At 66.3% G+C, this 915,286-nt stretch carries 856 protein-coding genes, 15 tRNA genes, 3 other RNA genes, 4 pseudogenes and 1 riboswitch (2 of these 879 cut by a window edge); of the genes and pseudogenes, 341 read left to right on the forward strand and 537 right to left on the reverse strand.

Features of this window, described 5'->3' with window-relative positions:
- On the reverse strand, positions 1-717 hold the 5' portion of the coding sequence (gene rlmD, locus U743_RS07890; RefSeq protein ID WP_043767105.1) for a 23S rRNA (uracil(1939)-C(5))-methyltransferase RlmD. It extends 600 nt beyond the left edge of the window; only the first 717 of its 1,317 coding nucleotides appear in the window; the start codon lies at positions 715-717; its stop codon lies off the left edge, out of view.
- A 221-nt stretch (positions 718-938) separates the two neighbouring features.
- Positions 939-1,817, reverse strand: a complete 879-nt coding sequence (gene cysM, locus U743_RS07895; protein ID WP_043767107.1) for a cysteine synthase CysM — start codon at positions 1,815-1,817, stop codon at positions 939-941.
- A 141-nt stretch (positions 1,818-1,958) separates the two neighbouring features.
- Between cysM and U743_RS07900 the strand changes: the two genes are divergently transcribed.
- The gene (locus U743_RS07900) at positions 1,959-4,226 is read left to right on the forward strand and encodes an ATP-binding protein (protein WP_198021979.1); all 2,268 of its coding nucleotides are present in this window, start codon (positions 1,959-1,961) and stop codon (positions 4,224-4,226) included.
- A 4-nt stretch (positions 4,227-4,230) separates the two neighbouring features.
- Here U743_RS07900 and lptG read toward each other — a convergent pair whose 3' ends face one another.
- Together lptG and lptF are read right to left on the reverse strand one after the other, a co-directional pair.
- The gene (lptG, locus tag U743_RS07905) at positions 4,231-5,295 is read right to left on the reverse strand and encodes an LPS export ABC transporter permease LptG (RefSeq protein ID WP_043771664.1); all 1,065 of its coding nucleotides are present in this window, start codon (positions 5,293-5,295) and stop codon (positions 4,231-4,233) included.
- On the reverse strand, positions 5,292-6,371 hold the full coding sequence (gene lptF, locus U743_RS07910; protein WP_043767112.1) for an LPS export ABC transporter permease LptF: 1,080 nt from the start codon (positions 6,369-6,371) through the stop codon (positions 5,292-5,294). Before lptF ends, lptG begins: the two co-directional genes overlap by 4 nt.
- Before the next feature lie 128 nt (positions 6,372-6,499).
- Between lptF and U743_RS07915 the strand changes: the two genes are divergently transcribed.
- The 3 genes from U743_RS07915 (at position 6,500) to U743_RS07925 (ending at position 11,255) form a co-directional block, all read left to right on the forward strand.
- The gene (locus tag U743_RS07915; RefSeq protein ID WP_043767115.1) at positions 6,500-8,005 is read left to right on the forward strand and encodes a leucyl aminopeptidase; all 1,506 of its coding nucleotides are present in this window, start codon (positions 6,500-6,502) and stop codon (positions 8,003-8,005) included.
- Complete coding sequence (locus tag U743_RS07920; RefSeq protein WP_043767118.1) at positions 8,002-8,430, forward strand: DNA polymerase III subunit chi; 429 nt, start codon at positions 8,002-8,004, stop codon at positions 8,428-8,430. Before U743_RS07915 ends, U743_RS07920 begins: the two co-directional genes overlap by 4 nt.
- 65 nt (positions 8,431-8,495) lie before the next feature.
- Entirely contained in the window at positions 8,496-11,255 is a 2,760-nt protein-coding gene (locus U743_RS07925) for a valine--tRNA ligase (RefSeq protein ID WP_043767120.1), read from the forward strand.
- Between the two features lie 126 nt (positions 11,256-11,381).
- Here U743_RS07925 and U743_RS07930 read toward each other — a convergent pair whose 3' ends face one another.
- Positions 11,382-12,878, reverse strand: a complete 1,497-nt coding sequence (locus U743_RS07930) for a DUF3336 domain-containing protein (protein WP_043767122.1) — start codon at positions 12,876-12,878, stop codon at positions 11,382-11,384.
- Between the two features lie 115 nt (positions 12,879-12,993).
- On the opposite strand from U743_RS07930, the gene U743_RS07935 reads away from it, so the two are divergent.
- Genes U743_RS07935 through U743_RS07945 form a run of 3 tightly spaced genes read left to right on the forward strand, consistent with a single transcriptional unit; the run spans position 12,994 to position 16,963 of the window.
- The gene (locus U743_RS07935; protein ID WP_043767124.1) at positions 12,994-13,905 is read left to right on the forward strand and encodes an AAA family ATPase; all 912 of its coding nucleotides are present in this window, start codon (positions 12,994-12,996) and stop codon (positions 13,903-13,905) included.
- A gap of 5 nt (positions 13,906-13,910) precedes the next feature.
- Positions 13,911-14,897 carry a DUF58 domain-containing protein gene (locus U743_RS07940; RefSeq protein WP_043767126.1) on the forward strand — a complete coding sequence of 329 codons (987 nt, stop codon included), beginning with the start codon at positions 13,911-13,913 and terminating at the stop codon, positions 14,895-14,897.
- Entirely contained in the window at positions 14,894-16,963 is a 2,070-nt protein-coding gene (locus U743_RS07945) for a transglutaminase TgpA family protein (RefSeq protein ID WP_052367713.1), read from the forward strand. The genes U743_RS07940 and U743_RS07945 overlap by 4 nt, the downstream gene beginning before the upstream one ends.
- Here U743_RS07945 and rimI read toward each other — a convergent pair.
- The 6 genes from rimI to ilvN form a co-directional block, all read right to left on the reverse strand.
- On the reverse strand, positions 16,920-17,450 hold the full coding sequence (rimI, locus tag U743_RS07950; protein ID WP_043767129.1) for a ribosomal protein S18-alanine N-acetyltransferase: 531 nt from the start codon (positions 17,448-17,450) through the stop codon (positions 16,920-16,922). The genes U743_RS07945 and rimI overlap by 44 nt on opposite strands.
- Positions 17,434-18,042 (reverse strand): uracil-DNA glycosylase, encoded by a 609-nt coding sequence (locus U743_RS07955; protein WP_232226748.1) that lies wholly within the window; start codon positions 18,040-18,042, stop codon positions 17,434-17,436. Before U743_RS07955 ends, rimI begins: the two co-directional genes overlap by 17 nt.
- A 197-nt stretch (positions 18,043-18,239) precedes the next feature.
- Positions 18,240-19,922 carry a 2-isopropylmalate synthase gene (leuA, locus tag U743_RS07960; protein ID WP_043767135.1) on the reverse strand — a complete coding sequence of 561 codons (1,683 nt, stop codon included), beginning with the start codon at positions 19,920-19,922 and terminating at the stop codon, positions 18,240-18,242.
- Between the two features lie 215 nt (positions 19,923-20,137).
- Positions 20,138-20,923 carry a CDP-diacylglycerol--serine O-phosphatidyltransferase gene (gene pssA / locus U743_RS07965; RefSeq protein ID WP_043767138.1) on the reverse strand — a complete coding sequence of 262 codons (786 nt, stop codon included), beginning with the start codon at positions 20,921-20,923 and terminating at the stop codon, positions 20,138-20,140.
- 130 nt (positions 20,924-21,053) lie between these two features.
- Positions 21,054-22,070, reverse strand: coding sequence for a ketol-acid reductoisomerase (gene ilvC, locus U743_RS07970; RefSeq protein ID WP_084191739.1), 1,017 nt, complete (start codon positions 22,068-22,070; stop codon positions 21,054-21,056).
- Between the two features lie 67 nt (positions 22,071-22,137).
- Positions 22,138-22,653 carry an acetolactate synthase small subunit gene (gene ilvN / locus U743_RS07975; protein ID WP_043767142.1) on the reverse strand — a complete coding sequence of 172 codons (516 nt, stop codon included), beginning with the start codon at positions 22,651-22,653 and terminating at the stop codon, positions 22,138-22,140.
- 138 nt (positions 22,654-22,791) lie between these two features.
- Between ilvN and ilvB the strand changes: the two genes are divergently transcribed.
- From ilvB to U743_RS08010, 7 genes are all read left to right on the forward strand, one after another.
- Positions 22,792-24,645: a biosynthetic-type acetolactate synthase large subunit gene (gene ilvB / locus U743_RS07980; RefSeq protein ID WP_043767144.1), complete on the forward strand. Its 1,854-nt coding sequence runs from the start codon at positions 22,792-22,794 to the stop codon at positions 24,643-24,645.
- A gap of 25 nt (positions 24,646-24,670) precedes the next feature.
- Positions 24,671-25,738, forward strand: a complete 1,068-nt coding sequence (locus U743_RS07985) for an ABC transporter permease (RefSeq protein WP_052367715.1) — start codon at positions 24,671-24,673, stop codon at positions 25,736-25,738.
- Positions 25,722-26,486: an ABC transporter ATP-binding protein gene (locus tag U743_RS07990; RefSeq protein WP_043767146.1), complete on the forward strand. Its 765-nt coding sequence runs from the start codon at positions 25,722-25,724 to the stop codon at positions 26,484-26,486. Before U743_RS07985 ends, U743_RS07990 begins: the two co-directional genes overlap by 17 nt.
- Positions 26,486-27,454, forward strand: a complete 969-nt coding sequence (locus U743_RS07995) for an MlaD family protein (RefSeq protein ID WP_043767148.1) — start codon at positions 26,486-26,488, stop codon at positions 27,452-27,454. Before U743_RS07990 ends, U743_RS07995 begins: the two co-directional genes overlap by 1 nt.
- Entirely contained in the window at positions 27,451-27,978 is a 528-nt protein-coding gene (locus U743_RS08000) for a PqiC family protein (protein ID WP_043767150.1), read from the forward strand. The genes U743_RS07995 and U743_RS08000 overlap by 4 nt, the downstream gene beginning before the upstream one ends.
- Before the next feature lie 49 nt (positions 27,979-28,027).
- Positions 28,028-28,798: an enoyl-CoA hydratase gene (locus tag U743_RS08005; RefSeq protein WP_043767152.1), complete on the forward strand. Its 771-nt coding sequence runs from the start codon at positions 28,028-28,030 to the stop codon at positions 28,796-28,798.
- A 61-nt stretch (positions 28,799-28,859) separates the two neighbouring features.
- The gene (locus tag U743_RS08010) at positions 28,860-29,543 is read left to right on the forward strand and encodes a TetR/AcrR family transcriptional regulator (protein WP_052367717.1); all 684 of its coding nucleotides are present in this window, start codon (positions 28,860-28,862) and stop codon (positions 29,541-29,543) included.
- A gap of 71 nt (positions 29,544-29,614) precedes the next feature.
- On the opposite strand, the gene fadA is transcribed toward U743_RS08010, so the two are convergent.
- Together fadA and fadB are read right to left on the reverse strand one after the other, a co-directional pair.
- A complete protein-coding gene (fadA, locus tag U743_RS08015; protein ID WP_043767154.1) occupies positions 29,615-30,775 on the reverse strand; it encodes an acetyl-CoA C-acyltransferase FadA in 1,161 nt (386 codons plus the stop codon).
- 18 nt (positions 30,776-30,793) lie between these two features.
- Positions 30,794-32,944 (reverse strand): fatty acid oxidation complex subunit alpha FadB, encoded by a 2,151-nt coding sequence (gene fadB, locus U743_RS08020; RefSeq protein WP_043767156.1) that lies wholly within the window; start codon positions 32,942-32,944, stop codon positions 30,794-30,796.
- Between the two features lie 214 nt (positions 32,945-33,158).
- On the opposite strand from fadB, the gene U743_RS18730 reads away from it, so the two are divergent.
- Together U743_RS18730 and U743_RS08030 are read left to right on the forward strand one after the other, a co-directional pair.
- Positions 33,159-34,097 (forward strand): hypothetical protein, encoded by a 939-nt coding sequence (locus tag U743_RS18730; RefSeq protein ID WP_156966373.1) that lies wholly within the window; start codon positions 33,159-33,161, stop codon positions 34,095-34,097.
- A gap of 48 nt (positions 34,098-34,145) precedes the next feature.
- Positions 34,146-35,090, forward strand: coding sequence for an ArsR family transcriptional regulator (locus U743_RS08030; RefSeq protein WP_043767158.1), 945 nt, complete (start codon positions 34,146-34,148; stop codon positions 35,088-35,090).
- 6 nt (positions 35,091-35,096) lie between these two features.
- On the opposite strand, the gene U743_RS18055 is transcribed toward U743_RS08030, so the two are convergent.
- From U743_RS18055 to U743_RS08045, 3 genes are read right to left on the reverse strand one after another with little or no spacing between them, the layout of a single operon-like run.
- Complete coding sequence (locus tag U743_RS18055) at positions 35,097-35,900, reverse strand: metal-dependent hydrolase (RefSeq protein ID WP_052367723.1); 804 nt, start codon at positions 35,898-35,900, stop codon at positions 35,097-35,099.
- Between the two features lie 14 nt (positions 35,901-35,914).
- Entirely contained in the window at positions 35,915-36,598 is a 684-nt protein-coding gene (locus U743_RS08040; protein WP_052367724.1) for a sterol desaturase family protein, read from the reverse strand.
- Complete coding sequence (locus U743_RS08045) at positions 36,579-37,277, reverse strand: TetR/AcrR family transcriptional regulator (protein WP_043767161.1); 699 nt, start codon at positions 37,275-37,277, stop codon at positions 36,579-36,581. The genes U743_RS08040 and U743_RS08045 overlap by 20 nt, the downstream gene beginning before the upstream one ends.
- A gap of 148 nt (positions 37,278-37,425) precedes the next feature.
- On the opposite strand from U743_RS08045, the gene U743_RS08050 reads away from it, so the two are divergent.
- Complete coding sequence (locus U743_RS08050) at positions 37,426-39,624, forward strand: DUF1302 domain-containing protein (RefSeq protein ID WP_043767163.1); 2,199 nt, start codon at positions 37,426-37,428, stop codon at positions 39,622-39,624.
- 118 nt (positions 39,625-39,742) lie between these two features.
- Here the strand turns inward: U743_RS08050 and U743_RS08055 are convergent.
- The 13 genes from U743_RS08055 to U743_RS08115 form a co-directional block, all read right to left on the reverse strand.
- Positions 39,743-39,819: transfer RNA gene (locus U743_RS08055), tRNA-Pro, on the reverse strand.
- Positions 39,820-40,139: 320 nt separating this feature from the next.
- Positions 40,140-40,538, reverse strand: coding sequence for a MerR family transcriptional regulator (locus tag U743_RS08060; protein WP_043767165.1), 399 nt, complete (start codon positions 40,536-40,538; stop codon positions 40,140-40,142).
- Positions 40,539-40,541: 3 nt separating this feature from the next.
- Positions 40,542-40,823, reverse strand: a complete 282-nt coding sequence (locus U743_RS08065) for an integration host factor subunit alpha (protein WP_043767167.1) — start codon at positions 40,821-40,823, stop codon at positions 40,542-40,544.
- A 3-nt stretch (positions 40,824-40,826) separates the two neighbouring features.
- Positions 40,827-43,199 (reverse strand): phenylalanine--tRNA ligase subunit beta, encoded by a 2,373-nt coding sequence (gene pheT, locus U743_RS08070; protein WP_043767169.1) that lies wholly within the window; start codon positions 43,197-43,199, stop codon positions 40,827-40,829.
- On the reverse strand, positions 43,196-44,191 hold the full coding sequence (gene pheS, locus U743_RS08075; RefSeq protein WP_043767171.1) for a phenylalanine--tRNA ligase subunit alpha: 996 nt from the start codon (positions 44,189-44,191) through the stop codon (positions 43,196-43,198). The genes pheT and pheS overlap by 4 nt, the downstream gene beginning before the upstream one ends.
- A gap of 85 nt (positions 44,192-44,276) precedes the next feature.
- Positions 44,277-44,633, reverse strand: coding sequence for a 50S ribosomal protein L20 (gene rplT, locus U743_RS08080; RefSeq protein WP_043767174.1), 357 nt, complete (start codon positions 44,631-44,633; stop codon positions 44,277-44,279).
- A 12-nt stretch (positions 44,634-44,645) separates the two neighbouring features.
- The gene (rpmI, locus tag U743_RS08085; protein ID WP_043767176.1) at positions 44,646-44,843 is read right to left on the reverse strand and encodes a 50S ribosomal protein L35; all 198 of its coding nucleotides are present in this window, start codon (positions 44,841-44,843) and stop codon (positions 44,646-44,648) included.
- 85 nt (positions 44,844-44,928) lie between these two features.
- Complete coding sequence (infC, locus tag U743_RS08090) at positions 44,929-45,465, reverse strand: translation initiation factor IF-3 (protein ID WP_084191440.1); 537 nt, start codon at positions 45,463-45,465, stop codon at positions 44,929-44,931.
- Between the two features lie 120 nt (positions 45,466-45,585).
- On the reverse strand, positions 45,586-46,260 hold the full coding sequence (locus tag U743_RS18060) for a TetR/AcrR family transcriptional regulator (RefSeq protein WP_052367726.1): 675 nt from the start codon (positions 46,258-46,260) through the stop codon (positions 45,586-45,588).
- Between the two features lie 131 nt (positions 46,261-46,391).
- On the reverse strand, positions 46,392-47,240 hold the full coding sequence (locus U743_RS08100; protein WP_156966374.1) for an Abi-alpha family protein: 849 nt from the start codon (positions 47,238-47,240) through the stop codon (positions 46,392-46,394).
- Between the two features lie 73 nt (positions 47,241-47,313).
- The gene (locus tag U743_RS08105) at positions 47,314-48,369 is read right to left on the reverse strand and encodes a WD40/YVTN/BNR-like repeat-containing protein (protein WP_052367730.1); all 1,056 of its coding nucleotides are present in this window, start codon (positions 48,367-48,369) and stop codon (positions 47,314-47,316) included.
- Positions 48,370-48,371: 2 nt separating this feature from the next.
- Positions 48,372-50,777, reverse strand: a complete 2,406-nt coding sequence (locus tag U743_RS08110) for an efflux RND transporter permease subunit (protein ID WP_052367732.1) — start codon at positions 50,775-50,777, stop codon at positions 48,372-48,374.
- 168 nt (positions 50,778-50,945) lie between these two features.
- A complete protein-coding gene (locus U743_RS08115) occupies positions 50,946-52,436 on the reverse strand; it encodes a DUF1329 domain-containing protein (RefSeq protein WP_043767184.1) in 1,491 nt (496 codons plus the stop codon).
- Between the two features lie 231 nt (positions 52,437-52,667).
- On the opposite strand from U743_RS08115, the gene U743_RS08120 reads away from it, so the two are divergent.
- Positions 52,668-54,851: a DUF1302 domain-containing protein gene (locus U743_RS08120; protein WP_084191441.1), complete on the forward strand. Its 2,184-nt coding sequence runs from the start codon at positions 52,668-52,670 to the stop codon at positions 54,849-54,851.
- Positions 54,852-54,871: 20 nt separating this feature from the next.
- Here the strand turns inward: U743_RS08120 and U743_RS08125 are convergent, their stop codons facing one another.
- Together U743_RS08125 and gloA are read right to left on the reverse strand one after the other, a co-directional pair.
- On the reverse strand, positions 54,872-56,179 hold the full coding sequence (locus tag U743_RS08125; protein WP_198021981.1) for an adenylate/guanylate cyclase domain-containing protein: 1,308 nt from the start codon (positions 56,177-56,179) through the stop codon (positions 54,872-54,874).
- 26 nt (positions 56,180-56,205) lie between these two features.
- The gene (gene gloA / locus U743_RS08130) at positions 56,206-56,688 is read right to left on the reverse strand and encodes a lactoylglutathione lyase (protein ID WP_043767191.1); all 483 of its coding nucleotides are present in this window, start codon (positions 56,686-56,688) and stop codon (positions 56,206-56,208) included.
- 107 nt (positions 56,689-56,795) lie between these two features.
- Here gloA and U743_RS08135 point away from each other — a divergent pair.
- Positions 56,796-56,885 (forward strand) — tRNA-Ser (locus tag U743_RS08135).
- A gap of 354 nt (positions 56,886-57,239) precedes the next feature.
- Complete coding sequence (locus tag U743_RS19755; RefSeq protein WP_408607397.1) at positions 57,240-57,374, forward strand: helix-turn-helix domain-containing protein; 135 nt, start codon at positions 57,240-57,242, stop codon at positions 57,372-57,374.
- A gap of 10 nt (positions 57,375-57,384) precedes the next feature.
- Here U743_RS19755 and U743_RS08140 read toward each other — a convergent pair whose 3' ends face one another.
- Positions 57,385-57,648, reverse strand: a complete 264-nt coding sequence (locus U743_RS08140; protein ID WP_043767192.1) for a hypothetical protein — start codon at positions 57,646-57,648, stop codon at positions 57,385-57,387.
- Between the two features lie 66 nt (positions 57,649-57,714).
- Positions 57,715-57,846, reverse strand: a pseudogene (locus U743_RS19065) (SDR family oxidoreductase); the annotation flags it as partial.
- 124 nt (positions 57,847-57,970) lie between these two features.
- Between U743_RS19065 and U743_RS08145 the strand changes: the two are divergent.
- Positions 57,971-59,329, forward strand: a complete 1,359-nt coding sequence (locus U743_RS08145; RefSeq protein WP_052367386.1) for an IS5 family transposase — start codon at positions 57,971-57,973, stop codon at positions 59,327-59,329.
- Here U743_RS08145 and U743_RS08150 read toward each other — a convergent pair.
- Positions 59,324-59,977: an SDR family oxidoreductase gene (locus U743_RS08150; RefSeq protein ID WP_084191442.1), complete on the reverse strand. Its 654-nt coding sequence runs from the start codon at positions 59,975-59,977 to the stop codon at positions 59,324-59,326. The genes U743_RS08145 and U743_RS08150 overlap by 6 nt on opposite strands.
- A gap of 145 nt (positions 59,978-60,122) precedes the next feature.
- On the opposite strand from U743_RS08150, the gene U743_RS08155 reads away from it, so the two are divergent.
- From U743_RS08155 to U743_RS08215, 13 genes are all read left to right on the forward strand, one after another.
- The gene (locus U743_RS08155; protein WP_043771691.1) at positions 60,123-61,028 is read left to right on the forward strand and encodes a LysR family transcriptional regulator; all 906 of its coding nucleotides are present in this window, start codon (positions 60,123-60,125) and stop codon (positions 61,026-61,028) included.
- A 671-nt stretch (positions 61,029-61,699) separates the two neighbouring features.
- Entirely contained in the window at positions 61,700-63,001 is a 1,302-nt protein-coding gene (locus U743_RS08165; RefSeq protein WP_043767196.1) for a tyrosine-type recombinase/integrase, read from the forward strand.
- Between the two features lie 62 nt (positions 63,002-63,063).
- Positions 63,064-63,330 carry a hypothetical protein gene (locus U743_RS08170; RefSeq protein ID WP_043767198.1) on the forward strand — a complete coding sequence of 89 codons (267 nt, stop codon included), beginning with the start codon at positions 63,064-63,066 and terminating at the stop codon, positions 63,328-63,330.
- 21 nt (positions 63,331-63,351) lie between these two features.
- A complete protein-coding gene (locus tag U743_RS08175) occupies positions 63,352-63,978 on the forward strand; it encodes a hypothetical protein (protein ID WP_043767201.1) in 627 nt (208 codons plus the stop codon).
- 60 nt (positions 63,979-64,038) lie between these two features.
- Complete coding sequence (locus U743_RS19070) at positions 64,039-64,248, forward strand: helix-turn-helix transcriptional regulator (protein ID WP_198021982.1); 210 nt, start codon at positions 64,039-64,041, stop codon at positions 64,246-64,248.
- A gap of 183 nt (positions 64,249-64,431) precedes the next feature.
- The gene (locus tag U743_RS08185; RefSeq protein WP_052367734.1) at positions 64,432-64,947 is read left to right on the forward strand and encodes a hypothetical protein; all 516 of its coding nucleotides are present in this window, start codon (positions 64,432-64,434) and stop codon (positions 64,945-64,947) included.
- Positions 64,940-65,983, forward strand: coding sequence for an AAA family ATPase (locus U743_RS08190; protein WP_084191443.1), 1,044 nt, complete (start codon positions 64,940-64,942; stop codon positions 65,981-65,983). The genes U743_RS08185 and U743_RS08190 overlap by 8 nt, the downstream gene beginning before the upstream one ends.
- 199 nt (positions 65,984-66,182) lie before the next feature.
- A complete protein-coding gene (locus U743_RS08195; RefSeq protein ID WP_156966375.1) occupies positions 66,183-66,596 on the forward strand; it encodes a hypothetical protein in 414 nt (137 codons plus the stop codon).
- Positions 66,589-66,819: a hypothetical protein gene (locus tag U743_RS08200; RefSeq protein WP_156966376.1), complete on the forward strand. Its 231-nt coding sequence runs from the start codon at positions 66,589-66,591 to the stop codon at positions 66,817-66,819. Before U743_RS08195 ends, U743_RS08200 begins: the two co-directional genes overlap by 8 nt.
- Positions 66,820-66,980: 161 nt before the next feature.
- The gene (locus U743_RS08205) at positions 66,981-67,622 is read left to right on the forward strand and encodes an HK97 family phage prohead protease (RefSeq protein ID WP_043767209.1); all 642 of its coding nucleotides are present in this window, start codon (positions 66,981-66,983) and stop codon (positions 67,620-67,622) included.
- A 2-nt stretch (positions 67,623-67,624) separates the two neighbouring features.
- Positions 67,625-68,746, forward strand: coding sequence for a phage major capsid protein (locus U743_RS08210; protein ID WP_052367736.1), 1,122 nt, complete (start codon positions 67,625-67,627; stop codon positions 68,744-68,746).
- Positions 68,747-68,887: 141 nt separating this feature from the next.
- Complete coding sequence (locus U743_RS19075) at positions 68,888-69,676, forward strand: hypothetical protein (RefSeq protein ID WP_156966377.1); 789 nt, start codon at positions 68,888-68,890, stop codon at positions 69,674-69,676.
- A 190-nt stretch (positions 69,677-69,866) separates the two neighbouring features.
- Positions 69,867-70,550, forward strand: coding sequence for a zinc ribbon domain-containing protein (locus tag U743_RS08215; RefSeq protein ID WP_043767211.1), 684 nt, complete (start codon positions 69,867-69,869; stop codon positions 70,548-70,550).
- Positions 70,551-70,855: 305 nt separating this feature from the next.
- Here U743_RS08215 and U743_RS08220 read toward each other — a convergent pair.
- Positions 70,856-70,931, reverse strand: a tRNA-Thr gene (locus tag U743_RS08220).
- A 63-nt stretch (positions 70,932-70,994) separates the two neighbouring features.
- Here U743_RS08220 and U743_RS08225 point away from each other — a divergent pair.
- The 7 genes from U743_RS08225 (at position 70,995) to U743_RS08255 (ending at position 78,280) form a co-directional block, all read left to right on the forward strand.
- On the forward strand, positions 70,995-71,579 hold the full coding sequence (locus U743_RS08225) for a GspH/FimT family pseudopilin (RefSeq protein WP_084191444.1): 585 nt from the start codon (positions 70,995-70,997) through the stop codon (positions 71,577-71,579).
- 132 nt (positions 71,580-71,711) lie between these two features.
- Positions 71,712-72,254: a GspH/FimT family pseudopilin gene (locus U743_RS08230; RefSeq protein WP_156966378.1), complete on the forward strand. Its 543-nt coding sequence runs from the start codon at positions 71,712-71,714 to the stop codon at positions 72,252-72,254.
- Positions 72,248-72,715: a type IV pilus modification protein PilV gene (gene pilV / locus U743_RS08235; protein WP_043767215.1), complete on the forward strand. Its 468-nt coding sequence runs from the start codon at positions 72,248-72,250 to the stop codon at positions 72,713-72,715. The genes U743_RS08230 and pilV overlap by 7 nt, the downstream gene beginning before the upstream one ends.
- Positions 72,716-72,717: 2 nt before the next feature.
- On the forward strand, positions 72,718-73,833 hold the full coding sequence (locus tag U743_RS08240) for a PilW family protein (RefSeq protein ID WP_052367742.1): 1,116 nt from the start codon (positions 72,718-72,720) through the stop codon (positions 73,831-73,833).
- Complete coding sequence (locus U743_RS08245; RefSeq protein ID WP_043767217.1) at positions 73,830-74,363, forward strand: pilus assembly PilX family protein; 534 nt, start codon at positions 73,830-73,832, stop codon at positions 74,361-74,363. Before U743_RS08240 ends, U743_RS08245 begins: the two co-directional genes overlap by 4 nt.
- Before the next feature lie 29 nt (positions 74,364-74,392).
- Complete coding sequence (locus U743_RS08250; RefSeq protein ID WP_084191445.1) at positions 74,393-77,839, forward strand: pilus assembly protein; 3,447 nt, start codon at positions 74,393-74,395, stop codon at positions 77,837-77,839.
- A 6-nt stretch (positions 77,840-77,845) separates the two neighbouring features.
- Entirely contained in the window at positions 77,846-78,280 is a 435-nt protein-coding gene (locus U743_RS08255) for a type IV pilin protein (protein ID WP_052367744.1), read from the forward strand.
- On the opposite strand, the gene U743_RS08260 is transcribed toward U743_RS08255, so the two are convergent.
- From U743_RS08260 to orn, 6 genes are read right to left on the reverse strand one after another with little or no spacing between them, the layout of a single operon-like run.
- Positions 78,264-79,322: an NAD(P)/FAD-dependent oxidoreductase gene (locus tag U743_RS08260; protein WP_043767221.1), complete on the reverse strand. Its 1,059-nt coding sequence runs from the start codon at positions 79,320-79,322 to the stop codon at positions 78,264-78,266. The genes U743_RS08255 and U743_RS08260 overlap by 17 nt on opposite strands.
- A gap of 47 nt (positions 79,323-79,369) precedes the next feature.
- Positions 79,370-80,344, reverse strand: a complete 975-nt coding sequence (gene ispH, locus U743_RS08265; protein ID WP_043767223.1) for a 4-hydroxy-3-methylbut-2-enyl diphosphate reductase — start codon at positions 80,342-80,344, stop codon at positions 79,370-79,372.
- On the reverse strand, positions 80,341-80,829 hold the full coding sequence (gene lspA / locus U743_RS08270; protein ID WP_043767225.1) for a signal peptidase II: 489 nt from the start codon (positions 80,827-80,829) through the stop codon (positions 80,341-80,343). Before lspA ends, ispH begins: the two co-directional genes overlap by 4 nt.
- Positions 80,829-83,579 (reverse strand): isoleucine--tRNA ligase, encoded by a 2,751-nt coding sequence (ileS, locus tag U743_RS08275; RefSeq protein WP_052368410.1) that lies wholly within the window; start codon positions 83,577-83,579, stop codon positions 80,829-80,831. Before ileS ends, lspA begins: the two co-directional genes overlap by 1 nt.
- Positions 83,580-83,632: 53 nt before the next feature.
- On the reverse strand, positions 83,633-84,562 hold the full coding sequence (gene ribF, locus U743_RS08280) for a bifunctional riboflavin kinase/FAD synthetase (protein WP_043767229.1): 930 nt from the start codon (positions 84,560-84,562) through the stop codon (positions 83,633-83,635).
- Positions 84,563-85,114 (reverse strand): oligoribonuclease, encoded by a 552-nt coding sequence (gene orn, locus U743_RS08285; RefSeq protein ID WP_043767230.1) that lies wholly within the window; start codon positions 85,112-85,114, stop codon positions 84,563-84,565. It lies immediately after the preceding gene.
- A gap of 136 nt (positions 85,115-85,250) precedes the next feature.
- Between orn and U743_RS08290 the strand changes: the two genes are divergently transcribed.
- Positions 85,251-86,087: an HAD family hydrolase gene (locus U743_RS08290; RefSeq protein ID WP_043767232.1), complete on the forward strand. Its 837-nt coding sequence runs from the start codon at positions 85,251-85,253 to the stop codon at positions 86,085-86,087.
- Positions 86,088-86,114: 27 nt separating this feature from the next.
- The gene (locus U743_RS08295) at positions 86,115-86,453 is read left to right on the forward strand and encodes a 4a-hydroxytetrahydrobiopterin dehydratase (protein ID WP_043767234.1); all 339 of its coding nucleotides are present in this window, start codon (positions 86,115-86,117) and stop codon (positions 86,451-86,453) included.
- Between the two features lie 35 nt (positions 86,454-86,488).
- Here U743_RS08295 and U743_RS08300 read toward each other — a convergent pair whose 3' ends face one another.
- Positions 86,489-87,286 (reverse strand): DUF2306 domain-containing protein, encoded by a 798-nt coding sequence (locus tag U743_RS08300; protein WP_043767236.1) that lies wholly within the window; start codon positions 87,284-87,286, stop codon positions 86,489-86,491.
- Between the two features lie 99 nt (positions 87,287-87,385).
- On the opposite strand from U743_RS08300, the gene U743_RS08305 reads away from it, so the two are divergent.
- Positions 87,386-88,450, forward strand: a complete 1,065-nt coding sequence (locus tag U743_RS08305; RefSeq protein ID WP_156966379.1) for an AraC family transcriptional regulator — start codon at positions 87,386-87,388, stop codon at positions 88,448-88,450.
- Between the two features lie 111 nt (positions 88,451-88,561).
- On the opposite strand, the gene U743_RS08310 is transcribed toward U743_RS08305, so the two are convergent.
- The 6 genes from U743_RS08310 to U743_RS08330 all read right to left on the reverse strand — a co-directional run bounded on the left by U743_RS08310 (position 88,562) and on the right by U743_RS08330 (position 92,282).
- Positions 88,562-88,873: a hypothetical protein gene (locus tag U743_RS08310; protein WP_043767240.1), complete on the reverse strand. Its 312-nt coding sequence runs from the start codon at positions 88,871-88,873 to the stop codon at positions 88,562-88,564.
- The gene (recR, locus tag U743_RS08315) at positions 88,870-89,487 is read right to left on the reverse strand and encodes a recombination mediator RecR (RefSeq protein ID WP_043767242.1); all 618 of its coding nucleotides are present in this window, start codon (positions 89,485-89,487) and stop codon (positions 88,870-88,872) included. Before recR ends, U743_RS08310 begins: the two co-directional genes overlap by 4 nt.
- Before the next feature lie 10 nt (positions 89,488-89,497).
- Positions 89,498-89,821, reverse strand: a complete 324-nt coding sequence (locus U743_RS08320) for a YbaB/EbfC family nucleoid-associated protein (protein WP_043767244.1) — start codon at positions 89,819-89,821, stop codon at positions 89,498-89,500.
- A 69-nt stretch (positions 89,822-89,890) separates the two neighbouring features.
- The gene (gene dnaX, locus U743_RS08325) at positions 89,891-91,519 is read right to left on the reverse strand and encodes a DNA polymerase III subunit gamma/tau (protein WP_043767246.1); all 1,629 of its coding nucleotides are present in this window, start codon (positions 91,517-91,519) and stop codon (positions 89,891-89,893) included.
- A 197-nt stretch (positions 91,520-91,716) separates the two neighbouring features.
- An RNA gene (ffs, locus tag U743_RS18740) (signal recognition particle sRNA small type) lies at positions 91,717-91,813 on the reverse strand.
- A gap of 25 nt (positions 91,814-91,838) precedes the next feature.
- Positions 91,839-92,282, reverse strand: a complete 444-nt coding sequence (locus U743_RS08330) for a DUF1249 domain-containing protein (protein ID WP_232226750.1) — start codon at positions 92,280-92,282, stop codon at positions 91,839-91,841.
- Between the two features lie 60 nt (positions 92,283-92,342).
- On the opposite strand from U743_RS08330, the gene U743_RS08335 reads away from it, so the two are divergent.
- Positions 92,343-93,965, forward strand: coding sequence for an alpha-D-glucose phosphate-specific phosphoglucomutase (locus tag U743_RS08335; RefSeq protein ID WP_043771701.1), 1,623 nt, complete (start codon positions 92,343-92,345; stop codon positions 93,963-93,965).
- 38 nt (positions 93,966-94,003) lie between these two features.
- Here U743_RS08335 and U743_RS08340 read toward each other — a convergent pair whose 3' ends face one another.
- The 3 genes from U743_RS08340 to ppsR form a co-directional block, all read right to left on the reverse strand.
- Positions 94,004-94,276 (reverse strand): hypothetical protein, encoded by a 273-nt coding sequence (locus tag U743_RS08340; RefSeq protein ID WP_052367746.1) that lies wholly within the window; start codon positions 94,274-94,276, stop codon positions 94,004-94,006.
- A 64-nt stretch (positions 94,277-94,340) separates the two neighbouring features.
- On the reverse strand, positions 94,341-96,221 hold the full coding sequence (locus U743_RS08345; protein WP_043767247.1) for an alkaline phosphatase D family protein: 1,881 nt from the start codon (positions 96,219-96,221) through the stop codon (positions 94,341-94,343).
- A 67-nt stretch (positions 96,222-96,288) separates the two neighbouring features.
- Positions 96,289-97,110, reverse strand: coding sequence for a posphoenolpyruvate synthetase regulatory kinase/phosphorylase PpsR (gene ppsR / locus U743_RS08350; protein WP_043767248.1), 822 nt, complete (start codon positions 97,108-97,110; stop codon positions 96,289-96,291).
- 80 nt (positions 97,111-97,190) lie between these two features.
- Here ppsR and ppsA point away from each other — a divergent pair, with 80 nt between their 5' ends.
- Both ppsA and U743_RS08360 read left to right on the forward strand, forming a co-directional pair.
- A complete protein-coding gene (ppsA, locus tag U743_RS08355; protein ID WP_043767250.1) occupies positions 97,191-99,581 on the forward strand; it encodes a phosphoenolpyruvate synthase in 2,391 nt (796 codons plus the stop codon).
- A gap of 163 nt (positions 99,582-99,744) precedes the next feature.
- Positions 99,745-100,617, forward strand: coding sequence for a DMT family transporter (locus tag U743_RS08360; protein WP_043771705.1), 873 nt, complete (start codon positions 99,745-99,747; stop codon positions 100,615-100,617).
- Positions 100,618-100,633: 16 nt separating this feature from the next.
- Here the strand turns inward: U743_RS08360 and U743_RS08365 are convergent, their stop codons facing one another.
- From U743_RS08365 to grxD, 3 genes are all read right to left on the reverse strand, one after another.
- The gene (locus U743_RS08365) at positions 100,634-101,419 is read right to left on the reverse strand and encodes a competence/damage-inducible protein A (RefSeq protein ID WP_043767251.1); all 786 of its coding nucleotides are present in this window, start codon (positions 101,417-101,419) and stop codon (positions 100,634-100,636) included.
- Positions 101,420-101,426: 7 nt separating this feature from the next.
- Entirely contained in the window at positions 101,427-103,187 is a 1,761-nt protein-coding gene (gene icd, locus U743_RS08370) for an isocitrate dehydrogenase (NADP(+)) (RefSeq protein ID WP_043767252.1), read from the reverse strand.
- 106 nt (positions 103,188-103,293) lie between these two features.
- Positions 103,294-103,617: a Grx4 family monothiol glutaredoxin gene (gene grxD, locus U743_RS08375; protein WP_043767254.1), complete on the reverse strand. Its 324-nt coding sequence runs from the start codon at positions 103,615-103,617 to the stop codon at positions 103,294-103,296.
- 212 nt (positions 103,618-103,829) lie between these two features.
- Here grxD and U743_RS08380 point away from each other — a divergent pair, with 212 nt between their 5' ends.
- The 4 genes from U743_RS08380 (at position 103,830) to U743_RS08395 (ending at position 107,250) form a co-directional block, all read left to right on the forward strand.
- Positions 103,830-104,405, forward strand: a complete 576-nt coding sequence (locus U743_RS08380) for a superoxide dismutase (protein WP_043767256.1) — start codon at positions 103,830-103,832, stop codon at positions 104,403-104,405.
- A 75-nt stretch (positions 104,406-104,480) separates the two neighbouring features.
- Complete coding sequence (gene argF / locus U743_RS08385) at positions 104,481-105,416, forward strand: ornithine carbamoyltransferase (protein ID WP_052367750.1); 936 nt, start codon at positions 104,481-104,483, stop codon at positions 105,414-105,416.
- 34 nt (positions 105,417-105,450) lie between these two features.
- Positions 105,451-106,362: a carboxylating nicotinate-nucleotide diphosphorylase gene (gene nadC / locus U743_RS08390; RefSeq protein WP_052367752.1), complete on the forward strand. Its 912-nt coding sequence runs from the start codon at positions 105,451-105,453 to the stop codon at positions 106,360-106,362.
- A gap of 9 nt (positions 106,363-106,371) precedes the next feature.
- A complete protein-coding gene (locus U743_RS08395; protein ID WP_043767257.1) occupies positions 106,372-107,250 on the forward strand; it encodes an alpha/beta hydrolase family protein in 879 nt (292 codons plus the stop codon).
- On the opposite strand, the gene U743_RS08400 is transcribed toward U743_RS08395, so the two are convergent.
- Both U743_RS08400 and sppA read right to left on the reverse strand, forming a co-directional pair.
- A complete protein-coding gene (locus tag U743_RS08400; protein WP_043767259.1) occupies positions 107,247-108,023 on the reverse strand; it encodes an alpha/beta fold hydrolase in 777 nt (258 codons plus the stop codon). The two genes, U743_RS08395 and U743_RS08400, sit on opposite strands and share 4 nt — an antisense overlap.
- Positions 108,020-109,924: a signal peptide peptidase SppA gene (gene sppA, locus U743_RS08405; protein ID WP_052367754.1), complete on the reverse strand. Its 1,905-nt coding sequence runs from the start codon at positions 109,922-109,924 to the stop codon at positions 108,020-108,022. Before sppA ends, U743_RS08400 begins: the two co-directional genes overlap by 4 nt.
- A gap of 193 nt (positions 109,925-110,117) precedes the next feature.
- Between sppA and U743_RS08410 the strand changes: the two genes are divergently transcribed.
- The 3 genes from U743_RS08410 to U743_RS08420 all read left to right on the forward strand — a co-directional run bounded on the left by U743_RS08410 (position 110,118) and on the right by U743_RS08420 (position 112,447).
- Entirely contained in the window at positions 110,118-110,720 is a 603-nt protein-coding gene (locus U743_RS08410; RefSeq protein ID WP_043767260.1) for a peroxiredoxin, read from the forward strand.
- Positions 110,721-110,831: 111 nt separating this feature from the next.
- Positions 110,832-111,785, forward strand: a complete 954-nt coding sequence (gene trxB / locus U743_RS08415) for a thioredoxin-disulfide reductase (protein ID WP_043767261.1) — start codon at positions 110,832-110,834, stop codon at positions 111,783-111,785.
- A 53-nt stretch (positions 111,786-111,838) separates the two neighbouring features.
- On the forward strand, positions 111,839-112,447 hold the full coding sequence (locus U743_RS08420; protein WP_052367757.1) for a glutathione S-transferase family protein: 609 nt from the start codon (positions 111,839-111,841) through the stop codon (positions 112,445-112,447).
- Between the two features lie 24 nt (positions 112,448-112,471).
- On the opposite strand, the gene U743_RS08425 is transcribed toward U743_RS08420, so the two are convergent.
- The 7 genes from U743_RS08425 to U743_RS08455 all read right to left on the reverse strand — a co-directional run bounded on the left by U743_RS08425 (position 112,472) and on the right by U743_RS08455 (position 117,347).
- Positions 112,472-112,762 (reverse strand): hypothetical protein, encoded by a 291-nt coding sequence (locus tag U743_RS08425; protein ID WP_043767263.1) that lies wholly within the window; start codon positions 112,760-112,762, stop codon positions 112,472-112,474.
- Positions 112,763-112,945: 183 nt separating this feature from the next.
- The gene (gene rplS, locus U743_RS08430) at positions 112,946-113,296 is read right to left on the reverse strand and encodes a 50S ribosomal protein L19 (RefSeq protein WP_043767265.1); all 351 of its coding nucleotides are present in this window, start codon (positions 113,294-113,296) and stop codon (positions 112,946-112,948) included.
- Positions 113,293-114,048 carry a tRNA (guanosine(37)-N1)-methyltransferase TrmD gene (gene trmD, locus U743_RS08435; protein WP_043767266.1) on the reverse strand — a complete coding sequence of 252 codons (756 nt, stop codon included), beginning with the start codon at positions 114,046-114,048 and terminating at the stop codon, positions 113,293-113,295. Before trmD ends, rplS begins: the two co-directional genes overlap by 4 nt.
- A 7-nt stretch (positions 114,049-114,055) precedes the next feature.
- A complete protein-coding gene (gene rimM / locus U743_RS19490; protein WP_043771714.1) occupies positions 114,056-114,577 on the reverse strand; it encodes a ribosome maturation factor RimM in 522 nt (173 codons plus the stop codon).
- A 26-nt stretch (positions 114,578-114,603) separates the two neighbouring features.
- Positions 114,604-114,873 (reverse strand): 30S ribosomal protein S16, encoded by a 270-nt coding sequence (gene rpsP, locus U743_RS08445; protein WP_043767268.1) that lies wholly within the window; start codon positions 114,871-114,873, stop codon positions 114,604-114,606.
- Positions 114,874-115,001: 128 nt separating this feature from the next.
- Positions 115,002-116,462, reverse strand: coding sequence for a signal recognition particle protein (gene ffh, locus U743_RS08450; protein WP_052367759.1), 1,461 nt, complete (start codon positions 116,460-116,462; stop codon positions 115,002-115,004).
- Positions 116,463-116,522: 60 nt separating this feature from the next.
- Positions 116,523-117,347: a 3',5'-cyclic-nucleotide phosphodiesterase gene (locus U743_RS08455; protein ID WP_084191446.1), complete on the reverse strand. Its 825-nt coding sequence runs from the start codon at positions 117,345-117,347 to the stop codon at positions 116,523-116,525.
- A gap of 29 nt (positions 117,348-117,376) precedes the next feature.
- Between U743_RS08455 and U743_RS08460 the strand changes: the two genes are divergently transcribed.
- Both U743_RS08460 and U743_RS08465 read left to right on the forward strand, forming a co-directional pair.
- Positions 117,377-118,153 (forward strand): cytochrome C assembly family protein, encoded by a 777-nt coding sequence (locus tag U743_RS08460; RefSeq protein WP_043767271.1) that lies wholly within the window; start codon positions 117,377-117,379, stop codon positions 118,151-118,153.
- A 67-nt stretch (positions 118,154-118,220) separates the two neighbouring features.
- Complete coding sequence (locus tag U743_RS08465; RefSeq protein ID WP_043767272.1) at positions 118,221-119,483, forward strand: HlyC/CorC family transporter; 1,263 nt, start codon at positions 118,221-118,223, stop codon at positions 119,481-119,483.
- 142 nt (positions 119,484-119,625) lie between these two features.
- Here U743_RS08465 and U743_RS08470 read toward each other — a convergent pair whose 3' ends face one another.
- From U743_RS08470 to U743_RS08495, 8 genes are all read right to left on the reverse strand, one after another.
- Positions 119,626-120,492, reverse strand: coding sequence for a hypothetical protein (locus tag U743_RS08470; RefSeq protein WP_052367760.1), 867 nt, complete (start codon positions 120,490-120,492; stop codon positions 119,626-119,628).
- Positions 120,489-122,147: an AAA family ATPase gene (locus U743_RS08475; RefSeq protein ID WP_052367762.1), complete on the reverse strand. Its 1,659-nt coding sequence runs from the start codon at positions 122,145-122,147 to the stop codon at positions 120,489-120,491. The genes U743_RS08470 and U743_RS08475 overlap by 4 nt, the downstream gene beginning before the upstream one ends.
- 449 nt (positions 122,148-122,596) lie before the next feature.
- A complete protein-coding gene (locus tag U743_RS18745) occupies positions 122,597-123,730 on the reverse strand; it encodes a topoisomerase II (RefSeq protein WP_084191447.1) in 1,134 nt (377 codons plus the stop codon).
- Between the two features lie 75 nt (positions 123,731-123,805).
- Positions 123,806-124,396, reverse strand: a complete 591-nt coding sequence (locus U743_RS19080) for a hypothetical protein (RefSeq protein WP_156966383.1) — start codon at positions 124,394-124,396, stop codon at positions 123,806-123,808.
- 433 nt (positions 124,397-124,829) lie between these two features.
- On the reverse strand, positions 124,830-126,209 hold the full coding sequence (gene radA, locus U743_RS08480) for a DNA repair protein RadA (protein ID WP_043767274.1): 1,380 nt from the start codon (positions 126,207-126,209) through the stop codon (positions 124,830-124,832).
- 43 nt (positions 126,210-126,252) lie between these two features.
- A complete protein-coding gene (plsX, locus tag U743_RS08485) occupies positions 126,253-127,311 on the reverse strand; it encodes a phosphate acyltransferase PlsX (RefSeq protein WP_043771723.1) in 1,059 nt (352 codons plus the stop codon).
- A 34-nt stretch (positions 127,312-127,345) separates the two neighbouring features.
- The gene (gene rpmF, locus U743_RS08490) at positions 127,346-127,531 is read right to left on the reverse strand and encodes a 50S ribosomal protein L32 (protein ID WP_043767277.1); all 186 of its coding nucleotides are present in this window, start codon (positions 127,529-127,531) and stop codon (positions 127,346-127,348) included.
- Positions 127,532-127,534: 3 nt separating this feature from the next.
- The gene (locus tag U743_RS08495; RefSeq protein ID WP_043767279.1) at positions 127,535-128,017 is read right to left on the reverse strand and encodes a YceD family protein; all 483 of its coding nucleotides are present in this window, start codon (positions 128,015-128,017) and stop codon (positions 127,535-127,537) included.
- Between the two features lie 74 nt (positions 128,018-128,091).
- Here U743_RS08495 and U743_RS08500 point away from each other — a divergent pair, with 74 nt between their 5' ends.
- Positions 128,092-128,697, forward strand: a complete 606-nt coding sequence (locus U743_RS08500) for a Maf family protein (RefSeq protein ID WP_043767281.1) — start codon at positions 128,092-128,094, stop codon at positions 128,695-128,697.
- On the opposite strand, the gene U743_RS08505 is transcribed toward U743_RS08500, so the two are convergent.
- The 3 genes from U743_RS08505 to U743_RS08515 are packed head-to-tail and all read right to left on the reverse strand — an operon-like array spanning position 128,694 to position 131,338.
- Positions 128,694-129,701, reverse strand: a complete 1,008-nt coding sequence (locus U743_RS08505; RefSeq protein ID WP_043767283.1) for a YhdH/YhfP family quinone oxidoreductase — start codon at positions 129,699-129,701, stop codon at positions 128,694-128,696. The genes U743_RS08500 and U743_RS08505 overlap by 4 nt on opposite strands.
- 12 nt (positions 129,702-129,713) lie before the next feature.
- Positions 129,714-130,397 (reverse strand): HAD-IA family hydrolase, encoded by a 684-nt coding sequence (locus U743_RS08510; RefSeq protein WP_052367764.1) that lies wholly within the window; start codon positions 130,395-130,397, stop codon positions 129,714-129,716.
- Positions 130,394-131,338 carry an RluA family pseudouridine synthase gene (locus U743_RS08515; RefSeq protein ID WP_043767285.1) on the reverse strand — a complete coding sequence of 315 codons (945 nt, stop codon included), beginning with the start codon at positions 131,336-131,338 and terminating at the stop codon, positions 130,394-130,396. Before U743_RS08515 ends, U743_RS08510 begins: the two co-directional genes overlap by 4 nt.
- A 428-nt stretch (positions 131,339-131,766) precedes the next feature.
- On the opposite strand from U743_RS08515, the gene U743_RS08520 reads away from it, so the two are divergent.
- Together U743_RS08520 and U743_RS08525 are read left to right on the forward strand one after the other, a co-directional pair.
- Positions 131,767-135,105, forward strand: coding sequence for an Rne/Rng family ribonuclease (locus tag U743_RS08520; protein ID WP_084191745.1), 3,339 nt, complete (start codon positions 131,767-131,769; stop codon positions 135,103-135,105).
- Positions 135,102-135,395, forward strand: coding sequence for a hypothetical protein (locus U743_RS08525; protein WP_043767287.1), 294 nt, complete (start codon positions 135,102-135,104; stop codon positions 135,393-135,395). Before U743_RS08520 ends, U743_RS08525 begins: the two co-directional genes overlap by 4 nt.
- A gap of 516 nt (positions 135,396-135,911) precedes the next feature.
- Here U743_RS08525 and pnp read toward each other — a convergent pair.
- The 24 genes from pnp to hrcA form a co-directional block, all read right to left on the reverse strand.
- On the reverse strand, positions 135,912-138,020 hold the full coding sequence (pnp, locus tag U743_RS08530) for a polyribonucleotide nucleotidyltransferase (RefSeq protein WP_043767289.1): 2,109 nt from the start codon (positions 138,018-138,020) through the stop codon (positions 135,912-135,914).
- Positions 138,021-138,052: 32 nt separating this feature from the next.
- A complete protein-coding gene (gene rpsO / locus U743_RS08535; RefSeq protein WP_043767292.1) occupies positions 138,053-138,322 on the reverse strand; it encodes a 30S ribosomal protein S15 in 270 nt (89 codons plus the stop codon).
- Positions 138,323-138,408: 86 nt separating this feature from the next.
- Positions 138,409-139,335, reverse strand: a complete 927-nt coding sequence (gene truB, locus U743_RS08540; RefSeq protein WP_232226753.1) for a tRNA pseudouridine(55) synthase TruB — start codon at positions 139,333-139,335, stop codon at positions 138,409-138,411.
- Positions 139,332-139,703 (reverse strand): 30S ribosome-binding factor RbfA, encoded by a 372-nt coding sequence (gene rbfA / locus U743_RS08545; protein ID WP_043767294.1) that lies wholly within the window; start codon positions 139,701-139,703, stop codon positions 139,332-139,334. Before rbfA ends, truB begins: the two co-directional genes overlap by 4 nt.
- Positions 139,704-139,735: 32 nt before the next feature.
- Positions 139,736-142,513 carry a translation initiation factor IF-2 gene (infB, locus tag U743_RS08550; RefSeq protein ID WP_043767296.1) on the reverse strand — a complete coding sequence of 926 codons (2,778 nt, stop codon included), beginning with the start codon at positions 142,511-142,513 and terminating at the stop codon, positions 139,736-139,738.
- Between the two features lie 71 nt (positions 142,514-142,584).
- The gene (gene nusA, locus U743_RS08555) at positions 142,585-144,069 is read right to left on the reverse strand and encodes a transcription termination factor NusA (protein WP_043767298.1); all 1,485 of its coding nucleotides are present in this window, start codon (positions 144,067-144,069) and stop codon (positions 142,585-142,587) included.
- 23 nt (positions 144,070-144,092) lie between these two features.
- Positions 144,093-144,545, reverse strand: coding sequence for a ribosome maturation factor RimP (gene rimP / locus U743_RS08560; protein ID WP_084191747.1), 453 nt, complete (start codon positions 144,543-144,545; stop codon positions 144,093-144,095).
- Positions 144,546-144,608: 63 nt separating this feature from the next.
- A tRNA-Met gene (locus U743_RS08565) sits at positions 144,609-144,685 on the reverse strand.
- A gap of 68 nt (positions 144,686-144,753) precedes the next feature.
- Positions 144,754-144,839, reverse strand: a tRNA-Leu gene (locus U743_RS08570).
- A gap of 45 nt (positions 144,840-144,884) precedes the next feature.
- The gene (secG, locus tag U743_RS08575; protein ID WP_043767300.1) at positions 144,885-145,238 is read right to left on the reverse strand and encodes a preprotein translocase subunit SecG; all 354 of its coding nucleotides are present in this window, start codon (positions 145,236-145,238) and stop codon (positions 144,885-144,887) included.
- 20 nt (positions 145,239-145,258) lie between these two features.
- Positions 145,259-146,023, reverse strand: a complete 765-nt coding sequence (tpiA, locus tag U743_RS08580; RefSeq protein WP_043767302.1) for a triose-phosphate isomerase — start codon at positions 146,021-146,023, stop codon at positions 145,259-145,261.
- A 37-nt stretch (positions 146,024-146,060) separates the two neighbouring features.
- Positions 146,061-147,410, reverse strand: a complete 1,350-nt coding sequence (gene glmM / locus U743_RS08585) for a phosphoglucosamine mutase (protein ID WP_043767304.1) — start codon at positions 147,408-147,410, stop codon at positions 146,061-146,063.
- Positions 147,410-148,255 (reverse strand): dihydropteroate synthase, encoded by an 846-nt coding sequence (gene folP / locus U743_RS08590; RefSeq protein WP_043767306.1) that lies wholly within the window; start codon positions 148,253-148,255, stop codon positions 147,410-147,412. Before folP ends, glmM begins: the two co-directional genes overlap by 1 nt.
- 59 nt (positions 148,256-148,314) lie before the next feature.
- Positions 148,315-150,243 carry an ATP-dependent zinc metalloprotease FtsH gene (gene ftsH, locus U743_RS08595; RefSeq protein WP_043767308.1) on the reverse strand — a complete coding sequence of 643 codons (1,929 nt, stop codon included), beginning with the start codon at positions 150,241-150,243 and terminating at the stop codon, positions 148,315-148,317.
- Positions 150,244-150,285: 42 nt separating this feature from the next.
- The gene (locus tag U743_RS08600; RefSeq protein ID WP_043767310.1) at positions 150,286-150,912 is read right to left on the reverse strand and encodes an RlmE family RNA methyltransferase; all 627 of its coding nucleotides are present in this window, start codon (positions 150,910-150,912) and stop codon (positions 150,286-150,288) included.
- 151 nt (positions 150,913-151,063) lie between these two features.
- Positions 151,064-151,537, reverse strand: coding sequence for a transcription elongation factor GreA (greA, locus tag U743_RS08605; protein ID WP_043767312.1), 474 nt, complete (start codon positions 151,535-151,537; stop codon positions 151,064-151,066).
- A complete protein-coding gene (gene carB / locus U743_RS08610) occupies positions 151,534-154,770 on the reverse strand; it encodes a carbamoyl-phosphate synthase large subunit (RefSeq protein WP_043767315.1) in 3,237 nt (1,078 codons plus the stop codon). Before carB ends, greA begins: the two co-directional genes overlap by 4 nt.
- 1 nt (position 154,771) lies before the next feature.
- The gene (gene carA, locus U743_RS08615; RefSeq protein WP_043767317.1) at positions 154,772-155,923 is read right to left on the reverse strand and encodes a glutamine-hydrolyzing carbamoyl-phosphate synthase small subunit; all 1,152 of its coding nucleotides are present in this window, start codon (positions 155,921-155,923) and stop codon (positions 154,772-154,774) included.
- 85 nt (positions 155,924-156,008) lie between these two features.
- Positions 156,009-156,482 (reverse strand): GNAT family N-acetyltransferase, encoded by a 474-nt coding sequence (locus tag U743_RS08620; protein WP_232226755.1) that lies wholly within the window; start codon positions 156,480-156,482, stop codon positions 156,009-156,011.
- Positions 156,483-156,528: 46 nt separating this feature from the next.
- Positions 156,529-157,311: a 4-hydroxy-tetrahydrodipicolinate reductase gene (gene dapB, locus U743_RS08625; protein ID WP_269530641.1), complete on the reverse strand. Its 783-nt coding sequence runs from the start codon at positions 157,309-157,311 to the stop codon at positions 156,529-156,531.
- 36 nt (positions 157,312-157,347) lie between these two features.
- Positions 157,348-158,478, reverse strand: a complete 1,131-nt coding sequence (gene dnaJ / locus U743_RS08630; RefSeq protein ID WP_043767321.1) for a molecular chaperone DnaJ — start codon at positions 158,476-158,478, stop codon at positions 157,348-157,350.
- A 120-nt stretch (positions 158,479-158,598) separates the two neighbouring features.
- Complete coding sequence (dnaK, locus tag U743_RS08635; protein ID WP_043767323.1) at positions 158,599-160,527, reverse strand: molecular chaperone DnaK; 1,929 nt, start codon at positions 160,525-160,527, stop codon at positions 158,599-158,601.
- A 106-nt stretch (positions 160,528-160,633) separates the two neighbouring features.
- The gene (gene grpE / locus U743_RS08640) at positions 160,634-161,275 is read right to left on the reverse strand and encodes a nucleotide exchange factor GrpE (RefSeq protein WP_052367771.1); all 642 of its coding nucleotides are present in this window, start codon (positions 161,273-161,275) and stop codon (positions 160,634-160,636) included.
- 72 nt (positions 161,276-161,347) lie between these two features.
- Entirely contained in the window at positions 161,348-162,385 is a 1,038-nt protein-coding gene (gene hrcA / locus U743_RS08645; RefSeq protein ID WP_043767325.1) for a heat-inducible transcriptional repressor HrcA, read from the reverse strand.
- Between the two features lie 95 nt (positions 162,386-162,480).
- Here hrcA and U743_RS08650 point away from each other — a divergent pair, with 95 nt between their 5' ends.
- Both U743_RS08650 and recN read left to right on the forward strand, forming a co-directional pair.
- Positions 162,481-163,350, forward strand: a complete 870-nt coding sequence (locus tag U743_RS08650) for an NAD(+) kinase (protein ID WP_043767327.1) — start codon at positions 162,481-162,483, stop codon at positions 163,348-163,350.
- 10 nt (positions 163,351-163,360) lie between these two features.
- Complete coding sequence (gene recN, locus U743_RS08655) at positions 163,361-165,040, forward strand: DNA repair protein RecN (protein ID WP_043767329.1); 1,680 nt, start codon at positions 163,361-163,363, stop codon at positions 165,038-165,040.
- Positions 165,041-165,049: 9 nt separating this feature from the next.
- Here recN and fur read toward each other — a convergent pair whose 3' ends face one another.
- Positions 165,050-165,457 (reverse strand): ferric iron uptake transcriptional regulator, encoded by a 408-nt coding sequence (gene fur, locus U743_RS08660; RefSeq protein ID WP_043767331.1) that lies wholly within the window; start codon positions 165,455-165,457, stop codon positions 165,050-165,052.
- Positions 165,458-165,495: 38 nt separating this feature from the next.
- Between fur and U743_RS08665 the strand changes: the two genes are divergently transcribed.
- Complete coding sequence (locus U743_RS08665) at positions 165,496-165,963, forward strand: outer membrane protein assembly factor BamE (protein WP_052367773.1); 468 nt, start codon at positions 165,496-165,498, stop codon at positions 165,961-165,963.
- A gap of 14 nt (positions 165,964-165,977) precedes the next feature.
- Here U743_RS08665 and U743_RS08670 read toward each other — a convergent pair whose 3' ends face one another.
- Positions 165,978-166,274, reverse strand: coding sequence for an RnfH family protein (locus U743_RS08670; protein ID WP_043767333.1), 297 nt, complete (start codon positions 166,272-166,274; stop codon positions 165,978-165,980).
- Positions 166,271-167,677 carry a sodium-dependent transporter gene (locus U743_RS08675; RefSeq protein ID WP_084191448.1) on the reverse strand — a complete coding sequence of 469 codons (1,407 nt, stop codon included), beginning with the start codon at positions 167,675-167,677 and terminating at the stop codon, positions 166,271-166,273. Before U743_RS08675 ends, U743_RS08670 begins: the two co-directional genes overlap by 4 nt.
- A gap of 87 nt (positions 167,678-167,764) precedes the next feature.
- Here U743_RS08675 and smpB point away from each other — a divergent pair, with 87 nt between their 5' ends.
- The 3 genes from smpB (at position 167,765) to U743_RS08685 (ending at position 170,068) form a co-directional block, all read left to right on the forward strand.
- The gene (smpB, locus tag U743_RS08680; protein ID WP_156966385.1) at positions 167,765-168,244 is read left to right on the forward strand and encodes an SsrA-binding protein SmpB; all 480 of its coding nucleotides are present in this window, start codon (positions 167,765-167,767) and stop codon (positions 168,242-168,244) included.
- A gap of 93 nt (positions 168,245-168,337) precedes the next feature.
- Positions 168,338-168,704, forward strand: a transfer-messenger RNA (tmRNA) gene (gene ssrA / locus U743_RS18750).
- Between the two features lie 164 nt (positions 168,705-168,868).
- Complete coding sequence (locus tag U743_RS08685) at positions 168,869-170,068, forward strand: tyrosine-type recombinase/integrase (protein WP_043767339.1); 1,200 nt, start codon at positions 168,869-168,871, stop codon at positions 170,066-170,068.
- 35 nt (positions 170,069-170,103) lie between these two features.
- On the opposite strand, the gene U743_RS19085 is transcribed toward U743_RS08685, so the two are convergent.
- The gene (locus U743_RS19085) at positions 170,104-170,520 is read right to left on the reverse strand and encodes an ImmA/IrrE family metallo-endopeptidase (RefSeq protein WP_043767341.1); all 417 of its coding nucleotides are present in this window, start codon (positions 170,518-170,520) and stop codon (positions 170,104-170,106) included.
- A 114-nt stretch (positions 170,521-170,634) separates the two neighbouring features.
- Here U743_RS19085 and U743_RS08695 point away from each other — a divergent pair, with 114 nt between their 5' ends.
- Positions 170,635-171,834, forward strand: coding sequence for an IS256 family transposase (locus U743_RS08695; protein WP_043764746.1), 1,200 nt, complete (start codon positions 170,635-170,637; stop codon positions 171,832-171,834).
- A gap of 56 nt (positions 171,835-171,890) precedes the next feature.
- Here the strand turns inward: U743_RS08695 and U743_RS08700 are convergent, their stop codons facing one another.
- A complete protein-coding gene (locus tag U743_RS08700; RefSeq protein ID WP_043767343.1) occupies positions 171,891-172,439 on the reverse strand; it encodes a hypothetical protein in 549 nt (182 codons plus the stop codon).
- 249 nt (positions 172,440-172,688) lie between these two features.
- Here U743_RS08700 and U743_RS08705 point away from each other — a divergent pair, with 249 nt between their 5' ends.
- From U743_RS08705 to U743_RS08730, 7 genes are all read left to right on the forward strand, one after another.
- Entirely contained in the window at positions 172,689-172,892 is a 204-nt protein-coding gene (locus U743_RS08705) for a helix-turn-helix transcriptional regulator (protein ID WP_043767346.1), read from the forward strand.
- Positions 172,892-174,142: a hypothetical protein gene (locus U743_RS08710; RefSeq protein ID WP_043767348.1), complete on the forward strand. Its 1,251-nt coding sequence runs from the start codon at positions 172,892-172,894 to the stop codon at positions 174,140-174,142. Before U743_RS08705 ends, U743_RS08710 begins: the two co-directional genes overlap by 1 nt.
- Positions 174,143-174,457: 315 nt before the next feature.
- On the forward strand, positions 174,458-174,709 hold the full coding sequence (locus U743_RS19760; protein ID WP_408607359.1) for an HGGxSTG domain-containing protein: 252 nt from the start codon (positions 174,458-174,460) through the stop codon (positions 174,707-174,709).
- A gap of 163 nt (positions 174,710-174,872) precedes the next feature.
- Positions 174,873-176,852: a type I restriction-modification system subunit M gene (locus tag U743_RS08715; RefSeq protein ID WP_043767350.1), complete on the forward strand. Its 1,980-nt coding sequence runs from the start codon at positions 174,873-174,875 to the stop codon at positions 176,850-176,852.
- Entirely contained in the window at positions 176,849-178,240 is a 1,392-nt protein-coding gene (locus tag U743_RS08720; protein ID WP_043767352.1) for a restriction endonuclease subunit S, read from the forward strand. Before U743_RS08715 ends, U743_RS08720 begins: the two co-directional genes overlap by 4 nt.
- A gap of 97 nt (positions 178,241-178,337) precedes the next feature.
- Positions 178,338-178,601: an addiction module protein gene (locus tag U743_RS08725; RefSeq protein ID WP_043767354.1), complete on the forward strand. Its 264-nt coding sequence runs from the start codon at positions 178,338-178,340 to the stop codon at positions 178,599-178,601.
- 98 nt (positions 178,602-178,699) lie between these two features.
- Complete coding sequence (locus U743_RS08730; protein ID WP_043767356.1) at positions 178,700-181,885, forward strand: type I restriction endonuclease subunit R; 3,186 nt, start codon at positions 178,700-178,702, stop codon at positions 181,883-181,885.
- A gap of 192 nt (positions 181,886-182,077) precedes the next feature.
- Here the strand turns inward: U743_RS08730 and U743_RS08735 are convergent, their stop codons facing one another.
- The 5 genes from U743_RS08735 to U743_RS08755 form a co-directional block, all read right to left on the reverse strand.
- Positions 182,078-184,024 (reverse strand): DUF3732 domain-containing protein, encoded by a 1,947-nt coding sequence (locus U743_RS08735; RefSeq protein ID WP_043767358.1) that lies wholly within the window; start codon positions 184,022-184,024, stop codon positions 182,078-182,080.
- The gene (locus U743_RS08740) at positions 184,021-184,509 is read right to left on the reverse strand and encodes a three component ABC system middle component (RefSeq protein WP_043767359.1); all 489 of its coding nucleotides are present in this window, start codon (positions 184,507-184,509) and stop codon (positions 184,021-184,023) included. The genes U743_RS08735 and U743_RS08740 overlap by 4 nt, the downstream gene beginning before the upstream one ends.
- Entirely contained in the window at positions 184,506-185,729 is a 1,224-nt protein-coding gene (locus U743_RS08745; RefSeq protein ID WP_043767361.1) for an ABC-three component system protein, read from the reverse strand. The genes U743_RS08740 and U743_RS08745 overlap by 4 nt, the downstream gene beginning before the upstream one ends.
- Positions 185,730-186,316: 587 nt before the next feature.
- A complete protein-coding gene (locus U743_RS08750; protein WP_043767363.1) occupies positions 186,317-187,231 on the reverse strand; it encodes a crotonase/enoyl-CoA hydratase family protein in 915 nt (304 codons plus the stop codon).
- A 2-nt stretch (positions 187,232-187,233) separates the two neighbouring features.
- Positions 187,234-188,043, reverse strand: a complete 810-nt coding sequence (locus U743_RS08755; protein ID WP_043767365.1) for a crotonase/enoyl-CoA hydratase family protein — start codon at positions 188,041-188,043, stop codon at positions 187,234-187,236.
- Between the two features lie 98 nt (positions 188,044-188,141).
- Between U743_RS08755 and U743_RS08760 the strand changes: the two genes are divergently transcribed.
- From U743_RS08760 to U743_RS08775, 4 genes are all read left to right on the forward strand, one after another.
- Positions 188,142-189,824 (forward strand): acyl-CoA dehydrogenase family protein, encoded by a 1,683-nt coding sequence (locus tag U743_RS08760; protein ID WP_156966386.1) that lies wholly within the window; start codon positions 188,142-188,144, stop codon positions 189,822-189,824.
- Complete coding sequence (locus U743_RS08765; RefSeq protein WP_198021985.1) at positions 189,821-190,660, forward strand: PaaX family transcriptional regulator C-terminal domain-containing protein; 840 nt, start codon at positions 189,821-189,823, stop codon at positions 190,658-190,660. The genes U743_RS08760 and U743_RS08765 overlap by 4 nt, the downstream gene beginning before the upstream one ends.
- A gap of 76 nt (positions 190,661-190,736) precedes the next feature.
- Entirely contained in the window at positions 190,737-192,551 is a 1,815-nt protein-coding gene (locus U743_RS08770) for an N-acyl-D-amino-acid deacylase family protein (protein ID WP_043767368.1), read from the forward strand.
- Positions 192,548-193,201 carry a TetR/AcrR family transcriptional regulator gene (locus U743_RS08775; RefSeq protein ID WP_052367778.1) on the forward strand — a complete coding sequence of 218 codons (654 nt, stop codon included), beginning with the start codon at positions 192,548-192,550 and terminating at the stop codon, positions 193,199-193,201. Before U743_RS08770 ends, U743_RS08775 begins: the two co-directional genes overlap by 4 nt.
- A 12-nt stretch (positions 193,202-193,213) precedes the next feature.
- Here U743_RS08775 and U743_RS08780 read toward each other — a convergent pair whose 3' ends face one another.
- On the reverse strand, positions 193,214-193,885 hold the full coding sequence (locus U743_RS08780; protein WP_043767369.1) for a hypothetical protein: 672 nt from the start codon (positions 193,883-193,885) through the stop codon (positions 193,214-193,216).
- Positions 193,886-194,040: 155 nt separating this feature from the next.
- Here U743_RS08780 and U743_RS08785 point away from each other — a divergent pair, with 155 nt between their 5' ends.
- Together U743_RS08785 and fdxA are read left to right on the forward strand one after the other, a co-directional pair.
- Positions 194,041-194,622: an NUDIX hydrolase gene (locus U743_RS08785; protein ID WP_043767371.1), complete on the forward strand. Its 582-nt coding sequence runs from the start codon at positions 194,041-194,043 to the stop codon at positions 194,620-194,622.
- Between the two features lie 64 nt (positions 194,623-194,686).
- Positions 194,687-195,010, forward strand: coding sequence for a ferredoxin FdxA (fdxA, locus tag U743_RS08790; protein ID WP_043767373.1), 324 nt, complete (start codon positions 194,687-194,689; stop codon positions 195,008-195,010).
- A gap of 55 nt (positions 195,011-195,065) precedes the next feature.
- Here the strand turns inward: fdxA and U743_RS08795 are convergent, their stop codons facing one another.
- Both U743_RS08795 and xerD read right to left on the reverse strand, forming a co-directional pair.
- The gene (locus U743_RS08795; protein ID WP_052367780.1) at positions 195,066-195,893 is read right to left on the reverse strand and encodes a DsbC family protein; all 828 of its coding nucleotides are present in this window, start codon (positions 195,891-195,893) and stop codon (positions 195,066-195,068) included.
- A 63-nt stretch (positions 195,894-195,956) separates the two neighbouring features.
- Complete coding sequence (gene xerD / locus U743_RS08800; protein WP_084191449.1) at positions 195,957-196,886, reverse strand: site-specific tyrosine recombinase XerD; 930 nt, start codon at positions 196,884-196,886, stop codon at positions 195,957-195,959.
- 73 nt (positions 196,887-196,959) lie between these two features.
- Here xerD and U743_RS08805 point away from each other — a divergent pair, with 73 nt between their 5' ends.
- The 3 genes from U743_RS08805 to zapE are packed head-to-tail and all read left to right on the forward strand — an operon-like array spanning position 196,960 to position 200,113.
- On the forward strand, positions 196,960-197,709 hold the full coding sequence (locus tag U743_RS08805) for a lysophospholipid acyltransferase family protein (protein ID WP_043767375.1): 750 nt from the start codon (positions 196,960-196,962) through the stop codon (positions 197,707-197,709).
- A complete protein-coding gene (locus tag U743_RS08810; RefSeq protein ID WP_043767377.1) occupies positions 197,706-199,007 on the forward strand; it encodes a D-arabinono-1,4-lactone oxidase in 1,302 nt (433 codons plus the stop codon). The genes U743_RS08805 and U743_RS08810 overlap by 4 nt, the downstream gene beginning before the upstream one ends.
- A complete protein-coding gene (zapE, locus tag U743_RS08815; RefSeq protein ID WP_043767379.1) occupies positions 199,004-200,113 on the forward strand; it encodes a cell division protein ZapE in 1,110 nt (369 codons plus the stop codon). Before U743_RS08810 ends, zapE begins: the two co-directional genes overlap by 4 nt.
- A 43-nt stretch (positions 200,114-200,156) precedes the next feature.
- Here zapE and U743_RS08820 read toward each other — a convergent pair whose 3' ends face one another.
- The 3 genes from U743_RS08820 to U743_RS08830 all read right to left on the reverse strand — a co-directional run bounded on the left by U743_RS08820 (position 200,157) and on the right by U743_RS08830 (position 206,774).
- Complete coding sequence (locus tag U743_RS08820) at positions 200,157-204,962, reverse strand: NAD-glutamate dehydrogenase (protein ID WP_043767381.1); 4,806 nt, start codon at positions 204,960-204,962, stop codon at positions 200,157-200,159.
- A gap of 99 nt (positions 204,963-205,061) precedes the next feature.
- Complete coding sequence (gene maiA, locus U743_RS08825; protein ID WP_043767383.1) at positions 205,062-205,718, reverse strand: maleylacetoacetate isomerase; 657 nt, start codon at positions 205,716-205,718, stop codon at positions 205,062-205,064.
- A 384-nt stretch (positions 205,719-206,102) separates the two neighbouring features.
- Positions 206,103-206,774 (reverse strand): TetR family transcriptional regulator, encoded by a 672-nt coding sequence (locus tag U743_RS08830; protein ID WP_052367782.1) that lies wholly within the window; start codon positions 206,772-206,774, stop codon positions 206,103-206,105.
- Positions 206,775-206,947: 173 nt separating this feature from the next.
- On the opposite strand from U743_RS08830, the gene U743_RS08835 reads away from it, so the two are divergent.
- The 4 genes from U743_RS08835 (at position 206,948) to U743_RS08850 (ending at position 212,057) form a co-directional block, all read left to right on the forward strand.
- A complete protein-coding gene (locus U743_RS08835) occupies positions 206,948-207,931 on the forward strand; it encodes a hypothetical protein (RefSeq protein WP_043767385.1) in 984 nt (327 codons plus the stop codon).
- 48 nt (positions 207,932-207,979) lie between these two features.
- Entirely contained in the window at positions 207,980-208,717 is a 738-nt protein-coding gene (locus tag U743_RS08840) for a 2OG-Fe dioxygenase family protein (RefSeq protein ID WP_043767387.1), read from the forward strand.
- A 114-nt stretch (positions 208,718-208,831) separates the two neighbouring features.
- The gene (locus tag U743_RS08845) at positions 208,832-211,648 is read left to right on the forward strand and encodes a hypothetical protein (protein WP_043767389.1); all 2,817 of its coding nucleotides are present in this window, start codon (positions 208,832-208,834) and stop codon (positions 211,646-211,648) included.
- 136 nt (positions 211,649-211,784) lie between these two features.
- Complete coding sequence (locus tag U743_RS08850; protein ID WP_043767391.1) at positions 211,785-212,057, forward strand: hypothetical protein; 273 nt, start codon at positions 211,785-211,787, stop codon at positions 212,055-212,057.
- A gap of 6 nt (positions 212,058-212,063) precedes the next feature.
- Here U743_RS08850 and cobS read toward each other — a convergent pair whose 3' ends face one another.
- The 14 genes from cobS to U743_RS08920 all read right to left on the reverse strand — a co-directional run bounded on the left by cobS (position 212,064) and on the right by U743_RS08920 (position 228,974).
- Positions 212,064-212,825, reverse strand: a complete 762-nt coding sequence (gene cobS, locus U743_RS08855) for an adenosylcobinamide-GDP ribazoletransferase (protein WP_043767393.1) — start codon at positions 212,823-212,825, stop codon at positions 212,064-212,066.
- On the reverse strand, positions 212,822-213,883 hold the full coding sequence (gene cobT / locus U743_RS08860; RefSeq protein ID WP_043767395.1) for a nicotinate-nucleotide--dimethylbenzimidazole phosphoribosyltransferase: 1,062 nt from the start codon (positions 213,881-213,883) through the stop codon (positions 212,822-212,824). Before cobT ends, cobS begins: the two co-directional genes overlap by 4 nt.
- The gene (gene cobU / locus U743_RS08865) at positions 213,880-214,404 is read right to left on the reverse strand and encodes a bifunctional adenosylcobinamide kinase/adenosylcobinamide-phosphate guanylyltransferase (protein WP_043767397.1); all 525 of its coding nucleotides are present in this window, start codon (positions 214,402-214,404) and stop codon (positions 213,880-213,882) included. Before cobU ends, cobT begins: the two co-directional genes overlap by 4 nt.
- Positions 214,392-215,876 (reverse strand): cobyric acid synthase, encoded by a 1,485-nt coding sequence (locus U743_RS08870; RefSeq protein WP_043767399.1) that lies wholly within the window; start codon positions 215,874-215,876, stop codon positions 214,392-214,394. The genes cobU and U743_RS08870 overlap by 13 nt, the downstream gene beginning before the upstream one ends.
- A 15-nt stretch (positions 215,877-215,891) precedes the next feature.
- The gene (locus U743_RS08875) at positions 215,892-216,188 is read right to left on the reverse strand and encodes a hypothetical protein (RefSeq protein WP_043767401.1); all 297 of its coding nucleotides are present in this window, start codon (positions 216,186-216,188) and stop codon (positions 215,892-215,894) included.
- A complete protein-coding gene (locus U743_RS08880; RefSeq protein ID WP_043767403.1) occupies positions 216,185-216,628 on the reverse strand; it encodes a MotA/TolQ/ExbB proton channel family protein in 444 nt (147 codons plus the stop codon). The genes U743_RS08875 and U743_RS08880 overlap by 4 nt, the downstream gene beginning before the upstream one ends.
- Positions 216,629-217,408: 780 nt before the next feature.
- A complete protein-coding gene (locus U743_RS08885) occupies positions 217,409-221,800 on the reverse strand; it encodes a cobaltochelatase subunit CobN (RefSeq protein ID WP_052368413.1) in 4,392 nt (1,463 codons plus the stop codon).
- 5 nt (positions 221,801-221,805) lie between these two features.
- The gene (cobD, locus tag U743_RS08890; RefSeq protein ID WP_052367784.1) at positions 221,806-222,837 is read right to left on the reverse strand and encodes a threonine-phosphate decarboxylase CobD; all 1,032 of its coding nucleotides are present in this window, start codon (positions 222,835-222,837) and stop codon (positions 221,806-221,808) included.
- The gene (gene cbiB, locus U743_RS08895; protein WP_156966528.1) at positions 222,810-223,736 is read right to left on the reverse strand and encodes an adenosylcobinamide-phosphate synthase CbiB; all 927 of its coding nucleotides are present in this window, start codon (positions 223,734-223,736) and stop codon (positions 222,810-222,812) included. Before cbiB ends, cobD begins: the two co-directional genes overlap by 28 nt.
- A gap of 12 nt (positions 223,737-223,748) precedes the next feature.
- Positions 223,749-224,555, reverse strand: coding sequence for a cobalamin-binding protein (locus U743_RS08900; RefSeq protein WP_043767407.1), 807 nt, complete (start codon positions 224,553-224,555; stop codon positions 223,749-223,751).
- A complete protein-coding gene (gene bluB, locus U743_RS08905) occupies positions 224,552-225,199 on the reverse strand; it encodes a 5,6-dimethylbenzimidazole synthase (RefSeq protein ID WP_043767409.1) in 648 nt (215 codons plus the stop codon). The genes U743_RS08900 and bluB overlap by 4 nt, the downstream gene beginning before the upstream one ends.
- Entirely contained in the window at positions 225,196-226,488 is a 1,293-nt protein-coding gene (locus U743_RS08910; RefSeq protein ID WP_043767411.1) for a cobyrinate a,c-diamide synthase, read from the reverse strand. The genes bluB and U743_RS08910 overlap by 4 nt, the downstream gene beginning before the upstream one ends.
- Complete coding sequence (gene cobO, locus U743_RS08915; protein WP_043767413.1) at positions 226,485-227,102, reverse strand: cob(I)yrinic acid a,c-diamide adenosyltransferase; 618 nt, start codon at positions 227,100-227,102, stop codon at positions 226,485-226,487. The genes U743_RS08910 and cobO overlap by 4 nt, the downstream gene beginning before the upstream one ends.
- A gap of 9 nt (positions 227,103-227,111) precedes the next feature.
- On the reverse strand, positions 227,112-228,974 hold the full coding sequence (locus U743_RS08920) for a TonB-dependent receptor domain-containing protein (protein ID WP_052367786.1): 1,863 nt from the start codon (positions 228,972-228,974) through the stop codon (positions 227,112-227,114).
- A gap of 129 nt (positions 228,975-229,103) precedes the next feature.
- A riboswitch (cobalamin riboswitch) is annotated at positions 229,104-229,340 on the reverse strand.
- Positions 229,341-229,465: 125 nt separating this feature from the next.
- Between U743_RS08920 and U743_RS08925 the strand changes: the two genes are divergently transcribed.
- The 3 genes from U743_RS08925 to U743_RS08935 are packed head-to-tail and all read left to right on the forward strand — an operon-like array spanning position 229,466 to position 232,187.
- On the forward strand, positions 229,466-230,389 hold the full coding sequence (locus U743_RS08925; RefSeq protein ID WP_043767415.1) for a cobalamin-binding protein: 924 nt from the start codon (positions 229,466-229,468) through the stop codon (positions 230,387-230,389).
- A complete protein-coding gene (locus U743_RS08930; protein WP_084191451.1) occupies positions 230,386-231,360 on the forward strand; it encodes a FecCD family ABC transporter permease in 975 nt (324 codons plus the stop codon). Before U743_RS08925 ends, U743_RS08930 begins: the two co-directional genes overlap by 4 nt.
- 11 nt (positions 231,361-231,371) lie before the next feature.
- On the forward strand, positions 231,372-232,187 hold the full coding sequence (locus U743_RS08935) for an ABC transporter ATP-binding protein (RefSeq protein ID WP_052368414.1): 816 nt from the start codon (positions 231,372-231,374) through the stop codon (positions 232,185-232,187).
- On the opposite strand, the gene U743_RS08940 is transcribed toward U743_RS08935, so the two are convergent.
- From U743_RS08940 to U743_RS08970, 7 genes are all read right to left on the reverse strand, one after another.
- On the reverse strand, positions 232,160-232,810 hold the full coding sequence (locus tag U743_RS08940) for a 2'-5' RNA ligase family protein (RefSeq protein WP_052367788.1): 651 nt from the start codon (positions 232,808-232,810) through the stop codon (positions 232,160-232,162). The two genes, U743_RS08935 and U743_RS08940, sit on opposite strands and share 28 nt — an antisense overlap.
- Positions 232,811-232,872: 62 nt before the next feature.
- Complete coding sequence (serS, locus tag U743_RS08945) at positions 232,873-234,147, reverse strand: serine--tRNA ligase (RefSeq protein WP_043767417.1); 1,275 nt, start codon at positions 234,145-234,147, stop codon at positions 232,873-232,875.
- Positions 234,148-234,181: 34 nt separating this feature from the next.
- Positions 234,182-234,565, reverse strand: coding sequence for a fluoride efflux transporter FluC (locus tag U743_RS08950; RefSeq protein ID WP_052367791.1), 384 nt, complete (start codon positions 234,563-234,565; stop codon positions 234,182-234,184).
- Positions 234,566-234,594: 29 nt separating this feature from the next.
- Positions 234,595-234,969 (reverse strand): fluoride efflux transporter FluC, encoded by a 375-nt coding sequence (locus U743_RS08955; RefSeq protein WP_052367792.1) that lies wholly within the window; start codon positions 234,967-234,969, stop codon positions 234,595-234,597.
- Positions 234,966-236,249 carry a replication-associated recombination protein A gene (locus tag U743_RS08960; protein ID WP_043767419.1) on the reverse strand — a complete coding sequence of 428 codons (1,284 nt, stop codon included), beginning with the start codon at positions 236,247-236,249 and terminating at the stop codon, positions 234,966-234,968. The genes U743_RS08955 and U743_RS08960 overlap by 4 nt, the downstream gene beginning before the upstream one ends.
- A 9-nt stretch (positions 236,250-236,258) precedes the next feature.
- Complete coding sequence (gene lolA / locus U743_RS08965) at positions 236,259-236,894, reverse strand: outer membrane lipoprotein chaperone LolA (protein ID WP_156966387.1); 636 nt, start codon at positions 236,892-236,894, stop codon at positions 236,259-236,261.
- Positions 236,895-236,989: 95 nt separating this feature from the next.
- Positions 236,990-239,350, reverse strand: a complete 2,361-nt coding sequence (locus tag U743_RS08970; protein WP_043767421.1) for an FtsK/SpoIIIE family DNA translocase — start codon at positions 239,348-239,350, stop codon at positions 236,990-236,992.
- A 163-nt stretch (positions 239,351-239,513) separates the two neighbouring features.
- Between U743_RS08970 and U743_RS08975 the strand changes: the two genes are divergently transcribed.
- The 5 genes from U743_RS08975 to infA are packed head-to-tail and all read left to right on the forward strand — an operon-like array spanning position 239,514 to position 242,799.
- On the forward strand, positions 239,514-239,882 hold the full coding sequence (locus U743_RS08975) for a hypothetical protein (RefSeq protein ID WP_052367795.1): 369 nt from the start codon (positions 239,514-239,516) through the stop codon (positions 239,880-239,882).
- Between the two features lie 32 nt (positions 239,883-239,914).
- Entirely contained in the window at positions 239,915-241,072 is a 1,158-nt protein-coding gene (locus U743_RS08980) for a GNAT family N-acetyltransferase (RefSeq protein WP_084191452.1), read from the forward strand.
- Positions 241,073-241,081: 9 nt separating this feature from the next.
- Entirely contained in the window at positions 241,082-241,825 is a 744-nt protein-coding gene (gene aat, locus U743_RS08985) for a leucyl/phenylalanyl-tRNA--protein transferase (RefSeq protein ID WP_043767423.1), read from the forward strand.
- Positions 241,819-242,535, forward strand: coding sequence for an arginyltransferase (locus U743_RS08990; protein ID WP_043767425.1), 717 nt, complete (start codon positions 241,819-241,821; stop codon positions 242,533-242,535). Before aat ends, U743_RS08990 begins: the two co-directional genes overlap by 7 nt.
- Positions 242,536-242,580: 45 nt before the next feature.
- Positions 242,581-242,799 carry a translation initiation factor IF-1 gene (gene infA, locus U743_RS08995; protein WP_043767427.1) on the forward strand — a complete coding sequence of 73 codons (219 nt, stop codon included), beginning with the start codon at positions 242,581-242,583 and terminating at the stop codon, positions 242,797-242,799.
- Between the two features lie 128 nt (positions 242,800-242,927).
- Here infA and clpA read toward each other — a convergent pair whose 3' ends face one another.
- The 3 genes from clpA to U743_RS09010 are packed head-to-tail and all read right to left on the reverse strand — an operon-like array spanning position 242,928 to position 246,729.
- A complete protein-coding gene (gene clpA / locus U743_RS09000; protein ID WP_043767429.1) occupies positions 242,928-245,192 on the reverse strand; it encodes an ATP-dependent Clp protease ATP-binding subunit ClpA in 2,265 nt (754 codons plus the stop codon).
- Entirely contained in the window at positions 245,192-245,509 is a 318-nt protein-coding gene (clpS, locus tag U743_RS09005) for an ATP-dependent Clp protease adapter ClpS (protein ID WP_043767431.1), read from the reverse strand. The genes clpA and clpS overlap by 1 nt, the downstream gene beginning before the upstream one ends.
- Positions 245,510-245,559: 50 nt before the next feature.
- Positions 245,560-246,729 (reverse strand): acyl-CoA dehydrogenase family protein, encoded by a 1,170-nt coding sequence (locus U743_RS09010; protein WP_084191751.1) that lies wholly within the window; start codon positions 246,727-246,729, stop codon positions 245,560-245,562.
- A 76-nt stretch (positions 246,730-246,805) separates the two neighbouring features.
- Between U743_RS09010 and gspC the strand changes: the two genes are divergently transcribed.
- Genes gspC through gspF form a run of 4 tightly spaced genes read left to right on the forward strand, consistent with a single transcriptional unit; the run spans position 246,806 to position 252,498 of the window.
- A complete protein-coding gene (gspC, locus tag U743_RS09015; protein WP_043767435.1) occupies positions 246,806-247,690 on the forward strand; it encodes a type II secretion system protein GspC in 885 nt (294 codons plus the stop codon).
- The gene (gspD, locus tag U743_RS09020) at positions 247,690-249,756 is read left to right on the forward strand and encodes a type II secretion system secretin GspD (protein ID WP_052367797.1); all 2,067 of its coding nucleotides are present in this window, start codon (positions 247,690-247,692) and stop codon (positions 249,754-249,756) included. The genes gspC and gspD overlap by 1 nt, the downstream gene beginning before the upstream one ends.
- A complete protein-coding gene (gspE, locus tag U743_RS09025; protein ID WP_043767436.1) occupies positions 249,753-251,264 on the forward strand; it encodes a type II secretion system ATPase GspE in 1,512 nt (503 codons plus the stop codon). The genes gspD and gspE overlap by 4 nt, the downstream gene beginning before the upstream one ends.
- A gap of 7 nt (positions 251,265-251,271) precedes the next feature.
- Positions 251,272-252,498 (forward strand): type II secretion system inner membrane protein GspF, encoded by a 1,227-nt coding sequence (gene gspF, locus U743_RS09030; RefSeq protein ID WP_043767437.1) that lies wholly within the window; start codon positions 251,272-251,274, stop codon positions 252,496-252,498.
- 189 nt (positions 252,499-252,687) lie between these two features.
- On the opposite strand, the gene alr is transcribed toward gspF, so the two are convergent.
- The 8 genes from alr to rnr all read right to left on the reverse strand — a co-directional run bounded on the left by alr (position 252,688) and on the right by rnr (position 260,450).
- Complete coding sequence (alr, locus tag U743_RS09035) at positions 252,688-253,827, reverse strand: alanine racemase (RefSeq protein WP_043767438.1); 1,140 nt, start codon at positions 253,825-253,827, stop codon at positions 252,688-252,690.
- Positions 253,828-253,848: 21 nt separating this feature from the next.
- The gene (gene dnaB / locus U743_RS09040) at positions 253,849-255,213 is read right to left on the reverse strand and encodes a replicative DNA helicase (RefSeq protein ID WP_043767439.1); all 1,365 of its coding nucleotides are present in this window, start codon (positions 255,211-255,213) and stop codon (positions 253,849-253,851) included.
- Between the two features lie 112 nt (positions 255,214-255,325).
- A complete protein-coding gene (gene rplI, locus U743_RS09045) occupies positions 255,326-255,796 on the reverse strand; it encodes a 50S ribosomal protein L9 (protein ID WP_043767440.1) in 471 nt (156 codons plus the stop codon).
- A gap of 8 nt (positions 255,797-255,804) precedes the next feature.
- Positions 255,805-256,035, reverse strand: a complete 231-nt coding sequence (gene rpsR / locus U743_RS09050) for a 30S ribosomal protein S18 (protein ID WP_043767441.1) — start codon at positions 256,033-256,035, stop codon at positions 255,805-255,807.
- A gap of 5 nt (positions 256,036-256,040) precedes the next feature.
- Complete coding sequence (gene rpsF, locus U743_RS09055; protein WP_043767443.1) at positions 256,041-256,487, reverse strand: 30S ribosomal protein S6; 447 nt, start codon at positions 256,485-256,487, stop codon at positions 256,041-256,043.
- Positions 256,488-256,584: 97 nt separating this feature from the next.
- Positions 256,585-257,340, reverse strand: coding sequence for a 23S rRNA (guanosine(2251)-2'-O)-methyltransferase RlmB (gene rlmB / locus U743_RS09060; RefSeq protein ID WP_043767446.1), 756 nt, complete (start codon positions 257,338-257,340; stop codon positions 256,585-256,587).
- A 6-nt stretch (positions 257,341-257,346) separates the two neighbouring features.
- On the reverse strand, positions 257,347-258,042 hold the full coding sequence (locus U743_RS09065) for an OmpA family protein (protein ID WP_043767448.1): 696 nt from the start codon (positions 258,040-258,042) through the stop codon (positions 257,347-257,349).
- Between the two features lie 11 nt (positions 258,043-258,053).
- Positions 258,054-260,450: a ribonuclease R gene (gene rnr / locus U743_RS09070; RefSeq protein ID WP_043767451.1), complete on the reverse strand. Its 2,397-nt coding sequence runs from the start codon at positions 260,448-260,450 to the stop codon at positions 258,054-258,056.
- Positions 260,451-260,489: 39 nt separating this feature from the next.
- On the opposite strand from rnr, the gene U743_RS09075 reads away from it, so the two are divergent.
- A tRNA-Leu gene (locus U743_RS09075) sits at positions 260,490-260,575 on the forward strand.
- Positions 260,576-260,792: 217 nt separating this feature from the next.
- Entirely contained in the window at positions 260,793-260,981 is a 189-nt protein-coding gene (locus U743_RS09080) for a hypothetical protein (RefSeq protein ID WP_043767454.1), read from the forward strand.
- Here U743_RS09080 and U743_RS09085 read toward each other — a convergent pair.
- The 31 genes from U743_RS09085 to U743_RS09225 all read right to left on the reverse strand — a co-directional run bounded on the left by U743_RS09085 (position 260,961) and on the right by U743_RS09225 (position 298,784).
- Entirely contained in the window at positions 260,961-275,156 is a 14,196-nt protein-coding gene (locus U743_RS09085; RefSeq protein WP_043767457.1) for a GNAT family N-acetyltransferase, read from the reverse strand. The two genes, U743_RS09080 and U743_RS09085, sit on opposite strands and share 21 nt — an antisense overlap.
- Positions 275,156-276,556, reverse strand: coding sequence for a hypothetical protein (locus U743_RS09090; protein ID WP_043767460.1), 1,401 nt, complete (start codon positions 276,554-276,556; stop codon positions 275,156-275,158). The genes U743_RS09085 and U743_RS09090 overlap by 1 nt, the downstream gene beginning before the upstream one ends.
- 10 nt (positions 276,557-276,566) lie before the next feature.
- A complete protein-coding gene (locus U743_RS09095) occupies positions 276,567-276,821 on the reverse strand; it encodes a hypothetical protein (RefSeq protein WP_043767463.1) in 255 nt (84 codons plus the stop codon).
- A gap of 1 nt (position 276,822) precedes the next feature.
- A complete protein-coding gene (locus U743_RS09100; RefSeq protein WP_043767466.1) occupies positions 276,823-277,290 on the reverse strand; it encodes a hypothetical protein in 468 nt (155 codons plus the stop codon).
- Position 277,291: 1 nt separating this feature from the next.
- Positions 277,292-277,924 (reverse strand): hypothetical protein, encoded by a 633-nt coding sequence (locus U743_RS09105; RefSeq protein WP_043767469.1) that lies wholly within the window; start codon positions 277,922-277,924, stop codon positions 277,292-277,294.
- On the reverse strand, positions 277,921-278,379 hold the full coding sequence (locus tag U743_RS09110; RefSeq protein WP_043767472.1) for a hypothetical protein: 459 nt from the start codon (positions 278,377-278,379) through the stop codon (positions 277,921-277,923). Before U743_RS09110 ends, U743_RS09105 begins: the two co-directional genes overlap by 4 nt.
- Entirely contained in the window at positions 278,372-279,418 is a 1,047-nt protein-coding gene (locus U743_RS09115) for a hypothetical protein (RefSeq protein ID WP_043767475.1), read from the reverse strand. The genes U743_RS09110 and U743_RS09115 overlap by 8 nt, the downstream gene beginning before the upstream one ends.
- Positions 279,415-282,612, reverse strand: coding sequence for a hypothetical protein (locus U743_RS09120; protein WP_043767478.1), 3,198 nt, complete (start codon positions 282,610-282,612; stop codon positions 279,415-279,417). Before U743_RS09120 ends, U743_RS09115 begins: the two co-directional genes overlap by 4 nt.
- Positions 282,609-283,541, reverse strand: coding sequence for a hypothetical protein (locus U743_RS09125; protein ID WP_043767481.1), 933 nt, complete (start codon positions 283,539-283,541; stop codon positions 282,609-282,611). Before U743_RS09125 ends, U743_RS09120 begins: the two co-directional genes overlap by 4 nt.
- On the reverse strand, positions 283,538-284,101 hold the full coding sequence (locus tag U743_RS09130) for a hypothetical protein (protein WP_043767484.1): 564 nt from the start codon (positions 284,099-284,101) through the stop codon (positions 283,538-283,540). The genes U743_RS09125 and U743_RS09130 overlap by 4 nt, the downstream gene beginning before the upstream one ends.
- A gap of 4 nt (positions 284,102-284,105) precedes the next feature.
- Entirely contained in the window at positions 284,106-284,306 is a 201-nt protein-coding gene (locus tag U743_RS09135) for a hypothetical protein (protein ID WP_043767486.1), read from the reverse strand.
- Positions 284,303-284,923: a phage adaptor protein gene (locus U743_RS18070; RefSeq protein ID WP_052367802.1), complete on the reverse strand. Its 621-nt coding sequence runs from the start codon at positions 284,921-284,923 to the stop codon at positions 284,303-284,305. The genes U743_RS09135 and U743_RS18070 overlap by 4 nt, the downstream gene beginning before the upstream one ends.
- Positions 284,920-285,582, reverse strand: coding sequence for a phage adaptor protein (locus U743_RS18075; RefSeq protein WP_052367804.1), 663 nt, complete (start codon positions 285,580-285,582; stop codon positions 284,920-284,922). The genes U743_RS18070 and U743_RS18075 overlap by 4 nt, the downstream gene beginning before the upstream one ends.
- Positions 285,583-285,585: 3 nt before the next feature.
- Positions 285,586-286,017: a hypothetical protein gene (locus U743_RS09150; protein WP_043767488.1), complete on the reverse strand. Its 432-nt coding sequence runs from the start codon at positions 286,015-286,017 to the stop codon at positions 285,586-285,588.
- Positions 286,018-286,075: 58 nt separating this feature from the next.
- Complete coding sequence (locus tag U743_RS18080) at positions 286,076-286,507, reverse strand: hypothetical protein (protein ID WP_052367806.1); 432 nt, start codon at positions 286,505-286,507, stop codon at positions 286,076-286,078.
- Positions 286,508-286,519: 12 nt separating this feature from the next.
- Positions 286,520-287,740, reverse strand: coding sequence for a N4-gp56 family major capsid protein (locus U743_RS09160; RefSeq protein WP_052367808.1), 1,221 nt, complete (start codon positions 287,738-287,740; stop codon positions 286,520-286,522).
- A gap of 12 nt (positions 287,741-287,752) precedes the next feature.
- Positions 287,753-288,808, reverse strand: coding sequence for a hypothetical protein (locus U743_RS09165; RefSeq protein ID WP_043767491.1), 1,056 nt, complete (start codon positions 288,806-288,808; stop codon positions 287,753-287,755).
- Between the two features lie 111 nt (positions 288,809-288,919).
- A complete protein-coding gene (locus tag U743_RS09170) occupies positions 288,920-290,998 on the reverse strand; it encodes a portal protein (RefSeq protein WP_043767493.1) in 2,079 nt (692 codons plus the stop codon).
- Positions 290,998-292,533, reverse strand: a complete 1,536-nt coding sequence (locus U743_RS18085; protein WP_052367810.1) for a hypothetical protein — start codon at positions 292,531-292,533, stop codon at positions 290,998-291,000. Before U743_RS18085 ends, U743_RS09170 begins: the two co-directional genes overlap by 1 nt.
- A 6-nt stretch (positions 292,534-292,539) precedes the next feature.
- Positions 292,540-293,109, reverse strand: coding sequence for a hypothetical protein (locus U743_RS19290; protein ID WP_043767495.1), 570 nt, complete (start codon positions 293,107-293,109; stop codon positions 292,540-292,542).
- 172 nt (positions 293,110-293,281) lie between these two features.
- Positions 293,282-294,013: a LamG-like jellyroll fold domain-containing protein gene (locus tag U743_RS09185; protein WP_156966388.1), complete on the reverse strand. Its 732-nt coding sequence runs from the start codon at positions 294,011-294,013 to the stop codon at positions 293,282-293,284.
- 14 nt (positions 294,014-294,027) lie between these two features.
- Positions 294,028-294,939 (reverse strand): hypothetical protein, encoded by a 912-nt coding sequence (locus tag U743_RS09190; RefSeq protein WP_043767499.1) that lies wholly within the window; start codon positions 294,937-294,939, stop codon positions 294,028-294,030.
- Positions 294,936-295,235, reverse strand: a complete 300-nt coding sequence (locus U743_RS09195) for a hypothetical protein (RefSeq protein ID WP_043767501.1) — start codon at positions 295,233-295,235, stop codon at positions 294,936-294,938. Before U743_RS09195 ends, U743_RS09190 begins: the two co-directional genes overlap by 4 nt.
- Positions 295,235-295,630 (reverse strand): hypothetical protein, encoded by a 396-nt coding sequence (locus U743_RS09200; protein ID WP_156966389.1) that lies wholly within the window; start codon positions 295,628-295,630, stop codon positions 295,235-295,237. The genes U743_RS09195 and U743_RS09200 overlap by 1 nt, the downstream gene beginning before the upstream one ends.
- Positions 295,627-296,148: a hypothetical protein gene (locus U743_RS09205; protein WP_043767507.1), complete on the reverse strand. Its 522-nt coding sequence runs from the start codon at positions 296,146-296,148 to the stop codon at positions 295,627-295,629. The genes U743_RS09200 and U743_RS09205 overlap by 4 nt, the downstream gene beginning before the upstream one ends.
- Entirely contained in the window at positions 296,148-296,387 is a 240-nt protein-coding gene (locus U743_RS09210; protein WP_043767510.1) for a hypothetical protein, read from the reverse strand. Before U743_RS09210 ends, U743_RS09205 begins: the two co-directional genes overlap by 1 nt.
- A complete protein-coding gene (locus U743_RS09215) occupies positions 296,384-296,953 on the reverse strand; it encodes a glycoside hydrolase family 108 protein (protein ID WP_043767512.1) in 570 nt (189 codons plus the stop codon). The genes U743_RS09210 and U743_RS09215 overlap by 4 nt, the downstream gene beginning before the upstream one ends.
- Positions 296,954-297,099: 146 nt before the next feature.
- On the reverse strand, positions 297,100-297,303 hold the full coding sequence (locus tag U743_RS19095) for a hypothetical protein (RefSeq protein WP_156966390.1): 204 nt from the start codon (positions 297,301-297,303) through the stop codon (positions 297,100-297,102).
- Complete coding sequence (locus U743_RS19100) at positions 297,296-297,466, reverse strand: hypothetical protein (RefSeq protein WP_156966391.1); 171 nt, start codon at positions 297,464-297,466, stop codon at positions 297,296-297,298. The genes U743_RS19095 and U743_RS19100 overlap by 8 nt, the downstream gene beginning before the upstream one ends.
- The gene (locus U743_RS09220) at positions 297,463-298,560 is read right to left on the reverse strand and encodes a DUF4398 domain-containing protein (protein ID WP_043767514.1); all 1,098 of its coding nucleotides are present in this window, start codon (positions 298,558-298,560) and stop codon (positions 297,463-297,465) included. The genes U743_RS19100 and U743_RS09220 overlap by 4 nt, the downstream gene beginning before the upstream one ends.
- Positions 298,545-298,784 (reverse strand): hypothetical protein, encoded by a 240-nt coding sequence (locus U743_RS09225; RefSeq protein ID WP_043767518.1) that lies wholly within the window; start codon positions 298,782-298,784, stop codon positions 298,545-298,547. The genes U743_RS09220 and U743_RS09225 overlap by 16 nt, the downstream gene beginning before the upstream one ends.
- A 1,049-nt stretch (positions 298,785-299,833) precedes the next feature.
- Between U743_RS09225 and U743_RS09230 the strand changes: the two genes are divergently transcribed.
- From U743_RS09230 to U743_RS19765, 4 genes are all read left to right on the forward strand, one after another.
- Entirely contained in the window at positions 299,834-300,175 is a 342-nt protein-coding gene (locus U743_RS09230) for a hypothetical protein (protein ID WP_043767521.1), read from the forward strand.
- A 1-nt stretch (position 300,176) separates the two neighbouring features.
- Positions 300,177-300,473: a hypothetical protein gene (locus U743_RS09235; RefSeq protein ID WP_043767523.1), complete on the forward strand. Its 297-nt coding sequence runs from the start codon at positions 300,177-300,179 to the stop codon at positions 300,471-300,473.
- A 90-nt stretch (positions 300,474-300,563) separates the two neighbouring features.
- On the forward strand, positions 300,564-300,839 hold the full coding sequence (locus U743_RS09240; RefSeq protein WP_043767526.1) for a DUF1456 family protein: 276 nt from the start codon (positions 300,564-300,566) through the stop codon (positions 300,837-300,839).
- Positions 300,820-301,047, forward strand: a complete 228-nt coding sequence (locus tag U743_RS19765; protein ID WP_198021988.1) for a helix-turn-helix domain-containing protein — start codon at positions 300,820-300,822, stop codon at positions 301,045-301,047. The genes U743_RS09240 and U743_RS19765 overlap by 20 nt, the downstream gene beginning before the upstream one ends.
- Here U743_RS19765 and U743_RS09245 read toward each other — a convergent pair.
- From U743_RS09245 to U743_RS09315, 14 genes are read right to left on the reverse strand one after another with little or no spacing between them, the layout of a single operon-like run.
- Positions 301,044-301,511, reverse strand: coding sequence for a hypothetical protein (locus U743_RS09245; RefSeq protein WP_156966392.1), 468 nt, complete (start codon positions 301,509-301,511; stop codon positions 301,044-301,046). The two genes, U743_RS19765 and U743_RS09245, sit on opposite strands and share 4 nt — an antisense overlap.
- Entirely contained in the window at positions 301,490-301,813 is a 324-nt protein-coding gene (locus U743_RS18090) for a RusA family crossover junction endodeoxyribonuclease (RefSeq protein WP_052367812.1), read from the reverse strand. Before U743_RS18090 ends, U743_RS09245 begins: the two co-directional genes overlap by 22 nt.
- Entirely contained in the window at positions 301,800-302,165 is a 366-nt protein-coding gene (locus U743_RS09255; protein WP_043767531.1) for a hypothetical protein, read from the reverse strand. The genes U743_RS18090 and U743_RS09255 overlap by 14 nt, the downstream gene beginning before the upstream one ends.
- Complete coding sequence (locus U743_RS09260; RefSeq protein ID WP_043767533.1) at positions 302,165-302,641, reverse strand: hypothetical protein; 477 nt, start codon at positions 302,639-302,641, stop codon at positions 302,165-302,167. The genes U743_RS09255 and U743_RS09260 overlap by 1 nt, the downstream gene beginning before the upstream one ends.
- Positions 302,638-303,012: a nuclease domain-containing protein gene (locus tag U743_RS18095; protein WP_052367813.1), complete on the reverse strand. Its 375-nt coding sequence runs from the start codon at positions 303,010-303,012 to the stop codon at positions 302,638-302,640. Before U743_RS18095 ends, U743_RS09260 begins: the two co-directional genes overlap by 4 nt.
- The gene (locus tag U743_RS09275; protein ID WP_043767535.1) at positions 303,009-303,224 is read right to left on the reverse strand and encodes a hypothetical protein; all 216 of its coding nucleotides are present in this window, start codon (positions 303,222-303,224) and stop codon (positions 303,009-303,011) included. The genes U743_RS18095 and U743_RS09275 overlap by 4 nt, the downstream gene beginning before the upstream one ends.
- Positions 303,215-303,475, reverse strand: a complete 261-nt coding sequence (locus U743_RS09280) for a hypothetical protein (RefSeq protein ID WP_043767537.1) — start codon at positions 303,473-303,475, stop codon at positions 303,215-303,217. The genes U743_RS09275 and U743_RS09280 overlap by 10 nt, the downstream gene beginning before the upstream one ends.
- Positions 303,472-303,921: a hypothetical protein gene (locus tag U743_RS09285; protein ID WP_043767539.1), complete on the reverse strand. Its 450-nt coding sequence runs from the start codon at positions 303,919-303,921 to the stop codon at positions 303,472-303,474. The genes U743_RS09280 and U743_RS09285 overlap by 4 nt, the downstream gene beginning before the upstream one ends.
- On the reverse strand, positions 303,914-304,201 hold the full coding sequence (locus tag U743_RS09290) for a type 2 periplasmic-binding domain-containing protein (protein WP_043767541.1): 288 nt from the start codon (positions 304,199-304,201) through the stop codon (positions 303,914-303,916). The genes U743_RS09285 and U743_RS09290 overlap by 8 nt, the downstream gene beginning before the upstream one ends.
- A complete protein-coding gene (locus tag U743_RS09295) occupies positions 304,198-305,121 on the reverse strand; it encodes a DNA cytosine methyltransferase (RefSeq protein ID WP_043767543.1) in 924 nt (307 codons plus the stop codon). The genes U743_RS09290 and U743_RS09295 overlap by 4 nt, the downstream gene beginning before the upstream one ends.
- Positions 305,118-305,678: a DUF6475 domain-containing protein gene (locus U743_RS09300; RefSeq protein WP_043767546.1), complete on the reverse strand. Its 561-nt coding sequence runs from the start codon at positions 305,676-305,678 to the stop codon at positions 305,118-305,120. The genes U743_RS09295 and U743_RS09300 overlap by 4 nt, the downstream gene beginning before the upstream one ends.
- Complete coding sequence (locus U743_RS18100) at positions 305,668-306,663, reverse strand: hypothetical protein (RefSeq protein WP_052367814.1); 996 nt, start codon at positions 306,661-306,663, stop codon at positions 305,668-305,670. Before U743_RS18100 ends, U743_RS09300 begins: the two co-directional genes overlap by 11 nt.
- A complete protein-coding gene (locus tag U743_RS19770; RefSeq protein ID WP_084191455.1) occupies positions 306,660-307,145 on the reverse strand; it encodes an HNH endonuclease in 486 nt (161 codons plus the stop codon). Before U743_RS19770 ends, U743_RS18100 begins: the two co-directional genes overlap by 4 nt.
- 2 nt (positions 307,146-307,147) lie before the next feature.
- Positions 307,148-307,396 carry a hypothetical protein gene (locus U743_RS09315; RefSeq protein WP_043767551.1) on the reverse strand — a complete coding sequence of 83 codons (249 nt, stop codon included), beginning with the start codon at positions 307,394-307,396 and terminating at the stop codon, positions 307,148-307,150.
- Positions 307,397-307,417: 21 nt separating this feature from the next.
- Here U743_RS09315 and U743_RS09320 point away from each other — a divergent pair, with 21 nt between their 5' ends.
- Together U743_RS09320 and U743_RS09325 are read left to right on the forward strand one after the other, a co-directional pair.
- Positions 307,418-307,738, forward strand: a complete 321-nt coding sequence (locus U743_RS09320) for a hypothetical protein (protein ID WP_043767554.1) — start codon at positions 307,418-307,420, stop codon at positions 307,736-307,738.
- Positions 307,739-307,806: 68 nt separating this feature from the next.
- Positions 307,807-308,139 carry a hypothetical protein gene (locus U743_RS09325; protein ID WP_043767559.1) on the forward strand — a complete coding sequence of 111 codons (333 nt, stop codon included), beginning with the start codon at positions 307,807-307,809 and terminating at the stop codon, positions 308,137-308,139.
- Positions 308,140-308,597: 458 nt separating this feature from the next.
- Here the strand turns inward: U743_RS09325 and U743_RS09330 are convergent, their stop codons facing one another.
- A complete protein-coding gene (locus U743_RS09330) occupies positions 308,598-308,870 on the reverse strand; it encodes a Cro/CI family transcriptional regulator (RefSeq protein WP_052367815.1) in 273 nt (90 codons plus the stop codon).
- Between the two features lie 81 nt (positions 308,871-308,951).
- Between U743_RS09330 and U743_RS18105 the strand changes: the two genes are divergently transcribed.
- The 24 genes from U743_RS18105 (at position 308,952) to U743_RS09435 (ending at position 319,692) form a co-directional block, all read left to right on the forward strand.
- On the forward strand, positions 308,952-309,569 hold the full coding sequence (locus U743_RS18105; protein WP_052367817.1) for a LexA family protein: 618 nt from the start codon (positions 308,952-308,954) through the stop codon (positions 309,567-309,569).
- A gap of 17 nt (positions 309,570-309,586) precedes the next feature.
- The gene (locus U743_RS09340; RefSeq protein WP_043767562.1) at positions 309,587-310,057 is read left to right on the forward strand and encodes a hypothetical protein; all 471 of its coding nucleotides are present in this window, start codon (positions 309,587-309,589) and stop codon (positions 310,055-310,057) included.
- A gap of 160 nt (positions 310,058-310,217) precedes the next feature.
- Positions 310,218-310,394 carry a hypothetical protein gene (locus tag U743_RS19115; RefSeq protein WP_156966394.1) on the forward strand — a complete coding sequence of 59 codons (177 nt, stop codon included), beginning with the start codon at positions 310,218-310,220 and terminating at the stop codon, positions 310,392-310,394.
- Between the two features lie 38 nt (positions 310,395-310,432).
- Positions 310,433-310,618, forward strand: coding sequence for a hypothetical protein (locus U743_RS09345; protein WP_043767565.1), 186 nt, complete (start codon positions 310,433-310,435; stop codon positions 310,616-310,618).
- Entirely contained in the window at positions 310,615-310,827 is a 213-nt protein-coding gene (locus tag U743_RS09350) for a hypothetical protein (RefSeq protein ID WP_043767568.1), read from the forward strand. The genes U743_RS09345 and U743_RS09350 overlap by 4 nt, the downstream gene beginning before the upstream one ends.
- A complete protein-coding gene (locus U743_RS09355) occupies positions 310,824-311,297 on the forward strand; it encodes a hypothetical protein (RefSeq protein WP_043767571.1) in 474 nt (157 codons plus the stop codon). The genes U743_RS09350 and U743_RS09355 overlap by 4 nt, the downstream gene beginning before the upstream one ends.
- A complete protein-coding gene (gene bet, locus U743_RS09360) occupies positions 311,294-312,106 on the forward strand; it encodes a phage recombination protein Bet (RefSeq protein ID WP_084191456.1) in 813 nt (270 codons plus the stop codon). Before U743_RS09355 ends, bet begins: the two co-directional genes overlap by 4 nt.
- The gene (locus U743_RS09365; protein WP_052367820.1) at positions 312,103-313,653 is read left to right on the forward strand and encodes a YqaJ viral recombinase family protein; all 1,551 of its coding nucleotides are present in this window, start codon (positions 312,103-312,105) and stop codon (positions 313,651-313,653) included. The genes bet and U743_RS09365 overlap by 4 nt, the downstream gene beginning before the upstream one ends.
- The gene (locus tag U743_RS09370) at positions 313,653-313,907 is read left to right on the forward strand and encodes a hypothetical protein (protein ID WP_043767574.1); all 255 of its coding nucleotides are present in this window, start codon (positions 313,653-313,655) and stop codon (positions 313,905-313,907) included. Before U743_RS09365 ends, U743_RS09370 begins: the two co-directional genes overlap by 1 nt.
- Positions 313,907-314,146 carry a hypothetical protein gene (locus U743_RS09375; protein ID WP_043767577.1) on the forward strand — a complete coding sequence of 80 codons (240 nt, stop codon included), beginning with the start codon at positions 313,907-313,909 and terminating at the stop codon, positions 314,144-314,146. The genes U743_RS09370 and U743_RS09375 overlap by 1 nt, the downstream gene beginning before the upstream one ends.
- Positions 314,143-314,334: a hypothetical protein gene (locus U743_RS09380; RefSeq protein WP_043767579.1), complete on the forward strand. Its 192-nt coding sequence runs from the start codon at positions 314,143-314,145 to the stop codon at positions 314,332-314,334. The genes U743_RS09375 and U743_RS09380 overlap by 4 nt, the downstream gene beginning before the upstream one ends.
- A gap of 26 nt (positions 314,335-314,360) precedes the next feature.
- On the forward strand, positions 314,361-314,738 hold the full coding sequence (locus tag U743_RS09385) for a hypothetical protein (RefSeq protein ID WP_198021989.1): 378 nt from the start codon (positions 314,361-314,363) through the stop codon (positions 314,736-314,738).
- Positions 314,738-315,541: a DUF2303 family protein gene (locus tag U743_RS09390; protein WP_043767582.1), complete on the forward strand. Its 804-nt coding sequence runs from the start codon at positions 314,738-314,740 to the stop codon at positions 315,539-315,541. The genes U743_RS09385 and U743_RS09390 overlap by 1 nt, the downstream gene beginning before the upstream one ends.
- 316 nt (positions 315,542-315,857) lie before the next feature.
- Complete coding sequence (locus U743_RS09395) at positions 315,858-316,097, forward strand: hypothetical protein (protein ID WP_052367824.1); 240 nt, start codon at positions 315,858-315,860, stop codon at positions 316,095-316,097.
- Positions 316,094-316,507, forward strand: a complete 414-nt coding sequence (locus U743_RS09400) for a hypothetical protein (RefSeq protein ID WP_043767585.1) — start codon at positions 316,094-316,096, stop codon at positions 316,505-316,507. Before U743_RS09395 ends, U743_RS09400 begins: the two co-directional genes overlap by 4 nt.
- A complete protein-coding gene (locus U743_RS18110) occupies positions 316,504-317,628 on the forward strand; it encodes an NADAR family protein (RefSeq protein WP_084191457.1) in 1,125 nt (374 codons plus the stop codon). Before U743_RS09400 ends, U743_RS18110 begins: the two co-directional genes overlap by 4 nt.
- Complete coding sequence (locus U743_RS09410; protein ID WP_043767587.1) at positions 317,612-317,875, forward strand: hypothetical protein; 264 nt, start codon at positions 317,612-317,614, stop codon at positions 317,873-317,875. The genes U743_RS18110 and U743_RS09410 overlap by 17 nt, the downstream gene beginning before the upstream one ends.
- An 8-nt stretch (positions 317,876-317,883) precedes the next feature.
- The gene (locus U743_RS19120) at positions 317,884-318,030 is read left to right on the forward strand and encodes a hypothetical protein (RefSeq protein ID WP_156966395.1); all 147 of its coding nucleotides are present in this window, start codon (positions 317,884-317,886) and stop codon (positions 318,028-318,030) included.
- Entirely contained in the window at positions 318,023-318,376 is a 354-nt protein-coding gene (locus tag U743_RS09415) for a hypothetical protein (protein WP_043767589.1), read from the forward strand. The genes U743_RS19120 and U743_RS09415 overlap by 8 nt, the downstream gene beginning before the upstream one ends.
- A gap of 183 nt (positions 318,377-318,559) precedes the next feature.
- Positions 318,560-318,835, forward strand: a complete 276-nt coding sequence (locus tag U743_RS09420) for a hypothetical protein (protein WP_043767591.1) — start codon at positions 318,560-318,562, stop codon at positions 318,833-318,835.
- Complete coding sequence (locus U743_RS09425; RefSeq protein WP_043767594.1) at positions 318,835-319,059, forward strand: hypothetical protein; 225 nt, start codon at positions 318,835-318,837, stop codon at positions 319,057-319,059. The genes U743_RS09420 and U743_RS09425 overlap by 1 nt, the downstream gene beginning before the upstream one ends.
- The gene (locus U743_RS19125; protein WP_156966396.1) at positions 319,056-319,217 is read left to right on the forward strand and encodes a hypothetical protein; all 162 of its coding nucleotides are present in this window, start codon (positions 319,056-319,058) and stop codon (positions 319,215-319,217) included. Before U743_RS09425 ends, U743_RS19125 begins: the two co-directional genes overlap by 4 nt.
- Complete coding sequence (locus tag U743_RS09430; RefSeq protein ID WP_043767597.1) at positions 319,214-319,399, forward strand: helix-turn-helix transcriptional regulator; 186 nt, start codon at positions 319,214-319,216, stop codon at positions 319,397-319,399. Before U743_RS19125 ends, U743_RS09430 begins: the two co-directional genes overlap by 4 nt.
- Positions 319,396-319,692, forward strand: coding sequence for a hypothetical protein (locus U743_RS09435; protein ID WP_043767599.1), 297 nt, complete (start codon positions 319,396-319,398; stop codon positions 319,690-319,692). Before U743_RS09430 ends, U743_RS09435 begins: the two co-directional genes overlap by 4 nt.
- Here the strand turns inward: U743_RS09435 and U743_RS09440 are convergent.
- The 12 genes from U743_RS09440 to U743_RS09495 form a co-directional block, all read right to left on the reverse strand.
- Complete coding sequence (locus U743_RS09440; RefSeq protein WP_043767601.1) at positions 319,658-320,632, reverse strand: tyrosine-type recombinase/integrase; 975 nt, start codon at positions 320,630-320,632, stop codon at positions 319,658-319,660. The two genes, U743_RS09435 and U743_RS09440, sit on opposite strands and share 35 nt — an antisense overlap.
- 325 nt (positions 320,633-320,957) lie before the next feature.
- Positions 320,958-322,250, reverse strand: a complete 1,293-nt coding sequence (locus U743_RS09445; RefSeq protein ID WP_043767604.1) for an adenylosuccinate synthase — start codon at positions 322,248-322,250, stop codon at positions 320,958-320,960.
- 41 nt (positions 322,251-322,291) lie between these two features.
- On the reverse strand, positions 322,292-323,269 hold the full coding sequence (locus tag U743_RS09450; protein WP_043767607.1) for an ATP phosphoribosyltransferase regulatory subunit: 978 nt from the start codon (positions 323,267-323,269) through the stop codon (positions 322,292-322,294).
- The gene (locus U743_RS09455; RefSeq protein ID WP_043767610.1) at positions 323,266-323,457 is read right to left on the reverse strand and encodes a DUF2065 domain-containing protein; all 192 of its coding nucleotides are present in this window, start codon (positions 323,455-323,457) and stop codon (positions 323,266-323,268) included. The genes U743_RS09450 and U743_RS09455 overlap by 4 nt, the downstream gene beginning before the upstream one ends.
- Positions 323,458-323,466: 9 nt before the next feature.
- Positions 323,467-324,336 (reverse strand): protease modulator HflC, encoded by an 870-nt coding sequence (gene hflC, locus U743_RS09460; protein ID WP_043767613.1) that lies wholly within the window; start codon positions 324,334-324,336, stop codon positions 323,467-323,469.
- Positions 324,336-325,499: an FtsH protease activity modulator HflK gene (hflK, locus tag U743_RS09465; protein WP_043767615.1), complete on the reverse strand. Its 1,164-nt coding sequence runs from the start codon at positions 325,497-325,499 to the stop codon at positions 324,336-324,338. The genes hflC and hflK overlap by 1 nt, the downstream gene beginning before the upstream one ends.
- A 54-nt stretch (positions 325,500-325,553) precedes the next feature.
- Positions 325,554-326,861 carry a ribosome rescue GTPase HflX gene (gene hflX / locus U743_RS09470; RefSeq protein ID WP_043767618.1) on the reverse strand — a complete coding sequence of 436 codons (1,308 nt, stop codon included), beginning with the start codon at positions 326,859-326,861 and terminating at the stop codon, positions 325,554-325,556.
- A gap of 18 nt (positions 326,862-326,879) precedes the next feature.
- Positions 326,880-327,128, reverse strand: a complete 249-nt coding sequence (gene hfq / locus U743_RS09475) for an RNA chaperone Hfq (RefSeq protein WP_043767621.1) — start codon at positions 327,126-327,128, stop codon at positions 326,880-326,882.
- Positions 327,125-328,153: a tRNA (adenosine(37)-N6)-dimethylallyltransferase MiaA gene (gene miaA / locus U743_RS09480; protein WP_232226759.1), complete on the reverse strand. Its 1,029-nt coding sequence runs from the start codon at positions 328,151-328,153 to the stop codon at positions 327,125-327,127. Before miaA ends, hfq begins: the two co-directional genes overlap by 4 nt.
- On the reverse strand, positions 328,143-329,987 hold the full coding sequence (gene mutL, locus U743_RS09485; RefSeq protein WP_043767625.1) for a DNA mismatch repair endonuclease MutL: 1,845 nt from the start codon (positions 329,985-329,987) through the stop codon (positions 328,143-328,145). Before mutL ends, miaA begins: the two co-directional genes overlap by 11 nt.
- Before the next feature lie 302 nt (positions 329,988-330,289).
- A complete protein-coding gene (locus U743_RS09490; protein WP_052367826.1) occupies positions 330,290-330,514 on the reverse strand; it encodes a hypothetical protein in 225 nt (74 codons plus the stop codon).
- Positions 330,507-331,283, reverse strand: coding sequence for a DUF899 domain-containing protein (locus U743_RS09495; RefSeq protein ID WP_043767630.1), 777 nt, complete (start codon positions 331,281-331,283; stop codon positions 330,507-330,509). The genes U743_RS09490 and U743_RS09495 overlap by 8 nt, the downstream gene beginning before the upstream one ends.
- 98 nt (positions 331,284-331,381) lie before the next feature.
- Here U743_RS09495 and U743_RS09500 point away from each other — a divergent pair, with 98 nt between their 5' ends.
- Together U743_RS09500 and U743_RS09505 are read left to right on the forward strand one after the other, a co-directional pair.
- Positions 331,382-332,602, forward strand: coding sequence for a hypothetical protein (locus tag U743_RS09500; RefSeq protein ID WP_043767633.1), 1,221 nt, complete (start codon positions 331,382-331,384; stop codon positions 332,600-332,602).
- A 10-nt stretch (positions 332,603-332,612) separates the two neighbouring features.
- Positions 332,613-333,251 carry a Vgb family protein gene (locus U743_RS09505; protein ID WP_043767636.1) on the forward strand — a complete coding sequence of 213 codons (639 nt, stop codon included), beginning with the start codon at positions 332,613-332,615 and terminating at the stop codon, positions 333,249-333,251.
- A 121-nt stretch (positions 333,252-333,372) separates the two neighbouring features.
- On the opposite strand, the gene U743_RS09510 is transcribed toward U743_RS09505, so the two are convergent.
- The 8 genes from U743_RS09510 to U743_RS09545 form a co-directional block, all read right to left on the reverse strand.
- Complete coding sequence (locus tag U743_RS09510; protein WP_043767639.1) at positions 333,373-334,362, reverse strand: ABC transporter ATP-binding protein; 990 nt, start codon at positions 334,360-334,362, stop codon at positions 333,373-333,375.
- Positions 334,362-335,333 carry an ABC transporter ATP-binding protein gene (locus U743_RS09515; protein ID WP_043767641.1) on the reverse strand — a complete coding sequence of 324 codons (972 nt, stop codon included), beginning with the start codon at positions 335,331-335,333 and terminating at the stop codon, positions 334,362-334,364. The genes U743_RS09510 and U743_RS09515 overlap by 1 nt, the downstream gene beginning before the upstream one ends.
- Complete coding sequence (locus U743_RS09520; protein WP_052367830.1) at positions 335,330-336,187, reverse strand: ABC transporter permease; 858 nt, start codon at positions 336,185-336,187, stop codon at positions 335,330-335,332. Before U743_RS09520 ends, U743_RS09515 begins: the two co-directional genes overlap by 4 nt.
- Positions 336,184-337,137 carry an ABC transporter permease gene (locus tag U743_RS09525; RefSeq protein WP_043767643.1) on the reverse strand — a complete coding sequence of 318 codons (954 nt, stop codon included), beginning with the start codon at positions 337,135-337,137 and terminating at the stop codon, positions 336,184-336,186. Before U743_RS09525 ends, U743_RS09520 begins: the two co-directional genes overlap by 4 nt.
- A gap of 9 nt (positions 337,138-337,146) precedes the next feature.
- Positions 337,147-338,976 carry an ABC transporter substrate-binding protein gene (locus U743_RS09530; RefSeq protein ID WP_043767646.1) on the reverse strand — a complete coding sequence of 610 codons (1,830 nt, stop codon included), beginning with the start codon at positions 338,974-338,976 and terminating at the stop codon, positions 337,147-337,149.
- A gap of 76 nt (positions 338,977-339,052) precedes the next feature.
- Positions 339,053-340,405, reverse strand: coding sequence for an N-acetylmuramoyl-L-alanine amidase (locus U743_RS09535; RefSeq protein WP_043767649.1), 1,353 nt, complete (start codon positions 340,403-340,405; stop codon positions 339,053-339,055).
- Positions 340,406-340,499: 94 nt separating this feature from the next.
- Positions 340,500-340,961, reverse strand: a complete 462-nt coding sequence (tsaE, locus tag U743_RS09540) for a tRNA (adenosine(37)-N6)-threonylcarbamoyltransferase complex ATPase subunit type 1 TsaE (protein WP_043767653.1) — start codon at positions 340,959-340,961, stop codon at positions 340,500-340,502.
- Positions 340,962-340,974: 13 nt separating this feature from the next.
- On the reverse strand, positions 340,975-342,501 hold the full coding sequence (locus tag U743_RS09545) for a bifunctional ADP-dependent NAD(P)H-hydrate dehydratase/NAD(P)H-hydrate epimerase (RefSeq protein WP_043767656.1): 1,527 nt from the start codon (positions 342,499-342,501) through the stop codon (positions 340,975-340,977).
- A 10-nt stretch (positions 342,502-342,511) separates the two neighbouring features.
- Between U743_RS09545 and queG the strand changes: the two genes are divergently transcribed.
- Positions 342,512-343,588 carry a tRNA epoxyqueuosine(34) reductase QueG gene (queG, locus tag U743_RS09550; RefSeq protein ID WP_408607398.1) on the forward strand — a complete coding sequence of 359 codons (1,077 nt, stop codon included), beginning with the start codon at positions 342,512-342,514 and terminating at the stop codon, positions 343,586-343,588.
- A 963-nt stretch (positions 343,589-344,551) separates the two neighbouring features.
- Here queG and U743_RS09555 read toward each other — a convergent pair.
- The 10 genes from U743_RS09555 to pcnB all read right to left on the reverse strand — a co-directional run bounded on the left by U743_RS09555 (position 344,552) and on the right by pcnB (position 353,466).
- On the reverse strand, positions 344,552-345,706 hold the full coding sequence (locus U743_RS09555) for a pyridoxal-phosphate-dependent aminotransferase family protein (RefSeq protein WP_156966530.1): 1,155 nt from the start codon (positions 345,704-345,706) through the stop codon (positions 344,552-344,554).
- 89 nt (positions 345,707-345,795) lie between these two features.
- Positions 345,796-346,614 carry a PA2778 family cysteine peptidase gene (locus U743_RS09560; protein ID WP_156966397.1) on the reverse strand — a complete coding sequence of 273 codons (819 nt, stop codon included), beginning with the start codon at positions 346,612-346,614 and terminating at the stop codon, positions 345,796-345,798.
- 5 nt (positions 346,615-346,619) lie between these two features.
- Entirely contained in the window at positions 346,620-346,994 is a 375-nt protein-coding gene (locus U743_RS09565) for a PA2779 family protein (protein WP_043767663.1), read from the reverse strand.
- Between the two features lie 38 nt (positions 346,995-347,032).
- Positions 347,033-348,694: a glucose-6-phosphate isomerase gene (pgi, locus tag U743_RS09570; protein WP_084191459.1), complete on the reverse strand. Its 1,662-nt coding sequence runs from the start codon at positions 348,692-348,694 to the stop codon at positions 347,033-347,035.
- A gap of 39 nt (positions 348,695-348,733) precedes the next feature.
- Positions 348,734-349,381: a TIGR02466 family protein gene (locus U743_RS09575; RefSeq protein ID WP_052367833.1), complete on the reverse strand. Its 648-nt coding sequence runs from the start codon at positions 349,379-349,381 to the stop codon at positions 348,734-348,736.
- Positions 349,378-349,758 carry an aspartate 1-decarboxylase gene (gene panD / locus U743_RS09580; RefSeq protein ID WP_043767666.1) on the reverse strand — a complete coding sequence of 127 codons (381 nt, stop codon included), beginning with the start codon at positions 349,756-349,758 and terminating at the stop codon, positions 349,378-349,380. Before panD ends, U743_RS09575 begins: the two co-directional genes overlap by 4 nt.
- A gap of 176 nt (positions 349,759-349,934) precedes the next feature.
- Complete coding sequence (panC, locus tag U743_RS09585) at positions 349,935-350,774, reverse strand: pantoate--beta-alanine ligase (RefSeq protein ID WP_043767669.1); 840 nt, start codon at positions 350,772-350,774, stop codon at positions 349,935-349,937.
- Between the two features lie 8 nt (positions 350,775-350,782).
- Positions 350,783-351,595, reverse strand: coding sequence for a 3-methyl-2-oxobutanoate hydroxymethyltransferase (gene panB, locus U743_RS09590; RefSeq protein ID WP_043767672.1), 813 nt, complete (start codon positions 351,593-351,595; stop codon positions 350,783-350,785).
- 27 nt (positions 351,596-351,622) lie between these two features.
- Complete coding sequence (gene folK, locus U743_RS09595) at positions 351,623-352,123, reverse strand: 2-amino-4-hydroxy-6-hydroxymethyldihydropteridine diphosphokinase (protein WP_043767675.1); 501 nt, start codon at positions 352,121-352,123, stop codon at positions 351,623-351,625.
- Positions 352,120-353,466, reverse strand: a complete 1,347-nt coding sequence (pcnB, locus tag U743_RS09600) for a polynucleotide adenylyltransferase PcnB (RefSeq protein ID WP_084191757.1) — start codon at positions 353,464-353,466, stop codon at positions 352,120-352,122. The genes folK and pcnB overlap by 4 nt, the downstream gene beginning before the upstream one ends.
- Before the next feature lie 28 nt (positions 353,467-353,494).
- Between pcnB and U743_RS09605 the strand changes: the two genes are divergently transcribed.
- A tRNA-Glu gene (locus U743_RS09605) sits at positions 353,495-353,570 on the forward strand.
- Positions 353,571-353,879: 309 nt separating this feature from the next.
- Here U743_RS09605 and U743_RS09610 read toward each other — a convergent pair.
- Positions 353,880-354,398 carry an acyloxyacyl hydrolase gene (locus U743_RS09610; RefSeq protein ID WP_156966398.1) on the reverse strand — a complete coding sequence of 173 codons (519 nt, stop codon included), beginning with the start codon at positions 354,396-354,398 and terminating at the stop codon, positions 353,880-353,882.
- Positions 354,399-354,442: 44 nt separating this feature from the next.
- A complete protein-coding gene (gene msrA / locus U743_RS09615) occupies positions 354,443-355,084 on the reverse strand; it encodes a peptide-methionine (S)-S-oxide reductase MsrA (RefSeq protein WP_043767680.1) in 642 nt (213 codons plus the stop codon).
- A gap of 151 nt (positions 355,085-355,235) precedes the next feature.
- Between msrA and U743_RS18115 the strand changes: the two genes are divergently transcribed.
- Positions 355,236-355,760, forward strand: coding sequence for an RDD family protein (locus tag U743_RS18115; protein ID WP_198021990.1), 525 nt, complete (start codon positions 355,236-355,238; stop codon positions 355,758-355,760).
- Here the strand turns inward: U743_RS18115 and acpS are convergent.
- From acpS to rpoE, 14 genes are all read right to left on the reverse strand, one after another.
- Positions 355,746-356,138, reverse strand: a complete 393-nt coding sequence (gene acpS / locus U743_RS09625) for a holo-ACP synthase (protein ID WP_043767683.1) — start codon at positions 356,136-356,138, stop codon at positions 355,746-355,748. The genes U743_RS18115 and acpS overlap by 15 nt on opposite strands.
- The gene (locus U743_RS09630; protein WP_043767686.1) at positions 356,135-356,896 is read right to left on the reverse strand and encodes a pyridoxine 5'-phosphate synthase; all 762 of its coding nucleotides are present in this window, start codon (positions 356,894-356,896) and stop codon (positions 356,135-356,137) included. The genes acpS and U743_RS09630 overlap by 4 nt, the downstream gene beginning before the upstream one ends.
- A complete protein-coding gene (gene recO / locus U743_RS09635) occupies positions 356,893-357,600 on the reverse strand; it encodes a DNA repair protein RecO (RefSeq protein ID WP_043767689.1) in 708 nt (235 codons plus the stop codon). Before recO ends, U743_RS09630 begins: the two co-directional genes overlap by 4 nt.
- Positions 357,597-358,481 carry a GTPase Era gene (gene era / locus U743_RS09640; RefSeq protein WP_043767692.1) on the reverse strand — a complete coding sequence of 295 codons (885 nt, stop codon included), beginning with the start codon at positions 358,479-358,481 and terminating at the stop codon, positions 357,597-357,599. Before era ends, recO begins: the two co-directional genes overlap by 4 nt.
- On the reverse strand, positions 358,474-359,142 hold the full coding sequence (gene rnc, locus U743_RS09645) for a ribonuclease III (RefSeq protein WP_043767694.1): 669 nt from the start codon (positions 359,140-359,142) through the stop codon (positions 358,474-358,476). The genes era and rnc overlap by 8 nt, the downstream gene beginning before the upstream one ends.
- Positions 359,139-359,513 (reverse strand): DUF4845 domain-containing protein, encoded by a 375-nt coding sequence (locus tag U743_RS09650; protein ID WP_043767697.1) that lies wholly within the window; start codon positions 359,511-359,513, stop codon positions 359,139-359,141. The genes rnc and U743_RS09650 overlap by 4 nt, the downstream gene beginning before the upstream one ends.
- 9 nt (positions 359,514-359,522) lie before the next feature.
- Positions 359,523-360,314: a signal peptidase I gene (lepB, locus tag U743_RS09655; protein ID WP_232226763.1), complete on the reverse strand. Its 792-nt coding sequence runs from the start codon at positions 360,312-360,314 to the stop codon at positions 359,523-359,525.
- Positions 360,315-360,318: 4 nt separating this feature from the next.
- Positions 360,319-362,118 carry a translation elongation factor 4 gene (gene lepA / locus U743_RS09660; RefSeq protein WP_043767701.1) on the reverse strand — a complete coding sequence of 600 codons (1,800 nt, stop codon included), beginning with the start codon at positions 362,116-362,118 and terminating at the stop codon, positions 360,319-360,321.
- A 74-nt stretch (positions 362,119-362,192) separates the two neighbouring features.
- Positions 362,193-362,441: a glutaredoxin family protein gene (locus U743_RS19775; RefSeq protein WP_084191460.1), complete on the reverse strand. Its 249-nt coding sequence runs from the start codon at positions 362,439-362,441 to the stop codon at positions 362,193-362,195.
- The gene (locus U743_RS09670) at positions 362,438-363,841 is read right to left on the reverse strand and encodes a DegQ family serine endoprotease (protein ID WP_052368420.1); all 1,404 of its coding nucleotides are present in this window, start codon (positions 363,839-363,841) and stop codon (positions 362,438-362,440) included. Before U743_RS09670 ends, U743_RS19775 begins: the two co-directional genes overlap by 4 nt.
- Before the next feature lie 14 nt (positions 363,842-363,855).
- A complete protein-coding gene (locus tag U743_RS09675; RefSeq protein ID WP_052367841.1) occupies positions 363,856-364,329 on the reverse strand; it encodes a SoxR reducing system RseC family protein in 474 nt (157 codons plus the stop codon).
- The gene (locus tag U743_RS09680) at positions 364,322-365,359 is read right to left on the reverse strand and encodes a MucB/RseB C-terminal domain-containing protein (protein WP_043767706.1); all 1,038 of its coding nucleotides are present in this window, start codon (positions 365,357-365,359) and stop codon (positions 364,322-364,324) included. The genes U743_RS09675 and U743_RS09680 overlap by 8 nt, the downstream gene beginning before the upstream one ends.
- Positions 365,356-365,982, reverse strand: a complete 627-nt coding sequence (locus tag U743_RS09685) for a sigma-E factor negative regulatory protein (protein ID WP_198021991.1) — start codon at positions 365,980-365,982, stop codon at positions 365,356-365,358. The genes U743_RS09680 and U743_RS09685 overlap by 4 nt, the downstream gene beginning before the upstream one ends.
- A gap of 89 nt (positions 365,983-366,071) precedes the next feature.
- On the reverse strand, positions 366,072-366,665 hold the full coding sequence (rpoE, locus tag U743_RS09690; RefSeq protein ID WP_043767710.1) for an RNA polymerase sigma factor RpoE: 594 nt from the start codon (positions 366,663-366,665) through the stop codon (positions 366,072-366,074).
- A gap of 151 nt (positions 366,666-366,816) precedes the next feature.
- On the opposite strand from rpoE, the gene nadB reads away from it, so the two are divergent.
- Complete coding sequence (gene nadB / locus U743_RS09695; protein ID WP_084191461.1) at positions 366,817-368,436, forward strand: L-aspartate oxidase; 1,620 nt, start codon at positions 366,817-366,819, stop codon at positions 368,434-368,436.
- Here the strand turns inward: nadB and U743_RS09700 are convergent.
- The 10 genes from U743_RS09700 to U743_RS09745 form a co-directional block, all read right to left on the reverse strand.
- Complete coding sequence (locus U743_RS09700; protein WP_052367843.1) at positions 368,433-369,014, reverse strand: lipocalin family protein; 582 nt, start codon at positions 369,012-369,014, stop codon at positions 368,433-368,435. The two genes, nadB and U743_RS09700, sit on opposite strands and share 4 nt — an antisense overlap.
- Positions 369,011-369,448: a hypothetical protein gene (locus tag U743_RS09705; RefSeq protein WP_156966399.1), complete on the reverse strand. Its 438-nt coding sequence runs from the start codon at positions 369,446-369,448 to the stop codon at positions 369,011-369,013. Before U743_RS09705 ends, U743_RS09700 begins: the two co-directional genes overlap by 4 nt.
- A complete protein-coding gene (locus tag U743_RS09710) occupies positions 369,435-369,680 on the reverse strand; it encodes an FAD assembly factor SdhE (protein WP_043767714.1) in 246 nt (81 codons plus the stop codon). Before U743_RS09710 ends, U743_RS09705 begins: the two co-directional genes overlap by 14 nt.
- Positions 369,681-369,727: 47 nt before the next feature.
- On the reverse strand, positions 369,728-370,867 hold the full coding sequence (locus tag U743_RS09715; RefSeq protein WP_043767718.1) for a zinc-dependent alcohol dehydrogenase family protein: 1,140 nt from the start codon (positions 370,865-370,867) through the stop codon (positions 369,728-369,730).
- On the reverse strand, positions 370,864-371,316 hold the full coding sequence (locus tag U743_RS09720; protein WP_043767721.1) for an acyl-CoA thioesterase: 453 nt from the start codon (positions 371,314-371,316) through the stop codon (positions 370,864-370,866). The genes U743_RS09715 and U743_RS09720 overlap by 4 nt, the downstream gene beginning before the upstream one ends.
- 135 nt (positions 371,317-371,451) lie before the next feature.
- Complete coding sequence (locus tag U743_RS09725) at positions 371,452-372,225, reverse strand: succinate dehydrogenase iron-sulfur subunit (protein WP_043767724.1); 774 nt, start codon at positions 372,223-372,225, stop codon at positions 371,452-371,454.
- A gap of 13 nt (positions 372,226-372,238) precedes the next feature.
- Positions 372,239-374,026, reverse strand: coding sequence for a succinate dehydrogenase flavoprotein subunit (sdhA, locus tag U743_RS09730; RefSeq protein WP_043767725.1), 1,788 nt, complete (start codon positions 374,024-374,026; stop codon positions 372,239-372,241).
- 27 nt (positions 374,027-374,053) lie between these two features.
- Entirely contained in the window at positions 374,054-374,434 is a 381-nt protein-coding gene (gene sdhD / locus U743_RS09735; protein WP_043767727.1) for a succinate dehydrogenase, hydrophobic membrane anchor protein, read from the reverse strand.
- A 28-nt stretch (positions 374,435-374,462) separates the two neighbouring features.
- Complete coding sequence (sdhC, locus tag U743_RS09740; RefSeq protein WP_043767730.1) at positions 374,463-374,855, reverse strand: succinate dehydrogenase, cytochrome b556 subunit; 393 nt, start codon at positions 374,853-374,855, stop codon at positions 374,463-374,465.
- A 42-nt stretch (positions 374,856-374,897) separates the two neighbouring features.
- A complete protein-coding gene (locus tag U743_RS09745; RefSeq protein ID WP_043771821.1) occupies positions 374,898-375,089 on the reverse strand; it encodes a DUF1674 domain-containing protein in 192 nt (63 codons plus the stop codon).
- A gap of 107 nt (positions 375,090-375,196) precedes the next feature.
- Between U743_RS09745 and ygfZ the strand changes: the two genes are divergently transcribed.
- On the forward strand, positions 375,197-376,000 hold the full coding sequence (ygfZ, locus tag U743_RS09750; protein WP_052367845.1) for a CAF17-like 4Fe-4S cluster assembly/insertion protein YgfZ: 804 nt from the start codon (positions 375,197-375,199) through the stop codon (positions 375,998-376,000).
- 1,041 nt (positions 376,001-377,041) lie between these two features.
- Here the strand turns inward: ygfZ and U743_RS09755 are convergent.
- The 3 genes from U743_RS09755 to prfB form a co-directional block, all read right to left on the reverse strand.
- The gene (locus U743_RS09755) at positions 377,042-378,010 is read right to left on the reverse strand and encodes an IS5 family transposase (protein ID WP_043770774.1); all 969 of its coding nucleotides are present in this window, start codon (positions 378,008-378,010) and stop codon (positions 377,042-377,044) included.
- A 76-nt stretch (positions 378,011-378,086) separates the two neighbouring features.
- The gene (gene lysS, locus U743_RS09760; RefSeq protein ID WP_043767733.1) at positions 378,087-379,583 is read right to left on the reverse strand and encodes a lysine--tRNA ligase; all 1,497 of its coding nucleotides are present in this window, start codon (positions 379,581-379,583) and stop codon (positions 378,087-378,089) included.
- 1 nt (position 379,584) lies between these two features.
- Positions 379,585-380,683, reverse strand: a protein-coding gene (prfB, locus tag U743_RS09765; RefSeq protein WP_198021992.1) for a peptide chain release factor 2 whose coding sequence is annotated in 2 segments (ribosomal slippage) — positions 379,585-380,607 and positions 380,609-380,683 — 1,098 coding nt in all. Because the reading frame shifts where the segments join, the coding sequence is not laid out codon by codon here.
- A gap of 163 nt (positions 380,684-380,846) precedes the next feature.
- Between prfB and U743_RS18120 the strand changes: the two genes are divergently transcribed.
- A complete protein-coding gene (locus U743_RS18120; protein WP_052367846.1) occupies positions 380,847-382,079 on the forward strand; it encodes an OmpA family protein in 1,233 nt (410 codons plus the stop codon).
- Between the two features lie 102 nt (positions 382,080-382,181).
- Positions 382,182-382,667: a DUF6231 family protein gene (locus tag U743_RS09775; RefSeq protein WP_043767735.1), complete on the forward strand. Its 486-nt coding sequence runs from the start codon at positions 382,182-382,184 to the stop codon at positions 382,665-382,667.
- Between the two features lie 206 nt (positions 382,668-382,873).
- On the opposite strand, the gene U743_RS09780 is transcribed toward U743_RS09775, so the two are convergent.
- The 29 genes from U743_RS09780 to U743_RS09920 form a co-directional block, all read right to left on the reverse strand.
- Positions 382,874-384,370: an aldehyde dehydrogenase family protein gene (locus U743_RS09780; protein ID WP_043767737.1), complete on the reverse strand. Its 1,497-nt coding sequence runs from the start codon at positions 384,368-384,370 to the stop codon at positions 382,874-382,876.
- A gap of 5 nt (positions 384,371-384,375) precedes the next feature.
- Positions 384,376-385,242, reverse strand: a complete 867-nt coding sequence (locus tag U743_RS09785; RefSeq protein WP_043767740.1) for an SDR family NAD(P)-dependent oxidoreductase — start codon at positions 385,240-385,242, stop codon at positions 384,376-384,378.
- A gap of 43 nt (positions 385,243-385,285) precedes the next feature.
- Positions 385,286-386,683 (reverse strand): DUF1329 domain-containing protein, encoded by a 1,398-nt coding sequence (locus U743_RS09790; RefSeq protein WP_052367847.1) that lies wholly within the window; start codon positions 386,681-386,683, stop codon positions 385,286-385,288.
- 125 nt (positions 386,684-386,808) lie between these two features.
- Positions 386,809-387,291 (reverse strand): DUF2505 domain-containing protein, encoded by a 483-nt coding sequence (locus tag U743_RS09795; protein ID WP_043767744.1) that lies wholly within the window; start codon positions 387,289-387,291, stop codon positions 386,809-386,811.
- Positions 387,292-387,321: 30 nt separating this feature from the next.
- Positions 387,322-387,486 carry a rubredoxin gene (locus U743_RS09800; RefSeq protein WP_043767747.1) on the reverse strand — a complete coding sequence of 55 codons (165 nt, stop codon included), beginning with the start codon at positions 387,484-387,486 and terminating at the stop codon, positions 387,322-387,324.
- A 1-nt stretch (position 387,487) separates the two neighbouring features.
- Positions 387,488-388,768: a cytochrome P450 gene (locus tag U743_RS09805; RefSeq protein ID WP_043767750.1), complete on the reverse strand. Its 1,281-nt coding sequence runs from the start codon at positions 388,766-388,768 to the stop codon at positions 387,488-387,490.
- Entirely contained in the window at positions 388,765-389,547 is a 783-nt protein-coding gene (locus U743_RS09810) for a TetR/AcrR family transcriptional regulator (protein ID WP_043767753.1), read from the reverse strand. Before U743_RS09810 ends, U743_RS09805 begins: the two co-directional genes overlap by 4 nt.
- 92 nt (positions 389,548-389,639) lie before the next feature.
- Entirely contained in the window at positions 389,640-389,963 is a 324-nt protein-coding gene (locus U743_RS09815; protein WP_043767755.1) for a 2Fe-2S iron-sulfur cluster-binding protein, read from the reverse strand.
- A gap of 75 nt (positions 389,964-390,038) precedes the next feature.
- Positions 390,039-391,052: an aromatic ring-hydroxylating oxygenase subunit alpha gene (locus U743_RS09820; RefSeq protein ID WP_043767758.1), complete on the reverse strand. Its 1,014-nt coding sequence runs from the start codon at positions 391,050-391,052 to the stop codon at positions 390,039-390,041.
- Between the two features lie 107 nt (positions 391,053-391,159).
- Positions 391,160-392,593, reverse strand: coding sequence for an amidohydrolase family protein (locus tag U743_RS09825; RefSeq protein ID WP_052367849.1), 1,434 nt, complete (start codon positions 392,591-392,593; stop codon positions 391,160-391,162).
- Positions 392,587-393,960: a CoA transferase gene (locus tag U743_RS09830; RefSeq protein WP_052367850.1), complete on the reverse strand. Its 1,374-nt coding sequence runs from the start codon at positions 393,958-393,960 to the stop codon at positions 392,587-392,589. The genes U743_RS09825 and U743_RS09830 overlap by 7 nt, the downstream gene beginning before the upstream one ends.
- Positions 393,933-394,391: an SRPBCC domain-containing protein gene (locus tag U743_RS09835; RefSeq protein ID WP_043767760.1), complete on the reverse strand. Its 459-nt coding sequence runs from the start codon at positions 394,389-394,391 to the stop codon at positions 393,933-393,935. Before U743_RS09835 ends, U743_RS09830 begins: the two co-directional genes overlap by 28 nt.
- A 9-nt stretch (positions 394,392-394,400) precedes the next feature.
- The gene (locus U743_RS09840) at positions 394,401-395,909 is read right to left on the reverse strand and encodes a class I adenylate-forming enzyme family protein (RefSeq protein WP_043767763.1); all 1,509 of its coding nucleotides are present in this window, start codon (positions 395,907-395,909) and stop codon (positions 394,401-394,403) included.
- Between the two features lie 469 nt (positions 395,910-396,378).
- Positions 396,379-396,687, reverse strand: coding sequence for a hypothetical protein (locus U743_RS09845; RefSeq protein WP_043767766.1), 309 nt, complete (start codon positions 396,685-396,687; stop codon positions 396,379-396,381).
- The gene (locus U743_RS09850) at positions 396,684-397,694 is read right to left on the reverse strand and encodes an alpha/beta hydrolase (RefSeq protein ID WP_043767769.1); all 1,011 of its coding nucleotides are present in this window, start codon (positions 397,692-397,694) and stop codon (positions 396,684-396,686) included. The genes U743_RS09845 and U743_RS09850 overlap by 4 nt, the downstream gene beginning before the upstream one ends.
- 4 nt (positions 397,695-397,698) lie before the next feature.
- The gene (locus U743_RS09855) at positions 397,699-398,862 is read right to left on the reverse strand and encodes a thiolase C-terminal domain-containing protein (protein WP_043767772.1); all 1,164 of its coding nucleotides are present in this window, start codon (positions 398,860-398,862) and stop codon (positions 397,699-397,701) included.
- A 92-nt stretch (positions 398,863-398,954) separates the two neighbouring features.
- The gene (locus tag U743_RS09860; RefSeq protein ID WP_043767774.1) at positions 398,955-399,371 is read right to left on the reverse strand and encodes a Zn-ribbon domain-containing OB-fold protein; all 417 of its coding nucleotides are present in this window, start codon (positions 399,369-399,371) and stop codon (positions 398,955-398,957) included.
- A 94-nt stretch (positions 399,372-399,465) separates the two neighbouring features.
- Positions 399,466-401,934 carry a CaiB/BaiF CoA transferase family protein gene (locus U743_RS09865; protein WP_043767778.1) on the reverse strand — a complete coding sequence of 823 codons (2,469 nt, stop codon included), beginning with the start codon at positions 401,932-401,934 and terminating at the stop codon, positions 399,466-399,468.
- A gap of 157 nt (positions 401,935-402,091) precedes the next feature.
- A complete protein-coding gene (locus tag U743_RS09870; protein ID WP_043767783.1) occupies positions 402,092-403,099 on the reverse strand; it encodes an NAD-dependent epimerase/dehydratase family protein in 1,008 nt (335 codons plus the stop codon).
- Between the two features lie 49 nt (positions 403,100-403,148).
- Positions 403,149-403,940, reverse strand: coding sequence for a hypothetical protein (locus tag U743_RS09875; RefSeq protein WP_043767786.1), 792 nt, complete (start codon positions 403,938-403,940; stop codon positions 403,149-403,151).
- Between the two features lie 8 nt (positions 403,941-403,948).
- The gene (locus tag U743_RS09880; protein WP_052367852.1) at positions 403,949-404,587 is read right to left on the reverse strand and encodes a hypothetical protein; all 639 of its coding nucleotides are present in this window, start codon (positions 404,585-404,587) and stop codon (positions 403,949-403,951) included.
- Positions 404,588-405,640, reverse strand: a complete 1,053-nt coding sequence (locus U743_RS09885) for an NAD-dependent epimerase/dehydratase family protein (RefSeq protein WP_043767789.1) — start codon at positions 405,638-405,640, stop codon at positions 404,588-404,590.
- Positions 405,641-405,653: 13 nt separating this feature from the next.
- Positions 405,654-407,345, reverse strand: coding sequence for a cytochrome P450 (locus U743_RS09890; RefSeq protein WP_156966400.1), 1,692 nt, complete (start codon positions 407,343-407,345; stop codon positions 405,654-405,656).
- Between the two features lie 38 nt (positions 407,346-407,383).
- Complete coding sequence (locus U743_RS09895) at positions 407,384-408,757, reverse strand: DUF1329 domain-containing protein (protein ID WP_232226764.1); 1,374 nt, start codon at positions 408,755-408,757, stop codon at positions 407,384-407,386.
- Between the two features lie 121 nt (positions 408,758-408,878).
- A complete protein-coding gene (locus U743_RS18125; protein ID WP_084191464.1) occupies positions 408,879-410,837 on the reverse strand; it encodes a DUF1302 domain-containing protein in 1,959 nt (652 codons plus the stop codon).
- Between the two features lie 54 nt (positions 410,838-410,891).
- Positions 410,892-411,899 (reverse strand): SDR family NAD(P)-dependent oxidoreductase, encoded by a 1,008-nt coding sequence (locus tag U743_RS09905; protein ID WP_043767794.1) that lies wholly within the window; start codon positions 411,897-411,899, stop codon positions 410,892-410,894.
- A 15-nt stretch (positions 411,900-411,914) separates the two neighbouring features.
- Positions 411,915-412,589 carry a sterol desaturase family protein gene (locus U743_RS09910; protein ID WP_043767797.1) on the reverse strand — a complete coding sequence of 225 codons (675 nt, stop codon included), beginning with the start codon at positions 412,587-412,589 and terminating at the stop codon, positions 411,915-411,917.
- Positions 412,590-412,594: 5 nt separating this feature from the next.
- Positions 412,595-414,214 carry an aldehyde dehydrogenase family protein gene (locus U743_RS09915; protein WP_052367856.1) on the reverse strand — a complete coding sequence of 540 codons (1,620 nt, stop codon included), beginning with the start codon at positions 414,212-414,214 and terminating at the stop codon, positions 412,595-412,597.
- Entirely contained in the window at positions 414,211-415,893 is a 1,683-nt protein-coding gene (locus U743_RS09920) for a GMC family oxidoreductase (RefSeq protein ID WP_043767801.1), read from the reverse strand. The genes U743_RS09915 and U743_RS09920 overlap by 4 nt, the downstream gene beginning before the upstream one ends.
- Before the next feature lie 129 nt (positions 415,894-416,022).
- Between U743_RS09920 and U743_RS09925 the strand changes: the two genes are divergently transcribed.
- Both U743_RS09925 and U743_RS09930 read left to right on the forward strand, forming a co-directional pair.
- A complete protein-coding gene (locus U743_RS09925; RefSeq protein ID WP_043767806.1) occupies positions 416,023-416,805 on the forward strand; it encodes a TetR/AcrR family transcriptional regulator in 783 nt (260 codons plus the stop codon).
- Between the two features lie 91 nt (positions 416,806-416,896).
- The gene (locus U743_RS09930) at positions 416,897-417,676 is read left to right on the forward strand and encodes an SDR family NAD(P)-dependent oxidoreductase (RefSeq protein WP_043767809.1); all 780 of its coding nucleotides are present in this window, start codon (positions 416,897-416,899) and stop codon (positions 417,674-417,676) included.
- A 217-nt stretch (positions 417,677-417,893) separates the two neighbouring features.
- Here U743_RS09930 and U743_RS09935 read toward each other — a convergent pair whose 3' ends face one another.
- The 23 genes from U743_RS09935 to U743_RS10045 form a co-directional block, all read right to left on the reverse strand.
- Positions 417,894-419,282, reverse strand: coding sequence for a DUF1329 domain-containing protein (locus tag U743_RS09935; RefSeq protein ID WP_043771841.1), 1,389 nt, complete (start codon positions 419,280-419,282; stop codon positions 417,894-417,896).
- Positions 419,283-419,292: 10 nt separating this feature from the next.
- A complete protein-coding gene (locus tag U743_RS09940; protein ID WP_043767812.1) occupies positions 419,293-420,897 on the reverse strand; it encodes a DUF1302 domain-containing protein in 1,605 nt (534 codons plus the stop codon).
- Complete coding sequence (locus U743_RS09945; RefSeq protein WP_084191763.1) at positions 420,894-421,775, reverse strand: SDR family NAD(P)-dependent oxidoreductase; 882 nt, start codon at positions 421,773-421,775, stop codon at positions 420,894-420,896. Before U743_RS09945 ends, U743_RS09940 begins: the two co-directional genes overlap by 4 nt.
- A 58-nt stretch (positions 421,776-421,833) precedes the next feature.
- On the reverse strand, positions 421,834-423,120 hold the full coding sequence (locus U743_RS09950) for an MFS transporter (protein ID WP_052367866.1): 1,287 nt from the start codon (positions 423,118-423,120) through the stop codon (positions 421,834-421,836).
- 11 nt (positions 423,121-423,131) lie between these two features.
- Positions 423,132-424,229 carry an amidohydrolase family protein gene (locus U743_RS09955; protein WP_043767815.1) on the reverse strand — a complete coding sequence of 366 codons (1,098 nt, stop codon included), beginning with the start codon at positions 424,227-424,229 and terminating at the stop codon, positions 423,132-423,134.
- Positions 424,230-424,350: 121 nt separating this feature from the next.
- Positions 424,351-426,681, reverse strand: coding sequence for an efflux RND transporter permease subunit (locus tag U743_RS09960; protein WP_084191467.1), 2,331 nt, complete (start codon positions 426,679-426,681; stop codon positions 424,351-424,353).
- Positions 426,681-427,715, reverse strand: coding sequence for a WD40/YVTN/BNR-like repeat-containing protein (locus tag U743_RS09965; protein ID WP_052367868.1), 1,035 nt, complete (start codon positions 427,713-427,715; stop codon positions 426,681-426,683). Before U743_RS09965 ends, U743_RS09960 begins: the two co-directional genes overlap by 1 nt.
- Positions 427,716-427,799: 84 nt before the next feature.
- Positions 427,800-429,005, reverse strand: coding sequence for an acetyl-CoA C-acyltransferase (locus tag U743_RS09970; protein ID WP_043767818.1), 1,206 nt, complete (start codon positions 429,003-429,005; stop codon positions 427,800-427,802).
- 98 nt (positions 429,006-429,103) lie between these two features.
- Positions 429,104-429,562 (reverse strand): MaoC family dehydratase, encoded by a 459-nt coding sequence (locus U743_RS09975; RefSeq protein WP_043767821.1) that lies wholly within the window; start codon positions 429,560-429,562, stop codon positions 429,104-429,106.
- 23 nt (positions 429,563-429,585) lie between these two features.
- Entirely contained in the window at positions 429,586-430,371 is a 786-nt protein-coding gene (locus U743_RS09980) for an SDR family oxidoreductase (protein WP_043771851.1), read from the reverse strand.
- A gap of 23 nt (positions 430,372-430,394) precedes the next feature.
- Positions 430,395-431,594: an acyl-CoA dehydrogenase family protein gene (locus U743_RS09985; protein WP_052367869.1), complete on the reverse strand. Its 1,200-nt coding sequence runs from the start codon at positions 431,592-431,594 to the stop codon at positions 430,395-430,397.
- Complete coding sequence (locus U743_RS09990; protein WP_043767824.1) at positions 431,594-432,727, reverse strand: acyl-CoA dehydrogenase family protein; 1,134 nt, start codon at positions 432,725-432,727, stop codon at positions 431,594-431,596. Before U743_RS09990 ends, U743_RS09985 begins: the two co-directional genes overlap by 1 nt.
- A gap of 214 nt (positions 432,728-432,941) precedes the next feature.
- A complete protein-coding gene (locus U743_RS09995; RefSeq protein WP_043767827.1) occupies positions 432,942-433,820 on the reverse strand; it encodes an SDR family oxidoreductase in 879 nt (292 codons plus the stop codon).
- A gap of 154 nt (positions 433,821-433,974) precedes the next feature.
- Entirely contained in the window at positions 433,975-435,126 is a 1,152-nt protein-coding gene (locus U743_RS10000; protein ID WP_043767832.1) for an acetyl-CoA C-acetyltransferase, read from the reverse strand.
- Positions 435,127-435,209: 83 nt separating this feature from the next.
- The gene (locus U743_RS10005) at positions 435,210-436,271 is read right to left on the reverse strand and encodes an acyl-CoA dehydrogenase family protein (protein WP_043767834.1); all 1,062 of its coding nucleotides are present in this window, start codon (positions 436,269-436,271) and stop codon (positions 435,210-435,212) included.
- 2 nt (positions 436,272-436,273) lie between these two features.
- Entirely contained in the window at positions 436,274-437,440 is a 1,167-nt protein-coding gene (locus U743_RS10010; RefSeq protein ID WP_043767838.1) for an acyl-CoA dehydrogenase, read from the reverse strand.
- 21 nt (positions 437,441-437,461) lie between these two features.
- Positions 437,462-438,235, reverse strand: coding sequence for an enoyl-CoA hydratase family protein (locus U743_RS10015; protein ID WP_043767843.1), 774 nt, complete (start codon positions 438,233-438,235; stop codon positions 437,462-437,464).
- On the reverse strand, positions 438,232-439,335 hold the full coding sequence (locus U743_RS10020; RefSeq protein ID WP_043767847.1) for an NAD(P)H-dependent flavin oxidoreductase: 1,104 nt from the start codon (positions 439,333-439,335) through the stop codon (positions 438,232-438,234). Before U743_RS10020 ends, U743_RS10015 begins: the two co-directional genes overlap by 4 nt.
- The gene (locus tag U743_RS10025) at positions 439,335-440,516 is read right to left on the reverse strand and encodes a lipid-transfer protein (protein ID WP_043767851.1); all 1,182 of its coding nucleotides are present in this window, start codon (positions 440,514-440,516) and stop codon (positions 439,335-439,337) included. The genes U743_RS10020 and U743_RS10025 overlap by 1 nt, the downstream gene beginning before the upstream one ends.
- A complete protein-coding gene (locus U743_RS10030; protein WP_084191468.1) occupies positions 440,513-441,007 on the reverse strand; it encodes a Zn-ribbon domain-containing OB-fold protein in 495 nt (164 codons plus the stop codon). Before U743_RS10030 ends, U743_RS10025 begins: the two co-directional genes overlap by 4 nt.
- Positions 441,004-441,801 (reverse strand): CoA-transferase subunit beta, encoded by a 798-nt coding sequence (locus tag U743_RS10035; RefSeq protein WP_043767855.1) that lies wholly within the window; start codon positions 441,799-441,801, stop codon positions 441,004-441,006. The genes U743_RS10030 and U743_RS10035 overlap by 4 nt, the downstream gene beginning before the upstream one ends.
- Positions 441,802-441,843: 42 nt before the next feature.
- Positions 441,844-442,719: a CoA transferase subunit A gene (locus tag U743_RS10040; protein ID WP_043771855.1), complete on the reverse strand. Its 876-nt coding sequence runs from the start codon at positions 442,717-442,719 to the stop codon at positions 441,844-441,846.
- Between the two features lie 15 nt (positions 442,720-442,734).
- A complete protein-coding gene (locus U743_RS10045; protein ID WP_043771857.1) occupies positions 442,735-443,622 on the reverse strand; it encodes a VOC family protein in 888 nt (295 codons plus the stop codon).
- 353 nt (positions 443,623-443,975) lie between these two features.
- Here U743_RS10045 and U743_RS10050 point away from each other — a divergent pair, with 353 nt between their 5' ends.
- Positions 443,976-445,052 (forward strand): cyclase family protein, encoded by a 1,077-nt coding sequence (locus U743_RS10050; RefSeq protein WP_198021995.1) that lies wholly within the window; start codon positions 443,976-443,978, stop codon positions 445,050-445,052.
- A 59-nt stretch (positions 445,053-445,111) separates the two neighbouring features.
- Here U743_RS10050 and U743_RS10055 read toward each other — a convergent pair whose 3' ends face one another.
- The 4 genes from U743_RS10055 to U743_RS10070 form a co-directional block, all read right to left on the reverse strand.
- On the reverse strand, positions 445,112-446,536 hold the full coding sequence (locus tag U743_RS10055) for a hypothetical protein (RefSeq protein ID WP_084191469.1): 1,425 nt from the start codon (positions 446,534-446,536) through the stop codon (positions 445,112-445,114).
- 115 nt (positions 446,537-446,651) lie between these two features.
- Positions 446,652-447,416, reverse strand: coding sequence for a 3-hydroxyacyl-CoA dehydrogenase (locus U743_RS10060; protein WP_043767858.1), 765 nt, complete (start codon positions 447,414-447,416; stop codon positions 446,652-446,654).
- Positions 447,417-447,546: 130 nt separating this feature from the next.
- The gene (locus U743_RS10065) at positions 447,547-448,149 is read right to left on the reverse strand and encodes a Tll0287-like domain-containing protein (RefSeq protein ID WP_043767862.1); all 603 of its coding nucleotides are present in this window, start codon (positions 448,147-448,149) and stop codon (positions 447,547-447,549) included.
- Positions 448,150-448,291: 142 nt separating this feature from the next.
- Positions 448,292-449,086 carry an enoyl-CoA hydratase-related protein gene (locus tag U743_RS10070; RefSeq protein WP_043767866.1) on the reverse strand — a complete coding sequence of 265 codons (795 nt, stop codon included), beginning with the start codon at positions 449,084-449,086 and terminating at the stop codon, positions 448,292-448,294.
- Between the two features lie 96 nt (positions 449,087-449,182).
- Here U743_RS10070 and U743_RS10075 point away from each other — a divergent pair, with 96 nt between their 5' ends.
- Complete coding sequence (locus U743_RS10075; RefSeq protein WP_043767871.1) at positions 449,183-449,743, forward strand: DUF3228 family protein; 561 nt, start codon at positions 449,183-449,185, stop codon at positions 449,741-449,743.
- Between the two features lie 22 nt (positions 449,744-449,765).
- Here U743_RS10075 and U743_RS10080 read toward each other — a convergent pair whose 3' ends face one another.
- From U743_RS10080 to U743_RS10090, 3 genes are all read right to left on the reverse strand, one after another.
- Positions 449,766-450,716, reverse strand: a complete 951-nt coding sequence (locus U743_RS10080; protein ID WP_043767875.1) for a histone deacetylase family protein — start codon at positions 450,714-450,716, stop codon at positions 449,766-449,768.
- The gene (locus U743_RS10085; RefSeq protein ID WP_043767881.1) at positions 450,713-453,406 is read right to left on the reverse strand and encodes a bifunctional acetate--CoA ligase family protein/GNAT family N-acetyltransferase; all 2,694 of its coding nucleotides are present in this window, start codon (positions 453,404-453,406) and stop codon (positions 450,713-450,715) included. The genes U743_RS10080 and U743_RS10085 overlap by 4 nt, the downstream gene beginning before the upstream one ends.
- A 127-nt stretch (positions 453,407-453,533) precedes the next feature.
- The gene (locus U743_RS10090; protein WP_043767883.1) at positions 453,534-454,160 is read right to left on the reverse strand and encodes a peroxiredoxin; all 627 of its coding nucleotides are present in this window, start codon (positions 454,158-454,160) and stop codon (positions 453,534-453,536) included.
- 124 nt (positions 454,161-454,284) lie between these two features.
- Here U743_RS10090 and U743_RS10095 point away from each other — a divergent pair, with 124 nt between their 5' ends.
- Complete coding sequence (locus U743_RS10095; RefSeq protein WP_043767885.1) at positions 454,285-454,959, forward strand: Crp/Fnr family transcriptional regulator; 675 nt, start codon at positions 454,285-454,287, stop codon at positions 454,957-454,959.
- A gap of 106 nt (positions 454,960-455,065) precedes the next feature.
- Positions 455,066-455,953 carry an MBL fold metallo-hydrolase gene (locus U743_RS10100; RefSeq protein WP_043767887.1) on the forward strand — a complete coding sequence of 296 codons (888 nt, stop codon included), beginning with the start codon at positions 455,066-455,068 and terminating at the stop codon, positions 455,951-455,953.
- Positions 455,954-455,990: 37 nt separating this feature from the next.
- On the opposite strand, the gene U743_RS10105 is transcribed toward U743_RS10100, so the two are convergent.
- The 5 genes from U743_RS10105 to creB form a co-directional block, all read right to left on the reverse strand.
- Entirely contained in the window at positions 455,991-456,251 is a 261-nt protein-coding gene (locus tag U743_RS10105; protein ID WP_156966404.1) for a hypothetical protein, read from the reverse strand.
- A 66-nt stretch (positions 456,252-456,317) separates the two neighbouring features.
- Positions 456,318-457,307 (reverse strand): carbon-nitrogen hydrolase family protein, encoded by a 990-nt coding sequence (locus U743_RS10110; protein WP_043767893.1) that lies wholly within the window; start codon positions 457,305-457,307, stop codon positions 456,318-456,320.
- A 55-nt stretch (positions 457,308-457,362) separates the two neighbouring features.
- Positions 457,363-459,708 (reverse strand): amidohydrolase family protein, encoded by a 2,346-nt coding sequence (locus U743_RS10115; RefSeq protein WP_198021996.1) that lies wholly within the window; start codon positions 459,706-459,708, stop codon positions 457,363-457,365.
- A 228-nt stretch (positions 459,709-459,936) separates the two neighbouring features.
- The gene (gene creC / locus U743_RS10120) at positions 459,937-461,379 is read right to left on the reverse strand and encodes a two-component system sensor histidine kinase CreC (RefSeq protein ID WP_043767897.1); all 1,443 of its coding nucleotides are present in this window, start codon (positions 461,377-461,379) and stop codon (positions 459,937-459,939) included.
- Between the two features lie 62 nt (positions 461,380-461,441).
- Positions 461,442-462,152, reverse strand: coding sequence for a two-component system response regulator CreB (gene creB, locus U743_RS10125; RefSeq protein WP_043767900.1), 711 nt, complete (start codon positions 462,150-462,152; stop codon positions 461,442-461,444).
- Positions 462,153-462,260: 108 nt separating this feature from the next.
- Between creB and U743_RS10130 the strand changes: the two genes are divergently transcribed.
- Both U743_RS10130 and U743_RS10135 read left to right on the forward strand, forming a co-directional pair.
- Entirely contained in the window at positions 462,261-464,321 is a 2,061-nt protein-coding gene (locus U743_RS10130; RefSeq protein ID WP_052367871.1) for a marine proteobacterial sortase target protein, read from the forward strand.
- Positions 464,318-464,923 (forward strand): class GN sortase, encoded by a 606-nt coding sequence (locus tag U743_RS10135; RefSeq protein WP_198021997.1) that lies wholly within the window; start codon positions 464,318-464,320, stop codon positions 464,921-464,923. The genes U743_RS10130 and U743_RS10135 overlap by 4 nt, the downstream gene beginning before the upstream one ends.
- Here U743_RS10135 and U743_RS10140 read toward each other — a convergent pair.
- From U743_RS10140 to U743_RS10155, 4 genes are read right to left on the reverse strand one after another with little or no spacing between them, the layout of a single operon-like run.
- A complete protein-coding gene (locus U743_RS10140) occupies positions 464,920-468,036 on the reverse strand; it encodes an efflux RND transporter permease subunit (protein WP_043767903.1) in 3,117 nt (1,038 codons plus the stop codon). The genes U743_RS10135 and U743_RS10140 overlap by 4 nt on opposite strands.
- A gap of 55 nt (positions 468,037-468,091) precedes the next feature.
- Complete coding sequence (locus tag U743_RS10145) at positions 468,092-469,270, reverse strand: efflux RND transporter periplasmic adaptor subunit (RefSeq protein ID WP_043767906.1); 1,179 nt, start codon at positions 469,268-469,270, stop codon at positions 468,092-468,094.
- Complete coding sequence (locus tag U743_RS10150; protein WP_084191471.1) at positions 469,267-470,643, reverse strand: TolC family outer membrane protein; 1,377 nt, start codon at positions 470,641-470,643, stop codon at positions 469,267-469,269. The genes U743_RS10145 and U743_RS10150 overlap by 4 nt, the downstream gene beginning before the upstream one ends.
- A complete protein-coding gene (locus U743_RS10155) occupies positions 470,618-471,349 on the reverse strand; it encodes a TetR/AcrR family transcriptional regulator (protein ID WP_043767911.1) in 732 nt (243 codons plus the stop codon). The genes U743_RS10150 and U743_RS10155 overlap by 26 nt, the downstream gene beginning before the upstream one ends.
- Positions 471,350-471,498: 149 nt before the next feature.
- Between U743_RS10155 and U743_RS10160 the strand changes: the two genes are divergently transcribed.
- From U743_RS10160 to U743_RS10225, 15 genes are all read left to right on the forward strand, one after another.
- Positions 471,499-473,067: a bifunctional aminoglycoside phosphotransferase/ATP-binding protein gene (locus tag U743_RS10160; protein ID WP_043767914.1), complete on the forward strand. Its 1,569-nt coding sequence runs from the start codon at positions 471,499-471,501 to the stop codon at positions 473,065-473,067.
- Positions 473,068-473,312: 245 nt separating this feature from the next.
- Complete coding sequence (locus U743_RS19650) at positions 473,313-473,447, forward strand: hypothetical protein (RefSeq protein WP_269530668.1); 135 nt, start codon at positions 473,313-473,315, stop codon at positions 473,445-473,447.
- A gap of 57 nt (positions 473,448-473,504) precedes the next feature.
- Positions 473,505-473,786 (forward strand): hypothetical protein, encoded by a 282-nt coding sequence (locus U743_RS10165; RefSeq protein WP_156966405.1) that lies wholly within the window; start codon positions 473,505-473,507, stop codon positions 473,784-473,786.
- Between the two features lie 123 nt (positions 473,787-473,909).
- Positions 473,910-474,392 (forward strand): DUF2628 domain-containing protein, encoded by a 483-nt coding sequence (locus U743_RS10170; protein ID WP_084191473.1) that lies wholly within the window; start codon positions 473,910-473,912, stop codon positions 474,390-474,392.
- Complete coding sequence (locus tag U743_RS10175) at positions 474,392-474,946, forward strand: DUF2939 domain-containing protein (RefSeq protein WP_198021998.1); 555 nt, start codon at positions 474,392-474,394, stop codon at positions 474,944-474,946. The genes U743_RS10170 and U743_RS10175 overlap by 1 nt, the downstream gene beginning before the upstream one ends.
- Positions 474,947-475,002: 56 nt before the next feature.
- On the forward strand, positions 475,003-475,557 hold the full coding sequence (locus U743_RS10180) for a TetR/AcrR family transcriptional regulator (protein ID WP_052367877.1): 555 nt from the start codon (positions 475,003-475,005) through the stop codon (positions 475,555-475,557).
- Between the two features lie 45 nt (positions 475,558-475,602).
- Positions 475,603-478,806 carry an outer membrane lipoprotein-sorting protein gene (locus tag U743_RS10185; protein WP_043767923.1) on the forward strand — a complete coding sequence of 1,068 codons (3,204 nt, stop codon included), beginning with the start codon at positions 475,603-475,605 and terminating at the stop codon, positions 478,804-478,806.
- Complete coding sequence (locus U743_RS19295; RefSeq protein ID WP_043767925.1) at positions 478,806-480,107, forward strand: DUF1302 family protein; 1,302 nt, start codon at positions 478,806-478,808, stop codon at positions 480,105-480,107. The genes U743_RS10185 and U743_RS19295 overlap by 1 nt, the downstream gene beginning before the upstream one ends.
- 2 nt (positions 480,108-480,109) lie before the next feature.
- Positions 480,110-481,018: an alpha/beta hydrolase gene (locus U743_RS10195; protein ID WP_052367878.1), complete on the forward strand. Its 909-nt coding sequence runs from the start codon at positions 480,110-480,112 to the stop codon at positions 481,016-481,018.
- The gene (locus U743_RS10200) at positions 481,005-481,832 is read left to right on the forward strand and encodes an enoyl-CoA hydratase/isomerase family protein (protein ID WP_052367881.1); all 828 of its coding nucleotides are present in this window, start codon (positions 481,005-481,007) and stop codon (positions 481,830-481,832) included. Before U743_RS10195 ends, U743_RS10200 begins: the two co-directional genes overlap by 14 nt.
- Positions 481,829-482,227 (forward strand): GFA family protein, encoded by a 399-nt coding sequence (locus U743_RS10205; RefSeq protein WP_043767928.1) that lies wholly within the window; start codon positions 481,829-481,831, stop codon positions 482,225-482,227. The genes U743_RS10200 and U743_RS10205 overlap by 4 nt, the downstream gene beginning before the upstream one ends.
- Entirely contained in the window at positions 482,224-482,691 is a 468-nt protein-coding gene (locus U743_RS10210; protein WP_052367884.1) for a GNAT family N-acetyltransferase, read from the forward strand. The genes U743_RS10205 and U743_RS10210 overlap by 4 nt, the downstream gene beginning before the upstream one ends.
- 371 nt (positions 482,692-483,062) lie before the next feature.
- A complete protein-coding gene (locus U743_RS10215) occupies positions 483,063-483,623 on the forward strand; it encodes a LemA family protein (RefSeq protein WP_408607399.1) in 561 nt (186 codons plus the stop codon).
- Positions 483,623-484,405 carry a TPM domain-containing protein gene (locus tag U743_RS10220; protein WP_043767930.1) on the forward strand — a complete coding sequence of 261 codons (783 nt, stop codon included), beginning with the start codon at positions 483,623-483,625 and terminating at the stop codon, positions 484,403-484,405. The genes U743_RS10215 and U743_RS10220 overlap by 1 nt, the downstream gene beginning before the upstream one ends.
- A gap of 57 nt (positions 484,406-484,462) precedes the next feature.
- Entirely contained in the window at positions 484,463-485,080 is a 618-nt protein-coding gene (locus tag U743_RS10225) for a TPM domain-containing protein (RefSeq protein ID WP_043767933.1), read from the forward strand.
- A gap of 160 nt (positions 485,081-485,240) precedes the next feature.
- Here U743_RS10225 and U743_RS10230 read toward each other — a convergent pair whose 3' ends face one another.
- Positions 485,241-486,116 carry a dihydrodipicolinate synthase family protein gene (locus U743_RS10230; RefSeq protein WP_052367888.1) on the reverse strand — a complete coding sequence of 292 codons (876 nt, stop codon included), beginning with the start codon at positions 486,114-486,116 and terminating at the stop codon, positions 485,241-485,243.
- A gap of 365 nt (positions 486,117-486,481) precedes the next feature.
- Between U743_RS10230 and U743_RS19780 the strand changes: the two genes are divergently transcribed.
- Both U743_RS19780 and U743_RS18770 read left to right on the forward strand, forming a co-directional pair.
- Positions 486,482-486,688 (forward strand): transposase, encoded by a 207-nt coding sequence (locus U743_RS19780; RefSeq protein ID WP_156966406.1) that lies wholly within the window; start codon positions 486,482-486,484, stop codon positions 486,686-486,688.
- A pseudogene (locus U743_RS18770) lies at positions 486,603-486,788 on the forward strand (IS3 family transposase); the annotation flags it as partial. The gene U743_RS19780 and the pseudogene U743_RS18770, both read left to right, overlap by 86 nt.
- Before the next feature lie 293 nt (positions 486,789-487,081).
- Here the strand turns inward: U743_RS18770 and U743_RS10235 are convergent.
- The 5 genes from U743_RS10235 to dcd all read right to left on the reverse strand — a co-directional run bounded on the left by U743_RS10235 (position 487,082) and on the right by dcd (position 493,464).
- A tRNA-Arg gene (locus U743_RS10235) sits at positions 487,082-487,158 on the reverse strand.
- Positions 487,159-487,240: 82 nt separating this feature from the next.
- Complete coding sequence (locus U743_RS10240; protein ID WP_043767936.1) at positions 487,241-488,596, reverse strand: alkaline phosphatase PhoX; 1,356 nt, start codon at positions 488,594-488,596, stop codon at positions 487,241-487,243.
- 7 nt (positions 488,597-488,603) lie between these two features.
- Positions 488,604-491,408, reverse strand: coding sequence for a TonB-dependent receptor (locus U743_RS10245; RefSeq protein WP_043767939.1), 2,805 nt, complete (start codon positions 491,406-491,408; stop codon positions 488,604-488,606).
- Between the two features lie 203 nt (positions 491,409-491,611).
- Positions 491,612-492,703, reverse strand: coding sequence for an NHL repeat-containing protein (locus U743_RS10250; RefSeq protein ID WP_043767943.1), 1,092 nt, complete (start codon positions 492,701-492,703; stop codon positions 491,612-491,614).
- 194 nt (positions 492,704-492,897) lie between these two features.
- Positions 492,898-493,464 (reverse strand): dCTP deaminase, encoded by a 567-nt coding sequence (dcd, locus tag U743_RS10255; protein WP_043771872.1) that lies wholly within the window; start codon positions 493,462-493,464, stop codon positions 492,898-492,900.
- A 112-nt stretch (positions 493,465-493,576) separates the two neighbouring features.
- Here dcd and U743_RS10260 point away from each other — a divergent pair, with 112 nt between their 5' ends.
- Positions 493,577-494,071: a TspO/MBR family protein gene (locus U743_RS10260; RefSeq protein ID WP_043767946.1), complete on the forward strand. Its 495-nt coding sequence runs from the start codon at positions 493,577-493,579 to the stop codon at positions 494,069-494,071.
- 7 nt (positions 494,072-494,078) lie between these two features.
- Here U743_RS10260 and U743_RS10265 read toward each other — a convergent pair whose 3' ends face one another.
- Positions 494,079-494,402: a hypothetical protein gene (locus tag U743_RS10265; protein WP_043767949.1), complete on the reverse strand. Its 324-nt coding sequence runs from the start codon at positions 494,400-494,402 to the stop codon at positions 494,079-494,081.
- Between the two features lie 141 nt (positions 494,403-494,543).
- Here U743_RS10265 and metG point away from each other — a divergent pair, with 141 nt between their 5' ends.
- The 8 genes from metG to nth all read left to right on the forward strand — a co-directional run bounded on the left by metG (position 494,544) and on the right by nth (position 504,066).
- Positions 494,544-496,583, forward strand: coding sequence for a methionine--tRNA ligase (gene metG / locus U743_RS10270; protein WP_043767953.1), 2,040 nt, complete (start codon positions 494,544-494,546; stop codon positions 496,581-496,583).
- Between the two features lie 151 nt (positions 496,584-496,734).
- Entirely contained in the window at positions 496,735-497,310 is a 576-nt protein-coding gene (gene rsxA, locus U743_RS10275) for an electron transport complex subunit RsxA (protein WP_043767957.1), read from the forward strand.
- A gap of 804 nt (positions 497,311-498,114) precedes the next feature.
- Positions 498,115-498,672 carry an electron transport complex subunit RsxB gene (rsxB, locus tag U743_RS10280; RefSeq protein WP_043767960.1) on the forward strand — a complete coding sequence of 186 codons (558 nt, stop codon included), beginning with the start codon at positions 498,115-498,117 and terminating at the stop codon, positions 498,670-498,672.
- Positions 498,669-501,035 carry an electron transport complex subunit RsxC gene (rsxC, locus tag U743_RS10285; protein WP_052367892.1) on the forward strand — a complete coding sequence of 789 codons (2,367 nt, stop codon included), beginning with the start codon at positions 498,669-498,671 and terminating at the stop codon, positions 501,033-501,035. The genes rsxB and rsxC overlap by 4 nt, the downstream gene beginning before the upstream one ends.
- On the forward strand, positions 501,032-502,066 hold the full coding sequence (locus tag U743_RS10290; RefSeq protein WP_043767965.1) for an RnfABCDGE type electron transport complex subunit D: 1,035 nt from the start codon (positions 501,032-501,034) through the stop codon (positions 502,064-502,066). Before rsxC ends, U743_RS10290 begins: the two co-directional genes overlap by 4 nt.
- Positions 502,063-502,725 carry an electron transport complex subunit RsxG gene (gene rsxG / locus U743_RS10295; RefSeq protein WP_052367894.1) on the forward strand — a complete coding sequence of 221 codons (663 nt, stop codon included), beginning with the start codon at positions 502,063-502,065 and terminating at the stop codon, positions 502,723-502,725. The genes U743_RS10290 and rsxG overlap by 4 nt, the downstream gene beginning before the upstream one ends.
- Positions 502,722-503,411 carry an electron transport complex subunit E gene (locus U743_RS10300; RefSeq protein ID WP_043767968.1) on the forward strand — a complete coding sequence of 230 codons (690 nt, stop codon included), beginning with the start codon at positions 502,722-502,724 and terminating at the stop codon, positions 503,409-503,411. Before rsxG ends, U743_RS10300 begins: the two co-directional genes overlap by 4 nt.
- Before the next feature lie 16 nt (positions 503,412-503,427).
- Entirely contained in the window at positions 503,428-504,066 is a 639-nt protein-coding gene (gene nth, locus U743_RS10305; protein ID WP_043767971.1) for an endonuclease III, read from the forward strand.
- Between the two features lie 3 nt (positions 504,067-504,069).
- On the opposite strand, the gene U743_RS10310 is transcribed toward nth, so the two are convergent.
- Positions 504,070-505,863, reverse strand: coding sequence for a sensor histidine kinase (locus tag U743_RS10310; RefSeq protein WP_043767974.1), 1,794 nt, complete (start codon positions 505,861-505,863; stop codon positions 504,070-504,072).
- Between the two features lie 121 nt (positions 505,864-505,984).
- A complete protein-coding gene (locus U743_RS10315; protein WP_043767977.1) occupies positions 505,985-506,638 on the reverse strand; it encodes a response regulator transcription factor in 654 nt (217 codons plus the stop codon).
- A gap of 162 nt (positions 506,639-506,800) precedes the next feature.
- Between U743_RS10315 and U743_RS10320 the strand changes: the two genes are divergently transcribed.
- Entirely contained in the window at positions 506,801-507,766 is a 966-nt protein-coding gene (locus tag U743_RS10320; protein ID WP_156966407.1) for a hypothetical protein, read from the forward strand.
- 84 nt (positions 507,767-507,850) lie between these two features.
- Here U743_RS10320 and U743_RS19785 read toward each other — a convergent pair whose 3' ends face one another.
- From U743_RS19785 to U743_RS10345, 5 genes are all read right to left on the reverse strand, one after another.
- Positions 507,851-508,048: a prepilin peptidase gene (locus U743_RS19785; RefSeq protein ID WP_408607400.1), complete on the reverse strand. Its 198-nt coding sequence runs from the start codon at positions 508,046-508,048 to the stop codon at positions 507,851-507,853.
- A 123-nt stretch (positions 508,049-508,171) separates the two neighbouring features.
- A complete protein-coding gene (gene purL, locus U743_RS10330) occupies positions 508,172-511,996 on the reverse strand; it encodes a phosphoribosylformylglycinamidine synthase (RefSeq protein WP_043767985.1) in 3,825 nt (1,274 codons plus the stop codon).
- A gap of 30 nt (positions 511,997-512,026) precedes the next feature.
- Positions 512,027-512,806 carry an MBL fold metallo-hydrolase gene (locus U743_RS10335; RefSeq protein ID WP_198022000.1) on the reverse strand — a complete coding sequence of 260 codons (780 nt, stop codon included), beginning with the start codon at positions 512,804-512,806 and terminating at the stop codon, positions 512,027-512,029.
- A gap of 3 nt (positions 512,807-512,809) precedes the next feature.
- Positions 512,810-513,145: a DUF1820 family protein gene (locus U743_RS10340; protein ID WP_043767988.1), complete on the reverse strand. Its 336-nt coding sequence runs from the start codon at positions 513,143-513,145 to the stop codon at positions 512,810-512,812.
- Between the two features lie 94 nt (positions 513,146-513,239).
- Positions 513,240-514,595 (reverse strand): DEAD/DEAH box helicase, encoded by a 1,356-nt coding sequence (locus tag U743_RS10345; protein ID WP_052367901.1) that lies wholly within the window; start codon positions 514,593-514,595, stop codon positions 513,240-513,242.
- A gap of 248 nt (positions 514,596-514,843) precedes the next feature.
- Between U743_RS10345 and U743_RS10350 the strand changes: the two genes are divergently transcribed.
- Positions 514,844-516,460 (forward strand): BCCT family transporter, encoded by a 1,617-nt coding sequence (locus U743_RS10350; protein WP_052367903.1) that lies wholly within the window; start codon positions 514,844-514,846, stop codon positions 516,458-516,460.
- Positions 516,461-516,556: 96 nt separating this feature from the next.
- On the opposite strand, the gene U743_RS10355 is transcribed toward U743_RS10350, so the two are convergent.
- From U743_RS10355 to U743_RS10370, 4 genes are all read right to left on the reverse strand, one after another.
- Entirely contained in the window at positions 516,557-518,395 is a 1,839-nt protein-coding gene (locus U743_RS10355; protein ID WP_043767990.1) for an ATP-binding cassette domain-containing protein, read from the reverse strand.
- Positions 518,396-518,542: 147 nt separating this feature from the next.
- Positions 518,543-520,384 carry an ATP-binding cassette domain-containing protein gene (locus tag U743_RS10360; protein WP_043767995.1) on the reverse strand — a complete coding sequence of 614 codons (1,842 nt, stop codon included), beginning with the start codon at positions 520,382-520,384 and terminating at the stop codon, positions 518,543-518,545.
- An 81-nt stretch (positions 520,385-520,465) separates the two neighbouring features.
- Positions 520,466-522,184: a SulP family inorganic anion transporter gene (locus U743_RS10365; protein ID WP_198022001.1), complete on the reverse strand. Its 1,719-nt coding sequence runs from the start codon at positions 522,182-522,184 to the stop codon at positions 520,466-520,468.
- A 19-nt stretch (positions 522,185-522,203) separates the two neighbouring features.
- Positions 522,204-522,899, reverse strand: coding sequence for an MBL fold metallo-hydrolase (locus U743_RS10370; RefSeq protein ID WP_043768000.1), 696 nt, complete (start codon positions 522,897-522,899; stop codon positions 522,204-522,206).
- A 101-nt stretch (positions 522,900-523,000) separates the two neighbouring features.
- Between U743_RS10370 and U743_RS10375 the strand changes: the two genes are divergently transcribed.
- Together U743_RS10375 and U743_RS10380 are read left to right on the forward strand one after the other, a co-directional pair.
- The gene (locus U743_RS10375) at positions 523,001-524,245 is read left to right on the forward strand and encodes an NAD(P)/FAD-dependent oxidoreductase (RefSeq protein WP_043768003.1); all 1,245 of its coding nucleotides are present in this window, start codon (positions 523,001-523,003) and stop codon (positions 524,243-524,245) included.
- Between the two features lie 262 nt (positions 524,246-524,507).
- Positions 524,508-527,972, forward strand: coding sequence for a PAS domain-containing hybrid sensor histidine kinase/response regulator (locus U743_RS10380; protein ID WP_043768005.1), 3,465 nt, complete (start codon positions 524,508-524,510; stop codon positions 527,970-527,972).
- Here U743_RS10380 and U743_RS10385 read toward each other — a convergent pair.
- Both U743_RS10385 and acs read right to left on the reverse strand, forming a co-directional pair.
- Positions 527,905-528,594, reverse strand: coding sequence for a response regulator (locus U743_RS10385; protein ID WP_052367906.1), 690 nt, complete (start codon positions 528,592-528,594; stop codon positions 527,905-527,907). The genes U743_RS10380 and U743_RS10385 overlap by 68 nt on opposite strands.
- Complete coding sequence (gene acs / locus U743_RS10390; protein WP_043768008.1) at positions 528,591-530,540, reverse strand: acetate--CoA ligase; 1,950 nt, start codon at positions 530,538-530,540, stop codon at positions 528,591-528,593. The genes U743_RS10385 and acs overlap by 4 nt, the downstream gene beginning before the upstream one ends.
- Positions 530,541-530,756: 216 nt before the next feature.
- Here acs and U743_RS10395 point away from each other — a divergent pair, with 216 nt between their 5' ends.
- The 6 genes from U743_RS10395 (at position 530,757) to U743_RS10420 (ending at position 538,490) form a co-directional block, all read left to right on the forward strand.
- Entirely contained in the window at positions 530,757-531,962 is a 1,206-nt protein-coding gene (locus U743_RS10395) for a DcaP family trimeric outer membrane transporter (RefSeq protein WP_043768017.1), read from the forward strand.
- A gap of 98 nt (positions 531,963-532,060) precedes the next feature.
- Positions 532,061-532,258 carry a hypothetical protein gene (locus U743_RS10400; protein ID WP_043768020.1) on the forward strand — a complete coding sequence of 66 codons (198 nt, stop codon included), beginning with the start codon at positions 532,061-532,063 and terminating at the stop codon, positions 532,256-532,258.
- A complete protein-coding gene (locus U743_RS10405) occupies positions 532,258-534,942 on the forward strand; it encodes a sensor histidine kinase (RefSeq protein ID WP_043768023.1) in 2,685 nt (894 codons plus the stop codon). Before U743_RS10400 ends, U743_RS10405 begins: the two co-directional genes overlap by 1 nt.
- Entirely contained in the window at positions 534,939-535,322 is a 384-nt protein-coding gene (locus tag U743_RS10410) for a response regulator transcription factor (RefSeq protein WP_043768026.1), read from the forward strand. The genes U743_RS10405 and U743_RS10410 overlap by 4 nt, the downstream gene beginning before the upstream one ends.
- On the forward strand, positions 535,319-537,418 hold the full coding sequence (locus U743_RS10415; RefSeq protein WP_052367910.1) for a 3'-5' exonuclease: 2,100 nt from the start codon (positions 535,319-535,321) through the stop codon (positions 537,416-537,418). The genes U743_RS10410 and U743_RS10415 overlap by 4 nt, the downstream gene beginning before the upstream one ends.
- Positions 537,396-538,490, forward strand: coding sequence for a DUF294 nucleotidyltransferase-like domain-containing protein (locus tag U743_RS10420; protein WP_198022002.1), 1,095 nt, complete (start codon positions 537,396-537,398; stop codon positions 538,488-538,490). The genes U743_RS10415 and U743_RS10420 overlap by 23 nt, the downstream gene beginning before the upstream one ends.
- Before the next feature lie 6 nt (positions 538,491-538,496).
- Here the strand turns inward: U743_RS10420 and U743_RS10425 are convergent, their stop codons facing one another.
- The 5 genes from U743_RS10425 to U743_RS10445 all read right to left on the reverse strand — a co-directional run bounded on the left by U743_RS10425 (position 538,497) and on the right by U743_RS10445 (position 543,922).
- On the reverse strand, positions 538,497-539,504 hold the full coding sequence (locus tag U743_RS10425) for a glycosyltransferase family 2 protein (protein ID WP_198022003.1): 1,008 nt from the start codon (positions 539,502-539,504) through the stop codon (positions 538,497-538,499).
- 70 nt (positions 539,505-539,574) lie between these two features.
- On the reverse strand, positions 539,575-541,299 hold the full coding sequence (locus U743_RS10430) for a polysaccharide biosynthesis/export family protein (RefSeq protein ID WP_052367913.1): 1,725 nt from the start codon (positions 541,297-541,299) through the stop codon (positions 539,575-539,577).
- A 2-nt stretch (positions 541,300-541,301) separates the two neighbouring features.
- Positions 541,302-542,372, reverse strand: coding sequence for a hypothetical protein (locus U743_RS10435; protein ID WP_198022004.1), 1,071 nt, complete (start codon positions 542,370-542,372; stop codon positions 541,302-541,304).
- Positions 542,373-542,398: 26 nt separating this feature from the next.
- Positions 542,399-543,073 carry an ABC transporter ATP-binding protein gene (locus U743_RS10440; RefSeq protein WP_043768035.1) on the reverse strand — a complete coding sequence of 225 codons (675 nt, stop codon included), beginning with the start codon at positions 543,071-543,073 and terminating at the stop codon, positions 542,399-542,401.
- 18 nt (positions 543,074-543,091) lie between these two features.
- Complete coding sequence (locus U743_RS10445; protein WP_043768038.1) at positions 543,092-543,922, reverse strand: ABC transporter permease; 831 nt, start codon at positions 543,920-543,922, stop codon at positions 543,092-543,094.
- A 282-nt stretch (positions 543,923-544,204) separates the two neighbouring features.
- On the opposite strand from U743_RS10445, the gene U743_RS10450 reads away from it, so the two are divergent.
- Complete coding sequence (locus U743_RS10450; RefSeq protein ID WP_052367915.1) at positions 544,205-544,945, forward strand: glycosyltransferase; 741 nt, start codon at positions 544,205-544,207, stop codon at positions 544,943-544,945.
- 19 nt (positions 544,946-544,964) lie between these two features.
- Here the strand turns inward: U743_RS10450 and U743_RS10455 are convergent, their stop codons facing one another.
- From U743_RS10455 to U743_RS10470, 4 genes are all read right to left on the reverse strand, one after another.
- Entirely contained in the window at positions 544,965-545,765 is an 801-nt protein-coding gene (locus U743_RS10455; RefSeq protein ID WP_084191479.1) for a sulfotransferase family protein, read from the reverse strand.
- Positions 545,766-545,777: 12 nt separating this feature from the next.
- Positions 545,778-546,488: a sulfotransferase family protein gene (locus U743_RS10460; protein ID WP_052367917.1), complete on the reverse strand. Its 711-nt coding sequence runs from the start codon at positions 546,486-546,488 to the stop codon at positions 545,778-545,780.
- 11 nt (positions 546,489-546,499) lie between these two features.
- The gene (locus tag U743_RS10465) at positions 546,500-547,459 is read right to left on the reverse strand and encodes a peptidylprolyl isomerase (RefSeq protein WP_052367919.1); all 960 of its coding nucleotides are present in this window, start codon (positions 547,457-547,459) and stop codon (positions 546,500-546,502) included.
- A gap of 174 nt (positions 547,460-547,633) precedes the next feature.
- Positions 547,634-549,223, reverse strand: coding sequence for a hypothetical protein (locus U743_RS10470; RefSeq protein ID WP_198022005.1), 1,590 nt, complete (start codon positions 549,221-549,223; stop codon positions 547,634-547,636).
- 599 nt (positions 549,224-549,822) lie between these two features.
- Between U743_RS10470 and U743_RS18130 the strand changes: the two genes are divergently transcribed.
- Entirely contained in the window at positions 549,823-554,415 is a 4,593-nt protein-coding gene (locus tag U743_RS18130; protein ID WP_232226766.1) for a glycosyltransferase, read from the forward strand.
- A 3-nt stretch (positions 554,416-554,418) separates the two neighbouring features.
- On the opposite strand, the gene U743_RS18775 is transcribed toward U743_RS18130, so the two are convergent.
- Positions 554,419-555,111 (reverse strand): sulfotransferase family 2 domain-containing protein, encoded by a 693-nt coding sequence (locus tag U743_RS18775; RefSeq protein WP_084191481.1) that lies wholly within the window; start codon positions 555,109-555,111, stop codon positions 554,419-554,421.
- A 344-nt stretch (positions 555,112-555,455) separates the two neighbouring features.
- Here U743_RS18775 and U743_RS10490 point away from each other — a divergent pair, with 344 nt between their 5' ends.
- Positions 555,456-556,451: a class I SAM-dependent methyltransferase gene (locus U743_RS10490; protein WP_043768047.1), complete on the forward strand. Its 996-nt coding sequence runs from the start codon at positions 555,456-555,458 to the stop codon at positions 556,449-556,451.
- A gap of 131 nt (positions 556,452-556,582) precedes the next feature.
- Here U743_RS10490 and U743_RS10495 read toward each other — a convergent pair whose 3' ends face one another.
- Positions 556,583-557,539 carry a glycosyltransferase family 4 protein gene (locus U743_RS10495; protein ID WP_198022006.1) on the reverse strand — a complete coding sequence of 319 codons (957 nt, stop codon included), beginning with the start codon at positions 557,537-557,539 and terminating at the stop codon, positions 556,583-556,585.
- A gap of 477 nt (positions 557,540-558,016) precedes the next feature.
- On the opposite strand from U743_RS10495, the gene rfbB reads away from it, so the two are divergent.
- Genes rfbB through rfbD form a run of 4 tightly spaced genes read left to right on the forward strand, consistent with a single transcriptional unit; the run spans position 558,017 to position 561,397 of the window.
- Entirely contained in the window at positions 558,017-559,078 is a 1,062-nt protein-coding gene (rfbB, locus tag U743_RS10500; RefSeq protein WP_043768049.1) for a dTDP-glucose 4,6-dehydratase, read from the forward strand.
- On the forward strand, positions 559,075-559,953 hold the full coding sequence (gene rfbA, locus U743_RS10505; RefSeq protein WP_043768052.1) for a glucose-1-phosphate thymidylyltransferase RfbA: 879 nt from the start codon (positions 559,075-559,077) through the stop codon (positions 559,951-559,953). The genes rfbB and rfbA overlap by 4 nt, the downstream gene beginning before the upstream one ends.
- The gene (gene rfbC, locus U743_RS10510) at positions 559,953-560,501 is read left to right on the forward strand and encodes a dTDP-4-dehydrorhamnose 3,5-epimerase (RefSeq protein ID WP_043768055.1); all 549 of its coding nucleotides are present in this window, start codon (positions 559,953-559,955) and stop codon (positions 560,499-560,501) included. The genes rfbA and rfbC overlap by 1 nt, the downstream gene beginning before the upstream one ends.
- Positions 560,501-561,397, forward strand: a complete 897-nt coding sequence (gene rfbD, locus U743_RS10515) for a dTDP-4-dehydrorhamnose reductase (RefSeq protein ID WP_043768057.1) — start codon at positions 560,501-560,503, stop codon at positions 561,395-561,397. Before rfbC ends, rfbD begins: the two co-directional genes overlap by 1 nt.
- Before the next feature lie 28 nt (positions 561,398-561,425).
- Here the strand turns inward: rfbD and U743_RS10520 are convergent, their stop codons facing one another.
- From U743_RS10520 to U743_RS10545, 6 genes are all read right to left on the reverse strand, one after another.
- Positions 561,426-562,121: a YjbF family lipoprotein gene (locus tag U743_RS10520; protein ID WP_043768059.1), complete on the reverse strand. Its 696-nt coding sequence runs from the start codon at positions 562,119-562,121 to the stop codon at positions 561,426-561,428.
- Positions 562,109-564,277: a YjbH domain-containing protein gene (locus U743_RS10525; RefSeq protein WP_198022007.1), complete on the reverse strand. Its 2,169-nt coding sequence runs from the start codon at positions 564,275-564,277 to the stop codon at positions 562,109-562,111. The genes U743_RS10520 and U743_RS10525 overlap by 13 nt, the downstream gene beginning before the upstream one ends.
- Positions 564,278-564,306: 29 nt before the next feature.
- Positions 564,307-565,158: a capsule biosynthesis GfcC family protein gene (locus tag U743_RS10530; protein WP_156966409.1), complete on the reverse strand. Its 852-nt coding sequence runs from the start codon at positions 565,156-565,158 to the stop codon at positions 564,307-564,309.
- Positions 565,159-565,161: 3 nt separating this feature from the next.
- Positions 565,162-565,626 (reverse strand): hypothetical protein, encoded by a 465-nt coding sequence (locus U743_RS10535; RefSeq protein WP_156966410.1) that lies wholly within the window; start codon positions 565,624-565,626, stop codon positions 565,162-565,164.
- A gap of 668 nt (positions 565,627-566,294) precedes the next feature.
- The gene (locus U743_RS10540; RefSeq protein WP_043768071.1) at positions 566,295-568,073 is read right to left on the reverse strand and encodes a sodium:solute symporter family protein; all 1,779 of its coding nucleotides are present in this window, start codon (positions 568,071-568,073) and stop codon (positions 566,295-566,297) included.
- Between the two features lie 6 nt (positions 568,074-568,079).
- Positions 568,080-568,346 (reverse strand): DUF4212 domain-containing protein, encoded by a 267-nt coding sequence (locus U743_RS10545; protein WP_043768074.1) that lies wholly within the window; start codon positions 568,344-568,346, stop codon positions 568,080-568,082.
- A gap of 572 nt (positions 568,347-568,918) precedes the next feature.
- Here U743_RS10545 and U743_RS10550 point away from each other — a divergent pair.
- The 5 genes from U743_RS10550 (at position 568,919) to U743_RS10570 (ending at position 572,707) form a co-directional block, all read left to right on the forward strand.
- The gene (locus U743_RS10550; RefSeq protein WP_043768077.1) at positions 568,919-569,554 is read left to right on the forward strand and encodes a TetR/AcrR family transcriptional regulator; all 636 of its coding nucleotides are present in this window, start codon (positions 568,919-568,921) and stop codon (positions 569,552-569,554) included.
- A gap of 284 nt (positions 569,555-569,838) precedes the next feature.
- Positions 569,839-570,309, forward strand: a complete 471-nt coding sequence (locus U743_RS18135; RefSeq protein WP_052367924.1) for a glycine zipper 2TM domain-containing protein — start codon at positions 569,839-569,841, stop codon at positions 570,307-570,309.
- Positions 570,306-570,686, forward strand: a complete 381-nt coding sequence (locus tag U743_RS10560; protein WP_043768081.1) for a hypothetical protein — start codon at positions 570,306-570,308, stop codon at positions 570,684-570,686. Before U743_RS18135 ends, U743_RS10560 begins: the two co-directional genes overlap by 4 nt.
- A 9-nt stretch (positions 570,687-570,695) precedes the next feature.
- Complete coding sequence (locus U743_RS10565; protein ID WP_043768084.1) at positions 570,696-571,373, forward strand: response regulator transcription factor; 678 nt, start codon at positions 570,696-570,698, stop codon at positions 571,371-571,373.
- Between the two features lie 5 nt (positions 571,374-571,378).
- Complete coding sequence (locus tag U743_RS10570) at positions 571,379-572,707, forward strand: ATP-binding protein (protein ID WP_052367926.1); 1,329 nt, start codon at positions 571,379-571,381, stop codon at positions 572,705-572,707.
- A 6-nt stretch (positions 572,708-572,713) separates the two neighbouring features.
- Here the strand turns inward: U743_RS10570 and murJ are convergent, their stop codons facing one another.
- Positions 572,714-574,276, reverse strand: a complete 1,563-nt coding sequence (gene murJ, locus U743_RS10575) for a murein biosynthesis integral membrane protein MurJ (RefSeq protein WP_043768089.1) — start codon at positions 574,274-574,276, stop codon at positions 572,714-572,716.
- A 129-nt stretch (positions 574,277-574,405) separates the two neighbouring features.
- On the opposite strand from murJ, the gene rpsT reads away from it, so the two are divergent.
- The gene (rpsT, locus tag U743_RS10580) at positions 574,406-574,675 is read left to right on the forward strand and encodes a 30S ribosomal protein S20 (protein ID WP_043768091.1); all 270 of its coding nucleotides are present in this window, start codon (positions 574,406-574,408) and stop codon (positions 574,673-574,675) included.
- A 192-nt stretch (positions 574,676-574,867) separates the two neighbouring features.
- On the opposite strand, the gene proB is transcribed toward rpsT, so the two are convergent.
- The 6 genes from proB to rplU all read right to left on the reverse strand — a co-directional run bounded on the left by proB (position 574,868) and on the right by rplU (position 578,337).
- On the reverse strand, positions 574,868-575,998 hold the full coding sequence (gene proB, locus U743_RS10585) for a glutamate 5-kinase (protein ID WP_043768094.1): 1,131 nt from the start codon (positions 575,996-575,998) through the stop codon (positions 574,868-574,870).
- On the reverse strand, positions 575,995-577,062 hold the full coding sequence (gene cgtA, locus U743_RS10590) for an Obg family GTPase CgtA (protein WP_043768096.1): 1,068 nt from the start codon (positions 577,060-577,062) through the stop codon (positions 575,995-575,997). Before cgtA ends, proB begins: the two co-directional genes overlap by 4 nt.
- A gap of 41 nt (positions 577,063-577,103) precedes the next feature.
- Positions 577,104-577,370, reverse strand: a complete 267-nt coding sequence (locus tag U743_RS10595) for a type II toxin-antitoxin system RelE family toxin (protein ID WP_043768099.1) — start codon at positions 577,368-577,370, stop codon at positions 577,104-577,106.
- Complete coding sequence (relB, locus tag U743_RS10600; protein WP_043768101.1) at positions 577,354-577,575, reverse strand: type II toxin-antitoxin system RelB family antitoxin; 222 nt, start codon at positions 577,573-577,575, stop codon at positions 577,354-577,356. Before relB ends, U743_RS10595 begins: the two co-directional genes overlap by 17 nt.
- 156 nt (positions 577,576-577,731) lie before the next feature.
- A complete protein-coding gene (gene rpmA / locus U743_RS10605; protein ID WP_043768104.1) occupies positions 577,732-577,992 on the reverse strand; it encodes a 50S ribosomal protein L27 in 261 nt (86 codons plus the stop codon).
- A gap of 30 nt (positions 577,993-578,022) precedes the next feature.
- On the reverse strand, positions 578,023-578,337 hold the full coding sequence (rplU, locus tag U743_RS10610) for a 50S ribosomal protein L21 (protein ID WP_043768107.1): 315 nt from the start codon (positions 578,335-578,337) through the stop codon (positions 578,023-578,025).
- A gap of 196 nt (positions 578,338-578,533) precedes the next feature.
- Here rplU and U743_RS10615 point away from each other — a divergent pair, with 196 nt between their 5' ends.
- The 3 genes from U743_RS10615 (at position 578,534) to U743_RS10625 (ending at position 580,517) form a co-directional block, all read left to right on the forward strand.
- Positions 578,534-579,502, forward strand: coding sequence for a polyprenyl synthetase family protein (locus U743_RS10615; protein ID WP_043768110.1), 969 nt, complete (start codon positions 578,534-578,536; stop codon positions 579,500-579,502).
- 21 nt (positions 579,503-579,523) lie between these two features.
- Positions 579,524-579,600 (forward strand) — tRNA-Pro (locus tag U743_RS10620).
- 380 nt (positions 579,601-579,980) lie between these two features.
- Positions 579,981-580,517, forward strand: coding sequence for a 2OG-Fe(II) oxygenase (locus U743_RS10625; RefSeq protein ID WP_043768125.1), 537 nt, complete (start codon positions 579,981-579,983; stop codon positions 580,515-580,517).
- Positions 580,518-580,633: 116 nt separating this feature from the next.
- On the opposite strand, the gene U743_RS10630 is transcribed toward U743_RS10625, so the two are convergent.
- Positions 580,634-580,891 carry a ComEA family DNA-binding protein gene (locus U743_RS10630; protein WP_043768129.1) on the reverse strand — a complete coding sequence of 86 codons (258 nt, stop codon included), beginning with the start codon at positions 580,889-580,891 and terminating at the stop codon, positions 580,634-580,636.
- Positions 580,892-581,026: 135 nt separating this feature from the next.
- Here U743_RS10630 and U743_RS10635 point away from each other — a divergent pair.
- Positions 581,027-581,117: transfer RNA gene (locus U743_RS10635), tRNA-Ser, on the forward strand.
- 394 nt (positions 581,118-581,511) lie between these two features.
- Here U743_RS10635 and U743_RS10640 read toward each other — a convergent pair.
- Positions 581,512-582,996 (reverse strand): flavin-containing monooxygenase, encoded by a 1,485-nt coding sequence (locus U743_RS10640; RefSeq protein ID WP_052367928.1) that lies wholly within the window; start codon positions 582,994-582,996, stop codon positions 581,512-581,514.
- A gap of 143 nt (positions 582,997-583,139) precedes the next feature.
- On the opposite strand from U743_RS10640, the gene U743_RS10645 reads away from it, so the two are divergent.
- Positions 583,140-584,027, forward strand: a complete 888-nt coding sequence (locus tag U743_RS10645) for an alpha/beta fold hydrolase (protein WP_043768133.1) — start codon at positions 583,140-583,142, stop codon at positions 584,025-584,027.
- On the opposite strand, the gene U743_RS10650 is transcribed toward U743_RS10645, so the two are convergent.
- The 9 genes from U743_RS10650 to U743_RS10690 all read right to left on the reverse strand — a co-directional run bounded on the left by U743_RS10650 (position 584,024) and on the right by U743_RS10690 (position 596,151).
- The gene (locus U743_RS10650) at positions 584,024-585,094 is read right to left on the reverse strand and encodes a MaoC family dehydratase (protein WP_052367930.1); all 1,071 of its coding nucleotides are present in this window, start codon (positions 585,092-585,094) and stop codon (positions 584,024-584,026) included. The two genes, U743_RS10645 and U743_RS10650, sit on opposite strands and share 4 nt — an antisense overlap.
- A gap of 34 nt (positions 585,095-585,128) precedes the next feature.
- A complete protein-coding gene (locus U743_RS10655; protein ID WP_043768136.1) occupies positions 585,129-585,608 on the reverse strand; it encodes a hotdog fold domain-containing protein in 480 nt (159 codons plus the stop codon).
- A 14-nt stretch (positions 585,609-585,622) separates the two neighbouring features.
- Positions 585,623-587,638 (reverse strand): NADPH-dependent 2,4-dienoyl-CoA reductase, encoded by a 2,016-nt coding sequence (locus U743_RS10660; protein ID WP_043768138.1) that lies wholly within the window; start codon positions 587,636-587,638, stop codon positions 585,623-585,625.
- A 4-nt stretch (positions 587,639-587,642) separates the two neighbouring features.
- Complete coding sequence (locus tag U743_RS10665; protein ID WP_043768140.1) at positions 587,643-588,452, reverse strand: crotonase/enoyl-CoA hydratase family protein; 810 nt, start codon at positions 588,450-588,452, stop codon at positions 587,643-587,645.
- Between the two features lie 982 nt (positions 588,453-589,434).
- A complete protein-coding gene (locus U743_RS10670; protein WP_043768142.1) occupies positions 589,435-590,796 on the reverse strand; it encodes a 3-oxoacyl-ACP reductase in 1,362 nt (453 codons plus the stop codon).
- An 85-nt stretch (positions 590,797-590,881) separates the two neighbouring features.
- Positions 590,882-591,739, reverse strand: a complete 858-nt coding sequence (locus tag U743_RS10675; protein ID WP_052367932.1) for an alpha/beta fold hydrolase — start codon at positions 591,737-591,739, stop codon at positions 590,882-590,884.
- Complete coding sequence (locus U743_RS10680; RefSeq protein WP_043768144.1) at positions 591,739-592,947, reverse strand: acyl-CoA dehydrogenase family protein; 1,209 nt, start codon at positions 592,945-592,947, stop codon at positions 591,739-591,741. The genes U743_RS10675 and U743_RS10680 overlap by 1 nt, the downstream gene beginning before the upstream one ends.
- A gap of 33 nt (positions 592,948-592,980) precedes the next feature.
- A complete protein-coding gene (locus U743_RS10685; RefSeq protein ID WP_043768147.1) occupies positions 592,981-594,306 on the reverse strand; it encodes an acyl-CoA dehydrogenase family protein in 1,326 nt (441 codons plus the stop codon).
- 24 nt (positions 594,307-594,330) lie between these two features.
- Positions 594,331-596,151 (reverse strand): long-chain-acyl-CoA synthetase, encoded by a 1,821-nt coding sequence (locus tag U743_RS10690; RefSeq protein WP_043768149.1) that lies wholly within the window; start codon positions 596,149-596,151, stop codon positions 594,331-594,333.
- Between the two features lie 269 nt (positions 596,152-596,420).
- On the opposite strand from U743_RS10690, the gene U743_RS10695 reads away from it, so the two are divergent.
- Genes U743_RS10695 through U743_RS10710 form a run of 4 tightly spaced genes read left to right on the forward strand, consistent with a single transcriptional unit; the run spans position 596,421 to position 601,559 of the window.
- Positions 596,421-597,083 (forward strand): TetR/AcrR family transcriptional regulator, encoded by a 663-nt coding sequence (locus U743_RS10695; RefSeq protein WP_052367935.1) that lies wholly within the window; start codon positions 596,421-596,423, stop codon positions 597,081-597,083.
- Between the two features lie 26 nt (positions 597,084-597,109).
- Positions 597,110-597,937, forward strand: a complete 828-nt coding sequence (locus U743_RS10700) for an outer membrane lipoprotein-sorting protein (RefSeq protein WP_198022008.1) — start codon at positions 597,110-597,112, stop codon at positions 597,935-597,937.
- Positions 597,937-600,222, forward strand: a complete 2,286-nt coding sequence (locus U743_RS10705; protein WP_052367937.1) for an efflux RND transporter permease subunit — start codon at positions 597,937-597,939, stop codon at positions 600,220-600,222. The genes U743_RS10700 and U743_RS10705 overlap by 1 nt, the downstream gene beginning before the upstream one ends.
- Entirely contained in the window at positions 600,219-601,559 is a 1,341-nt protein-coding gene (locus U743_RS10710) for a hypothetical protein (RefSeq protein WP_156966411.1), read from the forward strand. The genes U743_RS10705 and U743_RS10710 overlap by 4 nt, the downstream gene beginning before the upstream one ends.
- A 25-nt stretch (positions 601,560-601,584) precedes the next feature.
- On the opposite strand, the gene U743_RS10715 is transcribed toward U743_RS10710, so the two are convergent.
- The 3 genes from U743_RS10715 to dapA form a co-directional block, all read right to left on the reverse strand.
- Positions 601,585-602,052, reverse strand: coding sequence for a limonene-1,2-epoxide hydrolase family protein (locus U743_RS10715; protein ID WP_043768156.1), 468 nt, complete (start codon positions 602,050-602,052; stop codon positions 601,585-601,587).
- Positions 602,053-602,163: 111 nt separating this feature from the next.
- A complete protein-coding gene (locus U743_RS10720; RefSeq protein WP_043768158.1) occupies positions 602,164-602,478 on the reverse strand; it encodes a hypothetical protein in 315 nt (104 codons plus the stop codon).
- On the reverse strand, positions 602,478-603,359 hold the full coding sequence (dapA, locus tag U743_RS10725; RefSeq protein ID WP_043768161.1) for a 4-hydroxy-tetrahydrodipicolinate synthase: 882 nt from the start codon (positions 603,357-603,359) through the stop codon (positions 602,478-602,480). Before dapA ends, U743_RS10720 begins: the two co-directional genes overlap by 1 nt.
- Before the next feature lie 118 nt (positions 603,360-603,477).
- Here dapA and U743_RS10730 point away from each other — a divergent pair, with 118 nt between their 5' ends.
- The 3 genes from U743_RS10730 to U743_RS10740 all read left to right on the forward strand — a co-directional run bounded on the left by U743_RS10730 (position 603,478) and on the right by U743_RS10740 (position 606,099).
- Entirely contained in the window at positions 603,478-604,017 is a 540-nt protein-coding gene (locus U743_RS10730) for a glycine cleavage system protein R (RefSeq protein WP_043768163.1), read from the forward strand.
- A 157-nt stretch (positions 604,018-604,174) separates the two neighbouring features.
- Positions 604,175-604,642, forward strand: coding sequence for a peroxiredoxin (locus U743_RS10735; protein WP_043768165.1), 468 nt, complete (start codon positions 604,175-604,177; stop codon positions 604,640-604,642).
- A gap of 17 nt (positions 604,643-604,659) precedes the next feature.
- Positions 604,660-606,099 carry a PhoH family protein gene (locus tag U743_RS10740; protein WP_043768167.1) on the forward strand — a complete coding sequence of 480 codons (1,440 nt, stop codon included), beginning with the start codon at positions 604,660-604,662 and terminating at the stop codon, positions 606,097-606,099.
- Between the two features lie 8 nt (positions 606,100-606,107).
- On the opposite strand, the gene U743_RS10745 is transcribed toward U743_RS10740, so the two are convergent.
- Complete coding sequence (locus U743_RS10745; protein WP_043768169.1) at positions 606,108-606,926, reverse strand: amino acid--tRNA ligase-related protein; 819 nt, start codon at positions 606,924-606,926, stop codon at positions 606,108-606,110.
- A 32-nt stretch (positions 606,927-606,958) separates the two neighbouring features.
- Positions 606,959-607,528 (reverse strand): elongation factor P, encoded by a 570-nt coding sequence (gene efp / locus U743_RS10750; protein WP_043768171.1) that lies wholly within the window; start codon positions 607,526-607,528, stop codon positions 606,959-606,961.
- A gap of 75 nt (positions 607,529-607,603) precedes the next feature.
- On the opposite strand from efp, the gene epmB reads away from it, so the two are divergent.
- On the forward strand, positions 607,604-608,614 hold the full coding sequence (gene epmB, locus U743_RS10755) for an EF-P beta-lysylation protein EpmB (RefSeq protein ID WP_043768174.1): 1,011 nt from the start codon (positions 607,604-607,606) through the stop codon (positions 608,612-608,614).
- 16 nt (positions 608,615-608,630) lie between these two features.
- Complete coding sequence (locus tag U743_RS10760; RefSeq protein WP_198022009.1) at positions 608,631-610,682, forward strand: EAL domain-containing response regulator; 2,052 nt, start codon at positions 608,631-608,633, stop codon at positions 610,680-610,682.
- A gap of 54 nt (positions 610,683-610,736) precedes the next feature.
- On the opposite strand, the gene htpX is transcribed toward U743_RS10760, so the two are convergent.
- Genes htpX through parE form a run of 3 tightly spaced genes read right to left on the reverse strand, consistent with a single transcriptional unit; the run spans position 610,737 to position 615,859 of the window.
- On the reverse strand, positions 610,737-611,624 hold the full coding sequence (gene htpX, locus U743_RS10765) for a protease HtpX (protein WP_043768179.1): 888 nt from the start codon (positions 611,622-611,624) through the stop codon (positions 610,737-610,739).
- A gap of 56 nt (positions 611,625-611,680) precedes the next feature.
- Complete coding sequence (gene parC, locus U743_RS10770) at positions 611,681-613,942, reverse strand: DNA topoisomerase IV subunit A (RefSeq protein ID WP_043768181.1); 2,262 nt, start codon at positions 613,940-613,942, stop codon at positions 611,681-611,683.
- Positions 613,943-613,975: 33 nt separating this feature from the next.
- Entirely contained in the window at positions 613,976-615,859 is a 1,884-nt protein-coding gene (gene parE, locus U743_RS10775) for a DNA topoisomerase IV subunit B (protein WP_043768183.1), read from the reverse strand.
- A 125-nt stretch (positions 615,860-615,984) separates the two neighbouring features.
- Between parE and xseB the strand changes: the two genes are divergently transcribed.
- The 3 genes from xseB (at position 615,985) to dxs (ending at position 619,139) form a co-directional block, all read left to right on the forward strand.
- Positions 615,985-616,248, forward strand: a complete 264-nt coding sequence (gene xseB, locus U743_RS10780; RefSeq protein WP_043768185.1) for an exodeoxyribonuclease VII small subunit — start codon at positions 615,985-615,987, stop codon at positions 616,246-616,248.
- Positions 616,245-617,162, forward strand: coding sequence for a polyprenyl synthetase family protein (locus tag U743_RS10785; protein ID WP_043768187.1), 918 nt, complete (start codon positions 616,245-616,247; stop codon positions 617,160-617,162). The genes xseB and U743_RS10785 overlap by 4 nt, the downstream gene beginning before the upstream one ends.
- Before the next feature lie 87 nt (positions 617,163-617,249).
- The gene (gene dxs / locus U743_RS10790) at positions 617,250-619,139 is read left to right on the forward strand and encodes a 1-deoxy-D-xylulose-5-phosphate synthase (protein WP_043768189.1); all 1,890 of its coding nucleotides are present in this window, start codon (positions 617,250-617,252) and stop codon (positions 619,137-619,139) included.
- Positions 619,140-619,544: 405 nt separating this feature from the next.
- Here dxs and U743_RS10795 read toward each other — a convergent pair whose 3' ends face one another.
- Positions 619,545-620,381 (reverse strand): DNA/RNA non-specific endonuclease, encoded by an 837-nt coding sequence (locus U743_RS10795; protein WP_198022010.1) that lies wholly within the window; start codon positions 620,379-620,381, stop codon positions 619,545-619,547.
- A gap of 29 nt (positions 620,382-620,410) precedes the next feature.
- Positions 620,411-621,763, reverse strand: a complete 1,353-nt coding sequence (gene cysG, locus U743_RS10800; protein WP_043771919.1) for a siroheme synthase CysG — start codon at positions 621,761-621,763, stop codon at positions 620,411-620,413.
- Between the two features lie 95 nt (positions 621,764-621,858).
- Here cysG and cysB point away from each other — a divergent pair, with 95 nt between their 5' ends.
- Positions 621,859-622,842, forward strand: coding sequence for an HTH-type transcriptional regulator CysB (gene cysB / locus U743_RS10805; protein WP_043768190.1), 984 nt, complete (start codon positions 621,859-621,861; stop codon positions 622,840-622,842).
- A gap of 6 nt (positions 622,843-622,848) precedes the next feature.
- On the opposite strand, the gene fghA is transcribed toward cysB, so the two are convergent.
- Both fghA and U743_RS10815 read right to left on the reverse strand, forming a co-directional pair.
- Positions 622,849-623,691: an S-formylglutathione hydrolase gene (fghA, locus tag U743_RS10810; protein WP_043768192.1), complete on the reverse strand. Its 843-nt coding sequence runs from the start codon at positions 623,689-623,691 to the stop codon at positions 622,849-622,851.
- Positions 623,691-624,797, reverse strand: coding sequence for an S-(hydroxymethyl)glutathione dehydrogenase/class III alcohol dehydrogenase (locus tag U743_RS10815; protein WP_043768194.1), 1,107 nt, complete (start codon positions 624,795-624,797; stop codon positions 623,691-623,693). The genes fghA and U743_RS10815 overlap by 1 nt, the downstream gene beginning before the upstream one ends.
- 157 nt (positions 624,798-624,954) lie before the next feature.
- Here U743_RS10815 and U743_RS10820 point away from each other — a divergent pair, with 157 nt between their 5' ends.
- Together U743_RS10820 and U743_RS10825 are read left to right on the forward strand one after the other, a co-directional pair.
- Positions 624,955-625,863, forward strand: coding sequence for a bile acid:sodium symporter family protein (locus U743_RS10820; RefSeq protein ID WP_043768195.1), 909 nt, complete (start codon positions 624,955-624,957; stop codon positions 625,861-625,863).
- A gap of 9 nt (positions 625,864-625,872) precedes the next feature.
- Positions 625,873-626,214 (forward strand): YnfA family protein, encoded by a 342-nt coding sequence (locus U743_RS10825; protein ID WP_043768197.1) that lies wholly within the window; start codon positions 625,873-625,875, stop codon positions 626,212-626,214.
- A 17-nt stretch (positions 626,215-626,231) separates the two neighbouring features.
- On the opposite strand, the gene U743_RS10830 is transcribed toward U743_RS10825, so the two are convergent.
- From U743_RS10830 to U743_RS10840, 3 genes are all read right to left on the reverse strand, one after another.
- On the reverse strand, positions 626,232-627,161 hold the full coding sequence (locus U743_RS10830) for a cation diffusion facilitator family transporter (protein ID WP_052367940.1): 930 nt from the start codon (positions 627,159-627,161) through the stop codon (positions 626,232-626,234).
- On the reverse strand, positions 627,158-627,463 hold the full coding sequence (locus U743_RS10835; RefSeq protein ID WP_043771923.1) for an ArsR/SmtB family transcription factor: 306 nt from the start codon (positions 627,461-627,463) through the stop codon (positions 627,158-627,160). Before U743_RS10835 ends, U743_RS10830 begins: the two co-directional genes overlap by 4 nt.
- A 202-nt stretch (positions 627,464-627,665) precedes the next feature.
- The gene (locus tag U743_RS10840; protein ID WP_043768199.1) at positions 627,666-628,088 is read right to left on the reverse strand and encodes a MerR family transcriptional regulator; all 423 of its coding nucleotides are present in this window, start codon (positions 628,086-628,088) and stop codon (positions 627,666-627,668) included.
- Between the two features lie 78 nt (positions 628,089-628,166).
- Here U743_RS10840 and U743_RS10845 point away from each other — a divergent pair, with 78 nt between their 5' ends.
- Together U743_RS10845 and U743_RS10850 are read left to right on the forward strand one after the other, a co-directional pair.
- Positions 628,167-628,550 carry a DUF3703 domain-containing protein gene (locus U743_RS10845; RefSeq protein ID WP_043768202.1) on the forward strand — a complete coding sequence of 128 codons (384 nt, stop codon included), beginning with the start codon at positions 628,167-628,169 and terminating at the stop codon, positions 628,548-628,550.
- A 4-nt stretch (positions 628,551-628,554) separates the two neighbouring features.
- A complete protein-coding gene (locus U743_RS10850; protein ID WP_084191488.1) occupies positions 628,555-629,214 on the forward strand; it encodes a cation transporter in 660 nt (219 codons plus the stop codon).
- A gap of 6 nt (positions 629,215-629,220) precedes the next feature.
- Here the strand turns inward: U743_RS10850 and U743_RS10855 are convergent, their stop codons facing one another.
- The 4 genes from U743_RS10855 to U743_RS10870 form a co-directional block, all read right to left on the reverse strand.
- Positions 629,221-632,319, reverse strand: a complete 3,099-nt coding sequence (locus U743_RS10855) for an efflux RND transporter permease subunit (RefSeq protein WP_043768205.1) — start codon at positions 632,317-632,319, stop codon at positions 629,221-629,223.
- A gap of 18 nt (positions 632,320-632,337) precedes the next feature.
- The gene (locus U743_RS10860; protein WP_052367942.1) at positions 632,338-633,684 is read right to left on the reverse strand and encodes an efflux RND transporter periplasmic adaptor subunit; all 1,347 of its coding nucleotides are present in this window, start codon (positions 633,682-633,684) and stop codon (positions 632,338-632,340) included.
- Between the two features lie 12 nt (positions 633,685-633,696).
- On the reverse strand, positions 633,697-634,965 hold the full coding sequence (locus U743_RS10865; RefSeq protein ID WP_052367944.1) for a TolC family protein: 1,269 nt from the start codon (positions 634,963-634,965) through the stop codon (positions 633,697-633,699).
- A gap of 65 nt (positions 634,966-635,030) precedes the next feature.
- Complete coding sequence (locus U743_RS10870; protein WP_043768207.1) at positions 635,031-635,345, reverse strand: hypothetical protein; 315 nt, start codon at positions 635,343-635,345, stop codon at positions 635,031-635,033.
- 135 nt (positions 635,346-635,480) lie between these two features.
- On the opposite strand from U743_RS10870, the gene U743_RS10875 reads away from it, so the two are divergent.
- The gene (locus tag U743_RS10875; RefSeq protein WP_043768209.1) at positions 635,481-636,278 is read left to right on the forward strand and encodes a M48 family metallopeptidase; all 798 of its coding nucleotides are present in this window, start codon (positions 635,481-635,483) and stop codon (positions 636,276-636,278) included.
- A 51-nt stretch (positions 636,279-636,329) separates the two neighbouring features.
- Here the strand turns inward: U743_RS10875 and U743_RS10880 are convergent, their stop codons facing one another.
- A complete protein-coding gene (locus tag U743_RS10880) occupies positions 636,330-636,737 on the reverse strand; it encodes a MerR family transcriptional regulator (RefSeq protein WP_043768212.1) in 408 nt (135 codons plus the stop codon).
- Positions 636,738-636,818: 81 nt separating this feature from the next.
- On the opposite strand from U743_RS10880, the gene U743_RS10885 reads away from it, so the two are divergent.
- Together U743_RS10885 and U743_RS10890 are read left to right on the forward strand one after the other, a co-directional pair.
- Entirely contained in the window at positions 636,819-637,181 is a 363-nt protein-coding gene (locus tag U743_RS10885) for a DUF3703 domain-containing protein (protein ID WP_043768215.1), read from the forward strand.
- Positions 637,182-637,192: 11 nt separating this feature from the next.
- Positions 637,193-637,813, forward strand: a complete 621-nt coding sequence (locus tag U743_RS10890; protein ID WP_043768218.1) for a cation diffusion facilitator family transporter — start codon at positions 637,193-637,195, stop codon at positions 637,811-637,813.
- A 16-nt stretch (positions 637,814-637,829) separates the two neighbouring features.
- Here U743_RS10890 and U743_RS10895 read toward each other — a convergent pair whose 3' ends face one another.
- The 3 genes from U743_RS10895 to U743_RS10905 are packed head-to-tail and all read right to left on the reverse strand — an operon-like array spanning position 637,830 to position 643,598.
- The gene (locus U743_RS10895; RefSeq protein ID WP_043768220.1) at positions 637,830-641,006 is read right to left on the reverse strand and encodes an efflux RND transporter permease subunit; all 3,177 of its coding nucleotides are present in this window, start codon (positions 641,004-641,006) and stop codon (positions 637,830-637,832) included.
- Positions 640,999-642,165 carry an efflux RND transporter periplasmic adaptor subunit gene (locus U743_RS18140; protein ID WP_052367946.1) on the reverse strand — a complete coding sequence of 389 codons (1,167 nt, stop codon included), beginning with the start codon at positions 642,163-642,165 and terminating at the stop codon, positions 640,999-641,001. Before U743_RS18140 ends, U743_RS10895 begins: the two co-directional genes overlap by 8 nt.
- A complete protein-coding gene (locus tag U743_RS10905) occupies positions 642,165-643,598 on the reverse strand; it encodes a TolC family protein (protein ID WP_043768222.1) in 1,434 nt (477 codons plus the stop codon). Before U743_RS10905 ends, U743_RS18140 begins: the two co-directional genes overlap by 1 nt.
- A gap of 342 nt (positions 643,599-643,940) precedes the next feature.
- On the opposite strand from U743_RS10905, the gene corA reads away from it, so the two are divergent.
- The 22 genes from corA (at position 643,941) to U743_RS11015 (ending at position 668,434) form a co-directional block, all read left to right on the forward strand.
- Positions 643,941-644,888: a magnesium/cobalt transporter CorA gene (corA, locus tag U743_RS10910; protein WP_043768225.1), complete on the forward strand. Its 948-nt coding sequence runs from the start codon at positions 643,941-643,943 to the stop codon at positions 644,886-644,888.
- A 57-nt stretch (positions 644,889-644,945) separates the two neighbouring features.
- Positions 644,946-645,338, forward strand: coding sequence for a hypothetical protein (locus U743_RS10915; RefSeq protein ID WP_156966412.1), 393 nt, complete (start codon positions 644,946-644,948; stop codon positions 645,336-645,338).
- 386 nt (positions 645,339-645,724) lie between these two features.
- The gene (locus U743_RS10920) at positions 645,725-647,614 is read left to right on the forward strand and encodes a copper resistance system multicopper oxidase (RefSeq protein WP_043768231.1); all 1,890 of its coding nucleotides are present in this window, start codon (positions 645,725-645,727) and stop codon (positions 647,612-647,614) included.
- Positions 647,607-648,470, forward strand: a complete 864-nt coding sequence (locus tag U743_RS10925; RefSeq protein ID WP_198022011.1) for a copper resistance protein B — start codon at positions 647,607-647,609, stop codon at positions 648,468-648,470. The genes U743_RS10920 and U743_RS10925 overlap by 8 nt, the downstream gene beginning before the upstream one ends.
- An 18-nt stretch (positions 648,471-648,488) precedes the next feature.
- On the forward strand, positions 648,489-649,193 hold the full coding sequence (locus U743_RS10930; RefSeq protein ID WP_052367950.1) for a c-type cytochrome: 705 nt from the start codon (positions 648,489-648,491) through the stop codon (positions 649,191-649,193).
- 25 nt (positions 649,194-649,218) lie between these two features.
- Positions 649,219-649,692, forward strand: a complete 474-nt coding sequence (locus U743_RS19500; protein WP_052367953.1) for a DUF411 domain-containing protein — start codon at positions 649,219-649,221, stop codon at positions 649,690-649,692.
- A gap of 153 nt (positions 649,693-649,845) precedes the next feature.
- Complete coding sequence (locus U743_RS18145; protein ID WP_052367955.1) at positions 649,846-650,391, forward strand: MerR family DNA-binding protein; 546 nt, start codon at positions 649,846-649,848, stop codon at positions 650,389-650,391.
- Positions 650,392-650,402: 11 nt separating this feature from the next.
- A complete protein-coding gene (locus tag U743_RS10945) occupies positions 650,403-651,344 on the forward strand; it encodes a cation diffusion facilitator family transporter (protein ID WP_043768236.1) in 942 nt (313 codons plus the stop codon).
- Entirely contained in the window at positions 651,341-652,255 is a 915-nt protein-coding gene (locus U743_RS10950) for a DMT family transporter (protein ID WP_043768241.1), read from the forward strand. Before U743_RS10945 ends, U743_RS10950 begins: the two co-directional genes overlap by 4 nt.
- 103 nt (positions 652,256-652,358) lie before the next feature.
- Positions 652,359-653,327, forward strand: a complete 969-nt coding sequence (locus tag U743_RS10955) for an IS5 family transposase (RefSeq protein ID WP_043770774.1) — start codon at positions 652,359-652,361, stop codon at positions 653,325-653,327.
- A gap of 332 nt (positions 653,328-653,659) precedes the next feature.
- The gene (locus tag U743_RS10960; RefSeq protein ID WP_043768246.1) at positions 653,660-654,091 is read left to right on the forward strand and encodes a hypothetical protein; all 432 of its coding nucleotides are present in this window, start codon (positions 653,660-653,662) and stop codon (positions 654,089-654,091) included.
- 76 nt (positions 654,092-654,167) lie between these two features.
- Complete coding sequence (locus U743_RS10965) at positions 654,168-654,656, forward strand: hypothetical protein (protein ID WP_043768250.1); 489 nt, start codon at positions 654,168-654,170, stop codon at positions 654,654-654,656.
- Positions 654,657-654,660: 4 nt separating this feature from the next.
- Positions 654,661-654,927, forward strand: coding sequence for a DUF2933 domain-containing protein (locus tag U743_RS10970; protein WP_052367957.1), 267 nt, complete (start codon positions 654,661-654,663; stop codon positions 654,925-654,927).
- A 2-nt stretch (positions 654,928-654,929) separates the two neighbouring features.
- Positions 654,930-655,577, forward strand: coding sequence for a methyltransferase family protein (locus U743_RS10975; protein WP_043768253.1), 648 nt, complete (start codon positions 654,930-654,932; stop codon positions 655,575-655,577).
- A 39-nt stretch (positions 655,578-655,616) separates the two neighbouring features.
- Positions 655,617-656,510: a DMT family transporter gene (locus tag U743_RS10980; RefSeq protein ID WP_043768257.1), complete on the forward strand. Its 894-nt coding sequence runs from the start codon at positions 655,617-655,619 to the stop codon at positions 656,508-656,510.
- 242 nt (positions 656,511-656,752) lie between these two features.
- Complete coding sequence (locus U743_RS10985; protein WP_052367959.1) at positions 656,753-659,125, forward strand: efflux RND transporter permease subunit; 2,373 nt, start codon at positions 656,753-656,755, stop codon at positions 659,123-659,125.
- A gap of 57 nt (positions 659,126-659,182) precedes the next feature.
- Positions 659,183-660,001, forward strand: coding sequence for an outer membrane lipoprotein-sorting protein (locus tag U743_RS10990; RefSeq protein ID WP_043768260.1), 819 nt, complete (start codon positions 659,183-659,185; stop codon positions 659,999-660,001).
- Positions 660,001-661,446, forward strand: coding sequence for a hypothetical protein (locus U743_RS10995; RefSeq protein WP_156966413.1), 1,446 nt, complete (start codon positions 660,001-660,003; stop codon positions 661,444-661,446). The genes U743_RS10990 and U743_RS10995 overlap by 1 nt, the downstream gene beginning before the upstream one ends.
- Before the next feature lie 83 nt (positions 661,447-661,529).
- Positions 661,530-661,895, forward strand: coding sequence for a hypothetical protein (locus U743_RS11000; RefSeq protein WP_043768267.1), 366 nt, complete (start codon positions 661,530-661,532; stop codon positions 661,893-661,895).
- A gap of 697 nt (positions 661,896-662,592) precedes the next feature.
- Entirely contained in the window at positions 662,593-663,936 is a 1,344-nt protein-coding gene (locus U743_RS11005) for a TolC family protein (RefSeq protein ID WP_198022012.1), read from the forward strand.
- Positions 663,933-665,303, forward strand: a complete 1,371-nt coding sequence (locus tag U743_RS11010) for an efflux RND transporter periplasmic adaptor subunit (RefSeq protein ID WP_084191490.1) — start codon at positions 663,933-663,935, stop codon at positions 665,301-665,303. The genes U743_RS11005 and U743_RS11010 overlap by 4 nt, the downstream gene beginning before the upstream one ends.
- Positions 665,300-668,434, forward strand: coding sequence for an efflux RND transporter permease subunit (locus tag U743_RS11015; protein ID WP_043768275.1), 3,135 nt, complete (start codon positions 665,300-665,302; stop codon positions 668,432-668,434). Before U743_RS11010 ends, U743_RS11015 begins: the two co-directional genes overlap by 4 nt.
- Before the next feature lie 483 nt (positions 668,435-668,917).
- Here U743_RS11015 and U743_RS11020 read toward each other — a convergent pair.
- Positions 668,918-669,922, reverse strand: a pseudogene (locus tag U743_RS11020) (IS30 family transposase).
- A gap of 167 nt (positions 669,923-670,089) precedes the next feature.
- Here U743_RS11020 and U743_RS18785 point away from each other — a divergent pair.
- The 3 genes from U743_RS18785 (at position 670,090) to U743_RS18790 (ending at position 672,373) form a co-directional block, all read left to right on the forward strand.
- Positions 670,090-670,329 carry a hypothetical protein gene (locus tag U743_RS18785; protein ID WP_156966414.1) on the forward strand — a complete coding sequence of 80 codons (240 nt, stop codon included), beginning with the start codon at positions 670,090-670,092 and terminating at the stop codon, positions 670,327-670,329.
- 87 nt (positions 670,330-670,416) lie between these two features.
- Positions 670,417-670,875: a ferritin family protein gene (locus U743_RS11025; protein WP_043768277.1), complete on the forward strand. Its 459-nt coding sequence runs from the start codon at positions 670,417-670,419 to the stop codon at positions 670,873-670,875.
- A 256-nt stretch (positions 670,876-671,131) separates the two neighbouring features.
- A complete protein-coding gene (locus tag U743_RS18790; RefSeq protein WP_084191492.1) occupies positions 671,132-672,373 on the forward strand; it encodes an ATP-grasp domain-containing protein in 1,242 nt (413 codons plus the stop codon).
- A 21-nt stretch (positions 672,374-672,394) separates the two neighbouring features.
- Here the strand turns inward: U743_RS18790 and U743_RS11030 are convergent, their stop codons facing one another.
- Genes U743_RS11030 through U743_RS11060 form a run of 7 tightly spaced genes read right to left on the reverse strand, consistent with a single transcriptional unit; the run spans position 672,395 to position 679,173 of the window.
- Entirely contained in the window at positions 672,395-673,483 is a 1,089-nt protein-coding gene (locus U743_RS11030; RefSeq protein WP_043768280.1) for a nucleotidyl cyclase domain-containing protein, read from the reverse strand.
- A complete protein-coding gene (locus U743_RS11035) occupies positions 673,483-674,052 on the reverse strand; it encodes a pilin (protein WP_052367963.1) in 570 nt (189 codons plus the stop codon). The genes U743_RS11030 and U743_RS11035 overlap by 1 nt, the downstream gene beginning before the upstream one ends.
- 49 nt (positions 674,053-674,101) lie before the next feature.
- Positions 674,102-675,190, reverse strand: a complete 1,089-nt coding sequence (locus U743_RS11040) for a TauD/TfdA family dioxygenase (protein ID WP_052367964.1) — start codon at positions 675,188-675,190, stop codon at positions 674,102-674,104.
- A gap of 39 nt (positions 675,191-675,229) precedes the next feature.
- On the reverse strand, positions 675,230-677,182 hold the full coding sequence (locus U743_RS11045) for a CASTOR/POLLUX-related putative ion channel (RefSeq protein ID WP_052367965.1): 1,953 nt from the start codon (positions 677,180-677,182) through the stop codon (positions 675,230-675,232).
- Positions 677,183-677,229: 47 nt separating this feature from the next.
- Entirely contained in the window at positions 677,230-678,189 is a 960-nt protein-coding gene (locus U743_RS11050) for a beta-ketoacyl-ACP synthase III (RefSeq protein WP_043768284.1), read from the reverse strand.
- A complete protein-coding gene (locus U743_RS11055) occupies positions 678,186-678,890 on the reverse strand; it encodes a nitroreductase (RefSeq protein ID WP_043768287.1) in 705 nt (234 codons plus the stop codon). The genes U743_RS11050 and U743_RS11055 overlap by 4 nt, the downstream gene beginning before the upstream one ends.
- Positions 678,891-678,936: 46 nt before the next feature.
- Entirely contained in the window at positions 678,937-679,173 is a 237-nt protein-coding gene (locus U743_RS11060) for a hypothetical protein (RefSeq protein WP_156966415.1), read from the reverse strand.
- Between the two features lie 116 nt (positions 679,174-679,289).
- Between U743_RS11060 and U743_RS11065 the strand changes: the two genes are divergently transcribed.
- The 4 genes from U743_RS11065 (at position 679,290) to U743_RS11080 (ending at position 682,449) form a co-directional block, all read left to right on the forward strand.
- Complete coding sequence (locus U743_RS11065; RefSeq protein WP_043768297.1) at positions 679,290-679,766, forward strand: SET domain-containing protein; 477 nt, start codon at positions 679,290-679,292, stop codon at positions 679,764-679,766.
- Positions 679,767-679,819: 53 nt separating this feature from the next.
- Entirely contained in the window at positions 679,820-680,272 is a 453-nt protein-coding gene (locus U743_RS11070; protein ID WP_052367968.1) for a DUF4864 domain-containing protein, read from the forward strand.
- Positions 680,273-681,139: 867 nt separating this feature from the next.
- The gene (locus U743_RS11075) at positions 681,140-681,979 is read left to right on the forward strand and encodes a class I SAM-dependent methyltransferase (RefSeq protein WP_043768300.1); all 840 of its coding nucleotides are present in this window, start codon (positions 681,140-681,142) and stop codon (positions 681,977-681,979) included.
- Positions 681,980-681,981: 2 nt separating this feature from the next.
- Complete coding sequence (locus U743_RS11080; protein ID WP_043768303.1) at positions 681,982-682,449, forward strand: C40 family peptidase; 468 nt, start codon at positions 681,982-681,984, stop codon at positions 682,447-682,449.
- Between the two features lie 18 nt (positions 682,450-682,467).
- On the opposite strand, the gene U743_RS11085 is transcribed toward U743_RS11080, so the two are convergent.
- Positions 682,468-683,484, reverse strand: a complete 1,017-nt coding sequence (locus U743_RS11085; RefSeq protein ID WP_043768306.1) for a hypothetical protein — start codon at positions 683,482-683,484, stop codon at positions 682,468-682,470.
- A gap of 467 nt (positions 683,485-683,951) precedes the next feature.
- Between U743_RS11085 and U743_RS11090 the strand changes: the two genes are divergently transcribed.
- Positions 683,952-685,007, forward strand: coding sequence for a saccharopine dehydrogenase family protein (locus tag U743_RS11090; RefSeq protein WP_043768310.1), 1,056 nt, complete (start codon positions 683,952-683,954; stop codon positions 685,005-685,007).
- The gene (locus tag U743_RS11095) at positions 685,004-685,729 is read left to right on the forward strand and encodes an esterase/lipase family protein (RefSeq protein WP_052367970.1); all 726 of its coding nucleotides are present in this window, start codon (positions 685,004-685,006) and stop codon (positions 685,727-685,729) included. Before U743_RS11090 ends, U743_RS11095 begins: the two co-directional genes overlap by 4 nt.
- Here the strand turns inward: U743_RS11095 and U743_RS11100 are convergent.
- The 3 genes from U743_RS11100 to U743_RS11110 all read right to left on the reverse strand — a co-directional run bounded on the left by U743_RS11100 (position 685,726) and on the right by U743_RS11110 (position 688,596).
- The gene (locus U743_RS11100) at positions 685,726-686,940 is read right to left on the reverse strand and encodes an RsmB/NOP family class I SAM-dependent RNA methyltransferase (protein WP_052367972.1); all 1,215 of its coding nucleotides are present in this window, start codon (positions 686,938-686,940) and stop codon (positions 685,726-685,728) included. The genes U743_RS11095 and U743_RS11100 overlap by 4 nt on opposite strands.
- 106 nt (positions 686,941-687,046) lie before the next feature.
- The gene (gene dusB / locus U743_RS11105) at positions 687,047-688,024 is read right to left on the reverse strand and encodes a tRNA dihydrouridine synthase DusB (protein ID WP_043771960.1); all 978 of its coding nucleotides are present in this window, start codon (positions 688,022-688,024) and stop codon (positions 687,047-687,049) included.
- Positions 688,025-688,038: 14 nt separating this feature from the next.
- Positions 688,039-688,596, reverse strand: coding sequence for a hypothetical protein (locus U743_RS11110; RefSeq protein WP_043768312.1), 558 nt, complete (start codon positions 688,594-688,596; stop codon positions 688,039-688,041).
- Positions 688,597-688,651: 55 nt separating this feature from the next.
- On the opposite strand from U743_RS11110, the gene U743_RS18150 reads away from it, so the two are divergent.
- Both U743_RS18150 and U743_RS11120 read left to right on the forward strand, forming a co-directional pair.
- Complete coding sequence (locus U743_RS18150) at positions 688,652-688,843, forward strand: hypothetical protein (protein ID WP_198022013.1); 192 nt, start codon at positions 688,652-688,654, stop codon at positions 688,841-688,843.
- Positions 688,844-688,862: 19 nt separating this feature from the next.
- Positions 688,863-689,813 (forward strand): hypothetical protein, encoded by a 951-nt coding sequence (locus U743_RS11120; protein WP_052367975.1) that lies wholly within the window; start codon positions 688,863-688,865, stop codon positions 689,811-689,813.
- Here U743_RS11120 and U743_RS11125 read toward each other — a convergent pair.
- The 55 genes from U743_RS11125 to hrpB form a co-directional block, all read right to left on the reverse strand.
- On the reverse strand, positions 689,810-691,138 hold the full coding sequence (locus tag U743_RS11125) for a hypothetical protein (RefSeq protein WP_043768317.1): 1,329 nt from the start codon (positions 691,136-691,138) through the stop codon (positions 689,810-689,812). The genes U743_RS11120 and U743_RS11125 overlap by 4 nt on opposite strands.
- 114 nt (positions 691,139-691,252) lie before the next feature.
- Positions 691,253-691,870, reverse strand: a complete 618-nt coding sequence (locus U743_RS11130; protein WP_043768319.1) for a YceI family protein — start codon at positions 691,868-691,870, stop codon at positions 691,253-691,255.
- 42 nt (positions 691,871-691,912) lie between these two features.
- A complete protein-coding gene (locus tag U743_RS11135; protein ID WP_043768321.1) occupies positions 691,913-692,458 on the reverse strand; it encodes a YceI family protein in 546 nt (181 codons plus the stop codon).
- Between the two features lie 52 nt (positions 692,459-692,510).
- Positions 692,511-693,086, reverse strand: a complete 576-nt coding sequence (locus U743_RS11140; protein ID WP_043768323.1) for a cytochrome b — start codon at positions 693,084-693,086, stop codon at positions 692,511-692,513.
- 82 nt (positions 693,087-693,168) lie between these two features.
- Positions 693,169-693,639, reverse strand: coding sequence for a 23S rRNA (pseudouridine(1915)-N(3))-methyltransferase RlmH (gene rlmH / locus U743_RS11145; protein ID WP_043768326.1), 471 nt, complete (start codon positions 693,637-693,639; stop codon positions 693,169-693,171).
- A 1-nt stretch (position 693,640) separates the two neighbouring features.
- Positions 693,641-693,997 carry a ribosome silencing factor gene (gene rsfS, locus U743_RS11150; RefSeq protein WP_043768330.1) on the reverse strand — a complete coding sequence of 119 codons (357 nt, stop codon included), beginning with the start codon at positions 693,995-693,997 and terminating at the stop codon, positions 693,641-693,643.
- A 4-nt stretch (positions 693,998-694,001) separates the two neighbouring features.
- Positions 694,002-694,631: a nicotinate-nucleotide adenylyltransferase gene (gene nadD / locus U743_RS11155; RefSeq protein ID WP_043768334.1), complete on the reverse strand. Its 630-nt coding sequence runs from the start codon at positions 694,629-694,631 to the stop codon at positions 694,002-694,004.
- 18 nt (positions 694,632-694,649) lie between these two features.
- Positions 694,650-695,885, reverse strand: a complete 1,236-nt coding sequence (locus U743_RS11160) for a glutamate-5-semialdehyde dehydrogenase (RefSeq protein WP_043771962.1) — start codon at positions 695,883-695,885, stop codon at positions 694,650-694,652.
- 47 nt (positions 695,886-695,932) lie between these two features.
- Complete coding sequence (gene holA, locus U743_RS11165) at positions 695,933-696,973, reverse strand: DNA polymerase III subunit delta (protein ID WP_198022014.1); 1,041 nt, start codon at positions 696,971-696,973, stop codon at positions 695,933-695,935.
- Between the two features lie 73 nt (positions 696,974-697,046).
- The gene (gene rplQ, locus U743_RS11170) at positions 697,047-697,460 is read right to left on the reverse strand and encodes a 50S ribosomal protein L17 (protein ID WP_043768337.1); all 414 of its coding nucleotides are present in this window, start codon (positions 697,458-697,460) and stop codon (positions 697,047-697,049) included.
- Between the two features lie 22 nt (positions 697,461-697,482).
- Positions 697,483-698,460: a DNA-directed RNA polymerase subunit alpha gene (locus tag U743_RS11175; protein WP_043768341.1), complete on the reverse strand. Its 978-nt coding sequence runs from the start codon at positions 698,458-698,460 to the stop codon at positions 697,483-697,485.
- Between the two features lie 71 nt (positions 698,461-698,531).
- Positions 698,532-699,155, reverse strand: a complete 624-nt coding sequence (rpsD, locus tag U743_RS11180; protein WP_043768344.1) for a 30S ribosomal protein S4 — start codon at positions 699,153-699,155, stop codon at positions 698,532-698,534.
- Positions 699,156-699,166: 11 nt separating this feature from the next.
- Positions 699,167-699,559, reverse strand: coding sequence for a 30S ribosomal protein S11 (gene rpsK, locus U743_RS11185; RefSeq protein WP_043768347.1), 393 nt, complete (start codon positions 699,557-699,559; stop codon positions 699,167-699,169).
- Between the two features lie 15 nt (positions 699,560-699,574).
- Entirely contained in the window at positions 699,575-699,940 is a 366-nt protein-coding gene (rpsM, locus tag U743_RS11190; protein ID WP_043768350.1) for a 30S ribosomal protein S13, read from the reverse strand.
- Between the two features lie 435 nt (positions 699,941-700,375).
- On the reverse strand, positions 700,376-700,489 hold the full coding sequence (rpmJ, locus tag U743_RS18800) for a 50S ribosomal protein L36 (protein WP_084191496.1): 114 nt from the start codon (positions 700,487-700,489) through the stop codon (positions 700,376-700,378).
- 23 nt (positions 700,490-700,512) lie between these two features.
- A complete protein-coding gene (secY, locus tag U743_RS11195) occupies positions 700,513-701,865 on the reverse strand; it encodes a preprotein translocase subunit SecY (RefSeq protein ID WP_052367979.1) in 1,353 nt (450 codons plus the stop codon).
- 38 nt (positions 701,866-701,903) lie between these two features.
- The gene (rplO, locus tag U743_RS11200) at positions 701,904-702,350 is read right to left on the reverse strand and encodes a 50S ribosomal protein L15 (protein ID WP_043768353.1); all 447 of its coding nucleotides are present in this window, start codon (positions 702,348-702,350) and stop codon (positions 701,904-701,906) included.
- A 22-nt stretch (positions 702,351-702,372) separates the two neighbouring features.
- The gene (gene rpmD, locus U743_RS11205; RefSeq protein ID WP_043768355.1) at positions 702,373-702,564 is read right to left on the reverse strand and encodes a 50S ribosomal protein L30; all 192 of its coding nucleotides are present in this window, start codon (positions 702,562-702,564) and stop codon (positions 702,373-702,375) included.
- Positions 702,557-703,090, reverse strand: coding sequence for a 30S ribosomal protein S5 (gene rpsE, locus U743_RS11210; protein WP_043768358.1), 534 nt, complete (start codon positions 703,088-703,090; stop codon positions 702,557-702,559). Before rpsE ends, rpmD begins: the two co-directional genes overlap by 8 nt.
- Positions 703,091-703,093: 3 nt before the next feature.
- Positions 703,094-703,453, reverse strand: a complete 360-nt coding sequence (rplR, locus tag U743_RS11215) for a 50S ribosomal protein L18 (RefSeq protein ID WP_043768361.1) — start codon at positions 703,451-703,453, stop codon at positions 703,094-703,096.
- An 18-nt stretch (positions 703,454-703,471) separates the two neighbouring features.
- Positions 703,472-704,002, reverse strand: coding sequence for a 50S ribosomal protein L6 (gene rplF / locus U743_RS11220; RefSeq protein ID WP_043768364.1), 531 nt, complete (start codon positions 704,000-704,002; stop codon positions 703,472-703,474).
- Positions 704,003-704,038: 36 nt separating this feature from the next.
- A complete protein-coding gene (gene rpsH, locus U743_RS11225; protein ID WP_043768369.1) occupies positions 704,039-704,434 on the reverse strand; it encodes a 30S ribosomal protein S8 in 396 nt (131 codons plus the stop codon).
- A 10-nt stretch (positions 704,435-704,444) separates the two neighbouring features.
- Positions 704,445-704,750 carry a 30S ribosomal protein S14 gene (gene rpsN / locus U743_RS11230; RefSeq protein WP_043768372.1) on the reverse strand — a complete coding sequence of 102 codons (306 nt, stop codon included), beginning with the start codon at positions 704,748-704,750 and terminating at the stop codon, positions 704,445-704,447.
- Between the two features lie 13 nt (positions 704,751-704,763).
- Complete coding sequence (rplE, locus tag U743_RS11235) at positions 704,764-705,327, reverse strand: 50S ribosomal protein L5 (RefSeq protein WP_052367980.1); 564 nt, start codon at positions 705,325-705,327, stop codon at positions 704,764-704,766.
- Positions 705,320-705,646: a 50S ribosomal protein L24 gene (gene rplX / locus U743_RS11240; protein WP_043768373.1), complete on the reverse strand. Its 327-nt coding sequence runs from the start codon at positions 705,644-705,646 to the stop codon at positions 705,320-705,322. Before rplX ends, rplE begins: the two co-directional genes overlap by 8 nt.
- Before the next feature lie 16 nt (positions 705,647-705,662).
- The gene (gene rplN / locus U743_RS11245; RefSeq protein WP_043768375.1) at positions 705,663-706,028 is read right to left on the reverse strand and encodes a 50S ribosomal protein L14; all 366 of its coding nucleotides are present in this window, start codon (positions 706,026-706,028) and stop codon (positions 705,663-705,665) included.
- A 10-nt stretch (positions 706,029-706,038) separates the two neighbouring features.
- Positions 706,039-706,326 (reverse strand): 30S ribosomal protein S17, encoded by a 288-nt coding sequence (gene rpsQ / locus U743_RS11250; protein ID WP_043768377.1) that lies wholly within the window; start codon positions 706,324-706,326, stop codon positions 706,039-706,041.
- 13 nt (positions 706,327-706,339) lie between these two features.
- On the reverse strand, positions 706,340-706,540 hold the full coding sequence (gene rpmC, locus U743_RS11255; RefSeq protein WP_043768380.1) for a 50S ribosomal protein L29: 201 nt from the start codon (positions 706,538-706,540) through the stop codon (positions 706,340-706,342).
- Positions 706,540-706,953 (reverse strand): 50S ribosomal protein L16, encoded by a 414-nt coding sequence (rplP, locus tag U743_RS11260; RefSeq protein ID WP_043768384.1) that lies wholly within the window; start codon positions 706,951-706,953, stop codon positions 706,540-706,542. Before rplP ends, rpmC begins: the two co-directional genes overlap by 1 nt.
- 14 nt (positions 706,954-706,967) lie before the next feature.
- Positions 706,968-707,642 (reverse strand): 30S ribosomal protein S3, encoded by a 675-nt coding sequence (gene rpsC, locus U743_RS11265; protein WP_043768387.1) that lies wholly within the window; start codon positions 707,640-707,642, stop codon positions 706,968-706,970.
- A gap of 17 nt (positions 707,643-707,659) precedes the next feature.
- A complete protein-coding gene (gene rplV, locus U743_RS11270; protein ID WP_043768390.1) occupies positions 707,660-707,992 on the reverse strand; it encodes a 50S ribosomal protein L22 in 333 nt (110 codons plus the stop codon).
- Positions 707,993-707,994: 2 nt separating this feature from the next.
- Positions 707,995-708,267, reverse strand: coding sequence for a 30S ribosomal protein S19 (gene rpsS / locus U743_RS11275; protein ID WP_043768393.1), 273 nt, complete (start codon positions 708,265-708,267; stop codon positions 707,995-707,997).
- Between the two features lie 12 nt (positions 708,268-708,279).
- Positions 708,280-709,119 (reverse strand): 50S ribosomal protein L2, encoded by an 840-nt coding sequence (gene rplB / locus U743_RS11280; RefSeq protein WP_043768396.1) that lies wholly within the window; start codon positions 709,117-709,119, stop codon positions 708,280-708,282.
- Between the two features lie 8 nt (positions 709,120-709,127).
- A complete protein-coding gene (gene rplW / locus U743_RS11285) occupies positions 709,128-709,427 on the reverse strand; it encodes a 50S ribosomal protein L23 (protein WP_043768399.1) in 300 nt (99 codons plus the stop codon).
- On the reverse strand, positions 709,424-710,026 hold the full coding sequence (rplD, locus tag U743_RS11290; RefSeq protein WP_043768402.1) for a 50S ribosomal protein L4: 603 nt from the start codon (positions 710,024-710,026) through the stop codon (positions 709,424-709,426). The genes rplW and rplD overlap by 4 nt, the downstream gene beginning before the upstream one ends.
- Before the next feature lie 25 nt (positions 710,027-710,051).
- Positions 710,052-710,690, reverse strand: a complete 639-nt coding sequence (gene rplC, locus U743_RS11295; RefSeq protein ID WP_043768405.1) for a 50S ribosomal protein L3 — start codon at positions 710,688-710,690, stop codon at positions 710,052-710,054.
- A gap of 20 nt (positions 710,691-710,710) precedes the next feature.
- On the reverse strand, positions 710,711-711,028 hold the full coding sequence (gene rpsJ, locus U743_RS11300; RefSeq protein ID WP_043768409.1) for a 30S ribosomal protein S10: 318 nt from the start codon (positions 711,026-711,028) through the stop codon (positions 710,711-710,713).
- 63 nt (positions 711,029-711,091) lie between these two features.
- Positions 711,092-712,282, reverse strand: coding sequence for an elongation factor Tu (tuf, locus tag U743_RS11305; RefSeq protein ID WP_043768412.1), 1,191 nt, complete (start codon positions 712,280-712,282; stop codon positions 711,092-711,094).
- Between the two features lie 54 nt (positions 712,283-712,336).
- Positions 712,337-714,439 carry an elongation factor G gene (gene fusA / locus U743_RS11310; RefSeq protein WP_043768414.1) on the reverse strand — a complete coding sequence of 701 codons (2,103 nt, stop codon included), beginning with the start codon at positions 714,437-714,439 and terminating at the stop codon, positions 712,337-712,339.
- 48 nt (positions 714,440-714,487) lie between these two features.
- Positions 714,488-714,958, reverse strand: coding sequence for a 30S ribosomal protein S7 (gene rpsG, locus U743_RS11315; RefSeq protein WP_043768416.1), 471 nt, complete (start codon positions 714,956-714,958; stop codon positions 714,488-714,490).
- A 10-nt stretch (positions 714,959-714,968) separates the two neighbouring features.
- Positions 714,969-715,346, reverse strand: coding sequence for a 30S ribosomal protein S12 (rpsL, locus tag U743_RS11320; protein WP_043768418.1), 378 nt, complete (start codon positions 715,344-715,346; stop codon positions 714,969-714,971).
- A gap of 144 nt (positions 715,347-715,490) precedes the next feature.
- A complete protein-coding gene (gene rpoC, locus U743_RS11325; RefSeq protein WP_043768420.1) occupies positions 715,491-719,744 on the reverse strand; it encodes a DNA-directed RNA polymerase subunit beta' in 4,254 nt (1,417 codons plus the stop codon).
- Positions 719,745-719,770: 26 nt separating this feature from the next.
- The gene (gene rpoB, locus U743_RS11330; protein WP_043768422.1) at positions 719,771-723,925 is read right to left on the reverse strand and encodes a DNA-directed RNA polymerase subunit beta; all 4,155 of its coding nucleotides are present in this window, start codon (positions 723,923-723,925) and stop codon (positions 719,771-719,773) included.
- A gap of 222 nt (positions 723,926-724,147) precedes the next feature.
- Complete coding sequence (rplL, locus tag U743_RS11335) at positions 724,148-724,534, reverse strand: 50S ribosomal protein L7/L12 (protein ID WP_043768424.1); 387 nt, start codon at positions 724,532-724,534, stop codon at positions 724,148-724,150.
- A gap of 75 nt (positions 724,535-724,609) precedes the next feature.
- On the reverse strand, positions 724,610-725,137 hold the full coding sequence (gene rplJ, locus U743_RS11340; protein WP_043768426.1) for a 50S ribosomal protein L10: 528 nt from the start codon (positions 725,135-725,137) through the stop codon (positions 724,610-724,612).
- Positions 725,138-725,370: 233 nt separating this feature from the next.
- A complete protein-coding gene (gene rplA / locus U743_RS11345) occupies positions 725,371-726,066 on the reverse strand; it encodes a 50S ribosomal protein L1 (RefSeq protein ID WP_043768428.1) in 696 nt (231 codons plus the stop codon).
- A 1-nt stretch (position 726,067) separates the two neighbouring features.
- Entirely contained in the window at positions 726,068-726,499 is a 432-nt protein-coding gene (gene rplK / locus U743_RS11350; RefSeq protein ID WP_043768430.1) for a 50S ribosomal protein L11, read from the reverse strand.
- Between the two features lie 311 nt (positions 726,500-726,810).
- Positions 726,811-727,344 carry a transcription termination/antitermination protein NusG gene (gene nusG, locus U743_RS11355; RefSeq protein WP_043768432.1) on the reverse strand — a complete coding sequence of 178 codons (534 nt, stop codon included), beginning with the start codon at positions 727,342-727,344 and terminating at the stop codon, positions 726,811-726,813.
- 3 nt (positions 727,345-727,347) lie between these two features.
- Positions 727,348-727,725: a preprotein translocase subunit SecE gene (gene secE, locus U743_RS11360; protein ID WP_043768434.1), complete on the reverse strand. Its 378-nt coding sequence runs from the start codon at positions 727,723-727,725 to the stop codon at positions 727,348-727,350.
- Positions 727,726-727,787: 62 nt separating this feature from the next.
- A tRNA-Trp gene (locus U743_RS11365) sits at positions 727,788-727,863 on the reverse strand.
- Between the two features lie 97 nt (positions 727,864-727,960).
- On the reverse strand, positions 727,961-729,151 hold the full coding sequence (gene tuf / locus U743_RS11370) for an elongation factor Tu (protein WP_043768412.1): 1,191 nt from the start codon (positions 729,149-729,151) through the stop codon (positions 727,961-727,963).
- Positions 729,152-729,968: 817 nt separating this feature from the next.
- Positions 729,969-730,044: transfer RNA gene (locus U743_RS11375), tRNA-Thr, on the reverse strand.
- Between the two features lie 175 nt (positions 730,045-730,219).
- A tRNA-Gly gene (locus U743_RS11380) sits at positions 730,220-730,293 on the reverse strand.
- A 341-nt stretch (positions 730,294-730,634) separates the two neighbouring features.
- Positions 730,635-730,719 (reverse strand) — tRNA-Tyr (locus U743_RS11385).
- 77 nt (positions 730,720-730,796) lie between these two features.
- On the reverse strand, positions 730,797-733,262 hold the full coding sequence (gene hrpB, locus U743_RS11390; RefSeq protein WP_043768436.1) for an ATP-dependent helicase HrpB: 2,466 nt from the start codon (positions 733,260-733,262) through the stop codon (positions 730,797-730,799).
- Between the two features lie 66 nt (positions 733,263-733,328).
- On the opposite strand from hrpB, the gene U743_RS11395 reads away from it, so the two are divergent.
- From U743_RS11395 to U743_RS11410, 4 genes are all read left to right on the forward strand, one after another.
- Entirely contained in the window at positions 733,329-733,703 is a 375-nt protein-coding gene (locus U743_RS11395) for a hypothetical protein (RefSeq protein WP_156966417.1), read from the forward strand.
- The gene (locus U743_RS18155) at positions 733,700-734,158 is read left to right on the forward strand and encodes a hypothetical protein (RefSeq protein ID WP_156966418.1); all 459 of its coding nucleotides are present in this window, start codon (positions 733,700-733,702) and stop codon (positions 734,156-734,158) included. The genes U743_RS11395 and U743_RS18155 overlap by 4 nt, the downstream gene beginning before the upstream one ends.
- A complete protein-coding gene (tesB, locus tag U743_RS11405) occupies positions 734,136-735,008 on the forward strand; it encodes an acyl-CoA thioesterase II (RefSeq protein WP_043768440.1) in 873 nt (290 codons plus the stop codon). Before U743_RS18155 ends, tesB begins: the two co-directional genes overlap by 23 nt.
- Before the next feature lie 214 nt (positions 735,009-735,222).
- Entirely contained in the window at positions 735,223-736,173 is a 951-nt protein-coding gene (locus U743_RS11410) for an alpha/beta fold hydrolase (protein ID WP_052367983.1), read from the forward strand.
- A gap of 33 nt (positions 736,174-736,206) precedes the next feature.
- On the opposite strand, the gene U743_RS11415 is transcribed toward U743_RS11410, so the two are convergent.
- The gene (locus tag U743_RS11415) at positions 736,207-737,892 is read right to left on the reverse strand and encodes a cation:proton antiporter (protein WP_043768442.1); all 1,686 of its coding nucleotides are present in this window, start codon (positions 737,890-737,892) and stop codon (positions 736,207-736,209) included.
- 68 nt (positions 737,893-737,960) lie between these two features.
- Positions 737,961-739,139, reverse strand: coding sequence for an acyl-CoA desaturase (locus tag U743_RS11420; RefSeq protein ID WP_043768445.1), 1,179 nt, complete (start codon positions 739,137-739,139; stop codon positions 737,961-737,963).
- Positions 739,140-739,305: 166 nt separating this feature from the next.
- On the opposite strand from U743_RS11420, the gene U743_RS11425 reads away from it, so the two are divergent.
- The 8 genes from U743_RS11425 (at position 739,306) to U743_RS11460 (ending at position 750,106) form a co-directional block, all read left to right on the forward strand.
- Positions 739,306-739,962 carry a TetR/AcrR family transcriptional regulator gene (locus tag U743_RS11425; RefSeq protein ID WP_043768447.1) on the forward strand — a complete coding sequence of 219 codons (657 nt, stop codon included), beginning with the start codon at positions 739,306-739,308 and terminating at the stop codon, positions 739,960-739,962.
- A complete protein-coding gene (locus U743_RS11430; RefSeq protein WP_043768450.1) occupies positions 739,959-741,386 on the forward strand; it encodes a TolC family protein in 1,428 nt (475 codons plus the stop codon). The genes U743_RS11425 and U743_RS11430 overlap by 4 nt, the downstream gene beginning before the upstream one ends.
- The gene (locus tag U743_RS11435) at positions 741,383-742,453 is read left to right on the forward strand and encodes an efflux RND transporter periplasmic adaptor subunit (RefSeq protein ID WP_043768452.1); all 1,071 of its coding nucleotides are present in this window, start codon (positions 741,383-741,385) and stop codon (positions 742,451-742,453) included. The genes U743_RS11430 and U743_RS11435 overlap by 4 nt, the downstream gene beginning before the upstream one ends.
- A 19-nt stretch (positions 742,454-742,472) precedes the next feature.
- Positions 742,473-745,541: an efflux RND transporter permease subunit gene (locus tag U743_RS11440; protein WP_043768454.1), complete on the forward strand. Its 3,069-nt coding sequence runs from the start codon at positions 742,473-742,475 to the stop codon at positions 745,539-745,541.
- Positions 745,534-746,199, forward strand: a complete 666-nt coding sequence (locus U743_RS11445) for a methyltransferase domain-containing protein (RefSeq protein ID WP_043768456.1) — start codon at positions 745,534-745,536, stop codon at positions 746,197-746,199. The genes U743_RS11440 and U743_RS11445 overlap by 8 nt, the downstream gene beginning before the upstream one ends.
- A 55-nt stretch (positions 746,200-746,254) precedes the next feature.
- On the forward strand, positions 746,255-747,028 hold the full coding sequence (locus U743_RS11450) for an ADP-ribosylglycohydrolase family protein (protein ID WP_043768458.1): 774 nt from the start codon (positions 746,255-746,257) through the stop codon (positions 747,026-747,028).
- Between the two features lie 4 nt (positions 747,029-747,032).
- Positions 747,033-747,959 (forward strand): acetamidase/formamidase family protein, encoded by a 927-nt coding sequence (locus U743_RS11455; protein WP_043768460.1) that lies wholly within the window; start codon positions 747,033-747,035, stop codon positions 747,957-747,959.
- A 98-nt stretch (positions 747,960-748,057) separates the two neighbouring features.
- Positions 748,058-750,106: a PhoX family protein gene (locus U743_RS11460; RefSeq protein ID WP_043768462.1), complete on the forward strand. Its 2,049-nt coding sequence runs from the start codon at positions 748,058-748,060 to the stop codon at positions 750,104-750,106.
- Positions 750,107-750,236: 130 nt separating this feature from the next.
- On the opposite strand, the gene U743_RS11465 is transcribed toward U743_RS11460, so the two are convergent.
- On the reverse strand, positions 750,237-751,859 hold the full coding sequence (locus U743_RS11465) for an alkaline phosphatase D family protein (protein WP_052367984.1): 1,623 nt from the start codon (positions 751,857-751,859) through the stop codon (positions 750,237-750,239).
- Positions 751,860-751,917: 58 nt separating this feature from the next.
- The gene (locus U743_RS11470) at positions 751,918-752,565 is read right to left on the reverse strand and encodes a lysoplasmalogenase (RefSeq protein ID WP_043768464.1); all 648 of its coding nucleotides are present in this window, start codon (positions 752,563-752,565) and stop codon (positions 751,918-751,920) included.
- Between the two features lie 186 nt (positions 752,566-752,751).
- On the opposite strand from U743_RS11470, the gene U743_RS19305 reads away from it, so the two are divergent.
- The 3 genes from U743_RS19305 (at position 752,752) to U743_RS11485 (ending at position 755,269) form a co-directional block, all read left to right on the forward strand.
- Positions 752,752-753,624, forward strand: coding sequence for a hypothetical protein (locus U743_RS19305; protein WP_052367993.1), 873 nt, complete (start codon positions 752,752-752,754; stop codon positions 753,622-753,624).
- A gap of 8 nt (positions 753,625-753,632) precedes the next feature.
- Entirely contained in the window at positions 753,633-754,292 is a 660-nt protein-coding gene (locus tag U743_RS19310) for a Fe2+-dependent dioxygenase (RefSeq protein ID WP_052367995.1), read from the forward strand.
- A gap of 110 nt (positions 754,293-754,402) precedes the next feature.
- Entirely contained in the window at positions 754,403-755,269 is an 867-nt protein-coding gene (locus U743_RS11485) for a pirin family protein (RefSeq protein WP_043768466.1), read from the forward strand.
- 270 nt (positions 755,270-755,539) lie between these two features.
- On the opposite strand, the gene U743_RS11490 is transcribed toward U743_RS11485, so the two are convergent.
- Both U743_RS11490 and U743_RS11495 read right to left on the reverse strand, forming a co-directional pair.
- Positions 755,540-756,142, reverse strand: coding sequence for a hypothetical protein (locus U743_RS11490; RefSeq protein WP_043768468.1), 603 nt, complete (start codon positions 756,140-756,142; stop codon positions 755,540-755,542).
- Between the two features lie 54 nt (positions 756,143-756,196).
- Entirely contained in the window at positions 756,197-757,276 is a 1,080-nt protein-coding gene (locus U743_RS11495) for a mechanosensitive ion channel family protein (protein WP_043768470.1), read from the reverse strand.
- A 95-nt stretch (positions 757,277-757,371) separates the two neighbouring features.
- Here U743_RS11495 and sbcB point away from each other — a divergent pair, with 95 nt between their 5' ends.
- From sbcB to U743_RS11510, 3 genes are all read left to right on the forward strand, one after another.
- Positions 757,372-758,820 carry an exodeoxyribonuclease I gene (sbcB, locus tag U743_RS11500; protein WP_043768472.1) on the forward strand — a complete coding sequence of 483 codons (1,449 nt, stop codon included), beginning with the start codon at positions 757,372-757,374 and terminating at the stop codon, positions 758,818-758,820.
- A 105-nt stretch (positions 758,821-758,925) separates the two neighbouring features.
- Entirely contained in the window at positions 758,926-759,915 is a 990-nt protein-coding gene (locus U743_RS11505; protein ID WP_043768474.1) for a flavin reductase family protein, read from the forward strand.
- A 90-nt stretch (positions 759,916-760,005) separates the two neighbouring features.
- Positions 760,006-761,898: a propionyl-CoA synthetase gene (locus tag U743_RS11510; protein ID WP_043768476.1), complete on the forward strand. Its 1,893-nt coding sequence runs from the start codon at positions 760,006-760,008 to the stop codon at positions 761,896-761,898.
- Positions 761,899-762,007: 109 nt separating this feature from the next.
- Here the strand turns inward: U743_RS11510 and U743_RS11515 are convergent, their stop codons facing one another.
- The gene (locus U743_RS11515; protein WP_043768478.1) at positions 762,008-763,171 is read right to left on the reverse strand and encodes an isovaleryl-CoA dehydrogenase; all 1,164 of its coding nucleotides are present in this window, start codon (positions 763,169-763,171) and stop codon (positions 762,008-762,010) included.
- An 89-nt stretch (positions 763,172-763,260) separates the two neighbouring features.
- On the opposite strand from U743_RS11515, the gene U743_RS11520 reads away from it, so the two are divergent.
- From U743_RS11520 to U743_RS11530, 3 genes are all read left to right on the forward strand, one after another.
- Positions 763,261-763,893, forward strand: coding sequence for a TetR/AcrR family transcriptional regulator (locus U743_RS11520; protein ID WP_043768480.1), 633 nt, complete (start codon positions 763,261-763,263; stop codon positions 763,891-763,893).
- A gap of 4 nt (positions 763,894-763,897) precedes the next feature.
- Positions 763,898-764,851: a helix-turn-helix transcriptional regulator gene (locus U743_RS11525; RefSeq protein ID WP_043768482.1), complete on the forward strand. Its 954-nt coding sequence runs from the start codon at positions 763,898-763,900 to the stop codon at positions 764,849-764,851.
- Between the two features lie 78 nt (positions 764,852-764,929).
- The gene (locus U743_RS11530; protein WP_043768484.1) at positions 764,930-765,154 is read left to right on the forward strand and encodes a hypothetical protein; all 225 of its coding nucleotides are present in this window, start codon (positions 764,930-764,932) and stop codon (positions 765,152-765,154) included.
- A gap of 425 nt (positions 765,155-765,579) precedes the next feature.
- Here U743_RS11530 and U743_RS11535 read toward each other — a convergent pair whose 3' ends face one another.
- Positions 765,580-766,473: a LysR family transcriptional regulator gene (locus tag U743_RS11535; protein ID WP_043768486.1), complete on the reverse strand. Its 894-nt coding sequence runs from the start codon at positions 766,471-766,473 to the stop codon at positions 765,580-765,582.
- A gap of 101 nt (positions 766,474-766,574) precedes the next feature.
- On the opposite strand from U743_RS11535, the gene U743_RS11540 reads away from it, so the two are divergent.
- Positions 766,575-767,387: an SDR family NAD(P)-dependent oxidoreductase gene (locus U743_RS11540; protein ID WP_043768488.1), complete on the forward strand. Its 813-nt coding sequence runs from the start codon at positions 766,575-766,577 to the stop codon at positions 767,385-767,387.
- Positions 767,388-768,000: 613 nt separating this feature from the next.
- Here the strand turns inward: U743_RS11540 and U743_RS11545 are convergent.
- Positions 768,001-768,091: transfer RNA gene (locus U743_RS11545), tRNA-Ser, on the reverse strand.
- 221 nt (positions 768,092-768,312) lie between these two features.
- Here U743_RS11545 and mltF point away from each other — a divergent pair.
- The gene (gene mltF / locus U743_RS11550) at positions 768,313-769,794 is read left to right on the forward strand and encodes a membrane-bound lytic murein transglycosylase MltF (RefSeq protein WP_084191499.1); all 1,482 of its coding nucleotides are present in this window, start codon (positions 768,313-768,315) and stop codon (positions 769,792-769,794) included.
- A gap of 8 nt (positions 769,795-769,802) precedes the next feature.
- Here the strand turns inward: mltF and U743_RS11555 are convergent, their stop codons facing one another.
- Together U743_RS11555 and U743_RS11560 are read right to left on the reverse strand one after the other, a co-directional pair.
- On the reverse strand, positions 769,803-770,141 hold the full coding sequence (locus tag U743_RS11555) for a (2Fe-2S) ferredoxin domain-containing protein (protein ID WP_043768490.1): 339 nt from the start codon (positions 770,139-770,141) through the stop codon (positions 769,803-769,805).
- Positions 770,138-770,884, reverse strand: coding sequence for a DUF481 domain-containing protein (locus tag U743_RS11560; protein ID WP_084191500.1), 747 nt, complete (start codon positions 770,882-770,884; stop codon positions 770,138-770,140). Before U743_RS11560 ends, U743_RS11555 begins: the two co-directional genes overlap by 4 nt.
- Positions 770,885-770,949: 65 nt before the next feature.
- Here U743_RS11560 and U743_RS11565 point away from each other — a divergent pair, with 65 nt between their 5' ends.
- Positions 770,950-772,185, forward strand: coding sequence for a (Fe-S)-binding protein (locus tag U743_RS11565; protein WP_052367999.1), 1,236 nt, complete (start codon positions 770,950-770,952; stop codon positions 772,183-772,185).
- Here U743_RS11565 and U743_RS11570 read toward each other — a convergent pair.
- From U743_RS11570 to U743_RS11585, 4 genes are all read right to left on the reverse strand, one after another.
- Positions 772,171-772,686 (reverse strand): LPS-assembly lipoprotein LptE, encoded by a 516-nt coding sequence (locus U743_RS11570; RefSeq protein WP_156966419.1) that lies wholly within the window; start codon positions 772,684-772,686, stop codon positions 772,171-772,173. The genes U743_RS11565 and U743_RS11570 overlap by 15 nt on opposite strands.
- Positions 772,686-775,274, reverse strand: a complete 2,589-nt coding sequence (leuS, locus tag U743_RS11575) for a leucine--tRNA ligase (RefSeq protein WP_043768492.1) — start codon at positions 775,272-775,274, stop codon at positions 772,686-772,688. The genes U743_RS11570 and leuS overlap by 1 nt, the downstream gene beginning before the upstream one ends.
- Before the next feature lie 102 nt (positions 775,275-775,376).
- Entirely contained in the window at positions 775,377-776,735 is a 1,359-nt protein-coding gene (locus tag U743_RS11580) for a DUF1329 domain-containing protein (RefSeq protein WP_043768494.1), read from the reverse strand.
- A gap of 27 nt (positions 776,736-776,762) precedes the next feature.
- Positions 776,763-778,679, reverse strand: a complete 1,917-nt coding sequence (locus U743_RS11585) for a DUF1302 domain-containing protein (RefSeq protein ID WP_332248730.1) — start codon at positions 778,677-778,679, stop codon at positions 776,763-776,765.
- Between U743_RS11585 and U743_RS11590 the strand changes: the two genes are divergently transcribed.
- Complete coding sequence (locus tag U743_RS11590) at positions 778,590-779,789, forward strand: IS256 family transposase (protein WP_043764746.1); 1,200 nt, start codon at positions 778,590-778,592, stop codon at positions 779,787-779,789. The genes U743_RS11585 and U743_RS11590 overlap by 90 nt on opposite strands.
- Positions 779,790-780,151: 362 nt before the next feature.
- Here U743_RS11590 and U743_RS11595 read toward each other — a convergent pair whose 3' ends face one another.
- Positions 780,152-781,696 carry a Ppx/GppA phosphatase family protein gene (locus U743_RS11595; protein WP_084191778.1) on the reverse strand — a complete coding sequence of 515 codons (1,545 nt, stop codon included), beginning with the start codon at positions 781,694-781,696 and terminating at the stop codon, positions 780,152-780,154.
- 128 nt (positions 781,697-781,824) lie between these two features.
- On the opposite strand from U743_RS11595, the gene U743_RS11600 reads away from it, so the two are divergent.
- Genes U743_RS11600 through U743_RS11620 form a run of 5 tightly spaced genes read left to right on the forward strand, consistent with a single transcriptional unit; the run spans position 781,825 to position 784,721 of the window.
- On the forward strand, positions 781,825-782,148 hold the full coding sequence (locus U743_RS11600; protein ID WP_043768495.1) for a c-type cytochrome: 324 nt from the start codon (positions 781,825-781,827) through the stop codon (positions 782,146-782,148).
- A gap of 20 nt (positions 782,149-782,168) precedes the next feature.
- Positions 782,169-782,498 carry a c-type cytochrome gene (locus U743_RS11605; protein ID WP_043768496.1) on the forward strand — a complete coding sequence of 110 codons (330 nt, stop codon included), beginning with the start codon at positions 782,169-782,171 and terminating at the stop codon, positions 782,496-782,498.
- A complete protein-coding gene (locus U743_RS11610) occupies positions 782,495-782,884 on the forward strand; it encodes a hypothetical protein (protein ID WP_043768497.1) in 390 nt (129 codons plus the stop codon). Before U743_RS11605 ends, U743_RS11610 begins: the two co-directional genes overlap by 4 nt.
- On the forward strand, positions 782,881-784,410 hold the full coding sequence (locus U743_RS11615; protein WP_043768498.1) for a PepSY-associated TM helix domain-containing protein: 1,530 nt from the start codon (positions 782,881-782,883) through the stop codon (positions 784,408-784,410). Before U743_RS11610 ends, U743_RS11615 begins: the two co-directional genes overlap by 4 nt.
- A complete protein-coding gene (locus U743_RS11620; RefSeq protein WP_043768499.1) occupies positions 784,410-784,721 on the forward strand; it encodes a hypothetical protein in 312 nt (103 codons plus the stop codon). The genes U743_RS11615 and U743_RS11620 overlap by 1 nt, the downstream gene beginning before the upstream one ends.
- Before the next feature lie 103 nt (positions 784,722-784,824).
- On the opposite strand, the gene U743_RS11625 is transcribed toward U743_RS11620, so the two are convergent.
- From U743_RS11625 to rpsU, 7 genes are all read right to left on the reverse strand, one after another.
- A complete protein-coding gene (locus tag U743_RS11625; RefSeq protein ID WP_198022015.1) occupies positions 784,825-786,939 on the reverse strand; it encodes a TonB-dependent receptor in 2,115 nt (704 codons plus the stop codon).
- Between the two features lie 24 nt (positions 786,940-786,963).
- On the reverse strand, positions 786,964-789,108 hold the full coding sequence (locus tag U743_RS11630; RefSeq protein WP_052368008.1) for a TonB-dependent siderophore receptor: 2,145 nt from the start codon (positions 789,106-789,108) through the stop codon (positions 786,964-786,966).
- A 150-nt stretch (positions 789,109-789,258) separates the two neighbouring features.
- Positions 789,259-790,020 (reverse strand): porin family protein, encoded by a 762-nt coding sequence (locus U743_RS11635; protein WP_043768500.1) that lies wholly within the window; start codon positions 790,018-790,020, stop codon positions 789,259-789,261.
- Complete coding sequence (gene rpoD, locus U743_RS11640; RefSeq protein ID WP_043768501.1) at positions 790,020-791,888, reverse strand: RNA polymerase sigma factor RpoD; 1,869 nt, start codon at positions 791,886-791,888, stop codon at positions 790,020-790,022. The genes U743_RS11635 and rpoD overlap by 1 nt, the downstream gene beginning before the upstream one ends.
- Before the next feature lie 62 nt (positions 791,889-791,950).
- Positions 791,951-793,708 carry a DNA primase gene (gene dnaG, locus U743_RS11645; protein WP_043768503.1) on the reverse strand — a complete coding sequence of 586 codons (1,758 nt, stop codon included), beginning with the start codon at positions 793,706-793,708 and terminating at the stop codon, positions 791,951-791,953.
- Positions 793,709-793,952: 244 nt separating this feature from the next.
- A complete protein-coding gene (locus tag U743_RS11650) occupies positions 793,953-794,399 on the reverse strand; it encodes a GatB/YqeY domain-containing protein (RefSeq protein WP_043768505.1) in 447 nt (148 codons plus the stop codon).
- 12 nt (positions 794,400-794,411) lie between these two features.
- Complete coding sequence (gene rpsU / locus U743_RS11655) at positions 794,412-794,627, reverse strand: 30S ribosomal protein S21 (protein WP_043768507.1); 216 nt, start codon at positions 794,625-794,627, stop codon at positions 794,412-794,414.
- Between the two features lie 121 nt (positions 794,628-794,748).
- Here rpsU and tsaD point away from each other — a divergent pair, with 121 nt between their 5' ends.
- Both tsaD and folB read left to right on the forward strand, forming a co-directional pair.
- Complete coding sequence (gene tsaD / locus U743_RS11660; protein ID WP_043768515.1) at positions 794,749-795,771, forward strand: tRNA (adenosine(37)-N6)-threonylcarbamoyltransferase complex transferase subunit TsaD; 1,023 nt, start codon at positions 794,749-794,751, stop codon at positions 795,769-795,771.
- Positions 795,764-796,147 carry a dihydroneopterin aldolase gene (gene folB / locus U743_RS11665; RefSeq protein WP_043768517.1) on the forward strand — a complete coding sequence of 128 codons (384 nt, stop codon included), beginning with the start codon at positions 795,764-795,766 and terminating at the stop codon, positions 796,145-796,147. The genes tsaD and folB overlap by 8 nt, the downstream gene beginning before the upstream one ends.
- Before the next feature lie 650 nt (positions 796,148-796,797).
- Here the strand turns inward: folB and U743_RS11670 are convergent.
- Together U743_RS11670 and glyS are read right to left on the reverse strand one after the other, a co-directional pair.
- Entirely contained in the window at positions 796,798-797,256 is a 459-nt protein-coding gene (locus U743_RS11670) for a hypothetical protein (protein WP_043768519.1), read from the reverse strand.
- 30 nt (positions 797,257-797,286) lie between these two features.
- The gene (glyS, locus tag U743_RS11675; RefSeq protein WP_043771998.1) at positions 797,287-799,350 is read right to left on the reverse strand and encodes a glycine--tRNA ligase subunit beta; all 2,064 of its coding nucleotides are present in this window, start codon (positions 799,348-799,350) and stop codon (positions 797,287-797,289) included.
- Positions 799,351-799,507: 157 nt separating this feature from the next.
- On the opposite strand from glyS, the gene U743_RS11680 reads away from it, so the two are divergent.
- Positions 799,508-799,738, forward strand: a complete 231-nt coding sequence (locus U743_RS11680) for a hypothetical protein (RefSeq protein ID WP_156966420.1) — start codon at positions 799,508-799,510, stop codon at positions 799,736-799,738.
- A gap of 16 nt (positions 799,739-799,754) precedes the next feature.
- Here the strand turns inward: U743_RS11680 and U743_RS11685 are convergent, their stop codons facing one another.
- Together U743_RS11685 and glyQ are read right to left on the reverse strand one after the other, a co-directional pair.
- Positions 799,755-800,975, reverse strand: coding sequence for a YncE family protein (locus U743_RS11685; protein WP_043768522.1), 1,221 nt, complete (start codon positions 800,973-800,975; stop codon positions 799,755-799,757).
- 79 nt (positions 800,976-801,054) lie between these two features.
- Positions 801,055-801,960, reverse strand: a complete 906-nt coding sequence (gene glyQ / locus U743_RS11690) for a glycine--tRNA ligase subunit alpha (protein WP_043768524.1) — start codon at positions 801,958-801,960, stop codon at positions 801,055-801,057.
- Positions 801,961-802,296: 336 nt separating this feature from the next.
- Here glyQ and glnA point away from each other — a divergent pair, with 336 nt between their 5' ends.
- The 3 genes from glnA (at position 802,297) to ntrC (ending at position 806,901) form a co-directional block, all read left to right on the forward strand.
- Positions 802,297-803,706: a glutamate--ammonia ligase gene (gene glnA, locus U743_RS11695; protein ID WP_043768526.1), complete on the forward strand. Its 1,410-nt coding sequence runs from the start codon at positions 802,297-802,299 to the stop codon at positions 803,704-803,706.
- A gap of 673 nt (positions 803,707-804,379) precedes the next feature.
- Positions 804,380-805,453, forward strand: coding sequence for a nitrogen regulation protein NR(II) (gene glnL / locus U743_RS11700; RefSeq protein ID WP_043768528.1), 1,074 nt, complete (start codon positions 804,380-804,382; stop codon positions 805,451-805,453).
- Positions 805,450-806,901 (forward strand): nitrogen regulation protein NR(I), encoded by a 1,452-nt coding sequence (gene ntrC / locus U743_RS11705; RefSeq protein WP_043768530.1) that lies wholly within the window; start codon positions 805,450-805,452, stop codon positions 806,899-806,901. The genes glnL and ntrC overlap by 4 nt, the downstream gene beginning before the upstream one ends.
- A gap of 372 nt (positions 806,902-807,273) precedes the next feature.
- Here the strand turns inward: ntrC and U743_RS11710 are convergent, their stop codons facing one another.
- The gene (locus U743_RS11710; RefSeq protein ID WP_052368010.1) at positions 807,274-808,650 is read right to left on the reverse strand and encodes an NAD(P)/FAD-dependent oxidoreductase; all 1,377 of its coding nucleotides are present in this window, start codon (positions 808,648-808,650) and stop codon (positions 807,274-807,276) included.
- Positions 808,651-808,713: 63 nt separating this feature from the next.
- The gene (locus tag U743_RS11715; RefSeq protein WP_198022016.1) at positions 808,714-809,622 is read right to left on the reverse strand and encodes an EcsC family protein; all 909 of its coding nucleotides are present in this window, start codon (positions 809,620-809,622) and stop codon (positions 808,714-808,716) included.
- 28 nt (positions 809,623-809,650) lie between these two features.
- Between U743_RS11715 and U743_RS11720 the strand changes: the two genes are divergently transcribed.
- A complete protein-coding gene (locus tag U743_RS11720) occupies positions 809,651-810,412 on the forward strand; it encodes an NRDE family protein (protein ID WP_043768533.1) in 762 nt (253 codons plus the stop codon).
- An 89-nt stretch (positions 810,413-810,501) separates the two neighbouring features.
- Positions 810,502-811,554 (forward strand): bifunctional transcriptional activator/DNA repair enzyme AdaA, encoded by a 1,053-nt coding sequence (locus U743_RS18810; protein ID WP_198022017.1) that lies wholly within the window; start codon positions 810,502-810,504, stop codon positions 811,552-811,554.
- On the opposite strand, the gene U743_RS11730 is transcribed toward U743_RS18810, so the two are convergent.
- Genes U743_RS11730 through U743_RS11745 form a run of 4 tightly spaced genes read right to left on the reverse strand, consistent with a single transcriptional unit; the run spans position 811,446 to position 816,674 of the window.
- Positions 811,446-812,636, reverse strand: coding sequence for an MFS transporter (locus U743_RS11730; RefSeq protein ID WP_052368016.1), 1,191 nt, complete (start codon positions 812,634-812,636; stop codon positions 811,446-811,448). The genes U743_RS18810 and U743_RS11730 overlap by 109 nt on opposite strands.
- 30 nt (positions 812,637-812,666) lie before the next feature.
- Positions 812,667-813,404, reverse strand: a complete 738-nt coding sequence (locus U743_RS11735; RefSeq protein WP_052368018.1) for an SDR family oxidoreductase — start codon at positions 813,402-813,404, stop codon at positions 812,667-812,669.
- A 58-nt stretch (positions 813,405-813,462) separates the two neighbouring features.
- On the reverse strand, positions 813,463-814,698 hold the full coding sequence (locus U743_RS11740) for a multifunctional CCA addition/repair protein (RefSeq protein ID WP_043768538.1): 1,236 nt from the start codon (positions 814,696-814,698) through the stop codon (positions 813,463-813,465).
- Positions 814,698-816,674 carry a transglycosylase SLT domain-containing protein gene (locus U743_RS11745; protein ID WP_198022018.1) on the reverse strand — a complete coding sequence of 659 codons (1,977 nt, stop codon included), beginning with the start codon at positions 816,672-816,674 and terminating at the stop codon, positions 814,698-814,700. The genes U743_RS11740 and U743_RS11745 overlap by 1 nt, the downstream gene beginning before the upstream one ends.
- 10 nt (positions 816,675-816,684) lie before the next feature.
- Here U743_RS11745 and U743_RS11750 point away from each other — a divergent pair, with 10 nt between their 5' ends.
- From U743_RS11750 to U743_RS11775, 5 genes are all read left to right on the forward strand, one after another.
- Positions 816,685-817,479 (forward strand): sulfite exporter TauE/SafE family protein, encoded by a 795-nt coding sequence (locus U743_RS11750; protein ID WP_043768542.1) that lies wholly within the window; start codon positions 816,685-816,687, stop codon positions 817,477-817,479.
- A 78-nt stretch (positions 817,480-817,557) separates the two neighbouring features.
- A complete protein-coding gene (gene sat / locus U743_RS11755) occupies positions 817,558-818,775 on the forward strand; it encodes a sulfate adenylyltransferase (RefSeq protein ID WP_043768544.1) in 1,218 nt (405 codons plus the stop codon).
- Positions 818,772-819,275 (forward strand): acyl-CoA thioesterase, encoded by a 504-nt coding sequence (locus U743_RS11760; RefSeq protein WP_043768546.1) that lies wholly within the window; start codon positions 818,772-818,774, stop codon positions 819,273-819,275. The genes sat and U743_RS11760 overlap by 4 nt, the downstream gene beginning before the upstream one ends.
- On the forward strand, positions 819,272-819,667 hold the full coding sequence (locus U743_RS11765) for a VOC family protein (RefSeq protein ID WP_052368023.1): 396 nt from the start codon (positions 819,272-819,274) through the stop codon (positions 819,665-819,667). The genes U743_RS11760 and U743_RS11765 overlap by 4 nt, the downstream gene beginning before the upstream one ends.
- Before the next feature lie 616 nt (positions 819,668-820,283).
- The gene (locus U743_RS11775; RefSeq protein ID WP_043772005.1) at positions 820,284-821,291 is read left to right on the forward strand and encodes an IS30 family transposase; all 1,008 of its coding nucleotides are present in this window, start codon (positions 820,284-820,286) and stop codon (positions 821,289-821,291) included.
- Positions 821,292-821,551: 260 nt separating this feature from the next.
- Here U743_RS11775 and pip read toward each other — a convergent pair whose 3' ends face one another.
- Positions 821,552-822,502, reverse strand: a complete 951-nt coding sequence (gene pip, locus U743_RS11780) for a prolyl aminopeptidase (protein WP_043768549.1) — start codon at positions 822,500-822,502, stop codon at positions 821,552-821,554.
- 157 nt (positions 822,503-822,659) lie between these two features.
- Between pip and U743_RS18165 the strand changes: the two genes are divergently transcribed.
- From U743_RS18165 to U743_RS11800, 4 genes are read left to right on the forward strand one after another with little or no spacing between them, the layout of a single operon-like run.
- Positions 822,660-824,504, forward strand: a complete 1,845-nt coding sequence (locus tag U743_RS18165) for a LysM peptidoglycan-binding domain-containing protein (protein ID WP_052368030.1) — start codon at positions 822,660-822,662, stop codon at positions 824,502-824,504.
- Positions 824,505-824,544: 40 nt separating this feature from the next.
- Complete coding sequence (locus U743_RS11790) at positions 824,545-826,014, forward strand: DUF3336 domain-containing protein (RefSeq protein ID WP_043772010.1); 1,470 nt, start codon at positions 824,545-824,547, stop codon at positions 826,012-826,014.
- The gene (locus U743_RS11795; protein WP_043768551.1) at positions 826,011-827,402 is read left to right on the forward strand and encodes an SDR family NAD(P)-dependent oxidoreductase; all 1,392 of its coding nucleotides are present in this window, start codon (positions 826,011-826,013) and stop codon (positions 827,400-827,402) included. The genes U743_RS11790 and U743_RS11795 overlap by 4 nt, the downstream gene beginning before the upstream one ends.
- Positions 827,403-827,451: 49 nt before the next feature.
- A complete protein-coding gene (locus U743_RS11800) occupies positions 827,452-828,096 on the forward strand; it encodes a TetR/AcrR family transcriptional regulator (RefSeq protein WP_052368034.1) in 645 nt (214 codons plus the stop codon).
- 7 nt (positions 828,097-828,103) lie between these two features.
- Here U743_RS11800 and U743_RS11805 read toward each other — a convergent pair whose 3' ends face one another.
- Together U743_RS11805 and U743_RS11810 are read right to left on the reverse strand one after the other, a co-directional pair.
- Positions 828,104-828,556, reverse strand: a complete 453-nt coding sequence (locus U743_RS11805) for a copper chaperone PCu(A)C (RefSeq protein WP_043768552.1) — start codon at positions 828,554-828,556, stop codon at positions 828,104-828,106.
- Between the two features lie 20 nt (positions 828,557-828,576).
- Positions 828,577-829,419: an SDR family oxidoreductase gene (locus U743_RS11810; protein WP_043768554.1), complete on the reverse strand. Its 843-nt coding sequence runs from the start codon at positions 829,417-829,419 to the stop codon at positions 828,577-828,579.
- Between U743_RS11810 and U743_RS11815 the strand changes: the two genes are divergently transcribed.
- From U743_RS11815 to U743_RS11825, 3 genes are all read left to right on the forward strand, one after another.
- On the forward strand, positions 829,418-830,437 hold the full coding sequence (locus tag U743_RS11815; protein ID WP_043768556.1) for a 2Fe-2S iron-sulfur cluster-binding protein: 1,020 nt from the start codon (positions 829,418-829,420) through the stop codon (positions 830,435-830,437). The two genes, U743_RS11810 and U743_RS11815, sit on opposite strands and share 2 nt — an antisense overlap.
- A gap of 76 nt (positions 830,438-830,513) precedes the next feature.
- The gene (locus U743_RS11820) at positions 830,514-832,022 is read left to right on the forward strand and encodes a trypsin-like serine peptidase (RefSeq protein ID WP_043768557.1); all 1,509 of its coding nucleotides are present in this window, start codon (positions 830,514-830,516) and stop codon (positions 832,020-832,022) included.
- The gene (locus tag U743_RS11825; RefSeq protein ID WP_043768559.1) at positions 832,019-832,627 is read left to right on the forward strand and encodes a class I SAM-dependent methyltransferase; all 609 of its coding nucleotides are present in this window, start codon (positions 832,019-832,021) and stop codon (positions 832,625-832,627) included. Before U743_RS11820 ends, U743_RS11825 begins: the two co-directional genes overlap by 4 nt.
- Positions 832,628-832,634: 7 nt before the next feature.
- Here U743_RS11825 and U743_RS11830 read toward each other — a convergent pair whose 3' ends face one another.
- Genes U743_RS11830 through U743_RS11850 form a run of 5 tightly spaced genes read right to left on the reverse strand, consistent with a single transcriptional unit; the run spans position 832,635 to position 838,540 of the window.
- Positions 832,635-833,813 carry a heme biosynthesis protein HemY gene (locus tag U743_RS11830; protein WP_043768560.1) on the reverse strand — a complete coding sequence of 393 codons (1,179 nt, stop codon included), beginning with the start codon at positions 833,811-833,813 and terminating at the stop codon, positions 832,635-832,637.
- Entirely contained in the window at positions 833,813-835,771 is a 1,959-nt protein-coding gene (locus tag U743_RS11835) for a uroporphyrinogen-III C-methyltransferase (protein WP_043768562.1), read from the reverse strand. The genes U743_RS11830 and U743_RS11835 overlap by 1 nt, the downstream gene beginning before the upstream one ends.
- Positions 835,768-836,697 carry a hydroxymethylbilane synthase gene (gene hemC, locus U743_RS11840; protein WP_043768563.1) on the reverse strand — a complete coding sequence of 310 codons (930 nt, stop codon included), beginning with the start codon at positions 836,695-836,697 and terminating at the stop codon, positions 835,768-835,770. The genes U743_RS11835 and hemC overlap by 4 nt, the downstream gene beginning before the upstream one ends.
- Positions 836,694-837,446 carry a LytR/AlgR family response regulator transcription factor gene (locus U743_RS11845; protein WP_043768565.1) on the reverse strand — a complete coding sequence of 251 codons (753 nt, stop codon included), beginning with the start codon at positions 837,444-837,446 and terminating at the stop codon, positions 836,694-836,696. The genes hemC and U743_RS11845 overlap by 4 nt, the downstream gene beginning before the upstream one ends.
- Positions 837,447-837,463: 17 nt before the next feature.
- Positions 837,464-838,540, reverse strand: coding sequence for a sensor histidine kinase (locus U743_RS11850; RefSeq protein WP_052368040.1), 1,077 nt, complete (start codon positions 838,538-838,540; stop codon positions 837,464-837,466).
- 63 nt (positions 838,541-838,603) lie between these two features.
- On the opposite strand from U743_RS11850, the gene argH reads away from it, so the two are divergent.
- Positions 838,604-839,974: an argininosuccinate lyase gene (gene argH, locus U743_RS11855; RefSeq protein WP_043768566.1), complete on the forward strand. Its 1,371-nt coding sequence runs from the start codon at positions 838,604-838,606 to the stop codon at positions 839,972-839,974.
- A gap of 946 nt (positions 839,975-840,920) precedes the next feature.
- On the opposite strand, the gene U743_RS11860 is transcribed toward argH, so the two are convergent.
- The 4 genes from U743_RS11860 to groES form a co-directional block, all read right to left on the reverse strand.
- A complete protein-coding gene (locus U743_RS11860) occupies positions 840,921-841,844 on the reverse strand; it encodes a branched-chain amino acid transaminase (protein ID WP_043768568.1) in 924 nt (307 codons plus the stop codon).
- Positions 841,845-841,876: 32 nt separating this feature from the next.
- Positions 841,877-844,714, reverse strand: a complete 2,838-nt coding sequence (glnE, locus tag U743_RS11865; RefSeq protein ID WP_198022019.1) for a bifunctional [glutamate--ammonia ligase]-adenylyl-L-tyrosine phosphorylase/[glutamate--ammonia-ligase] adenylyltransferase — start codon at positions 844,712-844,714, stop codon at positions 841,877-841,879.
- A gap of 107 nt (positions 844,715-844,821) precedes the next feature.
- A complete protein-coding gene (gene groL / locus U743_RS11870; protein WP_043768570.1) occupies positions 844,822-846,471 on the reverse strand; it encodes a chaperonin GroEL in 1,650 nt (549 codons plus the stop codon).
- Positions 846,472-846,524: 53 nt separating this feature from the next.
- Positions 846,525-846,815 carry a co-chaperone GroES gene (gene groES / locus U743_RS11875; RefSeq protein ID WP_043768571.1) on the reverse strand — a complete coding sequence of 97 codons (291 nt, stop codon included), beginning with the start codon at positions 846,813-846,815 and terminating at the stop codon, positions 846,525-846,527.
- A gap of 232 nt (positions 846,816-847,047) precedes the next feature.
- Between groES and U743_RS11880 the strand changes: the two genes are divergently transcribed.
- Genes U743_RS11880 through hemH form a run of 4 tightly spaced genes read left to right on the forward strand, consistent with a single transcriptional unit; the run spans position 847,048 to position 852,490 of the window.
- On the forward strand, positions 847,048-848,322 hold the full coding sequence (locus U743_RS11880) for an acetyl-CoA C-acetyltransferase (RefSeq protein WP_052368435.1): 1,275 nt from the start codon (positions 847,048-847,050) through the stop codon (positions 848,320-848,322).
- Between the two features lie 47 nt (positions 848,323-848,369).
- Complete coding sequence (locus tag U743_RS11885; protein WP_043768573.1) at positions 848,370-849,707, forward strand: sodium-dependent transporter; 1,338 nt, start codon at positions 848,370-848,372, stop codon at positions 849,705-849,707.
- A gap of 37 nt (positions 849,708-849,744) precedes the next feature.
- Positions 849,745-851,382: an alanine/glycine:cation symporter family protein gene (locus U743_RS18170; protein WP_052368044.1), complete on the forward strand. Its 1,638-nt coding sequence runs from the start codon at positions 849,745-849,747 to the stop codon at positions 851,380-851,382.
- Between the two features lie 31 nt (positions 851,383-851,413).
- Positions 851,414-852,490 (forward strand): ferrochelatase, encoded by a 1,077-nt coding sequence (gene hemH, locus U743_RS11895; RefSeq protein WP_043768575.1) that lies wholly within the window; start codon positions 851,414-851,416, stop codon positions 852,488-852,490.
- A 134-nt stretch (positions 852,491-852,624) separates the two neighbouring features.
- On the opposite strand, the gene U743_RS18175 is transcribed toward hemH, so the two are convergent.
- Entirely contained in the window at positions 852,625-853,788 is a 1,164-nt protein-coding gene (locus U743_RS18175) for an OmpA family protein (RefSeq protein ID WP_156966422.1), read from the reverse strand.
- A gap of 192 nt (positions 853,789-853,980) precedes the next feature.
- Between U743_RS18175 and sohB the strand changes: the two genes are divergently transcribed.
- From sohB to U743_RS11930, 7 genes and pseudogenes are all read left to right on the forward strand, one after another.
- The gene (gene sohB / locus U743_RS11905; protein ID WP_043768576.1) at positions 853,981-854,994 is read left to right on the forward strand and encodes a protease SohB; all 1,014 of its coding nucleotides are present in this window, start codon (positions 853,981-853,983) and stop codon (positions 854,992-854,994) included.
- A 142-nt stretch (positions 854,995-855,136) separates the two neighbouring features.
- Entirely contained in the window at positions 855,137-856,486 is a 1,350-nt protein-coding gene (locus U743_RS11910; RefSeq protein WP_043772028.1) for a DegQ family serine endoprotease, read from the forward strand.
- Positions 856,487-856,546: 60 nt separating this feature from the next.
- On the forward strand, positions 856,547-856,744 hold the full coding sequence (locus U743_RS11915) for a hypothetical protein (RefSeq protein ID WP_043768578.1): 198 nt from the start codon (positions 856,547-856,549) through the stop codon (positions 856,742-856,744).
- Positions 856,737-857,045 carry a cell division protein ZapA gene (locus U743_RS11920; RefSeq protein WP_043768579.1) on the forward strand — a complete coding sequence of 103 codons (309 nt, stop codon included), beginning with the start codon at positions 856,737-856,739 and terminating at the stop codon, positions 857,043-857,045. The genes U743_RS11915 and U743_RS11920 overlap by 8 nt, the downstream gene beginning before the upstream one ends.
- Positions 857,046-857,072: 27 nt before the next feature.
- Positions 857,073-857,255: non-coding RNA, 6S RNA (ssrS, locus tag U743_RS18815), on the forward strand.
- 73 nt (positions 857,256-857,328) lie between these two features.
- Positions 857,329-857,832 (forward strand): annotated as a pseudogene (locus U743_RS19315) (5-formyltetrahydrofolate cyclo-ligase); the annotation flags it as partial.
- A gap of 14 nt (positions 857,833-857,846) precedes the next feature.
- On the forward strand, positions 857,847-858,311 hold the full coding sequence (locus U743_RS11930) for an EVE domain-containing protein (protein WP_043768583.1): 465 nt from the start codon (positions 857,847-857,849) through the stop codon (positions 858,309-858,311).
- A 212-nt stretch (positions 858,312-858,523) separates the two neighbouring features.
- Here the strand turns inward: U743_RS11930 and ilvA are convergent, their stop codons facing one another.
- Positions 858,524-860,056 (reverse strand): threonine ammonia-lyase, biosynthetic, encoded by a 1,533-nt coding sequence (ilvA, locus tag U743_RS11935; protein ID WP_043772030.1) that lies wholly within the window; start codon positions 860,054-860,056, stop codon positions 858,524-858,526.
- Positions 860,057-860,184: 128 nt separating this feature from the next.
- Here ilvA and proC point away from each other — a divergent pair, with 128 nt between their 5' ends.
- From proC to U743_RS11960, 5 genes are read left to right on the forward strand one after another with little or no spacing between them, the layout of a single operon-like run.
- Positions 860,185-861,015: a pyrroline-5-carboxylate reductase gene (proC, locus tag U743_RS11940; protein WP_052368436.1), complete on the forward strand. Its 831-nt coding sequence runs from the start codon at positions 860,185-860,187 to the stop codon at positions 861,013-861,015.
- On the forward strand, positions 861,015-861,572 hold the full coding sequence (locus U743_RS11945; protein WP_043768585.1) for a YggT family protein: 558 nt from the start codon (positions 861,015-861,017) through the stop codon (positions 861,570-861,572). Before proC ends, U743_RS11945 begins: the two co-directional genes overlap by 1 nt.
- A gap of 2 nt (positions 861,573-861,574) precedes the next feature.
- Positions 861,575-862,726, forward strand: a complete 1,152-nt coding sequence (metX, locus tag U743_RS11950) for a homoserine O-succinyltransferase MetX (RefSeq protein ID WP_043768587.1) — start codon at positions 861,575-861,577, stop codon at positions 862,724-862,726.
- Positions 862,726-863,352, forward strand: coding sequence for a methionine biosynthesis protein MetW (gene metW / locus U743_RS11955; protein ID WP_232226773.1), 627 nt, complete (start codon positions 862,726-862,728; stop codon positions 863,350-863,352). The genes metX and metW overlap by 1 nt, the downstream gene beginning before the upstream one ends.
- Positions 863,349-863,795, forward strand: coding sequence for a DUF4426 domain-containing protein (locus tag U743_RS11960; protein WP_043768589.1), 447 nt, complete (start codon positions 863,349-863,351; stop codon positions 863,793-863,795). The genes metW and U743_RS11960 overlap by 4 nt, the downstream gene beginning before the upstream one ends.
- Here the strand turns inward: U743_RS11960 and U743_RS11965 are convergent.
- From U743_RS11965 to U743_RS11990, 6 genes are all read right to left on the reverse strand, one after another.
- Positions 863,780-864,829 carry a diguanylate cyclase domain-containing protein gene (locus tag U743_RS11965; protein ID WP_052368050.1) on the reverse strand — a complete coding sequence of 350 codons (1,050 nt, stop codon included), beginning with the start codon at positions 864,827-864,829 and terminating at the stop codon, positions 863,780-863,782. The genes U743_RS11960 and U743_RS11965 overlap by 16 nt on opposite strands.
- Positions 864,817-865,395, reverse strand: coding sequence for a chemotaxis protein CheB (locus U743_RS11970; RefSeq protein ID WP_043768591.1), 579 nt, complete (start codon positions 865,393-865,395; stop codon positions 864,817-864,819). The genes U743_RS11965 and U743_RS11970 overlap by 13 nt, the downstream gene beginning before the upstream one ends.
- On the reverse strand, positions 865,392-866,237 hold the full coding sequence (locus U743_RS11975) for a CheR family methyltransferase (RefSeq protein ID WP_043768593.1): 846 nt from the start codon (positions 866,235-866,237) through the stop codon (positions 865,392-865,394). Before U743_RS11975 ends, U743_RS11970 begins: the two co-directional genes overlap by 4 nt.
- A 4-nt stretch (positions 866,238-866,241) precedes the next feature.
- On the reverse strand, positions 866,242-869,751 hold the full coding sequence (locus U743_RS11980) for a response regulator (protein WP_052368052.1): 3,510 nt from the start codon (positions 869,749-869,751) through the stop codon (positions 866,242-866,244).
- The gene (locus tag U743_RS11985; RefSeq protein ID WP_052368054.1) at positions 869,748-870,227 is read right to left on the reverse strand and encodes a tellurite resistance TerB family protein; all 480 of its coding nucleotides are present in this window, start codon (positions 870,225-870,227) and stop codon (positions 869,748-869,750) included. The genes U743_RS11980 and U743_RS11985 overlap by 4 nt, the downstream gene beginning before the upstream one ends.
- A gap of 93 nt (positions 870,228-870,320) precedes the next feature.
- Positions 870,321-870,992 (reverse strand): alpha/beta hydrolase, encoded by a 672-nt coding sequence (locus U743_RS11990; RefSeq protein WP_043768595.1) that lies wholly within the window; start codon positions 870,990-870,992, stop codon positions 870,321-870,323.
- A 155-nt stretch (positions 870,993-871,147) separates the two neighbouring features.
- Between U743_RS11990 and U743_RS11995 the strand changes: the two genes are divergently transcribed.
- From U743_RS11995 to U743_RS12005, 3 genes are all read left to right on the forward strand, one after another.
- Positions 871,148-871,750 (forward strand): hypothetical protein, encoded by a 603-nt coding sequence (locus U743_RS11995; RefSeq protein WP_043768597.1) that lies wholly within the window; start codon positions 871,148-871,150, stop codon positions 871,748-871,750.
- Positions 871,751-871,838: 88 nt separating this feature from the next.
- A complete protein-coding gene (locus U743_RS12000; RefSeq protein WP_043768599.1) occupies positions 871,839-873,611 on the forward strand; it encodes a DCC1-like thiol-disulfide oxidoreductase family protein in 1,773 nt (590 codons plus the stop codon).
- Positions 873,596-874,429, forward strand: a complete 834-nt coding sequence (locus U743_RS12005) for a TatD family hydrolase (RefSeq protein ID WP_232226774.1) — start codon at positions 873,596-873,598, stop codon at positions 874,427-874,429. Before U743_RS12000 ends, U743_RS12005 begins: the two co-directional genes overlap by 16 nt.
- 109 nt (positions 874,430-874,538) lie before the next feature.
- Here U743_RS12005 and ilvD read toward each other — a convergent pair whose 3' ends face one another.
- Positions 874,539-876,254 (reverse strand): dihydroxy-acid dehydratase, encoded by a 1,716-nt coding sequence (gene ilvD, locus U743_RS12010; RefSeq protein ID WP_052368056.1) that lies wholly within the window; start codon positions 876,252-876,254, stop codon positions 874,539-874,541.
- A gap of 104 nt (positions 876,255-876,358) precedes the next feature.
- Between ilvD and U743_RS12015 the strand changes: the two genes are divergently transcribed.
- The gene (locus U743_RS12015) at positions 876,359-877,450 is read left to right on the forward strand and encodes a serine hydrolase domain-containing protein (RefSeq protein WP_043768601.1); all 1,092 of its coding nucleotides are present in this window, start codon (positions 876,359-876,361) and stop codon (positions 877,448-877,450) included.
- Between the two features lie 144 nt (positions 877,451-877,594).
- Here U743_RS12015 and U743_RS12020 read toward each other — a convergent pair whose 3' ends face one another.
- Genes U743_RS12020 through U743_RS12050 form a run of 7 tightly spaced genes read right to left on the reverse strand, consistent with a single transcriptional unit; the run spans position 877,595 to position 883,318 of the window.
- Positions 877,595-878,872 (reverse strand): MSMEG_0569 family flavin-dependent oxidoreductase, encoded by a 1,278-nt coding sequence (locus U743_RS12020; protein WP_052368057.1) that lies wholly within the window; start codon positions 878,870-878,872, stop codon positions 877,595-877,597.
- Entirely contained in the window at positions 878,869-879,153 is a 285-nt protein-coding gene (locus U743_RS12025) for an MSMEG_0570 family nitrogen starvation response protein (RefSeq protein ID WP_043768602.1), read from the reverse strand. Before U743_RS12025 ends, U743_RS12020 begins: the two co-directional genes overlap by 4 nt.
- Positions 879,146-880,165 carry a sll0787 family AIR synthase-like protein gene (locus U743_RS12030; protein WP_043768604.1) on the reverse strand — a complete coding sequence of 340 codons (1,020 nt, stop codon included), beginning with the start codon at positions 880,163-880,165 and terminating at the stop codon, positions 879,146-879,148. Before U743_RS12030 ends, U743_RS12025 begins: the two co-directional genes overlap by 8 nt.
- The gene (locus tag U743_RS12035; protein ID WP_198022020.1) at positions 880,165-880,746 is read right to left on the reverse strand and encodes an MSMEG_0567/Sll0786 family nitrogen starvation N-acetyltransferase; all 582 of its coding nucleotides are present in this window, start codon (positions 880,744-880,746) and stop codon (positions 880,165-880,167) included. Before U743_RS12035 ends, U743_RS12030 begins: the two co-directional genes overlap by 1 nt.
- 2 nt (positions 880,747-880,748) lie before the next feature.
- Positions 880,749-881,849: an MSMEG_0568 family radical SAM protein gene (locus U743_RS12040; protein ID WP_084191511.1), complete on the reverse strand. Its 1,101-nt coding sequence runs from the start codon at positions 881,847-881,849 to the stop codon at positions 880,749-880,751.
- On the reverse strand, positions 881,782-882,831 hold the full coding sequence (locus U743_RS12045; RefSeq protein WP_043768606.1) for a Nit6803 family nitrilase: 1,050 nt from the start codon (positions 882,829-882,831) through the stop codon (positions 881,782-881,784). Before U743_RS12045 ends, U743_RS12040 begins: the two co-directional genes overlap by 68 nt.
- Positions 882,832-882,835: 4 nt before the next feature.
- Positions 882,836-883,318, reverse strand: coding sequence for an MSMEG_0572/Sll0783 family nitrogen starvation response protein (locus U743_RS12050; RefSeq protein ID WP_043768607.1), 483 nt, complete (start codon positions 883,316-883,318; stop codon positions 882,836-882,838).
- 281 nt (positions 883,319-883,599) lie between these two features.
- Between U743_RS12050 and U743_RS12055 the strand changes: the two genes are divergently transcribed.
- The gene (locus U743_RS12055; protein WP_043768609.1) at positions 883,600-885,015 is read left to right on the forward strand and encodes an aminotransferase-like domain-containing protein; all 1,416 of its coding nucleotides are present in this window, start codon (positions 883,600-883,602) and stop codon (positions 885,013-885,015) included.
- Here U743_RS12055 and U743_RS12060 read toward each other — a convergent pair whose 3' ends face one another.
- Both U743_RS12060 and U743_RS12065 read right to left on the reverse strand, forming a co-directional pair.
- Positions 885,016-887,469 carry a DUF6351 family protein gene (locus tag U743_RS12060; RefSeq protein ID WP_043768610.1) on the reverse strand — a complete coding sequence of 818 codons (2,454 nt, stop codon included), beginning with the start codon at positions 887,467-887,469 and terminating at the stop codon, positions 885,016-885,018.
- A 44-nt stretch (positions 887,470-887,513) separates the two neighbouring features.
- The gene (locus U743_RS12065; RefSeq protein WP_084191512.1) at positions 887,514-888,917 is read right to left on the reverse strand and encodes an MATE family efflux transporter; all 1,404 of its coding nucleotides are present in this window, start codon (positions 888,915-888,917) and stop codon (positions 887,514-887,516) included.
- 49 nt (positions 888,918-888,966) lie between these two features.
- Here U743_RS12065 and cutA point away from each other — a divergent pair, with 49 nt between their 5' ends.
- The 9 genes from cutA to U743_RS12110 all read left to right on the forward strand — a co-directional run bounded on the left by cutA (position 888,967) and on the right by U743_RS12110 (position 896,140).
- Positions 888,967-889,299 (forward strand): divalent-cation tolerance protein CutA, encoded by a 333-nt coding sequence (cutA, locus tag U743_RS12070; RefSeq protein WP_043768613.1) that lies wholly within the window; start codon positions 888,967-888,969, stop codon positions 889,297-889,299.
- Positions 889,296-889,799 carry a TlpA family protein disulfide reductase gene (locus tag U743_RS12075; RefSeq protein ID WP_052368059.1) on the forward strand — a complete coding sequence of 168 codons (504 nt, stop codon included), beginning with the start codon at positions 889,296-889,298 and terminating at the stop codon, positions 889,797-889,799. Before cutA ends, U743_RS12075 begins: the two co-directional genes overlap by 4 nt.
- A gap of 95 nt (positions 889,800-889,894) precedes the next feature.
- On the forward strand, positions 889,895-890,335 hold the full coding sequence (gene aroQ / locus U743_RS12080) for a type II 3-dehydroquinate dehydratase (protein WP_043768615.1): 441 nt from the start codon (positions 889,895-889,897) through the stop codon (positions 890,333-890,335).
- Between the two features lie 37 nt (positions 890,336-890,372).
- A complete protein-coding gene (gene accB / locus U743_RS12085) occupies positions 890,373-890,837 on the forward strand; it encodes an acetyl-CoA carboxylase biotin carboxyl carrier protein (RefSeq protein ID WP_043768616.1) in 465 nt (154 codons plus the stop codon).
- Between the two features lie 7 nt (positions 890,838-890,844).
- Positions 890,845-892,194: an acetyl-CoA carboxylase biotin carboxylase subunit gene (gene accC / locus U743_RS12090; RefSeq protein WP_043768618.1), complete on the forward strand. Its 1,350-nt coding sequence runs from the start codon at positions 890,845-890,847 to the stop codon at positions 892,192-892,194.
- Entirely contained in the window at positions 892,194-893,078 is an 885-nt protein-coding gene (gene prmA, locus U743_RS12095; RefSeq protein WP_043768620.1) for a 50S ribosomal protein L11 methyltransferase, read from the forward strand. Before accC ends, prmA begins: the two co-directional genes overlap by 1 nt.
- A gap of 152 nt (positions 893,079-893,230) precedes the next feature.
- Entirely contained in the window at positions 893,231-893,497 is a 267-nt protein-coding gene (locus U743_RS12100; RefSeq protein ID WP_052368438.1) for a helix-turn-helix domain-containing protein, read from the forward strand.
- Complete coding sequence (purH, locus tag U743_RS12105) at positions 893,494-895,041, forward strand: bifunctional phosphoribosylaminoimidazolecarboxamide formyltransferase/IMP cyclohydrolase (RefSeq protein ID WP_043768622.1); 1,548 nt, start codon at positions 893,494-893,496, stop codon at positions 895,039-895,041. The genes U743_RS12100 and purH overlap by 4 nt, the downstream gene beginning before the upstream one ends.
- A 277-nt stretch (positions 895,042-895,318) precedes the next feature.
- A complete protein-coding gene (locus tag U743_RS12110; RefSeq protein ID WP_198022021.1) occupies positions 895,319-896,140 on the forward strand; it encodes a glutathione S-transferase N-terminal domain-containing protein in 822 nt (273 codons plus the stop codon).
- On the opposite strand, the gene U743_RS12115 is transcribed toward U743_RS12110, so the two are convergent.
- Both U743_RS12115 and U743_RS12120 read right to left on the reverse strand, forming a co-directional pair.
- Entirely contained in the window at positions 896,128-896,865 is a 738-nt protein-coding gene (locus U743_RS12115; RefSeq protein ID WP_198022022.1) for a sulfite exporter TauE/SafE family protein, read from the reverse strand. The genes U743_RS12110 and U743_RS12115 overlap by 13 nt on opposite strands.
- 5 nt (positions 896,866-896,870) lie before the next feature.
- Positions 896,871-897,500: a TetR/AcrR family transcriptional regulator gene (locus tag U743_RS12120; RefSeq protein WP_052368063.1), complete on the reverse strand. Its 630-nt coding sequence runs from the start codon at positions 897,498-897,500 to the stop codon at positions 896,871-896,873.
- A gap of 197 nt (positions 897,501-897,697) precedes the next feature.
- Between U743_RS12120 and U743_RS12125 the strand changes: the two genes are divergently transcribed.
- Genes U743_RS12125 through U743_RS12135 form a run of 3 tightly spaced genes read left to right on the forward strand, consistent with a single transcriptional unit; the run spans position 897,698 to position 903,427 of the window.
- Entirely contained in the window at positions 897,698-898,906 is a 1,209-nt protein-coding gene (locus U743_RS12125; protein WP_043768624.1) for an acetyl-CoA C-acetyltransferase, read from the forward strand.
- A 54-nt stretch (positions 898,907-898,960) separates the two neighbouring features.
- On the forward strand, positions 898,961-901,096 hold the full coding sequence (locus U743_RS12130; protein ID WP_043768626.1) for a 3-hydroxyacyl-CoA dehydrogenase NAD-binding domain-containing protein: 2,136 nt from the start codon (positions 898,961-898,963) through the stop codon (positions 901,094-901,096).
- Positions 901,097-901,150: 54 nt separating this feature from the next.
- A complete protein-coding gene (locus U743_RS12135) occupies positions 901,151-903,427 on the forward strand; it encodes an acyl-CoA dehydrogenase (protein WP_043768627.1) in 2,277 nt (758 codons plus the stop codon).
- A 65-nt stretch (positions 903,428-903,492) separates the two neighbouring features.
- Here U743_RS12135 and U743_RS12140 read toward each other — a convergent pair whose 3' ends face one another.
- On the reverse strand, positions 903,493-904,653 hold the full coding sequence (locus tag U743_RS12140; RefSeq protein ID WP_084191514.1) for an SMP-30/gluconolactonase/LRE family protein: 1,161 nt from the start codon (positions 904,651-904,653) through the stop codon (positions 903,493-903,495).
- Between the two features lie 117 nt (positions 904,654-904,770).
- On the opposite strand from U743_RS12140, the gene U743_RS12145 reads away from it, so the two are divergent.
- Complete coding sequence (locus U743_RS12145; RefSeq protein WP_043768628.1) at positions 904,771-906,441, forward strand: AMP-binding protein; 1,671 nt, start codon at positions 904,771-904,773, stop codon at positions 906,439-906,441.
- A gap of 4 nt (positions 906,442-906,445) precedes the next feature.
- Here U743_RS12145 and U743_RS12150 read toward each other — a convergent pair whose 3' ends face one another.
- From U743_RS12150 to U743_RS12170, 6 genes are all read right to left on the reverse strand, one after another.
- Positions 906,446-906,700, reverse strand: coding sequence for a Smr/MutS family protein (locus U743_RS12150; protein WP_043768629.1), 255 nt, complete (start codon positions 906,698-906,700; stop codon positions 906,446-906,448).
- A 14-nt stretch (positions 906,701-906,714) separates the two neighbouring features.
- Positions 906,715-907,479, reverse strand: a complete 765-nt coding sequence (locus U743_RS12155) for a hypothetical protein (RefSeq protein ID WP_156966424.1) — start codon at positions 907,477-907,479, stop codon at positions 906,715-906,717.
- Complete coding sequence (locus U743_RS12160) at positions 907,455-908,522, reverse strand: MBL fold metallo-hydrolase (protein WP_052368065.1); 1,068 nt, start codon at positions 908,520-908,522, stop codon at positions 907,455-907,457. Before U743_RS12160 ends, U743_RS12155 begins: the two co-directional genes overlap by 25 nt.
- Positions 908,523-908,526: 4 nt before the next feature.
- Positions 908,527-909,576 carry an SAM-dependent methyltransferase gene (locus U743_RS12165; RefSeq protein WP_156966425.1) on the reverse strand — a complete coding sequence of 350 codons (1,050 nt, stop codon included), beginning with the start codon at positions 909,574-909,576 and terminating at the stop codon, positions 908,527-908,529.
- The gene (locus tag U743_RS18820; protein WP_084191515.1) at positions 909,567-909,824 is read right to left on the reverse strand and encodes a hypothetical protein; all 258 of its coding nucleotides are present in this window, start codon (positions 909,822-909,824) and stop codon (positions 909,567-909,569) included. Before U743_RS18820 ends, U743_RS12165 begins: the two co-directional genes overlap by 10 nt.
- 216 nt (positions 909,825-910,040) lie before the next feature.
- Positions 910,041-910,193 (reverse strand): hypothetical protein, encoded by a 153-nt coding sequence (locus U743_RS12170; RefSeq protein ID WP_156966426.1) that lies wholly within the window; start codon positions 910,191-910,193, stop codon positions 910,041-910,043.
- A gap of 191 nt (positions 910,194-910,384) precedes the next feature.
- Here U743_RS12170 and U743_RS12180 point away from each other — a divergent pair, with 191 nt between their 5' ends.
- On the forward strand, positions 910,385-911,248 hold the full coding sequence (locus U743_RS12180; RefSeq protein WP_052368067.1) for a transporter substrate-binding domain-containing protein: 864 nt from the start codon (positions 910,385-910,387) through the stop codon (positions 911,246-911,248).
- A 15-nt stretch (positions 911,249-911,263) separates the two neighbouring features.
- Positions 911,264-914,578 (forward strand): EAL domain-containing protein, encoded by a 3,315-nt coding sequence (locus U743_RS18180; protein ID WP_052368069.1) that lies wholly within the window; start codon positions 911,264-911,266, stop codon positions 914,576-914,578.
- A gap of 125 nt (positions 914,579-914,703) precedes the next feature.
- On the opposite strand, the gene U743_RS12190 is transcribed toward U743_RS18180, so the two are convergent.
- On the reverse strand, positions 914,704-915,286 hold the 3' portion of the coding sequence (locus U743_RS12190) for a putative bifunctional diguanylate cyclase/phosphodiesterase (protein WP_156966532.1). It continues 968 nt past the right edge of the window; the window shows 583 of its 1,551 coding nt (coding positions 969-1,551); its start codon lies beyond the right edge, outside the window; it ends in the stop codon at positions 914,704-914,706.

A 915,286-nucleotide genomic window follows, 5' to 3' on the forward strand; every position in this document is an offset into this window, starting at 1 on the left:
GCCACCGGTCTGCAGCCAGATGTCGTAGCCCATGCTGCGCCCGAAACGACCCAACACCTCGCGATCCGCCGCGCTTGGCAACGCCAGCACGCGGAAGACCAGCGCAACGCGGTCCGTCGCGGCCACCTCGATCTGCGGAATCTGCTCGCGAATGGAAAGCCGGTCGATCATCGCACCGATATCGGCCAGATGGCGACCGACGCGCTGATCGAGCACCTCGCAGCCCTGAAGCACCGCCAGGAAAGGCGATCCGCGCTCGCGGAAGCCGACCAGCGTGCCGCCCTTGGCGGCTACATACTTCACTCCCAGCCGTGCGCGTCGGCGATATCCCCAGACCGGCCCGGCCAGCGGCTCGGCCCATTGCTCTGGCGCCACCTCACCGATGCGCTGAAAGGCTTCGGCCAGCTGATGCTGCTTGAAGCGGCGCTGCGCCTCGGGGGCCAGATGCTGCAGCACGCAGCCGCCACAAACACCGAAGTGCGGACAGGCCGGCTCTTCGCGCTCCGGGCTTGCCGTCAGCACCTCCAGGCAGACCGCCTCGTCGGCCTGCTTGCCGCCCTTGTGACGCTTCGCGCGGACGCGCTCTCCGGGCAGCGCATCGGCGACAAAAACCACCTTGCCGTCCACCCGTGCGATACCCCGCCCGTCGCTCGCCAGATCGGTGATCGCGCAGTCGAAGGGCGTCGGATCGAAACGATTTCTCCGGCGCGTGCTCACGGCGATGGGCCGGTTTTGAAAGCCACGGATTCCAAAGATTTCCGCAGATTCTTGTTTGTCCGCGTGATTCTGCGCTTGTCAGTAGTGCCCGTGCTGGCGGCGATACCGGAGTACGGCAGCGCGGCAGCAAATCGTGATGATCGATCAGACTCAATCTGCGTCAATCTGTGCAATCTGTGCAATCTGTGCAATCTGTGGCTAAAGATATCCGGGCGCTGAGGTCACGAAGGAAACACGCCGGTCGAGATGTAGCGGTCGCCGCGATCGCAGATGATGGCGGCGATGGTGGCGTTCTCCAGCTCGGCGCAGAGCTGCAGCGCGGCCCAGACCGAGCCGCCCGAGGATGGACCGCAGAAGATGCCCTCACGACGCGCCAGCTCGCGCATGGTGTCCTCGGCCGGGCCGGCGCCGCACTCGATGATGCGGTCCACCGCCTCGGCGCGGAAGATGCCGGGCAGATAGGCCTCCGGCCATTTACGAATACCGGGAATGCTCGAATCGCCGTCCGGCTGCACACCCACGACCTGCACATCCGGCGCGTGCTCGCGGAAATAGGCCGAGCAGCCCATGATCGTGCCGGTGGTACCCATGGTGGCGACGAAGTGGGTAAGCGAGCTCTTGGTATCGCGCCAGATCTCTGGGGCCGTGCCCTCGTAGTGCGCGCGCGGGTTGTCGGGGTTGCCGAACTGATCGAGCACCGTGCCTCGACCCTCGCGCTGCATCTCATCGGCGAGATCGCGCGCGCCTTCCATGCCTTCTTCCTGAGTCACGTGCACGATCTCGGCGCCGAAGGCTTTCATGACCGCACGGCGCTCCGCGCTCATATGCGCGGGCATGATCAGCGTCAGCGGATAGCCGGCGGCAGCGGCAACCATGGCCAGCGCAATGCCGGTGTTGCCGCTGGTGGCCTCGATCAGTCGATCGCCGGGATGGATCTCGCCGCGCTCGGCGGCGCGCCGGATCATGCTCCAGGCCGGGCGGTCCTTCACCGAACCGGCAGGATTGTTGCCTTCCAGCTTGAGGAAGAGGCGGTTGCTGCCAATGCCGTCTAGTCGGGTGACCTGCACCAGCGGCGTGTTGCCGATGAAATCGGTGAGCATGAATCGGCCGGACGCAGAGCGAGAGACGAAGAGCGCGATAGTCTAGCGAAGCCCGAAACACGTCGCTTTGCCCTAAGCTCCGCCCCCATGCGCTTGCCACAAGCCATCCCGCTTCGCTCACAGCTGCGCAGCCTTTCGCTCGTGCTGCTACCCGCGGTCGTCGGGGGCAGCGCGGCGGCCGCCGCGCTGGCGCTTCCGCGGCTGGCGCCCGAGTTCCCGACCCTGCCGCTGCCCGTGGCTATCGGCATCGGCGTCGTCGCCGCACTGCTCGGTGCACTGTGGGCAAGCCGACGCCTGCTGCAGCCCTGGCAGCAGCTGCACGCCGTGGCTCAAGCGCACCGCCAGAAGCGCTTCGAGCACATGCCGGGTTCCGGTCTCCCGGCAGAGGCGCGCGCCATAGCCGAGGCGCTGTCGGAGCACGCTCTGGCGCGCGACAGGCAGCAGCGCGCAACCAACGAGACCGTGCAACAGGCGACCAGCTCACTGCGCGACCAGCTGGCCAGCCTGCGCCGCAGCATGCGCGCCAGCGAAGGACGCGCCGAGGAACAGCAACGCGCCCTCGACCACCAGACGCAGCTGCTGGCCGGGCTGAGTCATGAGCTGCGCACGCCGCTATCGGCCATTCTCGGCCACGCCGAGCGGCTGCGTACCAGTCAGGCCAGCGGCGAGGGCCAGACCCACGCCGAGAGCCTCTACCGTTGCGCCCAGAATCTGCTCGGCATGATCAACGACCTCCTGGACTGGAGCCGCATCACCGCCGGCGCGCTGACGCTGCACGAAGTCAGCTTCGATCTGGCGGATACCGTCGAGGACGCGCTGGCCCTAATCGCACCCGCTGCCTGCGACAAGGAGCTGGAGCTGGTCCACTTCATCTACCACGACGTTCCAACCCGACTGCGCGGCGATCCGGCTCGACTGCAGCAGATCATGACCAATTTGCTCTCCAATGCCGTGAAGTACACCGCGCGCGGCGAGGTCGTTCTGCGCATCATGAAGGAATCGGAGGACAGCGAAGCGGTGCGACTGCGCCTGACGGTCAGCGATACCGGCATCGGCATCCCCGCCGAGCGGCAATCCAAGCTCTTCGACGCTTACAGCAGCGCCGCCAGCGGCCACCCTGGCAGTTCCACGGGCCTGGGCCTATCCATCGTCAAGAGCCTGGCGGAAGCGATGCACGGCTCGGTCGACGTCGACTCGAAAGCCGATCGCGGCAGCACTTTCGGCGTTACGGTTCAACTCGAACGCCAGCGTGACCACGGCATCGCGCCCCCCGCGCAGTCGCTGCGGGGCACCCGCGCCTGGCTGCTGGAACCCAGCGACACAGCCCGCCTGGCGCTGACCCACAGCCTCGACTATTGGGGCGTGCAGTGGCGCGTCTTTGATTCGGCCGACGCCCTCGGCGAAGCCCTCGGCGGCACCGACAACCCACCGACCTTTCTCATTCTCGGCCTGCGCATCGAGGAGCTGTCCGAGCGCAGCGTGCTCAGCCTGCTCGATACCCCCGCGCCCGACCCTTCGCGCGTCGTCCTGCTGCGCAGCGCCGCTCCGGGCGACATGCAGCAGGCACTACGCTGCGGCGCCGATACGGCGCTACCGAAAGCGGTGGGGCGTGGCGCGCTCTATCGCAATCTTTGTGCGGCGGCCGTCGGCCAACAACATGGCGAACGGCCGGCGCTGGCAAGCCTGCGTTTCCTGGTCGCGGACAATGCAACCGCCACGCGCGGCCTGATCGCACAGATGCTGCGCGAACATGGTGCCGAGGTCGTCTCTGCCGCCGACGGCAAGGAAGCCCTGGAGCGCTTCGAGCAGACTCCCTGCGACGGTGCCCTGCTCGACCTACACATGCCTGGCATCGACGGTCTGGATCTGATGCGCCGCCTGCGCGCCCGCGATACGAGCGCTCAGCGGCCGGCGCTGGTGCTGATGTCCGCCTGGTTCGATGCCGAGGAACAGCGGCGCGCGGCCCTTTCCGGCGCTGACGTGGTGCTGACCAAGCCCTTCGACAGTCGCCAGCTGCTGCGCGCCCTCGCCCCCTGGCTGCGCCAGCGCGGCGCCGCCCAGGCCAGCTCGCAGCCAGCTGACCAGAGCATCGACGCGCGCCTGCTGCAAGACGCCGAGCTGCGCGAAATGCTCGCCGAGGAACTCCCCCAGCAGCTCGCGGCCGTGGAAGACAGCTTCGCCGCCGGCGACGCCACAGCGCTGCGCGAGGCCGCGCATGCATTGCACGGCACGGCCGCTTTCTACCATCTGCACCGCTTGAAGGCGCAGGCCGCGCGCGTCGAACAGGGCGTGCTGCGCGGCGGCGGTGCACCGGCGGTGACGCTGGCCATGCGCAACGACATCGCCACGCTGCGGCGCGACGTCACCACGACGCTGAGCTCGCTGCGCGCCGCCGCCGAGCGCGGCTGAGGCGTCAGCCGCGCGCGCCGCGCAGGCGCCAGAGCGCGATCAGCAAAACCACCACCGAAGGTGCCAGCGCCGAGGGCAAGGGCGGCCAGCGGTAGATCAGCGCACTGCTGATCACCAATTCGTTACCCACCCAGAAGGCGACGCCGATGAGCACGCCCACGAGCAGGCGCTGCCCGGCACCGCTGTCGCGCAGCGAGCCCAGCACGTAGGGCACCGCCAGCAGCATCATGACCAGCACTGTCAGCGGCGACACCAGCTTCTGCCAGAAGGCCAGCCGGTGCTGCTGCGCGTCGAGACCGTTGGCCTGCAGATAGTCGATGAGCCGGTACAGGCCCCGGATTGACAGCGTGTCGGATTCCAGCACGACCAGCTGCAGCACGTCCGGCTGCGGCCCATCCTCCCACCGCAGGCTGTCGATGCTTTCGCGCGTCGCTCCCTCGGCATCCAGCCGCGTGACGCGCACATCCTCGGCGCGCCAGCCGCCATCCATGAAGCGCGCGCTGCCAACCTCGGCGACGCTGTCGAGCCCGGATTCGCCGTCCATGCTGTAGACCGTCACCGCCTCGACGTGCCGGGGGTTCTCGACGCGGCGGATGTGGTAAATCTGGTTTCCGCTGCGCAGCCACACCGGGCGCACCACCGCCCCCGGATCGGTGCCGTAGCGGGCTTCGCTCTTCAGGCGCTCGGCACCGCGCTCGCCGGCCGGGGCCACCACGTCGGTGAGCAGCAGCGCCAGCGCACCCAGCACCAAACCTGCACCCAGCGTCGCCGCGCCGATGCGCAACACCGAAACACCGGCCGCGCGCATCGCCACGATCTCCCCCTGCTGGGCGAGCGCGCCGAGTCCCAGCAGCGTACCGATGAGCGCGATGATGGGCAGCAGCACGAGCAGGATCGCCGGCGTCTGCATCACCACTACAAGCACCAGCTCGAAGAATCCGAAGTTCCCGCCAATGTCATCGGCTTCGGTGGCCAGCGTCACGAAGCTCTGCAGCGCCATCAGCGCCAGACCCACCACGGCCGAGAAGCCGAGCACGTGCAAGGCGATATGTCGGTCGAGGATCTTCATGCCTTCGGCCGCCCCGCGCGCCGCGCGCACAGCCAGATGCCTGCGGCCAGCGCCAGCGCGTGCACCGGCCACAGCCCGGCGGCCATGGGCAGCATGCCGCGCTCCAGCGCAGTCTGTCCGGCGCCGAGCAGATTGGCGTAGACGAGATAGACCAACAGCCCGAGCACCAGCTTGGAATAACGCCCTTGCCGCGGACCGACATGCGACAAGGGCACGGCAATGAGCACCATCAGCAGCACCGCCACCGGCGCCGAGATGCGCCAGTGGAACTCAGCCATGGCCTCGGCATCGCCGCGTTCGAGCAGCGCCGGCGTCGATTCGATCTTGGTCTTGGAGGGCGTGTACATCAGCGGTGGCGGCATCAACCGCAGCACCAGTCCCTCGAAGCTGACGATATCCCAGGCCAGCGCACCGTCGCGCTGCTGGTAGGCCTTGCCCTGCCGCAGCGCGATCTCGCGCGCACCATCACCTTCCAGCACGCGCTGGCTGCCACTGTCCGCAACGACGGTGCCGCTGAACTCCGGCATGTCGGCGTGGATGAAGACCGTCTCGAAGCGCGTGCCGCCGTCGCGCGCGCGCTCGGCGTAGAAGACCGCGTCGCCGCCGGCCATGCTGCTGAACCGCCCCGACTCGAAGGGGGCGTAAGACAGCTGCTCGCGCGCTTCCTGGGTGAGCTGATCCACCGCCCGTCCGGCACGCGGCCCCAGGTCCAGGGAGAGCATCGCGGTGAACAGCGCTGCGATGACGGCGAGCACGACGAAGGGCTGCGCCAAGCGCCCGAGGCCGACGCCACAGGCTGTAGCGGCGGTGATCTCCTGATCCTTGTAGAGCCGCCCCATCGCCAGCATGACGCCCAGCAGCAGCGAAATGGGCGTGATCAGCATCAGGTACTGCATTCCCGACAGCAGCACGACCTGCGCCACCAGATCGGGCGGAATACTGCCCTCGGCCGCTGCGGTCAGGAAGCGCACCGAACGGCTGGCCAGCATGACGAGCAGCAGCACGGCCAGTACCGCCGCCCAGGCGGCGGCGGTCTCGCGCAGCAGATAACGCGACAGGGTGCGCGCGCCTATCATCGGGCGCACCCTGGGTGCTGCCCGGACGAGCGGTCCGGCCGCCGCGACAAGGCTTGCAGCTCCCGCACGCTTGCCGGACACTCGCGGGTCCGCATCAGAAACTGCACGGAATAACGGGAAACAGGCCGATGGAATACTTCGTCAAGAGTGGCGCGCCCAGCAAGCAGCGTAGTGGCTGTGTCGTCGTTGGCGTCTACGAGCGCCGCAAGCTCAGCGAGGCCGCGCAGGCGCTCGATGGCGCCACCGGTGGCGCCATCACGCAGGCCATGCGCCGTGGCGACATGGACGGCCGACGCGACGACACGCTGCTGCTCCACGGACTTGACGGTGTACTGGCTGATCGGGTGCTCCTGGTTGGGCTGGGCCGCGAGCGCGACTTCGACGACAAGGCCTTCGTCCGCGCCAACGGCGCCGCCATCAAGGCCTTGCGCAAGACCGGCGCGACGGACGCGGTCAGCTATCTTACGCATCTCGTTCCGCGCAAACGCGACCTGAGCTGGTCCGTCATGCGCGCGGCGATGATCGCCGAATCCACGGCTTATCGCTTCACGCAGTGCAAGAGCAAACCCGAGCCACAGGAAGGCCGGCTGACCCGACTGACCTTCGACGTCGCCTCACGCAGCCATCTCCCCGAGGGTGAGGAAGCCCTGCGCCGCGCGCTGGGCATTGCCCAGGGCATGATGCTGACGCGTGATCTGAGCAATCTCCCGGGCAACCGTTGCACGCCCACTTACCTCGCCGATACCGGCCGCAAGCTCGCCTCGGACTATCCGGCGATCAAGACCAAGGTGCTCGACGAGAAGAAGATGGAATCGCTGGGCATGGGCGCCTTGCTGTCGGTATCGCGCGGCTCGCGCGAGCCGGCCACCTTCACGGTCATGGAATACATGAAGGGCCCGAAGAAGGCCAAGCCGGTCGTTCTGGTCGGCAAGGGCCTGACCTTCGACTCGGGCGGTATCTCCATCAAGCCGGCAGCGGCCATGGACGAGATGAAGTACGACATGTGCGGCGGCGCGGCGGTCTTCGGCGCCATGAAGGCGGTCGCCGAGCTCGGCCTGCCCATCAATGTCGTCGGAATAGTGCCCGCCTCCGAGAACATGCCCGACGGCCAGGCCAACAAGCCGGGCGACATCGTCACCTCGATGTCGGGCCAGACCATCGAGGTGCTCAATACTGATGCCGAGGGTCGTCTGTTGCTCTGCGACGCGCTGACCTACGTCGAGCAGAACTACGACGCCGACTGCGTCATCGACATGGCCACGCTCACCGGCGCGGTGATTATCGCGCTCGGCAAGCACGCCTCCGGCCTCTACGCCAATCAGCCGACGCTTGCGAAGGCGCTGACCGCCGCCGGCGAGCTCAGCGGCGACCGCGTCTGGGAACTGCCGCTGTGGGAGGACTACGAATCGGCGCTGAAATCACCCTTTGCTGACGTCGCCAACGTCGGCGGCCGCGAGGCCGGCTCGGTCACCGCCGCAGTCTTCCTGCACCGCTTTGCCAAAAAGCTGCGCTGGGCGCATCTGGACATCGCCGGCTCGGCCTGGGAGCAGAACCCCAAGGGCGCAACGGCCCGGCCGGTGCCGCTGCTGATGCAGTTCCTGCTGCAACGCGTGGACAACAGCAAGCAGAAATGACGCGGGTCGACTTCTATGTGCTGCCGGAGGCCGAGGATATCGGCCCGGTGATGCTGGTCTGCAAGCTCTGCGACAAGGCGGTGGGAGCTGGACAGAAGGTCTATGTGCACGTTGACGACCCGGCGCTGCTGGAGGATGTCGACGGCGCGCTATGGAGCTTCCGCCAGAACAGCTTCCTGGCTCACGAACGCGTGGAGCGCGGCGTCTGCTCGCCGCTGGCGGCGGTCGCCCTGGGCGACGGCGAGCCGCCGGAGAGCCATCGCGACGTACTGATCAATATCGCGGGTGAGACGCCGCGCTTCTTCTCCAGCTTCGAGCGTGTGCTGGAGCCGGTCTTCGGTGATACCGAACAGCGGGCAGCGGCGCGCAAGCGCTTCGGCTTCTATCGCGAGCGCGGCTACCCGCTGGCGACACACAAGCTCTGACATCACGCGCGCCACGCTTCCGGTACCCTTCCGGCCCCCAATCAGGCCGACCAACAGGCACAGGCATGGAAAAGGCATTCGAGCCGCGCGGCATCGAGCAAAAGTGGCGCGCGCAGTGGGAACAGTCCGGTTGCTACGCCCCCGACGGCGAGGGCGAGCCGCACACCATCGTCATCCCGCCGCCGAATGTCACCGGCACCCTGCATATGGGGCACGCCTTCCAGCACGCCATCATGGACGCCATCACGCGTCACAAGCGCATGCAGGGCCGCGACGCGCTCTGGCTGCCCGGCACCGACCACGCCGGCATCGCAACGCAGATGGTCGTTGAGCGGCGCCTGGAGGCCGAAGGCAAGTCGCGTCACGACCTCGGGCGCGAACCCTTCCTGCAGGCCATCTGGGACTGGAAGGCGCAGAGCGGCGGCACCATCACCGAGCAGATCCGCCGCATGGGCAACTCGGTGGACTGGTCGCGCGAGCGCTTCACGATGGACGAAACCTGCTCGCGCGCCGTCACCGAAGCCTTTGTACGCCTCTACAACAACGATCTGATCTACCGCGGAACACGCCTGGTCAACTGGGACCCACAGCTGGGCACCGCGATCTCGGATCTCGAAGTCGAGTCCGCAGAGGAAGACGGTCACCTTTGGCATTTTCGCTATCCGTTGGCCGACGGATCTGGCCATCTGACCGTAGCCACCACACGCCCCGAAACCATGCTGGGCGACACCGCCGTCGCGGTGCACCCCGAGGACGAGCGCTTCGCGCATCTTGTGGGCAAGCAGGTCATGCTACCGCTGGCCGAGCGGCCCATTCCCATCGTCGCCGACGATTTCGTCGAATCCGAGTTCGGCTCGGGCTGCGTCAAGATCACCCCGGCGCACGACTTCAACGACTACGCTCTGGGTCTGCGCCACGATCTGCCGCAGATCAACATCCTGACACCGGACGCCCGCATCAGCGACGCCGCGCCAGCGGCGTACGTCGGTCTCGACCGCTTCGAGGCCCGAGACAGGGTGGTCGCGGACATGGAGGCGCTGGGGCTGCTCGAACGCATCGACAAGCACAAGCTCATGGTGCCGCGTGGCGATCGCACCGGGGCGGTGGTCGAACCCTTCCTCACCGAGCAGTGGTTCGTGCGCGCCAAGCCCCTGGCCGATCGCGCCCTGGCCGCCGTCGAGGACGGGCGCATGCGCTTCGTTCCCGGCAACTGGATCAACACCTATCGCCACTGGTTGGAGAACATCCAGGACTGGTGCATCTCGCGGCAGATCTGGTGGGGCCATCGCGTGCCCGCCTGGTACACCCCCGACGGGCAGGTGCTCGTCGGCCGCGACGAGCAAGAGGCGCGCGCCGCCGGCGGCATCGATGCCAGCGTGCCGCTATCGCGCGACGAGGATGTCTTCGACACTTGGTTCTCCTCGGCGCTGTGGCCCTTCTCGACACTGGGCTGGCCCGAGACGACCACCGATCTGGCGCGCCACTACCCGGGCGACGTGCTGGTCACCGGCTTCGACATCATCTTCTTCTGGGTCGCGCGCATGGCCATGATGGGCCTGCACTTCATGGACGATGTGCCCTTCCGCGACATCTACATCACGGGCCTGGTGCGCGACGCCGACGGCGCCAAGATGAGCAAGTCCAAGGGCAATGTCATCGATCCGCTGGATCTCGTCGAAGGCATCGGCGCCGACGAGCTGGTCGCGAAGCGCACGGCGGGCATGATGCAGCCGCGGAAGGCCAAGGCCATCGAGAAAATGACGCGCGAAGCCTACCCGGAGGGGCTGCAGGCCACCGGCGTCGACGCGCTGCGCTTCACTTTCTGCGCGCTGGCTTCGACCGGCCGCGACATCCGCTTCGATCCGAAGCGCGCCGAGGGCTATCGCAACTTCTGCAACAAGATATGGAATGCCGCGCGCTTCGTGCTCATGCAGTGCGAGACCGAAGCGCTACCCGAGCAGGGCCAGGCCGTAACGCTGTCGGCGGCTGACCGCTGGATCGTCTCGCGCCTGCAGCGGGTCGAAACCGAGGTCGCGCAACACTTCAAGGACTATCGCTTCGATCTCATTGCGCAGACGCTCTACCACTTCGTCTGGCACGAGTACTGCGACTGGTACCTGGAGCTGGCCAAACCGGCATTGAACGGACGCGACGTCGCCGCCCAGCGCGGCACGCGCCGTACACTGCTGCTGGTGTTGGAGGCCATCCTGCGCCTGCTTCACCCGATCATGCCCTTCATCACGGAGGAGATCTGGCAGCGCATCGGCCCCCTTGCCGGCAAAGCCGGCGACAGCATCATGCGCCAGCCCTACCCCGAGGCTCAGCCGGAGAAGATTGACCCCGAAGCCGAGGGCGATATCGAATGGCTGCAGGGCTTCATCGTCGGCATCCGTAATATCCGTGGCGAGATGAATCTCGCCCCCGCGCTGGCGCTGCCGGTTTATCTGCGCGATGCCGCAGCCGGGGACGTCGAGCGCGTGCGGCGCATGCAGGCGTCGATCACAACCCTTGCCCGCGTCGAGCCCCCGCTCTTCCTGGAAGCGAGCGAAGAAGCGCCGCAGGCCGCCACCGCCCTGCTCGGCGACATGAAGCTACTGGTGCCGATGAAGGGCCTGATCGACACCGAGGCTGAGCTGGCGCGTCTGGACAAGCGCGTCGCCAAGGCCGAGAAGGAGCTGGCCGGCCTGGATCAGCGCCTGGCCAACCCGGACTTCGCCAAGGCCCCCGAGCACGTCGTCCAGGGCGCCCGCGACCGGGCCGAGCAGTTGCGCGAAGACCTCGCAGCCCTGCGCGAACAGCGCGAGCGCGTGGCCGCCATCGCCTGATCCAGAAGAGAAGCGGCCACAGATGGCACAGATTCACTCAGATTAATCACCTGGTGACGCTGACAAAGTCAGCGTCACCCAAACCATCCTGTCCATCTGTGAAATCTGTGGCTTCTTGCCGGAGACTCACTCCGCCGCCTGCTGGCGCACCAGCCGCAGCGTGCGCGGTTTGCGCGTGAGCGGGCGGCGCTGGGCTTCCGGCGCCTCCAGCGTGGAGAGGCAGCGCTCCAAGGTCTGGCTGATCATAAGCTGGTTGCGCAACTGCGCCATGCGCGGCCAGGTGGCACGCTCGCCTTCCAGGATGAAGCGGCGAACATCGTCGATGCGCGGATTCGCCGTCACACGCATGAATCGCCACAGACTGTTCTGCGGCATGATCGTAACGTTGCCGCGGTAGTTCTGATCGAGCATCGAGGCGGCGACATCCAGCGGCTTGCGCAGCGCGCCATCCGGCAGGCCGGAGCGCGCGATGTCGACCACGCTGCGCGACTGCTGCAGCAAGGTACCCATTGCAAGCTTGCGCAGCCCTGCCAGCCGACCGGCCCGCGGTCCTCCCTCGGCCCGACTCATGAAGGGGATAACGTGCGGATTGGTCTGGCTGACGACGAAGTGGTTGACGTTGTGCAGCCGCCGCAATCTCAGAATGGGGAGGTCGGACTTCAGAGAACCATCGTTCCACTTCAACGCCGGCATGAAGGGCACGCGCGCACCACGAGCGTCGCGTGTCATGAGCATCACGGGCGGGAAGATCAGCGGCACCGAGCAGGAAGCCGCCACCGCCTCGCGAATGCAGAGATAGGGAAAGGTCAGATGGTTGAGCAACCGCGGCGACTGGTTGCTGCCCGCCGGCGAGACCGTAATGTTGAGGCTGCGCCCGGAGGCCTCGAAGGCCTGCTCGAAGGTCAGATCCGGCACATTGGCCGCAATGGCACGACGCATCTGGGTAGGGTCCATCACCGAGCCAAAACGCAGCATGTCCGCGGGGCGCAGCGCGCGCCAGAAGCGGTAGTAGCTGTTCTCCGGATCGAGCAACGCCAGTGTTTCGTCCTCGTTGCGCGTCGACACGGCGGCTGCCACCACCGAGCCGGCACTGGAGCCGGACAGCACGCGCGGCAGCAGCCCCTCCAGATAGATCGCCTTGACCACACCGACGTGGAAGAGCCCCAGCGTTGCGCCACCTGAAAGCAGGAGACCGGACTGACCGAAGGAACGCGTGACATCGCGGAAGAACTTCAGCTTCTTGGCGTGCGGAAAATCCGGGAAACTGGTATCGGCGAGCCATTCCAGGGCCTCGGAGATGGTCTGCAGATACTGGTCGATAAGATTCTTGGTGCCGGTGCGCGCGTGGGCATAGAGCACCGGATTGCCGATGTTGCCGATATTCCAGTGCAGACCCTGGCGCAGATAGTGCACCAGCGCCGGGATGTCGCCTTCGGCGCGCAGCTGCTGCAGCTGTCGCAAGCGCGAGCGCAGCAGACGCCAGTCGTAATCCTCACTGGCATCCTGCTCCATCCATTCATCGAGACCCTCGCGCTGATCCAGCACTGAGGCGGCCTCGTGCCAGACGGCATAGCTCTCGGCGTTGCGCATGGCCACGTCGGCTTCGCGCGCGATTCGATCCATCGGCCAGTTTGTCCCGGTAGTGACTATTCAACGCATCCTGCGTCCATCCACCTTACAAGGCAAGCCGCAGCGGCATCGGTACACTCTGTCGCCGTTCTCTCACAGGAATTTCCCGATGCAGAAAGCGGCCGAGCAAGCGCTCGCGGCCATAGACGCCATCATCCTGGGCAAGGCCGAGCAGACCCGGCTGGCCTTCTGCTGCCTGATCGCCGGCGGTCACCTGCTCATCGAGGATCTACCCGGGGTCGGCAAGACGACGCTGGCGCACGGCCTGGCTCGAGTGCTCGGACTCGGCTATCAACGCATCCAGTTCACCAGCGACCTGCTGCCGGCGGACATCCTGGGTGTGGCGGTCTTCGACAGCGCCAGCGGCGCCTTTCGCTTCGAGTCCGGCCCCATCTTCACGCAGCTGCTGCTCGCCGACGAGATCAACCGCGCCTCGCCCAAGACCCAGTCGGCCCTTCTGGAGGCCATGGAGGAGAGCCAGGTCACCGTCGAGGGCGCCACGCGCCCGCTGCCCGCGCCCTTCTTCGTCATCGCCACGCAGAACCCGCGTGACCAGCTGGGCACCTACCCGCTGCCGGAATCGCAGCTCGACCGCTTCCTGATGCGCTTGTCGCTGGGTTATCCCCCCGCCGCCGCCGAGCGCCAGCTGCTACTCGACCCGGACCACCGCGACCTGCTCGCCGGGCAGACCGCCATACTCGACGAGGCCTCGGTGAAGGCGATGCAGGCCGCCACCCGCGCCGTGCACGTCGCACCGGCAGCGGCCGACTACATCCTCGCACTGGTCCAGTACACCCGCGACACCGCCGGACTCCGGCAGGGACTCTCACCGCGCGGTGGTCTGGCCGTGCGCCGCGCCGCCCAGGCCTGGGCGTTGCTCGACGGACGCGACGCCGTGCTTCCCGAGGATATACAGCAGGTCTTTGCGGCCGTCGTCGGTCATCGCCTACAGCCACGCCCCGATAGCGCCGAGATACCGCCAACACCCGCGGAGATCCTGGCAGCCGTTCCCCTTCCCTGATCACCATGATTGGCCCGAGGGCGCTCGTAGAAGGCTGGCAGGATCGCTTCGAGGCTTGGCTGCTGAGACGAGTGCCACGCCAGCCCCTGCCCCAGCGCGTCGGCCGGCGGCGCGTCTACATCATGCCCACCCCCGCTGGCTACGCCTTCGCCGCCATGGTCTTCGCGCTGTGGCTGGGGGCGATGAATTACTCCAACAGCATGGGCTTCGCGCTCGCCTTTTTGCTGGCGGGCATCGGGTTGGTGGCCATGCACATGACGCACGCGAATCTGCTCGGCATCGAGTTGCGCGGCTGCGACGCACCGCCAGTGCACGCCGGCGAGACCGCCCGACTGCGCATCGACATCGGCCACACCGCAGGCAGCACGCGCGCCGCCATCGCTGCGGAATGGCCACGCGGTACGCCCGGCGGCGGTGACAGCACCGATTTGCCCGCTCACGGCAGCACCAGCCTTCGGCTGAGCCTCGACACCGAGCAGCGTGGCCGCCTGCTACTACCTCCGATCTCGCTGAGAACGCGCTTTCCACTCGGCCTGTTCCGCGCCTGGACCTGGATTCGCCCCGAGCTCGCGCTCACCGTCTACCCAGCGCCGATGGCGACACCGCTGCAGCCTGCGCCTGTGCAGGGCCAAGAGGGCGCACACAGCGACGGCCGCACGGGTCGCGACAGCTTCGACACGCTGCGCGACTACCGGCGCGGGGACACCCGGCACGATATCCACTGGAAGCGCCTTCCCAAGGACGGCAAACCGACCGTCAAGCAGTTCCACGACACCGCTGACAAGCGTCTGTGGCTGGACTGGGATGCCGTGATGGGCGACACCGAAGAGCGTCTGTCGCGGCTTTGCGCCCAAATTCTGGCCGCCGACACGCGCGGGCTGAGCCGGGGGCTGCGCCTACCCGACCAGGAGTTCGGCATCGATAGCGGCAGTGCACATCGCCACCGCTGCCTGCGCGCGCTGGCGCATTTCGGTACGGAGACTCAAGCGTGAGCTTGAATACCGAAAGCCTCGACCAACGCCGCCTGACGCGCCTGCTTGCCGCCATCGCGCTGGTGCTGGCACCGCATGCCCTGCATCTGCCGCCCTGGCTCAGCCTGACGGTAGGCGCGCTGATCGCCTGGCGCTGGGGTAGCGCGCGTCACGGCTGGCCCCTGCCCGGCCGCTGGCTGCGTACCGTGCTCACGCTGGGCGCCTTCGCTGCCGTCTTCGTCACCTACGGCCGCAGTTCCGGGCAAGTGGCCGGCACGGCGCTGCTCTGCCTCCTCATCGGCCTCAAGCTCACTGAGCTGGAGGACCGCCGCGGCGCCACCGTCCTGCTGCTGCTGCTCTACTTCACGCTGTTCACGCATTTCTTGCGCGACCAAGCGATCTGGACGGTGGCGTGGATGATCGCTGCGGTCTGGCTGGTAACCGCCCTGCTCATCGACGGCCAGCGCCAGACACCACGCCCGGCGCGCGAAGACCTGAGCATGGCCGGCCGCGTGCTGTTGCTGGCGCTGCCGGTGATGCTGCTGCTGTGGATCCTGTTTCCACGCATCCCCGGCCCACTCTGGGGAGCGCCCGTCAACCAGGGCGTGGGACGCACCGGTATCGATGAGCGCATGGCACCGGGTGATATCGCGGAGCTCATCCAGTCCGACGCGGTCGCCTTCCGCGTCCGCTTCGACGACAACGCCCCGGCCAAGCCAGAGCGCTATTGGCGCGGCCCGGTGCTGTGGTACACCGACGGCCGCGAATGGCGGCCCCAGGCGGCAGCGCGCGCCCGCCCGCGACAAGGCGAGCCGCCCGCTGTCGACATCGCCGGGCCCGCCTTCGACTACGAGCTAACCATCGAGCCGCATCAGCTGGAGTACATCTTCGCGCTGGATCATGCCGCCCCCGGCACGCTGCCGGAAAAGCTGTCGCGCAACGCCGATGGAGCGGTGGTTGCCGAACAGAACATTCGCAACCGCAGCGCCTACCGACTGCGCAGCTACCCGGAGGCCCGGCTCGGCCAAACCCTCGACGAAAGCGCGCGGCGACGGGCATTGCAGCTACCTGCCGAGGCCAATCCGCGCACGCGGGCACTGGCCGAGCGCTGGCGCATTCAGAACCCCGACCCCATGCAGATTGCCGGCCGTGCTCTGGAACGCTTCCGGCAAGAAGAATTCTTCTACACGCTATCGCCGCCGCCACTCGGCGCGAACAGCTTTGACGCCTTTCTCTTCGAGACACAGCGTGGCTTCTGCGAGCACTACGCCGGCAGTTTCGCCACGCTGATGCGCGCCGCGGGTGTACCGGCGCGCGTCGTGCTCGGCTATCAAGGCGGCAGCACCGCGCAGGTCGGCGACTATCTGATCGTGCGCCAGTCCGACGCCCATGCCTGGGTGGAGATCTGGGTGCGCCAACGTGGCTGGGTGCGTATCGACCCCACCGCTGCAGTCGCCCCCAACCGCGTCGAACAGAACCTGGACAGCGCACTGGCCGAGGCCGGTGAGAGCCGCGCCTTCAGCTGGCAGCGCAGCCTGGAGATCGGCCGCTGGGTCACCGCGCGCTGGGACTTCCTGAACGCCCAGTGGAACCGCTGGGTGCTCGCCTACGGCCCCGAGCTTCAGCGCGCGCTGCTGTCGCGCGTCGGTCTGGGGGACTGGCAGCGGATGCTGCTGGCGCTTACCGGCCTGCTGGCCTTGCTGATGGGTGCCATCGCCCTGCTCGTCGTGCGCGATGCGCTGGCCGATCACCATACCGACCCACTGCAGCGCGAGTGGCTGCGCATCCTGGCGCGGCTGGGGCGTTCGGGGCTACCGGCGCAGCCCGCAGAAGGCCCGCGCGACTATGTGCAGCGCATCCGGCCGCAACTCCCGGTATCGGCGCAACGCGCGCTCAACGACGCCGCCGATGCCTATTTGCGCGCGCGGTATCAAGCGGTGACCTCGGCCGAGCGCGACGCACTGGCCAGCCGCGTACGCGATGCGCGCCACCGACTGCCGCCGCTGGTGCTGCGCCCGGCCATGGCTGCAGCGCACCGGCGTTTCAGCGCGCGCTTTGCGTCTCGGGGATCAGTTCGCAGGCCATGACGAGCGCATCCTCGCGCCCGCCGCCCGCTTGCGGATAGTAGTCGCGACGCCGAGCCAGGACAGCGAAGCCCAGATCGGCGTAGAGGGCGATTGCGGACTGGTTGGAGGCGCGCACCTCCAGCAGCACGCGCCGCGCATCCGCCGCCGCCGCCTGGCGCAGCACATGGCGCACGAGCAGCCCACCCCAGCCGCGGCGCCGGGCCAGCGGTGCCACGGCAACATTCAGTAGGTGCGCCTCATCCATCGCCAAGGAGCTGATGGCAAAGGCGTCGACCTGCGGGCTTCGCACAGACGGCGGCGACTCTAGCAGCACCCAGCCGCTGTAGCCGGCGCGCAGGCAGTCCGCAAACATACCGCGGCTCCAGGGGGTCGGCTGACTGACTCGCTCGATGGCATGCACGGCGTCGAGATGCGCCTCTGCCATAGGCAAGAGGCGACCGCGGGCCGGTTCGCCCGCAAGCGTCTCGTCGTCAGCCGCCAGCGCCATCTTCTGCCAACAGGGCATGCACGCGCTTGAGATCCTGCCAAGCCTTGGCCTTCTCGTGTGGCGAACGCAGCAGATAGGCCGGGTGATAGCTAACCCACACCGGGACCTCTTCCTCACCGTAGTGATGCAACTTGCCGCGCAACCGCGCCAATGGCTCGGCGGTATCGAGCAGCCGCTGCGCCGCGACACGACCCACGGCCAGGATGAGCTTGGGCTGGATCAGGCGGATCTGGGTGTCGAGGAAAGGCCGGCAGGCCGCCACTTCCTGCGGCTGCGGATCGCGATTGTTGGGCGGCCGGCATTTCACGACGTTGGCGATGTAGGTGTTGTCGCCGCGACTGTGGCCGATGGCCGCCAGCATCGCGTCCAGCAACTGCCCGGCACGACCGACGAAGGGCTCGCCACGGCGATCCTCCTCGGCGCCGGGGCCTTCGCCCACAATCATCAGCGGCGCCGCCTCCGCGCCCACACCGAAGACCGTCTGCGTGCGCGTGCCGGCCAGCGCGCAGCGCTGGCATTCGGCCACACAGCGCCGGGCTTCCTCCAGGCTATCGAGCTGCGGCACGGGTTCCGGCTCGGGAGCCGCTGGCACAGGCGCTTCCGCGGTCGGAGCTGGCGCTGGCGCTGGATCCGATTGTCTGGCGGCCGGCGGTGGGCCGGCCGTTGGCCGCTCGATCCGCACCGACTGTCGCGCTTGCGGCGCCGGCGCCTCGAGGGGCGGCGACGCTTCGCGCAGAAAATCCCGGAGGCCGAGGGCCTCCAGATAGCGCTGCCGCGCCGCCGCCGGCATCAGGCGGCCTTGGCCTGCTGCGCCATGGCGCGGTTGAGGCCCGAGAGCACGGCCTTGAGCGAGGCGGTGACGATATTCGGGTCGATGCCGACGCCGAAGATCGGCCCCTGATCGCCCACACGCAGATCGATATAGGTCGCCGCGCGCGCCTTGGCGCCCTCGCCGAGGGCGTGTTCGTGATAATCCATCACCGTAATCGGCACGCCCACGCGCTGGGACAGCGCCGCCACGAAAGCATCGATGGGCCCATTGCCGCGGCCCTCCAGCGTCACCGTTTCGCCGTCGATGCGAATCTCGCTGGTGAGATGCACTTCCTCAGAGCGCGAATCCTCGACGAAGTGATGGCCGACATAGGCGTAGGGCCGATCCGTGGTGATGAAGGTCTGCTCGAAGACCTGGTAGATATCCTTGGCCGTCAGCTCCTTGCCAGAGTCGTCGGTGACCTGCTTGACGACGCCGCTGAACTCGATCTGCAGGCGACGCGGCAGACGGATGCCGTACTCGGTCTCAAGCAGATAGCTGACCCCGCCCTTACCGGACTGCGAGTTGACGCGGATGACCGCCTCGTAGCTGCGCCCGAGATCGCGTGGATCGATGGGCAGATAGGGCATGTCCCAGACCTCGTCCTTGTCGCCACGCGCGGAAAGCGCCTTCTTGATGGCGTCCTGATGCGAACCGGAGAAGGAAGTGAAGACGAGCTCGCCGACATAGGGGTGCCTCGGCGGCACCGGCAACTGATTGCAGTGCTCGACGGTGGCGCGCACCTTGTCGATGTCCGAGAAGTCGAGCCCCGGGTGCACGCCCTGCGTGTACATATTGAGCGCGAGGTTGACGATATCGACATTGCCCGTACGCTCGCCATTGCCAAAGAGGCAGCCCTCAATGCGGTCGGCGCCGGCCATCATCGCGAACTCGGCCGCGGCGATGCCGGTGCCGCGATCGTTGTGCGGATGCACCGAGAGCACCACCGAATCGCGCCGGGCGATATGGCGGTGCGTCCACTCCACCATGTCCGCAAAGATGTTGGGCGTGGAATGTTCGACGGTGGCCGGCAGATTGATGATGCAGGGCTTGTCGGGCGTGGGTTCCCAGACGGCCGTCACCGCGTCGACGATACGACGCGCGAATTCGAGCTCGGTGCCCGAATACATTTCCGGCGAATACTGGAAGACCCAGTCCGTCTCGGGCATGGTCGCGGCGATATCGCGCAGCATCTGCGCGTGATGCTCGGCCAGCGCGACGACCTCGTCCTCGCCCATGTTGAAGACGACCTTGCGCATGATCGGCGCGGTGGCGTTGTAGACGTGCACGATGGCGCGCCGTGCGCCCTTGAGCGACTCGAAGGTGCGGCGGATCAGGTGCTCGCGCGCCTGGGTGAGCACCTGGATGGTGACGTCCGAAGGCACCCGATCCTCCTCGATGAGGCGACGGATGAAGTCGAAGTCGGTCTGCGAAGCCGAGGGAAAGCCGACCTCAATCTCCTTGAAGCCGATGGCAATCAGCGCGTCGAACATGCGCTGCTTGCGCTCCATGTCCATGGGCTCGATGAGCGCCTGATTGCCGTCGCGCAGGTCGACGCTCGCCCAGATGGGCGGCGCGCTGATGACGCTGTCACACCAGCGGCGATCGCTCAGTCCGACTGGCTCGAATCGGCGGTACTTGGTCTCGGGATGCTCGAGCATGGCTTGGCTCCATGACGTGACGGGCACGCGAAGGCCCTGTCATTGAAAACGGGAAAATTGGGGATTGCTTTGCGCGGATCAATGGCGGCCCCGCGCGGCCGTGCTTGCGTTCTTCTGCCCCTCAGGGCAGTCGAAGCGACAGGCGCAATAGTCCCGGCGCGGTAAACGCGGGCAGTCGGCGCAGCTTGTCGGCACGGCGTGTCATGTCTACAAGATTACTCTCCGCCGCCGCCCTTGCCAAGCGGGCGCAGGCGTAGCCGCCTGCCGGCCAGCGCCGCCACGGGACCGGATATCGCATAGCCGAAGAAAAGCAGGAAAAGAATGCGCGGCGGATCCACCATGATCAGCGCCAGAGCGCCCACCACCGCCGCGAAGGAAACAAAGCGCACCCGCCCGGTCAGATTGATGGCCTTGAAGCTGGGATAGCGCACGCTGGAAACCATCAATGACGCAATGCCCAGCGTCAGCACCGCCGTCAACGGCAGCAGCGTCTCGCCGGACAAGCCCCACGAATGCGCGCTCCAGACGTAGAAAACCAGCACGGCCGCCGCCGCCGGCGACGGCAGGCCGAAGAAGTCACCCTTGCCGCCGGCAATATTGGTCAGAACGTTGAAGCGCGCCAGCCGCAACGCGGTACAAGCGACAAAGGCAAAGGCAATCACCCAACCCAGCTTGCCACCCAACCATTGATAGTCGGCCAGATGCTGCAGCGAATAGGCGTAGACGAGCACGCCGGTGGCAACGCCGAAGGCCACCATGTCGCACAGGCTGTCGTACTCCTTGCCGAAGTCGCTGGCGGTGTTGGTCAGCCGCGCGATGCGCCCGTCCAGGGCGTCGGCCACCATCGCCACCAGAATGGCCAGCGCCGATTCCGAGTAGCGCCCGGACAGCGCCGCCACGATGGCGTAGAAGCCGCCGAAGAGGGTGGCGGTCGTGAAGAGATTGGGCAGCAGGTAGATGCCGCGGCGCGGCCGCTGCCGGGGGCGCGATTCGTCTTGCATCTACCTAGGATAACGGCCCGGCGTGCCCCCGTGCCGCGCAGCCAGCACGAAGCTCCCTTTGCCACAAGCAAGAACGCCCCGGCACGGGGCTGCCGTACCGGGGCGTCGCGGAGCGCGTGAAAGCACCCTTTTAGTTGCGCTCGCGGTCGACGAGCTTGTTCTTGCCGATCCAGGGCATCATCTCGCGCAGCTTGCTGCCCACGGTCTCCAGCGGGTGCTCGTAGCTGAGGCGGCGACGCGCCTTGATGGTAGGTGCGCCGGCCTGGTTCTCGGTGACGAACTCGCGCGCGAACTGGCCGGTCTGGATCTCGGTGAGAATGCGCTTCATCTCGGCCTTGGTCTCTTCGGTGACTACGCGCGGCCCGCGCGTGTAGTCGCCGTACTCGGCCGTGTTGCTGATGGAGTAGCGCATATTGGCCATGCCGCCCTCGTACATCAGGTCGACGATCAGCTTGAGCTCGTGCAGGCACTCGAAGTAGGCCATCTCCGGCGCGTAGCCGGCCTCGGTCAGGGTCTCGAAGCCGGCCTGCACCAGCGCCGTGGCGCCACCGCAGAGCACGGCCTGCTCGCCGAAGAGGTCGGTCTCGGTCTCTTCGCGGAAGGAAGTCTCGATGATGCCGGCGCGGCCGCCGCCGTTGGCCGAAGCGTAGGACAGCGCAACATTCTTGGCCTGGCCGGAAGCGTCCTGATGGATCGCGATCAGGCTGGGCACGCCGCCGCCCTGCGAATAGGTCGAGCGCACCAGATGACCGGGGCCCTTGGGCGCAATCATCAGCACGTCCAGATCGGCGCGCGGCTCGATCAGCTGGAAGTGGATATTGAAGCCGTGGGCAAAGGCCAGGGCTGCGCCCTGCTTCATGTTCGGTGCCAGCTGCTCGTTGTAGAGCGCGACCTGCAACTCGTCCGGCACCAGCACCATGACCAGATCGGCCTGGGCAGCGGCCTCGGCGACCTCGGCCACTTTCAGCCCGGCGGCCTCGGCCTTGCTCCAGGAGGCGCCGCCGCGACGCAGGCCGACGACGACATCGACGCCGGACTCCTTCAGATTCAGGGCGTGTGCATGCCCCTGCGAGCCGTAACCGATGACCGCGACCGTGCGCGACTGGATCAGCGACAGATCAGCGTCCTTGTCGTAATAGACCTTGATACTCACGTGCTTGCGTGCTCCCGGATGATGAAGAGTGTGGAAATATGCGACGGACAGCGCCGCGGAATCAGTCGGCTTCGGCCAGTACGCGCGCGCCAAGCGCGGTGCTGTTGAGCTCCACGGCGGCCACGCCCGAGCGCACCTGCTCGATCAGCTCGCCGAGGGCGGAAAGCTCGGCCAGGACTTCGTCGACCTCGGCGCCGGCGCCGGCGTACTGCAGCACCTCGGTGCCCTCTTCGGCGTGGAGCCGATACAGACCGCGGCGCTCGCAGAGTGCTTCATAACTAGCCATAGCCTGTGCGCCGACGCGCAGCTTGATCAGCACCAGCTCGCGCTCACCGTGGCGGCGTGCAGTGATGTCGCGCACCTCGACGACGTCGATGAGCTTGCGCGACTGCTTGACGATCTGGTCGATGACCGCGTCCGAGCCGATGGTCACCAAGGTCAGGCGCGACAGCGCCGCATCCTGCGTGGGTGCGACCGTTAGCGACTCGATGTTGTAGCCGCGTGCAGCGAACATGCCGGAAACGCGCGCAAGCGCACCCGACTCGTTCTGCAGGAGGATGGAGATGATGTGGCGCATGGGCGCGCAACAATAGCCGCGATGCGCGCATTGTGCAATGCGCAATCGCCCGTGCGTGCGCCTCGCGCGCGCGGCTGGGCGCGCGCGGAGTACCGGCAGCGTGCTATAAATAGCGGTTTCCTGGAGCCGAGTTTGACCATGACCACCGCGCGCACCCCCGAGCATCCCCTGGCCGGCACGACCATGACGGGCGCCGACATGATCGTCCAGGTACTGGCCGACGAGGGTGTGGACGTGGTCTTCGGCTACTCCGGCGGCGCCATCCTGCCAACCTACGACGCCATCTTCCGCTACAACGCCGACCAGGCCGACCGCGCCGAGCCGGTTGCCGGGCGCAGCGAGGCCATGCCCTTGATCGTGCCCGCCAACGAGCAGGGCGCCGGCTTCATGGCCGCCGGCTACGCCCGCGCCTCCGGCAAGGTCGGCGTGGCGGTGGTCACCTCCGGCCCCGGTGCGACCAACTGCGTAACGCCGGTGCGCGACTGCATGGCCGATTCCGTGCCCATCGTCGTCATCTGCGGCCAAGTGCCCACGGCCGCGGTCGGCACCGATGCCTTCCAGGAGGCGCCGGTCTCCAACATCATGGGCGCCTGCGCCAAGCATGTCTTCCTGGTCACCGATCCGTCGCGGCTGGAAGCCACCGTGCGCACGGCATTCGAGATCGCGCGCACCGGCCGGCCCGGCCCCGTCGTCGTCGACATCCCCAAGGACGTGCAGAACTGGGAAGGCCCCTTCCTCGGACAGGGCACGCTGGGCATTCCCGGCTATCGCGCGCGCCAGCAGCAGATCGACAGCAACCTGCTCTCCGAAACCGCGGCGGAGAGCTTCTTCGAGCAGCTCGCGCAGGCGCAGCGGCCTCTGATCTACGCCGGCGGCGGCGTCATCAATGGTGGCGCCGCCGAACAGCTGCGCGCCTTCGCCGACGCTTACGGCATTCCGGTGGTGACCACGCTGATGGGCATCGGCGCCTACGACACCACCCAGCCGCTGTCGCTGCACATGCTGGGCATGCACGGCACGGCCTTTGCCAACTACGCCGTCGAGGACGCCGACTTCCTGTTCGCCGTCGGCGCGCGATTCGACGACCGCGTCGCGGCCGTGCCGGAGCGCTTCGCGCGCAACGCAAAGTGCATCGCGCATCTGGATATCGACCACTCGGAGATCCACAAGGTCAAGCGCGTCAACTGGCATCACGTCGGGCGCATGGACCAGGCGTTGGAGACATTGACGGAGCACGGCCGCAGCACCGGCTTCGCGCCCGACTACAGCCAGTGGCACGAGCATCTTGCGGGGCTCAAGACGACCTACGCCATGAACTACGACCGCAAGGCCGAGCTCATCCAGCCCTACGCGGTGATCGAGGCCATCAACCGGCACACCAAGGGCAATGCGGTCATCGCCACCGGCGTCGGCCAGCACCAGATGTGGGCCGCGCAATACTTCGACTTCCGCGAGCCGCGCCTGTGGCTGACTTCCGGCTCGATGGGCACGATGGGCTTCGGCCTGCCGGCCGCGGTGGGTGCGGCCTTCGCACGGCCGGGGCGCGCGGTTATCGATATCGACGGCGACGCCTCCATCCGCATGAACCTGGGCGAGATGGAGACCGTCACGACCTACGATCTGCCCGTGAAGATCATCGTGCTCAACAACTGCGGCGACGGCATGGTGCGGCAGTGGCAGAAGCTCTTCTTCAAGGGTCGCTTCTCGGCGTCGGACAAGTCGCTGCACAAGAAGGATTTCGTCAAGGCGGCGGAGGCCGACGGCTACGAATTCGCCCGGCGACTTGAGGATCCGGCCGAGATCGAGTCGGTGGTAGCCGACTTCCTCGGTCACGACGGTCCGGCCTTCCTCGAAGTCATGATCGATCCGGATGCTGGCGTCTACCCGATGGTCGGACCCGGCATGAGCTACGACCAGATGATCACTGGCGACTGGATCAACGCCCGTGACAACGACACGCGGGATGAGGTCGACAAGTCCGAGATGTTCTAGGCGGCCCGCAGCCGGGTAACAGGGCATGAGCGCCGAAATCGCCGCCAGCCAGGAGGGCGACACGCTGCGGCTGTCGCTCTCCGGCCGCTGGAGGCTCGGCGAGTCCCCTGCCACGCGCCAGCCGCTGGCTCAGCTCGATGCCTGCCGCCAGCTGGAGCTGTGCGTCGCCGAAGACACCGATTGGGATTCCTCCCTGCCCGCCTTCGTGCTGGCGCTGCAGCGCGCCGCCGTTTGCCGTGACGTCGCCACCGAGATTACCGGGCCGCAACGCTTGCACGACTTGCTGGCGCTGGCCGGCGAGGCCCCGCCCGCGAGTGATGAGTCAGCCACGCGCGGGGCGTGGCATATCCCGGATCCGCGACCGGCACTGCGCTTCATCGGCGCATTGCTGCTGGCGCTGCGGCCGAGGACCCGTGCCCTGCCCCAGGCACGCGAGCTGCTTCGCGTGGCGCGGCAATGCAGCGCACAGAGCCTGCCCATCGTGCTGCTGGTGAACTTCCTGGTCGGCGGCATCCTCGCCTTCATCGGTGCGGTGCAGCTGCGCACCTTCGGTGCCGAGATCTACGTTGCCGACATGGTGGCCATCGCCACCACGCGCGAGATGGCGGCGCTGATCACGGCCGTAGTGCTGTCGGGCCGCCTGGCCGCGGCCTTTGCCGCCGAGATCGCCACCATGCAGAGCAACGAGGAAATCGATGCGCTGCGCACCGCCGGCGTCGACCCCATGCGCTATCTCGTCGTGCCACGCGTTATCGCACTGACGGCGGCCATGCCGATACTCTTCGTGGCGGCCTGCGTCGCAGCTCTGGCGGGCGGTCTAACGGTGTCCTATCTGATGCTGGAGATTCCGGCATCGGCCTATCTGCTGCAGACCAGTGCAGCGGTGGACGTCAACCAGCCGCTGATCGGCCTCTTCAAGGCGCTGGGCTTCGCCGTCTTCCTCGGCGCCACCGGCTGCTACCACGGCCTGAACGCGGCGCGCACGGCCGCCGCCGTCGGCGATGCCACGACGCGGGCAGTAGTGGGCAGCATCGTCGGCATCATCTGCATCGACGCGGTCTTCGCGGTGATCTGCAATGCATTGGGAATCTGAGGCCGCGCCGGCCGATCCGATCCTGCGCGTCGAGGGCCTGACCATGGCCTTCGGCGACACGGTCGTTCAGCGCAACATCGATTTCGCCGTGCCACGGGGCCAGGTCTTCGCGATCATCGGCGGCAGCGGCTGCGGCAAGTCGACGCTGCTGCGCCATCTGGTCGGACTCGAGGAGCCTGCTGCCGGCAGCATTCACCGGATGGGCAGCGCCGGGGCGTCGCCGCGCGCCGGCGTCATGTTCCAACATGGCGCGCTGTGGTCCTCGATGACCCTGGCCCAGAATATCGAGGCAGCGCTGGCCTTCGACAAGCGCATGGAAGCCGACGCCGCGCGCGAGCTGGCGCGCTACAAGCTGGCGCTGGTGGGTCTGGAGGCGCATGCCGACTACTTCCCCGCCGCCATCAGCGGCGGCATGCGCAAGCGCGCCGCCATCGCCCGCGCGCTGGCGCTGGACCCGGAACTGCTCTATCTCGACGAGCCGTCCGCCGGTCTCGACCCGCTATCCGCGGAAAGCCTGGACGCCCTACTGCTGCAGTTGCGTGCGACACTGGGAACAACCATCGTCATCGTCACGCATGAACTGCACAGCATCCACGCCATCGTCGATCAGGCGCTGTACCTCGACGCCGACCGGCACGAGCCGGCCGCCCTCGGCAGCCCGCGCTGGCTATCCGGGCGCTGTCCGGACGACACGGTACGCCGCTTCATGAACCGCGGTGCCGACACTCCGAGGCAGGAGCGCGCCTGATGCAGGCCGACAACGCCCGCAACGCGCTAACGGTCGGCCTTTTCTTCGTGGCCGGTCTGGTCGTGCTCGCCCTGCTGCTCAGCTTCTTCGGCGAAGGCAGCTTCTTCCGCAGCAAGCAGCGCGCCGTCGCACACTTCGAGGGCTCGCTCTCCGGGCTGAACGTGGGTGCGCCGGTGACGTTCCGCGGGGTCAAGGTCGGTCGCGTCGAGGCCATCGAGCTGCGCATCGACGCCGAGGACGCCAGCGCCCGCATTCCGGTCTACCTCAGCCTCAACCCCGACGCCGCGCAATGGAACGGCGACAAGGGGCTCGACATCCAGCGCCTGGTGGCGCGCGGACTGCGCGCCCAGCTCGCGTCACAGAGCTTCGTCACCGGTCAGCTGTACATCGAGCTGGACTTCCACCGCGACGCGCCGCCGCGCCGCGCGATCACCGCCTCGCAGGGAACGCATCCCGAGATTCCGACGCTGCCGTCGGAGACCGCACAGGTCATCGACTTCTTCAAGGAACTGCCGATGCAGGAGTTGGTCGACGCGCTGCGCAACACGCTGACGCGCATCGACCGCATGACCGCCAGCATTGAGGCGCAGTTCGAGCCCATGAGCCGCAACGTCGCCCAGTCGCTGCAGACGCTGAATACCACCATCCCACAGCTGCGCGACGATTTCTCGGCCATGCGCGCCAGCATCGAGAAGGTCGCCGACCGCGCCGATGCCACCCTGCTGACCGTCAACGGCGAAGCCGCACGCATGGGCGACGAGGTGACGGAGCTCACCACCGAGATGCAGGCGGCAGCCGCATCGCTCCACCGCATCAGTACGGAAATCGAAGGGCTGCTGGCCAGCGATGCGCCGGCCCGGCGCGATCTCGAAACGATGCTTCGCGATCTCGCCCGCAGCGCGCGTGCCCTGCGCGATTTCAGCGAAAGCATTGAGGAACGCCCCGACCGCCTGCTCTTCGGACCATGACCAAGCCAAGCCCCTCCCTGCTCTCCGCGCTTGCCGGCGCACTGCTGCTCGCCGCCTGCGGCAGCACCCCGGACCGGCGCGCGCTCTATCTGCCGCCGCCCGAGCGCGTCGGCGAGCGCCCGGCGCCAATGGTGCGCGTCGATCTCCCGAGTCACGTCAACCATCGCAGCCTCCGCGTGCGCGCGACCGACCAGCGCCTGCGCCCGTTGCGGGACGAGGCCTGGGCCGAGTCACCGGCAGAGGGGTTCGAGCGCCTGCTCGCCGAGCAGCTTGCCGCGCGCGCTGCGCTGCCGGTAGCGAGCCGTGTCGAGGTCCGGCTTTCGCGCTTCGAACGCGAGGCCGACGGCGTTTTCCGCGCCATCGGCCACTGGCGCCTGCGCGACGGTGGCACCACGCTGCAATCCGGCGGCATTCACTTCGAGCGCCGCGTCGATACCGCCGACGGCGCTGCCCTGGTCGCGGCGATGAGCGCCGCCGTAGCCGCCACGGCAGATGCCATCATCGCGGCGACGGCCTCCGACTAAGCCAGTCCAGTATTCTCTGCCACCCACTGATCCACGGAACTCCCGATTCATGAACACAACCGTAGTGCAGAAGGCGGAGGGCGGCATCCTCGAGGTGCAGCTCAACCGGCCCGAGAAGAAGAACGCGCTGACCACCGAGATGTACACGCTGCTCGCCGAGGCCGTCGACCGTGCCTCCGAAGACGCGGCGATCCGCTGCCTGCTCTTCACCGGCAGCCATGGCAGCTTCTGCAGCGGTAACGACATCGGCGATTTCCTGGAGAATCCGGCTTCCGGCGAGGATCATCCGGTCGCCCGCTTCATGCGCGCCCTCGCCGACTTCAGCAAGCCGGCAGTCGCTGCGGTGCAGGGGCCGGCCGTAGGCATCGGCTCGACGCTGCTGCTGCACTGCGATCTCGTTTACGCCGGGCGCTCGGCACGCTTCGCCATGCCCTTCGTCAACCTGGGCATCTGCCCCGAATTTGCCTCCAGCTACATCCTGCCGCGGCTGGTGGGTTACCCGCGTGCTGCCGAGATCCTCTTGCTGGGCGAGCCCTTCGACGCCGAGCACGCCGCGAACTGTCAGCTTGTCAACGCCGTGCTCGAGGACGACGCCGTCGAGGCAAAGGCCCGCGAGATGGCAGCCAAGCTGGCCGCCAAGCCGCCAAAGGCGCTGCGCACGACCAAGGAACTGATGCGCCGCTGGACGCACGAAACCGCTCAACGCGCCATCCGCGAGGAAGCCGAAATCTTCATGGCGATGCTGCACGAGCCCGAAGCCAAGGAAGCCTTCACGGCCTTCGTGGAGAAGCGCAAGCCCGACTTCTCGAGTTTCAGCTGACGGCCGGCTGCATGCCCGCTTTGTTGCCAGCGTCGCACCGTACCGGGGGAACGGGCCACTCATGAGCCTCGGTGGGCGACTGCTGGGAAGACGCGAGCAGCGCAAGCGCGCCACACGGCAACTCATCCTCGACGCGGGCTGCGCAACCTTCTCAGAGCTCGGCTTCGATGCCTGCACCATCCGCGATATCGTGCGGCGCACCGGCTTGGCCTCCGGCACCTTCTACAACTACTTCGATACCAAGGAAGCGGTGCTGCGCGAGCTGATCGGCGACGAGATCGGCCGCCTCACCGAGCGTATGCAGGAAGCCCGCCGTCGGGCGCGCGATCCGCACAGCTTCGTGCTCAACGCCTATCGCGAAGCCTTCCGTGCCATCGTCGCGCGGCCGGATCTTTACCGCATCCTGCTGCGCAACGAAGCGGTTGTGCGCGGCATGTACGCCGAGACCGGCTTCGGCGCCAGTCGTCAGGTCCTGCGCGAGGATCTGAGCAAAGCGGTACAGCGCGGTGTGTTGCCGGATATGAATGTCGACTGGCTCAGCGCGATCTTCTTCGGCGGCGCCTACGAAATGGGTCGCAACCTGCTCGAGTCCGATGCCGGCCCGGCCGAGGCAGAGGCCGCCGCCGAATTCATGGCGCGGCTCTTCCTGGGCGGGATCCAGGCCTTCGGCAGTTCGGACTCGCGCTCCTTCAAGCTGCGCCTGCGCCCACCACCGGTTCCGCCATCAGCCGAGCCGAAAGAGTAGGGCCAGCAATGAAAAAGGCCGACAGCTCGCGCTGCCGGCCTTGATGGCTGCTACTACCGGTATCGCGAGCCCTACTGGGCGCGCTCCAGCACGGTGGCAACCCCCTGCCCCATGCCGATGCACATGGTGGCCAGTCCGAACTGCGCGTCCTTTTCGTTGAGGATGCGCGCCAGCGCGCCGCTGATGCGACCACCGGAGCAACCCAGAGGATGGCCGAGGGCGATGGCGCCGCCCTTGATATTGATGCGGTCCATGCGCTCGGTCAGCTTCAGTTCCTTGATCACGGCCAGCGACTGTGCGGCAAAGGCCTCGTTGAGCTCGAAGTAGTCGATGTCCTCAAGCGACAGGCCGGCACGCAGCAGCGCCTTCTTCGAGGCCGGCACCGGGCCGATGCCCATGATGGAGGGATTGCAACCGCTGGAAGCCATGGCGCGCACCTTGGCCAGCGGCTTCAGGCCCAGCACCTTGGCGCGGTCGGCCGACATCACCAGCAGCGCGCAGGCGCCGTCGGAGATCGCCGAGGAGTTGCCGGCGGTCACCGAACCCTTGGGGTTGAAGACCGGGCGCAGCTTGCCGAGGTCGTCAATATTGGCGTCCGCACGCACAACCTCGTCGAAGTCGACCTTGATCGCCATACCGTCGGCGTCGTGCCCATGGATCGGCATCATTTCCTCGCGGAAGGCACCGTCGGTATAGGCCTTCTGCGCCTTCTTGTGCGAGTTCAGCGCGAATTCGTCCTGCTCGGCGCGGCCCACCTGGTGCGTCTGCGTGAGCATCTCGGCGGTCATGCCCATGGCGGCCGAGGCCTTGGAGACGCGCAGCGACAACTCCGGGTTGCCGTCGAAGTTGTAGTCCATCGGCACGTGGCCCATGTGCTCAACGCCGCCGATCATGTAGACCTCGCCCATGCCACCCTTGATGGCGTTGGTGGCAGCGTGAAGCGCGGTCATCGATGAGCCGCACAGCCGGTTCACGGTCTGGCCCGACACGCCGAAGGGCAGCCCGGCCAGCAGCGCCGCCTGGCGCGCGATGTTGAAGCCCTGCTCCTTGGTCTGCTGCACGCAGCCCCAGATGACGTCCTCGATCTCTTCGGGGTCGAGGGCCTCGTTGCGCGTGAGCAGGGCCTTGATCAGATCTGCGGAGAGGTTCTCCGCCCGCACATTGCGGAACACGCCGCCCTTGGAGCGCCCCATCGGGCTGCGTACCGCGTCCACGATCACTACGTCGGTCATGATGAAATCTCCGTCGGGCTACTTGCTGTAGTAGGTCTTGCCGGCTTCGGCCATCTCGCGCATGGTCGGCGTCGGCTCGTAGAGCTTGCCCAGGTGGGCGTACTTCTCGGCCTTTTCGACCACGGTCTTGAGACCGAGACTGTCGGCGTACTTGAGGGCACCGCCGCGGAAGGGCGGAAAGCCGACGCCGAGGATCAGGCCCATATCGGCTTCCTGCGGCGTGCCGACGATGTTCTCCTCGAGGCAGCGTGCGCTCTCGATGATCATCGGCAGCATCATGCGGTCGATGATCTCTTCCTCGTCAAAGTCCTTCTGGCCGTCGGGCTGGACCTCGGCGATCAGCTTGTAGGCCGCGTCGTCCGGCGTCTTCTTGGGCTTGCCCTTGGCATCGGTCTCGTGGCGGTAGAAGCCCTTGCCGTTCTTCTGGCCATAGCGCTCGTTCTCGTACATGACGTCGAGGGCGCTGCGGAACTCCTTGCCCATGCGGTCGGGATAGCCTTCGGCCAGCACGTCGCCGACGTGGTGGCTGGTGTCCATGCCCACCACGTCCTGCAGATAGGCCGGCCCCATCGGCCAGCCAAACTTCTCCATCACCTTGTCGGCCTGGACGAAATCGCAGCCGTCGCGCACCAGCGCCATGAAGCCGCCGAAGTACGGGAAGAGGATGCGGTTGACCAGGAAGCCCGGGCAGTTGTTGACGACGATGGCGCTCTTGCCCATGGCCGTGGCGTAGGCAACGATCGTCGAGATCGCTTCCTCGGAGGTCTTCTCGCCGCGAATCACCTCGACCAGCGGCATGCGATGGACCGGGTTGAAGAAGTGCATGCCGAGGAAGTTCTCGGGGCGCTTCACCGCACTGGCCAGCGCGTCGATGGAAATCGAGGAAGTATTGGAGGCGATGACCGTGTCTTCGCGCACCGAGGCCTCGACCTCGGCCAGCACGGACTTCTTCACCTTGGGGTTCTCGACCACGGCCTCGACGACCGCATCGACGTTGCCGAAGTCGCCGTAATTCAGCGTAGGCCGGATGCTACCCAGCACCTTGCCGGCCTTTTCCTGCGTCATCTTGCCGCGCTGCACCTGCTTGGAGAGCAGCTTGTTAGCCTCCTTCATGCCCAAGTCCAGCGCCGCATCATTGATGTCCTTCATGATGATGGGCGTGCCCTTGGCGGCACTCTGGTAGGCGATACCGCCGCCCATGATGCCGGCACCCAGTACGGCTGCCTGCTTGACGGGGCGCGACGCCTTCTGTGCGGCCTTGGCCTTCTTCTTGATGAGCTGGTCGTTGAGGAAAAGCGCGATGAGCGCGTCGGCGACCGTCGTCTTGGCCAGCTTGGCAAAGCCCTTGGCCTCGATCTTCAAGGCCTCGTCGCGGCCCTTGGTGGCCGCCTTCTGGATGACGTTGATCGCCTCCATCGGCGCCGGATAGTCCTTGCCGGCCTTGCCGGCGACAAAGCCCTTGGCCGTCTCGAAGACCATCATGGACTCGACGCCTTCCAGCATCAGCGGCCCCGTCTTCTGCGCTCGACGCGCCTTCCAGTCGTAATCGCCGGCGTTGGCAGCGGCGAGCAGCTTGAGCGCCGCCTCCTTCAGCTTCTCCGGCGCGACCACGGCGTCGACGGCGTGCACATTCAGGGCGGTCTGCGCGTCGTTCTGGGCGCCGCCGGCAATCCACTCGATGGCATTATCGGCGCCGATCAGGCGCGGCAGGCGCACGGTGCCGCCAAAGCCGGGGATGATGCCGAGCTTGGTTTCCGGCAGACCGATCTGGGCACTGTCGGCCATCACCCGATAGTCGGTGGCCAGACACATCTCGAGGCCGCCGCCCAGGGCGATGCCGTTGATGGCGGTGACCGAGGGGAAAGGCAGATCCTCGATGGCACTGAAGATCTTGTTTGCCTCCAGCCCCCAGTTCGCGATTTCCTCCTCGGAGCGCTCGAAGTTGGCGCCGAACTCGGTGATGTCGGCGCCGACGATGAAGACAGATTTGCCGCTGGTGATCAGCAGCCCCTTGAGATCCGTCTGCTTGCCCAGCAGCTTCGCCACCTCGGCGAGCTCGTCGACGGTCTGCTTGTCGAACTTGTTGACGGAGTCGTTCTCGCGATCGAAGCACAGCTCGGCGACATCGCCCTCAAGCCGCTCGACACGCAGGCTCTTGCCCTTGTACATAGACCTTTCCTCAGCCCGGATGGATTCGGTGAACAGCGATCCCCTTGCGTAGTCGCCGGGATCGCGGACCGCCGCGATGATAACGCCGCCCGCCCGCGCCTGCTGCGCGCAGCGTCACGCTGTGGCCACGCGCGCTATAGTGGTCGGATGAAGTCCGCGCGAAGCGGCGGCCGCTGTTTCGGGCGCGCGCAACGGTCGAGGGGGATCGACAGGCATGCTCAAGAAATTCAAGGATCGACTGCGTACCGGCGCCAAGAAGAGCGCCGCACCCGCTAAGAAGGCCAGCGCAGGGGGCAAGGCGGCACCGGCGAAGAAGGCCCAGAGCGCAGACAAGCCCGCAGCCCGACAACCCGCCGGCAAAGCGGCATCCAGCAAGAAGGCGTCAGTGAAGAAGACGGCAACGAAGAAGGCAACCGCCACGAAGACCGTGGCGAAGCAGCCGGCCGCCGCCAAGAAGGCCACTGCGAAGGCCACGAAAAAAGCTCCAGCAAAGAAGCCGACCGTGCAAAAGGCGCCTGTCGCTAAGAAGGCGACTACTACAAGCAAGAGCGCTTCCAAGGCGAGCGCAAAGAAAGCCTCTACGGCCGGCAAAGCGGCAGGCGGCTCGACCACGAGCAAGGCCGCGAGCAAGGCTCTGGTCGCCAGTGCCGCGAAGAAGGCACGCCCTGCCCGGGTGGCCGACCGCAAGGTAGGCGGCAAACCCGCGGCGTCCGGCAAGAAGACAGCGGCCACTGCCGCCGCTCGCAAGGAGAGCAAAGAGAGCGCAGCTGCCAAGACCGGCACCAAGGCCGCAGCCAAGAAGGCGGGCTCGAACGAGAAGCAGGACTCGCGCCGTGCAGCAGCCACCCAGGGCGTACGGGAAGCCGTTTCCCGCGCTCGCGACAGCGCCCGCAAGACCGCCTCCGGCGCGCGTTCCCGAGCCGAACAGGCTGTCGACGAGGTAGGCAAGCAGGCGCGCGATGTCGCCGACCGAACCAACGAGCGGCTGGCCCGGCTAACCGCCAACGTCAAGCGCCCCGTCGGCACTGCGCCATCGCCCTTCAGCCGTGCCCGCCTGGCCACCAGCCGCGGGCGCAAGGATGCCGAGCAGGGCAAGGTCCCCGACAAGTCGCTACGCCCGGCCCGTCACGACAAGGACGACGACCAGGAATGATCCGCCTCACCCATTCCTCCGCCGCACCGGCCGGAGCACATTAGCGCCGTGCAGCTCAGCATCGACCAGAGCACCCTGCTCTGCCGCCTGCTCGCCGATGCCAGCCGCCAGCGCATCCTGCTCCTGCTCGAAGCCGAAGCGCTGTCGGTCGCCGAGATCACGCAGATCACCCGGCTTTCCCAGGGGCGCGTTTCCACGCATCTGTCACGACTGCGCGCGGCCGGCCTCGTTACCGACGAGCGAGTGAACAACGTTCGCCACTTCCGAGCCAACCTCGGCGATCCGGAAGACCCGGCTACCGGCTTGTGGCAGACGCTGCGCGCACGCATAGACGATCAGCAGGCCGAGTTCGACCGCGAGAAGGCACGCGAAGCCGTGCGCCGCCGTCACGCGGGTACGAGCTGGGCGGAGACGGTGGCTGGCCGCATGGAGCGACACTACTCACCAGGGCGGAGTTGGGAAGCCAACGCGCGCGCGCTGCTCGGGCTGGTGTCGCTGGGCGACGTGCTCGACATCGGCAGCGGCGACGGTGTCGTCCCCGAGCTGCTGATCGAGCGCACGCGCTCCATGACCTGCGCCGATATCAGTCCGACGCTTCTGCGCGCGGCGCGCTCACGCCTGCAAAACGATCCGCGGGCGCGCTTCCTGCAGTGCGATATGAATGCGCTGCCGCTGGCGCCAGCCAGCTTCGATCAGATCCTGCTCATGCACGTGCTGACCTATACGCTCACGCCCGAGCGGGTGATCGCCAACGCCGCCCGATTGTTGCGGCCGGGAGGCACGCTGCTCATCGCCACCCTCGACAAGCACGAGTACGGCATTGCCGAGGAAACCTTCGACCACGTCAATCAGGGCATGAGCCCGGCCACCTTGCAAGGCGAGCTGGAGCGCAACGAGCTAGCGGTCGACTGGTGCGACATTGCCTGTCAGGAAGGACGCCCGCCTTACTTCAAGGTCGTGGTCGCGCGCGCCTGCAAGCGCGCGGGGCACTGAGCCCAGTCAGGCCGCGACGCACGTCTCCAGGTAGACGAAGGCGCTTTCCGGCTCGGCCAGTTGATCCGGGTGGAAGCCCGGCTGCAGATAGGAAAGCAGGGCGCCGCCCACACGCCGTGCCGCACGCGCATTCAGTACGCGCCTTGTTCCCTTCAGCCCGCCCGGCAGCGCGCGCCAGAATTTCCGATCGCCGGCGCTGAACCAGGCGAGCCCTATCAGCGACCAGCCGAGTACACCCGCCGACGCGATCGCGAAGGCTGCCGCGCGCTCGGCGTAACCGCCGCCGTCGGCAACATGCAAGTCGAAGGCAACCGCCTTGTGCTCCAGCTCCTCGGCGCCGTGCCAGCGATGCAGGCGATCCATCTCCGGATCGAGTTCATCCCCCGGAAAACCGGGCATGAATATCTCGCGGCTGAGCACGGCGGTGTAGTGCTCCAGCGCTGCGGTGATCGCGAGCATGCGGCGCCTGCCGAGCGCCGGCGCCAAACGCTTCTCGGCGAAGCCAAAGGATAGCTGCTCGTAGACCCGCGCAAAACGCACAACGGGCAAGCCCTGTTCGGCGAGCCGCTGCCAGAACGCCCGGTGCGCGGCCTGATGCCAGCCCTCCTGCCCCATGAAATCGCGACAGCGCTGGCGGTCGGCTCCCTCCGGCAGACTTTCCAGATACGGGCGCGCGCAGCGGATGAAGAAGCGTTCGCCCTCCGGGATCAGCACGTGGAAGGCGTTGAGATAGTGCGTCAGCAGCGGATTACCCGCCGCCCAGTAGCGTGGCACCTGCGAGAAGTCGAAGCGTGGGTTTCGAACCTTCATTACGAGTGATTCGACTAGCCGTCGACACCGAGGTCGCGGCAGTGCTCCGAGCGCGGCGTGACGTCGGGATCCGGGCCGGTTCCGAGCATGCGATCGACGCTCGTCAGCGTGAAGCCGTACCAGTATTTCTCATTGCGGAAATGGTGCATGCGGTGCGCACGGAACAAGCCCTGGTAATAGCGATTCTGCGGCTGGATGCGCGTATGCACCATGAAGTGCGTCCACTCATAGTTGAGTGCCGCAAAGCCGTAGCCGACCAACGCCGACATCGCCAGAGCCGGATCGGGCGCCGCCCACCAGCCCAACGCCAGCAACAGCGGCCCGAAGGTGAAATGGACATAGGGCGGCAACACGATCAGCTCCGGCCGCCAAGGCTCGCGATGATGCGCTCGGTGGCGGCGGGCAAAGTCCGGATCGACACGACGGCCGAAGATCTCCCACGGCTTCACGTGCAACAGGTGCTTGTGCAGGAACCATTCCAGGAAGGGCCAGACAGTTACGCCGAGCAGCAGCATCAGCGCGTCCGCGGTCTGCCATCCACCCAGGCTGGCGCGCAGACCAATGGCGATGGCGATGAAGCCGGCAATCAGGCGCGGGCTGGGGTAACGCGCCAGGGCGCCAATCGCGGTGCGGTAGTCGGTGATCACCCGCGTACTGGTCTCGGGGCTCGGGCTGGCGTCAGGCGTCAGGTTGCTCATCGGAGTCCTCCTTCTGGATGGGGCTGTCCGGAAGCCGGCGCGCGGCATCGCGCAAGCTCTGTACGTCCTCCGGATCCCGGAACGGCGCGAACATGACGTTGAGCGCCGGCTGGATCAGCGCGTCGAGTGCGCGTCCGTGAATGAGCTGCTCGCTGACATGCAGCGTGAATAGGCCATGCGATACGGCCCAGGCGAGATGCAGCACATCGTCCGGATCGCCGTGCAGCTCGCCGCGATCCACACCGGCCTGCACCACCGATCGCAAGTGGTCGTAAACCCGCTGCCGTGCGTCCAGAAGTTCGGGGAATTCGCGCGGCGACGGCTGGTTCATCGCGAACATCAGGCGGTAGTCGGCGGGCCGCGCGAAAAGATGCGTGAAGGCGCCGGTCGTGATGGCATACAGCCGAGCCACCGGAACATCCTCCGGCCGATCTGCTTGGCAGATAACATCGAGCAATTCGCGAAAGCATTGGCAACGCATGGCAGCCAGCAGATCCGCCTTGTTGCGAAAGAATCGATAGGGCTGCATATGGCTGATGCCGGTATCACGCGCGATCTGCCGGAAGCTCACCGCCGTAAAGCCGCCGTTGCGGTAGCGCCTGAGTGCCGCCGTTGCCAGCTCCTCGCGACTGCCACGGCTGTGACGGGCCGTTGGCAGAGCATTTGTTTCCCCGTCCATGCCTCGCACTTTACGGCGTAAATTTCGCGCGGGTCAAGCACGCCGCGTGGTCGCCCCCCTTCAACTTGTCACGGCTTACCGGCCGGTATTACGATCCGAAGAAGCCGTGCAAACGGGCCGTACATAAAGAAATCAGGGGAGACACCACATGGGACAGCAGACTCTCGGGTACCGCAGCACCTTGGCCGCGGCCACTGCCGCGTTGTTATTTTTGACGCCCGATCTTTACGCCGTAAACATTAACTTCGCCGACGGTGAGCTGCGGCTCAACAATCGCTTCATCGTCGGCGCGGGCATACGCCTGGAGGCCCCGGACAAGAACACCATCGGCAAGCTGAACCTGAATCCGGACCTCTGCCCCGACGACTGCCTCTCCCTGCTACTCGACCCAGAGCCGAACCAACGGCTCGTCGACGCTCCGGGCGCCTTCGTCGGCGCCAACTTCGATGACGGCAATCTCAATTACGACCGCTACGACCTCATCAACGCCCAGGCGCGCCTTGAAAGCGGCCTGACCGTGTTCTGGGGTGACGCCATCCTCAACGTCTCGTCGATGGCCTTCTTCGATTTCGTCAATACGAACTTCCAGGAGACCAACACTGACCTCAACTTCCAGCCGGCGCACATGGAGAGGCCGAACAATCTCGAGCGCACCTCAGGCGCAAGCCTGGATTTGCTGGAAGCCAAGATCAGCTATCCGTTCCAGTTCGCCGATACCTTCTTCGAATTCACCATAGGCCAGCAACGCGTCCGATGGGGCGAATCCACCTTCCTCGCCCTGGGTAGTCTCGATCAGCTCAATCCGCCCGACCAGAATCGGCTCAACTATCCGGGCTCCGATATCGCCAGCGTCTTTCGACCGTCGGGCCTCGCCGTGCTTTCCGGTGAGCTGACGCCGACCTTCTCCGTCGAACTCGTATACCAGTACGACTGGGAGCGGGCGGAGCCGGCGAGCGCGGGCACCTTCTTCTCCACCAACGACATTGCCGGTGACGGGCCTTATGGCGTCATCGGCCTCGGTCAGACTTCCGAGGACCCCCTATTCGTCGGCGGTTTCAAGAACGAGATTGCCCAACTGCTGACCAGCACATCGCTGAACGTTCCCATCGATCACGAATCCGGCGAACCTCGCGATTCCGGGCAGTACGGCGGCCGATTCAGCTGGTACCTGCCCGAGTTCAACGGCGGCACCGGCCTGAATTTTTATGCCTTCAACTATCACGCCCGCCTGCCCTACGCGAGTGTTTTCGCGACCGACGAAAGCTGCCTGCGCACCGCCCCGGGCAACGAGCTTCCCGACTCGGGTGATCTCGCCTTGATCGGGGAATTACTCTCCGGCATCGGTGACCAGATCCCCCGGCTGAACCTGGACGACATCGGCTTGGAAGCGGCCACGGTCCTGTTCAACTGCGGTGGCGGTAACGGCCAAGGGCTCGGGCAAGTGCTTGCCGATGCCATTCCCGGCGAAAACCAGGACCCCCTGCCAGTGGATACGCTGAAAGCCGTTATCGAGTATCCGGAGGACATCCGGATGTTCGGTTTCGACTTCAACACGCAGATCGGCAACTGGTCACTAGCCGGAGAGTACGTCTTCCGCCCGAATCAGCCGCTACTCGTCTCGCTAGCGGACACGATCTTCGCCGGTCTGCAACCGGCGCTACCGGACGAGGACATCAGCCTTGGCGCGCTGGTCGTCCCCAGCAATCGCAACGCCGTCCCCGACTTCGTGCAGACCCGCTATCGCAACGATCCACCCGAGGCCAATCAGTACATTCCGGGCTACGAGCGCTTCAAGACGCACCAAGTGGGGCTGACCGGCATTAGGGTCTTTTCGAGCAGCAATTGGATCTTCGCCGATCAGATCATCCTCCTAACCGAAGCGGGCTTCACTTACGTCCAGGACATGCCCTCACGCGATCGCCTGCAGCTCGAAGGGGGCGGGCCTAACTGTACGCACGCCAGCCCGGGTGCCGACGGTACCGGCCAGCCAGATGGGGAACCGGACCCGCGCAGCTTGAACCCCACGCAGGCGACCAAATGCTTCGCCGACTCCTTCTCCACCGGCTACCGGATCCTGCTGCAGCCGCAGTACAACAACCTTGTCTTCGGTTGGACCTTCAACCCCATCCTGGGCTTCTTCCACGACGTCAAGGGCGTGGGCCCGACGCCGGCGCAGAATCACGTCGAAGGGCGCATGCAGCTGCTTGCGGGCAGTGAAGTCACCTTCGCGCAGGGGCTTCGAGGCCGACTGCTTTATCAAGGCTACTACATGACCGGCAGCGAGGATCGCGTCAGCCTACTCAAGGATCGCGACCATCTCTCGCTGCATCTGGAGTACAACTTCTGACTCCAAGCCGTTGGAAGCAAAGAAAGGCCGCCCGTGAGGCGGCCATTTTCTTGAATGGTGGAACTATCGTGGAAATATAGTGGAACGGCCTCGAAGAGCCGCTCTAACTACTTGATTTTGGTCGGGACGGCAGGATTTGAACCTGCGACCACCTGCCCCCCAGGCAGGTGCGCTACCAGACTGCGCTACGCCCCGATTGTTCGCCCAATTCTATACCGATGCCAACTTGGCCGCGATCACTAAGCTCGGCTCCCGCCTCGCCAAGTGATCCGGCCCGGGCCGCCCTGGCCCGGGCGTTCACCCCGCTGCGAATGGCCACCAGCCATTCGGTCGGGCTGAACCCAGACTGCGCTACGCGCCGAGCGTATGCATTATTTCACAAGTTGTCTCTCATTGGCGCCGTAACGAAGCCTAAAGTTGCCCTTCGCGGAGCGCCGACGCCCCTTCAGAGGGAAGCTGATCGGCAAAATGCGAGACCGAAAAATTATCGCACAACTGCCACGAGCGAACGCGCGTCAGAAGCGCTCGATGAGGCGGAGCATAGCCTCCAGCTCCTTGCGAATCTCGCGCAGCGCATCCTGCTGGTCGGAGCCGCTGCCGCTGGTGACTGCCTTGCCCTGCTTTAGCGCTGCGAACTCCTGCAGGCGCTGGCGCGCGCCGCTGATGGTGAAGCCCTCCTCGTACAGCAGGTGTCGGATGTTGCGGACGGTGTAGACGTCCTCGCGCTGGTAGTAACGCCGGTTGCCCCGCCGCTTCGAAGGCTTAAGTTGCGGGAACTCCTGTTCCCAGTAGCGCAGCACATGCGGCTTGACGGCGCAGAGCTGCGCAACCTCGCCGATAGCGAAATAGCGCTTCTCGGGAACCGGCGGCAGCTGCGGTTCGCCCTCGGGAAGCGGATGCGCGCTCTGGCTCATCGGCTAGCCGTCCACACGCAGGCGCAGTTTCTGGCCTGGGCGGAAGGTCACGACACGACGCGCGGTAATAGGAATCTCTTCACCGGTCTTGGGGTTGCGTCCGGGGCGTTGCGGCTTGTCGCGCAACTCGAAATTACCGAAGCCGGAAAGCCGGACGGTTTCGCCACCGGCAAGCGCTTCTCCCAGGGTATCGAAGAAGAGGTCCACGATCTCTTTGGCCTCGCGCTTATTGAGACCTACGTGATCATGTAGCGCTTCCGCCAACTCCGCCTTCGTCAGTGCCAAGACCTATCCCCGAATGCGCGCGCCCCATTGCCGACGCGCGGCTTCCACGATTCCCTGTGTCGCCTCATCGACGCGCTCATCGGTTAGCGTGCGCGAATAATCCTGAAATATCAAGCCCAAGGCCATGGCTTTGCAGCCATTTTCCAGACCTGCGCCTTGATAGACGTCGAAGACGACGATATCGCGCAGGAAGGCCGGTGCAGCTTCGCGCGCGGTAGCCAGCAGATCAGCGCACCGCACATCCTCGGCGACGACCAGGGAAAGGTCCCGCCGCGACGATGGGTACTCGGGCACTTGCGGTTGCCACGGTAGCGTCCGCGGCCGCAGCACGGCCAGATCGAGCTCGAAGAGCAGCAGGCTTTCGGGCACCTCTACGCGCGCGGCCAGCTGCGGGTGAATCTGCCCCATCCAGCCCAGCACCTCGCCCTCGCGCAGCAGCTGCGCGCAGCGACCTGGGTGCAGCGCCGGGTGACGCCCAACTTCGACGTCCATCTGCGGCGCGATCGCCTGTAACTCGCCCTTCAGATCGAAGAAATCGACGGCTCCATCGCGCTCGTCCCAGTGCTCCGGGCGCGCGCGCCCGAGCATGGCGCCGGCGAGGCATTCGCGCTCGCGCACATCCGGATGCACGCCGGGTGCCGCCTCGAAGACGCGGGCGATCTCGAAGAACCGCAGCCGCCGTTGCTGGCGGCTGACGTTATGACGCACCACCGGCAGCAGGCTCGACCAGAGCGTGCTGCGCATGGTGTCGTAGGGTTCGGCAATGGGGTTGTCCACCGGGATGCGCGCGGCCTCCGGGCGCAGCGCGGCATCCAGCCCGCCCTCGACGAAACTGTAACTGACGACTTCCGAGAAGCCGCGAGCTACGAGCTGAGCGCGCAGCTCGGAGTCGCTGCGCCGGCCTTCAGGCAACGCGCGCGGCGCAATCTGAACGGCGTAATCGGACGCCCCGATCTCGTCGTAGCCGATCACGCGCGCAACTTCCTCGACCAGATCGACCTCGCACGCGATGTCGTAGCGCCAGGAAGGCGCGACCACGTCCCAGCCATCGGCTGTCTCGCGCACCGTCATGCCCAGGCTTTCCAGAATGCACTGCACGCGTTCCCCCGCAACCGTCACGCCGAGCATGTCGTCCAGCCGCTGCCGGCGCAGGGTCACCGGAGGCGCTTGCACACTCTCCCCCTCGGCGATCACCGCCGCGCCGGCCGTACCACCCGCGAGCTCCAGGATCAGCGCTGTGGCGCGATCCAGCGCGCGCCGCGCCAGCGCCGGATCAACGCCGCGCTCGTAGCGATGCACGGCGTCGCTGTGCAGTTTGTGGCGCCGGCCGGTCCCGGCAACGGCCTCCGGCACGAAGCAGGCGGACTCCAGGAAGACCGCGCCGCTGTCCGCGCGCATCTCCGCGCGCTGGCCACCCATGACGCCAGCCAGAGCGACGGCGCCGTCGCCGTCGGCAATCACCAGCTCGCCATCATTCAGCGTGTAGCTTTCGTCGTTAAGCAGGTGCACGGTCTCGCCTGGCGCGGCGCGCCGAACGCGCACCGTACCGCGCAGCGCGGCATCGTCGAAGGCATGCAGCGGCTGACCCAACTCCAGCATGACGTAGTTGGTGATATCGACCACCAGCGAGACGCTGCGCAGCCCGCTGCGCCGGAGACGCTCGCGCAGCCAGTCCGGCGAGCGCCGCGTCGCGTCCACGCCGTGGATACGGCGCCCCCAATAGACCGGACACAACGCCGGCGCTTCGATCGCCACCGTACGCGCATCAACCGCACCATCCTCCGGGATGTCCGTCGGGGCCGGCCCCACGGGCAACTGCTGCTCTTCCAGGGCCGCCGCCTCGCGGGCTACGCCGAGCACGCTCAGGCAGTCGCCGCGATCGGGCGTCAGCTCGAATTCGATGACGGTGTCGTCCAGCCCTAACCATTCGGCGAGCGGCTGGCCGGCGGGCGCGTCAGGATCCAACTCCAGCAGACCTTTGCTACTGTCGGCCAGCCCCAGCTCGGCCGCCGAACAGAGCATGCCGGCCGAAGCCACGCCACGCAGCTCGGTTGCCTCGATGGCGCGCCCGTCGGGCATCCGGCTGCCGGGCAGCGCCAGCGGGGCCGCCATGCCTTCGCGCGCATTGTCGGCCCCGCAGACGATCTGCCGCGGGCTGCCGCTGCCGTCGTCGACCGTGCAGACACGCAGCTTGTCGGCTTCCGGGTGCGCAGCGACGCTGGTGATGTGGCCAACAACCACGCCATCCAGCCGCGTGTCCGAGCTTGCCGGCAGCACCTCGCATTCCAGCCCCGCCAGTGTGAAGCGCTCGGCCCATGCTTCCGGCGCCAGCGGCGCACCGAAACGTTCGCTCAGCCAGTTCATCGAAAGCTTCATGCCGCTGCTCCGAAGCTGTCCAGGAAGCGTTGATCGTTGGCGAAGAACTGGCGCAGGTCATCAACGCCGTAGCGCAGCATGGCGAAGCGCTCCACGCCTATGCCGAAGGCGTAGCCGCTGTAGCGCTCGGGATCAATACCGACAGCCTCGAAGACATTGGGGTGCACCAGGCCGCAGCCGAGCACCTCCATCCATCCGCGCTCGCCGCGAATATCGACTTCGGCCGAAGGCTCGGTGAACGGAAAGTAGGAGGGCCGGAAGCGAACCTCAACTTCTTTCTCGAAGAACAACGCAAGAAACTGTTTTAGATCATGTTGAAGCTGCCGGAAGCTCACCTTCTCGGCAACGTACAGCCCCTCCACCTGGTGGAACATCGGCGAGTGCGTGCGATCCAGATCGACGCGATAGACGCGGCCCGGACAGATGATGCGGATGGGCGGCGCACGGTCGCGCATGGTGCGGACCTGCACCGGCGAGGTGTGCGTGCGCAGGAGATATTCACCGCCGCGCACGTAGAAGGTGTCCTGCATGGCGCGCGCCGGATGCGCCGGCGGAATATTCAGCGCCTCGAAGTTATGGTGATCATCCTCGATCTCGGGCCCGGTCTCGGTACTGAAACCGAGCTGGCCGAAGATAGCCTCCATGCGCGCAATGGTGCGACTGATGGGATGCGCCGCGCCCAGCGACTCACCACGCCCTGGCAGCGTCACATCAATCCGCTCGGCCTCAAGCCGTGCTTCGGCCTCCGCGGTTTCGAGCGCCTCACGTCGAGCAGTAAGCGCCGCCTGGGCTTCCTGCTTGGCGCGGTTGATGTGCTCGCCCATCTGCTTGCGCTCTTCGGCGGGCAGACCGCCGAGCTGCTTGAGCAGGGCGGTCAAGCTGCCCTTCTTGCCGAGCAGAGCGACCCGCAGCTGCTCCACCGCAGCGGTATCGGGCGCCTGCGCGATATCGCGCCGCGCCGCTTCGAGTAGTGCCTCCACCTCGTCTTGCATGAGTCTTCCTGAAACTAAAAAGGGAGTGGCGGGGCCACTCCCTTCGGACTGAAAGCTGCTTGACGCGCCCGCGAGGGGTAGCGCCTCAGTCGAGTGCGGCCCTGGCCTGTTCCGCCAGCGCCGCAAAAGCCGGCTTGTCATGCACCGCCAGATCGGCGAGCACCTTGCGATCGAGCTCTACACCTGCGCGCTGCAGGCCGTTGATGAAGCGGCTATAGCTCAGCCCCTGCTCACGCGCACCGGCGTTGATGCGCTGGATCCAGAGGGCGCGGAACTCGCGCTTCTTGGCCTTGCGATCGCGATAGGCGTACTGCCCGGACTTGATGACGGCCTGCTTGGCAACGCGATAGACGCGCGACCGCGCGCCCCGATAGCCCTTGGCCTGCTCCAACACCTTCTTGTGACGTGCGCGTGCGGTTACGCCCCGCTTGACTCGTGCCATGGTTCAGACTCCTCAGCTGTACGGAAGAAGCTGGCGCGCTTGGCGCACGTCAGAGGCGTGCATCGTGCGCACGGTGCGCAGCTGACGCTTACGCTTCGACGGCTTCTTGGTGAGGATGTGGCGACGGTGTGAGGCGGCGCGCTTAAAGCCGCCCCCTCCCGTCCGCGTGAAGCGCTTGGCAGCGCCGCGATTGGTCCTGATCTTGGGCATCGTGTTTCCCTCTACTGTCTTCGATTGACACCGTCACCGGCAGCGCAAGGCATTTAGAAAGCCGGGAACAGCTTGTGATGCCGCCCTATGCGACGGGCTGGCGTTTCTTCGGAGAGACCACCATCACCATCTGGCGACCCTCCAGCTTGGGCATCTGCTCGACCTGGACTTGATCGCCCAGCTCTTCGCGGACCCTTTCGTGAAGCTCTCGACCAATCTCCGGATGTGCCATCTCGCGACCCCGGAAGCGCACGGTCACCTTGACCTTGTCGCCTTCTTCGATGAAGCGCAGGACGTTGCGCATCTTCGTGTTGTAGTCGCCATCATCGGTATTCGGCCGGAACTTGACCTCTTTGACCTGAATCTGCTTCTGCTTCTTGCGCGCCGCCTGCTGGGCCTTGTCCTTCTGATAGATGAACTTGCCGTAGTCCATGATCTTGCAGACTGGTGGGTCCGCATTAGGCGAAACCTCGACGAGATCCATGTTGGTCTCGGTTGCCCTAGCGAGCGCATCACGCGTCAACATGACGCCGACCTGTTCTCCGTCCGGACCGATCACACGCACCTTGGGTGAAGAGATGTCGCCGTTCCGACGGTCGTTGCGATCCTGCGCGATGGTGATTTTCCTCGATTGATCTACGAAAAACGCGCCCGGCTCACGGACGCTTGGCCGGCGGATTGTACTGAGTCATTCCGGTCGGCGCAATCGCTCTGAGCGTGCAGCGGCGGGACTCTCAGCCCTTTACCGGGCGGACAGATAGCAACTCAGATGCGCGTGCACCAGTTCGTGGCACAAACGGCGACAAGTCGACTGGTCCATGGGTTCGTCCTTGCTCCACCAGCGCAGCAGCGACTCGCAACTACCGATCATCGCAATCGCATAGGGCCAGGCTTCGGAGACTTCTGCTTCGCTGGCCGTTGCCCCGGCGTCGCCGTCGCGTTGCCGCCCCACCTCGACGTAGGTGCGCGCGATGAAGCCGCTGACGCGCTCGCGGAACGCCGTGATGTCCACCAGCCCGTCCGGCCCCACCCGCTCGTTGTAGACCACGGCCCAGGAAGCGCGTTGCGAGAAGACGAATTCGAGAAGTGCATCGGTCCCGGCGGCCAGGCGCCGATCAGCGTCGCGCTCTTCCATCAGCCCTTCCACCAGACGCACGATATGGTTACCGGCGCGCTCGACGGTGGCCCGATACAGCCCCTCCTTGGAGCCGAAATAGGCGTACAGCATGGGCTTGGTGACCTGCACGCGCGCAGCAATATCCTCCATCGAGGCAGCATGAAATCCGCGCTCGCTGAACACTTCGGTGGCCGCGTCCAGCATCTGCGGCTCGCGCTCGGCACGGGGCACACGCTTGCGTTTGGCTTTCGCCGGTTTATCGGTTGAACGGTCGGTAGGTTCGGTCGTGGTCTGCTGCATCGTTATCCGTTGTCGAGTCCATGAATGCGCATACGCGCCTCGTCCCGCCGCCGTCTCCCGCCTTATAGCGAGCGATCAACGCGCGAATATACTGCCGCCACTTTCTGGACGCTACCTCCTTTCGGGTAGCTTCAACCCTGCCCGGTGCCAGCGCCCAACAGTGGACGCCCATGCCGTGAAGCACGCTCCTGAGGCCGGCACGCCGCCCAAAGCGCTTCACCCAACTCGCTTAGCTGAAGGCTTGCGAAGCGTAGCCGCGGTCGCTGCTTCGCGCTGCGCCATTGCGTCAGCGCCGCGTGCACGGCCAGGTGATTCTGGAGGCTACCGTGGACAGCCTTCGTCACCGTCGCCGGCTCGCGCTCGATCAGCAAGCCGAGCGCGGCCATGCGCTGCAGATAGTGCGGTGCCATTGCCGGCAGCTTGAGGCGAACCTCTTCCTCCAGCAGGCTGAAATAGCCGGAAAGGCGCTCTCCAACCCCGCCCAGCCGGCCGCCCGCCTCCAGGTGGAGAATCGCGCGCGGCGCGCCGTCACTGAAGCGCGTCAGCAGCAGTGCTTCATCCGGCGTGAGCTGGCGCAGCAGGCTCGTGTAAAGCGACTCGCGGGCGTCGTCGGCACTCTGACGCTCGGCCATGCCGAGCAGCTCATCGAGCAGCTGCGCGGGCGGCTCATGCACCGGAATGTAAAAAGCGCGCTGCGCCTTTGCGTCGCCGCCTCGCGCCCTGCTGCCCCCGCCCGCCGCGCGCTCGCGGCTCTGCAAGCGGTCGCTGACACCGCTGACCAGCCGATCCTCCAGCGCCCGCGCGCGCCGCTCGACGGCGTTCACGATGGCGAAGCGCCGGCCGACCTGGCCGGCGTAGCGCATCACCGCTGCCGCGCCGGACACCAATCCCCCCTCGTCGTCGGCCTCCGCCGCCTCGGCGCGGCGCGCGTGCAGACGCTGTCGCGCCGCGTCCTCCGCCCGCTCTCGGTCCTCGCTCATGCCGCCCTCAGTTTCGCTGCCCAATGGACCCCATTCTCGCGCAGCGCGCGCATCGACGACATCCAATGAGTAATCAGGGTCGCTCCCGCCGATAGAACCCCGTGCGTCCGCTCAGGAGCAGTTCGTCCCCGACCACCAGCGCGTCGGACATCGGTTCGCCCGTCGGGGAATCCACGCGCTCGATCTTCGCGTCGTCCAGTTCGGCCGACACGATCGTGCCGTCGACGCCCACCATCAGGAAACGGCCATCCTCCAAGCGCGTCCCGCCGAACAGGCTTTCCCCTACGGGACTGTCGTAGAGCTTCCAGCCGAGCTGCTCGAGCTTTTCGGGATCGGTAACGGACTCGTCAATGAAGGGGTCGTAGGACATCGGATCGTCACGCGTCTCCAAAGCGCCCACGTCCCGGGCAAGGAAGACACGCCCTTCGAGACCAAAGAACACCGCACCGTTCTCGCCGGCCGGCATGGCGCCGAAATAGGAACCGATGTAGGGCGGATCGATCATCGCCCAGCTTTCGCCCTCGTCATCCGAGCGCGCCATGAAGCCGCGCTCGCCGGCAATGACCAGGCTGCCATCATTCAGTTCAGCGAGATCGTAGAGATTGAAACCGGTGTCCAGCACCTCGTCCTCGACCTCCTGCCAAGTCTCACCACCGTCGTCGGTAAGCAGCATGCGGCCGTTGGCGCCAGCCACCAGGCCACGCTCGGGACTGAAGAAGAGCGCGTCGTAGAAAGGCTTGCCCCACTCGGAATCGAAGTGCTTCAGCTCCCAGGTCCGGCCCCCGTCATCGGTGGTCAACACGCTGCCGTCGTGGCCGACGGCCCAGCCGTGCTGCTCGTCGACGAAACCGACCCGTGTGAGCATGGCGCGCACCGGCGAAGGCATCTGCTGCCAGCTCTCGCCGTCGTCTTCGGAAACCAGGATGTGCCCCCGCTCGCCAACGGCCACGATGCGACCATCGACCGCAACCATGTCGTTGACGATCGCCCGATCGGCGAGCGGCATCATCTCGGCCGCCTGCGGCTGTCGCGGCGCCTGTTCCGCACCTTCATCCTGGGCCGGGCTCAGCGACGCGAACGCCGTCAGGAGGACCGCCGTTGCCGCATTGCGCAGTGTCTTGACTGTCATTCTCAGTTCCTCCCCTGGCTGCTATCGGGCGCGTTCTCGGCATCGCCGGCCCCCGCCATCAGGTCCTGGCCCGCGTGCTTGCGCTCCTCGTGCGCGAGAAAACGCGCCAGCGCCGGCAACACGAGGATGGCGCCGAACATATTCGCGGTGAACATGTAGACGAGCATGATTCCCATGTCGGCCTGAAACTGCAGCTTGGAGAACAACCAGGTGCTCACGCCCAGACCGAGAGCGATGCCGGTAAAGACCACCGCCTTGCCGGTCTTGCGCAGCGTCTGGTAGTAGGCCTCCTCCATCGACAGCCCGCGCCGGATACCGTCAGCGAACTGCGAATAGATGTAGATCCCGTAGTCGACGCCGATACCTACGGCCAGCGCGATGACCGGCAGGGTGGCTACCTTCATGCCGATACCCAGCCATGCCATCACACCGTAGGCAGAAATCGATACCAGCGACAGCGGGATCGCCACGCAGAGCACGCCGGAGATTGTCCGGAAGGACAACCACAGGAAGGCGAGCACCACGACGTAGACCCACAACACGATCTCGATTTCCTTGGACTCGACCACCTCGTTGGTGGCGGCCATGACGCCGACGTTGCCCGAGGCCAACTGGAAGTCGATGCGATCGGTCCCCTGTTCTTCGGCTTTGTATTCCTTGACGGCATTCACCACCGTCTTGATCGAGGTGGCGTCGTGATCGCGCGTGAACAGGAAGATGTTCAGCGCGCTGCAGTCCGTGTTGAGCATGCCGGAGGTTGTCGGCACCAATGCCGTCGCCTGCGCCAGCGCGTAACGGTTGCGCGGCACTACATGCGCGTTGAGCCGGCCCTCGGACAGACCTGCATAGGCAAGCTTGGAGAGATCCATCAAGGTCATCGTCTCGCGCACTTCCGGCAGGTTCTTCATGTGCCAGGCGAAGCGGTCGACCTCCGACATCAACTCGTAGTCGATGCAGGCGTCGGCCTCGGTTTCGGCAATGATGTTGAGCTGATCGAGGCCAAGACCGAAGTTGTTTCCGATGAAGCGCGCGTCCTGGTTGAAGCGCGAATCCGGACGCAGCTCGGGCACGCCCTCGCCGACCGTTCCGATCTGCAGCGCGGGGTACATCCAGAGCGACCAGCCCAGGACCAGCAAGCCAACGAAGAGCGTCGCAAGCGCCGCCGGCGTGCGGGTGAAGTGCTTCGCAATGAAGCGCCAGACGGCATCGCCGTAGGCGTTGCGCTGCTCCTGCTTGCGCTGGAAGGCCTGCGGGTCGCGGATCGGGGTGACCGTAAGCAGGATCGGCATCAGCGCCTTGTTGGTGACGATGATGGCGGCAATACCGAAAGCCGCATTCAGCGACATCTCGCGGATGACGTCGATGTTGATCAGATAGATCGTCAGGAAGCCGGCGGTATCCGTAATCAGCGCGATCGTGCCGGGAATCGCCAGGCGCCGGAAAGTGGCCAGCGAGGCGCGATAACTGGATAAGCCGGAGGCCACCTCCGCCGCCCAGCCATTGACGTACTGGACACCGTGCGACACCGATACCGCCAACACCAGGAAGGGCACGAGGATGGCGAAGGGGTCCAGCCCGAAACCGACCGTGTGCAGCAGCCCCATCTCCCAGACCACGGCCGCAACCGAGCAGACCAGCGGCAGCATGCCGAGCAGGAAGGAACCGACATAGAACCAGAGCAGCAAGCCAGTCATCACCAGCGTAATGGCGAAGAAGGCCACCACCTCGGTCGAGGCGTCGGTCATGTCATCGACGATCTTTGCGAAGCCAATGATGTGAACCGTGGTGTTCTCGTCCTCGAACTGGGCGCGAATAGCTTCCAGCCGCTCACCGACCTCGGTGTAATCAACCGACTCGCCGGTGACGGGGTCAAAATCCAGCAGCTCGCTGACGACCATGGCTGAGCGCTGATCGTCGGAAACCAGCCGGCCCACCACATTCGCCTTGGACACATTGGAGCGCAGCTGCTCCATCATCTCGGGCGTCGGCTCGTAATCGGCCGGCACCACGGTCGAGCCCGAAAGCCCGGTCGGCTGAACCTCGACGTAGAGAATGTTGGGCGTGAACAAGGAACTCACGCGCTCACGCTGTACGCCAGGGATGAAGAAGACTTCATCGGTCAGCTTGCGAAGCTTCTCCATGAACTCTGGCTGGTAGATATCTCCCTCCTTGTTGCGGAGGGCGACGAGAACACGGTTGGCGCCACCGAACTCGTCGTAGTGCTCCAGGAAGGTCTCCATGTACTGGTGCTCCTGGGGCACCATCTTCAGCCAGCCGGCGTTGGGCTCCAGCTTGGAGGCCTGCCAGCCCAGTACGGCCGTAATCGCCAGCAGCACCGCCAGCGTGACCCACCGCCACTGGAAGATCGCCGGCTCGACGATCCTGAGAATGCGTTGCGTGACGCTCATGGACTCCCCCTGTCAGCGGGCACGGCGGCCCTGCGCTTGATTGCCATCGACGGCGCCGGGCTCGCTCACCCCTCTCCCAGGGGCGAGCGCTGACGCGCATCGGTCAAGAAAAGCGCACGGCCACCGCGGCGGCCGTGCGTGTTCTGCAGTAGTGCGGAGACCTCGGTCTTAACGACCCCGGGCGCGACGCTTCAGCGCCGAAGGCCCGAAGAAGCCATCGCGATATTCGATCTTCCAGTCGGTGATCTTGCCCTCGTTTGACATGGCGGTTACGAAGTAGCGGCCGCTCTTGAGGTCGTAGATCGTCTCGGGCGCAGTGGTTGCCGTGGGCACGAAGGGCGCGGTGATGACGTGGCCTTCCTGGAAGCGCCAGAGCTCGCCACGCTGGTCGTAGTTGTCGACCGCGACGATGCCCCAGGAATCCTCGTCCACATAGAAGCGACGCTTGCCAAACTGATGGCGCGTGCCATCGCGCAGTGTCGCCTCGACCACCCAGACACGGTGCAGCTCATAGCGCGCCATGCCTTGATTGGTGTGCCCCTTGCCGACGATATCCTTGTACTCCGCCACCGGGTTGTTCATGAGATAGGAGTTGTAGGGGATGTACATCTCCTTCTTGCCGAGCAGCTTCCAGGTGTAACGGTCGAGAGCGCCGTTGAACATGTTCACCTGATCGTTGAACTGCAGGCCGTCCGAGCCGATCGAGGGGTTGTCGTAGCCCACGTCCGGCGCACGGTTCACACGGCCGAGACCCGGGTTGAAGATCCAGGCGTTGCGGCCCGAGGTGTCCTTGCCGAAGACCTCGTGCACCAGCGTGAACTGGCCGGCCACGCGTGGCGGGGCAATCGTCTCTTGCAGGAAGTAGGCGATGATCTCGTTGTTGCGATCCTCGCCCTTGGCCAGATTGGCGTACTCGAAGCTGACATCCTCGATGACCTGCGTAATCTCGTGGCCACCGTCGGCGTCCACTACAGCCTGGTCGTTGTAGCGCCGCGCGGTGGAGCCTCGGAACTTCAGCTTGTGGTTCCAGATAACCTCGGCCCCACTCTGCGGGATCGGGAAGGGGAAACCCAACTTGTGCCCGGAGATGGCGTCGGTGCCTTCCAGGGTGGCGCGCGTGGCGTTGGCCTGGGTGGCTGCGTAAATCTCATCGGGATAGAACACAGAGCGGACCGTCGGGTAGACGATCATCTCGTAGCTGTCATAAAGCTCGAAGAGCTTCTTGTGCCCCTCGGTCAGCTTGTCAGCGTGCTCCTTGTAATTGTCCGCGGTGATCGTGAACTTCGGCTCCAGGTTATCGACACCGATCTGCGTGACAAGATTGTTCAGATCCGGCTCCATCTCCGCGGCCTTGCGGAGATCCTCCATGCTCGTCAGCAGGTTCAGGTCCGGATTCTCTTCGGCGAAATCGACAATCTTCTGCCGGATCTCTTCCAGGCTCTCCGGCGTCAGGTTCATCTGTTCATCGTTGAAGGCATCCTTGCCGACCAGCGGCGGGATCGTCCCCTCCTCGTTGCCGTCGGGGTTTGCGCCGACGCGCGTCAACTCACTGCCGAGTTTCTTGGCCTCCTCGGCGCTGACTTTGGCCTGTGCGGCGGGCAATACAAGAAAAGCTGCCACTGCCAGCGCGGCAGGACGAACGAAGAAGCGGTTTCGCATGAGGGTCTCCGAGGTTCGGCCGCCGATTCTGGTGTCGGCGGCGCACATAAAGTTTGGTGATGTTACTCACTATTCGATTAAACACGATCCGTCGGTCAGGCTGCAACCACCATCTCATGACGACATCTTGCCATGAAGGCATGTCATCTTGTCTGCGGTTGTTACTTCGCATAGCATTGCGCGCCGAACGCCGCATCGCCGCGGCAAGAACTTATTAGAGGGGGCAAAGCGATGACCGTAGCTCGATTCGGGTGGCAGTTCGTGGCAGGCACCGGCTTGTGCGCGATAGCGGCCATGCCGGCGCAGGCGATGAACTTCACCCTGGGTGATGCGCGAGTCGCCTTGAATAGTCGGGCGCTGCTCGGCGGCGCCGTGCGTCTTTCCGATCGCGCACCCGAGACCATCGGCAAGCTCAACCTCAATCCCGACCTCTGTCCGGACGACTGCATCTCCTTCACCGGCGCGCAGGAGCCCAACCAGCGTCTCGTGGACGCGCCGGGCGCATTTCTCGGCAGCATCTACGACGACGGCAACCTGCACTACGACCAGTGGGACTTGGTCAGCGCCCAGGCACGGCTGGAAAGCAGCCTCAACGTGCAGTGGGGGGAAGCGATTTTCCAGGTGTCCGGCCTTGCCTTCTTCGACGAGATCAACAACAACTTCACCGAAACCAACCCCGACACGGCCTTTCAGCCGGCGCATGTGCCGCGCAACGAGCGCATCACGCGCCAGATTGGCACCAACGCCGACTTGCTCGAAGCCTTCGTCTCTTACCCTTTCCAGATCGGCGACATCTACGCTGAGATCTCGGTCGGCGAGCAGCGCATACGCTGGGGCGAGTCAACCTTCGTCGCGCTCGGCAGCCTGGACCAGCTCAACCCACCCGACGAGAACCGGCTGAACTTTCCAGGCTCGGAGATCGCCAGCGTCTTCCGCCCCACCGGACTGGCGGTGATCTCGGCCGATCTCACCACTCGGCTCAGCGCCGAGCTGGTCTACCAGTACCGTTGGGAAGCCGCCCGCCCGGCAGCGGCGGGCAGTTTCTACTCCGTCAACGACGTCGCCGGCGGCGGTAATTCGGCAGTGGTTGGCATCGGGCAGTTCTCCGAGGATCCGAACTTCGTCGGCGGTTTCAAGGGCCCACTGCCACGGCTGATATCCAGCTCACCGCTGAACGTACCGGTCGACGAACGCATGGGCGAGCCGGATGACCAGGGGCAGTTCGGCGGTCGCGTCACCTACTACGCACCGGACTTCAACGGCGGAACCGAAATCGGCTTCTATGCCCTGAACTACCACAGCCGCCTGCCCTATCTGAGCACCTTCGCCGCGGATCGCTCCTGTCTGCGCGACGCCACACTGGGTGGCCTGCCCAGCGTCGGTGATTTCGAGCTGATCAACGGCATCGTCAGCGGTATCGGCGATCTCATTCCCGGAATCACGCTCGACGACCTCAGCCTGGAAGCCGCCGGTGCTCTGCTCGCCTGCGGCGGCGGCAACGGTTCCAGCCCCGCGGGTCGGGCGCTTGCCGCCGCCATCCCGGGCGAGAATCGGGAAACACTGCCGATCGGCACGCTCCGCCCCTTCCTCGACTACCCGGAGGACATCCACATGTTCGGGGTGGCCTTCAACACGCAGTTCGGCGCCTGGTCCTTCGCTGGCGAGTACGTCTTCCAGCCCAACTTTCCATTGCAGGTGTCCAACGTCGACGTGATCTTTGCGGGCCTGCAACCGGCGCTACCGGCCAACGACCAGAACCTGCTCGTTGCCAATGTGCCTGGCGCACGCAACGCGATCCCGGATTTCCTGCAGACCCGCTATCGCGGTGAGGAAGTTACCGCAGGACAACGCATCCGCGGCTACGAGCGCGAGAAGCAGCACCAGCTCGATCTCACCGGCATTCGCATCTTCTCGGGCAGCAACTGGGTGGGCGCTGACCAGATCATCCTGCTCGCCGAGCTCGGCATGACCTACATCCAGGACATGCCCGGTTTGAATGAGCTGCAATTCGAAGGCGGCGGGCCGAACTGCACGCACTTCAGCCCCGGCGCCGACGGCACCGGCGCCGAAGAGCCGGACTCGCGGCGCCTGAACCCGACACAGTCCACCGACTGCTTCGCCGACGATTTCTCCACTGGCTACCGCCTCTTCATCCGCCCGCGCTACAACGACCTCGCCTTCGGATGGAGCTTCGAGCCCATCATCGGCGTCTTTCACGATTTCTACGGCACCTCGCCCTCGCCCGCCCAGAACTTCGTGGAGGACGAGATCGAGGTGCTGCTGGGCACCGACATCGAGTTCGCCCAGGGAATCCGTGCCCAGGTGCTCTACCAGGGTTTCTACGGCAGCGGCGACCGCGTCAGCCTGAAGCAGGACCGCGATAACCTCAGCTTCTCGATCGAGTACAACTTCTAACCGTCGTTCGGATGGGGCGCTCAGCCGTTGCGCGCCTCCCGAAGCGGATTGAGCACATAGGTTGCGACCGGTTCACGCAGCCCCTTGACGTAGCGCCGCAACGGGCGGCCGGTCGCCGTTTCCCCGGCCAGCTCCAGCGTGCGCGCATCGACACGCACCTCGCCGTCGCGCGCCCGATCGCAGAGCCGTGAGGCGAGGTTTACGGCCGGCCCGACAGCGACATACTCGAAGCGCGCACGCTGACCGACAATGCCCACCGCCACTTCGCCGGTAGCGACACCAACGCCCAGCCCCAGCGAGCTGCTGTAGCGCTGCACGACGGGGCGTGTGTGCGTCTGCAGACGACGCGCCAACTGCAGCGCACGCTCGGCGTGATCGGCCATCGCAACCGGCGCACCGAGCACGATGAGCACGCCGTCTCCGGCCAGATCCTTGATCGTACCGCCGTGGCGTTCCGAGGTCATCCCTACTGATGCATAGAAATCGCGCAGCAGTCGCAGCACGGTCTCAGGTGGCACGCCGTGCGCATAACTGGTGAAACCGCGGATGTCGGCCGAAACCACTGTCACCTGGATACGATGCCGGCGCATGGCGTGCCGCAGGCCGCGTGTGCGCACCATCTCGGCAACCTGCGGGGCCATGAAGCGCGCCATGAACTGTGCGCGCGCACCCTGAATCATGAAATAACGCAGTGCGCCCAGGATGAAAACGACTTCCGCCAATGCCACAGTCACGGGCGCCCAGTCCAGCGGAACAATGAATGCCAGGCCGAGCAGCGGCATGACCACCAGCATCGAGATGATGCGCCCCGCCTCGGCCTTGTCCGGCCGCCGCCGCAGCATGCTGATGGAGGCAACAAAGATCAGCCCGAAGCCGATCATGGGCAGCGTCGCGAACAACCAGAACATCGGCGAACCCAGCCCGCCGAACTCCAACGCACCAATGAGATGCTGCATGCGCTGCTCGGGAAACAGCGCAGCCAGCACCGCGTAGGCAAGAACTGCCAACTCGGCAAAACGTGACGGGCCAAGACGGCGTGGTGCTGGGGTTTCGGCATCCCCGATCGTCCGCCCCACCCGAATGCCCCATTCCACACCGCAGGCAAAGGCAAGTGCTTCGAGGAAGCCAGCGAAACGCGCCCGGAAAGGCAAGTCGTCCACCGACAACACCAGCAAGTGCGCATTGAATGCGATGGCGGCGCCGGCAACGATCAGCGCAAAGGCCATCCAGCGGCTGGACGGCGTGCGCCAATCCGACACCAGAAAGACCACACCCAAACCGACCGCGATGATGGCGGCGACGAAAAGGCCGCTGTTAGCGGCGGCCATGGTTGCGAGGAAGTTCTCCATCCGCGCTAGAAGACCGTCATCCGGTCCGCCTGAAGGATCTCGATCCAGTAGCCGTCGGGGTCACGAATGAAGGCGATGTTACGCATCATCCCGTCCTCCGGGCGCTTGACGAAAGACACACCCTCCTCGTCGAAAGCAACCACTGCGCGCTCCAGGTCGGGCACCGAAATGCAGATATGCCCGAAGCCCTGCGGCTGCGCATTGCCATCGTGGTAAGCGAAATCAGGGTCGTTCTCGGTGCCCCAGTTGTGCGTCAGCTCCAGCACCCCGCGCTGGCTGAACAGCCAATTCGCGCGCTCGGGGCCCTCCGGAGGTGCCTGCTCCGCAAGCTGGGCGTCGACAAGGAAGAAAAGCGTGAACTCGCCCTGCTCGATATCGAGGCGATGCATCAGCTTCATCCCCATCACCCGCTCGTAGAAATCCAGCGACACATCCGGATCCTTGACCCGAAGCATGCTGTGGTTGAAGACGTAACGCTGCGCAGACATCCATTCCTCATTGGCGTGGGCACAGCCGCAGAGTATGCCTGCGGGGCGAGGCGGAGAGCGGCGGCGTCCGGGCTTCGTCCTCTTAGCAGAGCTACAATTGCGGGCTTGGAGAGGTGGCAGAGTGGTCGATTGCAGCGGTCTTGAAAACCGCCGTGCCCGCGAGGGCACCGAGGGTTCGAATCCCTCCCTCTCCGCCACATTGCTGAACAAACACCATGCAGAGCGGTTCCCGATCTGCTTCTCCAGCGTGGGCCGCTACCAAACTCGCTGCCCGGCGGCCCATCTGGACCGGTAGCTTCCGAAGGGGGACACGCTGGCCGCCAACGCACTCGAGCCGCAGCACCGGAAGGAGCTGGCCCGTGGGCAACAGGGCATCGTTTCGCAAATTATATGACTGCTGCGTAATCGTCAGGGGCGCCCTTTTGGCCTCGATGAAGTCAGCGCCCAGCTCCAGATATCGCGCAGTATCCTGAACCGCAAACTCAAAGATGTTGGCAGTAGTTTCCACGAGTTACGAGCTGACGTTTTAGCCCAGGGAGCGAAGCAGCCTGCTGAGCGATCCGTGGATATCCCCAGAAAAGATCGCGACCCGACTGGGCTATACCAATCCGTCCAACTTCACCCGATCTTTTCGCCGATGGACGGGCATGGCACCCAGCGCCTGGCGCAAAAGCCCCAAGCACTGAATCACCACCCTCATCCCTGCTTACCCTTGCCCCGCCTGGCAAACATCGCCGCCGCCGCAGGCACCCCGAAAACAACCACGAGAAAGGGCAGTTCCTGCCACACCGTATATCCGGCTTGGCGCACGCCAACCCACAGATTGATCAGCGCAACCACCATCCAGAGCGCCAGAAAGCTTGCGACGGCCCTACTCCGCGCGATTCCAAAGGCACCGCTCAGCAGCAGAAACAGCACGAGCGCCCCAAGTCCACATGCCACCATGATCAATGTGTGCATATCGCCTGATCTCCTGAAAGTGATTGCCTAACGGGGCGCCCCGAAAATGAGGCGCCCCACAGGCTGTCATCGGGTCGTATAGCCACCATTGGCAAAGATGGTCTGGCCGGTGATCCACCAGCCATCGGTCGCCAGAAAGCGGACGATCGGCTCGATATCTTCGATCTTCGTCAGCTCTCCATTCAGCGATTGCGACTTAGTCGGCCCTGAACAATCCGCAACCCATTGACCAGGCGCGAGAAATCAGAGATTTCTGCTTTCCGAAATCGCCAGCAACGGCGATAATGGGCCTCGAAACCTTGCAAAACTTGGACGCCTGCTGATGCGCCACAAGCCTGCGGCCTGCGAAGGCCCCGAAGGACGAAGCGACGATCTGTTTCGGGCGCGGCTCGATCAGATGATCGGGAATGAGCACCCGCTGGTGAAGCTGGCCGAGAAGATGCCGTGGGAGGCCATCGCCGAGCGGCTCTCCGGCGTGCTGCCACCGGAGCCGGCCGGTGCGGGCCGCCCGGCGCTGCCCATGCGCCTGGTTGTCGGCCTGCTGTATCTCAAGCACGCCTACAACCTGTCCGACGAACAGGTCTGTGCCCGCTGGCTGGAGAATCCCTACTGGCAGCACTTCTGCGGCGAGGTCTACTTTCAGACCACCTTGCCCTGCGACCCCTCCTCATTGACCCGCTTCCGCCAGCGCCTCGGCGAAGCCGGTGTCGAAGAGCTGCTGGCCCAGACCATCGAAGCCGCCAAGGCCATGAAGGCCATCCGGCCTCGGGATCTGGAACGCGTGGTCATCGACAGCACCGTGCAGGAGAAGGCCGTGGCTTATCCCACCGACAGCCGCCTGCTGGAGATTGCCCGAGGCAAGCTCGTCCAAGCCGCCCAGGCAGAAGGCATCGGCCTGCGGCAAAGCTACGCCCGCATCGGCCCCAGCCTGCGCCGCCGCGCCGGCGGCTACGCGCATGCCAAGCAGTACAAGCGCCTGCGGCGCGTGTTGGGCAAGCAGCGCACCCTCGTTGGCCGGCTGATCCGCGATATCCAGCGCAAGGCCACCACCGAGCAACAGCAGAAGCTCGCCACCCTGCTGACGCGCGCCGAGCGCATCCGCAGCCAGCAGAAGAAAGACAAGCACAAGCTCTACGCCCTGCACGCCCCGGAAGTCGAGTGCATTGGCAAGGGCAAGGCCCGCCAGCCCTACGAGTTCGGCGTCAAGGCCGGCATCGCCATCACCGCGAAGCAAGGCCTCATCGTCGGCGCCCGCAGCTTCCCCGGCAATCCCTATGACGGCGACACCCTGGCCGAGCATCTGGAACAGACCGAAATCCTCACCGGCATCCCACCAACCACCGCCATCGTCGACCTCGGCTATCGCGGTCGCCAACCTGAAGGCGTCGCCGTCATCCATCGCGGCAAGCCCAAGACCCTGACACCCAGCCAGAAACGCCTGCTCAAACGCCGACAGGCCGTAGAACCCACCATCGGGCACCTCAAGGAAGAGAACCGCATGCGACGCTGCCACCTCAAGGGCGCGCTCGGCGATGCCATGAACCCGGTGCTGGCCGCTGCCGGCTACAACCTACGGTGGCTGATGCGCTGGATCATCGCTTTTTGGGCCCAAATCCTGGCCGCGTTACTGCCGCTCACCCTGCCGAACCGCACGGCTATGACGCCGGACGCGGCCTCATGAGGGAATCTTCAGGGACGACGACTTATGGTAAGCCACACGTTCTGGGGTTTCCTGACCGTAGAAGAAGGGCGTATCCATCGGCCCCGGCCCGATCGCCGTCACCGAGATACCCCGCGACGCGAATTCCTTGGCCGCAGCGCGCGTGAAGTCCTCCACCGGTGCTTTGCCGCCAGCATAGGTCGAGTAGCCGTCGGTGAATGCAGCCAGCAAGGAGGTGACGATAGTGATGATCTTGCCGTCGTCGTTAACATGCTTGCCCGCCTCCCTGATGAAGAAGTAGGCGGCTTTAGCGTTGATGTCGAACATCGCGTCATATTCGTCTTCGCTGGTGTCGACGATAGCTTTGCGCAGCACTTTGCCCACCGTATTGACCGCGATATCGATTCCGCCGAACCGACTCTTCGCTTCCTTGAAAAGCGCAACGACGTTGGCGGGGTGCGTGAGGTCGCCTTGCATCATGAAGGCTTCGCTACCCACGTTCTGGATCGCCGCCACCGTGTCCTCGGCGTCCGCTTGAGCACTCTCGCTGTGATAGTGCACAACAACCTTCGCCCCGCGCTCGCCCATTCGGCGGCTGATGAGGCTGCCGAGATTCTTGGCGCCGGCGGCAACGAGCACCACTTTGCCTTCGAGGGCCTGCCTATCCATATCCACTTCTCCTTGATTGGTTGCCTTCAGTCTTGCCTCGCCGCCCTATTTCGGACGACAGCAGATGGCACTTTGATTGTTTCTTTAAACTGGATAAACAAGCGTAATTTGACATCACTGTTCTAAATTAACGAACAATATGGTCATGGATCGTCTGCTGAACCTCGAAATCTTCGTACGTGTGGCGGAAAGCCGAAGCTTTACACGCGCTGCCGACCAACTCGAGTTGCCCCGGTCGACCGTTTCCGCCGCCGTGAAACAGCTGGAGGCGAGGCTGGGCACCCCGTTGCTCAATCGAACCACGCGACGGGTCAACCTGACGCATGACGGCAGCACCTACTACGAGCGGGCGCTGCGTTTGCTGGCCGACTTCGACGAGGCCGAAACGATGTTTCGGCGCGCAGGTAGCCCACCGGCAGGCAAGGTTCGGGCCGATCTTCCGGGCCGGGTGGCTCGGCTCATATTGGCCCCCGCATTGCCGGATTTTCACAGGCAGCACCCCGAGATCGAGCTTGAGCTCGGCGTCACCGACCGCCCCATCGACTTGGTCGAAGAAGGCGTCGACTGCGCCATCCGGGTGGGCGAGTTGGCGGAATCCGGCCTGGTCGCGCGCCGGCTCGGCGAGCTGAATCAAATCAATTGCGCCAGTCCGGACTATCTGGCTCGCCATGGCACGCCGGAGAGACTCGCAGATCTGCAGGAGCATCTGGCTGTCCACTACGCCTCTCCGCTGTCCGGAAGAGTGGAAGACTGGGAGTTCATCGACCAAGGGCGTAGCATCGCCATCCGGTTGCGCAGCGTGGTCACGGTCAACAATGCCGAGGCCTACATCGCCTGCTGCTTGGCCGGCCTCGGCATGATCCAGGTTCCTGCGTACGATGTGCAGACCGAGATCCGAGACGGACTACTGACTGAGGTGCTCCCGCAGCATCGCCCCGAGCGTCTGCCGATCTCCGTTCTCTACCCACATCGACGGCATCGCGCCGCGCAGGTAGAGGCTTTTGTAGCCTGGGCGAGCGCACTCTTTGCCGCCCGCATGGGGCTCGAATAGTCCTCGCAAGTGCGGCCACACCCCCTCCCGCCGGCGCTACCAAAACCCTGGAGGCAAGTCTGACCAGCGACTGCAAGAGGGTGTCGGCAGCTACCGGCAGGGGCGGCCGCATTCCGGTGACCAGATTCATGCAATGCGGCTGACAGGCGAGGACGCGCCCCAGCCCCAGCCCCATCTCGCTCAGCGCAGTCGTGTACGACCCGCACCTCCAGGACGAGGATGGACCGCGCTTCGAACATTCCGAGCCCGAGTACTTCGATCGCTTCTGCCTCGCTCGGTATACAGAGGCCATCCTCTCGGATGGGCCGAGGATCGACAGGCAGGTCAATCGGTTGACCACCTTGGTTGGAGTCCCGCCGGTATCCACAGCGTTCAGCGCAGCCGGATGCGTGCATACTTAACTGCTGCACTAACTGCAGCAAGCACGAAAAAAGGCCTGCACCGGTGGGTCGCAGGCCTTTGATTTCATTTGGTGCCGGCGGAGAGAATCGAACTCCCGACCCACGCATTACGAATGAGCGTGTAGCGCCTCTCAGACCCTAACCAATAATCACCGTAGCCGCCTGTTTTCCAGTAGTTTTTTACTGCGTTTGCGCAACATTGCTGATCGGCGTATAACTCTGCGTAACAGCCATTTTGTTACGCAATTCGTTACGCAATCGGACCAGCGCATGCCCACTATCAAGATGTCGCGCGCCAAACTGGAAGCGCTCACGGCAAAGCCACCAGAAAAGCGGACCGACTACTTCGACGCCGGATACACCGGGCTCTGCCTCACGGTCGGCAGGCGCGCGGCGACCTGGTACTACTTCCGGCGCGTCGACGGCAAGCTCAACCGGCTGCGCATCGGCCCCTGGCCGCAGGTGGGCATAAAGGAAGCACGAAGCCACGCGGACGAACTCGAGCAAGCAATCGAGGCCGGCCAACACCCGAAAGCAGTACAGGCCCGCCAGAAGGCAGAGAAGACCGAATCGCGCGATATCGACCACGACCGTCTTGTCGAGCGTGCTGCAGAGAACTGGCGGAAGCTGCACTTCCCTGCCCTGGGCACGTCTTCGCGCAACGACTACGGCAAGCAGCTCGACGCCTTTGTCGAGCGATTCGAGGGGCGCGATATCGCCTCGATTACGCGAGGCGAAATCATCCGGCACCTCGATAGCGTGCAAAGCCGCAGCGCGGCACAGGCGAATCGAGCGGCCGTGGTGATGCGCCAGCTCTTCCGCTACGCCGTCGATCGACTCGACTTGCCCGCGAATCCAGCCGCCGACATCCGGAATCCCTCGCGAATGGTTCGACGCAAGCGGACGCTTTCCCGTGACGAGATCCGCGTGCTCTGGCGCGCGTGCGAGCTTGCAGGCTATCCGCACGGCCACGCCCTGCGGTTCGCGCTCTGCACCGGCCAGCGCATCGGAGAGATCGGGATGATGCGCTGGGCCGACATTCAGGGCGACTACTGGGCGAACAAGGAAAACAAGACCGGCCAGCGCATCGACATCTATCTCGCGCCGCACGCTCAGAAGATCATCAAGGATTGCCCCCGTATCGGCGAACACGTCTTTACCACGGGCGTGGAATCTCGCCTGACGAAGAAGACCACGGGCCTGCGCAGCGATATCTGGGGCGGCGATAGAGGGGCGATGAAGCGCTACATCCTGCCGCGAATCCCGGAAACCGCCACCGAGCTCGAGCTGCCCGCCATAACGGAAGCCTTCACCCCTCACGACTTGCGGCGCAGTGTTCGCACGGGGCTGACGGGTTGGGCTGGCGTCGCGCCGGATACTGCCGAGCGCGTCCTGAATCACGCCATCGGTGGCCTGCGTGCGGTGTACGACCATGCCGACTATCGGCCTCACGTCGCCGACGCCCTTATCCGATGGGATGCAGAACTCGACAGGATTCTCAGCGGCGACGCCGCGAAAGTTCTCAGTTTCTCGGCGTATGCCGAAACCGCAGCCGGCGCGGACGGCCGGTAAAAGCGGGCCGCAGGCGTGATAGAGCACGCCGCCGGCCCTAACCTTCAAAGTGAGGATGCACCATGAAAGCTGACCACAATGCTACCGCCAGCGACGCAACGCCGGCACTGCCAGCCAATCCGTTCGCAGAGGATTCTGCCGAAGACACGATCAACAAGTGCGCCAGCGTCACCGAGTTTCTTTCCGACGCCATACCGTCTATCGGCTTCAGCGGCACGGAATTGAGCGATTCAAGCAGCCACGGTGTGGCCTGGATTCTCAATGGCGTTACGGATGCGCTACGCCATGCTGAGAGCACTATGGCGGCCGCGCGGAAGGCGGAACAATGAACTGCAAAACGGGACGCTGTGATGCCTGAGTCGACACCACGGAAACGGCTTGGCCGGTTTGCGCGCGCCGTCGAGAAGTCACTCAATCGAGAAAAGGCTGAGCGAGAAGACCCCCGCCTTCTACTCGAGCGCGCGGAGCAGAAGCTGCAGGAAATCCGTGATGAACTAGAGTCGCGACAAAGCTACAAGTTCGAAAAGTTCGAGCCTGGAGGATGGGCCGACCGAAGCGCCTGGGACTATCTCGACGCCGCGAAGGCGGCAGTGGAACGGGGCGACATGCACGCCGCGGCCGTCGAGACTTTCTTTCTCGGTCAAGCCATAGCTCGACTCGAGGCGCCGATCGTGGACAACGTCAAGCAGCGCAGTCGGCCCGCGGGGAAGAGAGGCAAGTCCAAGCCGATCACGCAGCTGCTGCAGAGACTCTGCGCAATGGGCTATCAGGACCTGGAGCAGATGCTCGAAGCCCTAGAAGGTGATGCCGCACAGGACGCGGCAGAGCAGGAATACGACCCGATACCGGTGCTAATCCAAGAGGTCGCACGCGAAGAGCGGCGTGTGTACTACCTGAGCAGAGGCGCAGAAAACAGCATGTCTTTCAAGACTTTGGGCGACCACATAAGGAAATCCAGCAAAACCCACTCCGGTTAGCCGGTAAACCGGAAAAGCCGGTTTCTAGTCTGGCCTCACGTTCTAATGCGTGAGGCAGAGATGGAACAAAAGACGTCGCTAGTCCCCCAGCCCGAGCTTCGGCGCCGCTTCGGCGGCATCTCGGACATGACCGTCTGGCGTTGGCGGAAGGATGGCTTCCTTCCCCCGCCCACCGTAATCAGGCGCCGCAACTACTGGCCGGAGAACGTCGTGCAGAAGCTCCTGCAGGGCGAGCCCGCTGGTGAATGCAGCCAAGGCAAGGCGGCCTGAAATGATCGCGCTCACAGTGGCTCACGAAGAGGAGCGACGGGCACGCGAGAACCTGCGCGACGCCCTGCGTTCGACCGTCCCCGACCCTGGCCGCGCCGCTGCTGTGATGGCGGCAGCCGACTCGTGGCGTCGGGCATCGCTGCGCGCTGCTGAGCAGCGACGGGAGGAAGAGCGATGCCACAAATGAAAAGCGCCGCCCCCGACGGCCATCGGGAAAGCGGCGCGCAAAGCTCTCACACCCTGAAGTCTACCAGCGCCGAGCCACCGATCAACAGGGTGCTGAACCGCTGCGAGGGCGTGCGCAAGACGCCGAGCGGATGGGTGGCTCTCTGCACCGCTCACGAAGACAAACGCCCTTCCCTGGCAATCGCCGAGGGCGACAACGGCATGGTGCTGCTGCACTGCTATGCGGGCTGCGAGCTGGACAGCATCGTCGCCGGCATGGGCCTAGAGGTCGGCGACCTGTTCCCCGACCGAGCGCAGCCGCTCAACCGCTCCCAACGCGCTGAGCTACGCCAGCGCCAGCGCCTTACTCAGCTCACGGCCGTGCTGCCAGTGCTGCAGTTCGAGGCACTGGTGATCCTGTGCGGTGCTCAGGACATCGCCGAAGGCAAGGCGTTGTCCGAAGCCGACCGGGCGCGATTCGCGGCAGCCGTGGGGCGTATCGGCCACGCCAAGGAGGTGCTGTGCAATGGCTGACACCGCACTCTCGACAATCGAAGCCCGAGCCGCGCAACTCCATGAGGCCGAAAATAAGGGCGCCTTCCGCCTGGTGCGCGCCTGCGACATGGAGTTCAAGGCGCCGAGCTGGCTGGTGCGGGGCGTGCTCGAGTCGGACAGCACGGCCCTGGTATTCGGCGATCCCGCGGCCGGCAAGAGCCTGCTCGCCCTGGAGATCGGCGCCTCGCTGTCCGTCGGCTGCGCCTTCCACGGCCATGAGGTCAAGCAGTCGCCCGTCATCTACATCGCGGGCGAAGGCGGCAACGGCCTGCGCCGACGCACGCGCGCGTGGGAGATAGCCCGAGGGCACAGCCTGGAAGGCGCTCCCCTCTTCATGTCCACGAAGGCCACCGCACTGACGGACATGGAGGAAGCCGAGGCGGTGGTGACAGAGGTGGATGCAGTAGCGCGCGAGCACGGCAGCCCCGGCCTGGTGGTGGTGGACACCGTAGCCCGCAACTTCGGAGCCGGTGACGAGAACTCCACGCAGGACATGGGCGCCTTCATCGCAGCCGCCGACCGAATCCGCGCGCGCTATGCCTGCACCGTGCTGCTGGTGCATCACACGGGGCACGGCGACAAGTCGCGAGCCCGAGGTGCGATGGCCTTGAAGGGCGCACTGGATGCCGAGTATCGGCTCGAAAAGGATGACGACGGCACCGTGCGCATGACAGCGACCAAGATGAAGGACGCCGCCGAGCCCGAGCCCCTCGCCTTCCGTATTGCGGAGGTGGAGCTGGATCTGGTGGACGATCGAGGCGAGCCCGTCACCAGTGCGGTGCTCGACAGGATCGACTTCTGCAGGCCGGCAACACAACGGCGCGGCAAGTGGCAATGCCTCGCACTCGAGAAGCTGCGTGCCTTAGGAGGTACAGGTGAAGAGGTCTCGCTGGATACCTGGCGACGTGCATGTCTCGACGACGGCATGCCCCGTCAGAGGTGGCACGAGGTACGCGACTCCCTCACCCCTTTCGACGTGTCGATCAAGGACGGCTTGGCATGCCTCGCGGCCTGACCGTCCGGCGTCCGTCCGTCCGGTCCCCTAGGGAGACCGGACCGGACGGACACCTTAATCGGACGCATCCGGACAGAACCGGACGCCAAACCGGACACAAACCGGACGCACCCCAGGGGGGCTTCGAAAGTCGAGAGCGCCTCTCCCCAGGACCGACGCCCCATCTCTTTATTCACACCGTCACTTGGAGATTCCCGATATGGCGAACCCACGCAAGCCTAGAGCCCTGAAAGCGGTGGCCGGCACCGACAGACCCGACCGCGAGCGGCCGGAACTGGAGCTACCACCGGCTGACGGCATTCCCGAGCCGCCCGACTTCCTCGACGTACAGGGGGCGCAAGAGTTCACCCGCGTCGCGAACCTGCTGCACGGGGCCGGCGTCCTGGCAGCGGCGGACAACGCCATCCTCGCGGCCTACGCGGGCGCATGGGCGGGCCTGGTGCGTCGCTGGAGCAGTGGCGTCCACCCCACCGCGGCCGACCTGAATGCCTTCCGCGCTCTGGCCGGCGAGCTGGGCCTCTCCCCTGCTGCCCGCGCCCGCATCCCGAGCGATGGCGGCAAGAAGAACCCGAGCAACCCCTTTTCCAAGAACGGGAAGAAGCCCCATGACTAAGACCATTCTCCCCATGCTGCGCGAAATGCCCGTCGAGCGCCAGCTCGCTCTGCTGGACAAGACGGTCTGCGCTCAGGCCGAAGCCCTGCAGGCGGTTGAAGCGGCCTTCAACGCCATCGCGGAGGCCGTCGCCAACAACGACCTCGAGCGCATACAGCGCGTGCTGCACGAAATCAACGCGACTGTGACCTCGCACCTCGGCGAAGCGCCGAGCCTTCAGTGAGGCTTGCGCGCAATGGTGGTTTTCTATACAGTACTACCTGAGACACCACGGCCACCCCGGCGACCGTTCGATGCGGAAGACCGGACTCGGCGGCCAGCGTTGGACGCGCTCGGTGCTATCAGGACCGGCCTTGGCCGGAAGCCTCACCTGGAGTGCGTCCAATGACCGACCAGACTTTCGAATACAAGCGCGTCGATATCAGCACCACGGGGCTGAAGTTCGACGACAAGACCCGCACCTTCAGCGGTTACGCCTCAGTCTTCGGCGGTGTCGATTCCTACGGCGATTCCATCGTCCGCGGCGCCTACGCCAAGACCCTCGCCTCGCGCGAGCGCCCTGTCCGCATGCGCTGGGACCACCGCGGCCCGGTAATCGGTCGCTGGACGTCGATGAAGGAGGATGCGAGCGGCCTCTACGTCGAGGGCGAGCTCACCCCCGGCCATTCGGTAGCGGAAGACGTCTACGCCAGCATGAAGCACGGCAGCGTCGACGGCCTCTCCATCGGCTACCGCGTGCGCGACTTCGAGCAACGGGAAGGCGTCCGCTATCTGAAGGATATCGAGCTAGTCGAGGTGTCGGTCGTGGAAGAACCGGCCGACCTCGGCGCGCGCGTGGGCGAGGTCAAGCACACCCCAGACATCAACAGCCCGAGCGACGTGGAGCGCGCCCTGAAAGGCGCCGGCCTCACCCGCTCCCAGGCCAAGCGGCTCATGGCAGGCGGATTCAAGGCGCTCCGCGAGAGCGACGAAGAGTTCGAGATCGCCGAGTCGCTGGCCTTACTCACCAACGCATTGAGGAATTGATCATGGATCTGAACAAGCAAGTCGGCGAAACCGTCGAGGCCGTCAAGGGCTTCAAGCACCGCATCGACACCATCGAGGAAGACGTTGGCGGCCTGTCCGAGCGCCTGAAGGGCATCGAGCAGCATTCCGCCGACGGCTTCAAGGGCGTCTCTCCGAGCGGCGGCGGCTCCAACTTCGCCGATCAGGTGCGCCAGTCGGAGGGCTTCAAGGCTTTCGTGGAGGGCAACTCGCGCCACGCCAAGATGACGCTCTCCGGCAGCCTGCTGGCGAAGAACACCATCCTCGGCGAAGGGGGCTCGCCCCAGAACCCCGATGCCACGCTGGTGGACCCGACCCGACGCGCCGGCATCGTCGCGGGCGCCTTCCGGCAACTTCGCATCCGCGACGTGCTCAACGTCCTACCGACCGCCTCGAATCAGATCGAGTACAGCCGGGAGGCGTCCTGGACGAACAATGCGGCCGGCACGGCCGAAGGCGAGACCAAGCCCGAATCCGATCTGACCTTCGAGCTTAAGGACGCGCCCGTCCGCACCATCGCGCACTGGATCAAGGTCTCCAAGCAGGTGCTCTCGGATCAGGCCGCGCTGGCGCAGCTCATCGACCGACGGATGCGCCACGGGGTGCAGCTCGCTGAAGAGGTGCAGATCCTCACGGGCAACGGGACCGGCCAGAACCTCTCGGGCCTGCTCAACGCCGGCAACTTCACAAGCGTCACGCCGCAGACTGGCGACACCAAGCTCGACACCCTGCGCCGCGCCATCACCACCCTGCAGCGCAATGACTGGATGGCCTCGGCGATGGTGCTGCACCCAGACGATTGGGAAGCCATCGAGCTGCTGAAGGACACCCAGGACCGCTATCTCTTCGCGAGCCCGCAGCAGGCCGCGATGCCGCAGCTCTGGGGCCTGCCTGTGGTCGCCACGAATAGCGTGACGCAGGGCAGCTTCATCGTTGCCGACTTCCCGGCCGCCTGCACGCTCTGGGACCGGCAGCAGCCGGTGGTCGAGCTGTTCGAGCAGGATGACGACGACGTGCAGCGCAACCTGGTGACGATCCGGGCGGAAGAGCGCATCGCCTTCACGGTCGAGCGTCCGGCCGCGGTGGCTGTCGGCGACTTCGCCTGATCGTTGGGGAGGCGGCTTTGCCGCCGCCTCCCCTACTGGCCGTCACATCCTCTCAGCGGACGTTATACGCCGAAATAAACCCTTGTGAGGGTTTTTAAAGGGTGTTAGAAGGTCCGGACGTTAGATCTAGGGAGAGGACTCATGCACACGCTTCGTAAAGCGCTCCAACGCGCCCTATTAAAGCCGGCTCCAGATACTATACCTCTATCAGGAAACAAGGCATACGAGAACGATTGCTACACAATATATTTTAACTCAAAAGACGGCACGCAAAGAATATATGTAACCGGATTTACGAAGGACATCGTGACCGGAAAATTGTGGGACAGGAAAAGCGGAGAAGCGCAAGACTGCAAAAAGCCTCTGCAAGAAATTAATAGTGAAGGCTGGTCCATGGAAGCAGAGCGCTTCTTCCGCGGCCGACAGTTTCAATATCGTAAGCCTACAAAGCTACTGTTCGACGACTACCTTTTTGTACCATCAATAAAGGTCAAGCTTGATAGGCTGGAGCAGCTCGCCTTCAACCGCCGCCCTCTCGCACGGCTCGACCGTCACGAGCTGCTCTCGAAACTTGTTGAAGAACGAATGCAAAACGGCCGACAGGTTGTTTCCCCGATGCACGTCGGTCTGAGTTGGTTTTCAACAAGATGGATATTCCATCCTGAGCGCACCGTTCATCAGGAGCATATCAAACTGCTACTAGACTCCTTTCTTGATAGTGGCGAGTTAAAGACAAAAGGCACATTTAGTGACTACGAAATTACTGGAAAAGCGTTAGCCACTTTGGATGCCTTTGATAGAGAAAAGTCTCGGCACGACGATCAGATTCGAGCCTCGGGGACCTTAACAACTCTTACCTTTTGGCTTGTCGTGGTCGGTCTCCTGAATTTCGCAGTTTACCTTTACGCCACTCTAAATAGCCCCGGATAGACGCACCAACTATCAATGGCATTTAGGCACCTCTGCAGAAACTTCGGCCGCGTGCCCAATACCACTTGGCGCACGAGGGGGACTAGAGGGCTGTGCGTTCCGCAGACCATCTAGTCCGGCAAGACCCACGGGAGACGTCGTCTTTCTCGTCGGTTAGGCTTGCAGCCAATGGACCACGACTGAGGCGACCATGAAGACGATGCCCTGCCCTCACTGCGGCGGAACCGTCGCAAAGTCAGCGAAGCAATGCCCGCATTGCGGTGGGAAGAAGGGGGCCGATGCCATTTCGTCGACAGCCTCTGCCATCAAAGCCGTCTTCGTAATCGCCATCGTGTTCCCGATCGCCTATACCTGCTCGCAGGGGTACTACGGCGACGACATGACTGCCAGCACATCGGGGACCGACTCGCCCTCTTCCGCTCAGCCGTCACCAGAGCCGCAGAAGGATCTGGCGAAGTGGCACAACAGCTCATATACCGATGAAATGAGCGGCAAGGTGGCGACAACAGCGACCGTCGAGAGCACAAACGTGCTGAATCTGTCATTCCCACACCAGGGCGCACAGCGAGCCAAACTCACCTTTCGCGACCACCCGCGTTATGGCAAAGACGTAATCCTTGCGCTCGACAGCGGCCAGTTCACCTGCGGCGTAAGGGACTGCGACGTCGTTGTTCGGTGGGGAAGCTGGGATCCGCTGACTTTGAAGGCCTCGAAGCCCAGCGACGGCTCTAGCGATACCTTGTTTTTCCGGAACTACAGCCGATTCCTGGCCAACTCTCACCGCGTAGACGAGGTCCGCATCAGACTGCCCCTCTATCAGCAGGGAGAGCAGTTCGCGCGCTTTGACCTCAGCAAGATGGCTTGGGGCAAGTAGACGCGCGCAGGAACTAGCAACAGCGCCGCACCAGCCGGATTACCGCGCGGAATGCCTGGCTGGCTAGGCTGGGCTCAGACGACGCGAGATGCGGCTTAAAAGCAGGTATCGAAAATGCCACGCCTAATCAATGGCCTATGGCGACGCGCCGCGTTCGATGCGTCTGCGTAACAACTTGCTGCTCTGTTACGCAGCTATTCCGAGGAAGCTGCGTAACGCACTGCTCGGGTGTTACGCACTTGTTACAGAGTCCGAAATTGAGGGGCTTCTGGAAGCCTGGCACGTCTGTAACATACTGATTTAATTGGTGCCGGCGGAGAGAATCGAACTCCCGACCCACGCATTACGAATGCGTTGCTCTACCAGCTGAGCTACGCCGGCCCTTGCATCAGCGGGGCGGGAGTATAAGCTAATCACAGGCTTGGTGACAGCAGTGAGGCGGCCATGCGCGACGTCTCATCACAACCCCGCCCAGGCTCCGGCCATCGCCCGCCGGCCCACACCGCGCGGACTCGCGGCATGACGCTGATCGAGCTGCTGGTGACCCTCGCGGTCGCAGCCATCATCCTCACCGTCGGCGTGCCCTCCTTCCGCGATCTCATGCAGGATATCCGGGCGACAACCGTCACCAACCGGCTAATGGCTTCCATTCAGCACACGCGCAGCGAGGCGGTACGGCGCGGCATGCCGGTCACGCTGTGCGCATCGGACGATGGCGCGACGTGCACGAACGTGGCCCCCACAGACTCCGCCGACTTCTCCCAGGGCTGGATCGTGGTCTCCGGCTACCCTGGCGACCCAGGCAGTGAACTGCTGCGCGTGCACAGCCCGGACGTCGGCGACATCGACATCCCAGAAAATCTCAGCAATGGCCACAGCCTCACCTATTCTCCGACCGGTGAGACGCGGGCTCCCGGCGGCGCGTTCATCGCAGGAAATTTGCAGATTTGCCATGACGGGCGGGATCGTCGGGTGATTATCAGCAAGACCGGCCGTCCACGCGTTGCGAAACAGGCATGCGATGACTGATGGTTCATGCTTGCGTTCGGCCTACGCATGCGGCGAGACTGCCCCTCATAGACTCAACAGAAACGCGGTGCGTCCAGCATCTAGTAGGGCGCACGTCCGTCAACCACGGATTGCCGTCCGTCGCACAACGGCTTGTTCATTCCGGAAATCGGGCGTAAGCGTCGAGGGGACATGCAAACAACAACCAAAGGATTCACGCTGATCGAGTTGCTGGTGACGCTCGCTGTCGCTGCGATCATCGCCACCATCGCGGTGCCCGGCTTCAGCGAGTTGATGCGCTCGAATCGCGCCGTGACGGATGTCAACAAGCTCGTCACGGCCCTGAATTACGCACGCTCGGAAGCCGTTCGGCGCGGCGAGCGTGTGACGCTCTGCCCCTCCTCCAACGGCAGCAGCTGTGCCGCCGGTACCGACTGGGTCGATGGCTGGATCGCCTTCAGTGACCCGGACGCATCCGGCGCACCTGCGGCCGACGGTAGCGATCTGCTGCGTGTCTGGAACGGGCTGGCGATCGGCGCGAGCTTGACCGGTCCCGCTAATCTCGGTTTCCAGGGTCAGGGCACCGCGACCGCAGCAAGCAGATTCGACTACACCATCGACGGCCAGCTGGGCCGGCTTGCCTGTATCAACGCCGTCGGGCGCACCCAGGTCCGCAAGGGAGCGGCGTCGTGCTGAAGAATGCGTATCAGTGCGGCCCCACCGCCAGACAACGTGGCGTGACGATGATTGAGGTGCTGATCGCCATCCTCGTGCTCTCCTTCGGCTTGCTCGGCATCGCCGGCATGCAGTGGAATTCGCTGCAGTTCAACCACAGTGCACTGCTGCGTTCGCAGGCTAGCAACCTAGCCTACGACATGAGTGACCGACTGCGCGCCAATCGCGCAGCCGCGCGCTCGGGCGACTTCGCCGCTCCCGATTTCAGCGACCCGAACTGCCAGGGCTTCAACCCCAGCGATGCGTCTCCAGCCAACGAGGTCCTCGGCTGGCGCTGCCAGATAGCCAACCTACTGCCCGAGGGCCAGGGCCGCGTCCTCAACAACGGCGACCGCTACACCGTCGAGCTGCGCTGGCGCGACCAGCGCGAAGCCGATGACGATGACGCTTTCGTGGTCTTCAGCACGACGACGGAGCTCTGATCGTGACGCCGCTTGAGCTAACACCGCCGCGCCCCCTTCGCAATGCCGTCCGCGGCTTCACCCTCGTCGAGCTGATGATCGCACTCACACTGGGCCTGCTGATCGTGGCCGGCGTAACCAGCCTATTCATCGGCATGCGCGCCAGCTACAGCTTCCAGGACGGCCTGTCGCGCGTACAGGAGAACGGTCGCTTCGCGATTCAGACTTTGGGTCGGGGGCTTCGCATGAGCGGCTTCACTGGCTGCACGAACAACATCGTGAACTGGCTCAATCCAGCCGGCACGGGCTATGTCACCAGCATATACGGTAATCGCGCCGTGACCGGATGGGAGGCAACCGGAACGGGGCCCGGAGACAATTACACCGTCGGCGATGCAAGCAACTGGCAAAGCTCCAGTGGTGAAGGGCTTGCTGCGGAAATCAACAATCCGTTGTCAGGCTCCGACATCGTTGTGATCAACACGACCGAGCCACTCGATGTAGTGCTGCAGGGCAATCCTGGTCCCCCGGCGAATGCGCTCACGGCAGCCGGCAACACCGGCATCCCTCAGGGCGCGATCATTGTCGCGGTAACTGCGAGTTGCTCCGGGGGTGATCTCTTCATGAAAACAAGCGACGGTAACGCGGTTTCGCTTCCGAAAGGCACCGCCGCCGGCCAGAACCCAGGCAACATCAATCCCGCCGGCGGCTTTTCTCAGGATCACGACGACAATTCACTCATCTACCAGCATCTGAGCACTGCTTACTTCGTGCGCAACAATCCTGCGACACCTCCGGAACCAGCCTTATACCGCCTGCGGCTTGATGACGCACGCCGCACAGGGACTCCGAACCCGCAGGAACTGGTCAGCGGGATCGAGAACATGCAGATTCTCTATGGCGAAGACACCGATGGTGATCGGACCGCCAACACTTACAGAGCAGCCGACAGCGTGGTGAGCTGGAATCGCGTCGTTTCCGTCAGGATGGCGCTGCTGCTGCGCAACGACAGCTTCGTGCAGACCGAGAGCGACCTGCGCGCTTTCGACGTTGCTTATACCAATGTCACCCCCGTCGAGGACGGGCGCGTCCGCCAGGTCATGACGCTCACCGTCGCGCTGCGCAACCGCCTGCCATGACGACGACCATTGCCATGATCGAAAAGCGCACTGGCCAGCGCGGCAGCACGCTCGGCGTCAGTCTCATCTTCCTGGTGCTGCTGACGCTGCTGGGGCTCACGGCCATGCAGGACACCGGCCTGCAGGAACGCATGGCCGGCAACGCGCGCGACAAGGATATGGCGCTTCAGGCGGGCGAAGCCGGGCTGCGGGATGCAGAGGCTTATCTGATGACGCCGGTTCTGCCCGCATTCAACGGCGCCACCAGCGGTCTTATCGCCTTTGACCGGGACGGCATCAAACCTTCCTATTGGGAAGACAGCAACTACGACTGGGCCAACAATTCCAGAAGTTACAGCGGCGCTGACATCGACGGGGTCGGGAATCAGCCGCGTTACGTTATCGAGGAGCTACCGCAAGCGCCCTTGCCCGGCCAGAGCCTAGCAGCGGACGAGCCTGTCGAGGACCATGGCGCCTACCGCATCACCGTGCGCGCCGAAGGCGGCACGAGCGATGCGGCCGCCGTCCTGCAGACGGTTTACCGGCGGTGAGCCGGACAACGAAAAGATCGGAGCGAGCCATGAGCGCAGGAAGCATCCTGGGGACAATCAAACGCGGGGCTCTCGGCGCAATGACGGCCGGGCTCGTCTGGTGCGGGAGCGCAGCCGCCGCCGACATTGCGAATGTGCCGCTATTTCTGACCCAGTCGGTGGAGCCCAACATCCTCTTCATCATCGACGATTCCGGGTCGATGCATCTGGAGATCGGGTCGCTGATCGAGGAAGGCACCGGAAACGATAATCGAGATAAGGAAAGGCGTGTGTTTCCCCGCCGGGAGGGCCCCGGTGGAAATACAGCATTGCACAACGCAACGCCGACCTTCGAAGACGACAACCGCTGGAACTACCGACTGCGCTCCGCCGCGCATAACCCCCTTTTCTACGATCCTGCGGTCGAGTACAGGCCATGGGTGGATTGGCAGGGCAACGAGCTTGATCCAGCGGATCCCGAAAACGTCCCCATCGATCCAGACCGCCCCAACGATGATGTCCGCGATCTCACCGAGCAGCTGAGCGAATGGACCAACTGGCACGACGACGATCAGGACGTCGACGAGGAAACACGTTCGTACTGGCCGATCACCTATTTCATCTACAACGGCGGCGATATCAACGATCGCGACAACTACACGCGTATCGAGATCCGCGGCGATGATCTGTACATCGACGGCGACGAACGCGACGACGACGAGCTGCCCAGCGGGCGCAGCATCGAGGATGAAATTCAGAACTTCGCGAACTGGTACACCTACTACCGCAATCGCAAGAACACCGCCAGGGCTGGCATCGGTCGTGCGTTCCTAGATCTGCCCGACGACATTCGCGTCGGCTTTGGCCGCATCAACTCGAGTAACCAGACCGTAGACAGTGAGGGAGGGACGGACGCGGTTATCAAGGGTGTTCGGGCCTTCGATGCAACCGCTCGCGCAGATTTCTACGACGATCTCTACGGCACGAGCTTTGGCGGCGGAACCCCGCTGCGAAGGGCGCTCAAGGGCGCCGGCGAATACTACGAGCGTAGAGATAAGCGCGGCCCCTGGAGCTCCACGCCGGGCGTATCCAGCGACCCGGATACCCAGTTGGAATGCCGGCGCAGCTACACCATGCTGATGACCGACGGCGAATGGGGCGGAGGCAGCCCCAGCGTCGGTAACGTAGATGGCGAGAACGGACCTGAGATAACGGATGGTGAACGCACCTACCAGTACACCCCACAGCCGCCATTCGAGGACGACAGCTCGGACATGCTGGCGGACGTGGCCATGGAGTACTGGAACCGCGATCTGCGTGACGATCTCCCGAACAAGGTGCCGACCAGCGAGACCAACCCGGCCTTCTGGCAGCACATGGTCACCTTCACCATCGGCTTCGGCGTCAGTGGCGATCTGGATCCGGAGACCGACCTGGAGGCACTGGCCAGCGGTGATCTAGACTGGACCGACCACCGCGTTGATGATCTCTGGCACGCGGCGATCAACGGGCGGGGCGATTACCTGAATGCGACCCGACCCGACGAGTTCACCGAGGGCGTCACGAAGGTGCTAGAGGACATCATTCTCCGGGAGCGCGGCTCCTCATCCTCGATTGCCACCAACTCGACACGGCTGGCCAACGATTCCGAGATCTACCAGGCCCGCTTCGATTCGTCGGACTGGACCGGCGAGCTGATCGCCTTCGGGCTCAACAGCGACGGCAGCGTCGGCGACGCCAAGTGGAACGCCGCCACCCAGCTGGAGGCAAAGGGGCCGGACAGCCGCAATATCATCACGAGCAAGCCTGACGGTACTGCCGTAGCGTTCGAGTATGCGCAGCTTGCAGCCGAGCAACAGACGGAGCTGGGCAGTGCCGCTGTCCTGAACTGGCTCCGCGGCCACCGCAGCGACGGTGACGGCTTCCGCAACACCGGGATACTGGGCGACATCGTCAATTCGGATCCGGCATTCTCCGGCAACGCTGACTTCGGTTTCCGGCAGTTGGGCAACGACACACAGAGCTCAAGCTACGCCACCTATCTGAGCAACCGGGATGTGTATCCGACCGTCTACGTCGGCGCCAACGACGGCATGCTGCACGCCTTCAATGCCGATACGGGCGAGGAGCGTTTCGCTTACGTCCCTGCGTCGATCTACGACCACCTCGCCGAGCTGCCCCAGACCGGTTACCAGCACCGCTACTATGTCGACGGGTCGCCCAAGGTCTTCGACGCCTACGTCGACTCGCAGTGGCGCACGATCCTTATCGGCACGACCGGGGCCGGCGGCCGCGGCATCTTCGCACTGGACGTCACCGACCCGACCACTTTCACCGCGAGCAACGTGCTCTTCGATCTCAGCGACGATGACAGTGACCTCGCGGATCTCGGGGCGACGATTCCGAAGGCGACCGTCGCGCGCCTGAACGATGGACATTTCTGGGCTATCTTCGGTAACGGCTACGGCAGTGACGACGGTAAGGCCGTGCTGTACATGCGCAATCTCACGACCGATGCGGTGGAGGTTCTCGATACCGAGACGGGCGATAGCGGCAATCCCAATGGGCTGTCGTCACCGATTCCCGTCGATGTCGACGGCGACCGCGTCGCCGATCGCATCTACGCCGGCGATCTGCAAGGCAATCTCTGGCGCTTCGACGTCGACGGCAATCAGAACCAATGGGGCTTCATCAATGCCTTCAAGCAGGGCAGCACCCCGAAGCCGCTCTTCACTGCACGCGACACCGATGACAACGTGCAGCCCATCACCGCGCGCCCCGAAGTGGGCCGCCATCCGGACGGCGGCGTAATGGTTTACTTCGGCACCGGCACCTACTTCCGCGATGGAGACAACACGGTTTCGGGAAGCGATCCTCGCCACAGTTTCTACGGCATCCGCGACCAGGATGCCCAGGTTGCCGGCCGCAGCGCCCTGCTGATGCAGGAGATCACCTTCGAAGGCACGGCAAACTTCAGCGGTGGCGGCGATGACGGAATGGGCACCAATCAGGCAAAGGTGCGCGCGGTCTCCGGATACGAAGACGCCAGCAAGACGGGCGGCTTCTACCTGGACCTGATCTCGCCCCACGGCTTCGAGGGCGAGCGCGTCGTCGCCGGCGCACAGCTGCGCTTCGGCCGCATCGTCTTCACGACATTGATTCCGTCCACGGACCCCTGCTCCTTCGGCGGCAGCTCCTGGCTGATGGAGCTCGACGCCTTCGACGGCGGCAGCTACGGCGAATCCATCTTCGATCTGAACGAGGACGACAATTTCGACGAGAGCGACTATGTCGAGGTCGACGAAAACAACGAGACAGTTATGAAGCCCGTCAGTGGCCTGGCTTCGGAAGTCGGCATCGTCAACAAGCCCTCGATCATCACGGCCGGCGAAGTCGAGTACAAGTACACCTCCGGCTCCAGCGGCGAGGTCGGCGTAGTCAAGGAGATCAGCGGCAGCGATCTTCTGGGTCGGCAATCCTGGCGCGAGCTACGGTAGGCCGTGATGGTGAACTCTGCCCGCAACCGCGGCTTCACGCTCGTCGAGATGCTGATCGTGATCTCGATCATCTCGATCCTGGCGGCCATCGCCTACCCGAGCTACCGCAGCCAGGTGCTGAAGACGCAGCGGACCGAGGCCAAGACGGCCCTGGCCGACACGGCACAGCGTCTGGAACGCTGCTACACGCAGTTCAACGTCTACAACGACACGGACGATTGCACGATCGCGAGCACGCTCAGCCCTGCGGGTACAGGATCTTTCGACACCGAGGAAGGGCACTACACCATCACTGCCACCGCCCTGGGCGCGTCGTCCTTCACGCTGCGAGCAGCGCGCAAGGACGGCGATGACTCGCGCTGCGGCAACTTCGTGCTGAATCACCTCGGGCAGCGGGGCTCGCTAGGAACGATCGGCAGCGACGCTAACGACTGCTGGTAGCGGCCGCCTTCGTCTCGCCCTGAAGGGCTGCGGCCAGGCGCGCCGCCGATGCCGGTGCCATCGCAAGGCCGTTGCGGAAGTGGCCCGTGTTCCACCACAGCCCCCGCCGCGTGGCGTCGGGGCCGACGACCGGCACGCCACCAGCGATACCCGGGCGCAGTCCGGCCCACTGACGCAGGATTTCGGCGTCGGCGAGGGCCTCACCCAGCGGCGCCGCCGCTGCCAGCAGCGCGGTGCGCGCCTGCGTCGTGATGGCGCGGTCGAAGCCGCAACGCTCCACGGTCGCGCCGAGCAGACAGAGTCCATCCGCGCGCACCACGACGTAGCCTTCCGGCAGCAGCCAGACGCCGGGCGGCAGACGTCGCCGCGGCCGCAACAGCAGCATCTGTCCGCGCACAGGTTCCACCCGCGGCGCACCGGCACAGATCTCCGGGCTCCAGGCTCCGGCCGCGACGACAACCGTGCCGGCGAGCAGTCGCTCTTCGCTGCCCTGCCCGTCCTGCGACTTCGCCCGTACGCCCTGTACCCGGTCGCCCTCCTGCAGCAATCCGGTCACCACGCACCGTGTCCGGAAGACGACCCCACGCTGTTCCAGCACCCGCAGCAAAGCCTTCAGCAGCCGCGGGTTGCGGATCTGTGTCACCCAGGGCATGCGCAGCCATTCCCGGTCGCCCTCGGCTTCATCGGCGCAGAGCAAACCCTCCGCGCGGTGCCACTCGCGCGCACGTGCCATGTCGCGCGGATCGTGCAGGCGCGCGCCGCAGAAAAGCAGCTCGGCGTCGATGCCGCTTGCGACGCGCAACTCCTCGACCAGGGCGGGATAGCGCGCGAGGCTGTCACGGCACAGTTCCCAGACGGCCTCCGGATAGCGCCATGGCCGCAGTGGCGCGAGAATGCCGGCGCCCGCCCAGGAGGACTCGCTGCCCGGCTCGCCGCGCTCGACGATGGTGACCCGCCAGCCGGCCCGCGCCAGCTCCAGCGCCGTGCACATGCCGATGACGCCGGCGCCGACGACGATGACGTCGCTCGCGGACGGACTCATTGGCGGCACAGGGCTAGAAAGGCACTCGCGGGACGCGCGAGGCGCAACTATCCGCTGCTGCGCAGCGCGGCGCTGCGCTCCTCAATGGCGCGCGCCAGATTGCGCGGCATCGAGAAGACGACATGCTCTTCGACGCCGGCTTCCTCACTGACGGTTTCGCCACCCAGCGCACGCAGACGCTCGACCACCTGCTGCACGAGCACCTCGGGCGCCGATGCGCCTGCGGTGACACCGACCACCGCGACATTGCGGAACCAGTCCTCAGAAATATCGTCCGGCCCGTCAATGAGATAGGCACAGCTGCCGCAATCAGCCGCCAATTCGCTCAGACGGTTGGAGTTGGAGCTGTTGCTGGAGCCGACAACGAGCACGAGATCGCAGCGCCCGGCCAGTTCGCGCACGGCGTCCTGGCGGTTCTGCGTGGCATAGCAGATGTCGTCCTTGCGCGGTCCGGAAATCTGCGGGAAGCGCGCGCGCAACGCATCGATGATGCGCGCGGTATCGTCCATCGACAGCGTCGTCTGCGTCACGAAGGCGAGCCGATCCGGCTTGCGGATATCGAGCTGCGCGACATCGTCGGGTTTCTCGACCAGCATGATGCGGCCGCCGAAGCTCTCGTCGAACTGACCCATGGTGCCTTCGACCTCCGGATGGCCGGCGTGACCGATGAGGATCACTTCTCTTCCCTCGCGGGCGTATCCGGTGACCTCGATATGCACCTTGGTCACCAGCGGGCAGGTAGCGTCGAAGACCGTCAGATCGCGCGCCTCGGCCGCCCGGCGCACAGCCTGGGAGACGCCGTGCGCGGAAAATATGCAGAGTGCACCGTCGGGAATCTCGTCGACCTCCTCGACGAAGACCGCGCCCTTGGCGCGCAGGTCGTCGACGACGAAGCGGTTGTGCACGACTTCGTGCCGGACGTAGATGGGCCCGCCGAAGGCGGCGAGCGCCCGCTCCACGATTTCGATGGCGCGATCGACGCCGGCACAGAAGCCGCGCGGATTGGCCAGCAGTATCTTCAAGATGTGCTCCCGGCGGCGCGCGAGCGCCGCCAGTCCAGAATGGCGTCCAAAATCATCAGACCGGCCCCGATGGTAATCGCCGTATCCGCCACATTGAAAGCCGGGAAATGCCATCCCGCCCAGTGGAAGTCGAGGAAATCGACGACGTAGCCGCGCAGCGCGCGGTCGATGGCATTGCCGATGGCCCCGGCCAGGATCAGGCAGAGCGCCACCGCCACCAGCGGCTGGTCCGAGGGATGCCGGCGCAGCCAGATCAGGATGCCCACCGACACCGCCAGCGCCAGACCGACGAAGAAGAGCTGCGGGCTGTCGCTGAACATCGAGAAGGCCACGCCGGTGTTGCGCCGATGCACGATATTGAAGACGGGAAGCACCGCGACCGATTCGTACAAGTCGAACTGACGGTGGATGAGCTGCTTGCTGATCTGGTCGAGCAGAATCAGCGCCGCCGACAGCCATAGCCAATGCGCGTTGCGGATACGCATCAGATCACCCGCCGGTGCTCGCCGGCGCCATCGACGTTGGCAACGCAGCGCCCGCACAGGCCGGGGTGCGCCGTTGTGGCACCGACGTCGGCGCGGCGATGCCAGCAGCGCTGACACTTTTCCGCTTCGCTGCGCACGACCCGCACGCCCAGCGTGCCGCCACCTTCCAGTGAGTGCGTTTGCATCTCAGGCTCTCGGCCGTCAACAACCACGACATCCGAAGTCAGCAGCCAGAAACGCAACTCCTCGCCCAGCGCGTCCATCGCCGTAATCAGGGCCGGGCTATCGGTCCAGAGCCGCAGCTCGGCGTCGAGGTCGCCCTTGATGGCGCCGGCGGTACGGGCTTCCTCGAGCTGCTTCTTGGCGGAAGCGCGAAGCGCGCGCAGCGCCACCCAATCGATGCTCGCCGCCGGCGCCTCCGGGAAGCACCACCAGCTCTGCGCGAAGACGGTGGCATCGCGACTGCCCGGCAGGGCCTCCCAGGCTTCTTCGGCGGTGAAGGAAAGAATCGGCGCGATCCAGCGCACCAGCGCTTCGCCGATGTGCCAGAGCGCGGTCTGCGCCGAGCGCCGCGCTGTCGAGTCCGCACCTGTGGTGTAGAGCCGGTCCTTGAGCACATCCAGGTAACGGCCGCCGAGGTCGACAACGCAGTAGTTGTGCAACCGCTGATAAACGCTGTGCAGCTCGCGCGCGCCATAGGCACGCCGTAGCGCGCCCTGCAAGGCCTCGGCCTCGCGCAGGGCCTCGGCATCGCCGGGCAGCATGGCTTCCGGCGCCAGCGCGTCGCGCGCAGGGTCGAAATCGTGCAGATTGCCCAGCACGAAGCGCAGCGTGTTGCGCAGGCGGCGGTAGGCGTCAGCGATGCGCTTGAGCAGATTGTCGGAGATCGCGATCTCGCCCGAGTAGTCGGCACTGGCCACCCACAGGCGCAGAATGTCCGCGCCCAGCGTCTTCATGACCTGCTGCGGCGGCACGACGTTACCAGCGGACTTGCTCATCTTCCGGCCCTGCTCGTCCACCGTGAAGCCGTGCGTCAGCACCGCCCGATAGGGCGCGCGGCCGTGCATGGCCGAGCTGGTCAGCAGCGAGGACTGGAACCAGCCGCGGTGCTGGTCGGAACCCTCCAGATAGAGATCGGCGATGGCATCGCCCGGCTGCGAGCCGGTGGCCGGCCCGGCGCAGCGATGCACCACGCCACTATCGAACCAGACATCCAGGGTGTCGGTGCTGGCCTCGTAGCGGTCCTCGTCCACGCCCCAGTCGGCCGGCTTGGAACCGAACCAGGCTTCCAGCCCGTCGCGCTCCACGGCCTCGCCCACGCGCGCGAGCAACGCCGGGGTGTCGGGGTGCAGCTGCTGGGTTTCGCGGTCGATGAACACGGCCATCGGCACGCCCCAGGTGCGCTGGCGCGAGATGCACCAATCCGGGCGGCCGGCGACCATCGACTCGATGCGCGCCTGCCCCCAGCTCGGAATCCACTGCGTCTGCCGGATGGCCGCCAGCGCGGTATCGCGCAGGCCCTGCGCCTCCATGGAGACGAACCACTGCGGCGTGGCGCGGAAGATCAGCGGCGTCTTGTGCCGCCAGCAGTGCGGATAGCTGTGCTCGAAGGGCGTGTCGTGCAGCAAGCGGCCGGATTCGCGCAGCGCCTCCACGACGATCATGTCGGCCTTGCGCACGTGCTGGCCGCCGACCAGCGGCGCGCGCTCCAGAAATACGCCGTTGCCGGCCACCGGGTTATCGGTCTCCAGGCCGTAGCGCTGCCCGACAACGAAGTCGTCGGCGCCGTGGCCCGGGGCGGTGTGTACGATGCCGGTGCCGGCTTCCAGCGTGACGTGCTCGCCGCAGATAACGGGCACTTCGCGCTCGGCGAAGGGGTGCCGGGCCTTCAGGCCCTCCAGCGTGCCGCCGGCCGTGGTCGCGACCACTTCGGCGCTGGTGCCGGCGCGCGCGGCGACATCGTCCACCAGCTCGGCGGCGACGATGACGGGAGCGCCTTCGCCCACCTCGACCCAGGCATAGGCCAGCTCGGGGTGCACGCAGAGCGCCTGATTGGCGGGCAGCGTCCAGGGGGTCGTCGTCCAGATGACGAAGTCGACGGCCTCCGGCGCGGCGACGCCGAAGACCTCGGCCACGGCCGCCGGATCGGCGGCGGCAAAGCGCACGTCGATGGCCGTGGAGGTCTTGTCGGCGTACTCGACCTCGGCCTCGGCCAGGGAGGAGCCGCAATCCAGGCACCAGTGCACCGGCTTGAAGCCGCGCACGACATGGCCGCGCGCCACGATGTCCGCCAGTGCGCGCAGCTGCTCGGCCTCAAAGGCCGGGTGCATGGTCAGATAGGGATTGTCCCAGTCGGCGAGCACGCCCAGGCGCTCGAAGTCCGCGCGCTGACGCGCGACCTGCTCGGCGGCGTACTCGCGGCACTTGGCCCGGAAGCCGGCCGCGTCCAGCTTGTCGCCGACCTTGCCGTGCTTCTTCTCGACCTGCAGCTCGATGGGCAGGCCGTGACAATCCCACCCGGGTACAAAGGCGGCCTTACGACCGTCGAGCCGCTCGGACTTGACGATGATGTCCTTGAGGATCTTGTTGACGGCGTGGCCGATGTGGATATCGCCGTTGGCATAGGGCGGGCCGTCGACCAGCAGGAAGTCCGGGCGCCCGGCCGTATCGGCCTGGATGCGCTCGTAGAGCTTCTCGGCCTGCCAACGCTGCAGGCGTTCCGGCTCGCGCTGGGCGAGCTTGGCCTGCATCGCGAAGTCGGTCTGCGGCAGGTTGAGGGTGTGCTTGTAGTCGGGAGCTTCGCTCACGCTGAGAGTCCGAAGTACGCGCGCGCCTCGCTCACATCGGCGCGGATCTGCGCGGAAAGCGCATCGACCGAGTCGAAGCACTGCTCCGCGCGGATGAATTGATGGAAGTTGACCGTTAATTGTCGCCCATAGAGCGCGCCCGTGTCTGCCAGGGCGTGGGCTTCGAGTACCGGCCGCCCGCCGTCGACCGTGGGCCGCGTACCAAAGTTCGCCACGCCCGGCCACTCCCGGCCGTCGCAGCGCATCTGCACGGCGTAGACCCCGTGCCGCAACGCCAAGCGATCGCGGAAGCTCATATTGGCAGTAGCTGCTCCCAGATCGCGCCCGAGCTGACGCCCGCTGCGCACCACGCCGCTAAGGCTGTAGGCACGACCGAGCAGCAGTTCGGCGGTGGCGAGATCGCCCTCGCCCAGCGCGGTACGCAGCCTTGTGGAGCTGACGCGCTCGCCGCTGGCATGAACATCGCCCACCGTATCCACCGCGAAGCCGTGCGCCCTCCCGGCCGCTTCCAGCATCGCGACATCGCCGGCGCGCTTGGCGCCAAAGCGGAAATCGGCGCCCACCACCACCGCAGCCACACCGAGCTGCCCAATCAATACCTGATCGATGTAATCCTCCGCAGGAAAGCGTGCGAAGCGGCCGTCGAAACGAAGACAGGACCAGCGCGCTACGCCGAAGTCGGCCAGCGTCCGCGCTGTGTCGCGCAGCGGCTGCACGGCCGGCGGCGCATTGGCGGGATCGAACCAGGCTGCGGCACTCGGACGAAAACTTTGCACGCACATGGGCTGCCCGGTGGCCTCGGCTTGAGCCTTCAGCCGATCGAGCAGCGCCTGATGCCCGAGATGCACGCCATCGAAGTTGCCGATGGCGAGCACGCAGCCACGGTGCTCGGCGCGCAGATTGTGAAGGCCGCGAATGATCTCCATCTAGCAGTTCAGTAGATGCGTGCGGTAATGGCGAAGCTCGTTGATGGAATCGCGGATATCGTCCATGGCGCGATGCGAGGAGCCCTTCTTGACGCCGGCCGCCACCTGCGGCGCCCAGCGGCCTGCCAGCTCCTTGAGGGTGGAGACATCGATGTGCCGGTAGTGGAAATGGGCCTCAAGCTGAGGCATCAGCCGCGCCATGAAGCGTCGGTCCTGACAGATGCTGTTGCCGCACATCGGCGAGGCCCGCTCCGGGACCCAGCGCCGCAGGAAATCCAGGGTCTGCGCCTCAGCGTCTGCCTCGCTCAGCATCGAGGCACGCACGCGCTCGACCAGGCCCGAAATGTTGTGCTGGCGGGTATTCCAGGCGTCCATGCCATCGAGAACGGCCTCCTCCTGGTGGATCGCCAGCTCGGGGCCCTCCGCCACAATGTTGAGATCGCTGTCTGTGACGATGGTCGCGATCTCGATGATGCGGTCGTGCATCGTATCCAGCCCGCTCATTTCAAGATCGATCCAGATCAGTCGGCTTGCATCGGGCTGCGGCGTCATCGAGGGCCTGCGGGCAAAGGAAGGCGCAAAGCCTAGCAAAAGCGCCGCAGGCAGCGGCGCCGGTGGCCAACCGCGCCGACTCTCCGTACAGCCGACAATATCTGGCTTGCGGCCGTCGGTTTGCTAGGCTGAGGGCATGCAGGAAACCATCGCCATCGTCTTCGATTTCGACGATACCCTGGCCCCGGACACCACCTCGGGCTTTCTGGACTGGATCGGCATCGGCGACGTGGAGGCCTTCTGGGCCGACGAAGTCGCCCCGCTGGTGCGCGACGGCTGGGACCCGGTGCCGGCCTATATGTACGCCATGGTCGAGGCCGGGCGCACCGGCCGCTGCCGTCCGATCACGCGCCAGGCCCTGGCCGAGTGGGGGGCTCTAGCGCCGCTGCATACCGGCGTGCCCGGGCTATTCGAGCGGCTGCGCACGGCCGTGCACGCCGAGAACCCACGCGTGGCGCTGGAGTTCTACGTCATCTCCAGCGGTATCGGCGATGTGCTGCGCGCCACTTCCATCGCCGGCGATTTCACGGCCATCTGGAGCTCCGAGTTCCATTTCGGCGCCGACGGCGCGGCCTGCTTCCCGCGCCGCGTCGTCAGCTTTACCGACAAGACGCGCTATCTCTTCCACGTGCAGAAGGGCCTGATCGGCCCCGAGGCCGATGCCAACCCCTTTGCCGTCAACCGCCGCGTGGCCCCCGACAAGCTGCGTGTGCCGCTGTCGCACATGATCTTCGTCGGCGACGGCTACACCGACATTCCCTGCTTCTCGCTGCTGGAGCAGCAGGGCGGCACCCCCATCGCCGTCTACGATCCGCAGCGGCGCGACAAGTGGCGGCGCGCCTTCGACTTCGTGCGCGAGGGACGCGTGCGCACCCTGCATTCCGCGAACTACGACCCCGGTTCCGATCTCAGCAACAGCCTCGACATGGCGGTCAGCGCCATTGCGGGCGATCTGCGTCAGCACGCCGGCTGAGGCAGCCATTTCTTCAAGGAGGCCGATATGACCGAACTCAGCGAAAAGACCTGCAAGCCCTGCGAGGGCGGCGTCGATCCGCTTTCCCGCGAGGAGGCCGAGAAGATGCGCGGCCAGCTCGCCGGCAACTGGCAGCTGGCTGACGACGGCAAATCCATCAGCGCCGAATTCCGCTTCAAGGAGTTCTACCGCACGATGGCCTTCATCAACGCCGTGGCCTGGGTGGCGAACCAGCAGGATCATCATCCCGACATCGCCTTCGGCTACAACTACGCCAATATCACCTTCAGCACGCACGCCATCGGCGGGCTGTCGGAGAACGACTTCATCTGCGCTGCGCGCATCGACGCGCTGATGGCCGGCTGAACCGCTCTGAGCAGCGGCACCGCCGGCCTGCTGCGTTATTGAACGGTCCCCAGAGCGCGTGGCGACGGGCCGAAAAACGGCTCCCCGTTTCTACGCGCCCGCCGGTACTGGATAACGATCTCCGCAACCACGAGGTTCGGCACCCAGCACATCCACAGCGCGATCATGTAGTTCTCGTGCCATGGCAGGCCGGCATAGTCCATGCCGATGATCATGACGCGAAGCGTCGTGCCCGACAGCGTCTGACTGAAACTGCGAATCATCCATTCGCCGTGATGCGAGAAATCGCCCTGAATCAGGCGTAACAGCCCCATGGCTGTGAAGCAGAAGGTTGTGGTAGCGACTCCGACGATCGCCACAACCGCCGCCATGCCTGGCTCCGCCGGCAACACAATGGCAAAGATACCCCCAGCCAAGGAACCGATGAGTGCGGCCGCCATGTAGACGACGCCTATCGACTGGTGCACGCGGAACCATCGCCGGCGTATGGCGGGCACGAACTGGAAGGCACCGATAGCCAACGCCGTGCCCATGCCAGCGGCGTGGAAATAGAGCAGCGTCGGATGGTCCTTGAACTTGGGCAGCTGCTCGGCAACGAAATCGTTGAAGGAGGTCATGTTCAGCATCTCGTAGACGCTGTTCAACGCCCCGACGCCTTCCGGTCCCATGAAGAGATAGCGCAAGGCGTACATGCCGATGAAGTAGGACGGAACCGCGAGCGCCGCCCATACAGCCCAAACGAGCCAGCGCGGGAACGCGGCCGGGACATCCGCGCGCCGCTCGGTTCCGGACGATTCGGCACCGAACACCTCAGTTGATTCGACGTAAGACATGACGTGACCTCCTCCTGATTTTGGATCCTCGTCACTTCGCGGGGCGTCCGTGAAGCGCTCAGATAGTGGTCATCGTGGCGCGCCCGGGCCGCCTATTAATTGCTTGCACGCGACAATTTTTTGCTTTTAGATGACAGGATGCTGATTCGCGCCACCGTCCTGTCCGGCTATCGCAACCTCGTCACGAATCTCGGGGGTACCCCCGAAGCGTTGCTGAAGGCATTCCATCTGGATCAGACCAACACGGAATCGGTGACCGCCTTCGTCCCCTACACGACGGTCGTGCGCCTCTTCGAGCGGACCGCAGCCGAGCTACAGTGCCCTACCCTCGGCCTCCAGCTCACGGGCTATCAGAGCCTCGACAAGCTCGGGCCGCTGGCGCTGCTGGCAATGCGTTCTGAATCGGTGCGTGCAGCCGCCATAACCGTCACGTCGCACCTGCATACCTACAGTCCCGCCATTCTGATGGACCTCGTTCGGCGCGACGCGCAAACCTCGACGCTGCACTACAACTTGACCTTCCGCGCCGGGGACGCGCCCGTGCGCCCGCAGATGACCGAGTTCTCGCTGGCCTTTGCGGTCAACGGCTTCCGCCTCTTCGCGGGCCGGCAGTTCCAGCCGGAGGCCGTGCTGTTTCGGCACCACTCGACTGCCGACCCCAGCGACTACATCCACGCTTTCGGCGTGCGCGCCCGGTTCGGGCAGGAAGCCAATGCCCTGGTCATCGACAATCGCTGGCTCGACCGCCCCCTTGATCTGGCGGATGAGCACCTGAAGCTCGCCATCGAGGAATACCTAGCACCGCTGATTGGTCAGGATGCCCTCGAAGTGCACACGCAGGTCGAGCACCTGATCGCGCGCCTGCTACCGACAGGGCAGTGCGATCTGGAACGCATCGCGACCCAGCTGGCTATGCATCCCCGCACCCTGCAGCGACAGCTCAAGCGCTCCGGCCACCGGTTCCACACCCTCGTAGAACGTTGCCGCAAGGCTCGTGCCCGAGAACTCCTCGCCGACCCGAGGATTCCCCTCGCCCAGGTCGCGGCCTTGCTCGGCTATCAGGAGCAGAGCACGCTGACGCACGCCTGTCGCCGATGGTTTGACCAGAAACCGTTGCAGTTCCGCCGCGGCGTCGCGGCGGGCGGCGAGAAGGGAAATAACTGAGCGCCATCGCAGCGGCGGCTTCCTTGCCCCTGGCAGGCAGAACCGTGATGCCCGCATAGCGGTAGCCGCGACTTCCCGCGTCGGGAAGAGGTTGGCACCGAGCCCGAAACGTCAGAGCGGCGGCGCCGGCGGCCCTGCGAAAGCGAAGAGCAATCGCACCGCGCCGTAAAGCGCGAGCACCGAGGCCGTCATGATGCGCGCCGCCGGCCCCGGAAAGCGGAAAGCCCGGGCCAGCAGCAGGTAATGCGCCACCGCGGCCAGGAGCCAGCCAGCCCATGGCACCCACAGCAGTGCGGCGCACAGCGCCACGGCAGCAAACAGGCGCCACCACTGCGGTTCGCGATACTCGGCCCGCCCATAGAACCAGAGCACCCACGCCCAGGCGGCTACGGCCGCGAGCCCCAGCAGGCCGTCCAGGATCATCCGTCGTTGTCGCCCTCCAGCGCCCGCCGCCCGGCGAAGGCATGCGCCAGCGTGCCGCGGTCCTGGTATTCCAGCTCGCCGCCCATGGGCAGACCATGCGCCAGGCGCGTAATGGGAACGCCGGCGGCGCGCGCCATCTCGCCCAGGTAATAGGCCGTGGTCTCGCCCTCGACGGTGGGATTGGTGGCCAGGATCATCTCCTTGACCCAGTTGGCGCGCAGCAGGTCGGCCAGCTGGTCGAGTCCGAGTTCGTCGGGGCCGGTGCCTTCCAGCGGTGACAAGCGCCCCATCAGCACGAAGTAGCGACCGCGGTAATCGGTGTGCTGCTCAATGGCCAGCAGGTCGGCAGGCGACTCCACCACGCAGAGCTGACCGGCGGCGCTGCGCGCCTCGCTGCAGTAGCGACAGGCCTTCTCGTCGCGGTACATGCGGCAGGTCTCGCAGCGACTCAGCTCGCTCATCGCGCGCTGCAGGCTTTCGGCGAGAAAGCTTGCACCCTCGCGATCGCGATCCAGCATGTGCAGCGCCATACGCTGCGCCGACTTGGCGCCGACGCCGGGCAGGCGCTTCAGCGCCTCGATCAGGCGTGACAGCGGGGCGGGAAACTCGGCCACAGTCGGAAGATCAGCTCGGCATCTCGAAACCGGGCGGCAGCTGCATGCCGCCGGTGACACCGGACATCTTCTCCTGCACGGCGGATTCGACCTTCTCGGCGGCGTGGTTGATGGCCGCAGCTACCAGATCCTCGAGAAATTCCTTGTCCTCTTCCAGCACGGAGGGGTCGATCTCCACCCGCTTGGCCTTGTACTTGCCGGTCATCGTGACCTTGACGAGCCCGGCCCCGGACTCGCCGATGACCTCCATGTTCGCGACTTCTTCCTGAGCCTGGCGCATCTGTTCCTGCATCTTCTGCGCCTGCTGCATCATCTGGCCGAGTGCACCTTTCATGACGATTCCTCTGCTGCGGCGCGTTCGCGCCGCGATGGTGGGGAGACTGCTGCCGCCGGAGAACCGGCGCTAGTGCAACAGACGGATATCCTCGCGCGGCAGTTCCGCGCCCAGGCGCGCGTTCAGCGCGCGGAAGACCGGCGATGCCTCCAGCCGCTCGCCGGCTGCATCCAGCGCCCGCGCGCGCTCCGCGCGCAGGATGCGCGTCGGTGTCCAGTCACCGAGCTGACGCACGCAGTCGATGCGCACGGCCTTGCCGAAGGCCTCGCGCAGGCGGGCGAGACGCTCGTCGCGCAACAGGTGCTGCATGTCCTCGGCGAGCTGCAGTACCAGCTCATCGTCGTCCTCGAAACCCACCACGCAGTTGCGCGCCAGCTCGCGCGCATAGGCTTCCAGCGTCGCCGCCTCGATGCGCTCGTGCCAGGCGCGTGCCGCCGCCGAGGGTGCGTCGTCCAGGTCGGCAGGCGATGGGGTCGCTAACGCTTCGGGCGCGGCCTCAATGGGTGCGGACTCGGTGGTCGATGCGGCACTCGCTGCCGGCGCTGCCGTGGTGGGTGCGGCTGCGGGCTCGCTGCTCTGCCCGGTCGCGCCGCCCTCCGGGGCGCCCTCGACCGCGCCGGCGCGGAAGCACCACATGCGCAGCAGAGCCATCTCGAAGCCGATACGCGCCGACGGCGCCCAGGCCAGATCGCGGCGCGCGTGCACAGCCATGTCGTAGAAGACCTGCACATCGGCCGTTGCCAGCTTCGGCGCCAATGCCGTCGCCTCCTGGCCGCGCGCGCCTTCGGCTGCCGATTGACCGAAGGCCTGCGTGAAGGCCACTGCCTGCAGCAGGCTGGCGAGGTCATCGAGCAGCGCGCCGTGGTCGACGGCCATCTCGGCGAGTTCCTGAAGGGCGGCGCGCAGCGCCGCGCCGTCGCCGGCGGCGATGGCCTGCAGGCTCTGCACCAGCGCCTTCTGGCCGCCCAGGCCGAGCATCTCGCCGATGGCCTGGCCTTCCAGCTTGCCGCCGCCGGCGTGAGCGACGGCCTGATCCAGCAGCGACAGCGCGTCGCGCATGGAGCCGTCCGCGGCTTCGGCGAGCAGGGCCACGGCATCGGGCTCGGATTCGCGGCCCTCGGCTTCCAGCACCTTGTCGAGCAACGACACGACAGTGGCCTCCGGCAGCGCGCGCAGATGCAGCTGCAGGCAGCGCGACAGCACCGTCACCGGCAGCTTCTGAGGGTCGGTGGTCGCCAGCACGAACTTGACGTGATCCGGCGGCTCTTCAAGGGTTTTGAGCAGGGCATTGAAGGAATGCCCCGACAGCATGTGAACCTCGTCGATGAGGTAAATCTTATAGCGGCCGCGCACCGGCGCGTACTGGACGTTGTCCAGCATGGCGCGCGTGTCCTCGACCTTGGTGCGGCTGGCCGCGTCGATCTCCAGCAGGTCGACGAAGCGGCCTTCATCGATCTCGCGGCAGGCGCCGCACTCGCCGCAGGGATTGCTGCCGACGCCGGTCTCGCAGTTCAGCGCCTTGGCGAGAATGCGCGCCAGCGTGGTCTTGCCGACGCCGCGCGTGCCGCTGAGCAGCAGCGCCGGGTGCAGGCTGTCGCCGTCCAGCGCGTTGCGCAGCGCGCGCACAACGCTGGGCTGCCCCAGGACCTCGTCGAAGCTGCGCGGGCGGTAGCGCCGCGCCAGGGCCATGTAGCTCATGGGGTTCGGGCCTCTGGGTGAGGGATAGGGGATAGGAAGGCGGCGGACGAAGGCGCCGCTTGGGTAGCGGCTGCAGCGCCACCTCGCACCGCCCTCTCCCCACCGCGCGCTAAGCGCGCGGTTCTCCCCTCTCCCGCCGGGCGGGAGAGGGGATGTGGGCGGCGGCCTTTGGCCGCCGGCTCATTTTTAGGGTGGCGGCCTACGCCAGCGATCCCGGCACACGACGTCACCGCTACCGTTGCTCCCTTCCGGGCCTGGCGGAGTTCACGGTTTGTCGTTGCGGGGGCCAACGCAGGCCACCATGGACTCGGTTGCGTCATCAGGCCTCGGCATCCATCCGGTTGCGCGGACGCGCCGCATGCACGAAGCCGTGACCGCGCTCGACGAGATAAGCCAGCCACTTGACCATCATCGCGTTGCGCCGCCACTGCGCGTCGAGAAATTGTAGCGCTTCCGGGTCGGCGCCGTCGGCGGCGCGCCAGGGCGGACGGGTGCTGCATTGCAGCGCCTCAGCCACGCGCGCGTCGCGGTAAGCCTTGATATGCAGATCCGGCGTGCAGGCGCCGTCGAGCTCATAGGTCAGCCGAAAGCAGGAGGTGTAGCGATCGCGCGCGATGGTCGACAGATACAGCGGCGGTTCGCCCGCGACTTCCGAAACGGCCGAAACGAAGGGCAGCTCCAGCTCGGGCACGAGCTGCTGGGCCAGCTGAAAGCCGCGCTCGTAGAGCACGTGTAGCGCACCCAGTCGGGTCGATGGGGTCACGAGACGATCAGTCATGGCAGGACTATAAGATATCGACACCCTTGTACGCCGCAGTCAATGATGCATATCCATCAGCAACCCACCACACCCTTTGACGACCAGAAGCCGGGCACCGCCGGCCTGCGCAAGAAAGTCGCCGCAATCGCGCAGCCGCACTATCTGGAAAACTTCGTCGAGGCCGTCTTCCGCAATGTTCCCGAGCTGACGGGCGGGCGGCTCGTCATCGGCGGCGACGGGCGCTACCACAACGATGTCGCCATTCAGACCATCGTTGCGATGGCGCTGGCGCACGGCGTACAGCACATCCTGATCGCGCGCCAAGGCTGGCTGTCGACACCGGCAGCCTCGCACCTGATCCGCGCGCGCGGCGCCGACGGCGGTTTCGTGCTGACGGCCAGCCACAATCCCGCCGGCCCCGAGGGCGATTTCGGCATCAAGTTCAACATCCGTGGTGGCGGCCAGGCGCCTTCATCCCTTACCGACGCGATCTATGAGACCAGCCGCACGCTGGACAGCTACCGCATCGCCGACATCGCGCCGGTGGCCATCGACGAAGTCGGCGCACGCGAGCTGGAGGATGGCGCGCGGATCGATGTGGTCGACGGCGTCGCCGACTACGCCGCCCTGATGCAGCAGCTCTTCGATTTCGACGCCATCCGCGACTGGCTGAGCCAGGGCCATCGCATCATCTTCGACGCCATGCACGCCGTCACCGGCCCCTACGCCCGGCGCATCCTGGTCGAGCAGCTGGGGGCCCCGGAAGCGGCCGTGCGCAATGCCGAGCCCCTGACCGACTTCGGCGGCGGCCACCCGGACCCGAACCTGATCTACGCCGCCGATCTGGTTGACGAGATGATGGGCGATGCGCCCGCCGATCTGGCAGCGGCCAGCGACGGCGACGGCGACCGCAACATGATCCTCGGGCCGGGCCTCTTCCTTTCGCCCGGTGATTCTCTGGCCATGCTGGCCGCCCATCTGGACCGCCTGCCCGGCTATCAGGACGGGCTGGCGGGCGTGGCGCGCTCCATGCCCACCAGCCGCGCGCTGGACACCGTGGCCGCAGCGCGCGGCATCGACTGCTACGAGACCCCGACGGGCTGGAAGTACTTCTGCAACCTGCTCGACGCCGGCCGGCTGACGCTCTGCGGCGAGGAGAGCTTCGGCACCTCCTCCTCGCACGTCCGCGAGAAGGACGGGCTGTGGGCGGTGCTGGCCTGGATGAACATCCTCGCGGTCACCGACCAAACCCTGCCCGAACTGGCGCGGGCGCACTGGGCGCGCTACGGCCGCCACTACTATCAGCGCCACGACTACGAGGATCTTGACGCGGAAATCGCCGAACGCGTCATCAGCGAGCTGCGCGGGCGCCTGGAGTCGCTACCCGGCCAATCCTTCGAGGGACTGGAGGTTACCGCCGCCGACGACTTCGCCTATACCGACCCCATCGACGGCAGCCGCGCCGAGGCGCAGGGCCTGCGCGTGGTCTTCGGCGATGAAGCGCGCGTGGTGCTGCGCCTGTCCGGAACCGGCACTGGCGCGGCCACACTGCGGCTCTATCTGGAGCGCTTCGTGCCGCCCGGCAGCGAAATGCCCGACGCGCTCGAACAGCTGCTGCCGGTGGCAGAGGCAGTGACCCGGCTGCGCGCCATCAGCGGACGGAAACGCCCGGACGTTGTGACTTGAGGTTCTCGGACGGACAAGCGGCTATCCGCCCGCCGCGTCTATTCCTCGTCCCGCTGCACGCCGGCACGCGCCAGTGCGTCCTCGGCGAGTTCGTCGACGCGCACGTTGACCGCGCGCACGGTGTCGTAGACGGTGCCGGCGACCTGGTCGTGGAAGCCGCGCGCGTGGCGCACGAGGCCCTCGACGGCGGCGATGCGTTCGAGCTGCTCGAAGGGCAGCGCGGCCACGCGCTGGTGCACGTCCTCGACCGTGTTCGCGCCCTCTTCCACCGCCTGGTGCACGATGTCCTTGAGCGTGTAGATCCGGTTCATCGCTGCCTTCCGTCGCCGATATGTGCCGGGCAGTCTCACCCGCGCGACGGGACTTGGCAAGTCGTCAGGGTGCTGGAGCGGGCGCTTGCGTCGGCGGTTCGGCCGGGGCCTCAGCTTCCTCGATGTGGTTGCCGCCGTCAGCCGTGAAGAAGGCAGCGCCAAAGGATTCGCCGTCGTTGTCTGGCTCCAGCACTGTATCGACGTAGTACCACTCGCCCTGACAGCGGTTGCGATCAACGTCGAGCACCATGTAGCCGCGCTGCGCAAGATCGATGTACTTCATGTGCGGATTGTTGATGCGCAGGGCCTCGCTGATGCCGTCCAGGGGCTCCAGACCCGGCGAAGTCACCGAGGTACAGACCATTTCCACTGCCAGCGATCCCTCGCCGTTGACCGGGTTGTACGCCGTGATGTTGTTCGGATCGGGCGTCAGATCCATCGCCCAGGAGGTATGGATATCGCCGGTCAGCACGACCACATTGTCGATAGCGTTGCCCGCAATGCCGTCGAAGATCGCGCTGCGCGCCGCCGGATAGCCGTCCCATTGATCGGCGCTCAGATAAAGGCTGCTGGCAGAGACCGTGGGAAGCTGGTCAACGACCTGACCCAGGATCGCACGCAGCGGGCCGTCCTCCGGCGTCGATTCCAGCAGGCCAAGAATATCCCCCGTATTGGGAAGCTGGCAGGTGGCCTGCGGCAAACCCAGCACCTGCAGCTGGCCGAGCATGATCTGCTGGCCGACGAGCTTCCAACGCGCCGTGCTCGCCTTGAGCCGGTCGAGGAACCAGTCGCGCTGCTCAGCACCGAGCAGCGAATAATCGTCGTCGAAGGGGGCAGCGCAGCCCGCGTAGAGGCCGATATCTTCCTGATCGTTCGCCGAGTTGCTGCCCGCCGGGGATCCGGAGCCCGTGATGACATTGGGGCGACGCGCGATATCGCGGTCGTAGAGGCGGGTGTCGAGCATCACCAGTTCGACAAGATCACCGAAGGCGAAACGCCGCCAGATGCGCTCCTGCGCTGCGACACGCGCCGGGTCGCGCAGGTCCTCGCAGCTCTCCGGCGCGATGTAGTCGGCGAGTTCGTCACGAATGGGCATCCACTCGCGATAAGCCTGGATGGCCCAGGCCTTGCGCTGCACCCAGCAGCCCTCGCCTGCCTCCACTTCGGTCTGTTCGGTGTGGTTCTTGGCGTTGTCGCGCCAGGAGTTGTCGGTGCTTTCGTGGTCGTCCCAGACTGCGATCATCGGATGCTGGCGATGCAGCTCGGCGAGATCGGGATCGCGGCGGTACTGCGCGTAGCGCATGCGGTAGTCGGGCAGCGTCAGGATCTCAGTGCCCGGCTCGTAAGGCCGCACGTCGCCGTAGCTGCCTGTGCCGTATTCGTAGATGTAGTCGCCCAGATGCAGCACGCAGTCGATGTCGGCGCGCCGCGCAAGCAGGCGATAGGCGTTGAAGAACCCATGGCCGAGGCTGGAGCAGGAGACGACGCCAAGGCGCAGCCGTTCCGGAGAGCCCACGGGCGCGGTGCGCGTGCGCCCGATCGGCGAGGTCGCGCTGCCCGCGAAGAAGCGGTAGTAGTAAGTTGTGCCCGGCTCCAGCCCGTCAACGTCCAGCTTGACGGTATGGTCGCGCGCCGCGCGAGCCAGCGCCTGTTGCGTGCGAACGACCTGCCCCATCGCAGGATCGCGAGCGATCAGAAGCGTAACCGCCACGTCATCCGAAGCCTCGCTTGTGACTCGAGTCCAGAAGATGACGCGGTCGCTAAGCGGATCGCCGCTGGCGACACCGTGCCGGAACTCCGGCCCGCTGCCCTCGGGCGCTCCGTCGCTGCCACTACAGGCGGCCAGCCCGCCCGCAGCAAGGGCGCCGGGCACACCGTAACCGGTGCGGCGCAGGAAGTTGCGGCGCGAGAGACGGCCCGGCTTGGGGCGACGGGGTGCGGACATCGACAATCCTCCGGCTTGGCAGGCGGCGGAGTATCGAGCGCGCGGATGACAGTTACGTGACGGGCCGTCAGAAACTCTGGCGGCGCAGCTTCTTCTCCTGCATCGCGACGCTGGCGATCTCCTCCACTGACATATTGGCCGAGTTCACAAAGGGGATTCCAGCCTTCTTGTAGAGCCCTTCGGCCTGGCGCAACTCGTAGGCGCACTGCTGCACGCTGGCATAGGGGCTGTTGGGGCGGCGCTCGCCGCGCACCTGCGCCAGCCGCTCGGGATCGGAGGTCAGGCCGAAGAGCTTGGCCTCGAAGGCACGCAGCGGTTGCGGTATGCGCTGCGCCTCCAGATCCTCCTCGATGAGGGGATAGTTGGTGGCGTAGAGGCCGTGCTGCATGGCCAGGTAGAGACTCGTGGGCGTCTTGCCGCAGCGCGAAGGCGCGATGATGATGAGATCGGCCTGTTCCAGCTTGCGGGTGGAGATGCCGTCGTCGTGCTCCAGCGCGAAATTGATGGCATCCATGCGCATGCGATAGCGCGCCGCATCGGAAAGGCCGTGCGCGCGGCCGGCCGCGTGCGTAGACTTCGCGTCCAGCGCTTTTTCCAGTGCCGGAATGAAGGTATCGAAGAGATCGAAGAAAAGCGCGTTCGCGCGCCGTAAAATAGCGCGCACTTCCTCGGTGACGGTTGTCGAGAATATGACGGGCAGGCGCTCGTTCTGACCGGCAACGTGATCGATGTAATCCACAGTGGCCTCTGCCTTCTCAATGCTGTTCACGAAGGGCAAGGTCTGTCGGCGGAACTGGAATTGATCGAACTGCGTCAGCAGGCCGTTGCCGAGTGTCTCGGCCGTGATGCCAGTGCGATCGGAAACGAAAAAGACGTGCAGGGTGGACATTGAGGCTTTGACCTTGCGCGGGAAATCATGGAACGGCGCGGCCGCGGGCCGCCGCCGCGCACTATAGCGGGGATAGCTGGATGAACACCCAAGCAACGGGCGAAGCAACGGTAGTCTGGTTCGAAAACCTGGGCATGAACGACGTCGATCGCGTGGGCGGCAAGAACGCCTCCCTCGGCGAAATGACCCAGCATCTCGCCGCCGCGGGCGTCAACGTGCCGGGCGGCTTCGCGACCACCGCAGCCGCCTACCGCGAGTTTCTCGCGCACGAGGGCCTGGCCGATCGCATCAACACGCAGCTTTCGGCGCTAGACATCAATGACGTCACCGAGCTTGCGCGCGTCGGCAAGGCCATCCGCGAGGAGGTGATCGCCGCGCCCTTCCCCGCCAACCTCGAAGCCGAGATCCGCAGCAGCTACGAGAAGATGATGGAAGCCGCCGGCGCGCCCATCACCGTCGCCGTGCGCTCCTCGGCCACCGCCGAGGACCTGCCCGACGCATCATTCGCTGGCCAGCAGGAAACCTTCCTCAACATCAATGGCATAGACAACGTTCTTCTAGCCATCAAGGAAGTGTTCGCCAGCCTCTTCAACGACCGCGCCATCTCCTATCGCGTGCATCACGGCTTCGCGCACGAAGAGGTGGCGCTGTCGGCCGGCGTGCAGCGCATGGTGCGCTCCGACGCTGGAGCATCGGGCGTCATGTTCACCATGGACACCGAGTCGGGCTTTCGAGACGCGGTCTTCATTACGGCCAGCTACGGCCTCGGCGAGGCCGTCGTGCAGGGTGCGGTCAACCCGGACGAGTTCTACGTCTACAAGCCTGGCCTGAAGGCCAAGCGCCCGGCCGTACTGCGGCGCGGACTCGGCACCAAGGCCAAGAAGATGATTTACGCCGAGTCGCGCGACGTCGGCAAGACCGTCGAATTCGTCGACGTGCCGGAATCCGAACGCCAGCGCTTCTGCCTGAGCGACGCCGACGCCGAGCAGCTGGCGCGCTTCGCGGTCATCATCGAGGAGCACTACGGGCGCCCCATGGATATCGAATGGGGCAAGGACGGCTTCGACGGCGGCCTCTACATCCTGCAGGCGCGCCCCGAGACCGTGCAGTCGCGCGCCTCCACCAATGTCCTGCGTCGCTACAAGCTGAAGGACAAGGGCAAGGTCGTGGCCACCGGCCGCGCCATCGGCCAGAAGATCGGCGCCGGCAAGGTCAAGATTCTTGATCGCATCGAGCAGATGGACAAGGTCAACAAGGGCGACGTGCTGGTCACGGACATGACCGACCCGGACTGGGAGCCGGTCATGAAGCGCGCCTCCGCCATCGTGACCAACCGCGGCGGCCGCACCTGCCATGCCGCGATCATCGCGCGCGAGCTGGGCATTCCGGCAGTGGTCGGCTGCGGCGACGCCACCAAGGTGTTGCGCAACATCACCGAGGCCACCGTCAGCTGCGCCGAGGGCGACACCGGCAACATCTACGAGGGCCACGTCGACTTCGCGGTGGACGAGATCCCGCTCGACGACATGCCGGACCTGCCCGTCAAGATCATGATGAACGTCGGCAACCCCGACCAGGCTTTCGACTTCTCGGCGCTGCCGCACAAGGGCGTCGGGCTGGCGCGGCTCGAGTTCATCATCAACAAGCAGATCGGCATCCATCCGCAGGCGCTGCTCGCCTACGACGAGCAGCCCGATGACATCAAGCGCCAGATCGCCCCCATCATCGCCGCCTACGAGGATCCGGTCGAATACTTCGTGCAGCGTCTGGCCGAGGGCGTCGCCACCATCGCCGCCGCCTTCGCTCCGGAGCCGGTGATCGTGCGCATGTCGGACTTCAAGACCAACGAGTACGCCAATCTCATCGGCGGCCAGCAGTACGAGCCGCACGAGGAGAACCCGATGCTCGGCTTCCGCGGTGCGTCGCGCTACATCTCGGATGTATTCCGCCCCTGCTTCGATCTCGAATGCCGTGCCATGCGCTACGTGCGCGACGAGATGGGTCTGGACAACGTCCAGCTGATGATCCCCTTCGTGCGCACGCTGGACGAGGCCGAGGCCGTCACGCGCATCCTCGCCGAGAACGGCTTGGAGCGCGGCAAGAACGGCCTCAAGGTCATCATGATGTGCGAGCTGCCCTCCAACGCCGTGCTCGCGGACGAGTTCCTCAAGTACTTCGACGGCTTCTCGATCGGCTCCAACGACATGACCCAGTTGACGCTGGGCCTGGACCGCGACTCGGGACTGATCGCGCATCTCTTCGACGAGCGCAACGAGGCCGTCAAGCGCATGCTGAGCATGGCCATCACCGCCTGCCGCGAGCAGGGCAAGTACGTCGGCATCTGCGGCCAGGGCCCCTCTGACTACCCGGAGCTGTCGCGCTGGCTGCTCGACCAGGGCATCGAGTCGATGTCGCTCAACCCGGATACCGTGGTCGAGACTTGGCTCTTCCTGGCCGGCAAGTCGCACTAGGTGGCGGTAACCACAGATTTCGCTGATTGCCGCGAATTTAATTCATCAATGTGAAGCAACCTACTGTTTTTGCGTGCTTCCTATCCGGTGAATCGGCGAACCACGGCGCAGCTTTCTGCGCCATCCGCGTGATCTGCGGTTACCCCTGATGGTGCGCACGGCCATGCAGCCGCGAGAGGATGATCTGCGACGCGGGGCGCTTTTCGCCGTGGCTGCGGCGGCCTCCTTCGCCGTCGTGGGCGCGTGCATCAAGGGCGCAAGCCTCAGCATGCCGAACGAGGTCGTGGTTTTCTTCCGCAACGCCGTGGCGCTGGTGGCGCTTCTGCCCTGGATCCTGCGCGTTCGCCTGCGCGGCCTGGTGACGCACCATTTGCGCGACCACATGCTGCGGGCGGGCTTCGGCCTGGCCGCCATGTACTGCTTCTTCTACGCGCTGCAGCACCTTCAGTTGGCGGAAGCGGTGCTGCTGAACTACAGCACGCCCTTGTTCATCCCCTTCATTGCCTGGCTCTGGATCCGCGAGACGCCGGCGCCGATCATCATCCCGGTGACGCTGCTGGGCTTTGTCGGCATCGCGCTCATCATCAATCCGGGGGGCGAGAATCTGCTGCGCTGGCCGGCACTCATCGGGGCGATATCGGGCCTGCTCGCTGCCACGGCGATGGTTTCCATCCGGCGCATCTCGCGCGTGGAGACAACCCCGCGCATCGTCTTCTACTTCAGCCTGTTGAGCACGATGATCTCCGCCGTGCCCATGCTCTGGGCCTGGCAGACACCGACACCGGTGGTGCTGGCGATGATGGTGACCGCCGGGCTGATGGCGCTGCTCGGACAACTCTGCCTGACGCAGGCCTACTCGCTGGCGCCGGCGGCGCGCGTCGGCACGATTACCTATGTCTCGGTGATCTTCGCTGCCGGCATCGGCTGGCTGATCTGGGACGAGACCCCCACGACCCTCGCCGCGCTGGGTGCCGTGCTCGTCATCACCGCCTGCATCCTGGCCAGCTGGCAGCGCAAGCCGCGAGCCGCCACCTGAGCGCCTTCCGCACCGCCTATTCCGGCGGCGGCGCCAGCTCGTCGATGCGCAGCTCCGGGTGGGACTCGCACAGCCCTGCCAGAAGCTCGCGGTAGGCCGTGGCCGCGTCGCTGGCCGGGCCGCGCACCCCGAGTTCGATATGGCGCTCGCCCGGCTTGCTCCCGCGCGTCGGCAGGCTCGACAGGCGGATGGCGGAATGCGCCGCCAGCAGGGACTCCATCAGATGCAGGAGGTCGCTTTCGCCGGCAGTACCCACGACCCGCAGGCGGTACTCGCGCGCCGGTTCGGCGTTGTGCAACGGCGTCAGCCGCTGATCGATCACCCACTCCAGCATCGGCCAAGCCATTTCCGGAAAGCCGGGAACGAAATAGTACGTGCCGAGCGAGAAGCCCGGCACGTCGTTCACCGGGTTCGGGATCAGCTCGGCACCCTCAGGGAACTCGACCATGCGCAGGCGCTCAGGCGTGGCCGCGGCGTCGCCGAACTTGGCGCGCAGCAGTGCCTCGCCTTCGTCATGGCGGCGTAGCGCGCAGCCGGCGGCCAGCGCGGCAGCCTGGCGGGTGACGTCGTCCGGTGTCGCACCGATGCCGCCACAGCAGAGCACGACGTCACCGTCCGCGGTCGCGCGCTGCAACACCTGCGCGATGGCGGCCTCCTCGTCGCCGACGATGTGCGCCCAGGCAAGATCGATGCCGCGCGCGGCGAGCAGCCGCACGATTTCCGGCAGGTGGCGGTCCTGGCGCTTGCCGGAAAGGATTTCGTCGCCGACGATCAGCAGGCCGACACGCTGCTTGGCACTCACCGCGGACTTATTCGGCGGTCCAGCCGAACTTCTCCACCGTCTCGAAGATGTCGTCCTCGCTGACCATGCCGACGACACGGCCGCCCTGCTCGATGGTCAGACGCGAGAAGTGTTTCTCGGAGAGGATATTGGCGGCTTCGCGCACGGTGGTCTCGATCGGGACCGAAACCAGCGGCCGCGTGGCGATCTCGGCGACGCGCGTCGACGCCGGATTGCGACTGCCGTTGACGATCTTGGTGATGATGTCGCGCTTGGTGAGGATGCCCCACTGCCCGTCGCTGTCCGGCTCGACGACCAGTGCGTTGACGCTGTTGTCGGCCATGACGTGCATCGCGGCCTCGACGGTCTCCTCGTCGCGCACGGTAATCAGCGAACGCGTCATGAGGTCGGCGACGGCCGTCGGCACCTTGCCGGTGGCGACCATCTCCTCCATGGGCTCGAGCAGGCGGCGGATCTCCCGCTGGCGGCGCTCCTTGGCGAGCAGGTCCTGCTGCTGCTGGCGCTTGGCCTCCAGATCGACGCCGCCGCTCATGCGCTCGATGAGCGCATCGGCGAACTCGCTGGTCTTGACCTCGGTGGCGCCCGGAATCTGGCGCGCGAAATCGTAGGTGACCACACCGTCGGTGATGACCTCGGGATAGGCCAGCGTGATGAGGTCGGCAGCCTCCTGCCAGCCAAGGTACTCCAGCATCATGACGCCGGAGAACAGCAGCGAGCCGGGGTTGACCTTGTCCAGACCGGCGTACTTGGGCGCGGTGCCGTGCGTGGCCTCGAAGACCGCGACGTGATCGGACATGTTGGCGCCCGGGGCAATGCCGACACCACCGACTTCGGCCGCCACGGCGTCGGACAGATAGTCGCCGTTGAGATTCATCGTCGCCAGCACGTCGAATTCCTCGGGCCGCAGCAGCATCATCTGGAACATGATGTCGGCGATGCGGTCCTTGACCACAATCTTGCCTTCGGGCTGCTTGCCCTTGTACTCGTTGTAGAGTTCTTCCTCGGTGATGGTGACGTCACCGAACTCCTCGCGCGCAACTTCGTAGCCCCAGTTTCGGAAGGCGCCCTCGGTGAACTTCATGATGTTGCCCTTGTGCACCAGGGTCACCGATTCGCGGCCGTGGTCGATCGCGTACTGGATGGCCTTGCGCACCAGGCGCTTGCTGCCGAACTCGGAGATGGGCTTGATGCCCAGACCGGCGTTGTCGAAGAAGTTCGCGTCCAGCTCCTCGCGCAGGAACTTGGCCAGCTTGGCGTTCTCGTCGCTGCCGGCCTTGAACTCGATGCCGCAGTAAACGTCCTCGGTGTTCTCACGGAAGATCACGACATCGACCTTGCCCGGGTGCTTCAGCGGGCTGGGCACGCCGGCGTAGTGCCGCACCGGCCGCACGCAGGCATAGAGATCGAGATCCTGGCGCAGCGCGACGTTGAGACTGCGGAAGCCGCCACCGACCGGCGTGGTCAGGGGCCCCTTGATCGAGACGGTCAGGTCCTGGAAGGCCTCCAGCGATTCCTGCGGGAAGTAGTCGCCGTCGTAGATGCCTGCCGCCTTCTCGCCGAGGAAAATCTCGCACCAGTGGATCTTGCGCTTGCCACCGTAGGCCTTCTCCACCGCCGCGTCCCAGATGCGCAGGCAGGCCCGCGTGATGTCCGGGCCGATGCCGTCGCCCTCGACGTAACCGAGGATGGGCTGATCCGGGACGACGAGATTATCGTTCTCGACGCGGATCTTCTCGCCCGATTCGGGCACTTTGATGTGACGCGGCATGCAAATCTCCTTGTGCTTGTGGGGCGGCGGGGTACTGGCTTGCAACCGCCTGCTTCTCCATTCGAGTTTAGCATCGTGCCCCCGCGAATCACGGGCCCGGGCGATGCTAGTTGTCGGTCTTTGCCGCTTCGCGAAGCATGCGTTCCAGTTCGCCCTGCTCGTAGAGGTCGAGCGTGATGTCGCAGCCGCCGACCAGCTCGCCCTTGACGTAGAGCTGCGGAAAGGTCGGCCAGTTCGCGTAACCCGGCAGGGCGCGATAGATGTCTTCGTTCTCGTAGATATTGACGAAGGCGAAGGGCACACCGCAGGCCTTCAACGCCTGCACGGCGCGCGCCGAAAAGCCGCATTGCGGGAAATCGGGCGAGCCCTTCATGTAAAGGATCACCGGATTATCAGTGACCTGTTTGCGGATACGTTCAATGGCGTCCATGGCGTTCCTTCCTCGCGTGGCGCAGGGCGACCAAGTATAGGGATGGCAAGATGGCCCTGTCGTGAAGATCATCCCCCCAGATTTCGGACTTGCAGCTGCCGGAAGCTAAGGGTTTACACTGTGGGCGGCTTTCGCGGCGCCGCCATACAGGGAGCCAGACACTCCCGAGTCGCGACACGTTCCATCGTTTTTATCTCGAACAAGGAGATCCCATGGCACTGACACTGCCCGACCTGCCCTACGCACGCGACGCGCTGGAGCCGCACATGTCGGCCGAAACGCTCGACTACCACCACGGCAAGCACCACAAGACCTACGTGGACACTGCCAACAACCTGATCAGCGGCACCGAGTACGAGCAGATGCCGCTCGAGGAGATCATCACCAAATCCTCGGGCAAGCTCTTCAATCAGACCGCGCAGATCTGGAACCACAGCTTCTTCTGGCAGTGCCTGACGCCCAACCAGACGCAGCCCGGAAAGAAGCTCACCGATGCCCTCGTCAAGGAGTTCGGTGGTGTCGAGGACTTCAAGAAGAAGTTCGCCGAGACCGCCATCGGTACCTTCGGTTCGGGATGGGCATGGCTGGTCAAGAAGCCCGACGGCTCGCTGGCAATCACCTCGACCTCCAACGCCGGCACGCCGCTGACCGACGGAGATCGACCGTTGCTGACCTGCGATGTGTGGGAGCACGCCTACTACATCGACTATCGCAACGCGCGACCGAAGTACCTCGAGGCCTTCTGGTCGATCGTCAACTGGGAGTTCGTCGAGCAGAACCTCGGCTGAAGCCGCAGCGCTCGATATTCCCCGCACCCCGAGCAGGCCGCGCATGACGCGGCCTGCTTTTCTGGGAAATCCTCCATGTCCCCGCCTCATCACTTTCTTCGGCTCTCCGACCTTCCGACGGAGACGCTGAGCCGTCTCATTGACCGCGCCATTGCCCTCAAGAACCGGCGCGACCCGCAGCACCGCCCACTGCTCGGCAAGGTACTGGCGATGGTCTTCGCCAAGAGTTCGACGCGCACACGCGTCAGCTTCGAAACGGCCATGGCCCAGCTCGGTGGCCACGCTCTCTTCCTGTCGCCGCGCGACACTCAGCTTGGTCGCGGCGAACCCGTGGAAGACACCACGCGCGTGCTTTCGTCCATGTGCGATGCGGTGATGGTGCGTAATGACTCGCAGGCACAGCAGGCGGCCATGGCGGCTGTTTCGACGGTACCGATCATCAACGGCCTTTCCGAGGCCTGCCACCCCTGCCAGCTGCTCGCCGACATCCAGACCGTCGTCGAGGCGCGCGGCAGCATCGAGGGCGCACGCGTGGCCTGGATCGGCGACGGCAACAACGTCTGCCATTCCTGGCTGGAAGCCGCGTCGCTCTTCGGCTTCGAACTCCGCGTCGCGACACCCGAAGGCTTCGAGCCAGATCCCGACTGGGTCGCGGCAGCCGGCGAACAGGCCCGGCTTCTGCGCGATCCGGCCGAAGCCTCCGAAGGTGCTGATGTCGTCGTCACCGACGTCTGGGCCAGCATGGGCCAGGAAGAGGAGCACGCCCGGCGCTGCGAAGCCTTCGCGGGCTATCGCGTCGACGAGGCGCTGATGACGCGCGCCACCAGCGAGGCCATCTTCCTGCACTGCCTGCCGGCGCACCGCGGCGAGGAGGTCGATGCTGCGGTGATCGACGGTCCGCGCAGTCGCGTCTGGCAGGAGGCGGAGAACCGCCTGCACGCGCAGAAGGCGCTGCTCGAGGCCCTGCTCGCACCGGCCGGAACCCCCGGCGCGGTTACACTTGTTAACTGACCGGGCCCCGCCCACAACCGAGGTTTCGCTGCCCATGTCCGAGATTCCGCTGCCCGACGATATCGAAGCATTGGTCGAACGCGCCATCGCCGAGGATCTGGGCGACGGCGACCGCACGGCCCAGCTCGTGCCGGACAAGACCACGCAGGCCAGCTTCGTAGCGCGCGAGCCCTTCGTACTCTGCGGCACAGCCTGGGCCGAGGCCGTCTGTCGGCAAATCGATCCGGCCATCGAACTCGAATGGCGCTTCGCCGACGGCGCGAGCGTCAAGTCCGGCGACACCATATGCCGACTTTCCGGTCCGGCTCGCGGCATGCTGAGCGCCGAGCGCACTGCCCTGAACTTCCTGCAGACGCTGTCCGGCACAGCCACCGTCGTGCGCCGCTTCGTCGAGCGCGTGCGCGGCACCGACGCCAGGATCGTGGATACGCGCAAGACCATTCCCGGCCTGCGCAGCGCGCAGAAGTACGCCGTGCGCTGCGGCGGCGGCACCAATCACCGCGCCGGCCTCTATGACGCCATCCTGATCAAGGAGAACCACATCGCCGCGGCCGGCGGCATCGAGGACGCCATCGCCGCGGCGCGCGCCCTCAATGCCGGCGTGCCGGTAATGTGCGAGGCCGAGAGTCTCAACGAAGTCCAGGCCGCGCTGGATGGTGCCGTGGATCTGCTGCTCTGCGACGACTTCCCCACCCACCTGCTGACCAAGGCCGTGGCGATGACGCGCGAGTACCGCCGCTTCAATCGCGCACAGACAATCATCGAAGCCTCCGGCGGCATCAGCATCAACAATGTCCGCGACATCGCCGACACCGGCGTCGACCGCATATCCATCGGCGGACTGACGAAGAATCTGCAGGCCGTGGACATCTCCATGCGGGTCGACGACGCCAGCGCAAGCGACTCGCCCGGGCCGGTCCACTCCCTCAGCGTGAAGATGCGCTAGGCCGGACCAATGCCGCTCCGGCGCGCGCCCATCCCGGTCCAGCGCAGCCTCGCCGGCGTCCTGCTGCTCGCGCTATCGCTGGCAGCGCAGGCTGAGCGACGGCACGAGAGCATCACGCTCGAGCTGGAGGACGGCCCCACAATCACCGCCGAGTTACGGATCCCCGCCGCGGGCGACGACCCCTACCCGGCCGTGATGCTCTTCGGCGGCCTGCGCAGCGCCGGTGAGGTGCTCGACCTGCTCCCCGAAGGCAAACACCCCCTCGCCCTGGCCAGCTTCGACTACCCCTTCGAGCCGCCGCGCGACCTGGATTTTCCAGGCGCACTCCAGCATCTGCCGGCTGCGAGACGCGCCATCTTCGACACGCTGGAAGGCATCGGCCAACTGCATGCCGCGCTGGCCGCGCATCCCGAGATCGACGCCGAGCGCATCACCATCGTCGGCGCCAGCCTCGGAGCGCCCTTCGCCGTCATCGCGGCCGCCGAGCACGACATCCCCGGCCTGGTCGCCGTTCAGGGCTACGGCAAGCTGGCAACGGTGATCAGCCACCAGTTCCGCATCCGCTGGGAGCCGGAATGGGGGCGTGCCGGCGCGCTGGCCGCGCAGATTCTCGGGCACGGTATTGCGCTATGGGCGCGACTGCCGGAGCCGGAGACGCACGCCCGCGAGCTGACTAGCGGACAGCACGCACTCCTGATCACGGCGGAGGCAGACAGGATCATCCCGGAGACGGCCTCAGAAGCACTCTGGGAAGCCATGCAGGCCTCCGAGGCCAAGGTCGCGCTCCAGGCGCTGCCGGGCGGGCACCTGCGTTCGGGAGCGGATGGGCTCATCCGTCGCATATACCAGGAGGCCATCGCCTGGAAGCTGCACGCTGGGCTGCTCTAGCCAGCCGGCGCGTCCAGGAAATCGCGCAGCAGCCCGGCGAGCAACTCCCCCCGCTCAAGCGGCAGGCCGTGGCGCGCGCCGGGCACCATCTCGAAACGCGCGTGCGGCAGCGCCTCGGCGAATGACCTCACGTCCGCCACCGGAAAATAATCGTTCTCGGAGGCTATCACCAGCGCCGGAGCGCTGATCTCGCCCAGCCGCTCGCGCACGGACCAGCGCGTCAGCGCCAGCAGGCTGGCCATGTAGACGCACCGACTATTGGCGGCCGAGCGCTCCTCGACCAGCGCGCGCAGGCCGCTTTGCCCGGCGTCCGGGAAATTGCGGCGCGCCATCAGCGCCCCCAGTCGCCGTGGCCCCAAGGTCGCGATCATCAGCAGGCGCAGCGCGACCTCGCCGAGTTCGCGCGGACGCTGCGGCCGGAAACCCGGCACGCTATTGGCGATGACCAGCCGGCTGACGCGTTCCGGCGCCAGCAGCGCCAGGCTCATCGCCACCGCCCCGCCCATGCTGTGGCCGACCACAGGCGCGGCTGCGATGCCTTCAGCCTCCATCAGCGCACGGATATCGCGCGCCATCTGCCAGGGGGTGTACGGCCCAGGGCTGCGAGGGCTGGCGCCGTGACCGCGCAGATCCGGCGCGATCACGTGATAGTGGCTCGCCAGCTGCGGCACGACCTCGCGCCAGTCCCGGTGATCGGCGCCAAGGCCATGCAATAACAGCAGCGGCGGACCTTCACCCTGTCGCTGAGCGAAGAGCGTCAGCGGTGCGCTCATCGCGCCATGGGCATCAGCGCCTCCGGCGTCCAGGCCGAGCGCAACACGCAATCACAGAGGGCGTAACGCCCGCGCGGGTCCGCAGGCCACAACGCCAGCGCCGGCACCGGGTGGGCCGCCTGCAGGCGCGCGCGCGCCTGAGCACCGATCCAGTCGCGCAGCCCCACGGAATCGGCCAGCGCGAGGACCCGGCCTGAGAAGAAACGCAGGCTGCCAAACAGGGAGGGAATCTCGTGCGGCGGATAACCCACGCGATAGCTGTCGGCTTCCAATCCGGCGAGTTCGGCGGCGCGCCCGGTGGCCATCTCCAAACTGCCGAGGCCATCGATCAGGCCGCGCTCCAGGGCCTGCTCGCCGCTCCAGACACGCCCCTGCGCGATGGCCTCGACCGCTTCCGTGGGCATGTCGCGGCCTTCGGCCACGCCTTTGATAAAGCTGTCATAGGCGTGCTCGACACCGCTCTGCAATACGCGTTGCATGTTGTCGTCGAGAGGACGATCCGGTCGCAGCGCGCCGGCAATCGGCGTAGTGCCGACGCCGTCGGTTGTGATACCGAGCTTGTCGAGCCCGTCGCTGGCGCTCAGCCACAGGCCAAACACGCCGATGGAGCCGGTAATCGTTGCGTCGTAGGCCAGGATGGTGTCGGCATCCATGGCGATCCAGTAGCCGCCGCTGGCAGCCTGCGAGGCCATCGAGGCCACCACCGGCTTGTCCTCCGCCTGCAGCTGGGTCACCGCGCGCCGGATGCGTTCCGAGGCGAGCACGCTGCCGCCGGGGGTATCGATGCGCAGCACCACCGCGCGCACCTTATCGTCGCGCCGCGCTGCGTCGAGCTTGCGGGCGATGGCGTCGCCGCCGGCGGTACCCGGCTCACCCTGGCCGTCGACGATCATGCCCTGCACGGTCACCACCCGGATCTCGGGCTTGTCGGGATCCACTGACGCTGCTTCGGTGGCGCGCATATATGAGCGGTAGTGAATCTGGCGGAAGCTACCGTGACCCTCTTCCTCCATGCCCACGGTTTCGCCCATGCGCTCGCGGAACTCGGTGAGGGTTTCGAGACGATCCACCACGCCGGCATCCTTGAGAACACTGGCGATATCGCCGTCGGAAGCCTCCAGGCGGTCGGGCAGCTCGCCGAGCAGAGCCGGAATGGCTTCTCCGGCAGATTCGCGCACGCGACTGACGCGCTTAAGCCAGCCCTGCCACAAGGAATCCAGCCACAGTTGGTTGGCACGGCGTGCCTGCTCGCTCATGTCCTGCCGAATGAAGGGTTCGACCGCGGACTTGAACTGACCAACCCGGAATACCTCGACATCCACGCCGAGCTTGTCGAAGAGCCCCACGAAGTAGTTCGGATAGACCGAGAAGCCCTCGATCCAGGCGCCACCGAAGGGGTCAAGGCTGATCTCGTCCGCCTGCGCGGCCAGCGCGTACTGCGGCTGGGTCAGCATGCTCGCCCACACGTGCAGCGGCTTGCCCGATTCGCGAAAACGCGCCGCGGCCTCGGCAATCTCATCCACTGCGGCAATGCCGGCGCTGCTCAGCTCGTCGAGCTTGAGCACGGCGAGCGCGATGCGCTCGTCCTCACGCGCGCGATCGAGAGCCTCCACGACGTCGCGCACGGCGGTCTGTCGGGGCGGCTCGCCGGCGAACTGCTCCAGCGCACGCTGCATGGGGTCTGCGTCAACAGATTCGACCAATGCGCCGCTTGGCGCGATCACCAGCGCGGTGTTGTCCTCGACATTCACCGAGGGCCCACCGCTGTAGATCATCCAGCCGATAAACAAGCCGAGGGCCAGACTCAGCAGGAAGAAGAGGCGGTAGATAAAGCTGAAGATGCTCGCCACGCGCGCAGCGAGGCGGCCGAACAGACCAGATTCGCGCGATGAAGACGTCACAGTCGGGGCTTCCTTGAGGCTCGGCCGCGCCCGCAGCCGGCGGCACGCGGCGTGATTGATGGTGCCTATGTACCCGTTAGTCTAGTCGAGATTGGTCTTTTGCCCCTGAACTATCTAAGCTTCGGGCGCTCAGGACAGCATCAGCTGCCCACCCAATCTATTTCGTTTCATCCATCAAGTAGGGAGTTACCTCATGAGTGTACTCGTTGGCCGCCAGGCACCCGATTTCACCGCCGCTGCCGTGCTCGGCGACGGCACCATCACCGACAGCTTCAAGCTTTCTGAGCTGCGCGGCAAGTACGCCGTGCTCTTCTTCTGGCCGCTCGACTTCACCTTCGTCTGCCCCTCCGAGATCATCGCGCACGACAATCGCCGCAGCGCCTTCGAGGAACGCGACGTGCAGCTCGTGGGCGTGTCCATCGACAGCCAGTTCACGCACTTCGCCTGGCGCAACACGCCGGTCGACAAGGGCGGCATCGGCGAGGTCGGTTTCCCGATGGTCGCCGACGTGCAGCATGAGATCTGCCGCGCCTATGGCATCGAGCATCCGCAGGACGGCGTGGCTTTCCGTGCCTCCTTCCTGATCGACAAGGAAGGCCTCGTGCGCCACCAGACCGTCAACGACCTGCCGCTGGGCCGCAATGTCGACGACATGATCCGTGTCATCGACGCGCTGCAGTTCCACGAAAAGCACGGCGAGGTCTGCCCGGCCGGCTGGCAGAAGGGCCAGGAAGGCATGAAGGCCGACGCCGACGGCGTTGCCGACTACCTGGCCAAGAACGCCTCCTCGCTGTAAGGCCTAGAAGCAGCTCCGCGTTACCCGCGAGCGAAGGGCCCGGGGAGTTGGCTTTCGCCCTCCCCGGGCCTTTTACGTTCCGCCACCATTTTCAGCAAGGCGACTCATCACATGAGCGACATCCAACACCTTCCCCTCATCATTCTGGGATCGGGACCGGCCGGCTACACGGCCGCGGTCTACGCATCCCGCGCCAATCTCTCTCCCAGCCTCATCACGGGCCTGGAAGTCGGCGGCCAGCTAACGACGACCACCGACGTGGACAACTGGCCGGGCGACGTCGAAGGCCTGCAGGGCCCCGACCTGATGGAGCGCATGCGCCAGCACGCCGAGCGCTTCGGCACCAACATGATCTACGACCACATCAACAAGGTAGAGCTCAGCCAGCGCCCCTTCACCCTGACCGGCGATGTCGGCAGCTACAGCTGCGACGCGCTGATCATTTCCACCGGCGCGTCGGCGATGTACCTCGGCCTGGATTCGGAAGAAGCCTTCAAGGGCAAGGGCGTTTCGGCCTGCGCGACCTGCGACGGCTTCTTCTACAAGAACGCCGAAGTCGCCGTCATTGGCGGTGGCAACACGGCCGTCGAGGAAGCGTTGTACCTCTCCAACATCGCCAACAAGGTCTACCTGGTGCACCGTCGTGACCAGCTGCGAGGCGAGAAGATCCTGCACGACAAGCTCTTCGCCAAGGAGGCCGAAGGCAAGGTCGAGATCGTCTGGAACCACACGCTGGACGAGGTGCTCGGTAATGAGCAGGGCGTAACCGGTGCCCGGCTCAAGAGCACGCAGGACGACAGCCATCGCGAGCTGGAGGTCAGCGGCGTCTTCATCGCCATCGGCCACAAACCGAACACCGACCTCTTCGAAGGCCAGCTCGACATGGCCGGCGGCTACATCAAGGTCCAGTCCGGTACCGAAGGCAATGCCACGGCGACCAGCGTGCCGGGTGTCTTCGCCTCCGGCGACGTCATGGATCATGTCTACCGCCAGGCCGTCACTTCGGCCGGCACCGGCTGCATGGCCGCGCTGGATGCCGAGCGCTATCTTGACCGGCTAGACTGAGTAAATGGGGCGGGCTCCGGCCCGCCCCGCACAGCCGAACCCGGGGTTCACTCGTGGCGCTGACGCTCTACTGCAGCCTGACTTCTCCCTATGCCCGCCGCGTGCGCCTGGCGACACGATTGCTGGGAATGAGCGGAGAGATCCACGAGGAAGTGGTCGACCCCTTCAGCAGCCCCACCGAGCTGCTGGCCAGCAATCCACTGTCGAAGATCCCGGTGCTGCGCGACGAAGACGGCTTCGTACTACCCGATAGCCACCTGATCCTGAGCTACCTGCTGGAGCAGCAGGGGCGCGCCATGCCGGCAGCGCGCGGCGATTGGGCGGAAGCGCGCGGATTGGCTATCGTAGAGGGGCTCATCGACGCCAGCACCTCCATCGTGATGGAGAACCGCCGCCCCGAGAGCATCCGCTACCCGGCGCACATCGATCGCCAGACCGAGGCCATCACGCGCTGCCTGCAGGCGCTGGCCAAGCCCCCTGCCCCGGACGACTTCGACACAGCGGCGCCGGTTCCGCTGAGCCTGGCCACCGCTCTGGCCTACATGGATTTCCGCCTGCCCTGGCCGCAGTGGCGCGGGCAACAGCCGCAACTGGCGGAATGGCTCGACGCGCTCACCGGGCACGTCGCGATGCGGGACACCCGACCGCCTGACAACGCCTAAGCGCTCGACAATACGGCGGCGCAATCAGAGCTTGTCGCGCGCCCGCTCCAGGCGCTCGCGCGCGGCGTCGACGCTCTCCACGCAGCCCTCAAAATTGCGCGTGGCCATCTGGGTCTGCGCGTTATTGACGTGCATGCCGCCCTTCACCACGTCCTCGTCGAATTTCATCCGACCATTGTCGACGCTGTGCAGGAACATGTACTCGCTGTTGATCTCCTGGACGCCCTGTTGGCAGCGCTCCTCCGCGCTGGCACAGGCTGCGACCAGGGTAAGCGCCAACAGCAGCACCACGGATCGGTAGATCCATCGCGGCATCTTCGTCTCCTCCCCTTTATAGCCCACCATTAGCATCATACGCCGCGCAGAGCGCGCCACAAGGGCGCGTCTCACGCAGATCGATCAGTCTGGGGGATCTTACGGGCGGGGAAGTATCAGAGTTCCCTGACGCTGCTAGGCAGCCGGCCGACACCACGGAGGGCGCGGCCGGAGTGGCCCGTCTTACTTGCGCACGCGCTCCTTGATGCGCGCGGCCTTGCCGCGCAGCTCACGCAGATAGTAGAGCTTGGAGCGGGCCACATCACCGTGGCGCTTGACCGTGATTTCGGCCAGCTGCGGGCTGTAGGTCTGGAAGACGCGCTCGACACCCTCGCCGTGCGAGATCTTGCGCACAGTAAAGGCCGAGTTCAGTCCGCGGTTGCGCTTGGCGATAACGACGCCCTCGAAGGCCTGCAAGCGCTCGCGCTCGCCTTCCTTGACCTTGACCTTGACCTCGACGGTATCGCCGGCACGGAAGGACGGGACTTCGCGCTGCATCTGCTCGGCTTCGAGCTGCTCAATGATGTTGCTCATGCTTTTTCTTTCCTGACTCGTTCCTGCTGCTGCGCGATGAACTCGCCAAGCAGCGCCTTGGATTCCTCGGACAGAGAGATTGATTCCAGTATGTCCGGCCGCTTCAACCAGGTGTTGCCCAGCGCCTGCTGATAACGCCAGCGCGCAATGCGCGCGTGATCGCCCGACAGCAGGACTTCCGGCACCGACTGCTCGCGCCAGCTTTTGGGGCGCGTATAGTGCGGGTAATCGAGCAAATCTTCAACAAAAGATTCATCTCGCGCCGAATCGGCGTGACCGAGAACCTCCGGAAGCAGACGTGCGATGCCGTCGATCACACTCATCGCTGCCAGCTCGCCGCCCGACATCACGAAATCGCCCAGGCTGAGTTCGCAATCAACGGCAGCCTGAATGCGCTCGTCGAGGCCTTCGTAGCGACCACAAACCAGCGTCAGCGACGGCAGCCCGGCCATGGCCTGCAGCCAGCTCTGGTCGAGTCGTTCCCCCTGCGGACTCATGGCGACGACGCGCGTATCCGGCAGCGCGGCGCGCGAAGCCTCTATCGCAGCAACCACCGGCGGCGCCTGCATCACCATTCCAGGTCCGCCGCCAAAGGGACGGTCGTCGACGCTGCGGTGACGGTTGTCGGCGAAGTCGCGAGGGTTGCGCGCGCTCAGTTGCAGAGCACCCTTCTCGCGAGCGATGCGGGGGACGCCGTAGCCGAGCCCCTGCTCGACCATCTCGGGGAACAGGGTGATGACCTCGACCTGCACGGTCGCCCTATTCCTCGGTTTCGAGTTCCCAGTCGACCTCGATACGACGGGCGGGGATATCGACCTTCTTGACGATGGGCCCCTGCACGAAGGGGAGCAGATGCTCTCGCGAACCGGCCTTGACAACGAGCACATCCTGCGCGCCGGTCTCCAGCAGCCGATCGACCTGGCCGAGGATGGTTTCCTCGGTCGTGACGACCTGCATGCCGAGCAAATCAGCCCAGTAGTATTCGCCCTCTCCGGGCTCGGGCAGCGCGCTGCGCTCGATCTGCACCTCTTCGCCGACGAGTTCCTCGGCGATCTCGCGATCCTCAATTCCACGCAGCTGCACAATGAAGCCGCGGCCGCTGGCCTTGTGCTCGAGCCGAGGTAGTTCGACACCGCGGATAAGCCAAGGCCCGTAGCTGAAGATATTCTCGGCGGGGCGCGTGAAGGACTGCACACGCACCCAGCCGCGAACACCGTGCACGCCGGTGATGCGGCCGAGGGTAACCCAGCGATCAGTTATGGGCTTGCCAAATCCGTCCAATGTCAGCTCCGCCGGTGCGGCAACCTTCACGCGGCTGCCGACTCCGCCGCCACGCTGTCGGACGCCTTGCGTGCCAGCGAGACGACGCGCTCCGAGACCTGAGCGCCCTTGACGCGCCAAGCCTCAAGCTTCTCCTTGTCGAGCACGACTTCCTTGTCGCCGCCGGTTGCCGACGGGTTGAAGAAGCCGAGTCGCTCGATGAAACGACCGTCGCGCCGGTTGCGGCTGTCCGTTGCCACGATGTGGTAGAAGGGACGCTTCTTGGTGCCGGCGCGCGAAAGACGGATCTTGACCATTGAGTAAATTCTTTGCTGTGAGGGATGCTGCTCGATCCGCTATTGTAGTGCTTTTGCGCGAAAATTAAACCCCTCACCGCGCCTTCGCTGACGCGGGCGTCGCCGAATGCCGCCTGTCGGATTCGGTATCAGCGCTTCTTCTTGCGCTTGTTGCGGCTCTTGCTCTTGTTCTTGCCGCCATGGCCACCCGGACCGGCAGGGAGCTGCATCCCCGGCATACCGCCGCCGCCCATGCCTCCTCCACCCATGCCGCCGCCCTGCAGCCCTTGCAGCATGCGCGCCATGCCCCCGCCGGCAGCCTTCTTCATCATCTGACGCGACTGCTCGAACTGCTTGAGCAGCCGGTTGACGTCCTGCACCTGCGTGCCGCTGCCGGCCGCAATGCGTCGACGATGCGAGGCGCGGATCCGGTCGGGGTAGCGGCGCTCGCCGGGCGTCATCGAGTTGATGATGGCGACGGAGCGCCCGATGTCCTTCTCGGGATTCTGTTGCGCGAGCTTGGCCTGCATCTGCGCCCCGCCCGGCATCTTCTCGAGCAGGCTGGCGATGCCGCCCATCTGCTGCATCTGCTGCATCTGCTCGCGGAAATCGGCGAGATCGAAGCTGCCTTTGCCGCTGCGCAGCTTGTTCGCCAGCTTCTCCGCCTTGTCACGGTCGACCTTGTCGACGGTCTCCTCGATGAAGGAGAGCATGTCGCCCTGGCCGAGGATGCGCGCGGCGATGCGGTCCGGATGGAAGGCTTCCAGCTTGTCCTGCTTCTCGCCGGCACCCATGAACTTGATAGGCGCGCCGGTGACCTCACGCACCGACAGCGCCGCGCCGCCACGCGCGTCGCCGTCGACCTTGGTCAACACAACGCCGGTCAGCGGCAGCCGGTCGGCAAAGGCGCGCGCCGTGTTGGCGGCGTCCTGACCGGTCATGCTGTCGACGACGAAGAGGGTTTCGGCCGGATCGAGCACACCATGCAGCTCGCCGATCTCCTGCATCATGACTTCGTCGATGCCGGTGCGGCCGGCGCTATCGACGATCAGCACGTCGACCACATCGTGCCGGGCCTGGGCCAGCGCACGCCGCGCAATATCGGCGGGCTTCTCACCCGCCTCGCTGGGCAGGAAGCGAGCACCAGCCTGCTCGGCCACGACGCGCAGCTGCTCGATGGCCGCCGGGCGATAGACGTCGCAGGACACCACCGCGACCTGCTTCTTCTGGTTCTCGCGCAGGTAGCGCGCCAGCTTGCCGGTGGTGGTGGTCTTACCCGAGCCCTGCAGGCCCGCCATCAGGATGACCACGGGCGGCTGCGCGCGCAGATTGAGGCCGACCGCTTCGCGTCCGAGCGTCTCGGTCAATTCCTCCTGGACGATGCGCAGGAATTCCTGGCCGGGGGTCAGGCTCTTGCTGACCTCGGCGCCCACCGCCCGGCTGCGCACGCGATCGATGAAGCCGCGCACGACCGGCAGCGCCACATCGGCCTCCAGCAGCGCCATGCGCAGTTCGCGCGCGGCCTTGGCGACATCATCCTCGCTCAGCCGGCCGGCGCCGGTGAGCGCTTGCAGCGAGGCAGAAAGCCTCTCGCTCAGGCTCTGGAACATCGAAAAGTAATCCTTCAATCCGGGCGCGTAGCCTACGACAAATGGAGCCGTACGATGCCTTCAGAGCATCAAGCGATCGTCGCCCTCCAGGTGTCGGTAATCCCAGCCGGCCAGCGCCTGCTTGCACTGCGCCACGATGTGCTCGCCGCGCCCTGGTTTGTGATGCATGAGATGGATGCAGGGCCGGTGCCGCAACCGCTGCAGCTGCTCGCCGAGCACCGCCGGCGTGTAATGCCGCGCGGCATGGCCGAGCGCTTCCTGCTCGTCCCCGTAGGCGATTTCGATAACGAGGTGATCGAGGCGCGGCAAGCGATTGAGGGCCCGCCAGAAGTCGCGGCAGGCGGTGGTATCACCGGAGTAGACCAGCGTCGCACGTGGCGTCTCCACGGCGTATCCGCAGGCGGGCACGGTGTGGCGCGCCGGCAGCGGCGTCACCACTGCCTCCGACAGCGCGATCGACCGACCAATGTGAATGCGGTGTGGCTCGAGCGTCGGCTGTGCCTCCGGTCCCAGGCGCATGAAATCCGGCCAGAGCTGCCAATTGAAGAGATGTTTGCGCAGCGTACGCAGCACCGAGGCCCGCGCGTGCACCGCCAGCGGGGGGGCGCCGCTGGCGAAACGGGTGTCGGCGAGAAAGGCCAGGCCGGCAACGTGATCGAGATGCGCGTGCGTGATGAAGACCCGCTGCAAGCCCTGCATCTCCTCGATGGAGAGGCGTCCGACGCCCGTTCCAGCGTCTATCAGCGTGTGGCCACCAAGGCTGAAAGCTGTCGTGTGGCCGCCTCTGCTGAGACCGCCACTGCAGCCGAGTACGCGAAACTCCATCCTCGTCTCCTGGTGCGCCACCCGCGCGGCGCGCTGCGTAGCGCCGCGAATGGTTACCATCTGAATCTTCCAAGTCTACGCCGAGCGCCATGATCCCGGCTGTACTGAGCCTTGTCGCCTATCTGGCGAGCGCCGCCGCAGCATACCGCGACCGCGCATCGCTGCTCTTCGCTGCCGGCGCCACGGCGGTCGCACTGCACGCTGCGGCCCTGCTCGGCGACGTCTTCCATCAGGACCGCCTGCTGATCGGCCTGATCGACGCCGCGTCCCTTGTGCTGTGGCAGGCCGCACTGCTCATCCTGCTCTGCTGGCGAATGATGCCGGTGGCCGCGCTATCGCTTATCGCCTTCCCCTTGGCCGGTGTCGTATCCGTGGTCGCGGCCACCTCCGGAACTCCGCCAGGAAGCGGCGTCCAGGGCTGGCCGCTGCAACTGCACGTGGGGTTGTCGGTCTTCGCCGCCGGGCTGTTCACGCTGGCGGCACTGCAATCGGTGCTCGTCGCTGCGCAGAGCCGCTTCCTGCACGGCGGCCGCGACCTGCGCTCCCTGCCGGCGCTGCCACCACTGCAGGCAATGGAGGCGGCGCTCTTCGGAGCGCTGTGGCTGGCCTGGGGCATGCTCACCGCCTCGCTGCTGACCGGCATCCTCTTCGTCGACGACCTGCTCGCACAGCATCTCGTGCACAAGACGGTGCTCTCGGCTATTTCCTGGGCGGTCTTCGGCATGCTGCTCTGGGGGCACTGGCGCTATGGCTGGCGCGGGCGAACCGCGCTGCGCTGGACCTGGAGCGGCTACGCCGTGCTGCTGCTCGCCTATTTCGGCAGCAAATTCGTTCTGGAAAACGTGCTCGGGCTGCGCTGGGGCTGATGCGCTCTCGACGCGGGCACGCCCGCTATCGCTACAATGATCGGCCTGTGCCGCGACGACGCCGCTCTTGAACGAGATTCCCTTATCGGTGCTGTTCAGCTTGCTGGCAGTGCTGATCGTGTTATCCGGCTTCTTCTCCGGCTCGGAGACGGGGCTGATGACCATCAACCGCTATCGCCTCGCGCACCGCGCGCAGCAGGGTGATCGCGGTTCCCGGCTGGCGCACGCCCTGCTGCAGCGCCCGGACCGGCTGATCGGCCTGATCCTGCTCGGCAACAACCTCGTCAACATCCTGGCCGCCTCCATCGCCACGGTCATCGGCCTGCGCCTGTTCGGCGAGGCCGGCATCGCCATCGCCTCCGGCGTACTGACCCTGGTGATCCTGCTCTTCGGCGAGGTCGCACCCAAGACCCTGGCCGCGCTCTACCCCGAGCGCGTGGCCCTGCCAGCCTCCTATGTGTACTGGGTGCTGATGCGGCTGCTCTGGCCGCTGGTGTGGCTGATCAATCTCATCGGCAACGGCCTGCTGCGCCTGCTCGGCGTCACCCCCGAGGACGCCGCCCAGCATTCGCTGTCATCGGAAGAGTTGCGCTCGGTAGTCGCAGAAGCCGGCGCCATGATCCCCTACCGCCACCAGGCGATGCTGCTCTCCATCCTCGACCTGGAGAAATCCACGGTCGAGGACATCATGATTCCGCGCAACGAGATCGTCGGCATCGACCTCGAGCAGGACGATGCCCAGATCGCCGAGCAGATCGAGCAGACCGAGCACACCCGGCTACCGCTCTATCGCGGCTCCATCGACGATCTCGAGGGAGTGATCCATGTGCGCAAGGTGCTGAAGCTGCTCTCCGCCGACGGCGGAATCAGCGGTGAAGTACTCGCGCGCACCGCGCTAGCGCCCTACTTCATCCTGGAAGGCACGCCGCTCAACCAGCAGCTGCTCAACTTCCAGAATCAGAAACGGCGCATCGGCTTCGTCGTCGACGAATACGGCGACATCCAGGGCCTGGTCACCCTCGCGGACATCCTGGAGGAGATCGTCGGCGAGTTCACCTCCGACCCCTCCACGCGCATCCGCAACGTCTATCGCGACAGCGACGGCAGCTACCTCGTCCACGGCACCGTCAGCGTGCGCAGCCTCAACCGCTCGCTGGGCTGGAAACTGCCCACCGCCGGACCGCGCACCGTCAACGGCCTGATCCTCGAATCGATGGAGACGATCCCCAAGCCGGGCGACCGTCTCACGCTCAACAACTACGCAGTGGAAATCACCGAGACGCGCGGCAACGCCGTGCGCACCGCGCGCATGCGCGCCGCCGAGGACTGATCAGCCGCGGATCGACCGGCTCGCGGAGGAAGTCCACAGCCGTTCCCAAACCATCCGCAGAATTGGTCGCCCCCTCCATACTTTGTCGCTCATGACCGATCGAGCGTCGTAGTTGTGCCAAACCGGACATTCACCGATCTAGCTAGCCAAGAGGGTCATCCGGCGCTCGGCCCGGTAAAGAAAGCCGTCCCGCCAACCACGCAAGAACAGGTGGATCCAACAAACCAGAGACGAAGATAGAATTCCAATTATTCTTACCCTTGTGTAAGTCGTCCAGGGCATCGCGCTCAGCTTCGAGTAGCGCCTGAACGTCGGCCTGCGTCGCGATATTCGCGGCAAAAGCGCGCACCACGCGACTGGGCTTGCGGAACAGCGAACTCCAACGATCAGCCAGGTACTTCACGATGGCTGACCTCTGGACAATTGAACGCACGTGGAAACTGATCGCGGAATAGTGAGGATGCGTGTTCGAGACCATCAGCGCGAGTGAGACCTTCGGCACTTCGCCAAAATCCTCGAAATGGGCTCTTACTAGACGCTCACCAAGGCACTCATCGAAGTAGGGGTGCAAGACGCGTTCGCCTGGGGCGAGGCCCAACAACGTCTCCTTGCGCTTGCTGTTGCACTTGCAGGCCGGGACCAGATTCTTCGAGAAGACGGCGAAGATTGGAAATTTGTTCTGCGGCAGGTAGTGATCGAGCGTCCCGCTGTGCATAGACCCACACATTGGACACGACAAGTGCTCGGTCGAATCACGCATCTCGGTGATGTAGAATAATTCAGCTGGTGGGGAAGCGTAGTGTCCCTTCATGAAATCGGCGACCGCATCGCTGATTGCCTGACCCTTGACGAGGGTCGGTGTTCCCTTGACGATCGTGTACTGAGCGTAGCTGGTCTGGACCGGACAGACCGAGTCCTTGAGGTGCGGATAGCTGCCAAGTCGCTCGTTCTTCGAAAGGTTTTCAAACGCGATCGAGTCATCGTACGGAGGCAACTGAACCTTGTTCATGTGCGGCCCTTGTCTTCGATAGCCGACCGAAGACTGTTCAACATCTCCAAGGAAAGTTCGTCCTTGTACTCATCATAGATCTGTTGCCAGGGCGTCCCACTCGCAAGCAGCCTTCGTTCAACTTCACCAGCCAACCTTGACGGCTCGTCTTCCCCGAAAACGAAATAGGAAATTGCGCCCACGTCGGCGCCGAAAGTGCGCAGTTTTGGCCGCTGCGCGTGAACTAGGTTGTCACTGTCCACGCTCAACACCGTGACCTGCTCGCGGAACACCTCACGCACGAAGTACGCGGAGTGCGTAGCTATGATGGCTGCGGATCCAGTGCCCTCCAATAGACCGTCCAAGAGTGAGACGAACCGACTGATGAAGTTCGGATGAAGGTGTGTTTCCGGCTCGTCCAGCAACAGCAGTGAGCCGTTCTCAATGTGCAAGCTAGCTTGAGCTGCAAATTTGAGGAACGAGATCTCGCCGCTGCTTAGAGGGTAGCCCTCGCCACTCACTACACGCGCAGGTTCCCTCCTAACGTCGATGGAAGCGAAGCGCTCCAACACACGTTGTTCGGCACCCTGGGGGAGTACAGACAGAGGCACGTAAGCGTGCGATGCTGAGTGAGTCGGGAGATGAAGCTCGTCGGGCTTTGTAATGGCACTGACCGCCTCGATGAATATTTCCCACCGGGACTTCGACGCAACCATCTGCGTGGATCTGGCAACCTGCACTATCAAGTCGGAGAGATATTCATTGCGCCGGGATCGGCGAGACCGGTTCATCGAGTACCGCTTGTACCAGATACGCGGGCGATTCCTCTTGTCAGTCGGAAAAACCGACTCGGCCTCATTCGTGGGCGCGAAAGCCAGCAACCGATTGATCAGCGGTCGCCCGACATCGCTCCCGTCCGTAAGAGTGTTTGTTCCGTCGATAGCAGCGCGTGCAATCCGGCCCATCGTCTGACTCTTGCCAACACCATTCTTACCGATGACCACGGCGATGCGCTTAGGCAAGACAGCAGCATGGTCGAAGTTGAATTCGAGTGAGTGCTGGTTCTGTAGCACCGACAACTGAAAGCTAATTGCCAACGTAGGGGATAAGTTGCCCTTCTCCTCGCGCGAAAGCCCACGCAGCAAAGGTCCCGCGTTGTTATATGCAAAGTAGGAGTCAGAGTTGCGCATAAAGGAAAGTGAGAACACTTCCGAATTGGTGGCCAGATCGAGGATCGACACGGTTGGCTCAAACTCTTTCAACGCGACAAGGTCGTGAATCGCCAACAGCACTTTCGTCGCGTCATCGGGCCCCAGACGCTGTATTAGCCGCCGATAGGCCTCCATGTCCGGGAGCATCGTGAAGAAGCGATGTTCAACCGTCGCCGTGATGGTTGACCCACCTCGTATTGAGGTCAGTCTCTCGAGCAGCCCCCTTCCGTTCTGATCAGTCTCAGGACTGATGAATCCAATTAAACCACTTTCCTGAATCGGCTCGAGCGAGCTTACGCGAAATCGGTAATCAACCCTAGTCTGATGCCCAAAGTCATTCCAGCCGTCTGAAGAGAGCACAACCAAAACTGATTTCGGAGGCAGCTCCATTGCCAAAGCCGACCGCAGCCCAAAGAGAACATGCAAGCCTGAGTCAGCATTCTCGGAGGCCTGTTTCCGGACCATCGTCGCTCCTCTTGTTCAACACAACACCATAAATGACCGAGACCAAGCATATCGAGCAGCGGCACACAGAGGTCGTCCTATTTAGAATGGAATCGATCTAATAAATTTAAATCGGCTCGAACGTTCAGAAATCATATCGGAGGACAGCAATAGGAAGCAGACTGCGATTTCGGTATGTCACATCATGCCAAATGGCACCGTCACCCGAAATCGCGCCATCTGCACCCTATTAACCCCAAGCCGTTACATAATCGTAATCCTTGTAGACCTTTAAAAGAGAAAGCCCGAGGGCGACTGCTCTCTTTTCTGCAGCAGCAACGGCATTAACAATTACCGTAAACCCCGATGACACTGCCATTTGCAGCTGACTCTCCAAGCGCATGCCTCTCAAAGCCTTGTTTTGCGCACTGCCAAAGCACAGCGCATGCGCGCACAGAACTAGCCAATATTTATAGGGCAATCTCCGCAAATACTGCTCGCGCATTTTGCAGAGAAACTTCCGCTCTTGGTAAATCGCACCGCCTCTCTGCAAGATATTTTCTAATAATGGAAAAGCAATGGTCAAGATCTGATAGATCTTCGTCGGTAAATGTAATCGTGTTTATACCGAAATTAGAAAAATACTCGTTGCGTTTTTTCATCTCTTTTGCCCAATCTGCGCGTAGAGCATCATTCATTTCCGACTTTCCTACACCAATAATTCTATCTACCTTCATATGCGTGGATGCGGGGCTTATCTCGAACCCAGTCCTGCTCATGGTATAAGGATTCAGAACCGTATAATCAAGGCGGTACTTATGTTTCTTTTCTTTGCCTGCAAACCTCAGCTCTGGGATAAGGAATGGCTCCTCGTACGGAGCTGAAGATTCCCGCAAATATGCAAGATAGCGGTCTGCTATCCCTTTCTCGTATTGTGAATTGGAGACTCGCTTCAAAATACTCTGGTAGAACTGTGAGAACTGCTTTGGAGAACTGAACTTCACCGGCTCGTCTGATTCAGGGTCTATTAACCCGGACTCCATGACATGCCGAACTGTCCAGTAATTGAAGCTCGCTCGGCGCATTTCGGACTTATCATTTACCCATTCATCGCTCCTCATTTCTGGAGAAATAAGTAGCCCCCATACTAAATTTCCTGACCCAAACCAAATAGACCATAAGTTCTCCTCGGGCTTGTTACGCACACGCTCTTTAAAGTTGCGGTAGAAATTCCTGGTTAGAAAAAGTAATAAATACTCGGTAAGAAGATCATCCTTAAGCGCAAACATGAGAAAATATTCACGGCTAACTCGCCTGTAGCGTTTTTGGTTTAGTCGCCCCTGCTCTGCATAAATCTGCACGCGTTCAGTAAGCCCTTTTATCCAACGAGAGATAAAGTCATTAGGGTCAAGAAACGCAGTGCGGACGCTGTCGACATAGACATTGTTGTTGGATCCGAGCATCGCGTGAGATGAGTGAATCGAGCGATTTCCTGTAATTTCCTCAAAGCGGTCTAAAGCGTCTGGCTGCAATTGCCGGATCCGCTCAGTCAATTGCTGCTCTTGCTTTTCGAGAAACCGCTTATCCAGCCCGCGAACATCCATCAGATTGACGTGCTCCTACAACGCTGCCGCACAGCCGCGCGGCGGAGCCCTGACGCTCGGGAGCAGCTTGTTAGGTCAAACATATAATTTGTGCTTCTTGAATCGCCTAGGAAGCAACCAGCGTGCGAAAGGAATTTCAAGGAAATGGAGTTCTGCGATGATTTGTAACTTTTGATACGATTTCAAGAGAATTCTAGCTCTATCCACACACTCCTCTAGATGTCCGGCGTAATTCTTCGGAAAGCCTTCTTCGTTCTCGAAGGCTTGTTTATTGAATACCCACATCGTTTCTCCGTTTCCATCCGCCGGCTCCCACTCGTTGACTTGAATTAAATCTCTAAGCCGGGAATACGATGATGCAATTTCGTTTGCAACCTTGCGAAGCTGCGATGAAAGTGGCCCACTAAATCTGATGCTTGATGAATTGTCATCTAGATCATAGACCAGCGAACTAAGGGCAGCAAAGATCGAGTCAGGGACAGACCTGTGATACCAGATATACCTTTCGAGATCTATCATCGTCTGTTCGTCAATTGACTGCAGTAAGCGCTGAACTCGCTCCCGATCGCGATTGAATTTATCCTCAAATAGCGGTCTCGATAACGCAAAGAGTCCAGCGATTGCTCCAATCGTATAAAAAATCTCTCTAGCTGTTTCCCAGATCACTTCTTCACCTAGTTAATCGGAAAGTGATTAGTGGTGCGCATCATGACGTAAGTGTGCTGGATGCTTCATAGATCCACGGGACTTTGGGTGAGATATGACCCGGAACTTTCTCAGGGTGCGGAGATAGATGAGAGAAAGGCAAATAGCAGTGTCCTCATTTTCCAAATGACTGGTTCGGGCTGAACGCGGACATCTCGTTTAGTGACGAGGCCGCGCCGCCGCCCGACCTCGACCGCGCGCTCGATGGCTGCTTCCTCGGGACTGACGAATCGTCCGCACATGGTGGGGCTATCGTGCGACGGGCTGGCCGCGGATGGAAGGGGCGGAGCCGAATCAACGGCAATGACCCTACGCGACACCTATCTGTGTCAAACCCGGCGATTGACGCGATCCGGTGCGAGGGCGAGCGCGCATGCGCGCCGCCGAGGCGGGATCAGTCCTCGCCGCGTGCCAGCGCCACGGCCTCGGCCAGGCGCTTGACCGGCTTGACGGCGATGTCGATGCCGGCGCTCTTCCGCGGCTTGTTCGCGGTCGGCACGATGGCTTGCTTGAAGCCCTGCTTGGCGGCCTCGCGCAGGCGTTCCTCGCCCTGCTGCACGGGGCGGATCTCCCCGGCCAGCCCGACCTCGCCGAAGATGACTGTCGCTTCGGGCAGCGGGCGACCGCGCAGCGAGGAAACCGCTGCCAGCAACAGCGGCAGGTCGGCGGAGGTCTCGGTGATGCGCATGCCGCCCACGATATTGGCGAAAACGTCCTGGTCGGCCAGCGCCACACCGCCGTGGCGGTTGAGCACGGCGATGAGCATGGCCAGTCGGCTGGCGTCGGTGCCTTGCGTGACGCGGCGCGGGTTGCCGCCCTGCGCGGCGTCGACCAGGGCCTGGACTTCCAGCAGCATGGGGCGACTGCCCTGCAACGCCACCGTGATGGCGCTGCCGGCGACCGGCTCGCCATGGCCGGAGAGGAAGATCGCGGAGGGGTTGCTGACCTCGCGCAAGCCGCTGTCCTCCATGGCGAAGACGCCCAGCTCGTTGACGGCGCCGAAGCGGTTCTTCACCGCGCGCACGACACGGAAGCGGCTGCCGGCGTCGTGCTCGAAGTAGAGCACCGTGTCCACCATGTGCTCCAGCACGCGCGGGCCGGCGATGGCGCCTTCCTTGGTGACATGGCCGACCAGCACGATGGCGCAGCCGCTGGCCTTGGCGTAACGCACCAGCTGCGAGGCGGACTCGCGCAACTGCGATACCGATCCGGCGGCCGATTCCAGCGCCTCGCTGTGCAGGGTCTGGATGGAATCCACCACCAGCAGCTTCGGGCGCGCGCCCTCGGCCGCCGCGACGATGGCTTCGACACCGGTCTCGGCGAGCACGGGCAGATCCATCTGCGGCAGGCCGAGACGATGCGCGCGCAGTGCCACCTGCGAGGGTGATTCCTCGCCGGTGACATACAGCGTGGTCGCGGCCGCATCGCCCTGCATGGCTGCTAGCACCTGCAGCAGCAGCGTCGACTTGCCGATGCCGGGATCGCCGCCGATGAGGACGACGCCGCCCGGCACGAAGCCGCCGCCCAGCACCCGATCGAACTCGCGCATGCCGGTGCTGGCGCGTGGGACGGCCTCTTCGGCCACTTGCGACAGGATCTGTACCGAAGGCGCCATCGTGGCAGCCGGGGCGCGTCCTCCGCTACTGCGGGCCGCGGCCGGCGCGGCCTGCTCGGCGAGGCTGTTCCAGGCACCGCAGTCCATGCACTGCCCCGCCCACTGCGGATAGCGGGCGCCGCACTGCTGGCAGACGTATTGTTTGCGATCGCGCGCCACGCCTGGGCTCAGCGGCTACGCGCGGCGCGGAGCACGGCGCGTCTCAGGCGTTGCCCGCCGGCGCCAGGGTCTCGGCATCGCAGGCCTCCAGCTCGCGGGCGATGCCCTTGCCGATGCGCTCCGGCACGCCCTTGCGCGCCTCGAGGATGGCGACGTCAAGAGCATGGGCGAAGGCCACGCTATCGGCGCTGCCGTGGGATTTGATGACGACCCCGCGCAGTCCCAGCAGGCTGGCGCCGTTGTACATGCGCGGGTCGATGCGCTCGCCCAGGCGCCGGAGCACCGGCCAGGCGATCGCGCCGGCGATACGACGCCACCAGTGGCTGCCGAAGCTCTCGCGGATGACGTCCTTGATGAAACCGGCGGCGCCTTCCGCGCTCTTCAGCGCGACATTGCCAACGAAACCGTCGCTGACCACGACATCGGCATCGCTGCCGAAGATATCGTTGGCCTCGACGTAGCCGACATAGTTCAGCTTGGAGGCGCGCAGCCGCTCCTGGGCCTGGCGGATGGCGTCGACGCCCTTGATTTCTTCTTCGCCGATGTTGAGCAGGGCCACGCGCGGCGCGGCAATACCGTCGACCGCCTCGGCGAGCACCGAGCCCATTACCGCGAACTCGAAAAGCTGCTCCGGGGTGCAGGCGGCATTGGCGCCGAGATCCAGCAGATAGGTGTGCCCCTGCCTCGCCGGTAGCGCCGAGATGATGGCGGGCCGGTCGATGCCGGGCAGCGTTTTCAGCACGAAGCGCGCGATGGCCATGAGTGCGCCGGTGTTGCCGGCGCTGACCGCGGCATCGGCCTCATCGCGGTGAACCAGGTTGACCGCCACGCGCATGGAGCTGTCCTTCTTTGCGCGCAGCGCGCGCGAGGGCAACTCGTCCATGCCCACAACCTCGCTGGCGTGCACCAGCGTCAGCCGCGGCTCCTGCTGCAGGCCCGCGGCCTGCAGTGCCTTGCGCAGTGCGGCTTCGTCCCCCACCAACAGCAAGGCGACATCATCGTAGCGCTGCAGGCAGAGCGCGACGGCGGCGACGACGACATCCACGCCGTTGTCGCCGCTCATCGCGTCCACGGCCACACGCAGCCGCGTGGACGAGTTCATCGCGCTCACCAGGCGTCGGTTGCGGTGGAGCTGTCTAGTCTTCTGCGACCGGCGTGTCGATCACCTTGCGACCGCGGTAGTAACCGTCGGCGGTGACGTGATGCCGCAGGTGCGTCTCGCCCGAGGTCGGGTCGGTGGACAGCGCCGGCGCGGTCAGGGCGTCGTGGGCACGGCGCGTGCCACGACGGGAGCGGGACTTCTTTGTCTTCTGAACGGCCATCTTCTAATCTCCGTCGGCGCCCGGCGGGGCACCGTCTTGCGGTGAGCCCCGCCGCACGGCGAGGCAGTCGGCCCGGTCGCAGTGCGGCAGATCGGGAAGCGCCAGCAGCACTTCGTCCTCGATCCGCTCGCACAGCGCCAGGCAGTTGTCATCGGCGCGCCAGGTGTCGTGCTCGGCGATCCAGCGCGCTTCTTCCTCATCCCCCTGTACCACCATTACCGAGAACCGTAGCTCAAGGGGCCACGCCATGATTCCCAGGCAGCGCGCGCAGTGCAGCGGTAGCGTGCCATCCACCGTCCCGCTCACCCGAAAGCGCGCTACCCCCGGGCTTTCGCCCTGAACGGAAACGGCCAGCGACCAGTCGCCTTCGGCGACTTCCGCAGACAGTCGGGGAAGCTGCGCCGCCACGAGCGTGGCGGAGGCACGCCGACCACCGCCGCAGAAACGGTCGACCGGCACCGACTGCGGAAGCTTTTGCGTGCTCATTGCGGGCGCGATGATAGTCACCGGCGCTGGCCGCGTCAAAATGGATGCCCTCCCGAAGGAGCCGTCTCGCGCCCATGCCCTCTCCCGCTGCCCCCGTCGAACTACTGCTGGCCTCCACTTCCATCTACCGTGCGCGCCTGCTGGAACGGCTGGCGTTGCCCTTCGACACCTGCGACCCGGGCTTCGACGAGTCCACGGAAAGCTGCCGCCGGCCGGCCCTGCGCGCGCGCCGGCTGGCCGCGGCCAAGGCGGCCAGCGCCGCCGCCACCCACCCTGAGCGCTGGATTCTGGCCTCGGATCAGGTCGCCGCCTGCGGCGGACGCATTCTCACCAAGCCCGGCAGCCAGAAGGCGCAGACCGAGCAGTTGACCTGGCTGTCCGGACGCACCGCGCGCTTCCATACGGCCGTGACGCTGCGCGCGCCGGATTCCATCGGCGGGCCCCGTCTGCGCCGGGCGGTGGTGACGACACGCGTGCGCCTGCGACGCCTGACTGCGGATGAAATCGCGCGCTACGTCGCCGCCGAACCCGCCGCGGACTGCTGCGGCGGCTTCCGCTGCGAGGGCCTTGGCATCAGCCTCTTCGCGTGGCTGCGCGCCGATGATCCGACCGCACTGGAGGGGCTGCCGCTGCTTGCCACCGCGCGGCTACTGCGCGCAGCGGGCTTTGCCGTGCCCTAGCGCTGCGCATCCTCGCGTAGCTGCACCAGCGCACGACCGGTCACCGTGCCGGCGATGAGATCCTCGCAGTAGCCGGGCACTTCGGCCAGCGTCAGCGTGCGCGTGACGGTCTCGGCGAGCCCCTTGGGCTTCCAGTCGCCGGCCAGCTGCGCCCAGACCTGCTCGCGCAGCGGGCGTGGCGTTTCCACCGAGTGAATGCCCAGAATCGACACGCCGCGCAGGATGAAGGGCATGACGGTGGTGTGCAGTTCGACGCCGCCGGCCAAACCGATGGAAGCGATATTGCCGAAGGGCACGACGCTGCGCGTCATCTCGGCCAGGGCATCGCCGCCAAGATTGTCGACGCCACCACCCCAGCGCGCCTTTTCCAGCGGCTTGCCGTCGGTGGCGGCCTCTTCGGGGCTCAGCACCTGCGTCGCCCCGAGGCCGCGCAGGCGCTCGGCGGCCTCGCCCTTGCGCGTAACTGCGGCGACCTCGTAGCCCAGCGCCGACAGGATCTGGATGGCGATGCTGCCGACGCCGCCGGTGGCGCCGTTGACCAGCACCGGCCCGAGCTCGGGTGTCTGGCGATTCTCGCGCATGCGCAGCACGGCAAGCCCGGCCGTGAAGCCTGCGGTGCCCAGCATCATGGCCTCGCGCAGATCGAGCCCATCCGGCAACGGGATCACCACCTCGGCCGGCAAGCGCGCGCGCTGCGCGAAGCCGCCGTTAAGCAGTTCGCCGATGTTGCAGCCAGTGACGAGCACCTTCTGGCCGGGCTGGAAGGCCGGGTCCGAGGATTCGGCGACGATGCCGGAGAGATCGATACCCGGCACGCAGGGGGTGCGGCGGATGATTCGCCCTTTGCCGGTGACGGCCAGTGCGTCCTTGTAGTTCACCGAGGACCAGTGAACGTCGATGACCACCTCGCCTTCGCCCAGATCCTCCAGCCCCAGCGATTGCTGCTCGCAGCGGGTCTTGCGATCTCCGGCGTCGACGACGCGCAGTGCCTGGAATGTGCTCATGAAGGGACTCCTCTATTCGGCTTGGGTGCGTTCGAGTTCCGCGGTGTCCAGCCAGGCGGCGAACTCGCCGATGCTGCTCAGCACCTCGCGCGCCGGGCTGGCGGCCAGCCGCTCCACCGGATGGGCGCCGCCGGCGACGGCGACGGCAGGGATGCCGGCAGCTTCGGCCATATGCATATCGTAGTCGGTATCCCCAACCATCAGCGCGCGCTGCGGCGGCACGCCTGAATGCGCCAGTAGCTCGTGCAGCATGCGCGGATCGGGCTTGGCGGCCGTCTCATCGGCGGTGCGCGTGGCGAGGAAGCGGCGCCCTAGCCCGCGATGTCGCGACAGCGCGCTCTCCAGGCCGGCGCGAGATTTACCGGTGGCCACGGCGAGCCGATAGCCGTGACCGTGCAAGCGGCCGAGCATGGGTCGCACGCCGGGATAAAGCGGGGCGTGCTGCTGCCCGTCGCCGCCGGCGCGGCGGCGCAGCGCCATCAGCGCTGCCTCCAGCTCGGCCGCGTCGTGCTCGGGATAGAGCTCGGCCAGCGCCTCCCGAAAGCCGATACCGATGAGGGCGCGGATGCTCTCGTCGGCGCGCGGCTCCAGCCCGAGGGCCCCGATGGCGCGCTGCATGCCAGCGACGATCAGCCCGGTGGAGTCGGCCAGCGTACCGTCCCAGTCGAAGACGATGAGTTCGAAGCGTCGCCTCACTTGGGTGCCTCCAGCCGTGTGACCACCTCGCCCAACTCCTCGGGCAGCGGGCACTCGACCGACAGCGCCTCGAAGCCTTCGGCTGAGGGCAGGTCGAGGCGATGCGCGTGCAGGAAGAGGCGCTTCAGCCCACCCTTCTCGCGCACGGCCCGATGCTGGTCGCGGCTGCCGTACTTGCGGTCGCCAGCGACGGGATGACCGATGCTCTCGGCATGCGCGCGAATCTGGTGCATGCGGCCGGTGCCGATATGCACCTCGCAGAGCGTGGCCAGACGCATGACGCTGAGCGGCTCGAAGCGCGACACGGCGCGCTTGCCTTCCGAGTCACCGCGCACGCGGCGGTTGCTGCCCTCCTGCTGCATGGCCAGCGGCGTGTCCACGTCGCGCGCACCGCCGCGCCAGACACCGCAGCAAAGTGCGAGATAACGCTTGCGCGCCAGTCCCTTGGAAAAAGCCTGTTGCGCGCGCAGCAGCGCCGGCCGCGACTTGGCCAGCAACAGAATGCCGCTGGTGTCGCGATCGAGACGATGCGCCAGCTCGACGAAGCCGTGGCGCTCCCAGGCGCGCACGACTTCGATGACGCCGAAATCGACGCCACTGCCGGCGTGCGCGGCAAGACCGGCAGGCTTGTCGATGACCAGATAATCGTCATTCTCGAGCAGAATCTGGGCGCGCAGCCGCTTCAGCAGCGCATCGGGCGGTCGGCGCGTGCTGCGCTCTTCCTGGCGAACAGGCGGCACACGAACCGTTTCGCCCGCGCGCAGCCGGCGGTCCGGCTTGCTACGACCACCGTCGACACGCACCTGACCGGAGCGCAACAGGCGGTAGACATGCGAGCGCGGAACCCCCGGCAGCACGGCCATCAGGAAGTTATCGGCGCGCTGGCCGTCGTGGTCGGCGTCGACCGTGATGTGGCGGACTTGTGAAAGCTGCTGGGGCACAGGCACACTATCTAGTGATTGCACGCGATTTACGGCAGAGCACAACGGCTGCCGGCACGATCGCGACCGTTCGCCGCAGCAGGGCCGGCATGCCGGCTTCGCGTCGACGGGTGTCGCGAGACATGCACTCGAATTATGTCTGCCGCGCGTTGACAGCGCGCGGTTCAACCATCGCGCTCCGCGGATGGAACAGAGAATACCGATTCAGGCACGCCGACGCGCGCCGCGATTCATCTTCGTCAGCTTTGCAGAGTCCCGCATGTCGCCACAATCTCCGAACCGCTCGTCGTCTTCCGCCTCCGGCGGACGCGCGACAGCGGGAGATCGTGCACGACAAGCGCCGCTCGACGGCGCTGCGACGGCGAATACTGCCCTGAATCCTTCCATCATCCGTGGTGGCGCTCAGCCTTGGCGAGCCCATCCGCACCATGAAACGCATCCTTATCAACGCGACGCAGGCCGAAGAGCTGCGCGTCGCCATTGTCGACGGCCAGAAGCTCCTTGACCTCGACATCGAAACCGCCGCGCGCGAGCAGAAGAAGGCCAATGTCTACAAGGGCCGCATAACGCGCATCGAGCCCTCGCTCGAAGCCTGCTTTGTCGAGTACGGCGCCGAGCGGCACGGCTTTCTACCCCTCAAGGAAGTCGCACCCGAATACCTGAAGGGTGGTCCGGGTGGCGGCAATCCGGCCCAGCAGCTCTCCGAAGGCCAGGAGATCATCGTCCAGGTCGAAAAGGAGCAGCGCGGGACCAAGGGCGCGGCGCTGTCGACCTTCATCTCGCTGGCCGGGCGCTTCCTCGTTCTCATGCCCAACAACCCGCGTGCCGGCGGCATCTCGCGGCGTGTCGAGGGCGAGGAGCGCGACGAGTTGCGCGAGACCCTGAGTCAGGTCAGCTGCCCCGACGGTATGGGCGTCATCGTACGCACCAACGGCATCGGCCGGTCACCCGAAGAGGTGCAGTGGGATCTCGACTACCTCGTCGAGATCTGGAACGCCATCACCAAGGCCGCCGAGAGCCGCAAGGCACCCTTCCTGGTCTACCAGGAGTCGAACCTCATCCTGCGCGCGCTGCGCGACTATCTGCGCCCGGACATCGGTGAAGTCATCATCGACAATCCGGAGCTCCACGAGCAGGCGCACGCCCATCTCTCGCACGTCATGCCGGCGACGCTGCCGCGGCTCAAGCTCTACGAGGACAACATCCCGCTGTTCTCGCGCTTCCAGGTCGAATCGCAGATCGAAACCGCGCATCAGCGCCAGGTGAATCTGCCTTCGGGCGGTTCCATCGTCATCGACCGCACCGAGGCGCTGACCTCCATCGACATCAACAGCGCCCGCGCCACCGGCGGCAAGGACATCGAGGACACCGCGCTGCAGACCAACCTGGAGGCGGCCGACGAAATCGCGCGCCAGCTGCGTCTGCGTGACGTCGGCGGACTCGTCGTCATCGACTTCATCGACATGAGCGCCAACCGCAATCAGCGCCAGGTCGAGGAAAGGCTGCGCAAGGCCACCGAACGCGACCGCGCCCGTATCCAGACCGGCCGCATCTCGCGCTTCGGGCTGCTGGAGATGTCACGCCAGCGCATGCGCCCCGCCCTGGGGGAGCACACACACCAGAACTGCCCACGCTGCGACGGCCACGGCCAGATCCGCAGCGTGGAATCGCTGTCGCTGTCGCTGCTCCGCCTCATTGAAGAGGAGTGCATGAAGGAGAAGACGGGCCGCGTCATCGCGCAGGTCCCGGTGGACGTCGCAGCCTTCCTGCTCAACGAAAAGCGCGAGGTCATTCACGACATCGAGGCGCGCAACAAGGCCGAAGTGCTCGTCATCCCGAACACCTCCCTGCTGACACCGCGCTTCGAAATTACGCGTGAGAAGGCTGACCCCAAACAGCAGGAGCAGCGTGAATCCAGCAGCAGTTACCAGCTGCGAGAGGATTTCAGCAGCAGCGAAACCACCGACAAACTGACGCGCAGCGACCGCGTACCTGCCGCCGAGCAGCCCGCCGTCGGCATGCTGCGGCCCTCCACGCCGCCGCCGGCACCGCGAGCGGAAACGCCCAGCGAAGACGACGTCGCCAAGACACCTGCAGCCAAGCCCACGCCGGCGCAGCCGGGCCTGTGGCAGCGCATTCGCACTTGGTTTGCCGGACTTTCCACAGCCCCGTCCCAGACCACCAAGCCAGAAGCCGACGCCAAGAGCGAGTCGGACAGTCAGCAGCACGAAGGCCGTGAAGACGGCCAGCGCCGTGGCGGAAGCCGCCGCGGCGGCCAGAGCAGCGCCCGCAAGAGTTCGGGTGGCAACCGGCAGCGCAGCCGCTCCGGGCGTGGCAACGGCGAAAACGCCGATCGCGGCAGCGCCAAGAAGGCGTCGAACACCAACAAGGCGGCCCAAACGGAGGCCGAGGCCACCGAGGAAAAACCGCGCAAGCCCAACCGTGACAAGCAGCCTGCCGCCGAAGCGGATACGAGCGGTGAAGGCGGCGGGCGCCGCCGGCGGGGGGGCCGTAACGGCGAGCGCACCGATGCAGGCGCCAAGGCCAACGACGACGCGGCAAGCCCGGAAACGCAAGAGACGGAAACTACTGCCCAGGCCGACGACAGCACATCGCAGGCCGAGGGGGCCACGCCGACTGCGGGCGGCAGCGAAGGCGGTAGTCGCAAGCGCCGCCGTCGCCGCGGCGGGCGCAACCGCCGCCGCACCGGCAGCCAGGCCGCGCAGGGCGCTAGCGATGCCGGTACCGGCGATGAAGGCGCCGAGGGCAATGTCGACGCCCTGGACAACGACGATACCGCCGAAGCGGCAGCGCCGGCAGCTGCTACGACAGCGCCTGCGGAAACTCGTACCGATGGCGAAGCAACCGCCTCGGTGCAAGATCCTGAGTCAACGCAGCGCGACACGAGCGCAATGACGCCGATGTCGGATGTCGACAATGACACGCCCGACGCGCACGCAGAACGCGAGCCGGCGTCAGACGACGACGTCGCGATAGAGCAGCCCGCTCCGGAGCAGAACGCGCCAGAGTCGGCGACCGCACGTCGCAGCATCCCGGCGGATCGCATACCGACACCCCCGGCCCCGGCGCCCATGCCCGGCGTGAGCGCTCCGCCGGACAGCTGGCAGAGCACCGTTGAGCCCCCCGCTCCTGCCGCGGAAGCCGAAAGCGAGCCCGATTCCACGGGGACGAACGCACCATACGAGGCCCCTGCAGCCTCCTCCGGCAACGAGCCTGTCGACGATGCGATCGAAGCCGCCCCGGAAGCCGCGCCTGTTCCGGCGACAGCCGAGATCGAGCGTACGCCGGGCGACAGCGTTCAGGATGAGGTTTCCGAGCCGGTCTCCAATAAGTCCGAGAGCGACGTGGCTGATACTGCCGAGCCGGCGGCCGAGGAAGCCACGCCCGGCGAGCAGGAGCCGAGCGCGGCAACGGAAGCCGCTGACGACAGCGATAACTTCCTGCCACGGCTCGTGCAAGCAGCCAACGCCGAAAGCGAAGGCCAAGTGGAGCTGATCAACACCCAGCCCGACACTGCCATAAACGATTCCGAGCCCGAACCCGAGGCCTTCCTGCCTCGCCTCATCGCCACCGCGGACGAGGAAGTGGGCGCCGCTGTCGAAGAAGCAAAGGACGAGACGGGTTCCGAGGAGCCCGCCGACGACACGAGCGCTACACCCCTCGCCGACGACGAGCGCGCCCCGGTGGCAGACGAGGATTCCGAGACCGGCGAACAACGCGCCAAGGACGGCAGCGCCGGACAGTGAGCCAGGTCGGCAGCAGCCGCGCAGAGCTACTGGAGAGACTGCGCGGCTGCATCGGTCTTCACATCGCTTGGCGCGGCGAAACGTTGCAGCTGCAAGACCTCCTCGCCACCGAAGGGCGCCTTGTCCTTCGATCCCTGGACGCAGCGGCGACGCTGCAGGCTGACCAGCACGGTGACCCTCGCCGCCGAACCCCGGTGCTACGCGAGCTTCCTGTGCTCAGCGAAGACGGCACACACCCCTCGGAGGCCGCCGAGGCGCTGCTGCGCGTTCTCGCGGAACAGCAGCGCTGACGCTATGTTCTCCTGGCCGGGCCATCAATAAGCCACCAACGGCACCTGTCGTCGTGAACTTCTGCTTGCGTGACACTGTCACTGAGATGTGCTTCGGCAACCAAATACGTGACGCACGCGTCATTATTTGACCGAAGATGAGATCGCGTATGACGTAACCGTCAAAATATACACGCGCCTATTTCTAAGTTTCTGTTTTATATATATTTTTTTTGTGCGGTGCGACATTGACAGGGCTGCCTAGCCCCCGTATACTGCACCGCAACAAAGACAGAAAAGAAAAAGCCCGCACAGGGCGGGCAAAGATTCTTAACTGTTTTTAACCAGGTCTCCTCCAGAAAGACCCTAGTGTCTTTCTCGCACTTGGCCCCCTGCTTGCAGGGGGCTTTTTTTATTTGCTTTACCGCTATTTATGCCTCAATTGGGAGCCCTACGCAAGCGTAGGAAGCACTTGGGGGCTAAAAGTGGTGCGGTGGCGCCCCATCATGGGGCGCCACCGCTACCGCTAGGGCCTTTTCAGGCCTCCGTGTCGGCGGCCAGCGCCTTCATCGACAGGCGAATGCGCCCCTGCTTGTCTACTTCCAGCACCTTGACGCGCACCACATCGCCTTCCTTGAGCACGTCGGAAACGTTCTCGACGCGCTCCTCGGCGATCTGGGAAATATGCACAAGGCCATCCTTGCCGGGCAGAATCGTGACGAAGGCACCGAAATCCATGATGCGCGCCACCTTGCCCTCGTAGACATCGCCGGCCTCGACCTCGCGGGTCAGCGCCTGGATGCGCGCAATGGCATCATCGGTGGCCTGCTTGTCCACGGCCGAGATACGGATCACGCCATCGTCGTCGATGTCGATTGCCGCGCCCGTCTCCTTGGTCAGCGCCTGAATGGTCGCCCCACCCTTGCCGATGACGTCGCGGATCTTGTCCGGATTGATCTTCAGCGTGGTGATGCGCGGCGCCCACTCACTCATCTCGCCACGCGGCGCCGACAGCACCTTGTTCATCTCGCCGAGGATGTGCATGCGAGCGGTGTGCGCCTGATCCAGCGCCTCGCGCATGATCTCGCCGGTGATGCCGTTGATCTTGATGTCCATCTGCAGAGCCGTGACGCCCTCGGCAGTGCCGGCCACCTTGAAGTCCATGTCGCCGAGGTGATCCTCGTCGCCGAGGATATCGGTGAGCACGGCGTGGCGGTCGCCTTCCTTGATCAATCCCATCGCCACACCGGCGACCGGTGCCTTGATGGGCACACCGGCGTCCATCAGCGACAGGCAGCCGCCGCAGACCGTCGCCATCGAGGAGGAGCCGTTGGACTCGGTAACCTCGGAGACGATACGGACGACGTAGGGGAAATCCTTCTCCAGATCCGGCATGACGGCTGCCAGCGCGCGCTTCGCCAGTCGACCGTGGCCGACTTCGCGCCGCTTGGTGCCAATACGACCGGTCTCGCCCACGCAGTAGGGCGGGAAGTTGTAATGGAGGAGGAAGCTGTCCTTGTAGGTCTGGTCGATGGCATCGATGAGCTGCGCATCGCGCGCCGTGCCCAGCGTGGTAATTGCCACGACCTGCGTCTCGCCGCGCGTGAAGATGGCCGAGCCATGCGTGCGCGGCAGAGCCTTCGCCTCGATATCGATAGGCCGCACGGTCTTGGTGTCGCGCCCATCGATACGGGGGTGGCCGTCGATAATGCGATTGCGCACGATCTCGGCTTCGAGGTCGTGTAGCGCCTCACCCACCTGACGCTCGGAAAACTGCGGTTCATCACCGGCACAGAGCGCCTGCTTGGCCTCACCACGGATCGCGTCGAGCCGGTCGCGGCGCTCGATCTTGTCGGTAATGGCAAAGGCTTCGGTGACCTTGGTGCCAGCCTCGGCGCGCACGGCGTCCAGCACCGCGGTGCTGTCGGTAGCGGGCTGCCAGTCCCAGCGCGGCGCGCCAGCCTCGGCGGCGAGCTCGTTGATCGCCTGAATCGCCACCTGCATCTGCTCGTGGCCGAAGAGAACGGCGCCGAGCATGACCTCCTCGGACAGGCTCTTGGCCTCGGACTCCACCATCAGCACGGCCTGCTCGGTGCCGGCTACCACCAGATCGAGCTCCGAGGACTCCAGCTCGGTGGCAGATGGGTTGAGCAGGTAGTTGCCGTCGGCATAACCGACGCGCACGGCGCCGATCGGGCCGTCGAAGGGCACACCGGCCACTGCGACCGCTGCCGATGCGCCGATCAGGGCCGGAATGTCGCCGTCCACGTCAGGATTCAGCGACAGCACCGTGGCGACGATCTGCACCTCGTTCATGAAACCGTCGGGGAACAGCGGACGCAGCGGGCGATCGATCAGCCGGCAGGTCAGCGTTTCCTTTTCGGTGGGTCGGCCCTCGCGGCGGAAGAAGCTGCCGGGAATCCGGCCGCCGGCGTAGGAGCGCTCCTGGTAGTCGACCGTCAGCGGGAAGAAGGCCTGGTCCGGGCGGGCATCCCGCTTGGCGACGACGGTGACGAGAACGACCGTATCGTCCATCGTCACCTTGACTGCGCCGCTGGCCTGGCGCGCCATGGCGCCGGTCTCGAGAGTGACGGTGCGACCGCCGAATGTGAATGTCTTGCTTACGCGCGTGTCATTCGGTGACATGAACTTCCTCGACTACCTGGAAAAAGAGACGCCTAGCGGCGCAGACCGAGCTCGGAGATGAGCTTCTGGTAGCGGCCGACGTCCTTTCGCTTCAGATAGTCGAGCAGCTTGCGGCGCTGATTGACCATCTTCAGCAGTCCGCGACGGGAATGATGGTCCTTCTTGTTGTTCTCGAAGTGCGGGCCGAGCGTCTTGATGCGCTCGGAAAGCAGGGCAACCTGCACCTCGGGCGAACCGGTGTCGTTGGGCTCGCGCTTGAACTTCTCTACGACAGCACGCTTCGCTTCAGCATCAAGGGACATATACCACTCCAACAATTAAATGATTTCTGCCTCGGTAGCCTGACATTGTAGCCGGCTCCGCGGTCGTGGAACAAGATGCCGGCGCGTCAGGCCGGCGCGGGAACCTGCATCATGCGGCGGGGAGCGACCATTCCGTCGGCGTTGATCTCGCCAAGGGCGATGAGCGCGCCACCGGGACCATAAATCGCTACCCGGCCGTCGGCAGGCGCAGCGGCTACGCGGACGGCTTCGCCGCGCGCCAGATAGAAGGCGCGAGCGGCATCCAGCTCCACCGCGGGCCAATCCTGCAGCCCGGTCGAAGGCGGCAGCAACAGTGCATCCAGCGCTTCCCGCCCCTGCTCGGCCGCGGCCTCGATCTCCTCGATGCTACGCATACCTTCGGGGGGAAAGGGGGCGAGCCAGTCGCGGTGCAACGCAGCCACATGCCCGAGTGATCCCGCAGCTTCGGCGATGTCCTCGGCGAGGGTTCGGACATAGGTGCCCTTGGAACAGCGCACGCGCAGCCGGAAGGTGTCCCCGCTCACCTTGTCAACGTGCAGCTCGTGGATGCTAATGCGCCGCGGCTTGCGCTCAACCTCACCGCCGCTGCGCGCGATCTCGTAGAGACGCCGCCCCTGGTGATGCACGGCGGAATGCATGGGCGGGATCTGGTCGATCTCTCCCTTGAAGCGCTCGGCCGCCGCCTGCAGGGCCTGCAGGTCGGGCCGTACATCGCTCGTCGCCACGACCTCGCCCTCGGCATCACCACTGCTGGTGCGCGTTCCGACCGCCACGGTCACCGTGTAGTGCTTGTCAGCATCGAGCAGGTAGTGGCTGAGCTTGGTGCAGGGCCCGAAACAGACCGGCAGCATGCCGGTCGCCAGCGGATCAAGGCTGCCGGTATGCCCGGCCTTGGCGGCGCCGTAGAGATGGCGCACGCGCTGCAGAACCTGGTTGGAGCTGGCGCCCACCGGCTTGTCGAGCAGCAGGATGCCGTTGACGTCGCGCATCCAGGCCTTGCGGCGTCGGCTCACGAACCCTCCCCGTCCGAATCGCGGGCACGCGCCTGCCGGATCAGACGGTTGATGGAATCGACCTCGTCCGGAAGCTCGTCGGCGAGAAAGCGCAGCTCTGGCACGCGCCGCAGCTTGAGCCGCTTGCCCAGCCAGCCTCGCAGGCGGCCGCTGCGCCGCCCAAGCTCGGCCACCGACTCGTCCAGCGGTTTGCCGAGCCGGCCGACGAAGACCCGCGCATTGCGCATATCCGGCGAAAGATCAACGCTCGTGATCGTCACCCCCTCGAAGCAGGGGTCCGAAAAATGCTCGCGGATCAGCTCGTCCAGCTCACGCTGGAGCTGCACGGCGACGCGCGATGCACGGGGATACTCACGATGGGTGGACACGACGCGCTCCTGCCGAGGCGCGACCGGCGCAATCAGCGCCGGCCGCCACCTGCTTCAGCCTCGGTCTTGACCTGACGACGCACTTCCTCGCGCTCGTAGCACTCGATCTGGTCGCGGGCCTTGACGTCGTTGTAGTTCTTGACGGCGATACCACACTCGGTACCCGCCTCGACCTTCTGCACATCGTCCTTGTGACGACGCAGCGACTCCAGCTCGCCCTCGAAGATGACGACCTGATCGCGCAACACGCGGATCGGCAGACCACGGCGCACTTCGCCGTCGACGATAAGACAACCGGCGACCTGGCCGAAGTTCGAAGCCCGGAAGACCTCGCGCACCTCGGCGGTGCCCACGATCTTCTCGCGCATCTCGGTGCCGAGCAGCCCGGAGATCGCGTCCGTAACGTCGTCGATGACGTCATAGATGATCGAGTAGTAGCGCACGTCCACGCCGGTGGCCTGGATGCGCTGGCGAGCCTTGCCGTCGGCGCGGGTGTTGAAGCCGATGATGATCGCCTCCGACGCCAATGCCAGATCGACATCGGATTCGGAGATGCCACCCACCGCGGAGGCAACGATGTTCACCTTGACCTCTTCCGAGGGGATCTTGGTGAGCGCCTCCGACAGCGCCTCGATCGAGCCCTGGACGTCGCCACGGATCATGATGTTGAGCTGCTTGCGCTCCTCGCTGCCCATCTGCTCGAAGGCGCGGTCGAGACGAACGGCCTGCGACTGAGCGAGCTTCTGCTCGCGCAGCTTCTTCTCGCGCAGATCGGCGAGCTCGCGCGCGGCGCGCTCGTCGGTGACGGCCATGACTTCCTCGCCTGCGTCGGGCGCGCCCGACAGGCCGAGAATCTGCACCGGGGTGCTGGGACCAGCCTCCTTGCAAGGCTTACCGGCGTCATTGAACATCGCACGCACGCGTCCGAAGAAGGGGCCGGCGATGACGACGTCCCCCTGGCGCAGCGTACCGCTGCGCACCAGCACGGTGGCCGTCGGCCCGCGACCCTTCTCGACGCTCGACTCGACGATGGCGCCGCGTGCTGTGTCATCGATCACGGCCTTCAGCTCGAGCAGCTCGGCCTGCAGCACGACGGCGTCGAGCAGCTCCTCGATGCCTTCGCCGGTCTGCGAGGACAGTTCGACGCACTGCACGTCGCCGCCCCACTGCTCGACCACGACCTCTTCCTTGGTCAGCTCCGAGCGAATGCGCTCCGGATCGGCCTCTTCCTTGTCGATCTTGGTGATCGCCACGATCATCGGCACACCAGCGGCGCGTGCATGCTGAATGGCCTCGCGCGTCTGCGGCATGACGCCGTCGTCGGCGGCAATGATCAGGATCACGATATCCGTGACCTGGGCGCCGCGCGCACGCATGCGGGTAAAGGCAGCGTGGCCAGGTGTATCGAGGAAGGTGATCTCGCCGCGCTGGTTGGCCACCTTGTAGGCACCGATGTGCTGCGTGATGCCGCCGGCCTCACCGGAGGCGACGCGCGACTTGCGAACGTAGTCCAGCAGTGAAGTCTTACCGTGGTCAACGTGCCCCATGACCGTGACGATGGGCGCGCGCGACGTCGCGTTCTCGTCTTCCTCATCGGCCTTGCCGGTGGCAGCCTCAAGCAGCGCCGCTTCCTCGGCCTCTTCAGAGACCACGCGCGGACGGTGCCCCATTTCCTCGACCACGAGCACGGCCGTGTCCTGGTCCAGGGTCTGATTGATCGTCGCCATGACGCCAAGACGCATCAGCGTCTTGATCAACTCGCCGGTCTTGACGGCCATGGCTGCAGCCAGATCACCGACAGTGATCGACTCCGGAATATCCACATCGCGGACGACCGGCGCAGTCGGCTTCTCGAAGCCGTGGCGGTTGTCTACCTGCACGCGGGCGCGGCGGCCGCCACCGCTCTTCTTGTTGTCGCGGCGGCCGGACTTCCCGGCCTTGATGTGCAGCTCCTTGCGCGCCTTGTCGCCGCGCCCCGGATCAGCGCGTCCGGGCGCCGCGGGGCGCGCCGGCGTCGGCGGCGCCTCGGCGGGCTGCTCGCGCTTCATCTCGGCAGCCCGACGCAGATTCTCGGCAGCGCGCGAGCGCGACGCCATGGCGGCGCGGCGCGCCGGATCCATGGCTTCTTCGGCAGGCGAAGCCGGTTCGGCGGCAGTTTCCGTGGGCTCCGCAGCATCGGGCGTCTCGCCTGCGTCGTCGGCAACCGCATCGACAGCCTCTTCGGCGCCCGCGTCTTCAACAGGCTCCGGCGCCTCGGTGGCTTCAGCGGACGGCTCTTCGGCCTGTTCCTGTTCGTTCTGCTCGGTCTCCGCGTGTGATTGGGCCTCAGCCTCCTGGCGTTCAGCTTCGCGCGCTTCTTCGGCGGCTTCCTCCTCGACGCGCGCCTTTTCGGCAGCTTCTGCCGCCTCGGCTTCTTCGCGTTGGCGCTCGGCTTCAGCCTCAGCCTCGCGTGCCTGTTCCTGCTCCTGCTCAGCCGCCTGCTGTTCAGCCTCGCTGGCCGGCTTCTCGAAAGTGCGCCGCTTGCGCACCTCCACGCTCACCGTTCGGCTGGGGGCGCCGCGGCCACCACCGAGCTTGAGCTCAGTAGTTGTCTTGCGCTTCAGGCCGATGCGACCGGAGCCACTGGCCGCGGCGCTAGCACTGCCTCCGCGCTTGGAGCGGATGTGTTGCAGCAACGCCGTCTTGTCGGCGTCGGAGAGCGTGGAATCTTCGTTTTCCACGCTGACACCAGCCTCCCGCAGCTGCGTGAGCAGCGCATCGACGGGGATCTTCACTTCCGTGGCGAAATCTCGAACGGTTACCGATGGCATGTCGTGTCAGCGTGTCCTGATGCAAATGGGGGCGCGGGCTGGCGCGACGCCGGGAGGCGTCGCGCATGGCCTCACTCGGCGAACCAGTGGGCGCGCGCGGCCATGATTATTTCTCCGGCGGCATCCTCTTCGATACCGATGAGCTCCGCCAGTTCGTCGCTGCCGAGGTCGGCAAGGTCGTCGCGCGTGCGGACACCCTTGTCGGCCAGCGCCGTGGCCAATTCCTGGGTCATCCCCTCGACCTCGTAGAGATCTTCGTCGGGGCCGTCACCGCCGGCGATGGCCCGCGCCAGCAGCGCATCGCGCGCTCGGGTCCGCAGCTCCTCGACGATAGACTCGTCGAATTCCTCGATAGCCATGAGCTCCTGTTCCGGCACATAAGCGACCTCGTCGAGGGTGGTGAAGCCTTCCTGCACGAGAATATCGGCAACCTCCTCGTCGACGCCCAGCGATTCCATGAAGTTATTGCGGACCGCGGTATTCTCTTCCTCGGTCTTGGCCTGGGCCTGTTCGCCGGTCATGACGTTGAGCGTCCAGCCGGTGAGCTCGGAAGCCAGGCGGACGTTCTGCCCGCCGCGGCCAATGGCCTGCGCCAGCTTCTCTTCGTCCACCGCGATGATCATCGAGTGCGCATCCTCGTCGACGACGATGGATTCCACCTCGGCCGGAGCCATCGCGTTGATCACGAACTGGGCGACATTCTCGTCCCAGGGCACGATGTCGATGCGCTCTCCCGCCAGCTCGTTGGAAACGCTCTGCACTCGCGAACCGCGCATGCCGACACAGGCGCCGACCGGGTCGATGCGACGATCCTTGGCCTGCACGGCGATCTTGGCGCGCAGCCCGGGGTCGCGTGCGGCGCCGCGCAGCTCGATCAGCCCTTGCGCAATCTCCGGCACTTCGAGCTTGAAGAGCTCGATCAGGAACTCAGGCATGGTGCGCGACAGGAAAAGCTGCGGGCCGCGCGGCTGCGGACCGACCTCATAGAGGTACCCGCGCACGCGGTCACCGATGCGCAGCGGCTCGCGCGGAATCAGGTGATCGCGCGGGATGATCGCCTCGGTGATGCCACCGAGGTCGACGATGACCGCCCCGCGCTCCATGCGCTTGACGATGCCGGTGATCAGCTCGCCAATACGGTCCTCGTATGCCTCCACGACCTGCGCACGCTCGGCTTCGCGCACCTTCTGCACGATGACCTGCTTGGCGGCCTGGGCAGCGATGCGACCGAACTCCTCATTCTCGAGCTGCTGCTCGACATAGTCGCCAACGGCGATATCCGGGTTCTGATCGGCCGCTCGCGAATAGAGGATCTGGCGCACCGGTGACTCGAACTCCGGATCTTCGTCGTCGAGGACCTGCCAGCGCCGAAAGGTCTCGTACTCGCCGGTGCCCCGATCGATGGTGACGCGCACATCGATGTCGTCACTAAAGCGCTTCTTCGTCGCCGACGCGAGCGCGGCCTCGATGGCCTGGAAGATGATTTCGCGCTCGACGTTCTTCTCGTTCGAGACGACGTCGACCACGGTCAGGACGTTCTTGCCGTTACTGTTCATTGCAGGAGCTATCGATCCGCAGTCTAGAAGGAGTAATGCGGCACCAGCCGCACGATTTCGATGTCACCGAGTGGCAGCTCCAGCTCACCGTCGTCGACGGTGACCCGGACACAGCCCTGATCGTGCGCGCGCAGCACACCCTTGAATTTCTTGCGCCCCCCTTCCATGGGCTCGCGCAACCAGACGCGGACTTCTTCGCCGGCGAAACGCTCGAAATGCGCGGGCTTGGTCAGCGGCCGATCGAGTCCCGGAGAGGAGACCTCGAGATGGTAGTTCCCGGGAAGAGGGTCCTCTACGTCGAGAAGCGCGGAAACTTCGCGACTGACCTGCTCGCAGTCGTCGACCTCAACACCACCGGGTGCGTCGATGTACAAGCGCAGCACGGAGTTGTTGCCGGTGACGAATTCAAGATGCACGAGCTCAAAGCCGGTGGCTTCCACCACCGGTTCGAGCAGCGCCACAAGCTTGTCATCCATTGCGAGCATGATCGTCAGGAACAAAAAGGCCCCGAAAACCGGGGCCTTTCGTAATTCGAAAGTTGGTAGCGGGGGCAGGATTCGAACCTGCGACCTTCGGGTTATGAGCCCGACGAGCTGCCTGACTGCTCCACCCCGCACCGGATCAAAACATTGTAATCGAAATGCTGCTGTCTTTGAAGCCCTCTGAGGGAGACTTCTTGTTGCCTGGTGCCGACGGTGAGACTCGAACTCACACGGGCCATGCCCACTACCCCCTCAAGATAGCGTGTCTACCAATTCCACCACGTCGGCGAGGCCGCGCATTGTAAGCCAGCCGCGGTAGCTGGCGCCAGCCCTTTATTCAGGAATCGCGGGCGCCGAAGGCGTCTCTTCCTTAGCCGGAGCTGCCGGCTGCTCCTGCGTATCCGCCGGTGCGCTTTCTTCGATCTCGTCGGCCAGGCTGCCACCGCTGCTGCGGGCGGCGTCCTCCACGAGATAGGCCAGCGCGAGACTGATCGACATGAAGAGCACGGCACAGACCGCGGTCGCCCGCGAAAAGAAGTTCGCAGAACCGCGCGAGCCGAAGACCGTCCCCGAGGCGCCGGCACCGAAGGCCGCGCCGGCATCTGCGCCCTTGCCCTGCTGCAGCAGCACGAAGACGATGAGCGCGATGGATACCACTACCTGAATGACGACCAGTGCCGTGTACATGAAGAATCCGAGTTGACTTGTTAGCTGTGCCCGCCGGCGGCGTGCACGATGGCGGCGAAGTCCGCTGCCTTCAGGGAAGCGCCTCCGATCAGGCCGCCGTCCACATCCGGTTGCGCGAACAGGGATGCGGCGTTATCCGGCTTGACGCTGCCGCCGTAAACAATCCGCACCGAATCCGCGATTCTAGCATCGTCGCGGGCCAACGTCGCGCGCAACGCGGCGTGCGCGGCCTGCGCCTGATCGGGACTCGCCGTGCGCCCGGTGCCAATGGCCCAGACCGGCTCGTAGGCGATTACGGCACGGGAAAAGGCCGCGATGCCGGCGGCGGCAACGACCGCGTCCAACTGCGCCTCAAGCACTGCTTCGGTGCGCTCACCGTCGCGTTCTGCGAGGGTCTCGCCTACGCAAAGGATGGGCGTAAGGCCGGCCTGCTGTGCGGCCAGGAACTTCGCGGCTACCGCTTCGTTGTCCTCGCCGCGCGTCGCTCGCCGCTCCGAATGGCCAACGATAACGTGGCTGGCGCCGCAGTCGATGAGCATCGCGCCATTGATGTCGCCGGTGTGCGCGCCGCTTTCGACCACGGGAGAGAGATCCTGTGCGCCGAGGGCGCAGCCGCTACCCGAAAGCGGCCCAGCGACCAGTGTCAGATAGCAGATCGGCGGGCAAATGACGACATCCACCCCGGCATCGTCGCAACTCGCAACAGTTTCGCGCGCCAGTGCCTCACCGAAAGCACGATCACCGTGCATCTTCCAGTTCGCTGCCACCAGAGGCTTGCGGGCCATGTTCACCTCGCTCTCATAATTGTCAGGGGGAAATCATTTAGGCCGCGGCCAGCGCGTCGGCACGAGCGCGCACCACCTCGGCAATGGCCTCGGCGTGCCGATCAGCCTGCGCAGCGTCGGTCGCTTCCACCATCACGCGCACCAGCGGTTCGGTTCCCGAAGGCCGGAGCAGAACCCGGCCGTCGGCGCCGAGCGCACCTTCGGCGCCCGCGACGGCGGCAACGACCTCCGCGTCAGCGCAGAGGCCCGCCGCGTCGCGACCGGCGCGCACATTGATCATCACCTGCGGGCACAGGGCAATCTCGGCCGCAGCTTCGGCCAGAGTGACGCCGCGCGCGCGCAACACTTCCAGCACCTGCAGCGCGGAGAGAATGCCGTCGCCCGTCGTGTTCCGATCCAGGCAGAGAATGTGGCCGGAACTCTCCCCGCCCAGCTCACCGCCTTCGGCTTGTAGCTTTTCCAGCACGTAGCGGTCGCCGACCTTGGCGCGGTGAAACGCGATGCCGAGGCGCTCCATGGCCTGCGCCAAAGCCAGATTGCTCATCAGCGTGCCAACCACCGGCCCGTTGAGCGTTCCCGTTTCGCTGCGGTGCCGCGCCAGCAGGTAAAGCATCTGATCGCCGTCGACTGCCGCGCCGTTGGCGTCCACCATCAGGCAGCGATCGGCGTCGCCGTCCAGAGCGATGCCGAGATCGGCGCGCTCCGCGCGCACGCGTTCGCGCAGCGCCTCCAGATGCGTCGAGCCACAGCCAAGATTGATATTGAAGCCATCAGGGGCAACACCGATGCTGGATAGCGTCGCACCGAGCCGGGCAAAAACCTGCGGCGCCACCTGATAGGCGGCACCGTTGGCGCAGTCGAGCACGATGTGGAGCCCCGTCAGCGACGAACCGCGATAACTGGCCACGCAGAAATCGGCATAGCGGGACTGGGCGTCGCTGATGCGCTGCGCGGCGCCCACCTCGGCCGGCGGCACGCACTCCATCTCGCTGTCGACTGCAGCTTCGATAGCCGATTCCACGGCGTCCGGCAACTTATCCCCCGCCGCAGAGAAGAATTTGACGCCGTTGTCTTCGTGCGGATTGTGCGAGGCGGAGATCACCACGCCGGCGGCAGCATGCAGCTCGCGGGTGAGGTAAGCCACGCCCGGCGTCGGCATGGGCCCCAGCAACCCAACATTGACGCCGGCCGCGGCGAAACCCGCCTCCAGCGCGGATTCGAAGAGATAGCCCGAGCGCCGCGTATCCTTGCCGATCAGCACGGGCGCCGAACCATTGCCGAGCACCCGACCGGCTGCCCAGCCCAGCCGCATGACGAACTGCGGCGTCATGGGGGCTTCGCCCACCCGGGCGCGTACCCCATCGGTCCCGAAATAGCGTCTGCTCACTACTGCGTCTCTCCCTTTTGCCGCGCCTCGCGCAATGCCGCCGCGGTACGCGCGGCCTGCACGGTCTCCAACACATCGTGGGCACGAATGATATCCGCTCCCTGCCAGATCGCGACGGCCGCCGCGCTCAAGCCCGGCACCACACGTTGATCCACTGGCAGGTCCAGCAACTGGCCGAACATCGACTTGCGCGACACACCGATCAGCAAGCCCGCCCCCAGCCCCCGGAAACGGTCGAGATGAGCGAGCAGCGCGAGATTCTGCGCCAACTTCTTGCCGAAACCGATGCCGGGATCGACGAGGATCGCTTCCGACGGAATACCTGCCGCCACGCAAACCGCCACGCGCTCAGCCAGCCAGTCCGCGACCTCAGCGACGACATCGCCGTAGCGCGGATCGCGCTGCATAGTCTGCGGCTCGCCCTGCATGTGCATGAGGCAGATTGCCAGGCCGGTATCGCGCGCGGCTTCCAGCGCGCCCTCGCCCTGCAGGGCGTGGACATCATTGATGAGATCCGCGCCGGCCTCGGCGGCGGCACGCATGACCGGCGCCTTCATCGTGTCGACGGAGATCCAGACCTCGGGATGAGCCGCCCTCAGCGCACGGATCACCGGCACGACGCGCTCGAGTTCGCGATCGGTATCGACGGGTTCGGCGCCGGGGCGCGTTGACTCGCCACCGATGTCGATGAGAGCCGCGCCCTCGACAATCATTGCTTCGGCGCGCACCAGCGCTGCGTCAACCGCCTGAAAGCGACCGCCATCGGAAAAGGAATCGGGTGTGACGTTCAGCACCCCCATGACGGCGGGCCCGCCGGCCAGCAGATCAGCGAGCTTCTTGCCCATTCCGTACTCCGGACAAAAGGACGCCGGGGCGAATGCCCCGGCGTCGTCATCATGTCGCCTCAGCTGGCCGGATGCGCCACGCCACCATCCGGCGCCCCTTCGGGCTTCGGCGTAGCGGGGGCGTTGGGGCCACCCGGGGGTGTGCGGTCCTGGTTATCCTGCCAGTGCTCCGGCTCGCCTGGGTCTTCGCCGCGCATGATGCGGGCGATCTGCTTCGCATCAATGGTCTCGTACTTGAGCAGCGCCTCGGCCATGGTGTGCAGCTTGTCGGTGTTGTCCTCAAGAATCTTCTTCGCCCGCGAGTAGTTGCGGTCGATGATTTCGCGGATCTCGCGGTCGATGGCGTGCGCCGTTTCGTCCGAGACGTGCTTCTGCTGCTGCACGGACTTGCCGAGGAATACCTCGCCGTCATTCTCCGAGTAGGTCAGTGGCCCGAGCTTGTCGGACAGCCCCCACTTGGTGACCATGTTGCGCGCGATCTCGGTCGTGCGCTCGATGTCGTTCGAAGCGCCGGTAGTGACCTGCTCGTCCCCAAAGATCAGCTCCTCGGCAATGCGGCCGCCGAAGAGCGAGCAGATCTGGCTGTTGAGGCGCTGCTTGGTATAGCTGTAGCGATCCTCTTCGGGCAGGAACTGCGTCACGCCCAGCGCGCGACCACGCGGGATGATCGTCACCTTGTAGACCGGATCATGCTCGGGCACGGACAGGCCAACGATGGCGTGGCCAGCCTCGTGATAGGCAGTCAGCCGCTTCTCTGCCTCGGACATCACCATCGAGCGGCGCTCGGCGCCCATCATGATCTTGTCCTTGGCCGATTCGAAGTCTTCTTGGTCGACCAATCGCTTGTTGGAACGCGCCGCGAAGAGCGAAGCCTCGTTCACCAGATTGTGCAGATCGGCGCCCGAGAAGCCCGGCGTAGCGCGCGCAAGCACTTCCGGCCGGACATTCTCGGCCAGCGGCACCTTGCGCATGTGCACCTTCAGGATCTGCGTACGGCCGCGGACGTCAGGCAGCGGCACGACGACCTGCCGGTCGAAGCGGCCCGGGCGCAGCAGCGCCGGGTCCAGCACGTCGGGCCGGTTGGTGGCAGCGATAACGATGACGCCCTCGTTGCCCTCGAAGCCATCCATCTCGACCAGCAGCTGGTTCAGCGTCTGCTCGCGCTCGTCGTGACCGCCGCCGAGACCCGCGCCGCGCTGGCGGCCGACCGCATCGATCTCGTCAATGAAGATGATGCAGGGCGCGTGCTTCTTGGCATTCTCGAACATGTCGCGTACACGCGAAGCGCCGACGCCGACGAACATCTCGACGAAATCCGAGCCGGAGATCGTGAAGAAGGGCACGCCGGCTTCGCCCGCGATGGCGCGCGCCAACAGCGTCTTACCGGTACCGGGCGAGCCCACCATCAGCACGCCACGCGGGATCTGCCCACCCAGGCGCTGGAACTTGGACGGATCCTTGAGAAAGTCGACCAGTTCGGAGACCTCCTGCTTGGCCTCCTCGACGCCGGCGACGTCACCGAAGGTGATCTTGACCTGGTCCGCCTGCAGCATGCGCGCCTTGGACTTGCCGAAGCTCATGGCGCCACGACCACCGCCACCGCCCTGCATCTGCCGCATGAAGTAGATCCAGACCGCAATCAAGAGCAGGATCGGGAAGGAGTTGATGAGCAGCGTCATCAGCAGCGGCGTGCCTTCGGGCTCCTGCCCGACGATGCGCACATCGTGATCAAGCAGCGTGCCGATCATCGCCGAGTTGTCGGTCTCGGGCGAGGTGGTTTCGAAACTCTGCCCGTTGCGCAGCTCGCCCTTGAGCTTCTTCCCCTCGATCGTTACCGAGGCGACGTCATTTTGCTTGACGCGGGTCAGGAACTCGGAATAGTTCAGCTCCGGCGCCGCCTGTGAGCGGTCCGAAAAGCTGTTGAAGACACTCATCATGACGACGAGTATCACGACCCACAACAGCAGGTTTCTCGCGAGGTCGTTCAAACCTTCATCCTCGAAATTGCGAAGTTCTGACAGCCTTCCAGACTACTCGCCTCGGAAGCCGCGTGCCACAACGTAGATCTCGCGTGAACGTGCACGCGAGGCTTTCGGCTTGCGCAGCGCCACCGTCCGGAAGCGACTGCGCAGCCGCTTGATCAGGGCATCGAAGCCCTCGCCCTGGAAGAGCTTGGACACGAAACCACCACCTTCGCGCAAATGAGACAGCGCGAAATCCTCGGCAAGCTCCGCCAAACCCATGGCTGCGGCCTGATCGGCGCTTCTTACCCCACTTATATTGGGGGCCATATCCGACAAAACAAGGTCCACGGCACCTCCAGCGAGAATCCGGTCCAGCACTACGACCGCTTCTTCCTCGCGAAAATCCGCTTCCAGCAATTCGGCGCCCGCTATCGGCTCGATAGGAAGAATGTCGATGCCGATCACCGTGGCCCGCCCCTCAAGGCGCTTCAGGCAGTACTGCACCCAGCCGCCCGGCGCAGCGCCGAGATCGACAATGCGCTGACCCGGCTTCAGCAGGCGGTCCTTCTCGTCCAGCTCGGCCAGCTTGTAGACCGCCCGCGAGCGGTACCCCTCAGCGCGTGCCCGCGCAACATAGGGGTCCGACTCGTGCTCGCCGAGCCAGCGGCTGGAACTGGAGGAGCGCTTGGCCATCAGGTGGTCAGGAAAGCCGCAGATTTCGCAGAATAATGGGATCAGCCATCAGGAAAGCGCCGCATACCTCTGGTGCCTCAGCACCTTCTGAGGAAGGGGCGACGGCAGAAGACACGCACGAAATCTGCGTGAATCTGTGGTTTCAACCTCGTCAGAGGTACTCGACCGAGACGATCTCGAGTTCGCGGGTGCCGCCCGGCGCCTGCACATCAACGACGTCGCCCTGGTGCTTGCCGATCAGCGCACGCGACATAGGCGAGGCCACGGAGATCAGGCCCGCCTTGATGTCGGCCTCGTCCTCACCGACGATCTGGTAGCGCAGCTCTTCCTCGGTATCGGTGTCGGCCAGCGTCACCGTGGCGCCGAAGACGACCTTGTCGCTGGCCGGCAGATTCGTGACGTCGATGATCTGGGCCGAGCCAAGCTTGGACTCCAACTCCTGGATGCGCCCTTCGATGAAGCCCTGTTGCTCGCGCGCAGCGTGGTACTCGGCGTTCTCCTTGAGATCACCGTGCTCGCGGGCATCGGCAATCGCCGCGATCACCTCGGGACGCTTCTCGCTCTTGAGAACACGCAGCTCTTCGCGCAGGCGGTCAGCGCCGCGCTGGGTAATGGGTTGTCTCATGCTTTGATCTGACTCTGCGCCAACTGCTCGTGCAGATCCTGCAGCCGGCGCACCTGGGGTTCGTTGAGATATTCCATTGCCACGGCGGCCGCACGGGCGCCGGCAATGGTCGTGAAGTAGCACACCTTGTGATGGATGGCTGCAGCCCGAATCGAGCGCGACTCCTCGATGGACTTCTTGCCCTCGGTGGTGTTTGTGATGAACTGTATCTCGCCGTTCTTGATCATGTCCACACAGTGCGGGCGGCCTTCCTTGACCTTGTTCACGATGTCTACCGGAATGCCCGCTTCGGTCAGCGCGGCCGCAGTACCGCGCGTGGCCACGACGCGGAAGCCGCGTGCAGCCAGCGTGCGCGCCAGCTCCACGGCCTGCGGCTTATCGACTTCGCGTACCGAGATGAAAGCCGTGCCCTCCGCCGGCAGATTGGCCCCCTGCCCGGCCAGCGCCTTGGCGAAGGCCTCGCCGAAGCTGCCGCCGACGCCCATCACCTCGCCGGTGGAACGCATCTCCGGCCCCAGCAAGGGGTCCACCGCTGGAAACTTATTGAAGGGGAAGACCGATTCCTTGACCGAGTAGAAGTTCGGCCGGATCTCGCCCTTGATGCCCTGATCGGTGAGCGACCGCCCCACCATGCAGCGCGCTGCAGCCTTGGCCAGCGGCCGCCCGGTCGCCTTCGAGACGAAGGGGCTGGTGCGTGAAGCGCGCGGATTGACTTCCAGGATGTAGAGGCGATCCTCCTGCAACGCGAACTGCACATTCATCAGACCGACGACATTGAGCGCGCGCGCCAACTCGCCGATCTGGGTGCGAATGCGGTCGAAGACCGACTCGCTCAGCGAGTACGGGGGCAAGGAGCAGGCGGAATCGCCCGAATGCACACCGGCCTGCTCGATGTGCTCCATGACGCCACCGATGACGACGTCCTGGCCGTCCGACAGCGCATCGACATCGATCTCGATGGCGTTGACGAGGAAGTGATCGAGCAGCACCGGCGACTTGTTCGACACCAGCACGGCGGTGTTCATGTACTGGATGAGGTCGGCGTCGTCGTAGACGATCTCCATGGCGCGGCCGCCGAGCACATAGGAAGGCCGCACCACCAGCGGATAGCCCACCACCTTGGCCAGCTCCAGCGCCTGCGCCTCGCTGGTCGCGGTGGCGTTGGGCGGCTGCATCAAGCCCAGCTTGCCGACCAGCTGCTGGAAGCGGTCGCGATCCTCGGCCAGGTCGATGGAATCCGGCGCGGTGCCAATAATCGGTGCACCGGCAGCCTCCAGCTCGCGCGCCAGCTTCAACGGCGTCTGTCCGCCGAATTGCACGATGACGCCTTCCGGCTTCTCCAGATCGACGATTGCCAGCACGTCCTCGGCCGTCAGCGGCTCGAAGTAGAGGCGATCCGAGGTGTCGTAGTCGGTGGAGACGGTCTCCGGATTGCAGTTGACCATGATGGTCTCGTAGCCATCCTCCGACAGCGCGTGCGCGGCGTGCACGCAGCAGTAGTCGAACTCGATGCCCTGCCCGATCCGGTTCGGTCCACCGCCCAGCACCATGATCTTGCGGCGATCCGAGGGGCGCGCCTCGCACTCCTCGTCGTAGCTGGAGTAGAGATAGGCCGTGGCCGAGGGGAACTCAGCCGAGCAGGTATCCACACGCTTATAGACCGGCCGCACGCCGAGGGCCTGCCGGTGCGCGCGCAGCACGGTCTCTTCGCAGCCGCAGAGCCGGGCCAGCCGGGCGTCGGAAAAGCCCATGCGCTTGAGCGCGCGCATCTGCTCGGCGTCGATGCCGGTAACGTCACGACCGCGCAGTGCCTGCTCGGTCTCCACCAACTCATTGATCTGCTCGACGAACCAGACGTCGATGCCGGTCAGGCGGCACACCTCGGGCACGTCGAGGCCAGCGCGCAGCGCCTCTCCGACGTACCAGATGCGCTTTTCGCGCGCGGTGACCAGCTCCTCGCGGATGCGCGTCAACGTCTCCTCGTCGTGCTGCTCGAAGAGATCGTCGAGACCGTCGGAGCCGACTTCCAGGCTGCGCAGTGCCTTCTGGAAGGACTCCTGGAAGTTGCGGCCGATGGCCATGGCCTCGCCCACGGACTTCATCTGCGTGGTCAGCCGGGAGTCGGCCTGCGGGAACTTCTCGAAGGCGAAGCGCGGGATCTTGGTGACGACGTAGTCAATGGCCGGCTCGAAGGAGGCTGGCGTGACGCCGCCGGTGATCTCGTTGGAGAGCTCGTCGAGGGTGTAGCCCACGGCCAGCTTGGCGGCCACCTTGGCAATCGGAAAACCAGTGGCCTTGGAGGCCAGCGCCGAGGAACGCGACACGCGCGGGTTCATCTCGATGACGACCAGCCGACCCGTCTCGGGGTCGACCGCGAACTGGACATTGGAGCCGCCGGTCTCGACCCCGACCCTGCGGAGCACCGCCAGCGAGGCGTCGCGCATGATCTGGTATTCCTTGTCGGTCAGCGTCTGCGCCGGCGCCACGGTGATGGAATCGCCGGTGTGCACGCCCATCGGGTCAAGGTTCTCGATGGAGCAGATGATGATGCAGTTGTCCGCCTTGTCACGGACCACCTCCATCTCGTACTCCTTCCAGCCGAGCAGCGACTCCTCGATAAGCACCTCGTTGGTGGGCGACAGATCAAGGCCGCGCGTCACGATCTCCTCGAACTCCTCCGGGTTGTAGGCGACGCCACCCCCCGAACCACCCATCGTGAAGCTGGGGCGGATGATTACGGGGAAGCCGATGGCGCGCTGCAGCTCGCGGGCCTCCTCCCAGCCATGCGCGAGCCCGGAGGCTGGCGACTCCAGACCGATCTCGGTCATGGCGTTGCGGAACTTCTCGCGATCCTCGGCCAGGTCGATGGCATCACGCGAGGCACCGATCAGCTCAACCCCATGCTCGGCCAGCACGCCGTGCTTGTAGAGGTCCAGCGCGCAGTTCAGCGCCACCTGCCCGCCCATGGTCGGCAGCAGCGCGTCAGGCTTTTCGGCCTCGATGATCTTCGCCACCGTCTGCCAGGTCACCGGCTCAATATAGGTCGCGTCGGCCATCTCCGGGTCGGTCATGATCGTGGCCGGATTCGAGTTGACCAGGATCACGCGGAAGCCTTCGGCCTTCAGCGCCTTGCAGGCCTGCGCGCCGGAATAGTCGAACTCGCAGGCCTGACCGATGATGATCGGGCCGGCGCCGATGATGAGAATGCTGTGGATGTCGCTGCGCTTGGGCATGTCAGGTCCTGGCGGCGCCGGCGTGGCGGTCGATCATGGTCACGAAGTCGTCGAAGAGGCCCGCCACGTCGCGCGGGCCGGGGCTGGCCTCCGGGTGCCCCTGGAAGCTGAAGGCAGGCGCGTCGTCGAGGGCGAGGCCCTGGTTGGTGCCGTCGAAGAGGGAACGGTGCGTGACCGTCACGCCGGCCGGCAGTGAGGCCTCGTCGATGGCGAAGCCGTGGTTCTGGCTGGTGATCAGCACGCGCCCGTCGCGCAGATCCTGTACCGGATGGTTGGCGCCGTGGTGACCGAACTTCATCTTCAGTGTGCGCGCTCCGGCCGCCAGCCCCAGGATCTGGTGACCGAGACAGATACCGAATGTCGGCATTTTTGCCTCGATCAGGGCGCGAGCCGTCGCGATCGCGTAGTCACAGGGCTCGGGATCGCCGGGGCCATTGGAAAGCAGCACCCCATCCGGCGCCAGCGCCAGGATCTCCTCCGCGGAGGTGGTCGCGGGCACCACCGTCACCCGGCAATCGCGGTCAACGAGCAGGCGCAGGATGTTGCGCTTGACGCCGAAGTCGCAGACGACAACGTGCCGCTTGCCGCCCTCGATCACGGGGCTGGCGTTGTCCGCGAAGCGCCAGCTGCCGTGCTTCCACTCGTAACGCTCGGCCGTGCTGGCGCCGCGCGCGAGATCGGCGCCCTTGAGCCCACTGAAGCCGCGCGCGGCTTCCAGGGCGGTCTCCACCGACAGGCCCTCGCCGGCGGCGATGCAGCCTGCCTGCGCACCCGCATTGCGCAGATGGTTGGTCAGCCGGCGCGTGTCGATGCCGCCGATGGCGACGACGCCCTCGTCGCGCAGATAGGCGTCGAAAGCGCGCTCGGCGCGATAGCTGCTGGGCGGACGCGGCACTTCGCGCAGCACGAGGCCGGCGAGCTGAACGCGGTCGGACTCGGTGTCCTCGCTATTGGCGCCGACATTGCCGATGTGCGGATAGGTCAGAGTGACGATCTGGCGCTGATAGCTTGGATCGGTCAGGATTTCCTGATAGCCGCTCATCGCGGTGTTGAAGACCACCTCACCAGTGGTGGTGCCTTCGGCGCCAATTGCGTAGCCGTGGAACAGGGTGCCATCGGCGAGGGCCAGCGTGGCAGGCGGGAGAGCGCGCATGCGGATAGTCCGGTTCGGAAAGTGGGCGTCTCGACCGCGGGCAGGCGTACGCGCCGGAGGTCGAACCGGGCGCGGATTCTAGCGCCTAGTCGCCCGACGCGTCCATTTGTAACGCCGCGCGGGTGAGCGCCTCGCCATCCAGCCGGAAGCGTTGCCATTCCGGTTGGTGCACGGCGCCGAGCCGCTCATAGAAGGCAATGGCGGGCGCATTCCAGTCGAGCACGGACCATTCGACGCGCGCGTAGTGACGCCGCTCCGCCTCGGCGCAGACGGCGCGCAGCAGCGCCAGACCGATGCCCTGCCCGCGCGCCTCGGGCAGCACGAAGAGGTCCTCAAGATAGAAACCCGGCCGGCAACGGAATGTTGAAAACGACTTGAAGTAAATCGCGCAACCAACTGCTTCTAGGTTGATTTCACTGCTATCAATTTGCTCGGCGAGGAGCGCCTCGACGAAGGGCCGGCGCCCGAAAAGCGCCTCGTGCAACTCCCCGGCGTCCAGCGCCAGCTCGTGCTCAAGGGCCTCATAGGCCGCCAGCGCCTGGATCAGCTTCAGGAGCACCGGCACATCCGCCGGCTGCGCGCGGCGAATGCGCGCAGCCGAGGACTCAGAGGCCGAGGACATCGAAGAGATCGTAGCGCCCTGGGCTGCGCCCGCGAAGCCAGGCCGCCGCGCGCAGCGCGCCGTTGGCAAAGGTGGCACGGCTGGATGCCCGGTGACCGAGTTCGATGCGCTCACCGTCGCCGAGGAAGAGCACCTGATGATCACCCACAACGTCGCCGCCACGCACGGTGGCGAAGCCGATGGCCCCGCTTTCGCGCTCGCCGGTATGCCCCTCGCGCGACTTGACCGCGACATCCTCGAGCCGAACCCCGCGCGCCTCGGCCGCCGCCTCGCCCAGCGCCAGCGCAGTGCCACTGGGGGCGTCGACCTTGTGGCGATGATGCGCTTCGACGACCTCGATATCGAAGTCATCCCCCAGCGCCTTTGCCGCCTGCGCCACCAGCGCGCGGAGCAGCGTCACGCCCAGGCTGTAGTTGGCCGCCATGACGATGGGGATATCGGCGCTGGCGGTCTCGATCTTGGCGAGCTGGCCATTGTCGAAGCCGGTGGTGCCAATCACCATGCCGCAGCCCTGCTTGCGGCAGGCCGCCAGCAAAGCGAGGCTCGCCTCCGGACGGGTGAAGTCCACCACAACATCGGCTCTGGCGACGGCGGCTTCGACGTCGGCGCTCACCGTCACGGCCGCTTCCGGCCTCACCGGCTTGCCGACACCGGAGGCTTCCGGATGGTCCAGCGCCGCGACCAGCTGCAGCCCGTCGTGCCCTTCCACGGCCTCGGCCAGCGCCTGACCCATGCGGCCACCGGCACCGGCAATGCAGATCTTCATTGTGTCGCCCATCGCGTCCTTGCCTCCCATGGCGGCCTAGCCACCAATGGCATCTTCGATGAATCGGCGCGCCTTATCCAGCCAGGAACTGGATTTCGGATTGTGCCGCTCCGAGGAATCCTCCAGTGATTCCCCGAACTCGCGCAGCAGATCCCTCTGCTTGCGCGTGAGCTTGACAGGTGTCTCGACCATCGCCGTAACCAGCAGGTCGCCATGCCCGCCGCCGCGCAGGCTGGGCATGCCCTTGCCACGCAGACGGAAGGTCTTGTTGGTCTGGGTGCCCTCGGGGATCTTGAGCTTGGCCTTGCCGTCGAGCGTAGGCACGTCCAGCTCGCCGCCTAGTGCGGCCGTCACGAAGCCGATCGGTACCGTGCAGAAGAGATCCGCGCCCTCGCGCTCGAAGAAATCGTGCGGCTTGACGTTGATCTGGATGTAGAGATCGCCGGGCGGGGCGCCGGCATCGCCGGGTTCGCCGTCGCCGCTGCGCCGGATACGGTCGCCGACGTCGACACCCGCGGGGACCTTCACCGTCAGCGTCTGCTCGCTGCGGATCTGGCCCTGACCCTTGCAGTCGGAACAGGGGTCGGTAACGACCGTGCCGCGGCCGCGACACTGCGGGCAGGTCTGCGCCAGCGTGAAGAAGCCTTGCTGGATACGCACCTGGCCGCGACCGTGACAGGTCGGGCAGGTCGGCGGCTTGCCGCCCTTGGCGTTGCCGGTGCCCTTGCAACTGCCACAGTTGTCGAAGCGCGGAATGGTGATGGTGTGTTCGCTGCCGGCGTAGGCCTCTTCCAGCGTGATGTCGAGCTCGTAGCGCAGGTCCGCGCCGCGCCGCGGTCCACCGCGGCCACCGCCGCCGAAGATGTCGGAGAACATGTCACCGAAGATGTCGGAGAAGCCGCCACCGAAATCACCAGCACCGGCACCGCCGCCCGCCGCGCCGCGCAGACCATCGTGGCCGTAGCGGTCGTAGACCTGCCGCTTCTGCGGATCGGAGAGCACCTCGTAGGCCTCGCCGGCTTCCTTGAACTTGTCGGCCGCCTCTTCGTCGCCCGGGTTGCGATCCGGGTGGTACTTCATCGCCATGCGGCGATAGGCCTTCTTGATGTCTTCGTCGGAGGCGTCGCGAGAGACGCCCAGGACTTCGTAGTAATCGCGCTGGCTCATGCTGCTCCCTGGTGCAGTAGGGCTGCCCGAAACGCAAAACGCCCGAAGACGGGCGCTGCGTGCGGATGAACGGCAAAAACCGGGGCCGCGCTGGCGGCGCGGCCCCGGTCTGGACAGCCGTTATTTCTTGTCGTCGTCCTTGACTTCGGTGAACTCGGCATCGACGACGTCCTCGTCGGACTTGGCCTGGGCCTCACCGTCGCCGCCAGCTTCGCCACCCTCGGCGCCGCTCTCGGCATAGGCGCGCTCGGCGAGCTTGGCGGACGCCTCGGCCAGCGCCTGCGTGGCGGTGTCGATGGCCTCCTTGTCGTCACCCTTGAGGGCCTCACGCAGCTCGTTGATCTTGGTCTCGATCTCTTCCTTCTCGGAGGCTTCGATCTTGTCCTCGCCGAGGTCCTTCATGGACTTCTCGACGCCGTGGATCATCGCGTCCGCCTGGTTGCGGCTGTTGACCAGCTCGGCGAACTTCTTGTCCTCCTCGGCGTGCGCCTCGGCGTCCTTGACCATCTGCTCGACCTCGTCCTCGGAGAGACCGGAGCTGGCCTTGATCTCGATGGACTGCTCCTTGTTGGTCGCCTTGTCCTTGGCCGAGACGTTGAGAATGCCGTTGGCGTCGATGTCGAAAGTGACCTCAATCTGTGGCATGCCGCGCGGGGCGGGCGGGATGTCGGTCAGATCGAAGCGGCCGAGCTGCTTGTTGGCCGAAGCCTGCTCGCGCTCGCCCTGGTAGACCTGGATCGTCACCGCGGTCTGGTTGTCGTCGGCCGTCGAGAAGACTTCCTGCTTGCGCGTCGGAATGGTGGTGTTCTTCTCGATCAGCTTGGTCATGCGACCGCCCAGCGTCTCGATGCCCAGCGACAGCGGGGTGACGTCGAGCAGCAGCACATCGCTGCGGTCGCCGGAGAGCACCGAACCCTGCAGCGCGGCGCCGACGGCCACGGCTTCGTCCGGATTGACGTCCTTGCGCGGCTCGCGACCGAAGAACTCCTTGACCGCTTCCTGCACCTTGGGCATGCGCGTCTGGCCGCCAACGAGGATGACCTCGTTAATGTCGCCGGCCTTCATACCCGCGTCCTTCAGCGCGGTCTTGCACGGCTCGATGGCACGCGCGATCAGATCCTCGACCAGGCCCTCGAGCTTGGCGCGCGTCAGCTTCAGGTTGAGATGCTTCGGACCGCTCTGGTCGGCCGTGACGTAGGGCAGGTTGATCTCGGTCTGCGTCGTCGACGACAGCTCGATCTTGGCCTTCTCGGCGGCCTCCTTGAGGCGCTGCTTGGCCAGCGGGTCCTGGCGCAGGTCGATGCCCTGCTCCTTCTTGAACTCCTCGGCGATCCAGTCGATGACGCGGTTGTCGAAGTCCTCGCCACCCAGGAAGGTGTCGCCGTTGGTGGCGTGTACCTCGAACTGCTTGTCGCCGTCGACGTCCGCGATCTCGATGATCGAGATGTCGAAGGTGCCGCCGCCCAGGTCGAAGACCGCGACCTTCTTGTCGCCGCCTTCCTTGTCCAGCCCGTAGGCCAGCGCAGCCGCGGTCGGCTCGTTGATGATGCGCTCAACCTCGAGCCCGGCAATCTTGCCGGCGTCCTTGGTGGCCTGGCGCTGCGAGTCGTTGAAGTAGGCCGGCACGGTGACCACGGCCTTGGTGACCTTCTCGCCGAGATAATCCTCGGCGGTCTTCTTCATCTTCGCGAGCACCTCTGCAGAGACCTGCTGCGGCGCGAGCTGCTTGTCGCGCACTTTCACCCAGGCATCGCCGTTGTCGGCCTTGACGATCTCGTAGGGCACCATGTCGATGTCCTTCTTGGTGATCGGATCGTCGAAGCGCCGGCCGATCAGTCGCTTGATGGCATAAAGCGTATTGGCCGGATTGGTGATCGCCTGGCGCTTGGCCGGGCGGCCCACCAGCGTCTGACCGTCGTCGGTGTAGGCGACGACTGAGGGCGTGGTGCGCTCACCCTCGGCGTTCTCGATGACCTTGGCATTATTGCCTTCGAAGACGGCGACGCAGGAATTGGTGGTTCCCAGATCGATTCCGATAGTGCGCGACATAGTTGTGGACTCCTAAAAGATTGAAATTCGGTTGCCGGCAGTAATCTCCGGCCGATGCCTGAGCAAATTGGGGCGCACGCCGGGCATTCAACCCCGGCGCGACGAATCAGCGCTTATCGCTGCCCGACGGCGCCTCGCCGTCATCCTGCGCTTGGCTGCCATCATCGCCACCGCTCTGCGCCTGCGAGGCCGCAGCAGCAGCGACGACCACGCGCGCTGGCCTGAGCACGCGCTCGTGGAGCTGAAAACCCTTCTGCACGACTTCCAGCACGTGATTCGGCGCCACATCGGCGCTGGGGGTCATGGAGACGGCTTCGTGAAACTCCGGGTCGAAGACGGCGCCGGCCGGGTCGAGCTCGACGACGCCATGCCGCGCCAGGGTGTCGCCCAGCTGCTTGCGAGTCAGTTCAATGCCCTCGATGACCGGCTGCGTGGCGCCCGCCTCGCGCGCGGCCCTGAGGCCGAGTTCCAGACTGTCGACCACCGCCAGCAGATCCCGGAAGACCTTCTCCGCCGCGTACTTGACGGCATTGGAATTCTCGCGCTCCATGCGCTTGCGCTGATTCTCGGCCTCGGCGCGCGTGCGCAGCAGCTGGTCCTTGTAGGCCTGGGCCAGCGCCTCGGCGCGGGCCACCGGATCCTCCTGAGCAACCTCGCCTTCAGCGCCCTGCGGCATCTCGGCTTCCGGCTGTTGATCCGTGGCTTCCTGCGGATCCCCTGATTTGCGCGCGTCGTCGTTATCCGACATAGATCTCTGGCTCGTGCGTGGAATGGACTGCGGCCGCGAAAACGCGGCCAACGCCGAGCATCTTGGGGGCGCTCAGGAAGCTTTCAAGCCTTCGCTGAGAATTCGCGCCGTGTCGCGCACCAGTGGAATGATCCGCCCATAGGCCATGCGCGTGGGGCCGATGACGCCGATGATGCCCGCCACGCGGCCATCCAGCGAATAGGGGGCGGTGACCACACTGCAGTCGTCGAGTACGCGATAACCCGATTCGTCACCGATGAAGAGCTGGACGCCCTGCGCCTCCAGACACTGATCGAAGACCGCGAGCAGATCGCGTTTGCGATCGAGGGCGTCGAAGAGATCGCGCAGGCGATCGATCTGCGCCAGTTCCTCGAAGGCGAAGAGATTGGCGCCGCCCGCGACGACCATATCGCCGTCATCGCGCTTCTCGGGCGCAGCGGATTCCAGCAGCTCCAGTGCCGACTGCAGCTGCGCGTCGACGCTCTGCTTGGTCTCGCCGAGGTCCTGGCGCAGTGCCTCGCGCAGCGCCAGCAGGTCACGGCCGGCGAAGTGGGTATTGATGGCGTTGGCAAAGCGTTCCAGTTCCTCGGCGGCATAGGTGCGCTCGGTCTGCAGCACGCGGTTTTGCACCTCGTGCTGATTGACGACGAGGATGGCGAGCACGCGCTGCCCCGATAGCGGCAGGAACTCGATGCGACGCAGCACGGCACGGTTGCGCCGCGGCACGGTGACGACGCCCGCCATGGTCGACAGGCTCGACAGCACGTGCGAGGTCGCCTGCAGCATCTCGTCGGAACCCGCCGCGCGGCTGCCCAGGATTTCCTGCATCAGCCGCCGCTGCACGCGCGCCGGCATGTGCTCCGGCTCCAGCAGTTGATCGACGAAGAGCCGATAGCCCTGCTGCGTCGGGATGCGACCGGCCGAAGTATGCGGAGAACAGACGAAGCCCATCTCGTCGAGATCGGCCATGACGTTGCGGATCGTCGCCGGCGACAGACTGTTGCCGACCTCGCGCGAGAGCTGCCGAGAGGCCACCGGGTGGCCGTCACGGATATAGCGCTCGATGAGCAGCTTCAACAGCCAGGCGGCGCGGTCATCGAGTTCAGCCATGGCGGGAACGCTATGCCGACCTCGGGGACGCGTCAAGCCGGCTGTCACCTAGTCAAAACCGCTACGCTTGGCGCAACAGGGATCCCGGATTCAGCATGCAGCGCTTCTCAACCATCGGTATCGTCGCAAAGCGCGATGCAGCCATCGCCAGCACGCTGGCGACGCTGATCGAGTTCCTCCGCGACCACGACTGCGAGATCATCACCGACGCTGGCTGCGCCGCTCTACTGCCGGAGCAGCTCGATGCCTGCGCGCCCGAGGCGCTGCACGCCTGCGATCTGGTGATTGTCGTCGGCGGCGACGGCACCCTGCTGCACGCCGGCCGCGCGCTGGCCGCCCGCGACGTCCCCATCCTGGGCATCAACCAGGGACGACTCGGCTTCATGGTTGATGTCGCTCCGAACGACCTCGCCGCGTCACTGACCGCCGTGCTGGCGGGCGACTATCACGAAGAGCAGCGCCCGATGCTCGATGCGCACATCGAGCGCGACACCGATGGACGGCACCAGTTACTCGCCGTCAACGACCTCGTCATCCGCAACCAGGCGGCGATCCGGATGATCGAGTTCGAAACCTTTCTCGACGATGCCTTCATCAGCACACACCGAGCCGACGGCATCATCGTGGCCACACCTACCGGTTCGACGGCCTACGCCCTATCCGGAGGTGGGCCCATCATCCATCCTGGCGTGGACGCCGTGACACTGGTGCCGATCTGCCCGCACGCGCTGTCGGACCGGCCGGTTGTGGTGTCGGCACAGCACAGCATCCGCATCAGGCTCATCGGCGACGCGCGCACGCGTGCCGTCTGCACGGCCGACGGCCAGCACAACGAAACCATCCGTAGCGGCGACACCCTCTGCGTGCAGCGCGCGCCTCGACCGCTCCGGCTCATCCATCCGCCGTCCTATAATTATTTCGAAGTGCTGCGCAGCAAGCTGCACTGGGGCCGCGACCGCGTCTGAGGCTGCCTGCATGCTCGTGCATCTGGATATCCGCGACTTCGCCATCGTCGACGCCGTCTCGCTCGACCTCGCCGCCGGCATGACCGTTCTCAGCGGCGAGACGGGCGCGGGCAAGTCCATCCTGGTCGACGCCATCGGCCTGCTGCTCGGCGACCGCGCCGATAGCGCCAATGTCCGCGACGGTGCCGCGCAGGCGGAAGTCTCCGGCCAGTGGACACTGGCTGCCGATGACGACGCCGTGCGCTGGCTCGACGAGCAGGCCCTGACCGACGAGGCCGAACCGGAGAGCATCGTGCTGCGACGGGTGATCTCCGCGGACGGTCGCTCGCGCGCCTTCATCAACGGCCGGCCAGTATCGGTGGGCGCACTGCGCGAACTCGGCGAGATGCTCGTCGAGATCCACGGCCAGCACGCCCATCAGCTGCTGCGCAAGCCCGAACACCAGCGCCGCCTGCTCGACGACTTCGGTGACCACGATGCGCTGCTCGCGGAGGTGGCCGAGGCTGCCCGAGCCCTCAGTGAATCCAAACGCCAGCACGAGGCCGCGATCGGCACCCATGCCACCGACCCCCGACAGCTCGAATACCTGCGCCACCAGGTCGAGGAAATCGAGGCACTAGAGCTCAGCGAGGAGGGCTTGAGCGAGCTGGAGGCAGACCACCAGCGGCTGGCGCATGCCGAGTCCCTGCTCTCCACCGGCGGCCAGGCGCTCGCCGGCTTGAGCGACGACGAAACCTCCGCCCGGTCACAGCTCTCCACCATCCACGGCCTGCTGAGCGAGCTCTGCGAGCGCAGCGAGGACTTCCGTGAAGCTGCCGATCTGGTTGATCAGGCCTTCATCGCAGTGGACGAGGCCACCACCAGCCTGCGCCACGCCCTCGACCGCATCGAGGTCGACCCCGAGCGCCTGCGCCAGGTCGAAGAGCGAATCTCAAGCATTCACGACATAGCGCGCAAGCATCACGTCCGTGCCGCCGAGCTGCCCGGCCTCGGCGAGCGCTTGCGCGGCGAGCTGGAGGCAGCCGAGGCCGCGGGCGGTGACATCGCGCGACTGGAAGCCGCCATCGAGGAAGCCCGCCAACGCTACCGCGACGCCACCGCACCATTGAGCCAGGCGCGCGCCGAGGCCGCCGAGGCGCTGTCTGCGACGGTGCAGGAACGCCTCGCGCAGCTGTCCATGCCGGATGCGCGGCTGCAGGTAGCGGTGCGCAGCGCCCCGGAAGAACGCGTATCACCGCAGGGCAGCGACGAAGTCGAGCTGCAATTCAGCGCCAACCCCGGGCAGAGCCCGCGAGCGCTGACACGCGTCGCCTCCGGTGGTGAGCTGTCGCGCATCAGCCTAGCCCTGCAGACCGCGCTGTCGGCGCGCGCCAAGGTCGGCGTCATGATCTTCGACGAAGTCGATGTCGGTGTCGGCGGCGCCACCGCCGAGGTCGTCGGCCGCATGCTGCGCGGGCTGGCCGAGCGCGCGCAGGTGCTTTGCGTAACGCATCTACCGCAGGTAGCCGCCCAGGGGCATCATCAGATCACCATCGCCAAGACCACCTCGGACAGCACCACCCGCGTCTCAGCGCAATCCCTGACCCATGACCAACGCCGCGACGAACTGGCACGCATGCTCGGCGGCGTGGACATCACGGACAAGACACGGGAGCTGGCCGAGCAGATGCTCGCGCAGAGCGCGGCCTAAGCGAACGGGCTACTTCTCGGACTTCGGCCGGACGTAAAGAACGAGGCTGTGGTCCTCGATCTCGTAGCCGTGCTCGGCTGCGATCTCCTTCTGCAGACGTTCGATCTCGGCGCTGTAGAACTCGATGACCTGCCCGGACTTCACGCAGACCATGTGGTCGTGGTGCTTGTCCGGCGCCAGTTCGAAGACCGCGCGACCGTCGGAGAAATGATGCCGCTCCACCAAGCCCGCCGACTCGAACTGGGTCAGCACGCGGTAGACGGTGGCCAAGCCGATATCTTCTCCGGTATCGAGCAGCAACTTGTAGACATCCTCCGCGGAGAGATGTCGCGTGTCACTGCCTTCCAGGATCTGAAGGATTTTTAGCCGCGGCAGCGTGACCTTAAGGCCCGCGTTCCGAAGGTCTTGCGATTCCATTGGCGCAAGATACCAGTGTTTTATCTTAAGATGCAGGGATGAAGCTGATCCGCACCCTCCTGCGCTCCACCGTCTGCGCCATCCTCGTCGCCGGCATCTCGGCCTGCGGCATTGTCTACAAGCTTCCCACGCGACAGGGCAATGTCCTGGAGCAGGAAAAGCTGGACCGCGTCGAGGTCGGCATGAGCCGTAGCCAGATCCGTTTCCTACTTGGAACGCCGCTCGCCGCCAGCCCCTTCACCGAAGATCGCTGGGACTATCTCGGCTTCTACCGCAGCCCGCGCGGCCAGACCGCGAAGCGCGTCGTGAGCCTCTACTTCGACGGCGACCAACTCGCGCGCGCCGAGGGCTTGAAGCCCGCGAGCGAGCGCGCCGCAGAGGCCGCGAACCCCGAAGCGGTGCGCGAAGACACTGAAGCCTTTGGCAGCGGCCCGCTGCCCGAGCGCGACACCGGCGCCCCTGACGACATCATCAGTCCTCCGGACGACCCCTCTCCGGGGCCCTGACAGGCGTCCGGCGGTCAGGCGCCGGCACGCCCCTTGGCCGCACGCTCGCGCCGCGCCTGCTTGGGATCGGCCTTGAGCGGCCGATAGATCTCAATGCGGTCACCGTCGCGCACCGGGTCTTCCAATGCGCAGAGCTTGCCGAATACCCCCACGCGCATCTGCTGCAAGTCGATATCGGGATGCTTGTCAAGCATCCCGGATGCGCGGATGGCCGCTTCCACCGTCGCGCCGGATTCGACGTCGGCGGCGAGCAGGTACTGCTCCTGCGGATAGGCAAAGGCCACTTGGATGTGCAGCAACTTTCCGGTCAATTCGGACTCCAGAAACGAATAAGCAGGTCGACGAGGCCGAGACCGTAGAGCATCGCCGCGATGACCGCCACGCGCGTGGGATAGACCAGCATGAAACGCACGAAGTTGGCGCGCCGTCCAACGCGCTGCGGGTCGCCTGGACCCTCGCGTCCACGCAGCGCAGCATCAAGTTCCGCGCGAGTCCAGACACGGCCCACGTAGATCAATAGCAGCAATATCGCCAAAGGCGCGCCCAGCCGCAACGCAAAGATCTGCAACCAGCCGAAGACGCTGCGCCCACCCAGCTCTCCCAAGGCCGTGCTGCCGAAGGTCAGAACCGTGAGCAATCCCATGAACCAGATGGCAAAACCTACCGCGGTAACGGCGTAGACCCGCGTGCAACGCTTGCGCGCCATCAGGAACTGCACAAGCGGCTCCATCAGCGCGATGATGGATGCCACCGCCAGCGCCACGACGACCAGATAGATGGCGGCCGGCACCACGCGCCATCCCTGCTCTGCGGCCACGACCACAGGCGCCACGAAAAGCGCCGGCATCTGCCCCTGCAGACGCTGAGGCGCATCGGCGAGCAAGCCCATGACCAGACTTCCCCCCACCACGGCGAGCAGCGTGCTGAGCGCCAGCACCGCCGCCGCGCTGCGCAACAACCGCGCGCGCTCCGGAAGATAGCCGGCATATGCGGCCATCATGCCCAAACCGAGTCCGGCCGAGAACAGCGCTTGACGCAACGCTTCGAGAATGCCGCGCCAGCCAAGAGCGGACCAATTCCAGCCGGCCCAGGGTTGCAGGGCAGCCGCCCAATCGCCACGACGCGCCACAGCCAGCGCCAATAGGGCCAGCAGCAGCAACACACCCCACAGCAGACCTCTTGCGGTCGTCTCGATGCCACCACGGATACCGCGTGCCGCGATCACGCCGCAGGCGACCACCATGATGGTGAACCAGGCAAGCGTGCGCTCGGCATCCTGCGCCACGGCGAGGAAGAGCACCGAAGGATTCTCGGGGTCGGCACCAGCCAGCGCACCGCTGGACGCACGCAGCAGAAAGGCGACATTCCAGCCCGCGATAACCGCGTAGTAGCTTGCCACCACCAAGGGCGCCAATAGCATGAGCGCCGCGATCAGCATCCATATGCGGGAAGCACCGCGCGCGCTGATATCAGCGTGCAAGGCACCGGCCAGATCCTGGCGCATAACGCGACCAAACAGCCATTCGGTCGTCAACAGCGGCCAAGCGACCAGAAGCAGGAAGCCGATATAGACGCACAGGAAGGCGCCACCGCCGTACTCCATCGCGAGCTGTGGAAGTCGCAGCAGCACCCCCGCCCCGACGAGCGCGAGTACCGATGCCACCATGAAGCCGCTTCCGCGGTGCCAATAACCTCCCGGGCTCGATGGCACCATCAGCGCGCTTCCCGGCTGGACAAGCCCACTGTCCGTGAATTCTTGCAGCGTCGGGGCTGTGACATAGGTCTCCTTATAATGGGGCTTATGGCCGACGCATCGCCCAAGCAATCCGCCCCGCGCGTCATCGCGGTAAACCGTCGCGCCCGCTTCGAATACTTTATCGAAGATCGCTTCGAGGCTGGCCTCGCGCTCGAAGGCTGGGAGGTCAAAGCGCTGCGCGCCGGGCGCGCGCAGATTACGGAAGCCTACGTCACCATCCGCAACGGCGAGGCCTTCCTGCTCGGTGGCCATATCACCCCGCTGCAGTCCGCCTCCACGCACATCAAGCCCGACCCGCGTCGCACACGCAAGCTGCTGTTGCACGGCAAGGAACTGGCGCGCCTGATCGGCAAGGTCGAGCGCGCCGGCTACACGCTGGTGCCGCTCGACCTGCACTGGACGCGCGGCCGCGCCAAGCTCGATATCGGCCTGGCGAAAGGCAAGAAGCAGCACGACAAGCGCGCGGATGTGAAGGAGCGGGACTGGCAACGCCAGAAATCCCGCATTCTCAAGTCTTCAACCTAAGCGGCTCAGCAACGCTTTTCGCCTACCACCACCGGCGCCGCCTCATCGGGCTCTATGGAACCAAGAGCGCGCGTGCTAGTCTTAACATTACCTGGGGGCGATCTGGGTTCGACGGTGATCGTGAAGCCCAAGGTGCATGCCGAGGTGTCACCTCCCTCGTAAAACCTGTGGCAACCAAGCTTAGTTGCGAACGACGACAACTACGCCCTCGCCGCCTAAAACCCGGTGAGCACTCCATCCACTGGCGCCGGTTCTGGTGGAAACGGGGTGTCGACTACAACCGGCTCGCGATGACGGCCCGCTCCGGCCAATCCATCGTTAAATCCAAACGGAGATAAGCGTCTGCCTAGTCCCCAGCCCGGAGGATTCGTAGGCGTCGAAAACCTAAATCCGGACTAAGCATGTAGAGCCGAGGGTGGAGCATCATCGGACGCGGGTTCAATTCCCGCCGCCTCCACCAGTTTCTGGTTTGAAGAAGTCCAGAGAAGCACATAAGCCCGCGTAAATGCGGGCTTTTTTGTGCGCGCGAGGGCCTGTTAGGTCCGAGGAAGTCCGGGGGCATGCCCCCAAAAGTGGGGGCATAATTGGGGGCATAGAGCACCCCTCCGGAGGCTATGCCCCCAAATGACCCGCCAGACCAACACGCTTTCAGCAGTCGCCGTCCGCAATGCCCAGTCCTCTGGGCAGATAAGCCGCCTTTACGACGGCGGCGGGATGTATCTCGAAGTGGCCCCAAGCGGCAGCAAGATCTGGCGCTTGAAGTACCGGCGCCTTGGCAAGGAGAAGCGCTATACGATCGGCGCCTACCCGACCATCTCGCTGGCCGAGGCACGCAAGCGGCGGGATGAGGCAAAAAGGATGCTCGCCGACGGCCTCGATCCCAGCGGCGAGAAACGTCTTAACGCCATACGAGAGCGCACTGCCGGGGAGAACACCTTCGAGATGGTCGCCCGCGAATGGCTCGAGCGCGTCTACAGCTCGCAGGTCTCCGATAGCCATTTCGTTCGCAATCGCAGACGGCTTGAGCTGTACACCTTTCCGTACATCGGGAAGCAACCGGTGTCGCAGATCTCACCACCCGAAATCCTGGACTGCCTGCGCAAGATCGAAGCCCGCGGCCACGTACCGACCGCTGATAGGGTCAAGACGCTATGCGGCCAAGTGTTTCGATATGCCGTGGCCACCGGACGTACAGAGCGCGATATCACCGCCGACCTCCGCGGCGCACTGCGCACGCACCGCGCCAAGCACCACGCGGCCATCATCGAGCCCGATGAACTCGCGGAGCTAGTCGGCGCCATCGAAAGCTATCGCGGACAGCCAACCACTCGGGCGGCCCTGCTGATGAATCTGCACGTTTTTGTGCGGCCCGGGGAACTGCGCAAGGCGCGCTGGCAGGACATCGACCTGGATTGCGGGACTTGGAGCTTCGTGGCCAGCAAGACCGCCACCCCACACATCGTGCCCCTCTCAAAGCAGGTGCTGGCCATCCTCAAGGAGATGCACCAGCTGAACGGCCGCTCGGAGTACGTCTTCCCGAGCACGCGCTCACGCAAGCGACCAATGTCCGACGCGACCCTCACTGCCGCTCTCAAAACGCTGGGCTATGCCGAGCGAATGAGCGCGCATGGCGCTCGGGCAACTGCGCGAACCCTGCTCAACGAGAAGCTGGGCTATCGACGCGAGCTGCTTGAACTCCAACTGGCACATGCAGTGAAAGACAGCAATGGTCGTGCCTATAACCGCACCACCTTCATCGACGAGCGGCGCGAGATGATGCAGCGCTGGTCCGACTATCTCGACGGCATCACTGCCTCCGCCTAAGCGCGCCGCCACCCCAGCCTAGGCGCATTCCGGCGTCAGGCTGACACTCGCGCACCGCCCTTCTTAGCGGCTTGCGCTGCCTTGCGAATCGCTTCATCGAGCGTGGTTCCTTCTAAAAGCTGTACCGCGTTGTGGATAGCGTAAAAATCCACGTGGGAGCAGTCACAACGGTGGATCAGAGAGTGAAGGTACTCCGCTGAGCGCGTTATCACTTCGCTTCGGTTGCAGAGCAGGAACGCCACCGCCTCGGCCTCCATCTCAGCGATTTCTGTTCTGACGCGGCGTCGATCTGGCCAATAGCCCTTCGGATCCGCACCCACGTGCCCACAGAGCACGTGACCTAGTTCGTGACACAGGGTTGCGAAGGCTGTCGCTTCGTCATGGCTCGCATTCAGGCGAACGCGCCAGCGCATACCGAATGCATCAGCCTGGGAGCTTGGCAAAACGGTCATGCCGCTCGCCGTGCCCGGTCGTGTCCCACGACGTGGTGTAAGTGATTGGGTGTCACCGGTGGCAACTGGTTTAGGTTTGGATTGCGACGACCAACCTTCACCGAGGAACCACCGATGACCGATGAGATGATGAACCTGCGAGCGCTGCTGGAGAAGAGCCCGGACGCTGATTTGCTGCGTGAGATGATTGGTTTTGCCAGTCAGCGCCTGATGGAGCTGGAGATTGGCGCCCGCACGGGTGCGGGTTACGGCGAGAAGAGCGCCGAGCGTCTGGTGCAGCGCAATGGCTACCGCGAGCGTGACTGGCAGACGCGGGCCGGGACCGTGGAGCTGCGCATTCCCAAGCTGCGCAAGGGCAGCTACTTCCCGGGCTTTCTGGAGCCCCGACGGATGTCGGAGAAGGCACTGACGGCGGTGATTCAGGAGGCCTACATCCAGGGGATCTCGACCCGCTCGGTCGATGATCTGGTGCAGGCCATGGGCGGCACCGGCGTCTCGAAGAGCCAGGTCTCGCGGCTGTGCGAGGAGATCGACGAGCGCGTCCACGCGTTTCTGGAGCGACCGATCGAGGGGGACTGGCCCTACCTGTGGATCGATGCCACCTACGTCAAAGTCCGACAAGCCGGCCGGATCATCTCGGTGGCGGTGATTGTCGCGGTCGGCGTCAACGACGATGGCCGCCGCGAGGTGCTTGGCATGGATATCGGCCCGTCGGAGGCCGAGACCTTCTGGAAGGACTTTCTGCGCAAGCTCGCGCGGCGAGGACTGCGGGGCGTCAAGCTGGTGATCTCCGATAGCCACGAAGGCATCAAGGCGGCTGTCTCCAAGGTCTTCACCGCCACCTGGCAGCGCTGCCGTGTCCATTTCATGCGCAACGCTCTGGCACATGCCGGCAAGAGTGGCCGGCGCGTGGTCTCCGCCTTCATCGCCACCGCCTTCGCCCAGAATGACGCCGAGGCAGCGCGCCAGCAGTGGCGCCACGTCGCCGACCAACTCCGCAGCAGCGTGCCCAAGCTCGCCACGCTCATGGACGACGCCGAAACCGACGTACTGGCCTACATGGACTTCCCCGCCGCCCACCGCGTGAAGCTGCACAGCACCAACCCGCTGGAACGTCTCAACGGCGAGATCAAGCGACGCACCGAGGTTGTCGGCATCTTCCCCAACGAAGCGGCAATCCGGCGCCTCGTCGGCGCCATCCTCCTGGAACAGAACGACGAGTGGGCCGTGCAACGTGCCCGCTACATGACCCGGGAAACCATCACCGAGGTCATCCATCCACCCGCCATGCAACTGCCGGCTGTGGCAGCCTAAGCAACGCAGCCAGCCGAACCGGTAGCCACCGTCATACCCAAGGAGCTACACCACGGCTAGGGACACGACCCCGTGCCCGCCAGCCGATGCCCATAACTTTCGGTGAACTCGATCTGTATGCCGAGCACTTTCGCGCGCATGAGGAGCCGCTGCCAATCCGTGCGGCTCGGCGCACCTTTCGCCAGCAGGCTCTCCAACTGAGCCTCTTTCACCGGCGGACCGACTGTATCCGTGAGTTCGTACAGCACTTCGAAAGGGCCATGCGGATACAAGATCAGGATCGGCACGCCGTCGGGCCTTATCTCGCGCCCCAGCTCCTTCCAGCGCTTGCGCTTCGCGACAAGCGAATGCCCTGGTCGCTGCATCTCGACCATGACGGCGTTGAAGAGCGCCAGTGGGCGCAAACAGCCGACCAGAGACTGAAAACTCTGCTGCACGGCTGATACGCCACGCGTCCGCGCCGCGTTGCGAAACAGCTCGTTCACGGATTCGCGAGTCTGCTCGATGGTGTCGGCACGTGCCGCCTTGACCTCGCCGAGCACACTCGGCGAAGGGGCCGAACGAAAGATATCGCGCTTGTCGAGCTGCCAGTTCTGTAGCGACACCCCCCCCTCCCCCTTACTACTCAGCCGCTACTCGAACTCTGCCAGCTTCCCTTGCCAGCCGGTAGCGGAAAGGCGGTCGAGGCCGGATTCGGCGGCGGCGGCGCAACTCACCGAAACCCCCTGAAAAGCCCGCCACGATGGACGCTCCGATGGGGCTGTCACGCGCTGTGGGCCATGTTCCAAATCGGTCCCACCATAGGTATCGCCGTCCGAGAACGACGGTAGTTCAACCAACCAAAGGAACAGCCCATGAACGGCGATCACGACAGCATTCTCCGCCTCCCCGACGTACTTGAGCAGACCGGCCTGAGCCGCTCGATGCTCTACCAGCTCATGGCCGAGGAGCGTTTCCCTCGGGCAGTCCGCCTCGCCCAGCGCGCAGTCGGGTGGCGGCAATCCGACATCTCTGCCTGGATCGCATCCCGAGTCCCGGCGACGACGGAGGCCGAGTAATGAGCAACCAGCAGAAGAACGCTGGCCATCAGTACTACACGGCTTCGCTGACCACTGTCCACGCTATCGCGGCGCATTACCGGCAAGATCCCAAGCGTGCGCTCTCCGCAGTCGGCGGATATCTCGCTCTGTGCGCCAGCAAGCAGAAGACACGGAACGAGCTGACTACTGGCGGCGGGCAGGCTATCGCGAAAACCCTTGGTAGATCTCGCCGATTGGCTGGGAAGGTTCTCGATGACCTCCGGCAAGTCAGAGTCGATGGCCCCGATGGGAAGTCAGCAGCCGTCGTTGCCACAGCCGATTGGAACGCAACGTGTTCGAGCGACATGAGCCTACCGGAGCGTATAGGTGTCATGCAGACGCTTGTTCTCCCCTGGCACGGGGACCCTGTCAGCTATTCGCCGAAGTTTCTCCAAGGATTTGACCCGGCACACCCGCCCGAGAAACGACCGCTGAGGAAGATTCTGGCGGCAGATGCACCGGATGATCGCTGCCTAGAGGCACTCCTCCTCTTCCTTGAACTGAATCAAAATCTGGCACTCGACATGCACGGTGGTGTTGATGGATCCGTTCTAAACCGGCGCTGGCAGCCAGGCCTCTCCTGGGCCATTCACGAATCGATTGAGCGGCAGATAGGCGACTTCCATTTCAGCTGGGTCCAGCCGGAGCGAGACGACAACGGGACTCAAGCCATTCATGCCAACGCGGACCTCGTGCTGCGCACCGTTGGCAGCGGTGGGCCAGACGGCATCGAGCGCGTCCGGGAAGCAGTTGACCTTCTAATGGCTTTGGGTTTGCTGCACGAACGCGTCGTGATATTCGACTTACCCCCGGAACATCACCCGGCGACGGAGATGGCCTACGTCGCGTTGTACCTAAGCAACAAGGAACGCCGCCGCATGGAGCAACTTGAACAGGGCGCAATATGCAAGCTCGCGCTGAATGCCTGGCGTCGCGCAGACCATGAGGCGGACGCTATGGTTGAAGGCAATCCGAACATCCAGTACGTAGAAGACTCCTTCGACCTACCCACGGGAAAGATGCCTTTCGCGGCGGTCAATCATGGGCGCCCACCGGTAGTCCGATCTATCTTCATGTGCGACCCCGAGCCGCTGACACTGGACAATCAGGCCGGTTTTGCTTGGATGAGTGAACAAAACAAGCGGTGGGCAAGGCGCCTCCAAGAAGCCTTCCGCGGCCCCAAGTCTGATAGAGACGGCGAATGGTGGGAAAAGAGGCTCGCTTCATGAGGAATGATCCAATAGATCAGCACCTTACGGGTGCTCCGTGCACTTCTAGGCGCTTCCATCTTCTCCCATGCAGTTCCACTTTCTATGTTCTTCAAGGCTTTGCCAAACGCTTCCAAGTAACGCCAGAACAACAGGAGCACGCGCATCACGATCAGCCTGCGGCTGCGGTGCGCCAAGACATCTCGACGGCGAGCAAGAATCTGTGCGCAGTCGAGGTGAGCAGTGCGAACGGCCATCGCGCGCGTGCACGTCATGGGGTTCGGAGTGTCTCGCACAACGCCTCACCATCCGTTCATGCAGCCAGGGGGGCTCGATATGATAAGTGAGCTGGTCTTTACGGCCGCAGGCCTGTACGTCGGACCCTCAGGAAAGCAGCCATGCCGCGCCTTTGCCCGTAACACCGGGCAACCGTGCCGCATGACAGCGTTGGCCAACGGCCGATGCAAGCTGCATGGCGGCCTGTCCACAGGGCCAAGGACGCCAGCAGGCAAGGCCCGGAGCCGTGCGAACCTGCGCCAATTCAACTCCGGCATCAATAAAGCGCCACGCTCACGTCCCCATCCGTGACGGCTCCTGCACTACTCACGGAGCCCTCACTGATTCATCGGTCCTGCATGGAGGACTCCGGGATGGCTCATGCAGGACTCCATGAGGAACGTGTGAGCAGATGCTCGATTGCCGGCCACTGCATTAGGATGCAGCCACATAGGGGACAACTCGCGGAGCACGCGTGAACACCGAAAACCACTCGCAGATGGCGGCCTTCATCTGGTCCGTCGCGGATCTGCTGCGCGGAGACTTCAAGCAGAGCCAGTACGGGCGGATCATCCTGCCCTTCACACTGCTACGGCGGCTTGAGTGCGTGTTGGCGCCCACCAAGGACAAGGTGCTGGCTGCGGCGAAGGAGCACACCGACAAGCCGGACGCGGTGCGTGAACAGCTGCTGCTGCGCGCCTCCGGACAGCAGTTCTTCAACGCTTCGGAGCTGACGCTGGGCACGCTGTCCGACGCGCAGACGGCCGACGACCTCATGAGCTACGTGCAGGCGTTCAGCGCTGATGCGCGCGAGATCTTTGAGCACTTCCACTTCGAGGACTTCGTCCAGCAGCTGTCGGCCAACAACCTGCTCTACCAAGTCGTGCAGCGCTTCGCCGGCTTCGACCTGAGCCCGCAACGCATCAGCAACTTCGGCATGGGCAGCATCTTCGAGGAGCTGATCCGCAAGTTCGCCGAAAGCTCGAATGAAACTGCCGGCGAGCACTTCACCCCGCGCGATGTCGTGCACCTGACAACCTCGCTGGTGCTGACCGGCGAGGAAGAGCGGCTGCGACCCAACAGCATCTTCACCATCTATGATGCAGCGGCAGGCACCGGCGGCTTTCTCAGCGAGGCCGACGAGTACATCGCCCAGGTCAGCGAGCAGGTCACGACCTCACTCTTCGGCCAGGAGCTGAACCCGGAGTCCTACGCCATCTGCAAGGCGGACATGCTCATCAAGGGCAAGGAAGTCGCCAACATCAAGCTCGGCAACACGCTGAGCGACGACCAGCTGGCCGCCGACCGCTTCGACTTCATGCTGGCCAATCCGCCCTTCGGCGTCGAGTGGAAGAAGGTCCAGAAGCAGGTCACTGACGAGCACAAGCTCCGCGGCTTCGACGGCCGCTTCGGGCCCGGCCTGCCGCGCGTGTCGGACGGCTCCCTGCTCTTCCTGCTGCACCTGGTCAGCAAGATGCGGGACCCGCGCGATGGCGGCTCGCGCATCGGCATTATCCTGAACGGCTCGCCGCTGTTCACAGGCGGCGCCGGCAGCGGCGAGTCGGAGATCCGGCGCTTCCTGCTGCAACGCGACATGGTCGAGGCCATCGTCGCGCTGCCGACGGACATGTTCTACAACACCGGCATCGCGACCTACGTCTGGATCCTGTCCAACGAGAAGCCGGCCGAGCGCCGCGGCAAAGTGCAGCTCATCAACGCCACCGAGCGCTACAGCAAGATGCGCAAGTCGCTCGGCTCCAAGCGCCAGTACATCGACGACGCCAGCCAGGAAGCCATCGTGCGGGCCTACGGGCGCTTCGAGGAGAGCGATGAGAGCAAGATCTTCCCGGTGGAGGCCTTCGGCTACCGCCGCATCACGGTCGAGCGCCCGCTACGCCTGAACTTCCAGGCCAGCGAGGAACGGTTAGCGCGCCTTGCTGAGGAAAAGGCGCTACAGAAGCTGGACGACGAGCGCCTAGACGCCATAAGGCGCGCCTGTGGCCGCCTGAACGCGGATTACCGCTACACCAACCGCGAGACCTTCCTTGGCGATCTCAAGGCTACCCTGAACGCCGAGAAGCTGAGACTGGCCGCACCGCAGCTCAAGGCCGTGGTCAGCGCCCTCAGCGAGCGCGATCCGGAGGCCGACATCTGCAAGGACGCCAAGGGCAACCCCGAGCCCGACAGTAGCCTGCGCGACAACGAGAATGTGCCGCTCGGCGAGTCCATTTTTGACTACTTCGAACGCGAGGTCCGCCCCCATGTGCCGGACGCCTGGATCGACGAGTCCAAGCGCGACGAACAGGACGGCGAGATCGGCATCGTCGGCTTCGAGATCCCCTTCAACCGCCACTTCTACGTCTTCAAGCCGCCGCGGCCACTGGAAGAGATCGACGCCGACCTCAAGGCCTGCACGGATCGGATCGAGGGGATGATTGAGGAATTATCGGCGTGAGTTTCCCTCAGTATCAGACGTACCGCGATTCAGAGTCCGAATGGCTCGGCCTTATTCCGAGTCATTGGACGATAAAGAGGTTTCGCCACATATTCGCAGAAAGCAAGGAAAAGATAACTGATCGGGCTGTAGGGCCAATGCTTTCCGTATCAGGGTATCGCGGCATTGAGATCAAGGAATACGATGATGAGAACCGCCGCCGGACCGATGAGGAACTAGAGAACTACCGCATCGTGAGGCCTGGCCAGCTAGTCGTGAACACTATGTGGATGAATTACGCTGGGCTTGGTGTCTCTGCCCTTGAAGGGCATGTCAGCCCCGCGTATAGGTGTTACTGGATATCAAACGAGATTGAGGAGAACTACGCGCACCACTTGATGAGGAGTTCGATTTATGTCGAGGGGTATAAGAAATTTCTAACCGGAATACGACCCAACTCCTTACAGATGGGGACAGACGACCTTCGCGCTTTGCCGATCTTATTGCCACCACGCGAAGAGCAAAAATACATAAGTCGCTTCCTCGACCACGAAACCGCCAAGATCGACGCGCTGGTGGAGGAACAGAAGCGCCTGATCGCGCTGCTCAAGGAAAAGCGCCAGGCCGTCATCTCCCACGCCGTCACCAAGGGCCTGGACCCGAAGGTGCCGATGAAGGATTCGGAGGTGGAGTGGATAGGCCAAGTGCCGGCACACTGGCTCATAGGCCCGCTTCGATGGTACGCCGCGATACAGGGCGGCATAGCAAAGGGGAAGGAATACAGCAGCAGAGACAACCTTGTCAGCCTTCCTTACCTGCGTGTTGCTAACGTCCAGAATGGATACGTCGACCTTGCAGAAGTAGCAGAAATCTCGGTACTACCTGAGGAAGCGCAGCGGTACGCGCTTAGAGATGGCGATGTCTTGATGAATGAGGGTGGAGATAACGACAAGCTCGGGCGGGGAGCCGTCTGGCGAGCCCAAATTGAGCCTTGCCTCCATCAGAATCATGTATTTGCAATTAGACCCAATTACCACCTTTCGGCGGACTGGCTCTCGTGGTTTACGTCCTCCGACCAAGCTCGTAGCTACTTCTACTTGTACTCGAAGCAGAGCACGAACCTAGCGTCCATCTCCTCGAGCAACATCATGAGTTGCCCTCTACCGCTTCCGCCACCGCCCGAACAGGCAGAAATAATTCGTTACATCGAGGAATCCGTTAACCAGTTGGACGCTTTGATGGATGAGGTTCAAGCAACTACGAACTTGCTTAACGAGCGTCGCGCCGCCCTCATCTCCGCCGCCGTCACGGGCAAGATCGACGTCCGCAACTGGCAGCCAAGCGACAGTTCAGCTGACATCGAACAGGCGCTCCCCATGGCCGCGGAAGAACCCGCCAGCTACGGGTAGGCTGAGCGGCGGTCACAGGCCGAGGCATTCCCAGCAATCGCGCCAGCAGCCGACCCGGTAGTAGACTCCCAATAAAGCAAATTTCAGGCAGCCAAGCATGGCCCGTTCGCTGCAAGACATCGAGCGCGACATCCAGGCGCTAGAGCCAACTGACCAGCAGCAACTGCTCCGGGACCTCATCGCGGACATGGATGAGGGCGAGGATGCCGACTCCATCGAGCGCGCCTGGCGTGCGGAAGCCCAGCGGCGCCTGAGTGAGCTGCGCAGCGGTTCCGTGACGCCTGTGCCAGCCGAGAAGGTCTTCGCGAAGGCCCGCGCGCGGCTGGGTGGTGCGGGTTGCGCGCCACTCGCTCTTGGATAGAGACGACATCCGAACAGCCGCCGCCACACATCAGAAGCGACGTTCGGGCTACTGGCGACAACGCAGACGCTGAGCGCCGACAGGGGGAGACGGGGAGCATGGCGGACAGCCGAGAGACGCAATTCCAGCAGGACATCATCGCCGCCATGACGGCCGGCGGGGAATGGATGAGAGGCCCGGCATCGGGCTATGACCGCACCAATGCCTTGTATACCGAGGATCTGCTCGCCTTCTTCCGCGAGGCCTATCCAGAGCGCTGGGACAAGCTCTGCAAGAACAATCCGCAGGATCCGGACAGCGCGCTGGTTCGGGCGGTTGTGCGTGGGCTAGAGAAGCAGGGCACCCTGGAAGTTCTGCGCCACGGCGTGAAGGTGCCGGGTGTAGCGATCGCTACCTGCGCCTTCAAGCCAGACCACGGCATGAACCCGGATGCCGCCGCACGCTATGCCGCCAACCGCCTGCGCGTGGTGCCGGAAGTCTCCTATTCGCCGCATGCGCGCGAGGGCGAGTACAACCCGCGGCTGGATCTCGTGCTTTTCGTCAACGGCATCCCCGTGGCCACGCTAGAGCTGAAAAGTCAGTTCAAGCAGAGCGTTGACCAGGCCAAGCGGCAGTATCGCAACGACCGACCGCCGAAGGATCCGACCACCCGCAAGCCTGAGCCACTCCTGACATTCAAGCGCGGCGCGCTGGTGCACTTTGCCGTCAGCCAGGACGAGGTGGCAATGACCACCAAGCTGGCGGGCACAGACACGGTCTTCCTGCCCTTCAACCAGGGCACGGCCGAGGGCGGCGCAGGCAACCCGCAGGCGCCGGACGATATGCACTACGCCACGGCCTACCTGTGGGAGCGCGTCTTCCAGCGCGATGCCTGGATGCGCATCCTTGCCCGTTTCCTGCACTTGCAGCAGGAGACCAAGGAACACTTCGACGGCACGCGCACCACGAAGGAGACGCTGATCTTCCCGCGCTATCACCAGTGGGAAGTGGTCAACCGGCTGATGGACGCCACGCGCACCGAAGGCGTGGGGAAACGGTATCTGGTGCAGCACAGCGCCGGCTCCGGCAAATCCAACTCCATCGCCTGGATGGCGCACCAGCTCAGCGGGCTCTACGGCGACGACGGCAAGCAGCTGTTCAACTCCGTCATCGTTGTCACCGACCGCACCGTGCTCGACGACCAGCTTCAAAGGACGATCTACCAGTTCGAGCATGCACATGGGGTTGTGCGGCCGATCACGCGCGACGTGGGCTCGCAGAGCAAGTCCGAGCAGCTGGCCGAGGCGCTGGTCGCTGGCACGCGCATCATCATCGTCACCATCCAGACCTTCCCCGCCCTCTTCGAGGCGTTGGACAGGCGGCCGCAGCTGGCCGAGGGGCGCTACGCCGTCATCGCCGACGAGGCACATTCGTCGCAGACCGGCAGCTCGGCCGCCAAGCTCAAGGCCATCCTTGGCACGGAGGCGGACGACGACAACGAAGAGATCAACGCGGAAGACATGATGGATGCCGCCGTGGCGGCCCGAACGCCGACCGATCGCATCAGCTACTTCGCCTTCACTGCCACACCCAAGGCCAAGACCCTGGAACTATTCGGCCGGCCACCGGATTCGACGCAACCACCCGGCAACGACAACACGCCCGAGCCCTTCCACCTTTACTCCATGCGTCAGGCCATCGAGGAGGGCTTCATCCTCGACGTGCTCGAAAACTATGTGACCTACGCGACCGCGTGGAAGCTGTCGCACCCCGACGGGGACGAGAAGGAAGTCGACACGCGCAAGGGCTCGACCAAGCTGGCGCGCTGGGTGCGCCTGCACCCCCACAACATCAGCCAGCGTGTGCAGGTCATCGTCGAGCACTTCCGCGAGAACGTCCGTCACCTGCTCAACGGCCAGGCAAAAGCCATGGTCGTCACCGGCAGTCGGCAGGAGGCCGTGCGCTATACGCTGGCCATGCGCAAGTACATCGAAGAGAAGGGCTATGCCGATGTGCACCCGCTGGTCGCCTTCTCCGGCACCGTACCGCCGGATGAGGAAATTCCGGAGGAGGTCGCGGAGAACAGCAGCCGACTGAACCCGGGGCTCAAGGGCCGCGACCTGGCCGAGGCATTCGACACCGACGAATACAACGTCATGATCGCGGCCAACAAGTTCCAGACCGGGTTCGACCAGCCGAAGCTCTGCGCGATGTACGTCGACAAGAAGCTCCAAGGGGTTGATTGCGTACAGACGCTCTCCCGACTCAACCGGACCTTCCCCGGCAAGCAGACTTTCGTCCTCGATCTCCACAACGAGCCGCAGGAAATCCTCGAAGCTTTCCGCCTCTACTACAACAAGGCAGAGTTGGCGGACGTCTCCGACGCCAACGTGGTCTACGACCTGCAACAGTCGCTCGATGCCCAGGGCATCTACCACTGGGACGAGGTTGAGGCGTTCGCTCGCGCCTTCTTCGACCCCAAGGGCGCGGCCAGCAAACTGAGCTACTACTGCAAGCCGGCGCACGAACGCTATACGACGCGCTACAAGGAAGCAGTCGCCGAGATTCAGGCGCTGGAAGCAAAGAAGCGGGAAGCCGAGCGTACCGGCGACCAGGCGGGCGCCAAGCGCTTCACGCAGGAGTTGGAGGAAGCAGGCAAGGCCCGCGACACGCTGGACCTCTTCAAGAAGAACCTCGCCAGCTTCGTCCGTACCTACGAGTTCCTGTCGCAGATCATCAGTTACGAGGACCGCGAGCTGGAACAGCTATGCGTCTTCGCCAAGCACCTGCATCCGCTGCTGCGCACGCAAGCGCCCGAAGGCGAGGAGATCGACCTCTCCGAGCTGCAACTGACCCACTACCGGCTGACCAAGCGCGCGGAGCACCAGCTCCAACTTGCCGAGGAACAGGGCGAGTACGGCCTGAAACCGGTCAGCGATGTCGGCTCCGGTAAGCCCTACGATCCGGAAAAGAAGCGGCTATCCGAGATCATCGAGAAGCTCAACGAGCTGTTTGGGGCAGAGGTCAGCGACGCTGACAAGCTGCAATACGCGAACGGCATCGCCGACCGCATCGAGCGCGACGAGGCGGTAATGGCGCAGGTGAAGAGCCATTCGCCGCAGCAGGTCATGCACGGCCTGTTCCCGAAGCGGGTGACCGACACGGTGCTCGATGCCATGCAGGACCACCAGAAACTATCGATGGAGGTCTTGGAGAACAACGTCACGGAGAAGGAATTCCAGTGGCTGATCCTTCGACTGTTGGCTGACCGCATCTCCGGCAGTCAGCCCGGGAGCCAGCCCTGATGGCCATACCGGACTTCCAAACCCTGATGCGGCCCGTGCTCGAATACATCTCGGCCACCGGGGAGGAGCAGCTCAAGGATATTTACGAGGAGTGGGCTGCGCATTGTTAGTACCGGAGGCAGAACAATTCCGGGCCGTCGTGAAACGGTCATACGTAGCCGCATAGCGAAGAATGCTCCCCTGAATCGGGGGTTACTGCCCTTGCCAGTCTTCCGGGACCAGTGCCGGCGGTTTAGTCCATGGCTCTTCCACCAACGCCTCTTGGAACCAGGTCTCACCAAGATTCGCGTGTTCGGTGACGATCAACTGGAAGCCAGGAACATCCTCTTGGGTAAACTTGAGTAACAGTTCGAACAGTCGGCGCACAGCATTGAGGTCAGCGTCAGCTTCGGTCTTCTGCACTGAACCATCGGCGTCTTTGTAGACCTGCTCGGATGGAAAGTAGACCTGGGTCGGCTGGTCGATCAGCAGGAAACGCGGGATAGGGCGGTTTCCTTTTGCGGCAAAGAAATGTAGAGCGAGCAGCGCGGATAGATGATAAGCAAGATGATTCTCGCCACCGCCAGTTCTGCTCATCAGCATGGGACGTTCGGGACGATCAATAATGATCGTCAACTGCTGAAGATTGATCCGTGCAGGATACGAAGAGAACTCAGCGCCGAATTCCTGGATATACCGCGTCACATGAGCCGAGATGTTGTTGAGAATCGAAACCAATCGATCGCTACTCTCGTCAGCGCCAATCTTCTCCTCGAGCTGCCTTACCTTGTTGTCGAGGTGCTGATGCTCTGCTTCCAATCTGCCAAGCTCTTCATCCGGGAGTAGCCCTTCTAGGAACAGGCTGATACGACCAACCACGCGCGCGGCAGCATTGTTGCGCGCTCCCATCTTGGCGATGACGTCGTTCGCCGATATCGCAGCCGATAGCTCTCCCTCCTTTTTTTTGATCGTGTTCACTACCTCATCCACCCTGCCATGAAGCTCGGCAAGGTAGGCTTCGAGCTTCGGCCGTTGGCCGGTAGCGGTACGCAACTCCTTATCTAGGGATTCCAGCTCTCTGAGTAATACGGTAGCGACGGGCGTATCCAGCGCAAGGTTGCGCTCGCTAAACGGCCACTGCCACTCGCCCGTTTCCGGATTCCTCGGAAATGCTTTGATAGAAGCCAGCCGGTCCACCTGTTCGGCAGCCTCACTTTCATAGCCGCCCGCTCGCTTAGCGAACTGCCGTGCCGCATCTATCCGGGCTTGGACATCACGGCGCTCCTGACGTAGCTCCCTCAGCTCTTCTTCGAGACGCGAAATTCGGCTTCCATCGTCATCTGGCGCCGATTCGGGCGCCCATGACAACGCTGACCTCAATGCGTCGATAGTCCCTTCGCCATCAGGCTCAACATCAGAGGGCCCAATTACGCCCACGGTCCTGGCCTCTGAGTAGAGGCCGGCAGCCTTCGCATGAGACGTATCCCGTTCGTTTCGCGCCTGCGCGAGTTGTTTTCTCTTGATCCTTAAATCCCGCTGCACGGTACGTAGCTTTGCTTCTAGTTCATAGCGATCCTGGGAGGACACGCCAAGAAGAATCGGCAGTGTGTCGCGGATCGCTTGTGGTTGGAATTGCTCATTCTGCCGATAGAACAACTGATCCTTGTTCGCGACCAATCCCTGCTTTTGGAAGAGATAGTAGAACGTGTGCTTCACGTTGGCGGCGAAGCTATCGCGACTATTTGTGACCTCGACATCGGTGCGGTTCTCGGGGATACCCAGCATGCGCGACAACAGCTCGACAATGCTTTCGTCCTGTGTGTTGGTCTCCAACTCCTCAAATTTCGGCGGCTGCAACTTGGCACCCCGTCGCAGCATTGCTGTGCTGCAACTCGCGGCGCCACTAGACGGGGTTGGCTTCGCCACTAGCACTTGCTCCCCCTCAAATTGGTAAACGACCGCAAACCAAGCCACTTTCTCGCGGATCACACCTTCGGGCACATTAAAGGTGGAGCGCCCCATGCAGTATTCAATGATTTCGGAAAGGGCAGACTTCCCAGTCGAAGATCGACCTGTGATGATGTTGAGCCCATCAACATTGAAACGAAGGTCCCGACGCTGACCATCGTGGCTATATATATGGATTGAGCTAATCTTCACGGACGAACTCCGAAGGTCGTGTAAATGGTTGACCGGTCAGCGATTCGGGCGAACTCCTTTCCAAGAATGCGCGCAACCTTTTGGCAAGCGACGGTCTCGTCCGTACCTTTCACGGCCTTGCGCACCGTCTTCGGCACTGACTGGATACGGGCGTCATTCGATATGGCCACACAGCCCTTTTCCATCAGCAAGCCAAACCCTTCGAAAGCATAGGGCAGCATTTGTGTGACTCTATCGGCGAAGCCCACCATAAGTTGCTGATTCAATTCCGTGGTGCTGAGTAATCGGCTTCGCGAGTTTCTGGCGATCACGTCACGCGAGTCTTTGTAGAGGCACAGTGGCAGCAACAACAACGTCAGGGAGAAAGGCATGCCGCGGGCGTCTGCTTCCTCGTACCCGCGTATTCCACGGAACAGAATCAGGCCGCAAAAAGCCGGATTGAACAAGTTGCGAATCTCGAACGGGCGCTGATCCAACCGCTTCATGAAGCAGCCCCCAACACCTTGTCGATCCGGTCGAGGAACCTCGGATGCCAATAAACTCTGGGTTTTGGTGCGCCATCGGCAAGGATATGGAAATTGCCGCGAAGAACATACGGCTCGGTCACCCTCGCGCGAATGCGCATGGATTCCATATTCCCCGTCTCGAACTGGGCCCAGTTATAGAGAGCAGCACCAGCTTCGCGCAGAGCCTCCTCGGCGCTATCATCAGCTAGCACATCAAAGACGACATCTTTGTAGCGACTCCATTCGTCTACCAGACGGTCTTCGTATTCCTCGACCTCGCCAGTCACTAGTAAATTTTGCCGCGCCCAAGCAGATCTCTGCTCAAAGGCCCGATAGTAGTCCAGAATCGCGCTCCTAATACGTTTAGATGACAGGCCGATTTCGTGGAGCTGCCTGACAAAAAGACGCGGATCAGCATCAGTGTCGATCTCCTCAGCGGGCTCCGTCCCACGGAAGGTTATGGGGAGGTTTCCCGCTGTATATTCCTCAGCTAAGTTCGACAACTTGTCCGAGACTTCGTAGCCGGGAATCGCCTCACGCCTAGAGCCCGTCAATTGCTGAATCACCGTTTCAGTCCACCAGCCTTCTAGGCGCTCGAAGATAAGCTCACGATGTTCTCGCCGGATGCTGCGCATGTGCACGTCGCGGACGATCGACGGGATGTCACCAATTCGGGGGCTGCTATCAATAATCAGGATGCGTTCGAGAAAGTCCTGTTTTTCTGGATCGGGCAGCTCATTAAACGCTGTGGCAATCGACCCGATGGTCTGAGACCTTGACTTACTGAGTGCGGCATCAGCCAGCTCAGCCAGCGTATGAGTGTCGCCGGTGTCAACTGGATGGTCCGGGAGAAACCGGGCGAGAAACGAATCGCTGGATACCGCGCTCGTAGTGAACATAAAGAACCGCAGGTTCGAGGAAACCGCACCGTCGCGCTTGTAGCGTGACAACCAGATATTCACTGACTTCCAGAAGTCTGTCGAAAGGTCGGTCAGCCTATCGCCCTCCGCCTTGTGCTTGAGCGAGGCCAGAGCCTTTCCACCACTGCCGTCAACAAAATCTAGGTCGTCATCCTTTTCGAGGACGAGAGCGGTCTCCTCCGGCATTTGCAGCAAACGGAGCAGCGCGAGCCGCGCCTGGTAGATGTATCCCAGGCCCTGCTCGCTGGCTGAGTATCTATCGTTCACCGACTCTGTCATGTGCGGATAGCCGACTTCGGCCCCGGCCGCCTACGCCGCCCCTGACCTTCACGCATCTCCCCCTCCATTTCACTACTAGAACGACTGCCAGTGCCGCTAGCTAGTCGCCCATCACTCCCTTGAGTACGTAGCCTGCGCGCCTGGCGAACAGGCGTCAAAGCCTGGCACCTCCATCTATCCTGGCGCTCCCTGGAAATGCTGCCTCCTCTTCACCGCGCGGCCCTCTTTGGACTTTGACTACTCAACTAATCTCGCCGAGGCCCCGGTTGATCGAGCGCGCACTAGCAGCACCACACCACACGCATTGAGTGCGCCCTTCGGCACCACAACGAACGTTCGGGAGAAGCCCTATCGGTTGGGCCTGTATCGGCAGGTCAAGGCTAAACTGGGCATATTTAAGCGCTGAACTAGGGCATGGTCTTCAAAGCCCACCACCCAGCAGATGGGGGCATATTTGGGGGCATATTCAAATCGCGGATATATTTTTTTGTACACTTTTCAAGGCGTTAATAACCTTTTACTGTGGACGCCGCCTCCACCAGTTTCACGACGAAGCCCGCCTCGCGCGGGCTTCGTCGTGTCCGGCCTCAGCCCTTGAAGGTGGACATGCCGAAGTCGCCAAAGGGCTCGTCACGCTCGCGCACGGCCTGCTTGAAACCCGCCTCTGCAGCGCGCTGCTGGAAGGCATAGCCCTCCGGCGTGTGGCGGGTGATACCGTCAAAAACGGTGCCCAGCATCTGCGCCGTGTGCAGCCCCTGCTGCATGACGGATTGGTTGAGCAGAAGCTTCATCATGACGAGCTGGTTCACCGGCATGCGCGCGATACGCGCGAGCAGCGCCTCGAAGCGCTCGTCGAGCGCCTCAGCCGGCGCCGACTCAATCGCCAGCCCCCATTCGACCGCTTCCTTGCCGGAGAGGCAGTCCCCAGTAAAGAGCAGGCGCTTGGCTTTCTCCAGGCCGAGTCGGTGGAACCACATGGAGGTGGTCGGAGAGCCCCAGACGCGCGCCGGCGGGTAGCCGATCTTGGCGTCGTCGGCGATGACGAGCAAATCCGAGCACAGCGCCATATCGGTGCCACCCGCCACGCAGAAGCCATGGACCTTACAGACCACCGGCTTCTCGCTGTGAAACAGGCTCATGAAGCCTTTCACGTTGCGGCTCATCATGGCGTAGTCGGCTATCGGATCCCAGGTCTGGTCCGGGTCGTGGTTGTGCTGCTGCAGCTCGGGATCAAGCACCGTGCCTGCCGGACGCGCCGCGCTGTCGTCGCCGCCGGCCTGGCCCTCGGCCGACTCGACGAGGTCGTAGCCGCCGCAGAAGCCGCTGCCCCGTCCCGAGAGCGCAATGACATGCACACCGGTATCGAGATTGGCGCGCTCGACACAGGCCGCCAGCTCGCGCGGCAACTCCATGGTGATGCCGTTGCCGCGCTCGGGGCGATTCAGCGTGATACGCGCAACGCGGCCGTCGCGCTCGTAGGTCATCGTGGTCGGTTCAGTCATGCTCAGCTCTCCTGCTGCGGGTCGTCGAAAGCACCGTGGCGCCCCGTGCCGCTGCTGAAGCGGCCTGCTCCAGTGCGTGTTTCCCCTGACTGCAGCGTGACGAGCCCATGGCGGAACTCGTTGCTGATGGCAGCCTGCTCGTCCATGCCCCACTGCTCACGCGCGCTGGCCCGGTCGCCGCGCATGCATTGCTGTGGAAAGCCAGCGAGTTGCCGTGCCAGCTCGCGCGCTGCGCTCAGTGCCTCGCCTTCTGGCACCAGCCGATTGACCAGCCCCATGGTCTCGGCTTCGGTGGCCTCGACGGCGCGGCCGGTGAGAATCAGATCCATGGCGCGACTCGCGCCGATCAGGCGTGGCAGGCGCACGGTACCGCCATCGATCAGCGGAACACCGAAGCGCCGGCAGAAGACGCCGAACACGGCTGTGGTGTCGGCGACGCGCAGGTCGCACCAGCAGGCCAGCTCCAGGCCACCCGCCACACAGTAGCCGCTGATCGCGGCGATGACCGGCTTCGATAGCTGCATGCGCGACGGCCCCATCGGGCCATCGCCCTCGGCATCGATGCGATTGGCGCGTTGCGGATCGTCGCCCGCGACGGCCTTGAGGTCCGCTCCGGCGCAGAAGTGACCGCCCTCGCCGCTCAGGATAGCAACCGACAGCGCCTCGTCGGCCTCGAATGCGCGGAAGGCATCCGCCAGCCCCGCGGCAGTCGGCCCGTCAACGGCATTACGGCGCTCGGGCGCATCGATATAGACCTCCATGAGCGGCGGATCACGGAGGATGCGGACGGTATCAACGGCGTGCGAAGGCATGCGGAGAGCTCCCGGGTATCTGCAATAGATATTACATATATTGACGCTTTCCGCATACAGGAGTAATTTCCAGGTGAGCCATCACTATGGACCGCGCCATGAACAAGCCGCAGATTCCGCTAAACCCCGACGCCCTCGCCGCCACGCACGAGGTCACCAATCAGCCACCACCGCTGCAGGACTACAACGCCTTCGAGGGCGACACTGCGCTGGTCGAGGCGGTCAAGCGCGAGGGCGGCGCATGGGGCATCGAAGCGCTACGCGCCGACGGCGCACGCACCGGTAGTGAGGAAGTCATTTCCTGGGGCTACCGCGCCAACGCCTACAAGCCCGAGCTGCAAGCCTTCGACCGGCAGGGCCATCGCATCGACCAGGTCGCCTACCACGAGGATTACCACCGACTGATGGCGCACTCGCTGCAGGCGGGTATCCACAGCTCGCCGTGGGCGGACCCGAAGCCCGGGGCACACGTCGTGCGCTCGGCGCTGCAGTACATGCACTACCAGGTCGACGCCGGCCATCACTGCCCGGTCACCATGACCTTTGCCTGTGTGCCGGCCATCCGCACCACGCCCTCGGTGGCCGAGCAGTGGCTGCCCGGCATCCTCACCGCCGACTACGACCCGCGCGACATCCCGCACACCCAGAAGCGGGCGCTCACCGTCGGCATGGGCATGACCGAGAAGCAGGGCGGCTCCGATGTACGCATCAACACCACCAGCGCTCGGCCCGTCGGCAACGGCACCGGCCCGGGAGCAGTCTATGAACTGCTGGGCCACAAGTGGTTCACCTCGGCGCCCATGTGCGATGCCTTCCTGATGCTGGCGCAGACCGAGGGCGGACTGTCCTGTTTCCTGGTACCGCGCTGGCGCGAGGACGGCAGCAAGAACCCGATCCAGGTCCAGCGTCTGAAGAACAAGGCCGGCAACGTTTCCAACGCCTCCTCGGAAATCGAGCTGCGCGGCGCACAGGGCCGGATGCTTGGCGAAGAAGGCCGCGGCGTGCCCACCATCATCGAGATGGTGGCGATGACCCGCTACGACTGCATGGTCGGCTCGACGGCGAGCATGCGCCAGGCCACCGCCCAGGCAATCCACCACTGTGCACACCGCGAGGCCTTCGGCAAACGCCTGATCGAGCAGCCCGCAATGGCCAACGTGCTGGCCGATCTGCAGCTGGAAGTCGAGGGCGCACTTGCGCTCACCATGCGCATGGGGCGCGCGCTGGACAACCCGGACGACGAGCACGAGAAGCTGCTGCTGCGTCTCGGCCTGCCCACCGGCAAGTACTGGATCTGCAAGCGCAACCCGAACCACACCTACGAAGCCATGGAGTGCATCGGCGGCAACGGCGTCATGGATGACTTCATCATGGCGCGCCTCTACCGCGACGCCCCCATCAACGCCATCTGGGAAGGCTCCGGCAATGTCCAGGCCCTGGATCTGCTACGCGCCATGAGCAAGTCGCCCGCCGCACTGGAGGTCTTCCTCGGCGAACTGGAGGCGGCACGTGGCATGCACGACCACTTTGACGCCGCCCTCGACCACCTGCACGCAGCGCTTTCCGACCAGGAGGCGCTGGAGCACCGCGCCCGCGATCTTGCCGAGCGCATGGCGCTGTGCATGCAGGCCTCCCTGTTGCTGCGCCACGGCAATGCACGCGTCGCGGAAGCCTTCACCGCCTCCCGGCTGGGGCCGGAGCACACCCACAACTACGGCGTGCTACCGCGCGGCCTGGACCTCGAGACCATCATCGCACGCGGCAACCCGCTGAAGCCGTGAGCGACGGCAGCGGGCCGGCGGCTCCCACGGACCGCCGGCCCAGCACGAAGCGGCTGCTGCTGGATCTGCTGCTGGCGATGGATCCCGAGCCGCTGCCGGCGCGCGACGCCGTGGCAGCCTGTTCCATCTTCGGCATCGGTGAGTCCAGCGCGCGCGTCACACTGACCCGGCTGTCGGCCGCCGGCCTGATCGACAACGCCGAGCGCGGCAGCTATCGCCTCAGCCCTCCCGCGCATCAGCTGGCCGAGGAGGTCGCCACCTGGCGGCGCATCGAGCAACGCCTGCGTTCCTGGCCGGGGGACTTCGTCGTCATTCACACAACCGCCCTCGGCCGCAGCGATCGCCCAGCCCTGCGCCGTCGAGAGCGCGCCATGGCCATGCTCGGCTTTCGCGAGTACCGCCGCGGCCTGCATCTGCGCCCCAACAATATCGAGACCGATGTCGCTACCATCCGCCGCCGCCTGCACACCTTGGGGCTGGAGGCGGAAGCTCCCGTGTTCGTCGCCAGTGACTTCGGCGAAGCCGTCGCCGAGCGACTGCCGGCGCTCTGGGAAACCGGGAAACTGGACCGCAACTATCGCCATATCACCGCGCGGCTGGAATCCTGGATGGCGCAGCATGAAGCGCTGAGCCTAGAGGCGGCGGCGCGCGAATCCTTCCTGCTCGGCGGCGAGGCCATCCGCCAACTCGTCTTCGACCCCCTGCTCCCCGAGCCCATGGTCGACGCCGACGCGCGGCGCGCACTGCTGCAGGCAACGCTGCGCTTCGACGCCCTCGGCCAGCGCATCTGGCGGCGCCTCTACGCGCGCAACGACGACACCAACCACGCTACCTGACATATCGCCTTTCGCGAGTTGCGTCGTAGCGCGCCATGATAGATAGTGATTGCTATATAAATTGCAGGAGACACTCATGGCCGATGCGCGCTACGACATCGTCATCAAGAACGGCACAGTCTTCGATGGCCGCGGCAACCCGGGGCGGCGCCTGAATGTCGGCATCCGCGACGGCGAAGTCGTCACGCTCACCGAACTGCCGCTGAGCGAGGCCGGTGCCGAGGTCATCGACGCACAGGATCAATGGGTCATGCCCGGCATGCTGGACATGCACACCCACTACGACGCCGAGCTGGTGGCTGCGCCGGCACTGCGCGAGTCCGTCAAGCACGGCGTGACCACGGTCGCCGTCGGCTCCTGCTCGATCTCGATGATTCTCTCCGAGCCGGAGGATTGCTCGGACCTGTTCACGCGCGTCGAGAGCGTGCCGCGCGAGAAGGTCCTGCCCTTGCTGCAGCAGGCCAAGACCTGGGACAGCGCCGCGGGCTACGTCGACTTCCTCAAGCGCCATCCCCTCGGCCCCAATGTCGCCGCCTTCCTCGGGCATTCGGATCTGCGCGTGCGCACCATGGGCCTGTCGCGCTCCGTTCAGCCCGGACTACGGCCGGAGCCTGCCGAGATGAAGGCCATGGAAGGCCATCTGGAGGAAGCTCTGGACGCCGGCATGATGGGGCTGTCCGGCATGACCAACCCCTGGGACAAGCTCGACGGCGATCGCGAGCGCTCGGCCTCGCTGCCCTCCAGCTACGCGCCCTGGTGGGAGCTACGCCGTCTGAATCGCATCCTGCGCCGGCGCGACAAGGTGCTGCAATCCGCGCCCAATCTCGTCACCAAGTACAACGCGCTGCTCTTCGGAATCACCTCGGCGGGCTGGTTCTTCCGGAAAAAGCTGAAGACCACGCTCATCACGCTGATGGCCGTCAAGGGGCAGGAATCGTTGCCGCGGCTAGCGGGTTTCCTCGCCAACTTCTTCAACCGCTTCTTCCGCGCCGATTTTCGCTGGGAGTCTCTGCCCACGCAGTTCGAAGTCTTCTCCGACGGCATCGATCTCGTCATCTTCGAGGAATTCGGCGCCGGCGAGGCCGTGCTGCATCTGGTCGATGAGCTGCAGCGCAACGAGCTGATGCGCGATCCGGAATACCGCAAGCGCTTCCGCAAGGACTACGAGAAGCGCTTCGGCGCCCGCGTCTGGCACCGCGATCTGGGCGATACCAACATCGTCGAGGCGCCGGACGCATCGCTGGTCGGCAAGAGCTTCGCCGATGTGGCCGCCGAACGCGGCGTGCACGAAGTCGACGCCTTTCTCGATCTCGTCGTCGAGCACGGCCGCAAGCTGCGCTGGCACACCGTCATTGGCAACTACCGACCCGAGCAGGTGCGCTACATCGTCAACCAGCCCTGCACCCTGCTCGCCTTCAACGATTCCGGCGCGCACATCCGCAACATGGCCTTCTACAACTCGCAGCTGCGCTTTCTCAAGCAGGTGCGCGACAGCGCAGCGGCCGGCGACCCGGTCATGCCGCTGGAGAAGGCCATCTGGAAGCTCAGCGGCGAACTCGCCGACTGGTTCGACCTCGACGCCGGCCATCTGGAGGCCGGCGCGCGCGCCGACATCGCCGTGATCAACCCCGAAGGTCTCGGCGAGCAGCTCAGCGAGTTCGGCGAGGCCGACATCGAGAATCTCGATCTCAAGCGCTTGGTGAACCGCAGCGACCACGCCGTCACCGCCACCATCATCAACGGCCGCGCGGCCTTTCGCCAGGGCCGCTTCGCGCCCGAACTCGGTCAGCAAATCGGCTTCGGCACCTTCCTGCCGGCCGGCGCCCGCGGCGTGCGCGCCGCCACCCCCGCGACTCCGGCGGAACAGGCTCCCGACGCCGCCCGCGCATGAGCGCCGCGGTAGCCGCCCCCTCTCGGACGCAGGCCGAGCGGCGTGCAGCCACGCGCCGCCGCCTGCTCGATGCCGCCGCCGAGGTACTGGTCGCCCAGGGTTATGCACGCGCTTCGGTGCAGGCCATCGTGTCTCAGGCGGGACTCTCGCAGGGGGCGCTTTTCGGGCATTTCGACACGCGGCTGGATCTCATGCGCGCGGTCGCGGATGACGTCGGCGACCGGCTGATCAGCGCCTATGGCGAAGCATTTCGGCAGGCCGGCACGACCGGTCACGAAGACTGGCTGCGCGCGGCGCTGGAGCTGGTGCGCAGCAACTGCCGCTCGCGCCTGCATCAGGCCTGGTTCGAGCTGCTCATGGCCGCGCGCAGCGACCTGAATCTGCACGTCGCGCTGGCTCCGGCGTGGAGCCGCCACATGTCGCGCGTTCAGCGCATTGCTGCACAGCTCATGCCGGCGGCCGCCACGCGCATGGGCGCCGATTTCGAAGTCTCGGTGGATGCCGCGGTCACGATGCTGCACGGCGAAGCCGTGGACAACTTCGTACGCGCCGATGCAGCGGCGGACGAAGCGCGCATGCGCTGGCTCTGCGAGAGCCTGCGCATGCGGCTCGAAGCAGCTCCGGCCGCCCCGCGGGCGACCGGAGCCTAGATCAAAACCGGATCAGAAGTCCCAGCGCAGGCCGGCGTTGTAGCCGTAGGTCCGCAGCTCGCTGCTCTGGTGATAGACCTGCCCGCCGAGACTCAGGCGGATATCGGGCGCATTGGGCATCAGCAAGCGGAGCGGAAGCATGATGTTGCCGCCAAAGGTAATGCTGTCATACGAAGAATCGACTGTTCTCACGGAATCAGCATTTCCGTCATCAGTGGTATCGGCAGGGAAGCCCTTGCTGTATTCAGTGCGCGCATAGCCCACAGGAAACGACAGCTCAAACATGTCGAAAACCACCGCGTGCGGCACCACGAACAAGCCGTAGTAGAGATCCGTCTCAATATCGTTAGAGACCTGCGCGTTCGCTTCTTCCAGCGGCACATCCAGCTCGCCGGAATAGTCGCCGTCGCGCACACCCGCTCCAATATGAGCCTCGAAGGTCAGGAAGGAGCCACGCCCGACGAAGTTCTCAGGACGCACACCAAGCTTGACGTTGACGAAGTCACTCTTGAAATCTTCGTTGCTGAGCGCTGCGGAATCCGTCTCCGAGAAGGAGACATTGGTGTTGGCGTAATCCGCCGCCACGGTGTACTTAACGCTGCGGTCTTCGCCGAACAGGCCGGCCATCGCGACCGTAGGTGCGCTGCATGCGCAGGCGATGATGACAACGGCTGTTTTTTTCATGGACTCCCCACTCCCGGTACTTGTAGTGAATTCGCGCCGACAGCTTGCCCCCGCCAGCGGCGTTGCGGGGATCATGTCCGATCGGGCACGCCGATGTCCAGCCTTTGCTAGGCTCAATTTATGGCTTTCACCTTCCCGCTACCGGTGCGTCCGGCATGAAGTACTGCTCGGACTGCGCCGCGCCGCTACGCGTAGAGGTTCCGGCCGGCGACAACATGCCGCGCAAGGTCTGCTCGAGCTGCGGCGCCATTCATTACCGCAATCCGCGCGTGATCGTCGGAGCGATCTGCGAGTACGAAGGGCAGCTCCTGCTCTGCCGGCGCGATATCGAGCCCCGGCGCGGCTTCTGGACCTTTCCAGCGGGTTTTCTGGAAGTGGGCGAAACGACCGCAGAGGGCGCGGCACGCGAGACCTTCGAGGAGTCCGGCGCCAAGGTGGAAATCGAGGACCTCTGCGCCATCATCAACGTGCCCTATATCGCGCAGGTCTACATGAGCTACCGCGCGCGTATGACCAATCCCCACCACCACATCACGCCGGAAAGCTCCGAGACCTGCCTCATTGCCCCCGAGGACATTCCCTGGGACTATCTCGCTTTCCCGACGATCTGGCACAGCCTGAAGTTCTGGATGGCCGACCGCGCAGCCGGTACGCGAAGCTTCCACACCCTCGACCTCACTACGCGACCACGCGAACCGATCGCGCGGGAACGCAGCGCCGACGTAGCTGACGAATGACAAGGGTATCGGCGCCCGGATCGTTATACTTCTCAGCTGTCACACGAGCGCGCGGAAAACGCACATGACCTTCGTCGTCACCGAAAACTGCATCAAGTGCAAGTACACCGACTGCGTGGAAGTCTGCCCGGTGGATTGCTTCCATGAGGGCCCGAACTTTCTCGTCATCGACCCCGAGGAGTGCATCGACTGCACCCTCTGCGAGCCCGAGTGCCCGGTGAACGCCATCTACGCCGAGGACGACCTGCCCGAAGAGCAGGCGCACTTCCTCGAGCTCAATACCGAGCTGTCGAAGGAATGGCCCGTCATCACCGAGCAGAAGGACCCGCCGCCCGACGCGGCCGAGTGGGAGGACAAGCCCGACAAGCTCGAGCTACTGGAACGCTGAGGCACCCACCCGCCGCCCGTAGCGGCGGCGGGCGGGAGTTGCTCCCGGCCTTGGCTTACTGCGCCGCCGCGAGCGGATCCTGTTCCGGCTCGGAGTCCAGACGCGCGGCCAGCCGGTCGGCCGGCACGTAGCCCTGCACCACCTCGCCGTTGGGCAGCACCATCATCGGCGTACCGCGCAGGCCCAGCTGCCTGCCAACGAGCAGATGCTGGTCGACCGGGTGGTCACAGCTCCTGGTGCCCGGATCCTTGCCCTGCTTGGCGCGCGTCAGCGCCTCCTTACGGTCCTCACTGCACCAGGTGGCGACGGCCTTTCGGTAGGAAGCGCTGTTCTGGCCGCTGCGCGGATAGAGCAGGTAGCGGATACCGATGCCGGCATCGAGATACTGGTCGATCTCGGAATGCAGCTTGCGGCAATAGCCGCAATCGATGTCTGTGAATACGGTCACCATGTGCTTGGTATCGTCGCCACCGAAAGTGATGGAACGCTCCGCAGCATCGTCCAGCACCTTCTTGCGCGCCCCGCGGCGCCGCTCCTCGGTGATCTGCCGGCCGGTGGCTAGGTCGATGAGGTCGCCTTCCAGCAGGTAGCGCCCGTCGGCAGTGACGTAACCCATTGCCATGCCGCGCGAAAGCTCGTAGAGGCCGTCGACCGGGGTTTCACGCAATTCGCTTTCAGCCAGATTCGGAACACGTTTGGCGAGCTTCTCGCGCAGCGCCGACATCTCAGGGCTATCCGGCGCCTTCCGCTGCGTCGACTCGGCGGCCTGAGCCCCGGCTTCGCTGCTATCGGCGGGCTGACCGTCGGCGTCGGATTCGGCGGCGCTGCAGGCCGAAACAAAGACGACGGCAGCAGCAGCGAGGGAGATCAGATAGGCGGGCATGAATATTTCCACTAAGGCGATGTTGGGAGGGATACGACTTGGACGTCGCACGCGCGACGACGTTCAGCCGCGCGGATGATGCTCGGCGTGCAGGCGCTTCAGACGCGCCCGTGCGACATGCGTGTAAATCTGGGTGGTGTCGAGATTACTGTGCCCAAGCAGCATCTGCACAGCGCGCAGGTCGGCCCCGTGGTCGAGCAAGTGGGTCGCGAAGGCGTGGCGCAGGCTGTGCGGCGACAGCTTGCCGCTGATGCCCGCCGCCGTGGCGTGTAGACGAATACGCTGCCAGGCATTCTGCCGGCTCATGGCGTGCCCGCGCCGCGACAGCAACAGGGCCTCGTCCGGGCGCGGGCCGGCGAGCATCGGACGCGCTTCGCGCAGGTACCGGGCCAACCAGTAGGCCGCCTCATCGCCCACCGGCACAAGGCGCTCGCGCCGTCCCTTGCCCATCACCTGCACTAGGCCTTGCTGCGCCGAGTAGGCGTGCAACGGCAGACCGACCGATTCGCTGACACGCAAGCCGGTCGCGTACATCAGCTCCAGCCAGGCGCGGTCGCGGAGCCCGACCGGATCATCGATATCAGGCGCGGCCAGCAAGGCCTCGACCTGGCCCGCGCTCAGAGTCGCCGGCAGAGCACGCGGCAGATGCGGGCTCTTAAGCCGCGCGGCCGGGTCATCACTCCGGCGACCACTGCGCAGCAGCCAAGCATAGAAGCGCCGCAGTGCGCTCTGCGCGCGCGCCTGCGAGCGCGCTCCGAAACCGCCGCTCGCGCTGCGCGCGGCCAGATAATCGCGCAAATCGGACAATCGCGCCTCGCCGAGGCAAACGTCGCTCGCCGAAAGCCAGCGCGCCGCCGCGCGTAAATCGGTCGCATAGGCCGCGCGCGAGGCGCGCGCCAGGCCATCTTCCAGCCAGAGCGCCTCGTCGAAGGCAGCCAGTAGCGCCTCATCCGTGGCGTCGATGCCCTTTGCGGTATTCGCCTTCTCCGTCATCGGGCGCTGCGATCTCGGATCATTGTGTAATGTTACGCGCCATGTTCAGAGACACCCCACAGGCGACGCGGCGATGAGCGCCCCGCAACCGCTTCAGCGCGCCCTAGGCGCGCTCTACGGTGGCTGGTGCGCGCTCATATTCGGCCTTCTCATATTCGGCCTTCTCAGCGCCTGCGTACTGCTTGCGCCCGGCGTGCAACGTCGGCGCCGCGTTGCCGGATTGGTCATCCGCGCCACCCTGTGGCTTTGCGCCTCGCCGCTACGGGTGGAAGGCGTCATGCCCGCAACGAAGCCGGTCATGGTGGTTGCGAATCACGCCAGCTATCTCGACGGCCTGGTGCTCACCGCCGCGCTGGGGCCGGAGGTCAGCTATGTCGTCAAGGACGATGCCAGCAGCTGGCCGCTGGTCGGGCGCGTACTGCAACGCCTCGGCGTCGTCTTCATCGCCCGCGATGAAGTCCAGATGAGCGCGCGGCAAACACGCACTCTTCTCAAGCGCATGCGCGCTGGCGACTCGCTCGGCATCTTTCCGGAAGGGACCTTCCGCGCCGAGCCCGGCCTGCTCCCCTTCAAGCTGGGTGCCTTCATGCTGGCCGCGCGCACGGGCACAATTATCGTGCCGGTAGCGATCCGCGGCTCCCGCGAATTCTACGGTCACGATGCACGGCTGCCGACGCGCAGCCCGATCACGGTCGCCATCCTGCCACCGGAGCCCTGCGACGGCATCTCCGCCGAGGCGCTGGCCAAGCGTGTGCGCCGACGGATGCAGCAGGCGCTCCCCGAAGAACACCCGTCCGTCGCCGGGGAAGAGGTGGCAGCATGAAACCGCTCCGACTGGTGCGACGCGGCATCGCGCGCCGGCGCGCCGGTGGTGGTGAGCACGCGCCGCGCTTCATCACCACGCCCGCCGTGCTGGAGCAGATCCAGCGCGAGGTGGCCTACGCGGCAGAAACCGGCAGTCACCTGCGAGTGGCGGGCCGCGGACATACACGAGCACCGATGTGTCGCTGCGACGACGGCTTGCTGCAGCTATCGCGCTTCACCGGCCTGGAGGAAGTCGATGCGGTGCACGGCATCGTCTGGGTCCGTGCCGGCACACGCATGGCACAGCTGGCACGCGAGCTGGCCGGCTACGGAATGATGCTGCCGACCCTGGGCTGGCCGGGGAACGAGAGTATCGGTGGGGCCGTCTCCATCGGCAGCTACGGCCTCGGCACCGGCGACAATCGCCACGCCTGCCCCGTTGTCGGGCTACGCATGATCGGCGCCGACGGCGCGCTTTTCTCCATCGGCGCACAGGAGGCACGGCTGCCGGTGGCGCGCGTCAGCCTCGGCACCCTGGGCGTGCTGACCCACGTCGGCCTGCGCTGCGTACCGGCGACGCACATGCGCGCGCGCGTCGCACGCGGCTCACTTTCCGCGGCACTGAAGCGCGTCGAAGCCACCCGCGCGCACGACTACGTCGAGTGGTACTGGCACGCCCACGGCGACGACATTCGCATCCGCACCATCGATCGTCGGCCGCGCCGCCCACCCTCGCAGCGCGGCCGACCACTGGATTCCGGCGCCGCACGCCTGCGCAGCGCCGCGCTGCGGCTGGCCGACGCCCTGCCACAGGTGAGCCGTCGCCTGCCCAGGCGCCTGATTCCCGAGCGCGCCCGCGTGCCGAAGGATGTGGATGCCGCCTACAGTTGGCAGCTCTTCGCCGATTCCAGTCTCGGCAGCCTGGGCTACGCCCTGCCGGTAAGCGAGCTCGGCGATGTGCTGGAATCGCTGGGCGGCGTCATGCGCGCGCTGGACCCGCGCGACCGGGTTCTGCTGCGGGTGCGCTACATCTGTGCCGACGATGGCGCGCTGTCGCCGGCCTACGGGCAGGAAACCGCTGTCGTGCACCTCACGGCCGCCGAAGGCGCCCGCGAACACGCCGAGGCCGCAGGTGAGATCTTCGACCGCGCCGGCGCCCGTCCACTGTGGAGCATGCCGGTAGAGCATCACGCCGCAGACCTCGCCGCGCGCTTCCCGCTCTGGGAGGATTTCGCGACGCTACGCGCCGATCTGGACCCGCGCGGGCTCTTCCTCAACGATTATCTCGCCGGACTGTTCGGCGTATCGGAGCCATGAGCGGCAGCAAAAGCAAGGACAGCCCGCTTCGACGCTACGAGCAGGCCCTGGCGACTGGGCAGCTGCAGGCCGACCCCGGCCAGGAGAAGGCCGTGCAGGCCTTCGAGCGCATCCACCGCGAACTGGCGGGAAGCCCGGCGCCGCGACGCAAGCTCTTCAACCGCGGGCGCGGTAGCTGGCCGCCGGTACAGGGGCTTTACCTCTGGGGTGGCGTCGGCCGCGGCAAGACCATGCTGATGGACAGCTTTCATGCCAGCCTGCCGATCAGCGAGGTGCGGCGCACGCATTTCCATCGATTCATGCTGGAGGTACACGCGCGCCGGCGCGGCTATCTCGACGAACAGGACCCGGTCGCGCTCATCGCCGAGGAGCTGGCGCGCGAGCTGCGCGTGCTCTGCTTCGACGAGTTCTTTGTCTCGGACATCGCCGACGCCATGATCCTGGCGCGACTGACCGAAGTGCTGTTCCGGCAGGGCGTCACGCTGGTGGCCACCAGCAACGTCGCGCCCGACGATCTCTATCGCGATGGCCTGCAGCGCGAGCGCTTCCTGCCCGCCATCGATCGCATCAAGCAGCACTGCGCAGTCATGGAGCTGGACAGCCCCAACGACTTCCGTCTGCGCACCCTGGAAGGTGCTCCGCTGTACCTGCACCCCTGCGACGAAACGGCGATGCAATCGCTGGCCGCCGAGTTCACTGCGCTGGCTCCCGGCCAGATCACGGCCGAACCAGTCACGCTGGAGATCAACGGCCGCCGCGTCGAGGCTCTGGGCGCGGTCGACGACGTCGCCTGGTTCGCCTTCGCCGAACTCTGCCAGAGCGCGCGAGCGGCCTCGGACTACATAGCGCTGGCGCGCGAGTACCAGACCGTACTGCTATCCGGCGTGCCGCAGCTCGACCGCTCGCTGGAGGACAGCGCCCGGCGCTTCCTGCATCTGGTCGACGAGTTCTACGACCGCAACGTCAAGCTGGTCATCGCCGCGGATGCGCCACTGGATGCGCTGTACACCGGCGACAAGCTGCGCTTCGAATTCCAGCGCACGGTTTCGCGACTGACAGAGATGCAGTCGCACGACTATCTGGCGCGCGCGCACCGCCCGGTCTAAGCGCCGGCGCTCTGTCCCGCCGGCAAGGGGCGCGCGGACGCGCTCAGAACATGCGGATCTGCCGCAGGGCCCGCACCCCCACGGACAGCGACATGAAGTCCTGCGGCGTATGCCCGCGCAGCGCCTCGATGCGCGCCAACGCATCAGTGGCCGCAGTTCCGTGCGCCTCCAGCCAGATTTCGACGCGCGCCGCCGGCTCGCCCGGCTCGGTCTCGGCCAGCACGCGCTCGACGATGCGCCGGTGCAGACGATAGGTGTCCTCCCGCAGATTGGCACGCGCCAGCGCCTGGTAACGCCCTTCCACGTTCAGCGCCACGATGGCCGATAGCAGCCAGACGATGCGCAGACGCTCGCCGAGCGCGAAGTAGACGCCGGCGGCCTGCTCGGGGGCGCTGCCGGTGGCCCCGGCCGCCTGCACGATGTCCGGGAAGCTGCCGCAGACCAGCGTATCGGCATAGGCACGCGCAACCGCCTCGGGCACGCCGTCCTCTCGCCACTGCTTGACCGCCGCGTCCCAGTCCTCACGGTAGGCTGGCGGCAGTGCGTCAGGCAGCAGTCCGGCCAGCGTCTGCAACGGTGCCTGCAATCGGTCCAGCGCCTGCTGCAGCGGCCGATCCGCGTGGTGCTCGGCCAGCGCCCAGGCCGTGACGTGCTTCATCAGCCCGATCAGGCGCTGGTAGAGCCGCAGCTGCACCTTGCCGTCGATCTGCCCGTCCAGGGCATCGGCTTGCCCGGCGAGCACATCACCTTCCATCAACTGCCAAGCCAGCGCGAAGGCACGCACCACCTGCGGCCGCCGAGCGCCCTGATCCTCGGCCAGGCGATGCGCGAAGCTGAAGCCCATGCGGTTGACAAGTTGGTTGGCCTGACCGGTAGCTATAAGCTCCCGGCGCAGACGGTGACTACGCAACGCTTCGGCGTAGTCCCTCCGCATGGCAGCGGGAAAGTACTCCAGAAGCTGGGCCTCGAATGCAGGATCATCGGGCACATCGGACGCCAGCAAATCATCGAATAGTGCGTTCTTGGCATAGGCCAGCACGACGGCAATCTCGGGCCGGGTCAGACCCTGCCGCTGGCTGCGCCGCTCGGCGAGCTGCTCGTCATCGGGCAGGAACTCGACGCTCCGGCTGAGGCCGGCCTCGCGCTCCAGCGTTCGCATGGTGTGGGCATGCTCGTCCAGGCGCACCGGCGCCTCCGCACTGATCAGGCTGACGGCCAGGCTCTGCTCATGGCTATCCGCGAGCACGGCCTGGGCGACGTCTTCGGTCATCGTCTCCAGCAGCGCATCACGCTCCGGCCGTTCCAGCTCACCGGCGGCCATGCAGGCGTTGAGCGGGATCTTGATGTTGACCTCGCGGTCCGAGGAATGCACGCCGCCGGAGTTGTCGATGGCATCGGTATTGATGTAGCCGCCGGCCCCGTCGCGGCCGAGCTGGGCGTACTCGATGCGACCGAGCTGCGTGCAGCCGAGATTGCCGCCCTCGCCCACCACGCTGCAGCGCAACTCGCGGCCGTCGACGCGGATAGCGTCATTCGCGCGGTCGCCCACCGACTGATGCGATTCGCCTCGAGCCTTGACGTAAGTGCCGATGCCGCCGTTCCAGAGCAATTCCACCGGCGCGCTCAGGATGGCGCGCAGCAGCTCGTTGGGTCGCACGGCCTCGGCATCGATACCCAGCGCGGCGCGTACCTGCGACGACAGCTGGATACGCTTGGCGTCACGCGACCAGATGCCGCCGCCTTCGCTGATCTTGGAACGGTCGTAGTCCTCCCAGCTGGAGCGGCCCATGTCGAAGAGGCGCTTGCGCTCCGCAAAGCTGGTCGCCGGATCCGGATCCGGATCGATGAAGATATGCAGGTGGTTGAATGCAGCCACCAGCCGGATCTGCTCGGACAGCAGCATGCCGTTGCCGAAGACGTCGCCCGACATGTCACCGATGCCGACCACCGTGAAGGGCTCGGACTGGATGTCCTTGCCCAGCTCGCGGAAGTGGCGCTTGACCGACTCCCAGGCGCCGCGGGCGGTAATGCCCATGGCCTTGTGGTCATAGCCGGCGCTTCCGCCCGACGCGAAGGCATCACCCAGCCAGAAGTCGTACTCGGCCGCCAGGGCATTGGCGGTGTCCGAAAAAGTGGCCGTGCCCTTGTCAGCGGCCACCACCAGATAGGGATCGTCGCCGTCGGCACGCAGCACGCGTTGCGGTGGCACCACTTCCTTGCCGACGCGGTTGTCCGTAATGTCCAGCAGCCCGCGCACGAAGATCTGATAGCAGGCCTTGCCGGCTGCGGCGAAGGCCTCTCGATCCGCGAAGCCGCGTTGCTTGACCACGAAGCCTCCCTTGGCGCCTACCGGCACGATGATGGCGTTCTTCACCATCTGCGCCTTCATCAGGCCGAGCACCTCGGTTCGGAAGTCGGCCGGCCGGTCCGACCAGCGCAGGCCGCCACGCGCCACCAAGCCTCCGCGCAGATGCACACCCTCGACCTCGGGGGCGTAGACGAAAGCCTCGAAGACTGGGCGCGGCTCGGGAAGCTCCGGCATACGGCCGGGGTCGAGCTTGATGGCCACGCGTGACTTGGGCTGCCCGTTTGCGTCCGGTTGATAGTAGTTCGTGCGCAGCGTTGCCTCGACCACGCCCAGATAAGCACGCAGGCCGCGGTCGGCGTCCAGCGACGCAACAGCCTCCAGCGCCTCGCCCAGGCGCGCGCGCACCGCTTCGATATCAGCCTCGCGATCGCCGCGCAGATCGGGATCGAAGCGCGCAGCGAAAAGCGCCACGAGATCGCGCGCAATGGCCGGATGCTCGGCGAGCAGCGACTCCAGCATATGACGACCGTAGGGCAGGCCCGTCTGCAACAGATAGCGCGTCAGCGTGCGCAGCAGCACGATACGGCGCGAACTCAGACCCGCGCCCAGCACCAGGCGATGCAGCCCATCGTCCTCGGTCTCGCCGGCTATGCAGCGCGACAGGGCCTCTTCGAAGAGGCGCTTCTGTGCGGCCGGCTCGATGGCGCAATCGCCCGCGAAGCGCACGTCGAAGATCTGCACCCAGAGCGTCGCGCCCGCCCCCTTCGGCTGAACCGGGTGCGGTGACTGGCGATGCACGCGCATGCCGAAGTGCTCCAGCGTCGGCAGGATGTCGGAAAGCACCATCGGCGCGCCGTGGGCGTAGAGGCGCAACTCCGTGGGGCACGATGGGCCCACGGCCGCTTCGTCAATCACGAGCCTCGAAAACAGTGGCTTATCGGCGCTGAGCTGCATCAGGCAGTGCACATCCAGCGCAGCCGTAACCGGCGAGTTCTCCTGCTGATAGCCCGCGTCGAATGCCTCCAGGAAGGACAGCGCCAGGGTGCTTTCTGCCTGCGCACCAAGGGCGGCGCGCAGCTTCTCCGGCCAGCTGCGAGTGGCCTCCTGCAGATGACTCTCGATCGCCGCTACGTCGACCTCGCGCTCACGGCTGCTGCTGACGTGTACGATGACGTGCAAGCGCGCGAAGTTCTCGCCGCGCGGGAACTCGACACTGCGCTCGATGCGGTCGCCGTCGAGTTGCGCGCGCAGCTCCTCGCAAAGCGTGTCGCGCAGCTCAGCGGAATAGCGCTCGCGCGGTAGGAAGAGCAGCGCCGAGTAGAAGCGCCCGTAGCGGTCGCGACGCAGGAAGAGCCGCAGTCGATGGCGGTCGCGCAGCGCGCGCACGCCATTGCACACCCGCGTCAGCTCTTCTTCGGAGGACTGGAATAACTCGTCGCGTGGCAGCTGATGCAGGATGTCGCGCAGCTTTTTGCCCGAATGCGAGCCCGGCGACAGACGCGAGCGGCGCAACACTTCCTGCACGCGCTGACGAACCACCGGGATGTTTTGTGGCCGGTCGATATAGACGTCACCCGAGAACAATCCGATGAAACGGTGCGTGCCGCGCAAACGGCCGTCGGCGTCCAACTGCTTGATGGAGATGGCATCCAGTGTCAGCGGATGGTGGATGTGCGAGCGCGCGTTGGCCTTGGTCACCACGACAAGCCGAGGCGACGCCGCGTAACGATTCAGCGTCTCTGCCGACGCGAGCAGGCGCTCGATGTCGCCGAAGCAGGCGTCCGGCCGCAGCAGTCCGAGACAGCTTTCGGCGGCAACCCGAACATTGCGCGCTTCCTTGCCACCTTCGGCCTCGGCGAAGGCGTAGCCGAGAAAGGTGAAGTGATGCTCGGCGAGCCATGTGGCGAACTCGCGCGCCTCGTCGATCCACTCGGGCTTGAGCTCGCCCAGCGGCGGCTGCAGCGTATCGGCGATATCCGTGCAGCGTTGCCGCATGGCGGGAAAGTCGGCAGCGATCAGCGCAATATCGCGCAGCGCCTGCTCGGCACGCGCTCGCAGCGCCTCGTAGTCCTCGGCTGCCGGCAACGGCGTGATCTCCATGCATACCAGAGATTCCGGTTGGCCACCGTCGTCGTCCTCGAGAGCGAGCAACGCACCGGCTTCGTCGCGCCGAACGCGCAGCACCGGATGCACCGACCAATCCACCGAGCTGCCGGTATCGCGCACGGCGATGGAAAGACTGTCCACCACGAAGGGCATGTCATCGCAGAGGCTTTCGAGCCGTGCCAGCGCCGTCGGATCGTCTTGCGGCGGCGGCGTGATCCGCACCACAGGCTCGCCGGGCGAGCGCCGTCTGACGAGATCGTGCTGCGCGCAGACTATGGCCGCCAGCGCCTCCGGCGAGCGTTGCGTCAGGATCTCGTGCGAAGCCGCCGCGAAATAGCGGGCCGCGAAATCGCGCAAAGCCTCGGCACTGCCGTCGCCCGCCAGGCACCTGTCGACGCTGGCCAGAAGCAGCTCGTGCTGCGACTCATCGGACATGGTTGTCTCCCGCCCCTGTTCTGATAAAGGCAGGCTAGCGCATCAACAATCGCCGCGCGCGTCTTGCAAGGCACAGCGGACTCAGGAGGGCTGCTCTTCCTAGAGCGACTGCCGCAACGCGTCGGACTGCGCCTTGGGCGCCGCCGCCTGGAAGGCCGCCAACGCACTGCAGCTGCGATAGACGGTGCGAACGCGCTTGTAGGGAGTCAGGTCGATGCCGTTCTTCAGCGCGTTGTAGACCTGCGGCACGAGACAGACATCCGCCAGCGTCGGCGTTTCGCCGTAGCAGAAGGGCGTATCGCTCTGATCGCGCTCCAGTACCGATTCAAGCGCGGCGAAACCGGTGTGGCACCAGTGCTCGTACCAACCGCGGCGCTGGTCGTAGCCGAGCTCCATGCTGTCGCGCATGTAACGAAAGACACGCATGATGATCAGCGGTGTGAAATCCGCCACCACGGTCTGCGCGAAGCTGCGCACACGCGCGCGCTGCTCGGGACTGCTCGGCAGCAGTGGTCGCTCCGGGTAGCGCTCCTCCAGATACTCAAGGATGGCGAAGGACTGCGTCACTACCGTCTCGTCCTCCAGCACCAGCGCCGGCACCAGGCCCTGCGGGTTCAGGCGCAGATACTTCTCGTCCTGATGCTGACCGCGATCCTGATCGATGTAGCGCGAGTCGTAGTTCACGCCCTTGTGGTTGAGGGCGATGCGCACGCGGTGCGTGGAGATGCTGCGGTAGTAGGTATAGAGCTGGAGCATGCTGGCGTCGGCTTGGCATCAAAGTAGGCTGGCGCAGGCTGCGCCCGGCCGTGCACCATGGTAGCCGCGTGCCGCGGTTGGCGCGCGCATGCGATGGAGTTTGGCGGCATGCCGGGCAACTGCTGGCTGCACGAGGATGAAGCCGCCCACCAACAGGTGGTCGTCGACCACGATCTACCGCCGAAGCCGCAACGAAAGCGCTGTTCGGCGCGAGTCCGAGCCCCGGAGCGCATGGCCCTGAAGCCACCGAGCAGTTCCTTATCGATCCGAGGACCGGCGAGTCCTCCGAAGCTGATCGCGCCCTATGTGCTGCGAAAACCTCCGGCCACGATCGCAGCGTGTATCGCAGCACCGCGCCGAAACAGGGAGACGGTCGTTGGGTCGCTAGTTCCCGGTCTCGCGCCAAGCGCCAGCACCGAGAAAGATCAGGCGCAGGCGATCCGTGAGTTCGTTCACGAGTTCCGCCTGTGCCGCTTCCCCGGCGGGGGCCTCAAGAATATCCCCGGCGGCATCGAGCATCGTCGCCACTACCAGCCCGCAGACCATGCGCAGCACCCGCGGCGACAGATGCGGTAGAAAGCCCAGCGCGCGCAGATCCTCGGCCATATCCTCGGTAAACCGTCCAACCTCGCCCCGAATCTCGGCGCGCACGCGCGGCGGCCCGTTCAGCCGCTCGCCGGCGATGAAGCGCATGTGCAGCGGGTTGGCATGCAGATAGGCGACATAGACGTCCACCGAATGCCGGATGATGTCCTCGGCCGGCAAGTCGCCGCGCCGGGCCTCGCGCAACAGACGGCGCAGGGTCGCGCCACCCTCGTCGACCAGTGCCAGGCCGAGCGCCTCCATGTCCGCGAAGTGCCGGTAGAAGGCCGTAGGCACCACCCCGGCGCCACGCGTCACTTCACGCAAGCCGAGGCTGCCGAAGCCACGCCCCTCGGCGAGCAATTCCAGGGCCGCGTGCATCAGCTTCTCGCGCGTGGGCGGGCGCTGCGCGCGCGCTTCGCGCATGCGCTCCAGCGAACTGCGACGGGTTTTGGTGTCGGTCTTGCGCGTCATTACGTTCCGCTTGCCGCGGCGAGGAAAAGCCCCGCTACTCTGTCGCTTGCTGCTATGGCTGCCTGCCGGCACATGGATGGCGTGCGGCCACCGGAGCGCATGATAGCGGGCTCGCCGCGAGCTGGGGCCGGCGCCCCCGGCAGGGAAGGCGGCACGGCGTTAGCCTTATACCTATGAACAACACGCCCCCGATACCCGCCGCTGCCCAGCGCGCGCTGGACGCGCACGTATCGTGGCTGCTCGCACGCAGCGAGGGCCAGGCGCTGGAGGCGTGGCTCGACGACACCGTGGACGATGCGCTGGCGCACGCCGAAACCTTGCAGCTGGGCGAGGTCGTGAGCTGCGAGCAGGTCAGTGAGACCGCGCTGCGCTACGCCGCCGATCTGCCCATGACCGGTGGCATTCCGGATCTCGTGGGCGAGGTCGCGCGCGCACTGCTGGCGATGCCCGAGCTGTCGGAGGCGCGACTCGCCGACCTGCTGCCCGATCGCGCGATGCGAAGCATGATCGGCAAGGCAGCCGAGCTGCATGAGCTGCGCGGGGCAATCATCCGCGAGCTGCAGGCGAGCGCCGCATTCCGACAGTTCCTGACGGAAGTGCTGCACCAGGGGCTGAACGGGCTGCTTCGTAGCACACCGATGGCGGAACGACTCGGCCTGCAGAGCGTGCTCGACCGTGTTGTCGCACCGCGACTGGACAGCGTGGCCGCCCAGCTGACACGCGCCTCCAGCAGCCTGATCGCCGCCGTGGACGATGAGGCCATGGAGGAAGCCCTCGATCAGTTGTGGGGGGCCGTAAGCGAGCTACCGCTGGCGCCACTGCAGGAACGACTGAGCGCGGAGGACATCGACGACTTCGCCGCGCTGGCCTACGCCTTCTGGCAGGAGGAGCGCGGACGCGCGCTCTACCGCGAGTTGATACGACGCGCGATCGAAGCGATCTTCGCGCGCTACGGAGACACAACGCTGGCCGCGCTGCTCGCAGACCTCGGCGTCAGCCGCGACATGATGCTCACCGAGGCGCGCCAGTACGCTGGGCCGGTGCTCGCGGTGCTGCGTAGCCGCGGCATCCTTGAGCAGATCATCCGAAAGCAGCTTGAGCCCTTCTATCGGTCGCCGGAACTCGCCGCCGCGCTCGCTCCCCAAAGCAGCGACTAGGCGCACAGCGCCCGCCTCGCCAGAGCCGGCGTGGCATGCTGCGCGCCCATGACGCCCAGCCCCGAAATCGTCGCTGCGCTCGCCGAGCACGGCTACATCCGTCTGCCTGCCGAGGAAATGCGCGCGCGACTGGCCGAAGCCGGAGTCGGCGACACGGACTGGCAGCGCTTCGCGGAGGCCTGGCAGCGCATGCCGGTGGACCGCTACATGGCCGATGGCGGCCGCTACAGGCGCCGCCGCCACGCCGTGTTTCGTGTGGACTCGGATGGCTCAAGCCTCCGTCTGCCGCGCCAGCCGCACTACCAGAGCCGCGACTACAACCCCCTCAACGGCGGCATCCAGCGCTGGTTCTCACCAGTCGAGGCGGACACCGCTGACGGGCCCGTGACGACGGCGCTACTCGCGCTGTGCGCGCAATGCTTCGGAGCCCTGACGCCGGATACCTCTGACTGGCACGTCGAGATGCATCAATTCCGCATCGAGGCGGCGCGCGAGCTCGCCGGGCAGCCGACGCCGGAGGGCGTGCACCGCGACGGCGTCGACTACGTGCTGGTCACGCTCATCGGCCGGCACAATGTGGCAAGCGGCAGCACCCACATCCAGGGGCCGGATGGCACCCCACTAGGGAGCTTCACGCTGACCGAGGCCGGCGACAGCGTGCTGCTCGACGATCATCGCGTGCTGCACGGTGTCACCCCCATCGTCCCCATAGACGACAACAGCCCTGCCTGGCGCGATGCCCTGGTCGTCACCTTCGCGCGACAGGCTCCGAAGCAAGCGGGCTGAGAGCGACTTCCGCAGTTTCTACTAGCCGGATCATTGGCGCGAAAATGTCGGCAGCGTGTAACCTTCGTGACAGGCGCATGACAACAAGCGCCACGAAGCCCGGAGGAGACACCGATGCCCCGTTTCATATTGCGCCGCGCGACCCCGCTGCGCGCGCTTAAGCTGTTCGCATTCGCCACCACGCTGACCGCCTGCGGTGGCAGCAGCGTCCCCACGAACGCCCCGGGAAACGGTGACTCCGGCCCACCCCCGGAGCGCGAAAGCATCGACGAGCAGATCGCCGACGCAATCGGCAACGCAGAGCAACGCGGCTGCGATTTCCTGGATCCGGCCTACTGCCAGTTCCCCTGGCCGAGCAATGCGCTCACGGTCGAGGATCCAGAAACGCCCACCGGTCGGCGTCTGAACCTTCAGCTCGCCGGCATGCCGATGAATATCGTCGGCCTCCCGATGAATCCGTCGGAATGGAATGTCGACGACGGCTTCTCTCCCGGCCAAATGATGCTGACGCATGTCCCCGACCTCGACCTTGAGGCAAGCGGTGCTGCGCCGGTCACGGACATCGAAGCCTCGCTGCAGACCGACGCCCCCATCCTCGCCATCGACGCCGAGACCGGCGAACGCCACCCCATCTGGATCGAGATCGACAGCAGCGAAACGGCAGCGACACCGGTCTGCGATGCCGCGCCCGGCGTCAACGAGCTCTTCGCGCTGATTGGCGACGCGCCGGAAGGCCTGGGCGCAGTGCTGGAGACTCTCAGTGACGGCTGCGCCACAGCGCTGGCGCCGATTTTTGAGGTGCTCGGCGAGGTCCTCGACAGCTCCGGTCTGCTGCCCAACAACACCTTCAAGGTCGACCCGCCGGCGCTGATTCTGCGCCCTGGCCGCAACTTTCAGGAAGGTCACCGTTACATCGTTGCCATGCGCGATCTGCGCGACGCCGAAGGCGAGCCACTGGATGCGCCGGCGACCTTCCGCGTCTTCCGCGACAACCACGTCAGTGAGCTGGAAGCCGTCAACGCGCGCCGCGAGAACATGGAAGGGATCTTCGCGAAGCTCGCCGATCACGGCGTCGATCGCGAGTCGCTCTATCTGGCTTGGGACTTCACCGTGCGCAGCAGCGAGAATCTGGCCACGCCGGTGCTGCGCATGCGCGACGAGGCGCTGGACAGCCTCGGCGGCGGCGCACCCGACTTCGAGATCGTCGAGGTCCAGGACTTCGGCGACGGCAATGACTCGATCCGCCGCGTCGAGGGCCGCATGACGGTGCCGAACTATCTCAACGCGCCGGACGGCCTGTGCGACAACACACCCGTGCTCAGCGAACTGGCCGACTACTGTGCCGGTATCGAGGACACCGTCGCCGCGCTGCAGGGCACGGAGGCGCCCGTCATCAGCGACGCCGCCAACGGCATCGCCGACGGTCTGGAGCTGCTGCTGCGCGACCTCGGGCAAATCCCGCTGTCGCGTCTGAACTACGGCACGCCGCGTGGCGAAGCGCCCGAGCAGAACCCGCTACAGCCGACGCAGGAATTCCGCTTCCAGTGCGAGATTCCGCGCACAGCCATCGGCAGCTTCGAGGATGCAGCCACCTGGGTGCGCCCGGCCGTCCCCACGCTCTACGGCCACGGTCTGCTCGGCGGCAAGGGCGAGGTCGGTGGCAGCTCCACCGAGCGCCTGCGCGAGCTGAACCTGATGCATTGCGCCATCGACTGGATCGGGATGTCCACGCGCGACGTGCCCTCGACGCTGCTGATCCTGCTGGAGATGGGTCAATTCGCCAGCATGACCGACCGCATGCAACAGGGCATCATCAACTGGCACTTCATGGCGCGGCTGCTGAAGCATCCCGACGGTCTGGCCAGCAATCCGGCCTTCCAGAGCGCCGACGGCCGGCCGGTCTTCTCCAATGAGCGCGTCGTCTATGACGGCAACAGTCAGGGCGGCATTCTCGGCGGGCCGGTGATCGCCACCTCCCCCGACGTAACGCGCGCCTCGCTGGGCGTGCCGGGCATGAACTACTCCACCCTGCTGCGCCGCAGCGTCGACTTCGATCCCTACGGCACCTTCTTCTACGCGGCCTACCCCAACAGCTTCGACCAGTCCTTCATCCTGTCGCTGGTCAACAACCTCTGGGACCGCGGCGAGAACAACGGCTACATCAACGACCTGCGCCGGCCGGACGCCTACAACGCCATCGCACAGCCGATTCCCGACCACGAGGTGTTGATGCACGTCGCCTTCGGCGACCATCAGGTAGCGGATGTCTCGGCCGAAGTCATGAACCGCAGCCTGGGGGGTGCCATCCACCGTCCCGGCGTCGAGGAAGGCCGGCACAGCAACGTCAACCCCTACTGGGGCATGCCGACGGCGGTCGATGGCGAGTCCGGCTCGGCGATGGTGATCTGGGACATCGGGCCGCTGGGCAACGACTTCAACGAAGGCACGGCCACCTCGCCAACCACAAACACACCGCCGCACCAAGGCCAGGACCCGCACAGCGACCCGCGCAAGGAAGTGGCCAGCGCCATTCAGCGCTACGACTTCCTGCTCGACGACCGCTTCACCAATGTCTGTGGCGGCCGCCCCTGCTTCGCGCGCGACTACGTCTCCGCGGGCGTGGCCAGCGGTGCGGCGGGCAATGCCCAGCCGCTGGTGCGCGTGCCCGGCCCCGCCACGGCGGTGGCTGGCGGCAGCGCCCAGCTCTTCGCCATCGCGGCCGATCCGGACCGCGACGCGCTTGGCTACAGCTGGGAAGTCCGCTCGGGTGGCGACTGCGTGAGCGCGCTGACCGAATCCGATCAGCCGATTGCCGCCATTTCGCTGGATGGCGGCTGCGCCGACCAGAGCGTTGCCCTGACCGTCACCGTATCGGACGGACGTGGCGGCAACGCCAGCGCCGATACTCGCGTGGAGATTCTGGCGCCCTGAAAGCACGCTGAGCCGTCTCTGAGCCGCCTCTAGCGGCGCTCATAAGCCCACGCCTGCCGTCTGTCGGCGTGGGCCTCGCGCCACATGAATCCGGCGTCATGGTGCTTGTCAGGCACAGCACCAACCGGAGAATCCCATGGCGCAAGCAGCTTTCAGCACCGTCGCGGCGACCGTCAGCGACGAGCGCACCCGCGGTTTCATCCGCAACGCGCAACAGAGCCTGATCGAGGCACTGGCCGAAGGCGATCATTCGCGCAGCGCCAGCGCGCTGGCCGAGCTCCGCCTCGCCCTACGCTCGGCGTCGGTGCGCGAAACGCAGGGCGAAGCAGCTCTGTCAGCGGTCGACGCGCTCGGTGGTACGTTGCGGCACTGCTACAGCATCCACGAAACACGCAAGATCGCCGCCTGATCTAGGTCAGCCCGGGAGGACGACACAGGCTGCGATGAGCACCGCCGCCTCGACCGCCTCCAGCGCGGCACCGGCCGTATCCCCGGTTGTCCCTCCCAGGCGCGCGCGCAGCATGCGCGCCCACAGCCAAAGCAGGCCGAGCGGCAACGCAACCGCAAGCAGCGCGACCACGGGCCCGGCCTGCAAACCGCATAACAGCAATACTCCAATGAAGGACAGCGCGGCAAGCTGGCCGGCGCGCGCAACCGGCAGCGCGCGCGCCATCTCGGCACCGATACCGCCGACCCGCGCATAGGGCAGCGCAGCGAGAAGCAGCGGCATGGCCGCCCGCCCGGCGAGCGGCGCCGCGATCAGCACCAGCCAAGCTTGCCCGGCCACCACTACGCTGAGCGCCGAGAACTTGATCAGCAGCAGAACGGCCGCCGCTACCACCGCCGCCGCGCCGCTGTGCGAATCGCGCATGATCGACAAGGTGCGGCGACGATCGCCATGCCCGCCCAGCCAGCCATCGGCGGTATCGGCGAGCCCGTCCAGATGCAGCGCACCGGTGACCACGGCCCAGCCAGCGAGCAATAGCGCCGACGCCGGCATCGGCGGCAACACGGTGTTCAGCACCCAGGCCGCTGCCGCCAGCGACAGACCCAGGCCCAGTCCGATGACCGGATAGCAGAGCAGCACCTGCCCCTGCTCGCTCGGCGTCAAGGCGCGCGGCAAGCGCACGGGGATCACGGTCAGGAACTGCAGCGCGGCGAGTAGCGGAATCTTCATGTTTTCTGTGCAACAGCGGCTTCATCGAAGGTGGCCATGCCATTGTGCAGCGCACAAGCCATGCGCAGCAGCGGTACAGCGACGGCCGCCCCGCTGCCCTCTCCCAGCCGCATGCCCAGATCGAGCAAGGGGGTCGCCTCAAGCTCGCGCAGCACACGCGCGTGGCCAGGCTCGGCAGAGGCGTGGGCATAGATCAGCCAATCCGTGAGCCCCGGGCACAGCCGCGCCGCGGCCAAGGCTGCCACCGAGGCGATAAAACCATCCACCAGTACTGGAATCCGGAGCTGGCCGCAAGCGATATAGGCACCAGCCAGCGCAGCGATCTCGAAACCGCCCACTGCGCGCAGCGCCGCAAGCGGCTCGGTGGCGACATCATGGCGCTCAAGAGCGCGCGCAATAACGGCAGCCTTGTGCGAGACACCGTCGGCGTCGAGACCGGTGCCGGGCCCGACCAGGGCCTCCGGATTCTCGCCGGTCAGCAGACAGGCCACCGCCGTGGCCGCGGTGGTGTTGCCGATCCCCATCTCGCCGCCGATGAAGCAATCCGTCGTTCCGGCTCGGATAACGGCGTCGCGGCCGGCCGTCATCGCCTCGACAAGCTCGGCTTCGGATAGAGCCGAGCCCTGCGCGAAGTTGCGTGTCCCGGGGCCAATGCGCTGCCGATGCAAGAGCACATCGTTGGCCGGCGTCGGTGTCGGCTCGTCTGCCACCGTGCCGAGATCGACGACCTCCAAGCGTGCGCCCAACTGCCGCGCCGCCACACTAATGGCGGCCCCACCCGTGCAGAAATTCGCAATCATCGCTGCCGTCACCGACTGCGGAAACGCGGAGACACCCTCAGCGACGATGCCGTGGTCGGCGGCAAAGACCGTGATTGCCACCGCATCGATTGCCGGGCGTTCGCGTCCCTGCAGGCCGGCTAAGCGCACCGCCAGCGCCTCCAGCCGCCCGAGCGCTCCGGGTGGCTTGGTGAGCTGCGCCTGCCGCGCCTCGGCAGCGGCCATGCAATCAGCGTCGATGGCCCGCGCCGGTAGCTCCCACCACGATGCTTTGCTCACAGCGGCTCTCCCTTCAACACCAGCGGTAGTCCGGCCGCGGTCAACACGACGCGCTCACAGATAGCGGCCAGCTCTTGATGAAGCTGACCGGCCTCGTCGCCGAAGCGTCGGCTGAGGGCATCCATCGGCATGATGCCGAGGCCCGTCTCGTTGGCGACCAGAATCAGCCGCCCGCGCGCGTCGCGCACGGCCTCCAGCAAGGAGGCCTTCTCGACTTCCAGCAGCGTGTCGGCGTCCTCAGCGCAGAGGATCTGGGTCAGCCACAGCGTCAGGCAGTCGACAAGCACAACGCGGCCGGCGCCGTCGACCTCGCGGATGGCTGCACCCAGCGCCGCGCCGGGCTCGATGGTCTGCCAGTGGGCCGGACGCTGCAGACGGTGCGTGGCGATGCGCGAAGCCATCTCGGCGTCGCCGGCCTGCGCGGTCGCGATATAGGACACGGACCCGCCATCCTCACGCGCCAGCTTCTCGGCCAGTCGCGACTTGCCGGAGCGCACACCACCCAGAATCAGTTCGCGCATGCCGACCCCCGCTGTCCGCAAAGCGCAAGAATACGGTCCATCGACAGATGCCGGTCCACCGCATCCGCCAGCCGCTCGAAGGCCGCCTCGCGCATGGCCCGCATATCGACGGCCGCGCCCGCGCGCAGCCCGGCGTGGCGCAGCAGCACATCGGCCGCCGCCGGCTCGTCGAAGAGGCCGTGCAGATAACAGCCCAGGATCTGTCCGTCCGGGCTGATGGCCCCGTCCGGCTGGGACGGCGCGTCATCTTCGCCGGCATCGAGCTGCAGCAGCGGTGCGGCCAGTGCCGGTCCCTGCGTGCGACCGGCGTGGATCTCGTAGCCGCGGGTCGCCGCGCCTTCCTCGAGCAGCAGCCGCGCGGAGCGGTTGCGCAGTACCTTGGTGGCGGTCAGTGTGGTTTCCATGGCGAACCAGCCCAGGCCCTCACTGCTGCCGGGCGCGGACTCGACTCCCTCCGGATCGTGGATGGCGCGGCCCAGCATCTGGAAGCCGCCGCAGATGCCGAGCACATGACCGCCGTAGCGCAGATGACGCGCAATAGCCGCTTCCCAGCCCTGGGCGCGCAACCAGGCGAGATCGTCGCGCACGGCCTTCGAGCCGGGTAGCAGGATGAGATCGGCGGGCGGCGGCGCCTCATTGGGGCCGACGAGGCGTAGATCCACGCCCGGATGGCGGCGCAGTGCGTCCAGATCGGTGTGATTGCTGATGCGCGGATACACCGGCACCGCCACACGCAGCGCATCGGCGCCATCGGCATTCGAGACCTCGCGCGACAGCCCATCCTCGGCGTCGAGCTGCAGGCCCTGCAGATAAGGCAGCACCCCCAGCACCGGCTTGCCGGTGCGCTGCTCCAGCCAGTCCAGGCCGGGTTGCAACAGGCTGATGTCGCCGCGAAATCGGTTGATAACAAAGCCGGCCACCCGAGCGCGCTCGCTGTCGGATAGCAGCTCCAGGGTGCCGACCAGATGCGCGAAGACGCCACCGCGATCGATGTCCGCGACCAGGATCACCGGGCAGTCGACGGCCTCGGCGAAGCCCATGTTGGCGATGTCGCGATCGCGAAGATTGATCTCCGCCGGCGAGCCGGCGCCCTCCACCAGCACGAGTTCGAAGGCTTCCGACAGTCGCGCGTGGCTTTCCAGCACCGCGCGCATCGCGGTCGGCTTGTAATCGTGATAGGCCGCAGCCTCCAACTGAGCGGCCGGGTGGCCGTGGATGATGACCTGCGCACCACGATCGGTAGTGGGCTTGAGCAGCACCGGATTCATGTCGATGCGCGGGGCCAGCCCGCAGGCCGCTGCCTGCACGGCCTGGGCGCGGCCGATCTCGCCGCCGTCTTCCGTCACGGCGCTGTTGTTGGCCATGTTCTGGGGCTTGAAGGGCACCACCGGGATGCCGCGCCGATGCAGCGCACGCGCCAACGCAGTAACGAGCAGACTCTTGCCCGCGTCGGAGGTCGTGCCCTGCACCATCAACGTGGCCACGGATCAGCGCCCCTCGTCGATGAGCACCATGCGCCCGGTTTCACGATCGCGATAGACCTGCCCCACCGCCTCGTAGCCACTGCCAGCCTCGCCCGCGCCCTGCGGCACCTCAGGCAGCTCGCGACCGCGCTCGACATCGGCACCCGCCTGTTTCTGTTTCAACCCATCGCCAGCTGCGGCCAGCGCAATCATCAGCCCGACCGCGAAGACCAGCATGATGTCCGCCAGATTGGCCAGCGGCCCCATCGGATCGTCCTCGCCGTCGTCGAAACGGCTGCGGCGGTAATCCGGCACGCTCATGCCAAGGCCTCCAGCCGAGCGATCGCCGCGTCGTACCAGCGCCGTCGCAGGCGGCCGATCAAGAAGCCGAGAATACCGGCCAACAGTCCGAGCACGGTGGTGTTGAAGGCTACCGTCACGGCCTGCGCCAGCACGTCCAGCTCGCCGCGCCCGAGTGCGGCCAGGCCCGGCCCGAGGGGAATCAGCGTGCCCATCAGCCCGAGCATCGGCCCGACCCGGGCCAATAAATCCGCGCGGTCGATCCGCCGCCGCGCCCGCCGCGACAGCGTCCCGATCGATCCGCGCGCCTCCGCGCGCGCCAACCCGCCGGCCCGCTCGCCGAGCAGCAGCCCCAGCTCCCAGACCGCCAGCGCAATGAGCAGTAGCAGCGCGACGATGACCGGCTGCAGCAGCCAGCCGACGACGGCGTCCATGATCTCTAGAGAGGCCGAGGTGAACATCAGGAGATCTCCGCGTAACTGTTCATGAATAGCCCAAGTGGTGAGCCTGTTCAGCAGCAGCCGGTACGACCGTTTCCGCCCTGGGTTCCGCGCCCTCAAAGCATCCCGCTATCGAGCAGGCGCCCAGCCCGGCGCTCCGGCGCTGGTATACGGGGAACATGGAAGGCTCGTCGCTTCGCGACATCGCGCGAGGACGTCCGCGCCATTTGCGGCGATGTCGCGTAGCGACGAGCCGTCCCGGGTCGTGCCCTTGGAGGGGTGATGCGCGACCGACTTGCCAGTGGCAAGTCGCAGTGCGCATCACGGCTGGGCCAGGGAAGGCCCAGCCAGGGTCACTTGATGAGGTCCGGAAGACCGAATCTAGTGACCGCGGCAATCTTCGCGCGACACGTGGGCCGCGGTTGCCTGCCATCCATGGCGCTACTTTTTCGCTAAAACCAAACCCCGGCCCGGACGTCCTTGTCCGGGCGTTCGCCCGCTGCGAAGCGCCACTGGCGCTTCGGTCGGGCTCACCCGCGTCAGGCCGCCCGGCGGGCACACGGCTTTTGGTGACTTTTTGCCAAGACAAAAAGTCACCCGCGCCGGCGCCGACAGAGCATTCGACAGCGTCCAGCTTTACAAGCGCGGAACCGCGAGCGAGAACGGCTGTATAGCCAACAGATTCATCGCCAAGGGCTGCGCCGATGCGAACCACCCTCTCCCACCACCCGCTTCGCGGGCGGTCCCCCCTCTCCCGCACAGCGGGAGAGGGAATACTTCGGCAACGGAGACGGTCGCGCATCACCCTCGCCTCCCGGCCCGAACGCCACCGAGCAACAAGATCAGAACCACCCCGGCAATCAACCAGGGCAACAGGCGCACCGCACCCTCAGCGGCCGCTTCCGCCTCCGCATCCTCCGAGGCACGGCGCTGCTCCTCGGGCTGCTTGCGCTGCGCATCGGCCGCTTCGTCGGCCTTCTGATCCACCCGGATCTCGGCAACGCTGGCCGGATCCGTCGCCCGCGGCTGCTCCGGCCGCCGCGCCGCATCGCGTACGGCGTTGAATGCCTCGCGCAACGCCTGGTCGTCGAGCCGCTCGGCTACCCAGTCCATCGTCGGATGATCCGGCGCGGTATGACCGCTGCCGGGCAGGCCGTGCTCGGCCACCAGCTCGGCAAAATCCGCCGCCAGCGCGTCGACGACAGCCGCCTCGGCCTCCCAGAAGCCGCGCTGGGCGGCGACCAGCAGGATGGCCTGCAGGTGCGTCTTGACATGCACCTTGTCGCCTTCGGCCAGGAAGTCGTCGAGGCCGATGTCGTGCCGGTCCTCCAGATAGACCTGGTGTACCTCGTCCCAGACCCAGGAGCGCACGATCTCGGGACTGGTGACCTGCCAGCCCCAGAGGTTGTCGATGAAATCGGCGGCCATCGTGCGCGCGCCGGCGTAGCCCTGCGCCATCAGCGGCTCCAGCCACTGCGGATTGAGATTGCGGCTGCGCAGCTCGCCGAGCAGGGCGCGCTCGGTGGACTCGACGCGGGCGTTGTCCGGGTCGGCGTATTGCAGAACGTTGTTGGCCGGCGCCTTGCCGGACAGCGACTCGACGGCCATCGACAACCCGCCCTGGAAGTCGAAGCCGTCGTCGTTGTCGAGCAGGCCGTAGACATGGCTGGCGCGGCCGAGATAGCTGCGACCGACCTGCCGCAGGCGCTGCTCGAAGGCGTCGTGCGCAGCCGTGCCGTCGCGACCGCCGCCATAGGCGTGGCCCATGCGGCGGATATAGGCATCGGCCAGCTCGCCACGCGCGTCCCAGGCACCCGAGCGATCGGCCAGGCGGTTGACGCCGGCGCCGTAGGCCCCGGGCGTTGTCCCGAAGACGCGTAGGGCCGCATCGCGACCGGCGGCCTCGGCGCCGCGACCCTCGCCCATCAGCGCCTTGGTGTCGGCCACCCAGCTCGCCGCCACATCGTTGGCGGCCAGCGGCTCGTCGCCGGCTTCGCGCAGATCGTCCGGCAAGCTCTCCAGCGCCGCGTCGAGCGCACCGGCGAGCTGTGGGTGCTTGCTGCGAATGGTGCCGGCGCTGCCCGCCAGCGCCACGCGCACGGCACGGTCGAGCAGCGCGAGCTGGTCCTCGTAGAGATCGCGGAAGAGACCGGAGGTCGTGAAGAGCGCGTCGCGGCGGCGGCGGCCGTCGGTCAACGGCAGGCGCTGCAGGTCGGTGACGATACCGCGCGCATTCCAGACCGGCTTGACGCCCAGCATGTCCAGGCCGAAGGCGACCATCACGCCCTCGTCGCGCACGGTATCGGAGGCCCAGAGCACGATGGCCTCGCTGCCCTTGGCTTCGGCGTCGCCGCGGGCACGCGCTTCGGCGGCCAGCTCGCTGCCCAGCGACCAGGCGACGCGCGTGGGCACGAGATCGCTGGACAGCGCGTGGAAGTTGCGGCCGGTGGGCAGCACCTCCGGCGTGCGCAGGGGATCGTTGCCCTGCCCCGGCGGCACATAACGGCCTTCCAGGCCGGCGAGCAGATGCGCCATCTCCTCGCCCGGCGAGGCAACCAGCTTTTCTCGCCATGCCGGCTTGGCCTCGCCGTCGTCGCCGGCCATGGAGGTCAGCATGGTCTCCAGCGCCTCTTCATCCCAGTCGCGCCCGAAGACGTGCAGGCCCAGCGGCATGTGGCGTTCCTGCATCTCGGTCACGTAGTGGCCGACCTCGTGCACCAGCAACTCATCGTCGACGTCATTGAGCGAGACGCTCGGCGCATGCTCCGCATTCCCGTCGCCCTCTCCTCCGTGCTCGGCGGCAATCTCGCGCTCCAGCTCGCGCGCCAGATTCAGCTCCTCGACGCGGCTGCGCAGCCGCTCGACCGCGCGTTGGCGGGTCGGCGAATCGGGGTCGACGGCAGCCTCGAAGGTCTCCACCAGCTGGCGCAGTTCCAGCAGCTGGTCGTAGAGCTCGGTGGCCGCCAGCGGCGGTGTCAGATGGCTGATCATCACGCCCATCGCGCGGCGCTTGGCCTGGATGCCCTCGCCGACGCCATCGACGATGTAGGGATAGAGCACCGGCAGCGCACCGCCCAGGATGTCGGGGTAATCGTCGGCGGCCAGCCCCGCGCCGCGTCGCGGCAGGAACTCGCGCGTCGAGTGCCGGCCCAGGTAGACGAGCGCGTCGGCTTCGAAGTCCTCACGCAGCCAGCGATAGAAGGCGACGTAGTGATGCGTGGGCGGGAAGCTGGTGTTGGCGTGCAGCAGTTCCTCCTTCAGCTCCCAGCCGCGCGGCGGCTGCGGACCGATGAAGATATTGCCGAAGCGCAGACCCGGAAAATGCAGCGCGCCGTCGTGCACCATGGCCTCACCCGGCGCCTCGCCCCAGCCGGAGAGACCCGGAATGCCAGTGCGGATCAGCGCATCGCGCAGCTTCGCCAGATCCGCCTCGCTCGCTTCCTCGCGCAGCCGCGCCTCCCAGCCCCGCTCGAGCTGATCGAGCAGATCCAGCGCGCGATCGCGGGCGGGGTGCTCGAGCTCCTCCAGCAGGTGGCGCAGATCGGCGACGCCGCGCGCCAGCACGCGCTTGCCGATGGCCGGCGCTTCGGCTTCGACCGCTTCCACCATGCGCGCATGCAAGAAGCCGATCGGGCCGTGCTCCAGCTCGGCGCGCACGCTGTCCGGCAGCGTCTCGAAATAGAGCTGATAGGCGTCGACCGGCATCGCCGGCACGCGTCCGTCAAGCTCGGCCAGCGCGTCGCGGTGCTCGGGCAAGTAGACGCCGCGGTCCTGAATCATCGACAGCAGCGCATCGCCATCCTTGGGCAGTTCGCCGGTGTCGTAGCCGGCCACCTGGAGGGCGCGCAGGATCTCCAGCAGCGATTCCGGCACATTCAGCTTGTCGGCGCCGATGTTCTGCCGGCCGGGCGGATGGTTGTAGTAAACCAGCGCGACGCGCTTGTCGGCGTTGTCGCGCGTGCGCAGCCTCTGCCAGCGCTGCAGGCGCTCGGCCATCATGTCCACGCGCTCGGCCACCGGCCGCGTCAGGCGCAGGCGCACGCCGGTGACCGGGTCGGTTTCCGACGGTCGCGCCACGGCCAGCACGATGGGGGCGATCATGCCCTGCAGCTCCGGCATCGCCAGTTTGTAGTGCACGGCATCGGCCGGCACGCCCTGCGCAGACAGACGCCACTCGGCCTCGCTGCGATCGGCGAGGCGCATGCCCTTGATGACCGGTACATCCAGGGCTTTCAAGGCCTTGGTCACCGCGCGCCGGCCCTCGCCACCGCCCACGGTGAAATCCTGCAGGCTGACGACCGCGCTCAACGCTGCCGGCGCCGCGCGCTCTGCCAGCGTCTCGACGGCCTCCACGCTCGCCCCGCCCCAGCGCGCCAGCACGCCGAAGCACTGCAACCCGCGCGTCTCCAGCGCGTCGCAGGCCGCGTCCAGCAGTTCGCGGTCGCCGGGCCGGTCGCCGGAGTCCAGGTCGAGCAGCGCCACCGCCGGGCCGTCAGCAAGATCCAGGTCCGCGGCATCGGCGTGCGCACGGCCGTCGCGGTAGTAGCGCAGCAGTGGCCGGGGGGTGACCTCGGGCACGGCAATGTCGTGGCCGGCACGCGCCAGCAGCCAGCGCATGAGCCCCTCGATATGTTCGGGGCTGCGGCCGCGATAGAAGGCGCGGCCTTCCAGCCAGGCGGCGTGCTCCGGGAAGGCTTCCTGCTGTGCGCGCAGATGTACCAGCGGGTCGGCACCGGCTTCCGGGTTCTGGGTGAGCGCGTCGATATCCGCGCCGCTGAATCCGGCGAGGAGCCGCTCACCATCGAGCCGCGACAGGCGCGTGATGTCGCGATCGCTATTGGTGGCGAGCACCGGCACATCGCGCCCCGGCGGCGCCTCGCGGAACAACCGCTGGATGCGCCCGACCTGATCACCGAAGACCGCGGCCATGACCACCGCATCGGCCTCGCGCCAGAGCGCGGCCACTTCGGCATCGCTCATGCCCGCGAGCTGCTCCGGCGTGCGCAGCCGCACTTCGTGCTCCGGATGCTGTTCGACAAAGAGCTCGGCCCCGGCGGCCATCTCCGCCGCGGAGCGCTCGGAGACGATGCCGGCAATGGTTGCCGCCTGCGCTGCACACGGGGCGAAGAGCAACGCCAAGAGCAAGCGAAGGGGGAACCGCAGATTTCTCAGATTGGAAAGATTGAAAGTCATGTTCTTCATGAATCTGCGTGCATCTGCGTAATCTGCGGTTGATGCGCTTTGAGACGATCGAGTGCGGCGTCCAGGCGCTGCAGACCTGCCGCATCTGGGGGCAAGCCGAAGCGCAGCGCCGGCGGTTCCTCGAAGGTGCGCGAGAGGATGCCCTGCCGGGCGAGCCGGTCCTGGATCGCCGCGGCTTGCGGATGCGGGCAGTAGCGGAAGAGCGCGGTGCCACCGGCCACAATCAACCCGTGCCGTTGCAGCACGGCATCCAGCGCGGCGGCCTGAGCGGCCAGCGCCTCGCGCGTGGCGTGTTGCCAGTCGCGATCGGCCAGGGCACGGGCCAGCACCCAGCGTGCCGGGTGGCTGACGGCCCAAGGCCCGAGCTGCGCTTCCAGCTCGTCACACAAGGCCGGCGGTCCGAAGCAGAAGCCGCCGCGCAGCCCGGCGAGACCGAAGAACTTGCCGGTGGAGCGCAGCACGATCAGCCCGTCGGGACCGGTATCGACCACCAGACTCGCCTCCGGGGTCGGATCGACAAAGGCCTCGTCCAGCACCAGCCAGCCACCGCGCCGCGCCAGCCGCCGATGCCATTCGCATAGCGTCTGCCGCGACAGACACAGCCCGGTGGGATTGTTGGGGTGGATCCAAACCAGTGCATCGAGCTCGTCGAGCGCATCCTCCGCGGCGTCGTGCGCCAGAGCCACGACCTCGTGGCCGGCCGCGCGCCACCAGTGCGCGTGCTCGGCGTACCCGGGCGCCGACACGCCGACGCGGCCCGGCGCGCGCAGCCGCGGCAGCAGCTGGATGGCGGCCTGGCTGCCGGGTAGCGCCACGCAGCCGGCCGCAGCAGGCGCCCCCGCCCACTCACGGGCGATGGCGTCCAGCCCGTCGTCGGCCTCCGGCAGCCGTTGCCAGACGGCTTCCGGGATCCCGGGCACCGGCCACGAGCGTGGATTGATGCCGGTGGACAGATCCAGCCATTGATCGACGGCGATCCCGTAGGCCGCCGCCGCCCGATTCAGGCGACCGCCGTGCGCCAGGCCCATAGCCCGCCTCCCGCAATCGCGATACCCACCAGCCAGACCAGGATGCTGCGATGGAGCAGCCCCAGCGCGGCCGTGATGCTGTCGGCCGTGGGTGGCATGCCCTCGCCCAGGAGCGGCCGCTGACGCAGGCCTTCGGCGTAGGGCGCCGGCCCGCCCAGATGAAGCCCCAGCGCGCCGGCGCCGGCAGCCATCACGGGCCCCGCATTCGGGCTTTCCCAGGTCCGTGCCTGAGTACACCAGCAGCGCAGCGCGACCGCAGTGCGTCCGGCCAGCGCATAGCCGAGCGCGGTCAGCCGCGCCGGCACCCAGTTCAGCACGTCGTCCAGCCTCGCGGCGGCGCAGCCGAAGCGCGCATAACGCGGGCTGCGATAGCCCCACATCGCATCCAGCGTGTTGACCAGACGGTGTCCAACCACGCCGGGAAGCCCGGCGAGCAGATACCAGAAAATGCTGGCCGTGACCGCGTCGGCGCCGTTCTCCAGCACCGACTCGGTGGCGGCCGTCGCCACACCCTCGCCGTCCAGCGCCCGTGTATCGCGGCTGACCATCCGGCCCACCGCCGCGCGCGCAGCCGGCAAGTCGCCGACTGCCAGCGGCGCGGCCACGGCACGGGCGTGCTCGGACAGGCTCCTCAGGCCGATGGCCGCGTACAGGCCGAGAACCTCCAACGCGATCACTGCCGGCCACGGCAGCCAGATGGCCGCAGCCCAGGCCAGCCCGACGAAGGGCAGCACGACAAGCAACATGGCCAGCCCGCCCACCATCACGCTGTCGGCGTGAAGCCGCGCCTCTACCGCTGTCGCCAACCGTCCGAAAGCGACCAGCGGATGCGCGTGCCGCGGCTCGCCGAACACCCGGTCGAGCAGCAGAGCTGCGAGCACGACGATGAATGGCAGCAGCACCGACATGGCTCAACTTCCCCGCAGCGCCGCCTGCCAGCGCTGCACAACATCGTGCAGCGCGTCGAGGCCATCGGTGAGCGCCGCCGGGCCGGGCTGCAGGATCAACGGCGACTTGATTTCTTCGACGAAACCGTCGCGCACGGCCGGCAGGGCCGCCCAGCCGTCGCGCGCACGCACGCCCTCGGCGTCGAAGCGCTTGCCGCACCAGGAGCCGATGATGATCTCGGGCTGACGGTCGATGACCTCGTGTGCATCGCCGATGATGCGATGCCGCCCCAGCGGCTCGACGGCCATGTCGGCGAAGAGATCTTCGCCGCCGGCGATGCCGATCAGTTCCGACACCCAGCCGATGCCGGTGATCAGCGGGTCGTTCCATTCCTCGAAGTAGACCCGCGGACGACGCTCGAAGCCGGCTCCGGCGGTGCGCACGGCCTCGACGTGCACCGACAGCTCCGCGCACAGCGCCTCGGCGCGTTCGAGTGCGCCCGCCAGCGCACCGACGGTGCGCATCATGCGAAAGATGCCGGCCACCGTGCGGTGGTTGAAGACGTGGACATCGATACCCTTTCGGATGAGCTCAGCGGCGATATCGGCCTGCAGGTCGGAGAAGCCGAGCACCAGATCCGGCTCCAGTTCGAGGATCCGGTCGATCTTGGCGCTGGTGAAGGCCGAGACCTTGGGCTTTTCCTTGCGCGCGCGCTCGGGCCGCACCGTGAAGCCGGAGATGCCGACGATGCGGTCCTCCTCGCCGAGTCGGTAGAGCGTCTCGGTGGTCTCTTCGGTCAGGCAGACGATGCGCTCCGGATACGGGCTCACGACGCCGCAGCCTCCCAACTGTTCTCGAAGACGAGCGCGTCCAGATCGCGCCGCTCGTCCCAGCCTTCCGCCTCCAGCATCGGCCGCTCGTAGAAGGCCGGCACATGGCCAACACAGAGAATCGCGATCGGCTGGGCATCGGCCGGCATGCCCATCATGCCGGCCAGGGTCGCCGGCTCGAAGAGCGAGACCCAGCCAAGGCCGATCCCTTCGGCCCGGGCGGCCAACCAGAGATTCTGGATGGCGCAAGCCGCCGAGCAGAGATCCATCTCCGGCATGGTGCGGCGCCCGAGCACGTAGCGCTCGCGCTGGTCGCAGAGCGCGACCACCAGCAGCTCGCCGCAGTCGCGAATGCCTTCGAGCTTGAGGCGCTGCACTTCCCGCGCCCGCTCGCCGCAGGCGTCGGCGGTGCGCTCCTGCTCTTCGGCGACGTGTGCGTGAATGCGCCCGCGCAGCGCCGCATCGGTAACACGGATGAAGCGCCAGGGCTGCATATAGCCGACGCTCGGGCCGGCATGCGCTGCCTCGAGCAGGCGCCGCAGCACTCCGGGATCGACCGGATCAGGCGTGAAATTCCGCATGTCGCGGCGCGCGCCGATGACCCGGTAGATCGCTTCGCGCGCCGAAGAATCGAAATCGCTCACGGCAGGAAGAGCCCGGCGGCGGCCTCGGGATTCGACGGGAAGTAGAAGTGCAGGAAGCTTGCCGTCAGCCGCTTGCGCCGATAGACGGCTTCGCTGGTCGGGCTGTCGTTGGGGCAGCGCGCCATGACCAGCGGCGTCATGCCGGTGTCCATGCGGGCGTGGTGGTAGGTGTGTGCGCGAAGCAACCCTTCCGGCAACTCGGCCTCCTGCGGACCGAGGCCGGCAAAGCGCGCTTGCAGGCGCGCGCTGCCTTCCAGCAAGCCCCACATCGGCGCGGCATTGCCCTCCTTGTCTGCCAGCGCCCCCAGCAGCGCCAGCATGCCGCCGCACTCGGCCAGCATCGGCTTGCCGGCGTCGACGTGCGCAACCAGGTCGGCGCGTAGCGCGTCGTTGGTCGACAGCGCCTGCAGATGCAGCTCCGGATAGCCGCCGGGCAGCCAAACCGCATCGCACTCCGGCAGCGGCTCGCCGGCAACCGGCGAGAAATAGCGCAGCTCCGCGCCCATGGCTTCCAGCAGACCCAGATTGGCCGGATAGAGGAAGGCGAAGGCCGCGTCGCGCGCGACAGCGATGCGTCGGCCGGCGAGCAGCGGCTCGGGCGGGCTTGCGGCATCCGGGGCCGAGAAGCGCACCGGCTCCGGCAAGGCGTCTGCGCACCACTGCAGCGAGCCGGCGGCCGCGTCGAGCCGGGCGTCGAGATCGGCGAGTTCGTCGGCCATGAAGAGGCCCAGATGCCGGCTCGGCAATGCCGCATCGCGCGCGTGCGGCAGCCAGCCCAGCAGCGGCAGATCCGGCGGCAGGAACGCGGAAAGCATGCCGGCGTGGCGTTCGCTGCCCACCTGGTTGGCGAAGGCGCCGACCACGCGCAGCTCCGGCCGCAGATCGCGCATGCCCAGCGCCACCGCACCGAAGGTCTGCGCCATGGCTGCCGCATTGATCGAGGCCAGCACGGGGATACCCATCCGCGAAGCCAGGTCCGCGCTGGAGGGCTTGCCGTCGAAGAGGCCCATGACGCCCTCGACCAGAATCAGGTCGGCCTCGCCGGCCGCGTCATGGAGCCGCTGCCGGCAGGCCTGCTCGCCGACCAGCCAGAGGTCGAGGGTATCCACTGGCGCGCCGCTGGCGCGCTCCAGGATCATCGGGTCAAGGAAATCCGGCCCGGCCTTGAAGACGCGCACGCGACGACCGCGGCTGGCGTGCCAGCGCGCGATGGCCGCGGTCACCGTGGTCTTGCCCTGCCCGGAGGCCGGCGCGCCGATCAGCAGCGCCGGGCACTGGCGCTCGCTCACAGCTCGACTCCCTGCTGCGCCTTGATGCCACTGCGGAAGGCGTGCTTGACGTCGCGCATCTCGGTAACGGTATCGGCGATGGCGATCAGCTCCTCGCGTGCGCCCCGACCAGTGACGACGACGTGCTGCATCGGCGGGCGCTGCTCAAGCGCGGTGACGACCTCATCGATCTCCAGATAGCGGTGCTTGAGCGCGATATTCAGCTCGTCGAGCACCACCAGTGCGATGTCGGCGTCGCGCAGCATCTCCAGCGCGACTTCCCAGGCGGCGCGTGCCGCCTGGATGTCGCGCTCGCGGTCCTGCGTCTCCCAGGTGTAACCCTCGCCCATGACGTGGTAGCGCACTTCCTCGAAGCGCCGGAAGAAGGCCTCTTCGCCGGTGGAGAACTTGCCCTTGATGAACTGGACCACCCCCACCTGCATGCCGTGACCGAGGGCGCGCGCCACCATGCCGAAGGCCGAGGAGGATTTGCCCTTGCCGTTGCCGCTGTGCACGAGCAGCACGCCCCGCTCGTCCTGGGCCTTGGCGATGCGCCCGTCGACCACTTCCTTGCGGCGCTGCATGCGCTCGCGGTGGCGGGCGTTGCGAGCTTCCTCGTCATCCTTCTGGCTCATGGCCTCTCCCTAGAGCGCGTAGCGCAGTGTCACGTAGAAGGCGCGCCCTGGTTGGCGATAAGTGGGCACGGTCTCGTAGTCGGTATCCAGCAGATTGGCGACGCGGCCCTGCACCTGCCAGGCCGCGGACAGCTGATAGCCCAGCCGCGCATCGACCAGCACGTAGCCGGGCAGCCGGTTGCTGTTGGCCGCGTCTTCGTAGCGCCGGCCCTCGGCGTAGATGCCCAGACCCGCATCGAGCGGCCCGAAACTGCGGTCCGCGTCAAGCTGCAGGATCTGATCCGGGCGTCGGCGCAGGCGGTTGCCGGCGTTGGCGCCGTCGCCGCGATTCTCCGGCTCCTGGTAGGTGTAGGCCGCCGACAGCTGCCAGTCCGCGACATCGACCTCGGCGCTGAGCTCGGCGCCGCGGATGCGCGCCTCGGCAACATTCAGCGGCAGGAAATTGTCGTCCGGGCCCTGAACGGTGTCGATCAGATCGTCGATGCGCGTCTCGAAGGCGGCCAGTCGCAGCGACCAGCTCGCCACCGCCCACTCGGCACCGATCTCGGTGCTTTGGGATTCCTCGGGCTGGACGTCCGGATTGCCGAAGCCCGGAAAGAAGAGCTCATTGAAGCTGGGGGCACGGAATGCCGTGCCGTAGCTGGCCCGAAGCCGCAGGCGATCGACCGGCTGCCAACCCAGGGCAACATTGCCAGTTTCATGGCTGCCGAAGGCTTCGTAATCGTCGCTGCGCCCGGCCAGACGATAGTCCAGCGCCCCCAACTCGCCCAGCAGCTGGGCGAAGACGCCCGTGATCTCGCGCCGGGTCTCGTCGTACTGGGTGGTGGAATCGACGCGCTCGTCGAGATGATCGACACCCACGCTCAGCCGCTGCTCGGCGACATCCGTATCGGCCTGCAGGCTGAAATCATTGCGGCTGGTGTCGAAGCGCGTCCGGAAATCGCCGTTGCGGAAGTTGCGCGAACGATCCTCCGAGCGCCCGGCGTCGAGGGTCAGCGCCACAGCCTCAACAGGACGCACCCGCCAGGAAGCGCCAACGACCTGCTGCACCGTTTCCGTCTCATTGACGCTGTCGAACTCGGGATTGCCGTCGAACTCGCTCTCACCGTCGGCGTGCAACCCGTTGATGCGCAGCTCACCGAAGGCACCAAGATCGAGGCCGCCCCGACCGGAAACCGACAGATTGCGGTAACCGTCATCGTCTGGCTCGAAGAGCGTCCGTGAATCGATGCCACCGGTATCGAAGACATCCGCGTTCAGGCTGAACCAGCCGTGCTCGCCGGCGTCCGACACGCCCGCAGCGGCCTCGTAGGTATCGAAGCTGCCGCCGCCGAGCTCGAAATAGCTGCGCCGACCCTCGTCCGGGCCGCCCCGCGTGAATATCTGGATGACGCCACCGATGGCGTCCGATCCGTAGAGGCCTGACTGCGGCCCGCGCACGACCTCGATGCGCTCGATCTGCTGCACCGGCAGGTTCTGGAAGGCCGCCTGACCTGCCGTTGCCGAGCCGACCTCGACGCCGTCGACCAGCACCAGCAGATGATCGGCATTGGTGCCGCGCATGAAGACCGATGTGTTCTTGCCCGGTCCGCCGTTGTTCGTGATGCTGAGGCCCGGCAGGCCGCGCAGCGCCTCCTGCACACTCTTGACCTGCCGGCGCTCGAGGTCGGCGCGGGTGATAACCGAGGTGGCCGCCAGGCCGTCGGCGACCCGCTGGCTCTCGCCGCGGATCGCCGTGATCACATGTGGCTCGAGCTCGGTCACGGCCAGCTGAAGCGGTTCCTCGGCGGCCTGCGTGCCGGTCGCGGCGATTGCCGCGCAGAGGGTCGCGCCACCGATGCACCAACGATGGATTACTGAATTGAAAAGCATGAAATCTCCCTGGCGTGCCGCCCGCACGCTCGTCGTGTTCGCATCAAGCGACACGCGTCGGGCTCAGGACAGGCGCAGCGACGATCAATCAAATAATCGTCCGCCCGCCCGCAGCCAGCCCGCCGCTGTGCCGCGCCAGTGTCCGGGGCCGGTATCCGGGCTCACGAGGGGAGGCTTTCGCCTCAGGATCCGGACACCTTCCCATGCCGGTGCGGCACAGTGGCTCATTCGCCCGGACCCGCTCGCTTACCGTTGCGGGGGCAGCGCCGGCCTTGCGCGGACGTGGATCACGTCACAGCGCGCACCGGCTTCCCGTTCAACCCTCGCCGCGATCACGACGAAGGCACCTCGAACGCGGCGAAGCCTAAGCGGCCTGTCCAGCCGGCGTCAAATCGCGGCGATGCCGGTGCAGCCCGACGAAGTTGCTATGGTGAAAAAGAATCAGCCGCTCTGCCGAGCATTCGGACCGATGAGCACATAACGGATATTCGATGCAAATTCGAAGCATTTTGGCGCCACTTACCGCTTTTACGGCGATTATTTCCGCACCGCCCTGTCTCGCGGACGGCGCCGCGGACCGGGTCGGCGTGCTCGACGACGAGGGACGCGAAGTCGTTCTCACGGCCCCCGCCCAGCGCGTTGTCAGCCTGGCGCCGCATCTGACCGAGAACCTCTTTTCCGTCGGCGCCGGCGAGCAGGTCGTGGGCACGACCAGCTTCAGCGATCATCCCGAAGCCGCGGCCGAGATTCCGCGCGTGGGCAGCTACAAGCGCGCCGATATGGAGCGCATTGTCGCGATGCAGCCGGATCTCGTCGTCGCCTGGGCCAGCGGCAACGATCGCGCCCAGATCGAGCGCATGATCGAATTGGGGCTTACCGTCTACATCTCCGAGCCGCGCGACTTCGAGGGCATCGCCACGACGCTGGAGCGATTGGGCCAGCTCACCGGTCACCCTGACACTGGCGAGGAGGCAGCCACCGAGCTTCGCGAGGGAAGCCGCGCACTGGCCGAGCGCTATCGTGACGCCGCTCCGGTGACGGTTTTCTATCAAGTCTGGGAACGGCCGCTGATGACAATCAATGACGAACATCTCATCAACGAGGCGATCAGTATCTGCGGTGGTGATAACGTCTTCGGCGATCTTGAACGTCTGGTGCCGCGCATCGACCGCGAATCGGTCCTGAAGGCCGACCCGGAGGCCATCGCCGCCGGCGGCATGGGCGAGGACCGGCAGGACTGGCTCGAGGCCTGGCGCGAGTGGCCGGAGCTGCAGGCCGTGCGCGAGGAAAACCTCTTCTTCATCCCGCCGTCGCTGTTGCAGCGCCACACGCCGCGCGTCCTGCAGGGCACCCGTCAGCTCTGTGAAGACCTCGACAGCGTGCGTCGGCAACGCCGGGCCGACGCGTCCCGGTGAGCCATCCGTTGCGCACCCTGCTCCTGCTGCTGCCGGTTGCACTGGCAGCCTGCGCCGTGGCCGTTGCGCTGGGCAGCGTCACCGTGCCGCCGGCTGCCATCTGGGCCGTGATGAGTGGTGAAGGCGAACCGCTGCAGCGCACCCTGCTGCTCGACCTGCGGCTGCCACGGGCGCTGTCGGCCTTTGCCGTGGGGGGGCTGCTGGCGGTGGCCGGGGCGCTGATGCAGGTGCTGCTGCGCAACCCGCTGGCCGATCCCTATGTGCTCGGCCTGTCCGGCGGCGCCGCCACCGGGGCGCTGCTGGCCATGCTCGCCGGGCTGGGCACGGCGCTGGTCTCGGGCGCGGCCTTCGCCGGCGCGCTGGCCTCCACCGTCATCGTCTTCGGCACCGCCCACGGCACCGGCAGCTGGACGCCGACGCGGCTGCTGCTCACCGGCTTCGTCGTCGCCGCCGGCTGGGGCGCGCTGATCAGCTTCCTGCTCGCCGTCAGCCCGGCGCAGCAGCTGCCCGGCATGCTCTTCTGGTTGATGGGCGACATGGCCAATGCGCGCAGTCCCATCGCGCCGCTGGCGATACTGGTGCTGGTCGTCGCCGCCGCCGTGCCCTTCGGGCGCAGCCTGAACATCCTTGCGCGCGGCCCGCAGCAGGCGGCTGCATTGGGACTGGCGGTGCGACGCATGGAGTGGGGCGTCTACCTGGTGGCGGCGCTGATCACCGCCACGGCCGTGACGGTCGCCGGCAGTGTCGGCTTCGTCGGGCTGATCATCCCGCACATGCTGCGGCTGGTCATCGGCTTCGATCAGCGCATCATCCTGCCGGCCTCGGCGCTGGCCGGCGGCACCCTGCTCGTCCTGGCCGACACGCTGGCGCGCACGATCATCGCGCCCGAGCAGCTGCCGGTGGGCGTCATCACGGCCATGCTCGGCGTGCCGATCTTCCTCTGGCTGCTGCATCGGAGCACCAGCTCGTGACCGCGTCGCTGATGCAGCTGGAGGACCTGGTCGTGGACGTGCCCGAGCGCCCCGACGGTGACGCGCTGCGCTGCGCCTTCGCGCCGGGTCAGAGCTGGGCGATTCTCGGCCCCAACGGGGCCGGTAAGACGACGCTGCTGATGACGCTGGCCGGGCTGCGCCCAGCACGCGGCGGGCGCGTGCTGCTCGGCAATCGCCCCATCACGGCCCTGCCCCGCCGCGACATCGCGCGCCGGCTCGGCGTGCTCTTCCAGCATCATCACGACGGCTTCCCGGCAACGGTGCTGGAAACCGCGCTGATGGGCCGCCATCCGCATCTGCGCGCCTGGGAGATGGAGGGTCCGGACGACTACGCCGCGGCCGAATCAGCGCTAGCCCGCACGGACATGAAGGAGCTGGGCGGACGCTCCGTGCAGACGCTTTCCGGCGGCGAGCGCCAGCGCCTGGCCTTCGCCACGCTCATCACCCAGGATCCCACCCTCTGGCTGCTCGACGAGCCGACAAATCATCTGGACCTGCACCATCAGATCGCCATGCTGGAACTGGTCGGCGGGGAAGTCGCGCGCGGTCGCTGCGCGGTCATGGCCACGCACGACATCAATCTGGCTGCGCGCTACTGCAGCCATGTACTGCTGCTCTACCCGGATGGCGCGGCCTGCTGGGGGCCGGTGGCGACGATGCTCTCGGTCCCGGCGCTGGAGCGACTCTACAGCCAGCCACTGGCCACCGGCACCGTCGACGGCCTGCCCGTGTTCCTGCCGCGTCAGGGAGCGGCGTCGCCGGCATCCGCCTCAGGGCATCACGTAAGCCGCCAACGCAGCCAATAGCGCAGCGGCGTATCGGGCCGCCGCGGGTCATAGCTGGCCAGCGTCAGCGCCGCTACAGGAAGGTGTGCCTCGGCGTCGAGATCGGCAGCGGCCTCTGCGATGCGTGCCAGCGGGAAGCGCTCGCGATAGAAACCCAGCGTGACGTGCGGCACAAAGCGTTGCGAGGATGCTTCGGGTATCGCGGCGGCGAGCAACTCGTACAGCCTTTGCAAACGGCCATCCGCGTCGTCGACGCGCAGATAGGCGCAACCGTTGAAGCTGCCAATGCCGCCCACGCGCAGGGAGAACACCGAAGGTTCGGCATCGACCAGCGCATCGCACTGCCTGCGACGCTGCGCCGCATCGAAGTCGTCAGCGCGGCGCGCGTCTCGTACCGGAAAGCCGCAGGCGCACAGCGTGATGTGCGGCTGGCGCAGCGGCGCCGGACCCAGCCAGGGCGCCAGCCGCCTCCTCGCCGAAGCGGCCAGCGCGCGCACCGCGGCGGTATCGGCCTCGATGAGCCAGACTGCGTAACGGCGGCGCCCGCCGTGCCAGAGCGCGCGCGATGCCGGCGATGGCGGCGGCAGCGTGCAACCGCTGGCGATGGCGCTGCCGACCCACCTGGCCGGAATATCGACCGTCATCGCGCCGCGATGTACCGAAGGCGCATCCGCGTCACTTCGTGCGATCCGGGCCTGCCTCCCGCTCAGCCGCCGATGCGCGCACGACCGCCCATGTAGGGCTGCAGCACCTCGGGCACGAGGACGCTGCCGTCGGCCTGTTGATAGTTCTCGAGAATCGCCACCAGAGCGCGGCCGATAGCCAGCGCCGAGCCGTTGAGGGTGTGCAGTAGCTCGGGCTTGCGCGTCTCCGGGTTGCGCCAGCGCGCCTGCATACGCCGGGCCTGGAAGTCGCCACAGTTCGAGCAGGAGGATATTTCGCGGTAGGTGTCCTGCGAGGGCAGCCAGACCTCGATGTCGTAGGTCTTGCGCGCGGCAAAGCCCATGTCGCCGGTGCACAGCACGATGACGCGATAGGGCAGATTGAGGCGCTGCAACACCGCTTCCGCATGTCCGGTAAGCATCTCCAGCGCCGCGTCGGAATCCTCCGGCTTGACGGCGTGCACCAGCTCGACCTTCTCGAACTGGTGCTGGCGGATCATGCCGCGCGTGTCACGCCCGGCCGCGCCCGCTTCGGCGCGGAAGCAGGGCGTGTGCGCCACCCAGCGCCGCGGCAGCGATTCGGCCTCGACAATCTCGTCGCGCAGCAGATTCGTCACCGGCACCTCGGCGGTCGGAATCAGGTACCAGGGCGCCTCGCCCTCCAGCCGGAACAGATCCTCGCCGAACTTCGGCAGATTGCCGGTACCGCGCAACGAGTCCTCGTTGACGATGAAGGGCACTGCCACTTCCTCGTAGCCGTGCTCGCTGCTGTGCAGATCCATCATGAAGGCCACCAGCGCCCGGTGCAGTCGCGCGACATCGCCGTGCATGACGTTGAAACGGCTGCCGGTGAGCTTGGCAGCCTGCGCGAAGTCCAGGCCGCCCAAGCCCTCGCCGACCGCGACGTGATCCTGCGCGCCCTCGGCCGCTCTAGGCTCGCCCCAGCGGCGCAGCTCGACGTTGTCGGCTTCGTCGGCACCGTCCGGCACGTCCTCTGCCGGCGGATTCGGCAGCCCCATGGCCAGCTGCTCGATCTCGGCCTGCACGGCCTCCAGCTCGTCGCCTTTGGCTTCCATCTGCTGCTTCATGCCCTCGACCTCGGCCAGCAGCGGCGCGATGTCCTGACCGGCCGCCTTCGCCTGGCCGATGCTCTTGGAACGCGTGTTGCGCTGTTGCTGCAGCTGCTCGGACTCGGTCTGCAGCGCCTTGCGGCGTTCCTCCAGCTCGCGGAAAGCGGCCACATCCAGCGTGAAACCGCGGCGAGCGAGCTGCGCGGCTATGGTGTCGGTCTGCGTGCGCAGCAGCTTGGGGTCGATCATGGCGGGGTATCGGCGGAACCAGAAGGCCGCGATTCTACCGGTGCGCGCGCGCAGACTCCGCACGGCGCCCGGCGATCCACCACCCCAGCGCCGCGCCACCGATCCAGGCTGCGCTCGCGCCGGCGAGCGCAGCGAGCAACAAGAGCACACCGCTCGGGGTCGCGGCCTCGATGCGATGCGCCAACTGCAGCCATTCCCAGCTGAAGCTGGACAGGCTCGTGAAGCCGCCACAGAAGCCCGGCAGCCAAAAGGCCTGCAGCCGGGGGCGCGGAGCCGTCAGCAGGTAACGCGCGGCGTAGCCCATGAGCGCGGCACCTACGACATTGACAAGCAGCGTGCCCAGCCACACGGCGGGCGTGAGCATGGATACGGCGAGCCGCAGGCTCGCCCCCAGCGCGCTGCCGGCGGCGACGGCCATGGCCAGCTCCGTCCTGCGTACCGGCCGGCTCACGGGGTAAAGACCAGCAGGAATCCGGCCATGGCCGCCAGCGGGCAGAGCAGCATGGTAGCCGCGACGTAGATCGCCGCCGACCTGAGCTGATGATCGAAGAGCACGACCGTGTGCAGCGCGAAGGCCGAGACCGTCGTGAAGCTGCCCAGTCCGGCCCCTGCAACCAGCAGCCAGGCGTCGCCGTAGAGCGGGATCTGCCAGCGCGCGAATCCGCCGGCGAGCGCGCCGATGGCGGCGCTGCCGGTGAGGTTCACGAGCCAAGTGCCGACCGGGAGGCCTTGCGGCGTGTCGAGCCGCCCGGCGATGAACCAGCGCAGCAATCCACCCGCGGCGGCGGCCAGCGGCACCGCAAGCATCACAAGCGCATTCATCCGCCCTTTCCGCTGCCGCGCAGCTTCTCCAGATGCTGCTTCAGACGCGCCTCGATTCCGCGCTCGGTGGGCTCGTAGAAGCGCGCGCCCATCAGGGCGTCCGGCAGGAACTGCTGACCGGCGGCGTGCGCGTCGTCCTCGTCGTGGTCGTAGCGATAACCTTTGCCGTAGCCGAGACCCTTCATGAGCTTGGTGGGGGCGTTGCGAATGTGCAGCGGCACCTCGGCGCTGCCGTGCGCATCGACGGCTGCCATAGCCCGCTTGTAGGCGGCGTAGGCGGCATTGCTCTTGGGGGCGGCAGCCAGCCAGAGCACGACCTGCCCCAGCGCTAGCTCCCCCTCCGGCGAGCCGATACGCTCGTAGGCCTGCCAGGCGGCGATCGCCATCTCCAGCGCGCGGGGGTCGGCCAGGCCGATATCCTCGTAGGCCATGCGCGCAATGCGCCGCGCCAGGTAGTTCGGGTCGGCGCCGCCGTCGATCATGCGGCAGAACCAGTACAGCGCAGCGTCCGGATCGGAACCACGCACGGCCTTGTGCAACGCCGATATCTGGTCGTAGAAGGCGTCGCCCTGCTTGTCGAAGCGCCGCATGCCACGGCCGAAGACCTGCGCCAGTCCGCACTCGTCCGCCTTGCCGCCGGCGGCCAGATAGTCGGCGGCGGTCTCCAGCATCACCAGGGCGCGGCGGGCGTCGCCGTCGGCCAGCTCGACGATTCGGCTGCGCCACTCGTCAGGAAAATCCGGCGCGCTAACGCCGCGTTCGACATCGCTCAGCGCACGCTCGAGCATGGCCTCGATGGCGGCATCGTCGAGCGGCTGCAGCACGAAAACGCGGGTGCGCGACAACAGCGCGCCGTTGAGCTCGAAGGAAGGGTTCTCGGTGGTCGCCCCCACCAAGGTCACCGTGCCGTCCTCGACATAGGGCAGCAACGCATCCTGCTGCGCCTTGTTGAAGCGGTGGATCTCGTCGATGAAAAGCACCGTGGGCACGCCGGCCTCGCGCTGCTTCTGCGCGGTCGCCACCGCCTCGCGGATGTCCTTGACGCCGGCCATGACGGCCGACAGCTGGCGGAAATCGGCTTCGACGTGCGCGGCCAGCAGGCGCGCCAGCGTGGTCTTACCGGTGCCGGGTGGCCCCCAGAAGATCATCGAAGGCACGCGGCCGGCGTCGATGGCCGTACGCAGCGGTGCGCCAGAGGCCAAGAGATGCTGCTGGCCGAGCACCTGATCGAGGCTGCCCGGCCGCATGCGGGCGGCCAGCGGCTGGCTGCGATCCACCATCAGTCGTGGCTATTCAAGGCGAACCACTTCGGTGCCCTCCGGCGGCTCGAAACGCAGCTTCTGCGCATCGATCGCCTCGTTGAGGACAATGTTGCTGAACCGAACCTCGGTGCGGCCGCCGATGCGATCGTCGAAGATCAGCGCCACCGGCACGCCCTCGCGCAGATGGAGAGTCACCGCTGAGAAGTCGCTCGTGTCCTCGCGCGGCAGCAGACGCACCACAGCATTGGCTTCGCCAACCGGGGCCGCATCGGCGGCACGGACCTCGAAGCGCTCCTCGATGCCCGTGCCTTCCGCCAGCAGCTCCGCGGGTGTACCCGAGAGCGCTTCGCGCGCCGGGCGCCGCGTGGCCTGGGCCAGATCCGGGTCGTAGTTCCACAGGGTGTCGCCGTCGGCGACGACGAGCTGGGAGAAGGGTTCGGTCACTTCCCAGCGGAAGCGGCCCGGCCTTTGCAGCCAGAGATGGCCGCGGCTGGACTGCAGGACTTCGTCCCGATCGTCGCGCTCGATCTGCTCGAAATCGGCCGACAGCGTCTCGACGCGGTCGACGAAGCGCGCCAGCGCCTCTTCCGGCGGTGTAGCGCTGGCTGGTTGCGCCACGAGGAGAAGCGCGCTGGCGGCAATGAGAGAAAGAAGTTTGCGCATGATCCGGATCACAGGGGGTAGGAAGCGCCAGCCTCGGCCGCGTGCGGTGAATGCATCGTGAATCCTGCCACGCACCGCACCCGGCTGCGCGCTGGCTACTGCTGGTTCTGCACGAGTATCTCGCGGTTGCCGCCCGGCCCGCTGGGGCCGACAACGCCGGAGGCCTCCATCTGCTCAACAATGCGCGCGGCACGGTTGTAGCCGATCTTGAGGCGGCGCTGTACCCAGGAGGTTGAGGCCTTGCCGGATTCCAGCACGATCTGTACCGCCTGATCGTAGAGCGGATCCTGCTCCGCGTCGCCCTCGCTCTCGGCACCCGGCATTTCGACATCGCCGGCGCAGACGGCCTCGATGTACTCGGGCTCGGCGACCTGCTTGAGGTACTCGGCGACCTTGTGCACCTCGTGATCGTCGACGAAGGCGCCGTGTACGCGGTCGATGCGGCTGGAGCCCACCGGGCGGAAGAGACCATCGCCATAGCCGAGCAGGGTCTCGGCGCCCATCTCGTCGAGGATGGTGCGCGAATCGACACGCGAGGCGACCTGGAAGGCGAGCCGGGTCGGGATATTGGCCTTGATGAGACCGGTGATGACGTCCACCGATGGGCGCTGCGTGGCAACGATGAGGTGGATGCCCGCTGCGCGCGCTTTCTGCGCGATGCGTGCGATCAGCTCCTCCACCTTCTTGCCGACCACCATCATCATGTCGGCCAGCTCGTCGATGACGACGACGATGTGCGGGATCTCCTTGTCCAGCGTCGGCTTCGGCGGCGCATCCGGGTCCTCCTCGCCGTCGGCGAAGAGCGGCGCCGACTGCAGCGGATCCTCCAGCGGCTCGCCCCGGTCGACGGCCTCCCGGATCTTCTTGTTCAGGCCCGCGAGGTTGCGCACACCGACCCGGGTCATGAGCTGGTAGCGCCGCTCCATCTCGCCGACGCACCAGCGCAGCGCATTGGCGGCATCCTTCATGTCGGTCACCACCGGCGTCAGCAGGTGCGGGATGCCCTCGTAGACCGACAGCTCCAGCATCTTCGGGTCGATGAAGATGAAGCGCAGCTGCTCGTGCGTCGCCTTGTAGAGCATCGACAAGATCATGGTGTTGATCGCCACCGACTTACCGGAGCCGGTGGTACCCGCGACCATGAGATGCGGCATCTTGCCCAGATCCACCACCATCGGGCGGCCGGCAATGTCCTTGCCCAGGGCCATCGTGAGTGGCGACGAGAGATTGCGGTATTCGTTGGAGTTCAGGATCTCGGAAAGCGAGACCACATCGCGATGCTGATTGGGAATCTCCAGGCCCACGACCGACTTGCCCGAGATCACCTCGATGACGCGCACCGAGGAGACCGACAGGGCGCGCGCCAGATCGCGCGAGAGGTTCGTGATCTGCGAACCCTTGACGCCCGGCGCCGGCTGCACCTCGAAACGCGTCACCACCGGCCCGGGCTGCGCCTCGACGACCTCGGCCGTGACATTGAAATCCTTGAGATGCCGCTCCAGGTCGCGCGAGATGCGTTCGACATCCTCGCTGGTATATCCCTGCTTGGAGGGCTTGGGCGGATCGAGCAGCGCCAGCGGCGGCAGCGGGTCGCCGGTGAAGGCCGGCACTTCGGCCTTGGCGTCGATGCCCAGCGACAGCTGCTCCTCCTGCTGGCCCGGCGCGCGCTTGTCCTGTTTTGCCTTGCGCTTGGCGCGGCGCGACTTCGGTGCGGGCGCTTCGGTGTCGACCTGGGGCGCCGCGCGCTCGGTTGCCGGCGCCGACGGCCTGGCCGCAGCAGGCGGTGCCTCGGGGCGCTCACGACGACGCGCCAGCAACGCGCCCAGTGCGCCCAGACCTGCCAACACACGGGTACCCACGGCCTCGAAAAGGCTGAGCCACGAGAACAGCCCCGCCATGGGCAGCGCCGCGGCGAGTACGATCAGCAGCAACAGGGTCGCGCCCACCGCGTTGAGCGATCCCTGCAGCACCACTGCCAGCTCGCTGCCCAGGATGCCCCCGGCGCCTTGCGGCACCAGATCCGGATTCGCGGCGATGTGCATGGCGCAGAGCGCGGCGCCCGCTGCCAGCGCAAAGATAGCCGCGAGCACGCGCAGCCAACCGTTCGGGCGGAATATGGGCGCCGCGGCTTCCGCCACTTCGGGCTGCCCCACGCGGCGCCAGGAGCGCAGCAGCAGCAGCAGATTGCCCACCGCCGCAATCAGCGCCACGTAGCCGAAGAGCGAGAGCAGCACATCCGCCACCCAGGCACCCACCGGACCGAAGAGATTGCGCACACCGTCGCCCGCCCCCGTGGACGACCAGCCGGGGTCGTCGGGGTGAAAGCTGAACAGCGCCAGCAACAGCGAAAGTGCGATGCCGAAGAGCACGAGCAGCGCCGCCTCGCGCGACAGGCGCTCGAGCCGCTGACTGCGTGCCATGGAACTGGCCTGACTGCTCTGCTGATTCTGTGGCACGGGCCTTGCTTGCTTACGATGAGCGGTGGATGGTATCGGTCAGACGCGCGCCGATCTTTGAACTGTCAGGATGGCAACGCGTCCAATGAGTATATCGGCAGGCTAAGGTCTGTCGGTCAGGCTCTTGAAGTCGGGCACTGTGGCTCCCATTAGAGAGGACGTCATGATTGAAAACATCACCAGCGGAAACACCGGCATGAACAGTGAAGTCAAGCACTTCGTTCTTACTCCGGAAGGCAATGTGCGCGAATTCAGCGCGGACGTCGCCGCCAGTGTCGCTTCCGGCCAATCCAGCCTGCCCGAATACGCAGCCACACGCCTGCGTTACCTGCAGATCGCGCTCGATCAATCCGCCGAGAACGAGATCCGCGTGCATGCCGGCGTGGCATGCCTGCAATTCGACGAGAAGGGCACCTTCTCGGGCGCCGAGGCCCCTTCGGACGAGAACGAGCAGGTCGACCCATTCGAATATGACGCCTGCATCCAGTGGGCGCTGCGCGAAACGGGTTCGACGGAGCTTGTCTACCACTAGGCAGACACTCACAAAGCACGCACGCTGATCGCGTGCACAGTCAGAGCATCCACCGCATCCGCGATGTCGCGGCCGGCGAATGGGACGCCCTCTTCAATGAGGGCTATCCCTTCGCCCGGCACGCCTTTCTGCGCGCGTTGGAGGACAGCGGCAGCGTCGCCGCGGAGCGCGGCTGGGAACCGGCACATCAGCTTTTGCGCGACGACAGCGGCGAGCTGGTGGCCGCAGCCCCCTACTACCGCAAGCATCACTCCTACGGCGAGTTCGTCTTCGACTTCGAATGGGCGCAAGCCGCGGCCAGTATCGGGCAGAACTATTACCCGAAGGGCCTGTGCGCAATCCCCTTCACGCCCGCAGCCGGCCCGCGCATCGGCGCGCGCGACGCGACATCCCGCGCCGCCATGGCGGAGCAGCTGCGCGCCTTCGGTGTCGACGAGGCGCTGTCCTCGGTACACCTGCTCTTCGCCGACAGCACCGACGCCGACGCACTGTCGCAGGCCGGCTTTCTGGAGCGCCGCGACCTGCAGTTCCGCTTCGTCAACCGCGGCTTCGCAGACTTCGAGGCCTATCTGTCCGCACTGAGCAGCGCGCGGCGCAAGAAGATCCGGCGCGAGCGCCGCCGCGTCCAGGAAGAAGCCGGCATCGCCTTCGAGACCGTGCCGGGCGACACCCTCGACGAAGCCGACTGGCAGCGCATCTACGCGCTCTATGCCAACACCTACCACGAGCGCGGGCAGCAGCCCTATCTGACACGCGAGTTCTGGCTCGACTACGGCATGGCGCCGGGAACACCGGTACGGGTGGTGCTCGCGCGCGAGGCCGGCGCCATCGTCGCCTGCGCGCTCTGCCTGCAAGGCAGCGACACCCTTTACGGCCGGCATTGGGGCAGCATCAGCAGCGCGCACAGCCTGCATTTCGAAACCTGCTACTACCAGGGCATCGACCATGTGCTGCGCGAGGGCCTGGACTATTTCGATGCCGGCACGCAGGGCGGCCACAAGCTGCTGCGCGGCTTCGATCCGGTCATCACGCGCAGCCTGCATTGGCTCGCCGAGCCCCGCCTGCACGCGGCCGTGGCCAACTTTCTGGAGCGCGAGCGTGCCGCCGTGACCGAAGGCCGCGAAACACTCAGCGCCCATTCCGCCTATCGCCGCGATCAGGCCACGGCAGACCACCGCATCGCGCGCTAGAGTGAAGCCATGGACAACCCGATCCGACTGCACTGGCTCGATCCCAAGGATCCGGCGCAGCCCTTTCCGTCACCGGGTCGCGCGCTGCGCGATCCCGACGGGCTGCTGGCCATCGGCGGGGATCTGTCCGTAGCGCGCCTGCTGCGCGCCTACCGCCAGGGCATTTTTCCCTGGTTCAACCCGGACGAGCCGATCCTCTGGTGGAGCCCGGATCCGCGCACGGTGCTGCCCAGCGAGGGCATGCACGTCAGTCGCAGCCTGCGCCGGGCCGTGGCGCGCGCCGACTACGCCGTCAGCTTCAATCGCGCACCCGATGCGGTCATGGCGGCCTGCTCGGCGCCACGCGAACCCGGCCAGGGCACCTGGCTCGGCTTCCAGATGCGGCGCGCCTACCGCGCGCTATTCGACGCCAGTGCCCTCACCTCCGTGGAAATCTGGCGAGATGGCCAGCTGGTCGGCGGCGTCTACGGCGTCACCATCGGCGCCATGGTCTTCGGCGAATCCATGTTCTCGCGGGCCGACAATGCCTCGAAGATCGCGCTGTTCTGGCTGACGCGCTTCATGTGCGCGCAGGCGATGCCAATGCTCGACTGCCAGGTCGGCTCGCCCCATCTCGCCTCACTGGGCGCCATCGGCATACCACGAGCGCAGTTCATCGACGCGCTCCGTCCCCTTTGTGAAGCCCCCGCGCCCCACTGGATCGTTCCGGACGAGGCTCCGCAATCCCCCTCCCACCTGCCCGAGCCATGCTGAGCGGCAACGAGAACATCAGCCTGCTGATCACGCAGCCGCACGCCTGCAGCTATCTGGCGGACCGCACGGCGCGCAATCTGGTGGTCGATCCGCGTCTGCGCCTCGACGGTCCGCGCTACGAGCAACTGCTCGGCCAGGGTTTCCGTCGCAGCGGTGACGCCGTCTACCGGCCGCACTGTCCGCAGTGCAACGCCTGCACGCCGGTGCGCATCCCGGTGGCGAATTTCACTCCCAATCGCGCGCAGCGCCGCTGCGAGCGCGGCAACACGGATCTGGCGCTGGTGCGCACGGCCAGCATTAACGACGACATCCTGGGACTCTACGAGCGCTACCTACGCGCCCGCCACAACGGCGAGGGCATGGACCCCGAGGACCACTTCGGCTTCGAGCGCTTCACGGCCTGCAGCTGGCTGCCCGTCGAGTACTGGCAGTTTTTCGCCGGCGAGCGGCTGGTGGCCTGCGCCGTCGTCGACGTGCTGCCACGGAGCTATTCAGCCGTCTACACCGTGTTCGACCCCGACCCTGCCATTGCCGCGCGCAGCCTGGGCACTTACGCCGTGCTGACGCAGATCGCAGCTGCCCGCGAAGAGGGACGCCGGCACGTCTGGCTGGGCTATTGGATACCGGGCTGCGACAAGATGGAATACAAGAAGCGCTTCCGTCCGCAGGAGCAAGCGACGAGCCAAGGCTGGATATGCATTGCCGAATGAGCGCACAGGGTCGATAATGCGCGGCTTATTCGACTGCGCTAATTCATGGCCAAAGAAGACCATATCGAGATGGAAGGTGTCGTCATGGACACGCTTCCCAACACCACCTTCCGCGTCAAGCTGGAGAACGGGCACATCGTGACCGCTCACATCTCCGGCAAGATGCGCAAGCACTACATCCGCATCCTCACCGGCGACAAGGTCAAGGTCGAGCTGACCCCCTACGACCTGACCAAGGGGCGGATTACCTACCGCGACAAATAGGCGGGATAGCGGCGCTGCCTCGCGCAGCGTCCTACGGGAGCTTTACGCTCCAACCGAAGGAATCTCAATACCGCGCATCGCGCGATGCCGGCGCATGCGCACCGACACCGCACGCCCGTGCCTGCGCGCTAGACCGCAGCCGCCTCGCGCGACTGCACTTCGAGCTTGATTTCGCCGTTTTCGACACCCACGCGCACGGTACCGCCATCGGCGAGCTGACCGAAGAGCAGTTCCTCGGCCAGAGGCCGCTTGATGTGCTCCTGGATGACGCGGGCCATGGGCCGTGCGCCCATCTTGGCGTCGAAACCGTGCTCGGCCAGCCAGGCGCGGGCATCCGCATCGACCTCGAGCTGCACCTTCTTGGCGCCGAGCTGAGCCTCCAGCTGCATGAGGAACTTGTCCACCACGCGCGCGACGGCTTCGGGCGGCAGCGAGTCGAAGGCCACGATGGTGTCGAGACGGTTGCGGAACTCCGGCGTAAACGCCTTGCGGAGGATCTCCATGGCGTCGCTGGAATGATCCTGCTCGGTGAAGCCGATGGAGCGGCGCGCCTGCACCTCCGCCCCGGCATTCGTGGTCATCACCAGAATGACGTTGCGGAAATCGACCTTGCGACCGTTATTGTCGGTCAGCGTGCCGTGGTCCATGACCTGCAGCAGCAGATTGAAGACGTCCGGATGCGCCTTCTCGACCTCGTCGAGCAGCACCACCGCGTGCGGGTGCTTGAGCACCGCGTCGGTAAGCAGGCCACCCTGGTCGAAGCCGACGTAGCCGGGAGGCGCACCGATCAGGCGCGAAACGGTGTGCCGCTCCATGTACTCGGACATGTCGTAGCGCAGCAGCTCGATGCCGAGAATCTCGGACAACTGACGGGTGACCTCGGTCTTGCCGACGCCGGTCGGGCCTGACAACAGGAAGGAACCGATGGGCTTGTCCGGCTGCGCCAGCCCCGAGCGGGACATCTTGATGGCCGCGGCCAGCGTCTCCACGGCCTTGTCCTGGCCGTAGATAACAAGCTTGAGGTCGCGTTCCAACCGCTCCAGGCGCTCGCGGTCGTCGGTGGAAACCGACTTGGTCGGAATGCGGGCGATGCGCGCCACGGTGTCCTCGATATCGCGCACCTGCACGGTCTTGCGCTTGCGCGAGCCGGGAAGCAGGCGCATGCGCGCCGCCGCCTCGTCGATGACGTCGATGGCCTTGTCGGGCAGGAAGCGATCGGTGATGTGGCGCGCCGAAAGTTGCACGGCCGCCTCCAGCGCCGGGTGCGAGAAGCTGACCTCGTGATGCGCCTCGAAACGGGTCTTGAGCCCTTCCAGAATGCGCACGGTGTCCTCCTCGCTGGGCTCGACCACGTCGACCTTCTGGAAGCGCCGCGCCAGGGCGCGGTCCTTCTCGAAGATGCCGCGGTACTCGGCATAGGTCGTCGAGCCGATGCAGCGCAGCTCGCCGTTGGCGAGCAGCGGCTTGAGCAGATTCGAGGCATCCATCACGCCGCCGCTGGCCGCGCCGGCGCCGATGAGCGTGTGGATCTCGTCGATGAAGAGCACCGCGCCCGGGATCTCGGCCAGCTCGGCGAGTACGGCCTTGAGGCGCTTCTCGAAATCGCCCCGATACTTGGTGCCTGCGATCAGCGCGCCGAGATCGAGGCTGAAGACCGTCGAATCCTTCAGCGCCTCGGGCACGCGGTTCTCGGTCACCAGCCAGGCCAGCCCCTCGGCGATAGCGGTCTTGCCAACACCGGCTTCGCCCACCAGCAGCGGGTTGTTCTTGCGCCGGCGGCAGAGCGTCTGCATGACGCGCTCGACCTCGTGTTCGCGGCCGATCAGCGGGTCGACACTGCCCTTGCGCGCGCGGTCATTGAGATTGGTCGCGTACTGCTCCAGCGCCGTGGCTTCCTGATTGGGGCGGCTCTGGCTGCCCGTAGCCTCCGAGGTGCTCTCCTCGGTCGACTCGCTGCCTGGCACCTTGGAGATGCCATGCGACAGGTAGTTGACGACATCCAGCCGCGACACGCCTTCCTGCGCGAGCAGATAGACGGCATGAGTATCCTTCTCGGAGAAGATGGCAACCAGCACGTTCAGCGTCGACACCTGCTTCCGGCCGGCGGACTGCACGTGATAGATGGCGCGCTGCAGCACCCGCTGGAAGGAGAGCGTCGGCTGCACGTCGCGGTCGGCCGGCTCGCCCTCGGCGGAGACGTTGTTGGCGATATATTCGCGCAGCCCGGTCTCGAGCTGATCAAGATTCGCGCCGGTGGCGCCCAACACCTCGCTGACATTGGCATCGGAGAGCAGCGCCAACAGCAGATGCTCGACCGTGAGCATGTCGTGGTGCTCGTTGCGCGCCTGCAGGAAGGCGGCGTCGAGGGCTTTCTGCAGTTCATCGGAGAGCATCAGGCTTCCTCCATTACGGTCAGCAGGGGGTGCTGGTGGCGACGGGCGTACTCGTTGACCTGCGCAACCTTGGTTTCGGCAATCTCGGCGGGGAAGACACCGGCCACGCTCCGGCCCTGGGTGTGAATCTGCATCATGATCTGCACCGCCTTCTCTCGGGAGTGACGAAAGAACTGCTGCAAAACCTGGACCACAAACTCCATGGGCGTGTAGTCATCGTTGAGCATGATCACCTTGTAGCGCGGCGGCTGCTTCAGCTTCGGCCGCGCGGTCTCGGTGGCCAGACCCGCTGACTGTTGATCGTGTGAATCGCTCATGACCTCATTGTAGCGATGCTGATCCGTCTACCCCGCGATCTTCGACAGCGTCAGAAGCTGGCAATTCCCGTCTGCCACCTACCGAGTATCAGCGCATGGACATCGTGCGTCCCCTCGTAAGTGTTGACGGTTTCCAGATTCAGCATGTGCCGCATGACCGGATAGGCGTCACTGATGCCATTGGCCCCCAGCATATCGCGCGCCTGCCTGGCGATGTCGAGCGCCTTGCCGGCGTTGTTGCGCTTGAGCAGGGAAACCGCCTCATGTGGGCTCTCGCCGGCGTCTAGGAGCTGCCCCAGGCGCAGAGCGGCCTGCAAACCCAGCGCGATTTCGGTCTGCATATCGGCCAACTTGCGCTGTACCAGCTGGTTGGCCGCCAGGGGGCGGCCGAACTGCTCGCGCTCGAGAACATAGTCGCGCGCGGCGTGCCAGCAGCTCTCGGCTGCCCCCATCGTGCCCCAGCAGATGCCGTAGCGCGCCTTGCTCAGGCAGGCGAAGGGAGCCTTGATGCCCGACGCCCCGGGCAGACGCCGCGCCTCGGGCACGGGCGCATCATCAAGCGCGATCTGGCCGGTCGGCGAGGCGCGCAATGAGAGCTTGCCGTCGATGGCCGGTGTCGAAAGCCCCGGTGTGTCGCGCTCGACGAGAAAACCATTGATGCGGTCTTCCTCGTCGCGCGCCCAGACCAGCAGCAAATCGGCGATGGGCGCGTGACTGATCCAGGTCTTGGTGCCGGACAGCCGCCAGCTACCGTCATCGCCGCGACGGGCACGGGTATGCATCCCGCCAGGATCGGAGCCGTGATCGGGTTCGGTCAGCCCAAAGGCGCCCAACAAGCGCCCACCGGCCAGTTCGGGCAGATAGCGGCTCCGCTGCTCGGGGCTGCCGAAGCGATGGATCGGGTACATGACCAGCGAGGATTGCACCGACAGCAGCGAGCGGTAGGCCGAATCGACGCCCTCGATGGCACGCGCCACCAGGCCGTAGAGCAGGTGGCTGCCACCGGGACAGCCGTGATCTTCCAGCGTCAGCCCGAAAAGGCCGAGCTGACCGAACTGTCGGACCAGCGCTCGGTCGAAGTGCTCGTCGCGATAAGCGGCGCGTATACCTGGCGACAGGGCTTCGCGGGCGAAACGCGCCGCTGCCTCGGCGCCGGCGCGCTCTTCGGGGGACAGTTGTGCTTGCAGCTGCAGGGGATCACGCCAGTCAATGGATGACATCATTGTTCAAGGAAAACGGACTTCGTACCGATTCTAGACGCTGCGCCGGCGGTCTCCGACAAGTATCATCCGGGCTGTGAACCTGGTCACCCTCCAAACGCTGTACGAACGGCACGCCCCAAAGGCGGCCTCGGCCGGCGCGCTGCTTCTGGCATTGCTCGCCGGAAGCCTTATCGCGCAGATCGGCTGGGCGTTAGTGCCGCCGCCCGACACCGGCTGGCAGCCGGTACCGCGCGCGAAGACCGACGCCTCCTCTGCCGAAACGGGCCCCGGCTTCGACCTTGAGCAGCTGGTACGTGCCGAACTCTTCGGCAGCTACTCCGCGGAAGACAAGGAAGCAGAGACCTCGATCGAGGACGCCCCTGAGACCCGGCTATCGCTCAAGCTGCTCGGGGTCTACGCGGCCGATGAGTCGTCGATGTCACGCGCGATCATCGCTTCGGCGCGCGAGGATGCGGAGATCTACGCGATCGGCGATACCATCTCGCGCAATGTCACCCTGCATTCGGTGTTCGCCGACCGGGTCGTCATCTCTCGGGAAGGGGCCCTCGAGACGCTACGCATGGAACGCGACGAGCTGGACGAGAAATCCGCGACGCGCACTGAAGCGCCCAGCACAGCGGACAGCGGCAATCTCACGGCACGCGACCCGCAGCAGCTATCCGAGATCCGCAACGAACTGCTGCAAAACCCAGGCAACGTAACTAATTACATTCGCGTCGTACCGGCCTCCTCGAGTGGCCAGCAGCGCGGGTATCGCATCTATCCCGGTCGCGAGCGCGCGCTCTTCGAGGCAGCCGGCATGCGACCCGGCGACCTGGTCACGGCGGTCAACGGCGTGTCCCTGGACAGCCCCCAGCGCGCGATGTCGTTGCTCAACGAGCTGCGCGATGCGCGCTCGATCAATGTCACCGTCGAGCGCGGTGGCAACGAACAGAATTACACCTTGAGTATCAACTGATGCGCTTTCTGAAACCCCTGCGTCTGGCCCTACTGCTGGCCTTCCTGCCCCTTGCGCCGCTGCAGGCCCAGAACGCGGTGACACTGAACCTCAAGGACGCCGACATCAGCGCGCTGATCGAAACCGTCAGCGACGTCACGGGCCGCAACTTCATCGTCGACCCACGGGTCAAGGCCAAGGTCAACGTCGTCAGCGCCTCGCCGATGACGCCGGACGCCGTCTACGAGACCTTCCTGTCGATCTTGCAGGTCTACGGCTTCGCCGCCATTCCCGCGGGCAATGCCATCAAGATCGTGCCCGAGAACAACGCCCGGCAGGACGGCGGCAGTTCCAGCCGGGCGGCGTCCGCGCCCGACGATGAGATCGTTACCCGGGTCGTCGACATCGAGAACGTGCCAGCCGCCCAGCTAGTGCCGATCCTGCGACCACTGGTGCCGCAGTGGGGGCATCTCGCCGCCTATTCGCCGTCGAATATGCTCATCATCTCGGATCGCGCGGCCAACATCCGGCGGCTCGATCGCATCATCCAGGAGATCGACCGCGCCGGTGACGACGATATCGAGATCATCAAGCTGGAGCATGCCTCGGCACCGGAAGCGGTCGAGACTCTCAAAGCACTTGAGCAAGGCCAGAACCGCCAGGATGGTGAGACCCCGGCCACGGTCATCGCCGACGAGCGCACCAATTCGGTGCTCATTGGCGGTGACCGCCAGCGTCGACAGCGCATGATCGATCTCGTGCGCTCCCTTGATGGCGAGGTCGAGGAAGGCGGATCGACGCAGGTGGTCTATCTGCGTCACGCCGACGCCGAGGACTTGGCTTCGATTCTGGAGGGCTACGCCCCCTCCCAAAGCGACAGCCAAGAGGCGTCGTCCTCTTCTGGACAACAGGCGCAGCGCAGCACTGGACGCCGGAGTGGCAACCAGGACGGCAGCATCATCGCGGACCCCAGCACCAACTCGCTGGTCATCACCGCAGGCCCGAAGCGTATGCGCTCGCTGCGCGACGTTATCGAACAGCTCGACATCCAGCGCGCTCAGGTCATGGTCGAAACGCTGATCGCCGAAATCAGCAGCACCAAGCAGGCCGAACTCGGCCTCGACTGGGCCGTATTCAACGAGGATCGTATCGCCGCGGCCGGTCTCTTCGACCCGTCCACCGGGCAGATCATCTCCAACCTCGCCGGATTCGGATCAGGGACGGGCACGGGGAGCGGCCAGCAAACGGCCGGCGCGCTGGGCAGCCTGCTCGGCCAGGGCGTGACCGCCGGCTTCGGCCGCATCCGGGACGGCGGCACGAGCTTCGGTGTGCTGATCAAGGCTCTGCAGGGCGATGGCGACACCAACATCCTCTCCGCGCCGACGCTGCTCACCTTGGACAACGAAGAGGCGGAATTCTCGGTGGGCCAGGAAGTGCCATTCCTCACCGGTCAGTTCACCAATACCGGCAGCCAGACGGGCAGCGTGAACCCATTCCAGACCATCGAGCGGCGCGACGTCGGCCTGACACTGAATCTCACACCCCAGATCAACGAGGGCGACCAGATCAAGCTGAAGATCGACCTCGAGGTCTCCAGCCTGGGCGCTTCATCCGGCGGCGATCTCACGCAGACCACCAATTCGCGCTCGATCACGAACACCGTCTCTGTCGAGGACGGCCAGATCCTGATCCTGGGCGGACTCATCGACGACAACGTCACCGATTCGATGTCCGGCATCCCCTTCCTCAGCCAGATTCCGGTCATCGGCGCGCTCTTCCGCTTCCAGTCGGTGCAGAGCGAGAAGCGCAATCTGATGTTCTTCATGCGTCCGCGCATCCTGCGCGACCGCGCCACAGCGGACTATCACACCCGCCGCAAGTACGAGCAGACGCAGCGCGCCCAGGAGGCCACCGACAAGCGCGTGCCCATCCTGCGCCGAGAGTATCCGCGTCTGCAGGACTTCGAGATCTTCCTGGACGAAGGCGATACGCCCGGCAAGCCGCTGTCGGGCAATGTGGGCACCATGCCGCTGGACGAGCTGACATCGTCCGACAGGTCGCGTAGCCCGGGCCCGAACACGCGATGAAGGCCGCTGAAGCACACGAGGCCGCGCCACTACAGAAGCCCGGCTACACCTTCTGCAAGCGCAACGGGGTGCTGATCACTACGGAGTCCGACGGCTCGCCGGCGGTGCTGGTGCGCGAGGGCGCATCCATAGACGCCTTCATGGAAATTCAGCGTCTGAACGCCGGCACACTGCCGGTGCGCCGCTGCGATGCAGCCACCTTCGACCTCGAGCTGCAGCGCGCCTATGAGCAGGGCGAAGGCGTCGCAGCCGAGCTTGTGGAAGGCCTGGGAGACGACGAAGCCCCCGAAGACCTCGACGCGCTCGCCAACGCGCTCGCCGAGAACCAGGACCTGCTTGAGGCCCAGGACGACGCGCCCGTCATCCGCTTCATCAACGGCCTTCTCATCGAGGCGATCAAGGAGAACGCCTCTGACGTTCACATCGAGACCTTCGAGTCGCGCTGCAATGTTCGCTTCCGTGTCGACGGCGTGCTGCGCGAGGTGATGACACCGCCGCGCGCGCTCGCCCCGCGCCTAGTGTCGCGCATCAAGATCATGGCCAAGCTCGACATCGCCGAGAAGCGCCTGCCGCAGGATGGCCGCATCTCGCGCTCGATCGGCGGCCGCAAGATCGACCTGCGCGTCTCCACGATCCCCACCGGCTCGGGCAACGAGCGCGTGGTGCTTCGTGTGCTCGACAAGCAGAATGAGCACATCGACCTTGAGCACCTGGGCATCGACGAGACACAGACGCGCACGCTCAAGCGCATCATCCACAAGCCTTACGGAATCATGCTCGTCACCGGCCCCACCGGCTCGGGCAAATCCACGACCCTCTATGCGGCGCTGGCGGTACTCAACGACAAGTCGCGCAACATCATGACGGTCGAGGATCCCATCGAATACAACATGGATGGCATCGGCCAGACGCAGGTAAATCCCAAGGTCGACATGACCTTTGCGCGCGGGCTGCGTGCCATCCTGCGTCAGGATCCCGACGTCGTCATGATCGGCGAGATTCGTGACCTGGAGACGGCCGAGATCGCCGTGCAGGCGTCGCTGACCGGCCACCTGGTGCTGTCGACGCTGCACACCAACACGGCGGTGGGCGCGATCACGCGCCTGCGCGACATGGGCGTCGAGCCCTATCTGCTGTCGACCTCGATGATCGGGCTGATGGCGCAGCGCCTCGTGCGCGTGCTGTGCCCGCACTGCAAGGAGCCCTACGAAGCCGAACCGGTGGAACGCGAAACCCTCGGCATTACCCACAACGAACCGCTGACGCTCTATCGCGAGAAGGGCTGCTCACACTGCAGGGGCAGCGGCTTCCACGGGCGCAGCGGCATTCACGAGGTGATCGAAGTCGACCAGCAGATGGAAGTACTGATCCACGACAACGCCGGCGAGCAGGCACTGGAGGCGCACGCCCGCAAGCAGTCACCCGGCATCATGCATTCCGGCCGGCAGAAGGTGCTCGCGGGCCTGACCACGCTGCGCGAAGTCCTGCGCGTCACGACCGAGGATTAGGGCCGCCATGGCGGCATTCGAATACGTCGCGCTGAATACGCGGGGGCGCCAGCAGAAGGGCCTGATCGAGGGCGAGACGGCGCGCCAGGTGCGCGAGCAGCTGCGCAATCAGGGTCTGATCCCGGTATCGCTGCGCGAAGTCAGCGACCGCGCCGGCACGACGCAGGGGCGAGGCAGCTTCTCCCTGCGGCGCGGCGGCAGTCTGAGCACGATGGATCTCTCGCTGTTTACCCGCCAGCTCGCCACACTGCTACGTTCCGGCCTGCCGCTTGACGAATCACTGTCCGCGGTGGCGCAACAGTCGGAGGGCCGCGCGATCAAGCGCGTCGCCCTCGGGGTCCGCGCTCAGATCGTGGAAGGCGCCAGCCTGGCCGCTGCCATGGGCGATTTCCCGAACGCCTTCCCACCTCTGTTCCGCGCCACCATCGAGGCCGGCGAGCAGTCCGGCAAGCTCGACGGGGTGCTGGTGCGGCTGGCCGACTATGTCGAAAGCCGGCAGGCCATGCGCCAGAAAATGATGCTGGCTGCCTTCTACCCGGCCATCCTGACGGTAGTGGCGATCACGGTCGTCATCCTTCTGCTGTCCTACGTCGTCCCGCAGGTGGTGGGCGTCTTCGATTCCATCGACCAGCCTCTGCCCGGGCTGACCCTCGGGCTGATCGCGGTTAGCGACTTCCTGCGCGCCAATGGGCCGCTATTGCTCCTCATGCTGGTTGGCGGCGGCACGGCCTTCGCCTTCGCGATGCGACGCGACGGCTTCCGACGCCGCGTACACAGCTGGCAGCTGCGTCTGCCGCTGATTGGCCGCCTCACGCGTGGCGCCAACACCGGCCGCTTCATGCGGACGCTGGGCATCCTCACGCAGTCCGGCGTCCCGATCCTGGAAGCCATGCGCATCGGCTCGCAGGTGGTCACAAACCTGCCCATGCACGAAGCCATCGAGGTCGCCGCCCGCAAGGTGCGCGAGGGTGGCTCGGTCTACCGCGCGCTCTCCGAATCCAGGCTCTTCCCGCCCATCACCCTGCATCTGCTCGGCAGCGGCGAGCAGTCCGGACGCCTGGACGAAATGCTGGAACATGCCGCCGAGAACCAGGAGCGCGAGGTGGAAACCACCGTCTCTGCCGTCATGGGCATCTTCGAGCCGCTACTGATCCTGATCATGGGTGGCGTCGTGCTGCTCATCGTGCTCGCCATCCTGCTGCCCATCTTCGACCTCAATCAGCTCGTGCAGTAAGCGCCTGTGCGCAAATAGGGCTTAGCCACAGATTGCACAGATTATCGGGATCTTGGGGATAATCGATTGCCCCACCAGCACACACTCCGATGCCCCGGATTGCCCAGCGAAGCCGCGTGGGCGACAAGCCGTCACCCAATCCCCTTAATCTGTGAAATCTGTGCCTCCCTTCCCACGCGAGACGCGGCATCAAACGCTGACGGCGGCGTTGGCGGGGGGATCGTAGTTTTTGCGCACGCGCCGCGTCAGGCCACAGCACAACTCATAGGGGATGGTGCCAGCGGCAGCGGCCTGATGCTCTGCGGGTAGCCCCTTGCCCCAGAGCGTAGCGACGTCCCCGACCGCAACGTCCGGAACGGCGGAGACGTCGACGGCCGTCATGTCCATGGAGACCCGCCCCACCACCGGCACCTCCACGCCGCGCAGCAGCACGCTGCCGGTATCTCCCAACGCCCTCTGGAAGCCGTCGGCATAGCCTACGGCCAGCGTGGCGATACACTGATCTCGCGGGCAGATGTAGGCACCGCCGTAGCCGATGCGATCACCCTCTGCGCAATCGCGCACCGACAGCACCCGCGTGCACAGCGTCATCGCTGGCACGAGACCGATGTCGGCGGCGCTGCGATCGGCGCGCGGCGAGATGCCGTAGAGCATGAGTCCCGGCCGCACCCAGTCGCGGTGCAGGCTGTCGTCGGCGAGCATACCGGCCGAGTTGGCAATGGAGCGCAGCCCGGGCGTATCGCCCAGCGCGGCGTCAAAGCGCTCGGCCTGCGCCAGCGCCGAAGCCGTGTCGTCGTCGGCACTGGCGAGATGCGTCATGAAGCCGTGCAAGCGCCAATCCGGCCGCGCCTGCACCCGCGCCAGCGCCTTTGGTAGTGCCGACAGATGAAAACCGAGGCGATGCATGCCGCTATCCAGCTTCAACCAGATGTCGGCGCGCGCCCCACGCGGCAACTGCTCCAACAGCGACAGTTGCCATTCGTCGTGAATCACGAACTGCAGGTGCTCGCGCAGGCCCAGCCGCGCCTCCTCCAGCGAGAGCACGCCCTCAAGCACGACCAGCGGCGCGTGCACGCGCGCTGCGCGCAGGGCCAGCGCCTCCTCAAGGCAAGCCACGGCAAAGGCATCGGCCTCCCAGTCGGCGCGCGGCCGCCGGTCTGAAGTACTGCGCGTATCGCGCAGCGCGTGAGCGACGGCTTCGGCACCGTGACCGTAACCGTCGGCCTTGATAACCGCCAGCACGCGACTATCCGGCGCGATGGCACGCATGCGCTGCATGTTGTGGCGCAGCGCACCGCGGTCGATGCTGGCCCAGACGCGGGGAATCATCGGCGCCCGCGCCCGCCCTGCCTAACTGCCATTGCGGTAGCTCAGATTCTCGAAACGCGTCGAAGCACCGAGGAAGGCCGCGTGCACGGTGCCGGTTGGGCCGTTGCGATGCTTGGCGACGATGATTTCGGTGCGGTTGTCGTCCGCTTCGGCCCCAGGGTCGCCTTCCTTGCGGCGGTAGTAAGCGTCGCGATAAATGAAGATGATGATGTCGGCATCCTGCTCGATGGAACCCGACTCACGCAGGTCGGACATGATCGGCCGCTTGTTCTCGCGCTTCTCAACCTCGCGCGACAACTGCGAAAGCGCGATCACCGGCACATTCAGCTCCTTGGCGATCGCCTTCAGATTGCGCGAGATGGCCGAGATCTCCGTGGTGCGGTTCTCGCGCGTGCCGGGTACCTGCATGAGCTGGATATAGTCCACCACCAGCAGCGACAGGCCATGGCGCCGCTTCATGCGCCTCGCCCGTGCGCGCAGATCCAGCGGAGACAAACCGGGCGTCTCGTCGATGTAAAGCGGTGCCTCGCGGATGTCGCGACTCGCCTGAGCAAGCCAGTCCCATTCGTGGTCGGCGATCTGTCCTGAACGCAGCGCAGACTGGTCCATGCGGCAATACGACGCCAGGATGCGCATGGCGAGCTGATCGGCCCCCATCTCCATGCTGAAGACGCCGACCGGCAGCTTCTCGCGCAGCGCCACGTTCTCGGCGATATTCATCGCGAAGCTGGTCTTGCCCATGCCGGGTCGGCCGGCGACGATGAGCAGGTCCCCCGCCGCCAGACCGTGGATATGCGTATCCAGATCGCGCAGACCAGTGGGCACGCCGTTCATCTGATCCGGGTTCTCGCGCAGCGACTGCAGGCGCTGCTCGACGTTGTCGAGGGCCTGCCCGACATGCTGGAACTCCTGACTTCCGCGCTCGCCCTTCTCGCGGATCGCGAAAACACGTTGCTCCGCGGCCTCCATCAGGTCGCCGTAGCTCTGCTCCCCGGGACGGAAACCGAGATCCGCAATCTCCTGCCCCACCTGGATAAGGCTGCGCAGCACGGCGCGCTCACGCACGATATCGGCATAGGCGAGCACGTTGGCGGCGCTGGGGGTGTCGTTGGCCAGCGCACCCAGATAACTCAGCCCGCCCGCCGGATCGAGATTGCCGCGCCCGCGAAGGTACTCGGAGAGCGTGACGAAATCGCAGGGCTTGCCGGCCTCCAGCAGTTCGCGCACACCACGGAAGATCAGGCGGTGATCTTCCCGGTAGAAATCGTCGTCGGAAAGCCGGCCAGCCAGTTCCAGCCAGGCGTTGTTGTTGAGCATGAGGCCGCCGAGAACCGATTGTTCGGCCTCGATGGAATGCGGCGGCTGCTTGACGGGAATGTCGTCCAATGCGTGCTCGCGGAACTGGATCAGGCCATGGCTTCGCGCATCGGCCCCGGAAACGAAAACGCCCCGCGCGGCCCTATGGCCGCCGGGGCGTCAGCATACGACGAAACGCTGCTCAGACGTCGGCGGTCTCACCGGCCGCATTATCGACCACGCTCACCGTCAGCTCACACTCGACTTCGGCGTGCAGCATCAGGCGAATGGTGTACTCGCCGGTGACGCGGATCGGGCCCTCCGGCATGTCGACCTCGGCCTTCTCGATCTCCAGACCCGCAGCCGCGGCCGCATCGACGATGTCAGCCGGCGCAACCGATCCGTAGAGCTTGCCCTGGTCGGCGACGCGCGCGGCAATGGTCAGACGCTTGCCGTCGAGCTCCTTGGCGCGCATCTGCGCGGCGCCGCGCGATTCCTCGGCGCGCTTCATAAGCTCGGCCCGGCGCTCCTCGAATACCTTGCGATTGGCGTCATTGGCCGGCAGCGCCTTGCCCTGCGGCAGCAGGTAGTTGCGCCCGTAGCCGGCACGCACCTTCACGGTGTCGCCGAGATCGCCCAGCTTGTGGATGTGTTCCAGAAGAATGACGTTCATGGGCGGCCTCAGAGATCGTGCTTGTCGGTATAGGGCAGCAGTGCCAGATAGCGCGCACGCTTGACCGCCGTCGACAGCTGACGCTGAAAGCGCGAGCGCGTTCCGGTGATGCGCGAGGGCACGATCTTGCCGTTCTCGGCGACGTTCTGCTTCAGCATGTTGAGATCCTTGTAGTCGATCTCGGTGATGCCTTCAGCGGTGAAGCGGCAGCTGCGCTTCTTGCGGATATAGCGGGCCATATTCTTCAGGCTCCCGTGGTTGCGGCGCTATTGGGTTCAGCGTCGTCGGCTTCGTCTTCGTCTTCGGAAATATCTTCGTCTTCTTCGTCCGCGTCGTCAGCGGCATCATCACGTGCAGCCGGCTTCTTGTCGTCTTCGGTCTTGAAGAGCGGCGACTGCTCGGTAACGGCTTCGTCCTTGCGCACGACGAGACGGCGCAGCACGGCGTCGTTGAAGCGGAAGGCTTCCTCAATGTCGTGCAGAGCTTCGCCACTGCATTCGACGTTCATCAGGAAGTAGTGCGCCTTGTGCAGGCCATTGATCGTGTAGGCGAGCTGGCGACGGCCCCAGTCCTCGAAGCGGTGCACGGCACCACCCTCGGCGGTCACCATGCTGCGGTAGCGCTCGACCATGGCGGGCACCTGATCGGATTGATCAGGGTGCACCAGCACGACGATTTCGTAATGTCGCATCTAGTGGAACTCCTTGCGGTCACGCCCTTCGGCGCGGTCCCCCGGCGGGATTGCGGTGGGACAAGGTCCGCTGCCGAAACAGCGGCGGCGCGCGATTCTACCCGGCCGGCGCCCCACGCGCAACGCGCTGGCGTCGCGCCTCGAAGAGGCAAACCGCGGCAGCCACCGAAACATTGAGGCTTTCGGTGGCCCCCGCCATGGGAATGGAGAGCAAGCGGTCGCAGCGCTCGCGCGTCAATCGGCGCATGCCGCCCTCCTCGGCGCCCATGACGAGCACCAGGGGCCCGGCCAGCTCGGCGTCCCAAAGGCTGAGCTCGGACTCGCCCTCCAGCCCCAAGATCCAGTAGCCAAGCTCGCGAAGCTGCTCGAGCGCTCGCGCCAGGTTGGTAACCGAGACCAGGGGCAGGCGCTCGCTCGAGCCTGCCGATGCCTTGTGCGCGGCCGGCGAAAGCTGCGCGGCGCGGTCGCGCGGGATCAGCACAGCGCCCGCGCCGGCGGCCTCGGCGCTGCGCATGCAGGCGCCGAGATTGCGCGGGTCCTGCACGCCATCGAGCGCCAGGATCAGCGCATCGGGGGACGGCGGCGTGTAAAGCAGCGAATCGGCATCGGGCACAGCAGCGCCGACAGCCACGCGCACCGCGACGCCCTGGTGCTTGACGCCCGGCAACAGTAGATCGAGGCGATCGCGCGTGCAGCGCTGCAGCGGCACGCCACGACGACGTGCCGCCTCGCGCACGCGGGCGGCCCGCTGGTCGCGCCGACTCTCGATCAGCAGCACCTCGTCTGGAGGTTCAGCCGCCTCGAGCGCCGCCAGCGCGGCATGGAAGCCGCCGCGATATTGCCGCTCGGCCATCGCGCCTCAGCGCCCCAGGTACGGCGGCGGCGTGGCTGCCTCGTTCTCGCGTCCCTCGATCACGGGCTTGATGACGACGTCGACGCGGCGGTTTTGAGTTCGGCCGGAGGCGGTGTCATTGGAGGCCACGGGCTCGGATTCGCCGCGGCCTTCCTGGCGCAGACGCTGCGGATTGACGCCCTGAGCGACCAGATGATTGACCACCGAGGAGGCACGGCGCTCGGAAAGCGCCTGGTTGTACTCGGCCGCCCCCGTCGAGTCGGTGTGGCCAACGACATGGATGATGCTGGCGTCGTAGTCCGCCAGCACCTCGGCAATCCGCGTGAAGGTGGTGCGCGCGTTGGGCTTGAGGCTGGCGCTGTCGATATCGAAGGACACGTCGCTGGCTACGCCAATCTTGAGCGCATTGCCCGACAGGCGCTGGATGCTGAGCTCGTCGCGTGCGCGCTCGGCGGCCAGCTCCTGCTCCAGCTCGCGTGCCTGCTTGTCCATGTAGTTGCCCACTGCGCCACCGGCGATGGCGCCGACGGCGCCGCCGATAACCGCGCCCTTGGTATCGCCGATGGCGCTGCCGGCCACGGCACCGCCGATGGCACCGATAAGCGCGCCCTGCTTGGCACGGCGGTTCGGGTCATCCGCGGCACAGGCGCCCAGCGCAAGTGAAGCGACGACGGTGAGGGCGATGCTTGTCTGTTTAAACATGACGGTCTCCTTCAGGATGAAGTGGGATTTCCCGAGCGCGAGCGCCGGCGGCGGCTACGTTTCTTCGCAGGCGCCTTGGCCACTGACTCCCCCGAGGAGCCATTATCGGCGGATTTCTTGGCCGCGGTACGCTTCTTTGATGCTGCCGACTTGGAGCTTGACGGCGGCTGACCGCCGCCGCGCCGACGCCGACCCTCCTTGCGCGGTGGGGCTGCCTGCGCCTCTACCGGCTCCAGCTCGATCCGCCGCTCGTCCAGCGAGACGCGCACAACACGCACGCGCAGGCTATCGCCCATCTCATGCGTGCGACCGCTGCGTCGACCCACCAGCTGGCCATGTGCCGCATCGTGCTCGTAGTAATCATTGTCCAACGCGGTGATGTGCACCAGGCCTTCAACGTGGATGTCGTCGAGAGTGACGAAAACGCCGAAGCCCGCCACACCTGTGATGGTGCCTGCGAAATCCTCACCAACGTGCTGCTGCATGTACTCGCATTTCAGCCACAGCGCGACGTCGCGCGTGGCCTCGTCGGCGCGCCGCTCGGTGGTCGAGCAGGTCGCACCCAGCGCTTCCAGCGCTTGATGGGCCAGTGGCTCATCGCTGCGCGCCGTGCCGCGCAGGGCGCGCTTTATGGCGCGATGCAGCACGAGGTCCGGATAGCGGCGAATGGGGGAGGTGAAATGCGCGTACTCATCCAACGCCAGACCGAAATGCCCGTCGCAGTCGGGTGAATAGCGCGCCTGCATCATCGTCCGCAGCATCATGCTCTGGATGACGTAGTGATCCGGGCGCTGCGCGGCCTGCTCCATGATCGCCTGGAAATCGGCCGGCTGCGGATCGTCGCCGCCGCCCAGCTGCAGGCCGCGAGTGTTGAGAAACTCGCGCAGTGCCTGCACCTTCTCCGCCGCCGGCGGCGCGTGCACGCGGAAGAGCGAACCGCGCTTGTGCTTGAGGACGAAGCGCGCCGCCGCCACATTGGCCGCGATCATGCATTCCTCGATGATCAGATGCGCGCGGTTCCGCGTCACCGGCACGATGCGCTCGATCTTCTGCTCGGCGTCGAAGACGAAGCGCGTCTCGCCGGTATCGAAGGCCACCGTGCCGCGCGCAGCACGCGCCTTGGAGAGCGCACCGAAGAGGGCATCCAGCTCGCGGATGTGCGGCATAAGCTTGGGGTCGACCTGCTTGGGGAGCTCGCCGCCCTCCAGGGCCTCTGCGACCTCGGTGTAGGTCAGCCGCGCGTGCGAGCGCATGACAGCCTCGAAGAAGCGCCCGCGCACGATCTCACCGCTGCGCCGGACCTGCATCTCGCAGACCATGCACAGGCGATCGACCTGCGGGTTCAGCGAGCACAGGCCGTTGGAAATCTTCTCGGGCAGCATCGGCACGACGCGCTCGGGGAAATACACTGAGTTGCCGCGCTCGCGCGCATGCAGGTCCAGCGGCGATTCGAAGGGCACGTAGGCGTCGACATCGGCGATGGCCACCCACAGCTTCCAGCCGGTGAAGGTGCGCTTGGCGTGGACCGCATCGTCGAAATCGCGCGCGTCCTCGCCGTCGATGGTCACCAGCGGAAGCTTGCGCAGATCCTTGCGCCCCTTGCGGTCGGCTTCGCTCACCGTATCGGGCAGCGCCTCGGCCTGAGCCAGCGCGTCCTCCGGGAAATCGTGCGGAATGCCATGCGCGCGGATGGCGGCTTCGATCTCCATGCCCGGACCGAGATGCTCGCCAAGCACCTCACGCACGCGCCCGACCGGCGCCTTGCGCGGCTTCGGGTGCGACAGGATGTCGACCACCACCATATCGCCGTCACGCGCGTCGCCGCGCTCCTCGGGCGGAATCAGCACCTCGTGGGTGATGCGCGGATTCTCCGGCATGACCATGGCCACGCCGTGATCGAGCCCATAGCGGCCGACGACCTGATCGACGCCACGCTCCAGAATCTCGACCACCACGCCTTCGCGGCGACCGCGCCGATCCTCTTCACCGGCGCGCACGACGATACGGTCGCCCGGCCAGAGCTGCTGCATCTGCTGCGGCGGCAGGAAGAGATCCCCGCCGCCGTCATCGGGGGTGAGGAAACCGAAGCCGTCCTTGTGCGCGAGCACGCGGCCGGCCACCAGGCTCATCTCGGAGGGGACGCCGTAGCTGCCGCGGCGATTGCGGAGCAGCTGGCCGTCGCGGACCATCGCGGAGAGCCGATGACTGAATCCCTCCAGCGGATCGTCCTCGGTCAGGCCGAGCGCCTCCTCAAGCTGCTCGCGGCTGCGAGGGCCGTCGGCGGCCTGCAGCGTGCGCAGAATCCAGTCGCGGCTCGGTAGCGCCTGACCGTAGCGGCGCTGCTCATCGCTCAGCGACGGATCATGGTTGCGCCATGCGCGGGGATCGGTGGATGTTTTGCGATTCATTGACAAGGGGGCCTTCTGCCCATATATTGCGCGCCGCCTGCCGAGGTGGCGGAATTGGTAGACGCACTAGTTTCAGGTACTAGCGGGGATAACCCGTGGAGGTTCGAGTCCTCTCCTCGGCACCAACACAGCAGCAGAATCAGCAACTTAGGCGGCTCTGACGTAATTTTGCCGGAGTGCCAAGACCAAGAAAGCCGCCCTTCGAGGCGGCTTTTGTCGTTCTGGCAGTGCTGGTGTCGGCCTGCTGGCCGCGGCGCGGGTTCTGCATGGCGCGCATGGTAGCGCATCATGCGTCCCGCATTCGTCCCTGCGCCCCCACCCCTTCGCGGGTAGCCTGACCGCATGGATGAGGAGAATCAGCCAGCGCAGGGAATCCGGGGCCTCTGGCGGCGCGTGGTGCGGCATCCGAATATGCCGCCGTTCGCCTTCCTCGCCCTATCCCTGACCGCACTCCACACCGGCCACCTGTTCACCTTCATGGTCCTGCTGCTGGTGGCCTACCACTGGTGGCTAATCGCCGGAGAGAACTAGGTCGCGGTACTGGCGGTTGAAGTCCTGGTAGATGGCTTCCTGCCTGTCCTCGAGCCGCTGGATCTGCGCGCGCTTCTGCGACTCGGCCATGGTCCGCTGCTTGATGCTGTCGATCTGCTTGCGCAGGCCGGCCAAGCGCTTCTCGGCGATCTTGTACTCGCGCAGCAGCTTGCCTTCGTCGGACTGGCGGATCTGCTGCACCTTCTTGATGTCCCGGCCCTCGCGGGCCAGGTCCATCTCCTGCTCCAGGTAGCGGAGCTTGTCGCGCCGGTCGTAGAACAGATCGCGGGACTGGCTGGCGCGCGGCGTGCCGTAGAGCTTGCCCAGGAAGGGCACCTCGTAGGCGTTGATGTCCTCCTCGCCCTGCATGGCCTGGTAGGTCTTGCGCGGCAGATCCGCCGTCTCGGCCACGAACCGACCGACGCCGCCGGTGGCGAAGTCCCAGACGTGGTCGATGAGCTCGGGCGACAGGTTCACGGCGCCGGGGGTGACCTCGGATCCGCCGGTCGCCATGTTCAGCTGCTCGGTCGCCCAGCGGGACCAACCGCGCGCGCCGCTGAAATGCAGCGTGTAGTTGGGCGGCGGCGGGCCGTAGGGGTCGGCCTCCGGATGGATCGGGATACCCGCGAAGTTCTTGTTCTGGGCCCACTGCACGGCCGGGTCGGCGATGGTCGGGGAGACCAGCTGCAGCGCCGTGGGCGACGCCCCGATGGGGTTGAAGGCGTCGAATACCGACATCACCAGGCCCATCGCTTCCTCGGCCGGGTTGTAGTCGTCGATCTGCCCCATTGAAGCGCTGATCGCGCGCCCGACCTTCTGCCCGGCTACGTTCAGCACGTTGTAGCCGTAGGGCAGCGGGAACTTGATGTAGTCGCCCTCCGGGCCTTTCGCCCAGTCCGGCACCCAATCCGGCATGTCCTCGTTCTGCGGAAGCATGACGATCCAGTTCATCCGCTTCACGTAGTCGGGGATCCGGTCGTAGCGGTTCTCATCGTCCTCGTCGTCGCCGGCGATCATCCGGTTGGCGAGATCGAGGGCGACACCCGTGGCAACGGCCGCGTACATGAAGCGCCGCGCGCGGGGGCTACTGGCCGCCGCCTTGATAATCCGGGCGTTGCCCTGAATGCTGGCGTTGAAGAACAGGTAGAGCGCGTTGAGCGTGTTGCCCTTGTTGCCCTTGCGGTTGAAGTTCACGGTCAAGCCCTTGGCCATTTCGCCGGCGCGCTGACGCGACACCCCATCCTTCCGGGCGTGGATGTAGGCCGAAAGCCGAACGCCGTTCTCGATCGCCGTGTTGGTGTTGCCGACGAAGTCCATCATGTTGCGGCCCTGGCGCTTGGCGAAGTTCCAAGTGCCGGGCTGCTCGCGGTCCAGACGCTTGGTCAGCGACCGGGCCAGATCGCCGACGTTCTCGTAGCCTTCCATCCACCCGGTCTGCGCGCCGTCTTCCAGGAACTCGCCGTAGTAGCGCGCCCATTCGCTGTCGCGCTTGCCCTTCTGGTAGTCGCGGATCGCGCGGTAGCCCTTGCCGGAAAGCGTGTCGCGCATGATCCGGCGCTTGAGATCGGCAGCCTGGGTGTCGTTGAGGTTGATGAAGGCCGTCTGCACGTCGCGCGCGAAGTTCGAGATCAAGAACTCCGGGTTGAGGCTCGTGCTCATGAGCGACAGGTAGCGGTTCAGCCCGTACATAAGCCGCATGACGCTGTTCATCTCCTCGGCGCCGAGGTTCTTGAAGGCCATCGCCATCCGCATGGCATCCACGTTCTCCTCGTTGAACTGGATGTGATGCTCGACGCCGTCCACCTTCACGACGAACACGTTGTCGCGGTTGCGCTGGCTCAGGTCCGGGGCGTTGGTCACCAGGCCTGTCACCGGGTCGAGGTGCCGCTTCGTCATCGGCTGGTCGACGGTCCACAGGTTCGGCGCGGTGTTCTCCTGGGCGAAACGGAGCATGGCCTTGCCGACCTGGTTCTTCTCCGCGCGCTGGATCGTCGAATAGTGGGCCGCCACCACGTTCGCCATGATGTCGCTGGCCGGGCTTTCGCGGCCGAGGCGGCGCTTCGTCGCGCTGCCCCGCGTGTCGAAGCCCTTGCCGGTGCTGGGCATCAGGCTGGCGAGCAGGCTGTCCGACTTGCCGCCGGGCGGACCCTTCATCGGGACGTAGTGGTCGTACTGCTTGGCCCACTGCTCGATCGTCTCGCGCTTCTCCAGGCCCGACTCGACCAGCAGATCGCGCGTGGCCTTGTTCATCGCATCGACGCGCTTGGCGATGGACTGCATCGCCTTCATCTCGCCGGTGCCTTCCAGGGCGTCCATGATCCGCTGCGCGTCCTGATCGGACATGCCGGACATCGCTGTTTCGCCCGGGTTGATCTCCTCGAGCCGCTTGTTCGCCTCCGGGGCGTGGCGGGCGTAGAGATAGGCGTCGACCGCGCTCAGGTGGCCGTAGCGCTCGGCGAGGTCCGCGTCCAGATCCGTAAGGTACTCGCCGATGGGCTGCAGGCGGAAGCTGGTGCGCTGCAGCTCGTCCAGCAGCGGCTGCACCTGATTCTCGTCGAAGGCGTCCATCTGCTGGCGCGTGCGGCCGTGGTACAGCGCCTCTTGCATGTACGGGTCAGTCCGCTCCTCCAGGCGCTCCCCGCGCTGGCGCTCGGCGACGTTCTCCAGGGCGCGCAGCGCGTTGAACTTGTCCTGCGCCTCGAACTGGAGCTTGCGGCCGATGCGCCCGAAGTAGCCGGACTCCGGCATGTCGAGCGTCGCGCCGGGCAGGTTCGGCTGCCGTGGCACGCGGCCGGGCGCCTCGATCTCCACATCGAGCCCGGCACCCTTCATCAGCTCCTCGGCCTGCTTGCGGCTGAATGCGCGCTTGAGACCGTAGCCGAGCATGTCGGTGTTCTTGGTGACGACAACCCACTTGTTGCCTTCGACCCGGGCCGCGGCCTGCACGTTGCCGTTGGCGTCCCGACCGACGAGGCGGACGTTGCCGCGAGTCGGCATCATGCGGCGCATGGTCGGGGACTGAGGTGTTTCCGGCGCAGCTTCGGCGCCGGCATCCATCACCGGGTCGATCTCCCCCTGCCCCGCGCGCTGGAAGTCGATGCGCGGATCGTTGGGGTCGAAGGTTCCGCGGTTGCCGGTGGCGGACTTGATCTGCTCGGGGCGCAGCGCAACGTACACGGTGCCTTCATCGGCGGTGTTCTTGATGATGACGCCGTCGTGCTCACCAGAACGGATCGCATCACGGAACTGCCGACCAGATTCGCCGAATTGGATTGACCCAGCGTAGGCCCCATCTGCGTCAATAACCTTCGGGTTCTGGATCGACAGATAGGCGGGGAAAACCGCCCCGCCACGCGGGTAATCCTTCGCGAAACGGTTGGCGGTGTCGATGTCACCAAAGAATCCGGCAATCTTCACGCCGTCCTCTGGTGGGTTGAAAGCGGGGAACTCGGTGGGGCGGTCTATGACCGAGATGGGGGCATCGGCATTCGGGTCCGTCCAATCGTAGGCATACATGCCCTTGTAGACCACCAACGGCTCCCCGTTCTCATCCACCACCTTCGAGTCGCGGAACCATCGGCGGAAGGCCTCGGTGTCGGTTTGGCGCTCAGAACGAGAAACCCCGCCATCGGGCGGAGTCGTATCGCTCTGACGGGCTTGACTGAGCGTCGGTTGATCTGGAGCCGAGCGACTTGCGGCCGTAATCGCGTCGCGCACCGCCGGCTGATCGAGCGCGCCGGGCTTCATCTGGTTCTCGCGCGCCACGCCGGTCAGGGTGTCGAGCACCGTCCGGCGAGCGCGCTCCACGTCGGCCATGACGCGCTGCGCGTAATCGTCGCCGCGCTCCTGGCGGATACCGCGGATGCGGTCGATCAAGTTCTGAATGGCCCGCACGATCTCGTTGACCAGGCGACGGAAGGCGCCGGGGCGCATGCGCTCGGAGACGCGCTGCAGGGTCTCGGGGTTGCTGATGATCGAGCCGAACACGTCGGCGATGAACTCCTCCTCGACCTTCTCGCGATGCAGGCGCGGGATGCCGTCGCGGTCGTAGATCATGTTGATCCGGTCGCGGTACTCCGGCAGCGCGCCGTCGCGCGCCGCTCCGACCAGCGCCTCGCGCGCGCGCTGGTAGAGCTCGGGGTTCTTCCGGCGGACGGAGTGCAGCAGCTCGTGGCCAATGACGTGCTGCGCTGGACGGCGGGAGCGCGCGTTGACGAACAGCGAGTCGCCCTGCATGTAGACGCCCTGCGGCGCCAGCGGGCTCGGCGACGTGTACCAGACGACGCGGCGACCGAACAGCTCCTGCACGGTGTCAGCCATGTCGGCCATACCGTCCGGGGCGTTCGCCGGGTCCAGCGGCACGGGGATGCCGTGCAGGCGACTCAGGCGCTGCTGCAGGGCGTCCAGCTCGGCGGGGCGCGGGATGTCGGCCTCGGCCCGCACCATCCGCTCGAAAGCGGGGCCACGGCGCATAGACGCAGAATCGACGCGGGAAAACATCTCCTCGACCGCGCGCTCGGACTCCTCGGTAGCTACCGGCTGGCCGTTCTCCTCGAGGATCTGGACAGCGTTCTCATCCCACACGACGAAGTTGCTGGCGCCTTGGCCCTGCCGGCGGGAAGTTGCATCGAGATACCGCAAGCCGGGGATGCCGGCATCCTTAAGTCGGTCGGAAGCCAGCTTCGCCGGATTGCGGACGTCGCCGCCATTGTCCAGCGCAAGCTCGCCACTCAGGGTTCGGTACAGCTGCTCGCCGGTGACACTGCCGTTCTGCAGGTCGTTCATCGCATCGCGAGTAATCGGCTTGTCGAGCAGGTAATCCACGACCGGCTCAAGGCGCCGGCGCACTTCATCAGGCTGCTCGTTTATCGTGGCGTCCCAGTCGAGCAGGCGAGCGACAGCATCGTCCTGAATGTCGACGGTGTAGAGGTTGCCGTATTCCTGCATCGCCTTAACGGTTTCCGGCGACGGGTCGAACGAATTGAGATCCTGGAAAGCTGCGGTTATGGCCTGCGCGGGGTAGTCGAAGCCGAGCCAATCATCATTGCGCAGAGCTGCCAGCAGTCGATTCATGCTTGGCGTGAACTCGCCCGCATCAATCATTTCGTTGATCTCGTCGAAGTCCGCATCATCCGGCAACTGCTCACGGAAGTGCCGGACGACATCGCGATAGCTGACGGCGTCCCGATAGTATTCCGCAACGCCCTTGCTCTCGGCGAAATACAGGCCGTGGCCAAACGCCTGAGCCCCCTCGCCAGTCCCGATATTGCTGATCTGGAACTTGTCAACCTTGTGAGGCGTGCCGTGATAGGCGCGGGCAAAATCCTCGGCGCGCGGCTCGCGCACCATGCCTTCGGAAATCTCGAAGTCGCGGCCGGGGCCGGTGTTCTCCTTGAAGCCGAACTGCTTGTAGAAGCGCACCAGGCGCGCGCTGGACGTTGTGCCGGGGTCGCCGGCCTGCGCCGGCGTCAGGGCGATGCGCAGCCCGTTGGCGTCGGCGTAGTCGACAATCTCGCGCATCGCCCGCGTGCCGACGCCGGTGCCGCGCTGGGCCTCCGGCACGGTGATGCGGTCGATGCGCATGACGTCGCCGGTGATGCCGATGTCCAGCGACTGCAGGTCGTGGGACATGCGGACGCTCTCGGCGAGCAGCTGGACGTCGTCTCGGGTGACGGCTTGGCCGGGGCGGGACATATCCACGCCGGATTGCGCCGCCTCCTCGAGGAAAGCCGCACGCGACTCCGCATCCGGGAACAGAAAGCCCGGCACGGCGTCGCCGCGGTTGTAGCGTGAGTAGTAGCCGCCGTTGCGCCGCGCAGCAGCCGACGCTTCCTTGAAGCCCTCACGGCCCAGGAAGCTCTGCGGCTTGGCGACGTACTTGGTTTCACCGGACTGCGTGTGCTCGAACTGCGCCAGCTCGTAGCCGGCGGCCTCTGCGGACGGCTCCGAACGGGCAGCGGCTTCCGCCTGCGGCCGGCCAGGCAGCTCCATGTCCTCGATTCGGTCGAAGAACTCGCCGATGCTTTCGGCGTTGGAGATGTCCATCTTCTTGCGGTCGCCGTCCCACTGCTGGCCGGCCGGCAGGCGGTCGAAGACCACCACGCGCGCCCGGACATTGGTACCGGCGCGCTCGAATACCGAAGGCGGCAGCTTGATGTCGGCGCGGAAAGCGATGTCGTCGCCGAGATCGTCGCGCATCTTCTGGAACTTCATGTCGGCGGCCGGGCCCTCGGGGATGATGGCCACCACGCGGCCACCGGCGCGCGTGTGCTTGATGGCCTTCTCCAGGTGCGTGATCGCCTGCTTGCCGCCATGACCAAAGGGCGGGTTCATCACCACCGCGTCGTACTTGTTCACGACGTTGTGGTTCTCGAAGTTGTCGCGCACGAGATCCGCGCCGCCGGCGTACAGGCCGGCCTTTGAAAGAAGCTCGCCGGACGGCTCGATGATGCGCCGGCGGGCGGCCTCGGGAAGGAAGCGCGCTATTGCCCCATGCCCGGCCGACGGCTCCAGCACCGACTCGCCCGGGGCGACGCCGGCCCACTCCACCATCTTGAAGCCCAGCGGCTCCGGGGTGGCGAAGTAGTCGATGCCCTCGCGAGACTTGTCGCGCGACGTGCGCTTGCGCTGGCCGAAGTAGTAGCTCTTGGCCTTGTCGAACTCGGACGTCTCGGTGCGCTTGGCGCGGTCCTTGGCCTTGCCGCCAGTGCCCTCGTCCGCACTCGGGGCGTAGGGCTCGCTCTCCAGGTAGCCCTCGACGAATGACTCCTTGAGCGCACGGGCTTCGGCGCCCATCGCAAGATTCTCGGCAGTGCTGGCCCGCTCGGCGATCTTGGTCGCGAAGACCATCTGCTCCCAGTTCAGGCCGGTGGTGATGTACTGGAAGATCGCGTTGGACTGCTGCCCCACGCGGTAGATGCGCCCCTCCTCCTGGATGGAGGCGAATGGCCGCGTCGGCAGACCCAGGTTGATGAGCGCACGCTGATGCTGCCCACTGGTGTCGTGCAGGCTAATGCCCTCGCGGCCGGCATCGGACTGCACCAGGATGACCTGCGGCCCGGTGGCGTCGTCGATGAAGCTGCCGACGGCCTTGCGGCGGTCGGTCTTGCTCATCGTGCCGTTGAACACCAGCAGGTCGTCGCCGAAGGCCTCGCGGAAGGTTTCGATCGGCGACTTGAGATCGTCCAGCGGCAGCTTCGTCAGATCCGGGCGCTGTCGGCGCAGGGCCGCGTTCAGATCCTGCATCGTGAAGCTCTTTCCGTTCGCCTCCACCGTCTGGTCGGTATCCGGAAAACGGAAGGGGTGAAAGCCGCCGCCCTTGTTGAAGCCGTGGAACACGACGACCTTGCGACCGCGCCCCATGTGCTGCCGCGCGAGATCGACGCCGTGGCGCGCCTTCAATGCCTCCAGCAGGTACATTTGCTGCAGGTACTTGAACCGATCCTCGACCACGCTCGCCGCGGCCTGCATCTCGGGGCTCTTTTGGTCGCGCAGCCACGTCAGTCCCTCGTCGATCTTGGTACCGAGCGCGTCGTCCACCAGCGTGAACTTGCGCTCATAATCCTGATCGACGTCGAGCACGCGCGACGACAGCGACCCGCGCTTGCGCAGCCATTCGTTGAACTGCGCCTCCATGACCGCCGTATCGACGCCAGCATCCGGCTGCGTCAGGCGGTTGTAGCGCATCCGGAACCCGAAATGCGTCATGAAGAACCGTTCGCGCGCATTGCCGGCGTTGTAGCCCTGATCGTTGTCGGCGCCCTCCTGCCCTTCCTGGTAGTTGAACAGGAAGCCGTCGGCGTACTCGATGGACTTCACATAGGCGAATGGCGTCGCCGACAGGAACAGCACCTTCGTCTCGCCGAAGCGGTCGATGTTCTGCTCTGCGAAATCGGCGCGCTGCTGCTCGTAGCGCTGCCACACCGCGTTGTAGCGTTCCTGCGCCTGCTCGGCGGCCGGCAGCGCGGCGTCGTTGTCCTTCGCCTGCATCTGGGCGTACTCCAGCGCCTCTCTCGCCTCGCGCAGGTCCCGAGTGATGCCGTCGCGATTGCGCTGATCGAAGCGGGTCGGCACCGAGCGCGGCGCCCAGGCCAGCGTGCGCAGCGCCTGGCCGGCGCCGGTCAGTGTGCCCGCCTGGTTCGCGCTCAGATAGTGCGCTTCATCGGGGACGATCAGATCCCAGTCACGGTCGGCAAGGGACTCGTTCTCGGCCATGTTGGCGTAGGTGGTGACCACGATCCCCTCGCCCGCCGTTGACGTGTTCGGCAGCGCGGTGATCGTCAGCCCCAGCTTCTCGCCGGACGTGACCCAGTCGCGCCCGATCTTGTCGTTCGGCGCGACGATGAGGATGTTGTTCTTGCCGCGGCGCGCGAACCGCTTGACCACGCCCAGGCCGGTGAAGGTCTTGCCGGTTCCGGTGCCGTTGGTGAACAGCATCCCCGGCTCCTTCGGGGCGCCCTCGAAACGGCGCTCGGCCGCGGCCACGTCTTCCTGCTGTCCCTCCATGAGGAAAGGCAGCGTCTCGCGGACGTTGTCGAGGTTGCCGGGCTCTACCGGCGCCTGCTCAGCGGCGCGCTGCGCCTCCTCGCGGCCTAGCTGTTCGGCGGCGCGCTGTTCAGCAGCGTCCGAAGCGCGCTCGCCTGCTGGGCGTTCAGCGCCCGGTCGCGAATCGCCAGCGCTGCCGCTTCGTCCGCCGAATTGGTTTCCGGCAGCGTCGACGCCAGCATCGGTCGCTGCTCCCGAAGTCGGCTGATCGCCTCCTTCTCGAGAATCAGCGGCGCCACGTCGAGATACGCCAGCGCCACCTGCGGATCCACGCCCTGAGCCTCCAGAGCCTCCGCCTGCGCTTCGTGCGCTTCCGTCAACTGCTCCTGATCCATCTGGAACATCCGACGTGCCCACGGCGTCCGCAGACCCTGCTGCGCCACTTGGTTCCAGACTGTCGCCGCTACGCTCAACATCGGCTTGCTCCACGGCCGCGTCTATATCCGCAGCCTGCACTTCATTGTACTCGTCCATCCCCGACGAATCGAAATCCGGATAGTCGCGGACGGCGTTGTAAAGCATCTTCAAGTAGGGGCGGATGCTCTCGCCCATGTCGTTCAGCATGGCCCGCGAGAACTGCCCGAACCGCCGGGCGCCGGCCTCGACGTGGTAGCCGGCCAGCTGGATGCCGGCCTGCATCACCTCCGGATCCATGCCGGCGTTGATATTGCCCAGCTTGCGGCGCAGCACCTCGCGCGCGGCATCGGCGTTGTCCTTGGTGAAGACCTTGTTGGCGGCGCCGTATTCGCTCGTCTGCGGTTCTTGGCCACCACCAGCGAACAACCCGCCACCGGCACCAGCCGGCGGTGCATCCCCGCGCCGCGGCTGCTGCTGCGCGCCCTGCGCTCCGAAGGCGTCCGTCTGCGCGGCCTCGGCCTGCTGGCGCGCCTCCGCGTCGGACTGCTCCTGCGTGCGCTGCTCGGGCGTCAGCTGGAAGTTGTTGGCCTGCTCGTCGGGGCGCAGCGCGCGCGGCTGCTCCGGCTGCACCTGGCCGTCCTGCTCGGCCTCCAACGAAAAAGCCCCGCTCTCGGGCGGGGCTTGGTTCGGCTCGGCGTCAGCGGGCGGCGCTACCGCGTCTTCGCCCCCCACGCGCTGCTCAGCTTCTCGGCCGCCGTCTGCGTCCGCTGCTGGCTGTTGCGCTCCATCGTCTGCACGCTGCTGCTCAGCGCCTGCGCCGCCTTCGGCTTCGCGTCCAGCGTCTTGCCCAGATTGAGCAGCTTTTGCTCCATCTCGGCGTCGGTCAATCGCTTTCTGGGCATTGCTCAGCACCTCCGTGGTGTTCTCGGGCCCCTGCCGATCGCCGAACATATCCGAGCCCGGTTCGCCAAAGGCCTCAAGCTGCGTCGCGTATTCGTTCAGCAGTTCGGTCATTTTGCCAGCGCTGCGCAGGTTGCGCGCGAAAGCCCGCATCAGCTGCAGCGTCGTATCGCTCACGCCATCGCGCAGCATGTCGCCCTGCTCGATGAACTGATCCACCGACCGGCCGTCCTCGCGAAGCTGCTCGAATACCTGGACGGCCTCGACGAGCTCGGGGACGATGTCGGCGTCGAACAGGCGGCCGTCGGCGATCTTGTCGCGCATCTGCGCCACCTGCGGCGCCGCGCGGATGAGCGCGGTGGCCAGATTGCGGCTGGAGTCGTCCATCGCGTCGACGATGGATTGCACCGGCTCGCTGTTGCCATAGGCGCGGTAGAGCACGGCGTTGCGCAGCCGCTGGTAGCCGTCGCGGCTCAGCCGGCCCTGATTGTCCACCAGCGCCGCCTGCTGCTCGACCGGCATCTTGCGCAGCATCTGCTGCACGATCGAGCCATTGCGCGTGCGATGCAGGTTGCCGGCGTCGTCGACGACCAGATTCTCCAGGCTGTCGATGCGCTCGGCGTCGACCGCGGCCTGCTCCAGCGACGACATGGCCAGGCCACCGCCCTCGTTGGAGCGCAGGGACAGCGCGCGCACGTCGACATCTTCGGGCAGCCGCCGGATCAGCACCGGCGCCTCCATGCCTGCCACCTGCTCGGGGTCCAACCCCAGGCGCGCGGCGTTGTCGCGCAGCGCCTGCCGGTAGCTGTCGGCATTTCCGCGGCGGTAGGCCTCGGCCAGCCCTGCCAGGCGCCCGTTGCCGCCGACGACCGTATCGTCGCGCGCAACCGTCGGCGCGCCCTCGTTCATCGTCGGGCTCTCGCTGACCAGATCCCAGTTCGGTGCCTGCGCAATGCGGGCGACCTGCATCTGACTGGCTGCACGGCCACGGTCGCGCGCCTGGTTGACGGCCTCGCTCATGGCCGGCGCCAGCTGCCCGGCCTCGACGACCTCCCACTCGGCGTTGATGCGCTCGCCGCCGGGGATGGTGATGCGTGCGGTGCGGTCGCCGGCCTCGGGTGCAGGGGCCGGCTCGGATGTAGGTGCGGATTCCTCCTGCTGCAGGATGCCGGCCGGCGCGTCGTCCGGCTGCGCGTCCAGACCGAGCGCGCTGCGAATCTGCGCGTCGTCGCGCTCGGCGCGGATGGCCTCGATGTTCCGCTTCTTGCTGACGCGGTTCTGCAGGCCGAGATCGCGGGCGACACGGCCGACTGCCGCAGGCTCCATCGCCTGCAGGGCGGCGTCGACTTCCTGATCGCGCTCTGGCGCTTCGGGCTCGGGCTGCTGCGTCGGCTCCGCGCCGGCGGCCTGACGGCTGCTCGGGAACTCGCGCGCCAGCGGCAGGATCTGGTCGATGGTTGCGCCCAGGCGCATGACCGGGATCGGCTCGCCCGCGTCGAGCTTGGCCAGCCACTGGTGATGGCCGTCGATGATGTGGCCGTCCTGCGACACGAGGATGGCGCGGTCGCCGCCCTCGAAGCGCTTGGCCTTGGCCACCTTCTTGCGCGAGAACTCGGCCTGCGTAGGTTTCAGGCTGGCCGGGTCGGCGTCCTCACGGTTGGCCGGTACGTCGCGAGCCTTGAGGTAGTTGACCAGCGCGCCGCGGTTGGCGGCCTCGATCTGCGGCATATCCGCGCGCGGCACGTTGCGGGTGCCGGACTCGGTGGCGAAGTTCACCCACTCGTCGTCGATGGGGTCGCCGGCCAGGCGCTGGGAGGGCGCTACTTGTGCTTCTTGCTCATCCGCGGCTTCTGGCTCGGCATCTCTGGCATTGATGGCATCCCACGCCTCTTGCGGACGCATGGCGCGAATGCGCTCATCCGTATAGCCCATGTTGCGCAGCTGGGCCTTCATGCCCTGCGTCACCATCGTGGGAACGGTGGATTGGATTTTGCGCTTTCTAATTTCATTCGCCTTGCGGCGATATTCAGACGCCTTATCGGCGTCGCCCAACTCTCCCAGTGCGTCCTGCTCACTCGCGAGACGATCATAATTTTGGGCGCGTCGTTCAACCGCTCGATTCTTTTCCTCGTTCGATACCTTGTTCCGAGACTCACTCAGCTTTTTTGCGCGCTCATCACGGATGGGCCACAGATGTCCAGGGTTTACCCCTTCGTGGGTACTCCCATTATCCAGTGTTCCAGTCTCTACCAGCCCGGCCTGCCTGAGAGCGCCCGCCTCCTCGTCTGTAAAACCAGAAAGTGGAATAAGGTCACTTTCAGCAAGTTGCATATCAGGAAAAATGGAAAGTACCGAGTCAGGTATTTCCGGGGAACCTTGGGCATCGGCCGGTTGGGCGTCGCCCTCCTGCTCGTCGGGCGCCGTTTGCTCTGCGCGCTCGCGCATGCGCTGCGCCAACTGGGTATCGCCGCGCTGCTCGGCACGCTCGGCCATGCGGGTCAGTTCGTCGCGCTCGCGCTGAGCACGCTGCTGCTGCTCGGTCTGCTGGCGCTGCTCGGTGGCGCGCTGGCGCTCGGCCTGCAGCTCCTCCTTGATGAGCCCGCGCGCGGTCTCGGATTCGGCCTCGGCCAGATCCTGCTCCAGCTGCTGCTCGCGCTCGGTCTTCTCCGGGGCCGGCTGCCCCGGTGCGGCTTCGACCAGGTCCGGGTAATCGACCAGCACATCCGGGGGCACGGAATCGCCGCGCTGCAGGGCGCCGGCCACGGCCTGCTCGTGATCGGTGCCGGCGTTGTCGGGGTCCGCGTAGAACTGCTCACGCGGGGTCTGCCACGGCTGGCGGGCGTCCGCCTGCAGGGAATCGTCGAGGGATTCGGTGGCATCGTAGTCGTCGCGCTGGGTTTCCGGTGCGGCGCTCTCCGTCTGCTCGGTCTGCGCCTGCTCGGTCTGCGCCGGCGTGTCGATCTGCGCCATGAAGGCGCGGCGCATCGGCTCGCGGTCGGCCTCGGGGATGTCAGGGGCAAGCACGCCCTCGAAGTAGTCCTCCTTGACCGAGCGCTGCTGGTCGGGCTTGAGCTGCTGGAACTTCGGGTCGGCCGAGACATCCGCCCAGGTCGGCGGGTTCTCGCCGAAGTCGGCGACGCGGCGGCGTTCACCCGGGCGCGCGGCGGCCACGCCACCGGCAACCGCACCGGTGCCGCCGCCAGCGACCACGCCCTGCGCGGCCGCTTTCTTGGCCTTTTCCGGACGCACAAGCGGCGTCTCGCCGCCGGTGCCGGCATAGGCGCCGACGTCGGCGGATACCGACTCACCGCCCTCCTGCAGGGTCTCCTGCCCGGTTTCTCGGGCCGTTACGCCGGCGCCGGTAGCGGTGCGGCGCGCGATGCCCTTCGGCCCGATCTCGCCGCGGCCGAACGCGCGCTGCAGGGCGCGGTCCATGCCAGTGAGGCGCGTGACGGCGGCTGTAGTGCCGGCGCCGGCCAAACCGCCTGTTAGCCTTGCCAACTCCGAGCCGTAGCGCCTGCGCTCCTCAAAGCCTTCTGGAATCGGCTCATTGTTGAACGCCGCTTTTGCGGCTTCTTGGTCGAGCGTTTCCTCTGCGCGCCTAACAGATTCTTGCCCAGCGAATCCGCCGCCCAGCGCCGCCTCGGAACCGAGCGCCGCGCGCTCGCCGGCCTGCTTGGCAGCGCGATTGGCGGCCTGTTCTGCCGCCTCGCGCCCGAGGCCGCCCTTGATCGCGGTGTCGTAGGCGGCCTTGTAGCGCTGGGCGCTGCCGGCGCGGGTGATGATCGCCGGGCCGAACAGCATCGGCAGGTTCTCGGCGATCAGGTCGCCGGCCGCCGCCGGGTTGTCGCTGTAGGCCTTGAGCGTGCCGAAGAAGCCCTCGGCGTCCTCGACTTCCTGCCGCTGCCGTTGAAGCTCCGGCGATTGCCGCTTGCTCAGCGACTCGCGCGCCTGTTCGGCGCTGTCGCTCAGGCCGGTGGCCTCGCTGATCGGGGCGACGTCCAGGCCGAGGCCCTGCATTGCCATGCGCACGGGTGTCGTGGCCAGATCGGCGGCACCGACGGCGCCCTCGGCGAGACTGACACCACCCTTGGCGATGCCGAGCCCTGTGTCGGAAACCGTCTCGGAGACGCTGCGGCCCTCGGGGTCATCGGCCAGGCCGCGCGCCGGCGGCGTGTGGTCGGGCTGGTAGGCGACAAAGTCCTTCCAGGCGCGCTCGCGCTCCGGCTCCGGCACCTTCGGCGCGACGACATCCAGGAAGTAGTCGCGCTTGGCGAGATCCTTCCGGTCAGGCGGGAGCTGCTGGAACTGCTCGTCCTGCAGCACCTCATCCCAGGCTTTCGGCTGCTTCTTCGCGGCGTTGTTCTCCGCCATCAGGGCGCCTCCGATCCGCTCCAAAGACCCCGATAGGGGCTGCTACGACCACCGCCCTGCGCGCCGCTGGCGTCACTGAGGCCACCGGCGTTGACGCGGTCCAGCTCGGCTTGCGGATTCCACTGGTCGGCCGGAGCATCGGCCAGACCGGTGACGGTCTCCCCGCGTCGGTCCTGCTCGAGTGCCGATTTCAGGCTGCGCTGCACATCGGCTTCGGCCTCCTGCACGGCGCGCTGGCTCGCCTTGGTGTCGTCCGCCGGGACGAACTCCAGCATGCCGGTGCTCTCGTCCTTGTAGAGCATCACGCCCTCGCGCTGCGCAGCCCGGCGCATGACCTCATCACGCATAAGCCGGGTGCGCTGGTAGTTCGTCATCGAACCCTTCGGCCGGCCGCCATCGCCCTGACGCTTCCAGTCCTCAAAGCTGCCCTCGAAGCCCTGCGCGCGCGCGTATTCGTACTCGCGCACATCAGCCGGCGCATCCGGGGCCTGCCGCGGTTGCCAACGCCCGGCCTCGGCGATCGGCTCGCCGACGATGCGGCCGTCCTCGGTGCGGTAGGTGACTTCCTGATTGCCGCGCTTGATCGTCTTGTAGTCGGTCTCCGGGCGCAGCTCGGACGGGTCGCCGCCGGCCTGGGCGTAGGTGGCGCGCAGGAAGGGCATCAGGCCCTCGTCCTCAAGCCCATGGCTCAGCGCGCGGTAGCCGAGAAAGCGGTCCATCGCCTGCTCCATTGGCACCGTCCGCACGGGGTCGTCCTCGTCGGCGCTGCGGCGTTGCGTTACCGGCGCGTCGTTTTCTTCACCGTCGACGTCGGTAACGCGGGTCATGACCGCCAGCTGGCCCGGCTTCTCCGTGGGGGTGACGTCGACCACGCGCTGGCGCTTGCGCGGCTTGCCCGAGCGCGATTTCTGGCCCTCGCCCTGGCGGACGAAGCCGCCGAAGGCTGCCTGTCCGGCCAGCCGGCGCGCCTCCGGATCGGCCAGCGGGCTCAGGTCACCGGACTCGGCCACCTGGTCACCGATCTGCGTTGCCCGGGCCCCCTCGTCCGAGGCCATGAACTCCGGATCGACCTGCACGCCCTGGAAAGCCGGCGTGAGGATGCCGGACAGCCGCTTGCGGTCGGCGTCGGTCATCTGGTCCGGGGACTGGATGCCGCGGCCGCGCAGGTACTCGTGCGCGCCGCGCACGGCGTTCTGCAGGTCGGTCTGCAGCCGCTCACGGCGTTCGATGGCCGCCTGCCGCTCCGCCTCGGACTCCGCCAGCCCCAGCTTCCGCTCGTAGCGTTCGTCCTGCACGCGGTCGCGTTCCTCGCGATACGCCTGCTCGTCCTTGCGCGCCTTGGTCTGCTCGCCGAGGCCGTAGCCTCGGGCGAAGCCTTGAATTGCGTTGCCGATAGCCATGTTCGTCTCCTTACAGCAGGGAGTCGGCCAGCAGGCCGCCCGCCAATCCGAGTGCCGCGCCGACCGGGCCGCCCACGGCCGTGCCTGCACCGATGGATGCGCCGAGCCCGGCACCCATTCCCGCCATCTGCATCGAGCCGGCATCCTCCTGCTGGTCGATCTGCTGGTTGGTACGCTCGCGGCGGTCCTCCATATCGGCGGCCTGATTCAGTGCCGACAGCCCCTGCTGCCGGAACGCCTGCCCGCTTCCGATCATTCCTGCCATGTCAGCCTCCGGTGATGCGGCCGGGGTTCAGTCCGACGGCGATCTGTTCATTGCGGTCGTCGAAGGCGCGCTGCGCCCGGTTGCGGGCGGTCACGTCGGCCAGGGACTCGGCGAGGTTGTCCTGCCGCTCCATCGAGGCCTGTTCCTGCTCGCCCATCTCCAGACCGAGCCCGCTCAGGTAGCGCTCACGCTGCTCGGGCAGGCGGTCGAAGCTGTCGCGCACCATCGTCCCAGCCTGCGACAGGGACTCCTGCCGCAGCATGGGGTTGTCGTACATGCCGGCCAGCTTCATCCGCACCGGGTTGAAGCGGCGCAGGAAGTCGCTGTACTGCTGGCGGCTGATCTGTGCCCGCGCATCCGAGGCCGAGCCCTGCAGTTCGGGCAGGCTGTTGTCCATCGACATGGACGGCGCGGCCCGGTCGGAAAGGCGCGGAAACGGGGTGTTGTCGAGGCCTTGCATCTGGGTCATGTCAGACTCCCGGAATGGTCTTGTAGGGGTCGTCGGTGTAGCCGGACGCCCACTCGGTCGCGGCCTTCTTGCCCGGCACATAGGTCTCGTCGATGGCGTGCTGCGCGCCCAGCCCGGCGGCCAGGCCGAGGCCTTCCATGTTCGAGGCGCGCTCCCGCTGCGACAGCCGGGCGTCGAAGCGCGCCTGCTGCCCGGCGGCGGCGGCCGTCCGGCCGAGGCCTTCCAGCGCTTCGGCCGACTTGCCCTGCCCCATCTGCACCACGCCCTGCAGGCCGCGCACGTAGTCGTTATCGGCGGACTGGCGCGCGTCGTTGCGGCCGATGCCCATCGACGTCGCCTCGTCGCGCAGCATCCCGGTGGCGGCCTCCATCTGCGCACCGGAACCGAGGCCGTTGCCGCGCTGAGCGGTGGCCAGCGTCTTATCGCGGGCGTCACCGAAGGCGCTGCGCACCTGCGATGTCATCTCGCGGTCGGCCTCGCTGCGCATGCGGCCCTGTTCCTGCCGGCGCGCGATCCAGTCGTCCTCGATCGGCTTGTTGATCTCGCGATAGCGCCGGATCTTGTCCATCCCGATCCGCACCAGTTCGCGCTCCTCTGCGGTCTCCTCGACCTTGCCGTCGCCACCTGTGCTCATTGCAGGCCTCCGATGTATTCCTGGATGCTCTCGTCGTGGAAGTAGCGCCGGATCTCGGGCGCTACCGAAATTGCGTGCTCATGCCCGCCCACCAGGTAGGCGCAGTGCGTGGTCAGCGCGATCAGCGAGTCGCGGAGCACGAAGCCCAGCATCAGCTCGTGCTCGTTCGGCTTGTCGCTCTGGCTGGCCTCGCGCTCGAAGGTGTTGGCCGTGTGCCAGTCGATCACCGCCTGCCGGATCAGCGGCTGGAGCTCGGCGTAGTGCTCCTGCCAGAAGGGCAACGCCGGCAGCCGGAGCAGCGCGTCGGTGAAGGCGTTGTGCACGCGCTCGGCGGTCACGGCATCGCCGTCGATCAGGTCGTCCCAGGTCTGCGAAATGTTGCCGAGCATCCGGCACACCAGCACGGCGTCACGCCGGCCGAGCAGCACCTGATTCAGGAAGCCGTCTTCATCCATAGATAATCGCCTCGCCGATGTCGACCACCAGCGTCGTTGCGGTTGTGGCGTAGCCGACGCGCTGCTGGAACAGCCCGGCGCCCGGCGTCTGCGTGAGCGCGCCGTTGCTGCCGAGGAATACCTGCGCGTCGGGCGTGAAGCTCCAGCCGGCGTTCGTCAGCTCGCCGCCCTGCGCGATCAGCGCTGTCTCCCCGTCGGCCGGGGCGTTGGTGACGATCCCGGCGACCCGGTTGGCGTGGCCGACCGTCCCGGCGTCCGCGTGCACCGCCTCGCCCGATACGGTGGTCACTGCCCGGTAGCCGGTCAGCTGGGCGCCTGCTGCACGACGAATGCGCGCCGGCGGGATCAGCGTGTGCGAGAACCGGCCGTCGGCTAGCGTCTTTGCGATCGCGTTGGCCGTCGCCTCGGTCACGGCCGCGGCCTGCCGGACTGCGCTGCCCGAGCGCAGCAGGAAGTCGCCGGCCGGGCTGTCGTCCCGCACGAAGGTCTGCTGCAGCAGGATCAGCACGCGGCGCGCCGAGATGGCCACCGCGGCCACCTGGTCGAACTGCCCGCTCCCGCCACTCGCCACCAGCCGGCCGTCCTCGCCGACGTAGAGCAGGTCGCCGGGCGTCCAGTCCCAGTTGACGTCCTCGTAGATCCCGCTGCGGCGCAGGGTGAACAGCGACTGCGCGCTCGCCCCCGAGACCGCGATGCCGGCCAGCCGGCCGACGTGCCCGGACTGCGTGCGATCCGCGTGGGCGAAGCCGCCGGCCAGGGCCACGACGAAGCGGCCGGCGACCACGCGATTCGCACCGGCGCGCACTTCGGCCTCGGCCGGGCAGACCGTGACCGGCTCAGCGGGCGCCTGCCCGCCGCCCTGCCCCTGCAGCGCCTGCGTCACGCGCTGCTGCGTTTTGACCAGCTTCTGCACCTCGGTCGAGCCGCTTTCCAGGCTCTCGATGCGCTGGCGGATGGCCAGCACCACCTGCTGCAGCTCGCGCGGCGTGACCGCCCCGCCGGACGGCCGCGGGACGGTGATCGCCGGCTTGGCCGTCACGTCAGTTCCTCGGAATCCTCGGCGATCTCGACGCGCTGCACGCGCGACGTGCCCTCCAGCTCGATCTCCCACTCTCGCGCCGCGTCCACGGACGGGAGCACGAAGTCATCCACACTCGTCACCGCCCCGTCCCGGATCAGCGCGCCGTCGGCGTAGACGCGGAACTTGAGGTCGCTGTAGTCGGCGGCGCGCACCTGCGCGTGGGCGAAGCTCGCCGGATAGGGCAGCTGGTAGAGCGCGCTGCGCCAGACGTACTTGAGCTTGCCGGTGCCGCCTTCCCAGACGTTGATCTGCCCGCCGATCGACATATAGAGCGTGTCGGTCAGGGCGTCGCTGTAGGCGGCCTCGGCATAGAAGTCGAGGGGCACGAAGCCGAAGGCGTCCTCGCCCGCCACGTCGAGGATGAAGCCGCCGGCGTTGCCCTCCTTGTCGATGTACCAGCCGAAGTAGCGGTCGTCGTGGGCCACCGCATGGATGGTCGAGGGGTTGAGTGCTTGCCACTCCCGGCGGCTGAACAGGCTCTCGGTGACGATGCGCGTCTGCCCGTTGCCGGCCACGGCCACCAGGCCATCCGGCGAGGCGTAGACCACGCCCAGGCTGTTGAGCGTGACCATCGAGCGCTTCGATACGCAGCCCTGCGGCAGTTCCAGCTGCTGCATGCCCAGCTGGTCGGGGGTCGTGCCCTGCACCAGATAGGGATTGCGCTCGGTGACCACCACGGCCGTCGCGTCGATAGCCCCGATCCCGACAATCGGGTAGTCGGTGGCCAGTCGAAAGCCCACCGGGTAGGCGTGCGGCCGGTTCTGGACCGACGGCACCACCTGATTGCCGGCGAAGCCCATCATGATCCCGTTCGGCAGGGCGATGATCCCGAGCATGTCGTCGGGCGGCAGATCCCACTCCTGCGACTGCAGCGGTTCGCCGAGCGCGTTGTTGGCCAGGCCATCGGTGAGCAGGGCCTGATTCAGCGGGATCTCGTCGACGAACAGGAACTGCGAGCCGTCGGCATTGGTGACGGTGCGATAGATCCGCTTCTTGGTGACCCCGTAGCCGGCCGTCGCGGTCGTGTCGGTCGTGACCGCGATCTCGGCCGCCTCGCTTTTCTGCACCGAGCGCGACGCCGGCGACGGCGCGCCCTCCTCGCCCAGTTCGTTGACCAGCGTGTAGACGTAGGCCGTGAACTCGGACTCCAGAAGCTCGCGGCCCGGGTCGGCGGTGTCCGGCGCAAGATTCACGGAAATGTTGTCCACATACAGCAGGCGCAGCGTGTTTTCGTCGCCGGCGGCGTGTACCGAGAAACCGAACTGATCGCCCAGAAACTCCATGTCTTCCGATTCGGAGAACACCAACTCGCCGGTGTCCTTTTTCGTAATGGTGACAGCTACGTTCTTCTTGCCGCCCTGAACCGGCTCGACGACGATGTTGACGTGCAGCCACTCATCCATCGGAATCATCGCGTCCTCGTAGACGCTGATTGCTACGTTATCCAGATCGCGCCAGTCCCGTGCCGTCTCGAAGCGGAAGCTGCTGTCATACCACTGCCGCAGCGCAGGGCCAGCGCCGTTGGCGTCGTTGCCCAGCCGGATGCTTGTGGGCGAACCGCCACCGCCGCTGCGCATGATGTCGACGTCGATGACTGCCTTCGGTGTCTTGTCAAACTGGAAGGGGCGATATACCGAGACCTCCTTGTAATAGAAGGAAGCGAGCCGGAAACACGGCGCCGGTCTACCGACTGCATCATCAATCTCGATATTCGCGGAGTCGCCAAAAAGGGAAAACTCATCAGCAGGGATAAAGTCGTCGAAATCCCAACCCTCAAAGTTATCGCAGGCAAAGCTGACAGTAGTGCTCTGCCTGAATAGAGCAATCTCATCGATGTAGGCGATGATCTCGGTGCCGCCCTCGCGCTCGAATTGCTGGACGACATCCACGGAAGCCGTGTTGTCCGGGACGATTGCCGAGTGCGTGCGCGAGGCCCATCCGCCGGTCTCGGCCGTGAAGTCCGCCATGTCCTCCTCGCCGATCAGGTCGAGGTTGGAATCGCGGAAGCGGAAACCCATGCGCGCGGTGTCCGTGCCGTCGCCGTTCTGGTCCCATGTCAGGCGCAGGGTCGAGCCGACGGCAATCGCGTTGTCTTCGGCGTCCAGCCGCTGGATTGCCTCGGTGGCCGCCGCCGAACCGCCGCCGAAGAAGTAGGTGCCGGCGCTCGGAGAGATATTCCCGCCGTCGCCGCTCTGCACCGCCTCAAAGCCGCCCTCGACGATCGTCCAGCCGCTGGTGTCGCCGGCCTCGGCCCCGGCGTTGGTCAGCACCAGCGACCCCTCATCGACGTCCGGCACGTTGACCGAGACGGTCGGCGCGTTCTCCGGTGCCGGCACGCCCATCAGCAGGGAGTCGCATGGGTACTCCTCGTTGCACGACCCGATAGCCTTCGAGATATTCGTGACGCGCGGCGCGCCCGTGCCCGTGAAGTAGGTACGCTCGGTCTCGTCGCCCAGGATCGGGCCGCGGGCCACGTCCACCTCGACCGCCTTGCCCTCCAGCTCGGACTTCGCCCAGTGGAGCCAATACTGGCGGTCCATCCGGTGAATCGTGACGATGTCGTCCTGGAACTTGAACTGGAAGCGGTTGCCGATGTTCATCCCGACCTTCTCCAGATCGGTGATGCCGCCCTCCTGCAGCAGGTACTCGACACCGTAGCGGTCGCTCTGCGCCCGGAAGTACAGGTCGTCGCTGCGCCGATAGGCCAGAATGACGTCCGAATCGGGAAGGCCCAGCGGGTGCTTGTCGTCGAGCGACACGCGCGGCGTCCGGACGTCCGCGTCGAGCTCCGTGACCACCATCGCGCTCGCCTGCGTGTCGAACCAGCGCAGCTTCGCCTGGCCGTCCTCGACGAAGGCCAGCACGGTGTTCATGTTCTGGTCGAAGCTCAGCGACAGCTCGGTAATGTCGGCGCCGGTGTAGAGCACCGTCGTGTTGCCGGCCTCGTCCTCCGCCACGATGTCGTGATCCGCGCCGTCATTGCGCTCGACGCGGTAGCACTTCCACACCTGAAACTGCAGGCCCTCGCTGGGATCCTGCAGGGCGACGCCGCCGTCCTCGAAGTCGAGCAGCGGGCCGATGTTCGCGTTGGCGCGGGCGCCGAGGAATGCCGACTGGACCGGCTCTGTGGATAGACGCTCCTCGGGGATCACGTCTTACGGCCCCAGGAGTGTGAGAACTCGATGGTCAGCTCATCGCTATCGGTCTTGTCGATATCTGGGCTTACAACGAACTGATAGGCGCCCCAACCAAGCTGCACCAGGAAGCCGCCTATACCGCTCGGGAAGTTTGCTGTGTCGATCCCCCATGTAATGGTCGCCGAGCGTTCGTAGGTGCCGTTTACGTAGGAACTGGTGGACGCGCTATTCCCAGAAGTGGATGAGTTGGCGGACGGCCTCCCGGTTATTGCTGCGAGCGAAGCCCCAGATTCCAGGCACTGGAATCGACCGCCGTTTGTGTACTCGATGGCCCTGAGTCCGTCCTCCCCCATAGTCCACCCGAAGGCTGAGCTTCCCGAATCCACGTTCGCAGCGCGCGCCGTGTAATCGTGCGTCGTCCCGCGCAACTCGATCTGCCCCGTGGTGTCCACGGTCGGCGGATACATTCGGAACTCGTAGGTCACGTCGAGCGTTTCGTCGCTCAGGATCGTGATCGTGGTGGGGTCACCATTGCCGTCGAGGATCAGCGCACGGCTGAAAGCGTAGTCAGCGTTTCCGCTGGAATTGATACCGACGCCGACCTCGGCAAGGTTTCCGGCGGCAACCCCTTCGCCGAAGCGATAGATGTTCCGCATAAACCGGTAGTACGGCGCCGAGGACTGATTGCCGCCGGTGCTGCTCTGCTTCGTGTTGGTCGTGGCGACCAGTGACGCCATCGTGGTGTCGTTGGCATTCGGCGCGTCGCTCCCGCTCCCGACGTGGCAATACCGCAGCCAGCTATTCGACGTCCCCATCAGATCGAGACCGAAGTCCGTGATGAGGTTCTCGAACTCGGCCAACAGGCGCCGCGTACCGTCGCGCTTGACCGCCTCCAGCTTGAAGAATCCGGCGCACTGGCTGTGCAATTTGATGCTCTGCTTCATACAGCCTCCAGGCTTCCGGACGCGATATGCGCACCGGCGCTCTCGGCTTCCTCGGGGTTGGGAAGCTCGTATTCGATGAGGTTGAAGACGTTGCCCAGCGCGCCGGACTGGATGGACGCGCCGCCGCTTTCGGCTTCGTCGACCCCCGCGTCCAGCTCGCGAAGGAAGAACGTCTGCTCAAGCAGGCCGCTCTCGATATGGGCGCCGAAGGTCTCGGCCTCGTCCATGCCGGCGTCGAAGCTCTGGACCTTGGATCGCAGTTCGCCCTGAACCAGCGCAGCGCCGGCGCTTTCGGCGCTCTCGATCGGCGGCTGGATGACGCGGCCCTTGACCACCAGCGCGCCTCCGGATTCGGACTCCTCGATGACCTTCACCGGATACGGCGGCGACGTCAGATACTCCAATTTGTCGAGAAACCGCCCTTTCCCGAGGCTCCCCCAAGCCTCCAGATCCCCAGACAGCAGCCGCGCGTTCTCGGCCCGCTGAGCGAATCCATTGGGCAGCCGCTCGGGGTCCGCCCGACGCACTTCGCCGCGGAAGACCTCGATCGAAACCTTCATGGGGCTACCCGTGGTCGGGGTATTCGGGCGATGTCAGGGTCGGCGTGACCTTGTTCAGCAGCGTGTCGCGCTTCTTGTCCTGCCAGGCGTCCAGCGAGCCGGTGAGAAGGCGCGCGTTGGTCGCCTTCTGCGCGTAGCCCTTGGTCAGCCGCCACGCGCCCAGCCGCGGCACTTCGCCGCGAAAGGTGTCGATGTTGAGCTTCACGGGTGCGACAGGACGCGGAAGCCGTGCTGGCGGTGCGACATATCCGCCTTCGTCTTGGCCCGGTGGGTCTCCGAATCGAAGCGCTGCTGGTGGTACTGGCCGCGCTGCGGATCGGTCCACGCCTTGTCCGGCTGGATCAGGAGCCAGGCGAGCGCACCATCGGCCAGGGCGTCATCCCACGTTCGGGCCAGCGCCTCGGGTACCTGCGTGGCATCCGTCGCCGGCTGCAGGTAGACCGTCACCTTGAAGTCGGTGGCGTTGTCCTCGTAGGGCGCCGGGTCGACAATGAGCGTGCCGGGCGGTTCGTAGTAGTAGAAGCGCGGCGCGTCGCGCTGCCCTTCCTCGAAGCCGACCAGCTCCTCGCGCGACATCGGAGATAGGTGCCGGTCCTTGTAGGTCACCGCATGCACGCCGAAGACTTCCTGCCCCGTCTCGGTGGACGCGAGCGTGTAGTTCGGCTGCGACTCGGTCAGCGCCACCGTCAGCGTCTCGCGCAGGAAGCGCGAGCGGTAGCAGAAGCGCTGCGCCGCAACGCGCAGGGCGTTCACCATGTGCGCATCCGGGCAGCGGGTGGCGAATGGCCGCACCAGCGGCAGCATGTCCTTGAACGTCGTCATACCGCCCCCGTCTGCGACTCAGTGCGCTCGGTCGGCATGGGCGCATAGGCGCCCTGCCCCTGCGTCTTGACGCCCAACAGGCGCTCGAAGATGGCGATGTTCCGGTCGAACTTGCCGGTGTCACCGCGCTTCGTGTTCTTCGCATAGGCGTGCGCCAGAACGAAGTGATAGAGCACGGATTCGTAGGTGTCCGGAAGCGGTAGATCCTCCGAATCCGCGGTCACCCGCGTCGGCTGCGCGGAATAGACCAGCTGCACCGCGCCGGTGGCGCGCGGGTAGACGTAGAAGGCCTTGGTGTCCCGCTTGTCGTAGACCCAGTGTTCGACGTCGTCGCCGGTGGCGACATGCCAGGCCGGGTCCATCGCCGTCAGATCCTCGGCGTCGATCAGCGTCACCGCGCGGCCCGTCTGGTCGCCCGACTCGCCGTTGCGCACGACGTTGAGCGGGATGATCCCGTCAGCCGGGATCGTCTGGCGCGACGTAGTGTCGTCGAGGGTGTGCATTACGCTGGTGGCCGTGGCGTCCGGCTTGTGGTTCGCCACGGCCATTGCGCCCGCGTTCAGATCGTCGCGCAGCTCGTCGTGATCCCAGCGACCCTCGCCATCGTCGAGCAGCTTCTTGCTGACCCGATCCAGAACGTCGCCGACGGTGAGCGCCATCGCTTACGCCGCCTGATTGCTCAGATAGTGGACGGCATCGGCGATCTCGCTGGCCGACACGCTGAATCCGCAGGCGCTGACTACGGCGTTGACCTTGGGCTTGCCCTGCGTGGTGTAGTCCTCGCTGCCGAGGCGCTGGATAGCCTCGATGATCGCGCTCATGCGCTCGTCGTTTTCATACTCACCTGCCGAGTCGTCGGCGGCCGTGGCGTCCTGCTCACCGTCATCGGTGGCGGGCGGCGCTTCCGGTGCCTGTTTGCCCGACGGCTTCTTGTCGCTCCAGACGTCGGGGTGCTTGAGATACTTGGGCGCGTCCGGGGCCCAGACGTCGTGGTAGGTGCCGTAGCCCTCCCAGACGCGGCCGGAGTCGCGCATGAGGTTGTCCTTCTTGGCGGCCTTGCGGCCGACGTAGTAAATCCGAACCGTATCGGTCATGGGGTGCTCCTGTTCGTGAAAGGTGGGGCGCCCCGCATGGAGGCGCCCCGATTGCCGCTTAGTGGCCGATGAACTCGTAGAACAGCACGACCGTGGCCTTGAGGCCGGCGGAGATTGCTGCCCCGCCGACCGTCGCCACCAGGTCGAACTCGCTCGGCACGACCACCGGCGGATTCCCGGCATTCGCCCGGAACATGCCGGCCGTGGCTACGTCCTCTGCCGCGAGGAAGTGATCGACATCGTCGGTCGCCCCCGAATCGACAGTCTTGTAGCCGAGGTCGAGCGTTGCGCTCGCGGCGTTGGTGTCGGTGAACAGGATCGCGTCGATGATCCGCACATCGCCCTGCAGTCGGGCGAAGCGCAGAACGTCCGCGATGGAGGCCTGGGCGTCCAGCGTGATCTCGCGAACGAGAACGGACTGGTTGCCGTAGGTGCCGCCATGCGGGATCGACCCGGGATTCTGGAAGTCCAGCGCGTCAATGTTGGCCATTGGTAGCCTCCTTTAGACCGACGGCGCCGCGTGGTCCACGACCCAGACGCCGTGGTCCGTCTTCTCACCGTCGAGATCGAAGGTGAGCTTGCGGTAGCCGTTCATGAGTGACGTGGAGACTTCCAGGCGGTTGCCGTGATCGGTCTCCTCCTCGTGCCAGTCGATGTAGTAGCGCGACCGGCTGTGCTGACCGTAGGCGCAACCCAGCGCCTGGGCCCCCAGCACGATGGCGCGGTCCACGTCGGTGCCCGGCTGGGCGGTGCTGATCGAGCCACCGCTGTACTCGCGCAGATCCTTGCCCGAAGGGATACGGATCACGCGCCGGGACTTCTTGATGAGGATGTTTCGCCACATCAGGTCGCCCGAACCGAACAGCGGGTGCTTGGCGATCGAGCCGCGCGACACCGCGTTGCTGACGAGGGTGTTCCAGTCCTGCGCCGAGCTCGACGCGCGAAGCTGGTTGTACCCACGGGGGCTGACGTACATGCAGTACATCGGCTCCTCGTCGTCCGCAGCCGCGTCACCCTCGATACGAATGCCCTGCAGCGGGTAATCCGACTCGTCGATGAGCGTGCGCAGATCCTCGATCGTCTCCAGCGTCAGCGTGTCGCTGCTGTCGATGTCCGAGGTCGTGCCCAGGCCGGTGCCGGGGATGAAGCGCCGGTTCTCGGTGGGCGGCTGAACCGTGTTGACCACGACGTCATTGAAGTCGGGATCGTTCTCGAAAGGCACGTTCCAGTCGCGACCGCCCTGATAGCCACGCGCGCCGGCGAGATGCACCTGGCACAGGTTGTCCATCAGGGTGTTGTTCCACCCCTCGAGGTTCGCCATCGACAGCATGCGGAGCTCGTGGACCGTGCGCTGCTGCGTCATGCGACCGCCGGGATCCACACCGCCACGCGTCTGGTCGATGGTGATCTCCTGCGAGGCGAACTTGAGGTTCATCATCCGGCCGGCGAGACGGCGATCACCCATGATGGGCTTGCCGTTCACGACGTCGATGATGTCGACGCTCACCTTGTCACCGGCGCCCTTCGAGAGATCACGAATCTCGACGATGGGGTAACCGCTGGAGGTTTCCTGACGCAGGCTGCGCGCCGCGTCGCCCTGCTTCGGGACCGGGCCGGTCATCTTGCCGCGGAAGGTCTTGCGCCGCGACAGCTTGGTGAACAGCCCGACCGAAAACTTCTTGACCGCGCGGGGATCACCCGCCGGGATATTGGTGCTCGGCATGACGTTTACTCCTTATCCATGCCGGCGAAGCCACTCGTCGATGTCCTCATTCGAGTACCGATCGACCTTCGCCGCGAGCGCTTGCGGGGACATATCGTCCTCGCCTTCCTGCTGGCTCTGGCTTGGCGTGGCTCCGCCAGGGATGTCGCTGATCCCGGCGGGCACATCGTCCTGCTTGGACGACACGGCAGCACCCTGATCGGTCTTGGCCTGCTGGCCGTCGTCGCTCTTGGTGTCGCCGCTGCCCGCCGGGGCTGGGTCATGCAGGTCCAGCTCGGCCTTGGTCAGCTCGACCGCCTTCTTGAACCGCTCCTCCAGGGGCTTGTCCGCCCATCGAGGGGATTCGCGAAGGCGCTGGTCGTGCGCCACGGCCGCAGCCCATGCGTCGCCGTTCTCGGCCTGCCACGCGGACAGGTCGGGGTTGGCGTCGATGTGCGTCTGGATCTCCGACTGCGTCTTCTGACGCTCACTGGCCTCGCGTTGCTGGGTCTGCTTGCGCATCTCCTGCATCGCCTGGTGCGCCTCGTTGGCGCGCGCATTGGCGGCCTTGATGGCGTTGACCAGCTCGGCCGGGTAGTCGTCCTCGTTGAGGCCTTCCAGCGGGTCGCCCTGCTGCTGAACCTGATCGCCCTGGGCTTCCGCGTGCTCGGTCAGTTTCTGGCGCATCTGCTCCAGTTCCTGATCCTTGCGCTTGGCTTCCTGGGCCTGTTCACGCAGCTGGCTGTTCTCGCGCTCGGCTTCTGTCGCCCGGCGCCGCGTCTGTTCCAGCACGTGGTACGGGATGACGTTCTTGCCGTCGCGCGTGAGCACGCCGTCGGGTTGCTGCTGGTCGGTGCCTTCACCGTCGCCGGCCTTGGCCTGGTCGCTCTGCGACTGGCCGCCGTCTTCGGTGTCCTTCGACTTGTCCGCTTCGGCGCTAGGCGCCGCGGCCTGCGAAGCCGCTCCGGTATCGCTGTGCGAATCGTCGTCTCGGGATAGAGCTGCGGAGAAATCCCCGCCCTCGTCGAGTTCCTTGCCGAGCTCGTCTTCCAATGCTCGAAGATCCTCTTGGTCGCTGTTGTCCTGCATGCTTGCTCCTGTCTCGTGGGAGTCACGTGGTGGGATGCCGTGATGTCCGCCACGGCGCGGAAACGAAAAAGCCGCCTCGGTGGGCGGCTTCGGTGATTCGGTTTGGCTGGCCTACTGCCAGCGGTAGAGCAGTTCTTCCTCCTCCTCGGGAGGCGGCTGCTGTAGCTCGCGCAGCTTCTGCGCGGTCTCGGCGCGGGTCTGCTCGGTCTCGGCCTGCGTGTGCTCGGCCTCCAGCGGCAGCTGCTGCGTCTCGGCCGTGGTCTGCTGCGCTTCGGCGGCCTCCTTCTCGGCGCGCGCGGCGCTGTAGCGGGCGTCGCCCTGCTCCTTGGCGATACGGGCGCGCTCCAGCTCGGTCGCCATCTGCTCCTTCTCCTGCGCCTTCTGCGCCTTCTGTTCAGCCTGGGCGCGCTCCTCGTCCGTCATCTCCTCGGCGCTCTTGCCCACGCCGGTCAGCTGGCGGATGCGGTCGGCGATCTTCTCGCGCTGCGGCAGGTCGCTGGCCTCGATGACCATGTCGAGCAGCGGCGCCTGCAGATCCGGCGGCAGCCGCTTCACCATCTCGGCCATCTGCTGGTACTGCTGGGCGCGGAAGGTCGCGCTCTGCGGCACTTCGTCGACAGCCACGGTGACGTTCGCGCGCGTGACGTCGTTGTTCAGCACGCGCTGGCCTTCCTTCTCCTCGGGCTCGTTGAGCTTCACCACCCGGCGGCCGTTCGGGCTGTCGACCGTCACCTGCTTCTGCCGGCCCTTCAAGTCCTCGACGATCAGGCTCATCAGCAGCTTGCCGACGCGGTTCTTGGCCTGCCGGTAGTTGCCGTTGATCTTGGCCAGCGTGGTCGTGCCCTGCTCCACTAGGCTCTGAATCGCCTTGCCCGAATCCGCGCCGCTCTCGCCCTTGCCGAGCATCGACTGATAGATGCCGCCGGCGTCCTGCAGCGTCTGCTTCGAGTCCTGATAGACCTGGAACTGCTCGCTGTTCAGGCTCTGGTTGTCATCGACCCGGAAACCCTGCGCGTTGCGGCGCTCGGGGTTGGTGACGATGTAGGCGTCACGGCGCGCGGCCTCCATGCGCGTGCGCTCGTGGTCGTCCACGGCGTCGCGGTCGGCGATGACCCGGCTGGCCGACAGGCCCCACAGCATCTTGCTGCGCCGCGCATTGACCTCGTCCTGCAGCGGGCGCATCCGTCGGATGATCCCGTAGGGAACGCGCGTGCGGCCTTCCCGGTAGCCCCAGAACGGGATGTAGGGGAAGTCGTTGTGGTTGAAGGGCGTCGGCCGGTCGTCGATGCACAGGCCGCCGATCCAGAACGCGCGACGCGCCTTGGCGACCACGCCGCGCTTGACGGCCGTGATGCCGCGCTGAACCGCGGCGATGTGCAGCGGGTTGTCCTTCTGGAACTCGATCACGCGCTGGTCGGACGTCGTGATGACGTCGACGTGATGCCAATCGCGATACCAGACCTCCTCCAGCTGCAGGCGGTTGCGGTCCAGGTCGATCCAGTCCAGCTCGGTCGTGGTGTAGTCCCGATAGTGCTCGCCGCCGCGGCTGTACAGGTCGGCCTCGAACAGCCGTCGGCCGTCGACCTCCTCGCCCGTGTAGTAGGGGCCCAGCTCGCGGATCTGCTTGGCCTTGTGCGGAAAGACCTTCTCCAGGTGGTCGCGGTCGTAGAAGCGCCGGCGCAGCAGGTAGCGCGCGTCCGACAGGTCCGGCTCCTCCGAGCGCGGATCCCACCAGAACTCGCGCCAGTCGCGGCGCTTGATCCGGTACTGGTAGCGGAAGGGATCGGGGCTGCGGCTGACCTCGACCCAGCCGATACCGGCGCGCACCTGGTCGGCATAGGCCTCGCCGCACTCCTCGTCGGCGTCGGTCATGCGCTCGGCTTCCTTCACCTCCTTGCTAAGCGCCAGCGCCACGTCGTCCCAGTCCTCGCCGGCCGGGCGGCACACCCAGTCCGTGCGGCCGCGCACCTCCATGCCGAGGATCAGGTCGATGGTCGGCGCCACCAGGTTGACGACGACAGGCGGGATGCCCCGCTCCTCCATCGTCTGCAGCGCCTCGCTGTTCAGCTGGTTGCCGTCGTAGTAGTCCTCGTTGACCTGCGCGTCCAGGCGCCATGCCGGCTGCTGGATCGCCTCCCAGCGATACTTCGTCAGCTGCTCGAAGCCGAGCTTGTCCTTGCTGCCGGCCATCAGACCCAGCCTCCGGCGCTGCGACGCGGGTTGGGCGCGCCGACATCACCGCCGGCCGCCGCGCCCGCGAACGTCAGAACGAACGAATCCGCGCGGTCGGGGCTGCGGCCGTTGTCCTTCTTGTACTCGGTCTTGTCTTGCATAAGCAGCAGTCCGTCTTTGTGCCGATAGCGCATGGCGCATAACTGAGCGGCCAGCTCCCCGTCCCGGGGTAGGCTGACCGGCGGCTCGTTCAGGTAGTCATTCGCCCGGCGCCACATGAGGGCGCGCAGGTTCCAGTTCCGGTTGTCCTTCAAGCGCTGGCCGGTGTGCACGCCGCGCGTGACGTTGGCCCACCGACCGAGGCGCAGCTGGTCGAAGGCGCTGACGCCCGGCCCGTCCAGCTCGATGACGATCTCGGCGATGTGCTCGCCGCCACTCTCTAGATCCGCGCACAGGCCCTCGACCACGCTGGCCAGACCCGGCCCGCTCAGCCCCTTGCGCGGCACCTGTTCTTTGGTCAGGCGCCCCTTGCGCGGGGTGATGACCGCCTCGTCGTCTCCGAAGTGCGCCGCATCCACGCCGAGGATCCAGCCGCCGACGGCGTCGACGTGCGCCGGCCCGTTGCGCTGGGCGTCGCTGACCGCCTCACCGTCGATGTAGGCGTCGGCGATCGACGCTGTGTAGTTGATGTCGATCTCGCGCGCGACGATCGCCGCGTCCAGATTCTCCTTCTGCTTGGCGTACCAGGCGTCGTCCTTCCTCGGGTCGTCGCTCCAGTGGAAGGTGAAGACCGGCACCCTGCCGCTGTGCCGCTTGCGGGCGAAGGCATCGCCGGCCGTGTTCGGGGTACTGACGTCGATGTTGCAGTTGGACGTCTGCGACAGCGCCGCCTCGATGCTCTCCTGATTCTGGATAAACGCCTTCTCGTCGACGATGTACATCGCCGCACGGTTGCCGCGGCCGATGTTGTCGCCGGCCTCGCCCACGATGGCCGCGTCGTTCTCCGGGTTGATGAGCCGCATGTACGGCGCGTGCTTGCGCCGGTCGAAGCCGACCGGCCGGAACTCGGGCGGCAGCAGCTCGATGAACTGGCGCAGCTTCCAGAAGATCGACTTCGGGTCGCCGATCTTGTCGACGTACTCCTCCTTGCGGCTGCCGAATCCGAAGACCGTGGCCGGATGGAACAGCCACATCCACGCCGCGAAGCCGGCGCAGAGCCACGTCACGCCCATGTCGCGCGACTTCTCGACCAGGCCGTTCTCCCGGCCACGCCAGCGGTCGTAGAGCCAGTCGATGAACTCCCGCTGCTTTGCAAACAGCAGGAAGGGCACCACCACGGGCAGCCCGACCTCCGCATTGCGCGGGTCCGAGGTCATCCCCCAGTCGTGGATGAAGTCGGCCGGGTGCTCGGCGTAGTAGGCCTTGATCGCCGGCAGCGCCTCCGGGTCGTCCTGAATGCTCTTGAGGCGCGCCACGCGCTCGGCGTAGACGGCGCCATAGTCCGGATTGCGCCAGTCGAAGCCCTCAGTCTCGACCGGCGCGGCAGCTTTCATCGCCTCCTACTTGTTGCCGCGTATGTGCTTCATGTAGGCCTCGCTGGGATCAATCTGCGTGTTGATCTCCAGCGGCTTACCCTCCGGCGTCGAGTGCTCGACCTGCGACCGCTGCGAGAACCGATCCGGCGCCATCCGCTCGGCGCGCCACAGCTTGTTCTTGCTGCGCGCGATGCGCAGCGTGACCTGGTGCGGCAGCAGCTTCGCGCCGTCATCCGGCGGGTCCAGATCGTCGTGCGACATCTGCACCAGCGCCTCGGCGCCCATGCGCTCCGCCTCGTTGGTTTCCTGCGGGAAATCGCGGCGCAGCCGGTAGTACATCGTGTTGTAGATGATCCCTTCCTTGTAGCAGGCGCCCATGATGGTGTCGCCCTCGCACACGCGGTCGAGTACCTTCTGGCACTGCTCGTCGGTCAGGCAGCTGCTGCCAGGCGGCCGGCCGCGCTTGCCGGTCTGGCGGTAGGCGGCGGGCTTGTCCTTCGTAACCGCCTTCGCAATCTTCCGCTTCGGCGCAGCCTTCTTGGCAGCCGCCTTCTTGGCCGCGGTTTTCTTCGCGGCTGGTTTGGGTTGTGCCATAGAGGCCTCTATCTAGTTCACTGACGCGAGCCGCGGCTGATCACTGCGACGGGCGCGCCGGATGATTCGCTGGCGCGGGACCGGTTCCTGCAGGTGGTCGTTCGGTGGAATGCGTAGATGGCAGCTGGGGAGCGGCCGGTGACGGCGCAGGTCAGGTCGTATTGCGATTAGATCAGGCGCCAATACCGAGGTTGTAGTGTTGCTGAGCGACAGCGGTAGTGGGGGCGTAATCATAGAGCGCAACTTCGTCGATAGGCCCGTCGTGAGGGCGAAGATCGTCATTTAACTGCTGATTGCTACAGCCCACGAAAATGCGCGTCTCCGCAGTCGCCAGCGATAGCGCTGAGCCACCTGTTCGCGTTCCCGTTCTCTCAACGCCGTTCAGAATCATGTACGGGTCGTCGGTATCCACAGCGCCCGACGGGACGACGAAAACGCAGTGCGCAGGCGCATCGTCTGCAATCGGGCCGTACCACAGATTTCCGCCGTTGTGCCGCCATCGGATGCCAAGTTCCCCGCCCTCGTACTCGAATACCAGATCTAGCGCTTCGCCGTCGTTCTCTGGGCTGCCAGTACCAAAAACCCGCTGATCATCACTGACAGTTTGCGCCTCGGCCCAGAACTCAATTGCGCGGGCCGCGGCGCCTGATGGGAACCAGGACCCTTGGGCAATATCGACAAAGCCGGCAGAAAAACGGACAGCGGAATTGCCGCCTACGACAAGGGGCGAAACACCCTGCGTGTAGGTGCCGCTATACGTGCCATGACGCCCGTTACCGCTTGCGTCGTTTGCCGTCGCCCCCGAAGTCTCGTCGAGCCGCCAGTACAGGACTGGCGACGCAGCTAGGACCGCGTCGCTATACGTTGCTGGGGGCGCCCCACTTGCTGCCGCGCCCATCATCATCCGCCGCCCCCGCATCAGAACCCGCTCCCCGCCATCATGGCGTCGACGGTCGTGCCCCCGTCGTCTGTCCGCAGGATGATCCGGTCGCGGCCGGAGCTGCTGAACGTCGGCGCGCCGGCGTCGCCCCAGTTCCAGCTGCCGGGCAGCGTCACGGTGTGCGCGCCCCAGTTCACGGCGACGATCTCCATGTCCGCGGGCACGCCGCTGGTTGGCCAGTTGCTGTGCGCCACCGTCAAGTCACCGCTGGCCTGCAGCCGCTGCACCTTGGCCGCCGAGTAGTCGAACGTCACCGTCCCGGTGCCGACCGGGCCCTTGTCGACGTAGTTGGTGAGCTGCTCCACCTGCGCCTTGTCGGCGTCGGTGTAGGCGTTGGTGTCGGCTTCCCCTTCGTAGGCCGCCTTGATCTCGGCGCCCGTCTGGTCAGCCGTAGCGCCGGACTCGATGCCGTTGAGCTTGGACTTGTCCGTCGAGGACATGAAGCCCGCCTCGCCGGTCGTCGCGTTCGTGTGCTGGCTGCCGCGGCCCTGGTTGCCATGCGGGTGAACGTGGTCGCCGCGCGAGGCCTCGGCAGCGGTGCCGGCGCTGGCCGTGCCGAGTGCCGCGGGGGCGTCGTCCTCGAGCGACGTCGCGCCCGGCGCATCCTGCCAGCCGCGGTTGCCGCTGCCGTCCGTGGCGTAGAACTTGTTGTTGCCCGGCGACGGCGTGTCACCCACCAGCTGCAGGTCATCGTCAGCCGAATCGACCTCGATGCTGTTCTTGACCTCGGCGAAGATCGCGCTGCCGACGCTGGCCTCGGTCGCGAAGCGGTTGACGTTGCCGTTCTCGTCCTTGGTCGCCGGGACGCCGCTGTCGTTGATGAAGAACCAGACCTTACCGGCAGCCGCATTCGCGATCGCGGCGGCGGCGGTCTTCACCAGGCGGATCATGCGCCCACCTCGATCAGCCGGCCGTCCAGCTTGAGCGCGCCGTCGATGATCAGCTCGTCAACGATCAGCAGGTTCTCGCCCTCGTCGACCACCACCTCCTCGCCATCGGGGATCAGGTAGAGCGAGCCCGTGCCGCCCCCGCCGACGCCCTCGGGGATCATCGTGGGGTCAACCTTGCCGTCGGCGTTCAGCGCCGGGATCTTCCCCGCATCGGCTGCGCCGGCGCTTTCGTCGATCGCCTCCTGCTCGGTGATGTTGTAGGTGCTGGTGTCGCGGCGCAGGTACTTGTCGGCCATTAGGCGCCCACCCGCCAGATCACGAATACGGCCTGGGCGATGATCGCCAGCACCATGCCGACCACCAGCTTGTTCGTCGTGCCCGTCCGATTGCTGACCGTTTCAACGCTTGCAGCAGCCCGCTCGACCATTGTCTCGACCTTGGACTGCCGGTCGCGAAGTTTTCCGATCTCAGTCCAGAGCTTGTGGTTCTCCTGCCGAAACTCCTCGCGCACCGAACCCTGCTGCTCCTGCATCTGCGCGATACGCGCGAGCTGGTGGGTGATGGTCCCCAGCTGGTCGCGTACATAGGGGTAGAAGTCGTCCCGATCCCGCTCGAGCTGCGTCAGCCGATGCTTCATCAGCTTCGTTTCACCACCGTCATGGTGGTCTTGCTCTGGGTTAGATGCACTCATTCCACCGTCTCGCTGTTGCGTTTCACCCATGTCTGCAGCGCCCGCATCCGGTTCAGTTCCCGGTTGCAGGTTTCGAGGTCTTCGGCGATGGCTTCTCCGAACGCTCCATCTCGATCGTCTGGAGCTTCGCCGGCGGCTCCATCAGCCACTCCGGCGGCGCCGGGCACGTCCGGATCACCTTGGTCTCCGGTGTCGTCGCGCACGCAGAGAGCACGAGCGCGATCCACAGCACGACCCACAGCGTCAGCGTCAGCTTCGCGGTCCTGTTCATACTCGGCCCTCGCCAGTTCGCTTGCGGCCAGGGCCCGGGCTTCCGCCTCGACCACGGCCTCGTCCAGTTCCACCTGCAGCGCGCGCGTCTCGGCCCGCGCCTGCAGTTCTTCGGCCTCGGCGGCCTTGAGCTTGATCGTCTGCACGGCCAGCGCGCCGGCCAGCATCGCGATGACGATGGCGGCAGTGGTTCCCGTCACGATCAGCCCCTTGTTGCGTGCGGCCCAGCGGCCGATCAGCGCCCACATCAGCGCATCCCGCCCTTGGCGAATGACTCGATGGCGCAGTTGCTCATGTAGGCGATCATCGGAGCGCAGCCGACCCACATCGCGGACTGCGCCAGCGGCCGCATATCAGGCGCGCCGTCCGCACCGAGCGCAATGGCCAGCGTGGTCAGCGCGTAGGCCGCGCCGGCAAAGGCCAGGCCCGTCCAGGCCATCCAGCGGCGGTGTCGCCACCAGCGCTCGGGGTCGGGATGTTCGCTCATGCCAGCACCTGGCTCGCGATGCGGTGGCGCAGCCAGCCGTACATGAAACGCTCATCCTTCCGGCGCCGCTCCACCAGATCCACGTAGTAGGCGCCCTGCAGGCAGTTGAGCAGCACGAACAGGGCTTTCTCGCCCTCCGCGCCGCGGTGCTCCAAGTAGTCGGCGAGCGCGCCGGCAGTGGCCGGACCCATCCGGCCGTCCTCCTTCAAGTCCTCGTAGTGCTGGCCGCCGTCGTTCAGCGCATTCAGCGCCCGCTGCAGCAGCCGTACCGCGCGGCGCATGCCGATGTTGACGCCCGTGTCCATGACCTCGGCCGTCACCTGCTCGCTGTACTCGGCGATCAGCTCGAGCCGCGGGCCGGCGTAGTAGCGCGCCAGATAGATGCTGCGCGCCTCGTCCTCGCCCAGGCGCCGGACGTCGTCGGCCGTGCACTCCACAGTCCGCGAATCCTGCAGCGTCTCCAGGGTGATGCCGTACTTCGTCGGGCCGCCGCTGTCGGCCGGGTCGTTGGTGTACTCGTCGCCCTCTGCCCGCAGGATTCCGTCGATGACGTCCTGCACGTTCACGGCAGCATCCCCAGCGAGCGCGCGATGCCCAGCATGAAAAGCAGGCCGGCAGACACCACGGCGATACTCGCAAGCCCCAGCAGGAACAGGGCGAATCCGAAGTCGATCATGGGGTGCCTCCTGCGGCTGGTCGCGCGTTTCACGAGTTATCGAGCGGCCACGGGCCGGCGGATTGCCGCAGTGGCGGCCGGTGTCATGCCGCGCACTGCCTTGAGTCGCCGAGCAGCGCGCCGTGTTTCGTTTGAACCGATGCCGGAGGCGACGATCGTTTCCACCCAGCGTCGATACGCGAGATGACGCAGACGCAGCTCGACCCGCGCCCGTGGCGTTGTCGCGTCGTTCTCAGGCATTCGGCGTCTCCGCTGCGTGCTGTGCGTCCTGGCGGCGCCGTTCGCGCCGCTCCTGAATCTCTGCCTCGACCGCCTGCCGGCGCGCGTCGTCCTGATCCGTTACCGGGCGGCTGGTCGCCCCGCCGTTGGCGGTGGGCTGCCAGCAGCGGGCGGGCCAGATCACGCGGCAGACTTCCAGGACACCCAGTCCTTGGCGCCCGGCTTGCTCACCTCCCCCAGCTGCACCGGCATCGAGATCGTGATCCCGTGCTCGGGGTGCGTCAGCCACAGAGCTTGCTGCGGCGGCTCGTAGGGGAAGTTGTTGGCGAAGGCGTACTCGTCGTAGCCCTTGAGGCTGCCGTTGACGATGAAACGCCGCAGCTGCATGAGCGTGTGGAAGTGCCCCATCAGCAGCGTGTCGTACCCGGTCCCGGTCTGGTTGTCGCGCGACCGCTTTTTGTGGTCGCCGCGCGTGATGGGGCCGATGGGGCCGATCATCCCGTCGCCGCCGCGGAACTGATCGCCGTGCGTCAGCTTGTACTTGTGCCCGTACAGCGTGTATAGCGCGTCCGACCCCTCCGGGATGTAGAACTGAACGCGCTTGTCGCCGCTGAACCAGCGGTCGAGCAGCGAATACAGGATCCAGTCGAAGTTCGTGGCGTTGCGTTGCTTCGCGCGCGGCTTGCGCGTCATTCGGCCGTGATTGCCCGTGACGCAGGGGATGAACACCTGTCCGAACTCGTCGGCCAGCGTCTGAATGCACCACACCTGCACGCCCAGCAGGTCGATCAGCGTCGGCCCGATGGGCATCTCGTTCGTGACCGACAGCTCCTCGTGGATGTCGCCCGTCACCATGTCGCCGCCCAGGGCGTAGACGATGCCCGGGTAGTCCGGGGTGACGACGTGCTCGCGCAGAAGAATCGTCGCCCGCTCGATCATCCGCTGCGAGCGGGTGTGCGCGACGTCGACGTCAAAGGCGTTGCTGCCGTCGATCTCGTCCTCGTTTACCACCTCGCCCCAGTGCCAGTCCGACGCGAACAGCGTCGGCACGCCCGGCGCCTTCGCGCCCTTGCCTCGCTTGGTCAGCCACTTCGGCGGCTTCGGGCTCTGCTCCGACAGGTTGAGCAATTCGCGGCGAACCGCGCGCGCCGTAATGTCCTCCCGCTTGGCCTGCGCCAGCTCCCTGCGCAGCGTGCGAACCTGCTCCGCGAGCTCGTCGGCATGCTCCTGCTCGGTGTCAGCCAGGAAGCTCTCGCGTTCGTCTACTTTTTCCGCCACCAGGGCCTCACTCCGGCGTCACGGAACATCCGCTCGTAGAGCGGGCGCGATCCGTCGATGTCGTACTTCTCGCGCATCCATTTCTGCCAGGCAGCGAACGTGAGGGCCCTGCCCTCCTCTGCGCGCTTGGCAAAGAACTTGGCGTCCTCGATGGCCTCCGGCGGCAGGCTTTCGCCCCGCGGCTGCTGTGCGTGCTCATCGAGAAACGCATCCCGGTCGCTCATAGCTGACCTCCGGATACGAAATAGAGACGCCCGCGCGTGGAGGGCGTCGTGGCTACGGTTGCTCACCGCAGCGCGATTGGGGCCGGTCTCTCCCGGCAGTCACACCGTTTTACAGTCTGACGACGGCTCGGTGTCGCCCTCTCTGGTTCGCGCTTGTGCCGGGTATGCGCAACCCCGCCATGTCCTCTCTTCCGGAGTAGTCACACCACTCTGGCGCCGATATTCGGCGCTTGCCTCTGTCGTAGGTGTCACGGATCGCGGCCGGGCACTCCCGACCCAAACGATAGGCTGGCCCCGCAGAGCGAGGCCGGATACTGGTTCGGCGGTTGGCCGATCAGCGAATTGCAGCAACCCCGGTTAACCGACGCGACCGCCCTAGTGATAGCGGCGCGCCCGGGCGCAGACTTCACGGCTGCAAACTGTTGAGGCCGGATCAGGACTGAGGGTACTTGTTCTCTGCCGCGTTTCGGATGGCGTCTTTGGCACGCTGCCGCTCCACGCGATGCGTCCTTTGCTTGATCCACTTGGCATAGCCGGTGCCGCTCATTGGCCGTCGTGACCAATAGTCGTAGCCGGGCCCCTTCTGTCCTCTGATCGTTCTCGACATAACGACCTCGAATAAAGCCCCGGTGATGCCGGGGCGCCCGCGACGCAGTTGTCATGCGGGTATAAAAAAGCCGCCTCGGGGGCGGCTACATGCGGCGGTGGCAACCTCGGGAGAAGGGAGCAGCTTTCGCTGCGCGCAACGCCGCACGTTAGGGAATATGGTGCCTTGACTTAGGGGCGGCGTCCAGTTTTCAAGTCGCCTGTTTTCAATGGGTTACGTTTGCCAATCTGCCAGCTGGCAACTACTTCTGCCAGCTGGCAAGAATCTTCGTCACATCGCCGCATCGCCGAGCGCATTTCCGGTAAGTGACTGCATACGAAGGAAATATTCTCGCTCTTCGTCTCTTGACCCTAACCTCGTTAGGGCGTATAGTAGGAACCGTGGATAGGGAAACGGCCTACCACCCCATTCCCCGGGACCGGGGAGCAACTGGAGAAACAACATGGCAAACGTTCAAGCAGCAGTTCAGCAGATCCGCGACATCGCCGACCAGATCGATCGCATCGTGCCTCACGAGAGGGATTCGAGCAGTCGGTTTGTCGAGAGCGAAATCCGCGAGACCGCCGAGTACACCCGCTACGTCGCCGACTGCATCGCCACGTGGGATGGTCGCCATATTGACGAGGTAGGCCGGCAGGGCACTGGGGTCCTCGACTACAACGCGATGAAATTCGATATCGCGCAGTTCAAATTCGGATTCCCGGTTACCGATATCGCCGACGCTCTGATCAGTGAAATGGAGGCGGAGGCCGATGCTGCCGATGCCAGCAACGGAGACCGCTGAAATGCGCACCACGATCCAACCCTACATCGAGGAGCCGGTCGAGTTGACGGCGGGCGAACTCCAGGCCGAGGAGGGGCGGCCGCTGACGGTGCATGTTCACGGCTGGGATGCCACGGCATTCGGTGGCAAGGGCGGGCTGTTTGTGGAGCTGCGCTACGCCGGCGCCTATTCCGGCCCCTACAAACGCATGGTGCCGTCTCGCGCCGAGGCTGACGAGCTGGCGTCTGAGTGGCGGGCATCGCTCGGTAACGGTGACCAGTGCGAATGCGCGACGTGCCGGAAAACCAATCCCCACTGAGGTGGGGAAACGGGCGATAGCTCACCTCTGCAGCGAACCGTTCCACGGATCATCCCCGCCTCGGCGGGGAACACGGAGAAACATAGCGCAATGAAAACGACCCCGCAATACCAGCGCCAGCCGGTGGGCAATCACGACCCGAACAGGGTCAACGGGCTATGGAAAAAAATCCGTGCGCTCTGTGATATCGACGACCGAGACGTCGCGGACGCGCTCAACGCGCGCGGCGTTTCGATCAGCCGCTCACGCGTCGCAGCGTGGTCACGGCGCGAGGATAGCGACAAATTCTCGCCGCTTAATGTCGCCGAGCTGGAGGCAGCGCTCGACGCGCTGATCGAGGCCGACCGTGCTGACCGACCTAAGTAACTGGCCACCCTCCCCCGCCCCGACCGATATACGCTCGGCGCGCGAGGCCGCGGGGCTCACCCAGGCTCAGGCCGGCGCGCTGATCTATCGCTCTCCAGAGGTGTGGGCGAGCTGGGAGCGCGGGCGGCGGCCGCTGGATCCGGCGCTGTGGGAACTGTGGCAGATGCGGGCGGAAGATCCGGGGTGGATTGCGCGGGTGTCGATTTAGGAGGCCAGCCGCGCCGCCGCATCCCCCACCAGATCCATCAGCAGGATCTGCTTCGCCCCCCGGCACGTCTCCATCGCCTTGTGCGCGCTGATCCCGCCGCAGCGCTTGCCGACCTCCGGCCAGTCGGGTATGTCCCAGCGGCGCATGCCGTGGACCAGGCGCTGCACGCCGCGGTAGCGCACCGTCACCACCAGCTGGCGCTCGCGGTCCATACCCCGGACGTGGACATCCACCCGCCGGCTCCACTCGTGCTCCGGGTCGCGCTCGACGGCCAGAAGCTCCTCGAGAACCGGGTCGCTGTGCATGCCCTTACCGCGCGGGCCGCCGACCAGCTGGGCGTCCTCGGCCGCGCGCACCGCCGTCGCGCCGACGCCGATCTGCTCGAAACACGTCCGCGCCCACCAGCCCCAGTCCATCAACCAGCGCTCGGCGTCTGCCATCGTCATCCGGTTCGGATATCGCATGCCGTGACCTCCACTTCGAGCTTTCCACCGGGGGTAACCTCGCGGCGCAGGATCCGCAGGTCGATGATCTGGCTGTCGTCTTCCCAGACGCGGGCGCGGGTCAGTGCGTCGATGACCTGCTTGCTGTCCAAGCCGTAGGCGCGCCGGTCGGGCGGGCTCCAGGTGATGACCACGCGCATGGGGCCCGAACCCAGCGACGGCGCTTCCTGTTCCCGGCAGGCCCGCAGCGCGTCGTTTCGGTAGGCGACGGCCTCGGCGCGCTGCGGGTGCGGCAGCGTGAGCGTCGCCTTACGCTCCGGCATGCGCCCTCACCCATCGCGTCAGGTTGATGCCCGTGGAAGCCAGGTCCGCCAGCTGCGCGGGCGTCGCGCGCGCCTTGGCCAGCCAGACACTCATGTGCCGGCGCTCGCCGCCCAGGCTCAGCATCGCCGGCTCGCGCGTGACCTCCCCAGCGTCGTGAAAGATCCGCTCGTAGATCGACCGCAGCGGGAACCGATCGCCGCGCAGGTCTCCCTTCTCACGGAACCAGCGCAGGTAGTCCGGGCAGGCCAGCGCCCAGCGGCTGCACTGTTCGCGCATCGGGCAGCCGTCGTCGCAGGGGCAGCCGCTGGCGTCCTCGGCCAGCGCCTCCTCCAGTGTTCGGGTGCGGGGCATCAGGCGGCCTCTCGGAGTCTTGCAGCGTCGATGTAGGTAACCCCCACCGCCAGCGCCGACCATTCGTGCGACCGGATGCCGTACAGCGGACCCGGCGTCGCCTTCTTGCCGATCGCCCGGTCTTTCCCGGGGCCGTATCGGTCGATCAGCGCCTGCCGGACATTCGGGTCTTTCGCCCGTGCTGATCCGCACAGATTCAGCTTTACTGTGCGCCGATACACCAGCTCATGATCTCCCGGGTAGGCCTCGATGAAGCGCCCGATCCAGATGCACGTCTGGAACACGTCGGCGCCAACAGCCATGCCATAGCTGGCGATCCCCTCGACGGCCAGCATCGGGCAGTCGGGGAAGTGGGCGCCGTACAGCAGTGCGATCAGGTCTTCGTTGTCGCTGATCTCATGGTGCAGGATGCGATCGTCGTCGAGGTGCACGATTGCGCTCTGCTGGGGTCCGGGGTCGATGGCTAGTACGTTCATACGACGCGCTCTCCGCGGGGAACAATCTTGCTGATCGGTTGTTGCTGCCTCGGCGCCCGCTGGCGCGTGCCGGCGACGACCAGGGCGCCATCCATGAACAGGATCAGCAGCGACTCGTCGTTCGCGCGTCGGAACGCTTCCAGCTTCTCCTCGCGCGGCGCCGGCACGTTGTCCAGCCAGTGATGGCAGCCGCTGCAGGCGATGCACCCGAAGATGTCGTGCGCCTTGAGCGACTTGCCCTTGCCGTGGATCTGGAAGTTGCTGTGCGCCCAGACCGACGTCGCCGGGTCGCCGTTGCAGTAGCCCGGCCGGCGGATCGTGCAGTCCCGACCGCGCGCCAGCTTGGTGAGTGCGGGGTTGCGGTAGTTCACGTCGGATCCCATGCGTCTGACCAGACGTCTCGGTTATGCACCCGGCGCAGGTCGCCGGCATCGCTACGGATCCGGCTCACACCCTCCGGCCGCTCGCGCATGATCCGCAGCGCCCGCTCGATCTTGACCACCGTGCGCTGGTCGCCCGGTGCCACCAGCGCCTCGTCCAGCGCGTTCTCGATCGCGTGCTGCTCCACGCCGGTCAGCCGCATGCCTGCCTCCTTCGTGATTGGCGGCGCGGGATGCGGCGCCGCGCCGGGTCTGCTTGGGCGGCCAGGCGGTGCCATTCCTCGTTCGCCCCGGCCGCTTGCTCGGCGTAATCGACAGCGTCTCGGACCCCGGCGAAGAACCGGCGCAGGCTGCGGTGCAGCAAGGCGGCCTCAGCGGCGCGCAGCACCATCCGAACGGCCTCGCGCGCCTCATCACCGGTCAGAGCGTTGGCGATGCTATCGGCGCGGGTCACTGCAGCGCCTCCTCGTCCTGCGGCCACTCCAGCCCGACGCCCTGCCGGCGATATCGGTCGTATACCTCCTGCAGGTACTGGCTCAGCTGCGGCTTCGTCATCAGCGACGTCACCGGGAACCAGCGCATCAGATCCAGCTTCTCCTCGTGGCTGAACCGGCCCTTCACCAACCGGTCGTAGCGCTGGCGGAAGTCCTCGTCGTCCGTCCGCAGGATCGGCACGCCCAGCTCGAGTTTGCACTGGCAGCGCACCTCCTCGGCCGTGCAGTCGCCCAGCTCGCGTGCAATCTGCGCGTACCAGACGTGCGTCAGGGCATTCTGGTCGAGGGAGCGCTTCTTGCCCTCTTTCCACTGCACCTTGAGATAGCGGTGCTGCTTCCAGGCCTCGCGCATCGTGCCGAGGAGCTTCTGCAGGCTGGGCTCGCTGTTGACGATCGTTTCAGGCATCGGCCGCCTCCGTTTCGCTGCGTAGCCGCTGGCGCAGCCGCGCCAGGTACTTGTCGGTGCGCGCGTCGCCCCACTTCTCACGGAGCGTCGCAATGCGCCGCTGGCGCGCCTCCTCGTCCATGTTGACGAACAGCTCCCGGGCGGAGCCCAGCAACTTCCCGTCGGCCAGCTCCGCCTCTCGCCGGGAAATCTCTGCCGGAGTCAGAAGCTCGCCGTTGTAGCCGATGCGGTCATTGGCCTCGGCGACGCCGGCCCAGGTGCGGGTGATGTCGGCGGTCATGCGGCGCTCCGGATCTCGGTCAGGAGGTCCGTGACGACCGGCGGGCAGACGGCGTTGCCGAGCATCTGCGTGGCGTCGCGGTGCTTGGCCGGCAGGCGGTAGGTGGACGGGAAGCCCATGGCGTCCCGGTACTCGCCGGCGGTGAGCATTCGCGTGCGGTCGCCGTCAACGACGCCCCATCGGTCAACGGTGGTAATAGTCCCGATCGGGCGACTAAGCGCTCGCCCAGTGCGACCTGACCCGCTGGAGTAGTACGGCATCACGAAGCGCTCGCCGAAGCGCTGGCGCCCGCTCTGGATGCGCGCCTTCGTTGCGTCGGCACGACCTGGCTTGTCGATCGGCGACCAGTTGCCAGCGTCGAACCGGATGAAGGACGCCGCCGGCACGCGCTCCCGCGGCGCCATGCTCAGCATCAGCGGGCTGCGCGTCCGGGTGCAGACGATGTAGACCCGGCGCCGGTGCTGCGGCACGCCGTGGTCAGCCGCGTCGATGATGTGCGGCGCAACCTGATAGCCCAGCGCCTCGAGCGCCTGCCTCCAGACCGGGTACAGCTGCCAGCGGCAAAACTCCGGCACGTTCTCGACCACGATCACGCGCGGCTGGTGGAACTCGGCGCAGCTGACGACGGCCCATGCGGTGCTGCGCGTGGCGTCGTGATGCGGGCGATCTGTCCCACGCGCCCGGCTGTGCCCCTGGCAAGCCGGCGAGGCCAGCAGGATGTCGTGCGCCGGCACGCGCGACCAGTCGGCCTGGTGCAGGTCCTGGCAGCTGTGCTCGGTGTCCGGGTGGTTGTCGGCGTGCACCTGCACGGCGGCCTGCCAGTGGTTCGCGGCCCACAGCACGCGGACGCCGGCCTGTGTGGCGCCAGCGGTGAAGCCGCCCGCGCCGGCAAATAGATCCACTGCGGTGGCCCAGCTCACGCCGCCCCACCCAGCTTCGGCAGAGACTCGCCTGCCGATCGCGCCTCACCAATCTGTCGGACGTTCTGGCTGCTGTGAATGCCGAGCTTCGACCGCGGCGTGCCCGGCGCCTCCATGCACTTGTAGGCGTCGATGAACTGCTTGCGCGCCCACGTCAGCTGGCGCGTCTCCATCATGCAGAATGACTGCCAGCCGCCCTGATCTTCGATAGCGGCCAGTGCACGCGGGTCTTCGATCGGGCAGTCCTGATACGGGCCGGTGTTGCGCAGCGCCTCCAGCGCCTTGCCCCATGCGGATACCGCCTGCGCCTCCAGGTCGGCCTCCTGGTCCCTCGCCGATCCTTCAAGCCTGCGGATCACGTCGGCCGGCTTCGGCATCCACTGCCCGGATTCCGGATCTCGGACATGGGCCCGGAGCGCGTGGTCGACGTCGTCGAGCGAGTGATCGCCGAGCGTCGCCCACCACAGCCGCAGGGACGCGGCGGTCACCTCGCGGCCGTAGATTTCCGCCATGCCCGTGACCAGCTCCGCAAACTTCGCCTTGTCCTCAGTGCGCATTGCCGCCCTCCTCTTCGAGCCATTGCTGTGCGGCCGTCGCCGTCCTGCGGGCAGCGGCGGACATGCCGGTCATATCCGGGGCGTCAGCCAGCCGGAGGAACTGATCGACGTGCTTGGCGTCCCGGCAGATCAGCTCGATGTCGTCGTACCGGGTGGCTCGGTCGTTCTCGCCCATGTGGTGCGGTGATCGGGTGCAGCCGTCCACCGCGGCGATCAGGTCCGATGCGGTGTAGCCGTCTTTCAGCCGGTCCCGAATCCGGGACATGCGCTTGTCGTCGAGCTTGGCCTGCGGGTGCTGCATGACCCGCTGCCAGTGCTGGAAGACGCGGTGGATGTCGTCGGCGTAGCGGTTCGCCGGTGGCTTGTCCGTCCGTCCTTGCGAAACTGGGGGGATCTTCGGGTGATTGCTCGCCGTCGAGCCGCTCGGCTCGACAGGGTCGGTAGACCCAAAGTCCTGTTCCTGTTCCTGCTCCTGTTCCTGTTCCTGTTCCTGATTCGCCATAGCCTTACCGGAAGGCTTCGGCGAAGGCTTCACGTCAGGCTTTTCGCAAGACTCAGTGAAAGCCTTTAAGTAGCTGTCACCAAAGGATTTCAGAGCCTCGCATAGCGCCTCATAGGCGCGCGCTTTTAGGGGGCATTCAGGGAGAATGGCCCACTCGGCAGCCCAACTCTTGACGACGTTCGGAGACTCCGGCTTGTTCGACTCGATAGCCTTCGGCAGCCACACCAGTCGGGCCCCAAAGTCGGCTTCCGCCATGCCTTGATCGAAGACTTCCTGAAAGGCTTTGTCGAAGGCTTCCTGATCCCAACCCAACTCCTCAGCAATCGCCGCGCGGCCAGCGCGGAACAAGCCGGGGATGGGGCCAGTGTGCGGCCCGGTTAATAGGTGCAGCCATAGCCCCTGTCCGCAAGGAGGTATTGGGGATAGCGCGCGGAACTTGCGATCGCTCCAGGTGCGAACCTCAACCTTCCGGTAGCGGCTCATGATTGGCGCCCCATTGCAGCCAGGACGTCCCTCTTGTCTTGCTTCTGCTTCCGCCTGTTGCAGGTTTCGCACAACACCTGCAGGTTGTCTGGAGTGCTGCGCCCCCCGGCCTTCAAGGTCAGCACATGGTCGAGGACTAGCACCAGCTGCTGGGCATCGCCCGGGTGACCACACCACAACGCGGAACGACCGTCGTAGTCCGTTGGGACATCAATAGCGGCGGCAAGGCATTTTCTGCACCGGTAGTTATCTCGGTGCATCACATAAGCGCGCAACGCCGCATGAAGGGGGTACTTAAACTTCAAGCGACGCGGGCTTCTTACCTCCGGCCATTGACGGCCTTTGTGGTCCGTCCAGAAACCTGCGATCTCCTGTGTGCCCAACCGCACAGACGGCACTACAGCAGGCTTGCGAACATCACCACCATGGACAGCTATGTGCCGACGCCTGAGAGGCAACAAGACTTGGCCATCCGAGCGCATGGCTACCGGCCCTCGGCCGGCCCAGTTCCGGCACTGCCGCGGCCGCGCTGGATCAGTAGCTTGGTCATCGTCGCCCGACCCCACAGGTGCTCGTAGATGAGATCCCGCACGTACTCCGACTTCGACTTCCCTTCCGCGCACGCCAGCATTGCCAGCGAGTCGTTGGCGTCCTCGCAGATCCACGCCTTGCACTCGGCGGTGGCCTTGCCAAGCGGGTCCGAGCCCCGCGCGAAATCCGTTGTGTCGTTCATCCCTAACTCCCGAGGTGTGAAGTGAATCGCTACCTTGTGCAGGTGCGCTGCTCTGCCGGCACCACGGACCGCGAACGCATGAGCGCGTCCACAACCCGCATCCGGAACCTGTTGGCCGCGGTCAGCGGCGATGACTGCTCGACGGCCTGGACATCCCTGTGCGGGACGCTGTGCGGCTTCGTGCTGCGCACGGCCATGCCGGCGGCGTCCCTGCATCGCGAGATCGCGCTGCGCGGCGCCGTGCGCGAGACGGACCATCTGCTGGTCGTCGCGCTCGGTAGCGACTGGTCCGCCACCGGCTTCGAGGGATGCGCCGGATGGCTCCGGCGCAGTGATGGATAGGATTCGCTGGCCTTTCGTCTCGCGCTCCGGCACCGTTGGCGCTCGGGAGAAAACAAGGGAGAAGGGCCATGGCAAGTCGCGTGTATCTGGTGCAGATCCGTTTCGCAGACGGGGCCGACCAGCGGCGCATCCTGGAGTCGATGCGCGAGATCAACGACCTTCTCAGCCGCATGTCGGAATCCGGCGCGCGCATCGCTTGGACGGCTGCCGAGAACCAGATGGTCGGCCTCCTGCTGAAATCCGAGAAGCCGGCCCGGGCGATCTTCAACGAGATCCACTCCCCGATGACCAGCACGGCCAGCCCGTTTCTCTCCGGCGATCAGGCCATCGTCCTCGAGGTTGGCGAGGACATGGCCGGCAACGGGTTCAGTTCCTGCTGGGCGTTTCTCCAGCACCGGTAGGCGGGTCGCCGAAGATATCGGCCATCCCAGCCTGTGCGATGGCATCACGGTTGCGCTCGATCCATCGGTACAGGCGGGACTCCCCCGCCGCCTCAAGGAACCACCGCTTGAGCGGATTGCGCCGGATGCGCCGGCCAAGCTCGACTTGTGCTTCATCCATGGGGATGCCTCTGCAGGCGGTGTTGCTGAATAGAAAGCGGCCGCAGCGGCAAGCGCCAGCGGCCGAGATGGCCAGCGGCGTAGGGGGACGCCTTTTGCTGGCCCAGGGAGAGATGTCGAATGGATTACGATTCGATGCCGATGGGGCTCGTCATCCGGTACATGCGTCGTTGCGTTTGCGCGGTCTCCAACCACCGCTGGCAGTTCCGCGGGCGGTCCTTGGAGGGCGACAAGCTCTTCACGTGCACGCGATGCGGCAAGCGCATGGTGGGGCGAAGTGTTGTCCGATGGAGCTGAAGTCACGCGGCCTTCCCCGTAACGCCGCAAGTGACCACGTAGTGAATGCCGTTGCCGTCTCGCAGCCACGTGACTTCTGGGCACAGCTCCTCGCAGGTGACGGCGCCGTCGGTAGCTCGCTCGACGTTTGCGGCTTCATCCCGCGGCACGCCGCGCTTACGCCAGTTGCTGACACGTTGTTTGCTCACGTTCAACGCGCGCGCAAAGGCCGCTGGTCCGTTGAGCATTTCGATTGCCCTGTCGAGAGCGTCGGTCGCGTGATGTGGCTTGCCCATGTGCGCAGTTAACACCACGTGTACGTCTGCTGTCAAATTGACGTGAACCCGAGCGTAAACCCGCCGTTTACGCTTGCTGCTATGGATCTTCAGGAACGCCTACTGAAGCGGCTGCTCGCTTTGAAGGAGAGTCAGTCGCTGCGTGACATTGATGTCGCCGATATGGTCGGCGTCTCCAAAGCCGTCTGGGGTAACTGGAAAACGCGCGGGCGTGTCTCGAAGGACGGTGTCGTCCTGATCGAGAAGAACATGCCGAATTTGATGACGGTCGGCCCGGAGCTCGACGATGCCCGCATGCGCGGCGCGAAGGTCAACGTGATTTCCTACGTCATGGCCGGAGAGTTCGACCCAGCAGTCGATCCATACCCACCTGGCGACTCCGGCGAAGAGCCTTTGTCCTGCCCGGTGCCGCATTCCGAGCATGCCTTCGCGCTGCGTGTCCGCGGCTCATCCATGACGGCCCCTTACGGGCGCAGCTACCCGGAAGGCTGTTACATCTTCGTGGAGCCCTTAAAGCGGTCGCCTGTCACGGGCGATCGGATCATCGCGAAGCTCGCAGAAAGTGACGAGGTGACCTTCAAATGCTACATGTACGAGGATGGACGCCAATGGCTCAAGCCGCTGAATCCACAACATCCGCCGATCCACGAAGAGTTCCGCGTTCTAGGTACCGTTATCGGCAAGTGGGAGCCGGAATAGTCCTTGCCCTGCTATGTGTGTCAGAGACGATAGCGAGCGATGCCTATCAATGGACCAAGCATCGCGTCGCGGTCAACGTGCAGTGCGAAGATGAATCGGTACGCTCCCAAATCTCCAGCTTCATCCGCAGAGAACTACGCGATCTTGGTGACGTTGTAGTCACTCACCATGCAGCTGATTTCGCTCTAGCGGTCGTCGCCATTCGGTGGGATTCGCGTGAGACCGACATTTACGCTGCGTCCGTCCTCCTAACCGAGTCCGCGATGCCTCCCAGCCGGTTCTTGCGCCCCACAGACTTTCCAGAGGACCAGATTAAGTTGCTGGACGAGATGTATGGCGGAATACCACAAGCGCTCGATCACAACCTCGTCGTGGGCGGAATCCCGTCCATCAAAGCTGCATTCACAGAACAAATTGCCGAGTTCGACGCAGCCTTTCTTGAGCCGGTGCGCCGGTACCGACGGCAGCTCGACGAGCTGTCGGACTAGCAGTAGCGCAGACCAGACCGAACCGCATAAAGAATAACTTTCGGCGAATCAGTCGCTAAGCGACTTTCTACGCCCTCAAGTTCACATGGCGTTGACAGCTATCGTCTACTTGGTGTGTACTGTCTCCACGGTAGTCAACAGGAACCGACGGGAGAACGAAATGCCAAGCCACAACCTCACCACCCTGAAAAGCCGCCTCCGCGCACTGCCCGACTGGCACCCGCGCGCCCAGCGCATCCGGCAGCAGATCCAGGAGATCGAGGCCGAGCGTGATGAAGCGCCGCAGCAGGCGCAGACCGCGCAGACCAACCGCGCCGCGCTGGCGCCCTCCACCTGATACCCACTGGCCGCCCGCTGGCGGCCGAGGAGATTTCCATGTCCGAAAAGGTGATCGAACTACGCACCCGCCGCGTCCTCTGCGACCCGGCTCTACCCAGCACCTACCAGCCCACCCGCACGGTCGAACAGGACGAGCGCGAGCGCGTCTTTGGTCGTGACCACGCGGCGGCCTTTGCCAAGCGTCGTCGGCAGGACAACGACGACGGGCCGGTGGCGGCATGAGCGTGCGCAACGACGGCGGGCCGGCGTTCGCCCACGGCAACCCGGACCAGGGTGGCGCCGCTGGGATGTCCATGCGCGATTACTTCGCCGCGAAGGTAATGCACGCCCTGATTACACGCCTAGAGCTAAAGGATGACCCAAAGAAGGTTCCAGGGGTTGCGTACGCGGTGGCTGACGCAATGCTCAAGGCGCGGGAGAGCACGCCATGAGTTACGACGACATGCCCGAACGCCCCACGCAGCCATGGGAGCCCAACGTCCCCGGCCCGCACTGGCCTGAGCCGACGAACGCCGACCGCAAGAAGGCGCTCGACAACCTCATCGAGCAGCGCATGGAGTGCCGGCTCGCGAGCGACCTGACGAGCGAGGACGGCCGCGACCGGCTGTTCGAGGACATCCACGAGGCCCTGGCCGGCACCGACCAGCTCAGCGTGCTGTGCATCTGCTACGCCGAGCGGGACGACGCCGAGTTCGGGCGGGTGCTGGCTTCGGTGCTGCGGCGCTACCACGAGTCGCTGATCGGCTCAGAGGCAATCGAGCGCGAGGCCGAGCAGGTACGGAACAACCGGATCGCGAAGCAGCGGCGCGAGGCCGAAGTCGAGCGGGACTACGCAGCCGATATGCAACACCAGCGCTCGGTCGACGACCGGCTGGATCACGAACAGGAGAACGCGGCATGAACCAGGCAGTAGCAGAGCACCACGAATCCGACAACGTCACGCCGCTGGCGCCGGCCGGCAGCAAGCAGCAGACGCTGACGCATCGCTTCGCCGAGCGCTTCCACGTCGAACCGACCAAATTGTTCGAGACGTTGAAGTGCACGGCCTTCCGGCAGCAGGACGGATCGGCGCCGAGCAACGAACAGATGATGGCCCTGATGGTCGTGGCCGACCAGTACAAGCTGAATCCGTTCACCCGCGAGATATACGCCTTCCCCGACAAGGGCGGCATCGTCCCGGTGGTGGGCGTCGATGGATGGGCGCGGATCATCAACCAGCATCCGCAGTTCGACGGCATGGACTTCGAGCAGGACGCCGAGAGCTGCACCTGCACGATCCACCGCAAGGACCGCAAGCACCCCATTCGAGTGACCGAGTGGATGGCCGAGTGCTCGCGCGGCACGAAGCCCTGGCAGAGCCACCCGCGCCGGATGCTGCGCCACAAGACGATGATCCAGTGCGCCCGCGTCGCCTTTTCCTTCGCCGGGATCTATGACCCGGACGAAGCCGAGCGGATCACTGAGGAGAGCGCGACTACCGAGCCGCCGTCCCAGGACGTGCGCCCGGAGCTCGAAGCGTATCCCGACGACCGCTTCGCCGCGAATCTCGACAAGTGGCGGCAGGTCATCCAGTCCGGACGCATGACCCCAGACGAAATCATCGCCACCGCGAGCACCCGCGGCGTCCTGAGCGACGAGCAGAAGCAGCAGATCCGCGACTGCGAAGTCACCGACGCCGAGTTCACCGACGCCGAAGGAGAAACCGAATGAGCGCACAAATCATTGAAGCCCCGCAGGGCAGTGAGGCCTGGCACCAGCACCGCGCCAACCACTACAACGCCAGCGATGCGCCGGCCGCCTTCGGACTGAGCCCGTACAAGAAGCGCGCCGACCTGCTCGCCGAGCTGGCGACCGGCTACACGCCGGAAGTCGACGAGCACACGCAGCGGCGCTTCGACGACGGACACCGCCACGAGGCGACCGCCCGGCCATGGGCTGAGGAGATCATTGGCGAGGAGCTGTTCCCCGTCGTGCTCGCCGACGAGATCGACGGCCTTCGCCTGTCGGCGTCCTATGACGGCCTGACCATGGCGCGCGACATCGGCTTCGAGCACAAGACGCTGAACGCCAAGCTGGATGCAGCACTCGCGGATGGCGAGATCCCGGAGGAATACCACCCGCAGCTCGAGCAGCAGCTGCTTATCGCCGGCGCCGAGAAGATCCTGTTCATGGCTTCCAAGGGCGACCGCGAGACCATGCGCTACGCATGGTACGAGTCGCGCCTCGACGTGCGCGAACGCCTCCTCGCGACATGGAAGCAGATCAGCGAAGACGTGCCGGCCTACGAGCACAAGCCCGAGAGCAAGCCGCAGGCCGTGGCCGCCCCTGTCGATGATCTTCCCGCCGTCTCCGTGCAGGTCAAGGGCGAGATCAGCGTCGTCGACAACTTCAAGGCCTTCGAGGCCGCGCTGCGCGACTTCATCGACAACCGGCTGATCCGCGAGCCGCAGACCGATCAGGACTTCGCCGACCTTGACTCGCAGATCAAGGCGCTCAAGAAGGCCGAGGCTGCGCTGGACTCGGCCGAGCAGTACGCCATCGCACAGGTCGCCTCCATCGACGAGATGAAGCGCACCAAGACCACGCTGCACGAACTGGCGCGGCAGAACCGGCTTATGGCCGAGAAGCTGCTGGAAGCCGAGAAGAAGAACCGGCGCAACGAAATCTTCGATCAGGCCCGGCAGCAGCTGCATGACCACATCGCCGAGATCAACAAGGGCCTCGGCAAGATCAAGATGCCCGACGTGCCGTGCGACATCGCCGGGGCAATGAAGAACAAGCGCACGCTGGAAAGCCTCAAGGCCGCAGCCGACCAGGCCGTCGCCGACGCCAAGATCGAGGCCAGCCGCATCGGCCAGAAGATGCAGGCCGGACTCGCGGTCCTGCGCGAAGAAGCCCAGGGCTATGAGGGGCTGTTCCGCGACGCACAGCAGCTGGTGCAGAAGGACGCCGAAGACCTGCGGGCCGTGGTCCGCGACCGGATCCGGGAGCAGAAGGAGGCCGAGGAACAGCGCCGGCAGGAGGAGGAAGCCCGCAAGGCTGCCGAAGCCGCCAAGGAGCATGCTCCAGCGCCCGCGCCTGCCCCGCCGGCCGCCGAACCCTCCCCAGCGCCCAAGGCCGCCGCCAAAGGCGCACAGGCGCCCGCACAGCGTCCGAGCGATGACGAGATCGTGAGCGCGGTTGCTGCGCACTTCGCCGTCAAGCCGGACACCGCGCGCGGGTGGATTGCCGAGATTCAGCTGCGGAGGGCTGCGTAATGGAAGACCGAAAGCTATCGCATCACCTTGTGCCCGGCTTGGAGCTGGCCGCGGTATTCACGCTACCCGATGCCGACGGTGACATCGGCGTCTATCAGGTTGGCCGCGCCGGCATCACACGCATCTATGTCGTCGAGGAACCCGGCCCGATGTCGATGCTGCCATGGGCGCGCGTCGAACACGAAAGCCAGCCGCCGGCACTCATCAACCTGCAACACGTCGAGCAAGTGCGGCTCGCGGAGGAGACCGCCTGATGCGCACCCGCTACCGCTACACCCCAGAGCAGAAAGCCAAGGCCGCGGCTGCCGGCGTGGACATGCAGACGGTCGCCACCCGCGTCAGCGAAGGCTGGGACCGGGAGAAGGCCCTGACCACCCCGAAGCGCAAGCCGGGCGAGTCCGGCCGGAAGAACAGCCGCAACGGCCGCCACCCCTGGACGATGGCGATCAACATCGAGCGGGCGGCTGAGAACCGCCGGGGCGGTGCGTCGTGAAGCTCACCGAATCCCAGATAGCCACCGCCAAGGCCAACGGCCTCGCCCTAGCCACGGTCCACGGCCGCATTCGCCGCGGCATGGACCCGGACAAGGCCGTACACGCAGCACCCGCAGATCCCGCCGCCGGCGGACGCAAGAACAGTCGCAAGCCGGGCCACCAGTGGCGCGGGCGGTTTGCGGGCTGAGCATCACCACCCACACAGGAGCACCCATGAGCAACAGTCACACCAACATCGCGGAGCTGATCGGAGAGCTGAACGCCGGCATCTACGAGCAGCAGATCAACAGCGCGCTTTCGGACATCGCGGCGCACGTCTGCGAAACCGGGAAGGAGGGCCAGCTGACGCTGACCTTCAAGGTCAAGCAGATCGCCGACTCCTCGCAGGTCAGCATCGAGCACAGCCTGAAATCGGTCGTGCCAAAGCTGCGCGGCAAGGTCACCGAGGAGCACTCGACGCAGACGCCGCTGCACGTCGGCCGCGCCGGGACGCTGACGATCTTCCCCGACAAGCAGCAAGCGATGGACATGGGTGCCGGCGCCGCCACGGGCCGCACCGACTCCATCGGAAGCCGCGAGGAGGACAAGTAATGGAAGCCCAGGCCATCCAAGAGATCAAGAGCCTCGTCCTCGCCGGTGAAGGCCGGCGGACGCTGGAAACCGACCGCCCTGCGCTGGTGCTCGACGGCCAGATCCACGACATCGAGCACCTGCATCCCGGCCGCTGCCGGTTCCGCGGCAAATACACCACCAATGTGCTCAGCGAGTTCGTCAACTACGTCAAGGGCCACGGCAGCACGGACGGCTCGGGCGTGTTCATCGACGCCGACAACATGACGGCAACAGCCTTCCTGAACCTCGGCGACGTGGAGGATCCCGGCCATGCCGACTGGCGCGCGGCGCTGCAGCTCAAGCCCACGGCCGGCTATCAGGCGGTGCGCGGGGTGGAGAATCAGGCGCAGTCCCAGCGCGAGCTCGCCGAGTTCTGCGAGGACTGGTACGCCTTCCTGTCCGCGGAGGCCAACGGCGAGCAGATCCCGATGAACGCCGCAATCCACGCGATCCGCGAACTGACGATCGAGCAGCTGAAACGCTCGAAGCACGAGGACCGCGACTTCGGCGCCAGCCGCACGGCGCTGGAGGACATCGAGGCCAAGGCGCGCGGCGAGATGCCGACGCACCTGCTGTTCGAGACGCAGCCCTATCTCGGCTTCGAGCCCCGCCAGATCCGCATGCGCATCTCGGTGCTCACGTCGCACGACAAGCCGGCCCTGAGCCTGCGCGTCGTTGGTCGCGAAGCGCTGGTCGAAGACCTCGCGCGCGAGTTCAAGACGCGGCTGCTCGAGCAGGTCGGCGAGTCTGCCAACGTGTCCATCGGGACGTTCTCGCCGTGAGGATTGCCCTCTACTTCGCCCTGGGCGCAGTGCTCTGCGCTGCCGCCCTGGGCGCGGGTATCGGTGCAGGCATGGCCGCATTCGACCAGCCGGCGCTAGTAGAGCGCCTGCACACCTGCCCCACCACCGAATCCCCGCGCAGCTGGCCGCGGGTTGTAGAGCAGCCGTCCGCGCGGAGTGTCGCGCTGCCGGTATCCGTTGAACCGCTTGAACCGCTGACGCTGGGACCGCGAGCTGTCGGAGCGCGTATGGGCCAGCCAGCAACCACAGATGGCCGCCCCGGCCGGCGCGCTGGGGCGGCTTTTGGGGAGGCTGTATGACAGAGACCGACCTGCTCGGCGATGCAGTACAGCAACTGCCGCCATCCAACGGCTACGCCGCGCAGCCGGGCACCGGCCCGGAGGGCGAGACGTGCCGAACCTGCCGCCACTACACCCGCAAGCGGATGTCGAAGGTCTACCGCAAGTGCGGGCTGATGGCGGAGGTGTGGACGAACGGCCACGGAACAGACATCAAGGCGAGCGCGCCGGCGTGCCGGCGATGGGAGGCCGCATGACCACCGACACCGAAGTGAGGCCTCTGACGGCCCATGAAGCCACGCGCAGCCTGCCGTCGTTACGCGGATATACCGATATTGCGGGCCACGTCGCTGCCATCGCCGACGGCCGCCACGCCGTCTACGACACCGCGACGCACGAAGCCGTGGAGCGCCGCGAACTCGACGCCATGCGAGAGACGATCAAGGCACAGGACGCGCTGCTGGACGAGCGGAAAGCGGAGCTTGAGCGGTTGCGCGGCGGTTGGACGAATTACGCGGGTGACGTGTTTCACACGGTGCGCATGGAAACATTGGAGCGCTACGAAAAAGCATTGACCCAGATCGCTAACTCGACGAGCAGTGACGACCCGTGTCGCGCTCTGGTTGATACGGCGCGATTGGCACTGAAACAGGAGCAAGAGCAATGACCGACATAACTGAAACCTTGCGTAATAGAGCTAATTTTTTTGAGAATCCAGATTACGCCAATAACTCGTTTCCGGGAAGCCTAATAACACCGTTGGCTTTAGAGTTGCGTCAAGCCGCCGACGAAATCGACCGCCAAAATGCTGAGATTCAGCAACTGCGCGCCGAGCTTGCGGAGCGGAATGGGCAGGAGCCGGTGGCTTGGCGGCACGATAATCCCGCGCGCGTTGATGTTATCGCTGACGAAGTGAAACGCTTACTGAATGGAGCCAGTGCGTCATCCGGGCATTTACACAGGACGCTAGACAAAACCGCCCACTACACAATTCCCCTCTACCGACACCCACCCTCCCCGCGCCCGGCGGTGCCGGAGGGCGATAACCACAAACTGGACACCGATGAGCAGGTGTTCTTCTACGAGCAAGAGTTCTATGTCCTGTCGAACTTTTCAGCGTTCACCCTGACCTGGAAGGGGTTGCGATTCGATACGTCGGAAGCTGCCTATCACTGGGAAAAGTTTCCGATGGCGCATGAAATACGCGACAGCATCCGTACTGCAGCATCAGCACATGACGCCTTTCAAATAGCTGCGGAAAATAAGGATCATCGTCGAAAAGATTGGGACGACGTAAAAGTCGATGTGATGAAAGACATATTGCGGGCCAAAGCGCACCAGCATGAATATGTCCGCCGCAAGCTACGAGAGACTGGTCACCGAGAGTTGATTGAGGATTCTTGGCGCGATTCTGTGTGGGGTTGGGGGCCAGATCGGAATGGACAGAACCTGCTAGGCAAACTTTGGATGGAAGTTCGAGAGGAAATGCTCACCGCCGCCCCCACTCCCCCAGCGGACGCATCGGGCGACGGGCGGGAGGCGTGGCGGCCGATGACTGAGTTGCAGAAGCCGGCCGGCGGCCAGTGGGACGGCGTCACCTATGTAGCGGCGATAACCGAGTACGGGAACATTCTGCTCGCGACCGACATGGGCGCGTGGAATATGTACCAGCACCCGGACCCAGAAGAACCGCCGCTGATCGGGTGGTATCCGCTGCCACGCGGCCGGTGGTGGCGCAGAAAATCCGCCGCACAGGCCGAGAAGGGAAGGGATGGCGATGCGTACTAAAGCATCAGATTGGTACGCCCCAAACACTGGCCGGACTCTCTACGGCATCAAGGTTTATCACGAGGGCAAGTGGGCGCACGCGATGCAGGACGGCAAGCCTCTGATTTTCCATTCAGAGCTTGAGAGAGACGAGAAGCGCCGCGAGCTACGCAAGCAGGTCATGCACACCGTCCACGAATGGGTATCGGTCCATAGGCCGTTCCTGCCGGGAGCCGTTTCCGACCGCTCCGGGGAGGCTTGGCGATGAGTAGAGGAATGATTTATTTCCGCACGAACCGACACACGCTTTTCATCCTGCCGACTATGGCTATCGGCACAGAGATGGGATCCGGCACCCCGTTCCTGGAGTTCGCTTGGCTGTTTTGGGCTGTTGGTATTGGCGAGGCCGCGCGCGATGAGTAGGGCGGAGAGCGAAGAAGCCCTGCACCGCAAGCTCGTGCATCTCGGCGACCTCATGGGCGACGGCGAGCACCTCGAACCGGGAGGGGGATGGATCAGCCGAGAGTACCGCCGCATATGCGTGGCGCTCGGCATCGTGAAGCCAAAAACCCGCAAGGCAAAGGACAACGGGCAGGTAGACGCCAGAATGGCGGAGCGTTTGCAGGCCGTGACCTGTCAAGAATGCAGCGGGGCGCTTCGGCAAACGCGATCGGGATCAATGCGCGCGCAGTGCGTCAACTGCGGCGCCAAGTTCCAACTGCTGAGAACAGTGAAGCGCGCCTCGCGCAAGGCGGTGGGCGGTGAGTGAACCTGATATGGAAAGGCAACGGTTCCGGCAGATAGGGCGCGCGACGCCCGGGTCGCCAGCGGGAGACGTTTACGTCAAGGAATCGGCGATAGCGCAGAATGGTTTAGCCGAGTGCAGTCGGCATGTCCGGGAGTTGTTTCAAGCCGCCTATGACCAGAAGCGCGCCTCGCGCGGGAGGGGTGAATGAGCGAGAAGGTCGTCAGCCTACGCCCCGACCCGCACGCTCAAGGCCCGTGCGTGTGCCTGTCGTGCCGCCACGAATGGCGCGGCGTCTGGCCGGTTGGTACGGATGAGCTGGAATGCCCAGCGTGCGGCCTGCTGAAAGGCGTCTCGAAGGGGCTCTACTACCCCGACGAGGGCGAGCCGATCCGGGTTTGCCAGTGCGGCAACGAGTTCTTCCTGATGCGGCCCGACGGGCATTTCTGCCCGGCCTGCGGCCGATACCAGAGGTATGAGTGATGAGCGAATCCGAAAAGGTCGTGCTGTTCCCCGGCATCACGAAGCTCGACCTGCCTGCCGACCGCGTCCTGGATGCCGCCAAGGATCAGCTCGACCGCTGCGTGATCCTCGGGTACGACGCCGACGGGGAGGAATATTTCGCCAGCTCGATCGCCGATGGTGGCGACGTCTTGTGGCTGATCGAGCGGATGAAGAAGGCGCTGCTGGAGGTTCCAGACCGATGACCTACGAACAAGGCCTGACCATAGCCCGCAAGCACGGCCTGGCCGCCGAGTTCCGCCGGGCCTACCGATTTTTCAAACCGTGGTGGGCGTTCTGGCGGTCGGAGGATTCGGCCGTTGCTGATGCTTTGGCGGATTGGGATATGGGAGTCACGCTATGACTACACCCGAACTTTGGGACTCCAGGCAGATCGCCGACTACCTGCGCCTGGAGCGCAAGACGGTGCTGAATCGCGTCGTCCACGAACCGGGCTTCCCAAAGCCCATCGCGGCGGCGAAGCGCAACCGGCTTTGGGTGAAGGATGAGGTCATCGAGCACTTGATTCGGAGGCGGGCGGCATGAAGACGGTCGATGACATTCTCAGAGTTTCCGCTACGTCTCTCGCAACCGGGATTGGCGACCGGATTCTGGATGCAGCGGCCACCCGGCTGGGTTTGCGGCTCAGCATCTCAGACGCCGCAGTGCGGATGACAACAATGATCCGTGGCGACGTGACCCGGTTCTTTCTTGACGGAGAGCCGCTGATCGAGGTGCTTCCCGTAGCGATAAGACACAAGGACAACAAGATCCACGCCAGCTTTCATTACCGCCTGCTCGATCCTAATCCAACCGCCCGGCAATATCCGAAGCCGTAGCCCGGTAGTACCGCAGTAGCTGGCGCAGATCCCGATGGCCCGTGGCGCGCGCCAGATCGTGAATGTCCAGGCGCTTCGCCATGCGGGTGATGGCCGTGGCCCGGCTGTCGTGGAAGGTGAACTGCCCCTCCAGCCCTGCCCGCCGGCGCAGCTTGCGGAACGTCGCGTCGAAGGTGCCCGCCTCGATCGGGAACGGCCGGCCGCGGTCCATCGGTTCCAGGATGGCGACCGCCGCCCGTGACAGCGGCACGTCGCGCTGGCTGCCGTTCTTCGTCTTCGGCAGCCGCACGTATTTCTTCTCGAGGAAGATGCAGTCTCCGGTCAGGCCGCGGATCTCCCCAGCGCGCATGGCCGTCTCCAGCGCCAGGTCGAAGGCCGCTGCCACCATCTGCTGCACCGTCTCCGGCTTCACGCCACGCTGGTAGCGCGCCACCGCGAATATCAGCACGGCCTGTTCCTCGCTGACCAGCTGCTCGCGCGCCGGTGGCGCCGGGGGCTTGCGCACGTCGCGCACCGGATTCTCGCGCGTCCAGCGCCACTCACGGCGCGCCATCTCCCACACGGACGACAGCAGGGTGAGCTCACGCAGCACGGAGCCCGGCCCGACCTCACGAAGGCGCTGGTCACGCCAGGCCGCAATCTGATCCGGCTGGACGTCGACCAGCATGTCATCGGCGAACACCATGTCGCGCTCGAAGCGCTTGAGGCGCACCGTCTCCCACCGTTCGCCCGGCTTCGTTGGGCTCACCTCCTCGCGGTACTTCTCCATCGCCGCGCGCAGCGTCTGCCGGCCGCCGGCTCGCCCGGAGCGTAACCGCTCCTCGATCTCCTCGGCCCAGGCGCGCGCTTCGGCCTTCGTCCGGCACGTCTTCGTCCGGCGCTCGCCGCGCACATAGACCTCGACCGTCCAGCGGTCACCCCGCTTGCGGTAGCTCGCCACCCCTTCTCCCTGACGTAGTTCTTGACGGAGTTATGCGGGAGAAACTACGTCAAGACGGGAACAGTAGGGAATAGCGCGCGTCACGCTTCGATCGCAAGCGGCTGATTTCAGGGGCTATTGGGAAGCGCCGGGCGGCGCCGTCGCTGGTCAGGAATTAGCCAGCAGTGCCTCTCCTCGGCACCAGCCAGCAAGGCGATCAGCGATCGCACCGGAAAGGGAAGCCAAACGGCTTCCCTTTTTCGTTGGAGCACTCCAGCGGCGAGCGGACAATAGCAGCCCGAGCGGGTTACCGCGCAGCGCGTGAGTGGGTCGACAACGTTGTGGCTCAGTCGAAGGGATGCTCGAGCACCATCGTATGCGCGCGATCCGGTCCGGTCGAAACCACCTGCACCGGCACGCCCGCAATATCGGAGATACGCGCGAGGTAATCGCGAGCGGCTCGCGGCAGATCCTCGAAGCGATCCATGCCGGCCGTCGTGCTGCGCCAGCCCGGCATCTCCTCGTAGATCGGCTCGATCTCCGCGTAGCCTTCGGCCCCCACCGGTAGCGACTCGGTGCGCTCGCCGTCGACACGGTAGCCGACGCAGATGCGCAGCACGTCCAGCTCGTCCAGCACATCCATCTTGGTAATGCACAGCCCGCTCATGGAGTTGTTGAAGGCCGAGCGCCGCAATGCGACCGCATCAAACCAGCCACACCGACGCGTGCGGCCGGTGGTCGTGCCCACCTCGCCGCCCTTGACGCGCAGATACTCGCCGACTTCGTCGTCCAGCTCGGTCGGAAAGGGTCCGGAACCGACGCGCGTGGAATAGGCCTTGACGATGCCCAGTACGCCGTCGATGTGCCGCGGCCCGATCCCGGTGCCGGTCGATGCGCCGCCGGCCGTGGTATTGCTGGAGGTCACGTAGGGATACGTGCCGTGGTCGATGTCCAGCAGCGCACCCTGCGCGCCCTCGAAGAGGATGTCATCGCCGGCCGCCATGCGCGCCTCCAGAATGCCGGTGACATCGGCAGCCAGATCGCGCAACTGCTCGGCATAGGCGAGACATTCGTCGAGCAGCTTCTGGAAGTCGACAGGCGCCTCGCCGAAGTAGCGCTGCAGCACGAAATTGTGGAAATCCAGCACTTCGCCGAGCTTGGCAGCCAGGCGCTCGCGATGGAAGAGATCCCCCAGCCGCACGGCACGACGCGCGATCTTGTCCTCGTAGGCCGGGCCGATGCCGCGGCCGGTCGTGCCAATCTTGGCCGCACCGCGAGCCTTCTCGCGCGCCTGGTCGAGACGTACGTGGTGGTCGAGGATGAGTGGCGCCGCTGTCGAGATGCGCAGTCGATCGCGCACCTGTATGCCGCGCGACTCCAATCCCTGCATCTCCTCCAGCAGCTTGGCCGGGGACAGCACGACGCCGTTGCCGATGAGACAGGCGACATCCGGTCGCATGATGCCGGAGGGAATCAGATGCAGCGCCGTCTTCTCGCCGTTGATGACAAGCGTGTGGCCGGCATTGTGGCCACCCTGGAAGCGCACCACCGTCCGCGCCCGATCCGTCAGCCAGTCGACGATCTTGCCCTTGCCTTCATCGCCCCACTGGGCGCCGATGACGACTACCGATTTCCCCATGATTCGATGTTTCCTCTAGCGGTCAGCCACGCGCAGCGGCTTCAGGCCGATGCCAGCAGTTCATTGATGTCGGCCGAAAAGCCTGTCGCCGGACGCGGCGCACCGAAGACGTCGCCGATGCCGTCATAGCGGCCGCCGCGCGCCAGCTCGCGCGCACTGTCGGCCCCAAAAGCGGCAAAGCTCAGGCCGGTCTGATAGCGGTAACCGCGCAGCTCCGAGAGATCGACGTGCAGGTTCGCACCGCGGTCGGCCAGCGCCATCGTGACGGCGTCCAGCGCATCCAGCGCTGCGCCCACTGCCGGCGTCGATGGCAGTGCCGCGCGCGCTGCCGGCAGTACCTTCTCCGGTGGGCCGTGCAGGCTCACCAGCTGCGCCAATGCGTCGCGGGTTGCCTCGGGCAGCGCCGCCGCGCGCAGCCAGTCCGCAAGTTCCGGCTCGCATTTGCGCTGCAGGATGTCGAACAGTACCTGCTCGTCCGCCGGCCGCAGACCTGTCTCGGCGACCAGGTCCTGATAGATCCCCATGTGCCCGAGATCGAGCAGCGGCTGGCGCACGCCGGCCAGCGACAGCGTCTGCGCCATCAGGTCGATGATCTCGAGATCGGCGTTCAGCGACGCGTCGCCGAAGAGCTCGCAGCCGGCCTGGCGCGGCGCGCGAGCGCCCCCCGGCGTATCGGGGTGGGTGCGCAGTACCGAACCGAGATAGCACAGGCGCACGGCCTCGTCGCCGGCGAATCGCGTGGCGGCGATACGCGCAGCCTGAGGCGTCATATCCGCCCGCAGGCCGAGCATCCGACCACTCACCGGGTCCACGAAGCGGAAGGTCTGATCCTCGAGATCCTCGCCGGCGCCCACCAGGAGACTGTCGAGGTGCTCGACCAGCGGCGTCAGGATCAGGCCGTACCCCCGCTCTCGATAACAGTCGAGCAGGCGTCGGCGCAGCTCCTCGGCGAGCCAGGCCGCCTCCGGCAGCAGCTCTTCGACGCCGTCCGGCAGGAACTCGGCGCGGCGCGCGCTCACAGCAGACGCACCAGCTGCAGGATGATCAACCCGCCGACGATCGCACTGACGCCAACAAAGCGCAGTTGCCGATCATCCAGTGAGGCCAATCGCAGCATGGTCTCCCGCCAGCGCGACGGTGCCGCGAAGGGCAACAGCCCTTCGATGACCAGCACCAGCGCCAGCGCCCGGAAGAGATCCTCCCACACGGCGCCCCCTTATCGATCCGACTTCGGATTGAAGTAACGGAAGAGTTCGCCGTCAGGCTCCAGGACCATGACGTTATCTTCGGAGGCAAAGGCCTCGCGATAGACATTCAGCGAGCGGTAGAAACGGTAGAACTCGGCATCCTTGCCGTAGGCGTCGGCATAGACCTCGGCCGAGCGCGCGTCACCGGCACCGCGGATCTCCTCGGCCTTCTTGTAGGCCTCGGCCAGGATGACCTCGGCCTCGCGGTCGGCGCTGGCGCGAATCTCTTCGGCACGCTCGGCGCCGCGGGCGCGGAAATCCGCCGCCACGCGCTGGCGCTCGGCACGCATGCGCTGGTAGACCGATTCACTGACCTGATCCGGCAGATCGATGACCTTGACGCGAACATCGACGATGGTCACGCCCAGCTCCTGCACCGGCTCCTTGGTGCTGGCCTGCACGGTCTGCATGATGGCGTTGCGCTCGTCGGAGACGGCCTCGCGAATCGTGCGCTTGGCGAACTGATCGCGCATCGCGCGATTCATGATCGAAGCGAGGCGATCGCGAGCCACCATTTCCTGGCCACCGGTGGCGCGATAGAACTCGCGCAGGTCCGCCACCTCCCACTTGACGTAGTAGTTGACCTTGACCTGCTTCTTCTCCGACGTCAGGAATTCCTGCGGCTGTGAGTCGAGGCTCATGATGCGCCGCTCGACGCGACGCACGTTCTGCACGAAGGGCGTCTTGAAGTGCAGCCCCGGTTCGTAGTCCAGACCCTGGACCTCGCCGAACTGGAAGAGGATGACGCGCTCGCGTTCGTCGACGATGAAGAAGGACTGGCTGAGGGTAAAAAGACCCAACAACACCAGTCCGATCACGAAGATTTGACGGTTACTCATCAGCGGGTCCCCCGGCTGCGGCTTCTGGGATCGGGCAACGTGGTGGTGTTACCGCTACCGCCACCACCCAGGATGCCGCCACTCGAGTTGCTGCTGCCGCTGCTCTTGCCACCGGATTTCTGCATACGATTCAGCATCTGCTCGATGGGCAGCATCATCACCGATCCGGAACCGTCCACATCCACCAGCACCGTGCTGGTCGTCGACAGCACCTCGGACATCACGTCGAAGTAGAGCCGGTCACGCGTGATCTCGGGGGCCTGGCGTACCTCCGCGACGAGCTGCGTGAAGCGCGAAGCGTCACCCTGGGCACGTGCGACGACGCGCTCGCGGTAACCCTCCGCCTGCTCGGCCAGCCGCGCCGCTTCACCGCGGGCGCGCGGAATGCGCTCGTTGGCGTAGGCCTCGGCCTCGTTGATCTGGCGCACCTGATCCTCGCGCGCCTTGATGGCGTCGAAGAAGGCGTCCTGCACCTGAGCGGGCGGCTTGGCGTCGGTCAGGTTGACGTTGGTCACGAACAGGCCCGTGCCGTAGCTCTCCAGGATCTCCTGCAGCCGATCGCGGGTGATGTTCGCCACCTGGTCGCGCGCGTCGACCAGGGTGTAGTCCAGCGTGTTCTGACCTACCACCTCGCGCAGCGCGCTCTTGGTCGCCTGCGACAGCGTCTCGTCCGGGTTACGGACATTGAAGAGATAGGCCTCGACGTCCGAGACGCGATACTGCACGCGCAACTCGACCTCGACGATGTTCTCGTCCTTGGTGAGCATCAGCGTGCGGTCGGAGGCCTCGCGGATCTCGGTGACGTTGATCGTCTCGACCCGCTGGATCGGCGCCGGGATATGCCAGCGCAGGCCGGGCTGCGTCACCGTCGTGAAGGCACCGAATGTCATCACGACGCCCTGCTCCCGCTCATCGACGATGTAGAAGCCCGAAGCCAGCCAGAGCGCGACGATGATGCCGCCGAGCACGATGGCCGCCCCCATCAGGGGGCCCTTGCCAGGGCCGCCGGAACCGCCACTGCCGCCGCCATTACCGCGGCCGGTGAAGCGCTCCTTGAAACGCTTCAGCATCTGCTCAAGATCAGGGGGCGAATTGGACCCGTTGGACCCGCGACCGCCGGACCCCCAGGGATCCTTGCCGCCGCCCGGTTCGTTCCACGCCATTGTCAGCTCCGTATGGGGAAGTTCGGCCCGTTCGAGCCGTTAAAGAAGCACAGTTTAGCAGTCCGCCTGCCGCGCCGGATCAGCTGTCGCGGCGTCCCACGGGATACCGGCAGCCGCACACATGCGTTGCAGCTGCTCGCGCGGCATGTGCAACCGCAGTCGCATGGTGCCGTTGGCATCCGCAGTCTCCGAGCGCACCGCATGGGCGTCATAGAGTCGGGCGCGCAGCCGCGCTTCTTCCGGCGGCAGGTAGATATCGATCTCCTCCATGCCACCATGGAAGAAAGCGCGCACCGCCTCGCGCAGCCGGTCCAGGCCATCTCCGGAAACGGCCGAGACCGCGACACGCCGGCCCTCGCCCGCCGTGTCGAGTTCGCGATCTTCCTGCGGCAGTAGATCGGTCTTGTTACAGACCATGATGCGCGGTACCTCATCGGCGCCGATCTCATGCAGCACGGCCTCCACCTGCTCGATGCGTTGTTCGCGCTCGGGGTCGGACCAGTCGACAACGTGCAACAGCAGCTCGGCTTCTCGGGTTTCCTCCAGCGTTGCGCGGAAGGCAGCCACCAGATCCGGCGGCAGATCCCGGATAAAGCCCACGGTATCGGCGAGCACGACGTGATTGCCCGGGTCGAGGGTGAAGCGGCGCAGCGTCGGATCCAGGGTGGCGAAGAGCTGCTTCGAGGCAAAGGTATCGCCGGTAGTCAACGCGTTGAAGAGCGTCGACTTGCCTGCATTGGTGTACCCGACCAGCGAAACCGTCGGTGTCTCATTGCGCTGGCGCGATGCGCGAGAGCGCGCGCGGCGATTGCGCACGGTATCCAATCGCTTCTCGAGCATGCGCATGCGGTCGCGGATCAGGCGACGGTCGGTCTCGAGCTGGGATTCACCGGGGCCGCGCAGACCGATGCCGCCCTTCTGTCGCTCAAGGTGAGACCAGCCGCGCACCAGGCGCGTTGCCAGATGCTGCAGCTGCGCCAGCTCGACCTGCAACTTGCCCTCGTGCGTGCGCGCGCGCGAAGCAAAGATGTCGAGGATCAGCCCGGCGCGGTCCAGCACGCGACAGCAGAGCAAACGCTCCAGGTTGCGCTCCTGGCTGGGCGACAGGTCGTGGTTGAAGACCACCAGATCGGCGTCCTCGGCAGCGACCAGCTCGGCGATCTCTTCGGCCTTGCCGCGCCCTACGAAGTGGCGCGGATCCGGCTTCTGGCGCCGACCGCCGACGCACTGCCGCACCTCGGCGCCCGCCGAGCGCGCCAGCTCGACGAACTCGGCCGTATCGGCCTCGGTATCGGTACCCGGAAAGCTGACATGCACCAGGATGGCGGTCTGGCCAACCGCAGTGGCCTCGTGCTCAATCATGCGGGCATCGCGGCGATATCAGCTCTCCGACTGCTCTTCGCTGTCGTCGATGTCGGCGACACGCACCGGTCGCGCCGGCACAATCGTGGAAATAGCGTGCTTGTAGACCATCTGGCTGACCGCATTGCGCAGCAGCACGACGAACTGGTCGAAGGATTCCACCTGCCCCTGCAACTTGATCCCGTTAACCAGATACACCGAGACCGGGATGCGTTCCTTGCGCAGCGTGTTGAGGAAGGGCTCCTGCAACGTCTGTCCTTTGGTCATGCCTGCTTTCCTTTTATGTTGGTCTCGCGGCTGCTGTGCGCCGCGATAGTTCTTTGAACTTCATTATCACACCATGCAGCAGCGGCTGCTGCTGCACCCCCTGTGCTCTGGACATTGAACACCGCGTCGCCATCGTGCACAAGCACCCGCTCCACCAGCCCGCTTCGCAGCCAGGTCGTCTGACGCTTGGCGAGCTGGCGCGTGGCCTTGATGGCCGCCGCCGTCGCACTCTCAAGGCTGCATTGCCCATCGAGATACTGCCAAAGCTGACGATAACCGACCGCCCGGATGGCCGTTAGTTCCGCGTGCAGATCGCCGCGGGCGTGCAGCGCGCGCACTTCGGCCAGCAGGCCGGCTTCCAGCATGACCTCAAAACGCTCGGCGATGACCGCACGCAGCGCTTCGCGCTCCAAGGGCTCCCAACGCACCACGCGCAGCGGACCGAGCGCCGCCACCGGCCGCCCCCCATCCTGCAGAGCGCTGGCGCGCCCGCCGCTGAGCGCCACGATCTCCAGCGCGCGCTGGATGCGGCTACTGTCGTTGGGATGCAGCTGCGCGGCCCGCACCGGGTCCTTCTTCGCCAGCTCGGCGTGCAGCGCCGGCCAGCCCTCGGCTTCGGCCTTTGCGGCGATCCGAGCGCGCAGCGCCGGATCGGCCGAAGGTAGATCGGAGAGGCCGCCGAAAAGCGCGCGAAAATAGAGCATCGTCCCGCCGCACAGCACCGGCACCCGGCCGCGGTCGCGAATCTCGGCCATGCAGCCGGCGGCGTCGATGGCGAACTGAGCCGCCGAATAAGTCTCGGCGGGGTCACGGATATTGATCAAATGATGCGCCACGCGCGCCTGCTCTTCGGCGCTGGGCTTGGCGGTACCGATATCCATGCCGCGATAGACCTGCGCCGAGTCGACGCTGATCAGTTCCCCGCCCAGCCGCTCGCAGAGATCGAGCGCGAAACCCGACTTACCCGAGGCCGTCGGCCCCAGCACGACGATCGCCGGAATCTGCGCCACCGTTCTACTGCCCACGCATGAAGAGCCGATCCAGCGCCGACAGCGGCATCTGCACCCAGGTCGGGCGGCCGTGGCTGCACTGGCCGGAACGCTCGGTGGCCTCGATATCGCGCAGCAGCTGCGTCATCTCGGGCAGGCTCAGCCGCCGGTGCGCCTTGATGGCGGCCTTGCAGGCAACATCGGCCAGCACGCGCTGCTGGGCATCCAGTACTTCGCCCAGATGATGGCTGCCCTCGGCATCTACCGCCACGCCCAGCACGCGCTTGAGCAGCGCTCCGGCGGCCTCGGCCGAGAGGATGGGCGGCGCGGCGCGCAGGCGCAGCTGGCCCGGCGCGCTGCGCTCGATCTCGAGCCCCAGCTCGGCCAGCTCGGCCGCGCGCTGCTCCCCATAGTCGGCCACATCCTCGGGGACCGTCACGGCCACCGGAACCAGGTACTGCTGCCGCGGAATGGTGCCGGCCGCGTACTGCGCCTTCAGGCGCTCGAAGAGGATGCGCTCGTGCGCGGCGTGCTGGTCGACCACGACCAGGCCTTCGTTGTTCTGTGCAATCACGTAGATGCCGTGCAGCTGGCCCAGGGGTTCGCCGAGCGCCGCGCCGCTTGCCGCGCGCGGCGGCACTTGCGGTCCCTCCGACGGCACGTCTTGCGCTGACGCCGTCGCCGCCTCGGTGGCTACGGCGGTCTCCGTCCCGGCGGCTTCCCGCGCTTGCGTGGCGGAAAAACCCGACGGCGCGTAGCGCGCCTCGGCCTCGGCAACCCGCACCCAATCCGCTACTGATGGCGCTGGCGGAGCCGGCGCATGCCCACCGCCGCTGCCGCCGCCGCGGCCCGCAGCGGGTGCGTACTGATGCTGCCCGGAATCGGGGCGTATGGCGCCCAGCGCGCGCTGCAGCGACTGCTGCAGGAACTCGTGCACGCGCCCGGAATCGCGGAAACGCACCTCGCGCTTGGCCGGGTGCACATTGACATCGACCCGCGCCGGATCCAGCGACAGGAAGAGCAGGAAGGCGGGATGGCGCGCGCCATGCAGCACATCGGCATAGGCCCGCCGCACGGCGCCGGCCACAACGCGGTCGCGCACCGCGCGGCCGTTGAGGAAAAAGTGCTGCATATCGGCCTGCGCGCGCGAGAAGGCCGGCACGCTGATCCAGCCCTGCAGGCTCATGCCCATTGCGGCGGCCTCGACCGGAATCGCGTTGGCGAAGAATTCCTCGCCAATGAGCTGGCGAGCCCGCGCCTCCAGCGTCTGGGGCGGGCAGCGCCAGAGCGTGCGGCCGTTGTGCGACAGCGCCATGCCGACATCGGCGCGCGCCAGCGCCAGCCGCTTCAGCGCCTGATCGACATGGCGCGCCTCGGTGGCCTCGGCGCGCAGGAACTTGCGCCGCGCCGGCGTATTGCAGAAAAGATCCCGCACCTCCATGGTCGTGCCGAGCGGCTGGGCGTCCGGCGTCAGCTCGCCGTCCAGGCCGCCCTCGCCGCGCACAGCCCAGCCGTGCTCGGCCTCGGCTGTGCGCGAGGCCAGCTTGAAGCGCGATACCGACAGGATGCTCGCCAACGCCTCGCCGCGGAAGCCGAAGCTGGCAACGGCCTCCAGATCGTCCAGCGAGGCAATCTTGCTGGTGGCATGGGCGCTGCAGGCCAGCGCCAGTTCATTGGCGTCGATGCCGCAGCCGTCGTCGCGCACGCGCATCAGCCGCAGCCCGCCCTGCTCCAGATCCACCGACACCGCGCGCGCGCCGGCGTCGAAGCTGTTCTCCACCAACTCCTTGATCACCGAGGCCGGCCGCTCGACAACCTCACCGGCCGCGATCTGGTTGACCAGTTCTAGCGGGAGACGCTGTATAGACATGTAGGAACGTGTTCGGCCACGAGAGGCACGGATGGAAAACCGCAGATTGCGGGCGATCGAGCCGCTTCAAGAAGTGGCGGGGCCACAGATTCGCATAGATGGCGAGATCGGGGGAATGGACGACTCGCGGCTTTGCGGCGAACCACGAGGCGCCCCTACTGGCGCCACTTCCCCATACCGCAAAGCTGCCGCACATATCCGGGACAGAATATAGATTTCCCCAAACACCGCAGCGAGAGACCATGCCGACGCACTGCAGCGAGAGGCCGTACCGACGGACGCGTCCGCACACCGCCCTGATGCTATGACGGCCTCCGCCCGGACAGCGCCCGGACCCAGGGAGCCAGATGGAAGAAGCTCATCAGCAGGTACATCAGGACCATTTCGCTCAACGGCCACGCCCCTTGTCCGACCGAGCAGAGGGCAATCCGGCCATCGCCGGCAATACCGCTCACCAGCGCCATGCCCGCAAAGATCGGGGCGGCCGCCAGGCCGAGCCAGTCGGCCGCGTCGATGGCATCAGCCATCGCTGTACTCGTCGTGGCGCCGCCACCAGACACCGTGCTCGTTGCGCCCCATCGGCGCACGGTCGAGCCACTGGTACATGCTCCACAGGTCGTCCAGCCCGCGCGCATAGGCCGAATAGGTGTGATAAACGACGCCGTCCTCCAGAACGAAGGCGCTCATACCCGGTCGGTCGCGGTGGAAGGTAGGGACATGGGTGCCGCACATGGCGGCGATGCGTGCCTCGGCGGTCAGGCCGCCGACTTCCGCATCCGGGCGCCATTCGAACACCGGCTCGTGCCGATAGTTGTACTCGACGTCGCCTGCGCGCTGCTGCGCCTCGGTGAACCAGATGCTGAAATCGGCATTGAAATCACTGTCGTGCGACGAGGCCCAGGGGAAACGCCAGCCCATGCGCCGCCTGTAGGCCAGCAATCGGGCGAGCGGCGCCCGCGACGCCGCCATGAGCGTGACATCGTGGTGGGCGAGATGCACGACGATGGGGTCGAAGCCGTCCGCGGTCGAGGAGCACGAGGGGCAGCCTGCGCTGTAGTCGGGGCCGAACATGAAGTGGTAGACAAGAAGCTGCGAGCGACCGTCGAAGAGGTCCGCCAGCGAGGCAGGCCCGGCCTCCGTCTCGAAGCGGTAGTCCTTGTCGATCCGCACCCGGGGCAACGCCTGCCGCTGGCGCGCCAGCTCGTCGCCGCGCCGGGTCAGCGCCTTCTCGGCCTCGAGCAGCTCGAGTCGGGCCGCGAACCACTCTTCGCGTGTTCCGATCGTATGCTGTGTCATCGCTTCCTCTCCTGCGGTCGATTGGCGCAGGAGAAGCTAATCGCCGGGCGGCACGCGATGAGAGTGACAAGTTTGGCGCGATCCCGAAGGACTCGCCGATGGATTCGTTGATCAATGCCGCGGCGCGCGCGCTTGCTGCAGGCGACCCGCTCGGTGCACTGAACCGGGTGGCGCTGCGCGACGATGCGCCGGCCCTGGCACTGCGCGGCATCGCGATGGCGCAGCTCGACGAGCTCGACCGCGCCCGGGCGCTGCTGCGCCGCGCCGCCCGCGCCTTCGGCCCGGAGGAAGTCGTGCATCGGGCGCGATGCGTCGTCGCCGAGGCCGAAGTGGCCTTCGCCGCGCGCGATCTGAACGGGCCCGTGCAGGCGCTGATCGCGGCCCGCGCCGCGCTTTCCGAGCACGGCGACGCCACCAATGCCGCGCACGCCGGCATTCTGGACGCGCGCCGTCTGCTGCTGGCGGGCCGTATCGACGAAGCGGAGACGGCGCTGGGCAAGGAAACGACCGCATCCCTGCCACCCGCGACCGGCGCTCTGCACGCACTGGTCGCCGCCGGCATCGCCATGCGCCGCCTGCGCACCGCGGAAGCGCGTGCCGCGCTGTTCCGGGCCGAAGGCGCTGCCCGCGCCGCGGCGATCCCGGCACTGGCGGCGGAAGTCGAGAACGCGACCCGCATGCTGAGCGCGCCGGCCGCGCGCCGCTGGCGGAACGGCGCGCAGCAGCTTCTCACCCTCGCCGAGGCCGAAGCGCTGATGGCTTCCGGGCAGCTGGTGGTGGATGCCTGCCGGTTCGCCGTGCGCTTCGGCAACGACACGGTGTCGCTGGCCAGCCGCCCGATCCTGTTCACCCTCGCCCGCACGCTGGGCGAAGCCTGGCCGGACGACGTCGCGCGCGAGACGCTGGTCGCGCGCGCCTTCCGCCTGCGGCTCGACGACGAATCGCATCGCGCCCGCCTCCGCGTCGAGATGGGCCGGTTGCGCGCCGCACTGCGACCGATGGCCGGCGTCCGCGCGACGCGGCGCGGCTATGTGCTCGCACCGCGAGCGGCATGCGAGGTCGCGGTGCTGGCGCCGCCCGTGGACGAGGCGCACACGCAGGTCCTGGCGTTGCTGGCGGACGGCCGGGCATGGTCGAGCTCGGCACTGGCAACCGTCCTGGGAACCAGCCAGCGCAGCGTGCAGCGGTCGCTCGGGGCGCTCGCCGCGGCCGGGAAGGTGCAGTGGCTCGGTCGCGGCCGCGCCCGTCGCTGGACGCTGCCCTCGGTGCCCGGATTCACGACAGCCTTGTTACTCCCCGCCGCACTGCCCACTGATTAGGATGCGGCGCATGAAACGATCAAACGCAGACATCATCCAGGAGCACGGCCCCTTCCCCGGCGTCGAGGGCGTGCACGGGCTTACCTACGACGGCGACAGCATCTGGTTCGCCAGCAAGTGCGGACTGACCGCGCTCGACCCGGAGAGCAGCGCCATCCGGCGCACCCTCGAGATCGCGGCCGATGCCGGAACCGCCTACGACGGCCGCCACCTGTTCCAGCTCGGCGACGGCCACATCCAGAAGGTCGATCCGGAAACCGGCAGCGTGCTCGGCACCATTCCGGCGCCCGAAGGGGGCGCTTCCGGCATGGCCTGGGCCGAAGGCACGCTGTGGGTCGGGCAGTATCGCGACCACAGGATTCACCAGCTCGACCCGCAATCCGGCGCCATCCTGCGCACCATCGAGAGCGACCGCTTCGTCACCGGCGTGACGTGGCTCGACGGGGCGCTCTGGCACGGTTGCGGCGACGGTGACAACTGGGCGATCCGGCGAATCGATGGCGCCACCGGAGACGTCCTCGAGAGTCTCGATCTGCCCTCCGGGACGATGGTCTCCGGCCTCGAATCGGACGGCGTCGACCGCTTCTTCTGCGGCGGCGGCGGGAGCGGCAAGGTGCGGGTGGTTCGCCGGCCCGGCGCCGCGAGCTGAACCGCACGTAGACGCAGGTTCGGAAGAGCTCTGAAGCCACAGATTTCGCAGATTCAGGGGATTTTCTCTGGTGGCGCGAACTTCACCGGCGCTCACCGGAACCACAAAGAAATCTGTGGTTCTATCGCGGTTCGCCACCACCACCGCCCGCCGGGTGCAGATGGCACGCCGCCAGATGCACCGGCTGCCCCGGCGCCGCGGCATTGACCAGCGGCGGAATCTCAGTGCGACAGCGGTCGAAGGCTTCCGGGCAGCGCGGGTGGAAGGGGCAACCGGCCGGCGGGTGCGTGGCCGAGGGCACGTCGCCGGGTAGGACGATGCGATTGCGCTTGGTCTGCGGGTCGGGCACCGGCACGGCCGACAGCAGCGCACGAGTATAGGGGTGCCGCGCACCATCGAAGAGGGTGGCGGCGTCGGTCTGCTCGACGATGCGGCCCAGGTACATCACCGCCACCGCGTCGGCGATGTGGCGCACCACCGCCAAATCGTGCGAGATGAACAGGAAGCTGATCCCGAAATCGCGGCGAATATCAGCGAGCAGATTCAGGATCTGCGACTGCACCGACACATCCAAGGCCGACACCGCCTCGTCGGCGACGATGAAGCTGGGCGACAGCGCCAGCGCGCGGGCGATGCCGACGCGCTGGCGTTGACCGCCTGAGAATTCGTGCGGATAGCGCGTCGCCATCGCCGCGCGCAGCCCGACGATATCGAGCAACTCGAGGACGCGCGCCTGCCGGGCATTGCGGTCGCCGACGCGGTGCACGAGTAGCGGCTCCTCCAGGATCTGACCAATGGAACGCCGGGGATTGAGGGAGGCGAAGGGGTCCTGGAAGACGATCTGCATCTCGCGCCGGCGGGCGCGCAGAGCGCGGCGGGAAATACCGGTGACTGGGCGACCATCCAGTGCAACGCTGCCCGCGGTGGGCTCCTGCAGGCGCAGGATGGCGCGCCCCAGCGTCGACTTGCCGCAGCCGGATTCGCCGACCAGCGCCAGCGTCTGGCTGCGCGCGATGTCGAGATCGACGCCGTCGACCGCGCGCAAGGGCGGCTTCGGCGGAAAGCGGCGACCGCCGAAGTACTTCTTCAGGCCACGGACTTCCAGCAGCATCACACCGGCTCCGGATGCAGGCAGGCCACGCGCACGGCCCCGAGCGCGCGCAGCGGCGGCGGCGCGGCATGGCAGTCGTCCTGCACTCGCGGGCAGCGGTCGGCGAAGGCACACCCCTTCGGCAGGGCGTGCAGCTCCGGCACCCGACCCGGAATTGTCGGCAATCGTTCGCCGTGGACCCCGTCGACGCGGGGCAGGCAGGCCAGCAGCCCGGCCGTGTAGGGATGGCGCGGTGCGGCGAAGAGATCGGCCACCGGCGCCTCCTCGACGACCCGGCCGCAGTACATGACGTGCACGCGGTCGCAGGTCTCGGCGACCACACCCATATCGTGGGTGATGAGCAGCATGGCAACGTTCTCGGCGCGCACCAGCTCGCGGATCAGCTCCAGCACCTGCGCCTGGATGGTGACGTCCAGGGCGGTAGTCGGCTCGTCCGCGATGAGCAGGCGCGGCTTGCAGGACAGCGCCATGGCGATCATCACGCGCTGGCGCATGCCGCCGGAAAGCTCGTGTGGATAGGCACCCAGCTTGGCACGCGGCGCCGGAATGCCGACACGGTCCAGCCAGTCCGCCGCGCGGGCTTTAGCCGCGCTGCGCGTGAGCTTCTCGTGCCGGCGCAGCACATCGGTCATCTGGCTGCCCACCGTGAAGACCGGGTTCAGCGCGGTCATCGGTTCCTGGAAGATCATCGCCATGCCGGGCCCGCGCAGTGGCCGCATCGCCTTCTGCGACAGCCCCTGGATCTCGCGACCGTCGAACAGGATCCGCCCGCCCGCCAACCGTGCGGGCGGGGTCGGCAGCAGGCCCATGATGGCGGCGGCGGTCACGCTCTTGCCGCAACCAGACTCGCCCACGACGCCGACGATCTCGCCGGCGCCGACCGTCAGATCCACGCCGTGCAACGCGCGCAATTCCCCGTCGTCGGTGGCGAAGCGCACGTCGAGACCCTCCACGGCCAGCAGCGCGCTCATTCGGCCACCTTGCGCGGATCGAGCGCGTCCTGCAGCGCGTCAGAGAAGAAATTGAAGGCCATGACCAGCACGAACATCGCTGCGGAGGCGGCAATGAAGTTGTTGAAGAAGCCCGCCGTCACCTCGTTGGTGGACTGCGAGATCATCAGCCCCCAGGAAACGCCGTCCTGCACGCCGAGCCCGAGGAAGGACAGGATCACCTCGGCCTTGATGGCGGTGACGAAGACGATGGTCGCCTGCACCAGCAGGATGTGGGTCGTGTTGGGCAGCACGTGCCGGAAGATGATCGCCGTCTGCGACACACCCACCGCACGCGCAGCCTCGACGAACTCCATGGCACGCAGCTTGATGACCTCGCCGCGCACATAGCGCGAAGTCGTCGTCCAGAAAGTCGCGATCATCGCCAGGTGCATGGCCATGGCGTGCCCCTGCATGGCATAGGCCACCGCTACCACGAAGAGGAAAAAGGGAATCGCATCCAGCGTGCCCTTCAGCCAGAGGATCAGCTCGTCGAGCCAGGAACCAGCGAAGTAGCCGGATAGCGCGCCGAAGATTGCGCCAAGCAGTGTCGAACTGATGGCCACGACCAGCCCGATTTCGAAAGCCACGCGCGTGGAGTAGATCGTTCGCGCGAAAATGTCTTGCCCGTTACGCGTGGTGCCGAACCAGTGCTCGCCCGAGGCCGGCGCGAAGCTGTCGGCGCCGATGTCGGACCAGGCCTGCCCGGCCAGGCCTGCCCAGACAGCGCAGGCGACGAGAAAATAGAAGGCGACCACCGCCAGCGCGGTCATGCCGGCACGATCGCGCAGCAGGCGCCGGCCGGCTCGCAGCCAGATGCCGCCACCCGCGCTCATTGAACGGCCACGCGCGGGTCGAAGACCCGGTAGAGCAGATCGTTGATGACAAGCACGACGACGAAGAGCAGCGCAGTCACCCCCACCACGGCCTTGAGCACCGGCTGGTCACCGGTGGTCACCGCGTCGAAGGCCAGCTTGCCGGCGCCGGGGATGCCGAAGTAGCTCTCGATGAGCAGGCTGCCGGCGATGACGATGGAGGGAATCGAGAACATCACGCGCGTGATGATCGGGATCATGCTGTTCTTCAGCACGTACTTCCACAGGATCGTGCCGGCACCGGCGCCGTAGGCGCGGGCCGTGCGGATGTGGTCGCGGCCGATCTCCTCGACGAAAACCGCACGGTAAAAGCGCGTGTTGTACCCCAGCGAGACGAAGACAATGGAAAGCGTCGGCACTGTCACGTAATAGAGATAGCTACCCAGGCTGGACATGTCCCAGCCACGCACCGGAAAGAAGTTCAGCCCGTAGCGCGACGAGAAGATGATCTGGAAGGCGATGATGATGATGATGAAGCTGATGCTCATCCCCACCACGGAGAACGCCATGATCGAGCGGTCGATCCAGCCGCCGCGGTACCAGGCCGCCACCAGCGCCAGCGCTACCCCCAGAACGTTACCGATGATGAAACCCGGCAGCGTCAGTGCCAGCGATATCGGCACCGCGTCGGCGAGCAGCGCGGTGACCTCCTGGCCGGTGGACAGCGAGCTGCCGAAGTCGAAGGTCAGCATTTCCCACAGATAATCGATATACCGTGCCCAGAAGGGCTGGTCGTAGCCCAGTTGAGCGCGGACCTGCGCGATCTGCTCGGCAGTCGGGTTCTTGCCAAGCAGCTCGTAGGTCATCTCGGGGCCAAAGTAGACCATCAGCAGGAAGCTGATAAAGGTCACGCCCAGGATCAACGGTATGCCAGTAGCGATCCGCCGCAGAAGAAAGGCCAGCGTGCGCATTGACTGCTGCTAGCCCTCCACAGCCTCGGCGGCCTCAACGGCCTCGGCGTCAACGGCCTCGACGTCAACGAAGCGCAGCCAGAAGCCGCCCAGCACCTGCCGGTCCGGCAGTCCGCGCACCTGCTTGTGCCACAGCGTCACGCGCGAACGCGTCAGACCGAGAACGCCGACGCAGTCATCAATCAGCATCTCGTTCATGCGGTGATAGATAGCCGTGCGCTCGGGCCCCGGCATCATCTCGGAAGCCTTCTCGTAGAGTCGGTCGTATTCGGAGTTGCGGTAGTTCGAAGCGTTGCTCCCCGGGGCGGCGTTCGGCCCGTAGAAGAGCTGGAGGACATTCTCAGCGTCCGGGTAGTCCAGACCCCAGCCGTAGCCCATGATGGACAGCTCCGAGTTGCGCAGCGCGCGGTTGTAGTCACCGAAAGTCGCGAAACTCTCGGCCTGTACCTTGTCGCGCGGAATGCCAGCGTCCGCCATATTGCCGCGGAAGGCTTCGAACATCTCGCGCGCCAGCGACGAAGTCACCAGCCCGTATTCCATCTCAGGGATGTTGTCGGCATTCCAACCGGCGGCCTCCAGGCGCTCGCGGGCGCGCTCCGGATTGTGCGTCACGGAATCGCGCGACAGATCCTCGTCGAACTCCTCCAGAATCGGCGGGATCACACCCGGGAAAACGATGCCCAGCCCGGCGTAGAAGCGATCGTTGCGCTGCTGCCAATCGAAGGCGTCGCGCATGGCGCAGCGCAACTCGCGGTTACGCTCCTGGCGCTCGGGATCCTCGTTGTAGCCGATGGCCGGGTCGTCCATGTTGAAGACCGTGAAGACCAGCCCCGCCTCCGGACCCGTGTCCATGTGATAGCGCTCGGCGTATTCGGATTCCAGCGTCACCGGATCCTTCGAGGCTAGTACGGCATCGGTCTGCTCCACCGGCACGCCGGAGAGCATGATCTCGCGCCCGGAGGTGAAGGAGGCCCAACGCGCAGCCGACTCCTGGATGAAATCGATCTTCAGCTGATCGACGAAAGGCGGCGCCTTGCCATCGAGATGCTCGATGCCGAGATCGCTGTGCGCTGCTTTCTCATAGCCTTCGTAGGCAAGATCGAGCGGCTCCTCGCGGAAGTTCGGGTTGGGGTCGAAGCGCACCTGCGTGCGCGAGTAGTGCGTCAGCTCCCATGGGCCCGAACCGATGGCTTTCGTGCCCAGGTCGCGGCCGTGCGCCTCAACGGCTTCCGGCGGCACAATGCCGGAAAAGCCCATTGCCAGCGTGTGCACGAACTGCGGGAAGGGACGCGTCAGCTCTACACGTATGGTGAAATCGTCAACAGCGCGCAAGCCGGGCACCGCCTCGTCGTAATCGGCACCGGCCTCGACCCACTCCTTCATGCCCTTGATCTTGCCTTCCCATAGCCATTTGCCCTGGGAGGTGTTTTCGGGGTCGAAGTGGCGCTTGAGGGAGTAGACGAAATCGTGAGCCGTGACGGTGCGGCTCTTGCCACCCTCGAAAACCGGACTGTCGATGTAGCGCCCGGTCTTCTTGAGGGGAATGGTATAGACCAGCCCATCGTCGGAAATCGTCGGCATTTCAGCCGCGAGATTCGGCACCAACTCGTAGGGCCGCTCCAGATACTTGTAGCGGTAGAGCGTGTCGTAGGCATTGACGACAACGACATTGGCGTAGACCGTCGCGGCATGCAGCGGATCGAGATTCGTCGGCACGCCGTCCTCGGAGTGCCGATAGACCTTGAGATCCTCGTCCGATCCGCCGCCCGAACAGGCCGACAGGCAGACAACGGCGAGCAATAGGGCGCAGCCGGCGCCGCGGTGCAGAGCGCGCTTCATGGCAGTTCATCCGATGCAGGGCCGCAAGTCAGCGGCAATACGGCAAGGCTAGCAGCCCGCGCCGCCTCATGCGCCCTCAGGGAATGTGCAGCACCTGGCCGACGCGGAGCATATCGCCGTCGAGAGCATTTGCCCGGCGCAGGCGTGCCGACTCGACGCGGTAGCGCTCGGCGATCTCGCTCAAGGTATCGCCGCGCCGCACCTCGTGGCGCCGCGGCTCGGCACGGGCCTGCTGCTCCGCACCGCTCTCGACGTAACGCAGCGGACGGTAGTTCTCGAAGTAACCCCGGATGCCGTCGAAGACCGATCTCGCGACCTTCTGCTGGAAGGCCGAAGTGCCGAGCTTGCGCTCCTCGCCAGGGTTCGTGATGAAGGCGGTTTCCACGAGCACGGAAGGAATGTCGGGCGCCTTGAGCACCATGAAGCCCGCGCGCTGCACTTCGCCGCGCTGGAGCTTGTTGAGCTGGCCGATCGACTGCAGCATGCGGTCGCCGGCATCGACGCTGGCCTCGATGGCCGCCGACTGCGAGATATCGAGCAGCACATGCTTCAGCGTGTCGTCCTTGCTGGAAAGCTGCACGCCGCCGATCAGATCGGCCTCGTTCTCCTGCTTCGCCAGCCAGCGCGCCTGCTCGGAGCTGGCGCCGCTGCGCGACAGCGTGTAGACCGCACTGCCCTGCACGCTCGAATCCTTGAAGGCATTGGCGTGCAGAGAAACGAAGAGATCGGCTTGCGCCTGCCGCGCCTTGGCGACGCGCTCGCGCAAGCCGACGTAGTAGTCGCCGTCGCGGATCATTATCGCGCGGAAGCCGGGCTGACTGTCGACCAGCGCCGCCAGCTTGCGCGCGATCGCCAGCACCACCTCCTTTTCCTTGAGACCGGTAGCGCCGACTGCGCCGGGGTCCTCACCACCATGACCGGCGTCGATGGCGATGACGATGTCCTTGCGCTCCAGCCGTGCCACCGGCTCCACCGCCGGCGCCGCAGAAGTGTCGGGCTCGGCACGCGTGTTGCCCTGCGCCTGGCGACCTCCGGCTGTCGCCAGGTCGACGACGATGCGATGCCCGTAATCGGCCTGCGGCTGCAGCGCGAAGCTGCTGGCACGCGCATCCCGGCTCAGATCGAGCACAACGCGCAGTCTCCCGTCGGGCTGACGCGCGCTGCGCAGACCGGCGATGACACCATCCTCGGGAAGATCGTTGCTGAATTCGCCAGGGCTGACACCGTCGAGGTCGATGACCACGCGCTCCGGGTCAGCCAGCGTGAAAACGCGGTGCGCCGCGGCCCCGCTGAGGTCGAAGACCACACGCGTATTCTGCGGGCCGTCCCATACGCGCACGTCGCGCAACTCCGTCGCCGCCGCGGGTGCAGCAGCGAACAGCATCGACAGCAGTAGTAGACATCTGGCGCGAATGGACTTCGAAGGCATGGTGGCCTCCCTGGACAACCCCATTTCGCACGCTACGCCGGGCCGCCCGAAAATGCAAGGCCTATTTCCTTTTCAAACAGATACTAAGCACAACTTACTCATGCAGCGAATGCAAAGTCTGCTCTAGCCGACCGTTTTGTCGTGCATCGATCTCCGCACTGCGCCCCTTCCCCTGCAGCGTCAAGCGAATCGCGAGATCGATCGCCGGCAGTGCCCCGGCGGCGCGCTCGGGCCACTCCACCAGCCAGAGCGTGGACTCGGGCGGACTGTCGCGCAGACCCAGCATGTCCAGCTCCTCGGCATCGCCAAGCCGGTAGCAGTCCATGTGCAGCACGCGACCGGCTGGGCTCTCGTAGGGCTCGACCAAGGTGTAGGTCGGGCTGCGGATGGTCCCGGTCACCCGGAGTTCGCGCAGCAGCGCACGCGCCAGCGTGCTCTTGCCCGCGCCCAGCGAGCCTTCCAGCGCAATCACTCCGGCCACCGGTCGCGGCAAAGTCTTTGCCAGCGCCCGCCCCAGCGCCTCGGTGGCAGCCTCGTCGGGCAAATCGCGACGCATCCCCGGCACGGTGTCAGGCGCCACGCACTGCCGGGTTCACAGCAGCGCGCAGCCGATCGATCAGATCCCCCGGCACCATGCCGCGCTCGCCGCCCGCCGCCGCCAGATCGCCGGCATGAGCGTGCGCCGCCACAGCAGCCGCCGCTGCATCCACGGGTGCCAGTCCCTGCGCCAGACAGGCAGCGACCACGCCGGTCAACACGTCGCCACTGCCACCGCAGGCCATACCGGGATTACCGTCAGTGCATAGCCAGGGCGGCTGGCTGCCATCGTCGATCAGCGAGCCAGCGCCCTTCAGCACGACCGTTGCGTCGTAGCGCTCGGCGAGCGCGCGCACAGTCTTGATGCGGTCGGCTTCGATCTCGGTATTGCTCGTTTCCAGCAGGCGGGCGGCCTCACCAGGATGCGGGGTAAGCACCGCCCCCGGCACGGCCGTCGGCATCTCGGCCAGCAGATTCAGCGCATCGGCATCCAGCACGCGTGGCAGCGCGTTGTCGCGCAGCGCGTTGAACAGGCTGCGCCCCCAGCCGTCGGTACCCAGACCCGGGCCCAGCGCAAGCACCGTGGCGCGCTCCAGCAACGGCGCCAGATCCTCCGGCCCCTCTACGCTGCGCAGCATCAGCTCCGGCTGTGCGGCGCACAGCGCCGCGGCGTGCTCCGGATGCGTGGCAACGCTGACCAGACCCGCCCCGGAACGCAGCGCGGCGCGCCCTGCGAGCAGAGCGGCGCCGGCGTAACCCGGCGCGCCGCCCACGATCAACACGTGCCCGAAGCGGTTCTTGTGGGCATCGCGCCCCCGCGGCGGGAAATAGCCGCGCAGGGACGCTGCGTCGAGCCGGCGCGCCCGCGGCGCGATGCCTTCGTAGACTGCCGCCGGGACCCCCAACGGCTCGCAGCGCACGATCCCGGATGCAGCCGCGCCGCCAGACGTGTGCAGACCGACCTTGTCGCCAATGAAGGTCACCGTCAGATCCGCGGCCACGGCCGCGCCGGGCGCGGCGCCCGTGTCGGCGTTGCGGCCGGAAGGAGTATCAACGGCCAGCACGCGCGCACCGTCGACGCGCGCGGCGTTGATGATCGCGATAGCCTCGGCCGCTTGTCCTTCGGGCGCCCGCGACAAGCCAGTGCCCAGCAGGGCATCCACGATCCAAACCGACTCGTCGTAGGCGCCCTCGCCGGAGCGCTGTGGCGGCGCCACGGGTGCAGCAACATCGTCGGAGATCGCTCCGCACGCCTGCCAGGCCGCGCGCGCGGTGGCGGCGTCGCCACGCCGCTCTCCGGGCAACTCGCGCAGATCCACCGACACCCCGTCGGCTGCCGCCAGACAGGCGATCTCGTAACCGTCGCCACCGTTGTTGCCGGGCCCGCAGAAGACGACCAGGCGATCCGGCAGCCCCCAGGCCCGCCTCGCCTGACGCCACGCCGCTTGCGCGGCGCGTTGCATCAGCGTGTAGCCGGGAATGCCGTGGTCCTCGATGGCGCGCCGATCGAGCTCGCGCACGTCGGCAGCGGCGTAGAATTGCAGCCATGGCTCGCTCATGGCGCCGAGTATAGTGAGCAACGCGTTCCCGCTGGATTTGCTCAGCCTGTCCGGGCAACTGCGCGACTGGGCGGCCGAGGAAGGATTCTCGGATGCCGCGGTCGCGCGCCTGGACCTGAGCGCGGACCGCGAGCACCTGCGCGATTGGCTCGCCCGCCAGCGCCACGCCGACATGCAGTGGATGGCCGAGACGGCAAGCCTGCGCGCCGACCCCGAAGCGCTGCGCCCCGGCACAGGCAGCGTCATCTGCCTGCGTATGGACTACGGCCTGGATTCCGCCGAAGCCTGGCCGGTGCTGCGCGATTCTCGCCGCGCCTATGTCTCGCGCTACGCGCTGGGCCGCGACTACCACAAGCTGATGCGCAAGCGGCTGGCGCGGCTCGCCGAGCGCGTGGGCGCAGCCATCGCCCCGCACGGCTACCGCGTCTTCGCCGACAGCGCACCGGTACTGGAGAAGGCGCTCGGGCGCAACGCCGGCCTCGGCTGGATCGGCAAGCACACCCTGCTGCTGAGCCGCGAAGCCGGCTCCGGCTTTTTCCTCGGCGAGATATTCACCGACCTGGCGCTGCCCTCAACGGAAGCCGAGGCGACGCCGCACTGCGGCAGCTGCCAGGCCTGCATCGACATCTGCCCGACCCAGGCCATCGTCGCCCCCTACGAGCTGGACGCCGGCCGCTGCATCTCCTATCTCACCATCGAGCACCGCGGCAGCATTCCGGAGCCGCTGCGCCCGGCCATCGGCAACCGTATCTTCGGCTGCGACGACTGCCAGCTGGTCTGCCCCTGGAACCGCTACGCCCAGCGGGCCACGATCCCGGACTTCGCGCCGCGCCACGGCCTGGAGGGTACCGAGCTGGTCGACCTCTTCGCCTGGAGCGAGGACGAATGGGAGGAGCGCACCGCCGGCATGGCGCTGCGCCGCGCCGGCTACAGCGGCTGGCTGCGCAATATCGCCGTGGCACTGGGCAATGCGCCCGGTGAATCGGGAGTCATCGCCGCGCTGCGGGCGCGGGCGGATCACGAGGACCCGGTTGTGCGAGAGCATGTGCAGTGGGCGCTGGGGCGGCATCTGGCGACTAGCGAGTAGCGCAGTTCACCCACAGACTGAGCAATTCATAGCGCCCGCTGCACAACGGATAGTTGGAACCGCTTGTGCTCGCGGGTTCCGCGTCCTGATACCGCTGCACTATCGAATGTGCTCTTAGGGCCTTGCGGCAACCTTTTCTGATACCGGCGTGCTCAGGGATTCCGCGCTTGATACGGGCAAGCTGCCGTAGCACCGGTTGACTGAGGCGCGGGGTACTTTGGTTCCGGCCAAAGTACCCAAAGCCATGGTGCCCGCCGGGTGGCCTGCCGCGGGTGAGCCCGACCGAAGCGCCGGTGGCGCTTCGCAGCGGGCGAACGCCCGGACAAGGATGTCCGGGCCGGGTCACTTAGCGAGGCAAGAGCCGAGCTTAGTGACAGCGGCGGTTCGGGCAGTAACGCTTGTGCCGGATAGCTCCTGTGTTTCGGAGCGCGAAGATCGCTGCGGTCACTAGGCTCGGTCGTCCGGACCTCGCCAAGTGACCCGGGCTGGGCCTTCCATGGCCCAGCCGTGATGCGCGCTGCGACTTGCCGCCGGCAAGTCGGTCGCGCATCACCCCTCAAAGGGCACATATCGCTCTGGCTCGCCGCTTCGCGGCATCGCTGCAAATGGCGAGGACGTCATCGCGCGATGTCGCGAAGCGACGAGCCGTTCCGCCTTCCCCCTTGGTGGCGCGGCGGCTAGCGGCGCACGCAGGGGAGGATCGGCCCGGACGGCCGATCCAGCCGTGACGGGACAGGATGTCCCTTCACGGCGGCCCCGAGCACGCCACCAGCCGCCGGGACTCCAGGCCGCCGCAGGCGGGCCGGAGCTCCACCTCGGGGTGTCCTCTCTTTGGTTCCTTGCTCTGGACAAGCAGAGAAAGGAACCCGCGCCAGTCGCGCGGCTACAAGCGATAGCGCAGAGGTTATGGGGCGCGGAACTCACGAGCAGGGACGGGAATAGAGCCGCCCTAGCGCCACAACCTCAGGCCGAAGCAGACACCTCGGCCCCAGCCCGCTGCTCAGCCAACACGGCACCCAGCGCCTTCAGGCAGAAGTCCACATGCGCCTCGTCGGCGCACTGCCCCATCAAGCCGATGCGCCAAACCTCGCCGGCGAGATCACCCAGGCCGGCGCCGATCTCGAGCCCATGCTCGTTGAGCAGACTGGCGCGCACGGCGGCCTCGTCGATGTCGTCGGGCACGATGACGCTGTTGAGCTGCGGCAGGCGCTCGGCCTCGGGCACCAGAAGCTTCAGCCCGAGCTCGGCCAGGCCGGCGACCAGGCGCTCGTGCGCGGCACGATGACGCGCCCAGCTTTGCTCCAGCCCGGTCTCGTGCAGCATCAACAGGGCTTCGTGCAGACCGTAGAGGGCGTTGATAGGCGCGGTGTGGTGATAGGCGCGCTTGGCGCCGCCCTGCCAATAACCCATGACCAGGCGCAGGTCCATGAACCAGCTCTGCACCTCGGTCTGGCGCTCGGTCACCCGCGCCACGGCGCGCGGCGAGAAGGTCACCGGCGCCAGCCCGGGCGGGCAGGAGAGGCACTTCTGCGTGCCGGAATAGACAGCGTCCAGTCCCCAGGCGTCGACCTCCAGCGGCATGCCGCCCAGCGAGGTCACGGTATCGACGATGGTCAGCATGCCGGCGGCCTGCGCCAGCTTCGCCAACGCTTGCGCATCGCTGGCCGCGCCGGTGGAGGTCTCGGCGTGCACGAAGGCCAGCACGCGGGCGTCGGCATTGTCCTTGATGGCCTGCTCGACGGCCGACACGTCCACGGCGCGCCCCCACGGGCTGTTCACCATGACCACCTCGGCCCCGCAGCGCTCGGACATCTGCTTCATGCGGCCACCGAAGACGCCGTTGGCGCAGACGATGATCTTGTCGCCCGGCTCCAGTAGGTTCGCGAAGCAAGCCTCCATGGCGACGGAGCCGGGGCCGGAGACCGGGAAGGTCAGAGCGTTTTCAGTGCGGAAGGTTTGGCGCAGCAGCGCGCAGATTTCATCCATCAGGCCGACGAAGGCGGGGTCGAGATGACCGATCGTCGGGCGCGCCATGGCTTGCAGGACGCGGGGATGGACATCGGAGGGGCCGGGCCCCATCAGCGTGCGCCGGGGCGCTTCGAAGCTCTTCATAGCGATTGGCCGTCGCACCTTTTCAGCGCGCGGCGAGGATTAAGAGACACTTGGGGCGCGCGAGTATAGAGGAGGCGGCGCGCAATCTCATCCACTCAGGGCGCGGTAGCGGCCAGATTCCGCCGGGCGGCGTCGAGATCCGGGTCGAGTGCCAGCGCTCGCCGCCAGGCGCCGCGTGCGGCCTCGACCTCGCCACGTGCGCGACGGGCATTACCCAGCGCCGCGTGCGCCAGTGCCGACTCGGGCCAACGCGCGACCGCGGCCACGTAGGCGGACTCTGCCAAGGCGATCTGACCCGCGCTCTCGGCCGGCGCAGCGGCACTCAGCCACTCACGCGGCGACGCGAACACCGGCACCTCCTGCGGGTCCGCGGCGACGACGGCCCAGCGCCCGGCATAGGACCAGCTGCGCATGAAATCGGCCGAGTGCTCGAAGCGCCGCCGCTCGGTGCCGGAGCGCAGCACGACCCGCTCCTGCTCGGGATCCAGTCCCACCACCACCGCGTAGTGCCAAACCGGCGTCCACGGTGTGCCCAGGTTCTGCAGCACCAGCACCGGGTAGCCGGCGTCCAGCGCGTCGGCGATGGCCTGCATGCGCGTATCCAGCTGTAGCGGAATGCGACCGTACTGGCGCGTGCTGGCGATCAGCTCGGTCTTCAGGCTACCGCCGCGTTCCGGAAGGAAGAGGCGCGGCTCCAGCTCGGCGGGCGGCACGCGCACGCCCTCGGCACCCAGCACCGTGGCCAAAGCCGCCGGCCCGCACTGCAGGGCGGTCTGAGGGTGAAAGGGCGTTGCCACCAGCTCGACCGGCGCGCGCTCGATCACTGCGCCGAGTGCCGGCGCACGCCCTGCGCAGCCGGCGAGCAACGCCGCCGCAATCAACGCTGCGGCGCAGCACTGCGCGCTGCGCGCCACGCCGCCTAGATACCTTTGAAGACGTCGATGACGCCCACGGCCTCCAGAATCAGCAGCACGACGAAAACCACGCCCACGACCCCGATTACCGAGCCACCCGCAGGGGCCGACTCGATGTTGTTGGCGAGCTCGGCCATCTCGTCGTCCGAGAGCGCCGCCAGCCGCGCGTCGACGGCTGCAGGATCGACACCCATCGCAGCCATCTGGCTGCGCACTTCCTGGCGTGCCAGCTCAGCGTCCACCGTCGCGCGCGCCTCGCTCTGGGGAGCACTTTCGGCCAGCATGGCCTCGGTGCCGACGGTGCCGGCCAGCGCGCTACCCTGAACGCCCAGCGACAGCGCCAGCAGCGGAATCACGAAGACGCGAAGAATGTGATGCATGGGGAAGCTCCCTAAGGAAAATGGCTCGCGCACGAAGTCTAGGAGGTGCGCTTTAGCGCACGCTGAATCAGAGCGTCGGTGTCAGCGTCGAGATTCTCGCCCACCTCGCCCCGCAGCACGGCATCAACCCGCTTGGCCAGCTGCTTGCCCAGCTCGACGCCCCACTGGTCGAAGGCATTGATGCCCCAAAGCACGCTCTGAACGAAGGTACGGTGCTCATAGGCCGCCAGCAGCGCCCCCAGGTGCCAGGCGTCCAGCCGTGGCAGCAGCAGCGTCGCCGACGGCCGGTTGCCGCTGAAAACGCGATGCGGCGCCGCCGCGCGTGCGGCTTCCGGGCTCAACCCTGCCGCTTCCAGTTCGGCAACGACCGTGCTCTCGTCGCGCCCCTGCATGAGCGCGGCGGACTGCGCCAGACAGTTGGCGATCAGCAGCCGCTGCTGCTGGGCATCGTCGTGATCAGCTGCCAGCGGCAGGATGAAATCCACCGGATGCGCGCGCGGCGCTTGGTGCAGCATCTGGAAGAAGGCGTGCTGGGCGTTGGTGCCGACATCGCCCCACAGCGCAGGCGTTGTTGGGCCAGGCACAGCACTGCCGTCCAGCGCCACCGATTTTCCGTTCGACTCCATCTCCAGCTGCTGCAGCCACCCGACGAAGTGCTTCAGACGCTGCGCATACGGCACCACCACCTGCGACTCGGCGCCGAGCAGATTCCGGTTCCAGACGCCGATCAGCCCCATCAGCACCGGTAGGTTCGCCTCCGCAGGGGCGCTACGGAAATGCTCATCCATGGCGTGCGCGCCGGCCAGCATCTGCTCGAAGCCACTGCGGCCGAACGCCACGCCGATGGGCAGGCCGACCGCGGACCACAGCGAGTATCGGCCGCCCACCCATTCCCAGAAACCGAAGACGCGATCCTCCGGAATACCGAAGTCGCGCGCCGCCGCCAGATTGGTCGAAACGGCCGCGAAATGGGCGCCGACTGCCGCCTCGCCTAGGGCGTCGACCAGCCAAGCGCGCGCGCCGGCGGCATTGGCCATCGTCTCCTGGGTCGTGAAGGTCTTGGAGGTAACGATGATCAGCGTGCGCGCCGGGTCGCAGCGCGCCAGCGCCGCCTCGCGCTCGGCGGCGTCGACATTGGCGATGAAATGCGTGCGCGGCCCGTCGGCCAGCGGTGCCAGCGCCTCGCAGACCATGCGCGGCCCCAGATCAGAGCCGCCGATGCCGATGTTGACCACATCTGTGATTGCTCCGCCATCGGCCGCGGCCGCCTGCCCCGAGCGCAGGGCCTCGGCGAAGTCGAGGAAGCGTTCACGCGTAGCGTGCACTTCCTTATCCACAGGCTCATCCAGCGCCTGCCAGCGCTGGCCGGCGGGCGCACGCAGCGCCATGTGTAACGCGGCGCGTCCCTCCGTCGGATTTACCATTTCGCCAGCAAAGAGCGCGGCAATGCGCCCTTCCAGATCGCAGCGCCGCGCGAAGCCAAGCAGCGCGTCCAGTGCGCCATCGTCCACGCGCTGCTTGGCGTAGCTGTAGTGCATACCCGCGGCCTCGATCCGGTAGCGCTCGGCACGCTGAGGATCGTTGGCAAAAAGCTCGACAAGCGATTGCGGCGCCAACGTTTCAGCGGCGGTTCGCAGCTCGGGATCGTGGCTCGGGCCAGGACTCGGGCTAGGGGTCGGATCGGAGGGTGACGCGGTCATGGCGCAACCATCAGCTGGTACAGCCGCGAGTGTAGCCGCCTACTCCCACACGAAGTTGAAGCTGAAGCTCACGCGCTCTTCCTTGACGGGATTCGGCGGGACCTCGTGGCGCAGCCAGCTCTCGAAGAGATAGAGGCGCCCGGCGCGCGCCGGAAGCAACACGTGCGGACGCAGGGCATCGGGAGCATCGGCAGCGCGCGGCGGCGCCGCCATGAAGCTGGCCAGCCTCGGGTCTTCGAAACGCAGACCGGAGGTCCCCTTGGGGGCCTGCGCATAGTAGGTACCGCTGACCACAGCCAGCGGGTGCAGGTGGCCGGGATGCCCACAGCCCTGCCCCATGATGCTAACCCAGCAGTCGCTCATCACCAGCGAGCGCCCCTGCAGATCCCAATGCAACGCTTCCGCGTAGTGCAGCGCGTGCCGCGTCAAATGGCGCGCCAGATGCTGCACGGTCGGCGCCATCCGCTGCAGCTGATCCAGCGTTGCATAGCTGGTGTAGCCGCCCGGATAGCGACTTTCCGACCAGTCCTGACCGGCCTCGTCCGCGGCCGCGATCTGCTCGGCTTCCGCCACCAGCTCGCGATTGAGCGCTTTTACCCCGCGTGCGCCCAGCGCCGCGTCATAGATCAGCGTCGGGAAGAGCGCGCGGGTGTTGTCGGCCGGCTCAGCCGGCCCGGCACTGCTCAAGCGGCCTGGACGGGAATGGTATTGGCGGTGCGCACGACGTGGTTGCCCTCGTCGAGATAGAGCAGCCGCGGCTTGAAGTTGCGCGCGCTGCCCGCCTCCATCTGACCGTAGGCGCAAATGATGACGCGGTCACCTACGCGTGCCTTGTGCGCAGCCGCACCGTTGACCGAAATCACCCGCGAGCCGGACTCGGCGCGGATGGCATAGGTCGTGAAGCGCTCGCCGTTGGCGATGTCGTAGATATCGATCTGCTCGAACTCGAGAATGCCGGCGGCATCCAGCAGATCGCCGTCAATAGCGCAGGAGCCGTCGTAATCCAGCTCGGCGTGCGTGACACAGGCTTTGTGCAGCTTAGCCTTCAGCAGGGTCAATTGCATGGCGTGATCTTTCGGGAAGTCGGAAAGGGGTGGCCCAAAAAGACATGCACCCGTTCATTCCGTGTCGCGTTCTCGATAAGGGTGGCCCACTAAGACATGCACCCACGCGTTAGGGCCCTCTAGGGCCTCGAGCGGCGGGCAGTGTAGCCACCATTATCCGCCACGGCAACCAGATTTCAGACGGAGAGGCGCAAATTGTCGATAAGCCGCGTATTGCCAAGCCTTGCGGCAACGACGATAAGCAGCTCGCCGGGCACCTGCGGGGGCCCGAGATCGGGACCAAGAATCCGTAGATAGACCGGCGAAAAGCACGCATGGCGAAGCCTTTCCATGCCCTGCGTCTCCAGCGCCGGAATATCGCGACCGCCGGCGCGCAGCGCCTCGGCAAGCTCGCGCAGCGTTGCGTACAGCTTGGGCGCCACGGCGCGCTCGTCTGGGCTGAGGTACTGGTTTCGCGACGAACGGGCGAGTCCATCCGGCTCGCGCGCAATGGGGTGGCCGTGCACCGCCACCGGCATGTGCAGGTCGCGCACCATGCGCCGGATGATCTGCAGCTGCTGATAGTCCTTCTCACCGAAGACCGCGGCGTCGGGCTGGACCAGATTGAAAAGGAGGCTCACGACGGTGGTAACTCCGTCGAAATGGCCGGGCCGATCCGCACCGCAAAGCATGTCCCCCAGCTCCGGGACGTGCACCTGCGTGATATCGCGACCGTGGGGATAAAGCGTGGCCTCGTCCGGAGCGAAGACCGCCTGGCACCCGGCTTTCCGCAACGCCGCCAGATCATCGTCGAGGGTGCGCGGATAGCGGTCGAAATCCTCGTTGGGCCCGAACTGCAGGGGATTGACGAAGATGCTGGCGATGAGGGTCTCGGCATGCGCGCGCGCCGTGTCCAGCAAGGCGATATGCCCGGGATGGAGATTTCCCATGGTCGGCACCAGCGCCACACGACGGCCGGATGCGCGCTCGGCCTCGCGCCAGGCACGGAGCGCGGACACGTCTTGCAGCAGCTGCATGGCTGCGCTCAGAAGCAGTGCTCGGAGGCCGGGTAGCTGCCGTCACGCACGGCCGCGACATAGGCACCCAGAGCAGAAGCGATATCGGGCTGGTCCTGCATGAAGTTGCGCACGAAGCGCGGCGGCCGACCGCTGCGCGCCTGCGCCGAGATGCCGAGGATGTCGTGCAGAACCAGGATCTGGCCGTCGACCTCGGCGCCGGCGCCGATCCCGATCACCGGCACTCCGGCGGCCTTGGTGATGCTCGCTCCCAACGCGGCCGGCACACACTCCAGCAGCAGCATGTCGGCGCCCGCATCCTCAAGAATGCGTGCGTCGCGGCGCATGGCCTCGGCGGCGGCGTCCTCGCGGCCCTGCACGCGGAAACGGCCCATCTTGTGGATGAGCTGCGGCTGCAGGCCGAGATGCGCGCAAACCGGCACGCCGCGCGCAGCGAGGAACTCGACGATCTTGGCCTGCTCGCGCCCGCCCTCCAGCTTGACCATGGCCGCACCGCCCTCCTGCATCAGTCGCTGTGCAGCGTCGAGCGCGCGCGAGCGCGTGCCGAAAGAGAGGAAGGGCATGTCCGCGACAAGGAAGGCACGCGACAACGACGGCGCAACGCAACGCGAGTGATAGACGATGTCGTCCACCGTGACAGCAGTGGTAGTGCTACGTCCCTGGATAACCATTCCCAGGGAGTCGCCTACCAGCACGACATCGACGCCGGCGGCGTCCATGACGGCGCCGAAGCTGGCGTCGTAGGCGGTCAGGCAGGCGATACGCTGGTCCTGCTCGCGCATGGCGCGCAGCACAGCGATATTGACGGGGGCATCAGTCACGGCGGCGGGCTCCGAAAGACTCAGCGCTCATGGTAATTCAGGCCAGACGGCGAGGCCCTCACGCCCGCAGGCGGCGGCCAACACACCGGCACGGCCGAGTCCCGGAATCTCGAGATCCGGCGCAATCTCGGCCAGCGGCACCAGCACGAAATTGCGCTCGCCGATGCCCGGATGCGGCAACTGCAGCTGTGCCGTATCCCGCAGAAGGTCGCCGTAGACGAGCAGGTCGATGTCCAGCTCGCGCGCCAACCAGCGCGTACAGCTGCGCTGACGCCCAGCCTCGGCCTCGACGCGGTGACAGGCCGCAAGCAGCGCCTCCGGCGACAATCTCGTTTCCAGCAGGCAGGCGGCGTTGCAATAGTCGGGCTGGGGCGGCCCCATGGGCGCGCTGCGGTAGAGCCGCGAACGCGCGCTCAGGCTTGAATCAGGCAATTCAGCCAGCGCGGCAAGCGCGGCTTCAATCTGGGCGGGCGGATCACCCAGGTTCGCGCCCAGGCCGATGGCGGCAACGGTTCTCGCCGTGTTCACTGCCCGGCGTTGCCAGCTCCGCCCCGCCTGCGCCGCCGCCGGCGCGCCGGTGCAGCAGCAGACTCGGCCGCCGGCGGCAGATTCGCGGGGTCGTTCTGTGCATCAGTCCACCACTGCGCGATCTCGGCATCGGCTTCGCCGGCTTCGGCGCGCAGACAATAGAAATCGTAGGCGGCTCGGAAGCGCGGATGCGCCATCAGACGTTGCGGGCGCTTGCCACGCCGGAAGGCAAAGCGCGATTGCATCATCCAGATTTCGCGCGCTGGCGCCGAGAAGCGCTTCGGAATCGCCACGCGCTCGACCTGCTGCACCAAAGCCTCGTCGGCGGCCTGGGCCAGCGCCGGCGCCGGAGGCAACTCGGCCTCCGCTTCCAGCACGGCGGCGCGGCGGCTGACCACCGGCCAGAGCAGCGTGGCGAAGAGGAAAGCCGGCGTCACCGGCTGCTCGTTGGCGATCCGCCGCGCCGTGTTGGCCAGCGCATCGTCGATGAGGCCGCGCACGGCCTTCTCGTGTATGCATTGCGCCAGCTGTGGAAACAGTTCGGGCAACAGCCCGGTATCGACGAGCCCGGCAAAATTGGCGACCGCGTCACGGCACTGCAGCAGCTTGAGGACTTCGTCGAAGAGCCGCGCCGGTGGGACCTCCCCGAGCAACTGCGCCAGCTTCCCGATCGGCGCCAGCGTACCCGGATCGATCGTGAACTCCAGTTTGTTGGCGATGCGCACCGCGCGCAGCATGCGCACCGGATCCTCGCGGTAGCGCAGCTCCGGATCGCCGATCAGCCGGATGCAGCGCGCCTGCATGTCCGCCACGCCACCGACGTAATCCAGGATGCTGAAATCCGAGATGTCGTAGTAGAGGCCGTTGACGGTGAAATCGCGGCGCTGCGCGTCCGAGCAGATATCGCTGCCATAGACGTTATCCGACAGGATGCGGCCCGTCTCGTCGCGCTCGTGCGAGTCGGTGAGCGCACCACGAAAAGTCGTGACCTCGATGATTTCGCGCCCGAAACGCACATGCGCGATGACGAAGCGCCGTCCCACCAGCCGACAGCTGCGGAACAGCTCCTTTACCTGCTCCGGATGCGCGTTGGTGGCGATGTCGAAGTCCTTGGGCTCGATTCCGGCCAGGATGTCGCGCACACCGCCACCGACGAGGTAGGCATCGAAGCCGGCCTCGTTGAGGGTGTACAGCACACGCAGTGCCGCCTGTGAAATGAGCTTGCGCGATACCGGGTGGTGTTCGCGCCCGATGCGTGCTGAGTCGCTGATAGTGCTTGATCCTCGAAGTGGGCGGCCGGAAATGCCTCCGGGGGCTTGGCGCCCGGCCACCGTATGCCGCATAATGTGCGCATTGTAGGTCAACACCTATGCTCCCATCGTCTAGCGGTCCAGGACGTCGCCCTCTCACGGCGAAAACCGGGGTTCGAGTCCCCGTGGGAGCGCCATACGGTCAAAAGGGCGGAGCCACCGGTTCCGCCTTTTTTGTTTGCAGCGGCACGACTCGAACCCCGGAGGGGTTCGACAAAATCGTCCGGTACGATTTTGGACCGCCGAAGGCGGGCCCCGGCCGAAAGGCCGGGGTGCGGCCCATGGAGGGGCCGCACAGTCCCCGTGGGAGCGCCATACGGTCGAAAGGGCGGAGCCATCGGTTCCGCCTTTTTTGTTTGCAGCGGCACGACTCGAACCCCGGAGGGGTTCGACAAAATCGTCCGGTACGGATTTGGGCCGCTGCAGCCGAGCCCCGCATCACTGCATCAGTCCGCCCCTGCCCCGCTACGCATCTCCGCCTGCGGATACCAGTAGTAGCCGAAACTGAAGAGCGCGTAGTTCATCCCCGGGCTATCGCCACGAACGCTGCCGTTGGAGATGTGCAGGAAGCGCGCGCCAAGCTGTACCGGGATACGGCGAAGCCGGAACACCGCACCGATGTGCGACGCGAGATGGAAGCTGCCGCCGATGGAGCGCTCGTTGAAGATGGCGCGATTGATATAAGTCGGGCGCAGCCCACCCTCGACGATGACGGTCCATTCCGTCGCCGGCAAGTGCCATTGCAGGGTCGGGCCGAGCATGAGATTCAGAGCGTTCTGATCATCGGGCTGGGCATCGATCATTCCGGCTTCGAACTCGTAGTGCAGCCGCCAGTTTGGGAGGATGTCGAGCGCCGGCAAGTCGAGCCGCGCACCCAGCCAGGCGATACTGTCGAGCTTCTGCTCGCGCACGTCACCACGCGCCACCGAGAGCGCCATCGGATCGGCGCTGCAGGTAGACAGCAACAGCAGGCAACCCAGTACCGCGCCCACCGGACAGAGACAGCGGCTTAGCCGCGCAGCTGTGTGGCGAAAGCCTTGCCCAGCTTCTCCAGCTTCGGCTGCGCAACGATGCGGATGTAGCCAGCGTCGGGATGGCGCTCGGCGTAGGCCTGGTGTTCAGGCTCGGCCGGATGGAAGGCCTCTAGCGGCTCCAGCGTTGTCGCAATGGGGGCCGGAAATATGCCTGCCGCGTCAAGCTGGTCGATATAGGCCGCCGCGACCGCGCGCTGCGCCTCGTCGGCATAGAACACCGCCGAGCGATACTGTGGACCAACGTCATGCCCCTGCCGATCGCGCTGCGTAGGATCGTGCGCCACTGAAAAAAAGATCTTGAGCAGCGCCCCGAAGGATATCTGCTGCGGGTCGTAGCGCAGGCGTACTGCTTCGGCGTGACCGGTATCGCCGCCGCAGACACGCATGTAGTTCGCGGTGGCAGCGGATCCGCCGCAGTAGCCGCACTCCGAGGCAAGCACGCCAACCACACGGCGAAAAACCGCGTCCACGCACCAGAAGCAGCCACCGGCAACCACCATCTCGGCCGACTCGACGCCGGCTTCCGGTGCGAGATCCTGCTCGGGATCGGGAAAGCCGGACTGATCCCCTGCTCCACCCGGCCAGCGACATGTCGGACCCGCTGCTTGCTCATTCATTGCTGCGCTTCCCGGTACAAATGGGGCACGGCTAACGCCGCGACTAGTGACTCGATTGTAGCGTCACAATGCGGCATCGCTATCGCCGGCACGCGCCGTTTCATGCTCCGCCGTCCGCCTGATTGCAACGCGCGACGGTATGCTTCCCCGCATGTCAGCACCATCCATTGCGCGTCCGGCTGCCCTCTGGCGTCGACTGGCGGCCTCGGCCTACGACGGCCTGCTTGTTCTGGCCATCTGCATGAGCATCACGGTAGTCGCCATACCGACGCAGGCATTCGTCGGCGGCAGCAACGACCGCGCCGTGCTGCAGGTGCTGATGGTGCTTGGCAGCTGGTTATATTTCACGCGCTCCTGGACACTTGGCGGACAAACGCTGGGCATGCGCGCCTGGCACCTGCGCCTGCGCCGCGCGGACAGCGACGCGGCGCCGAGCCTGACGCTGGCCAGCGCGCGCTTCTTCCTGATGCTGCTGCTCTGCATACTGCCACTGGTTGTCGGCGGCCTGGCCGCGATAGAGGACCGCTCCAACGCCCCGGCCTGGCTGCTACTCTGGCTGCTGCCGGCCTTCAGCATGGGGCTGGCCACCATCGGCAGCCGGCGCGCGCTGCACGATCTTGCCAGCGCCAGCGAGATGATCGCCGAGCGGCCAGCCGCCGGATCAGCCGACGCCTGAGGCGCGCTCGACCACAACCATCGCGATCACCTGATCGCCCTCGTCGCTCAGACTGATGTGCGCCGCACCTGCCCCTCGCGCCGCCGCGAAAGCCTGACCGGCCGTCGACAAACGGATACCGGGCGCACCGCTGTCGGCTGCGCGCATCAGCGCGATATCACGCGCAGCGATGCCCGCCAAGCCCGTGCCCAGCGCCTTGGCATAGGCCTCCTTGACGGCCCAGCGCTTGGCGAGATCGCGCGCCGGATCGCGGGCACGGGCGTGCGCGATGGCTTCTTCTGCGGCCAACAGCCGCCTTACGGCACGGCCGCCTCGCCGCGCGAGCAACGCGCGAAAGCGCGCCACGCTGGCGAGGTCGACACCGACGCCGAGAATCATCCGTTCGCCGCCTCGCGGCGTGCGCGCAGCATGGCGCGGCGCATGGTGGCGATGGCCGCGGGAAGCCCCTGAAAGACCGCGTCGGCGATGATAGCGTGGCCGATATTGAGTTCCACGACTTCGGTGATGGCCGCCACCGCGCCGACGTTGCCGGTGTGCAGACCGTGGCCGGCGTGCACTTCCAACCCGGCGGCGGCCGCGGCAGTTGCAAAGGCGCGCAGGCGGCCGAGTTCGGCATCGCGCGCCGTCGCATTCGGCGCGTCGGCGTAGGCGCCGGTATGCATTTCCACCGCCGGCGCACCAATAGCGACGATGGCCTCGATCAGCGCCGGCTTCGGATCAACGAAGAGGGATACGCGTGTACCGACGGCTGCCAGGCGCGCGACCGTGTCGGTAATGGCCGCGGCGTTGCCGCGCACGTCGAGACCACCTTCAGTGGTGACCTCCTCGCGCCGCTCCGGAACCAGACAGGCGCGCGGCGGCGCCAGCCGCTCGGCGATGACGGTCATCGCCGGCACGGCGGCCATCTCCAGATTGACCGGTACCAGAGCCTTGGCGAGCAGGCGCTCAACGTCAGCATCCTGGATGTGCCGACGATCCTCGCGCAGATGCACCGTGATGCCGTCGGCGCCAGCACCCTGGGCGATCATCGCCGCCTCCACCGGATCGGGATAGCTCGTGCCGCGCGCCTGGCGCAGTGTCGCGACGTGATCAACGTTGACGCCGAGGCGCAGGCTGTGAGGGGTGTGATGCGTCATGACGGTTCCTTCCGGATAGTGCGCAGCCGGCGCAGCATGGCGGGCGTCTGCAGCGGGCGATCGCCGATCAATTCTGGCAGATGGGCTGCGAACACGGCCCGGGCGGCCGCGCGCGCAGGCGCGGTGTCGAGGGCGCCGTGCAGCGCGGCATCGAGCGCCGCGCCGAAGAAGGCGCCGTCGCCGCTGCGCGTCACGCCGCGCTGCAGGTCGTAGTCATAGCGGCCTTCCGGATCCAGGAGCTCGCCCGCCGACGGCTGATAGCCAAGCGCCCCGAGAAGAGCCCATTCGAAGCGCCGCAGCGCAGTCTGCGCGGACTCCTCGCCGTTCGCTCCGGCCAGTGCCTCCAGCAAGGCGACATAGGCCGCAAAGATGTCCGGATGTGGATCATCCCGCGCCAACGCGCGCAGCAGCAGCTCGTTGGCGTACCACATCCAGACCACGCGCTCGCCGCCGAGCAGCCAGGGCGCACCCTGGGCGTCGGCGCCGGTGAGCGTGCCCAGTTCGCCGCGCCGCTGCCACGCCAGCAGATAGCGTTGCAGCAGCTGCGGGCTACTGCCGCGCCGGCTGGCGCGGGCGCCGCGCGCCACCAAGCCGACGCGGCCATGCGCCGCCGTCAGGGCTTCCAGCAGGAGGCTGCTGTCGCGATAAGGGCGCCGCAGCAGCAGATAGGCCGGCTCGTCGCGGACGCGCTCGACCGCGCTCATCCGTCGTCGTAGCCCAGCGCGCGCAAGGCGGCCGGATCATCGCTCCAGTTGGGGCGCACGCGGACGTAGGTCTGAAGAAAAACCTTCTTGTCGAGCTGCGCCTCGAGATCGCGGCGGGCGGCCGTACCTACCCGCTTGATGGTGCTGCCGCCGGCGCCGACCACGATCTTCTTCTGCGGCTCGCGCTCGACCCAGATCACGGCGTGGGCACGCAGCAGACCCGGCTTGTCCTCCAGCGCCTCGACACCAACGCTGAGGGCATAGGGCAGCTCTTCGTGCAGCATACGGGTCAGCTTCTCGCGCACGCATTCGGCCACCGTGAAGGCCAAGTCGTGACCCTGGATCTGTCCCGGCGGGAAGAGCATCGGCCCTTCCGGCATATAAGCGGCCAGCGCGTCGGCCAAGCCTTCGAGGTTGTCTCCGTGCGTTGCCGAGACGGGCACGATGGCGGCATAGGCGTGGCGCTCGTTGAGCTTGGCGATCTCGGGCAGCAGCTCCTGCTTCTGCGCGCGCCGATCGACCTTGTTCAGCGCCGCGATGACGGGCACACCAGCGCGCGCGGCGCGCGCCAGCGCCAGATCGTCGTCGGCGCGCCAAGCGCCGCTCTCCACGACATGCAGCACGGCATCGACCCCTTCGATCGCACTGCTCGCCGCGCGATTCAGGAACTCGTTCAGCGTGCGGTGTTCGTGCTCGTGCAGGCCAGGGGTATCGATGAAGACGATCTGCAGATCGTCCGCGTTGTAGACACCCTGGATACGATGCCGAGTGGTCTGCGGCCGCCGGCTGACGATGGACACCTTCCGCCCAACCAGCGCGTTAACCAGGCTGGACTTGCCGACGTTAGGCCGGCCGAGGACTGCAACCATGCCGCTACGCATCGAGTTTCTCCAACATGGCTCGGGCGGCATTCTGCTCGGCGCCACGCCGGCTTGCTCCGTTGCCCTCGACGTGCTCGTTGCCGTCATCGAGGCGGCAGCAAACACGGAAGCGTTGCTGATGTGCGGGCCCGGAGATCTCCAGCACCTCGTACTCCGGCCGCGGGCGCGAGCGTCCCTGCAGCCATTCCTGCAGGCGCGTCTTGGGATCCTTCAGGGTGTCCGGATCGGGCAGTGTGATCAAACGCTCGCCCCACCAGCGTTCGACGCATTCGCGCGCCGTATCGATATCGGCGTCGAGCAGAACGGCGCCGATCAGCGCCTCTACCGTATCGGCGAGCACCGAACGGCGGCGGTAGACGCCGCTCTTCAGCGCGCTGCCACCGAGCTGCACGAAATCAGCAAGCCCCAGATCGGCGGCCACCGCGCCCAGCGTTTCCTCACGCACCAGCGCGGCGCGCATGCGCGTGAGATCGCCCTCGGTGGCCTCCGGAAGGCGCTGGTAGAGCGCCTGCGCGACGACGAAATTCAGTAGGCTGTCACCCAGGAATTCGAGGCGCTCGTAGTGGCCGCTGCCGGCGCTGCGATGCGTCATCGCGCGCTCCAGCAGGGCCGCGTCGCGAAAGCGGTAGCCGAGCAGGCGGTAGAGATGCTCGCGGTTCACGGCCTCCGACCGATAGGGACGCTGTCCTCGAAGTAGAAGACGAGATCGATATTCGCGATCAGCGAGATCCGCGCTTCATAGTCGTACTCGAATATGCGGCCGCCGCCCTGCTCGCGCACCACGCGCACGTCTCGGGGGTCGAGATGGCTGATGCGCTCGATGTCCCAGTAGCGCTGTAGCGCGCCGTACAAAGCGCGACCACCGGCATCCGACATTTCGGAGTCGGTGGCTACCTTCTCCAGCGCGTTCTGCACTTTCATATCGTTGAGGTAGACGGGCACCGCCCGCATCAGCAGCAGCGCGGTGAAGGCGACCAGCGCCATCACTACCAGCAACCCCCACACCGTCATTCCCCGGGACATCGATTTCATGGCCACCCCCTATTCGATGATCGTGCCGATACGCGAGAAGTTGGGCCGGCCGAGCTCGCCGTTCCAGTTCATCCAGATCAGGAAGGCCCGTCCGACGAGATTGCGCTCCGGTACGGTACCCCAGCGCCGCGAGTCGTCGCTGCCGTCGCGATTGTCGCCCATGACGAAGTACTCGCCTTCAGGGACGATGAAATCGATGCTGCGCGACGGCGCGTTGGGGTTGACGATGATCGGATGCTGCACATCACCGATACGCTCGATATAGCGCTCAACCACGCCCCCGGGCACCCCGGGTACGCGCACGACACCGCCCGGCTCCACGGGCATGTCCTGGCCGTTGATGGTCAAGCGCTTGTCGCGATAGACAATGTGATCCCCCGGCAGGCCGATGACACGCTTGATGAAGTCCTTGCTGGGCTCAACGGGGAAGCGGAAAACGGCGACGTCGCCGCGCTCGGGATCGCTGCCTTCGGTGATCTGCCAGAAACCTACGGGGCTACGCAGTCCATAGGCGTGCTTGTCGACGAGAATGAAGTCACCGACCAGAAGCGTGGGGATCATCGATCCCGAGGGAATGCGGAAGGGCTCGACGGCAAAACTGCGCAGCAGCAGCACGACCAGGATGACCGGAAAGAAGGAGCGCGAAAACTCGACGGCCCAGTTGCCCTTCTCGCTACCGGCCGCGCGCCGCCGCGGCGCAAAGACCAGCACGTCCAGCAGATAGATGACGCCGGTCACCAGCGCGGCGACCGTAAGAATGACCGCGAAATCCCAATGGAAATCGCTCAGGAAGACTTCCACAGGGCTACCTCCTATCAACGTTGAGTATGGCGAGGAAGGCCGACTGCGGGATCTCGACGTTGCCAACCTGCTTCATGCGCTTCTTACCTTCCTTCTGCTTCTCCAGAAGCTTGCGCTTGCGCGAGACGTCGCCGCCGTAGCACTTGGCCGTCACATTCTTGCGCAACGCCTTGACAGTGGTGCGCGCGAGAATGCGCGAGCCGATGGCCGCCTGGATGGCGACATCGAACATCTGCCGCGGGATCAGCTCCTGCATGCGCTCGCAGAGGCCGCGTCCTCGGTCATAGGCCATGTCGCGATGGCAGATCGTCGACAGCGCATCGACGCGCTCGCCATTGACGAGCACGTCCAGCCGCACTAGCTCGGCCACCGCGAAATGCTTGAAGTCGTACTCGAAGCTGGCGTAGCCGCGCGAAACGCTCTTCAGGCGATCGAAGAAGTCGAGTACCACCTCGGCCAGCGGCATATCCACCACCATCTGCACCTGACTGCCGTGGTAGTGCAGCTCCGGCTCGCCAGCGCGCTTCTCCATGCAGAGCTGCATGACCGCGCCGATGCAGCGCTCCGGCATGAGGATGCGGGCGGTGATAATGGGCTCGCGCAGCTCCATAATCAGACCGCTGTCGGGCAGCTCTGCCGGGTTCTGCACGCTCTTCGTCGAACCATCGTGCAGAGCGCACTCATAGACCACCGAAGGCGCGGTGGTGATGAGATCAATGTTGTACTCACGCTCCAATCGCTCCTGCACGATCTCCATGTGCAGCATGCCCAGGAAGCCACAGCGGAAGCCGAAGCCGAGGGCCGTTGAACTCTCCGGCTCGTAGGACAGCGCGGAGTCGTTCAGGCGCAGCTTGGACAGCGCATCGCGCAATTCCTCGAAGTCGTCCGAGGACACCGGAAAGATGCCGGCGAAGACGCGCGGCTGAATCTCTCGGAAACCAGGTAGGCGCTTGTCGCAGGGATGACGCGCATCGGTCAGGGTATCGCCCACCGGCGCGCCGTCGATATCCTTGATACCGGCGACGACGAAACCTACCTCGCCGGTTTCCAGAGCATCCAGCTCGTTGCGCTTGGGGGTGTTGCGGCCAAGCATGCTGATCTCGTGATCACGACCGGTGGCCATCACCCGGATGCGCTGCCCCTTGGACAGGCGCCCGTTGACCACGCGCACCAGCGAAATCACGCCCAGATAGTTGTCGAACCAGGAGTCGATGATCAGCGCCTGCACCGGTGCCTCGGCACTGCCCTCGGGCGGCGGCACCTTCTCCACCAGCGACTCCAGTACCTCCGTCACGCCCTCGCCGGTCTTCGCGGAGATGCGCAGCGCATCGCGCGCCTCGATGCCGATGATGTCCTCAATCTCGGTGATGACCCGCTCGCAGTCCGCGTTGGGCAGATCCACCTTATTCAGGACCGTAATCACTTCCAGATCCTGGTCGACGGCCGTGTAGCAGTTGGCCACGGTCTGCGCCTCCACGCCCTGCGACGCGTCCACGATGAGCAACGCGCCTTCACAGGACGCCAGCGAGCGCGAGACCTCGTAGGAGAAGTCGACATGCCCCGGCGTGTCGATCAGATTGAGCTGGTATTCGATGCCATCGCGCGCCGTGAAGTGCAGCGTGATCGCCTGCGACTTGATGGTGATGCCGCGCTCGCGCTCGATCGGATTATTGTCGAGCACCTGCTCCTGCATCTCGCGCTCTTCCAGCCCGTGACAGAGCTGGATGAATCGATCAGCCAGCGTCGACTTGCCGTGATCGATATGCGCGATGATCGAGAAGTTGCGAATGCGTGTCTGCTGCATGGGATCCCACGGCACCGGGGGCGCCAAAATAGCCTGCGATTATACGCACGCGACCGCTACCGGCCGCGCCGGCGTCAGCTGTCGCGCCCCATCCGCACCGCCAGCGGCTCACAGGCCAAACGATCGAAGCACACCCGGCATACTTCCCGGTCAGATTCATCGAGAAGCACCGGTATCGTGCCCCCGAAACGCTGCCTGAGCGCGGGATCCCGGTCGACGTTCAGGCGCGGAAGCTCTATCCCCGGAAAGGCTGCGTGCCACTCGGCGTGGAACTCGTCACAGAGGTCGCAGCCCGGCCGCGTCAGCAAGCAGGGGCCATTCACTCCGGGATACGCACGGCGATGAAGAGCGGTGAGCCACCGCGCTGCACCAGAAACGGCACAGAGCGACCAGGAGTCTGACGCTCGACCAGCTCGCTCAAGCGAGAGGCGGAATCGACTTCGCTCCCGGCCACGCTCAGGATGATGTCATTACGGCGAATGCCGGCGGCAGCCGCCGGCCCCTCGCGGACCTCGACCACGCGCACGCCGCTGCCCATGACACCGGCGTCCTCGCGCTCGACATCGCTGAGCGGCTGAACACGCATACCCAGCACGCCCGCATCTACCGGCGGCTTCGGCTTGGGCGCGGCGTCGTCGCGCACAGCCGATTCCTCAAGGCGCCCCACGGTGACTTCCAGGCTGCGGCGATCGCCGTCGCGCAGCAGCTCGACCTCGGCCTCGCTGCCCGGCTTGCTCGCGCCCACCAGCGCCGGCAACGCCGCCGAGCGCGGCACCTTCTCACCATCGAAGCGGAGGATGACATCGCCCTCGCGGATGCCCGCGTCGGCGGCGGGGCCGTCCGGCAGCACGCGTGTGACCAGCGCCCCGCGCGGCCGATCGAGACCGAAGGACATCGCCAAGTCGCGCGTGACCTCCTGGATCACCACGCCCAGCCAGCCGCGCGCGACGCTGCCTTCGTCGCGGAGCTGCTCGGCGACACTGATCGCCATGTCGATCGGGATGGCGAAGGAAATGCCCTGGAAGCCGCCGGTCTGGCTGTAGATCTGCGAGTTGATGCCCACGACCTCACCATTCAGATTGAACAGTGGCCCGCCGCTGTTGCCCTGATTGATCGCCACGTCCGTCTGGATGAAGGGCACGTACTGGCCGCTCGACAGGCTGCGCCCCTTGGCAGAGACGATACCGGCGGTGACGGTCTGCTCGAAGCCGAAGGGCGAACCAATAGCCACGACCCAGTTGCCGACTTCCAGCGCTTCGCTGTTACCAATGCGCACGGGCTGAACGTTGTCGGCATCGAGCTTTAGCAGAGCCAGATCGGAACGCTCGTCCGAGCCCACAACCTCGGCTTCCAGCTCACGCCGGTCGGCCAGGCGCACGATGATCTCGTCGGCATTACGCACGACGTGATGATTGGTCAGGACATAGTCATCCCACAGCACGAAGCCGGAACCCAGCGAACGCGAGGGCCGGTCTGCCCCCTCATCGCCGAAACGGTCGCGGAACCAATCTCCGAAAGGCGATTCCTCAAGCCCGAAAGGCAGCCCTCCGGATGCCGCGTCGCCATTGCTCCGGCTGATCGTCGCGATGTTGACCACCGATGGGCCGGCGTCGCGGGCGATATCCGAAAAATCGGGCAGCCCGGAGGTCGTCGGCTCGGAGGACGAGCAGGCAGCCAGCGTCAGAGCCGCTGCCGCTGCGAGGCAAGCATTGCGTGCGCGCAAGATATCTCCCAATTTCAGTATTCGTCGTTGAGGCGCGGGCAACTGTCCGCGCCGAAGCGGTCGCGCCGGAGCACGACGGGACGGAACTGGCTGGCATCCACCGATTCGCTCTTCCAGCGGACATAGAGCAGGCCGCCAGCCAGCCCCGCCACGGCGAAGGCTGCCACCAGCAGATCGCCGGCGCCCAGGCCCAGGCGCGCGACCGCGCCCATGCCGATCATGCCGACCAGGGGCATCAGATAGACCATGACCGAGGCACGCAGCAGTGCATCGCTGCCGATGCCGACAACCACCGGATCGCCGGACTGCAGGTCCGCGATCTTCGTGGTCACCGGAATCGCATGTCGCCTGTGCCGGCCGAGGCGGCCGAGCAGGCCACCGCCACAGCCACGGCCCTCGGCGCAGCGCTTGCAGTTACCCATGTTCAGCGCCTGCACATAGACCTGGTCGGCGTCGATGCGCGTGACGATAGCGCGCTCTTCAATCATCGCCAGCTTCTCCGACAGGCTCCGGCAATGGCTCGAAGGCAGCTGCCGTGTCGCTTTGCGCCGACTCCAGGCTCAAGCGGTCGACCACCCATTGCACAGTGACCGCCGGCACCTCGCCGACTACCGTGACCTGATGGCCATCGATGACGCGGGAGGCAACGTTGAGCGCTCCCATTCGGGAACTCTGCGGCGCCATGTCGTCCAGCCGACCGTCGGCCGCATTCGCGCCATAGACCGAGATGGTGGCCAAGCCGTCGGAAAACAGGAAATGTTCCACCGGCACGCGATCGTCTGCACCCTTGCGCACCGAGTGGGAAATCTTGCGGAAGCCGGGCGGCGACTCGCGCAGCGACCAGCGCGCCGGGACACGCAACCGCGGCGATTCGTCGGCGTGGCGGATAACGCGATAGTCGTCGCTCGCCGAATCGCGCTCGAAGCGCGCATCGTCGAAATGCTCGCCGAAGGTAATGTCGGTGAACATCATCTCCTCGATGCGTTCGCCGTCGGGGTTCAACACGATCACGCGTAATGGCAGGCTGGTTTCGGCATCGAGCCAGTACTCGTAGCCGTAGCGCATGTCATCGCGCGGAGAAACACGCACGCCCTCGCACATCCGGCCGGCGATGCGCTTCTCCCCGAGATGTTCGAAGCGGTAGCGATCGGCCATGGCCGTGATGTTGTCCTGCCGCAGCGAAGGCAGCAGACTCGCTGCTTGGTGCGCGCGGCGATCAACGGTGATGATCTTCTGCTCCGGCAGGACGCAGATCACTTCCTCGTTGTTGCGGTAGATCTCGCGCGCGTCACCGGTCAACGAACTGAGTCGCTCACGCACCTCACCGTTGCGGAACTCATGCAGCACACGCAGCGTTTCCATGCGCGCATCACTGCTATAAACCACGGTTCCGGAATAGGTCTGCGTGCGGACCGCCTCGCTCATCCGGGCAATGAGCTCCGCCGGCTCCGGGCTCTCGGCCCAGCCCCACAGCGGCAGCCCGAGAAGGACGAGAAAGCCGAGCTGGCGCCGCATCATCGCGGCTGGGCGCTTGGAATGTCCGCGTTGTGCGCGGCGTAGCGCGCGTAACCGAGCGGGCCGCCGATGCCTTGGGCCGAACGATGGCTCGCGTACTCGATGAAATAGGTATTGAGGATTTCTTCGCGCACCCTGTGCGCGGGCTCGCCGGCGGCGAGCCGGGTCTGCGTCGTGGAGCTACTACTAGACTGCTCCGCAACGGCTCCGTCGTCGGCAACGCGGGCAACCACGGCACCGCCGGCTACGTCTGCGGCCGGCTGCAGTGGCGCGCCTTCCTGCATCACCGTGGGTAGCAGCAAGACAGCCAGCGCAATGCTCGCAGCGGCCGCCAGTCCGGTAGCGGGTAGCGCCCAGCGGCGGCGCATTCGGCGTTGCTCGCGCGCCGCACCGAGGCTGGACACGCGGGGCCGAAGCGGCTCGGCATCGATGGCGGCACGTACGCCGCCGAGAATGCTGCCGGGGCTACTGCCCTGGCCGCGCATGCCCGCGCCGATAGCGCTCCAGCGAGCCGCAGTACCGGCGGCCCCAGGCTCCCGGTCGAGAGCCTCAATCAGGGTGTCGATTTCGTCAGGCGCCAGCTCGCCGTCGAGTAGTGCCGAGAAAAGCTCGTCGTTCTGCTGCATGCCGCCTAAATCCTCGCTGAACACGCGAATACGCATGATGATGTCAGATATACCACGCTGCCGCGATAAAGTTCCGTCGCCCCGGCCATTCAGCCGCTGCGCTGGGATGGCTTGTCGATGAGCGGTGCCAGCACCTCGTCTACCACGGCGCGCGCCCGGAAGATTCGCGAGCGCACGGTACCGATGGGGCAATCCATGGCCTCGGCGATCTCCTCGTAGGACAGGCCCTCCAGCTCGCGCAGGGTGATGGCCTGCTTGAGATCCGGTGGCAATTCGTCGATGGCGTTGATGACCGCCTGCTGGATCTCGCCGGTGAGCAGCTGAGCCTCGGGGGTGTCGATGTCGCTCATCTGCTCGGTATGACCGTAGAGCTCGGCATCCTGAGCGTCGATGTCCTGGGCCTGCGGGCGGCGCTTGCGCGAAACGAGCTGATTCTTCGCCGTGTTGATGGCGATGCGGTAGAGCCAGGTGTAGAAGGCCGAGTCGCCCTTGAACTTGGGCAGCGCCCGGTAAGCCTTGATGAAGGCCTCCTGTGCAACGTCGGGGGCATCACCCTCGCCCACGAAGCGCGAGACGAGCTGCACCACCTTCGCCTGGTGGCGCATGACGAGCAGATCGAAGGCGCGCGGTTGCCCGTCCTGCGCGCGTCGCACCAGCTCTTCGTCTAGTAGTTCTTCGGTCATTTAGGCGCGGTTCACGGTGCGCGCGACCCGCGCATCAACGTGTTACAGGACATGTCAGACTGCACGACCAAAAACCCCGGTATCGTGCCGGCGGAGTGTAGCAAGTCGCAGGCCGGCGCCCGACCCGGCCGCCCATGGGGATATCTCGATCGTGCAGAAAGCTGAAGTGCTCATCCTGGGCAGCGGCGCGGCAGGACTGGCCTGCGCGCTCCGTCTCGCGGAACAAGGGGTACGCAGCACCGTAGTCTCCAAGACCGAGCTGTGTTCCGGCGCCACGCTCTGGGCACAGGGTGGCATATCGGCCGTGCTGGACGCGGCGGACTCGCTGGAGTCGCATGTCGCCGACACCGTCCAGGCCGGCGGCGGGCTTTGCGACCCGGAGCTGGTGCGCCGAGTAGTCGCGCGCGGTCCCGCCTGCATCGAGTGGCTGGTCGAACGCGGGGTGGTCTTCACTCCCGACGAAACCGGAGGCGACGGCCGACTGCACCTGACGCGCGAAGGCGGGCATTCCTTCCGCCGCATCGTGCACGCCGCCGACGCCACCGGCGCTGCCGTGGCCACGACACTGGCCGATCTCGTGCTGGCGGAACCGCTGATCACGGTCCGCGAGAATGCCTTCGCCGTGGACCTCATCCGCGACGCGCACGGCAAGCGCGTCGTCGGCGCCTACTTGATGGATGCGCACAGCCACGAGGTGGTGGCCGAGCCCGCAGCAGCGGTGGTGCTGGCTACCGGTGGCGCCAACATGGTTTACCTCTACTCCAGCAACCCCAGCGGCGCCAGCGGCGACGGCATCGCCATGGCCTGGCGCGCGGGCTGCCGGGTGGCGAACATGGAATTCATGCAGTTCCACCCGACCTGCCTCTTCCACCCTACCGCGCGCTCGCTGCTGATCAGCGAGGCACTGCGCGGCGAAGGCGCCGTGCTCCAGCTTCCCGATGGCACGCGCTTCATGCCGCGCTTCGATGAGCGCGCGGAACTGGCGCCACGCGACATCGTGGCGCGGGCCATCGATCACGAAATGAAGCGCCTGGGTGCGGACCATCTCTGGCTGGATATTTCGCACCGTGACGCCGATTTCATCCGCAGCCACTTCCCCTCCATTCATGCGCGCTGCGCCGAGCTGGGCATCGACATCACGCGCGAACCCATCCCCATCGTGCCGGCAGCGCACTACACCTGCGGCGGCGTGCTCAGCGACGCCGCCGGACGCACCGACCTCGCCGGCCTCTATGCCATTGGCGAGGTCGCCTGCACCGGCCTGCACGGCGCCAACCGCATGGCCTCCAACTCTTTGCTCGAATGCCTGGTCATGGCCGAGGGCGCGGCAACAGACATCACAGAACGGCGACCGGCGCCCGACGGAGCTTCGCTGGCGCCGTGGGACGCATCGCGCGTCACCGATTCCGACGAGGACGTCGTCATCTCGCACAACTGGCAGGAGCTGCGCCGCTTCATGTGGGACTACGTCGGTATCGTGCGCACCGACAAGCGGCTGAGTCGGGCCGCGCACCGCGTTGCGCTGCTACAGAGCGAGATCGAGGAGTTCTACGGCAACTTCCACATCAGCCCGGATCTCATCGAGCTGCGCAACCTGGTGACGGTCTCGGACCTGATCGTGCGCTCGGCGCGAGTCCGGGACGAGAGTCGCGGCCTGCATTACACCCTCGATCACCCGGCACCGCATCCCGATGCGCGCTGGAGCCTGCTCGCCCCCGGCGAAGAGACACCGAAACTGCTGCCAATCGCCGAGAGCAGGCTCGCCAGCTAGTCGCAGCGCGGCTTTGACGCGTCGCCGGGCCCCATGCTGCCGTCGACCTCGGGCCAGCGCTGCGGCACCATGCGCAGCGCGCTGCGCTCGTACCCCATGCCCGCTATTCGCTGCAGCGCCGCCTCCAGCGCCTGCGGGGGCATGGCTGCTTCGCGGTGCATCAACCACACGTAGTCGCGCGCGCTGCGCGCGATGATCGTGGTCTGGTAATCCTCGCCCAGCCAGGCGACGATGTACTCGGCGCGGAAGGGCCAGAGGAACTGCATGCCCCACTCAGCGTAACCGCTTCCGGCATCCGGAAAGCCGGTGGGGCGCAGGATCTCGCGCTGGCCGTCGAAGCCGCGCTCGCGGAAGCGAAAAACCGTAGCGACGCGTCCATCGGGGCACAAGCCATAACGCTCCACGGCGTTGAAGGCGTCGCGCTCGGGTGCCGTCGGGGCATGAGCGATGACGTACCAGTCGCCCATGAAGCGATCGATATCCACTGCCTCGGCACGCGGCAACGGCGGCACGCCCTTGGGCGCCGAGGCGCAGGCCGCCAGCAGCGCTGTCGCGACGATCAGCAGTGCGCGCCTCATTGCGCTCGCTCGCCGTCGTGGGCTTCGGTAGCGAGACGCATGCGCAGCCGGTGCAGTGGCTCCGGCTCGGCTTCGTCGCCGAGCAGCACACGCGCCACGCGACCGCCACCGGTACGGAAGCGCAGAACCGGTACCGGTCCGCGCACGACGCTCATCGGCAACAGTTCGGCCGGCTGCAGCTCGCCGTCGGAAAAGGCCAGCTGCCAGCTGCCGTCCTCACGCCAGAGCAGGCGGCTCGGCGAACGGCTGCCGAAGCCCAGCGCCGGATGCCGGCGCGCGTACAGCCAGGAGGCAGCCACGCCCAGCGCCGCCAGCGCCATACCCACGCCGTCCGGCATGGCCAGCATGAGCAGGATCAGCGCGCCGGCGTGCAACAGGCTGAGCGCAGCAACGCCGCGCACGCTGTGGCCGAGAGCGACGTCAACGGTAGGCACGGAGCGCATCAATCAGCTCGCTCATGGCCCCTTCCGGTGCCGGGGCGTAGCCCATCAGCCACGACCAGATATCCGGGTCCTCTCGCAGCAGCAGCTCGTCGAAGGCCGCGCGATGGACCTCGGAGGCCGAAAGATAGTTGGCCTCGGCCCAGCGCGTCAGCACCAGGTCGAGCTCCTTCATGCCCCGGCGCATACGCCAGTGCAGATGCTTGGGAAGGGCGGTCTCACTCATGGGTGGCAGTATATCGGCCGCGCTCGGCGCGCTGCCCGCCCGAGGCCTCAATCGTCGAAGCGGATCACCTGCCGCACGGCCTCGGCACGCGCCAATCGGTCGAAGGCTGCGTTGATACCGTCCAGAGCGAGCTCGTGCGTGAGCAGCTTATCCACCGGCAGCCGGCCGGCACGGTAAAGCGAGAGAAAACGCGGCACGTCGCGCGAGACCACCGCCGAGCCCATGTAGCTGCCACGCAGTGTGCGTTCCTCGGCAACCAGGCTCACCGCCGGAATGCTGAGCATGCGCTCGGGATGCGGCAGGCCCACCGTCACGGTCTGACCGCCGCGCACGGTAGCGAAATAGGCCTGCTCAAGCACCTTCTCACTGCCCACCGTCTCGACGGCGTGCGCGGCACCGCCGCCGGTATGCGCGCGCACTGCCTCGACGGCATCCTCTGCGGTGGGGTCGACCACATGCGTCGCGCCCAGCGACAGCGCCAATTCGCGCTTGGCGGCGACCGGATCAACCGCCACCACCGGCCAGGCACCGGCAGCGATCGCGCCGAGCAACGCGGCGAGCCCGACGCCCCCCATGCCGAAGACCGCGACCGACTCGCCGGGACGAACAGCGGCGGTGTTGACCGCGGCACCGACGCCGGTCATGACCGCGCAACCGAAGAGCGCGGCAATCTCCACGGGTAGATCGGGGTCGATGCGCACAGCCGAGCGCGTGGAAACCACTGTGCGCTCGGCAAAGGCCGAGACGCCGAGGTGGTGGTGGCACTCCGCGCCGTCACTATCGCGCCAGCGGCGGGCGCCGGAGAGCAGCGTCCCGGCGCTATTGGCGGCCGCGCCGGGAACGCAGAGAACAGGCCGCCCTTCGGCGCAGTAGGAACATGTACCGCAGGCCGGCACGAAGGAAAAGACCACGCGGTCGCCCGGTGCGAAGTCGGCGACATCCGGGCCGACGGCCTCGACGTCACCGGCAGCCTCGTGCCCCAGCACCATCGGCATCGGCCGGGGCCGCGAACCGTTGACCACCGACAAATCCGAGTGGCAGATACCGGCGGCGCGCACACGGACCTGAATCTCCCCCGGGCCCGGCGGCGCCAGTTCCAGGGTCTCGATCTTCAGGGGCCGGGTTTCGGCATAGGGCTGCGCAGCCCCCATCTCGCGCAGCACGGCGCCACGAGTGATGGTCGTCATCGCGTTTCCTCGCTGCCGTGCGAAATCTGTATCGCGGACAGCGCTGCACGCAGTGCCTCGGGCATGGTCACCGGCCGGCGGCTGGAGCGGTCGACGAAGACGTGCACGAAACGACCGGTGGCCGCCGCCGTTTCCTTGCCTTCGGCGAAGAGGCCGATACCGTAGTGCACACTGCTGTTGCCGAGCTTGGTGACACGCAGACCGGCAGTCACCGTTTCCGGAAAGGCAAGCGAGGCCATGAAGGCACATTCCGAGGCCACGCAGAGGCCGATGATCTCGCCGCGATGAATGTCGAGCCCGCCCTCGGCGATCAGGTAACGATTAATTACCGTATCGAAGAAGCTGTAGTACTCGACATTGTTGACGTGACCATAGACATCGTTGTCCTTCCATCGGGTGGGAATGGACAAGCGATGAGGGTACTCGACCAGCAGCTCGCCTCCGGACACCTGTGCGTCTCCTCCTGGATATCTCAGGGCATCCTAGCGGAGACCGTTGCACGGCGCCGTCAACGCCGTATTAAAAAATGCCGGCTCGCGAACGGGCCGGCATCCGGACTTGGAGACGATCCGAGCGACGCGCGCTCAGGTGCGGCGCTCGACCAGCATCTTCTTGGTCTCGGCGATGGCCTTGGCCGGGTTGAGGCCCTTCGGACAGGTCTTCGCACAGTTCATGATGGTGTGGCAGCGATAGAGCTTGAAGGGATCCTCCAGCGCATCCAGCCGCTCGCCGGTGGCTTCGTCTCGGGAGTCGGCCAGCCAGCGGTAGGCCTGCAGCAGCACGGCAGGTCCGAGATAGCGGTCGCCGTTCCACCAGTAGCTCGGGCAGGACGTCGAGCAACAGGCGCAGAGGATGCATTCGTAGAGACCGTCGAGCTCGGCGCGATCCTCGGGGGTCTGCAGACGCTCGCGCGTCGGCGCCGGCGTGTCGGTCTTCAGCCAGGGCTCGATGGATTCGTACTGGGCGTAGAAGTGCGTCAGGTCCGGCACGAGGTCCTTGACCACCGGCATGTGCGGCAGCGGATAGATGCTGACCTCGCCGGCGACCTCGTCGTGGCCCTTGAGACAGGCCAGCGTGTTGGTGCCGTCGATGTTCATCGCGCAGCTGCCGCAGATGCCCTCGCGGCAGGAGCGGCGGAAGGTCAGCGTGGGGTCGATCTCGTTCTTGATCTTGATCAGCGCGTCCAGAACCATCGGACCGCAGCTGTCCATGTCCACCTCGTAGGTGTCCACACTCGGATTGCCGCCGCCGTCGGGATCATAGCGATAGATCTTGAAGGCGCGCTTGTTGGCGGCCTTCGAGGGGAAAAACTTGCCGGGCTGCGGGCGCGAGCCCTTGGGAAGCTTGAATTCGGCCATCTGCTTCTCCTGATCAGTAGACGCGCTTCTGGGGCGCGATGACGTCGATCTCGTCGTCGATGGTGTACATGTGTACCGAGCGATACTCGATGCGCGCCTCGGTGTCGCTCTCGCGCCAGCAGAGGCTGTGCTTCATCCACTCGTTGTCGTCGCGGTCCGGGAAGTCCTCGCGCGCATGCGCGCCGCGCGACTCCTTGCGGTTCTGCGCGCTGGAAAGCGTTGTCAGCGCACAGCCCATCAGATTGTCCAGTTCCAGCGTCTCGACGAGATCGGAGTTCCAGATCAGCGAGCGGTCCGACACGGCGATGTCGTTGAAGCTCGAAGCCGTCTTGCGCAGCTTGTCCATGCCCTCGTCCAGCGACTCGCCGGTGCGGAAGACCGCGGCGTGGTCCTGCATGACCTTCTGCATCTCGGCGCGCACTTCGGCCGTGCCCCGGCTGCCGTCGGCGTTGCGCAGACGGTCGAAGCGGTCGAGGATCTTCTCCTCGCAGGCGCCGGATATGGGCTTGTGCGCCTGGTTCGGCTTCATGGTCTCGGCACAGCGCTGCGCCACCGAGCGGCCGAAGACAACCAGATCCAGCAGCGAGTTCGAGCCCAGGCGATTGGCGCCGTGGACCGAGACGCAGGCCGCCTCGCCCGCCGCCATCAGGCCCTCGACGACCTTGTTCTCGTCGCCGCCCTCTGAGGTAACGACCTCGCCCGTGTAGAGCGTCGGGATACCACCCATGTTGTAGTGCACCGTCGGCAGCACTGGGATGGGCGCCTTGGTGGCGTCGACACCGGCGAATATCTGTGCGGTCTCGGTAATGCCGGGCAGGCGCTCGTGCAACACTTCCGGGCCGAGATGCTCCAGGTGCAGGAAGATGTGGTCCTTGTTCGGGCCGACGCCGCGGCCTTCGCGGATCTCGATGGTCATCGACCGGGAGACAACATCGCGCGATGCGAGATCCTTGCGGCTGGGCGCGTAGCGCTCCATGAAGCGTTCGCCTTCCGAATTCGTCAGGTACCCGCCCTCGCCGCGCGCGCCCTCCGTGATGAGGCAACCGGCACCGTAGATGCCGGTGGGATGGAACTGCACGAACTCCATGTCCTGCATGGGCAGGCCCGCGCGCAGCACCATGCCGTTGCCGTCGCCCGTGCAGGTGTGCGCCGAAGTCGCCGAGAAGTAGGCGCGGCCGTAGCCGCCCGTCGCCAGAATGACGCGGTGCGCGCGGAAGCGGTGCAGCGTGCCGTTGGCCAGGTCCCAGGCGATGACGCCGCGACAGACACCATCCTCGTCCATGATCAGATCGAGCGCGAAGAACTCGACGTAGAACTGAGCGCGACACTTGAGGGACTGCTGATACATCGCGTGCAGCATGGCGTGACCGGTACGGTCGGCCGCCGCACATGTGCGCTGGGCGGTGCCCTCACCGTAGTGCGTGGTCATGCCGCCGAAGGGCCGCTGATAGATCTTGCCTTCCTCGGTGCGCGAGAAGGGCACGCCCCAGTGCTCCAGCTCGACCACGGCCGGGATCGCCTCGCGGCACATGTACTGCACGGCGTCCTGATCGCCCAGCCAGTCCGACCCCTTGATGGTGTCGTACATGTGCCAGCGCCAGTCGTCGTCGCCCATGTTGGACAGCGCCGCCGAGATCCCGCCCTGCGCCGCCACCGTGTGGCTGCGCGTAGGGAAGACCTTGGTGATGTTGGCGGTCTTGAAGCCGGCCTCGGCCAGCCCGACAGTGGCCCGCAGGCCAGCGCCGCCGGCTCCGACAACGACCACGTCGTATTCGTGATGGATCAGCTCGTAGGCAGCCATGCGAAAAAGCTCCTGGAGTGTCGGCGCTTAGGCGCCGAGGGAAATCTTGAGAATGGCGACGATGCCAAGCACCGCGGCGACGATGAGCACGAAGCGTGTAGCGATCAGCGCCGCCATCTTCTTGCCCTCGGAAGCTACGTAGTCCTCGATGACGACCTGTGTGCCGAGCAGCGCGTGGTGGAAGAGCGTGGCGATCAGCACCAGCAGCAACGCCGTGTTCAGCGGGCTGGCCACCCAGCCGCGGACGGCGACATAGTCGCTGCCGGCCAGCGCAGCGAGGCTGAAGAGCAGCCAGAGCATGAGCGGCGCCATGGCGACCGCCGAGATGCGCTGGATGAACCAGTGGTGGGTGCCTTCCTTGGCGGCACCGAGGCCGCGCGCCTCGGAGAGCGGGGAACGAAGACTCATGTTGTCAGCTCCTAGACTTGATGCGGCGTCAGAGCAGCACGACCAGCCAGACGATGGCGGTCAGCAGCAGCGATCCGGCAATCACGGCGTAGCCGGTGCGGTAGACAGTGGACAATTCGAAGCCGCGCCCGGTGTCCCAGAACAGGTGCCGGATGCCGTTGCAGAGGTGATAGCTCAGCGTCCAGCTCCAGCCGAAGAGCAGGATCAGGCCGTACCAGGCACCGGCGTGCCCCATGAAGGTGGCGTACGCCTGCGGACCAGCGGCAATCGCCAGCAGCCAGCCGACGAGGCCGAGGGAGCCAACAACATTGATCACACCGGTGATGCGGTGAGTGATCGACATCATCGACGTCAGCTGCGGGCGGTAATAAGGCCCGATCATGAAGGGCGACAACGGCCGCTGTGGAGTATTAGCGCTCATGGTGCCTCTCGATCCCTTGTTCTCGATGTTCAACGCCGCCGCTCAGAAGTCGATGCAGCGCCCCTTCTTTTCCCAGTCGCCGTAGCGCGTCGGCTCGGGGCCCTTGCGCCCACCCAGCTCCCGGGGGCGCGCATTATCGCCGCTTTCGGCTTTCGGAGTCGTTGGCGTATCCGAAGCGGCCGCTTCTGCCTCGGCTTCGGGATGGTTTTCGGTCTTGTCGTGGTGTTCGCTCATGGCATCCTGATGATGATGCAGTTCCTGCACTGCAGCAATTCGTGTAGAGAATCCTATTGAATATCCCAGCGCTAACAAGCCCCCCGCCCCATCGCGCGCTGCTGCGCGTGGAAGGCGAAGACGCCCAGAGCTTTCTCCAGGGCCAGCTCAGCAACGACATGCGCAAGCTCGCGCCCGAGCGCGCCGCGCTGAGCAGCCTGAACTCACCCAAAGGCCGCGTTCTCGCCACGCTGATCGTTTTCCCCACGCAGAGCGGCTACGGCCTGTTGATCGCGCCCGATATTGTGGAGGCTATGCAGCGACGCCTGCAGATGTTCGTTCTCCGCTCGAAGGTACAGCTGATTCCATCCGAAGAAGCCGTGCGGGGGTATGTGGGCGATGCGCCCCCCGGGGTGGAATGGCAGATCCAGCAGGGCTCCGACGACCTGCGTATCCGCGCGCCCGGCACACCAACGCGCAGCTGGCTGGTCGGTGGCGGGAGCGATGCGCCGGCCGACGAGAGCGCCTTTGCCGCCGCCGACATCGCCAGCGGGCTCCCCTGCGTCGGCGCCGCCCAGAGCGACGCGCACATCGCCCAGCATCTGGGCCTGCAGCATTTCGGCGCGCTGTCCTTCGACAAGGGCTGCTTCACCGGCCAGGAGGTCATCGCGCGCATGCATTATCGCGGCGGCATCAAACGCATGCCGCTGCGGCTGACCGGCAGCGGCGCCCCACCCGAGCCCGGCCTGACGCTGCGCAGCGGCGACGGCAACGCACTGGCCGAAGTAGTCAACAGCGTCGCCACGAGCGACGGCTGCGAGATGCTCGTCGTCTGGCGCGGGCTGGAGGCGCCGGAGGTCGTGGAATGTGATCAGGGGCGGTTTGAGGTTCGGGCCTTTGAGGCACGGGACAAGGAGGCTTCGCCGAGTTAGGGTTCGGGGTGGGAGCCACGCAATCTGCGCGCAGACGGTTGAATACCCCGCCGCGCAGTGGTTCCGCGCCCTTATAGCACTGAGCTGCCGAACTGACGTTTGAGCGAGGCGCGGCTTACTTTTTCTATTGCGCGATAGAAAAGTAAGCAAAAGACCGCGCCCCGACACCAGCGCCGGGCGTGCTCGGGGGCGAGCAGCGACCGAAGTGCCAGTGGCACTTCGCAGCGCTGGGAGCGCCCGGACAGGGATTTCCGGGCCGGGGGTTGTTGGGGCACCAAGGCCGCGCCATGGATGGCGGGCAGCACGTGGTGGAACTCCGAGGAATAACTGCCGCAGTCACTAGATTCGGTCTTCCGGACCTCATCAAGTGACCCTGGCTGGGCCTTCCCTGGCCCAGCCGTGATGCGCGCTGCGACTTGCCACCGGCAAGTCGGTCGCGCATCACCCCGGCACTCCGGCGCTGGTGTAGGGGCAACCTGGACGGCTCGTCGCTTCGCGACATCGCTGCAGAAGGCAGAAGCGCTTCTGCGCGATGCCGCGAAGCGGCGAGCCAGAACGATCCGTGCCCTTTGAGGGTGGCCGGCTCGGATGGCGCGCGCAGTGGGTCGCGAGGCATGGATGCCGAGCGAGGGCGACCAGGCCAGGGATGGCCTGGTCGCCCGTGCCCCGAGCACGCCATCCGAGACGGGAACCTGTCGCGGCGTAGCCGCGGCAGGCCACCCGGTGGGCACCATGGCTTTGGGTACTTTGGCCAAAACCAAAGTACCCCGCGCCGGTCGCGCGGCAACATTCGTTGGCGCCGTTGCTATGAAGCGCGGAACCCGCGAGCAAGACGGGGCCAATAAGAACCGTGGTGCCCTGAAGCGACAATCCGCAAGTCAGAGCACAGACTGCTTACAGCTACCGGGAGCTAAGGAATGTCTGATCAAAGTCGGATGAGTGACCGCGAAGACATTGCAGGCTGCACACCGGGTGAAATGAAGGCTGTTTCGGGGGGCTTCAGCCTCTGCAGAAGCCCGATTTCGTTGTCATTGGACGCACCTATCCTGCCGCCAGCAGCTGTCTTCGGGCCGCCACGAGGTTGGCCATGGCAAACAGGCTGTGCAGGTGCGCGGTGTTCTTGGTCAGGCCGCGATAGCGGACCTTGGTGTAGCCGAACTGGCATTTGACAATCCGAAACGGATGCTCGACCCGGGCTCTCAGAGACGCCAGACGTCGGTTGGCGGCGCGCTGCCATTCCAGCAGCGCCTTGCCGGCACTGCGCACGTAAGGCGTGACGATGCGCGGTCCACTATCGGGCGCCGGGGCATCCAGGCTGCGGCCCGTGCGTCGATAGCCGGCATCGCCCAGCACGATGCGTTCTTCGCCGTGCAGCAGGGCTTCGGTCTGGGTGATGTCGGCGACTTTGGCCGTTGTGCCGATAACGGTGTGCACGAGGCCACTGTGGGCATCGGCGCCGATATGCGCCTTGCAGCCGAAGTACCACTGGTTGCCCTTGCGCGTCTGACTCATGTCGGGATCCCGCGTACCGCTCTGGTTCTTCGTCGAGCTGGGCGCGTGGATCAGCGTGGCGTCCACCAGCGTGCCTTCGCGCAGCATCAGGCCCCGCTCGCGCAGGTGGGCATTGACCTCGGCAAAGATCTGCTCGGCCAGCCCGTGCCGCTCCAACAGCCGCCGGAACTGCAGGATCGTGCTCTCGTCAGGCACCGCCTCATCCGTCAGCGTGATGCCGGCAAAGCGGCGCATGGCATCGGAGTCGTAAAGCGCCTCTTCGGCGCCTGGATCCGACAGCCCGTAGAACTGCTGCAGGCAGTAGATGCGCAGCTTGGTGGCCAGCGACAGCGGCCGGCGCCCCGGCTTGCCCGCCTTGGGCTTCGGGTAGTGCGGCGCAATCAACGCCTCCAGGCGCGACCACGGAATAACCGCATCCATCTCCGCCAGAAACTTCTCGCGGCGCGTCACCTTCTTCTTGTGCGCCTGCTCAAGATCCGCGAACGTCCGCTGCTTCATCGACTGGCTCACCATCGTCTCCGTGCCCCGGCATCATCCCAGATCGGGGCGATTGATCAGAGTTTCCCTAAGGTCGCTACTGCTCCGGCCGCATCTGCGGAAACAACAACACATCCCGAATCGAAGCCGAATCGGTCAAAAACATCGCCAAACGGTCGATTCCCACCCCGGCGCCCGCGGTCGGCGGCATGCCGTACTCCAGCGCCCGGATGTAGTCGGCGTCGAAGTGCATGGCCTCGTCGTCGCCAGCGTCCCGCGCAGCGACCTGAGCGCGGAAACGCTCGGCCTGATCATCGGGGTCGTTGAGCTCGGAGAAGCCGTTGGCGACCTCGCGGCCGGCGAGAAAGAACTCGAAGCGGTCGGTGACCTCGGGATTGTCGTTGTTCCGGCGCGCCAGCGGCGAAACCTCGGCCGGATACTCGGTAATGAAGATCGGCCCTTCGAGACGGGATTCGACGGTCTTTTCGAAAAGCTCGGTGAGCAGCTTGCCCTTGCCGTACTCGGGCTTGACCTCGCCACCAGCCGCGCGCGCGGCTTCGGCCAGACGCTCGCGATCGTCGAGCACGCTTGGATCCAGTTCCGGATTGTGACGCAGCACGGCCTCGCGCATGCTCAGCCGCTGGAAGGGCTCGGACAGGTCGTAGTCCGCCCCCTGATAGCTGACCGTGGTGTCACCGGTTACGGCCAGCGCAGCGTCGCGCACCAGATGCTCGATGCGCGTCATCAGATCGCTGTAGTCGCTGTGCGCCTGGTAGAACTCGAGCATCGTGAACTCGGGGTTGTGCCGCGTCGACAGCCCCTCGTTGCGGAAATTGCGATTCAGCTCGTAGACACGCTCGAAGCCGCCGACGATCAGCCGCTTGAGGTACAGCTCTGGAGCAATGCGCAGATACATGTCGCGGCCCAGCGCGTGGTAGTGCGTCACGAAGGGCTTGGCAGCCGCTCCGCCGGCGATGGGCTGCAACATGGGCGTCTCGACCTCCACGAAGCCGAGAGCGTCAAAGAAGTCGCGCACGAAGCGCAAAAGCCGCGTGCGGCGACGGAAGGTCTCGCGCGCCTGCTCGTTGACGATGAGATCAACGTACCGCTGCCGATAGCGCTGCTCGACGTCGGTGAGCCCGGCCCATTTCTCGGGCAGCGGACGCAGCGACTTCGTCAGCAACCGCACCGATTCGGCCCGCAGGCTGAGTTCGCCGGCACGCGTGCGGAAGACCACCCCGGAAACGCCGACGATGTCGCCGATATCCCAGCCCTTGCAGATCTTGTAGACATCCTCGCCAAGGCCGTCGCGCTGCAGGAAGAGCTGGATGCGGCCGTCGCTGTCCTGGATGGTCATGAAGCTGGCCTTGCCCATCACCCGCTTGGCGACGATGCGGCCGGCGACGGCATGGCGGCGCTCCCGGGCCTCGAGCGTCTCGCCGTCCAGCTCGCCATAAAGGCCGTGCAGACAGTCGGCACTGGCGTCCGGCCGGAAATCATTCGGGTAGGCATTGCCGGCTTCGCGCAGGGCGGCCAGCTTCTCGCGGCGCTGGGCAACGACGAAATTTTCGTCGCGATCGGGTGTGTCGCTCACTTTAGAGTCCCTGCTTGAGGCTGGCTTCGATGAAGGGGTCGAGATGACCGTTGAGCACCTTTTGGGTATCGCTGATCTCGACCCCGGTGCGCAGATCCTTGATGCGCGACTGGTCCAACACATAGGAGCGGATCTGACTGCCCCAACCGATATCGCTCTTGCTGTCCTCGACAGCCTGTTTTTCGGCGTTACGCTTGGCCATCTCCAGTTCGTAGAGCTTGGCGCGCAGCATGTTCATGGCCTGGTCGCGGTTCTTGTGCTGACTACGCTCGTTCTGGCAGGCGACGACCACGCCGGTGGGCAGATGCGTCAGACGCACCGCCGAGTCGGTCTTGTTGACGTGCTGACCACCCGCGCCGGCCGAACGATAGGTATCAACGCGCAGATCAGCCGGGTTGACCTCGATCTCGAAGCTATCGTCGACCTCGGGCGAGACAAAGACCGCCGCGAAGGAGGTATGCCGGCGCGCGCCGGAATCGAAGGGTGACTTTCGCACCAGGCGATGCACGCCGGTCTCGGTGCGTAGCCAGCCGAAGGCATAGTCGCCGCGCACCATGACGGTGGCGGACTTGATGCCGGCCACATCGCCCGCCGAGCATTCCAGCAGCTCGTGCTCGAAGCCATGCTCGTCGCACCAGCGCAGATACATTCGCAACAGCATCTCCGCCCAGTCCTGCGCTTCGGTGCCACCGGAGCCGGACTGGATGTCGACATAGGCGTTGTTGGCGTCCATGTCACCGGAGAACATGCGCCGGAACTCCAGCTTTTCGGCAGCAACGCGGTGGCGGCGGCAGTCCGCGGCGATCTCCGCGATGGTGGCTGCATCGTCTTCGGCCGCGGCCATCTCGAGCAGCTCGCGCGCGTCCTGCAAGCCCTTGTCCGCGTCCTCGATGGGCGCGACGGTCTCAACCAGCCGCGCACGCTCGCGTCCCAGGGCCTGTGCCTGTTCGGGCTGGTTCCAGATCTCGGGATTCTCGAGCTCGCCGTCTATCTCAGCGATGCGGTCGCGCTTTTCCGCGCAGTCAAAGATAGCCCCGCAGCGCGTCGAAACGCTGCTGCAGGGCCGTAATCTCCTCGTCAAGCTGCTGGACTTCGCTCATCCTCGGACTCGGGCGCGCGTCATGGGCCGCGCAGTGTACGCAAGCACGATCCCTGGCGCAGCCTCGTGCGGCGATCAGGACGACACAAGAATCACGGGCGCTGATATAGTTTCGCCAACGCGTTGTCGCTTGGCGCGCGCGGTCAAAACACAGGGGAGAGTTCATGTTGAAACGAATCAGCACGGCGCTTATCGCGTTTGCCGGCTTGGGGCTGGCAACATCCGCCGCAGCCCAGATCGAAGACAAGCGCTTCTATATCGCGCCCAGTTTTTCCTATTCCATCGCTGACGGCGACCGGCTCACCGATAACGGCCTCGGTGGCCAGATCGGTATCGGCAAGCCGCTGACGAGCAATCTGTCGGCCGAGATCACCGGATTCTTCAGCAGCTACGACGGCGAGTTCTCGGATAACTCCGGGGAATTCAAGGGCATCGGCCTTGCCATGAACATCTTTCCTGTGGCGGATCGCCCGGACTACTACCTGCGTACCGCTCTGCACTACGGCGAGACCAGCGACGCTCCCTGCCAGCCACAGACAGGTTTCTCGACCTGCAAGAACGCCTACGACAGCATCGTCTTCGACTTCGGCGTAGGCGCGCTGATCCGCCCGGCATTCCTGGAGGTTCTGGGCGAGGGCACCGCCTTCCGCGCCGAGGCTGTCTACCGCATGGACTCGCACGAGGAGGACTCGGCGGGCCGCGGCGGCAACGATGCCTTCTACGACGGCGTCTTCACCGTCGGCCTGCAGATCCCGATCGGCTCGGTCTACGAAGAGCCCAAGGAAGACGAGTCGGCCAAGGTAGTGGACGCCGAGCGGCCGGAATGCCCGGATTACGACGGCACGATTCCGCAGGATGTCGCCGTCGACTCCGACGGCTGCCCCTTCGACGACGACAACGACGCCGTTCCGAACTTCGAGGACGAGTGCCCCGGTACGCCGGCAGGAACGCCGGTGGACGAGGTCGGTTGCGCGCTGCCGCTCTCCGAATGCCGCCCACCCTTCCCGGGCGAATCGGTGGATGCACGCGGCTGCGCTCCGGGAGATACGGTTGTCCTGCGCGGTGTCACCTTCGACTTCGATAGCAGCCGGATTACGCCGAATGCGCGCGTGATCCTCGACCAGGTAGCCGACACGCTGCTGAGCGCCGAAGGCCTCACGGTTGAGATCGGTGGCCACACCGACAGCCAAGGCCCCTCCGCCTACAACCAACGGTTGTCGCAACAACGCGCCGAGGCCGTGGTCGACTTCCTCACGGAGCGCGGCGTCTCCGCCGAGCAGCTCGAAGCGCGCGGCTACGGTGAGGAAGAGCCGATGGCCACCAACGACACCGAAGAGGGGCGCGAGCTCAATCGTCGGGTTGAGTTGCGCATTCTCGACATCGACGACAACGTCTAACTCGCACTTCTACGAAGCGCTACATAGGCCCCGCTTCGGCGGGGCCTTTTTCGTTGCGCAGCCACACTTGCCGCCGGCCCCTTCCCGCGCCATGCTGGGGGCATGCAGGCGAGCCCACCGAAAGACAGCCTCAGCGCGCAGCTCAGCGCCTTACTGGCTGAGTGCGAGACCGCGCGCAGCGTCTTTATGGAAGGCGATCCCAGCGCATCACAGCCGGCATGGCTTCCGGAAGGCGTCCTGCGCGACAGCGAGGTGGGCGCCATCGCAAAGCGTCTGGAACCACCGCGTGCCGCCCTGGCGATACTCAGCGCGGACTGGCTGCAGGCCGCTGCCAAGGCGAGGCGCCTGGAACGCGATCTGGCCTCGCTGCGCGACCTCTACGCCGAGGGCATCGTCGCCATCGCAGACACGGAGTGCCCGCTGGCCCCATCCCAGTGGCGCGCACTGGGCTTCCGGCCCTGGTGGCACGATGCCGACAGCGGCATCACCTTGCAGGGTTTCAACCTCTACGACTACAAGCAGCGGCCGGACTGGCTAAACGCCAAGTACTGGGCCAACCCGGAGCTGTGGGACGTCTACCGCTGGTGAGCGACAGGACAGGCGCCAGGGGAAGCGATCACGGAGCGCGTGCGGGTTCCTAGGGTCGGATTCCGTACCACCCGGATAGGTCGGGCTTCAGCCCCCCGAGAGACAAGCTCGCTTACAGAGACTAGCCACTGGTGGCGCTGCTGATTCTGAAAGGATCGGTGTCAATCATCCGCAGAATCTTCGCTTCGTCGTGTTCCTCCGCGGCCTCAGCCCTTGCGCTTGAAGACGCTGGTGACCTTGATGAGGCCGTTGATGCCGCTGACAACCGCATCCGGCACGACGATCGGCCGGTCAAACATCGAGCCCATCATCTTCTTGTACTTGTCGCTGTACGGCGGGAACATCATGCCCGGATCGCCCACGGGTGGGCCTTCCTCGATGATGGAGCGCTGGTTGGAGCATTCCAGGAAGGTATAGTGCCCACCGATACGCCCGATGCCGCTGGCGTTCACACCGCCGAATGGCAGATTGGCATTGGTGCCGGACTGGATCATGTTGTTGTTGACCACAGTGCTGCCCGAAGTCGTGTGCGTGATGAACCAGTCGATGGCCTCGCGTTCGCGCGCATAGACATACAACGCGAGCGGCTTCGGGCGGCGGCGGATTGTGGCCAGCACTTCCTCGCGCTCGGACCAACCGACAATGACGATGGCCGGGCCGAAGATCTCCTCCTGCATGATGCGCATATCTTCGGTGACGTCGGTCACAACCGTCGGCGCGATGAAACGCGTCTCGCGGTTGCGCCCGCCGCTGCCGATCAGGGTCGCGCCCTTCTCCGCGGCGTCATCAAGCAGGCCGGCAATCCGGTCGAAGTGCCGCTCGTTGATGATGCAGGGATATTCCGGGTTGGCCTCGAAACCGATATCGCCCGGGTTGTACATCTCGTTGATGGCCCGAACCAGCGCCTCGGTGAAGGGCTGCTTCACCGACTCGTGCACCAGCGCGTACTCCGGTGCAATGCAGACCTGCCCCGCATTGCTGAGCCGGCCCCAGGCGATCTTGCGCGCGGTGGCCTCGATGTCGGCACTGGCATCGATGATAGTCGGGTTCTTGCCACCCATTTCCAGCGTCACTGAGGCGAAATGATCCGCCGCCGCCTTCATGACCAGTCGGCCGACCTGATGCCCGCCGATGTAGAAAATATGATTGAAGGGCTGGGCGAGCAGCTCCTGCGCAATCTCTGGGCCACCCTGCAGCACGGTGAAGACATCCGGCTCACATGCGCGCGCGACGATCTTCGCCAGCACCTCGGCCGATTGCGGCGCCAACTCCGAAGGCTTCAGCAGCACGGCATTGCCCGCCGCCAGCGCACCGATGCTCGGCACTAGGCCGATGGCATAGGGCGCATTCCAGGTCGCCAGATTGAGCACCACGCCCTTGGGCTCATAGCGGATGTAAGACTTCTTGGCCAGGGTCATCAAGGAGCCCTTGACCGGCTTCGCCTTCATCCATTCCGCAAGGTGCTTGCAGGCGAACTCCACCTCGGCCTTCACCATGAGCAACTGCTGGTCGACATCTGTATCGCAAAGACCCAGCTCACCACGCGCGGCTTCGCGGATCTCCTCGCGCGCCGCAAGAGTTTCCTTGAGCAGCCGTTGCAGGCGGTCGATCCGCTGTTGCGCCGTCTCTTCGATCAGAGATGGTGCGCGGGCAGCGAGCGCACCGAAGGCGCTCTGGACATCGCTGATGGCGTTATCGGGCATAGCGGTCAGACCTTGGCCGAGGGAATCTTGTAGACGTTGCGGATCATCGACTCGAAGGGGCCGGCTGGCATCAGACGATACATAACACCGAGAGGCCGGGCGTCCTTGCCGACGCAGTACCAGGCAGCCAGCTTGCGGCGCTCGGCAATCTTGAGGATCTCGTCAGTCACCTCATCCGCGGTATTGCCCTTCTTCTCGATCATCTCCGGAAGGATTTCGGTGATGCCCTTCTTGAGATACTCTGCATAGGTCTTCTGAACGCCCTCGGGTTGGGCGTTCCAAGAGCCAAGCGTGGTCTCCTTGGCATTGGCCGTCATCGCCGTCTTGACCGCCCCGGGCCAGATCGATGTCACCTGCACACCGAAGGGCGCGAGCTCATTGCGCAGAGTCAGCGTCAGCCCGTGCACGGCGTGCTTGGACATGGTATAGGGCCCGGCCATGGGCGGCGCGACGAGCACGGCACCCGATCCGAAGTTGAGGATCTTGGCCGGCTTCTCGGCCCGACGGAGCATCGGCAGAAAGCTCTGGCAAACGCGAAGCTGACCGAAGGTATTGATCTCGAAGAGGCGGCGCACATCCTCCATCTTCGCGCCCTCGATCACCGCCGAGCCGACATTCGCCACACCCGCGACGTTCATCAGCAGATCGAGGCCGGCGCTCCCGAGGGCTTCATCGACGGCCTTCGCACTGGCGAGAACCGAAGCGTCGTCGGAGACGTCCTGCTCGATGACCGTGACACCGGCTACCTCGCGGAGATCGGTCTCGGCGCCCGGCAATACGCCGCCGAAGACGCGCCAGCCCCGGTCCACCAGCTTCTTGGCCAGCATGTTGCCCTGGCCGATGGCGGCTCCCGTAATGAATGCGGTCTTCATGCCTTGTCCCTGTCGTTGATATGGGCTGTGCCGCAACGGCGGCTCAGCGGCCCCGCCGCGAAAGCGCCTCGGGCGAGAACTGCGAGGGTTCGAGTTCGCGGTTGATCTTCCACCAGTTGTCCTCGCCCGCCTCGTTGACCAGATAACCGGCCTCGAAGGTACCGGCGGTCAGGTCGTGGTAGACCGAGACCCCGCGATGGAAGGCCCAGGATTCCGGCGAGTAGAAATAGGCGACGTAATTCGGACGCCAAAGATTGCCGCGCTTGTCATAGTTATCGGCCCAGAGCGCGAGCCAGCTGTCCTCGTCGACGTAGACCACGCGCTTGCCGTAGTTGTGGCGCACGCCATCCTTGAGGGTGCCCTCGATGACCCAGACGCGATGCAGCTCATAGCGCACATGCTCCGGATTAACCGTACGCTCGCCGATGAGGTCCTCCTCGTAGCTCAGCGCCGGATCGTTGATCTTGAAGTTGTGATACGGCACGTAGTACTCGCGCTTGCCGACCAGCTTCCAGGTAAAGCGCTCGGGTGAACCGTTGAAGAGATAGTCATCGTCCACGTTACGCATGCCGGCCGGCGGCACGGGGTAGTCGAAGCCAACCTCCGGCGCCTGACGCACGCGGCGCAGCCCCGGCTGGTACTGCCAGGAGTTGGTAGCGTCGTCGGAGAAGTTGTTGGGCTGGTACCCCACCGCCGTGAAACCGGCATCACGCGCCGGCAGCAGGAACTTCTGATAGAAGTAGGCGTTGATCTTGTCGGTATAGGAACCGCGCTCGTCCGGATCGGGATGGTTGCTCGGGTTGAGCGTCTTGAATTCCGCCCTGCCCCAGGCAACGCTTCCGTTGTCGTAGACATTGGCGATGTCGTAAACCGTCTGCTCGGTCCAGGCGCGGTGAGGATTGATGACGTTCCAGATCGCCTCCAGGCCGCTCTGCGGCATGGGGAAGGGGGGCGCGCCGGTGGTACCGGTCACACCCAAGCCATCGTCGGTAATCTCCGATTCCACGGCGTTCTTCTTGGCGACATCGCAGACCCAGTCGCGATTCTTGAAATCGCGATGGGTCGGATAGACCTTCATGTAGAACTCGTCGGGGTATTCCTTCATCAGCGCCTTCTGCCCCGGGGTCAGCTTGTCGGCGTATTCGTCCATGTTGGAGGCGTTGATGGTGAAGCGCGGCTCTTCATCCGCGTACGGCCCGGGCTTGTAGCCGGCTGGACCGTCACCCTTCATGCCGGGCCAGCTGCCCTGGAACTTGCCGGAATACTCCGGGATCGTGCCGCTTTCGTTGCCGGCGCGCTCGGCTCCCAGGCAAGTGTACTTTTCGCCCCCCAGCTCCTCGGCCTTCTCGGGAGAAACGGCCGCCTGCAGCGTCCCGCTGCCGACGGCGCCTGCCAGACAGAGCCCCGCCAGCAGGCGGCCGTATGAACGTCCTGTATACATCTGCGTTGCCTCCGAAATCCGCCTCTTCAGGGCGACTTGCATGGAATGTGAGCGGCCGGTGCCTGAACACCGTTGCGCCCGATGGTGTGGCGACCGCCGCGCGCCGTCATCGTCCGAACTGATGATCAGCGATAGTCGTCCAGGAAACGACAGCCTGCCTTGACTTCGTCGGCGGCGCGACTCTCCATGTCGGAAGCGACGAATTTCTCCAGCTTGCGGCCGACAACCGGCACGCTTGCCTTGATCTCCCAGTCGTAATGCACCACGCAGGCGTCGTCGCCGTCGTCGACGATGCGCGCGTCACACCACATCTCCAGGGGCATCCCCTTCGGCTCGGCGCTAATCGCTGCCGTACCGGCTTCCAGGTCCCAGTCCTCTGTATGCACCACGCGGCTGCTGCCGGAGGCCTTCTTCAGCCCGGGCAGGTTCACCGGGACGTCGCGTGCCACCTTGATGCGGAAGCGACCATCCTCAGCGCTGTGCTCCAGCACCTCGAAACTTTCGATGCCCATGTGCGTCAGTTTCCGCTCATGGAAAGCACGGTCCGCGAACATACGCAGTACCACGGCCTTGGAAGCCGGGTACCGCGACTGCATGCTGTGCTTCATTGTCGTCTCTCTCTTCTGGCAGTGGCCGGCTCAGCCGACGAAGGGCTCGAAGGCCGATTTAGGGGAGCCGCACTCCGGGCAGGCCCAGTCATCAGGCAAGTCCTCGAAACGTGTGCCAGGGGCAATGCCGTGATCCGGCATGCCCTCGGCCTCGTCGTAGATGAACCCGCAGATGACGCAGATCCACTGCTGCATCTCAGGCGGCCTTGCGGCCGGCACCGCGATTCGTCTTCACGCGCAGGCGATTGATGCGACGCGCGTTGTGATGGCTGTAGTCATAGTCAATATCGCCGTCACCATTCGCCAGCTCGGCGTCGGGGAAGCGCTTCAGGAACTCGCTGATCATCAAGCCGCCCTGCACGCGCACCAGGTAGGTGCCAATGCAGAAGTGCGCGCCGGCGCCGAAGACGAGACTGCCGTCGAGATTGCGCTCGATATCGAGCTTGTGCGGTTCGGGGTACTTGTCGGGATCGTTCCAGGCCGCAGTCAGATTCACCAGAATGCACTTGCCCTTGCCGATGCGCTGACCACCGAAGTCGATATCCTCGGACGCAAAGCGAAAGAAGGGCAGCTTGCCCATGGAGCCGTGGCGCAACAGCTCGATGATGGCGTTCTCCATCAGCTCGGGCTTCTCGCGCAGCTTCGCCATCTGATCCGGGTTTTCCAGAAGGCCCTTGATGGCGAAGGTGTGCAGGTCGGTGGCCGTGTCCGAGCCGGCGGCGATCAGCGCGAAGATGACGGCCAGGATGTCGTAGTCGTCTAGGCTATCGCCATCCTCACTGGCACCCACCAGGCTGCCCAGGAAGTCGTCGCCGGGATGCTCGCGCGCAAGCCGCTCGTTGATCAACTCCTTGAACAACGCGAAACCGGGCAGCGTGCCCTGTATCGCCTCTTCACGCTTGGCCGGGCTGAGGTTGGGGCGCGTGGCCTGAATGAGGTTGACCGCGAAGTCGTGGAAAAAGGCCTCACGATCGGTGGGCACCCCCACCATGCGCGCGATGGCGCGCACCGGCAGCTTGTTCGCAATGGCGTCGTAGACGTCGAACTCCTCGGCGTCACCGATATCGTCGAAACACTCGGTAACCAGATCCTCGATCTTGCCGTAGATCTTGCCCATCACCGGCTTGGAGAATGCCGGCATGGTCAGCTTGCGCAGCTTCAGGTGCTGCTTCTGGGAGACCGTGAACAGCGAATGGTCGAAGGCCTTGTCGAAATCGTTCTTCTCGGCTTCCGGCTTCTCCGGAGGCGCGTGCTCCCACATGCGGAAGTTCGGCGTGAAGCGGTTGTCCTTGAGCATGGCGCCGCAGAGCTCGTGGCTGTTGACCACCCACATCTGCAATTCCTTGTGCCAAGCGATGGGATAGTCCTGCAGCAAGCGCTGCCAGGTCTCGTGCGGCTGCTGCACGAAATCGGGCGAGAAAGGATTGAAGACGGTGCTGTCGATCTCGATCAGCTGATTGGACGCGTTATCGCTCATGATGCGGTCTCCTGCTGTGCCGCCTGCTCGGCGGTCTGGATGTCAAATGCGGGGTTGTCGCACAACCCCACGGGAAGCGTTTCGCCGCGCGCCTGCGCGAAGCCGTGCAGCATGGGAAGCAGCGCCGCGCGCCAGTGGGCGCGATTACCGGCGCCGTAGCAGGCCAGGCCACGCGCGACATGGGGATAGGCGCCCGCCCCGGCCTCGTCCAGGGCGCGCTGCATGCCGGCCACCATGCGGACGCCTCCGCCGACGGCCTGTGCGCCGGCGGCGCCCGCCGCGGCGCCGATGGCAAGCATGGCCACCGCGTTGTGCAGGCGCATACCTTCCGCGGCCTCGACGCCGGCCTCGGACAAACGGGCCAGAAAAGGCTCGAGGAAGATGATTTCGGTCTCGGGTGGCAAGCGGCCCGCGGCCAGCTCTCCGATGAGCTGCGGCTGGCCGCTGAAAACCTCGACCAGACTATCCGCATAGGCGCAGACAACATCTGCCCAATGCGCCGGAACGTCAGTCTCGCCGATCGCGCTCTGGCGCGACAGCGCCAGCCGGAAGCTGGCCATGCGCACCAGCTCATCGCGCCCGCTGACGTGGCGATACAGCGTGGCGACGCCGACACCGAGCTTCTGCGCGACGCGGCGCAGGGTCACCTGGCCGAGACCGATGGCAATGGCGGTATCGAGAATCTGCTCGATCTGCACGCGTGCCGGGCGGCCTGAGCGACGCGGCTTATCCGCCTCGGCCGCGCTGTCCGTGCCGATGTTGATCTCGCTGGATTCCATGCGAGGCGCCGTCTCCGGTTAATTTCGGAACAGACGTTCGCAAATCGCTTGCGCCCGCGCCTACTGCACGCGGACGAGTACGCGAAGAGGATTCACGCCTCCGGCGCGATCTCCACCGAGATGCCGGAAAGCTGATCATCGAAATCGATCTGGCATGCGAGCCGCGATCCCGGCCGCAACTCGACGAAATCCTGCAACGCCTCCAGCATCATGGCCTCGTCCTCGCTGCGCTCGGGCAGCTTTTCCACCCATTCGGCAGCGACGTAGACGTGGCAGGTACCGCAGGAGCACATCCCCCCGCATGTGCCCTCGACGCCCGTATCGGCATCGCGCAGTACTTCCATCAGCGGGCTGCCACCCGCGGCTTCCAGCGTGCGGCTGCTGCCGTCGCGCATCAATACTTCCACTGTGGGCATGGGATTCGTTGTTCTGGGGGGCGGAAACAGGAAGGCCGGGACCGGAATGCACCGGCCCCGGCCCGAGAATAACCGCTAGATCTTGGCCAGCGTTTCTTCGTCGGTTACGTAGAACTGCTTGAACCACTTGCGGAACTGCAGCACCGGGCCGTCACCGTCGCAGAGCAGCGGGTTCGGACGATACTTCTTGTGGTTCCAGACGATGAAGTCGACGCTCTCGAAGCCGGCGCTTTCCTCGCCCTCCGCCTCACCGATCATGTGATCGACGATTTTCTTCGCAATCGTGAGCTCCTGCGATCCTTCCGGATAATCCTTGTAGCGGAAGCTCATGTTCATCTGGCTCTTGTCGAGATCGATCGGCTGGGTATAGCTGATCATCGTCGCCGACACGCCGTTCTGCGTGAAGTAGAAGACGTTCAGCCCTGGACCGTAGCCCCGGCCGACGATGTAGCCTTGGGCCATGTCGATATCGATGATGTGGCCGTCGAATTTCACCTCGGCCGGAGGGATCTGCTCGGCACCGTGCAGGAACTTGAGGTGCGCGAAGTCGACGCCGTTCTCGGCGATTTCCTGGATGGCCGTACTGGCGGTCCAGCTGCCGTGGCGGTCGCCGGACCAACCCTCGGCGTCTTCCATCTCCGGAATATAGGGCAGCTCCCAGCTCGGCGCTTCGCACTTCGGGTGGTACCAGGCCCAGATCTGGCCATACTTTTCGACCACTGGAAGCGTGCGCAGGATCGCCTGCTTCTTGGTAATGGGCGGCGCGACCTTGCCGTAGGGAATATTCTTGCACCAGCCTTCCGGGTCGTACTCCCAGTGGTGGAAGGGGCAACGGATGTTCTCGCCGACCACCTTGCCGCCGTGACCAATGTGCGCGCCCAGGTGCGGGCAGTAGGGATCGGTCATGCCGACCTTGCCGGACTCGCTGCGGAAGAGCACCCACTCCTGACCGAAGATGTAGACGTTGCGAACTTCCTCGGTCGCCAGACTGCTCGACCAGTCCACGAAGAACCATCCGGCCGGGATCGGGAAAGGGCAGCGCTCAAGCTGCTGTGATTCGAGCAACTGCTGAAGATTGATGGCACCCATTGAAAATCGCCTCCTGCTGCGAATGGCTAATAGTGCGCGGATACGTGGTCCACGCGGCATGACATGAACCGATAGTGCGTTTGATGCGCGCCCGTGTCCTACTCCATTCAGGTGATGGGCGCGACACCGCGTCGCCACACTCCTTCGGGTCGCACGCTGGCGAGCGCAGCACGCGCCGCCGCCCAGCTCCGGTCGAGCAGAATCAGATCCGCCGGCGCACCCGTTGCCAGCGGCCGCCAGGCGCGCGCCGGATCATCCGGCGGGCCGGCAAAGCCGGCATAGGCCGCCTCCGGCGTCAGGGCCTCACCAGCGCCGAGAATAGCCCCAGCCGACGTGCGGCGCGACACGGCGGCGGCCATCGCCGCCCAGGGATCAACGTTGCCGTAAGGGGCGTCACTGCTCAGCGCCAAGCCGATGCCGGCCGCGCGCAGCCCAGCCAGCCGATAGAGATAAGACTGATCTTCGGCGTCGACTTCGGTGAGATAGCGATCACCGCGCTCGGCGACCAGCGCGGGTTGGGTCACCACGATCACGCCCAGCGCCGCCAGCTCCGCCACCGCCTCGGGCGGGGCGACCGAGGCGTGCTCGATGCGATCGCCGGGACGCGGCCCGGCCGCGCGCAAGGCCGCCAGCGCGAAGGGTAGATCGACACGGCTGACGCAGTGCACGGCCACACCCCGCCCCGCGGCGTGCGCCGCGCGCATGGCAGCGCTCAGCGCGTCGATATCGGGCAGCGCATTGTCGTGCAGATGGAACTTGCGCTCCCCACGCGTCAGCCGTGGCCGCGAGGCGTCCGTATTCGCCTCGGCGGGCACCGCATCCAAGGCGGCGCTGCCCATCACGCGCAGATCCTGCAACAGTGCACCTTCGGCCTGGGCGGCGGCGAAGGCCTGCCAATCATCGGCGTCGTTGGCATGGCTGCAGTCGGTGAGCGCGGTTACTCCCATCGACCACAAACTACGGCTAAGGCCGGAAAGATCTGGACGTTGCGAGCCCCTGCGCGCGCGCAGCCAAGCGTCGGCGTCGTAGAGCCGACCCGTCGCCCGAGCATTCTCTGTCTCCAGCGGTGCCTCTGCGTGCTCCGGGTCGACCCCCAGCGCCCGCAGTGCCGCGCTGTTGAGCAGCCACATGCGACCGCTGCGGTGCTGAAGCCGCACCGGCCGATCCGGCAGCACACCATCCAGCCAGGATCGGTCGGCCGCCTGCCCGCTGCCCGCCAGCGAGGCCTCGTCGAAGCCGACGCCGCGTAGCCATTTGCCCGCCGGCAGACCGGCTTCGGCGGCGCGCAGCGCCTGCACCAGCGCCGCCTCGTCGGCACAGGCGGCAGGTCTGCAATCCACGGACGCCGCGGCGGCGGCGGTGGCCTGCAGATGGATATGGTGATCGCAGAGGCTGGGCATCAGCGCTCGCCCCTGCGCATCAAGACCCTCTTCTCCCGCATGCCGCTGGAGCCGCGGTGCGATCTCTGCCACTACCCCGCCCGCCAGACGGACGTCGGCCCGCCGGGCCCCGAAATCCAGCTCCGCGTCGCGGATCAGCACGACGCGACCAAGTTCTCCAGCACGCGCTGCGTGTCGGCCCCCAGCGCACCGGCCCTGCCAGCCGGCCGCCGGGCACGCGGCGGCTGTGCCGTGACGCCGGCCGCCTCGATCTCGGCCTGCCAGGCGCCGGCCCGCGCCCGCACGGCGGCAGGCGAATTGTCACCCGCCGAGGCGATGCAGTGGGCAACGACGTCGCGCAGGGGCAGCGACCACAAGCCGCCCTCACCGTCCAGCCAGGCCGACCAGGCACAGAGCGCAGCGTGCAGCCCGGTCAATGGATCAGCGATGGCGTCACCCACGAAGCCCGGCGCACCATGCGCGCAGGCCATCATCCAGGCCAGACCGGCCGCCGCACCGGCGTCGTCGCCGTAGGCTGCGCGCATACCGGCCTCGCCCTCGCGCCCGTAGCCGGTAAGGCTGATCCAGCTCAGTCCGGGCTGCTCGGCCACGCAACGCTCGGCATCGATGCCGAGCTGCTTCAATGCGCGCGGACGCGCCGCCTCGATGACGATGTCGGCGCGCGCAATCAGCGCCCGCAGCTGATCGATGCCCTCGGCGCTGCCGAAGTCGAGCGCCACACACTCCTTGCCGGCGTTGAGCAGATCGAAGAACTCGGCGTTGCCGGTGCGCGCACCGTCCGGCCGCTGCCGGGACTCCAGCTTGATGACACGCGCGCCCATCGCCTGCAACAGATGGCTGCACAGCGGGCCGGCCCAGAGGCTGGACATATCCAGTACTAGCGGCGGACGCACCGACGTATCCACACGCCGTGGCGCGCGCACCAACCGACGATACCAAGCCGTGGGCGCACGCGGCGGCACACAATCGGCCGCCGCCAGACCGAGCAGGGCCGCGCGCTCGGCCAGGGGTGCAGCCGCACACTGCCGCAATACGCGACTCAGCCCTTCCCAATCGCTAACACTTTCGTCTTCCAGCCAGGCCGGCAGAAGCGCCCAGTCGTCTTCGCGCGAGAGTTGCACGGCCAGCCAGCCGTCGGCGCAGGCGAGCAGGCGGCAGCCGCCCCCCGGCGAGATATCACCGGCGCGCGACAGTCCATTGCAGGCGGCGCGCTCACCGAGCAGCGCCGCCGCGTCCAGACCGGCCAGCGCCGCGCCGCCAGGCAGCGCGGCCAGCGCCGCCAGCGCCCCCTGTGCGCAGCTCGAGAGCGGTGCCGGCGGCATGCGCGGGGACGCGTCGCCAGGGCCGGTCAGCGCCTGAAGCCCGCAGCGCGCGTTGGCGAGCGCCGGGCTGTCGATAGACGCTTTCGGCTCGGCCGCAATATCCAGCGCGCGCAGCAGCGACCGGGCATAACGCCCGGCAAAGCCAGCTTCCGCCGCGCTCAGCGCGACTCCTGTCGCTGCTGCCACAGGGCTTCGGCGCGCTTGGCCACGCCTGCCGTCATGCCGTCGAAGCCGGCGCGCAGACGACGCCCGAGCAGAGAACGCACCAGCGGCATGAGCCAACCCCGGAGCTCGAAATGCGAGACGTAGCGACAGCGCTGCTCGTCGAGGGGCGCAATGTCATGCCAGCGCGCGCTCGACAGCGCGCCCGCCGGAACCGGCTTCATGCGGTAACTGAAACCCCGCCCTTCGCGGTACTCGGTGATCCACTCGCGCTGCTGCTGCGGCTTCTTCATCAAGTGCACGGTCATGTCGATGGCGTCGCCGGGCTGCAGCGTGGATTCGCACTTGGAGACGAAGGGATTCCACTCGCCGTAGCGCGAGAGATCCGAGATCACCTCCCAGACGACCTCGGCGGGGGCGGCAATCTCGCGGGTTTCTTCGATCACGAAAGCCATGGCCTTTCCTCAGGCAGCGACGGCGTCGGCCATCTCGTCGCGGATGACGCGACGAAGCAGCTTGCCCATCTCGTTGTAGGGAAGCGCATCCCGGAAGAGGATACGCTGCGGCACACGCGAGGAGCGCAGCTGATCGCGCACGCATTGCTGCAGCTCGGATTCGCTCACCGACGCGTCGGGCGCCAGCACCACGGCCGCGCCCACGCCCTCACCCCACTGCGGGTCGGGCACCGCGACAACAGCGACGTCGGCCACGGCCGGGTGCGCCAGCAGCACATCCTCGATCTCGCCGGGCGAGATGTTCTCGCCGCCGCGCACGATGACGTCGTCGGCGCGACCGTCGAGGAAGAGATAGCCCTCGGCGTCGAGATAGCCGCGGTCGCGGGTCGGGAACCAGCCCTCGGCGTCAAGCTGGCTGCCCAATGACAGGTACTCGCCGGAGACCTGCGGCCCGCGCACGAAGACGAAGCCGGCCTCCTCGGCATCGAGCACGCGCTCGTCCTCGTCGCGGATCTGGATCTCCACCGCGCCGGTGGGCTGACCCGCCGAAGCGAGCCGCCGCCGGACCTTCGGATCCTCGCTGGACATCGCCAGGCGATGGTCATCCGGGCCCAGAACGGCCACGGTGGAGCTGGTCTCGGTCAGGCCGTAGGCATTGGTGAAATCGACCTGTGGCAGCAGCCCCATGGCGCGCTCGATGGTCTGCTGCGGCATGCGGCCGCCGCCGTAGGCGATGGCGCGCAGGCTGGGCAGCCCTTCGCCGCCCTCGGCGTCGAGCACCTCGATGATGCGCGCCAGCATGGTGGGCACGACGAAGGCGTTGCTCGCGTTCTCGCGGCGGCAGGCCTCGACCCAGCGCTGGGCGTCGAAGGCCCCGATCATCGCCATGCGGCGACAGGCGTAGGTCGACGACAGGATCGCCGATATCCCGGCGATATGGTATGGCGGCACGCTGACCAGATTGGCGTCGACCTCCTCGGCCGCACCGAATTCCACCGTGCCGATGATGTAAGAGGAAAGGTTCTCGTGGCGCAGCACGGCGGCCTTGGGCTTGCCGGTCGTGCCGCTGGTGAAGAGCTGCACGGCGATCTCCGCCGGATCCTCCGCGGCCGTGGACTCGGCGTCGACACGCTCGGCTGCAGCAGCGAGAAACTCGGCGCGCGAGATCGTCTCGATGCCATCGCGCGCCGGCAGACGACCCTCGGCCTCCGGCCCGACCACTACGAGCGCCGGGCTGATCCGGTCCACCAGCTCGGCCAGCTCGGCGTCGGTCAGACGATAGTTCAGCGGCACATACGGAATCGCCGCGTGCGCGGCCCCGAAGGCGGCGATGGCAGTCGCCGGCGAGTTGACATCCAGCAACGCCAGATGCGCCGCGCCGCGCTCGCGCACGAACTGCGCAGCGCCCAGGGCGCGGCTCTTGAGGTCGGCGAAGGAGAGCTGCTCGCCCTCGTAGGAAATCGCGACACGGTCGCCGAAGGCCTCGGCGCTCATGTCGAGCAGCATGGTGATGTTCATCGTTGTCTCTGTCAGTCAGTACGGAGTTCTTGCGAAGCTTTCAGGTGCGAAGCTGCATTGAGAGACGCGGTATTGGCGCCGTCGTGCCCGCGAGTTCCGCGCCTCATAGCAATGGCGCTATCGAATGTCGCCACGCGACCGGCGCGGGTTCCTTTGGTTTCGGCCAAAGGAACCAAAGCCATGGTGCCCGCCGGGTGGCCTGCCGCGGCTGCGCCGCGGCAGGTTCCCGTCTCGGATGCCGTGCTCGGGGCACGGGCGAACAGGCCATCCATGGCCTGGTCGCCCTCGCTCGACTTCCTGTCTCGCGACCCCTGTGCGCGCCATCCGAGCCGGCCACCCTCAAAGGGCACGGATCGCTCTGGCTCGTCGCTGCGCGACATCGCCGAAGCATTGACTCGGCTCATCGCCCAGAACCATCTGTACGAATCTGAGCAATCAGAGATTCTAGAAGTCACAGGATCACGGTCTATCAGTCAGACGACGGCAGCTGCTTCGCCTGCTTGACTTCCATCGGCGTGCCGTCGAGCACCAGGCTGCCTTCGCCGCCCTTGGTGCAGAGCAGCTCGATGGACTCGTCGGCGTTGACATAGCGCTTGCCCATCAGCGTGCCGCCGGAGCGCTCCGGGTCGACGCTACCGCCGCCCTCGCCGTCCGGGGGCAGCATCGGCTGGCCGCCGCATTGCAGGTCGTACTCGGCCGCGGGGGCCTTGATGACCATGACCTGGGTGTCGCAGACCGCGCTCTTGACGCGGGTACCGGCTTTGAGGGTGATGCTCATGATGTTGGCTCGACTCCGTGTTGTAGGGACGTCTCCCTCGCCGCCGCATACGCGGCCCAGTGCGCGAGGCGCCGGAACAGCCCGGCGCGCGACGGGAAGAGAAAGTGGCTGTGGCCAGTGGCGGGCAGCACCTGCAACGTCAGGTCGCCGCTGCCGCTGAAGGCCGCCGGCACCTGGTGCGGCGGGCCGGCCATGTCGCGGCTGCCCAGCCCGATGAAGATCGGCACGTCGATCCGGGCGGCTTCCGGGCCGATATTGTCCGGCAGCATCGAGCAGAAGGCCGGCACCGGCAGCAGGCGCGCCCGGCAGCCGGCGAGCGCGCGGATGCCATCGGCCTCGGCGCCGTCGCGGCCGTAGATATCGTTGTCGCCACCGCGACCGTTGCCCTCGCCCATCGCCGCGACCATCGCGCGCGCCAGCTCGACCCGCTGAGCCTTCAGGGCCTCGCGATCGGCCAGCAAAGGCTGAACGGCATCCGGCACGTATTCGGGCAAGCCGCGCGTGCTGAAGCCGAGCACGGCGACAGCTGCGTGCGGGCCATGCCGCTGCTGGGCGAGCACGGTGATCATCGCGCCCATGGAATGACCCAGGCCGATGCTCTGCAGCGCCGGCATCGCCGGCACCCCTTGTTCCAGGGTGCCGGCGCGCAGCCCCTCGCAGAGCCACTGACAGGCGGCTGCCGCCGCATCGGCGAGCGACTCCGGCGTGTGCGCGTAGACATCGCGACCGTCATCGCTGTCGCCGATGCCGGGGTGATCCATGGCCGCCACGGCGAAGCCCTGCGCGGCCATTGCGCGCGCGAAGCTGTGGCTGTCGTTATCGGGCGCGCGCAGGTCGAAATAGCCGCGCGTCATGTGCCCACCGGGCAGACAGAAGAACAGCGTGTCCACCTGTGCGCTCGCCGGCGGCAGCCAGAGGCTCAGCCCGAGAGCCTGGCCGTCGACCTCGGGCCGCAAATCAAGCTGATGAACCGTGCTGTTCACGGCCTGACGCTGCCCCTCGCCCATCGCCTCAGGCGGCTCCCAGCACCGCACCGGCCATGCCGGAGGTGACCAGCACGCGCTCGGCACCGGCGACCTGATTGACCGCGCTGCCGCGGATCTGACGCACGCCTTCCGCCATGCTGTTCATGCCGTGGATGTAGGCCTCACCCAGCAGGCCGCCGTGGGTGTTCACCGGCAGGCTGCCGTCGATGCCGATCTCGGACTTCACGAAGTCCCTGGCCTCACCCCGGCCGCAGAAACCGAAGGCTTCCAGCTGCATGAAGACCTGGGGCGTGAAGGCGTCGTAAATCATTGCCGCCTGCATGTCGGCCGGCTTCAGACCGGTCTGCGCCCACAGGCGCCGGGCCGTTCCTTCGGCCTCCGGCATGACCAGCAGATCGTCGTGGTAATAGTTCGAGATGACCTCGACGTTGTAAGGGATCGACTGCGTCGCCCCGAGAATGCGCACCGGCGGCTGCTTGAGGTCCCGCGCGCGCTCCATGGAGGTCACCAGGATCGCCACACCACCGTCGGACTCCTGACAGCAGTCCAGCATGCGCAGCACCGGGTCGACGATCCACTTGGAGTTCTGGTGATCCTCCAGCGTGATCGGCCGCTGATAGAACCAGGCGTTCGGGTTGGTCGCGGCGTAGGCACGCTGCTGCACCGACAGCGGCGCGAAATCCGCATTCGTCAGCCCGTATTCCTCCATGTAGGGACGTGCGGCAAGTGCGGCCCAGGAGCCCGGCGTCATCGCCCCGAAGGGCACGCACCACAGCAGCGAGCCGGTGCTGTTGCCGGAGGAGACCTGCTGCTGCTGGTTCTGCCCGAAGCGGTACTGGCTGCGTTCATTCATCGCGCGCCAGATCAGCACGTTCTCGCAGAGCCCGGCATCCACCAGCGCCATGGCGTGATAGAGGGTGGCGGCCGCCGCCGCACCGCCGCCAGGGATGCGGCCGGAATAGGCCAGATCCTTCACCCCCAGCGAGCGCGCGAGGCTGACCTCGTCGCTGTTGTCGATGGTGAAGGTGATCATGCCGTCGATGTCGTGCGGCGACACGCCGGCATCCTGGCAGGCTGCCAGCGAAGCCTCGGCGGCCAGTTGCAGCTCGCTGCGACCGGACTCCTTGGAGAATTCCGTGGCGCCGATACCGGCGATAGCGGCCTGTCTTTGTACGTTCTTTGCAGTCATGGGATTCTTTTCAGGAAGCCACGGATTTCAGAGATTCAAGCGATCTGGAAACAGAAAGATCGCGCGCAATCTGTGCAACCCGCGACTAAAAATCAGGCTGATGCGGGACGGAACACCGGCACCTTGTGGTTGTTCATGGTCGGCACGAAGCAGACCTCGACCGGCATGTCGCGCGTGATGTCCTCGAAGGCGATGTCGATGACATTCGTGACGAAGCGCACGCCCTCCTCCAGTTCGATCACTGCCACGGTGGGCGGCTCCTTGAAGCCGAAGGCCGGCGGATGCACCGGCTTGACCCAGCTCACGACCTTGCCGCGGCCGGACAGCGGCGCGACCTCGATATCGAGGCTGTGCGTCTCCGGGCACATCGGCCGCGGCGGAAACAGGAACTTGCCGGTGGCGCGGCTGCGCTGGCAGACGAACTCCTCGCGATCGGCCGCCTCCCAGAAGAACTGGGCATCGGGCGTGACGATCGGCGCCAGCCGCGTCGGCTTTTCTTCGTTGGTCATTTTTACTCGCTCGAAAAAGGCCGCAGATTGCACGGATCGTCGGGGTTGTCAGGGAAACAATCCGCGACCATCCGTGTCATCTGTGGCTCATGAATCAGGATGCCGCCCGGGTCGGCATGCGGGGCATGCCCTCGAAGCCGATGGCGAACTGCTCTTCCATCTCGGTCATCTGCTCCTCGGTGTAGCCCATCTCGGCGAGCATCTCCTTGGTGTGCTCGCCGACGATCAGCGGCCGCTGCTGGATGACGCCGGGCGTCTCGGACAGATCCACGAGCAGCCCGATCTGATCGAGGCGACCAACGTGCGGATGATCGAAAGAGGTCACCCAGTGCCGCTTCTGGAATTCGGGCGTGTCGTGCAGCTGCTTCGAGAATGTCTTGGAAACGATCTCCACCGGCACCCCGGCCGCATCGAGCTTGGCAAACCAGTTCTCGGACGTATCGGTGGCCAGACGCTCGGCGATAGCTGCAGCCAGCGCCGCGTCGTTGGCCTTGCGCGCCTCGGCATCCGCAAAGCGGCTGTCGGCCGCCAGCTCGGCCAGGCCTAGCGTCGTGAACAGGCCGTCCCAGTGCGCCTCGCTGGCCAGCACGAAGCAGAGCCAGCCTTCGGCGGTGTTGTAGACGCGGTGGCCCGCCGAAAAGCCGAACTGCTGACCGTCGAGCTTGGGCCGGTCGAAACCGGTGCCGTCGGGCTTGGCCACGGCATAGGAGGTGTTGAGCAGGCCGGCGTTGACGATGGAGGTGTCGACGAACTGCCCCTCGCCGGTGCGGTCGCGATGGTACAGCGCCTGGATCACCGCCACGGCCGACAGGAAGCCGTTGCCGGTATCGCCGAAGGAGGTGAAGCTCCACAACGGCTTGCCGCCGTTGTGCATGCCGCCATCCTCGTACTGAATGCCGGTCAGGCAGGCACCCGTCTGGTCGTTACCGGGAAGCGGCTGACGCGGGCCGGTCTCGAAGCCGCGCGTGTGGCAGTAAACGATCTTAGGGTTCACCTTCTTCAGCGATTCGTAGTCGATCTTCAGGCGCTCAGCCGCGTCGTAGCGCATGTTGTGGTGCACGACGTCGGCGTCGGCCACCAGCTTGTGCAGGACCTCCAGCGAGCGCGGGTCCTTGACGTTGAGCGTGATGCTCTTCTTGCCGCGATTCGACATGAAGGCGATATGCACGCGGTGCCAGAACATGTCGTAGAGGCCGTTGACCTTGATGACCTCCGCGCCGAGATCGGCCAGCAGCTGGCAGCCGAAGGGCCCGGCGATGGCCATGCCCAGGTCGAGCACCTTGACGCCTTCCAGCGGCGCCCCCAGCTTGCCGCCCTGCTTGCTGCCGGCCGGTGCGGGCTTGCCCTGCTTGGCCTGCGCGCGCACTTCCTCGTTGTGCTCGCCGACCGAGGCGACACGATGATCGATCGTGTTCCGGTTGGCGCTCATCTTGTAGGTCTGGCCGACGCTGCGGACTGTTCCCAGCTCAGGATCGTCGAATTCGGCGACGCAGCCATCTTTCAGGAAGAGCGGATCGGCCAGCGACTCCTCCACCGAACGCACGTCCTGCATGGTCATGCCGCCCTGTGCGGCGGCCTCCACCCACTCGTGCGAAGAGAACTTGGCGACAGCCTCCTGCAGGATCGGGTGATAGTGCGCCATCACCAGCAGTTCCTCGGGCCCGGTGCCGAAGCGGTCCGGGTCGTTCTGCGCCGAGAGGTCGGGGTTGGCTTCGAGCTTGTCACCCTTGGAGGCTTCGAGGATGAAGCGCGGGTTCGGCACCCAGTTGTGGATCCAGCGCTCGTCGGCGCACTTGAAGTGCCCCTTGGGCGAACGGCTCGACAGGATCCAGGAATCGAAGCCGGGATAGTCAATGTTCTCGGCGCGCTGCCAGACGCCGGCGCAGCCGGCGAGCACCCCCTGGAAGAGCGAGGTCTCGACGCGCTGCCCGCGGCCGGTGTGCTCACGCGCGCGCAGCGCGGCATTGATGCCCATCGAGGCAGCGAAGAAGGCGCCCAGACTCGGCCAGTGCGAGGACGGCATCAGTGGGCCTTCGCGGTCGGCGCCCTGCGTCCACTCGTCCGGAATCTCGGCGTCTTCGAACGTATCCGGTCGACCGGCCAGATGATTGAGTGCCCCTTCCGGCCAGCCGCGCTGCTCCCAGAGCATGCCGGTGCGCGCCATGACCAGCGCGTCGTAGGCGGGGCGATCGCTGTGCTCGGTGTCGCGACCATAGCCGGTGATGGAGCAATAGATCAGGCGTGGGTTGCGCGCCGTGAGGGAGTCGTAGTCGATGCCGAGACGCTTGGTGACACCGGGCGCAAAGCTCTCGACCAGCACATCGGCCTGGTCGACCAGCGCCAGGAAGGTCTCCAGATCTTCGGACTTCTTGAGGTCCAGCTCGGCGCGCTTCTTGCCGCGCTGCCAGACGCGATAGCCCATCTGATCCCGGTAAGGATCACCGCCCGGCGGCTCGATCTTCGTCACGTCGGCGCCGTGATCGGCCATCAGCATGGCCGTCATCGGCCCGGCGACGCCCCAGGAAAGGTCCAGCACCTTGATATCTGCGAGTACTCCAGCCATGTCTCCACCTAGTCGGGCAAATGACCACCGACGGCACGGACGCGCGCCGGCGGCAAGTTAGAGTGGACGCTATTAGCTGGCCGGTGCCGAGACATGCCTCAAAAGGGTGAGACTGACTCACCGGCGGTGCCAGCCGGCACCGGTGGATTGTGACCGGCTAGCCCTTCAGGCGCACGTGAAAGTCTTGCAGCGCCGCGTCGATGGCCTCCTCTACCGGCGCTGGCTCCCATCCCAGCTCCTGCTGCGCGCGGTCATTGCGGCAGTTGCTGAGCTGCGTGGAGCAGCGGATGGCATCGCGACAGAAACGTGTCTCGCGGCCAAGCCGCGCAGCCAGCCATCCCGAGACATCCGCCATCGCAAGCATCGGCGCCATCGGGAAGCGCAGCCGCGGGCCCGGGCGCCCGGCCCAGCCCGCCGCATGTTCGAACATCTCGCGATAGCTCAGCCAGCGCTCGGAGAAGATATAGCGCGCGCCGGAATCACCGTGCCGGGCGGCCAGAATCATGCCGCGTGCGGCGTCCTCGATACCGACACTGCAGGAACCGCCCTCCCAGTAGAAGGGCATGCGGCCACGGCTGGCATTCAGGATCAGCTGGCCCTGCGGCGTCGGCAGCAGATCCTTGGCGCCGAAGGTGGTCGCCACGCAAGCAGCGACGCCCTCCATGCGGCTATCAGCGACAAATTCCAGAAACAGCCGCTCGGCCTCGACGCGGCAACGCAGGTAAGGCGGCAAGGCGTCGAGTGTGTCGTAGTAGTCGTCCTCATTCGACGGGCCGCCGTCGTCACGCGGGGCAATCGTGCCGACGCTGCTCGTGAAGACGAAGCGCCGTACACCGGCCGCTTCCGCAGCGCGCAGGCTGTTGCGCAAGCCGTCGACATTGACCCGGTACAGCGGTGTCGGATCGCGCAGCCAGGCACGAGCGTCGACAACGCAGTGATAGACGGTGTCGATGCCCTCCATCGCGCGCACGAGACTGTCGGGCTGCAGCACATCGCCGTGCACAAGGTCCACGGGCAGGCCGGCGATCACTCGCATGTCGCTCGTCGGGCGCGCGAACACGCGCAACGCGTCGCCCTCGCCGCTCAGCTGTCGCACGATATGCGCGCCGAGAAAACCGGAGCCGCCGAGTACCAGCGCCGTAGGCGCGCTCCGCACCACCGGCATCAGCTCCGAGCAGCCTCAGGACCCGGCAAGGCGCGTGCCATCGCCGCGGCTACAGCGCGCCCACCCAGTGGGTCGCGAAGTCGAGCAGATAGAAGGTCAGCATGCTCGCGGCCAGCGCGCCGGCCGCCGTCTGGGTGAGGCTCCAGCGCCGCGCCGGCGTTTCGTCGACGAAGTAGTAGATTGGGAAGCTGGCAATGAAATAGGTGGCGTAGATCGCCGATCCGTAGGCCAGCATCGCCTCCATGTCCCGGTAGTAGAAGCTGGAGGCCATCAACGGATTGGCCATGGCCTTGGTCTCGATCCAGGCCCACAGGTAGCCGATGACGAAGACAAAGACCGGAAACAGCAGCCCCATGGCCGGCAGGCGCAGATTCCCCAGCACGCGCAGCGCGATATTGGCCGTGGCGTGATAGGTCATGAAGAAGGCATGCGTGTAGAAGTACATGATCAGCGGCACCTGTTGCTCGCCGCTGCCCAGCAACGCCGCATCCAGGTTGGTCGTGACATTCGGGTAGACATAGACCATGCCGAGTACATCGAAGAAGTACTCGGAGCCGAAGTAGTTGCCGAAGAAGGAAAAGAGCCCGAGGTAGAGGTTCACCTTCAGCCAGTAGCTGTCGCGCCACGGTCGCTCCGAGAAGCGACCGGCCAGCAGCATCGGCAGCACGAGAATCGGCACAGCGGTGAGTACAGCGTGCGCGAGCATCGCCGTATCGCCCCACTGCTCGCCCCATCCGGTAAGCACCATGACGGCCATGGACAGCATCCAGACCGGCGAATAAAGCAGAAAGACCTTCTCGACCCAGGCCTTGTCCGGGTTGCTGGAAAAGACGCGACTCATGACGGCGCCTAGCGACCGAAGGTGGCGATACGCGCCATCGCCATGAAGTTGCGCAGCTTGCGCCCTGCCGACGGCGCATCGCCCAGCTTGCGATGTCCAGCGAGCAGCTCACCCTTCGCCTGGCGGCGAATCTTGTCCTTGACCGGCTCGGACAGCGCATTCATGCCGGCCAGCTCGAAGAACAGCGCCTTGACGTTGCCCAGATCGAAGAAGTCGCGCTGCCATCCCCATTGGTAATTGCCGGCGTATTCGAACCAGGAACCGCCGATACCCTCGACACAAATGCGCGAGCCGTCCGCGCGGGTATAGGGCGACATCTGCTTCCAGAAGCCGAGCACCGTGCCGCGCCGGTCGTCAATGATGATGTCGTGGTAGGGGTACTCCCAGCCCTCGAAGCCCTCCATCTGATAGCCGAGGGCGATGTCGCAGATCTCCTTTCGACCGTTGGCAACGAACTCCTCGTGGGGCCCCATGTTCCAGGTGTAGACCGCATCCTCGGTGTACATCGGGCCGAGATGCGTGGTCCAGTCGCGATCCTTCTCGGCATCGACATTGGCCTGCAGCCACTTTTCCACCATGGTTTCCATCTCCTCGCGGGGATAGGCCTGATTCGGTGGCGTGATCGATGACACTCGCTTCTCGGACATTTATTGCGTCTCCCTGGCATGGCTTGTGGTCGCGAGCAGATCGCCGGCCCGCCTGGCGGGCAAATGCCCGGCCTCGGCGAGCCAACGGATCGTGTCGCTGAAGGTGTTGTCGCTGTCGCGAAAGGCAATGCCCAGATCGCGGCACGCCTTGTCGGCACTGGCCGCAGGCCAGCGCGTGACGATGCTCATCGACTCGGTGTTCAGCGAGCCCCCGAAGGGCACGACGCGGCGCGCGAGATCGGCGGCCACGCCCGTCGCACGCAGCAGCGCGCCGGGGACCCGGGGCGCGAAGACGCGCCGGCCGGTGACGCGCTCGAGCGCTTCATGCAAGGCGGCCCAGGCGAAATAGGGCCCGCTGAGAATGTAGCGCACGTCTTCGGGCTGCGGCACAGCCTCGCGCTCGAGCAGCAGATGGTGCGCCAGCGCCACGTCGCGGACATCGACGAACTGGATACCGGTGCTGGTGCGCGGCAGCATCTGCGTCAGAAAGGACTGGATCGCGAAGTTGGCCTCGCTCAGCCGAGGATCCTCCGGCCCGATGATGGCGCTGGGATAGGTGATGGCAATGGGGTGACCCTCGGCCTGCAACTCGCGCACCCGCAGATCCGCATCACGCTTGGAGCGCGCGTAAGCATCGCGCGGCGTGCCCAGCGGCGACGCCTCCGTGAGCGCACTCGCTCCCGGCCGGAACAGCACGCTGAGGCTGGAGACGTAAACGATGCGCTCGATACCCAGCTCGCAGGCCGTGCCGATCACCGCCTCCATGCCGCCGACATTGTTTTCGTAGGTCTGCTGCGCCTTGCGCGGGTCCAGTGACACTGCAGCCGCCGCGTGCAGCACGGCATCGCATCCGGCCATCCCGCGCCTGACGGTGTCGCGGTCGCGCATATCCGCCACCACAAAGTCATCGACAACGAAGCCGTGCCGCGCCAGATAATCGCGCGCCGGCTTTGGGTCACGCACCAGCAGGCGCAGCTCATGCCCCGCCCGCAGCAACTCGCGCGCACTGTGCGCACCTACGAAGCCGGTCGCGCCAGTCAGGAAGATTTTCATGGCGGCGTCGCCCTTATTCCTCGACCAGCTTCAGCGCCTGAGTCGGGCAGAGCTCCACTGCCTGATCGACCTTCGCCTTGTCCCCGGGATCGACTGCCTCCTTGACGATGTGCAGCACACCGTCCGCCCCCACCTGGAAATGCGCCGGGGACTCGCCCATGCAGACGGCGTGGCCCTGGCATAGATCGCGGTCGACCGTCACGCGCAGGCTGCGTGCAGCGCTCGCGGGGGCCTCCTGCGCAGTGTGTGCAGTGTGGACAGGACAACCGGCTGCGGCCGCGTCCGGGATGGCCTCCGGCGCACCGGCCGTGCCGTAGCGTGTAGCGAAGCTGCCCGGATCACGGCGCCGGTAGCGCACCCGGCAGGGCTCCTCCGGCTGCACGATCATCTCGGAGTAGTCGTCGACGTAGCTCTCGGGCCGATCAACCAGCTCAAAGTCGTATCGGCGCAGCAGCACAGCGAAGATCGCCTTGATCTGGAACATCGCGAAGGCGTTCCCGGAGCACTTGTGCTTGCCGCCGCCGAACGGCTGATAGGCCATGATGTTCTTGTCCTCGCGGCGCCCTTCCCCGAAGCGATCCGGGTCGAAGACCTCCGGGTTCGGAAACAGGCTCGACATGCGATGCGTCACCGGTGGCGAGGCCCAGACCATGTCCCCCGAGCGAATCGTGTAGCCCTTGAAATTGAGGTCCTCGTTGACCTGGCGCATCAGGATGATCAGCGGTGGATGCAGGCGCAGCACTTCCTTGAGCACGCAGTCCAGCACATGCATCTCGCGCATGTTCTGGTAGGTGATCTCGCCTTCGGCGCCGAGCAGTTCGTCGACCTCCTCGCGTGCCTGCTTGAGGATGTGTGGATGCTTCAACAGCTCGAGCAGCATCCAGGCGGCCGTACCGGAGCTGGTGTGGTGCCCGGCGAAGATGGCACCGATGAGCATGCCGGTGATCTCGTCCTCGGACAGCGCCGTGCCATCGGCGTAGCGCATGTCGATCAGGCTCTGGAACATGTCGTCGGGCTTGTCCGACTGCTCCGCACGCCGCCGTACGATGTCGCCGACAAGCTGCTTCAAGCGCTTGCGCGCCCGGTCGCGGCGGCGGAAGCGCGGAATCGGCAGATTGGGGAAGTGATAGGCGACCGGGTGCACGCCTTGCTCAAGGTCGTGATAGATCTCCGCGAACTCCTCGTTGAGTTCATAGCGAAACTCGCGGCCGAGCAGGCAGTGACTCGCAGTGTTGATCGTCAGCTGCTTCATGAAGGCGACCAGCTCGATCTCGCCCGCCTTCTCCCAGTTCGCGATGAGCTCCTCGACCTCCTGCACGACCTTGGTCGAATGGTTGCGCATGGCCTCCGCACGCAGCGTCGGCATCAGCATGCGCAGCTGCTCATTCTTGCGCTCGATGGGTGCGTCGAAGATGACGCCCTCGCCGAAGACGGGCGTCATCAGTTTATAGGCAGCGGACTGATCCAGCTGCTCATCCGAGCCGCGGTAGAAGACCTCGCTGGCTTCATCGCCGGTGAGCAGCACCACGCGCTGGCCGAGCAGACGGAAAGAGGCGATCTCGCCGCCTCTGCGCGCAACGTCCGAGACGAAGTGGAAGGGATTCCGGACGAAGGAGATCAGATGACCCGCCCAGGGCAGGCCACCCGGATGCGAGGGCGGATTGGGCCCGCCGCCGCGCGGTTGTGTCATCGTGTGGGTTGCCATGGCTGCACTCCTGTCTGCTCGCTGTGGGGATTGCCGGACTAGCGGCCCGCCCGGGCGGCCGCCTCCGGCGCGAACTGCTGGGGCCGCATCGGCTGATTGAGACGCCACCAGCCGTCGCCGGCCTCGTTGACCAGGTAGTCCGCCTCGTAGGCGCCCGAGGTCAGGTCGTGGAAAAGCGAAACGCCGCGCTGGTAGGTCCCCGATTCCTGCGAGTAGAAGTACAGCACCCAGTTGCTGCGCCAAATATTGCCGCGCGTGTCGTAGTTATCCGACATGTGCGCCAGCCAGGTGTCCTCGTGCGCATAGATACGCCGCTTGCCGTAGACGTGGCGGTACTCCTCCTTCAGGTAGCCGTCGATGACCCAGACGCGATGCAGCTCCCAGCGCACATGCTCGGGGTTGATGGTCTTGGACTGAATGAGCTCGTCGTAGCTGATATCGGGGTCGTTGACCCGGAAGTTGTGGCGCGGGATGTACATCTCCTTCTTGCCCACCAGCTTCCAGCTATAGCGCTCCGGCGAGCCGTTGAAGATGTAGTCATCGTCGGAGGTCCGCATGCCGGCCGGCGGCACGGGATAGTCGTGACCGATCTCGGGGGCCTTGCGCACGCGGCGGGTGCCAGGGTTGTACTGCCAGGCCTGCGTCGAGTCGTTGGCGAAGTTGTTCGGCTGGTAGCCGACGTTGATCTCGCCGCGGTTGCTCGGTGGCGCCAGCAGTTCGATGAAGAGATAGCCGCCAACCTTGTCGCTGAAATAACCGCGCTCGTCCGGATCGGGATTGGCGCCCGCGTTCATGGTCGTGAAGTCCCATTTCCCCCACGAAACAGTGCCGTCGCCCTGCACGACCGCGATGTCGTAGATCGCGTGTTCGGTCCAGGCACGGTGCGGCTGGGTGACATTCCAGATCGCTTCCAGCCCATTCTCAGGAAAGGGAAAGGGGTGCGCCCCGGCCATGCCTTCCAGGCCCAGGCCGTCGTCGACGATCTTGGCGTTCTCGGCGTTGTAGCGAACCGCGTCGCAGACCCAGTCGTGATAACGGAAATCGCGGTGGCTGGAGTAGACATTCATGCGGAACTGTTCCGGATACTTCTGGAACATCTGCTTAAGACTTTCGCTCAGGCGCTCCGCGTGCTCCTTGTAGTTGTCCGCGGTAATCGTGACGATCGGCTCTTCGTCGGCGTAGGGTCCGGGTTCATAGCCGTGCGGCTTGCTCTGGCCGGGCCAGGTCTTGAACCATTTGCCGGTGTATTCGGCGACGCCGCTTTCGGTGCCCTTCCGGGGCGCCCCCATGCAGTTGAGCTCGTCACCGCCCAGCTTGGCGATCTGCTCCTTGGTCGCATCCGCCCATAGCTGTGCCACGGGCGCGCAGATTCCGATCATCAAGCCGATGCACGCGGCGCGTTGCATTGTCATGGTCGCCTCCTCAGGTTGTTCGCCTTGCACCGTCCTGCATGGTGCGTGGTAGTAATTTCTACTCTATTACTGATAATTCGTATTACTCATTCCGGACTAGTGCCGGGCTGCCGCTCGGGCATCAGAAGAAGTCGTACTCCATGCTCAACCCGATGGTGTCGCGGTCGGCCAGCGGCCGATCCAGGAAGTGCGGCGCACCACCGAGGAAGCCGCTGTACTGGATGCCGATCGTCAGGCGCTGCTGGCGCGTGAACTCGAAGCCGATACCGACACGGGTGTCGTTCTCATCGAAGAGCGAGCCAAAACCACCGTTGAGCGGCGAACGGCCTTCGAGGGCCTGTTGATAGGAGATCGGCACGGTCAGGTCCCAGCCCGGGAACAGCGAGTAGTGCTGGAGAATGGCGAGCACCGATACCGCCCAGGCCTGCCGATCGAACTGCAGCTCCTTGAAGTACTCACCTTCCGTATCCCCTTCCTGACTGGGCTGCGCCTGCACATCGGTCGCCTCGACCCAGCCAAGCTCACCGACCAGCGATAGGCTGTCGAAGAGCCACGGCGGACGGCCGCTGTAGATGGCGTTGACCAGCACTTGATTCGTGTTGGCCCGCGTCGGCGTCGGAATCGGGCCGTTGACGCCGTTGGGCACATCCACGTTGACGTCGACCCCACGGCGATGGATGACCTCCGCCGCAACGTTCACGCCGGCGAAGAGGGTCGACAGGCTCATCGCGTAGAGATCGACGTTGTCGAAATAGCGAATGTTGTAGCTCGCCGGCACGTTGATGCCCAGATCGGCCGTCGTTATCGCCGGTATCAGCGTGGCGCCGGCGATTTCCTGCTCGGGGATGATGGCCAGCTCGCCGAAGTTGGTGACCACCGCCGGCGTCTTCTGGTGATAGCGCAGGTAGTAGGCTCCGAACTCGGTCACCGGTGTCAGCTGATACTTCAGTCCCGCACCGTATTCCGGGTCATCCGACTCGATGTAACCGGCGAAGGTCGGGTTCAGCCCCTCCGGCGCGTCAAGGATGGAGTTCGCCCCGCCCAGCGGCAGACGGATCGGCGGCAGGCCGTCGAGCGGCAGCGACAACAACAGGTTCTCCAGTGCCTCCACCGGCAGCTGGTTGTCGAAGAACGCCTCGTCGATGGTCATGACGAGGCCGGCGATCTGGTCGGGATCGGTGATGTCGAGCTCGGCTAGGTTCTCCGTGTTCAATGGGTTCTTGAGGCCGTAGATCATCTCGGCCCCGGGACCGACGACATCGCTGGGCGAATAGAAGCTGCCGATGGGGTCGATCTCGAAGGGCTTGAAGTCGACGATGTATTGACCGAGCAGCGTGAGGCGCCGAGAGAGCGTGAAGCGGAAGGAGGCCTGGTTGACCGGCAGCAGGATGCTCTTGACGTCGATACCCGGAACCGTCGCGCGCGTCGCATCGGCCGGCGCCTGCGCCTGTGCGATACCGCTGAAGAAGAGACTCTCGCCCCAGGCGGCGATGTGCCGACCCACCCGAACGTTGAGCGCCATCGTGTCGCCGAAGTAGAAATTGCCGTAGACATAGGCATCGAGCAGGCGCGCGCGACGGTGGCTGCGACTTTCGGCAGCGTCCGTGAAGGTATTGAAGGGCTCCTGCGAGGTATTGATGCTATCCGGCGAATCGTGATCGTTGCGACCGGCATAGGCGTGGTCGTAAAAGGCGTCGCCGCGGATCAGAAAGCCGTAGTCTCGCCAGGAGAAATCGAGATCCCCGAGCAGCGACGCTCGGTTGTTGACCATCGCCCACTGGTCGAAATTGCGATTACCGTCGTCGTAGTTGTGCGACTCGGGATACTTCAGAAACTCGGCAACGGGCACCTCCGGGCTACCCGGCGTATCGATGATGCGCGGGTCCGGATTCTCGAGCCGCCATGCGGCCGCGTAGCTGGCCTTGAGCGAGTACGCGAGGTCGATACCGTAGAAGTCGGCGCGCCCGGCCTCAGCCGCCGGAAGCCAGCACGCCAACAAGCCGAGCAAACAGCCGGTAACACGCGATGCATGTCGGTGGCGCACCACGTCGCGCCACCTCCCCCCAGAATCCTTCTGCATAGTCCCCTCCGATGTGCACGTCCACTCTCTTTATTACCGCGCGGGTGGATCGGCTCAGGCTGCTGCCCGCAACTGCTCGACCGTCAGGCGAATCCCCTCTTCAAGGGAAACCGCCGGCTGCCATTCCAGATCGCGCCGAGCCTTGGCGATGCTGAAGTAGTGATGCGTGACCATGTAGCGGACAGAGAAGCGCGTCATGCCGTTCTCCGCGTTCAGCGTGCCGCCGCGCAGCGTGTCGATGCCCTCCGCCACGGCGGCCGCCGAGTAGGCGATCCAGTACGGCACCTTTCCCTTGATCGGCGGGTAGCCCATGGCGACCACCAGCTTCTCGATGAAGTCGAAGAAGGCCATGGGCTCGCCGTTGGTTACGAAGTAGGCCTGACCGCACACCGGTGAGCCGTCCTCCAGCCGCGCCTCAGCGGCAACGACGGCATCGACGAGATTGCTGATGTAGGTGAAGTCGGAAAGCTTGTCGCGATTGCCCACCGCCTTCGTCAGCTTGCCGGCGGCGGCCTTGTCGAGAATGGCCGGCACGAATCGATTGTCACCGGCACCGAAGACCACGTGCGGGCGGATCGCGCAGGTATGTGCACCGCCCTGCCCGCTTTGCGCCAGCACGACCTTCTCGGCGGCGATCTTGCTGTCGGCGTAGGGCGCCTGCGAAATGCGCGAATAGGGCAGGCTTTCGTCGCCGTATTCGATGTCCTGGCCCTCGTAGACCGCGCTGGCGGAGCTCATGTAGACAAGGCGCGGTATGCCGTGCGCGCGACAGGCCGCCAGCACATTCTCGGTGCCGGTCAGGTTCACCGCCCACACATCCTCCTCGCGGCTGTGCTTGGTGTGTACCAGCGAGGCGTTGTGAATGACGCTGTCGACCCCCGCGAAAGCCGCCTTGACGGCATCGGCGTCGCGGATATCGAGCTTGACGAAGCGGACATCGCCGCGAAAGGGGCGATCGAGCATGTCCGCGCAGATCACCCTGAAGCCTTCGTCGGCAAAGCGATCGACCAGCGCGCGCCCGACGAAGCCCTGCCCCCCCGTTATAAGAATCGTTCTGCTCATGCTGCGCTCCCGGATCTACTTGAAGGTGCCGAAGGCCTGATCCCAGAACGGAAAGATCGAGGCGTAGTTGTATTTCAGCTTGGCGTGATGGATGTCGTGCTTCTCGGCCCAGAAGTTGAAGAGCCGGAAGGCCGGATGCGGCAGCACGAGATTGCCGTGCACGATGATGTTCACGGTCGAATAGACGAACCAGGTCGTCAGGAACGAGACCGTGCTGATCGGCCCCAGGATCACGATCGCCAGAACCAGCAGCCCCAGGCCAGCGATGTTCTCGGCCGGATGCAGGAAGATGCTCTCCGGCGCCGTCGGAAACTTCACGTAGTGGTGGATGCGGTGCACATGCTTGAGCACCCGCGGTTGATGCATGAAGCGGTGCAGGAAGTAGTACATGAAGTCGTAGAGCAACAGCACTGCGAGCACCTCGCCGATGAAATGCGCCGTGCCCGGCCAGCCCGCATACATCGCCCAATCGCCCAGGTAGAAGAAGAAGGCGGCGAGAACCGACAGCGACAGCACATTGTTGAGCTGCGTGTTCACCATCAGACGCGTCTTCGGAATCTGATAGGTGCTGGGCGTGCGGATGCGGTACTTCGAGAAGCGCTCCGACTTGGCCGCCCAGGACAGCGTCTGCATGAGCACGCCGTCGAAGGCCAGGATGGCCGCGAATGCGATGAAGAAAGCGGTATCCATGACTCCTACCTCGTGGATTGTGTGGCGCCGGAAGCGCGGTTTCCGCGCATCAGGCTGAGAAGACTCTTGAAACGCTGGCGCCAACCGGTCGCGAAGAGCAGCCGGATGCCGTTGCGCGCCTTGGCGTAGTCGCCCGCCCCGACCGGATACAGCCGCTGCGGAACGGCGACGGGAAAACGATCGCTGAGCACGGCCTTGGGATTGGTGTAGGCGCGCAAGCCGTCGCGCCCGTTCATGCGCCCGAAGCCGGAATACTTGACGCCGCCGAAGGGCAGATCCTGATTCAGGTAGCACAGCCCGAAGTCGTTGATGCAGGTCGCGCCCGCCTCGAGTTCGGCGGCGATGCGCTCGGCGCGCTTACGGTCGCGCGAAAAGACCGAGGACTGCAGACCGAAGTCAATGGCATTGGCGATGCGCACGGCCTCGGCGTCGTCGGCGGCGCGCATGATCAGCATCACCGGCCCGAAGACCTCCTCGCGGGCGATGCGCATCTCGGGGGTGACATCGACCAGCACCGTCGGCGGATAGAAGCTTCCGGAGGCGCCTTCGGGAAGCCGACCGCCGACCAGCGCGCGGGCACCGGACGCCAGCGCATCGCGCACCAGCTCGTCGACGATGCGCACCTGCTGCGGCGTCGTCATGGCGCCGACATCCAGCGTGCCGGGTTGCTCCGGCACACCCTGGCGCATGTCGCCGGCGATGCGGGTCACCTCTTCGACGAAGCGGTCAAAAATGCCCGCCTGCACGATGAGGCGCTCGGAGGCGATGCAGTTCTGGCCGAGATTGATGAAGCAGCCGCTCAACGCCGAGTGCACGGCCTGCTCCAGATGCGCATCATCGCAGATGATCATCGGATCCTTGCCGCCCAGCTCCATGACCACCGGCGTCAGATGCTCGGCACTGCCCTCGATGATCTTGCGGCCGTTGCCCACCGAGCCGATGAAGAGAATCTTCTGCACCCGGCTGCGCACCAGCGCCGCACCGGTCTCGCCATAACCGTTGATGATCTGCACGGTCTCGGCCGGGAAACCCTCGGCGACCAGCGCCTCCTCGAAGACCCGCCGGAAGCGCTGCGTCGACCAGGCCACTGCCTCGGAGGCCTTGAGGACCACCGCGTTGCCCGCCATCAAGGGCGCAACCAGCGAGCCGAAGATGTTCTGGAAAGGATAGTTCCAGGGCACGATGCAGGCCACCACGCCCAGCGGACGATATTCGATGCGCCCCTTCTTGTGCTTGAGCAGCCCGGACGGCACCGACTCGCTGCGCAGATGCTTCTCGCCGTAGCGGATGATCCAGCGAATCTTGTTGCAGACCGGCATTACCTCGCCCAGCAACGCGTTCTCCCAGGTCTTGCCGGAATCCGCGACGACAGCGGCGCAGAGCTCGTCGACGTCGTCGAGGATGCTCTGCAGCATGCGGCGCAGCACCGCCCGGCGCTGGCGGAAGCTGCTCTGCGCCCACTGCTTCTGCGCCGCGCGTGCGCGCTCGACCGCCTCCTGCACCTCCGCCGGGGTGGCGGCGGGCAGCGTGCCCAGCGTCTCGCCGGTGGCCGGATTGCGACAGTCGATCTCCGTGACCTGGCGGAGCGGCGTCTCGGGCGCTCTTGCCTGTGCTTCGACACTCACGTGCGTGCTCCCTCAAGAATGAATTCCGCAGCGCGATAACCGACCATCATGCTCGGCGCGTTCAGCGCCGAGACCGGAATTTCCGGAAAGACGGAAGCGTCGGCCACGCGCACATTGGCCAGGCCCTTCACGCGTAGCTGTGCGTCGACCGGGCTGGCGTCGTCCGTGCCCATGCGGCAGCTGCCGCAGTAGTGAAAGGTCGTCATCGTGGCCTGGTGGACCCAGCGCCAGCGCTTGCGCGCGTCCTCCGCCACGGCCGCCTTCGACAGCGGCCGGGCGCCGGCAGAAGCCAGCGGCGGCTGCTCGGCGATGCCCTGTGCCCTGGCGATGGCCGCGTCCATGGCTTCGCGGTCGGCAGCGGTCGCGTAATAGGCCTGGTCGACCAGCGGGCTGTCCTCCGGCTGCGCCGACGCCAGCCGCACGCGGCCGCGCGAACTCGGCTTGCCCAGAATGACGACGATGCCGAAGATCCTCGATACGAAGCGCTTCAGCGGCGGCAGCAGGAAGGCACCGCGCACCAGCGCACGCAGCAGGCTGCGCAGCGGCCGCAGCCGGTAGAGCCGGCCGGGCAGCGCCAGGATCGGCAGCATGCGCAGCATCGATTCCTTCAGCGAAGCCGGTGCCGCGTAGCAGACAAAGCAGGTATCGGGCGGCGCCGGCTCTGCCCCCCGCTCGCGCGCGGCGCCGAAGGCGTAGATTTGCGGATAGCGGAAATCGACGGGCACGCGCCCGCGGTAGAAGACGCAGACGTTGGGGTGATCCTGCAGGTTCTCGCCAACACCCGGCGCATCCAGTACCGGCGCGATGTCGTGCTGCTGCAGATGCACCGCTGGGCCGACGCCGGAGAGCATGAGCAGCTTCGGACTCTCCAGCGCGCCGGCGCAGAGGACGACTTCCTCCGCGACGTCCACGCGCTGCAGTTCCCCGTTGCGCCGGAACTCGACAGCCACGGCGCGACGCTGTGCATCGAAGATCAGCCGCTGCACCACGGCGCCGCTTAGAATCTCCAACTGCGCATGCTGCTGACCGTGCAGCCAGACCCGATAGGAACTGCGTCGCTCGTCGCCCTCGTAGTTCATCGCGTTGCAGCCGACGACCTCGCCGAGGTCGCCGTCGTTCATCCCATCCTTGCGCGCGAAGCCGGCGCCGCGGGAGGCGGCGATGAAGCGCTCGGCGAAGGGCGTGGGCGCACGCGGCCGGATGCGCAGCCGCGCCTCGATGGCCTCGAAAGCCGGCACGACGTCCTCCCACTGCCAGCCCTGGGGCCAGGCCGCGAAGTCGCGCCGATCGCCTCGCGTATAGACCATACCGTTGACGCCACCGCTGCCGCCCAGCACACGGCCGCTGCCCATGTAGAGCGAGCGCCCGCCGCAGCCCTCCTGCGGCACGCTCATGCGATGCCACATCAGAGCGTCGTTGGTGAAGCTGTGCTTGAAGCCGTCGGCCGACAGTGTTTCCGGATGCTGCTCGGCGGCGTCGCCGGCCTCGATCAGCAGCACGCGCCCGGCTCCGGCTTCGGCCAGCTGACCGGCGAGCACACAGCCCGCCGAGCCGCCGCCGACGATGACGTAGTCGTAGACCGTATCGCCCGCAGCAGCCTGCGGTGGCAGATCCCGCTGCTCACCGGCTGTCGCACTGCTGTCTCCTCGCGGCTGAGCCACAACGCGCATCGGGCGCATAATTTATCTTTCATTTCATGTAACGACAATTACTACATTAGAATGCCGGCGTACCCGTGTCAACACGCCCGGGCCACAGGCTCGGACGGCTTCGAATCCCCCCCGCCAACCGATGGATACAATGACGTCATGAGCCAGCCCACCAAGACCCCGAAAGGCGGCGAATCGGGCACTTCCAAGCCGAGGAAGGGCCGGCGCCCCCAGGCCAGCGATCTGCGTGCGGCCAAGGACGAGCTCTATCGCCGCCACATCCTGGCGGTGGCCGAGAGCGTCTTCGCCGAGCAGGGCTTCGCCAGCACCAAGATGCAGGACATCGCGCGCTCGGCCGGCATCTCGCTCGGCACGCTCTACCAGTCCTATGCCAGCAAGCGCGAGCTGCACCGGAGCGTGCTGATTGCTCGCGATACGGAGATGTTCGAGGCCGTGATGCAGAAGGGGCAGGCCGTGCTCCAGCAGCCCGAGTCCATCGAGCGGCTGCTATGGCTGCAGCGCACGCATCTGGAATTCATGCTGGAGCATCCCGACTATCTGCGGATGCAGCTGCACGAAGGCTACGTCTGGTATCACGACGCAGCCTGGCCGAGTTCCGAGGAGCAGCAGCTGTGGATTCGCGGCCTCGACGTCATCGAACAGGTCTTCGACTGGGGGCGCCGCCAGGAACTCTTCGTCCCGGGGACTGCGCGTGACGATGCGCGCCTGCTCATGGTCATGCAGCAGACGCGGCTGGCGAACTGGATGATGGACGAGATGCGGGAATCCCACGAAACCGTGATCGGCCGCGTACTGGCCGATTTCGTCCGGCAGTTCTGCCGCCCGGATGTCGCCGCCGGGATGCTCTCGGCAGACGGGGCAGCGCTGAGCCCAGCCGCGCAGGAGCGGCTCGGGGCCATCGATCAGAAACTGGGCGCTTGAGAGCTCGATAGCCCCCGGGCTCATCCTGTCGGACGAGGACAGGCAGCGGGCGAGCCCGCAATCGTGCCGCCTCCACCAAGGGGAGACCAAGATGACCCAGACGAGCAGCGGGGATTTTCCGGAAGGCGCCACCATTGTCTTCGGCGGCAGCGGCGGCATCGGCGCCATCATTGCCGAAGGCTTCGCGCAGGCGGGCAGCGATGTCGCTGTCACCTATCACAGCAAGGCCGAGCGCGCGCAGGAAGTCGCCGCCCGCATTGAGGGCGCCGGCCGCAAGGCAGCAGCGCTGCAGGTCGACGTGCGCGACGCCGCCCAGGTCGAGCAGGCGTGCGACACCGCCCTAAAGACCTTCGGCAGTGTGCATACGGTCGTCTTCGCTGCGGGACCGGTGGTCGAGCAGAAGCTGCTCGCCGATACCGAGCCCGAGCTGTGGCAGGCCTCGATGCAGACCGAGATGCAGGGCTTTCTGAACGTCACGCGCAACTTCCTGCCCGCGTTGCGCAGCAGCCAGGGCAGCTTCGTGCACGTGGGCTCGGCCGGCGATCGCTGGTGGCCACCCAAGGACGGCCTGTCGGTGGTGCCGAAGGCCGCCAACGAGGCGCTGGTCCGCGGCATTGCCAAGGAGGAGGGCGTTAACGGCGTGCGCGCCAACTCAGTGCTGGTGGGCGTCATCGAAGCCGGCATGTTCCTGGAACTGCTACAGCGCGGCGTCTTCGACGACGACTGGATCCGCGAGACGCAGAAGCTGCTGGCGCTCAAGCGCTGGGGCAAGCCCGAGGACATCGCCAATGCCGCGGTCTTTCTCGCGTCCCGACGCGCCGGCTACATCACCGGCGAGCAGCTCAACGTCTCCGGCGGCTTCGGCGTCTGAAGCCGGCGCCAGACAGCGGCTGAAGGGACAACCGCAGGAGGGGGAACCACAGATTACGCAGATTGGCGCAGATTGCTTTTTGATCGGATAGCGATCCGACGGCGTCTGGCCGCGAGTCCTGCAGTCAGACAATCAGCCATCTGCGGTCATCTGCGAAATCTGCGGTTGCCTTCCTGGTTTCAGCAGTCGCCTGCCGAGCAGTGACCTCCGGCGCACCTCACCGCCCCTGCCGGCGCAGGCCCTCCGGCGAGAATTCGCCCGGCCGCGGCTCGCGGAAGTTGAAGCGCGCGCCGGTGGGCTTCTCGTTGCTCAGCTTCTCGATGCTGTAGGAGCCCGCGTCGAGGTCGTGATACATGGAGACGTTGTTGTAGTAGCCGCCGGCATCGTAGGCATAGATCATGGCGTCGGTGGAGACGCGCCACAGCTCACCGCGCTTGTCGTACATGTCGGCGACCACCTTGTGCCAGCTGTCCTCCTCGACGTAGAAGCGGCGCTTCGAGTAGATGTGCCGCGTGCCCTCCTTGAGCGTGCCTTCGATCACCCAGACGCGTCGCCGCTCGTAGCGGATGTGCTCGGGATTGGGGTGGCCGATGGGGCCGATGAAATCCTCGTAGTCCAGTTCGCGCGACTCCATGCGGTAGTTGTGGAAGGGCACGATGAGTTCCTGGCGGCCGACCAGTTTCCACTCGAAGCGATGCGGCGAACCGTTGAAGCCGTTCTGCTCGTCGACCACCCGCGGGCCCTGCGGCACCGGGTAGTCGTGCTGTACATCCGGCGTCTTGCGCACGCGCCGCGTGCCCGGATCGTACTGCCAGGCCTCGCGCCCGCTACCGTCCCGGAAATCGTAGGTATTCGCCGACAGCGTCGTGCGCCCCTTGTTGCGGGGCGGCGCCAACTCCTCGCTGAGGCTATAGGCAAAGATGTCGCCGTCCTCCCAGCCTTCGCGATCGTTGCCGCGCGCATAGGGCGAATAGGTCTTCAGCAAGACCTCCGATTCGGTAACGCTGCCGTTGGCGTGCACATACCTCGAAACCTGCGGCGCCTCGATCAGCCACGGTGCGGTCGCCGAGATCACGTTGTAGATGATGTGCAGCCCGCTTTCCGGAATCGGGAACGCGGGCCCGCCGTAAGCGCCGCGCAGGAATTCGCCGTCGTGGGTGAGCTCCGCCTGCTCGGCATTGCGCCGCATGTTCTCGATGCGACGATCCGACGGCCGAAAGTCGCGCCGCGTCGGATACACCTGCATCTCGAAGGATTCCGGATAGGCCTCGAAGAGCGCCTTCTGGCCGGGGCTGAGCAGCTCCGCATATTCATCTACGTTGTCGGCGGTGATCGTATACAGCGGCTCGTCGTCGGCATAAGGATCGGCGTGAACCTTGCCATCGTGGCTGATATGCGGCGGCACCCCCTGCCACTTGCCGCTCCATTCCGGAATGGAGTCGTCCTCGTTGGCGGCCGCGACAGCACCGCTGGGAGTAAGCGCACCACCGAGATCCTCGGGACCATACTCGGCCGATGCGGGATCTGCGTGTGCGGGAAGGGCGAGGCCTAGACCGATGAGGCCGGCGCACAGAAGGAAAAGGAATCGCGATGGGATGGTCGTCATTGCAGGCATCTCAGAAGCTGTAGCGCGCGGAGAAGGAGGCGAAGCTGCGATCGGCGAGCGCGCGGCGATCGACATCGGGACTGCCGTCGAAGAGGTTGTAGGCCAGCTCAATCTGGAAATTGGCCAGATAGGTGCCGGCGATACCGATGCGATAGCGGCGATCGCCCTGCCCGGTCAGGCTGCCCAGCGACGCCGTCAGCGAAGTCTTGCCCTCGAAGGCGTTGGCGTGAGCGAAGGTCACCGTCGCGTCCCAACCGGGCAGTACCTGCTGCCAGGTCGCAATAAGCTGGCCCTGGAAGGCCGCCGCGTTTCGGCTGTTACTGAGCTCGTCGTACTCCTCACCACCGTCCTCGACCGGATCGACGTCGGCGACATGCACCCCGCTGACCTCACCGACCGCGATGAGCTGATCCCAGAACGCAGTGGGCAGGAAGATGTAGGTGGCACCCAGATTGGCCTGCCAAATATCACCACGCGTCGGCGTCGGCGCTGGCGATCCGGCCAGCGCCGGTGCGTCCACGGTCGTGGCAGCGTCCCAGCGATGGCTGAGCTCGCTGGTCACTGCCGTGCCGAAGACATCCGTGCTCAGGCTGATCGAGGCTAGACGAATGTCATCGGTATAAGCCACCTGATAGCTGCTCTGACCGCCGATCAGCTGTGCCGGTCCCGGATTGTTGAAGACGACCCCGATCGGGTTCTTGTCGTCGTACTCCATGTAGTGGATGGCGACTTCGGTACCCAGACCGAAGAGATACTTCATCGCCACACCCCAGTCGCCGGTTTCGCCCGGCTTGATGTCCGCCTCGCGCGGCACCTGTACATCGCCCACGACTGGCAGTCCCTCGACGATCAGGAACTCGGCGCCCGGCCCCACCACGTCGGTGCTACTGAAATAAGCGCCCACCGGATTGAGCTCGGTGAAGCTGCGCTCGTACTGGTAGTAGGCCGACACACCAAGACGCGTACCGAGTCCGATCTGCGCGTGCACCTGGCCGACCGGCAGCAGGATCTCCTTGACCTCGGTGCCCGGCACGTTCGAGCTGGTGGCGTCGGCGGGACTCTGCGCGCCGCTGGTGTTCGGGAAGAAGAGGCTCTCGCCCCAGGAGACTACCTGCTCACCGGCACGGATATTGAAGCTGGTATCGCCGAGGAAAAAGGAGGTGTAGGCGTAGGCGTCCAGCACCCGCGCCCGGCGCCCCAGCCGGCTCTTCATGGCATCGCTGAAGCGATCCGTCGCGCCGTCGCGATTGCGGCGCTCCGGCGCATCGTGATCGGGCGTGCCGCCCATGATGGCCTCGTCGTAGAAGGCGCTACCGCGCAGGAAGACGCCACTGCGCCCGCGCTCGAGCTGCAGCTCGCCCAGCACCGCCGCGCGATTGTTGACCAGCGACTCCCTTTCGAAATTGCGATTGCCGTCATCGCCATTGATATTGGCTAGCAAGCGGTCCGATGCGCTCTCGCCGCGCATGGCGGCGCTGTAGGTGAGATTGGCCAGATACTCCATTTGCCAGTGCTCACCGAAGTACAAGGTGTTCGCGCTCGCCACCGGAAGCGCGGCGGCGGCCGTCAGTCCTGCCAATGCGCCGGCGGCGCGTATCCCCCATTGCCTCGTCATGCTGTCTCCTGTTGGTCTGCTGCTCCGCGCGTGTGCGCGCTGTCGGTGCTACCGGCTCCCTGCATCAACGCATCACCGAGCGGCGTTGTTCCATCCAAGGCATGCAAGGGCTGCTGCAGCATCTGCAGCAGATCCCGGCTCGTGGAAACGACCCCCGCAACGGGGCCCGCGATGGCGCAATAGGCGGCCTCGGCCATCATCTCCACCGGTTCCACCCACTCCGGCCGGCTGTCGCCCAGGGCCCTGACCACTTCGTCGGCGCCCTCGGTATGCGCAATCTTGCTGGGCAGAATGGCGTTGACGTGCACGCCGCTGCCGTGCAGCTCGGCGGCGAGCGCCTGGGTGTAACGCTCCAGCGCCGCCTTCGCGGCACCGTAGAGCGCCAGCTTGTGCACGAGCGCCGGCGAGCCCGGATAGGGAATCGGCGGCTGGCGCGCCGTCTCGCTGCTGATGTTCAGCACGCGCCCCCAGCCCTGCTCGCGCATACCCGGCAGCAGCGCCTGCGTCAGGTCCACTGCCGCGTGGAAATTGACGGCGAAGGTCGCTTCGCGGGCGGCGCGGTCGATGCGACTCGGCGGCGCAAAGGCAGGTATGGCGGCCGCGTTGTTGACCAGGATGTCGATCGGCCCGAAGACCTTCCCAGCGCGGTCGCCGAGCGCCGCGCATTCGTCGGAATCGGCGAGATCGGCGATCACCGCCTTGGCCTTACCACCGACAGCACGAATGCGCCGGCAGCTCTCCTCCAGACCCTCGGCCGAGCGCGCAGAGGCGCTGAGCACCACTGCCACACCGTGGGCTGCCAAACGCTGCGCGATAGCGCGACCGATACCGCGGCTTGCCCCCGTAATCAACGCCACCCGCCCTGTCAGCGCGGTCATGCTCGGTTCGGTCATCGCGGGCCCCGCCGGAGGCCGCGGCTTCGGACGCCCCCGGATCTCATGCCCGTGCCTCGGCGGCGCCCGCAACGGCCGCACGCGCGCCGGCCGGTCTGACTGCCGCTATCAGCAGCGCCGCCACCAGCGCGAAGCCGATGAAGGTCCAGAACGCGACGTCATAGCTGCCGAAGCGGTCGAAAACTTCCCCGATGTAACGCACCGAGAAGATCGAAAGCGGCATGACGATCAGGCTCATCGTGCCCATTACCGAGCCGAAGGAAGCCGAGCCGAAGGCGTCGGCAAGCAGCGTCATCCACAGCGGGTAGGCGCCGCCCACCGCCAGCCCCACCGTTGCGCAGGCCACTACCAGGCCTGCGTAGCCGGGCTCGATCAACAGCACGGCCAGGAAAACCAGGTGACAGAAAGCCACCAGTGCAAATAGCCAGCGCTTGTCAACGCGGTCAGCCAGCGCGCCGATGAGCAGCTTGCCGGCGATCGCCGACACAGTCAGGCAGGACACCAGCAGCGCCGCCTGCTGTGTGGAATAGCCGGCGTCCTCGCCGAAGGGAACGATGGAGGACAGCAGCGCCTGATCGGCACCGAAGAGCAGGCCACAACCAAGACCGATCAGCCAGAAGTTGCGATGGCGCAGCAACTCTCCAAGCGACCACCGTCGCGGCGTTTCGCCAGCCGCCCCACCGGCCCCCGGCGCGGGCCCCGCGTCGCCATCCGGCTGCAGGCCCACGCTCTCGGGCCGATCGCGGACCAGCCAGAGCACCAACCCCAGCATGGCGAGCGCTGCGAACACGCCGTGCACGGCCAGCGCCTGCCGCCAGCCGAAGCTTTCCAGCAGCGTGGCCAGCAACGGCGGCATGGCGAAGCCCCCTGCCGAGGTCGCCACCGCCAGGATGCCCATTGCCCGCCCGCGCCGGCGCTGGAACCAGCGCGAGGTCAGCGTGTTTGCGGCAAGCGCACCGCAAGCCACCGTGCCGAAACCCACCGGCGCGAAGATCGCCAGCCCCAGCAGCCACGGAGTCGGTGCCAACGACATCATCAGGAAGCCAGCCCCGAAGGCGCCGGCGCCGGCCCCCATAACGGCGCGCGCCGGCAACCGATCCATCAGGCGACCGACGATGGGTGACCAGGCCGCCATGCCCAACAGCAGCAGGATGAAGCCCAGGTTCGTGTCGGCGCGCGACAAATCGAAGCTCTCGGCCATCGGCCGCACAAAGAGCCCGAAGCAGTAGGTGGTGCTGCCGATGGCCAGCATCGTGCAGCCGAAACCCGCCGCCATGACCCACCAACCGCGGAAGATGCCGCTCGGCGCCTGCGCCCCCTGCGTCGCCATATCGGCCCGCCTTAGAGCGCGAAGGTGCGCAGCGCGTTGTCGCAGACGATCTTCTTGCGGTCGTGCTCCGGAATGCCGGCCTCGGTGAGCTGACTGACAACCTGCTGCTGCGAGTGAGGCCAACAGGTCGCCGGGTGCGGGAAGTCGGTAGACCAGTACAGACAATCGGCGCCGAAGTAGTCGTAGAAGGCCTTCAGCCCCTTCGGCTCGTACATGAAGGTAGCGCCGCACTGCGCGCGGAAGGTCTCCGAAGGCGGCCGATTCACGCCGGGGAACTCGTAGTGCTCGTGCATGCGCGGATCGAGCAGGAACTCGAAGAACCATGGAATCCAGCCCAGGCCCGGCTCGACGAATACCACGCGCAGATTCGGATGCTTCTCCAGCGTGCCGGTCAGGATCCAGAAACAGATCGCCTCAGCCAGTGGCGCCCAGGGCAACGCCGTGAAAATGCCCTTCTGCGGCGTGGGGTCGCGCCGGAAGATGCTCCACAGCTCGGTCTTGGGCTCAAGGTGATTCATGATGGTGAGCCCGGTCTCCTCGATGGTCCGCCACAGCGGCTCGTAGACCGGGTCATGAAAATCGGGCAGCCCCATATCCGCCGGGAAGGGCGTGATCTGCACGCAGCGCGCCTTGTGGTCGCGCGCCAGGCGCTCGACCTCGCGGCAGGCGAAGTCCACATCCATCAGCGGTAGCTGGTAGGCGCAGAGCAGCCGATCCGGGTTGTAGGAGGCGAAGTCGGCCAGCGCCTGGTTATAGCCCTGGAAGACCTCCTTCCAGGCATCCCCCATCAGCGCCGGATGGCAGACCTTGGCGCCGCCCAGCTCCGGGAAGAGCACCTCGGCCTGCACGCCGTCACGGTCCATGGCCGCCAGCCGCGCACCGGGCTCGCTGTAGCCGGGGTCCTCGGAGGCCTCGGGATCGACGAAGTCGCGCAGTTCGAGATTGGGCTGCCCGCCGCGCAAATGCTCGGCGGCGTAGGCCTCGGACTTGCGACCGGCCTCGTCCCAGACCGCCTGCAGATCGCGCCGAAGGCGCTGCTTGACCCAGTCGCCCGTAAGCAGCACATGGGAATCCGCCGACACCAGCTTTTGCTGCGCCATCTCGGTCATGCCTCGTCTCCTCCCGCGATCGCACGCGGATCGTTATATGGAAACGACGCTATGAGCCCCCGGCCGGGCCGGCCTCCCATATTCGGATGAGACCCGGCACAGCCCGACCGACGACAGGACGCTACTGCGAGCGGCGGTAGAACCAGGTACCCAATGCGGGCAACAGGCAGATGGCGCCAAACATGTTGACCAGGAACATGAAGGCCAGAAGCAGGCCCATGTCCGCCTGGAACTTCAGCGCCGACATCGTCCAGGTCGCCACACCGATGGACATGGTCAGGGCCGTGAAGACCACTGCCGCACCGCGTTCGCGCATGCCTTGCTCGAAGGCCGCCCGGAACTCGCTGCCCTCGCCCATGTGGTGTTGGATGCGCTCGAAGAGATAGAGGCCGTAGTCGACACCGACACCCACGCCCAGCGCGATCACCGGCAGCGTCGATGTCTTCAGGCCGATGCCGAGCACCGCCATCAGCGCGTTGGCGAAGACGCAGACCATGGCCAGCGGCACCAGAACGCAGAGCGCGCCGATCCATGAGCGGAAGGAAATCAGGCAGAAGAGCAGCAGCGCGCCGAAGATCGACAGCAGCATGCGCGCCTCGGCGGCGGCCACGGCTTCGTTGGTGGCCGCCATGACACCGACATTGCCGCTGGCCAACCGGAAGGTCACGTTCTCCGTGTCCTCCTGCTCGATGAAGCGCTTAGCCTCCTCGACGACGTGTGCAACCCGCTCACCCTCGTGATCCTCAAGGAAGACCATGGCCTGGATCGCCCGACAGCTCTCGGTATTGATGCCAAGCTGTGGGTCAAAACCGCGCGAACCCACGGCCATGCCGGCCTGGCTGCGCGGCAGCGCCTGCCATTGCGGATTGCCTTCGTTGAAGGCCCCCATGATCCGCTTGGTCACGCCCGCCACGCTGACCACCGAGCGCACGCCAGCGACGCCGCGCATATGCAGCTCGAAACGGTCGACGGCATCCATGACTTCGTAGTGCAGGCAGGAATCGCCCTCGAAGCCCGGCGCCTCGATGATCACCGAGAGGATGTCCGTACCGACGGTGTAGCTCTCCGATATCACGCGTCCGTCGTAGTTGTAACGCGAGTCCTCGTGCAGCTCCGGCGCGCCGGTGCCGCTGTCGCCGATCACCAGATCCCGCGACAGCCAGGTGGAACCGACCAGAAGCACCAGAGCGACCACCAGCACCCAGCGCGCGCCCTGCGGCGTGGCGCAGCCCGACAAGCTGGAAAGCAGACGTGTCGCCCAGGGCGGCTCACCCTGGCGGGAACGCGCCATGCTCTTTTCTTCCAGCTGCAGACGTGCCAACAGGATCGGCAGGATCATCTTGTTGGTGATGATCATCAGCAGCACACCGATACTGGCCGTGATGCCCAGCTCGTGCACGATGGGAATGTCGATCAGCATGATGACGCCGAAACCCAGGGCTTCGGTCAGAAGCGCCACCGAGCCCGGCACGAAGAGCTTGCTGAAGGCGTTCTTAGAGGCGGTCACTGAGTCGGCACCGCCGATGACCTCCAGACGCCAGGCGCTGGTCATCTGCACGGCGTGGGAGACACCGATGGCGAAGATCAGGAAGGGCACCAGGATCGACATCGGATCGATGCCGTAGCCAATCATCGGCAGCACGCCCAGCAGCCAGAGCACCGGAAGCGCCGCGACGAAGGTAGCGATCCAGGTGATGCGCATGGAGCGCGTATAGAGATAGAGCAGCAGCATCGTCAGCACGAAGGCCAGCGCGAAGAAGGCGATGACCCCGAGCAGACCGTTGATGACATCACCCAGCAGGCGCGCGAAGCCGATGATGTTGACTTCGATGTTCTCGTTCTCGAACTTCTCGCGCAGATCCGTGAGCTTCTGCTGAACTTCCCAGTAGTCGACGTTCTGGCCGTCCTCGCCCCGTTCGAGCAGGTCGGCCTGGATCATCGCCCCCTTCTGGTTATTGGCGACCAGCTGGCCGATCTGCCCGGAATGCTCGACGTTGTGTCGAATATCCTCGAGCTGCTCCTCGGTGCCGCTAAAGCGCGCCGGGATAACCGGCTCGCCGCGAAAACCGTAAGGCGTGACCTCAATATAGATGGTGTCCGGCGTGAACAGCGAGGAGACGGTTGTGCGGTTTACGCCGGGGATGAAGAAGACCTCGTCGGTCGCTTCCTCCAGCGCGGTCAGGAACTCCTCGTTGTAGATGTCGCCCTCGCCCTTCCAGCGCAGATTGACGAGGATCCGGTTAGCGCCGGAGAAGTCGTCCATGTACTCGAACATGGTGTCCATGTATTCATGGTTCACCGGGATCAGCTTGAGAAAGCCGGGATCCAGCTCGATGCGGGAGGCGCTGAAGCCGAAGGCGACGGTCACCAACAGGAAGACGGCCGACAGCGGACGACGGCAATCGATGATGAAGTTGCCGATGCGGTCGATCCAATTGCTTGCGGCGCTCATCAGCCTTCTCCCGTGTTGTTGGAGGTCTGCGGCGACAGGTCGATCAGCCTGGCGCCGGGCTCGCCCCCGACGATGACGCGGCTGTCGCCGGCGCCAAGCACGGTGGCGTAGTTGCCCTGCTTGCTGGGCTGTACCACCCGGAAATCGAAAGTATCGGGCTCGGCAACCAGCACGCGTTGCATGCCACCGACGAGCACCACGCGACCGTCGGCGAGCTGCGTGCCGCCGAAGAGGGTGTCCTCGACGCCGCTGTCGACCTCAGCCCAACTGTCACCGTGATCGCGCGTCTCGAAGACCTTGCCTTCCATGCCGAAGACGATCCAACGCTCTCCGCCCAGCGGCAGCGCACCGAACATGGAGCCCGGGTAATCGACATCCAGGGCCTCCCAGCTTTCACCGCGATCGCGCGAGCGCAGCACCAGCCCACGCTCGGCGGCGAGCAGCAGCGTGCCGTCGTCGGCAACAGCCAGGTCGTTGAGATGGCTTCCGTTGAAGACTTCGTGACGGTGCGACTGCCAGTTCTCGCCGCCGTCATCCGAAACCAGATACTGGCCGAAGCCGCCGACGGCAATCAGGCGTTCACCGTCGGCCGTGACGGCAATATCAAGCAGCGGCTCGGGGATATCCAGGTCCTCATGCACGCGCTGCCATGTCAGGCCACCATCCTCGCTGCGCTGGATGAGCAAATTGTGGCCGACGGCAAAGAGTGTGCGGTCGTCCACCGTGAGCAGGCGCGTGATGGCCGAGCCGGTATCGGAGGACGCATCGGCGTTGCGCCAGGGACCATCGGCGCTGTCGGCGATCAGGATGCGTCCCTTGGCGCCACCCGCGACGAAGTGATCGCCGCTGCGCGCCAGCCCGTTGATGAGGAGCTGGCCGGCCTGGAGCTGCGTCTCGGGGAAATCCGGCAAGGGGCGCGGCGTGAAGGAATAGACCGCACCGGCGGCAACCAGCAAGGCGAAGCCGATGGCCGGCCACCCCTTGCGAAAGCTACCGCGCGTTGGCTGCCCGCCGCCTGGCGAATTCTGTTGCATGCTCTGGCCTCCTCTCGCTGCCCGATCTGCGTCGGGTTCATCTGCATTGCGTGAAGGAGCGCGACTGCGCTCCGCGTCATCGACCTATTTGCCGACCTCGAAAAGCCCCGCTGCCCCCATGCCGCCACCGATGCACATCGTGACGACGACGTAGCGTACGCCGCGGCGGCGCCCCTCCAGCAGGGCGTGCCCGACCATGCGCGCGCCGGACATGCCGAAGGGGTGCCCGATGGCGATGGCCCCACCGTCGACATTCAGCCGGTCGTTGGGAATGCCCAGCTTGTCGCGGCAGTAGAGCACCTGGCTAGCGAAGGCCTCGTTGAGCTCCCACAGCCCGATGTCGTCAACCGACAAGCCGTGCCGCGCCAACAGCTTCGGCACCGCGAAGACCGGGCCGATCCCCATCTCCTCCGGCGCACAGCCTGCGACAGCACAACCGCGATAAATGCCGAGCACCGACAAGCCTTCGGCTTCCGCTACATCACGGCGCATGAGCAGCGTGGCGGCGGCGCCGTCGGACAGCTGCGAGGCATTGCCGGCGGTGATGAACTGCCCCTCGGCCACCCATTTGCCGTCCTTCCAGACCGGCTTCAGCGCCGACAGGCTCTCCAGCGTGGTATCGGCGCGGTTGCCCTCGTCCTTGCTCAGCAGCGCGTCTTCGTGCCCGGCCGGCTGCTTGTTCTCGTCGAAGACCAGCTTGCGGCTGGGCAACGGTACGATCTCCTCGTCGAAGCGCCCGGCTGCCTGCGCCTCGGCCGTGCGCTGCTGGCTCTGCAGGGCGTACTCGTCCTGAGCGGCGCGCGAGATGCCGTAGCGGCTGGCCACCAGCTCGGCGGTCTCGATCATCGGGATGTAGGCACCGGGCTCTTGAGCGATGGCCGCCTCGGAGACCGCGCGATGCGTGTTCTTGTGCTTGGTCTGCGTCAGCGAGATCGACTCCAGCCCGCCCGCGATAAGGGCCTCCTGCTCACCGGCGATGATGTTCTTGGCACCGATGGCAATGCTCATCAGGCCTGACGAGCACTGCCGGTCCAGCGTCATGCCCGGCACGGTCTGCGGCAAGCCGGCCGTGTAGACGCAAAGGCGGCCCAGGTTGTAGCCCTGCGTGCCCTGCTGCGCGGCCGCGCCCATGATGACGTCCTCGATGCGCTCACCCGTGATGCCGGCGCGCTCCAGGCAGGCGCGCACGACGTGCCCGCCCAGTACCGGTGCTTCGGTGTCGTTGAAGGCACCCCGGTAGGCCTTGCCGATGGGAGTGCGCGCGACGGAGACGATGGCTGCTTCTGGCATTACTGAATCCTGTTGTTGTTAGCCACGGTTTCTTGGAATTGGAATCGATCGGGGCGCCAACGGCGTTCTCGCAATCCGTACAACCTGTGGTTCCAAACTCAAAAGTAGTAGCGACTGATGGTGTCGGCGACGCAGGCCGGGCGCTCTTCTCCCTCGACCTCGACGGTGACGCGGATCACGGCCTGCACGCCGCCGTCCTTGGTGGCCTCGGCGGATAGCATCTCGCCGTGCCCGCGGATGCGCGCGCCGGCCTTCACGGCATTCGGGAAGCGCACCTTCTCGCAGCCGTAGTTCACCCCCATGCGCAGCTTCTCCAGTGCCACGATCTCGGGCAGGAAGCGGCTGACCAGCGACAGCGTCAGATAACCATGTGCGATGGTCGCGCCGAAGGGGCCTTCGGCCGCTCGCTTCGGATCGACGTGAATCCACTGATGGTCGTCGGTGGCATCGGCAAAGGTGTCGATGCGCTCCTGCGTCATCGTCATCCATTCGCTGCTGCCGAGCTGCTGGCCTGCGGCGGCGAGCACGGCGTCTGCGGAGTCGAAGGTCGTTGCCATATCTTCTCTTCGTCCTGTTGCGATCAGGGATGCTGGCTGGAGGCCGACAGCACCTCGCCCACCAGATAGGAACTGTAGTCGGAGGCCAGCATGACGATGCAGTTGGCGATCTCCCAGACCTCGGCGGCTCGGCCGAAGGCCTCGCGACTGGCGAGTTGCTCCAGCAACTCCGCCGGCGCGGTCTTGCGCAGATGGTCGTGGAAGGCGATGGAAGGCGCCACGGCATTAATGCGAATGCCGAATTCGGCGGCCTCCAGCGCGCTGCAGCGCGTCAGTGCCATGACACCGGCCTTGGCGGCAGCGTAATGCGCCTGCTCGACCTGCGCGCGCCAGCCCAGGACCGAGGCGTTATTGACGATGGCGCCCGCACCGCGCGGTTGCATGCGCTTGAGCATGGCGCGCGTCATGCGGAAGGTGCCGGTCAACGTCACATCCAGCACCTTGTGCCATTCCTCGTCGGACATATCGACGACGCGCTTGCTGCCGCCGAGCCCGGCGTTGTTCACCAGCAGATCGACACCACCGCAATGCGACTCGGCGGCTTCGATCAGCGCCTGTACCTCTTCCTCGACCGTAACGTTAGCGAGCTGGCCGGCAATCGCTGCGTCGGGGAAGTCCGCGCGCAGGGCCTCGACCGCTTCATTCAGGCGTCGCTCGTGGATGTCCGCGATCATCAGCGCCCGCGCACCTTCCTCCAGCACACGCCGCGCCGTGGCATTGCCGATGCCGCCACCGGCGGCGGCCGTGATCAGCACGGATTTGCCTGCGAGCAGGCCATGGGCCGGCACGTAGTCGGGGGGCGGGGTCATCGCATCTCCATGATTGGTGGCCATCAGTCCTTCGGCCTCGGCTCTCGCGGCAGGCCAAGGCCGCGTTCGGCGATCAGGTTGAGCTGGATCTCGTTGCTGCCGGCGTAGATCGTGTCGGCGCGCGAGAAGAAGAAGATCTGCTGCAGGCGTCGAATGGCGGGGTCCTCGGAAGGCACTTCGCCTTCCGGCCCGAGAATGTCCATGGCGAGCTTCCCCAGCTCGCGGTGCCAATTCGACCAGTAATACTTGTAGATCAGCGCCTCCCGCGGCAGCGCCAGATCGTCGCCACCGGCGAGCATGCGCAGCGCGTTGTAGCGCATCACGCGCAGCCCGCCCCATGCCTCGGCGATGCGCCCGCGAATCGCCGGCTCCACAGCCTGGCCGGTGCGCTTGGCCGCGTCGATGACCAGCTGCAACTCGTGCGCGAAATGCATCTGCTGGCCCAGCGTGGAGACACCGCGCTCAACCTCCAGCAGCCCCATGGCGACCTTCCAGCCGTCACCAGGCGCACCCACCAGGCAATCGGCCTCGGCCACGGCTTCGTCGAAGAAGACCTCGTTGAACTCGCTGCCACCGCTCATCTGGCGGATCGGGCGAATACTGATGCCGGGCTGATCGAGTGGCAGCAGCAGAAAACTCAGCCCGTGCCGTCCCTTGCTGCCGGGCTCGCTGCGCGCGATGACGAAAATCCAGTCGGACTCCTGCGCCAGCGAGGTCCAGATCTTCTGACCCGAGACGCGCCAGCTGCCGTCGTCGTGCTGCCAGCAACGCGTCTGCACATTGGCCAGATCCGAGCCGGCGTTCGGCTCCGAATAGCCCTGCGCCCAGAACTCGCGGCCTTCGAGGATGCCCGGCAGGAAGCGCTGCTGCTGCTCCGGGGTGCCGAAGCGGATCAGCGTCGGCCCGAGCAGGCCCTCGCCGATATGCCCCATGCGCCCCGGCCCACCGACGCGCGCATATTCCTCGTGAAAGATGACCTGCTCTTCGATGGAGAAGCCGCGTCCGCCGAATTCGACCGGCCAGCCGATGCCGGTCCAGCCACCGGCGGCCATCTCGCGCTCCCAGCGCTTGCGCAGATCCGGGTCGGCCTCTTCGTCGCCGGGGCCACCACGATGCTTGAGCGACGCGAAGTCGCCGCACAGATGCTCGTCCATCCAGGCGGCGATCTCGGCACGCAGATCCGAAGGCGCGGCCTCGCGCGCCGGCTGTGTGGCATCGGCCATCACGCAGCCTCGTCGTCGAGAAGATAGGCAGCCACGTTTTCGGCGAGGCGCTCTGGGCGGCCCAGCCAGACGCGAGCGGCCTGCGCGCGCTTGAAGTAGAGCTGCGGGTCGTATTCCCAGGTGAAGCCGACCCCCCCGTGCAGCTGAATCGCTTCCTGCGCGCAGAAGAAGAAGGCGCGGTCGGCGCGCGCACGCAGCGCAGCGCATTCCGCTGCGAGCTGGGCATCGTCACCACTCTGCTCGGCCAAACGCGCCGCGCCGAGCACGCCCGAGCGTAGCGCCTCGATCTCCACCATCATCTGGGCACAGCGATGCTTGACGGCCTGAAAGGAACCAACCGGGCGCCCGAACTGCTTGCGCTCGGCGACATAGGCCGTCGTGAGATCCAGGCAGCGCTGCGCGCCGCCCAGCGACTCGGCGGCGATATGCAGCTGTGCGATGGCAGCGGCGCGCCGCAGGCCCGCCTCAGGAGCACCATCAGCGTCCAGGCGCTCGGCCGGCGCGCTATCCAGCGTCCAGCTACCGAAAACGCGTGTGGCGTCCCAGCCGGGCTGTGCCAACACGCTGACGCCCTTGGCATCGCGGTCGACGGCGAAGAGGCCAAAGGAGCCATCGCCAACTTCAGCCAGACAGATCAGCGCATCGACCTGTGCCGCGTCAGGCACGCGCGCCGCCTGGCCCCGCAGGCGCCAAGCGCCGTCGGCGGCCTCGGCGCGTAGCGTGGCGGCTGCGTCGGCCCAGTTCGGACTATCCGGCAGCGGCGCGCTCAAGCTGCAGCGTCCTTCAGCCACCGCCGGCAGCCAAGTGGCCGCAGCGCTATCGGACGACACGTTACGCAGCAGATTCGCACCCAGCGCCACGGTCGAGAACAGCGGCGCGCAGAGCAGATGCGCACCGGACTGCTCGAAAAGCAGGGCCTCGGTGAGCGTCCCCATGCCCATGCCGCCGTGGGCCTCGTCGATGCCCACCGCGCACCAGCCAAGTTCACCGGCGACCTGCCGCCAGAGCGCACGGTCGATGCCCTCGCCCGCCTCACAGCACGCGCGCACAGCCGCGGAATCGGAGGCCGAGGCCAGAACCTCGGCAGCCGCTTCCGCAATCATCCGCTCTTCGTCGCTCAGGGAAAAAGTCATTTCCGCGTCGTCATATAGCTGTGCGGATTATTGGAGGTGAGTCCGGCTCGCCTCATCACCCGTTGGGATTAGGGTTTTTGACGGGGATCGCGCGCGCGCCCTGGATGCACACCGCCAGGCCCGATTGCACAGAGCGAGACAGCCCGCCGCTGGCGCGGCGGACTGTCCTCGGAAAGGCATCTGCCCTCTGCCGCGCACCGCACGGCGCGCCGCTTCAGGTGCCGTAGACCTTCTGCGGCGCCGGCGCCTTGCCGATGAGCTGCTGCACGGCCTCGCCGATCTCGGCCGGCTCCCAGCGCGCGCTCTTGTCCTGGACCTCACCGGTGCGCCAACCGTCGGCCACCGAGATGCGACCGCCGTCGGCCTCGAAGACGCGCCCCGAGACCTGCGCCGATTGCGCGCTGCACAGCCAGACGACGATGGGCGAGACATTCTCCGGCGCGAAATGATCGAAACCGTCGTCGGGCTTCTTCATGACATCGGCGAAGACATCCTCGGTCATGCCCGTGCGCGCCGCCGGGGCAAGCGCATTGGCCGTGATGCCATAACGGCCGAGCTCAGCCGCCTGGATCAGCGTCAGCGTGGCTATGCCGCCCTTGGCGGCACCGTAGTTACTCTGCCCGATGGAACCCTGCAACCCGGCACCGGAGGTGGTGTTGATGATGCGCGCGTTGACCTTCTCGCCGCGCTCCTTGACCTGGGCGCGCCAGCGCTTGACCAGCACATTGCTGATGCAGAAGTGGCCCTTGAGGTGGACCTTGATGACGATGTCCCAGTCATCTTCCGACATGCTGGCGAACATCTTGTCGCGCAGCACGCCGGCATTGTTGACCACCGCGTGCACGTCGCCGAAAGCCGACTCGGCTGCCGCGACGATCGCCTCGGCACCCGCCACCGACGTGATGTCGTCACCATTGGCCACGGCGCGACCGCCAGCTCCGGTGATCTCGGCAACCACGGCCTCGGCGGCTTCGTGGTTGATGTCGTTGATCAGCACCGCGGCACCCTCGGCCGCCAACGCGAGCGCGTGCGCCCGCCCCAGGCCGGCGCCGGCCCCGGTAATGATCACGTTGCGTCCTTCACAAATCGCCATGACTGACGTCTCCCAATAGATGAATAAAAAGCTCTCGAGCCAAAGATTTTTCAGACGGGCGCAGATCGGGTTTCTGCTTGTCCGCTGCTCCGACCTCCTGTAGCTCGGGCTGCAGCCGACCTGGGGGGCGGTCTTGAATCTGCGACGTCGGCGACTAAACCAAGCGCTCGATGATGGTGACGTTGGCCACGCCACCGCCTTCACACATGGTCTGCAGGCCGTAGCGACCATTGCGACGCTCCAGCTCGTGCAGCAGTGTGGTCATGAGCTTGGTGCCGGTCGCGCCCAGCGGGTGGCCCAGGGCGATGGCGCCGCCGTTGACGTTGAGCTGCTCGTGGGCAAATCCAGTTTCCTGCATCCAGGCCAGGGGCACCGACGCAAAGGCCTCGTTGCATTCGGCAATATCGATGTCAGCCGGCCTCAGGCCGGTCTGCTTCAGCGCCTTCTGCGTCGCAGGAATCGGCGCGGTGAGCATAGCGATGGGGTCATCGCCCATCAGGCCCATGTAGTGGATGCGCGCGCGCGGTTTCAGACCGTAGCGCTTGAGCGCGGCCTCGGACACCACCATCACGGCCGAGGCACCGTCGCAGGTCTGGCTAGCGACGGCCGCGGTCAGCGAGCCGCCTTCGGCGAGCACTTCCAGCTCGGCCATCTTCTCCAGCGAGGTCTGGCGCATGGTCTCGTCGCGATCGAGGCCATTCAACGGCACGATCTCACGTTCGAAACGACCGTCGGCCAGCGCGGCCAATGCCCGTTCGTGGCTAGCCAGCGCAAAGCGCTCCATGGCCTGGCGGTCCAGGCCCCAGCGATCGGCGATCATCTGCGCACCGTGGAACTGCGTCACCGGCTGATCGCCGAAGCGCTTGCGCCAGCCTTCACTTCCCGAGAAGGGATCGTCGAAACCCAAGGGCTTGCCCGCCATCATCGAAGAACCGATCGGCACGCTGCTCATGGTCTGCACGCCGCCGGCGATGACCACGTCCTGGACGCCACTCATCACCGCCTGCGCGGCGAAATGCACGGCTTGCTGCGAGGAGCCGCACTGGCGGTCGATGGTTACGCCGGGCACGGATAGCGGCATGTCGGCCGTAAGCCAGCAGGTGCGGGCGATGTTGCCGGCCATCGGACCGACCGCATCGACGCAGCCAAAGACGACGTCGTCGATCTCTTCGGCCGGCACACTGTTGCGCTCGACAATGGCCTTCAGGACATGCGCACCGAGATCGGCGGCGTGAACCTCGGAAAGACTGCCGCGGCGCTTGCCGGTAGGGCTGCGCAAGGCGTCGACGATATAGGCTTCAGGCATTGAAATTCTCCGGTCTTGGAAGCGCGGTTCTCGCGCTTGAATTCGTTGCGATAGCTTCGATGTGAATCAGCGAAAGCTGCGCTTCAGGTGGTTTCGAATGTGGCGGATGGTCCAAGCGCGGCACCGTCGGCGAAGATGTCCTCGGCCAACCGCGCCTTGAAATGCGGGACGTCCCCCCAGGCGGCATCCAGCACCCAGGCGCGCTTCATGAACATCTGCAGGTCGGCTTCCCAGGTGTAGCCCATGGCGCCGTGCACCTGGATGCTGGCGCGTGCGGCCTTGCGCGCCGCTTCGCTGGCCTGCAGACGCGCCTGGGCAATGGCGCGACCGCGTAGCGACTGGTCGTGGGCCAGCGCATAGGCCGCGCGGTGCACCACGGGTGCGGCAAAGTCGATGGCGACCTGCACGTCGGCCAGATGATGCTTGACGGCCTGGAAGCTGCCGATGGGCTTGCCGAACTGCTTGCGCTGGGCGGCGTAGTCGACACCCAGATCCAGCATGCGTTGCGCCAGACCAACCAGCTGTGCGGAAACCGCCAGTGCGGCGCGGTCACAGGTATCAGCCCAGAGTTGCGCGCCGAGGCGCGCATTGGCGATTCGATTGGCCTCGCTCGGCTCCCAGGCCACCGAGAACAGTCGTCGCGACATATCGATGCTCGGCTGAGCCGTCAGCTCAACCTCGTCGGGGCGAAGCGCGTGCACCGCATCCTCGTGCCACATCAGCAGCAGGTCGGCGGTGCCGGCGTCGGCGACGAAGGGGTTGATGGGATGCCCTACAGCAACACGCGCGCTACCGTCGGCGATGCGCGGCAGCCATTCGCGCTTGCGCTCGATATCCGAGGACAGATCGCGAATGATGCCGGCGCCGAGATAGGCCGTATCGATCAGCGAATCGGGAATCGCGTAGTAGCCCAGCTCCTGCTGCACCAGCACCCAATCCAGATCGCCCATCTCGATACCGCCGAAATCCTCCGGCACTGACAGCGCCGTCAGGCCCTGGTCGGCGAGCTTGGCACGCAGCTCGGCCGAGCGACCGCTCTGCGTTTCCCAGATGTCGCGCAGCATCTCCGGCGCGGCCTCGACGACGAGGAACTTGCGGATGGCGTCGCGGAAGGCGAGTTGATGGCTCTCGAAAGTGAAATCCATGATCAGCTCCGCGGCAGGTCGAGCACGCGCTCGGCGATGATGTTGCGCTGGATCTCGTTGGTGCCGGCGTAGATCGGCCCGGCCTGCGCGAAGAGGAAGCCGTCCAGCCACTGGCCGATGCCCGCAGCTTCGGGGGCATGCGGCAGCAGCTCGCCGCGCGCGCCGAGAATCTGCATGGCCGTCTCGTGCAGCTTCAGATCCAGCTCCGACCAGAAGATCTTGTTGGTGCTGGCTTCGGCGCCGATGCGCCCGCCCTTCACCAGCTTCGAGGCGGTGCGATAGGTCGACAGCGCGTAGGCCTCGGCCGCGACATAGCCCCGGATCACCGCATCACGGATGCCCGGATCGCGGTCGGCGCGTTCCTGGTTTGCCTTGTAGAGATTCACCAGCGCCTTGGCGGTCTGCTGGAAGCGGCCCGGCGAACGCAGCATCAGACCGCGCTCGAAACCGGCCGTGGCCATGGCGATGCGCCAGCCGGCACCCTCGTCGCCGAGGCGATTGCCCGCCGGGACACGCACGTTATCGAAGAAGATCTCGGCAAAGCCCGGCTGGCCGTTGAGCTGGCGAATCGGCCGGATGCTGATGCCCGGCAGGTCCAGCGGCAGCAGCACGAAGCTCATGCCCTGGTGGCGCGGCGCGGAAGGGTCGGTGCGGAAGAGGCCGAAGAGCCAGTCGGCATAGACCGCGCGCGTTGACCAGGTCTTCTGGCCGTTGATGATGTAGTCGTCACCGTCGCGCTCGGCCTTGCAGCGCAGCGCCGCCATGTCCGAGCCGGCACCGGGTTCGGACCAGCCCTGCGCCCAGATGTCCTCGCCCGAAGCCATGCGCGGCAGAAAGCGCGCCTTCTGCTCGTCCGTACCGTATTCCATCAAGGTGGGCGCGAGCAGGAAGATCCCGTTCTGGTTGACGCGCATCGGCGCACCGGCGCCCCAGTATTCCTCTTCGAAGATCAGCCAATCGATCAGCCCGAGGCCGCGCCCGCCGTATTCCTTCGGCCAGGTGACCGCGCTCCAGCCGCCATCGAAAAGCGTCTTCTCCCATTCGCGGTGCTGTTCGAAGCCCTCGGCCGTATCGAGGCTCTGCAGGGGCTTGGCCGGCAGATTGTCCGCCAGCCAGGCGCGCACTTCCTTGCGGAAGACGCGCTGACTCTGTGTGTATTCCAGTCTCATGGTGCGTGTCGGGGGTTCGGTCTAGTTGTTGTCGGCACGCGCATTGACGTCCGCGTCGCGCTTTTCCACAAAGGCCCGGCGCGTCTCGGCCGAGTCCGGTTCCATGTAGGCCTGCAGCGTGAAGCCCTGCTCCCAGCGGTACTTGTCCTCGAGGTTGCCGTCCTCGATGCCGTTGAGGGATTCCTTGGCCAATCGCAGCATGGCCGCGCTCTTGCCGGCAATGCCGCCGGCGATGGCCATGGCCTTGTCGCGCAGCTGCTCGGGGCCGACCACAGCCTCGATGGCGCCCAGGCGGTAGGCCTCGGCCGCATCGATGGGCTCACCGGTGAAGTACATCGCGCGCACCTTCTGCACCGGGAACAGCCGCTGCAGATGCGCGCCGCCGCCCATGGCGCCACGATCGACCTCGGGCACGCCGAAGCTGGCGTTGTCGGCGGCGACGAGAATGTCCGCCGCACCGGCGATACCGATGCCCCCACCGAGCACGAAACCGTGCAGTGCCACGATGACCGGCAGCGGATTGCGATGAATCGCCTCGAAGGTCCGGTAGTTGCCGGCGTTGACGTCGACGATGCGCTCGGGATGCGCATTCAGCTCCTTGATATCGACACCGGCACAGAAACCCTTGCCCTCGGCGCGGATGACGATGACCCGCAGATCCGAACGCGTACCCAGCTCATGTATGGCGTCGGCAAGCGCGTGCCAGCCGTGGCTGTCCAGCGCGTTGACCGGCGGCTTGTCGATGACCAGCTCGCCGATGCCCTCATGACATTCAATGCGGAAAGGGGTGCTCATGCCGCGTCTCCCTGCTTGTTCGTGGCGGCCGTGGCGCCCTGCGGGCGCGGCATCGCGTCGATGCGTGCGGTGGCCTCGGCCATGATGTGATCGATCAGCTCAACCACCGGCGGCAGGTCGTCGAGCACCGAAGCCACCTGCCCGCTGGGCAGCACACCCTCGTCCGGATGGCCTTCGACCATGGCGCGCTGGATCAGCACCGGCGCGTTGGCCGCCGACAGTGTCTGCGTGATGGAGTCGCCCGAGCGCATGGCTGCGATGAAGGTGCGCAGCATGTGCAGGACGCTCATGCCGGTGCGCTGCTTCCAGCGCCAGGCGGAAGCCAGCGCGACGAAGAGTCGCCGCAGACCACTGCCGCCCTCAAGCTTCTCTAGATAGGGGTTGTCGATCATGCGCTGCGGCATGCCGTCGACGGCGGTCGAGGCGCGGATGCGCGCCGCGTCCTGAACCTCCTGGTACTTGGCCAGCGTGCTGCGCGGCACCGGCGATTCGGCCGTCATCAGAAAGCGCGTCCCCATGGCGATGCCCGCCGCACCCCAGGCCAGCGCAGCGGCGAGCCCGCGGCCATCGTGAAAACCGCCGGCGGCGACCACCGGCACGTTCACGGCCTTGAGCACCTGTGGCAGCAGCAGCGTCGTCGGCGTCGAGCCGGTGTGACCACCACCCTCGCCGCCCTGCACTGTGATGATGTCCGCACCCAGTTCGACGGCCTTCACGGCGTGCTTGAGCGCACCCACCGTCGGCATGCAGAGCACGCCGGCTTGCTTGAACCGCCCGATGGTCTCGGCATTCGGCCCGCGCCCGTAACTGACCGCGCGCACGCGATCGGCGTTGGCGAGCACGCGCTCGATGACTTCCTGCGCATTGGGCTGGAACATGTGGAAGTTCACGCCGAAGGGCCCATCACAGCTTTCGCGCAGCTCGGACAGGGCGGCGTCCAACTCGGACGTCGACATGGTCGCGGCTGCCAGGAAACCGAAGCCGCCGGCATTGGTGGTGGCTGCCACCAGCTTGGCATCGGCCACCCAGCCCATGGCCGTCTGCACCACCGGGTGGCGGCAGCCCAGCATCTCGGTCAGTGGCGTGCGGATCTCCGGCATCAGCGCTGCACGATGACGCAGGAGCCGTGGCCGAAGAGGCCCTGATTGGCAGTCACGCCCACGCGCGCGCCCTCGATCTGACGCGAGCCGCTGGTCCCAGTGAGCTGCCAGTGCAGCTCGCAGACCTGGGCGATGGCCTGGGCCGGCACGGCCTCGCCGAAGCAGGCCAGGCCGCCGCTCGGGTTTACCGGCAGCTTGCCGCCGATGGCTGTATCGCCGCGGCGCAGCCACTGGGCCGCCTCGCCGCGCGGGCACAGGCCGAGATCCTCCATCCAGTCCAGTTCCAGCGCGGTGGAGAGATCGTAGACCTCGGCCACGTCGACATCCTCAGGGCCGATGCCGGCCTGCTCGAAGGCCGCGCGCGGCATGGTGGCGCGGAAGGCGTGCGGCTCGGCCGATGCGGCCGAGTCGGTGGCCAGATCCGGCATCTCCACCGTGCTCGACGCGAAGGTCGGCGTGGCAGTGGAAATGGCGGCGACACGCGGGCTGTCGGCGCGACCCATGCGACGCGCGTAATCGGCACTGCAGACCACCAACGCGGCGCCGCCGTCGGAGGTCGCGCAGACATCCATCAGCCGCAGCGGATCCGCCACCGTCGGCGAGTTGGCGACATCCTCGGCCGTGAAGCGCTTGCGATAACGCGCGCGCTCGTTGTCCGCGCCATGCGCGGCGTTCTTGACCTTGACCTGTGCGAAGTCCTCCACGGTGTCGCCGTAGAGGGCCATGCGCCGACGCGCATAGAGCGCGAAATAGGTCGGGTTGGTGATGCCGAGCCGGAAGCGCACCCAGTCCGGATCATCCGGCCGCTCGCCGGCGTTGGGCTTGAGAAAGCCCTTGGGCGTGGTGTCAGCGCCGACCACCAGCGCGACCTCGCACTCACCGGCCGCGATCTTGGCGCGCGCGGCGTTCAGCGCCTGCGCGCCGGAGGCACAGGCGGCGTAGGAGGTGTGCACCTGCGCACCCTGCCAGCCCAGCGCCTGCGCGAAGGTCGCGCCGGCGACATAGCCCGGGTAACCGCAGCGCACCGTGGCCGCGCCAGAGACAAAGCCAACGTCACGCCAGTCCACACCGGACTCGGCCAGTGCGGCGCGTGCGGCGAACACGCCGTAGCGCGTGAAGTGATGCCCCCACTTGCCCCAGGGGTGCATGCCGGCGCCGAGGATATGGACTGCCGTGCTCATGCGACCCTCTCCCCACCGTCGGCTGCGCCGACGGTTCCCCCCTCTCCCTGAGGGAGAGGGGAAGCAGTCGGACGCCACTTCCAGGTTAGCGCATCGCCTTCCTCGTCCGAGAACAGCGGCTCCACGACGAGTTCCATTTCCATGCCGACTTGCAGATCCGCCACATCGACGCCGGTCGCGCACTGGCCGAGCACGACCATGCGCTCGGCATCGAGCTCCACGGCGGCGATGGCAAAGGGTTCGTAGGGATCACTCACCGGCACGTAGGGTGGCGGCGGCTGATAGGCCGCATTGGTGTAGCTCCACAGCCGGCCGCGACGCGACAGCGGCGCGTCCTCGAAGGAGTCGCTGTCGCAGTCCGGATGCCGGCAGAAGCTGTCCAACCTCGGAAAATAGACCGTGCCGCAAGCGGTGCAGCGGCTGCCCAGCAAATGCGGCACCCCGTCGACTTCGGTGAGATAGCCTTCCAAGGCGGGGCGCTGCGCGCTCATGCCGCCTCCGGAACTGCGGGTGGGTTGTCCTTCACTTGCTTCGCGCGGATGTCATGCGGATCCATGCGCCGGATGATTTCGAGCTGCTCTGCAGTCGGCAGCTGCGTCGTGCCCATGTCATCAGCCGCCAGCAGCGGGAAGCCGGTGGCGTCCTGCACCTGCTCGAAGCTCACGCCCGGATGCAGGGAGCGCACCCGCGCCGCCTGATTAGGTCCGTCGAAGGCCATGACGCAGAGATTGGTGACGACGACGCCCAGGGTCGCGAAGTCACGCCTGGCGCCTTCCAGCCAGCGCTCGGCCTTGGTGCCAACGCCGCAGACCATATCGACCTCGCCTTCCACGAAGACACGCTTGTTGTGCTGCGGGACGAAGAAGGAATTGCGGTGATTGATGCTGTTGCCGGGCAGACCACGCACACCCAGGATCGCCGCCTTGGGCTGTTCGTAGCTGCCGCCGACCACCGAAAGATTGGTCTGCGCCCAGCGATCGATCTGCGTCGGTCCGATCATGGCGTGGCGCGCCCCGAACCAGACGCACTCGAAGACGCGCTCGAAGGGCAGATAGCCCTCGTACTTCGGCTGGTGGTCGCCCCGCGGCCCCAGCGGCACCGGCTCGCTCACCAGGTGCGCCTCGCTGTCGGTCATCAGCAGCTCGGGCGAGTGCGTCAGCTTGGCCAGGCTCGCGCCCAGACGCGGGATCGGGCCGATGCCGGAGGCAAAGATTTCGCCGTTGTCGCGCCAGGCTTCGCTGGCCGCGACGATCATCAGCTCTGCAAGTGTCGCCTGCTCAGACATGGCGTCCTCTGCGTGGTTGGTTGGCGGGCAACATCGGCGCGCTCAAAACGCCGGCAGCGATAGGCTGCGGATGTGCTCGGCGCCGCCGACGGCCTTCAGGTAGGCGTCCTCGCCGGGGGCGATGTAGTGGTTGAAGTAGCCCGCCCAGCCATCTTCTTCAGTGGCCGAGGCGTTGTAGGCCTTGAGGTGCGCCATGTCCCAGCCGTAGTCGGGCCCGAAGTAGGTGGGGTGCGCGCCGCAGGGGGCGTGCACGACACCCTTGACCAGATAGCGCTCGAAGCGGTTGTCCTGGACCGTCTCGGCGTCGAGCTGCAGCTGATCCTTGATCTGCTCGCAGCTGACGTAGGCGGCATCAGCAGCGCGCGCAAAGAGGTGATCGAAGAAGCGGTCATGGCCGCGCTCCAGCGTGTTGCCCAGGCGATCGGCGACATTGACGTGCAGCAGGGCCGCATCCAGCTTCAGCGCCGGCATCGCCACATAGACCTCGCCGTCGTCGTAGGGCGAGGCCACCGTGCGCAGTTCCGGATTGCGCGACATGACGTCGGTCGCCAGACCCACCCGCGTCGGCAGGAAGGACATGCGCATGCCGGCGGCACGCAGGCCCCACTCGAACATGCCCTCGTCCAGCTCCATGATCGACAGCTCGCCGCTCTGGCGCGCCTTGCGAAAGTAGGGCTCCAGAGGGATCGCGTCCATGGTGACGAAGGGATAGACCAGCCGCTTGACCTTGCCGGCCGCGCACAGCATGCCGACCTCCGGGCCGCCGTAGGCGACCACCGTGAGGTCGGTGACATCCGAGCGCAGCAGCTCGCGTACCAGCGCCATCGGCTTGCGCCGCGGCCCCCAGCCACCGATGCCCAGCGTCATGCCGCTTTCCAGACGCCCGATGGCCTCGGCCGCCGTCATGCTCTTGTCCAGCGCCATGTTCGCCCCTTACTGGAAGCCGACCGAGAAATCGTGACCCCAGATGCTCACGCTCTCGGTCTTGGTGGTCTCGTGCTTGTCGGGATCGACGATCTCGCCGCCCCAGCCGAACTCCAATGCGAAGTTCGAAGGGGTCATCATGTAGAAGGAGGTCATCTTGTCGTTGGTGTGCTGCCCCAGCGTCGCCATCAGCTTGACGTCGAAGGCCTGCATGCGGTCGTGCGCCTTGCCGACCTCGGTCATTGAATCGACCTCCACCATGATGTGCACGCAGCCGGCCGGATTCGGCATCTCGGCCAGCGCCAGGCTGTGATGCCGGCCGTTGATGCAGTGCAGGAAGTGGATGCGCATGCCCGGCGAGCCGTCCGGCGGCTCGAAATTGAATTCGTCGGAGGCGCCGAAGCCGAGCTTGTCCACGAAAAAGGCGCGCGTCTCGTCGAAGGGAAGCGCAGGCAATACCGTGTGCCCCATGCCGTACTTGCCGGTCTTGAAGCCCGTCACACCGATGGGCGAGACGAAGGCCGCATTGCCGCCGCTATAGCCATGCGTAAGCTCGTGGCGGTTGCCCGCGGGGTCGAAGAAGGTCGCGATATCGGTCACCCGACGCGCCTTCTTGAATGCCTCATCGCCGCGCTCCACGCTTTGTCCGGCCGCCTCGATGGCGGCGATGGTCTCGTCGAAAGCCGCCGCATCGGCCACCTCCCAGCCCGAGGCGAAATACCGGTCCTCGGCGCCGGATATCACGCTGATGCGAAAGTCGCGCTCGTCCATCTTCAACGCGAGCCCGGTGCCGTCATCCAGCGCCTGCATCCCGAGCACCTGCTCGGCGTAGTCGCGCCAACGCTGGATGTCGGTGGACTCGGCCACGACATAGGCCAGCTGGGAAATCTGCGGCATGGCGTTGTCTGCCCCCTGAATGTGCGCCGCCATTATCGAAACCACCGCCCCCCAAGGCTTCATCCGTTGGGGTGAGTCGCGACCGACTTGCCGGGGGCAAGTCGCAGCGCGACTCACCGCCGCGGCCATGGATGGCCGCGGCGGAACGAGCGCGAAGCCGATTCTGGCCCCTCCTCGAAGCGAGACTCCGCACCAGACGACTTCAACACCATGGGCAGCAGTCTCACGGAAGAGGCCTCCATCGCAGACTTCCACCGCAGAGACCTGACGATACGCCCGACAGGGATCGGGCCAGTGGCAAACACGGACCACAACTGCTCCAATAACGCCATAACGCACAAGGAGGAGAGACGATGCTGCAAGCCGAACTGAACCGGATGACCCGCCTTTCGGGCGGATTCCTCACCGTGATCGCTGCAACCGGTGCCCTGTTGGCTGCCGCCGCGCCCGCTCCAGCCGAGGCGCAGAAAGAAGCATCCGTCATCGAGCGCCTGCAGACCGACGCCCCTCGCAATTGGGGTAAATGGGGCGACGCTGACGAGGTCGGCGCGCTGAATTACCTGGACGCCGCGCAAGTTAAGCGCGGCGCGCAGGCGGTACGCAGCGGCAAGACCTTCACGCTACAGATTCCGATGACGCACGACGACGGCCCGGTCTTTCCGGGGCGCGTGGCCATGCAGCACTACATGTCGCAGGACGAGGCGCTGTACAGCTCTGGCAAGGCCGACCCGGTGGCCGGCGGCATCAAGTATTCCGACGACGTCGCCTTCATGTACCTGCAGGGCACCACCCACGTCGATGCGCTGGCGCACGCCTGGTACGGCGAGCAGATCTACGGCGGCACGTCAGCCGACAGCACCGTGCACGGCCATGCGGTGGCAGATGTGGCGGCGCTCGGCGAGCGCGGCATCGTCGGCCGCGGCACGCTGCTGGATGTGGGCCGGCATCGCGGCGGCGACAACGGCCGCCTGCCGCCGAACACCTGCATTCACCTGAAAGACCTTGAAGCCACGGCCAAGGCGCAGGACATCGAAGTCGCCAAGCGCGACATTCTCGTCATCCGCACCGGTTCGCTCGTGCGCTACTACGAGGACGAACCGGACGCCGAGTGGAACGCGATGAACGAGCCCGGTCTCTGCTACAGCCGCGAGCTGCTGCAATGGCTGGACGCCATGGAAACGCCCGCCATCCTGATGGACAACATCGCCATCGAGAAGGTGGTGCAGGAGATCGACGGCGAGCAGCTGGTGATCCCGCTGCACGGCGCGCTGATGCGCGACATGGGCATCGTCCTCAGCGAAATCAACTGGCTGGAGGATCTGGCCGAAGACAGCGCGGATGATGGGCAGTACAGCTTCCTGCTGACGGCCGCTCCGCTGAAGGTGGAAGAGGGCAGCGGCGCACCGGTGAATCCGGTAGCCGTCAAGTAATCCCCGGGATGGCGCGCGGCATCAGGCTTTAGCGACCGGCCCGCGCACCCTTCCCGCTCCTAGTCGGAAGACGGCGGGTCGCCGTCGTCGCTGTCGCCGCGCTCCTTGCGCACGACGGCCGCCTTGCCGGCGATAGTGCCGTCGTCCTCACCCTGGAAAAAACGCGTCCCAAAGATCAGCAGGCACAGCACTACACCCACCGGGAAGGCCCAGGCCGCACCCTTGGTGACGAGCACGGCGGCGGTGACGCCGGCAATTCCGAGGTCGCGCTGGCTCTTCGCCTCCATGATGCCGATGCGCACGCTGACGTAGCCCTGGATGAGCAGCGTCAGGGCCAGCGCCACGGCCAGGATCGGCTCGACCAGGCTGACGATGGGCAGCAGCAGCAGGCCCGTATTCGTGCCCCAGCGGAAGGAGCCGGAGCCGCCGAAGATGGAATCCATCGCGGCCCTGCCCTGCTTGTAGCGCTCGATAACGACGACGTGCATGGCCGACCATAGCGGCCCGCACATGACGACATCCGGGCCGAACATGCTCATGCCGAGATTGCGGCCACCGAAGAGCAGGTGCGCGCGATCCGCGTTGTAGTCGATCTTCTCGTCGGGCCGAACGCCATCCGCCTCCTCAAGCAGCGCCTTGCTTTGCAACACATCGCCGAAGAGCACGATGTAGGCAGCCGCCACTGTCGGCACGGCCATCAGGAACATCATCGGCGACGGCAGGCCGACGCCGAAGACGGTGTACTCGGACCACATCAGCGCGAAGTCGGGCTGGCTGAAGCCCCAGCGGATGTCGGGCCACGGTGCCTCACCGAACAGCGGCGCAATCACCACCGCCAGCGCGATGATCGGGAAGATGCCGAGCTTGCCAATCTGGCCCCACAAGCCTCCGCGCGCCTTCAGCTGGCCGAAGTGGCGCGAGAACAGCAGATAGAAGGCCAGGCCGATGGCGATGCTGATGGTGAATGGGAACTGATCGAAGCGGCCGCCCGCCTCGAAGACCACAACTACTGCGGCCAGCCCCGCCCCCATGATGATGCCGGCCTTGATGGCCGAGGGCACCAGCCGCACCACCTGTGCGGCCAGCCCGAAACGCCCGAGCACGATGGCAGTCGCGCCTAGCAGCATCTGGAAGGCGATCAGCGCCTGCACGCGCGCCTCTCCTTCCGGAAAGGTCTCTACGTAAGCGATCAGCAGCGGAATCGCAGGCGTGATCCACCCCGGCACCACCGGATCACCGAGCAGGTGATGCACGAGATAGAGCAAACCGTTGAGGATGACGATGGCCAGCGCCGCCTCGAAGGGCATGCCCAGAAGCTCGGTCATCAGCGGAATCGCGGCGAGATCCACCGCGCACATCAGCAGCCCCTGCAGGAAATCGGGCAGCTCGAAGCGGTAGTGCAGGAAAGGCAGCCGAAGCTTGAAGGGCCCGACCGGTATAAAAGGGCTCTCGGCGCCCTCCGAGCGCTGTTTCCATGCAGGCATGCGGACTCCCCCATCCGGTGATCATTCGTCTCACCGGCGAGTTTGCCACCAGTCGGGTGCGCAGCAGCAGCCGCGGATACGCCCGGCGACGGTTACGCCGCCGGGCGGCTCGTTCTTAGCGCGGCTGCATGCGGATGCCGCCGTCAACGCGGATGGTCTCGCCGTTGACGTAGGCGTTCTCGACGATGGACTGCGCCATCTGCGCAATCTCCTCGGGACGGCCCAGGCGCTGCGGGTTCAGCACCTGCTGCGACAGGGCATCGACGACCTTCTCGCCCAGTGCTTCGAAGAGCGGCGTGTAGATCAAGCCCGGCGCGATGGTGTTGACGCGGATGCCCAGCTGGGCGAGATCGCGCGCGATGGGCAGCGTCATGCCAACGATGCCGCCCTTGGAAGCCGAATAGGCGGCCTGACCGATCTGGCCTTCGTAGGCCGCCACCGAGGCCGTGTTGATAATGACGCCGCGCTCGCCTTCAACCGGCTCGTTGTTGGCCATCTGCTCGGCCGCCAAGCGCAGAACATTGAAGGTGCCAACCAGATTGATCTGGATGACCTTGTTGAACTGATCCAGCGGGAAGGGGCCGTCCTTGCCGAGCGTCTTCGACGCGTGCGCGATGCCGGCGAAGTTGAGGCAAACGTGGATGGCACCGAAGGCTTCCATGGCCTTGGCGATCCCGGCCTGCACGGAGGCTTCGTCGGTGACATTGACCTCGGCGAAGACGGCCTTGTCACCCAGCTCCTTGGCCAGCGCTTCGCCGGCCTCGGCATTCATGTCGAAGATGGCCACGCGCGCGCCGCGCTCGTGGAAGTACTCGACGTTGGCGCGGCCGATGCCGGAAGCACCGCCGGTGATGACGAAGACGCGATCGTTGATCTGCATGAGGTCTCCTTGGTCGTGAGGGATGAAAGCGGGACAGCCCCTGCTGCCGCGCAGCGAAGCTGCGCAGCGCGTTCCCGGGCCGGATTCCGGGCGGAAGTCTAGCGCTTCATGCCGGGATCGGGCGGGAGCCTCAATCCACTGAAAGCCGCTTGAGCGAGAATGCCCCGCGCAGCTCGCCGGCCGCATAGCCGGTGGCGCGATCGTGCGGATAGGCTGCTTCCAGGACGTCCTCGATGCCCTCGGCCCGCGCCGCGGCATCGCCGTGGCAGGCCAGGCACACGGGCTGGGTGGGAATCGCACGCATGTAGCGCGCGACCTGCCCGAGCGGCTCGTCCACCGTCTCGAAATGCTCGTAGGGGCCCGGCCCGGAATCGGCAAAGCGCGCCTCGAAGGCCGCCAGCTGCCGCTGCTCCCAGACATCGGGCATGCCCAGCATCGGGTTGCGTACGCCGCGGCTAACGCGGCGCACCTGCCAGCCGCTATCGCGCGACAGCTCGGCCGCGATCGCGGGGGCGACATCGCGACAGACGCTGACGGCCATTTCGGGGCCGCCCTCCTGCATGGCCGCGCGCAGCTCGCCCTGCAGCGTCTCTGCAAAGCGGTCGACGATCGCGCTGGCCTGCGTGGCGGCCTCCGCCGAATCGGGCGCGGCGTGCGCCGGGCCGATCAGGGTCATCACCAACAGGACAGCAGCAAGCGCATGACGCGCGGGGATGGTTGATTCGTCGGCCATGGCTCGCTCCTTACTCCGTCGGGATCGGGCGACCGTCCGACAGAATCTCGTCGAGCAAGCCACCATATATTCTATATCAAGAATATACTTATTCTATAAATACAACAATTGCCGAGGCGGCCCGCCCTCGGCGCAGTCGCGCTCATTCGCCGCGGAATTGGGCGGGCCGTTTTTCCAGAAAGGCCTGGATGCCTTCGCGCGTGTCGGCGGAATAGCCGACTTCGGTCTGCGTACGCGCTTCCAGCGCGAGTTGGGCCTCGAAGTCGTTACCGCTACTGGCATCGAGCAAGCGCTTGATGCCGGCCAGCGCCTGCGTCGGCTGTGCGGCCAGCTGTCGCGCGCGCTCGGCAGCCTGCTCGGGCAATGCCTCGTCGTCGTGCAGTTCGGCGATCAAGCCCCAGTCCAGCGCCGTCTGCGCATCGAGCGGCTCGCCGCTCATCATCCATTGCATCGCCCGCGCGCGGCCGATCAGGCGCGGCACAACCCAGCTGCCGCTGGCATCAGGCACCAGACCGATACGCACGAAGGCCTGCATGAAGCGCGCCGAACGCGCCGCCAATACGATGTCCGCCGCCAGCGCGATATTGCAGCCCGCGCCTGCCGCCACGCCGTTGACCGCGGCCACCACCGGCTTGGCCATGCCGCGCATCAGGCGCAGCGTCGGGTGGTAGACGGGTTCCAGCGGCGCGCCGAAATCAATGGGTGAGTCTTTCTCGAAGGCCGGCGCCACTGCGCTCAGATCCGCGCCGGAGGAGAAACCCCGGCCATTGCCGGTCAGCAATACACAGCGGCAGGCCGGATCGTCGGCCGCCCCCTGCAGCGCGGCCTGCAATGCCTCCATCATCTCGGCGGAAAGCGCATTCAATCGCTCCGGCCGATTCATGGTGATGGTGGTCACACCGGCTTCGGAATGCGTCAGCACCGCATCCTGCGTCATGGCCATCTCCGTAATTGACTTGCGTCAGCTTAGCCGAGGGCCGGCAGCCAGTGCGCCGGTTACCATTCGCAGCCCCATTCGAGCGAGTGACCGACCGTGCGCATCGTGCTCACCGACTTCGCCCGGCCGCGCCTGTTTCCCAGGGACGGCCGGCGCAACGCCATCCTGACCACGCCGGAGGATTTCGAGCAGCGGCTCAACAGCGAGACGCCGCTGAAAGTGCTCGACGGCTACGCCGATTTCTGCAAGCTGCACGTGCACCGCAACTGGACGCAAACGCGCTGCGCCACGGTGCGCATCACGCCGGAGAACCAGCACCTGCTGAAAAGCGACTTTGAGGGCCGCAACGAACGCGAGCTGCCGGTACTCAATCGCTGGTTCGAGGGCGTCGAGCCGCCGGTAGCGAGCTACCTCATCGCCATTCTCTACTCGCGCGAGCAGATGGCGAAGGAAGGTGAGCCGGTGGATGCGGATTGGGGTGTGGTCGGCTGTCTGGCCACCGCCGAGCCCGAAGAGACGCCGCTGGCACCGATCACCATGCTGCGCAACGCGCTGGGTGTGGACGAAGGCGGCTCCGGTGTGCCGCTGGACCGCGACGCCTACATGAAGGCCGTGGCCTTCTGGCGCGAGCACGCCAACTGGCGCGACACCCGCTGAGCGCGCCAGCTGCGGTCAGGCTTCAGAAGCCGGCATCCGGCTCCATCAATGCCTGGATGTGCACGGTAGCGGCGCGCCCCAGCGCGGAAAGGTCGTAACCGCCTTCCAGCGTCGACACGGCGCGTAACCCGGCGCTGGCGCGCGTGCGGCGCAGGATCTCGCGGGTGACCCAGGCGTAGTCGTCCTCGACCAGCCGCAGCTCGGCCAGCGGATCCTCGGCGTGCGCGTCGAAGCCGGCCGAGAACAGGATCAGCTCCGGCGCGAAGCGCTTCAGCGCCGGAAACCAGCTCGCCGTCACGGCCTCGCGGAAAGCGTCGCCGCCGTCGCCCGCGCGCAGCGTGACGTTGCTCATGCTGGCGGTTTCGCGCGCCGGCCCCGCCAGCGGATACAGCGGGTACTGATACGACGAGCAGAGCAGCACGCGCGGATCGTCGCCGAGGATGTCCGCCGTGCCGTTGCCGTAGTGCACATCGAAATCGACGACGGCCACCCGCTGCAGGCCGTGCGCCTCCAGCGCATGCAACGCGCCGACGGCTACATTGTTATAGAAGCAGAAGCCCATGGCCTGCTCGCGCTCGGCATGATGGCCCGGCGGCCGCACATTGCAGAAGGCCGCGCCCACGCTCCCGCCCAGCACGAGATCGACGGCCTGCACGGCCGCGCCGGCGGCGCGCGAGGCCGCCTCCAGCGTGTGCCGGTTCATCGCTGTGTCAGGGTCGACACGCGCCAGTGCCCCGTCCTCGGTCGGCGCCGCAGAGGCCAGTCGATCCAGATAGGGCTGCGTGTGGGCGCGCACCAACTGCTCCGGCGTCACTGGCTGTGCGTTGTTCTGCTCCAGGAAATCGAAGATCCAGGCGGCCTTGAGCCGATCCTCAATGGCCGACACCCGCGCCGGCTGCTCGGGGTGGCCCACCCCCATTTCGTGCGCCAGGCTGGAAGGGTGCGAGATATAGGCTGTGCGTCTTGCGCTCATGCGGAACTCTCCTCGTCGAGAACCATGCTCGCACGCATGACGCCCCGCTCCTCCGGCGCGCGCCACACCCGAAAGCCGAGCTCGCGGCAGAGCCCGAGCATAGCGCCGTTGTACTCCAGCACGTCGCCGACCACCTCCCGGATGCCGCGGCTGCGCGCGTAGTCGAGGATGCGACGCATCATTCGACGCCCGATGCCCTTGCCTCGCATATCGCGCGAAAGGATGATCGCGAACTCCGCGCGCTCGTTGTCCGGTTCGGCGATCAGACGCACGACGCCGTGCAGTGGCGCCTCCCCGGGCTCGCCCAGCTCGGACAGCACCAGTGCCATCTCGCGGTCGTAGTCGATCTGCGACAGCCGCGCGGCATAGCGATGCGGCAACTGCCTCAGGAAATGATGGAAGCGCAGATGAATCTCTTCCGGCGTGAGCTGATCGAAGCCGGCGCGCAGCATCACTTCGTCCTCCGGGCGAATGGGACGCAGCATCAGCCGGCGACCATCGTCGAGCTGCACTTCCTCTTCCAGCTCGCGCGGATAGGGGCGGATGCAAAGCCGGTCGGCCCGGTCGGTGGCACGCACGCGGCAGCGCGCATCCAGGCCCATGGCGCCATCGGCGGTGAGCAGCAACGGGTTGATGTCCAGCTCGCGAATCTGCGGTACATCCACCGCCAGCTGGGAAAGCTTGACCAGAATCAGTGCCAGCGCCTCGCGATCCAGCGCGCCACGGCCGGAATGCGCCGTCAACAGACGCGCCACCCGCGTGCGATCGATAAGGCCATAGGCCAGCTGCATATTCAGCGGCGGCAAGGCCAGTGCCGTATCGGCGAGCAGCCGTACTGCCGTGCCGCCGTGGCCGAAGAGGAGGAGCGGACCGAAGAGTGGGTCGTCGCCGATGCCGACGATCAGTTCCAGACCATACTGGCCAGGAATCATTGGCTGCACGAGAAAGCCCTGCACATCCAGCTCCGGATGCTCGACCGCCATACGATCACGCAACGCCGCCGTGGCCGCGCGCACGGCCTCGGCACCGTCCAGATTCAGCAGCACACCACCCGCCGCGGACTTGTGCTTCACCTGAGGCGAGACCAGCTTGACCGCGACGGGGCGCCCAATCTCGGAGGCAATGGCGGCCGCGCCTTCAGGATCCAGCGCCATACGGCCGGCAACCAGCGGAATGGCATAAGCTCGCAGCACCTGCGCGCACTGCGCCTCGCTCAGCCACTCGCAGCCATCGGCGATGGCCTCGGCCACGGCCGCACGCGCGGCCGCGACGTCCGGAACAAAGCTCTCCGGCATCGAAGGCGGTGTCTGCAGCAACTCATCCTGTACCTCGCGGTAGTGCACGAGATGCATATAGGCCGTCGCCGCCTGCGCCGGCCCGGAGTAGCTCGGCAGGCCATGCGTGGCCAGCCAACGGCGGGCATGCGCGGCGGTGTGCGCCCCCACCCAGCTCGCCAGCACGGTGCTGCGCGGATGTGCGGCCACGGTTTCCGACACGCCCTTCGCCGAGGCGATGCTGTCGGCCACGCCTGTGGGTGAATTCAACACAAGCAGCGTCGTGGTCTCCGGCTCGGACAGCAGAATGTCGATGGCGCGCTGGTAGCGCTCGGCGTCGGCATCGCCGAGGATGTCGATCGGATTGGCGCCCGACCAGTTGGCGGGAAGCACCGCGTCCAGGCGTGCGCGCACCGCCTCCGGTAGGACTGCAAGCGCCCCGCCCTGCCCCAGCAGCGCATCCGTGGCCAGCACTCCGAGGCCACCGCCGTTGGTGAGGATGGTCAGCTGCTCCCGGTGCGGCATCGGTCGCTCGGCGAGCAGGGCTGCCGCGTCGAAGAGACCCTCGATGTCCTGAACGCGCACGATGCCGGCGCGCCGCAGGGCCGCGTCATAGACCGCATCCGTGCCAGCCAGGGCGCCGACATGCGTGGCGGCGGCGCGCGCGCTATCGGCAAAGCGGCCCGCCTTGACGACGATCACCGGCTTCTGGCGCGAGGCCGCACGCGCCGCGGACATGAATTTGCGCGGCGCAGTCAGCGATTCCATATAGAGCAGGATGGCACCGGTGGCACCGTCGGCGGCGAGATAATCCAGCATGTCGCCGAAGTCGACATCGGCCATGTCGCCCAGTGACACGAGATGCGAGAAGCCGAGGCCGCGTGGCGCCGCCCAGTCGAGAACCGCCGAGATCACCGCACCCGACTGGGCGACGAAGGCCAGACGCCCGGACGCCGGCTGCAGATGCGCGAAGCTGGCGTTCAGCCCGTTGGCGGTGGCCAGAACACCCAGACAATTCGGCCCGACGATGCGCATCATCGACGGTCGGGCGGCGGCGAGCATGCCTTGCTGCAACTGCTCGCTGGCTTCGGTGCCTAGCTCGCCGAAGCCAGCCGTGATGACAATCGCCGCGCGCGTGCCGCGCTCGGCCAGCTCCGCGACGATGTCCGGAACGGCTTCCGGTGGTGTCGCAATCACCGCCAGATCCGGCGCCGCCGGCAGATCTGCGATCCGCGCGTGCACCTTCTGACCGCGCAGACGCCGATGCGCCGGATTGACGAAGTCGACCGCTCCAGAGAAGCCTCCGCCCAACAGGTTGGCCGCCAGCACCGACCCCACCGACCCCTTGCGCGTGCTCGCCCCGATGAGGGCGACACGCTCGGGCCGGAAGACTGCGTCGAGATTGCGGGTGGTCACGGGAGCCTCGTTACGGACCTCGCATTGTGTGCAGGCCCAAGGCTACACCCCACCGTGCCCGCAAGCGCAGGCACGGAAGAAGGCCGGCCGCCGCGCCGGCCTCCGTCCCGTTATCGTTCCGCTCGGCTCAGACCTTGGTCATGCGCAGATAGGGGCGAATCTCGTCCCATCCCTGCGGAAACAGATCCTTGGCCTGCTCATTGGCGACGCTCGGCGGGATAATCACCTTGTCGCCCGGCTTCCAGTCAGCCGGACACGCCACCTTGTGCTTGTCGCCCATCTGCAGCGCATCGATGACGCGCAGGATCTCGGTAAAGTTGCGGCCAACGCTCATCGGATAGGTCATTGTCAGCCGGATGCGCTTGTTCGGATCAATGATGAAGACCGAGCGCACCGCCGCAGTCTCGCTCTCGCCGGGGTGGATCATGCCGTAGAGCTGCGCGATCTCGTGATCCTTGTCCGCCACGATGGGGAAGCGCAGCGTCGTGTTCTGCGTGGCATTGACGTCCTCGATCCACTTCAGATGCTCTTCCACCGAATCCGTGGACAGGCCCAGCGGCTTGACGTTGCGCGCTTCGAACTCGCCGCTGAGCTGGGCGGTGCGCCCCATCTCCGTGGTGCACACCGGTGTGAAATCCGCCGGGTGGCTGAAGAAGAAGACCCAGGAAGCACCTGCCCAGTCGTGGAAATCGATGTCGCCGGTGGTGGTTGCGATCTGGAAGTTGAGTGCGATGTCGCCGAGTTTCAGATTCATGTTGTCCTCTCTTGCTTAGGGGCCGGGCTGGTGTTTTTACATAACTTCTATTAATATTGTTATATACAAAATAGAATATTCTTATCAGCCCGATTGAGTTCCCCTAAGCCGCACCGCCAGCATCATGCCCAACGTCATAGACAAGGATTGGATCGCGGCCTTTCCGGCTCTGCAGGCCTTGGATGAGGCGGACCTGCACAGGCTGGCTGCCGGAAGCCACCGCCTGAGCCTGCCGGCGAAGCGCACGATCTTCGGGGCCGGGACTGCGCCCGATCACCATCTGCTACTGCTCTCCGGCAACGTGCGCGTGCAACAGATCGCGGAGAACGGGCGCGAGATCGTGCTATACCGTGTCAGCGCCGGCGAGAGCTGCGTCATGACCACCGCCTTTCTGCTCGCGGGGCTGGAACATCACGCCGAGGGCATCGCCGAGACCGCAGTGGAAGCGGTCGCCGTGCCGCGCACACTCTTTGACGACATGCTCGCGCGCTCGGCGGTGTTCCGGCGCTTCGTCTTCGATACCTACTCGCGACGGATGACCGATCTCTTTCTGGTGATCGAGGAGGTGGCATTCCGGCGCCTCGACATCCGGCTGGCCCAGCTGCTGCTACGCCGAGCCGGCGACAGCAAGCACGTGCACAGCACGCATCAGCAACTGGCCACAGAGCTCGGCTCGACCCGCGAGGTGGTTTCGCGCCAGCTCCAGGAATTCCAGCGCCGCGATTGGCTTCGGCTCGGCCGCGGCGAGATCTCGCTGCTGGACACCGCAGCCATACGTGCCCTTGCCGAGACCCAATGATGCGCATTGGTGACAAAGTCACCGACAGCGCGCAACCGATGCGGGAGACTGCTGCTACAGCGGCATTCACCGCAGCCATCGACAGATCGCAACCCAGGAGGTCGCCATGACGCACTATCCAGTGGATACAAGCATCGAGCCCGAAGTCACCCATTTCTTCGACCCGGACAGCAACACCTTCAGCTATGTCGTAAAGGACCCGGGCAGCAAGGCATGCGCCGTCGTCGATTCGGTGATGGACTTCGACTACGCCGCCGGTCGCACCAGCTATGAGCAGGCCGACGCCATCATCGCCTTCGTGCGCGAAAACGGGCTCGAGGTGGAATGGCTGCTCGAGACGCACGTCCACGCCGATCATCTCTCCGCCGCGCCCTACATCCAGCAGGCGGTGGGCGGCAAGCTCGGCATCGGCGAGCAGATCACCACCGTGCAGGAGACCTTCGGCAAGATCTTCAACGCCGGCACCGAGTTCCAGCGCGACGGCAGCCAGTTCGACCGGCTCTTCCGGGACGGCGACACCTACACCATTGGCAGCATGCCGGCCGTTGCCATGCACACGCCCGGTCACACTCCGGCCTGCATGACGCACGTCATCGGCGATGCCGCCTTCGTCGGCGACACGATCTTCATGCCCGATGCCGGCTCCGCGCGCGCGGACTTCCCGGGCGGCGACGCCGGCACGCTTTACGACTCGGTGCAGAAGATCCTGGCGCTTCCGGACGAAGTGCGCATCTTCATGTGCCACGACTACGGCCCGGATGGCCGCGAAGTCGCCTTCGAGACCAGCGTGAGCGAGGAAAAGACGCGCAACATCCACGTCGGCGCCGGCAAGAGCCGGGAAGAATTCGTGAAGATGCGTACCGAGCGCGATGCCACCCTCGACATGCCGCGGCTCATCCTGCCCTCGCTGCAGGTGAACATGCGGGCCGGCGCCTTGCCGCCAGCCGAGGACAACGACACGCGCTACATGAAGATTCCCTTGAACGTGCTCTGAGCCGACACCGGAAGCGCCGGGGGGCGCTGCCTCATCGTCAACCGGGCGTGCCGATCTTCGACGGCGGCGCGCCATCGGCGACCGAGGCGGCGCTCAGTCCGGCGGCTTCCAACCCATCAATCGCTTCACAGGCTACCGGGTCAACGACTTGCAAAGCTTCGCCGCAGTGCGCACAGCGTTTGGCGCGCACCCAGTAATCGGCGGCCACCAACGAGGGCGCCAACAGGCACTCCTGCTGCGAGCGCCAGCAGTCGATCACGCAGCGCAGCTCAACCTGACCAATGTATTGCCGATTCATGATCGACAAATCTTAACAAGTGGTCACCGCCGCTCTCACGCCTGTCTCGGCGCTGCGCAATAGCGCTCAGAGTGCGCTGTTGCGCTCGGCCGCTTCCAGGCCACGGGCCCGCCCATAACGGCGATAGGCGCTTCGCCCCGCCACATTCTGCTGGTGCCAATAGGCCTTCAGGAAGAGCGGCAGCTCGGGAACCCAGAAACGATCCGCTTCAGGCGCAATCACAGGCTCGCCCGTTCCAGGCGTGACCTCGGCGTACACGATGCCTGGGCCCTCGGCCGTACTGCGGCTGGCCAGCACCCGGCCCGCGGCGTCGACAACCTGCGTGGCACCCACGAAATGCGTGCGGTAGTCGAAGCCGGCGTCCAGCCCCGGCGCCAGCAGGAACTTGCCGCCAAGCGGCCCGCAGTGGCTGGCCTGCACAACCGGCGCGCCCAGCCTGCGGGCAAACTCCACCGGCGCCTGCTCGCTCATGTAGCGGTTGTATTGGCCGATGGCGCGCAGCGGCGCGCGCAAGGCGGCCGGCCAGTTCTCCGGCATGGTCCACCAGTGCGTGCCGGTGACGGCCAGCTCGACGCGGCCGCGCATGCGGGCCAGCGTCTGATGGCGAATCAGCTCCCAGCACACCGCCGCGCCCAGGGTCCCGACACCGGTCTCCCAGACACCGTCGTCGCGGCCGCCGGTGTAGAAGACGTTCTCCCACATCGTGGGCAGATCCTTGTCGTGGTAGTGGATCGTGCCGTCCGGCTCGGCGAGCACATAGCGGTTATAGACCTCGCCGCCTTCGGCCAGCAGCATGGACCCGCCGATACGCCCGCCATGCTTCGCCGCCAGCCGGCGCAGCATGGCGATGGCCGCGTTCTCCACCGGCAGCACGATGTCGAAGGCGGTCTCGTCGGGGGCAATCATGCCGGTGAAGAACTCCGGTAACGCCACCAGCTCCGCACCTTCGGCGAAGGCCTGCTCGGCCAGCCGCTCCGCCGCGGCGATATTGGCCGCGACATCGCCCATGCGCGTCTGCAGCTGTACCGCCGCGATCTTCAATCTTCCTGCCGCCATGTGCGCCCCTCGAATGGCGCCCTGGAGATAGTCCGGTGGCGCCCAGGCTGCAAGCCTAGCGGATGCGCGCGATGCGCTCGGCTTCCTCCCACATGCGCAGCCAGGCTTCGGCCGACCGGTAGAAGATATCCAGCGCGCGCTGCGCGTCCGGGCCACCGAAGCGGCGCGTATCCTCGATATAGTCGGGATACAGGCCGTAGTGCGCTACGCCGCGGCCATCGTAGAGATCGAAGACGCGGTCGCCGGTGACCTGACGATCGAACTCGACACGACCATCGAGGGAGCGGAAGGGATAGTCGATGCGGCCTTCGCTGAGCTCGGCACCGTCACGCGGGTCGCGCGGCAGACTGGCGATGCCGTTGACATCCGAGGCGATGCCGCCGCCAAAGTAGGGCCGGTCGTCATAGCGCGCGGCGATGCCCGTCAGGCGCTCCACCCACTGATCGCGCCCGCCGCGGGCGAAGCGACCGAGGAAGCCACCGGCGTCGGTCAGCGCGTTGAGCAGCGTCTCCGAGCCCAGCCAGTCGTGCGAGCTGATCATGGGATAGCCGCGACCGCGCATATAGGTGATGGCGGCATCGGCCGCGCGGCGGCTCATGTGGTCGACATCCACCAGCATGCCGCGCCGCATGAGCTCATCGAGCAGGTAGTAGCCGTGATCGCTGAGCCCGCGGACGTTGCAGAGGTGCTCCGTGCTGGGGCTGGTGGGGTTCACCTGCTGGATGGTGTACTCAAGCGTCGCCAGCAGCGCGTCCACCACGCCGCCCAGATCCTCGCGCGCGCCGGTCGAGAATTCGTCGTCACCGTTGTCGTCCAGCGGGCAGTTGCCGACCTCCAGCGGATGACCGGTCTCGAGCAGATTGCCGGCGGTGAGGAATGTGCCCAGGCCGAAGCCGGAGTGCGGCAGATGCCCGCCGAAGGCGTTGTCGAACTTGTGCACAGGGAAGATCACGCGCACGCCCAGATCCTCGACTTCGTCCAGGCGGCTGCGGATGTCCCCGCGCGTGCATTCGGGCTGGTCGAGGAATTCGCCGCAGTTCAGCACCTTCGACAGCTCGATGCCCAGCACCACCGCCATCTTGTCGTCGGCGATGACCTTGCGCGCCTCCGCCGGCGATTCCACGACGCGGAACCAGCCGCGCCCCGGACCCCCATGCTGCGCATCGATGTAGTCCTGCAGCTCGTAGGTGCGCTCGGCCTGCAGCCGGACATTCTTCATGACGTCGCAGTCGTTGCGCTTGAGCGGATAGACCTGACAGAGGATCTCGTTGTGCGTGATGTGGTTGACGAGAATCTTCTGGCCCGAGAGGAAGGCGCGCTCGATCCACCGGTAGTAGGTCTGGTGGTGCATCAGGGAGTCGTTGCGCGGCCACTCGTTGTAGGTAGGCCAGCCCACCGTCTCGTGCGGGCCGAAGGCATCCGTAGAGGTCACCATCTCCAGGATGCCGAGCGTGCCTTCCGGGCCGTGATTGACGGCGCAATTACCTATGGCGTGGTCGACGCCGAAGCGATGGAAGTTGCTGCCATAGTTGACGCGGCCACCGATGAATTCGTAGGCAGTGATGTGGGCGTGGTCATCGACCCAGCCGTAGACAGCGTCGGGATCGCCCTCCCAGTGCGTGCGCGGCCCACGCGAGTCGACGAGGCGCGCGTTCAGTCCGGCCTCGGGGTACTCGGCGCAGCCGTCGGCCGGCTCGAAGGTGAACAGCGTCTGCGGCGCGAGATCGCCCGCCTCGGTCAAGCCCAGAAAACCCTCGTTGCTGGCCAGCTTCAATCCGGTAGCCTTGGAGGTGAGCTGGAAACGCTCATCCTGCGGCTCGGCCAGCTCCCAGATGGCGAGATCGCTGGCCTGATCAACCACGGCCAGCGTCGGCGAGACGTTGCCCTCACCTACACGCTCACCGAGCGAGCCGAGCACATGCCCCAACTCGTTGACCGCCGAGCCCAGCGGGCCCACCGGATCCAGCACCAGATCGAGGATGTCCCCCACCGCGCTGACCAGCACACCGACTTCACCTACGAGGCTGCCACTGGCGTCCAGCAGCTGGCCACCAGGATCGGTAATGCCCAGCAATACCTTGCTGCCCGCGTCTCCGTCGGCGGTAGCGCTTTCCATCAGCTGCTGCGCTTGGCGCTCGTAACCCGAGAGCAGCATGTAGCTGCCCAGATCCGTGGGCTGCATGAAGAAACGCGCCGCATCATCGGCAGAATCCGCATTGGCCGCGTAGAACTGCTCGTTACGCGCAACGTAACGGCCATCAGCGTCGCGGATGGCCACACACTGGCGCGCCACCTGATAGATACGTGCAACCGGCTCTTCCCCCGCCGTTTCCGGCACAGGATCGGAACTTCCCCCACAGGCGCCGAGCAACAAGGCCACGCCCAAAGTCAGCTTTCTCATGAATCCCCCGACTACGCTATCCATCCGTGGAACAAAGGCGACTGCGTCGCGACAACGCGGACCGATCCACAGATTCGGGCCACGCCAGCGCCTGCGCGAGATTCGTTTCCCGTAGGGAGAGTTCAGAGGCACGCGCGGCGGACAGCAGCAAGCGCGCTCATCTTAGGCCTTTGTCATCGCTCCTTAACATCGTTGAAATTACGGACGCTGCGCCGGTAGTGGCCGCTGTCAGCCGGCCGGAAGTCGGAGATCCGCCCTGGCTCCGCCCCCAGCGGCGTTTTCCAGAACGACACCGCCTCCGTGCAGATCGGCGATCTCGGCGACGAAAGCCAGCCCCAGCCCGGTACTCTTGCGGCCGTCGGCGCGTGGCAGCGAATAGAAGCGCTCGAAGACGCGCTCGCGGGCGTAATCTGGAATCCCCGGACCCTCGTCGCGAACGGCTACGACCACCGCGCCGGCCTCGGCCTGTGCGCTAACCGTCACGGCGCTGCCTTGCGGCGAAAAATCCACGGCATTGGCCAACAGATTGCTCAAGGCCTGCTGCAGCAGGAAGCGGTCGCCTTCCACGGTCAGGGACTCAGCGCCTGCGCGTTGAAGGGTTACGCCGCGCGCCTCGGCGCGCGGGCGCTCGGCTGCGATGCAATCGGCGATCAGGGCGTCCAATGCGATGGGCTCCGACTGCTGCAAGCCGCGCTGATTCTCCAGCGTGGCCAGCTCCAGCACGCGACGGACGATGGCCTCGAGCCGACCGGCCTCGCTGTGGATGTTGGCGATGAAGCGCTCGCGGTCGGCCGGCGGCATATCGGCTTCTAGCAGCTCGGCGGCGCCAGTGATGGCCGCCGTCGAGCTTTTCAGCTCGTGCGCCAGCGACTGCACGTAGTGCTCGACGTACTGCTTGCCATCGAGGGCGTCGCGCAGCTCCGTCATGGCCGTGCCGATGCGTCCCACCTCATCCTTGCCGAGTTTCGGCGGCGCCTGACGGCGACCACTGCGCAGCGCCACGGCGTAGCTGTGCAGCCGCTCCAGCGGCTGACTCAGCCAGTGATAGAGCACCGCGCCCAGCAGCAGCGCGACCACCAGCACTGCGGCGGCAGTGAGCACCAGCCGCTCCACGGCCGAGACGATGAAGCGCTCGGCGTTGCGCGTGGACTTGCCCACACCCACCGCACCCACGACCGTGCCCTGATGGTAGATCGGCGCGGCCACGTAAATCGCCGATCCCTTCGGGTACAGCGCGTCACCCTGCGTCGTGCGCGCGCCGTACTCGTCCTGCAGGGCACGGTGAACATCGCGCCACTCGCTGTAGTCCTCGCCGTAGTCGCGCCCGTTGTCCGAGTCGAAGACAACAATGCCCCGGCGATCGGTGACGTAGAGGCGCAGGCCGATATCGGTCTTCAGCAGACTGCTGATACGCGCCTGCAGGGCGCGGTCATGCATGGGCGCCAGGCTGTCCGCCAGCAGCGCAGCGCTGGGCGTGATCTCGCCGCCCCGGCGCACCAGCGCGGTCGCCGCGATCTGCGTGGCCAGCACATGCGCGGTGTCGGCCAGGATGTCCTCCTGCGCCTCCATGTAGCGCGGCAGCATGTCGGCACGCAGCCAGTAGACGACGGCACAGATGCCGGCGGTCACAGCCAGCGCAAAGAGCAGATAAGTGCGGCTGCGCAGCGACACTCAGGGCAGCCCGGATTGATTGCCGCGCAGCGGCGACCGCCCACCCGCCTTCGCTCGCGACATCACTCAGAGCTTCCCTGGCGCTCAGGGCTATAGGCGTAGCCGACGCCGCGACAGGTTCGGATCGGATCCATCCCACCGCTGGCCTCGCGCAGCTTGCGGCGCAGCGTCTTGATGTGGGTGTCGACGGTGCGGTCGAAGACACCCACCGGGTCATCCCAGGCCGCCTCCAGCAGCTGCTCGCGGCTGAAGACACGCTCGGGACGCCGGTACATCGTTGCCAGCAGCCGGAACTCGTAGCGCGTCAGCCCCAGCGGGCTGCCGTTGAAGCGCACCGTCTGCGCGGCCTCGTCGACCTCGAAGCCGCCGGCTTCCTCCGGCGGCGACGCCACGGCACCCTGCAGCCGCTGCATGGCGCGCAGATGCGCGCGCACCCGCGCGGCCAGCTCGCGCGGGCTGAAGGGCTTGACGACGTAGTCGTCACCGCCAATCTCCAGTCCGACGACACGGTCCACCTCGGTGTCGCGCGCGGTCAGGAAGATGATGGGCGCGGTCACCTGCTCGCGCATCTGCCGGCAGAGGTCGAAGCCGTTCACATCGGGCAGGCCCACGTCCAGAATCACAAGCGCCGGGGAAATGTCGGGTAGAAGCGCCAGCGCCTCGCCCCCGGTGCGCGCCCATTGCACGCTCAGGCCATCACCCTCCAGGGCGTAGACGACGTTATCGGCGATGGCGGGCTCATCCTCCACCAGCAGAACGACGCTGCGCGACATTGGGAACTCCCCGGAAGCCTCGACGCGTGTGGACTTCACACGGACTTCATTCTAAGCCCCAGTTTGAAGTCGAGGATGCGTCGCAAGCCCACCCGAAAGGGATTCGCGATGCCCTATCAAGTCTGTTCCACCGACTGTCGCCTGCCCGCCTGGCGGCTCGCCCTTCTCCTGATCGCATTGCTGGCCGGCGGCCAGGGCTTGGCCGAAGCCGCGCCGAAGGCAAGCGGCAGCATCTCTCTCGACGAAGTCCGCCGCGGCATGCTGCTGACGCGCAGCGAGGACGGCGGCCACCGCCCGCTACCCGCCGTCGACAGCCATGTGCGCGTGCGCGTCTCCGGAACACTGGCGCGCAGCGTGCTGCGACAGCGTTTCCGCAATCCCAGCAATGATTGGGTGGAAGCGATCTACGCCTTCCCGCTGCCCGAGGATGCCGCCGTCGATACCCTGCGTCTGCGCATCGGCGAACGCATCGTCGAGGGCGAGATCCAGGAACGCGAGCAGGCGCGCCGCACCTACGAAGTTGCCCGTGACGCCGGCCAGCGCACGGCACTGGTCGAGCAGCAGCGACCGAATCTGTTCACGACGGCGGTCGCCAACATCCCGCCCGGCGCCGAGATCACCGTGGAGATCGCCTACCAGCACATGCTCGACTGGCGCGAGGGCCGCTTCAGCTTGCGCGTACCGATGGCCATCACGCCGCGCTACGCCGGCGGCAAGGCGTCGCCCGGCGCAGAAGAGGCGGCCGCGCCTGCCGGCTGGCCGCTGCTGCCCGGCGAGCTGCGCAACACCGCCACCTTCGGCGCGGCGCAAGACGCGCGCAGCGCGGTAGACCTCGAGGTCCAGCTACAGCCGGGCTTCGAACTCGCCGAGCTGCGCAGTCACTATCACTCCGTGACGCGCGAACAGACCGAGGGCGGCATGCGCATCCGCCTCGATCCCGGCGCCACGGCCGACCGCGACTTCCTGCTGTCCTGGGCGCCGGCGGACACGGCGGCGGCGCAAGCCGCCTTCTTCAGTGAAACGGTCGACGATCAGGGCTACGGCCTCCTCATGCTGACGCCGCCGCCACCCGACAGTACGCACCTGCCCGATGCCGCGCGCGAGCTGATCTTCGTGCTGGACGTCTCCGGCTCCATGGCCGGCCTGCCGCTGCGCGCCGCCAAGGCCGCGCTGCAGCGAGCGCTGGATCGACTGCAGCACCGCGATCGCTTCAATATCGTCATCTTCAATCACGGCAATACCAGCCTGTTTCAGCGCGCGCAGCCGGCAACGCCGGACACCGTCGCCCGCGCCAAGGGCTGGGTCGACGGGCTTGCCGCCGACGGCGGCACCGAGCTCCTCGGCGGCCTGCGCCGGGCACTGACCACGCGCGGCGCGGAGACCGAGACGCTGCGCCAGATCGTCTTCATCACCGACGGCGCCATCAGCGAGCACGAGACGCTGTTCCGCGCCATGGATGCGGAGCTGGGCAGCGACCGGCTGTTCACGGTGGGCATCGGCCACGCGCCAAACACGCATCTGCTGAGCGAGATGGCGCACTTCGGGCGCGGCACCAGCACCTATATCGCCGCGCCGGAAGAAGTCGAAGACCGCATGGGCGCCCTCTTCCGCCAGCTGGAGCAACCGGCGCTCACCGATCTGGCGCTGTCGCTGCCGGAAGGCACCGACATGCTGCCGCGCAAGCTGCCCGACCTCTACGCCGGCGAGCCGCTGATCGTCTTCATGAAGCTCGACGCGCTGCCCGACAGCATCGCCATCGATGGTCGACGCGGCGGCGCGGCCTGGCGCCGGACGCTGGCGCTGACCGAGCCCAGTGAGCAGGCCGGTATCGGCAAGGCCTGGGCGCGCGAGAAGCTGCGCCACTGGCAACGCGTCGAGGCGCGCGGCGCCGATGGCGAGCTGGTGCGCGAGGCCAGCCTGGCGCTGGCGCTGGAGCACGATCTGGTCAGCCGCTTCACCAGCCTGGTCGCCGTCGACAAGACGCCGGCGCGGGTGCGCGAGGCCCTGCTCAAGCGTCACGACATTGCGCGCGAGCTGCCGCACGGCATGGGCGCGACCGAGGTCGGGCTGGCGCAGACCGCCACCCCTGCCCGGCTGCTGCTGATGCTCGCCGCCGCCCTGCTGCTGCTGGCGCTGGCGCTGTGGCTGCCGAGCCGGAGGCCGGCGTGAGCCGGCTTCGCGGCCTGCGGCGCTGGCTGGCAGCCGGCGCCGGCCTGGCCGGAGTCGCGCTGGCCGCCTGGTCCCTCAGCATCCCGGCCAAGGCCGTTCTCGCCCAGATGATGCTGGAGCGCGCCTGGACGCAGACCCTGGCCGAGGGCGGGCGACACCGCTCCTGGCCCGGGGCCGAGCACTGGCCGGTGGCACGCCTGCGCTTTCCGAGCCTGGATGAGAGCCACATCGTGCTTGAGGGCGACGGCGGCCACGCGCTGGCCTTCGCCCCGGGCCGCAATCCGCGCTCCGGCATGCCGGGGGAGGCGCGCACCACGATCATCAGCGCGCACCGCGACACCCACTTCCGCCGACTCGGCGAACTGACGGCCGGCGACCTCATCGTTGTCGAAACCGCCCGCGGCAGCCTGCGCTACCGCGTCACCGAGACCCGCGTTGTCGACAGTCGGCACACCCGCGCGCGCATTCGCGACGTGCCGGAGCTGCTGCTGGTGACCTGCTGGCCCCTCGACGCCGTCGATCCCGGCGGCCCGCAGCGCTTCGTGCTGACTGCGGCGCGCGAGCCGGCGCTGCACGCGGCAGCGCCGGCTCGCCGGGACTAGGCCGCGGCCGTCGCCTGGTGATCCCGCCCGATGAACATGTAGGCGGCGGGCACGACGTAGAGCGTGAACAGCGTGCCCAGCGTCATGCCGGAGGCGATGATCAGACCGATGGCGAAGCGCGCCGACGCACCCGGCCCACCGGCGATGAGCAGCGGCACCATGGCAAAGACCAGCGCGGCTGTCGTCATCAGCACCGGACGCAGACGGATCGAGGAGGCTTCCTCGATGGCCTCGCGCTTGGACATACCCTGCTCCTGGAGCTTGTTGGCGAACTCCACGATGAGGATGCCGTGCTTGGCGATGACGCCGATCAAGGTCACCAGGCCGACCTGGGTGTAGATATTCAGCGTCGCGCCGTTGAGGTTGGTCAGCTGCATGCCGTTGGTGATGCCGACGATATTCAGCACCAGCAGCGCGCCGGAGATGGACATCGGCACCGTCACCAGCATGATCAGCGGATCGCGGAAGGATTCGAACTGCGCGGCCAGCACCAGGTAAATGATGATGAGCGCGAAGCCGAAGGTGGCGAGCAGCGCCTGGCCCTCCTGCACGAACTGACGGGAAGCGCCCGAGTAGTCGATCTGGAACTCGGCCGGCATGACCTCGCGCGCGATGTTCTCCAGGGTTTGCAGCGCCTCGCCCTGCGAGACGTCCGGCCGCGGCACGGCGACGATGGTGTCGGCGTTGAGCTGCTGGGCGCGCTCGATGCTGCGCGGCACGACCTGGTCGCGCAGCGTCGCAAAGGTCGACAGCGGTACCAGCACGCCCGATTCGGTGCGTACGCGGAACTGCTCCAGCTGCCCGGGATTGAGCCGCGAGTCGCGCTCGACCTGCTGGATGACGCGATAGGAGCGGCCATCCAGCGAGAAGCGATTGACCTCGGCTCCGGCCATGAAGCCGGCGAGATCGGCGTTGAGCTGCGCCATGTCGACGCCCATCAGCGCCGCCTTCTCGCGATCGATCTCGATGACGGTTTCCGGGCGGTCGATGCGCTGGCGCGGCGCCAGGAAGAAGAACTTCTTTGAATCGCGCGCGCGCTCGATGACCTCGTTGGAGACGCGCGACACCGTCTCCGGATCGAGCGTGGACTTCAGCACGAACTCCACCGGGTAGCCTTGCCCGGGCGTGGGCAGCGGCGGCGGCTGGATGATCGCCGTGCGGATGCCCGGCACGCCGGCGGTGACCCGTTCGGTGAGCTCCTCGACGATCTGTCCCGTGCCCATGTCGCGCTCGCTCCACGGCGCCGGGATCAGGCCCGTGAAGCCGGAGCTGCTGCCGGTACCCTGGCCCGCGTTAAGGGTGAAGATGTGGTCCACGCCCTCGTGGTCGAGCACGATGTCCTCGGCCTGGCGCGTGACCTTGTCGAGATACTCGATGGACGCATAGCCATCAACCTCGTTGACGAGAATGGCGAAGCCGCTGTCCTCCTGCGGCGCCAGCTCGGAGTCCGTCGTGATGAAGAGGAAGTAGCAGGAGCCCAGCACGATGGCGCCGAAGACGGCGACCACGCTCTTGGTCTCCAGCGCGCCGTGCAGGCGTCGCTTGTAGCCGTGACGCAGGGCCTCGAAGCGATCATCGAGCCATGCGGCGAGCTTGTCGCCGCCATTGTCCGGGTCGCTGTCGTCGTCGCTGGCATGCGTGCGCTTGAGCACCTTGGCGCACATCATCGGCGTCAGCGTCAGCGCGATGACGCCGGAGATCACCACCGCGCCGGCCAGCGTGAAGGCGAATTCCGAGAAGAGCTTGCCGGTAATGCCGGAGAGGAAGCCGATGGGCGCGAAGACCGCCACCAGCGTCAGCGTCATGGCGATGACCGGGCCGAGCAGCTCGCGCGCGCCCTTGATGGCGGCGTCGAAGGGCGTCATGCCCTCCTCGATGTGGCGGTGAATGTTCTCCAGAACGATGATGGCGTCATCCACCACCATGCCGATGGCCAGCACCATCGCCAGCAAGGTCAGCAGGTTGATGGTGTAGCCCATGACCAGCATGACGAGCATCACACCGACCAGCGACAGCGGCACCGTCACCGCCGGAATCAGCGCGCTGCGCACCGAACCGAGGAAGAGGAAGATGACGATCAGCACGATCACCACCGCTTCCAGGATGGTGGCCAGCACTTCCTTGATAGCGTCGCGGATGTAGACCGTGCTGTCGTAGCCGATCTCACCAAAGAGGCCTTCCGGCAGCCGCGCCTTGATGCCCGGCCAGCGCTCGCGGACCTCGTCGATGACATCCAGCACGTTGGCGTCGGGCCGCACCTGGATGCCGACGAAGATGGCGTTGTCACCGTCCCAGCGCGCGGAGGCATCGTAGGTCTCCGAGCCCAGCTCCACCTTTGCCACGTCGCCCAGGCGAACGATATCGCCGCTCGAGGAGGCCACCACCATGTCGCGGAAGCCTTCGGCACTCTGCAGATCGGTATCGGCGGACAGGCCGACACGAACGTAGTTGCCCTTGGTCTCGCCGACGGTGGCCAGCACGTTCTGCTCGCGCAGAACACCCATGACCTCACCCGCCGTCAGTCCGTGCGCCCCCAGCCGGTCGGGCTGCAACCAGACGCGCATGGCGTAATTCTGGCCGCCGATGATCTCGGCCGATTCCATGCCCTCGATGCTGTTCAGCTCGGGCTCGACCTCGCGCAGCAGGTAGTCGGCGATCTGGCTGTTGTTGAGCACATCGGAGTAGAAGGAGAGATACATCGAGGCCGTGCCGCCGCCCTCGGCGATCTCCACCACCGGATCCTCGGCCGCGTCCGGCAGCTGGTTGCGCAGCTTGTTGACCTTGGCCGCGATCTCGGTCAGCGCCTCGTTCGGATCCTTGTTCAGAAAGAGGTTGGCCGTGATGACCGACTGCCCGGCGTTGCTCGAGGAGGTCAGGTAGTCGATGCCGTCGGCGGCAGCGACTTCGCGCTCCAGCGGCCGCGTAATGAAGCCGGCAACCAGCTCAGCGTCGGCGCCGGGATAAGGCACCGTGATGTTGATCTGCGCGTTCTGCAGCGCGGGATACTCGCGCACGCTCAGGTCAAAGCCGGCGCGGATGCCCAGCAGCAGGATCACGAGGCTCACCACGGTGGCCAGCACCGGGCGGCGGATGAAGATATCGGTGAAATGCATGAGTCTCGGCGCTCGATCGCAGTGCGGTCAGGGAGTCGGGGGGGGCGGCGGCGGCCTAGCCCTCCGGCACCTCGGGGTCGAGCTGCGGCTCGGGCGCCCCGTCGTTGTTGATGATCACCGGCTGCTCGTTGCGCAGCTTGAGCAGGCCGGAGGTCGCGATGCGCTCGCCCGGCTCCAGGCCGGAAGTCACCGCGATGTAGTCGCCGCGCGCCTCGCCCAGCTCGACGAAGCGCTGCTTGACCATGAGATCGGTATACGGCGGCATGTTCGGGTCCGGGTCCTCCGGCGGCGGGCCCTTGTCCGGGTCTTCCTGCATGACGAAGACCGAGGCGCCGTAGGAGCTGTACTGCACCGCCGTGCGCGGCACGACGACGTGCTCGCTTTCCTGCGGCAGCTCCACGCGCACGCGGGCGAAGAGCCCGGGCTGCAGACGGCCGTCGACATTGGGCAGCGAAGCGCGCACGTCGAAGTTGCGCGTGTCGTTGTTGACGCGCGCGTCCAGCGCCTGGATCTCGCCGGAGAAGACCTCGTCCGGATAGGCATCGACGCGCACGCTGACCGGCATGCCGGCGCGCACGCGGCTGAGAGCGGCCTCGGGTAGCGCGAAATCCAGCTCGATGGGGTCGATGGATTCCAGCGCCACCACCGGCTCGCCGGCCGGCAGGAACTGGCCGAGGCTGACGCGGCGGATACCGAGCTTGCCGTCGAAGGGCGCACGGATGCGCTTCTGCGCGATCAGCGCGCGCTGCGCGCTCGCCGCGGCCCGCGCCACGGCGGCCTGGCTCTGCGCTTCGTCCAGATCCGAGCGCGAGATCGACTCGCGCTCGAAGAGCCGCTGGCGCCGCTTCAGTGTCAGCTCGGTCAGCTCCGCCTGGGCTTCCAGCCGCTGCAGCTCGGCCTGCTCGGTGCCTGCGTCCAGGGCAACCAGCAGATCGCCTTTCTCGACCATCTCGCCGGATTCGAAGCGCAGCTCACTGACGATGCCAGCCACTTCGCTGGCGATATCCGTGCCGTTAACGGCGCGCAAGCTGCCCACCGAAGTGATGTGCGCCTGCCAGCGCATGGTCTCGGCCTCGCCAGCCGAGACCGTCGCCGGCGGCGTCGGCATGTTGTCGATGAAATCGTTCATCGCCTTCTGCCCGAACCACTTCATGCCGAAGACGCCGCCGAATACGACGCCGGCCAGCACCAGCATGATGATCATTCGCTTCGTGAGAGTTTTCTTGCTCGTCATGACGGGCTCTTGGCAGTTGCGGTGTCGGACAGGGGTTCGGGTTCGCTGAGCAGGGTGTCGATGCGGCGGAAATCGCTGCGGTCGATCTCGCCGGCTACGCTGCGCAGCTGCAGAAGATTCAGCAGCAGCTGGTAGCGGCTGCGATTGAGATCGCGACGCGCCTGCGCCACGCGGGAGGTGGCGTCCAGCACGTCGGTGATCGTGCGCGTGCCGGCGTCGTAGCCGTCGCGCGTCGCCTTTTCAGCGGCCTCGGCAGATTCCAGCGCGCGCGCGAAGGCGCCCATCTCGGCACGCGCCGAAGCCACTGCTCGGTGCGCCTCGCGCACATTACGCCGGATCTCGCCTGCCAGGCGGTCGAGGGCGGCCACGTTGGTCCGCTTGAGGGCCTCGGCCTCGCGCTCGCGCGCGGCCAGCTGCCCCCCGCTGTAGATCGGCATGCTCAGCTCGACGCCGATGGTCTGGTCGTCAATACGCTGGCCGAACTGGAAATCGCTGCTGTCGTCGATGCCGGCGCGCGCTACCAGGTCCAGCTCCGGCATGCGCGCGGCGCGACTGCTGCGCACATCGGCCTCGGCGACGGCGACCTGCTCGCGCTGCGCGATCAGCTCGGGGTTCTGCGCCATGGCCGCCGCTACCCACTTGTCGGGATCGGCCGGTTCCAGTTCGGGGAAGTCGGGATTCTCGCCAAGCCGGGGCAAGCGCTCCGGCCGGTGACCGGTGGTTTCCTCAAGCGCATCGCGGGCGTCGGCCAACTCTCGCTCGGCGGTGAGCAGTTGCGCCTGCGCCAGGTCGTAGCGCGACTGCGCCTCCACCAGATCCGTGCGTGGGATGAGTTCGACCTCGTAGCGGTTGCGCGCATCCTCGTAGGCCTCCTTCAGCGCCTCGGCTTCGCGCCGGCGCTGCGTGACGGCATCTTCGGCGTCGAGCACCGCGAAGTAGCGATCCGCCACGCGCAGCAGCAACTGCTGCATGCGATCGCGCTGGCCAGCATCGGCAAGCGCGTCCAGCGCCTCGGCACGATCGCCGCGCGCCGCCCAGTCCAGCCGAAACAGCGCCTGCCGGGCTTCGAGCTGCGCGCCCCAGCTCGGGTACTCGTCGGTCTGCTGGCCGAAGACGCCGCTGGATTCGGTGCGCGAGTACTGACCGAAGGCGCTGACGTTGAGCTGGGGTCGCCGGCTGGCGATATCGGCAGCACCAGCCTCGCGATCAACATCGGTCTGCGCCAGCGACTGCCGCACTGCCGGGTCGTTCTGCACGGCAGCGTCCAGCGCCTCGCTGAGCGTCATCGCCTGGGCAGGAGCGGCAATCAACAGCCCCAGCACAAGCAGTAACGGCCGACGACGGCCGTCAACCATGGTTCGGGCAAAGATCATCGAAGACCTCGGAGATAATGCGATCGATAAGCGCGCGCATGGCGGCGGGATCAAGAGCGTCGGCCCACGGCTTCCAGCCGTAGCCGTTGAGCAGCGCCTGGATGTGCTGACACATCAGCAGGTAGGGTTCGCGGACATCGAAGTCGGAGAGCACGCCCTCCGCGTGCACGAGATTGTGGGTGCCCACCACCAGCGCCCAGCTGCCGATGGCCAGCTCCATGGGTGCCATGTCCCGCGGCTCCAGGTCACCCGCGGCCACCGCCTCCTCGACGATGGAGACAACGATCTCGCCCAGCGGCTCGTTGGCTTCGAGCATCTCCTGCCGGCGCTGAGCGGAGGCCGCGCCCCAAACCACCTCGCAGAATACGTACTGCGCAATACGAAAATACTGCGGGTGCCGGCGCACGAAGAGCATGTCCGCAACGCCCAGCGCCACCATGCGATCGCGCGGCGAAGCGTTCCAGTCGCGCACGCGCTGGAAGAGCGCGCCGTGCTCGCGCACACCTTCCGTGGTCAGCGCCACCAGCAGATCCTCCTTGGAGGCAAAGTGCTGATACAGCGTGCCCACTGCGTACTCCGCCGCTTCGGCGATGCGCGTCATCTGCAAGGGCAGCAAGCCGCCCTCCTCGATGAGATGACGCGCCGTGTCCAGAAACAGCTGCTCGCGCTCGGCGAACTGGCGTTGTCGTCGTTCTTTGGTACCCATGGGCCGAACCTGAATCCAGGCGCGGATTATGAATCATGCTCAAAATCTTTGCTGCAGCGCAGTAGACAAAGGCCCTTGACGCACATCAAGAGCCCACCAGGACAATGCGTGACACTGTGGGGGCACCCGGCCACAGTTTGTCGCATGCTATGACGCAATCCGAGCAGAAGACCTTCATCGCAGCGCTACAGGAGCCGGCGCGCTACCCCCACCCCGTGTCGCGCGTCCAGCTCTTCGAAACGCACGCCAACTGGATCCTTCTGGCGGGGGACTACGGCTACAAGATCAAGAAGCCGGTCGATTTCGGCTTCCTCGACTTCTCGAGCCTGGCAGCGCGCAAGTTCTTCTGCGAAGAGGAAATCCGCCTCAACCAGCGCCTGGCGCCGGAGCTCTACCTCCGCGTCGTGCCCATCACGGGCAGCTACGACGACCCCCAGCCCGACGGCGAAGGCGAGGCCATCGAGCACGCCGTGCTCATGCGCCGCTTCGACCCGGAGCAGCGCCTCGACCATTGCCTGGCGCGCGGCGAAGTGCAGCGCGACGCGCTGGACGCCTTCGCCGCCGACATCGCCCGCTTTCACCACGACATCCCGCCCGCTGACCCCGAGACGCCTTACGGCGAGCCGCAGAAGCTCCGGGAGCAGACGCACGACAACTTCGTCGATGTGCGCGAGCAGCTCTCTGCCGACGACGACCGCGCGCTGCTCGACCGCGTCGAGAAAGCCAGCCAGCAAGCCTTCGAGGCGCTGCGCAGCCGACTCGACGCGCGCAAGACAGACGGGCACATTCGTGAGTGCCACGGCGACCTGCATCTGGGCAATCTCGTCTTCAGCGAAGGACGCATTCGCGCCTTCGACTGCATCGAGTTCAACGCCGAGCTGCGCTGGATCGACACCGCCAGCGAGATCGCCTTCCTGCTCATGGATCTCCGTTTCCGCGGCCGTGCCGACCTCGCCGCACGCTGGCGCAGCTTCTATCTCGAATGGTCCGGCGACTACGGCTGCGAACCGCTGCTGCCCTTCTACGAGGCCTATCGCGCCATGGTGCGCGCCCGGGTGGCGGCGTTGACAGCAGCGCAGCAGGAGGGTGAGGAGAAAGACGCCGAAGTCGAGCGCGCCAGGAGCTATCTGCGCTGCGCCGACGCCGCGCTGCAACCGCGCAGCGGCCGCATCGTCATCACGCACGGACTGTCCGGCAGCGGCAAGAGCCGGGTCGCCATGGCCCTGACCGAGCAGCTCGGCGCGCTGCGCCTGCGCTCCGACGTCGAGCGCAAACGGCTCTTCGGCCTGGATCCCCTGGCGCAAGGCGACGCCGGGGTCGGGGAAGGCATCTACAGCGCGGAGTTCACGGATCGCACCTACCAGCATCTGGCGTCGCGGGCCGCAGAGCTGGCCGCCAACGGTGCCACGGTCATCGTCGACGCCACCTTCCTCGAGCGCGATCGCCGCCAGCAAATGCGATCCGCCGCCGATGATGCCAGGGTGCCTTTCTGCATCCTGCATGTCGAGGCGCCGCTGGCGATCCTCGAAGAACGCATCCGAAAGCGCGCTGCTACCGGCGGCGACGCTTCAGAAGCCGATGCCGAAGTTCTTCATCATCAACTCGCCCAAGCCGATCCTCTGAGCGTCGATGAGCGCGAACGCGTCATCGCCGTCGATACCAGTCAGGATGTGGACGCGGCGGCGCTGGCCGCAAGAATTCGCGAGGTCACCTCGTAACCGGCATCGGCTTCCGGCCGAAGCGCCGTGGCGCAGCGCCCGCTGGAAGCTTGCGTCGACGCCACACGGCGGGCCTCTGCCAGCTTCTCAAGACTTGGCCCCGGAGCCCTTCGATCCACACGTAGTTGCCAAGCCGCTCCACGCATGCTTCCGGAGCCACCCGCGGAAGGGCACGTATCCGCGCCCCGGCAGCCCGAGGGCGACACACTGACGTAAACGACGCGTAGATTGGGGAGACAGGCGAGATGACCAACGAGCACGCGCGCTTCAAGAAGATCCGGGACCTAGTCGACTGGGCGACCGCCTTTCACGTCGAACTGGCCAAGCGCTACAAGCAGCTCGCGAAGCAGTCCGGCGACGACGCCCTGCTCGATACTTGATTCGATGATGTCAGCCCGCTGCCACACGTCCAGGTGCTGACCAGGACCTCCGACAGCATGGCCTGCGAAAACCTCGAGGATGTCGTCAGCACCGCCATCACGGTGCACCGGAATCTCGGTGAGCTGTACCGCCACCGCGCCGAGGCGGCCGGCACCGATCACGAGCGCGAGTTCTTCGAGGCGCTGGCCAAAGGCGGCGCGACTTCCGCTCAGGCTAGCCGTGAGCAACCCGGAGGGACGACAGCTAGCGGGACATCATCTCCTTCTGATGGCGATAGCGCAGAGCCATCGCACGCTCAATCGCAGCTGACCATGCGCGTCCCCGGCCGGTATTCCTGAGCGATCCTTCAATCCCTCTGCATGACTAGCGGAACAGCTTGCGAGCGCTAGCGCCGCCTGCTGGCAGCAGCGAATGGACCTTCGCTCGCTAGCCGGCGCCACTGTGCAGCATCCGGTCAGCTGGTGACCAGCGCCGCTATCAGCGTGATGGCAGACTCAACGGAACTGGACAACTCGTGGACCCGCATGCGCCATTTTGACGTTTACCGTCACCCCACGCACGGGCTGCAGGCAATCAAGCAGGGCTTCAGCTGGCCAGCATTCCTCTTCACAGCCATCTGGGCCTTCGTCAAGAAGCTCTGGCTGCATGGCCTGATCTTCGTCGCAGTGCTTTTCATTCTGATCAGCGCCGAGCAAGCCCTGGTCGCTCAGGGCGCGGATGGCCCGGCACTACTCGTTATGACGATGGAACTGGGCGCCTATATCGTCATCGGAGCCAAAGGCAACGAATGGCGTCGGGCCGATCTTAGGCATCGCGGCTACGAACGGATCGCAAGCCTGCAGGCCAGCTCTCCGGACGCCGCCATTGCAGCGGCGGCGTCCACCTCTGCCGCCGAGGAGTCCGAGGCGACGGCAGATAAGCCCATGCGCAGGGAGCGGAACTGATGCATATGACTAGACGCATGCGGGGGATGAGTCGCCTCGGGCTGCTCGTTTTGGCGTTGGTGTTTGTGCTCGCGGGCTATCTGATCGCCAGCCCCTACTTCACGACCTACCAGATGCAGCGCGCAGCCGATGCGCGGGACGGCGAGGCGCTCTCCGAGCACGTCGATTTCCCCGCCGTGCGTCAGAACCTGAAGGACCAATTCAACGCCGAAGTCGCTAGCAGCCTGGGCGAGACGGAGGAGGACAACCCCTTCGCCGCCCTGGGCGCTGCATTCGGCAGCCTGATGATCGACCGCGTCGTTGACGCCTTCGTGACCCCGGCGGGTATCGCCCGGATGATGGAGGGCGATGTGCCCGAACCTTCCCCTTCCAGCGACGATGAACCCCGTCGCGATAATGAGAGGGAGCCCTTCTCTGAAGCGAGCATGGCCTACGAAGGCTTCAGCAAGTTCGCCGTCACCGTGCACGACGAGGAAACGGATGACGATATTCGCTTCATCCTGCGGCGACACGGCCTCGGCTGGAAGCTGACCGAGATCTGGCTGCCCTTGTAGGCGGCAGGTCCGTCATGCTGCTTGACGGCCAAGCCTACCTGTCGTAAGGTTGATTCATGAACACCTCCGATACCCGCGAACGCATCATCGAGTCAGCGCGACTGCTGATTCAGGACGCTTCCTACGACGGCTTCAGCTTTCGCGATATCGCCGAGCGCGTGGGCATCCGCAAGGCGAGCATCTATCACCACTTCGAGACCAAGGAAGCGCTCGCGGTGGCGATGCTCGACCAGGCCGTCGCCAGCTTCGGCGACTGGGCGCGCCGCTTCGAGCGCAAGCCCCCGGCGGAACGGCTACGCGCCTATTGCTTCGATCTCTATCGCGATCGGCTGCAGGCCGGCGACAAGCTGTGCCCGGGCGGCGCCTTCACGGCCGCCTGGTCGCATCTGGGCGAGCCGGTGCGCCGGGCGGTCGAGCGGCTTTTTGACGCACAGCACCGCTTCCTGCGTCAGGCCCTGATCGATGCCGATGCAACCGATCCGGACGATACGGCCGCATGGTTCATCGCCAACGTGCAGGGCGCGATCATTACCGCGCGCGCTCGCGGCGACGCCGCGCTCTTCGAACGTCTCTGCCAGCGCACGCTGCAGCAACTGCCTCTGCCGCGCTGAGCCCCATTTTTTTACACCTTTTACCTACCTGTCGACAGGTTTGTCATGACAAGCAACAACGCGTATCGCTTCTTCAGAACGGCCCTGCGCTACCGCGCTGCCGTGATCATCGGCTGCCTCGTCGCCATCGCGACCTTCGCGGCGCAACTGCCCGGTCTCGAAAAGGACACGACACCGGAAGCCTTTGTCCCGGACGGCAGCGCCTCGCTGGCCTATCGCGACCGCGTCGAAGACACCTTCGGCCTGAAGGATCCAATGGTGGTCGCCGTCGTCAACGAAGGCGACGCAGGCGTCTTCAACCCGGACTCGCTGCGCCTGGTGCAGTGGCTGAGCGACCGCATCGCCGAGGTCGAAGGCATCGACCCCGAGCGGGTCACCAGCCTTGCCACCGAGAACAACATCCGCGGCACCGAGGAGGGCATGCTCGTCGAGCCCTTCTGGGAAACGCCGCCGGCGACGCCCGAGGCCGCGCAGCGCGTCTGGCAGCAGCTGCAGCGCTTCCCGCTCTATCTGGGCAACCTCGTTGCCCGCGACGGCAGCGGCACCCTCATCGTCGCCGAGCTACTGGATGAGACGGCTGCCACCGATATCTATTTCGCGCTGCGCGAGCTCGCCGAGCAGGCGCGCGAAGCCGGGGTCGCGGGACCGGAGGACCGCATCCATGTCGCCGGGCAGGGCGCGGTCAGCGGCTACCTGTCGGAATACATCAGCGCCGACGCCACGCGCTTGAATCCGGTCGCCGCGGTGCTGATCACCCTCGTCCTGCTGCTGGCCTATCGCAGCCTGTCCGGCGTGCTGCTGCCCAACGTCGTCGTGCTGGGCACGGTGGCGACCGGTCTCGGCGCCATGGCCGCGGCCGGCGTGCCGATCTACGTCATCACCAACTCGCTGCCGGTCATCCTGATCGGCATCGCGGTCTGCGACAGCATCCACATCTTCGGCCAGTACTACGAGGAGATCGCACGCGATCCCGGCATCGCGGCCAGGGAAGCGGTGGCGCGCGCGATGGTGGCGATGTGGCGGCCGGTGACGCTGACCACGGCCACCACCGCCGCCGGCTTCCTCGGCTTGGCGACCGCCGCCGACCTGCCGCCCATGCAGTCCTACGGCCTGTTTGCCGCGCTGGGTGTTACTGCCGCCTGGCTGTGGTCGCTGCTGTTGCTTCCGGCGCTGCTGTCGCTGTTCCGGCCGCGGCCATCGCGTGCGGTGCGAATGAGCGCGCAAACGACGCCGGATCTGTCGAGCCGCCTGATGGCCGGCATGGGCACCATCGTCGGCCGGCATCCGCGCGCCACGGTCGCTGCCGTGGTGGCGCTGGCGATACTGGGTGCAGCGGGCGCCAGTCAGGTCGTCTTCAACGACCAGCGCATCCACAGCTTCGAGCCCTCGACGCCGCTGCGCCTGGCCGATGGCGCCATCAACGCGCGCTTCGACGGCACCTACTACCTGGACGTCGTCATCGAGACCGACGCGCGCGAGGCGCTCTTCGAGCCGGACAAGCTGCGCCGCATCGAGCGCCTGCAGGACTGGATGGAGACCGAGGGCGGCCTGCGTAACACCACTTCCATCGTCGACTACATCAAGCAGATGCATCGCGCCTTCAACGGCGACGATCCCGCGTACTACCGCATACCGGACGACTCGGAGCTGATTGCGCAGTACTTCCTGCTCTATTCGGCCTCCGGCGCGCCCACCGACTTCGAGGAGCAGGTCGACTACGACTACCGCCAGGCGCATGTGCGCGGACAGATGCGGCACGACGACTTCCGCGAAATCGCGCCCATCGTCACCGACCTGAAGCGGCACCTGCGCGAGCACTTCAACACCGAGGAGATGCACGGTGTGGCCACCGGCGCGCTGGAGCTGGCGCATTCCTGGCTGGCACCGCTGGCCGACAGCACCCGCAACGGCATGGCGCTGGCCCTGGCGCTGGTCTTCCTCGCGTCGGCGCTGTTCTTCCGCTCCGTCTTGCTCGGACTGCTGGCGACGCTGCCGGTGGCCTTCGCGGTGCTGATGGTTTTCGCCGTGATGGGCTACGCCGGCATCTGGCTGGGCATCGGCACCTCCATGTTCGCGGCCATCGCCATCGGCCTGGGCGTGGACTTCGCCATTCACACCCTGGACCGGCTGCGCCACCTGCTCGGCGAGCAGGGCATGGCCTACGGCGACGCCGTCGCCGCCCTCTTTCCGACCACCGGCCGCGCGCTGCTCTTCAACCTGCTCGCGCTCGCGCTCGGCTTCGGCGTGCTGATGAGCTCCTCGGTGCCGCCGCTGCAGGACTTCGGCCTGCTGGTGGCCGTCGCCGTCGTCACCAGCTTCGCCGCCAGCCTCACCGCCCTGCCGGCGCTGATTGCGCTCATCGGCCCGCAGCGCCTGTTTCCCACCACTAGCTCGAAGGATGACCCCATGCCCGCCAAGCCCCAGCAACAGGGCGGCTTTGTCCGCCTGCGCCCCCTCGTCGTGCTCGTCGCCATCGCCGTCGCCGCGGCGTCGGTACAAGCCCAGGACGCTCTGCCCGACGGCCCGCAGCTCATGTCCACCGTCGACGCACGCGACGAGGGCGTCACCCAGAAGTCACGCATCCACTTTTTGCTGACCGACCGCCAGGGCCGCAGCCGCGAGCAGGAAGCGGTCACCCTGCGTCGCTACGAAGGCGACGACAAGAAGCAGGTGCTGTTCTACCGCGAGCCCAGCAACATTCGCGGCACCGCCTTCCTGACCTACGACTATGCCGACCCCGAGCGCGACGACGATCAGTGGCTGTATCTGCCGGCCGCGCGCAAGACGCGCCGCATCTCGGCCTCGGACCGGGGCGACTATTTCCTGGGCACCGACCTGACCTACGAGGACCTCAAGCGCCAGAACAAGGTGTCGCTCAGCGACTGGCGCTTCGAGACGGTCGGTCGCGACGAGGTCGAGGGCACCGCGGTCATCGTCGTCGAAGGCGCTCCGATCAGCGAGCGCGTCGCCGAAGAACTGGGTTACAGCCGCGCGCGCTGGTACGTCGACCCCGAAACCGCGACGATCCGCAAGGCCGAGAACTGGGATCTGCAAGGCAATCGCCTGAAGACCGTGCGCTTCTCCGATATTCGTCAGGTCCAGGACATCTGGACCGTGCACGAGATCACCGTCGACAACCACAAGACCGGCCACAGCACACGGCTGGAGATCTCCGAGGTCGTCTACGGCCTCGACATCGACGACAGCGCCTTCGAGCAGCGCGCGCTATCGCGCGGCCTGCGCTACTGATGCGCGCGCGCCTGCCCTGGCTGTTGCTTGCCCTCGCGCCGGCTGCGGCGGCCGCCGACTGGCGGCTGGGCGGCACGGCGGAACTGGCCACAGCCGTGCAGACCACCAACGGCTATGGCCAGAAGGCCGAGCTCACGCTGCTGCCGGACGTTGAGTGGCGCAGCCCGTGGGGCTTCGACGTCACGGCCGTCGGACGGCTGCGCGCGGACACCATCGACCGGCTCGAGCCCGGCCGCCCCGACCGCGGCAGCTACGATCCTTGGAGCCGGCCGCAGGCGCTGGGGAGCAGCGGCGAGCTCGCGCTGCGCGAGCTCTACGCCGATATCTACCTGGGGCCGCTCTACCTGCGCGCCGGCAAGCAGCAGATCGTCTGGGGCAAGGCCGACGGTCTCAAGCTGCTGGACCAGGTCAATCCGCAGAACTTCCGCGAGTTCATCCTGGCGGACTTCGAGCATTCGCGGATTCCGCAATGGTCGCTGCGCGCCGAGTTTCCGCTGGGCCCTGTCTGGCAGGCGCAGTTGATCGCGCTTGCCGACGTTTCGGTGGATGCGTTGCCGCCGCCCGACGGCGCCTTCGCCATCACCTCGCCGGAGCTGGTGCCGATGGCGCCGCCCGGCACGAGGGTGCGGCTCCGCCCCGCGGATGCGCCGGAGCATCGCTTCGCCGACGGCGACGCCGGCGCCCAGCTGTCGGCCTTTCTCGGCGGCTGGGATCTGACGCTGAATTATCTGTATCACTACGTCGACCGGCCGGCCTTTCAGCGCAGTGCCACCTCTGACGGCGTCGCGGTGACGCCGCGCTACTACCGCACGCACACCCTCGGCGGATCGGCCGCCAATGCCATCGGCGACTTCACGCTGCGCAGCGAGCTCGCCTATGCCACGCGCCGGCGACTCATCGCCGCCGCCCCCCAGGACGCCGACGGCGTCATCGACAGCCGCGAGGCCTCGGCGGTGCTCGGCCTCGACTGGATGGGCCTGACCGACACCATCGTCTCCACACAGCTCTTCGCGAGCTGGGTGGATCTCTCCGAGGGCGCGGCGACACGCGACCGCGTCGAATGGGATGTCACACAGCTCGTCGAGCGCAGCTTCCGCAACGAGACGCTGACGCTGCGCGGGCAGCTCATCCACGACGTCAACGCCGGCGACGGCCTGCTGCGCGCCAGCCTGAGCTACGACTACCGCGCCGATCTCGTGCTGCGCCTGGGCACGGACCTCTTCTACGGCCGGGCGACCGGTCGCTTCGGCCAGTTCGATCGACGCGACCGCATCACGGCTTCCATCACCCAGGGCTTCTGATCATGACCCGAGCAAGTACCAGCCCCCCTTCCCCACCCTGGACGCTGCAGCTGCTGCGCGCGAGCATAGCGGTCGGCGGGCAGATCGCCCCCAGCCTGACTGCGCGGCGTCTGGCACGCCTCTTCTTCCGGCCCCGGCGTACGCGCAGCACGGCACGTGAGCTGCCCGCCCCGGACCGGGAGCGCACCGCCGGCGGCGCCTACCTCCGTCGCTGGGAAAGCGGGCCGCGCAGCGTCATGCTGCTACACGGCTGGGAAGGGCACTACACGCAGTTCGAGGCGCTGATCGCGCGCCTGCTGGAAGCCGGCTACACGGTGATCGCCGTGGACCCGCCGGCGCACGGCGACGCCCCTGGCAGCGTATCGCACCCGGGGCGCTTCAGTGACGCGTTGCGCGACGCGGTCGCCGCCGAGGACGCGCCCTATGCTGTCATCGGGCATTCGATGGGCGCCGGCGCCGCGCTGCTGGCCGCGAAGACGGGCGTGCGACTGCCGCGCATGGTGCTCATCGCCTCGCCGGCCAGCTTCCGCTACGTCGTCGACGGCTTTCTCGACTTCGTCGGGCTGCAGGGCCGTGGCCGCGAGCGATTCCGCACGCTCGTCGAGCGCGAGGTCGGCCACCCGCTGGACGCCATCGAGGCCGCCGAGCTGGCCCCTGCGATGGGCGACACCCCCGTCCTGCTCGTCCATGACCGCTTCGACCGGCGTATTCCCTACGAGCACGCCCAGCGCCTGCGCGCCGGCCTGAGCCGCGCGCAGCTGCACGAGACGCGCGGGCTCGGACACCAGCGCCTGCTGGCCGACGCGGGCGTCATCGCGCGCGTACTGGAGTTCCTCGACCAGCACGCGACCAACCCCCATCACTGCGCGGCGTCGCCGCGCCAACCGGAGACCAACCATGTCGCAAGCTGAAGTGCATTACAGCACCCGCAATGGCAACGCCTGGATCACGGTCCACAACGAGCGCGCCCGCAACGCGCTGTCGCCGGAGGTCCTGAGCCAGCTCGACGCTCGCCTCGATCAGGCCGCAGCGGACCCACACGCGCGATCCGTCGTGCTCGCCGGCGCCGGCAAGGAGGCCTTCTCGGCGGGCGCGGATATTTCCTACCTGTCGACGGCCTCGCCCGCCGAGGTACGGGCTTACGCGCGTGCGGCCATCTTCCTGACGGAGAAGATCGAGGCGATGGACAAGATCGTCGTCGCCGCCATCAACGGCCACGCCCTCGGTGGTGGCCTGGAAATCGCCGAAGCCTGCACGTTCCGCATCGCGGTAAGGAGTGCGCGCCTCGGCCACCCGGAAGTCCGCATCGGTGCCGTCGCCGGCTTCGGCGGCACCAGCCGCCTGCCGCGGCTCATCGGTCGCGCGCAAGCCACCGAGTTGCTGCTGACCGGCGATACCATCACGGCCGAGAAGGGCCTGGCCCTAGGGCTGGTTCATCGGGTGGTGTCGGCGGACATGCTGAGCGTCGAATGCGAGCACCTGCTGGCGCGCGTCAACGCCGGCGCGCCGCACGCGCTGCGACTGACGCGCGACGCCGTGCGGCGCGGCGTGGAGCTACCGCTCGGCGCCGCGCTGCGACTGGGCGCGGATCACTTCGGGCTGGCGGCGAGCGAGGCGGACTTCCGCGAGGGCACGACGGCCTTTCTGGCCAAGCGCCCGCCGCGGTGGGCGCACACGCTGGCCGCAGACAACGCAGAGACGGAAAAGGAGGTCATCGCATCATGAGCCTTCGCGGCAGCTGCCTTTGCGGCCGGGTGCGCTTTCGCATCGACGGCCCGCTCTTCGACGTCCTGAACTGCCACTGCAGCATGTGCCGCAAGTACCACGGCGCGGCATTCAAGACGCGCGCACGGGTGCGCGCCGCCGACCTCGGCCTGAGCCAGGGCGCCGAGGCCATCCGCTATTACGAGTCCTCGCCCGGCGAACACAAGGGCTTCTGCGGCACCTGCGGCTCGCCCATCCTCACCCGATTCGACCACGACGCGGACACCTTCAACATCTCTCTAGGCACGCTGGACGACGACCCTGGCGTCACGCCACAACGTCACATCTTTGTTGGCAGCAAGGCGCCGTGGCACAGCATCACCGACGCGCTTCCGCAGCACCAGAGGCTTGAATGACCGTCGCATCAGATATCCGCGAAATCATCTTCAGCGATGGGGTCGCCGCCTTGCTGGGCGGCTCGGGGCTCCCCACCTCCGACATCGCCGATGACCCGCACATCGTCTGGTTCGGCGCGATGCAGGGAAGCGAAGCCCACGGTGTCATCGCGCTACAGCCGGCCGGCACATCGGCGCTGCTGCGCTCGCTGGCAGTTGCGCCCGGCAAGCGCAGAGCCGGCCTCGGTGCCGCACTGATCGCCGCCGCCGAGGAAAAGGCACGGGCGATGGATCTCGATGCGCTATACCTGCTGACGGAAGACTCCGGCCCGTACATGAAGCGGCACGATTTTCAGGACATTGCACGCGAGGCCGTGCCCGACCCCATCCGGCGCCTTCCTCAGTTCGCCGGCATCTGCCCGGCCAGCGCCCGCTGCATGCGCAAGCAACTGGGTGCGCGTTGCACTGGCGAAATCGCGCCTTAGCGCACGCTCACTGGTTGAGAATGTCACGGGGATTTGCGAAGCAATGCGTGGCGCGCAGCGCATCGCTACCGGGAGCGGATCGATCAGGAGCGGCCGGTCGGGTGCGCTTGCCGCCACGGTTGCACGCACCCTGCTGGCACTGATGCTATTGGCCCTGAGTCTGTGCAGGCAAGCGCTTGAAGAGTTCGGCACCCTGCCCGGAACGAACGCTGACCACCTTGAAAACCGCAGTTCCGTCCCCAGTAAAAATGGGACCGGTGCCTTTGCCTTAGGGCCGCCCCTTCTTCATGCAGCTACTTCCGGGACAGAGCACTATGGGAATCCTTCACAACCCGCTTCAACAGCGGATTTTCTGGCAGTTGACGTCGCTGATGACGCTGGTTGTGCTTCTCAGTGGCTGTGGGATCAACAACATCCCCACCTACGATGAGAAAGTCACCGCCGCCTGGTCCCAGGTGGAAAACCAGTACCAGCGCCGCGCCGACCTGATTCCCAACCTGGTGGAAACCGTCAAGGGTTTCGCGGCCCAGGAGCAGAAAACCCTGACCGCGGTGATCGAGGCGCGCTCCAAGGCCACGTCGATTCAAGTGGACGAGAGCATTCTCAACAGTCCCGAGAAGCTGCAGCAATTCCAGCAGGCCCAGGGCGAGCTGAGCAGTGCCCTGAGCCGCCTGATGGCGGTGTCCGAGCGCTATCCGGACCTGAAGTCGAACCAGAACTTCCTGGCCCTGCAGGCGCAGCTTGAAGGCACGGAGAACCGTATTGCCGTCGCCCGCCGGGATTTCATTCAGGCGGTGCAGCGCTACAACACCGAGTTGCGCACCTTCCCGGGGAAAATCTGGCACAGCCTCCTGTATAGCGATCTGGAGCCCCGTGCCAACTTCGAAGCCACCACGGAGGATCCGGAAGACGCTCCTGCGGTGGAATTCTGATGGCCGCCCTGCGCCCCAGAAGCCTTCTAGTGGCGTTGCTGCTGGCGCTCCCGGCCACCGTCTGGGCCCAGTCAGCGCCTGAGTTTCCCGAATTGACTGGCCGGGTGGTCGACCGGGCGGAAATCCTCTCCCCCGAAGTGGAAACACGCCTGACTCAGATGCTTCAGGCCCACGAACAGGCCAGCACCGAACAAGTTGTCGTGGTCACGGTGCCTGAACTGCAGGGGCTTCCGATTGAAGATTACGGCTATCAGTTGGGAAGGCACTGGGGTATCGGCCAGAAGGGCGAAGATAACGGCGCCCTGCTGATCGTCGCCCAGGACGAACAAAAAGTCCGCATAGAGGTGGGCTATGGCCTTGAGGGCCGGCTCACCGACGCCGAATCCTCCGTCATCATCAACCGCGTGATCACCCCGGCTTTCCGCCAGGGGGATTTTCAGGCCGGTATCGTCAACGGCGTCGCCGCCATGATCCAGGTCCTGGGCGGCGAACCCATGGCGGCCTCCCAAGGCCGGCAGTCCCGCGCCCCCAAGGAAAAGCCCAACGCCGGCCTGGTGTCGCTGTTGTTCCTGCTCATGATGACGGTGGTGTTCTTCATCGGCAGTCGCGGGGGCCGTGGTGGACGCGGGGGCGCTGCCCTGCTAGGTGCAGCCTTGCTCGGCGGCGCCATGGGCGGCCGCGGTGGTGGCGGCTTCGGTGGAGGTGGCTTCGGCGGCGGCGGAGGCGGCTTCGGCGGCGGCGGAGGCGGCTTCGGCGGCGGCGGTGCCTCCGGTGGCTGGTAAGGCCGAGTTGGCTTCCCGCGCTGAATGCCCCCACCTCCAGATGAGACGCACAGAATCATGACCTTACTAAGCAAAGACGATCAGGAAGCCGTTACCACCGCCATCAACCAGGTGGAACGCGAAACTGACGCCGAACTGGTGACCGTGCTGACGGCGCAGTCCGATAACTACAACTATATCCCCTTGCTCTGGGCCGGCATCCTGGCCTTGCTCGTGCCGGGGATAGCCAACTACTTCGGCAGCTGGTTGGGTGCCGATACGCTGTTGCTGGTGCAGTGGGGCACTTTCATGCTGCTCAGCCTACTGTTCCGGGTGCCCGGCATCCAGACCCGTCTGATTCCGACGCAGGTACGTCACTGGCGGGCTTCAAATCTCGCGCGGCGCCAGTTCCTGGAACAGAATCTGCACCACACCGAAGGCGCCACCGGCATGCTGATCTTCGTCTCCGAGGCGGAACGCTATGTGGAGATTCTGGTGGACCAGGGCATTGCCGACGTCCTGGACAACTCAGTGTGGGAAGCGATAGTGGCGGACTTCACAGCCAGCGTGCGCCAGGGCCAGACCCGCCAAGGGTTCCTTGACTGCATCGCTGCCTGCGGCAAGCTCCTGAAAGAGCATGTACCCGCCACCCACGAGCGCAACGAACTGCCGAATCACCTGGTGATCCTGTCGTAACGACAACATCGGCATCCCTTCGGGGGAAGAAGGATGACAAGGCGCCAACCTCCTAGTTGACAGCCGAACTCTCCCTCGCTGCCGAACCGACGATGACCACGACCTCCTTCTAGAGCGGCCAGCCTTATCACCCACCGTGTAGGCTGGCGATGCCGTGCGTCTAGAGCAAGACATGCGCACCGCGCAGTGCGCGGCGCAGGGTCGCGTAATCCGCCGATTGCGGCAGCGCCGGCGGACGCAAACCCTCATCGATGAGTCCCATCTCGATCAGGGCCCATTGCACCGTGATGTCATAAGGATGGGCCTGCAGTGCTTCGTGCAGTGGCTTCAGAACGGCCTCCAGCGCATCGACCTGATCCTGGTCACCGTTCATCGCCGCGGTGCAAAGCGCCTGGACCTGGGCGGGTGCGACATTCGCCATCACCGAGACCACCCCATGGAAGCCCTCCATCATGAGTTTGGCGGCCCCTCTATAGGCGCCCGCGTACAAGCCGAAGCCATCGGGCCAATCCAGCCCAAGCAGTGCAGGCGGGGCTTCCGAATTGACGCCACGTTCGATCAATCCGTTAATGCCGTCGATCTGCGCCAATTGCTTGATCACCGCGTAGGGCAGCAGATCCGACCGCTCGGGGTGTTCACGCAGGTACACCGGCATCTTGGCCGCTCGCGCAATCGTCTGAAAATGCTTTAGTAGCGCATCGTGGTCGGGGCAGCCCGCCACGGGTATCGTGAGCAACACGGCATCAACCACCGCATCATAGGCGGTACGCAGACTTGCCCGGGCCCCCTTGGTCGTATCCGCGCTGATGTCGGCAACAACGGCAATGCGGCCGTCGGCCTGCCAGACCGTGCGGCGAAAAAGTTCGTAGCACTCCTCACCGTCCAGATCCGCCGACGAATCCATGGTACTGCCGATGACTATTGCGGAACTGCCCTGCTCGACGTGCCACTCGATCAGTCTCTCCATATCGGTGTAGCTCGGAGCGCCACCGGAATGGGTGGGAGTAATCAGGTCGACGATGCTGCCCTTGATCATGGAACATCCTTTGTAGTTGCAGTGGAGCGGGGCACCATTACCCACGCAACAACATCAGAGCGCCGGGGACCCTCAGGGCCGGCACCTCGGCATCCATAGCCGCACGTCCGGTGCGTCGCTGCACCTAGGGCGAGGCAAGAAGTAAAGCAAGAATTGGGCCGATGCATGGCGGGAAGCGGCCACCTCGCGATCGCCGGCCAGCATAGGCGGTGCTCTGCCAGCTGGCTATGAACCGTCCCGAGTCCACCGGAGGCTGATTACCGTAAGTCGCGCTGCATCCACGATGCGTGGCCCATCGCCGATGGGTCCTACTCAGTTAATGCGGACACTGACGAGAAGGCCCGCACTGGGCCGAAGGAGTGTTCATGTCGAAACGCAAGCGTTACAGCCCGGAGTACAAGCGGGAGGCGGTCGAGCCGGCCCGCCGGTCAGATACCAGCGCGCGGCAAGTGGCCCTGGATATCGGCATCAGCCCCAACATCCTCCGAAGGCTTCTTCGGCGTGCTCAAGCGCGACCGAGCCAACCACCGACGCTACCGCACGAGAGACGAAGCACGTGCCGATCTGTTTGACTACATTGAGCGGTTCCACAACCCACGGATGCGGCGCCGCGTCACCGCTCAAGATCTGAAGTTTTCAAACCTTTCCAAACCGTCCGCAGAAGCTGGGTAGAACCCAAGCCCGCCGGTGAAGTCATCGAATTCGTGGATGATTGAGCTTGATCTGCTCGAGCTTGTCCCAGCGCCATAACCTCAACGCGGCATCACTGCGCGAGTGCGCCAGAAGGCAGCCGTCCCAGCGTTGGCCTAAATCCGTACCAGGCGGATTTCAGAGCCGCAGGGACCCTTTGTGCCACAAAATCATCTTCGATTGGAGGGCAAGCTGGGCGTTCATTCGGGCAACGTCCGAATATCACCCAAAGAAAAAGGGAACCAACGCACTAAGTCGTTGATTCCCTTTATTTTTGGCGGGCCCGGGAAGATTCGAACTCCCGACCTTCTGGTTCGTAGCCAGACACTCTATCCAACTGAGCTACGGGCCCGCGGTTCGCTTGTCGGCGGGGGCTGCCCGCCTGCGAGGCGCGGATTATACAGTGGCTTCGTCGCGACGAAAACCTCTAGCGCTCATCCGGCGGTCGATTCGGGGAAAGGACCGGTGATGGCCAGGGTGAGACCGCTCTTCTGGATGTTGACGTAGAGGGTGCTGCCATCCGGCGAGAAGCAGGCACCTGCCAACTCGGAAGGGTTGTAGAGGTTCTGCGCCAGCGGGTAGAGGCTGCCTTCGGGAGTGACGCCGATGAGGCGGCAGTGGTCGTCGGTGTCCTCGCAGACGATGAGGTCACCCCAGGGCGCGACGGTGAGGTTGTCGCAGTTGCGCATGGCCTTGCCGTCGGATTCGACCAGCAGCTCCACCGTCTCGTCGTCCTCGTGATAGGCAAATACCTGCCCCATTTCACTGGCGCCGCCCGAGGTGCAGGCGAAGTAGATGCTGCCGTCTCCGGCCCAGCAGCCCTCGCCGCGCGCGAAGACAGCCGCCCCGGCTTCATGACCGCGGTAGCGCAAGTCGTCGTCGGGGGCTTCGGGGTTGTCGAGGTCGACCCAGCGCGCCGAATACCGACGGCCACTCTCGACCTTCCGGGATTCCCAATTGCGGGTGTCGAGGCCGGGCGCATCATCGAAGACCAGCGCCTGCAACTGCCCGCCGGCGGCGAGCTTGCCGGGCTCATTGAGCAGCACGCGGTAGAACAGACTGTCGTCCTGGTCCTCGGTGAGGTAGACGACACGGTCATCGGCCCCGATGGCGGCAGCTTCGTGCTTGAAGCGGCCGAGGGCGGTCAGCGGCTTGGGCGCGACGAGGCCGTCGTGCTCGGCGGGCACTTCGAAAACCCAGCCGTGGTCCTTTGCGCGCACGCCGCCGGCACGTTCCGTGGTCTCTTCGCAGGACAGCCAGCTTCCCCAGGGCGTGGGGCCACCGGCGCAGTTGCGCTCGGTGCCGGCGAGGCTGAGAAACTGCCGCTCCGGCGTGTGGCCGTCCGAGGCCAGCACCAGGGTGGTGGTACCGCCCTGCCCCGCACCCGGCGCATCACCGCCGATATCGAAGACGCGAGAGCGGTCGATCTTGGACAGGCCGGCCAGATCGTCGCCGAAGGCTCCGAAATGGGTGTCCTCCGGGCTGTTCTCGTGGTTGCAGACCAACCGCACGCGGCCGTCGCTGCCGGCAAAGGCAGCCATGCCGTCCGGGCGCGCCGGGCGGATCAGGCCATCAGCCATGGGCTCGCCGGTGCGGGCAATGATGCGGTAGGAAAAGCCCTCCGGCAGATCGAGCACGCCGCCGGGGTCGGGGCGCAGCGCGCCGAAGTCGACCGAGGCAGCGTTCTCGCTGGCATGCAGGTGCGTCAGGCCACCGAAGGCCATCGCCACGGCGGTGCCGCCGAGCCCTTGCAGGACGCGGCGGCGATGGGTGCTGTGATCCATACGCATCGAAAGCTCAGAACTGATAGCGAACACCGAACTCGACCGTGCGGCCGAACTCGTCGTACTGGTTGGCAAAGGCGCTGTTGCCGAGGTAGGCGTAGAAGACTTCATCGGTGATGTTCTGGACGTTGAGAATCGCGGTCCAGTTGCTCGTGAAGCTGTACTCGGAAGTGAAGTCGAGGCGGAATTCCTCATCCACATAGCGATCCTGACTGGGGTCGTCCTCCTCCTCGACGCCGTCGAAGTAGGTGCCACGGCGGTTGGCGGCCAGCCGCAGCGACAGTCCGTACTTGTCGTAGCCGACGGCGAGGTTGGCGATGTCCTCGGCCTGGCGCGGCAGCGGGATCTTGCTGTCGCGGAAAGGCACCTCGGCCTCGGAGTCCACCCAGGTGTAGTTGGCCAGCAGCAGCAGGCCGTCCCAGGGTGACGGCAGGAAGCCGAACTCCTGCACATAGCTGAGCTCGACGCCGTAGAGCCGCGCGGATTCGCCGTTGGTGACGGTGGCCACTTCGTCGAAGTCCTCGAAGGGCGCCTGGCCGGCGACATCGGTGCTGACGAAGAAGTCCTCGATGTCCTTGTAGAAGACGCCCACCGACGCCGCCGTCAGGCCCTGCGGCGAGAAGTAGCTCAGCTCGAGGTCGACGTTGTTGGAGTACAGCGGATCGAGCTCGGGATTGCCGACTTCGGCAACGCGCTCGCCACCCTCAATCTCGATGAGCTGGCGAGCACCGGCATCCTCGAAGTTCGGGCGGGCGATGGTGCGGGTCAGCGCCGCGCGCAGCTGCCAGCTCTCCGTAATGCTGTAGAGCGCCTGCAGATTGGGGAAGAAGTCGGTGTAGTCGTTACTGCCGCTGAAGGGCTCGATGGTCGGGATGCCGTCGTTGGTGCCTTCGTCAACGATGGCGCGGAAGCCGTTCTGATCGATTTCGGTCTGCTCGACGCGCAGTCCGCCGACAAGCTCCAGCCGCCCGAAGACGATCTCGGACATGGCATAGGCGGCGTAGATGTTCTCTTCGAGATCGTAGTCTTCGCCCTTGCTGTCGAGCAGGAAGTCCGCCTCGTTGCGGGTGAAGTTCTCGCGGTTGTCGAAGTAGAACTGCCGCAGACGGTCGGTATCCACGGCCGGCCCGAAGCGACCCAGTGGATAGTCGCGCGGCGAGCTGCCGACGAAGTCCGCCAGCGTGAAATCGCCACCGAAGTCCTCGAAGTTGCTGTTGTTGCCGTCGTTGAACTTGTCGCGCAGGCGGATCTTGCCACCGAACTGCAGCCGGCCCGGGCGATTGCCGTAGCGCAGGTCGCGCGCAAAATTCAGCTCGAAGGAGGTCTCGGTCTCCTCGGTTTCATCGCTCTCCAGCTCGATGAGATCCAGCTCGTAGCCGCTGACGTCTTCCAGCGCGGCGACGTCCTGGCCGAAGAGATTGGGCACCTGACGATCACTGAGGTCGTAGCCGATGTCCAACCCTTCGCTGATGAGGGCGGTACCCAGCGAAAAGGGCTCCGAAGTGCTCGCCTCGGCGTAGCCGGCCTGGTAGTCGGCTTCCCAGTCGCCGAGCAGATTCTCGCCACCAGCGACGAAGGCCAGGATATCGCGCGTGGCCGTGGTCTCCTTTCCGCGACGCTCCACCGCCGCGTTGTCGAAGAGGCCGCGGTCACCACTGATCTCGGTGGGGTCGCCATCCTCGAAGAGGTACTCGTGCTCCAGCTCGATCTCGTTGTCGGCGAAGCGGCTGTAGAGCGTGCGCAGGAAGTACTCGGAATCCTCGGTCGGGCGATAGTCGAAGTTGAGCACGCCGCCGGTACGCTCGCGGCTCAGCTCGTAGTCGCGCTGCTCGGCGGCTTCCGGCGAGCGAACTTCGGCGCCGTCGGGAGCGGTGACCTCCGGCCAGGTGCCGGCCTCGACGTTGTCCACCGCGAAGCTGCGGTCGAAGTAGTTGAAGGAGGCCGAGACGCCGAAGTTGTCCGTCCCTTCGCCAACGCTGAACAGGCGCGTGCCGGTCAGCGAGATGCGCGGGCTGGTTTCCTCCAGCGGCTCGTTGTAGCTGCCCTCGACGCTGGCGGTCAGCGAGTTGCCGAGGTCGAAGGCCGTCAGGGTCTTGATCTCGATATTGCCGCCGACCGCATCCGCGTCCTGATCGGGCAGCAGGCTCTTGCTGATCTCGACGCTCTCGACCAGATCGGAGGACACCACGTCCAGGTTCACCGCCCGCGAGTCATCCTCCGGCCCCGGGATGCGCAGACCATTGACGGTGGTGGTGTTGAACTCGGCATTGGCACCGCGGATGACGGCGAAGCGGCCCTCACCCTGATCGCGCTCCAGCGAGATGCCGGGCACGCGCTGCAGCGCCTCGGCGACGTTGTTGTCGGGGAACTGGCCGATGGCATCGGCCGAAAGCACATTGAGATTGTTCAGGGCGTTGCGCTCGCGTGTCAGCGCCGCAGCCTGACCCGCCGCCTGGCCGACGACGCGCACCTCCTCCACATCGCTGCCCGCGATGACGATATCGACGCGGCGCGTCTCGCCGGCGGTCAGCTCGACGTCCTGTCGCTGCGCGGGCGCGCCGAGATACTCGACCACCAGTTCGTACTCGCCGGCGGGGAGATCGCGGAAGCGGAAGTTGCCGCTGCGATCCGTGGCCGTGCTTAAGTCGGTACCGACGATGCGCACGCGCGCACCCTCGAAGCGGAAACCGCCGGTGGTATCGACCACGCGCCCGCGCAGGGCGGCCGTGCCATCATCCTGCGCCAGCGCCACGGTGGTACTGCAGACCGCCGATGCGCCCAGCGCAACCGCCAGACAGGCATGCCTGATCGCCTTCATTGCCTTCCCCTGTTTTCATAATCCGGTTGACGGGGTGCGCAGCGCGCGCCCCCTGAATCGGGGCGAACCGTAGCGGCCGGCCATGTCGGCTCCATGGCACTGGCATGACAGTCGCTTTGCAGCTCGTCATGGATTCGTGTGCCATAGCAAAGCGGCGCGCCCATTTCGGACGCGCCGCGCGGGCCCCGCCAGTTCGCGAAGGCTCAGTTGCCGCAGGCAGTCAGCGACAGCGCATCCAGAATCTCGGCCAGCGAGAAGGCCGCGGCATTGCCATCGTCGTGCACAGCGAAGAAGACCCCTTGCGGATAGCCTTCCATCGGCTGCCGGCTCAGCCAGATACCGTCGGTGTTCAAGGTCTTCTTGCCCTGGAAGCTGCCGACGTGCTGCAGCGAATCCCGATCGAAGACATGGAAGCGGTTGACGCGCTCGTCCTGATCGGTCGTAAACCAGTAGCCGCCGCCGTCCGCACAGGCATAGAGGGCGATGCCTTCCGGCTCGTACTCGAACACGCCGTCGCCGACAAGCGTGCCCGTGAAGCGGCCGCCGAAGTCGTAGACCTTGATGTTGGCTTCGCGCTCGAACTCGTCGGCCACCAGCAGGCGCCCGCGCTCGGCGTCCCCGAAGAGGGATTCGACCTTGTAGAGCACACCAGCGCCCTCGGTATCGCCAAAACTGCGCTCATGCATGACCTCGACCGCATCGCTCTCGATGCGGAAGCGGAACTGCTGCACGCGCCGGTCCAGCTCGGCGGCAGGTGGAATCTCCTCGTCGGCCGTTTCGTAGGCATCGGTCACGAAGATGCGATAGCCACCATCGGCAATCGATTGCACCCAGAGGCCATAAGGCAGCTCGAGCTCTTCGGCGCCGAAGCTGCCCAGCGGCGTAAAGTCGGGCAGGCGCAGTAGCTGTACGCGATGATTGTCGCGCTCGACCACCAGCGCCAGGTCGTCGATGATGCTGATGCCGTTGGGCCGCCGGAACTCGCTCAGATCGTCGCCCCTGCTGCCGACCTTGCGGATCAACTCACCGGTAGCAGCGTCGAAGACCTGCAGCAGATCGCTCTCCTTGGCCGTAGCCAGCAGCCAGTTCTGCCCGTCGGGGCCGTGCCATACCGCCACCGAATCGACGTTGTCGTTCTCGTCGCGCTCGGTGAGGTAGCGCTCCTCCACCGTGGGCACATCGTCGGACTCCGCGGACGCCTTTGAGGAGTCGGCGGAAGGTGCCTCGCCGGAGCCGCAGGCAGCCAGCAACAGGAAGAGCGGGAGGGTGGCAATAGCCGAACGGGACGACAGCATGAATGGCAGCTCCGGAAGCGAGTTATGACCAGGCGCTGCCTCATCCGCGGGATTGCCCCGGCGAGGAGGGAGTTCAGGAACTCGCGGCAGCCCCCATGAAGCGTTCGGAGGCTAGAGCGCGCATGTTGCGGGCTTATGACGACCGAAACGCCGCTCGAAGCCGGCGCTTGCCCGCGGGCATCAGCGAAGGCGCATCAGGCGCTGGGCAAGGTCACTCCACGCTGGCCCATGTACTTGCCCTTTCGGTCCTTGTAGGAGACCGCGCATTCCTCGTCGGACTCGAAGAAGAGCATCTGCGCCACGCCTTCGTTGGCGTAGATCTTGGCGGGCAGCGGCGTCGTGTTGGAGAACTCCAGCGTGACGTGGCCTTCCCACTCCGGCTCAAGGGGCGTTACGTTGACGATGATTCCGCAGCGCGCGTAAGTCGACTTGCCGAGACAGATCGTCAGCACATTCCTCGGGATGCGGAAGTACTCGATGGTATGTGCCAGCGCGAAGGAATTTGGCGGGATGACACAGGAGGGGCCGTGGAAATCCACGAAGCTGCGCTCGTCGAAGGACTTGGGGTCGACGATGCTGCTGTTGATATTGGTGAAGATCTTGAAATGCTCGGCGCAGCGCACGTCGTAGCCGTAGCTGGAGGTGCCGTAGGAGACGATCTTGCCGCCGTTCTCCTCGCGCACCTGGCCGGGTTCGTAGGGCTCGATCATGCCGTGCTCGCGGCTCATGCGATCGATCCAGCGGTCGGATTTTATGGTCACGGTGCCCCCTCGTCGGCAGATGCCGCGATTATAGGGGTGCCGCAGCGCCACCGAGCTGTGCGCGACGGATACCGCCGGGGCGATTGCCACCGAAGCCGGGCATGCTGAGCGCATGACCCAACCCGCAACCGCCCCGCCGCCGCTTCGCCGCACCGACCTCGCGGTGTTCCTGCTCTTCCTGCTGGTCTGTGGCGTCTTCCTGGCCGCGGGCAGCCTGGTGACCGCACCGGCCGCGGCCGGCTGGTATCAGACGCTGCAGCGCCCGGCCTTCGCGCCGCCGGATACCGTCTTCGCGCCGGCGTGGACCGCGATCTTCCTGCTGATGGCGGTGGCCGGCTGGCGCGTGTGGCGACGTGCCGGCTGGACGGCGGCGCAGGCGGTCTTCGGGCTGCAGCTGCTGCTGAACTTCGGCTGGTCGGCGCTGTTCTTCGGTCTGCAGCGACCGGACCTGGCGCTGGCCGAAATCTTCCTGCTGGCGGGCGCCATCGTCTGGACGATGCGCGCCTTCGGCCGCGTTGAGCGCCTAGCCGCCTGGCTGCTGGCGCCCTATCTGGCCTGGGTGGCCTTCGCCGCCGTGCTCAACGCGGCCTTCGTCTGGCTGAATTGAGTAAAACTCAGCGCATGCCGGCGTAATGCCGTCGAACGACCTCGTGGCGCAGGCGCGGATTCGGCGTATCCAGACGCAGTTGCACGCCGTCATTCAGGGCATCGGCGTGGCGTACCGGCAGGCTGTCGGCTTCGCGCCATCCATCTTCCTCGCGCCAGAACCAGCGGTCGTGCGCGGGCGCGTAGTAGATGTCGCGCTCCGGGTAATAGACGAAGAGATGCTGCTGTGCCCGCAGGCCAAGCGTGGCGCTGTCGGCCTTCGGCTCGGCCTGCAGGCTTCCGCTGCCCAGGCCCGCGATCACGGCGAATAACACAAGCTGCCATCGGAACATGCGGTCTCCCGGGCAATCCGGCCCGGCGGTTGCGGCGATGAGCGCATTTTCCCGAGGCTGGCTGAACGGCCCGCGAACGCGGCCGTCGCGGGGCTGCGTGGCATACTGCGCGGCCTTTCTTCCCTCGCCGCATCGATAGCCATGGCGTCCGCGCAACGCGAGATTCTCGTCACCAACGCCCTGCCCTATGCCAACGGCCCGATCCACGTCGGGCATCTGGTGGGCTACATCCAGGCTGACGTCTGGGTGCGCTTCCAGCGCATGCGGGGCCACGACGTCCGCTACGTCTGCGCCGACGACGCCCACGGCACGCCCATCATGCTGGCCGCCGAAAAGACCGGGCAAACGCCGGAAGACTTCATCCGCGGCATCCAGGCCGAGCACGAGGCCGACTTCGAAGCCTTCGGCGTGGCCTTCGACCACTACCACTCGACGCATTCGGCCGAGAACCGCGAGCTTTCGGGGCGCATCTATGCTGCGCTGCGCGACGCCGGGCTGATCCGCACGCAGACCATCGAGCAGGCTTTCGACCCTGACAAGAACATGTTCCTGCCGGACCGCTACGTGCGCGGGGAGTGTCCGCGCTGTGGAGCGGCCGATCAGTACGGCGACAACTGCGAGGCCTGCGGCGCCACCTATACCCCCGAGGAGCTGAAGAACCCGGTATCGGCGGTCTCCGGCGCAAAACCCGAGTGGCGCCCCTCCGAGCACTACTTCTTCGAGCTGGCCAAGATGCAGCAGGCCATCCAGACCTGGATGGACGCCTCCGACACACAGCTGCAGCCGTCCGTGCGCGCCAAGCTCGGCGAATGGATGGGCGAAGACCTGAAGGCCTGGGACATCTCCCGCGATGCGCCCTATTTCGGCTTCGAGATTCCGGATGCCCCCGGCAAGTACTTCTACGTCTGGCTGGACGCGCCCATCGGCTACTTCGCCAGCCTGAAAGCGTTCTGCGAAACCAATGGTGACGACTTCGAGCGCTTCATCGCCAAGGACTCGCCGGTGGAAATGTGGCATTTCATCGGCAAGGACATCGTCAACTTCCACGGCCTGTTCTGGCCGGCCATGCTCGAAGGCACCGGCCTTCGCACACCGACGGCGCTCAACGTCAACGGTTATCTGACCGTCAACGGCGCCAAGATGAGCAAGTCGCGCGGCACCTTCATCCGCGCGGCCACCTGGCGCAAGCATGTCGATCCCGAGCTGCTGCGCTACTACTTCGCCGCCAAGCTCTCCGACGGCGTCGAGGACCTGGACCTCAACACCGAGGACTTCGTCGCGCGCATCAACAGCGACCTCGTCGGCAAGTACGTCAACATCGCCTCGCGCTGCGCCGGCTTCATCCAGAAACGCTTCGATGGCCGGCTGGCGCCGCGCTGCCACGACCCGGCATTGCTGGAACACCTGCGTTCTGAGGCTGATGCCATCGCCGCGAGCTTCGAGGCGCGCAACTTTTCAGCCGGCATCCGCCGCATCATGACTCTGGCCGACGAGGTCAACGAAGCCATCCAGCAGATCGCGCCCTGGAAGCTCGCCAAGCAGGAAGGTCAGGAACAGCTGCTGCACGAATGCTGCACGACCTTCCTCAACGCCTTCCGGCTGCTGACGCTGTATCTGACGCCCGTCATCCCCGGCATCTGCGCGCGCGCCCTCGCCTTCCTCAACGACGAGGCCGCACGCTGGGATGCGCTGGCCACTACCCTCACCGACCACGCCATCCGGCCCTACGAGCCACTGCTGACGCGGGTCGATACCAAGACCATGACCGCCATGACCGAAGACGCCCGCGCCGATCTCGAAGCCACTCCCGCCCCCGCCGCAGCTGCGCCACAGAAGGGCGAGCCGCAGGACGAGACCATCGACATCAAGGACTTCGCCAAGGTCGACCTGCGCGTGGCGAAGATCACCAGGGCCGAGCCCGTCGAGGGCGCCGACAAGCTGCTGCGGCTGACGCTGGATGTGGGTGCGCTGGGCGAACGCCAGATCCTCGCCGGCATCAAGGCCGCCTACGCCCCGGAAGACCTGGAAGGCCGGCTGACGGTCATCGTCGCCAACCTGGCGCCGCGCAAGATGCGCTTCGGCGTCTCCGAAGGCATGGTCACCGCCGCCAGCTTCGGCGACGGCAAGCCCTTCCTGCTGTCACCCGATTCCGGCGCCGAGCCGGGCATGCGCCTGGCCTGAGCGCGCCTGCGCCATCCGGACGACGCCGCGCGCCGATGCCGCGGCATAAGCTCATGGCAAGGCCTCAACCGCCATTGCAGCGGCGCTCGCGGCACGGGATCATTACCGGCTGCGCGCTACCCGCCGCGCCCATCCACTGCCCCTTCGAGCCTTGAGCGAATACCTGCTACTGCTGATCGGCGCCGTGCTCGTGCACAACTTCGTGCTCGTGCAGTTTCTCGGCCTGTGCCCCTTCATGGGCGTCTCGCGCAAGATCGAGTCCAGCCTGGGCATGGCGCTGGCCACGACCTTCGTGCTGACACTGTCTGCTGTGGTGACCTACCTGGTGCAGAGCCTGATTCTGGAGCCGTTGGGGCTGGAATACCTGCGCACCATCGCCTTCATCCTTGTCATCGCCGCGGTGGTGCAGTTCGTCGAGATGGTGGTCGAGAAAACCAGCCCCCTGCTCTACCAGGTGCTGGGCATCTATCTGCCTCTGATCACCACGAACTGCGCCGTGCTCGGCGTTGCCCTTCTCAATCTGCGTGAAGCCCACGACCTGCTGGAGTCCGCCATCTACGGCCTGGGTGCCGGGCTGGGCTTCTCGCTGGTGCTGGTGCTCTTCGCCGGCATTCGCGAGCGGCTGGCCGTGGCCGATATTCCGGAGGCCTTTCAGGGGGCACCGGTGGGGTTGATTACGGCCGGGGTGATGGCTTTGGCCTTTATGGGGTTTGGGGGGTTGGCGTGATGGTTATGGCTATTCGCACCCCGCTGATACCCGGCGCGCTTCGGGTTTCGCGCCGCGAAAGAACTGAGCGTCCTCGCTCAGTACGTTTCCCATTGGGAAGCGGCGTGCTAACGGGTTCCGCGCCTGAAACGGGCACGCTGCCGTTGAAGCGCCTCCGCGAGGCGCGGGTGACTTTTGTTCCGGCAAAAGTCACCAAAACCATGGTGCCCGCCGGGTGGCCTGCCGCGGCTGCGCCGCGGCAGGTCCCCGAGCCGGGCGACGTGCTCGGGGCACGCACGAACAGGCCATCCATGGCCTGGTCGCGCTCGCTCGGCATCCATGCCTCGCGACCCCTGCGCGCGACGCCCGCCTCGGCCACCCTCCAAGGGCACGTTTCTGAAACGGCTCGCCGCTCCGCGGCATCGCTGCCAAGGGCCGGGGCGTCTTCGTGCGATGTCGCGAAGCGACGAGCCGTTGTGCGCTCCCCTTGGTGGCGCGGCGGCTGGTGGCGCGCGCAGGGGAGGATCGGCCCGGACGGCCGATCCAGCCGTGACGGGACAGGATGTCCCTTCACGGCGGCCCCGAGCACGCCGCCAGCCGCCGGGACTCCGGTCCGCCAAAGGCGGGCCGGAGCGCCACCTCGGGGTGTCCTCTCTTTGGTTCCTTTCTCTGGACAAGCAGAGAAAGGAACCCGCGCCGGTCGTGCGGAAACATGCGGTAGCGCTGTGGTTCCGAGGCGCGGAACCCGCGAGCACGAGGTGCCATTCGAGCTGCTCGGCACTACGGAGGATCGTGCTGAAAGCCACATTCTTGGAGGCCCAAGCCATGCTTGAAGCCATCCTGGCCCTCGGCGGCCTCGCCGCGGCCTTCGGCATCGGCCTGGGCTTCGCCTCGCTGCGCTTCAAGGTCGAGGGCGACCCGCTGGTCGAGCAGATCGACGCCATCCTGCCGCAGACGCAGTGCGGCCAGTGCGGCTACCCGGGCTGCAAGCCCTACGCCAAGGCCATCGCCGCCGAGGAGGCGGACATCAACCAGTGCCCACCGGGCGGCGAGGAAGGCATCGTCAAGCTGGCCGAGCTGCTGGGCAAGGAGCCGAAACCGCTGAACCCGGAGAACGGCACGGCCAAGGAAGCCCCCACCGTCGCGCTCATCGACGAGGAGGTCTGCATCGGCTGCACCAAGTGCATCCAGGCCTGCCCGGTAGACGCCATCGTCGGCGCCGCGCAGCAGATGCACACCGTCATCGAGGATCACTGCACGGGTTGCGAGCTGTGTATCCCACCCTGCCCTGTGGACTGCATCACGATGGAGCCGGTGCAGCCGACGCAACAGACCTGGACCTGGCCGGCGCCGGACGCAGCCGAGCGGCGCGACGCGGCATGAGCGGTCCCACGCTGCTCCACCGGTCCGACTTCCCCGGCGGACTGCATCTCGAATACCACAAGGATCTCGTCGCCGGCGCGCCCATCGCCACGGCGCCGGTGCCGCCGGAGCTGGTGATCCCGCTCGCGCAGCACGTCGGCACACCCGCCGACCCGGTCGTGCAGGTCGGTCAGCACGTCAAGCGCGGCGAAGTGATCGGCCGCGCACACGGCTACATCTCGTTGCCAGTGCACGCGGCGAGCTCCGGCACCGTCACGGCCATCGAGGAGCGGCCGGTCGCGCATCCTTCTGGCATCCCGGCGCGTTGCGTGGTCATCGATACCGATGGCGAAGACGCCGCGGCGGAGCCCGAGTGGGAGACCATCGCCGATCCGGAAGCCGCCGAGCCGCATGTGTTGCGCGACATAGCGCGCGCCGCCGGCATCGCTGGTCTCGGCGGCGCCTCCTTCCCCGCTTTCGTCAAGCTCAACCCGGCCAAGCCGGTGGACGCGCTGATCATCAACGGCGCCGAGTGCGAGCCCTACATCGCCTGCGATCAGGCGCTGATGGCCGAAGACGCCGATCAGATCGTCGCCGGCATCCGCATCATGCTGCGCGCCCTCGACGCCCCGGAGTGCCTGATCGGCATCGAGGACAACAAGCCGCGGGCGATCGCCGCATTGACCGAGGCCGCCGCTTCGGATGCACGCATCACCGTGGTCACGGTGCCGACGCGCTACCCGCAGGGTGGCGAGAAGCAGCTGATCCAGACGCTCACCGGTCGCGAGGTGCCCAGCCAGGGCCTGCCGCTGGACATCGGCATCGTCTGCCAGAACCCCGGCACGGCGCGCGCCTTCTACCGCGCCGTCGTGCACGGCGAGCCGCTGATCGACCGCGTCATCAGCCTCACCGGCCTGGCCATGGCGCAGCCGCGCAATGTGCGCGCGCGCATCGGCACGCCGCTGGGCTGGCTCGCCGCACAGTTCGGCGGCTTCTCCGAAACACCCGGCCGGCTCGTCATGGGCGGACCGATGATGGGCATTCGCATCCCGGACGACGGCGGCGTGCCGCTGGTGAAGGCCTCCAACTGCCTGCTTGCGATGCGCGCCGAGGATGTGCGGCCGCCGGAGCCGGCCATGCCCTGCATCCGCTGCGGCGCCTGCGCCGACGTCTGCCCCGCCAAGCTGCTGCCGCAGCAGCTCTACTGGCACGCCAAGGCGCGCGAGTTCGACAAGGCGCAGCGCTACAACCTCTTCGACTGCATCGAATGCGGCGCCTGCGCGGCCGTCTGTCCCAGTCACATCCCGCTGGTGCAGTACTACCGCTTCGCCAAGACCGAGATCTGGGCCGAGGAGCGCGAGCGCCTGGCCGCCGACGCCGCGCGCGTGCGCCACGAGGAGCGCCAGCGGCGCATGGAACGCGAGGCTGCCGAGAAGGAAGCTGCCCGCGCCGCGCGCAAGAAGAAGGCGAGCGGTGGCAGCGCCGCCGATGACGACCCCATAGCGCGCGCCAAGACCGCCGCGGCCGAGCGCCGCAAGGCCAAGGACGAAGGCGAGCAGTCGGCGCCGCAAGCGGATGACCCTGTCGCCCGTGCCAAGGCGGCAGCTGCGGCTCGCAAGCAGCAGAAGGCTGAGACGGAAGCCGAGCCGCTGTCCAGCGACAACGCACAGCCCGCCGAAGCCGACGAGAACGATCCGGTCGCACGCGCCAAGGCCGCTGCCCAGGCACGCAAGGCGGCGCAAGCTGAAGCCACCACGTCGAGCGACTCGGCGCCGGAGACCAGCAGCGACAGCGAAGAAGACCCCGTCGAGAAGGCCAAGGCAGCAGCGCGAGCGCGGAAGGCCGCACGCAAAGCTGCCGCGGAAGACTCGACCGGCGACGCGGCAACCGACCCGGTGGAAAAGGCAAAGGCCGCCGCCCGCGCACGCAAGGCAGCCCAATCCGAGGGCACCACGTCGAGCGAAGCAGCGCCGGAGGCCGGCGGCGACAGCGAGGACCCCGTCGAGAAAGCCAAGGCAGCGGCACGCGCGCGAAAGGCAGCGCGCGAAGCTTCCGCGCAAGACTCGGCCGGCAACGCCGACAGCGATCCGGTGGAGAAGGCAAAGGCCGCCGCCCGCGCACGCAAGGCAGCCCAAGCCGAGGGCGCCACGTCGAGCGACGCGGCGCCGGCGGCGAGCGACGGCAACGAGGATCCCGTCGAAAAGGCCAAAGCGGCGGCGCGTGCGCGCAAGGCCCAGAAGCAAGCCGCCGAGGCGACGCCGGCCCCGGCGCCCGAGGGCGGCGACGACACGCCGGCCGAGGACGATTCGGTGGCGCGCGCCATCGCCGCCGCCAAGGCGAAGAAGGCCGCGCGCAAGGCCGACGACGAAGGCGGCGAAGCATGAGCGCGGTCTCCTCGCCTCATCTGCCGGTACGCCGCAGCGTCGGCGGCGTCATGGCGCGCGTTCTGGCTGCGCTAGTGCCCGGCATCGTCGTCTACGTGCTGCTCTTCGGGCCCGGCGTGCTGCTCAATATCGCGCTCGCCGCCGGCGCCTGCCTTGCCACCGAAGCCGCCTGGCTCGCTGCGCGTGGGCGTCGGCTGCGCGCGCAGCTCAAGGACAACACGGCGCTGGTCACCGGCGTGCTGCTGGCGCTGGCGCTGCCGCCGCTGACGCCGTGGTGGATTCCCGTTCTGGGCGGCGCCTGCGCCATTCTGCTGGGCAAGCAGATCTACGGCGGGCTGGGCGCCAATCCGTTCAATCCCGCCATGCTGGGCTACGTCGTGCTGCTCGTGTCCTGCCCGCTGCAGCTGTCACTGTGGCCCGCGATGGCGCCGACCTGGGAGGCACCGGCCGACAGCTTCCAGCAACTGGCCCTTGCCTTCTCGAGTGACTGGGCGACGCGCATGGACGCCATCAGCAGCGCCACCGCCCTGGACGCGCTGCGCAGCGGCCTTGCCGACGGCCTCAGTCGCAGCGAACTCGCCGCCGGCGCAGTGGCCGATCTCTTCGCGCGCGGCCACGCCTGGATCGCGCTGGCCTGGCTGGCGGGCGGGTTGTGGCTTCTGCACCAGAAGCTCATCGCCTGGCAGATCGTGCTCGGCGTGCTTGCCGGCGCCGCACTCTTCGCACTGCCCTTCTGGGCGCTGGACCCGGGCCGCTTCGCGTCACCCGCCTTCCACCTGCTGGCCGGCGCGACGCTGCTCGGCGCCTTCTTCATCGCCACGGACCCGGTCTCGGCGGCAACCACGCACAAGGGGCGGCTCTACTACGGGCTGGCCATCGGTGCGCTGACGGTGATCATCCGTACTTGGGGCAACTATCCGGACGCCGTCGCCTTCGCGGTGCTGCTGCTTAACCTCTGCGTACCCATCATCGACCAGTACACGCAGCCGCGCATCTACGGCGGCCAGCGCGGCGCCGAGGGCGGACCATGACGCTGCTCAAGCAGATGGCCGTTTCGGGTGCGCTGCTGGCGGCCTTCGCAGTGGTGGGAGCTGCACTTCTGGCCGGTTCGCACGCGGTCACCGAGCCGCGCATCGAAGCCAACGTCCGAGCCACGCTGGAACGACAGCTGCAGGAAGTGCTGCCGACCGGCGATTTCGAACAGGCCGTGAGCGCCAGCGCCGAGCGGCTGGAAGCGCCCGAGCATCTGCAGGCTCTCGGCACGCGCAAGCCCGTGACGCTCTATCGCGCCCGTCGCGACGGCGAAACCGTGGCGGCGGTCTTCGACGTCACGACACCGGAGGGCTATAGCGGCGACATCCGCCTGCTTGTCGGCGTGCACCGCAACGGCACCGTCACCGGCGTGCGCGCGGTCGCGCATCGCGAGACGCCGGGCCTCGGCGACAAGATCGATACCGCCAAAAGCGACTGGATCAAGACCTTTTCCGGCCGCTCGCTGGGCGACCCGCCTGCCGAGGACTGGCAGGTCGCGCGCGACGGCGGCGCCTTCGATCAGTTCTCCGGCGCCACCATCACGCCGCGATCGGTGGTTCGCCAGGTCGCGCGCGTGCTGAGCTTTGCTCAGGAGCGACACGAGCGCATCTACGATACCCGTGGCAATGCCAATGCCCCGCAGACGGATCCGACATGAGCTACGCGAAGATCGCCCACGAGGGCCTCTGGAAGAACAATCCGGCGATGGTGCAGCTGCTCGGGCTGTGCCCGCTGCTGGCAACCTCGTCGACGGTCATCAACGCCACCGGGATGGCGCTGGCCACCCTCTTCGTGATCCTGTTCACGAATGTGCTGATCTCGGCCATCCGCGCGCATACGCGCAAGGAGATCCGCATTCCGGTCTTCGTCATGATCATCGCCGCGGCGGTCACGGCCGTGGAGCTGTTCATGAATGCCTGGCTGCACGAGCTCTATCTGCGGCTGGGTATCTTCATCCCGCTGATCACGACCAACTGCATGATCCTCGGCCGCGCCGAAGCCTTTGCCTCCAAGAACGCGATCCCGCGCGCGGCCTTCGACGGGCTGATGATGGGCGCCGGCTTCGGGCTGGTGCTCATCGCCCTGGGTGCGCTGCGAGAGGCCATCGGCCAGGGCACGCTGCTGGCCGGCGCCGAGCTGCTCTTCGGCGCAGCTGCGGCAAGCTGGGAGCTGCGGCTGATTCCGGGCTTCGAGGGCTGGCTGCTGCTGGTTCTGCCGCCGGGCGCCTTCATCGGCCTCGGCCTGCTGGTCGCGGCCAAGCAGTGGCTGGACCTGCGCGCCGAGCGGCGTGCACCAGCCGCTGCGGCGCCGGAGGCCACGGCCGAAGCCGAGGCCGTGCAATAGAGCGGCGGGCCGGCGCATGAACAAGGCCAAGCGCACCGCCATATTCGAGCGCCTGCGCGCCGAGAAGCCGGCGCCGACCACCGAGCTGCGCTACGACACGCCCTTCGAGCTGCTGGTGGCGGTCGTGCTCTCGGCGCAGGCCACCGATGTCGGCGTCAACAAGGCCACTGCAAAGCTGTACCCGGTGGCCAACACGCCTGAGGCGATTCTCGCCCTGGGCGAGGAAGGCCTGCGCGACTACATCAAGACCATCGGCCTCTACCGCGCCAAAGCCGCCAACATCATCAAGCTGTGCCGCATGCTGATCGAGCAGCACGACAGCGAAGTGCCACGCTCGCGCGAGGCGCTGGAGGCCCTGCCCGGCGTCGGTCGCAAGACCGCCAACGTCATCCTCAACACTGCCTTCGGCGACCCCACCATCGCAGTGGACACGCACATCTTCCGGCTGGCCAATCGCACCGGCCTAGCGCCCGGCAAGAACGTCCGTGAAGTCGAGGACAGACTCACCCGGCTGACGCCGCGGGAATTCCTCAAGGACGCGCATCACTGGCTGATCCTGCACGGGCGCTACGTCTGCAAGGCGCGCAAGCCGGAGTGTCCCGGCTGCTGCATCGCCGATCTCTGCGAGTACCGCGACAAGACGACGGCCGCGTAGCGCTCAGGTAGCTGCCAGCGTGTGCACCGGCAGCTCGATGCAGATATCCGTACCTATGCCAAGGCGGCTCTGCACACGCAGGCGCCCGCCCAAGGCCTCGGCCCGGTAGCGCATGTTGTCCAGCCCCTTGCCCCCACACACCTCACCGTTCACGCGCAGCGCAAAGCCACTGCCGTTATCAGCAACGCGGATCTCCACGCTTTGCGGCTCGCCAGCGTCATCGCAGTGGGCCCGCGTGCTGAGCCAGACGCAATCCGCGCCCGCATGCTGGATGACGTTGCTCAGCGCCTCCTGGACAATGCGCAGCACGTGCAGCGCCTGAGGCGCGCGCAGCCAGTCCAGCGGCGGAAGTTCCGAGACTTCCCACTCCATGGCAATCCCCGCCTCGCGCAGCTGCGGGGTCAGGCGATAGCGCAAATTACCCAGCAGGCTGGGCAGGTCGCCATCGACCGGCTCCAACGAATCCACCGTCAGCTTCAGATCGGCGATGGAGCGACGCAACGCCTTGGAGGCGGCGGAATCGCGCGACTCGGCCGACTCCACCGCCGCCAGCGTCGCCACCAGATCCGCGCCGATACCGTCGTGAATTTCGCGCATCAGGCGCTGACGTTCATCGGCCAGCACCTGTTCGCGCCCCATGACTTCCAAGCGCTGAAAGCTCTCCTCCAGCGCCTGCTGGCGCTCCTGCACGCGCGCCTCAAGCGTTTCGTTCATGGCCTCGAATTCGCGCAGCGACTGCACGTAGCGCGCGCCCAGCGCCAGCGTGAAGCTGAGGAACATCAGCACCGCACCGATGGGCATGATGTAGGGACGCTCAATGGATATCAGGTGCGCCATGATCAGCAGATCGTGCGCGCCGGCGACGACCGTGGCGAGATAGCCGAATGCCAGCAGTACCGGCGGCGCTTCCCGATCCCGCCAGGCGCGCTGCAGCAGCAACGCCGCCGTGAAGCTGGCCAGCGGGATCAGCCCCAGGAATATCCAGGGCGCCGCCTCGTAGGCGGAATAGCCGATGCCGGGCATGACCAGCAGGCTGGTGACTACAGCGACCGCCACCAGCAAGCGCGTCAGCCAGCGACGCTGCATGCCGTAGTAGTGGAAGGCGAAGAGGAAGAGAAAAACCATCGCCCATGGCAGCGAGATGGTGGTGAGCCACCAGAAGACCTCGGGTGAGATCGGCGGCACGGTCAGAAAGTAGTGCAGCAAGCGGAAGGAAAAGACGGCCGCACCCAGGCCGAGCAGCAGATGCAGCGTCTCGGCCGGCCGCACTGCCCAAACGCCGAGCGAGAACAAGGCCAGCCCGCCCAGCATCCACGCGCCGGCCTGCGGCGTGCCCACGCGCAGGAAGAAGCTGCCGTCGTAACGGTCGCGCAAGGCTTCGGGCGTGCCCACCATCAGGCGTGACATGGCCAACGAGCCGGTGAAGGGCGCATCCAAACCGACCAGAACCTCGTTGGCTCCGGGCTGCAACGCGATAGGGGGAATGACGCTCCACAGCGGCCGATTCCAGGCGTGCTCGACGCGATCCGGCTGGACATAACTGCGATCCACCATCGAACCGTTGACGTATATGCGCGCGCGATCGGCAATGCGCGGCGAATAAAGTGCCAGCGAACGACTGGGCAGACCGCGCACCTGAAAGCGGAATCGGTACCAGTGCACCGGCGCCGCCGAGGTGCCGTGCGGACGCTCGCCGAGCCGGCTTCCCTCGTGCCGGAGCGTCGCATCGGCGTCGGGCAGTCGCACCGGATTCCAGCCGGAAGTCAGCAGGGGCGTCTGGTCCTGCGGGGTGACCACCCAGTCGGCCGTATCCAGCTGGATGGGTGCGTCGAAGGGGTCTTGCGATACCGCCCCAACCTGCAGCGCGACAGCCAGGAAACCGAGCGCTAGAAGCAGCAGCGCCCCGTGCAGCGGGCTATCAGGAAAGCAGGCCCATGCGTTGCGCCTCGAAGACGGCCTCGCCGCGCGAGCGAACCTGGAGCTTTTCGTAGAGGCGCTTGACATAGGTTCCGACCGTGTGCGGCGAGACTTCCAGCAGGCGCGCGATCTCCTGATAGGCGAATCCGCGCGACAGCAGGTTCAGCACTTCATTCTCGCGCGGCGAGAGAATCGACGCCGCCGCCTCGCCCCCGGCGCCGTTGGCCGGCGGTTGCAGGCGTTGCAGCAGCTGACGCGCAATGATCGGCGTGATGGGCGAGCCGCCCGCCCGCAGATCGAGGATCGAGCCGACGTAATCCGTATCGCTGTCGTCCTTGAGCAGATAGCCCGTCGCACCGGCCTCGATACTGGCCAGGACGTTGCGCTGATCGCCGAACACCGTGACTACCATGATGTCGCACTGCGGATGAAGCCGGTGCGCGCGCTCTATGACCGTGATGCCACTGGCGTCCGGCAGGCCCAGATCGACCAGCAGCACATCCGGTGCCTGCGCCTCAACTGCGGCGATGCCCTGCGCAGCCGTGGCGGCCCACTCGATCACCGTTATGGCATCGCTGTTCGCGAAGGCAGCCTGAAGCCGATCGCGCATGCGCGGATCGTCCTCCACCACCACCAGCGAGATTGTCCCAACCATGCACCGATTGTGCGGGCGCGACGAGCGAAGGGGAAGCGCCTGCAAGCTCCCCCGGCGTCCCGCACTTTCGGTACGCCTGATCGTGGCCCTCGTTCTACACTGGCTTCATCGGGCTGGCGCGTCCCGCGCTGCACCGGTAACACGAACCCTATGGAGGCCAACATGAGCACACGAGTCTGGTCAGGCATTCTGATCGCCTGCAGCAGCATCGCCCTCTTCGGATGTGGCGGCGGCGGAGGTGGCGGCGGCGCCACCAGCACCGAGAAAGCAGCCGCGGCCGGCGTGACCGCAAAGCTGGCCGCCAAATTCGGGCAGATCGCCAGCGATCAGGTCGACGACGAGAGCTCAACGCAGTCGCTCAGCACCAAGCAGGTTGAGTCCTGCGGCCAGAGCGGCACCCGGAACGAAACCAGCGGCTCGCGCAGCTCTCCCTTCCTGTCTTCGAACATCACGACAGAGCGTACGGTCGCCAACGATTGCCGAACCTCTGAGTCGGGAGATGGCTTCTCTTCCAGCTCGCGTGAAGACGGCATCCAAGAGTTCGGCGAGGCCGAGGGCGGCGCCGTCAGCTATTTGCGCGCCAGCGACATCGATGACGACCCGGCAACCGGTGGGCCTTTCATCCTCGAAGCCTCGGGCTCCGGCGGTGGCCAGCAGTTCAACCTCAGTGCACGCTTCCAGGGCGAGTTGAACATCTGCGAAGGCTGTTCCAGCCCCACCCAGGGTGGCACTCAGGAGCTGCTGGGCTACTTCAGCTTCCAGATCTCGGGCAATCAAGCACCCAACTTTTCCGCCTCATTCGGTGACGGTCCGGACGCTCCCATCGCGCTTATCACGACAGAGGCCGGATCAACCACCACAACGAGCATCGATGGTCGCTTCGGGTTCGACGACGGTAGCGATTGCAACTTCAACGCCGACTACGACACGATCTCGCCCATCATCACCGAGAACGACACCGGGCGCACCACCGGTGGCGAGCTGGATGTGAGCATTGATGGGGGTGAGTCCGTTCGTGTTGTCTTCAACAGCGATGGCAGCGCCACGATCAATGGCGAAACCTTCACCGCCGAGGAACTGGCCGCGCTGGAAGACGACTGCGCCAGCGTGCTGGAAGACGAGGAGTAAGGCGCCTGACGGGAGCCCTATCCCACCAGGAATGGTTTTGATCGCCCGCGCACTGCGCGGGCGATTTCGTTCCAACGCCGCGCCTCAAATCAAAAGCAGCAACCCGAGCATCCCCGTCGCCCCGAGAGCGAAGCCCAGCACCTCGACCGCCAGAAGTCGAAGGCGAAGACGCGCACCGCAGCAACGCGCTTTACCGTCGAGCCGCAGCCAAGCGACGATAGGAATCTGATCACCCGGTGACAGCGGGCGCCGGCAGGCATCGCAGTGCGCGGGCTGACGCATGGCACGCCAGAGACCGACGCGCTTGATGGCTTCGTGCCGGTCAAGGCCACGCTGAATCCAGGAAGCAGCCAACGCACCGAGGGCGCCACCGAGAAGGAAGAAAATCACCAAGCGGAGCACGACCTAGCCCACCCAGCGCCGCGCGTTGCGGAAGATCTGCATCCAGGGCGTGAAGCGGCTGTCTCGACGCGGCCACCAGGAACCGGTGGTACCGGCGACAGTGCGTTCGGGATGCGGCATGAGGATGGTCACCCGGCCGTCGGCGTTGCAGACACCGGTCAAGCCTTGCGGCGAGCCGTTGGGATTCACCGGATAGCGCTCGGCCGGACTGCCGTCCGCAAAACCGTAGCGCATGACGACCTGCCGGCCGCGGTCGAGCTGCTGCAGCGCGGCCTTATCCAGCACCATGCGCCCTTCGCCGTGCGCCACGGCCACCGGCAGCATGGCGCCGGCCATACCGTCGAAGAAGAGCGAACGCGTCTCGGGCACGAGAATCTGGCTCCAGCGCGCCTCGAACTGCTCCGAGGCATTGACCGCCAGGCTCGGCCAGTTCTCGCTGCCGGGAATGATCTCGGCCAGCGCCGCCAGCATCTGGCAGCCATTGCAAACGCCGAGCGCGAAGCGCGAATCATCGGCGAAGAAGTCGGCGAACTGCTGCCGCACAGCCTCGTGGAAGAGCACCGATCGCGCCCAGCCCTGCCCCGCGCCCAGGACGTCGCCGTAGGAGAAACCACCGCAGGCGACCAGCCCCTGGAAATCGGAGAGATCACGCGCGCCGGCAAGCAGCTCGCTCATATGTACATCCACCGGCTCGAAGCCGGCAGCATCGAAGGCCCAGGCCATCTCGACGTGACCGTTGACGCCCTGCTCGCGCAGGATGGCGACGCGCGGCCGCCGCAGGGCCAGCGCCGGCACAGCCTCGATGGGCTCCTCGTCGATGATGACGCGCAGCGGCTCGCGGTCGCCGCGCTGCTGCTGCTCGGTATCGGCCGCTGCGGGCTGGTCGCGCAGCCGCGCCATGGCGTGCGTGGTCTCGCTCCAGACGGCTTCCAGCCCAGCCAACTCGCTGTCGAGAAGGGTCGACTCGCCGTGGGTGATGCGCAGCCGGTCGGCGGCCATGGGGGCTCCGATATCGGTGACGCGGCAACCCGGCAAGCGCTCGCACAGCAGCGGCGCATCCACCGCGTGCACCTGCACGACCCAGCCCAGCTCCTCGCAGAAGGCGCTCGCCACCGGGTCCGCGTGCAGGTCCTGCAGTTGCGCGTTGACACCGACGCGACCTGCAAATGCCATTTCCGCCAGCGTGGCGAGCAGGCCGCCATCCGAGCGGTCGTGGCAGGCCAGGATGCGCCCCTCGCGGATCAGCACGCTCAGGCCCTCGAAGGCGCCGCGCAATGCCGCGGGATCGTCGACGTCGGGCGGCGTCTCGCCCAGCGCCTCATAGCACTGCGCCAGAATGCTGCCACCCAGCCGCGCCTGACCGGCGCCGGGTTCGACGAGCAACAGCCGCGTGCCGGACTCGCGCACCAACTGCGGGGTGACGTGCACGCGCACATCCGGGACGGGTGCGAAGGCGCTGACGATGAGCGAAACCGGTGCGGTCTGCGCGCAATCGGTGCCCTCGCTGTCGCGCCAGACGCTCTTCATGGACAGCGAGTCCTTGCCCACAGGAATGGCCAGGCCGAGGTGCGGGCACAGCTCGGCACCGACAGCGCGCACGGCGTCATACAGCCGCGCGTCTTCATCAACATTGCCGCAGGCGGCCATCCAGTTGGCCGACAGGCGCACGTCGGTGATCTGCGCCGGCGCCGCCGAGGCCAGGTTGGTCAGTGCCTCACCCACCGCCATGCGCGCGGCAGCGGCTGAATCCAGAATCGCGCATGGCGCGCGCTCACCCATGCTCATGGCCTCGCCGGTGGTGGCCGTGAAGCCGGTGGCGGTGATGGCGTTGTCGGCCACCGGCACCTGCCAGGGCCCGACCATCTGGTCGCGCACGGTCAGGCCACCCACCGTTCGGTCGCCGATGGTAATGAGGAAGTCCTTGGCCGCGACGCTGGGATGTCGCAGCACACGCAGCGCCGCGTCCTCGAAATCGATGCCGTCGGTGGCGAAGCCATCGCGCGGTGACGGCTGGCGCGCCGTCTCGCGATGCATGCGCGGCGTCTTGCCCAGCAGCACCGGCATCGGCATGTCGATGGCGGTGACGCCGTCCGGGGCGGCCACGTGCAACTGCGGCTCGGCCGTGGCCGTTCCGACCATTGCCATCGGGCAACGCTCGCGCTCACAGAAAGCTTCGAGACGCGGCAGCGCTTCGCGCGCCACTGCCAGCACGTAGCGCTCCTGCGACTCGTTGCACCAGATTTCCATCGGCGACAGCGCCGGATCGGCGCAGTGCACATCGGCCAGACGAAACTGTCCACCGCGGCCGTCGGCATCGATCAGCTCGGGCAGCGCGTTGGACAAGCCACCGGCGCCGACATCGTGGATGGAGACGATGGGGTTGGCCTCACCGGCAGCCCAGCAGGCGTCGATGACTTCCTGGCAGCGCCGCTGCAATTCCGGATTGGCGCGCTGCACGGAGGCGAAGTCCAGTGCGACGTCACCGCTGCCGGTGGCGCGGCTGGAGGCCGCACCACCGCCGAGGCCGATCAGCATGGCAGGCCCGCCCAGTACCACCAGCGCGGCGTCCACCGGCACCTCGGCCTTGTGGACATCGGCTTCGCGGATATTGCCGTAGCCGCCGGCAATCATGATGGGCTTGTGATAGCCGCGCCGGCGACCGTCGGCGGTGATCTGCTCAAAGCAGCGGAAGTAGCCGGTCAGATTGGGGCGGCCGAACTCGTTGTTGTAGCGCGCGGCGCCGATGGGGGCTTCCAGCATGATCTGCAGCGGCGAAGCCATGTTGGCCGGCGCGCTGTCCTCGGCCTCCCAGGGGCGCGGCAGCTGCGGGATGCGCAGCTGCGACACCGAAAAGCCGCAAAGCCCCGCCTTCGGCCGCGCGCCGCGGCCGGTGGCCGCCTCGTCGCGGATCTCGCCGCCGCTGCCGGTGGCTGCCCCCGGATCGGGAGAAATGCCGGTGGGGTGGTTGTGCGTCTCCACCTTCATGAGTAGGTGCACCGGCTCGATCACCCCCTGCCAGGCGCCGTCGGTGTCGCGCAGGTAGCGCATGGCTTCGTGCCCGGCGACCACCGCCGCGTTATCGCGATAGGCCGACAGTACGCCTTCGGGCGTGGCCGCATGCGTCATGCGGATCATCTCGAAGAGGCTGTGCGGCTGCTCGGCACCGTCGATCGTGAAGCTGGCGTTGAAGATCTTGTGCCGGCAGTGCTCGGAGTTGATCTGCGCGAACATCATCAGCTCGGCGTCGCTGGGATCGCGGCCCGCCTCGGCGTAATGCGCGGCGAGGTAGTCGATCTCCTCTTCCGACAGCGCCAGCCCCCAGTCGGCATTGGCGCGCGCCAGCGCCGTCCGGCCTTCGGCGGCGAAGGGCACCGTCACCAGCGGCCGCGGCTCCGGCGCCGCGAAGAGCGCATCCAGCTCGGCCGGGTCGGCGAGCAGGCTCTCGGTCATGGGATCGAAGAGCAGGCGCTGGGCGGCCGCGGGAAGGGCGCCATCGCCGAGGCCCTCGATCAGGCGCGCACGCTCGATGCGGCGGGCGGCCAGCCCGCAGACGCGGGCGATATCGGTGGCCTTGCTGCTCCAGGGCGACAGCGTGCCGATGCGCGGCGTGGCAATGCGGCAGCGCGCCGGCAGCGCCGCGCGCTCGATGGGTTCCGGCCCGCCGAGCAGGGCACGCAGGGCCTCGGTCTCGCCTTCACCGCCGTCGACGAGAAAGAGCTCGCGCAGCCGCAGGGCCTCCGGCGCGGCGCCGGCAGCGCGCAGCTGCTCAGCCAGGGCGTCGCGGCGGAAGTCGGAGAGGGCCGAAGGGCCCAGGAAGATCTGCGGCATGCCGTTTCCTCGTTCAGACCGCGCCAGCGGTCATTGAATGCCACGCCATTCGTGGCCGTGCTCCTGATGCGCCACGCCCGGCCAGTCGGCCGGGCAGCGCAGTGCCTCGACCACGGCCGCACGGGCGTGGTCCGGGGTGTTGTTGTGCTCGGAGAGGTGCGTCAGCACCAGATGCTGCAGGCGCGAGCAATCCATGCCGGCGAGCAGCCCGGCCGACTGCGCATTCGACAGATGACCGAGATTGCCGCCGACGCGCGCCTTGAGCATCGGCGGATACGGCCCCTCGGCGAGCATGGCCTCGTCGTGATTGCACTCCAGCGCCAGCGCGTCGACGCCGTCGAGGCAGGCGCGCATGTGCGGCGTGATGTGGCCGGCGTCGGAGAGCACGCCCAAGCGGTGTACGCCATCGCTGAAGACGAACTGGCAGGGCTCGCGCGCGTCGTGCGGCACCGGCACCGGCTGGATTTCGAGGTTGCCGATGGCGAAGCGCGTGTGCGGATCGAAGAGCGAGACTTCCGGCATGGTCGCGGCCATGCGCTGCGGCACGGCGGCGCGCGTGCCCGGCGTCATCCAGAGCGCGATGCCGTGGCGACGCGCCAGCGGTCCGACCCCGCGCAGATGATCGCCGTGCTCGTGCGTGACGAGAATGGCATCCAGCGCCCTGGCCTCGACGCCCAATCGCCCCAGGCGCGCTTCGGTGTCGCGGATGCTGAAACCGCAATCGACCAGAACCCGTGTGCTGCCACACTCGACGAGCGTGGCGTTGCCCCGACTGCCGCTGCCCAGAAGCGCGAAGCGCAGGCCGGGCACGGGCTAGGCGCCGGAGTTGCCGGGGCCGTAGATCGGCAGCGGTGTGACCTTGCCGCCGCTCTCGCCCTGCACGTCCGAGATGCGCGCCTTGCCGCGCCGGTTGACCTGATCAATGCGCACGACCTGGTGCACAGGGACGAAGAAGCGCTCGACACCCTCGAACTCCGCCTGCAGCTTCTCTTCGGCCGGATCGACGAGCACCTGTGAGCGCTCACCGAAGACCAGGTCACCGATCTCGACGAAGCCCATCATCGCTTCGTGAGAGACCTCGCGGGCATAGATGTCGTACAGCTTGTTCTGCTGCACGAAGCTGACGCGGTAGAGGTGCTTCTGCGGCATGGAATCCTGCGGAGCGGGGCCGTGAGCGATCCCGGCATTTTACAACAGCGCGCGCCGCCAACCGGCGGCGCGCCCCTGGCTCAACGTTGCCTGCTCAGCGCTGCTTGCGCTGGGCCTGCGCGCCGGCCGGCTTGCCGCCGCCGCGGCCACGGCGCTTGGCCGCGGCCTTGCGGCCGGCCTCGTTGCCGGCACCGCGACCGCCAGCCGACTGGCCGCCACCGGCCTTGCGCGGCGCGGGCTTGCCGCCCTGCGGCTTGCGGCTGGTGCGGTCGCCCGCCTCGTCGCTGCGCTGGGCCGCGCTCTGTGCGGCGCTGGGCGCGGAGAAGCCGGTGGTATCGAAGGCCGGCAGGCTGCGCCCGATGTGCCGTTCCACACCCTTGAGCAAACCACCCTCCTCATTCGCGACCAGGGCGATGGCGATGCCCGAGGCGCCGGCGCGCGCGGTACGCCCGATGCGGTGGACATAGTCCTCCGACACCTCGGGCAGATCGAAATTGATGACGCAGGGCAGCATCGGCACATCGATGCCACGGCCGGCGACGTCAGTGGCCACCAGCACGCGGGTGCCGCCGTCGCGAAAAGCCTGCAGCAGACGCGTGCGCGCGCCCTGTGTCTTGCCGCCGTGCAGCGCCGCAGCGGGCACGCCGTCCGTGGTCAGCTGGCGGGCGATGCGGTCAGCGCCGTGCTTGGTGCGCGCGAAGACCAGCACGCGGTTCCACTCGGGATGGTTGCCGATCAGCCAGGCCAGCATGGCGCGCTTGTGGGCGCGCGGCAGCCGGATCATGTGCTGATCGATGCCCTCGGCCGTCGACACCTCGGGCGCTACCGACACGCGCGCCGGCTCCTTCAGGAAGCTGTCCGCCAGCGAACGCACGGCCTCCGGGAAGGTGGCCGAGAAGAGTAGCGTCTGGCGGGGGCTCGGCAACAGCTGCAGGATGCGCTTCAGATCGCGGATGAAGCCCATGTCGAGCATGCGGTCGGCTTCGTCGAGCACGACGTGTCGCACACGCGACAGATCCACCGACCGCTGGTTCTGCAGGTCGAGCAGGCGGCCGGGTGTGGCCACCAGCAGATCGACGCCGCGCGACAGCGCCTGCGCCTGCGGGCGGGCGCTGACGCCGCCGAAGACCGCAAGGCTGCGCACATTCAATCCATTGCCCGAAGCCCGTGCCTCGGCCAGGATCTGGCCGGCCAGCTCGCGCGTCGGCGCCAGGATCAGCGCCCGCGGCGTACGCGGCCCCTTTTCGGGCGCCTCGGTGGCCAGTCGGTGCAGCAGCGGCAACAGGAAGGCGGCCGTCTTGCCGGTGCCGGTCTGGGCACTGGCGATGAGGTCGCGACCGGAAAGGACTTCGGGAATCGCCTGAGCCTGGACAGGCGTGGGCGAGGTAAAGCCGGCTTCGGCGCAATTGCGGGCAATCGCGGCGCCGAGACCGAGGGAAGAAAAGGGCATGAAAACGAGCCGGGCGCAGAGGCGCCACCACAGAAGGAGCCGGCACTATACGCGCGCCACGGTCAGGGCGATAGTCCCGGCGGCGTTGAGGCAACGGCCCAACAGCCTTGTTCAACGTCACGCCAAGTACGCTAAGGTGCAACTCGTGGCGCTATGTGCCCGTATACGAGAGGGGGATCGCGTGGCGCGCGCCGGAATCTGCGGCCGACCGCCACCCAATAAAGCCGGACATAGAAGAGGAGAGATCTATGAGTGACGAGACTGCCGAAAAGGTTCCCGACAATCCGGATTTCGACTACGAGATTGGTCAGGACAACATTCAGATATTCGGGCTGGACATCCACAACCCGGTATTCATCGTTTCCGGCGGCCTGATCGTCGCCTTCGTGATCTACGCGCTGGGCTTCAGCGCTCACGCCGAGGCCACCCTCGGCGAGCTACGCCCCTGGATCACCTCGACCTTCGATTGGGTCCTGATGGGCGCGGCCAACATCTTCGTGCTCTTCTGCCTTTTTCTCCTGGTCTCGCCCTGGGGCAAGATCCGGCTGGGCGGTCCCGAAGCCACCCCCGACTACGGGTACGCGGGCTGGTTCGCGATGCTCTTCGCCGCCGGCATGGGCATCGGCCTGATGTTCTTCGGCGTGCTCGAGCCGATGTATCACTTCGAGAATCCGCCGCTGGGCGTCGGCAAGGAGAACGCCGCCGCCGCGGCAGCCGCCGGCATGGCGGCCACGATCTTTCACTGGGGCCTCCACCCCTGGGCGATCTACGCGGTCGTGGCGCTGTCGCTGGCCTTCTTCACCTTCAACCGCGGTATGCCGCTGACCATCCGCTCGGGCTTCCATCCGATCCTCGGAGACCGTGTCTGGGGCTGGCCCGGACACCTCATCGACATTCTCGCTGTCTTCGCCACCATGTTCGGCTTGGCGACCTCGCTGGGCTTCGGCGCCCAGCAGGCAGGCGCGGGTCTGCATTACCTCTTCAACACGCCCGAAGGAATCCCGACGCAGGTGGGACTGGTCATCGGCATTACCTCGGTGGCGTTGATTTCGGTGCTGCGTGGCCTGGACGGCGGCGTCAAGCGTCTGTCCGAGCTCAACATGATGCTGGCGCTGCTGCTGCTGCTCTTCGTCATCGCGGTGGGCGGCGTGGTCGATATCATCACCGGTTTCTTCGGCGCCGCTTATTACTACGCTCGCGACGTCCTCCCGCTGAGCAACCCGGTCGGCCGCGAGGACCTCGACTTCATGCACGGCTGGACGACCTTCTACTGGGCCTGGTGGATTTCCTGGTCACCCTTCGTCGGCATGTTCATCGCCCGCGTCTCGCGCGGCCGCACGGTGCGCGAATTCATCACCTGCGTGCTGGTGATCCCGACCACGGTTTCGGTGCTCTGGATGACGGCCTTCGGCGGCACCGCCGTACGCCAGTATCTGAACACCGGCTACGACGGTGTCATGAAGACGGTCACCGACTACACCCCCGAGCTGTCGCTGTTCGCGATGCTGGAGGCACTGCCCTTCACGGCCGTCACCAGCTTCATCGGTATCGTGCTGGTCATCGTCTTCTTCGTGACCTCTTCGGACTCCGGCTCGCTGGTCATCGACACCATCACCGCCGGTGGCAAGCTCGACGCCCCGGTGGCACAGCGCGTGTTCTGGTGCCTCTTCGAGGGCCTGGTCGCCATCGCGCTGCTGGTCGGCGGCGGTCTCGCCTCGCTGCAGGCCGCAGCGATTACCACGGGTCTGCCCTTCGCAGTCGTTCTGGTGATTCTGACCTTCTGCGTCGCGCTCGGGCTGCGCAAGGAGCTGAGCGATCAGAAGGCCGGCATCGCGCCGACCCAGAAGGATCCGCAGGGCGCCTGATAATCCGCCCGCGGCGCGTCGGCCCCGGCCGGCGCTCTCCAGGCCCCGCGGCAGCACCTGCCGCGGGGCTTTTTCATGGGCGGGAGCCCGTCGGGATCACTGATCCAGCGCTTCCCACCGGGCGTAGGCCGTCTCCAGCTCCGCGGCGATGGCGGCGAGCCGTTTCTGGAGCTCACCCGCGCGCTCCGGGCTATCACGGAAGAGGTTGCCGTCGGCGAGCTGCTCGCCGAGCTCGGCCTGTTCGGCTTCCAGCGTCTCGATCTGCCGCGTCAGGCGCCGGATCTCGCGGCTGTTGTCTTTGCTCGGCTGGCGCGCGGGGCCGCGCTTCTGCACCCGGCTATCCGCATCGTCAGGGGCCTGCCGCGCGCGCTGGCGTTCCCAGTCGCTGTAGCCGCCGACGACATCCTCGACGCGACCGTCGCCGGTGAAGACGAAGCTGCGCGTAGCGACATTGTCGAGAAAGGCGCGGTCGTGGCTGACCAGCAACACCGTGCCCTGGTACTCGATCAGCCGCTCCTCGAGCAGGTCCAGCGTCTCGACGTCGAGGTCGTTGGTGGGCTCGTCGAGCACCAGCATGTTGGAGGCCTTGGCGAAGAGCTGGGCGAGCAGCACGCGGCTGGTCTCGCCGCCGGACAAGGACTTCACCGGGCTGCGCGCCCGATCCGGCGTGAAGAGAAAGTCCTGCAGATAGCCGATGACGTGCTTGCGGCCGCTCGGCAACTCGACGAAATCGCGCCCCTCGCCGATGTTGTCGACGACCGATCGCTGCGGGTCGAGGCTGGCGCGCAGCTGATCGAAATAGGCCGTCTCCAGCTTGGTGCCCAGCCGGATGCGGCCGGACTGCGGCTCCAGCTGACCGAGCAGCAGCTTGAGCAGCGTCGTCTTGCCGACGCCGTTGGGGCCGATCAGGCCAATCTTCTCGCCGCGCAGAATCGTGGCCGTGAAGTCGCGCACCACCGGCTGATCCTCCCAGGCGAAGGCGACATCCTCTGCCTCGACCACCAGCTTGCCAGAGCGCTCGGCCTCGGAGACGCTGATTTTGGCGCTACCCTGGCGCTCGCGCCGCTGCGCGGCCTCGGCACGCATGGCCTGCAGCGCGCGCACGCGGCCTTCGTTGCGCGTGCGCCGGGCCTGGATACCCTTGCGGATCCAGACCTCTTCCTCGGCGAGCTTCTTGTCGAAGCGCGCCCGCTCGGTTTCCTCGGCGGCCAGCGCCTCGGCCTTGCGCGCGAGATAGGTGTCGTAGTCGCCGGGCCAGCTCGTCAGATGGCCGCGATCCAGCTCGACGATGCGCGTCGCCAGGCGGCGCAGGAAGGCGCGATCGTGGGTGATGAAGACCAGCGTGCCGGGCCACTCGATGAGGAAATCCTCCATCCAGCGGATGGCGTCGATATCCAGATGGTTGGTGGGCTCGTCGAGCAGCAGCAGATCAGGCTCGGTGACCAGCGCCTGCGCCAGCGCCACGCGTCGGCGCTGCCCGCCCGAAAGCTGGTCGCAGCGCGCGTCGCCGTCGAGCTGCATGCGCGACAGCACCGTCGCCACGCGCGTGTCCAGTGTCCAACCGTCGGCGGCTTCCAGCGCCGCCTGGGCGCGCGCCAGCGCATCCAGATCGTCCGGTGCCTCGTGAATCAGGCGGTGGTATTCGGCGACGGCACGGCCGGCGGCGCCCAATCCCTCGGCCACCACCGTGTAGACCGGCTTGGGCTCGCGCGCCGGCAGGCTCTGCTCCAGCCGCGCCACGCGCAGGCTGCCCTGATGCCGGATCTCGCCGCTGTCCACGGCCACTTCGCCCGCCAGCACCTTGAGCAGCGTCGACTTGCCGGTGCCGTTGCGGCCGACCAGACAGACGCGCTCGCCGCGCTCGATGGCGAGATCGACGCCGTCGAGAATCGCCGTGGTACCGAAGAACAACTCGAGTTGTTGGGCTTGAAGCATGGAGGGCGTCGTTTCGAAAGAAGGGAACCACAGATTGCGCAGATTCTTTTGCTTTGATGCGCGCTGACTTCGTCAGCACGCCCCACTTAAAAATCCCGAAACCTGCGAAATCTGCGGTTAAAAACAGGTCAGGAGATGGCTCGCGACTCACCCGCTCTCGAGTGCCTCGGCGGCTTCCAGCCAGACGGCCTCGGCCTCGGCGAGGCTGGCGCGCAGCTCGCTGCGCTCGCGTTCGAGGCGGGCGATCTTCTGCTTCTGGCTGCCGTCGTAGAGCGCCGGATCGGCGAGCTGGGTCTCGACCTTCTCCAGCTTTTCGGATTCGCGCTGCATGTCGCGCTCGGCGCGCTTGATGCTGGCGCGCAGCGCGCGCGCGTCCTGGGCGCTGCGCGCGGGCTTGCCGCTGCCGTCGACGTCGCGGCTTTCGGTGGAAAGCAGCCAACGGGCGTAATCGTCGAGATCGCCGTCGAAGGGGCGGCAAGTACCACCCGCAACCAGCCACAGCCGGTCGCAGGTCGTTGCCACCAGATGCCGATCGTGGGTGACCAGCACCATCGCGCCCTCGAAGCTGAGCAGCGCTTCCTCCAGCGCGGCGCGCATATCCATGTCGAGGTGGTTGGTCGGCTCGTCGAGCAGCAGCAGATTCGGCTGCTGGTAGACCAGCATGGCCAGGCCGAGGCGGGCCTTCTCGCCGCCGGACAGCGGCGCGATGGGCTGGAAGACGCGCTCGCCCTGGAAATGGAAGCGCCCCAGCCAGCCGCGCAGCTGCTGATCGCGCGCGGCCGGATCCAGCCGCTGCATGAGCAGCATCGGCGAGGCCTCGGGGTCCAGCGTATCGACCTGGTGCTGGTCGAAATAGCCGACGCGCAGGCCCGGCGCGTGCATGAGCTGGCCGGCGGCTGCCTTCAGGCGGCCGCCCATGAGCTTGACCAGCGTCGACTTGCCGGCACCGTTGCGGCCGAGCAGGCCGATGCGGTCGCCCGGCTCCAGGCCGAGCTTGAGCTCGCGCAGCACCGTGGTGTCGCCGTAGGCCGCGCGCACGCCGTCCATGCGCAGCAGCGGCGACGGCACGCTGTCCGCCTTCGGGAAGGTGAAGCGGAACTCGCTCTCCGCGCGCACCGGCGCCACCTGCTGCATGCGCTCGATGGCCTTGATGCGCGACTGCGCCTGGCGCGCCTTGGTGGCCTGGGCGCGGAAGCGGTCGACGAAGGCCTGCATGTGCGCCAGCTGTGCCTGCTGCTTGGCGTGCTGGGCCGCCTGCTGGGACAGATGCTCGGCGCGCTGGCGCTCGAAGCTGGAGAAATTGCCGTCGTAGAGGCTGACCACGCCGTTGCCGATGTGCAGGGTGTGATCGGTGACGGCGTCCAGGAAATCGCGGTCATGCGATACCACCACCAGCGTGCCCTGGAAATGGCGCAGCCAGTCCTGCACCCAGAGCACGGCGTCCAGGTCGAGATGGTTGGTCGGCTCGTCGAGCAGCATCAGGTCGGCGCGGCGCATCAACGCCTGCGCCAGGTTCAGGCGCATGCGCCAGCCGCCCGAGAAAGCGGATACCGGCTCGGACTGCACGGTCGTGTCGAAGCCCAGCCCGTCGAGCAGACGTGCCGCCCGAGCGCGCGCCGCGTAGCCGCCGATGGCGTGCAGCCGCTCGTGAATGCGGCCGATGGCCTCGCCGTCGCCGGACTCGTTGGCCGACTCCAGTTCGGCTTCCAGCTTGCGCAGCTCGACGTCGCCGTCCAGCGCATAATCCAGCGCCGACTGCGAAAGCGCCGGGGTCTCCTGCGCCACCGTGGCGATGTCGATGCCGCGCTGCAGGCTGAGCTCGCCCTGGTCCGGGCTGATGCGGCCCAGCATCATCTCGAAGAGGCTGGACTTGCCGCAGCCGTTGCGCCCGACCAGCCCGACGCGCCAGCCCGGGTGCAGCGTGAAGCCGGCCTCGGCGAAGAGAAGATGGCTCCCGCGGCGGAGACTGAGTTGGGAGGCGGTGATCATGGGGCGCGCAGTGTACCGGCACACCCGGGGACCGGGGGCTTTGCAGCCTGCCTGTCGGGCTGAAGCCCGAGCCGCAACCGCTCAGCCAGCCCGTGAATCCGAAGCCAGCGCTTCCACGGCCGCCTGAGTGGACAGATACAGGCGCTCGGCACCGATGCTGGCGAGCAGGTCGCTGCGCTCGAGGTGGTCCTGCACCGGTCCCTTGATCTCGGCCAGATGCAGGCGGATACCGAGGCGCTGCAGCTCGTCGTGGAAGGCCGCCAGCATATCCAGACCACTGGCGTCGATGGCGTTGACGCCGGACAGCACGAGCACAACATCCGCCAGCGCGGAATCGTGGCCGGTTACCAGCGCCTGCAGCTCGGCGTAGACACGCGGGCTGGAGGCGAAATACAGGCTCTCGTCAATGCGCACGATGAGCCGCTCCGGCCAGGTATCGACCACATGCCGGTGGATGTTGCGGAAGTGCTCCGTGCCGGGAACGCGCCCGACCACCGCGATGTGCGGCCGGCTGGTGCGGTACAGAAAGACCGCCAGCGCAAAGGCCACACCCAGCACCAACCCGCCCTCGATGCCCAGCGCCAACACGCCGCCGAGGGTCAGCGCTTGCGCCACACCGTCGCCGCGATCGAAACGCCAAGTGTGAGCCAGGCTGCCGAGATCGATCAGCTGCCAGACGGCCACCACAATGATCGCGGCCAGCACGGCATAGGGCAGCGGCGCGAGCAGGCCGCCGAAGAAGAGCGTGATCAGCAGCACCCAACCGGCGGTAACCAGCGCGGCGAGCTGGCTGCGCGCACCTGCGTCGAAATTGACCATCGAGCGCGAAAAGCCACCGGCAGTCGGCATGGCGCCGGAAAGGGCGGCCGCGATATTGGCCCCGCCCAGGCCAATCAGCTCCTGGTTGGCGTCGATGGCCTCGCGCCGGCGCAGCGCCAGCGAACGTGCCACCGATACACTCTCGACGTAGCCGACCAGCGCGATCAGCAGCGCCGAAGGCAGCAGCTGCCACCAGCCCGAGCTGCGGAACATGCCGAGATCAGGGATAGGCAGATCAGCAGAGATCCCACCCACGGTGCGCACGCCCATGGCCTCGGCACCGATCAGTGCCGAGACCAATGTTGCAACGATGACCACCACCAGCGGCACCAGCCGCGACACCATGGCCGCTGCCCCCGCCGCCATGCCTGCCCGCGTCAGCAGGCGCTGCAACGGACTGCGCGCGAGCGCCAGCAGCAACAGACTGACGAGCCCGAAGGCTGCCGTTGCGCCATTGGCTTGCGGCAGCGCGGCGACCAGATGCCGGATCTCGCCAAGAAAGTCGTGACGGCCGCTACCCGGAGCGCCGATCAGGGCGGTAATCTGCGTGCCAACGATGAAGATAGCGGCACCGGTGACGAAGCCCGACAACACCGGATGACTGATGAAGTGCGTCAGCCACCCCAGGCGCAGCGCCGCCATGGCCAGCAGCAGTACGCCGCTCAGCGCCGCCAGCAGGATCGCGCCCTGGATATAGAGCTCGCGATCATCACCTGCCCAGCCGTACAGCGCCGAAGCCACCATCGCCGCGGCAACCGCCACCGGGCCAACGGCCAGCGTACGGCTGCTGCCGAGAAAGGCGTAGACCACCGGCGGCAGGATGCTGGCGTAGAGCCCCATTTCCGGCGGCAACCCGGCGAGCAGCGCGTAGGCCAGCGCCTGCGGCACCAGCAGCACGGCGGTGATGCTGCCGGCGAGCAGATCACCGCCGGCGCGCGCCGGCGTAAGGGCGCGCAGGTCATCAATCAGCGGCGGGCGCACGCGCAGCGATCCGGCCGGCTCAGCCGCGCCCGCAGGCGAGGTTGGCGGGAATGGCAACATCCATTAGTTTCGGATCCGGGAGATGGAGGTTCCTCATTATCTCCACGTACTCGGCCTCGGTCTTGCCGGCCAGTCGCGGGTTGTGCGCCTTCTCCTCCCCGATGCTGGAGGCCGTCCAGCCCTTGTAGTCGTGCGCCGGCCAGAGCAGCGTGTCCTCCGGCAGAAAGAAGAGCTTATTGACGATGGAATCCCAGCTGCGGTGCGGGTCGCCGCCCTGGAAATCCGTGCGGCCGGTGCCGCGGATCAGCAGTACGTCGCCGGTAAATACGCCCTTCGGCTTGTCCGGGTCGAGCAGGAAGCTGAAGGATTCATTGGTGTGCCCCGGCGTATAGATCGCGCGAAGCTTGATGCCGTCGACGTCGACAATGTCGTCCTCCGAGACGTGGGCCGAAACGCATTCGGCCTGCGTGAACTCCCCCATCAGCGTCATGCAGCCGGTGGCCTCGCGCAGATCGCCCAGCGCGGTGACGTGATCGGCGTGCGTATGCGTATCGATGGCGCGCACCAGCTTCAGGTCCAGCTGCTCTATGGCGGTCAGGTACTGATTCGCCTGCTCCTTGACCGGATCGATGATCAGGCCTTCCCGGCCCTTGCCGGAAGCGAGCAGATAGGTGTAGGTGCTGGATGTCGCATCGAAGAACTGACGAAAGAGCATGGGCAGCGCTCCTGCTTGCGTGGATGGCAGAAGTATATATCAATATTGGTATATCGTTATTCTTCTTGCTATAATTAAGCCAGATCATCATGGAGTCCCAAATGCCCGAATCCCACGTCGTCTGCATCATCGGAGGTGGCGCCGCCGGCATGACGGTCGCCTCGAAGCTGCGCAAAGCGCGCCCCGATCTCGATATCGCGCTGATCGAGCCCTCGGACACTCACAGTTATCAGCCGGCCTGGACCCTCGTCGGCGGCGGCGCCTATGACGTCAACGACACGCAAAAGCCGATGGCGAATTTCATCCCGGAGAAGGTGCGCTGGATCCAGCAAGCCGCCACCGACATCGATCCCGAATCGCGCCAGATCACCCTCGCCGACGGCACGCGCATAGAGTACGGCTGGCTGGTGGTGGCCACCGGCATCCAGATCAACTGGGACGCTATCGAAGGCCTCAAGGAGTCACTGGGCAATCATGGCGTGACCAGCAACTACCGTGTCGACACCGCACCCTACACCTGGCGCTGCATTCAGGATTTCAAGGGTGGCCGCGCGCTCTTCACGCAGCCGCAAATGCCCATCAAGTGCGCCGGCGCCCCGCAGAAGGCCATGTACCTGGCCGCCGACAGCTTCCGCCGTCGCGGCATCCAGGCCGACATCCGCTTCTACCCGCCCGGCCCGGCGATGTTCGGCATTCCCTTCTATTCCCAAGCCCTCGACCGCATCGTCGCCGACTACGGCATCACGCCCATGTTCAAGCACGAGCTGATAGCCGTCGACGGCCCCGGCGGCAAGGCCCGCTTCCGCGTAAGCGACGACAAGGGCACGCACGAGGTGGAAGAGGCCTTCGACATGATCCACGTCGTACCGCCGCAGTCGGCGCCAGACTTCCTGCGCGCCACGCCGCTGGTCGATAGCGCCGGCTGGGTCGATGTGGACAGGCACAGCCTGCGCCACACGCGCTACGAACGCGTCTTCGCCCTCGGCGACTGCAGCAACACACCCAACAGCAAGACCGCCGCAGCCGTTCGCGGGCAGGTGCCCATCGCGACGGAGAACCTGCTGGCCGCGATGGAGGATCGCGCACTGGAGGCGCATTACGACGGCTACGCCTCCTGCCCGATCACCACCTCGCGCGGCAAGGTAATGCTCGCGGAATTCGGCTACGACGGCGCCATCATGCCGAGCTTTCCGCTAGACCCGCGCAAGCCGAGGCGCATGAACTGGTGGATCAAGCACCGCTATCTGCCCTGGCTCTACTGGCGCATGCTGAGCGGCGACCTGGGCCCCGACTGGCACCGAGAGCGCGCCCAGCCCGAGGCGCTGCCCGGCGGCATCCGTCCCTGACCCCGGAATAACGGGCCTCCCCAAATAAAAATCGATTATCCCGGAACTCAGCTAGACAACTGTCGTCAGATGCAGTGATAGGCGCTTTGCCCATCACGTGTCTCTCCAGACTCCGGTCACTGTTCCCCCCTGGTGACAGACCGGTTCTCCCCGCCTCGGCGGGGATTTTTTTGCGCGCTCGTCGCCGAATCGGGACGAGCGCTAGACTGGTTACGCGGCCGCGCCCTCGCGCGGCACGGGGAGACACTAGAACGGGGGCTGCGTGTTCACCTCCTTGCAGCTGCTCAGCATTGCGGGCGCCTACGTCGGCGCCCTCTTCGTCATTGCCTGGCTGGCCGACCGGGCGGCGCGACAGCGTCCGCGTCGCGAGCGTCCCTGGACCTATGCCCTGGCGCTGGCCGTCTACTGCACGGCCTGGACCTTCTACGGCGCCGTCGGCCGCGCCGTCGACGACGGCTGGAGCTACCTGCCCATCTACCTCGGGCCGGCGCTGGTCTTCCTGCTCGGCATGCCGCTGCTCAGGCGACTGATCGCGGCGTGCAAGAAGGCGCAGCTGACCTCAGTGGCCGACTTCATCGGTGCCCGCTTTGGCAACGATGCGCGCTTGGCCGCCGGCGCCACCCTCATCGCGCTGCTCGCGGGCCTGCCCTATCTGGCGCTGCAGCTGCGCGGCATTTCGCTGGGTTTCGAAGTACTCGCCGTAGACGAGGGCGTGATGGGCGACGGCCTGCACGGTGTAACACTGATCACGCTGCTGCTGGCCGCCTTCACGATGCTCTTTGGCACGCGCCACATTGCCAGTACCGAGAGTCATCACGGCATGGTGCTGGCCGTGGCAGTGGAGTCCGTGCTCAAGCTGACCGCCTTCCTGGCCGTGGGTGTCGCCGCCGTCTGGAGCCTCGGCGGTATCGCACCAAGCATTGACGCCGCTCGCTCGCTACCGGCCGTGGATCCGATGCAATTCCTGACCGCACCCTTCTGGCTGCAGACGCTTCTGGCCGGCGCCGCAGTGATCGTGCTGCCGCGCCAGTTCCATCTGATGGTGGTGGAGAACACAGGGCCGAGCGAACTTCGACGCGCGCGCTGGGTCTTTCCGCTGTATCTGCTCACCTTCGCGCTCTTCGTGCTGCCCATGGCGGCCGCCGGCATGGCGGCAGTCGGCGGCGGGGGGCCGGACCGCTACGTGCTGGCACTGCCGCAGGCCCTCGATATGTCCTGGCTGGCGCTGCTCGCCTTCCTGGGCGGCTTCTCGGCCGCTACCGGCATGGTCATCGTTTCCTGCGTGGCGCTGGCGACCATGCTCTCCAACGAACTGATCCTGCCCGGCATGCTGCGCGGACGCGGCTATCAGCGCGCCGAGGCCAATCTCGGCGCTCTGCTGCTGCGCGTACGCCGCCTGACCATCGTGGCACTGCTGCTGGCCGCCTGGCTGATCGACCGGCTCATGTTGACGCAGATGCCGCTGGCGCTGATCGGCCTGCTGAGCTTCTCGGCCATCGCCCACCTGGCACCGCCCGTGCTGGCCGGTATCGTCTGGCCGCGCGCTAACCGCAGCGGCGCCGTGGCGGGGCTGATCGGCGGCATGGTGACCTGGCTGGTAACCACGCTGCTACCGGCCACCGTGCCCACCCTGGCGCCCGATACCGGTGCGCAGGACATTCTTATCCAGGGAACGGCATGGAGCCTAGCCGTCCACATCGTGCTGCTGATCGCCGTGTCGCTGACCAGCGCGCCCTCGCTCACCGAGCAGGTGCACACCGCGCGACTGATGGGGCTGCGCGAGCCGGAGACGAACGGCACACGCCCAGGCAGTATCAGCGTCAGCGACCTGACCGTGCTGCTGGAGCGCTTCTTCGGCACCGAGCGCACGCGCGCCTTCATCGCCGACTATGGCGAAGAGCGCGGCACCGCCTGGCGCATGCGCGGCGCCGCCGACGCCGACTTCATCCGCTTCTGCGAGAGCTGCTTGGCGAGCGCCCTGGGTGCTTCATCGGCACGCGTGCTCATCGAGCGCCTACGCCATCCGGGGACCGGCGAGGTCATCGACATCATCGAGCAGACCTCGCAAGCGGTGCGCTTCAATCGCGACCTGCTGCACGCGACCCTCGATCACATGGACCAGGGCGTCGCCGTCGTCGATCGCGACCTGCGGCTGACTGCCTGGAACCATGCTTACGCCGAGCTCTTCGACTACCCCGACGAACTGCTGCGCGAGGGCACACCAGTAGAGAAGCTCGTGCACCACAATGCCCGCAGAGGCCTGCTCGGCGACGAGATCGACGAGGATGAGCCGGTGGCGCGCCGCATGGCGCATCTGGAACGCGGCACCGCCTACCGGCACGAACGCCGCATGCCGGACGGCCGCGTCATCGAGATCACCGGCAACCCGATGCCCGGCGGCGGCTTCGTCAGCACCTTCTCGGATGTCACTGCCTACAAGCGCGCCGAAAGCATGCTGCAGCGGGTCAACGAGGAGCTGGAACAGCGTGTCGCCGAGCGCACCAGCGAGCTGGTCGCCGCCAACGAGGCGCTGCAGCAGGAGAATGCCGCGCGCGCCGAGGCCGAGGCCGACGCCCGCCATGCCCGACGTGAGGCCGAGGCCGCCAACCGCTCGAAGACGCGTTTCCTCGCCGCCACCACGCACGACCTGGCGCAACCGCTGAATGCCGCGCGCCTGTTCAATCATGGTCTGGAGAACGCCACCGACGAGGCAACGTGCGCGGCGGCGACGAACATCGGTCGCTCGCTGGCCGCCATGGAGGCCCTGCTCGAAGGCCTTTCCGACATCTCGCGACTGGATTCTGGCACCCAGAAGACCGATCCCCGGCCATTCCCCGTACAGCGCCTACTCGACGACCTCGCCGCCGAGGCACGTGCCATCGCCACCGATCGCGGCCTGGAGCTGCACACGGTGAGCTGCTCGGCCTGGGTGGCGAGCGACGAAGCGCTGCTGCGCCGAATCATTCAGAACCTGCTGGCCAACGCCCTGCGCTACACCAGCCGCGGACGCGTGCTGATGGGCTGCAGACGCCGCGGGCCGGATCTGCTTATCGAAGTCTGGGACACCGGTCCCGGCATTCCGGCGGACAAGCGCCGCGAGATCTTCGAGGAGTTCCGGCGCCTGCAACCGCGCGAGCCACACGCCGAACGCGGTCTGGGTCTCGGCCTGGCCATCGCCGAGCGCATTGCGCGCCTGCTCGACCACGAGCTGACACTGGACTCGCGCCCCGGCCGGGGCTCGGTGTTTCGGCTACGCATGCCGCGCGCCACCGCCGGCAAGGCCCCCGTAGCGGCCACATCGGGAACCGCCGTGCAGGACTTCGGCGGCGCGAGCGTGCTCTACATCGACAACGACCCCGACACGCTGACCGCCACCGCGGCACTAATCACGCGCTGGGGTTGCCGCGCCATCTGCGCCGCCGACACCGAGCAGGCCCTGCAGGCTTGCCCGCAGCCGCCGCAGGCTGTACTCGTCGATTTCCATCTGGACGAAGGGCATGGCACCGACGTGATGGCAGTACTGCGCGCACATTGGGACGCCAACCCGCCAGCGGTACTCGTCACCGCCGACCACTCCGCAGAGGCCCGTCAGGCCGCAGCCGCTGCCGGTATGCGCTTCCTACCGAAACCGGTCAAGCCGGCGGCACTGCGCGCGCTGCTCAGCCGGATGCTGCCGAAGCGTCGTCGCTCACGCGCGGCGGGTGAATCTGCAGCCGCTCAGCAATGACCGCGGCCTGCGTACGGCTATAGAGTCCCAGCTTGCGCAGGATGGCCGTGACGTGGGCCTTGATGGTCGCCTCGGAAACGTCGAGCTCATAGGCAATCTGCTTGTTGAGCAGACCATCGGCAATCATGATCAGTACGCGAAACTGCTGTGGCGTCAGGCTGGACAACTTCTCTGCCAACTCGGCGTCGCCACCGTCACTATCGGCGTCAATAGCCGGGAACCAGAGATTGCCGTCGCATACGGCAGTGATCGCATCGGCGATGGCATCCAGGCTCGATGACTTCGGGATATAACCAGCCGCGCCGAAATCCACCGCGCGCTGCACGATATCGCCACCCTCGGCCGCAGAGACGACAATCACCGGCATGCTCGGGTAATGGCTGCGCAGGTAGATCAGCGAGGAGAAGCCGTGGGCCCCCGGCATATGCAGATCGAGCAGCGTCAGATCGGCTTCCGAGTGCTGCTCGGTGGCCCGCTCGAGCGAGGCCATGTCCTGCGCCTCGACGACCTCCGCCCCGGCCAGCAGCCGCCCCACCGTTTCGCGCAACGCGGCGCGGAACAGCGGATGGTCATCGGCGATGATGACCGAGGCGGCTGCCGAACGCGGCGCGGCGTGGCTCATGTCTGCCTTGCCTTCGCCTCCGTCACCAGCGTATCGACCACGCCCGGGTCGGCCAGCGTCGAGGTATCGCCCAGGCTGCTGTACTCGCCCTCGGCGATCTTGCGCAGGATCCGGCGCATGATCTTGCCGGAGCGCGTCTTGGGCAGGCCGGGCGCGAAGTGGATGATGTCCGGCGAAGCGATGGCACCGATCTCCTTGCGCACGTGCTGCACCAGCTCCTTCTTCAGCGCCTCGGAAGGCTCGGCGCCCACCACCAGGCTGACGTAGCAGTAGATGCCCTGCCCCTTGAGATCGTGCGGGTAGCCGACGACGGCGGCCTCGGCCACCTGCGAGTGCGCCACCAGCGCCGATTCGATCTCGGCCGTACCCATGCGGTGGCCGGAGATGTTGAGCACATCGTCGACGCGGCCGGTGATCCAGAAATAGCCGTCGGCATCGCGACGCGCGCCGTCACCGCTGAAGTAGCGACCCGGATAGGTGCTGAAGTAGGTCTGGACGAAGCGCTCGTGGTCACCGTAGACCGTGCGCATCTGCCCGGGCCAGGAATCGAGGATGACGAGATTGCCATCGGCCTCGCCTTCGAGGATATGGCCCTCGTTGTCCACCAGTGCCGGCTGGACGCCGAAGAAGGGGGTGGTGGCCGAACCGGGTTTGAGGTCCGTGGCGCCGGGCAGCGGCGCGATCAGGATGCCACCGGTCTCGGTCTGCCACCAGGTATCGATGACCGGGCAGCGGCTGTCGCCGACGACGCGGAAATACCACTCCCAGGCTTCCGGGTTGATAGGCTCGCCCACCGTGCCGAGCACGCGCAACGTATCGCGGCGGTGCTTCTTGACCGGATCCTCGCCTTCGCGCATAAGCGCACGGATGGCGGTCGGCGCCGTGTAGAAGATGTTGACGCCGTGCTTGTCGCAGACCTGCCAGAAGCGCCCCATGTCCGGGTAGTTCGGCACACCCTCGAACATCAGTGTGGTGGCGCCGTTGGCCAGCGGCCCGTAGACGATGTAACTGTGACCGGTGACCCAGCCGACATCGGCCGTGCACCAGTAGATCTCACCGTCGCGATAGTCGAAGCAGTACTCGTGCGTCATGGAAGCGTGCACGAGATAACCGCCCTGGGTATGCAGCACGCCCTTGGGCTTGCCGGTGGATCCGGAGGTGTAAAGGATGAACAAGGGATCTTCAGCGCCCATCTCCTCGGGTGGGCAATCGCTGGAAGCCGCCTCGGTGATGTCCTGATACCAGTGGTCGCGGCCCTCGCTCCAGTCGACATCGCCGCCGGTGCGGCGCACCACGACGGTCTTCTTGACGCTGGCGCCACCGGGGAGCCCCAAGGCGGTATCGACATTGGCCTTGAGCGGAATCTTCTTGCCGCCGCGAACGCCCTCATCGGCCGTGATCACCCACTTCGAGCCGCAGTCCTCGATGCGTCCCGCCAGCGCCTCGGGCGAGAAGCCGCCGAAGACCACCGAGTGCACCGCGCCGATGCGCGCGCAGGCCAGCATGGCCACCGCCGCTTCGGGAATCATCGGCATGTAGATGGTGACGACGTCGCCGCGCGCCACGCCCATGTCGCGCAGTGCGTTGCCCAGGCGGCACACCTTTTCGTGCAGCTCCCGATAGCTGATGCGCGCGTCCTGATCCGGCTCATCACCCTCCCAGATGATCGCGGTCTGGTCGCCGCGCTCGGCCAGGTGCCGGTCCAGACAATTCGCCGCCACATTGAGCGTGCCGTCATAGAACCAGCGGATATGCAGATCCGAAGCGTCAAAATTGACATCCTTGACCTTCGAGAAGGGCTTGATCCAGTCGATGCGCTTGCCGTGCTCGGCCCAGAAGGTCTCGGGATCGCGCACCGAATCGGCGTACATCTTCTCGTAGCCGGCGGCGTCGACTTTGGCGCCCTGGCGCCATTCGGGCTTCACTGGGTGAATATTGCTGCTCATCGGCGGTGGTCTCCTTCGCATGGCCTGTGTGTGCATCTGATTGCGTCATTTATACAAGCTGTGAGCGCGGCGGGCTATCCCACTTTCGTCGCGCTGCAGCATCGCGATCGCCAGGCCTTTCGACCTTTGGCTAATGGACGCACCCCTTTTGTGCAGACGATGCTGACGCCGCTGGATAAGCACATATAGGTCAAGACCATAAAGAGGAGACACGCCATGCGCAGTAGCAACCGTCTGTATGCCGCCGGCTTCGGAGCCGCCTGCCTGCTGGTCGCCGGACCCGCGGCGGCCGTATCGACCACCATCGGCGACACCGAGGTCTCACTCGGCGGCTATATCAAGCTGGACGCCATGTATTCCAGCTACTCGGACGCGGCGGGCGGCAACGCACCCGAAGACCGCGGTCGGACCTTCACGATCCCGGCCCTGATTCCGGTGGAAAGCGCGGGCAGCGATCGCGACGGCGCCACCGACTTCACGGCGCGCGAATCGCGCTTCAACCTGGGTACCAGCACCAGCAAGGGCGGGCACACGCTCAAGACCTTCATTGAGCTGGATTTCCTCGACCCCGCTTTCGACGGCGGTCTGGGCGGCAATGAGCGACTGGTGAATGATTCCAACCCGCGCCTGCGCCACGCCTTCGTGTCGTGGGAAACGCCGATGGGCGGCAGCTGGCTCTTCGGCCAGACCTGGTCGACCTTCATGGATCTCGGCGCCTACCCCGAACTGCTGGACTTCATCGGTCCCTCCGAAGGCATGACCTTCGTGCGACAGGCCCAGGTGCGCTACACCAACGGCCCGCTGCAGATCGCACTGGAGAATCCGCAGAGCACCATCACGCCCACCGGCGGCGGCCGCATCAGCAATGACAACGAGAACCTGCCGGATGCCGTGGTCAAGTACAGCCTCAAGACGCAGAGCGGCAACCTGCTGAGTTTTTCGGGCCTGCTTCGCCAGCTCGACGGCGGCGGCCCGGGCGCGAGCGGCGACAAGACCGTCGGCTACGGCGTCAATATCTCCGGCAAGCAGATGCTGGGTGCCAATGACATCCGCTTCCAGGTCAACTACGGCGACGGCATCGGCCGCTATCTCGGCCTGAACACCGCCAACGGCGCCGTCATTGACAACGACGGCGAGCTTGAAAGCATCGAGGCATTCGGCGGCTACGTCTCCTACCGGCAGGTATGGAGTGCCCGCTGGCGCTCCAACCTGAGCTACGGCTACTTCAGCGCCGACAACGATGCCGCATTGACGGGCAACGGCGTCACCAAGCAGGCGCAGAGCCTCAACCTCAACCTGCTGCATGAACCGGTGGCCGGCCTCGTCGTGGGTGGCGAACTGATCTACAGCGACCGCGAGCTGGAAAGCGGCGCCGACGGCTCCCTGAGCCGCTTTCAGTTCTCGGCCAAGTACGCCTTCTGACCGGCACCGCGAAACGCAGGAGCAACGGCCGGCGGAGCCAGCGATGGCTTCGCCGGCCGTCTGCGTTCATGCCGTGCATTATTCACGCGGAGGTTCTCATGCTGAATGATCCGCGCAGCCGCCAGCGTCTCATCGCGCTCTTCATCGCGGGCTGGCTGCTGTTCAACGAACCGCTGCTGGGCATCTTCCACGGCAGCCTGACCGGCAGCGGATTACCCGGCGTTGCCGTCTGGCTCTTCGCCGTCTGGGCGCTGATCATCATCGCCATCGGCTGGATGAGCCGGCGCGGACGCTGATGCTGCAATCGGAAACCATCATCGCGGTCGCGCTGGGCTATGTCGGCCTGCTCTTCGCCATCGCCTGGTACGGCGACCACCGCGCCGCAACCGGACGCTCGCTGATCGCCTCGCCCTTCGTCTACGCGCTGTCGCTGGCAGTCTACTGCACGGCGTGGACCTTCTTCGGCAGCGTCGGCCTGGCCGCGGAATCCGGCATGGCCTTTCTGCCCACCTACCTCGGGCCCACCCTCATGGCCGTGCTGTGGCCGATTGTGCTGATCAAGATGCTGCACGTCGCGCGCGCCCAACGCATCACCTCCATCGCCGACTTCATCGCCGCACGCTACGGCAAGAGCGCGCCCATCGCCGCGCTGGTCACGGTCATGGCCGTCGTCGCCATCGTTCCCTACATCGCGCTGCAGCTGAAGGCGGTGTCCATCTCCTTCTCGGTCGCCGCCCGCGACTGGCCGGAACTGGACGGCAGCGCCGGCCTGCTCACCGACAGCGCGCTCTACATCGCGCTCTTCATGGCTGCCTTCGCAATGATCTTCGGCACGCGGCGGATCGACGCCACCGAGCGGCACGAAGGCCTGGTGGCAGCCGTTGCCTTCGAGTCGCTGGTCAAGCTGCTCGCCTTTCTGGCGCTGGGCATCTTCGTCTGCTTCTTCCTGTTCAGCTCACCCTTGGAGATCTTCGCCCGCGCCGCCGAGCACCCGGAGCTGCGCGCGGGTTTCACCGGCACCGCGAGTGATAACTGGCTGACCATGCTGTTACTGGCCATGTTCGCGATCCTGCTTCTGCCGCGACAGTTCCAGGTGGCCGTGGTGGAGAACGTCGACCCCGGCCACGTGCGGCAGGCGATGTGGCTGTTCCCACTCTATCTGCTGCTGATCAATCTCTTCGTGCTGCCCATCGCCCTGGCCGGCAAGCTGCTGCTAGGCGCCGACGTGCCTGGCGACCGCTACGTGCTGCTGCTGCCGGGCGAGGCTGGCGCACAGTGGCTGACGCTGCTGGTGGGCATCGGCGGGCTGTCAGCCGCCACCAGCATGATCATCGTGGAAACCACTGCGCTGGCGACGATGATCTCCAATGATCTGGTCCTGCCCGGCCTGCTGCGCGCCCGCGCCTTCGGCAACGCCGGCAGCGGCGCCATCAGCCGCCAGCTACTGCTCAGCCGGCGTCTGGCCATCCTGGCGGTGCTGCTGCTCGGCTACGCCTACTTCCGCATCGCCGGCGAGACGCGCTCGCTGGTCTCCATCGGGCTGATCAGCTTCGCCGGCGTGGCACAGCTGGCGCCGGCGCTCTTCGGTGGCCTGTTCTGGAAGGAAGCGACCCGCGCCGGCGCCATGGCTGGTCTGCTCGCCGGCTTCCTCATCTGGGGCTACACGCTGCTACTGCCAAGCTTCGGTTTCGCGGCGAGCCTGATCGCGGATGGGCCGCTGGGCGTTGCCTGGCTGTCGCCGCACCGGTTGTTCGGCATGGAGGGCTTGCAGCCGCTCAGCCATGGCGTCCTCTGGAGCCTGCTGGTGAATGCAGCGGTCTTCGTCATCATCTCGCTCTTCGGCCGGCAGGACGCCGCCGAATCGGCCCAGGCGGCGCTCTTCGTGGACGCACTCACACCCGGCCAGCGCGACGCCAGCGTCGCCATGTGGCGCGGCGGCGCGCCCGTACAGGAACTGCGCGCACTGGTCGCTCGCATCCTCGGTCAGGAACAGGCCGAGCGCATCATCGGCCGCGCTGGCGACGATGGCTCCGCCGACGCACGGCTGATGCAGAAAGTGGAATCCGAGCTGGCCGCGGCCATCGGCTCGGCCTCTGCACGCATCATGGTGGCCTCCATCGCCCGCGAAGCGCCGCTGAGCATGGAGGAAGTGCTCGACATTCTCGGCGAGACCTCGCAGGCGCACTACCAGAACCGGCTACTGGAGCAGAAGAGTCGGGCGTTGGCGCGGACGACCGAAATGCTGGAGCGCAGCAACCAGCAGCTGCGCGAAATGGACCGCATCAAGGACGAATTCCTGGCCACGGTCACCCACGAGCTGCGCACCCCGCTGACCTCGATCCGGGCCTTCACCGAGATTCTGCGCGACAACCCGGCGCTGGACGACGTCGAACGCTCGCGCTTCCTGGATATCGTCGTCGGCGAAACCGAGCGACTGACGCGCTTGATCAATCAGGTGCTGGACATGCAGCGCCTGGAATCCCAGGGCATGGACTGGCAGCCCAGCCGCTTCGAGCTCGGCGAGACCATCGCCACCGGCATCGAATCGATGCGTCATCTTTTCGACGACGCCGACGTAGCCTTGCGCTACGAAGGAACTTCTGACGAGGTGGTGGTCGAGGCCGATCGCGACCGCATCACCCAGGTGTTGCTGAATCTGCTGGCAAATGCACTCAAGTTCACACCGGCCCAGGATGGCCGGGTGACGGTGACGCTGGACAGCGACGCCGGCTGGGCGCGCGTCTGCGTGCAGGACAATGGCCCCGGCATTGCACCGGAGGACCACGAGCTGATTTTCGACAAATTCCATCAGAGCCGGGATCCGCGCGGCGGTAAACCGCACGGCACCGGCCTCGGCCTGCCCATCAGCCGGCAGATCGTCGCGCACTTCGGCGGCAGCCTCGACGTCGACAGCCGGCCGGGTGAGGGCGCACGCTTCTGCTTCAGGCTGCCGCTGCCCCACTCCGGAGACGCTGCATGAACAGCACGACACCCCCCGCTCGCGTGCTCGTCGTCGACGACGAGCCCGGCATCGTGACCTCGCTGGAGTTCCTGCTGAAACAGGCCGGCTTCACGGTCAGTACCGCCACCGACGGCGACAGCGGCCTCGAGAAGGCACAGGCCGAGCGACCGGACCTGATCCTGCTCGACATCATGATGCCCGGACGCGACGGCTTCGAGGTCTGCCAGACGCTGCGTGCCGACCCCGCCATGGCCAACACGAAGATCGTCATGCTCACGGCGCGCAGCCGCGATGCCGAGCAGGCCAAGGGCCTCGCGCTGGGCGCCGACGACTACATCACCAAGCCCTTCTCGACGCGCGATCTGGTCGCGCGCGTCCAGGAGCTGTTGGCAGCGTGAAGCTCAGGCCCTCGCCACTGACGCGCGCTGCCCTGACCGCCGGTGCCTGCACCGCCGGTGCATTGCTCGTGGCAGCAACGCTGGGCTGGCTCGCGCTGGGGCCAGAGGCGCGCGCCGCGATCGGTGCCGACGCGCGCGCACCGCTTCTGGTCCTGCTACTGCTCGCCGCCGCCGCGGTCGCGGCCATCGGGGCCTGGCGCCTGCTGCGCCCGCATATCGGCATGGTGGCGCGCGTCGTGCACGCGCTCGACATTCTGCGCGAAGCGAACGCCTCCTTCCGGCTGACGCGCGAAGCACCACCGGAGCTGGCGCGCGCCGTCAACGCGCTGGCCGCCGACTATCAATACCGCATCGGCACGGTGGAAAGCCGCATCCGCGAGGCCACCGATGAACTCGCCACCGAACGCGATCTTCTCGCCGCCCTGCTCGCACAGCTGCGCGAGGCCGTGCTCGTCTGTGCCGACGACGGCCGCATCCTGCTCTACAACCCGCCCGCACGCGCGTTGCTCAGCGGCGAGCAGGCAGCCTTCGTCGGCCTCGGTCGCTCGATCTTCAGCCTGTTCCGACGCAGCGTCATCCTGCACTGTCTGGACCGCCTCTCCGACCTCCGCGAGGCCGATAACGAACCGGCCGTGCGGGCGGTCATCAGCACGCGCGACGGCCGCCTGCTGCGTGCGCGCTTCAGTCCGCTGCGCGAAGGCCGGCTCTCCGGATTCTTCCTGACCCTCACCGCGGCCGACAGCGTCGCTTCCGGCGCACTACAGCCCGAGGAAGAGCGCGCCAAGGTCACCGATGCCGCTCTGCGCCGGCTAACGCACGTCCGCACAGCGATCGAGGCGTTGCGCGATTATCCGGACATGGAAGAGGAACAGCGCGAGCGCTTCCTGGCAATGATCGACGACGAAAGCGCGGTACTGGGGAACTGTCTGGCGCGAGGCCGCCAGCTCGACCAAAGCGCTCAGCAGGCCCGCTGGCCGCTGGAGGAAATCGCCGCCGAGACCTTCTGCACCATGCTGCAACGCCGTGTTGCCGACGCTGCCGGGGCCACCGTAGCGCTTCGCCTGGAGCGCCCGGAGGACTGGCTGCGCGCGGACAGTTACGCCATGGCGGCGGCACTGCGCTTCGTCACGACGCAGGTGGGGCGCGAGCTGGATGGCGGCGCCTTCTCGCTGCGCCTGACACGCAGCGACGGCCACGCTGCCATCGACCTGCTCTGGGCCGGTGCGCCGGTACCGCCGAGCCTGTGGAGCCGGTGGGAGCACCAGCCCGTGCAGGAAGGTGACGGCGCCCTGCCCTACACCCTGAGCGAAATCGCCCAGCGCCACGGCGGCGAATGCTGGCCGCTTGGAGGCGACACGCCCGGCGCGCGCTGGCTGCTGCCGCTGGCCGAGCCACCGGGCCAGCACACCGATTCCACGGCGGTGATCGGAGCGCGCCCGGAGTTCTACGACTTCAATCTCTTTGCCAGCGCCTCGCCGGAGGACGATCGCGGTGACCGTCGCCTGCGCGAGCTGATCTGCACGGCCTTCGACACCGAAACCACCGGCCTGGACCCGGCCGGCGGAGACCAGATCATCGCTATCGGCGGCATCCGCGTCGTCAACGGTCGCATTCTGAGTCAGGAGGTCTTCGAATCCTTCGTGGGCACGAGCCACCCAATCGCAAGCAGTGCCCAGGAAGTCCACGGCATCAGCGCCGCCATGCTCGCAGATGCACCGCCGGCCGAGCAGGTACTGCCACGCTTCGCGGACTTCTGCGAGGACACGGTGCTACTGGCGCACAACGGCGCATTCGACCTCAGCTTCCTCAGCCGGCAAGGCAGCGCGCTGGGGACAAGCTTCACGCAACCCGTGCTGGACACCCTGCTGTTGTCGGCCGTGCTCTACCCCGAAGGTGACGGCCACCAACTGGAAGCCATCGCCGAACGAGTGGGCGTGTCGGTCATCGGCCGGCACACCGCGCTGGGTGATGCCATCGTCACCGCCGAGGTCTTCGTTCGCCTCATTCCGCTGTTGGAAGCACGCGGCATCGAAACCCTCGGCGATGCGCTGCGCGCCTCACAGGAGACCTGGTATGCCCGCCTCGACTACGGATAAGCCAAGCGCCACCGAACCCGTGCGCATGTACCGCGGCACCCGCGACCGCGTCCACGCGCTCGCCGAAGCGCTGGCCGAGGCACCGGCCGTCAGCGTCGTCGCCCAGCGCGCGGTCGACACACGCGAGCTCGGCTTCCATCTGCTCAGCGAAGGCATGGCGGCAGTGCATCTGACGCGCATCGTCGCCGAGCTCAACGACGTCATGACGCAGCGGCTGATCGACCTCATCGCCGTTAAGCACGATCTCTCCGGCATCCGTTGGTGCTGGATGGCGCTTGGCAGCGAGGGGCGTTTCGAACAGACGTTGTACACCGACCAGGACAACGCGCTGATCTTCGAGGCGGACAACGCCGAGGATGCGCGCCAGCGCCTGCTCACCTTCGCCCGCGAGGTCAATCACGCGCTGGCGCGCTGCGGCTTCCGCCTGTGCCCCGGCGACATCATGGCGGGCAACCCGCGCTGGTGCCTCACGAGCCAGGAATGGCGCGGGCGTTTCGCGGACTGGGTCGACACCGGCGACCCCGAGGCGCTGCTGCACGGTGCGATCTTCTTCGATTTCCGTGCCCTGCACGGCAACGCCCGCCTGGCCGAGGACCTGCGTGACTGGCTGTCGTCCTATGTCGCCGAGCGTCCGCTCTTCCTGCGGCAGATGAGCGAGAACGCGCTGCGAAATCAACCACGGCTCGGCCCCTTCCGGCCGCTACAGCGCTGGCTGAGGCCCGAGAACCGCTTTGACATCAAGCTGCGCGGCGTGTCGCCATTCTCCGATGCTGCGCGGGTCCTCGCTCTGTCCCGCGGCCTCAGTGCCACCAGCACAACAGAAAGACTTCGTAGCTGGGCGCGGACTGCCAACGAACAACGTCAGGTCGAAGGCTGGAGTCGCGCATTCAACAGCCTGCAAACGTTCCGCCTTGATCGGCAGATGCATTGCTTCGTATCCGGAAGCCCGATGGACAACCAGCTGATCCCGGCGCGGATGTCCACCTTCGATCTGGCGGTGGTCTGCGCGGCACTGCGCGAAGCGCGCAGCATCCAGCAGCATCTCGCGATCAGCTATCAACTGCGGCAGTAGCGCCCATCATTCACCGGCAGGGATCTCGCGAATCACCGGACGGCGACGGATCGGATCGAGGGGACGCCAGCTCATGGCCCTCGCGAGCGTACCGAGCGCTACCCGACGGCCGCTCAGAATGCGCCGACGCTTCGCGCGCACGTTGCGCCAGGCGCGGCAGGCATCACGCAAGGCCCGGAGGTACAAACGGCCCTGACCGCGCCGCGCGCAGACCAACCCGTGCGCGAGCGTCAGGGCCGCATGCATTGGCAACGAAAACAGAAGCAACAGCCATGGCATATTCTTGAAGAAGGTCCATGCTCGATTGCGCACGCCGTGATAGACGGCGAAATCCGAGTAGCGGGAACTCGATGCGGAACCTTCGTGCACGACCACGGCACCGGCTACCTGCACGGCGCGATGACCGAGAAGGCGTGCTCGGAAGCAGAGATCGACATCCTCGCCATAACAGAAGTAGTCCGCGTCGAAGCCGCCGAGCCCCTCGAAAAGGCTGCGGCGAACCATCATCGCTGCCCCGCACGGCGAGAAAACTTCGCCGTCCGTGGGCGGCGGCAGCACCCGACCGTAGCCTCCGCGATAGAAGAAGCCGCTGTGATGGTAAACATCACCGAGACCATCGAGATGCCCTTCGCCCCCGTCGGCATATTGCGTGCTGCCGAAAAGCGAGGCCCAGGGATAGGCCGCCGCCGCCTGCATAAGCCGCTCCAGCCAGTCCGGCTCCGGATAGCAGTCCGGGTTCATGAGCAGGAGCCACTCGCCGGAGGCGTCCTCGGCGAGACGGTTGTTGCCACCAGCGAACCCCAGATTGACCGGGCTTTCCAACAGCTCATAACCGGCCGGCACCTGGGCTCCCTCCACGCCTTCGCCCTCCGGGGAGCCGTTCTCCAGAATCCGCACGCTCCGGGGCGAAACAGTCTGGTGCTCCAGGGCAGCAAGCGCCTTCGGCAAGGTGCGACGGCTTCGATAAGCAACGATCAGAACCGTGACATCTACAACGCTCTCAGCCAGGGACACGACGATCCCGGCTTGTCACGGCCGGCGGCCGAGCGGGCGACGCAGCGCGTCACTGGCGCCCGGCCCCGATTCAGATGCCAAGCACCACACCTGCCGTCAGCGCGATATTCGACATGACCTGCGTCAGATCCTTGGTGAACTGGAAGGTCTTCAGCTCAACCCTGGGCAGAACCATGATCTCATCACCCGGCCGCACCCTTGTTCGCGTAAACAGCCCGCCCTGCGCCATCTCGATCTCGCCGTTGGCGCGCCGGACGTAGATCCGGTCGCTGTCGGTGGCCTGTGTCAGGCCACCGGCCTGCTCCAGGTAGTAATCGACGCTACGCCCCTCCTGATGGATGAAGGCCGTCGGCAGAAAGACTTCGCCCTGCACAGCCACGGTGTTCTTCTGGCGCGGAATGCGGATGCGGTCACCGTCCTCCAGATCCACATCGGAAGGATCGAAACCGTCGTGCAGAACCACCTGACCATCGGGCTGGATCTTCTCGGCCTTCTCGATGAACTGCGAGATCAGCTGCGCTTCCTGGATGCGCAGCTGCGCCTCCTCGCGCGTGCCGGAACGCGCACTGAGCACGGCTTCTTCCAGTTTGCGCAGCATCTGGTCCAGCACTTCCTTCTGACGCTGGGCCACACTTTCCCGGTAGAGCGCCAGCCCCTGCATATTGGAGCGATCGGTGAGCCGCACCCGATCAAGCAGATCCGCCAAAGTGGCGTCATAGGGCAGCACGAACTGACTGACGCCTTCGAACTCGCCTTCTACGGATGCTGTTATGGCACCAACGCGGCGGTCCTCGAAGACATTGACGTTGTCACCGGAAACGACCGAAACGCCCTCCAGCTCGGAGCCGAGCGCCAGCACTTCCGCCTCGCGCTGCCTGGTCTGATTGCGGATCAGCTGCACATGAGTCGCGCGCTTGCTGACGCTGGCGTACTCCAGCAGCCTGGAAAGCGGAATAGCCCCCTCGAACTCGAATCGCGCCTGGCGGTTGACGAGCCCCGTCACACTGGCCGTCGACTTGCGGGCTCCGACAACGATCGTATCGCCGTCGCGAAACTGCAGCATCGGCAGGCGCCCGTCGAGCAGGAAGTCGTAGAGATTGACGGTGCTCTGCAACTCGCCGTTGCGGAGCACGCGGATATCCAGGTAGCTGCCGCTCTCTGGATCGATCCCGCCAGCGCGGTCGAGAAAGTGCAGTAGCGAGTCCGATCCATGCGCCGCATACAAGCCCGGCGCCTCGACATTGCCCGCCACAAAGACCCGCACCGGATCAGCGCTCGCCAGGGCCGCATAAACCCCGACATTCTCCCGATAGACCTTCTCGATTCGCTCGCGCACAAGCTCGTTGAGGTCCTCGTTGCGCACGTTGAGCACATTCACCGGCCCGACGCCCGGAATGAAGATGTTGCCCTGCGAGTCCACCTCCAGGCGCTGCGCCATATCGACCCCGCCCCACAGAGTCAGGTTGACCAGGTCGCCGACACCGACAACGTAATCCGGATTGAAGCCCGCGAAGGATTGATGCGCGAAGCGTCCGCGGAACAGGCGGCTCCCGAAGGGCGCGTTTGGCCCGGACGCATAGGACTCCAACTCGGCATCCTCGGGCACTTCCTCGCTGTCCTCGAGGGGGCGGAGCGACTGGGGTGGTTGCTGCTGCTGCGCCACCGCGGCCGACGGCGTCGTCGGCAACAGAGCCGAGCTACCGCCGCCCATCATCCCCGGAGGCGGCTGCTGCGCGGAGAGCGCGGGGGCCACAAGCAGCAGCCCCAGCAGCGCCCTTTTCGACCAGACTCCCATGCTCACTCCCTGTGATCCTGGATCGTCGCGATGATCAGACCCAGAACGAAATAGGCAAGATTCAGAAACACGAACACCGTCAGCGTCCAGTAAGCGATACGGGGATGATAAGCCTCCTCGGCCAGGCTGGGCGCGGACAGGGAAACCAGATACTTCGCCTTGCGCGCCGTTTCCAGGCGGGTCATCTCCAAGGTCCCGATCGCGGATTTGTACACCTCGGTCGCCACGTTGAGATTCACCTCAGCGTCCTGGTAGTTCAGCATCAACTCGTTGAGGCCCTCCTCGTCATCGCTACCGACGAGCTCGGCGCGTTGCTCGGCAATCTGCTTCTTGAGCGCCGCGATCTTCCGCTGCGCCTCGACAACCTGCTGAGCCCCTGGATTCATGTAACTCTCGAGCGCCTTTAGCGTGGCCTGCTGCTGAGCCAGCTGCTGCATCAAGCCCCCGATCACCATGCCGGCCGATTCGGATTCCTTCTCCGGGCTGAAGACCTCGTACTTGCGCTGCAGCTCGACCATATCGCGTGAAGCCTTCTTCAGTTTCTGCTGCGCCCTCTCGACTTCGCCTTCGATGAAAGCCAACTGCTCGCGCGCCAGATGGTGGCTGACGTCGTTGACGAAGGTCTCGCTGCGGGCGACAAGCATGTCAGCGACCTTCTGCGCGAACCCGGGATCGTAGGCCGTAAAGGCGACCTCCACCACAAAGGATTCCTGATCCACCGTCACCTCAAGATGATCGAGGAAATACTTCAGTAATCTCTCGCGTGATGCATCGGCGGGCAAACGGCTCCACCAATCGATCTGCTCACTGCTGAAATGCGCTCGAACGCCCAGCTCCTGTTCCAGGTACTCCAACATGGCGCGCGATTCCATGAAAGTCTTCACGATCAGGGCGTCCACCTTGCTCGGCGCGCTGCCGAGAAGATCGCCGATAGCCAGCTCCGGCGTCGGAACAGGAGTGTCGTGCTCGATCATGACATGCGCGCGGCTGACATAGCCTTCAGAGGCGATCAAGCCGTTATAGGCCAGAACCGCCAGCGTCGGCAGCACAACGAGTAGGGCATAGCGCAGCAACTTTCCTTGCTGCCCCAATAGATTCGTCATGCCTTCTCCTTCATGTCGGCGCCGTATGCCGCAATCGCGTCCTTGACGTCCGGGTAGTACTGCGCCCCTCCATCGCGGAGATAGACGCCGACTTCGCAGTCCTGCTCAAGCTGCTTCAGATTGTGGCTCACCATGATGACGCTGGAGCGCCCCCGTTTTTCGGCAAAGGTTTTCTTGGCCTTCTCCCGGAACTGCTTGTCACCGACCGCTGTCAGCTCGTCGATCAAGTAGTAGTCGTAGTCGAAGGACATGCTGATGGCAAAGCCCAGGCGCGCCTTCATGCCTGAGCTGTAGGTTTCCACCGGGTGGTCGAAGAAAGCGCCGAGCTCGCAGAATTCCTCGACGAAGGCAACGCGCTCCCGCTGCGTGCGCGGGTCATCGCCACTGATGCGGCTCACGAAGCGCGCATTGTCACGGCCGGAGAGCTTCTTGGCAAAGCCGCTCGTCAAGCCCAGCGGTGGCGAGATGAGCCCATCGGAGCGCACCGAACCGCGATCCGGCAGCTCGATGCCCCCCAGCAGTCGCATCAGAGTGCTCTTACCCACCCCATTGCGGCCGACGATGCCGACATGCGTACGCGAAGGCAGCTCGAGATTGAAATCGCGAAGCACGAAATGGCGTGCGAAGCCGCGCAGCGGGTAGGACTTGGTAACGTTGCGAAGGACGATCACGAAAAGCGCGGCCGGGGATCAGATGAGCTGAAAGAGATAACGGCGATAAGCCGACAGGCTCACGAAGAGCAGCACGGCTATGGTGCCCACCAGATAGACCACACTGCCCGGCGAGGTATAACCCACCAACACGGCATCCCGGGCGAAGTCCACACCGTGCAACACGGGATTCCACACCAGGTAGGCCCGATACTCGACAGGGATCATGTCGATCGTGAAAAACAGCCCGGAAATAAAGAACATCGGGCGCATGATCACGCCGAATATTCGCTTCATGTCGGGAAAAATAGTGCCGAAGACCTCAAAGGCCAGGCCGGTGCTAGTTCCGAGCAGAAACAACGCGAACATCGCGGCAGCCAAGCCAAGCGCGCTGTCCAGCTCGAGATCCTTGCCAATCCACCACCAGCCCACAAGGAAGAGAATTCCAACACCGGTCATGGTCAGCGCCTCAATGAGGCATCGTGCCAGGATCACATCAATGGGTTTGACTTGGCGATAGTTAAAAAGACCCTTGTGCGAGGAGCAGACTCCCTGTGCATTCGTGACGCTGTTCATGAACAAGAAATAGGGGACCGCGCCGAAAACAAAGAACACGACGGGGTTTTCGCCATACAGCGTGGCGTGATTGCCGCGAATGAAGGCGTGGAGCGTGGTCAGGATGGCCACGACGGCTCCCGGCTCGGCGACGGCCCAGAAATAACCGAGCCGCGACTGGCCGAACTGGTTCTTCATCTCGCGCAACAGGAAGGCCCAGACGGACACGAAAAAGACGTGAGCGCTGGAGCGCTCCCGCCGGATCGCCGGCCCCGTCACGGGGCCTTGGTGCTCTGATTGGGGGTCTTCCGCCATGAGTGACGCTTCCTCAGTCTACCAACCGGATGCGCCAGCCCACCCACCTGATTGATCGGGCGCGCGCGGCGTCGGAGGCGCGCACAGGATACGCCCCTTGGCCGCAGGCAGCAGACAGCAGCGCCCTGACCGCGCCCGCGATCTCCTCGGCATCCGGCCGCGGAGCGCGGCACGCCGAACAGGCCAGACCCGTAGAATGCCTTCCCCGCGGGGCACTCCTTCCGGCTTCTCTCTTTCATCGTGGTCACGAACACACCGCAGCACCTCTGGGCGATATCGATCGTGAGCCACGGACACGGCCGCGCCGTGCTGGGTGCCCTGCAGGATCTCGCTGCACAGGCTCCGGCCGGGCGGACCCAGTACTTCCTGACCCTCAATACCGGCGAGGCGACCGACTTTCTCGACGAATTGCCGCCCAAGGTCCGCGAAGCCCTGATCGTCATTCGCAACGCACGCCCACTGGGCTTCGGCGCCAACCACAATCAGGCCCTGCTCGAAGCCGATGCCGAGTTCGTGGTCATGGTGGATCCGGACCTGCGGCTCGGTACGCGCACGCTGGAGGCGGTCCAAAGCGCGCTCGGCGACCCGACGAATGGCATCGTCGCACCGCTCGCCTATACGCCGGAAGGTCGCATGGAAGACAATGGGCGCCCCGTGATAACGCCCGGCTCGCTGATTCGCCGCTACAGCGTCGAACGATGGCCCCACCGGCGCGCGCCCGAAGCGCCCGATGTCGACGAAATGCCCGTCGACTGGCTTGCCGGCCTGTTCATGGCGATGCGGCACGGGACCTTCGTCAGGCTCGGCGGCTTCGATGCCCGCTATCGCCTCTACTGCGAGGATACCGATCTCTGTCTGCGGGCGAGAACCCAGGAAGGGTTGCGCGTCGCATTGCTTCCACGCGCCCGGATCACGCATCCGGCGCGGCGCCAGACCCTGAAGCATCCGCACCACCTGCTCTGGCATGTGCAAGGCCTGCTTCGGTTGTGGCGCTCTCCGGCCTACCGAGCGCTCAAGCGCTGATCCGCTTCGCAGCGGCGGTTCAATCCCTGGCGGATGCCCGCAAAGCGTATCCACAACGCTCGAGTTCCGCAGCCAGCATGGCCTCGCAACCTTCGGGCACATCATCCAGACCAGCCTTGGCGGCGTCGAACCCGGCGTTCCGGTAGTCCGGGTTCATCCGTGGGTGCAACGTTCCGTCCAGCATCTGCGGCGCGTACGGCACTTCCAGAAAGGCGCAGGCCCGCCGAAGCTCGGTCTCCGGAGCAGTCAGCAGTGTTTCGTAGCGAAGGCACAGCGCCCTCGGATGACGCGCCAGGAAATGATAGACGCCGGCGGCGTAACGCCAGCGCCGACAGGCCCCTTCGAGATCCAGCCCGGCCCGCGCCATCTTCGAACGAACGCAGCTCCGCCCGTCGCGCAGAATGAAAATGAAGCGACAATCCGCCAGCATCTCGTCAAAGAACATGCGCAAGGTAGCGGGGGTCGGCGTCTGCGGGAAACCGGCCATATCTTCCAGCCGCGCCAACTGCTCCGTGGTGATCTTGTTCCCGTGGATCCGGGTGTCGGAACTCACTGCCTCTGTCGCACATGCGGCCAGGAAGGCTGCGGCACGGGCGTCTGGATGGCCCTGATGCGAGTCAGCCAGCAACGTCGACTTGACATGCCTTTCAAACCCGACCGAAACCCGCGGATGGCTGTCCAGCAACGCTGCCAGCAGACTGGTACCCCCACGCCCCGCGCCGAGTACGAGAAGCTCCAGAGTCCGGCGCTTCGTCACATTGCCTCCGCCGACCGTGTCATTGACTCTGCGTCGCTCGCGAAGGGCTGTCTGCTCGTCCACGCCGCATCCGCATCATTCGGGGACCGCAAGCCATTCGTCGAGAGAGTCACCGAGCATCGCCTCCAGAGCCCGGACACGATCGTGATACAAGGTCACCAGATGCGCGCGCAGATGCGGCGGCAGCGATTCCCCCGAACCCGCGAACACGCGCTCTTTCAGCCCCGTGCGCATCGCCTCATTGGGCGTCTCGACCCCGATATGCACGCAAACCGAATCGAGAAGCGCTTCCGGCTGGGTCTCGATATGCTCATAGCGCAGGATCAGGAGCTGCTCGCGCGGGAAATGCGCCAGCCAGTTCTCCAGGCAACGTGCGTAATCGCCCCGAGCCAACGAGCCACGCGAGTGGAAGTGATCAATGAACCACTGATCACTCGCCTCATCGCGTCGCATCTCGGCGCGCCCCAAGGCCATGAGCGCCGAGGACCAAGCACGCTCGACAGGGTTGCGCAGCAGATAGAGCAAGCGCAGTTGCGGCGCGACCTCGCGCAGCTGAGCGATGCGCACTTCCGGAAGAATCGCGTAGGCGGGAGTGATCTCCCCCTCCAGCCGCTCGGGATGCCGAAAGGTTGCCAGGTACTTCGGAATTTCCTCCGCTGCCTTCATGCGATCCCAGAAGTGCATCTCCTTGCCACCTGGGAATCCGATCCGGGGATGGCGTGATAGCTGAGCATGCAGCCAGCTCGTGCCGGCTTTCTGCGCACCAATCCCCATGAATCGAAGCATGAGATTAAAAGCTATTTCGCCTTCGGAACACCCGCACCGTCGAGGGCTTTCTCGTTCAGCGGCTCTGCCAACTCTTCGGCTTCGCTGAGCGACGAGAAGGCCTCTTCAAGGCGCGTCTCCGAAACCATCGCGGCCTCCCGGGAAACCTGCTCTTCCAGCCACGCGCCGAGCGCTTCGCGCTGACGCTCCTTGCGCAGCTTGGCAACGATCTGCTCCTCGACCTCTTCAAAGGGCGTGGGCTCGATCTCGGGGCGCTCCAGCAACTTGATGATATGGAAGCCGAAGCGTGTCTCGACAACACCGCTGATTTCGCCCGGCTCTTCCAGCGCGAAGGCGGCTTCCGAGAACTCGGGGACCATATCGTCGGCCGCGAACATGCCGAGATCCCCTTTTGTGTATTGAGAGCCATCGTCCGAATGCTCGGCGGCGAACTCGCCGAAGTCGGCGCCGTCGCGCAGCTTCTGCAACAGCGCTTCCGCTTCCTCGCGCCGCCGTTCCTTGTCCTCCGCCTTGGGCGCGTGGAGCAGGATATGCGCCGCCCGAATGCGCTCCTCGGGGGTGAACTCTTCGATGTTCTCGTCGTAGTACGTGCGCGCAGGCTCGCTCAGGTCCGGCATGTCGAGCTCATCCAGGAAGCGCGCTGGTACCGTTTCGGCAAGCGCTTCCTCTCGCGCGCGCCGGAGGCGTGCCTGCAGGCGGGGCTCGTCGATATAGCCCTGCTCGTGCGCAATCTGCTCCATGCGGCGACGGAAGTAGATGCGCGTTACCAGACTCTGCAACTGCTTCTTGTCCGAAAGCACCTGCTCGCGGCGCTTCTTCGACAGCAGGCTCAGCTCGTTGCGGACATCGGCCATCGATACCTGGACCTGCTGGCCGGAAGCCAGTACCGCGCTGTCGGGTACGTCATCAGCGTGGGCCACCGACAGCGGCGCCAGGAGGAGGGAAATGACGAACAGAATGGAGCGCCGCATCAAGGAATCTCCGTAAAGAAGGTGAGTCAATCGGGCGCCATTCTACGGCAGCTGGCAACAGGAACACGGTGAGTCACTGGACTCCGCCCACAAAAAAAGGCCACTGCCCGAAGGCAGTGGCCCTTTGTCAACAACTGGCTTCGAAGCTTCTCGAAACCGGGTCGTCCGACCCTTTTAGTTGTCGATCGTGTAGGCGTGCTCGGTCGCCTGGCCGAAGTTCAGGCCCGGGTTGCCGAAGTCACGCTGCTTGTACACGAAGCCGGTCACCGGATAGGCGGTAACCATATCGTCGTCGATGAAGGTCATCTCCAGCCAGCCGCTATCCGCGTTGGAAACGAGCTGGTTGGTATCGACAGCCAGCGCCACCGGCGATTCCAGCGTCGAAGCCGCGCTGGAAGCGTTGCGACCGATACGGATCACGTTGGACTCGTAGGGCAGGTTGTCGATCTCGATGTCGGGCGGCGGGGCCGGCGAAACGATCGGGCCGTCGACCTGCACCTGAGCAGTGCCTTCCTCGCGGTCGTAGATGTCGTACTGCGCCACGATGTCAGCGCGACCGTTGTCCCCGTCCTGGAACACCGTCGGGAAGCCCTCATCCGGGCAGTCACCAGCCACGACCGGGTTGGCAGACACGCCGCCCACCGTACCGGTGTCATTGCGCCATGCGTTGCAGGCAGCCTGGACGTTATCGTTGTCGAAGTCCGCCTGGAAACGCTTGGTCGGGAAGGTCACGACCCACTCGGCGGTGCCGCCGGTGTTGTCGTTGCTGGTCCACTCGTTCTTGACCTGCGAGGAAGCGATGCCGGCCCCGATGGCGGGAAGGGCACTCGTCGACCAGAGGCCATCCGACGAAGCGATCGTCGGCTCAAGGAACCAGGGGAACTGCTGGGCGGTAACGAGGTTCGCATCAACGCCGAAACCGGCGATGTGCAGAGACTCGATGCCGGCAGCGCGGCCCGTATCCTGGTTGACGAGGCTCGCATTCACCTTCAGCGGATCAGGCGTGACGATCGGACCGTAGCCGATGGTGCTCTCGTTGGCACCACCGCCGTCGACAGAGCCGAGGCGCGCGAGCGGGCTGCCCGAACCGACCTGAACGCCGCCGGCGTCCTGGCCCGAGATGGTCTCGTTCGGATCGTCGCCTTCGAACTGCGCCGTACGGCGCACGAAGTCGAGCTGGACGCGACCGCAGTCACGCGGCTCGCCATCGACGTGCTCGGCGAGATAGGCGGTGGAGTTGCGCTGCGCATTGTTCAGCGCCTCACCATTGCCCTCGGTCTCACCCATGACGAGGATTTCGATGTAGCCCTCGCGGGTACGGGTCATGTCGCCGTCGGTGGCAGTGTGATCGGCGAACTCGTTCGAGTAGGCCAGCTCACTCGCTTCGGCGCCATTGTCACGGACACCGATGGGGATCGTGCAGGAACGATCGGTCGTCTGCAGCGAGGGCCGGCCCATCGGGCTCTGCTCGATGAAGGCGGTCCAGACGTCGCGCGGGCTCAGGGCGATGTTGAAGTCGAGAACATCGCGCGAGTTGCGGGACTCGTGAAGACGAAACTTCACGGCCAGCGAGTTGTCGCTGGTGTTGGTCAGGTTGATCAGGGTGCGCCAGCCACCGTTGACGGTGTAATACGGCACGACAACGGCAGTACCGGTATTGCTATCCGAGACCTCGATCTGGGCGGCCGCCGGCTGCAGCGCGAACGCTGCCCCGAGTGCTGCACCCAGCCCCAAAAGCCTGGATTTAGTGAGGAAGTTCCCCATGGTCACTCTCCTTGTTACTAACTTGATTGATTTGCAAATAAATCAGTGAACACTTCCCACGAACCGCCACTGCGCCGGACTCGTCGAGAGTATGTTGAACGGCACCCCCCTGTCGCTTTTACCCGATGGGCTGTGCGCCGTCGACTTGCATTCTGCCCCACCTCCTGTGGTCAAGCAAGCGATTTCCTACAAGCATTTCTCGAGGTTATCCCTGCCAGCAGTTGCGAATCGAACGAGACCGCCTCTGAAGGACGGCAACAACTTCACTGACCCTTCGAATGTAGCGTGTACCCCCCGCCGTCGCCAACCGGTGTAAAACCGTCAGACTGCCCCGAACGGCGAACGTCCCCAAAATCAGGGGCAGCCCCGAAGGCTCGCGGGGCACGTAACGAGAGCGCACGCAGACACCTTAACTTCGCTGGGTGCCACGCGGCGAATCGCATACACTCGTCGGGCTGCGGAGCACAGCTGACGCAGCGAGCCGCGTACCGACCATGTGCAGTGCCCCGCTCTTCAATCCGCACACGCTAGACCAAGCTCTTCTTCGCCCCCCCATGGATGACCGCCCCAGCCCTCGGCCCCAGCAGGCATCGCGAGTGGTGACCGCCATTGTGGTGCTCGGCATGCACCGCAGCGGCACGTCGGCGCTCACTCGCACACTGAGCCTGCTCGGGGCCGCCCTCCCCGGCAATCTGTTGCCATCCAAGCCTTCCAACGAAACGGGCTTCTGGGAATCCACGGATATCCTCGAGTTCAACGACCGCGTGCTGACGGCCATCGGCGGCGCCTGGCACGACTGGCAGATCGACGGCTTGGAGTCACTGGACGACGCACAGCGTGCGGTCTTCGTCGACGAAGCCGCCGCGCTTCTGAGAACGCACTTCCGCGGCAGCGAAATGTTCGTGCTGAAGGACCCGCGCATCTGCCTGCTGCTGCCGCTTTGGCAGCAGGCCATCGCGGATTTCGGCGCGTCGGTGCAATGCGTGCTTCCGCTTCGCGACCCGCGTGAAATCGCGGCTTCGCTGCAGAAACGCGACGATCTCGCCCCCGCCCACAGCCACGCGCTTTGGCTGCGCTATGTGCTCGATGCCGAGCACTACAGCCGCGCGCTGCCGCGCAGCTTCGTGAGCTACGAGCAACTGCTGGACGATTGGCGCGGCGAGACGACGCGCGTCGCCGCCGAACTCGGGCTGCGCTACCCGCGCCCCACCGAGGCCGCCGCACCCGATATCGACGCCTTTCTGCGGCCCGACCTGCGGCATCAAGTAGCGGAAGAACGGGCGACGGTGCCGAATGACGAAGCACCGCCAGCGTGGGTGAATTCCGCCTACCAGAGCCTGTTCGCGCTCTCGAGTACAGGCGACGCGCCGGACGAGAACGCGCTGCTTCAATTGGACGCGCTGCGCGCGCGCTTCACGGAAGCACGCGAGAACATCGGCATGCTGGCCGATGCCGCGAAGCAGCGGCAAGCCAGGCTGCGCCAGGAGGTACAGGCGGAACGGAAAGCGCGCGACAAGCTCGCCGCCGAGAAGCAGGCGCTGGCCGAAGAGCGCGGTGCGCTGGCGGATGAGCGCGACATCCTGGCCGACAAACGGGACGCCCTCATTAGCGAACGCGACGCTCTGCAGGAAGAGACCGCCCATCTGCGCGCGAAATTGACCGCGCGCGAGGAGCACACGCAGGCGGAACAGGCGAAGCGCGAGCAGGCCGAGAAGCGCCTGCGCGAAGAGACGGAGAAACGGAGAAACGCCGAAGCCGAAGGCACCGCCCTCGTCAAGGCGCAACGGCAGAGAAGCCTGCGCACCCTGCAGCGTCAGCTGCGCGGTCAGCGCTTGGCGCTCGAGGCCGAGCGCCCCGTCAGCGCGGCGATAATCAACCGCGTGCGCCAACGCAGCGGCAAGCCGGCGCGCCCCGCGCGGCCCCACGCCGGCGCACCGCCGGCACGCACCCTGTTGCGCGCGCCCATGCCGGCCAGTGACCGCCTGCGCCTGCCGCTGCTGGCGCGGCAGATGCTGGCCAGCGGCTTCTTCGACACCGAGTGGTACGCGCTGCGCTACCCGGATACGGCCTTCGCACGCGGCGCCGCGGTGTGGCACTGGCTGCTGCACGGGCAAAGCGAGGGGCGCAGCCCGAACGCCCTGTTCGAGCCGCACTGGTACATGGAGCGTCACGAAGACGTCCGCAACGCCGGCATGAGCGCCGTCGTCCACTATCTTCGCTTCGGCGCCGCGGAACGGCGGGCGCCGGGCCCACTCTTCCAGCCGCACTGGTACCTCGAACGCTACCCGGACGTCGCCGAAGCCGGCATGGATCCGCTGCTGCACTTCCTGCGCCACGGCATCCACGAGGACCGCAACCCGAACAGCTATTTCGACGCGGCCTGGTACCGCAAGCAGTACCCCGACGTCGCTGACTCCGGGCTCAAGCCGCTGCACCACTATCTATTGTGTGGTGGCGACGAAGGGCGCGACCCGAGCCCGCGCTTCAAGAGCGACGCCTATCTGCGCAAGTACCCCGAAATCCGCCTCGCGGGCCTCAACCCGCTGCACCATTTTCTGAGCAAGGGGCCCGGCGAAGCCGGCACGCAGCGGCTGCACGTGCCGGGCGGCACCGCCACCACGGCGCCCGACAGCGACCTGGCGGCTGCATTGCAAGTGCGAGACAGCGACATCGCTCGCGCTCAGGCAAAGCTACGCGATGCCCGCTTCGGCACCTTCAGCATTGTCATTCCCACCTGGAACCGGCGGGACACCCTGCCCCGGGCCATCGACTCGATCCTTGCTCAGTCCTACGACAACTGGGAGCTGATCGTCTGCGACGACGGCAGCACCGACGGCACCGACAAGCTGATGCGCCAGCGCTATGCCGACCAGATAGCCACCGGGCGCATTCGCTATCTGCAGCTACCCCACGGCGGCGTCTGTGCCGCGCGCAACGCGGGGCTGGCCGCAGCGCGCGGAGAATGGATCGCCTATCTCGATTCCGACAACGCCTGGCACCCGCACTATCTGTTGCTGACCGCGGAAGCCTATAGCGACGACCCCGAAAGCCATACCGCCTACGCCTGTCTGCACGTGCATGACGCGGCCCAGCCGCGCGAGTTCATCCGTTGTCGACCCTTCGACCGCGACGCTCTGGAACGCGGCAACTACATCGACCTGAACATCTTCAGCCACCACCGCAGCGTCTACGAGGACAAGGGCGGCTTCGACGAAACCCTGCGGCGGCTGGTCGACTGGGACCTGATCCTGCGCTACACCGAAACGCGCGCGCCGCTGTTCATCCCTTACACCCTCTGCGACTACCACATCGCCCCCGAACTGGCGAACATCACGCTGACCGAATCGCTGGCCAGCAACGAGTCCGCGATCCGCCGCAAGGCCGCCGCGGCCAGCCACGCGCAACCCGCTGCACCGCCCGCTAGCGCGCCGGCCCCGAGCCGCAGCGTCAGCGCTCCGGCGGCGAGCAAAACGACCGAAGCCGCGCCTTCCGACTTCGAGGATTTCGACAGCTACCTGCGGCGCGCCGCCTTCGTGCCGGCGCCAAGCGCTCCCTTCTCCGAGCCCGCCAAGCGGGTAATGGGGCACATGCGTGCAGTGCATCGCCATCTTTCCGCGCAACACCCGGCCGGATCCAGCACGGCCACGGTATCGATCGTCGTGACCGACGACGCGCGCGATCCCGCGCGTCTGCGCGCCACGCTCGCTGGCATCTCCGGCCAAAGCCATCTGCATATTGAGCCGATCATTGTCAGTGACGGTCCAGCCTCCGCGGCAGCCAGCGCAGCCGCACTCGGCGTGACGGCGCAGTGCCTGCCCGCCGAGGGCCAGTCGCTGGCCGCCAAGCGCAACCTCGGGCTGGTCGCGGCTAACGGCGACTACCTCTGTTTCCTAGAAGGCGGCGACCGCCTCGATCCCGACTTCCTGCGCCTTCTTCTGGGCACCTTCACCGAGCAACCCGCACGCCGCATGGCCTACTGCGCGCAGGCCGTGTCCGCGCTCGATGCCGGCGCGAGCTCGGACTGGCACGAACTGCGCTACGTACCCTTCATGCGCGCGCTGTTCGAGAACCGGCCGACAATCGATCTCGCGGCAGTGCTATTCCGGCGCGACGCGCTGCTGGACGAATGCCGCTTCGACGAAAGCCTGCCCGCGCTCTCCGGTTGGGATTTCCTGCTTCGCCTGACCGAAGGCGAGGCCCCTGTAGCCGTGCCCTGCGTGCTCTGCGAAACCGACCGCGCAGCTGAAGACGCCGCCTCGACACGCGCGATGGCCAGCGCAAAGCAACGTATCCACGACGGGTTGGGCTCCCAACGGCTCGTCGACGCACTGCCCCAGCACGCCCGTATCCGCGGCCTGAAGGCCATGCACGCGCTGGCGCCCGCCAGCATGGTCGCAGCCCGCCCGGAGGCAGAAGCCCGGCGCGTCAACATCATCATCCCCAGCTACGAGTGCCTGCCATATCTGAAGCTGTGCGTGGACGCCGTCAAGCAATTCAGCCTCGCCCGGACCCAGCTCACGATCGTGGACAACGCGTCTTCCCGGGAGGTGCGGCGCTATCTCGCCGAACTTGCCGCCACCGAGCAAGCCGTCGTCATCCAGAACGAGGAGAACCTGGGCTTCACCTACGCCGTCAATCAGGGCATCGCCGTCACGCCGGAGGATGCCGATGTCGTGCTACTCAACAACGATGCCGTGGTGACCCCGGGATGGATCGAAGCGTTGCAGCAAGTCTTCGCGGATTTCCCGGACGCTGGCCTGGCCGTAACGCGGCAGGTGCTGCTGCCCGGCACCAAGACCATGCGCACCCACAATCCGATGTGTGACGACAAGCTGGAGACCGATGTCAATCTGTCACGCCATCACGACAACATCATCGATCCCGCCCCGGGCGGCGACAGCGACTACACGGAGCTCAGCTTCGCGCCTTTCTTCTGCGTCTACATCCCGCGCGAGACGCTGCAGAGCCTCGGCCCGCTGGACCATGTCAGCGCACCGCATTACCGGTCCGACCGCCTTTACTGCGAAGCGGTCCGCCGAATCGCCGGCCGGCGCATCATCTATACGCACCGAGCCAAGCTCTATCACTTCCTCCAGCAGGCGACCGGCACCCTGCGCAAGAGCGACTCGGATCGTTTCAAGGCGATGTTCGTGCAGAACGAATGGTCGGAAGTGACTACCGCTTACAAGTAGGGCTTAGACCGGGTCATCCTTTACCCACGCACCCCTTGCCCTCTCGTGTAACGCCAGGTCCCAACGGTTACGCTCCAGAATGACGTCTCGGGCGGCATTACTCACGTCCGCACGTTGCGATACTTGATGGACGCTTTCTACCGGCGCGAGTTCCTGCCACCCCGCCCATAAAGCCAACCTCTGAAGGAAGTCGCCGTAGCGCTCCTGCACGCCCACTAACGCGAACTGCGCCAGGTTTTCTTCCGCCAGTTCATATACATCTTTACCAATGAGACGATGCCCCGTTTTCCCGCTAATCATTCGCGTCTGCAAGTCATGTAACCCGGGAATATCGCTGCCGGCAAAACCAGCAAGATCTTTCTCACGCGAAACCGCATGATGAGGATGACTCGGTGTATCAAGCACGAACTGATAGTAAGAGCGAATCCGCTCAATCGGATCCCGCAGGAGCGTGATATAAGCCAGCGGCTGCCGCAGAAAGCGATCAACAAACCCGAAACGGATATGGCCAGTTACGGCCTTCAATGCTGAGCGTTCTACCGAATCCATCTTCTTGAGCTTTTCGCGGTCCTCATGAACGTGCCCAGGCCGGAACCAAAAAACGTGGCCCGCTCCATAGATCGAAAGAAGTTGTTTCCTTAGAGTTGCGCCAGCAGCCTTTGGCACATGAAGGAATACGATGGTTCGGTTATTCATATAGACGAAAAACTTCTATGACCCAGTTGTAGCCCCGAGCTAAAAGAGACAAGCGGGAAGCCGCTCACGCGACACCGCTCCGTCACATTTGCGGCCCGGAATTGTAACGGTAAGCAGTAGCGGCGACTCCTTGGCACAACGAGCCGGCTCGCGCCATTGACGTGACTGAAACAGCGTGATGGCACCGCCTGCATTGAGTTTTACCTACTCTCGGGCCCGGCGCGATACCGAGCTAGGCGGACGCGGCACTAGGCCGCTGCTGCGGACCAAATAGCGGTACCGTTACCGCAAGTGGCGTCTAGCGCATGGCGTCACAGAACCCCTCAATAGAAGAATGAGTCCCGATGAGAAAAAATGTTGCAGACCTCCTACGGCGGGTCGCCGACAAGATCTCCCACGAGCAAGTTGTCGCGTCCAAGAAGCCACCGACGTCATGGATGGAAGATCCCGCTCGTCAGCAGGCCGCCACCTATTGGTCGCAGCAGACCTTGGCAAAGCGACGACGCCTTAGCTGGGGCGACTTCCGCACCATTCGGCATCACATCACGACACGCATCGCCGATCGGGAGATGTACTCCATCTCGGGGGCGTTGCTGGAACGGGCCCAGACGCGATACGAGCTTGCCTTCCCATTGCAGCACGCGGTTTCCATCGGTGCTGGAACAGCCTCCAAGGAACTCTCCCTGGCCATGGCGGGCTACGTGTCACATTGGGATTGCTTCGATCTCAGCAATGCGCGCATCGAAGCCGGGCGGCGGAAGGCAGAAGAGAAGGGCTTCGGGGAGAACATGCGCTTCCGGCAGGAAGATGCCTTTCAAGCGGCCTGCCCCGAGTACGACATGGTCTTCTGGAGCCAGTCACTACACCACATGTTCGATATCGGCGAAGCGATTGATTGGAGCATCGCGCACCTCAAGAGCGGAGGTGTATTCGTAATGGATGAGTTCGTCGGCCCGAATCGATTTCAATGGACGGATGAAATGCTACGCGCAGCCAAGGCGGCGCGAGATCGTCTCGAGGAACGGCACCTGGTGATTCCGGAGGCCCCCGAGAAGCGATTCCCCCGAGTGATGCCCCGGCCGAGCCCTGACGCCGTTGCCAAAGCCGACCCAACCGAATCGGCCTGTAGCGAAGAGATTCTTGGACAGGTCCAGGCACGGCTTCCCGGTGCCGATATCGTCCAACTTGGAGGCGTGATCTACCACGTCGCTCTATCCGGCATTCTGACGAACTTCACTGAAGAAGACGAAGTCCTGCTCTCGGACTTACTGGCGTACGACGCGGAGCTTGCCGAAAAGGGGCTGAGTGTCATGGCTGCCTGCCTCTGGCAGAAGCCGTGAGCCACGCACGAAATCCCACAAGAAAGAAAGTCGACGGCAACTGCAAAGCAGTCGCGTCTAGCCCCTTTGAGCCCGGCAGCGAGATACGAAACTTGCGGGCGCGAAACCGCTGGCGCTGGATCAGCCCTTTCCTAGTCCGCTGACTGCGTCAGCGCGACCTCGCGCCTGGCGCGCAGACTGAGAGCGGTATAGACGCCGAGATAAAGCGCGAGATAGATTCCACTGTAGGCAATCAGGGCAGCGGTAGCGCCCTGGATGAATGGCGCGGTCAGCACGAATGGCGCGGCGAGGGCCAGCGGCAGAACCGCAGAATAGCGCGCCAGACCCTGCCCTCTGCTATTGGCGAAGCGCTGCACCAGGTGATGCAGGTGCTCGCTGTCCGGCTGATAGAAGGCACGCCCCATCCTCAAACGCCGGTACATCGTGAACAGGGTTTCGGTGATGGGGTAGCTCAGCAGCAGCACCGCAAACCATGGGGAGACGCTGGCTGAGCCCTCCACCACCATGACGGCGAGGATGGCGATCAATGCGCCGTTGAAGTAGGCGCCGCCATCGCCCAGGAACAGACGCCCGGACGGGAAGTTGAAGAGCAGGAAGCCGAGATTCGCCGCAACTGCAATCTCGCAAAGGATGGCGATGGTGGCCTGCCCCGTCAGTCCGGCCGTAATGCCGAGGGCGACGAAGGCAAGGAGGCTGAAGCCCGCGCAGAGGCCGTTCTCGCCGTCGATGAGGTTGGAGGCGTGCGACATGCCAGCAACGGCGAAGGCGAAGAAGATCATGCTAACGGGCGCCACACTCAGCGCGGCGTCGATCAGCGGGACCGACACCGTGCTGATACCGAACTGTTCCTGCGCGAGGCTGAAGATAAGCGCCGCCACGATGCAGGCGCTGTAGCGGATCGCTGGCATGACCGCGCGGGTAAGGTCCTCGATCAACCCGATGCCGAAGATGAGGGAGGTGCTGCCCAGCAGCGCCCAATAGGTTGCTGTGGCTTCCGGATAGAGCAGCGGCGTCACCAGGGCCACGCCGAGCATCATGGATACGAAGATCGCGATGCCGCCGACGCGCGGAACCACACCCTTGTGCATCTTATGGTCGCCGTCCTGCGCCCGATCACCGGTCAGACGGAGGTGCCAACGACGCCCAAAGACGAGGCCCCCGGCCAGCGCGGCGCTGCAAAAAATGACGATAAAGAGATGGGCGACCATGCGCTCTGATGCCGGTCGGGTCGAACCCTTTTCGGCAGCGGCTCCCTGGAAATTGCGGAATGCTTTGGAAGTCTAGCAACATCCCTCGCCCTGGTCAGCCCCGACGGGTCGGGCTTTCATCCGACTCGCCGCCTGGCAACCGCTGCTTGTGGGGCTGAAGCTCGACCTGCTGGCCCCCCGCACGTCCGATGAGCACTGGCCACAATACTCGCGCGCATTTCCCGGTCCGGCGGCCGCCTGCAGTGGCGGACACTGCGCCGCGCGCCGACTTCGCGGATAATCCGAGCGCGAGCGAATGCCCGCGATCCGTCAGCCGCGGCCTGCCCCTGCACATTCTCACTGATCCCCGACTGCGCAATGAAGATTCTCGTCACCGGCGGCGCCGGGTTCATCGGATCGGCCGTGATTCGGCACCTGATCCGCAACACGGGGCATGACGTCGTCAATCTCGATTGTCTGACCTACGCCGCCAGCCTCGAGGCCCTGGAGGATATCCCCGACTCGCCGCGCTATCGCTTCCAGCGTGTTGATATCGGCGATGCGCCGGCCGTTCGGGAGGTCTTCGCGCGACACAGTCCCGACGCCGTTATGCATCTGGCGGCCGAATCGCATGTGGACCGATCCATCGACAGCCCGCGCGATTTCGTGACGACGAATGTGGTGGGGACCTGCGTGCTTCTGGAAGCAGCGCTGGAGCACTACGAGGCACTTTCCGCGCCGGCGCGCGAGCGCTTCCGCTTTCACCACGTTTCCACCGATGAGGTTTTCGGCAGCCTCGGCGCGGAGGGTCGCTTTGTCGAAAGCACGCCCTACGCGCCGCGCTCTCCCTACTCCGCCAGCAAGGCGGGTTCGGACCATCTGGTTCGCGCCTGGCACCACACCTACGGGCTACCCACGATCATCACCAACTGCTCGAATAATTACGGGCCCTACCAGTTTCCGGAGAAGCTGATTCCGCTGACATTGCTCAATGCGGTGGACGGCCGCCCGCTGCCCGTCTACGGCAACGGCGAGAACATCCGCGACTGGCTGCACGTCGAGGACCACGCCCAAGCTTTGCTGACGGCGCTGGAGCACGGGCGCGTCGGCCGCGACTACAACATCGGCGGTGACAGCGAGCGTCGCAATATCGACGTGGTGCGCGCAATCTGCGCGCAGCTCGACGAGCTTCTGCCGAGCGAGCGCCCGCATGCCGAGGCCATCACCTTCGTCACGGACCGTCCGGGCCACGATCAGCGCTACGCCATCGACGCCAGCCGCGCCCGCGAGGAACTGGGTTGGCGCCCGCAGCACAGCTTCGAGTCCGGCCTGCGCGCGACCGTGCAGTGGTACCTGGAGAATCTGGAGTGGTGCCGGAGCATCCAGCAGCGGCACGCTGATGCCGCCCGCCGGCGCGGCTTGCGCGAGAGCGCGGCATGAAGGGCATCATCCTCGCCGGTGGCAGCGGTACACGGCTGTACCCGTCGACGCTGGCGGTGTCGAAGCAGCTGCTGCCGGTCTACGACAAGCCGATGATCTACTACCCGCTGACCACGCTGATGCTGGCGGGGATACGGGACATCCTGATCATCTCCACGCCCGAGGACACGCCGCGCTTCCAGCAACTGCTTGGCGATGGCGGGCAATGGGGCCTGCAGCTGGCCTACACGGTGCAGCCCGAGCCGCGCGGTCTGGCGGAGGCCTTTCTACTGGGCGCGGATTTCATCGATGGCGAGCCCTGCGCGCTGGTCTTGGGAGACAACATCTTCCACGGCCACGATCTTGTACAGGCGCTGCAGCGGGCCCGCGCGCGCAGCGAAGGCGCCACCATCTTCGCCTACGCGGTCAGCGACCCACAGCGCTACGGTGTGGTGAGCTTCGACGAGCAGCAGCGGGTGCTGTCCATCGAGGAGAAGCCGAGCCGGCCGAAGTCCCGTTACGCCGTTACCGGCCTGTATTTCTACGACCACCACGTCACCGAGTTGGCCAAGCAAATCCGCCCGTCCGCCCGCGGCGAGTTGGAGATCACCGATCTCAATCGGCTCTATCTGGAGCGCGGCGCGCTGCACGTGGAGCACATGGGGCGCGGCAGCGCCTGGCTGGATACCGGCACACACGAGTCACTGATGGAGGCCGGCAACTTCATTCACACGCTGGAAGCCCGCCAGGGCCTGAAGATCGCCAGCCCCGAGGAGGTCGCCTTCCGCTGCGGCTACATCGATGCCGCGCAACTGCGCGCGCTGGCTGAGCCGCTGCGCAAGAGCGGCTACGGCGCCTATCTTGAAGGCATCGCCGACGAGGCGAAGGGGCACTGATGCAGGCACAGAGCACGGAGCTGCCTGAGGTCCTGCTGCTGGAGCCGAAGGTCTTCGGCGATGAGCGCGGCTACTTCATGGAAGCCTTCCATCAGACGCGCTTCGCCGAGCTCACGGGCACGCACACGGACTTCGTGCAGGACAACCAGTCGGGCTCGCGCCGCGGCGTCCTGCGCGGACTGCACTATCAGGTCGGTGCGCATCCTCAAGGCAAGCTGGTGCGCGTGCTCAGTGGCGCCGTCTTCGACGTGGCCGTGGACATCCGCCGCAGCTCGCCCCGCTTCGGGCAGTGGACGGGCCGCCCGCTCAGCGCCGACAACCGACATCAACTCTGGGTACCACCGGGCTTCGCGCACGGCTTTCTGGTGACGAGCGAGCACGCCGAAGTGCTCTACAAGGTCACCGACGTCTACGACCCCGCCGGTGAGCGCGCCATCCGCTGGGACGACCCGACCATTGGAATCGCCTGGCCCGAGGGGATCGCGCCGGTGCTGTCGGACAAGGACGCCGCCGCCCCGCCCCTGGCCGAGGCAGAGGTCTTCGCGTAATGCGGCTGCTGATAACCGGCGCCGGCGGCCAGCTGGGCCGCACCCTGCAGCGCCAGGCCGCGCCGCATTTTGAGGTCACTGCCACCACCCGTGAGCAGCTCGACATCGGTGATGCCGAGGCGGTCCAAGCCGTCTTTCGCGCGACCAGACCGGCGCTGGTTATCAATGCTGCCGCCTACACGGCAGTCGACCGCGCCGAGTCGGAGCCCGAGCTGGCGCAACGCGTGAATGCCGACGGGGCCGCGCACATGGCCCGCGAAGCTGCCCGCACCGGCGCGCGCCTGCTGCATGTATCCACCGACTTCGTCTTCGACGGCCAGGCCTGCGCGCCCTACCCGCCGGACGCGTCCACCCGGCCGCTCGGCGTCTATGGGCGCAGCAAGCGCGACGGCGAGCAGGCCGTGATGCAGCATGCGCCGGAGCAGGCCACGATCCTGCGCACGGCCTGGGTCTATGGGCCGGGTGGTCACAACTTCGTGCGCACCATGCTGCGGCTGCTCGCCGAGAAGCCGGCGCTCAGCGTGGTCAGCGACCAGATCGGCACGCCCACGCATACCGAGGGCCTGGCGGCTGCGCTGCTGGCCCTGGGCGGCATAGACGCCAGCCGCGGCTGCATCCTGCACTGGACGGATAGCGGTGTCGCCTCCTGGTACGACCTGGCCATGGCTACCCGCACGCTGGCCGCGCGCCGCTGGCCGAAGCGGCCACTAGCGGAGATCACTCCCATCCCCACACGCGATTGGCCGACGCCCGCGCATCGCCCGCCCTACAGCGTGCTGGACACGGCGGCAACGCGGGAACTGGTCGGCACGCCGCCGCACTGGCAGGTTCGGCTGGAGCGCGCCCTTCTGCACGACGCAGCCGAGGAATGGCTGCCCGAGGCAGCCATCGGCTAGGACTCAGCCGCCGGAAGCCAGCGGGTTCTTAGTCCGCGCTGGGCCGCAGCTTCGGATACAGCCGCTCCATGACGATGTGGCCGCCGCTGTGGGGCAGCCGTTGCGCACTCATCTCCACCGTCATGGTCTCGGGAGCGACCCAGTAGCGGTTCTCCCAGCCTTCCTGCGCCGCCTCGGGCCGTACCTGCTCGCGGACCAGAATCAGCTCACGCAGTCCCCGATGAGTAGCAACCGGCCGTGCCTGCCCTGTCGCCGTCAGCCGCAGATGCAGCACGCGGCCCAGCGCGCCGTCTTCGCCCTCGGCATAAGCCAGGGCCTCGAGGGTCTCTCCGGGGGCCCTAGCGGCGTCCAGCGGCGAAGCGGCAGAACGGTCAAGCATGGTCAGGCGGCGGAGATCCGTCTTCAGCCGCTGGCTCGCAACGATGCGCCCATCGTGCGTCCAGAGCCGCAGGCCATTGACCGCCAGCCACTGCTGATGCGCCTCGACCATCGTTGCGAGCACCATTCGGCCGGGAGCGCCGCCATCGATACTCACGGCGATCTGGGAATAGGGAATCGGCAATGGATCGACGCTCCCGGCGATCCGATCCTCCGGTGCGACCTGGGCACGGGCGCGCTCGGCCTGTATGAAATCGCGGGCGGGGCTGCTGAGACTGCAGCCTTGCAGCAGCCCGCTCAGCAACGCGGCCGCGACGAGAAATGCCGGTCGGGTCAACGCAGCCATTGTTCCGCCTCGCTGTCACGCAGATGCCACGGATTGGCGGACTCCAGGCTCTCGTAGAGCGAGCGCCCGGTGCGCGCCTTCTGCCCGCCGTCGCGGCTCAGCGGGCGGTACAGCACCTCGGCAGTGCCCGGCCCGCCTCGCATGGAGAAGAGATCGACCGGGATGGACAGATAGAAGCCCTTGTCGAAGGAGCCTTCGCCGAATTCCTCGGTTGAGGCATTGGTGGGCGTCGCAAAGACGCCGACGCGCACGCCATTGCTGAAGCGCCGCGACAGGTCGATGGTCGCCCCCCAATCCCCGGCCAGGAAGCGGCCACCACTGACGACGAGCCGAAGATTCTTCCACGGAAGCTCGTGGTAGTAGGAGACGAACCCGGTGGTGGTTTCGTAGTCGCGGAAACCGAAGCGTTGCCGGAACTCGCGCTGCCGCAGCCGCGCCAGCTCCACCCCCACCGCCCAGCCATTGCCGGTGGGACGGTAGAGCACCTCGGTTGCGACACCGCCGAACATTTCCTCGAAGATGCCCGCAGAGACACGCCCGTAGAGGTCCTCGGCGATGGGGAAGCGGTAGTTGGTCTCGAGCTGCGACAGATAGACATCCTTGCCTTCGCGCAGATAGGCGCCGATATCACTACGCACACGCGGCAGCCCGCTTGGGAACGTTTCCTGTAGCCGGTTCCCGATATTGTCAGCAATATTGACGCCGAGCGCGCCGCCCACGCTCCACCCTGGGCTCAACTGAACGGTGGCGGAGAACCGAGCCAGCAACTGCCCGACAACGAATGCGTCGGGACCACCAATATTCGAGCGGAACTGCGGATTGATGGCACTGCTGAAGGCGGGGAAGCGCAGCAGATCTCGATAGGCGGCATCCCCATAGACGCCCGCACTGGTTGGCAGGATTTCCACGTTTTCGCGAATGCTTTCCGCCGGTTCTGAGCCACCGGCAGCGCGATGGAAGGCCTCGCGCTCGATGCGCAGCCTCATGGCCTCCAACCCTCCGACAACTTCGACCAATTCGTATTCGTCGTAGGCGACGCCGGTCTGACGAATGAGAGCACGCACTACGCGCCCGGGCGCCATCGGGGTGCTGCTGCCCAGCGTTTGGCTGTACCAGACGGTCAGCTGGCCGGGTCCACCGCGATCATCCACGGCGAGCAGATAGAGCCCCTGGCTGCGCAGGTCGCGAGCAAGCCGCTCCACCGTGGGTGGATCAACGGGCCGCTCGAAGGGTGTCCGCTGCATCCGCCAATAAGACTGCAGAGGCAGCGCCGTCGGCCGAAAGACCTTCTGCGGCCCGGCTTCGTTGCCCAGGTTCCCGGCTATGCTGACGCGAGCGGCAAGCGTGTCCCCGCGCTCCCACGCCAGACCGAGATCGACGTTGCGCCCGAGCCGGTAGCTCATGCCCAGGTTGACGCGTGAGGACTGCTCCTGCGGGTTCTGCAAGCGCTCGGATTGGTAGTCGTTGCCCTCCAGCTCGGCGAAAAGGGAAAGCGGCCCGCCGCCGGGCGTCCACTGCACGCCACCGAAGAGCGCAGCCGGGCCGCGGAAATAGGTGTCCACTTCGAAACGCCCGCCCAGCCCTGTATTCCCCCGGGGCCGGTCCTCGAAAGTGGAGGACACTGCCGCAAGCGGACTGCGGAAATCATCAGCGCTGCCCAGCCGTCCCCAGCCGATGCCCAGATGGAAATCCCAGTTGAAGTAACGCCGACTGGCAACCAGGTATTCGGAAGCGAAGATACCGGTACCGGCCAGGTCCATCAGGCCCAGGGCCACAGCCGGCAGATGCTCGCTTTCGTCGAGGAGCCGGAGCTGGATGTCCACACCCTTGTCCGTGAAGTGGCGGCTGACTTCGCTCGACTGCTGCTCGATGGGAATCTGCTCGACGAAGCTGTAGTCGCGGTTGGTGACCTCCGCATAGCGGAAGGTCCCCTGAATCCAGTCCAGCGGTTGCAGATGGAAGAAGAGCGTGCGGTACGGTGAGAAGGTTCCAAAGCCACCACCGACTGTCCCGGTACCCCCACTCCGTGCCGTTGGGGTCTGCAACAAGCCGATCTGGCCGTAGTCATTCAGCCCGCGCTGGGGCGCGGCTTCGGAGGGCAACACCAGCGTCGCCAGCAGCAACGCCCAGGCAGCAGGCAGGAGCCCACGGGGCAAGCCCCGTCGCCGCATTGACTGCCACATCATTATTCGCAGGACTCGGGCGCGAGGTCGACTTCGTCGCGCAGCTCGGCGAGCCATTGCTTTGCCTGATCGCGCCAAGGCGGCACGACGATGATGGATCCAGGCGGAACGCGTTGGGGTTCGTAGTTCCAATGGGTTATCGCCAAGGACAGGTATCGGCCATCCGGCGTGTAGACGAAGGCTTCGCCGAGTTCGCCGCCAGCACCCGCGCCGCCGGCCTGCTCAACAAAGTCGCGCGCCGTCAGCGCTGCGTCGAAGGGGTAGCGCCCAGGGGCTCTCACCGTGCCGTAGACCGCCACCCACTCCGGAAGATCCGGGACAAAGACGATATCGCCGGCTTGGAAGAAGCCCCGCCGAGCTGGCTCACGCTGCACGGCCACAGCATCCAGTGCGACCTCAGAACGTCGATAGCAGCCACCGAGCAGCTTGGGCAACCAGCTCGACGACAAGGCGTCCTTTAACTTTTCTGGTGATTGCATCTGCAGCAGATCAAGGACCAGTTGCTCCGGGGCTCCACGCATCTCCGCGCCAGCTGTCGCCGAGGCGGGTCGAAGCAGCATCGCGCCAAGATAATAGGGTGCGTACTCGCCGTCGGTGGACGCCCCGCGAAGCTCGGAGGCACCGAGAGGCTGATCCGCCTTCAGGCAGGACACAGCCTCCTTGCCCTGAATGAGCGTCACGTGCGGCACATCCTTCGCGCAAAGAACCGGAGACGGCTCTGCGTCAACCCTTCCTGCCGTCATCCCGATCAACGCTACGACCAGCAGGGTTGCTGTGCGATAAAACACGCCACCTTTCCCGGAGCAGGCACAAAAAAGGGCGGCAGCGCCGCCCTTTTTTAATCCACTACGCACGTGTTAGTTCGTGCCGCCCGTACCTGCACCCGTGCTGGTCGTGGTGGTGCCACCGCCGCCGCCACCCGGATCGGTGGTGCCCGGCGGGGTCGTGCCGGTGGTCGTATCGGTACCGGCAACGCCAGCGTCGTCGTCGTCGATGACGGCGACCAGCCCGATGCCGATAATCGCCACCGCCGTACCGATCGCAACCGGAATAAGCGCGGGAGAGACGAGCAGCGCCGCGCCCTCTGCAGCCTGCAGGCCAGCGGAGGTCAGCGCATAACCGCCGTCGATGGCGACCAAGTCTCCGGCGGCAACCGCCTCGTCAACGCTGTCGTGACCGAGCTCGCGGCTGAGGTCTTCCGCCTGCGCCTGCGACATAGCCTCGCTGTTGGCCGGCTGCGCCATGACCACCGGGGCGTAAACCATAGGGCCCGTCGAGGCTGCAAAAACCGCAGCTGCGCCAAATGCGAATGCTTTCTTCATTACAACTCCCATTTCCGATTAGTCATTGTTCCCCTACGATTATAGGGCTGTCAACTCATTAGAGGCACGCAGCGTTCACTACGTCACTGTGACGACCATGTGACACCGCACAGGAGGTCAGCGACTGGACTGTCCACCTCGCGCTTCAGCACTCTCGCCGCGCGCCTCTGTATCGTCGCTGAACCGTGATCGCACCAAATCCTCTCCCGCGTTAAAGCCTCCAGCGAAAGCACCATAGAGCAGACGCGAGCCCGCCACTGCGTACGCATTCCCGACAGCCGGCCGCGGGGGATTCGGGTCGTCCCACACCAGCAGCTGCCAGCGTTCCAGCAGCATTGCCTGTTCTGGGTTTGCGCCATTTTCCATGGGCACCCAGGCCCTGGCCAACGACGCGTCAACAGCCCCAGATTCACCCTCTCCAGGACCATTCGCAGCGGTGACCCCAACGGGGAGAGCCACTGCCAAGGCAATCGCGCCTGTGAATGCGCTAAAGGAACTCGTCATGGTGCCGTGCTCTCGACCGCGCATATGCAATCTCTGAGTAGGTCGGGCTCGAACCCGCTCCAACCTGCCTGCCACACTGTACTTTGCCACCAAACAGGCCCTCGCGCAAAGAAAGGCCCGCTCCGGAGAGCGGGCCATGGTCAGGCCGGAAGAACCTGATTTGCTCAGTGCGCCGCAGTGGCTCCGACAGCCCCGCGCGGGATGCGCACATCCTCGACGAGCTGCTGAATGTGAGCCGGGGGCGGCGCCGTCATGCGCGAGACCGTGAAGGCAACGATGAAGTTAAGCACCGCGCCAATGGCACCGAAGCTCTGCGGCTGCACACCGAAGATCCAGCCTTCGGCGGTGTCCGGCAGCATCGCGGTCTCGGCAAAGAAGAACCAGCCCTTGAAGAGGAAGATGTAGACCAAGGTACTGATCAAGCCAGTGAGCATGCCCGCGATCGCGCCCTCCTTGTTCATGCGCGTGCTGAAGATGCCGAGCATGAGTACGGGGAAGAGCGAGGAGGCGGCGATGCCGAAGGCCAATGCCACGACCTCTGCCGCGAAGCCGGGTGGATTGAGTCCTAAATAGCCCGCCACCAGAATCGCCACACCCATGGATATGCGACCGGCGAGCAGCTCCTGCTTGTCGGAGATGTCCTTGGCCACGATGCTCTTGAGCAGGTCGTGCGACACCGCAGAGGAAATCGCCAGCAGCAGACCCGCGGCCGTGGACAGTGCCGCCGCCAGACCGCCGGCAGCTACCAACGCAATCACCCAGCCGGGCAGCCCCGCGATCTCGGGGTTGGCCAGCACCATGATGTCGCGGTCAACGGTGAGCTCGTTACCTCCCCAGCCGTATGCCTCGGCCTGGTCGGCGAACTCCGGATTCTTGGCATTGTAGTACTGGATGCGGCCGTCGTTGTTCTTGTCATCGAAGGCCAGCAGACCGGTTTCCTCCCAGGTGCGCATCCATCCCGGCCGCTCCTCGGCCACCAGGTTGCCCTGCTCGGTACCGACCTCGCCCGGCTGCACGGTGTTGAGGAGGTTGTACATCGCCATCGCACCGACCGCCGGGGCCGTGGTGTAGAGGATACCGATGAAGACCAGCGCCCAGCCCGCCGACTTGCGCGCGTCACGCACCCGGGGCACCGTGAAGAAGCGGATGATGACGTGCGGCAGGCCCGCCGTCCCTATCATCAAGGCCATGGTCAGCAGGAACATGTTAAGCATGCTCATGCCTCCGGGCTCGGTATAGGCTGAGAAGCCTAGATCGGTCACCAGCCCGTCCAGCTTGTCGAGCAGCCATGTACCGTCGGCAACGGTGCCACCGAGGCCGATCTGCGGCAGCGCCACGCCCGTGATCTGCAGCGAGATGAAGATCGCCGGCACGGTATAGGCGAAGATCATCACCACGTACTGCGCAATCTGCGTGTAGGTAATGCCCTTCATGCCGCCGAGCACGGCGTAGGTGAAGACCACGGCCATGCCGATGACGAGGCCAGTCGTGATATCCACCTCAAGGAAGCGCGAAAAGGCGATACCGGCGCCGCGCATCTGGCCAATGACGTAGGTCAGCGACATGATGACGAGGCAGATCACCGCAACGACGCGCGCAGTCTGGGAGTAGAACCGGTCACCGATGAATTCGGGCACCGTGAACTTGCCGAACTTGCGCAGATACGGCGCCAACAACATCGCCATCAGCACGTAGCCACCGGTCCAGCCCATCAGGTAGACCGATCCGCTGTAGCCCAGGAAGGCGATGAGGCCGGCCATGGAGATAAAGGAGGCCGCGCTCATCCAGTCGGCGGCCGTGGCCATGCCGTTGAGTACGGGGTGAATGCCCTTGTTGGCGACGTAGTACTCGCCGGTCGTGCCGGCGCGAGCCCACAGCGCGATGCCGATATAAAGCGCGAAGGTGCCGCCAACGAAGAGATAAATCCAGGTTTGGGTATCCATGGCGGCTTACTCCTCGTGCACGTCGAACTTGCGATCGAGCTGATTCATACGCCAGACGTATATGAAGATCAGCACGATGAAGGTGTAGATCGAGCCCTGCTGGGCGAACCAGAAACCGAGCTTGTAGCCGCCCAGCGGTATCGCGTTCAGCGGTTCGACGAGCAAAATTCCGGCGCCGAAGGACACGGCAAACCAGATAACCAGCAGCGTGAGGAGGAGTCGCAGATTGGCCTTCCAGTAGGCCACTGCCGCCTCCCGTTTCTCATCCGTCATGGGTGTCTCCTGATAGTTGTAGGGAACGCTTTGCAGGCGCAAGCAATCTAGCAACGTACCGGTAGCGCAACATCCCCGACTTTGGTCGAACAGCGCCCAAGAGGCCACGAGGGTAAACAACTTGGTGGTAGCCACAGCATCGATCAGACGCGAAACACAAAGGCACTATCGCGCTCCGACTCTCGATTTCATCCATCGGCCAAAACCGTGAACTTCGAAACGTGCGCCTATGGCTGGCGCTGGGTTTGGAGCCGGTCCCACCAACGACGCTGGCCAGCCATGGGGCGGCCGAGGCGGCCTGCCGCCGCTCCACTTCGCTACCGACGCCGGCTCGGAGGCGCAAGATGTTGGGTGTCGTGGCCTTCTAGGGCGCGCTCTTCTCGACGACGCTGACGCACTTCGTCGTACCGGCGCTATACGCGCTGGTGGCGCAGCACACCGAGATGCCCGGCTGGCAAGCGCAGCGGCTGGCGCGTCAGGAGGCAGGCGCCCGGCGGAAACTCACCTCGGCGAACGGTGTCGCTATCTGAACGTAGCAAGCGCGATGTTAATATCGCCACCAGGGGGATCCCATGCCGCGCAAAGCTTCCACGCAGCCATCAACCACACTGCAGTCGATTCGCGACCACGCCTTCACGCTCTTCGGTCGTCACGGCTACGAGGGTGTGTCCATCGGCGAGATCGCGACACACGCCAGGCTATCCAAGGGTGCGCTCTATTGGCACTTTCCAGGCAAGGAGGCGCTTTACCTCGACTGCCTGACGCGGCTGCACGCGATCTTCAACGAGCACATCTTCGACCGCATGCGCGCGGGGCAGGATCCGGTCTCGCGCATCCTCAGCCTCTTCAACGGGCTGGGCACCATGCTCACCGACCCGCGTGTGCAGACCGGCGTCGCCGGCTACTGGCTCACCCCCATGCGCTCGACCTCGCCACGGTTGGACGAGGCGCAGCGCGCCTTCGAGGCCACCTCGCGCGAAGTGATCGTGGAGACGCTGCGCGACGGCGTCGCCCAGGGGCATTTCGATCTGCAGGACGATCTCGAGGACATGGCCTCGGCGATCATGGCGCTGGTGGAGGCCATCATCCTGCCGCTGCGCCACCAGGAGCACGGCGAGGTCAGCGCCATGCTCGGCGTGTTGGCGCGCACGCTGTTCCGCGCCTACGCCAACAGTGGCGATCTGGTCGAGCGCGCACGCGCCATCTGAGAGGGCGGTGACAAAAGCACTAAGCTCGGCATCTCTACCCTGTCCGGCGCTCGACCGTTTCGTCGTGAACGAAACGGCGTGTCAGCCCCGACGAGGTCAGGCACGGGGCTGCGCCTGACCAATGCTCATGTCTTGCCCCATACACTGCGCTACCAGCGCTCCAGACAGCATCGACCTGCGGTTGCGCAATACGTTTTGTAAACACCCTCCAAGGCTGCCGCCCTAGGTTCAGGGGTGATTCATTGCACCCCGGTAACCTCGAAGCTCCCGCGAGGTAGATCGCCATGAAGCCGAAAACCGCCGCCGTAATATCGCTGACGCTGGCCGGGGCGCTGCCGGCACTCGCGTCCGCACAGATGCGTGCCGAGGTGGTCGAGGCACGGCCCTACTATGTGTCAGCCACTACCACTGAGCGGCGCGAGATCTGTCGCCGCCCCAGCGGTCTGCTCGGTGGCCGCGAGGGACAAATTCTCGGTGGCGTGGCCGGAGGCTTCATCGGCAGCGAATTCGGCTCGGGGCGAGGCCGCGACATCGCCACCGTCGCCGGCGCCCTGCTCGGCAGCGAGTTCGGCCGCCGGAACTTCGACCGCGGGCGCCGCGACTGCCGTGTCGAGGCCGTCGAAGTCCCCTCGGAAGCGATCGGTGGCTACGACGTGATCTACGAGCAGAACGGCCGCCTCTGGCGCACGCGCACCCGCGAGCATCCAGGCGCGCATATGGCCGTGCCCATGCGAAGCTCGGAGCCGAAGGGATGAGCCTAGAGCACCTGCCCCGGCTGTCGCTGCTGACCACTCTGGCGCTGTTGAGCGCTGGAGCCGTCGCGATGCCGGCGACTGCGCAGCTGGACGGACTCGGCAGCGAAAGCGGCCTCTCACGCGATCTGCTCAACAACGAGCCCCCCCTTAGCGAGCCGCCGCTGGACATCGGCCCACAGCCCGAAGAGCGCCCACGCGCGCCGCTGCACCTCAACCGCGCCCAAGCTGCCGCACAGGCGCGCGACCTGCATGGTGGCCGCGTGCTGTCGGTGCACTGGACCGGCAACGGCTATCGCGTCAAGCTGCTGCGCCATGGCGAGGTGCGCATCGTGCGCGTCGCCGACGCACCGCCTGAGAAAGAAAAAAAAGACCAGTAAGGGAACACTATGCGATTGCTGATCATCGAGGACGAGCAGGCACTGCTCGACCAGCTCGCCAAGCTATTGGAACGCGAAGGCTATACCGTCGAGAAGGCCACCAACGGGGAGGACGGCGGCTGGATGGCCAGCGAATTCGCCCTGGACTTGGCCATCGTCGACCTCGGGCTGCCGGACATCTCCGGCGTCGAGGTCATCCGACAGCTGCGTGCCGACGACAAGAGCTACCCGGTACTCATCCTCACCGCGCGCGACGGCTGGCAGGCCAAGGTGGAGGCACTGGAGGCCGGCGCCGACGACTATGTCGTCAAGCCCTTCCACGAGGAGGAACTGCTCGCCCGAGTGCGCGCGCTGCTGCGGCGCGCCAGCGGCTGGGCCAGCGCCGAGATCTGCTCCGGCCCTTTCACGCTGGATACGCGTGGCCACAGCCTGAAGCGCGGCGACACCAGCATCGAGCTGACCGCCTTCGAGTACAAGGTACTCGAATACCTGCTGCTGCACGCTGGCGAAGTCATCTCCAAGACGCGCCTTTCCGAGCACATCTACGACGAGGAAACCGAGCGCGACAGCAACGTCATCGAGGTCTTCATTCGCCGCCTGCGCACCAAGCTCGACCCGGATGACTCGCTGCATCCCATCGAGACCCTGCGCGGGCAGGGTTATCGCTGGTCCTTGCCGCGCGGCTGACGGCGGTGTCGCTGCGGCCCACTTCGCTGCGCGCTCGCCTGATCCTGGGCGCGCTGCTGGTGCTGGCCATCTTCCTGACCGCCGCCGGCGTCGGCCAGGAACGCGCCTTCCGCGCTGCGGCGCTGTCCGCAGAGCAGGACAAGCTCCGCGGCCTGATCTACGCGCTGCTCGGCGCCACCGAGCCCTCGGCGCGCGGCGGCCTCGTCATCGGCGACTTCGACCTGCCCGACCCGCGCCTGACCCAGCCTGACTCCGGCCTGGCGGCCTGGCTACTGACGCTTGAGGACGAGGTCGTCTGGCGCTCGCCCAGCGCGCTGCACGCGCCGCCCGAGCATGGCCTCGGCGAGGTCGGCGATTTCCACTTCGAGGAAACGCCCGAGCATTTCCTGACTACCTATCACCTGCGCTGGATCGGCACCGACGCCGAAGCCCGGCGTTATCAGTTGCTGGTCGAGAGCAGCAAGGGCTCCTTCCAGCAGCAGCTCACCGCCTACCGGCGCCAGCTCCTGGGATGGCTGCTGGCCGCAGCGGCGGGGCTGCTGATCACCCTCATGATCGTGCTGGCCTGGCTGATCCAGCCCGTGCGCCGCATGGAGCGCGAGCTGCGCGCCGTCGAGCGCGGCGACACCGATGAACTTGCCGGCAGATATCCCGACGAGCTACGGCCGCTGGCCAGTGCGCTGAACGCCATGGTGCAGACCGAACGCAACCAGCAGGCGCGCTACCGCAACGCTCTCGGCGACCTCGCACACTCGCTGAAGACGCCGCTGGCCGTGCTCGACGGCATGCTGCGCGAGGGCAACACAGACGTCGCGCAGACGCGCGAGCAGGTCGAGCGCATGCGCCACATCACCGAGCACCAACTCGCGCGCGCCAGCCACGCCGGACGCCGCACGCTCGCCCGCCCACAAGTGCTCGCGCCCGTCGTCGACAAGATCGCCAGCTCCATGGCCAAGGTCTACCACGACAAGGCGCCGCAGATAACGCAGGATGTTCCCCAAGGGCTGAATCTTCGCGTCGAGGAAGGCGATCTCTTCGAGCTGGTCGGCAACATTCTCGACAATGCCTGCAAGTGGTGCGAGCAGGCGGTGGCCATCAGCAGCGAGCGCGACGGCGGCAGCATCACCATCACCGTCGAGGACGACGGCCCCGGCTTTCCGGAAGATGCGCAGCAATTTCTCAAACGCGGCCAGCGCGCCGACCAACGTACGCCGGGCCAGGGGCTCGGCCTGGCGACGGTCAAGGACCTCGTCGACCTCTACGAGGGCAGCATTCTCATCGATCGCAGCCGCAGGCTGGGCGGGGCGCGTCTGGTGCTTCGCCTGCGCGCCTGAGCCGCGTCAGTCGCGATGCCGGAGCCCTGACAGCAGCCGCAGCGGCTGCAGGCCGAGCAACATCAGCGCCAGCAGGTAGGTGACCGCCGCCGCGACGATGATGCCGAGCAGGCCGAAGCCGCGCTGTAGCGCGGCGGCGTCGAGCCAGTCGCCGAACCAGGCGGCAGCTGCCAGCGCCACGGCGCTCATGAGCAGGCTGGCGGCACCGATGCGCAGCAGATAGATGCCCCACCCCGGTAGCGGCCGATAAACCCCGTCCAGGCGCAGGCGCCGATAGAGCAGTCCGGCATGCAGCCAGCTTGCTGCGGCCGTGGCGCCGGCGATGCCGACGTGCGGGCGGGCGTAGCCGGCTTTTACCAGCGCCGTGGTTACCACCACCGATACCACCATGCCGGCGCCGAAGGCGATGGCGCCCAGGCGCAGCGGCTCGGTCGTATCCTGCCGCGAGTAGAAGCCCGGAATCAGCACCTTGACCAGCGAGAAGCCCACGAAGGCGAAGGCGTAAGCCACCAGCGCCGCCGACGTCATGGCGACGTCGCGCTCGGTGAAGGCATTGTGATGAAAGAGCGTGGCAACGATGGGTTCCGCCAGCAGCAGCAGCCCTAGCGCCGCCGGCGCGCCCAGCAGCAGCACCAGGCGCAGCGCCCAGTCCAGCGTGCCGCTGAAGCCCTCGGCGTCGCTGCCGGCGAACTGCCCGGCCAGGTAGGGAAGGATCACCGTGGCGATGGCGATGGAGAACACCCCCAGCGGGAACTCCATCAGGCGATCCGCGTACCAAAGCCAGCTGACGCTGCCATCGCCGGGCAGGAAGGAGGCGATCACCGAATCCAGCAGCAGGCTGAGCTGGGAGATTGACGCCCCCAGCATGATGGGCAGCATCAGCATGATGATGCGGCGCACCGCCGGGTCGCGCCATCCCGCGCGCGGCCGCGGTAGCAGCCCCAGCTTCCAGACCGAAGGCAGCTGGAAGCAGAGCTGCAGGATGCCGCCGATCAGAACGGCGATGGCCAGCGCCTCCACCGACGGCGCGTAGAGCAGGGCCGCCGCGATGAGCGACAGATTCAGCAGCACCGGCGTGATGGCCGGCACAGCGAAACGGCCGTGCGCGTTCAGAATGCCGGAGGCCAGCGCCGCCAGCGAGATACACAGCAGATAGGGGAAGGTCCAGCGCAGCAGCGTGACGGCGGTTTCGAACTTCTCGGCATCGGCCCGGAAACCGGGCGCGAAGATGCTCATCAGCAGCGGCGCGGCCAGCACGCCGGCGGCAGTGATGAGCAGCAGGAAGGCGCCCATGGTGGAGGCGACGCTGTCGATCAGCCGGCGCATATCCTCTTCCGTGCCCTGCGACTGCGTTTCCTTGAGCACCGGCACGAAGGCCTGCTGGAAGGCGCCCTCTGCGAACATGCGCCGGAAGAGATTGGGGATGCGGAAGGCGACGAAAAAGGCGTCCATAGCCGCGCCGGCACCGAAGAGCGCGGCCTGCAGCATGTCGCGCACAAAGCCAAGCACCCGCGAGGCGAGCGTGGCGGCACCAACGACGCCGGTGGACTTCATCAGGGAACGGGACATGCCGGCGGGCTCCGCACGGGGGAAATCGAGCTGGCGCCTTCGGTTGACAAGCACCGGAGGCGCGAGAATACTACGCCACCTTTTTGGGGCCCTGCCCCAATCTCCCAGTTACGAATCGCGGAGTCTGTCTTGGCCAATTCGCCCCAGGCGCGCAAGCGCGCGCTCCAGAACGAAAAGCGTCGCACGCTGCATGCATCGCAGCGCTCGATGGTGCGTTCCTCCATCAAGAAGGTCATCAACGCCCTCGAGGCGAAGAACGCCGAAGCCGCACGCAGCGCCTATCAGGAAATGGTGCCGCTGCTCGATCGCTACGCCGGTCGCGGCCTCATCCACAAGAACAAGGCAGCGCGCCACAAGCAACGCCTGCACAAGCACGTCCGCGAGCTCGAGAGCGCCTGAGCGCACTCGCTGGCGGTTCGGTAGATAAGTGATGGAAGGTGGGCCGGGCTTTAGCCGGGCCTACCTGCCTCCAGCATGTCGGCCTGAAGGCCGACCCACGGGTTGTCCCAGGCAGCTGTGGGTCGGGCTTCAGCCCGACTTGCCCGATCCAGCATGTCGGCCTGAAAGCCGCCCCACGGGCCGATTCGGGCTTTAGCTCAAGACCAGATCGTCGCGGTGGATCAGCTCGGCCTCGCCGACGTAGCCCAGGCGTTCGTTGATCTCGCGCGTCGGCACACCGCAAATGCGGCTCGCTTCCTCGGCGCCGTAGTTCACCAGGCCACGGGCGACTTCGGTGCCATCCGGCGCCAGGCAGCGCACGACGTCGCCGCGCGAGAAGCTTCCTTCGACGGAACGCACCCCCACCGGCAACAGGCTGGCACCACCGCGGCTCAACGCACCCACCGCACCCTCGTCGAGATGCAGCGCACCGCGGGCCTGTAGCTGCCCGGCGATCCAGCGCTTGCGGGCACCGACGCGCAGCGCATCGGCGTGCAGCATGCTGCCCAGATCTTCCTCGCCGGCAAGCAGACGGTTCAGCACCCGCTCCGCCCGGCCGTGGGCGATGATGGTGCTGGCCCCCGAGCGCGCCGCCCAGCGTGCGGCCGTCAGCTTGGTGCGCATGCCGCCGCGCCCCAGCGTGCCCATGCCGTCGCCCGCCATGGCCTCCAGGCGCGCGTCGGACAGCGAGATGTTGTGGATCAGCTCGGCGCCGTCCCCCAGCCTGGGATCGCGCGTGTAGAGGCCATCCTGGTCAGTGAGGATGACCAGCGCCTCGGCCTCGACCAGATTGCAGACCAGCGCGGCCAGGGTGTCGTTGTCGCCGAGGCGGATCTCGTCGGTGGAGACGGTGTCGTTCTCGTTGACCACCGGCACCACGCCCCACTCCAGCAGGGTGCGCAGCGTGCTGCGCGCATTCAGATAGCGGCCGCGTTCGGCGACGTCCTCGTGCGTGAGCAGCACCTGCGCCGTGTTCAGGCCATGCTGGGCGAAGGCATTCTCGTAGGCGCGCACCAAGCCCATCTGCCCGACTGCGGCGGTGGCCTGCAGCGCGTGCAGCGTGCGCGGGCGCTCGCTCATGCCCAGCCGCGCGCGGCCCTCGGCCACCGCGCCGCTGGATACCAGTACGACCTGGACGCCGCTGCTGCGCAACTCCGCGATCTGGGCCACCCAATCGGCGATGGCGGCGTTGTCGAGACCCTTGCCCTGGTTGGTGACCAGCGAACTGCCAACCTTGACGATCAGCCGCCGCACGGCGGAGAGCGCGCTGCGCTGCTGGCTCATTCCGCCTCCGGGGCCGGGGTGTCTTCCTGCGCGTCTTGCGCGGCGGCCGCCTCTTCGGCGCGACGGGCTTCCAGCCAGTCCATAACGGCGCGGCCGAGCTTCTCGAGCCCGCCGCCGGTCGCCGCGGAGATGATGAAGCTGGGCCCCTCCCAGCCCAGCTCGGCAACCGCAGCGTCGGCAGCCGCCTGCGCGGCGTCGGCGTCGAGCAGATCGGCCTTGTTGAAGACCAGCCAGCGCGGGCGATTGCCGAGGGTTTCGCTGTACTGCTCCAGCTCGTCGGCGATGGTGCGCACCTGCTCGGCGACGCCACCCTCGACCGGCATGAGATCGACCAGCTGCAGCAGCAGCCGCGTGCGCGACAAATGGCGCAGGAAACGATGTCCCAACCCTGCGCCGTCGGCAGCGCCGGCAATCAGGCCGGGGATGTCGACCATGACGAAGCTGCGCAGCGGGTCCACCGCGACGACGCCGGGCTGCGGATAGAGCGTAGTGAAGGGGTAGTCGGCGATCTTCGGGCGCGCGGCGGACATGGAGGCCAGAAGCGTCGACTTGCCGGCATTGGGCAGGCCGGCGAGACCGACGTCGGCCATGACCGCCAGCTCCAGACGCAGCTGGCGCGACTCGCCGGCGTAGCCGGGCGTACTCTGACGCGGCGCGCGGTTGATGCTGCTCTTGAAACGCGCATTGCCGAGACCGCGCGCACCGCCCTTGGCGAGCAGCACGCGCGGCGTCGTCGGCGTAATCTCGCCGAGGTACTCGTCGGTTTCGTCGTCGTGGATGATGGTGCCCAGCGGCATCGGGATCTCGATGTCCTCACCGGCCCCACCCGTGCGGTTGGCCTTGCCGCCGTTTTCCCCGTCCTTGGCCCGGAAGCGGCGATGAAAGCGCATGTCCGCGAGGGTGTTCAGGCCGCTGTCGGCGATGGCGTAGACGCTACCGCCATGGCCGCCGTCGCCGCCGTCCGGCCCGCCAAAGGGCACGTACTTCTCGCGCCGGAAGGATACGTGCCCTGGGCCACCGGAGCCGGCATCCACGCGGATTCTGCTTTCGTCGACGAACTTCACGTCTGGCTGACTCGGTTGGCGATACCCGTCACAGGGTGCCGCTATTCATAAACACTACCGCGATGAGCGATACGGATGACCAGCACCACGAGCTCGGTGTCGCGCAGCTCGCAGATGCCCCGTACATCGCCCACCCGATAGCGCCACAACCCGGTATGGCGCCCTTTCAGCGCCTTGCCGAGCCGGCGCGGATGCGCCTGCGCAAGCACCCTACCTTCGAGATAGGCACGAACCCGGCGCCGTAGCGGCGTATCGAGGTCGCGAAACTCCTTCGCTGCCCGCGTTTCGAACTCAATCGTCCAGGTCACCCCAGACCTCGGCAGCGCTGATCCTGCTGCTCTTGCCCGCGCGCAGACGCTCCAGGCGCTCCTCGGCGAGGTAGACGTCCTCCAGATCGTCGAGGTTGTCCTCAACCAGCTGGCGCAAGTAGAAGGCCTTGCTGCGGCCGGTAGCCCGGGCCAGCTGATCGAGGCGCTGCTCGGTATCCGGGCTCAAGCGAATGGTTGTCGGCATCGTTGGCGGCGCATCAATGTATTCACTGTAGTCAGTGTAGGCCCTGCGCCAGCCTGCGTCATCCTTCCGGGCCGCGCGACCTTGGCCCCACGAAAAAGGCCCCGAGAACTCGGGGCCTTATCGCACGGTCGCCTTGGCGATCGGAGCGCGTCGGGTTCAGGCCTCTGCCGACTCGACGATGTTCACCACCGTGCGGCCACGACGCGGGCGGAACTCCACCTTGCCGTCGGCCTTGGCGTAGATGGTGTAGTCGCGACCCATGCCGGCGTTGTCGCCGGGGTGCATCTTGCTGCCGCGCTGGCGCACGATGATCGAGCCCGCGCGAACGGCCTCGCCACCGAAACGCTTTACGCCCAGGCGTTTGGATTCGGAATCGCGGCCGTTGCGGGTACTGCCGCCTGCCTTTTTGTGTGCCATATCAGCTTGCTCCTGGCTTGGCTGCGGCGCTCAGGCGCCGGCGATGTCAGTGATGCGCACCGCCGTGTAATTCTGGCGATGCCCCTGCCGCTTCATGTGATGCTTGCGGCGGCGAAACTTGAGGATGTGAACCTTGTCCGCGCGACCGTGCTCAAGCACTTCCGCGGTGACCTTGGCGCCCTCGACGAGCGGCGAGCCGACCTTGGCACTGTCACCCTCGCCGACCATCAGCACCTGGTCGAAGTCCACAGTGGCGCCCACGGCGGCGTCAAGCGTCTCGACGCGCAGGGCCTCGCCGGCACTGACGCGATACTGCTTGCCGCCGGTTTTGATGATGGCGTACATCGTTTTCGTGCTCCGGAATCCTTCGGGGGGACCCACTCAGCCGCTTTCTGCAACCGGGGGTCGACAAGGCGCGGGATGATACGCCGGGCGCTCGCCCCGGTCAACGCGCTTCGCCGCGCCGGCGAAGGCTGCAGCGGCTCGTCTACACTAGCGCCCCGTCCGGAGCGGGTTGTACCCGCCCCCTAATCGAGCATCCATGGATTTCTCCGACTGCACAGCCCCCGTGGCGGAGGATATGCGCGCCGTCGACCGACTCATCGGCGAGCGACTGCGTTCCGACGTCGCGCTGATCGACCAGATCGCCGCGCACATCCTGCGCGCTGGCGGCAAGCGCCTGCGCCCCAATCTGGTGCTTCTGGCCGCGCGCGCCCACGGCGCCCACAACGGGCGAGCCGTGCTACCTGCAGCCATCGTCGAGCTGATCCATACCGCAACGCTGCTGCACGACGACGTCGTCGACGACACCGAGCGCCGCCGCGGCCAGCCCACCGCCAACGCCAACTGGGGCAATCCGGGCGCCGTGCTCTCCGGCGACTTCCTCTACACGCGCAGCTTCCAGCTCATGGTGGAGGCCGATGACATGCGCATCATGCGCGAGCTCGCCGACACCACCAACGCCATCGCCGAAGGCGAAGTGCTGCAGCTGATGAATTGCGGCAACCCCGATACCGACGAGACAGCCTATCTCGACGTCATCGACCGCAAGACCGCGCGCCTGTTCCGGGCCGCCACCGCCCTTGGCGCAATGGTGGCCGGCGCCGACGACGTCGCCATAAGTGCCGCGCGCGCTTACGGAGAGAGCCTGGGCATGGCTTTCCAGATTGTCGACGACCTGCTGGACTATCTGGCTGACCCCGAAGTCTCGGGCAAGAACCTGGGCACCGATCTCGCCGAGGGCAAGCCGACGCTGCCTCTCATCCGGGCCATGGCGGTGGGTGACAAAGAGACGCGAGAGTTCCTGCGCGACGCCATCCGCAACGGCGACGACGCCGATGTCCAGGGCGTGCTGCACGCCGTTGAATCCACCGATGCGATCCACTACACTTCCGCGGCCGCACAGCGGCACGTCGCTGATGCCAAGGCTGCTCTGGCGGCGCTGCCTGATTCGGCATACCGCAATGCGCTCGCCGGGCTCGCCGACTTCACGGTAGCGAGAACCAACTAGGCGCTTGCGGCGCAACAATTCCGGGGTGTAGCTCAGCTTGGTAGAGCGCTTCGTTCGGGACGAAGAGGTCGTAGGTTCGAATCCTGTCACCCCGACCAATCCTGTTTTCCTGTGACCTCCGTGTTTCCAGCAGCCCTTGCGGGCTGCAGAGGTCGTAGGTTGTTCGCGCCATCCATGGCGCGAACCCTTCGGGCTCCCTGCGGTCGCGTGGATCGGCTTTCCTGCCGATCCATCGAATCCTGTCACCCCGACCAATCCTGTTTTCCTGTGACCTCCGTGTTTCCAGCAGCCCTTGCGGGCTGCAGAGGTCGTAGGTTGCGCTGGCCTTCCATGGCCAGCGCCCTTCGGGCTCGCTGACGCTCGCGCAAATCCGCTCCATATTGATTCGAGACGCTATTGAAGACCGGAATCCGGTTACAGTGCGCCTAGGCCCCAACCCTCTCGAACGATGTCAGAAGCGCCCAGCGGATTTCCCCGCATGCACAGCGTGCAGCGACTCCTGTCCGATGAAGAAATGGACTCCCTGATCGCGATGGCGCGGCATAGTGGCCTCACGCCGGGCACGACCTCCGGCGGCGGCAATGACCCGCGAATCCGCCGCTCTCAGGTCCTCTGGTTGCGCCGCGCAGAGGGCTATGAATGGCTCTACGAGCGCATCTGGAAGGAAGTGCAGACGATGAACCGGCGCCTCTTCGGCTTCGACATTACGGGCTTCAACGGCGCCATACAGCTCGCCCGCTATGCCGCCGATGACGAAGGGTTCTATAACTGGCACATGGACAATGGCGAAAAGAACGCTGAGAGAAAGATCAGCATCTCGGTCCAGCTGAGCCATCCGGATGACTACGAAGGCGGAGAACTGGAGCTCTGGTACAAGATGCGAGGCATCCCTGCCGCACGCGAGCGCGGAGCCATCGTCGCCTTCCCGAGTTTCGTCATGCATAGAGTAAAGCCAGTAACAAGGGGGGAACGCTTCAGCCTCGTCGCCTGGATCGCGGGGCCGCGCTGGCGCTAAACGCAAGGCATAGCTCTCGCAGACCGAAGTGTGACCTGCTAGCCAATCGTTCGAAGCCCACAAAAAAGCGCCCGGCTACAAGCCGGGCGCCAGAATCGACACATGCTGTGCGAAGACTAGAAGCCGATTCGGCCCTCGTTGTCCTCAACGAAGGAATCCCCCAGGCCATCGACGCGCTCTGCCACTTCTTCGGCCGAGCTGAAGTCGCCGCCATCCTCGCGCTCAACGATGATGCGCTCCGCAATCACGCTTCCCACACCGGAAAGCTGCGTGAGCGCCTCGGCATCGGCCTGATTGACATTGATGACCTGCGCCCAGAGCGACGTGGCGAATAGCATCAGTCCCGCTGCCGCGGTGAGGAGTTGCTTGGTCATGGTTTTCCTCCCTGTAACCGAATGAAACGTCATCCGAGGATGACGCGCACATCGTTACTCAAAGTAAATGAAAAAATCAATCCGCTGCATCCTCGCGGACAAGCCGTTGCCGCACTGGCATAATGCGCGGCTCGCGGAGGGGTGTCCGAGCGGTCGAAGGAGCACGCCTGGAAAGCGTGTATACGGTAACCCCGTATCGAGGGTTCGAATCCCTCCCCCTCCGCCAAATCCTTGCGACGCGCCTAAGTTGGGCACGAACGCCGAGCCAATCGAAACCTCCAGGGATTCGAACCCTCGATAGATAGTGAATGAGTTCGACCACCCGGCGAGAGCCGGGTGGCGCGAGCGAAGCGAGCCCGGAGGGCGCGCCGGCGAAGCCGGGGCGCAATCCCTCCCCCTCCGCCAAAATTCAACACTGCGCTCGATTCGCTTAACGGCAGCATGATGACTCAGCGCACCAGGGATTCGAACCCTCGATAGACAATGAACAGGTTCGACCAGCCGGCGCGAACCGGGTGGTGCGAGCAAAGCACGCCCTCGCAGACCGCTTCGCGCATCAAGAAGGCCGGACCCCCAGAGGAGATCCGGCCTTATCGTCCGAGTCAGTGGTCTCGCCGCGCTCAAGCCGTCTCGTAGTCTTCGAGATCCAGGCGCCGCGTGAGGCGGCGATACTCGGCGGTCCGGCCCGGCCAGTTGTTGGTGATGCGACCGGATTCGTTGTGATACCAACTGCTGCAGCCGGCGGCCCAGACCGTACTCGACAGGCGCTGCTGCAGCCGGTCGTTGTAGTCGCGGTAGACATCCTCGCGCACGTTCAGCATGCGGTGATCGCGCAGCTTCTCCAGCGCGTCCGACAGATAGCGCATCTGGCACTCAATCATGAAGATGATGGAATTGCCGCCAAGGTTGGTGTTCGGGCCGTACATCAGGAAGAGATTGGGGAAGTCGGGAACAGTCATGCCGACATAAGCTTCGGCGCCCGTGGACCACTGCTCGTGCAGATCCTTGCCATGCCGACCAGTGAAGCGGATCGGCGACAGGAACTCGGTCGCCTTGAAGCCCGTGCCCCAGATGATCACGTCCAGGTCGTGCTGCACGCCGTCCTTGGTGCGCACGCCCTTGGCGTTGATCTGATCGATACCAACGGTTTCCAGATGCACGTTGTCGCGCTGCATCGCGGGGTAGTAGTCGCTGGAGAAGAGAATGCGCTTGCAGCCGATAGGGTAGTCCGGCGTCAGCTTGGCGCGCAGCTCGGGGTCCTTCACCTGACGATTCAGGTGCCAGCGCGAAACGCGCAGATACAGCCGCTGCGTCGGCGAGTCGCCGCGATCGAAGGCATCGGTACTGATCTCGCCGGATTTCCAGAGCGCAAAGCGGAAAGGGCGCTCGTAACCCGGGACGTAGCGGAACAGCAAGCGATTGAGCTTGCCGTAGGGGCCATCCAGGCGTGGGAGCAGATAGGGAGGGCTGCGCTGGAAGACGGTGAGATGTGCGGCCTGCTCGGCCACCGGTGGGATGAACTGAATGGCACTGGCACCGGTGCCGATGACGCCCACGCGGCGGCCTTCCAAGGGTATCTCGTGGTCCCACTCCGCGGAATGAAAAGCATCACCGGCGAAATCATCGCGACCCGGAATCTCGGGCCAACCGGGGCGCGAGAGCTGCCCGACGCCGGCGACCAGCGCGCGCGTGCGCCAGCTTCGGCCGTCGGCCGCATGTACGGTCCAGGTGGCGCTGTCGTCGTCCCACTGCGCGCTGGTGACTTCCACGCCGAACTCGGCGTCCTGGTAGAGCTCGAAATGCTGCGCACAGGCGTGGATGTAGTCGAGGATCTCGGGCTGGCGCGGATAGCGCCGCGAAAAGCCCATCTTCTTGAAGAAGGAGAAGGAATAGAGGTGCCACGGCACGTCGCAGGCCGCCCCCGGATAGGTGTTCTCACGCCAGACACCGCCGAAGTCCGGCCCCTTCTCGAGCACCCGCAGGCGCCGGCAGCCCTGCTTGCGTGCCTGGATCGCCGCGCCCAGCCCGGAGAAGCCGCCACCGATGATCAACACATCCAGCAAGGCGGTTTCGGTTTCGACGCGCGTTTCGGCTCGTGCATTCATGCTTCGCTTGCTCCTTCCTCGTGCAATCGCGGCCGCATTGCTTCGACCGATCGTTTAATTGGGGGCTTATATTGTGCCCGGACTGGGGCCGGATTGCGACATTTGTTGGCTCAGCATGGGCGCCGTCAGCGTAAACTCTCGTCATGCCTGATGCACCCCATGACACGCCGCCGGTGCGCGAGCACCGTCTGCGCTCCGCCGACGACGGCGTATGCGTGCTTGTCGAAGTCGGCAGCGAGCATGCCGACGCCGAAGTTCTGCTGATCCCGGGTATGTTCACCGCGCGCGGCTTCTGGCTGTCGCCGCGCGGCGTCGGCCTTGCCGCGCATCTCGCGTCCGCGGGCATGCGCTGCTGGATTCTGGAGCGACGCGGAATCGGCGCGGCCCGCCAACAGAATGACGATGTGCGGCTGGGCATGAGTCAGGCAGCGCGCCACGATCTTCCGACGGCATTCGCCCACATCCGCGACCAAAGCGCGCGACCGCTCTTCCTGCTCGCGCACTCCTTCGGCGGCATCCTTGCTGCACGCGCCCTGGCTGGCCCCATTGCCGCGCGCGACTGCGCGGGCCTGGTCAGCTTCGCGACGCAGTGCGAAACCGGCAAGTCGGCGCTGCACCCGCCCGGCTCCTGGCTGACGCTGGCGATCTCGATGGCGCGCGGTCATCTGCCGGCACGCATGGCCGGCCTTGGGCCGGAAGACGAGCCGCGCGCGGCCATGCAGGACGCCGTACGCTGGACCACGAGCGCACGCCGCGGAGCACCCTGGCTCAACGGCCTGCGCGCCCTGCCCGTGCCCCAGCTGGCGCTCGCCGGCGCCGGCGATACCACCGACCCGCCGGAGGGCTGCGCACGCTTCGCGCGCCGACTGGCTGCCGGCGACGCGCATTTCGAGCTGCTGGCACGCAGCCGCGGCTGGGCCGAGGATTACGATCACGCCGGCATGGTGGTCAGCCGCAACGCACGCGCGGAAGTCTGGCCCTACGTGACGGAGTGGCTGCGCCGGCATATTCCGGCGCAGCCGCAGGCTTAGGCGCCGGTCTTCTTGGCGGCCGTCTTCCTGGCTGCCGACTTGCTGGCCGTCGCCTTCTTGGCAGTGGCCTTCTTGGCAGTCGCCTTGCGCGCTGATTTCTTGGCCGCGCTTTTCTTGGCCGCAGCCTTCTTGGCGGTCGCCTTCTTGGCTGCTGCTTTCTTACCGACGGCCTTCTTCGCCGCCGGCGCCGAACCGGCAGCCTGCGGCCGGTCGATACGGCCCTCCAGATAGACCGTGTCGCGGGCGGCATTGGTCAGGAGGTACTCGCGCCCCTTGGCGTCGTCACGCGCCAGCAGTTCCACCCGCGAAGGCAGGAAGACCGGCCGCTTGAAGGCCACCGTCAGCGACACCGCATCGGCATCCTCGGGCAGCAGACGCGCGACGCAGCGCGCATAGGAGTACATGCCGTGGGCAATGGCGCGCTTGAAGCCGAAGGGCTTCGCGGCCAGGGCATGCATGTGGATGGGGTTAACGTCCCCCGCAATCAGACCGTAGCGGCGCCCGATGTCTTCGGGCACGGTCCAGTCCCCGACCAGCTCAAAGGCCGACCAGTCCGGCGGCGTCCATCCGGACTTCTTGGACTTGCCCCCCGAGCCACCCCGGATGAGATTGGTGCTGGTCGACTCCCAGGCCACCTTGCCGGCGGTATCGCGGATCTTCGTGACCAGATCGAATTCCCTGCCGGCGTCCACATCCCGGTGGCCTTCCACGAAGACCTCCACATCCAGCGCCTCGCTGGCGGCGATGGGCCGGTGCTGGGTGACGGCGTTGCGCACGTGCACCGCACCCAGCAGCTTGAAGGGGAAGGCCTTGTGCGTGAGCACCTGCAGATGCAGCGGTGCGGCCAGGATGTGGGGATAGCTGGGCGGAAGCCGACCGTCGATGCGGAAGCCGCAGAGCTTGCGGTACTTGCGCAGGCCCTCCGCGTCGGCGACGACGCCGCGGCAGATGGCGCTGATGCGCGGGATGGTCTGCCCCTTCTTGAGGCCACTGCCGCGCGCGACAGCCGCACGCAAGAAGCCACCGACGGCCGATGGAAGACTGTTGAACTCGAGGCTGTGCGACATGCTGAGGGAACTCCGTATGGCTTGGGCGCGGCCTTCAGCCGCGCTGGGTGATCCAGATATCGATGTGGGCTCGGAAGACGAGCTGCCCGTCGGGGTCGTGCACTTCCACCGGCACGGTCAGGATTTCGCCATCCGGCCAGGCGGCAGGCGCATCGAGCGTGGCGTAAGCGTGCATCCTACCGCGCGCCTTGGCGAGATACTCCACCTGCATGGCCTTGGGAATCCAGCGATGACTTCTGGGCACGGTGGCCTCGGCCACCAGCCCCATCACCATCTCGGCCAGATTGCAGAGCGCGATGGCGTGCACCGTGCCCAGATGGTTGTGCACCGCGCGTGTGTCACGCATCGACGCCGAGGCACGGCCCGGTGTCAGCGTTTCCACCGTCGCCGGAATCGTCCGGAAATAGGGCGCAAAGCGCTGAAATATCCGGGTGAAGAGCTGGCGCCCGCGCGGCAGGCGCTGCATGCGCTCGAAGAGCGCGAGTACGGAGAGCTTGTCCTGCAGTCCAGCCATGGTCCAGTCCTCGTTCAGATCCGCAATGCGGTTTCAGTGGCCTGGCGGATCGCACGCTTGGCGTCCAGCTCGGCCGCCTCGTGGGCACCGCCGACGATATGCGTCGGCACCTCGCGCGCGGCGAGCTCGTCGGCCAGCCCGCGCTCGGAAACCTGTCCGGCGCAGATAACGACGCTATCCACGGCCAGTGTCTGGTACTGATCGCCCACGGTGACGTGTAGGCCCTCGTCGTCGATACGCTCGTAGTGCACACCACCCAGCATGTGCACGCCGCGGTCGCGCAGGCTGGCGCGGTGCACCCAGCCGCTGGTCTTGCCCAGGCCCTTGCCCAGCGACTCGCTCTTGCGCTGCAGCAGCCAGATCTCGCGCGGCGAGACGTGCGCCTGCTTGGCGATCAGGCCACCGGGTGCGCTCAGCGACGCATCCACGCCCCACTCGGCGTACCAGGCTTCGGGATGCAGCGTCGTCGGCTCGCTGGAGGAAAACAGCTCGGCCGCGTCGAAGCCGATACCACCGGCGCCCACCAGTGCCACACGCCGCCCGACCTTCTCCGGCTGCATGATGGCTTCGACGTAGGGCAGTACGCTGGGATGATCGATACCGTCGATGGCCGGCATGCGCGGACGCACGCCGGTGGCCAGCACGACTTCGTCGAAGGCGGTCAGCGTCTCGACGTCGGCCGCGCATCCCAGGCGGACCTCCACGCCGGTCTCGGCCAGCCTGCCCTCGAAGTAGCGCATCGTTTCGCGGAACTCCTCCTTGCCGGGAATGCGCATGGCCAGGCGGAACTGCCCGCCCAGCGAGTCGCTCTTCTCGAAGAGCGTGACCTTGTGACCACGCGCCGCCGCCTCGAAGGCACAGACGATACCGGCCGGGCCGGCGCCGACCACGGCCACGCGCTTGGGCTGCGTCGCGGGCTCGCGCAGCAGCTCGGTCTCGTGCGCCGCAAAGGGATTGACCAGACAGCTGGCGCGCTTGAGCTGAAAGCTGTGATCCAGGCAGGCCTGATTGCAGGCGATGCAGGTATTGATGCGCTCCGGCGCGCCGGCAGCGGCCTTGTTGACGAAGTCCGGGTCGGCCAGCAAGGGCCGCGCCAGCGACACCATGTCGCAGGCGCCGCGCGCCAGCAGGTCCTCGGCCACTTCCGGCGTGTTGATGCGGTTGACCGCCACCACCGGGATGTTGACCTCGGGCCGCAGCTTCTCGGTGACGAAGCCGAAGGCAGCGCGCGGCACGCTGGTGACGATGGTAGGCACGCGCGCTTCGTGCCAGCCGATGCCGGTGTTGATCATGGTCGCACCGGCGGCCTCGATGGCTTTGGCCTGGAAGACGACTTCCGGCCAGGTATTGCCGCCCTCGACCAGATCCAGCATCGACAGCCGGTAGATGATGATGAAGTCCGGTCCGCAGGCCTCGCGCACCGCGCGCACGATCTCCACCGGAAAGCGTGCGCGGTTCTCGATGGGCCCGCCCCAGTCGTCGTCGCGCTGGTTCACCCGCGGGCAGGTGAACTGATTGATCAGGTAGCCCTCCGAACCCATGATCTCGACGCCGTCGTAGCCGGCCTCCCGAGCGAGCTGGGCGCTGCGCGCATAGTCGGCGATGGTCTGCCGGATGCGCTTCTCCGACATCTGGCGCGGCTTGAAGGGGTTGATCGGCGACTTCACCGCCGAGGCCGACACCGACAGCGGGTGATAGCTGTAGCGGCCGGCGTGCAGGATCTGCATCGCGATCTTGCCGCCCTCGGCGTGTACGGCGTCGGTCACCGGCTTCTGCGCGCGCGCCTCGCCCGTCGTGCTCATCTTCGACGCAAAGGGGAACAGCCAGCCCTCGCGGTTGGGGGCGAAGCCGCCGGTCACCGCCAGCGAGACGCCGCCGCGTGCTCGCGCGGCGAAATAGGCACCGAGCTTCCTGGCGTCGCGGGCGCGATCCTCGAGACCGACGTGCATGGAGCCCATCAGCACGCGGTTGGAGAGTTGCGTGAAGCCGAGATCCAGCGGCTCCAGCAGATGCGGGTAGGCGTGGCTCATCGATTCACTTCCGGATGCTGCGCGGCTTGTAGGGGGTGTCGGGCTTGCCGGTATTACGCGCCACGGCAATGCGCTGGTTGGCGCGGCCCATCAATTGCCTTTGCCGATGCCGCTCGGCGGCGAGCGCACCGGCCTCGCTGTCGCCCCAGGCTTCGTTGAGCAGCAGCTTGCCGGCCGCCACCGCATCCGGCGAGCGATTGGCGATCTCGGCCGCCAACGCCTCGGCGGCAGCCATCGGATCCTCGGCTGCCTCGGTCGCCAGACCCATGGCTACAGCCTGATCGCCGCTCACCACGCGCCCGGTGTAGGTCAGCAGGCGCGCACGATCGGCGCCGACCAGCTCGCGCAGCAAGGCGGCACCGCCCATGTCCGGGATCAGTCCCCACTTCGATTCCATCACCGACAGCTTGGCGTCCGGCCGCACGATGCGGAAATCCGCGCCCATCGCCAGCTGGATGCCGGCGCCGAAGCAGTTGCCGTGCACGACGGCGATGACCGGCACCGGGAGGTCCCGCCAGGCCATCGAGAACTGCTGGAACTTGTTGCGCACCGGCGAGTACAACCGCGCGTAGAGCTTGGCCAGATCAAGGTTCATGCCCTTGCCGAAGAAGGCCTTGACGTCGATCCCCGCGCAGAAGCTCGGCCCCTCGCCGGAGAGGATCACGGCGCGCACGGAGCGCTCGTTGGCCAGCGTCTCGGCAGCGTCGATGACGCCGTCCATCATCAACTGATCGACGCCGTTGTGGGCGTCGGGCCGGGTCAGGGTGACGCGGGCGATATCGCCTTCGATGTCGGTTCTTACGCGTTCGCTCATTGGTGGATTACCTTTGCTTGCGGGCTTGCCGTATTCGCCACTTCGGCTGTGCAATGTAGCGGCTGGCTTGGGGCTTCGTATCGCACGAGAGTCATGCTGCAGCGTGCGGACAGGAAGTCGGGCTGCAACTTACATCCGCCTGAGCGCGTGTGCGCTCTCCTTGGAAAGGGGCGTGCTCAGGGGTTCCGCGCCCTGATACCGCCGCGCTATCGATTGTGCGCTTGAGCACGGCGCGGCTTACTCTTCTATAACGCGATAGAAGAGTAAGCAGAAGACCGCGCCCCGACATCACCGCCGGCCCTGACGGGCCGGTTCCCTCCGCGCCAGCCGTGCTCGGGGTCGCATTGAGCGGCATCCATGCCGCGCAATGCTCAGGCGGCCATCCATGGCCGCCTGCCCCCTGCGCTCGGCCGGCGCTACGGCGGTGATGTAGGGGGGACGGGGACCTAAACGGCTCGTCGCTTCGCGACATCGCTGCAAGCAGGCAACTCCATATCTCGGCGATGCCGCGAAGCGGCGAGCCAGAGCGATCCGTGCCCTTTGAGGGTGGCCGGCTCGGATGGCGCGCGCAGGGGTCGCGAGACAGGAAGTCGAGCGAGGGCGACCAGGCCAGGGATGGCCTGTTCGCCCGTGCCCCGAGCACGGCATCCGAGACGGGGACCTGTCGCGGCGTAGCCGCGGCAGGCCACCCGGCGGGCACCATGGTTTTGGTGACTTTTGCCGAAACAAAAGTCACCCGCGCCTTACGCGGACGCTTCAACGACAGCGTGCCCGTTTCAAGCGCGGAACCCGAGAGCACGTCGCTCGATACGACCGACCGTTCGGTGCTCAGCGAAGCATCGGCCAACTCAGCGCTATCAGGGCGCGGAGCCCGCGAGCAATCTGATCTCATACGGACCGGCAAGATTCCGGGCAGTGCGCCCAAGCGACTCTCAGTTAGCGCTCGCCCCGAACACGGCATCACCGATTCCGAGAGAAGACCTCAGGCCCCCACCAAGGACTGCCCACAAACCCGAACCGTATTCCCGGTAACACCATAGGCCCCCGGCGTCGCCAGGAAGCAGATCAGCTCGGCGACGTCCTCGGGCAGACCGCCCTGCGACATCGAATTCATGCGCCGGCCCGCTTCGCGGATCGTGAAGGGCATCTCGGCGGTCATGCGGGTTTCGATGAAGCCGGGTGCGACGGCGTTGACGGTAATGCCCTTGGCGGCGTGCTTCGGGCCCTCGGCGGCGACGTAACCAATGAGCGCGGACTTGGTGGCGCCGTAGTTGGTCTGACCGACGTTGCCGGCAATGCCGCCGATGGAGGACAGGCAGACAATGCGTCCGCCCTCGCGGACGGCGTCGGCGGCCTGCAGCGCGGCGTCGATCTTGAGGATGGCGTCGAGGTTGATGCCCAGCACCATGTCCCAGTGATGCTCGGGCATCTTGGCGAGGGTCTTGTCGCGGGTGACGCCAGCGTTGTGCACGACGATGTCGACGCCGCCGAACTGGTCGAGCACGAAGTCGGCGATCTTCTTGGGCGTGGCGTCGTCGGTAACGTCGGCCGGGAAGCCGATGCCGTTGATCGACGCCATGGTCTCGTTGAGCGCCTGCTCGTCGGCCGGGATGTCGAGGCCAATGACCTGCGCGCCCTCGGCAGCCAGGCGCTTGGCCGTGGCCGCGCCGATGCCGCGCGCCGCGCCGGTGACCAGCGCCACCTTGCCGTTGAGCGTGCCCGTCAGCGGCGTCTCGGCCGGTGCCTTGGCCGTCTTGGTGATGCGCACGGGCTGACCGTCGACATAGGCCGAGTGCCCGGACAGGAAGAAACGCAGCGGCATGGCCAGGCGGTCCTCGGCGCCCTTCTCCAGATAGAAGAGATTGGCGGTGGCACCGCGCTTGCCGATTTCCTTGGCAAGGGACTTGGTGAAGCCTTCCAGCGCGCGGAAGGCGGCCGACTGCGCCGAGTCCTTGCCCTTCTCGGGCAGGCCGGTGATGACCACCACGCGCGCATTCTTGCCGATGCGCCCCATGAGCGGGTTGAAGAAATCGTAGAGCGCGCGCAGATCGGTGGCCGAGGTCACGGCCGTGGCGTCGAAGACGACGGCGTCGAGCTTGTCTTCCTCGCCGAGGGCATCGACGGAGCCCACGGTTTCGGCGCCGGCAGCCTGCAGCGTCTTGCCGACGGTGGCCGAGGCATACCCCTTGCCGGCGGCGCCGGTGATCGCTTTTTCACCAGCCAGCGGCTTGTCGGCGTAGGCGCCCTTGGCACGCTTGAGCGCTACCGGCGTCGGCAGGCCGATGTTCTGCAGGATCTTGCGCGCAGCCGGCTGCTGCGCGAGGTTCAGAAGGCGGTCGGTCATGGCATACCTCGTTGATTCTAAAGTGAGAGAGCAGGCGCCGAAGCCATGTGCCGCGGCGCGTCAATACGTAGGCGTATGGAAGCTATCACAGCTCGCCGATTTTCGTCTGCCGGGGTGCGGCATCCAGGCTCAGCAGAAAGTCGCGGATCGCGGGATAGAGCCGGTCCGGCTTCAGGCGCAGTTCCAGAATGGAGCGCGCCTCGATGAAGCGTGCGTCGGGTAGCTGGCGCGCCAGTGCGTGAGCGTCCTGCAGATTGTGCAGCCAGTCACCCTTGTGGCCGATGACCAGCGCCGGCTGCGTCATGCGCTTGCGCTCCGGGTACGGCGGCACCACCGGCCCGACGAGAATGCCGTGCAGCACGGCCGCGATCTCCTCCGGGCGGTTGCTGGCGGCATTCATGCCGCCGGCGATGACCTCGTTACCCGGTCTCGGCAAGCGGCGTACCAGCCCCGTGAAACCGCGCACCAGCGGTCGCAGATACTGCGTCGACAGGACCAGCGGCACCAGCAGCAGCGCCGCGAAGATCGTCGAGCGCTCCATCACCGGCATTTCCAGGATCTGCGCGCGCACGCGCTCCGGATATTTCGCGGTGGCGTGCAGCGTGGCGATGGCGCCCAGCGACACGCCGCCGACAACGGCTTGATCGATCCCCAGGTGATCCAGGCAGGCGATGGCCTGATCGCCGTAGAAGTCGATACGGTTCATCGTGGCGTGGATCGGCCGGTCGCTCGCACCGTGGCCCAGAAGATCGAGCAGAATCACGCGAAAGCCGTCGGCAGCCATGCGCCGCGCGAGCGGCCGGTTGATCAGCGAATCGAGCAGCAGCCCGTTCATGAGCAGCACGGCCGGCCCCTTGGCCGGGCCGTACTGCTCGAAGGCCAGCGCGTAGCCCTGCCAGTCGAAGCGCTCGCGTTCCACCGCCACCGGCCGCCGCGCGGCCACTACTTCAGCTCCGCCGAACTCTTGCCGAGCAGGCGCCGCGCCACGATCAGCAGCTGGATCTGCTGCGTACCCTCGAAGATGTCGAGGATCTTGGCGTCGCGCGCCCACTTCTCCAGCAGCTCGGTCTCGCCGTAGCCGGCCGCGCCGCAGAGTTCGACACACGCCAATGCCGTATCGACGGCCGTACGCCCGGCTTTGGCCTTGCACATGGAGGCTTCCAGCGCGTTGGGCTGGCCGTTGTCGGCCATCCATGCCGCGCGCAGGGTCAGCAGCTTGGCGGCCTCCCAGTCGGCCTCGCACTCCATGAGCTTGGCGGCGGCGGCGTGGCCGTGCGTGCGCGGGCGGCGATAATCGAGGTCGACGCCGGCCTCGCCGAGGATGCGCTGCGTCTCCTCGATGGCCGCGCGCGCCAGCCCGATGGCCATGGCCGCCACGATGGGCCGGGTGTTATCGAAGGTCTGCATGACGCCGGCAAAGCCCTTGGAGGTGTCCACCTCCGGCGAGCCGAGCAGATTCTCGGCCGGCACGCGGCAGTTCTCGAGCCGGAAGGCGGCCGTATCGGAGGCGCGGATGCCGAGCTTGTGCTCCAGCCGCTCCAGCGTCAGCCCGGGGCGGTCCTTCTCGACCAGGAAGGCCTTGATGGCGGCGCGCCCCTTGGAGCGATCGACCGAGGCCCAGACCACCAATGCGTCGGCGCGCTCGCCGGCCGTGACGTAGATCTTCTCGCCGTTGAGCACATAGTCGTCGCCGTCGCGCTCGGCAGTGGCGCGGATGGCGGCCGAGTCGGAACCGGCCGAGGGCTCGGTGATGGCCATGGCCACCCAGCGCCCGCCGAAGCGCTCGAGCTGCTCCTCGTTGGCGACCGCCGCGATGGCGGCATTGCCCAGCCCCTGGCGCGGAATCGACAGCGCCAGCCCGACGTCGCCCCAGCAGAGCTCGATCATCCCGAGCACGGCGGCCATGTTGGAACCATTGCGCACGCCGGCATCCTCGCCGCCGCTGTCCTGCTTGAGCTTGCCGGCGCCGGCACCCTCGCCACCGGAACTGTTCATGCCGTCCATCAGCGAGGCCAGCATCTCCAGCTCCACCGGCGCGGTGTGCTCGAGACGATCGTACTTGCGCGAGATCGGCCGGAACATCTCGGCGCCGATCTGGTTGGCCTGATGGATCAGCGGCTTGAGCCGCTTCGGGGTTTCGAGATTGAACATGGGGGTTTCCTTGAATTCGGTTGCCGGGGCGCGCTAGATCAGGACCGCGCCTTCCATCAGCGCAGTGGCGCGCAGGTCGCGGTACCAGCGCTCGACCGGGTACTCCTTGACGAAGCCGTGACCGCCGAAGATCTGCACGCCATCGGAGCCGATCTGCATGGCGTGGCGGGCGGCCAGCGTGCGCGCCAGCTGGACCTCGCGCAGCGCGTCCTCGCCGCGCTCCATGCGGCTGGCGGCGCGCAGCAGCGCCAGACGCAGGCCGTCGCGCTCGATGCCGATGTTGGAGATCATGAAGGCCACCGACTGGCGATGGCTGATCGGCTCGCCGAAAGCCTTGCGCTCGTTGGCATAGGGGATGACGTAGTCGCGCACGGCAGTGGCCGTGCCGACCGCGAGCGCGCACCAGGCCGCGCGCGAGGCCGCGATGATGCGATCAAAGTCGCCCTCGCCCAGCACGATGGCCGCGTCCTCGCGCAGGCGCACCTTGTCGAAGCGCAGCCGCGACAGGCCCGCGGCGCGCAGACCCATGGCCGGCTCGGCCTGCACCGACACACCCTCGGCCGCGGCCTCGACGATGTAGAGGCCGGGCGCGCCTTCCGGCGCACGCGCGGCGACCACGAAGAAGTCGCTGCTGGCGCCGTTGACTACCAGCGCCTTCTCGCCGCTGAGCACCAGACCGCCGTCGCGGGATTCGACGCGCGTGGCGAGATCGTAGGGCGAGAACAGCGCGCGCGCCTCGGTGACCGCGAAGCTCGCCGTCGGTGCATCGTCGTCGGTCATGGGCGCCAGGAAGGCATCCTGCTGCGCGGCGCTGCCGTAGTCCGCCAGCAGCAGCGCCACCGAAGGCGTGGCCAGCAGCGACACCGCCAGGCCCATGTCGCCGTGCGCCAGCGCCTCGGCGATCAGCATGCCGGTCACCGGGCTGCGCTCGGTCATGGCGCCGCCCAGCCCCTCGGGAATGCTCATGGCGAGCACGCCCAGCTCGTTGGCCTGCGCCACCAGCTCGGCCGAAGGCGCGCAATCGGCCTCCGCGGCTTCCGCGTTGGGGCGCAGCAGCTCGGCCGCCACCTGCTCCATCGTCTCGACGATCATCTGCTGCTCGTCGTTGGGCGTCAGATCGAAGAGTTCGGCGCTGGCCGCGGGGCGAGCACCGCGGCTCGGGCTCGTGAGCTGGCGCAGCGCCTTGAACTGGCGCCCGGCCCCGCTGGCGGCGGCGAAACCGACGCGCGCGCCGGACTTGATCAGCGCCGAGGCCGGCCGGTGCAGGCCCAGTCGATGCGACAGCGGATGGCCGGCGAAACGGGTCAACAGACGCACGCCGAGACCGATGGAATCAACGCGGGAGGATTTCTGGCTCATATTCGTGTGACTCGGGTTCGAGAATTACAAGCGCATGCGGCCATCGGCCAGCGCCTTGAGGTCGTCGTCGGAGATCGGCGTGTAACCGGCCTCGCGATCCTTGAGGATGTAGACGGCTTCGCCGTCGCAGGCGGCCGGATCGAAGCCGGCCTTCTTGAGATCCACCTTGCGGTGCTTGAAGGTGCCCGTGGTCTCGACCCGCTGCATGAGGCGAACGAAGACCGGCACGGCGTAGGCGGGCAGTTCGGCCAACAGATGACGCGCCACGCGCTGGCCGTCGAATTCGGCACCCTCGTGCAGCAGCAGGCCCGCCATGCCGGCGCGCCCGTCGAAGCCCGGAACCTCGACGCCGTAGACCACCGATTCGTCGATTTCATCGAGCATGTCGATGGCGCGCTCGACCTCGGTGGTCGCCACGTTCTCGCCCTTCCAGCGGAAGGTGTCACCGACGCGGTCGATGAACTGGATGTGACGCAGCCCCATGTCGCGCACCAGGTCTCCGGTGTCGAACCAGCAATCCCCCGACGCAAAAACGTCGCGCAGCAGCTTCTTCTCGCTGGCCTTGGCGTCGGTGTAGCCGTCGAAGGGGGCCTTGTCGCTGACTTCGGCGATGAGCAGGCCGACCTCGCCGCGCGCAACCTTGCGCATGTGGCCCCGCGCGTCGCGTACGGGCTGCTCGGCCTCGTGGTCGAAGGCCACCACGGCGTAGCTCAGCGGGCAGAAGCCGCAGGAACCGGGAACGTTGAAGGAATTGGTGAAGACCAGATTGCCTTCGCTGGCGCCGTAGAACTCATTGATGTGGGGAATCGCGAAGCGCTGCTGGAAGGCGTCCCACAGCTCCGGCCGCAGGCCGTTGCCGATGGCCGCGCGCAGTCGGTGCTGGCGATCCTCGGGCCGCTCCGGCTGCTGCAGCAGATAGCGGCAGAGTTCACCGATGTAGCAGAAGACCGTGGCGTCGGCCTCGCGGAGCTCGTCGACGAAACGCGAGGCCGAGAACTTGCGGGCGATGTAGAGCTCGGCGCCGGCGGCGAGCGTCGCCCCCCACGCCAGCGTCAGCGCGTTGTTGTGATACAGCGGCAGCGGGCAGTAGAAGACGTCGTCGTGCCGCATGCGCAGCGAGGCCAGGCCGACGCCGGAGGCCGCGCGCAGCCAGCGGTTGTGCGACATCACCGCCGCCTTGGGCATGCCGGTGGTGCCCGACGTGAAGATGTAGAAGGCGGGCTGCGCGGCCTTGACGTCCGCGGTGGCATCCGGATCGCCTGCCGGCAACGTCGCGCTGTCGGCATCCATATCCAGCGCGCCGGCCGGCACGGCCGCGTCGTCGCCATCGGCCAGCCAGCCCACCGGCGCATCCGGGGCGGCCGCGCTCAGGTCCACGCTTTCCAGCGCCTCGGCGCATTCGGCGCCGACGATCAGGGCCTTCGGCCCCACCAGCCGGATGCTGTGCGTCAGCACCTCGCCGCGCTGGTTGTAATTCAGCATGCCGCCGACCGCGCCCAGCTTGACGGTGGCGATGACCGCGGCCAGCAACTCGACGCGGTTCTCCATCAACAGGGCCACACCGTCGCCGGGCCCGACGCCCTGCTGCTGCAGCCAATGCGCCCAGCGATTGGCCAGCTGGTTGAGCGCGAAATAGCTCAGCCCGCGACGCGCGTCGCGCACCGCGACCCGTTCCGGATGCTTCTCGGCCTCGCGCTGCACGCGCAGACCGATGGAATCGATGCCCTCGCGATCCGCGCGCGCCAGCTGCACCAACCCCTTGATGGCGGTGCCCGTGCGCGGCGCGCCGCGCTGCACATAGCCGCGCAGGATGTCGCTTATCTTCACCCGATTCCGAACCGGCATCTCTCTCTCCTTTGCTTTGCTGCGTGGGGGCGTTGTTACTCCCGCATCATGCCACGCAGCCTTTGACGCGAATGTCGCCAAAGGCGCGCCTTCGCCCCTCGCCCGCGAAGCGGGAGAGGGGGGAACCGGCCGCGGATGCGGACGGTGGGGTGAGGGCAGCCATGCCGGGCACGACATTCCGAAAAGAAATCTTTCCGGATATTGTCACGCCCGCTCGGATCGGTCAATATCCGGAAACCCAACTTTTCGCATTGGCAGGAGACCGACGCATGACCCGGCGCACCGCCGCGCGCAGCAGCCGCCGCTATCGCGGGCGCAGCACCGATCAGCTGCGCGCCGAGCGCCGTCAGCGTCTGATGGAAACCGCGCTGGCGCACATCGGCGAAGCGGGTTACGCCAGCCTGACCATCGAGAAGCTGTGCAGCGCGGCGAAGGTGTCCACGCGCCATTTCTACGAGCATTTCCGCTCGCGCGAAGCGCTGCTGGCCGCCCTCTTCGACCAGTTCAGCGAGGAAGCCGCCCGTGTCATCGGCGAGCGCCTGGCCGGCGATACAGAGGATCCGGTGGAGCGTGCGCTGGATGCCGTCTCGGCCTTCGTGCGCTTCGCACTGGAAGAGCCCGCCCGCGCGCGTCTGGCCTTCATCGAGATTGTCGGCGTCTCACCGGACATGGAGGCCCGTCGGCGCGAAGCCATCGGCCGCTTCACCGCATTGATCGCGCAAGCCGGCGAACACCTTGCATCGCGCGGCGCACTGCCGCAGCAGCATTATCATCTGGCCGCGGTGGCGCTGGTGGGTGCCACCAACGAGCTGCTGGTGGAATGGCTCGACGGCCGCACCGGCCTCAGCGCCGCCGGCATGGAACGCGCCATCATCGATCTTTTCCGCACTCTGATCCTCGGCGCCCGCGTTCGCAGCGGCGCGCCGGGCTGACCGCCTTTCCAACTGGAGCAATGGATATGCCTTGCGATTTCCCGCCCCTTTTCACCCACATCGGCCGCGCGACCCTGCTCGGCCTGAGCCTGCTGGTCGCCACGCCCGGCGCGATCGCGGAGGAGGACGCCACTACGAAGGGCCGTGCCATCGCGGAACGCGCCTGGGAACGCGGCGAAGGCTTCGGCGATCTGCAGGCCGATGTCGAGATGACCATCATCACGCGCAGCGGCCAGAGCGCCAAGCGCCGCATGCAGGTGCAGATCCTGGAGATGCCCGGCGAGGCCAGCCGCGCACTGACGCGCGTCGAAGCGCCGCGCGATGTCGCCGGAACCGCCCTGCTCACGCACACTGCCGAGAACGGCGATGTCGAGCAGTGGCTCTATCTGCCGGCGGCCTCGCGCACGCGCCGCATCAGTAGCGCCGCGCGCGGCGGCTCCTTCCTGGGCAGCGAGTTCAGCTACGACGATTTCGCCGCGCAACCGCCCTCGCGCTACGACTTCGAATGGCTACGCGATGAGGAGCTGGATGGCATCGAGACCCACGTTCTGCGCCGCGAGAAGCGCGACAGCGACGAGCCGGGCCACGAAGTGGTCTGGCTGGATACGGAGAAGCTGAGGCTGCGCCAGGTGCAGTTCTTCGACGCGCGCGGCGAAATGACGCGCGTGCTCAGCATCGACGACTACAAGGCCTACGAGGGCGCTGACGGCGAGACCTACTGGCGCGCCACCGCGCTGCGCATGGATAACGCGCGCAGCGACGCCGCCTCCGAGCTGCGCTGGGAGAAGGTCTCCCTCGATAACGGCCTCGACGAGCGCGACTTCGAGGTTTCGATGCTGCCACGGCGCCGCTGATGCTGGCCCGCGCTCGCGAAGCCCTGTTGCGCCGACGAGGCGTGGCGGCCACGCTGGCCGTGCTGGCTGCGCTCGCCGCCGCCGCCGGCATGCAGCATCTTTCCTTCACGACGGACTACCGCGCCTTCTTCTCCGAGGACAACCCGGACCTCGCGCAGCTGGAGTTCATCGAGGCGAACTTCGCGCGCGCCGAGACCCTGGTCATCACGCTCGCCCCCGAAGACGGCGCCGTCTTCGACAACGCCACGCTCGAGGCCGTGCGCTGGCTATCGAATGAGGCACTGCGCCTGCCCTACGCCAAGGGTGTCTCCTCGCTCACCGGCTACCACCCGGCACGCGGCGAAGGCGACGAGCTGATCATCGAGCCGATGGTGCCGGACCGGCAGCTCAGCGCCGAGGAACTGGAGGTGCTGCGCGCCGAAGCGCTCGGCGACGAGCGCATTACCAACATCATCCTCGCCGCCGACGGCGAGACCACCGGCCTCATCGCCCACTTCGAGCTGCCGCACGAGCGCCCCGAGCAGGAGATCCAGCAGGTCGCCGACGCCACGCGGGCGATGATGCGCGACTTCGCCGAAAGGGATTTCGCCGACGACATCAACTACCATCTGGCCGGCGTCATGATGCTCAACGACGCCATGTCGCGCATGCTCATGAGCGAGGCGACCGGCCTCTACCCGCTGGTCTTCCTCGTCATGTTCGCGCTGCTGATGCTGCTGCTGCGCTCGGTGACAGCGACCATCATCACCGTCGCCGTCATCCTGATGAGCGCCGGCACGGCCATGGGCGCGGCCGGCTGGATGGGCATCACGCTGACCTCACCCTCGCTGACCGCCGGGCTGGTGGTCATGACCCTCGCGGTGGCGGACTGCGTGCACATGCTGGCGACCATGGGCCTGCGCGCCGTCCAGGGCGAAAGCCCGCGCGACGCGCTGGAACACAGCCTGCGCGTCAACTTCCTGCCCATCCTGCTGACCAGCGTCACGACGGCCGTCGGCTTCCTAGGCCTGAACCTGAGCGATTCGCCGCCCTACCGCGACCTCGGCAACCTGGTCGCCATCGGCGTCATGGCGGCCTTCGTCTACAGCCTGCTGATGCTACCGTGGTGGTGCATGCGCTTTCCGGTACGGCGCCCGCCGGTCACGCTCGGCGTCCAGGAAGCGCTGACCGCCACGGCCAACTTCGTCATCCGTCGCCGGCGGGCGCTGCTAGTGGTCGGGGCAGCGGTCGTCGTCGCGGCCCTGGCGGCGCTGCCGCAGAACCGCTTCGGCGACAACTACGTCGAGTTCTTCGAGGAGGATCACCCCTTTCGCGTTGCCACCGAGTTCACCAATCGTGAGCTCACCGGCATGCAGTACGTCGACTACGTATTCGACGCCGGCGCCGACGGCGCCGCGCTGGAGCCGGCCTTCCTGCGTGAGATGGATGCCTACGCCGAGTGGCTGCGCAGCCAGCCCGAGGTGCGCAAGGTCAGCTCCGTGATCGGCGTGCTGGAGTCGCTGAACCGGGCCATGAACGGTGGCGATCCGGCCTTCGAGCGCCTGCCCGAAACGCGCCAGGAGGCCGCACAGTTCCTGCTGCTCTATGAGCTGAGCCTGCCCAGCGGCGTCGACATCACGCACCTGCTCAACATCCACAAGTCCGCGCTGCGCCTGACGGTGCAGCTGGACACCATCAGCTCCGAGGCCATCCGGAAGTTCGACCAGCGCGCCCGCGCCTGGCAGTCCGAGCACTTCGAGCACGCCGAGGTCACGCGCGGCGCCGGCGTGCCGATCATGTTCGCGCACATCGCGCGGCGCAATTTCGTCTCCATGCTGTGGGGCACGGGCATCGCCTTCGCGCTGATCAGCCTGCTGCTGCTGGTGGCCTTCCGCAGCCCGCGGCTTGCGCTGCTCAGCCTGGCGCCGAACCTGATGCCGGCGCTGATCGGCTTCGGTATCTGGGGGCTGACCGTCGGCCAGATCGGCCTCAGCCTCGCCGTGGTCGGCTCGCTGACGCTCGGCATCATCGTCGACGACACCCTGCACCTGCTCAACCGCTACGCGCGCGCGCGCCGCGGCGGCGCCAGCCCCGAGGACGCCGTGCGCGAGGCGCTGTCGCAGGTCGGTCTGGCGCTGGTGATCACCTCGACCGTGCTCTTCGTCGGCTTCGCGCTCTTCGCCACTTCGGGCTTCCTGCTCACCGTGCACTTCGGCGTGCTGACGGCCATCGTCATCGCCGTGGCGCTGGTCGCGGACTTCTTCCTGCTGCCACCGCTGCTGCTGGCCTTCGACCGCCGGCGATGATGGGGACGCGTGCCATCGTTGCCGGCCTGACGCTGCTCGCAGCCGCCCCGGCGGCCGCGCAGCTGGAGGTGCGCGGCAACCTGGAGCTGGAAGGGCGGTACTTCGACCTGCGCGACGAGGACGGGTTGACCGGCTCGGTGGCGGGCCAGATCGACCTCTACCGGCCGCTGGCCGACCCGGACCTCAGCTTCATCGCCGAGCTCTTCTATCGGCACGACGCCGACGACCACCGCCGCAGCCACGGCGACATCCGCCAGGCCTTCATCCGCGCCGCGCAGGGCGACCTGGAAATCAACGCCGGCTACCGCCGCGTCTTCTGGGGCGTCACCGAGTCACGCTCGCTGGTCGACATCGTCAACCAGCGCGATCTGGTCGAGGACATCGACGGCGAGACGCGACTGGGCCAGCCCATGCTGCAGCTGCGCTGGCTACCGCGCGCCGGCACGGCCGATTTCTTCATCCTGCCCGTGGCGCGCAAGCGCACCTTCCCGGGGCCCGAAGGCCACCCGCGCATTCCCTTCCGCATCGCCCAAGAGGCATCCCGCTTTCCGGATGATCGCCAGTTCCGGCTGGACTACGCCGCCCGCTGGCAATGGCGGCTGCGCGATATGGACGTCGCCGTCTCCTGGTTCGACGGCGCGGCGCGCAGCCCGGATCTGCTGCCCTGCCTGGCGCAGGGCAGCGATTTTCCGAATACCGCGCGCGAGCCGAACTGCAACCTCGCCGACGCCGAGCCGCAACTGGGGCCGGTGTCGAATCTTCTGCTCGACACGCTGCAGTTGCTGCAGCTCGCCCCCGACGACCAGCAGCTGGAGGAGGAAGTCGTCGCCGAGGTCATGGACAACCTCGTGCTGGTACCGGATTACCCGCGCGAGCGACGCGCCGGGCTGGAACTGCAGTATCTGAGCGGCGGCCTGGCGCTGCGCCTGGAAGCACTGGCGCGCAAGCGCTCGGGGGACTGGACACTGGCCTCGGTGAGCGGGCTGGAGTACACCCTGCCCCGCTTCTTCGACACCGGCTGGAGCGTCGGCCTGCTGGCCGAGCATCTCTACGATCAGCGCGACGAGGACGTCATCGCCCAGCGCTTCTCCAACGATCTCTTCTTCGGCACGCGCGTCCAGCTCAACGATCTGGCCGACACGCTGATCCTCGCCGGCGCCATCGTCGAGCCGGACTTCGGCAACCGGCTCTTCGCCGTCGAGGCCAGCCGGCGCTTCGGCTCGAGCTGGCGCGTGACCCTCGACGCGCGCGTCTTCGACGATCTGCCGGATGACCCGCTGGTCGATCTTCTCGACGGGCAGAATCGGGTGCGCTTGCAGATTCAGCGCTTCTTCTAGGAAGCCGCCGGCGCCGGTTACCGGCTCATTCCTTGAGCTTCGCCGGCAAACGTGGGCGCAGAGGCGGCACGATGGCGCCGACGAGGCCGCGGAGCATGCCGAACAAGAATGCCATCCAGTCGAAATGGTCACGCCAGAGCACGATCTGACCGTCGCGCACCTGGAAGGTGCCGCAGACCCAGAAGCCGACGTGCACCGGTCCCAGCCGCAGAATATCCGTACGCTCGGTGAGCACGACATCGCCATCGGCCGCCAGCTGGGACGTGTGAATGTCGGCGCGCATGCCGCGGCGCATCAGCGAAGCGAACAGTCGAGCGACCCGTTCGCCACCGCGAATGCTGGGCAGCGACACATTGGTATAGACGAGCTCGGGGTGCAGCAGCGCAGCGATGGTGTCAACGTCACCGTTCCCGCACGCCGCAAGGAAACGATGAACCACCTTCGGAGGATCCGCGCTACTTCCGGAAGCGTCTGCTGCGTCGCGCTGCGCCATGACTCTCTCCCTATGCCCGATTCCTCAGCATAGCCGCTACTACCAACAGGCGACGCTTTTTTCTTAGATTCCCGCGACGCGCATCGCCGCAGCGCACGCCCTCTCGGCGTTTCAGGCCGGCGCGACCTCGCTGTCGTCTTCCAGCGGATCCAGCCGCGGTGGCGCGTCCAGGCAGCGGATCCGCTCATTGCCGTCCTCATCCTGGTAGCGCTCGGCATAGGCCGGGCCTTCCGTGGGGGCTTCCGGCACCGTCAGGGCGCTGGAGGAACGCGGCACCTTGATGTCCTCGATATCCTCCAGCACGCGCACCGTATCGGCCTGCTGATAGGGCCGCTCACCGGTGCAGTGCGCGCGCGCGCTGCAGGCGGTGATCAGGACGGCAAGGCTGGCAACGGTGACAGCGCGGACGGCGGGGGTTACAGGCATCAGCTCAGGGCTCCGGCGGCGCGCAGCGTGGCGCGCAGCGTATCGTGGTGTTCTTCGGCAAGGGGGACCAGCGGCAGCCGTATACCGGCGCCGATGAGGCCCATGGCGTGCAGCGCCCACTTGACGGGGATGGGATTGGCTTGCAGGAAGAGATCTCGATGCAGGCCCGCAAGTTCCGCGTCGGCGGCTTCGGCCGCGGCGCGGTCACCGGCGGTGGCGGCGGCGCACATGCGCGCCATCATCGCCGGCGCGACGTTCGCGACCACCGAAACATCGCCGTGGAAGCCGGCCAGCATGGCACCGCAGGCGGTGCCGTCGTCACCGGAGTACAGCGCGAAGTCGCCGGGCAGCCCACAGCCGACCAGCTCCTTGATGCGCGCCTCGTCAGCCAGCGCTTCTTTGAGGCCGATGATGTTCGGCACTTCCGCCAGGCGCTTGACCGTGACCGGCAGCAGATCGCAGCCGGTACGGCCGGGCACGTTGTAGAGGATCTGCGGGATGTCGACGGCCTCGGCCACCGCGCGAAAATGGCGATAGAGTCCTTCCTGAGGCGGCTTGTTGTAATAGGGCGTGACGAGCAGCGCAGCGTCGGCGCCGCAATCGGCGGCCGCGCGCGTCAGCGCGATGGCCTCGCTGGTGGCATTGGCGCCGGTGCCGGCGATGACCGGAATACGCCGGTCGGCCGCCGCAACGACGCGCCGAATCACGGCGATGTGTTCGTCGTTGTCCAGGGTGGCGGACTCGCCGGTGGTGCCCACCGCGACGATGGCGGCGGTCCCGGCTTCGATATGCCAAGCGACAAGGCGGTCGAGCGCCTCGTAGTCGACGGCGCCGTCCGCGTCCATGGGCGTGACCAGAGCCACGATGCTGCCGGTAATCATGCGAAGGACGTCCGTTGCCGGAGGATCAGGTGCGCGATGATAGCAAGCGCCCCGCCGCCCGCGTGCGTGCTCTGCAGCCGAAGCCTTACACTTCGGCCACCTATCCGCGGCGCAGACCATGAGCAAAGCTGACAATCTGCTTTCGATTTCCGTGCTGGCGCCCTCCCGGCCGCGCATCACCCTCGATCTCTTCCGCGCCGTGCGCGAGCGCGGCTGCGAGATCGAGGACTGCCGCCTGGCGGCGACCGGGTCCATGGTTGGCGCCAGCCTGCTCGCCTCGGGAAGCTGGGCTGCGCTCGGCAAGCTGGAGACGGCCCTGCCCGGCATCGCCCAGAAGTTCGAGATGCAGGTGCAGTTCGCGCGCTGCACGGAGCGCCCGGCCGCACCGGAATACCGGCCCTACGCCGTCGAGGTCTTCGCGCCGCAACAGGCCGACCTGATCGTGCATCTGCTGGAGTTCTTCGCCGGCCAGGACGTCGACGTGCCGGAGGTGATGGTCCAGAAGTATGCCTCCCAGCACACGGGCGCCGGCATGTGCAGCGTGCATATGGTCGTGCACGTGCCGGTCAACCAGCACCCGCAGGCGTTGCGCGAGTCCTTCATGGACCTCTGCGACGATCTCAACGCCGATGGGCTGCTCGACCCGATCAAGACCTGAGCCGCCGACGGCTAGATAACCGCAGATTTGCGCAGGTTCTTCTTGTATTTTTCGGCGAAACTGACGCAGTCAGCATCGCCAAAGTGCGAATCCCCTTAATCTGCGGTTGTTCTTCATTTCAGACCGTATCCAGCAACCGGAACCCGACAGGCAGACGATGACGCTTTCGATAGGCGACCCCATTCCCGACCTCGAGCTCCCCGCCACCGGCGACGAAGGCAGCCTGAAGCTGCGCGATCTGGTCGGGCAGAAGCTGGTGATCTACTTCTACCCGAAGGACAACACGCCCGGCTGCACGCAGGAGGGCCAGGATTTCGCGGCCATGGAGCAGGAATTCGCCGCCGCTGGCGCGCGCATCCTGGGCGTATCTCGCGACACACTGCGCAAGCACGAGAACTTCCGCGCCAAGTACGGCTTCGGCTTCACGCTGCTCGCCGATACCGAGGAAGACGCCTGCCAGGCCTTCGATGTCATCCGCGAGAAGATGATGTACGGCAAGAAGGTGCGCGGCATCGAGCGCAGCACCTTCGTCTTCGACGCTGCCGGCAAGCTGGCAGGCGAATGGCGCAAGGTGAAGGTAAACGGCCACGCCGCCGAAGTCCTGGAGCTCATTCGCTCCCTCTGAAGGCCCCGCTGACACCCATGACGCAATCCCGCATTTTTGTGCTGGACACCAATGTCCTGATGCACGACCCCGCCGCGCTCTACCGCTTCGACGAGCACGATCTCTACATTCCGATGGTCGTGCTCGAAGAGCTCGACGCCGCCAAGAAGGGCACCAGCGAGGTCTCGCGCAACGCCCGGCAGGTCTCGCGCATGCTCGACGAGATTGTCAGCCTGGCCAGCAGCAGCCAGATCGCCGAGGGCCTGCCGCTGGAAGGCACACGCCCGCGCGGCCTGCAGGCCCGCGCTGAGCTGGAAGACGCTGCACCATCGCGACAAGGGCGGCTCTATTTCCAGACGCGCCCGGCGGCGACGGCTCTGCCCGAGCTGCTGCCGGGCAACAAGCCGGACAACAGCATCCTGGTATGCGCGCTGAGCCTGTCCAACGAGCGACCCGACGCCGAGGTCACGCTGGTTTCCAAGGACATCAACCTCCGCATCAAGGCGGCGGTCGTGGGCATCCACGCCGAGGACTACTACAGCGATCAGGTTCTCGATGACGTCGCCTTGCTGCATTCCGGACACGAGACCTTGCCCACAGATTTTTGGTCGAGCCACGGCGACAGCCTGGAGAGCTGGCAGGACAACCGCGGCAACGCGCACTATCGGCTGTCGGCCGAAGAAGCCGGCAGCTGGACGCCGAATCAGTTTCTCTTCCTGCCGGATGCGGACGACGAAGGTACCGGCCTGGAGCTGCGTGTCGACCGTCTCGAGGGGCGGTCGGCAGAGCTGTCGCTGGTCGAGGACTACCGCGAAGGCCGGCCCAGCGTCTGGGGCGTGCACGCCAAGAACCGCGAGCAGAACTTCGCGCTGAATCTGCTGCTCGATCCCGAGGTCGATTTCGTCACGCTGCTGGGCGCGGCCGGCACCGGCAAGACCCTGCTGACGCTGGCCGCCGGGCTGGCGCAGACGCTGGACGAGCCGCGCTACCGCGAGATCATCATGACGCGCGTGACCGTACCTCTGGGCGAGGACATCGGCTTCCTCCCCGGCACCGAAGAGGAGAAAATGACGCCCTGGATGGGGGCGCTGATGGACAATCTGGAGGTGCTGACCCAGGCCGGCGAAGGCAGCGAGTGGGAACGCGCCGCCACCAACGAGCTGCTGGCCAAGCGCATCAAGATCCGCAGCCTCAATTTCATGCGCGGCCGCACCTTCTTCAACCGCTTCATCATCATCGACGAAGCCCAGAACCTGACCGCCAAGCAGATGCGCACGATGATCACGCGCTGCGGCCCCGGCACGAAGATGATCTGCCTGGGCAATCTGGCGCAAATCGACACGCCTTACCTCTCCGAGACCACCTCCGGGCTGACCTACGTCGTCGACCGCTTCCGCGGCTGGCCGCACGGCGGCCACATCACCCTGGCGCGCGGTGAGCGCTCGCGTCTGGCTGCTTTCGCCTCGGACGTGCTTTAGGGGCTGCTTTATCCCCCGCCCAGCGGCAGCACGTCGCTGAGGCGCTCGGCGCCTTCGAGCAACATAAACAGCCGGTCGACGCCCAGCGCGATACCGGCACAGTCCGGCAGCACCTCCGGCACACCGGGCGCGCCGGGACGCTCGCGGCAGCCATTGGCCAGCTCCACGCCCTGCCAGAAGATCTCGAAACGCTGTGCCCAACGCGGGTCGGCCGGATCGGCGGCCGCCAGCGGGCTGTCTACAGCCGGGTAGTGCGTCAGCACCAGTGGCGCGCCCTCGCCGAGCCGCGGCTGCACGCAGCAGCCCATCAACAGGTCGCGCCAATCCGCGGAACACATGCTTGCCGTGTCCTCGGGCGACAGGTTCTTGGCACGCGCCGCAGCTTCGAGCTCCATGACTTCGGCCAGCGGATGCACACCGGCCAGCTCTGAGAAAGCGTCCTCGAAACGCCGGAAAACAGGCGCGCCGGATACGCCGCAGTCGACCAGCAGCGTCAGCGCCTCGTCGGCAAGCTGCTCGGCCATCCAGCCGACGCGATACCACTCGCAGAGCAGGAATTCCTCGGCGTGCAGACGACCGCTCTCGCCGGCGCGGAAGGCATGCGCCAACTGGTAGATGTCGCCGCTACCTGCCGCCAGCAGCGGCTTCATCCAGTATTCGGGCGAAGGCAGCAGCCAGCCACCACTGCAGCGCAGAGCCTCGATATGGGCTTCGGGAATGGTGGCGGGAGCGCGCAGCGGCGTATCCACCTCGACGATGCCGTGCGCGTCGAGAAAGGCGCGGATGCGGGCAGCGAGCTTGGCGCGGCGGGCGAGCCGCTCACGCAACGCGCGTGCTCCGCCCGCCGCGCCGCCGCGGCTCACTTCTTGACGCGGGAGAGGTATTCGCCGGAGCGGGTGTCGACCTTGATGGTCTCGCCTTCCTCGATGAAGAGCGGCACGGCGACGACAGCGCCGGTCTCCAGCTTGGCGGGCTTGGTGCCACCGGTGGCGGTGTCGCCGCGCACGCCGGGATCGGTTTCCACGATGGTCAGCTCGACGTTATTGGGCGGCGCCACCATGATCGGGTTGCCGTTCCACAACGTCACCACACAGCTGTCCTCTTCCTTGAGCCAGATATGGTTGTCACCCACCGCGCGCTTGTCGGCGGTGATCTGCTCGTAGCTCTGCGGGTCCATGAAGTGCCAGAACTCGCCATCGGTGTAGAGGTACTGCATATCCAGCTCGACGACGTCGGCTGCTTCAACCGTTTCCCCGGACTTGAAGGTGCGCTCGATGACACGAGCGCTCTTCAGGTTGCGCACCTTGACGCGGTTGAAGGCCTGGCCCTTACCGGGCTTGACGAACTCGTTTTCGACGATGACGTAGGGCTCGCCGTCGAGCAGCAGCTTGAGACCGGATTTGAATTCGTTAGTGCTGTAAGTGGCCATAAGCGGTTCGCCGCGCGGCGCGCGGACAATGCGTTGAAAGGGAAGGGTTTGCCGGCAGCCGCCGGTGCCCGGACAATGCGCGCGATGATACCAGAAGCCCTTGCCGCCCCCGACGCGCCCGCCGCCACCTGGCAGCGAGAGCTGCAGCAGGGTTTTCGCAGCCCCGAAGCGCTTGCCGCCTACCTTGGGCTCGATCCCTGCCCCGCCCATACGCGCAATGCCTTTGCATTCCGCGTGCCGCGCGCTTATGCCGCGCGCATGCGCGCCGGCGACACCGCCGACCCTTTGCTGCGTCAGGTCTGGCCGGCACCCGAGGAGGCCAAGACGGTACCCGGCTTCGGCGCGGATCCGGTGGGGGACCTGGCCAGCCGGCGCGGCCAGGGCATCCTGCACAAGTACAACGGCCGGGCACTGCTCACCGTGACCGGTGCCTGTGCTGTGCACTGCCGCTACTGCTTCCGTCGCCACTTTCCCTACGCTGAGGAGACGCCCGGACGCACCGGCTGGCGGGCAACGGTCGCGATGCTGCGCGCCGACCCCGGCATCAGCGAAGTCATCCTCTCCGGTGGCGACCCGCTGTCGCTGCCTGACGACCGGCTGTCGGCGATGGCCGCGGACCTGGCCACTCTGCCCGCGCTACGGCGGCTGCGCATCCACACACGTCAGCCCGTGGTGCTGCCCGCCCGGGTCGACGACGCCCTGCTCGCCTGGCTGGCGGCTTTCCCGAAGCCGGTGGCCATGGTGCTGCACGTCAATCACGCTCAGGAGATCGACGCCGCGCTCACCCGTGCCTGCACCCGCCTGCGCAATGCCGGTGTGCAATTGCTCAATCAGGCCGTGCTGTTGCAAGGCGTCAATGACTCGACGCAAGCTCAATACGACCTTTCGGTCGCGCTCTTCGACGCCGGCGTAGTACCGTATTATCTGCACCTGCTTGACCGAGTTCAGGGGGCGGCCCATTTCAGCGTTGCCGAGGATCGCGCATTGACCATCATCGACGAGCTCCGCCAGCAACTGCCCGGCTATCTTGTGCCAAGGCTGGCGCGTGAGGACGCGGGTGAGCCTTCCAAGACGGTGATCGCCTGAGGCAATGGATTCGAGCATGCCCGCCATTGCCCAGAAGCTCCTCATGCTCGTCGTCGGCGAGGAGCAGATGCTGTCCAGTCGTGCGGAAGCCGTCCTGCGCAACCGCGGTTGGCAGGCACGCGCAGCGTGGGCGGCCGACATCCATGAGGCAGAGGAAGTGCTCTCACGCACCGAGCCCGAGCTGGTCATCGCCGATCGCGACATCGACACCGCCGCGATCTGCGGCCTGGCGCGTCAGCTTTCCCCCGAGCTGCCTGTCATCGTGCTCGGCCGCGATGCCGAAGACTTTACGGCTTCCGGGCGCGCCGCTGCGCTCGCTGCAGGGGCGGTAGATGTCGCAGGCATCGACTCGGAGGATGCCGAAGCGCACTTCGCCGCCGTCTGCCAGCGTGAGTTCGACGGCAGCCGCCGCAGCTGGGCGCTGCGCGAAGCGCGCATGCGGCTAGCCGAGTACGAGAGCCGCCAGCGCGCGCTAGTGGCCGAAACCACCCGCGCGATCCTGACCATCAGCGAAGGCATCATCGTAGAGGCCAATCCGGCCGCCGCCGAGCTGCTCGGCTTCGAGGAAGTCGACACGCTGATCGCACAGCCCTTCCTCGATCTCGTGCACAGCGAGCACCAGACGCACGTTCGCGAACACCTGAGTCAACTGACCAAGCGACGCATCGCCGATACCGAGTTCAACGCCGATTTCGATAATGGTGACAGCGCGATCGCCATCACCTGCCGCATCAGCGCCCGCTATACCGAAGACGATAGTGAGCTCCAACTCGACGCCATTCTGCGGCCGCAATCCGGGCACAGCCGCCAGTCCGCCGAAACGGCAGCGAGTTCCCAGACCTTCGCCGAAATTCGCGAAGCACTGCAGGCGGCGCTGGGCGCTGCCCTGTCCGCGGACGCTCACCACGGCTTGCTCTACTTCTGCCTCGACGGCTTCCACGAACACGAAAAGCGCATGGGGCTACCGCTGGCCGCGCGCCTGGCCGATACCTGGGACGCGCTCATCGCTGAGTCGCTGCCTTCCCAGGCGCAGGTCTTCCGCATGGCGCCGGACGAGATCGCCGCCGTCTGCCCGTCCGACAACACCGAGGCGATCGAGGCGATCGCCGAGTCACTGCGCCTGCAGGTAGCGCAACAGAACTTCCGCGCCGGCGAATTCGAGTGCCATCTGAGCTGCAGCATCGCGGTCTACCCTCTCGGTGAGGGCGCACCGGCGCCCGACGCGCTGCTCGGCGAAAGCTGCTTCGAGGCGCGCCGGATCTCTGCGGAGCGTGGCAACAGCGTCTGCAGCATCGGCGACACCGCGCGCGCGGCCGCAGAGGACCGTAAGGCGCGCGAAGCCGCCGAGGATATCCGCGCAGCACTGGACGACGGCAATCGCTTCCAGCTCGCCTACCAGAATATCGCCTGCCTGGGGGACGACAGCCGTCAGATCTTCGACGTGCTCGTGCGTATGCGCGACGGCCAGGGCAACGAACTGCACGCCCGCGAGTTCCTGCCCATAGCCGAGCGCTTCGGCTTGATGGTCGACATCGACCGCTGGGTGCTCGCGCGTTCGATGCAGGTCGTCGCGCGCCGCAAGGGGACCTGCCTTTTTCTGCGCCTGGCCGAGGCCTCGCTGCAGGCGCCGGAGCACCTCATCAAGCAGATCGAGGAGCAACGGCCCGAGGCCGGCAGCATCGGCATCCAGCTGCGCGAAGCCGTGCTGCAGCGTCACGTCAGCAAGGCCGCCGCCTTGCGCGAGAAGCTGCGCGCGCTGAAGGTCGAGCTGGTCATCGATCACTTCGGCGACGACCCCGCCTCGCGCGGCATGCTGGACCACATCCGGCCGGACTACGTGAAGTTCAGCCCGGAATTCGCGTCCCGCCTCGAGGAGGAGGCGGTCCACGAGCGACTCCAGGACCTGGTCAAGGCAGCGCACAAGCTCGATACCCGTGTCATCGTGCCCTTCGTCGAGAACACCCGTGTGATGGGCGAACTCTGGCAGATGGGCATCAACTATGTGCAGGGCAACGGCGTGCAGGAAGCCGAAGCCGTCATGCTTTCCGGCGAGCGCATCCAGCGCTGAAGCGCGGAGCCTGCCCCACCGTCTCCCGGCGGGGCGCAGCGCCGACAGCCTGCCTCAGGCGCCCTTCTGCAAGGCGGCGATGCGCTCCTCGAGCGGCGGGTGCGTGGAGAACACGCGCGCCATGGCCCCGCCGCGAATGCCGAAGGCGGCCATGTTGTCCGGCAGCGTCGATGCGCCACCCTGGTAGCTCTGCAGGCGAGCCAGCGCGTCGACCATCTTGCGCCGGCCGGCGAGCTGGGCGCCGCCGGTGTCGGCGCGGAACTCGCGCTTGCGCGAGAACCAGCAGACCACCGCCGCCGCGGCGATGCCGAGGATGATCTGCATGACGATCACCGACACGAAGTAGCCAATACCCATGCCGCTGTCGTTCTTGAGAATGACGCGGTCGATGAAGTGGCCGATGACGCGGGACAGGAAGATCACGAAGGTGTTGAGCACACCCTGGATCAGGGTCAGCGTCACCATGTCGCCATTGGCGATGTGGCTGACCTCGTGACCGAGCACGGCCTCGACCTCGTCCTGCTTCATGTTCTGCAGCAGGCCGGTGGACACAGCCACCATCGAGCGGTTCTTGGTCGCTCCTGTGGCAAAGGCGTTGGGCTCGGGCGAGTCGAAGATGGCGACTTCCGGCATGCCGATGCCGGCCTGCCGGGCCTGCCGCTGCACGGTGGACAGCAGCCAGTTCTCGGCCGAGTTGCTCGGCTTGTCGATGACCTTGGCGCCGGTGCTCCACTTGGCGATGGGCTTGGACAGCCAGAGCGAGATGAAGGCGCCGCCGAAGCCGAAGATCGTGGCGAAGACGAGCAGCGTGCCGTGATTCAGCCCGCCGCCCGCGGCGTGCATCGGGTCGAGCCCGAAGACGCTGGAGATCACGAACCAGGCGATGGAGAGCACCACCAGGATGGCGATATTGGTGGCGAGAAACAGGAAGATGCGCTTCATGGAAGGGTTCTTAGAGCCTCAGTGACGAACTAATAGTGCGGCTTGGACCACGGGATTCAAGCCCCGGTTTCCGCTTCCTGTGCCGGTGCGCTCACCGGCTGCATCGCCTCCACGCGCTGGAAGCCGCGCGGCAGCGCCTTGCCCCGGCTGCCGCGGTTGCCGCGGAAGCTTTCCAGATCCGCCGGCTTGATCTTGCAGCTGCGCTTGCCGCTGAAGACCTCCAGTGTCGTGCCCGCATCCAGCACGGTGAGCGCCGCCACCCGTTCCTCGCCGCGCAGGCCGATCAACTTGTTGCCCTTGCCGCGTGCCAGCTCGGGCAGATCGGCCGCCGCGAAGACGAGCAGGCGCCCTGCCGTGCTGGCCACGGCCACCAGCTGCTCTTCTGGCCGCCGCAGCGCCGTGGCGGGCAGCACCTCGGCACCGGATGGCAACGTCAGGCAGGCCTTGCCCGCACGCTGGCGCGTCGCCAGCTCGCCCAGCCGGGCGATGAAGCCGTAGCCGGCGTCGCTGGCCAGCAGGTAGCGCGCCTCGGTCTCGCCGAGCAGCACGTCATTGATACGCTCGCGATCGCCGAGATCGAGGCGACCGGAAACCGGCTCGCCCTGGCCGCGCGCCGTGGGCAGATTGTGCGCCGACAGCTGATAGCTGCGCCCCTGACTGCCGAGCAGGATCAGCGTCTGATTGTTGCGGCCCTCGGCCGTGCGCAGCAGACCGTCGCCGGAGCGATAGGACAGATTGGCGGCGTCAACGCCGTGGCCCTTGGCGCCGCGGATCCAGCCGGCCTTGGAGAGCACCACCGTGATGTTCTCGGCGGCCACCACCTCGGTGGCCGACAGCGCCTGCGCGGCCCCGCGCTCGACGATGGGGCAGCGACGCTCGTCGCCGTAGGCCTCGCCGTCGGCTTCCAGCTCCTCGGCGAGCAGCGCCTGCAGCGAATCGCGCGAGCCCAAGCGCTTCTCCAGCGCCTTGCGCTCGGCTTCCAGCTCTTCCTGCTCGCCGCGGATCTTCATCTCCTCGAGCTTCTGCAGGTGACGCAGCTTCAGCTCCAGGATGGCCTCGGCCTGCGTGTCCGACAGCCCGAAGGCATCCATCAGCGCCTGCTTGGGCTCGTCCTCGAAGCGGATGATGCGGATGACTTCCTCGATATTGAGAAAGGCCGTCAGCAGCCCCTCGAGGATGTGCAGCCGCGCCTTGACTTTGTCCAGACGGTGCTCCAGGCGCCGCTTCAGCACGTTCTCGCGCCAGGTCAGCCATTCGCCGAGGATGGTAGGCAGGTTCTTGACCTTCGGCCGGCCGTCGACCCCCACCATGTTGAGATTGACGCGGAAGCTCTTCTCGAGATCCGTGGTGGCGAAGAGATGCGCCATCAGCGCCTCGGCGTCGACGCGGTTGCTGCGCGGCACGACGACCAGCCGCACCGGCTGATCGTGATCGGATTCGTCTCTGAGATCCTCGACCAGCGGCAGCTTCTTGGCGCGCATCTGCTCGGCGATCTGCTCCAGTACACGCGCCGGCGAAACCTGGTGCGGCAGGTGCGAGACGATGATGTTGCCGTCCTCGCGCGTCCAGCGCGCGCGCGCCTTGAGCTGGCCGCCACCGCTTTCATAGATCTTGCGCAGCTCGGCGGGCGGCGTGATGATCTCGCAGCCGGTCGGATAGTCCGGCGCCGGCAGGTGCTCGCAGAGCGCGGCCGTATCGGCTTCGGGGTTCTTCAACAGGTGCAGGCAGGCGGCCACCAATTCGCGCAGATTGTGCGGCGGGATGTCGGTGGCCATGCCGACCGCAATGCCGGTCGTGCCGTTGACCAGGATATTGGGCAGCCGCGCCGGCAGCTGCACGGGCTCCTTCATGGAGCCGTCGAAGTTGTCCGCCCAGTCGACCGTGCCCTGATCCAGCTCGGAGAGCAGCGCCTGCGCGTAGGGCGCGAGCTTCGACTCGGTGTAGCGCATGGCGGCGAAGCTCTTGGGGTCGTCGGGCGAGCCCCAGTTGCCGTGGCCGTCGACCAGCGGATAGCGGTAGGCGAAGCTCTGCGCCATGACCACCATGGCCTCGTAGCAGGCCGCGTCGCCGTGCGGGTGGTACTTGCCGATGACGTCGCCCACCGTACGCGCCGATTTCTTCGGCTTGGCGTTGGGCCCCAGCGACAGTTCGCGCATGGCGTAGACGATGCGCCGCTGCACGGGCTTCAGACCGTCGCTGATATGCGGCAGCGCGCGGTCCAGCACGACGTACATCGAGTAGTCGCGGTAGGCCTTCTCGGCAAAAACGTGCAGCGGCAGCTTTTCGTGCTCGCTGGCGAGCTCGGTCACTTCACTCATGGTGGTTCATTCAGTCATTGCGTTGGGCGGTCGTTACACCGCGATATCGGCCTTGTCGCCGCTGGCTTCAAGCCAGGCGCGGCGATCGGAAGCGCGCTTCTTGCCCAGCAGCATGTCGAGCATGGTGCCGGCTTCTTCGGCGTCCAGGGTCAGCTGCACCAGCCGGCGTGTGTCCGGCGCCATGGTGGTCTCGCGCAGCTGCATGGGATTCATCTCGCCGAGACCCTTGAAGCGGGTGACCGCGATCTGCCCGCGAATCTTCTCGGCCTTGATGCGGTCGAGGGTGCCATCGCGCTCACCCTCGTCGAGGGCATAGAAGATCTGCTTGCCGACATCGATGCGATACAGCGGCGGCATGGCGATGTAGATGTGCCCGGCCTCCACCAGCGGCCGGAAGTGGCGTAGAAAGAGCGCGCACAGCAGCGTGGCGATGTGCAGACCGTCGGAGTCGGCGTCGGCCAGCACGCAGATGCGGCCGTAGCGCAGCCCGGCCAGATCCTCCGAGCCGGGGTCGACACCGATGGCGACGCTGATGTCGTGGATCTCCTGCGACGCCATGGCCGTGGGCGCATCCAGCTCCCAGGTATTCAGGATCTTGCCTCTGAGCGGCATGATGGCCTGGGTATCGCGGTCGCGCGCCTGCTTGGCCGAGCCGCCGGCCGAGTCGCCCTCGACCAGGAAGAGCTCGGTGCGCGCCGGATCGGAGGACACACAGTCGGCGAGCTTGCCGGGCAGCGCCGGCCCCTGCGTGATGCGCTTGCGAGTGACGGTCTTGGCCGCGCGCAGGCGCCGCTGCGCGTTGTTGATGATGCGCTCGGCCAGGGCCTCGCCGGTACCGCTGTTCTGGTTCAACCAGAGGCTGAAGGCATCGTGGACCACGCCCGAGATGAAGCTGGCCGATTCACGCGAGGACAGGCGCTCCTTGGTCTGGCCAGCGAACATCGGGTCCTGCATCTTCAGCGACAGGACGAAGGCACAGCCACTCCAGACGTCCTCGGGCGTGATCTTGACGCCGCGCGGCAATAGGTTGCGGAACTCGCAGAACTCGCGCATGGCCTCGGTCAGGCCGGTGCGCAGGCCGTTGACATGCGTGCCGCCCTGCGTCGTCGGCACCAGATTGACGTAGCTCTCCTGCGGCACCTCAGGTGCGTCGGCCCAGAGCAGCGCCCATTCAACAGCCTCGCGCTCGCCGTTCAGCCCGCCGGTGAAGGGCGCTTCGGGCAGGCATTCGGCATCGCCGACCGTGTCGAGCAGATAGTCCTGCAGACCGTTCGCGTACTGCCAGACCTCGGTCTCGCCGGTGGCCTCCTGCGTGAGACTCACGCGCAGATTCGGGCAAAGCACGGCCTTGGCGCGCAGATTGCGCTGCAGCTTGGGCAGCGAGAAGCCCACCGTGTCGAAGTACTGCGCATCCGGCCAGAAGCGGATCGATGTGCCGTGGCGGGACTTCGGTACCTGCCCGACCGGCTCCAGCGCCTCGACGCGCTCGCCGCCCGCGAAGGCCATGGTGTACTCGGTGCCGTCGCGCCAGACGCGCAGCTCCAGCCGCGTCGACAGCGCGTTGACCACCGACACGCCGACACCATGCAGGCCGCCGGAAAACTGGTAGTTCTTGTTGGAGAATTTCGCGCCGGCATGCAGCCGCGTCATGATCAGCTCGACGCCTGGAACGCCGTGCTCGGGGTGGACATCCACCGGCATGCCGCGGCCGTCGTCGACCACGGTGACCGAGCCGTCGGCGTGGACGGTGACGGCCACCGATTTGGCGTGCCCGCCCAACGCCTCGTCGACGCCGTTGTCGATGACCTCCTGGGCCAGATGATTCGGCCGGGCCGTATCGGTGTACATGCCCGGCCTGCGGCGGACCGGATCGAGACCGGTGAGAACTTCGATGGAATCGGCGCGGTACTGGTTCATTGAGCCTGACGGATAGCCAAATGGCGGGCGATGTGGAAGGTTCGCCCGAGCTGCGGAGTAACGTGCTGGTGAGCCCGGCCAGCGCTTTGGTTAGACTGCGCGCTCCCCGGCCGCGACGACCCACGATGAACCGCAAGTCTAACCCTGCCACGGCAAGCGAGACGTCCGAGTCCGACAGCGAGCCAGCCTTCGAGCAGCTGCTGGAAGAGCTCGAAGGCATCGTCGGCCGCATGGAGGAAGGCAAGCTCCCGTTGGAAGAGACGCTGCGCGAGTTCGAGCGTGGCCAGAAGCTGGCCACCGCCTGCGAGAGCCGCATACGCGACGCCACCCAGCGCGTGCAGCAGTTGCTCGAGGACGAGCCCGGCAGCGAGGACGAAGCCACCCAGTGAGCGCGCCAGCCGACACCTTTGATCTCGCCGCCTGGCGCGAGAAGCAGCTCGCACGCTTCGACGCGCGCCAGAACGCGGCCCTGCCCACGGAGAGCATGCTGCCCGCCCAGCTGCACGCCGCCATGCGCCACGGCGCCAGCGGCGGCAAGCGCATCCGCGCCCTGCTCGTGCAGGCTTGTGGCGAGCTGCTGGGCGCGCCAGAAAGCGCGCGCGATGCCTGCGCAGTGGCGATAGAGCTGATCCACGCCTATTCGCTGGTGCACGACGACCTGCCCTGCATGGACGACGACGCACTGCGCCGCGGACAACCCACCGTGCACAAGGCCTGGGACGAGGCCACCGCCGTGCTCGCCGGCGACGCCCTGCAGAGCCTGGCCTTCGAGCATCTGGCGCACCCGCTGGCGGACGACGACCCCGCTTTCGACAGCGCGCGGCGTCTGCAGTGCATCCGGCTGCTGGCGCAGGCCGCCGGCAGCCGCGGCATGTGCGGCGGCCAGATGTTGGACTTGCAGGCCGAGCACCAGGCCATCAGCGTCGCCGAGCTGGAGGCACTGCATGTGCACAAGACGGGCGAGCTGATCCTCGGCTGCGCCCGCATGGCCGCCGCTGCTGCGGGCCCCAAGGTCGACGCCGAGGTGCGCGAGCGCGTCGAGGCGGCGCTCAAGCGCCTGGGGCTCGCCTTCCAGATCCAGGACGACCTGCTCGATGGCGAGGCGGACACCGAAACGCTGGGCAAGACCAGCGGCAAGGACCGCATCGCCGGCAAAGCCACGTTCCCCGGCCTTCTGGGCGTTCCGGAAGCCCGCAATCGCATGCAGGGCCTTTACGACGAAGCCCGCGCGCTGCTCGCCGGGACGCCCGGCACCGAAGCCCTGCGCGCGCTGCTCGACAACATCGCTGCGCGCGCCGCCTGAGCCCGCAGGACGCGCCCGCTGTCAAAGTGGATGAGACCACGGCGCGGATGCGCGATAATGCAAAACGATCCGTCTTACTGACCGGACATGACTGACATTCCCGGATACGCGCTACTGGGGCGCGTCAATGAACCCGAAGCGCTGCGCCGGCTTCCCGTCGAGCAGCTACCCGCGCTGTCCGTGGAGATGCGCCGCTATCTCATCGAAACACTGGGGCGCATCGGCGGCCACTTCGCGGCCAATCTCGGCACGGTGGAGCTGACGCTGGCGCTGCACTACGCACTGGAAACGCCGCACGACCGGCTGATCTGGGATGTCGGGCACCAGGCCTATGCGCACAAGATGCTCACCGGCCGGCGCGGCGCGCTGGAGACCATCCGCAAGCATCGCGGCCTGGCACCCTTCCCGCACCGCGCGGAAAGCCCCTACGACGTCTTCGGTACCGGCCACTCCAGCACCTCGCTGTCGGCGGCCGCCGGCGTCGCCTCGGCCGTGCGCCTGCGCGGCGAGAAGCGGCGCGTGGCCGCGGTCATCGGCGACGGCGGCATGACGGCCGGCATGGCCTTCGAGGCGCTGAACCACATCGGCGACAAGCAGCTGCCGGTGCTGGTGATCTACAACGACAACGACATGTCGATCTCCGAGAATGTCGGCGCGCTGCGCAGCCACTCGGCGCGCACGATGGCGCGACTGGCCATGGCCGCTGCGCCGCACATGCGCCGGCCGGTCGATGAGCTACCCGGCGAGCAGAGCGGCCCCGGCGACTGGGTGCGCACTTTCGGCCTGGACTACGTCGGCCCCATCGACGGCCACGACCTCGATGCCCTGCTGCCGGCGCTCATGGAGCTGCGCGACAGCCCGCGCCCGGTCTTCCTGCACATCGTCACCACCAAGGGCAAGGGCTTCGCGCCAGCCGAAGCCGATGCCATCAAGTACCACGGCGTCACGACCTTCGACCCGGTCACGGGCAACTTCCCGGAGAAGAAAGGCGCGTCGGCGCCCAGCTACACGCAGGTCTTCGGCGACTGGCTCTGCGAGGCTGCCGCTGCCGATCCGCTGCTCTACGCGATAACCCCCGCCATGCGCGAGGGATCCGGGCTCGTGCGCTATGCGCAGGAGTTCCCCGAGCGCTATATCGACGTCGCCATCGCCGAACAGCACGCCGTGACGCTGGCCGCGGGCATGGCCACCGAGGGCCTGCACCCGGTGGTGGCGATTTACTCCACCTTCCTGCAGCGCGGCTACGACCAGCTCATCCACGACGTCGCCGTGCAGAAGCTGCCCGTGCTCTTCGCCATCGACCGCGGCGGCCTGGTCGGCGCCGACGGCGCCACGCATCACGGCGCCTTCGATCTGAGCTATCTGCGCTGCGTGCCCAACATGGTGGTCATGGCGCCCAGCGACGAGAACGAGTGCCGCCGCATGCTCGCCACCGGCCTGTCGCTGCACCAGCCGGCGGCGGTACGCTATCCGCGCGGCGCCGGGCGGGGTGTCGAGATCGAATCCGATGCGCGCCCCTTGAAGCTCGGCCGGGCGCGCGTGCTGCGCGAAGCGCGCGGCCACCGCCGCCCGCGCGTGGCGCTGCTCGCCTTCGGCGCCATGGTGGCGCCGGCGCTGGAGGCGGCCGAGATCCTCGACGCCACCGTCGTCGACATGCGTTTCGTCAAGCCGCTGGACCACGACGCCATCCTCGAGGCCTCCCAGGGGCATGACCTGCTGGTCACCATCGAGGACAACGTCCGCACCGGCGGCGCTGGCTCCGGCGTGGCCGAAGTGCTCGCCGCGCAGCACGAGCAGGTACCGCTGATGCTGCTCGGCCTGCCCGACGAGTTCATCGAGCACGGCAGCCGCGAGGAACTGCTCGCCGAAGCCGGCCTCGACAGCACCGGCATCCAGCGCGCCGTCAACAAGCGTCTGCGCGCCCGCGATCTCGATACCGAGCGCGCCAGCGCGCCGGGGCGCAGCCGGTTGAGCTGAACGCCACGACGGGCGGAAAAGCGCTAACCGCAGATTGCGCAGATTGACTCCTCTCTGGGCGATGTCGCGGAGCGACGAGCCGTACCGAAATGTGCTCTCTGAGGGTGGCCGGCTCGGATGGCGCGCGCAGGGGTCGCGAGACAGGAAGTCGAGCGAGGGCGACCAGGCCAGGGATGGCCTGTTCGCCCGCGCCCCGAGCACGGCATCCGAGACGGGGACCTGCCGCGCCGCAGGCGCGGCAGGCCACCCGGCGGGCACACGGTTTTTGGTTACTTTTTGCCAAGACAAAAAGTAACCCGCGCCGTCGCGCGGGGACATCCGGTAGCAACCTCGTTCCTAAGCGCGGAATCCTGGAGCTGAACGGCTCCAGCAATCACCCGAAATGGACGAGCAGGCGGCCAGCACTCAGCGAGAACGCCACGGACAAGCCCGCCCCTCCCAACGCTCCCCGTACCGCGCCTCGGTGCCGGCCTCCCGAATGGCCGGCCAGTGCTCCAGGCTGGCGCGCGTCTCGACGCGCTCCTCCAGCGCGTCCGGCAACTCGTGAAAGAAATCCAGCCCGGTACGCTGCTCGACAACCAGCACCGGAACCAGGAACGCCTCCAGGCGCTCGTCGCCACAGACCCGCTGCGGCACGAGGAAGGCCGCGACCCGCAGCTGGCCGTCATCCTCCTCGCGCAGCCAGATGCGGTAGAGCGCCTCGGGCACGGCGACCCCGCTCGCCAACCGCTTCGGGTTCTCGCCATAGACGGGCCCCGCGAGCACCCAGAGTCGCTCGTGCCGCCCCACCAACGTGTCAGCCTCCAGCTCCTCCATGCGCTGCCAGAGCAATTGGTTGTGCCGTGGCGCTTGCGGGACGATGTTGCTCATCCGGAAGCTCGCCGTCTGGGCGTCAGGACCGTAGGCCAACGCCATCAGATAGTTCGGCGCCAGGTGGCCGCGATCGAAGCCGCTACCGGTGTAATCGCCGTGCGCGACGCGGCGCAGCGTGCGGGTGTCCACTGTAAAAGACGGGCGCGGCGGCAGATCGCGCCGCGCCGGCGGCCGGGCGATATAGGCCACCCATAGCGGTGCGGCGCGCCACTCCGAGTAAGCGAGGGCAAAGCCGGGATTGACGAGATTGTGCGTGCTCAGCCGGGTCGGCCAGTCCCCGGCGCGCGGCAGGCCGGCGTAGACGTACTCGCTACCGGCGGGCCAGAAGAGCTTGAGCGCCAGCGCCAGCACGATGGCCAGAAGCGCCATCGCCAGGCTGCGGCGAAGGCGCCCGCGCTTCAGGCGTCGGCGGCGCCGAACCATCGTAGCTGGGTGCGCAGGCGCACGACCTCGCCGACGATGACGAGGCAGGCGCCGTCGACCTCCGCGGCGGCGACCCGCTCGGGAAGATCGGCCAGCGTGCCGGTGATGACCTGCTGCTCGGGCAGCGTGCCCTGCACGATCATCGCCGCCGGCCAATCGTCGGGCAGACCGTGGGCGCGCAATGCCGCCATGGCATCGGCGAGCCGCGTGCGGCCCATGAAGATACAGACGGTCTGACCGCGCCGGGCCAACATGTCCCAGTGCAGGTCCAGCTGGCCGTCGGCGCGCGGGTGGCCGGTGACGAAAATGGCGGCCTGCGCGTGATCGCGATGCGTCAGCGGAATGCCGGCGTAGGCCGCACAACCGTTGGCGGCGGTGATGCCGGGCACGACCTCGAAGGCCACGCCATTCTCCGCCAGCTCCGCGATCTCCTCGCCACCGCGGCCGAAGACGAAAGGATCACCGCCCTTCAGCCGCAGCACGCGCTTGCCCTGCTGTGCCAGCTCGACCAGCTTGTCGTTGATCTGCTCCTGCGGCAGCGTGTGCTGGCTGGCGCGCTTGCCGACGTGAATGCGCTCGGCATCGCGGCGCACCATTTCCAGGATGCGCGGCGACACCAGATGGTCGTAGAGCACGACGTCGCAGTTCTGCAGCAGGCGCAATGCGCGCAATGTCAGCAGGTCCGGATCGCCCGGTCCGGCACCCACCAGCCAGACGACACCGCGCTGACTGCCATCGGCCGACAACCGCTCCAGCTCGGCGTCCGCCGCGGCCTCGTCACCGGACATCGCCGCCGGCGCGCCGGGGCCGTCGATGAAGGCCTCCCAAAGCTTGCGGCGGGCATCGATATCCATCGTCATCTGCTGATCGCGCCGGCGGCCGATGTAGTCGGCCAGCCGCCCGATGCGCTGGTCGAAGAGCTGCTCGATCTGCTGCTTGAGCCGCCGCGCCAGCATGGGCGCGCGCCCGGCACTGGAGATGGCGATGAGGATGGGGGCGCGGTCGACGATGGCGGGAGTGATGGCGGTGCTCGCCGCCGTGTCGTCGACGACATTGACCGGCAGGCCGCGTGCGCTGGCGACCTCGGCGACAGCCCTATTGGCCTGGGCATCGTCGGTGGCTGCCACCACCAGCACGCAGCCATCGAGCTGTGCGGCGTCGAAGTCGGCCGCCACGGGCGCGATGTCCATTTCGGCGAAGGCCGGATGCGCCGCGCGCGTCACGAGCCGGATGGCGGCGCCGGCGCGCAACAGCAGCCGGGCCTTGCGCAATGCGATCTCGCCGCCGCCGAATAGCAGCACGGGCTGGCCGCGCAGGCGCAGGAACATCGGGAAATAGGGCCAGTCGGCAAGCCGCTCGGGCACTGGATGCTTCCGAATAAGAACGCGCTGTATTATAGCCGGAGGACCTTATCGGACCGACCATGAAGCTCCGTCAGCTCCACTATATCCAGGAAGTCGCGCGCCGCGGCCTCAACGTCACCGCCGCCGCCGAGGCCCTGTTCACCTCGCAGCCCGGTGTCAGCAAGCAGATCCGGCTGCTGGAGGACGAGCTCGGCGTCGAGATCTTCGTGCGCAACGGCAAGCATCTCACCGAGATCACGCCGGCCGGCGCGCGCATCCTGGAACACGCCGAGCGTGTGCTGCGCGACGTACAGAACATCGAGCGCGTCGCCGAGGAGTTCCGCCACTCCGACCGCGGCGACCTCAGCGTGGCGACGACCCATACGCAGGCCCGCTACGCGTTGCCGCCGGTCATCCAGCGCTTCCGCAAGGACTACCCGCGCGTGTCACTGCATCTGCATCAGGGCAGCCCGCCGCAGATCGCCAAGATGGCGGCGGGCGGCGAGGTGGACTTCGCGGTGGCCACCGAGGCCATGGAGCACTTCGACGAGCTGGTCATGCTGCCCTGTTATCACTGGAACCGCTGCGTACTCGTGCCGCCAGGCCACGCCCTGGCGCAGAAGACGCACCGGCTGAAACTCGAGGAACTGGGCGAGCACCCCATCATCACCTACACCTTCGGTTTCACCGGCCGCTCCAAGCTTGATCAGGCCTTCGCCGCGCGCGGCATCCGGCCCAACGTCGTGCTCACCGCCGTCGACGCCGATGTGATCAAGACCTACGTCCGGCTGGGGCTGGGCATCGGCATCATCGCCAGCATGGCCTACGACCCGGAGGCGGACAAGGATCTGATCATGCGACCGGCCGACCACCTCTTCGAGGCATCGACCACGCACATCGGCTTCCGGCGCGGGCTCTTCCTGCGGCGCTACATGTACGACTTCATCGAACACTTCGCCGATCATCTGAAGCCGGAGATCGTCGACGAGATGGCCGCCATCGCCGACCCGCTGCAGCGACGTACGCGCGCCGCCGAGATGGAGGCCTCGCTGGAATCGCAGTAGCGGCGATCAGCCCCGCAGCACCCGCGCGTGATGCGCGATGTGGTCGGCGACGAAGCTCTGGATGAACCAGTAACTGTGGTCGTAGCCTTCGTGCCGGCGCAGCGTCAGCTTCTGCCCTGAGTCCGCGGCCGCGGCCTCCAGCGCCTCCGGGTGCAGCTCGCGCTCCAGGAACTGATCGGCCGTGCCCTGATCGACGAGGATCGTGTCGGCGCGAGGCTGAGCGCGCATCAGCTCGCTCGCGTCCCAGGCCTTCCAGGCCTCGCGGTCGTCGCCCAGATAGTTCGAGAAGGCCTTCTCGCCCCAGGGCACCTGGCCGGGATTGCAGATGGGCGCGAAGGCCGAGACGGAGGCCCAGCGATCGGGATGGCGCAGCGCTGAAACCAGCGCGCCGTGACCGCCCATGGAGTGGCCGAAGATGCCGCGACGGTCTGTGACGATCGGGAACTCGGCCTCGATCAGTGCCGGCAGCTCGGCGTTGACGTAGCTGGCCATGCGGTAGCCCTTGGTCCAGGGCTCGGCGCTGGCGTCAATGTAGAAGCCGGCGCCGGTACCGAAGTCATAGGCCTCGTCCTCGCCCGAATAGCCGAGACCGCGCGGGCTGGTGTCGCAGGCGACCAGTGCCAAACCATGCTCGGCGGCCAAGCGTTGGGCACCGGCCTTGATCATGAAGGTCTCGTCGGTGCAGGTCAGGCCGGCGAGATAGTAGAGCGCCGGCATCGGCGCGGCTTGCGCCTGCGGCGGCAGATAGACCGCGAAGGCCATGTCGGTACTGGTCTCGACGGAGGCATGGCTATAGAAGCCCATGCGTCCGCCGAAGCAGGCGTGCTCGGAGCGCGTCGTGATCGCCATCAGTATTCGACCACCGCCCGGATGGATTCGCCCCGGCTCATGAGATCGAAGCCTTCGTTGATCTGATCGAGGCTGAGCTTATGGGTGATGAGGCTGTCGATGTCGATCTTGCCGTCCATGTACCAGTCGACGATCTTGGGTACGTCGGTGCGACCACGCGCCCCGCCGAAGGCGCTGCCCTGCCAGACGCGGCCGGTGACGAGCTGGAAGGGTCGCGTGCCGATCTCTGCGCCTGCCGGGGCCACGCCGATGATGGTGGAGACGCCCCAGCCCTTGTGGCAGCACTCCAGGGCCTGGCGCATGAGCTCGACGTTGCCGACGCACTCGAAGCTGTAGTCGGCACCGCCGTCGGTCAATTCCTGGATGTGGGCGACGACGTTGTCGACCTCCTTGGGATTGACGAAGTCGGTCATGCCGAAGGCGCGGCCGAGCTCGGCGCGCGCCGGGTTGATGTCGACGCCGATGATCTTGTCGGCGCCCACCATCCTGGCGCCCTGGATGACGTTGAGTCCGATGCCGCCGAGGCCGAAGACGACGACATTGGCGCCGGCCTCAACCTTGGCGGTGAAGATGACCGCGCCGATGCCGGTGGTCACGCCGCAGCCGATGTAACAGACCTTGTCGAAGGGCGCATCCTCGCGGATCTTCGCCAGGGCAATCTCGGGCAGCACCGTGTAGTTCGCAAAGGTCGAGCAGCCCATGTAGTGGTGCAGTTTCTCGCCGTTCAGCGAAAAGCGGCTGCTGCCGTCGGGCATCAGGCCCTGGCCCTGCGTGCCGCGGATGGCCGAGCAGAGATTGGTCTTCTGGCTGGTGCAGTGCTTGCACTCGCGGCATTCGGGGGTATACAGCGGGATGACGTGGTCGCCGGGCTTGAGGTGGCGCACGCCCTCACCCACATCGACGACCACGCCGGCGCCCTCGTGGCCGAGGATCGAGGGGAAGAGGCCTTCGGGATCCTCACCCGAGAGCGTGAACTTGTCGGTGTGGCACAGGCCCGTGGCCTTGACCTCGATCAGCACTTCGCCGGCTCTAGGGCCTTCGAGCTGCACGGTCTCGATCGACAGCGGCTGGCCGGCGGCGTGGGCGACTGCGGCGCGTACATCCATGAGGGGCTCCTGCTTGTTGTTCGGGATTCGTTGCGGGGACGCGTGGCACTACATCCCCTGTCCGGGACGGATGCTAACGCAGCCGCGCGCAGCATCCCCGCCGCTGCGGCACACTGGCCCGACACCGCATCGCCGCGATGACAACAAGGGGGAGCCCGTGGCCGGTGAGATCCAGTACGACCCGCAGGGCCTGCAGGCGCTCAACTTCGCGCTGGCTGCCATCGTCTTCTCCGTGGCGCTGCACCTGCGCCTGGCCGAGCTGCGCGCAGTGCTTGCCGCGCCGCGTGTGGTGGCGGCCGGCCTGGCCGCGCAGTGGCTGCTGCTGCCGGCACTGACACTGGCGCTGATCCTGCTGCTGCGCCCGGAGCCCGCCTTCGCGGCCGGCATGATGCTGATCGCTGCCTGCCCCGGCGGCAGCGTGTCCAACTACTTCGTGCTGGTGGCGCGCGGCAATGCCCTACTATCGGTGGGCCTGACCAGCTTCTCGACGCTGGCCTGCGTGCTGAGCACGCCGCTGATCTTCGCCGCCGGCATGGCGCTGCTGCCCGCGGCAGCCGACAGCACCCCACTCGCCGTGCCACTGTCAGCCATGCTGTCGCTGCTGGTCTGGACCGTGCTGCTGCCGCTGCTGGCCGGCGTGGCCGTGCAGGCCCTGCTGCCGGCGCTGGCGGACCGCCTGCGCGCACCCTCGCGCTGGCTGGCGGGGCTGCTGCTGGCGGCCATCATCGGCATCGGCTTCTTCAACAACGCCGGGCTGGTCGGCGACTGGCGGTTGGCGCCCATGCTGTTGATGGTCATCGTCCACAACACGCTGGCGCTGGCCGGCGGCTACGGCCTGGCGCGACTGACGCGCTGCCCTGAGCCCGAGGCACGCGCCATCACGCTGGAGACGGGCATTCAGAACGCGGGACTGGGCCTGATCCTGATCTTCAATTTCTATCCCGAGACCGGCGCCATGATGACGCTGGTGGCCACTTGGGGCGTCTGGCATCTCGTCGCCGGTGCGGTGCTGGCGCGCTGGTGGCGGGGACGCCCCCTGTCCGCACCGGAAACCCGCCCGGCATAATCCCCGGCCATGGGTCTATCGCTTGCCAGCCTCGGCTTCTATGTCGCAGCCGCCTTTGCCGAGATCGCCGGCTGCTTCGCTTTCTGGGCCTGGCTGCGCGGTGGTGCCAGCGGCTGGTGGCTCCTGCCCGGCCTGGCCAGCCTCGCGCTCTTCGCTTTCCTGCTGACGCGCATCGACGTCGGCTTCGCCGGCCGCGCCTATGCCGCCTACGGCGGCGTCTACATCCTGGCGTCGCTGTTCTGGCTCTGGGCCGTCGAGGGCATCCGGCCCAGCGGGTGGGATCTTGCCGGCAGTGGTCTCGCCGTGCTCGGCACTCTGGTGATTCTTGCCGGCGCGCAAGAGCAGCGTTGACGCAGCGCCATAACGGCTCAGCGTGACGGCGCGCCGCAGGCAGGGTCCACCCGACAGGCCTCGCGCAGGGTGGCGTCCTCCGGCTGCAGGGTGGTGTGGGTAATGCCGAAGCGCTGGCGCAGCAGCTCCTGCAGTCGCGGCAGCACCTCCTGCCAGCGCTCCAGCCCGTGCAGATCGACATGTGCCGCCAGCGCGCGCTCGCGCGAGGACAGCGTCCAGATGTGCATGTCGTGCACGGTCTGAACGCCCTCGATGTCCGCCATCGCCGCGCCCACCTCGACCGCGTCGAGATCCTGCGGCACGGCCTCCATCAGCACGCGCAGCACCTCCTTCAACAGGCGGAAGGCCGATACCAGAATGAGACCCGCCACGAAGAGCGAGAGCAGCGGATCGATAGGCGTCCAACCCGTGAAATAGATGACCACGCCGGCACCGAGCGCAGCCACCGAACCGAGCAGATCACCGAAGACATGTAGCAGCGCACCGCGCACATTCATGGTCTGCTCGCCGCGCAGCAGGATGACCGCCACCAGGATATTGACGCCGAGGCCGATGGCGGCCACCACCATGACCATCATTCCCGCCACCGGCACCGGCTCGGCCAGCCGCCGCAGCGCGGTCACGGTGACCGCGACGACGACCAACCCCATCAGCAGCGTGTTCAGCAGCGCCCCCAGGACCTCGGCGCGCTGGAAGCCGAAGGACATGCGCCGCGAGGCCGGCCGGCGCGCCAGCCAGGCGGCGACAGCGCCAATGGCCAGCGCGGAGGCGTCGGTCACCATGTGACCCGCATCGGAGAGCAGCGCCAGCGAGCCCGACAGCCAGCCACCCACGGCCTCGACGACCGCGAAGCTGATCGTCACGAGCACCGCCAGCATCAATGTCCGGCCGCTGCCGTGCGCGTGCCCGCCGTGAGAATGATCGTGATGATGGTGGTTCCCGCTCATTCGCCCGGCTCCTGCATGTGCTCGATCATGTCCAGCAGCATGCCGCGCACGTGCTGATCGGCGGCACGATAGAAAACCCGCTTTCCCTGCCGCTCGGTGCGCATCAGGCGCGCCGCGCGCAGCAGCCGCAGATGGTGACTGGCCAGCGATGGGGAAAGACCCAGCTGCTGGGACAGGTCCTGCACGCTCACCGCCTCGTCGAGGCAGGCGCAGACCAGGCGCAGGCGATTGGGGTCGCCCAACAGATGAAAGGTTTCCGCGAGCTGCGCCGCCTGATCGGTGTCGAGTATTTCTTCTGCCATGCGCGCAACATAGCAACGTTCAAACATATATTCAAATATTGATCTTGCTAGCGTGCCCGATACGAGCCGGGCCCTGTCGACACCGCCCTCCTGCCCCACAGTGAGCGCTCCGCACTGGATTCGCAGAGGGCGACCCCTTGTGGTTTCTGGGCCTGCATGGGAAAAGCCGCGCCGCCGTGTCTGATTCAACCCGAAAGGGCGCTTATGCAGGCTGCCCGCCGCTGTCTACCTGGCCCCCCAGGGCTGCGAGAATCCCGCAATCGTCGACCGAGTGGCCGCCCTCGCACGCGGCCCGTAGCCGCTCCAGGCGCATTTCCAGCCGCCGCAGCTGGCTGATGCGCTCACGCACCGCAGCGAGCTGCTCCCTCACGCGCTCGTCCACCGCCTCGCAGGGGCTCGCAGGATGAGCGGCCAGCTGCATCAGCGAGCGGATCGCGGCGATCGAGAAGCCCAGTTCACGGGCCCGGGTGACGAATGCCAGCCGTTCGAGATCCTCGTCACCGTAGTAGCGGTACCCGTTTTCTCCCCTTTGAGGCGGCGGCAACAGCTCGATACGCTCGTAATAGCGGATGTTCGGCGCGATGCAGCCGCTCAAGCGGGCAACTTCGCCAATGGTGTATCGCATGCTGGAACTCGCCCTTTACCTTATAGCGACTATAAGCTTTATGCTCACTTTCGACATCAATTCGGGCCAGGACCGGTCATGACGTTCACTGGAAATATCCGTCCCTACGTAGCCGCCGAGTTGCGCCGCGCCAAGGCAGCCGAAAACTGCGGTGACGCAGCTCTTGCCTTCACGCATCTGGAGCGCGCGCATGTCCTGGGACAGGCATCTACACGAGAGCATGTCAGGGCGCATTGGCACATGCTCCGCTGGGCCGTTCGGCATCGCCTGCTCCGGGAAATCAGCGGCCAGCTCCTGCGCATTATCGGCGCCGCGACCAAGACCGCGATCGGGCTCGTGCCCACCGGCAATACCGGAGGCTCCAACGTCAGCCCCTTCAAGCGACTGCCCATTCCGCCCGATCTCGAAACGACGATCCGAGCTGCACGAAGCGGCGACCATCCGCAATCGCCCGCCGGATAAAGCCATGGCCGGTTGCTGCGACGAGAACGACACCCACCTCGCGGAGTTGCGAGCACGCCAGACGCACATGCTCTGGATCGTGCTCGGTATCAACGCCGTCATGTTCATTGTCGAGTTCACTGCGGGCTGGCTCGCCGCGTCGAACGCGCTGCTCGGCGACTCGCTGGACATGCTCGGCGACTCGCTCGTCTATGGCCTAAGTCTTTTCGTGGTGGCCCGCAGCGTCCGCTGGAAGGCGATCTCGGCCGGCTTCAAGGGCGCGGTCATGCTGACGCTGGGCTTGCTGGTGCTGGGGGATGCCATCGTCAAGGCCTGGTCCGGTGCCGCGCCGCAATATGGCGTCATGGCGACGGTCGGCATGCTCGCGCTTGCCGCCAACACCGTGTGCTTGCTGCTGCTTACACGCCACCGCGGCGACGACGTCAACATGAGTTCGGCCTGGATCTGCTCGCGCAACGACCTCGTCGCCAATACCGGCGTCCTGATTGCGGCCGGACTGGTCGCCTGGAGCGGCAGCCGCTGGCCGGACGTGATCGTCGGCGCCGCGATCGCCTCGCTGTTCATCCGCTCGGCAATTGGCGTCCTGCGCCAGGCCTATCTGACGCTGGGAGAGTCGTCGGCGCCAGCACCGGCCGGCACAGAACCGTGCCGGCGCAGCGCCTGAAGCCGGTCAGAGCCGCACGTCCCGCCGCGGCTCCGCGAACCAGCGGTAGACCGCGGGCAGAACGAGCAGCGTGAGCAGCGTCGAGGTGATGAGCCCGCCCACCACGACCGCCGCCAGCGGGCGCTGGACATTGGCGCCGATGCCGTCGGCCAGCAGCAGCGGCACGAGGCCGAAGATCGAGGTCACCGCCGTCATCAATACCGGCCGCAGTCGATACTCGGCGCCGGTACGCACGGCCTCGGTGAGGTCCATGCCCTGCTCGCGCAGCTGGTTGATGCAGGACACCAGCACGACGCCGTTGAGCACGGCCACGCCGAAGACGGCGATGAAGCCGACGGCGGCCGGAACCGAGACGTAGAGCCCCGTCACCCACAGCGTCAGGATGCCGCCGGTGACCGCGAAAGGCACATTCAGGAAGATCAGCGCCGCGTAGCGCAGCGACGAGAAGGCCGAGTAGAGCAGCAGGAAGATCAGCCCCAGCGTGACGGGCACGACGAGATAGAGCCGCTGCATTGCCCGCGCCTGATTCTCGAACTGGCCGCCGAATTCGACGAAATAGCCCGGCGGCATGTCGATCTCCGCCTGGATGCGCTGACGCAGCTCCTCGACCACGCTGCCCATGTCGCGGCCGCGTACGTTCATCTGCACGTAGATGCGCCGGCTGGCATTGGAGCGCGAGATCTTCTTCGGCCCGGTGTAGAGCGAGACATCGGCGACCCGGCTCATCGGCATGAGCGTGCCGTCCGGCGTTCGCAGCTGCAAGCGCCGTATCTCTTCAAGGCCCTCGCGTTGCCTTTCCTGCAGGCGCAGGAAGATGTCGAAGCGCCGCACGCCGTCGAAGACCTGGCCCACGGCATCGCCCCCGACGCCGACCGCCAGGGTGTTCAGCACCTCGTCGACACTGATGCCGTGGCGCGCCAGCGCGTCTCGGTCCGGCTTGACCACGATCTGGCGCTTGCCGGACTGCTGCTGCATGCGCACGTCGGTGGCGCCCGGAACCTCCCTCGCCAACGCCTCGACCCTGCGGCCGACAGCAGCCAGTTCGTCCAGGTCCTCGCCAAAGATGCTGGCCACGAGCTGCGCCTGTACGCCGGACAGCAGCTCATCGGTGCGCAGCTGGATGGGCTGCGAGAAGTTGTTGGCCAGCCCCGGGATGCGTTCCGAGACCCGTTCGGCCATGGCCGACTGCAACTGCTCGTAGTCGCGGCCGCTGTTCCAGGCCTGCAACGGCTTGAGGGTGATCACCGTGGCGACCACATTGACCGGCTCGGGGTCGCCGCCCACCTCGGCGCGACCCACGCGCGAATAGGTGCCGGTGACCTCCGGAAACTCGCGCAGCACCGACTGGATGCGCCTGCCGTACTGGATGGCCGAATCCAGGCTTGCGCCCGGCGGCAGGGTGGATCGCACCTGGAAGGTGCCCTCGCGCAGGGTCGGCACGAACTCCGAGCCCAGCAGCGGGAAGAGCAGCAGGCTCGCCGCGAACAGCAGCACCGCGCCACCAAGCACGGCCGCCGGCCAGCGCATCGCGCCATCCCGCAACGGGCGGTAGCCGGCCTTCAGCCAGCGCACCAACCGCGGTTCGGCCTGTGCGGCGCCCTTGCGGAACAGCAGCGTGACCATCACTGGAACCAGTGTCAGCGCCAGCAGCAACGCACCCAGCAGCCCGAAGCTGATGGTGGTGGCCATGGGCGTGAACAGCTTGCCTTCGGCGCCCTGCAGCGTGAACAGGGGCAGGAAGACGATGATGATGATGCCGGTGGCGAACACGATCGGCCGTGCAACCTCCCGGCCGGCTTCGCCGACGATGCGCAGCAGCGGCACGCCCTTGCCACGCTGCCGCACCTCGAGGTTGCGCAGCACGTTTTCCAGCATCACCACAGAGCCGTCCACCATCATGCCGATGGCGATGGCCAGCCCACCCAGGCTCATCAGGTTGGCGGACAAACCCACGACATACATGGCGATGAAGGCCGTCAGCACCGACAGCGGCACGCTGGCCACGACGATCAGTGTCGAGCGCAGATTGCCGAGAAAGAGATAGAGGAAGAGCAGGACCAGCACCGCGCCCAGCAGCAGCGCCGACTGCACCGTGCCGATCGCCTTGCTGGTGAGCTCGGCCTGCGAGTAGAAGGGCTTGATGCGCAGCCCGTCCGGAAGGGATTGGTTGATCTCGGCGATCTTGTTCTCGACGTCGACCAGCACCTGCTGGGTATTGGTATCGATCAGCTTGAAGACATAGCCGCCGGCCGATTCCGCGCCGTTGGCGATCTGCGCGCCACGGCGGATGGCGGCGCCATGGGCGACCTCTGCCACATCGCCAACCGTGACCGGGTTGCCACCCTGCTCGGCGACGATGATGGCGCGGATATCGTCGAGCCCGGCCTCGCCCGAAGCCACCCAGCCGTATCCGCGGATGATGTATTCCTCGCCGCCTCGATGGATGAAGGAGGCGCCGACATTGCGGTTGTTGGCGGCGAGCGCGCGGCGCACATCGGCCACGGTGAGATCGCGAGCCAGCAGCGCATTCTGGTCGAGCCTGACCTGGTACTGCTTCTCGAAGCCACCGATGGACAGCACGCCGGTCACGCCGGGCACCGTGCGCAGCTGCGGCTTGACGATCCAGTCCTGGAAGGTGCGCTTCTCCATCAAGGAGAAGCCCTCGCCTTCCATGGTGTACATCAGGATTCGCCCCAGCCCGGTGGTGATCGGGCCGAGTTGTGGCTCACCCAATCCCGGCGGGATCTCGCGCCGCGCCTCGGCCAGGCGTTCGTTGACCAGGCGCCGGGCGAAATAGATATCCGTGCCGTCTTCGAAGTAGACGTCGACGCGCGACAACCCGAAGATCGATGTCGACTGCACCTTCGCCAGATTCGGCAGGCCGTACATGCTGATCTCGATGGGGTAGGAAATCAGCGTCTCCACGTCCTCCGGCGACAAACCCTCGCTGGTCGTGTAGACCTGCACCATCGTCGGCGTGGCGTCCGGGAAGGCGTCCACCGCCAGTCGCTGGAAGGCAAGGTAGCCAGCGATCGCCAACCCGATGACAGCGACGACGACCAGCGCGCGATTCTCGAGCGCCAACCGCAGGATTGCATTGATCATGATGGCCGCCCCGCGCGACTAGTGGCTGTGCGCGGCGCTGCGGCCGCTGGCGGTGAGCGCGGACTTGAGGTCGAAGGCCCCGTCCGTCACAACGCGATCGCCAGGGGACAACCCCTCGCGAATCTCGATGCGGCCGTTGCCTTCGGCGCCGGTGACGACCGGTACGGCGCGGAAAACACCTGTCTCGTCCCCGGGCACGAAGATCACCTGCTCGCCGTCGATCGTCTGCACAGCATCCACCGGCACCAGGGCGTAGCGCGCGCTGTCGTCGGTGACGATACGGGCAGTGCCGAACATGCCGGCGCGCAACGCACCATTCGGGTTGGCGACTTCGGCGCGCACGCGCACCGTGCGCGCGGCCTCGTCCAGTTCCCGCGACACCCAGTTCGTGGTGCCCTCGAAGCGTTTCCCCGGCAAGGCGCGCAACGACAGCGACACCGGCTGACCGGGTGCCAGCCGAGGCAGGTCCTGCGCATCGGCCTCGATCAGCACCCACATGCGCTCGGTGTTGACGATGTGGATGGGGGTGTCCTGCGCGGACAATGTCTGCCCCGGCACCAGATCGCGCTGCTGGATGATGCCGCCGATGGGGGCGGTCAGCGGATAGCGCGACAGGGGCGTATCACCGCCCGCGGCAATACGCCCAATGGCGTCCTCGCTCATCCCGTAGAGCCGCAGTTCGGCGCGCGCGGCGTCGCGCTCGGCCTGCGCCTGCAGGTAAGTGGCTCGCGAGCTCAGCAGTTTCTCCTGGCTGATGATCTGCTGTTCGGCCAGCTTCTCGTGCCGCTGGTGGTTCGCGCGCTCGGCCGAGAGTTTCGCGCGAGCGGTCAGATAGGCGGCCTTGGCACGGCCGAGCGCAACACTGTCCAGATTGGCGACCCTGTCGCCAGCGGCGACGCTTTCGCCAAGATCCCGGCTGACGTCCAGTACCTTGGCCTCCAGCCGTGGCCCGACACGGGCCATTCGATCCGCATCGAAGGCCAACGTCGCGGGCGCCTGCACGCTATCCGTCGCCGTGCCGGCTTCGGCGGGCGCAATCCGCAGCGACAACTGCTCGCGCTGAGCCGGCTCTAGATGCAGCACGCGTTCTTCCTGCGCGTGACGCTCATGGCCCGTTTCACCGCCTTCTTCATGCCCGGCTTCGCCGTGGCCCGATGCTTGCGGGTGACTCGTCCGTGTGGCCCCGGCTTCGTGCCCGCCACTTTCCTGCTCATCGCGCTCGGCAGGAATCGTGTGCTGGGGACGGGCAGCTGCATCGTCACCGGCAAGGGCGGCCCCGGTGCCATCGGCACTGCCACCGCAGGCAGCGGTGGCCATCAATGCACCGGCCAACAGCAGCGGCGCGGCGTAGTTTCGTGTACGCATTCGGCGATTCCTCTATTCGTTGACGGGTGCGTTGTCGAGAGCCATCAGCCCCCCGGTGGCGCGCTCCAGCTCGGTGCCGGTGGCAACCAGTTCGCGCAGGGCGTCGAGATAGTCGCGCCGCGTATTGATCAGGGTGTCCTGCGCGGCGGTCAGTGCCGGCGCGCCTAGTTCTCCCGCCTGGAACGCGCGCTGCGTCAATCGGAAGTTCTCGCGCGCAGCGACCACGACCTCCTCGCTCATGGCCGCCACGCGTTGTCGCGCTGCCTGAAGCCCGCTAAGCGCCGACAGCACCTGCAATCGGACCTCGCGCGCCAGCGTCTCGCGTTGCAGGCGCGCAGCTTCCAGCCCGGCGACCGCCTGCTGCCGCTCGCCGCCGTAGCGGTGAAGCACCGGCAGCGGCAGGGAGAGGCCGCCGCCGGCAATGCGGGAGGCCTCCTCTTCCCGGTAGAAGCCGAAGACCGTCAGGTTGGGAATGATCTGGCGGCGCGCCAGCTGAAGCTCCTCGCGCGCCGCTGCCACTCGCGACGCCGCGGCGGCGAGATCGTCACGCTGCGCGACCGCGCGCTCGATCAGGGCCTGCCGGTCCGGCATGTCCGGAGCGGTGGGTTTCAGCCGCCCGGCGAGCTGCAGCGGGGCCCCCGGCTCCAGCGCCAGCAACGCGCGCAGCCGGATGCGCGCCTGCGCCCGCTCCGAGCGGGCGCGCGCCAGCAGCGCCTTGGCGCGCCCCGCACCGATGCGGGCGACGTTGGCCTCCATGCGGGTACCCTGCCCCGCATCAAGGCGCCGCTCGGCGTAGTCGGCAAGATCCCGGTTGACGGCCACCACGTCCCGCGCGCTGGCCACCGCGCGCTCCGCAACGAGCGTGTCGAGAAAGGCGGCGCGCACGCGTGAACGCGTAGCGACCTGCAGGAAGCGCAGCTCGGCCTCGTCGGCCGTCAGCCGGGCCTGCGCGGCGCGCTCGCGCAGGCCGGCCTGCCCGCCGATCCAGAATTCCTGGCTCAGCCGGATGCCGATATCGGTACTGGCCCGCCCTCCCGGCGCATCGCGATCGGCGGCCTCGAGCCCGAGTCGGGGGTTGGCGGGCAGCACCCGCTCGGCATGGGCCAGCACACCCTCGCGCTGACGCAGTCCGATGCGTGCGGCAATCAGCGTGGGGTTGTGGCGTTCGGCCCAGCCCAGGGCCGCACTCAGATCAAGCGGCGACGGCGGCTGCGCCGGAGTCGCCCAGCATGGTGCGCCGGCCAGCAACAAGCCGGCGACGCACAGCAATCGAAATGCCATCGTGTGTCCTCATCGCAAGGAACAGGCGCAGCGCCTGACGCGCCGCGTTGACGGGCGAGGAAGACTCAGACGATGGGAGGTGTGAAGGGCAGTTCGGGGGGCGCGCGGCAAAGCGCCGAACTCGCCGACGCGCCGTAACCGCTGCCTGACACGCAAGGCGCAGGCGACCACTCGGGCGCCAGCGCGAGCAGGTGCGCGGACGCATGACAACAATGGTCGCAGTCCGAGATGACCTTGCCCCCGTCGACGTGCGCATGCGCCGCCGTGGCGTTGTCATCGCCCCGCAGCGGCAGATCCAGGTGCGCAGACCAGGACAAGCCGCTCAGCGCAATGCAAAGCGCAACGGCGAGGCCGACGAAGAAAGGCAGGCGCGCAGACATTGCGCCACTCTAGCAAGCGTTGCCGGACACCGTCAGAAGACCGGCCCACAGGCGCACCCGCTGCGGCCTGCGTGGGCCTCTGCCGCGCAGCGGCCTATCATGCCGGCCTTCATGCCATGCGGAACGCAGCCCGCGATGCCCTACCTCACCCTTCGCCTCGGTCTGCTACTGCTCCCATTGCTCGCGCTCGCGGGCTGCGAGCAGACGCCCACGGGTCGCAAGCAGCTCGCGCTCGTGCCCGATACGGTCATGAACGATATGGGCGAACGCGCCTTTGCCCGCATGAAGCGCGAGCAGGCCCTGGCGAGGAAGCCCGCCGCACGCGCGCTGGTCGGATGCGTCGCGGAGCGCGTGGTTGCGGCCGCAGCACGGACCTATCCGGCCGCGCCGCGACCGGAAGACTGGGAAGTCGTGCTGTTCGAGAGCCCGACCCCGAACGCCTTCGCGCTGCCCGGTGGACGCATCGGCGTGCACAGCGGCATGCTGGACGTCGCCGAGAGCCCGGCGCAGCTGGCCGCCATCGTCGGCCACGAAGTCGGGCACCTGCTGGCCCGGCACGGCAACGAACGCATGACGCAGCAGCTCGGCATCCAGGTCGTCCTGATGCTGGTCGGCCTGCTCGGCGATATCGAGAGCGGCCAGATCCTGCAGGTGCTCGGCCTCGGCGCCCAGATCGGCATCGCCCTTCCCTTCAGTCGCGCCCACGAAGCGGAGGCCGACCTCATGGGTCAGCGCCTGATGGCCGCCGCCGGTTTCCCGCCCGAGGCGAGCGTAGCGCTGTGGCGCAACATGGCTGCGGCGGGTGGCGACCAATCCATGGCCTTCCTCTCCACCCATCCCTCGCATGCCGCGCGCATCAGGGACCTCAATGCCGCACTCCCGGCGTCCCGGCGCGTCTTCGCGCGGGCGCAGCCCCACGACTGCGCCGGCTGAAGGCGCTTCGCCGGCGCGGGAAGGCGCAGTGCCGCGGCCCCGGCCGGGGCGTCAAGAACTCGCCTCGTCGCTCAGCGCGGCGAGGATGCCGCAATCGCGCATCGACTGATGCCGATCACAGGCGCCCTGCAACTGCGCCAACCGCACTTCCAGCTGCTGCAGGCGCGCGATCCGCGAGCGCACCGCAGCGAGCTGCTCGGCCACCTGCTCGTCCACCGCGTCGCACGGCGCATCCGGGTGACTGGCGAGCGCCAGCAGGCTGCGCACGGCGGCGATCGGGAAACCCAGATCGCGTGCCTGCGTCACGAAGGTGATGCGCTGCAGCTCCTGGTCGCCGTAATAGCGGTACCCGTTGCTGCCGCGAATCGCTCCGGGCAACAGACCGACGCGCTCGTAGTAGCGGATGGTGGCAGCCGGGCATCCCGTCCGGCGAGCCGCCGTGCCGATTGAAAACCGCATGTCCCGCTCCGCAAGGCTTTACCTTGTAGCGACTTTAGGGCTTAGCGTCTGCATAGTCAGCCAGCCGTGTCGGAGTCTCAGATGGGTTTTGCTTCGCGAATCCGCCCCCACGTCGCCGCCGAGCTGCGCCACGCCGAAGCCGCCGAGGCCGCCGGTGACGCGGCCCGCGCCTTCCGTCACCTGGAGCGCGCGCACGTGCTCGGGCAAGCATCCACGCGCGAACATGTCCGCGTGCACCTGCGCATGCTGGGCTGGGCGCTGCGCCAACGCCGTCACGCCGAGATTCGGGGTCAGCTGCCCCGCATCGCCGGCGCAGCCACCAAGACAGCGCTGGGGCTTGTACCGACCGGCAATACCGGCGGCGCCAATATCAGCCCCTTCAAGCGCCTCACGATTCCGTCCGATCTGCAGGCCCGCATCGCGATCGCCCGCTCACCGCACTGAGCGCTTTCACCATGTCCGCCAACTGCTGCAACGAGAACGACCCCTGCCTCACCGCACTGCGCGAGCGCCAGACCCGCATGCTCTGGACCGTGCTGGCGATCAACGCGGTCATGTTCGTCGTCGAGTTCACGGCCGGATGGCTGGCGTCCTCGAACGCACTGCTGGGCGATTCGCTGGACATGCTCGGCGACAGCCTCGTCTACGGGCTGAGCCTCTTCGTGGTCGCGCGCAGTACGCGCTGGAAGGCGGTCTCGGCCGGCTTCAAGGGCACGGTGATGCTCGGCTTCGGTGTGCTTGTACTGGCGGACGCCGTGCACAAGGCATTGCTGGGCGGCGCACCGCAGGCCGGCACCATGGCGGCTATCGGCGCGCTGGCACTGGCGGCCAACAGCGTCTGCCTGCTGCTGCTGACGCGCCACCGCAGCGACGACGTCAACATGCGTTCGGCGTGGGTCTGCTCGCGCAACGATCTGATCGCCAACGGCGGCGTGCTGCTCGGCGCCGCACTGGTCGCCGTCAGCGGCAGCCGCTGGCCGGACGTGGTGGTCGGCACCGTCATCGCCGCGCTCTTCGTCTATTCCGCCACCGGCGTGCTGCGCGACAGCCGCCGAAGCTTCAGCGCCGCTGCCTGAGGCAACCGGGAGCGGCTCAGCCCGTCTCGTGCTCCGGCATCGGCAGCCGCTCGACGCCGCGCCGCAGCCCCCGGTGGAGATCCTCCAGCGCCAGATAGGCAGCGGGGATGAGCACGAGCGCGATGACGGTGACGAAGAGCACGCCGAAGCCGAGTGAAACCGCCATGGGGATCAGGAAACGCGCCTGCAGCGACGTTTCGAAGATCATCGGCACCAGGCCAAAGAAGGTGGTCAGCGAGGTCAGCAAAACGGCCCGGAAGCGCCGCGCACTGCCGATGACGACCGACCAGGCCGGACCATGGCCGCGATCGCGCGCACTGTTGACGGCATCGATGAGCACGAGGCTGTCGTTGACAACGACACCGGACAGCGCCACCAGCCCGAACAGACTGATGAAGGAGATGTCCAGCCCCAGCATCATGTGACCGGCCACCGACCCGATCAGGCCAAAGGGGATCGCCAGCATGATCAGCAGCGGCTGCACGTAGGAATGGAAGGCCACCGCGATGAGCGCGTACATCACGAACAACGCCATGATCAGCCCGCCCCCCAGGGCCGCGAACGATTCCGCGCGCTCCTCCTGACCACCGGAAAGCTCCCAGTCCATGCCCGGATAGTCGTTCGCCAGCTCGGGCAGCACCCGTGCCTGCAGGTCGCCGCTGATCTGACTCGCTGAAGCCAGCGCGGGGTTCACCGAGGCCGTGACGTCGATCACGCGGCGCCCCGCCTCGCGACCGATGCTGGTGAAGGCGCGCGCATAGCTCAGGTTGGCGGCCTGATCCAGCGGGACCTCGCCGCCGGCAGGCGTGCGCAGGATGAGGTTCTCCAGCGTCTCCAGGCGGTCGCGCTCGGCCTCCGGCAGACGCGCGTAGATGCGCAGTTCGTCGCGCCCGCGCTGCTGGCGTTCGGCCTCGGCCCCGAAGAAGCTGCCGCGCAGCTGCGACGACACGGCGCCGACGTCGAGCCCCAGCGCGCGCCCGAGCGGCGTCAATCGGATCTCCACCTGCGTCTTGCCGCGCGTGAAACCGTCGTCGATGTTGTAGACGCCGTCGTAGGTGGCGAACTCGGCGGCCAACCGTTCGGCCATGCGTTCCAGCGTGTCCTGGTCACGGTGCGCCAGCTCGATGCCCAGGTCGGCACCGGCGCCCGGTCCGAGGCCGAAGGAGAAGTTCAGTCGATCCACGCCCACCGGCTCCCCGATGCGGCTGCGCCAGGTGTCGGAGAATTCGCGCGCGCTGAAGTCGCGCAGCCCGGTTTCCACGAGTTCCACCTGCACGAAGCCGGAATTGGCGCTTCCCTGTGAACTCCCCCCACCGCCGGGCCCGGTCCCTCCGGCCTGGCCACCCACCTCCGCGTAGATGCCGCGCAGCACGCTGTCGGCGCCGTTCGCAGCCAGCGCTTCGGCCGTGGCGCGTGCCTCCTCGCTCAGCAATCCGATCAGCTCGCTGGTCTCGTGCATGGGTGCGCCCACCGGCAGGACAACCGTCGCGGTCACCGAGTCCCCTTCGATGTCCGGCATGAAGCGGATCGGCATGCGGCCGGAAGCGAGCAAGCCCAGCACCACGATCAGTGCCGCCAGCCCCACTGACAAGGTCAGATAGCGCCGCCGCAGCGCACGCGCCAGAAAGGGCCGGTAGCGGTGGCGAATGAAGCGCTGCAGACGCGCCGAGACACCTTCCTGCAAGCGCTGCAGCGCCCCCATTGGCCCGCGCCACGGGCGCACTTCCCGGACCGAAGCCAGGTGCGCCGGCAGGATGAACAGGCTCTCCACCAGCGACAGCAGCAGAATCGGAATGACCACGAGCGGGATGTCCATGAAGAACTTGCCCATGGTCCCCGGCATGAAGAGCAGCGGCGCGAAGGCCACGACCGTCGTGAGCACGGCGAAAACCACCGGCCGCCCGACCTCGCGGGCGCCACGGATCGCTGCCTCCAGCGGTGGCACGCCCTGACTGCGGTGGTGGAAGCCCGCTTCGCCGACGACGATGGCGTCGTCGACCACGATGCCGAGCACCAGCAGGAAGGCGAACATCGACAGCATGTTCACGGACACACCGAACATCGGCATGAAAAGGAACACGCCCAGGAAGGTCACCGGAATGCCCAGCGTCACCCAGAAGGCCAGCGCGGGGCGCAGGAAGAGCCCCAGCACGATCAGGACGAGAACGACACCGATCTGCCCGTTGTCGATCAGCAGACCGATGCGCCCGGCGTAGAGCTCCGAGCGGTCCTGCCAGACCTCGACGCCGATACGGTCCGGCCATTCGGCACGCTTGCGCTCGGCGTAGTCGCGCACCAGCGCCGCGATGTCCAGCGGCGACTGCTCACCCACGCGGTACACGCGCACCTGGCCGGCGGGCCGGCCATCGAAGAAGGCGGCACGGTTGGTGTCGCGGAAGCCGTCGTCGACGCGCGCGATATCGCCCAGACGCACGATCGAGCCGTCGGCCTCGGCGATCAACACCAGCTCGCGCAGTGCCTCGGCCGTCTCGCGCCGCTCGTCGACGCGCACGAGCACTTCACCGCCCCGCGCCTCGATCGAGCCGGCGCCGAGCTGTTCCGAATTCTGATCGATCCGCTGCGCGACCTGCGGCAGCGTCAGGCCGTGACGCCGCAGTTCGGTCTGCCCGATCTCGATGCTGATCTCCGGCGGCGGGATGGCGGCGACATCCACCAGCGTGATGCCGGGCAGGTCGAGCAGCTCGCTGCGCGCCTCCTCGGCGAGCCGCTTGAGCGTGTGCGTATCGATGTCGCCGTGCAGGATCAGGCTGACGACCTGCTGCCGCATGTCGGCCGGCGCGATGATCGGCTCCTCCGCCTCGGTCGGGAAGGTGGTGATGCGGTCCACCGCGCTCTTGACGTCGTTGAGGGCGGCATTGATGTCGCTGCCCTCGAAGAGTTCCACGGTCACACGCCCCATGCCCTCCGAGGCGGTCGAGCGCATCTCCTTGATGTCCTCGATGTCGCGCAGATTCTCCTCGATGGCCAGCACGACACCCTCTTCCACCTCGCTGGGCGTTGCCCCCGGAAAGGGCACCTGGATGGTGATGATGTCGAGCTGGATGCTGGGAAAGACTTCCTGCTTGACGTTCAGTGCGAAGAGCAGCCCACCGATCAGCAGCACCAGCATCAGCAGATTGGCCGCAACGTGGTTGGCGGCCATCCACGCGATCGGCCCGCGCGGCTCAGCCATCGGCTTCGTCCTCGCGGCGCAGGCGCAGACCCGATACCGGCCCGCTCAGCGAGCTGGTGACGATGCGTTCGCCGTCACGCAGGCCGTCGTCGATCAGCACGAAATCGGTGGCCCGCCACACCACTTCCACCTCGCGGATCTCGAGTTCGCCGTCGGCGTAGATCCACACCGTATCGGCCTCGTGCAGGTGTTCGCGCGACAGGCGGATCAGCTCGCGCGAGCGGTTGCCGCGCAGCGTCACATCCACGAAGGCATCCAGAAGCAGCGGCAGCCCCGCGCTGTCGCGCGCTCTCGGATCCGGCACCCGGATCAGCAACTGCGCCAGCCGCCCCTGCGGCGTGACACCGCCGTAGAGCCGCGTCACTTCGCCGCTGCGCTCGACGGCCCGCCCCGGACCGACCTGCTGGCGAATGCTGGCCTGCGAGCCCTGCTCGGCATTGAAGCCGGGGACATCGACCTCGGCCAGATGCGCGATGGGCAGGCTGGCGCGCACCCAGTAGCGGTCTACCGCCACCAGATTGGCCAGGGTCACCTGCGGGCCGACCCGGTCGCCGCGATTCACCGATCTTTCCAGCACCAGCGCATCGAAGGGGGCGCTCAGCCGGGTCCGGGCGAGATCGGCGCGCGCGCGATCGAGCTGCGCACGCGCGCGCTTGACCGCAGCCTCGGCGGCGGCCAGCTGCGGCTCGCGACGCGCCAGCGACTCGTCTACCGGTACGTCCAGCCCCGAGGCGAAGCGCTCGTACTCGGCCTGAGCGACCTCGCCGCGCCCGCGCTCGAGGGCGCGATCGGCCTGCGCCTGCGCGAGCTGCGCTTCGGCTTCGGCAACCGCCGCCGCGAAATCGGTGCGCTCGATCGTCACCAGCGTATCGCCGTTGCGCACAACGGAGCCAGGCTCCAGATCGTCGCTGACCGAGGTCACGCGGCCGCTGACCTGTGCCTGCAGGGTCATCGATTCGGCGGGGATCACCGTGCCGGTGGCCTGCACATCGATCCGCTGCGGGCTGCGCGCAACCGTCGTCGTGCGCACCAGCCGCGCCGGCACCGCCTCGGCTGCGTGTCGCTGCGGGGGCTCGGTGGTCAGCATCATGGCCGCGACAACCGCGAGCGCGGCGATCAGGACCAGGATCGGCAGAAGGGCTTTCCAGAAGCGGGACATCAGGGGGACTCCTCGGCATCGGCGCGCAGCAGCGCCGGGGGCTCCGGGGTGCCGGCGACATTGGCCGCCAGGCCGCGGCACAGGTTCACGCGCTGCAGGAAGCGCGCATTGCGCGCAGTCAGCGCCTCCAGCTCGGCGCTGTTGACGGCCTGCTGCGCGGACAGGACTTCCAGATAGGCGAGCTGGCCCTGCGCATAGCGTCGGTGCGCCAGGTTCAGCCGCTGACGCGCATGCATGATCTGCGCATCCAGCTCGCTGATGCGGGTGCGCGCCGCGCGCTCACCATCGAGCGCCGCCTGCACCTCACGCAACGCCTCCAGCCAGGCCTGCTCCAGCGCGAACAGCCGCTCCACGGCGACGGCTTCCGCTTCCGCCTGACGGGCGGCCAGGGCGCCACCCTGAAACAGGCTCCAGTCGAGGGCCGCCGCGACTTCGCGGATGGTGCGATCGAAGAGATCGCCGACGGCCGCCGCCTGCGTGAAGAGATTGGCCGACAACGTCAGGCGCGGCCAGCGCTCAGCGGCCGCCGCCGCCGCCCGCGCATCGGCGGCCTGCAGGCGCAGCCAGGCCGCGCGCAGATCGGGACGCGCATCCAGCAGGCTGCCCGGCAACCCGGCGTCGGGCAGCGCGCCCGGCGCGGGCAGCGCCTCCGGGGGCTCGGGCAGGGCCGCGGCGCCCGGGGTCTGGCCCAGCAGCAGCTCCAGGCGCAGGCGCGCCGCATCCAGCGCGCCCCGCGCCTCACTCAGCCGCGCCGCCACCGAGGCGGCCTGCTGTCGCGCCTGCTCGAGGGCGAGCGCATCCGATTGCCCGTTGGCGAAACGCAGCGCCTGCAGGCGTTCCAGGGCGCGCGCGTCCTCGGCCTGTGCCACCAGCGTGGCCACCCGCCGCGTGCTCGTCACCCAATCCGCCCAGGCCGTCGCCGTGTCGGCAGCCAGCGAGATCGCCGCCGTCCGCAGATCCCCTTCGGCCGCGCGCGCCGACAACCGTGCGGCCTCGCGCCGACTGTCCAGGCGACCCCAGAAATCCAGCTCGTATCGTGCTGCCGCGGTCGACTGCCAAGTGCCGCTGCCGGTGCTCGACTGCTGCCCACCCGCCTGCGGTGGCACCGCGGTTGCGCCGTCGCCGGACGACTCACTCCGCTGCAGCGACAGCGACAGGCTGGGCAGTAGCGTGCCGCCCTCGGCGCGCGCGGCGGCACGCGCCTGGCGCAAGCGCGCCCACGCCTGCGCCAGGGTCGGGCTGTCCGCGAAAGCGCTCGCGACGAGGGTCTGCAACGCCGTACCACCGAGCTGTGTGCACTGCGCGATCGGGGCTTCACCATCTCCGGTGAAGCGCTCGGACTGCGGCAGCGTCTGCTCGACTTCCGGCGCCATCGGCGTTGCGCAACCGGCCGCCAGCCCCGCGAGCGCCAGACTGCCCAGCGCACGTCGCAAGCTACGCGCCGCGGACCGCGCACAAGCCTTCGGCGGACGTGACGCGCAAGCGTATCCGCGTGCCCCTTCCCTGCCGTTCGGCAATGCTCGACCGTCCGTGATAGGAATGCCCCTCGATCGCTGATCGCAAATTCCTGCGGCGGCACCTGCAGCGCGACCACCGGCGCCGGTGCAAGGCGCTGCGTTGCGCCTCTGGGACCGGCAACCGCGCACTGCAGTTCAACCGCCGCGCGCTGCGCATGATGCCGCATTCCATGGCACGGCAGGCGCCGCCCGCAGCGCCGGATCGCCAGACCGCATTCCCGATAGACTTGCGGCCCATCGCGGAGCGGGAGACAAGCCATGCTGAACGCGCTCACCCTGGAAAGGGGGCGGCTGGTGCCGCTGGCGGAAAACCGCCTGGCCGAAGCGCTTGAGGACGCGACCTGGGTCGACCTCATCGACCCCGACACCGACGAGCGCGACCGCGTGCAGCGCCTCTATCGCCAGGAGCTGCCCGAAACCGAGGATGTCGACGAGATCGAGGCCAGCGCCCGCTTCTACGAGGACGCCGGCGGCCTGCATATTCATTCGCTCTTCCTGCAGGAGGTGGAGGACCGGCCGCGCAATACTTCGGTCGCCTTCACCGTGACGCGCGAGCGCCTGTTCACCCTGCGCGAGCGCGAGATCCCCGCCTTCCGCCTGCTGCGCATGCGCGCGCGCCGCGTGGCCGGCCTGGCCGACGACCCCATGAGCGTGCTTCTGGCGCTGCTGCAGATCAAGATCGACGATCTCGCCGACACCCTGGAAGAGGTCTACACCGGCCTGGAGAAGATCAGCGGACTGGTGCTCGAAGACAACGACGCCAATATGGAGGACGCACTCGACGACCTCGCCGTGCACGAGGACATCAGCGGCAAGGTCCGCCTCTGCCTGATGGATACGCAGCGCGCCCTCACCTTCCTGCAGCGCCGGGGCCGGCTCGGCCCCGAGCACGCGCAGCAGGTGCGCGAGCTGGCCCACGACATCGAGTCGCTGCTGCCGCACAACAGCTTTGTCTTCGACAAGATCAACTTCCTGATGGATGCCGCCCAGGGCTTCATCAACATCGAGCAGAACCAGATCATCAAGATCTTCTCGATCGCCGCCGTCGTCTTCCTGCCGCCCACCCTCATCGCCAGCATCTACGGCATGAACTTCGCGCACATGCCCGAGCTCGGCCAGCCCTGGGCCTACCCGGCGGCACTGGTGGGCATGGTGCTGTCGGCGATCGCGCCCTATGCGTTCTTCCGCTACAAGGGCTGGTTGTAGCACCGCGCCTTGACTCTGTACCGGGGTCCAGGCTTTATGCTGCAGTTCGGATCGTTGGTGACTGCCCTCGTCGTGCCCCTCTTCCGCCTCCTGCTGATGCTGTCGCTGCTCTTCACCGGTGCCGCCGGCGCCGCCGGCGAGACGCCGTTGCGATGGCTCGATCAGCAGCAGGCCGACTGCCCGCACAGCGCGATGGCCACCGGCATGGCGGCATCGCATGCGCACCAGGCTGAGGCTGTGACGCCGATACCGGACTGCTGCAAGGCGGGGACCGACTGCAGCAGCGAATGTCGCTCGAGTTGCGCCGCTGCGACCACCGGCGTACCGCCCCAGCCGGTTGTGGCGGATCGGTTGCCCGGCCGTGTTGCAACCGGGCCTGCGCCGCGCACCCGGCTGCCCTCCGCGCCCCCCGAGAAACTGCTGAGACCGCCCAGAACCCGACGCCTGTGATCCGGCGCGGTGGCGATGCGCTCGCCGCCGCGATCTTCCGATTCGCACGACGGAGACCGGCCATGCCCTTCAGCATTTTCCACGCACGCGACTGCCGCCGCCCCCTTCCACCGACGCGCACTGCTGATGGTGCTGCGAGTCTTCCCGTCGCTGTTCGCGATCCGGCGCGGGCGCAGGCTGACCAATGCAGGCGAAGCGGCGTCGACCACCACTTCGCCGGTGGCACATCAACATGGATAGCGACCATCCTTCACGACAGATACTCGCGTACCAAGTTGTCCACTTGGTGCGACCCCACTCGTTTCCTTTGGGGCAGGCGATAGAGATTGAGGCCCTGAGCCCGGGAGGCACCTCCTTCATCTCTTCACCACAACACGGAGTCCATCATGATCCAAGACGAAATTGATCGCCGACGGCTGCTTCAGGCGCTGGGTGGTGCGGGGATGCTCGCCGGCCTGGAGGCCCTGCTCCCCGCATACGCACGCACTCGTGACAGCGCGCATCCCGCGGACGCTGCCGCGCAAGTCCCCGGTGGAACGCCCGGGGACGTGACCATGGATATTCATGTCCGCCGACAGACCATCGACATTGCCGGAGGTCGGGCGTCGGCAATCACCCTGAATCACTCCCTTCCCGGCCCTCTCGTGGAGCTGTGGGAGGGGTACAACGCCCGATTGCGGGTACACAACCACCTCGATGAGTCCACTTCCATTCACTGGCACGGAATCCTGCTGCCGTTCACGATGGACGGGGTGCCGGGCATCGCCTTTCCGGGTATCGATCCGGGCGATACCTTCGAGGTGAATTTCCCGATACGCCAGTACGGCAGTTATTGGTACCACAGCCATACCGGCGTGCAGGAGCAACTCGGCCAGTACGGCCCGCTGGTTATCCATCCGAAAAGTCACGAGGACCACATCCCCGCGGACCGCGAATACGTCGTGGTGCTCAGTGACTGGACTTTCGAGGATCCCCACCGGGTCATGGCGAAGCTCAAGAAGATGAGCGACTACTACAACTTCAACGCGCGCACCATCGAGGACTTCGCCGAAGACGCCTCCGAGACGGGGTGGGGTGCAACCCTGCGCGACCGCCTGGCGTGGGGGAGCATGCGCATGACGCCCCGCGACATCGCCGATGTCACCGGCCACACCTACACCTACCTGATGAACGGGATGCACCCGGGCACCAACTGGACCGGCCTATTCAAACCAGGGGAGCGCGTGCGCCTGCGGGTCATCAACGCATCGGCGATGAGCTATTTCAATGTCCGCATCCCGGGGTTGCCGATGACGGTGGTTGCCACGGATGGACAAAACGTGGAGCCCGTGGAAACCGATGAATTCCAGATCGGGGTTGCCGAGCGCTTCGATGTGATCGTGCAGCCCAAGGCCGACAGCGCCTACACGCTGATGGCCGAATCCATGGACCGCAGCGGCTACGCCCGCGGCACCCTGGCACCCCATCCCGGCATGAGCGCGGCAGTCCCCCCATTGCGAGAGCGACCGGAGCGGACCATGGTCGATATGGGCATGGCCATGATTGACATGGACATGGACAGCGCCGAAATGGGGGCCATGGGCCATGCGAATGAAGGTGGCATGGGCAAGTCCGGCATGCAGCATGACGGGCACGACATGGGCGCCATGCAACACGGCGATCACGCCATGCCGGATAAGGCGTCGCAAGGGGACCACGCCATGATGGGTTCGGCCGGGCCGATCGTCGCCCGCCATGGGCCGGATCGGCACGGTCCCGGCAATATCAGCGTTGCCGAAGTCCAGCGCGATCGCCTGGCCGAGCGCGGCACCGGCCTCCAGGATGTACCGCACCGGGTGCTCACCTACAGCCAGTTGCGCAACACCAAGCCCATGGCGGACCGGCGTGAACCCAACCACACCGTGGAGCTCCATCTGACCGGCAACATGGAGCGCTACATGTGGTCATTCGACGGGGTCAAGTACACCGATGCCGACAGTCCCATCGACTTCCCCTACGGCGAGCGGGTGCGCTTGATTCTCGTCAACGACACGATGATGGAGCACCCGATCCATCTGCACGGCATGTTCATGGAGCTGGAGAACGACCAGGGCGAACATCTACCTTTCAAGGACACCATCAGCGTGCTGGCCGGATCGCGGGTCTCGCTGCTGGTCACTGCCAACGAGCCCGGCCGCTGGGCCTTTCATTGCCATTTCCTCTATCACATGGATATGGGCATGTTCCGCGTGGTCCGCGTGCTCCCCACCGACAACGAAGGAGAGCGTGATGCCTAAGCTGGCAAGTGACTGGATGATCCCGGTTCTGCTGCTCGGGAGTGTGTCGCTCCCCCTGACTGCTGCGGCCGGTAACGACACGCCGTCCGGCTCGGAAACAGATGGGAGTTCGAGCGAGGAGCTTCCCGGAAAGATCACGGATCCTGATGTCATCGCTCCGCCCGGCGCCAGAACCTCCTTTAGCGGGGCGCCTGCCGAGTGGACCAACTTCGTCAAGGACTCGAAGCCCTTCGCCTTCAGCCTAATCGATCGCCTGGAGTATGGCGAAAGCGACGAGGAGGACACCTATGTGTGGGACGCCCAGGGCTGGATCGGCGGCGACATACACAAGTTCTGGTGGAAGACCGAGGGGGAAGGCTCGGTCGATGGCGGTTCCCCCGAAAGCACCGAGCTGCAAGCCCTCTACAACCACACCGTCTCCCCATTGTGGGGTGTCCAGGCAGGGGTTCGCTACGATATCCATCCCGACCCGGAGACCGGCTATGCGGTACTCGGCGCGCAGGGGCTGGCGCCTTACTGGTTCGAGTCGGATCTGTCCGTCTATCTCAGTGAGGACGGCGATCTGAGCTTCCGCGGCGAATTCGAGTACGAGCTGCTGTTCACGCAGCGCTTGATCCTCCAGCCACGCCTGGAGATCAACGCCAGTGCCGACGAGGTCCCCGAGTTGGGGCTGGGCAGCGGGCTCAACAACACCGAGGCCGGCATGCGCCTGCGCTACGAGATCAGGCGCGAATTTTCCCCCTACATCGGCGTGCGTTGGGAGCAGCGCTACGGCGATACCAAGGTCATCGCGGAGCGCGAAGGCGAACCGTCCTCGGCAACCTCTGTCGTTATCGGGCTTCGGGCCTGGTACTGACTCGTCGGGAGCAAGGCCATGAAATCATTCAGGGCCGTCATCAAGACGCTGACGGTCATTGTCGTGATTGCGCCGCTCGCCGCAGTGGGCTTCGCCTGGTCTGGCCTTTACAACGTGGCCGCCACCGATACGCACTTGCCGGTGACACACTGGTTGCTGGAAACCACCGTACGCCGGTCAGTGGCCCGGCACGCCGACGGAATCGCAGCGCCGAAACTGGGGGCTCGCGAGCAATGGCTTGCAGGCATCAACGACTACGAAGCCATGTGTGCCGGCTGCCACACGCCCCCTGGCGGTGCGCAGTCGGCCATGGCCAAGGGTATGTACCCATCGCCGCCCGACCTTGCTCGCTCCGCCGAGCATATGGATGCCGCCGAGCTGTTCTGGGTCACCAAGCACGGCATCAAGGCCAGCGGCATGCCAGCCTGGGGGCTAACCCACGACGACGAGGCGCTGTGGCATATCGTAGCCCTGCTCAAGCAGTTTCCGGACATGACCGGCGAGCGCTATCAAAAGCTCAAGGGCGCGGCAAAGCGCCACGGTGGTCACCACGGTCGCAACGACGGCGACGACAACGACGCCCATAGCCACGGTGGCGATCAGCGGGTCAGGGAAAACCAAGGAGGAGAGAGCGGCAGGGAGGATCACCATGCCTCCGAGCAACATTCCAATTCCAGCGACGAGACAAGGCACGAGGATCAACATGGCAACCACAAGCACTAAGAGAACGCATGCTCTGATATGGCGCATGGCGCTGCTGCTCGTCACGGGTTTACCGATGTTATCGGGGTGTGCGCAGGAGACCTCGAACAACGGCGAAGCCAAGGCCACCGAGCTACCGACGGCAGTGATATACAAGAACCCCAGTTGCAGCTGCTGCGCAAAATGGGGCGAGCATCTGGCAGCCAACGGCTTCACCGTTGAGATGCGCGACACCCAGCGACTGGCGTCGATCAAGGACGCACACGAGGTGCCGGCCGACATGCGTTCCTGTCATACCGCAGAGATCGGTGGCTACGTCGTGGAAGGCCACGTGCCCGCAGCCGACATTCATCGACTGTTGCGCGAGCAACCGGACGCCCGCGGACTCGCCGTTCCTGCGATGCCGCTCGGCTCGCCCGGGATGGAAGTGGATGACCGCCGTCAGGCGTATACGGTATGGCTGTTGGGTGACTCCACACCCACCGCTTTTTCCAGCTATGCAGCACGGAGTCTCGAATAAGTGGCACGGAGCGTCTCTCGGGTCGCTTGACTCTGAAGCGTACTGCAGGGTTTAGGCTTATTCGCGCCACACATGACATGCTTGGACTCAGGCGGTGGCCACGCTAACAACGCCAGCTTGGCGATGTACCGAAATTCGTCATAGAGGATCGACATGAATGCCCTCAACATCGGTCAGCTCGCCAAAGCGTCGGAAACCGGAATCGAGACGATCCGGTTCTACGAACGTCACGGACTCATGCCCGAGCCAACGCGCGCTGCGAGCGGCTACCACCGTTATCCACGCGCGGCGGCTAAACGCATGCATTTCATCCAGCGCGCCAAGCGACTTGGCTTCACCCTCAACGAGACCGCTTCACTGCTACGCCTTGAGGAGGGTGGCAATCGCACCGAAACCAAGACTATCGCCTCGACCAAGCTGGAAGAGATCGAGTCCCGCATCGCCGATCTGCAACGGATGCGCAAGAGACTAAGGGAGCTTACTCAGCACTGCTCCGATCAAGGATCGGGTAGCCGGGCCGGCTACCCGATTACCGCAGCACTCAACGACAGGGACGCACAAATGAGTGAACAAACGCGTGCAGGGGCAACCGATCCGGTTTGCGGCATTAGCGGAGGATCACCGTCTCGACTAGAAGAATGTGATTCACTCGCGGTCATCCGGCTCATAAGCGCAATCATTTTTTACGTCCGCAAATGAGGGTATAGCTCATGAACCACGAACACGGCGGCCACAGCGGCCACAGCGGCCACATGCCCTCAAGTGGACCAGGCATGATGATCTCGGCTTGGCTCACCGGGGTTTATTTCGTCATAGAGATGGGGATCGGACTGTGGACGGGGTCGATCGCGGTGATATCGGACGCCTTCCATACCTTCTCGGCAGTCGGTGGCGTCCTGGTCGCCATCTTCGCTGCCCGACTAGCGCGACGCCCTGCCGATGAGAACCGCAGCTTCGGGTGGTATCGCGCCGAAATCATCGGCGCACTGGTGAATGGCGGCTTCCTGCTCGGCATGGCCCTAGTCGTGATCGTTATGGGCGCAATGCGGCTGGCCCAGCCCATCGACCTGCCCCCTGGGCCCATGCTGCTCGCCGCGGCCGGCGGTCTGATCACCGAGGTGATCTCGCTCGGTTTGATCTGGAAGCAGAGCCGGACCGATCTGAACGTCAAGGGCGCTCTCTGGCACATCATCCAGACCTTCGTCGGCAGTCTGCTGATCATCGTCACCGCCCTGGTCATCCACTTCACAGGCTTCCTTCTGATCGATCCGCTGCTGGGCATGGCCTTCGGCTTCGTGCTCCTCTGGGCAAGCTGGGGCATTCTGCGCGATGCGGCCCATCTGCTGATGGAAGGCACGCCCGCCGAGATCAGCCTGGCCGAGGTGACCGAGGCTCTAGAGGCGCTGGATAACGTCAAGAACGCCCATCACGTGCACGCCTGGGCGCTGACCAGCGGGCGCCACGTTTTCTCCGGACACTTGCGGATTGCAGAGGATGCGGACCCGCAGAATGTACTCAGGGCCGCCTACAAGATGCTCAAAGACGAGTACGACTTCTTCTTCGCCACCTTGCAGGTGGAAACCGCCTGCGTCGACGAATCCGGCGCAGAGGCGATCGACATCACCAGTGCGACACGCAAGAGTCAAACATGAAGACCCTGCTTCTGCTCGCCTTGATCACGGTCTCCGAAGCAACCATTGGTGTGTTCGTCAAGCTCACTGACGGACGGATCCCGATCCAGACATTGACCTTCTACGCCATGGCCTTCGCGGCGGCCTTCCTGTTCGTCGCGAGGTCACTGGCGAACGGCGAACGGCCGCGGTTCCCCAAAAACAATCTCAAGGACACAGCCATCATTGGTGTGTTGATCGCGGCCCAAGGCGGCGTATTCAACCTCGCTATGTCACTCGTGCCAATTGCCAACGCAGTGATTTTTTGGAGCATTGCGCCATTTTTCGTGTTTATTTTCTCGGCATTGTTTTTAGGCGAGACGGCGAAGAGGAGCTACATCTTGATTTTTGTGGTAGCGCTCGTCGGCATCGCACTGGCCAACCCGCTCGGTGGCGCCCATATGCTGGGTAATCTTGTGGCGTTGAGCACCGGCGCAATCTACGCAGCGATGGTGACCTACATGCGATACGAGGGAAAGAGCGAGACCAGCAACGACATTGCTTGGTCACTTCTGATCGCGGCACTTGTGCTTTCGCCCTTCTTGCTGATTTCTGGTCCTGGCGATATGGCGTCGACAATCGCCTATCCGAAACTGAGTATGGAGCTTCCGGTGATGCTGTGGGCTTTGGGCCTTGGCGTAGTTTCAACCGGTTTCGCGTATTTCGGGATCTCTATTGTCTTGAGATCGATTAGCGCGAATGTATACGCACTGGTTGACATCATCGTCTCACCCATAGTCGCCGCAACGCTGGGTTACGTGATTTTCTCCGAAGTCCCGGGGAGCGGAATGATTCTCGGCGGCGCGCTATTGCTCGGCGCCGGGTTTTGGTTGACGCGTGAGATGTCACGCGGCAAGGAGAACCAAGCTGTTCACCCGTGCCAATGTGCATAAAACATCCACCCGACAATCCATTGACCCCGGGCTTAGGGAAACTCTGATCAATCGCCCCGATCTGGGATGATGCCGGGGCACGGAGACGATGGTGAGCCAGTCGATGAAGCAGCGGACGTTCGCGGATCTTGAGCAGGCGCACAAGAAGAAGGTGACGCGCCGCGAGAAGTTTCTGGCGGAGATGGATGCGGTTATTCCGTGGTCGCGCCTGGAGGCGTTGATTGCGCCGCACTACCCGAAGCCCAAGGCGGGCAAGCCGGGGCGCCGGCCGCTGTCGCTGGCCACCAAGCTGCGCATCTACTGCCTGCAGCAGTTCTACGGGCTGTCGGATCCAGGCGCCGAAGAGGCGCTTTACGACTCCGATGCCATGCGCCGCTTTGCCGGCATCACGCTGACGGATGAGGCGGTGCCTGACGAGAGCACGATCCTGCAGTTCCGGCGGCTGTTGGAGCGGCACGGGCTGGCCGAGCAGATCTTTGCCGAGGTCAATGCCCACCTGCGCGAGCGGGGCCTGATGCTGCGCGAAGGCACGCTGGTGGACGCCACGCTGATCCACGCGCCCAGCTCGACGAAGAACCAGAGCGGTACGCGGGATCCCGACATGAGTCAGACGCGCAAGGGCAACCAGTGGTACTTCGGCTGCAAGGCGCATATCGGCGCCGATGCCCACAGTGGCCTCGTGCACACCGTTATCGGCACAACGGCCAAAGTCGCCGACATCACCCAGACCGAAGCCCTGCTGCACGGCGAAGAACGCATCGTGCTGGGCGATGCCGGCTATCGACGCACGGGCCGCAGCCTGGATGCCCCGGCGCCCGATAGTGGACCGCGCATCGTCACGCCTTACGTGCGCAGTGCCGGCAAGGCGCTGCTGGAATGGCAGCGCGCCGCCAACCGACGTCTGGCGTCTCTGAGAGCCCGGGTCGAGCATCCGTTTCGGATTGTCAAATGCCAGTTCGGCTACACCAAGGTCCGCTATCGCGGCCTGACCAAGAACACCGCGCACCTGCACAGCCTGTTTGCCATGGCCAACCTCGTGGCGGCCCGAAGACAGCTGCTGGCGGCAGGATAGGTGCGTCCAATGACAACGAAATCGGGCTTCTGCAGAGGCTGAAGCCCCCGAAACAGCCTTCATTTCACCCGGTGTGCAGCCTGCAATGTCTTCGCGGTCACTCATCCGACTTTGATCAGACATTCCTTAGGACTGGGTGAAAGAAGCGTGGCAATCGCACCAAAGACCGGAAGCCTCCGGAAGCGAGAGCCCGCACGAGTTGCGTGTGCCGCATGCGCTAGCCGGCATCACGAAAGGTCTCGATTGGCTCCGCTGAAGAGGCAGGATCGAGGAAGTGGCCCCGTTGGCCGCGTTCGCTTTTAGATACACCACATTCAATTAGGAGCATCATCATGAAGACACTCATCTCAACCATCGTCTTGACCTTCGCATTGGCCCTGCCACTGGCTCACGCTGGCCAAGAGCATGGCTCAGGCAAGCAAGGCGATAGCTCGGGCATGGGCATGCACAAGGGCATGATGGACAAGGACGGCATGCATCAGCATATGCAGAAGATGCGGAAGACGATGAAGCAGATCCACAACTCGAAGGATGACACTGAACGACAGCGCCTTATGCATCAGCACATGCAGCAGATGCACGAAAGCATGGGCGCCATGCAGGGCGGCATGATGGGCGACGGCAACATGGGCAAAAAAATGCAGGATATGAGCCCCGAAAAGCGCCAGCAGATGATGGAAGAGCGAATGCAGACGATGCAGGGCATGATGGAACAAATGATGGAGCACATGAAGGCGCGCCACTCGATGGGACAAGACCAGTAGCCCTCTGGGTCCTGTCCCGGAGCGCTCAAACATTGGGCGCTCCGGGGCTATCCCGAGCATCTCAAGTCTTGATCTCATGACCCCGCAGGCTCCGGCTTCCAGGGCACTACTCGCTCCGGAACTGCCGCTGGCCTTCTTCGGCTTCCTGCTCAACTTCGTCTGGGAGATGTGGGCAGTGCCGTTCTATGCGGATATCGGCGAAGCTCGTCATTGGGACGTGATCTGGCTTTGCACTCAGGCCACGCTCGGCGATGTCGCAATCCTAGTGTCGGCCTTCTGGGGGGCGGCTGCTGTCGCCCGCACACGCGCATGGGCCCTGACGCCCAGGCTGCTGCCATTTACCATCTACCTCGGTGTTGGACTAGCCGTAACCGTGGTGTTCGAGCACCTTGCCACCACGACATTGGACCGCTGGGCCTATGCCGAGGCCGCTTCGGTACTGCCCGTCCTCGGCACCGGCCTAGCGCCACTGCTGCAGTGGCTATTGCTGCCGCCGCTGGCGCTGAGCCTAGCCCGTTACCAGCTGCTCGGCGCAATCCACGTGAATGCATCGAACCCGAAGTGAAACCATGAGCACTCATCGTCACGACTCAAGTCCGTACGAGCAGCGCCAAGTCAAGCCGCATCCGGCGCGGTTCTGGCCGGTGCTGGCAATATTCTTGGGGCTCGCCTTATTCCTGCTCTGGGAGGAGCACCAGGCACACATTCTCGGCGCCCTGCCCTGGCTTCTGATCCTGGTGCTCTGCCCATTGATGCATGTGTTCATGCACGGCGGTCACGGGCATGGAAGTCACGGCGAAGGCAACGACCGACAACGCCAGGACGGGGAGGACTAGCCATGCATGAGACCGCCGCGGCCTATGGCCTCTGGGGGCTGGTGGTGATCAATTCCTTCGTTTTCATCTTCTTCGCCTTCAGCTTCTTCAAGCCGCAGACCAAGCGCGACTGGCGCAGCTTCGGGGCATTTTCCGCCTTCCTCGTGGCGCTGTTCACTGAAATGTACGGTTTCCCGTTGACCATCTATCTGCTGTCCGGCTGGCTACAGAGCAATTATCCGGGCGTCGACTGGCTTTCCCACGACGCTGGTCACTTGCTGGAGATGCTGCTTGGCTGGGAAACCAATCCACATTTCGGACCTTTCCACCTGCTCAGCTTCGCCTTCATCGTGGGTGGCTTCATGCTGATCGCCTCCGCTTGGCGGGTGCTCTATGCCGCCCAGCGCGTCGGCGAACTGGCCGTCTCTGGCCCCTACGCTCGCATGCGCCACCCGCAATACCTGGGCTTCATCCTCGTCATGTTCGGTTTCCTGTTGCAGTGGCCGACTCTGCTAACCTTGGCCATGTTCCCGGTGCTGACCTACATGTACATCCGCCTAGCGCGACACGAGGAGCGCGAGACCGAGGCCGAGTTCGGAGCCGCTTGGCGTGCCTACGCAGCCGAGGTGCCGGCGTTTGTTCCGCAGCTGACCGTCATCGGACGGGAATAAGAGCAGGCCGTGCCATGTCCAGGACAGGCAACCTGAGTCATGGGCATTCGCAACATCTTGCTTATGGTCCTGGTCGCCTTTCTCTGGGCGATCTGTTTCCCGCTCATCCAGGTCGGCCTGGGCGCTGCCCCGCCCCTGGTTTTCGCTGCGACCCGGGCGGCCCTGGCCGGGGTACTGGTGCTGCTGCTGGCTGTCTGCTTGGGCCGCCCGTGGCCGCGCGGATTCGTCAATCAGAGCCTGATCGTCGCTATCGGCCTCTCTTTCACCGGTCTGGGCTTCGGCGGCATGTTCCTCGGCGGGGGTAAGATCTCGCCAGGATTAGCGACCGTGTTGGCGAATATCCAGCCCCTGATCGCGGCCGTGTTGGCGATGATCTTCCTATCAGAGCGGATCACCCCACGAATCGGCGCTGGCTTACTACTGGGGTTTATCGGCGTGGTGGTGATGTCGCTCCCCGGCCTATCGGGGCCGGATCATGAAGCCAGCATGCAGGCCTTCCTATGGATCACGTTGGGCGCGGCGGGCACGGCAATAGGCAACGTTCTGCTCAAGGCGTCGGCTGGCCGCGCAGATGTTCTGATGGTTACCGGCCTGCAGCTTTGTCTCGGGGCAGCGGTGCTCGCAGTGGGCGCACAGGCCCTGGGCGAGGATTGGGAAATCACCTGGACGACCCGCTTCGCCGTCAGCGTGGTCGGGCTTGCCGTGTTCGGCACCGCGCTCATGACCGCACTCTGGTATTACCTGCTGGCACGAGCTTCTCTGAACAGCCTCAATACCTTCACCTTCCTGACGCCGATTTTCGGCCTTCTTTTAGGCGGCCTGTTCTTCGAGGAGCGACTCAGTCTAATTCAGGGCATCGGCATTATCGTTACGGTCATAGGGATCCAGATGGTCGCGACGAAAAGCAGCCGCCCCGCAGCACTAACTCGATAAGACACCGACCGTGAAGCTGTCATGACGATGCAGCACAGTTCGGGGCTTTGCAGCACCGGCTAATACATCGCCCGGCGGGACGAGGGATGCGGCCAAGGTGGGTGAGATGAACATGGCGGCACCTTCCTGCCGGGTAGTGCAGCCGCAGATGATTACCCGGTTGGCGTAAAGGCCTCGGGCCTAAACTTGACTCTATACCCCGGTACAGGCGTTAGGCTGCGCTGAGCCGAGGAGAGACAAGAATGAGTGACCAGCGTGAGTCTCCGGGAACGCCCCAAGCCATCGGGCCAGTCGTCCGCTATGGCCTCTGGCTGAACACTTGGCGTTGGCCGGTAACACTGGCCTGCCTGCTCGCTACCGGCGCGGCGGCTTGGGGGGCCCAATACTTGACCTTCTCAGCCGATTACCGGGTCTATTTCGACGCGGACAACCCTGGGCTTCAGGCCTTCCAACAGTTCGAGTCCGCCTATACTACCTCCGACAATCTGATCATCGCGGTACGACCGAAAGACGGCGAACTGTTCAACCCGCGCATGCTTGGCTTGGTGCACGAGCTCACCGAAGCTGCTTGGCAGATTCCCCATGCCGCGCGGGCCGACTCGTTGACCAACTTCCAGCACATTTCCGCCCGAGGCGATGACGTAGTCGTCGCGGACTTGGTGGAAGAAGCCGCTTCGATCTCGGATGAGGACATCGAGCGTATAAAAACCGCCGCCATGGCTGAGCCGGCCTTGGCGGGCCGGCTGGTGGCACGAGACGCCCAGACTGCCGGTATCTTCGTCACCCTCAAGTTTCCAGGCGAGGATCACACCGATCATTTGCCGCAGTCCGTCGAGGCAGCCTATGCCTTGGCGGAACGCTACCGGGCCGAATTTCCTCAGGCCCAAATCGAGGTGAGTGGCGTTGCCGCATTCAGCTATGCCGAGGTCGAACTAAGCAAGTCCGACCTGCGGACGCTTACGCCGATCATGCTCGTGCTGATGGCCGCTTGCCTGTTGCTGCTACTGCGTTCGCTGAGCGGCACCGTGGTCACTCTGGTGATGATCGCCCTGTCGGCGATCACAGCCTTGGGCGTGGCCGGCTGGATGGGGATGCAGCTCAACGCCTCCTCGGCCATGGCCCCAACTATCATCCTGACGCTGGCGGTGGCAGACAGCGTGCACATCCTGGCGAGCTATGTAGACGAGATGCACGCCGGCCGTGACAAGCGCGCCGCCCTGATCGAAAGCCTGCGGCTCAATGCGGGCCCGGTATTCCTGACTAGCCTGACCACGGTGGTCGGGTTCTTGAGCCTCAACTTCTCGGATACACCGCCCTTTCGGGAACTCGGCAACATCACCGCCGTTGGCATCGCCGCCGCCTGGCTCTATTCGATGACATTGCTGCCGGCGTTGATCATCATCCTGCCCGCCCAGCCCCGCACGCGTGTCGGCGCCGGGCGCGGCACGATGACCCGTTTCGGCCGCTTCGTGGTCGCTCGAGCACGGGCGGCGTTCATCACCACCCTGGCCCTGTCCCTGCTCCTGCTGACTTTCATCCCGCGCCTGGAGATTGACGACCAATTCCTGGAATGGTTCGACACCGATGTGCCATTCCGTCAGGCGACGGACTTCATCACGACCAACCTGACCGGCCCCTACACCCTGGAGTATTCACTACCCGCGACCGGCGAAAACGGCATCAGCGACCCGGCGTACCTGCGGCACCTGAACCGCTTCGCTGAATGGCTTCATGCTCAGCCGGACGTGCTGCACGTGGACCATTTCGCGCAGGTCATGAAGCGCCTCAACCGCGCCATGCACGGCGACGACCCGACCTGGTACCGCCTACCGCGCGAACCGGAGCTGGCGGCGCAGTATCTGCTGCTTTACGAGCTGAGCCTGCCCGCGGGACGCGACCTCACGACCCAGATCAACTTCGACAAGTCGGCCAGCCGGGTGACAGTGACCTTGGATCGGGTGTCATCGAGCCGCATCAAGGACTTCGCCCATCGTTCGGAGCGATGGATGAAGGAAAACCTGCCGGCCTACATGCATACGCGGACCACCGGCACGATCATGATGTTCACTCACCTGACCGAGCGCAATATCCGGGCCATGCTGGTGGGCACCGCGCTGGCCTTCCTGTTGATCGCCGCGACCCTGGTGATCGCCCTGCGTAGCTTGCGGCTGGGCTTGATCAGCCTAGTCCCCAATTTCCTCCCGGCGTTGCTTGCCATCGGCCTATGGACAGTCCTGGTCGGCGAGATCGGTCTGATTGTCTCAGTGATTGCAGCCACCACCATGGGACTGATCGTCGACGATACCGTGCATATCCTCAGCAAGTATCGACGCGCGCGCCAGGAGCACAATATGGAACCGGGCGATGCGATCGTCTACATGTTCGCGCATACCGGCAATGCGTTGCTGATCACCACGGTCGTGCTCGTCCTAGGTTTTCTCGCCCTGGCAATGTCGGACTTCCGACTCAACTCGAACATGGGGCTGCTGACCTCGCTTGCACTGTTGTTCGCGTTACTCCTGGACTTTCTGCTTCTGCCGCCCCTCTTGATGGCCCTGGATAGCCGCCGTGCGCCCGGGATGGCAAGCGACACTCGAGTAACCGACAAGCAATGAGAACGAGCACCTAGCCTTATGCCATCTTTTCATATGCAGAAAACAAGGGAGAACCGCATGGACCGACTCCATCCAAGACTATTGCTGTTCGCCGGCCTGGCGGTGGCGATCTCGACCTCCTTGGCATCGCCGAGCGACGCAATCCGCAATGCCGGCGACCCCGGAGCCAAGGGCCGCGCCATCATCGAGACGGCCGAGGCTCATGGCAGCGGCTTCAATGACGTGCGCGCCGAACTGAAAATGATCCTGCGCGACTCGAGTGGTCGGGAGGCCGTCCGCCGGATGCGCATGCGCACCCTGGAGAAGCCGCGCGGCGACTGGAGCCTGATCGTCTTCGACGAGCCCAAGGATGTCGAGGGCACTGCTTTGCTCACCCACAGTTACGCCACGCGGCCGGACGAGCAATGGCTTTACCTGCCCGCGCTCAAGCGCGTCAAGCGCATCGCATCCAACAACCAGTCCGGCCCCTTCATGGGAAGCGAGTTCGCCTACGAGGATCTATCTTCCCAGGAGGTCGAGAAATACACCGATTACCAGTACCTGGGCGACGACAAAGTGGACAATCTGGGAACCTGGAAAGTCGAGCGTCGCCCCGTATCCGACAACTCCGGATATACCCGGCAAATCGTCTGGATCGACAAGCCGCACTACCGCGTGCAAAAGGTCGAGTTCTACGATCGCAAGAATGCCCGGCTCAAGACCCTCACCGTGGACGACTATGAGCTTTATCTGGATGAGTACTGGTATCCACATACCATGACCATGAAAAATCACCAGACCGGAAAGTCCACCGCCCTGCTGTGGCGGGAGTATGCATTCCGAAACGGCTACACAGACCGGGACTTCGACCGCAACGGCCTTAAGCGCGTGCACTGATGAAGCGGCACTTCGCGTGTGTCCTCTTTGCTGGGTTGATGGCCGGCGTGCCGCCATCCTTCGCGGTTGGGGACTTGTGGCAGCGGCTGGACTCGTCCCTGACCGCCGGGGTCGAATATCGCTATTTCCCGCATGAGCCGCTGGATGAGCGCCAGCGTCGGAACTATGCTTCGATTGCGCTGCAATCCGAAAACTACCTAAGTTGGGATGACCGCGCCCAGAGCTTTACCCTGACCCTGTTCGGCCGCGCCGATTCCAAGGACAATGAACGCAGTCACGGCGAAGTGCACGAGGCCTTCTACCGTTTCACCGCACGCGACCTCGAATGGCGAATCGGCGTGCGCAAGGTCTTCTGGGGAGTGACCGAATCCGTTCATCTCGTGGACGTGATTAATCAGACGGACCTGGTCGAGGACATCGACGGCGAGGACAAGCTGGGCCAGCCCATGGTCAATCTGGCCTGGTTCAGTGAGCTCGGTACCATTGATTTCTTCCTTCTGCCCTATTTCCGTGAGCGCACATTTTCAGCGCCTGACGGCAGGCCGCGCACCCTGCTGCCGGTGGCAACCGACCGCACCCGATACCGACACCCCGATGAGCGGCATAACCTGGGAGCGGCAGTCCGCTACTTCAAAGGGTTCGGCCCCATGGAGTTGGGCCTGTATTACTTCCGCGGGACCGACCGGGAACCACTCTTCGATTTCGGCTTCGACAGCTGCACGGTCACGGCGACTTTCGAGGGCCCGCCATTGCTCACACCCGGCCCGCAGACCGGCACCTGCGCGAATCCGCCGAGCGGCGAGCCGCCGCCCTTGGTCACGATCGACGAGGTGCGCGTGGATGCCGTCAACCCCGTGTTCGTGCCCGTTTACGACGAGATCCAACAGATAGGACTTGACGCCCAGTACATCCGAGGCGGATTGTTGCTCAAGTTGGAGTCGATCTATCAGGACGCGCCCTTGCAGGATTTCGCCGCCCTGGCCGCCGGCTTCGAATACAGCTTCTACGGGGTATTTGGTAGTGCCGTCGATATCGGTGTACTGGCGGAGTATCTATATGACAGTCGCGGTCAGATCGAGCCAGAAATTGCGCGCGTTGCGGATCGAATTGCCCGCTCGAGCTCGCTCAGCTTCCGGTCGCTAGCACAGGTCCAGGCCTTTCAGGCCGGCTTGCGGCCGCAGGATGCCGCAGCATTCCAGGACGATTTGTTCCTGGGTGCCCGCTTCCTGCCCAATGACATCCAGGGAACACAAATCCTTGCCGGTACGATCTTCGACTTGGAGACGGACGCAGTTTTTACCAGCTTGGAGGCTAGCCGTAGAGTCGGCAGCAGTATGCGCCTCTCGTTCGTGGCACGCCTTTTCTCGCAGGTACCCGCGAGAGACCCTCTGTTTGGCTATGGGGACGACGATCATATCAAAGTCGTCCTGCAACGATTCTTCTAGGGAAACTCCCACAACCCGACGCGGAGCGCGCGCTTCATAACATGAAGCGAATATGCCAATCGGCACAGCAACAAGGAGCTTTAATGAAACACAAAGAGCATAGACTGGGCGTTTCAGAGACCAACCTGGTGACTCGTCATATCGCGCTTGTGACGCCCGTCGAAACCACAAGACTGAACGCAGCCATTGCAGAGATTGACCAGCTTTATGGCCTGGATGAAGTCACTTTCGACGAGAAATCCGCCAAGCTCGATTTCTCCTACGACGCATCCCGATTATGCATCGATTGCGTTGAGGAAATTCTGACAAACCATGAGATCCAACCCAAGCATGACTGGTGGACGCACTTCAAAGAAGGGCTTTATAGATTCGTAGACCAGAACGTCAAGGACAATGCGCGGCGTGAGCCTTGGAGCTGTCACCGTACACCCCCACATATCCGGAAATAGGGGCTGAAACGTCATGCCACATCGCCTGCTCCGGTGAGGGTTCAGCTCATCCGTCGAAGAAGGTCAAGTTACGGTAGCTCTCGTTCGGGAATGGTTTATTCGACATCAACATCGGCCTTCAGAGGCGTTGGCGCGAACGCCACTCAATCGTACCTTCCTACCGAAGAGAACACTGGCCCTTACGGCATCACCCGGTTACTATTCTAGCGTGCGCATGTTCTCGCAACTACTGCTCTTTTTTTGCGTGCTGGTCCAAGTCAGCTTGCCTCCGCCTTTACATGCAGCCGGGATGGTGCACGGTTCAGCGGAGGTTGCTCATGCGACGCGCGAGTTCGCGGTTGCGCTTGGCGATTGCGCCTCGAGCGCGAGTGCTGGGGAACAGCCCGTTGCCGGGAAAGTGAGCACGTTAGCTAGTGAGCATGCACACATAGGCGCGGGCGATGAGAGTCGCCAGATGCGCTGTTGCCTGACGGATTGTTCCTGCTCTACAGCCTGCGCCGGATTCGCTGCCCTTCCGGCGAGCATAGCCGTGGCAGAACGCTCTGGAGTCACGCTTCCACGCGACAAATCCTCGCACCGCGCCTTGTTGCGGCAGGCACCCATTTTCTTGCGACCACCAATCTTCAACTAGCCAATCAGGTTGTACCGTGCCGTGGACGTCCTGTTCATGGTGCTTCTCTCTAGGCTGGAGATTGACATGTTGCAGGATCTGTTTACCCGGCTCCCAACGGGCCCAATGGCGCAGCGAGGCATCGCTTCGCCAGCATCTCCCACGAAAAGCTGCGCGACGGGATATCTCGCGCTGTTACCTCGCGGCCTCGCGCTAAGCCTAGCGGTAGCGATATGTCCGCCACTGGCGGCACAAGCCTCGCCGCTCAAACTTACAGAGGCAGTAGCCACCGCACTAGCGGCTGAGGATCCTGCCTTCGATCGCTTCTCTGAGCGCGCCGAAGCATTGGAAAATCAGGCGGTTGCTGAAGCCCAACTGCCTGACCCGAAGATCACCGCGCAGGTCGCCAACGTCCCGACCGACTCGTTCGAATTGGACCAGGAGGGCATGACCCAGGCGATTCGCCTCGGCCTGCGCCAGGAGTTCCCGGCCGGCAAAACGCTGGAGGTGCGCGGCGCGCAAAGGCGGGCCGAGGCGGAGGCCGAACGCGCTCAGCGCGAAGCCGCACTCCGCGAGGTCGCACTGAGCACGCGAACAGCTTGGCTGGATCTTGCCTATCAGGCACACGCGATCCGGATTCTGGCCTCCAGCCGCGAGGCGCTCAGTAAACAGATCGATTCACTGACGGCGCGCTTCGCGACCGGTGGAATGCACGCCCAAGACGTGCAGCGCGCCGAACTGGAACTTTCTCTACTCGAAGATCGGCTGGTCGAGCACCGGCGGCTGGCCGACGTAGCGCGTGAAGCATTGGCACGCTATATCGGGCGCGCGGCGTTCCGGCCTTTGCCCAAAGCGATCCCGGAGCTTCCCGAACCTCAGGCTCCGGGAGTGCTGGAAAAGCGCTTGGTCGAACACCCGCGGGTGCGGGCCGCCAACGCGCGTATCGAGGCGGCGGATCTCGGCATCGACCTAGCCGAGCAAGTCTATAAGCCCGAATTGGCCATCGAGGGCGGTTACGGCCTACGCACGACCCGGCCGGACCTGGCCACCATCGGCATCACGCTCTCGCTCCCGTTTTTTACCGACAAGCGCCAGGACCGTCGGCGCACGGCGGCCGTGCGCGAGCGCAGCGCCCGCAATCTCGATCGCGATGCCGTGCTGCTCGACATGAGGCGGCAACTCGAGCAGGAGCTGGCCAATTGGCGACGCTTCAACGAGCGGATCACCCTTTATCGCAAGGCAGTCGGCAATCGTGCCCGGGAAACGGCCGAGGCCTCGATCACCACCTATGCCAATAACCAGACTGACTTCGCGGAGCTGATCCGCGCCCAGCTTGCCGAGCTGGAAGTTGCGCTCAAGCACGCCGAACTCGAAACCGACGCCGCCAAGACCTGGGCCCGTCTGGCCTGGCTGACAGGAGACCCCTCGTGAACAAGACCAGGATTCTGATACCAATTTCAATCACGGCCGCCGCCGTCGTCGGTGCCGTCGCGGGCTGGTGGTTTGCCGGTACCGCGCCAGGTTCGGAAGCTGGCGGATCAGGCGCCAGAGGCGAGCGCGAAATTTTGTACTGGGCGGCGCCCATGGATCCTAACTATAGGCGTGACGAACCCGGCAAGTCGCCGATGGGCATGGACCTGATACCGGTCTATGCTGACGAGGCCGGCACTCCCGGCTCCGATGAGCCATCGCTGCGGATTAACCCGGTCGTACTCAATAACATCGGCGTCAAGACCGCGCCGGTTCAGCGCGGCACGCTATACCGCAATATCAAGACCGTCGGCTTCATCACCCCCGACGAAAATCGTCTCGAACACATTCACGTTCGTGCCGAAGGCTGGATCGAGGAACTTGCCACCGACACCGAAGGTGACCGCGTCGAAGCCGGCGAGTTGCTTTTCCGAATTTACTCGCCGGCCCTGGTTAGTGCACAGCACGAGTACCTGCAGGCACTGCGTTCCAGCCAGGCCGCGCTGATGCGTGCCACCGCAACCAGGCTCCGAGCCCTCGGCATGCAGGACAACCAGATCGAAGCGTTGAAGAGACGGGGCGCAGCACGCGAGCTCTTCGATGTGCGCTCGCCGATCGACGGCCATGTGATGGAGCTCAACGTGCGCCAGGGCATGTTCGTTCAGCCGGGCGCGACGATCATGAGTCTGGTCGACCTGAGTACGGTCTGGGTTGATGTTGATGTATTCGAAAACCAGATTGACTGGGTGGCGCCGGGACAGGTCGCGCGGATGAAACTGCCGTTCGCGCCGGAACGTGAATGGGTCGGCGAAGTCGACTACGTTTATCCGACGATCCGGGCCGAGAGCCGCACCGCGCGCATCCGATTGGTGTTCGACAATCCGGATCTCACGCTCAAGCCGAACATGTACGCCAATGTCGCGATCGACGCGGCTCCGCGACTGGGGGTCGTTTACGTACCCAGCCAAGCGGTGATTCGCACCGGCGGCCAGGAACGCGTGATCCTCGCGCTGGGCGAGGGCCGCTTCCGACCCGCCGAGGTGCGCACCGGCCTGGAAAGCGAAGGCCGGGTCGAGATTCTCGAGGGGCTTGCCGCGGGAGAGAAGATCGTCATCTCCAGCCAATTCCTGATCGACTCGGAAGCCAGCATGGAAGCGTCTTTGCTGCGCATGATTAACGAAGGGGCCGGCCCGGGCAGCACGCCCGAAGGGCACGAAATGCAGCACGACACCCACGAGGACGCTCCCTCGTCGGCCGATGGCATGGAAGGGATGGACGACGCCGATCATGACATGGAAAGCATGAGCAGCAGCGGAGAGCCCTCATGATTGAAAAGCTCATCCGCTGGTCCATCGCCAACCGCTTCCTGGTGCTGATGCTCGCGGCACTGGTCGCGGGCTGGGGCTTGATCTCGATGCTGCGCACGCCGCTGGATGCCATCCCGGACCTGTCCGACGTGCAGGTCATCGTCAAGTCCAGCTATGCCGGCCAGGCACCGCAAGTCGTCGAGGATCAGGTGACCTACCCGCTGACCACGGCCATGCTAGCGGTACCGGGCGCCGTGACGGTGCGCGGCTATTCGTTCTTCAATGACTCTTTCGTCTACATCATCTTCGAAGACGGCACAGATCTGTACTGGGCCCGTTCGCGGGTGCTGGAGTATCTCAGTCAGGTTGCGCCCACACTGCCCGATGGCGTCCAGAGCGCGCTCGGCCCCGATGCCACCGGGGTCGGCTGGGTGTATCAATACGCGCTGGTCGACCGCAGCGGTCAACACGATCTCGGTGACCTGCGCTCGTTGCAGGACTGGTTCCTGAAGTACGAGCTGCAGACGGTCGAGGGCGTCTCGGAAGTTGCCTCGATTGGCGGCATGGTCCGTCAGTATCAAGTTGTAGTGGACCCGGACAAGCTGCGCGCCTATGACATTCCGCTGACGCGCGTACGCGATGCGATCCGGCGCGGCAACATGGAAAGCGGCGGTCGTGTCATCGAAATGGCTGAGGCCGAGTACATGATCCGCGCCACTGGCTATGTCGACTCGCTGGAAGACCTGGAGCAGATTCCGCTCAAGACCACCGCCGAAGGCGTGCCGGTATTGATCCGCGACGTCGCGCAGGTGCGCTACGGCCCGGAGCTACGACGCGGCGTCGGCGAGCTGAACGGTCAGGGCGAAGCGGTAGGCGGCGTCATCGTGATGCGTTTCGGCGAGAACGCGCTGGCCACCATCGAGCGGGTCAAAGAGCGACTCGAAGAATTGAAGAAAAGCCTCCCGGAAGGCGTCGAGATCGTCGAGACTTACGATCGCTCTTCGCTCATCGAGCGCGCGGTTGACACGCTTAAGGAAAAGCTCGTTGAGGAGTTCATTGTCGTCGCGCTGGTCTGCCTGCTGTTCCTGTTCCACTTCCGTTCGTCTCTAGTCGTAATTCTGAGCCTGCCACTTGGGATTCTGGCCAGCTTCATCGTCATGAACGCCCAGGGCATCAACGCCAATATCATGTCGCTGGGAGGCATTGCCATCGCGATTGGTGCCATGGTCGACGCGACCATCGTGATGATCGAGAACTACCACAAACATCTCGAAAAAGCTGGTGACGATCTCGACGAGAACACGCGCTGGCGTGTTGTCGCCGATGCGGCCAGCGAGGTTGGCCCGGCGCTGTTCTTCTCTCTGCTGATCATCGCGCTGAGCTTCGTACCGATCTTCGCGCTGGAGGCCCAGGAAGGCCGGTTGTTCAAGCCACTGGCATTCACCAAGACCTACGCCATGGCGGCCGCGGCCGGCATCGGCATCACGCTGGTTCCGGTACTGATGGGCTATCTGATTCGCGGGCATATCACACCGGAACACAAGAACCCGGTCAATCGCCTGCTGATCGCGACATATCGACCGATTCTGGCCCTGGCGCTGAAGTTCCCGAAGCTGACCATACTCGCCACGCTCGCGGTGGTGGCGACTACCTGGGTGCCGTACTCCCAGATCGGTAGTGAATTCATGCCAGAGCTTGACGAGGGCGACCTGCTCTACATGCCCAGTGCCTTTCCGGCCGCGTCGGCCGGGAAGATGGCCGAGATCCTGGGCCAGACCAATCGTCTGATCAAGTCGGTGCCCGAAGTCGAGACGGTTTACGGCAAGGCCGGGCGCGCCGACACTGCCACCGACCCGGCACCACTGACCATGATCGAGACGACGATCCAGCTCAAGCCGAAATCAGAGTGGCGCGAGGGCATGACCATGGAGAAGCTCAAGGCCGAGCTCGATTCGCTGGTCCAGGTACCCAGCCTGGTCAACACCTGGATCATGCCGATCAAGAACCGTATCGACATGCTGGCCACCGGTATCAAGACCCCGGTCGGCATCAAGGTGGCAGGCCCGGATCTCGAAGTCATATCTAACGTTGGCGAACAGATCGAGCGAACGTTGAAGAATGTCCCAGGTACGGCATCGGCCTACTCGGAGCGCGTCACCGGTGGCCGGTATGTGACCATCAATGTCGATCGGCTGGCAGCAGCCCGCTTTGGCCTGAACATCGCCGACGTACACGACACCGTGCGCTCCGCAATCGGCGGCATGAGCGTTGGCGAGAGCGTCGAGGGACTGGAACGCTACCCGATCAATCTCCGCTATCCGCGCGATCTGCGCAGTTCGCTGACGGAACTCCGCCAGCTCGCGATCGTTAACCCCGGCGGCGAGCAGATACCCTTGTCTGCGGTCGCCGACGTCGAGGTGGAAAGTGGTCCCGGCGTGATCCGGACCGAGAACGCGCGTCTCAACGGTTGGATTTACGTTGACGTCGCCGATTCCGATCTCGGCGGCTACGTGCGAAGGGCCAAACAGGCGGTCGCGAACAACGTTGAACTACCGCCGGGGTATTCGCTCGGCTGGTCCGGCCAGTACGAAAGCATGGAGCGGGCTGCGGCCAAGCTCAAGCTCGTCGTGCCCGCCGCGGTCGGGATCATCGTGCTGCTGTTGTTCATGAACTTTCGCAACCTGATCTCGGTGGCGATCATCATGGGCACGCTGCCACTGTCGCTGGTGGGCGGTTACTGGCTTCTCTACCTGCTGGGCTATAACCAGTCGATCGCCGTTGGCGCCGGCTTCATCGCGCTGGCAGGGGTGGCAGTTGAAATTGGGGTGCTGATGATCGTCTACCTCGATCAAGCCATGGCCCGCCATCGCGATCAGGCAGCGCAGGAGGGGCGTGCGTTTAATCGTACGGAGGTAATGGACGCCGTAACCGAAGGCGCTCTGTTGCGTGTACGCCCGATCATCATGACTGTCTCGGTCATCATCGCAGGCCTTCTACCCATCATGCTCGGCTCTGGTACTGGGTCGGAAGTGATGCGGCGCATTGCCACACCAATGGTAGGCGGCATGGTCACAGTGACCATCCTGACGCTACTCGTCGTACCGGTGATCTATTTCCTCTGGCAGTCCCGCGTCGCGAGGCGTACACATTAGCGGCCTCTTGATCGATCTATTAGGCATTGCCTGTGCCACCATCTTGCCGAACACCAGCACTACATCACCGAGCAAAGCGCGGATATGCCGGAAACCACGCAATGGCGATAGGGTGCAGTCGTAGACTGAGGAGTTCTTATGGAATGGTTGACCGACGACTGATTCTAGGTTCTCATTGGAACCCTATTCGTAACGATGCGCCTTTTCGATAACGGAGGGCATCGCGCGCCTAACAGTGCGGACGGTGCCCGAGACAAGCCATCAAGCCATCGGCACCAACGGAGGACACGACATATTTTCCACGAACCTGGTTGCCTGGGCGTTGTGCCTCTTTCCTACAGTCACCTTTATCGTGTGCGAGACCTACGGACTGGCGACGCCCCAAAGTCTGCATATGTACGCATTTCTCGAACAGGTACCTCCCGTGTTCAAATAGCTCGCCTAGTGGGGGCTGGTCTCAAATCCAAAGTGCAACGGATGGATTTAATGGATAGCGGGATGGGTGATCTTGAGCTTTTTCATCATTTCGTTGAAGACCTCGATGGGCGAGCGGAAGTTGTGCGTGGCTCTGAGGCCCCCATTCAAGCTGTCAGCGATGGCGTCCAGATCGACCTGGCTGTGCACGGAAAGGTCTATACCCTTTTGAAGGTACTGGCGCAACAGGCGGTGGGTGTTTTCGAAGGTGCCGCGCTGCCAGGGACTGTGCGGGTCGCAGAACTAGACGTTGACACCGCTCTGCTCGGCCAGCGTGGCGTGGAGTGCCATCTCCTTACCCTGCACGTCGGTGAAGGTCTTGCGCATGGGTGCGGCGATGCTGCGTAGCTTGGTGCTGAAGGCCTCCAGAGCAGCGGCTGCGATCGCGTCCGGCATCTTCGCCAGAAGTACGAGCCGCGTCCGGCGCTCCACCAGCACCGCAACGGCAGAGCGGTTGCCCGCTCCCTTCATGAGGTCGCCTTCCCAGTGGCCCGGTATCAGCCGGTCATCGACTTCCGGCGGCCGCAGATGAATGCTGATGGCATCAAGCAGATGGCCGCATCGATCCTCGCCATGCGAGCACCGCTGCCGCTTCATGCGGCCCTGCCGCAGGCAGGCGAACAGCTCCCGCTCGTAGATCGCGGTATAGATGGTCTCATGCGTGACGTGTCGGTCACGGTCACCGCGCCACATGCTACGCACTGTGCCGGCGATCGGCTGCGGCGACCACCGCCAGTCCAGCAATGCGCTGACCACGCCCCACGGCACGCTTTCCGGTGCCAGCTTAGCCGCCGGTCGCGCCGCGATTCGGCGTTGCGTTGCCGCAACCTAGGCGGCCTTCGAGGCATACCCCGCTCCGACCAGACCGTTGCGGCGAAGCTCGCGACTCAAGGTGCTGGGGCAGCGTCCCAACTGGCAAGCGCTCTCACGCACGGTCGCACCTTTCTGCCTATACGCCGCCAGCAGCACCGGTTCTTCCGGTTGAACCTGCTGGTAACCCCTTCGTTCGTTCATGCCTCACCTTACGAGATGTCAGGTGTTGCAGTTGGGTTTTGAGAGCGCTCACTAACCTTACTCAAATAATACCCAGACATCAAAAGTAAACTATTACTGACGCGCGCAATATTTAAGACTACACAGTAACGTTACACCCGATACATAACGATGAGGCACGATCACGTATGCACGACTACAATATGCTTTCCGGCAACGGCCATTGGCTTTTCATGCTGGCCTGGCTCGCTATTATTCTACCCCCATTTTGGAATATATTTCGTAAGGCGGGCTTCTCTGGATGGCTGAGCCTGCTCGTGTTCGTACCCCTGGTTAATATTGTTGTGTTGTACTTCATTGCTTTTTCTGAATGGCCGTCACTCAGAATCATTAACAAGACGCGCGGATCCAACGTCTCCGGTGATTGAAGAGACCAACATGAACAGTGGCTAACTTTCATGCTGGCCGGGCACCTTCACAACCTGTCTTTATCCGGCGCTTTAGAGGAGAGTCCTATGCAATTCGAGCAGGTCAAAGATGTACTGAACCACGTAATCGACTACCACCAACAGCTGAGCACCGAGTATGGAAAACTAGCGGACGAGGCACACGACCCCCGTGTCCGAATGCTTCTAACCTACCTCGCCGACCACGAAGATAAGCTGCGTTCCGGACTTGAAGGATACAAAACCGGCGATCACAGCTCGGTGCTCAACACTTGGATGCAGAATGCACCGGATCTCAAGCATCCCCATACTCTTGACGATCTCAAAGGCTGCATCTGCTGCGCGACCTTCGATGAGGTGCTCGACTTGGCCGGTCGAATCCACGCAACTTTGACGGATATGTACCGATCGCTGGCATCCCAGGCAGCGATTGCCGATGAAGGCCGATTATTTGAATCCCTCGCCGACCGTCAGAGCGCGGAAAATAAACGCCTTAGCCGAGATGCCGCCCGTTTGGAGTCCTATTGAGTGCAGCGAAGCCAGCCTTCACGCACCGGAACGTCACCTAAGGCGTGATAGGCCGATTCTCGTCCAAAGACACGATCTCAATACTGGCTCCCAACCCCAACTCCACGATTCGCCCACTTGACCGAGGGGCGGCCACGCAAGCCCCACCATTGGCAATCGCCTAGAACAGGCCCGACATGGCAAACGGTGAAGTTCAAGGAACGCGTTGGATTTCATTACTGAGAGTGACTAGCGAAAACCGGATGACTTACCAATCATGACGGACGCGGAAAAACTTAACCAGCACTGCGTCTGCGTCACTCTCGATCAGAAGGCGCTGATGCGAAACCTCGCCGAACAGCTAGACGATGAAATCCTGTCTAGTACGGCCTGGCATCAATTTTTCTCAAATGTCGCCGTCTTCGTTCCCGACCGGGAATTGGAGCAGATGTTATCCATCGTTCATGCGTTGGAAAGCGCTGCAACACTCCCTGACTATCGGCGACGGGTCATGTCCTGGGCACCACAAACAGCACATATAGAGCACGGGCAGGCAGGCGCTTTTATGGGATATGATTTTCATCTTAGCGAGGAGGGTCCGCGTCTTATTGAGGTCAATACTAATGCCGGGGGTGCATTTCTCAATGCAGCACTAGCTGCGGCGCAATTGCAATGCTGCAACGAATATTCGCCTGAAGCGTGGGCCAAAAATTTCAACACAGCTGTAATCGCCCAGTTCGAGAGTGAATGGCGCGCGCAGCGGAATAGCGGACGACCAGCACGCATAGCAATCGTCGATGATCATCCCACTGAGCAGTATCTGTACCCCGAGTTCCGATTAGCGCAGCGGCTATTTCGAAATAATGGTATCGATACCGTCATACTATCCCCATCCGACATCGCATATCGTTCAGGCGCATTATATAATGGCGCAAAGCGAATTGACCTAGTTTACAATCGGGTAGTCGACTTCAGCCTCGAAGCACCTGAACACGCCGCATTGCGTTCGGCATGGTTGGACGGAGGTGCAGTAATAACCCCCAATCCGTACACGCATGCTCTGCTCGCAGACAAACGCAACTTCACAATACTATCGGATTACCCAACCCTTGTAGGTTGGGGTTTGAGCCATGAGAGTGCCGAGTTGCTTCACAATGGCGTGCCCCGAACCGTGCGAGTCACCAAGAATAACGAAGAGACCCTTTGGCAGGAGCGACGGCAGTGGTTCTTCAAACCAGTAGCCGGCTATGGGAGCAGGGGTGTATATCGAGGCAGCAAACTAACCAAGAGCACCTTCAAGACAATTCTTGAAAATGACTATGTCGCTCAAGCTTATGCACCCCCTTCTGAGCGACAAATTCTTGTCGATGGCACACGTGAAATGCTCAAGGTCGACGTGCGCTTGTATAGCTATCGCGGTTCCCTGCTTCTCGCCGCCGCAAGGCTATATCGCGGGCAGACCACCAATTTCCGGACCCCCGGCGGAGGTTTCGCTCCTATCCTCCTCAACCGACATTAAAAAGGTTCGGTAAGCACCCTCTCAGACACTGACCACCCGCGGCGACGCATCTGGGGACTCCCCAATCAGAGCCGTGGTGGCTGCAGCTTCCAGCGCGGCAGCGCTGCAAGCGCGGTCCTGAGTGGCCGCACCAGCCAGCTTGGGGGCTGGCAGGCCAGCGTCGGAGAAGGCGCGGTTGATGCGCTGACAGAAGCTAGCCGCGGCATCGATGCCGGTGGCCGGCAGCAGCACGGCCAGCCGCCCGCCCTGCACCCGCGCGGGCGTGTCCGAGTTCAGACGCATCGTGCCGCGCAGCAGGAGGGCCGCCTGTTGCAACGCGGCCTCCGAGCCATCAACCGGCTCGAGCAGAACCAGACCCGACCAGCTGTTCTGGCGCGCGGCCCGGCGAAGTTCTCGGGCTGTGCGCTCACGCAGGAAGCGGGCGGTGAACACCCCCGTCTCGGGGTCGATGCGCAGCAGTTCGGCACCAGCGGCTGTATCCGGGTAGATCCAGCGTCGCGCGTGCAGCGCCACGGCCACCGCAAGTAGAAGCACGCTGAGCAGCGTCAGCGCGCCCAATGGTGCGCCCGGGCCGAAGAGCGCGAAGCCCACTCGCAGCGCGCCCTCGGGATGGATCCAGGCCAGCTGCTGCATGGCAATCACCGCGCCAAAGCCGGCCAGTAGATAGCCCGTCAGGCACCATCCGGCGCGCCCCGGCAACAGGCTCAGAGCCGCAACGATGAGTACGGGCGGCAGTGCTAGCAGCGGGCCGTGGAGGCCGCCGCTGAAGTGGAAAGCGTAGAAGAGATGCAGGCCCAGCCAAACCAGCACGGCGAACTGCAGCCAGCCGACGCGGTGCTCGGCACTGCGCGGGATGCGCTCGAACCAGTCGCGTCGCAGCAGCAGCGTCGTCAGCACCAGGGTGTTCAGCGCGAAAACGGCGAGCAGCGTGTTGAAGCCGGTCGAGAACCCGGCCCGTTCCGGCCAGTCGAAACCGGGGACGGCGCGCAGCCAGAGCTGGGTCGCGATCTGCCAGCCCAGCAACAACCAGGCGAAGACGACGAGCTGGCGCAGCAGCCGCAGGCGGTCCTCCAGCAACATGCGCGGCAATGCCGGGATGGGGGCTTTCATCACTTGTTCCTTCCCGGCGCATTACCGGAATTGCCGGGCGACCCGCCGGACTGCCCCGGCGGAACACCGCCAGGAGGTCCACCGGGCGGACTGCCCGGGTCGCCCGGCGGTGCGTTGGCGCCATCGCGACAGCTTGCCGGCAGGTAGTTCGCCGGCAGCGTCGCGCTGCACTCCCAGCGTATGCCGCGGTCGCCGGAAGGCGTCAGCGTCAGTGTCAGTGTCTCTCCGTCGATCATGGGATCGCCGAAGGTCACCTCGATGACGCCGCCGGGACGAATCGCCACCGAGCGCACATAGCGCCCCCCGATGGCTTCCGGCGGATCGAGATAGGCCGCCTCGTTCGAGTCCGGGTAGCGCCCGTCGATCATCAGTGACTCGGCGACCGCCGTCTTCAGGCTGCTGGCGAAGATGTACCCCTCCGCCACCTTCGCGCGCACGACATAGCTCTGGTAACTCGGGATGGCAATGGCGGCGAGGATGCCCACGACCGTCACAACGATCATCAGCTCCAGCAGCGTGAAGCCTTGCTGCCACGGCGTACGCGCCCGCCACTCCGGGCCGCCCCTCATGAGCGCGCCTTAACGGCAAGCCGCGGCGCACCGCCGCACCACGGAACGCTCACGCCCAGGCCACAGCGACCAGGCGCTCACCCTGGAAGGGCTGTCGACCGTGCGCAACGCTGGCGTTGTCGATGGCGAGTACGTCGCCGCGCTGCCAGGGCTGCACGACCGTGTTGCGCCACACGACATCACAGACGTGGCGGATATGGCTGCTGGGGATCTCTCCGCCGTCGGCATAGGTGACGTGATAGCTCTGGCGGTCGGCAGGCAGCAGGCGATGCTTGGCCACCGCGATCAGCTTCAGCGCCGCCGCCGACGCGAACAGCCGTGGACTGCCCAGCAGGCGGGCCTGCCTGGCCAACTCGTGCGGCGTGGCGGCCAGATGCATGACCTGACTGTGGTTGAACCAGGCCATTTCGCCGGTCTCGGGATGCGCACGCACGGCGGGATGCGTACTGTAGAGCGTCAGCCGGTCATCGTCGTCCCAGACCAGTTCGTCGCCGGCCTCATGGGCGATGCGCTCGACCTCGGCCTTGTCGGTGGTGCCGTAGACCTCGTGCCAGCGCTTGAACTGGAAGACATCGAAATTGTGCTTCGCCTTCGGCCCCTTGTAGGCGCGGATATGGCGCACGCCGCGCGTCTCGAAGGCCTCGCGCACCACGGGGTCGAGGTCGCGATAGACCCTGCGCAGATCGGTCAGCGGTGTGGCCCCGCCCACCGCCGAGGGCGTCGGGCACCAGAAGAAGAGGCTGTGCGGGGCGCGATCGAAATAGAAGCTCATCTCCGCGTGCTGCGGGATCGGATAGTGCGGCGGCAGCTCGGTGGAGGTGAAGACGTAATCGGAGAGCTTGCGGCGCGGGCTCTGGCCCAGGTATTCACACTGCAGGTCGGGCGCGATGACCCGCGCCGCATCCTCGAAGGCCTGCGCCTGGTCGACGGCAAAGCCACGGAAGCGAAGCGCGCCATGCTTGCGGCGAGCGGCCATGACGGCATCGTGCCGCTCGGCGATCCAGTCCGCGAGCACGGTGCCCGGTGCCGGAGCGGTGACGCACAGCGGGAGCCCGCGCTCGGAATCCGGCAGGCTGCCTGCAAGCGGTTCCGCATCCTGTAGCGATCGATCGCCCCGGAGATCCTGTGTCGACTCCATGCTGCTACTCCTTTCTTGGTCGCTTGCCGCAACCACAGCCTAGCGCGCCTCCGGCGCGAAGCCCATGCCCGGTGACAGCAGCAACAGTTGCAGATCCGATGCCGGCGGCGGCACGGCCTCCGCCGGCGGGCGCAGGGTGATGCTTCCGTCGGCCGTCATCCAGCCCAGTAACAGGCCGCGCTCACGCAGCATGACCCGCAGCATCGCACAGGTGGCGCCTTCGGCCGCCGCTCCGCACTCGGCGCGCGGCAGCAGCACGAGATCGGCGCCGTCGCGCTGCAACAGGGCGTCGAAGACGGGCAGCAATTCCTGCCGCAGCGCGCCCTGACCAAGCAGGTGGCTGACGATCAAGGGCGGTACCAGCAGATCCTCCCGGTCCGCCCCCATCAAGGGCGTATTGTCCGAATCCGCCAGCTCCAGCAGCACGCGCGGCGGCCGGGGCGCTTCGGCGAGCAGGCGCCGGAGCACCAGCTTGGCGACGATGGCCCGGGCGTCGGCCTCCTGCTCATCGCTGATCAACTCGGAAGTGGCGATGAACACCGCGTCGAAGCGTTCCGGATGGCAGGCGGCCAGTTCGTGCTCGACCACCAGGTCGGCCTCGACGTGCGTGCATTGCACGCGGCCATCCTCGGGCAGAAAGGGGGCACAAAGCCGGTCGCGCGCCTCCGCCGAGTACTGCGACACGACCGTCAGCGCCACGGTCATGTCCTCGCGACCGGCCAGTTCCTCCAGCAACGCCAGATGCCGTTGATTCCACCCCAGGATGAGCAGCCGGCGCGCCGCGACCGCAGCCGGCGCAGGCGTTGTCGGCGGCGTCGCCGCCGACTGCGGTGGGGCCTCCTCCACCGCTTCTTCCGGCTCGGTGGCGTCATGATGCGCAGCGATGAAGACGAGCCGGTCCCCCGCGAGCACACACGTGTCGCCGGGCGGATTCAGCCGCGCCTCGAAACCTTCGGTGCTCGGCCGCGCGATACCGCAGACGAGCGCATGGGGGAAGCGCGCCTGCAGGGCATCGAAGCGCTGCCCCGCCAGCTCTTCCGCCTCGCGCACATGGAAGCGATGACTACCCGAGCGCGTCAGCAGCGCCGCGAAGACGCGAGCAATGCCAGGATGACGCAGTTGCTGGACAACCATGCGGTTCACGATCTGATCGACCGCGACCAGCGCCAGCGGCCCCGGGTAGGCGGCCCGCGCCACCTCGCGTTGCCGCCGGTCCTGCAGCTCCGCGACCACCAGCGGACGCGCAGCGCTGGACAATGCACGCGCCTCCTCGCCGAGTGCCATCAGCGTCTTGATGGTGGCGACATCCTCGGACTGCTGTACCGAACGGGCGAACACGCCGCCGGGAAGAATGATCACCGCTGCCTGCGGCACATTCACGCGGTGCAGGTCCACGGTCTGCAAGGGATCACCGCTGCGCAGCACCAGTTCGCGGCTGTGCCGGCCACGCAGGCCGAGCTGCCGGAAACGCTGTGCGACGCCGGCGTCGACGCGCTCGGACAGCACGGCGATACGCAGTCGGCGCGCGCCGACGCGACGCAGGAAGCGGCGCAGACGACCGCCCGCGTTGAGGATCTCCGCCACCACTGGAAGCGTGCGGCTGCCGAAGCCGAGCACGACGATGTGACGGCGTGCGGTAATCGGGGTCAGCCCCTGTTCCAGCGCGCGCATGGTGCGCGTCAGCCATTGCGTGAGAATAGCGATGAGCGTGCCCATGAACAGCACATAGCCGCTCACGGTCAATCCGGTGGAGACCACGCGCCGCCAGCTGCCCGCGTCATCACCCAGATAGCCGGGATCGGTCAGGCGCAGAAAGGCCCACCACACCGCCTCGCCGAGCCGCTCTTCCCCCGTTGGCAGGATGAGCAATCCACCGATCAGAGACACAACGCCGATCGCTCCGGCCACGACCAGCAGCTGGTAACCGGCGCCCTTGATGAACTGGCGCTCGAAGAAGTAGCGCAGCCGGTCGGCTGCCCGCAGGCGGTACATCGACGCGATTCCGGAAGACGAGTCCGCAGTCTACGCCGCCGCGCGGCTCAGTAGCGCAATAGCACGCTGCCCCAGGTCATGCCGCCACCAACCCCCTGCAGCAGCAGGGTCTGCCCGGCACTGACGCGCGCATCGCGCACCGCGGTATCCAGCGCCAGCGGCACGGAAGCCGCCGAGGTATTGCCGTGCCGCGCGACCGTCGTGACCACGCGCTCGCGCGCGATCCCGACCTTGTCCGCCAGGGCATTGATGATGCGCATATTGGCCTGGTGGGGAATGAACCAGTCGAGATCCTCGGCACCGACCCCGGATTCGGCGAGCAGCTTCTGCGCGGACTCGCCGAGCGCGCGCACGGCCAGACGAAAGACGGCCTGCCCGTCCATCTCCAGGAAGGGATTGCCGCGCACCTGTCCCTCGCTGATACCGCCGGTCACACGGAGAATGTGGCCGAGGCTGCCGTCGGCACCGAGATGCGTGCCCAGCACGCCGTGCTCGGCGTCGGGTGTCACGACCACGGCACCGGCGCCGTCGCCGAAGAGGACACAGGTGCGTCGGTCGTTCCAGTCCAGCAGCCGCGAGAAGACCTCCGCACCGACCACCAGCGCGCAGCGGTGGCTGCCGGTCGCGACCATGCGCTCGGCAATCGTCAGGGCATAGATGAAGCCGGTGCAGACCGCCTGCACGTCGAAGGCCGCGGCCGCGCCCACGCCCAGCTTGTCCTGCAGGATGCAGGCCGTGGACGGGAAGATCATATCCGGCGTCGTGGTCGCGACGATGATGAGATCCACGTCGCCGGGCACCAGGCCGGCGGCGTCGAGCGCATTGCGTGCCGCCGCCAGCGCCAGATCGCTGGTCAGCTCGTCGTCGGCGGCAACGTGCCGGGCCTCGATACCGGTGCGCGAGACGATCCACTCGTCGGAGGTATCGATGCGGCTTTCCAGCTCGCTGTTGGTGACGACACGCTCCGGCAGATAGCTGCCGGTGCCGCGGATGCGTGCATAGCTCATGAGTCTTGCGCTACGAAATGGACGAAGTCATCGAGGCCCGCTCGCGGGCTCTGCATGTGATTGACAGCTGCCTCGGGGTCGGCATGCCCGACGGCGATGCCGCAGTGAAGCATTTGAGAATCCGGGATGTCGCAGAAGGCGGCGACCTCACGGTGCCAGATCGCCCAGGCCTCCTGCGGGCAGGTGTGCAGGCCGCGCTCGCGGGCGGCCAGCATGAAGCTCTGCTGGAACATGCCCAGATGCGCCCATTGATTGACGTTCATGATGCGCTCCACCGCGAAGAAGACCGCCGCCGGCGCGCCGAAGAACTCGAAGTTGCGCGCGAACTGCGTCAGGCGCGCGGCCTTGTCTTCGCGCGGTATGCCCAGCGTGCCGTAGAGCAGCTCGCCGATATCGCGGCGGCGCGAGCGGAAGGGATCAGGCAGATCCTCGGGGTAGACCGGGTATTCCGGCGGTTCGCCGAAGGGGTGCTTCTTCATCGCCTCGCGGATACGCGCGCGAAAGGCATCAGTAGCGGCGCCGTTGAGCACATAGGCTGACCAGGGCTGGAGATTGCCGCCGGAGGGCGCACGCGCGGCATCAGTGAGCAGCTCGCGCAGCGTGGCGTCGGCCACCGGCGCGTCGGTGAAGGCACGGATACTGCGCCGCGAATACAGGGCTTCGCGCACACCGGTGGCGGGCGCGGTGATCGTCTCGGTCATCCGCGCATGGTAGCGGGGCGCGCCGGCCGCGGCAGCGGCCGCGCGGTCACCCGAGGTAAAGCACCAGCAGTGCCGCCGCGCAAGCGATCGCAATCAGCCCGCCGGCAACGCCCGCGATGATGGTCAGGCGTCGGCGCTTGCGGTGCCGCTGCTGCTCGGCGTAGATCGCCTCCATCTCCGCGCGTGGCATGACGTCCATGTCCCAGTGCGTGGTGTGCTGCTCCTTGACCTCATCCAGCAACACCTGCCGCGGCTTGGGCGATGGCTCGTCGTCGCGATTCATGCCCTGCATGCTAGCAGCGCACGAGCACGCAGAGTGCGGTCGTCGCGACGGTGTCGCTTGCGGCCAGCGCGCGGCTGCTGCAGGCTCGCGCTACAACACTTCTTCCGGAAACATGCATGCGCCCGCGCATCAAGGTTCGCCGCTCACCGATCCATGGCAACGGTGTCTTCGCCAATCGCGACATCCCCGCCGGCACCGAGATCATTCAATACCGCGGTCGACTGCTCACCCACGACGAGGCCGATCAGCGCTATGGCGGCAACGTCGAGGAAGGCCAAACCTATCTCTTCACGCTGAACGAGACCTACGTCATCGACGGCGAGGACAACGGCAACTCCGCGCGCTGGATCAACCACAGCTGCGACCCGAACTGCCAGGCGGTCACCGTAGAGGACGCCCACGAGCGACCCGAGCGCGACCGCATCGTCATCGAAGCGCTGCGCGACATCAGTGCCGGCGAAGAGCTGTCCTTCGACTACGGCATCGTGCTCGAAGTGCCACACACCGCGGCGCGCAAGCGCGTCTGGGCCTGCCACTGCGGCAGCCCGCGCTGCACCGGAACCCTTCTGAAACCGAAGTCGGGCAGGAAGTGACAGCGTCTGACGGCTGACCTAGTCTCAAGCTCCGAACCCACGCAGAGCCCGCCATGTCCCTGCCTCGTCTGCTGCCTGCCCTCGTCGCCTTCGTCGGCTTGCTGCCGATCGCACACGCCCAGGAGGCGCCCGCCCCCGAACTCGGCCCGGACGAGGTCGTCGCTGCCCAGCTCGCCGGTTTCGCCCAGGGTGACGACGAAGGCATTGCCCGGGCCTTCGCATTCGCCTCACCGGGCAATCGCGCCAACACCGGCCCGCTGCCGCGCTTCACCCGAATGATTCGCGAGGCCTACCCCGAGCTGATCGGTCACCGCGGGGCGGAGCTGGCGCCCCTGCGCAAAGACGATTCCCACGCCTATCAGGGCGTCGAAATCGTTGGCCCGGACGGTCGTGACCACCTCTATCTCTTCATTCTCAGCCGCTACGAGGACGAAGATTGCGACGGCTGTTGGATGACCGACGGCGTCAGTAAGCGGCCAACCGACCCGGACGCCAAGGCGCTCTGAGGGCTATGACGGCAGCGTGGGACAGCTAGGAATCACAGATTTCCGCGGATTCCTTTGATTGGCTACGATGTCGCGAAGCCACGCCCCCGTCGAAACTCCGCTTCGCCAGCGCCGGAGTGCCGGGTGAATGCAGCGGGGAGGCGCGGCTGGTAACCCTCCATAGGATTACGGCAATCAGAAGTCGAATCTTCTCGTAACCTGACTTGAGGAGGTTCCCATGCGGAAATCGCGGTTCTTCACGCACTCGGGACACTGATAACCGGCCTTAGTCACACTCGCACCAACTGGCCGCGGAGCTTCCTCATCGACCCCCATCGCGACCCTGACTTCTAACTTCCATAAGATCGCGACGAAATATCATAAAGACTAAAGCACCAACTACAAGTCCCAATAAAAGCCCTATTAGGGATTCTGCACGACCAGAATCAGTGGTCACGGCACCACTGCCTTGACCGCTCGGGATCGGCTCACCGGTAATAAAAAGATAGAGCATATAACCGATCCAAATGATCATGACCGGCCCAAAGAACCAGATCCTGCGCACCTTTGGTGCAAACAGCTCCCTTACTGACATCCTTGCTCCTCAGACCAGTCTTGCAACACATCTTCGTGCGATTTGTCTGGAAAGTAAAAGTGCTCCCACCCGACGAGCGTATGTGTGAAACCGACAACGTAGTTCGGGCCAGTCCATGAACACTCGATAGTTACCTCCTTCCAGACATATTCCACAGCCTCTGCATGATTCGCCCCCTCACGACACTGAGTTGCATGCCCCCGGTTCAATGTTCCATCCGGATCGACGAAAGAGCTGCGCCGGCCCCTGCCAGGCGCTAGGCTGACGACCCCCCAACGGCTTCTGGAAACGCCATGAGAATCCTCCCCGCCCTGATCGGTCTGCTGCTGGTCCTGCCCGCCACAGCAATGCAAAGCGACACCGACGCCACGCTCGAGTCCGCGCTGGCCGGCGAGCACCGCGAGGCGGACAACCGGGCGCGCGACCGCTACCGCAACCCGTCCGATACGCTGGCCTTCTTCGGCTGGCAGCCGCAGATGACGGTGGTCGAGCTGTGGCCGGGCGGCGGCTGGTACACGGAGATTCTCGCTCCCATCACGCGCGATCAGGGCAAGCTCTTCGCCGCTGCTTTCGCGCTCAGCGACCCCGAAGCGCCGGACTACCGCACCCGCATCCAGCGGCGCTATCTGCAGATGCTGGGTGCCGCGCCGCAGGTCTACGACCACGTGGTCGTCACCGAGCTGGGCACGCCCGGCCGCGCCAACATCGCCCCGCCCGGCAGCGCTGATCTGGTGCTGACCTTCCGCAATGTGCACAACTGGATGGCCGCGGATGAGGCGGACACCGTCTTCGGCGCCGCCTATCGCGCGCTGCGACCGGGCGGCACCTTCGGCGTCGTAGAGCATCGCGCACCGGAGGGCACCGATCGCGCCGCCATGATCGACAGCGGCTATGTCACCGAGGCGTACGTCATTGCACTGGCCGAGGCCGCCGGCTTCGAACTGGCCGCGCGCAGCGACATCAACGCCAACCCCGACGACGACGCCGACCATCCGGAGGGCGTCTGGACGCTGCCGCCGAGCCTGCGCCACTGCCGGCAACAGCCGGAATCGGCGCGGGCGGATTGCGAGGCGCGCTACCGCGCCATCGGCGAATCCGACCGCATGACGCTGCGCTTCCGCAAGCCCGAGTGAGCATGCGTGCCGCCGCGGTCGCACTGCTCGGGCTACTGCTCGTCGCCTGCGCCTCGCATCCGAGACAGCCGGCGCCGGCCTCGCCCGCCGAGACCGAGCTGCGCCAGCGCATCCTGGAGGAGGCACTGGCGCAGCTCGGCCGGCCCTATCGCTACGGCGGCGGCGACCACGCGGGCTTCGACTGTAGCGGCCTGGTGCTGCACGTCTATCGCGACGCCGGCATCGAGCTGCCGCGCACAGCCGCGCAGCAACGGCGGCATGGTCGAGCCGTAGCCCCCGAGGCGGCGCGCCCGGGCGATCTCTTCTTCTACCGCATCGACGGCGGCGATCACGTCGTGGTCTACATCGGCGACGGCCGCGCGGTTCACGCGCCCCGCCCCGGGCGCACCGTCACCATCGCGGAGGTCAATCGGGACTGGTGGAAGAAGCGGCTGGTGGGCGCGCGCCGACTGATCGGCGCCGGCGTCTGAGCCCCACCCGCGCGCCGCTCAATCGGCCAGGATCGCGCGCGCAGCCTCCGATTCGTAGAAGGGGGCGAGCTGGCGTCGGATGGCCGGTTCCAGCAGCTTCTTGCGCTTGAGCAGCCGAATGACCGGATCTGCGAAGCGCGCAATCTCGGCGCTGAGCAGCGCCTCGTCGACACCGAAGTCGAGCAGCAACTCTTCCAGATTCTGCTTGCCGTAGTGCTCGTAGAAGGCGTCGACACCGGCGCAGAGAAGATCCACCAGCCAGTCGGTGCCGCGCAGATGCCGAATGCCATCGTGGACGATACCGGCCCAATCGGCGGCGTCGTCGCCGTCGATGGCGCCGAGCACCTCGGCCACTGTCAGCTCGCGCAAGCGTGCCCAGACCGCGTCCGCACCACGCGCAAGCTCGGCATCCGAGACACCGAGCAGATAGTTGGCGCCGATCTCGGAGGTCGCTTCCACGCTCTTGTCGATGTAATCGTGCAATGTCTTGTCGAGGCTGTCTTCGATGCCCGGACGTGCGCGGCTGAGTACCGAGCGCCCGATCGAGAAGGCCCGCTTGGCGCCCGGCACCGACTGAGTCAGCGGGTTGTTGGTCGCCCACCCGCGGATGCCGTGGTAGAGCAGATCAGCCACGAAGTCGCGATAGGCGCGTGACTCAAGCAGCGAGCGCACGGCCGATTCGCGCAACTCGTGCATGGCAATGGCCTTGTCGCGGCCGGCAGCAAATACGGCGTCGTCGAGCAACTCGCCGAGCGAAACCTGCTCGTGGACCTCGCTCTCGACCAGCGCACGCGCCACGGCCTGCAGCATCTCGCGCAGCCCATCGCGCGTTTCCAGCATTGGCGCGCGCTCGGCGATCAGCGAGCGCACACGCGCTGGTGGCACCGCATCCTGCAGTTTGAGGCGCCGGCAATCGGCAAGGCTGGCGGCGACGGTACCGGCCAGCCACTCGCCGAAGCTCTTGCCTGTCAGTGTTTCCACCACATGAGCAACATGCGCATCCAGCAGGCGCTGCGCGCGATCTTCCGCGGTCATTATTCGCTCCCTCCTCGTGTGATTGCGAAGAGCCTAGCCGCTGCAGGCGTCGGCCACAAAACAGCCCCGGCAGTAGGCGGGGCTCGAATGCGACCCGGTGCCCCTCAGCGAGCGGAAGCCCGAGCCCTAGATTCGCTTGTAGTGCGCAAAGAACTCCTGACCGCACCGTTCGGGCGCAACGAAGCCGTAACCCTTTGCATCGTTGAAGTCCTTCTCTTTACCGGTGAAACCCTCCGCATACCGCCTTCCCCGACAACCGTTCTGCAAAGGCTGGATAGTGCCTTTGCAAGCCCGTGCGCACCGAACGCCAAGCCTGTCTTCCACTGCGCCCGCCGGCCCCGGCCCAACGGCATTCATAGCCCATGACAACCGCCTCGGCTTAGCGTCGCCCCGCCACCCTGTCGACCGCGCCCGCCCCGGCCCGCACGGCGGTATCCTGTACGGCTGTTTCCCGCGGAAAAACCAGCATGCAGTGGATGATCTACGGCGCCAACGGCTACACGGGCGCACTCATCGCGCGCCAGGCAGTCGCCAACGGCCAGCGGCCGATCCTCGCCGGGCGCAACTCCGCCGCGGTGGCGGCGCTGGCGGACGAGCTGGGCCTGGAAGGGCGCGTCTTCGAGCTGCACAACGCTGAGGAATTGGGCCGGCAGCTCGCCGACATCGATCTGGTGCTGCACTGCGCCGGCCCCTTCTCGGCCACCAGCGCACCGATGATTGAGGGTTGTCTGGCGGCACGCGCGCACTATCTGGACATCAGCGGTGAGATCGCGGTCTTCGAGCACGCCCAGGCCCAGGCCACGCGCGCCACCGAAGCCGGCGTTGTGCTCTGCCCGGGCGTCGGCTTCGACGTCATTCCCACCGACTGTGTAGCAGCAAGGCTGGCCGAAGCCATGCCCGAGGCCACGCATCTGGCGCTGGGCTTCGATTCGCGCTCGGGCTTCTCGCCCGGCACGGCCAAGACTTCCGTGGAGGCTCTGGGCCAGGGCGGCAGCATCCGGCGCACCAGCAGGATCACGCCGGTGCCGCTGGCCTGGCGCACGCGCCGCATCGACTTCGGCGACGGCGAGAAGCTGGCCATGACCATTCCCTGGGGCGATGTTTCGACAGCCTTCCACAGCACTGGCATTCCCAACATCGAGGTCTACATTCCCGGCTCGCCCCGACTGGTGAAGAACGCGCGCCGCGCCAACAAGCTGCGCTGGCTGCTGCGCCTGTCGCCGGTGCAGACGCTGCTCAAGAAGCGCATCGAAAAAACGGTGCGCGGCCCCGACGCCGCCACGCGCGACAAGATGCCCACCTTTGTCTGGGGCGAGGTGCGCGACGACAGCGGCCACCAACTGGTGGCTCGCGTGCGCACCGCCAACGGCTACAGCCTGACGGTAAGCGGCTCGCTTGCCGTCATCGCCCACCTGAACGAGAACAAGCCCGAGGGCGGCGCCTACACGCCGTCGCGGCTGGTTGGCTGGCAGCTGGTCGAGCGGCTGCCCGGCTCCGGGGCCATCGCGGTTTCCGAGACATGAGCCGCGTGGTGCCCGAGAATCTGTCCGCCAGGGACGGCAGCCCGCCGCCGGTCAAGCTGCTGCTGGGGGAGTTGCGTGCCCTCGCCGAATGGCCGCGCGGATTGCTGCATCTGCCCACTGGCGGACTGCCGCGCGGCGACGGCCACGCCGTCATCGTGCTGCCGGGTTTCGGCGCCGATGATCGCGCCACGCGCCCGCTGCGGCGCGCATTGGAGCGTCTCGGCTACGCGGCGGAAGGCTGGGGACAGGGTCGCAACCTCGGTATGCGCCGCGCTGTCGGCGAGGCGCTGGACGCACGCATCGAGGCGCTGGCGGGCCGCATCGGCCGCGTCAGCCTCGTCGGCTGGAGCCTCGGCGGCGTCTTCGCGCGCGAGCTGGCGCGCGGCCGGCCGAATGCGGTGCGCCGTGTCATCACGCTGGGCAGCCCCATCACCCACCATCCGCAGGCCACCAACATGGAGCGCATCTTCCGGATGGCGAACCCCAAGTACAGCGGGGAGATCGACTGGGCTGCCTTCACGCGCCGCGAGGCTGCGCCGCCGGTGCCCTGCACGGCGGTCTACTCACCGAGTGACGGCATCGTCGCCGCGCGCTGCTGCCGCGAGCTACCAGGGCCGAACACCGAAAACGTCGCCGTGCGCGGCAGCCACATGGCGATGGTCGCCAATCCGCACGTGCTGCGCGTGGTCGCAGAGCGCCTGGCCCTGCCCGACCGCACCTAGCCGGCGCGCTGCAGCCGCAGCGCACAGAAGGCGTCGCAGCCGTGAACATCGGGCCGCGTGCGTAGCCAGGGATCGTCGGCATCGGCCGGCGGGCTGCCCAGCACACCAGCGGCCGGCACCATCGAGAAATCCGGGTGCGCCTGCAGGAAGCTGGCGACGATATCGTCGTTCTCCTGCGGCAAGAAGCTGCAGGTGGCGTAAACCAGCCGCCCGCCGGGCCGCACAGCGCACGCCGCCGCATCAAGGATGGCGCGCTGCGTGGCAGCCATGGCCGCGAGGTCGACCGCGCGCAGCACCTGATCCGGATGCCGACGCAGCGTACCGCTGCCCGAGCAGGGGGCGTCCACCAGCACCGCGTCAAAGACCGCGTCAGGGGCGTCGCCGTCGAAGGCCTGCACCTCGATGCTGCGCACGCCCAGCCGGTTCGCACGCTCGGCGATGCGCCTCAGCCGCTGCGCATCAGTATCGAAGGCCGTGATCGTGCCGCGGTCGCGCTGCTGGGCAGCCACCGCCAGCGCCTTGCCACCGGCACCGGCGCACCAGTCGGCCACGGTCTCGCCGGCCACCGGCGACAGCAGCTCGCAGATGAGCTGGCTGCCGGCATCCTGCGGCTCGATCAGGCCCTGCCGCCAGGCCTGGGTCTGCTGCAGCGGGCGGCGTGCGGCCAGTCGCAGCGCGTCGGGCGCCCATTCCAGCGGCTGCGCAGTGACGCCGTCCTCGGCGAGCAGCGCCCGCACCTGCTCGCGGCTTCCGCGCAGGCGGTTCACGCGCAGGTCCACGGCGGCCTCCTGGCGCAGGGCCGCCGCCAGTGCGTCGCAGTCGTCCGGATCCATGCGCGCGGTCGCCGCCACGTTCAGCCATTCCGGCCAGTTGCGCCGCGCTTCATCGTCCTCGGCCATTGCCGGCGGCGGTGTCGGCAGACCCAGCCGCGCGAGATCCTCGGCGGTCGCCGCGTGCACCTCGGCAAGCTGGGCGGCCAGCCAGGCGGCGGGCTCATCACCGGCACGGCGGCGCAAGCCAACGGCGCTGCGCAGGCTGCCAAAGAGCAGGCGCGTCACCCAGCGGCGGTCGCGCGCCCCCAGCTTGCGATTTCGACCGATATGGCGTGCGAGCGCCCGGTCGGCGGCCGCACCATCGGCAAGCACTTCTTCGAGCACGGCCTGGGCCAGTCGGACCTGGGCCGGATGCAGGCTGGATAGCGAATCGCTCATGACGCCGGTAGCCGCGTGGTTTCGTTGAACGGCGGCGCGCTGGGCACCTTCAAGAGAGGATGTCGGCATGGCCCCGAGCCACTCAGCTCTGTCGGCGCAGGAAACCTCATGCCGCACGCTGCGCCGCGAAGCCGAAGGCCTCGGCCACCAGACGGCGCTGCTCGCTGGCCGACTCGACACGGCAGACACGCGCCCAGAGCGCGTCGTCATCGACGGAGGATTCGCAGTACCAGCGGATGTGCTTGCGCGCGATGCGCACGCCGCCGCGCTCGCCGTAGAGGCCGTAGAGCGCCTCCATATGCTCGAGCAGCCAGCCGCCGATCTGTATCTGGCTCGGCGGCGCCGGCTGCGGCTCGCCACGCAGCGCGGCGGCGACCTCGCCGAAAATCCAGGGCCGGCCCTGGGCGGCACGGCCGATCATGAGGCCGTCGGCGCCGGTGGCTTGCAGAACGCGCTGCGCCGCCTCGGGCCCATCGATGTCGCCATTGGCGATCACCGGAATGCCCACCGCGGCCTTCACCGCAGCGATGGTGGCGTACTCGGCATCGCCGCGATAGGCCTGGTCGCGCGTACGGCCATGCACCGACAGCATGCGGATACCGGCATCCTCGGCGATGCGCGCCACGCGCACCGCGTTGCGATGCGCCGGATCGACGCCGGTACGGACCTTCAGCGTCACCGGGCAGTCCACCGCGCGCACGACGGCGTGCAGGATGCGCCCCACCAGGCGCTCGTCGGCGAGCAGCGCGCTGCCGGCATCGCGGCGGCAGACCTTCTTGGCCGGGCAGCCCATATTGATGTCGACGATCTGCGCACCGTGCGCGCGGTTGTACTGCGCCGCTCGCGCCAGCATCTCCGGCTCGGCGCCGGCGATCTGCACGGCGATGGGCGCGGATTCGCCTTCGTGGTCGTGGCGGGCGCGGGACTTGGGCGTGCCTCGCAGCTTCGGGTCAGCGTGCGTCATCTCCGAGACGGCCAGCCCGGCGCCCAGGCGCCGGCAGAGCACGCGAAAGCAGCGGTCGGTGACACCAGCCATCGGCGCCAGCAGCAGCGGCGTGTCGATGCGATACGGGCCGATATGCAGCGGCGGCGGCATGCTCACGGCGCGCCCTCCTCCTCGTCGCGGGCTTCGAGCATGGTCTCCATCAGCTCGATGAGGCGAGTGACGAGTTCACCGAAGAAGAGCGACAGGATCATCCCGCCCACCGTCAGCGCCCAGAGCAGGCGTGATTGCAACGTCGTGCCGCTCTCGGCGAGCAGCTGCGTGGAGACGGCGAAGAAGCCGGCGGCCAGCATCAGCGTGCCCAGCAGCACGAAGACAGTCTGATAGAGCGCGCCGCGCAGGCTGGCTGCTGCCGGATCACTGTCGTTCGCGTCGGCCAGGTGGTGCCAGTAAAAGCGACCGATACGCAGGATCACCCGCCCCAGATAGATGCCGGCGCAGAGCAGCGCCGCCGCACCCACCCAGGGCGTCAGCGCGCGCAGCCAGACCGCCGGCGCCGCCAGCCAGATCAGCATGGTCACGATCAGCATTAGCGGCAGTAGACGCGTCACACGCACCGCACGGCGTTGAACCGGCGGGCGCGCGAGCAGGCGCGCTTCGGCCGCACGCAGCTGCCGGCCGAGACGCTTTCGATATCCGGAGGCAACAGCCATGCTCGCGGGTGCGCACTTTTCCTATGATCGGGTATCCATTGTCGCCGATATCCCCATGACGATTGCCGAAGCGATGCGCACCGCCACCGAACACAGCTGCGATATGGAATGGGACGCCGCGGAAGGCCTGTGGCGCATCGGCGCGATATCCTTCGACGCCGACGGCTGCGCGCTGGATAGCGCGCGGCTGGCCGCCATCGACCGCGCGACCTTCATTCGCGACTATATCCCCGACCGCGCCGGCTGAGCGGCGCCCAGGAAGAGCCATGCCCCCCAGCGACGAGGAAGTTCACCCGCACGATTTCGCCGCCGAGCTGGCGCGGCAGATCTACGCCGATCTCGACGGCGTCCTGCACGACGGCCAGAACCCGGCCCGGGACGCTCTGGCCACGGCAACCGCCGCCGCCCTGCCGCGCGCCGCGGCCATCTGGGTACTGCTGCGGGCCGCGCTGGCTGCACTGCGCGCGCTGCGCTTCGGTCTGGAGGAGCGCTTCGCCGAGCCGCACGATGCCGACGTATTCGACGCCCTGGTCGCCATGCATCCGGCGCTGGCCGAGGCGGGCGATGCCGAAGTATGGGCGGATTCGGGCCAGGCCCTGGCGGCGGCCATCACCGCCTCCGAGGGCGGGCGCGAGCCGCTGCATTCGGCGCTGTCCAGGGCGATCTATCGCCTATACGACGGGCTGCGCACCGACGACGACCGGCTCGGCGGCCGTGGCCTGATGGAACTGCGCACCATGCTGCTGCATGTCGATGCCGCCGCTCAGCTGCCCGGCCCGCCGACGCTGACCACCGTGCTGCGCCCGGACCGCTTCCGCGACGACTTCCTGCGCTACGTGGCCGCCGTCAACGCCGGCGGCGCCGACCTGCAGGAGCCGGTGGCCACGCTGCAGTCCGACGGGCGCATCACCGCCATCGTCACGCGCGATGTGCACCCCGTCGAACACGCCCGCCAGGCGCTCGGCGAGGACCAGCTCACCGAGCGCCTGCGTATCGAGGCGCTGCTCGATTTCCTGCAGCAGACGCGCAGCGAGCGCCCCGACGACACCCTGCTGGGCGCCGCCAGCGACGACGAGACCGCCTTCACCGCCCTGGTCACTGCCGCAGCGACGACGCCGCTGGCCGATGGCCAGGGCTTCGGCTACGCGCCGCTGGCGCAGGTGATGCGCTACAACCTGCGGCTGCTGCAGGCCGCGGCAGCCACTGCCACGCACTAGCGCGCGGCGCTGTCCTCGCCGCCGATCTTGGCTTCAGCCGGCAGGCCCAGCGCCAGCAGCCCACCCACCGCCGCCAACGCGGCGACAGCAGCCACCGGCGCTGCCGCACCCAGCAGCCCGAAGACGCCCAGCCCGCTGAACACGAGCGCCGCCACGCCTGTGGCTGTGTTGCCGAAGGCCACCGCCGTCGGCCTCGCCGAAGCCGCGGCAGCGTCCACCAGCCAAGTCTTGCGGCCGAGGCGCACTCCGGCCTCGGCGATGCCCAGCAGCACGAAGGGCAAGGCCAGCGTGGCCGTCGGCAGCCCCGGCAGCAGCTGCATGAGCAGCAGCAGGACAGCACTGGCCGCGCCGGCGGCACCGGAAAGTGCCAGCACGCTGCCAGCATGGCGATCAGCCAGCCCGCCCCAGATGCGGCTGCTGAAGACATCGGCCAGCGCCATGGCCGCCACAAGCAGCCCCAGCAGCCCTACCCCGCTGTCGGTCTGGGCAAGCAGTACGAATAGCGGCGCCGCCAGCTCCACCGGCAAGAGCAGGAAACGCACGCCGAGATAGCGCCGATAGAGCGGCTCGCCACGCGTGAGCGCGATGCCGGCCCGCGTTTCATCTACCGGGTTGCGCCCCCCGTCGGTGGCGCCAGCGGCCTCCACGATGAAAGCGAAGCAGAGCGCGGCCAGCAGCCAGAGCAGCGCCGCGCCACCCAGCAATCCGACGACGGCGATATCACCTGCCTCGCCCTCGCTGAACAGCTTGATACCCAACCCCGCGCCCAGCGCGAGCAGGCCCCCCACCATGGCGCGATTGGCGAGCAGTCCGCCGCGTACGCCCTTGCCGATGGTCTTGGCCAGCACGTCCTGGAAGGCTACCGAGGCCACGCCGCTGGCCATGGAGAAGACGGCGAGCAGGCCCAGCACGGCCAGCGCCATCGGCCCGGGTGCCAGCCCCAGCATAGCGGGCAACATCAGCAGCAGGCACAGCGTCTGCAGACAGCCCGCCGCCACCCAGAAGCCCTTGCGCCGCGGCCGAGCACGCAGCGCGCCGGAGACCAGCAGTTGCGGCAACAGACTGGCTGCCTGCTTGATGGGCATCAGCGCGGAAACGGCCATGGCGGGCGCACCAGCCGCGCCCAGCAGCCAGGGCAGCACCAGGCGCGGCCCGGCCAGCTGCTCGGCGAGCTTGCTGGCCGCGCCGTTGGCCAGATTCAGCATGTAGTTGCGCGGCGCCTGACGGCAGGCGCTATCCGGAATGGCGTCGCAGATGCGGTCGGCGTCGTCGTCGCCACTGATGATGGCGTAGGCGCCCTGCAGGCGCTGCGCTGCCTCGCTCACGATGTATCCCTCCCCCAGCAGACCGCGCCAAGCCTAGCCGATCCCGATCGTTCGTCGAAACGAAAAAGGCCCCGCGTGGCGGGGCCTCGTTCCGAGCCGCGATGAAATCCGGGCTCAGCCGTCCTTATTCTCGTCCTTCGGCTGCAGTGCCTCGACCTCGATGCTCAGCCGCACCATATCGCCGACGGCCGGGACGTAGGCGTCCATGCCGAAGTCACTGCGCTTGATGCGGGTATGGGCGTTGCCGCCGCAGGCCGGCACGCGCGCCATGGGGTGCTCGATGCAGTTGAAATTGCTGAACTGCAGCGTCACAGGCCGTGTCACGCCCAGCAGCGTCAGTTCGCCGGACACGGCCAGAACCTTGCCCTTGCTGATCTCGAATTCGTCGCCGACGAAGCGGATCTCAGGGTATTTCTCGACCTGAAAGAAATCCTCATTGCGCAGGTGCTTGTCGAGATCGGCGACGCCGGAGTTCACGGAAGCGGCGTCGATGATGACCTCGACGCGGCCCTCGCCCTTGTCGGGGTGGAAGTCGACCGTACCCTCGATATCGTCGAAGCGACCTTTGAAGTTGCTCAGGCCGAGGTGGCTGAGCTCGAAGAAGGCGAAGGTGTGTGTATTGTCGATCTGATAGGTGCCGGCCTTCGGCTTGGCATCTTCGGCTACGGCGCTGCCGGCAGCGAGAAGGGCGATGCCGGCCAGGCCAGTGGTCAGCGATTTAGCGATGTTCATGCGTAATCTCCTGAAACAGTGCGTGATGACGATGGCTGCGCCTCAGGGTGCGGCCACGAGAGTGAAATCGATACGAACCTCGTTGGCGACGACATCGAAGTCGCCCCAGGCGCCACCGCCGACGTCGTAGTCCGCGCGCTTGATGCTGAAAGTTCCTTTCATTCGCAAGCGGTCGTCGTCCAGGCGCTCCAAGGTGAAGGGAACCTCGATGTCGCGGCTGACGTCGCGGATGCGCAATGGTCCTTCGGCAAGCCACTGACCATCGCCGCGTCGCGTGACGCGCTCGGCCTCGAAGACGGCCTCGGGGAACTGCTCAACGGCCAGCCAGTTCTTCTTCTTGACCTCGCGATCGGTATCGCTGTGACCGGTGTCGATGGAAGCCGTGTGCACGATCAAGCGTGCGCTGCTGTCCTCCGGTTTGGCCTCGTCGATCGCGATGTCGGCCTCCCAGTCGGAGAAGCCGCCGCGCACGGTCACGCCCATCTGGGTGACCTGGAAGGTGATCTCGCTGTCGGACTGCTGTACCGACAGTGGCTTCTGCGCATCGGCCGGGGGCAGAACGATACCGACGGCGAGCAGTACCAGCAACGCCCTCCAAAGGTGCCTACGGGGCGTTTCATGGGTCTCTTGGGTGGACATCTCAGCAATCTCCTTGCGGGCGGCGACCTGGGAGCATGCGCCACAGCAGGCCATCGCGATCAACGAATTGATGCTTGAGCGCTGCGGCCACATGCAGAATGACCAGCGCCAGCAGCGTCTTGTTCAGCCACCAGTGCAATACGGCCAGCCGATCGCCCAGGGCTTCGTGCTGGTCAAGCAGATCGGGCAGTGGCAGCACGCCGAAGACCACCGTGGAAAAGCCCTTGGCCGAACTCATCAGCCAGCCGCTCAGCGGAATGATCAGCAGCAGCGCGTAGAGCGCCCAGTGCGTCAGATGAGCGGCGTGGCGTTGCCAGGGCGGCGTCGACGCCGGCAGCGGCGGCGCCGGGTGCCATAGCCGCCAGCCCAGGCGCAGAAACAGCAGCATGAAGATGCACACGCCAACCCACTTGTGCCACGAGTAAAGCTTGAGCTGCAGTGGTGAGAAGGCCATGTCGACCATGATCAGGCCGATGGTGAAGCTCGCTATCACGCCGACCGCGGTCAGCCAGTGGAAGATCTGGGCGACTGCTCCGTAGCGCGTGGATGCGGTGGCGTGGGGGCTTTGCTGCGACATGCGCTTCACAGTAGGGGGGCCGGCTCCGGCGGACAAGCGGAAGCTTTGCCTGTCCGGCTTCAATCCAACTGAATGATCCGCTTCAGCCGCGATGGTAGGGGTGGCCGGCGACCACGCTCCAGGCGCGGTAAAGCGCTTCGACCAGAAGCACCCGCGCCATCGCGTGCGGCAGCGTCAAGGCGCTCAGCGACAGGCGGAGATCGGCAGCGCTCAGCAACTCCGCATCCAGCCCGTCGGCGCCGCCAATCAGCATGCAGACGTCACGGCCATCAGCCATCCAGCCTTCCAGGCCGGCCGCGAGCTGGCGCGTGCTCCAGGCGCGCCCGCCCTCATCCAGGGCGACCAGCAGCGCGCCCTCGGGAATCTGCGCGCGCAGCCGGGCAGCCTCGTCGCGCTTGATGCGGGCGGTATCGGGCTTCTTCGGACGCGGTGCGGCGGCCACCGGCGCCAGCTCCACGCGGCACTCGGCCGGCATGCGGCGGGTGTACTCCTCAACGGCCGCCTGCGTCCAATCGGGCATGCGTGTGCCCACCGCGGCGATGCGGATGCGCACCTCAGTCGCCGCTGGCGGCCTCGTCGCGCGCCTCGGGGCCGGGTAGATCCCAGAGCTTCTCGAGTTGATAGAGCGCGCGCATCTGCGCCTGCATAACGTGCACGACCACGGTGCCGAGGTCGACGAGCACCCATTCGGCCCGACTAATGCCTTCGACGCCGCGCGGCTGCACGCCGTGCTTCTTGGCGTCCTCCACCACGCGTTGCGCCAGCGACTGGACGTGACGGCTGGAGCTACCGGTGCAAAGCACCATGTCGTCGGTGATGGTGGTCAGCGGCGCCACGTGCAGGCGGGTGATCTGCTCGCCCTTGAGATCTTCCAGGGCCCCCACCACGGTATCGATCAGAGTATCGGTCATAGCCTCATGCAAGCTCGGCAAGGTCGGCGCGATCCTGCGCGTCGAGATGATCCAGCAGCCGGTCCGGAACCAGACCGCGCAGGCAGCCGCCGTCGTGCAGGCGGCGACGAATCCCGCTGGAGGATATCTCCAGCTCGGGAATTTCCAGCGCGTGCCAGCAGCCGGCCGGCTGCTCACGCAGGGCAGCGCAGTCGACACGCGGATAGGCCGCCACCGCCGGATCCGGCGCTAGCGGGTGGCCTGGGCGCGCCGCCACGACCAGATGCGCCTGCTCGAACAGCGCCTCCCAGCGATGCCAGCTGTGCAGGCTGTTGAAGGCGTCGGCGCCCAGCAACCACAGCAGCGTCTGATCCGGAAACCGCTCGCGTGCGCGCGCCAGCGTATCGACGGTGTAGGAGGGTCCTTCACGCTGCAGTTCGTCATCGTCAGCCACCAGGCGCGGCGTGCCGGCAACGGCACGCACGAGCCAATCGTGGCGGCGCTGCCCATCGATGGCGGGTACGGCGCGATGCGGCGGCTGTGCGCAGGCCAGAAGGTGTACCGCATCGAGCCCGAGCCGCTCACCGGCCTCGATCGCGAAGCGAAGATGGCCGTTGTGCACGGGCGCGAAGGTCCCGCCGTAGAGGCCGATCACCCGGAGAAGCGCATAGGCTCAGCGCACCTGGCCGTCGCCGTAGACGACCCACTTCTGCGAGGTCAGCCCCTCAAGGCCGACCGGACCGCGCGCGTGGAATTTGTCGGTGCTGATGCCGATCTCGGCACCCAGCCCGTACTCGAAGCCGTCCGCGAAGCGCGTCGAAGCATTGACCATGACAGAGGCCGAGTCCACCTCGCGCAGGAAGCGACGCGCGTGGCTGTAGTTCTCGGTGACGATGGCCTCGGTGTGTGCCGAGCTGTAGCGCGCGATGTGCGCGATGGCCCCGTCCAGGCCGTCGACCACCGCCACCGAAAGCACCGGCGCAAGATACTCGCTCCGCCAGTCGCTTTCGCTGGCCGCGTCGATGCCCGGGAGGATATTGCAGCTGCGCGGGCAACCACGCAGCTCGACTTCGTAGGGCGCCAGTGCGCGCGCAATCTCGGGCAGCATGCGCTCAGCCACGGCGGCATCGACGAGCAGCGTCTCCATGGCGTTGCAGACGCCGTAGCGCTGGGTCTTGGCGTTGACGGCGATGGCAAGTGCCTTGTCCGGATCAGCCTCGGCATCGATGTAAACGTGGCAGATGCCGTCCAGATGCTTGATCACCGGCACGCGCGCGTGCTCGGCCACGAAGGCAACCAGGCCCCGGCCACCCCGCGGAATCAGCACGTCGATGTACTCGGGCATGGTCAGCATGGCAGCAACGGCGTCACGGTCCGTGAAGTCAACCACCTGCGCCGTATCGGCCGGTAGCCCGGTTGCGCGTAGCGCCGAGCCCACGATCTCGCCGATGATGCGATTGGATTCCAGCGCCTCCGAGCCACCACGCAGCACGCAGGCATTGCCGCTCTTGATGCAGAGCGCGGCGGCATCGGCGGTGACATTCGGTCGTGATTCATAGACGATGCCGACAACGCCCAGCGGCACGCGCATGCGCCCGACCTCAATGCCGGAGGGACGGCGCTGCAGCTCATGGATGGCCCCGATGGGATCCGGAAGCTCCGCGACCTGACGCACGCCCTCGGCCATGGCCTCGACGCGCTCGTTATTCAACTCGAGGCGTTCGAGCAGCGCCGCGTCGAGCGCATTCGCGCGCGCGGCCTTCATGTCGCGGGCGTTGGCGGCCAAGATGCGATCGCAGTTCTCAAGCAAGGCCTCGGCCATGCGGAAGAGGACGGCGTTCTTGGTCCCGGTATCGGCACGCGCGATCTCGGGCGCGGCCGCGCGGGCTCGCTGGCCGACACCGCGCATGCGCTGCTCGGCAGATGAACTGGAGGGTGCGTTGTCGGCAGCCACGGCTAGGTCTTGCATAGTGAGCGGGGAAGGAATCCCGGTGAAATCGCGCCGCTGGCGACGCCGCACCATGTTAGCAGGTCGTCCCAGGCGGCCGCCGCCTGACCCCGCTTGGCCGCGCTATCGATCTCGGCCAGCCAGCGCATCAGCCCCTGCAGGTGCCCGGCGCGGCTGCGCACAAGCGCGCGCTCCAGCGACTGGGCGCGCGGGCCGTAGATGTGCGCAGCCTTAGTGGCCGCGCGCACGTCACCGCTGCGCGCGTAGGCGCCCTGGGCCTGGTGCCATTGCCGCAGCACGAAGGCCAGCCCGCCGGTGATGGCGGGCAGCTCGGTGCCACCGCGGCGCAGGCTGCGCGCCGCCCGCACTGCCCCGGCACCGTCACCGGCGAAGACGCGGTCCATCAGGGAGAAGGGGTCGAAGCGTGCCATATCCGCCCCCAGCGCCCAGACCGCGTCGGCCTCCAGCGGCGCCGACTCCCTGCCCTGCAGGGCGCGCAACTGCTCGATGAGCTGAGCGGCGGCCAGCAGATGGCCTTCGCTGCAGCTGGCGATTGCCGCAACGGCTTCGCGACTGCCTCGCAACCCGCGCGCCTGCAGGCGTTGCTCGATCCAACGAGGGAACTCTTGGCTATCGACGCGCCAGGCGTAGACCAGCCCGAAATCGCGATCGAGCTCGCTATACCACTTGGTCTTGCGCGCGCGCACATCCAGCGCCCCGCTGATCAACAGCAGAGCGGCGTCCCCGCCGGCATGTGCTGCCGCTCCCTTCAGCGCCGCCGCAGCGCGGCCGTCCAGGCTATCGCAGCGCATTTCGACGATACGCTGACTGGCAAAGAGCGAGGGCGCGCTCAGGGTTGCGTGCAGCGCGTCCCAGTCTCCTTTGCCCTCTGCTGGAATCTGTTCGCGCTCGGCGAAGCCTTCGGCGCGCAGCGCGCTGCGCACTCGATCGGCCGATTCCTCAACCAGCAGCGGCTCCTCTCCCGCCACGATCCACACGCGCCGCGGCGTGCGCAACGCGGAATCAAGCTGGTCGGGACGGATTGGCATGCGGCGACTCTCACCCAAAGAAAAGGCCGGCGCAAGGCCGGCCTTCGGGATACGACGGGACGGCAGCGCCCGATCAGGCCTCGACGGCCTCAGGCTGCTTCTGCTCGGTAGCTTCGGCGTTCTGGCGCTCGCGGCGGTCGACCAGTTCGATATACGCCATGGGCGCATTGTCACCGGGGCGAAAGCCGCAGCGGATGATGCGCAAATAGCCGCCCGGACGCTCCGCATGGCGCGGGCCGATATCGTTGAAGAGCTTCTGGACCATCTCGCGGTCTCGCAGACGCGAGAAGACCAGCCGGCGATTGGCAACAGAATCGGTCTTCGCGCGCGTGATCAGCGGCTCGGCGTGACGGCGCAGCACCTTGGCGCGATGCACGGTGGTTCGGATGATCTCGTGACGCAGCAGCGCGTTGCTCAGGCTCTGCAGGTTCGCGTTGTGATGGCCGGTATGAGAACCGACGCGCTTATTGGCCTTTCTGTGACGCATGTTGTCTGCTTCCTTCCGGGATTCAGGCGGTGGTCTTGGGCGGGGACCAGTTCTCGAGAGTCATGCCAAGCTCGAGATCCTTGCTTGCCAGCGCATCCTTGATCTCGTTGAGCGACTTCTTGCCGAGGTTCGGCGTCTTCATCAGCTCGGTTTCCTTGCGCTGCACGAGGTCACCGATGTAGTAGATGCTCTCGGCCTTCAGGCAGTTCGCGGAGCGCACCGTCAGTTCGAGATCGTCGATCGGCCGCAGCAGCAGCGGATTCACTTCCTTGCGCTGCGCTTCGCCGGCTTCCTCGGCCTCGGCTTCGAGGTCGACGAAGACGGAGAGCTGGTCACGCAGGATCCGCGCTGCCAGCCGGACCGCCTCGGCGGGATCGATGCAGCCGTTGGTGTCAACGTCCAGCACCAGCTTGTCAAGATCCGTGCGCTGCTCGACACGGGCACGCTCGACGCTGTAGCTGGCGCGACGCACCGGGCTATAGCTGGCATCGAGGCGAAGCTGACCAATGGTCGCGCCGTCGTCGTCATCACCGCGCTGAGTCACGGGCTGATAACCGCGACCACGCGTGACATGCAGCGTCATATCCAGCGAGCCGCCGGTGAGATTGGCGATCTCGAGCTCGGGATTGATGATCTCGACGTCGTGATCCAGCGTGATGTCGCCCGCGGTCACTGGGCCGCTGCCGGACTTCTTCAGCGTCAGAGTGGCCTCGTCACGAGCGTTCAGACGCAGCGCGAGATTCTTGATGTTGAGCAGGATGTCGATGACATCCTCCTGCACACCCTCAAGAGCAGCGTACTCATGCACGACGCCCTCGATCTGCACCTCGGTAACCGCGGCGCCAGGAATGGAGGAAAGCAGGATGCGCCGCAGCGCATTGCCCAGCGTGTGGCCGAAACCGCGCTCCATCGGCTCGAGCTCGACGCGCGCGCGATAGGCGCTGATCGTCTCGACATTGATGTTACGGGGTTTCAGCAAATCGGAAACTTGACCCTGCATGGACGCGTACTACCTCGCGAAAATCGAATGAATTCCCCGACAAAGGGAAACCGCCGGAGGCGGCGTACCACTTACTTGGAGTAGAGCTCTACGACCAGGTTCTCGTTGATGTCCGGAAGGATCTGGTCGCGCTCCGGGGCCGCCTTGAAAGTCCCCTTGAGGCCCTTCTCGTCAACCTGCACCCATTCCGGGAAACCGACCTGGGAGGCAATCGACAGCGACTCGACGATGCGCGACTGCTGGCGGGCCTTCTCGCGGACCTCGACGATATCGCCCTCACGCACTTGGTAGGACGGGATATTGACGGTCACGCCGTTGACGCTGATCGCCTTATGGTTGACCAGCTGGCGCGCCTCGGCCCGCGTGGCGCCGAAGCCCATGCGATAGACGACGTTGTCCAGCCGCGACTCCAGCATCTGCAGCAACAGAACGCCCGTGGAGCCCTTGCGCTGCTGCGCCTTGAGATAGTAATTACGGAACTGCTTCTCGAGCACGCCGTACATATGGCGCAGCTTCTGCTTCTCGCGCAGCTGCAACGCATAGTCCGACAGGCGCTGGCGTCGACCACCGCCCTGCTGCCCTGGCGGAGTGTCGAGCTTGCACTTGGTGTCCAGCGCGCGCCCGCGTCCCTTGGTGAAGAGATCGGTGCCGGCGCGGCGGGACTGCTTGCACTTGGGTCCGGTGTACTTGGCCATATCTGTGCTCCCTAGACGCGGCGACGCTTCGGCGGACGGCAGCCGTTGTGCGGGATCGGCGTAACGTCTGTGATGTTGGTGATCTTGAAACCTGCGGAATTCAGCGCACGAACCGCCGACTCGCGGCCCGGGCCCGGGCCGTTAACGAAGACCTCGAGATTCTTGACGCCGTGCTCTGCCGCGCCCTGCCCGGCGCGCTCGGCTGCGACCTGCGCGGCGAAGGGCGTCGACTTGCGCGAACCGCGGAAGCCGCAGGCTCCGGCGGTGCACCAGGCCAGCGCATTGCCCTGGCGGTCGGAGATCAGGATGATCGTGTTGTTGAAGCTGGCGTGCACGTGCGCGACACCGTCGGTGATGTTCTTCTTGACGCGCTTGCGCTTCGTCGAGGTATTCGGAGTTGCCATGGGTATGCTTCAGCCTTACTTCTTCTTGCCGGCGATAGCGCGGCGCGGGCCCTTGCGGGTACGGGCGTTGGTACGGGTGCGCTGGCCGCGGACCGGCAGGCCGCGCTTGTGGCGCAACCCGCGATAACAGCCGAGATCGACCAGACGCTTGATATTCATCGAGATCTCACGACGCAGATCGCCCTCCACGCTGTAGCTGCCGACGGCGCCACGCAGCGCTTCAAGTTCGGCTTCGGTGAGCTGCTTGATCGGCTGTGCCGGATCCACGCCGGCGGTCGCGCAAATCTGGCGCGCGCGGGTATTGCCGATGCCGTAGATCGACTGCAACGCGATCACCGCGTGCTTGTTCGCCGGAACATTGATGCCTGCAATACGGGCCATGCGTGGAAAACTCCTGACTAACAGCGGCGCTGAAAAAGGCGCCGGATTGTAAACGAAACGGGCTCGAAATCAAAATGCACGGCTCGGGCAACGCTGCCGAACCGGTCCAAGGTCATCTTTCTGCTCGCAACTTCACAGCCTGGGCCGGTGCGTTGTGCGAGCGGCTGGCGCGGGAACTTGTCCCTGCCGCCGCCGTCGGGCGCGCGACATTGGAAATCTCGTGCCAACGGCCGCCGCGGGCACTAAGCTCGGTCTTCCGGACCTCGCCAAGTGCCCCAGCCCGGGCCTTCTGACCGGCCTCATTGGTAACGTCGTGCGAACGGCCGCCGCGGTCACTAAGTTCGCGCTTCCTGCGCTCACTAAGTGACCCGGCCGCGGCCGTCCTGGCCGCGGCGTTCGCGAAATTTTCGTGTTCACTGGACACGAAAATTTCGCTCACCCCTGCCGCTGCTTGTGGCGGGCGTCGGTGCAGATGACGCGCACGGAACCGTTGCGGTTGATCACCTTACAGTTTCTGCAGATCTTCTTTACGGAGGCTCTTACTTTCATGATGCGGTTTCCTGAAAATCGGCTCAGCGGACGGTGCCGGCCCGGCCGATGGACTTGAGGTTGGCTTTCTTCAGCACGCTGTCGTACTGATGCGACATCAGATGCGCCTGCAGCTGCGACATGAAGTCCATCGCCACGACGACGACGATCAGCAGCGAGGTGCCGCCGAAGTAGAAGGGCACGCTCCACTGCGAATACAGGATTTCCGGCATCAGACAGATGGCGGTGATATAGGCCGCACCCACTACGGTCAGGCGCGTTAGCACAGTGTCGATGTACTGGCCCGTCTGCAGTCCGGGACGAATACCGGGGATGAATGCACCGGAACGCTTCAAGTTGTCGGCGGTGTCCTTGGAATCGAAGACCAGCGCCGTGTAGAAGAAGCAGAAGAAGATGATCATGCTCGCGTAGAGCAGTATGTAGATCGGCTGCCCCGGCGATAGCGTATTCGCGATGGCGCCCATCGTCCCGGAACCGGCTTCTCCGAAGAAGCGGATCATCGAGGCCGGAAAGAGAATGATGCTGGAAGCGAAGATGGGCGGAATGACGCCGGCCATGTTGACCTTCAGCGGCAGGTGCTGGGTCTGCGCTGCGAAGACGCGGCGACCCTGTTGACGCTTGGCGTGCTGCACGGGAATGCGACGCTGAGCGCGCTCCATGAACACAATGAACCAGGTCACACCAACCGCCAGCACCATGATGATCAGTACCTGGAAGGCGCTCATCTCGCCTTCACTGGTCAGCTGAGCGATGGAGCCCAGCGCCGAGGGCAGCCCCGCGACGATGCCGGCGAAGATCAGTATGGAGATGCCGTTGCCGATGCCGCGCTCGGTAACCTGCTCGCCCAGCCAGACGAGGAACATCGTGCCCGTGGTCAGCGACACAGCCGCCACGAAGATGAAGCCGATGCCCGGGCTGATGGATACACCCGAGTTCTGCAGCGCCACCGAGGCGCCGATGGACTGGAAACCAGCCAGCACCAGCGTGCCGTAACGCGTGTAGCGCGTAATCTGCTTGCGACCCTGCTCGCCTTCTTTGCGCAGCTCCTTCAACGTAGGAACCACCGCCGTAAGCAGCTGCATGATGATGGAGGCGGAGATATACGGCATCACGCCCAGCGCGAAGATCGACAGTCGCTCCAACGCGCCGCCGGAGAACATGTTGAACATGTCCAGGATCGAGCCACGCTGCTGCTCGAAGAGCTGTGCCATCTGTACCGGGTCGATACCGGGGACGGGAATGAACGTACCGATGCGGTACACGACGAGCGCGCCCAGCACGAAGAGCAGGCGCGAGCGCACCTCCCCCAGCTTGGAGAGGTCCGGCTTCATGCTCGGCGCAGCGGCGCCGGCGGGATTCTGCGGATTGCGGGCCATGAAGTTCGCTTCGCTGGGATGCTGGGTCGGTTACCGAATCAGCCGGCCGGCTTGTCGGCTACGCTGCCGCCGGCGGCTTCGATGGCCGCACGGGCGCCCTTGCTGGCACCGATACCGGTCAGCGTCACCTTGCGGCTGATGCTGCCCGTGGCGATGACCTTGATGCGGTTGATGCCGCGCGGCACCAAGCCCTTGTCCTTGAGGGCCGCAGGATCGATGCTATCGAGACCGCAGCGCTCCAGATCGGAGAGGCGCAGCTCGACGCAGTCGCCAGCGGCCATCGAGGCAAAACCCCGCTTCGGAAGACGGCGCTGCAGCGGCATCTGACCGCCCTCGAAGCCGACCTTGTTGTAGCCGCCCGAGCGCGCGTGCTGGCCCTTGTGACCGCGACCGCCGGTCTTGCCCAGACCTGAGCCGATGCCGCGGCCGACACGCTTGCGGGCCGTCTTGGAGCCCGCAGCGGGATGGATATCATTCAGTTTCATAAGGCGTAATCCCGGAGCAGTGTTACTGCAGTTCCTCGACCTTCAGGAGAAATTCGGCCTTGCGCACCATGCCCATATTCGCGGGCGTGGCGAGAATCTCGCGGCTATCGCCGATTTTGCGCAGGCCGAGGCCGTTGACGTTGTTCCTGTGCTGCTTGAGGCGCCCGATAAGCGACCCCGTCAGCGTGACGCGGATCTTCCTTGTCTCAGCCATGAGTCACCTCCCGACCGGTGATTTCCTCGACGGACTTGCCGCGCTTGGCGGCCACTTCCTCGGGCAGACGGATCGCTGACAGCGCGTTGATGGTGGCGCGAACGAGGTTGATCGGATTGCGCGAGCCATAGCTCTTGGCGAGCACGTTGTGCACGCCGGCAACCTCGAATACCGCGCGCATGGCACCACCGGCGATGACGCCGGTACCACTTGAGGCCGGACGCACGAGTACGCGGGTGGCGCCGTGACTACCCTCAATGGCGTGCTGCACCGTTTCCTCGTTGAGCGCGACGCTGACCATGGTCTTGCGCGCGCGCTCCATCGCCTTCTGGATGGCAACGGGAACCTCACGGGCCTTGCCATAGCCAAAACCGACGCGACCTTGACCGTCGCCGACCACGGTCAGGGCCGTAAAGGCAAACTGCTTGCCGCCCTTCACCGTCTTCGAGACGCGATTGATGGTGATCAGCTTTTCTGCGAGGTCGCTGCCCTGACCGCCGTCGTACTGGTTGTCCTGCTTGGCCATCGTTTAAAACTCCAATCCGTTTTCGCGCGCGGCATCGGCGAGCGCCTTGACGCGCCCGTGGTACTTGAAGCCGGAGCGGTCAAAGGCAACCGAGCTGATGCCCTGCTCCTTCGCGCGACGTGCGATCTCGGCGCCTACTTGAGCGGCCGCGGCGACATTGCCGGTGCCATTCTCGAGCGCCTGGGCGATCGTCTTCTCTGTGGTCGAGGCAGCGACGACGGTGTGCGCAGCATCGGGCGCAATGATTTGCGCATAGATGTGACGCGGGGTCCGGTTGATACAGAGGCGATAGTGCCCCTGGAGCCGGATCTTGGCCCGCGCCTTGCGGGCGCGCCGCTGGCGGTTGATCTTCTTTGCTTGCATGGCTTGGATCCTGAGGCGCTACTTCTTCTTGGCTTCCTTCATGACGATGCGCTCACCTTCATAGCGCACCCCCTTGCCCTTGTACGGTTCCGGCGGACGCAGGGCGCGGATCTCGGCAGCGACCTGGCCTACGGCCTGGCGGTCGGAACCGGATACCACAATCTCTGTCTGCGTCGGCGTCTGCGCGCTCACCCCTTCGGGCAAGGCGTATTCCACCGGGTTCGAATAACCCAGCGAGAGCGTGATCTGCTTGCCCTGCGCCTGAGCGCGATAACCGACACCGACCAGCTGGAGCTTGCGCTCGAAGCCGGCGGTCACGCCGGTGACCATGTTGTTGAGATTCGCGCGGACGGTGCCGGCCATCGCCGGATCCTTCTCCGCGCTTGCTTCCGCCACGCGCAGCTGGTCACCTTCCAGCTCAATGTCGACACCAGCGTTCAGTGTCATGGTCAGGGTCGCCTTGCTGCCCTTGACCTGCACGTCGCGGCCGTTGATCGAGACCTCGACACCCTTGGGAACGGTGATCGGCGCTTTTGCGACTCGATACATGTTGCGATGTCCTGCAAAAAAGGAATGGAGGTCGCGCTAGGCGACGTAACAGAGCACTTCGCCGCCAATGCCTTCGGCACGGGCCTGACGATCAGTGCGCAGACCGCGCGAGGTCGAGACGATGGCCACACCGAGACCGCCCATGACGCTGGGAAGCTCGTCCTTGCCGCGGAACATCCGCAGCGAAGGCTTGCTGGCGCGGTCGAGGCGCTCGATGACCGGCTTGCCCCCGAAATACTTGAGGGTGACCGTGACGACAGCTTCCGCGCCTTCGCCCGACACGCCTACATCATTGATGTAGCCCTCGGACTTGAGGACCTCGCCAAGATGAAGCTTCAGCTTGGAAGCCGGCGCGGTGACGGTGCGCTTGCCCGCCGCCTGCGCGTTGCGGATGCGGGTCAGGAAGTCGCTGATGGGATCGCTCATGCTCATCGTCGTTCTCCTACCAGCTCGCTTTCTTGAGACCGGGAACTTCGCCGTTCATCGCGGCCTCGCGCAGCTTGTTTCGGCCGAGACCGAATTTCTGGTAGACGCCCCGCGGCCGCCCGGTGATCGCGCAGCGATTGCGCTGGCGGGCCGGGCTGGAGTCGCGCGGCAGCTTCTGCAGCTTCACCACCGCATCCTGCTTCTCCTCGAAACTCGAGTTCTCGGAAGCGATGATGCGCTTCAGCTCTGCGCGCTTCTTTGCGTACTTGGCCACGAGCTTCGTACGTTTCTGCTCGCGGTTCACCATGCCTTTCTTTGCCATGCCTGTCGTCGCTCTACTTGCGGAAGGGGAAGCCGAAGGCATCGAGCAGCATGCGGCCTTCCTTATCGTTGCGGGCGGAGGTCGAAATCGTGATGTTCATGCCACGAATCTTGTCGACCCGGTCGTAATCGATCTCCGGGAAGATGATCTGCTCGTTGATCCCGAAATTGAAATTGCCACTGCCGTCGAAGCCGCGCGCGGGAATGCCGCGGAAGTCGCGCATACGCGGCATACCAACGTGAATCAGCCGCTCGAGGAACTCGTACATGCGGCTGCCGCGCAGCGTCACCATCGTGCCGATCGGAAAGTCCTCGCGGATGTTGAAGCCCGCGATCGCCTTGCGCGCCTTGGTAATCATCGGCTTCTGGCCGGCGATGGCGGTGAGGTCGGAGACGGCGTGCTCCAGTACCTTGCGATCGCGCACGGCCTCGCCCACGCCCATATTGAGCGTGACCTTGACCACGCGAGGCACGGCATTGATGTTGCAGCCGATCTGCTTCTGCAACTCACCGCGGATCGTGTCGCGGTACTGAGCCTGCAGGTTCGGAACGCGTTTGTTTTCAGCCTGCTCAGACATCGACCACCTCGCCGTTGCTCTTGAAGTAGCGCACCTTGCGTGCCTTGTCACCCTCGCCCTCAACGCGGAAACCGATGCGATCGCCTTTTTCGGCCTTGGCGTTCCACAGCATCACGTTGGAGATATGCAGCGGCATCTCCTTGTCCACGACGCCGCCCGGGACGCCGGCGTTGGGATCCGGCTTCTGGTGCTTCTTGGCGATGTTGACGCCCTCGACAACCACGCGCTGGTCGTCGACCAAGCGCGAGACGGTGCCGCGACGTCCCTTGTCCTTACCTGCTGTGACGACGACATCGTCGCCCGTACGAATTCTCTTCATGATCTTCCTGCCTGCCTCAGAGCACTTCTGGGGCGAGCGAAATGATGCGCATGTACTTGGCACGCAGCTCACGCGTGACCGGCCCAAAAATACGTGTGCCGATGGGGTCGCCCTTGTTGTCGAGCAACACGGCCGCATTGGTGTCGAAGCGAATCGCGGAGCCGTCGTTGCGACGCACCGGATGCCGCGTGCGCACGACCACCGCGTTGTGCACTTCGCCCTTCTTGACCTTGCCGCGCGGGATCGCGTCCTTGACGCTGACCTTGACGACATCACCGACGTGGGCATAGCGACGACCGGTGGAGCCCTGAACGCGTATCACTTGGACGAGCTTGGCGCCGCTGTTGTCGGCGGCCAGAAGTGTGGATTCCTGTTGGATCATGGACGGGGCCTCAGCCGGCTGCGGACAGGTCGATGTCGCGGTCAACCACGTCGACGAGCGTGAAGTGCTTGTCCTTGGAAACCGGGCGGCAAGAACGAATGGCCACAAGGTCCCCGATGCGCGCGCTGTTTTCGGCGTCGTGCACCTTCAGTCGCGTCGACCGACGGATGTACTTGTTGTAGAGCTTGTGCTGCACGCGGCGCTCGATGAGAACCGTGGCGGTCTTGTCCATCTTGTCCGAGACCACACGGCCATAAAGGAGCCGCTGCGCACCACTTTCTTGCTGATTGTCCGACATCGTGACTACTTCCTCAGGCCTTCGCAGTGCGCATGGTGGTCTTGACACGCGCGATGTTGCGTCGCACCTCGCGCACGCGGTGGTGCTGCGTCAGCTGACCGGTCGCGGCCTGCATGCGCAGATTGAACTGTTCCTTGCGCAGGGCTTCGAGCTCCTCGCGCAGGCCTTCGGCGTCCTTGCCGTCGAGCTTGTTGACGTATTCCTTGGCTTTCATCACATGATCGTCCGGTTGACGAATTCGCACTTGATGGGCAGCTTTGCAGCGGCGAGGCGGAAGGCCTCCCGTGCGACTTCTTCTGACACACCTTCCATCTCGTAGATCATGCGACCGGGCTGCACCTTGGCGGCCCAGTACTCGACATTGCCCTTGCCCTTGCCCATGCGGACTTCGAGCGGCTTGGTCGTGACCGGGACGTCCGGAAAGACGCGGATCCAGAGCTTACCGCCGCGCTTGACGTGACGGTTGATGGCACGGCGCGCGGCCTCGATCTGGCGCGCGGTCAGCCGACCGTGCTCCAGGCACTTCAGGCCGTACTCGCCGAAGGAGACCTTGTTACCGCGCTGCGCAAGACCACGGTTCTTGCCCTTTTGCTGCTTGCGGTACTTGGTGCGCTTGGGTTGCATCATGGCGCGTACTCTCCTTAGCTGGCGGCTTCAGCGGTTTCGGCAGGCTTCTCGGCTTCGAACTGCTCGCCGTTGAAGACCCAAACCTTGACCCCGATGATTCCGTAGGTCGTGTGCGCTTCGGCCAGCCCGTAGTCGATATGCGCGCGCAGGGTATGCAGCGGAACGCGACCCTCGCGATACCACTCGGTGCGCGCGATCTCGGCGCCATTCAAGCGGCCGGAGACCTGGATCTTGATGCCGCCGGCGCCGATGCGCATGGCGTTCTGCACCGAGCGCTTCATGGCGCGACGGAACATGATGCGGCGCTCCAGCTGCTGGGCGACCGACTCGGCGATGAGATAGGCGTCGAGCTCGGGCTTGCGAATCTCTTCGACCGAGACATGCACGGCGTCGGCACGCAGGCCCATGCGCACGGCGATGTCCTGCTTGAGCTTCTCGATGTCCTCGCCCTTCTTGCCGATGACGATGCCCGGACGCGCGGTGTGGATCGTCAGGCGCGCCGACTTGGACGGACGGTCGATCTGCACGCGCGAAACCGAAGCCTTGGCCAGGCGCTTGCGCACGAAGTCGCGCACCTCGATATCGGTGGCGAGCTGCTCGCGGTAGGCATCGCGCTCGGCGTACCAGTTCGACGTCCACTTGGTCGTGATACCCAGGCGGAAGCCGTTCGGATGTACTTTATGACCCATGGGTTCTCGTCCTGCGCTTACTGGTCCGCGACGCGGATCGTGATATGACTGGTCGGCTTCACAATGCGGTCGGCGCGGCCCTTGGCGCGCGGCATCATGCGTTTGATCTGCGGTCCTGCGTCCACCATGATCTCGGAGATCCGCAGCTCATCGACGTCGGCGCCGAAATTGTTCTCGGCGTTGGCAATCGCCGACTCGAGCACCTTGCGGATCACGCCAGCCGCCTTCTTGTTCGAAAAGCGCAGCAGCGACAGCGCCTGGTCCACGGGCTTGCCGCGGACCTGGTCGGCCACGAGCCGCCCTTTCTGGGGTGACAGTCGCGCAAAACGCAGGACGGAATGAGTCTGCATGATCAACGTGCCTTCTTGTCGGCGACGTGGCCCTTGAAGGTCCGCGTCGGAGCGAATTCACCGAGCTTGTGCCCGACCATGTTCTCAGTGACGAAGACCGGCATATGCTGCCGCCCGTTGTGCACCTGCATGGTCAGACCGACCATATCCGGCGTCACCATCGAACGACGCGACCAGGTCTTGATCGGCCGCTTGACACGGGAGGCCTGCGCCTCATCGACCTTCTTGGCCAGGTGGTGATCCACGAAAGGACCTTTCTTCAATGAACGTGGCATTGCGATACCTCGTTACTTCTTCTTCTTCGCCGTGCGCTTGCGCACGATGAACTGGTTGGTGCGCTTGTTATTGCGCGTCTTGTAGCCCTTCGACGGCTGACCCCACGGCGATACCGGGTGCGGGTTGCCCTGCCCCGACTTGCCTTCACCACCACCGTGCGGGTGGTCGACCGGGTTCATCACCGTGCCGCGCACTGTCGGGCGGACGCCCTGCCAGCGCTTGGCGCCGGCCTTGCCCAGCACGCGCAGGCTGTGCTCCGAGTTACCGACCTCGCCAACGACAGCGCGGCACTCGGCGAAAATCTTGCGCATCTCGCCGGAGCGCATGCGCAATGTCACGTAGCCACCTTCGCGGGCCACCAACTGCACCGCCGCACCCGCGGAACGGGCCATCTGCGCACCCTTGCCGGGACGCATCTCGATGCAGTGAATGGTCGTACCGAGCGGAATGTTCCGCAGCGGCAGGCAGCAGCCGGGCTTGATCGGGGCGGACTCGCCACTGAAGACGGCATCGCCAACCTTCAGATGACGCGGCGCAATGATATACCTCCGCTCGCCATCCGCATAGACCAAAAGCGCGATATGGGCGCTGCGATTGGGATCATGTTCGACGCGCTCGACCTTGGCCGGCACGCCGTCCTTGTCGCGCTTGAAGTCGATGATGCGGTACGCCTGCTTATGGCCACCGCCGCGATGACGCGTCGTGATACGGCCCGCGTTGTTACGGCCGCCGGTGCGCGACTGTTTCTCGACCAACGGCGCGTGCGGTCCACCACCGTGCAGGTCCTTGTTGATGACCTTGACTTGGTGACGGCGCCCGGCCGATGTCGGCTTGCTCTTCTGGATCGCCATGCTTGCCTCTAGTTCGCGGAGCCGAGGAAGTCGATCTCGCTACCCTCGGCGAGGGTGACGTAGGCCTTCTTCCAGTCGGAGCGACGGCCCATGCTGCGGCCGAAGCGCTTGGTCTTGCCCTTGACGTTCAGGGTGCTCACACCGGTGACGCGGACCTCGAAGAGCTTCTCGACGGCCTCGCGGATTTCCGGCTTGGTCGCATCACGCGCAACCTTGAGCACGATCTGGTTCTGTGCCTCGGCGGCGCGGTTGCCCTTTTCGGAGATCACCGGCGCCCGGATGATTTCGTGCAGACGGTCGATATTCATGACAGCCAGGCCTCGAACTTGCGGATGGCGGCCTCGGTGACCACCACCTTCTCGTGGGACAGCAGACTGACCGGGTTGACGGCTTCGACATCCAGCACGTCGACTCCAGGCAGGTTGCGCGCAGCCAGGTACAGCGGCTGCTCGACCGACTCGCCGATGATCAGCGCATTGGTCGCACCCAGCTCGGCGAGCTTGGCTGCCAGATTCTTGGTCTTGCCGTCGCATGCCAGCTCGGGTACGACGATGAGGTGCTCGCGCCGCCCCAGCTCAGAGAGGATGCTGCGCAACGCGCCGCGATACATCTTGCGGTTCACTTTCTGCGAATGGTCGCGCGGCCGCGCCGCAAAGGTAACGCCGCCGCCCCGCCACAGCGGGCTGCGGATGGTGCCGGCGCGCGCACGTCCGGTGCCCTTCTGCCGCCAGGGCTTCTTGCCGCCGCCGCTGACGTCCGAGCGCGTCTTCTGCGCCTTCGTGCCGGCGCGCGCACCCGCCATGTAGGCGGTAACGACCTGATGCACCAGGGCCTCGTTGAAGTCCGCGGCGAAGACGGCATCCGCCACCTGCACCGTACTTCCGCCCTTGTTGCTTGCCAATTCCATGATTGCTTCCTTTGCGCGGTCCGGACTAGCTGCGGTTGCTCGGGCGCACGATCACCGTGCCGCCCTTCGCCCCGGGTACCGCACCTTTGACGAGCAACAGATTGCGCTCGGCATCGACGCGGACGACGTCCAGATTCAACGTCGTGACGCGGGCGTTACCCATCTGCCCGGACATCTTCTTGCCCTTGAACACCCTGCCCGGCGACTGGTTCTGGCCGATCGAGCCCGGCGTGCGGTGCGACAGCGAGTTGCCGTGCGTGGCACGACCACCGCCGAAGCCCCAGCGCTTGACCGTGCCGGCAAAGCCCTTGCCGATGCTGGTGCCACGCACATCCACTGCCTTGACTTCCGCGAAGGCGTCGACGCGGATCTCCGCACCGGTCTGCAGCTCGGTGTCCTCGCCCTCTTCCAGGCGCATCTCCCAGAGACCGGTGCCCGGCGCGACACCGGCGGTCTTGAAGTGCCCGAGCTCAGCCTTGGTCAGCCGCTGCGGCTTGGCCTCGCCAACCGTGACCTGGATCGCGCGGTAGCCGTCGCTCTCCTCAGTCTTAAGGCGTGTGACGCGATTCGGCGCGCACTCAATCACCGTCACCGGAACGGACTGGCCATCCTCGGTGAAGATGCGGGTCATGCCGCGCTTGATGCCAACAATTCCAATACTCATAGTTATGGCTCCCGCGCGCCTCAACCGAGCTTGATCTGGACCTCGACACCGGCCGGAAGATCGAGCTTGGACAGGGCGTCCACGGTCTTCTCGGTCGGGTCGACGATCTGCATGAGCCGCTTGTGCGTGCGGATCTCGTACTGGTCGCGCGCGTCCTTGTAGACGTGCGGCGATACCAGGATCGTGTAGCGCTCACGGCGGGTCGGAAGCGGGATGGGCCCCCGCACGAGCGCACCTGTGCGCTTGGCGGTTTCCACGATCTCGCGGGCCGACCGATCGATCAAACGATGATCGAAGGCCTTGAGCCGGATACGTATCGATTGGCTAGCTGCGGCCATGCTTGCTGGACTCGGTTATGAAAAAGAACGGGAAGCGACTCGGGGCGAATGCCCCGAAGCGCTTCAGGCGATGATCTTAGCCACGACGCCGGCGCCGACGGTGCGGCCACCTTCGCGAATGGCGAAGCGCAGGCCATCTTCCATGGCGATCGGTGCGATCAGCTCAACCTTCAGGTTGACGTTGTCGCCCGGCATCACCATTTCTGCACCTTCCGGCAGCGTCACGTTGCCCGTGACGTCCGTCGTCCGGAAGTAGAACTGCGGCCGGTAGCCGGCAAAGAAGGGCGTGTGACGTCCGCCCTCTTCCTTCTTGAGAATGTAGACCTCGCACTCGAACTGCGTGTGCGGGGTAATGCTGCCCGGCTTCGCCAGCACCTGGCCGCGCTCGATCTCTTCGCGCTTGGTGCCGCGCAGCAGCACGCCGACGTTGTCGCCCGCTTCGCCACGATCCAGCAGCTTGCGGAACATCTCGACACCGGTCACCGTGGTCTTGACGGTCTTCTTGATGCCGACAATCTCGATCTCGTCGCCGACCTTGACCACGCCGCGCTCAATGCGCCCGGTGGCCACGGTGCCGCGACCCGAAATCGAGAAGACGTCCTCAACCGGCATCAGAAAGGCGCCGTCAATCGCGCGCTCGGGCTCGGGAATGAAGCTGTCCATGGCGTCGATCAGCTTCTGGATGGCTTCCGCGCCAAACTCGCCTTCGTCGCCTTCCAGCGCCTTCAGCGCCGAGCCGGTGATGATCGGGGTGTCGTCGCCCGGGAAGTCGTACTGGCTCAGCAGGTCGCGAACTTCCATCTCGACCAGTTCCAGAAGCTCGGCGTCGTCCACCATGTCGGCCTTGTTCAGGAACACGACAATGAAGGGCACACCCACCTGACGGGCCAGCAGAATGTGCTCGCGCGTCTGCGGCATGGGGCCATCAGCAGCGGACACCACCAGAATCGCGCCATCCATCTGCGCAGCACCGGTGATCATGTTCTTGACGTAGTCGGCGTGGCCAGGGCAGTCAACGTGCGCGTAGTGACGATTCTCCGACTCGTACTCCACGTGCGCCGTCGAAATCGTGATGCCGCGCGCCTTCTCTTCCGGCGCCTTGTCGATCATGTCGAATGCGGTCGCATCACCACCCCACTTCCGCGCCTGACATACCGTCAGCGCCGCAGTCAGCGTCGTCTTGCCGTGGTCAACGTGCCCAATCGTACCCACGTTCACGTGGGACTTCGTGCGCTCGAACTTTGCTTTGGCCATCTTCTTGCTTCCTGATACGTATTGTTAGTCGGGACAAAAAACGCGCCGGTGCGTCTAGGCGGCGTCCTGCTTCATGAGAGCGGCCGCGACACTCGCCGGGGCCTCGTCGTATTTCTTGAATTCCATCGAATAGGTCGCGCGGCCCTGGCTCATCGAGCGCAGCGTCGTCGAGTAGCCGAACATCTCGGAAAGCGGAACCTCGGCTTCGATGACCTTGCCCGACGGGCTGTCTTCGTTGCCCTGCACCAGCCCGCGGCGCTTGGAGAGATCGCCCATGACATCGCCCATGTACTCCTCGGGCGTGACGACCTCGACGCGCATGATCGGCTCGAGGATGACCGCCTTCGCCTTGCGCGCGCCTTCCTTGAAGCCCATCGAGGCGGCGATCTTGAAGGCCATCTCGCTGGAGTCGACGTCGTGGTAGGAGCCGTCGAAGAGCGTGACCTTGACGTCCACCATCGGGTAGCCGCCAATGACGCCGTTCTTCATCTGCTCCTGAATACCCTTGTCAACCGAACCGATGTAGTCCTTCGGCACGACACCGCCGACAATGGCGTTGACGAACTCGTAACCCTTACCGGCTTCCTGCGGCTCGATACGCAGCCAAACGTGGCCGTACTGACCGCGACCGCCGGACTGGCGAACAAACTTGCCTTCCTGCTCGACCTGCTGCTTGATGGTCTCGCGGTAGGCAACCTGCGGCTGACCGATATTGGCATCGACGCCAAACTCGCGCCGGAGGCGATCGATGAGCACCTCAAGATGCAGCTCGCCCATGCCGGAGATGATGGTCTGGCCCGATTCCTCGTCGGTATGCACGCGGAAGGAGGGATCCTCGATCGCCAGCTTCTGCAGCGCGGTCGCCATCTTCTCCTGGTCGACCTTGGTCTTGGGCTCCACCGCCTGGCTGATCACCGGCTCCGGGAACTCCATGCGCTCGAGCATGATCTGGTGGTTCGGGTCACACAGGGTGGTACCCGTCACGATGTGCGAGATGCCGACGCATGCGGCGATGTCGCCGGCGTGCACCGACTTGACCTCTTCGCGCTTGTTGGAGTGCATCTGCAGCAGGCGGCCGATGCGCTCCTTCTTGCCCGAGATCGGGTTGAATACGCTGTCGCCGGCATTGAGCACGCCCGAGTAGACGCGGATGAAGGTCAGGCTGCCGACGTACTTGTCGGACATGATCTTGAAGGCCAGCGCCGAGAAGGGCTCGCTGTCGTCGGCCTTGCGCACGAGGTGCTTCTCGGGATCGTCGGGGTCGGTACCCTCGACGGCCGGAACCTGCGTCGGGCTCGGCATGTAGCGGATAACCGCGTCGAGCAGGAACTGCACGCCCTTGTTCTTGAAGGCGGTGCCGCAGAGCATCGGCACGATCTCGCGCGACAGCGTCAGCGTGCGCAGACCGGAATGAATGTCCTCGACCGGCAGATCGCCCTCTTCGAGGTACTTGTTCATGACCTCTTCGCTGGACTCGGCCACGGACTCGACCAGCAACTCGCGCCACTTGGCGGCTTCTTCCTTGAGGTTCTCCGGAACATCCTTCAGCTCATAGGTCATGCCCATGTCGTCCGGATTCCAGTAGATCGCCTGCATGTTGATCAGGTCGACCACGCCCTCGAAATCTTCCTCGGCGCCGATCGGGATGACGATCGGCACGGGCTTGGCGTTCAGCCGCGAGCGCATCTGCTCGACGACATGGAAGAAGTCCGCGCCGGTGCGGTCCATCTTGTTGACGAAGCCCATGCGCGGCACGCGGTACTTCGTGGCCTGGCGCCAGACCGTCTCCGACTGCGGCTGCACGCCGCCGACCGCGCAGTACACCATCACGGCGCCGTCGAGCACGCGCATGGAACGCTCGACCTCGATGGTGAAGTCGACGTGCCCGGGAGTGTCGATGATGTTGACGCGGTGCTCTTCGAACTGCTTGTCCATGCCCTGCCAGAAGCAGGTGGTGGCAGCCGACTGGATAGTGATGCCGCGCTCCTGCTCCTGCTCCATCCAGTCCATGGTCGCGGCGCCGTCGTGCACCTCGCCCATCTTGTGAGAAACGCCGGTGTAAAACAGGATGCGCTCGGTCGTCGTCGTCTTCCCGGCATCAATATGCGCGGAAATTCCGATGTTGCGATAGCGCTCGATGGGCGTGTTGCGGGCCACGGCGGATTCCTCGAATTCGGGCTTGGGGACTTCAGTGAGAGGCGGGTACTACCAGCGGAAGTGCGAAAAGGCCTTGTTGGCCTCCGCCATACGGTGCGTGTCTTCGCGCTTCTTGACGGCAGCGCCGCGGCTCTCGGCCGCGTCCATCAACTCGCCAGCCAGGCGCTGCGACATGCCCTGCTCGCCACGGTTGCGCGTGGCGTCGATGAGCCAGCGCATCGCCAGCGTGTTGCGGCGAACGGTGCGAACCTCGACGGGCACCTGATAGGTGGCACCACCGACACGACGCGACTTCACCTCGACGGTCGGACGGATATTGTCGAGCGCCTGCTCCAGCACAGGCAGCGGCTCATCGGTGCTCTGCTTGGCAGACACGATGTCCAGGGCGCCGTAGACGATCTTCTCGGCCACGGAACGCTTACCGGACACCATCATCATATTGATGAACTTGGCCAGCAGCTCGGAATTGAATTTGGGGTCCGGGAGTACCTTGCGGACTTCAGCGCGACGGCGACGCATGGCTACGCTCCTAGCTACTCTTGGGGCGCTTGGCGCCGTACTTGGAACGACCCTGACGGCGCTTCTCGATGCCGGCGCAGTCGAGTGCGCCGCGCACGGTGTGATAACGCACACCGGGAAGATCCTTCACACGTCCACCGCGGATGAGCACAACCGAGTGCTCCTGAAGGTTATGACCTTCACCGCCGATGTAGGAAATCACCTCGAAACCATTGGTCAGGCGCACCTTGCACACCTTCCGCATGGCCGAGTTCGGCTTCTTCGGGGTGGTGGTATAGACACGGGTACACACGCCACGCCGCTGGGGGCTCTTCTCCAGCGCGGGCACCTTTGATGGGGTGCTGCGGGTCGCACGACCCTTGCGCACTAACTGATTGATCGTTGGCACGATGGTGACTTCCGACTTATGAAAGAAATGACGGGCCGCCGTTGTGTGGGGCCCGTCAGGAAGGGCGCGCAATATAGTGGTCCGCTGCGGACCTGTCAACCGGAAAGATCACCGCGGCGCGCGTGACCGCGGTGATCCAGACCTCTAGCCTTCGTTTTCCGGCACGCCGGCCTCGTCGTCACCGCCGGCAGTACTGCGCTCTGCCGCTGCAGCCGGCGAGGAGCCGCTCTCGTTGAAGTCCGCGGCTCCCGAGGCGGGGACCTGCAGGTCGGCGAGGAAACTGCCGCCACGGGCCTTGCGGCGCTGCTCGTGGAAGGACAGTCCCGTACCGGCCGGGATCAGGCGACCGACGATGACATTCTCCTTGAGACCGCGCAGCTCGTCGCGAGATCCGCGCACGGAGGCTTCGGTGAGCACGCGGGTGGTCTCCTGGAAGCTGGCCGCCGAGATGAAGGATTCGGTGGACAGGCTCGCCTTGGTGATGCCGAGGATGAGCCGCTCGAACTTGGCCGGGGTCTTGCCCTCGGCGGCGAGCTTGCGGTTGGTGTCCTCGGTCGCAAAGAGTTCCACCTGCTCGCCATGCAGGAAGGGCGAGTCGCCGGAATCGGTGATCTCGACCTTGCGCAGCATCTGTCGGCAGATCGTCTCAATGTGCTTGTCGTTGATCGTCACGCCCTGCAGACGGTAAACGTCCTGGATCTCCTTGACGACGTGGTTGGACAGTGCCACCACGCCGCGCAGACGCAGGATGTCGTGCTGCGACGGCTCGCCGTCGGTGATCTGCTCACCGCGCTCGACATGCTCACCTTCGAATACCGAGATCTGCTGCCACTTCGGAATCAGCAGCTCCACCTCTTCGCCGTCGGACTGCACGATCTTGAGGCGCTGCTTGCCCTTAGTGGCATTGCCGAAGCGAACGGTGCCCGTGGCCTCGGCCAGAACGGCCGGGTCCTTCGGCTTGCGCGCCTCGAAGAGGTCGGCAACACGCGGCAGACCACCCGTGATGTCGCGTGACTTGGAGGCCTCCTGCGGGATGCGGGCGACAATGTCGCCAGTCTTGACGTCCTGGCCATCCTCGACAGTGACAACTGCACGCGCGGGCAGCGCATAGGCCACCGGGATGTCGGTATCGGGAAAGGTCAGCGCCTCGCCATCCGAGCCGAGCAGCACCAGCGTTGGCCGAAGCTCACGCGCGCTGCGCGTCTGCGATTCGGACACCACCAGCGTGGAGACGCCCGTAATGGGGTCCTCCTCGCGATTGACGGTGCTGCCTTCCTCGAAGTCCTGGAAGCGCACGCGACCAGCCTGCTCGGTAACGATGGGATGGGTATGCGGGTCCCACTTCGCGAGCCGGATGCCGGCCTCGACCGTCTGGCCGTCCTGCACCTCGATGATGGCGCCGTAGGGAATCTTGTAGCGCTCGCGCTCGCGCCCGTCCTCGGCAATGATGCCGATCTCGCCCGAGCGGGAAACCGCGACCAGATTGCCTTCCTGGTTCTGAATGGTCTTGACGTTGTGCAGCTTGACCGTGCCGCCGGCACGCGTATCGGCGCCGTCGGCAGCCACCGACCGCGAAGCTGCACCACCGACGTGGAAGGTACGCATCGTGAGCTGCGTGCCCGGCTCGCCGATCGACTGGGCGGCGATGACGCCCACCGACTCGCCGATGTTGACGCGATGACCGCGCGCCAGATCGCGCCCGTAGCACTGCGCGCAGATGCCGAAGCCCTGCTCGCAGGTGATCGGGCTGCGCACCCAGACCTCGTCCAGGGAATGCTGCTCGAGGAGATCGCAGAGCTTCTCGTCGAGCATCGTGCCCTCGGCGATCAGCACTTCATCGGTGCCCGGGATGTGCACGTCGCGCAGGGCCACGCGGCCCAGCACGCGATCGCGCAGGGCCTCGAGGACATCGCCACCCTCGACGATGGGGGTCATCTGCAGGCCGTTCTCGGTGCCGCAATCCTCGGCGGTGACAACCACGTCCTGCGACACATCCACCAGGCGGCGGGTGAGATACCCCGAGTTGGCTGTCTTCAACGCCGTATCGGCCAGGCCCTTGCGGGCGCCGTGCGTGGAGATGAAGTACTGCAGCACGTTCAGCCCTTCGCGGAAGTTGGCCGTGATGGGCGTCTCGATGATGGAGCCGTCCGGCTTGGCCATAAGGCCACGCATACCGGCGAGCTGGCGAATCTGCGCCTGCGAGCCACGCGCGCCGGAGTCGGCCATCATGAAGACCGAGTTGAAGCTCGGCTGGGTCACTTCGGTGCCGTCGCGCTCCAGGGCGGTCTCGGTACCGATGCGCGTCATCATCGCCTTGGCGATGCTGTCGTTGGCGCGCGACCAGACGTCGACGACGCGGTTGTAGCGCTCGCCGGCCGTGGTCAGGCCCTGGGTGTACTCCTCGTTGATCTCCTTGACCTTGTTCTCGGCATCCTCGAGGAAGGTGTACTTCTCGTCGGGAATCACCATGTCGTCGATGCAGAAGGAGATGCCCGACTGCGTCGACTGACCGAAGCCCATGTACATGAGCTGGTCCGCGAACACGACGGTGTCCTTGGTGCCGCAGCGGCGGTAGACGTAGTCGATGACCTTGCCGACTTCCTTCTTGGTCAAGGTCTTGTTGACCACCGAGAAAGGCACGCGGTCGGGCAGGATCTCGGACATCAGCGCGCGGCCAACGGTGGTGTCCACGAGTTGGCGCTTGGGCGTGGCGCTGCCGTCCTCCTCGTCGATCCAGTCGTCGATGCGCACCTTGATGCGCGCCTGCAGTTCCAGCTCGCCGCTGGCGAAAGCGCGGTGCACCTCGGCGACATCGGCCAGCACCATGCCGTCACCCTTGGCACCGATGCGCTCGCGCGTCATCCAGTACAGGCCGAGGACAACGTCCTGCGAGGGCACGATGATCGGGTCGCCGTTGGCCGGCGACAGGATGTTGTTCGAGGACATCATGAGCACGCGCGCCTCGAGCTGGGCTTCCAGCGAGAGCGGCACGTGCACGGCCATCTGGTCGCCGTCGAAGTCGGCGTTGAAGGCCGTGCACACCAGCGGGTGCAGCTGGATGGCCTTGCCCTCGATGAGCACCGGCTCGAAGGCCTGGATGCCCAGGCGGTGCAGCGTCGGCGCGCGGTTCAGCAGAACCGGGTGCTCCTTGATGCACTCCTCGAGGATGTCCCAGACCACGCCTTCCTCGCGCTCCACCATCTTCTTGGCCATCTTGATGGTGGTGGCGTGGCCCTGGCGCTGCAGCTGCGAGAAGACGAAGGGCTTGAACAGCTCCAGCGCCATCTTCTTGGGCAGACCGCACTGGTGCAGGCGCAGCGTCGGGCCGACCACGATGACCGAACGGCCCGAGTAGTCGACGCGCTTGCCCAGCAGATTCTGGCGGAAGCGCCCCTGCTTGCCCTTGATCATGTCGGACAGCGACTTCAGCGGGCGCTTGTTGGTGCCCGTGATGGCGCGGCCGCGACGGCCGTTGTCGAGCAGCGCATCCACCGATTCCTGCAGCATGCGCTTCTCATTGCGCACGATGATGTCCGGCGCATAGAGCTCGAGCAGGCGGCGCAGACGGTTGTTGCGGTTGATGACGCGGCGATAGAGATCGTTGAGGTCCGAGGTCGCGAAGCGGCCGCCGTCCAGCGGCACCAGCGGACGCAGATCCGGCGGCAGCACCGGCAGCACCTTCAGGATCATCCACTCCGGCTTGTTGCCGGAAGCCAGAAAGGACTCGATCAGCTTGAGGCGCTTGCCGAGCTTCTTGATCTTGGTCTCGGAATTGGTGGCGGCGATTTCCTCGCGCATGCGCACCGCTTCCTTGTTGAGATCGATCTGCTTGAGTAGCTCGAGCACGGCTTCGGCACCCATGCGGGCGTCGAACTCGTCACCGTACTGCTCGACCGCGTCGAGATACTCCTCCTCCGTCAGCAGCGTGTACTTCTCCAGCGGCGTCAGACCCGGGTCGACGACGATGTGCGCCTCGAAGTAGAGCACGCGCTCGATCGCCCGCAGCGGCATGTCCATGAGCAGGCCGATGCGCGAAGGCAGCGACTTCAGGAACCAGATATGCGCGCAGGGCGCGGCCAGATCGATGTGCGCCATGCGTTCGCGGCGTACCTTGGCGATCGTGACCTCGACGCCGCACTTCTCGCAGACCACGCCGCGATGCTTGAGGCGCTTGTACTTGCCGCAGAGGCACTCGTAGTCCTTGATCGGCCCGAAGAGCTTGGCGCAGAAAAGGCCGTCGCGCTCGGGCTTGAAGGTCCGATAATTGATGGTCTCCGGCTTCTTGACCTCACCGAAGGACCAGGAACGGATCTGCTCGGGCGAAGCCAGAGAGATCTTGATCGCGTCGAAATCGTCGACTTCGTCGTTGTTGCGAAGCAGGTTCAGCAAATCTTTCATCACAATCTCCGTTGACAGCGCCCGGGCTATTCGCTCTGCACCAGCTCGATGTTGAGTCCGATCGAACGGATCTCCTTGACGAGCACGTTGAAGGACTCGGGCATGCCGGCAACCATGCGGTGGTCACCGTCGACGATGGACTTGTACATCTTGGTGCGGCCGACCGTATCGTCCGATTTCACTGTCAGCATTTCCTGAAGCGTGTAGGCGGCGCCGTAGGCCTCGAGCGCCCAGACCTCCATCTCGCCGAAGCGCTGGCCGCCGAACTGCGCCTTGCCGCCCAGCGGCTGCTGCGTGACGAGCGAGTACGGGCCGGTGGCGCGCGCGTGCATCTTGTCGTCGATGAGGTGGTTGAGCTTGAGCATGTACATGTAGCCCACCGTCACCGGACGCGCCAGCGGCTCACCACTGCGACCATCGGTGAGCTTCGCCTGCCCACCCTCGGGCAGACCGGCGAGCTTGAGCAGGCGCTTGATCTCGGCTTCGGAAGCACCATCGAAGACCGGAGTGGCAGTGGGGACACCGCCGCGAAGGTTCTTCGCCAGCGTGATGATCTCCTCGTCGGAGAACTCGTTCAGATCGACCTTGTCGATGCCGTCGCTCGACTTGTTGTAGATCTCGTCGAGGAACTCGCGCAGCTCGGCGATCGCCTTCTGCTGCTCCAGCATTTCCTGGATCTTGTGGCCGAGGCCGCGCGCCGCCCAGCCCAGATGCGTTTCCAGCAGCTGGCCGATGTTCATGCGCGAAGGCACGCCCAGCGGGTTCAGCACGACATCGACGGGCGTGCCGTCATCCATGTGCGGCATGTCCTCGACCGGAACGATCTGGGAGATGACGCCCTTGTTGCCGTGGCGGCCGGCCATCTTGTCGCCGGGCTGGATGCGGCGCTTGACGGCCATGTAGACCTTGACGGTCTTCAGCACGCCGGGCGCCAGCTCGTCGCCCTGCTCGATCTTCGTCTTCTTGGACTCGAAGTGCTTCTCGAACTCGGCCTTCATGTCCTTGAGCTGACGGGCCGCCGTCTCCAGCGCCGTCTGCGCTTCTTCCTCGCGCAGCCGGATCTCGAACCAGCGCTCGCGCTCGACCGAATCCAGGTACTCCTGCGTGACCTCGGCGCCCTTCTTCAGCTTGTTCGGACCGCCATCGGCGACCTGGCCGATCAGCACGCGGGACAAGCGCTCGAAGATGTCGTCCTCGAAGATGCGCAGCTCGTCGTTGATGTCCTTGCGCACCTGGGCTTTCTCGGCCTCCTCGATGTCCATCGCGCGCTTGTCCTTCTCGACGCCCTCGCGGGTGAAGACGCGCACGTCGATGACAGTGCCGTCCATGCCGGTCGGCACACGCAGCGAGGTGTCCTTCACGTCCGATGCCTTCTCACCGAAGATTGCCCGCAGCAGCTTCTCCTCCGGCGTCAGCTGCGTCTCGCCCTTGGGCGTGACCTTGCCGACCAGGATGTCACCGGCCTTGACCTCGGCACCGATGTAGACGATGCCGGACTCGTCGAGCTTGGAGAGTGCCGCCTCGTTGACGTTCGGGATGTCGGCCGAGATCTCCTCGGAACCGAGCTTGGTCTCGCGGGCGACGCAGTTCATCTCCTCGATGTGCACCGTGGTGAAGCGGTCCTCGGCGACAACGCGCTCGGAGACGAGCATCGAGTCCTCGAAGTTGTAGCCGTTCCAGGGCATGAAGGCGATGAGCATGTTCTGCCCCAGCGCCAGCTCACCGATATCCGTGCTCGGCCCGTCGGCCACGACGTCGTCGCGAGCGACCACATCGCCGGGCTTGACGATGGGCTTCTGGTTCATGCACGTGTTCTGGTTGGAACGCGTGTACTTGACCAGATTGTAGATGTCGACACCCGCCTCGCCCTGCACCGCCTCGTCATCATTGACACGGATGACGACGCGGCCGGCGTCGACCTTGTCGACGCGGCCACCGCGCTTGGCGGTAATGGCGTTGCCGGAGTCGACCGCCACGCGCTTCTCGATACCGGTGCCGACCAGCGGCTTGTCGGCCTTCAGCGTCGGAACAGCCTGGCGCTGCATGTTCGAGCCCATCAGCGCGCGGTTGGCGTCGTCGTGCTCGAGGAAGGGAATCAGCGCAGCAGCCACGGAAACGATCTGGCGCGGCGAGATGTCCATGTACTGGATCTCGCTGGGCGGCAGCATCGAGAACTCGTTCTGCGTACGTACCGAGATCAGATCGTTGACGAAGTTGCCCTTCTCGTCGAGCACCGAGTTGGCCTGGGCGATGGTGTAACGCCCCTCCTCAATGGCCGACAGGTACTCGATATCGTCGCTGACCACGCCGTCGGTCACCTTGCGGTAGGGCGTCTCGAGGAAGCCGTACTCGTTGGTGCGCGCGTAGACGGCCAGCGAATTGATCAGACCGATGTTCGGGCCTTCCGGCGTCTCAATGGGGCAGATGCGGCCGTAGTGCGTCGGGTGCACGTCGCGCACCTCGAAGCCGGCGCGCTCGCGGGTCAGACCACCCGGGCCCAACGCCGAAACGCGGCGCTTGTGCGTGACCTCGGACAGCGGATTGTTCTGATCCATGAACTGCGACAGCTGCGAGGATCCGAAGAACTCCTTGACCGCCGCGGATACCGGCTTGGCGTTGATCAGGTCCTGCGGCGTCAGGTTCTCAGCCTCGGCCAGCGCCAGACGCTCGCGCACGGCGCGCTCGACGCGCACCAGGCCCGTGCGGAAGACGTTCTCGGCCATCTCGCCCACCGAGCGGATGCGGCGGTTGCCGAGGTGGTCGATGTCGTCGGTCATGCCCTCGCCATTGCGGATGGCGACGATCTCCTTCATGACATCAACGATGTCCGAGTGCTCCTCACCGAACTCTTCGAAGAGCTTGGCGCAGACCTCGTCCTTGGTCTGGCTCGCGAAGTAGCGGCCGTCGTAGAGCACAGACGGGCCGGTGACACCGTCGCGACGCAGGCGGCGATTGAACTTCATGCGACCCACAGCCGACAGGTCGTAGCGGTCGTAGGTGAAGAAGAGGTTGTGGAAGAGCGTCTCGGCAGCATCCTTCGTCGGCGGCTCGCCGGGGCGCATCATGCGGTAGATCTCGACCAGCGCTTCCAGACGCGTACGCGTCGGGTCGATATTCAGCGTGGTGGAGATGTACGGACCCTTGTCGAACTCGTTGACGTACAGGGTGTGCAGCGTCTCGACCTCGGCCTCGCGCAGCTGCGCGATGAGCTCCTCGGTGATCTCAGTGTTGGCCGCTGCGATGATCTCGCCGTCGCCGGAGACGATGTCCCGGGCGACGATCTTGCCAAGCAGATAGGCGTCCGGCACGAAGAGCGTATCGATGCCGGCCTGGCCGATCAGCCGGATATGGCGCGCGGTGATGCGCTTGCCGGCCTCGACGATGGTGTTGCCTTCACCGTCGTTGATGTCGAGGGTGGCGGTTTCGCCCTTCAGGCGCTCGGGCTTCAGCTCAAGCTCGGCGCCCTCACCCTTGAGGTGATAGATGTTGCGCTCATGGAAGGTCTCGAGCATCCACTGGTTGTCATAGCCCAGCGCGCGCAGCAGGATCGTCGCCGGCAACTTGCGGCGACGGTCGATGCGCACGTAGAGGTTGTCCTTCGGGTCGAACTCGAAGTCCAGCCAGGAACCGCGATAAGGAATGACGCGCGCGGTGTAGAGCAGCTTGCCCGAGCTGTGCGTCTTGCCACGGTCATGGTCGAAGAAGACGCCCGGCGAGCGATGCAGCTGCGAGACGATGACGCGCTCGGTGCCATTGATGATGAAGGTGCCGTTGTCGGTCATGAGCGGCAGCTCGCCCATGTAGACCTCCTGCTCCCGCACCTCCTTGACGCGCTTTTCCTTCGACTCCTTGTCGTAGATGACCAGTCGGCACTTCACGCGCAGCGGCGCCGAGTAGTTGAGCCCACGGATGCGGCACTCCTTCTCGTCGAAGACCGGCTCACCGAGGCGATAGGACAGGTATTCCAGCGCCGCGGCACCCGAGTAGCTGACCATCGGGAAGACGGACTGGAAGGCGGCGTGCAGGCCGATGGCGGCGCGCTGCGCCGGCGCCAGCTCGTCCTGCAGGAAGCTGCGATAGGAATCGATCTGCGTCGCCAGCAGGAAGGGAATCGGCAAGGTGTCTTCGCGCTTGCGGAAGTTCTTGCGGATACGCTTTTTCTCGGTAAAGGAATAGCTCATCGGAGGCACCTGCTGCTGCTGAAAACCGGCCGCGACGCGAGGCGGCAAAGCCACCGCGCCGGGAATACGGGACTGGGGCATGACGTCGTCGCCTGCGGCGGACCGACGGCAGGCCCGAGGCCCGGTGACGGGGGATACACGCTCGGCAAGAACGCCAATAGCCGGGCGCCCGAAGGCACCCGGCCATGACGATCACCTGCGATAAAGGCGGACACCAAGGGTTTACTTGATCTCCACCTTCGCGCCGGCTTCCTCGAGCTTCTTCTTCATCGCCTCGGCGTCATCCTTGGAGACGTCTTCCTTCAGCTCCTTGGGCGCGCCTTCGACCAGGTCCTTGGCTTCCTTCAGCCCCAGACCGGTGACCTCGCGGACGGCCTTAATGACGCCGACCTTGTTGTCGCCGAAGGAGGCGAGAACGACCGTGAACTCGGTCTGCTCTTCCGCCGCCTCGCCGCCGCCGGCGTCGCCGCCAGCAGCCGGACCGGCCGCGGCGACCGGGGCCGCAGCGGTCACGCCAAACTTGTCTTCCATTGCCTTGACGAGCTCGACGATGTCCATAACGGACTTCTCGGAGATGGCGTCGATGATTTCTTCGTTGGACAGTGCCATGGTGTTACCTCAATTGAACGATTGTGTGGGAAAGCCTGATTGCGAAATGCATGCAGCGGATTCTCGGCGTGGCCCTCAGGCCGCCTTCTTGGCCTCTCCGACCGCCGACAGCGTGCGCACGAACTTGGCCGTGGGCTCGTTGAGCAGGCGGACGAAATTGCCGACGGGGGCCTTCATGGTTCCCATCAGCATTGCCAGTGCCTCGTCGCGCGTCGGCAGCGAGGCCAGGCGGTCGATTTCCGACGGCCCATAGGCGACACCGCCCATGGCGACCGACTTGACGACCAGTGCCGGATGCGTCTTGGCGAAATCCTTGATGACGCGACCGACCGACGACGGATCCTCGAGAGAGAATCCGAGCATGATCGGCCCAACAAGCGAGGGCGTCAGGCACTCGAAATCCGTGCCCTCCACCGCGCGCTTGGCCAGCGTGTTCTTCACCACGTGCAGATAGATATCACCCTCGCGGGCTTTTGCACGCAGATCGTCCAGCTGACCGGCCTTGAGGCCGATGTACTCGGCCGCGACGGCCGAGTGCGCCTTCTTCGCGATTTCGCTGACTTCCGCTACCAGGGCTTGCTTCTGATGCAGCCGTATTGCCATGTCTTCAATGCTCCTGGTGGCACATCACTCAAAGGGCGCCGGGCCGGGATTGACCCGGCGCCCCACCTGTACGGCGCACCCTCAAGGGGTGAACACCGTCTGCGCAGGCCGCCTCGCGGCTTTTAATCCCTTGCGGAGCGATCCGCTCGGGCACCTGCGGTCTTGGACGGCGTGGCTTTCACCACACAGTCAAGATTTCGTACTAACGAGCCGCCGAGACGACCCGCCGTTTGTCACTCGGGCAGGCTGGAAAGATCCACCGCCACGCCGGGCCCCATCGTCGTCGACAGGATCACCTTGCGGAGGTAGCTGCCCTTGGAAGTCGTCGGCTTGGCCTTGCGGATATCGCGCAGCACCGCCGCGATGTTGTCGCGCAGCTGCTCGGTCGTGAAATCCGCCGCGCCGACTGCGCAGTGGATAACGCCGCCCTTGTCGGTACGGAACTTGGCCATACCAGCCTTGGCGTTACTCACCGCGGTGGCCACATCCGGCGTCACCGTGCCCGTCTTCGGGTTCGGCATCAGGCCACGCGGGCCGAGCAGCTGACCAAGGCCGCCGACAACGCGCATGGCTGCGGGCTCGGCGATGACGACCTGATAATCCAGCTCACCACCCTTCATACGCTCGGCCAGCTCCTCCATGCCCACCGCGTCGGCACCGGCAGCCTCGGCCTCCTCGGCCTTGGCGCCCTGCGCGAAGACCGCGACGCGGACATTCTTGCCGGAACCATGCGGCAGCACCGTGGAGCCACGGACATTCTGGTCGGACTTACGCGGATCAACACCGAGGTTGATGGCCAGATCGACCGACTCGCGGAACTTCGCGGTCGAGCATTCGCTGAGCAGGCCCAGAGCCTCGTCGAGCGAGTAGTTCTTGCCCGGCTCAACCTTCTCGGCGAAAACCTTCTTGCGCTTCGTCATGCGTGCCATCTCAGACGCCCTCCACATCGACGCCCATGGAACGGGCAGAGCCGGCGATAGTGCGCACCGCCGCGTCCATGTCGGCCGCATTGAGATCCGGCCACTTGGTATTGGCGATCTCTTCCAGCTGCGCGCGGGAAATCTTGCCGACCTTCTTGGTGTTCGGCGTGCCGCTGCCGGACTTCAGATTCAGCGCCTTCTTGATGAGCACGCCCGCGGGCGGCGTCTTCGTGATGAAGGTGAAGGAGCGATCCGCGTAGACCGTGATGACGACGGGCGTCGGCAGCCCGGCTTCGATGTTCTGCGTCTCGGCGTTGAAGGCCTTGCAGAACTCCATGATGTTCACGCCCTGCTGACCCAGCGCCGGGCCGACGGGCGGCGACGGATTCGCCTTGCCTGCAGGAATCTGCAGCTTGATGTAGCCCTTTACTTTCTTTGCCATGCTCTTTTTCGCTTCCTAAGGTGGGTACGAACGCCTTGCGGCTCCCCTGGGTGTCGGCGCTTCAGCTTCCTACGAAGCGCCGTCAGTAATCGATGTCCTGCCTGCGACCATCCGTGGTGCGTGCTTCATGCCCGGCCATCCATGGCCCGGCGTTCGCCGGTTTCCGGCTGCCACCGGCAGCCCGCCAAACTGCGCTTTACCGCTTCAATCCTCGTCCTGCCTCTAACCCTCCATGGTGCGTGGTTCCTGCCGGGCCATCCATGGCCCGGCGTTCGCCTTATTCCGGCTGCCACCGGCAGCCGGAATAAGGCTCACCCCTTCTCGACCTGCGAGAAGTCCAGCTCCACGGGCGTCGAGCGCCCGAAGATGAGAACGGCCACGCGCAGGCGGCTCTTCTCGTAGTTGACTTCCTCGACGACGCCGTTGAAGTCCGCGAAGGGGCCGTCGATGACCCGGACTGTCTCGCCCGGCTCGAAGAGCGTCTTCGGGCGGGGCTTCTCGACCGATTCCTCGACCCGGTTCAGGATGGTGTTGGCCTCCTTCTCCGAGATCGGCGCCGGCTTGTCGGGCGTGCCGCCGATGAAGCCGAGCACGCGCGGCGTCGACTTGACCAGATGCCAGGCCTCCTCGCTCATGTCGATCTGCACGAGCACGTAGCCCGGAAAGAACTTGCGCTCGGTGGTGCGCTTGACGCCGTCGCGGACCTCGACAACCTCCTCGGTCGGCACTAGGATGTCACCGAAGTGATCCTGCAGTCCTTCGCGCTGAATGCGCTCCTGAAGCGCGCGCTTGACGTGGTTCTCGTACTGCGAGTACGCATGCACGACATACCATCTCATCGCCATCGACTAACCCCTTCCCGTCAGAAGCTGCACCGCCCAGAGCAGGAAGGAATCCAGCCCCCAGAGGAAGAGCGCCACGATCAGTACCACCACTGCGATGAGCAGGGTGGTCTGCACGCTCTCCTGACGCGTCGGGAAGGTGGTCTTGCGCATCTCGATGCGCGCACCCACCAGATACCCCCAGGCCGTCCGGCCATTCGCAGTCTGGTAGAACATGAAGGCAGCCGCCCCTACTGACGCCACGACAATGGCGGCGCGCACGGCCACGTTGTACTCCGGCTGCAGGAGATAGAAGGCGGCGACACCGCCGACGACCACCGCCAGCGCGGCCAGCATCCAGAGGGTGTCCAGACTGCCGCCGGATGCTTGCTTGGAATTGCTCATGAATCAGCGCTTGAAGTTGGTTCGGCCGAATCTGGCCGGTATAGCGAAACCCTGCCGCAGGCTGGCAGGGTAGGAGGGAATCGAACCCCCAACCTGCGGTTTTGGAGACCGCTGCTCTGCCAATTGAGCTACTACCCTGGACTTGTTTTGCCCGCCGCGCCGGACCTTCGCTAGCACATGAAAACGCGGGGCGCGCATTGTACGCGCGCCCCGCGCAAATGCAAAGTTTTCGACTTCAGGCGATGATCTTAGCCACGACGCCGGCGCCGACGGTGCGGCCACCTTCGCGAATGGCGAAGCGCAGGCCATCTTCCATGGCGATCGGTGCGATCAGCTCAACCTTCAGGTTGACGTTGTCGCCCGGCATCACCATTTCTGCACCTTCCGGCAGCGTCACGTTGCCCGTGACGTCCGTCGTCCGGAAGTAGAACTGCGGCCGGTAGCCGGCAAAGAAGGGCGTGTGACGTCCGCCCTCTTCCTTCTTGAGAATGTAGACCTCGCACTCGAACTGCGTGTGCGGGGTAATGCTGCCCGGCTTCGCCAGCACCTGGCCGCGCTCGATCTCTTCGCGCTTGGTGCCGCGCAGCAGCACGCCGACGTTGTCGCCCGCTTCGCCACGATCCAGCAGCTTGCGGAACATCTCGACACCGGTCACCGTGGTCTTGACGGTCTTCTTGATGCCGACAATCTCGATCTCGTCGCCGACCTTGACCACGCCGCGCTCAATGCGCCCGGTGGCCACGGTGCCGCGACCCGAAATCGAAAAGACGTCCTCAACCGGCATCAGAAAGGCGCCGTCAATCGCGCGCTCGGGCTCGGGAATGAAGCTGTCCATGGCGTCGATCAGCTTCTGGATGGCTTCCGCGCCAAACTCGCCTTCGTCGCCTTCCAGCGCCTTCAGCGCCGAGCCGGTGATGATCGGGGTGTCGTCGCCCGGGAAGTCGTACTGGCTCAGCAGGTCGCGAACTTCCATCTCGACCAGTTCCAGAAGCTCGGCGTCGTCCACCATGTCGGCCTTGTTCAGGAACACGACAATGAAGGGCACACCCACCTGACGGGCCAGCAGAATGTGCTCGCGCGTCTGCGGCATGGGGCCATCAGCAGCGGACACCACCAGAATCGCGCCATCCATCTGCGCAGCACCGGTGATCATGTTCTTGACGTAGTCGGCGTGGCCAGGGCAGTCAACGTGCGCGTAGTGACGATTCTCCGACTCGTACTCCACGTGCGCCGTCGAAATCGTGATGCCGCGCGCCTTCTCTTCCGGCGCCTTGTCGATCATGTCGAATGCGGTCGCATCACCACCCCACTTCCGCGCCTGACATACCGTCAGCGCCGCAGTCAGCGTCGTCTTGCCGTGGTCAACGTGCCCAATCGTACCCACGTTCACGTGGGACTTCGTGCGCTCGAACTTTGCTTTGGCCATGCTCCAACCTAGTTGTGTTGCGTGTCAGAAGAGGTGCGAAATGCGAAATGCGCCGTCGCCCTTTTGATCCCCCGAGAGCTCGGCAAGCGCGCGATGTTAATGGGCTCGGGTGCAGCTTCGCAAGCCGAGGCGGCTGCCAGGGTCGACTTTGGGTGCGCTTCGCGCCTTCCTGGAGAGGGGTTGGGACGCGTTCTTGCCTGGCGACTGGGCGTTGCTGCGCTGCGGCGTGCCGCTGGCATGTCGCAGAACGGCTGGAATCGGGAGAAGCAATGCACGAAGCGGATTTATGACATCTCGTGCAGCGATCGCCGCTGTCACTAGACTCCGCTCCTGCCTCGTCGAGTGACCCGGCCCAGGCATTCTTGGCCCGAGCGTTCGCCGCGCTACGACCTGCGACCGGCAAGTCGGTCGCGGCTACACGGCCGGTAAAACGCAAACGCACTGACCACTGCATATCTCGCGCAGCGATCGCCGCAGTCACTAAGCTCGGTCTTCCTGACCTCGTCGCTGATTCGCCGGTCGCATCCCCGCTGCGCGGGGCCCCTGCTCCTCGGCTCACAGCTCCAAGTGACCCGGCCCGGGCCTTTGGGCTGCGCTTCCTGCTCCGCCCAAAGTCCAGGGCGCACTTCCTGTGTGCCCGTCGGGCGCTTCGCGCCCGACCCATGGCCCGGGCGTTCGCCGCGCTGCGACTTGCCACTGGCAAGTCGGTCGCGGCGAACCCAGATTCGAACTGGCTCTCTGTCCGAGGTCGCCAGTTCGAATAGCGCCCAAACAAAAAGAGCGCCGCAGCTTCCGCCTTGGCGCCCTCTCCTGATCTTGGTGCCCACCGCCAGATTCGAACTGGCGACCTCACCCTTACCAAGGGTGTGCTCTACCAACTGAGCTAGGTGGGCGTTGTGCTGAATATTACCGCTACTGCTGCTTGACCGCAGTCACTGGACTCGGCTCCTGCCTCGTCAAGTGACCCGGGCCGGGCCTTCCTGGCCCGCCCGCTGAAGCGCATGGCTTCAGCCCAACTGAGCTAGGTGGGCGTTGTGCTCAATAATACCGCTGCTGCTACCAGTTTACTGGAGCGGGTGATGGGGATCGAACCCACATAACCAGCTTGGAAGGCTGGGGCTCTACCATTGAGCTACACCCGCATACGTTGCGAATAGTAGCTTTTCCGCCACTTGGCCGCAGTCACTAGACTCGGCTCCTGCCTCGTCAAGTGACCCGGGCTGAGCCGTCCTGGCTCAGCCGCTGAAGCGCATGGCTTCAGCCCATTGAGCTACACCCGCATTTCGTCGCGAATAGTAGCTTTTCCGCCGCTTGGCCGCAGTCACTAGACTCGGCTCCTGCCTCGTCAAGTGACCCGGGCTGAGCCGTCCTGGCTCAGCCGCTGAAGCGCATGGCTTCAGCCCATTGAGCTACACCCGCGTTTAGTGCGAATGGTAGCCCTTCCGCTGCTTGGCTGCCGCCTCGCAGCGAGGCTTGGAGAAGATGGTGGAGGGGGTAGGATTCGAACCTACGAAGGCTAAGCCAGCAGATTTACAGTCTGCCCTCGTTGACCGCTTGAGTACCCCTCCGGATACGTACTCGGATAGCGTTTACAGGCTTTGCCCCCGAGCGAGGGCGCGTATTGTCGTTTCGCGGGGGTGAGCCGTCAAGGCGCACCGCGCCTGCGCGCACCCATCGAGGCCTCGGCGGTCAGCGGATCCTCGGGCCAGGGGTGCTTCGGATAGCGGCCGCGCAGCTCGCGCGCTACTTCCGGATACCCGTTACGCCAGAAGGAAGCCAGATCCTGCGTGACCTGCAGCGGCCGCCCCGCCGGGGAGAGTAACTGGATCTGCACCGGCACCCGTCCGTCGTCAACGCGCGGCGTCTCGATCAGCCCGAACAGCGCCTGCAGCTTCACAGCCAGTACGGGCGGACCGGCGTCACCGCTGTACTGCAGGCGAACGTCGTGGCCACTGGGGACGCGCACCCGCTCGGGCGCCCAGCGATCGAGATTGCCGGCGATCTCAGGGGGAACTTGCGCGCGCAACAGCGCCGCCAGGTCAAGCTCGGCCAGCTGCGCGAGACGCGTCATGCCGGCAAGATAGGGCTGCAGCCATTCCTCGAGCCGAGCGCCCAGTGCCGCGTCGTCCAACGCAGGCCAATCACCGCCGCGCCAGGCACGAAGGCTACCGATGCGCACCTGCAGGCTCCTGGCAGCCTCGTTCCACGGCAGAACCTGCAAACCGCGACGCTGCACGGCCTGGCAGAGCATCGCCTGCGCGGCTTCCGTTGGCACGCGCGCCGGGCGCGCATCGATGACCAACTCGCCCAGCATGCGGCGGGACTCGGCGACCACGCCCTCCTTCTGATCGTCCCAGCCCAGGTGCTCGACGGCGCGCAGCGCACCACAGCAGCCAGCGAGCACATCGCCGGCGTCAAGCGGCGCGACCAAACGCGCACGGCGCGGCGGGCCGGGTTCCCAATGCGCAGCCACCAGCCACTCCGCGCCCTGAGCGCCCTCGGTTACGGCGACTTCACCGCCGTCGCTGCAGGCGTAGCGTTCGCGCTCGCCCGGCCGGCGGCGCGCGATGCGCTCGGGGTAGGCGCGCGCCAGCAGGCGGCCGGCGGCCTCTGGCTCGGCGCGCGGCGGCTGGCTGGCATTGGCGATATCCAGCGCCCGCGCCAGATCGGCTGCAACGCGGCGCAACGGCGTGCCCGACGGCGCATTCGCTGCCTCGCGCAGCCGCTCGCTCACATGCGGACCGACTCCGGCATCCACTTCCAGAAGCGCTGCCAACCAGACCGCCAAGGCACCCTCGCCGGTCGCAGCCCCTTCCAGCAGCATGGCGGCGCGACGCGGCGCCACGGGCAGCTCGGCCATGCGCCGGCCGAGGGCGGTGAGCTGACCGCTGTCGTCCAGGGCTCCGAGATCGGCGAGCAAGGCTTCGGCGCGCTTCAGCGCGATCGCGGGCGGCCGGTCGAGCAAGGCCATGCTGCGACTCATGCCACGCCCCCAGCACTCGGCACGCAGCACAAAGCCGGCCAGATCCGCACGCAGGATCTCCGGCGCATCCCGCGCGGGCAGCTGCGCATGCTCGTCAGCGGACCACATCCGCCAGCAGTGACCGGGACCAAGGCGGCCGGCACGGCCGGCGCGCTGTTCGGCAGCCGCCCGCGAGATACGCTCGGTAACTAAACGGTCGGCGCCGGCACGAGGATCGAAACGGGTCAGGCGATGCCAGCCGCTGTCGACGACGATGCCGATGCCCTCGACAGTCAGGCTGGTCTGGGCGATGGGCGTCGACAGGATCACACGCCGGCCCGCGCGGGGCTGCAGGACGGCATCCTGCTCAGCCGGCTCCATGCTGCCGTACAGCTGTTGCACCGTCGCGGCCACACGCGTTTCCAGCTCGCCAGCCACCGCCCGGATGGCCTGAATACCGGGCAGAAAGACCAGCGCATCACCGTCAGCCGCCGCCATCGCCTCGACGGTGGCCTCGGCCACACCACGGGCGAAGCCGCGCATATCTGCCAGCGGGCGTGCAGCCAGCGAACGGTGCGTCACGCCTACCGGATGCAGGCGCCCGTCCGCGCGAATCGCGGGCACACCGCCCAGCAGCTCGGAGACGGCTTCCGCCTCCAGCGTCGCGGACATCACAAGCAGCCCCAGATCCGGGCGCAGGCTTGCGCGCACGTCCAGCAGCAAGCCGAGCGCGGTGTCGGCATCCAGACTGCGCTCGTGAAACTCGTCGAGGATTACCGTACGCGCGCCGTCGAGTTCAGGGTCGGCCTCCAGCCGGCGCAGCAGCATGCCCTCAGTCATGACGATCACACGGGTGGCCTGCCCGACGCGACGGTCCCAGCGCACGTGGTAGCCCACCGTCTCGCCCACCGCTTCACCCAGCATGGCAGCCATGCGCCGCGCCGCAGCACGCGCAGCCACCTGGCGTGGGGTGACGACGAAGATGCGGCCTTTCGGCTCGTGCTCAGCGAGTGCCAGCGGCACCAGCGTCGTCTTGCCGCTACCCGGCGGCGCACTGAGCACCGCCGCGCGCGCCGTGCGCAAGGCTTCGAATAGTGTCGGCAGCGCCTCGGCGACCGGCAGCCGGCGATCGGTTTCGCTCAGGCGCATCGGCAACCTTCTGCGGCCAGCGTGCGCATAATCGGCACTGTTCCATTCATTGTGGGCTCCGACATCATGCTGATCGCGGCCGTCATCCTTCTGACTGTCAATCTTCTGCTGCTCGCCGGACTGTTGCTGGCCAGCCTGCGCAACGCGCGCACCCTGACCCGGTTGCGCGCTGACGCCGAGGCTCTGAAGCCGCTGCACGCCGAGCTCGGCCCGGAGCTTCGTCAGCAGCTTACGGAATCGGGCAGCCGTGTCATCGGCATCGAGATCCTGAATCCGTTGCAGGTCGCCGCCAGCCAATCCTGGGTCGCGGGCCGCTTCGGCGCGCTGGCACCCGGCCTGATCCAGCGCGAAGTCTACCGGCAGACCCGCGAGGTTCTCGAAGTTCAGCTGCGCGAGTACGGCATCGAGCCACGCGTGCGCGTGCACGGGAGCCGGTCTTGAGCGTGGGGTTGCTAATGGTTGTCGCGCTCGGGACGACGCTGCTGAGCGCCCTGACCAGCTGGATGGTGCTGCACCAGCAGGCAGAAACGCGGGTAGCCGGTCAAGCCATCGGCGCGGCCGCTGCGCGCTACGGCGAAGGGCAGCGCATGCTGACGCAGCGCCGCCGTCTGCGCGCAGCGCAACGCTTTACCGAATCAGCCGTCGACGAAACCTCACGTACCGTCGAGGACATCCATCGCGGCATCGCCAGCGTGCCCTTCGAGGTGCTCGACCGCATTCCCGCAACGCGCGATACCGCGCGTATCGTGCGCGAGGTACACGACCTCACTTCCGGCACCGTTTACGGAAGCATTCGCGGCATTAACCGCCTGCTTGGCAGCGGGCTGCGCAGCGGCCTGGGCGGCTCCCACGACAACAGCAAGAAGAAGCGCGATGACGAACAAGGCTCTGAATGACCTCGTGACGCTGCTCGATCTCGAGCCGCTGGAAGTCAACATCTTCCGCGGCGGCTCGCGCGATCTCGGCGGCAAGAGCGTCTTCGGCGGTCAGGTCATTGGTCAGGCGCTGATGGCCGGCGCGCGCACCATTGAAGAGGGCGTTCCGCACTCTCTGCACGCGTACTTTCTGCGCCCTGGCGACATGACGCTACCCATCGTCTACGACGTCGATCGCGTGCGCGACGGGCGCAGCTTCGCCGCACGTCGCGTGCAGGCCATCCAGAGCGGCAAGCCGATCCTGTCGATGATTGCCAGCTTCCACCGGCACGAGACCGGTCCGGATCACCAGAAAGCCATGCCGGAGGTGCCTGCTCCCGAATCGCTGGAGGACCAGGACACACTGCGCAGCCGTTGGCTAGCCGCGCATCCCGACGTGCCCGAGCCGCTGCAACGTGCGCTGCTCCGGCAGCTTGCCATCGAGTTCCGGCCGGTCGCGCCCATGGATCCCTTCGCGGCCGAGCCACGGCCGGCTGAGCAGCACATCTGGTTCCGCGCCGGCGGACAGCTTCCGGACGATCCGATGCTGCACCGCTGCGTGCTGGCCTACGCCTCGGACTTCAACCTGCTGTCTACCGCGCTGCTGCCGCACGGGAAGAGCTATCTCTCTCCTGATCTCGTGGTTGCCTCCATAGACCACGCGCTATGGTTCCATCGCGATTTCCGCGCAGACGAGTGGCTGCTCTACGCCATGGATTCACCCACCGCGCAGGGCAGCCGCGGTCTGTCTCGCGGCGAGATATGGACACGCGACGGCCTGCTCGTGGCCAGCGTCGTGCAGGAAAGCCTGATGCGAGACATCAGCGACTGAGCCACGCACCGCTCACCGGCCGCGGCCTACCGCCCATCTCGCAACGCCACCCTCGGCATGGGGCTGCTGGCAACATCTGTCTTGCCGGTTGAGTCTCCCTCCTCCCTCTCGCCGGCGTGTGCTGCGACCGACGCGCGTCCCGTACTCCCTGCGGGGCGTGCGCCGTTCCTTTTGGCTCGGGCAAACTGTGCGCCCCTTCGCTGCCAGCCCGCCCATGATCCCCTCCCTGACCCGCTTCGGCTATATCTCCGCGGCCTGCGTGCTGCTGTTTGTACTCGGCGTCATGATCCTGGCGCCGGCCACCGCCACTCGTTTTGCCCTCCAGGTCGAGCGCCTGATGGCGGGATTGGAGCAGCACAGCGTGGAAGTGGACGGCTTCGAGATGCCTTATCTCGCCGGCGGCGAAGGCCCCACTCTGCTGCTGCTGCACGGATTCACGGCCAACAAGGACAACTTCAGCCGGGTCGCCAAGCATCTAACGCGCGACTTCCATGTCGTCATCCCCGATCTACCGGGGTTCGGCGAGGCAAGTGCCCCGCAGGGCGCCGACTACGGGCTCGACGCGCAGGTGGCGCGTGTCGCCGGCTTTGTGGAGGCGGTAAGCATCGAGGAGGCCGCCCACGTCGGCGGCAACTCCATGGGCGGCTACATCGCCGCCTCGCTGGCGCTGGCCCATCCGGACAAGGTGGCCTCGCTGTGGCTGCTGGCGCCAGCCGGCCTGGCCGGTGAACAGACCTCCGAGATGCGGCGCGAGCTGGCCGAGACCGGCCGCAATCCTCTGCTCGTGCAGCGAGCCGAGAACTACGCAGACGTGCTCGAAATGGTCTTCCACGAGCCCCCCTTCCTGCCCTGGTTCGTGCGCGACACCCTCGCCGGTCGCGCCGCCGAGCGCTTCGACCACTACACGCGCATCTTCGAGCAGATCTACGACGCGCCCGCGCTCAACGAGCGCGTCGCCGAAATCCAGGCCCCCACCCTGCTGGTCTGGGGCGCCGAGGACCGCGTGCTGCATCCCTCCGGTGCAAAGGCCTGGATGGAACAGCACCCGGACAGCGAGCTGCAGATGCTGGCCGAGATCGGGCATCTGCCCATGATGGAAGCCCCCGAGACAGTGGCCAAGGCATTGCTTTCCTTCCACGCCGAGCGCTTCGGCGGCGATGACTAATCCAGGGCGGAGCCAGCGCCGGCCATCACGAATCTAGCGGTCGATGATGTCCAGCCGCGCGAAGGGGTCGGTATCGAGCATGCGCTCGACCGCGCGGATCGCACCGTCGTGATAGGGCAATAGCACCAGATCGACGCCGGTCTGTGCCATGCGTTCGGCGTCGTCGCGGGCATGGCTGCAGAAAGCCACCTTGCCGCCGTAACCGGCCTGCTGCAGGCCGTGCAGCACCGACATCCGTATGTCGGCGCGGTCCAGCGACTGCGGGTGCGGCGGCACGGCCACTACCACCCACTCGGCGCCGCCCAGCGGCAGGCTGGGCAGGAACTCCGGGTCCGAGGCATCGCCGTAGACCCCGGCACGGTTCTTGGCGGTCCAGCGCTGCAGCGCCTCCGGATCGAAATCCACGCCCAGCGGATGGATGGCGCGTGCCTCCAGCGCGCTAGCGACCTCCTCGCCGAAGCGGCCAAGGCCGAAGACAATCACCGGATGCGCTTGCGTGCGCACCGGCTCGTCGCTGATGCGCTCGCGCGCGGTGACGCGCCGCTCGAAGACGCGCAGCAGCGGCTCAAGCCGATCGTAGAGCTGATGCGAGTAGAGAATCATGTAGGTGGACAGCGTGATGGTGATCAGCCCCACCAGCGTCACCAACCCCATCGTGGCCTCGCCGACGTGACCGAGTGTCACGCCCATGGCGATGAAGATCAGCGAGAACTCGCTGATCTGCGCCACCGTCAGACCGGCCAGGAAACCGATGCGCTTGCGGTAGCCCATCGCGCCCATGATGGCGAGCACGATCAGTGGGTTGCCGATGAGCACGAAGAGCGACAGCACGATCGCTGCCGGCACCTGCGCGCCCAGCACGCCCAGATCCAGCTGCGCACCCAGGCTGAGGAAGAAGAACAGCAACAGGAAATCGCGCAGGCTGGCGAGGCGCGACGCCACCGCCTCGCGCAGCGGCGTCGAGGCCAGCGCCACGCCGGCGAGCAGCCCGCCCAGCTCCTTGCCAAAGCCGATGCCGTCGGAGAGCGCGGCGAAGAACACCGCCCAGGAGATCGCGAAGGTCACCAGCATCTCCGGCGCATTCGCCAGCCAGCGCATCAGCGGCGAAGCGATGTAGCGAATGAACACCCCCACCAGCGCCAGCATCGCGAGTCCGCCTAGGGCGGTGTTCAGGATCGCGCCTGAGCCGCCCTCGTTGCCGATACCCAAGGTCGAGAGCGCGATCATCGCAAAGACCACGACGATGTCCTGCACGATCAGAAAACCCAACGCAATGCGCCCGTGCAGCGCGTCGATCTCGCGCTTGTCCGAAAGCAGCTTGACGATGATGATCGTGCTGGAAAAAGTCAGCGCCACGGCGACGTAGAGCGCAGGCACCGGCGCCATGCCCAGCGCCAGCGCGATCAGGAAACCGAAGACGGTGGTGAAGGCCACCTGCCCCAGGCCGGTGGCCATGGCGACGGGCCCGAGCGTGCGCACCAGCTTGAGGTCGAGCTTCAGGCCGACGAGGAAGAGCAGCAGGGCGATGCCGATCTCGGCCAGCAGATGCACGGTCTGCGGGTCGGAAACCAGGCCCAGCGCGTCGGGGCCGGCGATGATGCCGGCAGCAATGAAGCTGACGATGAGCGGCTGGCGCAGCAGCAAGCCGAGCATGCCCACGGCCGCAGCCAGCGTCAGCAGCAGCGCCGTGCTGTCGAAGGCAGAGAGTTCCAGAAGCATCGTGCCAGTCTACCGGCCGCCACACGCTGCCGCGGCGCCAATGCACGGCGCGGCACTACCGGCAAAGCTCAGGCGGCGGAAGGGCCCTGCATTTGCTCAGCGAGCTGGCGACCGAGCAGCCGCACCCGGCGGCGCTGCGCACGCAGGGCGTGAGCCAGCGAATGCTCCATGGCGACAACGCGACCGCTGAGCTCGCTGTGCGCGATGCGATCGGCCAGGTCACGCCGTGCCGATTCGATGCGCTGCTGCTGGACCTGCGCCCACTCGGACAACGTGTGCGTGAAAGCGGCCCGCTCCTGCTCCAGAAGGTGCAGCAGATGCGCCACGCGTGACTCGTCCGCGGGCGCCGCCTCGGCGCGGGCACGCGCGGCCTCGAGCTGCGTCTCCAGCAATGCACGCTGGATCTTGAACTCCGGCACGCGCCGCAGATGCGAGGCCTGCCCGATCTTCTCGGCGCCGGCGATCAGCCACTTGGTGGGGTCGAACTGCCACCAGCGGATGCCGTTGCGGTAGTCCCACTGAAAGAGGTGGTGGAAGTTGTGGTAGCCCTCGCCGAAGGTCAGCATGGCGATGAGACCGTTGTCGCGCGCCGTGTTGTCGCGTGTGAAGGGCCGCTTGCCCCAGGTGTGCGCCAGCGAGTTGATGAAGAACGTGATCTGCTGAACCGCAACCAGCCGCAGCGCGCCGGCGATCAGCAGGCCGCCGATGATATCGCCGTGCAGCGCGCCGGCGGCCGCCGGCAGCAGCAGGTTCATGCCCAGCGCGAGCTTCAGATAGTGCCGGTGCTGGAAGGCCACCAGCGGATCGGCCTCCAGATCGCGCGCCACGGCTGGATCGACCTCGCCACTGGGATAGTCGCGCAGCATCCAGCCCATGTGCGCGAACCAGAAACCGCGCCTGATCGAGTAGGGGTCCGACTCGGTGTCATCGACGTGCTTGTGATGTACCCGGTGCATGGAGGCCCAGATCAGGATGCTGTTCTGCAGCGCCATGCTGCCGAAGAGCATCAGTACCCAGCGCAGCGGCCCGCGCGCGCTGTAGCTGCGATGCGCCCAGTAGCGGTGATAACCAGCCGTGATGGCAATGCCGCTGGCCCAGAAGAAGGCGAAGGCCCAGGCAAACAGCCAGAGCGACGGCCCCGTCGCCACGATATAGGCCGGCGCCGCAATCAGCCCGAGCGGGATGGTGATCGCGAACATGACCACGGCGGGCCAGTTGAGGGGAGCGGATGCAGCGGAGTCGGACATGCAAAGTTACCCACGGAAAGTCGGCAGACGAGGAGGCATGATACGACAGCGCCGTCAGCCCCGCGAGCCCACCGGGCGGGCCTGCCATGCCGCGCATCCGCACCCGCATCAAGGCCTTGACTGGATGCTTGTTGACACATTGACAGTACGTCAATACAGTGCCTTCATGCAGCCTCATCAACAACGTCGCAAGGAAGAGAAGGCGCAGCGCCGGGAAAGCATCCTCGACGCCGCCGAACAGGTCTTTGCCCAGAGCGGCTTCGATGCCGCGACCATGGACGATGTCGCCCGCGTCGCCCGCGTATCGCGTGCGCTGGTCTACGTCTATTTCGGCGACAAGCGCGAGCTGCATCTCGCCATCTGCCAGCGCGCCCTCGTCGAGCTTCGCAGCCTCTTCGAAGCCGCCGTCGCCAGTCAGGCGCGCGGCCGCGACCAGCTCGTCGCCATCGGTCGCAGCTACATGCGCTTCGCCGACAGCCATCCCTGCTACTTCCAGGCGCTGTCGCGCTACGAGGCCACCGAGGCCACCGAGGCCGAAGCCTGCGGCGGCGAAGACGCGACGCAGGACGCCGTCATGACCGCCGGCCGCGCCGTCCACGCCGTCACGGTCGCAGCCATCGAGCAGGGCATGCGCGACGGCAGCCTCCGGAGCGACATCGCCAATCCCATGCACATGGCCATGACGATGTGGGGCTTCACGCACGGCGTGCTGCAGATCGCGCAGCACAAGAGCTTCATGCTCGAACGCGAGGGCCTGAGCCCTGCCGCCTTCCTGGACCAGGCGGCCGAACTCGCCGCCCGCGCACTGGAGCCGACGACATGAGCGCCCGCATCCTGGCCGCCGGCCTGCTTCTGCTGCTCGCCTCCGCTGCACCCGCGTCGGGCGAGGACACGCAGCTCGACGCCTACGTCCGCGAAGCCCTGCGCCACAACCCGGTCATGGAAGCCGGCATGCAGGCCCTGCTCGCCCGCGACCTCGAGCGGCGCAGCGCGCGCGCCCGTCGCCTGCCCAGCCTCGACTTCTCGGCGCGCTACAGCCGCCAGACCGGTGGGCGCAGCATCGACTTCCCCGCCGGCCAGCTCTTCAACCCGATCCACGCCACCCTCAACGATCTGCTCGCCGACCGCGGCGATCCGCCGATGTTTCCCACCGACGTACAGGACATCGAGGAGCCGCTGCTGCGCTCGCGCGAACAGGACACTCGCCTGCAGCTGCGCGCGCCGCTCTACGCCCCAGAGCTGGGCGCTGCCATCGCCGCCGCCGTCGCCGAAACGCGTGCCGAAAGCGCACGACTGGAAGCCACCGCGCGCAACCTGGTGCGCGAGGTCAAGCGCGCCTATTTCGCCGCCGCGCGCTCGGCCGCCGCCGAGGACATTCTCGAGGCCAGCCGCGGGCTGCTCGCCGAGGACGAGCGCATCGCCAGGGTACTGCTGCGCGAAGGCAGCGCCACCGAGGACCGCGTGCTGCGCGCCCGCGCCGAGGTGCTGGCCGTGGAGCAGCGGCTGGATGCCGCCCGGGCGCGCACGCGCCAGGCACGCCGTCAGCTCGCACGACTGCTGGATCGTGACGACAGCTCCGACTTGGTGCTACCGGAGGTCGCCCCGGAGACCCTGCTCACCCAGGAGCTTCCGGCCAGTGAAGCGCTACCGTCAGCGGAATACGAAATCCCGCCGCGCCCGGAGCTGGAACGCCTCTCCAGCGCCGTCGAGGCAGCGGAGGCCGGTGCCGACGCCCGCCGCGCGCAGAGCCTGCCGCAGCTCAGCCTGGCCGCCGACTATGGCATCGAGGGCGAGGATTATCGGCTGTCGCGCGATGCCGACTTCGCCACGGTCTCGCTGGTGCTGCAATGGAATCTCTTCGACTTCGGCGCGCGCCGCGCCAGCCGCGACGCCGCCGCCGCCGAGGCCGCCCGCCTGCGCGCCGAGCGTGCCGATCTCGAAGCCACGCTGCGCCAGGCACTGACGTCAGCGCGTGAAGACCTGGCCGTGGCGCGCCGTGCCCAGGCCACCGCCGCCGCGCGCGTCGAGGCCGCCGAGGCCGCCTTCCGCATCGCCGAGCGCAAGCGCGAGGAGAACAGCTTGTCGCAAGTGGCATTCCTCGACGCCGAGCGCGCCCTCACCGAAGCGCGCCTGAATCTCGTCATCAGCCATTTCGCGCTACGCGATCAGCGCGCGGAAGTCGAGCTGGTCAGTGCGGGCTACCCCCTGCCACCGCTGCCGCTCACCGCCCCGGAGCCCCGGAAATGAAGGCCTTACCGACTCTCGCCCCAGCACCCTCTCGCCTGCTCGCGCTGGCCGTGGCCACGCTCGTGCTCGTTGCATGTGCCGAGACGCCCGAACCTCAGCCCGATCCGGCACGCGCCGTGCGCGTGGCCGTCCCCGAAACCGCGCCGGCGGCGCCGCCGATCGAGGTGATCGGACGGCTGGCGCTGCGCGATGAACAGCAGCTCGCCTTCCGCGTGGCCGGCATCGTCGATGAAGTGAATGTGCGCGCGGGCGAGAAGGTGAGCGCCCAGCAGGTGCTGGCGCGGCTGGATACCACCGATGTCGACGCCGCCGTCGAGGAGGCCGAGGCGGCCACGGAAAAGGCGCGCCGCGACTACGAGCGCGGCGAGCGCCTGCACGCCGACAATGTCATCACGCAGACCCAGCTCGACGATCTCGCCACCGCGCTGGAGGTAGCGCGCTCGCAACTGGCACGCGCCCGCTTCAACCAGCGCCACGCCGTCATCCGCGCGCCCGCCGACGGTGTCGTGCTGCAGCGCATGGTCGAGCCGAACGAGACAGTGGCCGGCGGCCAGCCCGTGCTGGCCGTGGGCGCCGACGGCGGCGGTTTTGTGCTCGACGCGGCGCTGCCCGACGCCGAAGCGCTGCGCGTCGCGCTCTCCGATCCGGCCACGATCCGCATCGACGCGCTGCCCGATACCCGCATCGAAGGCGCGGTCAGCGAGCTCGGCCAGCGCGCCGATCCGCGCACCGGCACCTTCGACGTCGAGGTCGCGCTGCAGGCCCGGGCCGAACAGGCCCTTGCCAGCGGTCTCGTCGCCCGCGCCCGCATCCTTCCGGCCGACAGCCGCGAAGCCACGCACAGCCGCATCCCGCTGTCAGCGCTGGTGGAAGGCGACGCCGAGGGCGTGCTGATCTTCCTGATCGACGACGGTGGCGAGCGTGTGCGCGCCCGCGAGGTCCGCGTGCGCTGGTTCGACGACGACGGCGCCGTGCTCGAGCAGCCGCTGCCCGAGGGCGCGCGCGTCGTGAGCATCGGCGCCGGCTTCCTGCGCGACGGCGAAGCCGTGCGCGTCATCGAAGACTAATCGAGACCAGGCCACCACCATGCGCCTCACCGAATTCGCGGTCCGCAACCCGGCCTTCATGCTGGTGGCCTTCGGCCTGCTGGTGGCCATCGGCGTCAGCAGCTGGCAGCAGATTCCGCGCACCGAGGATCCGGTCTTCGACATCTCGGCCTATCGCGTCATCGCCGTCTACCCCGGCGCCGACGCATTGGAGGTCGAGCGCCGGCTGGTCGAGCCCATCGAGGACGCGCTGAACACCCTCGACGACGTCAAGATCATCGCCGGCAGCGCCGACGATTCGCTGGGCAATGTGCGCGCGGAGTTCGAGGTCGGCGTCGACACCGATCGCACCTTCGACGCCATCAACCGCGAGATCGACCTGCTGCGGCCGGACTTTCCGGAGGGTGTGGCGCGCGTCGAGGTCAAGCGCATCAACCCCGGCCTGGTCAACATCGTGCAGCTCGGGCTGGTCTCCGAGAACGCGCCCTGGCAGCTGCTGGAGGACACCGCCGAGGATCTGAAGGACCGGCTGGAGGCCATCGCCCCGGTCAAGGACGTCGAGATCCAGGGCCTGCCCGAGCGCGAGCTGCGCGTCGAGATCGATCCCGGCCGGCTGGCCGCTACCGGCATCGCCGCCACACAGGTACACGAGGCCGTGGCGGCGCGAGCGCGCAACCTGCCCGGCGGATCGGTGGATGTTGGCAACAGGCGCTTCAACCTGCGCAGCAGCGGCGAGGTCGATGCCCTGGCGGAACTGCGCGAGACCGTGCTCGTGGCCGACGGCCAGCGCATGGTGCGCGTCGGCGACGTCGCGCGCGTGGCCTGGGATTACGGCCCGGAGCGGCACACCGCACGGCTGGACGGCGAGCGCGCGATCTACGTGCTGGCCAACCAGCGCGAGGAACGCAACGCCATCGACACGCGCGAGCTGATCTGGGCCGCGCTCGACGACTTCGAGGCGGAGCTGCCGCGCGGCGTCACCCTGGTGCGCGCCTTCGACCAGTCGCGCAACGTCGCCGCGCGACTCGGGCGACTGACCACGGACTTCCTGATCGCGCTGATCGCGGTCTCCTTCACGCTGCTGCCGCTGGGCTTCCGCTCGGCGGGGCTGGTCATGGTCTCGATCCCCCTGTCGCTGGCCATGGGGCTGTCGGCGCTCTATTTCACCGGCTTCACCCTCAACCAGCTCTCCATCGCCGGCTTCGTGGTTGCCCTCGGCCTGCTGGTCGATGACTCCATCGTCGTCACCGAGAACATCTCGCGCTATCTGCGTCTCGGCCACGAGCGCACGGAGGCGGCGCTGCTGGCCACGCGCCAGATCACGCTGGCGGTGCTGGGCAGCACGGCCACGCTGCTCTTCGCCTTCCTGCCGCTGCTGGCGCTGCCCGGCGAGGCCGGCAACTTCATCCGCGGCCTGCCGCTGGCGGTGGTATTCACCGTCACCGCCTCGCTGCTGGTGGCGCTGACCATCATCCCCTTCCTCGCCAGCCGCGCGCTGCCGCGACAGGTCGATGCCGAGGGCAACGTCATTCTGCGCACGATCATGCGCTTCATTCACGGCGTCTACCGGCCGATGCTGAAGGCCGCGCTGCGGCACCGCGCGCTGACCATGACGCTGAGCCTGGGGGCGGTGGTGGCAGCGGTGGCGACCATCCCCGGTATCGTCGGGCTGGCGATGTTCCCCAAGGCCGACACGCCGCAGGCGCTGGTGCAGATCAGCCTGCCCGACGGCGCCAACCGCCAGGCCACCGATCGCGTCCTGCGCAAGGTCGAATCCATCCTGCTGGAGCAGGAGGAGGTCGATCACGTCATGGCCAACCTCGGCCGCGGCAACGCGCAGATCTACTACAACATCTTCCAGCGCGAGATCGCACCGAACTACGCCGAGATCTTCCTGCAGCTCAAGGAATTCGACGGTGGCCGCACGCCCGTCTTCTACGAGCGCATGCGCGACCGCTTCGCCGACATCGCCGGCGCCGACATCGTGCTGCGCGAGTTCGAGAACGGCCCGCCCACCGAGGCGCCCATCGCACTGCGCGCGCTCGGCCGCGACCTCGACGAGCTGCGCCGGCTGGCGGCCGAGATCGAGGACGTCATGCGCGACACGCCGGGCGTACGCGACATCGTCAACGCCCAGCGACGCCAGCGGCTGGATCTCGCCCTGGACATCGACGAGCAGCGCATCGGCCTGCTCGGCGTTGACCCGCTGACCCTGGACGCGACCGTGGCAACCGCCCTCGCCGGCCAGCCCGCGGGCCGCGTCTTCAACGACCGCGGCGACGACTACCCGATCATCGTGCGCGCACCGCTGACCGAGGCACCGAAGCTGTCCGCGCTGGAGGGCCTGCACGTTCCGGCGCGCGACGGCACGCAGATTCCGCTGCGCCAGCTGGCCGACATCGAGCTGGCAGCCAGCCCGGCGCGCATCGAGCGCGAGCAGCGCCAGCGCGCCGCGATGGTGACGGCCTTCACTGAGCCCGGCTACAACACCGAAGAACTCACCTGGGACATCGTCGAGCGGGTGCGTGCCCTCGACTGGCCGCCGGGCTATTCCCTGGACATCGCCGGTGAAGTCGAGTCGCGCGAGGAGGCCTTCGGCGGCCTGGGCACGGCGATCCTGGTCGCGGTCTTCGGCGTGCTGGCCGTGCTCATCCTCGAGTTCGGCAGCTTCCGCAGCATGCTCATCGTCGCCGGCGTCGTGCCGCTGGGCATCATGGGCGGGCTGCTGGCGCTGCTGTTCACCAGCAACCCCGTCAGCTTCACCGCCATGATCGGCTTCATCGCGCTGATCGGGATCGAGATCAAGAACTCGATCCTGCTGGTGGACTTCACCAATCTGCTGCGCCGCCAGGGCAAGCCGCTGATGGAGGCCGTGGTCGAGGCCGGCGAGATCCGCTTCCTGCCCATCCTGCTGACCACGAGCACGGCCGTCGCCGGCCTGATGGCGCTGGCGCTGGCCGATTCGGCGCTGTACTCGCCGCTGGCCTGGGTCATCATCGGCGGGCTGATCAGCTCGACGCTGATCGGCCGACTGGTCACGCCGGTGATGTACACCCTCCTGCCGCCGCCGATCACGCCGAGCGAGGAATCCCTGCCCAGCCATGTCTGAGGCGCTGCCGGCCTGCCCGCTCTGCGCCTGGTTCCCCGCGCGCTTCCACGCGCGGGCCGATACCTGGCTGGATTTCTGGCGCTGCCCAGCCTGCGCGCTGGTCTTTCGCGACCCCGCGCAATGGCCGGCGCGGGATGCCGAGCACGTCCATTACCGGCTGCACGACAACCGTCCGGACGATCCGGGCTACCGCAACTTCCTGCGCCCCCTCTTCGATGCGCTGCGGCCGCGCCTGCCACCTGGCGCCGAGGGCCTCGATTTCGGCTGCGGGCCGGGCTCGGCACTGGCGGCAATGCTCGACGAAGCCGGCCACCCCATGCGGCTCTGGGACCCGCTCTTCGCCCCCGACACCGGCCCGCTGCAGCAGCGCTATGCCTTCGTCACGGCCAGCGAAGTCATCGAGCATCTGCACACGCCGATGGCCACGCTGTGCGAGATCGACGGGCTTCTCGCCGACGGCGGCCTGCTGGGCGTGCTGACCGGCTGGCCGCCTTCGCACTGGCGCGATTTCGCGCGTTGGCATTACCGGCGCGACCCGACGCACGTAGCCTTCTACGGGCCCGAGACGCTGCACTGGATCGCGCGGCGCTTCAGCTGGGCGCTGGCGCTGCCGAGCCGCAACGTCGCCGTCTTCGCCAGGCCGGGTCGCGACGGGTAGCGCGGACGGGCGCCGAGGCGCTAGCCTGCAAGCTCTTCGCCTTCCGGGAGCGCGCATGCTCGGAGCCATCGCCGGCGACATGATCGGTTCGGTCTACGAGAACGCACCGATCAAGAGCGAGGATTTTCCGTTGTGGCACCCGCACGCACGCGCCACCGATGACAGCGTGCTCGCCGTGGCCGTCGCCGAGGCAGCGATGGGCGACGGCGACTATGCCCGCGTGCTGCGCCGCTGGGGCCTGCGCTATCCGCACGCCGGCTACGGCGCGGGCTTCGCGGCCTGGCTGCGCGACCCGAATCCTGCGCCCTACGACAGCTACGGCAACGGCGCCGCCATGCGCGCGCCGGCGCTGGGCTGGCTCTTCGACAACGAGGCGGCCGTGCTGGAAGCCGCGCGCGCCTCGGCCCTGCCCACGCACAGCCACCCGGACGGCATCGCGGGCGCGCAGGCCGTGGCGCTGGCGGTCTTTCTGGCGCGCCGCGGCATCGCGCGCGATGATCTGCGCACGCGGCTGACGCTTTCCTTCGGCTACAAGCTCGACCGCAGGCTGGTCGATATCCGGCCCGGCTACCGCTTCGACGCGACCTGCCCCGGCTCGGTGCCCGAAGCCTTCATCGCCTTCTTCGATTCGAAGGACTTCGAGGACACCGTGCGCAAGGCGGTCAGCCTCGGCGGCGACGCCGACACCCAGGCCTGCATCGCCGGCGCCATCGCCGAGGCCTACTACGGCGGCGTGCCGCGCGGCATCGCCGCCGAGACACGCGCCCGCCTGCCTGCCGACATGGCAAAGGTGCTAGCAAACTTCGAGCAAAAGCGATTCCGGGAGTAGTCCCATGCACCAGCACAGTCTGCACGCCCACGCCCGCCACCTCGGATGGAGCCGCGACACGGAGCCGGCGCTGCGCGTCGCGCCCGACGACCGTGTAGAGCTGGACTGCGCCGAGGCCTCGGGCGGACAGATCACGCGCGACTCCGACGTCGAGGCCGTTCACCGCCTGGCGCCGGAGCGTGCCAATCCTCTGTCGGGCCCGATCGCGGTGGACGGCGCCGAACCGGGCGACGCATTGGTCGTGACCGTCGAGGATCTGGCGCCGCGCGGCTGGGGCTGGACGGCAAACATTCCCGGCTTCGGCCTGCTGGCTGACGAATTCCCGGACGCACATCTGATCGTGTCCAGACACGACGCCCGGAACATCGATTTTCCGGCCGGAGCGCGCCTGCCGCTGCGCCCCTTCATCGGCACCATCGGGGTCGCCCCGGCCGAGCCCGGCACGCATCCGGTGATTCCGCCCTACCGCACCGGCGGCAATATGGATTGCCGCGACCTGATTGCCGGAAGCAAGCTCTGGCTGCCCGTGGCCGTTCCGGAGGCACTCCTGTCGCTCGGCGACACCCACCTCGCCCAGGGCGACGGCGAGGTCTGCGGCACGGCCATAGAGGCACCCATGGGTGTGGCGATCTCGGTGGCGCTGCACAAGGGCGCCGCGCCCGAAACGCCGGTGCTGGAAATCCCCGCGGGCCCGCTACGCCGCGAGACCGGTGCGGGGTTCCTCGTCACCACTGGCATCGGCCCCGATCTGATGGCCTGCGCGCGCGACGCCGTGCGGAGACTCATCGACCGTCTGTGCGCCGAGCAGGGGCTAAGCGCCGTCGATGCCTACTGCCTCATCAGCGTCGCAGCGGATCTGCATATCAGCGAGATCGTCGACGCGCCGAACTGGATGGTGTCGGCCTACCTGCCGCGCGCCGTACTGGGCTGAGGCCGCGCCCGCCCCGCCACGGCGGAGCGTCACATCTGTGCAATACGGTCTTTCTAGGCTGCCTCAATCAGAAAACATCCACTGAGGCGAGCTAGGCCATGAGCAAGACCGACAAGAACCCCACAGCCCACCATTCCGACATCGCAGAGACGACGCCGCGACACTTCCGCAGCGTACTGAGCGCCCGTCTTTCGCGTCGCGACGCCCTGCGCGCCGGTTTCGGCACCACCGCCGGCGGCATGCTGGCCGGCACCGGACTCTACGGCTGCAGCAGCGACAGCAACGGCGGCGACAGCGCCCCCGAGCTGCGCTTCGAGTCCGTCGCCGGGCAACCCGGTGCGGACTTCAACGGCATCGCGCTGCCCGAGGGTTACACCTACGATCTGCTCATCCCATGGGGCACCCCCATCCTCGGCGACATGCCCGCCTTCAAGCCGGATGGCAGCAACACGGCCGCCGAGCAGGCGCAGCAGAGTGGCGAGTGGCACGACGGCATGGAGTTCTTCCCCATCGAGGGCTCGGCGACCAATGGCCTGCTCTGCGTCAATCACGAGAGCCTCAGCTTCAGCTTTTTCCACGGTTACCGCATGGAAGGTGGGGAAGCCGTTTCCAATCGCGAGACGAACGCCGACGACCTGCCGACCAATCCGGACCAGGTGCGCAAGGAGATCAACAGCCACGGCGTCTCGGTGGTCGAAATCCAGCGCGTTGCCGGCAAGTGGCAGGTGGTGGACTCCGGCCGCAACCGACGCATCACCGGCGCAACGCCGATGCGCTTCTCGGGTCCGGCCGCCGGCAGCGCGGTGCTGCAGACCGCCTACTCCCCCGACGGCACGCAGGGCCGCGGCACTCTCAACAACTGCGGCCGCGGCTTCACGCCCTGGGGCACCTACCTGACCTGCGAGGAGAATTTCCGCGGCTACCTGACAACTCAGGAAGACCCGGTGCCGGAAGAGAAGAACCGCTACGCGCTGAACGCCGGCGGCTTCGGCTTCCGCTGGGATAACGTCGCCGGCGACGCTTCCGAAGACAACGACGAGTTCCGCCGCTGGGACATCACGGCCACGGCCGGCAGTGCCAGCGCGGATTACCGTAATGAGGCCAACCACTTCGGCTGGATCGTCGAGATCGACCCGATGGACCCCAGCAGCGCGCCGGTCAAGCGCACCGCGCTCGGCCGCTTGGCGCACGAGGGCGCGCAGCCCGGTCGCATCGAGGCCGGCCGCCCCATCGCCTTCTACACCGGCGACGACGACCAGAACGAGTATCTCTTCAAGTTCGTCACCGCCGACGCCTGGGATCCGGACAACCCCGACCCCGACATGCTCGACAAGGGCACGCTCTACGTCGCCAAGTTCAATGACGACGGCAGCGGCGAATGGATCGCGCTGGATATCGCCGACAGCCGCCTGGCCGCGCGTTTCAGCAGCCAGGCCGAGGTCGTTACCTACGCCCGCATCGCCGGCGATCTGGTCGAGGCCACGCCGATGGATCGCCCGGAGTGGTCGACCACCGACCCGGCCACCGGCGAGATCTATCTCACCCTGACCAACAACGACGAGAAGGGCGATGACGCGTCCGGCCGCAACCGCTGGGAAGCCAGCGCCGCCAATCCGCGCGACCCCAACAACTGGGGCCACGTGCTGCGCTTCCGCGAAGCAGGCGACGACCCGGCCGCGACGAGCTTCACCTGGGACATCTTCGTCTTCGGCGCGCCGGCCGGCGCCGACAGCACCATCAACCGCTCCGGCCTGACTACCGACAACGAGTTCGCCGGCCCCGACGGGCTGTACTTCGACCCGCGCGGCGTGCTCTGGATCCAGACCGACAACGGCGGCAACGCGGTGGCCGACGCCACCAACGACCAGCTACTGGCGGTGGTGCCCGGCCGACTCAATGGCAATGCCATCACCACCGAAAACCAGAGCGAACTCAAGCGCATGATGGTCGGTCCCGGCCGCTGCGAGGTGACCGGCATCGTGCTGACGCCCGACGCGCGCACGCTCTTCGTCAACGTCCAGCATCCGGGCGACTCACTACCCAATTCCAACAGCTTTCCGGCCACCGGCGCGCCAGCACCTAACAAGTTGCCGCGCTCGACGACCATCGCCATCCGGCGTGAGGACGGCGGCGAAATCGCCCTCTAGCGCCTGCCCTGCATCCAGATGAAAGACCCCTTTGGCCCCGCTCCGGCGGGGCCATTTTTATCCGGTGGTTCGCTGCCGACAGCTCGCGGATTCCCGGGCAACGGTGCGCAGCGCCCGGGCAGCAGCGACCTCAGCTTTCCCATCGCAGCGCAGCGACGCCGTCGTCGACCCGGAACTGCGCTATGCGTTCCTGGCCCGCATCGGGGGCGCCTACCTGCGACACCGCCCAGTACTCGGCGCGGACCGCGTCCGGGGTGATCTCCAGCAGCGTGTAGCCGTTGCCTCCGTCGGTGAACTTGATGTGCGAATTGGGGGCCTGGAAGACCAGGGGATTGCCCACCACCAGCTCCTCCAGCAGATCGCCCGGGTCGGTGAGCAGATCGGGGTCGAGCAGCGATCGCCGATCACCGGCCGAGGTCGCCGAGGGCGTGACGAACTCCACGGCCTGCGCGCCCGCCCCCGTCAGCGGATTGTAGGCAGCCGGATTGCTGGGGTCCTGGGCCACATCGCTGGCGAAGGCGACGTGGAAATCCCCGGCCAGCACGACCACGTTGCCGATATTGCCTTCGTCCAGGGCCGCGAACAGCCGGTCGCGCGCCGCCTTGTAGCCATCCCATTGATCCGGGTTGCCGTAGACGCCACCACCGAGGCCGTCGGGCAGGCCGGCGACCTTGAGTTGCGCGAGCATGACCTGCTGCCCGATCAACCGCCAGCGCGCGGTGCTGTTGCGCAGCCGATCGAAGAGCCAGGCCTCCTGCTCGGCGCCGAGAAGCTGGCGCCCGGGGTCGGCGAAACCGCCTGTCTGCGTGAAGGCCGGCAGGTTGTCGCCGACGATGGTGTTCTCGGAAAGCTGCTGCTCGCGGCCGATGCGGCGCGTGTCGAGCATGGAAAGATCGACCAGATCGCCGAAGGCGAAATCACGGTAGATACGCAGCGGCTCGGCCGGATCCGGGCTGCGGATGGGCATCCACTCCAGCGCCGCCTGCAGCGCGGCAGCGTCGCGCGCGGCGAAATCTCCATCGGTCTCCGGGTCGTGGTTATCGGCGCCGTCGCGCCAGGTGTTGTTGGCGAACTCGTGGTCGTCCCAGACCCAGATCATGGCGTGCGCGGCGTGCAGCGCCTGCAGGTCTGCATCCTCGCGGTACTGGGAGTAGCGGCGGCGATAGTCGGCCAGCGTCACGCATTTATGCGGCGGGTCGTGCGGCCGCACGCGATCGGTGTTGCCGTTCTCGTAGATGTAGTCGCCCAGATGCAGCACGGCATGCAGGTCGTCGCGCTCGGCGACACGGGCGTAGGCATTGAAGAATCCGCGGCTGTAGTCGCCGCAGGTCAGCACGGCCAGGCGCAGCTGCTCGACTGCGCCTACCGGCAGCGTGCGCAGCCTGCCCACCGGCGAGGCCTCGTCGCCATCGAAGAATCCGAAGTAGAGCGTGCTGTCCGCCGGAAGGCCGGTCACATCCAGCTTCAGCGTGAAGTCCCGGCCGGCGTTGGTGGTTGCTACGCCGTCGTTGACGATATCGCGCAGCCCCGGGTCGCGCGTCACCCGCCAGCTGATATTGCGGGCGGCAACATCCCCCGGCTCGGGCGTGACACGGGTCCAGATAATGCAGCGATCCGCCTGCGGATCGCCGCTGGCGACGCCGTGAGCGAAGCGCGCGGAGGCGATATCGCGGCTACCGGAGCAGCCGAGGCTGCCGAGCGCCAAGGCCCCGGCCGAGCCCTGCAGAAAGTGTCGTCGCTTCAGTGGCGGCACGCGCCTCGCCTCCCGGTCATCGGCACATCATCGGTAGCAGCGATGACGGGGGCGTGACTCAGCGCGCGACCAGCGCCACGCTGGCCGCGATCATCATCTGCGACGCAAAGTAGAGCGGCAGCCCCCAGACGCGGTTGATCAGCGCCGGACGCACGAACTGGTCGCGGGCCACCGAGAGATCCGACAGCGCGAAGCCAATGGCGCCGGCCGCGATCAGCCAGTGCGTGCCGGCGACGACAGCGCTGATGGCTGCCACAACCATTGCGCCGATCACGCAGAGATAGACCAGCAACGGCAGGCGGAAATCCTCGGGAGCCTGCGGCAGCAGCCAGCGGCCACTGACCAGCAGCGCCATCACGACAATGGGTGCGGCAATAAGCGCAGCGACGCCGTGCAGGGGCAGTGCCGCGAAGGCCACAACGTAGGCGACGTGACCGAGCAGGAAGGCGTTCATGCCGGCCAGAAAAAGGCGGGGGCGCTCGCGCGGAATCAGCAGCACGTCGCCGGCCGCACCCAGCACGAGGCCGAGCAGAACCCATCGCCCATAGGCTGTATCCAGAGCGCCCCAGTGCAGCGCCGCCAGCACGAAGGCAACGGAAGCGAGCGGCTTGCCGACCCACTCCAGCGCACGCCGATCGCTGCGATCGGCGACAAGTACCAGCGCCACGCCCGTCGCGCAGGCCGCACATAACAGCACACTGATCATCGGCAATGCCCGCCCCCGCCAGCATGAATGATGGGAATCAACCGTGGCGGAGGGTAGCGTGGCGGGCAACATGGCGCCAGATCCCGCGCATCACACGACGCCGCGCATGCGGCGAGCGTGAACGCTTTACGCATGTCGCGGAACAGCCGATAATGCTATCCATTCGCATTAATCCAAGGAAGCACCATGGCGCAGAAAAGCTCCGGCCCGCTCGACACGCATTTCCGCCTGAAACCGGTCTACAGGCTGGGCCTGCTAATCGCCGCCGGCAGCAGCCTGCCGGCCGGCATCGCTCACGCCGCGGACAACGCGCTTACGACGTCGCACAGCGCAGCACCGACCCTGCTGGCGCAGATCGGCGGTGCTGAAGCCGAAGGTGAGGGAGAGGGCGCAGAGGCGGACGTCATGAGCAGCGACGCCGCCTATCTCACGCAGCTTGCGCTGATGCGCGGCCATCTCAACATCGGTGTGGCGCTATACCGGGAGGGACACACCGAAGCCGCGGCGACGCACATGAAGCACCCGCGCGATGAGCTCTACGCGGGGCTCGTGCCCGCCTTCAAGGTACGCAGCGTGCAAGGCTTCGAGAAGGCACTGACGGCGCTCACCGCCGCCGTATCCGACGGCGCCGACGTCGCGACGGTGGAGGAGGCCCTAGCAGAAGTCGAGATCGGCATCGAACAGGCCCGGACGGGCGTACCTGCAAGCGAGCGCATGGATGCGGTGACGCAGTTCCGGGTCATCGTGCGACTGATGCGCACCGCCGCCGAGGAGTACGCCATCGCCGTGGTAGACGGCCGCCTGGAGAACGCCCACGAATATCAGGACGCGCTCGGCTTCGTCCGCATCGCCCGCGAGCATGTCGAACGACTCGCCGAGAATCCCGAGCAGGCCGAGCGCAAGGGCGTCGCCGAGGCAATCCAGACCGCGCGCGAACAGCTCGATGCGATTCGCGATCTCTGGGTCGGCTTGATGCCTCCGGACAAGCTGGATCGCAACTCGGAACGCCTTTACGGCGCCACCGCGCGGGTCGAGCTCGCCGCCGCCGCCATCGACTGATCCGCGCTGTGCTGGCGATCAGCGGAGCGCTCGATGCGGCAAGCCTTGAGGCCATCCGAGAGCAACTGTCGGGCGACACCGTGCGCGTCGACGGACGCGCCACCGCCGGCGGCCGCGCACGCGACGCCAAGCACAATGAGCAGCTAGCCCCATCGGCCGCCAGCGAGGCAGTCACCAGGCTGACCGCCGAGCGGCTGCGCGCGCATGCCGTCTTCGCGGCCTATGCCCGGCCCCGGGATTTCCCGCGACTGCAGGTAAGCCGCTACGGCGCCGGCATGCACTACGGCTGGCACGTCGACGCCGCCAGGATCGACGGCATGCGCACGGACCTCTCCTTCACCTGCTTTCTCTCGGACAGCCAGAGTTACGACGGCGGCGAGCTTGTCATCGCCGACGATGCGGGCGAGCGCCACATCCGGCTGGAGGCCGGCGACTGCTTCGTCTACCCCGCCTCGACACTGCATCGGGTCAATACGGTCACCCGCGGCGAACGCTGGGCGGTCGTCGGTTGGGTTCGCAGCGAAATCCGCGACAACGAACAGCGCCGCTTGCTCTACGACGTCGACAACGCCATCGCCGCGCTGCCCGGCGAAAGCACGGGCGACGAGCTGGGCCTGGCGCTGGCGAGCATCCGCGGCCGCCTGCAACGGATGTGGATGGAAGGCTAAGGCCGACGACGCTTCAGTTGCGCTGAAGAGTTGCGGCAGACACCGTCGCTTGTGCGCACCGGGATCGGCCGCATCATGGGAAGACCATCCTCCCCATTGCGGAGCAAGCCATGACCTACAGCACAGCGCGCAACATCCTGCGGCGGATTCCTGGGCAGCCGGCCTCGGACGGCGCCGGCGTCCGGCTGCGCCGCAGCCTCGGCAGCAGGCCGGCGCTGCGGCTGGACCCCTTCCTCATGCTCGACGAGTTCAGCTCCAGCAATCCGGACGACTATGTCGCCGGCTTCCCGGAGCATCCGCACCGCGGCTTCGAAACGGTGACCTACATGCTGGAAGGCCGCATGCAGCATCGCGACCACATGCGCAATACCGGCGATCTCGGCCCGGGCGGCGTGCAGTGGATGACGGCCGGGCGCGGCGTCATCCACTCCGAGATGCCGCAGCAGCACGAAGGCCGCATGCGCGGCTTCCAACTCTGGATCAATCTACCGGCCGCGGAAAAGATGCAGCCGGCATCCTATCGCGACATCCCGGCAGCGGAGATCCCCGAAATCACCCCGGCCGAAGGCGTCCGACTGCGGCTGATCGCGGGCCGGCTCGACCTGAGCGGCGAGACTCTCTCCGGTGCTGTCAACGGCGACGGCGCGCGCAGCACGGATCCGCTCTACCTGGACCTGCGGCTCGAACCGGGGGCACAGCTCGCGCTTCCCGTGCCACCCGGCCACCACGCCTTCGTCTATCCCTTCGAGGGCGAGGCCTCCATCGCCGGTCGCCCCCTGCCCGCCCGCGACGCAACCGTGCTGAGCGACGGCGATCATGTCGTCATTGATGCCGGCGAGGCCGGCGCGGCGATGTTGTTGCTGGCCGGGAAGCCGATTGGGGAGGGGGTAGTGCAGTACGGCCCCTTCGTGATGAACACTCGCGAAGAGATTGAGCAAGCGCTTGAGGATTATCGGCGCGGTGTGCTGACTGCATAGCTTCATCCTGCCGTCCATGGCGCCAACGTGATGCCTCCGATCAGCACCGGCTCGGACTTTCGGCTCTGCATCCTGCTGCGCTCGAAAGCCCTGGGCGCACTTCCGTGTGCGCCCGCTGACCGCTACGCGGACAACCCTGTCCGAGCGCTCCCCGCGCTGCAAATGCCGCCGGGCATTCGGCCGCGGTTCGCCCATGTGCCGTGCACAGAAAAAGGCGCCGACCCCGAATGAGGCGGCGCCCTGTAGCGCTAGGCCGAGCGGGCCGGGCGCTTATTCGCTGCGCGTGCCGGCCTGGCCCTCAACCTGCACATCCGCACGAATGCTCGCGCGCTGCTCGGGGGTCATCGTCTGCCAGCGCTCGCGCGCGGCCTCGCGGCTTTCGGCGCCCTGCGCGCGCAGACGCTCGGTCACGGCGGTGCGCTCCTGCGCGCCGAGCGACTGCCAGGCTTTGGCACCCGCCTCGGCATTGGCCTCAGCACCAGCCTTCAGCGAATCGCGCTTGGCCTTGGCCGCGCTCGACACGCTGCCGGTGGCCGCCGCGCCTTGCTTGCGGGCGCCATCGGCAGCCGCCTCGGCTCCGGACTCGGCGCGTGCGCGGGTCTCGGATGCTGCCTCGGAGGCCCGATTGCCGGCGGCGCGGGCATCGCTCTTGGCAGCGGCAGCTGCATCGCTGGCCGCCTGGCCGTCGGCCTTCAGACTACCCTCGCCCTTGGCGTTGACGCCGCCGGGGCCAGCCTCGACCCCCGCGGAAAGGCCCGTCTCGGCGCCGACTCCAGAGCCCGAAGCCGCGCCCTGAACGGTGCCGCCGAGCTGGGCGGCACTGAGCCCGGGAAGGGCGATGAGTCCCACAAACATGATCGTGCTGGTCCGCATGAGAATTCTCCTGCTACCGAATGGAGATACTCATCTTGCGGGGAGGCGGTGAATTCAATCTGAACCACGCCCCTCGGGCAGGGTCGCGACATGCACTGTGCGCGTCGGGAAGGCGAAATCGATGCCGGCGTCGCGGAAAGCGCGAATCATGGCGAGATTGATTGCCTGCTGGGTATCCATGTAGCGCGCGTAATCCGGCGTCAGCATCCAGTACACGACCTCGTATTCCAGCGCCGAATCCGAGAAGCGGTGTAGGTGCGCGCGGTCGAAGCGTGCATCCGGCTGCGCCTCGATGATGTTGCGCAGCATCTCCGGAATGGCCTCGAGCTGCTCGGCGCTAGTCGAATACAGCACGCCGAAGCGGAACAGGATGCGCCGTTCCTGCATGCGCTGATAGTTGCGCAGACGCGCCTTGAGCAGGTCGGAGTTGGCGAAAACGAGCTGCTCGCCGCCGAGACTGCGGATGCGCGTGGTCTTCAGGCCGATGTGCTCCACCGTGCCCATGTACTCGTCGATGATCAGGAAATCACCAAGCACGAAGGGCTTGTCGATGACGATGGACAGCGAGGCGAAGAGATCGCCCAGGATGTTCTGCACGGCCAGCGCCACTGCGATGCCGCCGACGCCGAGCCCGGCCACCAGCGCCGTGACGTTGACTCCCAGGTTGTCCAGCATCAGCAACAGCAGCAGCGCCCATAGCAGCAGGCGCAGCATGAATTTCACGGCACCCAGCGTCGTCGCCGTGGCAGGGTCCGAGACGAGCGCGCGCTTCTTCGATCGCCCGATCCAGAACTCGACCAGCGCGCTGCCCCATAGCCCGAGCTGCAGAAAGGTTGCGATCACCGCCAGCACACGCAGCAGATCCCACAGGCGCTCGGGCAGATCCAGGTAATGGGCGCCGACATAGAGCGTCACGACCAGCACCAGCCACTGCTGGGTCCGCGCCACCGCCGCGACCACCGAATCGTCGAAGGGCGTCGCCGTGCGCGCCGCCATGGTCGCCAAGCGCGCGTGCGACAGCCATTTGATCACGCCCACCAGCACATTGATCGACAGGGCGATACCCAGCGCGGTCAGCCAATCGCGTGCGGGATTGCCGAGCAGGGAAGCATCGAGCAGAGCGAGAACATCCATGGGCAGCCGGAGCGAAGACGGAAAGGAATGCGCAGCTTAACGGAGCCCCGCCGCCACACGCGCTAGAGTGCGGCCCCGCCCCGAGGAATGCAGCGATGCCCGAGACCAGCCTCTACTGGCACGACTACGAGAGCTTCGGCGTCGAGCCGCGACGCGATCGCCCGGCCCAGTTCGCCGGCCAGCGCACCAATCTCGATCTCGAGCCGATCGGCGAGCCACTGAGCATCTACTGCCAGCCACCCGCGGACCTGCTGCCGCACCCGGAAGCCTGCCTGATCACCGGCATCACACCGCAGAAAGCCGAGGCGGAAGGACTGCCCGAACCCGCCTTCATCGCCCGCATCAACGAGGCGCTGGGCGCGCCGGGCACCTGCAGCGTCGGCTACAACAATCTGCGCTTCGACGATGAGCTGACGCGGCACACGCTCTGGCGCAACTTCTTCGATCCCTACGCCCGCGAGTGGCGCAACAACTGCTCGCGCTGGGATCTCATCGATGTCGTGCGGCTGGTCTACGCGCTGCGGCCGGAAGGCATCGAATGGCCGCGGCGCAACGACGGCGCACCGAGCTTCCGGCTCGAGGAGCTTGCCGAGGCCAACGGCCTGAGCAAGGAACGCGCCCACGACGCACTATCGGATGTGCACACCACCATCGCGCTGGCGCGACTGCTCAAGCAGAAGAAGCCCAAGCTCTTCGACTTCGTCTTTTCCAATCGCGACAAGCGCTCTGCGCGCGCCTTGCTGGATCCGGAATCGCCGCAGATGGTGCTGCATGTCTCGCAGCGCTTTCCGGCCGCCACCGGCTGCATCAGCCCCGTGCTACCGCTGGCGCCGCATCCGGTCAACGGCAACGCCGTGATCTGCTTCGATCTGCGCCACGATCCCCGCGACCTTCTGGAGCTACCGCCCGACGAACTCTTCGATCGGCTGTTCACGCCCGCCGAGGATCTACCCGATGACGTCGAGCGCCTGCCATTGAAGGCGGTGCACCTCAACCGCTGCCCGGTGCTGGCGCCGGTGGGCACCCTCAAGGGTGTCGATACCAACCGACTGGCCCTCGACATGGAGCGCTGCGAGCAACACGCGAAGCGGCTGCTGGCCGAGCTGGAGACGGTGCGCGAGACGGCCACAGAACTCTTCGCCACGCAGGACTTCGCCCCCAGCGCCGACCCCGAACAGGGGCTCTACGATGGCTTCGTCGGCGATGACGACCGCCGCCGCTGCGAGGAAATCCACAGCCTGGACGGCGCCGGCCTGAAGGCGCTGGGCACTCCTTTCGCGGATTCGCGTCTCAACGAGTTGCTGTGGCGCTATCGCGCCCGCCATTTCCCGGAGAGCCTGGACACCACCGAGGCCGCGGAATGGGCGCAGTGGCGTGAGAATCGCCTGCTCTTCGCACCTGACGGTGGACTCAGTCTCGATGACTACGACACCCTGCTCGGCCAGCTGCGCGCCCGCGTCACCGACGACGCCGGCATCGCGGTGCTTGATGAGCTGACGAGCTGGGGGCAACGGCTTCGCGGCGAGCTGGATGCCGGCACCTGAGGCACACGCGACCGAGAACCCCCTCCAAACGCATGAGTCTCTCCGGATGAAGCCAGCAGTGTCTGGGTGCGACACGATGCCTGTAACCTCCAGGGGACACCGCCCATGACCGCATCCGCCAACGACAGCCGAAGCCTTCGCGACGCACTGGGGAGCTTCGCCACCGGCGTCACGATCATCACCACACGCGCCGACGGTGATCGCTCGCTCGGTGTCGCCGCGGCCAGCTTCAATACCGTCTCCATCGAACCGCCGATGGTGCTCTGGAGCGTACCGCGCGCCGCCACCAGCGCAAGCTGCTTCGAGGGTGCGACCCACTGGGCGGTGCACATCCTGGCCAGCGACCAGGAAGCCATGGCCCGCCACTTCGCTGGCAACGGCAGCAACGATTTCTCGGCCTTTCGCGTCGAAGCGGGCAGCGGCGGCGCGCCGCTGCTGCCGGGCTGCGCAACGCGGCTGCAGTGCCGTACCGCCTTTCGCTACACCGGTGGCGATCACCTCATCTTCGTCGGGGAAGTGCTCGCCTTCGAGAGCCACGAACGCAGCCCGCTGCTCTTCCACGACGGGCGCTACACCCTCGCCCTGCAGAACGGCGACGCCGATACTCCGAACGAAGCCCGTGCCGAGTGGAGCGCCAACAACCTCGGCTATCTGCTCGGGCGCGCCTACTTTCAGCTCTACGCCCACATCCAGCCACACGCGCAGCGCAACGGCCTCGACGATGCGCACTACTTCGCGCTCGCGGTGCTGATCCTGCGCGACGGTCGCACGCTGGACGCCATCAACGCAGTCTTCGCCTATTCGGGCATCGAAACCAGCCCGGCGCAGATGCAGGCGCTGTGCGCGCGCGACCTGTTACGTGCCAGCGGCAGAGGCGCGAGCGCGCGCTATCACCTGACCGAAAGCGGCCGCCAGCTGACGCTGCGCATCGTCGCTGCCGCCGAGGCCGCCGAGCGCGACGCGCTGGCCGACATGTCGGAGGCCGACGCCACGGCGCTGCGTCACCTGCTGCACCGCTTCGTACGCCGCACCCGTCCCGTCCGTCCCCACCACAACCGAATCGCGGCCACCGGCAGCAGCGAGGCGCTCGGCTAGTCGCAGCGCATCTACACCCTTTGGCGCATGGCATCCCCTTCCGTTACCGCGCAGACTGGCGAACCAGCAACAGAAAGCCGAGGAGACAATATGGCCGCGGGGCGCTACGAAACTGAGTACCGGCAGTCCATCGATAACCCTGAAAGCTTCTGGGCCGAGCAGGCCGAGGCGCTGCACTGGGAACGGCGCTGGGATCGCGTGCTCAGCCATGACGACGCGGACGGGGCGCCACGCTGGTTCGCCGGCGGCCGCCTGAATACCTGCTATAACGCGGTCGACCGCCATGTCGATGCCGGCCGCGGCGAGCAGATCGCGCTCATTCATGACAGCCCGGTGACCGACAGCGTGCGCCGCTTCAGCTTCATCGAGCTGCGCGACGCCACCGCCCGCCTCGCCGGCGCCCTGCGTGCCGCCGGCGTCGAAACCGGCGATCGCGTCGTGATCTACATGCCAATGATCGCCGAGGCGGCCATCGCCATGCTTGCCTGTGCGCGCATCGGTGCGGTGCATTCGGTGGTCTTCGGCGGCTTCGCCGCCCCGGAACTGGCCAAGCGCATCGACGACGCCAAGCCGAAGGCGATCCTCAGCGCTTCCTGCGGTATCGAGGGCAGTCGCGTCATCGCCTACAAGCCGCTGGTGGACGCCGCCATTGAGGCGGCGAGCCACAAGCCGCAGAGCTGCCTGATCCTGCAGCGGCCGCAGTGCGAGGCCGAGTTGAGCGCCGGCCGCGACCGTGACTGGGAGCAGGCCGTAGCCGCGGCCGGACCGGCCGATTGCGTGCCCGTGGAAGCCACTGACCCGCTCTATGTGCTCTACACCTCCGGCACCACCGGCAAGCCCAAGGGCGTGGTGCGCGACAACGGCGGGCACGCCGTGGCGCTGACCTATTCAATGAAGGCGGTCTACGACATGAACCCGGGCGAGGTCTTCTGGGCGGCCTCGGACGTCGGCTGGGTGGTCGGCCACTCCTACATCGTCTACGCCCCGCTGCTCGCCGGCTGCACCACCGTCATGTTCGAAGGCAAGCCCGTGGGCACGCCGGATGCCGGCGCCTTCTGGCGGGTTGCGAGTGAGCACGGCGTGAAGGCGCTGTTCACCGCGCCCACCGCCTTCCGCGCCATCAAGAAGGAGGACCCGAAGGGCGAGCATCTGGCACGCTACAAGCTTGCGGCCTTCGAGGCGCTCTACCTGGCCGGCGAGCGCTGCGACCCCGACACCATCGACTGGGCATCCGGACTGCTACAGGTACCGGTCATTGACCACTGGTGGCAGACCGAAACCGGCTGGCCGGTGGCGGCGGTCTGCCGTGGTCTTCAGGACGAAGCGCCCCACATCGGCTCGGCGGGCCGGCCCGTGCCGGGCTACGACATCCGCGTGCTGGATGACGATGGCCATGAAGTGCCGCGCGACGCCATCGGCAACATCGTCATCCGCCAGCCGCTGCCTCCCGGCACGCTGCCCACGCTCTGGAACAACGAGCAGGGTTTCCGCGAGAACTATCTCGCGCGCTATCCGGGGCACTACCTGACCGGGGACGCCGGCAAGATCGACGCCGAGGGCTACGTCTGGGTGATGTCGCGCATCGACGACATCATCAACGTTGCCGGGCACCGCCTGTCCACCGGCGCGATGGAGGAAGTGCTGGCGGGCCATCCCGACGTCGCCGAATGTGCGGTCATCGCCGTGGCTGACGCTACCAAGGGACAGCTGCCGGTGGGCATGGTCGTGCTCAAGTCCGGCGTCGATCGCGATACCGAGGTGATCACACGGGAACTGATCCAGCGTGTGCGCGACGAAATCGGCGCCGTCGCCGCCTTCAAGCGCGCCATCGTCGTGCCGCGCCTACCCAAGACGCGCTCCGGCAAGGTGCTGCGCAAGACCATGCGTTCCATCGCCAACGGCGAGAACCTGACCGTGCCGGCGACCATCGACGATCCGGCCATCCTCGACGAGATTCGGGAGGCGCTGGGAGCGCCGGGCTGAGCGCACACCGCCCGATCAGCGCAATGGCTTAGCGCTATCTCGTAAGGGGTGGGCCAGGCTTCAGCCCGACGATGCGATTCGCAGCTCGCAACGAATGTATAGCAGCCAATCAGGCCGTCTCGTCGAAGAGTTCCCGACCGATGAGCATGCGGCGAATCTCGGAGGTGCCGGCGCCGATCTCGTAGAGCTTGGCATCGCGCCAGAGGCGGCCGGTGGCGTACTCGTTGATGTAGCCGTTACCGCCCAGCGCCTGGATGGCCTGGCCACAGGCCCAGGTCGCCTTCTCGGCGGCGTAGAGGATCGCGCCGGCGGCGTCCTTGCGCGTGGTCTCGCCGCGATCGCAGGCACGCGCCACGGCGTAGACGTAGCTGCGGCAGACCGAGGTACCAACGTACATATCGGCCAGCTTGCCCTGCATCAGCTGGAAGCTGCCGATGGGGTCGCCGAACTGCTGGCGCTCGTGGACGTAGGGCGTGACGATATCCAGCGCCGCCTGCATGAGGCCGACGGGCCCGCCGGATAGCACGACGCGCTCGTAATCCAGGCCGGACATCAGCACGTTGACGCCCTTGCCCACCGCGCCCAGCACGTTCTCCTCGGGCACCTCGCAGTTGTCGAATACCAATTCGCAGGTGTTGGAGCCGCGCATGCCGAGCTTGTCCAGCTTCTGGGCCGTGGAGAAACCCGCCATCCCCTTCTCGACGATGAAGGCGGTGATGCCGCGCGGGCCGGCCTCGGGGTCGGTCTTGGCGTAGACCACCAGCGTGTCGGCGTCCGGGCCGTTGGTGATCCACATCTTGCTGCCGTTGAGCACGTAGCGATCGCCCTTCTTGTCGGCGCGCAGCTTCATGCTCACCACGTCCGAACCAGCACCGGGCTCGCTCATCGCCAGCGCGCCGACGTGCTCGCCGGAGATCAGCTTGGGAAGATACTTCTGCCGCTGGTCGGGGCTGCCGTTCTTGTCGAGCTGGTTCACGCAGAGATTGGAATGCGCGCCGTAGGACAAGCCGATGCTGCCGGAGGCGCGGGAGATCTCTTCCATCAGAACGACATGGGCGAGATAGCCCATGCCCATGCCGCCGACGTCCTCGCCGGCCGTCATGCCGAGGGCGCCCAGCTCACCCAGCTTCGGCCAGAGCTGACGCGGAAAAACGTTGTCGGCATCCGTGGACTCGGCGATGGGCGCGATCTCGCGGCGGGCAAAATCGGCGGCCGCCTCGCGCAGCGCGTCGAGATCGGGCCCTAGGTCGTGGTTGAGGAATTTCATCGTCATCGGCGGCATCCGTTGGGGGAGCAGAATGCGCGAGTCTAGTGAGGCGCGGCATACTTGTGAAGTTCGGTTCATTTCATGCGCCCTCTGCCATGGCCTACCGCCGCTCCGCGCGCATGCAGGCGCGACTCGATGACAATCGCCGCCGTATCCGCGAAGCCGCGCGGCGCATCATCGCGCGCGGCGGCTTCCGGCAGGCGCAGATGGCGGCCATAGCCGAGGCGGCCGAGCTGTCCACCGGCTCGCTGTATCGCTACTTCCCCTCCAAGGCCGAGCTCTTCATCGACGTACTGGGCGCAGCGGCGGAGCGCGAGATCCAGCTGCTCGATGCCATCGCCGCCGGCAGCGGCACACCGGCCGAGCGGCTGGAGGCTGCGGTGAAGAGTTATGTCGGCCGCGCGCTGGAGGGGCCGCATCTGGCGCACGCCTTCATGGTCGAGCCGGTCGAGCCCGAGCTGGACAGCGCGCGCCAGCAACACCGCAAGCGCGTCGCCGCAGCCTTCGCCCGCGTCCTCGAAACCGGTATCGCCGAAGGCGACTTCCCCGAGCAGGATGCCGGGCTCAGTGCATCATGCCTGGTGGGCGCAATGACCGAGGCGCTGAGCGGCCCCACCGCTGAAGCCCCCGAGACACCCGTCGAGCGCGCCGCGCTACTGGAACGCATCAGCACCTTCTGTCTGCGCGCGGTCGCCGAGAATCGCGACCCGACACGCATCGCCGACTGAGCCCATGGAACGCGGCGAGCGCTTCTACTACATCCACCGCAAGCTCAAGAGCGGTGCCTGCCTGCCCTTGCAGCACTTCCTCGATACGCTGGAAGTGTCGCGGGCAACCTTCAAGCGCGACCTCGAATACCTGCGCGACCGCTACGGCGCCCCCATCGTCTACGACCGCGACACCGGCGGCTACCGCTACGACGCCACCTCCCCTGACGATGCGCGCTTCGAGCTGCCGGGACTGTGGTTCTCGCCCGAGGAGCTGCACGGACTGCTGACCATGGACGCGCTCATGCAGCAGATGAGCGACGGCCTGCTCGGCGAACCGCTGCAGCTGCTGCGCCGGCGCCTGAACGAGGTTCTCGGCGACCAAGGCGTAGCTCTGGAACAACTGCGCCAGCGTGTGCGCATCTTCCCCACCGGCGTGCGCCGTCAGCTGGCGAGCTGCTTCCCCACCGTCGCACACGCCGTCATGGCGCGGCGGCGGCTGTGGATCCGCTACTGGGCGCGCACTTCGGACGCCGTCACCGAGCGCGAAGTGTCGCCGCAACGGCTGATTCACTACCGCGGCAACTGGTATCTGGACGGCTGGTGCCACCTCCGCGAAGGCCTGCGCAACTTCTCGGTCGACGCCATCACCGACATCGCCCTGCGCGACGCCGAGGCGCTGGAGATCCCCACCGAGACGCTGGAGGCGGAGCTGGGCGCGGCCTACGGCATCTTCGCCGGCCGCCCCGATCAATGGGCCGTGCTGCGCTTCTCCGCCGAGCGCTCGCGCTGGGTGCGCGATGAGATCTGGCATCCCGATCAGCGCAGCGAGCTCGATGCGCAGGGCCGCTGCACGCTGCACGTGCCCTTCCATCGCGACGAGGAGCTGGTCATGGAAATCCTGCGTCACGGCCGTGAGGTCGAGGTGCTGGAACCTCCCTCGCTGGCGGCACGGGTGCGGGAGGAAGTCGGTTTCTGAGGCGATCGACCGGCAGGCTCATCTAGTGAGCCAGCCGTGCGCGAAGCTGGCGGCACATTCGCAGAACGGAGCCCCGCCATGCCCTCCCACGCCACGCGCATCCATCCCCGCAGCCCCTCCCTTCGCCGCACCGCCAACGGCCGCGCGGTGCCTGCCGCCCACGGGCAAGCTGCCGTGCCGGCAACCGTCACTGCCCGCAAGCGACGCGAACGCACCGGCGAGACCGCGCAGCCTCGCGCGAAGCTCTGGCACATTGCCGTCGGCATGATCGCCCTGCTGTCCAGCGGTATCGAGCTGAGCTGATGCAAAGCAAAAGGGCCGGCAAATGGCCGGCTCTTTTGCTGCCTGGCGGAGGGGTGGGATTGCAGGCGGCTGCGCTGCCCGCCCGTGGGGCTCGCTGCGCTCGCGCCATCCGCCTTCGGCGGACGGTCGAACCCGGTATTGTTTTCGTGGGTTCGAATCTGGAGCAACGCGTTTCGTGCGCGAGGGCGCGCGGCATACGCGCTTTCGCAAATCTGGCGGCCGAGAGCGACGAAACGGAGAACTACGTCTACGCTATGGCCCTCTATGCGCCTCCTAAATGGCGCTACGGTCAATGGCTCGAACTGGTGGAGAGCTGCCTGCCCGCTTCGGGATTGGTACTTGAAAAAGCCGCCGTTGACGGAGTTCCGCGAGCTTTCCCGCTACGATCGAGTTTCGAGAATCAACGCCGACGCTTCGCCAAGCCGTCACATGGTCCTGCTTTCTCGAAGCGTCTCCTTGAACAGCTCGAAGGCCGTCGTCCCCCTCCGATCCGGGTAATAGAGGTGGTAGCCGGCAAAGGGCTCGCACCACGACTCCAGCAGGCGAGTGAGACGGCCATCGGCAATCGGCGCTGCCACGAGGTCCTCCAGAATGTAGAGGATGCCGAAGCCTTCAAGGGCGGAGGCCACTAGCAGCTCGCCGTCGTTGAACACCGGCCCGCGTCCTGGCACGACCGTGACCGCATGGCCGTCGCGCTCAAACGACCAGGGAGACACGTCCCCATAGGCGTTGCCATAGGCGACACAGCGATGCGCCGCGAGGTCGGCGGGCTGCATCGGCGCCGGATGGCCGCTCAGATAGCTGGGAGCGGCCACCACAGCGACGCGAAGCGGAGGCCCGACCGGCAGCGCGATCATGTCCTTTTCCAATCGCTCGCCGAGCCGGATTCCCGCGTCGTATCGCCCCGCCACGACGTCAGTCATCCCGTCCTCCACGCACACCTCCACCTCGATGCCGGGGTGGCGGCGCATGAAGGACGGGAGCATCGGCCACAGCACTGTGTCCGCGGCGTGTTTGCCCGTCGTGATCCGGACGATGCCGATAGCTGCCCCGCGCGCCTCGGACAGTGCTTCGATCTCCTCGTCCAGTCCGGCCAGTGCCGGCGACAGGGTGGCGAGCAGGCGCTCGCCGGCAGCGGTGGGGGCGACGCTGCGCGTGGTGCGGGTGAGCAGGCGAAAGCCGAGTTGGCCCTCCAGCCGCTTCATGGTCTGACTCAACGCCGACTGTGTGACACCGAGCCGCCTCGCGGCGCGCGTGAAGCTGCGGTCGGAGGCAATCGCTGCAAAGACGGCGAGGTCGCCGAACTGATCCGGACGCATTGATGATTCCTGCTACTGGGGCCTATTACTAATTAGGCCGCTATATTTATCCATTAGTGCAACTACATAGTCGATAATTGAAGAAGAGCAGGGAGGCGACTATGACGAAGGTTTGGTTGGTGACCGGCGCAAGCCGGGGACTTGGACGCGAGATCGCGCGCGCAGCGCTCGATGCGGGCGAAACGGTAGTGGCGACAGCGCGATCCCTCGACGCGGTGCTCGATGCCTTCGAGAAACACGATCGCCTGCACGCCCTCGCGCTTGATATTACCGACGCGGACGCCGCGAACTCGGTCGCCGCCGAGACCATCGAGCGGTTTGGTGCGATCGACGTGCTGGTGAACAACGCCGGCTATGCCGAATTGGGCTTCTTCGAGACCTTTACCGATGCCGCGGTACGGCGTCAGTTCGAGGTTAACCTGTTCGGCACAATGAACGTCGCGCGCGCGGTCGCCCCGCACATGCGTGTGCGTCGCTCGGGCCTCATCGTCACCATCTCGTCGGTGAGCGGGCTGGCTTCCAACGGCGGAGGAGCGGTCTACTCGGCGTCGAAGTTCGCGGTCGAGGGATGGATGGAGGGTTTTGCGCAGGAACTGGCACCCTTGGGCGTCCGCTCGCTCCTGGTCGAGCCGGGGATGCTGCGCACCGACTTCATGGACCGGAAGTCAGCGAGTTTCGGCAGCATCGACATTCCAGACTACGTAGAGGCGATCGCGCAGTATCGATCGTTCGTGGAGGGGGCCAACGGGAACCAGCCGGGCGATCCGAAGCTGCTCGCCGCGCGGGTCGTGGCGCTTGCCTCGCAGGCCGAGACGCCATCGCGCCTCGTGTTCGGCGACGACGCTCGGCAGTGGGCTGGCGCGAAGGTCGACCAATTGCGGAAGGAGATCACCCAGTCCGCCGATCGCGGCTGATACGACAGATCAGGGAGCCGGTAAGGCTCGGCCCAGCAATGATCCTCGGGCGCATTTCCGAAAGCGCAGCTCCAACTGGACGGCCGAGGTCAGACCGAGAACCATCACCGAAACGGCGCAGGCTTTCCCGGAATCCGTTCCGGGTTGCTCCTTCCAGAATGGCTGAGCGGAGATGGAGAAACGGGAATCTTTCTGCCGTTCAAATGACCGCTTCGAGGGAGACGCCGGAGGCCTCGGAACAGCGTATACGGGGTCGGAAGCTGCCGTGTCGCACTGAATCAGTTTGCAGCCCGACCGCTTGGTGGGTGTGCAGAGATCGGCAACAATAGAGGGCAATCGGCGGCCGATGGCGGAGGAGATGGGATTGCGGACGGTCGAACCCGGGCACTGTTTCGTGGGTTCGAATCTGGAGCAGCGCGCTTCAGGCGGCTCTGGCGCGAAGCTTTCGCGCTTTCGCAAATTTGGCGGAGGGGGTGGGTATTCCCTACTAAGCTCGGCTCCTGCCTCGCTAAGTAGGCCGGGGCGGGACTTCCTGTCCCGCCCTTCGAATCCCACCCCCGATACTTCCTCCACATACGAAAAAAGCCGGCGCATGGCCGGCTTCTTTCGTATCTGGCGGAGGGGGTGGGATTCGAACCCACGTGGGGCGTAAGCCCCCAACCGATTTCGAGTCGGTGCCGTTATGACCGCTTCGGTACCCCTCCGTAGGGGCGCATTCTACCGCTGAGTGACACTTCCTGAGAGAGGTGCCGTTGTGCTCCGGCCTGCCGGCTGCCGTCACACAATTCAGCAGCCGCACATTCTACAAGCGTTCGGCGCATTGGGACACGTTGTGACGATGGACCGGAGACCGCACATCCGGTCATCCATACATACCACCCGAACCGATGTGTCGGCAGCCACGATGCTGCGCTAGGCTGCGTCCATGTTCCCTGTTCCTGCGGATCCTTTGAAGCGCGCGAATGCGTTGCTCGCCCTGCGCATCGCCGGTTGGATCCTGGTCGCGCTCGGACTGGTCACGCTCAGTACACGCGCGCCGGCTCTGGCGCAGATTCGGGGCGCCGGTGTACTCCGTGTCGCAATGGTTAATGACCCGACGAGCTACTACTTGGGCCCGGCCGGCTACACCGGCTTCGATTACGACCTCGTGCGCGACTTTGCCGAGCACCTGGGCGTACGGCTCGAGATCGTCGAGGCAGCGTCAGCCGACGCCGCGCACAAGATGGTCATTCAGGGGAACGCGCAGCTGGCGGCGACGGCCAGTGCGGTCACCGCCTCGCGCAGCATGGAGCTGCGCTTCAGTCGACCTCTGCGTTACCGGACGCCGCAGCTAGTCGCGCGCAGCGGAAATGGCCATTCCAGCGATCCGGCCGAGCTCGATGCCCCCATCGTCGTCGCCGAAGGCAACGCGACCGTGGATTGGGTGCGTGAGCTGGCGCGCGACTATCCGGACCTACGCTGGGAGACGCGTGCGAACGTCGACACCGAAGCGCTGCTGCAGCGTGTGGCCAACGACGATCTGCAGCTCACCGTCGCCGGCTCGGATCTGGTGGCTATCACCGAGCGCTACTACCCGAGGCTACGGGTGCTGCGCGACATTGGAGAGCCTCGCCCCCTGGCGTGGGCGGTGGCGCGCGAAGATGGCCGGGAGCTGTCGCGCAGGCTCGCCCACTTTCTTCGCCTCATCGGGCGCGAGGAGATCATCCGCCTGCGCGACCGCTACTTCGGTCACATCAACCGCCTCAACTACGTCGACGCAGTCGCCCTCGCCACGCACTACGAAACGCGCCTGCCCCAGTATCGAGAAAAGTTCGAGGAGGCGGGTGCCGAGCAAGACATCGACTGGCGCCTGCTCGCCGCCGTGGGCTATCAGGAATCGCACTGGAACAACCGGGCGGTCAGCCCCACCGGCGTGCGCGGCCTCATGCAGATCACGCAACAGACGGCACGCTTTCTCGATATCGACGACCGTCTGGATCCGGCCGAATCCATCGACGGCGCAGCACGCTACCTGAAGTCGCTGTCGAGCCGGTTGCCAGAGAGCATCGAAGAACCCGACCGCAGCTGGTTCATGCTGGCCGCCTACAATCTCGGACTGGGCCACGTGCTGGACGCCAGGCGACTCACGGAACAGATGGGCGACACCCCTGACCGCTGGCTGGATGTCCGCCAGCATCTGCCCCTGCTCACCCAGCCACGCCATTACAAGAAGCTGCGCTACGGCTACGCCCGTGGTCCGGAGGCCGTGCAGTACGTGGGCAATGTACGCACGTACTACGACATGCTGGTCTGGTTGACCGACCGCGAGAAAGGCGCCAAGCCGCCACCGAAGAAGGACCGGGAGGAACGCGAGCTACGTCCGCCTGCCAGCCGCGATCCCTTATCAATCGAGCAGCCGATCCTCTAGCGCTTGCCTCAGCCGGGCACGCGCAGCCGCTCGACGATTCGACCCTGGCCTATGTGCTGCTCGATGATTTCGTCGACGTCGTCCTCGTCGAGGTAGCGGTACCAGACACCTTCCGGGTAGACCACGAGCATGGGCCCTTCCTCGCAGCGGTCCAGGCAACCGGCGCTGTTGATTCGCACCTTGCCCGCTCCGTTCAGGCCCAGGGCCTTGATACGCTCCTTGGCATAGGCGCGCACGCGCTCGGCACCGCGCGCGGCGCAGCATGGGCGCGCCGCGTCCGGCTCGCGCCGGTTGCAGCAGAAAAAGAGATGGTGCTCGTAATAGGGCACCGGAGCGCTCGCGCTCATGAACCGAACCCGTAATTGAGGTTGACGGCAGTGTAGGTATCGGTGTTCTCGATGCCGGATGCGACTTCACTGTTGTACTGCACTGTGTAGCTGAGCGAGGCGAAGAGATTGCCGATGATCGACAGCTGCAGCGCTGTCTCGGAATCGACGGAGGTATTCGACGATCCACTCTCGACACCCAGGGTCTGCACGAAGCGACTGGTCTCGGTGATCTGCCAGGCGTAGTCGGTGGCGAGGCTGCCGATGGCCTCGGACTCGCTGCTGCCGTCGGGCTCCTGAAACTTGATCTGCCGCATACCGGCGCCGATCTCGACATTCCATTCGTGCTGATCGCTTTTCAGCAGCCGACGGCCATAACCGACCGTTTCGGAAGTCCGCCGCCGGACACCACCGAAGAGGTCCTTCTCGAAATCCGCCGAGAAGAAAGCGAAATCGTGCTCGGTAAAGTTGAAGTCGGCCTTGTAGCCGGCGCTATAGCGCTCGACGCTAGTCTCTCCCTCATCGCGCGTCTGCAGCGTCTTGCCCTGCAGGCTGTGCTTGAAGCGCTCGCTCTCGTAAAGCAGCTGGGCGCGGAAGTTGGTCGTGCGCGACTCGCTATTGCCGCTGGCGGAGACGAAGCCCGCCGACAGCTCGCCCGACAAGCCTCGCGCGTCCTCGTCCTCAGCGATCACTGGGCCGGATGCAAGAATAAACGCCCCGACCAGCGCCGCGCAGCGCGCCGGCAGCGTGCAATACTTCACCATGTGCAAGCTTCCAAATCGTTGAAAATTGGGGCGCGAAGTTTAACAACGCGGCCCGGAGGCCGCGGATGCCGGGCCTAGACCATGTCAAGCAGAGCGTGCGCGCCGACGCCGACCTCTGCGTGAAGTGCGGACTCTGCCTGCCACACTGCCCGACCTACGCCTTGACCGGCCGCGAGGCGGAATCACCACGTGGGCGCATCGCATTGCTGCAGCATCTAGCCGAGCAGCAGGATGATCTCTCCGACCCCAGCCTAGCCACGGCCGTCGATCACTGCCTGAGCTGCCGCGCCTGCGAATCCGTCTGCCCGGCCCGCGTCCCCTACGGACGGCTCTTCGACAACGGACAGACACTGCTCGCGAGCCGGGCACCGCAACGCCTGTCGCGCCTGCGGCTACGAGGCGGGCTGCTGCACCGCCCGCGCCTGCGCCTGGGGCTACTGCGTCTGCTCTGGTTGCTTCAGCGCATCGGCTTGCTGCGCGCGCTGCAGCGTGCGCTGCGCAACCGGAGCCCGGGCCGATGGCTTCAGCGCCTGCCGCGCCTCCGGTGGCCGCGCGATCCCCGCCACGAGGCGGCGGGGACGCACTGCGACGTGGCCATATTCAGCGGCTGCCTGGGTGACAGCGCGGACCACGAGGCCGTTGGCGCACTGCGCCGCCTGCTGGATGCCGCGGGCTACCACTGCGCCGTGCCGCGCGGCCAGGGCTGCTGCGGCGCGCTGGAAGCTCACGGCGGCGATGCCGAGGCCGCCGAGTCGGCGCTGGCACACAGCGCACCGGCCTTCACGGGTGCGCGATATATCGTGCCAGTGGCCAGTGGCTGCGCGGCCTGGGTAGCGGATGCCACGGCAGCTAGCCCCACGGCGGCGCCGCCGCTGCGCGCTCAGCTCACTTCAGCCTGGGAGCTGTTGGCGGCGCGCGCCAGTAGCCTGAGCTGGGTGCAGACTGCGGAGCGGGTGGCGGTCTGGACAGCCTGCACGCAGCGCAACCGGCTGCGCGATGACGCCGCCATGCTGGCGCTACTGGAGCAGGTTCCGGGCGCGACCGTGCAACGACTGCCCGCGGGCATGCGCTGCTGCGGCGCGGCCGGGATGCATTTCCTCGACGAGATGCAGCGCGCAGACACGCTGGTAGCGCCCATCGTCGACGCACTTGCCGAGCATCCGCCAGCGATGCTTCTATGCGCCAACGTCGGCTGCCGGCTGCATATCGACGCCGCGCTGCGGCGGGCCGGGCTGGCCATTCCGGTGAGGCACCCGGCCGAATGGCTGGCCGAGCGCCTGCAGGACTCAGTCGTCGGCTGAGCGCAGCAGGCGGGACTCCAGCTGCAGCAGGATGCGCTCGGCAAGCTCGTCCTGCAGGAACTCGGCGAGCCGTGCCTCCTCGGCCTCCTTGGGCAGGATCTGCTCGGTGGGGAAGCTGAGCGCGCGGCGCGCCGACAGCGTCTGAGGCGGCACCAACATGCCCTCGCTATCGGCCAGCCTGAAGGTGACCTCTACCTGGATCTCGAACTCTATGGCCCGGCCCTGCGTGCTGACGGAGAGCACCTCCGAGCGCTGCTGGATGTTGCTGAGGGTGAGCACCGAATCGGCGGTGGCCGCCGCGCCAGTGACGTCGGCGCCGCGCCGACGCAGCCGGGCACGCAGCGCCGTCTCGATGGCCGGCTCCTCGGCGCTATAGGGCTGCTCACTTTCCAGGAAGACGCGCTGCAGCGGCCCCGGAAGCGGCCGGCTGCCCTGCATGCGGAAGCCGCAGCCCGACAGGGCCAGCGGTGGCAGAGCCAGTAGTAAAGCGCGGCGGCGCATCACACCACCAGATTCACGAGACGACCGGGCACCACGATCTTCTTGCGCAGCGGCTGCTCGCCGAGGAAACGGGCGACCGATTCCTCGGCCGTGGCGGCGGCGATGATCGCCTCCTCGTCGGCGTCGGCCGGCACGGTGACGCGACCGCGCAGCTTGCCGTTGACCTGCACGACCAGCGTGACGTCATCGCTGACCAGCGCCTGCGCATCGGCCGTCGGCCAGGGCGCGTCGATCACCGGTTGCTCGTGACCCAGTTCGCGCCACAGCGCGTGGCTGATGTGCGGCGTGATCGGCGCCAGCACCCGCAGCAGCGCCTCGATCAGCTCGCGCACGACAGCGTGCACGGCCGGCCTGCTGCCATCGGCGCGACCAGCGGCGTTGAGCAGTTCCATGCAGGCCGCGACGGCGGTGTTGAAGATCTGGCGGCGGTTGACGTCGTCGTCGATCTTGCGCAAGGCCTCGTGCAGCTGGCGACGCAGCGCGCTCGCCGCCTCTTCGGCCGCCGGATCGGCATCGGCGGCGACAGGGCCGGCGGCGAGATGCTCGTGCACCAGGCGCCACAGACGCCGCAGGAAGCGGCTGGCGCCTTCCAGGCCGGCATCGCTCCATTCCAGCGACTGCTCGGGCGGTGCGGCGAACATCATGAACAGGCGTACAGCATCGGCACCGTGGGCGTCGATCATGGCCTGCGGGTCGACGCCGTTGTTCTTGGATTTCGACATCTTCTCGATGGCCCCCACCTGCACGGAGGCGCCATCAGCCAGGGCCACGGCCTGGCTGCGGTCGCCGGCATCGAGCTGTACTTCGCCGGGGTTGAACCACTGCCGCCGGCCATCCGCCTGCTCGCGGAAAAAGGTGGGCGCGACAACCATGCCCTGCGTCAGCAAGCGCGCGAAGGGCTCGTCGCAGTCGAGCAGCCCCTGGTCGCGCATCGCCTTGGTGAAGAAGCGGGCGTAGAGCAGGTGCAGCACGGCGTGCTCGACGCCGCCCACGTACTGGTCCACCGGCATCCAGCGACGCGCATCCTCATCGACCATGGCCGTATCGCTGTGGGCGCTGGCGAAGCGCGCGAAATACCAGGAGGAGTCGATGAAGGTATCGAAGGTATCCGTCTCGCGGCGCGCCGCGGCGCCGCACTTCGGGCAGCTGCAGTCGACGAAGTCCGAGTGCTTTGCCAACGGGTTGCCGGAGCCGTCCGGACGCAGATTCTCGGGAAGCTTCACCGGTAGTTCGGATTCCGGCACCGGCACGGCGCCGCAGCCCTCGCAATAGATCACGGGAATCGGGCAGCCCCAGTAGCGCTGGCGCGACACGCCCCAGTCGCGCAGGCGGAAGTTTTTGCGCACGCGGCCGATACCGGCCGCCTGCAGCTTCTCCGCCACGGCATTGAAGGCCTGCTCGAAGTTCATGCCGTCGAACTCGCCGGAGTTGTGCACGATGCCCTTGTCGCTATAGGCGCCCTCGCTGACGTCGGCCGGTCCCGAGGTATCCGGGCCGATGACCGGGCGGATGGGCAGGCCATAGGCCGTGGCGAAGGCGTGATCGCGCTCGTCGTGCGCCGGCACCGCCATGACTGCACCGGCGCCGTAGGCCATCAGAACGAAGTTGGCGACCCAGATGGGGACAGTCTCGCCGGTTATGGGATGCACGGCGTCGATGCCCAGCGGCATGCCGCGCTTCTCGGCGGTCTCCAGATTCGCCTCGGAAACGCCGCTGCGCTGCAGCTCGTTAACGAAGGTGGCGACATCCGGATCGCGCTCGGCGGCTTCGCGCGCCAGCGGATGCTGCGGGGCCACCGCCATGTAGGTGACACCGCCGATGGTGTCCGGCCGCGTGGTGTAGACGCTGAGGCGCTCGTCGCGGCCAACCAGCGCGAAGTCGATCTCCACGCCATAGGAACGGCCGATCCAGTTCGCCTGCATGGTGCGCACGGCTTCCGGCCAGCTGCCCTCCAGCTTTTCCAGATCGTCGACCAACTGGTCGGCGTAGTCGGTGATGCGTATGAACCACTGCGGAATCTCGCGCTGCTCGACCTCGGCGCCGGAGCGCCAACCCCGCCCGTCGATGACCTGCTCGTTGGCGAGCACTGTCTGATCAATCGGGTCCCAGTTCACGACGGCGCTGCGCCGCTCGACCAAACCGGCTTCCCACAGCTTCAGGAAGAACCACTGCTGCCAGCGGTAGTAGCCCGGATCGCAGGTCGCGAATTCGCGAGACCAGTCGTAGCCGAAACCCAGCCGCTGCAGCTGCGCGCGCATGGCGTCGATGTTGGCGCGTGTCCATTCGCCGGGCGCCACGCCGCGATCCATCGCCGCGTTTTCGGCCGGCAGGCCGAAGGCGTCCCAGCCCATGGGCTGCAGCACGCGGTCGCCCTGCATGCGGCGCACGCGTGCGATGACGTCGCCGATGGTGTAGTTGCGCACATGCCCCATGTGCAGCTTGCCGCTGGGATAGGGAAACATCGACAGGCAGTAGAAATGCCGGCGCGGGTCTTCGCCGGCGCCGGGCGCGATCCTGAAGCTGTCATTCTCGCGCCAGTATTGCTGCGCGGCCTGCTCGACGGCGGCCGCATCGTATTCCTGCTGCATTGCGCTGGGCTGTCCGGATTCGGGAAGCGCGCATGGTAGCGCGCGCGCAACAAAAAGACCCGGCCGGAGCCGGGTCTAGAGTCCCTCTACCGCTCTTCCGGCCTAGCGCAGGCCGAGGTCACGCAAAGCGGCGGGGCTGAAATCAGCCGGCGTCCGGTCGATGGGCTGATAAACCACTTCCTTGTCGTTGCGCAGCGACAGGGCGATGTAACGCCCGGATTGCAGGTCGTGCTTGACCTCCACGCCCGGGGACAGGAAAGGCACATCGTAGTAGCTGTACTTGTGATCCTCGTCCACGCGCCACAGCTGGTCGCGGTTGTCATACTTGTCCGTGACCGAAATGCCCCAGCTGTCCTCGTCGAGGTAGAAGACACGGCGCTTGTAGATGTGTGATGTGCCTTCCTTCAGATTCGCCTCGACCACCCACACCCGGTGCAGTTCGTAGCGCGAGTGCTCCTGGTTGATGTGGTTGGCCTGGACGATGTCGCTGACATCGTGATCCGGACCGTTGACGTCATAGCTGTTGTAGGGGATGTACATCTCCTTCTTCCCCACCAACTTCCAGTCATAGCGGTCGGTCGCACCGTTGTACATGCCGAAGTCGTCATTGGTGCGCAGAGCATCCGCCGCCGTTCCGGGATTGTCGTAGGCCACGTTCGGCGCCAGGCGCACGCGGCGCTGACCCGGGTTGTAAGTCCACGCACGCCGCGGCTGCTTGACTTGGTTGGCGTACTCGTGAACCAGCAACGCGCTACCGGCCAGACGCGGTGGCTCGGTGATCACCTGCAGGAAGTAGAACAGCATGTTGTCTTCCCGCTCGCTGGGCGACTTCTGCTGATTGCTGTAGATGAAGTCGTACTCGTAGTCGAAATCCACCAGCGTGTAGTCGCCGCCCTTGGTCACGGCCGCCTGTGCCCAAGTCGTCTTGTAGGTATCGCCGCGATAGTGGGTCAGGTGATTCCAGATCGCCTCCAGACCGCTCTCGGGAATCGGGAAGGGCACCCCGCCAGTGGTACCTTCAAAGCCGTTGCCGCTCTCAATCAGCTCGACCTTGGTGGCATTGGCGCGCGTTTCGTCGTAGAGACCCTGTGGATAGGCCGTGCTCCGGCGCGTCGGATAGACGTGCATCTTGTAGCCCGGATAGCGCGTGAGCAGCGCAATCTGTCCCGGGGAGAGATTCTCCTCGTACTCCTTGTAGTTGTTGCCGGTGATGGTGAAGAGCCGCTCGTCGTCTGCGAATGGGTCGGGATAGTGCCCGCCCTCTTCGAAGCCGGCGGGAACGTCGGTAAAGCCGCCGTCCCAGGCCGGGATGGTGCCGGCCTCGTTGCCTGCCTTCTCGGCACCGATCGGCGTCAGATCCTGGCCGAGGCGCTGTGCCTCTTCCTCGGATACTGCGGCGTGAGCCGAGAACACGATGGAACCCAGCAGCAGCGCGGTAAGCGATTGTCTTGTCGTAATCATAAATAGTGTCCCGTGCTGGAGGAATTTCTAGAAGGAGTAGGTGATGCTCGCCGAGACGAAGTCACGGTCCACGTTCGCGTTGGCGTGGGTCGAGAACGCCTGTGGCTGGCCAGGGAACGCTGAGCCCGGGGCATTCGGGTCGTCTTCCCCTCGGAAAATCTCCCCTCCGAAGAAATTCGTATAGCTGATATCGAAGGTCCAGTCCTGCAGATAGTTGACGTTGGCACCGACGATGACGGCGTACTGATCCTCGGTGAAGCTCGGCCCGACGCCGTTGACGTCATGAGCGAATACCAAGCGCGGAGACACCGTGGCCGAGCCGATGAGGTTGTCGTAGTCCAGACGTCCCAGGATTCGATAGCCCCAGGAAGTGCTCGTGACATAGCCACCTGGCTGAGTGGACCCGCCAGACAGCGCGCTTGCTGACGCTTGCTGCGCCGGCAAAGCAACGCCCGGCCCGTTGAACAGGTAGCCATCGGGCAAGTCCAGATAGGTGACACCGGCCTCACCGAGCATCACGAACTGACTCGCCCCGAAGCGCGGGCCGAAGGTCTGGGTGGCAGTCATCTGGAACTGGTGCTGATCAACCCGTTCCCAACCGCGAACCACGTCCCCGTTATTGGCCGGGCCGCGCTGATCCGTGATGTTGTTGGGCACGTTCGGGCTCGGGAAACCGACCCCGCGAAGATCGAGTGACTGGAGAAGCACCTCGACCGCCGACAGCTGCAGCGGCACGTTGGGCCGATACGAGTATTCCCCCTGCAGCGCGATACCCATCGGCCCGAGGGTGTTGAAGCTGAGGCCGAAGAGATCGATGTTCTCCGGGTACTCAACGAAGTAGCTTGCGAGCTCCGCCCCGGTCGGCTGACGCGTGCCGGAGGCATCCGCGTAACCGACGGGAGCCCCCTTGACCGCAGAGATCAGAGGCAGACGGCTGTCGTAGTTGAGGTAGTAAAGACCGAACTCGGTGTTGTTCAACCACTGCGCGAAATACCGGAAAGCAACGCCGTACTGCTCATCACCATCCGGCTTGCTGACCCAAGAACGATCCACCCATAGTTGGGCTTCCGGACCACCGAGTGGAATAGGGCCCCGGGTGTCGTCAGCGCGGCGCCCGAAGCCGAGAAAAGCCTTGTCGCCGTCAAGCGAAGCGATGTCACTGGTCGAGAAGTAAGCCCCTTTGGGGTCGATCTCGACCTCGTCGAAGCTGGTGATGTAGAGCGCCTCCATGCTCAGATTGCGCGTCAGCGTGTAGCTGATGTGCGCCATGGGCGAGGGAATCAGCGCATCGCGCAGGCGTGCGCCCGGCGTGCGGAAATTCGCCACGTCAATGGCGTTGATGACGTTGATACCGTTCTGGATGAAGGTCGACTCGCCCCAGCTCACGACCTGACGGCCAAGACGAATCCGCAGGCTGCGATTGAATACGCGGAAGCGCCCTTGGACGAAGAGGTCGAGCAGATCATTGGAGCGACCGTCGCGCGATTCGCCCTGCGGGCCCAAACGGCTGGAGCTACCGCGGTTCTTGAAGTCGTAGTCGAAACGGAAGCGCGTGAAGAAGGAAAAATTCTCCCACTGCGCAAGGAATTCGTGTGAGGACGCGGCCACCACCGAAGTGAATTCTCCCGCTTCGTAGTTGAGGTTGCCGTTGTCGCCATTGACCGATCGCGACTGACCGCGCTCACCGTCGCTATCGAAATTGGCGATCCCGTAATTCGCCGGATCGGGATCCTCGGTCCGCATCGTCGCACCCAGCGGTCGTGTCCCACGACGTGGTGTAAGTGATTGGGTGTCACCGGTGGCAACTGGTTTAGGTTTGGATTGCGACGACCAACCTTCACCGAGGAACCACCGATGACCGATGAGATGATGAACCTGCGAGCGCTGCTGGAGAAGAGCCCGGACGCTGATTTGCTGCGTGAGATGATTGGTTTTGCCAGTCAGCGCCTGATGGAGCTGGAGATTGGCGCCCGCACGGGTGCGGGTTACGGCGAGAAGAGCGCCGAGCGTCTGGTGCAGCGCAATGGCTACCGCGAGCGTGACTGGCAGACGCGGGCCGGGACCGTGGAGCTGCGCATTCCCAAGCTGCGCAAGGGCAGCTACTTCCCGGGCTTTCTGGAGCCCCGACGGATGTCGGAGAAGGCACTGACGGCGGTGATTCAGGAGGCCTACATCCAGGGGATCTCGACCCGCTCGGTCGATGATCTGGTGCAGGCCATGGGCGGCACCGGCGTCTCGAAGAGCCAGGTCTCGCGGCTGTGCGAGGAGATCGACGAGCGCGTCCACGCGTTTCTGGAGCGACCGATCGAGGGGGACTGGCCCTACCTGTGGATCGATGCCACCTACGTCAAAGTCCGACAAGCCGGCCGGATCATCTCGGTGGCGGTGATTGTCGCGGTCGGCGTCAACGACGATGGCCGCCGCGAGGTGCTTGGCATGGATATCGGCCCGTCGGAGGCCGAGACCTTCTGGAAGGACTTTCTGCGCAAGCTCGCGCGGCGAGGACTGCGGGGCGTCAAGCTGGTGATCTCCGATAGCCACGAAGGCATCAAGGCGGCTGTCTCCAAGGTCTTCACCGCCACCTGGCAGCGCTGCCGTGTCCATTTCATGCGCAACGCTCTGGCACATGCCGGCAAGAGTGGCCGGCGCGTGGTCTCCGCCTTCATCGCCACCGCCTTCGCCCAGAATGACGCCGAGGCAGCGCGCCAGCAGTGGCGCCACGTCGCCGACCAACTCCGCAGCAGCGTGCCCAAGCTCGCCACGCTCATGGACGACGCCGAAACCGACGTACTGGCCTACATGGACTTCCCCGCCGCCCACCGCGTGAAGCTGCACAGCACCAACCCGCTGGAACGTCTCAACGGCGAGATCAAGCGACGCACCGAGGTTGTCGGCATCTTCCCCAACGAAGCGGCAATCCGGCGCCTCGTCGGCGCCATCCTCCTGGAACAGAACGACGAGTGGGCCGTGCAACGTGCCCGCTACATGACCCGGGAAACCATCACCGAGGTCATCCATCCACCCGCCATGCAACTGCCGGCTGTGGCAGCCTAAGCAACGCAGCCAGCCGAACCGGTAGCCACCGTCATACCCAAGGAGCTACACCACGGCTAGGGACACGACCCACCCAGCGAGAGCTGCGTGTTGAAATTTCCGCTGATGGGGCCGAAGTCGTAACTAAGGGAATGTGCCTGGAAGCTGCTCACAGCCCCCAGCAACACCAACCAGCGAAGCTGGTGGATAGATCTAGCCACGGCGTGTCTCCTCGTTATGGCAATAGGTAGTTATCTACAGTCGCCTCGGCGGGCGACTTACAACCAACATACTGCAAAGCAAAGAGGGTGGGAACCCCACCGAAAATACCTTTATTGCCGGGCCGTGATGCATTCCCCGCGGTGGTGGGTCCTGGTCGGCGTCTACTCGAAGCTGAGCCGATAGCCGGCGGCTTTCAGCTGACCGGCTTCACGCTCAAGGTCCGCGCGAGTCAGGGGGTTACCTTCCAGCCAGCCGGTCGGCATCCGCAAGCGCAGGGAATCCCCGGTCGCCTCCAGAACGAAGTCGGGGACCACGCCCGGCTTGCGCGATCGATTGAGCAGATAGGCCAGACGCAGCAGCAGAGCGAGGCGGCGCACCGCCACTATCCATCCCGGTGGCACCCGCTCAAAGGCGCTTTTCGCCAGCTTGCCGCGGTGAAGGCGAACGAGCACCGCTACCAGCGTCTGCTCGGTCTGCGAGAAGCCTTGAATGTCGCTGTTGCGCAGGATGTACTCGCTGTGCTTGTGGTAGCCGGAGTGCGAGATCGACAGGCCGGCCTCGTGCAACAGCGCCGCCCACTCCAGCAGCCGCTCGTGCTGGCGCGCTTCCAGGCCCCAGCTTGCCGCCACCTGCCGCAGCCCGTGCCGCGCCGTGTCGGCCACGTCGCGGGCGTGTGCCTCATCGACGCCGTAACGGCGCGCTGTGGCGAGCACGCTCTCGCTGCGGATGGCATCCCCACCGTTGCGCTCGCATAGATCGTAGACCAGCCCCTCGCGCAGCGCGCGCTCCGAGGTGCGCATCGCCGCGATGCCCAGACTATCGAAGATGCCGACCAGCGCGGCAAGCCCGCCCGGAAATACCGGGCGGCGATCGTCGCGCAGGCCCTCGAAGCGAATCGCATCGATACTGCCGGTGTCGATCACCAGCTCGACAAGCCGCTCCAGCCCGTCGCGGGTAATGACGTCATCGCACCAGCCGCGCGCCATCAGCACGCGCCAGATGCCGCGTACCGTGCCCGAGGAGCCGATGGCGATATCCCAGCCAGCATCGCGATAGCTTCGCTCCATATATTCCAGCTCGAGCTGCGCGGCCAGCCGCGCCGCGCGGAAGCGCTTGCGCGTGATCTGCCCGTCGGCGAAGAAGCGCTGCGTATGCACGACGCACCCCAGCGACACGCTCTCCATCAATCGCGGCCCACCGGGATCGCCGATCACGAGCTCCGTGCTACCGCCGCCGATGTCGACCACCAGCCGCCGTGGCAGCTCGGATTCCAGTCCACGCGTGACACCTTCGTAAACCAGACGGGCTTCCTCGGCGCCGGATACGACCTCGATCTCGTGGCCCAGCCGGGCTTCGGCCTGCGTGATGAAGTCGCCCCCCGAGCGCATCTCGCGCAGCGTGTTCGTGCCCACAACACGCACCCGATTCGCCGGCAGGTGGCGAATGCGCTCGCCGAATCGATCCAGGCACGCCAGCGCGCGGTTGCCCACCTCGGCGCTCAAGCGGCTATCGGCATCGAGACCGCCGGCCAGCCGAACCGGCTCGCGCAGGCGGTCTACCACCTGCATCAGGCCCTCCTCGCCGACACGGGCGACGAGCAGATGGAAGCTGTTCGAGCCTAGATCCACTGCCGCCAGCTCCTCGGCGGCATCGGGGGCGGACGCGTTGGATCGCGGCGCGTGCAGAGCAGGGTCGGTGTCGGCCATGGCGGCACCATAGCAAAGCCCGGACATACCGCAGTTGTGTTGACCTGCCGGGACGCTTCAGCGATCATTGCGCCCCTTTTTGGCGCCGGCATTGCCCCGCGCATCCGCCCCAACGGAGTCTTTTGCACATGAGAGGTTTGAGCGCATTCGCTCTCGCCGCTGCCGCCCTCGGCATGAGCAGCGGCCTGATGGCATCCGGTGACCAGGACCGCGGTTCGGACCTGTCAAACACCTGCATGGGCTGCCACGGCATTCCCGGCTACAACAATGTCTATCCGACCTACAGCGTGCCGAAGCTCGGCGGCCAGAACTCGGAGTACCTCGTCTCTGCGCTCAAGGCCTATCGCTCGGGCGACCGGCAGCACCCGACCATGAAGGCACAGGCCGCACTGATGACCGATCAGGACATCGCCGACATTGCCGCCTTCTTCTCTCAGGCGCCCAAGCGCTGATGACCCGCCCGGATAACGCCATGCGCTACCTCCTCGCTCTCATCGCCCTCGCCGGCGCCAGCACTGCCACCGCCGAGAACCGCCCGCTCGACCAACTCGTGAGCACCTGCGCCGCCTGCCACGGCGAGCGCGGCGACAAGGCAATCCAGCCGAGCTATCCGCTGCTCGCCGGGCAGTACGCCGACTATCTCGAGGCCGCCCTCAAGCAGTATCGGGACGGCAGCCGCAAGAACGCCATCATGAACGGTCAGGCGGCCAACCTCAGCGATAGCGAGATCGAGGCGCTGGCGCGCTACTACTCCCGCCAGGAAAGCGTCGTCTACACACCTTCCTACGCCATCGACCGATGAGCGCTGCGAACGCCCGCTTCGGTGGGCGTTTTTTTTGCTCCGTTTATGCGAATATCTATCATTCTTCTTCCGCTTACTGTTTCTTCGTGACGCACGCTCGCGCCCCCTTGATCGCTGAAGCCCTGCTGCGCAGCTTCGGTGCGACTGTACTCGGCTACCTCGGCGCCAGCGCCGCGGTCGCGGCAATCGCGAGGCTGCTGCATCTGCTCGATGTTCCGCGCAGCGAGGCGGTGGGCTGGCCGATGCTCTCCGGCTTCCTGTTGTGGCTCGCGCTGGCCCTTTACACCCTGTGTGCGCAACGCTTGGGCGCGGCACTGCTGGCGCCGGCGCTGACCGGCGTCGTCGGTGGCATCCTGCTTCTTCTGACGACCGGTCCTGCAGCATGAAGCGTTCGCTGCGCCAGTCCCTCAGCCTGGTTCACACCTGGTCGGGTGTCCTCTTCGGCGGCCTACTCTTCCTCATCTTCTTCATGGGCACGCTGTCGGTCTTCGACGACGAGGTCGACCGCTGGATGATGCCCGGAACGCGGGCCATCGCCACGGCCGACACCGGCTATGACGCGGCGCTGGCGACGGTTCTCGCGCAGCCGGGCGCGGCGGAGGAAGCGATCTTCATCGCGCCGCCGGACGCGCGCCGACCGGTATACCGCGCGCGGCACCACGGCCCCGACGACACGCATCTCACCACCTGGATCGACCCGGCCAGCGGCGACGTGTTGCAGGACCCGGGCACGCTGGGCGCCAGCGGCTTCTTCTTTCCGCTGCACTTCGGCCTGCATCTGGACTATTTCGGAATCAGCGCCGTCGGCTACTGGATCGTCGGACTGACCGGCATGATCACCCTCGTCGGCCTCATCGCGGGCGTCGTCATTCACCGCCGCATCTTCCGCGACTTCTTCAGTTTCCGGCCCGAGCGCTCGCGCGGGCGGGCACTGCTCGATCTGCACAACATCGGCGGCGTCATGCTGCTGCCTTTCCTCGCCGTCATCACCCTGTCGGGCGTGCTGATCTTCGCGCACGTGCACATGCCGGCGGGCATCTTCGCCGTCTACCCGGATCGCGAAGCCTTCTTCCACGATGCCTTCCCGCACCCCGACCGCGAGCCAGCCGGCGAGCCGGCGGAGATGGCCTCCATCGACACGATGATCGCCGAGGCCGACCGCGTCTGGGGCGGCGGGCGGCCGCTCAGCATCGGCGTCTTTCACGCCGGCGACGCCAACGCCTACGTGGCGATGTACCGTTACACCGGCGAATCCATCAGCTACGACTACGAGCAGCTGACCTTCGATGGCGTTACCGGCGAGCTGATGCATCATCAGAAGCTCGGCCCGGCCATGGCGACCTACCAGTTCATCTCCGGCCTGCATCTGGCGATGTTCGACCACTGGCCGATCCTGTGGCTCTACTTCCTCATGGGGCTTGGCAGCTGCGCGGTCATCGGCAGCGGCTTCCTGGTGTGGCTCGACAAGCGTGCGCGCAGCGCCGGCAACTTCGGCTATCGCCTCGTGCAGGCAACGGGCAGCGCGACAACGGTGGGCCTGATGCTGGCCACGGTCGCCATGCTCGCCGCCAACCGTCTGCTACCGGCCGCGCAGGAGCGCGCCACCACGGAAATCCTGATCTTCTTCGGCGTGTGGGCGGCGAGCCTGCCCGCCGCCTGGTGGCGCGCCGGCCTGGCCAACCTGCGTCTGCAGCTCGCGCTGCTGGCGGCGGGGCTGCTGGCGCTGCCGATTCTCAACGCCGCGAGCACGGGCGATCACCTGCTGCGAACGCTGGCGCGCGGCGACTGGGCGGTAGCGGGCAGCGACCTCGTCTTCCTGACACTCGGTGGTGCCGCCGCGCTCGCCGCGCATGCCCTGTCGCCGGAGCGCAAGCCCGTCACCGCGCAGCGCGCGGCGCAGGCCTCGGGCTGATGCTGCTCATCGCAAGCTCCGGGCTGCTCGCGGCCGGCCTCCTGGTGCTCGCCGATGCCAATGCCGGCGAGCGGCGCAGGCGCCGGAAATCGCCCCTGACGGCCAGCCAGCAGTACGGGCGGCGAGCCCTTGCCAGCACCTTGCTGGCCGGCGGCGTCGGCCTGGCGCTCACCGCGCTCGGGCCCGGCTTCGGCCTGATCCACGCCGTCGGCAGCGCGGCGCTGGCCGGTATCGTCATCGCGGTGCTGCGCGGCATGGGCGTGGCGCGCCGTCCCCGCTCGTCCTCCCGCGGACCGGCGCGGGCGCGCTGAGCCGATCCGTCTCGGGTCGCAGGCCCACGAAAAAGGGCGCCACCTCTTCGGCGGGCGCCCTTCCCGAACGCGACGACCGGCGCGCCGGAGCGCGCCACCGCTCCTAGTAATCGAGGCTGTAGCCCACCCGCAGGCTCGCGCCGCGGCCCGGCACACCCTGCTGGAAACTGCCGTAGACCTGCCCCGTGGCGGTCAGATAGTCCTCGTTGAGCAGATTGTCGATGCCGACACTCAGCCGGCCCGGCCCCAGCGCCAGGCTGGTCGCGGCATCGACCAGCGTGTAGCCGTCGATGTCGTTACTGCCGAAACCGCCGATATACGGCGAACGATCGCGGTCGGCGAAACGGGTCGCCTGCAGGCGCGCATCCCAGCTGCCATCGGCGGCCTGCCACTTGAGGTGCAGCGTGCCCTTGGGCGGGCTGATGCGCGTCGCCGGCAGATAGGCATCGACGCTACCGTCGCCGTCGGTGTCGGCCTCGCCCTCCTGCAGGGAAAGGCTGCCGCCCAGGGTCAGTTGCGGATGCATCCGCCAGTCGCCGCTGAGCTCGACGCCGTAGATCTCCTCCTTCTGCCGCGAGATGTTGAGCTGCTCGTCGAAGGTTGCGCCCAGGTCGGAAGTGGTCAGGAAGACGCTGGCCTCGGCGCTGAAGCGGGCGAAGCTGCCCCGCCAGCCCAGTTCGTAGTTGTCCACCACCTGCGCCTCGGGATCGATCGCGGCGACGCTGTCGGCGCTGCCCGACCCGCTGATCGTGCGCAGCACACGGCCGACATCGGCCACCGAGAAACCCTGGCTGAAGGCGGCGAAGACCTCCTGACCGGCGGCGATGTCCAGCACGGCGCCGATGTTGAAGACCGTCTCGTCGTAGTCCAGCGAGCCGCCGGCAACCTCGCTGCGCACATCGGGGTCCGCCGTCTCGTTGGTGAAGGTGGGAACATCCAGCGAAACCCGCTCGTGACGCACGCCGCCACGCAGCAGAAGACGGCTGCCCAGCGGCTGCTCGAGCTGCGCGAAGGGCGCGTAACTCAGCTGCTCGATGGGCGGCACACTGGTGCGGCCGTCGAGGAGCGGCTGCGCCGTCTCGTCGCGCAGCGCATCGAGGCCGTAGACGATGCTGGCGTCCCCCCAGAGACCGCGGTCGTGGGCCAGCCGCAGGCCGAGCTTCTCGGAGACCAGCTCGGACTGCCCCGGGCCTGTGGCATAGCCTTCGAAGAAGCTGAAGCGAGTCTCGTAGTCCTGATAGTAGAGCTGCGTGCTCAGCGTGCCGCCGGCCAGGCGCCGCCACTCGTGATCGAGGCTCACGGAGGTGTTGCGGATCCCCGGATCGGTGCCCTTGGGCGGGCCGGGCACCCCGAAGGCCGGATCGTCCGGGTTGTCGTCGGTAACGAGCTCGCTGTCCTGGATGATGCGGTAGCGGCTCAGGCTCAGGCGCAGGTGCTGATCGTCCGTGAATTGATGCCCGAGCTGCATCTGGAAGTCGAGCTCGGTGCTGTCGTCGCGGCCGCCGCCCTGGCCGTAGGCGTCCGGCGCGATGCGGCGGCCGTCGGCGTTGAAACCACCACCGGTGCTCTCGGCGTGCAGGCTGAAGCGATAGTCGGTGTCGCCGGTGCGGCCGCTGATCGCCTGCTGCAGATAGGCGCCCAGGCTGTCGCTGGGGTGCGTCAGCGAGCCGGTGGCGCCGAAGCCCGTGCTCAGGCGCCGTCCCTCCGGCACCGATTCGCCGCTGCGCGTAACGATGTTGATGATGCCGCCGGTGGCGCCGAAACCGTAGGTCGCCACCGCGCCCCGAATGACCTCGACACGCTCGATGCTGGCCGGCGAGATCGTACGCAGCTGCTTGGAGACCGCGCGCAGCGGCGTCGTCTGCGGCACGCCATCGATGAGGATGAGGAAATCGCGGCCACGCAGCTGCTGGCCGAAGTTGGTCAGGCTCTGCGTGCTCGGCCCCAGGCCGGGCACCGTGTCGGCGAGGATCTCGCCGAGATCGGCCGTGATCCGGCTCTGCGCGATCAGCTCCTCGCGCTCGATGACGGTGACGCTGCCGGGAATGGCAGTCTTCGGCCGGCCGCGGCTGCTGCGCGTGGCGGTGACGGTGACCGGGGTCAGCGTCGCGGCCTCGGCGCCGCCCTTGTCGGACGCGCCGGCCTCGTTCTGCGCGGAGGCGGGAAGCACTGCGGCCAGAGACAGTCCGGCCACCAGCATGCGGGATGTCGCCTTCATGAATACGCTCGCTTCGATCATGGATTACTGCCAGCGATAGGTCAGCGTGCCGAGCAGCTCGCGTGGCACGCCGTAGTCGCAGGTGGCCGTGGGCTGCTGGCCGCCGCAGTAGACGGGCTGCTCGTCCAGCAGATTCGTCACGCTGAGCTGCAGGCCGATCTGCGGGTTGAGCTGGTAACGCACGGCGGCGTCGACCAGCGTTGCCACGGGATACTTGAAGGTGTTGGCGGTGTCGGCAAAGCTCGTGCCGGTGTAGCGCACGCCAGCGCCGAGCCCCAGGCCGTCCAGGGCACCGCCGACCACGCTGTAGTCGAGCCACAGGCTCGCCAGATGCTCGGGACGATCGGTCAGCCGCTTGCCCTCGGTGGTTCCGCTGGCGCCGGCTTCCTCCACTTCGACCTGCTGCCAGGTGTAGCCCCCGGTGAGCTGCAGACCCGTCGCCAGATCAGCCAGTACCTCGAGCTCGGCACCGCGCGATCTTGTTTCGCCGACCTGCACCTGATCCTGGGGATTGCCCGGGTTGTCCGGATTCTGTTCCAGCTCGTTGCTGCGCAGGATGTCGAAGGCCGCAGCGGTCACAGCCAATCCGACGCCCGGCGGCCGCCAGCGCAGTCCGGCCTCGATCTGCTCGCCGCGGATGGGATCGTAGTCGGCGCCGCTGACCGGATTGCGGCCGTATTCGGGCGCGAAGGACTCGCTGTAGCTGACGTAGGGCGCCCAGCCGCCGTCGAAGAGATAGACCGCGCCGGCGCGCAGGCTCAGCTCGCTCTGGTCTTCCTCGGCGGCATCGCTGCTGCGTTCGCTGACGCTGTCGTAGCGGCCACCCAGATTCAACACCAGCCGGTCGGCGATGCGGACGTGTTCCTGCAGGTAGAGGCCGATCTGGTCGGCTTCGGTACGCGTCGTCGTGAAGTCCTCCGGCTGGGGCGGCGTGAAATCGCGCCCGTAGACCGGGTCAAAGAGGTCCAGCTCCGCCGCCGGCCCTTCGATGGTCAGGAAGCCGCTGTCGCGGCTGTTTAGCTTCAGCCTCTTGTAGTCGACGCCGGCGAGCAGCGTGTGCTCGAAGGAGCCGTGGTCGACACGCGCGACCAGGCGGTTGTCCGCGGTGATGGTCTCGCCGTCGTCGAAGCGCGCGCGTATGCCGCGGTTCAGCAGCGTGCGCAGCTCGTCGTCGATGTAGGGCCCGAAGTAGTTGCGGAAGACGTCGAGCACGTCGTAGCGCACGCGCCGATAGCGCAGGTTCTGCTCGAAGGCCAGCCAGTCAGTGAGCTGCTGCTCAAGGATGCTGCCGAAGCCGACCGTCGTGGCGTCGTAGCGGTCGAAGCCGGGCTCGCCGATATAGCGGTTGTCGGGAATCCGGCCGTTCGGCCCCGGCTCCTTGGTGCCGGCGCGCGGGAACGCGCTCCAGGGATAGCGCGTCTCGTTGACTTGGTAGCGCGCCAGCAGCGTCCAGCGCGTGGCCTCGCTGGGCTGCCAGCGCAGCGACGGCGCCAGATAGATGCGGTCGTCGTTGACGAAGTCGATGTGCGAATCGGCTTCCTGCCACATGCCGGTCAGCCGGTAGCGCCAGTCGCCCTCGTCGTCGAGCGCATCCGAAACGTCGGCGAAGACGCGGCGATGGTTGTCGCTGCCGAGCTGCATTCCGAACTCGTGCAGCGGCTCGTCGGTGGGCTTCTTGGTCACCAGATTGATCAAGCCGCCCGGCTGGCCCTGGCCGTAGAGCACCGATGCCGGCCCGCGCAGCACCTCGATGCGCTCCACGCCGTAGATCTCCAGCGGCGCGTCGTAGGCCAGGCCGGCCTGCAGCTGCGTGCCGTCGCGGAAAGTGGCGTCCTGCGCCGAGAAGCCGCGCAGGCGGATCGAGAAGGAGTCGATCACCGACTGCGAAGCGCGGTTCTGTATGGAGATGCCCGGTGTATAGGCCACGCCCTCGACCAGATCGATGGCACCGCGGTCCTCCAGCTGCTCGCGGGTCACGACCGACAGCGACTGCGGGGTCTCGATGATCGGCGCGCCGGTCTTGGTACCGGTATCGCTGCGCCCGGCCAGATAGCCCTCGACCGGACCGTCGGCGCGCTCGGCCGAGCCGACCACATCGATCGGGCTCAGCTCGCTGACGGCGTCGCTATCGCCACCATCCGCCGCGACGACCGCCCCGGAAGCCCCCAAAAGGAGCGCTGCCCACGCCAAATACCGGCATCGCGCGGCCAGCGCGCCTCTTGTCTGGAATCGCATCGTTCACCCCTGAACCGTGATAGAGGGGGCAATGATAACGATTCGTATTATTTAGTGCTTTTGCGCATCCTCACACTCGGGGGTCTACCAGCGCAAGCCCATGCGGAGCTGCGCGCCGGAGAGACGGACATCGGCATCGTCTTCGCCGTCGTCGTGGGCGATACGATAGTCGCGCAGCTGCCAGCCAAGGCCGATGCGCAGAGGCGCAATAAGCTGCGGCTGCAACCAGGCCATAGCGGTGACATCGAAGACGCGGTCACCGTCGTACTCGACATAGTTGCCGTGCGCGCTCAACCGCACGGCGCCGAACTCGCTGGCGACACCCAGATGCGCCATGGGGAAGAATTCCGTCACCGACTCGACGTCGCGCGTCGCCGCGCTACCCTCGCCCTCGCGCAGGCGTACCCGCGCGTCGAGATGGCGCGCGGTGACGCCGGGGCTGACGCTGAAGCCAGCACCGCCGATGCGCCAGCGCAACGCCAGCAAACTGTCGTCGACGGTGGCGCTGGAGGTGACGGTCTCTTCCCGGGGAATCAGGACCAGGCCACCGAGGGTGATGTCGCGGTTCAGGGTGTTGCGGCCGTCGGCACGCAGGCGGGCATGCTCGCCCAGCAGCTCGAAGCGTCCCCAGCGCAGCGCACCGTCGAAAACGAGATCGTTGTCGCTCTTCAGCGCGAGGTCGTCCTCGAGATCGAGACGCTCGTTGTCGCTCACCACCCCGCTGATCTCGGTATCCCAGAGCGCGACACCGAGGCTGTAGCGCGGCTCGGTAGCCTCCGGCGCCGCCTGCGCGCCGACGACGCTCCCACCCAGCAGGAGCGCGCCGGCTGCAACGCGGGCGAGCATCAGCTGCCGCCGGACTCGTCGAGAAAGCTGCGCAGGTAGTTGGCGCGCGTCGGATGACGCAGCTTGCGCAGCGCCTTGGCCTCGATCTGGCGGATGCGCTCGCGCGTGACGTCGAACTGCTTGCCGACTTCCTCCAGCGTGTGGTCGGTATTCATGTCGATGCCGAAGCGCATGCGCAGCACCTTGGCCTCGCGCGGCGTCAGGCTGGAGAGGATGCCGTAGGTCGCTTCGCGCAGCGATTCGCCCGTGGTGGAATCCACCGGCGAGATGGCCGCCACATCCTCGATGAAATCGCCCAGATGCGAGTCTTCGTCGTCACCGATGGGCGTCTCCATGGAGATCGGCTCCTTGGCGATCTTCATGACCTTGCGCACCTTGTCCTCGGGCATCTCCATGCGCTCGGCCAGCTCTTCCGGGGTCGGCTCGCGGCCGTATTCCTGCAGCATCTGCCGCGAGATGCGGTTTAGCTTGTTGATCGTCTCGATCATGTGCACCGGGATGCGGATGGTGCGCGCCTGATCGGCGATGGAGCGGGTGATGGCCTGGCGAATCCACCAGGTGGCGTAGGTCGAAAACTTGAAGCCGCGGCGGAACTCGAACTTGTCCACCGCCTTCATCAGACCGATGTTGCCCTCCTGGATCAGGTCCAGGAACTGCAGGCCGCGGTTGGTGTACTTCTTGGCAATGGAGATGACGAGGCGGAGGTTGGCCTCCACCATCTCCTTCTTGGCGCGCTTGGCCTTGGCATCGCCCATGACCACGCGCCGGTTGATGTCCTTGATCTCGGCGATGGTGATGAGATTGTCGGCCTCGATCTGGCGCAGCTCGCCCTGCAGGGCTTCGAGTTCATCGCGGCGGCTTGTGATCTCGCGCGAATAGTTGCGCTTGGCACGCACCAGCTTCTCGATGAAGGCCGGGTCGGTCTCGGCGTCGAGGAACTTCTGGCGAAAGTCGTCGCGCGACATGCCGGCATCGTTGACGCAGATGCGCAGCATCCCCCTCTCGAGGCTGCGCACCTGCTCGATGCGCTGGCCGAGATTGCCCATGATCTCGGCGTGCAGCTTGGGCGACAGCTTGAAACGCATGACGTGATAGGCCAGCGCCTCGCGGGCCTCTTCGGTCTTCTTGTCGCCGGCGCCGCGCTTCTCCAGCGCATCCCAGGCGGCGTCGTAGAGGCGCTGAAGCTCGGCGAAGCGCTCGGCGCAGATGACGGGATCGGGCCCCGTCGGCCCCGGCTTGTCGTCTTCCTCGGCGTCGTCCGCGGTGACTTCCTCGACCGCCTCGACGGCGACGGCTTCCCCCGCGTCCTCGGGCTCGGCGTCGGGGCCCTGGCCTTCCGGATAACCCGTCTCGGGGTCGATAAAGCCGGCGACGATCTCGGCCAGGCGGCGCTTGCCCTCCTGGTGCGCGGACCAGGCCTCGAGCATGATCGCCACGGACTCGGGCAGCAGTGCTACCGCGCGCATCGCCTCGTTGAGGCCTTCCTCGATGCGCTTGGCGATGCGGATCTCGCCCTCGCGATCGAGCAGCTCGACGCTGCCCATCTCGCGCATGTACATCCGCACCGGGTCGGTCGTGCGTCCGAACTGATCGTCCAGCGCGGCGAGCGCGGCGGCAGCTTCCTCCACCGCCTCGTCGTCCTCTTCGCTGTCGGAGCCGGTGGTGCTCGACAGCAGCAGGGTGTCCTCGTCCGGAGTTTCCTCGTGGACGGTGATCCCCATGTTCTGGATCATGCTGATCACATCATCGATCTGCTCCGAGTCCACGACTTCGGGCAGGTGATCCGCGACTTCGGCATAGGTCAGGTAACCCTTCTCCTTGCCGCGGGCAATCAGCAGTTTCATCTGGGACTGCTTTTCAAGATTCATGCAGACACGCGCATTCGACCAACGGGAATCAATCAGTATATCAGGGCGCCGGCCCGAAACTTTCAAGCCCCCCCGGCGGGTCGCGGTTGATCCTGCGCCCGGGCACTGGTCAGAGCGCGCAGCTCGGCCGTTTCGCCAGCGCTGAGGTCGCGATGGCGCGCAGCCTCGAGCAGCGTCTGCACGCGCAAGCGGCGACCGCGATCGCGCAGGCGCGCCAGAATTTCGGCCAGCTCGCTCGCCGGGTCGGCTGGCGCCATGGCCTGCGGCTGCGCCAGCCGCTCGAGCCAGTGCGCCTGCTCGGCGTCCGGCCAACCGCGGATGAGTCCCGCCGCCGTGCTGTCGGGATGCTCAATGAAGTGGTCCAGCACGGCCACCAGCAAGTCGATGCCCGGCTGCTGCGACTGCGCCAGTTCTTCGAGGTCCCCCACGCCCTGCGCCAGCTCGGGCTGCTCCAGCAACAGCTGTAGCGCGCGGCCGACCGGCTTCTGCCGCTTCGGCGCCCCGGCTTGCGGCGCCGGCTCGGCGCGCGGGCGACCACCGCCGCGCAGCGCCAGCTCGATGTCCTGGCGGCTCAGCCGGCTGCGCGGCACCAGCGCGTCGACGATGGCGCTGCGCGTGGCGCTGTCCTCGATGCGCGTCACATAGGGCGCGGCCAGCGACACCAGCTGCGCGCGACCGTCCGGCGTCGTCAGATCGCAGTCGGCCGCCAGGCTGTCGAGCAGGAAGCGGCTCAGTGGCTGCGCCTCCGCCAGCGCGTGCTCCCAGGCCTCGGGGCCGCCCTCGGCCACCAGCGTGTCCGGGTCGTGACCTTGCGGCAGGAACATGAAGCGCACCTCGCGCCCCGGCCCGAGCGTGGGCAGCGCCTGCTCTAGCGCCTTCCAGGCCGCACGCCCGCCGGCCGCATCGCCATCGAAGCAAAAGACGACGCGGCGCGTCGTGCGGAAGAGCAGATGCAGATGGTCGGCCGTGGTGGCCGTACCCAGCGTCGCCACCGCCGTGCGGATGCCGTGGCGCGCCAGCCCGACGACATCCATGTAGCCCTCGACGACGAAGAGCTGCTCCGGATGCGGCTCGGCCTGGCGCACTTCGTAGAGGCCGTAGAGCTGCCGCCCTTTGTGGAAGAGCTCGGTCTCCGGGCTGTTCAGGTACTTGGCCTGATCGTCGCCCATCGTGCGCCCGCCGAAGGCGATAACGCGGCCGCGTGTGTCGCGGATCGGGAACATCAGCCGGTTGCGGAAGCGGTCGTAACAGCCGCGCTTGGGGTCGTCCTCGCGCGCGATCAGCAGGCCCGCCTCCAGGGCGGGCGCAGGGTCGCGGAACTGCTTGGCGAGGCTGTCCCAGGCATCGGGCGCAAAGCCGATGCCGAAGGCCTGTGCGGTGCCGCCATCGACGCCGCGCTGCTTGAGATAGTCGATCGCCGGCTGCGAGCGCCGCAGCTGCGCCTCGAAGTGGCGCTGCGCAGCCGACAGCGCCTCTAGCGGTCCCTCCAGCGCCTTGCGCGAAGGCCCGCCGCGGCCACCCTCGCGCGGCACCTCCAGTCCGAGCTGACTGGCCAGCTCCTCGACGGCCTCGACGAAATCGAGGCGCTCGTAGGCCATCAGGAAACCGATGGCGTTGCCGTTCTGCCCCGAGCTGAAGTCGAAGTACATCTGCTTCGCGGGGCTGACGTAGAAGCTCGGCGTCTTCTCGTTGGTGAAGGGCGACAGGCCGCGCCACTCCCGACCGGCACGCTTCAAATCGACGCGCGGCGTGACGACGTCGACGATATCGACGCGCGCCAGCAGATCGTTGATGAAGGATTCGGGAATTCGCCCTTTCACGCCATGCTCGGGTGCTGCTGCCGGAAGGGACTTGCCCACCTTCCGGATGGGAAGAAGCGCAGATTACGCGGATTCGCGCAGATTAAAGGAGATCGCACAGCGCCTCAGGCAACGACGAGGCGCAGGCATGGCGAGCTGCGCCGGAGCAGACGCGATGGCGCTGCCCCGGCATGCGAAACATCGCGGCAAGACAATCTGCGGAAATCCGCATCGTCTGCGGTACAGACCGCAGACCGCGAGGCCGTCAGGACAGCCTTTCGCGCACCTTGGCGGAGAGCTGACCCATGTCTGCACGACCGGCGACCTTGGGCTTGAGCCAGGCCATGACCTTGCCCATGTCGGCCATGCCGGCGGCGCCGGTCTCGCTAACGGCCTGCTCCAGCAGCGCATCCAGCTCGGCCGCATCCAGGGCTTGCGGAAGATACTCGGCCAGCACGCCGGCCTCGTAATCTTCCTGCTCGGCCAGTTCCTCGCGCCCACCCTCGCGGTACTGCACGGCGGCGTCGCGGCGCTGCTTGACCTGCTTCTCGACGATGGCCAGCTTGGCGGCCTCGTCGAGCTCGGTCTGCTCATCGATCTCGCGCTGCTTGATCGCCGCCTGCAGCATGCGGATGACGCCCAGGCGCGGCTTGTCGCCGGCGCGCATGGCGTCCTTCATTTCCGCGGATAGACGCTCGCCGAGCGTACTCATCGCGCCTCGCGCCTAGTAGAGGCGGGTACGGCGCGCGGATTCGCGCGAGACACGCTTGGCCTGCCGCTTGACGGCGGCAGCACGCTTGCGCTTGCGCTCCTGGCTCGGCTTCTCGAAGTATTCCCGCTTGCGCACGTCGGTGATGACACCGGCGCGCTCGCAGGTGCGCTTGAAACGGCGAATGGCGACTTCGAAGGGTTCGTTGTCACGAACGCGGACGCTGGGCATAGGCGATGAACTCACTGTGTGCGGCAGGGCCGCCGGAAAAAGGGGCGCAATTGTAGGCCGGCGCCCGCATTCATGCAAAGCGCGCCGCGCCGGGGCCGCGCCGGCCTGTAAGATCGCCGCCGTGACCACCGTGCTCGCCATCGAATCCTCCTGCGACGAAACCGCCGTGGCGGTCTACGACGGCCGCCTGCGCGCGCACGCCCTGCACTCGCAGACCGCACTGCACGCCGCCTACGGCGGTGTCGTGCCGGAGCTGGCCGCGCGCGACCACCTGATGCGCATCACGCCGCTGCTGGAGGCCGCGCTGGCCGAGGCCGGGCTGCGCCCGCGCGATATCGACGTGCTGGCCTACACGGCCGGGCCCGGCCTGGCTGGCGCGCTGCTGGTGGGTGCGGCCACGGCCGCCGGCATCGCCACCGCGCTGGGACGGCCGCTGATCGGCGTGCATCACATGGAGGCGCATCTGCTGGCCCCCATGCTCGACGACGCCGACCCACCCGACTTCCCCTTCGTCGCGCTGCTGGTCTCCGGCGGCCACAGCATGCTGGTCGATGTCGACGGCCCCGGCGCCTATCGCCTCCTCGGCGAGAGCCTGGACGACGCCGTCGGCGAAGCCTTCGACAAGACCGCCTCGCTGCTCGACCTGCCCTACCCCGGCGGCCCCCAGCTTGCCGCGCTGGCCGAGGGCGGCGACCCGAGCCGCTTCAAGCTGCCGCGGCCGATGCTGGATCGCCCCGATCTCGCCTTCAGCTTCTCCGGGCTGAAGACGGCCGTGCGCCTGCTCTGCGAGAAGCAGGCGCCACTCGACGGTGCCACGCGCGCCGATATCGCGCGCGCCTTCGAGGAGGCCTGCGTCGACGTGCTGGTCGGCAAGTGCGGGCAGGCGCTGGATCAGACCGGCCGCGATCGTCTCGTCGTAGCCGGTGGCGTCTCCGCCAACAAGCGCCTGCGCGAACGGCTCGCCAGCGCCTGCGCGAAGCGCGGCGCGCGCCTGCACCTGCCGCCCCTGGCCTACTGCACCGACAACGCTGCGATGGTGGCCTACACGGGCTGGCTGCGCCGCGCCGACCCGCCAGTCAGCGGCACTGACATCCATGCCCGCTGGTCGCTGGACAGCCTGCAACCGCCCGCTGCCCATGGCTGAGCTGCCCGCCGACCGCATCCTCCTGCGCGGCATCGCCGCACGCGCGGTGGTGGGCGTCTACGCCTTCGAGCGCGAAGCCAGCCGGCCGCTGTCCTTCGACCTGGAACTGGCCTGCGACCTGGCGCCAGCCGGCGCCAGCGACGACGTCGCCGACACCCTCGACTACGACGCCGCCGCGGCGGTCGTGCACGCCGTTTGCGCCGAGCTGGCCCCGCAGCTCATCGAGACCCTGGCCGAAACTGTCGCCGCCCGCCTGCTGGGGCTGCCGCGCGTGGCCGCGGCCACCGTCACGGTGCACAAGCCGGGGGCGGTGACCGGGGTTGAGGATATTGCGGTGCGCATCACGCGGCGCCACGATTCCGCGCCTTCGGTCTAGCGCGAAGCGAAGAAAGTGGGGGAACGCAGATTTCGCTGATGGCCGCAGATTAGGGACGTGGACCACAGATTGCGCAGATTGGCACGGATCTACGGGTGGCCTCAGATTTCTCGGCGATGTCGCGAAACGGGGCAGCTAGTGGGCACAGGCTGATTGACCCCACTCTGCACAAGGTTCCGCGCCTTGAATGCATGACGCTTCCGGATGTTGCCGCGCGACGGCGCGGGTGAGCCCGACCGAAGCGCCGGTGGCGCTTCGCAGCGGGCGAACGCCCGGACAAGGATGTCCGGGCCGGGTCACTTAGCGAGGCAGGAGCCGAGCTTAGTGACAGCGGCAGTTCGGGCAGTAGCGCTTGTGCCGGATATCTTCTGTGCTTCGGAGCGCGAAGATCGCCGTAGTCACTAGGCTCGGTCGCCCGGACCTCGCCAAGTGACCCTGGCTGGGCCTTCCATGGCCCAGCCGTGATACGCGCTGCGACTTGCCACCGGCAAGTCGGTCACGAATCACCCCTGCGCGCGCCATCCGAGCCGGCCACCCTCAAAGGGCACGGATCGCACTGGCTCGTCGCTTCGCGACATCGCGCGAAGGGCATCACCCGCCATCACATCAATCTGCGTGAATCTGCGAAATCTGCCGTTCCCTGCCCGACCTCAGGCCTCGCCGAGATGCGGAAAGGGCGAATCGGCCGTCGCCGCGTGCACGCGCGCCACGCCGAGGTGACTGGCGGCATCGCGGATGGCGCTCGAGGCGGCCACCAGCTCCAGGCTGTCGGCCTCGCACTGCAGGCGCCGGCAGAGTTCGCGCAGCTCCGCGGCGGTAGCGGCCGTGGCATCGTCTCCCACCTCAGGTAGCAACGCGCCTTCCAGCCGACTGCCGCTGTCCTGCAACTGACGCGCGACCCGCTCGCAGCGCGCGAGCAGATCGTCGAGATCGGCGCCATCCGAACGCGCCAGCGGCGGCGTCAGCAGATAGAGCCTTGCTCCCGCGTGCTGGGCGCGGCCGAGCTGCTCCAGAGCGCTCGCCGGCAGCGCTGCAGCGGGGGCGCCGGCCACCTCGGCGGGCAGCAGGACGTCGAGGTCGGTGACGATGATGCGCGGCGAGGCGGTCATGGCGGATCCCGTGACGGATGACAAAGCAGTCTAGACGGACAGCTGCGACAGATCCGCGACGCGCCGACAGCTGCGGTCCAGCGCGGCGAGCAGGGCCAGGCGATTGGCGCGCAGCGCGGCATCATCGGCATTGACCATCACCGCGTCGAAGAAGGCATCCACCGGTGTCTGCAGCGGCGCCAGTGCGCGCAGCGCCTGGGTGTATTCACCGGCGGCCAGCGCCGTCTCGTGCTCGGCACTCTGCCGTGCCAGCGCTTCGGCCAGCGCGCCCTCCGCAGGCTCGACGAAGCGCGCCGACTCGGGTTCCTTCGCGGGCACTTCGTCTCCGGCCTGGCGCAGGATATTGCGTGCGCGCTTGTGGGCAGCGGCCAGCTGCTCGGCCTCCGGCAGCGACGAGAAGGCCACCACGGCCTCGGCCCGGGCGGCGAAATCCACCGGATCGCTGATGCCCATCGCCGCCACCGCGTCGAAGACCTCGCGCGAAATACCGCGCTCGGCGAGGAGTCCGCGCAAACGCTCACTGACGAACTGCCAGAGCTGCTCACCGACCTGCGCGGCGTCGCAGCGCACCGGCTGCGCACTGATGGCCGTATCCAGCCAGGCGCGCAGATTCAGGCGCAGCCCGCCGTCGAGCAGGATGCGCAGCGCGCCGATGGCCGCACGGCGCAGCGCGAAGGGGTCCTTGCTGGCAGTGGGCGGCTGGCCGGCGGCGAAGATGCCGGCCAGACTGTCCAGCTTGTCGGCCAGCGCCACGACGCGCCCGGCCGCCGTTGCCGGAATCGGCGCACCGGCGCCGGTGGGTGCGTAGTGCTCGGCGATGGCCGCGGCCACGGCCTCGTCCTCGCCGGAGGCGCGCGCGTAGTAGCCGCCCATGACGCCCTGCAGTTCGGTGAACTCGAAGACCATCTGCGTGGCGAGATCGGCCTTGCACAGCTCGGCGGCGCGCGCGCAGGTCCCGGGGTCGGCACCCATCGGCGCGGCAAGCTGCCGTGCCAGTTCGGTAACGCGCGCGGCCTTGTCGCGGATGCTGCCCAGATCCTTCTGGAAGGTGGCCTGCGCCAGCTTGGGCAGGAAATCGGCCAGCGGCTGGCGGCGGTCCTGCTCCCAGAAGAAAAGGGCATCGGCCAGGCGCGGGCGTACGACGCGCTCGTTGCCGTCGACGACCTGCTGCGGGTCGCTGGAAGCGATATTCGCCACGGTGATGAAGACCGGTAGCAACGCGCCGTTACCGTCGAAAACGGTGAAGTAGCGCTGATTGGTCTCGACGGTGGTGACGATGACCTCCGGCGGAAGCGCCATGTATTCGGCTTCGATGCGCCCGGTCACCGCCACCGGCCATTCGATCAGGGCAGTGACCTCTTCGAGCAGATCCTCGGTAATGCGCGCGCTGCCGCCGGCGGCCTTTGCAGCAGCCTCGACCTGACTGCGTACCGTGTCGCGACGGGCGTCCATGTCGGCGACCACCGAAGCGCCTTCCAGCGCAGCCACGTAGTCGCCGGCGCGCGCCAGCGCGATGGCTGCCGGCGCGTGGAAGCGGTGGCCGTAGGTCTCGCGCCCCGCCTGCAGGCCGAAGGCCGCCAGCGGCGCGACCGTCTCACCGTGCAGGGCACACAGCCAGCGCACCGGACGCACGAAACTCTCCCCGGATGCGTCCCAGCGCATGCGGCGCGGCACCAGCGCATCCATCGCACGCAGCGCCTCCTCGAAGACTTCCGGCAGCAACTCGGCCGTGGAGCGGCCCGGCTCGGTGGCGCGGTAGACGAGATAGTCGTCCTCGCGGAGCAGGGCATCCACCGTCACGCCGCAGGAACGAGCGAAACCCTCGGCGGCCTTGGTGGGCTGGCCGGCGTCGTCGAAGGCGGCCTTGAGGCTCGGCCCCTTGCGGCTGCGCTCCTGGGCGGGCTGCTCGGCCGCGACCTCGGCCACCAACACGGCCAGCCTCCGTGGCGTCGCCAGCGCGCGCGTAGCGCCGACAGCCACACCGCGCGCCGACAGGCCCTCGGCCACCGCCTGCGCCAGGCATTCGGCCAGCGGACGGACGTGGCGCGCAGGCAGATCCTCGCAGCCAATTTCGATGAGCAGATCCTGGGACATGGGTTCCATCGCGATCAGGGCCGCGTATTGTCTTGCAACGCGCGTCGGCGTGCCATGGCGCGCATCCATCACCCTTGGGGCGCCACCCGTCTGTCATCACCGCCGAGACGACGCCGCGCGTGTTCTGATGGCGCTTCACGACGCACCGGTTTCGCCCATGCCCCGCATCATCGAAGAATCCGAGCTCGCCGCCCGCCTCAGGCTGCATCGCCTGCAGATCGCTGCGCTGCTCGCAACCGGTGCACTGCTGGGCGCCGGCCTGCAGGCCCTGCCGCCCATCGCTGACGCACTGGCCAGTGAAGCCGCGCCGGTCAGCCAGTCGCAGCCCCTGCCCGAGGGCAGGCCGCTCGAGCTGCGCATGGACACACGGCTGGGCGCAGCCAGCTGAAGATTCAGAGCTACCGTCAGCGCTGCGAAGAATCGGGCACCAGATCGGCGGCGAGCACGCCGGTACGCACGCGCTGCGGGTGCCGGCCCACCGGCACGCTGGCGACTTCCTCGGCGGTTTCGAAATCGATGACCGCCACCCGGTCCTCGGTGCTGATGGACACATAGCAGTAGCGGCCGTCAGCACTGGTGGTCGCCCAGTAGGGCTTGGCGCCGACCTCCACCAGCTCGTAGTCGAAGCTCGCGCGATCGACGATGGCGGCGTAGCCGGACATCGTGCCGGCCGCGCAGAGCGTGTCGCCGGCGTGGTTCATGGTCAGACCGTGATGCGCCGAGTTGAGCTGGTACTTCCTCAGCGGCATGTCCTGGGTGGCCTCGGCCACCGGCAGTTCGGCCTTGCGCGTGATCTCGTGCGTCTGCAGGTCGTACTCGAAGAAGCCGTGGAAGAAGGAAACCTGCAGATAGGCGTAGCGCTCGTCCGGCGACAGCGCCATCGGTCGCACGGCGGAGTCGATCCAGGGCATGCCCGCCTCCTTGAGCTTCTGGCCGATATCGACACGGTGCAGCACCTCATAGTTGTCGGCGTCGACGACTTGGAAGACGCGCTCGCCCTTCAGCCAGTCGACGAGATCCCAGGTGAAGGGCAGGAACACCCGCCCGATGCTGGCGTGATAGATCGTCTCGCCGTCGTGGGAATACTCGTTCTCGTGCGGCTGATCGCCGGATTCGAAGCCGCCGACGATATCGCCGGTGGCGGTATCGATGGCGTGCACGCGCCCGGCCGTGGACGCCGATACCAGCAGCGTCTCTCCGTCAGGCGAGATGGCTGCGTGGTCGGCGCGGTAGCCGTCGACCTCGGTACGCCAGACGATGTCGCCGCTGGCGATATCGATAGCAACGACATCAGCCAGGCTCGGCCGCGACACGAATATCCGACGACCGTCGTTGGAGGTGAAGAGATCGTCGACGAGCTGATCATTGCCCTCGCCGATGAGATGCCTGATGACGAAGAAATACCCGCGATGGATCAGGCTGTCCTTGATCTCCGCCACGCGTTCGTCGAGATCGGGCACGACGTTGATGTGGTGGAGGATCTCGTACGTCTCGGCATCGAAGATGTGCGCCGTGCCGTCCCAGTTGTTGCCCACTGCGACAACGTCGCGCAGGCCCTCTTCAGCGGCGGCAGACACCGCGAGCAGCAGCAGGGCGATGAAGCCCGCCAGGGAATAACCGCGCATGTCGTCGTCTCCGTCCTATCTAGACGACAGCGTGCCGCGCGCACACGCCGCGCGCAGTCGTGCAGATTGCGGAGGTGCGTCAGGCGGCATGCGGCGCCGCGGCATCGCCCATGGGAAAGCCCAGCGCCTCGCGCGCACTGTAGTAGGCCTGTGCGCAACCGCGCGCCAGGGTGCGCACGCGCAAGATGTAGGCCTGCCGCTCGGTGACCGAGATGGCGCCGCGCGCGTCGAGCAGATTGAAGGCGTGGCTGGCCTGGATGGCGCGCTCGTAAGCTGGCAGCGGCAGCGGCGTCTCCAACGCCAGCAGACGGCTGCATTCGGCCTCGGCGGCTTCGAAGCGCGCCTGCAGCGCCGTCGTGTCAGCGTGCTCGAAGTTGTAGGCGCTCTGCTCGACCTCGTTCTGGTGGTAGACCTCGCCGTAGGTCACGCGCCGGCCGCCGGCCTCGGACCAGACCAGATCATAGACCGACTCCACGCCCTGGATGTACATCGCCAGGCGCTCCAGGCCGTAGGTCAGCTCGCCAGCCACCGGCCGGCATTCCAGCCCGCCCACCTGCTGGAAGTAGGTGAACTGGGTGACCTCCATACCGTTGAGCCAGACTTCCCATCCCAGCCCCCAGGCACCCAGCGTCGGGGACTCCCAGTTGTCCTCGACGAAACGGATGTCGTGCACCAGCGGGTCGAAGCCCAGCGCGCGCAAGCTGTCGAGGAATAGATCCTGCAGATTCGCCGGCGCCGGCTTCATCAGCACCTGGAACTGGTAGTAGTGCTGCAGGCGCATGGGGTTATCGCCGTAGCGTCCGTCCGTTGGACGACGCGAGGGCTGCACATAGGCCGTGTTCCAGGGCTCCGGACCGACCGCGCGCAGGAAGGTCGCCCAGTGGAAAGTGCCCGCGCCGACCTCCATGTCCAGCGGCTGCACGATGGCGCAGCCCCGCTCGGCCCAGTAGCTCTGCAGGCGCAGGATGATTTCCTGGAAGGTCATCGGCAATGCGGGCGGAAGAAGGGCTGACAAGTATAACTGCCGCATCCACCGGGACCGAGCACCGACGATCCGGGCAAAGCGTGGCGCAACATCGCCAGCATGGACACCGGGCAGCACAGCGACACGCCCGAGTACCGCGCGCCTGCGACGGTGAATAACTGGCATGCTGATCCGATCCGGCGGCAATACACCCGGCGATGCGGCACAATCCCTTCGCCAGCCGTGATCCGGGAGCGCCCTCGTCCTGGCATGGTTTCTGCATCAATTTGGCGCAGCGCCGCACCGTCCTGGACGGGCCCGGCGCCCCCTTTCACCCATCGCTTGCAGGAGAATGCAATGTCAGCGCAAGACGCTATGAAGCTCATCAAGGACAAGGGCGCGAAGTTTGTCGACTTCCGCTTCGTCGACACCAAGGGCAAGGAGCAGAACGTCACCGTGCCCGCCCACACCATCGACGACGATCTCTTTACCGACGGCAAGATGTTCGACGGCTCCTCCATCCAGGGCTGGAAGGGCATCAACGACTCCGACATGATCCTCATGCCGGAGTCGGATTCGATCTTCATCGACCCCTTCTTCGAAGAGCCCACCGCAGTGCTGCGCTGTGACGTCATCGAACCCTCCACCATGCAGGGCTACACGCGCGACCCGCGCTCGCTGGCCAAGCGCGCCGAGGCCTACATGCAGTCCTGCGGCATCGCCGACACGGCCTACTTCGGTCCTGAGAACGAATTCTTCGTCTTCGACTCGGTGCGTTGGTCCAACCAGATGGGCCACACCTTCTACGAGATCGACTCGGAAGAAGCCACCTGGAGCTCGGGCAAGAGCTACGAGATGGGCAACATGGGCCATCGGCCCGGCGTCAAGGGCGGCTACTTCCCCGTACCGCCAGTCGATAGTCTGCAGGACCTGCGCTCAGCCATGTGCCTGACCCTCGAAGAGATCGGCATCGAGACCGAGGTGCACCACCACGAGGTCGCCACGGCCGGCCAGTGCGAGATTGGCACCAAGTTCAACACACTGGTCAAGAAGGCTGACGAGACGCTGGCCTACAAGTACGTCGTGCACAACGTCGCGCACCAGTTCGGCAAGACGGCCACTTTCATGCCCAAGCCGCTGGTCGGTGATAACGGCAACGGTATGCACGTCCACCAGTCGCTGGCCAAGGACGGCAAGAACCTCTTCGCCGGTGACGAGTACGGCGGCCTTTCCGAGACCGCGCTCTTCTACATCGGCGGCATCCTCAAGCACGCGCAGGCCATCAACGCCTTCACCAACCCGGGCACCAACAGCTACAAGCGCCTGGTGCCGGGCTTCGAGGCACCGGTCATGCTCGCCTATTCGGCACGCAACCGCTCGGCTTCGATCCGCATCCCCTACGTGGCCAACCCCAAGGGCCGCCGCATCGAGGTGCGCTTCCCGGACTCGCTGGCCAACCCCTACCTCGCCTTCGCGGCGATGATGATGGCGGGGCTCGACGGCATCCAGAACAAGATCCACCCCGGCGACGCCATGGACAAGGATCTCTACAACCTGCCGCCCGAAGAGGACATCAAGATCCCGCGCGTTGCGCACGGCCTGGACGTCGCGCTCGACGCCCTCGACAAGGATCGCGACTTCCTCAAGGCCGGGGATGTCTTCTCCGACGATCTCATCGACGCCTACATGGAACTCAAGATGGAAGAGGTCACGCGCTTCCGCATGGCCACCCACCCCTGCGAGTTCGACATGTACTACAGCATGTAGCACTGCGAGCAGCGTGGAGGGACCCCACGCGAAAGCGTGGAGGGACCCCACGCGAAAGCGTGGGGATCCTAGCGTCGCGAGTCAGTGCCCCCTAGTGGCACCGGAATCCCGGTTATCGCTAGGGGGCTTTTTGTTGCGCCACCAGCTAGCGTCGCGAGTCGGCGTACCGCACGACTGCAAAGCGTAGGAACACGCTAGCGGTATGACCCCCGCACCTTTTGTGCGGGGCTTTTTTTCGGCCCAGAGCAGCGTGGAGGGGCCCCGCGCGGAAGCGTGGGGATCCTAGCGTCGCGAGTCAGTGCCCCTAGTGGCTCCGGAATCCCGGCGCCACTAGGGGCTTTTTCATGCCAAGCGATCCAGCGTGCGGGGCCCCACGAAGTGGGGTGCTAGCGTCGCGAGTCGGCGTACCGCACGGCTGCAAAGCGCAGGAGCACACCAGTGGCAGCAGCCCCGCACCTCTCGTTCGGGGCTTTTCGTCCACAGCCAGACCACCCAACCTGCCGCCGATGAATACCGCATGCACCGTAATCGCACTCACCCGGAAGTCGCGCCTTAGAATGGTGCATACAATGCCCTATTATGGTGCACAATTATCGCCCGTGACACTCCAAGAGGGGCCTGGCACCAGAACCGTGCCCCACCATCTGGCCTAGTCCTTGCTTATCCCTGCACCATGAAGTTCTCCTCCCGCCCCCGCCTCAAGGCCGAATCGGTGCTCGAAGGCACCACCACCGGCGTGCTGGCCGTGGACGGGCGATTGTGCGTGGGCTATCTCAATCCAGCAGCCGAGAATCTCTTCGGCGTTTCGGAAGGCCACGCCCTCGGCGAGCCCCTGCACATCGCGGTACCGCACTTCGCGAACCATATGGAGCGATTGCGTGAGGCCGTCGCCAAGAGCTCCGGCTTCATCGAGCGTGAGCTGGAGATGCGCCGCGGCCACGACCGCCCGGTGACGGTGGATCTGGTCGTCACGCCCTCAATCTTCAACAAGCAAAACGGGCTCGTCATCGAGGCAACGGCGCTGGATCGGCATTTGCGCATCTCGCGCGATGAATGGCTGCAAGCACAGTTCGACGCCGGTCGCCAGCTTGTGCGCGGCCTCGCGCACGAGATCAAGAACCCTCTCGGCGGCATCCGCGGCGCTGCCCAGCTACTGGAGCAGGAATTCCCCGATTCGCTGCACCGAGAATACACGCAGGTCATCACCCGCGAAGCCGACCGATTGCAAAACCTCGTCGATCGCATGCTCGGCCCCAATCGCATGCCGGTGCGTGACCACCTCAATGTCCACGCCATGCTGGAGCACGTTCGTCATCTCATCGAGGCGGAGGCTGGCGAGCGGCTAACGGTTGAGCGCGACTACGACCCCAGCATCCCCGACATCGATGCCGACCGCGAGCAGCTCGTGCAGGCGGCGCTGAACATCGCACGCAACGCCATGCAGGCCCTGGAAGACGTGCCCTCACCAACGCTGACGCTGCGCACCCGCGTGCGCCGGCAGCACACCATCGCCGGTGTGCTGCATCGCATGGCCGTGCAGATCGACATCGAAGACAACGGTCCAGGTATCCCGGCCTCGCTGCTGGAGAAGATCTTCTATCCAATGGTGACGACGCGCGCCTCGGGTAGCGGTCTCGGCCTGCCCATCTCGCAATATCTGGTGCACGGCCATGGCGGCATCATCGAATGCCATTCGCGGCCGGGCTGCACGACTTTTTCCATCTATCTGCCCCTGCCCGCCTCATGAACGAAGCCAATGCGCTGAGAATCTGGGTCGTCGACGACGACGAATCTATCCGCTGGGTCATGGAGCGCTCGCTCGGCAGGCACGGCATGGCTGTGACCTGCTTTCCGGGCGCTGCCGAGATGCTGGACGCGCTGGCCGAGTCGACACCGGACGTGCTGATCAGCGACATCCGCATGCCGGGCGTCGACGGACTGGAGTTGCTGTCGCGCCTGCACGAGAAGGACCCGGATCTGCCGGTCATCATCATGACGGCGCACTCCGATCTGGACGCGGCTGTGGCCGCCTATAAGGGGGGCGCCTTCGAATATCTGGCGAAGCCCTTCGACGTCGACGACGTCGCCGAGTTGGTACAGCGCGCCGCGGCCGCTCGCAGTATCGAACCTGCCTCCCTGGAACTCGGCCAGGTGACTTCGCTGATTGGCGAGGCGCCGGCCATGCAAGACGTCTTCCGCGCCATCGGCCGACTATCGCAGTCACAGATCACCGTACTGATCACTGGCGAGACCGGCGTCGGCAAGGAGCTCGTCGCCCGCGCACTGCACAACCACAGCCCGCGTTCCAACCGCGAGTTTATCGCTGTGAACACCGCCGCCATTCCGCGCGATCTTATGGAGTCGGAGTTCTTCGGCCACGAGCGCGGCGCCTTCACCGGCGCGCAGACGCAGCGCCGCGGCCGCTTCGAGCAGGCCGACGGCGGAACCCTCTTTCTCGATGAAATCGGCGACATGCCGATGGATCTGCAGACGCGGCTGCTGCGCGTGCTTTCCGACGGCGAGTTCTATCGCGTCGGCGGCACCACGCCGGTCAAGGTGGACGTACGCGTCATCGCCGCCACCAATCAGGAGCTCGAGGACGCGGTCGCCGAGGGTCGCTTCCGCGAGGACCTCTTCCACCGCCTCAACGTCATCCGCGTACGCATCCCGGCGCTGCGCGAGCGGCGTGAGGACGTTCCCATGCTCGCGCAGCATTTTCTGGTCACCGCGTCGCGCGATCTACACACCGAGCCCAAGCGCCTCAGCGCGGCCGCCAGCGTCGCGATGCAACAACTCGACTGGCCCGGCAACGTACGCCAGCTAGAAAACATCTGCCGCTGGCTCACTGTCATGGCGCCGGGTCAGGAGATTCAGGCTGACGATCTGCCGCCGGAACTGCGCCAACCGCGACGTCAGGCCGCAGGCACCGAGCAGCCCACGACCACACAGGGCGATGCCGCGGCGGCGGCCGACTGGCCGACGCTGCTGCGACAATGGGCCGACGCCGAGCTGCGCGAGGGACACTCCGACCTGCTCGACGAAGCACTGCCCGCCTTCGAGCGCACCCTCATCGAGGCCGCGCTGGCCAGCACGCGTGGCCACCGCATCGACGCCGCCAAGCGGCTCGGCTGGGGCCGCAACACGCTGACGCGCAAGATCAAAGAGCTACAGCTCGACACGCACCGGCATGAGTGAGCCCGACCGAAGCGCCGGTGGCGCTTCGCAGCGGGCGAACGCCGCGGCCATGGAAGGCCGCGGCCAGGTTACTTAGCGAGACAGGAAGTCGAGCTTAGTAACCGCGGCGATCTCCGCAGAAACCCCGATCAATCGGACCGGCCCCGCGCAGCACTCACTCTCAAGCCCAAACGAAGCGCTAGTGACCCTTCCCAAGCGACGAACGCCGGGGCCAAGGAAGGCCCCGGCAAGGTCACTTAGCGAGGTCCGGACGACCGAGCTTAGTGACCGCAGAGATCTCCGAAAAAACGCCCGTCAAAGCCGATCGCCCCAGCGCAGCCTCACTCGAAGCGCTCGGGGCACCCGCATCACGTCGAGGCCCCGCGTCAGCCCTCAAGCCGCGTCGCGAGACTTGCCCTCACCGGACGGCGGCGTCCGCCCCAAGCGCGCATCACGCAGGCTCTGCGTATGCGTCGGGTCGCCGGTGATGAGCCGATCCCCCATCTGACGCGTGACGTACTTCCAGAGCCAGTTGACGAAAACGCGCATGCGTTGCTGACCATCGATCAGCGCGCGGATGTGCACGAAGGCCCAGAGAAACCAGGCCAGCATGCCGCTGGTGCGAAAGCCGCGCAGATCGCCCACGGCGCGATTCACGCCGATGACGGCCATCGTGCCCCAGTCGCGGTAGCGGAAGGGCTTGACGGGCTTGCCGACATCGCGGCGCTTGACCACATCCGCCACGTAGCGGCCCTGCTGGATGGCCGCGGGTGCCAGACCAGGAACGGCCTTGCCGCGCGCATCAACCAGCGCGGCCAGATCACCCACCACGAAGATCTCCGGATAGCGCGGCAGCGAGCAATCCGGCGCCACCTCAATGCGCCCTCCGCGATCGCGCGGCGCGGCGGTGGCCTCGGCCAGTATCTGACCGAACAGCGAAGGCCGAACCCCCGCCCCCCAGAGCACCGTGGCGGCTTCCATGCGTTCGCTGGACTCACCACGCTTGACGCGCACGCCCTGGGCATCGACATCCTCGACCATCGCCGAGGTCTGCACCGCCACGCCCAGCGCAGCCAGATGCTTGCGCGCCGCTTTGCGCAGCTTCTCGGGGTACACCGGCAGGATGTCCGGCCCTCCCTCCAGAAGCGTCACGCGCGCCTCGCGCGAACTGAAGCTGCGGAAGTCGCGCACCATCGTCTTACGTGTCAGCTCGCCCAACGCACCCGCCAGTTCGACGCCGGTCGGCCCGCCGCCAACGACGATGAAACTGAGCAGTCGCTGCTTCTCTGCCGGGTCCTCGCACATTTCCGCCTGCTCGAAGGCGCGGAAGATGCGACGCCGCATGGTGATAGCGTGCTCGGCCGTCTTCAGACCCGGGGCATGCTCGCGCCAGTGGTCGTTGCCGAAGTAGTTGTGCTTGACGCCGGTGGCCGCCACCAACAGGTCGTAGCTTAGTTCGCCGTGCTCGTGGCGCACGATGCGGCGCTCGGGATCAAGGTCGTAGACCGTGGTGTTGAGCGTGCGCACATTCGGCAATTTGCTCAACACGGCACGCTGCGGATAGGCGATATCACCGACCGTCAGCGAACCAGTCGCCACCTGGTAGAGCAGCGGCTGGAAGAGATGGAAGTTGCGCTTGTCGAGCAACGTCACCCGATAACCCGCGCGGCCGAAACGGAGCGCAGCGTTCAGGCCCGCGAAGCCGCCACCAACGATGACGACGTGGCGCGCGGAGGGGGTGTTTCCGGCAGAGTGTTCTTCAGCTTGCATTACGACCTTTGTTGCAGCGCACAACGCTCATGATAACCGGAGCAGCCCTCTCGCAACAGCGGTTCAGGCGTCGTTGGCAGTCGTCTGCAACATAGCCGGCGGCTGCCGGCGCAGCGAATCGGGTTCGCGCGCGGCGAGCCAGCGCTCCTGAAAGCAGTAACGCGCCACGCGGGCGACATCGTAGATGTACCAGGCGTTGACCGAGCCACCCACCACCGCACCCATGACCGGCACCACCGAGGCCGCCTTGCGCCAGCCCAGATGCATGCCAACGGTGCGTGCGAGATTGTTGAGGCTATAGGTCGCGGCCTCCTTGGCCAGCTCGCGTTCGGCGGCGCGCTCGACGCCGTCGCGCCAGGCCGCGTCCAGCGTGCCGTCGAGCAGACCGGCGGCGCGTAGCCCCAGCAGGGCCTGCGTCTTCTCGTCGACGCTGTTCGCCGAGGCCACGGCGAAGACCGACAGCGCCAGCCCGTCGTCGGGGCGCTGCAGGCAGCGCTCGCCGTAGCAGAGGCCTACGCGATGGATGGTGCGCAGCGCCAGTACCAGCACGCTGGGCACGTCTAGCACCAGGCCGGCCTTGCCGGCCACACCGAAGACCGCGCCGCCGGCTCCGCCCAGCATGAGTCCGCCGCGCTGGATGCGGCCGGCGAGGCGGTCGCAGACTTCCAGCGGCTGGTCGCGCAACGCGGCCAGCTCGGCCACGCCGGCGCGGGCCAGCAGCGCCGCCTCGCCGTCGCCGCGCACCGCCGCGCGCTGCGCGGTCTGCAGCGCGCCGCGCAGCACCGATTCCGGCACCGCCCGCTGCACGGCGCGACTGGCCGGGCCAGCCGCGCGCCCGAACCAGCGCGTCGCCGGCCCCGGCGGCTGCGCCTGCCAGTTGCGGATGGCGGCCAGCACCTCGGCCTCGTAGTCGCTCAGCGGCATGACAAAGCCGCAATGTGCTTCGCACTCATGGGCCGATGATACGCTCACGCGCCCGTCACTCCGCAGCCAATCGCCCATGTGCCTTATCGCCGTCGCCTGGCAGGCCCGCCCCGACATGCCGCTGGTGATGGCCGCCAACCGCGACGAGTTCCACGCCCGCCCGACAGCCGCCGCCGCGCCCTGGCCAGAGACTCCGAATGTCTTCGGCGGACGCGACCTCAGCGGCGGCGGTGGTTGGTTGGCGGTCAACGCCGCCGCCCGGCGGCTGGCGGCCGTCACCAATGTCCGCCGCATGGTGCCGCCGGACCCCAATGCACCATCGCGGGGCCAGCTCGTCGCCGACTTCCTGCCCGCCGAAGTCGGCATCACCGACTATCTGGGGCAGCTCGCGCCCAAGGCCGAGCGCTATGCCGGCTTCAATCTGCTGCTCTGGGAAGGCGAAACGCTGCGCTTCGCCAGCAACCATCCGGGCTTCGAGAAACAGGCGCTGTCGCCCGGCGTGCACGTCGTCTCCAACGCCTCGCTGGACACGCCCTGGCCGAAATCCTGTCGTCTGCGCGATGCCCTGCAGGCCTGGATCGACGAAGGCATCGACGACACCGAACCGCTCTTTGCCGCACTGGGCGACCGCCAGCCGGCCGCCGACGCCGATTTGCCCGACACCGGCGTCGGCTTCGAGCTGGAGAAAATGCTGTCGGCGCCCTTCATCGTCAGCCCCGGCTACGGCACGCGCGCCTCCACAATCGTCGTCGTGCACGCCTCGGGCGCCATCGACTTCACCGAGCGCTGCTTCGATGCCAGGGGCGAAGTCATCGGGGAGACTCGCCAGCGAGTATGACGACGCTTTTTCGGTGGCCGTCAGCGCGTCAGCCGGGCTAATGTCTGCGCATGGCGAGGCTTCCGGGCGAAGACAGGATGTGGCAGGCCGTGTGCGACTCCGATGCCAGCTACGACGGCATCTTCTGCTTCGCCGTGCGCAGCACCGGCATCTTCTGCCGCCCCTCCTGTTCGGCGCGCACACCGAAGCGAGAGAATCTGCGTTTCTTCCCCGATGCGGCCAGCGCCGCAGCGGCCGGGTTTCGCGCCTGCAAGCGCTGCCAGCCGGAGCGGACGCCGAGCGCGCCGCCCGAATGGATCGGCCGACTCCTGCGGCACCTCGAAGAGCGGCCGGCGCCGCCGCGCGCCGAGGATCTGTGCAACGCCGGCATCGCGCCGGCCCGCGCCCGGCGCTGGTTCCGTCGCTACTACGGCATGAGTTTTCGGGCATTCTGCGAGGGACACGCGATGAGCAAGGCACTGGACGCGCTTCAGAAAGGCAATAGCCTCGACCACACCGCGGCGGAGGCCGGATTCACGTCGCTCAGCGGCTTTCGCGACGCCTTTAAGCGCGTCTTCGCGCAGCCGCCGGGTGCCGCCGACGACCTGGAATGCGTACGCCTGCGCTGGGTCGAGACGCCGCTGGGCCCGATGGTCGCCGGCGCCAGCGACGCCGGGGTCTGCCAGCTCAGCTTCCTCGGCGAATCGGATATCGACGCCGAGCTGCGCGGCCTGCGCGACGGCCTCGGATGTGCCGTGCTTCCGGGGCGGCACCCCTTCCTCGACCAGCTGCAGACCGAGCTGGAAACCTACTTCGCGGGCCAACTGCAGCAGTTCACGCTGCCGCTGCACCAGCCCGGCACGGCCTTCCAGCAGGCAGTCTGGTCAGCGCTGCAGGCCATTCCCTTCGGCGCCACCTGCAGCTACCGCGACATCGCCACGGCCGTCGGCCGGCCGGGGGCGACACGCGCGGTGGGCACGACCAACGGCCGCAACCGCATCGCCATCGTCATTCCCTGCCACCGCGTCATCAACGCCGGCGGCGCCCTCGGCGGTTACGGCGGCGGCCTGGAGCGCAAGCGCTGGCTGCTGCGCCACGAGGCCGCCACCGCCAGCGCCGCGGCCAGCGCCCCCGCGCCCAGCACCGCCGCAGCGGCGCCGTAGAGCCCGCCATAGCCGAGGCCGACGGCCACCGGCTGCGCCAGCAGTGGCGAGGCGAACTGGCCGAGAAAGAAGGCCGTCGTCATCCAGCCCAGCGCGCGCCCGCGCAGCGCGGCTTCGCTGCGGTTGACGGCCCACTGGTTGAGATTCGGGATCATGAAGCCGAGGCCGAAGCCGGCCAGCAGCAGGCCCGCCACGAAGAGCGGCACGCCCGTGGCGTGGCTGACCACGGCGTAGCCCAGTCCGAGCAGCCCCGCCGTGATCGTCACCATGCCCAGTGGCGGCACGCGGCCGCGCACGCGGCCGAAGAGCGTACCCGCGACCATGGCCGCAATATTGAACAGCGCCATCGCGGCACCCACCCAGCCGCTGCTGGCGGCGAAACGCTCGCTGAGCAGGAAGGGCATGTAGACCGGCGTCAGATAGAACAGCCCCATGCCGAGAAAGGCCAGCACGCAGAGGCTGCCGACCTGGCGCAGCAAGCGGCTCGGCGGCGCCGCCCGCGCCGCGTCGTCTTCGGCGCTGCGCTCGGGACGGCTTTCCGGCAGGCGCAGGATGGCCGGCAACAGCAACAGCGCCAGCAGATAGATGCCGAAGGCGACGCGCCAGTGGATCTCGGCCGCCAGCCCGCCGGCGAAGACGAAGACGACGCCCCCGCCGGCCATGAAGGCGCCCTGCAGGCCGAGCAGGCGCGCCTGTTCGGCGTCGCGACTGCCGTCCGCGATCATCGTCGTCGTCGCCGTCATCAGGCAGCCGATGCCCACGCCCAGCAATGCGCGCGAGGCGAGCAGCAGTTCCAGCGACGGCGCCAGCGCGCCCAGACTGCCGCCAAGCACATAGAGCGCCAGGCCGAAGAGCAGCACGGGACGGCGACCGCGCGTATCGCAGGCGCGACCCGCCAACGGTGCCACCAGAACGATGATCAGCGCCGGCAGCGTCAGCACCAGCCGCGTCAGGAACTCGGCGTGCGGGGTCTCCGCGAAGTGCGCGGCGATGGCCGACAGCGTCGGCGTGATGGTCGCCGCGGCCATCACCGTCAGCGTGCTGCACAACAGCAGCGTCAGCGGCCGGGAAAGCAGGGGCATGGCGTCAGACGCCCCGCGGCGACAAGCGCATCAGGCCAGCCGGAGCCCGCCGTCGACGGGCAGCACCGCGCCGGTGACGTAATCGGCCTCCGCCGACAGCAGGTAGGCCACCGCCGACGCGATGGCCTCCGGCGTGCCCAGCCGCTGCAGGGGGATGCGCCCGCGCTCGGCGGCCTGCTCGGCCTCGTCGAGACTGCTGTTGGTCGCCCATAGGATGTGCCCGGGCGCCACGCCGTTGACGCGGATCGCGGGTGCCAACTCCAGCGCCAGCGCCTCGGTCAGCGTCCACAGACCGCTCTTGGCCGCGAAGTAAGGGGCGTAGCCTGGCCGCACGTGGCGCACCAGCGTATCGATGATGTTGACGATGGCCGCCGCGCCGGCCTGCTTCGCGAAGGCCTGCGCGGCTTCCAGCGGCGCCTTCAGGTTCGAGGCGAGCAGATCCTCGGTCTGCTCCGGACGCAGATCGGTCAGCGGGGTGGCCTTGTAGCTGGAGGCGTTGTTGACCAGCGCGTCCAGCCGACCCCAGACGCCGGCCGCCTCGCGCACCGCTGTGGCCGCCGCCCCGGCCTGTGCGAAGTCGGCGACCACCAGCTCCGCGCTGTCGGCGCGCGCGGCCAGCAGATCGTCGCGCAGCGCCTCGGCCTCGGCGCGGTTGCCCCGGCAGTGCAGTACGACGTGCCAGCCGTCCCGGTGCAGCCTGCGCGCGATTTCCGCGCCGATGCGGCGCGCACTACCGGTGACGAAGGCGACGGGAGACGGCTCGGACATGCGGGGACCGGTCAGTGGATGTCACGGCATTGTGGCAGCGCCGGCCCTGAGCCGCGCGCTATGTCGCCGCGGCGTCGCCCTGCAGCCACTGCGCCAGGCGCTGCTCGCGGGCGGCGCGCAGCCGCTCGCCGACCTCCGGACCCCGCATTCCCTCGGGCACGACGTCGGCCGCGCGGATGGGCGCGACCAGCGCACGCGCCGCGCGCAGGTGATCGGCCGACGGGTAGGCATCGTTCTCGAAGCCCGTTCTGCCACGCGCGTCCGCCGCGCAGGCGGCCAGCGCCTGCTCGAAGAAGGCCTCGTCGCGCAGCCCGCGCAGCGCCTCGATGAGCGCCAGCAACGTGCCAGGGCGCAGTTCCGAAGCGCGATGCACGCGGATGTGCTCGCGACATACCGCCAGCGCCAGCTCGCGCTGCGCCTTGGGTACACGCAGGCGTTGGCAGAAGGCCTCGATCAGCGGCAGCCCGGCTTCCTCGTGCCCGCGATGCCCGGGCAGGACATCGGCCGGCGTCACGCCCTTGCCGAGATCGTGCAACAGCACGGCCACGCGCGCGGCCAGCGGCAGTCCGTCGCGGGCCGCAATATCCAGACAAAGCTGCAGATGCGCGCCGGTGTCGATCTCGGGATGATATTCCGCGCGCTGCGGCACCCCGTACAGCGCGTCGATCTCCGGGAAGAGTTCCGCCAGCGCGCCGGCTTCGCGCAGGACCTGGATATAGACCGACGGCTGCGCCTGCATCAGCGCGCGCTCGGTCTCGGTCCAGACGCGCTCCGGGGCGAGCGCGCTCATCTCGTCGGCGGCGACGATGCGCTGCATCAGCGCCATCGTCTCCGGCGCCACCGTGAAGCCCAGCGGCGCCAACCGACTGGCGAAGCGCGCCACGCGCAGCACGCGCAGCGGATCCTCGACGAAGGCCTCCGAGACATGCCGCAGCACGCGCGCCTCCAGATCGGCGCGGCCGCCATGGGGGTCGATCAGCGTGCCGTCGTCGGCCTCCGCCATGGCGTTGACGGTGAGGTCGCGCCGCGCCAGGTCCTCCTCCAGTGTCACCTTGGGGTCGGCGTCCACCACGAAGCCGCGATAGCCGCGCCCGGACTTGCGCTCGGTGCGCGCCAGCGCGTGCTCCTCGGCCGTGTCGGGGTGCAGGAAGACCGGAAAGTCGCGGCCGACCGGTCGATAGCCCAGCGCCTCCATCTCCTTCTGGGTGGCGCCCACGACCACCCAATCGTGCTCGTGCGGCTCTAAGCCGAGCAGGCGATCGCGCACCGCGCCACCAACGAGATAACGCTGCATCAGCAGCAGATCCCGGCGGGGGCCACCGGCTCTTCGAGCAGCGGCAGAATGCGGCCAGGCTCGCCGGTGGCGCGCCAGTGGATGATCAGATAGTGATAGAGCGCGCGCTGCACGTAGCCGCGCGTCTCGTTGAAGGGGATGTTCTCGATCCAGGCGTCGGCCTCCAGCGCCCGGCCTTCCGGCAGCCAGCCGGGAATGCGCAGTGGCCCGGCGTTGTAGGCGGCCAGCGTCTGGATCCAGCGGCCTTCGAAGCGCTCCTGCAGCCCCTCCACGAAATGCGCCGCCAGCGCCAGATTGGTGTCGGCCTCGAAGAGGGCGCTGCGATCCGGAACGGCCAGCCCGCGCCGGCTTGCCACGCGGCGCGCGGTGGCGGGCATGAGCTGGGCAAGGCCGCGCGCGCCGGCGCCGGAAACCGCGCGCGGGTCGTAGAGACTTTCGGTGCGCACGATGGCGCGTAGCCACGTCTCCGAAATCGCCGTGTCGGCCACGGCCGCCTCGAAGGCAGAGGCATACGGCGTCGGGAAGCGCAACACCAGATCATCCCACTCGCCAACGCGAGCCAGCCAGGTGATCGCCTGCCGGTGCCAGCCCCAGTCAGCCAGCATCAACGCGGCCTGCGCCTTGCCAGCGTCGTCGAGTTCGCCCAGCGCCCATTCGAGTTCGTTGGAGGCACGCGCGTCCTCTTCGAGCGCGTGCCACTCGCGTGCCCGCTGCACGCCGGAAAGACGGGCGAGCTGGCGCTGCACCTCGGCGTCGCGCTTCAGCGGCTGATGATTCAGGGCCGGCGCGCGCCCCAGCCGCTCGGCGGCGAGAAAGCCGTGGTAGCTGCGATCTTCGGCCAGCGCCTCGTAGCCGGCAGCTTCGACCTCGGCACCCTGCAGCTGCCGCGCGCGCGCCGCCCAATAGCGCCAGCGCGCATCTTCGGCCTGCGACGCCGGCATGGCAGCGATGACGCGCTCCAGCGCCTTCCAGTCGCGCGCCCACATCGCCGCCCGCGCGTGCCAGCTGAAGTGCAGCGGCTCGTGCCCTTCCAACGACAACGATTCGAACAGTTCCAGCGCCACCGGCTCGCGCGACCAGCTGGCCGCCAGTGCCACGGCGCGGGTCAGCGCTGCGGCCTCGTCCTCCGGAAAATCGCGCGCCTCAGTCAGCGCCGCCAGCAACTCCGCGGCGTCATTCGGTTCTCGTCGGGCGTGGGCACGCAACCCGGCTTCCAGATCCACGAAGGGAATCGGGGCATCCGGGCTATCGATCAGGCGCCGTAGAAAGCGCCCACGCTGAGCACGCGCCAGCCGCGCGTTGATCCAACTGCGTTGCCCCGTCTCAGGCAATTGCTCAGTGAGGTAGCGCGCCAGGTCGAGCTCGCCGGCATCCAGCGCAAGACGCAGGCGCTCGACGATAACGTCCTCGGTCAGCAGCCCTTCGCTGCCCAGCCAATCGAAGGCCGGGTTACAGGCCTCGGGCATGGAGCGGCCGCGCCGCCAGGCGACCAGCGCATCATCGACGAAGCCTTCCATGCGATCCAGCGCCATACGTGCCTGCAGCCAACTGCAGAGCAACGCGTCACTGCTTGGTCGGCTGCCCAGCGCCGCCATGTAATCCGCCCAGCGCTCGCGCTCGGCGAGGCTGCGCCACCACGCCCCGCGCAGCGGCTGCGTATAAGGCGCCGAGCCGTGGCGGTCGAAGAAGTCGGCGATCAGCGAATCCAGCGCGGCATTGGCGTCCGAAAGCTGCAGACGAAGCCGACGCGCCTGAAGCCAGGGATAGAGCGGATAGGCGCGCAGCGCCTCGCTGTCAGCGCTGGCGGCGCCGCCGCCCGGCGCCTCGAAGGCGGCGCGGAACTCGGCGCGCACTTCCGCATCAGCCGCGTACGCCGCTCCCGCAGCGAGCGGCAAAAGCAGCGCCAGCGCCAAAAGCAAGAGCCGGGCGACGAGGAGGCGACTAGGATAGGCGGCCATCTGAAGCATTGAAGACATCGGGGGTCGTGTGGAGTTCCTGCCGCTGTTTCTTGCCACCGGAGTCGTATCCGGTCTGCTCGCGGGCCTGTTCGGGGTCGGAGGCGGACTGATCACCGTCCCCATTCTCGCTCTCATTCTGGGCGCTCAGGGTTTTCCGCGCGAGCATGTCATGCAGGTGGCCATCGGCACCTCGCTGGCAGTGATCGCGCTGACCGCCATTTCCTCGACCCGCGCGCATCACGTGCGCGGCGCCGTGCGCTGGCCGATCCTGCGCTGGCTGGCGCCGGGCTTGATGCTGGGCGCGCTGCTGGGCGCGGCCACCGCCCATCTGCTCAGTACGGAAGTCCTGGCGCGCATCGTGGGGGTGGGCGCAGTGGCCGTGGCCCTGAAGATGATCCTGCAGGCCGATCCGGTGGTGCGCGACACCAACCCGGGCCGCCTACTACTGAGCGTCGCCGGCACGGTCATCGGCTGGGCCTCGGCGCTGATCGGCATCGGCGGCGGCTCGCTGTCGGTGCCCTTTCTGCGCCTGACCGGGCTGGACATGCGCACCGCGGTGGGCACCTCGGCGGCCGGCGGCATCCCGATCGCCTGGGCCGGCGCAGCCGGCTTCATGATTGCCGGAAGCGGCGTAGCTGGCCTGCCCGAGGGACAGATCGGCTATGTCTCGCTGCCGGGCTTCGCGGCTGTGGCCGTCGCCTCGGTGCTGATGGCGCCGGTGGGCGCGCGGCTGGCCCACCGGCTGCCACAGATCTGGCTACAGCGCGCCTTCGCGGCGCTGCTGATGGGCAGCGGCGTGAGCATGCTCGCCGGCGCCGTCTGAACGGCTGACGCTGCAGCGCAGCAGACAACGGTTAGAATCGCAGCCTCCCGCGACATCAAGCAAAAGGCTACGAAGACGATGACAGGACTGGTCACACCCCACGGCGGCGGACCGCTCAAGCCGCTGCTGCTCGAAGGCGAGGCCGCTGCGGCCGAAGCCAAGCGCGCGCAGACGCTGCCGCGCGTCACCATCAGCTCGCGCGAAGCGGGCGACCTCTTCATGCTCGGCATCGGCGGCTTCACGCCGCTCGACGGCTTCATGGGCTTTGATGACTGGAAGCGCGTCTGCGACGAGATGCGCACCGCGGAAGGGCTGTTCTGGCCGATCCCGATTACGCTCTCCACCGACGCCGCCACCGCTGACGGCATCGAGGAGAACAGCGATGTGGCGCTCTACGACGCAGAGCGCGACGAGATTCTCGCGACCATGAAGGTCACCGAGAAATACCGCATCGACAAGGCGCACGAATGCGCGCAGGTGTTCAAGACCACCGACGAGGAACACCCCGGCGTCAAGATGGTCATGGCGCAGGGCGAGTACAACCTGGGCGGGCCTGTGCGCGTGCTGTCGCAGGGCGGTTTCCCGGAGGCTTATCCGGGCCTCTACATGACGCCCGCCGAGACGCGCGCCGCCTTCGAGGCACGCGGCTGGAAGACCGTCGCCGCCTTTCAGACGCGCAACCCGATGCACCGCAGCCACGAGTATCTGGTGCGCATTGCCATCGAGATCTGCGACGGCGTGCTGATCCACTCGCTGCTGGGCAAGCTCAAGCCCGGAGACATCCCCGCCGAGGTGCGCACCAAGGCGATCTCGGCGCTGATCGACAACTATCTGCGACCGGAAACCATCATCCAGTCGGGCTATCCGCTGGATATGCGCTACGCCGGCCCGCGCGAGGCGCTGCTGCACGCAGTCTTCCGCCAGAACTACGGCTGCTCGCATCTCATCGTCGGCCGTGACCACGCCGGTGTCGGCGACTACTACGGCCCCTTCGACGCGCACGCCATCTTCGACGAGATCCCGGCCGACGCGCTGCAAACCAAGGCGCTAAAGCTGGACTGGACCTTCTGGAGCCACAAGGTCGGCGGCATGGCCAGCATGCGCACCTGCCCCGGCAAGGACGAGGATCGCGTGCTGCTGTCCGGCTCCAAGCTGCGCAAGCTGCTCTCCGAGGACGAGCACGTGCCGGACGAGTTCTCGCGCCCCGAGGTGCTGGAAATCCTGCGCGCCTACTATCAGGGCCTGGACGACAGTCAGCGCGTGAAGGTCGAGCTCAAGGGCCACTCGGCGCGATGAGCGAGACCCGCGACGCGGCCGCATCGCGCGTCGACAATCAGGTCTACATGGTCTTCCCGAATGACCTGAACGCCAACGACACCGTCTTCGGCGGCATGATCATGGCGCAGATGGACCGCATCTGCGCCGTGGTCGCCGACCGGCACGCCGGCGGCGTCTGCGTCACGGCCAGCGTCGACGCCGTGCACTTCATGGCACCGGCCGTGCGCGGCGACGTGCTCGTCTTCCACGCCTGCGTTAACCGCGCCTGGACGACTTCCATGGAGGTCGGCTGCAAGGTCGATGCCGAGCGTGTCGGCGGCGGCGCAAACCGGCACATCCTGTCGGCTTATCTCACTTTCGTCTGCCTCGACGAGGCCGGCAAGCCGCGACCCGTGCCGGCGCTAGAGGTTTCCGATCCAATCGGGGAACGGCGCTACCGCGAGGCGCAGATGCGCCGCGACCTGCGCCTTCAGCACGCCCGCCAGCTGCGCAACCTGCGCGAGGAGACATCGGCATGAGCATTGGCGTTCAGGGCATCCGGCAGATTGCCGTCACCGTCTCGGACATGGATAGGGCGGTGGCCTTCTATGCCGACACCCTCGGCCTGGATCTGCGCTTCCGCAACGACACCCTCGCCTTCTTCGACTGCGGCGAAACCCGGCTGCTGCTCGGCGCCAAACGCGCCGAAGACGCCGACGGCATCGTCGTCTACTTCGAGGTCTCCGACATCTTCACGGCTGTCGATAGCCTGCGCGATTCGGGCATCCAGATCGAGAAGGAGCCAGAGTGCCTGGCGCGCATGGCGGGGCGCGCGATGTGGGCGGCCTTCTTCCGGGACAGCGAAGGCGCGCTGGCGGCGCTGATTGCGGAGCATCCGGATGAGAGCGGGGGCGAGGCGCCGGCGGCTTAGGCTTCATTGCGCCCGCCGATAGGGCATTACTGCTCGCGGGCTCCGCGCTCCGTCGCCTCGGCGCTACCGAAACGAAGCGTGACAGTTACGTGCTTCTCGTTGGAAAGCGGCGTGCTCAGGGGTTCCGCGCTTGATACGGGCATGCTGTCGTAGCAACGCTCACGAATAGCGCGGGTGACTTTGGTTTCGGCCAAAGTCACCAAAACCATGGTGCCCGACGGATGGCCTACTGCGGCTGTGCCGCAGTAGGTCCCCGAGCCGAGCGACGTGCTCGGCCATCCTCAAGGGCACACGTCGGTCTGGCTCGCCGCTTCGCGGCATCGCTGCAGTGCAGTGGCGCCTCCTTGCGGCGATGTCGCGAAGCGACGAGCCGTTCCGCCCTCCCCCTTGGTGGCGCAGCGGCTGGCGGCGCGCGCAGGGGAGGATCGGCCCGGACGGCCGATCCAGCCGTGACGGGACAGGACGTCCCTTCACGGCGGCCCCGAGCACGTCGCCAGCCGCCGGGACTCCGGACCGCCAAAGGCGGGCCGGAGCGCCACCTCGGGGTGTCCTCTCTTTGGTTCTTGGATTCAAGCCGCAAGTGCAACACTTCCAGCCAAGGAGGTGTGCTGTGGGGATTCACTATCGACACTTGGGCGCAGAGGAACGAGGCACGATCATGGCGATGATCCTGGGCGGATCGAGCATGCGTCGGGTCGCTGAAGCTATTGGCCGGTCGCCGAGCACAGTCCAGCGGGAGCTTCGGCGCAACGGCTATCTGCAGGCATCGGAGCCGCTCAAGGGGCGGCCGCGCAAGATCCCCCGGTACGACGCGTCGAGCGCAGGCCGGCGCGCCCGCCGGTTGCGCCGCAAGCCGCGCGTCGAACGCAAGCTGGCCCGAACAGGCGCGCTCTGGCCACAGGTAGTGGAGCGTCTGCATCGCGGTTGGTCCCCGGAACAGATCGCCGGCAGACTGGGTGGGGTGTCGCACGAAACGATCTACACCGCGATCTACGCCACACCGCGTGGCCAGCTTCGGCGCGAGCTGACGTCGCTGCTGCGACAAGGGCATCGCACCGGGCGCAAGCGCCGCCAAGGTCGGGATCGGCGCGGCCGGCTCGCGGATATGGTCAGCATCCATGTGCGCCCGCCGGAAGCTGAAGACCGGCTGGTGCCGGGGCATTGGGAAGGCGACTTCATCGTCGGGCGCCGCAATCAATCGGCGATTGGCACGCTGGTGGACCGCCACTCCTTGTTCGTGATGCTCGCCAAGATGGAGGGCTGCACCGCCGAGGCCGCCTTGGAGGGATTCAGCACGACCTTCAATGCCCTGCCTGAGGCGCAGCGGCGCACCCTGACCTATGACCAGGGCAAGGAAATGGCGCGCCACAGCGAGCTGGCTGAGCGCACCGGCCTCAGCACCTACTTCGCCGATCCGAACAGTCCCTGGCAGCGGGGCATCAACGAAAACACCAACGGCTTGCTCCGCCAGTACCTGCCCAAGGGCCAGGTCCTGTCGAACTACACCCAGCGCGAACTCGACGCCATTGCCTGGCAGCTCAACAACCGACCGCGCAAATCGCTGGGCTTTCGGACACCGGCTGAGGTCTTCTTCGAGGCCGCCTATGCAACAACACAACATTGATAACCAGCGGTGTTGCACTTGGGCTTGGAATCCACCGTTCCTTTCTCTGGACAAGCAGAGAAAGGAACCCGCGCCAGTCGCGGGGCTATAAGCGGTAGCGCCGAGCTTCCGAGGCGCGGAATCCGCGAGCAGAAACGGGACCAACAGCAGTCAATTGCGACGCTCAGTGCCGCCCGACTCGGTACGCCCGAAAACGTCGAGCAAAACGCAAGCGCCCTCTCCCGCTCGGCGGGAGCGGGGATAGCGCATCGCTTCGCGACTCAGTCGGCTTTTGCCAACCGATCGACGGCCTCGAGCAACGCGCGCAACGTGCCGGGCTCGGTCGCGGAATGCCCGGCGTCCGGGATGACATGAAGCTCGGCGCGCGGCCAGGCGCGCGACAGCTCCCAGGCCGAGCGCATGGGGCAGACGACGTCGTAGCGACCCTGCACGATGGTGCCCGGGATATCGGCCAGGCGCGAGGCATTGGCAAGAATCCAGTCCGGCCGCTCGAAGAAACCGCCGTTGACGAAGTAATGGCACTCGATGCGCGCGAAGGCCTCGGCGAAACGCACGTCGCCGAAGGCCGCCTCGGCCTCGGCAGTGGCGCGCAGATTGCTCGTCGCGCCCTCCCAGCGGCTCCAGGCGATGGCCGCAGCGCGGCGCTCGGAGGAGTCCTCACTGGTCAGCCGGCGGTGATAGGCGTGCAAGAGATCGCCGCGCTCGGCCTCGGGAATCGGCGCGATGAAGCGTTCCCAGGCGTCCGGATAGATCCAGGAACAGCCCTTTTGATAGAACCAGGCAATCTCCTCGGGGCGCAGCAGGAAGATGCCGCGCAGCACCAGCGAGCGCACGCGCTCGGGATGCGTCAGCGCGTAGGCCAGCGCCAGCGTCGAGCCCCAGGAACCACCAAAGACCATCCAGCGTTCGATGCCGAAGTGCTCGCGAATACGCTCGATATCGGCGACCAGATCCCAGGTCGTGTTCTCGCGCAGCTCGGCGTGCGGCGTCGATCGCCCGCAACCACGCTGGTCGAAGAGAATGATGCGAAAGCGATTGGGGTCGAAGAATTGGCGGTGGAAGGGCTGACAACCACCGCCGGGCCCGCCGTGCAGGAAGAGCACCGGCACACCCTCGGGATTGCCGGCTTCCTCGACGTGCAGGCTATGCAGCGCCGATACGGGGAGCTTCAGGGTCTGTCGCACCGGAACCGGTGGGTAAAGGCCGTCCATCGCTGTCGTAATGCTTGCCACTGTGGGGCTCTAGCTTAGCGGCTCACGGCGGGGAAGCCTTTCAGCGACGCTACCCGGCAATAAATTCCTATGGCACACGGCGACGGCGGCAGCTAGCATGCGCGTAACGATCACCTCGTCCTGCCCCGGATACCGAATGCGCCCGCTTCCCCCGCTTCTCGTCGCGTTCAGCCTCCTGCTGTCCGCCTGGACCCCGCAGGGCCTCGCACGCGACAGTATCGACGCCGAGATGATGAAACGGCCACCTGAACTGGCGCCGGCAGTGGCCTTCTGGCGCGAGATCTTCGGCCGCTACTCGAAGCACCAGGTCGTTATCCACGCCCGCGATTACCCGAACAAGATCTTCACCGTGCTCGACTACCGCGCCGAAGCGGCCAGCGGCGCAAACGCGGTGACCCTCGCGCGCAAGCGCCAGCGCGAGACGAAAGCGGCCATTGCGCGCGTCGACGCCATCCTCGAGCAACTCGATGCCGCCGGCGGCGACCCGAGCGGCCTCGGCGACGAGGCCCGTGCGGTGGCCGAGCTCTTCGCCGACATCGACGACCCGGACATCTTCGGCAAAGTCGCCGGTCGCGTCCGCGCCCAGCAGGGGGTGCGCGAGCGCACGCTCCAGGGCCTGGAGCGCGCCGGCCGCTACCTGCCGCACATGGAAGAGGTCTTCGCCGAGCACGACCTGCCGCTGGCGCTGACGCGGCTGCCCCTGGTGGAATCCTCCTTCGACAGCAGCGCCTACTCCAAGGTGGGCGCAGCCGGGGTCTGGCAGTTCATCCCCAGTTCGGCACGGCGCTACATGCGCATGGACCATGTGCTCGACGACCGCCGCGACCCATGGGCCTCCACCGAAGGCGCGGCGCGGCATCTGCGTGACGACTACGATGCGCTCAACGACTGGCCGCTGGCGGTAACCGCCTACAACTTCGGTCGCTACGGGGTCCGCCGCGCACTTGAGGAAACCGGCCATGACTCTCTGGGCGGTCTGCTGCGCGACTACGAGAGCCCACGCTTCGGCTTCGCTTCGCGCAACTTCTACGCCTCCTTCCTGGCCGCACTCGACGTCGAACAGCAGCCCGAAAAATGGCACGGCAAGCCCGTCGACCGGATGCCGCCGGCGCGCTTCGACACAGTGGAGACCGAGGACTATGTCGCCTGGTCGACGCTGCAAGGCCTGTCCGGCTGGGACGAGGACACTTTCGCGCGCCACAACCCGGCCTATGACGATCTGGTGCGCGCGGACAAGCTCTACGTACCTCCCGGCCACCGCATCCGCGTCGCGCCCGGCGAGAGCGCGGCTTTCCTCACCGCCTATGCCCAGCTCGACGACGCGCAACTGCACAACGCGCAGCGGAAAGCCTTCCTGCGCCATCGCGTCGCGCGCGGCGAAACCCTGTCCGAGATCGCACGCCGTTTCGGCACCTCGGCCGCGCATCTGCAGCGGCTGAACGGACTGACCAGCGTGCATCATCTGCGCGCCGGCCAGTCATTGCGCATCCCGGCGCCCGGCGGCGCGGGCGGCACGCGTACAGCGGTCGCAACCGGCGCTGAACACACGGTGCGCAGCGGCGAGACGCTGTCGGAAATCGCGCGCCGCTACGGCACCTCGGCTGCGGCGCTGCAGCACACTAACGGACTGGACAACGCCAATCGCCTGCGCGCGGGCCAGACGCTTCGAGTGCCCGGCGGCGGCGGCGCGACACACGTCGTGAGCCGAGGTGACACGCTCTCCGGCATCGCCGTGCGCTACGGCAGCTCTGCCCACGCCATCGCCGCTGCCAACAGCATGGCTACCGGCGATGTGCTGCGCCCGGGCGCCGAGCTGCGTATCCCGGGGGCCTCCGGGCCACGCCACCATCGCGTGACACGCGGCGAGACGCTGTGGGACATCGCGCGCCAACACGGCACCAGCATCGCCAGCATCGCGGCGCATAACGCCCTGGATGAACAAGGCCTCATCCGGCCCGGCCTGACGCTGGAGATCCCCTGAAGCGCGCTAAACTGTCCTTTTGCTGCCGCGGGACCGACCCATGGCCGACAAGCGACTGCGCAAACGCCAACGTGATCTGGAGAACGCGCCCTGCTATGACAGCTGGCGCGAGATCGCCGCCGAGCTGGACCGCCTCGAGGGCCTCGAGGACTGGCGCGCCGACGACACTTCCGACGATTACGACTATCTGCTCATCAAGGAGCGGCTGGCCGAGATGCGCGCTCTGCGTCAGGCCGGCGCGGTCCGCCACCTCGCCTTCACGCTGAACGAGGGGCTGCACGGCAATATCGGCAATATCGCCAATCCCGCCTTGCACGGTGTGGCGCGCTGCGGCACAAAGTTCCTGATCGAGTCCTACGTCGAGGAAGTCGCGCGCTGCATCGACTACATCTCGGCGGGCGATTTTCCGGACTTCCCGCTCGCCGAAAAGGTGCGCTTCCTCAAGCGCACCGGCACCGTCTTCGGGCGCTCGGGGCTGATGCTCTCCGGCGGCGCCTCACTGGGCATGTTCCATCTCGGTGTGGTCAAGGCGCTGTTCGAGAATGGGCTTTTGCCGCGCGTGCTGTCGGGCAGCTCGGCCGGGTCGATCATCGCGGCAATGGCCTGCGTACGCGACGACGAGCAGCTGCCGGCAATCTTCCAGCGCGACGGCGTGCACCTGGACGCTTTCCAGCGTGTGTCGCTGCGCGGCGTGCTGTCCGGCGGCAGCGTCATGGAGGGCGACGCGCTGGCATCGTGCCTGCAGCGCAACATTGGCGAAGCCAGCTTCGAGCAGGCTTTCGACGCGACCCGACGCATGCTCGGCATTACCGTTTCGCCGGCCGAAGTCAATCAGCAGGGCCGGCTGCTGAACTATCTGACCGCACCGCACGTGCTGATCAACAGCGCCGTACTCGCCAGCTGCGCCATTCCCGGCGTCTTCCCCTCGGTCATGCTCCGGGCGCGCGATTTCAACGGCGACGAGGTGCCCTACATGCCGGCCAAGCGCTGGGTCGACGGCACGCTCTCCGCCGATCTGCCCATGCTGCGCCTGGCGCGGATGCATAACGTCAACCACTACATCGTCAGCCAGACCAACCCGCATGTCGTGCCCTTCCTGCGCGAGCGTGAACGGCTGCAGCGCGGCGTCGTGCCCTGGCTGCGCGAACTAGCCGCCAGCAGTGGGCAGAACGCGCTGAAGGTCACGCGCAAGCACCTTGGGGCCGGCAATGCCGTGCTCGCCCAAGCCTACGGCATCGTGCGGCAGAAGTACTCCGGCGACGTTACGGTCTTTCCGAAGCATTCGCCGCGCCAGCTCATCCGCATGCTGTCGAACCCGACGGCCGAGGAAATCGACGCATACATCCGCGAAGGCGAGCGTGCCACTTGGCCGCGGATGGCGCGTATCCACACGCAGACGCGCATTTCTCGCGCGCTTGAGGACGCCACCGCAAGGTTGAAGACGCATGCGCCCGAGCGTGGCAGCCGCACGCGCGCGCTACGCGCAGCGAGCACTAGCCGCGCACGATGATCGTCGCCGACTTCACGCTGCGCACGGGTCGCCCCGCGCGCGAGTGTCTCTGGTACGCCGCGGACTTCCGCAATCTCGTGGACTGGGACGCCTCCGTGCGCTCGGCCGTCAAGATCACCGAAGGCGGCCTGGGCAGCGGCGCCCGCTTCGAGCTGCGCCTGCGCGCGGGGCTGCGCGAGACGACGATGCACTACGAGATGCTGCGCTTCGCTCCACCGCATACCGCGACACTGCGCGGCGAGGCCAAGGGGGCGACGGTGGTCGACGAGATCCGTGTCGAGCCAGACGGCGACGGCGCGCGCCTGCACTGGCATGTCGAACTGCTGTTGCGCGACGGTCTCGCCGAGCGGCTCGCGCGGCCCTGGCTCATGCACCGCATGCGCCAGGCTGCCCGCCGTCTGGAAGCGGTTCTGCGGCCACCACCGTCGCCACGGCTCGGGCCCGTCGGACGCATCGCCGATCGCATGTTGTTGCCCGGGGCAGCACGCTTCACGCGCCAGGGCTTCGCCGCAGCCAAGCTACCCCCGATCACCGAGCGCGCCGAAGGGCTGCACGTCGCCATCACCGGCGCCACCTCCGGCCTGGGCGAGGCCGCGGCGCTGATGCTCGCCCGCCGCGGCGCGCGACTGAGCATCATCGGGCGCCACGGCGACCGCCTGCGCGCACTAAGCCAGCGATTGCGCGTCGACTCGGGTGCCCGGCCGCGCATCATCGAGGCCGATCTGCTCGATCTCGACGCCGCTGCCCGCGCCGCCGATACCCTCGCCGAGGCCGACACACCGGACGTGCTCATCAACAACGCCGGCGCCATCTTCGCCGAGCGCGGCAAAAGCGCGCAGGGCTTCGAGCGCGCACTGGCGGTCAACCTGCTGAGCCCGCTGCTCATCATGCAGCGACTGGCGCCGACCATGGCGCAGGGCGGCCGCGTCATCAACGTCGTCAGCGGCGGCATGTACCTGACGCCGCTGGACCTCGACGACCTGCAGTTCACGCGCGGGCGCTACGACGGCGCCGTCGCCTACGGTCGCGCCAAACGCGCGCTGGCGCTGATCGGCGCGCTGCGTGCCGCTGACTGGCCACAGCTGGCCGTGCACGCCGTGCATCCCGGCTGGGCCGACACGCCAGGCGTGCAAAGCGCGCTGCCCGGCTTCCGGCGCGTTATGCGGCCCTTTCTGCGCAACGCCAAGCAGGGCGCCGACGGCATGGTATGGCTGGCCCTGGCGGCGCAAGCCGCCGAAACTCGGCGCGGCGTCTGGTTCGACCGGCAGCCGCATATCCTCGACGTGCTGCCCCGAACCCGCCTCGAACGCGACCGGATCGACACGCTTGACCGCCAGATCGACACGCTTGTCGGGCAATGGCTGTCGGCACGGGGGGTTGCGGCCTGACACTCGGTCCAGGTTGCGTGTGCAGCCGTCACGACGACCGTGAGAACCGATGGCCGCCGCTTTCCAAGATACCGCCCGCATCGACGGGGTTCCCCCAGGGAATCACTACGCTCCCAGCACGGCCCGTGGCCGGGCTACCCGCCAGCGGCTGCTTGACGCCGCCGTCGCCGAATTCGGCGAGAAGGGCTTCCATGCCGCTTCGGTCAGCGCCATAACCACCCGGGCCGGAATCGGCCAGGGCACCTTCTATATCTATTTCGCCTCCAAGGACGCGTGCTACGCAGTCGCCGCGGACGCTACCAGCCGGGCGTTGCGCCGAGCGTTGTTACGCGGCTTCGGCAGCCTGAGCCTGGTCGAGAGCCTGCGCGCCAGCTTCGACGCCTACTTCACCTTCTGCGCCGAGCAGCACATGGCCATGCGCGCCCTCGACGAGGCCGCTTTCGTCGCGCCCGATATCTGGTGCGCACACATGGATCGTCTGGTGCACAGCTACGCCGACCTGCTCGATCGCTATGCCCGCCACCGGGGCGAGCACACCGACCGCGACTTCGAGGCACTGGGCATCGTCGGCGCGCTGCAGTCAGCAGCCCGCCTCGTCTCCGAGCGACTGGGCAGTGGCGACGTGGAAGCCGTCACGCGTGGTGCGGATGCTCTGGCGGCGATGCTGCTGGAAGGACTCAGCGACAGCGCCTGATAGCGGCTCAGCGCGCCTCGGCAGGCAGCGCCAACTCCAGCTCGCGCTGCGCCTCACCCAGGCGATAGTCGATACGCAGCGGCACTGTATCGCCGGCCTGCGGCTGCGCCTCCGGCGCCATCAGCATCAGGTGCCGACCGTGCGGCTGCAAGACCACCGTCTCGCCAGGAGCGATGCGCAGGCCATCGAGACGTCGCATGCGCATCATGCCGTCGTCGCCGTGCTCCATCTCGTGCAACTCCACCCGCCCGTAGCGCGGCGAGCTGAATTCCCCCAAAACAACGGGTGCATCGCCACGATTGTGCAGCCGCATGTAGCCGGCAGCATTGTCGGCACCGGGCGGCGGCAGCATCAGGCGTGGCTCGGTGACCTGCAGCCCCTCGTCGACGTCACCCGCACCACCGCAGGCGGCCATCAGCGAGACAAGCAACAGACACAGCAGGGGGAGACGTCGCGACATGCGGGATTCCTCGCTTCGGTTCAGAGACAGGCAGGCAAGCCACTGTCGAGATCGGGGTAACGCCAGTCGAATGCCAGTTCCTCGCGCAGCCGATCGACGCGCAGGCGCTTGCTCTCTTCCATGAAGGACCACATCGCCGAACTCATGCCCTGCCGCGCCTCGCTCGCCGGCAGCGCCGGTGGCTCCGGCAGGCCGAGCAATCGCGCGCAGCGGCAGAAGTAGTCCGTCATCGTCGTCGGGTTGCCGTCGGCGACATTGTAAGCGCCACCGCCGCGGCCTCCATCCAGTATGGCCAGCGCCGCGGCAGCCAGATCATCGGCGTGGATGCGATTGGTCCAGGGCGCCTCCTCGGGCAACAACACCGGCGTGCCCTCGCGCAGCCGCGCTTCAGGCAGGCGGCCCGGCCCGTAGATGCCGGGCACGCGCAGGACCGAAAGCGACACGCCGCCGGCCGCGGCCCAGTCGCCGAGGCGCTGCTCGGCATCGACGCGGCGGCGGGCGCGTGCGGACTTGGGCTGCAGTGGCGCCGATTCGTCGATCCAGGCACCGCCGCAGTCGCCGTAGACACCGGAAGTCGACAGATAGACGAAACGCGTCACCGGCGGCGCGGCAGAGACGAAGCGCGCCACGCGTGGATCGCTATCGCCGTCGCGGGGCGGCGGCGCAAACCAGAGGACGGTGCCGGCCAGCGGCGGCAGCTCGCTGTCCAGATCGGCGCGCACGGCCGTGACACCGGCCGCACGCAGGCGCTCCGCGCTTTGTGCCGAGCGCACGACTCCGGTAGCCTCGCGGCCCTGCTGGTGCAGGCGCTGCGCCACGCGCAGGCCGATGTCGCCGCAGCCAATGATCCAGATCGTATCCATGACCCACCAAGTGTACTTGGGCGACAGCGGGCGCAGCTTCTCCGCATCCCCCGACCAGAGCCTACTCGAGGCCGGCCTAGCCGCCGGCGTGCCCCTGCCCTACGGCTGTAGCAGCGGCAGCTGTGGGGCCTGCCGCTGTCGCCTGGCCGAAGGCAGCGTGCAGGAGGGCGATCAGGCACGCGCGCTGTCCGACGCCGAGCGCACCGCCGGCTACGTACTGCTCTGCCAAGCGCGAGCACGCTCGGACATCCGGCTCGACTGGCGCGCGCCGGCCACCGCCACCGGCCTGCGCCCCGCGACCTGGCCGGTGCGCCTGCAGAGTCGCGACTGGCTGTCGGAGGATGTGCTGCGTGTGATGCTCAAGCTGCCGCGCGGCGAGCAGACCTTCGACTTCCTGCCGGGCCAGTACATCGATTTCCTGCTGGAGGACGGCGGCCGGCGCAGTTTTTCGCTGGCCGCGCCGCCTAACAGCGAGACGCTGGAGCTGCACGTCAAGGTCACGCCTGACGGCCGCTTCGGCCGGCTGCTGGCGGAAGGCCTGCCGGAGCGCGCCATGCTGCGCTTCGAGGGGCCACTGGGCGCCTTCTATCTGCACGACGACGGGCGGCCGCTGGTGTTGGTCGCCGGCGGCACCGGCTTCGCGCCCATCAAGGCCATCATCGAGGGCGCACTAGGCGCAGGTGACCGACGCCCCATGCATCTCTTCTGGGGTGCGCGCGAGCCGGCCGATCTCTATCAGGAGTCGCTGGTTGCACGCTGGCAGGCCAAGCATCCGGGCCTTTCCTTCACGCCGGTCTGCAGCGACGCCGGTGCCGACTGGCCCGGCGCGCGCGGACTGGTGCACGAACAGCTCGCCGCGCTGGGATCGGCCGTCGCCGAGACCACTGTCTATGTCAGCGGCCCACCGGCGATGGTGGCGGCGACCAAGGAGCACGTGCTGTCGGCCGGGCTCGACCCCGACCATCTGCACTACGACAGCTTCGACGACGCCCACGTCACCTGGCCGGAAAAGCCTTGAGGCAGGGCCTGACCCGGCGCTGCAGCCGCGCCACGGCTCCGGCATAGTGGCTTCAAAGCATCCTCGGAGAAGGATCATGCGTTCACTTGCCCTGCTCACCGCGGTGCTCAGCCTCCTGGGCACCGCACCGGCAGCCGCTCTCAGCATCGATATTCCGCGCCCGGAGGCGGCGGATGGGGCTCGCGAAAAAATTACGCCGAGCGGCCTCGCCATCCAGCCCGTGCTGCACGCCGGTGTCCCCGTGCCGCTTGATCTGGGCGTGCAGGTATCGGACTGGCACAGCGCTGGCGACGGCACGGCGGTCTGGTCGCTGACGCTGAACAGCGCCGACGCCAGCTTCCTCGGCCTGCGCCTGAACGCGCCGCAGCTGCCTGAGGGCGCCGAGCTGCGCTTGCTGGGCAAGGACGGGCAACTACGCGGTCCCTATACCAGCGACGACCGCAATGACCGCGGTCAGCTTTGGATTCCGCTGGTGCACGGCGACAGTGCCAAGCTGGAGCTGCGCGCGCCGGCCGCGACGACTTCCGAGGTACAGCTCGGTGCCGTCGAGCTGCACTATGGCCTGCACCCTCTCGACGGCACCGCGCCAGCCACCAAAGCACAGGGCGACGCCGGCGGCTGTCACAACGATGTGGCCTGCCCGCTGGGCACGGACTGGCCGCGCTCCATCCGCAGCACGACACTGCTGATCATCGGCAACCAGCTGGTCTGCAACGGCGTGCTGCTCAACAACACGCGCGACGACGGCGACCCGCTGGTGATCACCGCTGATCACTGCGGCATCCGCGCCGACGATGACGCCGACGGCTTTCCCGCGGAATCGGTCACCGCTGTGTTCAACTTCCAGGCCGAGCAATGCGACAGCACGCGACGCATCGCGCTGGATGACGACATTGAGGGCGCCGAGCTCCTCTTCCGTCACCGGAGCTCCGACACCACGCTGATCCGGCTCGATCGTGCGCCACCGGCCGACTTCAACGCACGCTATGCCGGCTGGGATGCCAGCGGCAAAGGAGCCGCCTCCGGCTCGGGCGTGCACCACCCATCGGGTGATCTCAAGAAGATCAGTCTCTTCGAGCAGCCTTTGTCTGCCAGACGAGTGACCATCTCAGGAGGCGGCACGCGCACCGGCAGCCAGGAAGTCGAGGCCTGGCGCGTGGACTGGGCAGACGGAGTGACCGAACCGGGCAGCTCAGGCTCAGGCATCTGGAATCCGCAGCAGCAGCTGCTGGGCGTGCTCTCGGGCGGCAGCTCGCAGTGCAGCACCGACGGCCTGCTGATCGGCATCGGCGCAGAACCAGAGATCCAGGGCCCGGACTTCTACGGGCGGCTCGCGGTGGCCTTCGACAGTCCCGGCGCGCTGGGCACCCCCTTGCGTTCCTTTCTCGACCCGGCTGCCAGTGGCGCGCGCAGCCTGAACGCACGCGGCGCCGCAGCAGGCGGCCCCGAACCCTCCAACGGAGGCACTGGAGGCAGTGACAGCGGCGGTGGCGGCGCTGCCGGCTTTCTCTCCCTTCTGCTTTTGGGCGCTGCCGCCTGGCGTCACCGCACCTACCGCCGCAGCTTAGGAGACGTAAAGCAATGACCCGCAGCGATCGCGACGAACGCCACAGCCTCGCTTTCTTCCGAGGCTTCCTGCGCAAGCCCGAGGTCGTGGGCTCGGTCATCCCCAGCTCCCGCTTCCTGGAACGACGCGTCGTCGCCAGCTGCGAACTGGGCGAGGCACGCTGCGTCGTCGAGCTGGGTCCGGGCACCGGCGGCACCACCCGCGCGCTGCTCGCCGCCATGCCGTCCCAGGCACACCTGCTGGCCGTCGAGGTCGAGGCCGACTTCGTCGAGGTGCTTGCGCAACACGAAGACCCCCGCCTCATTGCTCGCCAGGGAAGCGCCGAGGCCATCGCCGAGCTGCTTGCCGACAACGGGCTGCCGGCCGCCGATGTCGTGGTCTCGGGCATTCCCTTCTCGACCATCGGCGAGGAAGCCGGCCGCGCGGTCATCGATGCAGTCTGGGGAAGCCTGGCGCCGGGCGGGCGCTTCGTGGCCTACCAGTTCCGCGACCGCGTCGCCCAGGTGGCGCGGCCGCGCATGGGCGAGCCGATCGCGGCGCGCGAGCTGCTCAATATTCCGCCCATGCACGTCTACTGCTGGCGCAAGCCGGCGGCAGAGGCCTCACCGGCCAACGCGGCCTGAGCCTGAGTCAGGCTTCGAGCGCGCGCTTCAGACCCGCCTCGAAATGCCGGCTGGCCTCTTCGGGCTGCTTGGTGGCCGCGCACAGCTGGCCGTACTCGAAATGCGCCTCGGCGCTCGGCGCCTGCGCTACCAACGCATCCAGATAGCTGCGCGCCTTGCCCCAGAGGCGATTGCGGCGACAAGTGTGCGCCGCCGCCAGCAGCAACTCGGGCTGCTCACCGTGCCGCTGCAGCCATTGCTCGACGCTGGCCAGCGCCGCGACCTGGTCCGGCAGTTCGGCACGGAGGAAACAGCCCAGCATGGCCGGATCCCAGCGCTGCTCCAGCGCCTTGTGCACAACCGCCATGAGCGTCTTCTCGTCGTTGAGGCGCAGCAGTGCCTCGGCATAGCAGCGCTCGCAGCGCGGCTCACGCTGCAGGGCTGTCGGCGCCTGCGCCCAGAGCTGGCGCGCGTCATCGATGCGCTCGCATTCCGTCAGCGCGCCGACTAGAGCGCGCTCGGTGGCCGCGGCCCATTCGCCTTCGGCCCAGCCGCGCGCCTTCTCGGCGCCGCGCAGCAGATCGAAGGCCGCCCGCCACTGCTTCTGAGCGAGCAGCACGCGCGCGAGCATGGGATGCACGCGCGGCTGCGAGGGGTTGCGCTGACGTAGTGACTCCAGCGCCTGCCGCGCCGATTCCAGATCCTCCTCGGATTCGGCGCGCGCGGCCTGCATCAGCGTGACGGCCTCGCCGGCCAGCGGATGATCGATGGCCGCGGCCCGCTCCAGATAGTGCATGGCTCGCGACGCCTGCCCCTGGTCGACAGCAGCCTGCGCGGCGATCAGATGATGACAGGCGGCCTCGAAGTCATCCGGCAGATCCTTCTGCAGCGTGACCTCGGCGCGCTCGGCGCGACCGGCCAGCCATTGCAGCAAGCCGCGCGCCAGCGCCCGGTGGCGGCGGGCATCGCGCCGACGCGCCAGCGCGTCGCGCACGCTCTTCGGCAGGCGCAAGCCGGCGCCGAGCAGGCGTAGCACCACTAAGACGACGACGATAAGCGCGGCCAGCGCCGCCAGAAACCCCACCACCGAGGTTTCCAGCATCCACTGGCCGTAACTCACCAACACGTAGCCATTGTCGGCGCGCAGATAGTAGGCCGAGGCCGCGCCAACCGCGAAGAGAAGAAGCAGTAGCAGCAGCGCACGCATCAGCGGTTCCCGCTTTCGCTGGTCGCTTCGCGCAGCAGCCGCAGACTGCCGCTGATATCCGGTAGTGCCGGCCGCAGCTCTCGTCCGCGCAGTTCCTCGAGAGTGGCAACGGCGGCCGACACATCGGCATCACCGCGCGCGTATCGCTTCTCCAGCCAGCTCACAGCCGCGGAGAGCGCGCTATCAAAGGCCTCGGCTTCCCCGGCCAGCAGCGCGGCGCGCGCCGACTCCAGGCGCAGCAACAGGATGCTGCGCACGATGCCGGCCTGCTCCGGTGCCATCAGCGGCCGCACCGGCTCGTCGGTGCGCCGCACGACGAAGACGCTGGACAGGGCTTCGCGCACGCTCGCCAGCGCGCGCTGCCAGGCCGGCAGGGCCTCGGCGCCCTGCGACTGTTCCGGCAATGCCGGCGCGCTGGTGTCCGGCACGCCGCCCAGCAGGCGCCAGTCACCGGCGCGGGCGATGAGTGCATGTAGTTCCAGCGCCATGGCGGTGCGATCCACGGCTTCGACGGCGCGCAACGCCGCCATCTCCGAGGCCAGCGCCTCGCGCACCCCGAAGAAACGCGGATCCTCCAGCGTGGCCAGACGCTGATCGGCGAGCTGCAGTGCCCGACGTGCGCCCTCGGGATCGCGGCCGAGTTGCAGGCGCTCGCTGGCGGCCATGAGCAGCTGCTCGGCTGCCACGATGTGCGCCTGCGCGCGCCCGGCGTCAACGACGTCGCTGAGCTCGCCCAGCCGCTCGGACTGCGCGGCCACACGCTCGTCCAGCGTCGCGAGCTGCTCTTCCAGTGAACCCGCGAGGCCGACCGCATCACTGGCCGAGCGCCGCGCGCTACGCGCGGTCTCGCCTTGCTCGGCCAGGCGCTGTTCCAGCGCCTCCGCTCGCTGGGCGCGCTCGGCGGAGGCACCCTTCATGGACTGCAGCTCCTGCCAGCCCCACCAGCCGGCGGCTGCGGCGCCACCGAGCAACAGCAAGCAGAACAACAGCAGCACCCAGAGGCCGCCGCGGCGCCGAGGTGGCGGTGCAGCGGGAGGAGCCGGGGGCGCGGCCGGCGGCTCAGGGCCCTCCGGCGCTTGATCAGCCGACGCGCTGCCGGGCGGCGCCTCGACGCCATCCTCGGTGGCCGGCTGGGGAGCGGGCGTCGCAGCTGGCTCGATGGCCGGCTCGATGGCCGGCGGCGCAGTGTGGGCGGGCTCGTGCTGCGCCTCGTCGTCGTTCTTTTGCATGATCGGTAGTGTATCGGCTGCGGCGAGCAGCGCTGCATTGGACATGGGCTGTGCCACGGCGTGCGGTCCGTTCATGCCGTGGCGCGTGCAGTGCTCAGCGACACGCTCGCTGGGAACAACCAGCGGCATGTGTGCGAGACGACGTCGCGTGGAACCATCGGCCAGCTCCCAGAGGCGATCGGCCGCGCTGGCGCTGGTCAGAACAGTCACACCGACTCCCTGCACGGCCTCGGCCACTTCGGCCGCGCTGTGCGGGATGCTTTCGAGGCGATAGACGGCCAGTGCCTCGACGCGAGCGCCACCGGCCTCGAGCTGCTCGCGCAACGCCGGCCGCGCCGTTTCGTTGCCGATGATGACGATGTGCTGGTCCGCGACTTCCTGGAACTCGGGCAATGCCAGCAGCGCCTCGGTCGAATAGCTCTCTTCCGGCATGGCTTCGACCGGATGCCCGGCCTCGTCCAGCGCGCGCGCAGTGGCCGCGCCGATGGCTGCACAGCGCGCCCAGCGCGCCGGCGCTGCACGACGCGCGGCAGCCACGGCATTAACGCTGGTAAAGATCCACCAATGCGCGTCTGCGCGCGCTTCCAGCGCCTCGCGACGATCGGCATCGCTACCGATGTTGGCGACCGCGAACAATGGCAGGCAGACGGTCTGCCATCCCTTCTGCTGGGCGACGTGCGCCAGCGGCCGAGCCTGGCCGCGCGGACGGGTGATGAGCAGCACTTTCATGCGTTGATCCCCATGTCCCCGAGGATAGCGCGCGCGCCTTCAGTGAGCAGGCGCTCGGCCAGCGCCTCGCCCATTGCCGCAGCCTCGGCTGCCGGGGCGCTGTGCTGCCCACGCACCAGACGCGTACCGTCCGGGCTGGCGACGAGGCCATCGAGATGGATCCGCTCGCCGTCGAGTCGCGCATGGCCCGCCACCGGCACTGTGCAGGCACCACCGAGCCGGGCCGAGAAGGCGCGCTCGGCGGCCAGCCGGATCGCGGTCGGATCGTCGTGCAAGGGTGCGAGCAGGTCGCGCAACTTGCCATCGTCGCGGCTCTCTATGCCGATGATGCCCTGTGCGCAGGCCGGCACGAAGGCGCTTGGGTCCAGGGCCTCGCGGATGCGCGTGTCGAAGCCGAGACGCTGCAAACCGGCGCAGGCGAGCAGGATGGCGTCGAATTCGCCGTCATCCAGCTTGCGCAAGCGCGTATTGACGTTGCCGCGCAGCAGGCCGATTTCGAGATCGGGCCTCGCCGCACGCAACTGCGACTGCCGGCGCAGGCTGGCGGTACCGACCGTCGCACCCTGCGGCAACGCATCAAGGCGCTCGAATCGATTGCTGACGAAGGCGTCGCGCGGATTCTCTGCGGCCAGGATGGCGGTCAGCGCCAGCCCGTCGGGCAGCTGCGCCGGCACGTCCTTCATGGAATGCACGGCGATATCGGCGCGCTCTTCGAGCATGGCGGCTTCCAGCTCCTTGACGAAGAGTCCCTTGCCACCGCTGGTAGCCAACGAACGCGACAGCTCGCGGTCGCCCTGAGTGGTCATGGGGAGCAGCGTCACTTCCAGGGCGGGGTGCGCCTCGCGTAGCCTGGTGGCGACGTGCTCGGCCTGCCACATCGCCAGAGCCGAGCGCCGCGTGGCAATGCGCAGCGCACGGGCCGTCATTCGCTGCCCGAGCTGTCCTGAATGAAGCGGCGCACCTCGGGCAGCCTTCGGCGGGACACCGGGATCAGCTGGCTGGCGTGACGCACGCGCAGCCAGTGCTGCTCTTCCTCGCCCTTGCCGCGTTCCAGCGACTGGATGAAGCGCGTGGCGACCAGCGCCTTGCGATGCACGCGCAGGAACCACGGAGAAAAATCCTGCTCCAGCATCTTCAGCGACTCCTCGATCAATACCTCGCCGTGCAGATGGTGAACGGTGGTGTACTTCTGATCGGCAAGAAAGTAGACGACGTCGGACCACGGAATGCGGATGAGCCCCTCGCGGGTGGTGGCGAGCACGAACTCCCGCTTGGGAGCGTCGCCAGCGGCCTCCGACGGCCCGGCCTGATGTGCGCGGCTGGGCCGGCGCACACGCAACAGGATGTCACGCAGCTTTTCCTTGCGGATGGGCTTGAGCAGATAGCCGGCCGCGGCGGCGTCGAAGGCCGACAGCGCGTGCTCGGCGTAGGCCGTGGTGAAGATCACCGCGGGCGGCAGATCCAGCTCGCTGAGCTGACGCGCGACCTGCAGGCCGTCCATGCCACCCATGCGGATGTCGAGGAAAACAATATCTGGCTGTTCGTCGTCGATGACATCCAGCGCCGTCTCGCCATCACTGGCCTCGCCCACGACCTCGTAGCCGGGGAACTCCGCCACCAAGCGACGGAGGCGCTCTCGCGCCAAGGGTTCATCATCGACGATGATCACTCGCATAATCGGTCTTGCCTTTTCTAGGACTGTGCTGCGGACAGCGGATGCGCGGGCAATTGCAGGCGCGCGCGGAAGCTCCCCTCTTCCCGCTTCAGCTCCAATGATGCCTGAGCACCGTAAAGAAGGCGTACCCGCTGGGCAATATTGGCCACCGCTGTCTGCGAGCCGGTGGAATGCGTCGCCGCATCCTCCGGCGGCGTCGGGTTGACCACCTCCACCACCAGCAGCTCCCCCTCGCGCTTGGCGCGCACAACGATGGTGACCGGTCCGACCGTGCGCGAGGCGCCGTGATGCACCGCATTCTCCACCAGCGGCTGGATGGTCAGGCGCGGAATCGACAGATCCATGACCTCCTCCGGAAGGTCCCAGTCGATGCCAAGACGGGCCCCCAGCCGGGTCTGCTCGATGCGCGCAAACTTGCGCACCAGATCGAGTTCCTCGGCCATGGTGATCAACGGGTCGCCCTTGGCGAGGCTGGCGCGGAAGAGATCGGACAGATCCTCGACCATGGTTTCGGCCGCCTGCGGCTTGATAGCGATAAGCGCGGCGATGCTGTTCAGGCAGTTGAAGAGGAAGTGCGGGCGAATGCGGGCTGATAGCGACTGATAGCGCGCTTCGCTCTCGGCACGAACGTGCTCCTCCCACTGCGCGCGCGCGGCGAAGTAGCGCAGCAGCAACAGGCTGGTAAGCCCCGCCACAGCCGCATTGCGCAGCACGAACCAGGCACGCGACTCACCTGAGAGCACCGCCGGGTCGAGGAACTCGCGCGAGGCCTCGTAGCCGCCCAGGCTCACCAGCGTAGCCACCGCCACAATCAGCAACCAGCCCAGCCCTAAGACAATGAGACCCGAGCGCCCGGCGAGGCGACGGCGCAGCAGGCACAGCCCGGCCGCCGACAACAGGCTGATGAGTTGCAGATAAATGCTGACCAGCAGGATGCGCGCCACCAGTACAGCCGGCGTAGTGGCCGGGATGATAAGCGCGAAGATCAGCGCAAAGACCTCCACCGCCGCCATCAACGCCAGCAGTCGGCGCGGCCGGCAGAAATCCGGCAGAGGCGGCGCCACGGTTTCCGGTGCCGCCATCTCGGCCGTCACGAAGCGGCTCCGTGACCATGCCTGCCTATACTGTGCGCACTCAAGTCCGAATCCATCTGCACCATGTCCAACGCCAAGCTCTGGGGCGGCCGCTTTGCCGAATCAACATCCGAGGCTGTCGAGGCCTTCAGCGAATCGGTGAGCTTCGACGCCCGCCTGTGGAGACAGGATATTGCCGGATCGAAAGCGCATGCGCGCATGCTCGGTCGCGTCGGTGTGCTGAAGGAGGCCGACGTCTCCGCCATCTGCGACGGCCTGGACGGCATCGCCGCCGATATCGAGAGCGGCAACTTCGTCTGGGACACGGCGCTGGAAGATGTGCACATGAACATCGAGTCGGCTCTGACCGAGCGCATCGGCGAGGCCGGCAAGCGGCTGCACACCGGCCGCTCGCGCAACGACCAGATCGCCACCGATGTACGCCTCTACGTGCGCGAGGCCATCGACGCGCTGTGCGCCGATATCGACCGCCTCGCCGAAGCACTGCGCGCGTTGGCCGAGCGCGAGGCCGACGCCATCATGCCCGGCTTCACGCATCTGCAGGTCGCCCAGCCAGTGACCTTCGGCCACCACATGCTGGCCTGGCGCGAGCAAATCCTGCGCGATCGCGAGCGCTTCACCGACGCGCGCCGACGCGCCAACCGTTGCCCGCTGGGCTCGGCGGCACTGGCCGGCACGGTCTATCCCATCGACCGCGAGTGGGTCGCCGCCGAACTCGGCTTTGACGGCGTCACCGCCAACTCGCTGGATGCCGTTTCCGATCGCGACTTCGCCATCGACTTCGTGGCCGCGGCCAGCCAGCTCATGGTGCATCTGTCGCGCTGGAGCGAGGAGCTGATCCTGTGGAGCACGCCGATGTTCGGCTTCGTGCAGCTGCCGGACCGCTTCTGCACGGGCAGCTCGATCATGCCGCAGAAGAAGAACCCCGACGTTCCCGAGCTGGTGCGCGGCAAGACCGCGCGCGTGACCGGCGACCTGATGAGCCTGCTGATGCTGATGAAGGGCCAGCCACTGGCCTACAACCGCGACAACCAGGAAGACAAGGAACCACTCTTCGACGCGCACGACACAGTCAGCGCCTGCGTGCGCCTATACGCCGAGCTGGTGCCCGCACTGGCCGTCAACCGCGACATCTGTCGCGCCGCCGCCATCGAAGGCTACTCCACGGCCACCGATCTGGCGGACTATCTGGTGCGCAAGGGGCTGGCCTTCCGCGATGCCCACCATGTGGTGGGCAGCGTGGTCGGCCAGGCCGTGAAGCAGGGCATCGATCTTGCCGCCATGCCGCTGGCCACCCTGCGCGGGTACTCGGAGCACATCGACGAGGATGTCTTCGAGGTGCTCACCGTGGAAGGCTCGGTGGCCGCGCGCGACCACGTCGGCGGCACGGCGCCGGCGCGGGTGCGGGCGGCGGCGCGGGATGCGAAGCGGTGATGCGTCGATCCTCTGGACGACAGCCAGCCGGCATTTTCAAGGCATTGGCTACCGACTTGCCCACTAGTTCCGCGCCCTGAAACCACTGCGCTACCCAATTCAGCGCTTGAGGGCGGCGCGGGTTCCTTTCTCTGCTTGTCCAGAGAAAGGAACCGAAGAGAGGACACCCCGAGGTGGCGCTCCGGCCCGCCTGCCGGCGGTCCGGAGTCCCGGCGGCTGGCGGCGTGCTCGGGGCCGCCGTGAAGGGACATCCTGTCCCGTCACGGCTGGATCGGCCATCCGGGCCGATCCTCCCCTGCGCGCGCCGCCAGCCGCCGCGCCACCAAGGGGGACGAGTGCCAATTCGTACGCCGATCTACGCGATGCCGCGAAGCGGCGATCCGGTCAGACCTGTGCCCTTGAGGGTGATGCGCGACCGACTTGCCAGTGGCAAGTCGCAGCGCGCATCACGGCTGGGCCATGGAAGGCCCAGCCAGGATCACTTGATGAGGTCCGGAAGACCGAATCTAGTGACCGTGGCGATCTTCGCGCGACGCATGGGCCGCGGTTGCCCGCCATCCATGGCGCCACCTCTTCGCTAAGGCCAGGCCCCGGCCCGGACATCCCTGTCCGGGCGCTCCCAGCGCTGCGAAGTGCCACTGGCACTTCGGTCGCTGCTCGCCCCCGAGCACGGCGCCCGGCTCGGGAACCTGCTTCGGCGAAGCCGAAGCAGGCCACCCGGCGGGCACCATGGCTTTGGTCACTTTGGCCGTAACCAAAGTGACCCGCGCCTAGCGGTGTCTTAGCTACGGCAGCTTCCCCGTTTCAGGCGCGGACCGCGTGAGCAAGGCCGCCTCCACTGGGGACCACAGCGTTCTCTAGCCACTCTTACGGTGCACCCGCTCTCCCTAGAGTCGAATGCCGAGACCGCAACCGGTCGCTGACTGAATAAGTCCTACAACGGCCGTTACAGATACGCCCGCCAGTGCTCATGCTGCGCCCCGCCACCCTTGACCACTTCAAGGTAGGTGCGCTGCAGCTCCTCAGTGATCGGGCCGCGCTTGCCGTTGCCGATGGCGCGGGCGTCGACTTCGCGAATGGGCGTAACTTCGGCGGCGGTGCCGGTAAAGAAGGCTTCGTCGGCGATGTAGACCTCGTCGCGCGTGATGCGCCGCTCGCGCACGGTATAGCCGGCTTCCTGCGCCAGCGTGATGAGGGTGCGCCGCGTGATGCCGTCGAGGCAGGAGTTCAGGTCCGGCGTCGACAGCTCGCCGTCGCGCACGAGGAAGATGTTCTCGGCGCTGCCCTCGGCAACGTGGCCTTCGGTGTCGAGCATCAGGGCTTCGTCGTAGCCGTCTCGGGTAGCCTCGCCGAGCGCCATCATCGAGTTGATGTAGTTGCCGTTGGCCTTGGCCCGGCACATGGCGGCATTGATGTGATGCCGCGAGAAGGAGCTGGTACGCACGCGAATGCCCTTCTCCAGGTTCTCGGCGCCCAGATAGCTGCCCCAGGGCCACGCCGCGACGATGACGTGCACCTTGAGGTTGTCGGCGCGCAGTCCCATGCCTTCCGAGCCGTAGAAGACCATGGGACGCAGATAGGCTTCCTCGAGCTCGTTGGCGCGCAGTATTTCCTTCTGTGCCGCGTTCATCTCGTCCTGCGTATAGGGCATGGGCATGCCGAGGATCTTGGCGCTGTTGAACAGCCGCCGGGTGTGATCCTGCAGGCGGAAGATGGCACTGCCCTTGGGGGTTTTGTAGGCACGCACGCCCTCGAAGCAGCCGACGCCGTAATGCAGCGAGTAGGTCAGAACATGGGTGGTGGCTTCGCGCCACGGCACCATTTCGCCGTCATACCAGATGTAACCGTCGCGGTCGGAAAAACTCGTCACGTTCGCTATCCGTGCACACAAGGAGCGGCATTCTACGATGCGTCGTCGCCGGCTGCCTCGCTGCACAAGCGCCACAGCGCCGAGACCTGCTCGCGCGCCTCCGCCGCCGCATCCTCGGCGACGAGACCTTCGCCCTCGTCGAGAGCGCGCTCGTGCACCAGCGCGCGCAGCTCGCGGTAGGCGGCGATGGCGCCTTCGGCAGTGTCGGCGTCAAGCACGCCGGCTTCGGCCAGCGCCTCGGTCTGGCGCCACTGATCCGGCCAATCGACCAGCGCCGGGTGCTCGTGGGCATGGCGCATGACCAGATACTGCGTGGCGAACTCCAGATCGGCGAGACCGCCGGCACCCTGCTTGATGTCCCACTTGCCGTCGCCGCTGCGATCCAGATGTTTGCGCATGCGGTCGCGCATGGCCTTGATCTCGCCAGCCAGCTCCGAGGGCTCGCGCGAGGCGCAGAGGACCTCGCGGCGCAGTGCCTCGAAGGACTCGCCGATCGCTGGGCTGCCACAGACGTGACGCGCGCGTACCAGCGCCTGATGTTCCCAGGTCCAGGCCTTGTCGCGCTGATAGTGCGCGAAGGCCTCGAAGCTGGTCACCAGCAGGCCGGAGCTGCCGCTGGGACGCAGCTGCAGGTCGACCTCATAGGCGCGGCCGGCGGCGGTCTGGGTGGATAGCCAGTGCACCAGCCGCTGCGCGAAGCGCGAGAACCAGACGGCGTTGGCGACGCTGCGCCGGCCGCCCTGGGTCTCGCCATCCTGGTCGTCGCAGTCGTGCAGGAAGACGACATCCAGATCAGAGCCGTAGCCCATCTCGATGCCACCGAGCTTGCCATAGCCGATAACGGCGAAGCCCGGCTCGGAGCCGTCGCTGTTGGCAGGCAGGCCGTACTCGGTCGCCATCTCGCGCCGCACTTCGGTCACCGTGATCTCGACGATGATCTCCGCCAGCCAGGTGAGCCGGTCACTGACCTTGGGCAGCGGCAACCCGGCGAGCCGGTCGGAAGCAGCAACGCGCAGCATGATCTCCTGGCGGTAGCGGCGCAGCAGGTTCATGCGCGCCTCGATATCGAAAGCGTCCAGTCCATCGAGGCGCCGCTGCAGCTCGGTGGCCATGGCCTCGCGGGCGGGCGGATCGTAGAGGCTGCGGCTGTCCAGCAGCTGGTCGAGCAGCATGGGCTGCTGGGCCAGAAGATGGGCAATCCATGGGCTGGCCATGCACAAAGCCAGCAGCTGGGCGCGCGCGGTGGGTGACTCGCGCAACAGACTGACGTAAGTGCCGCGCCCGGCCAAGCGCTCGATGACCTCCAGCGCACGCAACAGCGCCTTGGCCGGCGCGCCGTGCTCGGCGCTCTCGGCGAAGAGCTGGGCCAGCAGGTCGCCCAGCCGGGTTTGGGAAAGCTCGCGCATGTCGCGCACGATCTTGCTGGCACGGATGCGCTGCACGGCGTCGGCGGCACCGCGCGCGGCTTCGGGCCCCAGCAGAGTCTCGAACTGCGGCGCCGCGGCCTCGGCCGTGGCGTGCTGCTGCCAGAGCTTGTGTACAGCGCCCTCTGGACCGTCGCCGCCGCGCGTGACCTCGGGGCCAGCAAAGAGATCGTCGAAGGTGTCGACCACCGTCTCGCGGGCGCTACCGACGGCCTCCATGACCGCCTCCCAGTCACGGTCCAGCGCCGCGGCGACCGCGGCACGCTCGGCGGCGTCCTGCGGCAGGCTGTGGGTCTGGTTGTCCTGGCGCATCTGCAGCGCGTTCTCGACTTCACGCAGCAGCAGGTAGGCATTGTCCAGCGCCGCGCATTCATCCGCGGGCAGATGGCCCCCGTCGGAAATCGCTGCCAGCGCGTGCCGGAAGCTGCGGTGGCGCAGCGCCTCTTCCTGCCCGCCACGGATGAGCTGGAAGGCCTGCACGACGAACTCCAGGTCTCGGATGCCACCGCGCCCTAGCTTGACGTTGTCCTGCTGGCGACGCCGCGCGAGATCGTCGGCAATGCGCTGCTTGAGTTCGCGCAGCGACTCGATGGCCGTGTAATCGAGATAACGGCGATAGACGAAGGGCTGCAGCATGCGCATGAATCGTGCGCCGGCTTCGGCGTCGCCGGCCACCACGCGCGCCTTGATCATGGCGTAGCGTTCCCATTCGCGGCCGTGACTCTGGTAGTAGTCCTCGGCGGCTGCAAAGTGCATGGCGGCCGGCCCGGCGCTCCCGAATGGGCGCAGCGCCCAGTCGACGCGATAGCAGAAGCCTTCGGGGGTCTTCTCGGCCAGATAGCGCGTCAGCCGCTGGGTGACCTCGCCGAAATACTGCTCGTTGGCGCGCTCCTTGGCACCGTCGCAGCAACCCGGGGAGCCGTAGAAGAGCATGAGATCGACGTCGGAGGAGAAGTTCAGCTCGCGCCCGCCGAGCTTGCCCATACCGAGCACAATGCAGGGGACCTCCGCACCACCCTTGTCCCGGGGTGTTCCGTGACGTTCGCTGCACAGCCGCAGTGCGCGGGCCAGCGCCCCACCGATGCAAGCGTCAGCCAGCGCACTGGTGCGCGCCAGGCTAGCGGCGACGTCGTCGCGACGGCTGATGGCGCGCCACGCGATCAGCACCTGCTCACGGTTGCGCAGCCGCCGCAGCGCCGAAAGATAGGCCGCTTCATCGTCGCCAGCGCTTTGATCGCAATCGGCTGCAGCCGCGACCAGCGCCTCCGGTTCCGGCGGCGCGTCGAGTGCTGCGGCGAGGCGCTCGATCTCCGCCTCCGCGGCGCGCTCCAGCCAGGCGAGCGCAAAGCCGCTGGCCTGCAGCAGGCGTCGCGCGCTCGCTTCGGTCACGCCAGCGGCCTGCAGCCGGGCCAGCGCTTCGTCGATACGTTGGGATGTCTCAGCCATGACGAGCAGCATAACGGCCGCGCGCGCCGACAGCGGACACAAAAAAGCCCCGCCGTGATGGCGGGGCTCTTGGTACTGCGGTGCGGTCCGAAATGGACGCGGGAGGCTTACATCATGCCGCCCATGCCGCCCATGCCGCCCATGTCGCCCATGTCACCACCGCCGCCGGAGCCTTCCTGCTTCGGCGCCTCGGCGATCATGGCCTCGGTGGTTAGCAGCAGCGCCGACACGGAGGCCGCGTTCTGCAGCGCCAGGCGCGTCACCTTGGCCGGGTCGATGATGCCCATCTCGAGCATGTCGCCGTACTTGCCGGTGGCCGCGTTGTAGCCGTAGGAGCCCTCGTTGGCCAGCACCGCATTCATCACCACAGCCGGCTCGTCGCCGGCGTTGGCGACGATCTGCCGCATCGGCTCCTGCAGCGCGCGGCGCAGGATGGCGATGCCGGTGGTCTGGTCGTCGGTCGCACCCTTCAGCTTCTCGAGTGCCTTGGAGGCACGCACCAGGGCGACGCCGCCGCCGGGGACAATGCCTTCCTCGACTGCCGCGCGGGTGGCGTGCAGGGCGTCCTCGACGCGGGCCTTCTTCTCCTTCATCTCGACCTCGGTAGCCGCGCCGACCTTGATGACGGCAACGCCGCCGGCCAGCTTGGCGATGCGCTCGTCGAGCTTCTCGCGATCGTAGTCCGAGCTGGAGTCCTCACGCTGAGCGCGCAGCTCCTTGACACGGCTCTCGACCGCACCGGCGTCGCCGGCGCCGTCGATGATGGTGGTGTCTTCCTTGTTGATTTGCACCTTCTTGGCGCTGCCCAGATCGTCGAGGGTCACCTTCTCCAGCGACATGCCGACGTCCTCGGAGATGACGGTGCCGCCGGTGAGAGTGGCGATGTCCTTGAGCATCTCCTTGCGACGGTCGCCGAAGCCCGGCGCCTTGACGGCGGCGACCTTCAGGATGCCGCGCATGTTGTTGACGACCAGCGTCGCCAGCGCCTCGCCCTCGACGTCTTCGGAGACGATGATCAGCGGGCGGCTCTGCTTGGCGACATTCTCGAGCACCGGCAGCAGATCACGGATGTTACTGATCTTCTTCTCGGTGATGAGGATGTAGGGGTTCTCGTGCTCGACCTGCTGCGACTGGTTGTTCGTGATGAAGTAGGGCGAGAGATAGCCGCGGTCGAACTGCATGCCCTCGACGACCTCGAGCTCGTTCTCCAGACCGGAGCCTTCCTCGACCGTGATGACGCCTTCCTTGCCGACCTTGTCCATGGCCTCGGCGATGATCTCGCCCACGGCCTGATCGCTGTTGGCGGAAACGGTGCCGACCTGGGCGATGGCCTTGCGGTCGCGGCAGGGGGTGGAGAGCTTCTTGATCTCGCCGGTGATGGTCTCGACGGCCTTGTCGATGCCGCGCTTGATGTCCATCGGGTCAACGCCGGCAGCGACGGACTTCAGGCCCTCGTTGAAGATGGCCTGGGAGAGCACGGTGGCGGTGGTGGTGCCGTCACCCGCCTCGTCACTGGTCTTGCTGGCAACTTCCTTGACCAGCTGGGCGCCCATGTTCTCGAACTTGTTGGAAAGCTCGATTTCCTTGGCGACGGAGACACCGTCCTTGGTGACGGTCGGCGCGCCGAAGGACTTCTCCAGCACCACGTTGCGGCCCTTCGGGCCAAGGGTCACGCGTACGGCGTTGGCGAGGACGTTGACGCCTTCGGCCATGCGGTTGCGCGCGTCATCGGAAAACTTTACTTCTTTGGCAGCCATTGCTTTACCTCAGTGTTGATTCGTGATCGGTGTGATGGGGTCGCGGGGACCGGTCAGCCTTCGATGACGGCCAGGAGGTCGTCTTCGCGCATCACGACGAGCTCGTCGCCGTCGATCTTGACCTCGGTACCGGCGTACTTGCCGAAGAGCACCGTGTCACCCTGCTTGACGTCCGGGGCATTCACCTTGCCGTCATCGGTGCGCTTGCCGGGGCCGACTGCCACGACTTCGCCCTTGATGGGCTTCTCGGCCGCGCTATCCGGAATGACGATACCGCCGGGGGTCTTCTTCTCTTCCTCGACGCGCTTGACGACCACGCGGTCTTGCAAAGGACGCAGCTTCATTTGTAACTCCTTAAAAATTGGAACTAATCCCAGTATCTCGAGCGCTCACAGTGGGATCGCGCCAGCTATTCTGTTAGCACTCCCCCGTGATGGCTGCCAATTTGGGGCGGGAGAGCAGGCCTTTCAAGAGCCCGGGCGAAAAAAAGTTGCTGCCGCGCGCCAAAGGGTGGGGCTGCGGCCGATGTTGCGGCGCGGTAAACTCGCGCCCTTTACAGATATCGCGCTCCAGATCATGACCGAGATTCGCAAGATTGCCGTCGTCGGCAGCAACCGCATCCCCTTCTGTCGCTCCAACACGGCCTACGCCACGCGCTCAAACCAGGACATGCTGACGGCCGCCATGCAGGGCCTCGTCGACCGCACCGGCATCGCCGGCGAGCGTCTGGGCGAAGCCGCCGCCGGCGCGGTGCTCAAGCATTCGCGAGATTTCAACCTGACGCGCGAGTCGCTGCTGTCCACGACGCTTTCGCCGGATACGCCGGCCTACGACGTGCAGCAGGCCTGCGGCACCGGCCTGGAGACAGCCATCCTGGTCGGCAACAAGATCGCCCTCGGCCAGATCGAGGCCGGCATCGCCGGTGGCGTCGATACCGCCTCCGATGCACCCATCGCGGTCAACGACAAGCTGCGCAAGATCCTGCTCGAGGTCAATCGCGCCAAGACCGCCGGCGACCGCCTGAAGGCGCTGTCCAAGTTCCGCCCCTCCATGCTGGCGCCGGCCATCCCCACCAACGGCGAGCCGCGCACGCGCAAGAGTATGGGCGAGCACTGCGAGATGATGGCCAAGCACTGGAAGATCTCGCGCGAGGATCAGGACCAGCTCGCCTTCGAGTCGCACCAGAAGGCGGCGGCTGCCTATGACGAGGGCTTCTTCTCCGATCTGATCAGCCCCTACGCGGGCCTCGAGCGAGACAACAATGTCCGTGGCGACAGCACGCTGGAGAAGCTGGCGACGCTCAAGCCCGTCTTCGACCGCGAGAACGGCACGCTGACAGCGGCGAACTCCACGCCGCTGACCGACGGCGCCTCCACCGTGCTGCTGGCTTCCGAGGACTGGGCCGCGCGCCACAAGCTGGAGCCGCAGGCCTACCTCACCTTTTCGGAAACTGCGGCCGTGGACTTCGCCTCGGGCGCGGAAGGCCTGCTCATGGCACCGGCCTACGCCGTACCGCGCATGCTGGCGCGCGCCGGTCTCGATCTGCAGGACTTCGATTACTACGAGATCCACGAGGCCTTCGCCGCGCAGGTGCTGTGCACCCTGAAGGCCTGGGAGGACAAGCGCTTCTGCAAGGAGAAGCTCGGGCTCTCCAAGCCGCTGGGCGCCATCGACCGTTCCAAGCTCAACATCAAGGGTGGCTCGGTCGCCATGGGGCATCCCTTCGCCGCCACCGGCGGGCGCATCCTGGGCACGCTGTCGAAGATCCTCAATCAGGCTGGCCGCGGTCGCGGGCTGATCTCGATCTGCGCCGCCGGCGGCATGGGCGTCGTCGCCATCGTCGAGAAGTGATCCGCTTGCTTCTGCGTGGACAACCCCGCGCAGGCTAAGCTGGCGCGATGAAAGCAAGGGAGAACTGGGGCAGCCGACTGGGCTTCGTCATGGCCGCGGCCGGCTCCGCCGTCGGTCTCGGCAATATCTGGCGCTTCCCCTATACCGCCGGCGAGAATGGCGGCGGCGCCTTCCTGATCATCTATCTCGGCATCATCGCCATCTTCGGCGTGTCGGTGCTGCTCGCCGAGATCGTTCTCGGCCGCGCCACCCAGCGCAATCCGGTGGGGGCCTTCGGTCAACTCGGGGGGCGGATCTGGCGGCCAGCGGGGCTGCTGGGGGTAATCACCGGGTTCGTCATTCTCTCCTTCTACGTCGTCGTCGCCGGCTGGACACTGGCCTATCTCGGCCTGTCGCTGGCGGGCGGGCTGGACAGCACCGACCCGGACCTTCTCGGCGCGCAGTTCGTGGCGCTGTCCGGGGGCATCTGGGCGCCGCTGGCTCTGGCGGCGCTCTTCATGGCGTTGGTCGGGGCCACCGTCGGCGGCGGCATCACGCGCGGCATCGAGCGCGCCAACCGCGTGCTCATGCCGCTGCTCTTCCTGCTGCTGGTCGGGCTGGCGGTTTACGCGATGACCTTGCCGGGCGGCGGGGCCGGCGTAGCCTTCCTGCTGCAGCCGGATTTCTCGAAGATATCCGGCGCCACCTTCACCGCAGCGCTGGCACAAGCCTTTTTCTCCTTGTCCCTGGGCATGGGCTGCATGCTGACCTACGGCTCCTATCTGCGCCCGCACGAGCGGCTGGGCGTCGCCACCGGCGCCATCATCAGCCTGGACGTGGTTGCAGCGCTGCTGGCCGGTCTGGCCATCATGCCGGTGGTCTTTGCCTTCGGCGTCAGCCCGGAGGCCGGACCGGGGCTGACCTTCATCACGCTGCCGGCGGCTTTCGCGGCCATGCCGGGCGGGGCCATTGTCGGCCCGGCTTTCTTCCTGTTGCTTTCCGTGGCGGCTCTGACCTCGGCCATTTCCATCCTGGAGCCGGCCATCAGTTGGTTGACCGACGAGCACGGCTGGTCGCGTGGACGCACGGTCTGGGTCTGCGCCAGCATCTGCCTGGCGCTGGGCGTGCCCTCCTCGCTGTCGATGGGCGCAGCGCCCGGGCTGCAAATTGCCGGCATGAGCTTCTTCAACGCCATGGATTTCGCGGCCACCAATGTCATGATGCCGGTGGGTGCGCTGATTACCGCTGTCTTCGTCGGCTGGTTCTGGGGCCAGGGGGCTCTTGAGGAGTTGAGCAATACGAGTGGCGTTGCGCCCATCTGGGCACGCGGCTGGTTGCTGCTGCTGCGCTTCGTTGCGCCGCCGGCATTGGTGCTGATCCTGCTGCAGAGCACCGGGCTGATCTAGGACCCCCGGATCGGCCCGACATCAAGGGAGAGGGGCGATGAACGAATTGCTGTCCATGCTCGGCGCGATCAACAGCGTGCTGCTGTCGGTGCCGGTACTGATCGCATTGCTGATTGCTGGCGTGGCTTTCACGCTGTTCTCGGGCTTCTCGCAGTACCGCTCGTTGACGCACGGCTTCGCGCTCGTCGCCGGCCGCCACGATCTGGCCGACGACGGCAAGGGCGTGCTGAGCCATTTCCAGGCCTTGTCGGCGGCATTGTCGGCCACCGTCGGCCTGGGCAATATCGGCGGCGTGGCGATCGCTGTCTCCCTGGGCGGGCCGGGCGCGGTCTTCTGGATGTGGGTGGTCGGCCTCGTCGGCATGTCGATCAAGATGGTCGAGGTCACCCTCGCGATGCTCTATCGCGACACCAGCGACCCCGACAACCCGCACGGCGGCACGATGTACGTCTGTCGCGAAGGGCTGCGCGCGCTGTCGCCGCGTCTTGCGGGCGTCGGCGCCGTGGCCGGCAGCGTCTTCGCGGTTGCGCTGATCCTCTTCGGGCTCACCGGCGGCAATATGTTCCAGGCCTGGAACGCGGCCGAGCTGGCACGCAGCTACTTCGGTGTGCCGGGTTGGCTCTCGGGCATCGTGCTCGCCTTTCTGGTCGGGCTGGTCATCATTGGCGGCATCCGGCGCATCGGACGGGCCGCCGCGACGCTGGTGCCCTTCATGTGCCTCATCTACGTCGGCTGCGGGGTCTGGGTGCTGCTCGCCAATGCCGAGGAGCTGCCACGGCTGCTGAGCCTGATCGTGACCTCGGCCTTCTCGCCGGCAGAGGCCAGCGGCGCCTTCACCGGTGCGGCGGTCGGCACCGCCTTTCTGCTCGGCATGCGGCGGGCGCTGTTCTCCTCGGAGGCGGGCATGGGCTCCGCACCCATTGCCCACGCCGCCGTGAAGACGCGCAAGCCGGCCAGTGAGGGCGTTGTCGCGGGCCTGGAGCCCTTCATCGACACCATCGTGGTCTGCACGATCACGGCGCTGGTGATTCTCTCCAGTGGGGTCTGGGAGCGCGGGCCGGTTGCCGAGTTGGCGGCGAGTCCGGATTTCGTAGAGACCGCGGAGGGCCAGTGGCAGCCCGAGCTGGCGCAGCTGCCGGACGCGGAAGGCCTTGATGCAGGCGATCAGGTCTTCATGCTGGTACGCGCCGGCTCCGACTCGGAGCTGGAACGCGTCTACGCCGAAGTCGGCCCCAACGGCGCTCTGAACTGGCAGACGATCGATAGCGCCGAGGCGCCGCGCGCCGAAGGGCCGGGACTCTACGAGGATCTGCCGGCTGCCGCTCTGACTGCGGCCGCCTTCGACAGCGCGGCGGCTGGTCTGGGGCAGTGGATGGTGACCGCCGCGGTCTGGCTGTTCGCGCTCTCGACGATGATCACCTGGAGCTACTACGCGGAGCAGGGTGTGGTCTATCTTTTCGGCGACAAGCCGGTGATGACCTATCGCTTGCTCTGGTGTCTGCTTATCGTCGTGGCGACTGTAGGCGTCGTACGTACCGACGCGCAGTTGGACACGCTGAGCACCGTCGCCATCGGCTTCATGCTTATCGTTAACCTGCCGCTGATGGTTCTGCTCGCGCACAAGGCCCTCGCGGCCCAGCGCGAATACTTCGAGCAACTGCGCGACGGCGGCTGACGGCAGCCGCCGCCGTCGAGGACGAAAGCCAATGACGGAAAGCGTCGAGGCCCACCGCGCGCAGCCACGCGCCGGCGTGCTGCTGGTCAACCTGGGCACGCCGGATGCGCCTACCGCGCCGGCAATTCGCCGCTACCTGCGCGAATTCCTGTCTGACCGGAGAATCGTGGATCTGCCCCGGGCGCTGTGGTGGCCCATCCTCAACGGCATCATCCTGCCGCTGCGGCCGCGCCGGCTGGCGAAGAGCTACGCTAGTGTCTGGCTGGAGGAAGGGGCGCCTCTACTCGTGCACACCCGCGAGCTCGCCGAAGGCGTAGCACGCGAGCTGGTGACCGCGGGATTGGACGGCGTGCCAGTCTTCCATGCCATGCGTTACGGCAATCCCTCCATCGCCTCGGCGATCGCGCAGGCGCGCGAGCAGTCCGTGCGCCGGCTGGTCGTGATTCCCCTCTACCCACAATACTCGGGGACGACGACGGCTTCGGTCATGGACGGCGTCTTCTCTGCCCTTTCGGCGGAGCGCTGGATGCCCGAGCTGCGCAGCGTGCACGCCTATCACGACGACCCAGCCTTTATCCACGCCCTGGCCGACTCGGTGCAGGCGCACTGGCTGCAGCACGGACGCGGCGATCACCTACTGATGAGCTTTCACGGCATCCCGCAGCGCTACTTCGACGCCGGTGACCCCTATCACTGCCACTGCCACAAGACAGCGCGCCTGCTGGCCGAAGCGCTCGCGCTGGGGGAAGACGACTACAGCGTCTGCTTCCAGTCCCGCTTCGGGCGTGAGCCCTGGCTGCAGCCTTATGCGGACGAGCGCATTGATGCGCTGGCCGCGCGCGGTGTCAGACAGCTCGACGCCATTTGCCCCGGATTCGCCGCAGACTGTCTGGAGACGCTGGAGGAAATGGCGCAGCAGTACGCTGAGCAGTTCCAGGCCGCCGGTGGCAAGGCACTGCGCTACGTGCCCGCCCTGAACGCACAGCCCGAACACTGCGCGACGATCGCGCAGCTGGCCGCGCGTCAACTCGCCGGCTGGCAGCCGACTGCGATCGACAGCGAACTTATCGCAGAGCGGGTCCAACGCCTGCCCACCTCCGGCGGCTGAGGGCTGCGTCGCACGGAGCCTCCCGCAAGCCGCCCTCGGCGAAACAAAAAAAAGAAGCCCCACGACCTCAGGTCGTGGGGCTTCTCTTATTTATGCAGCGTGGACGGGGCCGAAGCCCCGTCCAAAGAGCGGGCTTAGTTGCCGCTCATCGCACGGACCTCGACGCGGCGGTTCAGCAACCGGCCCTTGTCCGTCTCGTTGCTGGCGATCGGATCCGACTCGCCGGCGCTGCTGGTGCTGATGCGCGCGGCACCCACACCCTTCTCGACCAGGTAGTCACGAACCACAGTGGCTCGACGCTCGCCGAGACGCTTGTTGTAAGCGTCGGTGCCGATGCTGTCGGTGTGCCCCTCAAGATCGACGCGCAGCTCACTGTCTTCTGCGATCAGCTGCTGGATCTCTGCGGCTGTCTTGTCGAGCGTGCTCTTGGCGTAGTCGGTAAGCGTCGCCTTGTCGAAGCCGAAGTTGATGTCCTCGAACTTGCGGTCGATGGATACATCCATCGGGCAGCCGACCTCGTCGACCCGCACGCCGGCGGCAGTGCCGGGGCACTCATCCTTGTAGTCCGGAACGCCATCAGCGTCCGAGTCAATCGGGCAGCCGCGGGCATTCACACGCACGCCCTGCGGCGTGCCGGGGCATTCGTCCATGTTGTCCGGAACGCCGTCGCCGTCGGAGTCACTGACCTCGCGGCGCGGCTCCGGCGTGTCGGCCGCCGCGGCCACCGGGATCGAGCGTACCAGCGGGAAGAGCACACCCACGCGCAGAATGGCCTCGTTGGCGGAACTCTTTGCAGTGCCGATAGCTGCCGCCGGCAAGCCATCCGTGTAACGGTAGGCGAACTCACCGCGCAAACCGAAGTTGACGGAGGGGTAGCTGAAGACGCCGAGCGTAACTTCGCCGAAGGCACGACGACGATTCTCGTCGGGCGGGTCCAGCTCGTTGTTGGCCAGACCGCCGCCGAGGCCGACGTAGGGCTCGATGAGGCCGCCGCGGTTGAAGGCGTAGAGGCCGCCAATCTTCAGGTTCAAGCTCTCGCCATCGCGGTCGACGCCGTCTTCTTCGCCGAAGCGGCTGAAGTCCGCGGCGATCTCGCCCGCTAGATTCGGCGTGAAGAAGTAACCGCCGGAAATATGGATGCCGTGACCTTCCTCGTTCGGCCGGTCATTGCTGTCGAAGGTGTGTTGATAAGAAAGCGACGAGAAAGCCTTGACCGTCCCGCCTTCCTGAGCAGTCGCCACCTGAGTTCCCATCAGCATGGCGGCTGTGCCGACTATGAATGCGAGTTTTCTGCTCACGATCGTTATGCTCCCTGTGGTCTGCTGCGCAGCCTAGTTGAATTGAAAAATGAAAACGTCCTGCCCGGACATTTCCGCCGTTTTACTATATCAGCTGTCGTTTTACCAGCGATGACGCTGATCATGCCTAACATGCCTAATAGGCCATGAGCTGGCTGAGCCGCTCCTGAACCCCCCAAGGAACTCTTTACGATGTCTCTATTCTCGGATGTGGGCGCTTTCGCGCTCAAGCTGTTGCTTTTCCTCGCTCTGATCGGCGCTTTCATCGCGCTGATCTCGCGCCTGACGCGCTCGCAGCAGGAGGAGCAGCCCGCGCCGCTGGAGATTCATCCGCTGAACGAGCGCCTGCGCGAGCGCGCGGATCGCCTCCGCCTCGCCGTTACGCCGGCAACGCAGCGCAAAAGCGTCATCAAGGCGCTGAAGCGCCAGCGCAAGGACGAGAACAAAGCACCCGCCGGTCAAAAGACCCGACCGCGCGGCTTCGTGCTCGATTTCGAGGGTGATATCCGCGCCTCGGCAGTGAGCTCCCTGCGCGAAGAGATCAGCGCGCTGCTGCAGGTGGCCGACAGCGGCGACGAGATCATTCTGCGCCTGGAGAGCCCAGGCGGCATGGTTCACAGCTACGGCCTGGCCGCCTCGCAGCTCGCGCGCATCCGCAAGCGCGGCATCCGCCTTACCGTGGCTGTCGACAAGGTGGCGGCCAGCGGCGGCTACATGATGGCCTGCGTGGCCGATCGCATCATCGCCGCCCCCTTCGCCGTCATCGGTTCCATCGGCGTGGTCATGCAACTGCCCAACTTCCATCGCCTGCTGAAAAACAAGGAGATCGACTACGAGTTGCTCACCGCCGGCGAGCACAAGCGTACTTTGACGGTCTTCGGCGAGAACACCGATGCCGCGCGCAGCAAGGCGCTGGAAGAGCTGGAGGACACGCATGCTCTATTCAAGGAATTCATTCACAGCTATCGCCCGCAGCTCGACCTGGAGGCGGTCGCCAGCGGCGAGCACTGGTTCGGAACGCGTGCGGCCGAACGCCAGCTGGTGGACGAGCTGATGACCAGCGACGACTATCTGCTGCAGCGCATGGGCAGCCACGACCTGTTCCGCATCAGCCTCCGCCAGCCCAAGCCGCTGATGCAGCGCCTCGCCGAGCGCATGCAGATGCGCCTGCGGCCGCTGTGGCAGGCTCTTGGACAGCATCACTGAAGATTGCGGGGCTTTCCGCGAACGAATTGATATTGGCGCGGTCTTCCGTGCCATGCGGAGCCGCCGCTCCGCCCCACCCAGAAACGACACAAGGTTCTCGATGCGAGCAAACCACGCTAGCGCCAGCCCGGCGCCCCGCTTCATCTCCCTGAGCGCCGCTCTCCTAGCACTGGCTTCGCTGCTGGCCAGCCCCGCCGCACCGGCGACGCCGTTGCTTGCCGCCGACAAGCCGACTCTGGCCCCCATGCTCGAGGAAGTGCTGCCGGCGGTCGTAAACATCAAGATCAAGGCACGGCAGCAGCGGATGGACGAAAACCCGCTGATGCAGGACCCCTTCTTCCGGCGCTTCTTCGGCCTGCCGGATGAGCCGCAGCCAAGGCAGCGTCAGGCGCAGCCGGTAGGCTCCGGCGTCATCGTCGACAACGAGGCGGGCCTGGTTCTGACCAATCACCACGTCATCGCCAAGGCAGACGAGATCATCGTCAATCTCTCCAGCGGCCGCGATCTCGAGGCTGAGCTGGTGGGCAGCGACCCCGAAACCGACATCGCCGTGCTGCGCATCGACGCCAGCGGGTTGCCGGCGTTGCCGGTGGCCGACTCCGACGTGCTGCGCGTCGGCGACTTCGTGCTCGCCATCGGCAACCCCTTCGGCCTAGGCCAGACGGTGACCTCCGGCATCGTCAGCGCACTCGGACGCATGACCGGCACCGAGGGCTACCAGAACTTCATCCAGACCGACGCCGCCATCAACCCCGGCAACTCGGGCGGCGCGCTGATCAATCTCGACGGCGAACTGGTCGGCATCAACAGCCAAATCCTGTCGCGTACCGGCGGCAACATCGGCATCGGCTTCGCCATTCCCACCAATCTCGCGCGCACCGTCATGGAGCAACTCGTCGAGCACGGCGATGTCCAGCGCGGGCGCATCGGCATCGTCGGGCAAACGCTGACCCCCGAGCTGGCGCAGGCCTTCGAGGTCGACGACGGCGTGGTGATCAGCAAGGTCATGGAAGACTCGCCGGCCCAGAAGGCCGGCTTGAAGGCCGAGGACATCATCGTCGAGGCCGATGGCAAGGCCGTCGACGACATGCTCCAGCTACGCAATCACATCGGCCTCAAGCGCATCGGCGAGAAGGTCAAGCTCACGGTGCTGCGCGACGGCAAGCGGCGCAAAGTAACGGTCGAGATCGGCAACGACGAGCAAGCCGAATCCGGCGGCGATGCGCTGCACCCCCGCCTGGAAGGCGCACGCCTCGGCCCCATCGCCGAGGATCATCCGCTCTCCGGCCGCGCCGAAGGCGTGCAGGTGCTGGAAATCGAGCGCGGTAGCCCGGCGGCATCGGCCGGGCTGCGTCCCGGCGACATCATCATGGCGGCCAACCGGCAGCCAGTGCGTTCGGTGAACGATCTGGGCAGCATCGCCGAGGGCAGCGAGCAGCTGCTGCTGCATGTTCGCCGCGGCAATGGCGCTCTCTTCGTGCTGCTGCAATAGGGGCTTTGCAATGCATGGCGCCGGCGTCGTTATACTCGGCGCCATGCATCGGGAGCGGCCATGATGGATGAGGAGTTCAGTCAGCTCGAAGAGCGTGTGCACCAGCTACTAGGCGCCTACCGGCAAGCCAAGAGCGAGCAGCATCGCGCAGAAGCCGAGCGCGATCGGCTGCTCGAAACCAATCGCGAGCTGCGCGAGCGCATCGAGCGCATCGTTGCCCGCATCCGTGCGCTCGAGCTGGAGCAGAGCGATGGCTGACAACAGCATCACCATAACCGTGCGCATCATGGGCCGCGAATACACCGTCGCCTGCCCGCCCGACCAGCACGAGCTGCTGGTAGCTTCGGCCGAGATGCTCAATGAGCGCATGAGCACCATCCGCAAACGCGGCAAGGCTCTGGGTACCGAGCGCATCGCCGTCATGGCTGCACTCAATCTGGCGCGCGAACTGATGGAGAACGGCGGCTCCGGCGAGGACGCCGAGAGCCGCAAGGCGGCTGCCGAGCGCGTGCGCCAGCTGCGGCTGGACATCGACAGCACCATGGCGCGCAACGACTGAGCGCGCCAGCTGCTAAGGTGTGAATCGTGTCTCCTGCGGTGTTCGTGGTTCGCCCAGCAACCCTTGAGCCTATTTTTAAACCCAGGGAGCTGATGTCGTTTCTGGCGTGCAAGCCCGCCCCGCAGCGGGAAGCCCGATGATCCGTCTAGGCACCCACTTGAGACGCTAGTCTCAAGGTTCCAGGCGAATGACGGCACAGGCGGGAGACACCCCCGATTCCCAGCGCGCGCGGCTCAGAAGACAGGCGCGCGCGGCGCGGCGCAAACTCTCGCCAGCCGAAAAGCGCGCGGCCTCCGAATCCGCCGCACGTAGCGCGATCCGATTGATCCGTCTGCGGCAAGCCCGGCGCGTCGCCGCCTATATCCACCACGCTAGCGAGTTATCCACAGCCCCGCTGCTGTGTGCGGCGGCGCGCGAGGACGTGTCCATGCATCTTCCCGTCATCGCTTCCGATGGGCGCATGCTATTCCGACACTGGCTAGGCGGCCCGCTGCGAGCCGGTGCCTATGGCATCCCGCGACCGGCGGACGGCCCGGCTGTATTCCGCGGCGCGCTGGATATCGTCTTCCTGCCGCTGGTGGGTTTCGACGCCTTCGGTACGCGCCTGGGCGCCGGCGGTGGCTACTATGATCGCTGGCTCGCGGGGCGCCGCGGCCGCCGTCCGCTGCTCTGCGGCTATGCTTTCGGAGTACAGGAATTCCCCGAGCTGCCGCGTGCCGCCTGGGATGTGCCCATCGACGCCGTCATCACCGAGCGCGGTTTCCGCCGCCTCCCCGCCCGCAACTGAGCACGAGAACTCACATGGCCTACTGGCTGATGAAATCCGAGCCCGACGCCTTTTCCATCGACGATCTGCGCAACCGCCCGAAGCAGACCGAGCCCTGGGACGGCATCCGCAACTACCAGGCACGCAACTTCATGCGCGACCGCATGGAGGTCGGTGATCAGGCCTTCTTCTACCATTCCAACTGCGCCGAGCCCGGCATCGTCGGCGTGATGGAGATCGCCTCGACGCCCTACCCGGACCCAGGCCAGTTCGATCCGGACAGCAAGTACTTCGACCCCAAGGCAACGCCCGAGCAGCCGCGCTGGCAGCTCGTCGATGTGCGCTATATCCGGCATCTGAAGCGCAACATCGCGCTGTCCGAACTGCGCGAACATGCGGAAGGGCCGCTTGCCGGTATGAAGCTGCTGGCCAAGGGCAATCGCTTGTCGATCATGCCGGTGGCTGAGGAGCACTGGGAGTTCATTCTATCGCTGGAGTAGCGACCGACAGGTCGGTACCGATGGACCGGCATGGTTCATGAATGACCGTTGGCGACGGCGGTTCCGCGCTCTGAAACCCCAGCTACCGGACCAGCGCCTGAAGAAGGCGCTCACAAAGGAACCCTCTCCACTCAAAAGCAGTCAGCTGATCGCAAAGGCGACGAGCACGTAGCTTCCGTGAGCAAAGCACTCGCCCGCGCACGCTGGTGGCGTCAATCCGTCCCCAAGAACAACCCATAAGCCGCATTCCCACTCTCCTCCCACCACGGATACCCCGTGGCCTTGAGCCGCGCGCGGCAGGCGCGGATCTGGCCGCGCGGCACCTGCAGGCCGAGCAGCACGCGGCCGTGCGCGGAGCCATGGTTGCGGTAGTGGAAGAGTGAGACATTCCAGCGCGTGCCGAGCTTGTTGAGAAAGGTCAGCAGCGCCCCCGGACGCTCGGGAAACTCGACACGGAACAGGCGCTCATCGGCCAAGCCGGGCGCGCGACCGCCGACCATGTAACGGATATGGATCTTGGCCATTTCGTCGTTGGTCAGATCGACCACCGCATAGTCCTTGCCACGCAGCTGCTCGACAAGCTCGGCGGCTTCGTCCAGGCCGCCCGCCACGCGCACACCCACGAAGATATGCGCGGCCTGACTGTCGGCATAGCGGTAGTTGAACTCGGTGATGGCGTGGCGACCGAGATCCCGACAGAAAGTCCGAAAGGCGCCGGGGCGCTCGGGGATGGTCACCGCCAGCAGCGCTTCATTGTGGTCGCCCAGCTCGGCGCGCTCGGCAATGTGGCGCAGACGGTCGAAGTTGACGTTGGCGCCGGACACGATCGCGCCCAGCCGCTTGTCGCGCGCGCCGGTTTCCAGCGCCCAGCGCTTGGCGCCGGCCACGGCCAGCGCGCCGGCCGGCTCTGGCACGCTGCGATTCTCGTAGAAGACGTCGCGCACCGCCGCACAGATCTCGTCGATGCTGACGGTCAGCATCGCGTCGACGCAAGCGCGCGCCACGCGGAAAGGCTCCTTGCCGGCCTGACGCACGGCGACACCGTCGGCGAACAGTCCAACCTGCGGCAGGATCACACGTCGGCCGGCAGCCAGCGCGCGGCCCATGCAGTCGGAATCCTCCGGTTCTACGCCGATGACCTTGGTAGTCGGCGATACGGCCTTGATATAGGCCGCCACACCGGCCAGCAGGCCGCCGCCACCAACACAGACGAAGATTACATCCAGCGGCTTCTCGCCGGCTTCCGCCAACTGCTCGACGATCTCGCGCGCAATCGTGCCCTGACCGGCGATGACCAGCGGATCGTCGTAAGGCGGGATATAGGTCGCGCCGCGCTCCTCCACGATCTTGGCGGCGTGCGCGGAGGCCTCGTCGTAGGCGTCGCCGTGCAGCACCACCTTGCCGCCGAAGCCGCGCACGGCATCCACCTTGATCTGCGGCGTCGTGCGCGGCATGACGATCCAGGCCGTACAACCCAGCGTGCGCGCAGCCAGTGCGACCCCCTGGGCGTGATTGCCGGCCGAGGCGCAGACGACGCCCTTGGCGCGCTCGGCTTCGGAAAGCTGCGCGATGCGGTTGAAGGCGCCGCGCAACTTGAAGGAATGCACCGGCTGCAGATCCTCGCGCTTGAGCAGCAGCTTGTTGCCGATGCGCGCGGACAGCCGTGGCGCCGGCGACAGCGGCGTGCGGATGGCGACGTCATAAACGCGCGCCGCCTCGATGCGGCGCTTGTAGCGCGCGATCAGCGCCTCGGCTTGCTCGGATTGCGACACGCGGCCTCCTGTCGATGGCGGGGCTCGTTCTGCAGCCCGGCGGGCGGCGCGATTATCATGCATTTTTCGCCAGCGCCTCGAACGCGCCACTGCAATCCTCGATGCATGACCTTCCCCTCCAGTTTCTGGGCGGCGGCAATATGGCCGACGCCATCATCGCCGGACTGCTTGCGTCCGGCCACGACGCCGAGCGCATTCTCGTCGTCGAGCCGGAGTCCGCGCGCGCAACAGCCCTCAGAGACCAGCACGGTGTCACCGTTGTCGCTCCCGGCGCGCCGCTGAAAGCCGAGGCCGTCACCGTGCTCGCGGTCAAGCCGCAGGTCGCGGCCGAGGCGCTGGCCGCCACACCGGTGCCGGCCGGCGCGCTAGTGGTCTCCATCGCGGCCGGGCTTTCCTGCGACTGGCTGCGCAGCCAGCTTTCGGAAGGCGTGCGCGTGGCGCGCTGCATGCCGAATACGCCAGCACGGCTGGGGGCAGGAGTGACCGGCATCTGGGCGGACGCCGATATCGGCGAGGCGGCGCGCGCGCAGATCGACTATCTGCTGGGCGCGGCCGGCGCCACGGTCTGGCTGGAATCCGAAGCGCAGATCGACGCCGTCACCGCGCTGTCGGGCTCGGGGCCGGCCTATGTCTTCGCCCTCGGCGAAGCCATGGCCGCAGCCGGCCAACAGCTCGGCCTGCCACAAGAGACAGCCGAAAAACTGGCACGCCAGACGCTGATCGGCGCCGGCCGCCTGCTCGCCGAGGAGACGGCCACCGCCGGTGAGTTGCGCGCACGTGTAACCTCGGCTGGCGGCACCACGGCCGCCGCGCTTGCCGAATTGGAGGCAGGCGGCCTAAGCGCACTGATGGCGCGCGCCATGGCCGCGGCAGCCAAGCGTGCGCGCGAGCTGTCCGCGCCGCCCACCCACGACGAGGAATCTGAGCACTGATGGGCTCGAATGTCGACAACGCGCTTTTCTTTCTGGTTTCCACGCTCTTCAAGCTGGCGATCTGGGTACTGATCCTGCGCGTGGCACTGCAGCTGGTACGCGCGGATTTCTTCAACCCGGTCTCGCAGCTAGTCTGGCGACTGACGCAACCGGTGGTGGGGCCGCTCTCCGGCATCGTGCCGCGCTACCGGCAGTGGGATCTGGCCGGCGTGCTCGTGCTCTATGTGCTGGCCGTTCTCTACATCTATGCCGTCTTTGCCATCCTCGATTACCGCGTCGGGCTGCTGCCGGCGCTGTGGTTGGGGCTGCTGTCGCTGATCACGATGACGCTGATGCTGCTGACCTTCAGCATCTTCGTGCAGGCGATTCTGTCCTGGCTCGGGCCCGGCGTGAACAACCGCGCCGGCAGCGTGCTGTGGAGCCTCAACGAGCCGCTGCTGTCACGCATCCGGCGCATCGTGCCGATGGTCAGCGGCATTGATCTCTCGCCGCTGGTCGCGATCCTGCTGCTGCAGGTGTTCTACTATCTCGTGCCCCTGCATCCGGTGCTGCGCTAACGGTGGGCAAGCCAGAAACAGAGCCGGGCTCGGTCGGCATCGTCACTCCCGAGATACTGCACTTTGACGATCATCTGGAGTTGGAGTGCGGGCGCTCGCTGAACGGCTTCGACCTGGTCTTCGAAACCTACGGGCGGCTCAACGCCGAGCGCAGCAACGCCGTGCTCGTCTGCCATGCGCTGTCCGGCGACCACCACGCTGCCGGCTATCACAGCGCCGAGGAGCGCAAGCCGGGCTGGTGGGATGCCTGCATCGGGCCCGGCAAGCCCATCGACACCAACCGGCTCTTCGTCGTAAGCCTGAATAATCTGGGCGGCTGCGCCGGCTCCAGCGGGCCGACCAGCATCAACCCGGAGACCGGCCACCCCTGGGGCGCTGACTTCCCGATGGTGACGGTTCGCGACTGGGTGCGCGCGCAAGCGCTGCTCGCCGACCGGCTGGGCATCGACCAGTGGGCCGCTGCCGTCGGCGGAAGCCTCGGCGGCATGCAGGTCATGCAATGGGCCATCGACGAGCCCGAGCGCCTGCGTCATGCCGTCGTGATCGCCGCCGCTCCCAAGCTCTCGGCGCAGAATATCGCTTTCAACGAAATTGCCCGTCAGGCCATCTTCGCCGATCCCGACTTCCACGCCGGACGCTATCTGGAGCACGGCGTGACGCCCGAGCGCGGGCTGCGGCTGGCGCGCATGCTGGGGCACATCACCTACCTCTCCGACGAAGCCATGCGCGAGAAATTCGGCCGCATGCGCCGCTCGGACATCCTCGGCTACCACTTCGACGTCGAGTTCGAAGTGGAGAGCTATCTGCGCTATCAGGGCCAGCAATTCGTCTCGCGCTTCGACGCCAACACTTATCTGCTGATGACCAAGGCGCTGGATTACTTCGACCCCGCCAGCGAGTATGGCGGCGACTTGGCGGCCACGATGGAGCGCGTGCAGGCGCGCTCCCTGGTTATCGCCTTCGAGGCGGACTGGCGCTTCTCGCCGGAACGCTCGCGCGAGATCGTCCAGGCGCTGGTGGCCGCACGCAAGCCGGTGGCCTACGTCTGCGTGCCCTCCAGCCTCGGCCACGACGACTTCCTCATGCCCATCCCCTATTACCACCGAATACTCGGCGACTATATCGCCCGGGTGGCGCGCGAGGTGGGTTGCTGATGCGCCCCAACATGCCCGAGAACCTCCGGCCCGATCTGGCGCTGATCAGCGAGTGGATTCCATCCGAGGCGCACGTCCTCGACCTCGGCTGCGGCGAAGGCGCCCTGCTGGCCTTCCTCAACGCCGAGCGCGACGTCACCGGCTACGGCCTGGAGATCGACGAGGATGAAATCACCGCCGCGGTAGCGCGCGGGGTCAACGTCATTCAGGGCGACGTCGACGAAGGCCTGCAGCAGTACGCCACTGCCAGCTTCGACTACGTCGTCATGACCCAGGCCCTGCAGGCGCTGCAGCGGCCGGATCTGGCGATTGCGGAAATGCTGCGCGTCGGCCGCACCGCCATCGTGACCTTCCCGAACTTCGGGCATTGGCTGGCGCGGCTGGATGTGCTGCGGGGGCGCATGCCGCTGACGCGCACCATGCCCGAGCACTGGTACGACAGCGAGAATATCCATCTCTGCACGGTGCGCGACTTCGAGACGCTCTGTAGTGAGAATCACTGGCGCATCACGCGCCGCAACCTCCTCAACCACGATCATCAGGACGGTTGGCTGCAACGCTTTGCGCCCAATCTCTTTACCGAGATCGCCGTCTACATGCTGGAATCGGAGGCCGCTCGCCCATGAGCATCACTCTGCGCAGCACCGCGCTGCTGCTGTTCGCGATTCTCGCCCTGCCCGCGGTCGCCGAGCAAGGTGGGCAGTCCGTGCTCGCCGACGGCTACGAGATCCACTACGCGGCCATCAACACCACCGATGTGCCGCCGGTCACCGCCCGAGCGCTCGACATCAGGCGCAGCGATGCGCGTGCCCTGCTGGTGCTCAACGCCCAGCGCGTCTCCGACGGCAGCAGCCTGCGCACGACGGCCGAAGGTGAGGTGCGCAATCTCACTGGTCAGGAAAAAGCCTTCGCCCCGCGCGCCGTCGAGGACGGCGGCGTCTGGTACGTGCTCGCCGAGTTCCGCATCGCCAACGGCGAGCGCCTGCGCTTCGATCTGCAGGTCCTCCCGGAAGGCGCGGGCCGCGCCATCCCGCTGCGCTTCGAGCAGACCTTCTACCGCACCGACTGACCGGGCAGCCGCGGCGCCTCGTCGCCCGCCATCATCACGCGCCCCTTGCCGGCGGCCTTGGCGCGGTACATCGCCGCGTCGGCGGCGGCGACGAGGGCATCCGCGCTACCACCATCGCGGGCTCCGAGCGCCACGCCGACACTTGCGCCGATCCGCGCCTCCATCGCGCCTTCGGCGAGTTCCAGCGCGAAGGGCCGACTCAGCTTGTCGATGACGGTCTCGGCGAGCCGACGCGGCAGATCGGGCTGATCGGCGGGCAGGCCGGCGAGCAGCACCGCGAACTCATCACCTCCCAGGCGTGCCACCACATCCTCGCGCCGGAACGCGCCCAGAAGACGGCCCGCCACCGCCACCAGCAGCGCATCGCCAGCAGCGTGGCCGTGTCCGTCGTTGAGCGCCTTGAAGCCGTCGAGATCGATGAAGACGAGGCCTACCGCGGCCGCATCCTCGGCCAGCGCTGTTTCCAGCTGCTCGTAGAAGCGCGCACGATTGGGCAGATCGGTCAGCGGATCGTGATAGGCGCGATGCAACGCGCGCGCCTCGGCCTGCTTGCGCTCGGCGATCTCCGCCTGCAGGCGCCGGTTATAGGCCTCCATCTGACCGAGCAGCTGCTGCAGCCGGCCGCGCGTGCGGTAGAGTTCCAGGAAGGCGCGCACCTTGGCCAGTAGCACGGTCTCGTTCACCGGCTTGGTGAGATAGTCGACCGCCCCCAGCTCGTAGCCCTGCAGCGCGTCCAGCTCGGCGGTGTAGTTGGCCGTGACGAAGATCACCGGTGTCTGCGACAGCTCGCCCTGGCCGGACAGCAGCTCGGCCACCTCGAAGCCGTCCATGTCCGGCATCTGCACGTCGAGCAGGATCAGCGCGAACTGCGTCTCCAGGCAGGCCGCCAGCGCTTCGGCACCGGAAGCGGCCTCGACGATCTCGGCGTCGACCTGCGCCAGCAATCGGCGCATGGCGACCCGATTGGCGTGGATATCGTCGACGACCAGGATGCGCGGTCGCGGCACCCCTTCGTCCGTGCTCAGCTCATCCATTGATTCAGCTCCCTCCGCAGCTCCTGCATCGTCGCGACCTGTTGGACGCCGCCTGCGTCAATGGCCGCGCGCGGCATCCTCGGAAACTGCGCTTCGGCCGGTGTCTGCGCGAGACTGAAGCCGCCTCGATCGCGCACCGCGCGCATACCCTGCGCTCCGTCGTCGTTGGCGCCGCTGAGGATGCAGGCGCAGAGGTGCGGCCCCCAGCAGTCGGCCGCGCTGTCCAGTAAGACATCGGCGGCGGGCCGCACATAGCGCTCGCGATCGTGCAGCGAATAGGAGAAACAGCCATCACGCTCGACAAGCAAGTGATAACCGGGTGGCGCCACATGCAGCATGCCGCCGCGAGCCGGGGCGCGCTCGGCGGCCTCGCCGACCGGGATCGCGCATAGTCGGTCAAGGCTGGAGAAACCCTCGGGCATGCCTCTTTCCGGCAGGTGCAGCAGCAGGATCACGGCGACGTCACCCGGCGCAGCCAGCTGGGGCAACAGATCGGCGAGCGCCGCGTAGGCGCCGCTCGAGCCGACGATGACCAGGGCCCGCGCAGCGGCTTCCGGATGCATCATTCCGCGTCCTCGGCAAGGCGTCGGTACAAGCCTTCGCCGAGCGGCTGGAACCAGCGCCGCATCAGCGCAGCGTCGACATGCTCGCGCGCACCCAGCAGCAGATAGCCGCCGCGCACCAGCGACTCGGCGAAGACCCGCACCGCACGAGCGCGCAACGCGCTGTCGAAATAGATGAAGACATTGCGGCAGATCACCATCTGCGCCTCAACGAAGACTTCGTCGGTCGCCAGGTTGTGAACAGCGAAGGTCATCGGCGCGCGCAGCCAGTCGTGCAGCTTGATGCGCCCGTACTGGGCGAGCATGTAGTCGGCAAAACTGGCTGCACCGCCCGCGGCGAGATACCCCTCGGCGAAATCACGGCCCTGAGCGAGCGGAAAGATGCCCTCTCGGGCGCGGGCGAGAACAGCCTCGTTGATGTCCGTCGCGTAGATCCGGCTACGCGCGAGCAGCCCGGCCTCGTGCAGCAGGATCGCGAGCGAGTAGGCTTCCTCACCGGCAGCGCAGCCGGCGTGCCAGATCGTCGGGCTCGGGTGGCTGGCAAGCCAGGGCAGCACTTCGGTGCGAAGCCGCGCGAAGACGTCCGGGTCGCGGAAGAGGCTGGAATGCGGCACCGACAGCGCCGCCACGATGTCGGCTGCGGTGTCGGGCTCGCGCAGGCACTGCGCAATCAGCGCGCTGATGCCGGAAAGATCGCGCTTTGCCACCAACGCCAGGATCCGGCGCTTGAGGCTGGCGCGCAGATAACCGGAAAAATCGTAGCCCCAGGCCCGCCTGAGCGCCTCGATGAAGAGCTCGACCTCTATATCCTCGGCCGCCGGCGCCTGCTCCTGTTCTGGCGCCACGCGTCTAGGCCTCCAGCCAGACGCGGATCAACGACAGCAGCTTGTCGACGTCCACGGGCTTGCTCATATAGTCGCTGGCGCCGGCGGCCAGGCATTTTTCGCGGTCACCTCGCATGGCCTTCGCGGTCAGCGCAATGATGGGCAGCTCGCGGTGGCGCGGGTTCTCGCGGACACGGCGCATGGCCTCGTAACCGTCCATGCCCGGCATCATGATGTCCATCAGCACGATCTCGATGCCGCCGGCATCCTCACTGTCGAGCACGGCCAACGCCCTGGTCGCGTCCTGCTGCATGACGACCTCCAGACCGCGCGCGCGCAGCGCTTTGGACAGCGCGAAGACATTGCGCACGTCGTCGTCCACCAGCAGCACGCGCCGGCCTTTGAGGTCGGTGTTCTGCGCACCGGCAGTGGGCGCCTTCGCGGCAGCATCGTCCATGGCATGCAGGAAAAGCGTCACTTCGTCAACCAGCCGCTGGCTGGCCGGCGTTCCCTTCATCACGACGCTGTCGGTGTGCGCGCGCAGGCGCAGCTCTTCCGCACCCTCCAGCGCGCGCGCTGCCTGCACGACGACACGCAGATTCAGGCCCTCGCGCTCGAGGTGATCGAGCAACTCCGGCGCGCTCATGTCCGGCAGATCCAAGTCGACGATCATGCAACCGAAGGCCGTGCTCTTGCGCAACCGTGCGATCGCCGCCTCACCATTGGCAACCTCGACCACCGGTGCCGTCGAGCGACTGCGCAGCAACTCCGCGACCGTCGCGCGCGCGCTGGCGTCGCCATCGACGAGGAGAATGCCGCGCTCAGCGGCTTCAGCCGGCATCAAGGCCTCCAGCACTCCGTCCAGCGCCTCGCGATCGACCGGCTTGCGCAGGAAGCCCAACGCACCCTCGGCCCGGCCTTCGTCCTCGGCGCCGCTGATGAAATGCACCGGAATCATTGCCGTCTCCGGCTGCGCCTGCAAGGCATCGCGCAGTGCATAGCCGTCCATATCCGGCAGCCCGACGTCGAGGACGATGCCGTGCGGCCGCCACTCGCGAGCCGTTTCCAGCCCCTCTTGCCCTGTGACGGCCTGGCGCACCGCGTAGCCGCGGCCCTCCGCGACACGGGCAACGATGCCGGCAAAGACGGTGTCGTCCTCGACGATGAGCAGGCGTGGCTTCGTCCCACCCTCCAGGGCGGGCGCGGGCAGAGCCAGCGCTTCCTTGCCTTCTTCGCTGCTACCCGCCGCGGCGGATGACGCCGCATCAACAACCCCCGGCAGATGCATGGGCACGCGCAGCCGGAAGCAGCTGCCCTGACCGGGCGCGCTGTCGACCTCCAGGCTGCCGCCCAGCAATATCGCCAACTTGCGCGAAATCGCCAGCCCGAGGCCAGTGCCGCCGTAGCGACGCGAGGTCGAGCCATCGGCCTGCTCGAAGGCCTGGAAGATGCGTTTCCCGGCTTCCTCGTCGAGACCGATGCCGGTATCGCGCACAGCCAGACAGAGCCACTCTTCCCCCTCGGCCGACTCCACGCTGAGCGTCATCTCGACCTCGCCGCTCTGCGTGAACTTGATGGCATTTCCCAGCAGGTTCACGGCGATCTGCCGCAGCTTGTCGGCGTCGTGGTGGATCTGCTGCGGCAGAACCTCGTCCACGTGCAGCGTGAAGCGCAGGCTCTTCTGTCGCGCCAAAGGCTCGAACTGCCGGCGCAGGCCCTCGAAGAGCGGCCGCGGATCGAAGGCCTCGCCGCGCACCTCCAGTCGACCGGCTTCGATCTTGGAGAGATCGAGCACATCGTTGATCAGGCGCAGCAGGTTCTGGCCGCTGTCGTGGATGATGCGCGCCGACTCGATCTGTTCCTCGCTGAGATTGTCTTCGTCGTTGTCGGCCAGACTCTTGCTCAGGATCAGCAGCGCATTCAGCGGCGTGCGCAGTTCGTGCGACATATTGGCCAGGAACTCGCTCTTGTAGCGCGATGCCTGCTCGACCTCGCGGCTGTGCTGCTCGACCCGCTCGGACATCTGCTGCAGCTCGGTATTGGCTGCGCGCAGCTGCTGCGCCTGCACTCGCAGCTCCTCCTCCGAGGCCCGCACTCGTTCACCCTGCTCCTCCAGCTCCGCCGCCTGGCTGCTCAGAGCTTCGTTTGTCACGCGCAGCTCCTCCTGCTGCGCGCGCATCTCCTCCTCGCTCTCGGCCAGCGCCTGGGCCTGGCGCTGTGTCTCGGCAAGCAGCTCGCGCGTGCGCACATCGCCGTCGAGGCTGTCCATGGCCAGCGCCAGCACGCGCCCCATCTCTTCGAGCAGCGCGCGCTCGGCGTCGCTCGGGGCGTTGAAGGCGCTGTACTCCAGCAGCCCGACCACCTCGCTACCGATACGCAGCGGCTCGATGGCGAGATAGCGCGGCATTGATGTGCCGGTGCCGACGCGCACCTCCGGATAGCCTTCCGGTATCTGCGTCCGGCGGACGGGGCTCGCCGAGCGCAGCGCCTCGCCCACCAGCCCCTCACCGGCGGCAAAGACCAGCTCGGTATCGTCGTGCACGCGGCCGTAGGCCCAGGAGGCCACGGCGACGGCCCGCGCTGCATCACCCTCGGCGCGGTAGAGAACGGCCGAGGTCGCGGACAGTTGGGGGGCGAGCCCACGCAGCAGAGTCGCGCCGAAGCGCTGCCAGTCGTCGCAGCGCGCAAGCGGCTCGCTGAGATCGGCGACAGTGGCCTTGATCCAGGCGTTCAGGCGCTGCTGCTCATTGGTAGCCCGGAAGCTTTCCAGCGCGCGCGCCATCTCGCCGATCTCATCGGCCTGCTTGGTGAAACCGATCACGACATTCTGATCGCCGGCAGCGAGGCGGCGCATGCTGGTGGCGAGCTGACGCATCGGATCGGCGATCCGGCTGCGCGTGACGCGCGCCAGCCCGAACATGACGAGCAACGCCACGAAGACGGCAGCGCTACCGGCCAACTCGATCCAGTGCAGGCGTTGAGCTAGCTGCGCCGCGCCAGCGTCCTGCCGCTGCCGATCGCTGCGCGCCATAGCGTCCACCCGGGTTTCCAGACTGGCGAGAATGGCGCGCCCGCGACCCGATTCGATGTGCTCGCGCAGCGCCTGCTCCTCACCGGCGCGATGCATGGCCAGTGCCGGCTCGGCAAACTCGACGCGCCAGCGCCGCATGAGGTCATCTATGTGATCCAGCGTCGCCGTATGCGACTCGCCGATCGTGCGCAGTTCCCCCAGCAGCTTGTCGAGGGTCTCCGGTGCAGTCTCGTAGTCCTCGAGAAAGGCGGGCTGATCGCTCAGCAGATAGCCGCGCAGACTGCTCTCCTGTTCGTGAACCACGGCTTGCAGACGCTGCGCGAACGCAAGGCGCTCGGCGACCTCCTGTTCCAGCATGCGCGCCGTATTGAGCTGCACAATGGCGGTAGCGAACAACGCCACCAGCGCCGCCAGCAGCAACAGCATCAGCGCAAAGGCGAGATTGAAGCGTCCGCGCAGACGCAAGCCGCGCCGGCGCCGCTCACCTTGCGCTTCTGCCGTCATGCGCGCCCGGCAGCCTCCCCGTCGCCGCCGTCACGGTGGGTGGCCTCGACCGCGAGCTTCTCCTGGATGAAGACGCTGTGCGGCACGAAGAGCAGATCGGCCAGCCGGCGCACCATGTGCTCCTCGTGGGCATCGAGCACGCCGTCGGCGTAGGCGACCTCCCATATCATGCGCACCAGGTGGCGCTTCTCCTCGAAACTGCACCGGGCATTGAGAGCGTCGGCGTACTCGTGCAGCGACACGCTTTCGTTCTGGTGCGACGCCGCGCGCGCCATCAGCGCCTCGCAGGTTTCGGGGTCGACGCCGGGAAGAGCAGCGAGCAGGCGCTGCAGGGTCTCGTTCTCGGCGTCGGCGATCTCCATGTCGGCGCTGGCGATCTCGTAGAGCAGAACGGCCGTGGCCAACTCGGTTTCAGGCGCGCTGGCAGCCTCGGAGCCACCCGTAGACAGCGCGGTCTTGAGCTTCTCCCAGAGCATGCTCAGCGGCTCGGATTGCGGCAGGCGGATATGGGCATAGGGCGCTCGCTGTATCGCTTCAACTGTCGAGCGAGGATAGCACCGCCTCCGGCCTCAATTTTCCGGCGGCGCAGCCGCGAGAAGCGCCTGCATGAAATCCCGGGCAGGGGCCCGTACGGCATCCAGCCGACCGTGGAAGAAGTGCCCACCGCTGTCCGGGATTTCCCAGTGCGGTGGCGGCTGGGCGGCCGCCAGGCATTGCTGCGTCTCGGCCAGCGGCACGACGTCGTCGTCGGCCGCGTGGATGCTGAGCCAGGGGCAGCGCGGCCAGGCGGTGGGCTCACCGGATTCGAGATAACGCGCCGCCGGCGCCACAGTCACCAAGCATGCCGGCTCGATCGCGGACTGGGCGCGCAGCGCGACGAAACCACCGAAGGAGAAACCGGCCAGCAGCAGCGGCAGTCCGTCGAGCTCGGCGCGGAGCCAGGCAGCGAGACGCTCGCAGTCATCGGCCTCGCCGCGCCCGTCGTCGTGCGCGCCGGCGCTGGCGCCGACGCCGCGGAAGTTGAAGCGCAGCGCCGCTAGTCCGACGTCGTTGCCGGCCGCGGCCAGCGTCGTGACGACCTTGTTGTCCATCGTCCCGCCGTAGAGCGGGTGTGGGTGGCAGACCAGCAGCGCGCCCTGCAGCGGCGCCTCGCGCGGTCCGGACAGCGCGCACTCGATATCTCCAGCGGTACCGGCGATGCGCAGACGCTGGCGCGCGCCGGCAGCCATTCCTTCCTGCATTTGATGGGCTCCCGATCGACTGGGCAATCAGTCTATCTGCACCCGAGACGCACCCACGCTGCCTTGCGACGCCCCCTGTGCCATCCTATAGTCCAAAAGCACACGCGTGCCCGCTTAACGCAGAATTGCGGCGCGCCAATCATCGGGGAGCAGACATGAAAGCTTGGAAGACCCTTGCCGCGAGCCTTTTCCTGGGCCTGGGCAGCACCGCCTCCGCCGGCGTCGCCGCCGACATGCTCAGCGAGCGCGCGCTCTGGAGCGATCCTTCCGCCCGCGCCTACCTCAGCCTCGGGTTTGGTGCGAGCAGCGATTACCAGCAGAGCCAGCTGCGTGCCGGCCTGCGCATCGATCGCAACAGCACGCTGCAATGGACGCAAGTCGAGCCCATCGCGCGCATCGACTTCGACCGCGCGGGCCTGACCGAGGCCACGCTCAACGGCGTACCCATGGTCGCCCGCGACCCGGTCGTCTACCAGCAGGACGGCGACATCGTCTACAACTGGACGGACTGGGGGCTGGTCGCGCTGGGCGCGGCGGGCCTCGGCTTCATCATCTACGAAGTCGCCGACAATGAGGACAGCGACGAGCCACAGCCCATCGATAACGGTGGTGATGGCGGCGACGGCGGCGGCGGCCTGCTCGGCGGCTTGCTGGGCGGCCTGCTCGGCTTCCAGGCGGACGACACCGGTGCGCTAAGCTCCGGCGAATACCGCGCCTGGATGGAGGGCGGCACCGGCCAGATGGGTGACCTCGACTGAAGGCTGAACCTGGCGTGAAGCCGCGCCATAGGAGGCCGATTCATCGACGGGGAGCCACGGGCTCCCCGTCGCATTTCGGAATCCGCTGATGCGCCGAATCCTGCAGCGCTGGTGGCGAGAATCCGCGACCGTTGATCTGCGCGGCCTGGCCGTGTTGCGCGTGCTGCTCGGCTTGGTTCTGCTCTTCGAGTTGGGGCTCCGGCTCTGCGACCTGGGCGCCTTCTACGGCGACGCTGGCGTACTGCCGCGCGTCACCCTTATCGAGGTCGCCGATGTCGGGCGCATCTCGCTGCTGCTCGCGGCCGGCGGCGCCTGGTGGAGCGGCGCGCTCATCGTCGCGGCCTGGCTCGCAGCCGCCGCCTTTACGCTGGGCTGGCGCACACGCGCAGCGACCATTGCGCTCTTCGTGCTGGTCGCCTCGATCCAGTCGCGCAATCCGCTGATCCTCATCGGCGGCGACATCCTGATCATGGCGCTGCTGCTCTGGAGCCTCTTCCTACCCATGGCGACGCGCTGGTCGGCCGACGCGGCGCTGGCGAGCACGCCACCGCCGGTCTCCAACCGCCACCGCAGCCCGGCCGCCTTCGCGCTTCTCGTGCAGGTGGTCTCGGTCTATTTCTTCTCAGCGGTGCTCAAGCACGGCGACGCCTGGTGGCCGGACGGCACGGCCGTCTACTACGCACTGGAGCTGGAACGTTACGCCACCGCCCTCGGCCGCTGGCTGCAGGGCTTCCCCGACATCACGCAGGCGCTGAGCTACTTCGTCTACTTCCTGGAGTGGGGTGCGCCGCTGCTCGTCTTCGCGCCGCTGGCCACACGCGCCTTCCGGCTCCTCGCTTTCGCGCTGTTGATGCTGATGCATCTCGGCTTCCTGCTCTGCCTGGAGCTGGGCCACTTCCCCTGGGTTAGCTTCGCCGCACTGATGGCGCTGACCACGCCCGCACTTTGGGACGGAGTACGGCGCCGCCTCGACCGCGGCGGCGAGATCCGCATCTACTACGACCGCGACTGCGGTTTCTGCCTGGCCAGCTGCCGATTACTCGTGACCTTCCTAGTGATTCCGCGCGCGACCATCCAGCCGGCGCAGGAGGTCACGCGCGCGCAGCGACTGATGGATGCGCACTGGAGCTGGGTCGTCATCGACGCCGACAACGTCGCGCATCTGAAGTACGACGCCTTCGTCGCCCTGCTGCGCGCCTCACTGCTCTTCCGCTGGCTGGCGCCCATTGCCGCGCTGGCACCGCTACAGAGCCTCGGCACGCGCACCTACGACCTCGTCGCCAACGGCCGCGGCGGCGTGGCAGCCGCCACACGCTGGTTCTGGCGACCGCGCACACTGCGCTGGCGCCCGAGCACTACTGGGCAGGCCCTGGCAGTGCTGGCGCTGCTCGTGATCACGGCCTGGAATGCACATAGCGTCGGCTGGCTGCCCACCGCGGCGCTGCAGCCGGTGGCGCCGTCAGTGCACGCGCTGCGCATCGATCAGCGCTGGGACATGTTCGCGCCGGAGCCTTCGCGACGCGACGGCTGGATCGTCTTCCCGGGCCAGCTTGAGAACGGCCGCAACATCGACCTGCGTGCCGACGACGGCGAACTCGATTGGCAGCGCCCGCAACCGCCGAACGCGCATCGCAACGTACGCTGGCACAGCTACGAATGGCGACTCTACGAGCTGCGCGAGGAAGCACTCTTCCTCGCCTACGGCCGTTACCTTTGCCGGCAGTACAACGCAACAGCCACAGCCGGAAAACGGCTGCACAGCTTTGAGATGGTCTACGTCATCAAGGAATCGCCAGCGCCCGGCGAATCTGCCGAGGCCGTGCGCCGCACTGCCTGGCGGCATCAGTGCCTGCCCGACTGACCTTTCACACGCGTATCAATCCCTTCATGATCGATATTGGCGCCAACCTCGCCCACGAAAGCTTCGCGCAGGACTTCGAGGCCGTGCTCGCCCGCGCCACTGCCGCCGGCCTGAGCCACATCGTGCTCACCGGCAGCGACGCCGAAAGCAACAGCCGCGCCCTGCAGCTGGCCCGCGCGCAACCAGCCATGCTCTCGGCCACCGCCGGCCTGCACCCCCACCATGCCGCGCACTGGAGCGAGGCCCTGGCGGCCCAGATTCGCGGCAACGCGCAGGCCGCCGAATGCCGCGCCGTCGGCGAATGCGGCCTCGACTACTTCCGCGACCTGTCGCCCCGCCCCGATCAGCAGGCGGCCTTCCGCGCCCAGCTCGACATCGCCGTGGCAACCGGCCTGCCCGTCTTCCTGCACCAGCGCGCCGCGCACGCCGACTTCGTGGCGATCCTGCGCGAATACCGGCCGCAGCTGAGCGCCGCCTGCGTGCACTGCTTCACCGAGGGCCCGGCGGAGCTTGAGGACTATCTGGCGCTTGACTGCCACATCGGCGTCACCGGCTGGGTCTGCGACGAACGCCGCGGCGCGGCCGCCGCCGAAGCCGCACCCATGATTCCGGTGGAGCGGCTCATGATCGAGACCGACGCACCCTATCTGCTGCCGCGCAACCTGCCGCGCGCGGTCGCCAAGAGCGCCGGCCGCCGCAACGAGCCGGCCTATCTGCCCTGGGTGCGCGACCGGCTCGCCGAGCTGCGTGGCGACGATCCCGAGGCGCTGGGCCAAGCTACTGCCGCCACCGCCCGCGCCTTCTTCGGCCTGGACTGAAGAAGAAGCCACAGATCGCACAGATTCCCGCGAATCACTCGAGCTGCGCGCTGACTGCGTCAGCTGCGCAGCACCAAGGAATCCTTCAGATCTGTGTCATCTGTAGCCCTCAGCCCTTGTCAAGGTCTGCGTCGGTGACCGCGCCGCGCTCGGCACCAACGGCCAGACGCGCGTACTTGCCCAGCACGCCGCTCGTGTAGCGCGGCGGCCGCGGCTGCCAGTTGGCGCGGCGACGCTCCAGCTCGGCGTCGTCGATGTGCAGTTCGATCTTCAGGGCCTTGGCGTCGATAGTGACCTGATCGCCTTCCTCAACCAGCGCGATGGGACCGCCGACGGCGGCCTCGGGCGCGACATGTCCGACGACCATGCCCCAGGTGCCGCCCGAGAAGCGGCCGTCGGTGATGAAGCCGACACTCTCGCCCAGGCCCTTGCCGATGATGGCCGAGGTCGGCGCCAGCATCTCGCGCATGCCGGGGCCGCCCTTGGGGCCTTCGTAGCGGATGATGAGCACGTCGCCGGCACCGATCTTGTCGGCCAGGATCGCCTCCATGGCTTCGTCCTCGGAATCGAAGACACGCGCCGGTCCGGTGATCACCGGATGCTTGATACCGGTGATCTTGGCGACACAGCCAAGCGGCGAGAGATTGCCCTTGAGGATGGCCAGATGCCCTTCGGCATACATCGGATTGTCGAAGGCCCGGATCACCTCCTGATTCGGCCGCGGCTGCTCCGGGATGTCGGCCAGCAGCTCGCCCAGCGTCGCGCCGGTGATGGTCGGGCAGTCGCCGTGCAGCAGACCGTTGGCCAGCAGGATCTTCATGACCTGTGGCACACCACCGGCCTCGTGGAACTCGGTGACGACGAAGCGCCCGGACGGCTTGAGATCGCAGAGCACCGGCACCTTCTTGCGCATGCGCTCGAAGTCGTCGATCGTCCACTCGACGCCGGCGGCGTGGGCGATGGCCAGGAAGTGCAGCACGGCGTTGGTCGAGCCGCCGGTGGCCATGATCACCGCCACCGCGTTCTCGATGGACTTGCGCGTGACCAGATCGCGCGGCCGGATGTTCATATCCACGGCCTTGCGCAGCGCGCGCGCCGACTCGGCCACCGAATCGGCCTTCTCGGGGTCCGGGTTGGCCATGGTCGAGGAGTACGGCAATGACACGCCCATGGCCTCGAAGGCGCTGGACATGGTGTTGGCTGTGAACATGCCGCCACAGGCGCCGAAGCTCGGGCAGGCGTTGCGCTCGATGCCGTCGTAGTCCTCCTTCTCCATCTTGCCGGCGCTATAGGCCCCCACCGCCTCGAAGGCCGAGACGATGGTCAGGTTCTGGCCCTTCCAGCGACCGGGCTTGATGGTACCGCCGTAGCAGAAGACGGCCGGCACATTCATGCGCAGCAGCGCGATGAGCGCGCCGGGCATGTTCTTGTCGCAGCCGCCGATGGCGAGCACGCCGTCCATGAACTGCGACTGTGCGGCGGTCTCGATGGCGTCGGCGATGACCTCGCGCGAAACCAGCGAGTACTTCATGCCCTCGGTGCCCATCGAGATGCCGTCGGTGACCGTCGGAAAGCCGAAGAGCTGCGGCTTGGCGCCGACCTCTGCGAGCGCCTCAATGGCGCGCTCGGCCAGCGCGCCGATGCCGGCATTGCAGGGATTCATCGTCGAATGGCCCGATGCCACGCCGATGATCGGCTTGTCGAAATCGTCCTCGCCGAAGCCGACGGCGCGCAGCATGGCGCGGTTCGGCGCGCGCGCTACGCTCTGCGTGATGGTGTTGGAACGATAGCGCGGCTTGCCGCCGCCGGAGGTCTCGCTACTCATGGCGCCGCCCCGGGAGTTAAGGTAGGAATCAGGCCGCGCATGCTACATCAAGCTCGTCACTGGGCATCAGCCCCCACCGCAATTCCAGAACAAGGGCCTTCTCAATGCGTTCCCACCTCGCTCGAATCCTGCCCCCGCTCCTGCTCGGAGCCACGCTCGTCGCCTGCAATGGCGAAGACGACACCAGCACCGACCCCGGCATCGACCCGCCCGACAACGGCGCCTTGCAGAGCGCCGCCCGCTCGGTCCTGGAGAATGCCCGCAATCGCGGCGATATCGATGGCTACGCGCTGGAGATCGGCACCACTGAGGCGGTCTACGCGCGTATCTCCGCTGGAGATATCGCGTCCACCGACGGCGCCGTGTTCATCGCAAGCGCCGGCAAGCCCGTGGCGGCAGCGGTGATTCTCAGCCTCACCAACGACGCCGCGCTGCTACCCGGTAACCGCCTGCGTCTCGACCAGCCGATCGCCGACTATCTCGACGGCACTCCGGCGGGCGAAACCCAGGCCGCACAGGAGATCACGCTGCGACAGTTGCTCAACCACACTTCCGGACTGGACACCAGCCCGGACTGTGTGTCCGTTCAGGATCGAAGCAGCAGCAGCGACAGCCTGATGGAGTGCGCCACCGCCATTCTGGAAGACGGCACGGCTTTCGAGCCGGGCAACGAATTCGCCTACGGCGCAGGCGGCTACCAGGTCGCCGGCGCGGTGGCAGAGGCTTTCGCCGAGCAGGACTGGCAGACACTGGTCGACGAGCGCATCGCCCAGCCACTGGGCGTGAGCCTTCCCTTCCTGCCTGCGAGCAATCCGCGCATTGCCGGCGGCATCCGCGCCTCAACGGCTGATCTGGCCGCCTTCCAACGCGCCGTGCTGACGCGCGACACCGCGATCCTGGATGCCGACGACTACGACATGCTGCGCGAATCGCAGACGAGCACCGACGGTGGCCGGCTACCGGGTGTGACGGCCAGCGACTACAGCTTCGGATTCTGGATCGAGTCATCCGGGGAGCTGGCCGACGCCGGCACCGCCGGTCCCGAACTGTCCTCCCCCGGCCTCTTCGGCACCACGCCCTGGCTTGACGACGACCGCGACTATTACGGCGTGCTGCTACTGCAACGCTCCGACTACGTCACCAGCCTGGAGCTGATGCGCGAGCTGCGCACCGAGATCCTGGCGCGGCTACCCTGATCGGGTGGCAATCTAAGCACAGATTTCACAGATAGAAGCAGATTTTCCGCTTGTGGTGAGCGCTGACTTCGTCAACGCTCACCAACAGACGATCCCCTGAATCTGTGGAATCTGTGGCTATCAATTCGGCCCCAGCAGCATGGTTCAAGCCGACATCGACAGCGGCGTCTGCCGCTGACGGGCACGAGCCTCGACCTGCGCGAAGAGATGCTCGGCGTCCAGGCCGACATCGGCGAAGCGGCCCGAGCCCCAGGTGTGCAGCCAGGGCAGCCCGAGGAAATAGGCGCCCGGCACGGGCGTGACCCCGCGCCGGTGCATGGGCTCGCCGCGGCCGTCGAAGACCGGCAGCTGCAGCCAGCTGAAGTCGCTGTCGAAGCCGGTGCACCAGATCACGCTGCTGATGCCGGCCGCCTCCAGATCCAGCGCTGTCGGCTCGGTCTCTGGCGCCCACACCGGTTGGTAGGGCGGCTCGGCGGGGGCGTCGATGTTCTCGGCCTCGATATAGGCGTCGATACTGCGCTTGATGGCCTCGGCCGAAGCGTCGGCGCGATCCAGATTCGTCGCGAGATCCTGACGGAAGCGCAGCTGCGCGCCGTCGATATCGTCGAGCCTTCCGTACAGCGCCATGCCCTGCGTGGCAAAGGCGCGCAGGTCGATCTCGCGGCCGCCGCCACGGCCGGAGAGGTAGTGATTGGTCTTGTCGCGCACGGCCTCGCCCTGCGGGTGCGCATCGACGGGAATGGCGTAGTAGCCGCTGTCGTGTAGCCAATCCGTGGCGTCGCGGCCGCGATAGAAGCGCGGCGCGCGCGGCGCGCTGCCCACCACCAGATGCACCTGCCGGCCGGCCAGATGCAGATCCTCGGCGATCTGGCAGCCGGATTGACCGGTGCCGACAACGAGAATGCCGCCTTCCGGTAGCTGCTCGGGGTTGCGATAGGCCGACGAGTGCATCTGCTGAATGCCGCGCGGCAGCGCCGCCGCCACGTGCGGGATGCGCGGCCGGTGATAGCCGCCGGTAGCGGCAACGACCTGCCGCGCGCGCCAGCTGCCGTGATCGGTCTCGACTCTGAAGGCGTCGCCGTCGGCGCGCACGCGCTGCACCGTGACGCCGCAGGACAAGGGCGGCTCGAAGCGAGCGACGTAGCGCTCGATGTAATCGACGATCTCCTCGCGCAGCATGAAGCCGTGCGGATCACCGCCGTCGTAGGGGTGCCCCGGCAAGCGGCATTGCCAGTTGGGGGTAACCAGGCAGAAGGAGTCCCAGCGCTGCTCGCGCCATTCGAAGCCCGGATAGTTCTTCTCGAAGACGCGATGGCTGATGCCGGCGCGCTTGAGATACCAGCTCATGGCCAGACCGGCCTGCCCGCCACCGACCACGGCGACCTCCAGTTCCGGGCGGTGCCCGGCAATCGCTTCCGTCATTCGAATGCCTCCACGGTGATGCGCGCGGCCGGCTCCTCGGCGTAGCGCGCGGCGACTTCCTCGATCTGCCGGATCTGCTGAAAGGCCTGGCCGCAGCCGAAGCCGTATTTGTCGGCCACACGCTGGCTGGCGTGCTCCAGTGCGGCGCGCGAGCGCGCAACGAAATCGCTCAGCGCGCAGGACTCGCCGACAGCGAAGGCCTCGCGAATGCTGCTCGACGGCGAGTAGCAGGCCATGGTCGTATCGTCCGGCAGGCGGATACGGAATCGTGTTTCAGGCATGGTTGGTCCTCTGCTGCGGAATAGTGTTCGGCGCGAGGCCAAGCACCGGCTCACGCGCCAGATCCCAGGCCACGCGCCGGGCGTCGCCGGCGGATAGCCGCAGCACGGGCTGAGCCGTACAGCATCCGACCGTGGCGCAGGCGATATCGCGCTCGGCGAAACGCGCGGCCACCGCGCCTTCCTGTTCCGGCGGCACGGCGAGTACGTAGCCGAAGCTCGGGAAGGCCTCCAGCAGCCAGCGCTCGGCATCGGTGCTGCTCGGCCGCGGCACCGCGTCGATGGCGATCTCGGCGCCGCAACCGGCGGCTTCCAGCAGCATCAGCGCCGAGCCCAGCGCGCCGGCCTGACTGATGTCGCGGGCAGCCCGGCAAAGGCCGGCCTCGGCCAACTCCGGAAGCAGCGCCAGATCACCCTGCAGCCGCGCGCTCGGCGCATCGGTGGCGGCGTCCCAGTGCGGAAAGACACCGCGGTAACCGCCGCGCAGATCTATCGCGACCATCAGCGCATCGCCGGGGCGGGCGGCGCTCCCCGGCAGCAACGCCGCGGCGCGGCCGAGCACCGCCACGGCCAACTGCAGCCCGCCGGCGCGGCTGTTGCTGTGGCCCCCGACCACCGGCACGCCGAAGGCGCGCGCGGCCGCGGCCATACCTTCCATGACCGGCGCCAGCTGCAGGCTGTCGGCGGCCCAGACGGCGTCGACCACCGCCATCGGCCGCCCGCCCATGGCCGCGATATCGGAGCAGTTCACCATCACTCCGCACCAGCCGGCGAACCAGGGATCGGCCGCGACGAACTCCTGAATGAAGCCCTCGATGGCGAAGAGCAGCCAACCCTCGCCATCGGTAATCGCGGCGGCGTCGTCGCCATTGGCCACGGCGGGCGCGCCCGGCACGGTGGTGTCGCCGAGGGCGGCCAGAGCGTGGGCAATATCGCGCTTGCCGGCCAGTCCGCGGCTCTGCCGCAGGCCGCTGCACAGCCGCGCCAGCCGCACGCTGTCGGCATCCGCGGCCATCAGGCGGTCTCCGTCTGCTGTGCCGGGTAGAGCGCGATATCCGTCTGCGGCACGGCCGGGTAGCGATCCAGATCCGCCGCCATTAATGCGTGCGGTGCGCCGCGAACTTCGACCGCCGCCAGACTCTGCCAGTGCAGGCGTGTGAAGAGCGGCACGTTGGCCTGCTGCACGCGTGCCAGGAAGCGCCGGCAGCCCAGCGCGCGCGCGTGGCCGACGGCGAAGCCGATCAGCGCGCTGCCCAGCCAGGCCGCGCGCCGGTAGTCGCGCGCCACGGCCAGGCGCGAACCCCACCAGATGCCGTCGGCATCGCGATGGATGCGCACGGTGCCGACCACCGTTTCGGGCTGGCCGGCGACGCAGGCGATAGCCGCCAGCGCGATGGCGACGCCATCAAGCTCGTCCGTGTCGTCGCCGTCGAAGAGGCCCTGCTCGCCGCAGAAGACCGTACGCCGCAACGCCGCGCAGCCGGCGCGCTCCCAGGCGGCCTGCGCGCGGCGAATACGGTACTCGCCCGGGCGAAATGCAAAGGGAGGCGCGTCGAACATCGCTCCGGAGCTGGCGTCGGTCGTGGCCTGGAGCATTCTCAGTCCTCGTAGGTCGACAGGCTGGAGCAGGCGCCGCAGCGGCCGCAGCCGGCCTTGATGTCGCGCGCGCGCAGCCCGGCCTCGGCGAGCATGCGGCCCAGCGGCTGCAGGATCGAGCGCATGAAGGCCGCGTCCGGCGGTGGATGCTCGGCCAGCGGCGTGCCGCCCACGGGGACGAAGGGCACGACGAAGGGATAGACGCCGAGCGCGATGAGGCGCTCGGAAGTCTCCAGGATCGCCGAGGCCGAATCGCCCAGGCCAGCCAGGATGTAGGTGCTGACCTGGCCGCGGCCGAAGACGGCGACGGCGTCGGCGAAGGCCGCCATGTACTGCTCGACATCGGCCTCGGCCTTGCCGGGCATGATGCGCGCCCGCACCTCGGGCGTGACGGCCTCCAGATGCATGCCCAGGCTGTCGACGCCGGCCGCCTTCAGGCGGTCGAACCAGACCGGATCGTCCGGCGGCTCGCACTGCGCCTGGATGGGGATGTCGACGGCGGCGCGCACGGCGAAGGCCGATTCGCAGAGCAGCGCCGCACCGCGGTCGGTGAAGTTGGGCGTGCCCGTGGTCATCACCATGTGGCGCACGCCGTCCATGCGCACGGCGGCGCGCGCGACCTCGGCGAGGTGTTCGGGCAGCTTGCGGTTGATGGTGCGGCCGGCCGCCAGGGACTCGCCGATGGCGCAGAACTGGCACGACGTGTCGCGCCGGCCGTAGCGCACGCAGGTCTGCAGCACGGTGGTGGCGAGCACATCGGTGCCATGCAGCTGGGCGATCTTCCAGTAGGGCACGCCGTCCAGGGTCTGCAGGCCGTAGAAGCGCGGCGCCTCCGGGAAGCGGATATCGCCGACGTGGGCGCCGTCGCGCGTGAGTTGCACGGCGCCATTGGCACCGCTGGCGCCGGCCTCGAAGGGCGACACGGCCGCGGAGCGGCTGTGCACCGGCACCATCACCGTCTGGCCGTTGATCTGCACGGCCTTGTGGTCGGAGGGCCCGGCGCCGCCGCGGCGGCTGGGCGCGCCCGCGGATTCGTCAAGCAGACGCAGCCCGCGTGACTGCAGCTCCGTGATCAGGCGACGATTCGTCTCGGTCTGCGACATGGGGATCGCTCCATGGGGAAGTGACGGCATCGGCAGCCGGTGTGCCGGCACGATGCAGGGGGGTGGCGGGGCTGTCGTCTAGCTGCAGCGACAGCAGCTCGGGGCGGGCGTAGTGGCCCACCGAATCCATCATCCGCTTGCGCTTGGTGATCAGCGCCAGGTCCAGATCGGCGACGACCATGCCCTCGCCCTCGTACAGCGGCTCGGCCAGATGCCGCCCCTCGGGCGAGACGATGGCCGTGTAGCAGCCACCGCGCAGGCCCTTGGCGAGCTTGGCGTCGTCCGTGATGCTGGCGACCTGGGCATCGTCCAGCCAGCCGGTGGCGTTGATCACGAAGCAGCCCGATTCCAGGGCGTGATGGCGCATGGTCAGCTCCATCTGCTCGGCGAAGATGGGGCCGACCAGCGAGCCCGGGAACTGGCTGCAGTGGATCTGCTCGTGCTGGGTCATGAGGGCGTAGCGGGCCAGCGGGTTGTAGTGCTCCCAGCAGGCCAGCGCGCCGACGCGGCCGACGGCCGAATCCACCACCTTCAGCCCGGCGCCGTCGCCCATGCCCCAGACCATGCGCTCGTGGTAGGTCGGCGTGATCTTGCGGCGCTTGAGCAGCAGGCTGCCGTCGGCATCGAAGATCAGCTGCGCGTTGTAGAGCGTGCCATGGTCGCGCTCGTTGACACCGAGCACGACCACGCATTCGTTGGCGCGCGCGGCGGCGGCCACGGCCTCGGTGGCCGCGCTCGGCACCTCCACGGCCTGCTCGTACAAGGCCAGATGCGCCGGCCCCATCGTCATGGGCGGCGTGATGAAGGAGAAGTAGGGGTAGTTCGGCACCACGGTCTCGGGAAAGACCACGATGCGGGCGCCGCGGCCTGCGGCCTCGGCGATGGCGGCCACCACCTTGTCGATGGTGGCCGCGCGGTCACCGAGCACCGGCGACAGCTGCACGGCAGCGGCGCGCACGGTGGTATCGGCTGCAGCAGCCATGTCGCTACACCGTCCAGGTGTCGATGATCACGGCGTTCTCGCGCTTGTGCAGCAGATTGAGATCGAGCACATCGAGCGGGTTGATGGGCACGATGCCCGGCTGCAGCGAGGGCTCGCCGTGACCGTAGAGCGCCTGCAGGGCGAAGCGGCAGGCGTAGACCTTGCCACCCTCCTCCATGAAGGCCGCCAGCTGGTTGTTGAAGTTCTGGTGGCCCGGAAAGGCCTCGTCGCCCAGGGTCGGGAAGCCGCGCTGCACGCCCAGCGTCACGCCCGGGCCGTAGAGCAGCACGGTGGTCTCGAAGCCCTTGCGCAGCAGGCGCTTGGCCTGCAGCAGATTGACGAGGCCGATGGAGCCCTCGAAGGCCACGGTGTGGAAGGTGACCAGCGCCTTCTGGCCGGCCTCGGCCTGGACATCCTCGAAGACCTTCTCCTCGTAATCGACGAAGAAGTCGCCTTTCTTGTGTGCGGGTTTATCGACTGCGGGCATGGAATGCTCCTGATGCGGGATGGATATGCGCCGGCTGTATGAGTGCCGGTATCCCAATAGGCGCAACCGATGTGCCATTGCCCACGCCACGAATCCATACAAGGCGAGACATTGCTGTTCGCCATGGCATTTTTCTTGCTGGACGTGCTGATCAAGGCAGCACTGTCGCAACCTCAAGCCGTCGCCCGCGGCGCGCTGCGGCATGCCATGCCGCCTCAAGGGGCGCACCTGCACCGCATTGGCGCAGCCGCATCACGCATTGACCGACCAGGAGGCCGGACATGTCGCTGGATATCAGCCGCTGGAATCTGCGCATCCGCAGCAGCGCCGCCCCGGCCTACCGCGCCATCGCCGACGTCATCGGCGAGGACATCGACAGCGGCCGACTGGTCGCCCACCAGCGCCTGCCGCCGGTGCGCGAACTGGCGCAGCGCCTGGGGCGCAACTTCACCACCGTGGCGCGCGGCTACGCCGAGGCTGCCCGACGCGGCCTGATCGTCAGCCGCCCCGGCACCGGCACGCGCGTCGCCGAGCGTGTCCGCACCGGCGCGGTGCGCCGCGCCGGGCCGGCCGGGCTGCCGGATATGATGATGAACATGGCGCCGGAGCCGGAGGACAGCGCGCTCACCGCGCGCCTGTGGCAGGGCTTCGCCGGCATCGTCGACCGGCAGGAGGCGACCACGCTCTGGTCGCTGCTGCGCTACGACGAAGCCGGCGGCCCGCCCGAGGATCGCGCCGCCGGCGCGCATTGGCTGTCCGCCCACCTGCCCGAAGTCAGCGCCGAGCGCGTGCTCGTCTTTCCCGGCGTGCAGGCCGCGCTATTGGCGCTGCTCATGACGCTGGCCCGCCCAGGCGACCGCGTCGCCTGCGAGGCGATCACCTATTCCGGTCTCAAGGGCCTGGCCGCACAGCTGGGCATAGAGCTGATCGGGCTGCACAGCGATCGGCAGGGTCTCGACCCCGATGCCTTCGCCGCGCTCTGCGCCACCGACCCACCAGCCGCCCTCTACTGCAACCCGACCGTACAGAACCCGACAACGGCGACCCTGCCCGCCGAGCGCCGCCGCGCCATCGCCGACATCGCGCGCCGATACAACGTGCCCATCATCGAGGACGACCCCTACCGGCCGCTGACGCCGGAGGCGCCACCGCCGCTGGCCGCGCTGGCGCCCGAGCTGTGCTTCTACGCCACCGGCCTGGCCAAGTGCCTGGGCGCGGGCCTGCGCGTGGCCTACGTGGCCGTGCCGCAGGCGCGCTACCAGGCAAGGCTGGCCGCGGCCATGCGCTCGACCATGGTGATGCCGGTGCCCTTCATGGTGCGGCTGGCGACGCAGTGGCTGCAAGACGGCACGGTCGATGTGGCCGCCGAAGCCATCCGGCGCGAATCGGCGCAGCGCCAGCGGCTGGCGGCCGACATCCTCGCCGGCACCGGCTTTGCCGCCGCGCCCAATGGCTTCCACCTCTGGCTGCCCCTGCCGGCACACAGCAGCGCGGCGCGCTTCGCAGCCGACCTGCGCGCGCGCGGTTGCGCCGTGGTGGCCTCCGACGCCTTCAGCGTGGTCGGAGCGCCGAAGCCTGCCGTGCGCGTCTGCCTGGGCGGCCCCGTCTCGCGCAGTGGCTGTCGCGACATGCTGCAGGCCGTGGCGGCCGAGCTAGTGGCCGCAACGGACGGCGTCGCCGCCCGCGCGACCGACTGATCAGTCCGCGTTGGCCCGCGCCGCGCGCCAGCGCAACGACACCGGCTCGGGCAGACGCTGGCGTCCGCCAATGCTCGGCCAGATCAGGCTCTCTTCGACGTCACCGGCGGCGGGTCGCGTGTAGTCGCAGACGCCTTCCGGGAAGATCGCGGCGATCTCGTTCAGCTGCTCGGCCGTCAGATCCGCCTCGTAGTCGCGCGCGTCCACCGGCTTCTTCTGGCAGCGGATGATGTCGCCGCTGCGCGGCATGCCGGCGACCATGCGCGGTGTGCTCGTGACCGGCAGCGCGATGGCGCAGGGACCAATCCCGCTATCGAAATTCTCGGGCACGTCGACGCGCAATGACAACTCGGCGCCCGAGAGCACCTCCACACCGGGCAGCCCGAGGATAGCGGTGAGCGTCGGCAGCAGTGGCGCCTCCAGCCCCAGCGGCCCGAGCAGGGTGCCGGGCAGCTCCAGACGACCGCCGATAGTGCCGAAAGAACAGCGGTCCTCGGCCATCGCCGGCTTGGCATCAATGACGCGCGCAATGCGCTCCGGGGCGCCGCCGAAGCCGGTGGCAGCCTCGGCAGCTGCGAGAGCGTCGAGCCAGTCATCCATCAGCGGATAGACGTCGGGCTGGGTCAGTACGCCGCGGAAGATGCTCTGGGTGGCACCGCCGCCCGCGCGCGGGCGCAGCCTATCGCGCACCGTGAAGGGCCGGATCGCTTCGTGGATATTGGCCACCGGAATCAGGTCCAGATAGGCCGCGATATCGATGAAGGGCGTCTCGGCCAGCGCACCGCGACCGATGACACCGCCGAGCCGGTAGGTGATGCGTTCGACCTCCGGATGCATGACCATGCGCGCCGCTTCCCACTGGCCGTCGATGTCGTAGCCGCCGATGTTGCGATTGAGATCGAGGAACTCGGCGAAGCTGATCGCCCCGTCGTTGAAGGCCTCGAGCCCGTACTGCACGCCGGTGTTATCCAGCGGCCGCCGCGCCACCATCACGCCGTGCTCCGGATGCGGCATGGTGCCGAAGATATTGACGTTGGCGTCCTGGATAGCGCAGCGCGCGCCGGTGGGATTGTCCTCCGGGTGATAACGCTGCTCGGAAGTGGCGCCGCAGCCGGAACCGGCGGTCGGATCGAGGCGGTCGAGGAAGGCGTCCTCCCAGGAGCTGCAGATGGCGTTGAGCTGATTGCCCGACAGCGCGTTGTGGCCATTGACCGACCACTGCTTGCGCTGCGTCCAGTCCAGATCGCTGCGCTCGTAGTAATCCAGCAGCAGGCCGCAGTCGGCGACGGTCATCGCCGTCGAGGGAATATCCGCGAAGGTTGCCGTCGGCAGGCCGGCCGAGAGCAGCCCCGGCGCGTTATTGGCCGCGTTGTATTGCTGCAGCGCCGCACCCGAGCCGTTGGTGCCGACGACGCGCGCGACCTCGCCGTAGTTCTCGGCGATGTGCTCCTTCATCATCATCGACGTCTCGATACTGATCAGCGGATTGCAGTGATTGCCGTAAGCCGACAGCGTGTTGTGCACGGTGATGTCGCCCGAGCCGAGCCGGTCCGAAACGCCGGCGAGATTGATCAGCAGCGCGTCGCCGGAGATCGAGGTCAGGTCCGGAAAGCCGCCGAGCACGAAATCGGTCGTGCTGGTGCCCTGCCCATAACCGTGGCCGCAGGACTCGCCATAGACGTAATAGACATTGCCGTTCCAGCTCACCGGCTCGAAGGGATCTTCCGGGCTCCGCGACGCCGGATCGTCGAGCACGGCGAGACGGGCGATGCCGCGGTTGATGACGCGCGTCTCGACGCGCGCGACATAGGGCACCGTCTTGCCCTCGTCGGTCTGCGTCGACAGCGTGCCGGCCGGGTAGCCCTCGAAGGGGTTCTCGACCTCGACCCAGTCCTGCGTAAGCTGCCGCGCGAACCACTGCATCCTGGGCTCGGCCGAGCAGGCCGGGCCCATGGCCGGCTCGAGGCCATTGTCCTCGGTGCGGCAATTGAAGGGCGTCTGATGCGGGCCGGAGAGGATCGGGCCGCTGACCGGATGATTGATCACCGTCAGCGTCGCACGGCGCGCGCCGGCCGGGCCGCTGGCCGTGGCGCGGATGCGGTTCTCGCCCTCGACCAGGCCCTCGACCAGGCCGCGCCACTCGCCATCCTCACGCCGCACAAAGGCTGCCGTCACATCGCGGCTACCGGCACGCACCTGCAGGCTGTCCTCCGCGGCCAGGCCGCGTACGGCCATCAGCACATCGCCGCCGGTCACAGCGTCGGGCAATGTCGAGACGGTGAGCAGGTCGAACTCGCCGTTGGCGAGCGGCGGTGTCTTCAGGGTGTGATAGTCGGCTTCAACACTACGGCTACCGGCGCCGTCACCAGCACCGACAGCGGGCGGCTCGGAACCGCCACAGGCCACAAGCAGAAGCGCCGCCAGCGCCGCGGGCGGAAGGAATCTCGTAAGCATCGGGTGTCTCCTCGGCTGCAATAGTCTTTTTTCTGTCACAAAGGCTACTGCGCGGTCCCCCGGATGTCATTCGTCGCTTTTGCGGAGGGCGCGCGCAGGAAGCGCGTCACCAGCCCCGCCGCGGCGACCGCCAGCCCGGCGATGAGCCCCCACCACAGACCAGCCGGCCCCAGTTCCAGCACGAAGGCCGCGACGAGCGCCAGCGGCATGCCCACCAACCAGTAGGCGGAAACCGTGATGCGCATCGGCCCGCGCGTGTCGGCCAGACCACGCAGCGCGCCGTTGGCCGAGGCCTGCAGGCAGTCAAAGATCTGAAAGGCGGCGGCGTACAGCAACAGCCGCGCTGCCAGCGCGATGACTTCCTCGTCCGGCGTATACAGCCGCGCCACGACCTCGGGGAAGAGCGCCATGACACTCGCCGACAGCGCCGAGAAGACCAGCGCCGCGCCAATGGCCAGCCGGCCGCGCATCTGCGCCAGCGCCGGATCGCCGGCGCCGATGGCCTGGCCGACGCGCACGGTAGCCGCGAAGCCGAAACCCAGCGGCACCATGAAGGCCAGTGCAGCGAAGTTGATCGCTACCTGATGCGCGGCCACTGCCGTATCGCCAAAAGCCGCCATCAACAGCATCGCCGCCGCGAAGAGCCCGGCCTCGGCCAGCAGAATGCAGCCGATGGGCAGGCCCAGGCGCAGCGTGTCGCGCCAGACCGTGCGCATGCGCGCCACCCGCGGCGCGGCGAAGAGGCCCACCGCGCGCAGCGGCTGCCAGCGCAGATAGAGCAACATCCACATGCCCAGCATCGCGACCACCGCGATCACCGTCGCCCAGCCGCAGCCCACGGCGCCCATGCGCGGGAAGGGGCCCCAGCCGAACATCAGCAGCCCGTCGAAAGCGGCGTTGACGGCGAAACCTGCCACGCTGATCCATAGCACCGGCGCCGTGCGCCCGGTGCCCTCGACACCGTAGCGCAGCACGAAGACCAACGCGAAGGGGATGCAGCCGAGCGCCTCCACCGAGAGATAGGCGCGCGCCAGCGCGGCCGTGTCCGGCTGCAGGCCGGTGAAGCCGATCAGCGTGTTGCCCAGCGTCAGCAGCAGCAGCGACCACAATACGCCCAGCGGCAGCGCCAGCCACAGGACAGCGCGCAGGATGCTGCCGGTGGCGCGCGAATCGGCGGCCGCGCCCGTGCGCTGCGCGACGATGGGCGAGACCGCCATCAGCACGCCCAGAAAGAACATGAAGACCGGCATCCAAACGTGGCTGCCCACCGCGATGGCGGCCAGCGCCTGCCCGCCCAGCCGCCCCGCGTAGAGCGTGTCCACCACGCCCATTCCCATGAAGGAGAGCTGCGCGCCGATGATCGGCACGGCCGTGCGCAGAAAGGGCAGCAACTCCTGACGGTAGGCGCGCGCGTCCAACTCCGGGTACCGACGAAAAGGGGTCGACATCTTAGGCGCCCACCCGCGAAGCCGCCGGCGGCGCTGCTATGCTCAGGCCATGTCCGAACCGCTGATCGTGCTCATCACCGCCACGGAAGCCGAGGCCCCGTCATTGGCCGAAGCTCTCGTCGAGCGCCGGCTCGTGGCCTGCGTCAATATCGTCGCGCCGGTGCGCTCGGTCTTTCGCTGGGAGGGCCACATCGAATCGGAAGCCGAAGCGCTGCTCGTCTGCAAGACCGACGCCGGGCGCTACGACGCGCTGGAGGTGGCGCTGCCCGCGCTGCATTCCTACGATGTGCCGGAGTGCATCGCCGTATCCACCGACCGCGCGCTCTCCGCCTACACGCAGTGGGTGACCGAGGAAAGCACACCGGCAGAGGGCGCCTCGTGAAGCAAACGCTCGCCGTACTGGCGCTCGGCGCAGTGGGCCTGCTGCTCGGCGCCGGCATCTACCTCTGGCTCGAGCCACCGGCACCGCCCGCCCAGCCGGAGCTGACGCTGGAGGATCTGGAAGGCGAGACGCACGCGCTGGCCGATTACCGCGGCGAGCTCGTCGTCGTCAACTTCTGGGCCACCTGGTGCCCACCCTGCCTGGAAGAGATTCCCATGCTGATCGATGCGCAGGAAGCCCTCCGGGAGCAAGGCCTGCGCCTCCTCGGCCCGGCCATGGACGACGCCATCGCCGTCGGGCGCTTCGCGAAGCGCCAGGGCATGAACTACCCGGTCTTCGCCGATCCGGCACAGGTGGGCCCGGCGCTGTCGCTGCTCGGCGACACACAGGGCGCGCTGCCCTACACCGTGGTCATCGACCGCGACGGAAAGCTCGTGGAAAGCCACCACGGCAAGCTTGATCGTGCCGAGTTCGACGCGCTTATTGCGCCTTACTTGTAGGAAAGTTGCGCGAAAAGCATTAAACGTGCGTTGCACTGGCGCATCGGGCCGCGCAGTGGCTATACTGGCGGTAGATTTCTCGGGGAGCACTGCTCGTGCACCGCATTTTGCTGCTGAACGGGCCCAATCTGAACCTGCTGGGCCAGCGCGAACCCGAGCGCTACGGGCAGGCGAGCCTGGCCGACATCGTTACGGACTGCCGCAAATTGGCCGGCAATCTGGACGCGACCCTGGACGATTTCCAGTCCAACCACGAGGGCGCGCTGATCGACCGCATCCACGCCGCGGCGAGCGACGGCACCACCGCCATCATCATCAACGCTGGCGCCTACACGCACCATAGCGTGGCGCTGCGCGACGCGCTGCTGAGCGTCGGCCTGCCCTTCTTCGAAGTGCACATCAGCAATGTCTACGCGCGCGAAGCCTTCCGCCAGCGCTCGCTGCTGGCCGACGTCGCGGCCGGCGTGCTCGTCGGCCTCGGCGCCGACGGCTATCTCCTCGCCCTGCGCGCGGCCTGCGGCCGCGCCGCCGACTGACACCCCAACCAATACAGCCAAGAGCGTAAGCACCGATATGGATATCCGCACCATCAAGAAGCTGATCGAGCTGCTCGAGCATTCCGGCATCGCCGAACTTGAAGTCAAGCAGGGCGAGGAGTCCGTCCGCATCAGCCGTCAAGGCCCGACGGTCACTCCCGCTCCGGCACCCGCCGCTCCGGCTGCCGAGCCTGCCGCCGCGCCAGCACCGGCGCCCGCCCCGGCGCCCGCCCCGGCGCCGGCACCGGCCGCAGAGGACAGCGCCAATGCCATGCGCTCCCCCATGGTGGGTACCTTCTATCGCGCACCGGCACCGGGCGCCAAGCCTTTCGTCGATGTCGGTCAGACCGTCAAGAGCGGCCAGACGCTGTGCATCATTGAGGCGATGAAGATGCTCAACCAGATCGAGTCCGACCGCGACGGCGTCATCAGCCAGGTCCTGGTGGAGAATGGCGAGCCGGTGGAATTCGACCAGCCGCTCTTCCTCATCGACCCGGCCTGAGACGGCGATGTTCGACAAGATTCTCATTGCCAACCGTGGCGAGATCGCGCTGCGCATCCAGCGCGCCTGCCGCGAGCTGGGCATCAAGACCGTCGCGGTCTACTCGCAGGCGGACCGCGATCTCAAGCATGTCCTGCTGGCCGACGAGTCGGTCTGCATCGGGCCGGCGCAGGCCAATCAGTCCTATCTTTCGATGGGCTCGATCATCAGCGCCGCCGAGGTTACCCAGGCCGACGCCATCCATCCCGGCTATGGCTTCCTCTCCGAGAGCGCCGACTTCGCCGAGAGTGTGGAACGCTCGGGCTTCGTCTTCATCGGCCCGCGCGCCGAGACCATCCGATTGATGGGTGGCAAGACCGCCGCCAAGGCCGAGATGATCGCCGCCGGCGTTCCCTGCGTACCGGGCTCGGAGGGCGCGCTACCCGACAACGACGGCGAATGCCTGGAGCTGGCCGAGGCCGTGGGCTATCCGGTGCTCATCAAGGCCGTATCCGGCGGCGGCGGGCGCGGCATGCACGTCGTGCGCAACCGCGAGGAGCTGATCGAGTCGGTGCACATCGCGCGCTACGAGGCCGAGTCGGCCTTCGGCGACGGCAGCGTCTTTCTCGAAAAGTATCTGGAGAAGCCGCGCCACATCGAGTTTCAGGTGCTGGCCGATGAGCACGGCCACGCCATCCATCTGGGCGAGCGCGACTGCTCCATGCAGCGCCGCAACCAGAAGGTCGTCGAGGAAGCGCCCGCCCCCGGCATCACCGAGGAGGAGCGGGAGCGTATCGGAGCGCTGTGTATAGCCGCCTGCGAGCGCATCGGCTATCGCGGCGCCGGCACGATGGAATTCCTCTACGAGGACGGCAATTTCTACTTCATCGAGATGAATACGCGCATCCAGGTAGAGCACCCGGTCACCGAGATGGTCACCGGTGTGGACCTCATCAAGAAGCAGATCGCCATCGCCGCCGGTCGCGAGCTGGATCTGAAGCAGTCCGACATCAAGGTGCAAGGCCACGCCATCGAGTGCCGCATCAACGCCGAGGACCCGCGCAACTTCGTGCCCTCCCCCGGCGCCATTACGACCTACCACGCGCCCGGCGGACCGGGCGTGCGCATGGACTCGCATATCTACGCGGGCTATCGCGTACCGCCCTACTACGACTCCATGATCGGCAAGCTGATTTGCCACGGCGAGACTCGCGATATCGCCATTGCACGCACCCTGAGCGCGCTCTCCGAGCTGGTGGTCGAAGGCATCAAGACCAACATCACCCTGCACCGCGAGATCCTCAACGACGCCGCCTTCCGCGCCGGCAAGCACGACATCCACTATCTCGCCAGCATCATCGAGCGCTGGGCCGTCTGATGGCCTGGCAGCAGCTGAGCCTCGATACGCGTTACCCCGATTTCGCCGAGGAGATACTGGAATCCCAGGGCGCCCTGTCGGTGAGCGTGCTGCCCGCCGAGGGCGCCGAGTCCATCTTCGAGCCCGGCCCGGGCGAGACGCCGCAATGGTCGCGTGCGCGCCTCACCGCGCTGTTCGAGGAAGCGGCCGATCTCGACGCCGTGCGCCTGGCTGTCAGCGAGCTGCTTCCCGACGCTGCGGAAGCCGACCCCGAGCAGGACGAGGTCGCGGACACCGACTGGGTACGCAACTGCCTGGACGCCATGGCGCCGATGCGTTTCGGCGAGCGGCTGTGGATAGCACCACACCATCGGGAAGTCGATGACCCGACCGCGGTGGTCGTCAAGCTCGATCCCGGCCTGGCCTTCGGCACCGGCACACATCCCACGACGGATCTCTGCCTGCGCTGGCTGGACGGCGCCGAGATCGAGGGTGCGCGCGTGCTCGATTACGGCTGCGGCTCCGGCATCCTCGCCGTGGCCGCGCTGGCGCTGGGCGCGCGCGAAGCCGTCGGCGTCGATAACGATCCGCAGGCCGTGCGCGCCACCGCCGAGAACGCGCGCAACAACGGTGTCGACGAGCGTCTGCGCTACGGCCTGAGCACCGAGCATGACGTCGGCGCGGGCTACGATGTGGTACTGGCCAACATCCTCGCCGAACCGCTGATCCGGCTTGCACCGACGCTGTTGGCAACGCTTCGGCCCGGCGGCTGGATCGTGCTGGCCGGCCTGCTCGACCGCCAGGCCGAGCGCGTCATGGAAGCCTATCCGGGCATCGACTGGCAGCAGGCTTCATGCGACGGCTGGACGCGGCTGGCGGGGTGCAGCAAAAGCACGGCCGAATAAATGCTGCGCCACGTCATTTGCGCGCCCTGCGCATGACGGTAGCCGAGGTCGCGCACAGGCGCTATAGTTCGCCGCTGTCACGCCCGCGTCATCTTCGCTGCCAACCACGCGAAGCGGCGCCGGATCCGGCCCATATCAACCCGACTCCGGCCATGCCCGATACGTTGCCGCCCGCTCCGAAGTGCCTGTCCGACCAAGTCGCCGACAGCCTCGACGACTACTTCTCGCAGCTCAACGGGCACACGCCTCCGGGCGATCTCTACGGCATGGTGCTGAATCAGGTGGAAGGACCGCTGCTCGCCAAGGTGTTGCAGCACTGTGACGGCAAACAGTCGCGCGCCGCAGCCGTGTTGGGCATGAACAGGGCGACTCTGCGCAAGAAGCTGCGTCAGCACGGTCTTCTGGACAGCGCCTCGTGAAGCCGCGGCGCGCCCTGCTGTCGGTCTCCGACAAGACCGGCCTGATCGAGCTCGCACGCACGCTGGTCGACGCCGGCGTTTCCCTGGTCTCCACCGGCGGCACACATCGTGCGCTGAACGAAGCCGGCATCCCCGTCGAGGAGGTCGCCTCGGTCACGGGCTTCCCCGAGATCATGGACGGCCGCGTCAAGACGCTGCACCCGAGTATCCACGGCGGCATCCTCGGCCGGCGCGGCACCGACGACACGGTCATGGCCGAACACGGCATCACGCCCATCGATCTGGTCATCGTCAATCTCTACCCCTTCGCGCAAACCATCGCACGCACCGACTGCACCTTCGACATGGCGGTGGAGAACATCGATATCGGCGGCCCGGCGATGCTGCGCGCCGCCGCAAAGAATCACGCACACGTCGGCATCGTCGTCGACCCGAGCGATTATGAGGCGCTGGCCACCGCCGTTCGCGGCGACGGCCTGAATGAGAATTTCCGCCAGCGCCTGGCCGCCAAGGCCTTCGCGCACACCGCCGGCTACGACGCTGCCGTAGCGAGCTACCTGCAGCAGGCTTGCGACCCTGACGAGCGCCACCCCGAGCAGCTCGTCGCCGGCTGGCAGCGCGTCGACACGCTGCGCTACGGCGAGAACCCGCACCAGAGCGCCGCTTTCTATCGCGAAGCCGGTGCCGCAGAAGGCTCGCTGGGCGCCGCCAGGCTGGCGCAGGGCAAGGCCATGTCCTACAACAACTACGCCGACGCCGACGCCGCCATGGGCTGCGTCGCGCAGTTCGAGGAGCCAGCCTGCGTCATCGTCAAGCACGCCAATCCCTGCGGTGTATCCGTGCGTGACGATCTGCTCGCGGCCTACGAGGCAGCCTTCGCCACCGACCCGACCTCCGCCTTCGGCGGCATCATCGCCTTCAATCGGCCGCTGGACGGCGACACCGCCGCCACCATCGTCAAGCGCCAGTTCGTGGAAGTACTCATCGCCCCCGAGGCCGACGAGGCTGCGCTCGAAGCGCTGGCCGCCAAGCCCAATATCCGCCTGCTGCTCACCGGCAGCCCGGACGCGCCACCACCGGCACGCCGGCTGCACAGCGTCTCCGGCGGCCTGCTCGTGCAGGATCCGGATACCGGTAGTATCACCGCCGAGCAGCTGCGCACGGTGAGCAAGGCGCAGCCCGACGACGCCACCATCCGCGACCTGCTCTTCGCCTGGCGCGTCGCCAAGTTCGTGAAGTCCAACGCCATCGTCTACGCCCGCGACGGGCAGACCATCGGCGTCGGCGCCGGCCAGATGAGCCGCGTCTACTCGGCGCGCATCGCCGGCATCAAGGCCGCCGACGAGGACCTGGAAGTCGCCGGCGCGGTCATGGCATCGGATGCCTTCTTCCCTTTCCGCGACGGCATCGACGCCGCCGCTGCAGCCGGCATCCGCGCCGTCATCCAGCCCGGGGGCTCGATGCGCGATGAGGAAGTCATCACCGCCGCCGACGAACACGGCATCGCCATGGTCTTCACCGGCATGCGACATTTCCGGCACTGAAGTTGCAGCCACGGGTTGCACGGATCTTCGGGAGTCTTGGCCCCGGCGCGCACGGTCATATCGTCTAGATCGGGCTTCGGCCCGACCTCGCGCCATGATTCAGCTTCATTGCCGGACTGAAGTCCGGCCTACCAAGCTATAGACTTCCGCGAACCGCGTTGCCTTTCCGCGCTTTGGCGCGGACGCGGTCAGCGCCACAAGCAACCGACAATCCGTATCAATCTGTGCCATCTGTGGCTCTTCCGACCATTAACGCCTAGGCAAACGCCCCAAAACCATGAGCACGACACCGAAGGCAATCTCCCGCGCAGCAGTCGCTGCCTCCGGCGGACTGTCGCAGCTGGTGCGGCTGCCGGGCTTGGATCTGGCCAGCTCGCTGCTGGCGTCCACCGCGAGCGGCTGGCGCGGTTCGATGGTCCGGGTGGCGCAAGCCGAAGCGGTCGAGGGCATCCTGCTCTACGAGTTCGAGGGCTGCCCCTTCTGCCGCGTCGTGCGCGCGGCGCTGACAGAGCTGGATCTGGACGCCGATATCCGCCCCTGCCCGGCCGGCGGCCGCGTGTACCGGCCCGAAGCCATCAAGCGCGGTGGCCGCGCGCAGTTCCCGCTGCTGATCCTCGACGGCGTGGCGATCTACGAATCGGCCGAGATCATTGCCGCGCTCTACGCGCGCTACGGCCAGGGCCACAAGCCGCCGGGGCGGATCGCGCACCGGCTGGCGCTGGCCGGCTCGCAGCTGGCCACGTTCAGCCGCGGCTTCGGCGGGCTGCGCGCGCGGCCGGCGAAGCAGCCGCGCGAGCCATTGCTGCTCTACAGCTTCGAGGCGAGCCCCTACTCGCGGCTGGTGCGCGAGCGCCTCTGCGAACTGGAGATTCCCTACCGGCTGAAGAGCTTCGGCAAGGCGCGCGCAACCGACATCGGCCCGCCGAGCGTACGCACCCGCTTCTTCCCGGACGCGCCGGTGGCCTCGCGCAACCGGCAGGAACTGCTGGCCAAGACCGGGCGCACGCAGGTGCCCTATCTCGAGGACCCGAATACGGGCGCAGCGATGTTCGAGTCGAAGGTGATCTGCAACTACCTCGAAACCGTCTACGCCGCCTGAAGGCCGAGACCGGCGGCCGCGAGCAGCCCGACGCCGATGACCACGGCGCGCAGTCCGCGCGCCGACAGGCGATCCGCCAGAAGCGCCCCCGCTACTCCGCCGGCAATGGTAGCCGCCATCAGGAACAGCGTTGGCCCCCAGGCGACGGCCCCTCCGATACCCAGCACCACTGCGGCGACCAGGCTGACCAGCGCCGACAGCGCATTCTTCCAGGCGTTGGCCGCGTGCGTGTCGGCGACACCGCCGACGGCCAGCGCCGCCAGCAGCACCACGCCCAATGCACCGTTGAAGTAGCCGCCGTAGAGGCAGGCGATCAACAGCAGCGGCAGCAGTCGAGTCGCGCTGGCTGCCCCGGCCGCGCGCGGTGCGCCCAGCCAGAAGATGACGGTGGCTGCCAGCACCAGCCAGGGCACGATGGTGGCGAAGAGCCGCTCGGGACTGGCCAGCAGCAGGCCCGCGCCCGCGGCCGCCGCGACCGTAGCGCCGAGCAGCATTGCTACCGGCGGCACCGGGAGACGCGCGCGCAGATGGCGCCTTCCGACCCAGGCCGAGGCCAGATAGCCCGGCACCAGGGCAACGGTGCTGCTGGCGTTCGCGCCCACCGCCGGCAGCCCGAAGGCCACCAGCGCCGGCAGGGTCAGAAAGGTACCGCCACCGGCGACTGCGTTGAGCGCGCCGGCCCCCGCCCCGGCGACCGCGAGCAGCACCCAGGGCAGCCATTCCACGGCGATCAATCCGGCGTGGCGATGGCGCGCCAGAGCATCTCGAAATAGGTATTGGCGTTGGCGGTCAGGGCGTTGCCATTGCCGCGGTGGACGTGGGTCTGCACCAGCCGCGCCAGAATGCCGAAGATATAGTCCAGCAGGATCTTCTCGTCGACGGCGTCGTTGAGGATGCCGCGGCCGCGGCCCTCGGCCAGCACTTTCATGAAGGTGCCGAAGAGCAGCGGGTTCTGGTAATTGGCGTGCTTGCGCCAGGTGTTGACGTAGACCGAGCTGAGGATGAGCTGGGCGACGCGCGGGTTCTGCTCGAAGTAGTCGAGCACCACCCAGAAGGTCTTGCGCAGGCGCTCCTTGTAGTCGGCAATGCCCTGCAGGTGATCGATCATGCGGGCGGCCAGCTCGGAGAGCCGTGCGTCAAGGCAGGAGAAGAGCAGCGCTTCCTTGCTGCCGTAGTACTTGTAGATAGTCTGCAGCGAAACATTGGCCGCCCGCGCGACCTCGATCAACCCGACACGATAGAACTCGCGCTCGGCGAAGATTTCCAGTACGGCTTCTTCGATGCGGCGGCGCGTATCGGGGTTCAAGCCATCCAGGGTGGGAAGTGTGATGCCTTCGTTTTCAGGCGCTGTCTCATTCATGCGGTAAGTTTCCTTACTTTCCTGCAGCCGCGCAAGCGATAACGCCTGCTGCCCATGTTGCGCCGCACATCAGCCTGTGCTTTCATGCGCTGGTCAACCATACGGTGGCGTGTGGTTCCCTGCCTGGCGAAGCCCATTCCGCCAGCAAAACGCCTTCTGACAGCACACATTGATAATCGCCATTACCGGAGACCTCCATGACCGATGCCTATATCTTCGACGCCGTCCGCACACCCCGCGGCAAGGGCAAGGCCGACGGCAGCCTGCACCAGATCACCCCGGTGCATCTGGTTGGCAACCTGCTAGACGCACTGCGCGAACGCAACGACCTCGACACCTCCAAGGTGGACGACCTCGTCCTCGGCTGCGTCACCCCGGTGGGTGAGCAGGGCGCGGACATCGCGCGCACGGCCGTGCTCTACGCCGGCTGGGACGAGTCGGTGGCCGGCGTGACGCAGTCGCGTTTCTGCGCCTCGGGTCTGGAGTCGGTGAATCTGGCCGCCACCAAGGTCATGTCCGGGCAGGAGGATCTGGTGGTCGCCGGCGGCATCGAGTCGATGAGCCGCTGGCCGATGGGCACCGACGGCGGCGCCATGGCGATGGACCCCCGCGTCAACCAGCTCATGGGCTTCGCGCCGCAGGGCGTGGGCGCCGATCTGATCGCCTCGCTGGAAGGTTTCTCGCGCGCCGATGTCGACGCCTTCGCGGTGCAGTCGCAGCAGCGCGCCGCCAAGGCCCAGGAGGCCGGCTACTTCGACAAGACCCGCGTGCCGGTCAAGGACGTCAACGGCCTGACGGTGCTCGATCACGACGAGACTATCCGCGGCAACACCACCGTCGACAAGCTCGGCGAGCTCAAGGCCAGCTTCGCGCAGATGGGGCAGATGGGCTTCGACGCCACGGCGCTGCGCAAGTACCCGACGGTCGAGCGCATCAACCACGTCCATCACGCCGGCAACAGCTCCGGCATCGTCGACGGCGCCGGCCTGATGCTCATCGGCAGCAAGGAGATGGGTGAGGCACTGGGCCTGAAGCCGCGCGCGCGCATCCGCCAGGTGGCGGTCAGCGGCTCGGAGCCGACCATCATGCTCACCGGCATTGCCCCCGCCTGCCGCAAGGCGCTGAAGCGCGCCGGCATGGACGCCAAGAACATCGACCTCTGGGAAATCAACGAGGCCTTCGCGGCGGTGGTCATGCGCGCGGCACGCGATCTCGGCATCGAAATGGACCGCGTCAACGTCAATGGCGGCTCCATCGCCATGGGCCATCCACTGGGCGCAACCGGCTGCATCATCCTCGGCACCCTGCTCGACGAGATGGAGCGCACCGACAAGGAGCTCGGCATGGCCTCACTCTGCGTCGGCGGCGGCATGGGCATCGCCACCATCATCGAGCGCACGCACTGATATTCGCCAGGCCGCGAAGCCACGCGGCCGCAACCCAATCGGGAGACAGATTCCATGAGCGTTAACTTCGAGATCGACAAGGACGGCATCGCCGTCATCACGCTGGATATGCCGGGCCGTTCCATGAACGTGCTCAACGACGAGCTGACCACGCCGCTACGCGAAGCCATCGAGCGCTTCGAGACCGACGACGCCGTCAAGGGTGTGGTCATCACCTCCGGCAAGAAGGACTTCCTGGCGGGCGCCGACATCGACGGCGTCTATGCCATTACCGACCCGGCCGAAGCCTTCAAGCTGGCCGAGGAGTACAAGGCCTTCCTGCGCCGCCTGGAGACCACCGGCAAGCCGGCCGTAGCCGCGCTCAACGGCACGACGCTCGGCGGTGGCCTGGAGCTGGCGCTGGCCTGCCACTACCGCGTCTGCCTCAACGAGGCGCGCATCAAGATCGGCCTGCCCGAGGTCAAGCTGGGCCTGCTGCCCGGCGGCGGCGGCACGCAGCGCCTGCCGCGGCTGATCGGCATTCAGGCCGCACTGCCGCTGATGCTGGAAGGCACCGAGCTGAACCCGACCAAGGCCAAGGACAAGGGCATCATCGACGAGCTGGTCGATGACCGCGGGCAGCTGGTGGAGCGCGCCAAGCGCTGGTGCCTGGAGAACCCGAAGGCCAATCAGCCCTGGGACGACAAGAAGTTCAAGTGGCCCGGCGGCGATTCCAAGAGCCCGGCCAATGGGCAGATGTGGGCCATCGCGCCTTCCATGGCCTCGGCCAAGAGCTGGGGCAACTACCCGGCCCTCACCCACATTCAGAGCTGCGTCTTCGAGGGCGGCATCGTCGACTTCGCGACCGGATGCCAGGTCGAGTCGCGCTACTTCGCGGCCTGCGTTGTCTCGCAGGAATCGAAGAACATGATCAACACCCTCTGGTACCAGCTCAACGCGATCAATCGCGGCGAGTCGCGGCCCGACGGCATCGAGCGTTCCAAGGTCAACAAGCTGGGCATTCTCGGCGCCGGCATGATGGGCGCGGGCATCGCCTACGTCTCGGCCAAGGTCGGCATCGAGGTCGTGCTGCTCGACACGAAGCAGGAAGCCGCCGACAAGGGCAAGGCCTACTCCGACGGACTGATGGACAAGGCCGTCAAGCGCGGCAAGGCCACGCCGGCCGACAAGACCGCGCTGCTCGACCGCATCACCGCCACCACGGATTTCAACGATCTGGAAGGCTGCGATCTGGTCATCGAGGCTGTCTTCGAGGACCGCAAGATCAAGGCCGATGTCACCGCCAAGTCCGAGGCCGTGATCCCGGCGAGCGCCACCTTCGCCTCCAACACCTCGACGCTGCCCATCACCAGCCTGGCCACGGCCTCGAAGCGCCCCGAGCAGTTCATCGGCCTGCACTTCTTCTCGCCGGTGGACAAGATGCCGCTGGTCGAGATCATCAAGGGCGAGAAGACCTCGCCGGAGACGCTGGCCAAGGGCTTCGACTACGTGCAGCAGATCAAGAAGACGCCCATCGTCGTCAATGATTCACGCGGCTTCTACACCTCGCGCTGCTTCGCGACCTATCCCATGGAAGGCATGGCGATGCTCGCCGAGGGCCAGCATCCGCGCGCCATCGAGGTCGCCGGCCTGCAGGCCGGCATGCCGGTCGGCCCGCTGGCCGTTCAGGACGAGGTGTCGCTGAGCCTGTCCCACCACATCATCGAGCAGACCCGCAAGGATTACGAAGCCGAGGGCAAGGAATACCAGGGCCATCCGGGCGAGGCGGTCATCGAGAAAATGGTCAGCGAGCTGGGGCGCGAAGGCAAGAGGGCCGGCAAGGGCTTCTACGACTACCCCGAGGGCGGCGAGAAATTGCTTTGGCCGGAGCTGCAGAAAGCCTTCCCGCCGGCTGCCGAGGCCCTGGACCAGCAGACCATGATCGAGCGCCTGCTCTTCGCCCAGGCCAACGAGGCCGCGCGCTGCTTTGAGGAGAACGTGGTGATGTCGGTGGCCGACACCAACATCGGCTCGATCTTCGGCTGGGGCTTCGCGCCCTTCCAGGGCGGCGCGCTGCAGTACATCAACGCCTACGGCGTCGAGCGCTTCGTCGCCCGCGCCCACGAACTGGCCGATCGCTTCGGGGAACGCTTCCGCCCGGCCCAGAGCCTGCAGCGCATGGCAGCTGAACAACAACGTTTCGCCGCTTGACCCGCGCTGCCCAGGCGTCACAATCAATGCGTCTATTGACGAGAGGGTAATCCCATGTTCAAGACCCTGATGAAGACCATGCAGGCCAAGAAGATGCTGCCGCAGATCTCCGATACGGAGCGGCTGGCACTGGAGGCCGGCACGGTCTGGATCGACGGCGAATACTTCAACGGCAGCCCGGATTTCCGGCGCATGCTCAAGGAACCATATTCGCCCCTGCCCGCCGAGGAGCAGGCCTTCCTCGACGGCCCCTGCACCGAGCTGTGCCGGATGATCGACGCCTACGAAGTCGGGCAGAGCCGCCAGATTCCGCCCGAGGTCCTGCAATTCCTGAAGGACAAGGGCTTCATGGGCATGCTCATCCCCAAGAAGTACGGCGGGCTGGAGATGTCCACCCAGGCCATCAGCACGGCAATGGCGATGGTCTCCCCCTATTCGGGTGTGGTCTCGACGCTGGTCGTGATCCCCAACTCGCTGGGTGCGGCCGAACTCATCAAGCACTACGGTACTCAGGAGCAGAAGGACCACTACCTGCCCAAGCTGGCCAAGGGTGAGTACATCCCCTGCTTCGGCCTCACCGAGCCCACCGCCGGATCCGACGCGGCCTCCATCAAGGCCGAGGGCGAAGTCTTCAAGGATGGCGACGGCGAGATCAAGATCCGCCTGAACTTCACCAAGCGCTACATCACGCTGGCGCCGGTGGCCAATCTGATCTCGCTGGCCTGCCAGATCCACGACCCGGACAACCTGCTGGGCAAGGGCGAAGCACCGGGCATCACCGTGGCGCTGCTGCACAAGGGCATGCCCGGCCTGTCCACCGGTGAGCACCATCAGCCCATCGGCGAAGCCTTCTACAACGGCCCGATCTACGGCAAGGACGTTGTCGTGCCGGCGGCCAACATCATCGGTGGCCCCGAATACGCCGGCCAGGGCTGGCGCATGCTGATGGAGCAGCTCGCCGGCGGCCGCGCCGTCTCGCTGCCGGCCGGTGCCATCGGCGGCATGAAGTCGGTGGCGGCGGTGACCGGTGCCTACTCGATGGTACGCCAGCAGTTCGGCATTCCCATCGGCCGCATGGAGGGCGTCGAGGACAAGGTCGCCCGCATCGCCGCGCTGACCTATATGTGCGAGGGCGCCCGCGTCTACTCGACTTCGGCCATCGACGCCGGCGAGCAACCGCCAGTGATCTCGGCCGTGCTCAAGGCCTACACCACCGAGCTGAGCCGGCAGACGATCACCGACGGCATGGATGTCTTCTCGGGCGCCGGCGTCATGCAGGGGCCGAACAACATCCTCGGCCCCGGCTACTGCGGCGCGCCGGTGGGCGTGACGGTGGAGGGTGCCAACATCATGACGCGCACCCTCATCATCTTCGGCCAGGGCGCGACGCGCTGCCATCCCTACGCACAGAACGTGGTCAACGCCGTCGAGAACGACGACGTCGAGTCCTTCCGCACGAACCTGCTCGGCTGGTTCGGGCAGTTCTTCGTCACCATCGGTCGCACCTTCGTGCGCAGCATCACGCGCGGCTGGTCCGCCGGCAGCCCGGTACCGGGCCCGACGGCCAAGCACTACCGCAAGCTCGGCTGGGCGGCAGCGCGCTACGCCATGCTGACCAATCTGGCGATGTTCTTCATCGGCGGCAAGCTCAAGGCCAAGGGCAAGCTCACCGGCCGCTATGCCGACGCGCTGGCTTGGCAGTACTTCGCGATCTCTGCGCTGCGCCGCTTCGAAGCCGAGGGCCGCAAGTCCGAGGATCTGCCGGTCGTGCACTACGCGGTGAACATCGCGCTGGCCGAAATCCAGAAGGCCTTCGAAGGCATCTACGCCAACTTCGACGCGCCGGTGATCGGCCTCTACATGCGCACCGTAGGCTCCTGGCTGCTGCGACTGAACAGCCTCGGTCGCGGCCCCGCGGACACCGAGACCACCAAGGTCGCGATGGCCATCCAGCAGCCGGGCGCGCAGTACGAGCGCATCGTCAAGGGTGTCTACGCACCCACGGACGGCAGCCCCGGCGCCGGCCGCCTGCTCGCCGCCTGGAAGCTCGGCTTCGAGGCGCAGCCGGCGATCAACAAGATCGTCGCCGCGCAGAAGGCGAAGAAGCTGGAGCGGGGTACGCCCGAGGAGATGGCGGACGCAGCCGCGACCGCCAGCGTGCTCTCCAAGGACGAGAGCGAACTGGTCAAGCGCAGCTACGCGGCACGCCTGGAGGCCATCGAGGTCGACGTCTTCAGCGCCGAGGAGTTCTTCGGCGTCAAGGGCATGAACGTTGCCCCCGGTTTCGAGGGCAATGAGACCGAGGCTCCCAAGCTCGCCGCCAGCGCCTGACCTCGGCAGCAGTGCTTAGGAACCCGTCCCGGCTCACGCCGGGACGGGTTTTTTTATGCCTGCCGCTAATCCGAGGCGCTCTCCTCGACGACGCCATCGGCATCATCAGCACCGTCGATATCGTCAGCGTCGTCGGCTTCATCTTCCTCACCGAGCGGTAATGCCTCCAGGGCGACGCGGCCGATGGCCGGCGCGCTCAGCGAGCCGAGATAGAGCGTGCCTTCGTGCTCGATGGCGCTGGTAATGGGCGCATAGGCGTCCTCGCCGACGTGCTGAAGATCAGCGAGCACCTCGCCTTCGGGATTCAGCGCCAGCACGTAGGCGTGGCGGCTCGGCCCCGGTTGCAGGAACTCGGGCAGCCGATAGGCAACCTTGCGCAGGAAGGGGCGCTCCAGCAGCGCGTCGAGCGACGGGTCGCGCGGCGAATAGATCGCCAACCAGAAGCGGTCCTCACCGTTGAAGGTGATGTTGTCCGGGAAGCCGGGCAGGTTGTCGATGAGCACCTCGGTCTCGCCGGCGCGCTCGCCTTCCAGCCACAGTTTCTGCACGCGGTAGCGCGTGGTCTCGGTGAAGACGAGGTATTCCTCGTCCGGGCCGAGCGTGATGCCGTTGGCGAAGTAAAGGTCCTCGGCCAGCACGCGCACCTCGTCGGTCTCCAGGTCGTAGGCCAGCACGCGACCATGGGGGCGGTGCTCGAAGGCATCGGCCATGACCTCGTGCACCCCGAAACGCGAGGAGGCGTCGGTGAAATAGGCCATGCGTTCCTCGGCGTCGACCACCACATCGTCGACGAAGCGATAGGGGGTGCCCTCGGCCGACACCGACAAGGTGTAGGCATAGCCGTCGGAGATGCGCATCAGGCCCTCCACGGCGTCCGCGACGATGACCGAGCCGTCCGACAGCGCTTCAAGTCCCAGCGGACGGCCTCCGGTATTCGCCAGCAGCTCGCCGTTGCTGCCGTCGGCATCGAAGCGCATGACGCGGCCGTCTACAAAACCGGTGACAAGTCGACCCTGGTCATCGATGGCGACGGCCTCCGGACCATTGCCAACGCCCTCGGCGATGCGCTCCGCCACTGCGAGATGGCTGTTGGCCGCGTGCACACCCTCGGTGGTCGAAGGCGCCTCGGGCGGCTCCCAGGCCGCCGGATCAATGGGCACGGGCCAGGCCAGCAGGTACAGAACAACAGCCGCCAGCAGCAGCGGCAGCAGAATGCGCAGCTTCATCGGTATCTCCCTCGTAGTCGGAATCGGTGGCAGGGCACGCGGCCCCGCCATCGCGCTAGTATCCTTTGCGTAATCAGCGCGCGCAAAGCGCCGTATCCGCATCAGGGGAGGAAAGCGATGAGCCAGCAAAAGAACCCACTGGAAATGCTGTTCCACTGGGAGTCGACCCAGCCCGACACGCCCTGGCTATTCCAGTCGCATAACGGCGAATGGCAGCCGATGACCTGGGGCCAGGCGGCAGATCAGGTGCGGCGCATGGCCACGGCGCTGCAGGCACTGGGCCTGCAGAAGGGCGACAAGGTCGCCATCACCGGCCGCAACACCGCGCACTGGTTCCTCGCCGACCTGGCCATCGCCATGGCGGACATGGTCTCGGTCGGGCTTTACCCGAAGCAGGCCGCCGCGCATACCACCTACATCCTCGAGCACAGCGAGTGCAAGGCACTCTTTCTCGGACCGATGGAGGACATGCAGAACTTTCTCGGCGCCGTGCCGGAAAGCATCCGCATGATCGCCCTGCCTTACGCCGAGGTACCAGCGCAGGAGCTGTCCTGGGATGCCCTCATTACCGAACACGAGCCCAAGCAGGACTTCCGCGCTCCCGAGGAGGACGAGGTGATGACGCTGGTCTACACCTCGGGCACGACGGGCAACCCCAAGGGCGTGATGACAACCTTCGGCAACATGATGTTCGCCGCGCGCGGCCTGATGGAAGCACTGCCGCCGCAGGGCCAGGAGCGCTTTTTCTCCTACCTGCCGCTGGCGCACGCCTTCGAGCGCGGCGCCGTGGAGATGACGAGTATCCAGTTCGGTGCGCAGGTCTATTTCCTGGAGGACATCAACAAGCTGGCCGTGCAGCTCGCCGAGGTCGCGCCGACCCGCTTCTTCGGCGTGCCGCTGGTCTACGGTCGCATCCAGGCAGGCGTGCTGCACAAGCTGCCGCAGAAGAAGCTCGACCGGCTGCTGTCCATTCCGATCGTGCGCGGTTTCATCCGCAAGAAGATCCTGACCGCCATGGGCCTGCAGAACGCGCGCATGTGCTTCGCCGGCGCCGCGCCCACACCCAAGTCGCTGCTCGAATGGTTCGACAAGCTCGGCGTGCCGCTCTATCAAGGCTACGGCATGACCGAGAACAGCATCTACGCCACCACCAACCGGCCGGGCGCCAACCGCATCGGCTCGGTCGGCAAAACCATGCCGCGCGCCGAGATGAAGCTGTCAGAAGAAGGCGAGATCCTCTTCAAGCACCCGGGCGTCATGAAGGGTTACTACAAGGAGCCCGAGAAGACTGCCGAGACCTTCACGGAGGACGGCTGGCTGAAGACCGGCGACAAGGGCTACGTCGACGGCGACGGCTACCTCTACATCACCGGCCGCGTCAAGGACATCTTCAAGACCGCCAAGGGCAAGTACGTCGCCCCCAGCCCCATCGAGGGCGCGATGTCGCGCAATACCTTCATCGATCAGCTCTGCCTGGTCGGCATGAACCTGAAGCAGCCTGTCATGCTGCTGACGCTGCAGGCGGATGCACGCGACAAGTCGCCCGAGGAGGTCGGCAACTCGCTGGTGGAGACCATGCAAGCGGTCAATGCCGAGCTCGAGGCGCACGAGGCCATCGCCAAGCTGGTGATCGTCGACGATGAATGGAGCATCGACAACGGCCTGATGACGCCCACCATGAAGGTCAAGCGCTCACAGATCGAAGACCGTTACGCCGACCTCATCGAGACGGCGGCAGCCGACCGCGGTCGCAAGGTGGTCTGGGAGGCCGAGGCCAAGGCCGCCTGAGTGCCTAGAAACGGAAATGGAGAAACAGCCGCCCCCAGTTGCGGCTGTCCTTCTCCAGCCGGTGGTAACGGCGCTTGATGTCGGGCCGGTCCAGATAGCGCAGAACGCGCTTCTTCAGCTGACCGCTACCCTTGCCGGGGATGATCTCCACCGTGCGGATACGCTTGGCTTCGGCCTCATCCAGCGCCCGCGCCAGCTCGGCATCAATCGCGCTGCCGTCGCGGGCGACGGGATGCAGATCGACGACGAGCTTGGCCATGGCTTAGAGCGGCGTCACTCGTAGGCTTCCTCCGGCACGCCGGTGGCATCCTCCGGCGGCTTTCTGTAATAGCTGATCCGCACGTCTTCGAAGGGCTCGCCTGTAGCCGGGTCGTGGACGTTGCTCAGGCCGCGGTACTCCAGCAGCTGGCCATTCTCGGGGTCGTAGGTCAGCTGCAGCGAAGGCGCGATCAGGCGCAGCAGCGTCGCCGCCTCCACCTTGAGCACCGCCGCGGAGCGGCCCTCGAACTCGGTCTCGCCGGTCTTGCGCACGCGGAAGCTGTAGTCGCTGAGATTTCCGGCCACCGCAAAACGGAACTTCTTGGTCTCACCGTCGAGAATGGCGTCAAGGTTGTCGTAGATAAGGCTGTGAAAGCCGGAGTCGGCGGCCATGGCGTCGCGCACCTTGAGCGTCTCGGTCTGCTCGCTGCCGCCGCCGGCCGGGCGCTTCCACATCACCGCGCGTTTCTCGCCGACATCGCGGATGCCTTCGGCGTAGCCGCTTTCCAGCTCCAGGCTGTACTCGGGGATATACGGGTTGGCGCGGAAATCCATCTTCTTGCGGCCCAGCTTTTCCCCCTCGGCGTCGTAGTAATCGATGCTGCCCTCGATCCAGCGTCGCCCCTCCATGCGCTGCTGGTGGCGCTCGGTGTAGAGGTACTCGCCGCTTTCAGCGTTGTAGGCATAGCCGAAGAAGACGGCGTCCTTGGTCTCGGCGCCGGCGCTGCCCGCGGCTGCGAAGAGGCCAACGGTCATCAGGAGGGAACGGGTGAGGGACATGAGGCGGGCTCCTTGAGCGGTTCAATCTCGTAGTGCTGCCCTTCGGCGGCGGGCGGAAAGCGGGTCGGATCCGGCAGCGCAGCGCGAGCCGCAGCGATGAGTGCGGCGGCCGGCTCGTGCATGCCGTCGTCGGCCATCTCGAAGACACCATAATGGATGCCGAGGCTGAACCGCGCCAGAAGGTCCTTGTGCGCCTGCACCGCCTCGACCGGCGCCATGTGCTGATAGGCCGTCAGCCAGCGCGGCTCGTAGGCGCCGATGGGCAGCAGCGCCGCACGCATCGGGCCGAAGCGCTCGCGCGTGGCCACGAAGTGATCACCGTAACCCGTGTCGCCGGCGAAATAGACGGGGCCGCCGCGCGTGCCGATGACATACCCGGCCCACAGACTCAGGTTGCGGCCCGAGGGCAGCAGGCGGCGGCCGGACCAGTGCTTGACCGGCACGGCCGTCAACGCGCAGCCACCGGGCAGCTTCGCGGAGTGCCACCAGTCGAGGGCCATCACGCGCGTGATGCCATAGTGACGCAGCACGACATCGTCGCCGGCCGGCACTACGAAAAGCGGATCGAAGGCCGCCTGCAGACGCTGCAACGTGGGCAGGTCCAGATGATCGTAGTGATTGTGGCTGATCATCACCACGTCTATGGGCGGCAGGTCCTCGAAGGCGATGCCCGGCGGCCGGTAGCGCTTCGGCCCAGCCCAGGAAACCGGGCTGGCACGCTCGGACCAGATCGGATCGGTGAGCAGATTCCCCCCGTCAGCCTGCACTAGCACAGTGGCATGGTTAATGAAGGTCAGCCGCAACTCGCCCTCGCCCACCCGTTGTGGCGGCGGCGGGCCCGGGGCGATGGCCATGTTGCGGCGCCATTCTCCGGGCTCGCGCGTGGCGTAGAAGCGGAGCAGATCCGTGAAGCCGACATCGAAGGGTGCTCCCGGATTACGGAACTGGCGGCCGTCGAAGTGCGCATCCGGCTCGGCGTCCCAGCGCGGCGCCAGGCAGGCGCCCAGCAGCAACGCCGGCAGCAGCAGCGCCAGGCGCGTCATGCTGCTATCGGCGCGGCGCGAAGAGATAGTGCGCCACGCCCCATTCCTGGCCCTTGTCGTAGCCGAAAAGCTCGGCGACGGCCATGTAGAACATGCGCCAGCGCTGGAACCAGACCTCCGGCTCGGCCCGGTAGTCGGAATCGCGAAAGGTGGCGAGGAGAGCGTCGCGGTTGGCATCCATGCCCGCCAGCCAGTGATTGGCGGTGCGCTCGTAGTGGCGGCCGTCGACCCACCACTGGCGCAGGATCTTCATATCGTCCTGGAAATGCAGCAGCAGGTTCTCCGAGGGCATGGTGCCGCCACTGAAGAAGTAGCGCGTCATCCAGTCATCCTTCGACTTGTCCTCGAAGTGATAGGCGAGCAGCTTGTGCGCGAAGATGTGCACGAAGAGCCGACTGTCAGCGTCACGCAGCCAGCCCGCCAGCCTGGCCAGCAGCGCGCCGTAATTCTTCATGTGCTCGAACATCTCGATGGAGAGAATGCGGTCGAAGCCCGCTTCCAGCCCATCGGCCGGGAAATCGAAGTTGGTGATGTCGCCGGTGACGATCTGCAGATTGTCCAGCCCGCGCTGAGCGGCCTGCGCCATGATCCACTCGCGCTGGCCGTGCGAGTTCGACAGCCCCACGACCTGGGCCGACGGATAGTTCTCGGCCAGCCACAGTCCGAGCGAGCCCCAGCCACAGCCCAGATCGAGAATCCGCTGGCCGTCGGCCACACCGGCGCGCTCGGCATAGAGACGCAACATCGCCTCCTCGGCCTCGGCCAGCGACTCGCCGCCGGTTGGATAGAGACAGCAGGAATACTTCAACCGCGGCCCGAGGTGCTGGTGAAAGAAGCCCGCCGGCACTTCGTAATGCTGGGCGTTGGCGTCGGCGGTATGGATGGCGATCGGCGAGGCACGCAGGCCCTCGATGAAGGCCTGCAGACGCTCCGCGCGCGTCTCACCGTCAGTATTGGCCTCATCGACCAGGCGTCGGCCGATGAGCCGGCGCATGCCGGCACGGGACAGGGAGTCGGGGATCCAACCGCGTTCGCAGGCTTCTATCAGGTCCATTGTCTTTTCTTCTCAGGGGCGGCGCGGAGGCCACGGAACAGGGCACTGGTTGTACGTACGGGCTCGGCATGGCCGGCCTTGCGCTGCATCGTAGTCGGCAACATAAGCGCCATCAGCGCCGTTGCCTGCAGGCTCGCCAAAGTCAGCAGGCCCCGGAGCGGGACCGTCTCAAGGAAGGCTACCGAAACATAGGCTGCGGGAACGACGGTCAGCGAAAGGAGATTCTGGAACGGGAAAAAGAAGAACATGTTGCGATTGACCGCCGTGCCCTATTTGGCGCAGGAGTGCGCGCAGTGCCAGTCCTGGGATTTACCGGCATCGGGCGTAAACAGATGCAGCCCTGGCCGCAAAGGCAACGACCGCGCAAAGCACGGGGAAACCTGCTGCTTCCATCGCACTCACGCCTGCTAAGCACATCGTCGAGACCAGAGATTGCACGATGTCGACTCCGGCCGCGACGATGGTCAGAAAAGGGATTGCTTTTGTCCGGCTTCGGTAGCAGCCGCTACTTCCCCACCATCCGCGAGCACGGCAAAGCCTTGCTCACCCACAATGCCACCACCACCGATACCGAAGGCGATGAGGTGGCCGATGCCGAGTGCATCTCCCAGCTTCACTTCCAGCAGCGCCAGCGGGGCACACCCCATCGCTTGGCAGCCACGACCGGCGCCGCCCCTGGGCACCCGCCTTCACGCAGCGTATGCTCGGGTCAAGCCCTTGGCGCATGGGCTCAAGGCCTCCGCGACGGCATGCGCCGCGTGGACCGGACCAGGACAGAAGAAAGATAAGCGCAGCAGGAGACACGCGCATGAGCGGCAGCAGGGCCGGCATCGGTTTCGCCGCGGCAGCAATGCTGGCGGCGCTCCCTCACCTCGTCTTTGCCGGGGATGCGCCGCTCCGTGTCGGCGTCTATCACAACCCACCCAAGATCCAGCTCGCGGAGGGCGAGCCGCCGACCGGCTTCTGGCCGGAGCTGACGCGCGTCATTGCCGCTGCGGAGGGCCGCTCCGTCGAATGGGTGTCGGGCGACTGGAACACATTGCTGTCCGAGCTTGCTTCGAGTGACATAGATGTCCTTGTCGACGTGGCAGTCACCGAGCAAAGGCGCGAGCGGATCGTCTTCGGCGAGGAGACCGTCCATGTCAGCTGGTCGCGCGTCTACGCCGCGCCGGGCGTCGATATCGAGGTGATCCCCGATCTGCGCGGCCGGCGCGTGGGCGTGCTCGAGGGCAGCGTCAACGTCGACGGAGCCGAGGGCATCCGCACGCTGCTCGATCGCTTCGACATCCCGGCCAACTTCGTCGCTGTGCCCAGCTACGAGGCCGTCTTTGCCGCGCTGGCCAGGGGGGACGTCGACGCCGGTGTCGTCAATCGCGACTTCGGCAACCACATGCGGGCGCAGTTCGACGTCGTGGCTACTCCCATCCTGCTGCAGCCCGCCGAACTGCGCTATGCCTTCAGCCCGCAGGCCGCGCGAAGCGCTGAGCCAAGCGCCGGCTTCGACCGGCGGCTCGCCGCCCTCAAGGCAGATCCGGATTCCGAGTATCACGCGCTGCTGCAGCGATGGCTGGGTATGGACGCCCGCGACGCTGAACGCCCTCTGCCCGACTGGGCCCGGTGGGCGCTACTCGGCCTGCTGCTCACCGCGCTGCTGCTCGCCGCCGGGCTCTAGCTCGTCGAGCTGCGGGTGGGCGCACGCACCCGCAAGCTCGCCAAGCAAGAGCACGCGCTGCGGCGACACGACCAGATGCTCGCCACCTCGCAGCGCCTCGCACATATCGGCAGCTGGGAGGTGGACCCAGCAACGCTGCGCATGATCTGGACGGAGGAAACCTTCCGGATAACCGGCCTGGCACCAGAGGACGGCGCGCCCGACGTGGAGCGATTCTTCGAGATGGTCGAGCCCGACGACCTGCCGATGATGCGCGAGGCCCTGGACAGTCTTCTTGCCGGAGGCCCCAGCCGCGACTTCGTTTTCCGCTTGCGGCGACCGGACGGCACGCTCCGCTATGTCCAGGAGCGCGCCGAATCCGAGCAAGACCATCACGGCCATGTGCGCCTTCTGTACGGCGCCGTTCAGGATATTACCGAGTGGCGACAACTCGATGAGCATGTGAGCGCCTTCCAGGAGTTGCTGGAGGGCAGCGAAGACCTCTGCGGCGTCTGCGACAACGAATTCCGCTGCATCTGGGTGAATACCGCCTACTGCCATTGGGTGGGCCGCAAACGCGAGGACATCCAGGGAAGGCTGCTCGCCGAGATCATCGGCGCCGAGGATTTCGAGCAGAGAATCCGCCCCGCCCTCGAGCGCTGCCTGAACGGCAGATCACAACGCCTAGAAACCCTGCGCCGCGACAGCGAGGGCCATTACCGCCCAATCCTCGCGCGCTATTACCCGATCCTTGACGCCGAGGGCAAGGTCACGCGCATTGGCGCAGTCATCACCGACATCAGCGAATTCAGGGAAGCTGAGAGCACGGCGCAATCGCAGGCCCAACTCATCAATATGGCGGGGCGCATCGCGCGGTTGGGCGCCTGGTCGGTGGAACTGGATCCGCCCAACATCCGGCCGCTCTGGTCCGACGTCATGGCCGAGATCCACGGCATGCCGCCGGGCTATTCACCGACACGGAAAGAGGCGGAGGGCTTCTTCGCGCCCGAGTACCGCAGGCGCATCCTTGCCCTCTATGCTGCCTGCATCCGGCGCGGGACCGCCTTCGACGAGGAGTTCCAGATACTCACCGCCGAAGGCGAGCGCGTCTGGGTGCGGGCCGTGGGCGAGCCGGTGCGCGACGACGGCGGCAGCATCGTCCGCCTGCAGGGCGCGCTGCAGGACATCTCGGCGCGCAAGCAAGCCGAAGACGAGGCCGCCCAGCTCGAGAAGAATCTGCGCCAGACCATTGCCAGCATCACCGACGCCTTCTTCACGCTGGACCGGGACTGGCGATTCATCTTCGCCAACCCCGCCGCCGAGAAGATATCCGGACGCCGGAGCGAGGACGTCATCGGCCAGACGCTCTGGGATACCTTCCCGGAAGTAATCGGCACCGTCTGGGAGACTGCCTACCGGCGCGCCATGGACGAGCGCGTGACGGTCCAGATCGAGGACTACTACGAGCCCTTCGGCAAATGGCTGAGCTTCCGCGCCTACCCGACCCACGAGGGACTCGCGGTCTATCTGCTTGATGTGACCGGGCGCAACGAGTTGATCCAGAAGCTGCGCAACCGGGAGGCGGAGCTCAGCAGCTCGCGCGACCATCTGAGCGCACTGCTCGACTCGCGGCGGGCACTGATCAATTCGTTGCCGGCACATATCGCGCTCATCGACCACGAGGGCGTCATCGTCGATGTCAACGAGCAGTGGCGACGCTTCGCACAGGACAACGCCTTCCAGGGTGAAGATTTCGGCGTCGGCGCGAACTACCTGCGCATCTGCGAGACCTCCGAGGGCGACTGTGCCGACGAGGCCGACGCAGTGGCCAAAGGCCTTCGCGAGGTCCTGAGCGGCGCACGCGCCAGCTTCGCCATGGAATACCCCTGCCACTCACCGGAGCAATTCCGCTGGTTCCGGGTGACGATGAACCGGCTGGTGCCCGGCGAGCCGGGCAGCATCGAGCACGGCGCCGTGGTCATGCACATCGACATCACCGAGCGCAAGCTGGCCGAGCGCAAGCTGGAGCGCATGGCCTTCGAGGATAGCCTCACCGGCCTGCCTACCCGCAACGGCTTCGTCCGCGCTCTGGAAGCGCGCATCAGCGATGCCGGCTGGCCGGCGGAAGCACTGCTCGTAGCAGTAAATATCCGCGGCATGCGCGACATCAACGACGCCCTCGGCTTCGAGGCCGGTGACCGCGTACTCGCCAGTCTTGGCGAGCGACTGCAAGGGCAGCCCCCATCCGACCATATTGCCGGACGCACCGGCGGCGACGAGTTCGTGCTCTTCCTGCAACCCGCCGCAGGAGACGATCTTGAAGCGCTGCTGGAGCGCCTGGCTGATAGCCTTTCCCGCCCGCTGCCCCTCGACGAGATGGATATCGACGTCGGCACGCGCCTCGGTTATACCGAGCTGGGCACCGAGCCACGCCCCGTCGCTTCCCTGCTGCGGGAGGCCGAGCTGGCGCTGGCCCAGCACCGTGACGCCGCCGAGATGCGCTGGATCGCCTACAGCCACGCCCTGGACACCGCGGACACCCAGCGCATCGATCTGACTCGCGAGCTGCGCATTGCGCTCAAGGAGGCGCAATTCGAGCTGCACTTCCAGCCCAAAGTCATGCTGGATAGCGGCCGGATCCACAGCTGCGAAGCACTGCTGCGCTGGAATCATCCGCGCCATGGAATGATTCTGCCCGGCCGCTTCATCGGCATCGCTGAGAAGAGTCAGCTCATCGGTCCCATCGGCGACTGGATCCTGCGCGAGAGCTGCCGGCAGCTGCGTCAGTGGCTCGACGCCGGCGTCGAACCCGTGCGCGTGGCGGTGAACGTCTCGCTGGTGCAGTTCATGACGGCGGATCTGCCGGAGAAGATCCGTGCGCTGCTGAAGGAATTCGCGCTACCCGGCAAGCTGCTGGCGCTGGAGATCACCGAGAGCGTCTTCGCGCGAGAATCCGACAACCTCAAGACTCAGATCAAGGCCCTGCACGACATCGGCGTGCGCCTGTCGCTGGACGACTTCGGCACCGGCTACTCCTCACTGCTCTACCTGCAGAAATATCCCTTCGACGAGATCAAGATCGACCGTGGCTTCGTCATGAAGCTCCTCGACGACAGCTACAGCCACGACATCGTACGCACGGTACTGGAGCTGGCTCGTGCCTTCGGCGCCGACGTCGTCGCCGAGGGCATCGAATCCATCGAGATCAGCGATGTGCTGCAAGAACTCGACTGCCACATTGGCCAGGGCCGCTACTTCAGCTACCCACTTCCTGGCGACGAGCTCCAGCCGCTGCTGGCCGAGCGCCCCACCTTTCCGCTACCGGCCGAGCGTACGCGCATTACGATGTAGGTAAAGCCATTCGGCCGCGATGGGTCGCGAGCAAAACTCGTGAAGGCACCGCGACCGCATGAGCCCCGCGGGCGGCTGTGGCGTCCCGCCCACCGACCGCGCTAACGGCTCAACGCGTCAGCGGGTCATGCTTCCGCGGCCATCGGCTCGTCGCCATAGCCACCCTGAAACTCGTCACACAAGTGGCTGCGCAGGAAGGCGAACTGCTCCTCGGTCTCGACGCCGTCGGCGACGACCGTACGGCTAAGCTGCCTGCCGATGGCGATGATCGCGTCGGTGAGATCACCGTTCTCAGCGCTGCGTACCGCGTCGCGCACGAAGGACCTATCGATCTTGATGGCATCGAAGGGGAATTGCTGCAGCGTGCTGAGCGAGGAATAACCGGTGCCGAAATCCTCTATCGCCACCCGGATGCCCATCTGCTTCATCTCACCGAGAATGCGAATGGTGCGATCGAGCTCGCGCATGACCATGCTCTCGCTGACCTCCACCTCGAGCAGACTGGGATCCATGCCGGTGTCCTTCAGCGCGCGCTTGATATCCTCAAGCAGACCCTCATCGATGAACTGACGCGTGGACAGATTCACCGCCATGCTCAGCGGCGAAAGGCCTTCTTCCTGCCAAGCGACGTTCTGCCGGCAAGCCGTGCGCAGCACCCAGCGACCGATGGGGATGATGAGCCCGGTTTCCTCGGCCAGAGTGATGAAT

The organism is Algiphilus aromaticivorans DG1253 (genome assembly GCF_000733765.1).
GTDB classification, from domain to species: Bacteria; Pseudomonadota; Gammaproteobacteria; order Nevskiales; family Nevskiaceae; genus Algiphilus; species Algiphilus aromaticivorans.

Coding starts and splice junctions, on each gene's coding strand:
- cysM (WP_043767107.1), bottom strand. CDS start 1,817: ATGCTCACCGATTTCATCGGCAACACGCCGCTGGTGCAGGTCACCCGA.
- lptG (WP_043771664.1), bottom strand. CDS start 5,295: ATGAAGATCCTCGACCGACATATCGCCTTGCACGTGCTCGGCTTCTCG.
- lptF (WP_043767112.1), bottom strand. CDS start 6,371: ATGATAGGCGCGCGCACCCTGTCGCGTTATCTGCTGCGCGAGACCGCC.
- U743_RS07915 (WP_043767115.1), top strand. CDS start 6,500: ATGGAATACTTCGTCAAGAGTGGCGCGCCCAGCAAGCAGCGTAGTGGC.
- U743_RS07920 (WP_043767118.1), top strand. CDS start 8,002: ATGACGCGGGTCGACTTCTATGTGCTGCCGGAGGCCGAGGATATCGGC.
- U743_RS07925 (WP_043767120.1), top strand. CDS start 8,496: ATGGAAAAGGCATTCGAGCCGCGCGGCATCGAGCAAAAGTGGCGCGCG.
- U743_RS07930 (WP_043767122.1), bottom strand. CDS start 12,878: ATGGATCGAATCGCGCGCGAAGCCGACGTGGCCATGCGCAACGCCGAG.
- U743_RS07935 (WP_043767124.1), top strand. CDS start 12,994: ATGCAGAAAGCGGCCGAGCAAGCGCTCGCGGCCATAGACGCCATCATC.
- U743_RS07940 (WP_043767126.1), top strand. CDS start 13,911: ATGATTGGCCCGAGGGCGCTCGTAGAAGGCTGGCAGGATCGCTTCGAG.
- rimI (WP_043767129.1), bottom strand. CDS start 17,450: ATGGCGCTGGCGGCTGACGACGAGACGCTTGCGGGCGAACCGGCCCGC.
- leuA (WP_043767135.1), bottom strand. CDS start 19,922: ATGCTCGAGCATCCCGAGACCAAGTACCGCCGATTCGAGCCAGTCGGA.
- pssA (WP_043767138.1), bottom strand. CDS start 20,923: ATGCAAGACGAATCGCGCCCCCGGCAGCGGCCGCGCCGCGGCATCTAC.
- ilvN (WP_043767142.1), bottom strand. CDS start 22,653: ATGCGCCACATCATCTCCATCCTCCTGCAGAACGAGTCGGGTGCGCTT.
- ilvB (WP_043767144.1), top strand. CDS start 22,792: ATGACCACCGCGCGCACCCCCGAGCATCCCCTGGCCGGCACGACCATG.
- U743_RS07985 (WP_052367715.1), top strand. CDS start 24,671: ATGAGCGCCGAAATCGCCGCCAGCCAGGAGGGCGACACGCTGCGGCTG.
- U743_RS07990 (WP_043767146.1), top strand. CDS start 25,722: ATGCATTGGGAATCTGAGGCCGCGCCGGCCGATCCGATCCTGCGCGTC.
- U743_RS07995 (WP_043767148.1), top strand. CDS start 26,486: ATGCAGGCCGACAACGCCCGCAACGCGCTAACGGTCGGCCTTTTCTTC.
- U743_RS08000 (WP_043767150.1), top strand. CDS start 27,451: ATGACCAAGCCAAGCCCCTCCCTGCTCTCCGCGCTTGCCGGCGCACTG.
- U743_RS08005 (WP_043767152.1), top strand. CDS start 28,028: ATGAACACAACCGTAGTGCAGAAGGCGGAGGGCGGCATCCTCGAGGTG.
- U743_RS08010 (WP_052367717.1), top strand. CDS start 28,860: ATGAGCCTCGGTGGGCGACTGCTGGGAAGACGCGAGCAGCGCAAGCGC.
- fadA (WP_043767154.1), bottom strand. CDS start 30,775: ATGACCGACGTAGTGATCGTGGACGCGGTACGCAGCCCGATGGGGCGC.
- fadB (WP_043767156.1), bottom strand. CDS start 32,944: ATGTACAAGGGCAAGAGCCTGCGTGTCGAGCGGCTTGAGGGCGATGTC.
- U743_RS18730 (WP_156966373.1), top strand. CDS start 33,159: ATGCTCAAGAAATTCAAGGATCGACTGCGTACCGGCGCCAAGAAGAGC.
- U743_RS18055 (WP_052367723.1), bottom strand. CDS start 35,900: ATGAAGGTTCGAAACCCACGCTTCGACTTCTCGCAGGTGCCACGCTAC.
- U743_RS08040 (WP_052367724.1), bottom strand. CDS start 36,598: ATGAGCAACCTGACGCCTGACGCCAGCCCGAGCCCCGAGACCAGTACG.
- U743_RS08045 (WP_043767161.1), bottom strand. CDS start 37,277: ATGGACGGGGAAACAAATGCTCTGCCAACGGCCCGTCACAGCCGTGGC.
- U743_RS08050 (WP_043767163.1), top strand. CDS start 37,426: ATGGGACAGCAGACTCTCGGGTACCGCAGCACCTTGGCCGCGGCCACT.
- U743_RS08060 (WP_043767165.1), bottom strand. CDS start 40,538: ATGAGCCAGAGCGCGCATCCGCTTCCCGAGGGCGAACCGCAGCTGCCG.
- pheT (WP_043767169.1), bottom strand. CDS start 43,199: ATGAAGCTTTCGATGAACTGGCTGAGCGAACGTTTCGGTGCGCCGCTG.
- pheS (WP_043767171.1), bottom strand. CDS start 44,191: ATGCAAGACGAGGTGGAGGCACTACTCGAAGCGGCGCGGCGCGATATC.
- rplT (WP_043767174.1), bottom strand. CDS start 44,633: ATGGCACGAGTCAAGCGGGGCGTAACCGCACGCGCACGTCACAAGAAG.
- rpmI (WP_043767176.1), bottom strand. CDS start 44,843: ATGCCCAAGATCAGGACCAATCGCGGCGCTGCCAAGCGCTTCACGCGG.
- U743_RS18060 (WP_052367726.1), bottom strand. CDS start 46,260: ATGCAGCAGACCACGACCGAACCTACCGACCGTTCAACCGATAAACCG.
- U743_RS08100 (WP_156966374.1), bottom strand. CDS start 47,240: ATGAGCGAGGACCGAGAGCGGGCGGAGGACGCGGCGCGACAGCGTCTG.
- U743_RS08105 (WP_052367730.1), bottom strand. CDS start 48,369: ATGACAGTCAAGACACTGCGCAATGCGGCAACGGCGGTCCTCCTGACG.
- U743_RS08110 (WP_052367732.1), bottom strand. CDS start 50,777: ATGAGCGTCACGCAACGCATTCTCAGGATCGTCGAGCCGGCGATCTTC.
- U743_RS08115 (WP_043767184.1), bottom strand. CDS start 52,436: ATGCGAAACCGCTTCTTCGTTCGTCCTGCCGCGCTGGCAGTGGCAGCT.
- U743_RS08120 (WP_084191441.1), top strand. CDS start 52,668: ATGACCGTAGCTCGATTCGGGTGGCAGTTCGTGGCAGGCACCGGCTTG.
- U743_RS08125 (WP_198021981.1), bottom strand. CDS start 56,179: ATGGCCGCCGCTAACAGCGGCCTTTTCGTCGCCGCCATCATCGCGGTC.
- gloA (WP_043767191.1), bottom strand. CDS start 56,688: ATGTCTGCGCAGCGTTACGTCTTCAACCACAGCATGCTTCGGGTCAAG.
- U743_RS08140 (WP_043767192.1), bottom strand. CDS start 57,648: ATGCACACATTGATCATGGTGGCATGTGGACTTGGGGCGCTCGTGCTG.
- U743_RS08145 (WP_052367386.1), top strand. CDS start 57,971: ATGCGCCACAAGCCTGCGGCCTGCGAAGGCCCCGAAGGACGAAGCGAC.
- U743_RS08150 (WP_084191442.1), bottom strand. CDS start 59,977: ATGGATAGGCAGGCCCTCGAAGGCAAAGTGGTGCTCGTTGCCGCCGGC.
- U743_RS08155 (WP_043771691.1), top strand. CDS start 60,123: ATGGATCGTCTGCTGAACCTCGAAATCTTCGTACGTGTGGCGGAAAGC.
- U743_RS08165 (WP_043767196.1), top strand. CDS start 61,700: ATGCCCACTATCAAGATGTCGCGCGCCAAACTGGAAGCGCTCACGGCA.
- U743_RS08170 (WP_043767198.1), top strand. CDS start 63,064: ATGAAAGCTGACCACAATGCTACCGCCAGCGACGCAACGCCGGCACTG.
- U743_RS08175 (WP_043767201.1), top strand. CDS start 63,352: ATGCCTGAGTCGACACCACGGAAACGGCTTGGCCGGTTTGCGCGCGCC.
- U743_RS19070 (WP_198021982.1), top strand. CDS start 64,039: ATGGAACAAAAGACGTCGCTAGTCCCCCAGCCCGAGCTTCGGCGCCGC.
- U743_RS08185 (WP_052367734.1), top strand. CDS start 64,432: ATGAAAAGCGCCGCCCCCGACGGCCATCGGGAAAGCGGCGCGCAAAGC.
- U743_RS08190 (WP_084191443.1), top strand. CDS start 64,940: ATGGCTGACACCGCACTCTCGACAATCGAAGCCCGAGCCGCGCAACTC.
- U743_RS08195 (WP_156966375.1), top strand. CDS start 66,183: ATGGCGAACCCACGCAAGCCTAGAGCCCTGAAAGCGGTGGCCGGCACC.
- U743_RS08200 (WP_156966376.1), top strand. CDS start 66,589: ATGACTAAGACCATTCTCCCCATGCTGCGCGAAATGCCCGTCGAGCGC.
- U743_RS08205 (WP_043767209.1), top strand. CDS start 66,981: ATGACCGACCAGACTTTCGAATACAAGCGCGTCGATATCAGCACCACG.
- U743_RS08210 (WP_052367736.1), top strand. CDS start 67,625: ATGGATCTGAACAAGCAAGTCGGCGAAACCGTCGAGGCCGTCAAGGGC.
- U743_RS19075 (WP_156966377.1), top strand. CDS start 68,888: ATGCACACGCTTCGTAAAGCGCTCCAACGCGCCCTATTAAAGCCGGCT.
- U743_RS08215 (WP_043767211.1), top strand. CDS start 69,867: ATGAAGACGATGCCCTGCCCTCACTGCGGCGGAACCGTCGCAAAGTCA.
- U743_RS08225 (WP_084191444.1), top strand. CDS start 70,995: ATGCGCGACGTCTCATCACAACCCCGCCCAGGCTCCGGCCATCGCCCG.
- U743_RS08245 (WP_043767217.1), top strand. CDS start 73,830: ATGACGACGACCATTGCCATGATCGAAAAGCGCACTGGCCAGCGCGGC.
- U743_RS08250 (WP_084191445.1), top strand. CDS start 74,393: ATGAGCGCAGGAAGCATCCTGGGGACAATCAAACGCGGGGCTCTCGGC.
- U743_RS08255 (WP_052367744.1), top strand. CDS start 77,846: ATGGTGAACTCTGCCCGCAACCGCGGCTTCACGCTCGTCGAGATGCTG.
- U743_RS08260 (WP_043767221.1), bottom strand. CDS start 79,322: ATGAGTCCGTCCGCGAGCGACGTCATCGTCGTCGGCGCCGGCGTCATC.
- lspA (WP_043767225.1), bottom strand. CDS start 80,829: ATGCGTATCCGCAACGCGCATTGGCTATGGCTGTCGGCGGCGCTGATT.
- ileS (WP_052368410.1), bottom strand. CDS start 83,579: ATGCAGGCCAAGCTCGCCCAGCGCGAGCCGGAACGCCTGCAGCGTTGG.
- ribF (WP_043767229.1), bottom strand. CDS start 84,562: ATGGAGATCATTCGCGGCCTTCACAATCTGCGCGCCGAGCACCGTGGC.
- orn (WP_043767230.1), bottom strand. CDS start 85,114: ATGACGCCGCAGCCCGATGCAAGCCGACTGATCTGGATCGATCTTGAA.
- U743_RS08290 (WP_043767232.1), top strand. CDS start 85,251: ATGCAGGAAACCATCGCCATCGTCTTCGATTTCGACGATACCCTGGCC.
- U743_RS08295 (WP_043767234.1), top strand. CDS start 86,115: ATGACCGAACTCAGCGAAAAGACCTGCAAGCCCTGCGAGGGCGGCGTC.
- U743_RS08300 (WP_043767236.1), bottom strand. CDS start 87,286: ATGTCTTACGTCGAATCAACTGAGGTGTTCGGTGCCGAATCGTCCGGA.
- U743_RS08310 (WP_043767240.1), bottom strand. CDS start 88,873: ATGATCCTGGACGGCCTGCTGGGGCTCGCGGCCGTAGCCGCCTGGGCG.
- U743_RS08320 (WP_043767244.1), bottom strand. CDS start 89,821: ATGAAAGGTGCACTCGGCCAGATGATGCAGCAGGCGCAGAAGATGCAG.
- dnaX (WP_043767246.1), bottom strand. CDS start 91,519: ATGAGCTACATGGCCCTGGCGCGGCGCTACCGCCCGCGCAGCTTCGAC.
- U743_RS08335 (WP_043771701.1), top strand. CDS start 92,343: ATGCATATCCATCAGCAACCCACCACACCCTTTGACGACCAGAAGCCG.
- U743_RS08340 (WP_052367746.1), bottom strand. CDS start 94,276: ATGAACCGGATCTACACGCTCAAGGACATCGTGCACCAGGCGGTGGAA.
- U743_RS08345 (WP_043767247.1), bottom strand. CDS start 96,221: ATGTCCGCACCCCGTCGCCCCAAGCCGGGCCGTCTCTCGCGCCGCAAC.
- ppsR (WP_043767248.1), bottom strand. CDS start 97,110: ATGTCCACCCTGCACGTCTTTTTCGTTTCCGATCGCACTGGCATCACG.
- ppsA (WP_043767250.1), top strand. CDS start 97,191: ATGAACACCCAAGCAACGGGCGAAGCAACGGTAGTCTGGTTCGAAAAC.
- U743_RS08360 (WP_043771705.1), top strand. CDS start 99,745: ATGCAGCCGCGAGAGGATGATCTGCGACGCGGGGCGCTTTTCGCCGTG.
- icd (WP_043767252.1), bottom strand. CDS start 103,187: ATGCCGCGTCACATCAAAGTGCCCGAATCGGGCGAGAAGATCCGCGTC.
- grxD (WP_043767254.1), bottom strand. CDS start 103,617: ATGGACGCCATTGAACGTATCCGCAAACAGGTCACTGATAATCCGGTG.
- U743_RS08380 (WP_043767256.1), top strand. CDS start 103,830: ATGGCACTGACACTGCCCGACCTGCCCTACGCACGCGACGCGCTGGAG.
- argF (WP_052367750.1), top strand. CDS start 104,481: ATGTCCCCGCCTCATCACTTTCTTCGGCTCTCCGACCTTCCGACGGAG.
- nadC (WP_052367752.1), top strand. CDS start 105,451: ATGTCCGAGATTCCGCTGCCCGACGATATCGAAGCATTGGTCGAACGC.
- U743_RS08395 (WP_043767257.1), top strand. CDS start 106,372: ATGCCGCTCCGGCGCGCGCCCATCCCGGTCCAGCGCAGCCTCGCCGGC.
- U743_RS08400 (WP_043767259.1), bottom strand. CDS start 108,023: ATGAGCGCACCGCTGACGCTCTTCGCTCAGCGACAGGGTGAAGGTCCG.
- U743_RS08410 (WP_043767260.1), top strand. CDS start 110,118: ATGAGTGTACTCGTTGGCCGCCAGGCACCCGATTTCACCGCCGCTGCC.
- trxB (WP_043767261.1), top strand. CDS start 110,832: ATGAGCGACATCCAACACCTTCCCCTCATCATTCTGGGATCGGGACCG.
- U743_RS08425 (WP_043767263.1), bottom strand. CDS start 112,762: ATGCCGCGATGGATCTACCGATCCGTGGTGCTGCTGTTGGCGCTTACC.
- rplS (WP_043767265.1), bottom strand. CDS start 113,296: ATGAGCAACATCATTGAGCAGCTCGAAGCCGAGCAGATGCAGCGCGAA.
- rpsP (WP_043767268.1), bottom strand. CDS start 114,873: ATGGTCAAGATCCGTCTTTCGCGCGCCGGCACCAAGAAGCGTCCCTTC.
- ffh (WP_052367759.1), bottom strand. CDS start 116,462: ATGTTCCAGAGCCTGAGCGAGAGGCTTTCTGCCTCGCTGCAAGCGCTC.
- U743_RS08455 (WP_084191446.1), bottom strand. CDS start 117,347: ATGGTAACCATTCGCGGCGCTACGCAGCGCGCCGCGCGGGTGGCGCAC.
- U743_RS08460 (WP_043767271.1), top strand. CDS start 117,377: ATGATCCCGGCTGTACTGAGCCTTGTCGCCTATCTGGCGAGCGCCGCC.
- U743_RS08470 (WP_052367760.1), bottom strand. CDS start 120,492: ATGAACAAGGTTCAGTTGCCTCCGTACGATGACTCGATCGCGTTTGAA.
- U743_RS08475 (WP_052367762.1), bottom strand. CDS start 122,147: ATGGTCCGGAAACAGGCCTCCGAGAATGCTGACTCAGGCTTGCATGTT.
- U743_RS18745 (WP_084191447.1), bottom strand. CDS start 123,730: ATGGATGTTCGCGGGCTGGATAAGCGGTTTCTCGAAAAGCAAGAGCAG.
- plsX (WP_043771723.1), bottom strand. CDS start 127,311: ATGAACTCGTCCACGCGGCTGCGTGTGGCCGTGGACGCGATGAGCGGC.
- rpmF (WP_043767277.1), bottom strand. CDS start 127,531: ATGGCCGTTCAGAAGACAAAGAAGTCCCGCTCCCGTCGTGGCACGCGC.
- U743_RS08495 (WP_043767279.1), bottom strand. CDS start 128,017: ATGAGCACGCAAAAGCTTCCGCAGTCGGTGCCGGTCGACCGTTTCTGC.
- U743_RS08500 (WP_043767281.1), top strand. CDS start 128,092: ATGCCCTCTCCCGCTGCCCCCGTCGAACTACTGCTGGCCTCCACTTCC.
- U743_RS08505 (WP_043767283.1), bottom strand. CDS start 129,701: ATGAGCACATTCCAGGCACTGCGCGTCGTCGACGCCGGAGATCGCAAG.
- U743_RS08520 (WP_084191745.1), top strand. CDS start 131,767: ATGAAACGCATCCTTATCAACGCGACGCAGGCCGAAGAGCTGCGCGTC.
- pnp (WP_043767289.1), bottom strand. CDS start 138,020: ATGTCACCGAATGACACGCGCGTAAGCAAGACATTCACATTCGGCGGT.
- rpsO (WP_043767292.1), bottom strand. CDS start 138,322: ATGTCCCTTGATGCTGAAGCGAAGCGTGCTGTCGTAGAGAAGTTCAAG.
- infB (WP_043767296.1), bottom strand. CDS start 142,513: ATGCCATCGGTAACCGTTCGAGATTTCGCCACGGAAGTGAAGATCCCC.
- nusA (WP_043767298.1), bottom strand. CDS start 144,069: ATGAACAGTAACGGCAAGAACGTCCTGACCGTGGTCGACGTCGTCTCG.
- rimP (WP_084191747.1), bottom strand. CDS start 144,545: ATGGATGACAAGCTTGTGGCGCTGCTCGAACCGGTGGTGGAAGCCACC.
- secG (WP_043767300.1), bottom strand. CDS start 145,238: ATGTACACGGCACTGGTCGTCATTCAGGTAGTGGTATCCATCGCGCTC.
- tpiA (WP_043767302.1), bottom strand. CDS start 146,023: ATGGCCCGCAAGCCTCTGGTGGCAGCGAACTGGAAGATGCACGGTGAT.
- folP (WP_043767306.1), bottom strand. CDS start 148,255: ATGGGCAAGAAGCTCGCTGATCTGCTGGCCGGCGGGCCCGCCGTCATG.
- U743_RS08600 (WP_043767310.1), bottom strand. CDS start 150,912: ATGGCCAAGCGCTCCTCCAGTTCCAGCCGCTGGCTCGGCGAGCACGAG.
- greA (WP_043767312.1), bottom strand. CDS start 151,537: ATGAGACAACCCATTACCCAGCGCGGCGCTGACCGCCTGCGCGAAGAG.
- carB (WP_043767315.1), bottom strand. CDS start 154,770: ATGCCCAAGCGCAGCGACATCCACAGCATTCTCATCATCGGCGCCGGC.
- carA (WP_043767317.1), bottom strand. CDS start 155,923: ATGCGCGCTCTCCCGCCTGCCACGCTGGCCCTCGCCGATGGCACCCTG.
- dapB (WP_269530641.1), bottom strand. CDS start 157,311: ATGAAGATCTGCATTGCCGGTGCCGGTGGCCGCATGGGTCAGGCGCTG.
- dnaJ (WP_043767321.1), bottom strand. CDS start 158,478: ATGAGCCAGCGCGATTACTACGAAGTCCTGGGCGTCTCTCGCGACGCC.
- dnaK (WP_043767323.1), bottom strand. CDS start 160,527: ATGTCGCGCACTATCGGAATCGATCTGGGAACCACCAATTCCTGCGTC.
- grpE (WP_052367771.1), bottom strand. CDS start 161,275: ATGTCGGATAACGACGACGCGCGCAAATCAGGGGATCCGCAGGAAGCC.
- hrcA (WP_043767325.1), bottom strand. CDS start 162,385: ATGGCTGAACTCGATGACCGCGCCGCCTGGCTGTTGAAGCTGCTCATC.
- U743_RS08650 (WP_043767327.1), top strand. CDS start 162,481: ATGCAGCGCTTCTCAACCATCGGTATCGTCGCAAAGCGCGATGCAGCC.
- recN (WP_043767329.1), top strand. CDS start 163,361: ATGCTCGTGCATCTGGATATCCGCGACTTCGCCATCGTCGACGCCGTC.
- fur (WP_043767331.1), bottom strand. CDS start 165,457: ATGGAATCGCAAGACCTTCGGAACGCGGGCCTTAAGGTCACGCTGCCG.
- U743_RS08665 (WP_052367773.1), top strand. CDS start 165,496: ATGAAGCTGATCCGCACCCTCCTGCGCTCCACCGTCTGCGCCATCCTC.
- U743_RS08675 (WP_084191448.1), bottom strand. CDS start 167,677: ATGGTGCCATCGAGCCCGGGAGGTTATTGGCACCGCGGAAGCGGCTTC.
- smpB (WP_156966385.1), top strand. CDS start 167,765: ATGGCCGACGCATCGCCCAAGCAATCCGCCCCGCGCGTCATCGCGGTA.
- U743_RS08685 (WP_043767339.1), top strand. CDS start 168,869: ATGACCCGCCAGACCAACACGCTTTCAGCAGTCGCCGTCCGCAATGCC.
- U743_RS19085 (WP_043767341.1), bottom strand. CDS start 170,520: ATGACCGTTTTGCCAAGCTCCCAGGCTGATGCATTCGGTATGCGCTGG.
- U743_RS08695 (WP_043764746.1), top strand. CDS start 170,635: ATGACCGATGAGATGATGAACCTGCGAGCGCTGCTGGAGAAGAGCCCG.
- U743_RS08705 (WP_043767346.1), top strand. CDS start 172,689: ATGAACGGCGATCACGACAGCATTCTCCGCCTCCCCGACGTACTTGAG.
- U743_RS08710 (WP_043767348.1), top strand. CDS start 172,892: ATGAGCAACCAGCAGAAGAACGCTGGCCATCAGTACTACACGGCTTCG.
- U743_RS19760 (WP_408607359.1), top strand. CDS start 174,458: ATGATAAGTGAGCTGGTCTTTACGGCCGCAGGCCTGTACGTCGGACCC.
- U743_RS08725 (WP_043767354.1), top strand. CDS start 178,338: ATGGCCCGTTCGCTGCAAGACATCGAGCGCGACATCCAGGCGCTAGAG.
- U743_RS08730 (WP_043767356.1), top strand. CDS start 178,700: ATGGCGGACAGCCGAGAGACGCAATTCCAGCAGGACATCATCGCCGCC.
- U743_RS08740 (WP_043767359.1), bottom strand. CDS start 184,509: ATGAAGCGGTTGGATCAGCGCCCGTTCGAGATTCGCAACTTGTTCAAT.
- U743_RS08745 (WP_043767361.1), bottom strand. CDS start 185,729: ATGACAGAGTCGGTGAACGATAGATACTCAGCCAGCGAGCAGGGCCTG.
- U743_RS08750 (WP_043767363.1), bottom strand. CDS start 187,231: ATGACTGAACCGACCACGATGACCTACGAGCGCGACGGCCGCGTTGCG.
- U743_RS08755 (WP_043767365.1), bottom strand. CDS start 188,043: ATGCCTTCGCACGCCGTTGATACCGTCCGCATCCTCCGTGATCCGCCG.
- U743_RS08760 (WP_156966386.1), top strand. CDS start 188,142: ATGAACAAGCCGCAGATTCCGCTAAACCCCGACGCCCTCGCCGCCACG.
- U743_RS08770 (WP_043767368.1), top strand. CDS start 190,737: ATGGCCGATGCGCGCTACGACATCGTCATCAAGAACGGCACAGTCTTC.
- U743_RS08775 (WP_052367778.1), top strand. CDS start 192,548: ATGAGCGCCGCGGTAGCCGCCCCCTCTCGGACGCAGGCCGAGCGGCGT.
- U743_RS08780 (WP_043767369.1), bottom strand. CDS start 193,885: ATGAAAAAAACAGCCGTTGTCATCATCGCCTGCGCATGCAGCGCACCT.
- U743_RS08785 (WP_043767371.1), top strand. CDS start 194,041: ATGAAGTACTGCTCGGACTGCGCCGCGCCGCTACGCGTAGAGGTTCCG.
- fdxA (WP_043767373.1), top strand. CDS start 194,687: ATGACCTTCGTCGTCACCGAAAACTGCATCAAGTGCAAGTACACCGAC.
- U743_RS08795 (WP_052367780.1), bottom strand. CDS start 195,893: ATGCCCGCCTATCTGATCTCCCTCGCTGCTGCTGCCGTCGTCTTTGTT.
- xerD (WP_084191449.1), bottom strand. CDS start 196,886: ATGACGGAGAAGGCGAATACCGCAAAGGGCATCGACGCCACGGATGAG.
- U743_RS08805 (WP_043767375.1), top strand. CDS start 196,960: ATGAGCGCCCCGCAACCGCTTCAGCGCGCCCTAGGCGCGCTCTACGGT.
- U743_RS08810 (WP_043767377.1), top strand. CDS start 197,706: ATGAAACCGCTCCGACTGGTGCGACGCGGCATCGCGCGCCGGCGCGCC.
- zapE (WP_043767379.1), top strand. CDS start 199,004: ATGAGCGGCAGCAAAAGCAAGGACAGCCCGCTTCGACGCTACGAGCAG.
- U743_RS08820 (WP_043767381.1), bottom strand. CDS start 204,962: ATGTCCGATGAGTCGCAGCACGAGCTGCTTCTGGCCAGCGTCGACAGG.
- maiA (WP_043767383.1), bottom strand. CDS start 205,718: ATGCTCCAGCTCTATACCTACTACCGCAGCATCTCCACGCACCGCGTG.
- U743_RS08830 (WP_052367782.1), bottom strand. CDS start 206,774: ATGACGCGCAAGACCGACACCAAAACCCGTCGCAGTTCGCTGGAGCGC.
- U743_RS08835 (WP_043767385.1), top strand. CDS start 206,948: ATGAACAACACGCCCCCGATACCCGCCGCTGCCCAGCGCGCGCTGGAC.
- U743_RS08840 (WP_043767387.1), top strand. CDS start 207,980: ATGACGCCCAGCCCCGAAATCGTCGCTGCGCTCGCCGAGCACGGCTAC.
- U743_RS08845 (WP_043767389.1), top strand. CDS start 208,832: ATGCCCCGTTTCATATTGCGCCGCGCGACCCCGCTGCGCGCGCTTAAG.
- U743_RS08850 (WP_043767391.1), top strand. CDS start 211,785: ATGGCGCAAGCAGCTTTCAGCACCGTCGCGGCGACCGTCAGCGACGAG.
- cobS (WP_043767393.1), bottom strand. CDS start 212,825: ATGAAGATTCCGCTACTCGCCGCGCTGCAGTTCCTGACCGTGATCCCC.
- cobU (WP_043767397.1), bottom strand. CDS start 214,404: ATGCGCGAACTGATTCTGGGTGGTGTGCGCTCCGGCAAGTCGCGACTG.
- U743_RS08870 (WP_043767399.1), bottom strand. CDS start 215,876: ATGGTGCAGGGCACGACCTCCGACGCGGGCAAGAGTCTGCTCGTTACT.
- U743_RS08875 (WP_043767401.1), bottom strand. CDS start 216,188: ATGAGCGTGCCGGATTACCGCCGCAGCCGTTTCGACGACGGCGAGGAC.
- U743_RS08880 (WP_043767403.1), bottom strand. CDS start 216,628: ATGTTCACCTCGGCCTCTCTAGAGATCATGGACGCCGTCGTCGGCTGG.
- U743_RS08885 (WP_052368413.1), bottom strand. CDS start 221,800: ATGACTTTCAATCTTTCCAATCTGAGAAATCTGCGGTTCCCCCTTCGC.
- cobD (WP_052367784.1), bottom strand. CDS start 222,837: ATGGGCCTGGCGCACGGCGGTCGCCTGAATCGGGCGGCGGCGGCCTAC.
- cobO (WP_043767413.1), bottom strand. CDS start 227,102: ATGAGCCAGAAGGATGACGAGGAAGCTCGCAACGCCCGCCACCGCGAG.
- U743_RS08920 (WP_052367786.1), bottom strand. CDS start 228,974: ATGCTTTTCAATTCAGTAATCCATCGTTGGTGCATCGGTGGCGCGACC.
- U743_RS08925 (WP_043767415.1), top strand. CDS start 229,466: ATGCAAATTCGAAGCATTTTGGCGCCACTTACCGCTTTTACGGCGATT.
- U743_RS08935 (WP_052368414.1), top strand. CDS start 231,372: ATGCAGCTGGAGGACCTGGTCGTGGACGTGCCCGAGCGCCCCGACGGT.
- U743_RS08940 (WP_052367788.1), bottom strand. CDS start 232,810: ATGACGGTCGATATTCCGGCCAGGTGGGTCGGCAGCGCCATCGCCAGC.
- serS (WP_043767417.1), bottom strand. CDS start 234,147: ATGATCGACCCCAAGCTGCTGCGCACGCAGACCGACACCATAGCCGCG.
- U743_RS08950 (WP_052367791.1), bottom strand. CDS start 234,565: ATGGCCGTCGCCGCCGGCAGCGCGCTGGGGGCGAGCCTGCGGCTCGCC.
- U743_RS08955 (WP_052367792.1), bottom strand. CDS start 234,969: ATGAATGCGCTTGTGATGCTTGCGGTGCCGCTGGCCGCCGCCGCGGGT.
- U743_RS08960 (WP_043767419.1), bottom strand. CDS start 236,249: ATGGTGGATCGCAGCCAGCCGCTGGCCGCCCGCATGCGGCCGGGCAGC.
- lolA (WP_156966387.1), bottom strand. CDS start 236,894: ATGCGCAAACTTCTTTCTCTCATTGCCGCCAGCGCGCTTCTCCTCGTG.
- U743_RS08975 (WP_052367795.1), top strand. CDS start 239,514: ATGATTGAAAACATCACCAGCGGAAACACCGGCATGAACAGTGAAGTC.
- aat (WP_043767423.1), top strand. CDS start 241,082: ATGGACAACCCGATCCGACTGCACTGGCTCGATCCCAAGGATCCGGCG.
- U743_RS08990 (WP_043767425.1), top strand. CDS start 241,819: ATGCTGAGCGGCAACGAGAACATCAGCCTGCTGATCACGCAGCCGCAC.
- infA (WP_043767427.1), top strand. CDS start 242,581: ATGGCCAAAGAAGACCATATCGAGATGGAAGGTGTCGTCATGGACACG.
- clpA (WP_043767429.1), bottom strand. CDS start 245,192: ATGCTCTCCGATGAACTGCAGAAAGCCCTCGACGCCGCCTTCCTGCAG.
- clpS (WP_043767431.1), bottom strand. CDS start 245,509: ATGAGCGATTCACACGATCAACAGTCAGCGGGTCTGGCCACCGAGACC.
- U743_RS09010 (WP_084191751.1), bottom strand. CDS start 246,729: ATGTCATCCATTGACTGGCGTGATCCCCTGCAGCTGCAAGCACAACTG.
- gspD (WP_052367797.1), top strand. CDS start 247,690: ATGCGCTTTCTGAAACCCCTGCGTCTGGCCCTACTGCTGGCCTTCCTG.
- gspE (WP_043767436.1), top strand. CDS start 249,753: ATGAAGGCCGCTGAAGCACACGAGGCCGCGCCACTACAGAAGCCCGGC.
- gspF (WP_043767437.1), top strand. CDS start 251,272: ATGGCGGCATTCGAATACGTCGCGCTGAATACGCGGGGGCGCCAGCAG.
- alr (WP_043767438.1), bottom strand. CDS start 253,827: ATGATTCCCCGCGTCTGGGCCAGCATCGACCGCGGTGCGCTGCGCCAC.
- rplI (WP_043767440.1), bottom strand. CDS start 255,796: ATGAACGTCATTCTTCTGGAACACATCCACAAGCTGGGCGATCTCGGC.
- rpsR (WP_043767441.1), bottom strand. CDS start 256,035: ATGGCCCGCTATATCCGCAAGAAGCGCAGCTGCCGCTTCACCGCTGAA.
- rpsF (WP_043767443.1), bottom strand. CDS start 256,487: ATGCGACATTACGAAATCGTCGTGCTGGTGCACCCTGATCAATCCGAT.
- rlmB (WP_043767446.1), bottom strand. CDS start 257,340: ATGGCCGAGCGGCAATATCGCGGCGGCTTCCATGCCGCGCTGGCGGCG.
- U743_RS09065 (WP_043767448.1), bottom strand. CDS start 258,042: ATGTTTAAACAGACAAGCATCGCCCTCACCGTCGTCGCTTCACTTGCG.
- rnr (WP_043767451.1), bottom strand. CDS start 260,450: ATGAATCGCAAAACATCCACCGATCCCCGCGCATGGCGCAACCATGAT.
- U743_RS09080 (WP_043767454.1), top strand. CDS start 260,793: ATGGATGAGGAGAATCAGCCAGCGCAGGGAATCCGGGGCCTCTGGCGG.
- U743_RS09085 (WP_043767457.1), bottom strand. CDS start 275,156: ATGGCGGAGAACAACGCCGCGAAGAAGCAGCCGAAAGCCTGGGATGAG.
- U743_RS09090 (WP_043767460.1), bottom strand. CDS start 276,556: ATGGCTATCGGCAACGCAATTCAAGGCTTCGCCCGAGGCTACGGCCTC.
- U743_RS09095 (WP_043767463.1), bottom strand. CDS start 276,821: ATGGCAGGAATGATCGGAAGCGGGCAGGCGTTCCGGCAGCAGGGGCTG.
- U743_RS09100 (WP_043767466.1), bottom strand. CDS start 277,290: ATGACCCAGATGCAAGGCCTCGACAACACCCCGTTTCCGCGCCTTTCC.
- U743_RS09105 (WP_043767469.1), bottom strand. CDS start 277,924: ATGAGCACAGGTGGCGACGGCAAGGTCGAGGAGACCGCAGAGGAGCGC.
- U743_RS09110 (WP_043767472.1), bottom strand. CDS start 278,379: ATGGATGAAGACGGCTTCCTGAATCAGGTGCTGCTCGGCCGGCGTGAC.
- U743_RS09125 (WP_043767481.1), bottom strand. CDS start 283,541: ATGAAGCAGAGCATCAAATTGCACAGCCAGTGCGCCGGATTCTTCAAG.
- U743_RS09130 (WP_043767484.1), bottom strand. CDS start 284,101: ATGAAGGTTTCGATCGAGGTCTTCCGCGGCGAAGTGCGTCGGGCGGAC.
- U743_RS18070 (WP_052367802.1), bottom strand. CDS start 284,923: ATGACGACGTTCAAGGACATGCTGCCGCTGGTGCGGCCATTCGCCACC.
- U743_RS18075 (WP_052367804.1), bottom strand. CDS start 285,582: ATGGCGCTCACCGTCGGCGACGTTCTGGATCGGGTCAGCAAGAAGCTG.
- U743_RS09150 (WP_043767488.1), bottom strand. CDS start 286,017: ATGACCGATACGGTTCGGATTTACTACGTCGGCCGCAAGGCCGCCAAG.
- U743_RS18080 (WP_052367806.1), bottom strand. CDS start 286,507: ATGGCCAACATTGACGCGCTGGACTTCCAGAATCCCGGGTCGATCCCG.
- U743_RS09160 (WP_052367808.1), bottom strand. CDS start 287,740: ATGCCGAGCACCAATATCCCGGCGGGTGATCCCCGCGCGGTCAAGAAG.
- U743_RS09165 (WP_043767491.1), bottom strand. CDS start 288,808: ATGCAGGACAACAGCGACCAAGAGGATCTTCGAGCATTGGAAGACGAG.
- U743_RS09170 (WP_043767493.1), bottom strand. CDS start 290,998: ATGGCCGGCAGCAAGGACAAGCTCGGCTTCGAGCAGCTGACGAAGTAT.
- U743_RS18085 (WP_052367810.1), bottom strand. CDS start 292,533: ATGAAAGCTGCCGCGCCGGTCGAGACTGAGGGCTTCGACTGGCGCAAT.
- U743_RS19290 (WP_043767495.1), bottom strand. CDS start 293,109: ATGGCACAACCCAAACCAGCCGCGAAGAAAACCGCGGCCAAGAAGGCG.
- U743_RS09185 (WP_156966388.1), bottom strand. CDS start 294,013: ATGATGATGGGCGCGGCAGCAAGTGGGGCGCCCCCAGCAACGTATAGC.
- U743_RS09190 (WP_043767499.1), bottom strand. CDS start 294,939: ATGATCCGCCTGGTGAAGACCGCCGCCGCCGCGATCGCGAATGCGGCT.
- U743_RS09195 (WP_043767501.1), bottom strand. CDS start 295,235: ATGGCCGACAAGTACCTGCGCCGCGACACCAGCACCTACAACATCACC.
- U743_RS09200 (WP_156966389.1), bottom strand. CDS start 295,630: ATGAGTGCATCTAACCCAGAGCAAGACCACCATGACGGTGGTGAAACG.
- U743_RS09205 (WP_043767507.1), bottom strand. CDS start 296,148: ATGTGGGCGCTGATCGGCCGCTGGGCCGCACGCAACAAGGGGCTGATC.
- U743_RS09210 (WP_043767510.1), bottom strand. CDS start 296,387: ATGAGCGAACATCCCGACCCCGAGCGCTGGTGGCGACACCGCCGCTGG.
- U743_RS19095 (WP_156966390.1), bottom strand. CDS start 297,303: ATGCCTGAGAACGACGCGACAACGCCACGGGCGCGGGTCGAGCTGCGT.
- U743_RS09225 (WP_043767518.1), bottom strand. CDS start 298,784: ATGAGCGACCGGGATGCGTTTCTCGATGAGCACGCACAGCAGCCGCGG.
- U743_RS09230 (WP_043767521.1), top strand. CDS start 299,834: ATGGCAAACGTTCAAGCAGCAGTTCAGCAGATCCGCGACATCGCCGAC.
- U743_RS09235 (WP_043767523.1), top strand. CDS start 300,177: ATGCGCACCACGATCCAACCCTACATCGAGGAGCCGGTCGAGTTGACG.
- U743_RS09240 (WP_043767526.1), top strand. CDS start 300,564: ATGAAAACGACCCCGCAATACCAGCGCCAGCCGGTGGGCAATCACGAC.
- U743_RS09245 (WP_156966392.1), bottom strand. CDS start 301,511: ATGCGATATCCGAACCGGATGACGATGGCAGACGCCGAGCGCTGGTTG.
- U743_RS18090 (WP_052367812.1), bottom strand. CDS start 301,813: ATGCCGGAGCGTAAGGCGACGCTCACGCTGCCGCACCCGCAGCGCGCC.
- U743_RS09255 (WP_043767531.1), bottom strand. CDS start 302,165: ATGCCCCGCACCCGAACACTGGAGGAGGCGCTGGCCGAGGACGCCAGC.
- U743_RS09260 (WP_043767533.1), bottom strand. CDS start 302,641: ATGAACGTACTAGCCATCGACCCCGGACCCCAGCAGAGCGCAATCGTG.
- U743_RS09275 (WP_043767535.1), bottom strand. CDS start 303,224: ATGCGGCTGACCGGCGTGGAGCAGCACGCGATCGAGAACGCGCTGGAC.
- U743_RS09285 (WP_043767539.1), bottom strand. CDS start 303,921: ATGCCTGAAACGATCGTCAACAGCGAGCCCAGCCTGCAGAAGCTCCTC.
- U743_RS09290 (WP_043767541.1), bottom strand. CDS start 304,201: ATGACCGCCGACATCACCCGCACCTGGGCCGGCGTCGCCGAGGCCAAT.
- U743_RS09300 (WP_043767546.1), bottom strand. CDS start 305,678: ATGCGCACTGAGGACAAGGCGAAGTTTGCGGAGCTGGTCACGGGCATG.
- U743_RS18100 (WP_052367814.1), bottom strand. CDS start 306,663: ATGAGCCGCTACCGGAAGGTTGAGGTTCGCACCTGGAGCGATCGCAAG.
- U743_RS19770 (WP_084191455.1), bottom strand. CDS start 307,145: ATGCGCTCGGATGGCCAAGTCTTGTTGCCTCTCAGGCGTCGGCACATA.
- U743_RS09315 (WP_043767551.1), bottom strand. CDS start 307,396: ATGAACGACACAACGGATTTCGCGCGGGGCTCGGACCCGCTTGGCAAG.
- U743_RS09325 (WP_043767559.1), top strand. CDS start 307,807: ATGGCAAGTCGCGTGTATCTGGTGCAGATCCGTTTCGCAGACGGGGCC.
- U743_RS09330 (WP_052367815.1), bottom strand. CDS start 308,870: ATGGGCAAGCCACATCACGCGACCGACGCTCTCGACAGGGCAATCGAA.
- U743_RS18105 (WP_052367817.1), top strand. CDS start 308,952: ATGGATCTTCAGGAACGCCTACTGAAGCGGCTGCTCGCTTTGAAGGAG.
- U743_RS19115 (WP_156966394.1), top strand. CDS start 310,218: ATGCCAAGCCACAACCTCACCACCCTGAAAAGCCGCCTCCGCGCACTG.
- U743_RS09345 (WP_043767565.1), top strand. CDS start 310,433: ATGTCCGAAAAGGTGATCGAACTACGCACCCGCCGCGTCCTCTGCGAC.
- U743_RS09350 (WP_043767568.1), top strand. CDS start 310,615: ATGAGCGTGCGCAACGACGGCGGGCCGGCGTTCGCCCACGGCAACCCG.
- U743_RS09355 (WP_043767571.1), top strand. CDS start 310,824: ATGAGTTACGACGACATGCCCGAACGCCCCACGCAGCCATGGGAGCCC.
- bet (WP_084191456.1), top strand. CDS start 311,294: ATGAACCAGGCAGTAGCAGAGCACCACGAATCCGACAACGTCACGCCG.
- U743_RS09365 (WP_052367820.1), top strand. CDS start 312,103: ATGAGCGCACAAATCATTGAAGCCCCGCAGGGCAGTGAGGCCTGGCAC.
- U743_RS09370 (WP_043767574.1), top strand. CDS start 313,653: ATGGAAGACCGAAAGCTATCGCATCACCTTGTGCCCGGCTTGGAGCTG.
- U743_RS09375 (WP_043767577.1), top strand. CDS start 313,907: ATGCGCACCCGCTACCGCTACACCCCAGAGCAGAAAGCCAAGGCCGCG.
- U743_RS09385 (WP_198021989.1), top strand. CDS start 314,361: ATGAGCAACAGTCACACCAACATCGCGGAGCTGATCGGAGAGCTGAAC.
- U743_RS09390 (WP_043767582.1), top strand. CDS start 314,738: ATGGAAGCCCAGGCCATCCAAGAGATCAAGAGCCTCGTCCTCGCCGGT.
- U743_RS09395 (WP_052367824.1), top strand. CDS start 315,858: ATGACAGAGACCGACCTGCTCGGCGATGCAGTACAGCAACTGCCGCCA.
- U743_RS09400 (WP_043767585.1), top strand. CDS start 316,094: ATGACCACCGACACCGAAGTGAGGCCTCTGACGGCCCATGAAGCCACG.
- U743_RS18110 (WP_084191457.1), top strand. CDS start 316,504: ATGACCGACATAACTGAAACCTTGCGTAATAGAGCTAATTTTTTTGAG.
- U743_RS09410 (WP_043767587.1), top strand. CDS start 317,612: ATGGCGATGCGTACTAAAGCATCAGATTGGTACGCCCCAAACACTGGC.
- U743_RS19120 (WP_156966395.1), top strand. CDS start 317,884: ATGATTTATTTCCGCACGAACCGACACACGCTTTTCATCCTGCCGACT.
- U743_RS09415 (WP_043767589.1), top strand. CDS start 318,023: ATGAGTAGGGCGGAGAGCGAAGAAGCCCTGCACCGCAAGCTCGTGCAT.
- U743_RS09420 (WP_043767591.1), top strand. CDS start 318,560: ATGAGCGAGAAGGTCGTCAGCCTACGCCCCGACCCGCACGCTCAAGGC.
- U743_RS09425 (WP_043767594.1), top strand. CDS start 318,835: ATGAGCGAATCCGAAAAGGTCGTGCTGTTCCCCGGCATCACGAAGCTC.
- U743_RS19125 (WP_156966396.1), top strand. CDS start 319,056: ATGACCTACGAACAAGGCCTGACCATAGCCCGCAAGCACGGCCTGGCC.
- U743_RS09430 (WP_043767597.1), top strand. CDS start 319,214: ATGACTACACCCGAACTTTGGGACTCCAGGCAGATCGCCGACTACCTG.
- U743_RS09435 (WP_043767599.1), top strand. CDS start 319,396: ATGAAGACGGTCGATGACATTCTCAGAGTTTCCGCTACGTCTCTCGCA.
- U743_RS09445 (WP_043767604.1), bottom strand. CDS start 322,250: ATGGGGAAATCGGTAGTCGTCATCGGCGCCCAGTGGGGCGATGAAGGC.
- hflC (WP_043767613.1), bottom strand. CDS start 324,336: ATGAGTAACCGTCAAATCTTCGTGATCGGACTGGTGTTGTTGGGTCTT.
- hflK (WP_043767615.1), bottom strand. CDS start 325,499: ATGGCGTGGAACGAACCGGGCGGCGGCAAGGATCCCTGGGGGTCCGGC.
- hflX (WP_043767618.1), bottom strand. CDS start 326,861: ATGATTGAGCACGAGGCCACTGCGGTTGGCCAGACCGCCATCCTGGTG.
- hfq (WP_043767621.1), bottom strand. CDS start 327,128: ATGACCAAAGGACAGACGTTGCAGGAGCCCTTCCTCAACACGCTGCGC.
- mutL (WP_043767625.1), bottom strand. CDS start 329,987: ATGTCTATACAGCGTCTCCCGCTAGAACTGGTCAACCAGATCGCGGCC.
- U743_RS09490 (WP_052367826.1), bottom strand. CDS start 330,514: ATGGCTGATGCCATCGACGCGGCCGACTGGCTCGGCCTGGCGGCCGCC.
- U743_RS09495 (WP_043767630.1), bottom strand. CDS start 331,283: ATGACACAGCATACGATCGGAACACGCGAAGAGTGGTTCGCGGCCCGA.
- U743_RS09500 (WP_043767633.1), top strand. CDS start 331,382: ATGGATTCGTTGATCAATGCCGCGGCGCGCGCGCTTGCTGCAGGCGAC.
- U743_RS09505 (WP_043767636.1), top strand. CDS start 332,613: ATGAAACGATCAAACGCAGACATCATCCAGGAGCACGGCCCCTTCCCC.
- U743_RS09510 (WP_043767639.1), bottom strand. CDS start 334,362: ATGCTGCTGGAAGTCCGTGGCCTGAAGAAGTACTTCGGCGGTCGCCGC.
- U743_RS09515 (WP_043767641.1), bottom strand. CDS start 335,333: ATGAGCGCGCTGCTGGCCGTGGAGGGTCTCGACGTGCGCTTCGCCACC.
- U743_RS09520 (WP_052367830.1), bottom strand. CDS start 336,187: ATGAGCGCGGGTGGCGGCATCTGGCTGCGAGCCGGCCGGCGCCTGCTG.
- U743_RS09525 (WP_043767643.1), bottom strand. CDS start 337,137: ATGCGCACGCTGGCCTTTCTTCTGCGGCGGATCGCTACTGGCATACCG.
- U743_RS09530 (WP_043767646.1), bottom strand. CDS start 338,976: ATGAAGCGCGCTCTGCACCGCGGCGCCGGCTGCGCCCTATTGCTCGCC.
- U743_RS09535 (WP_043767649.1), bottom strand. CDS start 340,405: ATGCCTTCGAAGTCCATTCGCGCCAGATGTCTACTACTGCTGTCGATG.
- tsaE (WP_043767653.1), bottom strand. CDS start 340,961: ATGCGTCGCGATTTGCCCGACGAGGCTGCCACCGAGGCGCTGGGGCGG.
- U743_RS09545 (WP_043767656.1), bottom strand. CDS start 342,501: ATGAGCGAGCCATGGCTGCAATTCTACGCCGCTGCCGACGTGCGCGAG.
- U743_RS09565 (WP_043767663.1), bottom strand. CDS start 346,994: ATGCATCACATTCTTCGCGTCTTCGTGATTCCGCTGCTGGCGCTGTCG.
- pgi (WP_084191459.1), bottom strand. CDS start 348,694: ATGACCGCGTCACCCTCCGATCCGACCCCTAGCCCGAGTCCTGGCCCG.
- panD (WP_043767666.1), bottom strand. CDS start 349,758: ATGCAATTGACCCTGCTGAAGGCTAAGCTGCACAAAGCCTGTGTCACG.
- panC (WP_043767669.1), bottom strand. CDS start 350,774: ATGCAGCTGCTGCAAGACGTGTCCGCGCTCCGTGCCTGGCGCGAGGCC.
- pcnB (WP_084191757.1), bottom strand. CDS start 353,466: ATGCGGCATACGGTGGCCGGGCGCCAAGCCCCCGGAGGCATTTCCGGC.
- msrA (WP_043767680.1), bottom strand. CDS start 355,084: ATGAATGAGCAAGCAGCGGGTCCGACATGTCGCTGGCCGGGTGGAGCA.
- U743_RS18115 (WP_198021990.1), top strand. CDS start 355,236: ATGTCAGCACCATCCATTGCGCGTCCGGCTGCCCTCTGGCGTCGACTG.
- acpS (WP_043767683.1), bottom strand. CDS start 356,138: ATGATTCTCGGCGTCGGTGTCGACCTCGCCAGCGTGGCGCGCTTTCGC.
- U743_RS09630 (WP_043767686.1), bottom strand. CDS start 356,896: ATGACGCATCACACCCCTCACAGCCTGCGCCTCGGCGTCAACGTTGAT.
- recO (WP_043767689.1), bottom strand. CDS start 357,600: ATGAGCGCGGTCGAGCGCGTCCGCGACGAGCCGGCCTATCTGCTGCTG.
- era (WP_043767692.1), bottom strand. CDS start 358,481: ATGCGTAGCGGCATGGTTGCAGTCCTCGGCCGGCCTAACGTCGGCAAG.
- U743_RS09650 (WP_043767697.1), bottom strand. CDS start 359,513: ATGAAATCGATGTCCCGGGGAATGACGGTGTGGGGGTTGCTGGTAGTG.
- lepA (WP_043767701.1), bottom strand. CDS start 362,118: ATGCAGCAGACACGCATTCGCAACTTCTCGATCATCGCGCATATCGAT.
- U743_RS09675 (WP_052367841.1), bottom strand. CDS start 364,329: ATGATTGAAGAGCGCGCTATCGTCACGCGCATCGACGCCGACCAGGTC.
- U743_RS09680 (WP_043767706.1), bottom strand. CDS start 365,359: ATGATGCGGCGCCAGCTCGGCTTTCTCGTCCTTCTCGGGCTGCCGCTG.
- U743_RS09685 (WP_198021991.1), bottom strand. CDS start 365,982: ATGCAGCAGAACGACGAGCTTTTCTCGGCACTACTCGACGGCGAGCTG.
- rpoE (WP_043767710.1), bottom strand. CDS start 366,665: ATGACCGAAGAACTACTAGACGAAGAGCTGGTGCGACGCGCGCAGGAC.
- U743_RS09700 (WP_052367843.1), bottom strand. CDS start 369,014: ATGAGGCGCGCACTGCTGATCGTCGCGACAGCGCTGCTGGCGGCCTGC.
- U743_RS09710 (WP_043767714.1), bottom strand. CDS start 369,680: ATGAGTGAGACCGCCCTTCCCAAGCATCTGCACTGGCGTATGCGCCGG.
- U743_RS09715 (WP_043767718.1), bottom strand. CDS start 370,867: ATGACGACCATCACTCGTGGCGCCGTGCTGCGCGAGATGGGGGCTGCG.
- U743_RS09725 (WP_043767724.1), bottom strand. CDS start 372,225: ATGGCCGAATTCAAGCTTCCCAAGGGCTCGCGCCCGCAGCCCGGCAAG.
- sdhA (WP_043767725.1), bottom strand. CDS start 374,026: ATGGCTGCCTACGAGCTGATCCATCACGAATACGACGTGGTCGTTGTC.
- sdhD (WP_043767727.1), bottom strand. CDS start 374,434: ATGAGTCTTCGTTCCCCGCTCTCCGAGGCGCGCGGCCTCGGTGCCGCC.
- sdhC (WP_043767730.1), bottom strand. CDS start 374,855: ATGAGCGCTAATACTCCACAGCGGCCGTTGTCGCCCTTCATGATCGGG.
- U743_RS09745 (WP_043771821.1), bottom strand. CDS start 375,089: ATGAGCGAACACCACGACAAGACCGAAAACCATCCCGAAGCCGAGGCA.
- U743_RS09755 (WP_043770774.1), bottom strand. CDS start 378,010: ATGAAGCAGCGGACGTTCGCGGATCTTGAGCAGGCGCACAAGAAGAAG.
- U743_RS18120 (WP_052367846.1), top strand. CDS start 380,847: ATGTTGAAACGAATCAGCACGGCGCTTATCGCGTTTGCCGGCTTGGGG.
- U743_RS09775 (WP_043767735.1), top strand. CDS start 382,182: ATGCAGGCGAGCCCACCGAAAGACAGCCTCAGCGCGCAGCTCAGCGCC.
- U743_RS09780 (WP_043767737.1), bottom strand. CDS start 384,370: ATGCCCGATAACGCCATCAGCGATGTCCAGAGCGCCTTCGGTGCGCTC.
- U743_RS09785 (WP_043767740.1), bottom strand. CDS start 385,242: ATGAAGACCGCATTCATTACGGGAGCCGCCATCGGCCAGGGCAACATG.
- U743_RS09790 (WP_052367847.1), bottom strand. CDS start 386,683: ATGTATACAGGACGTTCATACGGCCGCCTGCTGGCGGGGCTCTGTCTG.
- U743_RS09795 (WP_043767744.1), bottom strand. CDS start 387,291: ATGAAGCACAGCATGCAGTCGCGGTACCCGGCTTCCAAGGCCGTGGTA.
- U743_RS09800 (WP_043767747.1), bottom strand. CDS start 387,486: ATGCAGCAGTGGATCTGCGTCATCTGCGGGTTCATCTACGACGAGGCC.
- U743_RS09805 (WP_043767750.1), bottom strand. CDS start 388,768: ATGAGCGATAACGCGTCCAATCAGCTGATCGAGATCGACAGCACCGTC.
- U743_RS09810 (WP_043767753.1), bottom strand. CDS start 389,547: ATGGAATCCAGCGAGATCAACATCGGCACGGACAGCGCGGCCGAGGCG.
- U743_RS09815 (WP_043767755.1), bottom strand. CDS start 389,963: ATGCCCACAGTGGAAGTATTGATGCGCGACGGCAGCAGCCGCACGCTG.
- U743_RS09820 (WP_043767758.1), bottom strand. CDS start 391,052: ATGGGTGCCATCAATCTTCAGCAGTTGCTCGAATCACAGCAGCTTGAG.
- U743_RS09835 (WP_043767760.1), bottom strand. CDS start 394,391: ATGGCTTTCGTGATCGAAGAAACCCGCGAGATTGCCGCCCCCGCCGAG.
- U743_RS09840 (WP_043767763.1), bottom strand. CDS start 395,909: ATGAACATCACCATGCTGCTCGACATGAGCGCCGAGGCCTTCGGCGAC.
- U743_RS09845 (WP_043767766.1), bottom strand. CDS start 396,687: ATGAGCATCACCCTCAAAGCCGGTACCCGCGTCAAGAGCGCGGTCTGC.
- U743_RS09850 (WP_043767769.1), bottom strand. CDS start 397,694: ATGGGCGAGGGGCAGCGTCAGGCCGTGAACAGCACGGTTCATCAGCTT.
- U743_RS09855 (WP_043767772.1), bottom strand. CDS start 398,862: ATGACTGCAAAGAACGTACAAAGACAGGCCGCTATCGCCGGTATCGGC.
- U743_RS09860 (WP_043767774.1), bottom strand. CDS start 399,371: ATGACCAACGAAGAAAAGCCGACGCGGCTGGCGCCGATCGTCACGCCC.
- U743_RS09865 (WP_043767778.1), bottom strand. CDS start 401,934: ATGGCTGGAGTACTCGCAGATATCAAGGTGCTGGACCTTTCCTGGGGC.
- U743_RS09870 (WP_043767783.1), bottom strand. CDS start 403,099: ATGCCGGTGGTGCGGAGCGCGCCTACGGCGCTGGTACTCGGCGGCTCC.
- U743_RS09875 (WP_043767786.1), bottom strand. CDS start 403,940: ATGAGTCGCGTCTTTTCCAGCAACCCGGACAAGGCCTGGGTCGAGAAG.
- U743_RS09880 (WP_052367852.1), bottom strand. CDS start 404,587: ATGTCCGAGAAGCGAGTGTCATCGATCACGCCACCGAATCAGGCCTAT.
- U743_RS09885 (WP_043767789.1), bottom strand. CDS start 405,640: ATGAAAATCTTCCTGACTGGCGCGACCGGCTTCGTAGGTGCGCACAGT.
- U743_RS09890 (WP_156966400.1), bottom strand. CDS start 407,345: ATGGCAACCCACACGATGACACAACCGCGCGGCGGCGGGCCCAATCCG.
- U743_RS09895 (WP_232226764.1), bottom strand. CDS start 408,757: ATGACAATGCAACGCGCCGCGTGCATCGGCTTGATGATCGGAATCTGC.
- U743_RS18125 (WP_084191464.1), bottom strand. CDS start 410,837: ATGCAGAAGGATTCTGGGGGGAGGTGGCGCGACGTGGTGCGCCACCGA.
- U743_RS09905 (WP_043767794.1), bottom strand. CDS start 411,899: ATGAGCAGAACGATTCTTATAACGGGGGGGCAGGGCTTCGTCGGGCGC.
- U743_RS09910 (WP_043767797.1), bottom strand. CDS start 412,589: ATGGATACCGCTTTCTTCATCGCATTCGCGGCCATCCTGGCCTTCGAC.
- U743_RS09920 (WP_043767801.1), bottom strand. CDS start 415,893: ATGCGCCCGATGCGCGTTGTGGCTCAGCCGCGAGGAGACAGCAGTGCG.
- U743_RS09925 (WP_043767806.1), top strand. CDS start 416,023: ATGAGCCAGCCCACCAAGACCCCGAAAGGCGGCGAATCGGGCACTTCC.
- U743_RS09930 (WP_043767809.1), top strand. CDS start 416,897: ATGACCCAGACGAGCAGCGGGGATTTTCCGGAAGGCGCCACCATTGTC.
- U743_RS09935 (WP_043771841.1), bottom strand. CDS start 419,282: ATGACGACCATCCCATCGCGATTCCTTTTCCTTCTGTGCGCCGGCCTC.
- U743_RS09940 (WP_043767812.1), bottom strand. CDS start 420,897: ATGACGAGGCAATGGGGGATACGCGCCGCCGGCGCATTGGCAGGACTG.
- U743_RS09945 (WP_084191763.1), bottom strand. CDS start 421,775: ATGACCGCGCTGACAGGGCGGGTGGCGTTGATTACGGGGGCAAGCCGC.
- U743_RS09950 (WP_052367866.1), bottom strand. CDS start 423,120: ATGGCGACGCAGGGGGCGCAGGCGCCGAGCGGCATCTTCCGCGGTTGG.
- U743_RS09955 (WP_043767815.1), bottom strand. CDS start 424,229: ATGACCGAGATGGCGCAGCAAAAGCTGGTGTCGGCGGATTCCCATGTG.
- U743_RS09960 (WP_084191467.1), bottom strand. CDS start 426,681: ATGAGCGCCGCAAGCAATTGGATCGACCGCATCGGCAACTTCATCATC.
- U743_RS09965 (WP_052367868.1), bottom strand. CDS start 427,715: ATGCAACAGAATTCGCCAGGCGGCGGGCAGCCAACGCGCGGTAGCTTT.
- U743_RS09970 (WP_043767818.1), bottom strand. CDS start 429,005: ATGCCAGAAGCAGCCATCGTCTCCGTCGCGCGCACTCCCATCGGCAAG.
- U743_RS09975 (WP_043767821.1), bottom strand. CDS start 429,562: ATGGCAACGACCTTCGACTCCGCAGACGCCGTGCTCGCCGCCGCAGGC.
- U743_RS09980 (WP_043771851.1), bottom strand. CDS start 430,371: ATGACCCCGCCCCCCGACTACGTGCCGGCCCATGGCCTGCTCGCAGGC.
- U743_RS09985 (WP_052367869.1), bottom strand. CDS start 431,594: ATGGCCGATGCCACACAGCCGGCGCGCGAGGCCGCGCCTTCGGATCTG.
- U743_RS09990 (WP_043767824.1), bottom strand. CDS start 432,727: ATGACTTTTTCCCTGAGCGACGAAGAGCGGATGATTGCGGAAGCGGCT.
- U743_RS09995 (WP_043767827.1), bottom strand. CDS start 433,820: ATGGCGATTTGTGAAGGACGCAACGTGATCATTACCGGGGCCGGCGCC.
- U743_RS10000 (WP_043767832.1), bottom strand. CDS start 435,126: ATGCCTGAAGCCTATATCGTCGACGCCTTGCGCAGCCCTACCGGCAAG.
- U743_RS10005 (WP_043767834.1), bottom strand. CDS start 436,271: ATGGATTTCACTTTCGAGAGCCATCAACTCGCCTTCCGCGACGCCATC.
- U743_RS10010 (WP_043767838.1), bottom strand. CDS start 437,440: ATGAGACTGGAATACACACAGAGTCAGCGCGTCTTCCGCAAGGAAGTG.
- U743_RS10015 (WP_043767843.1), bottom strand. CDS start 438,235: ATGAGCACCCCTTTCCGCATTGAATGTCATGAGGGCATCGGCGAGCTG.
- U743_RS10020 (WP_043767847.1), bottom strand. CDS start 439,335: ATGCCGGAGATCCGCACGCCACTGACCGAGATGCTGGGCTGCCGCCAC.
- U743_RS10025 (WP_043767851.1), bottom strand. CDS start 440,516: ATGAGCACGGCAGTCCATATCCTCGGCGCCGGCATGCACCCCTGGGGC.
- U743_RS10030 (WP_084191468.1), bottom strand. CDS start 441,007: ATGAGCGCGCAGCGCCCCGCCTTGGAAGGCTATCTCACCGAAGTCGAC.
- U743_RS10035 (WP_043767855.1), bottom strand. CDS start 441,801: ATGTCTGAGCAGGCGACACTTGCAGAGCTGATGATCGTCGCGGCCAGC.
- U743_RS10045 (WP_043771857.1), bottom strand. CDS start 443,622: ATGCCGCAGATTTCCCAGCTGGCCTATGTCGTGGCCGAGTCCACCGAC.
- U743_RS10050 (WP_198021995.1), top strand. CDS start 443,976: ATGCTGCAAGCCGAACTGAACCGGATGACCCGCCTTTCGGGCGGATTC.
- U743_RS10055 (WP_084191469.1), bottom strand. CDS start 446,536: ATGCCTGCATGGAAACAGCGCTCGGAGGGCGCCGAGAGCCCTTTTATA.
- U743_RS10060 (WP_043767858.1), bottom strand. CDS start 447,416: ATGCAGATCAACGATCGCGTCTTCGTCATCACCGGCGGTGCTTCCGGC.
- U743_RS10065 (WP_043767862.1), bottom strand. CDS start 448,149: ATGGCCGACGAATCAACCATCCCCGCGCGTCATGCGCTTGCTGCTGTC.
- U743_RS10070 (WP_043767866.1), bottom strand. CDS start 449,086: ATGACGCAGGATGCGGTGCTGACGCATTCCGAAGCCGGTGTGACCACC.
- U743_RS10080 (WP_043767875.1), bottom strand. CDS start 450,716: ATGAGCGCAAGACGCACAGCCTATATCTCGCACCCTTCCAGCCTGGCG.
- U743_RS10090 (WP_043767883.1), bottom strand. CDS start 454,160: ATGAATCTGAAACTCGGCGACATCGCACTCAACTTCCAGATCGCAACC.
- U743_RS10095 (WP_043767885.1), top strand. CDS start 454,285: ATGCCCAACGTCATAGACAAGGATTGGATCGCGGCCTTTCCGGCTCTG.
- U743_RS10100 (WP_043767887.1), top strand. CDS start 455,066: ATGACGCACTATCCAGTGGATACAAGCATCGAGCCCGAAGTCACCCAT.
- U743_RS10105 (WP_156966404.1), bottom strand. CDS start 456,251: ATGAATCGGCAATACATTGGTCAGGTTGAGCTGCGCTGCGTGATCGAC.
- U743_RS10110 (WP_043767893.1), bottom strand. CDS start 457,307: ATGGCGGCAGGAAGATTGAAGATCGCGGCGGTACAGCTGCAGACGCGC.
- U743_RS10115 (WP_198021996.1), bottom strand. CDS start 459,708: ATGAGAAAGCTGACTTTGGGCGTGGCCTTGTTGCTCGGCGCCTGTGGG.
- creB (WP_043767900.1), bottom strand. CDS start 462,152: ATGTCGCGCAGCGTCGTTCTGCTGGTGGAGGATGAGCCCGCCATCGCC.
- U743_RS10130 (WP_052367871.1), top strand. CDS start 462,261: ATGCCCTATCAAGTCTGTTCCACCGACTGTCGCCTGCCCGCCTGGCGG.
- U743_RS10140 (WP_043767903.1), bottom strand. CDS start 468,036: ATGCATTTCACCGATATCTTCATCCGCCGCCCGGTGCTGGCCACCGTG.
- U743_RS10145 (WP_043767906.1), bottom strand. CDS start 469,270: ATGACGAGCAAGAAAACTCTCACGAAGCGAATGATCATCATGCTGGTG.
- U743_RS10150 (WP_084191471.1), bottom strand. CDS start 470,643: ATGATCTTTGCCCGAACCATGGTTGACGGCCGTCGTCGGCCGTTACTG.
- U743_RS10155 (WP_043767911.1), bottom strand. CDS start 471,349: ATGGGTACCAAAGAACGACGACAACGCCAGTTCGCCGAGCGCGAGCAG.
- U743_RS10160 (WP_043767914.1), top strand. CDS start 471,499: ATGACGCAATCCGAGCAGAAGACCTTCATCGCAGCGCTACAGGAGCCG.
- U743_RS19650 (WP_269530668.1), top strand. CDS start 473,313: ATGACCAACGAGCACGCGCGCTTCAAGAAGATCCGGGACCTAGTCGAC.
- U743_RS10165 (WP_156966405.1), top strand. CDS start 473,505: ATGGCCTGCGAAAACCTCGAGGATGTCGTCAGCACCGCCATCACGGTG.
- U743_RS10175 (WP_198021998.1), top strand. CDS start 474,392: ATGCATATGACTAGACGCATGCGGGGGATGAGTCGCCTCGGGCTGCTC.
- U743_RS10180 (WP_052367877.1), top strand. CDS start 475,003: ATGAACACCTCCGATACCCGCGAACGCATCATCGAGTCAGCGCGACTG.
- U743_RS10185 (WP_043767923.1), top strand. CDS start 475,603: ATGACAAGCAACAACGCGTATCGCTTCTTCAGAACGGCCCTGCGCTAC.
- U743_RS19295 (WP_043767925.1), top strand. CDS start 478,806: ATGCGCGCGCGCCTGCCCTGGCTGTTGCTTGCCCTCGCGCCGGCTGCG.
- U743_RS10195 (WP_052367878.1), top strand. CDS start 480,110: ATGACCCGAGCAAGTACCAGCCCCCCTTCCCCACCCTGGACGCTGCAG.
- U743_RS10200 (WP_052367881.1), top strand. CDS start 481,005: ATGTCGCAAGCTGAAGTGCATTACAGCACCCGCAATGGCAACGCCTGG.
- U743_RS10205 (WP_043767928.1), top strand. CDS start 481,829: ATGAGCCTTCGCGGCAGCTGCCTTTGCGGCCGGGTGCGCTTTCGCATC.
- U743_RS10210 (WP_052367884.1), top strand. CDS start 482,224: ATGACCGTCGCATCAGATATCCGCGAAATCATCTTCAGCGATGGGGTC.
- U743_RS10215 (WP_408607399.1), top strand. CDS start 483,063: ATGACGCTGGTTGTGCTTCTCAGTGGCTGTGGGATCAACAACATCCCC.
- U743_RS10220 (WP_043767930.1), top strand. CDS start 483,623: ATGGCCGCCCTGCGCCCCAGAAGCCTTCTAGTGGCGTTGCTGCTGGCG.
- U743_RS10225 (WP_043767933.1), top strand. CDS start 484,463: ATGACCTTACTAAGCAAAGACGATCAGGAAGCCGTTACCACCGCCATC.
- U743_RS10230 (WP_052367888.1), bottom strand. CDS start 486,116: ATGATCAAGGGCAGCATCGTCGACCTGATTACTCCCACCCATTCCGGT.
- U743_RS19780 (WP_156966406.1), top strand. CDS start 486,482: ATGTCGAAACGCAAGCGTTACAGCCCGGAGTACAAGCGGGAGGCGGTC.
- U743_RS10240 (WP_043767936.1), bottom strand. CDS start 488,596: ATGCGTATGGATCACAGCACCCATCGCCGCCGCGTCCTGCAAGGGCTC.
- U743_RS10245 (WP_043767939.1), bottom strand. CDS start 491,408: ATGAAGGCGATCAGGCATGCCTGTCTGGCGGTTGCGCTGGGCGCATCG.
- U743_RS10250 (WP_043767943.1), bottom strand. CDS start 492,703: ATGCTGTCGTCCCGTTCGGCTATTGCCACCCTCCCGCTCTTCCTGTTG.
- U743_RS10260 (WP_043767946.1), top strand. CDS start 493,577: ATGACCCAACCCGCAACCGCCCCGCCGCCGCTTCGCCGCACCGACCTC.
- U743_RS10265 (WP_043767949.1), bottom strand. CDS start 494,402: ATGTTCCGATGGCAGCTTGTGTTATTCGCCGTGATCGCGGGCCTGGGC.
- metG (WP_043767953.1), top strand. CDS start 494,544: ATGGCGTCCGCGCAACGCGAGATTCTCGTCACCAACGCCCTGCCCTAT.
- rsxB (WP_043767960.1), top strand. CDS start 498,115: ATGCTTGAAGCCATCCTGGCCCTCGGCGGCCTCGCCGCGGCCTTCGGC.
- rsxC (WP_052367892.1), top strand. CDS start 498,669: ATGAGCGGTCCCACGCTGCTCCACCGGTCCGACTTCCCCGGCGGACTG.
- U743_RS10290 (WP_043767965.1), top strand. CDS start 501,032: ATGAGCGCGGTCTCCTCGCCTCATCTGCCGGTACGCCGCAGCGTCGGC.
- rsxG (WP_052367894.1), top strand. CDS start 502,063: ATGACGCTGCTCAAGCAGATGGCCGTTTCGGGTGCGCTGCTGGCGGCC.
- U743_RS10300 (WP_043767968.1), top strand. CDS start 502,722: ATGAGCTACGCGAAGATCGCCCACGAGGGCCTCTGGAAGAACAATCCG.
- nth (WP_043767971.1), top strand. CDS start 503,428: ATGAACAAGGCCAAGCGCACCGCCATATTCGAGCGCCTGCGCGCCGAG.
- U743_RS10315 (WP_043767977.1), bottom strand. CDS start 506,638: ATGGTTGGGACAATCTCGCTGGTGGTGGTGGAGGACGATCCGCGCATG.
- U743_RS10320 (WP_156966407.1), top strand. CDS start 506,801: ATGAGCACACGAGTCTGGTCAGGCATTCTGATCGCCTGCAGCAGCATC.
- U743_RS19785 (WP_408607400.1), bottom strand. CDS start 508,048: ATGCGTCAGCCCGCGCACTGCGATGCCTGCCGGCGCCCGCTGTCACCG.
- purL (WP_043767985.1), bottom strand. CDS start 511,996: ATGCCGCAGATCTTCCTGGGCCCTTCGGCCCTCTCCGACTTCCGCCGC.
- U743_RS10340 (WP_043767988.1), bottom strand. CDS start 513,145: ATGCCGCAGAAGCACCTCTACCGCGTCAGCTTCGTGCAGCAGAACAAG.
- U743_RS10345 (WP_052367901.1), bottom strand. CDS start 514,595: ATGCCCTTTTCTTCCCTCGGTCTCGGCGCCGCGATTGCCCGCAATTGC.
- U743_RS10350 (WP_052367903.1), top strand. CDS start 514,844: ATGAGTGACGAGACTGCCGAAAAGGTTCCCGACAATCCGGATTTCGAC.
- U743_RS10355 (WP_043767990.1), bottom strand. CDS start 518,395: ATGCTTCAAGCCCAACAACTCGAGTTGTTCTTCGGTACCACGGCGATT.
- U743_RS10360 (WP_043767995.1), bottom strand. CDS start 520,384: ATGATCACCGCCTCCCAACTCAGTCTCCGCCGCGGGAGCCATCTTCTC.
- U743_RS10370 (WP_043768000.1), bottom strand. CDS start 522,899: ATGCTCTTTCGTCAGTTCTTCGATGCGACATCCAGCACCTACACCTAT.
- U743_RS10375 (WP_043768003.1), top strand. CDS start 523,001: ATGCCCGAATCCCACGTCGTCTGCATCATCGGAGGTGGCGCCGCCGGC.
- U743_RS10385 (WP_052367906.1), bottom strand. CDS start 528,594: ATGAGCCACGCCGCGCCGCGTTCGGCAGCCGCCTCGGTCATCATCGCC.
- acs (WP_043768008.1), bottom strand. CDS start 530,540: ATGAGCAGCAATATTCACCCAGTGAAGCCCGAATGGCGCCAGGGCGCC.
- U743_RS10395 (WP_043768017.1), top strand. CDS start 530,757: ATGCGCAGTAGCAACCGTCTGTATGCCGCCGGCTTCGGAGCCGCCTGC.
- U743_RS10400 (WP_043768020.1), top strand. CDS start 532,061: ATGCTGAATGATCCGCGCAGCCGCCAGCGTCTCATCGCGCTCTTCATC.
- U743_RS10405 (WP_043768023.1), top strand. CDS start 532,258: ATGCTGCAATCGGAAACCATCATCGCGGTCGCGCTGGGCTATGTCGGC.
- U743_RS10410 (WP_043768026.1), top strand. CDS start 534,939: ATGAACAGCACGACACCCCCCGCTCGCGTGCTCGTCGTCGACGACGAG.
- U743_RS10420 (WP_198022002.1), top strand. CDS start 537,396: ATGCCCGCCTCGACTACGGATAAGCCAAGCGCCACCGAACCCGTGCGC.
- U743_RS10430 (WP_052367913.1), bottom strand. CDS start 541,299: ATGGGAGTCTGGTCGAAAAGGGCGCTGCTGGGGCTGCTGCTTGTGGCC.
- U743_RS10445 (WP_043768038.1), bottom strand. CDS start 543,922: ATGGCGGAAGACCCCCAATCAGAGCACCAAGGCCCCGTGACGGGGCCG.
- U743_RS10460 (WP_052367917.1), bottom strand. CDS start 546,488: ATGCTTCGATTCATGGGGATTGGTGCGCAGAAAGCCGGCACGAGCTGG.
- U743_RS10465 (WP_052367919.1), bottom strand. CDS start 547,459: ATGCGGCGCTCCATTCTGTTCGTCATTTCCCTCCTCCTGGCGCCGCTG.
- U743_RS10470 (WP_198022005.1), bottom strand. CDS start 549,223: ATGGGGAACTTCCTCACTAAATCCAGGCTTTTGGGGCTGGGTGCAGCA.
- U743_RS18775 (WP_084191481.1), bottom strand. CDS start 555,111: ATGAATAACCGAACCATCGTATTCCTTCATGTGCCAAAGGCTGCTGGC.
- U743_RS10490 (WP_043768047.1), top strand. CDS start 555,456: ATGAGAAAAAATGTTGCAGACCTCCTACGGCGGGTCGCCGACAAGATC.
- U743_RS10495 (WP_198022006.1), bottom strand. CDS start 557,539: ATGCACAAGGGTGTGGTTCCGCGCGTCGGCGGCATCGCGATCTTCGTA.
- rfbB (WP_043768049.1), top strand. CDS start 558,017: ATGAAGATTCTCGTCACCGGCGGCGCCGGGTTCATCGGATCGGCCGTG.
- rfbA (WP_043768052.1), top strand. CDS start 559,075: ATGAAGGGCATCATCCTCGCCGGTGGCAGCGGTACACGGCTGTACCCG.
- rfbC (WP_043768055.1), top strand. CDS start 559,953: ATGCAGGCACAGAGCACGGAGCTGCCTGAGGTCCTGCTGCTGGAGCCG.
- rfbD (WP_043768057.1), top strand. CDS start 560,501: ATGCGGCTGCTGATAACCGGCGCCGGCGGCCAGCTGGGCCGCACCCTG.
- U743_RS10520 (WP_043768059.1), bottom strand. CDS start 562,121: ATGGCTGCGTTGACCCGACCGGCATTTCTCGTCGCGGCCGCGTTGCTG.
- U743_RS10535 (WP_156966410.1), bottom strand. CDS start 565,626: ATGAAGAAAGCATTCGCATTTGGCGCAGCTGCGGTTTTTGCAGCCTCG.
- U743_RS10540 (WP_043768071.1), bottom strand. CDS start 568,073: ATGGATACCCAAACCTGGATTTATCTCTTCGTTGGCGGCACCTTCGCG.
- U743_RS10545 (WP_043768074.1), bottom strand. CDS start 568,346: ATGACGGATGAGAAACGGGAGGCGGCAGTGGCCTACTGGAAGGCCAAT.
- U743_RS10550 (WP_043768077.1), top strand. CDS start 568,919: ATGCCGCGCAAAGCTTCCACGCAGCCATCAACCACACTGCAGTCGATT.
- U743_RS18135 (WP_052367924.1), top strand. CDS start 569,839: ATGAAGCCGAAAACCGCCGCCGTAATATCGCTGACGCTGGCCGGGGCG.
- U743_RS10560 (WP_043768081.1), top strand. CDS start 570,306: ATGAGCCTAGAGCACCTGCCCCGGCTGTCGCTGCTGACCACTCTGGCG.
- U743_RS10565 (WP_043768084.1), top strand. CDS start 570,696: ATGCGATTGCTGATCATCGAGGACGAGCAGGCACTGCTCGACCAGCTC.
- murJ (WP_043768089.1), bottom strand. CDS start 574,276: ATGTCCCGTTCCCTGATGAAGTCCACCGGCGTCGTTGGTGCCGCCACG.
- proB (WP_043768094.1), bottom strand. CDS start 575,998: ATGAGCCAGCAGCGCAGCGCGCTCTCCGCCGTGCGGCGGCTGATCGTC.
- relB (WP_043768101.1), bottom strand. CDS start 577,575: ATGCCGACAACCATTCGCTTGAGCCCGGATACCGAGCAGCGCCTCGAT.
- rpmA (WP_043768104.1), bottom strand. CDS start 577,992: ATGGCACACAAAAAGGCAGGCGGCAGTACCCGCAACGGCCGCGATTCC.
- rplU (WP_043768107.1), bottom strand. CDS start 578,337: ATGTACGCCATCATCAAAACCGGCGGCAAGCAGTATCGCGTCAGTGCC.
- U743_RS10615 (WP_043768110.1), top strand. CDS start 578,534: ATGGATTTCTCCGACTGCACAGCCCCCGTGGCGGAGGATATGCGCGCC.
- U743_RS10625 (WP_043768125.1), top strand. CDS start 579,981: ATGCACAGCGTGCAGCGACTCCTGTCCGATGAAGAAATGGACTCCCTG.
- U743_RS10630 (WP_043768129.1), bottom strand. CDS start 580,891: ATGACCAAGCAACTCCTCACCGCGGCAGCGGGACTGATGCTATTCGCC.
- U743_RS10640 (WP_052367928.1), bottom strand. CDS start 582,996: ATGAATGCACGAGCCGAAACGCGCGTCGAAACCGAAACCGCCTTGCTG.
- U743_RS10645 (WP_043768133.1), top strand. CDS start 583,140: ATGCCTGATGCACCCCATGACACGCCGCCGGTGCGCGAGCACCGTCTG.
- U743_RS10650 (WP_052367930.1), bottom strand. CDS start 585,094: ATGTCGCACAGCCTCGAGTTCAACAGTCTTCCATCGGCCGTCGGTGGC.
- U743_RS10655 (WP_043768136.1), bottom strand. CDS start 585,608: ATGGCTGGACTGCAGGACAAGCTCTCCGTACTCGCGCTCTTCGAGCGC.
- U743_RS10660 (WP_043768138.1), bottom strand. CDS start 587,638: ATGAGCCACGCCTACCCGCATCTGCTGGAGCCGCTGGATCTCGGCTTC.
- U743_RS10665 (WP_043768140.1), bottom strand. CDS start 588,452: ATGAGCGAACGCGTAAGAACCGACATCGAAGGCGATATCGCCCGCGTC.
- U743_RS10670 (WP_043768142.1), bottom strand. CDS start 590,796: ATGACCGACCGCCTTCTGAACCTCGCGCAGCAGCCGGCTGCGCGCAAG.
- U743_RS10680 (WP_043768144.1), bottom strand. CDS start 592,947: ATGTTCAATCTCGAAACCCCGAAGCGGCTCAAGCCGCTGATCCATCAG.
- U743_RS10685 (WP_043768147.1), bottom strand. CDS start 594,306: ATGAGCCAGAAATCCTCCCGCGTTGATTCCATCGGTCTCGGCGTGCGT.
- U743_RS10690 (WP_043768149.1), bottom strand. CDS start 596,151: ATGCCGGTTCGGAATCGGGTGAAGATAAGCGACATCCTGCGCGGCTAT.
- U743_RS10695 (WP_052367935.1), top strand. CDS start 596,421: ATGACCCGGCGCACCGCCGCGCGCAGCAGCCGCCGCTATCGCGGGCGC.
- U743_RS10700 (WP_198022008.1), top strand. CDS start 597,110: ATGCCTTGCGATTTCCCGCCCCTTTTCACCCACATCGGCCGCGCGACC.
- U743_RS10705 (WP_052367937.1), top strand. CDS start 597,937: ATGCTGGCCCGCGCTCGCGAAGCCCTGTTGCGCCGACGAGGCGTGGCG.
- U743_RS10710 (WP_156966411.1), top strand. CDS start 600,219: ATGATGGGGACGCGTGCCATCGTTGCCGGCCTGACGCTGCTCGCAGCC.
- U743_RS10715 (WP_043768156.1), bottom strand. CDS start 602,052: ATGGCGCAGCGCGACGCAGCAGACGCTTCCGGAAGTAGCGCGGATCCT.
- U743_RS10720 (WP_043768158.1), bottom strand. CDS start 602,478: ATGCCTGTAACCCCCGCCGTCCGCGCTGTCACCGTTGCCAGCCTTGCC.
- dapA (WP_043768161.1), bottom strand. CDS start 603,359: ATGATTACCGGCAGCATCGTGGCTCTGGTCACGCCCATGGACGCGGAC.
- U743_RS10730 (WP_043768163.1), top strand. CDS start 603,478: ATGAGCAAAGCTGACAATCTGCTTTCGATTTCCGTGCTGGCGCCCTCC.
- U743_RS10735 (WP_043768165.1), top strand. CDS start 604,175: ATGACGCTTTCGATAGGCGACCCCATTCCCGACCTCGAGCTCCCCGCC.
- U743_RS10740 (WP_043768167.1), top strand. CDS start 604,660: ATGACGCAATCCCGCATTTTTGTGCTGGACACCAATGTCCTGATGCAC.
- efp (WP_043768171.1), bottom strand. CDS start 607,528: ATGGCCACTTACAGCACTAACGAATTCAAATCCGGTCTCAAGCTGCTG.
- epmB (WP_043768174.1), top strand. CDS start 607,604: ATGCGCGCGATGATACCAGAAGCCCTTGCCGCCCCCGACGCGCCCGCC.
- U743_RS10760 (WP_198022009.1), top strand. CDS start 608,631: ATGCCCGCCATTGCCCAGAAGCTCCTCATGCTCGTCGTCGGCGAGGAG.
- htpX (WP_043768179.1), bottom strand. CDS start 611,624: ATGAAGCGCATCTTCCTGTTTCTCGCCACCAATATCGCCATCCTGGTG.
- parC (WP_043768181.1), bottom strand. CDS start 613,942: ATGAGTGAAGTGACCGAGCTCGCCAGCGAGCACGAAAAGCTGCCGCTG.
- parE (WP_043768183.1), bottom strand. CDS start 615,859: ATGAACCAGTACCGCGCCGATTCCATCGAAGTTCTCACCGGTCTCGAT.
- xseB (WP_043768185.1), top strand. CDS start 615,985: ATGAACCGCAAGTCTAACCCTGCCACGGCAAGCGAGACGTCCGAGTCC.
- dxs (WP_043768189.1), top strand. CDS start 617,250: ATGACTGACATTCCCGGATACGCGCTACTGGGGCGCGTCAATGAACCC.
- U743_RS10795 (WP_198022010.1), bottom strand. CDS start 620,381: ATGGCGCTTCTGGCCATCGTGCTGGCGCTGGCGCTCAAGCTCTTCTGG.
- cysG (WP_043771919.1), bottom strand. CDS start 621,763: ATGTTCCTGCGCCTGCGCGGCCAGCCCGTGCTGCTATTCGGCGGCGGC.
- cysB (WP_043768190.1), top strand. CDS start 621,859: ATGAAGCTCCGTCAGCTCCACTATATCCAGGAAGTCGCGCGCCGCGGC.
- fghA (WP_043768192.1), bottom strand. CDS start 623,691: ATGGCGATCACGACGCGCTCCGAGCACGCCTGCTTCGGCGGACGCATG.
- U743_RS10815 (WP_043768194.1), bottom strand. CDS start 624,797: ATGGATGTACGCGCCGCAGTCGCCCACGCCGCCGGCCAGCCGCTGTCG.
- U743_RS10825 (WP_043768197.1), top strand. CDS start 625,873: ATGGGTCTATCGCTTGCCAGCCTCGGCTTCTATGTCGCAGCCGCCTTT.
- U743_RS10830 (WP_052367940.1), bottom strand. CDS start 627,161: ATGAGCGGGAACCACCATCATCACGATCATTCTCACGGCGGGCACGCG.
- U743_RS10835 (WP_043771923.1), bottom strand. CDS start 627,463: ATGGCAGAAGAAATACTCGACACCGATCAGGCGGCGCAGCTCGCGGAA.
- U743_RS10840 (WP_043768199.1), bottom strand. CDS start 628,088: ATGCGATACACCATTGGCGAAGTTGCCCGCTTGAGCGGCTGCATCGCG.
- U743_RS10845 (WP_043768202.1), top strand. CDS start 628,167: ATGACGTTCACTGGAAATATCCGTCCCTACGTAGCCGCCGAGTTGCGC.
- U743_RS10850 (WP_084191488.1), top strand. CDS start 628,555: ATGGCCGGTTGCTGCGACGAGAACGACACCCACCTCGCGGAGTTGCGA.
- U743_RS10855 (WP_043768205.1), bottom strand. CDS start 632,319: ATGATCAATGCAATCCTGCGGTTGGCGCTCGAGAATCGCGCGCTGGTC.
- U743_RS10860 (WP_052367942.1), bottom strand. CDS start 633,684: ATGCGTACACGAAACTACGCCGCGCCGCTGCTGTTGGCCGGTGCATTG.
- U743_RS10865 (WP_052367944.1), bottom strand. CDS start 634,965: ATGGCATTTCGATTGCTGTGCGTCGCCGGCTTGTTGCTGGCCGGCGCA.
- U743_RS10870 (WP_043768207.1), bottom strand. CDS start 635,345: ATGTCTGCGCGCCTGCCTTTCTTCGTCGGCCTCGCCGTTGCGCTTTGC.
- U743_RS10875 (WP_043768209.1), top strand. CDS start 635,481: ATGCCCTACCTCACCCTTCGCCTCGGTCTGCTACTGCTCCCATTGCTC.
- U743_RS10880 (WP_043768212.1), bottom strand. CDS start 636,737: ATGCGGTTTTCAATCGGCACGGCGGCTCGCCGGACGGGATGCCCGGCT.
- U743_RS10885 (WP_043768215.1), top strand. CDS start 636,819: ATGGGTTTTGCTTCGCGAATCCGCCCCCACGTCGCCGCCGAGCTGCGC.
- U743_RS10890 (WP_043768218.1), top strand. CDS start 637,193: ATGTCCGCCAACTGCTGCAACGAGAACGACCCCTGCCTCACCGCACTG.
- U743_RS10895 (WP_043768220.1), bottom strand. CDS start 641,006: ATGGCTGAGCCGCGCGGGCCGATCGCGTGGATGGCCGCCAACCACGTT.
- U743_RS18140 (WP_052367946.1), bottom strand. CDS start 642,165: ATGTCCCGCTTCTGGAAAGCCCTTCTGCCGATCCTGGTCCTGATCGCC.
- corA (WP_043768225.1), top strand. CDS start 643,941: ATGCTGAACGCGCTCACCCTGGAAAGGGGGCGGCTGGTGCCGCTGGCG.
- U743_RS10920 (WP_043768231.1), top strand. CDS start 645,725: ATGATCCAAGACGAAATTGATCGCCGACGGCTGCTTCAGGCGCTGGGT.
- U743_RS10925 (WP_198022011.1), top strand. CDS start 647,607: ATGCCTAAGCTGGCAAGTGACTGGATGATCCCGGTTCTGCTGCTCGGG.
- U743_RS10930 (WP_052367950.1), top strand. CDS start 648,489: ATGAAATCATTCAGGGCCGTCATCAAGACGCTGACGGTCATTGTCGTG.
- U743_RS19500 (WP_052367953.1), top strand. CDS start 649,219: ATGGCGCTGCTGCTCGTCACGGGTTTACCGATGTTATCGGGGTGTGCG.
- U743_RS18145 (WP_052367955.1), top strand. CDS start 649,846: ATGAATGCCCTCAACATCGGTCAGCTCGCCAAAGCGTCGGAAACCGGA.
- U743_RS10945 (WP_043768236.1), top strand. CDS start 650,403: ATGAACCACGAACACGGCGGCCACAGCGGCCACAGCGGCCACATGCCC.
- U743_RS10950 (WP_043768241.1), top strand. CDS start 651,341: ATGAAGACCCTGCTTCTGCTCGCCTTGATCACGGTCTCCGAAGCAACC.
- U743_RS10955 (WP_043770774.1), top strand. CDS start 652,359: ATGAAGCAGCGGACGTTCGCGGATCTTGAGCAGGCGCACAAGAAGAAG.
- U743_RS10960 (WP_043768246.1), top strand. CDS start 653,660: ATGAAGACACTCATCTCAACCATCGTCTTGACCTTCGCATTGGCCCTG.
- U743_RS10965 (WP_043768250.1), top strand. CDS start 654,168: ATGACCCCGCAGGCTCCGGCTTCCAGGGCACTACTCGCTCCGGAACTG.
- U743_RS10970 (WP_052367957.1), top strand. CDS start 654,661: ATGAGCACTCATCGTCACGACTCAAGTCCGTACGAGCAGCGCCAAGTC.
- U743_RS10975 (WP_043768253.1), top strand. CDS start 654,930: ATGCATGAGACCGCCGCGGCCTATGGCCTCTGGGGGCTGGTGGTGATC.
- U743_RS10980 (WP_043768257.1), top strand. CDS start 655,617: ATGGGCATTCGCAACATCTTGCTTATGGTCCTGGTCGCCTTTCTCTGG.
- U743_RS10985 (WP_052367959.1), top strand. CDS start 656,753: ATGAGTGACCAGCGTGAGTCTCCGGGAACGCCCCAAGCCATCGGGCCA.
- U743_RS10990 (WP_043768260.1), top strand. CDS start 659,183: ATGGACCGACTCCATCCAAGACTATTGCTGTTCGCCGGCCTGGCGGTG.
- U743_RS10995 (WP_156966413.1), top strand. CDS start 660,001: ATGAAGCGGCACTTCGCGTGTGTCCTCTTTGCTGGGTTGATGGCCGGC.
- U743_RS11000 (WP_043768267.1), top strand. CDS start 661,530: ATGAAACACAAAGAGCATAGACTGGGCGTTTCAGAGACCAACCTGGTG.
- U743_RS11005 (WP_198022012.1), top strand. CDS start 662,593: ATGTTGCAGGATCTGTTTACCCGGCTCCCAACGGGCCCAATGGCGCAG.
- U743_RS11015 (WP_043768275.1), top strand. CDS start 665,300: ATGATTGAAAAGCTCATCCGCTGGTCCATCGCCAACCGCTTCCTGGTG.
- U743_RS18785 (WP_156966414.1), top strand. CDS start 670,090: ATGCACGACTACAATATGCTTTCCGGCAACGGCCATTGGCTTTTCATG.
- U743_RS11025 (WP_043768277.1), top strand. CDS start 670,417: ATGCAATTCGAGCAGGTCAAAGATGTACTGAACCACGTAATCGACTAC.
- U743_RS18790 (WP_084191492.1), top strand. CDS start 671,132: ATGACGGACGCGGAAAAACTTAACCAGCACTGCGTCTGCGTCACTCTC.
- U743_RS11030 (WP_043768280.1), bottom strand. CDS start 673,483: ATGAAAGCCCCCATCCCGGCATTGCCGCGCATGTTGCTGGAGGACCGC.
- U743_RS11035 (WP_052367963.1), bottom strand. CDS start 674,052: ATGAGGGGCGGCCCGGAGTGGCGGGCGCGTACGCCGTGGCAGCAAGGC.
- U743_RS11040 (WP_052367964.1), bottom strand. CDS start 675,190: ATGGAGTCGACACAGGATCTCCGGGGCGATCGATCGCTACAGGATGCG.
- U743_RS11045 (WP_052367965.1), bottom strand. CDS start 677,182: ATGTACCGCCTGCGGGCAGCCGACCGGCTGCGCTACTTCTTCGAGCGC.
- U743_RS11050 (WP_043768284.1), bottom strand. CDS start 678,189: ATGAGCTATGCACGCATCCGCGGCACCGGCAGCTATCTGCCGGAGCGT.
- U743_RS11055 (WP_043768287.1), bottom strand. CDS start 678,890: ATGACCGAGACGATCACCGCGCCCGCCACCGGTGTGCGCGAAGCCCTG.
- U743_RS11060 (WP_156966415.1), bottom strand. CDS start 679,173: ATGAATCGCGACGACGAGCCATCGCCCAAGCCGCGGCAGGTGTTGCTG.
- U743_RS11065 (WP_043768297.1), top strand. CDS start 679,290: ATGCGCCCGCGCATCAAGGTTCGCCGCTCACCGATCCATGGCAACGGT.
- U743_RS11070 (WP_052367968.1), top strand. CDS start 679,820: ATGTCCCTGCCTCGTCTGCTGCCTGCCCTCGTCGCCTTCGTCGGCTTG.
- U743_RS11075 (WP_043768300.1), top strand. CDS start 681,140: ATGAGAATCCTCCCCGCCCTGATCGGTCTGCTGCTGGTCCTGCCCGCC.
- U743_RS11080 (WP_043768303.1), top strand. CDS start 681,982: ATGCGTGCCGCCGCGGTCGCACTGCTCGGGCTACTGCTCGTCGCCTGC.
- U743_RS11085 (WP_043768306.1), bottom strand. CDS start 683,484: ATGACCGCGGAAGATCGCGCGCAGCGCCTGCTGGATGCGCATGTTGCT.
- U743_RS11090 (WP_043768310.1), top strand. CDS start 683,952: ATGCAGTGGATGATCTACGGCGCCAACGGCTACACGGGCGCACTCATC.
- U743_RS11095 (WP_052367970.1), top strand. CDS start 685,004: ATGAGCCGCGTGGTGCCCGAGAATCTGTCCGCCAGGGACGGCAGCCCG.
- U743_RS11100 (WP_052367972.1), bottom strand. CDS start 686,940: ATGAGCGATTCGCTATCCAGCCTGCATCCGGCCCAGGTCCGACTGGCC.
- U743_RS11110 (WP_043768312.1), bottom strand. CDS start 688,596: ATGGCTGTTGCCTCCGGATATCGAAAGCGTCTCGGCCGGCAGCTGCGT.
- U743_RS18150 (WP_198022013.1), top strand. CDS start 688,652: ATGACGATTGCCGAAGCGATGCGCACCGCCACCGAACACAGCTGCGAT.
- U743_RS11120 (WP_052367975.1), top strand. CDS start 688,863: ATGCCCCCCAGCGACGAGGAAGTTCACCCGCACGATTTCGCCGCCGAG.
- U743_RS11130 (WP_043768319.1), bottom strand. CDS start 691,870: ATGAACATCGCTAAATCGCTGACCACTGGCCTGGCCGGCATCGCCCTT.
- U743_RS11140 (WP_043768323.1), bottom strand. CDS start 693,086: ATGTCGCAGCAAAGCCCCCACGCCACCGCATCCACGCGCTACGGAGCA.
- rsfS (WP_043768330.1), bottom strand. CDS start 693,997: ATGACCGATACTCTGATCGATACCGTGGTGGGGGCCCTGGAAGATCTC.
- U743_RS11160 (WP_043771962.1), bottom strand. CDS start 695,885: ATGCGCGGTGTCGGCCAGCGAGCCCGCGCGGCCGCGCCCGAGATCGCG.
- holA (WP_198022014.1), bottom strand. CDS start 696,973: ATGCCAATCCGTCCCGACCAGCTTGATTCCGCGTTGCGCACGCCGCGG.
- rplQ (WP_043768337.1), bottom strand. CDS start 697,460: ATGCGTCACAGAAAGGCCAATAAGCGCGTCGGTTCTCATACCGGCCAT.
- U743_RS11175 (WP_043768341.1), bottom strand. CDS start 698,460: ATGCAGGGTCAAGTTTCCGATTTGCTGAAACCCCGTAACATCAATGTC.
- rpsD (WP_043768344.1), bottom strand. CDS start 699,155: ATGGCCAAGTACACCGGACCCAAGTGCAAGCAGTCCCGCCGCGCCGGC.
- rpsK (WP_043768347.1), bottom strand. CDS start 699,559: ATGGCAACTCCGAATACCTCGACGAAGCGCAAGCGCGTCAAGAAGAAC.
- rpsM (WP_043768350.1), bottom strand. CDS start 699,940: ATGGCCCGTATTGCAGGCATCAATGTTCCGGCGAACAAGCACGCGGTG.
- rpmJ (WP_084191496.1), bottom strand. CDS start 700,489: ATGAAAGTAAGAGCCTCCGTAAAGAAGATCTGCAGAAACTGTAAGGTG.
- secY (WP_052367979.1), bottom strand. CDS start 701,865: ATGGCCCGCAATCCGCAGAATCCCGCCGGCGCCGCTGCGCCGAGCATG.
- rplO (WP_043768353.1), bottom strand. CDS start 702,350: ATGAAACTGAATGATATCCATCCCGCTGCGGGCTCCAAGACGGCCCGC.
- rpmD (WP_043768355.1), bottom strand. CDS start 702,564: ATGGCTGAGACAAGGAAGATCCGCGTCACGCTGACGGGGTCGCTTATC.
- rpsE (WP_043768358.1), bottom strand. CDS start 703,090: ATGGCCAAGCAGGACAACCAGTACGACGGCGGTCAGGGCAGCGACCTC.
- rplR (WP_043768361.1), bottom strand. CDS start 703,453: ATGCAAGCAAAGAAGATCAACCGCCAGCGGCGCGCCCGCAAGGCGCGG.
- rplF (WP_043768364.1), bottom strand. CDS start 704,002: ATGTATCGAGTCGCAAAAGCGCCGATCACCGTTCCCAAGGGTGTCGAG.
- rpsH (WP_043768369.1), bottom strand. CDS start 704,434: ATGAGCATGAGCGATCCCATCAGCGACTTCCTGACCCGCATCCGCAAC.
- rpsN (WP_043768372.1), bottom strand. CDS start 704,750: ATGGCAAAGAAAGGCATGGTGAACCGCGAGCAGAAACGTACGAAGCTC.
- rplE (WP_052367980.1), bottom strand. CDS start 705,327: ATGTCTGAGCAGGCTGAAAACAAACGCGTTCCGAACCTGCAGGCTCAG.
- rplX (WP_043768373.1), bottom strand. CDS start 705,646: ATGAAGAGAATTCGTACGGGCGACGATGTCGTCGTCACAGCAGGTAAG.
- rplN (WP_043768375.1), bottom strand. CDS start 706,028: ATGATCCAACAGGAATCCACACTTCTGGCCGCCGACAACAGCGGCGCC.
- rpsQ (WP_043768377.1), bottom strand. CDS start 706,326: ATGTCGGACAATCAGCAAGAAAGTGGTGCGCAGCGGCTCCTTTATGGC.
- rpmC (WP_043768380.1), bottom strand. CDS start 706,540: ATGAAAGCCAAGGAATACGTCAACAAGCTCGACGGCAAGGACGCCGAA.
- rplP (WP_043768384.1), bottom strand. CDS start 706,953: ATGATGCAACCCAAGCGCACCAAGTACCGCAAGCAGCAAAAGGGCAAG.
- rpsC (WP_043768387.1), bottom strand. CDS start 707,642: ATGGGTCATAAAGTACATCCGAACGGCTTCCGCCTGGGTATCACGACC.
- rplV (WP_043768390.1), bottom strand. CDS start 707,992: ATGCAGACTCATTCCGTCCTGCGTTTTGCGCGACTGTCACCCCAGAAA.
- rpsS (WP_043768393.1), bottom strand. CDS start 708,267: ATGCCACGTTCATTGAAGAAAGGTCCTTTCGTGGATCACCACCTGGCC.
- rplB (WP_043768396.1), bottom strand. CDS start 709,119: ATGGCGATCCAGAAGAGCAAGCCGACATCGGCCGGGCGCCGTCACCAA.
- rplW (WP_043768399.1), bottom strand. CDS start 709,427: ATGAATATCGACCGTCTGCACGAAATCATCCGGGCGCCGGTGATCTCC.
- rplD (WP_043768402.1), bottom strand. CDS start 710,026: ATGGAATTGGCAAGCAACAAGGGCGGAAGTACGGTGCAGGTGGCGGAT.
- rplC (WP_043768405.1), bottom strand. CDS start 710,690: ATGAGTATTGGAATTGTTGGCATCAAGCGCGGCATGACCCGCATCTTC.
- rpsJ (WP_043768409.1), bottom strand. CDS start 711,028: ATGGCCGCAGCTAGCCAATCGATACGTATCCGGCTCAAGGCCTTCGAT.
- tuf (WP_043768412.1), bottom strand. CDS start 712,282: ATGGCCAAAGCAAAGTTCGAGCGCACGAAGTCCCACGTGAACGTGGGT.
- rpsG (WP_043768416.1), bottom strand. CDS start 714,958: ATGCGTCGCCGTCGCGCTGAAGTCCGCAAGGTACTCCCGGACCCCAAA.
- rpoC (WP_043768420.1), bottom strand. CDS start 719,744: ATGAAAGATTTGCTGAACCTGCTTCGCAACAACGACGAAGTCGACGAT.
- rpoB (WP_043768422.1), bottom strand. CDS start 723,925: ATGAGCTATTCCTTTACCGAGAAAAAGCGTATCCGCAAGAACTTCCGC.
- rplL (WP_043768424.1), bottom strand. CDS start 724,534: ATGGCACTGTCCAACGAAGAAATCATCGACGCCATCTCCGAGAAGTCC.
- rplJ (WP_043768426.1), bottom strand. CDS start 725,137: ATGGCAATACGGCTGCATCAGAAGCAAGCCCTGGTAGCGGAAGTCAGC.
- rplA (WP_043768428.1), bottom strand. CDS start 726,066: ATGGCACGCATGACGAAGCGCAAGAAGGTTTTCGCCGAGAAGGTTGAG.
- rplK (WP_043768430.1), bottom strand. CDS start 726,499: ATGGCAAAGAAAGTAAAGGGCTACATCAAGCTGCAGATTCCTGCAGGC.
- nusG (WP_043768432.1), bottom strand. CDS start 727,344: ATGGCGATGAGATGGTATGTCGTGCATGCGTACTCGCAGTACGAGAAC.
- secE (WP_043768434.1), bottom strand. CDS start 727,725: ATGAGCAATTCCAAGCAAGCATCCGGCGGCAGTCTGGACACCCTCTGG.
- tuf (WP_043768412.1), bottom strand. CDS start 729,151: ATGGCCAAAGCAAAGTTCGAGCGCACGAAGTCCCACGTGAACGTGGGT.
- hrpB (WP_043768436.1), bottom strand. CDS start 733,262: ATGCGCCTGAGCGAAACCGATCGCCGGCTGCCGGTCGCCGAGGCGCTG.
- U743_RS11395 (WP_156966417.1), top strand. CDS start 733,329: ATGCTGATCGCGGCCGTCATCCTTCTGACTGTCAATCTTCTGCTGCTC.
- tesB (WP_043768440.1), top strand. CDS start 734,136: ATGACGAACAAGGCTCTGAATGACCTCGTGACGCTGCTCGATCTCGAG.
- U743_RS11410 (WP_052367983.1), top strand. CDS start 735,223: ATGATCCCCTCCCTGACCCGCTTCGGCTATATCTCCGCGGCCTGCGTG.
- U743_RS11415 (WP_043768442.1), bottom strand. CDS start 737,892: ATGCTTCTGGAACTCTCTGCCTTCGACAGCACGGCGCTGCTGCTGACG.
- U743_RS11420 (WP_043768445.1), bottom strand. CDS start 739,139: ATGTCCGACTCCGCTGCATCCGCTCCCCTCAACTGGCCCGCCGTGGTC.
- U743_RS11425 (WP_043768447.1), top strand. CDS start 739,306: ATGCAGCCTCATCAACAACGTCGCAAGGAAGAGAAGGCGCAGCGCCGG.
- U743_RS11430 (WP_043768450.1), top strand. CDS start 739,959: ATGAGCGCCCGCATCCTGGCCGCCGGCCTGCTTCTGCTGCTCGCCTCC.
- U743_RS11435 (WP_043768452.1), top strand. CDS start 741,383: ATGAAGGCCTTACCGACTCTCGCCCCAGCACCCTCTCGCCTGCTCGCG.
- U743_RS11440 (WP_043768454.1), top strand. CDS start 742,473: ATGCGCCTCACCGAATTCGCGGTCCGCAACCCGGCCTTCATGCTGGTG.
- U743_RS11445 (WP_043768456.1), top strand. CDS start 745,534: ATGTCTGAGGCGCTGCCGGCCTGCCCGCTCTGCGCCTGGTTCCCCGCG.
- U743_RS11450 (WP_043768458.1), top strand. CDS start 746,255: ATGCTCGGAGCCATCGCCGGCGACATGATCGGTTCGGTCTACGAGAAC.
- U743_RS11455 (WP_043768460.1), top strand. CDS start 747,033: ATGCACCAGCACAGTCTGCACGCCCACGCCCGCCACCTCGGATGGAGC.
- U743_RS11460 (WP_043768462.1), top strand. CDS start 748,058: ATGAGCAAGACCGACAAGAACCCCACAGCCCACCATTCCGACATCGCA.
- U743_RS11470 (WP_043768464.1), bottom strand. CDS start 752,565: ATGATCAGTGTGCTGTTATGTGCGGCCTGCGCGACGGGCGTGGCGCTG.
- U743_RS19305 (WP_052367993.1), top strand. CDS start 752,752: ATGGCGCAGAAAAGCTCCGGCCCGCTCGACACGCATTTCCGCCTGAAA.
- U743_RS11485 (WP_043768466.1), top strand. CDS start 754,403: ATGACCTACAGCACAGCGCGCAACATCCTGCGGCGGATTCCTGGGCAG.
- U743_RS11490 (WP_043768468.1), bottom strand. CDS start 756,142: ATGCGGACCAGCACGATCATGTTTGTGGGACTCATCGCCCTTCCCGGG.
- U743_RS11495 (WP_043768470.1), bottom strand. CDS start 757,276: ATGGATGTTCTCGCTCTGCTCGATGCTTCCCTGCTCGGCAATCCCGCA.
- sbcB (WP_043768472.1), top strand. CDS start 757,372: ATGCCCGAGACCAGCCTCTACTGGCACGACTACGAGAGCTTCGGCGTC.
- U743_RS11505 (WP_043768474.1), top strand. CDS start 758,926: ATGACCGCATCCGCCAACGACAGCCGAAGCCTTCGCGACGCACTGGGG.
- U743_RS11510 (WP_043768476.1), top strand. CDS start 760,006: ATGGCCGCGGGGCGCTACGAAACTGAGTACCGGCAGTCCATCGATAAC.
- U743_RS11515 (WP_043768478.1), bottom strand. CDS start 763,171: ATGACGATGAAATTCCTCAACCACGACCTAGGGCCCGATCTCGACGCG.
- U743_RS11520 (WP_043768480.1), top strand. CDS start 763,261: ATGGCCTACCGCCGCTCCGCGCGCATGCAGGCGCGACTCGATGACAAT.
- U743_RS11525 (WP_043768482.1), top strand. CDS start 763,898: ATGGAACGCGGCGAGCGCTTCTACTACATCCACCGCAAGCTCAAGAGC.
- U743_RS11530 (WP_043768484.1), top strand. CDS start 764,930: ATGCCCTCCCACGCCACGCGCATCCATCCCCGCAGCCCCTCCCTTCGC.
- U743_RS11535 (WP_043768486.1), bottom strand. CDS start 766,473: ATGCGTCCGGATCAGTTCGGCGACCTCGCCGTCTTTGCAGCGATTGCC.
- U743_RS11540 (WP_043768488.1), top strand. CDS start 766,575: ATGACGAAGGTTTGGTTGGTGACCGGCGCAAGCCGGGGACTTGGACGC.
- mltF (WP_084191499.1), top strand. CDS start 768,313: ATGTTCCCTGTTCCTGCGGATCCTTTGAAGCGCGCGAATGCGTTGCTC.
- U743_RS11555 (WP_043768490.1), bottom strand. CDS start 770,141: ATGAGCGCGAGCGCTCCGGTGCCCTATTACGAGCACCATCTCTTTTTC.
- U743_RS11560 (WP_084191500.1), bottom strand. CDS start 770,884: ATGGTGAAGTATTGCACGCTGCCGGCGCGCTGCGCGGCGCTGGTCGGG.
- U743_RS11565 (WP_052367999.1), top strand. CDS start 770,950: ATGCCGGGCCTAGACCATGTCAAGCAGAGCGTGCGCGCCGACGCCGAC.
- U743_RS11570 (WP_156966419.1), bottom strand. CDS start 772,686: ATGCGCCGCCGCGCTTTACTACTGGCTCTGCCACCGCTGGCCCTGTCG.
- leuS (WP_043768492.1), bottom strand. CDS start 775,274: ATGCAGCAGGAATACGATGCGGCCGCCGTCGAGCAGGCCGCGCAGCAA.
- U743_RS11580 (WP_043768494.1), bottom strand. CDS start 776,735: ATGATTACGACAAGACAATCGCTTACCGCGCTGCTGCTGGGTTCCATC.
- U743_RS11590 (WP_043764746.1), top strand. CDS start 778,590: ATGACCGATGAGATGATGAACCTGCGAGCGCTGCTGGAGAAGAGCCCG.
- U743_RS11595 (WP_084191778.1), bottom strand. CDS start 781,696: ATGGCCGACACCGACCCTGCTCTGCACGCGCCGCGATCCAACGCGTCC.
- U743_RS11600 (WP_043768495.1), top strand. CDS start 781,825: ATGAGAGGTTTGAGCGCATTCGCTCTCGCCGCTGCCGCCCTCGGCATG.
- U743_RS11605 (WP_043768496.1), top strand. CDS start 782,169: ATGCGCTACCTCCTCGCTCTCATCGCCCTCGCCGGCGCCAGCACTGCC.
- U743_RS11610 (WP_043768497.1), top strand. CDS start 782,495: ATGAGCGCTGCGAACGCCCGCTTCGGTGGGCGTTTTTTTTGCTCCGTT.
- U743_RS11615 (WP_043768498.1), top strand. CDS start 782,881: ATGAAGCGTTCGCTGCGCCAGTCCCTCAGCCTGGTTCACACCTGGTCG.
- U743_RS11620 (WP_043768499.1), top strand. CDS start 784,410: ATGCTGCTCATCGCAAGCTCCGGGCTGCTCGCGGCCGGCCTCCTGGTG.
- U743_RS11625 (WP_198022015.1), bottom strand. CDS start 786,939: ATGAAGGCGACATCCCGCATGCTGGTGGCCGGACTGTCTCTGGCCGCA.
- U743_RS11635 (WP_043768500.1), bottom strand. CDS start 790,020: ATGCTCGCCCGCGTTGCAGCCGGCGCGCTCCTGCTGGGTGGGAGCGTC.
- rpoD (WP_043768501.1), bottom strand. CDS start 791,888: ATGAATCTTGAAAAGCAGTCCCAGATGAAACTGCTGATTGCCCGCGGC.
- U743_RS11650 (WP_043768505.1), bottom strand. CDS start 794,399: ATGAGTACGCTCGGCGAGCGTCTATCCGCGGAAATGAAGGACGCCATG.
- rpsU (WP_043768507.1), bottom strand. CDS start 794,627: ATGCCCAGCGTCCGCGTTCGTGACAACGAACCCTTCGAAGTCGCCATT.
- folB (WP_043768517.1), top strand. CDS start 795,764: ATGGCTGAGCTGCCCGCCGACCGCATCCTCCTGCGCGGCATCGCCGCA.
- U743_RS11670 (WP_043768519.1), bottom strand. CDS start 797,256: ATGACCGCCTCGCCGCGCATCATCGTCACCGACCTCGACGTCCTGCTG.
- glyS (WP_043771998.1), bottom strand. CDS start 799,350: ATGTCCCAGGATCTGCTCATCGAAATTGGCTGCGAGGATCTGCCTGCG.
- U743_RS11680 (WP_156966420.1), top strand. CDS start 799,508: ATGCCCCGCATCATCGAAGAATCCGAGCTCGCCGCCCGCCTCAGGCTG.
- U743_RS11685 (WP_043768522.1), bottom strand. CDS start 800,975: ATGCGCGGTTATTCCCTGGCGGGCTTCATCGCCCTGCTGCTGCTCGCG.
- glyQ (WP_043768524.1), bottom strand. CDS start 801,960: ATGACCTTCCAGGAAATCATCCTGCGCCTGCAGAGCTACTGGGCCGAG.
- glnA (WP_043768526.1), top strand. CDS start 802,297: ATGTCAGCGCAAGACGCTATGAAGCTCATCAAGGACAAGGGCGCGAAG.
- glnL (WP_043768528.1), top strand. CDS start 804,380: ATGAAGTTCTCCTCCCGCCCCCGCCTCAAGGCCGAATCGGTGCTCGAA.
- ntrC (WP_043768530.1), top strand. CDS start 805,450: ATGAACGAAGCCAATGCGCTGAGAATCTGGGTCGTCGACGACGACGAA.
- U743_RS11710 (WP_052368010.1), bottom strand. CDS start 808,650: ATGCAAGCTGAAGAACACTCTGCCGGAAACACCCCCTCCGCGCGCCAC.
- U743_RS11720 (WP_043768533.1), top strand. CDS start 809,651: ATGTGCCTTATCGCCGTCGCCTGGCAGGCCCGCCCCGACATGCCGCTG.
- U743_RS11730 (WP_052368016.1), bottom strand. CDS start 812,636: ATGCCCCTGCTTTCCCGGCCGCTGACGCTGCTGTTGTGCAGCACGCTG.
- U743_RS11735 (WP_052368018.1), bottom strand. CDS start 813,404: ATGTCCGAGCCGTCTCCCGTCGCCTTCGTCACCGGTAGTGCGCGCCGC.
- U743_RS11740 (WP_043768538.1), bottom strand. CDS start 814,698: ATGCAGCGTTATCTCGTTGGTGGCGCGGTGCGCGATCGCCTGCTCGGC.
- U743_RS11745 (WP_198022018.1), bottom strand. CDS start 816,674: ATGTCTTCAATGCTTCAGATGGCCGCCTATCCTAGTCGCCTCCTCGTC.
- sat (WP_043768544.1), top strand. CDS start 817,558: ATGACAGGACTGGTCACACCCCACGGCGGCGGACCGCTCAAGCCGCTG.
- U743_RS11760 (WP_043768546.1), top strand. CDS start 818,772: ATGAGCGAGACCCGCGACGCGGCCGCATCGCGCGTCGACAATCAGGTC.
- U743_RS11765 (WP_052368023.1), top strand. CDS start 819,272: ATGAGCATTGGCGTTCAGGGCATCCGGCAGATTGCCGTCACCGTCTCG.
- pip (WP_043768549.1), bottom strand. CDS start 822,502: ATGGACGGCCTTTACCCACCGGTTCCGGTGCGACAGACCCTGAAGCTC.
- U743_RS18165 (WP_052368030.1), top strand. CDS start 822,660: ATGCGCCCGCTTCCCCCGCTTCTCGTCGCGTTCAGCCTCCTGCTGTCC.
- U743_RS11790 (WP_043772010.1), top strand. CDS start 824,545: ATGGCCGACAAGCGACTGCGCAAACGCCAACGTGATCTGGAGAACGCG.
- U743_RS11795 (WP_043768551.1), top strand. CDS start 826,011: ATGATCGTCGCCGACTTCACGCTGCGCACGGGTCGCCCCGCGCGCGAG.
- U743_RS11800 (WP_052368034.1), top strand. CDS start 827,452: ATGGCCGCCGCTTTCCAAGATACCGCCCGCATCGACGGGGTTCCCCCA.
- U743_RS11805 (WP_043768552.1), bottom strand. CDS start 828,556: ATGTCGCGACGTCTCCCCCTGCTGTGTCTGTTGCTTGTCTCGCTGATG.
- U743_RS11815 (WP_043768556.1), top strand. CDS start 829,418: ATGACCCACCAAGTGTACTTGGGCGACAGCGGGCGCAGCTTCTCCGCA.
- U743_RS11810 (WP_043768554.1), bottom strand. CDS start 829,419: ATGGATACGATCTGGATCATTGGCTGCGGCGACATCGGCCTGCGCGTG.
- U743_RS11820 (WP_043768557.1), top strand. CDS start 830,514: ATGCGTTCACTTGCCCTGCTCACCGCGGTGCTCAGCCTCCTGGGCACC.
- U743_RS11825 (WP_043768559.1), top strand. CDS start 832,019: ATGACCCGCAGCGATCGCGACGAACGCCACAGCCTCGCTTTCTTCCGA.
- U743_RS11830 (WP_043768560.1), bottom strand. CDS start 833,813: ATGCGTGCGCTGCTGCTACTGCTTCTTCTCTTCGCGGTTGGCGCGGCC.
- U743_RS11835 (WP_043768562.1), bottom strand. CDS start 835,771: ATGAAAGTGCTGCTCATCACCCGTCCGCGCGGCCAGGCTCGGCCGCTG.
- hemC (WP_043768563.1), bottom strand. CDS start 836,697: ATGACGGCCCGTGCGCTGCGCATTGCCACGCGGCGCTCGGCTCTGGCG.
- U743_RS11845 (WP_043768565.1), bottom strand. CDS start 837,446: ATGCGAGTGATCATCGTCGATGATGAACCCTTGGCGCGAGAGCGCCTC.
- argH (WP_043768566.1), top strand. CDS start 838,604: ATGTCCAACGCCAAGCTCTGGGGCGGCCGCTTTGCCGAATCAACATCC.
- glnE (WP_198022019.1), bottom strand. CDS start 844,714: ATGGCTGAGACATCCCAACGTATCGACGAAGCGCTGGCCCGGCTGCAG.
- groL (WP_043768570.1), bottom strand. CDS start 846,471: ATGGCTGCCAAAGAAGTAAAGTTTTCCGATGACGCGCGCAACCGCATG.
- groES (WP_043768571.1), bottom strand. CDS start 846,815: ATGAAGCTGCGTCCTTTGCAAGACCGCGTGGTCGTCAAGCGCGTCGAG.
- U743_RS11880 (WP_052368435.1), top strand. CDS start 847,048: ATGACCGAGATTCGCAAGATTGCCGTCGTCGGCAGCAACCGCATCCCC.
- U743_RS11885 (WP_043768573.1), top strand. CDS start 848,370: ATGAAAGCAAGGGAGAACTGGGGCAGCCGACTGGGCTTCGTCATGGCC.
- U743_RS18170 (WP_052368044.1), top strand. CDS start 849,745: ATGAACGAATTGCTGTCCATGCTCGGCGCGATCAACAGCGTGCTGCTG.
- hemH (WP_043768575.1), top strand. CDS start 851,414: ATGACGGAAAGCGTCGAGGCCCACCGCGCGCAGCCACGCGCCGGCGTG.
- sohB (WP_043768576.1), top strand. CDS start 853,981: ATGTCTCTATTCTCGGATGTGGGCGCTTTCGCGCTCAAGCTGTTGCTT.
- U743_RS11915 (WP_043768578.1), top strand. CDS start 856,547: ATGATGGATGAGGAGTTCAGTCAGCTCGAAGAGCGTGTGCACCAGCTA.
- U743_RS11920 (WP_043768579.1), top strand. CDS start 856,737: ATGGCTGACAACAGCATCACCATAACCGTGCGCATCATGGGCCGCGAA.
- U743_RS11930 (WP_043768583.1), top strand. CDS start 857,847: ATGGCCTACTGGCTGATGAAATCCGAGCCCGACGCCTTTTCCATCGAC.
- proC (WP_052368436.1), top strand. CDS start 860,185: ATGCATGACCTTCCCCTCCAGTTTCTGGGCGGCGGCAATATGGCCGAC.
- U743_RS11945 (WP_043768585.1), top strand. CDS start 861,015: ATGGGCTCGAATGTCGACAACGCGCTTTTCTTTCTGGTTTCCACGCTC.
- metW (WP_232226773.1), top strand. CDS start 862,726: ATGCGCCCCAACATGCCCGAGAACCTCCGGCCCGATCTGGCGCTGATC.
- U743_RS11960 (WP_043768589.1), top strand. CDS start 863,349: ATGAGCATCACTCTGCGCAGCACCGCGCTGCTGCTGTTCGCGATTCTC.
- U743_RS11965 (WP_052368050.1), bottom strand. CDS start 864,829: ATGGATGAGCTGAGCACGGACGAAGGGGTGCCGCGACCGCGCATCCTG.
- U743_RS11970 (WP_043768591.1), bottom strand. CDS start 865,395: ATGATGCATCCGGAAGCCGCTGCGCGGGCCCTGGTCATCGTCGGCTCG.
- U743_RS11980 (WP_052368052.1), bottom strand. CDS start 869,751: ATGACGGCAGAAGCGCAAGGTGAGCGGCGCCGGCGCGGCTTGCGTCTG.
- U743_RS11985 (WP_052368054.1), bottom strand. CDS start 870,227: ATGCTCTGGGAGAAGCTCAAGACCGCGCTGTCTACGGGTGGCTCCGAG.
- U743_RS11990 (WP_043768595.1), bottom strand. CDS start 870,992: ATGCAGGAAGGAATGGCTGCCGGCGCGCGCCAGCGTCTGCGCATCGCC.
- U743_RS11995 (WP_043768597.1), top strand. CDS start 871,148: ATGAAAGCTTGGAAGACCCTTGCCGCGAGCCTTTTCCTGGGCCTGGGC.
- U743_RS12000 (WP_043768599.1), top strand. CDS start 871,839: ATGCGCCGAATCCTGCAGCGCTGGTGGCGAGAATCCGCGACCGTTGAT.
- ilvD (WP_052368056.1), bottom strand. CDS start 876,254: ATGAGTAGCGAGACCTCCGGCGGCGGCAAGCCGCGCTATCGTTCCAAC.
- U743_RS12015 (WP_043768601.1), top strand. CDS start 876,359: ATGCGTTCCCACCTCGCTCGAATCCTGCCCCCGCTCCTGCTCGGAGCC.
- U743_RS12020 (WP_052368057.1), bottom strand. CDS start 878,872: ATGACGGAAGCGATTGCCGGGCACCGCCCGGAACTGGAGGTCGCCGTG.
- U743_RS12025 (WP_043768602.1), bottom strand. CDS start 879,153: ATGCCTGAAACACGATTCCGTATCCGCCTGCCGGACGATACGACCATG.
- U743_RS12030 (WP_043768604.1), bottom strand. CDS start 880,165: ATGGCCGCGGATGCCGACAGCGTGCGGCTGGCGCGGCTGTGCAGCGGC.
- U743_RS12035 (WP_198022020.1), bottom strand. CDS start 880,746: ATGCTCCAGGCCACGACCGACGCCAGCTCCGGAGCGATGTTCGACGCG.
- U743_RS12040 (WP_084191511.1), bottom strand. CDS start 881,849: ATGTCGCAGACCGAGACGAATCGTCGCCTGATCACGGAGCTGCAGTCA.
- U743_RS12045 (WP_043768606.1), bottom strand. CDS start 882,831: ATGGCTGCTGCAGCCGATACCACCGTGCGCGCCGCTGCCGTGCAGCTG.
- U743_RS12050 (WP_043768607.1), bottom strand. CDS start 883,318: ATGCCCGCAGTCGATAAACCCGCACACAAGAAAGGCGACTTCTTCGTC.
- U743_RS12055 (WP_043768609.1), top strand. CDS start 883,600: ATGTCGCTGGATATCAGCCGCTGGAATCTGCGCATCCGCAGCAGCGCC.
- U743_RS12060 (WP_043768610.1), bottom strand. CDS start 887,469: ATGCTTACGAGATTCCTTCCGCCCGCGGCGCTGGCGGCGCTTCTGCTT.
- U743_RS12065 (WP_084191512.1), bottom strand. CDS start 888,917: ATGTCGACCCCTTTTCGTCGGTACCCGGAGTTGGACGCGCGCGCCTAC.
- cutA (WP_043768613.1), top strand. CDS start 888,967: ATGTCCGAACCGCTGATCGTGCTCATCACCGCCACGGAAGCCGAGGCC.
- accB (WP_043768616.1), top strand. CDS start 890,373: ATGGATATCCGCACCATCAAGAAGCTGATCGAGCTGCTCGAGCATTCC.
- accC (WP_043768618.1), top strand. CDS start 890,845: ATGTTCGACAAGATTCTCATTGCCAACCGTGGCGAGATCGCGCTGCGC.
- prmA (WP_043768620.1), top strand. CDS start 892,194: ATGGCCTGGCAGCAGCTGAGCCTCGATACGCGTTACCCCGATTTCGCC.
- U743_RS12100 (WP_052368438.1), top strand. CDS start 893,231: ATGCCCGATACGTTGCCGCCCGCTCCGAAGTGCCTGTCCGACCAAGTC.
- U743_RS12110 (WP_198022021.1), top strand. CDS start 895,319: ATGAGCACGACACCGAAGGCAATCTCCCGCGCAGCAGTCGCTGCCTCC.
- U743_RS12120 (WP_052368063.1), bottom strand. CDS start 897,500: ATGAATGAGACAGCGCCTGAAAACGAAGGCATCACACTTCCCACCCTG.
- U743_RS12125 (WP_043768624.1), top strand. CDS start 897,698: ATGACCGATGCCTATATCTTCGACGCCGTCCGCACACCCCGCGGCAAG.
- U743_RS12130 (WP_043768626.1), top strand. CDS start 898,961: ATGAGCGTTAACTTCGAGATCGACAAGGACGGCATCGCCGTCATCACG.
- U743_RS12135 (WP_043768627.1), top strand. CDS start 901,151: ATGTTCAAGACCCTGATGAAGACCATGCAGGCCAAGAAGATGCTGCCG.
- U743_RS12140 (WP_084191514.1), bottom strand. CDS start 904,653: ATGAAGCTGCGCATTCTGCTGCCGCTGCTGCTGGCGGCTGTTGTTCTG.
- U743_RS12145 (WP_043768628.1), top strand. CDS start 904,771: ATGAGCCAGCAAAAGAACCCACTGGAAATGCTGTTCCACTGGGAGTCG.
- U743_RS12150 (WP_043768629.1), bottom strand. CDS start 906,700: ATGGCCAAGCTCGTCGTCGATCTGCATCCCGTCGCCCGCGACGGCAGC.
- U743_RS12155 (WP_156966424.1), bottom strand. CDS start 907,479: ATGTCCCTCACCCGTTCCCTCCTGATGACCGTTGGCCTCTTCGCAGCC.
- U743_RS12160 (WP_052368065.1), bottom strand. CDS start 908,522: ATGACGCGCCTGGCGCTGCTGCTGCCGGCGTTGCTGCTGGGCGCCTGC.
- U743_RS12165 (WP_156966425.1), bottom strand. CDS start 909,576: ATGGACCTGATAGAAGCCTGCGAACGCGGTTGGATCCCCGACTCCCTG.
- U743_RS18820 (WP_084191515.1), bottom strand. CDS start 909,824: ATGTTCTTCTTTTTCCCGTTCCAGAATCTCCTTTCGCTGACCGTCGTT.
- U743_RS12180 (WP_052368067.1), top strand. CDS start 910,385: ATGAGCGGCAGCAGGGCCGGCATCGGTTTCGCCGCGGCAGCAATGCTG.